Genomic DNA, 920,765 nt, shown 5'->3' on the forward strand with positions numbered 1-920,765 from the left:
CGGCGGTCGCCGCGACCGCGTCGTGGCCCTCACGAAACACCGTGGCACGGACCGGGACGGCCTCGCCGATGGCGGCCTTTGCGGGCCAGCGGCCCTGCTCGACGGTCGGGGAGACGTCGACGACTGGGATGCGACCGATCGGGGTCGGGCGGACCGGGACGGGCTGCGCGACGCGCGGCGCCGGGGCGACCGGTGCGCTGGCGCGCACGGCGTGGCCCGGGTTCGCGGCGGCACTGACGGGGCGGGGGCGCTTGTTCCTGCTCACAGGTCGAACCTAGCCCGTGGGACGGGGTTCCCGCGCGTCGCCACGCTCCCGGCGGGTCACGGTGATGGGCGTCGGGGGACCGTGACCAGCGAACCTGCGGTCAGTGGGCGCTCTCGACGTAGAGCCGCATGCTCAGCGGCTCGAGCTCGGTGCCTGGGTCGTCGAACGGCTCGAGGTGCTGGTCCGGGTGCTCCCACGAGGAGTCCCACACGAGGTCCCAGCCGACGTGGGCCTCGGGGAGCGCGGCGTCGACGACGTCGAGGGACCCGTTGAGGACGATGAGCACCGCCGGGTCGGCGACGTCCGCCGTGCGACGGACCATCTGGAGGACGCGGCGCGACGTGTCGTTCCACTCGGCCGGTGTCATCGGGGTGCCCGCCTCCGTGTACCACGCGAGGTCGAGACCGTCGTCCGGACGCGATTCGTACGGACGGCCGAGGTAGAAGCGCGCGGGGCGCAGCGCCGCGAGCTCGGCGCGGCGCGCGAGGAGGTAGCGCGTCGTCGCGAGGAGGTCGGCCTCGGGGCCAGTCACGTCGAACCGCGGCCGCGTGAGCTCGTTGTCCTGGCAGTACGCGTTGTTGTTGCCCTGCTGGCTATGCCCCACCTCGTCGCCCGCAGTGAGCATGGGCGTGCCCGCCGAGACCAGGAGCGTGCCGAGAAGGTTGCGGTGCGAGCGTCGACGCAGCGCCGCGATCCCGTCGCCGTCGTCGACGTCGGGGCCCTCGATCCCGTGGTTCCACGACCGGTTGTCGTCCGTTCCGTCGCGGTTGTCCTCCCCGTTGGCCTCGTTGTGCTTGTGGTCGTAGCGTGTGAGGTCGGCCATCGTGAAGCCGTCGTGCGCCGTGACGAAGTTGATCGACGCGACCGGGCCGCGCTCGAGCGGCGGGTCGGAGTGGCCGAAGAGGTCGGCCGAGCCGGACAGCCGCGTCGCGAGGTCCCGCAGCCCGTGGCCCGTGCGGCCGTGCGAGAGCTCGCGCGCGTCGGCGAGCCAGAACTGCCGCACCGCGGAGCGGTAGCGGTCGTTCCACTCGCCGAACGGCTCCTTGAAGCTGCCGGTCTGCCAGCCGCCCGGACCGACGTCCCACGGTTCCGCGACGAGCTTGACGTCGGCGAGCGTCGGGTCGGTCGCCAGCGCGACGAGGAACGGGTGGACGTTCGTGAAGCCGTCGTGGTGGCGTCCGAGCGTCACGGCGAGGTCGAAGCGGAAGCCGTCGACACCGATCTCCTGGGTCCAGTAGCGCACCGAGTCGAGAGCCGCCTGGACGGGCCTCGTCCGCCGGTGGTCGAGCGTGTTGCCGCAGCCCGTCGTGTCGGCGAACCGGGCAGGCGTGCTGCCGTCGTGCATGTAGTGGACGGTCGCGTCGAGGCCGCGCCACGACAGCTGCATGCCGTCCGTGCCGCCCTCCGCGGTGTGGTTGTGGACGACGTCGAGCATGACCTCGAGCCCGGCCGCGTGCAGGAGCGCGACCATGCCCTTGACCTCGTCGAGCACGGCCGTCGGGCCCTGCGCTTGTGCCGCGGCGGTCGCATACGACGGCTCGGGCGCGAAGAACCCGAGCGTGTTGTAGCCCCAGTAGTTCACCCGGCCCTGCGAGAGGAGGTGCGGCTCGGACACCTTCGCGTGGATCGGCAGGAGCTCGAGCGTCGTCACGCCGAGCGAGCGCAGGTGCGCGATCGTCGCGGGGTGCGCGACTCCCGCGTACGTGCCGCGCAGCGCGTCGGGAACGCCGGGTAGGTGAGCCGTGAGGCCCTGGACGTGGGCCTCGTAGACGACGGTCCGCGACCACGGGACGTGCGGCCGCTCGTGCACGGGGTGGTAGGTGGGGTCGACGACGACCGAGAGCGGGACGTGCCCGAGCGAGTCGAGGTCCGATGGCAGCGGCAGGCCGTCCTCGCCGCGCGCGTCCCAGACGTGGCCGTAAACCGCCGGCCCGTGGACGAGCGCGCCGTCGAGGCCTCGCGCGTACGGGTCGACGAGGATCTTGGCGGGGTTGTACCGCAGGCCGACGCGCGGGTCCCAACGGCCGTGGGCCCGGAACCCGTACCGCTGGCCGTCGCCCACGCCGGGCACCGTCGTGTGCCACACCCCGCGCGCCCCCCGCGTCATCGGCAGGCGTTCCTCGGCCCACCCCGAGGCCGTCGCGGGGTCGCGCTCGAGGAGGCACAGCTCGACGAGGTCGGCGTGCGAGGCGAACACCGCGAACGAGGTGCCGCCGGAAACGACGCGCGCGCCGAGCGGGGGCGTCCGCTCGTCGGTCGCGGTGCGGGCGGCGGTCGTCGTCATCGTGGTGGTCTCCTCAAGCGTAGGGTCCCGCGGTGCACGCCGGGGCCGACCATCGATCCTACCGTCGCGCCGGGACCGGATAGCGGGACGTCCGCCACGCCACGCACGCGACCGCGCCGTGGGGCGATAGCCTCGACGGGTCCGGTCCCGGCCCCTCCAGGAGGCTCGCAGCGTCATGGCCCGCAGAATCGTCGTGGTCGTCAAGCACGTCCCCAACATCCACTCCGCCCGCGCGTTCGCGGACGGCCGCACGGTGCGCGGCGCGGAGGACGGCTCGCTCAACGAGCTCGACGAGCACCCCGTCGAGGAAGCGGTACGGATCCTCGAGGGGCTCGACGAGGCCGAGCGTGCAGAGTCCGAGATCGTCGTCGTCACCGTCGGTCCCGCCGAAGCGGTCGACGCGCTGCGGCGCGCCTTCCAACTGGGTGCGACGACCGCGATCCACGTCAACGACGAGGCGCTCGCGGGCTCCGACTACGCGGGCACCGCGAAGGCGCTCGCCGCCGCGGTGCGCAAGGTCGCGGCCGACGGCCCGATCGACCTCGTCCTCGCGGGCATGGCGGCGCTCGACGGACTCGGCTCGGTCGTGCCCGCGCTCCTCGCCGCCGAGCTCGGCCTGCCGCAGCTCACGAACGCCGGCAAGCTCGAGCTCGACGGGGCCACGGCGCGCGTCGAGCGCGTCGTCGACGGCGCGACCGAGGTCCTCGAGGCGCCGCTGCCCGCGGTCGTCTCCGTCAACGACCACATCAACCGGCCCCGCTTCCCGAACTTCAAACTCATCATGGCGGCGCGCACCAAGCCCGTGACGACGTGGACCCTCGCGGACCTCGGCGTCGACGCGGCCGAGGTCGGCGAGGCCGGAGCACGCACCCGCGTCCTGTCGGCCGAGCCGCGCCCCGAGCGCGCCCCCGTCGAGATCCACGTCGATGCTGGCGCGGGCGGCGAGGCCCTCGTCGAGTTCCTCGTCCGCCGCGGCCTGGTCTGAGAGGAGACCCCCATGACCCGTCCCATCTCCGTCGTCCTGCTCGACGACGTCACCGGCGCGCTGCGCGAACCTGACCTCGAGCTCCTCACCGTCGCGCGGACGCTCGGCCCGGTGCGTGCCGTCGCGTTCGACGCGCCGTCGGCCGACGCGCTCGCGGCGCTCGGCACGTACGGCGTCGCTGACGTCGTCCACCTCGACGTCGACGGCGAGCCGCACCTCACGGGCGTGGCCGCGGCCGCGCTCGCACCCGTCCTCACGGACGCGCGCGTGCTCCTCGCCCGCGCGACGTTCGCCAACAAGGAGGTGCTCGCGCGCCTCGCCCACCTCACCGGGGCGGGCCTCCTCATCGACGCCGCGCGCGTCGGCGAGCACGACGGCCTCGTCGCCGGGTGGAAGCGCGTGTTCGCGGGTTCGTGGGACGTCGACTCGGTCGTGACGACCGAACTCGCGCTCCTCACGGTGCGACCCAACGCGGTGCGGCCCGTGCCGGCCGACGCACCCGCCGACCCGGTCGTCCGTACCGTGGCGCTCGACGCCGCAGCCGCGGAGGCCGCCGCGGGCGGCGTCCGCCTCGTGTCGCGCACGCTCCACGAGACCGCGGGCTCGGCGCGCCCGCCGCTCGCCGAGGCGAGCGTCGTCGTCGCGGGCGGCCGCGGGACGCTCGGCGACTTCGGTCCCGTCGAGGACCTCGCCGACGCGCTCGGTGCCGCGATCGGCGCGACCCGCGACGCCGTTGACGAAGGCTGGATCGACCACGACGCGCAGGTCGGCCAGACCGGCGTGACGATCACCCCGCACCTCTACATCGGCGCCGGCATCTCGGGCGCGCCCCACCACCGCGGCGGCATGCAGGCGTCCGAGGTCATCGTCGCTGTGAACTCCGACCCCGAGTGCCCGATCTTCGAGATCTGCGACTTCGCAGTCGTCGGCGACCTCGCGACCGTCCTGCCCCAGGCGGCCGCCGCCCTGCGAGCCCGCACGGCCTGAGCCGACCCGCGCACGCCCCGGACGCCGCGGCCCCCGACGAGAGGGCCGCGGCGTCCTTCGTAGGATGGGGTGCGTGACACCTCCCGCCTACCTCGACCACGCCGCGACGACCCCGATGTCGCCTGCGGCGGTTGCGGCGTACACCGAGCAGCTCGCGATCGCGGGCAACCCCTCGTCGCTCCACACCGCGGGCCGCGCCGCCCGCCGCGTCGTCGAGGAGGCGCGCGAGTCGATCGCCGCGTCGCTCGGCGCCCGTCCGAGCGAGGTCGTCCTCACCGCCGGTGGCACGGAAGCCGACAACCTCGCCATCAAGGGACTCTTCTGGGCGCGCCGCACGGGTCGTCCGGAGCGCACGCGCGTCCTCGTCTCCGCCGTCGAGCACCACGCGGTGCTCGACCCTGCATTCTGGCTCGCGGAGCACGCGGGCGCCGAGATCGTCCTCCTGCCCGTCGACGCGACCGGCCGCCTCGACCTCGACGCGCTCGCCGCCGAGCTCGCCGCGCACGCCGAGGAGACCGCGCTCGTCTCCGTCATGTGGGCGAACAACGAGATCGGCACTGTGCAGCCCGTCGCCGACGTCGTGCGACTCGCACACGCGCACGGCGTGCCCGTCCACTGCGACGCCGTCCAGGCCGCGGGTATCCTGCCCGTCGACTTCGGCGCGAGCGGCCTCGACGCGATGACCGTCACCGCGCACAAGCTCGGCGGCCCCGTGGGCGTCGGTGCGCTCGTCGTCGGGCGCACCGTCGACCTTGTGCCCGTCCTCCACGGCGGTGGTCAGGAGCGTGGCGTGCGCTCGGGAACGGTCGACGCCGCGGGTGCCCGCGCGTTCGCGGTCGCGCTCGCCGGGGCCGTCGCGGCACGCGACGCCGAGGCCGCGCGCCTCGGCGCGCTCCGGGACGAGCTCGTCACCGGCGTCCTCGCGCGCGTGCCGGGCGCGACGCTCCGCGGCCCCGCGCCGGACGCCCGGACCGACGACGGCGGGGTGGCGCGTCTGCCCGGCAACGCGCACCTCACGTTCGACGGCTGCGAGGGCGACTCGCTCCTCTACCTGCTCGACTCCGTGGGCGTCGAGGCGTCGACCGGCTCGGCGTGCCAGGCTGGCGTGCCGCAGCCCTCGCACGTGCTCCTCGCGCTCGGTCTGACCGAGCACGAGGCTCGCGGCGCCCTGCGGTTCTCGTTCGGCGCGACGTCGACGTCCGCGGACGTCGCGCGCGTGCTCGACGTCCTGCCCGGCGTCGTCGAGCGGGCCCGCGCAGCGGGTCTCGCCTCGCCCGCGCGCCGCAGCGTGCCCACGGGCCCGACCACGGTCGGGGGTGCCGCATGAGGGTGCTCGCCGCGATGTCCGGCGGCGTCGACTCGGCGCTCGCGGCCGCGCTCGCGCTCGAGGCCGGGCACGAGGTCGTCGGGGTCCACATGGCGCTCGCACGCGAGCGCGCCCAGATGCGCACGGGCTCGCGCGGCTGCTGCTCGATCGAGGATGCGAGCGACGCTCGGCGCGCGGCCGACGTCCTCGGCATCCCGTACTACGTGTGGGACCTCTCCGAGACGTTCGAGGAGACCGTCGTCGCGGACTTCCTCGCCGAGTACGCCGCGGGCCGCACCCCGAACCCGTGCGTGCGCTGCAACGAGCACGTGAAGTTCGACACGTTGCTCGACAAGGCGACCGCCCTCGGCTTCGACGCGGTCGCGACGGGCCACTACGCGCGGATCGTCGAGACCGACGGGCGGCGCGAGCTGCACCGCTCGCCCAACACGGACAAGGACCAGTCGTACGTCCTCGCCGTCATGGGATCCGAGCGGCTCGCCCGGTCGATCTTCCCGCTCGGCGGCTTCACGTCGAAGGCCGACGTCCGCGCGGAGGCCGCGCGTCGCGGGCTCGGCGTCTCGACGAAGCCCGACTCCTACGACATCTGCTTCGTCGCGGACGGCGACACGCAGGGCTTCCTGCGCTCGCGCCTCGGCGCGCAGCCCGGCGAGATCCTCGACGAGTCCGGGCAGGTCGTCGGAGAGCACGACGGCGCGTACGCCTACACCGTGGGCCAGCGTCGCGGCCTCCACCTCGGGCGCCCCGCGGCCGACGGCCGGCCGCGCTACGTGCTCGAGGTCCGGCCCCACGCGAACCAGGTGGTCGTCGGCGCGGCCGAGCTCCTCACGGTCGACCGCGTCGCGGGGGACCGCACGGTGTGGCTTGCGGACGACGTCGACGCCTCCGCGGGGATCGACGCCGAGGTGCAGGTGCGTGCGCACGGCACCCCCGTGCCCGCGCGCGTCACGCATGTCGGCGGCGAGCTCGTCGCAGAGCTCACGGACGCACGGCTGCGCGGGGTTGCGGCCGGCCAGTCGCTCGTCGTGTACTCCGGGACGCGCGTGCTTGGGCAGGCGACGGTGACGTCGGCCGGGCGGCGGACGTCGTCCGTCGGTTCCCTCACGCCCGTCGCCTCGTCCGCCTCCGCCGCCGGCGGCTCCGGCACGGGCGGCACCGGCGCGTGCGGGACCGGCACGGGTGGGAACGGCGCGTGAGCGGTCTGCTGCGCACGGGCGCGGAGGGTGCACCGGACGACGTCCCGAGCACGACGACCGTCGTGCCGCCCGCGTTCCCCGGCGCCGTCGCACCCCTCGCGTGGCCCGGGACGGAGCCGCTCGAGGCGCTGCTTACCGTGCTCGGCGACGCGTCCGACGCGCCCGCCGAGGTGCGGTCGCTCGCGACGCTCCCCGTCCTCGCGTCGCGCGGTCCGGGAACCGACCGGGTTGGCCGCACGGCGGCGCTGCTCGACGGCCTCCCGGTCGAGCTCGGGCCCCACGGCTGGCGCCTCACGGACCACGAGGGCTCCGACGTCGAGCGCGCGCGGGCGGCGTGGCGCGAGGACCTCGACGCGCTCGCGATCGCGTCGGTCGGCTGGTCGGGGGAGCTGGTCGTCGAGGCGGTCGGGCCGTGGTCGCTCGCGGCGTCGCTGTGGCTCGCGCGCGGGGATCGTGCGCTGTCCGACGCGGGCGCGGTGTCCGATCTCGGGGCGGCGCTGGCCGAGTCGCTCGCCCGGCACGTCCGTGACGTGGTCCGACAGACGCCAGGGGCGCATGTCACGGTGCTGCTCGCGGAGCCGCTCGTCGGCCAGGTCGTCGCGGGCGTGATCCCGACGTTCTCGGGGCACGCGCGGCTGCGCGCGGTGCCGCGACCGCGCGTGCTCGAGGTGCTCGAGCCGGTCGTCGCCGCGATGCACGCTGCGAGGGCCAGGGTCGTCGTCCACGTGGGGACGGCCGTTGGTGGCGTCGCTCCCGCGGTGCTCGCCGGGGCCGACGGCGTCGGCCTCGATGTGGGTCCGTGGGACGAGCGCCGGTGGGAGACGATCGCGACGGCCGTCGAGCGGGGCGTCGAGCTGTGGCAGGGCCTGCCGCCCGCTCGCGTGTCGTCGTGCACCGGACCCGACGTCGCCGGCCTTGCGGCGCTCGTGAGCGACCCGTGGCGCCGCGTCGGGCTGCCTGTCGGCGATCTGACGCGCGTCGTGCTCCACGAGACGCTCGGCGAGGTGCGCGTCGACCCCGTCCCGCCCGTCCCGCGGAGCACCGACGACGCCCGCACCTCCGCGCGGAACCTCCGCCGCGCGGCGCTTCTCCTCGCGGAGCGCGCCGCGGGCTGAGGCCCCATGGGTCAGCCGCCGAGACGCTCCCAGCAGAACGCGTAGGCGAGCGCCGCGAGGTGCGCGGCCTGGGAGTTGTCGGCCGCGCCGCCGTGCCCGCCCTCGAGGTTCTCGTAATAGGTGACGTCGGCCCCGAGCGCCTCGAGTAGGGCGGTCATCTTGCGGGCGTGGCCGGGGTGGACACGGTCGTCCTTTGTCGAGGTCGTCAGCAGCACGGGCGGGTACTCGGTGCCTGGCCGCAGCAGGTGGTAGGGCGAGAACGTGCGGATGAACTCCCACTGCGCGGGGTCGTCGGGGTCGCCGTACTCGGCCTGCCAGGACGCGCCTGCGAGCAGGCGCGTGTACCGGTGCATGTCGAGCAGCGGCACCTGGACGACGATCGCGCCGAAGAGCTCGGGGTAGCTCGCGAGCATGTTGCCCGTGAGCAGGCCGCCGTTCGAGCCGCCCTTGCACGCGAGGTGCGCGTGGTCGGTGATCCCGCGAGCGACGACGTCGCGCGCGACCGCCGCGAAGTCCTCGTAGGCGCGGTGGCGCTTGTCCTGGAGTGCGGCCGCGTGCCAGTCGGGTCCGTACTCGCCGCCGCCGCGGATGTTCGCGAGGACGTACGTGCCGCCGCGGGCGAGCCACGCGCGGCCGAGGACCCCGGAGTAGTCCGCGGTGAGGGAGATCTCGAAGCCGCCGTAGCCGTAGAGGAGCGTGGGGACCGGGCCGTCGCTCTCGCGCGCCGCGGGATCGCCGTGGACGACGAAGTACGGCACGCGCGTGCCGTCGTCCGACACGGCGGTGTGCTGCTCCCAGCGCATCGTGGACGCGTCGAAGAACGAGGGGGCGGCCTTGAGGTACTCGCTCGGGCGCGCCGCGGTCGCGTCGACGCGCACGAGGGTCGGCGGGGTGAGGAAGTCGGTCGCGGTGATCCACAGGTCGTCGTGCGTGTCGCGGTCGACGGCGCCGACGGCGAGCGTCGCCGCGGCCGGCGCCCCGGGCAGGGCGGCGTGCTGCCACGCGCCGCTCGGGGCATCGGGCGGCGTGAGGACCTCGATGCGGTGACGGACGTCCTCGAGCACGGTGAGGACGACGCGGCTGCGGGTCCACGTGACGTTCTCGAGCGCGCTCGTCGGGGTCGGGGCGAAGAGCACGACGGGCTCGTGAGCTCCTGCGAGCAGCGCGTCGAGCGGAGCAGCGAGGAGCGTCCCGCCGGGGTGCGCCGTCCCCGCGACCTCCCACGGCTCGCGCAGCCGGACGAGGGCCCAGGGACCGTGGAGGAGGACGTCCGCGGAGCGGGGTGCGGGCACGAGCACGGGCGTGCCGGCCGCGTCGAGAACGTACGTCTCAGAGTCGTAGAAGGCGATCGACCGCGTGACGACGTCCCGCTCGAACCCGGGAGTGCGCTCGTGGTGGGCGGAGATATAGAGGTCGTCGGTGAGGCCCTCGTAGACGACCTCTGCGGTGCTCATCGGGGCCCCACGGCGCCAGCGACGGACGACGCGCGGGTAGCCCGAGCGCGTCGACGAGGCCTCGTCCTCCGCGGAGAAGACGAAGACGGTGTCGCGGTCGATCCATGCGAGCCCACCCTTGGCTTCGGGCCGCACGAAGCCGCCGTTGGCAGGATCGACGAACGCGAGGGTCGCGAGGTCGTACTCACGGTCGACGTCGGCATCGGAACCGCCGTGCGAGAGCGTGACGATCGCGCGGTCGAGGTCGGGCCTCAGGAGGCTTGCGCCGTGCCACACCCAGTCCTCGCCCTCCGCCTCGTTGAGCGCGTCGAGGTCGAGGAGGACCTCCCAGACGGGCTCGTCGGTGCGGTAGGACTCCTCCGACGTCCGGCGCCAGAGTCCGCGCGGGTGCTCGGCGTCGCGCCAGAAGTTGTAGAGGTGGTCGCCCGCCGCGCCGACATAGGGGATGCGGGCGTCGTCGTCGAGCACCTCGAGCACCTCGGCCTCGATCTCGGCGAGGAGCCCACCGCCGGCGAGCCGCGCGTTCGCGGCCTCGCCGCGCTCGCGGGCCCACGCGAGCGCGGCGTCGCCGCCCACGTCCTCGAGCCACGCGTACGGGTCGGCGCCCGGGAGGGGGAGCGTGACGTCGGTCGGGATCTGGCGCGGCTGGGCAGCAGGGGGCGTCGGCATGGTGACACGGTAGCCGGGGCGACGGACATCGCAGCCTACGGGGCGATGTGACCTGCGTTGACGTCCCCGGGACGGGCGAGCCCGCGCCCGATGTCCGACCCCCTTGGCATGATGGTGGACGTGACCGACGCCGATGTTCCCGCCACCCCCGCCGAGCCTGACTCTGCAGCGCACGCGCGCTGGACCGAGCTCGCCCAGACCGTGACGGCGCACCAGTTCGCCTACTACGTCAAGGACGCCCCGCTCGTCTCCGATGGCGAGTTCGACGCGCTCCTCGGCGAGCTCGCAGCGCTCGAGGACCGCTTCCCGTCGCTGCGCACCCCTGAGTCGCCGACGCAGCGGGTCGGCGGCACGTTCTCGACGGATTTCGCGGCGGTCGACCACGTCGAGCGCATGCTCTCGCTCGACAACGCGTTCTCGTTCGAGGATGTCGAGGCATGGGCGGGCCGCGTCCGTCACGGCGTCGGGGACGCGGAGGTCCACTACCTCACCGAGGTGAAGATCGACGGCCTCGCGATCGCGCTCGTGTACGAGAAGGGACGGCTCGCGCGCGCGGTGACGCGCGGCGACGGGCGCACCGGTGAGGACGTCACGCTCAACGTCCGCACCCTCGCGTCGGTGCCTCACGAGCTCGGCGGCGACCCCGCGACGCACCCGGACCTCGTCGAGGTGCGGGGCGAGGTCTTCTTTCCGATCGAGCAGTTCGAGGCGCTCAATACTGCCCAAGTCGCCGCGGGACGTGCGCCGTTTGCGAACCCGCGCAACGCGGCGGCCGGTTCGCTGCGCCAGAAGGACCCGCGCGTCACGGCGTCGCGCGCGCTCGCGATGTACGCGCATGGTGTCGGCGCGCTCGTGTGGGGCGACGCGCCCGTGCCCGCGGCCTTCGCCGAGGGACGCGTCCGGCAGTCGCAGGAGTACGACCTCCTGGCGGCGTGGGGCGTGCCCGTCTCGCCGCACAACCGCGTGTGCGACGACCTCGACGGAGTCCGCGAGTTCGTCGCGCACTTCGCGGAGCACCGCCACGACATCGAGCACGAGCTCGACGGTGTCGTCATCAAGGTCGACGAGGTCGCGCTGCAGCAGCGGCTCGGCGCGACGAGCCGGGCCCCGCGCTGGGCGATCGCGTACAAGTACCCGCCCGAGGAGGTGACGACGCGCCTCCTTGACATCGTCGTCGGGGTCGGCCGCACGGGCCGCGCGACGCCGTACGCGGTCATGGAACCGGTGCGGGTCGCGGGATCGGTCGTCCGCCAGGCGACCCTCCACAACCAGGACGTCGTCAAAGCCAAGGGCGTCCGTATCGGCGACATGGTCGTGCTCCGCAAGGCGGGCGACGTCATCCCGGAGATCGTCGGCCCCGTCGAGGCCGCGGCGGACGACGGCACCCCGCGACGCGACTTCGTCATGCCGGCCGCCTGCCCCGAGTGCGGAGCGACGCTCCGCCCCATGAAGGAGGGCGACGTCGATCTCCGGTGCCCCAACGCGCGCTCGTGCCCCGCGCAGGTCCGCGGTCGCGTCGAGCACATCGGCTCGCGCGGCGGCCTCGACATCGAGGTTCTCGGCGAGGTGACCGCCGCAGCGCTCACGCAGCCGCTCGTCCCCGAGGTCCCGCCGCTCGAGACCGAGGCGGGGCTCTTCGACCTCACCGAGGCCGACCTCGTGCCGATCCGCGTCGTCGTCAAGGACGCCGAGACGGGTCTGCCCAAGGTTGACGAGGACGGTCAGGCCAAGGAACGCACCCCGTTCGCGCGTCGTGCGACGAAGAAGGACCACGTCGCGTGGGCCGAGGGGCGCGGTCTCACGCTCGAGGAGGCTCAGGCGTCGGGCGAGCTCCCGGCCGTCGTGCCGTCGGCGGCCGCCGGCAAGCTCGTCGCCGAGCTCGCGAAGGCCCGGACGAAGGACCTCTGGCGGATCCTCGTCTCGCTCAATATTCGGCACGTTGGACCGTCGGCGGCGCGTGCGCTCGCGGACCACTTCGGCTCCCTCGAGCTCGTGCGGACGGCGTCGGCCGAGGAGCTCGCAGCTGTCGAGGGCGTGGGCCCGACGATCGCGACGGAGATCCGCGCGTGGTTCGGCGTCGACTGGCACGAGGAAATCGTCGAGCGCTGGCGGGCATCGGGCGTGCGTTTCGAGACCCCGGGGCACCCGGGTCCGGGCGCCGCGAAGGAGGAGGTGTCGGGCGTGCTCGACGGACTGACCGTCGTCGTCACGGGAGGCCTCGAGGGCTTCACGCGCGACGGTGCCAAGGAGGCGATCCTTGCGGCTGGCGGCAAGTCTGCGGGCTCCGTCTCGAAGAAGACGGACTTCGTCGTCGTCGGTGAGAACGCGGGGTCCAAGGAGACGAAGGCGCGCGAGCTCGGCCTCCGGATCCTCGACGAGGAGCAGTTCGTGCGCCTCCTTGCGGAGGGCCCGTCGGCGTTCGACGCATGAGAGGCGGGGCTCTCAGCCTCGCGCGGCGAGCCGGCGCTCGATGATCGTGCGCACCTGCGGGACCGCGAGGTCCGCGAGGTGGTGCCCAGGGGCGCACACGACGATCCGGCCCGCGCCCCAGCGCCGCGTCCATATGGCGGGGTGCGTCGACGGTCCATCCCAGGGGTCGTCGGGGCCGGCCTCGATCGTCGTCGTCGCGAGGACGTCGAGGAGCGGGTCGGTGAGGAGCCAGTAGCGTTCGGAACGGAGCGTGAAGTCCTCGATCCCCGCGATGACGGGGTGGTCGGACCGCTCGGGGACGACACGCATGGTGTGCCCGACGGGGTCGCCGGGGTGAGTGGCGAACTGGGCGCCCATGAGGTGGAGGTATGCGGCGGACATCCGGAAGGAGTCGACGACGCCACCGTGCCAGCCGACGAGCCCCGTCACCCAGGCGACGGCGGCGCGCAGGCCGTGGACCTCATCGCCGAGGATCTCGCCCATCGTCCAGGACTGCAGGACAAGGTCGGTCTGGGCCATGAGCTCGGTGTCCGCGTCGACATCGAGGGAGTCGGAGACGACGACCGTGAACCCGGAGTCCTCGAGGAAGGGGACGAAGAGTTCGGTCGCCTGCTGCGGGGCGTGCCCGTCCCACCCTCCTCGGACGACGAGGGCCTGGCGTGGGCTCGGGTGCGCTCGGTGACATCGGGGCGCAGGTCGTGGACCTCGCACAGTTCGTCACGGGGGAGTGGCTCACGGGGGTCTCGGGACTGCTCGAGACGTTCGTCCACGAGCGTCCGGTCGCAGACGCCCATGCGGGACTCCGCGGGTCGGCCCGCGCCGGCCGTGCGCCCGACGTGCGACGACGGTCTGCAGGTTCAGCGGGTGCTCGACGCGGTCGAGCGTTCGAGCCTGGCCGACAACGTCTGGGTCCCGGTCCCGGGGCCTCGCCGCGTGCAGCCCGCCGCGGCCCGAGAGTGCGGAGAGCTGCTGTGGCACGAGCGATCACCCTGTTCAGCGGCCAGTGGGCCGACCTGCCGTTCGAGGAGGTGGCGAGCCTTGCGTCGGGGTGGCGGTACGACGGGCTCGAGATCGCCTGCTGGGGCGACCACCTCGACCCGTGGCGCGTCGACGAGCCGGGCTACGTCGAGGGTCGGCTCGAGATCCTCGACCGGCACGGCTTCAAGGTGTGGACGATCTCGAATCACCTCACGGGCCAAGCGGTGTGCGACGACCTGATCGACGCGCGCCCCCGCGACATGCTGCCGAACGTCGTGTGGGGGACGGAGATCCTGAGGGGGTGCGGGCGCGGCACCTCCGGGGGACCGTCTCGCGCCCGTTCTGCGTGCGCGGGCTCCCTCTCGTCCGCAGGATTCCGCCGATTTGGCATCAGCGGAACAGCCCGTGTAGTGTTCTTCGAGCCAGCCCGGCAGGGCGAAGGAACGGGATGCAGATCCCGGGCCGAACCGCCGAGGCTCAGCCACCCACCTTCAACAGTTCCCGGAACTCCGGGTTCTTCGGTATGCGTGGAGGGCGCGGGTGCTTCCGAAGCTCGGATCCGGTCGACAAACCGGGTTTGACACGGGGAAGCGAACGGGGTAAGTTTGAACGGTTGCCTCCGAGCAGGACCCGCAAGGGAAGAGCGAGGATGCGCGTCTGTTCCTTGAGAACTCAACAGTGTGCTTGATAGTCAATGCCAAATAACTCTCGTGCGAGAGGGATGCCGGCCGCTACATGGTGGTTCGGTGCCTGATCGTGGAGATTCCTTTGGAATGGATCGACGATTGTCGGTCATTGCCAGTTTAATTGGACCTTCGGGTCCGCTTCGTATGGTTGTTAGTCCTTCGGGGCTGGCGATACACATTTACGGAGAGTTTGATCCTGGCTCAGGACGAACGCTGGCGGCGTGCTTAACACATGCAAGTCGAACGGTGACGGCAGAGCTTGCTCTGCCTGATCAGTGGCGAACGGGTGAGTAACACGTGAGTAACCTGCCCCTCACTTCGGGATAACCTCGGGAAATCGTGGCTAATACCGGATATGAGACCTGACTGCATGGTCGGGTCTGGAAAGATTTATCGGTGGGGGATGGACTCGCGGCCTATCAGCTTGTTGGTGAGGTAACGGCTCACCAAGGCGACGACGGGTAGCCGGCCTGAGAGGGCGACCGGCCACACTGGGACTGAGATACGGCCCAGACTCCTACGGGAGGCAGCAGTGGGGAATATTGCACAATGGGCGAAAGCCTGATGCAGCGACGCCGCGTGAGGGATGAAGGCCTTCGGGTTGTAAACCTCTTTCAGCAGGGAAGAAGCGAAAGTGACGGTACCTGCAGAAGAAGCGCCGGCTAACTACGTGCCAGCAGCCGCGGTAATACGTAGGGCGCAAGCGTTGTCCGGAATTATTGGGCGTAAAGAGCTCGTAGGCGGTTTGTCGCGTCTGGTGTGAAAACCCAAGGCTCAACCTTGGGCTTGCATCGGGTACGGGCAGACTAGAGTGCGGTAGGGGTGACTGGAATTCCTGGTGTAGCGGTGGAATGCGCAGATATCAGGAGGAACACCGATGGCGAAGGCAGGTCACTGGGCCGCAACTGACGCTGAGGAGCGAAAGCATGGGTAGCGAACAGGATTAGATACCCTGGTAGTCCATGCCGTAAACGTTGGGCACTAGGTGTGGGGCTCATTCCACGAGTTCCGTGCCGCAGCAAACGCATTAAGTGCCCCGCCTGGGGAGTACGGCCGCAAGGCTAAAACTCAAAGGAATTGACGGGGGCCCGCACAAGCGGCGGAGCATGCGGATTAATTCGATGCAACGCGAAGAACCTTACCAAGGCTTGACATACACCGGAATCATGCAGAGATGTGTGCGTCTTCGGACTGGTGTACAGGTGGTGCATGGTTGTCGTCAGCTCGTGTCGTGAGATGTTGGGTTAAGTCCCGCAACGAGCGCAACCCTCGTCCTATGTTGCCAGCACGTTATGGTGGGGACTCATAGGAGACTGCCGGGGTCAACTCGGAGGAAGGTGGGGATGACGTCAAATCATCATGCCCCTTATGTCTTGGGCTTCACGCATGCTACAATGGCCGGTACAGAGGGCTGCGAAACCGCGAGGTGGAGCGAATCCCAAAAAGCCGGTCTCAGTTCGGATTGGGGTCTGCAACTCGACCCCATGAAGTCGGAGTCGCTAGTAATCGCAGATCAGCAACGCTGCGGTGAATACGTTCCCGGGCCTTGTACACACCGCCCGTCAAGTCACGAAAGTCGGTAACACCCGAAGCCGGTGGCCCAACCCTTGGGAGGGAGCCGTCGAAGGTGGGATTGGCGATTGGGACTAAGTCGTAACAAGGTAGCCGTACCGGAAGGTGCGGCTGGATCACCTCCTTTCTAAGGAGCCACAACCCGCCCAGCCTCACGGTTGGTGTTCGGGTCAGTGCCACGCCTCGGCCGTACGCGTCGGGGGTGGACGCTCATGGGTGGAACATTGACTCTTGCCTCCCCGCATCTCGCGGTCGGGCTCGCCAGTACGCTCTAGCTTCGGCTGGGGAAGGACCGCGAACCTCGGCGTCGGTGGGGAGGATCAAGCACGCTGTTGGGTCCTGAGGGAACAGGCCCACGCCCCACGGGGTGTGTGGACCTGCCTCTTCGGACCGCGCCGGCCGGCGAACCGACCTTGAGCTGCTTTGCGGGCTCGGGTCAGGCGCCTGGCACAACGCGCGGGGCCGGTGGTTGCTTGAGAACTGCACAGTGGACGCGAGCATCTTTGAAGTTTCAAAGATTCTTATATCTTTGGTATCTGCAAATAGCTGTTGTTCAAGTTTCTAAGAGCACATGGTGGATGCCTTGGCACTAGGAGCCGATGAAGGACGTCGTAGCCTGCGATAAGCCTCGGGGAGTTGGCAAACGAACCGTGATCCGAGGATGTCCGAATGGGGAAACCCACCTGGAGTCATGTCCAGGTACCCTCACCTGAATATATAGGGTGAGCGGAGGGAACGCCGGGAAGTGAAACATCTCAGTACCGGCAGGAAGAGATATTCCGTGAGTAGTGGCGAGCGAAAGCGGATGAGGCCAAACCGTGCGTGTGTCAAAGCCGGCAGGCGTTGCGCGTACGGGGTTGTGGGACCCTTTGGGATCAGCTGCCGCTGGTCCAGGGAGTCAGAAAGTCACGTCATAGTCGAAGGATCTGGGAAGGTCCGGCACAGAGGGTGAAACCCCCGTAGACGAAATGGCGTGGCCTCCCAAGGGTGTTCCCAAGTAGCACGGGGCCCGAGAAATCCCGTGTGAATCCGTCGAGACCACTCGATAAGCCTAAATACTACCTAGTGACCGATAGCGGACCAGTACCGTGAGGGAAAGGTGAAAAGTACCCCGGGAGGGGAGTGAAATAGTACCTGAAACCGTGTGCTTACAAACCGTGGGAGCCTCCTTAGCAGGGGTGACCGCGTGCCTTTTGAAGAATGAGCCTGCGAGTTAGTGCTCAGTGGCGAGGTTAACCCGTGTGGGGAAGCCGTAGCGAAAGCGAGTCCGAAGAGGGCGACCATAGTCGCTGGGTCTAGACCCGAAGCGGAGTGATCTACCCATGGCCAGGTTGAAGCGCGGGTAAGACCGCGTGGAGGACCGAACCCACCTAGGTTGAAAACTGGGGGGATGAGCTGTGGGTAGGGGTGAAAGGCCAATCAAACTCCGTGATAGCTGGTTCTCCCCGAAATGCATTTAGGTGCAGCGTCACGCGTTCCTTGCCGGAGGTAGAGCTACTGGATGGCCGATGGGCCTCACCAGGTTACTGACGTCAGCCAAACTCCGAATGCCGGCAAGCCAGAGCGTGGCAGTGAGACTGCGGGGGATAAGCTCCGTAGTCGAGAGGGAAACAGCCCAGACCACCAGCTAAGGCCCCTAAGCGTGTGCTAAGTGGGAAAGGATGTGGAGTTGCACAGACAACCAGGAGGTTGGCTTAGAAGCAGCCACCCTTGAAAGAGTGCGTAATAGCTCACTGGTCAAGTGATTCCGCGCCGACAATGTAGCGGGGCTCAAGTACACCGCCGAAGCTGTGGCATTCACACATTTGCTAGGCCTTCGTGGTCCAGGCGTGTGGATGGGTAGGGGAGCGTCGTGTGGGCGTTGAAGCCGCGGGGGAACCCAGCGGTGGAGCCTACACGAGTGAGAATGCAGGCATGAGTAGCGAATGACGGGTGAGAATCCCGTCCGCCGAATGACCAAGGGTTCCAGGGCCAGGTTCATCCTCCCTGGGTTAGTCGGGACCTAAGGCGAGGCCGACAGGCGTAGTCGATGGACAACGGGTTGATATTCCCGTACCGGCGAAGAGCCGCCAAGATCGAATCCGGTGATGTTAAGCGCCCGAGCCGGCACCATGTTCCCTTCGGGGGACCGGTGCTCCGGTGAGGCCGTGAACCAATCCGGTAGTAGGTCAGCGCGAGGGGTGACGCAGGAAGGTAGTCGAAGCACGGCGATGGTAGACCGTGTCCAAGGCTGTAGGGCGAACGGTAGGCAAATCCGCCGTTCATGTGCCTGAGAGCTGACGGGGACCGTTAAGGGAAGTCGATGATCCTATGCTGCCTAGAAAAACCTCGGCGCGAGGCTCAAGCCGCCCGTACCCTAAACCGACTCAGGTGGTCAGGTAGAGAATACTAAGGCGACGAGAGAATCGTGGTTAAGGAACTCGGCAAAATGCCCCCGTAACTTCGGGAGAAGGGGGGCCTGAGGCGTGAACCTGCTTGCCAGGGGAGCGTTTGAGGGCCGCAGAGACCAGGGGGAAGCGACTGTTTACTAAAAACACAGGTCCGTGCGAAGTCGCAAGACGATGTATACGGACTGACGCCTGCCCGGTGCTGGAAGGTTAAGAGGACCGGTTAGCTCTTCGGAGCGAAGCTGAGAATTTAAGCCCCAGTAAACGGCGGTGGTAACTATAACCATCCTAAGGTAGCGAAATTCCTTGTCGGGTAAGTTCCGACCTGCACGAATGGCGTAACGACTTCCCCGCTGTCTCAACCGCGAACTCGGCGAAATTGCAGTACGAGTAAAGATGCTCGTTACGCGCAGCAGGACGGAAAGACCCCGGGACCTTTACTATAGCTTGGTATTGGTGTTCGGTGCGGCTTGTGTAGGATAGGTGGGAGACTGTGAAGCCGGCACGCCAGTGTCGGTGGAGTCATCGTTGAAATACCACTCTGGTCGCTCTGGATACCTAACCTCGGTCCGTGATCCGGATCAGGGACAGTGCCTGGTGGGTAGTTTAACTGGGGCGGTTGCCTCCTAAAATGTAACGGAGGCGCTCAAAGGTTCCCTCAGCCTGGTTGGCAATCAGGTGTCGAGTGCAAGTGCACAAGGGAGCTTGACTGTGAGACTGACAGGTCGAGCAGGGACGAAAGTCGGAACTAGTGATCCGGCGGTGGCTTGTGGAAGCGCCGTCGCTCAACGGATAAAAGGTACCCCGGGGATAACAGGCTGATCTTGCCCAAGAGTCCATATCGACGGCATGGTTTGGCACCTCGATGTCGGCTCGTCGCATCCTGGGGCTGGAGTAGGTCCCAAGGGTTGGGCTGTTCGCCCATTAAAGCGGTACGCGAGCTGGGTTTAGAACGTCGTGAGACAGTTCGGTCCCTATCCGCTGCGCGCGTTGGAAATTTGAGAAGACCTGTCCCTAGTACGAGAGGACCGGGACGGACTAACCTCTGGTGTGCCAGTTGTTCCGCCAGGAGCACGGCTGGTTGGCTACGTTGGGAAGGGATAACCGCTGAAAGCATCTAAGCGGGAAGCCTGCTTCGAGATGAGATTTCCTTGCCCCTTGAGGGTGTGAGGCTCCCAGTAGACCACTGGGTGGATAGGCCGGATGTGGAAGCGAGGACGAAAGACTCGTGGAGCTGACCGGTACTAATAGCCGATGACTTGATACAACAGTTTTGCTTGCGTCCACTGTGCGGTTCCCGGGTCATCACCGGTGTGTTGATAACCCTATAGAGTTACGGCAGTCATAGCGTGAGGGAAACGCCCGGTCCCATTCCGAACCCGGAAGCTAAGCCTCACAGCGCCGATGGTACTGCCCTGGTGACGGGGTGGGAGAGTAGGACGCTGCCGGACATTCTTTCGCGAAGGCCCACCCCGTTAAGGGGTGGGCCTTCGGCGTTTCCCCTCCCTGTCAGTCGGCACCCCCTGACGGGGGGAGTCGCACGGGTTGACGGTTCCCGCGCATGCGATGGTCGGGCCGCGTCTATCCACCAGAAGCGGTGAGCGCGGTGCGTGCTCGCGTCCGCTGTCCGTGGAGGCGGATCTGCCTCGTCGCGCTCGTGCGTACGTCGTCGTTGCGTGGGAACAATTCACGGCTGCCGTCGGTGCGCCATGTGCGCCCAGGCGGAGGCTTCTCACAGGGTGGCGTGCCGGACACGTCGTCCTGCGCCCGGCCCGAACGCCTAGACTGGTCCCATGTCCTCCATCTCACGCGACGAGGTGTCGCGCGTCGCCGCTCTGGCGCGCATCGACCTCACCCCCGACCAAGTGGACCGGTTCGCCGCCGACCTCGACGTCATCGTCGATGCGATCGCTCAGGTGAGCGAGGTCGCGACCGCCGACGTCCCCGCGACGAGCCACCCGCTTCCGCTCACGAACGTCATGCGCGCCGACGAGCCCGTCGCGCCGCTCACGCAGGAGCAGGCGCTCTCGGGCGCCCCGGCCCAGGAGGACGGCCGCTTCCTCGTCCCGCAGATCCTCGGGGAGGAGTGACGATGGACCTCACACGACTGAGCGCTGCAGCGCTCTCGGAGAAGCTCACGGCAGGGGAGGTGACCTCGGTCGAGGTCACCCAGGCCCACCTCGACCGCATCGACGTGGTCGAGGGCGCTGTCCACGCGTTCCTCCACGTCTCGGACGACATCGCGCTCGCGACCGCCGCCGACGTCGACGCGCGTCGTGCCGCCGGACAGTCCCTCCACCCGCTTGCGGGCGTGCCGATCGCCGTCAAGGACGTCGTCGTCACCAAGGGCATGCCGACGACCGCCGGCTCCAAGATCCTCGAGGGCTGGGTGCCGCCGTACGACGCGACGCTCGTCGAGCGACTCAAGGCCGCGGGCCTGCCGATCCTCGGCAAGACGAACATGGACGAGTTCGCCATGGGCTCCTCAACCGAGCACTCGGCCTACGGCAACACGCACAACCCGTGGGACCTCGAGCGGATCCCGGGCGGCTCGGGCGGCGGCTCCGCCGCAGCCGTCGCGGCCTTCGAGGCCCCGCTCGCGATTGGCACCGACACGGGTGGCTCGATCCGCCAGCCCGGCGCCGTCACGGGCACCGTTGGCGTCAAGCCCACCTACGGTTCGGTGTCCCGCTACGGCCTCATCGCCATGGCGTCGTCGCTCGACCAGGCAGGCCCGGTCACGCGCACCGTGCTCGACTCCGCGCTCCTCCACGAGCTCATCGGCGGGCACGACGCGCGCGACTCGACGTCGATTGACGAGCCGCTCCCGGCGCTCGTCGACGCTGCGCGCCAGGGCGCGCTCGGCGACCTCTCGGGCGTCCGCGTCGGCGTCGTCACCGAGCTCTCGGGCGACGGCTACCAGGCAGGCGTTTCCGCGCGCTTCGCCGAGTCCCTCGAGCTGCTCGAGAGGGCCGGCGCGACCCTCGTCGAGGTCTCGTGCCCGAACTTCCGCTACGCCCTCGGCGCGTACTACCTCATCATGCCGTCCGAGGCGTCCTCGAACCTCGCGAAGTTCGACGGCATGCGCTTCGGCCTGCGCGTCGAGCCCACCGACGGCCCCGTCACCGCCGAGCGCGTCATGTCCGCGACCCGCGGCGCCGGCTTCGGCGACGAGGTCAAGCGTCGCATCATCCTCGGCACGTACGCGCTCTCCGCGGGCTACTACGACGCGTACTACGGCAGCGCGCAGAAGGTCCGCACGCTCATCCAGCGTGACTTCGACGCCGCGTTCACGCAGGCCGACGTCCTCGTCTCGCCGACAGCGCCGACCACGGCGTTCAAACTCGGCGAGAAGCTCGACGACCCGCTCGCGATGTACCTCAACGACATCGCGACCATCCCGGCCAACCTCGCGGGCGTGCCCGGCATCTCGGTGCCCAACGGCCTGTCCGACGACGGCCTCCCCGTCGGCTTCCAGATCCTCGCCCCTGCGAAGGCCGACGACCGCCTCTACCGTGTGGGCGCAGCCCTGGAGGCCGCCCTCGAGAACGTGTGGGGCGCGCCGCTGCTCGCGCAGGCCCCGGAACTGGAGATCGCACGATGAGCGCCACCACCGTCGACCTCGTCGACTACGACGAAGCGATCCGCCGCTACGACCCCGTCCTCGGCATCGAGGTCCACGTCGAGCTCGGCACGCGCACGAAGATGTTCTGCGCGGCCGAGGTCGAGTTCGGCGGCGAGCCCAACACGCAGACGACGCCCGTCTCGCTCGGCCTGCCGGGTGCGCTCCCGGTCGTCAACGCGGCGGCCGTCGAGTACGCGATCCGCATCGGCCTCGCGCTCAACTGCTCGATCGCTGAGTCCTGCCGCTTCGCGCGGAAGAACTACTTCTACCCGGACGTCCCCAAGAACTTCCAGACCTCCCAGTACGACGAGCCCATCGCGTTCGACGGCTACCTCGACGTCGAGCTCGAGGACGGCACGATCTTCCGCGTCGAGATCGAGCGCGCGCACATGGAGGAGGACGCTGGCAAGAACACGCACGTCGGCGGCTCCACGGGACGCATCCACGGTGCTGAGTACTCTCTCGTCGACTACAACCGTGCCGGCATCCCGCTCGTCGAGATCGTCACACGACCCATCGAGGGCGCGGGCGAGCGAGCTCCCGAGGTCGCGCGCGCCTACGTCCAGACGCTGCGCGACATCTTCCGCGCGCTTGACGTCTCCGAGGCACGCATGGAGCGCGGCAACGTTCGCGCCGACGTCAACCTCTCGCTGCGTCCGACGCCCGAGAGCCCCCTCGGCACGCGCACCGAGACAAAGAACGTCAACTCCTTCCGGTCCATCGAGCGGGCCGTGCGCTACGAAGTCTCGCGTCAGGCGGCCGTCCTCGACGCGGGGGAGAAGGTCATCCAGGAGACCCGTCACTGGCACGAGGACACGTCAATCACGACGTCGGGCCGCGTGAAGTCCGACGCCGAGGACTACCGCTACTTCCCCGAGCCGGACCTCGTGCCCGTCGCGCCCTCACGCGCGTGGGTCGAGGAGATCCGCGCAGGGCTTCCCGAGATGCCGGCGGCCCGCCGCCGTCGCCTCCAGGACGAGTGGCAGTACGCCGACGCCGAGATGCGTGACGTCGTCAACGCAGGCGCGCTCGACCTCATCGAGGCGACCGTCGCCGCAGGCACGAGCGCCGCGGCGGCACGCAAGTGGTGGATGGGCGAGCTCGCGCGCCGTGCGAAGGCCGACGAGGTCGAGCTCGACGCGCTGCCCATCACGCCCGCGGGCGTCGTCGAGTTGCAGACTCTCGTCGACTCCGGACGCATCAACGACAAGATCGCGCGCCAGGTCCTTGAGGCCATGCTCGCGGGCGAGGGCACGGCGGAGGAGATCGTCACTGCCAAGGGCCTCGAGGTCGTCTCTGACGACGGCCCGCTGCTCGCCGCGATCGACGACGTCCTCGCCGCGCAGCCCGACATCGTCGAGAAGATCAAGGGCGGCAACATGGGGCCGATCGGCGCGATCATCGGCGGCGTCATGAAGGCCACGCGCGGTCAGGCCGACGCAGGCCGCGTACGCGAACTTGTCATGGAGAGGATCGGCTGACATGGCCCGCGGACCTGAGCTCGCGGGCGAGCTCGTCCGGCTGCGTCCCTTCGTCGAGTCCGACGCCGAACGCGCGTGGGAGCTCGTCCAGGACCCGGAGGGGCTCCGGCTCACGGGGACGACCGCTTCGTTCACGCGCGAGCAGATCGCCGCGTGGGTGCGTGACGTCCCCGAGCGTCCGGGTCGCTACGACTGGGCGATCACGAGCGGTGTCCGGCGCGATGGCGAGCTCGTGAGCGACGAGATGCTCGGCGAGATCGTCCTCAACGACCTCGATGACGACGCCCTGTCCGCGAACCTGCGGCTCAACATGCTGCCCAACTACCGTGGGCGCGGCTACGGGCGCGAGGCCATCCGCCTCGTGCTCGGGCACGCGTTCGCAGCCGACGGGCTCGGGCTGCACCGCGTCTCGCTCGACGTGCTCGACATCAACCCGCGCGCGCAGATGCTCTACGAGTCCATCGGCTTCACCGTCGAGGGACGGCTTCGCGAGGTCTACCGTGACGGTGACCGCTGGACGGACGCGATCGTCATGAGCATCCTCGAGCACGAGTGGGAGCCCGACAGCGACGCCGTCTGACCGAGAATTCACGCACGGCGCCGCACCCCTCGGGGTGCGGCGCCGTCGTCGTCCCACGCCCGGAGGGCTGGTCTGGGTGCACGACCGCTGGTGGCGGCGGCGCGGCGGTGGTTCGCTGGGACGCATGGAACCTCTCGAGATCGCACGCGTTGAGCAGGCTGTCGCCGGGACCGGCTGGGAGGTCGTCGACGGACAGCTCGTCGTCCGGTACGCGACCGGCAGCTTCGTCGCCGGGGTCCGGCTCGTCGAGCTTGTCGCTGGGGCGGCCGAGGCCGCGAACCACCACCCTGACGTCACGCTCACGTACCCGTGGGTCGAGCTGCGTCTCCTCACGCACGAGGTCGACGCGCTCACGAGCGCTGACGTCGATCTCGCGCTCGAGCTCACCGAGCTCGTGCGCGAGCACGGCGTCGAGGTCGCGTCGGGGGAGTAGCACGACGACGGCACCGGCGGAGCACCGGTGCCGCGGCCCGACCACGCTCCGGACGCCTTCGCCGCGCCCCGGCGCGCCCGACGTACTGTGGTGCGGCGGCGCCTCTCGCCGCACGACTGCGTCGAAGGAGCATGACCGATGAGCCGCCCGCTGCGCTCCCGCACCTCCACCCACGGCCGCAACATGTCGGGGGCCCGCGCCCTGTGGCGTGCGACCGGCATGACGTCGGAGGACTTCGGCAAGCCGATCATCGCGATCGCGAACTCCTACACACAGTTCGTCCCGGGCCACGTCCACCTCAAGGACATGGGCGACCTCGTCGCGTCCGCGATCCGTGAGGCCGGCGGCGTCGCCAAGGAGTTCAACACGATCGCGGTCGACGACGGCATCGCGATGGGTCACGGCGGCATGCTCTACTCGCTGCCGAGCCGCGACCTCATCGCCGACTCGGTCGAGTACATGGTCAACGCGCACTGCGCCGACGCGATCGTCTGCATCTCGAACTGCGACAAGATCACGCCCGGCATGCTCAACGCCGCGCTGCGCCTCAACATCCCGGTGATCTTCGTGTCCGGCGGGCCCATGGAGGCCGGCAAGGCGGTCGTCGCCGACGGCGTCGCGAAGACGCACCTTAACCTCGTCAACGCGATCAACTACGCGGCCGACGACGCGGTCTCCGACGAGGCGCTCGCGAAGGTCGAGGAGTCGGCGTGCCCGACGTGCGGCTCGTGCTCGGGCATGTTCACCGCGAACTCGATGAACTGCCTCACCGAGGCGCTCGGTCTCTCGCTGCCCGGCAACGGCTCGACGCTCGCGACGCACACGGCCCGCAAGGAGCTCTTCCTCGAGGCCGGGCGCACGATCGTCGAGCTCGCGCGCCGCTTCTACGACGAGGGTGACGACTCGGCCGCCCCGCGCTCGATCGCATCGAAGGCCGCGTTCGCCAACGCCATGACGCTCGACGTCGCGATGGGCGGCTCGACGAACACGGTCCTCCACATCCTCGCGGCCGCGCAGGAGGCCGAGATCGACTTCACGCTCACCGACATCGAGGAGATCTCGCGTCGGGTGCCGTGCCTCTCGAAGGTGGCACCCAACCACCCGAACTATCACATGGAGGACGTCCACCGCGCCGGTGGCATCCCCGCGCTCCTCGGCGAGCTCGACCGCGCGGGCTTGCTCGATCACGACGTCACGAGCGTCCACACGCCGACGCTGCGCGCGTGGCTCGACGATTGGGACATCCGCGGCGGCAAGGCCACCGACACCGCGAAGAAGCTCTTCCTCGCCGCCCCCGGCGGGGTCCGCACGACGCAGGCGTTCTCGACGTCGAACGTCTGGGAGTCCCTCGATACCGACGCCGCGGGCGGCTGCATCCGCGACCTCGAGCACGCCTACACGGTCGAGGGCGGGCTCGCGGTGCTCCGCGGCAACCTCGCCGAGGACGGCGCGGTCTTCAAGACGGCAGGCGTCGACCCGGACGTCTTCCACTTCGTCGGCACGGCGCTCGTCGTCGAGTCCCAGGACGAGGCCGTCGAGAAGATCCTCACGAAGCAGGTTCAGCCGGGGCACGTCCTCGTCGTGCGCTACGAGGGTCCCGCCGGAGGCCCCGGCATGCAGGAGATGCTCTACCCGACGTCGTTCATCAAGGGTCGCGGTCTCGGCAAGTCCGTCGCCCTCATCACGGACGGACGCTTCTCGGGCGGGTCCTCGGGCATCTCGATCGGGCACGTCTCGCCCGAGGCCGCGGCCGGCGGGCTCATCGGCCTCGTCGAGGACGGCGACCGCATCGAGATCGACGTCGACACGCGCCGCGTCCACCTCGACGTCCCGGACGACGTCCTCGCGGAGCGCCGCGCCAAGATGGAGGCGCGGGAGAACCCGTGGCAGCCCGTCGACCGCGACCGCTACGTCTCCCCGGCGCTGCGCGCCTACGCCGCGATGGCAACGTCCGCAGACCGCGGTGCGGTGCGCGACGTCTCGCTCATCACGCGCCGCTGAGGCGCCCCGCACCTCGTACGCGACGGGGCCGCTCCCCCCCGGGAGCGGGCCCGTCCGCGTCCCCGCTGCGGTCACGAAGCCCTGCGGCCCCGCACGTCCCGACGGCGGCGAACCGCCCCCGCTGTGGCCCAGGTCGCGCACATGGGGTGATACTCGGGTATGGATGACTCAGAGATCGACCTCAAGCCCCGTTCGCGCCAGGTGACCGACGGCCTCGAGGCCACGGCCTCGCGCGGCATGCTCCGCGCCGTCGGCATGGGCGACGACGACTGGGTCAAGCCCCAGATCGGCGTCGCGAGCTCGTGGAACGAGATCACGCCGTGCAACCTCTCGCTGCAGCGCCTCGGCGCGGCCGTGAAGAACGGCGTCCACGCCGCAGGCGGCTACCCGCTCGAGTTCGGGACGATCTCCGTGTCCGACGGCATCTCCATGGGCCACGAGGGGATGCACTACTCGCTCGTCTCGCGCGACGTCATCGCTGACTCCGTCGAGACCGTGATGATGGCGGAGCGGCTCGACGGGTCGGTTCTCCTCGCGGGCTGCGACAAGTCGCTGCCGGGCATGCTCATGGCCGCCGCGCGCCTCGACCTCGCGGCCGTGTTCCTCTACGCGGGCTCGATCATGCCCGGCTGGGTCAAACTCTCCGACGGCACCGAGAAGGACGTCACGCTCATCGACGCGTTCGAGGCCGTCGGCGCGTGCGCGCGCGGACTCATGAGCGTCGAGGACGTCGACCGCATCGAGCGCGCGATCTGCCCGGGCGAGGGTGCGTGCGGCGGCATGTACACCGCGAACACCATGGCGTCGGTCGCCGAGGCCATGGGCATGTCCCTGCCCGGCTCGGCCGCGCCGCCGTCCGCGGACCGCAGGCGCGACCAGTTCGCGCACCGCTCGGGCGAGGCTGTCGTCGGGCTGCTACGCCGCGGCATCACGGCGCGCGACATCATGACGAAGGAGGCGCTCGAGAACGCGATCGCCGTCGTCATGGCGTTCGGCGGCTCGACAAACGCGGTCCTCCACCTCCTCGCGATCGCGCACGAGGCCGAGGTCGACCTCACGCTCGACGACTTCCGTCGTGTCGCCGCGCGCGTCCCGCACCTCGGCGACCTCAAGCCGTTCGGCCGGTACGTCATGGCGGACGTCGACCGCGTCGGGGGAGTGCCCGTCGTCATGAAGGCCCTGCTCGACGCGGGACTGCTCCACGGCGACTGCCTCACCGTCACGGGCCGCACGGTCGCGGAGAACCTCGCCGAGATCGCGCCGCCCGACCCCGACGGCAAGATCCTGCGCGCCCTCGACCGCCCGATCCACCGCACGGGCGGCATCACGATCCTCCGCGGCACCCTCGCGCCCGAGGGTGCCGTCGTGAAGTCCGCGGGCTTCGACTCCGACGTCTTCGAGGGCACCGCGCGTGTCTTCGAGCGCGAGCGTGCCGCGATGGATGCGCTCGAGGACGGCACGATCACGGCTGGCGACGTCGTCGTCATCCGCTACGAGGGCCCCAAGGGCGGTCCGGGCATGCGCGAGATGCTCGCGATCACTGGGGCGATCAAGGGAGCGGGCCTCGGCAAGGACGTTCTGCTGCTCACCGACGGGCGCTTCTCGGGCGGAACGACGGGGCTGTGCGTCGGGCATGTCGCGCCCGAGGCCGTCGACGGTGGGCCCATCGCTTTCGTGCGGGACGGCGACCGCGTGCGGCTCGACGTTGCCGCCGGCACGCTCGACCTCCTTGTCGACGAGGCCGAGCTCGCGGTGCGCCGCGAGGGCTGGGAGCCGCTGCCCCCACGTTTCACGCGCGGCGTGCTCGGGCGGTACCAGAAGCTCGTCGGCTCGGCGTCGCAGGGCGCGGTCCTCAGCTGACCCCTGCGTCTGACCCCTGCGTCGGCTGGGGTGCGACTCGTAGGGCTGGAGCACCATCGAACGGTGCTGGAGGCCTACGAGTCGGGAGGGAGACCTCTCGGGTTGCGAAAGGGGTGAGCCGTCCTAGGCTTGCGGTGCCACGCGCCGGAGACTCCGGGCGACGCGCTAGGGGCACGTCGTGACGTGGCACGACCAGGGGAACCTACCGATGACGAAGCTCAGCCGACCGCGCCCGCGCATGCTTGCCGCCGCCCTGCTGGCGCCGCTCCTCCTCCTCGCCGCATGCGGCGGGGACTCGACCGACGACGCCACGGCGCCGCCCGCGGCGAACGGCAGCACCCCGGCCGCGACGACGCCGGGCGACGCCCCGGCCGCGTCGGGCGTCTGCCCGGTCAACAGCGGGCTGCGTGACGAGACGATCACGAGCTACGCCACGATCGGTGAGGTCACCGGATACGACGACGAGACCGCGAAGCGGATCGGGACGACGTGGCGCCACTCGGTGCCGATCACCCTCCACAACCCGCTCGACGCCCCGTGCAAGATCCAGGTCGGCGTCACGGTGACCGGCTCCGCCGGCGGATACACGGAGGGCTCGGTGGTCTCGGTCCTCGAGCCCGGCGCGTCGGTCGACGTCCAGCAGTTTGTGCTCGAGGACGACTTCACCTTCGAGTCGGACGCCCAGGACGCGAAGCCGACCGAGGACCTGGACATCAAGGTCTCGTGGATCGCGACGGGCCCGGTCTACGACTACTACGACGCAGACGTCACCGTCGGGGAGCCGACGGGTGAGGGCGCCGACACCGTGCTGCCGGTCACGATCGTCAAGCGCGGCATAAAGGATGGCGTGCCCAAGGCGTTCGGGATCACGGCGACCGACTTCATCTACGTCGTCGGGCACGACGCCTCGGGGAAGACCGTCGCGACGTTCTACGCGGCCGATGCGAAGTTCGTCTACTCAGGCGAGACCGGGACGCACAACATCCCGGCGACGTTCGCCGGGACCCCGAACGGTGGCGGCATGGCCTTCCAGGGGCTGGCCGCGCTCGAGGACATCGCCGAGTACAAGGTCGTTACCTACCAGCCGAACTCGATGCAGCACGAGGGGTGAGCCGGCCTCAGCGCGCCCGGCGGACCTCAAGCGTGCGGTAGGTCGGGACGAGGACGCGCGGCTGCGCGCGACGCCGGACGACCTCGAGCGGACCGCCCTCGAACAGCGTGCGGAGCAGGTGCTCGAGCTCGGCCCGCGCGAGCGCGGCCCCGAGGCACAGGTGTCGGCCCGCACCGAACCACAGCTGGCGGTTGTCCGCGACGTACGGTCGGTCGATCCGGAACGGGCCGGGCGCCGTGTTGGCGCTCCACACGAGCATCATCACCCGCTCGCCCGCGCGCAGCGTGCGGCCCGCGATCTCGACGTCGGCCGCGACGCCCCGCCCGATAACGGACGCGGGGCTCGTGACGCGCAGGCCCTCGCGGACGACGTCGTCCCACGGGTCTTCGCCGCGGTCGAGGGCCGCGAGCAGACGGTGCTGCTCGCCCGTGTCGACGAGCAGCGCGGTCGTGCGTGCCATCGCGCTCGCGGACGTCTCCGTGCCCGCGACCATGAGGAGGCTCGCGATGCCCGTCGTCTCCTCGAGGCTCAGCCCGAGCTCGCGGCAGCGGCCGAGCAGCAGGTGCCCTGGCGCGTGCGCCCAGCCGTCGGGCACGCCCGACGTCAGCTCCGCGACGATCCCGCGTGCCGTCGTCACCTGCGCGTCCGACAGGTGCGTCGAGGAGCCCGTGCTGAGCGCGACCGACGCGAGGCGCTCGCCCGTGCGGAAGGTCGCGAGAGCCTCGTCGTCGGTCGGCCACGGGGCGTCCTGCGGACGTCCCGCAGGTGGCACGATGCCGAGGATCGTCGTCATCATGCGGCCGACGAGCGTGCGTGACAGCGGACCGACGTCGAGCGTCCCGCCCGCGTCGAGCGTCGCACGCGCTGCGGCGAGGGACGGTCCCCACGCATCGTCGACGATCTCGGTCGCCGTCGCCTTCGTGAAGAGGTCGCGGGCGCGCGTGCGCAGGTCGTGGTGACCCGGCCCGTCGAAGAGGTCGAACACCCAGTCGCCGAGGATCTGACCCCACAGGTGCCCGACGCCGCCCTCGTCGAGGATCGTGAACGCGCGTCCGTCCTTGAGGATCTCGCGGCTCACGACGGGGTCGGACGTCACCCAGCCGATGCCTGGGACCTTGACGAGCGGGCGGCGCAGGGCGCGCCCGCCGAGGAGGACCGCGGCCATCGCGGGACGGGCGCGGGCGAGGAGCGCGAGCTCGGAGCGTGTTGTCACCCGCGGAAGTCTGCCGGACGCGGCACGGCACGACCAGGTTGTCCACAGATGGGTGTTCGGCGGACGACATCCGGAGCGTGCGGGCGGCCGCGGGGACCGACCGCTACGCTGACCGCCATGCTCCAGCCGCTCCACGCCCCGGCCGTCGTCGTGGCCCCCGCGCGTCCGGCCCCCGCCGCCGCGATCCTCGGCGTCGCCGTGCACCTACCCGACGACGTCCGTGAGGTCGCGGACGTCGAGCGTGCGCTCGCCCGACGCAACCCCGGCGTCGTGCCCCGCACGCCGCTTGTCACCCGGCTCACGGGTGTACAGCGGGTGCACGTGCTGCCCGACGGTGAGGACGCGTCCGACCTCGCCGTCGCGGCCGCGCGGACGCTCCTCGCCGAGCACCCCGGTACGACGGTCGACCTGCTGATCTTCGCCTCCGCGAGCCAGGACATGGTCGAGCCCGCGACGTCGCACATCGTCGCGCACAAGCTCGGGCTCGACTCCGTGCCCGTCATGGACGTCAAGAACGCCTGCAACTCCGTGCTCAACGGCATCGAGGTCGCCGAGGCGCTCGTCGCGACAGGGCGGTACCGGACGGTGCTCGTCGCCTCCGGGGAGGCGCCCTCGCGCGCCGTCCGTCACGACGTGCCCGACCGGGCGACGTACGCGCTCTCCGCGCCGGGCTACACGATGTCCGACGCGGGCGCTGCCGTGCTCGTCGGCCGCCCGCCCGCCGTCGCCCCGGGGCAGGCAGCGCGCGGCATCCTCGCGAGCGCGTTTTCCGCGCGCTCCGAGCACTGGGACGTCGGCATGCTCCCGGGTGGCGGGACCGCACACCCCCGCGACGTCGAGCGCACCTACTTCGAGATCGACGGCGGACGCCTGCGCGACGCGTTCTGCGCGCTCGGCCCCGGCGTCGTCGAGGAGGCGCTCGAGCGGGCAGGGCTCACGCTCGACGACGTCACGCTCGTTGCCGTCCACCAGGTCGCGGTCGCCTATCTTGACGACGTCCACGACGCGCTCGGCCTGCCGCGCGACCGCACGCTCGTCACGGTCGCCGACCACGGCAACGTCGCCTCGGTGACGCTCCCGCTCCAGCTCGTGCGCGCACGCGAGTCCGGGCGGGTCCGTGACGGTGACGTCGTTCTGCTGCTCGGGCTCGCGGGCGGCATCTCGATCGGCGCGACGCTGGTGCGCCTGTGAGGCCGCCACGTCCCGGGGGACGCGTGCGCTCGACCGCGGGCACGCACCCCGCGCTCGGCCGGCTCGGCGTCGTTGTGCCCGCGCGGGACGAGGCCGCAGGCATCACCGCGACGCTCGACGCGCTGCGCGCGCAGACCGACCGCGACTTCGACCTCGTCGTCGTCGACAACGGGTCCTCCGACGGGACGGGTGACCTCGTCCGCGAGTACGCCGCGAGGCACGGCCTGCCACGCTGGCGCGTCGTCACGGAGAAGCAGAAGGGGACGGGGGCTGCCGCCGACACGGGCATGCGCGAGGCCGCGGCCGCGGGAGCCGCGCTCCTCGCACGCACCGACGCCGACTGCCTGCCCGACCCCGGCTGGACCGCGGCCGTGCGCCGCGCGCTCGCACTGTCCGAGCTCGTCGCGGGCAGGCTCGTGCCCCGCACCGACGACCTGCCGGTCTCGCGGCCACGCACGGCCGTCCTCAACGGGGCGGTCGCGCTCGCGGGCGCGTTCGGCAGGGTGCGACCCGGCAACCAGGACGACGGCTACCTCGGGCCCTACATGATGTCCGCGGGCTGCAACATGGCGGTCACCGCCGACCTCTACCTCCGCGCCGGCGGCTTCCCGCGCACCGCGATCGAGGACGTCCACGAGGATCGTGCGCTCGTCAACGCTGTGCGCCGCCTCACGACGCGCTACGCGACGTACGACGACGTCCTCGTGCGCGGCTCGACCCGGCGCGTCGCCGCCTGGGGGCTCGTGCGGACCCTCGGCTGGTACGCCGACCACCGCTACCGGCCCGCACACGTGGACATCCGGTGACGGTCGACGACGTCGTGCGCGCCGCGCACGCCGTGCACGACCCCTCGGTGGCCGACGACGAGGTGCTCCACCACGAGGAGCGCGTCCAAAGCGGCGCCCACCCGCTCGCGTACCCCGCGTTGCGCGCCCTCCGCAACCGCCCGGCCGTGCGGGTCCCCGGCCTCGGCGTCGTCGTCTCCGACGCCGCGACCGCCCGCGAGGTGCTCCTCGACACCGAGTGCTTCTCGAAGATCGGGCCGGGCTCGCCCGCCGACCTGTGGACGCCCGTGCTCGGGCCCTCCGTGCTGCTCAACATGGAGGGCACCGAGCACGCCGCGCTGCGCCGCACGCTCACGCCGCTCTTCACGCCGTCGTCCGTCAGGGCCCTCACCGCGACGCGCTCCGAACGGCTCGACCTGCTTGCCGCGCGGCTTCTCGCGGGGGAGAGCGTCGACCTCGTGCCCGTCGTCGGCGACCTCGCCGGCTCGCTCATCTGCCACCTCGTCGGCCTCGGCGACACCGGCGCCACGGTGCGGGACCAGCTGCGGCGCGCCCAGGAGATCGTCGGGCTCGTCCGCCTCCACCGACGCGGGCTCACGCGCTCGCAGGTCGCCCGCGCCCGCGCGGTGCTCGACGAGCTGAGCGAGCCCGCGCGCGCCGCCTACCGCGACGGCGGGACGCAGACCGTCCCAGGGCGCATGCGCGAGCTCGGCCTCTCCGAGCGGGAGGCGATGGGGGCGGTCGGTGCGTTCGTCCTCACGGGCACCGAGACCGTCCAGTCGTTCGTGCCGCGGCTCGTCGCGATCACGCACGACGCGGGCGTGCTCGACCGGCTGCTCTTGACGTCGCCCTCCGACCGCTGGCGCGGGCGCGTCGTCGAGGAGGCGCTGCGCACCGCCGTGCCGACGCCCGTCATGCTCCGTTCCGTGACCGCCGAACGCGAGGTCGCGGGCGTGCGGGTGCGGCCGGGCGACCGTGTCGTCATCGTGACGATCTCCTGCTGCCGCGGTGCGGGGCCGTTCGATCCGGGCCGCGAGGCGGACCCGTCCGTCCGTCACCTGTGGTTCGGCGCAGGACCGCACTTCTGCCTCGGTATGCCGCTCGCCATGGCGCAGATCGACTCGGCGCTCGCAGCCCTCGCTCCCGTCGCGGCCGCGGGCCGGCCGGTGAGCGTCGTCCGCCGACGCGTCGCCCGACGCGTCCTCATCCCCGCGTACCGCGAGCTCGTGGTGACGGCGTGAGCGAGCCCGAGACCCCGGAGGACGCACACCTCGTCGCCCACGTGCTCGACGCGTGCGCGCGCACGCCCGACGCCGTCGCGCTGCGCGTCCCGCGCCGCACCCGTCCGGGCCGCCCCCAGCGCTTCGGTGCGCTCACCTTCCGCGAGCTCGCGACACGCATCGAGGCCGTCGCCGCGGGGCTCCGCGCGCACGGGCTCGAGCCCGGCGGACGCGTGCTCTTCTCGATCCGGCCGCGGCTCGACGGGATCGTCACCGCGCTCGGCGTCGCACGCGCGGGTGGCACCGTCGTCTTCGTCGACCCCGGCTCGACGCCCGAGCTCTTCGCGGCGCGCGTCGCTGCTGCCCGGCCGACGCACGCCGCGACCGAGTCGCTCCTCCACGCGCTCTCCCGCGGACCGCTGCGCGCCCTCGCGCGTCGGCGCGGCCTGCTCCTGCCCGGGTACGCCGAGCTGCCCGTCACTCACGTGCACTCCGGACCGTGGCTGCCGGGGGTGCCGCGGGGATCCGTGCCCGTGCGACGGCTCGTGCGGGACGCCCTCGCGACCGCGCGCGGCGCGGCGCCTGACCCTGCGGCGTCGAGCGGGGCCGCTGCGGCGCTGCCGCGCGACGGGGCATCACTGCCGCCGCTCGACGGGGCGCGCGAGATGCTCGTCGTCTTCACCTCGGGCACGACCGCGGCCCCGCGCGCAGTCGTCCACTCGGGCGCGACGCTCGCGGCCGCGACGCGCGCGCTCGGCGAGATCGTCGCGATGAGCCCCGGGCAGGACGTCGTCACGGACCAGATGCTCCTCGGCGTGCCCGCGCTCCTCGCGGGCGCGACGTGGACCGTGCCCGTCGTCGCGCCCGCCCGCGACGTCGTCACGGCGGGTCGTCTCATGACGGGCGCCGACGCGACGTTCCTCGTGCCCGCCGACGTCACCGCCCTGCTCGACGCCGTCGAGGCCGGCACCGTGCCCGCCCGCACGGCCGCGACCGTCCTCGTCGGAGGAGCACCCGTGACCCGCGCGCTCCTCGAACGCGCGACGCGGCTCGTGCCGACGACCCGCTGGGTCGGGATCTACGGCATGACCGAGTGCCTGCCTGTCGCGTCCGTCGAGGCCGCGACGAAGCTCGCGCACACGGGGGACGGCGACCTCGTCGGGACGCCCGTGAGCACCGTCGACGTGCGGATCGTGCCCGCGCCTCCGGACGGCACCGCGCCCGACGGCGCAGGTCCGGACGGCGCTGCTCCGCACGCGACAGCGTCCGGGGGCGCCGCGTACGACGATGCCGCGCCCGGCGAGCTCGTCGTCTCAGGGCCCGCGCTCATGCTCGGCCTGCTCGGCGCCGACGGTGTTGTGGCGCCCGTGGCCGAGCACCGCACGGGCGACCTCGCCCGTCTCGAGGCCGCCGGTTCCGTCGTCCTCCTCGGGCGGACGCGCGACATGATCATCCGCGGCACGGTCAACATCTACCCGGGCCTCTTCGAACCGCGGCTCGCTGCGCTCAAGGGCGTCGGCGAGGCCGTGCTCGTCGGGCTGCCGCAGGAGGACGGTGACGAGCGGGTCGCGCTCGTCCTCGTCCCGGCGGACGCCGCCGAGCGTCCGCCGCGGCTCACGTGCGACCACCCGCTCGCCGAGGAGGTGCGGCCGCGGCTCGCCGAAGTCCTCGACCACGGCGCGCTGCCCGACGTCGTCCTTGTCGCGCCCGAGGTTCCCGTCGCGGGCCGCAGCCGCAAGCCCGACCGACAGGCGCTCGCGCGCGAGGTCGCCGCGCTCGTCAACGCAGCGGCAGGGGAGGGACCCACGTGCGCGTCGCGGTGACCGGGGCCTCGGGCTTCGTCGGCGGCGCCGTCGCCCGGGCGCTGGCCGCCGACGGGCACGACGTCCGCACGTTCTCGCGCCGCCCCCCGCACGTCGGGACGTGGCGGGCATGGGACCTCGCCGACGGCGCGCTCGCGGACCCGCCCGAGGTCGACGCCGTCGTCCACGTCGGCGCAGCCGTCGCCGACGGCGGCAAGCGCGCCGCCGCCGCACGGATCAACGTCGACGGCACGCGCGCCGTCCGCGAGACGTTCCGCGGCGCACGGATGATCCACGTGTCCTCGGCGAGCGTCTACGACCCGCGCGTGCCGACCGTCGCCGGGCGCGAGGACACGCCCCTGCCCGGCCGCCACCTCAACGCGTACGGTGCGACGAAGGCTGCCGCCGAGCGCTACCTCGCGGACACGGACCTCGGTCCCGTGCTCGTCCTGCGACCGCACGCGGTCTACGGGCCGGGGGACACGACGCTCCTGCCGCGTGTCGAGGCGCTCGTGCGGCGCGGCCGCGTGCCGCTCGTCGGCGACGGTTCCGCGCTCCACTCGTTCACGCACGTCGACACGTTCGTCGCGGCCGTCCGAGCCGGACTCGCGCGCGACGTCACGGGCGTCGTCAACGTCGCCGACGCCGAGCCGTGGCCGCTGCGCCGCGCAGTTCTCGAGCTGCTCGGCAGGCGTGGGCGCCGCGGTCCGGACGGCGGACCGCTGCGCGTCGTCGAGGTCCCGCCGCGCCTCGCGCACGGACTCGCGGCCGCGCTCGACGGTGCCGCCGCGTGCGGTCTGCCGCGCGCGCGCCTCAGCCGCTACGCGCTCAGCCACCTCGCGGTCGAGCGGACGCTCGACCTCACACGCCTGCGCACCTGGCTCGGCGTCGACCCGCCTCCGACGACGCTCGAGGGCGCCGAGACCTGGTAGGCCGCATCGGCTGGCGTCGCGCCGGTCGGCCAGGTCCGCCCGCGGACCGGGCGGACGCTCGGCGCCCCGACGACTTGTAGATCTCGAGCACCGTTGGACGGTGCTGGGGACCTACGAGTCAGGGTGGGTGTCGGGACCGGGCGGGGTCAGCCGGACGTGATCGTCCCCGATTCGTAGGCCGCGACGACGAGCTGCACGCGGTCGCGGCAGCCCGTCTTGCGGAGAATCTCCGAGACGTGCGACTTCACGGTCGGCTCGCTCACCCACTGCTCGGCCGCGATCTCCGCGTTCGACAGGCCGCGCGCGACGGCCGCGAACACCTCGCGCTCGCGGGGCGTGAGCGCGTCGAGTCCGGGGACAGCGCGCGGCGCCGCGCGGCGAGCCGCGACGTCGATGACGAGGCGCCGCGTGACACCGGGCCCGAGGAGCATCGACCCGTCAGCGACGAGCCGCACCGACTCGACGAGCCGCTCCGCGGTGACGTCCTTGAGGAGGAAGCCGCTCGCCCCGGCCCGCAGCGCGTCGTACACGTACTCGTCGAGGTCGAACGTCGTGAGGATGACGATGCGCGTCGGGCTGCCCGACGCCGTGACCCGCCGCGTCGCCTCGAGCCCGTCGACGCGCGGCATGCGCACGTCGACGAGCGCGACGTCCGGCACGGTGTGCACGACGAGGTCGACGAGCTCGTCGCCGTCGGACGCCGTGCCGACGACCTCGATGCCGGGTGTCGCCGCGAGGATCGCGGCGAGCCCGTGACGGATGACGGGCTGGTCGTCCGCGAGGACGACGCGCACGGGCGTCGCAGGGAGGTCGTCGGGGCTACGCACCCGGTCATCCTGCCAGGCGACGGCCGTGCGAGCCGGTGCGGTCCGCGGTGTCACAGGGTCTCGGGAGACGTCGTCGGCAGCGTGACGTCGACGACGAACCGGCCGTCCACGGTCTCGGTGCCGACCGTGCCACCGAGCTGCGCGGCGCGCGTCCAGACGCCTGCGAGCCCGCGGCGCGCAGGCCCGGGCACACCGTCTGCAGGGTTGCTCACGACGAGCCGCAGAGCCCCATCCTGCTCCGTGAGGTCGAGCGTCACAGGCTCGCCGGGCGCGTGGCGCCGCGCGTTCGACAGGCACTCCTGGGAGATGCGGTAGAGCGCCTGGCCGGACCGGGCGTCGACGCGCGCGAGGACCGCCTCGACGTCGTCGGGAAGGTGGGCGTCGATCCGCTGACCGGCGTCGCGGGCACCTGCGACGAGGACGAGGAGGTCGGCGGCCGTCGGCGGGGGCGTGAGCGGCGCGTCGTGCTCGACGGGCGAGAGGACGTCGAGCGTCGCGCGGACCTCGGCGAGGGCGGCCCGAGCGTCCTCGGCGACGAGCGCGAGCTCGTGCCGCGTGCTCTCGGCGAGGTCGGGGGTCGCGTAGCGCAGCGACTCGGCGCGGACCGCGACGAGCGAGAGGTGGTGAGCGGTGATGTCGTGGAGGTCGCGGGCGAGCTCGGAGCGCTGGCTCGCGTCGATGCTGCGCGCCTCGGAGCGCGCCGCTGCGGCGATCGACGTGTCCCGGACGGCCCACGCCTCGAGGAGGACCCGCACGGTGAGGATGGCGACGGCGACGACGACGACGGGCAGGACGTACCCGAGGACGGCGTCCTGGACGACGTGGCGCTCGCCGCCCGACGCGAGGAGCCAGCCCGGGATCTCGAGGTACGTCGGTCGGGAGGTACCGTGGCTGATGGCCGCGCCGACGACCCCGACGAGCGCGAGCACCGAGGCGGTGGCGAACGGCACAGCGGAGCGACGGGTCGCGCCGAGACCCGCGACGAGCGCCGTCGCGACGACCGCACCCCACCACGCGGCGTCGACGAAGCCGACGGTGGCGGGTGGGACGAGCGCGACGAGGCTCATGGCGGCCGCGGTGGCGGGACGCGTGCGGGCGACCCAGATCGTGGCGATCATCCAGGCGAGGCCCAGCACGGGGAGGACGAGGGCGAGGACGCCCGGGTCGACGGTCGTGAGGCCTCCGCCAGGGACGGGGTCCTGGCCGCCGAGCTGCTGGCGCCAGTGCGTCGCGAGGAGCGAGACGCCCGTGACGAGGACCACGAGGCTCGAGAGGCCGGCGACGGCGTCGACGATGCGACGCGGTGCTGCGCGGCCGGGGTCGCGGAGGAGACGGGGGAAGGCCGGGAGGGCCTCGGTCATGGGTGTGGTCGTCGTGGTCATGGGTCGATCCAATCCGGGCGACGGGGTGCGGGGCCACCGTCGCGAGGAGGAGATCGTCCCCTCCCGCCGACGGGGAGGAGAGACGTGACGTGGACCACGCGGTCCCGCCCCGTGAGACCGGGGCGACCCGTATGTGACACGACGGGACCCTCCGGCGTACGCTGACCCCGTGCAGACGATCCTCGTAGTACTTCCCGGGCGCGCGGCCTGACCGGCCACATCCCGGTCGTTGACGCGCGCTCTCCCCTCGCATGGCCCCCACCCGGGCTCGAGGGGTTTTTTCTTGCCGCTGAACCCTCAGCGGCGCCACCCGAGGATCGACTCTCACCACCGTGAGACCGGGGCCGCAGCCGCATCCGGCGAAGGCCCCGCCAGCAGTCCGAGCAGTCCCAGCATCGCAGCCAGGGAGAAGACCATGGCCCAGGGTCACCCCGCATCCGACCAGGCGTCCACGACGCCCAGGCCGGCGCCCAGCCCCGCCCACGCAGCCGCCGCCGCGGCCGAGCGCGCCCGCGCGTCCGTACCGCAGCGCGAGGAGATGACCGGCGCGCAGTCGCTCATCCGCTCGCTCGAGGCCGCGGGTGTCGACACCGTCTTCGGCATCCCGGGCGGCGCGATCCTCCCGGCGTACGACCCGCTCATGGACTCGACCCAGCTCCGGCACATCCTCGTGCGCCACGAGCAGGGTGCGGGCCACGCCGCGCAGGGTTACGCCCAGACGTCCGGCAAGGTCGGCGTGTGCATGGCGACGTCGGGACCCGGTGCGACGAACCTCGTCACGCCGATCGCCGACGCGAACATGGACTCGATCCCGCTCGTCGCGATCACGGGCCAGGTCGGCGCGTCGTTCATCGGCACGGACGCGTTCCAGGAGGCCGACATCGTAGGCATCACGATGCCCGTCTCGAAGCACAACTTCCTCGTCACCGACCCCGCGGACATCCCGCGCGTCGTCGCCGAGGCCTTCCACATCGCGCGCACCGGCCGTCCCGGTCCCGTGCTCGTCGACGTCGCGAAGTCCGCGCTGCAGTCCCGCACGGTCTTCGAGTGGCCGACCGACCTCCACCTGCCCGGCTACCACCCCGTGACGAAGCCGCACTCCAAGCAGATCCGTGAGGCCGCGAAGCTCCTCGCGACCGCCCGCCGGCCCGTGCTCTACGTCGGCGGTGGCGCGATCCGCTCGGGTGCGGCCGACGTCCTGCGCAAGCTCGTCGACCTCTCGGGCGCGCCCGTCGTCACGACGCTCATGGCGCGCGGCGCCGTCCCGGACTCGCACCCGCAGAACCTCGGCATGCCCGGCATGCATGGCACGGTCCCGGCCGTCGCCGCGCTCCAGCGCGCCGACCTCGTCGTCTCGCTCGGCGCGCGCTTCGACGACCGCGTCACGGGCAAGCTCTCGTCGTTCGCACCGGGCGCCGCGATCATTCACGCGGACATCGACCCGGCCGAGATCGGCAAGAACCGCGCCGTGGACGTCCCCATCGTCGGCGACCTGCGCGAGACGATCTCCGAGCTCGTGCCGGCGCTCGCCGACGAGCACGCGAAGAACGGCCTGCCGGACCTCGCGGGCTGGTGGGCGACGATCGACGACTGGCGCGAGACGTACCCGCTCGGCTACGCGCCGACCGCGGACGGACTCCTGTCCCCGCAGCACGTCATCCAGACGCTCGGCGAGATGGCAGGCCCCGAGGCCGTCTACGTCGCGGGCGTCGGCCAGCACCAGATGTGGGCCGCGCAGTTCATCCGCTACGAGCGTCCGGCCGCGTGGCTCAACTCGGGCGGCCTCGGCACGATGGGCTACTCGATCCCGGCCGCGATGGGCGCGAAGGTCGGCGACCCGGACCGTGAGGTCTGGGCGATCGACGGCGACGGCTGCTTCCAGATGACCAACCAGGAGCTCGCGACTTGCACGATTAACGACATCCCCATCAAGGTCGCGCTCATCAACAACTCCTCGCTCGGCATGGTCCGGCAGTGGCAGACGCTCTTCTACGACGAGCGCTACTCGAACACCGACCTCCACACGGGCCACGGCACGGCGCGTGTCCCTGACTTCGTCAAGCTTGCCGACGCGTACGGCTGCGTCGGTCTGCGCGTCGAGCACGCGAGCGACGTCGAGGCGACGATCAAGAAGGCGCGGGAGATCAACGACCAGCCCGTGCTCATCGACTTCAACGTCTCGCGCGACGCGATGGTGTGGCCCATGGTCGCCGCGGGCGTGAGCAACGACGACATCCAGTACGCGCAGGGGATCTCCCCGGCGTGGGACCGCGAGGACTGAGAGGACCCGGCACCATGACCCGTCACACCCTCGCCGTGCTGCTCGAGAACAAGCCCGGCGCCCTCACCCGCGTCGCGGCCCTCTTCGCGCGCCGCTCGTTCAACATCCACTCCCTCGCGGTCGGTCCGACCGAGCACGAGGGCATCTCCCGCATGACGATCGTCGTCGACGTCGACGAGCTCCCGCTCGAGCAGGTGACGAAGCAGCTCAACAAGCTCATCAACGTCATCAAGATCGTCGAGCTCGACGACGAGTCGTCCGTCCAGCGCGAGCTTCTGCTCGTCAAGGTCAAGGCCGAGGCCGGCACCCGCTCGGCGGTGCTCGAGGTCGTCGAGCTCTTCCGCGCGCACGTCGTCGACGTCGCCGTCGACGCCGTGACGATCGAGGCGACCGGCAACCCCGGCAAGCTGCGCGCCCTGCTCGCGGCGCTCGAGCCGTACGGGGTGCGCGAGATCGTCAAGTCCGGCGCGATCGGCATTGGCCGCGGCTCCCGCTCGATCACCGACCGCGCGCTCGACCGCGTCTCACGCAGCGCCTGATCCTGCGGCGGACGGCCGTCGTGGGGTTGACTTGCCCCGGACGGTCGGTCGCCGACCCACGCTTCACACCGCACACAGAACGAGGAGAAACATCGTGGCAGAGCTTTTCTACGACGACGACGCCGACCTGTCGATCATCCAGGGCAAGAAGGTCGCGATCGTCGGCTACGGCTCGCAGGGCCACGCCCACGCGCAGAACCTGCGCGACTCGGGCGTCGAGGTCGTCATCGCGCTCAAGGAGGGCTCGAAGTCGATCGCCAAGGCGACCGACGAGGGCTTCGAGGTCAAGACGGTCGCCGAGGCCGCGGCCTGGGCGGACCTCATCATGATCCTCGCGCCGGACCAGCACCAGCGCTCGATCTACGCCGACTCGATCGCGCCGCACCTCACCGAGGGCAAGACGCTCGCGTTCGCGCACGGCTTCAACGTCCGCTTCGGGTACATCGCCGTCCCCGAGGGCGTCGACGTCATCCTCGTCGCCCCCAAGGCGCCGGGCCACACGGTGCGCCGCGAGTTCGTCGCGGGCCGCGGCATCCCGGACATCATCGCGGTCGAGAAGGACGCGACGGGCACGGCGTGGGCGACGGCGCTCTCGTACGCGAAGGCGATCGGCGGCACGCGCGCCGGCGTCATCAAGACGACGTTCACCGAGGAGACCGAGACCGACCTCTTCGGCGAGCAGGCCGTCCTCTGCGGCGGCACGTCGCAGCTCGTCCAGTACGGCTTCGAGGTCCTCACCGAGGCCGGCTACCAGCCGCAGATCGCCTACTTCGAGGTTCTTCACGAGCTCAAGCTCATCGTCGACCTCATGTGGGAGGGCGGCATCGCCAAGCAGCGCTGGTCGGTCTCCGACACGGCCGAGTACGGCGACTACGTCTCGGGCCCGCGCGTCATCACGCCCGAGGTCAAGGAGAACATGAAGGCCGTCCTCGCGGACATCCAGTCGGGTGCCTTCGCGGAGCGCTTCATCGGCGACCAGGACGCGGGCGCTCCCGAGTTCCACGCGCTGCGCGAGAAGGGTGCCCAGCACCCCATCGAGACCGTGGGCCGCGAGCTCCGCTCGCTCTTCGCGTGGAAGCAGCAGGACGCTGACTACACCGAGGGCTCGGCCGCGCGCTGATCCTCGCACGACGACGAACGGCCCGCCCGCACCGGTTGGTGCGGGCGGGCCGTACGTCCTTATCCGACTCGTAGGTCTTCAGCACCATTCGATGGTGCTGAAGACCTACGAGTCGGGCTCGGCGTGCCGGGCCGGGATCGCCTGGGTGGGGACGGCCGGAGCGTCCGGTCGGGACGTCAGGCCTTCTTGACGAGGCGGACGAGCTCGGCGCCCTCCGCGTCAACGAGGACGAGCGAGCCGTCGGCGTCGAGGCCCGCCGCGCGCGCGGTCGACGCGAACATGGGCATCTGGACGCCCTCGCAGTAGATCAACGTCTGCGGGCCCGACGTGGCACGCCACGAGCCCTTGTCCGAGAGCCACAGGCCCTGCGCCCCGTTGCAGCCGTCCGAGCCGGTCCACGTGCCGTCGGCCGCGAGGGTGAGGTAGGAGGCCTCGGGGTCGCCGACGGGCTCGGCCGGGAGCCAGCGGCCGACGAGCTCGTCCGTCGTCGCGGCGGTGACGCCCGCGGGCAGGGCGGGGGAGGCCGGGTCGAGCGCTGCGCGGAGCGCGTCGTCGAGGACGGGGTCCTTCGCCAGATCGGGGGAGTCGTGCGCCGGGACCTTCGGGGTGCCGCCGGGCGTGAGGGTCGCGGTCGCGATGCCGTCGGCCCCGAGGAGGACGAGGTCGTCGCCGGCTGTCGCGAGCGAGGCCGCGTCGTCGAGCCACGCCGGGAGGTTCGGGACGTCGCACGTGCCCGAGCCGGCCCACGCGTCCGTGAGGAGCGCGCCGTCTGTTCCGAGGAGGTAGGAGCCCTCGACGCGGCCGCAGTCGAGCCACAGGGTGAAGCCGTAGCCGATCTGGACGACCGTGCCCGGGTCGGCGGCGGCGCCGACGACGGTCCACGTGCCGACGGCCTCGCGGGCGTCGGTGAGCGACACGGGGGCGTGCTCGTCGATCGAGGTCGGCTGCGCACCGGGCGCGTCCGGGTTCGCGCACGCGCCGAGCAGGAGTGCTGCGGGCGCGAGGGCGGCGACGGCGAGGCGCACGCGGCGGGACGGACGGGAGGTGGTGGTCCTCACGAGGGTTCCTCTCGGACGGGGGTGACGACGTGCATGTGTCCTGGTCGGCAGGGGGCTTGCACCCGTCGCGCGGAATCGTCGCAGGACCGCCGTCGTCCCGACCCGCGGGAGGATACGTCTCACCATGTGGTGAGACGGTCCGTCGGAGTGCGGACGGCGCGCCCTACGATCCCCTGCATGACGAGCAACATCAACCTGGCGGTCGTCGCGGGCGACGGCATCGGCATCGAGGTCGTCGAGCAGGGCCTCGCGGTCCTCGAGGCTGCCCTCACGGGCACCGACGCGACGGTCTCGCAGACGGCCTTCAACCTCGGCGCGCAGCGCTGGCACGCGACCGGTGAGACCCTCACCGACGCCGACCTCGACGCGATCCGCGGCCACGACGCGATCCTCCTCGGCGCCATCGGCGACCCGACGGTGCCGTCGGGAGTCCTCGAGCGCGGCCTCCTCCTCAAGCTGCGCTTCGCGCTCGACCACTACGTCAACCTGCGCCCCGCGAAGCTCTTCGCGGGCGTGCGCTCGCCGCTCGCCGAGCCCGGCGAGATCGACTTCGTCGTCGTCCGCGAGGGCACCGAGGGCCCGTACGTCGGCAACGGCGGCTCGATCCGCACCGGCACGCCCCACGAGGTCGCCAACGAGGTCTCCGTCAACACGGCCTTCGGCGTCGAGCGCGTCGTCCGCGACGCCTTCGCGCGCGCCGCCGCGCGCCCGCGCAAGCACCTCACGCTCGTCCACAAGCACAACGTCCTCGTCCACGCAGGCCACCTGTGGCGTCGCACGGTCGAGGCCGTCAACGCAGAGTTCCCCGACGTGACGACGGACTACCTCCACGTCGACGCCGCGACGATCTTCCTCACGACGAACCCCTCGAGGTTCGACGTCATCGTCACCGACAACCTCTTCGGCGACATCCTCACCGACCAGGCCGCCGCCATCACGGGTGGCATCGGTCTCGCGGCGTCCGCAAACATCAATCCGGACCGCACCGCCCCCTCGATGTTCGAGCCGGTCCACGGCTCCGCCCCGGACATCGCCGGTCAGGGCAAGGCCGACCCCACCGCGACCGTCCTCTCCGTCGCGATGCTCCTCGACCACCTCGGCTACGCAGCCGAGTCGGCGAAGGTCACGGCCGCGGTCGCGGCCGACCTCGTCGAGCGCGGTACCCGAGTACGGTCGACGGCCGAGATCGGCACCGACCTCGCGCAGCGCGTGGCCGAGTGACCCCAGCGGGTCCCGTGCCCTCGGCCGTCCTCACCCGGTAACGTCCGTTGGTGGCGGGCGCGCGTCCCGCGCGCCCGCCCGGTGAAAGGCCACCCTCATGAACGACAGCACCACCCCCACGCAGATCTCCGACCTCGCCGCGGCCTACGACGTGACCCTCACGGACACGCCGACGCCCGATCACGAGCGGGCGTCGGCCCTCGCCGCGCCCCGCTTCGGCACCGTCTTCTCCGACCACATGGCCCGTGCCCGCTGGACCGCCGACGGCGGCTGGGCCGAGCGCCGCGTCGAGAAGTACGGCCCGCTCCAGCTCGACCCCGCGACCGCGGTCCTCCACTACGCCCAGGAGATCTTCGAGGGGCTCAAGGCGTATCAGCACGCCGACGGCTCCGTGTGGACCTTCCGGCCCGAGGCCAACGCCGAGCGGTTCGCAGCGTCCGCCCGACGCCTCGCCCTGCCCGAGCTCCCCGTCGACGACTTCGTCGCGTCGATCGAGGCGCTCGTGCGCGTCGACCGCGAGTGGATCCCCACGGGCGACGAGGCGAGCCTCTACCTGCGTCCCTTCATGTACGCGTCGGAGAAGTTCATCGGCGTGCGCTCGACGCTCGAGGCTGAGTACCTCGTCATCGCCTCACCCGTCGGCCCGTACTTCGCCAAGGGCGTCAACCCGGTCTCCATCTGGGTGTCGCAGAACTACCACCGCGTCGGTGCCGGCGGCACGGGCGCGGCCAAGTGCGGCGGCAACTACGCCGCGAGCCTGCTCCCGCAGCAGGAGGCCTACGCGAACGGCTGCGACCAGGTCGCCTTCCTCGACGCCGCGACGAACACGACGCTCGAAGAGCTCGGCGGCATGAACATCTTCGTCGTCGGGGCCGACGGATCCGTCGCGACGCCCTCCCTCACGGGCTCGATCCTCGAGGGCGTGACCCGTCGCTCGATCCTCCAGCTCGTCGCCGACCGCGGCATCGGGGTCCACGAGCGCACGATCACGCTCGATGAGGTCCTCACCGGCCTGCGCGACGGCTCGATCGCCGAGATCTTCGCGTGCGGGACGGCCGCCGTGCTCACGCCCATCGGCCGGCTCGCGGGCGCCGACTTTGACCTCACCGTCGGTGACGGCACGTCGGGCGCGCTGACGATGTCGATCCGCGAAGAGCTCACCGACATCCAGAACGGCCGCCGGCCCGACCGGCACGGATGGATGCACCGGCTCGTCTGACGTCGCGCCGTCGAAGGCGAATGCCCCGGCTCTCCTCGTGGGAGAGCCGGGGCATTCGTGTTCCGTGAAGGCGCGGGTCAGCGGCGCTTCACCGTGATCTTCTGCGCCTTGGTCTTGTAGCCCTTCGCGTACTTGACGGACGAGACCTTGAAGTAGACGTGCCCGGTCTTCGTGAGCTTCTTCGTCTTGAGGACCGCCTTTGCCCAGTACGAGCCCTTCTTGGCGACGAGCGACTTCGTGACGATCTTCGTGTACTTCTTGGCACCCTTCTTCTTGTAGTAGAGGGTGACCTTGCCACCGTGCTGGTAGGCAGGAGCGTTGAACGTGATCGTGGCGGTCTTGCCGACCCGCCAGCTCGGCGCGTAGTAGGTCGTCTGAGCGAGGCTCAGCTTGGGGTGCGCCTTGATCGTCACCTTCTTCTTGACGATCTTCGTGACCTTGCCGTAGGGCGACACGGTCCAGTTCTGCTGCGTCACGGGGATCGCGAGCTCGTAGACCCCGGGGCTCGTGTAGGCGGACACCCGGAGCTTGTACGTGTTCGCTCCCGTGACGATGTTGTCCGGGTAGGTGCTGATCGACGGGCGGGACGGGTCCTTGACCTTCGAGGAGAGGGTCCTGACCTTCGGCCCGTAGAACTCGGAGTCGTATGGCTTGTAGAGCACGCTCAGGCCGTCGCCGTTGTCATCGGTGACGACGCTGCTGTCGGCGGCCGTGCCGCTGACGTTGACCGTGAAGGCGTACTCCTTGGTCTTCGACGAAAGCGTGTACGACGACTTCATACCGGAGACAGAGAGTCCGGTGAACGTGGGTGTGGCGGCTGCGTGGGCGGGAGCGGTCGCGACGAGCGCCCCGGAAGCTGCAAGTGCAAGCGTCGCGAGCGACGTCACGGCGCGCTTGGTGAAGGTCTTCAATGTTTCCCCTGGTGAGATGCGGCGCGCCCGTGCGTGCGCGCGAACGACATGTGCATGGCGAACCTAAGGGATAAAGCTCGGGCGCGCGCGTTGAACGCGGGTGAAGGGTCACTTCGTGGAACGTGAGGTTCTCGTCCGCCACCGAAGGTCGTAGGTCCACCAGGTGGGCACCCGTGTCTCGGGCTCCGGGGTGTGGCATCATCCCTCTGTGACCTGCTTCACCCTCATCATTGCGTAGCGCGCCCGGCCCCGGCTCGGCGCGCAGACCTCCCGTACCTTCCGGGGGGTCTTTTTGTTGGTCACGACACCACGGTCGACCCCGACCACCGACACGAGGAGAGTCCCGATGGGCTTCGACGTCTACGACACCACGCTGCGCGACGGTGCCCAGCAGGAGGGTATGAACCTGTCCGTCGCGGACAAGCTCGCGATCGCCCCGCTGCTCGACGAGCTCGGCGTCGGCTACATCGAGGGCGGCTGGCCGGGCGCGGTGCCCAAGGACACCGAGTTCTTCGCTCGAGCCGCCAAGGAGCTCGAGCTGCGCCACGCGGTGCTCGCGGCGTTCGGAGCGACCCGCAAGGCGGGCATCGTCGCGTCGCAGGACCCGCAGGTGCGCGCGCTGCTCGACTCGGGCGCACCCGTCATCACGCTCGTCGCGAAGTCCGACGTCCGCCACGTCGAGCGCGCGCTGCGCACCGAGCGTGCCGAGGGCCTCGCCATGATCGCGGACACCGTCGCATTCCTCGTCAGCGAGGGACGCCGTGTCTTCGTCGACGCCGAGCACTTCTTCGACGGCTACCTCTTCGACCCCGCCTTCGCGCTCGAGGCAGCCCGCGCTGCCGCCGACGCGGGCGCCGAGGCCGTCGTCCTGTGCGACACGAACGGTGGCATGCTCCCCGATCAGGTCACCGAGATCGTCGGCGCGGTGCGCGACGCCCTCGGCCCCGACGTGCGCCTCGGCATGCACGCCCACAACGACTCGGGCTGCGCCGTCGCCAACACGATCGCGGCCGTCAACGCCGGTGCCGAGCACATCCAGGGCACCGTCAACGGCTACGGTGAGCGCACCGGCAACGCCGACCTCCTCACCGTCGTCGCCAACCTCGAGCTCAAGCTCGGCCGTCCCGTCCTCGCGGGCGACGGGCTCGCCGAGGCGAGCCGCATCGCCCACGCGATCTCCGAGCACACGAACATCTCGCCTTACGGCCGCCAGCCCTACGTCGGGGCGAGCGCCTTCGCGCACAAGGCCGGACTCCACGCGAGCGCGATCAAGGTCGACGCCGACCTCTACCAGCACATCGACCCGCGCCTCGTCGGCAACGACATGCGCATGCTCGTCTCCGACATGGCGGGGCGTGCGTCGATCGAGCTCAAGGGTCGCGAGCTCGGCTTCGACCTCGCGGGCCAGAGCGAGCTGCTCAGCCGCGTCACACACCGTGTCAAGGACGCTGAGGCCCAGGGCTACACGTTCGACGCGGCCGACGCCTCCTTCGAGCTCCTCCTGCGCGAGGAGGTCTCCGGCACGCGCCTCAGCTACTTCACGGTCGAGTCGTGGCGCTCGATCGTCGAGCGTCACGGCTCGCGCGGGGCCGACACGTCCTCGGAAGCGACGGTCAAGCTCACCGCGGGCGGCGAACGCATCGTCTCGACCGGCGAGGGCAACGGCCCCGTCAACGCGCTCGACCACGCGCTGCGCCAGGCGCTCCTGCGCGTCTACCCCGAGCTCGAGGAGTTCGAGCTCATCGATTTCAAGGTCCGCATCCTCGACAACTCCCTCGGCACCGACGCCATCACGCGCGTCCTCATCGAGACGACCGACGGCGAGACGTCGTGGTCGACCGTTGGCGTCGGCCCCAACCTCATCGAGGCCTCGTGGGAGGCCCTCACTGACTCGGCCGTCTACGGCCTCCTCAAGGCGGGCGTCGAGCCCCGCTGACCTGCGGAGCGTGACCCACGCCACGGCACGGGCGTCCTCGCGCGGACGTAGTGTGGGGCCTTGTGAGAGGCGAATACAAGGTTCCCGGTGGCAAGCTCGTGGCGGTCGACGTCGAGACCGACGAGGCAGGCGAGAGGCTCGCGCAGGTCGCGGTCTCGGGCGACTTCTTCCTCGAGCCGGACACAGCTCTTGAGGACATCGACGCGGCGCTCGTCGGCATGCCGGCGACCGCCTCGGTCGCTCAGCTCGCGCGCGCGGTCGAGGGGGTGCTCGACGACTCGGTGACGATGGTCGGGTTCTCCGCCGAGGCCGTCGCGATCGCCGTGCGCCGAGCACTCGGCCACGCGACGGGCTGGCACGACCACACGTTCGAGATCGTCCACGAGGGCCCGCAGAGCCCCGCGATGCACATGGCTCTCGACCAGGCGATCTCCGAGAGCGTCGACCGCGGCGAACGACGCCCGACGCTGCGGATCTGGGAGTGGGGCGCACCTGCGGTCGTCATCGGCTCGTTCCAGTCTTTGCGCAACGAGGTCGACCCCGAGGGCGCGGAGAAGCACGGCATCACCGTCGTCCGCCGGATCTCGGGCGGCGGCGCGATGTTCATCGAGCCCGGCAACACCATCACGTACTCGCTCACGGTCCCGAGCTCGCTCGTCGAGGGCCTGAGCTTCGAGCAGTCCTACGCGTTCCTCGACGACTGGGTGCTCGGCGCGCTCGGCTCCCTCGGCATCGAGGCGACGTACAAGCCGCTCAACGACATCGCGTCCCCTGCCGGCAAGATCGCGGGCGCCGCGCAGAAGCGGCTCGTCGGGGGAGCGGTGCTCCACCACGTGACAATGGCCTACGACATCGACGCGGACAAGATGCTCGAGGTCCTGCGCATCGGCCGCGAGAAGATGAGCGACAAGGGCACGAAGAGCGCCAACAAGCGCGTCGACCCGCTGCGCTCGCAGTCGGGCATGGCCCGTGCGGACGTCATCGAGGCGTTCAAGGACTACTTCGCGAGCCGCTACGACACCGTGCCGGGCGTGGTGACCGACGCCGAGCGTGCTCGCGCGGCCGAGCTTGCGGAGACGAAGTTCTCGACGGAGGAGTGGACGGCGCGGGTCCCGTGACGGTCGACGACGCGTTCGTCCGGTCGTGCGCCCGGCTCGACCGCGTCGTCGACGCCCTCGTGTGGAAGACCGAGGGGCTCTCGGAGCGCGAGCTGCGGACGCCGATGACCCCGACGGGCTTCACGCTGCTCGGGGCCTTGCGGCACTGTGCGAACGTCGAGCTCGGCTACCTCGGGGACTGCTTCGGCCGGCCCTGGCCGGGCGAGCCGTCGCCCGTGAGCGTGCCGCTCGACGCGTACGACACGGACCCGCAGGCGGACTGGTGGGTGCCCGTCGAGGTTCCGGCCTCGGTGGTCGTCGGGTTCGTCCGCGACGTGCACGCGCACGTCCGGCCGACGCTCGACCTCGGTCCGGGCACCCCCGGCGTCGTCCCGTGGTGGCCTGCGGAGAGGTCGTCGACGACGCTCGGCCTCGTGCTCGACCACCTGCTCGCGGACCTGCTGCGGCACGCCGGCCAGATGGACGTCGTGCGCGAGCTTGTCGACGGTGCGGTGGGGCTCGCGCGGGACGATGCCTGGAACGTCCCCGACGGCGTCGACTGGCCCGCGTACGTCGCGCGGCTGCGGGGGATCGCCGCGCAGTTCTGACGCGAGCACGGCGCTTCTCAGGGTGCGGCGACGGCCCGGACCCTGGGGGGTCCCGGGCCGTCGCCGCGTCCGGAGGGGTCGGGGAGCATGCTCAGCCGCGTCGGGCGACGACGACGCTCGTGACGACGAGCGTGCCGATGAGCAGCCACAGGAGCACCGCCATGACGGGGACGACGGGGGCGTCGAGCGCGAGCGCGACCGTGGCGATGCTCGTCGCGCCGATCGCGACGAGCCCTGTCGTCGCGAAGGACTTCTCGACGAGCCGGGTGTCGCGCTCGTCGGCGCGGCCGGTGATCGTGCGCTCGGCGGCCGTGAGCCCGGCCGGGTTGCGGAGCGCGCGGACGACGGCGACGCAGAAGAGGACGAGGACGGTGCCGCCGCCGAACGCGACCCCCTTCGCCATGGAGTCCTGCCCGTTGGCGGTGAGCAGGAGGACGAGGGTGATGGCGGCGGCGAGCCCGCACGCGAGCCCGACGGCGCCCTGGACGAGGGTCGTGCGGCTAGTCGTCGACATGGAAGATCTCCTCGATCGTGAGGTGGAAGTGGCGGGCGATCGCGAACGCGAGGGGGAGCGAGGGGTCGTACTTCCCGTTCTCGATGGAGTTGACGGTCTGACGGGAGACGCCGAGGGCGGCGCCGAGCGCGGCCTGGGAGAGGCCTGCGGCCTCGCGGAGCGTGCGGACGTCGTTGCGCATCAGGGGCTCCGGGGAGCGGTGCTGGTCACGTGACCTCCTGTGTCAAGGTAGCTTGATATGGAAAGCGTGCTTGACATAGACGCGTGTGTCAAGCGTGCTTGACCATTGCGCGCCGGGGCGCGGCCGGACCGGAGGTGTCGCGCTTGACTCAGCATGTGCATACCGGGTATCTCTTAGCTGTCGATGTGACCATACCGAGTATGCAGGGGGTGCGGATGTCCGTCCGCCACGGGCTCATGGCCCTTCTCGCCGAACGGCCGATGCACGGCTACCAGCTCCGCCAGGAGTTCGAGAGCCGCACCGGAGGTACCTGGCCCCTCAACGTCGGGCAGGTCTACACGACGCTCCAGAGGCTCGTCCGCGACGGCCTCGTCGCCCCGGCCCCGCAGGGGGAGGTCGGGGTCGACGAGGCCGTCACGGCCGACACCGGCACCGTCGAGTACCACCTCACCGACGCGGGCCGCGCCGAGGCCGACGCCTGGTGGACGACTCCCGTCCGCCGCGGCGCCCCCGCGCGCGACGAGCTCGCCATCAAGCTCGCCCTCGCCGTCACCGTCCCCGGCGTCGACGTCAGCGCCGTCGTCCAGCTCCAGCGCACCGAGACCATGCGCGCCCTCCACGACTACACACGCCTGCGCACGACGACGGCCGGCACCGAGCCCGCCGAGCTCGCGTTCTCCCTCGTCCTCGACAGCCTCGTCTTCCAGGCCGAGGCCGAGATGCGGTGGCTCGACCACGTCGAGGCCCGCCTCGCCCGCGCAGCCCGCACTCGCGCCACCACCACAGCTCCCACGAGCGCCCCCGCCCCCGCGGCCGCGCGCACGACCGACACCTCGGCCGGAGGCCACCGATGACCACCCCCGTCCTCTCTCTGCGCGCCGTCACTCGCACCCACGGCACAGGCGAGAACGCCGTCCACGCGCTCGACGGCGTCGACCTCGACGTCCACGCGGGCGAGCTCGTCGCCGTCATGGGCCCCTCAGGCTCCGGTAAGTCGACCCTCCTCAACATCGCCGGCGGCCTCGACACCGCCGACACGGGCGTCGTCGAGATCGCAGGAACCCCCATGAGCGGGCTCGGCGCCACGCAGCGCGCCGCGCTGCGCCGCCGCGAGATCGGCTACGTCTTCCAGGACTTCAACCTCGTGCCCGCGCTCACCGCCGCCGAGAACGTCGCCCTGCCGCTCGAGCTCGACGGAGTCTCCGCGCGCCGTGCCCGCAAGGCCGCGCTCGTTGCGCTCGCAGAGGTCGAGATCCCCGAGCTCGCCGACCGCTTCCCCGACGACATGTCGGGCGGCCAGCGCCAGCGCGTCGCGATCGCGCGAGCCCTCGTCGGCCGCCGCAGCCTCGGGCTCGCCGACGAGCCCACGGGTGCGCTCGACTCCGTCACGGGAGAGGCCATCATGGGCGTCCTCCGCGCCCGCGTCGACGCCGGGGCCGCGGGCCTCCTCGTCACGCACGAGCCGCGCTTCGCCGCGTGGGCCGACCGCACGATCTTCCTGCGCGACGGCGTCGTCGTCGACGGGACCGGGCGCCGTGCGGGCGCCGAGAGCCTTCTCGCGGGCACCCGCCCGGGTGGTGACGCGTGACGCTCGGAGCCCCTCCTACCGGCGGTGGGCCCGCGCCCTCGCCCGCGCCCGCGGCCACGGCCGCAGACGCGCCCGACGCACTCGCGTCGGCAGGCGCGCGACGCACGCGTACGCGGTGGCGTGTCGCGATCCGCCTCGCCCGACGCGACGCCCGACGTGACCTGGGCAGCACCTTGCTCGTCGCCGGACTTCTTGCTGTTGTCGTCGCGGTCGTCTCGATGGCGCTCGTCGTGCAGACCGCATACACGACGCCGGGCGTCGGGGGCCTCGTCCTCGGTGAGGGGGTCGAGGCCGAGCTCACGTGGGCCGGCGCGCCCGTGCTCCAGTCGGGGCCGACCGACGCGCAGCGCGTGCTCGTGGGCAGCCCCGGGGCCGCAGCCTCTTGGGAGGACGTCGCCGCACGCCTGCACGACGCGCTCCCGGGCGCCTCGGGCTGGGCGACGACCGGATGCTCCGACGTGATCGTCGGCGGCGCCGACGCGCGACGCGCGCTGCTGTGCACGCTCCTCGTCCTCGACGCCACGGCCGGGAAGGATGGTTTCGCGGAGCCGTCGGACCTCGCCACGGGCCGGGCGCCGCAGGACCCGGACGAGGTCGTCGTGCCCGTGGGAACGGACGCCGTCGTCGGCGGCGCGCTAGACGTCCGCATCGGCGACGACGTCCGCACACTGCGCGTCGTCGGCACCTACGTCCCCACACCCGGCGCCCTCGTCGAGCTGCGGGTCGGGCCCGGGCACGGCACGGTCCTGGCGCCGCACGCGACGACCGTGCGGATCACCGACCCGGCCGTCGCCTGGGCGGACCTCGTCCGGCTCAACGCCGCAGGGTTCCACGGCCCGGCACGCGCGGCGGCGGCCGACCCGCCCGCTCGGGACGCGATCCCGTTCCTCGTCGCGGGTCACACGACCGGCGCGAACGACCCGCCCACGGTGAGCGGGCCGAGCACGGAGGTCATCGTGCTCGGGACCGTGGCCGCGACGCTCGTCCTCGTCCTCATCGTCACGCCCTCCCAGGTCGTTGTCGTCCGACGCCGCACCCGGACGTACGCGCTCCTCGCGGCCGTCGGGGCCGCACCGCGGACGCTGCGCGCGCTCGTCCTCGCCGGCGCCGCGCTCCAGGGCGCCCTCGCAGCCGTCGTCGGCATGACCGTCGGCGTGCTCGCCCGCGTCGCAACCGTCCATCTCGCCCCCGTGCCCGCTGGCGAGACCGCCGAGCGCAGCGTCACCGTCCCGTGGGCGAGCCTCGTGCTCGTGCTCGTCGGGACCGTCACTCTCGTCGTCACGGCCGCGCTCGTCCCCGCACGCAGCGCCGGACGCGTCGACGTCGTGCGTGTCCTCGCCGGTCGACGCGGCGAGGTCCCGCCGTCGCGCCGCACGACCGTCGCCGGGCTCGGCCTCGTCGCGTGCGGGCTCGCGCTCGGGGCCTGGGCGTTGTCCGGCTCACTGAGCGGCCTCGTGAGCGCCGCGCTCGTCGTGCTCTGCCTCGGGGTGCTGCTCAGCGCCGGCGGGTTCGTCACCGGGGTGGCCCGCGTGCTCGCGCCGCGCGCGTCGCTGCCGGTCCGGCTCGCGCTGCGCGACGCGACACGCAACCGCTCGCGCTCGGTCGCCGCCGTCCTCGCCGTCGCGGCGGCCGCTGCTGTCCTCGTCGGTACGAGCCTCTCCCTCACCAGCGGCATCGCGCACGCCCGCGCGACGGCCACCCCCGCTGCCGGCGAGGGCACCGTCGTCGCCTACGTCAACCCCGAGGTCGTCGACGGGACGGCCGCGCTCGACCGCGTCGAGGCCGCCGTCCATCGCATCGACCCGCACGCGAGGATCGTGCGCGTGACAACCCCGTCGGTGCGCGCCGGCGGGACCGATGCGGCCCCCGAGGCTGGCGTGGCTGTCGACGTCGCGCCGAACGTGGCGCGGACGTGCCCGTGGGTGCCCGTCGAGGGGCCCGACGGGTCGGCGGAGAACCGGCGGCTCGCCCGCGAGGACCCGCGCTGCGCGCCGTCGTTCCTCGAGGAGGGTGGTGCCTGGACCGCGTCGGTCTTCGTCGACGACGGGACCTGGTCGGCAGACCTCGGGCTGGACGCGGCGCTCGCCGCCTCCGCCGTGCTCGCGAACGGCCGCGCGGCGCTCGCCTCGAGCACGCTGCTCCAGGACGACGGGACGGTGCGCGTCCGCGTCATACCAGACGTCACCGAGGACGCCCCCGCCCCCGACGACGCGATCCCGTGGACGTCGATCCCCGCGACGGTCGTGCCTGGCCTCGACCGGACCCAGTTCATGACCATTCTGCCGACGACGGTCGTGGCCAACCTCGGGCTCGGGGCGCTTCCCGTCGGGGCCGTCGTCCACCCGTCCGAGGCGTCGCTCACCGCAGCGGTCGAGGCTGCCGCCGACACGGCGCTCGGGAGCGCCGGATGGGCCTCCCCGGGCGTGCGGAGCCAGCTGAGCAGCACGGTCGTCGACGTGTCGCTCATGGCTGCAGCGGCCGTTCTCGGAATCGGAACTGCTGGTCTCGTCATCCTCCTCGTCGCTGGGGAGGCGCGCGCCGATCTCGCGGTCCTCCACGCCGTCGGCGCCGCACCACGGACGCGGCGACGCCTCCTCGCGGCACAGTCCGGCGTGCTCGTCGGCCTCGGCACCGCGCTCGGCGCGCTGCTCGGGCTCGCCGTCGCTCTCGGCTACGTCGCCCTCTCGGCGCGCAAGCAGCCCGGGCCCGTCGACCCCACCTGGGTGCTCACGGTGCCCTGGACGCAGATCGCTGTGGTGCTCGTCCTACTGCCGCTCGGCGCCTGGCTCACGGGCTGGCTCACGACGCGCTCCCGCCTGCCGCTGCCGAGCGAGGTCCGATGAGCGTCGCCCAGCGGGTCCGTCCCGCACCCCGGGCCGCCGCCTCGCGTCACGCCGTCGGCCGTCGCGGCGGGAGGCTCGCGCGCCTGCGAGCGCTCGCCCGCGTCGCGCGCCGCGACGTCCGGAGCAGCCCCGGCCGCACCGCGCTCGTCGCGGGCCTGACGCTCCTGCCCGCCGCGGTCGCGACCCTCCTCACGCTCAGCACCGTCGCGGTCGCCCGCCCGCCGGTCGTCGACGACCTCGTGCCCTCGGGCGTCGAGGCGGTGCTCACGTGGCACGTCCGGCCCGTCACCCAGGACGGTCCGCTCGCGCTCGACGTCGCCACGACGCTCGACGAGCCGCCCGCTCCGGACAAGCTGCGCGCGGAGGCGGGGCTCGCCGCGCTCACCCGGACCGTCGACCCGGCGCAGGTCGTCACGCTGCGCGGATGCGCGTGGACCGACCGCGCCGACGGCAGCCTGCGGGGCTTCGACACGTGCGAGCTCGCCTCCGACCCCACGGGCCGTGCGGCGCCGACCCTCGGCCGCATGCCCGTCACCCGGGGCGAGATCGCGGCCGGCGACATCGGGCTCGGGCTCGGCGACGTCGTCACGGTCCGCGCCATCACGGCGACCGGCGCGGGCTACGTCGACGTCGACCTCACCGTCGTCGGCCTCCTCGACCCCGCGATCGTCGGGGCCCGCGTGCTCGTGTCCGAGCCCGTCGTCGCGCCACTGACCGGGAGCGACGGCATGGTGGTGCCCGACGGCACGTACCTCGTCGTCGGCCAGCCCCTCGCGTGGAGCGACCTCGTCGCGCTCAACCAGGCAGGCCTCTCCGGCCCGTCGCGCGACGCCGCCGCCAACCGACCCGCGGCATCCGAGGTGCCCTACCTCGTGGCCGGCTACGGCGAGCCCGCCGGCACCCGCACGAGCGAGGCGGTCGGGACCGTCGCACTCGTCGCCGTCGGGGTCGGCCTCGTGCTCGTCCTCACCATCGCACCCGCACACGTCGTCGGTGTCCGGCGACGTGCCCGAGAGCTCGCACTGCTCGCTGTCACGGGCGCGACGCCGCGCGACCTCCGACACCTCGTCATGCTCGGAGCAGCCCTCCAGGGCATCGTCGCGGCGCTCGCCGGGACGGGCGCCGGCATCGCCGCAACGTTCGTCGGCGAGGCCGTCGCCCCCGGCTGGGCGGGCGGCGTCGACATGACCGACCTCCGGTACGCCGTCCCGTACCTCGCCGGCGTCGGCGGCGTCGTCGTCGCTACCGTCGCGCTCGCTGCCTGGGCGCCCGGGCGCACTGCCGGGCGTCTCGACCCGGTCGCAGTCCTCGGCGGACGGCGTGCCGAGCCCCGACCGCCCGCGCGGCTCGACATCCTCGGCGGTGTGCTCGCCGTCGTCGGGCTCGGGGCCGTCGCCTGGGCGGCACGCACCGGCTCCGACCTCCCGTTCGCGGCAGGGACGCTCGGGCTCGCGCTCGGCGCCGTGCTCCTCGCCGGACCCGCCGTCACGCTCCTCGGAAGGCTCGCACGCGGTGCCGCCCTGCCCGTGCGGCTCGCGCCGCGCGACGCCGCACGGGACCGGACCCGCACGGCCGCAGGTGTCACCGCCGTCATGGTGACGAGCGCTGCCCTCGTCGCAGGGATCGTCATCGGGACGAGCTTCGACGCCCGCGAGCGCGCCGCGCACCACCATGCGGCAGGGGAGGGGCGCGTCGTCGTCGACCTCCTCGCCAACGGCACGCACCGCCCACCGCTCGCGCCCGGCAACGACGCCGAGGCCGACGCCCGGCGGCTCCACGCCACCGTCCGGGAGACCGACCCGGGTGCGCGCATCGTCGTCGTCCGCGGCCCCGGCACGGATGTCACGCACCTCGGCCCGGAGGAGCGCGAGGAGATGGCGGCGCAGGGGCTCACGCCGATCGTCGTCGCCCGCACCGCACCCGACGAAGCCTGCCCGATCGTCGCCGACCCGTTCGACCCCACGAGCTCCAGCGACACGGACGCGCTGCGTCGCGCCCAGCGAGAGGACCCCCGCTGCGACCCCCGGGTCGCGGAGCGTCACTCCGCCCCGGGGTGGTCAGGGATGACGCTCGTCGACGACGGCACCGCGCTCTCCGCGCTCGGGATGCCCGGGACGGATGACGGCGTCGCCGCGCTCCGTGCCGGCCTCGTCCTCGACTCCCGGGACGCCGTCGTCACGGCCGCCGGCACGACGACCCTCGAGGTGCACGACGCCTTCGGGAACGTCGGCGAGGCCACGACCCTTCCTGCGACCTACGTGCCCGAGCTTGCAGTGGCGGGGCGCCTCACCATCCTGCCGCCCGCGGTCGCCGACCGGCTGGGGCTCCACGTCGAGCCCGTCGGGCTCGTCGTCGAACCGAGCAGCGATGCGGCACGCTCAGCCGTCGCAGCCACGCTGCGGGAAGAGCTGTCGTCGTTCTACGTCACCGTCGAGGACTGGACGACGACGACCTACGGCCCCTACGTGCGAGGCCTGGCCGCGGCCGGGCTCGTGCTCGGGATCGGCACCGCGCTGCTCGTCCTTCTCCTGCTCGCCGGTGAGTCACGTCCCGACCTCGCGGTGCTCTCCGCGATCGGTGCGGCACCCGGGCTGCGAAGACGGCTCGCCGGGGCCCAGGCCGTCGGTGTCGTCGGGACGGGCGTCGCGCTCGGCACGCTCGTCGGGCTCGTCGTCAGCGTTGCCGTCGTCCTCGCCCGCGTCGACCGTGACGTCCTCTACGACCCGACGTGGCAGGTCGTCATCCCGTGGGGCTGGCTCGCCGTGCTCGTCGTCGGGCTCGTCGGCGGTGCGTGGCTCACCGGCTGGAGCACGACGCGCTCGCGCATGCCGCTTCCGAGCGAGGTGCGGTAGGGCACGGGCGGTCGTGGTGGCGTCGGCCGGTCGCGACGTCGACGGGAACGGTGCTGCGCGCCAGGAGGCAGTCAGCCGCGCGGCCCGACGATCGCCGTGCCGACGCGCACGATCGTCGCACCCTCCGCGACGGCCCATTCGAGGTCGCCGCTCATGCCCATCGACAGTTCGGTCGCGCTCACGACGCCCGCCGCGAGGACGTCGTCGCGCAGCGTGCGCAGGCGCGCGTAGCCCGCGCGGACCTCGGCCTCGACGGGGGAGTGCGCGCCGATCGTCATGAGGCCGCGCAGGCGCAGCCCGTCGGTCGCGGCGACCGCGAGCGCGAGGTCGACCGCTTCGTCGGGGGAGACGCCGGACTTCTGCGGCTCGCCCGACACGTTGACCTGCACGAGGACGTCGAGCGTGCGGTCGTCGCGCACGCAGCGCGCGCCGAGCGCCGCCGCGAGCGAGGTCGTGTGCACGGTCTCGACGCACGTGACGTGCCGCAGCGCCGCATTGATCTTGTTCGACTGCAGCGGGCCGATGAGGTGGACCTGGGGCGGGGCGTCGAGCGCCTCGAGCGCAGGTGCCTTCGCGACGATCTCTTGGACGCGTGACTCGCAGAGGACACGCGCACCGGCCGCAACGGTCTCGAGCGTCCGGGCGACGTCGACGGACTTCGTCGCGACGGCGAGCGTCACGTCGTCCGCGGCCCGGCCGGCCGCCTCCGCGGCGGCCGCGACACGGTCGGCCTGACGGGCGAGGGCGGCGGCGATGTCCCAGGTGCTCACGACCGGTCATCCTAGTGCGGTGGCCGCGGTCAGCGGCGCGCGATCCAGCGGGGCACCCCGAGCCACAGCGTCGACAGCCCCACGAGCACCGCACCCGCTGCTACGAGCCCCTCGACGCGCCCCAGGACGACGTCGAACACGAGCGCCGCGGCACCCGTCATGAGCAGCCCGACGAGGACGAGGCACGCGCGCGCGATGCGGTCGCCCGCCTCGACGAGAGGTTGCTTCTGTCCCTGTCGGAACAGCGAGCGGTGCGCCCGCACGGGCAGCACGAGCACGCCCGTCGTCGTCACCGCCGCGACGACGAGCCCGAGGAACAGCGTCCGCTGGTACTCGTCGAGCGTGTCGAACCGAGCCTGGAACGGCAGCGTGAGGAGGAAGCCCGTGAGGATCTGCACGCCCGTCTGCACGATGCGCATCTCCTGGAGCAGCTCGTCCCAGTTGCGGTCGGCACGCTCGACGCGCGTTTCGTCACGGTCGTCCGACGACGACTGCTCGTGCGCGTCGTCGTGCGGCGTCCGACTGCCTGTCTGCCCGTCGGGCATGGTCACCACCTGTTCTTGGGCCGCACCGCGCGGCAGCCAGCATGACGCGCTCGCCCTCTGCGAGCGCGAGCATAGTCGTCGCTCGGCGCGAGCGCGCGGGTCGAAGCCACCGCAGCCGTGCGCAAAGATAGGCGCCATGACAGTGCGACCCCCGGACGCCCCCGCGGACACCCCCGTTGACGGCTCTGCTGACGATGTGGCGGCCCTGGACGGCGGGGACGCGACGACCCTCGTCGACGAGGCCGCCGCTCCGGGCGAGACGGCTACCCCTGCCGAGACGGCGGCTCCTCGCGAGACCGCGGCCCTGGACGAGACGGGCGCAGGTGCCGATCCGCGCGTCGAACGCCCGTCGCTGTGGCCCGCGGTCGCGGTCGCCGTCGTCGCGCTCGCCGCCTACCTCACGCTGAGCCTCGCCCGCTGGCACCGCTGGGACACGCCCAGCTGGGACAACGGGATCTTCGAGCAGGCGATCCGTGGCTGGGCCGGGCTCGGCTGGCCCGTCGTCGACATCAAGGGTGACGGCTACATCCAGCTCGGTGACCACTGGTCACCGCTCCTCGTCGTCATCGCTCCGTTCTACCGGATGTTCCCGAGCCCGGTGACGCTCCTCGTCGCCCAGGCGGTGCTCGTCGCGATCTCCGTCGTCCCCCTCACGCACGCCGCGAGGCGCTGGCTCGGACGATCCGCGGGCCTCGCCGTCGGCGTCGCCTATGCGGCGAGCTGGGGCGTGCAGTCCGCGATCGACGTGCAGTTCCACGAGTACGCGCTCGCGGCCCCGATCCTCGCGTTCGGGCTCGCCGCGGCGCTCGACGGCAAGTGGCGCCGTGCCTGCCTGTGGCTCCTCCTGCTGCTCGGCGTCAAGGAGGACATGGGGCTCACCGTCGCGGGCTTCGGCGTCGTCCTGTGGTGCTGGGGCGAACGACGACGTGCATGGCAGATGGCCGCCGCCGGGCTCGGCGGCATGACGCTCACGCTGTTCGTCCTCATCCCGATCTTCAACCCGTGGCACCGCTACGACTACTGGGGCAAGCTCGGCGAGGAGGGCGGCGCAGGCGCTCCACAGGGCCTCGCCGGACTCGTCGACGGCGTCTGGCGGATCTTCACGAACCTCCTCGTCCCCGAGGTGAAGATCGAGACGCTGCTCCTGCTGCTCGTCGTCACGGCGTTCGCGGCGCTGCGCTCGCCGCTCCTCCTCATGATCGTCCCGACGATGCTCTGGCGGTACGCAGGGTCCACCGAGTACTACTGGGGCTCGACCTGGCACTACTCGCTCATCCTCATGCCGATCGTCTTTGCGGCGACGATCGACGGCACGCGGCTCCTGCGCACCTCGTCGCGCGCCGCGGCACGCGGGTTCGCGCGAGCCGTGCCCGCGCTCACCGTCGTCGTCGCGGCGCTGCTCGTGCCCCGTTTCCCGTTCGGTGACCTCGTCGACCCCGCGACCTACGAACGCACCGCCCACGTCGCGGCGGGCGAGCGCGCGCTCGCGTCGATCCCCGTCGGGGCGAGCGTCGCGAGTGACCTCGGGCTCATCGTCCACCTCACCTCGGACCGCACCGTGTACTGGATCGGCACCGAATCCGACGTCCAGCCCGAGTACGTCGCGATCCGCACGTGGTCCGGCTGGGGCGGGAACCCGCCCGACGACGTCGCCGCGTACGCGGCCTCACGCTTCGGCGGCGTCTACGAGACGTCGTTCGACGACGGTGGGTACGCGGTCGCGCGACGCATCGGCTGAGGCTTCGGGCGCACGGCGTCGGCGTGGCGGGGGCGGCGAGCCGATGTCGGGGGCTGTTCCTAGGATGGGCGCATGCGCGCGCTCCTCAACGTCATCTGGCTCGTCCTCGCCGGCTTCTGGCTCGCCGTCGGCTACGCCGTCGCGGGCGTCATCTGCTGCGTGCTCATCGTGACGATCCCGTGGGGCATCGCGTCGTTCCGCATCGCTTCGTACGCGCTGTGGCCCTTCGGGCGGACGGTTGTGCGCAAGCCGGGCACGCAGGTGATGTCGACGCTCGGCAACATCGTGTGGTTGCTTGTCGCCGGGATCTGGCTCGCGATCGGACATGTCACGACGGGCATCGCGCTGTGCGTGACGATCATCGGCATCCCCCTGGGGATCGCGAACTTCAAGCTCGTGCCCGTGTCGTTGCTGCCGCTCGGCGCGGAGATCGTGCCGACGGACTGAGCCTTCGCGTGACGGACGCCGTGCAGAGGCCGCGCCGCGTGCTCGTCCTCGGTGGCACGGCATGGCTCGGTCGCGCCATCGTCACGGAGCTGCTCGCGGGAGGGTCCGACGTCGTGTGCCTTGCGTGCGGGTCGTCGGGCGTGCGACGCGCGAAAGGCTGAGCGATCGGCTCCTCGTCGTGCGGCCAGGGCTCATCGTCGGGCCCGGCGACGGCAGCGACCGGTTCGGCTACTGGCCCGCGCGGTTCACGCGCGGCGGGACCGTGCTCGTGCGGGAGACGGCGCAGCGCGCGGTGCAGGTCGTCGACGTCCGTGATCTCGCGGCGTTCGTCGTGCGTGCGGCCGCACGCCGTGTCGTCGGGGTCGTCGATGCGGTCGGGGATCCGTGGTCGTCTGGCGACGTGCTCGGGCTCGACCGCGAGCGGCGGTCAGGTTTGCTGGCGGCGCTGGGGGGGGCGCTCGTGCGGGGGCTCGTCGCTGGGGAGGTCAGTCGCGACTGAGGGCAGCCGTCGTCGCGTCCGTGAGCGCGACGAGGTCGGCGGGCGCGAGCCCGACATCGAGGCCTCGGCGACCCGCGGAGACGTAGACGATCGCGTGGTCGAGCGCGGACTCGTCGACGACCGTCCGCAGGCGCTGCTTCTGACCGAGCGGGCTGATCCCGCCAACGACATAGCCGGTTGCGCGCTCTGCAGCGGCGGGGTCGGCCATCTCGGCCTTCTTCGCGCCGACGGCGCGTGCGAGCGCCTTGAGGTCGAGCCGACCGTCGACGGGGACGACGCCGACGACGAGGCGGCCGTCGGCGAGCGCGAGAAGCGTCTTGAAGACCTGCGCGGATGGGACACCGATCGCTGCGGCGGCCTCGAGGCCGTAGCCGAGATCGGTCGACGGGTCGTGCTCGTACGCATGGACGGTGTGGGCGACGCGCGCGCGATCGAGGGCGACGAGGGCAGGCGTGCCGGACGGGGTCGACTTCTTGGCCACCGCGCAGGTGTACCGCGAGGGGGAGGTCGGTAGCAACTTCGACGCGACGCGTGCGTGGCGCGACGTGCCCGGCGGCCGGGGTGCGGGGCGGGCCTGCCCTGCGCGCGTGGCGCGGCGTGCTCGGCGTGCGGAGCGGGCGTGTCCTGCATGGGGTCGGGCGTGCTCGAGCGTGCTGGTGGCCGAGATGACTGGCGGGCCGCTCGCCGTGGTGCGGGGCACGCTTCGCGCACGATCGTCCCTCTGCGCAGTCCTCATGCGACTCCCTGGCACGGACAGGTCGCAGGAGCCGTCTTCCTCCGCGCACGGGGTGAGCTGGGGGGTGAGAGGTCGGTCCAGCGGAGAATGTCGAACAGGTGTTCGATACTCTGAAGATGTCGCCCCAGGTGAGCGACGCGGCGTGATCTGATACGCGACGAGACGACGAGGCGCAGGATGCAGCGCTGACGGAGGTGACGGCGATGGACTTCATCGACCGCGGCGTGCGCGGCGCCGCTCCCGCCGCGCGGCCGCACATCCGTCGTCGGGGCGCGTCGCGTCCTGGTGCCGCGTCTCGCACCACTCACGTACATGGTGCGGCCTCAGCGGTGGAGCCAGGGGACACGCAGTCAGCTGCCGCCGCGAAGGGACGACAAGCCGCAGACGCCAACGAGTCTTCCCAGGAACAGAGTGCGTGGGACGAGGACGCGCGCGCGGAGAACTGTCAGGTCGAGGAAGCGCGCGCGAAGAACTCTCGCGTGGAGGATTCCTGTGCGTGCGCGTCGAGCGGCATGCTGCCGAGGGATCTCATCGGTCAGATCACGCTCCTCGAGAGGCTGGCGGCGCTCATCGCGTCGTACGCCCTCGACGACGGTCCCGCCACGCTTGCGGCAGAGGCCTCCCGGCGAACGGTCGCCGTGCTCGATCAGCTCGGTGCGCAGCGTCTCGCATGGCTCGGGCGCATCGAGGCTGACGGCCTGTGGCGGGCCGACACGGTGCGCAGCTTTCCGTACTGGATCGCATGGCACGACCATCGGTCGCTCGCGATCGCTCGCCGAGAGGCGTTGGCAGCGGCCCGTCTGCGCGACCATCTTCCCGCAACCCTGAGGTCCGCACGGGCCGGTCGTCTCACGGCACCGCAGGTCGAGGTGCTCAGCCGCACGCTGCCGACGTCGGACGAGCGGTGCGCCGCGCTCGCGCAGACGTATCCGCAACAGGCCTTGCCAGCTGAGCGTCCAGTGGACGGGGATGCCCACGACTCCGTGCCCTCAGACCGCGAGGCCCGGGCTGAGAACGGCATGGTGCCGGGCATCGGAGCCGACGGTCGCGTGCCCTGGGCGGACCCGTCGCACGACCCGTCGTGCCCGGCCGACCGCGGATGGTGCACGTGCGAGCGGGCGGAGATCACGGGGGAGCAGGCGATGCTCGGGGTCGCGGCCCGCTTCGACCTGCGTGACCTCGGCAAGGCCGCCCGGCGCTTCGCGCAGGTCGCAGACCCCGAGGCCGACGAACGAGGTTACCGGCACGCACAGGACCGTGAGCATCTCGACCTCTCCCGGACGCTCGGTGGCTACCACGTCTCGGGGTTCCTGGCCGAGGAACACGGGCAGATGCTCACGACCGCGCTCGATGCTGCGATCGGCGTGCCGTCGAAGGATGACGGTCTGCGGCCGACTCAACGACGCGCGATCGCGCTCGCAGGGGTCGTGCGGTCATACCTCGAACGAGGGGAGGCCGGGGGAGCCGGAGCAGGTGTCCGGCCGCACCTGACGGTGCTCGTCCCGTGGCGCGACTTCGTCGGTCTCGCCGGGCACGGTGCCACGGAACCCGGTGTCGACGAGCGCAGTGCTGAGGATGTCGTCGCGGAGCTGCTCAGCCCCGGACCGACGTGGCTCGACGGCTCAGGTCCCGTCCCGCGTCAGGTGCTCGAGAGGATCGCGGCGGACTGCGCGGTCACCCGCGTCGTCTTCGGACCGGACTCGGAGGTTCTCGATGTCGGCAGGTCGCAGCGGACGTTCACGTCGGCGCGCCGGAAGGCAGTCGTCGCACGTGACCAGGGCTGCGTCTGGCCGAGATGCTCGGCTCCCGTCCAGATCTCCGAGATCCACCACGCCCGCCGCCACTGGGCGGACGGCGGCGGTACGTCGACAGACAACGCCGCGGTGCTCTGCTGGTTCCATCACCGTCACGTCGACCGCGAACGCATCGCCATGGCGTGGCGAGGCGGCTGGATCTTCTCCGACCCGGGCGGCTACGACAGACCGTGGGACCCAGGGTTCCCCGAGATCGACGACGGGGAGCCCTACCCCGATGGGTGACGTCCAGGCCGCGACGACGAGGTCGAGCGCACACGTCCGTGCCACCGAGACCCGCGTCCACATGCGGTTGCGTGTCCTGCGTGCACAGCCGTGCCCCCACGACCCTGCCCGCACGGCTGTGCCCGCACGGCTGTGCCCGCACGAGTGTGCCCGCACGAGTGTGCCCGCACGAGTGTGCTCGCACTAGTGTGCCCGCACTGCTGTGCCAGCCCGACCCTGCCCGCAGGTCGGAGGCGCCTGCTGGGTGTTCCGCGGTGGGCACGGGGTGCGCGGGTTCTACAGGCTGCCGACCTCCGTGATGTGCAGCACGACCTCGCCAGCTTCGTCGCTCGCGTCAAGATCGACGATGGCCCGGATGTGCCAGGCACGATCACCGTCCGGGTCGTCGAGCACCTGGCGCACGGCCCAGCGCCGCGAGTTGCCGTCGACCTGCTCGGCCATCTCGACGAGTCGCGGCGAGCGTGCGGCGCCGGTGATGCCGATCGCGTCGTCGCCGTACTCCTCGAACATCGGGTCGAGCGCGTCGGCCCACGCGTCGGCGTCCCAGCCGTCGGCGGCATCGAGCGCGCCGAGCGCCGTGTACGCCTCACGCGAGGCAAGCTCGACGCGGCGGAACATCGCGTTGCGCACAAGAACCCGGAAGGCGCGCAGCGACCCCGTGACCGGCCGGACCTGCTCGCTCGCGCCCGCCCCCGAGAGAGGACCGTCACCGACGAGCGTGTCAGCGTCGTCGTCGACCGGGTTGGCGAGCCGCTCCCACTCGTCGAGCAGACTCGAGTCGGTGCCCTTGACGAGCTCGCCGAGCCACTCGGTGAGCTCCTCGACCTCCTCGGTGCGGTGCTCGGCGGCGACCGTCTGCCGCATCGCCCGGTAGGCGTCAGCGAGGTAGCGCAGGAGGACACCCTCGGTGCGGTCGAGCTGGTAGCGCGACACGTACTCGGAGAACGTCGAGGCACGCTCGACCATGTCCCGCACGACCGACTTGGGTCGCAGCTCCTGGTCGGACACCCACGGGTTACCGCGCTTGTACGACTCGAACGCGGGCGTGAGGAGCTCCTCGAGCGGCCGGGGCCACGTGACGTCCTCGAGCATCGCCATGCGTTCCTCGTACTCGTAGCCCTCCGCCTTGAGTGCGCCGATCGCCTCGCCGCGGGCCGCCCGCTCCTGGGCGTAGAGGACCTGCCGCGGGTCGTCGAGCGTCGCCTCGAGCACCGAGACGACGTCGAGCGCGTGCGTCGGGCTCTCGACGTCGAGGAGCTCCTGCGCAGCGAGTGCGAAAGGTGACAGCGGCTGGTTGAGCGCGAAGTCGCGCGGCAGGTCGACGACGAGCCTCACGCCCGGCCGCTCGACACCGTCGTCCCCGCGCACGCGGATCTTCTCGACGATGCCTGCCTGGCGGAGCGACCGGTAGATGCGGAACACCTGCCTGACGTGCTTGGCCTTCGCGGTCTCGTTGTCGTGGTTTGCCGTGAGCAGGTGCCGCATCGCGCCGACCGGGTCCTCGCCGTGCTCGCTGCGCGCGAGGACGTTGAGGACCATCGCGTGGTTGACGGTGAAGTGGCTCGTGAGAGGCTCAGGCTCGGAATCGCGCAGCCGCTCGAAGGTCTTGTCAGTCCAGTTGACCGAGCCCTCGGGGGCCTTCTTGCGGACGATCTTCTTGAGCTTCTTCGGGTCGTCACCGGCCTTCTGGACGAGCTTGCGGTTCTCGATGACGTGTTCCGGCGCCATGACGAGCACGTCGCCGACCGTGTCGAAGCCAGCGCGGCCCGCGCGCCCCGCGATCTGGTGGAACTCGCGTGCCGTGAGGTGACGCATGCGCTCACCGTCGTACTTGACGAGCGACGTGAACAGCACCGTGCGGATGGGCACGTTGATGCCGACGCCGAGCGTGTCGGTGCCGCAGACGACCTTGAGCAGGCCGCGCTGTGTGAGCCGCTCGACGACGCGCCGGTACTTCGGCAGCATGCCGGCATGGTGGACGCCGACGCCGTGACGCAGGAACTTCGACAGCACGCGACCGAAGCCTGACGAGAACCGGAAGTCGCCGAGCTCGTCGGCGATCGCGGCCTTCTCCTCGCGCGTCGCGACGTTCATGCTCAGCAGCGACTGCGCGCGGTCGACCGCGTCTTTCTGCGTGAAGTGGACGATGTACACGGGCGCACGATGCGTGTGGACGAGGTCCTCGACGACCTCCCCGAGCGGCTCGAGCACGTACTCGAAGTTCAGAGGCACGGGTCGCTGCGCACTCGTGACGAGCGCGACGTCGCGCCCCGTGCGCTTCTCGAGATCCTCGGTGAAGAACGACGTATCGCCGAGCGTCGCCGACATGAGGAGGAACTGCGTGCCGGGCAGCTCGAGAAGCGGCACCTGCCACGCCCAGCCACGCTGCGGGTCCGCGTAGAAGTGGAACTCGTCCATGACGACCTGGCTGATCGCGTCCGCGCCCGTCCGGGAGCCGCCGTCACGCAGCGCGACGTTCGCGAGGATCTCCGCGGTGCAGCAGATGATCGGCGCGCCCGGGTTGACCGAGGAGTCGCCCGTCATCATGCCGACGTTCTCCGAGCCGAAGACTTCGACGAGCGCGAAGAACTTCTCCGAGACCAGTGCCTTGAGCGGGGCCGTGTAGTACGTGCGACCGCCACGCCCCGCCTGGAACGCGGCGAGCGCCGCGAAGTGCGCGCCCATCGCGACGAGGCTCTTGCCCGAGCCCGTCGGCGTCGCGAGGATGACGTGCTGCCCCGAGACGAGCTCCATGAGCGCCTCAGACTGCGCCGGGTAGAGCTCGAGGTCGCGCCCGGCGGCCCACTCCTCGAACGCCTCGAAGAGCGCGTCGGGGTCGGTCGATCCGGGCAGGGCTGCGGCGAGTGACGCGGTTCGGGTGCTCATGGTGGGTCCATCGTCTCAGGTGCGACGGACATCTGGAGTGGCGGGCCCGGGGAGCCGCTACGCTCTTCGTCGCTGACATGCCTGGCGAATCAGCATGACGGTGCGAATGCCCTGAGGAGGGACAATGGCGGATCCGCGGATGATCGACCGCACGTTCTGGGACGCGCTGTGCGCGAACGTCGTCGACGGGGCGCGCCTGCGCGCGACGATCGACGAGGTGCTCGCCGCCGAGGTGTGGCTCGACGACCCCGACGAACCCGCGTGGACCCCCAGCGACGTCGTCGTGAGCGCCATCACCGAGACGATGTGCGCGGGCGCCTGGTACGCGGACTGGAAGGACGACCGGGAGAGCTTCGTCACCTTCCTCGAGGGTGCGGTGCGTGCCGCGCGCGGCGACGGCGCCGCAGCGTCCCTCGACCTCTCGGGCATCCCCGACCTCATCGTCGGCGACGAGGCGACGACCGCCGCGGCCGTCGAGCCGCTCGCCCGTCTCGGGCTCGAGCTGTGCTTCATCGACGAGGACAGCGATGCGTTCCCCTTCCTCGTCGTGCCGTCCGACCGGGTGCGGGACCTCGAGCGTCAGGTCGCCGCGCTCGGCGGCGTGCGGCTGCGGCCGCTCCCCGAGAGCAGGTCGTGGGACGACGTGCCGACAGCGGTGTCGGCACGCAGCGGCGACGTCACGCGCGAGACACGCCCCGGACGCTGGGCGATGGCCGGGATCGGGATCATTGCGCTCGCCCAGCTCGCCAGGGTCGCGATGCGGTCCGACGACCTGTTCGACGAGGGGTCCGCCGAGATCTGGCAGATCGCCCTGCCCATCCTCGTGGTCCTCGCGTTCGTGTTCTGGGGGATCGCCGCGCTCGCGACGCGCGGGGTGCGGCGCCGTGAGCGCGACCTCGCTGCCGCGCACGCGCCGGCCCACGTCGGCACGACGTTCGTCGGCGCCCTCCTCACGGAGGCGGCGCAGGTCGTCGCTGCGCAGCAGGGCCAGGGCTGGGATCGGGGCAGTCTCGACAACGTCCCGTTCGCGCTCACGGCACGAGGTCTCGTCCTCGGCGCCCGCGGCGGGGCGGCCGAGCTCACGGTCCCGCGTGCTGCGGTGCGCACGGTCGAGGTCGCCAGCGTGCCGTACGCAGCGCTGCCGGCGTCGGCGGCCGTGCTCTGCTGCGTGGTCGACGGCCGCTCGGTCGAGGTGCCGCTCGTCCCGCTGCGCAACGGGTCGCTCACGGTCCCCGCGGGGCGGCGCGCGGCGCGCCGGCTCGCCACCCGGGTCCTCGAGCAGTGGCCCGAGGTGCGCGGCCTGACCGCGGAGCGCGGCGCGCGCTGACGGCCCGCACGGCGCGCGCTGACGGCTCGCACGGCGCGCCCGCGGACGTGCGCCCGGGAGCGGCCACGACGGTTCGGCGGCGCTGGCGTCGTCCGCGGGTCAGCGGCGCGGCTGGCGCCTCCGGTGCAGCAGCCCGATCCCGGCGGCGAGGTCCGAGGCTCCGTCGACGATGACGACCCCCGCGACGACCCACAGCGCCCAGCCCTGGCCGAAGAGCGTCCCGTCCCGGGCTGCCCATGCTCCGAGGAGGGCGCCGGCAGCAGTCGTCAGCAGTGCGACGACCACCCGCGCTGCGGGTCCGCGTAGAAGTGGAACTCGTCCATGACGACCTGGCTGATCGCGTCCTCGCCCGTGCGTGAGCCACCGTCGCGCAGCGCGACGTTCGCGAGGATCTCCGCCGTGCAGCAGATGATCGGCGCACCCGGCTTCACCTGCCGTCCCCCGTCGCGTCCTCGTCCGGTCACCGGGCGCACCCCGACCGGTCACGGAGGGCATCCATGCTGGTCACGCCGCACCCCAGGGGTGCGCGGGCGGGTGGCCCGCCCCGGGCCGCGAGCGCGGTCCGCCACGAAACTGAGGACGACGACACACATGTCTGCGACCACAAAGCTCGCCGGGCTCGGCCTGGCGCTCTCCCTCGGACTTGCTCTCACCGCCTGCACCGCGGAGGCCGACGCGACCTCGCCCGACGGCGCCTCGACGGCCGCCGCGACGGCAACGAGCGCCGCCGACCTCGGTGGGCTCGAGGCCCTCGAGGCCGCCGCGAAGGCCGAGGGGACCCTCAACGTCATCGCGCTGCCCGACGACTGGGCCAACTACGGCGCCGTCAAGGCTGCCTTCGCCGAGAAGTACGGCATCACGGTGAACTCGATCCTCCCCGACGCCTCCTCGAAGGAGGAGATCGCCGCCGCCGAGGCCAACCGCGGCACGGCCCAGGCGCCCGACGTCTTCGACCTCGGCACGGCCGTGACCCTCGAGTCGACCGACTACTTCGCTCCCTACAAGGTCGCGACGTGGGAGCACATCCCGGACGTCAACAAGGAGCCCTCGGGACTCTGGGTCAACGACTACACCGGCATCATGTCGGTCGGCTACAACGCGACGAAGTACGGCGAGATCTCCTCCCTCGCGGACCTCACGCGCGAGGAGCTGCGCGGCGCCGTCGCCCTCAACGGCAAGCCCTCCGAGGCGGGCGCCGCTTTCAACGGCTTCCTCATGGCCAACGCGGTCGCGGGCGGGACCTTCGACGATCTGCAGCCCGGCCTCGACTACTTCACGACCCTCGCCGACGCGGGCACCCTCAACGTCAAGGACGTCACCGCGGGCACGATCGACGCCGGCGAGCACGGCGTCGTCATGGACTGGTCCTACAACCAGCTCTCGACGGTCGAGCGCCTCGCCAGCAAGGGCGTCGACTGGAAGGTCTTCGTCCCCGCGGGCGGCGAGATCGCTTCGTTCTACAACCAGGCGATCAACAAGGACGCCCCCAACCCCGCCGCAGCCCGCCTGTGGCAGGAGTTCCTCTTCTCGCCCGAGGCGCAGAACCTCTGGCTCGCCGGCGGCGCCCGCCCCGTCCTCTTCGACTGGCTCGAGGAGACCGGTGCGCTCGACGCCGAGGCCGCGACGAGCCTCCCCACCGTGGCGGGCGAGCCCACGACGCCGTCGATCGCGCAGGCCGAGGCCGCGAACGCGGTGCTCGCCGAGAAGTGGGAGTCGGCGGTCTCCTGATGACCACGCTCCTTGCCGCCGGGGGTCGCACCACGGTGCGGCCCCCGGCGCGTGACGCCTCCCGTCGCCGACGTGACGTCGCCGCCCGCCTCCGCGGGCTCGCCGGGGCCGCCCCCTTCCTCGGGTACGTCTCCGTGTTCCTCCTGCTGCCGACGCTCCTCGTCGTCGACGGTGCCTTCCGGACGCGCGATGGTGCCTGGTCGCTCGACGGGCTCGCCGCGGCGATGACCGCCCGCACCGCCCAGGTCTTCTGGACGTCGACGTGGCTCTCCGCGCTCACCGCGCTCGTCGGGGCCGTCCTCGGAGGGATCCTCGCGCACGCGGTCTCGACCGCGCCGCCGACGAGCCTCGTCCGCCGCGCCGTCACCGGGTTCTCCTCGGTCCTCGCCCAGTTCGGGGGAGTGATGCTCGCCTTCGCGTTCGTCGCGCCCCTCGGCACCAACGGCATGGTGACCCGCCTGCTCGCCGGCACGTTCGGCGTCGTCGTCCCCTCGGACCTGCTCTCCTCGATGGCCGGCCTCGTCGTCGTGTACGCGTACTTCCAGGTACCGCTCATGGTCGTCGTCTTCCTGCCCTCGCTCGAGGCGCTGCGCCCCCAGTGGCGCGAGGCGACCGCCGTCATGGGCGGCACAACCGCGCGCTACTGGGCGCGTGTCGCCGGCCCGGTCCTCGCCCCGCAGCTGCTCGGCGCCTACCTCCTGCTCTTCGCCAACGCGTTCTCCGCGTTCGCGACGGCCGCCGCGCTCATCAGCCAGCAGACCGTGCTCGTCCCCATGGCGATCGAGTCGGCGATCCGCAACGAGAACAACACCGGCATGGACGCCTACGCCAAGGTGCTCGCCCTCGGCATGGTGTGCGTCGTCGGCGTCGTCATGGTCCTCCACGCGCTCCTGCAGCGCCGGGCCGCGCCGTGGACGGCGGCAGGCCGATGAGCGCGGGCACGACGCTCGACGGCACGAGCCCCGCCACGACGGCTGGCACGACGCCCGGCGCGACGCTCGGAACGGTGCCCGGCACGACGAGCGCGCGTACGACGAGCGCGGGCACCGGCACCCACCACGTCGAGCGGGCACGCCGCCGCACCGCCGTCTACCGCCGCACCGTTCTCGCGGTCGCGCTCACGGTGCTGCTCGTCCCCGTCGTCGCGCTCGTCGAGTTCTCGGTGCGCTTCCCTCTCACGGGAGCCGTCGACCTCTCGGCGTGGCGCAAGCTCGTCGCCGGTCGTACGAGCGAGTACCAGACCCTCGACCCCCTGTGGGACGGGCTCACGAGCTCGCTCGTCATGTGCGTCGCGACGGTCCTCGGCGTCCTCGTCCTCCTCCTGCCGACGATGGTCTGGGTGCGCCTCAAGGCCCGCTGGCTCGACAAGGTCCTCGAGTCGATCTGTCTGCTGCCCCTGACGATCCCCGCGGTCGTGCTCGTCGTCGGCCTCGCCCCCATATACCGCTGGATCGGTCGTTCGCCCCTCGGCGGCGCGACCGAGTGGCTCGCCCTCGTCTACGTCGTCCTCGTCCTGCCGTTCGCCTACCGGGCGCTCGACGCAGGGCTGCGCTCGATCGACCTCGTGACCCTCGCCGAGGCTGCCCGCGTCCTCGGCGCCGGCTGGACGCGCGTCCTGCTGCGCGTCGTCGTCCCGACGATCCGCCCCGCGCTCGTCTCGGCCTCGTTCCTCGCCGTCGCCGTCGTCCTCGGCGAGTTCACGATCGCGCGCCTCCTCGCCCGGCAGAACCTCCAGACGGCGCTCTTTCAGGTGAACCTCTCCGACAGCCAGGTCGCCGCGGCGACGTCGTTCCTCGCGCTCGCGGGCACGACGGTGCTCCTCGTTGTCCTCGAGCAGTTCACCGCACGAACGCCCGGGCGTGCGCGCACCTCGCCGGGCGCGTCCGCACGCACGTCCGAGGACCTGTCCGTGCGCACGTCCCGCCGTCCCGCGCGCGTCGCTCTCACCTCGACCCAGGAGTCCTCATGAGCTCCCTCCTCACCACTGCGCGCAGCGCGCAGCGCACCCTCGCCGACGACCGTCCCGCGCCTCCGCGCCCCGGCGCCCAGGAGGTCCGGCTCGTCGGCCTGCGTCGTGCGTTCGGCGACGTCGTCGCGCTCGACGGGCTCGACCTCACCGTCCCGGCGGGCAGCCTCGTCACCCTCCTCGGTCCGAGCGGCTGCGGCAAGACGACCGCCCTCCGCGTCCTCGCGGGCCTCGAGGACGTCGACGCCGGTGCGGTCCATGTCGGCGGGCGCGACGTCTCCCACGTCCCGGCGCGCCGCCGCGACCTCGCGATGGTCTTCCAGGCGTACTCGCTCATGCCGCACATGACCGTCGCCGAGAACGTCGCCTTCGCGCTCGAGCTGCGCGGGCTCGCCCGACGCTTGCGGGCCGCGGTCGTCGACGAGCACCTCGAGCTCGTCGGCCTCGCCGAGCGCCGCGACCGCTACCCGCACCAGCTCTCGGGCGGTCAGCAGCAGCGCGTCGCGCTCGCCCGCGCGCTCGCGGTGCGGCCGTCGGTCCTCCTGCTCGACGAGCCGCTCTCCGCCCTCGACGCGACCGTGCGCGTCCAGCTCCGCGAGGAGATCCGGCGCATCCAGCAGCAGGTCGGCATCACGACCGTCCTCGTGACCCACGACCAGACCGAGGCCCTCGCGATCTCCGACCTCGTCGCCGTCATGGAGGCGGGCCGCGTCGTCCAGGTCGCCCCTCCCGAGGAGCTCTACCGGCGGCCCGTCGACGGGTTCGTCGCCGAGTTCGTCGGCGAGACCACCCGGCTCCCCGCGATCGTCGTCGACGGGCGAGCCCACCTCCGACCGGGGACGGCGTGGCGGGGCGACCTCGCACTCCTGCCGGGGTCCCTCCTGCCCGGGGCTGCGAACGGCGAGGTCGACGTCCTCGTCCGGCCCGAGCACGTCCGCCTCGTGCGGGTCGACGGCGCGGGAGGGACGGCGACGGATGGGCCGACGGTCGGTCGGCCGGCTGCAGGCAGCCCGACGGCGGATGCGCCTGCCGACGGTGCGGACGCGGCTCCGGCGACGGTTGCGACCCCTGTCGGCGACGCGAACTCGGCGACGGCCGCGCCAGCCGTGCCCGCCGGACGTTCCGGGACCGCGGCGGCCTCCGTGGCGACCGCGAGGTTCGGGATCCTCGCTGGCACCGCGGTGTCCGCGCCGTCGGCGCGCGTCCGGCTCGTCACCTTCCTCGGTGCCTACGCCGCGGCCGTCGTCGAGCTCCCCGACGGGAGGACCCTGCGCGCCGACGTCCCCGCCGACGAGGCCGGGCGCCTGCGTCCCGGGGACGAGGTCACCGTCGAGATCGCCGACGTCGCCGTCCTCGCGGTGTCGCGTACCTGACGCGCGCCCGACGCGCTCGCGCCCTCGGCCCCGGGGTGCTACCAACGAAGGATGACGCACGAGCTCCTCACGGTCGGTCATGGGACGCTCGACCGCCCGGGCCTCGCGTCCCTGCTGCGCGGCGCGGGGGTCGAGCAGGTCGTCGACGTCCGTCGCTTCCCGGGCTCGCGACGCAACCTCGACGTGAGCCGCGACGCCCTGCCCGGGTGGCTGCCCGAGGAGGGGATCTCCTACCGCTGGGAGCCGCGGCTCGGAGGCCGACGGCGCCTGCCGGCGGGGGAGGGTGACGTCGTGACGGACCACTGGTGGCAGGTCGAGGCCTTCCGCGCGTACGCAGCCTGGACCCGGACCGACGAGTTCCGTTCCGCGCTCGACGAGCTGTGCGCGGAGGTCGTCGGCGGCACGCGCACCGTCGTCATGTGCAGCGAGTCCGTGTGGTGGCGCTGCCACCGGCGCGTCGTCGCCGATGTCGCGGTCCTGGCGCGGGGACTACCCGTCCGGCACCTCATGCACGGCGGCAGGCTCACCGCGCACCCGCCCTCCGCGGGGGCGCGGGTCGTGGAAGGGGACGTCGTGTGGGACGGGCCCGCGACGGGCTAGCGACCCACGACCGGGTCTGCGTCCACGTGACCGGGTCTTTCCACGTAACCGGGTCTTTCCACGTAACCGGGTCTTTCCACGTAACCGGGTCTTTCCACGTGATCGGGGACGTCCGCGTGACCGGGTGCGTCCCTGTGACCGTGGACGGGCCCTCCGCCTAGCGGCGCCGACGCTTCAGGAGCGCGACGCCCGACGCGAGGTCGGGAAGCCCGTCGACGAGCCACAGCGCGGCCGCGACCCACACGAGCCACCCCTGCCCGAGGAGCGTCCCGCCCGCGAGGGCCCACGCCGCGAACCCGAGCCCCACGAGCACCTCGGCCACGGACACCGCGACGAGCGTCCCCGGACGGTGCCACAGCCAGCGGCGGAAGCGCGCGTAGCGACCGTCGCCCCGCGGCTCCTCGAGGACCGTGTCGACGAGCCCGCGCGCGACCATCCCTCCCGCCGACGGGTCGGGCTCGAGCATTGCCGCGTCGGGCAGCCCGAGCCAGCGCACCGGGGCGCGGCCGTGCGGCTCCTCGCCCGCTGCCCGCGCCGCCGCCCCGGCCAGCTCGACCGTCTCGGCGAGGCCCGCGGGAAGCCCGAGCGCCTCGGCGGCCTCCGTGAGGAGCGTCGCACGGTCGAGGGGGAGGGCCCGCAGCCGGGCGAGGGTGGCCTCGTCGAGGTGCGTCGTCGTCGGCACCTCGCGCATCGACCCGTCCCCGAGCTTCGCCGCGAGACGCGCCGAGACGCTCCCCACGGCTCCGTCGCGCAGGACGACCTCGGTCGGTGGGCCGACGACGAGCTCGACCGTGACCTCGCGTCTCTTCTCGCGGTGGTGCCACGACACCGACCGTGTCTCGCCGGCCCGCGTGAGCGCGACGACGGGGCGCTCGCCGCTCCCGACGGCGCCGGCCGCGAGCGCGCCCGCGTCGACCGTCGTCCCTGCGGGGAGCGCGACGACCGTCCAGCCGTCGAGCGTCGCGTGCTCGACCGGCATGCCGGCCCCGTGCGCGATCGCGCGGACGATCATCGGCGACGACACCGACGCGCGCCACAGGACGAGCGTCGTCGCGGTCCGTGCCGCGAGCGCGTCCTCGTCGGGCTCCGACTCGGTCCCGTCCGGTGCGACGACGACCGTGTCGTCGACGACGACGCGGCAGCCCGTGAGGTGCGCGAGCCCGGGCACGAGGTGCTCGACCTGCTGGCCCGGGACGGGCCGCCCGTCGGCGTCGAGGAGGACCCGCCCGTCGTCCGTCGTCGCGAGGATCGCGACGGTCGCGCCCGGAGTCCCGAGGTCGTCGCCGTCGGCGACCGCCGCGATGACGCTCCTCTGGCGCAGGAGCCTCGCGAGCTCGGCGGTCGTCGTCCGCCGGCCGTCCTCGCCCGGCAGCAGGCTGAGGACGAAGGTCGTGCGCTCGGGGAGGTCGTCGAGGCTCGCCACGGCGTCGGCGTCGGCGTCGGCGTCGGGGGCGTCCGCGGCCGGCTCGACGCCCCACGGGGCGGTGCCCGACGGCGTGCCGGCCGACGGATCCGGGGCAGACGACGTGCTCGACGTGCTGTCCGACCGACCGGAGCTCGACGATCCAGGGCTCGACGATCCAGGGCTCGACGGTGCGGCGTTCGAGGGCTCGGGGATCATGGTCTCTCCGGTGTGCGACGGTGAGGGACCGTCGGTGTGCGAGGCGGGCGGCGGGGTTGCCGGGCGCCCGCTCGCGCGGTGCGGGGCCTGGCGCGGGTCCATCATCCCCGACGCGGGGTGTCCTCTCGCACGCCGCTGTCTCGCACGATGCCGCCCAGGACGGCGTCGCACACCTCGACCAGGCGCTCCCGAAGCCCCGCGGCACGCTCCGCGAACCCGCGCTGCCGTGCCGCGTACTCCGCCTTGCCCTCCGGGGTCTCGATCGCGATCGCGTCGAGGCCGTAGGAGGAGACGTCGTACGGGCTCGCCTGCATGTCGACGTGGCGGATCTCGAGCGCGAGGTCGAACGTGTCGAGCAGCAGCTCGCCTGGGACGGCCGGCCCGAGCTTGCCCGCCCACTTGTAGAGGTCCATGTTCGCGTGAAGGCACCCCGGCTGCTCGAGCTCGGTCTGCGTCTCTCGCGTCGGCCGCAGCCGGTTGAACGGCACCGCCTCGGGCGTGAAGAACCGGAAGGCGTCGATGTGCGAGCAGCGGATCTGGTGGCTCTCGACGACCGCGTCGGTCGCTGCGGCACCGAGGCGCAGCGGCAGCGGGTGCCGCGTGCTGTCGCCGGTGCGGTAGACCATCGCCCACTCGTGGAGCCCGAAGCAGCCGACGTTCGCGGGCCGCTGCGCGGTGCGGGAGAGAAGCTCGCGGACGAACCGGACGGTTGGGCCGCGGTCGGCGAGGAACGCGTCGACGTCGACGCGGGCACCGTGACCGTCGGGCATGTACCAGCGCCACGTGAGGCGCTCGTCGACGTCGGCTCCGGCGCCCTCGAGCGTGACGTCCGCCCCGGGGTGCCAGCGACGGAGCTGGCCGGGTCGCGTCGCGTAGTACGTGTGGAGAAAGTCCTCAATCGCGTGGGTGTCGCCCGCGGCCCTGCGGGCGCGGTGGCCCGCCGTGAGCGCGTCGGCCCGCTCCGCGTGCACGGCTGCGCGGGCGCGCCACTCGTCGGCGGGGAGGACGGTGGCGGGCACGCAGAGAGCCTACGACGGTCGTGCGCTATCCGACGAGCGCCACCGCGGAGAGCACGAGCCCGACGACGAGGATGACGCCACCGATGCTCCCGAGGACGATGCCGACGAGTCCGGGCACGCCGAGGCTGCTGTCGGGAGTGAGCCGCGCGTCGTGCAGGTCGTCGACGTTGACGTGGACCGGGACCTGCGCGCCCTGCGACCAGCCGAGCGTGGCGATCCCGCCCGGACTCAGCGGCGCACGTGTCACGGTCGTGGCCCACGTGCCGTCGGGCAGCGGGTAGGCGACCTCGTAGAGCGGGGTCCGACTGAGGCCGACCTGCCGGACGATCTGTCCGGTGACGACGACGCGTCGGGCAGGCTGACGGCGTCCGGTGCGGCCGACGATGACCGCGGCGACGACGAGGACGATGCCGACGAGGGCGAGCACGAGCCCGACGGCCCTCATACGAGACTCCGGCGTGTATGTGCGGTGCTCATCGGTGCTCCTTCGGCGTCAGACCTGTGGGGTGGTGATCGTAGCGGCCGGGCGCACCGTCGTCCTGCGGGGGCCGGGTCTGCAAGGCGCCGTGCCGTCGTGCTGCAGCACGCAGGGACCGCGTCACTCCTCGGCGTGCCCCGCCCTCGTCATGACGCCCCAGCCGGACTCGGCGCCGCGCAGGGCGCGCACCATTCCGACGGCACGCCACCACGAGTGGAGGAAGTGGAACCAGAACGGTTCGAGGAGCGCGGTCGTCACGAGCGAGAGCACGTCGCGCCGTCGGGGGTACCGGGAGAACGACACCTCCTCGACGAGGACCGCGGCGAGCGAACCGAGCGCGGCAAGGAGGACGGACGCCCCCGCGTACATCGCGGCCATCTGCCAGGGCAGGGCGCCGGAGACGAACCCGGTGACCACGATCGCGAGCCCGGCGACCTCGATGAACGGTCCGATGAACTCGAAGAGCACGAAGTACGGCAGCGTGAGCACACCGAGCGTGCGGTAGCGCGGATTGCCGATCATCTTCCGGTACTTCCACAACAGCTCGCCGAGCCCCTGCGACCAGCGCTTTCGCTGCTTCGCGAGGATATCGAGGGTTGCGGGCGCCTCGGTCCAGCAGACGGGCTCGGGCTGGAACACGACCCGGAAGTCCTCGCCGCGGTCGCGCATCATGCGGTGGATGCCGACGACGAGGTCGGCGTCCTCGGCGAGCGACGTCGGGTCGAGCCCGCCGAGCTCGACGACGACCTCGCGCCTGAAGAGCCCGAACGCTCCCGAGATGATGAGCAGCCCGTTCATGCTCGACCATCCGGAGCGGCCGACGAGGAACGCCCGGAGGTACTCGAGCACCTGGGTGCGGACGACGACGCTGCGCGGGATGCGCGTCGAGACGATGCGGCCGCGGTGGACACGTGACCCGTTCGAGGGGAGGACGATGCCGCCCGCAGCGACGACGCGGTCGTCGTCGATGAACGGCTGCACGACGTGGAGGAGCGCGTCGGACTCGAGGAGCGAGTCGGCGTCGATCATGCAGACGAGCTCCTGCGTCGCGACGCGCAGCGCGGCGTTGATCGCGTCGGAGCGGCGGCCGACGGACGCCTTGCGGACGAGGACGAGCCCGGGGTGGCTCCGCGACCGCAGCGTCGCGAACGTCGCCCCCTCCTGCTCGACGCGGTCGTCGGTCGTGAGGTCGATGTCGGTCATCTCGAACGCGTCCGTGAGGATCTGCGCGGTGCGGTCGGACGACCCGTCGTCGACGACGACGATCTCGACCGTCGGGTAGCGCAGGTCGAGGAGCGCTGTGACGGCCGCGAGGATGCCCACCTCCTCGTTGTGGGCCGGGACGAGGACGGACACGCCGGGCGAGAGCGGGTTCGCGAACGTGAGGTCGCGGGTGAGCGTCGCAGGCCAGGCGAGCTCGGACGTGATCGCACGTCCTGCTCGAGCGACGAGCAGGATGTAGAGGACGTTGTACGCGAGGTAGTAGACGACGAGGACCGCGGTCGTCCACCACACGACGCTCTCGAGGACGGTCATGGCACCTCCCGGGGGGAGTCGAGCGCCGCGAGCGCGTCGAGGATCGCCCGCTCCTCGACGGAGCCGCGGACGACGACGACCAGCGCGGTCTCGAGCGCACCTACAGACAGCGGTGAGCCCACGCGTCCGAGCGCGACGGCGGCGCGGGTGCGCAGCATCTGGTCCTCGGAGCGCAGCGCCCGCTCGAGGTGAGGCCGCGCGTCGGCGAGCCCGAGGTGACCGGCGACGTCGGCGGCGAGCCGGCGCGCCCGTGGGTCGGCGGAGTCCCACACGGGACCGAACGCTGAGGCGCTGCTCGGTCCGGCCTGGACGACGGCCATCGCAGCGGTGCTCGTCGACACGCCGCGCGGGGCGACCGCGGCCTCGACGATCGCGGGGATCGCGGTCACGGCGCCGGCCTCGCCGAGCGCGCGGACGACGGTCGCGCGGACGCGTGCGTGCGGGTCGGACAGGAGGGGCAGCACGGGGCCCGGGTCGTCGTCGAGCGCGAGGTAGAGCTCGGCGGCCGCGGCACGCCGGGCCGGGCGCCGCGCGCGGAGACCGCGCAGCGCCTCCTCGCGGAAACCGTTCCGCCGGAGCCAGCTGGCAAGGTCGGCGCGGTCCGCGCCCCGAACCTTGTGGACGAGGGCGGCGGCGCTCGTGCCGAGCGCCCGTGCCGCACGCCGGTCGCCGGGCAGGGGGACGTCGACACCGTCGGTGATCTCGAGGAGGAGCGGGAGTACCTCGGAACGCTCACGCTCGTGGCGGCGGTTCGCGACGATCGTCGACGCGCGCACCGCAGTGATGACGACGAGGAGGAGAACGGTCGCGCCCGCCGCCGCGACCAGCACCCACCCCGCGACGTCGTACCTCATGCGCGCGCGAGCAGCGCCTGGGTGCGCACGACGAGCTCACGCGTGCTGAAGGGCTTCTGGAGGTACTCGTCGGCGCCCGCGGCGAACGCGCGCTCGAGGTCGGCCTCCTGCGCCTTCGCAGTGAGCATGAGGATCCGCGTCCCGGCGAGAGCCGCGTCGGCGCGCACGGCCTCGCACACCTCGAGCCCGCTCATGCGGGGCAGCATCCAGTCGAGGACGACGAGGTCGGGCCGCTCGGAGCGGATCGCCGCGAGCGCCGCCTCGCCGTCGGACGCGTCGAGCACCGTGTGACCGGCCCCGCGCAGCTTGTGGACGACGAGCGCCGAGATGTCAGGGTCGTCCTCGACCACGAGGATCTTCGCCATCCGGGGTCCCTCCAGAAGTTGTGCCCGAGCGCGCCCGTGGGCTGCCCAGGGGCGAGCAGGTCGGCCGTGCGGGCACGTCGTGTCGGAATGTGCCTCAGCATGGTTGCATGTTGTCGGTCAACCTCATCATGAGGTGTCGACATTGGTCGAGCCCGTGGGAGGTTGTCGATGTTGCAAGTCACAGAACCGGGGGTGCCCAGCTGGGTCCGCGGCCTCCTCGTGCACCTCGCGCTCGTGGCGATCGCGCTCGCGCTCGGCAGCGGTGCGGGATCGTTCGTTCAGTCCTCCAACGGTGTAGCGGTCTGGTGGCCGGCGGTTGCGGTGTGCGTCCTCGCGCTCCTCGCGGTCCCGCGACGCTGGTACGGCTGGGCGGCGCTCTCCGTCGCCGTGTGGATGTTCGTCGCGAACCTCCTGGCGGGCCGGACAGCCGCAGTCGCGTTCGGGTACGCCATCGCGAACGCGGTGGAGGCGGTGATCGTCGCGCTGCTGCTCACGAGGGGACGACGGCGGGCGCGGCTCGCTCAGCTGCGCGACATGTCGCTGATGCTCCTCGCGGCGGCCGCGGGTGCCGCGGCCGCCGCCGTCATCGTCGGCGTCACCGCGTCGATGGCGGGGGCTCGGTTCGTCGAGATCGCGCCGACGGTGCTCACGAGCCACGCTTCGGCGCTGCTCGCCATCATTCCCCTGGGGATCGCCGGGACGCGGTCCGGCGTCGCGGTGGCGACGTGGCACCGCGTCGTGCAGGTCGTGCTGCTCGTCGTCGTCCTCGCGCTTGTCGTCGGACCGGGCAAGGACCTTCCCATCACCTTCCTGCCGATGCCCATGCTCATCTGGGCCGTCTTCCTGTTCTCGACGCGATTCGTCGCAGCCGAGCTTGCCCTCGTCGCTATCGTCGTCGCGACCGCGACTGTGCAGGGAGAAGGGCCTTTCTCGCGGATCACCGATCCGGTGGCGTCGACGATCTCCGCGGAGTTCTTTATCGTCGTTTACGCAACGACCGTCCTCGCGTTCGCGGTCGCGCGCGACGAGCGTGTCGCGGTGACGATGCGCCTCGCCAAGAGGGACCAGGTCCTGCGCGGCGGGCTCATCGACGCGCAGGTCGGGTTCGTTGTCCTCGAGCAGGTCGGCCCGCGGGACCTGCGGATCGTCGAGGCGAACGTGCGCGCGGCGGAGATGCTGGCGGGCGAGGTCGTCGTGACGACCGACGACGCGGTCGATGCGACGGACGAGGCCGAGCGGCGTCCGCTCGAGCTCGACGAGTCGTCGCCGTTCGTCCGGGCCGTCCTCGCGACGCTCGACTCCCCGCTCGGGGAGTGGTTCGACGAGATCGACGTCGCGGGGTTCCGTCGGGCGGAGGTCTTCCTCACGCGTGTCGAGCGCTCCTCGGGCCCGACGATCGTCACGGCGCAGCTCATCGACGTCACGCAGCGTTATCTCGCGGACGCGGCGATGCAGCGTGCGCTCGCGGACGAACGTGACGCGGCCGCCCGTCTACGCGACCTCGGACGGCAGAAGGACGACTTCCTCTCGGCAGTGAGCCACGAGTTGCGGACCCCCATCACGAGCATCGTCGGGTACACCGAGATGCTCGTCGACGACACGGACGTCGACGACGAGCAGCGGCGCTACCTCGACGTCGTCGAGCGCAACGCCCGGCGCCTGGGTGTGCTCGTCGAGGACCTCCTCGAGCTCGGCGCGGGCGCCGGTCGTCACGACGACGCCACACCGGCCGTCACGGCGCTCGACGAGGCGGTGCGACACACGGTCGAGGAGCACGTTCCGCAGGCGTCGGCGCGCGGTGTGCGCCTCGTCGTCGGTGAGCGAACCGGGCTCTCGGCCCACGTGGTGCGGGACGACCTCACGCGGATCCTCACGAACCTCGTCTCGAACGCCGTGAAGTTCACGCCGCCGGACGGCACCGTGACGATCGGCGTGGAGGCCGACGGCGACGCCGTCGTTCTCCGCGTCTCTGACACGGGCCCCGGGATCGCCCCCGACGAGCTCGAGCGGGTGTTCGAACGCTTCTACCGGAGCACGACCGCCGAGGAACGGCAGGTGCCCGGCGTGGGCCTCGGGCTCGCGCTCGTCCGCAACCTCGTCGAGCGCAACGGCGGCACGATCTGGCTCGAGTCCGACCCCGGGCACGGCACGGACGCGTGCGTGCGGCTGCCGCGGGCCAGGGCGTCCCGGACCTAGCGACCGCCGGCGCTGCCGAGGCGAGCGAGCAGTGCCGGGAAGAGCGGCGCCTAGAAGAGCGCGACCTTCGCGGGCGGCGGGAAGAGCGCGTCGATCTGCGCGAGCTCGTCGGCCGTGAGCGGGTGGACGGCCGCAGCGTTCTGCCGGACCTGCTCGGGCCGGGTCGCTCCGGCGATGACGCTTGCGACCTGCGGCTGCGCGGCGAGCCACGAGAACGCGAGCTCGAGCAGCCCGAGGCCGCGGGCACGGCCGAGCTCGGCGAGCGCCTCGAGTGCGTCCCACGGGGCCTCGTCGAGCATGTGCTGGCGCGTGTGCGAGAGCCGCCCCTCGGACGGCGTTGTGCCGCGCGAGTACTTCCCCGAGAGCAGCCCGTTGGCGAGGGGGAAGTAGGGGAGGATGCCGAGGCCGTACGCCTGGGCTGCGGGGACGACCTCGAGTTCGGCGCGGCGGTCGAGCAGGTTGTAGTGGCTCTGCGACGAGACGAACCGGGTAAGCCCCGTGCGGCGTGCGACGTGCTCGGCGTCGGCGATCTGCCAGCCCGCGCGGTTGGAGTGGCCGACGTGGAGGACCTTGCCCTCGCGCACGAGGTCGTCGAGCGCTCCGAGCGTCTCCTCGACCGGCGTCAGCGGGTCGGGCGTGTGGAGCTGGAAGAGGTCGATGTAGTCGGTGCCGAGGCGCGTGAGGGAGCCTTCGATCGCGCGACGCACGTAGCGGCGCGACCCGCGCGCGCCGCGGTCGTCGCCGTAGAGGCGGCCGTTGGCCATGCCGAACTTCGTCGCGACGACGACGTCGGCGCGGTGGCGTCCGAGTGCGGCGCCGAGCATGCGCTCGGAGAGCCCGCCCTCGTGCCCGTAGTTGTCCGCCGTGTCGAAGAACGTGATGCCGGCGTCGAGTGCAGCGTGGACGACCGCGTCGGTGCCCTCCTGCGTGAGGGTCGCTGTGCCGGTGCGGCCGAGGTTGTTGCAGCCGAGCCCGACGACGGACACGGCGAGGCCCGAGTCACCGACGCGGCGGGTCTCGGGGCTCGCCATGTCNGCGGGGGACGCGGTGGGGGAGTGGTGGGCGGTCACGTCGACCACGCTACCCCGGGGCGCGGGCCCACGATGTGGTCAGAACGTTCCACGTCATGAGGGCCGTGGTTAGCGTGACCTCATGTCGACGACCACCGGGCCGGACGCCGTGACCGACGGCTCCAAGCCTCACCCCAAGGACTCCTACACGCACGGGCACCACGACTCCGTGCTGCGTTCGCACCGGTGGCGGACGGCGGAGAACTCCGCCGCGTACCTGCTGCCGCACCTGCGCGAGGGCCTCTCCGTGCTCGACGTCGGCTGCGGCCCGGGCACGATCACGGTCGACCTCGCGCGCACCGTGGGCCCGGGCGTCGTCACGGGCATCGACACGTCGACGGCGGTCCTCGAGCAGGCGCGGGCGACGGCCGCGAACCAAGGAGTGCGCAACGTCGAGTTCGTCGAGGCCGACGTCTACGACCTGCCGTTCGCCGACGGCTCGTTCGACATCGTCCACGCCCACCAGGTGCTGCAGCACCTCTCGGACCCGGTTGCGGCGCTGCGCGAGATCCGGCGCGTGACGCGGCCGGGCGGGCTCGTCGCGGTGCGCGACGCGGACTACGCGGCGATGGCCTGGTACCCGGAGTCGCAGGAGCTCACCGAGTGGAACGAGCTCTACCACGAGGTCGCGGCGGCGAACGGCGCGCAGCCGGACGCGGGTCGTCGGCTCGTGTCGTGGGTGCGCGCCGCAGGCTTCGCGGACGAGGCGATCACGGCGTCGGCGGGCGTGTGGTGCTACGCGTCGGACGCGGACCGCGCGTGGTGGGGCGACCTGTGGGCGGAGCGGTGCCTCTCGTCGCAGTTCGGAATGCAGGCGCGGGCGACGGGCCTCGCGGACGACGTCGCGCTCGAGGAGATCGCCCGCGGCTGGCGCCAGTGGGCGCAGGACGAGGATGGCTGGTTCTCGATCACGCACGGCGAGGTGCTCGCGCGGGCGTGAGCCCGTGCTGCGACGTGACCGTGAGTCGGGCGTCACGGCCGGGTGTCGGTCGGCCCGCGTAGGCTTGGCCCGTGCGTATCGCTAGGTTCACCCAAGGCTCCGACCCCCGTTTCGCGCTCGTCGACGGCGCCCCCGGCGCGGAGGCGCTCCACGTCATCACCGGGGACCCGCTCTACATGCCGGTCCAGCAGACCGGTGAGGTCGTCCCGCTCACGGACGACGTTCGTCTCCTCGCGCCGGTCATCCCACGCTCGAAGATCGTCGCGGTTGGCCGCAACTACGCGGACCACGTCAAAGAGATGGGCAACGAGCTGCCCACGTCCCCGCTGCTGTTCTTCAAGCCGAACACGTCGGTCGTCGGCCCGGACGACCCGATCGTCCTGCCGTCGTGGACGCGCGAGGTTTCCTACGAGTCCGAGCTTGCGGTCGTCATCGGCAAGGTGACGAAGGACGTCGAGCCTGAGGACGCGCTCTCGAAGGTCTTCGGCTACACGGTCGCGAACGACGTCACGGCGCGCGACGTGCAGCGTGCCGAGGACCAGTGGGCGCGCGCGAAGGGCTTCGATTCCTCGTGCCCGCTCGGTCCGTGGATCACGACGGGCCTCGACCCGGAGGACCTTGCGGTGCGTTCGCGGGTCAACGGTGAGGTCCGGCAGGACGGCCGCACGTCGGACATGATCTTCGACGTCGCGTTCCTCGTCTCTTACGTCTCGCAGGCGTTCACGCTCCTGCCGGGCGACGTCATCCTCACGGGCACGCCTGCGGGCGTCGGCTCCGTCGACCACGGTGATGTCGTCGAGTGCGAGGTCGAGGGCGTCGGCGTCCTGCGCAACCCCGTCATCCGGCGCGGCTGAGCCCCGCCTCCGCTCCCTCCTTTCCCAGGCCTGCCGCGCAGGCCTCCGGCCACCCCTGGAACAAGGTGCACATAGTGTCTGCAGTCCTCCCCACCGGCTCCGACGTCCGCGTCCGTTTCTGCCCTTCGCCGACGGGCACGCCGCACGTCGGCATGGTCCGCACGGCGCTGTTCAACTGGGCGTACGCGCGCCACGTCGGCGGCACGTTCGTCTTCCGCATCGAGGACACCGACGCGGCGCGCGACTCCGAGGAGAGCTACGCGCAGATCCTCGAGGCGCTGCGCTGGCTCGGGCTCGACTGGGACGAGGGCATCGACGTCGGCGGCCCGCACGGCCCGTACCGTCAGTCGCAGCGCAAGGACCTCTACGCGGATGTCGCGCGACGCCTGCTCGAGGGCGGCTACGCGTACGAGTCCTTCTCGACGCCCGAGGAGATCGAGGCGCGGAACGTCGCGGCCGGTCGTCCGGCGGCGATGGGCTACGACGGCTTCGACCGCGACCTCACGGACGAGCAGAAGGCCGAGTTCCGTGCGGCAGGGCGTGAGCCGGTCCTGCGTCTGCGGATGCCCGACGAGGATGTGACGTTCACGGATCTCGTGCGCGGCGAGATCACGTTCAAGGCGGGGACGGTTCCTGACTACGTCATCGTCCGTGCGAACGGGGACGCGCTCTACACGCTCGTCAACCCGGTCGACGACGCGCTCATGGACATCACCCACGTGCTGCGCGGCGAGGACCTCCTCTCGTCGACGCCCCGCCAGGTCGTCCTCTACCGTGCGCTGCTCGAGCTCGGCATCGCGAAGGTCATGCCAGCGTTCGGGCACCTGCCGTACGTCATGGGCGAGGGCAACAAGAAGCTCTCGAAGCGCGACCCGGAGTCGAACCTCTTCCTCCACCGCGACCGTGGCTTCACGCGGGAGGGTCTCGTCAACTACCTCGCGCTGCTCGGTTGGTCGATCGCGGCGGACCGCGACATCTTCTCGGTCGACGAACTCGTCGAGGCGTTTGACATTGCGGACGTCAACCCTAACCCGGCGCGTTTCGACCTCAAGAAGGCGGAGGCGATCAACGCTGCGCACGTGCGTCTGCTCGACCCGGCCGACTTCCGGTCGCGGCTCGTGCCGCACCTCCACGCGGCGGGGCTCGTCGACGCGGCCGTGTACGACGAGCTCCCGGAGGCTCAGCGCGCGTTGCTCGACGCGGGCGCGCCCCTCGTCCAGGAGCGCATGACGCTCCTCGGCGAGGTCACGGGGATGCTCGGCTTCCTCTTCGTCGCCGACGACGCGGTCGTCTTCGACGCGGACTCGATGGCGGCGCTCGTCGACAAGAACACGTTCAAGGGCGTCCTCCCGGGCGTCCAGGCCGAGCTTGTCCTGCCCGAGGGCGCGGCACCGGGCACGGCGATGCAGCTGACCGAGGCGTCGGTCGCGCAGGTGCGTGAGCGTCTGCGCGAGATGCTCGACCGCGCGATCGAGGTCCTCGAGAGCGTGGCGTCGTTCGACCCGACGACGACGCAGGACGCGCTCAAGGCTGCGCTCATCGAGGAGATGGGCGTCAAGCCGAAGTTCGCGTTCGCGCCGCTGCGCGTCGCGATCACGGGGCGGCGGGTGTCGCCGCCGCTTTTCGAGTCGATGGAGATCCTCGGCCGCGAGTCGTCCCTCGCGCGCGTCCGCGCGCTGCGGGCGGCGCTGTGACCGCCGGTACGTCCGACCCGCAGGCGCCCCGCGCCGACGTCCTCGCGGCGACGGTCGCGGGGCGTCCGCGCATCGCGGGCGTGCTCTTCGACGTCGACGACACGCTCGTCGACACGCGCGGGGCGTTCGCGGACGCGATGGCGGAGGTCGCGCGTGTCTACCTGCCGCACCTGCCTGACGAGCGACGCGGTGAGGTCCTCGCGACGTGGCGGCGCGACGTCGGCGGCCACTACCGGGCGTACACCCGTGGCGAGGTGTCGTTCCGGGCCCAGCGCATGACGCGGGCGACCGAGCTCATGGCGGCGTTCGGTGGTCCAGAACTCGACGACGCGGCTTTCGACGCGTGGGACGTCGTCTTCGAGTCCGCGTTCGCGGAGGCGTGGCGGGCGTTCCCCGAGGCGGCCGATGTCGTCGACGCACTGCTCGCGGCCGGCGTGCCGGTCGGCGCGCTCTCGAACGCTGCGACCGACTACCAGGTGCGCAAGCTCGGCGCCGTCGGCCTCGGGGAGCGCGTGCCGATGCTCGTGGGCGTCGACGTCTTCGGCGTCGGCAAGCCCGACCCCCGCGTGTTCCTCGAGGCGGCACGCCGGCTCGGCACGGTGCCCGCGGAGACGCTCTACGTCGGGGACGAGCTCGATATCGACGCGGGTGGTGCGGTGCGTGCCGGGCTCCTGGGGGCGTGGCTCGACCGACCGGGTGCGCGGCGCGGGGGAGCTCACCCCGAGGATCCCGAGGCTGCGCGGGCGGCCGGGGTCGCGGTGTTGACGACGCTCGAGGACGTGCTCGCGCTCGTCGGGCTCGGGGAGCCCGCGGCGCGCGTCTGACTAGCGCGGGCGGGGGCTTGACGTGGTCGCCGCCTCGTGGGTGTGACCGCCGTGACGCCCTCCCGGTTTTGTCGCTCGGCCGATCGTCGGGTACTGTTCTTTCTCGGGACAACCCCTGGAAAACGGGTTGGCGGCCTCTTCGAGGGCGTCGATGACGGACTGGTGGGTTACCCCCTTGGGGTATGGTGTAATTGGCAACACAACGGTTTCTGGTACCGTCATTCTAGGTTCGAGTCCTGGTACCCCAGCTCAAGATCTTCGTATCGAGCGGTCGTCACGGCCGCATCACGCCGAGGATCTTGCTCCGTCAGGAGGAGTGCTCGCACTCGCACCTGGCATGTCCTGCCCCCGTCGTCTAGCGGCCTAGGACGCCGCCCTCTCACGGCGGTAACACGGGTTCAAATCCCGTCGGGGGTACGTCTCGAAGGCCCGGTCATCACTGATGACCGGGCCTTCGTCATTTCCGACTCTGGGTCGCGGGTCGCACGCGGCAGAACGAGCGAGCCGCACAACCCGCAGGACGTGCCCAATTCCGGTAGCGTGCCGCTGACGCGCGGGGCCGCACCGGATCGCGTGAGCGCTGACCCGGTGAGCCGGGTCCCGGCAGAGGAGCAGGAACATGACGCCATCAACACCCGAACGGCGGCGCATCGGCTGGCGTATCGCTCTCATCGTCCTGGGTTTGGTCCTGTCGCTCGTCTCCGGGGTCATCGTCCTGCTTCTCTTCGGGCTCGCTGCCATGGGCACTGCCGCGATGAACGAGGGTGACGCCTCGACGAGCGGCGTGGTGGTCGCGGTCGCACCGGGCGCGGACGGCGAGGGCGCCGGCAGCTGCGTCCTCACCTTCACGTACACGGTCGACGGCGTCGAACGTGAGGCCGTCGACCGTGAGCCCGCGGCGATGGATGCGTGCGACGCGGTCGTTGGCGAGACCATTCCCGTGCGGATCGACGCGGAGTCGGGCGTGGCGAGCTACGACCCGGCCCCCGCCCTCGAGGCGTTGTTCGCGTGGATCGGCCGGCTGTGGATCGTCGTCGCTGCGCTGGCTGCCGTCGGCGTCGCGGGGATCGTCCTTCTCGTGCGCGCCGTGAGGCACAACCGTCGACTCGCCGCTCAGGAGCATGCAGCGCTCCTCCCGGCCGGGGGGCTGGCTGGTCCGGGCGGCGGTCCGGCGGCGTCCTGACCCGAGGCGGTGCTGCCCTCGCTCTCGTGTGACGACGGTCACCGAACGTCGAATGGCGCGCGGAGCCCGTGACTGTGTAATGTTCTCGACGGCGCAGCGAGCGGCACCTTCGGGTGAGGCTCGAGCGTCGTCCGGCCCCCGTCGTCTAGCGGCCTAGGACGCCGCCCTCTCACGGCGGTAACACGGGTTCAAATCCCGTCGGGGGTACGTTCGCGAAGGCCCGGTCATCATCGATGACCGGGCCTTCCGCCTGCGCGGGGTAGTTTCGCACCTCGTGACGGCGCGCGTGCCGCGGCCGACGCGTTCGGCGCGCACGGTGTCATCGTCGCGGGCCACGCGCATCCCCATGTCGGGCGCCGCGAGCTCGCTCAACGCCGCGAACGCCGCGACGGTCGTCCTCTACGAGGCTGCGCGGCAGCGGGGCGCGGCAGGTCGTCGGGGCTGACGGAGGCTGGCCCGCTGATCCTCTGTCCCGTTGACCCCCTGACGCACCGAGGCCCGCCGAGAGGGTGCTCGACGGGCCTCGGAACGGGAGCCGCTCAGCTGGCGGCGCGCCGCAGAACCTCGGTGAGGCGGTTGGCGGCGGCGACGACGGAGCCAGCGTGCAGGCGGCCGGGCTGGCGGCTGAGCCGCTCGACGGGGCCCGAGATCGACACGGCGGCGACGACGCGGCCCGAGGGGCCGCGGACGGGCGCGGAGACGGATGCGACGCCGGCCTCGCGTTCCGAGACGGACTGCGCCCAGCCGCGGCGGCGGACGCCCGAGAGGATCGTCGCGGTGAACTTGGCGCCCTGGAGCCCGCGGTGAAGCCGGTCGGGCTCCTCCCAGGCGAGGAGGATCTGGGCGGCCGAGCCGGCGAGCATCGTGAGGGTTGCGCCGACGGGGATCGAGTCGCGCAGCCCGACGGGTCGCTCGGCGGCCGCGACGCAGATGCGCTGGTCACCCTGGCGCCGGTAGAGCTGGGCGCTCTCGCCGGTGTGATCGCGCAGCGCGGTGAGCACGGGGTTGGCGGCCGCGAGGAGGCGGTCCTCGCCGGCCGCGGTCGCGAGCTCGTTGAGCCGCGGGCCGAGGACGAAGCGTCCCTGCATGTCGCGGGCGACGAGACGATGGTGCTCGAGGGCGACGGCCAGGCGGTGCGCCGTCGGTCGGGCGAGGTGGGTGGCTGCGACGAGCTGGGCGAGCGTCGCAGGACCGGCTTCGAGAGCGCCGAGAACGGCGGCGGCCTTGTCGAGGACGCCGACTCCGCTAGAGTTGTCCATAGGACGATATTGCAGTCTCGGAGGCTGAGACGCAAGTGCGACGCACCGTGTGTCGTCGCGATTCTAGTCCCTGCCGCCGCTTCGCGGCAGTCTTTGACGAGAGGAACATTCCATGGCCGGCACGCTGGCAGAGAAGGTCTGGGACGCGCACCTCGTGCGTCAGGGTGTCGACGGAGCGCCCGACCTTCTCTACATCGACCTCCACCTTCTCCACGAGGTGACGAGCCCGCAGGCTTTCGAGGGTCTCCGCCTCGCCGGACGCAAGCTGCGCCGCACGGACCTCACGATCGCCACCGAGGACCACAACACCCCGACGCTCGACATCGACCTGCCGATCGCGGACCTCACGAGCCGCACGCAGATCGACACGCTGCGCAACAACGCCAAGGAGTTCGGCGTCCGCCTCCACTCCCTCGGCGACGCCGACCAGGGCATCGTCCACCAGGTCGGTCCGCAGCTCGGCCTCACGATGCCGGGCCTCACGGTCGTCTGCGGCGACTCGCACACGTCGACGCACGGCGCGTTCGGCGCGCTCGCGTTCGGCATCGGCACGTCCGAGGTCGAGCACGTCATGGCGACGCAGACGCTCCCGCTCGCGCCCTTCCGCACCATGGCGATCAACGTCGAGGGCGAGCTCCCGCCCGGCACCACCTCGAAGGACATCATCCTCGCGATCATCGCGAAGATCGGCACCGGTGGCGGTCAGGGCTACGTGCTCGAGTACCGCGGCGAGGCCATCCGCAAGCTCTCCATGGAGGCGCGGATGACGATCTGCAACATGTCGATCGAGGCCGGCGCCCGCGCCGGCATGATCGCCCCCGACCAGACGACCTTCGACTACCTCGAGGGCCGCCCCCACGCGCCCGAGGGCGCGGACTGGGACGCCGCGGTCGAGTATTGGAAGACGCTCCGCACGGACGACGACGCGGTGTTCGACGCCGAGGTCACCCTCCAGGCGTCCGACCTCGAGCCCTTCGTCACGTGGGGCACGAACCCCGGCCAGGGTCTGCCGCTCTCCGCAAACGTCCCGGTGCCCGAGCTCATCGCCGACGAGAACGACCGCATCGCCGCCGAGCGCGCGATCGAGTACATGGGCCTTGTCCCCGGCGCCCCGCTGCGCGACCTCAAGATCGACACCGTCTTCATCGGCTCGTGCACGAACGGCCGCATCGAGGACCTTCGCTCGGTCGCCAAGGTCCTCAAGGGCAAGAAGAAGGCCGCGGACACGCGCGTCCTCGTCGTGCCCGCGTCGGCGCGCGTGCGTCTCCAGGCCGAGGCCGAGGGTCTCGACGAGATTTTCCTCGACTTCGGCGCCGAGTGGCGCAACGCCGGCTGCTCGATGTGCCTCGGCATGAACCCCGACCAGCTCACCCCGGGGGAGCGGGCCGCGTCGACGTCCAACCGCAACTTCGAGGGACGTCAGGGCAAGGGCGGTCGCACGCACCTCGTCTCGCCGCTCGTCGCCGCCGCGACCGCGATCCGCGGCACGCTCTCGTCGCTCGCCGACCTCGACCTGCCCGAGGACACCGACCTCACGACCTTCGACGGCTCGCCGCTCGCGCCGCTCGACCCGAACGTCCTCGTTCAGGTCTGACGCCCGCACCCGGTCACCGAAGCCACACCCAAGGAGCCTGTCATGGAGAAGTTCACCACCCACACGGGCGTCGGCGTCCCGCTGCGTCGCAGCAACGTCGACACCGACCAGATCATCCCCGCGGTCTACCTCAAGCGCGTCACCCGCACGGGCTTCGAGGACGCGCTCTTCGCCGCATGGCGCGGCGACGAGTCGTTCGTCCTCAACCAGCCGGCCTACGCGTCGGGCTCCGTGCTCGTCGCGGGCCCCGACTTCGGCACCGGCTCGTCCCGCGAGCACGCCGTCTGGGCGCTCAAGGACTACGGCTTCAGGGCCGTCCTCGCCTCACGCTTCGCCGACATCTTCCGCGGCAACTCGGGCAAGCAGGGCCTCCTCGCGGCGCAGGTCGCGCAGGAGGACATCGAGCTCCTCTGGAAGGTTCTCGAGAACGAGCCCGGAACCGAGGTGACGGTCGATCTCGTCGAGCGCACCGCGTCGGCGGGCGACGTCACCGTGCAGATCCACGTCGACGACTACACGCGCTGGCGCCTCATGGAGGGTCTCGACGACATCGGGCTCACGCTCCAGCACGAGGACGAGATCACCGCGTTCGAGGCGCGTCGCGAGAGCTGGCGCCCGAAGACGCTCCCCGCGAAGCACCTGCCCAAGCAGGAGATCGTCGCCGCGCGTCCCACAGGCGCCTGAGCGCACACCCGCACCACCCCGACGCCGGGACGCCGCCATGCGGCGTCCCGGCGTCGCCGTGCCGGGAGGGGGGACGGAGACGCGGGCCACGGAATACCGTGCGTGCCGGACGGCGTTCGACCCTCGGAGCGACCGTGCCCGGGGCGGTCCGGCAGATCTCACCCCGCCCTCCCACGAAGTCCACACACCGCGCGCGGCGCATCTGGCCCGAAGGCCCCCAGCGATAGGCGACCATAGACCCATGACCGATCTCATCCACGTCACCGGCGGCACCCCGCTCAACGGCAGAATCCGGGTCCGCGGGGCCAAGAACTTCGTCTCCAAGGCGATGGTCGCCTCCCTCCTCGGCGACGGGCCGAGCGAGCTGAGGAACGTCCCCCTCATCCGCGACGTCGAGATCGTCAAGGGCCTGCTCGAGCTTCACGGGGTCGTCGTCAAGCACGACCGTGACGGTGGTGTCCTGCGCATGGACTCGACGGCCGTCGACTCGGCGCACGTCGCGGACATCGACGCGCACGCCGGCTCGAGCCGTATCCCGATCCTCCTGTGCGGACCGCTCCTCCACCGGCTCGGCGAGGCGTTCATCCCCGACCTCGGCGGCTGCCACATCGGCGACCGGCCGATCAACTTCCACCTCGACATCCTTCGCAAGTTCGGTGCGGTCGTCGACAAGCGGCCCCAGGGCATCCACCTCACCGCGCCGAACGGCTTGCGCGGCACGAAGATCGAGCTGCCCTACCCGTCGGTCGGCGCGACCGAGCAGCTGCTGCTCACCGCGGTGCGCGCCGAGGGCGTCACCGAGCTCTCGAACGCCGCGATCGAGCCCGAGATCATGGACCTCATCAACGTCCTGCAGAAGATGGGCGCGATCATCTCGGTCGACACTGACCGCGTCATCCGCATCGAGGGTGTCAATCGCCTCGGCGGCTTCCGTCACACCGCGCTCGGCGACCGCATCGAGGCGGCCTCGTGGGCGTCGGCGGCTCTCGCGACGGGCGGTGACATCTTCGTCGAGGGCGCGACGCAGCCGGAGATGATCGCGTTCCTCAACACCTTCCGGAAGGTCGGCGGCGAGTTCGAGGTCGAGGACGACGGCATCCGCTTTTACCACCCGGGCGGCGAACTGCGCTCGATCGTCCTCGAGACCGACGTCCACCCCGGCTTCATGACCGACTGGCAGCAGCCGCTCGTCGTCGCCCTCACGCAGGCCACTGGCCTCTCGATCGTCCACGAGACGGTCTACGAGAACCGCTTCGGCTTCACCGAGGCCCTGCGCGGCATGGGCGCGACCATCCAGGTGTACCGGGAGTGCCTCGGTGGCCTCGAGTGTCGCTTCGGCCAGCGCAACTTCCACCATTCCGCCGTCATCTCGGGCCCGACCCCGCTCGAGGCCGGCGAGATTACCGTCCCGGACCTCCGCGGTGGCTTCTCGCACCTCATCGCGGCGCTCGCCGCGAAGGGCACGTCGACCGTCCACGGCATCGGACTCATCGACCGCGGCTACGAGAACTTCACCGAGAAGCTCACGGCGCTCGGCGCAGACTTCGAACGCCCCTGAGCGCACGGCCCGGGCCGCACGGCCCGGCATGGCCCAACACGACGACGACCCCGGTCCAGGCGCCTGCCGCGACCGGGGTCGCCGCGTCTCCGCCCCAGGAGGAGGCCGCCCGGTAGGATGTGGTCCCGTGCCGAAGCATCCTGCCAGCGCCAACCGCGCCTACCGCAATGTCGCGCGTCTCGTGCGCCCGCTCATGCGCTCGATGACGCGCCGCGACTGGCAGGGCATGGAGCATCTGCCGGCCTCGGGCGGCTTCGTCGTCGCCGGGAACCACATGTCGAACATCGACCCGCTGACGTTCGCGCACTACGTGTACGACGCGGGCTTCGCGCCGCGCATCCTCGCGAAGGCGTCGTTGTTCAAGGTGCCGGTCCTCGGGGCGCTCCTGCGCGCGACCGGTCAGATCCCCGTCGAGCGCAACTCGACGCACGCGCACGATGCGCTCGACCCGGGCATCGAGGCGCTGCGCGAGGGGCGCTGCGTCGCCGTGTTCCCCGAGGGCACGCTCACGCGCGACCCGGACCTGTGGCCCATGACCGCGAAGACCGGCGTCGCGCGGCTCGCGCTCGAGGCCCGCGTCCCGGTCATCCCGGTCGCGCAGTGGGGGATGCAGGACATTCTGCCCCGGTACTCCAAGCGCTTCCGCCCGTTCCCGCGCAAGCACGTCTCGGTGCACGCAGGTCCGCCGGTCCCGCTCGACGACCTCTACGGCCGCCCGCTCGACGCCGCGACGCTCCGCGAGGCGACTGAGCGCGTCATGGACGCGGTCACGGCGATCCTCGCCGAGATCCGCGGCGAGGAGCCGCCTGCGGTGCGCTACGACATGCGGACGGCCCTGCGCGCCGCGAAGGCCGACCCCACCCAGGTCCCCGTGGGCCCGAGCCGGGGGACACCGGCAGACGACCCTCGGCCACGTCCCGAGGAGGCCGACGCGGCACCGGGTACGACGACGGACGGTGAGGACTCATGACGGGCGAGCAGAGCACGAGCTCCGGCACGACTGAGACCGAGCGCCCCCTCCGCGCCGCCGTCCTCGGCACGGGCGCGTGGGGCACGACCTTCGCGGTCGTCATGGCCGACGCCGGCTGCGACGTCCGCATGTGGGGCCGGTCGTCCGAGGTCTGCGCGCAGATTACGCTCGACCACCGCAACTCCCGCAACCTCCCCGGCGTGCGCCTGCCCGCGCAGATCACGGCGACGACCGATGCAGCGGCGGCGCTCGAGGACGCCGATCTCGTCGTCGTCGCGATCCCGTCGCAGTCCGCACGCGCGACCCTCACCACCCTGCGCGAGCACGTGCCCGCGGACGCCGTCGCCGTCTCGCTCATGAAGGGCGTCGAGCTCGATACCGACCGCCGCATGAGCGAGGTCGTCGCCGAGGCGCTCGGGCTTCCGGCCCGGCAGGTCGTCGTCGTCTCGGGACCCAACCTCGCGCGCGAGATCGCCGAGAGGCAGCCGACTGCGACCGTCGTGGCGGGAACTGACCCGGAGGCGACCGCCCTCGTCGCGCGCGCGTGCACGAACCCCTACTTCCGGCCCTACACGAACACCGACGTCGTCGGCGTTGAGCTGTGCGGCGCCGTGAAGAACGTCATCGCGATCGCCGTCGGCATCGCGCAGGGCAAGGGCTTCGGGCTCAACACGACCGCGACGGTCATCACGCGCGGCCTTGTCGAGATCACGCGTCTCGGCCGCGCCCTCGGCGCGAACGCGGAGACGTTCCCGGGTCTTGCGGGCATGGGTGACCTCATGGCGACGTGTGCCTCGCCGCTCTCGCGCAACCACACGCTCGGCAAGCACATCGGTGAGGGCCTCACGCTTGAGGAGGCGATCGCTGCGACCGGCGGCACGGCGGAGGGCGTGAAGTCCTCGCGCTCGGTGCTCGAGCTCGCCCGCTCGCTCGGCGTCGACATGCCCATCACGCAGGCCGTTGCGGCCGTCCTCTACGACGGCCTCGCGGTCGACGAGATGGCGCGAGCGCTGCTCGCCCGCCCGCAGAAGGCAGAAGGGCTGTAGAGCCGTGCCGTCGTGGCAGGAACTCGTCGTCGCGCTCGGCGTGCTCGCTGCGATCGTCGTCGTCGTGGCGGTCCGCGTCGGACGGCCTCGCCACGACGACGACCGACGCCGCGAGACGACCGGCAGCGACATCGCTTCGGGCATGCTCGGCGAGATGATCGAGATCTTCCAGCCCTCGCGCACGACCCTCACCGAGGAGCGTGAGCGGATCCGCCACGACCGGCTGCAGACCGGGGCCGCCGCGCCGCCGTTCGGCGTCGACCTCGAGGCGGGCACGGCAGTGCTGCCGGGCCGGTCGACCGCCGTGCCCGCAGCAGCCGACGCGGACGGGCGCTCGAGCGGGGACGACGATCCTGCCGGGGAAGCGGACGAGAGCTCCGGCTCACGCACCGCCGGGAGCGCCGCCGACGCGCCGACGGGCCGGGACTGACACGGGCTCAGCGCGGCAGGCGGAGCTCGACGATCACCGGGTCGTGGTCGGACGCGAGGGGCGTCGCGTAGCGCGTGCGGCTCGTGAGGCGGTGGTCGACCTTCCACGCCGTCACCGCGACGCTGCGGGGGACGAGAACGCGGTCGATGTGGTCGCCCCAGAGGGTCGACGTGCGCACCGTGCCCGACGTGCCGATCGCCGAGTTCTGGTGCGGGTGCGACTGGTAGCGCAGCGCGACGTCGTAGGCGTCGTCGTACCCCTCGCCAGCGAGCGCGACCCGCGGACCGTCGACCTTGCGGCTGCGGCTCGAGTTGGTGTCGCCCGCGTAGATGACGGTCCGACCCGGGAGGGCCTTCGTCACGGCGGCGTGGACCGCCGCCGTCTCACGCCTGCGGTTGGCGTCCGCCCCCGCGCGCTCGTCGACGTGGAGTCCGACGAACGCGTACGTGCGACCCGTGGCGCGCGAGCGGGCCTCGACCCAGCACGCGCCGTGCGTCGCGTCGTCGTCGAACGCCTCGAAGGTCATGCCTCCCGCGGTGCCGGGGACGGCGGTGAGCGTGGCGTCGCGCAGGAGCACGCCGACGTTGTTGTCGTATGCGTCACCGGTGCCGTCGCCCGGCTTGCAGCCGCGTGTGAACGTGCCGGCGAGCGCGTTCTCGAGGTCGCCGCGCTCCTCGTTCTCGGCGAGGGCGCGGTCGCCCTCCTGGATCGTCACGACGTCGGCCCGACGATGCGAGGTGCCGACCGTGAGCCGTGCGATGCGGTCGGCGACCCGCGCGGCGCGGCTCGGTCCCCACGCGGGCAGCTTGCCGGACGCGCAGCCCGAGCACACGTTGTACGTCGCGACGGCGAGCCGTTCGCGACCCTTCGTCGCGGCACGGTCGCGCTCGGTCGTCATCCGACAGTGCGGCGCGCTGCGCGGCCCGACGGTCTTCGAGCCGCGCAGTCCGCGCACGACGACGCAGTAGACGGTCCCCGGCTTGAGGCGTGTGAGGCGGGCCTTCTGCGTCGTGCCCTTCGTCGCGGCGAAGCTCCGGGTCCGGGTCGCGGACGACCGCGTGATCTGGGCGCCGCTCAGAGCCTTGCCCGAGCGGGAGGCCACGAGATCCACTTCGTAGCGGGTGGCACCCTTGACCCGCGGCCAGCTGATGCTGAGGGTCACGGACCTGCCCGTGACCGACTGCGCGGTCACCCACGGCGCTCCGGCCTTCGGCAGTGCGGCGGACGCGGGCGCCGCCGCAGGGAGCGTGAGGACGAGTGCCGCGACGGTCGCGAGCACGATGAGGAGCGGTCGACGGGCGCTGACGAGCAGCATCGGGGGGTCCTCTCGACGTGAGGACGTGAGTCTATGCCCGCGGCCGTCGAGCGCGACAGGGTGCGGCTGATTCTGCCGGCCCGTGCGGTCGACGCCCCGCGCGGCTGCGCGGCACCCGGCGGCTGCGCGGCCGCCGCCGGGCGAGACGTCAGCCCTGTGCTGCGCGCAGCGCCCGGTCGAGGTCGGCCCAGAGGTCCTCGACGTCCTCGACGCCGACGCTGAGGCGCAGGAGGTCCTCGGGCACAGTGAGCGACTCCGTCCCGAAGCGGCGGCGCCGCTCGAGCGTCGACTCGACACCGCCGAGGCTCGTCGCGGGCGTCCACACGCGCACGTTCGCGACGACCGCGTCCGCAGCGGAGGGCCCGCCGTGCGGGCGGAGCCCGAGGATCGCGCCGTAGCCCGCCATGAGCCGCGTCGCGCGCTCGTGGCCGGGATCCGTCGGCAGGCCTGGGTGGCGCACCTCGGCGACCGCGGGGTGCTCGGCGAGGCGTCGGGCGAGCTCGAGCGCGTTGGCCTGCGCGCGCTCGACGCGCAGGGCGAGTGTCCGCAGCCCGCGCAGCGCGAGCCACACCTCGAACGGACCTGCGATCGCGCCGTGCGACGTCCGGTGGGCACGGAGGTGGTCGGCGAGGTGCTCGCTCGCGGCAAGAGCGATGCCGAGCACGACGTCGGAGTGCCCCGCGAGATACTTCGTCGCGGAGTGCACGACGATATCGGCGCCGTGCTCGAAGGGCCGCTGGACGAGGGGTGTCGCGAACGTCGAGTCGACCGCGACGAGCACGTGCCGCGCGTGGGCCGCCTCGACGAGCGACGGGAGGTCGGCGACCTCGAGCATGGGGTTCGTCGGCGTCTCGACCCACAGGAGGTCCGCGTCGTCGAGAGCCCGGGTGACCTCGTCGGTGTTGGCGACGTCGACGCGCCGCACGTCGAGCCCACGCTCGACCGCGAGCTGGTCGAGGAGGCCGAGCGTCGCTTGGTAGGCGTGGCGCGGCACGACGACCGCGCCGCCGAGCGGCACGAGCGCGAGCACCGCGGCGACCGCCGCCATGCCCGAGCCGAAGACCGTCGCACCGTGCCGACCGCCCTCGAGCGCCGCGACGGCCTCCTCGAACGGCTCCCACGTCTCCGTGCCCATGCGGGTGTAGAGGCGCTCGCCGGGCACGACGGGCCCCTGCGAGACGTACGTCGAGGACAGCACGACCGGCGGGTTGACGGGCGCACCCTGGACGGGCGCAGGGCGGCCGGCGACGACCGCGAGCGTCGCGGGCGACAGCGCCGCGGCGGCGTCGACGGGAGCGGGGTCGGGCGTGGCGTCGGGCGTCGTCATGCCCGCAGGTTACGCCCGCACGACCCCTCCGGGCGTGCTGGAACGGGCGCGGGTCCATCTCGTGGTCCGGCGGTAGGCTTGCCCGCGATGGACACGCTCAGCACACCCCCCGCCACCGTCCCCGGCACCCGCCCCCGCGTCATGGTCCTCTTCGGAGGCCGCTCGGGCGAGCACGCCATCTCCTGCGCGACCGCCGCCGGCGTCCTGCGCGCGATCGACCGGGAGCGCTGGGACCCGGTCCCCGTCGGCATCACCCGGCAGGGCCAGTGGGTCGTCGCCGCCGACGACCCTGCGGCGTGGGAGATCACCGACGGCCGCCTGCCCGAGGTCGAGGCGTCGCACGCCGACGTCGTCCTTCCCATGGCCACGCACGCGCGGGAGGTCCAGGTTCTCGCGCCCGGCGAGGTGCCGAGCGCGCTCGGTGCCGTCGACGTCGTCATGCCGCTCATCCACGGGCCGTTCGGCGAGGACGGCACGCTCCAGGGCATGCTCGAGATGTCCGACGTCCGCTACGTCGGTGCCGGCGTCCTCGCGTCGGCCGTCGGCATGGACAAGCACTACATGAAGGTCGTCTGCGAGTCCGAGGGGCTCGCGGTCGCGCCCTACGTCGTCGTGCGCCCGGGCGCGTGGGAGCGTGAGCGCGACGCGTTGCTCGCGCGCATCACCGAGCTCGGGCTCCCGCTCTTCGTCAAGCCCGCCCGCGCCGGCTCGAGCCTCGGGATCTCGAAGGTCGACGACCTCGCCGACCTCGACGCCGCGATCGTGGCGGCCCGCGAGCACGACCCCAAGGTGCTCGTCGAGCAGGGTGTCGTCGGCCGCGAGATCGAGTGCGCGGTCCTCGGCGGGCACGGGGGCGACCGTCCGCGCGCCTCGCTGCCCGGCGAGATCGTCGTGCGCGATACCAACCGCGCGTTCTACGACTTCGACGCGAAGTACCTCGGCGAGGGCGACGTCGAGCTCTCGTGCCCCGCCGAGCTGCCCGCGCACGTCGTCGCCGCCGTCCAGGACGTCGCGGTGCGCACGTTCGAGGCGCTCTCGGCCGAGGGGCTCTCGCGCGTCGACGTCTTCGTCACGCCCGACGAGCGCGTCATCGTCAACGAGATCAATACGATGCCCGGGTTCACGCCGTTCTCGATGTACCCGCGCATGTGGCAGGAGTCGGGGCTCGGCTACGCCGAGCTCATCGACGAACTGCTGACGCTCGCGCTCGAGCGGCCCACCGGACTGCGCTGAGCCCCTGCCAGCCTCAGTAGCAGTGCCGCGTCTGCGGCGCGGCGGACACCGCGCGGTTGAGGTCGACGACGGCCGCACCCGACGTCCCCGCGGGCACGCGCACCTCGACGGCTGGGGTGCGGCCGTACGTCGTGAACACCCAGTCGCCCGTCCCCGGTTCCTCGACGACGATCCAGTCGACGCTCGCGCCCGTGACGTCTGCGATCGCCTGGCACTGCTCGGTCGTCGGGCCGGGCGGCTCGACGCCGCAGCGGAGCGTCACGGCCTGCGCCGTCGTGCCCCACGCGGCCGTCGCCTGCGCGGACGCGGTGATGCGGTCGAGGTTCCCGAGCCTGTCCGGCACCGCGAGGACGATCGACGCGCACAGCGGGTCGGTTGCGTAGGGCGCCGCGGCGAGCGAGATCGACGGAGCGCACGCCGCGAGCGGCGCGGCGACGGCCGCGGCGGCGAGCAGAGCGGCGAGCGGACGGCGCGCAGGGACCTGGGACGACGGACGGTCGGGGAGGGGCACGGCTCCACGCTACCCGTCCGGCACCGTTAGGTTGGGCGCGTGACACTTGTGACCTCGCCCGACCCGGACCGCGACCGACTGACGCTCGTCGGCGACCTCTCCGAGTCGGAGCTCCTCGCGCGCTTCGTCCCTCTGCTCGGCGCGCCGGGCGCCGCGCTCGTCGGACCGGGGGACGACTGCGCGGTCCTCTCGGCACCCGACGGGAAGGTCGTCGTGAGCACCGACGTCCTCGTCGAGGACGTCCACTTCAGACGGGCCTGGTCGAGCGCCCGCGAGGTCGGTCGGCGTGCGGCCGCGCAGAACCTCGCGGACGCCGCGGCCGTCGGCGCCGTCCCCACGGGGCTCGTCGTCTCGCTCGTCCTGCCCGGTGAGCTGCCGGCCGTGTGGGTCGAGGACCTCGCGCGCGGCCTCGACGACGCGTGCAGGCCGTGGGGAGCGGGGGTCGTCGGCGGGGATCTTGCCGGCGGGCCGCTCGTCGTCCTCGCCGTGACCGTCCTCGGCGACCTCGAGGGCCGGGCGCCCGTGCTGCGCTCGGGAGCCCGGCCCGGTGACGTCGTCGCGCACGCGGGCGTCCGGGGTCGCTCCGCTGCGGGGTTTGCGCTTCTCGACGCGGGTCGCGCCGACGACGCCCGCGTGCCAGCTGACGTGCGCGCGGTCGTGCTCGACGCGTTCCGGGTCCCGTCGCCTCCGGTCGGGGCCGGCCGCGCCGCGGCGGTCGCGGGCGCGACCGCGATGCTCGACGTGTCCGACGGGCTGCTGCGCGACGCCGGACGGATCGCGTCCGCGAGCGGCGTGAGGCTCGCGATCGACGATCCGGCGGACGCTTTCGCCGACGACGTCGCGTTGCTCTCACCCGTCGCCGCTGCGCTCGGCGCGGACGCGACGCGGTGGGTGCTCACGGGAGGTGAGGATCACGGCATGCTCGCGACCTTCCCGCCCGGCGTGGCGCTGCCCGACGGCTTCCGGACGCTCGGACGCGTCGAGGAGCTGCCGGCGGGCGGGGCGAGAGTCACCGTCGGGGGTCGGGCCGTGCCTGCCGGGGGCGGCTGGGACCACTTCGGACCGGGGAAGGATTGAGGACCGGGGACGGACTGAGGGGCTCCGACCAGCGCGGCGGTGCCGCGCGGTGAGGCGGCCGGTGACTCAGGAGCTCGTGCGGACGTAGCGCACCTCGGTGAGGTGCGTGCCGCCGAACTCCTCGAGCCGCTCGACGCCGTCCGGCGCGAGCCCGTGGCGGCGGTAGAAGTGACGCGCGCGCTCGTTGTCCGCGAAGACCCAGAGCGTGAGCCGCGCGGTCTCGGGGACCTCCGTGAGCAGCGTCCGCATGAGCTCGCGCGCGGCGCCCGTGCCCCAGGATTCAGGGGAGAGGTAGATGGCGTAGAGCTCGAGGTCGCCGTCGTCCGCGTCCTCGTCCCTGGCCGGCCCGAGGGTTGCGAAGCCGATCGTGCGGTCAGCGACCTCTGCCACCCACGTGCGGATGTGCGTGTCGGCGAGGTAGCCGTGCCACCGCTGCTCGCGCGCGTCGACGTCGAGCGTCGCGAGGACGTCGTCCGGGACGATGCCCGCGTAGGCGCTGCGCCACGACGTGGTGTGGATGCGCGCCACCGCGGGCGCATCCTCGACCGTCGCGGTCCGGATCGTCAGGGCGTTCATCTCCTGCACCATGTGCCAAGACTGCCACCCGATCGGTCATGGGTCCACCGGGAAGAGGCAAAGGACCCGCGATGTTCACCACGGGGCGGTGCGATCGTCGTCAAAGAACCACGTCACCCGCTCGGGGTGCGTCGTGTCTCGGGGACGTGTGCGCCTGACGCCGCCGTGACGGATCTGGGAACGACGAAGGCCCGCGTCCCCGGAGGGATGCGGGCCTTCGTTAAGCCGTGGGCTCAGGCAGGGCGCTGGACCTTGCCGGCCTTGAGGCACGAGGTGCACACGTTCACGCGCTTGGGCGTGCCGTTGACGATCGCACGGATACGCTGGATGTTCGGGTTCCAGCGGCGCTTGGTACGCACGTGCGAGTGCGAGATGGAGTGCCCGAAGCTCGGACCCTTGGCGCAGACGTCGCAGTTGGCGGCCACTGTCTCTCCTGAAATAGTCGGTCGTGCGAGCCGCGTGGACGCGGCCGAGGCGTGAAGTCGGGGTGGCCTGGACATGACCTGACCCTGCGAAGAGGAGTCGTGGGCCTGCATCGAGCGCACCGCCGGGCCCGGGTCGTCCCGGGCAACCTGAACAGAGTACCTGATCGGCACCGCCACTCCCAAACACGTGGACGGACACGTCCTGTGGCGTGCGTCTCGCCGGTTGTCGGTCGTGCCGCCTACTGTGGACGCGACCTCGCCCGCAAACTTGCTCGTGGACGCTCGGTGCCCCGCGGCCGTGGCATCGTGGAGGCGTCCGTCCGACCCCAAGGAGACTCCCCGTGGAAGCCCGTCTCGACGCCGCCGCGGTCCGACGCTGGGCCGACCTCGCGGTCGCCGCGCTCGAGAACGCGCGCGAGCGGATCGACGCGGCGAACGTCTTCCCCGTCGCGGACTCCGACACGGGGACGAACATGCTGCTCACGCTCACTGCGGCACGGCGTGCGGTCGACGACGCGGAGGACGACGCGGCGGGTGCGCTCCACGATCTCGCGCGCGGCGCGCTGCTCGCGGCGCGCGGCAACTCCGGGATCATCCTCTCCGAGCTCCTGCGAGGTCTCGCCGTCGGCGCCGAGCGTGCCACCCGGGCCGACGGCCCGAGCGGGCACCTCGCGGGCCTCGACGCGGCGGGCGTCGCGATCGCCCTCCGCACGGGCGCGGGCGCGGCTCGCGCCGCGGTCGCGCGGCCGGCCCCGGGCACGATCCTCACGGCCGCGGATGCCGCGGCGTCGGCCGCGGAGCGTGCCGCCGCCGACTCGGGAGCGACGGCCGCCGGTGTCGTACGGGAGGCCGTCGCCGGCGCGCGGACCGCCGTTCTCGGCTCTCCCGACGAGCTCGACGTCCTCGCCCACCACGGCGTGCTCGACGCTGGGGCGTTCGGCCTCACGCTCGTCCTCGCGGCGCTGCGCGACGCGCTTACGGACCCCGCCACCCGCGATGCGGCGGCCTCCGCCGTCGACCTCCCCGACGACCTTGCGGCCTCCGGCGGCCGCCGTGACGCCGGCACGCTGCACCCGGGCCACCTGGTCTCCGCGGGCGAGGCCGACGGTGCGTTCGAGGTCATGTACGTCGTCGAGGCCGAGACCGACGGCGGCGACCTCGCCGACGGGCTCCGCGCACGGCTCCGCGCGGTCGGCGAGTCGGTCGTCGTCGTCGGCGGCGACGGCGTCTGGCAGGCGCACGTCCACACCGACACGCCGGCGGCAGCCCTTGAGGCGGCCGAGGGAGCTGGCCTCCGGCAGGTGTGCGTCCGCTCTCTCCTCGTTTCTCCGGGCGACGTCGGCGTCGTCGCCGGGGTGAGGAGCCCCGGCCTGCTCGCGGACGCCGCCGGCACGGGAGCCGTCGTCCTCGCGCGCACCGACCGGCCGTGGACGCCGTCGGAGCTCGTGCGCGTCCTCGAGGACACGGGTCGCGACCGCATCGTCACCGTGCTGCGCTCCGACTCGGTCGCGACCCTGCGCCGGTCCCTGCATCGCATGCCGGGCGTCACGGTCGAGGCGGTGGTCGTGCCCGACGACCTCCACGTTGTCGCCGCGCTCACCGCGCGCGAGGAGTCGCTCGGTCAGCACGGCGACGAGGCACGGGCGCTCGAGGACATGCGCGCCGCGGTCGCTGCGCTGCGCTGGTGCGACCTTGACGTCCGCACGGCCGACGTCGCCGCGGGGCTCACAGGCCTCGGCGAGCCCGGCGACGTCGGGCTCGCGATGGTCCTCGTCGGCGGCGGTGTCCCCGCCGACGACCTCGCGACGTGCCGCGCGCACCTCGAGGCCCGGCCCGGCCTCGACGTCGTCGAGCTCTTCTCGGGCCGCGACGACACGGTCCTGCGGGTGGGGCTCCTGTGAGCGAGCTCGCGGTCCCCGCCGACGCCTCGGGGCTCGACGCACCGCTCGAGCGCGTCCTCGGGAAGCCGACGGCCAAGGGCCTCGCGACGCTCGGCCTCACAACCGTCGGCGACCTCCTGCGGCACTACCCGCGGCGCTACGTCGAACCCGGTGAGCGCACGAGCATCGCCGACCTCGAGGTCGGCGCACACGTCACGGTCGTCGCGCAGGTCGAACGCGCGACGGTCCGCACCATGCGGGCGCGCTCAGGCGCGATCCTCTCGGTCGTCGTCACGGACGGGTCCCGCAGCCTCGACCTGTCGTTCTTCGCGCGCCACGCGGGCGCGCTGCGCCCGCACGAGTCGCGGCTCGTGCCGGGACGTCTCGCGCAGTTCTCGGGCACCGTGAGCGAGTACCGCGGCGCCCTCCAGCTCACGCACCCCGACTACGAGGTCATCGAGGACGCCGAGGGGCTCGGCGAGATGCCGCCGACCCCCATTTACCCCGCGACCGCGCAGATGCCCTCGTGGAAGACGGCGCGCGCGGTGCGGGCCGTCCTACCCGCGCTCGTCGACGGCCTCCCCGAGCCCGTGCCGCTCGAGGTCCGCGCGCGGCGCGGTCTCATGTCGCTGCCGGACGCGATCCGCACCGTGCACGCGCCTGCCAAGGTCGCCGACGCCTACCGGGCGCGCCGCACGCTGCGCTTCGAGGAGGCGCTCGTCCTCCAGACCGAGCTCGCCCGCCGCCGTCACGCCGCGCTCGTCCTCTCGGCCGTGCCGCGGCCGCGCGTCGAGGGTCCGTCGCTCCTCGCAGACCTCGACGCCCGTCTGCCGTTCGACCTCACGGCGGGGCAGGGCGCGGGCGGGGAGGGGATCGCCGCCGACCCCGGGCGGGCCCACCCCATGCAGCGGCTCCTCCAGGGTGACGTCGGCTCGGGCAAGACGCTCGTCGCGCTGCGCGCGATGCTCCAGGTCGTCGACGCGGGCGGGCAGGCGGTCCTCCTCGCGCCGACCGAGGTCCTCGCCCAGCAGCACCACCGCACGCTCACGGCGCTCCTCGGCCCGCTCGCCGAGGGCGGCCTGCTCGGTGGTGACGAGCGTGCGACGCGCGTCGCGCTCCTCACGGGGTCGCTCGGCGCCGCGGCGACGCGTGAGGCGCTTCTCGATGCGGCGAGCGGCCGCGCGGGCATCGTCGTGGGTACGCACGCGCTGCTCTCCGAGAGGGTCCAGTTCGCCGCCCTCGGTCTCGTCGTCGTCGACGAGCAGCACCGCTTCGGCGTCGAGCAGCGCGACACGCTGCGCACGCGGGGCGACGACGTGCCGCACATGCTCGTCATGACGGCGACGCCCATCCCGCGCACGGTCGCGATGACCGTCTTCGGGGACCTCGAGGTGTCGACGCTCACCGAGGTGCCCCAAGGGCGCGCGGGCATCACGTCGCACGTCGTGTGGGCCGACCGGCCCGCCTGGATGCAACGCGTCTGGCAGGTCGTCCGCGAGCACGTCGACAGGGGCGAGCGCGTCTTCGTCGTGTGCCCGCGGATCACGGGCGACGACGCCACGTCCGACGGCGCCGACCTGCTTGACGACCTCGCCGCGCAGCTCGGCGGCGGCACGTCGTCGGGCGCCTCGTCGTCCGACGGTCGTGCCGCTGGCGGCGCGGGCGCGGGCACCCCGCCCGCGCGGCGCGCGGTCGAGGACGTCGTGCGCGAGCTCGAAGGCATGCCCGTCCTCGGGGGCGCGGCGATCGGCACGCTCCACGGCCGGATGTCGTCGGACGAGCGTGACCGCGCGATGGCCGCGTTCCTCGAGGGGCGCACGCAGGTCCTCGTCGCGACGACCGTCATTGAGGTCGGCGTCGACGTGCCGCTCGCGACCGTCATGGTGATCCTCGACGCCGACGTCTTCGGCATCTCCCAGCTTCACCAGCTGCGTGGTCGCGTCGGCCGCGGCACGCTGCCCGGCACGTGCTTCTTCGTGACACGCGCCGAGGAGGGCTCGGACGCCGCGCAGCGCCTCACGCACCTCGCGGGCACGACCGACGGCTTCGAGCTCGCGCTCCTCGACCTCTCGGTGCGCCGCGAGGGCGACGTGCTCGGCGCGTCGCAGTCGGGCGGCGCGAGCTCGCTGCGGCTCCTGCGCGTCGTCAAGGACGCGGACCTCATCGCGGAGGCGCGCGAGGAGGCGACGGACCTCGTCGCGGCCGACCCGACGCTTGCGGCGTTCCCCGCGCTCGCGGCCGCGGTCGAGGCGCGGCTCCGGGGCGTCGAGACCGCGTTCCTCGACCGCGGCTGAACGTCCCGCGGGCTGCAGCGTCCCCAGCCACGGTCCGGCCCCAGGGGCCACGGCCCGCACCCGGAGGGTCGGGGCGCCGGCTGCCCGATGCTGCGCGTTGCGGGCCCTAGGCTGTTCCCGTGACACGGATCGTGGCCGGACGCGCCGGCGGACGCAGCCTCAAAGTGCCGCCCAAGGGCACGCGCCCGACGAGCGACCGGGTGCGCGAGGCGATGTTCTCGCGCCTCGAGCACTACGACGTCGTCGACGGCGCGCGGGTCCTCGACCTCTTCGCCGGCTCGGGCGCCCTCGGGCTCGAGGCCGCGAGCCGCGGCGCCGCGGCCGTCGTCCTCGTCGACGCGTCGCGCCAGGCCGCGGACGTGTGCCGCGCGAACGCTGCCGCGACCGGGCTCACGGCCGTCGTCACGGTCGTCGTCGACCGTGCCGAGCGCGTCGTCGCGCACCCGCCCGCGCAGCCGTGGGACCTCGTCCTCGTCGACCCGCCGTACGACCTACCGGACGCGACCGTCGACGCGCTCCTCGAGGCGCTCGCGGTCGACGGCGCCCTCACGCCCGGCGCGGTCGTCGTCGTCGAGCGCTCACGGCGCACCGCACCTCCGACGTGGCCCGCCGGGTGGAGCGAGATCGCTCACAAGGACTACGGCGAGACGAGCATCTGGTACGGGGGACCCGATGGCGATGACGCGCCCGCCTGAGCGGGACGTGTGCCGCGCGGGGACCGGGCTGTCACCGGAGGCATGGTCTAGCGTGGAGAGGTGACCATCGCCGTCTGCCCGGGGTCGTTCGACCCATTCACGCTCGGACACCTCGACGTCGTGCGCCGCGCCCGACGCCTCGTCCCCGAGGTCGTCGTCGGCGTCGCCCGCAACTCCTCGAAGTCGTCCCTCCTCACGCTCGACGAGCGCCTCGACGTCGCCCGCGCCGCGGTCGCTGACCTCGCGGGCGTGCGGGTCGAGCCCGTGCCCGGCCTGCTCGTCGACTTCTGCCGTGAGATCGGCGCGACCGTCGTCGTCAAAGGCCTGCGCGGCGGCGCCGACTACGACGCCGAGGTGCCGATGGCCCTCATGAACCGTCACCTCGCGAGCGTCGAGACCGTCTTCGTCGTCGGCGACGGCGCGCTCGCGCACGTCGCGTCGTCCCTCGTCAAGGACGTCGCCCGCTTCGGCGGACCGATCGACGACCTCGTCCCGCCGGGCGTCGGCGACGTCGTGCGGGCCGCGCTCGCACGACGCGCCGCCGACGCAGACCCTGCCCGGCCCCGCACCGACCGTCCCTCCGAGGAGCCCCGATGACCGAGCAGCAGCACCCCACCGAGGACGAAGTTCCCAGCCTCCCCGCGCTCGTCGACGAGCTCGACGCGCTCGTCACGCACGCGCGCGCCATGCCGATGTCGGCGTCCGTGCTTATCAACCGTGCCGAAGCGCTCGCGCTCGTCGACGACCTGCGGGCCGCGATGCCCGCCCAGCTCGACCGCGCCGACGAGGTGCTCTCGGATGCCGACCGCGTGCTCGCGGACGCTGAGGAGCAGGCGGAACGTGTCATCGCGACCGCGCGGACGCGAGCCGCTCAGCTCGTCGCCGAGGAACAGGTCGTCGTCCAGGCGCGAGCCGAGGCCGCGCGGATCGTCGAGGAGGCGCACGCGCAGGCGGACACGCTGCGGCGCGAGGCCGACGACTACTGCGACCGGCGTCTCGCGGAGTTCGAGATCGACCTCGGCAAGCTCGTCCTCCAGGTGCAGGCCGGCCGCGCCAAGCTGGCGGAGCGGCTTGATGACGGCGCGTCCGCCTCGAGCGACTAGCATCGGAGGACCGCCGCGCCGATCCAGCGTGCGGCTCGAAGAACAGCAGGCAACGATCGTGGACCACCGCACGCCCGACCCTCGCGACCCCTTCGTCCTCGACGTGCACGACCTGGGGCGCTCACCAGGGTCGATGCGCGCGCTCGACACGACGCTCGAGGCCCCGGCCGGGTTCGGCACCGACATCGTCGCTGTGCCGGAGGGCTCGTCGGTCCACCTCGACCTGCGCCTCGAGGCCGTCATGGAGGGCGTGTACGTCTCGGGCCTCGTGACGGCCGACGCAGTGGGGGAGTGCGCTCGCTGCCTCACCGAGCTCGAGATTGACGTCGACGTCGACGTCGCCGAGCTCTTCCTCTACCCCGAACGGGCAGCCGCCCTCGCGGAGGAGCAGGCCGACGAGGAGAACCCCGACGAGGTCTACCTCGTCGAGAACGAGCTCATCGACCTCGAGCCGCCGCTGCGCGACGCGGTCGTCACGTCTCTGCCCTTCTCGCCCCTGTGCCGTCCCGACTGCCAGGGGCTGTGCTCGGAGTGCGGCGCGGACCTCAACGACCCGGCGAACGAGGGCCACTCCCACGAGATTCTCGACCCGCGCTGGAAGGCGCTCGCCGCACTCGGCGGCGGTGATGCCGACGACACCGCTGAGGGGGGCGAGCGATGAGCGCGGCCGAGAGCACCCTCTCGCCGTCGGACCTGCTCGAGACGCTCGGGATCGACGTTGACCCTGAACTCCTCGTCCTTGCGCTCACCCATCGCAGCTTCGCGCACGAGGCGGGTGGCATCCCGACGAACGAGCGCCTCGAGTTCCTCGGGGACTCGGTGCTCGGGGTCATCGTCACGGAGGCCCTCTTCCGCCGGCACTCCTCGCAGCCCGAGGGTGAGCTCGCGAAGATGCGGTCGGCGACGGTCTCGCAGCGCGCTCTCGCGGAGGTCGCGAGGACGCTCGACCTCGGCCAGTACATCCTCCTCGGCAAGGGGGAGCGGCGCACGGGCGGACGTGAGAAGGACTCGATCCTCTCCGACACGGTCGAGGCGATCATCGGTGCCGTCTACCTCACGCACGGGCTCGAGCGCACACGGCGCTTCGTCCACACGCTCGTCGACCCGCTGCTCGACGCTGCCGCGGGGCTCGGCGCGGGGCTCGACTGGAAGACGAGCCTCCAGGAGGCGTCCGCCGAGGCCGGTCTCGGCGCGCCACGCTACGAGTCGGACTCCGAGGGGCCCGACCACGCGCGGGTCTTCACGTCACGCGTCGTGCTCGCCGGGGTCGTTCGGGGCACGGGGCAGGGCACCGCGAAGAAGCACGCGGAGCAGATCGCGGCGGAGGAGGCGTACGAGTGGGTCCAGGTGCACCTCGCCGCGACCGCCGTGCAGGAGGAGCCCGCCGAGGGTGCCTGAGCTTCCTGAGGTCGAGACCGTCCGCGACGGTCTCGCCCGGCACGTCGTCGGTCTGAGCGTCACCCGGGCGGAGGTTCTCGCGCACCAGAGCGTGCGCCGCCACGAGGGCGGCGGGCCCGACCTCGTCGGACGGCTCGCGGGCCTGCGGCTCGCGGCCGCGGTGCGGCGCGGCAAGTTTCTGTGGCTGCCGCTGTCCGACGCGTCCGGGCCGACGGGTGAGGCACTGCTCGCGCACCTCGGCATGTCGGGTCAGCTCCTCGTCTCCGACGCGCCTTTGCCTGCCCGCCGGCACCTGCGGGCCCGGATCCTGCTCGGCGAGGACGGCCGCGCGCTCGACTTCGTCGACCAGCGGATGTTCGGCTACCTCGCGGTGAGCGAGCTCGTCCCGACGTCCGACGGGCTACCCGGAGGGCTCGGCGCGCCGGACCCGTGGCTGCCCGCACCCGTCGCGCACGTCGCGCGCGATCTTCTCGACCCGGCGGTCGACGTCCGCGCGCTCGCCCGCGCCGCCCGCACGCGCCGGACCGCGATCAAGCGACTGCTGCTCGACCAGACGTTCGTCTCGGGCGTCGGCAACATCTATGCCGACGAGGCCCTGTGGCGGGCGCGCGTCCACCACGCGCGGGCTGCGTCGGGCATCGCCGAGAGACGCCTCGTCGATCTCTTCACGGCCGCGCGGGACGTCATGACCGAGGCCCTCGTGGTCGGCGGCACGAGCTTCGACGCGCTCTACGTCAACGTCAACGGCGAGTCCGGCTACTTCGCGCGCGGCCTCAACGCCTACGGGCGTGAGGGCGAACCGTGCCCGCGGTGCGGCACGCCCCTGCGCCGCGAGGCGTTCACGAACCGCTCGTCGTTCTTCTGCCCGAGGTGCCAGCGTCGCTGAGGCCGCCGCGGGCGGCGGAGATCGGGGGACGGTCAGACGAGCGGTGCCCAGACGAGCTCCCAGAGCTCGGCGCGAGCGAGGCCCGCGAGCCGGCAGAAGAGCTCGAGGTGCGCGTCCTCGGGGTCATCGATCTCCTCGAGGCCCTGCTCGGCGGGGACAGCAACGCCCTGGTCCTCGACGACCTTGCCCTCGGCAACGACCCGGAATCGCGGGCTCTCGCCGAAGACCCGCAGCGTGTAGGTGTCGGCGACGCCTGCAAGCTCGACGACTACCGTGCCGGCGGCGGGATGCGCTGGCAGCTCGAACATCGTCATCGTCGGGTCGCAGACGACCGTGTGGTCACCGACCGCCGCCGCTGAGGGCCCAAGCACCTCGCTGCTGCTCGCCTCGTCGAACGTGGTGACCTCCGACGGCGACGCGCCGAGGGCTGCGGGATCGGTGCGGGGGAGGAGTATGAGGGCAAGGTTGTGCGACATGCGATAAATACTAGGGCTTTCCCGATCTTTTCCCAGGCCGGAGGGGTGGCGGCGGCATCTGACGGGTTGCGTGGAGAGCCTCGAGCGACGCCGACCCCGGGTCGTTGTCCACGAGGCGCGGTGTCGACGGGCGACGGGCGTGAGGCCGGGCCGCCCCGGGCTTGCGGGGATCGATGTCGTCACGCCTGTCTCCGCTCGTGTGCTCAAGGGCGTGGACGAGTCGCTCGGTCTGCCACCCGTGACGGTTCCGACGCTCTCGACGCGGGAAGCGCTGGCTCGTCGGCGTGACTTCGCGCGTCGGACCTGCGCGCCCCTGCGCCGCGAGGCGTTCACGAACCACTCGTCCTTCTTCTGCCCCGTCTGCCAGCGGCGGCGGTGAGCGGCGCGGTGAGCGGCGGCCGTGAAGGTGCGCGGCGCGTCGTAGACTCCCCGCCATGCCTCGCCCTCGTCGTGTCCGTGACATCCCCCTGCGCTTCGACGACGGGTTTCGCGGTGCGATCGCGATGCTCGTGTCGGTGCCGTTTGTCGTCGTGGCCTTGCTCATGCTCAGGGGGCCGCAGGACGACCTCGGGACGGCGCTCGCGTGGCTGTGCGTGTCCTTCACGGTGTTCTTCATCGTCTACAACGCGTGGACGCACCTGCTGCTGTCGAGGGAGGACGCGCGCACGGTGACGCGGCTCGCGGCACTCCAGCATCGCCGTGGTGCGAGCACGCTGTCGAAGGCTCTGGGCCTGAGGTCGGCCGAGGAGTGGGGCGTGACGGCAGCGGCGACGGCGCTCGTCATCTCGATCGCCGCGGCGGTCGTGGGGGCGCGTGACGGTGGACTGCTGCTGCCGGTGCTCGTGCTTGTCACCGTCGCGTCGACGTGGGTGTCGGTCGTCTACGCGTTCGCGTTGCGCTACCTGCGGCTCCACGCGGCGGGGGAGCGGATCGACTTCGGGCTCGACGAAGATCCCGAGTTCGGGGAGTTCCTCTCGATGGCGGTGATGGTCTCGGCCGTCGGCGCGCTCTCGGGCGGGACGCCGCGCACGCGTGCGGGACTCACCGCGGTGCGCGTCCAGACGGTCGTCGCGTTCGCGTTCAACACGATCGTCGTCGCGATGGCGGTCTCGCTCATCACGGGGCTCGTCACGTCGTCCTGACCACCGGCACCGCGCCCCGTCCCGGGGCAGGTGCCCCGCCTGTCAGCGGCCTCGCTTGTCAGCACCGCCGTGACGCTGGCAGGAGTCGCGCGAGGACGTGACAGACGAGCGCCGCCGGGACGAGGAGCGCGGCGCCCCGTGCGTAGTCGGCCGCGCGCAGAGGCGTGCCCTCGAGCTCGAGCTCGCGGCGCGCGGCCGTCGCGCCGGGCAGCATGACGGGCAGGGCCGTCGCGACGCCGGGCGTGTAGCCCCGCTGGAGGACGGAGGCGCCGACGTGCGTCGCGACGTGCGCCTCGAGGCCTGCGACGACCGCCCGGTAGAGCCGTGAGCGGCCGCCGAGGCCGCGACCTGCGCGGCACGCGGCGGCGACGAGCACGCCCATGAGCCCGACCGCGACCCACGACTGCCGGTGGTCCATGCGCAGCACCTCGACATCTGTCGCGTTGGCGGCGCGCTCGCACGCGACGGGGAACGCCATGGCCTCCTCGACGTCGTGGAGCGCCCAGGCGAGGAAGAGCGCAGAAGGTCCGTTCCGTGGCATGCGGCTGACGATAGTGCGCTCACGTCGTCACCGCAGGGCGAGCGCCGGCGCACGTCGGGACAGGACGCGACCGTCACACGCGCGAGATAGGGCGTCAACCGTGCGGCGCGCTGGGTACGATGGTCCTATGCGAGCGACGAACGCCCCTGACACGTCCGGTGAGCCGATCACCGTCATGATCGTCGACGACCACGAGGTGGTCCGCCGTGGCATCGCCGAGGTCGTCGACAGGTCCGAGGGCCTGAGCGTCGTCGCCGAGGCGGGCTCGGTCGCCGAGGGTGAGCGACGTGCGGCGCTCGTGCGGCCCCAGGTGATCCTCGTCGACCTCCAGCTGCCCGACGGCACCGGCATCGACCTCATCACCAAGCTGCGTGCGAGCGGCTCCGAGGCGCGGGCGATCATCCTCACGTCGTTCGACGACGACCGGGCGCTCGCCGAGGCCCTCGAGGCCGGCGCGGCCGCCTACCTCCTCAAGAGCGTGCGCGGCGCCGAGATCTCCGACGTCATCCACGCGGTCGCCGCGGGACGCGTGCTGCTCGACGAGCGCACCGTCACCCGTCGTCGTGCCGAGCATGAGGACCCGACGGCCGACCTCACGCCGTCCGAGCTGCGCGTCGTCGACCTCATCGGTGAGGGCCTCTCCAACCGTGAGATCGCCGAGCGGCTCTCCGTCGCCGAGAAGACCGTGAAGAACCACATCACCTCGCTCCTCGCGAAGATGGGCCTCCAGCGCCGGACGCAGGTCGCGGCGTGGGCCGCGAGCCGCAAGAACCGCGAGTGGGCGGCGACGGACAAGCACTGATGACTGACGCCGGCATGCTCCGCCCCATCGTCCAGGGACTCATGCCCCGCGCCCTCGCCGAACTCGGCGAGCTCGTCGCCATCCCGTCCGTCGCCGACGCGGCGCTCGTCCCGCACGAGCGACTCGTCGAGGCGGCCGAGCTCACGCGCGACCTCTTCACCGAGGCGGGCGTGCCGTGCGAGCTCGTCCCGACGCCCGACGGCACCGACGCCGTTGTCGGTCACCTGCCCGGCCCCGAGGGCTCACCGACGGTCCTCCTCTACGCGCACTACGACGTCCAGCCGCCGCTCGACGCACAGGCGTGGACGACCCCGCCGTTCGAGCTCACCGAGCGTGACGGTCGCCTTTACGGCCGCGGCTCGGCCGACTGCAAGGGCAACATCGTCGCCCACCTCACCGCGCTGCGCGCCCTGCGTGCGTGGACCCAGGAGACCGGCCGGCCGATCCCCGTCGGCATCCGCGTCGTCGTCGAGGGCTCCGAGGAGCAGGGGACCGGAGGGCTCGAGCACCACCTGCTCGCGCACCCGGACACCTACCCGGCGGACGTCATCCTCGTCGCCGACGCGGGCAACGTCGCCGCGGGCCAGCCGACGCTCACGGTCTCGCTGCGCGGCACTGCCGACGTCGAGGTCGAGCTCCGCACGCTCGCCGGACCGCTGCACTCGGGCGCGTACGGGGGCGCGGCTCCGGACCCCGTCGCGGCCCTCGTCGCGCTCCTCGCGACCCTGCGCGACGCCGACGGTGTCGTCACGGTCGACGGCCTCGACACGTCGGGCACGTGGGACGGCGCACCGTACGACCTCGCGACGTTCCGCTCCGACGCGGCGATCCTCGACGGCGTCGACGTCACCGGGACGGGCACCGTCGCGGACGCGCTCTGGGCGCGGCCCGCCCTCACGATCACGGGCATCGACGTGCCGAGCGTCGCGAACGCCGTCAATGCCGTCCAGGCGTCGGCGCGTGCCCGCCTTAACCTGCGTGTCCCGCCCGGCATGGACCCCGCCGCGGCGCAGGACCTCCTCGTCGCGCACCTCGAACGGCACGTGCCATGGGGCGCGCACGCGACGATCGTCCGCGACGTGCCCGGCTCACCGTTCCTCGCCCGCACCGACGGCCACGGCTTCGCGGTCCTCTCCGACGCGCTCGCCGAGGCTTTCGGTACCGAGCGCACCGTGACGAGCGGCCAAGGCGGCTCGATCCCGCTGTGTAACGTCTTCCAGCAGGTCAACCCCGACGCCGAGATCGTCCTCATGGGCTGCGAGGAGCCGGCGAGCCTCATCCACGCTCCCAACGAGTCGGTCGACCCGTCCGAGATCGAGGCGCTCGCGCTCGGCGAGGCGCTCTTCCTCCTCCGCCTCGGGACCCCGGCGTAACCGTCACGCAGGAATCCGCGCATCTGGTCACTCCCAGCGACCATCTGCGCGGATTCTCGTGTCTGGGGACGCGGGGGCGGGGGCGCTACTGGAGCGGGACCGACCAGCGGACGAGCGTGCCCGCGCCCTCCGGGTTCGGCTCGAGCGTGAACTCGCCGCCGTGCTGACGGGCGCGTGACGCAAGGTTTCCCGTACCGGAACGCCGGCCCGTGACGTTGTCGAGCCCCACGCCGTCGTCGCGCACCTCGACGACGACCTCGCCGCCGCCCGCGACGCCCGGCAGCATGTCGACCGCGAGCGACGTGATCGCGACCGTCACCTGCACCGACGACGCGTGCGCGTGCCGCGCCGCGTTCGCGAGGCCCTCGCGCACGACCGCGACGACGTCGTCCGCAAGACCGTCGGCGACGAAGTCGTCGACAACCGTCTCGTCGTCCGCGAGCGACGGCTCCGCGCGCGACTCCGAACCGAGGACGTGCCCGTCGATCGTGATGACGAGCGACGGCGCGAAGGACAGCCCCGTGCGCGCGAGGCTCGCCTCGCGCCGCAGCCGCTCGACGAGACCCGTCGCGGCATCCGGGTCGCGCAGCGCGTGGACGATCGCGCGGATCTGCTTGACGGTCGAGTCGACGTTGTCGAGCGACTCCTCGACGATGCTCACGAGCTCGGTCGCGTCGGCGCCGCGCGCGGCGCGCCGGCGCACGGTCTCGAGCTGCATGCCCGTCGCGAAGAGCTGCTGGATCGCAAGGTCGTGGAGGTCGCGGGCGATGCGGTCACGCTCGCCCGCGAGCTCGGCCTCGGCCTGCGACTGGCGGGCCGCCGCGAGGATCATGGCGATCGCGGCCTGTCCCGCGAACGTCTCGGCGGTCGCGAGGTCGGTCTCGTCGAACGGCTCGCGACCCGGCCTGCGCAGCAGGACGAGCACCCCGACGGGGTCCTCGGGCGTCCCCATGGGGGCGTAGAGCGCAGGGCCGAAGCGGCGCATCTCGGGGACCCGGATGCCGGGGGCCGTCGCGAGGTCGAGGAGCACGCCCCAGCCCGACGCGAGCGCGGTGCCCGCGATGCCGTCGGGCGGCACCTCGACGCCGAGGATCTCGGTGTTCGACCACCCCTCGGCGAACTCGATGAAGAGCCGCTTGCCGACGCCCGGCAGGATGAGCGCAGCCGTGTCGGCGTCCGCGATGGACCGGGACGTCGAGACGATCTCCTGGAGGATCTCCTCCTCGTCCTTCTCGCCCGAGAGCAGGAGCGTCGTGAGCTCCTGGCCCGCGCGCAGCCATCGCTCCCGCCGTGCCGCAAGCTCGTAGAGCTGCGCGTTTTGGATCGCGACGCCCGCCGCGGCGGCGAGCGCCTCGACGATGTACGCGTCACGGCGCGTGAACCCGCCGGGCTTCTCCGCGAGGTAGAGGTGGCCGAAGACCTTGTCCCGGACGCGGATCGCGGTGCCGAGGAACTGGTGCATGGGCGGGTGCCCGGGCGGGAACCCCTCGAAGGACGGGTCTTTCATGAGGTCGAAGAGCGTGAGCGTGCCGCGGTCGGGAATGTTGCGGAGCACTCCGTGGAAGCCGGGCGGGTGGGGCAGGTTCTCGGCCGTGCGCTCGTCGATGCCGACCTGGACGAAGAGGATCGAGTCGCCCGCGGGCGAGAACGAGTTGATCGCGGCGTACGGGGCGTCCGTGAGGCTCGCGCACGTCTCGACGAAGTTCTGCAGGACGGCTGGCAGGTCGAGGTCGGACGCGAGGCCGAGCACGGCGCCGAGCACCTCGTCGTCGATCTTGTGAGGCCTGTGGACAGCCATGCCGGTCTCCCCGTGGTTCGTCGTCACCGGGCCTCCGCACGTTCGAGGTCCCACGCCGTACGGTACGCGGGCAGGTGCTCGAGCAGAAAAGCGTGGGAGCCGCGCGCGACGACGCGAGCCGCGGGACGCGGCACGTCCGGTGCTGTCGGAGCGTCGGGGAGTGCGAGGACGAGCACCTCGTCGACCGCGTCGAGCGGCGTGAGGCGGTGGGTCGCGACGACGATGCCACGGCCCGCAGCCGCGAGACGCGGGAGGACCTCGGCGACGAGAGCGTCGGCAGCACCCGGCTCGACGTGCTCGGCGGGCTCGTCGACGAGGAGGATCGGGGCGTCGGCGAGGACGGCACGCGCGAGGAGGAGGCGTCGACGCTCACCGCCGGAGACGGTCGCTCCGCCAGGGCCGAGGAGCGTACCGAGCCCGTCGGGCAGTGCGTCGAGCCACGCGCCGAGGCCGAGGAGTCGCAGGGTCTCCGCGGCCTCGGCCTCGGTGACGGTGCCGCGTGCGACGCGGAGGTTCTCGAGGACGCTCGTCGCGAAGACGTGGGCGTCCTCGGCGGTGACGACGCTCGAGCCGGCGGGGCTCGTCACGGTTCCGGCGGCGGGCTCGAGGAGCCCGCCGAGCGTGAGGAGCGCTGTCGTCTTGCCGATGCCGCTCGGCCCGACGAGGGCGACGACGCGTCCCGGCGTGACGTCGAGGTCGAGGCCCTCGACGACGGGGGCGCGTCCGGGCCATGCGCACGCGATGCCGGCGGCCGCTACCCGGGGCGCGTCGGGCCCGGTGGCGTGCGCAGGAGCGTCGGCCGTCGGAGGGGTCGCGAGGACGTGGGCGCTCACGGATCCGTCAGGGTCGCACGCGTCGAGGAGGGCCGCGATGCGGCCCGCGGCGGCGCGCGAACGGTGGAGCTGGACGGCTGCGGCGGGCAGGAGCGACGTCGCCTCGAAGGCCGCGAGCGGCACGAGCGCGACGACCGCGAGCTCGACGGGCGCGAGCATGCCTGCGTCGACGGCGGGAATGCCGAGGACGAGCGCGCCGAGGAGCGCGACCCCGACCGCGACGTCGGCGATCGCGGCGGCGACCGCGAGGGGCGCGGCGGTGCGGTCGCGGGCCGCCGACATCTCGCGGTCTGCGGCGCGCAGCCGCGCCCGCTCGTCGTCGAGAGCTCCCGTCACCTGCAGGAGCGCGGAGTCCTCGAGGAGCGTGAGGGCGGCGTCGGTGACGCGAGCGCGAGCGTCGACGGTCGCGGCCTCCGAGGCGCGTGTCGCGCGGGTCGTGAGCCACGGGCTCACGACGCCCGCGACGAGCAGGCACAGCGCGAGCACGAGCGCGGCCGACGGCAGGAACGCGCCGACGGTGATGACGGCCCCGAGCGAGAGGACGACGGCGACGCCCGCGGGCACGAGCGCGCGCACGACGACGTCGCCGACCGTGTCGGCGTCCTGGCCGGTGCGCGCGAGGAGGTCGCCGCGCCGGAGCCCCGCGACCGCGTCGAGGCGGCCGGCAGCGAGCACGCGGTAGAGGTTGGTGCGGAGCGACGCGACGCCGCGGAGCGCGACCTCGTGGGACGCGAGCCGCTCGAGGTAGCGGAAGAGGCCGCGACCGATGCCGAAGGCGCGCACGCCGACGGTCGCGACCGAGAGCGAGAGGACCGGCGGCATCTGCGAGGCGCGGGCGATGAGCCACGCGGAGACGGCGGCGAGGGCGAGGGCCGAGCCGAGCGCGAGCGAGCCAAGCCCGACAGCGGCCAGGGCGCGGACGGGGGAGACCTCGAGCAGCGGCAGGACGCGACGCAGCGGGTCGCGCCGGGGTGCGGGGGCGGTCATGCGTCGGCCCCCCCGGCCACAGCGGCGGGCACGTCGTCGCGAGCCGTCACCTCGACGACGGCGTCGGCGGCGGCGACAAGCGACGCGCGGTGCGCGACGACGAGGACCGTCCGGCCCTGCGCACGCAGCGCCGCGACGGCGGCGAGCACCTGCTCCTCGCTCAGCGCGTCGAGGTGCGCGGTCGGCTCGTCAAGCACGACGACGGGCCGTGCCGTGACGAGCGCACGGGTGAGGTGGACGCGCTGGCGCTGGCCGAGGCTCAGCCCCGTGCCGCCCTGGCCGACGGGGGAGTCCCAGCCGCCGGGCAGCGTCGTGACGACGCCGTCGAGGCCCGTCGCGCGGGCGGCGTCGAGCTCGGCGGGCGTCGGTGCGCCGGTCGTCGCGCGGACGCCCCGTACCGCGGCGAGCACGGTCGCCGGAGCGGGCGGCGCACGCTGCGGCACCCACGTGACGAGCTCGTGCCACGACGTGAGGTCGACGTCCGCGAGGTTGTGCTCGGCGCCGTCGACGACGATGCTCACGCCGCCGGCGTCGGGTGCGGCGAGCCCGAGCAGGGCGAGGACCGCGGTCGACTTGCCCGCGCCGTTGGGGCCGACGAGCGCCGTCACCTCGCCCGGGCGGGCCACGAGCGTGAGGTCGGCGGGGGCCGTGCGACCGCGCCCCCCCGCGACGACGGACAGACCGTCGAGCCGCACCTCGACGCGCGGCGCGGAGTCGGCGGCCGGCAGCGTCACGGTGCCGCGCGGCCGGGGTGTCGCGTCGGGGTGCTCGATGACGTCGAACGCGGCCTCGGCAGCCGCGAGCCCGTCGGTCGACGCGTGGAAGTGGAGGCCGACCTGCCGCAGTGGCAGGAACACCTCGGGTGCGAGGACGAGCACCGCGAGACCCGTCTGGAGGTCGAGGTTGCCGTGGACGAGGCGCATGCCGATGGTCACGGCAACGAGCGCGACGCACAGCGTCGTGAGGAGCTCGAGGACCATGCCCGAAAGGAACGCGATGCGCAGCGTGCCCATCGTGGCGCGACGGTGCGCGTCGCCGAGGGTCCGGACCCGTGCTGCGGGACCGTGCTCGCGCCCGAGGGCGCGGAGCGTCGGCAGGCCCGCGAGGAGGTCGAGCGTCTGGGCGCCGAGCCGCTGCATCGACGTGAGGCGCCGCTCTGAGACGCCCTGGGTCATGACGCCGACGAGCCACATGAAGATCGGCACGAGCGGGATCGTCGCAAGGATGATCGCGCCCGACACCCACTCGTGCCACCACACGACCGCGAGGGTCGCAGGCGTGAGCGTCGCGGCGAGCAGCAGCTGGGGGAGGTACCGCACGAAGTACGGCTCGAGGTCGTCGAGGCCCCGCGTCGCGAGCGTCGTCACGGCAGGCCCGTCACCGCCCGCGAGCCAGCGGGGGCCGCGCGCGAGCGCGGCGTCGACGACCTGTCCGCGCAGGTCCGCGACGACGCGCGTCGCGGCGCGGTGCGCGTAGCGCTCCTGGAGGCCGACGACGAGCATGCGGACGACGATGACGCCGGCGAGCCACCCGAGCAGCCCGCGGGCCTCCGAGAGTGGCCGGGCGTGCGTGATCGCGGGCGCGAGGATCGCGGCGAGGAGCAGTGCTTGGGCGACGACGAGCCCCGCGGTGGCGACGCCCGCGGCCGCCGTCACGAGGACGTGGCCGCGGGCGTCGCGCGCGTGGGCGAGGAGCCGCGGGTCGAGAGGCTTCACAGACCTATCTTCAACCCACCGTGATGTCGTCAGTCTTGGTGAGCGACAGCCCGATCGGGTCGGGGATGTGCTCGACCGTGAGGCGCTTCTTGAACACCCAGTACGTCCAGCCCTGGTAGAGGAGGACGACGGGCACGAGCGCGACCGCGACCCACGTCATCACCGTGAGCGTGTAGTCCGTCGAGCTCGCGTTGTGGATGGTGAGCGAGTTCGCGGGGTCGAGCGCGGGCATGACGTCGGGGAACATCGAGCCGAAGATCAGCACGACGGCCGCGACGAGCGTGACGCCCGAGAGCGTGAACGCCCAGCCCTCGCGCTCCTTGCGGGTTGCGACGACGACGCCGACGAGGCATGCGGCGGCGACCGCGACCGCAGCCCACGTCCACGTCACCGAGTAGGCGACCTGCGCCCACACGGCCCAGCCACCCGCGAGGACGGTCGCGACGAGCGCGAACGTCCGGGCGAGGCCCGTCGCACGCGTCCGGATCTCGCCGCCCGTCTTGAGCGCGAGGAACACTGCGCCGTGGAGGAGGAAGAGCGAGAGCGTCACGAGTCCGCCGAGCAGAGTGAACGGCGTGAGGAGGGAGAAGAACCCGCCGACGAACTCGTGGTGCGCGTCGAGCTCGACGCCCGCGACGAGGTTCGCGAAGGCCACGCCCCAGAGGACCGCGGGCACCCACGAGCCGATGATGATGCCGCGGTCGGCCCACGCCGCCCAGCGGGCGTCGGCGATCTTGCCGCGGTACTCGAAGGAGACGCCGCGGATGATGAGCGCGAGGAGGATGAGCAGCAGGGGCAGGTAGAAGCCGCTGAAGAGCGTCGCGTACCACTCGGGGAACGCCGCGAACGTCGCGCCGCCGGCCGTGAGCAGCCACACCTCGTTGCCGTCCCACACGGGGCCGATCGTGTTGATGACGACGCGGCGCTCCTTGTCGTTCCTGCCGAGGATCGGCAGGAGCATGCCGACGCCGAAGTCGAAGCCCTCGAGGACGAGGTAGCCGGCCCAGAGGACCGCGATGAGCACGAACCAGAGCTCGGGAAGCATGATGGGTTCTCCTTGTCCTGGCGGCGGCTCAGTAGGCGAACGACAGCGGGGCGTCCGCGTCGTCGTCCGTGCGGGCTTCGGGGGACTCGTCATGGACGACGAGGGGTACGCCCTCGATCGCGTAGCGGTGCATGAGCTTGCCCCAGACGACGGCGAGGGCGCCGTAGACGAGCGTGAACGCGACGAGCGAGGTGAGGACGACGCCGGGGCTCGTAACGTTCGAGACGCCGCGCCACGTCATCATCCACACGCCGTCGACGCCGGACGGGTTGGGGTTGGGGTAGACGACCCACGGCTGACGGCCCATCTCGGTGAAGATCCAGCCGAACGCCGACGCGAGGAACGGCGCGGGCAGAGCGACGAGACCGAGGCGCTTGAACCACACGTTGTCCGTGACCGTGCCCTTGCGGGTGAACCACAGCGCGCCGAGCGCGAGGAGCGCGGAGAACACACCGAAGCCGATCATGAGGCGGAACGACCAGTAGGTGATCGCGAGGTTGGGGGTGTAGTCGAGCACCTCGTCGGCGGTGCCGTCGGTCGGCACGGGAAGACCGTTGAGCTGGGCGTGCTCGCCCTTCGTCGCGCCGTGGACCGCCGCCATCTCCTCCTGGAGCTGCGTGGTGCCCTTGATCGTCGCGTCGAACGTGTTCGTCGCGAGGAACGAGGTGAGGCCCGGGATCTGCAGGAGGTGGGTGACAGAGTCGCAGTCGCCCTCGAGGTTGCCGATCGTGAGGATCGAGAACCCGGCGCCGTCCTCCGTCTGGCACAGACCCTCGGCGGCGGCCATCTTCGCGGGCTGCTGCTCGAACATCAGCTGGGCCTGCGTGTGGCCCGAGAGCGCGACGCCGAGGCCTGCGACGAGCATGACCCACGCACCCGCGCGGAGGCCGGAGCGGTACGTGGAGCGGGCGAGCTCGACGTTCTCGGGCTTCTTCGACGCGACGAGGCGGACCATCCACCAGGCGCAGATACCCGCGACGAACGTGCCCGCCGTGACGAACGCGGCGGTGATGGTGTGCGGGAAGGCCGCGAGCACCGTGTTGTTCGTGAGGACGGCCCAGATGTCGACGAGCTCGGCGCGGCCGGTCTCGAGGTTGAAGATCGAGCCGACCGGGTGCTGCATCCACGAGTTGGCCGCGAGGATGAAGTAGGCGGAGAGGTTCGTTGCGATGGCGACGGCCCAGATGCACGCGAGGTGGATCTTCTTGGGGAGGCGTCCCCAGCCGAAGATCCACAGGCCGAGGAACGTGGACTCGACGAAGAACGCGGCGAGGGCCTCCATGGCGAGCGGTGCGCCGAAGACGTCGCCGACGAAGCGCGAGTATTCGGACCAGTTCATGCCGAACTGGAACTCCTGGACGATGCCCGTGACGACGCCGATGGCGAAGTTGATGAGGAGGAGCTTGCCGAAGAACTTCGTGAGGCGAAGCCACTTCTCGTCGCCCGTACGGACCCAGGCGGTCTGGAAGGCGGCGACCATCGGTGCGAGCCCGATCGTCAGGGGGACGAAGATGAAGTGGTAGACGGTGGTGACACCGAACTGCCATCGTGCGAGGTCAAGTACTTCCACCGGGGGCTCCACGTTCGAGGTGCGGGGTGCGGTCGACGGATGCGAGATGACGCAGCGTCGTGTCAGGAAGAATCTAGGGCTGATGGGCTGAAGGTCCCGGGGACCTTGGTCCCGGATCGCCTCGTGCCGGGCGGGTCGGCGCTCGTCGTCGTTATCTCTGTGTGATACTTGGCGAAGCGACGTCCCGCGCACCGGGGCGCCGCGACGAGCGCGCAGCAGCTGCTCCGGTCCTGCGGAACCGACGCCCCGGCACATGTCGGCGGCGCGTAGCCCACCGGGACCGGGAGCGCGGTCCGCAGCCGTCCTCACGGACGGCGCGCCGCGGGGCGTGCGCCGCGCCGTCATCGACGACTTCCGTCGCCGGTCAGGTTCTTCCTGCCGAGCGACGACTGACTGCCTCGGGGCCGTGGGTGCGGACGGGGCCCAGGGCGTGGAGTACCCCATGACTCTCGACAACGACGCGGCGAACGGCTCCTCAGAGGCTCCTGCACCGCGGACCCGCCGTCGTGTGACCCGCACGGCTGCTGCGCCCGGCGCGGCCGACGCCCGTGCGACGCAGCCAGAGGCGGCGACGGCGCCTGCGGAGGCAGCTGTACCTCAGGCCGACGCCGCCGAGGCGCCGGCGGCCCGCCGCGCGAGCTCGCGCTCGCGGGCGACCTCGAAGAAGGCTGCTGCGACCGAGGCCCCCGCGGCGGAAACCGCCGCAGCCGAGGCTCCGGCTGCCGAGGCTCCCGCTTCCGAGGTGGCGGCCGAGAAGCCGGCCAAGGCGCCCCGCCGTCGCGCCGGCCGTGCGTCGGGCCCCGTCGACGGCGTCGAACAGACGCTTGACGCCGCTGTCGGCGAGTCCGCCCCCGCCGCGAAGGCTGCCGCGACGGCCGCTGCCGCTCAGGCCGACGGCGCCGCCGAGGCCCTCGCCGAGAAGAAGCCGGCGCGCCGCCGCTCGACGCGCACTGCGGCCGCCCCCGCGAGCGAGGCGACCGACGCCACCAGCGCTGAGGCCGTCGACCCCGCCCCCGCCGAGAAGCCCGCGAAGGGCCGGACCGCAGCGAAGGGCGCACGCACCACGAAGGTCGCGTCCGCAGCGCAGTCGGAGGTTGCCCCCGCCGCGACGCCGGCTCCCGAGGCGGCCGCTGCTCCCGAGGCTCCTATCGCGGAGGCTGCGCCCGCCGCCGCGCCCGCACGTCGTGCACGCCGCGCTGCTGGCCGTCCGGCCGGCGCGCCTTCGGCCGTCGTCGGCGAGGCCCCGGCCGCCGAGGCCCCGGCGACCGAGACCCCCGCTGCTCCGGCCGTCACCGAGGCTGCCGAGACCGAGGCGCCGAGCGCCCCGCGCTCGCGTCGCTCGACGCGCCCCGCCGCCGCGGCGGCTCCTGCGGAGCAGCCGGAGGCGGCTGCCGAGGCCGCTCCCCTCGAGGATGCGCCCGCCGCGCCCGCGCGCTCGCGATCCTCACGCGCACGGGCCGCGAAGGCCCCGGTCGAGCCGACCACGGTCGAGGAGGCTCCCGTCGAGGAGGCCCCCGCGACTCGCCTGCCCATGACTGCGCTGCTCTTCCAGGCGCCCGACGCCTCGAAGGCCCCGCGCCGTCGCCGTGCGCAGGCGCCCGCGGGCACCCCCGCGCCGATTGCCCGCGAGACCCCGGCCGAGGTCGAGGACGAGGTCGACGAGACCGAGGTCCTCGACGACGTGACGGCCGACGCCGAGACGGTCGAGCCCGGATCGACCGACGTCGACGGGACGACGGACGGCGCGGCCCAGGACGCCACCGAGGACGGGGCCGACGACTCCTCGGACGACGACTCTTCGGACGACGACTCCTCCGACGACGAGGGCGGCGCACCGCGCCGTCGCCGCCGCCGTGGCGGTCGCGGCCGTCGCCGCTCGGGCTCGGGCTCGGGCTCGAACGCCGAGAACGCTCGGCACAACGACTCGGACGAGGCATCCGACGCCGACTCCGACGCCCCTGCCGACGACGACGCGTCCACGCACGACGACGAGGCCCCCGGCTCCGCCGAGGACGGTGAAGAGCCCGCCGAGGGCTCCTCGAGCCGTCGTCGTCGCCGCCGTCGCCGCTCGGGCGACTCGGAGGGCGAGCCGCGCCAGCGTCGCGCAGCCAGCACGTCGACGTCGTCCGACGAGGTCACCGCGCTCAAGGGCTCGACGCGCCTCGAGGCGAAGCGTCAGCGCCGCCGCGAGGGCCGCGACGCGGGCCGTCGCCGCCAGATCATCACCGAGGCCGAGTTCCTCGCCCGCCGCGAGGCTGTCGAGCGCTCGATGGTCGTCCGCGAGAAGAACGGCCGCACCCAGATCGCGGTCCTCGAGGACGGCGTCCTCGTCGAGCACTACGTCTCCCAGGCGGAGCAAGCCTCGATGGTCGGCAACGTCTACCTCGGCCGCGTCCAGAACGTGCTGCCGAGCATGGAGGCCGCGTTCATCGACGTCGGCAAGGGCCGCAACGCCGTGCTCTACGCGGGCGAGGTCAACTGGGACGCCGCGGGCCTCGAGGGCCAGCCGCGTCGCATCGAGCAGGCGCTCAAGTCGGGCGACCCCGTGCTCGTCCAGGTGACGAAGGACCCCATCGGCCACAAGGGTGCGCGGCTCACGTCGCAGATCACGCTCGCCGGCCGCTACCTCGTCTACGTGCCCGGTGGCGGCATGACGGGCATCTCCCGCAAGCTTCCCGACACCGAGCGTGCGCGCCTCAAGAAGCTCCTCCGCGAGCTCGTCCCGGACTCGGCGGGCGTCATCGTCCGCACCGCGGCTGAGGGGGCGAGCGAGGAGGAGCTGCGCGCCGACATCGCCCGGCTCCAGGGCCAGTGGGAGAAGATCGAGAAGAAGTCGAAGAGCGGCAACGCGCCCGTCCTGCTCCAGGGTGAGCCGGACATGGCGATCCGCGTCGTGCGCGACATCTTCAACGACGACTTCTCGTCGCTCGTCGTCCAGGGCGCGGACGCGTGGGACGCGATCTCGACGTACGTCGGCGAGCTCGCCCCCGACCTCGCCGAGCGCGTCACGCGCTGGACCGAGGAGAAGGACGTCTTCGCGAGCCACCGCATCGACGAGCAGCTCGCCAAGGGCATGGATCGCAAGGTCTGGCTGCCGTCGGGCGGCTCGCTCGTCATCGACCGCACCGAGGCCATGACGGTCGTCGACGTCAACACGGGCAAGTTCACGGGCTCGGGCGGCACGCTCGAGGAGACGGTGACGCGCAACAACCTCGAGGCGGCGGAGGAGATCGTCCGTCAGCTGAGGCTCCGCGACATCGGCGGCATCATCGTCATCGACTTCATCGACATGGTGCTCGAGTCCAACCGTGACCTCGTGCTGCGTCGTCTTGTCGAGTGCCTCGGCCGTGACCGCACCAAGCACCAGGTCGCCGAGGTGACGTCGCTCGGGCTCGTCCAGATGACGCGCAAGCGCGTCGGACAGGGCCTCGTCGAGGCGTTCTCGACGACGTGCGAGCACTGCCACGGCCGTGGCTTCATCGTCCACGCCGACCCTGTCGAGAAGGGCAACGGCGGCGGCAACGGCAGCAATGGCGGTCAGCAGGCGTCGGACCCGTCGCAGGGCGAATCGAAGCGTTCACGACGCAAGCGTGGCGGGGCGGCGAAGGAGGAGCAGGCGCCCGCGGCGCCATCCGTCCCGGTCCTGCCGGCCGCGCGTGCCGAGGTGAGCGCGACGCTCGCCGCGATCGCGGCCGCAGCCGCCCAGGCCCACGTCGACGAGCCTGCCGAGGCCAGCGCTCCCGTCGCCGACGAGCCTGCAGCTGCGGAGCCCGCGGTCGAGGTTGGCGCGCCGGAGACGACTGCGCCCGAGGCCTCTGCTGCCCCGGAGGCTGCCGCGGACGCCGAGGCGCCCTCGGCCCTCGAGGAGATCGTCCTCGATCTTCCGGAACCCGCTGCGAAGCCGCGGACGACGCGTGCCCGTGGCTCGCGTCGAGCGACGGCGAGCGGACGTGCTGCGGACCGTGAGGCGAAGGCTGCCGAGGCGGCGCCCGCTGCGGCCGACGCGGCTCCTGCGGGGGAGGACGAGCGTCCGCGTCTCGACGTCCTCGCCGAGCTCGCGCAGGTGCGTCGCGAGAACCGCAGCTAGGAGATCTCCGATCGTCGTGTGACGATCGACACCATGCCGTCCGGCGGCGTGGCGCGCACCGTGCGCCCCACGTCGTCGTGCAGCATGAACGTGGCCCTCGGACGGCCGGATCGCGCCTCGTGCGCGGTGCCCGGGCGGGGTCCGCACGCGGATGGGGTGGCGCGGTGTGACGTGCGCCCGCGGTGGGGCACGGCATTTGACCGGCCGCCCGTGATTCCGTATCTTTGAACGTCGGTGCGTATCGAGTCGCGCCGTTCCCCGTGTGCTCCCGGATTTCTCCGGTTGACGAGCATGCCGAGAAGACCTAAGAGAGATGAGCAGCAACGTGGTGTACGCGATCGTCAAGGCCGGTGGCCGTCAGGAGAAGGTTTCTGTGGGCGACGTCGTCGTCGTCGACCGTCTCGCTGGCAACGCCGGCGAGACCGTTGAGCTGCCCGCCCTCCTTCTTGTGGACGGCGAGACGGTGACCTCTGACGCGGAGGCCCTGGCCAAGGTCAAGGTCACCGCCGAGATCGTTCGGGACGAGAAGGGCCCGAAGATCAACATTCTCAAGTACAAGAACAAGACCGGATACCGCAAGCGCATCGGCCACCGCCAGGCCCTCACGCGCCTTAAGGTCACCGGCATCAAGTGACGTCGCTCGGGCGGCGGTCACGCGGCCCGGGTCTCCGACACCCCGTTCTCGATCCCAGATAGGTAGGTTGCCGTCATGGCACACAAGAAGGGCGCGAGCTCCTCGCGCAACGGTCGTGACTCCAACGCTCAGCGTCTCGGCGTCAAGCGCTTCGGCGGCCAGGTCGTCAAGGCCGGCGAGATCATCGTGCGCCAGCGCGGCACCCACTTCCACCCGGGCGTCAACGTCGGCCGTGGCAAGGACGACACGCTGTTCGCTCTCGAGGCTGGCGCCGTCCAGTTCGGCACGCGTCGTGGCCGCAAGGTCATCGACATCGTCGAGGCTGCCTGAGCCTCCACGCTCATGACCGAGAGGGGCGCACCGTGTGGTGCGTCCCTCTCGGCGTTCCCGGCGCCGTGCGCGTCGACCCCTGAGGGCGCGGGCCTGCTGGCCCGCTGTCCCCGACCCCAGCAGTAAGGACCCCACCATGGCCAGCTTCGTCGATCGTGTCGTGATCCACGCCTTCGGCGGGGACGGTGGGAACGGGTGCGCGTCCATCCGGCGCGAGAAGTTCAAGCCCCTCGCGGGCCCCGACGGCGGCAACGGTGGCGACGGCGGCTCCGTCCGCCTCGTCGTCGACCCCCAGGTGACGACTCTCCTCGACTACCACCACTCGCCGCACCGCGTGGCGCCCAAGGGCACGCAGGGCATGGGCGACTACCGCTGGGGCAGCAACGGTGAGGACCTCGTCCTCGGGGTGCCTGACGGCACCGTCGTCAAGACGCGCGACGGCGAGGTGCTCGCCGACCTCGTCGGTGTCGGGGCCGAGTACGTCGTCGCCGAGGGCGGCAAGGGCGGGCTTGGGAACTTCAAGCTCGCGTCCGCCAAGCGCAAGGCGCCCGGCTTCGCGCTGCTCGGCGAGCCGGGGGAGGAGGCGACGGTCGTCCTCGAGCTCAAGTCGATCGCGGACGTCGCGCTCGTCGGCTACCCGAGCGCGGGCAAGTCCTCGCTCATCGCGGCGATCTCCGCCGCCAAGCCGAAGATCGCCGACTACCCGTTCACGACGCTCGTCCCGAACCTCGGGGTCGTCCAGGCGGGCGAGCACCGCTTCACGGTCGCCGACGTCCCGGGGCTCATCCCGGGCGCGAGCGAGGGCAAGGGCCTCGGCCTCGAGTTCCTCCGCCACATCGAGCGCACCGCAGTGCTCGTCCACGTCCTCGACTGCGCGACGCTCGAGCCGGGCCGCGACCCGATCAGTGACCTCGAGACGATCGAGGCCGAGCTCGAGGCGTACTCGGGCGACCTCGGTATCGAGGGCAGCAGGGCGCCGCTCAACGAGCGTCCGCGGCTCGTCGTCCTCAACAAGATCGACGTTCCTGAGGCCCGTGAGCTTGCCGAGTTCGTCAAGGCCGACCTCGAGGCGCGCGGCCTGCGGGTCTTCGAGGTCTCGACCGCGAGCCACGAGGGCCTGCGAGCCCTGACCTTCGCGCTCGGGGAGATCGTCGCGGCGGCACGCGCGGCCGAGCCGCCTCGTGAGCCCGCCCGCATCGTTCTGCGTCCCAAGGCGGTCGACGACGACGACGTCACCGTCGTCCGGCACGGCGACGGGCCGTCCACGTACTTCCAGGTGCGGGGCACGAAGCCTGAGCGCTGGGTGCGCCAGACGGACTTCGCCAACGACGAGGCCGTCGGGTTCCTCGCCGACCGGCTCGCAAAGCTCGGCGTCGAGAAGAAGCTCTTCGCGGCGGGCGCCGTCGCGGGGGCCGAGGTCGTCATCGGCGACGGCGACAGCGCGGTCGTCTTCGACTGGGAGCCGACCCTCATGGCGGGTGCCGAGCTCCTCACGGGGCCGCGCGGCACCGACCTGCGCCTTGAGGGCGGTGAGCGCCCGACGCGCGTGCAGAAGCGTGAGCAGTACAAGGACCGCATGGATGCCAAGGCCGAGGCCCGCGCCGAGCTGTGGACGGAGCGCGAGGCGGGCCACTGGACCTCTGACGACGACTCGTCCGACGCCTGAGACCGAGGTGCGCACGCGGCCCCGTCCGGCTCCTGCCGGGCGGGGCCGCGCCGCACGGTGGACGTGACGGCGTTCTGACCCTGGGACGGGGGATGATGGGCGCGTGAACCAGCCCGCCTCCGCCGCCGACGGTCGCGCCGCGATCGCCGCGGCACGCCGCGTCGTCGTGAAGATCGGCTCGTCCTCGCTCACACGCGCGGACGGGCACCTCTCGGTCGACGCCCTCCAGCAGCTCGTCGACGTCGTCGCGCGCCGTCGTCAGGCCGGCGTCGAGGTCGTCCTCATCACGTCGGGCGCCGTCGCCGCGGGACTCGCGCCGCTCGGGCTCACGGCCCGTCCCAAGGACGTCGCGACCGCACAGGCGGCCGCGTCCGTGGGCCAGGGCCTGCTCGTCGCGCGGTACACCGAGGCGTTCGCGTCCCACGGTCTGCGCGTCGGACAGCTGCTGCTCACGGCTGACGACACGATCCGGCGCGCGCGTTACCGCAACGCGCAGCGCGCTCTCGAGCGCCTGCTCGACCTCGGCGTCGTGCCGATCATCAACGAGAACGACGCCGTGACGACAGACGAGCTGCGCTTCGGCGACAACGACCGTCTCGCGGCTCTCGTCTCGCACCTCGTGCGTGCTGACGCGATGATCCTCCTCACCGACGTCGACGGTCTTTACGACGCCCCGCCGTCCCGGCCCGGTGCGCGGCGCATCGCCGAGGTGCGTTCCGCCGAGGACCTCGCGGGCATCGAGGTGACAGGGCGCGGCAGCTCCGTCGGGACGGGGGGCATGCTCACGAAACTCGACTCGGTGCGCCTCGCGACGAGCGCGGGAATCCCCGTCGTCCTCACGAGCGCCGCGAACGTTCATGGCGCGCTCACGGGCGAGGATACGGGCACGTGGTTCTCGGCGTTCGGCAAGAAGGGCACTGCGCGCAGCCTCTGGCTCGCGCACGCCGCCCGCACCCACGGGCGGCTCGTCCTCGACGACGGCGCCGTACGCGCCGTCCTCGGCGGCAAGGCGTCGCTCCTCGCCGCAGGCGTCACCGCGGTCGAGGGGGAGTTCTCCGCGGGCGAGGTCGTCGACCTCGTCGCACCCGACGGCCAGGCCGTCGCGCGCGGCATCGTGAGCTTCGACTCCGGCGAGCTGCCCGCACTCCTCGGCCGGACGACGACCGAGCTCAAGGAGAAGTTCGGCAACGGCTACGACCGCACCGTCGTCCACCGCGACGACCTCGTGCTCGTGCGGCGCAGGCCGGTGCGGGCGGGCTGAGGGCCCCGTCCGTCCACACAAGTCCGTCGACGCCCGTCGGACCGTAGCTTCCGAGCCGCAGCTTCCGGGGCGCGTCCGCTGGCTGGGCCTCCCGTCGAGGCGCGACGACAACGTCGCAGCCCTCGGGCCCCGGGCGGGCAGGAGAACGTGTTCTCGCCCCGGCCCGTCCCAGGGGCCCCTCCTCGTATGGTCGTCCCAGGACGCGCCCGCAACAGGGTGCACGACACGGACGGAGAACGACATGCGCAGGACGATGACGATGCTCGTGGCGGCATCGCTGCTCGCGACTCTCGCCCCCACGACCGCGACGGCGGCCGCGACCGGTGCGGCGACGGAGCAGCGGGTGGTGACGACGGCGGGTTCCGCCGGCGGCAGCGCTAAGGCGCCCCGAATGAAGGTCTCCAAGGCGCGAACTTCCACGACGACGCAGACGGTGAAGATCACGACGACCTCGCGCGTGCCGGTGCTCGTGGGCTCGTCGAACAAGAACCGCAAGGCTGTCGCGTCGGCCGCGGCGCGCGCCGTCGCGGCGGCCCGTGCCGAGGTCGCAGCCACCGCTCAGGACTGCCCCGCGGAGTACCGCATCCCCGGCAGGGTCACGGTCGACGAGGTGACGACCGGTCTCCACAAGGGCCGCTACGCCTCGACGACGATGGTCTTCGGACTCTCGGGCGGCTGCGGCAACTTCGGGCTCCAGACCGCACGCTCGTTCACTATCGATCTCCGCACGGGCAAGAAGGTTGCCCTCGCGAGGTTTGCGGCACCCGACGCCGTCGTGACGAAGCGCGCGACGGTCGCGGCCCTCCGGGCTCAGAACCCGTCGTGCCGCTCGAGCATCGTGTCCGCGGGCAAGATGCGTCGCGCGTCGGGGTGGAACGTCTCGTCGAAGGGCCTGCGCGTGACGTACGACGCGGGCCGGGCCGCGCCGAAGACGTGCGGCGCGGTGAGCGCCGTGATCCCGTGGAGCGACGTCGCGCCGGCGAAGGCCCTCACGACGCCCCGTGGGAAGAAGCCGGTCGTCCACGCCTACGCCCACACGGCGTACTTCGACGCCATCACCGCGATCCGGAGCACGGGACGGCTCGTCACGGTGGTCGACAGCGATGGAGCGAGCACCTCGTGCATGGTGGGCGTGCGGACCGGCTCGAAGCTCGTCTCGTTCGACTCCAGCTCGCGGCGCAGCGTCACGAAGCTCTCCGTCAAGGGATCCGACGTGCGCTTCGTCCCGGCGCCCGGCATGCGCCGCCTCACCGGTGCAACGGGTGCCAAGCTCCGGAAGTCCATGATGACGCCGTCAATGACGCGCTGCGCGTCGCTCGGCTGAGCAGGTCGCGCCGGTCGTGGCACGACCGGCCGACGGCGGTGGTGCCTCAGGCGCCGCCGCCGTCGAGCGTCCGCCGGCGTGCAAGCTCGGCGCGGACCTCGTGCCAGGCCTCGGCGGCGAGGATCCCCGACTCCCGGACCCGCCGGGCGATGACGGGGATCTTGTCGCCCTTGGCCTCGAGACCGAGCGCGGCGAGCGCCTTGTCGAGGCGTCCAGTGAGCCGACCCGCGCTCACGGGCACGCGGAGCCACGCGCTCGCATCTTCGCGCAGGGTGCGAAACGGCGAGCCGCTCTCGTCGGCGAGGACGGCGAGGACCGCGACGACCATCCACTCGTTCTCCGGTGCGGGGAAGCGCAGGGCGTGGAGCGACCAGGGGGAGACGGTCCGTCCCGCCCCGCCGTCGGCGTCCCGCGCAGCCGTGGGCCGGGCGGGCGCACTCGCCTCGACGCGGAGCGCGGCGACGACACCGCCGACGACGACGCGCACAACGGTACGCGGCGCGGGGTCGAGCACGTGGACGTCGCCCCTCTGCAACGTCGCGACGACGAGACCATCGTCGTCGACGACCTCGACCGTGCCGACGCTCTGGAGGCTTGTCACGGCGAGACGGCCACGGTCGCGTGCGCACAGGCCCACGGATCGGCGGGAGACCGCTGAGGACGGGCCCAGCCCGATGTCACACCCGTGCCCTGACCTGCCGAAGGTCACAGGGACATTCGTGGCCAGCTCGACAGGGTCCCCGCGCCCGATGGGGACCTCGACGACGACGTGCATTCTTCCTCCCGTGTGCCGTATGACCGGGGACGGCGTGGACCCGGCCCTGATGCGCGTGGCCTGCTGCTAGGGTACGGCGCGTGTCGGTGAGGTAGCGGCACGCGACAGGGGTAGTCATGAGCGGTGAGCACGACAGGGGCGCATGGCTCGGGCGTCTGCACGAGCAGAGCGTCCCGGGCCTCGACCTGCGTGAGGCCGTCGCGCGGGGAGCCAGCGCGACGGTCTACCGGGCGATCCAGGAGTCGGTCGACCGCGAGGTCGCCGTGAAGATCTGGCACGCACCGCTCGTCGATGCGGCGTCACGCGAGGCGTTCCGTACGGAGGCACGGGCCGCGGGCGTGCTCTCGGGGCACGCAGGGATCGCTGCTGTGCACGACGCCGGCATCGATGCGCGTGACCGGCCGTACCTCGTCATGGAGCTGTGCCGCCGTGGCTCGCTCGCGGATCTGCTACGGTCCGGGCCGCTCGACGGTGAGCAGGCCGTGCGCGTCGGAGTCGGCGTTGCGGACGCTCTCGCGGCGTCGCACGCGATCGGCATCGTTCATCGGGACGTCAAGCCCGGCAACATCCTCATCTCCGACTACGGCGAGCCGCTGCTCGGAGACTTCGGTATCGCGGCGCTCGTGGACTCCGACGACGCGCTCCACGCGTTCACACCCGCCTATGCGGCGCCCGAGGTGCTGGACGGCGCCAGCTCGCCAGACCCCCGTCAGGACGTTTTCAGCCTTGCCGCGACGGTGCACGCGCTCGTCGCCGGTGCGCCACGTCGTGCGCCCGAGGATGCACCCGACCCAGTGGCTGCGCTCGCCACGCTGGAGTTTGCGGAGCTTGCGCCCCGGGGCCCCGACGGTCTCGACGCAGTGCTCGCGAGGGCGCTCGACCCCGACCCGCGCCGGCGCACCGCGTCCGCGACGATGCTGCGCGACGAGCTCCGGTCGCTCCTTGGGCCGCGCCGCCGTGCGCGCGGGCGGACCGTGGCGATCGCGGCTGCCGTGACCGTCGGCGTTGCAGCGGCCGTCGGAGGACTGTGGCTCCTCGACCGGGCCGTGCTCGACGCGGACGGACGGACCACGCCCTACGAGGTCGGGACGTGCTGGACCGACGTGGCGGGTGGCGGGGTTCGTCCTGCGCCGTGCGACGGGACGGAGGACTGGACGACGCTCACGAGCGTGTGGTTCGAGGAGGGGACCGACCCTCGGGCGGTGTGCGAGTCGTCGGTGTCGACGCTCCCTGAGGCGGCGGGCCGCACCGTCCTGCCCGTCGTCGAGCAGCGCGGCGCTGCTGGCGAGCGGACGCTCGCCTGCCTCGCCGCCGTGGAACGACGCGAGCCGTGAGAACGAGTTCTGGAACCGCGACGTCGACCGATGCGGTCGTTGGAGGATTGCCGCGTCCGGGCGGGCGCGATCCGCGCAGCGGGCGCGGACGGACGACGACGGCCTGAGAATCTGGAGGTAGGACCATGGGACGGCAGAGGCCTGCCCGACGGCGGAGGCTCACGATGCTGCTCGCGGGAGCGGCGACGATCGCAGGAACGATCCTGGGCGTCGCCGGTGCGCCGACGGCAGCGGCGGCGGAGGCCGAGGACGACCCCCCGCGGATCGTCGTCGACGACCCGTCGCGCCCGCTCCCGCTGCTCCGGGACGAGGCGGGGCGGTACTTCGTGAGGATCCGGCTCGAGGGGACGATCTCCGAGGGGTTCATCGCGACGTGGGTGTCCCAGGCGGACGGGAGCCCCTGGACCCTCGAGGAGCTCGCCAGGGCGCAGGACTTCGACGCCCAGCGGCGATGCATCCGGGACGCGTGGGCCACGTTCGCAGCTCGGTTCGGCAGCGAGGCGGAGTGGGAGGACACCCCCGCGTGGGGGCCTTACGGCGAGGACGGGTACCGCTCTCTCGTCGATCCGTCGGCGCTTGAGGCGATTGATGCCTGTATACCGTGGTTCGCCGAGACGCAGGACGCCGTCTTCGAGACACAGGACGACGGAGGCTACGTCGTATTCCTCCCGGTCGACAGGCTCGGTCACGGTGCGCAGACGCTGTGGCTCGCGCCGACGATCTATCGTCCGCGGACGACGTTCGAGGTCACGCTCGGCGACGGCACGACACGTTCCGTGTACTCGACCCTGCTCGAGGTACGTCCCGCGATGAGCGTCGACGTCGTCGTGCCCGAGCCGCCTACCACGGACCGCAGGCTCGAGGGCACCGGCGACGAGCCCGGGACGTGGTTCGACCAGAGCGGCTTCTCCGACCTGCCAGCGCTCGCCTGGGGCGAGGCGGGGCCCGTCGAGCCGACCCCTGCGCAGCCGTCAGGGCCGGGGACCACGCAGGGTCCGACGGCCCCGCCCTCGGACGCCCCCTCGAGCGAGCCCACGCCCGCCACATCCCCCGACCCTCGTGCGGAGCCCTCCGACGAAGAGACGGGGAGATCCGTCGTCACGGGCCGCCTCACCGAGGTGCGCGCGGCCGACACCGTCGTGACCTCGGCCGGCTGGTTCGCCCCGCAGCGGCCCCCCTATCTCGTGTGGTCGCTCCTCGGCGGCCTCGCGCTCGCGCTGCTCGTCGGCATTCCCTCGTGGGTGCTCGAGCGCCGAGCCCAGGCTGCGCCGGGCGCGGCTGCGCTGCGCGTCCGGACCATGTTCGGGCTCACGGCCGACGCCCCGCGTCACGAGGGGGCGGAGGTCGACACGCCGACGACGACGTTCGACGTGCTCGGCGCGACGACCGTCGAGACCGCCGCGCACGACGTCCCACCCGTGCCTCTGCCACCCGTGCCGTTCCCCGACGTGGTGATCGATCCTCACGCGACCGTCGAGCCCGATGCGTCCGTCGATCCTCACGCGACCGTCGAGCCCGACGACGTGCCGATCCCCCACGAGGAGGGCGAGCGATGACCGCCGCACCGACGGTCCCGGACGACCTCCCCGTCGCGTCGCCGCAGGGGGCGGCTCCCCGGCGCGGCCGCTGGTGGCTGCGCCGCGTGGGCCGCTGGCAGGCGCTCCTCCTCACCCTTCTCGTCGCCCTCGTCTGCGCCCTCGCGGAGCCCGGAGCAGGCGCGGGATCGTGGCAGCTGACGCTGCGCCTCGCCGCGACGTTCTGGGTCGCGATCCTCGTCGTCAACCACGGCGCCGCGTGCGTCCGGTGGGTCTTTTCACATCGGCGGGACCGACGGTACGACCGCCCGCGACTCACGTCGCGCTGGATCCTCGTGCCCGTCGCTCTCCTCCTCGCGCTCTACGCGCGGGCCACAGGCATCGAGCCGGCGCTCGTCCTCGGTGCGGTCGTCGCCACCGATTACGGCCGTGAGACCGGGCGGGCCCGCACCGCGGTCGCGACCGTCGCGGGCGTCGTGTGGACCGCGCTCGTCGCGGCGGTCGCGTACCTCGGCTACTCGTTCCTCGTCGCGCACCCCGTGCGGGAGCTCGTCGCGTGGGACCGGATCGACCCGGCCCGCGAGGCAGAGGTGTGGCGGTGGGTCGCACTCGGCAACGTCGTCGTCGGCGAGCTGCTTGCCGTGCTCACCGTCGTCGCACTTACGGCGCTCGTCGTCGGGCTGCTGCCGTTCGCGCTCTTCGAGGGAGTCAACGTGTGGCGCGCCTCCAGGGCCGTGTGGCTCGTCGTTTACGCGCTCGGCGCTGCGGCGTTCCTCGTCGTCGTGCTGCCCGTCGCGTCGGGCGGGACGTGGACGTCGGCCGCCCGGTGGTGGGCGCTCCTCTACGTCGCCTACGTCGTCGCGGGCCTCGTGACGGCGGCCGTCCTCGGGCGCCGGCGTGGCCGACAAGAACGTGTTCTGCAACCGACGCGCACGCGGGTGCCCTGAGGGCAGGATTCAGATCACGGCGGGCCGCTCGGGACCGCCTCACTTCGCACGGTGCAGGACCGTGCGACGACAGGAAGGAAAGAACCCCATGCGACTCAGGAGCTTCGCCGCGGTCGCCGCGGCAGCAGCGCTCGTCCTCGCACCCGCGGTCCCGGCGCAGGCGAAGATCGTCTCGGCGTGTACGGTGCCGATCAACGTGCCGACGCGGCTTTCGATCACGGAGGGGCGTCAGCCGGTGGGGATCACGAGCCCTGGTGGGCTCACGTGCTTCGAAACTGTGATGGTGGAGTTCGACCTGATCGGCGGTGGCGGCGCCCTGGGCATGTTCTCCATCCAGCCCGAACAGCTCGGCTATCAGAAGGGTGTCGTCGACTACGCCGGGCCCGATCGCGGGTTCGCATGGCGCAACAATGTCACCGGCACGTACGCGATCAACGTCTGGAAGGCGACGCTCGACTCCTCCTGGGCGTCGCGCAACGGTTACAGCACCACGAGCGACCATGCGAACGTCGTCCTTTCGACCAGCACCATCGACGTTCGGTACGGCGCTCGCACCTCCCTCACGACGACGCGCACGACGGCCGGCCTCCGCCTCACGGGCGCCGTGACGCGGTACAGCCTCTACCAAGGCGAGCCGGAGTGGGTCGCCCAGCCGAGGACGACGGTCACCGCGCAGAAGCTCGTCAACGGCCGGTGGACGAACGTCGCGACGGCCGCGACCACGTCGAAGGGCACGTATGCCTTCACCGTCAAGGACTCGACGCGTGGGTCGTGGCGGGTCGTGAGCGCGGCGACTCCGGGAGTCTGGTCGGCGACGTCGACCACCCGCACGGCCAAGTCCGCAACCGTGACCACGGCGAAGGTTAGCGCGGTCAAGGCGAACCGCAAGGGCTCGAAGGCGACGGTGACTGGCAAGGTCACGACGAACGCAGGCTCAGGGCACCTCGCGACTTCGGGCGTCAGGGTCAAGCTTCAGGCGCGCTCGGGAAAGGCTTGGAAGACGGTCGCGACGGTGCGCTCCGGCTCGAAGGGGTCGCTCCGCGCAACCGTCAAGGCTCCAGGGACGCGTAGCTACCGGTGGGTCGTCGTCGGGACGAAGGCCTACCGCTCGGGAATCTCGGGGACGGCACGCGCCTGAGCGCGGTACGAAGACCACTCAAAGGCTCGTACGACGCGAGCACGGAAGAAGGAAAGACGATGAAACAGGGAATACTCAGAGGCGCAGCGGCGCTCCTCACCGCAGCGCTCGCCGCGGCCGGAGCGATGCCGGCAGCAGCAGCCGCGCCCACCGCGACGTGCACGTTGGACCTCAAGCTGCCGCCGACGGCAGCGATCAGCAGCTCGACCGTCCCGCTCACCGTGGGCGTCGCGAACCCGGTGGCGTGCATCTCGCTCGCGGATCTCGAGCTCGTCCGCCAGGGCAGCCCGGCTGTGGTGTCGGATTCCACCATGATCGGCATGTACCTCGACGACTACACGCGCGGCGCGTTCACCTGGGACGCGTTATTCATGGACGGTGCTGTGCCCGGCAAGTACACGGCGCGCGCTCAGCCGGGCTGGTCCCCGCACGGGCCGTGGCTTCCCGAGGGCGTGGACTATGAGGACGCGTCGCTCGACGTGAGGAGCACGGCCGTCGACCTGCGGCTCGCATCGGCGGCGAAGATCAAGGCTGCGCGCACACCCGCCGGTGTCCGGGTCTCCGGAACCGTGACGCGGTACGACCACGTCGACGACGAGACCATCGGCTGGAAGGGCGCGACGGTCGACGTGCAGCGTCTCGTCGGTCGGGTCTGGACGACCAGCCGCACGGTAACCACGGACAGCGGCGGCACGTTCTCCGCGACGATCGCCGACGACGCCGGAGGGTCGTGGCGTGCCGTCGCGCGCGAGAGCTCGACCGTGTGGTCGGCGACGTCGGGCACGGCGAAGGTCGCCGCGCGCCAGGTGCTCCCCGCCAAGGTTGTCTCCCCCCAGGCTGTGAGGAGCGGTGGGAAGATCACCGTGACCGGGTACGCCGAGACGTCCGTCGGGACCGGGTACGCGCGTACGTCGGGTGTCGCCGCGACGCTTCAGCGGAAGTCGGGATCGCGGTGGGTCGACGTCGGGAAGGCGACGTCGACGACGAACGGACGACTCACCGCCACCGTCACGACGTCCAAGGCGGTCACGTTGCGTTGGCGCATCGCCGCGACGCCGCGCCACCATGCCGCCGTGTCGACGTCCGTCAAGGTAGCCAAGGCGCCGGTGCCTGCCTCGCCGACGAAGGTCACGCTCACCGCGAAGCGGTCGGGTTCCACGATCACCGCGACGGGCAAGGTCACCCGCGTGAAGGGTGCGCAGCTGACCGGTGTCTCTGGGGTCAAGGTTCGGCTCCAGAAACGCTCCGGGGCCTCGTGGAAGACGGTCCGCACTGTGACGTCGGGCAAGGGCGGCAAGCTCTCTGCGACGTACACGTCCACGTCGAAGGTGTCGCTGCGCTGGTACGTCCCGGCGACGAAGGCGCTCAAGAGCTCGAAGTCGACGACCCGGACGGTTGCCGCACGGCCTGTGACGACCGTGTCCATCAGCCACAACTCTGACCAGAACCGTATCTCCGGTGTCGTCCGCGTACCGAAGGGATCGGGGACGGCAGCAGTCAAGGGCGTCGTCGTCAAGCTCGAGCAGAGGGTCGGGGGGAAGTGGCGCACGGTCGCGACCGTGAAGACTGATGCCAAGGGCAAGGTGTCGGCAAAGACACCGAAGGTGCAGGGCCTCGCGAGCTTCCGGTGGAAGGTCCCGGCAACTCATGGATCGAAGGCCGTCACCTCCAAGGTGCTTGACATCCTCAGCTTCAGCATCTTTGCCTGACTCGCTCGACGAGCGTGCCACCGCGGGGTTGTCGCCGTGCTCTCGAGCGACGACCCCGCGGTGGAGTTCCGGCACAGCGGCCGTGCCATCCTTCTCCCGTCCTGGAGGTACCACCACGGTGACGAGCTCGACGACGACTGCTGCGACCGAGAGGTCCACGGTGTGTCCTGGCCGGACGGCTCACCCGAGCCCGGCCCCGTACCGGTCGCGCCGGGCGTCGGCGCTCGTGAGCGGCGCACTCACCTTCGCTCTCGCGCTCGTCGCGTGCAGCGCCGACGCGGAGTCCGGAGCCGAGCGCGCCGCCCCGACGACCGCGTCCTCGACTGCTTCCGCTACCCCGGTCCCTGCGTGAGCGCTGCTCCGACCCCTGAGCCTTCCGCGACAGTTCCCTACTTGGACCGCAGCGGGAACGCGGCGAAGGGCTTCCTCACGTCGAGCACGAGCATCACGGACGGGTTCGGGACGTACAACCCGCTCGTGCTCGATCCGCACGCGGATCTCCTGCAGACCGACAGAATTTTGTACAAGGGGCCTGTGAACGAGTGGTACGACGACGCGACGGTCAATCGTGCCAAGAAAGCCGTCATGACGTTCCTCCTCGAGTCCTGGCTCGACTCCGAGGCGACGTTCGACCCGAGCCCGGAGGCGAGAGCGCGAGCCGAGGCGATCGGGAGGGCTGTGCTCCCGCCGGTGCACAAATATACGGAGAGTTACACCGAGACCTTCACGGTCGAGGATCACTTTATGTTTGACAACTCACCGTTCGATATCTTGGAGTATGGCTTCGCGGCTGACTACCCGGAGGGTGGCGCGCGCATCCGCGTGGACGATCTGAGGTTCGAGTCGATCGAGGCGACCGAGGAGCGACTGTACTTCGAGATTCCCGTCGCACTGACGAGGCAGTACGGCAACCTCGAGGGCGAACCCGAGCTGATGCAGTTCACGTCGACATACAGGTTCGTGGTAGTGCCCGACCGCGAGACCGGCATGACCATCCTCTACGGCTGGGACAGGAAGAACAGTCGCGCCGAGACCATCAAGGAGTGACCTGAGCTGCGTCGTCGGCATGTGAGGCCCGGCCGCCGCCGGGGCGGGAGATGGCGGCCCCGTCCGCACCACGGACCCGACGTGACCCGCGGGTCTCCTGAGGACTACCCTCGGGCCGCATGACGACCGAGACGCAGGCCCCCCTCGCTGACGACGTGACGACCGCCGTCCAGGACATCGCGCGACGCGCGAAGGTCGCGTCGCGCGCGCTCGCGACCGCGACGCGTGCGGTCAAGGACGCGGCTCTCCACACGATGGCTGACGCGCTCGTCGCGGCGTCCGACGAGATCGTCGTGGCGAACGCGCTCGACCTCGAGCGGGGCCAGGCAAACGGCATGGAGCCGGGGCTGCTCGACCGGCTCGCGCTTGACCCTGCGCGCATCGGCGCGATCGCCGACGCGCTGCGGGAGCTCGCTGCGCTGCCCGACCCGGTGGGCGAGCTCATCCGGGGCTGGACCCTGCCCAACGGTCTGCGGCTGCGTCAGCTGCGCGTGCCCATGGGCGTCGTCGGCATGATCTACGAGGCCCGCCCCAACGTCACGGTCGACGCGGCGGGGCTCGCGCTCAAGAGCGGCAACGCCGTTATCCTCCGCGGCGGCTCGGCCGCGGCCTCGTCGAACGAGGTCATCGTCGACGTCCTCGCCCGCGCTCTCGAGTCCGCGGGTCTGCCGCGCGACCTCGTCCAGTCGATCGACCGCTACGGCCGTCCCGGCGGCGTCGCCCTCATGCGGGCGCGCGGGCTCGTCGACGTCCTCGTGCCCCGCGGCGGCGCGGACCTCATCCGCACGGTCGTCGCCGAGTCCGTCGTGCCCGTCATCGAGACGGGCGTCGGCAACTGCCACCTCGTCGTCGACGCGAGCGCAGACCTCGACGAGGCCCTCGCGATCCTCCTCAACGCCAAGTTGCAGCGGGTCGGGGTGTGCAACGCCGTCGAGACGCTGCTCGTCCACGAGGCTGCGGCGCCTGCGTTCCTGCCGCAGGCGCTTGACGCGCTCGCGTCGGCCGGCTGCGTCCTCCACGGTGACGACGCGACCCGGGCGCTCGCGCCCGCGGGCGTTGACGTCGTCGCGGCGACCGACGAGGACTGGGCGACCGAGTACCTCGCTCCCGAACTCGCGGTGCGCGTCGTGCCGGACCTCGACGCTGCGATCGAGCACGTGCAGACGTGGTCGAGCGGCCACACCGAGGCGATCCTCACGAACGACCTGCGGAGCTCGGAGCGGTTCGTCGCCGAGGTCGACTCGGCCGTCGTCAACGTCAACGCCTCGACGCGTTTCACGGACGGCGGGCAGTTCGGCCTGGGCGCCGAGATCGGTATCTCGACGCAGAAGCTGCACGCCCGTGGCCCCATGGGGCTGGCCGAGCTCACGACGACGAAGTGGGTCGTCGAGGGCGAGGGCCATACCCGTCCCTGAGCGGAACCTGAGAGCGACGTGGAGGTCCTGCGGACAGGTGCCCGACACGCCCCAACCGGGTTCTCCCGGCACCGTCCGCATGAGAGACTTGGCCTTCGTGGCGGCTCCTCGAGGGAGCGCCCGACGACCGCACCCGACCAGGAGGTCCATCCATGATCGCGTCCGTGCTCCGAGCCTCGGAGTCGACCGTCGTCACAGAGCTGCCGATCCCGCCGATCGCGTACGGGCTGCTGACGCTCGGTGCGCTCCTCGCGCTGCTGCTCGTGACGTTCGCGTTCAAGAGCTCCGGTACGCGTCACTGAGCCGAGGCCGGACGGGAGCAGGAGAGAGCTGACGGGATGACGGCACGGCGGTTCCGGCTCGGGGTCATGGGTGGCACGTTCGACCCCGTGCACCACGGCCACCTGGTCGCCGCGAGCGAGGTCGCTGCGCGCTTCGACCTCGACGAGGTTGTTTTCGTCCCGACGGGGCGTCCGACGTTCAAGCAGGACTCCCGCGTGACGGAGGCCGAGCACCGGTACCTCATGACGGTGGTCGCCACCGCGTCGAACCCGCGCTTCACCGTGAGCCGCGTCGACATCGACCGCCCGGGTCTCACCTACACGATCGACACGTTGCGTGACCTGCACGCGCAGCGACCCGACGCCGACCTCTTCTTCATCACGGGGGCGGACGCGATCGCGCAGATCGCGGCGTGGAAGGACGCGGACGAGCTCTTCGACCTCGCCCACTTCGTCGCCGTGACACGCCCGGGTCACACGCTCGACCTCGGGACGCTCGACGCGCTCAAGGTGACCGCCGTCGAGATCCCCGCCCTGGCGATCTCGTCGACGGACTGCCGCGAGCGAGCGCGCGCGGGCCGGCCTGTCTGGTACCTCGTGCCCGACGGCGTCGTCCAGTACATCCAGAAGCATCGACTCTACGTGGATGCGTCATGACCACACCGGAGCAGCCCATGTCCGCCGGAGCGCCCCTGACGCGACGTCAGATGCGTGAGATCGCCGAGCGCGAGGAGCGTCAGCGCGCGGCGCAGGCCGAGGCGCAGGAGCACGCCTCACGCACGCAGGCGCAGGCACCCGATGGACCGACCCCGGCCCAGCATCCCGCGGCTCAGCGGCCTGCCCCGCAGGCGCCCGCGGCGCAGCGCCCTGCGCCGCGGCCAGCGGCCGCGCCGGCACCCTCGCAGCCGCAGGGCCGCGCGACGGCTCAGCGCCCCGGGCACCCGGGCTCGTACCACGCCCCCGCGGGCGGCCACGTCCCGTCGATGACCGATGCACGCCCGACCCCCGGTTCGGTGCCCACCGGGGCTTCTCAGCCCCAGCCTGGCGCTTCGCTCCCGCAGCGTGCACCGGCTCAGGGCGGACGGCCTGCTGACGCCGGCGCAACGCGACGTGCAGCGATGCAGTTGCCCGACGTCGAGCCAGAACCGAGGTCACGCCCCGCGCCGACCGTCGTCCCGCCTGCGGTCACGGGTGCCGTGCGTACCGTCGACCACACCGGCCGCATCACGCCCGTCGTGCCCGTCGACCAGACCGGTCGTCCGGCGGCATACTCCGCCCCGCCCCGTGACACGCAGCCCGCGGCGCAGGCGCCGGCCCGGATGGGTGTGCGTGACGCGGTCGCCCAGGCGTCGGTCGGCACGCCGAGCCCCGTCAACCCGTCGGGCGGGGTGACGCCGCAGTCGGCCGCACCCGCCCAGCAGCAGCGCACGTCGCTCGCGAGCGCACCGTCGGCCCCGAGCGCCTGGGGCCCCGTCGAGGACCGCGCGCACGCGGCGCCGGGAGCGCGCGCGCCGTTCGCGCCGACCGCCTCGGCCCAGCCCGGTGTGTTCACCTCGCAGCCGCCGCACGCCGGCACGCACGCGACCACCGGCCAGCCGATGCCCTGGGGACCGGTCACCGGTGCAGGGACCCCGGCGGCCGCCCCGCAGGCGGCGCCGTCGTTCGCCCCCTCCGCAGGTGGCCCGGACTCCGCAGGTGCGCCGGGCGCCCCCGCGGAGGGCCCGGCTGCGCCGGGGGAGGACGCTCCGATCGTCCCCGCGTGGGGTCAGGTGCTCGGGGCGCCGACGTTCGACGAGCCGGACGACGCGCGCGACGACGCACCCGCGCACGAGCAGGACGCGGTTCTCGGACTGTCCTGGCCGCAGATCATCATCCTCGTCGCTGTCGGGCTCCTGCTCGGCGTCCTCGTGTGGCTCCTTCTCGAGTCGCGCACCCCCGACAGTTCAGTGCAGGCGAGCGCGGACGTCGTCACCGTCACGGTCGACGCCCGTGCACCAGGGGAACTCTGACCCGTCATACTGGGGTGTCACCCGACCGCTCTCGCTAGGAGAACCGTGCCCGCCACCCAGCGCGCCCTGGACCTCGCCGTCGTCGCCGCACGCGCAGCCGCCGACCGCAAGGCCGAGGAGATCATCGCCCTCGACGTCTCGGAGCAGCTCGTGCTCACCGACGTCTTCCTCATCGCGTCCGCGAGCAACGAGCGCCAGGTCACCGCGATCAGCGACGCGATCGAGGAGGCCATGCACAAGGCCGGCTCGAAGCTCGTCCGTCGCGAGGGGCGCACCGAGGCCCGGTGGATCCTCCTCGACTTCGGAGAGGTCGTCGCGCACGTCCAGCACTCCGAGGATCGCGTCTACTACGCCCTCGAGCGGCTCTGGAAGGACTGCCCCGTCGTCGAGCTCCCTGCCGACCTCCACGGTGCCCCGGCGGACGACGCGGAGCAGGACGCGCCGCAGGCATGAGAGCCGGCACGCTCCTGCTGCTGCGGCACGGCCGGACGGCGTACAACGCCGAAGGTCGACTGCAGGGGCAGGTCGACATCCCGCTCGACGACGTCGGCCGCTGGCAGGCTCGCGAGGGCGCCGCGGCGCTCGCCGCGGCGCACCGTGTCACGCGCATCGTCACCTCCGACCTCGTGCGCGCCGCGGACACCGCGCACGCCCTCGGCGAGGTCACGGGCCTGCCCGTGACCCTCGACGCGCGGCTGCGCGAACGCAGCTTCGGGCCCTGGGAAGGTCTCACCGCCGCTGAGATGCGTGAGGGCTGGCCCGAGGAGTACGCCGCCTGGCGGCACGGTGGCGAACCCGTCGACGGCGCCGAGCCGCGCGCGGCCGTGGGTGAGCGCTTCGTCGAGGCGGTCGAGGAGTATGCCGGAGGTCTGGCTCGTGACGAGGTGCTGTGCGTCGTCTCGCACGGCGCTGCGATCTCGACCGGGACGACCGCGCTCCTCGGCCTCGACGTCGAGACCTGGCGGGGGCTCATCGGGCCTGCGAACGTCCACTGGGCCGAGCTGCGCGCCGGTGGACCCGATGCCGTGCCGTCGTGGCGGCTCGCTCGTTACGACGCTGGAGCGGCGTTCTCGCGCGAGCACTGGGCAGCCGGACCCGATTGGATTTCTCGGCAGGCCTCTGCGTAGACTTACCGAGGCCCACCGCGGTGGGCCGACGCGAGGGTTCGCCCTCACGGGGCTGTGGCGCAGCTGGTAGCGCACCTGCATGGCATGCAGGGGGTCAGGGGTTCGAGTCCCCTCAGCTCCACCAGATCGAAGGCCGGGACCATGAGGTCCCGGCCTTCATCGTTCCTGGGCTACGGCCCCTCGGACGTCGGCCGTTCCTCGATGAGCAGCCGCACCGCAAGGACGTGCGCGCACGGGCCGCGGCCCGTGCCGTGCCGCAGGAACCACGGGCACGTGCACGACGCCTCGGGGCCGTCGAGGCGCACGCTGTAGCCCGGTCCGTCGCCCGTCCGCACGCGCCAGGCGTCGGCGAGCGGCTCGACGGCGCCCGCGGCGAGCAGGCGCCGTGCGCGCGTGAGGCGCGCCGCGTCCTTCGTCACGCGGTCCGGGTCGTGGGGCAGCTCGCGGTGGTACCAGGCGTCGTCGACGACGTCGCGTCCGACGCGGCCCGACGCGGCGAGCACGGCGATCGCGTCCCGCACGCGCGCGGGGTCGAGGGCCGCGTCGCGGGCGAGACGTGCCTCGTCGAGCACGGGCTCGAACGCGAGCAACGCTCCGACGAGCTCGGCGTCCTCGAACGCCGTCCCGCCGGCCAGGTGCTCGAGCAGCGCACCCTCGCCCGAGAAGCCGCGCCACGGAGCGTCCGTGAGGCCGAGCGCGAGACGCGCCCCGGGCAGGAGCAGCGTGACGACCGCGGGACCCGGCTCATCGGACCCGTGGACGACGAGCCCCGTCGCATGCGTGAGCAGCCGCTTGAGCGCCGAGAGCCGGTGCAGGCCCGCGACGTGGACGCCGCCCGCGACCTTGCGCGGCGAGAACCGCAGGCCCGTGCGGTCGGGGACGAGCCAGCCCGTGCGGTCCGTACCCGTCGCGGGCGGCAGGCTCGCGACGAACGCTCGGGCGGCGGCCGCCCCGACCTCGAACGCGCGCGGAAGGCCGTGGTGGATCTCGGCGGCGTTGCCGAACCCGCGCACCCACCGGTGCGGCATCACGACGGGACGCTCGTGCGAGGTGCCGTCGGGCGTCGCGACCCTCAGCCCCTCGTGCCCGACGTCGAGGTGGAGCAGCTCGGCGCGGCCGACCTTCGTGAGCGCGACGCGCATCTGCGGACCGAGGTCGACGTTCGTCGTACCGTGCGTGATCTCGCCCGCGTCGAAGGACTCCGGGAGCAGGTCGAGCCGCGCGTGGACCGACGCGCATGCCGAGAGGCACTCGGCGCGCAGCCGGTCTCCGTGCGCCGTGAGCACCGGGTCGCGCATCGATTGCGGGACCACCGTGTAGTACTGGGTCCCCGTGACCTCGGCGAGCGCGACGAGGCCCCGCGCAAGCACCTGCGGGTGGGCCGCGAAGCCGTGGAAGAAGCTCGGCGAGGCGGCAACCCCGGACGGCGTGAGAGCCGGTGCGAGGGCGAGCGCGAGGCCGGCCTCGTCGAGCCGCGACTCTGCGGCGAAGGTCCGCACGCTCATGCGGCACTGCCGGCCGGGTCGAGCCCGAGCAGCGCTGAGAACGTCCGCGCGCTCATGCGTCACCGTCCGCCGCGACGAGCCCGAGCAGCGCAGCCAGTGCGGCGGCCTTGCGGAACGCGACCGACGACCCCGAGCGGCCCGCGAGGTCGAGCAGACCGGGCCACTCCGCCGCGTCGTCGGGCAGCAGCCCCCGGTGGGCGGCCGTACGCAGCGCGGGCGCGTGCAGCGTCGCCGCGTCGAGCACGCGCGGCAGCCAGCGGGGCGGCTTCGGCAGGCTCGCCGCAAGACGCACGGGCTCGACGAGCAGGGGCCACAGGACGGGCAGGAGCCCGGGATCGGTCGCGAGCAGACGCAGCACCCTGCCCGGGTCGATGTCCTCGAGGGGGAGCAGCCGCAGCAGGGCGGTGCGCACCGCGTCGGCACCCACCCGGGAGTCCCGCAGCGCGGACGCAGGGCTGTACGCCGACCCGTCCGAGCACGCCATGGCGAGCATGACCGCGACCATCGAGATCGTCAGCGGGGTCCGCGCCTCGCGGGCGAGCGGCCCCGACGTCGCGTCCACGCGGTTGCGGAAGGGAGAGACGGCAAGCTGCTGCGCCGCGTCGTCCCAGAACAGCCAGACCCGCGCGTGGCCCTCGGAGCCCTGCGGGGGCGCGCCGTCGGTCCACGGCACGGCGTTGACCTGCCCCTCGACCTCGAGGGAGTAGAACCATCCCGTCGACACCCGGAAGGTCCCGAGGTGCGCGACCGTGAGGTCGAGGGCGCACTGCTTCTGCTGCGAGCGGGCTGCGACGAACGTCGCGGCGAGCATCGCGCCGTCGTCGACGACCCGTGCCGCGCCCGGGCCCATCGGCCACTGCTCGGCGAACGCGGTCGAGTCGAGAAGCGTTGCGGCCTGCGGGAGCGCCGGCGCGGCTGCGCGGGAGGTCGCGGCGCGGCGCGGGCTCGCAGTCGACCTCGCAGACGACCTCGCAGACGACTCCGCTGCCGACCCCGCGGCCGCGGAGGAGGTGTCTGGTGCAGGCACCGGCAGGAGATTCACGGCCGCGCGGGCGCCGGCCACCGCCTGCGCCGAGCCCGTCCGCGCGGCGAGCGACCGCAGCCCCGGCACGTCGAGGACGGCGGGTGCGGCGATGCCGCGCGCGACCGCGTCGAGCGCGTCCGGCACGAGTGCGACGACGGTCTCGACAAGCTCGGCCGTGCCCACCGGGACACGCGGAAGCGCCGCGAAGCGGGCGAGCAGGTCGTCGAGGAACGGCCACACGGCGGCCGCCGCACCGTCGTCGGCAGCCGCGAGCAGCGAGGCGGCGAGGGCCGCGACACCCGTCGGCGTCATCCTTGCCCACGGGAGCGACGCGTCGGCGGCGCCGGGTGGCAGGAGACCGCGCGACCACGCGTCCCGCACGGCCTGCGAACCCTCGGGCACCGCGACAGGCAGGAGCGTCGACGGCGCCACGAGCAGCGCCGTCGCGAACACGGACGGCAGCGGTCCATGACGACGGGTCGCCTGGAGGAGAGCCGTGCCGGTCCCAGGGGTACCCTCCGGAACGACGTCGTCGAGGGGTATCTGGGTCCAGCCCGGGAACGCAGCAGGGTCGGGCGCGGGCCACCCGACATGAGCGCGCGGCGGCAGTGCCGCCAGCGAGGCCGGGATCGTCACGTTCTCCGCCGACAGCGTCCGGCTGCGCCGGGTGTCGCGCGACGCGTCACGCAGGACGTACGGATCGTCGAGGTAGGCGGACGTGAGCGCGACGGCGTCGAGGCCGAGGAGCGTGCCGGAGCCGCCGACGAGCGGGACGGTGCCCAGCGCCGCCAGACGTGCCCGCGAGCTCGCATCGACCGACGAGAGGTCAAGGCGCGCGAGCGCGAGCTGGAGGTCGCCCTCGCTCGCGGCGACGCCTCCGATGGCGTAGGCGCTCAGGCGGTCGGCGAGGTCGGCCACGTCGAGCGCGAGGTCCTCGCGGCTCGGCGTCGACAGGAGGCAGGGCAGCGTGCCGAGCCGGTGGACGACCTGGGCGTCACGCGCGCGGACAGGAGACAGGGTGTAGGCGTGCCTGCCGTCCTTCTCGGGCCGGTCGATCTCGTAGTACGTCGGCTCGCTGCCGGCGAGCCACGTCGTCACGCAGGCCGCGAACATGCCGAACGAATCGCCTGGTGCGCGGGGCACGCCCGCGAGCGCCGAGCGCGCCCCCTCGCGGTCGCTCGCCGCGACGGTGTTCATCGTCGTGAGGAGCTGCTCCCACAGAACGTCGACGGTCCGCTCCGGACGGCGTGCGACCACGGCGACGAGCCGCTCGAGCGAGCGTACCGTCGCCTCCGCGGGGACGAACCGGGGCAGCGTCCACGGTGGTGGGGTCGGGTTCCAGCGGCCGGCGACGGCCTGTGCCTCGGGTGCGTCGTCGTCGGGAACGTCGAGACCCCAGGCCTCGACGAGCGCGGCAGCGGCCTTGACGACGCCACGGTCCTTCGAGCCGAGCAGCGGCGCGACGGCGACCGCGGCGAGCTCGAGGACCTCGGGGTCGGCCGGGGCGCGCCGCGCGAGCGCGGCGGCGAGCACGGTGCGCCGGGCCTTCGCGGAGCGCACGTGGAGAGCGGTGAGCAGGACGTCGCCCACCGTGGCGTCGTCGTCCGACGCGAGCAGCGCGGGCGCAAGCTCCTCGACGAGGCGCGTCTCGGTGTGCGCGAGGAGAGGGACGAGCCTGTCAGCCGCGGCACGCACCTCGTCGTCGGAGAACGCCAGGTGCTCACGCAGGATCGTCAGCCAGTGCGCACGATCGACGGGCCGCCGCGCGGTGTCGAGCGCCATGAGCGCAACCTCGACGGTCGTCTCGCGCTCGAGCTCTCCCCGCGCGACGAGCTCGGGCACGAGCGTCTCGATCGAGGACGGCGTCGGGATGCCGTGCTCGGCCGCGAGCCGGACATGGTCCGGCACGTGCCGCAGCACGTGCGCGAGCGTGAGCCCGGGGGTGGCGCGCCACCGCGCCGAGGCGGGCACGTCGTCGCGGAGCAACGACGCGGCGTGCAGCGCCCAGTCCTCGAGGTACGGGGCGTGGTCGACGGGCGCGGCGTCGAGCGCCGCAAGGAGCCGGAGCGTGAGACCCGACCGATAGGTGGGGTCGGCCGGGCCGAACCTCGTGCCGTTCGTCGCGAGCGCGCGGACCAGCTGCTCCGCGAAGTCGCTGCCCCAGGCGACGAGGATCGGCAGGACGTCGTCGTCGGCAAGATCCCGTGCGTCCCGCAGGATGCGGGCGACCTTGGCCGCGGGGGCGTGCGCAAGCTCGGGCGGGACGGTGCGCGTGGCGTCGGTCTTCACGGGGACTCCTGTCGGGCGACGGGGCGGTGGACCAAGGGACGCCTCCGGGGACGGGTGCAGGTGCTGTCGCTGACGGTAGCGCGGACGGGGCGTCGTGCGTCTGCTGTCTCGCGGCCGTTCCAGGGCCGGCGTCGCCGGAACGCTCCGTACCGCCACGGCCGGTCGCTCAGCCCCGCGCCTCGCCCTGCTCCGCGACGAACGACGCGACGTGCGCGAGGGCCGAGTTTCAGTTGATCGTCAGCTCGTTGACGCCCCACGCCCCGATGTCGTCGAGGTAGCACTGCTGCGGTGCTCGGCCCGCAAGAGGGGCCGACACCGGGTCGGGCACGGCGGAGCAGGGGCCGCCCGCGACGGTGCCCGCGGGCGGGTGCGGCAGCGCGGGGTCCACCTGCGCCGCGTACCAGCGCGAGTGCTGGTTCTGGGCGGTGCGTGTCCCGTACCCCGTGACGTAGGAGAACCCGAGCGCGTTGCGTCCGAGCAGGTGGTCCATCCCGGTGAGCACGCCCTGCCGGAAGCGGCCCTCACCCGTGAGGTCGAACGCCGCCACGAGGACGGCCAGGTTGTTGAGGAGCAGGCCGTTCGAGCCCCAGTCGTAGCGTCCGTCGGCCGGGACGTACGCCGTGCCGAAAGGCTGCGTCGCCTGCGTGCCGTCGCACGTCCAACCGTCGTAGAGGTCGTGCCCGTCGACCGTGAGCGCACCCGCGGGGAGGAAGGCGACCGCGTCGTCGCCGCGGTTGGGGGCGAGCCCGACGTGTCCTGCGGCGCGTGCGTACGAGGCTCCCGCGACGGCACCGTCGATCGGTGTGCCGGAGCGCTGGAGGTAGAAGAAGCTCAGGGCGTCGACGCGCAGGGCCGTGCAGAGGTCGGCGCCGATCGAGAACGGGTCGCTCGTCGCTCCGTCCGCGGAGAGCGTGTAGCCGGTGCCGGGCGCCGTGGTCGCCGACATGTCGATCGTGTGGACGGCGAGCCCTGCCGACGGGTCCGTCCCGCGGGGGAGGGTCGTGCCGCGGGCGACCGTCGTCCCGTCGTGCTCGAGGATCCACGGCACGGCTGTGGCGGCGTCCGTGACGAGGGTCGCGATCTTCTCGGCGAACGTGGGGTAGCCGATCTGGTTGACGCGGACGCGGGGTGCGGGGGGCGTGGTCATCGGGGGACTCCGCAGTGCAGGTGGTGAACGGCCGACACGGGGTGGAAGCGCTTCCAGGCTGGTGGAGAGTCTGTCGTGCCGCCCGAGCCCCGTCAACACGTCCGACCCGCCCGACGCGTCGACCACCCCGCCCGACGAGGCATGATGGACGCGCGAGCACAGGCGCCCGCACCCCCGACCACACGAACGGCCCGCCGCCATGTACGCCCTCCTCCTCGCGATCATCTACGTCGCCTTCATCAGCCTCGGCCTGCCCGACTCCCTCGTCGGCTCCGGATGGCCGGTCATGCACGGCGACCTCGGCGTCCCCCTCGGCTACGCAGGCATCCTCACCATGGTCATCGCCGCCGGCACCATCGTCTCGAGCCTGCTCTCCGACCGCCTCACCCGCCGCCTCGGAGTCGGGCTCGTCACCGCCCTCAGCGTCGGCATGACCGCCGCAGCACTCTTCGGCTTCTCCGCCGCCGACTCCTTCTGGACGCTGTGCCTCTGGGCCGTGCCCTACGGCCTCGGCGCAGGCGCCGTCGACGCCGCCCTCAACAACTACGTCGCGCTGCACTACGCCGCCCGCCACATGAACTGGCTCCACTGCTTCTGGGGCGTCGGCGCATCCATCAGCCCCTTCATCATGAGCCACGCCATCGGCGCCCAGCTCGGCTGGTCCAGCGCCTACCAGAGCGTCGGCACCATCCAGGCGGTCCTCACCGTCATCCTCCTCGCGAGCATCACCCTGTGGGCCAGGGTCAACCCCACCCACCCCGTCGACACCGACGGCGACCCCGCAGACGCCCCGGCCGACGGCACACCCGCACCCGCACCCGAGCAGCCACGCCGGCACGTCCCGCTCGGCACCGCCCTCCGCATCCCCGGCGTCACCCTCGTCCTCGGCGCCTTCTTCGCCTACTGCGCCGTCGAGAGCACCACGATCCTCTGGGCCTCGACCTACCTCGTCACCGACCGCGACGTCGACGCAGGAACCGCCGCAGCCTTCGGCGCCCTCTTCCTCCTCGGCACCACCGCCGGCCGGTTCCTCGCCGGCTTCGTCGCCGACCACGTCGGCGACCGCCTCCTCATCCGCGGCGGCTTCCTCACCGTCGCCCTCGGCGTCATCCTCGTCGCGCTGCCCGTCCCCACCGACGTCGTCGCCCTCGCAGGCCTCGTCCTCGCAGGCCTCGGCTGCGCGCCGATCTACCCCGCGATCATCCACTCGACGCCCGCGAGCTTCGGACGCGAGAACTCCCAGGCGATCATCGGCATCCAGATGGCCGCCGCCTACACCGGATCGACCCTCGCCCCGCCCGTGTTCGGAGCACTCTCCACCTGGACGGGGACGTGGATCTTCCCGCTGTACCTCGTGCTCATCGTCGGGCTCGGTCTCGTGCTCTCCGAGAGGCTCAACCGCGTCGTCGCCCCCGGCACGACACGCGCCGCACTCACATGACACCCCGACGCCCAGCAGCGAGCACCCCGCACGGTCCCCACCGCGGTGGGTCGACGAGAGGGTTCGCCCTCACGGGGCTGTGGCGCAGCTGGTAGCGCACCTGCATGGCATGCAGGGGGTCAGGGGTTCGAGTCTTCTCAGCTCCACCAGATCGAAGGCCGGGACCATGAGGTTCCGGCCTTCGTCGTTGTGCGACTGCGTGCGGGTGCCTGCGCTCGCGCGCCTCAGTTCGCGCGTGTCAGCGACGGAACGTCGCCGCGTCGCGCAGGGCTGCGGCGGTCCCAGCGCCGAGTCGGCTCTCGAGCGCGAGGAGGACCCGGAGGACCTCGATGAGGGCTTCCGTCCGTGCGGTGTCCGCGCGACCGACGGCGTCGAGGGGCGTGGGCGAAGTGGCGACGGTGGACGGGCGGTCGGGGGCCGTGCCGCGGATCCGGGCCGCCGCGAGGATCCTGTCGCCGACATCGTCGACGGCCGCTGCGCCCAGCATGCCTGCGGGGGACGACGCGCCGTCGAGCACCGTGACCCGTGCGGTGACCGTCGGGGACCAACCGTCGGGGGTCGAGGCCCGCCGCACCCGTGCGTCGTAGTGGCCGACGGCCGTGTGCCGGGGTCCCCTGAGCCTGCTGACGAGCCGGGTGCCGCTCGGGACGGGGTACTCCGACCAGGGTTCCGAGGTGCCGGACGGGCGCAGCGCGACGACGGACGCGCGCGACCCGAGGAGCCGGCCGAGCAGGCCGGGCCTGCCGCGCTCCCACGTCACCGTGACGGTTTGCGTCTGGCCGAGCTGCTCGATAGTGAGCCGGGTGACGCTGGGACGTCGGGGCACGGGGCACCTTCCGGTGGTGGGGGATATCGACGCCGACGCTAGCGCGGATCCTGTTGCGGGTCTCCCTTCGTCCAAGGCCAAGGCCAAGGCCAAGGCCAAGGCCAAGGCCAGGGCCCTGGCCAGGTCCACGGGCAGGGGCGCGAGCCTCGTCAGACCCACGGCCGACGCACCCGCACCGCCCCTCGGACGGAGCAGTAAGCAAGGTCACTCGCACGTCGACGCACGGGTCCGCGCAGCGGTGTAGGTTCGCGACCTCGCACGACACGTGTCTCTCCATGCCGTCGGGACCCGGGACCCGGGACCACAGTCCGCTGGGCCCGTGACCGTCGCGCTCGATCCCGACGGTGTGCGGGGAGAACGCGACGTCATCGTCGACCTCGGCACGGAAGCGACAGTCCGCGCGCCGCCGCAGCACCCAGCAGACGTCACGACACGAACGGCCCGCACATGTACTCCCTGCTCCTCGCGCTTATCTACGTCGCGTTCGTCAGCCTTGGACTGCCTGACTCTCTCGTCGGGGCGGGCTGGCCGGTCATGCACGGCGACCTCGGCGTACCCCTCGGCTCTGCCGGCATCCTCACGATGATCATCGCGGGCGGCACGATCGTCTCGAGCCTCCTGTCCGAACGCCTCACGCGCCGGCTCGGCGTCGGCCTCGTCACGGCGGTGAGCGTTGGAATGACCGCAGCGGCGCTCTTCGGGTTCTCGACGGCCGACGCGTTCTGGGTCGTGTGCGTGTGGGCGCTCCCGTACGGGCTTGGCGCCGGAGCCGTCGACGCTGCGCTCAACAACTACGTCGCGCTCCACTACGCAGCCCGTCACATGAACTGGCTGCACAGCTTCTGGGGCGTCGGCGCGTCGATCAGCCCGTTCATCATGAGCCACGCGATCAGTGCTGGCCTCGGCTGGGCGAGCGCCTACCGGAGCGTCGGCATCATCCAGGCCGCGCTCACCGTCGTCCTGCTGCTGAGCGTCACGCTCTGGGGGAGGGTCAACCCCGTCGCCATGGCGACGCGCACCGCCGACGAACCCCGGGACGAGCAGTCCGGCACCGAACCGACCAGGGGGCACGTCCCGCTCCGCACGGTCCTGCGCATTCCCGGGGTGCGCCTCGTCCTTGGCGCGTTCTTCGCCTACTGCGCGCTCGAGAGCACAGCGATCCTCTGGGCGTCGACCTACCTCGTCACGTACCGCGACGTCGACGCCGGGACCGCAGCCGCGTTCGGCTCCCTTTTCCTCCTCGGCATCACTGCCGGCCGGTTCCTCGCCGGTTTCGTCGCCGACAGGCTCGGGGACCGTGCGCTCATCCGTGGCGGCTTCCTCACGATCGCCGCAGGTGTCGTTCTCGTCGCGCTCCCAATCCCGACGGACGCCGTCGCGCTCGCCGGGCTCGTCCTCGCAGGTCTGGGCAGCGCACCCATCTACCCGGCGATCATCCACTCGACGCCCGCGAACTTCGGGCGTCACACCTCGCACGCGATCATCGGCATCCAGATGGCGGCCGCCTACACCGGCTCGACGCTCGCCCCGCCTGTCTTCGGCGGGCTGTCCGCGCTGCTGGGGATGTGGCTGCTCCCGCTTTACCTCGGTGCCCTCGTCCTTCTCGGGATCCTGCTCTCCGAGCGGCTCAACAAGGTCGTCGACGAGGCTACGCCGGCGCGGGACGACGCGACGCTCGACGCCGAGCGCTGAGCGGACGATCGGGCAAGACCGGCACGCTGCGAGCAGTGCGGGCTCAGCGGGTGGCGAGCCTCGCGAGCGCGTCGCCCGTGACGCGCTGCGTCGTCGACTCGTCCATGCCGACCGCGCCGAGTGACCGGTAGAACGCGATCGACGGCGCGTTCCAGTCGAGGACCGTCCACTCGAACCGGGGGAAGCCCCGCTCGACGCACACGGCTGCGAGGGTCTGCACGAGCGCACGGCCGTAGCCGCGTCCGCGGAACGCGTCGTCGACCCAGAGGTCCTCGAGCCACATGCCCTGCTCGCCCGTCCACGTCGAGTACGTCGTGAACCACAGGGCGATCGCCACGACGTCGCCGTCGACCTCGACGACGTGCGTGAACGCTGCGGGCCGCTCGCCGAAGAGCGTCTCCGTGAGGCGTTCGACGGTGTTGACGACCGCGTCCGGCTCCTTCACGTAAGCGGCGAGCGCCTGGATGCAGCGGAGGATAGCGGGCTCGTCACCGGGGCGGGCCTCGCGGACGAGGGCGCCGTCGGAGAGGGTGGACGCAGGCATGCGGGGCTCCGGGGGAGAGGATCGGGGACAGTTCGATCCTACGGCGCGGTTGTGCCAGTGGAGTGTCAAGGTTGTGCCAGGGAAATCCCAGGAACAAGTTGCAGAGTGGTGGTCAGCGAGGCCCCGGCCCGTCGGGTGGAGCATCCCCGACGGGTCGGGCAACCTCGCGGCAACGTGAGCGAGGCTGGCGCCCTATCGGCGTCGAAGCTGCGAGCGGCCTCGGAGACGGCTGCGCAGCACAGCGAGCGACGTGGGTGTTCCATCCTGGACGACGTGCCAGAAGAGCCAGCCGTTGCGCTGGTAGCCCACGGCAGCAGTTGCAGCCGCGGACGGCCCCGGATGGGTCGTTCCCTGACGGACCACAGACCCTGCGGCAGTGACGACAGCGCGCTCGTCGGCCGCGTCGTTCGGTCCGCGCAGCTCCTCGCCCGCGGTGAGGACACCTGCGCTCAGCATCCAGACGAGATCGGGATCGACCGACGGCTCAGCAGGAGCGCTGGCCAGGAGGTCGTCGGCCGGGGGGACGTCCTCGCGCAGGGGCGGCGCCGGCGTCGGGACCGTCGGCGGCACGACCTCGTCGGCGTTCGCTGGTGCGGACGGACCCACGAGTCGCGCGAGCGCGGCCTCGAGAACATGGCGATGCAACGACGGCACGACGTTCTTGTCGAGGTCCTTGAGCAGCTCGTCGGCGTGATGGGCCACCGTCCTGCGCTGCTTGTCGCTGAGCGACGCGTCGAACGTGGGAAGAACCGTCATTGTTGCCCCTGTCGCTCTGTGCTCGTCGTGAGTCCTCGACGGTCACGACGCGGTGCCGCGTCGTGCCAGTGCGTCCCCGTTCCACGGTGATCATTGGCGCAGCGCAGCGAAAGGATGAGCCGTCGCGGCCTCAGAGGCGTACGGCTAGCGCGAGCCTACCTCGGACGGACTGGTGGGATCGTCGAGATCGTCCACTTGCATGGTGCGCGAGCGGGATCGCCTCGGGATCGGTGTCGGGGACGCCAGGTGCCTCAGTCATCGCTGGACCTCCGTCACAGGCTCGCCGCACACGTCGCACTGCAGGACGTCGACGCTCTCGGTCAGCGTCTCGCCGTAGTTGCCGCAGAACTCGCACACCCAGGCTACGAGGTGTTCTGGCCTCATGCGGGGACCTCCGGTCCGTCGTAGGTCGATGACCAGCCGCGCAGCACGCTGTGGAGGTAGGCACGCCGGCCGTCGGGAGGATCGCCGAGGCGCGATCCGAGGTCGTCGGCGACGGCCGCGAGCGACTTGCGGGACTCGCCGGTGGCGAGCTCGCCGAGCAGCGCGAGCATGAGGTCGCTCGCGGGCCATGCCTCGACGATGCTGCGCGCCTTGCCAAACTTGTGCCGGAGAAACCGGTCGGAGAAGATCCACGACGTCATGTGGACCGGGGTGCGGTCCGTCTGCGTGAGCAACCGGCAGGCGCGCCGCACGGACTCGCTGGGCGGGTGGAACCGCGGGCCCGGGCCGCCGAGCGCCGGGATGAGCGCTTCCGCGTCGTCCTCCTCGACGATCTGCAGGAGCACGCACGAGGAGGCGTACCACTCGGGCGAGACGATGCTCGTCGTCGCCGCGACGCCGTCGACGAACGCGGTGAGCGCGCTCGCGAACGCGACGGGGTCGTCGTCCTCCTCGAGACTCACCCGGTGCATATAGACGGTCGCCGGCGCTCCTGTGAGCTCGTCGAGGTACGGGTGGACCGCGACCTGGACGAGCCGGTCGCCGGGTTCGAGCGCTAGACGTTTGGCAAGGAGTCCCATCAGGCCTCCTCGTCGACCGGCGCGTGGAGGGCCTCGACCCATGACGTGAGCTGGTGGGAGGCGGAGATGAGGCTCGCGCGCTGGACCTCGAACGCGAGCCCGTCGTGCTCCGGGACGTGCGCGTCGAGGGCCTCAACGACCGAGCACTCGACGGTGACGTCAAGATCTGTCGAGGCGACGAACGCGACGGTGATGCCCCCCTCGGGGATCTCGACCGCCGGCACCGTGACCTCGGGGTGCTGGTCGGCTGCAGCCCTGAGGTAGGCCTCCGCAAGGCGGGTGAGCCCGGCCGTCGGGATCCTGCGTGAGAGGTAGCAGACGAGCCTGTCGGGGGAGAGCATCTCGATGTCGACGAGCAGTCTCCCCTCCGGGCCTGTCGGCCTGCTCCACGGGTCCGGCACGGGGACGAGCCCGAAGGCTGCTCCCGCTGGCGAGACGAGTCGCCCTGTCATTCCGACGTCACCCATGTCTGGCTCCCTGAGGGTTGTGCGTGACGGTGGTCCCCGGCGCCGGGTCCCTGTTCCGACGCCGTGGATCTCCCACCGTGGTGCTGCCGACGCTATCGGCAGCCACCGACATTCGGTCACGGGAGACGGGAAGCTCACCCGGCTCGAGGGGAACTCGCACCACCGCCGCAGGCTGGCCCGTGAATGTCGGTGGCTGCCGCTACGTTCGTCGTGAGGGCTCAGGGACTCTCGCCGGCTGGGCCGCGGCAGCGCGGCCCGGCCGGGCCGGGAACGGGGAGGTCGACGATGAGCAGCACCGACGCGAGTGAGCGGCCTGAGCCCGTCCTGCCGTGGGACGAGACAGGCGAGTGCCCCGTCTGCGAGGCGGCCGGCGCCGTCTATCGGTACGCATACGGCCTGGTCGTCCCGCCCGGCGGCATGTCCCTCGAGGACTACGGGCTGGTGCTCGAGCGGCAGCGGGTCGTTCTCGCAGGCTGCGACGTTCGGCCTGGTGTCGCGTACGTCTGCCGTGCCTGTGGCTCGACGTTCGACGACCGTGGACTCTTCGTCGACGAGCAGCCGAGCCACCCCGGGCAGGTCGGCGCGGCTCGCGCGCGGCCGCCTGCGTCGCCGGGCCCGGACGGTGCTGGTGCCCCGGGTGTGGTCCGACGCGTCGTCTCGCGTCGTTCAGTGCGCAGCCGCCGACGCGGCTGAGACGTCGCGGACTCCTGCCGCCGCATCACGCGTGCGGATGCGCCGGCGTGCGGAGTCGGCGCGGAGCCCACAGCGTGGGAACTCGTGTCACACCGCGTCGGCTGCCCACAGGAAGGGTGCAAAAGCAGGTTGTCCACAGGCGCCCTGCAGCGGCCGGTCCGGCACCATATGTTCCGGGGATGAGCTCGCCCACACCGCCGTCGAACCCGCCCGTCGTCCAGCCGCCACCTCTCGGTCCTCCGGCTCCTCCGAGCGACCCGAACCCGCAGCTCGCACCGCCCACGCCACTCGCACCGCCCACGTCGCCTGCGCCTGCACCAACAGCGCCGCCAGCGCTCGCTCCAGGGATACCGCCGACGGCGAACGACTGGCTGAACGGCGCGCCGGGCCTCCCGGCCCCGCACCCGGGACGGACCCGCCTGCAGCGCCTTGCCGTCGCGACCGTCGTCCTCTTCGTGCTTGCGGGCATCATCGTCGCGCTCACCCTGCTCAACCGGCCGCGGACGGCGACCGTCGGGTCGGACTCCGCCACAGAGCGACTCGCTGACGCGTCGGTGACGACGCGCGCGATGACGCTCATCGACACAATCGTCACTGCGAACGGTCGGGGTGACGCGAGCGCGACGTGCGATCTCGTGACGCACCGGCTCGCGCTCTACCTCAGCGGCTTCACGACGACGTGCGAGGACACCGTCGACTGGTGGTGGCTCGACAAGGAACCAGCGTTCGCGCCGATCGACGTGCAACCCGGCGACGTCCGTGCCGATGCGCGGCACCCCGGTCTCACCATCGTGCGCGTCCCGCCCGAACGTGCCCCGTCGGGGCCGCCCGACGGGAACGTCTACCTGCTCGTCGAGCAGGAGGGCGCGCTGCTCGTCGACGCGGTGCTCGGAGGGTGGGAGGCCCCGCTCGACGAGCTGCTGCGCGAGCAGAAGGCCAACGACGAGCTCGACAAGGACCGCCAGGACGTCGACCCGCGCCGCCCGGTTCCGACCGGCTGAGCCTCGGCGCCGCCGCCGGGACCATGCCCGGGGGCGGTGACGAGCCGGTCAGGGGACAGCACCGCGACGTTGCCGCGCGGCCACCTGCCGAGGATGTCGGTGGCTGCCGCTACGTTCCTCGTGAGGGCTCAGGGACCCTCGCCGGCCGGGCTGCGGTCGCGCAGCCCGGCCGAACCGACAGGAGACCCCGATGAACGAACCTCTTCTCAGGCTGCGCAGCCTCACCCTGCGCGCGACCCGCACCGAGGCCGGCGGTGTCGACCTCTACGGCACGGACTACCGGGACGGCGAGGACTACGAGTACCACCACACGATCCCGGCCGACGGCGTCGCGCAGCTGCACGCCGCGCTCGGCGGCGACCCGGACCGCGACGTCCTCGAGCTCCTGCGCATCTTTGCGCCCGTGCTCGTCGCCACAGGGGAGGGCCGCTGGCTCGAGGCGCACGACGTGCCCTTCGAGCGCTTCACGTGGGGTGTGCCCGTCTCGTCGGTCCGGGGCATCAGCCTCGTCGAGCGCGCCGGGCTCATCGCTCTGCACGCCCACGCCGGGCAGGTCGACAAGCTCGGCGTCGACTACATCGAGCACCCGCGCGCCGTCGCCGCACGGTTCGACCCCGTCGAGCAGGAGGCCGAGCACGTCGCTGCTCTCCTCCACGACGTCGTCGAGGACTCGCCGATCACGCCCGACGACCTCCGCCTCGCAGGTATCCCCGCCGACATCGTCGACGCGGTCGTGCTCCTCACCCGCACCCCGGAGGTCGCGGCCGACGACTACTACCGCGCCATCCGCGCGAACGCCGTCGCACGCAGCGTGAAGCTCAGCGACATCGCCCACAACACCGACCCCGCGCGCACCGCGAGCCTCACGGCATCCGAGCGGGAGTGGTTCGCGCAGAAGTATGCCCACGCCCGCGCGATGCTCGGGGCGTAAGCAGATCCGGACTCGGCCAGGTAGGCGGGGGAGGTCAACTCGTCCGCGGATGCCAGAGAGCCCCCGAGGCGATCCGTTCGACGGCGCGCGCGACCGTCCGATCGCGAGTCTCGCCGGGGGCGGCCGTGACGACCCGGTGGAGCACCGCGTACCGGTTCGCGGCGTCGAGGCCCGCGAAGGCCTCGGCGGCGCCGGGCCGCGCGGCGAGCGCCGCCGCGAGGTCCTCAGGCACCTCGATCGTCGCCGAGCCCGCGTACGCGCGGTCCCAGCGGCCGTCTGCGCGCGCCGCGTCGACCTCGGCGCGGCCACGAACACGCATGCGCCCTTCGGCCTCGAGCCGCGCGACGTGCTCGACGTTGCGCGCCGACCACATGGACCGGCGTCGGCGGGGCGTGAAGCGTTGCAGGAAAACGGCCTCGTCGAACGACCGCTTCTGCCCGTCGATCCAACCTGAGCACAGCGCGACGTCGAGGGCCTGCGCGTACGTGAGGCTCGTCGGCGTCGTCGTTCCCTTCTTCGCGAGCGCGAGCCACACCCCGTCGGACGTGCCCTCGTGCGCCTCGAGCCACGTCCGCGACGCTGCGACGTCCGGGACGACGAACGGTTCTACTGCTCCAGCTGCTGGCATGTGGACCTCCTCGTGCAGGAGGAGCGTGCTGCTCCCCGGTCGAGCGTAGTGAGGTGCCCCGCGCACCAGAGGCGCGGATGCACCCTGCCCGGCTCCGTGGGACGGTGAGGAGCCGACGACGAACGGAGCACACCATGGACGTCACCTCGGTCCCCGCCCTCGACCTCGAGCGCTACCTCGGCCTCTGGTACGAGATCGGCCGCCTGCCGATGAAGCACGAGGACGACACCGCCCGCGACGTCACCGCCGAGTACACGCTCGACGACGACGGCAACGTGCGCGTCGACAACAGGTGCCTCGACGCCGACCGCGAACCCGTGCAGGCGCTCGGCAAGGCCACCCCGGACCCGGCGCACCCCGGCCAGCTCGAGGTGACGTTCCTGCCCGCCGGGCTGCGATGGATCCCGTGGACGAGCGCCGACTACTGGGTGCTGCGCATCGCCGACGACTACGGGACCGCGCTCGTCGGCTCACCCGACCGCAAGTTCCTTTGGCTCCTGGCACGTGCCCCGCACATCGACGGCGCTGTCGAGTCCGTCTTCCTCGGGACCGCACGCGCGCAGGGGTTCGACCTGGGACCGTGGATCCGGACGCCGCAGTCGGGCAGCCGAGTGACCGACGCGCAGCTCGCTGACTGACCCGCGCGAGGACCGCCCCGACGTGTCATGACGTCGGGGCGGTGGCACTCTCGACGCTAGGTGCACCACGGCGTGACGCTGGGACGATGGGCTCCGGGCGGCGGCACGGGACCAAGGGACCACGTTCGCGCGGCGACGTGCCGATATGTATGAGATCTAGGAAGAAGGACGGCACCGACGGCGTCCGACCACGGCCGCCATGCCGATGCCGTCTCGCGCGGGGCGCAACGGCGCGCCCCCCGACGTGGGAGGTTGGCATGGCCACGTACGTGCACCGGTTCGCTGACGGCGGCAAGGACGACAAGGACCTGCTCGGCGGCAAGGGGGCGAACCTCGCCGAGATGGTGAAGATCGGCCTGCCGGTCCCTCCAGGTTTCACGATCACGACGGAGGCGTGCCGCGCCTACATGCGCGACGGCGTCGTGCCGCCCGAGCTGCGGGTCGAGGTGACGATGGCGGTCCGCGAGATCGAGGACGCGTTCGGCCGCCAGCTCGGTGACGTGCGGGATCCGCTGCTCGTCTCGGTGCGGTCGGGCGCGAAGTTCTCGATGCCGGGGATGATGGAGACGGTCCTCAACGTCGGCCTCAACGACGCGTCCGTGCGTGGGCTTGCGGCGATGGCGGGCGACGAGCGGTTCGCGTGGGACTCCTACCGGCGGCTCGTGCAGATGTTTGGCCGCACCGTGCTCGGCCTCGACGGGGACCTCTTCGCGGACGCGCTCGACGCGCTCAAGGCGGAGCGTGGCGTGACGAGCGACGTCGACCTCACAGCCGACGACCTCAAGGGGCTCGTCGCGACGTACAAGGCGCTCGTCCTCGAGCACTCGGGCCGCGAGTTCCCGCAGCATCCGCGCGAGCAGCTCGACATGGCGATCGAGGCGGTCCTCGACTCGTGGAACACGGACCGCGCGCGGCTCTACCGGCGTCGGGAGCGGATCCCGGACGACCTCGGCACGGCCGTCAACGTGTGCACGATGGTCTTCGGCAACCTCGGCGAGGACTCAGGCACGGGCGTGTGCTTCACGCGCGACCCTGCGACGGGCCACTCGGGCGTGTACGGCGACTACCTGCCGAACGCGCAGGGCGAGGACGTCGTCGCCGGCATCCGCAACACGTTCCCGCTCGCGCACCTCGAAGAGCTCGACCCAACGTCGTACCGCGAGCTGCTCGCGGCGATGCGCAAGCTCGAGACGCACTACCGCGACCTGTGCGACATCGAGTTCACGATCGAGCGCGGCAAACTGTGGCTCCTGCAGACGCGCGTCGGCAAGCGCACGGCGGCCGCGGCGTTCCGGGTCGCGACGCAGCTCGTCGACGAGCACCTCATCACGCTCGACGAGGCCATCTCCCGCACGACCGGCGAGCAGCTCACGCAGCTGATGTTCCCGCAGTTCGACAGGTCGGGGGAGACGACGCTCCTCACGCGAGCGATGGCGGCGTCGCCAGGTGCGGCGGTCGGCGAGATCGTCCTCGACAACGCGCAGGCCGAGGCCCGCGCGGCCGAAGGTGCGAGCGTCATCCTCGTGCGACGCGAGACGAACCCCGACGACCTTCCGGGCATGGTTGTTGCGGCCGGCGTCCTCACGGCGCGCGGCGGCAAGACGTCGCACGCGGCGGTCGTCGCCCGCGGCATGGGCATCTGCGCGGTCGTCGGCGCGGACAAGCTCGACGTCGACCTCGCAGCTCGCGAGGTGCGGGTCGACGGGCGGGTGCTGCGACCCGGTGACGTCATCGCGATCGACGGGTCGACGGGTGAGGTGTTCCTCGGCGAGGTGCCGGTTATGGACTCGCCCGTCATGCGCTACCTGTCCGACGGCCTCGAGGCGGGCCTCGCGGCAGCGCCCGATGATGCGACGCGTGAGCTCGTCGGCGCCGTCGACCGCATCCTCGGGCACGCGGACAGCGTCCGCACCATGGAGGTGCGGGCCAACGCGGACTCGGCGGACGACGCGCTGCGGGCGCGCGCCCGCGGCGCGCAGGGCATCGGCCTGTGCCGCACGGAGCACCAGTTCCTCGGCGAGCGGCGCCACTTCGTCGAGGCCGTCGTCCTCGCCGAGAGCGACGAGGAGCGTGAGGCGGCGCTCGCGGACCTGCTGCCGCTGCAGCGCGGAGACTTCGCCGGGCTGCTCGAGGCGATGGACGGGCTGCCGACGACGATCCGGCTCATCGACCCGCCGCTGCACGAGTTCCTGCCGGACCTCACGGAGCTCTCGGTCAAGGTCGCGCTCGCGGAGCGCGACGGCGGCGCGGACCCGCACGACGTGAAGATCCTCGCGGCGGTGCGGCGCATGCACGAGCAGAACCCGATGCTCGGCCTGCGGGGTGTGCGGCTGGGCCTGAAGATCCCGGGGCTGTTCGCGTTGCAGATCCGGGCGGTCGCGGAGGCGACCGTCGAGCTGCGGGAACGTGGCTTCGACCCGCGTCCGGAGATCATGGTGCCGCTCGTCGGGTCGGTGAGGGAGATGCACCTTATCCGTGAGGAGGCGCTCGGCATCCTCACGGAGATTGGTCGAGGCTCGGGTCAGCTGCTCGACCTGCCGGTCGGTTGCATGATCGAGCTGCCGCGGGCGGCGCTCACGGCGCACCGGATCGCTGAGGAGGCGGACTTCTTCTCGTTCGGCACGAACGACCTCACGCAGACGACGTGGGGCATGTCGCGCGACGACGTCGAGGGCGCGTTCTTCCACGACTACCTCGACAACGGCGTCCTCACGATCTCCCCGTTCGAGACGATTGACGCGCTGGGCGTCGGAGCGCTCGTCCGGGTGGGCGTCGAGGGTGGGCGGTCGACGAAGCCTGAGCTGAAGATCGGGGTATGCGGCGAGCACGGCGGTGACCCGGAGTCGATCCGGTTCTTCCAGGCGGCGGGGCTCGACTACGTGTCGTGCTCGCCGTTCCGGGTGCCGGTCGCGCGGCTCGAGGCGGCGCGCGCGGCGGTCGAGGCGGGCGGTGACGCGACGCTCTGAGCCGCTGTCGCCAGCTCTTGGTGCCTCGCTGGTCCTCTGGTCGCTCACCGACCCCAGTGGTCCGATAGCCGATCCGTGCACGTGACGTGCACGGATCGGCTATCGGCACAGCGGACGGCGTCGACCAGGTCCGGGCCTGGACGTTCGATAGCCGATCCGTACGCCAGGGGCGTGCAGATCGGCTATCGAGGGTGCGTCAGGCCTGTGCCCGGCGGTAGCCAGCGAGGACCGCATCGATGACCTCGCCCGTGCGCAGCGCGGTCCGGCCGGTGCTGGGTGCCGGGCCGCCGTTGCCCGTGAGCTCGTCAACGATGAGCTGGATGAGCGGCTGCTGGACGTGCTCGGGGTACGGCGCCTGGATCTCGCGGTCGACGCCGCCGACACGCACCCGGATCGGGGCCTCGCCGAAGCACGGGAACCGTACCGAACCCCGCGTGCCGTGGAGCGCGATCTCGTCGGTGCGCTCGGCGTCGTCGTACGCCCACGCGCCCGTGCCGACGGCGCCCGACGCCCAGCGGAACGCCGCAACGACGTGGTCCTCCGCAAACGACGCGCCCGTGACGTTCGTCGCGATGCCGTGGACCTCCTCGACCGGGCCGAGGACGTGGTCGAGCCAGTCGAGGGCGTGAGAGCCGAGATCGACGAAGAGGCCGCCGCCGGAGATCTCCGGCTGGACGCGCCATGGCTGGTGACCCGGCTCCCACGCCTCGCCGGGGGAGGAGTTGCGGACGCTCACGGAGCGGATCTCGCCGAGCTCACCCGAACGCACGAGGTCCTCGACGATCTTGAAGCGCGGCATGGCCCGCCGGTAGTACGCGACGAACAGCGGCACTCCTGCGGCGTCGGCCGCGTCGATCATCGCGCGGCACTCGGCGGCCGTGCGCGCCATGGGCTTCTCGACGTAGACGGGCTTGCCTGCTGCGGCGACGCGGATCGCGTAGTCGGCGTGCGAGCCGGGCGGCGTCGCGATGTACACCGCGTCGACCTCGGGGTCGTTGATGAGTGCGTCGGCGTCGTCGTACCAGCGGGGCACCCCGTGCCGCGCCGCGTAGTCGGCAGCCTTGCCGCCGTCGCGACGCATGACGGCGACGAGCGAGGACCGCTCGGCCTTCTGGAAGCCGGGACCCGACTTGCGTTCGGTGACGTCACCGACGCCGATGATGCCCCAGCGGACGTGCGAGAGAGGAGCGGTCATGCGGCAACGGTAGCGGGATCTCGGTCGCGGGCCGCGGTAAATGTCGGCGGTGTGGTGCAGAGTCGGTTTGCGAACCACAAGTTGGAGTCGCCGAACGGCATGCTCTGGGCGGAAGGATACATTCAAAGATGTCGCAGTCTGAGGCAAGTTTGAGCTCACCACCGATTGCTGTCGCATCCGCGGATGAGGTGAGCGCTTGGCGCGCGACCGCGTTTGCGGCATCGCTGGCACTGTTGCTTGGCGCTTTGCTCTGCGTGTGCGTACTTCTTGAACCGGCTCTGCGCTTCAGGTCGGAGCCGTACGTGATGCGTGAAGTGATTGTCGAAGGTGCCGTTCAACACTTCGCCGCGGCGACGGGCATGGTTGTCTCCCTGGTTTTTGCTCTCGCCTTCGCAGGGATGACGATCTTGCGTGGCTCGGATGCGGGCACCTTGAGATTTCGCCGGCGGCTCGGCGACCTCACGGGTGCGCTCGTGGCAATAGAAGCGGTCGTCGCTGGTGTGGCCCTCCTGGGGCTCTTCAGCCAGCCACGAGCAGTCGTACATCAATGGTGGGTCTTTCCCGTGGCACTCGTGGCATGTGCCCTTGGAATTGAGCTCTCACGGTTCGTCGGGAGGCCAACTCGGGAGAAGCTCGTACGAGCACGCGCGAGGTTGGATCACGCGGAGACTGTGCTCGACCGTTGCCGGGCGAGCGATGGCGTGTCGCTGCCCTGGTCGTTCTCCATCGCGTGCGCCGTCGGGGTCCTACCGACGTTCATCGCAGTCCTTGCAACTGATGTTCCGCTTGTCGCGATGCTCGCGGCGGTCATCCTTTCGCTCATGTGCTCCTGCTACGGCGTTCTCGTCGCCGTTGCGAGTCTCGAGGACTCCAACATCGAGAGAACGTGGATGACAGTCCTCTTCCGCGTCTCTCTGGGGCTGCTCACGCTCCAAGTGTTCCTCACGTACGTCGCACGAGAGGAGCTGGGTGCAGCAGTCGTGATGTCACTCGCAGCGGCGCTTCCGGCCATCGGTGGGATGGTCCGGCGAGACACGGCGGGGCGGTGGGCTCGATTCACACTGGCGAACGGCGTCTCCGCGTGGCGTGAGAGAGCCTGGGCGGCCTCGGTGGATGAAGCGCGAGTCGAGCTTGCCAAGATAGAGACGGAGGCTCGTGAGGCGCTGCGTCGGCAGTAGCGCTGCGTCGGCTCACCACACCCCCTCGTCCGGAGCTCGCCGGTACGTGACGTGGGTGACGGCGTCCGACGTGCGCGACGCGACCGGCACGAGCGTGAGGCCCGGCCTCACACCCGCGAAGAGGCGCGCCCCGCCGCCGAGCGTCATGGGGGAGACGTGGAGCCGCAGCTCGTCGATCGCGTCGAGCGCGAGGAACTGGTCGGTCGTCGACGCGCCCCCGCAGATCGCGACGTCGCCATGCCCGGCGGCGTCGCGTGCGAGCCCGAGCGCGACCGTGGGCCCGCCCGTGACGAAGTGAAAGGTCGTGCCGCCCTCCATGGTCTTCGGCTCGCGCGGGTGGTGCGTGAGGACGAACGTCGGCGCGTGGTACGGCGGCTCGGGCCCCCACCAGCCGTCCCACTCCTCGCTCCAGGGCCCGCGGACCGGCCCGAACATGTTCCGGCCCATGACGAACGCGCTCGCGGCGGTGATCGCGCTGATCTCGGAGCAGTTCGTCTCGGCGTGGTCGAACATCCACCGGTGGAGCAGCTCGCCGCCCACGCCGAGCGGGCGCTCGCGCGACTGCTCGGGCCCGGCGACGTACCCGTCGAGCGACACCGTGACGTCGCACGTCACCTCACCCATGGCCGACCTCCTCGTCCGCCTTCCACGGTAGGCGTACCCGCGCGGGTGCGGCGGGTGGAGGCACCCGGCTCAGTCGTGCCGCACGAGGTCGAGGTACGCGGCTGCGATCTCACGATGCGTGTCGGCGACCTCGCCGCGCCGGTACGCGTCGAGGACGAGCGGGTCGACGTACGACGCTCGGGCGACCGCGGGCGTGTTGCCGAGGACGTCGGCGGTGAGGCGCACCGCGTCGCGGATCGCACGCTCCTGGTCGCGAGGGTCCTCGACGGGGCCGGTGAGCGCGAGCTCGTGCGCGGCGGTCGCCGAGCCCAGGAGCGTGCGCAGGTCCTTCGTCGTCGCATCGGTCCCGGTGACCTCCCTGACGTACGCGTTGAGCTCGGCCGACCGTAGCGGTCGCCATCGGCGGCCGTCGCGGTAGGCGACGAGGCGTGCGCGGGCGGACCTGTCGCGCTGGAGCGAGCGCACCGCGACCGCGAGGTCGTGGTCGGTCGCGCTCACGTGCCAGTGCATGCCGCTCTTGCCGGGGAAGTCGAGCGTCACGGTGTCGGCGTCGACGGTCGCGTGGCGGACGTCGAGCGTCGTGAGACCGCGGTGGCCCGTGACAACGGTGTGTCGCGCGTCGCCGACTCGGATGCCGACCGTGTCGACGAGTCGGAACCCGACGGCGAGCGCGCGCTCACGGCTCGCAGGTTCGGCGCCTAGGTCACGGCGCACGCGCCGGCGGGCGCGGGGGAGCGAGGCAGCGAGATCGGGCAGTCGTGCGAACTTCTCCGCGTCGTGCGCCTCGATCCACGCCGGGTGGTAGATGTACTGACGTCGTCCGGCGCCGTCGACGCCCGTGACGAGCACGTGGCTGCGCGGGTCCGGCGCGATCCACACGTCGGTCCAGGCGGGCGGGATCGCGAGCCCGTCGAGGCGCGCGATCGTCTCCGGGTCGGAGATCCTGTCGCCCTCGGTGTCGATGTAGAAGAAGCCCTTGCCGGCTCCGCGGCGGCCCCAGCCCGGTGCGCGCAGGTCGGCGCGGACGAGCCGTGCCATGTCAGTGCTCGCGCAGCAGGTCGATGAGCTCGGCCTTGCGCATGCGGGAGTAGCCGCTGAGCCCGAGCTCCTTGGCACGAGCGCGCAGCTCGGGAACGGTGCGGTCCTCGTAGTCCTCGGCCTCGCCACCGCGTCGGCCGACCTTCGAGCGCCCGTCGCGGGCGGCCGCATTCGAGATGCGCGCGGCCTTCTCCTTCGACGCGCCGTCGTCGACGAGTTTCTCGTAGAGCTCGGGATCCTTGAGCTGGGGTGTCTTCGTGCGTGGCATGTCGACCTCCGTCGTCGGGGATCACCCCATCGTGCGCACGGGTGGCGCCTCGGCGCCACCCGTGCGCCGGGATGCAGGCTCGGGAGGCCGCACCTAGCGTGGTGAGGACGGCGCGTGCCGTCCCGGCACGCGCTCTGCCTGACGACGACGGGAGCACGACATGACCGAGGAGAACCGGGCCTTCCCCGCGCAGCAGCAGGAGCCGCCGGGCTTCACGGCGCCCATGGAGCCGCGGCCGGACCACGGGGAGACGTCGTACACGGGGCACGGGCGCCTCGACGGGATGCGGGCGCTCATCACGGGCGGCGACTCCGGCATCGGGCGGGCGGTCGCGATCGCGTATGCGCGGGAGGGCGCCGACGTCGCGATCTCGTACCTGCCGGAGGAGCAGGAGGACGCGGAGGAGACTGCACGGTGGGTCGAGCGGGTGCAGCGCAGGTGCGTGCTCGTCCCGGGCGACCTCACGCAGGAGGACGTGTGCCGGCAGACGGTCGAGCGCGCGGTCGAGGGCCTGGGTGGGCTCGACGTCCTCGTCAACAACGCTGGCTACCAGATGGCGCGCCGCGACTCGGTCGCGGACGTCACGACGGACGACCTCGACCGGGTCATGCGCACGAACCTCTACGCGCTCGTGTGGCTCGTCCAGGCTGCTTTGCCGCACCTGGGCAGCGGCTCGAGCATCATCAACGTGTCGTCGATCCAGGCGTACCAGCCGTCGAACGCGCTGCTCGACTACGCGTCGACGAAGGCGGCGATCAACAACCTCACGGTCAACCTCGCGGCTGAACTCGGACCGAAGGGCATCCGCGTCAACGCGGTCGCGCCGGGGCCGATCTGGACGCCGCTGCAGCCAGCCACGCAGCCGAACGAGAAGATCGAGCAGTTCGGTCTCGACACGCCGCTCGGACGTGCGGGGCAGCCTGCGGAGTGCGCCCCGGCGTTCGTCTTCCTCGCGTCGCCGCGCGACGCAAGCTACGTCTCCGGGACGGTGCTCGGCGTCACGGGCGGCAAGCCGGTGTTCTGAGACGGGGCATGCACGAGGGGCCCGGAACCACAAGGTTCCGGGCCCCTCGCCATGCGTGCGTCAGGCGTGCTGTCCGGCGTGGACGCCCTCGCCGATCTCCTCGACGAGCTTGTCGTTGAACGCCGGCAGGTCGTCGGGCGTGCGGCTCGAGACGAGACCCTGGTCGACGACGACCTCCTCGTCGACCCACTCCGCGCCCGCGTTGCGCAGGTCGGTACGCAGGCTCGGGTAGGACGTGAGGGTGCGGCCGCGGACGACGTCGGCCTCGACGAGTAGCCACGCACCGTGGCAGATGACGCCGACGGGCTTGCCAGCCGCGAAGAACGCGCGGGCGAGCGCGACGGCCGCCTCGTCGAGCCGCAGGTGGTCTGCGTTGACGACGCCGCCGGGCAGGACGAGGGCGTCGTAGTCGTCGGCCGAGGCCTCGCCTGTCGTCCTGTCGACGGGGTGCTCGTGGCCGTTCTTGCCGGTGAGCGTGCCCGTCTCGGGGGCGATGAGGTGCGCGGTCGCGCCGTGCCCCGTGACCGCCTCCCACGGGCTCATGAGCTCGGAGTCCTCGAAGCCGTTCGTGGCGACGAACGCGATCTTCTTGCCGGTGAGATGTGACATGGTGCCTCCTTCTCTCGGGTTCTCCTGCAGGGTCTTCTACGCCATCACGGCCCGCTGGTCGGCGCCACCGGGGGCGTGCTCATCGTCGGTGGCGGCGTGTGGTCGTCGTCGCGGTGGAGCGCGTGCGTGACCTTGTCCTTGAGCGCTGTTCCGGCGTCGCCGGCGACCTCGCCCACCTTCGCGCGGACGGCGGCGCCCGCGGCACCTGCCGCCTCGGCGGCACGCTCCTTCGCGGAGTCGACGACCTCCTGGACGCGGTCGTCGGCGAGCACGGAGCGTGCCTTGGCCTTGATCTCCTCGTAGCGGGCGCGGCCCGCACGGCTGCCGAGCACGTACCCGACCGCAGCACCCGCGAGGAACGTCATCTTCGAGCCCATGGGTTCGTCCTTCCGTCGTGTCCGGTGGCCTTCGCGGCCCGTCCCTCCATCGTGCGCCGCGCCTCGGCGGCGCGCATCTGGGCGGGTCGACGGTGGCACCCGGGTCGCGCGGTCGGTCGTCGCAGGTCATCATCGGTCCACGTCCGACGACGAAGGAGGGATCGATGGCAGGTTCGACGGTGCCGACGGGCCCGGTTCAGGACAGCGTGGTGCGGGACGACGCGGTGCGGGCTGCCGTGCCGCAGCTTCGCACGTCAGGGGAGGTGTGGAGCGTCGTCGCGTTCGGCGCCGAGGGACCGCGCGACGCGCGGGACCGCGCGCTCGCGCTTCTCGCCGACGTGAGCGATGTCGGCGGGGCGCTCGCGGTCGCGCCGCAGCTGCCAGCGACCCTGCGTCCGGGCGGTGACGGGACGGTGGCGGTGTGGGAGCTGCTCGCGACGGTCGCGTCCCGCGACCTCGGGCTCGCGCGGGCGATCGAGCCGCACCTCGACGCGCTCGCGATCCTCGCGCAGGCGGGGCTCGCGCCGGACGACGTCGTGACGGACGGCGCACGGGCGTCGTGGGGCGTGTTCGCGGCGGAGGGGCCGGCGGCGACGCTCGCGGCGCAAGCCTCGGACGACGGTCGCGTCGTGCTGCTCAACGGGACGAAGCCGTGGTGCTCGCTCGCGGACCGGCTCGACGCGGCTCTCGTCACGGCGCGTGACGCAGCGGGGGAACGTCAGTTGTACGCGGTCGACCTGCGGCACGCGGGCGTCGCCGCGGCGGCCGAGGAGTGGGTTGCGCGCGGCCTCACGGAGATCCCAAGCACGGGCCTCGAGCTCACGGCGGTCCCGGCGGTCGCGGTCGGGGAACCCGGCTGGTACCTCGAGCGTCCCGGTTTCGCGTGGGGCGGCGCGGGGGTTGCGGCGTGCTGGTACGGCGGGGCTGTCGGGCTTGCGCGTACGCTGCGCGAGCAGGTCGCGCGACGGTCGGATGCCGAGCTGCTCCTCATGCACCTGGGCGACGTCGACGAGCATCTGCACGCGGCGCGGGCCGTGCTCGGCGAGGCGGCGCGCGAGGTGGCCGCGGGTCGTCCGACGCCCGTGACGACCGCACGAGTTCGGGCCGTGGTCGCCCGCACGTGCGAGCGGGTGCTGCGGACGGTAGCGCACGCACTCGGCCCTGCACCTCTCGCGCTCGACGCCGCTCACGCCAAGCGGGTCGCCGATCTCGAGATCTACGTGCGTCAGCACCATGCGGAGCGTGATCTCGTGTCGTTGGGCCGCAAAAACCTCGCGACGGGGCCGTCGTGGTGAGCTTCGACGCTGCCGAGCCGGGGACGGACGCGCGCGCGTGGGACGCGGCGCTCGCGGCGCTGCCCGCGCTCGCGCTGCCGGCGGTCGACCGGGTCGTGGTCCTCGCGGCGCACGCGGACGACGAGACCCTCGGGGCGGGCGGCCTCCTCGCGCGGCTCGGCGCCTCGGGCGTGACGCTCGAGGTCGTGTGCGTGACGGACGGCGCGGCGTCGCACGCGGGCGTCGGGCGCGACGAGCTCGTCGCGACGCGGCGTGCCGAGCTCCGCGAGGCGCTCGACGTCCTGTGCCCGGGCGCGCAGGTTCACGTGCTCGACCACCCCGACGCGGCCACGGGCGCGCACCGCGCGGGGGTGCGCGCCGACCTCGCCCGGGTCCTCGACGCCGGGACGGTTGGCGCGCGGCTGCTCGTCGTCGCGCCGTGGCGCGGCGACGGGCATCACGACCACCGGGTCGTCGGGGAGGTCGCCGCTGAGCTCGCCGCGGAGCGCGGCGCGCACCTCTGGGAGTATCCGGTGTGGCTGTGGCACTGGGGCGACCCGGACGCCGGGCTGCCCGAGGGCGCTCGCGCGCTGATCCTGCGGGACGCGGAGGTCGTCGCGAAGATGCGGGCGCTCGGCGCCTACGAGTCGCAGACGATGCCCGACGCTGCGGGAAACGCGCCGGTGCTGCACGCCCGGTTCCTTCGGCACGTGGTGCGGGACGTCGAGACGTTCGTCGTCACGCCCGCCCGGGGCGCTGCCGACCGGCCCGAGCGGCTGGGCGCGGAGTACTTCACGGAGCTCTACGGCCGCCGGGAGGACCCGTGGCGGCTCGGCACGCGATGGTACGAGCGGCGCAAGCGTGCGCTCACGGTCGCGAGCCTGCCGCGGGAGGACCTCGGTCGCGTGCTCGAGATCGGGTGTTCGCTCGGGCACCTCACGGTCGACCTGGCGTCGCGGGCCCGGGAGGTCGTCGCGCTCGACGTCGCCGAGCGAGCCGTCGAGCAGGCACGGCAGCGCGTCGCGGACGCGGGCCTCGCCGACAGGGTCGACGTGCGGGTCGGCTCGGCGCTTGACGCGCTGCCGGACGGGCCGTTCGACACCGTCGTCGTCTCCGAGGTGGGCTACTACCTCTCGCGCACGGACCTCGCGGACCTTGCGACCCGCCTCCTGGGCGTGCTCGCCCCGGCGGGGTGCGTTGTCACGTGCCACTGGCGCCACGACGTGCCGGAGTACCCGCTCACGGGTGACGACGCGCGGGACGTCCTGGCGCGCGGGCTCGGCCTGCGGCGGCTCGTCGAGCATGTCGAGGAGGACTTCGTCCTCGACGTCCTCTCCCGCGACCCGCGCTCGGTCGCGGCGCTCGAGGGGCTGACATGACGGCGACGACGCGGGTGCGACGCACAGAGGTTGTCGTGCCCGCGCACGACGAGGAGGGACTCGTCGGCCGGTGCGTCGAGGGTCTCGCGGCTGCCGTCGGGCATGCCCGCGCGCACGGCCTCGACGCGCGGGTGACGCTCGTCCTCGACGCGTGCCGCGACGCGACCGGCACGGTCGCGGCGGAGGCCGCGGCGCGCGCGGGCCTCGACCTCACGGTCGTGGAGCTCGACGCGTGCGCGGTCGGTCGCGCCCGCGAGGCGGGGGTCGCGGCGGTGCGTGCACGGCTCGCCCGCGAGGCTGCTGTCGCGGACGAGGAGGTGTGGCTGCTCCATACGGACGCGGACTCCGTCGTCGGGCACGACTGGATCGTCGAGCACGTGCGGCTCGCGGACGCGGGGGCCGACGTCGTCGTCGGAACCGTCCGTCCCGATCCTGCGGACCTCGGGCCGGAGCGGACGCGAGCGTGGGCCGCGACGCGCGTGCCCGGGCGGCCCAACGGTCACGTCCACGGCGCGAACCTCGGCCTACGACTGTCTGCGCACGTTGCTGCCGGTGGCTTCGACCCGGTCGTCGCGCACGAGGACGTCGGGCTCGTCGCGCGGCTGCGTGCGCTGCCGGTGAGGATCGTCGCGTCGGACGTCGTCGACGTCCTCACGTCAGGCCGGACGGAGGGCCGGGCGCCGCACGGGTACGCGCAGTACCTGCGCGAGCGGTTCGCGCCTGCGGGATCTGGTGCGCCGTCGTGAGGGACGTGGTGGGGCGCAGGGTCACCGCCGCCGCTGGGCCGCGGCGGGACGCGCTCAGGTTGCGGCGATCGTGAGGGTCGCGAGGAGCACCGTGAGCGGTGCGACGAGCAGGCCGAGCGCCATGTAGCCGCCCCAGCGGACGCTCACGCCGAGGCGGGTGAGGCGATCGTGCCAGAGGAGCGTGGCGAGCGACGCCCACGGTGTGACGAGCGGCCCCGCGTTGACGCCGACGAGCAGCGCGACGAGGCGCGCAGGGGAGCCCGTCACGGGCTCGAGGGCGAGGTAGGCGGGCAGGTTGTCGACGAGGTTCGCGCCGAGCATGCCGGTCGCGGCGACGCGCAGCAGGTCGGCCGTCCCCTCGCCCTCGCCTGCGACGCGCGCGAGCCACGCGCCGAGGCCCGCCCCGTGGGCGGCCTCGAACACGACGAAGAGACCGCTCACGAGCACGAGCGTCGGCCAGGGGATGAGGCTCCAGCACAGAGCGTCGGGTTTGCCGGGAGCGCCGCGCCCGTCGGGAGCACCGTGCCCGTCGGGAGTCGCGCGCTCGCGGAGCGTGAACGCGCCCGCGAGCACGGCGGCGGCGACGACGGCGGGGATCCACACGTCGATGCCCGAGACGAGCGCGGGCACGAGCAGTGTGACCGTGACGCCTGCGATCCGCAGGAGCACGGGGTCGTACGGTTCGGGCGGTCGCTGCTCGGGGTCGTGGCGGCCCGTGAGCGCGCGGCGGAACAGGACCAGCAGCACGAGCATGGGGACGACGGTCGCGACGAGAGCGGGCGCCCACGTGAGGCGCGCGAACGCGAGCGGACTCGGGTCGCCGAGCGCGTGCAGCGCGAGGAGGTTCGTGAGGTTCGACGTCGGCAGCCACAGCGAGCCCGCGTTGGCGAGCCACACGGTCGTGAGCGCGAACGGCAGGGGAGCGACGTCGACGTGCCGCGCGAGCACGACGACGACGGGGGTGAGAAGGACGGCGGTCGTGTCGAGCGACAGGAATGCGGTCGAGACGGCGCCCGCGACGACGACGAGACCCCACAGCGCGAGCGTGCTGCCGCGGCCCCAGCGGGCGACGCGCGCGGCGACCGCGTCGAAGAGTCCCGCGCGCGCGGCGAGGTCCGTGACGACGGTCATGCCGACGACGAACGCGAGGACGGGACCGACGCGTGCGGCGAGGCGGCGACGTCGGCGAGGGGGAGGACGCCCACAGCGACGAGGACCGCGCCGACGACGAGCAGGGCGAGGCCCGTCAACGTCGTGCGCATTGCTGGCTCCGGTTCTCGGGTACGCGTGCCTCTTTGGGCGAGAGGCCCGGGGCGATGCTAGTCGGCTGGGATCGTGGTGCTGCACGTCTGCCTGGGCGGCGGTCCTTCCACGGCGACGTCTCCCGGCTGGTGTCTCGGGGCCGTGCGTAGAGCACCGTCCGCGAGCAGGTAGGATCTTCCGTGTTCGGAGCCACGGCTCCGCGGGGCTGTGGCGCAGCTGGTAGCGCACCTGCATGGCATGCAGGGGGTCAGGGGTTCGAGTCCCCTCAGCTCCACCATGTGAGTAGTCGGGACATCGTTGAGAGATGTCTCGGGGCGTCGTTCATAGTTCGAGAGCTCGGCCGGCGGCCGGGCTCTTGTGCGTTGGTGCGCCAGTGGGTGCGGTTTGTCTCGCGTGACCGGGCTGGAGGCGCGGGAACGGCGATCCCAGGCGCTAGTTTGAAGAATCTGTCCGAAACCGCCGACGCAGCCGGTTGCCATCTACTAGCGTGTGAGTCGCAACCGGACAACAGGGTGGGGGCCATGCGTAGAGGTGCCAAAGCCGCGACGATGGCGGCGGTAGTCATCACGGCCTCACTCGGGTACGTAGCCGCAACTAGCCCGTTCACAGACGAGGGCGACACCCTTTCGTCAGCCGCCGTACTGAACCGGGCGCAGGTCGAGCGGATCGACACGTCCCCGAACAAGGGACGAGTTGCGTTGCCGGCAGCCGAGCCGCCTCTCCTGGAGTTCGTCCAAGCGGTCCGCACGAAGCAGTCGGCGTCCGAGGTCCACTTCCAGGAGCGCGGCACCTTCGTTGTCGTCTGCCGCGGGATCGACGATGCGGACAGCGCGTGCGACGCTGAGACCGCCACCGTCTTCCGAGACGAAGACGTGAACGGGCAGCGAGTTCGGGTCGCCTGGATTGCGTCCGACGACGCGACGGCGAAGGTCGGTCAGGTCGCCTCCGACGATGACCGGGCACAGATCGAGCAGTTCTGGGTTGGCGTCGACCTCCAGCTGGGCATGCCCGCCTGGCTGTACGACTTCGCGTGACCTTTTCACCTCAGAGTGTGGACGAGCCCCCGCCTTTCGTCTCGACCCACTCTCGCAGCATCACCAGTGGTCCCGCGGCCCCGTGCCCCAGCTCGGTGAGCTCGTACCCGACGCGCGCCGACACTTCCGGGTAGACGGTTCGGGTGACGAGTCCGTGGTCCTCGAGTCGTTTGAGCGTCTGCGAGAGGACCTTGTGGCTGATGCCCACGAGCCGCCGCGTGAACTCGCCGTTGCGCTTCGGCCCGTCCTCGAGCGCGCCGATCGCGAGCATGTCGAGCTCCTGGAAGAGCGTTGTCAGATGCGACCTTGTGCGGTTCGGGAAGGGCGTGGGATTTCCGGAGCCGGACTCATTCGATCCCGGGTTGCCGCGGATCAACTGCCCGAGAGCCAGCAGACGTCGTGATCGGAACCTCATGCATTCTCCGAGTGGCCGTCGTCAGGCATCGTACGTATCGAAGTGTGCCTGTTCGACCGGCCTCGCCAGCGTGAGGCGCACCCCGCGTGCAGAGTGCGAACTGGCTGTCGTTCTTGGCCGTCCACAACGGATCGGAGCCGATCGTGCCCACCAGGCCGTTTTGGGTTGCCCCGGTAGAATAGTGCGACTCGGGAGAGGGGAGCCCCGCCGTGGCTACAGAGTTCGATATCGAGGTCCGTTGGCCCGAGTTGCTCGTGCAACTCGACGAGACTCAGCGTCGTGCCGTGGTGCAGTCGCTCGCCAGCGCGTGGCATGAGGGGTGGATCCCGAACCGCGAGGATGTGGAGAACCTGACGGACGAGGCCCGCGGTGCGATCGACGCCGAGGAGTACCGTCGGCGCGCCCACGCCGCTGCGCGGCGTCGGACGGCAGCCGTCGCTCCTTGATGGCGTTCGCCACCTGGGAGCTGTACTTCTTACCCGCCGCCCGACGAGGGCACGCTGAACCGTCACGGGTTTGATGCCGTTTCCTTGTGATGAAGGATGACGACATGCCCAAGAAGTACGACGCAGAGTTCGAGGCCCGCGCGGTGCGCCTGGTCCGGGACCATCTCCAGGACTACGGGTCGGTGACGGCCGCGAGCACAGCGGTCGGGGCGCAGCTCGGCGTGGCTCGCGAGAGCCTGGACTGCTGAAGGTTCGGTTGACACTTCGGGTGTGGTGGTTCAGGCCGCTCTCGTCGGCCAGTAGATGGTCTCAAACTCGACCGGTGTCGACTTTCCGAGGGCGCGCTGCCGGCGTCGGCGGTGGTAGGTCCGTCTCGGGCGGTTGGCCCCGATCAAGTTCGAGACCATCATGACCACTCAGGTCGCAGTCGCAGCCTGAACCTGACTGTCACCTATCCGTGCAGCAGTCCCGGGCGTCGTTCATCGTTCGATAGTTGGGCCAGCGGCCGGGCCTTGTGCGTTGTTGTGCCAGCTGCGCGACAGAGCAATCCGGCGCGATCTGCATCTGATCTTGAGCGAGGTGAAGGTTTCAGCGTGGCCGGGGGTGCGCAGTCAGCGTCGGGGGCTCACGCCGGTTCCCACCGCCGACCTGCAGCGTTGTTGCGACGCCACGGCGCCGTCCGCGTCAACCAAGGGACGCCTACGCCAAGTAGCTCATGCTCCAGCATTCGCCTCCACCCACTCCCGCAGCATCCCGAGCGGCCCCGCCGCACCGCACCCGAGCTCGGTGAGCGCGTACTCGACGCGTGCCGGCACCTCCGGATACACGGTCCGCGTGACGAGTCCGTGGTCCTCGAGCCGTTTGAGCGTCTGCGAGAGGACCTTGGGGCTGATGCCCTCGAGCCGCCTCTTGAGCTCGCCGTTGCGTCTCGGCCCGTCCTCGAGCGCGCCGATCGCGAGGGCGCTCCATTTGTTGGCCAGCAGGTCGAGCATGTCGCGGCACGGGCACATGGCCGCGTAGACGTCATTCCTTGTGCAAGCGTCAACATCGGTACTCATCACGCGATGGTACCCATCGGTAACCAGGTGTCCTTGACGGTAACAATAGGCTGGGCGGAACCATGACAAGCATGACGACTTCACGTACGGCCACGGCCACCACAACACGCACGACGACCGCCATCGGCTACGAGTCCAACCTCCCCGCCTCCGACCCCGCAGCACTCGTCGCTCGCGAGGTCGACGTGCCCGAGCTCGGCCCGCACGACCTTCTCGTCGAGGTCGAGGCGGTCTCGGTCAATCCCGTCGACGTCAAGGTCCGCGCCGGGGCGCCCGCGAACGGCTTCCGCGTGCTCGGCTTCGACGCGGCAGGCGTCGTGCGCGCCGTCGGCCCGGCGGTGACGCTCTTCGCGCAGGGCGACGAGGTCTTCTACGCCGGCAGCATCGACCGACCGGGTACCAACCAGCGCCTGCACCCCGTCGACGAGCGCATCGTCGGCCGCAAGCCCCGCACGCTGATGTTCGCCGAGGCCGCTGCGCTGCCGCTCACCGCGATCACCGCGTGGGAGAGCCTCTTCGACCGCCTCGGTCTCACCGCCGACTCGACCGGCACGCTGCTCGTCGTCGGCGCGACGGGCGGCGTCGGCTCCGCCATGCTCCAGCTCGTCGAGGCGCTGCTGCCGCACGTCACTGTCATTGCGACGGCGTCCGACGACGAGCGTTCCGACTGGGTGCGCGACCTCGGCGCGGAGCACGTCATCGACCAACGCGGCGACCTCGTCGCCCAGGTGCTCGACATCGCCCCGCGCGGCGTCGAGTGGCTCTTCACCGCGCACTCCGAGGGCCAGGTCGAGACGTACGCGCAGATCGTCGCGCCCTTCGGGCACGTCGTCGCGATCGACGACGGCCCGCGCGACGTGTCCCCGCTCAAGGGCCGCAGCATCGCGTGGCACTGGGAGCTGATGTTCACGCGCCCGCTCCAGCAGACCCCGGACATGGTCGAGCAGCACCGGCTGCTCACCACGATTGCCGACCTCGTCGACGCGGGGCGCCTGCGCACGACGGCGACGACGACCCTCACTCCGATCTCCGCCGCAACCCTGCGCGAGGCCCACATGCTCGTCGAATCCGGCCGCACGGTGGGCAAGGTCGTCGTCCACGGGTGGTGAGCGGTGCGATGCGGTCCGGTAGGCAGCCCGCTACGCCGACCCGGCGTCGCCCCACGGTTCCGGCCGGAGTGGGCAGGGCACCGGTGATCGTGGGGCCTTCGAGGCTGTCGAGCTTCACAGAGAGGCCGAACCATGCGCGCAGCGCGCCGTCGACCGAGTCGTCGATCAGTGCGAGGCGCGCCGCTCCGACGACGTGCGTCGCATCGCGCCGCACGCCGGGTGCCACGAGGTTGCTCGCGGGGTCGGTGACATCGATGAGTCGTTCGAGTAGGTCTGTCGACGGGTCGCGGCGGACCCCGGAATTTCGGGGCAAGTCCCTACCCTCATGCTATGAACGGTGACATGAGCGAGCAGTTGGGTGAGGCCACTGCAGACGAGGTGCGTGTGCTACTCCGTGGCCACGCGCCGAGCGCTATCACACTGCACTTCGTCGACATTGACGATGTGCAGTGGCCGGTCAAGCAAGTCGTCTCGATCGCCACAGGATTGCCTGTCAGCGAGTTCACGTCGAGCACTGCTCGGCGGTGGCTTGTGAAGCGGGGATTCTCGACCCACCGCCTCGATACGGAGGCTGCGGTTGCGAGCGTGGCACCGAGACCGACGCGCACACCCCGCCGCGCTCTGGACGATGCGGAACTTGCTGGCCTCGAGGTAGTGCAGCACACGACCATGGCCATCTCCTTCATGTGGCGTCGAGCGGGCAGGGTGACGCTCACAGCCGAGGGCCGGCTTGTGTTCCCGCCGCTACCGAAGAGACCGGGTTTGTATCGCTTCGACCTTGAGTGCGACCCCGATTGCGTGACCGTCGCCTACATCGGAGAGTCGATCGATCTGGAGAAGCGAGCCCGCAACTACCGCAGTGCTTTTGCAGACGGGGCGCGCTCGAAGAAGACGAGTCGCCGGATCCACAAGGAACTTCTCACCCACCTGGGGAGGGGTGGGACGATCACGCAGTCGATCGTCACTGAGGCCCACGACGGCATCGGATCCGTGGTCGACCTCGGGCGCAAGTCTGCGCGACTGCTCGTCGAGAACGTCGCCATTACCGAAGCGCGTGCGACAGGTCGTACGCGTCTGCTCAATATCGATTCCATTCGCGCGGAGGGAGACTTGTGACCACCAAACTTGATCTGCGCTTCCTCCTTCCTCTGTCGAACGAGAACGCGTGGAGCGACCTCCTCGCGACCCTCATGACGGCGGACGAGTCGACCACGCGACGCACCCTCGGCATCGCCGACGGTGCTCCGCTCGTCGTCCGCCGTGAGGTGTCGAAGGCGCGCGGTGACCGCAGGGCCGACCGTCCGGACGTTGTCGTCGAAGCGGGCGGCCGGGTCGTGGCCGTCCTCGAGATCAAGGTGCTCTCGGGCCTCGGCCCCGAGCAGCTCGAGCGATACCTCGCCTACGTCGACGACGCTGATCGTGACGCGTGCGCGTTTCTCGCGGTCTCGCCGCGGGGAGTTCGCGTCAACACCCAGCATGCCCGCGCCTGGCGAAACACGTCGTGGGAAGAGCTCATCGAGCCCTTCATGAGTTCTGACGTGCCGTGGGTCGCGGCCACCGCAGCAGCCTGGCGTCGGCACCTCGAGACGCACGTCCCACGGGTCGACGGTGCGAGCATCTGGAACGGCATCGTCGACGAGGACCTGTTCCTCGCGCTCCGCGCCCGCGCGACCTACCTCCACGACCATGTCGTCCTCCCGCACGGCTCGACGCGCACGACGCTCGAGATCGGCTCGGGCGGGCTGTGGGCCACCACCGTCGACGCCCCGATCGAAGGGACCGGCTATGTCGTGCGGTGGGAGGTGGCAGAGAGCCTGCCGACGCAGGACGTTGTGCGCCTCGCTGACGCCTCAGGGCTCCGCGGCCCCGAGCTGCGCTTCCGCCTCGTGCAGCGGGGCGTCACGACGTCGCGTGCCTACGACTGGGACCACCTCGCTCACCTGTGGCACGAGCACCTCGCGCACGAGGAATGGATCACCTGGTGACGATCCGTGCCGCGCAAGAGGGTGCAATGGGAGAAGGACGGGATCGCCCGCCTCGCCGAGCTCGGCTCACCGCGCTTCCTCGGCACCGGATTCGGCGACGGCCAGGCACGGCTGAGCGGTGAGGTCGAGCTCGGCGCCGTCTTCGACATGCCTCCCACATCGACGCTCAACGAGATCACCGAGGTGCTCACGCGGGTCGCAGCGCTCGGGTCGAAGATGGCGTCGGACGTCCGGAGACCGAGGTAGCGCCTGCCCGGGCACTCCCGCTACGAGACCCCGACCCCACGACCACGCCCCACGGGCCGCACCACGGCCCGCAGTGCGCGCGCCAGCTCGGCGATGGCCACGGCAAGATCCTCACGACGACGTGCGCGATCCCGGGCCTTCCGGGCCGCGATCTCTTTGCGCTCGTAGTCGACGGCGACGTCGACGAGCCACGTCGCGTCGGTGAGCGCCGCCGCGCAGCCCTCGGCGTCGGAGGGCGCGACCGCGTGCAGCCATTCGCGCCACCGGAGGATGCGCGCCTCCGTGCTCGTGTCGAGCACGTCGACGACGGCGGACCACGTCGTCATCCGGCGGCGAGCAGGACCGCGCGTCACTAGGTCGGGGCTGACGGCGTTGAGGATGCGGCGCATTCGGATGGCGAGAAGCGACCGCGACGGTTCGAGGCGGGGCACGCTCATGACGGCGCGGGCCGCTGCGTGGCCGGTGCGTGTGGCGACGACGTCTTCAAGGTGGCGGCAGGTGTCGCACGTGAGGCGGCGGGCGCGGGCCTCGCTCGGCACCCAGGCCCCGGCAAGGCATGCGTGACACAGCTGGAGGGCGCGGACACCGTGTGTGTGGTGTCGGGCGTGGGACGTGGTGGCCGGGGTCGGCAGCCGCAGAAAGCCGTGATCGTCGAGGGTCGTGCGGGGATCGATGTTCATGGGGTTGCTCCGGTGGTTCGCTCTTCCCGTCACGGTCGTGACGGGCCGGTCTTCCTCCTGGGGCACCGTGCGCGAGAGCGCGGTTGCCGGACCAGCACGCGGAGGGCGTGTCGCTGGTCGCTCGTGACCTGTCGAGGACGCTACCCCGAGCCGCCGACATTCATGGAACTGCGGCCGCTCACCCCACCCGTTCCATCCGGTAGTGGAGTCGCACCGCCACGGTCCGGCGCAGCCGCAGCACGTGGTCGGTCCGTAGGACGCCCTCGTCGTCGACGAACACGCGGAACGTCTCGTGGAGCCGCCATGCGCCAGCGGGACGTGCGCTCACGCCCGGACGAAGAGCTCCGCGGGTTTGCCGCGGGCGCCGCGGCGCAGCTCGCCCGTCGCGCGCAGCCCTGGGAGCATCGCGCGCCGGAACGTGTCGGCGTTGACGCGTTCGCCTGTGACAGCCTCGTGGAGCACGCGCAGGTCCCGCACGGTGAAGGGCTCGGGGCCGAGCAGTCCGCGCGGGTCGGGGCGTGCGGCGTGCTCGGCGCGCAGGTCGTCGACGGCCGCGTTGAGGATTGCGCGGTGGTCGTAGGGAAGCGGAGGGACCTCGGCGACGGGGACGATGCGGGTCGTGGCCGTGCGGGGGATGCGGTCGGCACGGACAGCGTCGACATGCGCGACCGAGAGCACCCAGCCGCGGTCGTCACGGTCCGGGGCGTCGAACACGTGCAGCTGGCGCGGGTCGAGGCCCTCGACCCCGGCCTTCGTGCGCAGCGCGCGCAACGCTGCTTCGCGCAGCGTCTCGCCGGGGTGGAGGAACGTGCCAGGCAGCGCCCAGCCCGACGTGCGGTGGGCGCGGGACTCGGGGGTGAGCAGCACGCACAGCGCGTTGTCCTCGACGGTGAGCACGGCGGTGTCGACGGCGACGGACGGCCGCGGGTAGTCGGTGAGCGTGCGGCCGTGGCTGTCGCGGTAGGCGGGGGTGTCGTTGGGCATGGACCAACTTTAGGCGATTGTTGCGCAATAGGGCGAGGGTGTGTCATGCTCGACCCAGTAGTTAGACGATAATCGAGCAAAAGACTTCGGGAGGCACCATGCACCTCACGTCCCACCAGACCGATCGCGCGATCGGCGCGATCCTCGGCGCCGCCGCGGGCGACGCCCTCGGCTCCCAGTACGAGTTCGGCCCCGCGCACGACGACAGCTTCACTCCCGTCCAGGGCGTGGGAACCTTCGGCCACGCGGTCGGGGAGTGGACCGACGACACGTCGATGGCTCTGTCGATCCTCCGCGTCCTCGCGGGCGACCTCGACCCGAGCGCCCCGAGCGACATCGACCCCGGCACCCTCCCGTTCCCCCCGCTCGACGACACCGGCGCGCACCTCGCGATCGTCCGCGAGTGGATCGAGTGGTCCCGGACCGCCAAGGACGTCGGCAACCAGACCCGCGCGGTCCTCGACAGCACCGCACACCTGCTCCACATCGGCGATCTGGAGGTCGAGGACCTCTCCGACGTCAGCAACCTCCGCATGCTCCCGCGGCGCGCCGCCCGCGAGCACCACGAGCGCACGGGCCGCAGCGCCGGCAACGGCGCGCTCATGCGCACAGGCCCCGTCGGGCTCGCAGGCATCGCCGCCGCCGCACGCACCGGACGACCCCGCACTGACCGCGACCTCGTCGCACGCGCCGCAGGCGCGATCGCCCGCCTCACCCACTGGGAGGAGGACAACACCCACGCGTGCGTCCTGTGGTCCCTCGCGATCGAGCACGCGATCCTCACCGGCGAGCTCGACGTTGCCCGCGGCCTCGACCACGTGCCCGCAGGCGAGCCCCGCGACCGCTGGGCACGGATCATCGACGCCGCGCTCGCCGACGGCGCCCACCCGCGCGACTTCGCCGCACGCAACGGCTGGGTCGTCGCCGCGTTCCAGGCCGCGCTCGCAGCCGTCGCGGGCGCCGACGACTACCGCGAGGCGATGTACCGCGCGGTCCGCGGAGGCAACGACACCGACACCGTCGCCGCGATTGCCGGCGCGCTCGCAGGCGCCCTCTGGGGACAGACCCAGATCCCAGCCACGTGGCTGCGCCGCCTGCACGGCTGGCCCGGGACCGACGCTAACGGGCTCGTACGCCTCGCCGCGCTCGCGGTCCGCAACGGCGAGCCCGACGGACAGGGCTGGCCGTCGGCACCGAGCACGCTCACCCCGGGGCTCAAGGTCACCGCGCCCGTGCGCCACCCGCTCGACGACGGCGTGTGGCTCGGCTCGCAGGGGGCCCTCGACGCGCTGCCCGCAAGCGTCGGCGCCGTCGTCTCCCTGAGCCGCGTCGGCACCGCCGAGGTGCCCGACGGGCTCGAGTCCGTCCGCGTGCGGCTCATCGACAGCGAGGGGCACAACCTCAACCTCGAGCGCACGCTCACCGACGTCGTCGACGTCATCGCCGAGATCCGCGCCGAGGGCACCGAGGTGTTCGTTCACTGCGCCGAGGCACGCTCGCGGACCGCGGCGGTCGCAGCTCTCTACGGCACCCGCCACCGTGGTGCCACGCTCGAGGACGCGTGGGACGCGGCACAGCGCGCGCTGCCTCGGTTTGAGCCCGAGAGGTTCCTCCGCGAGGCGGTGGGTCGGCTCGCAGCCTGAGCGGCCCGCCCCAGGGTCGACGGCCTGGCCGTGGCGGGCGCACGACGGCTGTCGACTGGCCGGCCGCGGCGGTCGAGCCCGCAGTCGATCGCCGCCCCGCACGCCCTGGAGGAGGTGTGCGGGGCTGCGGCTTCCGGGAGCCGGGGCACCCCTGTCCGTCCACTTCGAGTGGGTGCTCGACACGGTCCACGGCGCCGACTACTTCCGCCGCTGGCACCGTGAGCGCGCGAACTCGGGCAGCCTCCTCATCCACAAGTCCTCGCACCACTTCGACCTCGTCAACTGGTGGCTCGACGACACGCCCGTGCGGGTCTACGCGTCGGCGCACCGTGACGTCTACGGGGACGGGCACGCCGGGGACCGCGGGCCGCGTCGAGCTGCGCGTCGTCGAGCGCGGTGCGATCCGCGTCGCCGGTGACGGACGTGTCGTCCTCGACCCCTCGGCGACTCCTGACGCCGTGCCGGTCGCGGCCTCCCGGCCCGAGGGCGAGCAGCTGCTCCAGCGCCACGGGGAGGGCGCCGCGCTCACGCGATGACGACCCCGCGGCGCACAGGATGCTGCGCGCCGCGGGTCCCAGACCGCACCTCTTCCCACACCTAGGATGGCGACGTGCGAACCAGCAGAGCAGTGAGCGGTGGCGCGACAATCAGTGACGTGGCTGAGGCCGCGGGCGTCTCGCGTGCGACCGTCTCCCGCGTGATGAACGGCCTGCGCGGCGAGGACGAGCTCACGCGCCGTGTCCGCGAGGTCGCGGAGCGCCTCGCGTACCGGCCGTCGGTGACTGCGAGGTCGCTGTCGCTCGGGCGCACGCTCGCGGTCGGCGTCGTGGTGCCCGACCTCGCCAACCCCATGTTCCAGGCGGTGCTGCGCGCGGTGACGGACGGTGCCTACCGCGCGGGCTACGGCGTCGTCATCGCGGAGACTGCGGGTCGTGACGAGCGGGAGGTCGACGTCGTGCGCGCGACGCGGGCGCGGTGCGACGCGCTCGTGCTCGTCTCGCCGCAGATGTCGGACGCGGCGCTCGAGGCGGCGTCGGTCGAGCTCGGTCCTCTCGTCCTCGTCAACCGGTCGCTTCCGGGCTCGCGGATCGCGTCGGTCAACGTCGACTACGCCGAGGCGATGTTCACGGTGCTCGAGCACCTCGTCGAGCTCGGGCACGAGTCGATCGCCTATCTCCAGGGCCCTCCGACGAGCCCGTCGAACCGGGCGCGTTTCGAGGGGGTCGACGAGGCGCAGGTGTCGTTCGGCGGCACGAGCCTCGTGACGCTGCCGTGCGGGCCGACTGTCGCCGACGGCTACGCGGCTGCTGAGGCGGTCCTCGCGACGCGTGCGACCGCGGTCGTCGCGTACAACGACCAGGTGGCGTTCGGCCTGCTCGCGCACCTCGGCGAGCTTGGTGTCTCGGTGCCCGAGGACGTCTCGGTCGTCGGCTTCGACGACATCGAGCTGGCGCGATACTCGTCGCCGTCGCTCACGACGGTCCACGTGCCGCACGACGAGCTCGGCGCGCACGCGTGGGGGCGTCTTGGCGCGCAGTTCGCGGGCAAGGCCGCGGTCGCCGACGACCACGAGTCGGACACGCTCACGGAGATCCTGCCGACACGCCTCGTCGTGCGGGCGTCGTCGGGCCCGGCTCCCGCGGGGAGCGCGAGCACCGCTGCGGCGGCGCGGCGGACGCCCCGGCCCGAGGGCCTCGCGTGAGTGCTCGACGGCGCCGACACGGTGCTCGCAGCGGGGGAGTCGCGGCTCGCGCGGTACCGCGAGGGGGCGTCGATGACCGACGTCCACGCGCCGCGTCCGCACCTGCACCCGGTGCGTTCGCTCTCGGGGACGCGGATCACGGCGGCGTTGCCCGCCGACCGTCGTCATCATCACGGGCTGTCGATCGCGCTGCCCGACGTCGCGGGCACGAACTTCTGGGGCGGTCGGACGTACGTCCCGGGGGAGGGTATGCGTGTCCTCGGGGACCATGGCCGTCAGGTGAGGCTGTCCACGGAGATCGCCGAGGGGTGCCCGGGCCGGCTTGTCGAACGTGTCGAGTGGCGTGGCCGTGTCGGTGAGGTGCTGCTCGACGAGGAGCGGACGCTCGACGGCGAGCTGCTCGACGGCGACGCGGGCTGGGCGCTGCGCTGGTCGAGCGAGCTCACGGCGCGCCGGGCCCTGACGATCTCGAACCCTGCCGAGGACTCGGGATCCGTTCCGGGCTACGGCGGGATCTTCTGGCGGTTCGCTCCCGCGGACGAGCACCGGGTCGCGTCGAGCCTCGGCACGGGCGAGGTCGTCCACGGGTCGCGCTCGCCGTGGCTCGTCGTCGCTGCGCGTCACGGGGTGGCGTGGACGACGGTCGTGCTCGTGCAGGACCGTGGCCGGCCGTGGTTCGTGCGGACGACGCCGTACCTCGGGGCGGGGCCTGCGGTCGCGTCGGGTCGTCCGATCGAGCTGGGCGAGGGACACCCGTTGGCCGTCCGGCTCGCCGCGGTCGTGCTCGACGGGCTCCACAGCCCGTCGGCGGTCGCGGAGCGGTGGTACCCGTTCGGAGCGCGGCTGCTCGCCGAGTCCTGACCTCGTCATGCGGCGCGGCTCTGGGCCGCCCAGCGTGGTGCGGAACCGGTTTCCGCGCTGGTGTCGTGCCGCACATAGACTCCTCCCCGGCTTGACGGCGAGCAGGCGGCAACCGGTTGCTCCGAGTGTCGAGGATAGGACTACACATGACGGACCAGCGCACGGACACCCTCCCGGGCGTCCTGCTCCTGCGGACCGGGGACGATGTCGCGGTCGCGACCCGCGCCCTCGAGCCCGGCGAGGAGATCGCCCCCGACGGTGCCGCCGTCGTCGCGACGACTTCATGGACACGCCCGGCTACGACCCCGTGTCCGTCACGGGCCTCGTCGCGGGCGGCGCGAACGTCGTCGTCTTCACGACTGGGCGTGGCTCCGTCTTCGGCTGCCGCCCCGCACCGTCGATCAAGGTCGCGACGAACACTGAGATGTACGAGCGCATGCGCGAGGACATGGACGTCAACGCGGGTCGGATCGTCGACGGCACCGCGACGCTCGAGGAGGTCGGGCAGGAGCTCTTTGACCTCGTGCTCGCCGTCGCGTCCGGCGAGCAGACCGTGAGCGAGGAGCTCGGCATCGGCGTCGAGGAGTTCGTGCCCTGGCACATGGGCACCGTCACCTGACGTTCGCTGTGCGGACTCCCGTCGTCCACATCGTGAGCAGGTCGCGGCAGCACAGCGAAGGCTCCGGTCCCCGGACCGGGGCCTTCGCCGTCGTTCGCGACGGATTGGCGCTGACCTGAGCAGACGTCCCATGTTGTCGCTCTTTCGCAGTAGCGGACACCTGCCGGACCCGCTACGTTCCGCTGCAGACTCGTGCAGCAAGCCCTCAGAAACTTGCGGCGAGTCCCGCCGGCGACGACGCCGGCCGGTCCGGGGCCGCGACGTCGCGGCCCGTCGAGAAGAGAGAATGATGCGACGAAGCAGATTCGCGAGACCACGTCTCCTCGCCTCGGTGGTGGCAGTAAGCCTCGCCGTGCCCCTCCTCGGGGCGAGCCTCGTCTCGGCGGTCCCCGCCGCGACGACGACCGTCTACTACCCGGCCAAGGCCGCCTGGTCGCGGACGTACATCCACTACGGCGTCGACGGCCAGCAGTGGACCGCGCTCCCCGGCGTCGCGATGGCCGACGCGTGCACTGGCTGGAAGTCCCAGCAGATCGTCCTCGGCTCGGCCGCAGGCGCCCAGGTGACCTTCACCAACGGTGCGGGCGCGTGGGACAACAACGGCGGCAAGAACTACCGCACGGAGAGGGGCACGGTCGTCTGGAAGGACGGCGCGCTCACCCCGGGCACGAACCCCTGCGACACCGGCAACGAGCCCACGTCGTCGGCCACCATCTACTACAAGACCGCCTGGACCACGCCGAAGATCCACTACCGCGTCGGCACGGGCGCATGGACGAACGTCCCCGGCGTCGCGATGACGCTCGCGTGCGACGGCTGGTACAAGCACCAGATCCCGCTCGGCACCGCCTCCGGCGGCATGCTCGTCCTCAACGACGGCTCCGGGCGCTGGGACAACAACGGCGGCAAGGACTACGCCTACTCCGGTGGCGTCCAGATCGTCAAGGACGGCGCGATCGCGGCCGGGACCAACCCCTGCGGTCCCGAGCCCACCGACGAGCCCACCGACGAGCCCACCGACGAGCCCACCGACCCCGAGACGACCCCGCCCCCCGCGGCGAGCGCGAAGATCTTCTACGGCTCGACGTGGTCGGCGCCGAAGATCCACTACCGCGTCGCCACGGGCGCCTGGACCGCCGTCCCCGGCGTCGACATGACGCCCGCGTGCCCCGGCTGGTTCGTCAAGGACATCGCCCTCGGCACCGCGACCGGCGGCACCGCCGTGTTCAACGACGGCTCCGGCCGCTGGGACAACAACGGCGGCAAGGACTACACGTACGGCGCCGGCGTGAACCTCGTGCGCGACGGCCGCATCGCCGCCGGCACCGACCCGTGCGAGGACGTCCCGCCGCCCGTCGACGACACGACCGCACCCTCGGTCCCTGCAGGTGTCGTCGCGACCGCCGACGGCACGCGCACGACCGTCTCGTGGCGTGCGTCGACCGACAACGTCGAGGTCGCGGGCTACCGCGTCGTGCGCACCGGCGGCGCCGGCACCGTGACGCGCGACGTCTCCGCCCTCACGGCGACGGACACGGGGCTCCTCCCTGAGACCCGGTACAGCTACACCGTCGCGGCGTTCGACGCGGCGGGCAACGTCTCCGCCGCGAGCGCTCCCGCCGCCGTCACCACGGGCACGGCGCCCGAGAATCCCCGCGGCGGCACGCCGCTCGGCGGCGACCCGCGCGAGGACTCGATCTACTTCGTCATGACCGCACGGTTCAACGACGGCGACGTGACGAACAACCGTGGAGGCTCCCAGCACGTGAGCTCCGGTAACGCCGCGAACGACGACCCCATGTTCCGGGGCGACTTCAAGGGCCTCGTCGAGAAGCTCGACTACATCAAGGGCCTCGGCTTCTCCGCGATCTGGATCACCCCGGTCGTCCTCAACCGCTCCGACTACGACTTCCACGGCTACCACGGCTGGGACTTCTACCGGGTCGACCCGCGCCTCGAGTCCCAGGGTGCGAGCTACCAGGAACTCATCGACGCCGCCCACGCCAAGGGCATCAAGATCTACCAGGACGTTGTCTACAACCACTCCTCGCGCTGGGGAGCCAAGGGCCTGTTCACGCCCACCGTGTGGGGCGACTCGAGCGGGGAGTGGAGCTGGTTCTACTCGAAGAAGGAGGCCGGCCGCGAGTACGACCCCATGGTCGAGAACCAGGGCGACGACCCGACGCTCACGGCTGCGCAGAACCTCCTCGCGAAGGGCCGCTCCTACAACGGCGACCTGTGGTCCTCGACCGCACCGCTCGGCACGACCTGCAAGGGCTTCGGTCAGCCGACCGGCAAGTTCTCCAAGGAGGGCTTCGCGCTCCGTGAGTGCCAGTGGCCCTCGCCGACCGCCGGCATGTTCCCCGCGAAGAACTTCCACCAGTGCTGGATCGGCAACTGGGAGGGCAAGGACGCGCAGGACTGCTGGATCCACGAGGACCTCGCGGACTTCAACACGGAGGACGCCGAGACCCGCCAGTACCTCATCGACGCCTACAACGGGTACATCGACATGGGTGTCGACGGCTTCCGCATCGACACCGCGGTCCACATTCCGCGCGTCATGTGGAACCGCTACTTTCTCCCGGCAATCCAGGAGCACGCGACCTCGGTCCACGGGGAGAAGGGCAAGGACTTCTACGTCTTCGGCGAGGTCGCCCAGTTCGTCCACGACAAGTGGAACCGCGGCTCGGTCAACCACTCCGCGCCGTTCTACACGTGGAAGGAGCGCAAGGAGTACGCGCTCGACGACGTCGTCGCGGCCGCCGAGCAGTTCGCGTGGGAGAACCTCCAGGGTCCGGACGGCCAGCCCACGTCGACCAACGCGGTCCTCGCGGGCGCCGACGGCAACACCTACCACACGCCGGACCACTCGAAGTTCTCGGGCATGAACGTCATCGACATGCGCATGCACATGAACTTCGGCGACGCAGGCTCGGCGTTCTGGAACGGCATGGATTCCGACGACGCCTACAACGACGCGACGTACAACACGGTCTACGTCGACTCGCACGACTACGGGCCCAACAAGTCGAACGTCCGCTACGACGGCGGGACCGACGCATGGGCGGAGAACATGTCGCTCATGTGGACGTTCCGCGGGATCCCGACGCTCTACTACGGCTCGGAGATCGAGTTCCAGGCGGGCAAGCAGATCGACTGCGGCCCGAGCTGCGCGCTCGCCACGACCGGTCGCGCGTACTTCGGTGACCACCTCGCGGGCTCGGTCGTCGCCTCGGACTTCGGCGTCGTCTCGTCGTCGTCCGGAGCGGTCGCACAGACGCTCGAGAAGCCGCTCGTCAAGCACGTCCAGCGGCTCAACCTCATCCGGCGTGCGGTCCCCGCGCTCCAGAAGGGGCAGTACTCGACGAAGAACGTCGATGGCGGCATCGCGTACAAGCGCCGCTACACGGCCGCGGGGGTCGACAGCTTCGTGCTCGTCGCCGTCTCGGGGTCCGCGACGTTCCGGTCCGTGCCCAACGGCACGTACGTCGACGCCGTGACGGGCGACCGCAAGGTCGTGACGAACGGGACGCTCACCGCGAGCGTCTCGGGCAAGGGCAACATGCGCGCCTACGTCCTCGACACGGCGACCACGCCCGCCCCGGGCAAGGTCGGCGAGGCGGGGCCGTACCTCAAGTAGGGTCCGGCACGTCAGCGTGAGAGGGCGCCGTCGTCCGCGGTCAGCCGCGGACGACGGCGCCCCAACCTCGGCTTCCAGGTGCGTCACGGGACGTACTAGTGTGAGTCCCTAGATGCTGGCGCGTCTGCGTCCGCGCGCCGAGCGCCGCCGACTCGGATGCGTCAGCAGGGGACAACATGCCACGCAAGACTTGGGGCGCCGTGTGCGCCCTCGCACTCACGCTCACAGGGATTCCCGCGGTCACGGCCGCGGCGTCCCCGGGCCCCGTGGACGACCTCGTCGTCCGCGGCACGCTCGTGGCGACGCTCGGCTCCGGCCGGGACGCCGCCGGCCGCCCCGTCGAGACGACGGGGCTCGGCATCCGGACGGAGGCAGGGTCCGTCGTGCGCCTCGACGCTGATGTCCCGGCCGCCGCGCTCGTCAAGGCGCGCCCCGGCGATACCGTCAAGGCAGTCGTCGGTGTCCCCGCGGACGTCCCCGTCGCCGCGCTGCGCGGCTCGCGCCCGGACGCACCTGCGGGTGCGCTCACGCGCGCCGGAGACCTCAAGGCACGGAGCATCGACGTCCTGCAGGCCGCGCCCGTCGCGGCTGCGCCCCGCCCTGGTGCGCACTCCGCGTACCTCGTGCGCGTCGACGACGCAGCGGCGACGGGCGAGTTCACGCTCGCCGAGGGCCGTGCCGCCGTCTCGCGAGGGAGCGACTACTGGACGCGTGAGACCGGGAAGATCGTCAACGGGCTGACCGTCCGGGGCGAGGCGACGCTCACGACGAGCAACGTCTGCGCCGAGCTCGCGAACGGCGACTACTTCAAGGTCTGGGAGCGCGCGCAGAAGCTCCTTCCGGGCGTCGACGCATCACGTGCAGCCCGCACGCACCTCATCGTCATGGTGCCGCGCTCGTGCTACGACGACGGGTCAATCGGCTGGACCGGCCTCGCGACGATCGGCTCCGGGCTCACCTCGGGGGGGCTCGTCTTCCTCGCGGCGGACGACGCTCACACGGTGTCCCACGAGCTCGGGCACAACTTCGGCCTCGGGCACTCCAACCTCGAGATCGGGGATGCGGACGGAGCGATCGAGTACTTCGGCATCCACTCCGTCATGGGGGCCTCCTCGAGCGAGGGCACGACGACCTACGCCCCGCCCGTGCTCGACCCGGCGTTCCGCGAGGTCCTCGACATCCTGCCCGGTTCCTCTGTCACGGCGGGGAGCCCCGGCGTCGACACCCGCGTGCGTGCGGTGTCCGGCAGGTCTCCCCTGAGCCTGAGGTTCGTCGACCAGGCGGGCCGCACGATCTATCTCGAGCTGCGTGACGGCGGGGGCAACGACGCCGGCGCGTACTACGCCTCGCCGTGGGCGATCGACCCCGCCTACGACCTCGGCACGGGAGTGCGCTTCTCGACGATCGTCCGCGATTCCCGTGGGGTCCCGTCGCTCGTCACGCTCGGCGGCTCGAGCGACGGCGTCGCCTGGGCGACGGTCCACGCGGGTGAATCGGTCCGGAGCTCGAGCCTCGGCCGGACGGTCATGGTGCGATCCATCTCTGGCGGGACCGCGGTCGTCGGGTTCTCGACGCCGGCGGAGTCCCGCGCGACGATGTCGAAGATCTCCGTGCGCTACGGCCGCAGCACGAAGGTGTCGGTCAAGGTGACGGGGGAGACGAAGCCGCAGGGCGTCGTGCGGTTCTACGTCGGCACGAAGCGTGTCGCCACGGCGAAGGTGTCCTCGAGCGGGCGCGCCACGGCGACCCTGCCCGCGAGCGTGCGCCCCGGCAAACAGACGGTCACTGCGCGGTACAGCGGTGACGTCATGCTCGCGGGATCGCGTGCGAAGCGGACCGTGAAGGTGACCAAGGGGCTTCCGTCGATCAAGGTGACGAAGGCGGCGAAGGTACGCAAGGGTTCGAAGGCGACGCTGACGGTCCGCGTCGGCACGGTCGCGGGGACGCGACCGCACGGCACGGTCCGTGCGAAGGTCGGCAAGAAGTACGTGTCGAAGAGCGCGAAGATCGTCCGATCGGGCAAGTACTGGGTCGCGAAGGTCCGCACGAGCAGGCTGCCGCGCGGCAAGGTCGCGCTCGTCTACACCCCGGCGAAGTCGACCTCGAAGCTCCTCGCGACGAGGACGGTCTCCTCGGGATACACGGCTCGCTGACAGCTGGCCAGGCCGCGCGGGCCTGGATCTCCGGGTCCGCGCGGCGTGTCGCGGCGACACGCCGCGGCGCTGCCCTCAAGGGGGCGGGGGAAGATGGCGCGACGAACCGGACTCGCATACCGTATCGGACGTCTCTGGTCCCGTTCTGCTCATCCCTGAGGGAGCCCCATGCACCGTCCGAGAGCCGCCCTGCTGTCCTCAGCGCTCGCCCTCGCGCTCGCCGCGACGCTCGCGCCCGCAGCGGCCGGCGCGGCCGTCGCGGCAGGCCCCGCCGCCCCGCAGTCGGCGGGGGTGAACGCAGTCGTCGACACCGACATGACGACGCGCGTCGCCGACGCCCTCCGTGCGGGGGCCAGCAGCACGTCCGCCGACGGCATCACGGTCGTCACCGACGACGACGGCGCCTTCGTCTCGTGGACTGCACCCGCCGGTGACCGGCTCACCGACGCCCGCACCGAGTTCCGACTCCCGGACGCACGTGTCGTCCAGCCGACCGTCACGGGACGGACCTACGGCGCGCGCGTCCTCGGCGCGACCGACCTCAAGGCTCGCGACGTCGCCGTCGTCCGCGGCAGCAAGGTCCTCGCCGGACGCGCCGACGCCGTGACAGCACTCGTCGCCCCGTCGGCACCGACCGCTCTCCCTTCGCGTCCGACGACGCTCGTGTCGAAAGACCCCGGAACCCCGGGCCGCTACACGACCCGTGCCTTCACCTACTCGACAAGCGGCATGAAGGTTCCCGGCTACGACACCGCCGTCGAGACCCGTGCCCACGTCGTCATGCCGCGCGACGCCAAGGGCACCCGTCCCGTCGTCGTCCTCCTCCACGGTCGCCACTCCGTCTGCTACAAGGGTGACGAGATCGTCGACGGCTGGCCGTGCCCCGCGGGATCACACTCGATCCCCAGCTACCTCGGCTACCGCGACCAGCAGAACCTCCTCGCGTCCCAGGGCTACGTCACCGTGTCGATCTCGGCGAACGGCATCAACGCGCAGGACCACAGCGAGAACGACGGCGGCGCCGGCACGCGCGCGGACCTCGTGCGCCGGCACCTCACCCTCCTGTCGCAGTGGAACCGCGGCACGAAGGGGCCCCGTGGCACCGAGAAGCTCAAGGGCAAGCTCAAGCTGTCGCGCGTCGTCACCGTCGGGCACTCCCGCGGCGGCGAGGGAGTGAGCCGCGCCGCGATCAAGTCCCGTGCGGGCGACCCGTTCCGCATCGTCGGACAGGTTCTCGTCGCCCCGACCGACTTCGCGACCCAGGTCGCGATCGGCATCCCGACGACCGTCCTGCTGCCGTCGTGCGACGGCGACGTCTCCGACCTCCAGGGACAGGCCTACGTCGACCGCGGTGTCGGCATCGCGTCGGGCGACCACGCGCTGCGGTCGTCCGTCCTCGTTCTCGGCGCGAACCACAACTACTTCAACTCCGAGTGGACCCCCGGCGTGTCCCAGGCGCCGTCGTGGGACGACGGCGAGGGGGTGTCGACCTCGTGCGGGCCGAAGGCCTCGGGTCGCCTCACGGCGAAGCAGCAGCGTGCGGTGGGTGCGACCTACGTCGCAGCGGCGGTCAATGCCTATGTCGCGGGCGACGCGTCGGCGCGCAGCCTTCTCGACGGCTCGCCCGTCCGAGCGCACTCGGCAGGGTCGGCGACCGTGCTCAGCCACGCGGTCGGCGGACGCCGCACCGCGGTACTCACCGCCGACCGCCAGCCCAAGGTCTCGACCCGCGGCAAGGCAGCCGCGAGGTCGTGCTCGCTCGTGCCCCGGTCCACGGACGCGGTCACCTGCTTCGGTGACGAGCTCTCGCCGCACGGTGCCGGTCTCATGGGCATGAGCTCCCTCCCGCTCGACCCTGCGCTCGCTGTCGGGTGGACCGCGAAGGGTGCGCGCGTGAGGCTCACCGGCCTGCCGAACCTCAGCCACCGGAAGTGGCTGACGATGCGCGTCGTCGTGCCCCCGCAGAAGACCACGCCGTCGTTCGACCTCGTCCTCACCGACACGGCCGGCCGCAGCGCGACCGTCAAGGCCGAGCACGCACCCAGCCGCATGCCCGCCGTCGCGAACCTCGCATCCCGCTGGGCGCAGGAGGTCCGCTTCCGCCTCCCGGCGCGCTCGAAGGTCGACACGTCGAAGCTCGCCCGGGTTGATCTCAAGGCGCGGAGCGCGTCCGGCAGGCTCGTCGTCCTCGACGCCTACGGCGTCTCGAGCGGGCAGCGTCGCTCGTCCGCGTCCGTGCGCACCGTCGCCCGGGTCTCGGTGCCGACGACGACGAAGATCACGTCGGCGGACGCTGCGACGCAGGTCCTGCGGATCCCGGTGACGGGCACGCGGACGAGGTCCGCACGGGTCTGGGTCGAGCACCTCGACACGCGCACCTGGAGCACGACGGGCGAGTTCCGGACGATCAAGCCCGGCCAGACCTCGCTCGACGTCCGGCTCACAGTGCCCGACGACGACGCGGTCTCGATCAACCCCGACGGCCACGACATCGGGTACGTCACCGTCATCGCCGACCGCGGTGCCGTCGTCGATAACCCGTCGGGCGCCGTGTCCGCGCCTGCCGGCAAGGTGCCGACGCTCGACGCGGTCAGCACCGTCGCGACGGCGACGCCCGGCGGGAGCCTGCGCTGGGAGCTGCGTCTCACCGAGCCGACGATCGAGGGCCTGTGGACCACGGGGACGTTCGCGGCTGTCACCGACGAGCTCGCTGCCGAGCAGCTCGTGCCGACGTGGCTGCAGTCTCAGGTGTCGGATGCCTCCCTGCGAGGTCCGCTGAGCTCGAGCGGGGCGCAGCTCGGACTCGCGATCAACGCGGGGGCGACCTCGATGATCGTCGAGATCCCTGTGCGACGCACGGCGCAGGTTGCGCCGGCGCGCCAGGTCCGGCTCGTCGTCGACCGGTCGATGCTCGGCCAGCCCGACCTCGTCCTCACGGGCACGGTGACACCCGCACCGTGACCGCCGCACGACGCGGGGCTCTCCACCTGCCGGTGGGGAGCCCCGCGTCGTGACCGGGAGCGGTGGTCAGGCGTAGTCCTGCATCCACTTCTGCAGGTCGTCACGCAGGACCGAGCGCAGCGACCCGGCGGAGCCGCGCGAGTACGTGAACACGAGGTGGGGCATCCCGCCGAGGTCCTGGACCTCGAAGAGCTCGGCACGACGTGGGTCGCGGCATGCCGCGACGAAACCCTCGTGGCTCGCGGGGATCGTGATGTAGGCGGCACCGGGCGTGACCCCCACGTCGGTGAGGTTCTGCCAGTGCTCCGCATACTCGCGCGTCGTCGCGTCGCCGAAGAGCTTCGAGTGGCGCGGCTTGTCGAGCTTGTGGGTCCGGCCCTGGGTGTAGGGCACCCATCCGCCGTCCTCGAGCAGCGCGAGGCGGGGCCCGACCATCCAGCCGCGGAGGCCGGTGTCGGAGTAGCGGGTGACGACGGTCTTCCCCTGCGTGGACTCGCGCGCGACGAGCACGCGTCCGGGCGGCACGGTGCGGCCGATCGCCTTCGCGGTGCGCCTGAGCTCGAGTTCGAACTCGTAGAGGAGGTCGGCTCGCACGGATTCGAGCCCTGCCGACCTCGGGTCGATGGAACGGGAGGAGACGTCTTCGGCTCTCATGGCCATACCGTAGGGCCTATTGACCTGGAAGCGTAACCACCGTGACCTCTCCGTGACCCCAGTACGATGGTCCGCATGCCACGAACCCCCTCCGAATCACCCGACGACGCACCTGAGCTGCTCCAGGAAGCGACCGAGGACACCCGTCCCGTCGTCGAGATGTGGACCGACGGCGCGTGCAAGGGCAACCCCGGCGTCGGCGGCTGGGGCGTCCTCATGCGCTCGGGCGGCCACGAGCGCGAGCTGTGGGGCGGCGAGGCCACGACGACGAACAACCGCATGGAGCTGCTCGCCGCCGTCGAGGGGCTGCGCGCCCTCAACCGTCGCTGCGCCGTGACGCTCCACGTCGACTCGACGTACGTCATGAAGGGCATGACCCAGTGGATTCACGGGTGGCGCCGCAACGGCTGGCGCACCGCGGACAAGAAGCCCGTGAAGAACGCCGAGCTCTGGCAGCTGCTCGAGGCCCAGGTCGCACGGCACGACGTGCGGTGGGCGTGGGTCAAGGGTCACGCGGGGGACCCGGGCAACGAGCGTGCGGACGCGCTCGCCAACCGCGGCGTCGAGGACGTGCGCGCGGGCCGCGTCTGATCCGTGAGCCCGTCAGGCGTCGCTCGCGCCCACCTCGTCGAGCTCGGCGAGGGCCTCGAGGCTCTCGCGCTCGGCCGGGGTGTCCCAGTCGTCGGTCGCGAGCGACGGCGCGATCGCGGCGAGACGCGGGCGCCATGCCGCGCGATGCTCGGGGAAACAACGCTCGAGGACGTCGACCATGGCCCACGCGGCGGTCGAGGCGCCGGGCGATGCCCCGAGAAGGCCCGCGATCGTCCCGTCGGCTCCCGTGACGACGTCCGTGCCGAACTCGAGGCGACCGCCCTTCTTCGGGTCGCGCTTCATCACCTGGACTCGCTGGCCCGCGGTGATGAGCTCCCAGTCCTCGGGACGCGCCGTCGGCATGAACTGGCGTAGCGAGCGGAACTTCGCGTCGAACGACTTCGTCACCTCGGAGACGAGGTAGGCGGTGAGGTCCATGTTGTCGAGGCCGGCGCCCGCCATCGTCACGATGTTGCCGGGACGGATCGACGTGAAGAGGTCGAGGAGCGAGCCCTGCTTGAGGTACTTCGTCGAGAAGCCCGCGTACGGGCCGAACATCACCGAGGTCTCGCCGTCGACGACGCGCGTGTCGAGGTGGGGCACCGACATCGGTGGTGCGCCGACGTCGGCCTTGCCGTAGACCTTCGCGTGGTGCTGCGCGACGATCTCAGGGTTCGTCGTGCGGAGGAACTGGCCCGAGATGGGGAAGCCGCCGTAGCCCTTGATCTCGGGGATGCCCGAGCGCTGCAGGAGGGGCAGCGCGCCGCCGCCCGCGCCGACGAAGACGAAGCGCGCGTTGACGGTGCGGACCGGGTCCTTGGCGTTCCACGACGTGTCGCGGACCTTGACGTCCCATGTGCCGTCCTTGCGGCGGCGGAGGTTCTTCACCTCGTGCTGCGTCGCGAGCGTCGCACCGTGGTCGACGAGGTGGCGGAGCATCGACCGCGTGAGCGAGCCGAAGTCGACGTCGGTGCCCGAGATCGCACGCGTCGCGGCGATCGGCTCGTCGTCTGCACGCTCCGCGACGAGGAGCGGCGCCCACTGCGCAATGACCGCGGGGTCGTCCGAGAACTCGAGGTCGGAGAAGAGCGGGTGCGCGCTGAGCGCGGCATGCCGGCGGCGCAGGTAGTCGACGTTCGCCTCGCCGCGCACGAAGGTCATATGCGGGGTGCGGCTCATGTAGGTCGAGGCCTCGGGCAGGAGGCCCGCCGAGGTGAGGTGATGCCAGAACTCGCGGGAGACCTGGAACTGCTCGTTGATCTTCACGGCCTTCGTCGTGTCGATCGAGCCGTCAGGGCGTTCGGGCGTGTAGTTGAGCTCGCACAGCGCCGCGTGCCCCGTCCCCGCGTTGTTCCATGGGTTGGACGACTCGAGCGCGACTCCGTCGAGGCGCTCGAAGATCTCGATCTTCCACGTCGGCTCAAGCAGCGAGATGAGGGTCCCGAGGGTCGCGCTCATGATCCCGCCGCCGACGAGGACGACGTCCACGTTGTTCTTCTTCGTCCGGTCCACGTTCTCGAGTGTAGGTAGGACGACCGGGACCTGGGTCCCGGATGTTGCGCGGACCACCGTGAGAAATCCCACTCCGTCCTGTCGCCCACGATCGCTTGACGAGCGCGCGCCGCATACGCTCGCGGTCGTCCCCGGCGGGTCCGGAGAGCGGCACGGGTGTGCGCGTCTCCTGCGAACACGCCTAGGCTCGGAACCGCAAGGATCGGGTCGCGCGGCCACCGCGCGCTCGACCCGCACGAGGCGAACGAGGGGAGGACGCGATGCCCGTCGACGCTCGCCCACGCGTCCGCCCGGGGCGGACGCTCCCGCCGACATGGCTGCGCCGCACGCTCGTCGCCGTCGCGATCCTCGCGGCGTCGCTCGTCGTCGGCGTCGTCACCGCGCGCGCTGACCTCACGCTCGGACCCCACGAGGCCAGCTACGAGGTGACGACCGACGGGATCGTCACGGTCGACCTCGGGCCGCTCGGCACGATCGAGGTCGACTCGCCCGCACCGCTCGGCATCGGCGTGCGCGCGACGCTCAAGGAGATCCCCGCCGACCTCGAGGCCGTCGGCGACCGCACGACGCTCGAGGCGCTCGACGGCGACCTCACGGCCTACCTGCAGTTCTTCACCGGGCCGCAGGCCACGGTCCGGCACGTCGCGGAGGCGCTCGCCGAGGACGCGGCCCGCCGGGCCCTCGCGTGCGCCGGACTGTCCGTCGCCGCGACCCTCGCGCTCGGGTTGCTCCTGGGCAGGCCGCGCCGCACCGAGCTCCTCGCACGGTTCGCGCCGCACACGGTGACGCTCGCGGGCGCCGTCGTGCTTGTGCTCGTCGCTGCGACGGCGTCGAACGGGGCGGCGGCCCGCGCACGGCTCGAGGCGCTCCCGGAGAGCACGGTCTTCGCAGGGACCTCCTTCGAGGGCGCGAGGATCACGGGTCGACTCTCGGGTGTCATCGAGGAGTACGGTGGCCAGCTCCTCGACATGTACGAGAAGAACGAGGCGTACTACGCGGCCGTCGTCGCCGACCTCGACCGGGCATGGCTCGACCGCACCGCGGCCGACAAGCAAGCCGCCGCGCTCTCGCTGCGCGAGGGCGCGGCGCGGGTCGACGCCCACCTGCCGCCGACGCGCCCCGCCGACGACCCGTCGACGACCGCTGGGCAGTCCCCGGACGGCGGCACCGGAACTGTCACCGCCCCGGCCGCGACGGACGCGAGCACCGACGGGCCGACGCCGGACGCGACGACACCCACGACGGACGCGCCCGAGCCCGAGGACGCCGACGTCGTGACCTTCCTCCAGGTGAGCGACCTCCACTGCAACATCGGCATGACACCGGTCATCCGCCGCACGGCACAGCTCGCCGGAGCCTCCGCGATCCTCGACACCGGCGACACATCGATCAACGGCACCGCCGTCGAGCGCGTCTGCGTCGAGGCTTTCGTCGACGCCGCCCCGGACGGCACCGAGTACGTGCTGACGACCGGCAACCACGACTCCTCCCAGACCGCCGAGCAGGCGCGGGCCGCAGGCGCGACCGTGCCGGGAGGGGACGTCGTCGACGTCGCGGGCGTGCGGATCCTCGGCGACCGCGACGCACGCGAGACCCGCCTCGGTGCGGGAACCGTCCAGGCGGGCGAGGAGGACCCCGACGACCAAGCGGAGCGCCTCGCGACGACAGCGTGCGAGGACGACCCCGACCTCCTCATGATCCACACTCCGCGCATCGGTGGGGCAGCGCTCGCGACAGGCTGTGTTCCGCTGCAGATCTCCGGGCACCTGCACCGCCGGATCGGCCCCGTCCGCTCGGGCCTCGGCACGCTCTACGTCTCCGGGACGACCGCGGGCGCGGCCGAGGGCCAGCTGACGATCGGACCGCTCGGCGGGGTCGCGCAGATGACGCTGTGGCGATTCGACCGGACGAGCCGCACCTGGCTCGACGCGCGCGTCATCGTCGTCACGCCCGACGGCACGGTCGAGGTCGGCGCTGCTGTCCGTGTGCCACGCCCGCTCCCCGCCCCGCCCGCGAGCCCGGAACCTGCAACTGACGCCATGACCTCGCCGTCCGGCACACTCGACCTCGGCCGCACGCTGGCGCCGGACGAGACCCCCGAACCCACGTCGACGATGCCCGACCCAGCGCCGTCGGCCACCCGCGCCGAGGAGACCCCATGACGGACGCGCATCCGGCCCGGAGCCAGCACGGACGGCGCGTCGCCGCCGTCGTGACCCTCGTCGTGCTCGCCACGCTTGCGGTGCTCGTCGGACCCCGGATCTACGCGTGGTGGGGGAACCGGAGCACGCCGCCACCGCTCGCAGTGACGACGACGGCACCCGCGCCCACGACGGGCCCGCTCGAGGTCGACGGCACGTGGACTCTCGGGCCCGGCACGACCGCGGGCTACCGGGTCGCTGAGGTCCTGCGCGGCGAAGACGTCACGGTCGTCGGCCGCACCGAGGACGTCACGGGCACCGTCACGGTCGAGGACGGCCGTCTCACCGCCGTCGACGCGACCGTGCAGGTCGCGTCGATCGTCACGGGCGTCGGCCCGCGCGACTCGTTCATGCGGAACCTGCTCGAGGCCGGGACGCACCCGACGGCGACGTTCCGCATCGGCGCGCCCGTCGCGCTGCCGGACCTCGAGGAGGGCGGCACCGTCGAGGTTCCGGGCACGCTCACGCTGCGCGGGACCGAGCATCCCGTGACGTTCACGCTCGACGTCGTCCGGGACGGCGCGGGGCTGAGGGCCGCAGGCTCGGCTCCCGTGACGTTCTCCGACCTCGGGCTCGAGGCGCCGAGCCTCGGCTTCGTCGAGGTCGAGGACGCCGGGACGCTCGAGCTGCTCCTCGTCCTCGGCCGCTGACCTGCCGCGCGGCCGTCGTCGCGCCGCTCTCGGTAGGCTGGTCCCCGTGGCGGCACGAGACAGCGACATCACCCCGGTCGTCGAGGACTACCTCAAGGTCGTCTGGTCGGCAGGGGAGTGGGCCGAGACCCGCGTGACGACGAAGCTCCTCGCGGAGCGTCTCGGGGTCGGTCCGTCGACCGTCTCGGAGAACGTGCGTCGCATGGTCGGCCTGGGGCTGCTCGACCACGAGCCGTACGGCGCGATCGCGCTCACGCCCGAGGGTGAACGGCTTGCGGTCGGCATGGTGCGCCGGCACCGTCTCATTGAGACGTACCTCGTCGAGCGGCTCGGTTACGCGTGGGACGAGGTGCACGACGAGGCCGAGGTGCTCGAGCACGCGGTCTCCGACCTCATGCTCGCGCGCATTGACGCGGCCCTCGGGCACCCGCGTCGCGACCCGCACGGCGACCCGATCCCCACGGTCGACGGCGAGCTCCCAGCGGCGGACGCGTGCACGCTCGCTGATCTCGCGACGGGCGTTGCGGGAGTCGTCGTCCGCATCTCGGACGCGGACCCGGCGCTCCTGCGCTGGTTCACCGAGCTGGGGCTCGGGCTCGACGCGCGGGTCGAGGTCGTTGCGCTGCGGGAGTTCGCGGGGACCGTGACGGTCGCGTGGACGCGGCCCGACGGGACGACGTCGGAGGCGGCGCTCGGGCTGCCGGCGGCGCGCTCCGTGTGGGTCGCCGAGGGCTGACGCCCAGGCGTCTCCCAGGTCCCGGTGGGACGTTCGTCCCAGGCCGTGCCATAGTGCGTGCGAACCTGCTTCGAACCCGGAGGACACCGTGGCCGACACCGACCTCGACAGCGCGTACGACGCCGCCCCCACGGTCGCGTCGCGCCCGCTCACCGATCGCAGCCTCGGCCTCGTGCTCCTGCTCGGCGGCCTCGTCGGTCTTGTGGGGTCCGCGGCGCTCGCGATCGAGCGGTACCGCACGCTCGTCGACCCCAACCACCAGCCGAGCTGCTCGATCAACGGGCTGCTCACGTGCAGCCCCGCGATGGCCTCGCCCGCGGGGAGCCTGCTCGGCTTCCCCACCCCATCCCTCGGCCTCGGAGCGTTCTCCGTCGTCATAACGGTCGGCGTCGTCCTCTTCGTCGCGCCCGGCGTTGCGCTGCCCCGGTGGTTCTGGCGGGCGTTCCTCGCGGTTGCAACCGCCGGCATGGGGCTCGTCGTCTTCCTCGTGTGGACGTCCGTCGTCGAGCTGCGCGCGCTGTGCCCGTACTGCATGGTGGTGTGGGCCGCGACGCTCCCAGTGTGGTGGTACGTCCTCGTGCGTCACGTCGAGGGAGGGTTCCTCGGCGGCTCGGGAGCCTCGACTGTCGTGCGGATGCGCGGCTGGATCCTCGCGGTTCTCTACGTCGTGCTCGCGGCGGTCGTCGTCGTGGGGCTCGGGCCGACGCTCCTCGCGCAGCTCGGCTGAGCTCGGCCGGAACGGCGTCCCGGCCGTCGGCGGACGGGCCGGTCGGGGGCCTGTGCGCGGGTAAGATCGTCGGGTGACCGAGAACCCCACGACGCCTGATGTCGCTGCACGCACGAGCGCGGAGCCGACGTTCCGCTACACCCCGGCCCTCGCCCAGGAGATCGAGCTCCGCTGGCAGGACCGCTGGGCCGAGCGCGGCACGTTCTTCGCGGCCGACCCGGTCGGCGGGCTCCCGGACGGTGACGGCAACTTCGCCGACCCGGCCTCGTCGTCGTTCTTCGTCATGGACATGTTCCCGTACCCGTCGGGCGCGGGCCTGCACGTCGGGCACCCGCTCGGCTACATCGCGACGGACGTCACCGCGCGCTTCCGGCGCATGTGCGGCGATAACGTCCTCCACGCCCTCGGCTTCGACGCATTCGGTCTGCCAGCAGAGCAGTACGCCGTGCAGACGGGTCAGCACCCGCGCGTGACGACCGAGGCGAACATCGCGAACATGCAGCGTCAGCTGCGTCGCTTGGGCCTTGCGCACGACCCGCGCCGCTCGTTCGCGACGACCGACTCCGACTACGTCCGGTGGACGCAGTGGATCTTCCTGCAGATCTTCGACTCGTGGTACGACGCGGACGCCGTGCGTCCGGACGGCGGCACGGGTCGCGCCCGGCCGATCGCCGAGCTCGAGGCCGAGTACGCGGCGGGCACGCGCGCGCTGCCCGACGGCCGCGCGTGGGCGGACCTCTCGGAGTCGGAGCGCCGTGCGGCCCTCAACGATCAGCGGCTCGCCTACGTCTCGGACTCGCCCGTCAACTGGTGCCCGGGCCTCGGCACGGTCCTCGCGAACGAGGAGGTCACGGCGGACGGCCGCTCGGAGCGCGGCAACTTCCCCGTGTTCCAGCGCAACCTGCGCCAGTGGAACATGCGCATCACGGCGTACTCCGACCGCCTCGCGGACGACCTCGACCTCATCGACTGGCCCGAGAAGGTCCGTTCGATGCAGCGCAACTGGATCGGGCGGTCGCACGGCGCCAAGGTCCGGTTCGCGGTCGAGGGCGGCCAGGAGGTCGAGGTCTTCACGACCCGCCCCGACACACTGTTCGGCGCGACCTTCATGGTCGTCGCGCCTGAGCACCCGCTGCTCGACGAGGTTCCCGCGGAGTGGCCCGACGGCTCGCGTGACACGTGGACGGGTGGCCACGCGAGCCCCGTCGCGGCAGTCGCCGCCTACCGTGCCGAGTCGGCCGCGAAGACGGCCGTCGAGCGCCAGGCGGACGCGGGTCGCAAGACCGGCGTCTTCACGGGCCACCTCGCGGTCAATCCTGTCAACGGCGCGCTCCTGCCGGTCTTCACGGCCGACTACGTCCTCATGGGCTACGGCACGGGCGCGATCATGGCCGTCCCCGGCGGCGACGAGCGCGACTACGCGTTCGCGCAGGCCTTTGACGTGCCCGTCATTTACACGGTCGACGCCCCCGAGGGAACGCCGGACGGCGCGCGCACGGGCGACGGCGCGATCATCAACTCCTCGAACGACACGATCTCGCTCGACGGTCTCTCCGTTCCGGAGGCGAAGTCCGCGATGACGGCGTGGCTCGTCGAGCGAGGCCTCGGCGAGGCCACGACGACGTACCGGCTGCGCGACTGGCTCTTCAGCCGTCAGCGCTACTGGGGCGAGCCGTTCCCCGTCGTCTACGGCGACGACGACCAGCCCATCGCGCTGCCCGCCTCGATGCTGCCCGTCGACCTCCCCGAGGTGCCCGACTACGCGCCGCGCACGTACGCGGCCGACGACGCCGCGTCGTCGCCCGAGCCGCCGCTCGGCCGTAACGAGGACTGGGTCAACGTGACCCTCGACCTCGGTGACGGCCCCCGGCAGTACCGCCGCGACACGAACACCATGCCGAACTGGGCGGGCTCGTGCTGGTACTACCTGCGCTACCTCGACCCGACGAACGCCGACGCGATGGTCTCCGCGGAGCTCGAGCGCTACTGGCTCGGCCCCGAGCACAACGCGACGGCGGGCGAGGCCGGCGGCGTCGACCTCTACGTCGGTGGCGTCGAGCACGCGGTGCTCCACCTGCTCTACGCGCGCTTCTGGCACAAGGTGCTCTTCGACCTCGGCCACGTCTCGGGCGCGGAGCCGTTCCACAAGCTCTTCAACCAGGGCTACATCCAGGCGTACGCGTACACGGACGAGCGCGGCGCATACGTCGACGCCTCGACCGTCACCGAGGAGACCGGCCCCGACGGCACGGTGCGCTACGTCGCGAACGGCGTCGAGGTCCAGCGTGAGTACGGCAAGATGGGCAAGTCCCTCAAGAACGTCGTCACGCCCGACGAGATGTACGAGGCGTACGGCGCCGACACCTTCCGTGTCTACGAGATGGCCATGGGCCCGCTCGACCTCTCGCGCCCCTGGAACACGCGCGACGTCGTCGGCTCGCAGCGCTTCCTCCAGCGCCTGTGGCGCAACGTCGTCGACGAGACGACGGGCGAGGTCACGGTGACCGACGACGCCCCGAGCGAGGAGACGCTGCGCGCGCTCCACCGTGCCATCGCGGACGTCCGCGCCGAGATGGAGGGCATGCGCCCCAACACGGCGATCGCGAAGCTCATCACGCTCAACAACCACCTCACGTCGCTCGACCGCGTGCCGCGCGCGGCCGCCGAGGCCATCGTCCTCATGGTCGCGCCGCTCGCACCGCACGTCGCGGAGGAGCTGTGGGAGCGGCTCGGCCACGAGCGGTCGCTCGCGCACGAGCCCTTCCCGACGGCCGACGAGGCCTACCTCGTCGAGGAGACCGTCACGTGCGTCGTCCAGGTCCAGGGCAAGGTGCGTGCGCGCCTCGAGGTGCCGCCGACGATCTCGGACGCCGATCTCGAGGCCGCGGCGCTCACCGACCCGGCGGTCGTGCGCTTCCTCGACGGCCGTGAGGTCCGCAAGGCCGTCGTCCGCGCCCCCAAGCTCGTCAACCTCGTCGTCTGACGGTGACGACCGGCACCCCGAGCGCCGGCGTGGGCGGTGCGCTCGCCGCCGTGCAGCGGACGTTCGCGAGCCCGACGCTCGCGCTCCTGCACAAGGCGAGCGCGCCGTTCGTCGTCGCCGTCTTCGAGACAGTCTTCGTGCCCGGCCGCGGCGCGGTCGGCGCCGACGCGATGCACCTCGAGGTCGCGCAGCTTCTCGCCGACCTGCGCTCGGCGGGCGTCGAGGGCGTGCCCGGCGAGGCCGCGCGCGTCCTGTGCTCGCGCTGGGTGCGGGAGCGCTGGCTCATCCGGGACGTCGACGACGCGACGGGGGAGCAGTACCGGCTGACGTCGAGCGCCCAGGAGGCGCTCGAGTTCGTGCGCCGCGCCGGCGGCGCCCGCGCACTCGTCTCAGAGTCCCGCATTCGTACGCTCCTCGACGCGGTCGAGCGGGCCGCGCACGACGCGAACCCGGACCGTGAGGCCCGCGTCGCGGCGCTCGACCAGCAGATCGCGCGGCTCACGGCCGAGCGGGACCGGCTCGCGCACGGCGGCGAGGTCGCGGCGGCGTCGTCGGAGCGCATGGAGGAGCAGGTCGACCACGTCCTCATGCTCGTGCGCGAGCTCCCGAGCGACTTTGCGCGCGTCGCGGAGTCCATCAAGGCGCTGCAGCGGTCGATCATCGGGCAGCTGCGCGCGGACGAGCGGCCGACGGGCGAGGTGCTCGAGGAGTACCTCACGGCGTCCGAGAACCTCATGGAGAACACCCCCGAGGGCCGCGCGTTCCTCGGCGCGATGGAGCTTCTCGGTGACCCCGAGCTCGTCGCGTCGCTCGACGCGCACCTCGCGACCGTCCTGCGCCACCCGTTCGCGCAGCACGTCGACCGCGCGCAGCGCACGGCCTTCCGCTCGATCCGGTCACAGGTCGTCGAGGCACTCGAGGTCGTCCAGACCGAGCAGGCGCGCGCGACGCGCACGCTCACCGCGCAGGTCCGTCAGCGCGACCCGCTGCGCGACCGCGAGCTCGACCATGCGATCCGAGACGCGGTCAACGCACTCACCGCGTGGTTCCCAGTCGCGGGCCGGGGTGCGCGCGTCGAGCCGCTCACGTGGCTCGGCCGCGCACGCCTGGGCCGCCTGCGGACGACGCTCCACGACCTGCGCCCGGAAGCACCTCCTGCGGCTCTCTCCCAAGCAGTGCCCGACGACCTCCCCGCGACCGACCTCGCCGAGATCCGCGCGATGGGCGGCCCGCAGACGGGTCTCCTCGCGGAGCACGTCACCGTGCTGACGTCGGACGGCACGCCAGTCTCCGTCGCGGACGCGTTTGCACGGGGCGACGCCGCGCTGCGCCGGCCCGTCGAACTCCTCGGCTACTACGAGCTCGCGGCCGACGACCTCGGCGCCGACACCGGCGCGACGGACGACGACGACGGCTCCGACACGGTCGAGCGCGTCACCGCCGTGCGCGCGGACGGCTCGACCCGTGACTTCCTCGTGCCGCGCATCCTGCTCGCGGCCCCGACCGACCCTGCCGACGGAGGCATCTCATGACGACCGACGAGGCCTTCGTCGACCAGGTGGCGATGGAGGAGGACACGCCCGTCCTCTTCGACGGCGATACGGGTCAGCTCCCGCTCGTCACGCGTCGCGCGCTCGCGCTCCTGCTGCGCTCGCGCTACGTCGCGGCCGCGGACCACCCGGCCGAGTGGCGGGCGATCCTCTCCGACCAGGACGTCCTCGAGTCGCGTCTCCACGACATGTTCCTCCAGCTCGTCGTCGACCGTGACGACGAGATCGCGTACAAGACGCAGGTGCGCTCCGACGGCCTGCAGATCCCCGTGCTCCTCAAGGAGGAGCCGTACCGCCGCGTCGAGACGCTCATGATGGTCTTCCTGCGGGGTGCCTACCGCCAGCAGCGCAACGCGGGCGAGCGGGCCGCGTACGTCGACGCGGAGGATCTCGTCGAGTACGCGCTGAGCTTCCTCGCGCACGGCGAGACGAACCTCGCGGCTCGACGCAAGGAGGCCGAGAACGCGCTCACCACCCTCGTGCGCGAGCGGGTGCTCGTCGAGGAGACCGAGGGCCGCTTCCGTGTCCTGCCGATCATCGAGGTGCTCCTGCCCGTCGACCGGCTCCAGGAACTCACGCGCTGGCTGCGCGAGGGCGGGGTCGCGTCGTCGGCGGAGGAGACCGAGGACGTCGTGCCCGACGCCCCGGAGCCCGACGTCGCGGAGCCCGACGTCGCGGAGCCCGAGGGCGCGGTGCCCGAGGGCGCCGCGGGCGCGGCGGCGCCGGCCGACGTGCTGACGCTCGCCGACGCGGCCCGTGAGCCCGACGACGACAGCGCTGACGACGACGGCGCTGATGACGACTCCGAGGAGACCCCGGCATGAGCAGCATGAGCCAGACCCTCTTCGGGCTCGTCCCGACGTCCTCGACGGGCCAACAGTGGATCGCCCGGTCGATGCAGCTCATCAACTGGGGCGGCTACGACGGCTATCACGACGTCGCGCTCGCCTCGACGGCGACCCTGCTCTCGGGCGGGTCGGGCACGGGCAAGTCGACGCTCCTCGACGCGTACATCGCCCTCACCATGACGCACACGACGCCGTTCAACGGCGCGTCGAACGCGGCGTCGAGCGGGCGTGCGCGCGGCCCCGAGCAGCGCAACGTCATCTCCTACGTGCGCGGCAAGCTCGACGAGGCACGCGTCGCGGGCACGGACGCGTCGCGCGACGCCGTCCTGCGCGGCGACACCTCTGACACGTGGTCGGCGCTCGCCATGACGTGGGCCGACCAGACGGGCCGCACGTTCACGGCCGTCCGGGCGTACTACGTGCCCCGCGGCGCGACCCGCAACGACGAGTGCGTGCTCGTCCGCGCGACGTACGACGGCGAGCTCGACCTGCGGGTCCTCGAGCCGGCGGCGGCCGCACGCTTCGCGCGGCCGAGCCTCACGGCGATGGGCCTCGACCTTTACGACACGGACGTCGCGTTCACGACGCGCCTGCACTCGGCCCTCGGCATCGGCGCGGCGGGCGACGGCGCGAAGGCGATGGCGCTCCTCGCCCGCATCCAGGCGGGCCAGCAGATCACGACGGTCGACGCCCTCTACAAGGCGATGGTCCTCGAGGAGCCCGAGACGCTCGCCCGCGCGACGGAGGCCGTCGAGCACTTCGACGAGCTGAGTGAGGTGCGCGAGGAGATGCTCACCGCGCAGCGCCAGCTCGAGCTGCTTGCGCCCATGACCGAGCTGCGCTCGCGCGTCGACCAGGCCCGCTCCGACCTCGGCGCGGTTGACGGTCTCGGGCTCGAGGCGACCGCCGAGGGCGGCACGCCCTTCCAGCATTGGCACGACACCCGCCGCCTCGCGCTCGCCCGCGCGCAGGAGCGTGCGAATCGTGAGGACCACGCGGTCGTCGAGGCCCGACGCTCCTCGCTGGACGCGCAGGTGCTCGTCGCGGAGCGCGAGCTCGAGGAGGTGCGCGACTCCCAGCGCCGCAACGGCGGCGACGAGATCGGCCGTCTCGAGCGTGAGGTCGTCGCGCTCGAGGACGCGCTCGGCCAGGTTGAGGCACGTCATGCCGCCTTCGAACGGCACCGGAGGGTGCTCGACGTCGAGGTCGACGGCAAGGGCGACTTCGAGCGGCTGCGCCGTGAGGCGGGCACGTTCGTCGCGGACCGTGAGACGCAGCAGCGGGCGCTCGGCGAGCAGGTGTTCGCCGCGCGCACGGAGCTCGCCGCGGCAGAGCAGTCGCTCGCCGCGCTCGAGCGCGAGAAGGCGTTCCTCGCCGGCCGCCGGTCCAACGTGCCCGAGGGCGAGGACCTCGCCCGGCGCGCTCTCGCCGAGGCTGCGGGCCTCGACCCCGCCGACCTGCCGTTCGTCGCCGAGCTCATAGACGTGCGTCCCGAGTACGAACCGTGGCGCTCCGCGATCGGGCAGGCGCTCGGCGGGTTCGCGCTCACGCTCCTCGTCGACTCCGACGACCTTCCCGCATTCCGCCGGGCGATCAACAACGTCCGCACCGAGCGCCGCGTGCGCTTCGAGGGCGTCCCCACGGGCAGGCCCGTCGACGAGCAGACCGACCGGACGCTCCTCGACGGTCGCCTCGAGCTGCGACACGGCCCGTTCACGGGCTGGCTCGCAGAGACGCTCGCGCAGCGCTTCTCGTACGTGTGCGTCGACGACGCGGCCGAGCTCGGCCGCCATCGCCGGGCGCTCACGCGCACGGGCCAGACGAGCGACGGCCAGCGTGGCGCGCACGGCGGCCGCGCCGGGCGTTCCGTGCTCGGCTTCTCCTCCGATCGGCGGATCGCCGAGCTCGACGAGGCGCGCCGCGAGGCCGAGGTCGAGCGCGCCCGCGCCCGACGCGCCGTCGAGGAGGCGCTCGCCAACGAGGCAGGCTTCACCGACCGTTTCGCGGCGTCGCGTGCGGTGGGGGAGTTCACGTGGGACGAGATCGACGTGCGCGGTGCGGCACGGCTCCTCGAGGAGCGTCGGGCCCGGCTCGACGCCGTCGTCGCTGGCTCCGACGTCCTGCGTTCGCTGCGCGAGGACGAGCACCGCGTCTCCACCCGGCTGCGCGGGCTCCGCGAGGAGCACGCGCGCACGGGCGTCGAGCTCGAATCGCTCGAACGCCGGTGGAGCGACCTCACGGACGAGGTCGACGCGCTCGGCGACAGCCTCGCCGCGCTCGAGGACGCGGGCGTCGTCGCGAGCGACGAGCAGGTGGCGCTCCTCGACGAGGCGCTCGCAGCGTCGCCGCAGAAGGGCGCGGACCTCCGCGCGTTCACCGCAGCCGTCGCCGGCCTCCAGCGGGACCTCGTCCACCGGCGCGAGCTGGCGACGCACGACCTCGCGGCCGCCCGTGAGGGCCTCGCGTCGATCTTCCTGCGGTTCCAGGAGCAGTGGCCCAACCCGAACCTCGGCACGGACCCGGACACGTCGTACGACGACTACCGGCGCATCCACGACGACATCGCGCGCGAGCGCATGTATGCGCTGCAGGAACGATGGAGCCGTGCGATCTCACGCCTCTCGGGCCGTGACCTCACGATGCTCAACACCGCGATCGAGCAGGCCGTCGCCGAGATCCGCACGCGTATGGAGCCCGTCAATGACATCCTCGCGCAGCTGCCGTTCCACGACGACGACCACCGGCTGCGCATCACCGCGCGCGTCACCGAGGCGGCCGACGTCACGTCGTTCCGTCGTGACCTGCGGACCCTCGCCAAGGAGGCGTCAGCCGACGGCACCCCTGCTGAGCGTGAGCGTCGCTACGCGCGCATGGCGCGCCTGCTCGCGCGCATTCGTCCCGAGAGCCCCGAGCGGCGGCGGCTCGTCGACGTGCGCGAGCACGTGCGGATCTCCGCGGAGTGCATCGACCTCGACGGCAACCACGTCTCCGTCTACGACCACATCGCTGGCAAGTCCGGCGGTGAGTCCCAGGAACTTGTCGCGTTTATCGTCGGCGCGGCGCTGCGCTACCAGCTCGGTGACGCGGACGCGGCCCGGCCGCGGTATGCGCCCGTGTTCCTCGACGAGGCGTTCATCAAGGCCGACTCGCGCTTCGCGGGACGCGCCGTGGGTGCATGGCGCGGGCTCGGCTTCCAGCTCATCATCGGTGCGCCCCTCGACAAGGTCGCGGCGCTCGAGCCGCACGTGGACCTCGTCCTCCAGGCGGTCAAGGACGCCTCGGGGCGTTCCCGTATCCGCTGGGTCGCGGGCGCGGAAACGGTCGACGCGGGCTGACGGCACGCCCACCCGAAAGTTTGTGCCCTACCCGCAAGTTCAAACCTGCGGGTAGGGCACAAACTTGCGGGTAGATGGAGGGGTTGCGAGACGGAGCGCTCAGCGGCGCTTGCGCGTGCCGAAGATCGTGCGCGTGATCTCGCGGCCCAGCTGGGTTCCTGCGGAGCGGACGAGCGACTCGAGGCCCTTCTCGATCGAGCTCTTCTGTGTGCGTGACGTGCCTCCGGAGCGACTTGTGCCGCGGTGCGCGTCCTTCTCGAGGCGGGCGCGCATGCGCTCGAGCTCGGCGGCCTGCTTCTTCGCCTCGCGCTCGGCCTCGGCGGCGGCCTTGGCCTCGGCCTTCGCCTGCTCGGCCGCGAGCTTCTCGGCGGCCGCCGCCTGCTCCTTCGCGAGCTTGTCGGCCTCGGCCTGCGCGCGGTCGGCGGCGACGCGGGCCTCGAGCAGCTCGTACGCGGACTCGTTGTCGATCGGCGTTCCGTAGCGCGCGTTCGACGGCGACGCCGCGACGAGCGCCTCGAGGGTCGCGGCCGGCGCGGGGTCCATCGACCCCTGCGGCGCGCGCAGGCGCGTCCACGCGACGGGCGCCGGAGCGCCCTTCTCCGTGAGGACCGTGACGATCGCCTCGCCCGTGCCAAGCTCCTGGAGGAGCCGCTCGAGGTCGTACTCGCTCGTCGGGTACGTCCGTGCGGCGGCACGCAGCGCAGCCGCGTCGTCGGGCGTGAACGCGCGCAGCGCGTGCTGGACCCGGTTGCCGAGCTGAGCGAGCACGTCGGCGGGGACGTCCTTGGGACTCTGGGTGACGAAGAAGACGCCGACGCCCTTCGACCGGATGAGCCGCACCGTCTGAACGACCTGCGCGAGGAAGTCCTTCGACGCGCCGTTGAAGAGCAGGTGCGCCTCGTCGAAGAAGAACACGAGGCGCGGCTTGTCGACGTCCCCGACCTCGGGCAGCTCGGAGAAGAGGTCGGCGAGCAGCCACATGAGGAACGTCGAGAAGAGCTGCGGACGGTCCTGGACAGCGGGGAGCTCGAGCGCGCTGATGACCCCGCGCCCGTCGGGTGCGAGGCGCAGGAGGTCTGCGGTCTCGAACGCGGGCTCGCCGAAGAATGCGGCGGCGCCCTGCGCCTCGAGCCCGACGAGCTCGCGCAGCAGCACTCCCGCGGTCGAGGCCGACAGCCCGCCGATGCCCTTGAGCTCGGCCTTGCCCTCGTCGGAGACGAGGTAGGCGATGACGGAGCGCAGGTCCTTGAGGTCGAGCAGAGCGAGACCCTGCGTGTCCGCCCAGTGGAAGACGAGCCCGAGCGACGACTCCTGCGTCTCGTTGAGGCCGAGGACCTTCGCGAGGAGGATCGGACCGAAGTCGGTGATCGTCGTGCGGATCGGCACGCCCGTGCCGAGCCCGCCGAGCGTGTAGAGCTCGGTGGGGAACGCCGTCGGCGTCCAGTCCTGCCCGAGGCTCGACGTGCGAGCGAGAAGCTTCTCGTTGCCCGTGCCGGGCACGGCGACGCCCGAGAGGTCTCCCTTGATGTCCGCGAGGAACACGGGGACGCCCGCGGTCGAGAGCTCCTCGGCCATGCCCTGGAGCGTGCGCGTCTTGCCGGTGCCGGTCGCACCGGCGACGAGCCCGTGACGGTTGAGCATCGCGAGCGGCAGGCCGACCTGCACGGCCGGCACGGGGGTGGCCTGACCGTCGGCGTCGGTCTCGAGGAGCGCGCCGAGGCGCAGCGTCGATCCCTTGAACATGTAGCCGTCGCGGACGGTGCGCGCCCAGCCGTCGAGCTCAGGCTCCTCGACACTCGCGTCGGTTGCTCCGGCCGGCGCGGACGGTGCGGGGTCGGTGAGCGGCGCGGGCGGGGCCGCAGGCTGGGGAGCGTCGGCCACCGCAGTGGTCGTGGCGCCCGTCGCCGCAGCGAGCTGCGCCTCGGCCGCCTCGAGCGCGGCCTGGGCCGCGGCGGCTCGGGCCTCGGCCGCGTCCGCGGCGGCCTGGGCGGCTGCGGCACGCAGCGCCGCGAGGTCGGTGGACGGGGCAGCGGCTTCGCTCATGCCGAGCATCCTAGAACGACCGTCCCACGTCCCGGGCGATCGCCGGCGCAGCGTGCCGGGTGAGGCAAGGTTCGGAACCGCAGGTCCGCTAGTGTGCGGATCATGGCCTCCTCCTCGCGCGTGCGCGTCGTCACGGACTCGACGTGCGCGCTGCCGGCCGCTCTGGCGGCCGCGGCGGGGCTTGCGACGGTTCCGCTTCACGTCGTCGTCAACGGGGTCGAGCACCTCGAGGGGGTCGACGTCGACGACGACGCGCTTGCGGCCGCGATCGTCGCGGGCGCGCGCGTGACGACGTCGCAGCCGACGCCGGCAGCGTTCGCGCGCGTCTACGCGCGCGTCGCCGACGAGGGTGCGACGGACGTCGTCTCGGTGCACCTCTCGGGCGCGCTCTCGGGAACCGTCCACACCGCGGCCGCGGGTGCGGCCAGCGCGCCCGTGAACGTCCGGGTCGTCGACTCGCGTAGCGCCGCGACGGGCATGGGGTTCGCCGCGCTCGAAGCCGCACGCGCTGCGGAGCGCGGCGCCGACGTCCGCGCGGTCGAGCAGGTCGCGCTGAGGGTCGCGTCCTCGGCGACGACGCTCTTCCTCGTCGGGTCGCTCGACCACCTGCGGCGCGGGGGTCGCCTGACCCGTGCCGCCGCGGCCGTCGGCAACGTCCTCGGCATGCGGCCCCTGCTCACGGTGCGTGACGGACGCATCGAGGTGCTCGCGAAGGTCCGCACGCGTGCCGCCGCGATCGACCGGCTCGTCGAGATCGCCCGTGAGGCTGCTGCCCGAGCGGCGCGGCCCCCTGTCGCGGTGCACCACCTCGACACTCCTGCCGACGCGGCGGCGCTTGCGGCACGGCTCGACGACGTCGCGTCGGAGCCGGTGCTCGTCGGGCCCGTCGGCGCCGTGCTCGGCGCGCACGTCGGTCCGGGACTGCTCGCTGTCGTCGTCGTCGACGCCGACGCGTAGGACGCCTGCCCCGTCCCGTCGGGAACCGTGGGGGAGCCGCTCCGGCGCGACTCACCTGACCACAGGGACGACGACGAGCGCGCTGGCGCACAGAAGCGCCGGGTCGCTCGGCGCGCGGAGCCGTCATGCGGCACGGTCGTCGCATGTACGCACCGGACACCGACCCCGGCCGACGCGCGGCGACGATCCCCGACGACGGGGACCCGCCCGGCGCGTCCCTCCCGGACGCACCCGATCCCGACGACGTCGCAGCGTTGCGGGCCCGTCTCGTCGCGGGCCGGACGGGCCGGACGCCGCGTCCTCAGCCTGCGGACCACCTCGACCCGGGCGAGCCAGTCGCACGAGGGCGCACTTCGTGGGCCGTGACGGCACGGTCGGTCGTCGTCGGGGTCGTCGTCGTCGCAGTGCTCGCGGTTGCGCTCGTCGTGCGGGCTCTCGGATCGACACCCGGCGAGGTCGTGCCGTTGCCCGCCGCCGGACCTGCCGCGCTCTCGCCGGACAGCAGCCCGGCGGGTCCCACCGACGAGCACCCCGCACCCACGCCCACGCCCACGCCCGCGCCCGCGTCCGTGCAGGGTCTCGTCGTCCACGTCGTCGGCCGGGTCGCTCGCCCGGGCGTCGTCACTCTCGCCGCCGGGGCGCGGGTCGCCGATGCCGTCGAGGCCGCGGGCGGACTGCGCCGGGATGCTGACGTCACGCACGTCAACCTCGCTCGTCCTGTCGCGGACGGCGAGCAGATCCTCGTTCCGCGACGGGGCGAGGACCCACCCCCGCCGAGCCCCGGCACCTCGACGGTGCCCGGCAAGGTCGACCTCAACGCGGCGGACGTCGCCGCGCTCGATGCCCTGCCCGGCATCGGGCCCGTCCTCGCGCAGCGCATCGTCGACCACCGTGAGCAGCATGGGCCGTTCCCAGACGTCGCGTCGCTCTCGGACGTCTCGGGTATCGGGCCTGCCCTCGAGCGTAAGCTCGCGGACCTCGTGACCGTCGGGTGACGCGCACCGACGTGCGGCTCGTCCCGCTCGCTGCCACCGTGTGGCTCACGGCCGCGCTGCTCGTCGGGCGCACGGTCCCGTCGGTCGTCGTCGCAGGGGTCGCGGCGCTCGCTGCCGCGGCGGCTTTCGCTCGGGCGCGGCGGCGCCGGGCGCGGCGCGCCGGACGGACGGCGCTGCCGGGTGTCGTCCTGTGCCTCGTCGGCGTCGTCGCGGTCGCGGGCGTCGTCGCCGCCGACGCCCGTGCAGCACGCTCGCAGTTGCTTGCCGAGGCCGCGCACGTAGGCGCGCGCGTGACGGTCGACGTGCTCGTCGTGGGCGAGCCGCGTGCACTGCCGAGCACGTGGGGAGGTCCGGCCCGGTACGCGGTTGACGTGCGTGTCGAGCAGGTCCAGACCGGGGCCGAAGGTCACGCGCGCGGTGCGGGCGCGCTCTCCGAGACGATCGCGGTCCCCGCTTCGCTCGTCGGCGCCCGCTGGCAGGACGTCGTCGTCGGCGAGCGGGTCTCGACGACCGTCGCCGTCACGGCGCGCGGGCACGACGGACGGCGCGCCCGCTACGACCTGCGCGGAGCGACAGCGCCGCGACCGGTCGCTCCTGCGAGCGCGCCACGTCGCGTCGCCCACGGCCTGCGCGCCGGCCTGCGTGGCGCCGTCGTCGGGCTGCCGCCCGACGCGGCTGGACTCGTCCCTGGCATCGCCGTCGGTGACACGAGCGCGGTGCCCGACGACCTCGTCGACGCGATGCGGACGACGGGGCTCACGCACCTCACCGCCGTCTCGGGAGCGCACTTCTCGCTCGTTGGCGCGCTCGTCCTCGCCGCGACGGCCGCGCTGCGCGTGCCGCGGGTCCCGCGTGTCGTCGGCACCGTGGCCGTTCTCACGGGGCTCGTCCTGCTCGTCGGACCAGACCCGTCGGTCCTGCGTGCCGCCGGGACGGGGGCGATCGGTCTGCTCGCGCTCGCCGTCGGACGACGGGGCGCGGCCGTGCCGGCCCTCGCCGCGGGTGTGGTCGTCCTCCTGCTGCTCGATCCGTGGCTTGCCCGGTCGGCGGGGCTCGCGCTGTCGGTCGCCGCGACCACGGGCCTCGTCGTTGGTGGCCCGCTCGTTCTGGCTGGTCTCCACGGCGCCCGTCGGTGGCTGCTCGCGGCCGTCGCGGCACCGGCCCTCGCGCAGCTCGCGTGCGCGCCCGTTCTCGTCCTACTTGCACCGAGCCTCGCGACGTGGTCCCTGCCGGCGAACGTCGTCGCGGCTCCGGTCGTCGCACCGACGACGATCCTCGGTCTCGGTGCGACGCTCGTCGCACCGGTATCGCCGGGAGCCGCGGTGCGGCTCGCCGCGCTCGCGGGGCACGGCGCGAGCTGGATCGCCGGGACGGCGCGGACGTTCGCCGCGTGGCCGGGCGCGAGCCTCCCGTGGCTGCCGGGTCCTGCCGGAGCGGGGCTCCTCGTGCTCGTCGAGGCGTCGCTCGTCGCGCTCGTCGTCGTGAGGGTTCGGCGGGCGCGCGGTGTCGGCGGCTCGTGGGACCCTTGAGGCATGGCCGCACGCAGCACCTCCCGCAGCTCCCGTCCCGTCGCCGGTGTCGGGTGGGACGAGGTTGCGCTCGCCCCCGTCGTGCTCGTCCACGGAGCGGAGCACGTGCTCGTCGAGCGCGCCGTGCAGCGTCTGCGGTCGCTCGCGCGGGAGGCGCAGCCGGAGCTCGAGGTCGTCGAGGTCGAGGCGTCGACGTACCAGGCGGGCATGCTCGCGGTCGAGACGAGCCCTTCGCTCTTCGCGGAGCAACGCCTCGTGCTCGTGCGTGGCGCGGAGGCTCTCACGGACGCGCTCGTCACGGATGTCCTCGCCTACGTCAGGGCTCCTGCGGCTGATGTCTGGCTCGTCGTCGAGCATCGTGGTGGCCAGCGCGGCAAGAAGCTGCTCGACGGGCTGCGGCACGCCGGGGTGCCGGTCGCAGCGTGCGAGCCGATCAAGAAGGACTCCGACAAGGCGTCGTTCGTGAGCGCCGAGTTCCGGCGCGGCGGACGCCGTGTCGAGGCGGGGGCGGTGCGGGCGCTCGTCGAGGCTCTCGGGACCGACCTGCGCGAGCTCGCGTCGGCGTGTGACCAGCTCATGGCCGACACGACGGGCACCGTGACGGAGGCGACCGTCAGCACGTACTACGGCGGCCGCGTCGAGGCGACGGGCTTCCGTGTCGCCGACGCGGCGGTCGCGGGGGAGCGGGCGCAGGCCGTCGCGCTGCTGCGGCACGCGCTCGCGACGGGGGTCGACCCGGTGCCGATCGTCGCGGTGCTCGCGCTCAAGCTCCGTCAGCTCGCGAAGGTTGCCGCGATGCGTGGCCGAGGTGGCGTGAGCGCCTCCGAGCTCGGCCTCGCCCCGTGGCAGGTCGATCGGGCACGCAAGGACCTGCAGCGGTGGACCCCGGAGGGCCTCGCGGCCGCGATCACGGCGGTTGCCGACGCGGACGCCGAGGTCAAGGGCCAGGGCCGGGACCCGGTCTTCGCGGTCGAGCGCGCGGTGCTGCGGATCTGTAACGCGTCGCGCAGCTGAGCTCCGGGGCCCGAGCCCCGACCGATCGTGGATCGGGACGTCTGACGTGCACGGATCCGCAGTCGGCGGCTCGGTCGCGACCGGGGCGATGGGGGCGGAGGGACGACGACGGCGCCGCACCCGAGGGTGCGACGCCGTCGAAGCTTCACGTGTCGGTGCCGGAGCACCGCAGACGCGTCAGAGAGCGTTGACCGCCTTGGCAAGAGCCGACTTGCGGTTGGCAGCCTGGTTGAGGTGGATGACACCCTTCGAGACAGCCTTGTCCAGCTTCTTCGACGCAGCGACGAGGGCGGCCGCAGCGGCCTCCTTGTCGCCAGCCGTCACGGCCTCGCGAACCTTGCGGGTGAAGGTCCGGAGCTCGGCCTTGACAGCCTTGTTACGCAGACGCGCCTTCTCATTGGTGCGGTTGCGCTTGATCTGGGACTTGATGTTCGCCACGTGTGGACTTTCTGGTGTGTTCGCCCGAGGGCGAGCGGACAGGTCGTAGAGAGCGGCTCCGACGCCGGGACTGGGGTGGGGAACCCGTGGTGAGGCGCCAGAACGGTGCCCGCCGACCTGGGCGGACACGCAAGGACCCACGCTACCAGCGCCGAGGGCCGACGGTCGAGGTGGCCGGAACGTGTCGCACGGCACGCAGGCCGTCACGTGACGACTCTCAGAGGCTCCCGACGACCTTGTCGAACGTCGGGCGGTCCATGATCGCGCCCTCGCGCCGCACCGCGACGGGATCGAGCCGCAGGACGCGGTCGAGCCGCACCTCCGACTCGCGCCCGCGGGAGTCCCACGGTCCGGACCCGATGTCCATCCAGCGGGGCCCGTCGTCACGGCGACCGCGGGAGTGGTCCTTGCTCGAGAGCATGAGACCGAGCAGCCAGTCGCCGTCGTGCCCGACGACGAGGACGGGCCGGTCCTTGCCCTGGGAGTGGTCCTCCTCGTACGGCACCCACGTCCAGACGATCTCACCGGGGTCGGCGTCGCCGTCGAGCTCCGGGTTGTAGACCGGTTCGACGCGGCCCCGGAAGTCGCCGGGATACCCGGAACTGCCCGGAGGGACCGGGCCCGCCGGTGCTGACGGCCGTGGGGGGCGGTCGGGGCGCGCCGACGTCGTCGGTCGACCAGGCCGCGGGCCGGGGGAGGGCTGCCCGGCGGAGGGCTGCTGCTTCACGGCGTCCGTGGTGCGCGTCGTCGTCCGAGTCGACGAGATCAACGACAGTGCGATGCGCGCAGCGCGCGCGAGGGTGTCCGACCACGTGCTTCTGGGCATGCCGACCAGCCTAGCGACCCGACCGTCGCGAAGTCGCAGGAGCGTGTCGACGCACCCGTGAACCTCGGGCCGGGGGAACGCCGGACCCGTGGGAGAATGGGGCCCGTGACTCCGATCCCTTCCGCAGCCGAGACGGCACGAATCCAGCCCGCCGCGACCGCGCCGGAGCTCCTGCGCAACTTCTGCATCATCGCCCACATCGACCACGGCAAGTCGACGCTGGCGGACCGCATGCTCCAGCTCACTGGCGTCGTCGAGCAGCGTGCCATGCGCGCGCAGTACCTCGACCGCATGGACATCGAGCGTGAGCGCGGCATCACCATCAAGTCCCAGGCGGTGCGCATGCCGTGGGCGCACACGGGCGACGACGGCGTGAGCACGCCGTACGCGCTCAACATGATCGACACCCCCGGGCACGTCGACTTCACGTACGAAGTCTCGCGCTCGCTCGCGGCGTGCGAGGGTGCGGTGCTGCTCGTCGACGCGGCACAGGGCATCGAGGCGCAGACGCTCGCGAACCTCTACCTCGCGATGGAGAACGAGCTCGCGATCATCCCGGTCCTCAACAAGATCGACCTGCCGGCCGCCCAGCCAGAGAAGTACGCCGACGAGATCGCGGGCCTCGTCGGCGTCGACCCGGAGTCGGTCCTCAAGGTGTCTGGCAAGACAGGTGTGGGCGTCGAGGCGCTGCTTGACCGCATCGTCGAGACCGTGCCGCCGCCCGTCGGTGACGCCGACGCACCTGCGCGCGCGATGATCTTCGACTCCGTGTACGACACGTACCGCGGCGTCGTCACGTACGTGCGTGTCGTCGACGGCAAGCTCAACCCGCGCGAACGCATCTCCATGATGTCGACGCGTGCGACGCACGATCTTCTCGAGATCGGTGTCTCGGCGCCCGAGCCGCACCCGACGGACGGTCTGGGTGTGGGTGAGGTCGGCTACCTCATCACAGGCGTCAAGGACGTGCGCCAGTCGAAGGTCGGCGACACCGTGACGAACGCGCTCAAGCCCGCGGCGGAGGCGCTCGGCGGCTACAGCGACCCCAAGCCCATGGTCTTCTCGGGTCTCTACCCCATCGACGGCTCGGACTACCCGATCCTGCGCGACGCCCTCGACAAGCTCAAGCTCAACGACGCGGCGCTCGTCTACGAACCCGAGACGTCGGTGGCGCTCGGCTTCGGCTTCCGCGTCGGCTACCTCGGACTGCTTCACCTCGAGATCGTCCGTGAGCGTCTTGAGCGTGAGTTCGACCTCGCCCTCATCTCGACGGCCCCCAACGTCATCTACGACGTGACGATGGAGGACCGGAGCGTCGTCACGGTGACGAACCCGTCCGAGTTCCCGGGCGGCAAGATCGGCGAGGTGCGCGAGCCTGTCGTCAAGGCGACGATCCTCGCGCCGAGCGAGTTCATCGGCGCGATCATGGAGCTCTGCCAGACGAAGCGCGGCGACCTCCAGGGCATGGACTACCTGTCCGCCGACCGCGTCGAGCTGCGGTACTTCTTGCCGCTCGCAGAGATCGTCTTCGACTTCTTCGACCAGCTGAAGTCGAAGACGCGTGGCTACGCGTCGCTCGACTACGACGTCGTCGGCGAGCAGGCTGCGGACCTCGTCAAGGTGGACATTCTCCTCCAGGGTGAGCAGGTCGACGCGTTCAGCGCGATCGTCCACAAGGACAAGGCGTACGCGTACGGCGTCATGATGACGGGCAAGCTCAAGGAGCTCATCCCGAGGCAGCAGTTCGAGGTGCCGATCCAGGCGGCGGTCGGTGCGCGCGTTATCGCGCGCGAGACGATCCGCGCGATCCGCAAGGACGTCCTCGCGAAGTGCTACGGCGGTGACATCTCGCGCAAGCGCAAGCTCCTCGAGAAGCAGAAGGAGGGCAAGAAGCGCATGAAGACCATTGGGCGGGTCGACGTCCCCCAGGAGGCGTTCATCGCCGCGCTCTCGTCAGACGCCGCGGATCCGAAGGACAAGGGCAAGAAGTGAGTCCCGCGCTGCCCGACGGGGATCCTGCGCCGGCGGACGGTGCGCTTCCCCGCTGGGCGGGCGTCGCGGGCGCGCCGCAGCATGCGTTCGGCGTCTACGTCCACGTCCCGTTCTGCACGGTGCGTTGCGGCTACTGCGACTTCAACACGTACACGGCGACCGAGCTCGGCGGGGGCGCGAGCCAGGACTCGTACGCGACGACGGCGCTCGCGGAGATCGAGCTCGGCGCCCGCGTCCTCGCGGACGCGGGACTGCCCGCGCGCGAGGTATCGACGGTGTTCGTCGGCGGCGGAACGCCGACGGTCCTCCCGGCGGGGGACCTCGCCCGGATCCTCGACGGTCTCCGTGACGCGTGGGGTCTTGCGGACGGCGCCGAGGTGACGACGGAGGCGAACCCGGACACGGTGAGCCCCGAGTACCTGCGGACGCTCGCGGACGCCGGGTTCACGCGCGTGTCCTTCGGCATGCAGTCGGCGGTCCCGCACGTCCTCGCGACGCTCGAGCGCACGCACGACCCGGCGCGCATCCCCGACGTCGTCGCGTGGGCGCGCGACGCGGGGCTCGACGTCTCGCTCGACCTCATCTACGGCACGCCGGGGGAGTCGCTCGACGACTGGCGGACGAGCGTCGAGGCGGCGCTTGCGACAGGCGTCGACCACGTGTCGGCGTACGCGCTCGTCGTCGAGCCGGGCACGCGCATGGCGGTGCAGGTGCGCCGGGGTGAGCTCACTTTGCCCGACGAGGACGACCAGGCCGCGAAGTACGAGCTTGCCGACGAGCTCCTCACGGCGGCGGGTCTGCGCTGGTACGAGGTGTCGAACTGGGCGCGCGAGCGCGCCGACGGGTCGGTCGCGGTGTGCCGGCACAACCTCGCGTACTGGCGCGGCGACGACTGGTGGGGCGTGGGTCCGGGTGCGCACTCGTACGTCGGCGGTCCCCTCGTCGGGGATGACGGCGACGAGGTCGCGGGCGTGCGCTGGTGGAACGTCAAGCACCCGCGGCGCTACGCGTCGATGCTCGCCGCCGGGCAGAGCCCGGCGGCGGGACGCGAGCTGCTCGACGCCCCGACGGCCGCGCTCGAGCGTGTGATGCTGGGCGTGCGTCTTGTCGAGGGTCTCGATCTTGCCGAGCTCTCGGCCGCAGGCCGGCGCGCGGTGGCCGGCCAGGTCGCGGCGGGCCTCCTCGACGGCCGCGCCGCGATCGGGGGACGTGCGCTCCTCACGAGGCGCGGGAGGCTGCTCGCCGACGCCGTCGTCCGCGACCTCACGGACTGAGACGACCGTCGATATACGCGTCTTCGACGCGCGGTCGGTGGCGCGGATCACTACGCTGTGGGCGGTGACGTGCATCCGTGCACGTCGAACCGGGTTCGAGGGGAACCCGGTCCGTCCTGCCCCGATCCAAGGAGCATCCCATGTCCGACAGCAACCTTCCGCCGTACCCGGGCGGGTCCTCCGACCCCTACGGCCAGCAGCCGGCGGGAACTCCCGCGCAGCCTGACCCGTCGGCGCCGTACGGCGCGACGCCGCCTCCGCCGGCCGGGCAGCCGGCTTACGGGACGACGCCTCCTGCTGACCCGTACGGCGCTCAGCAGCCCTACGGTGCGCCGCAGCAGCCCTACGGTGCGCCGCAGCAGCCGTACGGTGCGCCGCAGAGCTTTGGTGCCGCGGCCGACCCGTTCGACATCGGCTCCGCGCTCACCTACGGCTGGGAGCGTTTCTCGTCGAACGCCGTCGCGCTCGTCGTCGGCACGCTCGCGTGGGTCGCGGGAGTGAGCATCGTCGTCACCATCCTCTGGGGGGTGCTCGTCGGCGGCAGCCTCTTCGCACTGCTCACCAGCCCTGACACGGCAGGGGTGTTCGCGGCCGGTTTCGGCGGCGGCTTCTTCCTTCTCGTCGTGCTCAGCGTCGTCCTCGGGTTGCTCGCGGAGGCCGGGCAGATCAACGCGTCGCTCGTCGTCACGCGCACCGGCCGGGTGGAGATCGGCGACTTCTTCAAGATCCCCAACCTCGGTCAGGTCCTGCTCGCGTCGCTCGTCCTCGTCCTGGCAGCGGCGATCACGGCGATCACCATCATCGGACCGCTCGTCGTCATGTTCTTCGGTCTCTTCGCGCTCCACTTCGTCATGGACAAGGGCATGGGCGCGATCGACGCGATCAAGGCGAGCATCGATGTCGTCAAGAAGAACCTCGGCTCAGCCATCCTGCTCACGATTGTCGTCTCGATCGTCTCCGCAGCGGGCAGCATCGTGCTTGTCGGATCGCTTGTGACGACCCCGATCGCGCTCGTCGCACTCGCGTTCGCCTACCGCCGCGTCATCGGCGAGCAGCCCGCCTGACGTTCCCGTCCGCGTGGCCCGTCGGCCCGGCACCCCGTCCGCGGGGCGCCGGGCCGCCGGCGTTCGAGGGGTGCGTCAGCCCGTGGGCTCGGTGACAAAGTCGATGAGTTCCTCGACGCGTCCGATGAGCGCGGGCTCGAGGTCCGTCCACGAGCGGACGGTTCCGAGGATCCGCTTCCAGCCGTGGGCGACATCGGCCTGGTCGGCGTGCGCCCAGCCGAGGTGGCGGAGGATCCCGACTTTCCACTCGACGGAACGATCGATGCGCGGCCAGGCCTCGAGCCCGACGCGTGCGGGCTTCACGGCCTCCCACACGTCGACGTAGGGGTGCCCGACGACCCTCACGGTGCCGGCGGGCGCGAGGCGCAGGACGGCGTCGGCGACGCGCTGCTCCTTGGAGCCTGCGACGAGGTGGTCGACGAGCACGCCGAGCCGGCGGGTGCGGTCGGGTGCGAAGTCGCGGACGTAGGCCTCGAGGTTGTCGACGCCGTCGAGGAGCTCGACGACGACGCCCTCGACGCGCAGGTCGTCGCCCCAGACCTTCTCGACGAGCTCGGCGTCGTGGCGTCCTTCGACGAGGATGCGCGAGCCGCGGGCGACGCGCGCCTGGGCGCCGCGGACGGCGACCGAGCCTGATGCGGTGCGTGTCGGGGCGGCGGGGGCGCGCGAGGTGACGGGCGCCTCGAGGATCACGGGCGCACCGTCGATCCAGAAGCCGGGGCCGAGCGGGAACGTGCGGGTGCGGCCGCGGGAGTCCTCGAGCTCGACGACGTGCATGCCGCCGGACTTCTCGACGCGGATGACGGCGCCGACCCAGCCGGTCGTCACCTCCTCGACAACCGTCCCGCGCTCGGCGGCGACGGGGCGCGCGGCGGGGCGGCGCCGGTGGTGGGTCGTGGGGTCGCCCCCGAGGACGTCGGATCCGTAGCGGTCGTGCATCCCGACACCTTAAGGCGGTGCAGTCGGCCAGCAGGGGAGCGTCGGGTGTGTGGCGTGCGTCGCTGACCGTCTGCGCCCGGACGCGGGTAGGATTGGCACTCGGACCCTGAGAGTGCGAATCTCCTGGGTGTGAGAGCTGAGGGAGGAGCATGATGTCGACGCACGGGACGGCCGCGGACCGCCGCCTCGACGTGCTCCGCGCGATCGTCGAGGACTACGTGACGACGCGCGAGCCCGTCGGCTCGCGCGTGCTCGCCGAGAGGCACCGCCTCGGTGTCTCGCCCGCGACGATCCGCAACGATATGGCTGTCCTCGAGGAGGAGGGCCTCATCGCGCAGCCGCACACGTCGGCCGGGCGTGTGCCGACGGACAAGGGCTACCGCCTTTTCGTCGACCGCCTCGCCGAGGTCAAGCCGCTCTCGCAGCCCGAGCGCCGCGCGATTACGTCGTTCCTCGACGGTGCGGTCGACCTCGACGACGTCATCGTCCGTGCTTCGCGCCTCCTCGCGCACCTCACTCAGCAGGTCGCCGTCGTCCAGTACCCGTCGTTGCGACGGTCGGGGCTGCGTCACCTCGAGCTCGTGCCCGTCGAGGGCTCACGCCTGCTCGTCGTCGTCATCACCGACACGGGCCGCGTCGTGCAGCGCACGCTCGAGCTGTCGTCCGACGTCGACGAGGAGTCGCTCGCACGCCTGCGGGCGCGCCTCAACGCGGCGTGCCTCGGCCGGCGGCTCCCCGAGATGCGCACCGCGCTCGAGTCGCTCCCGGAGCAGTTCGTCCCTGAGGAACGGCCGCTCCTCCGCGAGATCTCCGACCTTCTCGTCCACACGCTCGGCCTCGAGTCCGGCGAGCGCATCGTCCTCGCGGGGACGTCGAACCTCGCGCGTTCCGGGATGCGGTTCGAACATGCGCTGCGGCCCGTGCTCGAGGCGCTCGAGGAGGAGGTTGTGCTGCTCGGGCTCCTCACGGAGATGACCGAGGATTCCGCGGGCGTCGCGGTGCGCATCGGTCACGAGATGCCGCACGTCGGCCTCTCCGAGACGTCGGTCGTCACGGCGGGCTACGGCGCCGAGGGTGACGCGGTCGCGCTCCTCGGTTCGATCGGCCCGACCCGCATGGACTATCCGCAGACGATCGCCGCGGTGCGCGCGGTCGCGCGCTACCTCACCCGCATCATCACGACGTGACCGGGCCGGCGCGAGCCGCCGTCCCCTGACCGTTCCACCCACCACCAGGAAGAACCCCTGTGACGGACTACTACGAGATCCTCGGTGTGCCGAGAGACGCGACGCAGGACCAGATCAAGAAGGCGTACCGGAAGCTCGCGCGCGAGCTCCACCCGGACGTCGCCGGCGAGGAGGGCGCGGACCGCTTCAAGGATGTGACGCGCGCCTACGAGGTGCTCGGCACGGCGGAGAAGCGCCAGGCTTACGACATGGGCACGGATCCGTCGGCGCCGGGTGGCGGCCAGGCGGGCGGCTTCGGTTTCCAGGACATCTTCGAGACGTTCTTCGGTGGTGGTCAGGCCCAGCGCGGCCCCGTGCCGCGCACGCGGCGCGGCCAGGACGCGCTCCTGCGCCTCGACATCGACCTTGCGGAGGCCGCGTTCGGGGCTCGCAAGGAAGTGACGATCGACACCGCGCGCGTGTGCTCGACGTGCGGCGGCGCGTGCACGCGGCCCGGCACGTCCGTCCAGACGTGCGTCGTGTGCCAGGGCCGTGGCTCGGTCCAGCGTGTCGCGCGCTCGTTCCTCGGCCAGGTCATGACGACGCAGCCGTGCGCGGCGTGCCAGGGGCACGGCACGACGATCCCCGAGCCGTGCGTCGACTGCGCGGGCGAGGGTCGCGTGCGGACGCGCCAGACGATCTCGATCGACGTCCCGGCCGGCGTCGACACGGGCACGCGCATCAAGCTCTCCGGTCAGGGCGAGGTCGGCCCGGCGGGAGGCCCGGCTGGCGACCTCTACGTCGAGATCCGGGAGCGCAAGCACCCGGTGTTCGTGCGTCGGGGCGACGACCTCCACTGCACGCTCGAGGTGCCGATGACGGCGGCGGCGCTCGGCACGACGATCGAGCTCGAGACGCTCGACGGACCGCGAGACGTGACGTTCCCGCCGGGCACGCAGCCGGGCGACGTCGTGACGCTCGCCGACCTCGGCGTCGGGCACCTCCACGTCGGTGGACGCGGCGATCTCGACGTCCATGTCGACGTGCGCGTCCCGCACGACCTCGACGACGAGCAGGCCGAGCTGCTGCGCCGCCTCGCCGCGCTGCGCGGCGAGGAGCGTCCCGAAGCGAAGGTCGCCGCGGCGCACCCGAGCGTGTTCAGCCGCCTCAAGGACAAGCTCTCCGGTCGCTGAGCGACATCGGCGGAACAGTCGCGGAAAGGCTAGGGTCGACGACCATGAGCGCACCCGTCTTCCTCGCCGAGGCGTCCGGCATCGACCGGCTCGCGGCGGGCGACCACTACCTCCTCGACGGGCCCGAGGGCCGGCACGCGGGTGTCGTCCAGCGGCGCCGGCCGGGGGAGGCGGTCGACGTCGTCGACGGCGCCGGGGTGCGTGCCCGCTGCACGATCGAGTCGGTACGCGAGTCGGAGGTGAGGCTCGCCGTCGACGAGGTCGTCCACGAGCCCCTCCCGCAGCCGGCGCTCGTGCTCGTCCAGGCGCTCGCGAAGGGCGACCGCGACGAGATGGCGGTCGAGGCCGCCACGGAGGTCGGCGCGGACGCCGTCGTGCCGTGGCAGGCGTCGCGCTCGATCGTCGTGTGGCGTGGCGACCGCGCCGCGAAGTCGCGTGCTCGCTGGGTCGCGACCGTGCGCGCGGCGTCGAAGCAGTCGCGCCGGGCGCGTCTGCCGCGTGTCGAGGAGTCCGTGACGACGACGTCGCTTGCGGCGCGCACGCGCGAGGTCGTCGCGGCGGGCGGGGCCGTGCTCGTCCTCCCCCAGTCGGCCGAGCAACCGCCCGCGGGGGCTCGCGTGCCGGCTCCGGGGGAGGGCGTCGAGATCCTTGTCGTCGTCGGCCCGGAGGGCGGCATCGCCGCCGATGAGCTCACGGAGCTCGAAGAGGCGGGAGCTCAGACCGTGCTCCTTGGCCCGCACGTCCTGCGGACGTCGACGGCCGGACCGGTCGCGCTCGCGCTCCTCGCCCAGCGGCTCGGCCGCTGGGGCTGAGAATGGGCCGCCGACGACGACGGAGCCCGCACGATCTGCCGTGCGGGCTCCGTCGTGTCTCGGGCGGTGCGCGGCTCGGTCAGGACACCGTGAACGTCACGGCGACGGGACGCAGGGGTGTGCCGTCCTTGGCGCTCGCCTCGAAGACCTGGACGACCCACTCGCCCGGCTCGAGGTCGACCGTGAATGCGAACGGCGCGATCTCACCGTTCGCGCCGGTGTCGGCCGAGCCCTGCTGCGCAGGGTCCTCGGCGCTGCCGCCGACCGGGTAGACGAGCCACGAGAGCGTGCCTTCGAACGCGGTGGCCTCGCCCGTGACCTCGACCGTGGGGCCCTCGACGGTCGCGCCCTCGAGCGGGGCGGCGAGAAGCGTCGTGTCGTTGACGGCGGGGGGGACCGTGACGAGCGGGGTGGTCGACGTGCCGGACGCCGGCGTTCCGCTGCTCGACGTGATGGACGCCCCGGGGGCGGTGCCCGTGGGCGCGGGGTCGGCACCTGTCGTGCAGCCCGCCATGACCGCGGCAGCGGCGGCGAGCACGAGGACAAGGGTGGGACGGCGGCGCATCAGAGGGAACCTCTCGGAGGGGAAGGCGATGGGACACGTCCATCGTCACCCGACGTCCGTGCAGGTGCCGCGTCGAAAACCACTTCGTGGCCGAGCCGAGACCAACGTGAGACAGCGACGAGACCCGCGGTCCGTGAGAGCACGCAGCGCCGCTCGGTAGACTCGGACCGACGGCGCCTCCCGGCGTCGCACGCTCCCGGAAGGTCGACAGCGCACGCGCCCCATGGACGATCGCACACGCACCCCCGCCGCAGGACGCCGTCGCGGCACACCTCCCACGTCGTCGACGCCGACGGACGACGGTCCGCGCACCCGCGGACAGGCTCGGCTCGAGCACCGGATCGTCGTGCCGCCCCAGGTCCCCATGGTGGCGCTCCTCGGCACGGGCGACGCCGTGCTGCGCGCGCTCGAGGACGGCTTCGGGCGCGTCGACTTCTTCGTCCGCGGCAACGAGATCACGGTGACAGGCCCCGCGGGCGACGTGGGCCTCGCGGTGCGTCTCGTCGACGAGCTCGTCGAGGTGTGCTCGTCGGGCACCCCGCTCGGGCCCGACGTCGTCGCGCGGTCGATCGCGATGCTCACCGAGCCCGGCGGTGCGCGCCCCGCGGACGTCCTCACGGTCGACATCGTCTCGTCGCGCGGCCGGACGGTCCGCCCCAAGACCGTCGGGCAGAAGCGCTACGTCGACGCGATCGACGCGTCGACGATCACGTTCGGCATCGGGCCGGCCGGAACCGGCAAGACGTACCTCGCGGTCGCGAAGGCCGTCCAGGCGCTCCAGGACCACAAGGTGTCACGCGTCGTCCTCACGCGGCCCGCGGTTGAGGCCGGCGAGCGGCTCGGCTTCCTGCCCGGGTCGCTCACCGAGAAGATCGACCCCTACGTGCGCCCGCTCTACGACGCGCTCCACGACATGCTCGAGCCCGACTCGATCCCACGGCTGCTCGAGGCTGGCACGATCGAGGTCGCGCCGCTCGCGTACATGCGCGGCCGTACGCTTAACGACGCGTTCGTCATCCTCGATGAGGCGCAGAACACGACGCCCGAGCAGATGAAGATGTTCCTCACCCGCCTCGGCTTCGGCTCGACGATGGTCGTCACGGGCGACACGACGCAGATCGACCTGCCCGGCGGCGTGCGTTCGGGCCTCAAGGTCGTCGAGGACGTCCTCGTCGGTGTCGACGACGTCGAGTTCTGCCACCTCACGAGCCAGGACGTCGTCCGGCACCGCCTCGTCGGTGAGATCATCGAGGCATACGCACGCTGGGACGTCACCCAGCCCGGTCTCGCGTCCCGCGGGACCTCCGACCCCCGGCAAGGTCCGGGGCGCACCGAGAGGCGATCATGACGATCGAGGTCAACAACGAGTCCGGGTTCGAGGTCGACGAGGCCGAGTTCGCGGCGATCGGACGCTTCGTGCTCGACGCGATGCACCTCCACCCGCAGACCGAGCTCTCGATCCTCATGGTCGACACCGATGTCATGACGGACCTCCACGTGCAGTGGATGGACGAGCCAGGCCCCACCGACGTCCTGTCCTTCCCCATGGACGAGCTGCGTCCCGGGTCCGAGGACGAGCCGACGCCCGCAGGGCTCCTCGGTGACGTCGTGCTGTGCCCCGAGGTTGCGGCCGCCCAGGCGCTCAAGGCCGGCCACTCGACCGAGGAGGAGATGCTCCTCCTCACGACGCACGGGATCCTCCACCTCCTCGGCTACGACCACGCCGAGCCCGAGGAGGAGAAGGAGATGTTCGCGCTCCAGCGACACCTCCTGCTGACGTTCCTCGCCTCCCGATGACGGGCCTGCTCCTCGCGCTCGCCGCCGCCGGCATCGTCCTCGCAGCCCTCCTCAGCGCGGGCGAGACCGCGGTCCTCAGGGTGACGCGCGCGTCGGTCGCGCTCATCGTCGCGGAGGGCGGGCCGCGCGCCCGTCGCGTCGAACGTCTCGCGGCCGACCCGCGCCGCACCGCGTCCGCCGCGTCGTTCCTCCGCATCCTCGGCGAGATGGTCGCAACCGCGTGCATCACGCTCTCCCTCGAGGAGATGCTCGACGTCTGGTGGCAGGTCCTCGGGCTCGCCGTCGTCGTCTCGACGCTCGTCGCGCTCGTCCTCGTGCGGCTGAGCCCCCGGTCCTTCGGGCGCCACCACCCGGCCCGGGTCCTCACGGTGCTCTCGGGGCTCCTTGCGATCGCGCTGCGCCTCGCCGGATGGGCGGCCGGCGCGAACCGGCAACTCGTCGCGACCGACGAGCACACGGAGCACGAGCTGCGCGAGATGGTCGATCGTGTCAATGAGTCGGAGGTCATCGAGGCTGAGGAGCGCGAGCTCATCCGGTCGGTGTTCGGGCTCGGCTCGACCCTCACGCGCGAGGTCATGGTCCCGCGCACGGACATGGTGACGACGCCCGCGTCGACGCCGCTGCGCAGCGCGCTGCACCTCTTCCTGCGCTCCGGGTTCTCGCGCGTCCCCGTCGTCGGCGACTCCGAGGACGACGTGCGCGGCGTTGTCTACTTCAAGGACGTCGTCGCGCGGCTCCAGGCCGCGGACGCGGGCGACGGGGGGACGGTCGTCGACGTCATGCGTGCCGCGTACTTCGTCCCCGAGTCACGGCCCGCGGACGACCTCCTGCGTGACTTGCAGGCGGCGCGCTCGCACATGGCGCTCGTCATCGACGAGTACGGCGGCACGGCAGGTCTCGTGACGATGGAGGACGCAATCGAGGAGATCGTCGGTGAACTCACCGACGAGCACGACCAGGCGGCCGTCGAGGCCGTCGAGGTCTCGCCCGGCGTCTTCCGTGCGCCGGCACGCACGAGCCTCTGGGACCTTTCCGAGCTGCTCGGCACGGTCGTCACGGACGACGACGTCGACACAGTCGCGGGCCTGCTCGCGAAGGCTCTCGGGCGCGTTCCGCTGCTGGGGTCGAGCGCCGACGTCGCCGGTCTCCACCTCGTCGCCGAGAAGGTCGAGGGACGACGCAAGCGCGTGTCCTCGATCCTCGTCACGCGGCTCGATCCCGACCAGGACGACGACGCTGAGGACCGCCCCGCCCCCTCCGACCGAAGGACCGACGCATGACCGCCACCGACCACCGTTCTGGGTTCGCGTGCCTCGTCGGGCGCCCGAACGCGGGCAAGTCGACGCTCACGAACGCGCTCGTCGGCGAGAAGGTCGCGATCACGTCGGGCCGTCCGCAGACGACGCGCCACACGATCCGCGGCATCGTCCATCGCGACGACGCCCAGCTCGTGCTCGTCGACACGCCCGGCCTCCACCGTCCGCGCACGCTGCTCGGCGAGCGCCTCAACACGCTCGTGCGGGACACGCTCGCCGAGGTCGACGTCGTCGTCTTCTGCCTCCCGGCCGACCAGAAGGTCGGGCCGGGCGACCGCTTCATCGCGAGCGAGCTCGCGCCCCTCATGACCGGGCGGCGGCGCACGCCCGTCGTCGCCGCCGTGACGAAGTCGGACACGGTCGGGCGCGCCGAGCTTGCCGAGCAGCTCCTCGCCGTCGCGACCCTCGGCGAGTGGGACGACGTCGTGCCCGTCTCGGCACGTGACGGCTTCCAGGTCACCGAGCTCACCGACGTCCTCGTGCGGCACCTCCCGGAGGGCCCCGTGCTCTACCCGGACGGAGAGCTCACCGACGAGCCCGAGGCCGTCATGGTCGCCGAGCTCGTCCGTGAGTCCGCGCTCGAGGGCGTGCGCGACGAGCTGCCGCATTCGCTCGCGGTCGTCGTCGACGAGATCGTGCCGCGCGCCGACGGCCGGGTCGTCGACGTGCGCGTCAACCTCTTCGTTGAGCGGGACTCGCAGAAGGGCATCATCATCGGCCGCGGGGGCTCACGACTGCGCGAGGTCGGGACCCGCGCCCGGACGGGCATCGAGCGTCTCCTCGGCCAGAAGGTCTTCCTCGACCTCCACGTCAAGGTCGCCAAGGACTGGCAGCGCGACCCCAAGCAGCTGGGCCGACTGGGCTTCTGAGCGTGGCGCGCGCACGGGGCGGCTGGGGGAGGACGGCGACGACGGCGGCGGCGTTCGCCGTCCTGCTCGCAGTCGTCGGCGCGGTCGCCGGGCCTACGTGGGACCCGGTCCCCGTGCCGGAACAGCTCCGGGTGAACGTCACCGACACGTCGATCGCGGGTGCCGAGGGAACGACACCGGTGGGGACGCACGACGTCGTCACGGAACGCGTCGTCCTCACGATCGGCGACGACGACGTCGACGCGACGGTCCGCTCGCCCGCGGGCGTCGCCGGCACCCCTGGCGTCGTCTTCGTCCATGGTGCCGGGACGAAGGAGTCGGACAAGGCCTTCGTCGGGCAGGCGGTCGCGCTCGCGAGCGCCGGTGTCACGACCGTCGTCCCGGCGAAGCGTCCAGAGTTCTCGTCGCTCAGGCACCGGGACTACGAGGAGATGGCGCGCGACTACGCAGCCGCGGTCGCCTACCTGCGGACGCTGCCGACGGTCGTCCCGGACCGGGTCGGCGTCTACGCGGAGTCCGAGGGGACGTGGATCGCGCCGCTCATGGCGCGTGACGACCCGACGCTCGCGTTCGTCGCGCTCGTCTCCGCGCCCGTCGTGCCACCGCGCGCCCAGGCCGCGTTCGCGGTCGACAGCTACCTGCGCAACACGGGTGTGCCCGAGTCCGTGTTCCGTGCGATCCCGCGCGCGGTCGGCATGGAGCTGCCCGGCGGGGGGATCGACTACGCGGACTTCGACGTCGACCCGTACTTGCCTGCGCTCCAGATGCCCGTGCTCGTCGCCTACGGGACCGACGACTCCTCGATGCCCGTCGTCCAGGGGACGCGGGACATCATCTCGGCGCTCACGACCGCCGGCAACGGCGACGTGCTCGTCCGCTTCTACGGCGGTGCGAACCACGGGATCAAGGTCGACGGACGGCTCTCGCCGGCGTTTGCGGCCGACCTCACGGGGTGGGTCCTCGGACTGCCGGAGACCGGGTCCGGGACGCCGCGCGTCGCCGGCGCGCAGCCCTTCCAGAGGTACCTCGCCCTCGACGTCCCCGCACCCCACTGGTTCGGCTCGGGCGACACGGTGCTCATCATCGTGCTCGTCGGGCTCGGCCTCGTCGCCGCCGGTGGGGTGATCACGGTGGCCATGAGGGTCCGGGACCGGCGGCGCGCGGTCCCGCGGGCCGAGCGTGGCGTCGACGGGGTTGTCGCGCGCCAGCTGGTTCTGCTCCCGGTGCTCGCCCTCGTGACGCTCGCCGGGCTCGTCGCCTACCTCGTCGCGATCGCCCGCCTCGCGGTCGACTACGAGCGGGACGCCTGGGTCGTGTGGGGCGGGTGGTTCGTGGTGCGTCTCGTCGGCCTCGCGGTCCTCGTCGTCGCAGCGGTGCTCGTCGAGCGGGTCATCGACCACCGTGCGGGAACGCGCGAGGCGCTCGAGCTGGGCGAGGCGCCCCCACGCGTGCTCGTCCGGGGGCGTGCCGCCTGGTGCGCCACGGTCGCCACCGTCGCCGGGACCAGCATCGTCGTCCTCATCCTCGCGTACTGGGGCGTCTACCAGCTCGGGATCTGACGCTCCGAGGTTCGGCGGGCGGTCACGCACAGGTCACGGTAGATTCGCACCGACGCGCTCAGGGCGTGTCCGGTCGAGCATGCCGTGCGGGCGTGGCAGACGGAGGAGGACTTCCACATGGATGAGAACGTGGGCGGCACGCCCCTCGGTGACACCACCGAGTCGGCTCCGGCCGAGAACACCGCTCCCCGCGGGCGGTTCGACGACATCACCGACGGGGACCACGTGCGTGACCTGCTCGGTGTCGTCGCGATCGTTCTGGCGCTGCAGCTCCCGTGGAGCGCGGCTGGCGGCGCGACCGACGTCCCCTGGGCGCTCGCCTCGCTGCTACTCCTCGTCGTCCCGCTCGCGCTCCCGTACCTCGCGCGTCTCGGCGCCCTGCCCGCTGCGTGGACCGTGCACTCGACCCGCCGGGCGCGCGTCCTGCTCGCGCTGCCCACGGCCGCTGCCGCGATCGCGCAGATCGTCCTCGACGCCGCGAGCGTCGACGGGCACCGGGGCGTCGGTGCGGGTGTCGGCATTGCGCTGACGGCAGCAGCGCTCGCGGCCGTCCCGCGCGCGTGCGAGCTCGGCCCGGTCGAGCTCGACGGCGCCACCACCAGGTCGTGGCGGGCGACGACGCTCGTCGTGGGAATCCTCGCTGCGCTCGCACCCGTGGCATGGCTGACCCTCGTCGTCGTCCAGCGGCTCCAGGTGGCCGAGCCGATCCGAAAACTCGACGAGCTGGACGGTCTAGTGACGGCCATCGCCGTGACGACGACCACCGTCCTCGTCGCCCTTGTGCTCCCCGCCGTCCTCGCGGCGTTCACTGGCACGGCCCTGTGGCGCCGCGCGTCGGTCGTCGTCGCGGCGACCTGGGCGGCTGTGCTCTTCGCGTCGGGCGGTACCGGCGCAAGCTCCGCGCTGGAGTCGGTCCGCACGCTCGTCACCTTCAAGGACGGCGACGACACGTACGTCACGGGCATCGCGGCACTCGGGTTCGGGCTCGTCCTCGTCGGGGTCCTCGCCGCCCTCACGACGTCGCCCGCGGTGGTCCGCGCCGCGAAGCCTGAGGGCGATCCCGCGATCGGCTGGTTCGTCACGGCGCGCGGGCTGCTCGCCCTGCTCGGTGCGCTCGCCGGCGTGCTCGCCGCGGTCACGCTCGTCGTCGCGATCGACGACCGCAAGATCCCCGGAGGATCGGTCGGCACGGAGTGGTTCGGCATGCATGGTGAGGCCTCGCCCGGTCTGAGCGAGCTCATCCCCGGTGCGGTCGTCGCCCTCGTCCTCGGGGGTGTCGCGCTCAAGGTGCGTTCGATGCTCGTCGGCCGGCCGGCCGACGCCCGTCGCCCGGCGCTCGCGGCGACCGCGGCGCTTCTCGGCCTCGGCATCGTCCTCGTGGTCGTCTCGCGCCTCGACGAGGCGAGCGCGGTCGCTCCGGCCGCGCACGTGGGTCTGCTCACGCTCGTCCTCGGTGTCGGACTCCCGGTCGCGGTCCTCGCGTGCCTCACGCTGCCGAGCGCCGTCCGCTCGCACATCGCGGCGAACCCCGCGACGCCACGTCCGGGTGGTGTCGAGTCCGCCTTCGTGTGGCGGCCCCAGGTTGCGGCGCTGCGGTCCGCTCCCGCGGCACCCGCGCCGAGCGCCCCGTCCGCCCAGGGGTCTCCTGCCGCGTCGTACGGCTATCCGCAGGCCCCGGGCCCGGCGTACGGTGTGACCCCGGCACCCGTGGGCGTCACCCAGCGGCCCGCACCTGCGGGGGCGCCTGCCGTGGGTGCGCCCGGCTATGGTGCTCCTGCCGAGCAGCCGGCCTACGGTGCGCCTGCTGGGCAGCCGGCCTACGGTGCGCCTGCTGGGCAGCCGGCCTACGGTGCGCCTGCTGGGCAGCCGGCCTACGGTGCGCCTGCTGGGCAGCCGGCCTACGGTGCGCCTGCTGCCGAAGCCCCGGGGTCGGTGCCGGAGGCGGCACCCGCGGCGGAGGTCGCGACCGGGTCGTCCCCGGTCGACGGGGCCGAGGCCGAGGCGCCGTCCGCGGACGCAGGGACGTCGTCGGTGGACCTGACGGAGCAGTCGTCCGGTGCGGATGCCGCTCCGGCCGGCGAGCAGATCACCGAGGTGCTCCGGCTCGACGATGCCGGTGCCGCGGGCGTCTCCGAGCCGTCGACCCGTGCCGAGGCTGGATTCACGTGGGCCCAGGCGATCGACCCGCAGACGTCGGCGACGACGCTCGCACAGATCGCTCAGGACGCGCCGACACTGCGGGCCGCGCTCGCCGCCAACCCCTCGACGTACCCGGCGCTGCTCGAGTGGCTCGGGCAGCTGGGTGACGCCGAGGTCGACGACGCGCTACGCTCTCGCACGGCCTGAGAACGAACGAAAACGACAATCACGCCACGCTTTGAAGCCGTGGCTGTCAAGGGGGAGAACGATGACACAGGACCAGGCGCGAGATCTCGCGCTCGACCCGACGACACCTGGTGCGCAGCTCGCGGAGATCGCGACGCACCGTCCCGACCTCCGGGCGCTCGTCGCTGCGCACCCGAACGCCTACCCGGCGCTGCTCGAGTGGCTCCGAGGGCTCGGGGACCCAACCGTCGTCGCGGCCGTCGACGCTCGGCCGGGCACTGCGGCACCGCTCGTGCCGCAGTCGCACCCGCTGCCCCCGGGGGGTGCGCAGCAGGTGCCGGCCCAGGTGAGCGCCTGGAGCCACGGCGGCGAGGTGCATGACGACCCTGCCGCCGTGGCGGCCCCCTACGGGGCGGTACCGGGTACCGAGGGCGGCTCGGTCGCCGGCTTCCAGCCGGGTGGACCGTCGTACGGTGCAGGTGCATCCGTCGCCGAGATCCAGGGCGCGCCGCGCCGCCGTCGCAAGGGACTTGTCGTCGCCGGTGCGGCCGCGGGTGTGGCCGTCGCGCTCGGAGGTGCCGCCCTCGCGGTCAATCACTTCATCCTCGACAAGGTCGACGGTTCCGAGACGCCACGTGCGGCGTTCGACCAGCTCGTGACGGGCCTCGAGAAGAAGGACGCGCTCGCGATGCTCGGTGCGATGTCCCCGGCAGAGGTCTCGTCGCTCTCCGGGATGCTCGACGCGTCTCTCAAGAGCGCAGAGGGCTCGTCGTCCGCGACGAGCATCAAGGCGTTCACCGACGTCCTCGACTCGCTGACAATCACGACGTCGGGTGTCACGACCACCGAGACGACCCTCCAGGACGGCCTCTCGAAGGTCGAGGTCACCGCGGGCACCATCACGCTCGACGGTGACCCGGCGAAGATCGGCGACGCGTTCGTCAAGTTCTGGGACGAGGCCATGGCCCAAAACCCCGAGCTCTCGAGCCTGCTCGAGACGTACGGTGCGGGCGAGTCGCTCGATGCTCAGTCGTTGCGTGGTGAGCTCGTCACGCAGCTCGAGGAGGCGCTCCCCGCCACCGCCGACTTCGCGGACCTCGCTCGCGAGAGCAACCCGCTCTTCGTCGTCACGGTCAAGGAGGACGACGCCTGGTACGTGAGCCCGTACCTCACGTTCGGTGAGGCAGCCTATGTCTCGAGCGGCTCGAGCACCCCGCGAGGCACGATGCTCGGCGAGGGCAAGGGCACCGGGTTCGGCTCCCCGGAGGCTGCCGGCGACGGGCTCGTCCGCGCGATCCTCTCGGGTGACGTCGACGCGATCGTCGCGTCGCTCCCGCTGCCCGAGCGCCGTGTGCTCTCCGTGTACCTGCCGGCCGGGCAGACGTTCCCCGTCCCCGTGACCGTGGATGGCACGTTCACCACGTCGGAGACGAAGGGCGACCGCGCCCGCATCGTTCCGAAGGGGCTGAAGATCGCGGCCACCGACGGTGGTCCGTCCGTCACGCTCGACGGCCCGTGCCTCACGGTCTCGGACCCGACGAGCGGCAAGGACGGCAGGATCTGCACGGACGAGGCGCCTCTCCTCTCCGAGCTCGGCCTCGCAAAGCTCGGCCTCGTCGCGGTCTCCGAGGGCGGCACGTGGTTCGTCAGCCCCACCGAGACGATCGTCGACGGCGCCCGTATCCTGTCGGACGCCACCCTTGAGCTCCAGAAGTCCGGCAAGCTTGACGACGAAGCCTGGCTCACCGAGCGTTCGACCGCTCTCGTCGAGTACCTCGCCAGTCAGCCCCTCTTCGCGGACTTCGCCTCGATGCTCGGTGAGCAGGCGATGAGCGGTGGCGGGCTCGGTGCCCTAGGCGGGCTCGGCGGGCTCGGCGCGCTCGACGGGGCGGACGACACCGGCACGGGCCTCGACGGGCTCGGGGCGGGGGACGAGGCCGCACGCACATCGTTCCTTGAGTCCGACCTCGCAAACGCCGGCGGCTACGTCGCGATGTTCCTCGTCGAGAGCACCGCCGAGGCCGCGAACTACGCGCGGGGGATCGATCTCGACGGCGGCGCGAGCCTCCTTGCCGCTGCGGGCGTCGTACCGTCCGACGGCGTGAGCATCACGGTGTCCGAGCTCGACGTGAGCACGGAGGCGGCGACATACTGCATCGTCGCGACCGACGACACGGGCATTGCTGCCGGTCGTTCGATCGACGAGACGCACGTCATCTACGAGTCGCTCACGTGCTCGTGATCCGCTGACGCCGCGTGGTGTCACGAGGCCCGTCCTCCCGGCCGAACGATCGGCGAGGACGGGCCTCGTCGCGTCCGGGGCGGCGTCCGGGGTGGGTGAGCGGGGGCGGTGAGGGCCGGTGACGAGCGGGGGCTCGGCAGGTAGGCTCACCGCGGGACCCATCAGGGAGGTCCTCGGACGCCGCACGTCCGCCGCCCACGACGCACAGGGAGCGTCTCATGGTGAACGACCCGTGGTACGACCGCGTCTGCGATCCGACGACCGACGCCGCAGAGCTCGCACAGATCGCCGCGCACAGACCTGACCTCCGCGCCCACGTCGCCTCGCACCCGCAGGCCTACCCGGAGCTCCTCGCGTGGCTGCGGGACCAGGGCGACCCGCACGTGGCCGCCATCGTCGACTCCCGGGTGCACGCCGCTGCCGTGCCGCCGTCGGGCGCCCCCGCGTACGCGTATCCCGTGGCGGACGCCGCGGGCACCAGCACCCCTCACGTCCCGACGTACATGGCACCGGGACATGCGGAGGCTGCGTACGACGGCTGGGCGTCGCCCGCGCACGAGCTCTCGGTGGAGACGTCCGCGACGCCACCGCGTCGCCGCAAGGGCATCGTCATCGCGGGCGTCGCGGCGGGTCTCGCGCTCGTGCTCGGCGGTGGCGCGTTCGCCGTCAGTGAGTTCATCGGAGGGAAGTTCAAGCCGGCCGCGTCCCCCGAGCAGGCGGCCGAGAGGCTCGTCGACGCCGTCGCGGCCAAGGATCTTCTCGGCATCGCGGGCATCATGTCGCCGGCCGAGACCGGGGCCCTCCGGGACGTCGTCGCGGACTCGTCGACGAGCAGCGGTTCGGTCGGGTCGAGCGTCAAGCAGGCAGCCAGGGCGCTCGATGTGCTGAAGATCTCCGTCGAGGGCGTGAAGACACGTGTCGTGGACCTCCAGGACGGACTCGCACGGGTCGAGCTCACCGACGGCACGCTGACGGTCGACGGTGACCCGGCCAAGCTCGCCGACATTGTGCTCGAGAACCTCGACTCGCTGCCGATGACGGACCTCGGGTCGGTCGACCGCGAGGAGACGCGCGACGCGATCGTCGACCAACTGGCCGGTGAGCTGCCGTACCGGGTCGACCTCGGACGGATCGCCGCGGAGGAGGACGTCCCTGTCTTCGTCATGGCTGTCGAGGAGGGCGGCGGCTGGTACGTGAGCCCGTACCTCACGCTGGGAGAGATCGCCTACCTCGACTCGGGCACGGACGCGCGGCGCGGGACGATGCTCGGCGTCGGCGAAGGAGCCGGCGGCGAAACTCCGGTCGAGGCTGCTGACGCGCTCGTCCGCGCGGCCGCGCGAGGTGACATGCGTGGACTCGTCGCCGGGCTCTCGCTCGCGGAGCGTCGCGTGCTGTCGGTCTACGCGGACACGTCGAGGCTCGACATCGACGACATCGTGGTCCACGGGACGTTCTCCCAGATCGAGGCGGGCCCACGGCGTGCGCTCGTCGTGCCCGACAACCTGAGTCTCGTGGCCGATTCCTACGACGGCCGGACGACGGTGACGTTCGACGAGGTGTGCGTCGACGTGGATCTCAGCTATGACGGGTATGGACGGCTGTGCCTCGACAAGGCCCCGCTCGTCTCGGACCTCGGCCTCGGGGGAGCGGCGTTCGTCATGGTCAAGGAGGGGGACGAGTGGTTCCTGGCGCCGACGGAGTCCGTCGTCCGTGCGGTCTCCCTCGCCCAGAACGCCGCGTCCTCGCTCGAGAAAAGCGGCACGCGCCTCGACGCCGCCTGGGTCGAGCGGGAGGCGGGTCGGCTCGCCGACCACCTCGGAGCGGACAACCCGCTCCTTGACCTGCCTGTTCTCTCCGACCTCCGCTACTTCTACTACTGACGGGTGATCCGGGACCCCGGACGACGAACGTCCCGGGTCCCGGACGCCGTTCCCGGCACGGCACCGCCGCGGAGTAGAGTGACAACGTGCGCCGTGCTGCGCAGCATTTGCTGCTCCTTCGCTGCCGCGACGAGGCCTGATCGGTCGGATCCTCGTCGCGGTGGTTGGTGTGCCGACCGGCAAACCCCGCTGAGCAGCACCAGACGAAGGACCCCATGATGAACACGCACGTCCCCACACACGACGGTTTCCCCGGCGGCCCGCAGCAGCCCTCCGGGATGCCGGTGCACAAGTATCTCCCGTTCGCACAGCAGATCGTTGTCGACCTGCCGGACCGCACGTGGCCCACCCGGACGATCACCCAGGCTCCGCGCTGGTGCGCGGTCGACCTGCGCGACGGCAACCAGGCCCTCATCGAGCCGATGAACCCCGAGCGCAAGCTCACGATGTTCAAGCTGCTCGTCGACATGGGCTACAAGGAGATCGAGGTCGGCTTCCCGTCGGCCTCGCAGACCGACTTCGACTTCGTCCGCCTGCTCATCGAGGGCGGGCACATCCCTGACGATGTCGTCATCCAGGTGCTCACCCAGGCGCGCGAGCACCTCATCGCGCGGACGTACGAGTCGCTCGAGGGCGCCAAGCAGGCGATCGTCCACCTCTACAACTCGACGTCGATCCTCCAGCGCGAGGTCGTCTTCCGCACGGACGAGGCCGGCGTCACCGAGATCGCCGTCGACGGCGCCAAGCTGTGCCGCAAGTACGAGCACACGATCCCGGACACGCAGGTGTTCTACGAGTATTCGCCCGAGTCGTACACGGGGACCGAGCTCGAGGTGGCTGTGCGCGTGTGCAACGCGGTCCTCGAGGTCCTCGAGCCGACGCCCGAGCGCAAGGTCATCGTCAACCTGCCGGCGACTGTCGAGATGGCGACGCCCAACGTCTACGCGGACTCGATCGAGTGGGTGAGCCGCCACCTCGCGCACCGCGAGAACGTCATCCTCTCGCTGCACCCGCACAACGACCGCGGCACCGCCGTCGCGGCCGCCGAGCTCGGCTACCTCGCGGGCGCCGACCGCATCGAGGGTTGTCTCTTCGGCAACGGCGAGCGCACGGGCAACGTCGACCTCGTCACGCTCGGTATGAACCTCGCGAGCCAGGGCGTCGACCCGCAGATCGACTTTTCCGACATCGACGCGATTCGTCGCACGGTCGAGTACTGCAACCAGATCGGCGTCCACGAGCGTCACCCGTACGCGGGCGACCTCGTGTTCACCGCGTTCTCAGGTTCGCACCAGGACGCGATCAAGAAGGGCCTCGACGACATGGCGGCGCGCGCCGCGGAGCAGGGCGTCGGCGTCGACGATCTCGTGTGGGGCGTGCCCTACCTGCCGATCGATCCCAAGGATGTCGGGCGCTCCTACGAGGCCGTTATCCGCGTGAACTCGCAGTCCGGCAAGGGCGGCATTTCCTACCTCCTGAAGTCGGAGCGTCATCTCGACCTGCCCCGCAGGCTCCAGATCGAGTTCTCGCGCGTCGTCCAGGGCGTGACCGACGGCGAGGGGCGCGAGGTTTCGGGCGACGACATCTGGACGATCTTCGCCGACGAGTACCTGCCCGCGGCGCCGGGGGGCACCCTCGAGCCGTGGGGCCGCTTCGCCCTGCGCGGCACGCGGTCGACGAGCGTCGAGGACGGGCCCGACACCATCGCGGTCGACCTCGTCGACGGCGACGTGGCGGTGACGCTCGAGGGGCACGGCAACGGACCGATCGCGGCGTTCGTCGACGCCCTCTCACAGGTCGACGTGCACGTGAGCGTCCTCGACTACGCCGAGCACGCCCTGTCCGAGGGCGGCGATGCCACGGCGGCCGCGTACGTCGAGTGTGAGGTCGACGGCGCCGTGTTCTGGGGCGTCGGCATCGACCCGTCGATCACGACGGCGTCCCTCAAGGCCATCATCTCCGCGATCAACCGGGCGGGCCGCGCAGCTGCCTGACCTACGGAGCCGCGCGAGCCGCGCGGCGTCGGCGGGTGGACGTCGTTGACCGCGGTGCGTCAGTCTCGCGGCGCGGTCACGACCCTCGGACGCCGAGCGAGCGGTGCCCGGCCGGGACGTCCCGGCCGGGCACCCGCATGTCGGTGGCATGAGGGAGGATGGACCTGTGCCTCTCTACCGTGACGAAGGAGTGGTCCTGCGCGCCCAGAAGCTGGGCGAGGCGGACCGCATCGTCACGCTGCTCACCCGCGAGCACGGCAAGGTCCGTGCGGTCGGCAAGGGCGTGCGCCGCACGTCCTCGCGGTTCGGGGCGCGTCTCGAGCCGTTCATGTACGTGGACCTCCAGCTGCACGTCGGCCGCAGCCTCGACGTCGTCACGCAGGCGGAGACGCTCGGCGCGTTCGCGCGGCCCATCTGCGATGACTACGCGCTCTACACGGTCGGCGCCGTCATGCTCGAGACCGCCGAGAGGGTCGTCGCCGATGAGCGCGAGCCGTCGGTCCAGCAGTTCTGGTTGCTCGTCGGAGCGTTGCGTGCACTGAGCGAGCGCCGTCAGGACCCGGGTCTCGTGCTCGACTCCTACCTCGTGCGCGCGCTCGCCGTCGCAGGCTGGGCTCCAAGTTTCACCCGCTGCGGCCGCTGCGGCGCACCGGGCCCGCACCGTGCGTTCTCGGTCGCGCACGGTGGTGCGGTGTGCCCCGCCTGCCGTCCGCCGGGCTCGCCAGCACCCGCACCGGAGACGTTCGCGCTGCTCGCGGCGCTCCTCGAGGGAGACTGGGAGACCGCGTCGGCGACGGAACCACGGACACGGCGCGAGGCCTCGGGTCTCGTCGCGGCGTACAGCCAGTACCACCTCGAACGCTCGCTGCGGTCGCTGCGCATGGTCGACCGGGACGCGCACGCGCCGCGGCCACCCGCTCCCGAGCGCAGCGGGTAGCGTTCATCCGCGAGGCTCTCGTGCCGCGCGACGAGCGGAGCTCCGCCGCGCGTGCGAACGGCCAGCTCCGTGTCGCGCGGCGGTCCATCTGCCGCTCGTCGTCCCCGCCTTCCGGAGGTTCTCGCCGATGCCTCGTCCACCCCGTCCGTCCATGCGCACCTCGCCGCGTCCTGCGCCGCAGCGCCCGGACCCTCATCCGTCGGGAGCCCTGCCGCCGACGCTGCCGAGCGAGCTCGTGCCGCGGCACGTCGCCGTCGTCATGGACGGCAACGGGCGCTGGGCGAACGCGCGCGGCCTGCCCCGCACCGCGGGGCACGCGGCAGGCGAGGCCGCGCTGCTCGACGTCGTCGCGGGCGCGATCGAGATCGGCGTCACGCACGTCTCGGCGTACGCGTTCTCGACGGAGAACTGGAAGCGCAGCCCCGAGGAGGTGCGGTTTCTCATGGGTTTCTCCCGCGACGTGCTGCGCCGCCAGCGCGACACCCTCGACTCGTGGGGGGTGCGCGTGCGCTGGGCGGGCCGGCGGCCGCGCCTGTGGAAGTCGGTCATCACCGAGCTCGAGGAGGCGGAGCGTCGCACGCGTGACAACGATGTGTGCACGCTGACGATGTGCGTCAATTACGGGGGCCGCGCCGAGATCGCGGACGCCGCGCGGGACATCGCGCGTGACGTCGCGGCGGGTCGGCTCGACCCGGAGAAGGTCACCGAGCGTACCGTCCAGCGGTACCTCGACGAGCCGGACCTCCCCGACGTCGACCTGTTCCTCCGGAGCTCGGGCGAGCAGCGCACGTCGAACTTCATGATCTGGCAGTCGGCGTACGCCGAGCTCGTGTTCCTGCCCGAGCCGTGGCCCGATGTCGACCGCCGGGTGCTGTGGCACGCCGTCGAGGAGTACGCGCGCCGGGACCGGCGCTACGGGGCTGCGGTCGACCGTCCCGAGGGATGACCGGAGGGCTCCTCGGGCAGGGAGGTCCTGTTCTGCGCGTCGGCGGGCCCGGACGTGCGGTCCGATCGTGCGGACGAGGCGTCGGGCTCCGTCGGGACGTCGTGCTCCGTCGGGATGTCGTGCTCACCCGTGACGTGCGTGCCGTAGGGGAGGCCCGCGTCGTGCGCCTCGGCCGCGCGGCCGTGGAGCTCACGCACGGCCTGGAGCGGGCCGCCGGCCACGTCGAGCTCGGTGCGCGACCGTCGGGCAAGCTGGTGCCGACGGTGGAGAACGACGCCGGTGACGACAGCAGCGACGGCCGCCACGAGCGCGAGGAGCGCCCACGGCGACCCGGCGGCCGCGCTCACGACGGCGGTCCACGCGGCCCAGCCGACCGTCGCGTAGATCGTCGCGTGGGTGACGCAGCCGACGAGCATCGCCGCGGTGTAGCGGCCGTAGGGCATGCGGGTGACGCCGGCGGCCGCGTTGACGACGGTCTTCGTCCCCGTGAAGAGGAAGCTCAGGGGGACGACGAGAAGTCCCCAGCGGTTGAGGGCTGCGACGCCCGAGTCGACGCCGCCCTCGGTGAGCCACCGCTTGAACCGCCGCAGCAGGGGTGAGCGGGGCTCGCCCCTGGTGACGGCACGCTCGGTGAGCGTCCGCGCGAGCCAGTAGGTGATCTGGGTACGGACGACGACGATGAAGAGGAAGAACGCGAACATCCCGAGGAGGGGCGTCGTCGCGGCGTCGGGGATGAGTCCCGTGGCGAGCATGCTCAGCGCGCCTCGCCGACGGTCTCCGGATCGGCGGCGTCCTCGGCCGAGCACTCGGCGCAGAGCCCGAAGAGCTCGACCGTGTGCTCGATCCGCGTGAAGCCGTGACTGTCGCCGACGAGCGACGCCCACGCCTCGACGGTGAGGCCGTCGATCTCGACGGTCGTGCCGCACGCACGGCACACAAGGTGGTGGTGGTGCTCGCGTCGTGCGCAGCGCCGGTAGGCGAGCTCACCGTCGGAGAGCCGCAGGACGTCGACCTCACCGGCGGACGCAAGGGCCTGCAACGTCCGGTAGACGGTGGCGAGACCGACAGCGTCGCCGCGCGCCGTGAGCTCGTCGTGGAGCTGCTGCGCGGAGACGAACTCGGGGATCTCGGCGAGCGTCTCGCTCACGGCAAGTCGCTGGCGGGTCATGCGCTGCACGCTCATCCCTCCAGGACGACGTCGGTGGGCAGGTCGGGGTGCGGATCACGCCGACCCTGCCGCCCGCGCAGCACCGGATGGAGCGTGGCGACGACGGCGTAGGCCGCGATCGTCAGCACGACGATCATCGCACCGGGCGAGACGTCCCACCAATAGGTCGCGGAGAGTCCCACGACACACGCGACGACGCCGATGCCGATCGCGAGACGCATCGTCGTGACGAACGAACGTGTGAGGAGTTGGGCGACCGCGACGGGCACGATCATGAGCGCGGAGACGAGCAGTAGCCCGACGACGCGCATCGCGACCGTCACCGTGAGGGCGGCCATGACGGCGATCGCGACGTTGAGCAGCCGCACGGGCAGGCCGCTTGCGCGAGCGAACTCCTCGTCGTGCGAGACCGTGAAGAGGGCGGGCCGCAAGCCGACGCCGAGCCCGAGCACGACGAGCGCGAGCACCGCGGTGAGGACGAGGTCCCACGTCGTGACGACCGAGATCGAGCCGAAGAGGTACGCCATGAGGTTCGAGCTCTGGCCGCCCGCGAGCTGGATGATGATGACGCCGCCCGCGATGCCGCCGTAGAAGAGGAGCGCGAGCGCGACATCGGCGCTCGTGCGGCCCCGCTCGCGGACGACCTCGATGCCGACGGCGCCGACGACGGCCGCGATGACGGCGCCGGGAACGGCGAGCGCGTCGACCGGCGTGACACCGGCGGCCGCGCCGACGAGCCAGCCGAGCGCGACGCCCGTGAGGGCGACGTGGCCGATGCCGTCGCCGAGGAGGGAGAGCCGCCGCTGCACGAGGAACGTGCCCATGACGGGTGCGACGATCCCCACGAGGAGCGCGGCGAGGAGGCCGCGCTGCATGAGGGGCGTCGAGAGCATGTCGAGGATCTGGTCCATGTCAGTCGGCCTCGCAGAAGGGGTGGTCGGTGAGGACGACGGCCGACGGCGCGAGCTCGGGATCGCCGTGCGCGTGCTCGTGGTCGTGGTCGGGGTCGTCGTGGCCGCGCGCGGCACGCGGCGCGGGTCCGTCGTGGACGACGGTCCCGTGCCGCAGGACGACGGTGCGCGTGATGAGGTGCTCGAGCTCGCCGAGCTCGTGGAGGACGACGAGGACGGTGACGCCGCGCGCGACGAGCGCGGTCATCGTGCGGGCGAACGCCTCCTGGCTCGGCTGGTCGACGCCGGCGATAGGCTCGTCGAGGATGAGCAGCTCGGGGTCGCGGACGAGGGCTCGCGCGATGAGGACGCGACGCTGCTGGCCGCCCGAGAGGTCGGACACCGCCTGGTCGCGACGGTGGAGGAGGCCGACCTCGGTGAGGGCGGCATCGACGCGCGCACGCCAGTCGCGCGGCTTGCGGAGGGTGCGCGGACCGAGGAGGCCCGAGGTGACGATCTCGCGGACGGTCGCGGGGACGCCGCCGGCGGCACCGAGCCGCTGGGGCACGTAGCCGATGCGGTGCCATGGCACGCGCGGGCCAAGCGGCGCGCCGAGGACGCTCACGGTCCCGCCGCTCGCGGGGACAGCACGCACGAGCGTCCGCACGAGCGTGGACTTCCCTGAGCCGTTCGTCCCGAGGAGGGCGACGACCTCGCCGCGGTCGATGCGCAGGTCGACGCCGCCGAGGATCTGCTGCCCGCCGAGGTGCGTCGTGAGGCCTCGCACGTCGAGGGCCGGAGTAGCGGCCGGGCCGGAGCCAGCCTGGGCGCCGCTCGGGACGGCGGCGGACGTCGTGGAGGTGTCAGGCACAATCGAGTCCTGTCCGTAGCGCCGCGAGGTTCGCGGTCATGATCGTGAGGTAGTCGTCGCCCGCGTCGACCTGCTCGCGCGTGAGCGACTCGAGCGGGCTCAGGGCGGCGGTCGTCACCCCTGCGTCCTCGGCGAGGACGTCGGCGACTTTGGCGGTCGCGGCGGACTCGAAGAAGATCGTCGGGACTCCCGCCTCGCGGACGAGGTCGGCCACCTCACGGATGCGACGCGGTGACGGCTCGGTGTCGGGGTCGAGGCCGGCGACCGAGACCTGGTCGAGGTCGTACCGCAGCGCGAGGTGGCCGAACGCGGCGTGGCTCGTGACGAGCGTCCGGTGCGTGCACGACGCGAGGCCTGCCGTGAACGTGGTGTCGAGCTCCGTGAGTTCGTGAACGAGCGTGTCGGCCCGGCTCCGGTACTCGTCCGCACCTGCGGGATCCGCTGCGGCGAGCGTCTCGGCGACTGCGGGGGCGAGGAGCGCGAGGCGCGTCGGGTCGAGCCAGAAGTGCGGGTCGACGCCGCCCTGGTCATGACCGTCGTCGGCCACGTGGCCGGCGTCGAGCGCGGCGGCGTGGTCGTGGTCGTGCGCGTCGGACGCCTGCTCATCGTGCGCATGCTCGTCGTGCTCGTGCTCGTGCTCGTCGTGAGCGTCGACGTGGTCGTCGTCGTGGAGGGGCAGCGCGGGCTCGGCCGCGGGGGCGGCCTCGAGGACGGCGGTCGCGTCGAGGGTGCGGGCGGGGTGGCCTTCGAGGACGGCCTGGTCGACGGCGGGCTGGAAGCCGGACTGGACGACGACGAGGTCGGCGCGGCTCACGCGGCCGATGGCGGCGGGGGAAAGCTCGAGGTCGTGGGGCTCGCCACCGAGGGGAGTGAGGTTCGTGACGGTGACGCGGTCTCCGCCGACCTGCTCGGTGACGAACTGGAGCGGGTAGAACGAGGCGAGGACCTCGAGGCTGCCGTCGTCCGCTGCGGCCGTCCCGCACGCGGTGAGCGCGAGGAGCGCGGCGAGGGCACCGGCGGCGCGTGCGGTGCGGTGGGTGGGCCGGGGCGGCGTTGAGCGATGCATGATCTCCATTCTCAATAAGACTGAGAACCGTTGTCAACGTGGCCCGGTGTGACGCGGCCCGCGCCACGTGCGCACGGGCCGGTTGCCCGCTGGTGGCCCGGTATCCTGGGAGGGTTGTTCCCCGCCCCGCACGCCATGCGTGGCGCCGACGATCCAAACGGAGTGATCACCAGTGGCTTCCACCTCCAAGCGTCTCGACGCCGTCATCTCCCTCGCCAAGCGCCGAGGCTTCGTCTTCCAGGCAGGTGAGATCTACGGAGGTTCGCGTTCGGCCTGGGACTACGGACCCCTCGGCGCCGAGCTCAAGGAGAACATCAAGCGGCAGTGGTGGCAGTCGATGGTCCGCGGCCGCGACGACGTCGTCGGCATCGACTCCTCCGTCATCCTTCCGCGCAGGGTCTGGGAGGCCTCGGGTCACGTCGAGGTCTTCACCGACCCGCTCGTCGAGTGCACGAGCTGCCACAAGCGTTTCCGCGCCGACACGCTCCTCGAGGAGTTTGAGGAGAAGAAGGGTCGTGCCGCGGAGAACGGGCTCGGCGACGTCGCGTGCCCCAACTGCGGCACGCGCGACGCCTGGACCGAGCCCCAGAACTTCTCGGGCCTCCTCAAGACGTACCTCGGCGCCGTCGACAACGAGGAGGGTCTGCACTACCTCCGTCCCGAGACCGCGCAGGGTATCTTCGTGAACTTCGGCAACGTCCAGACGGCGTCGCGCATGAAGCCCCCGTTCGGAATCGGCCAGATCGGCAAGTCGTTCCGCAACGAGATCACGCCCGGCAACTTCATCTTCCGTACCCGGGAGTTCGAGCAGATGGAGCTCGAGTTCTTCGTCGAGCCCGGCACGGACGAGGACTGGCACCAGACCTGGATCGACACGCGGATGGCCTGGTACACGGACCTCGGCATCGACCCCGAGAATCTCCGCCTCTACGAGCACCCCGCCGAGAAGCTCTCGCACTATTCCAAGCGCACCGTCGACATCGAGTACCGCTTCGGCTTCACGGGCTCGGAGTGGGGGGAGCTCGAGGGCATCGCCAACCGCACCGACTTCGACCTGCGCACGCACTCGACGATCTCGGGCAAGGACCTCTCGTACTTCGACCAGGCGAAGAACGAGCGGTACTACCCCTACGTCATCGAGCCTGCTGCAGGTCTCACGCGCTCGCTCATGGCGTTCCTCGTCGAGGCCTACGCCGAGGACGAGGCACCCAACGCCAAGGGCGGCGTCGACGTCCGCACCGTGCTGCGCCTCGACCACCGTCTTGCGCCCGTCAAGGCTGCCGTCCTGCCCCTGTCGCGGAACGCCGACCTCTCGCCCAAGGCGCGTGCGCTCGCGACCGAGCTGCGCAAGCACTGGAACGTCGACTTCGACGACGCCGGCGCGATCGGCCGCCGCTACCGCCGTCAGGACGAGATCGGTACGCCGTTCTGCATCACGGTCGACTTCGACACGCTCGAGGACAACGCCGTGACGATTCGCCACCGTGACTCCATGGAGCAGGAACGAGTCGCGCTCGACCAGGTCGTGCCGTTCCTCGCAGCGCGTCTCACCGGCGCCTGAGAGCACATCCCGAGGGGCCGGCGTGGCGCAAGCCACGTCGGCCCCTCGGGCGTCCAGTGCGAGGATGGAACCCATGACCACCCCGACCCTCGAGACCTCCGCGCCCGACGGGCACGTGCTCCCACCGCTGCGCATCGGCCCGCACTCGGTCGACACGCCCGTCGTCCTCGCACCTATGGCGGGCGTGACGAACAGCGCGTTCCGCAGGTTGTGCCGCGAGAACGGCGCGGGCCTCTACGTCGCGGAGATGGTGACGTCGCGCGCGCTCGTCGCGCGCAACGAGGAGTCGCTGCGGATCGTCACGTTCGAGCCGGACGAGGCCGTGCGCTCGGCGCAGGTCTACGGCGTCGACCCGGCGACGGTCGCGGCGGCCGTGAAGATCATCGCGGGCGAGGATCGCGCCGACCACATCGACCTCAACTTCGGGTGCCCCGTGCCCAAGGTAACGCGCAAGGGCGGCGGCGCCGCGCTGCCGTGGAAGACGGAGCTCTTCACGCGCATCGTCGGGGCGGCCGTCGAGGCTGCAGCGCCGTACGGCGTCCCGGTGACGATCAAGATGCGTAAGGGTATCGACGCCGACCACGAGACGTACCTCGAGGCGGGGCTGCTCGCCGAGAACCTCGGCGTCGCAGCGGTCGCGCTCCACGCGCGGACGGCAGCGGAGCACTACTCGGGCCACGCCGACTGGGCGGCGATTGCCGAGCTCAAGCGCACCGTGACGAGCATCCCGGTGCTCGGCAACGGCGACATCTGGTCGGCCGAGGACGCGCTCGAGATGGTGCGGACGACGGGCTGCGACGGCGTCGTTGTCGGCCGGGGCTGCCAGGGGCGGCCGTGGCTGTTCCACGACCTCGCGGCGGCGTTCGCAGGACGTCCCGAGCGGCTGCAGCCCGGGCTCGCGATGGTCGCGGAGACGATCTACCGGCACGGGGAGCTCATGGTCGAGGAGTTCGGCGAGGAGGACCGTGGGGTGCGCGAGCTGCGCAAGCACATGGCGTGGTACCTCAAGGGCTATCCGGTCGGCGGTGACGCACGGCGCGGCCTTGCGATGGTCTCCTCGCTCGCCGAGTTGCGGACGCTGCTCGACGCGCTCGACCTCGAGGCGCCGTACCCGGGGGAGGCCGCCGAGGGCACGCGCGGCCGTCAGGGGACGCCGAAGACGCCGCACCTGCCGGAAGGCTGGCTCGACTCGCGCGAGCTTGACGAGACGTTCCGGGCGCGTCTCGCGGAGGCGGAGCTCGCGGTCTCGGGTGGCTGATCCTGAGCGCGTGGCGGTCACGTGCGCGACAAGCTGCAAGTTTTCTGTATGCTTGCGACGTCACCGTCGACCAGGGAGTTCCGATGCGCACCGCACGCACCACGCACCACGTCGCTGCAGCAGCCGTGCTCGCCGCGCTGCTCGCGGCGTGCTCCGGCGGTGCGAGCGACGGCGAGGTTCCTTCGGAGCAGCCCCCGGCATCGAGCGGCGCTCCCGCGACGACGGCGGCTCCCGACGAGGGCCCGCTGCCGGGCGTCGGGATCCAGCTCTTCCAGTGGAGTTGGGACGCGATCGCACGGGAATGCACCAACACGCTCGGCCCCGCAGGGATCGACTGGGTTCTGACGTCCCCGCCGCAGGAGCACATCCTGGGTGAGGAGTGGTGGACCTCCTACCAGCCCGTGAGTCATCGGGTCGACTCGAGGCTCGGGTCACGCGAGCAGTTCACAGATATGGTCTCCACGTGCGGCAGCGCGGGCGTCGGGATCGTCGCCGACGCCGTCGTCAACCACATGACAGGGCAGGAGCGCCCGGGCACCGGCTGGGCCGGGTCGTCGTACGAGCACTACGAGTACCCGGGGCTCTTCTCCGACGAGGACGGCGACTTCCACCACTGCGACACCATTGATGGCGACATCCAGAACTACAAGGACGCCGAGCAGGTGCAGAGCTGCGAGCTCGCCAACCTCGCAGACCTCGCGACCGGCACCGAGCGTGTACGCGGCGTGCTCCAGGCCTATCTCGCGGATCTCGTGAGCCTCGGGGTCGCCGGTGTCCGCATCGACGCGGCCAAGCACATACCGCCCGAGGACATCGCAGCGATCATCGCGGACCTGCCCTCGGACGTGCTCGTGTGGCAGGAGGTCATCCGCGCGGGCGGCGAGCCCGTGACCCCGGAGCAGTACGTCGGCAACGGTCAGGTCTTCGAGTTCGGCTACGGGCGCGAGCTCGTCGGGCTCCTCGGTGGCTCGACCTTCCGCCAGGCGCTCACGCTCGGCGAGCGCGGCATGCTGCCGTCGGACGACGCTGTCGTCTTCGTCGTCAACCATGACACCGAGCGCAACGGGGAGATGCTCACGGCGCGCGACCCGGAGTACCTCCTCGCGAACGTCCTCATGCTCGCAGGGGCCTACGGGACGCCCGTCCTCTACTCGGGCTACGTGTTCGACGACCGGGATGCGGGCCCCGTCCAGGACGGTGACGGCAAGGTCCTCGACGCGTCGTGCCCCGACGCTCCGGGACCCGCCACGTCGCTCGAGAACGGAGCGTGGACGTGTGAGCAGCGCTGGCCCGCGATCCAAGGGATGCTCGAGTGGCGGCGCGTCACCGATGGCGCAGGCCTCGTCGCGGTCGACGACTCGGCGGGCGACGTCCTCGCGTTCTCGCGCGGAGAGCTCGGGACGGTCATCGTCAACCGGGGCGACGAGGAGGCGGTCGGTTCCTGGCCGACGACCCTCGCCCCGGGTGAGTACTGCGACGTCGCAGACGGACCCGGCTCCCCTCAGGGGTGCGCAGGCGCTACCATCGAGGTCGCTGCCGATGGCACGCTCAGCACCACGGTCCCCGCCGGCGGATTCGTCGCGGTCCACGCCGAGGGTCGCACGAGCTGACCAACGGCGGATAAGCTGCCGCACTGGGTGCGCGCGTGTCGTGGACGGACACGCGCGCCCGGGCGGCGGAGCGCGGGGGCGGTGGCCGGTGGCCACCGCCCCCCGTTCGTCCCCGGAGAGTGCTCCTGGACGAGCGTCTCAGAACGTGGGCAGCGCCCAGACCGTCGTGTCGGTCGGCACGCACCCCTCGTCGAGGCTCGCGCTCGCGAGCACGACCTCGAAACCTGCGGGGAGCGGAACGGGCACCTCGCCGAGGTTCGTGAGGACGAGCAGCTCGTCCGTGCAGAACGCGAGGACCGACGGGTCGTCCCGGAACGCGTCGACCCACGCGAGCGCCCCGTCCCCGAGGTCGCGCGCGCGGCGTAGCGCGAGGGCCGCCCGGTAGAGTTCGAGCGTCGATCCCTCGACGCCCGTCTGGGCGTCGGCCGCGAGCTCGCGGTACGACTCGGGCTGGGGGAGCCACGTCGCACCGGTCGGGCCGAAGCCGAGCCCGGGGGCGTCGGCCTCCCACGGAAGCGGGATGCGGCAGCCGTCACGCCCCGCCTCCTGGTAGCCCGTGCGGAACCAGGTGGGGTCCTGACGCAGCGAGTCGTCGAGCGCGGTGTGCTCGGGCAGGCCGAGCTCCTCGCCCTGGTAGAGGTAGGCCGAGCCCGGGAGCGCGAGCATCTGGAGCGTCGCCGCACGGGCCCGCCGCAGCCCGAGCGCCGCGTCGGGCTGCGGGTCGTGCGCGCGGATCCCGTTGGGGCGGTGACCCGCGGGCAGCGCGAGACGGGTCGCGTGGCGCACGACGTCGTGGTTGGAGAGCACCCACGTGCAGGGGGCACCGACGGCGTCGTAGACGCGGAACGACTCGCCGATCGTCTCGCGCAGGGAGGCGGCGTCCCAGGGCGTCGTGAGGTAGGGGAAGTTGAAGGCCTGCTGCATCTCGTCGGGACGGACGTAGTCGGCGAGCGAGGAGAGCGGTTCGACCCAGGCCTCGGCGACGAGGGCGCGGTCGCCGTCGTACTCGGCGAGGACGGCGTTCCACTCGCGGTAGATGTCGTGGACGCCGGGCTGGTCGAACATGGGGGAGAGGCTGGTCTGCTGCGCGGCGGCGCCGTCGGACCCGGTGACCATGGCGGTCGACCAGTCCCAGTCGGGCAGGCCGGGCTTCTTGACGAGGCCGTGCGCGACGTCGACGCGGAAGCCGTCGACCCCGCGGTCGAGCCAGAACCTCAGGACGGAACGGAGTTCGGCGTGGACCTCCTCGCGCGTCCAGTCGAGGTCGGGCTGGGTCGTGTCGAAGAGGTGGAGGTACCACTGGCGGTCGCCGGTGAGGCCGAGCTCGGCCGCGTCGGGTCGCTGGTCGACGCGCGTCCAGGCGGGCCCGCCGAAGATCGAGGACCAGTTGTTGGGAGGCGTCTCACCGCCGTCGCGACCCTCACGGAAGATGTAGCGGGCCCGCTCGGGGGAGCCGGGCCCCGCGCGCAGCGCCGTCTGGAACCAGGCGTGCTGGTCGGAGGTGTGGTTGGGGACGAGGTCGACGATGACGCGCAGGCCGAGCTCGGTTGCGCGGGCGCGGAGCGCGTCGAAGTCCTCGAGCGTGCCGAAGAGGGGGTCGACGTCGCGGTAGTCGGCGACGTCGTAGCCGCCGTCGGCCTGCGGGGACCGGTAGAACGGAGAGAGCCACAGGGCGTCGACGCCGAGCGCGGCCAGATGGTCGAGCCGGCGCGTGATGCCGGCGAGGTCGCCCATGCCGTCGCCGTCGCCGTCGGCGAAGGATCGGGGGTAGACCTGGTAGATGACGGCGTTGCGCCACCACTCGCCCTGGGGGCGCGCGGCGTGGGCAAGGGTCGTCGCGAGGGTCTGCGACGGGGCGGGGGTGGACACGGGTCGACGCTCCTGGGCTCGGACGAGGTGCTCGAATCGTTTCGAGGACGTCCAGCGTAACCCGATGCCTGGGACTCGCTGCAAGTCCCAGGCGCGTTGCGACCCGGCGATGTGCGGGTGCCGACGGCACGCAACCGTGGCCTCTGCGGAACCCGTGGTGCCGACCGTGTCGCGCCCTCGGGCGAGGCCAGTCCCGACCGCTGGGGAGCGGGCCGTGGGGGTGTGCGGCGACCGTCAGCCGCCGCTCGGTGCCACCCCCGTCGACTCGCGCACGACGAGCTCGGGGTGGAAGAGGATCTCCGAGCGCGAGACCCTCTCCCCGGTGATCTGCGCGACGAGCGACGTGACGGCGGCGGTGCCCATCGCGGTGACCGGCTGCCGGATCGTCGTGAGCGGGGGCTCGGTGAACGCGATGAGCGGGGAGTCGTCGAACCCGATGACGGAGACGTCGCGCGGCGTCCGTAGGCCGCGGGCCCGGACGGCGCGCGTCGCGCCGAGCGCCATGAGGTCGGAGCCGCACACGATCCCAGTGTGGCCCGAGTCGACGAGCTCGCCCGCCGCGGCGGCACCACCCTCGACAGTGAAGAGCGAGGTCGCGACGTGCGGGCTTGCGTTGGTGACGCCGAGGTGGCGCGCGATCGCGGCGGCGAACCCCTCGCGCTTGCGGTGCACGGGGACGTAACGCTCCTGGCCGATCGCGAGCCCGATCTTCCGATGGCCGAGCGAGACGAGGTGGCGGACGGCAAGTTCCATCGAGGTGACGTCGTCGTTCGAGATGAACGACGCGTCGACGCCCTCGGCGAAGCCGTTGACCATCACAAGCGGGACGCCGCGCTCACGCAGACGGTGATACCGCTCGCGGCTCGCGGACGTGTCGGCGTGCAGCCCCGAGACGAAGACGATGCCGGCGACGCCGTGCTCGAGGAGCATCTCGATGTACTCGTCCTCGGTCGTGCCGCCCGGCGACTGGGTGCACAGCAGCGGCGTGTAGCCGTGCTCGGAGAGTCGCGACTCAATCGCCTGCGCGAACGCAGGGAAGATCGGGTTGGTGAGCTCGGGGACGATGAGCCCGACGAGGCCCGCTGAGTGGCCGCGGAGCTTCTCGGGTCGCTCGTAGCCGAGGAGGTCGAGGGCAGCGAGCACCGCTTGGCGCGTCTCGCTCGAGACGCCGGCCTTCCCGTTGAGCACGCGGGAGACCGTCGCGGTGCTCACGCCGGCCTGCTGGGCCAGATCGGTGAGTCGGGTGCGCACGGTGTGCAGGGTACGGGACAAGATGGCCTCCTTGCCATGTCCTCGTTCGCGTCGACGGATCCGCGTGGTTCTGCGGGCGTCGTGCGGAACGCGTCGGGGTCGTCCGGTTGTCCGGAGGCTCTCCGGGTCGGGTGAGTGCGGCAACCGTTGCATGAAAGTTACCGCAACGGCTTGCATCTTGTGCACTCCGACGTCTAGCGTCAGTCTCATCAGGGCGGCGCCCACCGACGTGGGTGGTCGCAAAGATGCAGAGAAACGGGAGAACATTCAGATGCGACGGAGCATCCCCATCGTTGCCGCGGCACTTGGCCTCGGCCTCGCCCTCACCGCCTGCTCGGGCGACACGGGCAGCAAGAACCCGACCACCACCCCCGCCCCTCAGGCGACCACGTCGGAGGCTCCCAAGCTCTCGGGCGAGCTCAACATCTGGGTTGACGAGCAGCGCATCGTCGACCTCAAGGACGTCGCGGCCGACTTCGAGAAGGAGAACGGCGTCAAGGTCAACATGACGCAGAAGGCCTTCGGTGACATCAAGAAGGACTTCGCCGCCCAGGCGACCCAGGATGGCGCCCCCGACATCATCGTTGGAGCCAACGACTGGGCCGGCGAGCTCGTGGCCAGCGGCCTCGTCGCCAAGGTCTCGCTCGGCGACGCACTGAACGAGCTCTCGGACACCGGCAAGGCAGCCTTCACCATCGACGGCGGACTCTACGCGGTGCCGTACGCGACCGAGAACATCGCGCTCATCCGCAACAACGACCTCGTCAAGGAGACCCCGGCGACCTGGGACGAGCTCATCAAGCAGAACGACACCACGAAGGCCAAGTACCCCGCTGTCCTCCAGCAGAGCGGTGAGGACGGCGACGCCTTCCACATGTACCCGCTCATGGCGTCCTTCGGGGTTCACTTCTTCGCGCTCAACGACGACGGCACCTACAAGAAGGAGTCCGGCCTCGGCGGCGAGGACGGAGCGAAGTTCGCGACGTGGCTCAACGAGCAGGGCAAGAACGGTCTCGGATGGCTCTCGGGCGACATCAACGGTGACGTGGCGGCGGACGCGTTCCGCAAGGGCGAGACGCCCTACATCATCACGGGCCCGTGGAACGTCGCGGGTGCTGAGGGTCGCTTCGTGGAGTCGGGCATGGACGTCTCCGTCCTCCCCATCCCGTCCGCTGGTGGCAAGACGGCGAGCCCCCTCGCCGGCTTCCAGGGCTTCTACGTCAACGCGACGTCGAAGAACCAGATCGCTGCGAACTCCTTCGTGTCCTACATCGCGACGTCGGATGTCCAGACGAAGCTCTACGAGGTTGGCAAGCGTATCCCCGTGAACACGGTTTCGGCTGCAAACATCACGGACGAGGTCGTCAAGGCGTTCATCGAGGTCGGTAAGACGGCTGTGCCGCAGCCGAACTACAAGGAGATGGACGGCGTCTGGGGCGCGGTCGGCGCCGCTCAGGGCCAGATCATCGCGGGCAAGGTCGACGACCCGGCCAAGCTCTGGGCCGACGTCTCCGAGACGGTCTCCGGTCTCTTCTGAGTCACCCCGGCCTGAGGCGCCCGCCGACGGCTGAAGTACGAGTGACGCCGGGGCCCTGCGCATGACGTAGGGCCCCGGCGATCGTTCGAGGACATAATGATCGTGAGCCCGCCGCAGCGCGGGCGTCCCAGGAGGACGAGATGATGCAGCGCAGTCCTGCCGGAACCGGTGCGGCGACGGAGCCGACGGTCCAGGCGGAACTACCACCCGGCCGACCGATCGTCAGCCATGCCCGTGACGTCAGGGCGGGCTTCTTCGTGAAGCTCGCCCTGATGATGCTTGTCGATGCCTTCTTCGTCTACGGGCTCGTGACGTCGTTCGTCCTCGCGTCCTGGGGGATCTTCGCCGGGCTCGTCGCACTGACCCTTGTGGTCAACTGGGTGTACTTCTCCCGGCGGACGATCCCTGGCAAGTATCTCGTCCCGGGGCTGGCCTTCCTTCTGGTCTTCCAGGTGTTCGTCATGGCGTACACCGCATTCGTCGCCTTCACGAACTACGGCACCGCTCATGCGATCACCCGCGACCAGGCGATCGAGCGCATCCTCGAGTACAACGAGAAAGAGATGCCGGACACGCCGACGTACGACCTCACCGTCCTCGTCAAAGACGGCACAACCTTCCTCGCGATCGTCGACAACGGTGTCCCTCTCGCCGGCTCCGCCGACGAACCGCTCGCGCCGCTCGAAGGTGCGACCATCGACGGTGGCCGCATCTCTGCTGCTGACGGCTTCCACGTCGTCTCGAGCCTCGGCGAGCTCGCGGCGATCCCGGACCTCGTCCAGGTCCGAGTGCCATGGTCGGACGACGTCGAGGATGGATCCCTCCGCACGCCAACGGGTCTCATCGGCATCCGGGCAGTCTCTGTCATGGATTTCGATGCCGCTACGAGCACCATGACGAACACCGAGACGGGCGTCGTCTACACCGAGAACGACCACGGTTCGTTCGTCGCTGCCGACGGTACCGAACTCCAGCCGGGCTGGCGGGTCACCGTCGGGTTCGAGAACTTCGGCCGCGTCTTCACGGAGAGCAAGCTTGCCGCACCGTTCGCCAAGTCGCTCGTATGGACATTTACCTTCGGCCTCCTCTCGGTCCTCACGACCTTTGCTGCGGGTCTTCTCCTCGCGGTGACCTTCAACAACGTCCGGATGCGTTCCCGTGCCTGGTACCGGGCGGTGCTCATCCTCCCCTACGCGTTCCCAGGGTTCCTCTCAGCCCTCATCTGGGCCGGGATGCTCAACCGCACTTACGGCTACGTCAACAACGAGCTGCTCGGCGGAGCGGACATCGCGTGGCTCACTGATCCCACGATGGCGAAGATCTCGATCATCGTCGTCAACCTGTGGCTCGGGTTCCCCTACATGTTCCTTATCTCGACCGGCGCGCTCCAATCGATTCCGTCGGACATCTACGAAGCAGCGACTATCGACGGCGCCGGACCGTTCCGGTCGTTCCGGAGCCTCACGTTGCCGCTCCTCCTCGTCGCTGTGACTCCGCTGCTCATCGCAAGCTTTGCGTTCAACTTCAACAACTTCTCGCTCATCTACATGCTCACGGGTGGCGGGCCGACGTACATCGGCAACTCGTTCAAGCTCGGTCACACAGACATCCTCATCTCGATGGTCTACAAGATCGCGATCGATGCGCAGGGCACGAAGGACTACGGCCTTGCGAGTGCGATGTCAATCTTCATCTTCGTCATCGTGGGTCTGGTCTCCTACATCGGATTCCGCAGGACGCGCCAGCTCGAGGAGCTCAACTGACATGACCACCGTCGACAACGCACCCTTGTACACCCCGACGCAGCTCTCCGGTTCGGAGAGAGCAACCCGCTGGCTCCGTGACATCGGTTGGCGGCATGTCGTCGGGATCGTCATGATCCCGATCTGTCTCCTCCCGATCCTCATCGCCGTTTCGATGTCCTTCAAGGGGCCGACGGCGACGCTCAACAGCTCCGACAGCCAGGCCCTCTTTACGTCCTTCGAGCTCACGACGTACGAGGAGCTCTTCGCCAGTTCGCTCTTCCCTCAATGGGCGCTGAACTCCGTCCTCATCTGCGCCATCACCGCGATCGGTACGGTCATCATGGGCTCCGCGGCGGCCTACGCATTCTCACGGTTCCGCTTCGCGGGCCGCCGGGGCGGCCTCACGGCTCTCCTCATCGTCCAGATGTTCCCCCAGATGCTGGCATTCGTCGCCGTCATGCTTCTTGTGACCTCGCTCGGCAAGGTCTTCCCGTTCCTTGGGGAGAACAGCCCGCTCGCGCTCATCGCGATTTACCTGGGTGGCGCGCTCGGGTCGAACGCGTTTCTCATGTACGGGTTCTTCAACACCGTGCCGCGTGAACTTGACGAGGCCGCGAAGATCGACGGCGCCTCGCACGCCCAGATCTTCTGGGGCATCATCTTCCGGCTCGTCGTGCCAATCCTCACGGTCGTCGGCCTACTGTCCTTCGTCGGCACCTATGGCGACTTCATCCTCGCGAAGGTCATCATGACGCAGGAGCAGAACTACACGCTCGCCGTCGGTCTGTACCTCTGGGCGTCGCGCCCCGAGGTCACCCCGTGGGGACTGTTCGCCGCGGGTGCCGTCATCGCGGCCGTTCCGATCATCGTCCTTTTCATGTTCCTCCAGAAGTACATCGTCTCCGGGCTCACCGCGGGGTCGGTCAAGGGATGATCGACGGGTCCTCCGGGCCCGTCGCCGAGGCAGGGCGCGCGATGCTGCGCGCCCTGCCTCACCACGACGGCTCCGAGCTCTACACAGCCCCGGGTCCTCATCGCCTGGGAGACACCGTCCCCGTGCGGGTGCGCGTGCCGCGCTCGTCTGACGTCACCGAGGTGTGGCTCCGCACCGTCCAGGACGCGGAGCCCCGCATGCGGCGAGCGACGGTCGTCGACGAGGACGAGCGCGACGTCTGGTATGAGGCCGACGTCCTCGTCCACCACCCCCTCACTCACTACCGCTTCGCGCTCGTGCGTCCAGGAGGCGTCGCGTGGCTCGACGCCACGGGCGTCCATGACCGCGGCGTCACCGACGCGCACGACTTCCGGATCTCGACGCACGCACCGGGCCCGACCTGGCTGCGCGACGCCGTCGTCTACCAGATCTTCCCCGACCGCTTCGCGCGCTCCGCTGCCGCTGCCACGCGGGAGCAGCCGGCGTGGGCGATCCCGGCTGCCTGGGACGAGGAGCCCATTGCCCGCGGTGTCGAGACGGGCTGGCAGTTCTACGGCGGTGACCTCGACGGCATCGTCGAACGGCTCGAGCACATTGCCGACCTCGGCGTGACGACCGTCTACCTCACGCCCGTGTTTCCCGGCCAGACCTGCCACCGCTACGACGCGTCGACGTTCGACCGCGTCGATCCGCTCCTCGGTGGCGACGACGCGTACGCGCGCCTCGCCGAGGCCGTCCACACGCGGGGTCTGCGGCTCATGGGTGACCTCACGACGAACCACACGGGCGCGACCCACGAGTGGTTCGAGCGCGCGCAGGCCGAGCCGACGTCGCCCGAGCACGACTTCTACCTGTGGACCGAGCCCGACGCGCCCGACGGCGCGGCCGGCTACGTCGGCTGGGTTGGGCACGCACGGCTGCCCAAGCTGGACTTCCGCTCGCCCGAGCTGCGCAGCCGCATGGTTGAGGGACCAGACTCCGTTGTCGGGCGCTGGCTCCAGGAGCCGTACGCCCTCGACGGCTGGCGCATCGACGTCGCCAACATGACCGGCAGGTACGGGACGCTCGACCTCAACCACGACGTCGCCCGCACGGTGCGAGCGACGATCGAGCAGATCAACCCGGACGGCGCGCTCATCTCCGAGCACTTCCACGACGCGCGCGACGACCTCACGGGCGACACGTGGCACGCCAACATGAACTACACGGCGTTCTCCAACCCCCTGTGGACGTGGCTGTCCGCCGAGGGCGGCGACGTCTCCTACCATGGGATGCACGGGGTTCCCGTGCCCCGACGCCAGGGAGCGGAGGTCGTCGCCGAGATGCGCGACTTCGACGGCGGCCTCCCGTGGGACGTGCTCGTTCGGCAGTGGAACATGCTCGGCTCGCACGACACCCCGCGCATCCGCACGCTCGTCGGGTCCCGGGAGCTGCACGAGGTCGCCGCCGGCATCCTCTTCACGTACCTCGGCGTGCCCGTGGTCTTCGCGGGCGACGAGCTCGGCCTCACGGGAACGACCGGCGAGCACGCGCGCGCGACGATGCCGTGGGATGAGCCCGCGCGTCGTGACGAGCACACCCACGACGTCTACCGGCGGCTCGCGGCCCTGCGGCACGCACACCGTGCGCTCCGCGAGGGCTCGCTGCGCTGGGTGCTCGTCGATGACGACGCCCTCGGCTACGTGCGTGAGACCCGCGACGAGACGATCCTCGTCGTCGCGGCGCGCGCCCCGTGGACCGGGGCGGTGCTGCCGCTCGGAGGATCGGCCGAACGGCTCTTCGGGTCGCTCGAGCTCGGTGCCGTACGCGACGCCGGTGCCGTACACGACGCCGGTGCCGCTACGGGGCATGGAGCAGGTGTCGGTGCTGGAGCTGGTGCCGCGTCCGACGACGCGTCACCGAGCGTCGACGGGCTCGTCGTGCGCGGTGCCGGACCCCACGTCGGGGTCTGGCGGCTGACGTGAGCATCGCTGCCGGGCTGCTCGCACCGAGAGGGCTCGGCGTCGCGATCCTCAGGGGGTCGGTGGCCCACCCGTGAGCACACGACGCCTGCTCGACTAGGGTTGTCCCGTGCCCCTCGACCCTGCGATCCCCGGTTACGACGTCTGTGACGTCGAACGTCTCGCGGCCGAACCGCCCAAGTCGAAGGCGCGGACGCCGTTCGAGCGTGACCGCGCTCGGCTCGTGCACTCCTCGGCGCTGCGCCGGCTCGGCGCCAAGACCCAGGTGCTCGGGCCGTCGAGCGACGACTTCATCAGGACGCGCCTCACGCACACGCTCGAGGTCGCGCAGGTGGGCCGCGAGCTCGGCAAGCAGCTCGGCTGCGACCCGGACGTCGTCGACTCGGCGTGCCTTGCGCACGATCTCGGGCACCCGCCCTTTGGGCACAACGGTGAGCGCGAGCTCGCCGAGGTCGCCAAGGACATCGGAGGGTTCGAGGGCAACGCCCAGACGCTCCGGCTCCTCACTCGGCTAGAGCCCAAGACGTTTGACACCGACGGACGCCCGGTTGGTCTCAACCTCACGCGCGCGAGCCTCGACGCCTCGGTGAAGTATCCGTGGCGGCTCTGGGAGGGGCCGCAGGGCCGGCTCACCCACAAGTTCGGTGTGTACCCGGACGATCAAGAGGTGTTCGACTGGCTGCGTCAGGGCGCGCCTGACGGTGTCAAGTGCATCGAGGCGCAGGTCATGGACCTCGCCGACGACATCAGCTATTCGGTGCACGATGTCGAGGACGCGATCGTCGGCGGGAAGCTCGACCTTGCGCTCATGACGCAGGACGCCGAGCGCAGCCGGGTCATCGATGCCGTCACCACGTGGTATGGCGACCGGTTCACGCCCGACGAGCTTGATGCCGCTATGGCGCGGCTCGCGAACGACGGTCTGTGGCCCGTGGGCTTCGATGGTTCGCGGCGCTCGCTCGCGCGCCTCAAGGACTCGACGAGCCAACTCATCGGCAGGTTCTGCGGGGCTGCGCACGACGCGACCCGCGACCGCTACGGCGAGGGGCCGCTCACGCGGTACGCGGCGAGCCTCGTCGTACCTGACCCGACCGCCGCCGAGATTCAGGTCCTCAAGGGCGTCGCCGTCGCCTACGTCATGGCACCACGTGAGTCAGAGCCGCTGTACATGGCGCAGCGGCAGGTGCTCCGGCAGCTCGTCGAGGTGCTCGTCGACCGAGCTCCGACAGCGCTCGAGCACGCGTTCGCTGCCGATTGGCACGAGGCGGCCGACGACGGCGCGCGACTCCGCGTCATCATCGACCAGGTCGCGTCGCTCACCGACGTCTCGGCGGCGAAGTGGCACGCGCGGCTCGTCGGCCCCGTGTTCTGACGCGCCGGCGGTCGCGGGCGTGCGCGGGCGTTGAGAGAGCACTCGTTCGCGTCTCGCGCGGTGGTGGGAACCTGTGGACGACGTGCATGAGCGGCTGCCTGTGGGCAGGTCGTCGTGCCCCCGCCGGGGCAGAACCGCCGTACGGGGCCGACTAGACTCACCACGTGGCCGGGTTGATCAAGCGGGAGGACGTCGACGCCGTCCGCGAGCGCGCACGCATCGAGGAGATCGTCGGCTCCTACGTGACGCTCAAGCCCGCGGGCGTCGGGTCACAGAAGGGGCTGTGCCCCTTCCACGACGAGCGCACCCCGTCGTTCCACGTCCGCCCGCAGGTCGGTCGATGGCACTGCTTCGGCTGCGGCGAGGGCGGCGACGTCATCAGCTTCGTCCAGAAGATCGACGGCCTCGGCTTCACCGAGGCAGTCGAGTACCTCGCAGGCCGTGCCGGCATCACGCTGCGCTACGAGGAGGGCGGCGGCCAGCGTCGCGGCGAAGAACCGGGGCGCCGCCAGCGGCTCGTCGAGGCGAACCGCACCGCCGCACAGTTCTTCGCCGAGCAGCTCTTCACCCCGGGCGCCGCACCGGCCCGCGAGTTCCTCGCGCAGCGGTCCTTCGACCGGGCCGTCGCCGAGCAGTTCGGCGTCGGCTTCGCTCCCGCGGGCTGGAGCTCGCTCCTCACCCACCTGCGCGGGCGCGGCTTCACCGAGGCGGAGCTCCTCGCTGCGGGACTCGCCTCCCAGGGCAACCGCGGCGTCTACGACCGTTTCCGTGGGCGGCTCATCTGGCCGATCCGTGACGTCACCGGCGAGGTCATCGGCTTCGGTGCCCGCAAACTCCTCGAGGAGGACCAGGGACCCAAGTACCTCAACACCCCGGAGACCGCCCTCTACAAGAAGTCACAGGTGCTCTACGGGCTCGACCTCGCCAAGCGCGAGATCGCGCGGACCAAGCGCGTCGTCGTCGTCGAGGGCTACACGGACGTCATGGCGGCCCACCTCTCGGGCGTCGGGCAGGCGATCGCGACGTGTGGCACGGCGTTTGGCAGCGACCACGTGCGCGTCGTGCGGAGGCTCGTCGGCGACACGTCGTCGGGCGCCGGGGTCCAGCTCGCGGGAGGCGGTTCGACGGGCGGCGAGATCATCTTCACGTTCGACGGCGACGCTGCCGGGCAGAAGGCCGCGCTGCGCGCCTTCCACGAGGACCAGCGCTTCTACGCCCAGACGTTCGTCGCGGTCGAACCGCACGGGATGGATCCGTGCGACCTGCGTCTTGCACGCGGCCCTGAGGCGGTGCAGGCGCTCGTCGACGCGCGCGAGCCGCTCTTCGAGTTCGTCGTGCGCTCGACGCTACGGGCCCACGACCTCGCGCACGCCGAGGGGCGCATCGCCGCGCTCCGCGCGTCGGCGCCCGTCGTCGCCGGGATCCGGGACCGCGCCCTGCGCGCGGAGTATGCGCGGCAGCTCGCGGGGTGGCTCGGGATGGAGGCCGACGTCGTCCGGCGTGCCGTCCTCGCCGCTGAACGCTCGCAGGGGCAGCCACGGCACGCGGCCGACGACGTCCCGTCGGGCGCAGTCGTCGCCGACCCCGCACCCGGGGCGGCGGGCGCCGGGTTCACCGTGCCCGACCGGCGCGACCCTGTCGCGCGCCTCGAGCGGCAGGTGCTCGAGGCTGTGCTCCAGCACCCCGGGGAGACGCCCGACGTCTTCGACGACCTCGGCTCCGACGCGTTCTCCGTGCCGGCATGGCGGGCCGTCCACGAGGCGATCCGGGCCGCCGGAGGGGTGCGTGCCGTCGGGGCCGCCGACCCGGCGCGCTGGGTCGCGGCCGTCGTCGAGGAATCTGCGGGGCCCGTCGCAGGGCTCGTCGGGGAACTGGCCGTGTCGCCGCTGCCCGAGGACCGCGAGAGCGCCGTCGGCGACTACGTGCGTGGCGTCGTCCACGCCCTCGTCGACATGCAGGTGACGCGCCGCATCGCGGACCAGCGCTCGGCGCTCCAGCGCACCGACGCGGAGCGCGACCCCGAGTCCTACCAGCAGATCTTTGCCGAGTTGCTGCGGCTCGAGCAGCAGCGGCGGCTGCTGCGTGAGGCGTCCGCGGGGCAGTGAGTCTCAGCGCCCGGTTGGCAGGGCTCGGCTGTGCGCGGTCGACGCCACACGGGAGGGTGGGCGCTGTAGTGAGGCATCTGGGGCTTGAACCCAGGACCGACGGATTATGAGTCTGACGGTGCGGTACTCTGAGGGTGGTGTGAGAGCGTCAGAAACGGCGGAATCTCGCGGATCTTGCGCCGCACCTGCGCGCTAGTGCGCGCGGGTGCGTGGCTACAGGTGTGGCTACAGTAAGGGCAGGAGGTGCACTCATGGCACGCACAGCACGACGAGACGCCCACTCGGGCTCGCTCTACCAGCGGACCAGCGACGGCATGTGGGTCGCATCCATCACCCTGCCCGACCGCGACGGTAAGCGACGGCGCAAGGTCAAGACTCACAAGACGAAGGCCGGGGCGAGCCGCATCCTCGCCGACATGCGCCGCGAGCTCGACCGCGCCGGAGACCTGCCCACGTCCAGCCCCACGGTCGCCACGTGGATGGCGCTGTGGCTCGACACCATCGCCCGCCCACGCCTCAAGCCGCGGACGTTCGCGACCTACGAGGGCTACATCAACACGTGGATCATCCCGACGCTCGGCACGCGCAGGCTCGACCGCCTCACGCCAGCACACATCCGCGAGATGCACGACGCCGTCGAACGCGCCGGACGCTCCACGACGACCGCACTGCAGGCGCACCGCATCCTCGCGAAGGCGCTCACCGACGCCGAGCGTGAGGGCCGGGTCGCGCGCAACGTCGCGACGCTCCTCGACGCACCCCGCCGAGCCGTCAGCGCCCGAACGGCACTCACTGCCGACCAGGCGGTCACGCTCCTGCGCAGCGTCGCAACGAACGCCGACGAGGCCCCACACTGGACGATCGCGCTCCTCACCGGCATGCGCCAGGGCGAGCGGCTCGGGATCACGCGCGACGCCATCGACCTCGACGCCGGGGTCGTGACGGTGTCGTGGCAGGTACAGCGCCTCCGCTGGGAGCACGGCTGCGCTACCGAGAGGCCCGCGGGCGGCTGGCCGTGCGAGTACACGCGCGCCGGCTACTGCCCTGAGCGGCATGTGCGCATCCCGTCCGATCAGGAGGCGCGGCAGGTGTACGGCGGTTTGTGGATGACGCGCCCGAAGTCGCGGGCGGGGTGGCGTGAGGTGCCGATGGCGCCGCTACTCGCTGACGTGATCCGTCGGCACCTCGATGTGGCGACCCTCGGAGACGAGGGGCTGATCTTCCACCGTGGGGACGGGCACCCGATCGACCCGCGCGACGACTCTGCCGCGTGGGACGCTGCGCTCAAGCGTGCAGGGCTGCCAGACGCACCGCTGCACTCCGCGCGGCACACGACGGCGACGCTGCTGCTCGAACTGGGTGTCGATGAGCGGACGCGCATGGCGATCATGGGACACAGCTCGGCCGCGGTGACGGCTGGGTATACGCACGTGTCGACAGCGCTGGGTCGTGAGGCGATGGCGCGGCTGGGGGAGCGGCTCGCGCGCGGCGATGGCGGATAACCAGATCGCTTATATCGGGGCGGGGATAAGCGGGCGACAGCCTCGCGTTCGGTGCAGCCCGCCCTCTCCTGCCAGGGGGCGGGGTGGCGTTCATCGTCACTTGTCGAGCGGCTGGGCGTCCTCGCTGTCGAGCCACACCCCGCGCACCTGCGACCGCGCGTCGACCAACTCGACGAGGACGACCCGGCCGCACCAGGCGATGGCGCGCGTCCTGATGGTCTCCGTGCCTGTCTGCCACTGGATGGTCGCGGTGACCGGCCGCGGCGGGTCGAAGTCGACCTGCGTGTCGCGGGGCGGGACGTCGCGGCGGTTGAGGATGGGGACGTGACGGGCGTTCCACGTGTCGAGGCTCGAGTCGCGCATGGGGTCAGTGTCTCCCTGACCACCGACAGTCGCAGCGGCAGGTGCGTCCGCATATCCCGGGCGGGATGGCGTGGTGGCTGGGAGGGTGCGGGCATGGACGTTGACGAGGTGGTGCGCGCGATCTTCTGGGATTCGCTCGAGGGCGATGGGGTGTGGGCTGGGGTGGTGTGGCGGACGAGCGGGGAGGCGCTGTGACGAGGAGCCATCTGTCGGTCGCCCGCAGCATCGACATGCCCGCCGCGCCCGTCTCGCAGCGACTACGCCGCTACCCTCGGGCATGACGAAGCTCGGCCGCAGCCGAGAGCGGCGGCGACTAAAGTGCCGGCCGTCGCGCGTCGATATGGACTGCATGGTGGATAACACAGAGGAAGCAGAGGACGCTGGGGCGATCGCCATGCCCAACGAACACGAGTGCCATCCAGCGGGCGAGCAGCACGACGCCTTCGTGCTCGTCGTCTTCCAGGGAGGACGTCGCGGTCCATTCGAAGCACTTGAGCGACCACTCTACGATCATGTCGTTGACATCGTTGAGCGGGTAGTTCCTTTCGGGGAGACCCGCCCCCACCTCGACCTATGGATCGACTCTCCGGGCGGTGACGCGCACGCTGCCTACAAGCTGGCGCGCTACCTGCGCGCCAAGTTCGAGGTCGTGCATGTCGTTGTCCCCGAGTACGCGAAGAGCGCCGCCACGCTGCTCAGCTTGGTGGGCTCAGAGATTTACATGGGTCCCGGAGCTGAGCTGGGGCCGCTGGATGTACAGGATCTCCGTGAGGGCGAGGCCCGTATGCACTCGACCCTGGCCACGGCCAATGCCGCGACCACGCTCTTCCAGGACATGGTGGAGCACGCGGTTGGTCACGGCCCCATGCTGCTTCAGGTTACCGGGCTTGCCCGAGACCGAGCGATCGCGCACATGCTCGACTTCGCAGCATCGTTCAGCAGGCCCCTTGTAGAGAAACTCGACCCCGAAGAGATGCTGTCGGCCCAGACCAGCCTTCTGCTCACCCTCAACTATGCTACGAGGCTTCTTGCCGTGTCCCACAGGGACAAGGTCAACCCCGTCGTCACGGCGAAAGCGCTAGTAACGGACTACCCGACACATGGCCACGTGATCGATCGCACGACAGCCAGAAACGAACTCAGCCTGACAGTAGTTGACATCGAGCGATACTCTCTGGGCAGGGAGAGTTTCAGGCTTCTCCGAAGGCTCGGAGGACAGCCCTTCGTTGAACTGCTCGACGGGCCAACCATCCGCCAGCTATGTGATGGCGACGAAGGAGATCACGATGGAGCAGATGAAGCAGACCTCGGCACCCCAGATGCGCTCGCTCCCGAAGCAGAAGGCACTGACTCTGACGCCGAAGCCAAGCCAGCGTCGCGCTCTCGCCGCAATCGCGTCCGGTCAGGACCTCAGGGCGTTGAGAACCTCGACGGTGAAACTCACCCCTAGCGCAGGACGCTAGCGGGCATGACGAAGCGCCCCCACCCTCTCGCGAGGGTGGGGGCGCAGTCGTAGGATGACGCAACTCTGCCTGTGATTTTATTACAGGCCGCTGCTCGTCAGTCGGCGTCGTCGAAGGTGGCGCACTTCTCGGCGGCCTTGCGCGACCCGTACCGTGTGCCGCACGCCTCGCACTCGTAGGTGCAGCGCCCGCACGTCGTCACGCAGGCGGGGCAGGGCTGGTCACTCATCGGTCGGCGTGGGGTCGTCGATGTAGACCATCGCGCCGCAGCCGGGACACGCGTGCAGCATGTCGACGCGTCCGGTGATGGTCGTGCCGCAGTCGCAGGTGACGGTGCGGAGGGCCTCCCGCGCGTCGGTGTCGGGCTCGTCGGGGAGCGTGTCCGGGTCGGGGGCAGCGGCCGGGTCGAGGCGCTCCGGCTCGCGCGGTGCGGGAGCGAGCCACGGGACGTAGCGCTCGAGCCAGTCGGTGACGGCGGGCAGCGCGAGGACTCGGGTGACGGCTCCGGCGATCGCGAGGGACGCCGCGACCCACGGGATGCCGGCGTCGAGGCCGATCGCCTCGATGATGAGCGCCCATGCGGCGGCGAGGCCGACGAGCGCGGCGAAGATCGTGCGGAGGGTGGCGCGCCACGGGTGCTCGGTCTGCGTCGCCGTGGGCGTGGTCGTGATGGTCACGGGGTGCCTCCTCAGGCGGGGATGTGGTCGACGGTGGTGGTGAGGTGCACGAGGCGGATGCCCTTGTCGAGGGCGAGCGCCTGGATGCGGACGCGGCGCTCACGGCGGCCGACGATCTTGGCGAGCTCGAACGGTGCGACGATCTGGCCGAACGTGCTGCCGCCGGTGCCGATGATCTCGACGATGCTGCCGCGGTGGACGATCTTGGCGTTCTTGCCGTCGGGGTCGGATTCGACGACGATGGCGCGGACTTGCACCTCGCGGCCGCGGGGGACGCCGGTGAGGGTGAGGTCGGCGACGAGCGTGCCGCGGCCCACGGTCGTGCACGCGGAGACGTGGCCCTTGTCGTTGACGGGCAGGGTCTTCCACGCGAGCGGGAGCGCGAGAGCCTTCGTGCGGGTGTGGGTCGTGCGACGCATGGCGTCCTCCGGGAGGTCGGTCGGGAGCGGGATCGGGGTGCCGGGGGCGGGGTCGACGCCGAGGGTGATGCCGCGCGCTGCGAGCCACGGCTCGGGGTCGATGGCGCGGCCGCCGACGCGGATCTCGAGGTGCAGGTGCGGTCCGGTGACGAAGCCGGACGTGCCCATGAGGCCGAGGCGGTCGCCAGCGCTGACTCGCTGGCCGACGACGACGTCGCGGCGCGAGAGGTGCAGGTAGCGGGTCTCGAGCGAGCCGTCGGAGACGTAGACGCGCTGCAGCCGCCCGTAGGTGGGGCTGAGCGTCTCCGAGCGGGTCACGACGCCGTCGTGCACGGCGAGCACCGGGGTGCCCGTCGGGCCTGCGACGTCGGTGCCCTCGTGCGGACGGACCTCACCCGTGACGGGGTGCAGGCGGGCCAGGTCGTAGCGCGAGCTGATGCGGCCCGGCGCGGGGTTGGAGTAGGTCACGCGTGCCTCCTCGGGCATGGGTGAGGCCCCGAACCGACGTGCGGTGCGGGGCCTTGCGGGGGCGGGGTGGATCAGGGGACGGCGGCGACGACCTTCATGAGCACGATCGCGACGCCGAGGAGGGAGCCGAGGCCGACGACCGCTCCGATGAGGGTGGAGGCGATGACCCACGGGCTCGTGCGCGGAGCGGCGGCGGGGAGAGCCGCGAGGCGCTGGGCGTGCTCGGCGAGCTGCTCGCTGTGGGAGTTGAGGCGCGTCTCGGCGGTGCCGATGCGGGTCTCGTGTCCGTCGAGGCGGCCCGTCTGGGTCGCCAGCGCGGTGTCAACCTTCCCCTCGAGGCGGGCGAGCGTGACGGGCACGGGCTCGGCGCTCGTGTGCGCGCGCGTGCCGGGGCTGAGCGTGTCCTCGATCGCGGGGTCGTATGTCATGCGGGGTGTCCGATCAGCTCGCGGCGATGTAGGTCGCGGTGCCGCGCATGCCAGTCGTCGCGACGCTGGGCTTGACGATCTTGATGACGCCGCCGGGGGTGATGACGACCGTCGCGCTGTGGATCGTGGTGGGGCTGGGTTGGAGGGCGATGCCCGACCCGTAGGACTCCATCGCCGGGACTGCCTCGGCCGGGAGAACCGGTGCGCCACCGTTGAGGGTGACGACGTCGCCGGTGAGACCGCTCGCCCCGGAGATGTCGACGGCGACCGTCACGGTCTGTCCGACGCGGGTGTACTGGACGTCGGTGCCCTGCGCCTGGACCCAGGCAGGTCGTCGCCACAGGACCCACCAGCCTCCCTGGTCGTAGATGTAGGTGGTGGCGGTGGCCTCGACGTAGGCGACCATGCCGCGCATGCGGCGGCCCGACGGGATCGCTGCGTCGCGCGCTGCGGTCGTCGCGAAACGCATGATGGTGCGGTCCTCGACGGCCTCGGCGAGAGCCTTGAGGTCGCGGGGGATGTCCGGTGCGTCGCCCGGTGCCGGGTACGGCAGGGGCTGGATCGTCGTGGTGGCCATGTCAGGGCTCCTCAGTGGGTGGGGTATAGGGCTCGGGGTAGTCGGCGGCGATCGCCACGACGGTCTCGGGGGTGACGACGAGCGCGCGCGCGTCGGGCGGGAGGCCGAGGAGCGCGAGCAGGTCGGCGAGCGTCGGCGGTGCGGGTGCGGGCTCGTCAGTCGACGGCAGCTCGACCGGCGGGACCACCTCGGGAGGCGTCTCGTCCGGCACGGACTCGTCCGGGGGCAGATCAGACACGGCGGGCCTCCTCAGGCAGGCTCGGAGTAGGAGATGGTGATCGGCGCAGCACCAGCCAGGCGCAGTGCATCCGCGGGTGCCTGCGACCAGATGCCAATGCCACGCAGCGCCCCGGACAGCAGTGCCGTCAGCCACGACGACGGCAGGTCCCATGAGGCTGTCTCGCCCTGCACGAGTCCTCCCGGCGACCACGGGCCGTACCCTGGCGCCCAGTACGTCGACGGGCCGCTCGTGCCCGTGACAGACGTCGTCGCGTGCCCGTAGATGCGCGGCGCGCGCGGTGAGGGCACGTCGTCGTCCCAGTCACGGGTCAGGGTCAGCCGCGCGGACTCGATCGTGGCCCCGGACGGGATGACTCCGGCCAGCGGCGGATACACGACGAGGCCGCCCCACACCTGCGCGTAGGGCGGGGCACCGCCGGTGTGGCCCTGCGACATCGGGCCGACGCTCCACGACCAGGCGCTGGTCTCCGTGGCGGTGTACCAGTAGGCCATAGCCCCCCACGAGGCTGTCGGCGTCACCGCGATTGTCGTGTACCGGCGGCCCGACCCCGTGAGGTCCTTGCTCAGCTTGCCGAGGACGACCCACGACGTGCCCGCGCGGAGCACGGTGACGAAATCGCCGACGGTCGGCGTGTACGGGGTGATCCAGCGGACGCCGGTGAGCAGCGTGCCGGTGCCGATGTCGACCGTGAGCGCGAGCGCTGTCGCGTCGATCGTCGTCACGGTCCCGAGGTAGGACCCCGACTGTCGTCCGCGCGCGACTGCCGCGCGCACTCCCTGTGCGAGATCCACTAGGCCACCTGCCTCACGTCACGGGTGCGGATAGGGAACTCGGCCCCGGCGGTGAGGCCGAGGGTGTAGCCGTCGACGACGTGCGCCCGCACGGACCCGGCGGGGTCGGTCGGGTCGGTGATGACGTGGATGAGGTCGCCGGGCTCGAGCGCGGGGTTCGGCACGCTCGACGCCTCGAGGGTCTTGGCCGCGCCGACAGACTGCGCCAGGAGGCCGCGGCCCACGGCGCGCGCCTGCTCGAGCGTCGACACCGTCGGGTACGACTCGAAGCGCGGGATCATGCCGTAGCGGCCCGCGTGCGGGTCACCCCAGCGGGTCGGGCTCGTGGGGTCCTCGTCGTACACCGTCGCCTGCATCGGAGGAAAGTCTCCCGACGGGGACTCACCGCGCACCACTACAGCGTTGTACACGCCGTCACGCGAGCTCGACGACGACGCCGACACCAGCACACCACCCTCACCGGCGCGCACCGTCCACGCGGGCGTGCCGGTCGTCGAGGGCGCGTCCGCGATGACGATCCGGCCCCACGGGTCCGCGTACCAGACCGCGCCGATCGCCTCAGCGAGCGAAGTGATCGCACCCGCCCGGTCCTCCTCAAACGTGGTCGTCGGCACCCTCGCGTCACGCGACGCCGACACCACGACCTCCACGCTCGGCAACACCTCATGGATCAGGTCCGCGATGATCGAAGTCGTCGACGGACCCGACACCGTGCGCGGCGCGACGAAACGCGCGTCGATGATCCACGCCTCCCGCGAACGCCCCGTGACCTGCACCGTCCCATCGTCGAACTCCGAGCCGTCCGCTGCGTCGATGCGGAACACGCCCGCTCGCACCCACTCCACCGAGTCGTCCGTGTAGACGACGCCGTAGGACACGTGCAGCTCGGCCCCGAACGCAGCCAGCGGGTGCCCCGGAGTGTCCGGCAGCGCCACCTGGTCCGTGTACAGACCCGTCGACAGGCGCGGCGGCACCGTCAACGACATCGACCACCGACACGCAGCCGTCCCGTCCACCGTCACCGACCCATCCACCACCGGCACACCCGAGTACAGCATCTGCGTGCCCCGACGAGCCTCCACCATGATCTGCACCCGGTGAGGACCCGCCAGCGCAGGCAGGAAACGCTCCGAGACCTGCTGCATCATGCCCCCCGCACGAGGTTGAAGTAGGACGACCTGGCGGCCTTGAGGGCCGCGTAAGACGCGTAGGTCGTCGCCACGGCCGCATACGACCAGCCGATGACGCCCTGGCCGCCGCCGGCAGGGACTCCGGTGCGGGTCAGCGACAGCGTGTGCACGCGACCGGGCAGCAGGTAGTGCGGGTCACGTGGCGCGCGCGACACCTGCGAGACGTAGTACCAGCCGGGCTCGATGACGTCGTGCCCGCAGTCCTGCACGAGGATGACGCGGGTCGTCGACAGGAGAGCACGGATCGACGCCTCCACGCCCGCGTCCTCTGACGACACGACCAGCGAGTACGTCGAGGCGTTGACCCCAGCGACCGACGCGACGGCGACACCCGTGCCTCCGATGACGTCGTACACGCCACCCTGCGTCTGCGACACCGGGCCGTCCGACGCGCGCCCCGTCGTGCGCACCGTGAGGTTCGGACGCCCGGCAGCCTTGAGCCAGATGCCGTGCGGCGCGCCCTCGGTGGAGACCGTGACCATGCTCGAAAGCACAGCCGCGCCCGCCGCGGTGTAGCCGATCGCCTGATACGTGACCGACGACCCGAGCGGCTGCTCATGATCCGAGCCCGCCCAGTAGCCGCCGACCGCCGGCACACGGTCAGCCCCACGCACCGGCACGTCCGACTCACCCGCGACCAGGCGCACGATCCGCACCTCGACGACCGCCGACGACCACGCCGACCCGAGCACCTCCAGCGACACCGCCGCCGCCTCCAGCCGCCACGTCGCCGTCAGCACACCATCCGCGCCAGTCGGCATGTCAGTACCCCCTCGTCATAGCGTTCGCCGCCGAGGAGATCTCGGCACGGACCGTCTGACGAGCCACCGCACGCACGTCCTCACCCGTGATGGGGTTCCGCACGTAGATGTCAGGGATCGTCACGTACACGTCGCTGCCACCCGCGCCCACGCCAGCCGCGACGGGCACCGCCACGAGCGGGGCAGCGACCGGGCCGGGCGTCGCGTTGATCCGCTCGAGCAGGTTCGCGTTGTAACGCGCAGAGACCGCGTTCGTCACGTGCTCACCCGGCATCGTCATGATCGGGACGCTGTCCTTGCCGCGGACGCCGCCGGTGATCCAGCCGCCCGACGCATAGCCCTGCAGCACGCCGCCCGTCGTCGACTCGAGCAGCCGCCCGATCGACATGATGATGCCCTGCGTGCCCTCCGCGATCGCCGTCTGCTTCGCCAGGTCCGCCTCAACCGCGGCCGACGTCGTCCCGAACGCACTCAGGGTGCCGATGTCACCGGTGCGCCGCGACTCCGCCTCGAGAGCCGTCCACGACGACGTGATCGCCGTCCAGTCCGACGCCGACGACCCCAGCAGCGCCTCAGCCAGCGCCGTCCCGCCCTCGATGCCACCCTGCAAAACCTCCTGCAGCAGCGCGTTCGGCGCACCCTTCTGCCGCAGCGCGTCCAACTTCAAGTTGAACGTCCGAGCCTTCGTCAGCTTGTCAGCCAGGTACGCACGGATCGCGCCCGCCGTCGTGCCACCACCCGTGGTCGACTGCGAGTACCAGATGTCCCCGCGACCGTTGGAGTGCTGCACCGTCTGCGACGTCGCCGCCGACAGCGTGTCCGCAAGCTTGACCTCGCCCATCATCTGCTGCGAGATCTGGTCCCGCATGCCCTTGACGTCGGACAGGAGCGCCGTCTGCTCGCTGATCTTGGCGTTCGTCTGCTCGAGCAGCGCGTACTGCCTGGTGAGGTCCTTCTCCGCCTGCTGCGCGACGTTCCGCAACTCCGCGCTCTTCGCCTTCGACAGCGTCCCCGACCCCGCCAGCCGCAGCGCCGAATCCACCGCCGACAGACCGCCCGACAGCCCCGAGTTCACCTGATCCCGGATCGTCCCACGACGCACATCCGTCTCATGCTCAGCCCGCAGACCACGGATATCAGAACGACGCGCCTTCTCATCCGCGACGACCTTCCGCTCCGCCGCCAGCGCCTTCTCCGCAGCCTTGAGCCGCTCCTGCGCACGCTTCAGCTCGGCCTTCTGCCGATCAACCTCACGCTTCGCAGCCTGCTTCCGCGCCCGGTTCGCAGCCTTCCCGTCGATGCCCGAGTACGCGCGCTGCGCCGACGCGACATCCTTCTCCTCGCGCTTGACCGCGCGCTTCGCCGACGCCACATCAGCCTTCGCCGACGCCACACCAGCACTACCCGTACCGCCCGAGATCGACACCATGCCACCCGACGCGAACCGCAACGCGCCCGCCTGGATCAGCCCACGCATCCGGTAGATCGCACCCTGACCGCCCGCCTTCGCGACGTCCGACGCCGTGAGCACGTGCTCACCGTTCGACAGCCACGCCGGAATCGAGTCAGACGTACCCGTACCCGGACCCACCACAGAGCCGCCCGTAGCCTTCGCCGTCTGCCCAGTCCGCCCGGTGCCGCCAGCGTTCGCGCCGATGTTGATTCGGATCTGCCGACGCTGCGCCTCGTCGATGAAGTGGTCCAGCGCCGTCCGCGCCATGCCCATGTCGGCGAGCACCTTGAGCATCGGGATGTTGTCCTGCGCATCCGCGATCGCCTGCACAAACGCGTCCGTCTCGTTCTTCGCGGTCGTCGCGAGGTCGAGCCGTGCGAGTTCCTTGTCCGTCGCGTTGACGAGTTCCGCGACGAGCGGCGCGCCCGCAGGCCCCATCTGCGCGAGTTCGGCGAGCGTCTCCTCGGAGACCTTGCCCGCCAGCGTGACCATGTTCTGCTTCCACTCGCCCTGCGCCTTGACCTGCGACTCGAGCTCGGCGATGTAGTCCGACGCGGACACAGAAACGCCGTCGTAGAAGTCCTCCCACGAGTCCTTGCTCGACGCCGTCGCCTCGGCTGTCGCCTCGGCGAGAGCCCTGTTCTTCTCGACCACCGCGTCATACGCGCCACCAAGGTCGATGAACGCCGACGCCGCATCGCCATACAGGCCCGAGAACGACTCGAACGCCGCCTCGAGTTCCTTCTGCGCAGCCTCCGCCCGCTTCGCCGCCTCCTCCGCGTCAAGCGCAGCCTGCAGCGTCGACGCACCAGCCTCAGCGGTATCCGCACCTGCCGTCGCGAGAGCAGCGCTGTACTGCGGCAGGACCGCCGCGACCTGGTCGAGCGTCTTGCCATTCTTAGCGGCCTCCCGCGACAGGTAGTCCTGCGCGTCAGCGAGCGCATCAGCGTTCCCGGAAGCAACGATCTGCGCCAGCGCCGAGTCGAGCGCCTTGATGCCCTGCTCGGACTGCTTCCACGCCTTGTTGCCACCGAACATGTCGTTGCCCGACGCATTCGTGCCCCAGACCTGGTCCCAAAAGCCCTCGTCCATGTTCGCCATGACGCGGGCCAGCGCATCACCGAGGTCCTGAACCTCGGCCGCCGACGTCGTCCAGAGGTCGAACTGGGACCCCTTGCCGGCGAAGAGCGCGTTCGTCGCCGCGTCCCCGTTCGTCGCGACCCTCTCGAGCGACGCCGCGAGTACGGTCGCGTCCGTCGCGACGACGCCGAGGCTGTTCTCCCACTCGATCGCCGCGATCGCCGCCCCGATTCCAGCGATGGCGAGCGTCGCAACCCCGGCGGCCTTCGCGGTCTTTCCGAGCACGCCCGGGATCCGCGAGCCTTCCGCGCGCATCTGGCCGAGAGCGGCCTTGGTGTCGATGATGCGGGGGAGCGCGAGCAGCAGCCCGCCGGCGAGCGTCGTAGCGCCGCCCCCGGCAGCAATGAGCGCCGACCCGACGACACGCACCGGGCCAGGCAAGCCCGCGATGACGCCCTCGACGTTGCGCAGAGCGTCCGCGAGCCCGTTCGCCCAGCCGACAGCCGCACCACCGGACTCGGGGTCCACGAGTGGGGCCGCGAGCAGCGCCGAGATATCCCGGATCGCCGACCGCACGCGGTCCGTCGCACCGTCCCACGTCTCCTTCACGTTCGCCGACGCGCCCGCGAACTTCTCCGACATGCCAGCCGCGAGAGCATCCAGCGCCACATCAGCGCCCAGCGTGCCCTTCGTGATCGCAGCCTTGATCTCCGCGCCCGTCATGCCCATCTGCGAGCCGATGAGCTCGGCGGCGTTCACACCGCGCTGCCCGAACTGGATCAAGTCCTGGCCGGTGATCTTCCCGGCCGCGCTGATCTGCGCCATGACGAACGCGAGCTCGCCGAGCATCTGGCTGTTGCCGCCCGCCGCTGCCGTCGCGTCGTTGATCGCCGACAGGTACGGGATGACCTTCTTCGACTCGATGCCGAACGCGAGCATCTGCTGCTGCGCGCTGATGAACGTCTGCTTCGAGAACGGCGACGTCTTGGCGAACTTGTCGAGTTCGGCCATCTGCGCGTTGACAGCCTCAGCGCCGCCCAGCATCGTCTTGAGCGCCGCCCGCGACGACTGCTGCAGGCTGTTGTACGCCACACCCGTCTTGACCGTCGCGACCACAAGACCCGTCGTCGCCGCGCCCGCAGCCGCGAGCACACCGCCCGCCTTCTGGTACGCGTCCGTGTTGTCCTTGATCCGCTGCGCCGTCCGACCAGCCGCAGTCGCCGCCGTCTCCTGCGCCTTCGCCACCTGCTGCAGCGACACCCGATGCTTCGCCTCAGCCGCGACGGCGACCTCGGTGGCCTTCGTCAGCTTGTCGCGCTCGCCCTGCGCCTTGCGCTCAGCAGACCCGAGCTTGGACGCGGCGAGATCCGACGCCTTCTGCGCCTTGGCGAGCTCGTCCTCAGCCTTGGCCACAGAGTTGACGGTCCGACGGCTCGACGAGCGCTTCTGCTCGAGGTTCGCTTCCTTCTTAGCGAGACGATCCGCGGCCTCTGCCGCCTGCGCCTGGGCCTTGGCGAGCGACTTCTCCGAGGCCTCGACACGCTTCGCGGCCGTCGCCATCTCGGACTTCGCCTTGTCCATGACGGACTCGGTCTTGGTCGCAGCGGCCTGCATCTCCTTGAGGGAGAGCACGCCCTGCCCGAGTGCCCGACGGAACTCACCGACCTCCGCCCGGAGGCGAACCGAGATGTTGCGCTCAGCCATGAACTACCCCCGTCGGGTCGATATGCGATTGGATGTGCCCATGAGCGAGCAGAGTGAGCCCCGCCCGCGGTGGAAGACCCCGGCGTTCTGGGTTGTCGCCGCGCTGGTTGCCCTCCCCGTGGGATGTGGTATCCGCGCTGCTACTGCACCCGGCGCGTCCGAGATCGACGCATGCAAGAAGGCGGCCCGCGCCGCGTTCCCGTTCCCGGACAGCACGGAGAACGTGACGTTCAGCGAGCAGCAGGAAGCCGGCTGGTTCGTGAAGGGCACGGTCACCGTCTGGCGTGACGGCGCGAAGACGCCCGTCCGCTACTGGGAATGCTCGGGCGGCAAGATCACCTGGTCGTCGACAGCCTGATCGCCGGGCCATGTGTCGACGATCTGCAGGACGGTTCCCGGCTCAGGGTTCGGGTTGTCCTTGTGCCACTGCTGCCGGACCGCCTCGGCGTAGTTGATGCGGGGCTTGGCCTCGAGCCATGTGCCGCGCTCGTCGTCGTACACGACCGACGCGGGCAGCCCATCGGCGGTCATGCCGTCCTCGTAGATCGACAGAGCGAGGGCCATCTCCCGGTCGCGGGGGGACCAGGACCCCAGGAACTCCGTCGGGCGCGCACCCCAGGCGCGCGCCGTCCGGAGAGCGCGGATCAGTCCTGGGTCGTCCCCGAGCCGCGACGCGAGAAAGGCGCTGGGAGGCTCGGCTCGAGGTTCGTCGCCGCGTCGATCGCTTCGAGGATCTTCCCGACCTGCACCTCACCCAGCCGTGCCGGCAGGCTCTGCGCCTGGTCGAGTGTGATCGACGTTGCGATGACCTCACCGCCCACCTCGATGCGCGAGAGGGCGCGCACGATCTTCTCCGCGCCACGCGCGATGAGGGCGGCAGTCACAGCCTCCCGGTAGGCGTCAGCCTCCGCAGCGTGCTCGACGGAGAACAGTCGCTTGCGTTCCTCCCACGCCAGGTACGCCTGCGTGAATGCGCGTGCCTGCGCGTCCGTCGGGCGGGCCTGCATGAACGGCGGCTTCTCCGCGAACGTCTCGGGCTTCTCCGGGAGCGGGTGCGCCTCGTTGACCGCCCTCTCGTCGTCCGACGACAGTGCGCGCAGGAACCACACGGACTTGGATGCCTCAAGCTCGGCGACCAGCGCCTCGCCCTCAGCTTCGAGTGCAGCCAGCGGGTCCTCCTCGCCGGCCGAACGCTCGCCGACGTCCGACTGCTCGGCGCGCTCGTAGCGGCGCTGCCACTCCTCGATGCGAGCGAGCAGGTCGGGCCGCTGGTACACCTCGACGGCTGCTTCGGCGACGGTCGCGCCGCCCAGCCACGCCTCGAGGCCGATCGTCTGCGCGCCCTCGGCGCTCACGTTGATGTCAGTCACGGGTCTCTCCACGGGTCAGTTCTTCACGGGGGTGATGCGGGTGGTGCGCTCGTCGCCGTCCTCGTCACGGATGGGGATGAACACGCGGTGCTTGTAGTAGCCGGAGCCGTTCGGGTCGAGCCGCTTGCGTCCGTGCTCATCGCGCGCGATCACAAGCGCGTGCACGCCGTCGTGCGCATAGCGGATCTCGCGGATGTCGGCCGGGTCGAAGCCGATAGCGCGCAGCGGAGCGAGGTACTGCTCGCGCGTCAGGAACTCGGGCACGCCGGGGATGGTGATGCTCATGGGGAACCGCCTCCGCGGGTCTCGTCACGGGTCGGGTAGTGGTGGTCCGCGCGGCCCCGGACCCGTGAAGAACGGGGCCGCGCGGGGATCATGCGAGCCGGAAGGTCACGGCCCCGCGACGACGACCTTGTCGATCGCCGCGTCCTGGTGGAGCAGCACCTGCCGGTACTTGATGTACCCCGTGCGGTCGCCACGCTGCGGGTCGTCCGTCACGACCTCGTAGTAGCGGTACTCGTCACCCGCCGCCCACGCCTCCTTCGACTTCTTGTGCGAGTCACGCACGACGAGGTAGAGCGTGGTGCCCTTCTCCTTCGCGAGGTCCCACAGCCAGTCGTCGTCCGTGTCAGGGAGGCCCGTCGCCGGGTCCCAGAAGCGGAGGATCGACCAACCGCCACCGAAGTTCGAGAGGCCCGGCGCCTGGCCGTTGCCCTCAGCGCACAGCGGCGCCTCGTCGATCGTCTCCGAGCCCGTCGGCCCGTAGTCGAAGTCGCTCTTGAGGATCTGGCACGACGCGTCCTTCGCGCCCGCGCCCGTCAGCTCGGAGAGCAGGATCGCGTTCTTGTCGGCGGGAGCAGCGGCGAGCACCGTGACCTTGGTGTTGCCGTCCGCGAGAGTCTTGACGCTCATGCGTCCTCCTTCGGGGTGGCCGCGGACTTGCCCGCAGCCTTGGTGGTGGATGCCGCCTCAGCGGCCTTGACCTCCGCCGGACGGCGGGGAGTGCGGGTGAACACACCGGGGAAGATCCGCAGGTGCGACTCCGGCACCGGGTGCGGGACCTTCTCCCCGGTGTCCTTCCGATAGACCTCGATGCGAGCCATGGGTGCCTCCTGGGCATGACGAGCAGCCCCGGCACGCGGCGCGTGGGGGCTACAGGGGGATGGATGGGTTAGGTGGCGGGGGTGGAGTGCAGGTCGTACAGGTCGACCGAGAAAGCCGGGCTCGTGTTCGTGCCGGGAATCTTCACGTCCCGATCCACCTGCACCGTCTGACCGCCAGTGCGCTTGAGCGACGCCGACCGGCCAGCAACGCCCAGCGGCGTACGAGCGTCACCAGGCGAGAGGACCGCGCGAACAGCCGACTGCACCGCCAGCACGCCCTCCGGCGACCCCGCCACGACCGTCACACCGACGACCGCCTCGAGATCATCCACCGGACCGCACAGCGGCGGCTCCGACCCCGGATCGCCCGTGCCCGACCACAACAGCACGTAGGGGAACGTCGGCGGCTCAGGCACGCTCACGTAGTGCACCTGCCAGCCGAGCGGGGCGAGCGCGGCCTTGATCGCCTCGATGTGAGCGAGCATCACAGCCCCTCTCCGACAAGCCGAGCGAGCTCGCGCTCGAACTTTGGCACCTCGGCAGCGAGGGCAAGTGACGGGTCAGGGACAGTGCCACCACCGCGCGACGTCCCGAAGTACGCGACGTTCGCGAGATTGCCCGCGCTGCCCGGCTCAGACTCCGGCCCGATCTCCGCCTCGATGACACCGCCACCGAACGCGCCCGCGGTACGGATGTCGTAGGACACGTCACGAGCGATGCCCTTGAAGTGTCGCGACCCGGACAGTTCACGCTGCAACTGCTTCTTGATGTTCACCGCGCCACGCTCAACCACCGCACGCGCCTGCGACTCCACCGCAGACTCCGCCGCAGCAAACGCCTCAATCGCCTCAGCGAAACCCGACGACTCAAGCGACGTCATGACGGGTCCTCGACGGTGAGCCGCATCGCGGTAGCCGTCGTCTTGCCCGGCCGCCGCGAGACACGGAACTTGCGGCCGACGAGCGTCTCGTCGACGCCCGCCGACTCGACCGTGACAAGCATCCCCGGCTCCGGCGTGAACGCCGCGACAGGAAAGTGCACCTGGCGGGAGTGCACCACGTACTCGTGCCCACCCGCCTCCCGCTCGGCACCCGTCGGGACGCGAGACTCCTGCACCTTGCACTCGCCGCGGTAGACGAGCGTCAGCGTCGGCAGCCCCGTGAGCGGGTCCTTCGCGCCCGCACGCTCGACTCGAGCCGAGTCGATGAACAGCGACTCCGCTAGCGCAGCACCGACCTGCCGGGCGTACAGCATCACGTCACGCACCGGGCTGCCTCCATCTCGGCAGGCCGATGCGCAGGCTGCCCACGGACCCGCGCGGTGCGGGCGCGAGCAGCGCCCTCTCATCGCCCGTCACGTACAGCGCACCAGAGGACACCGCCGTGTCGATCGTCGCCTGGAAGTCGTCCACGCCCATCTGACGCAGCGCCCGCGGGTTCTTGATGACCCGCAGCACCATGTCCTCGACGACGCCCTTGACGAGAGCCGCCGGGAGAGTGCCCGCCGCGATACGGCGGGGGACGGACGGCACGGCCGCGAGCAGCCGTTCCTCGGCCTTGTCGATGAGCTTCTGGATCTGCGCATCGACGGTCGGGCCTTCGGGGATCGCGAGTCCGAAGCCTGCGTCCCGGATGTCGCTGGGGGTGACGCCAAGCGTGCTCATGCGCCCTCCTCAGGTCAGGCCGTGTGAGCCTCGACGGCAGCGCGGATGTCGGCCTTGGACGCGCCCTCGGGGTAGGCCGCGCCGATCTTGTCGGCGTAGGCCGCCCACGTGTCACGTGATGCGCGACCGTCCGGCACGTCGTCACCTGCGGGCTCTACGGGCTCCTCGGGGACGTCGCCGTCGAGGAGGTGCGCGCCGACCACGATGCCGTCCGGCACGTCGTCACCCGCGGACAGGTGGAAGCCGGCGGGGATGCCGTCGGCGGTGTACGGGTGCACGACCCCGACGAGGTCGTGACGGATCTTCGCCATGTTCAGCCCCTTTCTGGGCGCCCGTGGGGCGCAACGATGATGCTGCGCCCCACGGGGATCGGTCACGAGAGGACGGTCGCCTTGAAGGACAGGTCGGCGTTCGCGAGGACCGGCATGCCGATCGCGTCGGACACGACCTCCGCGATCATCGGCGGCTTCTCGTTGCGGTACACGCCCGCGACGATGCCGGGCTGCTCCGACTCCTCGATGCCCCAGCCCGCCTCGGACGAGGACAGCGTCTGCCCCCAGAACGACGCACCGAGCTGCGTGTCCTCCCACGCGTCCGGCTCGACCGGAGCCGGGAGGAGGAGAACCTCCTTCTCGGGGAGGATGAGGCCCGACGCCGAGCGGCGCGTGTAGACCTCGACCGGGGGGAGACCGGCGCCCTCGATGATCGCGTTGACGTCCGCGACCGTGGCGGGACGCGAGCCGCCGCCGACGAGCGACGTCTTGAACTCGTCGCCCTGCGCGAGGACGCGGAGCGCCTTACGCGACATGAGGATGGCACCCGGCGCGACGCCGTTCGTCGCCTCGTAGGCGTCCGACCACGTCTGCAGGTCCGCGAGACGCGAGACCGACGTCGCCGAGTCCCACAGCGCGGACGCCGTGACCGTGTGCGACGCCGACCGTCCGAAGGCGTCCGCCGCACCGATCTCGGGGATCGTCGCGACACCCGTCGACAGCACGACGCCACGGAGCCGCTCCATACGGTCAGCGACCGCGAGAACGACACGGCGCGCCGTCGAGAGGATCTGCTCGAGCAGCACGTCGTCCGACGCGTTGCGCGTGCGGAGCTGGTCGTACTCCGAGACCGGGATGTTCTGTCCGATCGCGGGGAGCTCGAGGACGGTGCGCTTGCCCGATGGCCGCTTGCCGACCGTCGGCTCTGCGTCGTAGGCGCGGAACTCCGCCTCGGGGACGAGCCCGGCCTGGCCGGCGATGAAGCGCACGACGATGTCGGGCACGACGCGGTTCGGCAGGAAGCGCGCGAGCGAACCGCGACGCTGCTCGACGGCCGAGAGGTCCTCGCGGATGTACCCGGTCAGCTCGGCCGGGGTGATGATGTCGGTCCAGAGAGCCATTGCTCCCCCTCTCAGACGTAGACGATCGTCGTGGCGGCACGCTTGGCAGCGGCCACGGGAGCGACGAAGGAGTTGGGCACCTTGGACGCGCGGACGCGGCCGTGGTCGAGCAGCGGAACGCCGAAGTCGGCAGTGCCGACGACGCGCTGGTCCGTGAGGATGAACCCGGCGAGAACGCCAGCGTCCGTCGTGGTGGCCTCGGTCTTGTCGTAGGGGACGAGAACGCCCCCGACCTTCGCGACCGGCGTGCCGGACGGGATGTAGCCGTTGGGGTAGTGCGTTCCGGCGGTGAAGGCGGAGATGTCGAGGACCTCGGTGCGCGCGTTGGCGATGCCGTGCGTGGACCCGAGCCAGGACTGGTCGCCGCCGCCGAAGGTCTCAGTCGTGAGACGGGGCATGGTGGTTTCCTTCCGTGCGGATGGGGGTGTGGGTCAGGACTTCTTCGCGTGGCGGCTGCTGTAGAGGTCGCGGCCAGCGGCCACGCTCTTCGAGTCGCCCTGCGAGCGTCGTCCCTGGCCCATGTCGGGCCACTTCTCGCTCTTCGCCGGCGCGATGCCGTCGACGAACGTCTGCACCTTGTCGGTGTCGACCTCACCGTCTGCGGTGAGGAACTTGGTGGGCTCGATGCCGTCGAGGACGGCGGCGAGCTTGTCGGCCGGGATGCGGCCGGAGTTGGCGGCGCGGAACTCGGCGGTGACGAGGCGTGCGGCGTACTCGCTGCGAACCTCGGCGCGTGCCTTCTCGGCGGCACTGGTCGTCGCCGCGTCGAGCGCCTTCTCGTCGTCGGTGAGGTGCTTCGCCTTGAGCGCGTCACGCTCAGCCTTGAGCGTCTCGTAGTCGCTCATCGTCTTCACGCGGTCCTCGTGCTTGCGCGCCTGGTGCTTCCAGTACGCGGCCTGCTGGCCCTCGGTCATGTCCTTGACGGGCGTGGCGTCGGGGAAGCCGTGCTCGTTGACCTTGGGTTCGCCGCCGTCGCCCTCGCCACCCTCGCCCTCGGCTTCCATGCGGGCGTCGCCGAACGTGAGGCGGTGGAACGCGAGCATCGCCTCGACGCCACCGGGTGCCGTGGGGTCGATCGCGTCGGTCGCGGGACGGTACAGGCTCTTGCTCATGCTGGTCTCCCTGTCGGAGGTCGGATGTGTCAGCAGCCCGTGACGGGCATGCCGTGGTCAGAGCGCGCGGAGCCGCGTGCCGAGCAGTGCGATGCGCTCACGCTGGTACGCGATCGCCTGGTCGAGTCCCGGCTCACCGGATGCGGTGCGAGCCTCGAGCGTCGGGAGCCGCGACTCGAGCGCGCGGATCTCAGCGGCGAGCATCCGGGCCGGGTCCACGGGTGTCGACGGGCGCTGCGGGCCACGCGCGCTCCGGGGCGCCGTGCTTGGCCGCGTACCGGGGTGTGTCGAACGGTGCTTCGGGTCGACGAGCGTCGGCCCGAGCTCGGTGTGCTGCACGACGGTGAACCGCACCTGCGTGAGGTCGGCTGCGCCTGTCGACCCGGCCGCGTCGTAGATCTGCGCGAGCGTCTCGTCGTCGATCTCGCGACCGGGGTCGTTCTCGCCGATGATCGGCATGGTCGTGCACTTGCACCGGTAGTGGATCGGCAGCAGCGTGTCGCGCGAGTACACCCGCCCCGACGCCGCCGCACACAGCCCGCACGTCCCCGTCGTCGACAGTTCAGGGCGGATGATGCGCCTGTAGCCCGTGACGCGCGGCGTCCCCGCGTACACGGCCCGCGACTGCCCTCGCCGTGCGAGCGCTAGGTCTGTGCGGACCATCGCGTCGACGCGGGTCTGCGCCCGCTCGACGGCCTCCCACCGGGACAGGCCTGTGGACTCGAGGTAGCGCACGTGCTCGGCGACGCGCGCGTACACCTGCTCGTAGGACTCCACACCAGCGCGCAGAGGCGTCGACAGGTCGAGCACGCCCACGCTCTTCGCGGGCGCGTCGAGCATCATCGACAGCATGCGCGTCAGGTACGCATCCGTCGTCCCTGCCGCCGCGACTGACGCTGACCGGGCAGTCGCGCCGATCTGCCGTGACAGCGCCTGCACGTCGGCAGGCACGTACCAGGACTCGACAGCCCCCACCGCGGCCACAGCGCGAGCGACCGCGGCACTTTCGACCTTGGCCTGCGCGGCCGTCTCCATGTCGACGAGCGACCGCGCACGCGCGACGCTCACGGCTGCACCGTCTCACGCAGCGCCACAGGGTCACCGGTGAACCGCAGCCCCGAGTACCCAGCGACCTCGGCCGCCTGGTTCGCCTCGACACCAGAGCGCAGCAGCACACCGAGGGTGTCCGCACGCAACTCCGCGTCAGCGGGGCTCTCCACGGTCACGCCCCCCCGGCCACAGCAGCATCGTCAGCCGCCGGAGCCGTGCTCGCAGCCGCCCCCGTCAGGAACATGTCGTCCATCCGCTCGGACTCCATGCGCGCGATCTGCTCAGGCGAGTACTGCCACACGTCACGCATGATCGTCCGCCACGGCACGCCAGACGACTTCGCCTTCACCGCAGCGTCAGCCTTCTCCGCGAGCGAGTAGCGCTCCGCCGGCCGCCAGATAATGTCGAGATCCTCGAACCGCGACCGCTCCGTGTCGCCCGTCATGAGGAACAGCGCGGCGAGCGCACGAGCGTGCGTCTCCCCGAACCGGTCCTGCCGATCCTCAATCTTGAACGTCCGCCCCTCACGAGCGAACGCCGAGCCAGCCGCCGACTGGTTCTGCCCCTCAGGGGAGAACATCGCCAGCGGCGTGAACGTCACCGCAGAGAGCTGCTGCGTGAACTTCTCCATGCCCGTCCACACAGGCGTGAGGTCGACATTCCCTGACTCCCACAGTTCGGCAGTCAGTGGCAGCATCCACAGCGCGCCGGGGTCCGCCGAGAAGACGTCGTTGTAGTCGATCTCAGCGCCGGTCTCCGGGTCCTCGGACGGGGTGTCCTTCGGGTCGATCTTGAGTGCGCGCTGACGGAACGCCTGGTACGTCGCGATCGACATGCCCTGCAGCACCATGTGGTCCAGGCGATCGAGCAGGTCCCGGTGGCGCTGGAACTCACCCACGCCCTCCTCGTTCCGGTACCGGAACACAGGCACGAGCTTCTCGCAGCCCTTGGGGAGCGCCTGTCCCTCTTCGCCGCCGAACTCGGGGTCCCAATCCCACGACGACGCGAACCGCGCGCCATTCGGTCGCTTGCGGTCCGTGAACGCGCGCCACACCCGGCCGGGCCGGTAGAGGTACGCGTAGGCGCGCTCGTCGACGTCGTGATGGAAGAACTTCGCCGCGGCGAGCACCTCGGACTGCACCACCGGGTCGTGGATCGTCACGACCTGCCGCGGGTCCTCCGACGTGTACCGCGGCTCGTCGCCGTGCATGCCGACGATCGCGTACCCATTGCCCGCAGTGAGAGCGAGACGGATCGCGTCGTCACCCTCCGAGCGCATGCCCGAGCGGACGACCATCCGCCACGCCGCCGGGTCGCCTCCCTCGCCCGTGTCGACACCGGTCGCGACACCCTGCAACCGCAGGGGGTACTTCACCGACTTCACGATCATCTCGGCGAACGTAGTGCGTGACGCCTTGAAGAACCGCTTCGCCGACTCCGGAGCGTCACGCAGCGACGACGGCACCGGGGCGTCACCCTCGTAGCGCGCGAACAGGTCACTCCCCGTCTCCTGACGGTCGTCCATCTTCCGCGACAGTCGCTGCAGCCACCAGCCGGGGCTCTGCACAGTCTTGACGTCAATGCTCACGCGTCGCCTCCTGTCACCTGATGCGTCGTGGGCGAGCGGGAACGTGCGGCTTGGCCTGGCCAGCCTTCACACCATCGAGGTACGCCTGCCACGAGAGCATGGCCGCCATCGCGGCATCGAACTTCCGGTCGGGGTGGATCTTCCCGAGGATGTACAGCGGCTTGCCCTCGTCGTCGACGATGTTCTTGAGCTTGACCTGCCCCGCCGCTGCGATGTGCCGCGCGAGCTCAGGAGCGTGCGGGTCCGACGCCGTCCAGCCGACCGCACCGGACGCGATCGCCTCCTGGTACGCGCGGATGGCGTAGGCCGCCTTCTTGTAGTGGTTCGTCCACCACTCCTCGACGAGCCCCTTGTGCCTGCCAGCCCACACGCCCATCTCGGTCACCCAGTACGGCGGGTCGCCGTACAGGCGCCACACGTTGTAGCGCGAGAAGATGTGCTCGACCGTCTGATCGACCTCAGCCTCGGGGACTTCCCACTCGTCGTCGTCGAGGTCCTTCTCCCACAGGCCAGCGATCTCCTGCGTACCTGTGAGCAGGTCCGTGATGACGAACGCCGTCGAGTCACGACGCCGAGCGCCGTCGAACCCCACCGCGACCGGCGCACCCGCAGGGATGCGCCCGCGCAGCGGCTTGTCGACGTCGCCGCCCTCGTGCTTGAGATCCGACCAGCGCTTCACGTCGAACGCCTGCTGCCCGGACTTCACCCAGCGGTTCAGCCACACCCGCTCGAGGTACGCCTTGTCCACGCCGAGCCGGTCCCACTGCGACGCGATGTCGTCGAACTGCCCCGGCCCCCACTCGCCGGCTGGGCCGGTCGCCTCAGCAACCGCCTTGATCCTCTCGGCCTTCACCTCGAGGTCGTGCCCGCCGTCATCCGTGCGGTACAGGTAGAACAGGTCCGGCCGCTCGATCTTGCCGTCACGGATCGCCTCAGCCTCAGCGTGCAGGTTCTCCGCGACCGACCCCTGCCCGAGCTCGCCCGCCGTCCCCACGTACAGCGACCACGGGTCCTCGAGCGGACGCTTCGCAAGGTTCGCAGCCATCGTCTCGTGCGCCTTGAGGTGCCGAGGCAGATGCAGACGGTGCGGCTCGTCGAACGCATTCAGTGTCGTGCGGCCACCGTCACGCGAGTCCGGCGCATTCGCCAGCGGCCACGCGCCACCGTCCGCACGCCCCCAGTCGTCGAGCCGCAGCGCTCGCTCGAGCGACACGTCGAACAGATCCGAGTCCGGGCCGTTCTCGATGACGTACTTGAGCGCCCCGTAGGCGAGCTCTTCGACCTGGTCGAGCGAGAACGCGAGCATCGGCACGTAGGGCGACATGACCGGCGCAGCCACAGGGTGCCCGTCGGCGTCGAACCCGTCGCACTTCCCAGGCCCCTCAGGGTGGATGTGCGCGTAGACGAGCAGCGCTTCCTTCTCCGTCTTAGCCAGGCCCTTGCGGACCGACAGCCCGCCACGCTTGAACCGACGACGGCCAGCCCACGGATGGCCCTGCGGGTACACCTCGAACAGCCGGTAGATGAACGCCCGGAACTCCGGGTCGATCACATACGGCTGCCCCTGCAGCGACCCCGGACCGTAGACCGCACGCTCCTCGATGAAGTCGCAGACATCACCGCCGATCGTCGGCCACGGCTCAGCATCCGCACCCGGAACGACGAGAAGCCCCATCAGCCCACCGCGTACAGGCCGCCGCGCGGGTCCTCACCCGACTTCGGCTTCGGCTTGCGAGTCTCCCGACGCCGCTCACCACGGTCCTGCGCCTCTTCCGCGCGCTCGATCTCCGCACGCAGCGACATCAGCGCCTTCGGGTTCAGCCCCAGCCGATCCGACAGCATCCGCGCCTCAGTCGCAGCCTTGAGGTCACCCTGCTCGGCGCGGATCTTCCACCGCACGTACTGAGCAACCTCACGGCCCGAGTGGGACTCCTCCCAGATCGCGGCCTGCGGCATCGCCCACAGTTCAGCCCACAGCGCGACCTCAGCGTCACGCGCCTGCTCGATCTGCAGACCCAGCGTCGCCACGAGCATCTCGTTCTTGTTCAGATCCCGACGCAGACGGCCCTTCGTCCGACCGTCTTCCGCCTCCTCGACCTCGACCTGCAGCGCAGCCACACGATCACGAGCGAGCTCGAACGCAGCCTGCTTCTCGACGTCAGGCTGCAGCGGCCACGGAGGAACCGCCGCACCCTCACGGCCATCAGCCGGCAAGACACGAAACCCAGCCTTCGGGTTGTTCTTCCGAGCGCGCACACTCGGATGCTTCGGAGCAGGACCAGCCATGATGAGACCTCCATGTCGGAGACGAAACGTCCCGACGCCATGCCGGAGATCAGGACGGAGACGTGCCCTGGCGGCTGTTGCAGCTGCGACACAGGACAGTGAGACGAGACCCGACACCACCGCGAGCGACGGCCGTCGAGTGAGCCGCCGTCAGATCCCGCGACTCATGAGACGGGCGCTCCCAACCGGGACAGACCCAGCCGTGCACCACGACCCACGCAGCCACAACCTCAGCGCGACGAGCCCTCTCCTCCGGATCCCGCGCCGCCAACGACGACGCCGACAACGGACGCCGCGCATGCTCCGCGCAGTACGTCCGACCGGACACGCGAACCTCACAGCCGAGCCGGGCACACGCCTTCGGAGCACGAGGCACCAGACACCTCCGCCCAGGGGAATGACCACCACCAGAAAGGCCCCGAACCCGTAGGCCCCAGAAAGAGCAGAACCCCGCGGTCTGGCCGGAGGGTGGGGGAGGGGGTGGGGGGCCTNCGGGTCAGGGTCGGGGGCGTCTGGCGGCGAGGTCCGTGATGTCGATGCCGCGGTCGAGGTCGGCTTGCGTGACGTGCTCGGGGTCGACGGGGCCGGGGACCCAGTAGGTGCGCGCTGTGGGCGAGGAGGTGACGGCAGCTCGTGCTCGTGCGCTTTCGGCTTGGAGCAGCGGGCACCGTTGGGTCCAGGCTCGGAAGTCGTCGAGGGTGATGCCTGCGGGGCAGAGGTGTTCGGGCGGGCCGTCGTCGAAGGAGTAGAGGGGTTCTCCGCATGTGCAGGGGTCGAGGCGTCGCCTGGTGACGTGCACGGGCGGGCCGGGGAGGAAGCCGCCTCGGGAGTAGCGGGCTGGCGTGGTGCTCACGTCGTCTCCGTCCGTGCGAGCTTGTCGGCGGCGGTGATCGCCTCAGCGTGCGTGGCGTACTCGCCGAGGCGCGCTGCGCCCAGGTACACCCACCACGGGCGGTGCTGGGCGCCGTCGCGGACGACGACGAGCCGGTCCGGGTAGTCGCGGGCGTGCCAGTGGTCGCGGAGCATGGGTCGGTCAGCCACGGCGGTCCTCCTTCGGTGTGCGGGTGTCGTGGTTGGGGCGCCCGGTGTCGGGGTCGGTGCCGCCGTAGCCCTGGCTCATGTCGGATGCGATGTCCCCGCAGGTGTGGCACCGGTAGACGGGGCAGGTGCGTCCGCTGGGCCACGTGTGGACGCCGTGGGGCTGCCAGGCGTGCTTGTGGCTGTGGTGGTAGATCAGGACGTCGCCGGGGGTGGGGTCGAAGCCGTCGATCCCTTCGCGGGTGGGCTTCACGGAGCACACGAGCGTCCACGTGTCACCCACGGTCGGCCTCCTCCTCGCGGTAGGGGTTGGGGCTCTCGTCGGGGTCGCGGTCGTCGGTGCCGTCGCCGTACCCGACTGTGTAGCCCTCGTCCCATGCGCGGGCTGCGGTCTCGCGGTCGTGCGCGGCGAGCCACCGACTGAACGCATCCGGCTCGACGGCGACGGCACCGCTGGGGCTTGCCGCCTCGCGCACCTGCTCGGTGGTGGGCGTGTAGTCGCTCATCGGGTCCCCTCCTTCTGTGCGAGGTGCTCTTCCCGCAGAGCGGTGCGCACGACGTCGGCGTGTCGGTCGAGCTCGGCCTTGTACCGGGCTGGGATGTCGGCACGGGTGAAGCGCGAGCGGTACACGAAGACGCGCCCGAGCGGGGCGCGCAGTACGATCACGCGCCGCGCCACCATGAGCGCCGACGCCTGCACGATGCGGTCTCCTGGGTGGTCCAGGACGACGGGGTGCAGCCGCTGCCACCACCGCTTGACCAGACCGTGGATGCCGAGGGCGAGTCCGTAGATCGCCGCGACGGCAACGGCTACGGCGGGCAGAGTGGCGAGGCCGAACAGGTAGTCGCTCATCGGGTTTCTCCCTTCTCGATGCGGTCGGCGCGGGCGTCGTGCCACCACTGGACGCACCGCGCTGCGAGGCGAGCGAAGTCCACGGCGTCTGCGTCGCCCTTCTGCGAGTCCAGGAAGTCGATGACCTCCTGGACCGCCTCGTCCTGCACCTGGGCGCGGGACTCACCCGGCCACTCGGCGAGCACGGCGTCAGCGAGGCTGAGCCAGTCCTTGCGCTCCTTGTCGGTGGCGTCGTCCCAGCGGTCCAGCCCGTCGGCCTCGTACAGCGCCCGCGCGATGGTCTCCCGGTCGGGTCGGGTGGGCAGGTGACGGCGGACGACGGCGAGGAGTTCTCGCGCCTGGTCTCGGAAGGTGCCCGCGTTCGGCTCCCAGGCGTAGTCGTACTCGGAGCAGGCGTCCGCGTAGAGCAGGCGAGCGACGTCCTCGGTCACGGTGTCCTCGTCCCACGCGGGCGAGACCGTGGCCGTCGAGACGGCATCGTGCAGCGCGCTGTAGTCGCTGTACTCGATGCGCCCCTCGCGGTTCATCTCGTCGAGGAGCGCGAGGGCGTCGCTGTCGTCCGCCACGGGAGCAGGACGAGCGGCGCGCTCCGTGGCGACGAGGGTGTGCAGGCGCGTCACCTCAGCACGGAGGCGACGCACCTGCTCCTCACGAGCACGGAGACGCTCACGCTGGCGGGTGATGGTGAGTTCGCTCTCGGCGGCCTCGTCGGCCACGCATCGTGCGGCAGCCTCCCGGACCCGTGCGGACGCGGCGCGCGCCTCGTCCCGCTCGGCTTCGGCGGCGTCGAGCGCGTCAAGCAGACGTCGCATTTCAGAGGGGTAGGTGTACCCTCCACCAGGCTGCTGCACTCGCTTGCGCAAGGCAGCGCGCTCGTCAGGGGTGATCGGGGCGGTCATCGGTCGGCCTCCTTCCCGAGGTGCTTGGCCACGAGCTCGTCGAGAGCCTCGAGGAACGCCTCGTCAAGGCGGAGGCTGCTGTCGTACGGATACACCCGCGCCTCGCGCAGTCGGCGGTTTCGACGCTCGATGCGGTCCATCTCCGCGGCCTGCTCGGGCGTGACGATGTAGACCGGCTGCCACATCTCGGTGTCCTTCTCGACGCCGGTCTTCAGGTTGAAGATCCGCTCTCGCGGGTAGGGGTCCTCGAAGGTGGCGGTTCCCCACACACGGCCGACCTTCGTGACGACGGCGGCAATCGGCTGGGGCTCGACGCCCTGCCGTCGGGGCCGCTTGATGATGACCTTCTGGCCCAGGGCGTACCCGTGCTTGCTCATCGGTCGTTCTCCTTCGGGGTGGTGTCGATGTGCGCGGTGATCGCGGCGCGGACTTTGCGTGCGACGTCGGCCTTGGTGCACGCGTCGTGGCTCCACGGGTAGCGGTCGGCGCGCGCCTCGATCCGGTCGCACTCGGCGAGCACGTCGCGGATCGCGGCGGACAGGGCCGGGACGTCGGTGCGGGCGTGCGCGATGAACTCCGCGTCCGCAGGCGATGCGGTGGCGACAGGTTCGCGGTCGTCAATCGGGCCGGACCAGTCGCTCGCCCCGGTCCAACTGGTGGCTACGTGCGACCCGCTCGCCTCCCGCGGTCCTTCGGTGGCGGCGTCGGCGCGCTGGGTGATGTCAGCAAGCGACGGACGGGTCATGACGGGTTCTCCTTCGTGGCGTAGTGGTCGCACATGTCGGCGTGCGCCTGGGCTCGGGTCGCACGCAGCGGCGACCCGTCGTAATCGGCGCGGTACAGCGGGGCGAGTGACGAGAACCGGCCGATCGCGGACGTCGAGCCGTACAGGGAGTGCGCGTACCCGCAGCGCTGGCAGGGCGGCGTCATCGGTCGGGCTCCTTCGGGGTCGTGCGGACAGCGGTCTTGGCAACGGCGCGCATCACCTGCGCGCGCACGTGGACGGGCATCGGCTCAGGCGTGAGCAGCGGTGCCCGGACGACGACACGGAGACGACCGCGCGCGTCCGGGGCGAGGTGCCCCCAGCCGTCGGGCAGGTCGCCGCGCACGACGTCGCGCGGGGCGACGAGCCACCACCGGTCGCAGTAGCGCCGCCACGCCTCGGCCTTCGTGGGGTCTCGGAGTTCGGTGAGCCAGTCGGAGCGGCTGATCTTCACCTCGTGGCCGTGGAGCACCTGACGACGATCGCCATCCGCCCGCTCGGGACCCCACGAGGCGGCCTTGGTGCCGTCAGGCAGGAGCCACTCGTTGTAGGTGTCCTGCGCGAGGAAGTCGGCGATGCGTTCGCGGCCGTGCATCCACGAGCCGCCGACGTTGGAGACGTGCTCCGCGACCGCGTACCGGCGGGTCGTGGTGCCCTGCTGGACGGCCGCGTACCGGGAGTGCAGCATGTCGAGCACGTCACGCTCGGTGAACACCGCGTGGCGCGTCTCCGGGTCACGTGCGGGGGCGAGCCCCAGGTCGAGCTCGGTCATGGTCGCTCCTTCGGGTTGGCGAGGTCGAGCAACACATCCCCGTGGCACGGGGAGTCGAGCGGGCACCAGCACGCAAGGTCACGGCCCGCGAGCTCGGGCAGGTGTTCGAGGACGAGCGCGGCGTCGACCGTGGGGTGGTGAGCGGTGAGCCACGCGCGGTAGTCCCGGACGGCGCGCTCGGGGGTGCGGGCCATGTCGCCGTATCGGTGGGTCTCGTAGTGCGACCCGACGCGGAACGGGTTGCCCCATCGGCTCGGGCGGGCGACGATCACGGCGTCCGGGTGCTCATGCCGCCACGGACGCTGACGGGTCATCTGGATGCGACGCGGGGCGGTCATGCGGCGGCCCACCAGACAGCACCGATGAAGCACGCGCACGCGAGGGCGAACACGGTCCAGCCGATGCGGGCAGAGCGCTCCCTCGCTTCCCACCCGCGGCTGACTTCCGCCGAGACGCCGAGTGCGATGGCGGCGACGAGCAGCACGACCCCAGTGACGGCGAGGGCGCCCCACCCGCTCATCGGTCGGTCCTCGGGGTGATCGCGTCGAGCAGGTCGGTGCGCCACGAGGCGAGCGTCGCCGGTCGCGCCAGGGGGAACGTCAGCGTCACGCGCCACTCGTCTGCCTCGCCGTCAGCGACGATGCTCGCGAGCGCGTCGAGTGCGTCCACCGAGACCATGCGCGCGACGTCCTCGCGGGTCGCGGACGGGGCCGCACCCAGGAACGGGAGAGCAGCCGACAGCGCGGCGTAGGCGATCATCTCCGCGCACTGCGGCACAGCACCCGCCCCGTACGCAGCAGCGGCCGCGAAGGCTCGCTCACGCCGCACGGCCGCGGTCGCCGCCTCGACGGCGGCGTCCGACACCACCTGAGCGGGCGTGGACTCGGTGCGCGCCTCGGACGGGTCGTGCACGACGGTCGCGGGCAGGTAACGCTTCGCGTTCGCCAGGGACACGAGGCCGGCCTGGGCATACTGGACGACGATCTCGCGGTTGACCCGGTCGATGAGGCCGAGGTCGCCGTGCTTGTCGACGATGCCCGACCCAACAGGCAGGGCCTCGAGCTCGGACGGGTCAGTGATCGTTCTGGTCATCGTGATCTCTCCTTCAGTCGGTCGATGTGCGCCCGCACGTCGTCGGGCATAGGAACGCCCCCCGGTTCAGTCACGCGGGGGGCGGTGGCTTCGAGCGTCTCGCTGCGACACGCGCCGCAGTTGTCGACCCGGTACGAGCCATGACCAGGCTCAGGGCACCGGTCGAAATGCAGCGGGGTGCCGTCGCCGATCGCACGACCCCGCCAGTGGTCACCCGGCAGCGCGATAACCGCCGGCGTGCGGACGCTCGGGTCCTGCGCCGCGTACAGGGCCGCGTGCGCCAGGTCCCAGCCGGTGCCTCGAGCTCTCGCGTCGGAGAGTGCCTTGAGGATGCCGGGGGTCTGCCAGTCGGGGCGCATGGTGGCGATGAGTGCGGCGAGGGCTTGTGCTTGGTCTCTGGTGATGGCCGTCATTCATGCGTCTCCGGGGCCTCGCGTTACGTAACGTAACGATGAATGAAGTACTTAGGGGAAAGGGGAAAGGGAGTTGCCTAACCCTTCCCGGAAGGGTTCCCCGAAGGGTTCCCTGATGCCCTCGCGAGGAGTCCCGCGAAGCCCTCGGGGTCAGCGGCCTGGTAGCCGCCCCACCCGCGCGCTTCGGGTTGCTCGGCGAGAAGCCTCACAAGCTCGACTTTCACGGCTTCCCTGATGCGCTCCGATTCGACCTTCCGCAACGCGCTGACCAGCGCCTTCGTAACGTTCGGCTGCTTGAGCAGGCCGTCGTGCCGGACGTAGGAGCGGACGAGGATCTCGGCGGTGTCGTGGTCGATGACCAGGAAGCGGCCGGCCTCGAGTGCGTCGAGTGCGGCGGTGACCTTGCGTGCGGAAAGATCACGAGCCACCCTCGCGAGGCGCACGGGGATGAGGGGGAGGACGCCGCAGTACGAGAGGGCTCGTGCAGAAATCAGCGAGAGGTACACGGTTTGCTGCAGCGACGTGAGCGCTGTCCACTCGGGGTCGTCCCAGATGTCGACGCCGATCCGAGCGTGATCGCGGGCCACGTCACACCACCTCTCCGTTCTCGATCGCGGCGCGCGCGACGTCCTCGATGGCTCGAAGCTTGTTCCAGCAGATGCCGCAGAAGTAGCGCCAGCGGGCACGCTGGGGGACCCCGTCGGCTGCGGCGGCGATGTTGATCGCGTCGTGGATCTCGTGTGCGGGCAGACCGCGCGTGTAGAAGCGCCACACCGTGCTGTCGGTCTCGACGCTGAGCTCGGCCCACTGGGGCATGACGGCCGCCCACCGCTCGACGAAGTCGTTGATGAACACGGTGCGGTCGGCGAGGTCCTTCGCCGCGCGCTCGGCCGCGAGGTTCATGGCGGCGGCCCATCGGAGCGCGTCCTGGTCGACGTCGGCGACGAGCGACTGGTCCGGGGCGCTTGACCCCTTGCCTGCGTTGCACTCGCGGCAGGCTGCGACGAGGTTACTGGGGTCGTCGCTGCCGCCGAGCGCTACGGGCGTCACGTGGTCGATCGTGAGCGGGTTGCTGTCGCTGCGGCAGTAGCGGCAGGTGTAGTTGTCGCGGCGAAGCACCTCGTAGCGGGTGCGCTTGGAGACTGCCACGGCTACTCCTTTCGTGCTCGTGCCACGGGCCGGTGTCCGTGGATGAGTTGGTGTCGTCGGATGCTGTCGGGGTCGTGCGGGTCGAAGCGTGCGCCGCATCGGCAGGTGGTCATGGGGTCTCCTTGATGTGGAATGTGAGGCGGGTGGACTTGGGGATGCCGCTGAGGTCGGGGTCGACGCGGAGGTCGGGGCCGGTGAGGTGCCGGTCGTCGTCATCGGGGAGCAGGCCGTAGTCGATGAGCCCGTCGATACAGGCCTTGACCGTGACGTAGAGGTTGTGGACGTCGCGGCGTCGGCGGTCGGGCCAGGCGGCGTGCACGGTGATGTGCGCGCGGTCGAGGCGGGGGGCGGTCTGGGGTGCGGCGGCGGCTGCGGCGGCGCGGCGGGGCAGCTTGACGATGGCGGGGCGTCGCATGTGGTGCAGGCGTTGGTTGGCGGTGAGGAGGTTCTGCGCGCCGACGGTCATGGTGACGGTGTGCACGGCGGCTCCTTTCAGACGTTCAAGCCGCGAAGCGGTCGCGTCGAAGAAGTGGGCGGACAGCGCAGGGCTGTCCATTGATAGGAGGCGGAGATGAATCCGATGATCGGCAGCGGTTGGGACGCGGTCGTGGACCAGATCGACGAGAGCACGCCGCTGGCACACGAGGTTGCGAACACCGCAAGAAGATTCGGAGCGGGGCACACGACAGGCGGTGCCCTTCTCGCCGCGGTTCACGAGCTCGAGAAGCGCGTGATTGCTCTCGAGTCGAAGTAGCCCCTAACGCCCGAGGCCCCGTGCTCTGTGGGCGTGAGCGCGGGGCCTCGTGGCCTGGGTCAGCGGGTGCCGCACTCGCGGCAGGGTGCGTCGTCGCCGTCGCGAGGCCAGTCGTGGGTCACACGCGCCTCATAGGTGAGGAGGAAGGATGTCCCGGCGTCCTCGGCGTCGGTGAACAGGACCCCGATGCACGGCGCTGCCTTGCTGCCGAAGAACGCGACCGCTCGCCTCGTGGCGTACCGGGATGCGCCCGCTGCGTCGTCCGACTCGACGACGCCCTTGAGCGTCACCACGGGGGCTCCTGCGACGACGCCTGTCCGGCCCACGGGTCCTGCGCGGGTGCGGCGGTGCGGGTGGCCCGCTGTGCGGTGGGGATGACGCCGACCTCCTGCGCGCGGATCTCCCACACCGTGCGCTTCTCGCCGTCGCGCGTCTCGAAGTCGCGGGACTCGAGGTCGCCGGTGAGGACGACGAGAACGCCCTTGGTGACGACGTCGGCGGCGGCCTCGGCCTTCGCGCCCCAGAGCGCGAACCGGTGCCAGTCGACTCCGCTGTCCTCCCACTCGCCTGCGGCGTTTCGGGAGCGCTTCTGCTTCGCGACCGACCCGTTCAGCACGGCCTTCCCGGACGGCGTGAACTTCAGCTCGGCCTGCCCGATGCGGCCAACGACCGTGATCGGCGTGCTCATGCGCGCTCCTTGATGATCTCGATGCGGGCGCGGGTCCAGTCGCTGGGGACGAGGATGGCTGCGCCGTTGATCGTGAAGAGCGTGCCGACGGTCGGGAGGAACTTTCGATCGCAGATGTCGTCAGGCCCGATGAGGTCGTAGCCGTGCTCGACGCTCTCGAGGTGCCCCTGGTGGATGGTCTTGCCGTCCTCCCAGCGGACGAGCGCGCCGATGTGGTCGCCGTTCAACTCGCACGGGTGGATGCTCTGATTCATGCTGTCCTTCTTTCTGCCGCGAGTGCGGCGATGCGGTCGGGCCGGTAGCCGGACCAGTGGGTGCCGTCGTCGGTGACGACGACGGGTGCTGTGAGGTGGCCGAGTGCGCGGACACGCTCGGCGGCGTCGAGGTCGACAGTCACGTCGATGACCTCGTGGGGGATGCCGTGCCGGTCGAGCGCGCGCTTCGTCGCGATGCACGGCTGACAGCCCGGGCGCGAGTACAGGACCGTCATCGGGCCTCCAACATCGCGCGCCGGGACGCGGCGAGCTCTGGGTCTGGACGGTCCGTGATCGCGTCGAACGCGGCCGCAGTGGCCGCGCGACGTGCGGAGCCGCGCCACTCTTCGACGGCCTTCGTGAGCCGCTCGTGGGGGCTCACCTTCTGTCGCGGCTCCGGCTTGTACCCGGTGCGCCGTCGCAGGATCTGCCGGCGCTCGTCCTGGGTGAGGCCACCACGGATGCCGTATGTGCTGGACGGCGCGTTCTTCTCCTCGTCGAGCGCCGCGTCGAGGCACGCCTGTCGCACCGGGCACGCACGGCAGAGGGCGAGCGCCGGGCGAGCGTCGTACCCGTGCCCGCCACCCCTCCCGATGCGCTCCGGCGGGAAGAACACCTCCGTGTCCACGCCGCGACATGCGGCATCGTCAATCCAGGCCACGTCGGGCCTCCTTTCGTTCGGTCTCGGCGCGGCAGCGCGCGAGGTAGGCGGCGTCTGCGCGCCGCTCGGGGTGTAGGTCGTAGTAGCCGCACGCGACGCCCTGCTCGTCGCGCCACAGGGCGAGTTCGGCGGCGGTGATCTCGCCGTCGCGCATGCGGATGAACATCGCCTGGTCGGCGCGCATCCGGTCGCGGTGCGTCGCGGCGACGCTCGCCTCGAGGTCGAGCAGCGCGAGGAGGTCCATCACGCGACCTCCGCGAGCAGGTCGAAGATGTCCGGCTGCGTCGGGGTGACGGGCGCGCGGTAGGTGAGCGCCAGGTCGAGCAGCGGCGCGAGCACGTCTTGCTCGTGCTCGAACATCGTCGCCTCGGCGTCTGCGACGACGAGCTTCGCAATACGGCCGTGCATCCAGGGCAGGTAGGCGACCGCGTGGTGCTCCTCGCGGTATGCGTTGTTGCGGGCGCGGCACAGTGCGGCGTGCTCGGCGTGGGCGTCGCGGAGGCGCTGCGCGAGGTCGGCCGGGAGTGTGTCGACGTGGCCCTGGATGTCCTTCCACGTCGCTACGAGCGTCCCGTCGTGGTCGTCCAGCGTGCCCGACTTGATGCCGTGGCGCGTGAGCGTCGCCCAGCGCACGAGGCCGTCGGTGCGCCACCTGCGCGTGGACCCGTACATGCTCTCGACGAGCCACTTCTGCGACTCGCGCCCGCCGAGCAGTGCGGCTGCGAGCATGTATCCGCTGAGGTGCTCACGGATGACGGTGCACTGGTCGGGCGTCATGGCGTTGCCGGTGGTCGGGCGATGATGCCGAGCGTCTCGAGGAGGTCGCGAGCGTCGGTGGCGTCGCGGGCGTGACCGGCGACGACGAGCGCGACCCGGTGCCGCACCTCGTCGGTGAGCGCGGGTGTCGTCGACACGTAGTGGCCGGGGTTCGTGTCCGCGCCGGGGATGCGGGTCTGGAGGTGCGACCGCCGGATCTGGAAGAGTGCGAACGGGTTCGTCTCGCGCGGCGACACGTAGGTGCGCGGGTTCTGCGGGGCCATGAGGTTCTCTATCTCGTCAGGACGGCCCCCGCACCGTGCGGTGCGAGGGCCGTAGGGGTTCGGGCTCGTGGTGCGCGGCGGTCACGCGGCGTCCTTGATCTCGGCGAGCAGCAGCTCGGCGTGGTGGATCGACGTCCCGTGAGTGCTCGTCCGCAGCGTGTACTCCGCGATCGCACGCAGGACATCGGGTCGGCCCTGCTCGCGGGCCGCCTGCTGCACGTCCCACGACGATGACCGGCAGCGACGTGCGGCTTGCTCCGGGGTCTCCCCGCCGAGCACTAGGTGCATCCACTCGTCGAGGTCCAGCCCGCGCTCCTTGACGCCGACGTCCGGCGTCTCGGTGGGGTCGTCGATGTCGTCCCACGCGCCGATGCCGTGCCAGCCGTGCGCGCGCGCGACGTTCCGCGCGCGCGTCGCGTGGCGGCCCGCCGGCGGTGTGCGGCGCGACAGTTCGGCGCACAGGTCGCGCACGCGGTCACGGGTCGACACGAGCACCTCGATGCGGGAGCCGTGCAGGAGCAGGTGCGTCGTGCGGGACGAGAAGCCGAGGCGGGCGGTCAGGGATCGTGCGGTCCAGCCCATAGCGACGAGCGCGCGGAGGCGGCGCTGGGTGCCGAGGGAGTCGACGAGCCCCCCTCTCTCGGGGCCGTGGCGGTTGGCGCGGACCGCGAGGACGGCTCGCTCGGTCTTGCGGGCGACCCGCTTGGAGCGGCGTCCGTCGGGCGTGCCGAGGATGAGGTGGAGCGCAGTCGGGTGGATACCCGACCGCCGCGCGATCTGCCCCATCGTCAGGGTGTCCATGAGCGTCGCCAGGTGCGCGCGCGTCCTGTCGGCGGGGACGAGCGCTGACTGTCCGGTCTCGGCGCGGACGCGCGCGGTCTTCGCGCGACGGTTGGCGGCGGTCCGGCAGGGCTCGCACCGGCACTCGTCACGCTGGTAGCAGGCGTAGGTGCCGTGTTGGTGCCGTGCGCGTGGGTGGGTGCAGGCGGCGTTGAGGGTCATCGGTCTCTCTCATCACGAAGGCCCCCGCACTCTGGTGTGCGGGGGCCGTGCTGTCTGGGGGTTACTGGTGGCGGGCGACGGCTCGTCCTGCGGTCGCGCCACGGAAGAACGCCTGCGCGTTGCGCGCGGACTCGCGCGCTCGGTCGAGGAACACCTGCCGGGCGAGCCAACGCTCGATCGGATCGGTCACGACTCCGCGGCCTTGAGCTCGGCGACACGCGCCTCGATCTGCGCCCTGCGTTCCGGCCCCGACACGCGCCACATCTCCTTGAGCGCGTCCGTGTCAGTGCACTCCGCGACGGTCTCGGCGGGCGGCTCGGGTGCGACCGTCGACGGCGCAGTGTCCGGCAGCGGCTCCACCGTGTGCAGGGCGCGCTTCCCGCGCGTGACCGTGAGCGCGATGCTCAGCCGCTTGTCGATGTGCGACAGGTGGCTGATCTTCACGCCACCGACCTTGTCCCGCCCGAAGGTCACCTCGGGGTCGCGGTACAGGGTGAGGCGACGCCCGGTGTACGCCGTGGAGTCAGCACCCCAGGCGGCGACGAGCACGCGCCGCATGCTCTTGCTCGGGCGGTAGGCACGTCCGGGGAACTCGATGAGGCGCACGTCGACAGGCTGCTCGGCGTTGCCCGCGACGACCGACTCGACGGTCACGGTCACCGGCCCCCCAATCAGGTCATCTGCGTTGACCTGGTCAGAGCGCGGCGCGATGGTCTGCGTGAGGTCCATGTCAGATCACGATCTCCTTGTCGTAGTCGATGCGGTCGGTGGCGGGTCGGCCTGCGGTGAGGTCTGCGTACCGTTCGAGGTGCCCGGCGATCGACTGTTCGGCGAGCGAGACCGCGGCCGCGATCGCGTCGAACCAGCGCTGGTCCGGGGTGACGCGGATGACGTGCATGGGCATGCCACCGCACCAGGACACGTAGTCGATCCACTCGCGCCCCGACACGAGCAGCCCCGCCTGCAGCTGGGCGACGTTCGCGGCGGGCACGGTGTCGGTGAGGATCGTCTGCAGGTGCGTCTTCGCCTTCCGGCTCTTGATCTCGATGAGGCCGTCGTCGCCGACGAGACCGTCGGGGGAGTAGCCGAGCCTGACGCCGTCGCGCTCGAGGACCATGAAGCCGGTCTCAGTGACGGGTGCGTGGTGTTCGGCGTAGTGGGCGCGCGCGATCGGCTCGTCCATGACGCCGCGCCACATGTCGCTGTTCATGGGGATCTCGTCTGCCCAGCCGGTGATGCGTTCGGCGGCGAGCGACGCGATGAGACCGCGGCTCGTGTCGTTGTGCGCGGGCGCGATCTTCGCGGGGGTGATGAGCGCGCCGACGGTCGACGCGGTGACGATGCCGAGCCGCAGTTGGTGCCACGCTTCGGTGCCTTGGACGATGTCGTCGTGGATGGTGAGCGTCACGGGTCACTTCTCTCTGAGGTTGTCGAGCCAGATGCTGGCGGTGGTGATGAGGGTGAGGGCCACGACGAGCACCCAGTGGCCGAAGGTCATGCGGGGACGACCTTCGCGGGCGTCCACGCGGTGATGTGCTTGGGGAGGTGCCATCGGCTGCCGTCGATCGCGCGGGCGAGCGTCAGCCACTCCCCGTCGCCGTCGCACACTGCGAGGACGGGCGGGTCCAGTCGCTCGCCATGGCACTCGGTGACGAGGATTACGGACCCCGGCTCGGTCGGCAGAGACGGGGCCTCACGAGTCGCTCGGACGAAGGTGAAGTAACCGCTCCACACGCCGATGGCGTAACGCACGATCTCCCCTCCGAGGAAGAGGCGCCCATCCTCGCGCTTCCACAGCGGCCCGCTGAACTCGTGGCCCCGGTAGGCGAACGTGGCGACGTCCCCGACCCGCAGGTCGTCCCTGTTCGTGATCTCGATGACGGTCACAGTCCGTGCTCCCTCGCGTAGGCGTCGGCGGTGTCGCGTGCGGTGACGTAGGCGGCGGTACGCTCACGCAGCCGTGCGAACGTCACGATGGGGTCGCCGTCGGCCGGGTCGTTGCGGAACACGACCTCGCTAGCGGTCGCGACGAGCGTCGCCGCGAGCGCCTCCTCATCCCGCAGCCGGTCGAGCTCGTGCGCTCGCTCCCGCTGCTCGTCCTGCTGCTCCTGACGCGCGGCCAGCGCGCGATCTTCCATGCTCATCGTGGTCACCGTCCGCTCGTGCGCAGGTCGACGTCCGGGATGATCTGCTCGGGCTTGAAGACGACTCGATAGTGGTACTCGCTGACGTCGGCGGACTCGAGCTGCTCGACGAAGTAGGAGACGTTGTCGCTCAGCCCGAGGAAGTGCTTCTTGAACGCGTCCGGACCGACCTTGCACGTGACCTCGAGCTGGTTGCCCTGGTCGACGATCGAGCAGCGGCCCTCGATGGACAGCAGGTAGGTGTCGGTGATGCCGTTGAGGAAGACGACGCGGCGGTCGATCTCGAAGTTGTCGGCAGCCTTGGACAGGTTGTGCGACGCGACCTCGGCGTCCGGCGAGCAGCCGACGAGGGCGATGGTGGCGACGGCCGCGAGCGTGGCGGCCTTGGCGAGTCGGTTCATGAGGGTTCTCCTTCGGGTACGAGAAAGGCCCCAACGCGAACGCGCGGGGCCTGGGATGTTCAGGGGTGGGTCAGTGGCCGTAGCCGGGTCGCATGAGGTCGCGGATCTCGCGGTCAGCGCGCACGCGACGCGCCTGCTCCTGCCGCAACTGCCAGACCGCCTCCGCAGCCTCGGCGCGACGCAGACGTGCGTCCTCGTCGGCCTTCTGTCGTGCACGCCGCTTGGCGTCGTCGGCGGCGATGCGGTCGCGGATCGTCGCGGGCTTCACGTCACCCGACGCCGACAGTTTCGACCGGACGCTCACGACACGACCCGCTCAGGCAGGACCCCCGTGCGGGAGTACGTCACGACCGCGAGCGCCGACCGGATGTGCGCCTGATGCGCCGCCGACACGTCCACCCATGCGCCCTCCCACACCGGCTCCCCATCGAGAATCCGGTCGAGCAGCGACCGCTCACACTCACGCACCGTCACGCCCAGGCAGTCCGGGCCGAGCGACGTCGGGTCAGCCGCGAACACGTCCGCCGTCAGCCGCACCCAGCCGGGGTCGGTCAGGTCCGGCAGCGACGTCGCCTCCGCAACCGAGTCCGGCACCACGGCGGGCTTGCGCTTCCAGAACTTGAACATCAGTCACTCCTTCTCAGGCAGAGACGCCAGAAACGCCTCAAGGTCAGCGGCGAGGATGATCGGCTTCGTGCCGAGACGACGAGCGACCAAGTCGCCCGCCGTGATGCGTGCCTGCAACGTCCGCACCGGGATACCCGTCGCAGCCGACGCCTCCGCGTAGGTGTACGAGAGCTTCGACGCAGTCATGTGGTCTCCTCGGGGATGGGCGCGGCCAGGTGGTAGATCTGCGCGGCCTTCGTGCGGTTGCGGCTCGTGCTGTCGCCGTTCGGGGCGTAGCGGCCGGTGGGGGTGAGGTGTCGTGCGCGGACGAGGGCGCAGGTGACGGCGCCGATCATGGGCGGCGCGATCCAGTCGGGCAGCAGCGGGCGGATGTTGGCGATGTGGACCTCACCGTCGTGCTCGCGCGCCGCCTGGTTGATGGCGCGGCGGATCGCGGCCCGCGCGTCGGTGCGCCGCCAGTCGCCGGCGAGCGCGTCGAGGATGTCGGTCATGTCATTCCCTTCCTGGGACGACGAAGCCCCCGTCAGGCGAGACGGGGGCTTTCGTGTGGGGTTGGTGGTCAGTAGGGTTCGGGCATGGCAAACGCGGCACGGCTTCTCGGCGACCTGATCGACACGTGGGAAGGCCCCGCCCACCAAGCGCCAGCCAGCAACAGAGGCGCGGGCAGCGCCGACTCGATCGAGTTCTGGCGAGTCCATGCGCAGGCCGTCGGATACCTCGTCGAGATCGAAGAAGAGATCAACGAGCTCGCAAGCACCAACCCAGATGCAGAGGCAGACTCCTTCTTCGAGTTGCTCCCGCAGGTCTACAAGGCCGTGTTCGGGATGGAGCCACGATGGGGCGACGCCACAGGGAACGGTGGGAACCGGGCGGCCATAAACAAGACGGCGAGGCAGGATCTCCGTCGGCTCTCAGGTCTCCTAGCAACCACTGCCGCGCTGCGCGACCTCACCAATGACCAGTTGGAGCCCGTGCTCGCGGCGCTATCTACGGCACTGGACGAGGTCAAGAAGGCCGAGTTCGCTGAGCCGCGTCTCCGCGCCGAGCTCGTCGACATGTTGGCCCGCGCGATCGACATGGTGACAGGCACAGAGTCGACAACAAGGCAGAAGCACCGCGTGCTGCGTGACGCTTCCTCAGCGGTGGTCGTCGCATCCCGCGCGAAGGGCCTCAGCGAGGAAGCGCGCAACAAGATGGTCTCGGCGGCCGCCACCCTTGCTGTGGGCGCGGCGGCGATGTTCGGCAACGCGCTCGTCGACAACGCGGTCGATGCCGCGTTCGAGCCGTTCAAGCACTCCATCACAACTGGCGTCGAGAAGGCCCTACACCTGGTCGACTCGACGAATCTCGGCGGCGATGAGGCGGATGACATTGCCGTAGGCGATGGCGGCAACGAGAGCCCCTGATTCTCCGAACTCGGCCTGCGCTTGGTTGCGAAGCCGGATGACCCCGCCCTGGATGCGCCCGACGCACTCGGCCATGTCGAGATCGCTCACGCCGCCACCTTCTCTCTGGTCGCCACAGCCACCTGTGCGCGGATGATGCTGTTGACGACGCCCTCGCCCACGGGGTCGAGGTGGAGGCAGCGTAGGTCGCCGGCGGCCTCGAGCGGCGCGTCGACGTACTGCCGCACGTAGGCCTCGCGGCTGACGCGCTGCGCTTCCGTCCGGGACAAGCGCACCTGGTGCTCTCGGAGCGCGAACGCCCGCACCTCGTCGACGTACTCGCGGAACATCTGCGACCTGTTCGTGGGCATGGCGAAGTCCTTTCTGTGACACCCCGTGGTCGGGGCCGCCCGCGAGACGCAGGGACTTGGGTAGGGCAGGGCGCCGTGCTCGCGCGATGCGAGACGGCAGGGGGCGGGGGTGGGGTTAGAGCGGCTCGAGCTCGTTGGCTCGGAAGAACGCGTCCGCGGAGCAGGAGTCGAACTCGACCGTGTACGGGGCTGCGTGCTCTGGTCCCGCGTCCTCGACGATCACTCCGGTCTGACCGCGGTACATGTCGTCCGCAATGACGCGGACCACCTGCCCGACCCTGAGCGCGGCCACGTCAGGCCGCCTTCGCGGTGGCGGCGACCAGCGCGGCCGGGATGAGCGCGGCGGGGGAGACGTCGAGTGCCGCGGCGATGCGGAGGAGGTCTCCCATGGTGAGGCCGTTCGGCTCGCGGAGCCGACGACGGAGGGTGGAGTATGCGATGCCGGTCTCGTCGGCGAGGCTGTTGATCGAGAAGCGCTTCTCGCTGAGGAGGCTCTTGATCGGCTCGGGGACGCCGGTGAGGGTGTCTCGGTTGGTTGCCATGCGGCTAACTTAGCCATCCGGCTATTCGTGCGTCAAGTAGCGGCACGGCTAGACACTTAGCCGGAGCGGCGGTAGCGTTAGCCGCATGGACAGAGATAGAGAGTTCTCGCGACTCGTGGCCATCGAACTCGTCAGCGAGGGCAAGCGACGCGGCGTCACCCAGAAGCAGATCGCAGCGGCAGCCGGCATCGGAGCGCCCCAGCTCTCCTACTACGTCGCAGGCGTCCGCGGCCTCCTGACCGTCGGCACTCTGCTACGCGCGGCCGAGCGGCTCGAGATCAACCCAGAGGTGATCGTCGAACGCGCCTACGCCGCACTCACCCAGATGTCGCAGGCTGATGTCATGCTCGCGGCCAACAACCCCGGCTACCAGCCGGCTGACGAACAGGGGCGCGAGGATTGACAATCTCGTCTGACGAACTCGCGGACCGGGCTCTGCACCAGGGGGTGCGGGTCCGGTCCGCTGACATCGGGCACCTGCACGGGCTGTACGACGACGACGCCCGATGCATCACGCTCCACGTGTGCCTGACCGACTACCAGAAGCGGTCGACGCTCGCGCACGAGATCTCTCACGCGACGTGGCGCGACCGCCCGACACGCGACCGCCACGAGCACGAGCGCCGCGAGCGCCGCGCCGACGCAGACGCCGCCCGCACCCTCATCCATCCCGTCGACTACGCGCGCGCCGAAGCGCTCGTCGGCTCCGACCCCGGAGCGCTCGCCGTCGAGCTCGACGTCTCCAAGTGGGTCATCCTCGCGTGGCAACGCGAAGCGCGACACGGCCGCGCCTGGACCCGCGCTCAAGAGACCGACGCCGAGCGCCGATAGACCAACTGCGGCACATCGCCGCGCAGGGAACAGGGGGAGACCATGAACGACAGCATGCCGTCCGCCAGCAGCGGATCGCATCCGCCCGTCCCTCCGCCGCCCAGCGCCGAGGCAACGCCGGAGAAGCCCCGCCGCGCGCTCCCAGTCTGGGCTCTCCCCGCGGTAGCGGCCGCCGTCGCTCTCACGGTCGGCCTCGGCGCGGGAGCGATCATCGGGGGCTCGGGCGACGTCCGCGAGACACCCGAGTACGTCGCGCTCGCCGCAGAGCGCGACGCGGCCGCGGCCGAGCTCGCCGAGGTGAAGGTCGGCCGCGAGGAAGCGCAGGGACGCTACGCGGCGCTCGCAGAATCGCTCAAGGACATCGACGACCGCACGGCCGCGCTCGTCGAGCGGGGGAAAGAGCTAGACGCGCGAAGCGCCGACCTCGACGACCGCGAGTCCGGCCTGGACGACCGCGAGAAGGCCGTCGGCACCGCCGAGAAGAAGGCCGCCGAGAAGTCGTTCGACGACGGTATCTGGACGGTCGGCGAGGACATCAAGCCCGGCCGCTACAAGGTCACGGAGGCCGTCGGAGGATCCTGCTACTGGTCGATCACTCGGACCGGGTCGAACGGTGACGACATCATCGAGAACGACATCGTCACAGGCGGGCGCCCCGCCGTCGTCCTTCGCACAGGGCAGGACTTCACGTCCAACCGCTGCGGCACATGGATGCTCCAGGACTGACGAGCGCGACAAGACGCCCCCGACCTCACAGTGGAGTTCGGGGGCGTCGTCGTTTGTGGCTACAGCGGGGGGCCAGTTTTCGGCCTTGGCTAAAGGTGTGGCTACAGTGGGCCGCTGCTGATGCGCCAGGATCGGCGTGATTGCTGGTGAGGCATCTGGGGCTTGAACCCAGGACCGACGGATTATGAGTCCGCTGCTCTGACCGACTGAGCTAATGCCTCCGGGGGTCGGACGACCCCGGAACAATCTACCGTCCCGCGCGGTGCGCCCCGACGCTCCAGGATTCCGCGTCGATGGTCGCTGCCATCGACCATCGATGCGGATTCTTCGGAGAGTGGGATCCGGGAGCGGGGAGCGGGCGCCTGGAGCGGGAGCTGGGGCCCTAGGCCGCGAGGCCCGTCGGCCACGTCCGACGCTCCCACGCGATCGACGCGCCGAGCAGCGTGAGGCCGAGCGTCGCGAGCACGACCCCGACCCAGGCGGGCGCGAGGTAGCCGAAGCCCGCGGCGATGACGGCCCCGCCGAGCGCCGCGCCGAGGGAGTTGCCGACGTTGAACGCGGCGTGGTTCGTCGCGGCGCCGAGCAGCGCAGCGTCGCCTGCCGCGCCGATGAGCCGTGACTGCACGGCCGGCAGCAGGAGGCTCGACGTGAAGCCGAGGACGCACGTCGTGACGAAGAGCCCGACGGGTGAGCCGCCAGCGATCCCGAGGAGTGCGAGGGCCGCGATGTACGCGCCGAAGCCCACGACTGCCGCGCGGTCGCGTGCCCGGTCGGCGTAGCGACCGCCGACGAGGTTGCCGACGGTCATGCCGACGCCGACGGCCGCGAGGAGCCAGGGGACGGCGCTCTCGGTGAGCCCGGCACGCCGCGTTGCGGTCTCGGCGATGTAGGAGTAGACGGCGAAGAACCCGCCGAAGCCGATGCAGGCGACCGCGATCATGAGCCACAGCGGTCCGCGGCGGAAGGCCGCGAGCTCGGTGCGCGGGTCGCGTTCCGGGTCGCCCGGGACGTACGGCACGGTGAGGAGCACGGCGACGAACGCGACGGCGAAGATGCCCGCGACCGCGAGGTACGCCGTCTGCCATCCGGAGGTCTGGGCGAGCCACGTCACGGCGGGAACCCCGACGATGTTCGCGACCGTGAGCCCCGAGAGAGCGAGCGCGATGCCCTGACCCTGCTTGCCGGGGCCCATGAGGCGGGCGGCGAGCAGCGAGGCGACTCCGAAGTACGCGCCGTGGGGGAGCCCGGCGACGAAGCGGGCGACGAGCGTCGACGTGAACGTCGGCATGAGCGCCGATGCGGCGGTGCCGAGGACGAACGCCGCGAGCAGCCACAGTGTGAGGCGTGTGTGCGAGGCGCGTGCGGCGAGTGCCGCGAGCGTCGGGGCACCGACGACGACGCCGAGCGCGTACGCGCTGATGAGCTGACCCGCGTGGGCGATCGCGACCTCCGGGTCGGTCGCGAAGCCGGGGACGAGGTCGGCGGCGATCTGCGGGAGCATGCCCATCGAGGCGAACTCGGAGCAGCCGATGCCGAAGCCGCCGAGGGCGAGCGCGAGGAGCGCGAGCGTGCGACGGGCGGGGGAGAGCGGGGCGGGGGAGTTCTCGGTGGGCACGACGGACCTTCGGACGACGGGGCGGGGCGCCGACGTCGTCGTCCGGCCGCGGTTATCCTACGACGCGCTGTGAACGTTCACGCGACCGTGCCGGACACCGACGGCGGGCTACCGTGGACCCATGGCGCTCTTCCGCAGACCCGTCCCCGCCGTCCAGGCCGACCTTGCCCTCCGCACCGTCGGCGAGAAGGCCGTCGCCGGGACGCGCGTTGAGATCCTGCCCGACGGCGTCGCGCCGCGCGACGACGTGCGTATCGCCGACCTGCCCGAGCGGTGGGCGCTCGCGACCGCTCACCACGTCGTCGTCGAACGGGACGGAGATCCTCTCGTACGCCGCTGGTGCGACGTCGATCACGCCGCCGTCGACGCGCAGATCAACGTGCTGACGATCCGCTGGGCCGACGGCACACCGCCGACCCGCCTCCACCTCGTTGACCGCACGCCCCAGGCGTTCGCTCGCACGCTGCGCGAACGTGTCGTCGCGAGCGTCGTCCACCGTGAGAGCGCCGACCTGCCGGGCGGCGGGACCGTCCGTGTCGCGATCCGTCGCGACGAGCGTGACGAGCTGTTCTCCGAGGTGCTCGGCGACGGTCACGTCGACCTCTCCGACCCCGCGACGAAGGCTGTGGTGCAGGCAACAGAGTCCCGGGCACGCAGCGCGGTCGGACTCCCGCTGTAACACTGCTATAGTTCTTCTCGGCTTGCTACGGCAGGCCACGCGATCCCGCGTAGCTCAGTTGGCAGAGCATCCGACTGTTAATCGGACGGTCGCTGGTTCAAGTCCAGCCGCGGGAGCGTAACGGAGCCTCCGCCCTCACCACGAGGGCGGAGGCTCCTCTCGTTTGACGTGGCAAAGAAGTCCGACGGCTCGACGCCGATGAGGTCGGCGATCTGCGAGAGATCGTCTACGTCGAACGCCACCCTCCCCGTGAGGCGACGACTCCAGTAGGTCTGTGACTGCCCTAGGGCTGTCGCGAGTCGTGATCCATTGAGGCGAGCCCGTGCGAGATGCGCTCGCACCTCTGCCGCGACACGTTCGCGGGGGGACTCGTTGCTCGGCATCTGAAGAACTTCGCTCATGCATCAATGCTACCGCCTACGGGGCTAATCAAGGCGGTTCTCTCGCATTCCAGTCGCTCAGCGCCTAGTCGGTGCTTGCAACGCGAGGTTCACGCGTGTACAACTTGGCGCATGGAGATGAATCTAGGCGGTGAGCGCCTACTTCTAGCCGGCCGCGCGAGTGTCGCGGCGGAGGTTCGCGCTGAGCTCGCACGCAGCGGAAGATCCGCGGCCGACCTGACGCGTGCGACGAGTAGGTCCCAGGCCTACTGGAGTCGTCGCCTCACGGGGAAGGTCGCGATGGACACCGACGACCTCGACGAAGTCGCCAAGATCGTCGGCATCGGCGCCGATGAACTCCTGCGTAGAGCGAGAGACCACTCTGCTGCGCCGACTGCCGGGAGCCCGTCGTGACGGGGAGGGAGCCCATCGTCGTGGTGGGTGACGCCTGGCCAGCGACTAGCCGCGAAGGTGAGGGTCCGGGCGCGGTGACTGACCTATCGGGCGAGGCTGCGCGAGCCGTGACCGAAGAGGTACGCCAAGCGACCGTCCGGCTTCTCGATTCCCTCGCCGACGTAGACGAGGCCGTTGCCCGAGCCTATGACGGGCGCGCATGGCTTGCGCTGGGATATGCGAGCTGGGAGTCATACTGCGCAGCTGAGTTCTCGCAGGCGAGGCTCTGGGGAACCGTCGACGAGCGTCGAGAGCGCGTGAGCGCACTGCGGACGGCGGGTCTCTCAACTCGGGCAATCGCGGCGGTGCTCGGCGTGTCGAAGGCCACGCCGGGACGCGACATCGCAGTTCTATCAGGTGCCACATCTGTGGCACCTGATGCGCTCGGTGGTGGTGAAGCCACGCCTTCGACGCTGAGCCCTGCGACTCCGGGGGTTGCGGGGGTTGACGGGAAGCAGTACCGCCCGCTGCGCGCGATGCCGGAGCAGCTGCTCGAGCGCAAGCTCTCCGTCGCCGAGCTCCACTCCGACGGCTTGCGCCAGGAGGAGATCGCCGAACGCCTCGGTGTCTCCCAGGCGACGGTCTCCGCCGATCTCGCCGAGATGAGGCGCATGGCAGAGGCTGCACCCGAGCCGATCCGCGAAGCGCTGTCCAACCCGACGCTGACTCGTGCAGAGACGATGAGCCGCCTGCAGGACCTGGTCCTGCCACGTGTGAACCTTGGGCCGATCGCAACCAGGGTCATCGCCGACGTCGCAGCGTCAACCCGCACCCTGCACCGCGACATCTACATGGACGACGCGTGGCAGGACGAGACACAGCGCCGCGCGGCAGCGACGGCCATCATCGCTGGCGGCCTCGGCGAGGTGCTCCTCCTCGCCGCTGAGCTGGCTGAGCACATCACGCGCGACGACGTCGAGCTCGAGGAGGAGCGCTGGATGCGGTTCACGCAGGCCATCGGCGACACGTCCCGAAAGCTCGCACGCGCAGCACGGGACGCACACGACCGCTGACCTCGGCCCCACAGGGAAAGGGACCCCATCATGACCAGCACGACCCCGCTCCTCTCGCCTCGCGCGCACGCCCGGATCCGGGCAGTCTCCACGCTCACAACGATCCTCGTCGCGCTGGCCGCCGCGGTGCTCTCCTGGCACGGCCTGACGCTGCTTGGGCACCAGGCCGGCTTCGGGCAGCTCTCGGTGCTGCTGCCGATCGTCATCGACGGGGCGATGGTCGGCGGCGCGGTGCACGTCCTGCACGCCTCGCTCACGGGAGTCTCCACCCGCTGGGGCTGGGGCATGACGCTGGTCGGTGTGGCGATCTCCACCTGGGGCAACGTCGCGAGTGCACCTCAGTCGGGGATCTCCGCGGGCATCGTCCACGCGGTGCCGCCGCTCGCGCTGGCCGCGATGGTCGAGGCCACCATGCGCATCATCCGCCACGGGATCACCGTCGGCGCCGCAGCGCAGACGTCGACGTCGTCGAGCACCTCTACATCCGCAGCGACCGTCCCGACGGGCCAGCGCCCTGCACCGACGCCGGTGCCGCCGACTCCGCCCGCGCCCGCCTCCAGTCCGGCTCCCAGCAAACCGCGCGCCTCCGAGCTCGCAGCGACGGCGTCGAGCGCACGGGTGACGCCGGCGGCAGAGGGCGCTGGGGTGCGGCCGACGACGCCGACGCTGCCTACCGAGCCCGTCCCGGAGCCCGTGCGTCGCGAGGTCGCCCCTCCCCCCGCGCTCGCGCGGCGGGAGCCTTCGTCCATGCGCCCCGCGACTGCCGCGCCCCCGCCGGTCGGCCTGCGCGCCGTGCCGACCCCGACGCTGCCCGCCGAGCTCGAAGACCTGGCCGCATGGGTGCGTGCGGAGATCTCCGCCGGGCAGACCGCCTCGGCACAGCGCGCCGTCGACGCCGGCATCGCCGCCTCCCTGTCCACGGCCAAGCGTCGCCTGCGCGCTCTGCGCGACCTCGACGCTGCGGCCTTCGAGGCGGTGCCTGTCGCGCGGGACGAGCCGCAGGTCCGGGTGGCGGGGGCGTGACCATGACCCTGCCCGAGACGACACAGCCTCCGAGCGTCGACGAGCCCGAGCCGTTGTCGCTGGCCGACTACGGCATCGGCGAGGCAGAGTGGGCTGAGGCCGTCGCCCTGGCGCAGCGCGCTGTGCGTCGGAAGATGTTCTCGATGGGCCGCGGCTATCGCGCCGAGGACGCCGTGGCCCTGGTGCCCTCGGAACTGTGGTGGTCCCTGCCCCGCTGGGCCACTACATCCCCTCGCCCGGCGCTGGCCGCCTGGGCCCGCTCGCATGCCTCCTCCCGCAACACGATCTCTCGCTGGGAGCGCGAGGAGGATCCCCTGCGCGCCCCGGGTGACATGGCCATGGTCCTGCTCGACGCGCTGCCGGCCGACGGCCTCGTCATGGACGCTCACCCGGTCCGGCGCGGCTCGCAGGATGCGAGCGCGATCGTCCACGAGCTGCGCGAGCGTGTCCTGTCCCAGCCCGGCGGAGCCGCACGGTGGGACTGGATCGTCGCCAACGTCGAGCACGGGAGCCGCGGCAGACGTGCGCGCGCGGCCGCGCTCGCCGTCCTGCACGACATGGCCCGCGATCGCCAGGCTGATCGATGAGAGCCGCGTCTGACATGGACCGGCCCATGGCGGCGGTCCGGCTCACGGCCCACGTCGGCGGTCCGGCTCACGGCCCACGGCCCACGGCTCACGGTCCGGCTCACGGCTCACGGCGGTGGACCGGCTCACGACGTCGGCTCACGACGGTGGACCGGCCCACGGCCCACGTCGGCGGTCCGGCTCGCGAGGGCGGTCCAGCTCACGGTCCACGGCTCACGCGGTCCGGCTCTCCCCGCCCGAACTTCCTCCCCTCGACCAGACAGGACATCTGACATGAGCACCGACCCTGGCGCTGCTCGTGCGCGTCTGCGCCGGCACCGTCTGGGACCAGTCCCCGGCCGACCCCGCACACGTCCTGGACACGATCGCGCCGGCCTACCGGTGTTCCAGCGGCGGCACCCCAGTGGGGCCGGACCGCGGATGAGCCCTCACCCGCACACCAAGGAGCCCTCCTCGTGAGCATCGAAGCGATGAACTGGGTCTGGTCGAGCCTCAAGGCCCTCAACCCCTCCCAGACTCTCCTCATGCTGGCCCTAGCCGACCACGTCGACGAGGACGGCATCTGCTGGCCCTCCCAAGCGCTCCTCTCGGAGAAGAGCCGTATGGACGCCCGCTCCGTCCGACGTAACCTCACGACGTTGGCCGAACTCGGCCTCGTCACCGTAGAGCGCACCTCCCGCACCCGGGGGGAGAGCCTCAACCGCTACCGGCTCGACCTGAGCCTGGAGTACGTGCGCGACGAGGACGGGACCGCGCGCGTCACCCTTCGCGGCGCCGGCGCGCAGACGCCGAGCGCGCGTCCTGGCTGGTCGGGCCCGACCGGACAGAATGACCGGTTGGACAACTCGCCCGAATCTGACGCTGTGGCCCTGGAGCGTTCTCCCAGGTCAGTCCCGACCGGACAGATTGTCCGCTCGGACAACCCGGACGAGACGCTCTCTGTGGATAGCCCGCGTTTGCGCAGGTCAGAGCCGACCGGTCATTCTGTCCGGTCGGACAAGGCGAACAAGGCCTTCCCTGTGGATAACTCAGGTGAGGGGGCTTCCCAACCGGACGCTGGCGTCCGGTTCGAACCGGACGCCAGCGTCCGGTCCCTTCTTTGTGGGGTCTTTAACCATCAGGAAGAACCACCACCAGCAACGCCCGCGACGGTGACGGCACCGGTGCCAGCCGCTGACGCGACCGGTGCTGCTGGTGGAGGAGCCCACCCCACGACGGCCGACGTCGACGTCGAGCGCGCCGCGGTCCGCGAGGTCCGGGCCGCGTTGCCTGCGGCGCTCGGCACCCGGCTGAGCGTTGGCCCGCTCATCGTGGCGCTGCGCCCGCTGCTGGCGGCTGGCTGGAGCCGCGCGGACGTGGTGGCACGCCTCGAGGCCCGATCGTGGGCCGACGCCGGTCCGGGCCTGGTGATCTCCGTGCTGCGGGACCTGGCCGTCGAGGGACCGCCCCTCCCGGCACCGGCCCCGGTCCGGGTGCGGCGGTGCGAGGAGCACTCGACGTTCGATGCGTCCTCGTGCCCGCCGTGCCTGAGCGAGATCAAGCTCGGGGACCGGCGCAGGGAGGACCTCGGGCGCGCCCTTGCGCCGCTGGGCCGCTCGAGCTCTCCGACCACGCACGCCGAGGCTGCACGCGCCCACCTGCGCGACGCCGGCTTCGCCGGGAGCGCGGGACGCAGATGACCGCCGACCGCACACCCCGACCCGATCCCCGATCGCCCCTAGGAGTACCAATGAAGCGCATGCTCGCCCTTGCCACCGCGGCAGTCTTGACCCTGACCGGATGCGACCTCGGCCTGGCTGCCGAGCCCGTAGCGGACGATGGGCCTCCGGACGCCGTCGTTTGCGAAGTGTGGGCGGAACAGTCCCGTGACCGAGCGGCGTACGTGCACTCGCGCTCTGCACCGTCCGGTAGATGTCTCGCCCTCGCAGTACACCTCACCGCGCACGCCGCGGTCGTACCTCGCGGCGAGAACTGATGCGGCGACCCGCGTGCTCCAAGCGGTGTCCACGGGGCTACCCTCGCGGTTGCCGGCGCAGACGGAAGCCCCAGCGATGGTTGACGAGTGGGGAAGCGGGCTGCGGGGGCTGCGTCTGCGCGAGCAACTCGATGCGCTCGTCGTACCGCCGGAGACGCTCGGCCCAGACCTGATCGGCAACGACGTTCTCCCGGTGTTGGAGACCCGTGATGATCGCGATAGTGCCAGCGATGACAACCGCAGCGATGGGGCCGAACGGCGCCAGTGCCTCCCACCCGCCGAGCGATCCGGCGAGCAGTACCGCCGTGGTTGTCGCGAAGACGGTAGCCACCCATGTGAGGGCGCCCGACGTGCTTGCGTGGGCGGCGGCGCAGGCCGCCGCTCGAGAACGTTGTGCGCGCGCGACGTCCACGGATTGGAGGGCGCTGGGGACGATCAGGCTGCGCGAGTTGCTCGGGTCTTCGGCGCGCTCAGGGATTGTGCTTCTATCGCGGCTCTTTGCGAATGAGACGAGCGGGTACTCCCACTGACCTCGCGCTTCGTCGAGGTGGTATTCGATCTCGTCGATCAACCGGGGCATCTTCTTTTTGGCCATGGACGAAGTGTGCCCGACATGGCTGATCGGTGGGCACGGGTCGGTTCGCGAGGCAGCTCCTCGGGGCGTGAAGAGGTGACCCCCTCGCCACGCCACCGGGAGCGCCCATGGACTTCGCCGACCTCGCCGACCTCACCCAGCGTCGCGTGCTCTACGAGATGGTCTGGGACGCGGGCTTCGCGCGCGAGGTCTACCCGCGCACGAGCCCGGCCGACTTCGGGATGCGCGCGGGCCTAGCCGCGCTGCTGGCCACCCACGACCGCACCCATCCAGCCCCGGCACGAGCGGCCGAGCGCGTCGAGGCAGTCCTTGGCCGCCTCCAGCGCGCCGCGGTCGCCGCGGAGGACTACCGCCGACAGGTTGCCGCCTGGCGCGCCGAGGGCATGCCGGGCGGAATGGCTCCGCCCACACCGATGAGGGACGAGCCGCGGTGGTTCATGGTGACTGCCGCAGCTCGCGGGTTGGCTGAGGGCTGGATCTGGGACGTCGTGGCTCCATTGGACGCGCTGGCGGATATCGACGTCCGTGACGCGCTCGCGCACGTGCAGGCGAACGCCCCGCTGCGCGCGGCCCCGACCCTCTGGCGTGAGGGGCACTCGCTCATCACCCACGGCGGCAGCGGGCCGGCGCCCCTCGAGCCCGCGTTCAGCTACGAGCGGCCCGACCCGGGCGACCCCTACCTCGACGAGCCCGGGCTCTAAGACAGGTCCGGCCCCGGAGGTGTCAGGGAACACCGTCCGGGGCCGGGGACCGCGCGGGGGAGCGGCCCGGTCGCCCACAGGGAAGAGCGACACCTCCCTACGCGCCCGACCGACGCCTCGGGGGTGCGTCGATCAAGCCCGCTGCGACCGGGGTCGCGTGCGCGTAGGGGAGCACCAGCCTACGACCGACAGGGGAGATTCATGACCATAGTGGAGCGCTCGTGCGGACACGAGACCAATATCAGCCTCGAGGGGCTCAAGCCCTTCGAGCGCGAGGGGAAGCTGGAGTGGGCGGCGCGCTCGAAGTGCCCGGCGTGCGACCCGAAGATGCGCAAGCGGGACGCCGAGCGCCGGCAGAACGAGCTCGCCGACGCGCGTGAACGTGAGAGCCGGATGGGCCTGGACCCGCTGCGGGGCTCGGCCAAGCAGGTGGACTGGGCAACCCGGGTGCGCGTGGAGCTGCTCGAGGCGGCCTTCGAAGAACTCGACCTCGAGGAGGCCGAGTTCAACTCCCAGGTCGCGGGCCCCGCCTCTCAGGTCGACGCCGCCAGATGGTGGATCGACAACCGCGAGCTGGCTCCTGCGGAGCTGCCCTCTGCGCTGGCCGGGGCGTTGGGAGAAGACGCCTCCGCGGGCACCGAGAATCCGTTCGCCTGATGGCTATCGGTGGGGCGACTGCGGCGCGAGTCGGCATTGCAGTCGCCCAGTCCAAGACGGGCCGGCGCTTGCTGGCCGGGGCGCTCGCCGCTCTGGTGGCGCTGGTACTGACGCCGGTGATCCTCCTGGTCCTGCTCGTCTCGATCCTGGCCTCGGCGGACACCGCCGAGGCCGAGACGCGCACCGGGTTCATCGCTCCCACCGATAGCGAGGTGGTGGCCGCGACGAGCGCCTGGTCCAAGCTGTGCCCCGAGAAGCTGGGAGCGAACCTCGACTACCTGCTGGCGACGATCTACGTCGAGACCAACTGGGACGCAAACTCCGAGCGTGATGGTCGTTTCGGCCTCTCCAACACCACCGAGGAGGAGTGGGCGGGCGCCATGGTGGGACTGGCGGACTCCGATCTTCGTCGGACGGTGACGAACGAGGCGCCGACCGCATATGTGTGGGGTAAGGCGCAGGACCGTCGCGCCGCCACTCCCGCGATGCACGTTGCGGCGATGATGGAGATCATCTGCGCTCATGCTCCGGCGAAGGCTGTCACGACGCGGTCAGCTCAGGCGCAGACAGCCGCGGCGATGGCCGAGCGCGGGATGTCGCCGACGCTCGTGGACGTCGAACGGACCGCCGACGCCCGGGCGGACTACATCAAGGCAATCGCCGACGCTCTCGACGCCCAGACGGAGTCAACGGGGTCAGGTGACCTGCCTGACCAGGCCACCTATGCCGAAGGTCTCGGCGCCGACATCGTCGCGGCCGCGCGCAAGTACCTCGGGTTGCCCTACGTGTGGGGCGGAGGCAACATCCACGGGCCGACACAGGGAGGGTTCGACTGCTCGGGCCTGACCAGCTACGCCGTCTACGAAGCCTCGGGCGGCAAGGTCGCCCTCGCGCGGACTGCGATCGCCCAGGGAGGGCAGCATGCCGACGTCTACACCGGTCCCGCCGAGGGACTCGACCTGGACCTCGCCGCACCAGGGGATCTCATCGCCTTCAAGATGAAGGGCAACGACCGGCGCGGATCGGGTGACACCGCCTACACCCACATCGGGATCTACGCCGGTGGGGGCCTGATGATCCACGCACCTCGACCCGGCAAGACCGTCGAGGTCGTCAAGGTCACCGAGTACTGGCTCAACCCGAGCTACGCGCAGAACATCTCCGTGAGAAGGATCGTGCTATGACACTTCGCCGCTTCGTGCCAGTTGCACTCGCCACCGCACTGCTGGTCTCGGCATGCGCGCCGTCGAGTCCTGACCCCGGTGGGGCGGGCGCCCCCGCGCCACGTCCCACGGCCTCGGCATCGGGAGCCTTCCAGCCTCACGGCACCGGCCAGCATGCTCCGTCGGAGGCGCCGAGCGCTGACCCCTCCAGGATCTTCGGCGCTCTGCCGCCGGAGGGGACCTTTCCCCTGCACCTGCCTGCGCCGGTGACATGGCCCCTGCCCGACCGCTCCCAGCGCTGTGCCGGTGTGGAGTACCCGCGGGACCGTGAGGCCGGATACCGCCAGCTGGTGAAGTACGACCACCTCGTCGAGGCGATTGTGTGCGACCTGTTCCAGTGGGACACGCGGACCGAGCCTCTGGCAGACCTCGAGGCGCGGGGGCGGGAGTGGTTCGTTGCCGAGGCCTCCCAGGTGATGCCGCACGAGTACACCTCGCGGTGGGAGGAGCTGGCCGAGGCTGGCACTGTGGCCTACGTCCAGGACTTCGTCGACTCCACCGAGTGGGGGGCGCCGTCGGACACCGAGTCCAACGGCTACCGCTCGGTCGTCGTGACGGTCCGGCTGCGGGATGCTTCCGGCGCCGAGCGCGTTGAGCAGTGGGTGGCGTTCCTCACGATGACGACCGTGCGGGCCGAGCGCACCACGAAGTACGCCTACACCGTGGCCACCACGATGAGGCTGGTGCTCGCGTGATCACCCTGGCCGCATCGTTGCCCGCCATCAGCCTCACCCCCGACAGCGCCTGGGTCAGCGAGATTCCCTTCCTGCGTAACCTCGCCGGCGGCGTCTACGCCGCGGGCCTGGTCATCGCGGTGATCGCCCTCGTGATCACCGTGGTCGTCGTGGGCCTGGTCAAGAGCGGCTTGGTCCGCGCCGATCTCGATCCGCGGCACGTCGCAGGAGTCGTCATCTCCGCGATCGCACTCGGAGCGGTGTCGGGCCTGGTGGGGCTGAGCCTGGGAAAGTTCTCGATCCCCGAGTTCGGCTCAGGACTCAAAGCGCCCAGGCCGCCGCTCATCGAGGTCGAGGAACCCAACCGTGACTGCCCACCGTTCGCGTTCCCTGGGCTCATCTGCTGACGTCGTGGGCCTCATGGGCTCTGGCCCAGTCCGGCGCCTGGGGGAGCCATAGCCGGTTGATGTCGTCCAAGATCCTCGCGAGGTCGACGACGGCCTGACGAAGCTCGGCGACGGCGACCACACGGCCGAGGTGAGGGTTCCCGTCCGTCGACTTCCTCCTGCGGTACGCCGGGAGCTCGCGGTGCATGAAGATCTCCCGGTCGGCGCGCACCGTCCAGATCGAATGGGCGATTTCGTCGCGCAGGTTGACGAGCCCGTGGAGCCGCTCGAGAACCGCAGCGACCTCCACTGCAGCGCCAGCAGATGAGGAAGGAAATCCTGAGCTGCGTACGGCCCTGATGAGCGTGTACAAGGACTCGCCACGCAGGGAGCGGGGAGTGGCGCCGTCGGGGCCCGTCGCGGGAACGTGCTTGGGTCCCAGCGCGTCGACGAGGAAGCCGAGCCGGTCCTCCACATGTGCGAACAGGGCACTGAGGCGCCCGCGGAGCGCCCAGGCGTCTTCGGGAATCGGCCCGAAGATGCCCAGGGGCAGGCCAAAGGCATCGGTGGGCGGGGCCGTGGGGAGCTCGGTCATGCGCCGAGAGTATCGACCTCGGCGCGAGGTCGATATGGCGCGCGCAAGAAGGTGTTCATTCACCTCACACAGGGAGCCCTTCATGCTCACTCGTCTCTCGGACCTCACGGTCCTCGCCGACAAGCTCGACCCGGGCGTCAAGCCCAACTGGACGTTCTTCCCGTTCATGGGGTTCCTGCGCAACGTGGGCGGTGGCACGATCACGGCGACTCTGGTGGTGTCCGTGATCGTGCTCGTCATCGCTATCGGGCTGCTCGTCATCGGGAAGTCGTCGGGCTCGAACAAGCTCTCGGACAAGAGCGCATCGGTCCTGCTGTGGGTGATCGGCGGTGCGGCGCTGATCGGCTCGGCGTCTGGCCTCATCGCGTGGGGCGCAAACCTCGACCTGGGCTTCTGACATGTGCTCGCCTCTGGACACGTTCTGCAAGGCCGACGAGTGGCTGACCTCCAAGCTCACCGGGATGATCGAGTCGGCGTGGGGCATGGTGCACGCCGCGTTCGTGTCCACGGGGCTCTCTGACAGCGCGTGGAGCGCCGCGACGTTCTTCACCAACCGGTTCGTTGCGATCCTCATGTTCGCGACGGTCGCGGCGGCCATGGTGAAGATCATCATGGCGATGGTCCGGGGCAGGCCCAAGGAGGTGTGGCCGGCGCTGCTGGCCGCCTTCCTAGCGTGGCCTGTGACGGCCACTGCCGTCTGGCTGGCGATCCGCTTCTCGGCCGCGATCGACAAGCTCACCGCCGCGATGCTCGTCGATGACAAGGGCAGCGATGCGCTCTCGCGCGTCTTCCTGGCGATGACGCTCCTCGACAAGTCGGTCCCGTTCATGGACCCGACGTCGATCTCGATGAAGTACTCCTCTTCGACCTTCGTCTTCGCGCTGCTGGCGATGGTGATCTGGGTGGTCTCGTTGGTGCTCACCCTGGTGCTCCAGTTCCGCAACTTCGCGCTTCTCGTCCTCATCGCGTTTGCGCCTGTGGCTTGGATGCTCCTCCCGGCGGAGACGACTCGGGCGTGGATCAAGGCGTGGACGCAGATGACGCTCGCGCTCATCCTGGCCAAGCCGGTGGCCGCCGTGGTGCTCATGCTCGCCAGCGAGATCATGGACCGCACCTCGACGGAGGGCTGGTCGGCGGTGCTGACCGGGCTGGTCGGGCTCGTCGTGGCGTGCGCGAGTCCGGCAGGGACCCTGGCCCTGGTGCGGTTCGCGGGCGTGCACACGGCCTCGGAGGCCGACGGGGCCGCGACGGCCGGCATGCGCAACACCAACCGCAGCGCGATGAAGACCTATCAGGGCGGTCGGGCCGCCGTGCGCAACGTCAAGACGCTGGCGCGGTGAGGTAGATGGGCATCTACCTCGAGCGGGCGAGCTTTCCGCGCTTGGAGCGGTCTGGGTACCTGTTCGGCCTCAGCGTCGGGCAGCTGGCCTGGATCGGTTCGGGGATCGGCGTGCTCATGAGCTCGTTCATGACCCAGAACGGTGGCGCGATCGCGCGCGGACTGCTCCTGAGCATGCCGATGGTCCTCTTCGGTGTGCTCTCTATTCGTCGCCGCCCGTTGGTGCGGCTTGCAGCAGATCAAGGGGTGTGGCAGATGAGACGACTTCTGGGTCAGACGCGATGGAGGGTCTCCCCGGAGAAGCCCAGGGACGCCTACGACATGCCGGTGCCCGGCGCGGCTGGGGCCCGCATGAAGGTCCTGGAATCAGCGTTCGGCGCCGGCGCTATCTTGTGGGACGCCCGTACTCGTTGGGCTACGGCCGTGGTGCGGTGCACGACGACGAGCTTCACGCTGGCCTCGGACGACGAGTGGGCCAGGCGCGCTGCGGGATACTCCGACGTGCTCGCCCAGCTGGTCACCCACGACGGCGTCGTGCGCGTGGCCACGCACGCTCGGACCATCCCGGCAGCGGCTGCTGCGGCAGCGAACTACTACGCGACGACGAGCGCGGCGCGCGGCGCAGGCGCGGACGCCTCGCCGTGGGCCCACGAGGCGTATCGGGCGGTGCTCGAGCACGTTTCCGCCTCTGGGGAGGCCCAGATGGTCTCCCGCGACGTCCTGGTGACGTTGACGATCGACACCACCGCCGTGCGGGACAGGATCAAGGACGGCGGCGGTGGATCTCGCGGCATTTCGTTCGTTCTGGCCCAGGAGGTTGCCGCGCTCGGCGCGCTCCTGGAAGCGGCCGGTGCCGAGACGGCTGAGTGGCTGGACGCAGCCGAGGTCGACGAAGCGGTTCGGCTGGCCTACGACCCGTCCTCGATCGACGTGCTCGCCCAGCGGCGCGCCGCTGGGATGCGACCTGTTCCCGCAGGCTCGGCCGGCCCCGTGCGCCTCATCGAGCACGCCGACCACCTGGTGACCGACGACGCGTGGCACAAGGTGTTCTGGATCGCCGAGTGGCCTCGCGCCGACGTCGAGGTCGGGTTCCTCAAGAACCTCATCTGCCAGGGCTCCTACGCCCACACGTTGACCTGCGTCATGACGCCCGTGCCGATCGACAAGGCCCTGCGCGGCATGGGTTCGGCCCGCGTGGGTCTCAACTCGCGCCTGACGATGAACGTCAAGCTCGACCGGCACATCTCCGCCGAGCTGCGTGCCGAGGAGCGCGACCTGGAAGAGCGCGAGGAGGAACTCACCTCCGGCGGGGTGGAGGTCGCCTTCACCGGGTACATCACCGTGACCGCTCCCGACGAGGCCGCCCTGGGCGCGGCTCAGGGGACCGCGCGGATCGCCGCGTCTCTCCTCGACTTGCGTGTCCTGCGGGGCCAACAGGCGGCCGCCTTCGCTGCGGCGTCCCTGCCGCTGGGTTGGGGGCTGCGATGAAGGAGGCGCCCGTCGGACAGGTCCTGGGGACCCGCCCCGCTATGGAGAGTCGCGCGCAGCGCAAGGCGCGTCGTGCGCTCGAGCGCGAGGTGACCCGGGCCGCGCGCGCCGCGATGCCGGCACCTGAGGTCGAGGTCGACGACATGCCACGCTCGACGACGGGCGCGTGGGGATCGAGGACGGCTGGCATGTGGGGGCCCGCGGCACCGGCCCTTCCCTCGCACCGGACCACGTCCCCGCGGCTCGGACTGGCCACGCCGATGCTTGCCGAGTCAGGTCTGGGCCACCGCGGGGCGATCATCGGGATCGACGTGGAGTCCGGGTCGCTGTTCGCCCTGGACCCCTGGGAGCTCTACCGGGCCGGTCTCATCACGGGCACCTCGCTGCTGTGCATCGGCAACGTGGGCACCGGAAAGTCCACGACCAACAAGGCGCTCGCCTCACGGCTGATCGCTCTGGGCCGCAAGGTCGCCGTGGCCTCCGACCCCAAGGCCGAGTGGGTGCCGGTGGCGCGCGCCGTCGGCAACGCCGGCGTCGTCGAGATCGGGCCAGGGCGCCCAGGACGCGTCAACATCCTCGACGCCGGCCCCCGTGCGCTCGACGTCGACGATGCCGCGTGGGCGCAGATCGCCTTCCAGCGCAGGCGCACCACGGTCGCAGCAGTTCTGTCCCAGCTGCGGGGCGGGGAGCGCATGAACCCCTTCGAGAACACCGCTCTCGACCTGGCCCTCGACGACGTCGGACGGCGCATCACGAGCCCCGTTGTCGCCGACCTGTCCGCGGCGCTGCTCAACCCCGACCAGGAGGCTCGCGCGATCGTGGGCGACTCCGGTGCAGCCCTGGCCCTCACTCTGCGTCGGCTGGTCTCCGGAGATCTCGCCGGGATGTTCGACGCGCCCTCGACCGCCGTCTTGGACCCGGCGATGCGGATGTTCGTCTTCGACACCTCGGCGCTGCTGAGCTCGTCGGCAGATGCTCTCGCGATCGCCTCGACGATCACCTCCGCGTGGCTTAACTACGTCATCCACGACAAGACCTCGAAGGACTTCTGGATGATCGTGCAGGAGGAGGGGTGGAGCGCGATGCGCGACCCCAAGACCGTCGAGCAGATGGATGAGCGCGTTCGGATGGCCGGGGAGTGGGGCATCGCGAACATGCTCATCATGCACGAGCTCAAGGACCTCGACATGATCGGCCCGCCCGACTCCCCGCAGCGCAACCAGGCGCTCGGCCTCATGAGCAAGGCGCAGGTCAAGATCATCCACCGCCAGGCCGCCGAGACGCTGCCCGCGCTGGCGGCGACCCTCGGGCTCACCGAGCGTGAGCGTGACGTCGTCGCCCACCTTCCCCAGGGGCATGCGCTGTGGAAGATCGGCTCGGGCCGCAGCTACCGCGTCCGCACCCTCATCACCGCCGTCGACGCCAGCGTCTTCGACACCAGCGCAAGGAGAGCCGGATGACTTCCCCGACCACCACCAACGAGAAGCTCGTGGGCGTCGCCGCCAGCGCGCTTGGCGCCGGCATGGCGATCACCGGCATCGGCGCGCTCGGCGTGCGTGCAGCGTGCGGGGAGCTGCCGACCGAGGTCAACGCGATCGCGGGCCTGGGGTACCTGGCGACGTGGAACGCCGAGCTGTTTGGCGCGACGTCCGCGGGGTGCACCGCGCCTCAGGTGCCCATGCGCATCGTGGTCGCCGCCGTCCTGCTCGGACTGGGAGCCCTGGCCGCCTGGGCGCTGGTGCGACGGCGCGACCACAAGCTCTCCGACGCCTACCTGCGCTCACAGATCCTCGCGCGCCGCGAGGTGGCCGCGCGCCGGGAGGTCAACCGCATCCAGGGTCCGAAGGTCACGTGCGAGCGCGGGGCGCAGGTGCGCCCGACGCTCGTGCTCACCCGCAAGATCGAGGCGGGCGACGTCGCCTGGTACCTCGGCACGAGTCAGGGTGCGGAGGTGTGGATCTGCATGGAGGACGCCGTCCTCATCATCGGTCCGCCCCGCTCGGGCAAGGGCTTTCGCATCCTGACCTCAGCGATCGTCGAGGCGCCCGGGGCCGTGGTAACGACGAGCTCGCGCGGGGACAACATGGAGGCAACGATCATGGCCCGCGCGGCCAAGGGGCCCGTGTACCTCTTCGACCCGGAGAAGGTCACCAGCCGCACCACCACGATCCGGTGGTCGCCGATCCGGGGGTGTGAGGACGCGACCGTGGCCAAGCGTCGTGCCGGGGTGCTCGTGGCCGGCACCGGCCTGGGAGACGGGCAGAACAAGGAGTGGGCGGGCAAGGCCGCCGACATCATGCAGTGCCTCCTGCACGCTGCCGCCGTCGCAGGCGTGTCGATCTCCGAGCTGCACACCTGGACGAAGTCGCCCGTGCGAGCCAGGGCGGCTGTGGCGATCTTGGAGACCCAGTCCGCGCTCGGCTGGGCGCCGATGCTCCAGTCGGTGCTAGACGAGGAGCCCAAGAGCCGGGACTCGAAGTGGTTCGGCGTCTCTTCGGCGCTGTCCGCACTCGATGACCCCGAGGTGCGCGCGCTGTTCGACGTCGCCCCAGGGGAGGGGCAGTTCGACCCGGAGGACTTCCTGCGCCGTTCGGGGACGCTCTACCTGTGCGCGCCGCTCAAGCAGTCGGTCAGCGCCCCGGGCGGGGTCGGGATCTTCTTCTCCCTGCTGCTCGACGACATCGCCGCGGCCGCGCACGTCCTCGCGCTGCGCTCGCCGGGCGGACGGCTCGACCCGCCGTGCGCATTCATCTTGGACGAGATCGCCAACATCCATCCCTGGGGCGGTCTGCCCGGGGCGATGGCCGCCGGCTCGGGTGAGGGCTTGCAGGTCGTGGCCGTCTTCCAGTCCCGCAACCAGGCCCGGGAGGGCTGGGGTCAGAACGGTGAGGGAACCATCTGGGAATCGGCCACGCGCAAGGTCCTTCTGGGCGGGGCCGCCGACGCCTCCGACCTGCGGGGTCTGGCTCACCTGCTCGGCGTTCGCCAGGAGACCGAGCTGTCCCGCTCGTGGGCGGCAGGTCAGGACGCCTCTCACTCCGAGCAGCTGCGCGAACGCCCGGTGCTCTCCCTGGACGAGCTGCGCCGTCTTCCCGAAGGCAACGCCCTACTGGTCGCAGGCCGCGCACGGCCCATGCTCGTCGACCTCGTCCCGTGGACCGAGCGGTCCTACGCCGCGGCGATCCACGCGTCCAAGAAGTGGCACAAGGACCGTCCCGGAGATCCGGTGCGGCTCGGTCCCACCTACACCGGCAAGGAGGCAGCGTGAGCTCGCTCAACCCGTCTCTGCGCCGCGCAGGACCCTCCCGACCAAGCTACGGCGCCTACCTCGCCAACAGGTCCTGGTGGGGCCGGCGCCGGCGCTGGTTCGCCGCCCACGCGAGTGCCGAGGGGACCGTGGAATGCGCGGTGTGCTTGCGGGCGATGCCCGAGCGCGCGTTCGACCTGCACCACCTGGACTACTCCGGGGTCGTCGACCTCGGCATGGGCAAGTGGCAGTCCAGGGAGCGTGACGAGGACCTCATGGCGCTGTGCCGGCGGCATCACGACGACCTGCACGCCCTGCTCGACTCCGACCGTGGCTGGGCGTCGATGGGACGGCGCCAGGCCTCCCTCGAGGTCGCCGCCGTCCTGAGAGCGGAGTTCGCCGAACGCGTCCAGGCCTACCTGGACGCCACCGACACCCTTGCGGCCCCCGCAGATGGCCACCGCGCAACAGCCGAGGAGCGTGACGTATGACCACCCAAGCCACCCCTGTGCCACCGCCGCCGGCGGCGTCTGTCCCGGCACCCCCGCGCGCACCGCGCCGGCCGGCCCGCGTGGAAGCCGGGACAGCCGGAGCGTTATCGAACCTCATGCGGGAGTCCGCCACGGCGATGGCGGTGCGTGAGGCCCGCGAGGAGCGCCTGGCGCCGACGGTCAGCGTCGTGGACTTCTACGCGGCCGAGCGCCGCGGTGATCGAGCGGTGACCGGTGCGGTGATGGAGCCGTTGCGGGACTGGGTCGACTGGTTCATCACGCGTTGGCAGATCGCTCCGTCGGAGGTACCGCCGTGCTGGTGGCGTCACGGCCCGATCATGGCCGAGCTCTACGCGCTGTGGTGCTGCTACCAACTCGCGCACGCCTCCACCGACTCGGGCGCCGGACCGCTGTCCTTCATGGAACGGCTGGTCGGAGCGCGTCAGCGACTGCGCTCGACGACGTCGTCGGCCGGGTGCACCGCCCGAATGCACGAGGACGCGGCGGTGCCCGCCGTGCTGACCGAGGGCACGGATAGCGCCGAGTGGTACCGGATGGCCAACCTGGACGGAGCAAACTGATGGCGATCACCGCTGAGGAGCTTGCGGCGCAGCTGCGTGCGCTGGAGGTCGAGGCCGAGGCAGCCTCGGTAAGGAAGGGCCGCAAGAGGAAGTCGGCGCCCGTCCCGGTCGAGGGGACCTGGCAGCACGCGCTGGCTGAGCTCACCGACGCGACAGCTGCGGCGCGTGCTCACGAGGTCGCCGTGGCCCGCGGCGTGGTGGCTGCCGCCGGCACCTTGGCGCCGATCATCACGACCGTGCCAGGATTCGGTCCCCACACGCCAGTGCCCCCACCGCCGGCAGACATCGTGGAGGTGCCGCGCCCCTCGGCGGATCCCGGCGACGGGCCGGCGGTGCCGTCCTTCCAGGTGCCTTCGGCGGGGGAGCAGCAGGTCGCGGCAGGCTATGAGGTGATCGACCCGGCCGAGCTCGAGGCCCGGATCGCGGTGCAGGACGAGCACATCGTGACCCTCACGATGGCCCTCGACGCGCAGCAGGGCGACGCGACCTTCCAGCGCGCGCAGCTCGAGGACGCGCTTGCCGCCCGTGCGCAGGCGCACGCCGCGCTGGAGGAGATCTCCCGCGCTCACGCAGCCGAGCTCGACCGCACTCGCCGGGCCGCTCAGTCTCAGCTCGGGGCGGCGGAGCAGGCTCGGGCAGCAGCCGAGGCCACAGCACGGGAGGCCGAGGCCGCGCGCCGGGCGGCCGACGAGCGCATCGCCGCGCTCACCTCAGCGATGGAGTCCGCCGCGCGGGAGGCCGAAGAGCGGATCACGACGCTGTCGACGCAGCTGGGCGATCTGCCGGCAGCCGAGGATGTCGCGGCTCTGCGCGCGGCACGTGACGCTGCGGCATCGGAGGCCGCTGCGATCCGCGCAGAGCTCGCCGAGGTGCGCGCCCAGAGGGAGCGCGACGCTGCCGAGCGCGAGCAGGTCCGCCGGATGCAGACCGCGCTTGCCGAGGCACATACTGAGGCCAGCGAGGCTGCTCGGACCGAGGTGGCCGAGGTCGCGCGGCAGCTGGCGGACGCGCAGGGGGAGCTCGCCAGTGTGCGCGACGACCTTGCTCGAGCACACCAGGACGCTGCCGCGGCACTCCGGGATGCCGAGGAGGCCCGGGCCGCGCTCGTGACCGCGACCAGCGCCACCGACGAGGCCGAAGAGCGCGCGCGAGCCGAGGCCGAAGAGCGCGCCGCGATCGCCGCGCGCCTGGCCGCCGAGCAGAAGACGGCACGCGAGGCACGCCAGGCGGCTGACGAGGCCGCGGCGCGAGCCAGGGAAGCCGAAGAGGCGCGCGAGGCGATCGCCGCGCAGCTGCACGCCGCGACCCAGGAGGGAACCGCGCAGCGTGAGGATCTGGCAGCCCAGCTCGCCCGCGCCCAGAGCGAGGCTGAGGACGCGGCCCGGGCCCGCCAGAAGGCCGAAGAGGCCGCGGGCGCAGCTCAGGAAGCAGCCCTGGAGCAGTCCAAGTCCGCCGCCCTGCTCGAGGTGGCCGTCGCTGCGACCCGCGAGGAGCTGGCCCGGGCCGAGCAGGAGAAGCAAGCTGCTGCGGACCGCGCGACCACGTCCGAGGACGCCCGACGTGAAGCTGAGCAGGTTCACGCCGCGCGCGAGGCGGCTGCGGCCGGTCGTGTGCGCGACCTCCAGGCGGCCTTGGACGAGGCCCGCGACGGAGCGCCCGGGCAGGGGGCCGTGACGCTGGGGCACCTGACCAACGAGCTCTCGACGGCACTGGCCGAGCTTGCGGCGGTACGTGAGGCGACGCCGACCGTCGCTGCGCAGCCGACCCAGCGCCGACGGCGCCTGTGGCTGGGCACCGCGGCGGCGGTCGCGCTGGTCCTGGCGGGGAGCAGCAGCTTCTGGATGCTCAACAGGCCCACGACCCCACCAGCATCGGCTGAGGTGGGCACCGTCACGAGCGAGGAGCTGCGGGCGGCGGCTCGTGAGGCGATCGCCCAGGCTCGCGCGGCAGCCGACGCACCGGGCGTTGACGACGTGGCTGCGGCTTCGCTCACCCGCGGCGCGGACGCGCTCGACCGGTCGCTGGAGTCGATGGAAGCTGCAGGGCTCGCCGCTGCGACGTGGGACCTGACCTCGCTGGTGGCGAGGGTCAAGGTGCCAGGTGGCCCTGCGGTCATCCCGATCGAGACCACCCGGCCTACCCCTGCCCCGTCCAAGTCGCCGTCTGCGTCGCCCTCGGCGTCGCCCTCTGCGTCGCCGTCGACGAAGGCCCCCGCCAATGAGCGCCCCCGAGCCACAACGGCCCCGACGCACGCGCCCACGGTGAATCCGACGCCGCGGCCGACGTCGACGCCCACGCCTCGGCCGTCGCCGAAGCCGTCCCCGAAGCCGTCGCCGAAGCCGTCCCCGAAGCCGACGACGGCTCCTCGCGCTCCCCAGACCCACCAGATCAGGCTCACCTGTCCCACCGATGCGCAGGTGACCGCCACGGCTGCCGGAGTGGGTGACGTCAAGGTGCGCGTGTCCGGGGCGGCGTCTTCGTCGCGGGCTGGTTCCGGTTCGGCGTCGACGACCGTGAGCGTGCCTGAGGGCGGGACGGTGAGCATCTGGGCGTCGGACACCGGCCACGGCCTGCGGGTGAAATGGTCAGCGACAGGCTCGTGTGTCCAGGGGTGAGCGTCTTCTGGCGATATCAGCGGTGAAGTGAGGGGCGCTGGCGGGGCGTGGAGGGGGTGAACAACCACCATCTGCACACCGAGGAGCTCACATGCAGTTCAGGGACACAGGGAAGGGCGCGGGGCTCATTGCGCGCCTGCGCACCCGCCGAGGTCGCCACCGGGGACGGACCTCGCCCAGGGGGCGTCGTCTGCTGGCGATGGGCCTGGGCCTCGTGCTGGTCGCGCCGCTGGCCGTCAGCGCGCAGGCAGCGCTCAACCCGAACCTGCCCACGAAGGGCAACGGCCGCATCATCACCAACCTCTACTCCCAGGGCACGCACCGTGACGGGTGGGTCGGGCCCTACGCCGGGGCGAACGTCTCGGGCTCGGCCGGCACCGGGCTGGCATGGTGCACCGACGCCTCGTCGGCCGCGGCGGCTGGCACGGGCACGGGCACGACCCAGCGCGCACCGATCGTGGCCTACGCGCTGTGGAAGTACGAGTCCTCGACCTCGGCGCTCAACCGGGCGGCGCTGGCGTACCTGGTTCATTCCGAGCTCGACGACGGCGGCTCGGACGGCGGGTACTCCCTGAACCGCTACCTCAAGCGCGTCAAGGCCGACCACGCCGACGTCGTCAAGCGTGCGAACGACATCATCGCCGAGGCCGAGATCTACGGCGGGACGGACTCCTCTGACGTGCAGCTGACGATGAACGACACCACCCTGGCCGGGCAGCTCACCGACATCGGTGTGCGCGCCTCGGGCGTGGGCGGTGGCAGCATCGCCGGGGCGGGCGCGTTCCTGAGCGGCATTCCGTTCACCGCGACGATCACCGGCAACGCGACCTGGGTCGCCAACGGCTCCAAGACCCTGACCGGCACGACCACGGGCTCGGCACTGACGCGCAACCTCAAGGCGAGCGCGGTCGGCACGGTGAAGGTGTCGATCTCCTATTCCGGTCTGCCCTCGCGCAACGTCATCGCCTACTATCCGGGGAACAACACCAACGTCCAGCGCTTCGTCGTCCAGGCTGACCCCACGTCGCTCTCGGACTCGGCACGCGATGCGACCACGACGCAGATCGAGATCTCCTCCCAGGCTTCCAAGACGGTCAACGCGGCCGGCGTGACGACGATCGGCGACACGATCACGCTGAGCGAGGGCCCCGCCGGGGCGACGATCACGGGGATCCACGCCCGCCTGTGGCGACACTCGACGGACCCGACGGCGCGACCGTCCCGCGGTTCGGGTCTGGCTTCGGAGGTGACCAAGCGGGTCCCGACACCGGTGAGCATCACCACGCGCGACCTGCCTGACGTCAAGCTCGACAAGAACGGCGCCAAGACGTTCACCGTGCCCTCGCCGCCGACGACCTCGACGCCCGGCTGCTACACGTGGGTGGTGTGGGTCGATGCCCAGATGGGCATGGACCGGGTCGTGCACGACTACGGCACCCCCGCCGAGACCGTCTGCATCGACAAGCCGACCTTCGCAGCGTCGGTCGTCACGACCGCAGCGTTCACCAAGACCGCCACGGGCACGGTGCACTCGGACACGATCGTGCTGAGCGACCTGCCGGCCAATGCCACGATCACCGGCATCACCGCCCAGCCCTACCTCGCCTCAAGCATCCCGGGCGCAGCCGTGCCGCAGCAGTCCACCGTCCCGGCCACCGCCACGGCGCTCGGTGAGTCATTCACGTTCTCGGTGACCACCGACGCCAACGGCAACGCGAGGCACACCGCCTCAGGACGGCCCGGGCCTGACCGCGGCGTCGTGTCGTGGGTCGTGAAGATCCCTGCGCAGTCGGCTGCGACCTGGGAGCTGGACGCCTACACCTCCGACTTCGGCATCCCGACGGAGACCGTGCGCATGTACCCGCCGGTCATCACCACCGTCGCCGCCGTCGACGCAGGTGCCTGGACGGGCGTGGATGAGTACACGGTGACGTTCACCGACACGATCACCCTGGGCCGCGCGACCCCTGGCGCCTCGGGCCCCGTGACGGCCGAGCTCTACTACGCCGGTACGACCTCGCCCGACCAGCAGGCCACCGTGCCGGCGGGAGCGCAGCGAGTTGGTACGGCGACCGGGACGCTCACGGCCAACGCCTCCGGTGCGGCCACCCTGGCACTGCCCGTCAAGGTGAAGAATCCCCGCGACGGGCACTACACCTTCGTCGTGCGCACCCCGGCCGGCGTGCTCGGTTTCACGACGGCGTACGTCTCGGCGTACGGCATCGACGAGGAGACAGTTTTCTGGGAGATGCCGCCGGCGAATGACCCGTTCTCGATCACGACGCAGGTCTCCGACCAGGTCCTCGACCCGGGCGGCTGCGTGCACGACGTGCTCGACGTCACTGACCAGCGGAACGTGCTCGGCACCCATCCCGCGAACGTCACTGTGACGGCATGGGGGCCCTTCGTGGCACGGCCGACGCCCGGGGCGGCCATCAACCCCGCCCGTGACCCGAAGATCGGCAGCACCCAGGTGCGCATCACGGGTACGGGGCCGTACGCTGCGCCCGAAATCTGCACCGACCCGAACGGGCCGGGCGGTTACGTCGTGTTCACCTACGCCTACCCGCGTTCGGCGGTCTACTCGCCCCCGTTCGTCGGCTACGACGCGTTCGAGGACCTGACGGTCTACGCCACCGAGACGGCACTGGTCCAGTGGCAGCCCAAGGTCACCACGCAGGTCTCCGACCAGGTCGTCGAACCGGGCGGCGAGCTCGTCGACACCTTCCACGTCACCGGCGGTCGCCCGGGTGCCGTCCTTGACGTCGTCCTGACCGCTCACGGCCCGCTCCTTGCCGAGCCCATCCCGTCGGACGTCGCACCGGTCGGCACGCCCACACTGGGGACCGTGACCGTCCGCGTAACGCTCGACGCCAAGGGTGAGGCCCGCGGGCAGACCCCTGGCATCAAGACCGACCCCGAGGGTCCGCGCGGCTTCTACACGTGGACCGACGAGATCGCCGAGTCGGCCGAGACCTTCGGCGGCAAGCCGGTCCAGGCTGGCTGGCGCAGCACCTACGGCGTGGCCACGGAGACCGCGCTGGTGCCGTGGACGCCGAGCGTGGCTACTCGCGTCACCGCGCCCTACGTGCTCGCGGGCGACACCTTCCGCGACGAGATCGAGGTGACCGGTCTGCGTCCCCAGGAGGCGGTGGAGGTCGCCTCGAGCATTTGGAAGGTCCGCGAGACCGACCTGCCCGAGACTCCCGAGGCCATGACGCCCGAGCTGATCGAGCGCCTCGGCGACCCTTGGGCGGAGGTCACCACCACGGTCACCGCTGACGCAGACGGGATCGCTCGGGGGGTGTCCCCGGAGGTCTCCACCGACCCGACTGGCGCGTTCGTCTACGTCGTCACCGAGACGTTCACTGCCTCGACCGACACCTTCGGCGGCGAGAGGGTGCGCGCGTCGTGGACGGGCCCGTTCGGTGTGCCGAGCGAGATCGTCCGCACGGTGCGCGTCACCACTCAGGCCACCCCGCACGTCCTCGCCGGGACTCCGACGACCGACGTCGCTCGCGTCGAGGGGTACGTGCCCGACGGCTCAACCCTGGTCTTCAAGCAGTACGACCAGGACGCCGGCGACGACGTCGCGCTCGACGAGCTCGTGTGGACCTCGGAGCCCGTGGCGATCGACGCGCAGGACACCGACCAGGTCGCCGAGTACACCTCTCCGGAGGCCCCAGGTCGCGACCCGGGCACGACGTACTGGCGCGAGGAGCTCCACATCCCCGGCGTGGCCGAGCCGATCCACGTCGGCGCGCCCCGTCTGCCGAACGAGACGACGACCATCGTGCGTGTCACGACGAAGGCCCAGTCGACCGTCGTGGCCGGCACACCGCTGGTCGACGTTGCGCTCGTGGAGGGTCCGGTGCCTGCCGGGTCGCGTCTGGTGTGGCAGCTCTACGCGCAGGACGCAGGCGAGGACGTCACGCTCGACGAGCACGTCGTCACGACCGAGGCCGTGACGGTCGAGGGTCCGGGGGAGTTCGAGTCGCCGGCGGTCACCTACGACGTGCCGGGCACGGTCTACTGGCGTGAGGCGCTCTACCTGCCCGGGCAGGAGACGCCGATCCACGTCGGCGCGCCGCGCCTGCCGAACGAGACGACCACCATCACGCCGGTGCCTACGCCGTCGTCCGACGGGGAGGACTCCCCTCCCTCTGACGGGGAGGACACACCGACCAGCGACGGCGAAGACGTCCCGGACTCCGAAGGCGATGGCCTGCCTGAGACCGGTGCGTTCGTCGTCGGGTCGGCACTGCTGGCGGCCCTGCTGCTGGCATCCGGGGTCGTGATGCGGGTCCGACGTCGGGCAGTCGCCTAAGAACGAGCGGGCACATGGGGTGCGGGGGAGAACCTCTCACCCCATGTGCTTTGTCCGACCGATCCGCTACGCTGCAATGAATCGAACGCATGTATGAGGTAGGGGGGTGACGTGGGGACGTCTACACAGCCGATGAGCCGAATGGTCGCGCTCGTCATGAGCGCCGGCCTGGTCCTCGCCGGGGCCGTCGTAGGCGCGTCGGCGCCGGTCGCGCAGGCGGCATCTGCGCCGGTGGCGACGACGGCGCGACAGGTCGTGGACATCAAGCGTGCCGTGAAGACCAAGGTCAAGGTCACCGCCCGCGCCAAGGCAGTCGGAGTTGGCAAGGTGCGGACCACCGCGAAGATCACGGTCGCCGCCAAGCGCACCACGAAGACGAAGAAGGCCGTCGTCCGGTATGCGGGCAAGACCAAGCCCATCGCGCTGCGCTGGTCCAAGGGCGCCTACCGTGGCACCTACGTCGCCACGACCAAGAAGGTCGGCAAGCTCACGGTCTCGGTCAAGGGCGCCAGCACCGCGAAGGTCACCGTCGCGCGCGCGTCCACCCGCGCGACATGGTCATCGGCTCGCGCCACCCTCAACGCCGGCCAGACGCGCCGCGCGAACGTCACCGTCAGCCCTGCCTATGGCAGGACGGTCTACCTCGAGCGCAGGGTCGGCGCGAAGTGGGTCCGTGTCTCCACCCACAAGCTGGCCCGCAAGGCCACGGCCAAGGTGAGCCTCACCCTGCGCGCGGGGACGCCCGGCTCGCAGGCGACGTGGCGCGTGCGCGTGCCTGCGACGTCGACGACCGGTGCACGCACGAGCGCCGGCCGCGTCGTCGTGACGCGGGCGCCGGTGCCGCCGACGTCCACCCCCGAGCCCCCGTCGAACCCGTCCACGGGAACTCCGACGCCCACGCCCCCAACCTCCGGTCCGAGCACGAGCCCCACACCCTCACCCTCGCCGACGACGGCCCCGCCGACCTACCCGAGGATCGTCGACGGCGTGAGGTTCCCCGCGCCCTGCGGCACCTACACGGTGATCGACGAGACCAGCGAGGAGTACTGGGTGCAGCGTCCCCTGGACTGCGCCGGCCAGGACTCGATCCGCACCGTCCTGGACACCTGGACCGTCAACCCGCTGTGCGGCGTCACGCAGAACTGCGCCGACCGCCGCGACGCAGCCACGGGCGAGGTGTGGGGTCGACGGTGGACTGCAACGACAAAGCCCGGAGTCTTCACCAAACCCGAACGGCTCATCGCACCGAACTGGCTCGCCGCACTCAACGCCGAGCGCGCAGCTGCGGGCGTTCCACCGGTCAAGGCGATGCCGCTGCACCTGCTCTCTGGCAAGGCGCCGGTCAAGAACGCCTCGACGACCGCCGTCGTCAGACAGAACGGGCGCCTCTCCACGAAGACGTTCACCGCGCCCGCTCAGGGGGGCTTCTCCCAGCACTGGGCCGAGTGGATGACCACCAACGCGCTCGACGCCGTTCGCGACTTCACGACGCCGCACTCGTGCGGCAACCCTGCGAAGGCGCCCCTGTCTGCCGGATGCGCAGGTGGAGCGACCGCGCTCAACGCCGACGACGAGTTCTACAACACCTATCTGCCAGCAGACCAGCGCGGATACACGTGGGGATGCGCCGAGAACGTCGCCAAGAACGGCGAGGTGTCGAACGCTAGGCAGCTCCTCGACCCCTACCGACGCTCTGAGGGGCACTGGTCGAGCCTGATGAACCCACGCTCGACTTACGCGTCCTTCGGAGCGTCCGTCGCCGACGACGGACGGGTCTTCATCGTCACCACGATGTGTCAGATCTATCCGCACGCCGGACACGCTGATTGGCCGAACGTAGGAGCGATCCTCGATTCCCGTCCCGACTACCTGCCCGTCGGCTGACAACCGCACCACATAGAGCACGGAGGACGACACGTGAACGACACCACCCCGCAGCCGCGCGATCGCCGCGCCCCCGACGACCTCGAGGTGACCGACCGGTTCCCCGGCACGATCATCACGCTCAACCCGCCGATCCCGATCAACATCGAACCACCACGGCGCGACTCCTGACACTGCTCATCGAACGCCCGCCTCCCGAACTCCTCGGGTGGCGGGCGTTCGGCGTCTTGCGTGCGCTGCTTGAATCGGCCCAGGTTCTCTGCCGCTACTTTGCGGGTTCGGGCTCTCGGATGAGGGCCTCGTAGTGGAGCGCCTCGGACTCTACCGGGGTGAGCATCCCCAGGGAGCCATGCAGGCGCCGGTTGTTGTACCAGTCGACCCAGCCAGCGGTCGCGAACTCGACGTCTGGGAGCGTCCGGAACGGGCCTGAGTGGAACACGGTTGTGCGGATGCACTCGGTCTTGTAGAGGCCGTTGATCGTCTCCATGAGCGCGTTATCGAAGGTGTCGCGGACGGTTCCGATCGACGGAGGGGTCTGCCCCAGCATCGGTTGACCGGGGTGGTCAGGCCGCGAGAGCGACCGGGTCTGCCCCAGCATCGGTTGTGCCAAAGTGTCGGAGCGGCCCGCTACGTTGGTCGCGCAGGGGTTTGGACGACGACAGGGGAGAGTGGTTTTGATGTCTTGGTTCGACTGGCTCGAGCAGCAGATCGACGACCTCAACGAGCGCGCTGGGGAGCGCGCGCTGAACAGAGAGCTCGCGGCGTCACAGAAGGCGACATTAACGTCGCTTGCTGAGACGTCGGCAGCTCGCGGAGACCGGGACGATGCTGCGCACTACAGGGCTGAGGCGCGGGCGTCTGCTGCTGAGGAGCGTGCAGATCAGGCCGAATTTGAGGAGGAGGTTGGCGCGGAGCTCGATGAGCTCAACAGTGCCTTGGCGGATGAACTTTCAGCGCTGGACGGGATGCTCGCTGCGACGTTGGCTGTTGACGACTTCTTCGATCTGACCACCCTCGAGCAGGTGGCTGACCATCCGCCATTCAAGTCGGTGCACTCCGCGCCTCTTGCGCCTCCAGAGCCGTTGGTGGTGGGGCCTGAACCTGTCTACGTGCCGCCGGTCGCTCGTGGGCTGTTCGGCCGCAAGAAGCGCCTGGAACGGGAGACGTTGGCCGCCCAGGAGGAGTGGGCGCGGGTTCACGGGGCCTGGTCTCAGGAGGTGGCGGCTCTGCCCGGTCGGCAGCACGCGCAGCTGGTTGCGCATGCTGCGGCTGATGCTGACCGGGCTGCTCGTCTGGCTGCTGACGAGGAGGTCTACCGGCAGCAGTGCGTCGAGCGTGAAGAGGCAGCTGCTCGTGCCAACGCTGAAGTTGCAGCACTGGCGGAGGGTCTGGGACGGGGCGAGGCAGCAGCTGTCGTGGAGTACCTTCACCTTGTTTTCGTCGCGGCGGGGTACCCGGCGTTGTGGCCGTCGGAGTGCGGCCTCGTTTACGACAAGCAGTCGCGTGAGCTTCGGGTTGATCTGAGGGTTCCGCCGCCGGCACGCATCCCCGGGATGCGGTCGTTCAAGTACGTGCGCTCCTCTGGTCAGGTACAGGCTGTTGCTCAGACGCAGAAGGAGCGCCGGGACCGTTACAGCTCCCTGCTGCACCAGGCGGCGTTGCGGCTGCTGCACGAGGTCTTTGAGTCCGACCGAGGGGGCGTCATCGCGTCGGTGTCGCTGGCGGTGGGGGCCGAGTACATCGACGTGGCCACCGGGCAGCAGAAGTTCGCGCCGCTGCTGGCCGTGGGTACGAGTCGGGAGGAGTTCCTTGCCATCGACCTGCGGCACATCGAGCCGTTGGCGACCTTGACGCACCTCGGCGCCACGGTATCCAAGAAGCCGTGGGACATGCAGCCCATCGAGACGAGCCTGGGAGCAAGCCTTGGCTGAGGGCCCCTCGCTGCAGTTCAATGCGCCTCCAGGTTGGCCCACCCCACCGCCGGGATGGGCGCCGCCTGCGGGGTGGGTCCCGGATCCGTCGTGGCCGCCTGCTCCTGCGGGCTGGCAATTCTGGCAGATGCCGTCGCTTGCTGCGGAGGTCCCACCGCACGTGCCAGCGCCCGTCGCTGTGGCGCCGCGCCATGCAGCGCCTGTCGAGGAAGCTGCCCCGCCGCGGCTGCCTGTCTCAGGAGGGGAGGAGCCGGGGCCTCCCGTAGCGGCGCCCCCTGCAAGCGGCAGCGCCCCGGAGTGGAGGCGGGAGCCGGAGCCTGACCTTGACTCTCCTGTTGCGAGGGGCGACGGCGAGGGTGAGGGGCTGCAGGGGGAGCTCGACCGGCTTCGTGCGCAGATCCAGGCGGCACGTGCGGAGCTCATCGAGGTTGACGATGCGCTCGTCCTGCAGCAGATGGGCGTCTACGAGTACCACCACCCGCTCGAGAACGCTGACGCCTACCGTGAGCGGCTGGACGAAGTGCGTGCAGCGATCAAGGAGGCGGTGCGTCAGGGGCGGGCTATCGAGGCGGCGGAGAAGTTCACGTTCAACAACTCTCCTGCCCAGGGTAGGAAGTTCGTCAAGGACTTCGGCGCGCTCATGCTTCGGGCATACAACTCAGAGGCGGAGAGCTGTGTGAGGACGCTCCGGTCGGGGGCTTTGGCGCCGGCGGTCGGGCGGCTGGAGAAGGCCGCCGAGCACATCGCCCGTCTGGGTGCGTTGATGCAGATGCACGTTGCTGCTGACTACCACCGTCTGCGGGTCACTGAGCTGGAGCTCGTCGCTGACTACCGGCAGCGTCAGGCTGAGGAACGGGAGATCGCGCGCGAGGAACGGGAGCGGCTGCGTGAGGAGGCAAAGGTCGCTGCGGAACTTGCTGCGGAGAAGGCCAAGCTCGACAAGCAGCGGGAGCACTACCTCAACGCCCTGGCTGCGCTCGGAGACACCGGGGCCTCGGACGATGTCGCTGAGCTTGAAGCTTTGCTGGCCGGTGTCGATGCGGCCTTGGCGCAGAACGACTACCGCACCACGAACATCCGCGCCGGCTACGTGTACGTCATCTCCAACCGCGGCACGATGGGCCCCGGCGTGGTCAAGATCGGTCTGACGCGCAGGCTCGAGCCGATGGACCGCGTCCGGGAACTCGGTGATGCGTCGGTGCCGTTCCCATTCGACGTGCACGCGCTGTTCTTCTCCGACGACGCCGTCACCCTCGAGAACGAACTCCACCGGCACTTCGCCGACCGGCGCCTCAACCAGGTCAACCTGCGTCGCGAGTTCTTCTTTGCGACGCCAGCGGAGGTCCGGGAGGTAGTCGCTGGCAAGGTGGGCTCCTTGTTGGAGTTCGTCGAGGAACCTGTCGCCGAGCAGTATCAGCAGTCCCTGCACTTCTGGCCGGCTGGTCGCAAGGTGTCACCAGCCAACTGAACGTGGCAAGCGTCAGGCCCGGAGCTCTTGGGGCTCCGGGCCTGACGTGTGTTGCGACTGTCCGACGAAGATCGCGTCGACGCCGCCTTCGTGGTCGTGCCTTCGTGTGCTGGGTCGCCCACTCGACCTTCGTCGAGCAGGTGTGGGGTTCTCGAGCGCTCCGTGACCGCTCGCACGACTGTGTTCGTCGCAGGTGCGGGAACTTCCACCAGGTCAGTCGGTACGGGTGATGCACCACGCTTCGTCGAACCGCTGGGCGTCGAGGTCGGTCTGTCGGATCCAGATCTCGAGGGGCGCTGCGTCGCCGAACCAGCCGGCGAGGTGTGTCCAGGACTCGATCTCGAGGACGAGCCGGTGGTCGTCGTCGGGGTGTGAGAGCGGGAGCAGGTCGTTGAGGGTGTCACGGATAACTTCGGCGCCGGTGGTGGAGTGGCCGTACGCGTGCGTGACGGGGGTGGGGTACGGGGCGCCCATCTGGCGGCGCCAGCCTTCCTGAAGTTGCGCTTGGACGGTCTCGGCGGCGTCGAAGGTGGCTTCGCCGTACTGGAGGAGGTCCAGGGGCGCGGTGGTGCTGAAGCCGGGTAGGAAGAGGCCGGCTTGGTGGACTTCGCTGGGAGTTTCGAGGTCGTCGGGTGCGGGGATCAGGTGGGTTCGGTCGGGAGTTGGGACCCAGCGGATGTACCAGCCGTTGGTGTCGCGGTCCGAGGGCTCCCAGCCATAGACCTGGAGGTCGTGGAAGACCTCGAGGGCTCCCGTGGTGGGAAGACCCTGGCGGTGGTCGGGCCAGGCGAGCTTCTCGGGGGTGTCTGAAGCTGCGTGGAGGTCTGGGAGTGAGATGGTCGCGACGTGGGCGAGGGGTTGGCCGTCGGTGTTGCGTGGCCACTGGGGCAGGGGCGCGATCGCCGGTCCGCCAAGCCAGTTGATATCGCCACCGGTGGTCCACAGATCGGTGATGGTGTCGGAGCCGGGCGGGAAGCTCTGGTGGGAGAAGACAGGGGCCCAAGCGGCGGTCTCTGCAAGGGGGTCTGCGCCGGGGCCCAGTGTGGCAAGCCAGGCTTGGGCGGGGGGCCACGTGCCGTGAATCGGGGCGGGGGATGTGGTCATGGGTCTCCTCCGTCGGGGGTGCGGCCCGCATCTGCGGGCCGCACCCGTGGATGGTGCTGTTAGATCTGGACGCCGCAGTGGCGCAGCAGGGCGACGCCGATGGCGTGCTGCTTGGAGTATGTCTGACTCTGGAGCCAGTGGCGCATGGTCTGTCCGCGTGCGGCCTGCACGCCGAATGCTCTGACGCCCGTGCGTGCCATCCAGGAGTTGATGCACTTCTGGTGGACTGCGGTCGGGATCTGAACGAGGTTGTTGGGGTGGTGGATGACTCGGGGGTCCCAGCCGCGCCTGATGCCTGCGCTCTGCTCGACGATGTGGTGCCACTGGGTGCCCGGCTTGGTTCCGAATGCGGCCTTGAAGCGGGCGAAGGACGTGTATCCGCCGCGGACCGTGGCGGTGGCGCCGGCACGGATTGCCTGTGCGGCGAATGCGCGGACTGCGTGGGGTGCCAGTGCTCGGGCGGCGGCCCCGAGGAGGATGCCTACCAGGGGCCAGGGGTCTGAGACGACCGGGAATGCTGCGCCGGTGGTGTCGACGACCTGGGTGATGGTGTTGCCGTCGACCTTGTAGTGGGTGGGCAGGGAGTTGCCGTTGCTGTCGACTGACCAGGGTGCTGCGAAGGAGGCCAGGACGACGGGGCCGTCGCGGCTGGTGGCGTCGTCGAGTTCGGTCGCGTGTGCCTCGCTGCCGGGGTCCGTGTCGGGGGTGATGTCCGCGAGGGGTTCGGGGAGGATGTCGTCGAGGATGTTGGGGTCGATGTCTTCTGCGTCAGCGAGTGCGGTGCTGGCGTCCTGGAGGACGTTGACGGTGCCGTCTGGCTGAGGTGCGAGCCACGCGCCCTCTGGCAGCGTGAACTCGTAGTCGTACTCGTGGGTAGCGGTCGTGCTGTAGTGCTGCTCAGCGATCGTGATGAGGCGCGCCGAACCGCCTTCGATGGCTTGGACCTCGACGGCGATGCCCTCATCGGGGGCGTCGGCGATGACGAGTGTTCCGCTCTCGGTGACGGCGGGCGAGGTGTGTGCGGTGACGGGGAGGGTGACGATCACGTCCTCGAGGCCGCCCCCGAAGGCGAGCTCACCGTCGGTGACGGTGACTCCGTCGTCTGTGGTGGCAGTGCTGGCTTCGAGCTCGAACGAGTCGGGCGTGAGCGTTGGTGTGTCAGCGGCGTTGATGGCGTCGCTGGTGGCGGCCTGGATTTCTTCCGCGGTGGGCGCGTGGAGGGTGTCGGCCGCAGCGGGGAGCGCGACGGACGAGGCCGCTGTGGCACCTGCGCACAGTGCGGCGATGGCGGATACCCAGAGTCTTCTTCGCATGGTTAGTTCCTTCGCTTCTCTCGAGGGCCCGAGGGAGCGCGGGCTGCGCCTCCTGTGCTCGGGTTCGGGGGATCGTCACATCACGGCGAGAGCTGCGCAAGGTGGCCTAAAGCCGTTCTAAAAGGTGGGACAGGCGTGCCCGTCCGGCACCCCGGTTCCGCGTCCATTCAGACGCCTCGGGTATGCGGTGCGGGCGAGGTGGGGCCTGACGGTCAGGTGTCACCTATCCGTGCAGCAGACCCAATCGAGGCAGCCCGCAGAATCGCGTTGGCCTCTGCGAGCCGCTTGTTCTCAACCTTCAACCGACGGATCTCTGCTTCGTGGTCCGTGCTGAGACCCGGGCGAGCGCCGGAGTCGATCTCGGCCTGGGACACCCATCGGCGCAGGCTCTCGCGAGCCACGCCGAGCTGCGCCCCGACCGCTGTGCTCGCGGCCGTCACCGACCCGTAGTCCTGGAGATGGTCCCGGACCAGGCGTACTGCGCGGGCCTTGAACTCTGCGTCGTACTTCTTGGGCATGTCGTCATCCTTCATCACAAGGAGGCGGCATCAAACCCGTGACGGTTCAGCTCGACGTCGTTATCAGTGCGGTGGCGAGTGGACGTGGTGGGTCCGTAGGGCGGTAACGAACCGCCCTGGAGGACCCGATGGACCGAGACACGCTCACTGCCGAACAGCTCGCCAACCTCACCGAGCGTCTGCTCGGGGTCGTCCCTGAGCCGGGACAGACCGTCTTCTGCGCCACGAGCCCCCGCGGGGTGGTGAACGTTGGCCTGCTTGAGGTCGAGGCGGAGCCTGACGCGGACGGTCTGGCGTCCCGCCTCGAGGGCGACGCTGACACCGTTCACCTGCTGGGCTACGGCGCGGCCGGAGCCGCGCAGGTCCGCTCGTGGGCACGTGCTCTTCGCGTGTCCTTGGTGGGCCTCGAGGTTGGGCACACCCAGCAGGTCCAGGCAGGCATGTACGAGGACGTCGATGCGCCCTCTTACGACGTGCCGGTGTCGCGGCCGGCGCCGGACGAGGTGGTGCGATCGTTCGGTCCCTTCGAGGCGGCGACCGACGGCGAGGTCCTGGAACGGCTGACCTACCGCGCGGCCCCGGGCGAGCTCGGGCCTGAGTTCGACGGCGGCGTGCGTGCGGGCATCGCGCTGCGAGCCTCCCTCTCGCCCGCAGCACGCGCCGGTGACCTGGAGAACCTGCTGCTGAGCGCCTCGGACGAGAGGCGCGACATCGGCATGGGCCTGGATGACGCCACGGTGGGACTCATCGTCGGCATGGTGCGCATGGACCCGGTGATGACGCAGGTCCTGACCGCGGTGGCGATCGCCGACGACGGGGCGCGACGTGAGCTCGTCGATGCCTCCCGCCGCGCGATCGCCGCGGGCCACATGGACCTTGCTGGCGCGGCGGCGAGCGCAGTGTGGGCGACGAGCTCGGATGGCCTGGGGCCCGTGAGCTCGTGGCAGACCGCCGCATGGCTTACCGAAGTCGAGAAGATCCGCGAGGGCCTCGGCGCGTCGATCGACCCTGCGCTAACCCTCGTGCGGGTCTCGGCCGCGCGCGGCCTGAACCCCTCGGACTGGGCCCTGGCCGCGATGCCGCTGGCCGCTGAGCTCGTCGACGACGCAGACCGCGAGTGGACCCGCGCCCAGCGGCACACCGCTGGCAGAGCTCCGAGCGCGAACCCGGTTTCGGTCGAGCGCGTCGACCCCGGGCAGGCCGAGTCCATCCTGCGCACCCCCGACCTGTGACCCTCACCCGCAACCACGAGCACGAGAGGCGTTCTGCTGCCATGAGCACGACCACCACATCCCCTGACCCCGTCCGCACGCCGGCGCCGGTCGCGGGACTGTTCTCCGTCGACGTCGACGACCCGCTGGCGATCTTCGAGGCCGAGGGTTTCGACGCTCCGTGGAACGGCTGGGCCACCCCTGTGGTGACCCGCGAGACCTTGGCGGAGTTCATCGGCCGGATCGAGGGGCACACGCTGGAGTGGACCGGTGACGTCGCGCGCATCACCTACGACGAAGACGTCGACGGGCCCTTCGACATCCACCCGGACGCGAACGGCCTCTACCCGATGGCCGAGGGCGGCTGGTGCCTGGACCGCGTCGATGAGGAGGTGGCCGGTGCGCTGCGCGCCGTCGCCGAGCACGTGACCTGCCTCGAGCGCGAGGAGGGCATCGCAGTGGTCAGGCGTGCGAGCTCCGTCGTTCTTCTCGATGCCGAGCGAACCGATCGCGCCCTGGCGCTCGGGCCGCTGCACGCCGTCGCGTCGCGAGCCGAGACCGTCGTCGGTTGGCAGGTCGTCACGAGCGATGCCCGCGGCCAGCGAACGGAGCAGATCGCCGCAACCGACGTCCAGCGGCTGTGGGACGTGCTGGACGACTGGCAGCACCCGGCGACGCCGGCAGACCCGCTCGCGGCGGCTCCCGCCCTCGTTGAGCACGTCCAGGGGCCAGGGCTGTGACTGGGCATTGGTGGCAGGGCCCTGCCGGACTCACGCTGCGGCCATCTGCCGCCGCCCCGTCATGTCACCGCGACGTCGAGCAGAGCTCGGCGAGAGGAGTACGAGCATCATGAGCACCTACATCGAGTCCACGGTCTACATCGCGCTCGAGGTCGACGGCGCCGACGATCTGCCCAGCGCCGCGGCCGCGGTCGTGGACGTCCTTCAGGGGGCGCGGTCTGACAACGAGTGGGTCGAAGGGTGGCGGTTCGCTCAGGCGGGTGCCGCCGGCGTCGACCGCAACGACCGCGACCCGATGACCCTGGTCGTCCCCTCGCCGGAGACGACCTCGCGCTTCGTCCTGGTCGACGTCGACGTCGTGGAGCACCGAGGCCCGTACACCCGTCGCGCCGCGCTCGTCGACCGGCTGCTCGAAGCGCTCGACGACGCCGCAGACCGCATCGAGACACCCGAGGGCACGAGCCTCGTGCGGGTCGCGGCGGCGGGAATCGGCGGACCGTCGGGCGAGGGCTTCGGCGCTCTGTTCGGACAGTTCGACACGCCCACGCCCGACGTCGTCGTCGAGGCTCTGGGGCCGGCGCCCGACGGGCGTGTGGTCGAGGTCCTGCGTGAGCTCGCGCTGCTGGGCTACACCACGGGCGCCGGGTCGAGCGCACGTCGTCAGATGCTCGCGGATGCCGCGATGGGGGCCAGCAGCGTCGCGGACTCGCCGCCGGAGATCCTAGCCGCCGAGCGCGCTCGCCTGGGCCACCTGCTGACCGTGGACCCCACCCTGGTCCGTGACGCGTGCGAGCAGGCGCGCACCGGAGAGCTTCCCGGAGACCTGGCGGGGTGGGCGGGTGCGGCGCGCGCGTTGCCGACGGAGATCTCCGCCCCCGCCTACCAGGTCGTGGCGGCGATGGCGGCAAGGGCCGGCGAACGGGACCTCGCGGCCTCGGCCGCGTGGTGGGCGCGCATGGGGCAGGCCCCGGTCGAGATCAGCATTCCGCTGGCGCCAGCGACGACCCATGTCCCTCCGGCACCGGCGGTCGCTGTCAGCGACTTCGGCCCGGGCCTGTGGGCACCGGGCTGCGGCTGACCGGTCGGCCCGGCGCGTAGTTGCTCATCGACGCAAGACCCACAACCTCGGAGGACACCATGGCTGAACCCACCACCCCGACGCCCGGCGAGCGAGCCTTCGCGGCCCGTCTCGCAGACCTGCCGCCCCGGGAAGCCGCGCCTGCCGGCGTCGTCGACGTCGTCTACGCCGCACCCGAGGCCGGTGAGGACCGATGAACGGGCCGATCCGGGTCGGCACGGTGCCCGACCTCATCTCGACCGTGCCCTTCGAGCTCGGGTTCACCCCGCGGGAGTCGATCGTCGTCGCAGCGCTCTCGGCGCGCGGCCGCCTCCTGGTGACGATGCGCGCCGGCATCGACGACCTCACCTCGCGCATTGGCGGTCCGATCGCCGCGCAGATCGCCGCGACGCTCAGCGAAGCCGGCACCGCAACGGCGGTCGCGTTCGCCTACACCGACGCCGAGCCGGTAGCCGGAGGGCAGATCGACAACCTCGCTCGCGAGGCCTGGCGCCAGCTGGACGACGTCCTGCCCGTCGAGATGGCCTCGACCATGGTCGCTCAGGTCGGACGCACCTCGTTCGCCGAGCTGCACGGGACGACGCTGGGGGAAGTCCGCTCCGTCAGCGAGCTCACCACCTCGGTGTTGGTGGCGCAGCATGTCGCTGCTGGCAACGCACCCGCGAAGTCGCGCGAGGATCTCGGTGCGCTGCCCGAGGTCTCTGCTCGAGCGCTGGAGGAAGCGCGCGAGGCGGCCGCCGAAATCGCCCGGTCCTGGGCGCGGACGACACCGGGCGACCTGGAGGACTGGTACACCCACGAGCGCGACCTCTGGCGCGACGTGCTTGCTGCGGGTGGAACTGCCGACGTCGACGCGCGCACCTGGGGACGACTCGGCGAGACGCTCCAGTACGGCCGGATGCGCGACGAGGTCCTCGCCCTCGTCGTGGAGAAGGCCACCGGCCGCTTCATGGGCGAGACCTACCTCGAGTGCACCACGATCTCCTCCCAGCTGATGCTCGACCCCACCGGGCCGCGTCCGGACATGGCCGAGCTCACCACCTGCGACAAGGTGCTGCGCACCGTGGCCGCGCACAGCACCACCGGCAACGCCCCTGCCCTCACCCTGGCCGCGATGGGCCAGTGGTGGGCAGGAACAGGCGCCGGCGCGGGCGTTCTCCTCGACCAGGCCCTCGCCGTCGACCCCTCCTACCGGATGGCGACGATCCTCAGCGAGACGCTGAGCAAGGCCGTGCCGCCCGGCTGGGCGCGCGCCAACATCGACTCCCAGCGGCAGGCATCCACGTTGAGGCGTGAGCCTGACCGGTTCCTCTCGATCCCCGACCCGGCAGACCTGTTCGGCATGCCGATCTACGAGGGTGACCCGATCGAGGCGGGCAACCTGCTCGAGGACGGCGTCTATCGCGGCACGATCCTCGACGACATGGACGACCCCGACTGCGTCGAGCGAGCGATCGTGCTGCGCATCCATGACGGCGAAGTTGACATCCGCGACGCGCCGACAACGACGACCGTCCCTGGCGCCAGCCTGCCGCCGTCCGCCGACCTCGACAGCGGCCTGGGCCTGTGAAGGAGACCGTGACGATGGACAACACCACGACGCCCGCCGCTCCGGACGACACTGAGCCGACGACGCTGGCCGAGGCGTTTCTCGCTGCGGCCGCGCAGGCTCCCGAACGCGCCGACCTGCCCGAGGGCATGACATGGCTGCGTGACGCATGAACGCCACGATCACCGACGTCTTCGCGCTCAACGAGCGCGCCGGCTTCTACGCCGGGCCCGGGCAGGTCCGCTTCGGCTACCTCGCCACCAACGGGGCCGTCGAGGCGCTCTACGACGTCGACGTCGCGCGCCTGGAGTCCCTGTGGGACACCCTGGCCACGGGACTGCTCGACGCCGGCGCCCGTCGCGGCGCCGCCCAGGACGCCGGCATCGTCGTCGTCGCCTTCGACGACGCCGGCGAGGCATCCCTCGGGCGCATCGAGGACGTCCTGGTGGCGCGCGGTATGTCGGTGGCGATCGCCGCGCGCGTCGACGAGGGCCGCGTACTGACCCTCGACAGTTCCGGCGTCGGTGACGTCGAGACTGCCCGTGTCTGGACGCCCCGTACGCCGCTGGCCACCCTGGAGGAGGTCGCGGCGAATCTGGTGCCCGCCGAGGACCCCTACGTCGACGAGGCGTGGGTCAGCTGGGCGCGCAACTACGAGGAGTGGCGCACGGCCACGATGCCGGGCACCTCGCCCACGGCACGGCTCGCGGCGGAGGTCCTCGAGACCCTGCATCTGGCGCGGGAGGCCGACGTCGCGCGGGCAGGGGTCCGGCTGCTCGACCGGGAGCGGGTGGCGCTGCTCATGGAGGCCATGCGCCGCGAGACGGTGCGCGACCACGTCGTCGTGCACCTGGTCGACGCACGCACGGACCTGACCATCGAGCTCGCCGAGATCGCGCGCCACGCACCCGAGAACGTCCGGCAGGCGATGTGCGCGGCTGCCGGCGCCGCGGTGTACGCGCGAGGGAACCAGGCCCTGGCCCGCTGCTACGCCGAGGCCGCCCCCGCCGATCCGCTCGGCCAGGGCGTGCTCGCCGCGGCGCAGGCGGGCATGAGCCCGCAGAGCGTGCTCGAGCGCGTCGTGGAGGCTCAGCGGCCGCGTATGGCGGCCCTCGTCGCACGTGAGAGCGCCCCGGCGCTCACGCAGCAGTACACGCTGGAGACGACCTACGAGATCTCGACGCAGGTCGAGACCGAGTACGCGATCGCCGGACCGATCCGGTAGGCGAGAGACACCGCTGTGACCTGCGGAGATTCCGGCCTTCGACACGATGCTGAGGCGTCCGGTTCTCGTGGGGTGCGGAGTGGGACGAGTTCGAGTGAGACCTATGGGCGAGACTCTGGGAGGATGAGGTCGTGAGCGAAGGACGGAACATGATCATGGGTTGGGGCTATGAGGGCCGCACCGTCGACGAGCTGGTGGACGCTTGCCAGACGTGGGGAGCGAACCTCGTTGTTGACGTCCGCCTCAACCCAGTCTCGCGCCGTGCCGGCTTCTCCAAGAGACAGCTCGCGAGCCGGCTGGAGGAGGCTGGGATCACCTACCAGCACAGCAAGTCGCTTGGGAACCCTCGCGATAACCGCGCAGGTTTCGCCGACACTCTCGGCGAAGAGGGCGCACGTGCCCGCCAGAGGTTCTCGGAGGAGGTCCTCGAAACGGAAGAGGCAACAGCGGCACTCGACGACATCCTTCGAGCGAGCCACGACGGCGCGGTCGTCCTCCTTTGCTTCGAGGCCTCCGAACGCCACTGCCACCGGCAGTGCGTGCGGGACGCGCTGAGCGCACGGGAAGCGCTACTCGCGCGAACTTCCTGACTGGGGAAGTCAGAACAGTCTCGCCTCCTGCGGGACCTCTGAAGTCTCGGGGTAGAACATCCCCAGCACCGTGAAGCGATCGCGGACGACGGGGTTCTCCTGGTTTCCGATGAAGATCTGGGAGTCCTTGGAGTCGCCGAACGGCCGCTCGAGGAAGTTGCGGCGGATCGCGGCCTTCCTCTCCTCATCGGTAGGCGCGCGCAGCTTGCTCTGGAACGCCGTCAGCTCCCAGTCGAGGATTCGCTGCGTGTGCCCGGGACAGGCGCGATCCGAGCACCGGTACCTCAGCTGGACCTTCCAGCGAGGTGGAACAAGGAGCGGCTGGTCCGCCGGGCCGAAGAGTGCTCCCGCGCTGAGGAACTGGTCGAGGTTGGCCTGCTGCTTTACGCTCCATGGGCCATGCTCGGAGAAGATCAGCTCGTCGGCATCGACAGGCCGCACCTTCGCAAGTGACGACGAGTGGATGTCGGTCTTCACCATGCGCACCACTTCGCACGTTGAGAGGTCGGGCAGGTCGAAGAGGTGAGCCGCACGCGCGGCCTTCGTCTTTGCCTGGGCGCCGATGTCGATCGACTCGGCGTCGATCTTCAGGCTCTCGTGACGCGTATCGCTGCCGGCCGAGCGGACCTTGACGTTGACGATGGTGTACTTCGGGAACCGACTTTCCGCGGGGATGTAACGGAAGGGCACCGGGTAGAGCCGCACCCATCGCGCCGGGTTCAGTGCCATCCCGGCGACGCACACCGTGTCGCCGTACGTCTTGGACGGCTGGGGCGTTGCCTTGACGAGGATCATTACGTCGATGCGACGGCCGGCGCGGTCAAGCGTCCGAGCCGCGGTCACCTCGTCCTGTGCTGGAACGGTCATAGTTCGCGAGACTGGCAGGAGGCGCCTGCTTGAGTCAACGCGCCATGCCGCGATCGTCGCGACAGTCAGTTCGCCCACGCGTTCGGGGCCCGGTGACATCGCACCGCGACCGCTGGACCGTGCCGCTTTGGGCGCTCGAGCCCACGCGAGTATGTGCGGCTTCGTGGTTCGTGAGGGGCCTGCCCTCGGTCCGTGCCCGTGTGCAGGCAGAGCCTTCCGAGCCCTTCCGGCGACGCGGGGTCTTCATTACCTCGGGGACGCTTGAGCGCTGGTAGACGATCACGCGCGGTCATGTCACTCATCGACAAGGTCGCGCAGGTGCCGGTAGAGCGTGTCGCGGCTGACGCCGATCGCCTTTGCCACAGCCGTCCGTGAGGCGCCCTGCGCGAGCGCGGCGCGAGCGGCGTCGACGCGTTCGGGTGTCATCACGGTCGGCCGGCCCCCGACGCGGCCGCGTGCGCGCGCAGCCGCGAGCCCGTCGAGGGTGCGCTCACGAATGAGGTCGGCCTCCATCTGCGCTACGGCCGCTAGGACGTGGACCATGAGTCGCCCGGACGCTGTCGTAGTGTCGATCGTCTCCGAGAGCGAGTGCAGCGCGACGTCGCGCGAGTCGAGGTCGGCCACGAGCTGGGCGATGTGCGAGGCAGAGCGCCCGAGCCGGTCGAGCTTGGTCACCACGAGCGTGTCGCCCGGGCGCAGGGAGTTGAGAAGGTTGCCCAGCGCAGGACGGTCGTCGCGCCGGCCGGAGCCGTGCTCGACGACGACGCAGCGCTCGTCGACCCCCGCGCGCACTAGCGCGTCGACCTGGGCGTCGAGGTTCTGGGCGAGGGTCGAAACGCGTGCGTAGCCGAAGGTCTGTGCCATGAGCGCACCGTAGCGAAACCCGCCGGCGTGGTTCTCGGACGACAGAGGTTGTCGGACGGGTGTGACTGTTGCAGGTATGTGGCGGCATTCTTGCTGAGATACGTGGCGGCAAGGGCCGTCCATCCAGGAACGACACTGTCCGCAAGCTGGGGCCAGCAACGATCGCCAGGACGTCGGCATCGACAATGGCCGGAGATCTCTTTGTGGTGGAGGCTGCCGATCAGGAAGCGTGGTTAGAAACCGAAGGCCCCGCCGCTGACCAGGATGAAGAAACCCAGGCCGATCAGCACGATGGGGAACAGGATGTGTTCCCAGCGCTCCAGGACCTCGGCGATCGGTCGCCGGGTGGCGACGAACTTGGCCAGGCCCACCAGCACCGCGACCAGGGCCAGGAACACGATGCAGTAGGCAGCCACAGCCCCCGGTCCGACGCTGAGGAAGACCGGGGCGTAGACGCCGATGTTGTCCCCGCCGTTGGCGAAGGTCACCCCGGCCACGGTCCAGACGGCGACATTCTTGCCCTCGATCTTGGCGTCGTCATCATCGTCTTCGCCTCTGCGCCACCCCTGCCAGGCCGCCCACACTCCCAGGCCCAGCGGGATGAGCCCGAAGTAGGGGATGACCCCCGGGGGCAAGAACGCGCCCGCGCCTAAGGACACGAGCACTGCCGCAACCAGGATGCCGGTGAAGCCGAGGTACTGGCCGACCAGGATTCGGACGGTGGTCCCACGCTGGCCCGCACCACGGCCGAAGAACAGGGATAGCACGATGATGTCGTCGATGTTGGTAACCAGGAACAGACCGATCGCCTGGAGGGTTGAGGACAGGATCACGCGCCCACCCCCTTCTCGCAGCAGCCGGGCACGGAGCAGGCCGGGTCCAGGCACGGGGCACTCTCATCCACCGCGAGGGTGACCTCGACCAGAGCAATCAGCACCCGCGCCAGGTGTGCATCGGCGATCTCGTACCGGGTCTGGCGGCCCTCGGCCACGGCGACCGCGATCCCGCAGTCCCGCAAGCACGCCAGGTGGTTCGACACGTTCGACCGGGTCAGCCCCAAGTCCCGCGCCAGTTCGGCCGGGTAGGCCGGCCGTTCCAGCAAGGTCATCAGGATCCGCGACCGGGTGGGGTCGGCCATCGCCCGGCCCAACCGGTTCATCACGTCAACACGAGAGGCAATGGTCAGCATTCACTGAACTATACAGTATGAGCTGAACTTACAGTGTCGCCTCGTAAAGCTATAGCTGAATAAGACACGCGGGACGCTGGTCCAATGCAACCTCTCCTCGCCAGAAATCCGAGCTTGCCTTTGTCTCGTAAAGTTGCCTCGCCACAGTTCGTCTCGATGCTCGCGCGTTTTGGAGTTTGTGAGGCATTCTGGTCCGATGAGGCGTTTGGGATACACGCGAGTGAGCACGACCAGTCAGGACGCACGCCTTCAGCTCGACGCGCTGCGCGGCGTAGGGGTTGAGGGGCGGGATGTGTTCTCCGATGTCACCTCGGGCAACCGAGCGGCGATTAAGCGGCCAGGAATGAAGAAGCTGTTGGAGTATGCCGAGGATGGAGACACCGTCGTGGTGTGGCGCATCGACCGGCTCGGTCGCTCGCTGATTGACGTGTTGAACACGGTCAACCTCCTCCGCGAGCGTGGCGTTAAGGTTCGCTCGATCTCGGACGGCATCGACCCGGAGACATCATCCGGGCGGATGATGCTGGGAATGCTCGCGACCCTTGCGGAGTACGAACGCGAGCTGATCACCGAACGAGTGAACGCGGGAATCGCCGCAGCCAGACAGTCCGGGACCCGATTCGGGCGTCCGCCGGTAAAGCCTGACGAGATCCAGCAGAAGCTGCAGATCGTGCGCGAGGCGCGCGCGAGGGGGCGCACGGCGGAGGAAGCTGCCCGGCTGGTGGGCTGGTCGAGGGCGACGCTCTACCGGCACCAGCACGCAGCAACAGTCGGCGGCGAGATGTGACATGGACGCCCTGGCCCGGTGGCGACTCCTGCGTCTTCATGTAGAGGACGGGATCCCGCTGGCGGCCCTGGCCAGGGACACCGACATCAGCCTGCGCACGCTGCAGCGTTGGAAGCAGGCCTACACCGCCGACGGCATCGCAGGTCTGAACCCGAGGGAGCGGGCCGATGCGGGCGGGCGGCGCACTGACGCCAACGTGGTCGCATTCGTTGAGCGGCTGGCGCTGACTCGGCCCCGGCCAAGCATCGCGACCCTCTACCGCCTTACCGTCAAGGAAGCCGACAGGCTGGGGCGCCCCAGCCCCGGCTATTCGACTGTCCGGTCGATCGTGCAGGGCCTCGACCCCGGACTCGTCACGCTCGCGCTGGAGGGGCCTGTCGCATACCGGGACAGGTACGAGCTGCTGCTGCGGCGGCGGGCCGAGCGGCCGAATGCGACCTGGCAGGTCGACCACACCGAGCTCGACATCCTGATCGTCGGTGCCGACGGGAAACCCGAGCGTCCGTGGATGACATCCGTCATCGACGACTACTCACGCGCGATCTGCGGGTACACCGTCTTCACCGGCGCCCCATCGGCGATCAACACGGCCCTCGCGCTACGACAAGCGATCTGGCGCAAGAGCGATCCCGCGTGGCCAATGTGCGGCCTGCCAGACGTGCTCCACATCGACCACGGAAGCGACTTCACCAGCCAGCACATCGAATACACCGCCGTGGCACTGAAGATCCGATTGATCTACTCCACCGTCGGGCGCCCACAAGGGCGCGGGAAGGTGGAGCGGTTCTTCGGCACCGTGAACACCGAACTCCTCGCCGCACTGCCCGGACACCTCGCCCCCGGAGCACGGCGCCCCAAGCCGCACCTCACGCTCGCCGAACTCGACCAAGCCGTCGGCGGGTTCGTCACCGACTACAACGAGCGTCCCCACCGCGCGATCAAACAGAGCCCGAAGGCCGCATGGAAGGCCGATGGCTGGCTGCCGCGGATGCCGGACACCCTGGACCAGCTCGACGGTCTGCTGCTCACCGTGCCGAAGAACCGAATCGTCCAACGTGACGGCATCCACTTCCAAGGCCAGCGATACCTCTCGCCCACACTGGCACCCTTCGTCGGTCACCCAGTGACGATCCGGTACGACCCGAGGGACGTGTCCGAGATCCGCGTTTACGACCACGACACCTACATCTGCGCCGCGATCGACGAAGGCCACCCCAATCAGCGGCTGAGTCTGCGGGACATCGAATCCGCGCGCCGCACCCGCCGACGCGAGCTGCGCAAAGAGATCAACGACCGCATCCCACGTGCGGCCATCCGCGAAGAACCTCGAACCGAGCGGACCGCGCCAAAGCGAGTGAAGCTGCGCACCTATGAGGAGGACGACACATGAGCCGTGACTTCATCGTCACCAAGGAACATCGCCGCTTCATCGAGTTCGCCAACGCCGTCCGCAAAGAACGCACCATCGGTATCTGCCATGGCGACGCCGGCGTCGGCAAAACGCAGTCCGCGCGTCGGTACGCACACTGGGACACCCTCGAGCCCTTCATCACCACGTGGGGACCGCGCAACGACGAAGACCCGCAAAGCTATGCGACAGCCAGCCGATCCCGCACTGTCTTCTACACACCTACCGTGATGCCCAAGCATGCACAACTGATCCACGAGATCGATCACCTCCAGACGAGGATCGGGATCTGCATCGACGAGCACCTTCGAAGCACCGGCAAAGTCCCGGATACATCCGCCCGGAACAACACCGACGAACTCGTCGAACTACTCATCATCGATGAGGCGGGACGACTCACTCCAACCGCGCTCGAAATCCTCCGCGACCGCCATGACCGTACCCACCTCGCGATCATCCTGATTGGCATGCCCGGCGTCGACCAGCGCTTCCGCCACTACCCACAGCTCTACAGCAGACTCGGCTTCTCCCATCGCTACCGCAACCTCGGCCGCGACGAACTCATCTTCGTCCTGGACCGCCACTGGAGACGACTCGGCCGCACGCTCGACCCCGACGACTTCACCGACGCGCAAGCCATCGCCACGATCGAGCGCATCACCCGTGGCAACTTCCGCCTCGTCGAACGACTCTTCCCCCAGATCGCGCGAGTCCTCAAAATCAACGAACTCGAGACCATCACCGACGACGTCGTCGAAGCCGCCGCAAGCATCCTCGTCATCGGGAACTAGCGACAAAGAACGCCGCGAAAGCCCGCCAACGAGCGCTAACAATCACAGCCGCGGTGCAGCTCGCGGCCGTGCCGGAATCGATCGTTTTCGGCCTACTCGGCTCGCGGTGATGAACCTATGCGCCGGCAATCTGCTGGATGGCCTGGTTACCTTCCGAATGGTAACCTACACTCATGCGCACCGATCCTCGCCCCGCGATCCTGGCGGCCGCCTTCTCTCAGCTCGACGAGGGGCGGGCGGTGTCTCTGGATTCCGTGGCCCGAAGTGTGGGGCTGACCAAGCCGGGGGTGATGTATCACTTCCCCACGAAGGAAGCCCTCATGCTCGCCCTGGTGGACTCCGTTTTGGACCGCTGGGAAGAGGCGCTGGTCGCACGCCTCGGGTCGTCGCCGGAGGGCGCGGCGCCGGCCGCGCGCATCGGCGCGTATGTCGACTGGTCACTGTCCGGGGGTTTCGATGAAACCGACCTGGTGGCGATGAGTGATCCGAAGCTGCGCCGCTCGCTCACGCAGCGCTGGGCCGAACGTCTCGCGCCCTGGCTCGTCGTGCCCGATGACGTCGCCCCGGACGAACGCACCCGGTTGCTCGCCGCCCGCCTCCTGGCCGACGGCGGGTGGCTTGCCGAAGCCGCCAACGTCTCCCCTCCTACCCCCGGCGACCTGGCGCAGCTCCGCGCCTTCGCCCACAACCTCGTGAAGGACTGACTATGAAGAAATGGCTCCTGCTTGCCGGCGCGATCATCAGTGAAGTCGCCGGCTCCCTCGCCCTCCAAGCCGGCCAGGACCACCCCGCCTGGTACATCCTCGTCGCGATCGGCTACGTCGGCGCGTTCACGCTTCTCGCGCTCGTTCTACGCGAGGGGATGGCCCTCGGGGTTGCGTACGGGATCTGGGGCGCGATGGGCGTCGCCCTGACGGCGGTGCTGGCGGCACTTCTGTTCGGACAGCCCTTGACCGGCGTGATGATCCTCGGCCTGGCGTTGATCATCGGCGGTGTTCTCACCGTCGAACTCGGATCGCAAGCGGCGCAGCGCAAGAGGGAGGCGAGCATCTGATGGTCTGGCTCTTCCTCATCCTCGCGATCGTCCTCGAAGTCGGCGCGGCGCTCTCCCTGCGCCTGGCAACCGGCGGACGGAAACTGTTCTACATCGCCGTCGTCGTGGGCTACCTCGGCGCGTTCTTCTTCCTCACCCAAGTCCTTGCCCTCGGGCTCGGCATCGGTGTTGCCTACGGCATCTGGGCCGCCTCCGGCGTCGCCCTCACCGCAGTGGCCAGCAAGTTCCTGTTCAAAGAGCCCTTCACCTGGGTCATGGCGCTCGGCATCGCCCTCATCATCGGCGGCGTCCTCCTCGTCGAACTCGGCGCGGCCCACTAGCCTGCCGACACGGCCATGACCGTCGCTCGCACCCTCGCGGCAATTCGCCGCGCCCTCCTGGAAGATCCTGCCGTCGACATCCGATTCGTGGACGCAATCACCGTCGACAGTCATCTTCTGAGCACGCACGGCCAGGCCCTCATCCTGTTCGTACACCCACAGCATCGCGAAGTCGTCGACGAGCTGCGCAACGCCTCCCGCCCATTGGACTAGTTGTTGCTGGCCATGAGGTTGTTGACGTTCTTTGGGGGGTGGCGACGCAGGCGGGTACGATGAGGCGTATGTCGAGCCCTGAATCGGACACTCAGGGGCTTTCGGTCACGCCGTCAGCCCCTCACCTCCGCTGAGCCCCTAGCTCTCTGCTGCTCCATGCTGCGCGCAGCACGACATTCGGGTGTCCTCTGGGTGCTGACCGTGGTGACGAGACGTTCTCCTGTTCGTACTCTCGCTTCGGAGCTATCTCGATGCCTTTTGCTCTCTATCTTCTTGCCCTGGTGGTCTTCGCCATGGGTACTTCCGAATTCGTGCTTGCCGGCCTCGTGCCGGACATCTCCAACTATTTCGGCGTTTCCGTGGGGACCGCTGGTCTCCTGACATCGGCGTTCGCCGCAGGGATGGTGATCGGCGCACCTGCGATGGCCGCGCTCACTCGTCGCCTCCCCATGAAAGCGACACTCTTTGGTTGTGTGATCGTGTTCGCGCTGTGCCATGTCGTCGGAGCACTCACACCGGACTTCACTGTTCTGTTCATCACGCGCGTGATCGCCGCGATCGTCAACGCAGGCTTCTTGGCGGTCGCGCTGGGTGCGGCGACGAAACTCGTGGCACCCAGCGCCAAAGGTCGGGCCGTGGCGATTCTGCTGGCGGGCACCACCGTCGCAACCGTCGCCGGCGTCCCCGCGGGTGCTCTGCTTGGTACGGCACTCGGTTGGCAGTCGACGTTCTGGGCGATCGCTCTTCTCTGCATCCCCGCTGCGATCGGCATCGCCGCGGGCTTCACCAATCAAAGTGACGAATCGTCAAGGGAGGAATCGTCTTCGACCCCGCTGCGGGCGGAGCTGGCCCAGCTTGCCTCCCCGCGCCTCGTTCTGACGATGCTGCTGGCTGCCCTGGTGAACGCCGGAACCTTCGCGACGCTGACCTTTCTCGCGCCGATTGTTACCGATACCGCCGGCCTGAGCCAATGGTGGGTGTCGGTGGCGCTTGTGCTCTTCGGCGTTGGCTCCTTCATCGGCGTCACCGTTGCGGGACGACTCTCGGACGCCCGACCTCGATTCGTCGTCTTGGGTGGTGGAAGCGTTCTTGTGCTCGGGTGGGCCGCGTTGGCGCTCTTCGCGACGAACCCCGTTGCCCTGCTCGGGCTCGTATTCGCTCAGGGGGTGTTGGGGTTTGCTGTCGGGAGCACGCTGATCACGCGAGTGCTCTATGCGGCGGCGGGTGCGCCCACCATGGCGGGTTCGTACGCGACCGCGGCACTCAACGTCGGTGCAGCAGCAGGTCCAGTCCTCGCCGCTGCCGCACTCGGTGTGATGTCCAGCGCGCTCGGGCCGGTGTGGGTGGCCGTCATCGTAACCGCAGCCGCATTGCTGCTCGCCATTCCCGTTCTTCGACTGGTCGCACCCGCCGAGAGCGAAGTGGTCAAGTGACGCATGCGAACTCGCCGTTGACGGTCGAAGGTCGTCGCCGACTTATCGAGCGCTGTCGGACTCGACCCCTCGCGCATGTCGCCGCCGAGATGGGCATCTCCCGAGCCACCGCATCCAAATGGGTCGGACGGTACCGCCGATTCGGTGAGGTCGGCTTGCATGATCGTGCGTCTACCCCAATCCGTCAGCCAACGGCAACGCGGAGCGAAGTCGTGGTGATGATCGAAGCCATGCGACGCCATCACAAGTGGTCAGCCTCACGTATCGCGTTCGAGCTGGATCAGCGTGACATTTCCGTCAGCCGCCGCACGGTCACGCGCCTACTCGCACACCTCGGGCTGAATCGCCGGAAGATCATCGACCCGAGCGGTGCAACGAACCGAGAACCGCAGAAGATCGTCGCTGAGCGCCCCGGACACATGATGCACATCGACGTGAAGAAGACAGGACGCATCCCGGACGGCGGCGGCTGGCGCGTACACGGCAAGGGCAGCACCGAAGCAAAGAAGGTCGCGCGGGCGAAAAGGAGAGGCGGGAAGACCGGCTACGTGTTTCTCCACTCCGCGATCGACGGATACTCCCGACTCGCCTACACGGAAGCACTGTCCGATGAGAAAGCGGTGACGGCAGTTGCGTTCCTCGATCGCGCGAGAGCATGGTTCGCCGCGCACGGCATCACCCGCATTGAGCGCATCGTGACCGACAACGGCTCCTGCTACCGGGCCAGCGCATTCGCTGCTGCCATGGGCGAGAGCCGACATCAGCGCATCGCGCCCTACACGCCGCGACACAACGGAAAGGTCGAACGCTACAACCGCATCCTCGCCGAGGAGTTCCTCTACGCACGCACCTGGCACTCAGAACACGAACGCGCCGCGGCACTCGATGTCTGGAACCAGCACTACAACTACCACCGACCCCACGGCGCACACGACGGACAACCACCCGCACTGGCAACGCCGACGCCCGTCAACAACGTGCTGGCCTCATACAACTAGTGCGGTCGGCCGGGGTCATCACCGCGGCCGCGCAGCTCGTCAACGAGCTGGCGGTGCGCCGTGTGCAGGAACAGCACTGGGCGGCCGCTGCGCCCACTGTGGAGGTAACTGTCGGCGGTGAGCGCATCGGTGAACACGACTTCAAGCTCCGGCTGCTCGTGCAGCAGTCGCCGCACTTGTTCGGCCACCCGCTCAGTCATCGAAACTCCCCCCAGAGCTTCCGGGAGCGTATCGGACACGTCCGCACCGCGGCGCGGGCGGATCGCTATCGCGCGATCAGGTGGCGACGCCTCCGGCCCCTCGCGACGAGCTGCACGACGATCAGCCCGGCAATCATCGGGACGGCGAACAGGCCGGCCCCGATCAAGATGTTCTCGACCGTCAGCAGCTCGAACAGGGACGGGAACCGGCCCTCCTGGTGGGCGGCCTCGAACAGGCGAATGAGAAACCAGCCGAGCACTACTAGCCCGCCGATCACCACTCCCGCGTAGGGGCTCTGTTGCAAAAATCGTGAAGCTTGAGCATGCTTGGCGGAGATTGGACGGACGGAACGATGACGGATTTCAAGTGGCGCCATTTCCAGGGTGATGTGAGGCTCTGTTGCAAAAATCGTGAAGCTTGAGCATGCTTGGCGGAGATTGGACGGACGGAACGATGACGGATTTCAAGTGGCGCCATTTCCAGGGTGATGTGATCCTGTGGGCGGTGCGCTGGTATTGTCGCTATCCGATCAGCTATCGCGACCTTGAGGAAATGCTGGCGGAACGCGGCATTTCGGTCGACCATACGACGATCTATCGCTGGGTCCAGTGCTACGCCCCGGAGATGGAGAAGCGGCTGCGCTGGTTCTGGCGGCGTGGCTTTGATCCGAGCTGGCGCCTGGATGAAACCTACGTCAAGGTGCGGGGCAAGTGGACCTACCTGTACCGGGCAGTCGACAAGCGGGGCGACACGATCGATTTCTACCTGTCGCCGACCCGCAGCGCCAAGGCAGCGAAGCGGTTCCTGGGCAAGGCCCTGCGAGGCCTGAAGCACTGGGAAAAGCCTGCCACGCTCAATACCGACAAAGCGCCGAGCTATGGTGCAGCGATCACCGAATTGAAGCGCGAAGGAAAGCTGGACCGGGAGACGGCCCACCGGCAGGTGAAGTATCTCAATAACGTGATCGAGGCCGATCACGGAAAGCTCAAGATACTGATCAAGCCGGTGCGCGGTTTCAAATCGATCCCCACGGCCTATGCCACGATCAAGGGATTCGAAGTCATGCGAGCCCTGCGCAAAGGACAGGCTCGCCCCTGGTGCCTGCAGCCCGGCATCAGGGGCGAGGTGCGCCTTGTGGAGAGAGCTTTTGGCATTGGGCCCTCGGCGCTGACGGAGGCCATGGGCATGCTCAACCACCATTTCGCAGCAGCCGCCTGATCGGCGCAGAGCGACAGCCTACCTCTGACTGCCGCCAATCTTTGCAACAGAGCCAGGTGGGGNGCTTTTGGCATTGGGCCCTCGGCGCTGACGGAGGCCATGGGCATGCTCAACCACCATTTCGCAGCAGCCGCCTGATCGGCGCAGAGCGACAGCCTACCTCTGACTGCCGCCAATCTTTGCAACAGAGCCAGGTGGGGATCGGCGATCTCGTAGCGCGTCTTGCGGCCCTCGGGTTCGGCAGCAACGATGCCGCAGTCGCGCAGGCACGCCAGATGATTGGACACGTTGGAGCGTGTGAGGTCCAGATCGCGGGCCAGCTCTGCCGGGTAGGCCGGCCGGTCGAGCAGCGTCAGGATGATCCGGGACCTGGTCGGGTCGGCCAGCGCGCGGCCCAACCGGTTCATCACGTCCAGGCGAGAAGCAATGGTCAGCATATGCTGAACTATACAGCATCGACTGAACCGCTATTCTTGTGCCGAAAATGAAGGATTCCGCTACAAGGTTCGGGCGTCGAGATCTGAAGTTCGGGGCGGTCGGTGTTCTGTGGTTTCTCGCCATCGGCGTTTGTAGCGGAACTCAGTATCAGAATCTACGGTTCGATACTTCCGGGGCTCGACGACTTTCGGTACGGTCGCCAGTGTGAGTCATCTTCTGGGGTATGCGCGCGTGTCGACCAGCGATCAGGATGCGTCGCTCCAGGTCGATGCGCTGAAGGCGGCCGGGTGCTATCGGGTGTTCGTCGACACCGTCTCCGGGGCGCTGGAGCATCGGCCCGAGTTCGACAAAGTCCTCGATCAGCTGCGACCGGGCGACACGCTGGTGGTGTGGCGGCTGGACCGCCTGGGTCGCTCGATCCGACATCTCATCGATCAGCTACGTGCCCTCGACGAGCGCGGCGTGGGGTTCCGGTCCTTGCAGGAGACGATCGACACCACCTCCTCCGGTGGCCGGCTGGTGTTCCATGTCTTCGCGGCGCTGGCGGAGTTCGAGCGCGACCTCATCCGTGAGCGCACCAACGCCGGGCTTGCGGCCGCCCGGGCGCGGGGCCGCACCGGCGGGCGGCCCTCGTCGCTGTCACCCGCTCAGATTAAGGCGGCTCGGCGGATGTATGAGCAGAACGAGATGACGGTGGCTCAGATCGGTGACGTGCTCGGAGTCAGTCGCACCACCATCTACCGCGCGCTGAACCGCCAGAGCACCCAAGCGGTGCCACGACGGTCGAGAAGCGCCGTGTAGATCATGGACGCGGCCGGGCGCTGGCAGATCCTCAGACTCCATGTCGAGGACCACGTCCCGCTCGCCGCTCTCGCCCGGGACTCCGGAATCGGGCTGCGCACCCTGGAGCGCTGGCACGCCCGTTACCGCGCCTCGGGATACGCCGGCCTGGACGCAGGGCGACGCTCTGATGCCGGCACTCACCGATTACCTGCCGAGCTGGTGGCGCTGATCGAAGGTCTTGCATTGACCAAGCCTCGGCCAACCGTCGTCACGATCCACCGCAAAGTGAGCGGCATCTGCAACAAGGAGGGATGGCCGGTCCCGTCGTATGCAGTGGTACGGGCGATCGTCGGCGCGCTGGACCCGGGAATGGTCACTCTCGCCCTGGAAGGGCCGACGTCCTACCGGGACAAGTACGAACTCGCGCTGCGCCGACAGGCCGAGCGGCCCAACGCGATGTGGCAGGCCGACCACACCCTGCTCGACGTCCTCGTGGTGGGCACCGACGGCAAGCCTGCCCGGCCCTGGCTGACGACGATCATCGATGACTGCTCACGCGCTATCTGCGGGTACACCGTGTTCCTCGGTGCGCCCTCGGCCATGAACACCGCGCTGGCGCTGCGCCAGGCGATCTGGCACAAGACCGACCTCTCCTGGCCGATGTGCGGCCTGCCCGACGTGCTCTACGTCGATCACGGGACCGACTTCATCAGCAACCAGCTCACCGGCACAGCCGTGGACCTGCATATCCGGCTCATCCACTCTGCCGTCGCTCGTCCTCAGGGACGCGGCAAGGTGGAGAGATTCTTCCGCACCGTGAACACCGAACTTCTGGCTCGTCTGCCGGGATACATCGCCGAGGGCCACCCCTGGCCAACGCCGAAGCTGTCCCTGGCTGAGCTAGACGCTGAGCTGGAGGGATTCGTCGTCACCTACAACGACCGCACTCACAGCGAGCTCGGCATCTCCCCGCGCGCTGCCTGGATCGCGGAGGGCTGGTTGCCGCGGATGCCCGAGAGCTTGGAGGACCTCGACGGGCTGCTGCTCACCGTCGCCCGGACCAGGGTGGTGCGCCGCGATGGCATCCACTTCCAGGGCCTGCGCTACATCTCCCCAACCCTGGCCGGCTATGTCGGCCGGTCGGTGGTGATCCGCTACGACCCCAGGGACATCACGGAGATTCGCGTGTTCGATCACGAGGCGTTCGTCTGTAAGGCCATCAACCAGGACCACCACGACCAGAAGGTCAGCCTCAAGGAGGTCCAGGCCGCCCGCAACGCCCGCCGCCGGGCTCTGCGGCAGGGCATCAACGAGCGGATCGCCGTCGTGGCCACGCACACCACCGAACCAGTGACCGAGGCGTCGTCGCCGGCGCCGCGGCGGAAGTTGAAGGTCTACAGAGAGGACCTGAGGTGAGTCAGCGCTTCATCGTGACCAAAGAACACCGCCGCTTCACCGAGTTCGCCGACGCCGTGCGCCGCGGGCACACCATCGGCCTGTGCTTCGGGCCAGCCGGCGTGGGCAAGACGCTCTCCGCGCGCCGCTACGCACGCTGGGACAAGGCCCAAGACCTGCTGACCTACTGGGGACCGCGCTCCGACAGTGACGCGAGGGTCTACGCCGCGCTGGCCAAGAGCCGCACCGTGCTCTACACCCCCAGCGTGCTGACCACCCCACGGGCCTTGAAGGACGAGCTGGACCAAGTCATCACCCGCACCAACATGTGCATCGAGCAGCACCTCGCGCCGGCCGGACAGGTCACGCCAGAGACGCGCGGGTGGCGCCACAGCAGGAACTACGTGGAGCTGGTCATCGTCGATGAGTCCGAACGCCTACGGCCCACCGCACTGGAACTGCTGCGCGACCGCTACGACCGCGACAACATCGCCCTCATCCTGATCGGCATGCCCGGTCTGGAGAAGCAGTTCAGCCACTACCCCCAGTTCTACAGCCGCGTCGGCTTCGCCCACCAGTACCGACCCCTGGGCAAGGACGAACTGCTCTTCGTCCTGCAACGCCATTGGCGCGCCCTCGGCAAGACCCTCGATCCCGAGGACTTCACCGACGCCCAGGCCATCGCCGCCATCGCCCGCATCACCCGCGGGAACTTCCGGCTCCTGGAACGACTCTTCCCCCAGATCGAACGTGTCCTGAAGATCAACGAACTCCACACCATCACCAACGACGTCATCGAAGCCGCCGCCAGCACCCTGGTCATCGGCGCCAGCTGACAGGCCGCCACACAGCACCTACAGAACCCCGCCATTTATCGCCGCAAGCCACAGGACGGGTATGTCGTACGCCCGTGCCGGGCGTGTCGCGCCGGCGGGGAGACTGTCGGAGAAACGACCGTCTTCCGGACGCTTGGGACGCTGCGTTAGGGACGGCGTGCAAACAGCGCAGGGACCTTGGAGTCCTGTGCGACCCAGGCGTCGAGGTCGCGGTCGACACACCTCAGCAGGGAACGAGTGCACTCATGGGCGCGCTGGGCCGAGATGCGTCGCTGCTGTCCAGGAAGGGGTACCCCGTTGAGGAAGGGCTCGTGGTGCGCGGCACGGTTGCGGACGGCGTTGACTTCGACGAGCAGACTGTGGAACCAGGCGCGGGACGCCTGCTCCCCGGCGGCGCGTGCCTCAGCGTTCCTTCCGCGGAAGGCGGCGGCAAGGTGGTCCCGCCACAGGCCTTCGTTGTTCGTCTTCGTCTTCCATGGACCGTCCCCGCGGGTCAGGCCCTTGTCGAACAGGTTGACCCAGAACCCGAACATGAGCTGCGCGACCAGCTTGTCCGGGGTCCGCCGGGTAGCCGGCGTCACGGCGCCCCATGCGTTCGCGATTTGCTTGGCGCCTCGGTCGTCGAGAAGAAGGTCGGTGTTGAGATACCACTCACGACCGAACGCGTCGGTGAGCCTGCTGGCAACGGTGTTGCGTAGCGCCACTTCGGCGATGGCGATGTCGGCGAGCATCGCGGCCGCGATGTCCCGGTCCCAGACGTAGAGCGCCAATGCGCGGTCCTCGTCGCCGTCTGCTGCCGCGAGGAACGCGGCAAACCTTGTCGGCGAGACGGCGCGAAGCAGGGGTCTCCGGGGGCTCTCGTGCACTTGACTGTCGCTCCCTTGTGAGGTTTCCTTAGAGGGAATTCCCCGGATCCGCCTCTCTGGACATGAGCCATGATGCGGCCGGGGTTCTTTCGTTCCAGGGCATTCTTGCAGGGAAGTCAGGGTGCCGCCCATGCACTTGGTCGCAGGGTCGGGTGAGTGTGGACTCTCTGGGGTGCGCTGCACCTAACGAGGTTGGTGGACGGCCGTCGTGTCAAGAGACGCGAAGGGGTCGGAGGCGACCTCAGGCGCTTCGACGACGATCAGAACCTTGTTGAGTGCGCCGAGCACGGCCAGGACGCGGGCGAACTCAGCACCCGGTCTCGTACCAGCCTCAAGCTCCGAAACGAAGCGGCGCGAGACGCCCGCACGCTCGGCCACCTCCGCCTGTGTCAGTGAGAGCTTCTTGCGCGCGTCGCGTACGGCTGGGCCGATCTGGTGAGGCCTCGCCACCCGGTGCTCCATGAATGACACAGTACCGTCGCATCGGCGAATGTTACGGATATGTAGCCGTGTCGGCGCAGGCGCGTTCGTTGCAATGTCGCAACCAGTGCGCCTATGCTACAGAGCCGTAACATTACGGGGGTGGTCCGCTCGATATTGAAGCGTGGTCAGTGGAGCCGTCATCGATCGCGACGCTGCGTACCTCCTGCGAGACCAACTCGCTGGAGGTAGCAGTACCGTGACACCCCGCAAGCCCGTACAGCACGAAGCGTTCGACTTCGACGCCCTCTGGGACGCCCCCGACCCGACGAGCAAGGAGAACCGAGATGAGTCACGAACCGAACGAGCAGGTGTTCTTCGAGAGTCGGGAGAGCCAGGACGCGACGCTGCGACGGGAGGACATCGCCACGCGGATGTGGGAGCAGGATCCCGAGCGCTGGAAGACGGAGCTGGAGGACTACCCCGAGCAGGCGCCGGTGCTGACGGCGACGTCGTACCACGGCAACGACCTGGAGTTCCTCAGCGACCTGTGGACGACCTCGCCGTTCACGGGGGCGTTCACGGCGATCCTCGACCGGCTCCACGGCGCCTGGTCGAAGGACGGCGACCTGCGGGCGGTGCGTTTCGCCAGCGGGTCCTCATCGACCTCCGAGCCGGTGCGGACGCTGCCGGACGGGCGGACGCTCACGGAGACGCCGGCGCTGCGCGAGGCCGTGATGTGGACGCTGGTGCAGGTCGCCCTGGAGCAGGTGAGCGAGCACCTGAGCGATTCGGGTCGCCTCGTCGAGCAGGACTCGACGGCGGTGAGCCTGGCGCGGATCGAACTGGGCGAGCGGATCGCGGTGCTGTCTCCGATCGAGACGGACACTCTGCGGGTGCTGCTGGCGCGGGCGGGAGTCGACCTGCTGGCCTGAGGTTCCGCCCCGAGGTTCGTGTCTACCCGCCCTCGGGCAAGAAGGAGCGCGCGGCCGCGAACCTCGCGGCCCTGCACGTGCTGCGCGCGTGCGAGGCCGAGGGCCGGCCGGCAACCGCCTCCGAGCAGGAGATCCTCGCGACGTGGTCGTCGTGGGGCGCGCTGCCGGAGGTGTTCGAGGGCTGGCGCGAGGACTGGACGGGCGTCCAGGAGCAGGTTGCGGCCGCGCTGAGCCCGGCTGAGCGCGATGCCGCCTCGACGACGACGCTCAACGCCCACTACACCGACCCGGCCGTCGTCGCCGAGGTGTGGCGCGCGCTCGAGCGTGCAGGCTTCGCCGGCGGGCCGGTGCTGGAGCCTGGGTGCGGGTCGGGGACGTTCATCGGCCTGGCGCCCACCGGGGCGCAGATGATCGGTGTCGAGCTCGACCCGATCACGGCGCAGGTCGCCTCCCGGCTCTACCCCGACGCGGCGATTCGCGCCGAGGGTTTCGAAACGACGCGTCTGGCTGGACAGGTCAATGCCGCGGTCGGCAACGTGCCCTTCGGTGGCTTCTCGCTGTATGACCCGCTGGACAACCCGCGCGGCCTGTCGATCCACAACCACTTCATCGTCAAGGCCCTCAAGGCCACCGCTCCGGGCGGCTACGTCGCGGTCATCACCTCCTCGTTCACGATGGACGCCAAGCGCACCACGGCGCGCCGGGAGATCGCCCGGTACGGAGATCTTCTCGGCGCGGTGCGCCTGCCGACAGGCGCGTTCTCGCGCGTGGCAGGCACCGACGTCGTCACCGACCTGCTCGTCCTGCGCAGGCGCGACCCCGAGGCGCCGGTGTCCGAGGCGTCTTTGGCCTGGACGCAGACGGCGACGTGCGTCGTCGACGACGTCGAGCACGACGTCTCGGCCTACTGGCTCGCGCACCCGGGGCACGTCCTTGGAGCTCTGCGCACGGGCTCGGGCATCTACGGCGCGGCGACGCTCCTGGTCGACGGCCCCCGTGGGGCAGACCTCGCCGAGCCGCTGCGGGAGGTTCTGGCCGAGATCGTCGACACCGCGGCCGCGGCCGGTCTGGGCTACGCTCCTACGCTCGCCGAGCCTCTCCCCGCTCACCAGGTGCGCGGCGGGCTGCACCTGCCCTCGCGCCCCGAAGACGAGGTCGTCGTCGGTCACCTGCGCGCGAATGGGGCCGACTTCGAGACCTGGTCGGGCGCTTCCTGGACGCCGGCGAAGGTCCCTGCGACCCAGCGCGCCGAGACGCGCGCGTTGCTCTCGCTGCGCGACGCGGCCGTCGAGCTCGTCGCGGCCCAGCGTGCCGAGTCCACGACCGAGCAGCGCGATCACCTGCGCGCCGAGCTCGCAGCCCGCTACGAGCGCTACGCGGGCACCTACGGGCCGATCAACCGCTTCGAGCTCGTGGCAGGCCGCACCGTCACCGAGGCCCAGATCGAACGCTACGTCGCGGCCAACACCCGCACGTGGCGCGCGGCCCTCGACGTGTCGGCGGCCGAGCACGAGGGCTTCGACCCTCCGGTCGACCTCGTGGACTCCTGGCGCGCCGAGGCGGCTGAGACCGCCACGTGGGTGCGCAAGCAGAAGCACCTGGTCCCACTGCGCAAGGACCCCGAGTTCGCGCTCGTGCTGGCCCTGGAGCTCTTCGACCCCGAGACCGGCCACGCCCGACGCTCGCGGATCTTCTTCGAGGACGTCGTCGGGCGTGCCGAGGTGCGCACGAGCGCGACCGACGTCGGCGACGCGCTGGCGATCGCCATGGACGAGACCCGCGTGGTCGACGTCGCGCGGGTCGCCGAGCTGCTCGGCCTCAGCCAGGACGCGGCGCGGACCGAGCTGCGCGGTCTGGTCTTCACCGACCCCGCCACTGGGGTGCTAGAGCCGGCCGCGACCTACCTCGCCGGCAACGTCCGCGCCAAGCTCGCCCGCGCGCAGGCCGCTGCCGAGACCGACCCGACGTTCGGGGAGAACGTCCGCGCGCTGAGCGAGGTGCTGCCCGAGTGGGTGGACCTGGCCGAGGTCGTCGTGCGGCCTGGGGTGCGCTACATCCCTCCGAGCGACTACGAGGCGTTCGTTCTGGAAGTCTTCAAGGCCACCGCCGTCGTGCGCGACACCGCCTCCGCGGGGACCTGGGAGATCGAAGGGCCCGAGCGCACGCGCCTGAACGCAGCCGTCGACCTGCGCTACGGCGTGGCCAAGCGGTCTCCGCTGGAGCTGCTCGAGGCGGTGATGAACAACGCCCCCGTCACGATCACCAAGGTCGTCGACGGCCCGGGCGGCACGGAGCGCACGGTGCGTGACGTGCAGGCCACGACCCTCGCCCGGGAGAAGTGCGAGCTCATCACCCGCGACTTCGCCACCTGGCTGTTGGCCGACGACGAGCGTCGATCGCGGATTGAGGTCGCCTACAACGGCCGGTTCAACGCCCACAGGGTGCCGGACTACACCTCGCTGGGTCAACGCCTGGCCCTGGACGGCCTTGGCTCGGCGTTCACCCCCCACCACTACCAGCGCACCGCGGTGGCCCGCGCGCTGCACGAGCCCACGGTGCTGCTCGACCACGTCGTGGGGGCAGGCAAGTCGGGCACGATGTTCATGACGGCGATGGAGCTGCGTCGCACGGGCCTGGCCCGCAAGCCGTGGCTCGTGGTGCCCAACCACCTCGTCGAGCAGGTCGCCGCGGAGTGGAAGAGCTGGTATCCGGCCGCTCGCGTCATGGCGATCCCCACGGGCTGCAACCCTGCTGAGCGGAGGGAGTGGATCGCGCGTTCGGCGCTGAGCGACTGGGACGGCGTCGTCGTGCCGGCCTCGGTCTTCGAGCGCATCAACGTCGACCCGGCACGCTCGGCCGCGTGGCTGGCCGAACGTGTCGAGCAGATGCGCGCCGAGCTCGCAGAGGCCTCGGCAACCGAGGGCCGACGCGCCGCCACACGGGTCAAGCGCATCGAGCGGGACATCAAGGCGATCGAGGAGAAGTACGCCCGCGCCGCCGACCTCAAGGACCCCGGCCTCACCTTCGAGTCGACGGGATGCGACTACCTGTTCGTCGACGAGGCCCACAACTACAAGAACCTGGCCCGCACCTCGGCTCACCCAGAGCTTGCGTGCACCCCCGGCGCCCAGCGCGCCTTCGACCTGTCGTTCAAGCTGCGCGCGCTGCGGGAGTCCAAGACGGAGCAGCGCGCCCGGGAAGGCTTCGACGTCGCCGACTACCTGCCGGCAGTTGCCACCTTCGCTACGGGCACACCGGTGGCCAACACGCTCTCGGAGATGTGGGTCATGCAGCACTACCTGCGACCCGACCTGCTGGCCCTGGCCGGGGTGGAGTCCGTGGACGCGTGGGCCGTGCAGTTCACCCAGACCGAGTCCAAGCTCGAGCTGGGACCGGACGGCACGACGTGGCGCATGAAGGACCGCGTGGCACGGTTCGCCAACGTCCCCGAGCTGCTCGCCCTGACAGCCTCGTTCTCCTCGGTCGTGGGCCGCGAGGACATCACCGCCGCGCTGCCGTCCCTCGTGGGCGGTGAGCGCAGGCTCGTCTCGCGCCCCGCGAGCGAGCCCGTGGCTGCCTTCATCAGGGACCTGGCCCACCGCGCCAACAACCTGCCCCGGGACCCGGCCGAGGACAACCTGCTGAAGATCACCCACGAGGGGCGCATGGCCGCGCTCGACCCGCGGATGTTGGGCTTGCCGGCCGCCCCCGACGACGGCCGCCTGGGCGACGTCGCCGAGCAGATCATGCGCATCCACGCCGCCGGCGCCGAACGTGTCTTCACCGACGCTCTTGGCAACCCCGAGCCGGTCCCGGGCGTGCTTCAAATCGTCTTCGCCGACCGCGGCACACCCAAGGACGACGGCACCTTCTCGGTCTACACCGAGCTGCGCAACGTGCTTGCCGCGCGCGGGATGCCGCCCGAGCGCGTCCGGTTCATCCACGAGGCCCGCACGGACGAGGAGCGCGCAGCCCTGTTCACCGCGTGCCGCGAGGGCCAGGTCTCGGTGCTGGTGGGCTCCACGGAGAAGATGGGCACCGGCGTCAACGTCCAGAAGCGTGCCGCTGCCCTGCACCACCTGGACTGCCCCTACCGGCCGGCCGACCTCGAGCAACGCGAAGGACGCATCATCCGCCAGGGCAACCAGGTTCCGGAGGTGGAGATCTGCAACTACGTCACCGAGGGCACCTACGACGCCGTCATGTGGCAGATGGTCGCGCGCAAGGCCGCGTTCATCGCCCAGATCAAGCGCGCCGGGTCCACCGGGCGCGTGGTGGAGGACCTCTCCGACGACATGACGATCTCGGCGGCCGCAGCCTCGGCCGTGGCCACAGGGGATCCGCGCATCATCGAGAGGGCCGAGGTCATGCACCACGTGGCACGCCTGGAGACCTTGGAGAGCGCCTGGCGCGGGGAGGTGGCCTCGCTCGAACGCGACCGTCGCGTCGAGCGCGCCGCGGCCGAGACGATGCAAGAGCGACTGGCCGCACTGCGCACGGTGGATGAGGGTCGTCGCACGACGGCCGGGGCAGCGTTCGCCATGCGGATCGGCGATCGCCACTACACCGAACGTGGCGCGGCCGCCGAAGAGCTCGCCGGGATCCTCGTGCGCGGGTTTGCCGCGATGGAGGCCGGCACCCAGAAGGCCGTCGACGGCGTCGAGCTGGGCGGTGTCGCGCTGAGGTTCACCCCGGCGCTGACCGGGCGAAGCCTGATCGCACACCTGGTCGCCGACCGCGAGCACCAGGTCCGCATCGACCTCACCGAGCAGATCGGCACCGCCGAAGGACGCCGCGGCATCATCACGCGGTGCGAGAACCTCGTCGCCGCGATCCCCGGACAGGTCGAGGTTCTGACCGTCCGGCACCGGCGGCGCCTGGAGCGCGCCGACGAGCTCGATCAGGCTCCTGTGCCCGTCTTCGGACGGGCAGCCGAGCTCACGTCCCTACGGTCACGGCTCGTGGCTCTGGACGCAGCGCTCGACCTTGGCGAAAACCTCGACGAGGACGTCGACGTCGTCGACCCCGGCCAGGGTCGGATCGAGGGGGCCGAGCTTGCACGCCTGGTCGAGGGACGCCTGAGCGACCGCGACCTGCGCGAGGGCGACATCGTGCGCACCCGCAAGGCCGGCCTGTGGCAGGTCGAACCGCTCACCCACGCCTGGCACCGGATCGCGTTCCGCGTCGGGGACGGCGAGGGCGCCGAGCGGTTCCAGATCGACGGGCCCGTCGACCTGGTCTCCCGTCTCCAGGACGCGCTGACGCCCTACGAGCGGGCCGCCCTCGCCTCCGGCAAGAGCGACGAGACGAACGTGTCGTCGCACCTTCTGCGCGTGGGGGATCGCATCACGGCGATGACCCGGGCGATGGTCCTGCGGGAGGGGCGTCCCGTGACGCCGGACCCGCGGCCCGAGGCCGAGCTGCGCACGGGCGTGCTGGGAAGACGGGAAGGCTCGGCGTGGTGGCTGGCCGACGACGACGGCAGCGAGTACCTCGTCATGGTGCAGGGCCTCTCGGTGCGCTACGGCACCGCGCGTGCCCCGATACCGATCGGCGCCGTGGCACTGCCCGGCGACATGCTCCTGGTCGAAGACGCTGGCGCTGACCTTCCCGCCGGCACGATGCTCGACGGCGCCCAGCTCGCGCTTCGCCCCGACGGGACCCGGGTGCGCGCAGGGCTGTCCCCGTTTGCCTCGGACCCGGACGCGGTCGCGCCCGGGCGGATGCTGACGGACCACGAGCGCGCCGCGCTCGACCTCGAGGAGATCGACCTCAGCGACCTGCGCCTGGGCGATGTCGTGTCCTCGGCCGCGCTGGACTCCACGACAGCGATCGACGTGCCGGTCATCGTTGACCATGTCGGCTACGGCACGGTGCGCGATTTCCGCTACCGGCCCCTGTCCGACCCGGGCGCGGCGCCAACGACGTGCTCGCGTCGCATCAGCGGCACCATCAAGCTGCTCGGGCGCCGCGCGGGCGCACTCACCGACGCCGAACGGCGCCGCCTGGTCGACCCGGATGTGAAGGTCCTCGGCGCGTTCGCCGACCTCTCCGGCCACATCGGTCAGCACGTCGCCGTCGCCGGCCGCCGCGGACGGGAGTACAGCGCGTGCACGGAGGTCCTCGTCGGCACGCTGCGCGACGTCCGCGAGAGCGCCATGGGGCGCGAGGGCGGAAGGGCGGTCGCAGTCCAGGTGGAGACCGCGGGCGGCCTTGAGGAGATCGCCGTGCTCGAGCACGTCTTCGCGCACACGGACGGCCAGGCCCCTGCGGAGTACGAACTCGCAGCCGCGCCTGACCTCCTCGTGGCCGGGGGCGCGTCCGTCGTCGAGGCCGGCGAGAGCCGGCACGTGACCGAGGTCGTCACGGATCACTACCTGAGCCCGTCCGGCGCCCAGGTGGGGCCCGGCATGTAGCGCGGTGCGCGCTTCCCCACCTGTTGGGGAAGCGCGCACTTGCGGCGTCAGCAGGGCCCGAACGCGCTGTAGGCCGTCAGCGCCAGGGCCGCCACCTCGACGACCAAGGTCAGTCCCTTCCAGGGGAGCCTGCCCCGCGTTCGGGTCCTCGAAGACGCGGATCCGAGCCTTAGCGCGTTCTCGTTACCGTCAATGTGGAGGTCGACCGAGCCCACCAGGCCCATGCGGCTCGCTGCGTCGAGGAGCCCTTTGATGTCCAGGTGGTTCTTGTTGCCGGTGACCCTGGCCGTGAAGCGGAGTGGCGGTGGGTCGTTGCGGCCGCCCGGGGCAGGGCGACCTCGGTGCTTGTTGGTGTGCGTCGGGTAGCTACTGCCCCGACGCCGACGGGCGAACCTGGGTTGTGCTGGATCATGACGTCCTCCTTGGGCGTCGGCGCGGGGACCTCCCGTGCCGTTGACCGCGAAGCGTTGGCCGCGCGGCTGCGGGTGACCGTGTCGGGGCCTCCAGGGCGCGCAACAGACCTCCGGGCGGGGTTCGCACGGCGAGTCTTGTTGCCGTTCCGCTGCGGCGGCTTCAACTGGGGAGCAGGCCCGGGCACGTGTGGTGTTTCCTGCATGCCCTACTGCATCGACAGGAGCGCTGGCGGTGCGTTCGACCAGCGCAGTAAGGCCGTCGCGCAGCGCGAGCGTGCGGACCGCGAGGCCCTATCGGGCGTCGATGACCGGGAACGGCGGGGCGTACCCCTGCAACAGCACCCACGAGGATCGGAGTAGGTATGGACGAACAGCTTCGTCATGAGGCGGAGAGGGCACTGGAGGCCCTCGATACCGCCCAGAGCGCGTTCCGGCGGTCGGCATGGCGCCACGCCGTGGATAAGTTCACGCAGAACCACCCGACCGCGACGCTCGTCGTTGCCGCCAAGTTCTCGGCCGGGGACGAGAGCATCCCGATCGCGCTCTACGACGCACGTGGGGACCTGGTCGCAGACCTTGACCCGGACGACTTCCTGTTCGGGGTCAGGGAAGCGAGTCTCGACCACGAGCGGATGCTCCTGGACGCGCGCTCTCAGCCTCATGACGCGGTCGTGCAGCGCGCGATCTTCGACGCGATGGTGCGTCGCGCTGAGAACGACGAGGAGGCCGTCCACATCCGGGACCTGCGCACCGTCTACCTCTCCGACGTTCAGGAGTTCCTCGCCGGGGACAGCCCGAACGAGATCTCGCTGCGTCGCAAGCAGCAGAGCGGCATGGACGATTGGCGTCGCGAGATGACGCCGAGGGCCTGGGTGGAGGCGCGTCCCGTCGCGGTTATGGCCGGGATCGACGGACACGGCGACCACCACGGCGTCGTCTTCCCCGGGGAACCCTCAGGCCACGTGCACCCGACCGTCTGGGTCACCAAGCGCACGTTGCGCTACCTCAACAACGAGGCGAACCACGGCGAGCCCGACCACGAGGCAGCGGGAGAGCGACGGCTCGAGGCAGCTCTCATCCCACCGACGATGAACGTTCGCGTAGTCCACGACGAGCTCGCGGGCCTCGGCTACGACCAAGGGCTGGCTCTGTACGCCGTGCCGAGCTCGCTCCCCATCGTCATCCGCGGTTACCACCAGCCGGCGGACCACGCGCCGCCTACCACCACCGTCGAAGGGGCCACACCCTTCACGGTCGACGCTCCAGGACCGGACATGTGATCTGGCCACCCCTACGAGGGGCTCAGATCGCAAGATCTGGGCCCCTCGCCTCGTGCTCAGGGGCGGGCGCCGGGGGAGGCTGACGGTGCTCAATGGCTCAGCCGCCGGCGAAGAGGGCCGAGCCGAGTTGCAGGCCCAACGTGAGGAGGTTGGTCAGCAGGCCGCCGAGCCCACTGATGAGCACCTCCTCGGCCCAACGGCCGACCCGTCGCCGCGTGCGGGCGAACTGGCGAGGTCGTGCCTGCACTTGGTGGGAGCAGAGCGCGTGTGCTGCATCGTCGGCCGCGTGGACGTCAACGATCACCGCGCGACTAGCATCGCGACGGGAGGCGAGCGCGACGACGGCGATGATCGCGACGAGGGCAAAGGCAGCGACGGAAGGTTCGCCGACGGTGAGATTGAAGGAGACGCAGTAGGTAGTGATGGCGTACCTATGTGCGGCACTTCATCGGTGTCAGTGCGAGGGCCAATGGTGGCGCGCAACGGGCTACCCCTGACGCCGAGAGACGGAGAGTCCCATGAACCTTCCTGACCGCACCGAAGCCGCCCGCGCACTCGCCCACGCCACCGAGGTCTACGAACGCGCTGCCTGGGCACAAGCGCTCAAGGCCCTAGCCGAGCAGATGCCAGCGGCCGACGTCGTCGTCGTCGACGCCAGCGGCTTGGAGGAGATCACCTGGTACCCGGTGGTCGTGCTGGACAGTGAAGGCCGTGCGCTTCCTGCGCCCAAGGGCTTCCAGACCGAGTGCATCGAGCTCCTCGGCGCTGGCGACTCCAACCTGTTCTTCGAGGCGTGGCCGAGCGCGGCCGCGGCAGCCAATGCGCAGCTGGGGGAGAGCGCAGGCGCACTGGCCCTCGACGCGCGCTGCGTCTACCTCGCAGATCTCCGCGAGTATGTCGCGGGCGTCGACCCGCAGGTCACCCGGGCGCGACGGATGGGGATCACGATTCCGTCGCTCGCGGTGGCGTCGCTGGAGGTACACGCCGAGCAGTCGCCTGAGCACTCCCTGTAGATCACACAGCGAGAGGGGGCCCCACCGATGGTGGGGCCCCTTCCTGTGCGCCTAGGGTCCGGTCGGTCCCGTCTCCTCGGGCCCCCAGTCATCGAAGTCGGGGCCGCCGTTGCCGGGCTCCTCGTTCGGCACATCCGTGCGCTCTGCGCTCAGCGCGTGGGCCAGATCGGTCCAGGTCGCCAGGCGCTTCGCATCGGCCTCCAGAGGGCGTGGTCCGAGCAGGGAAGGATGCTCGACGTCGTAGCGGTCGCGGTAGACGGCGATCGCCGCGAGCAGCTGCTCCCGGCCCGGCAGGTAGGAGGCGACGTGGCCCGCCCAAGAGGTCGCCGCCGCGGCCTCGAGCAGGACACGGGTGCGTTCGGCGATGTGATCGGCGTTGACGCCAGGGCATCGTCGAGGCCCTGGTCCTGGGCGCGCACGGGCCGCACGAGATCCTCGAGCGCGACGCCGGCGGTCAGGTCGATGCCGTCGCGGCGTGCGTAGTTGTGCACGTGCACCGCCAGGACGGTGGCGTAGTCGGTGGTCGGCGTCGTGGAGGCGAGCCGCGCGACGAGCGCCTCGCCTCTCCGGGTGTAGCGCGCAGCGCAGGAACTTGCCTTCACCAGTTCTATTCAACCGCTTCCCATCGGCGGGTGATAGCACCTAGTCTCCTCTCAGCGTCCGGAGCGGGCGCGTCAACAGGGGCCGGCGGGGGGTCGGCGAAGCGGGGATGGCACAATGATGCGTTCTTCTAGTGTGTCGGGTCGTCGGGGTTGGACCTCGTCCTGTGCCGCAGTGGCTGCGGTCGGATCGCTCGCGGTTGCCGGTCAGCTGGTGCCGGGTGTGGCGGTGGCTGCGCCTGCGGCGGCTGAGCCGGTGAAGGTGACTTCGGCTGGGGCGACGAGCGAGGCCGCGGACGCGCTGACCGCGATGCTTGCGGCCAAGCTGCAGGGCTCGCGTGTGGAGGATCTCTCGGCGCGGACGGAGTCCTCCAAGCGGTTCGCGAACCCTGAGGGCACCTGGACGGTGGAGGACTTCGGCCTGCCTGTGCAGGTCCAGGACGGCGACGGCACCTGGCAGGAGATCGACCTGACCCTGGAGACGGGCAGCGACGGCACGATCTCCCCACGCGTGAGCGCCACCCCGGTCGAGATCGGTGGCGGGGCGCCCGGTGAGCTGGGTCGCACCGAAGTCGCCGAGGACGCGTTGCTGGCAGTGACGTGGCCGGGCGGGGACCTGGGTGAGCCGGTGCTGGAAGGGGCGACCGCGGTCTACAAGGTCGACGAGACCTCGGACCTGCTGGTGACGGCCACCCGCACGGGGATGAACGTGCGCCTGCGACTTAACGAGGCGCCGGCCGAGCCTGTGGACGAGGTTGTCCTCGGCCTGGAGGCGCGCGGTGGGGCGCTCGTCGAGCGCGACGGCGGCGTGGCGCTGCTGGACGAGGCTGGTGAGGTGCTGGGGCAGACTGCTGAGCTGGTGGCGTGGGACGACGCCGGTGCGGCTGGCGGTGCGGGGACGGAGGCCTCCGAGGTCGTCGAGCTGAGCCCGGAGCTGTCGAAGGCGACCACGCGGACCGAGCGCGTGGCCGGAGCCAGGCGAGCAGTGCGCAGCCATAAGCTGCGCCTGGGCGTCCCAGAGGGGTTCCTCACCGACCCGGCGACGGTGTATCCGGTGGTCATCGACCCGGACATCTCCTCGATGACGGGGCGTGGGGACACGTGGATGCGTTCGGGCACCGGCTCGAAGTCCACTGACTCTCAGCTCGTTGTCGGCAACACGACCGCGACGGCCGCTGAGGCGCGCACCTATATCGGCTGGGAGGTCGCAGACACCACGCGGCTGCCTGCGGGAGCCGAGATCCTCTCGGCGGCGATGCAGCTGTTCCAGTTCGAGGCGAACTCTTGCGTCGCGCGCCGGACGAACGTGCACCCTCTGGGGACTGCGTTCAGCGTGAGCGACACCTGGGCGAACCGTCCCACGGCCAAGACGGACACGGGGACCTCGACGTACTTCACCGACAACCGCGGCGGGGGGACGTGCACGTCCTCCAACGGCTTCGTCAACGTGCCGCTGACCGCGATGGTGAAGTACTGGCAGGCCAACCCGGCCAAGAACTTCGGGCTTGTGCTCAACGTGCCTACGGAGAACATCGGGGATGCGAGCTACTCCAAGCGGTACTGCTCGTGGAACGAAGACCCGAGCGCGTCGGCGTGCAACGTGCACTCGCGCGGGCCGAAGCTGGCGATCACGTACACCAAGACGCCGCCCGCGCCGGGCGCACCGACGTTCGTGAGCACGGGAACGGCCGGGTGGACGAGCAACCAGCGGCCGACGCTGACGACCTCGGGCAAGGACGCCTACACCGACGCGGTGAAGTATGAGATGCAGATCCTGACTGGGACGACGGTCGCGGCCTCGTGCACGACCGCGCAGGTGGCCTCAGGTGCGGCGGCGTCGTGCACGCCCGCGACCTCGCTTCCTGCGACCGGTGGGACGTCGTACACGGTGCGGGCGCGCACGATCAACGCGCACGGCAAGGCGTCTGGCTGGTCAGGCACGCGCGCGCTCGGGCTCGACACGGTCGCTCCGCCTGCTCCGACGATCAGCGCCACGGGCCTGAGCAACGGAGGCTGGAACGACGCGGCGCTGACCTCGAGCACGTTCACGTATACCGGTGGTGCGGCGAACAACGTGGTGCGGTACATCGTCCGGCGTGACGGTGGTGCGGAGACATCGCTGGCCTCGACGAGCTCGGGTCCGGTGACCCACGCGTGGAGTCCGCTTCCGGTGGGCGGGCACACGGTCACGGTGACTTCGGTGGATCGTGTCGGGAAGGTGTCTGCTCCGGCGACGTTCACGTTCGGCACGGGCAAGCCCTCGATCACGGTGCCGGGCGCGGGGGGTGTCAAGGCGACGTCGTCGGTGCGGGTGGAGGCTTCGGGTCCGGCCCCAGCTCCCGGTACGACTGTGACCGCCTACATCCGGTGGCGCAACATCGACGCCGGTTCGCAGACGTGGGGGACGCCAGCCGTCTTGCCCTCGACGGTCTCGGGCACCACTGTGCGCGTCGCACAGAACGTTGACGCCTATGCGGTAGCGGCCGCGATGGGTCGTGAGCGTCTGCACACGACACTGGAGATGCAGGTGTACTTCACCTACTCCCAGGCCGGGGCAGGTACGAAGTACACCGATGCGCGGCGGCTGTTCTATGTGCCGCACGCCTTCGGCAACGGCTTCCCTGTCGCAGAGGCGGGACCGGGGCAGGTGGCCCTGTGGACGGGGGAGATGCTCACCTCGGCCACCGACGTGTCGGTGCCGGGGTTCGGCTCGGAACTGACGGTGTCGCGCACGTATGCGTCCTTCGACAACGCTGCCAGCCTCCCTGGTCCCTTCGGACCGGGGTGGACGGCGTCCTTCGACGGCGCGGCCGGTGGTGCGGCGACGTATGACGTGGAGGACTCCACCGGCTTTGACGGCACGTTCGCGTTGGTGGACGAGGAGTTCAACGCGCTGTTCTACGGCCACCCGGCAGGCAGGCAGGCGGGTGCTCCTCGCACGGGCCGCTATGTCCCGCTGGACGAGGACACGGCTGGCACAGAGACGACTCTTGACGTCTCGGTCTCGGGGACGACCTACCGGCTGGTGCTGACCGAGGCTGACGGAACCCGGACGACGTGGGTGCGCACGGCTGTTGAGACGTGGGTCGTGGAGTCTGTCCAGGAGCCTGGCAGTGCCTCGGCGACGACGTTCGGACGTGACGGCGCGGGGAGGATCACGCGCATCGTGGCACCTGTGCCTGCCCGGAGCGGTGGTGCGATCACGTGCGTCGCGGGCGCGGAGCAGCCCGGGTGCCGGGTGCTGACGATCACGTATGCGACCACGACGACGGGCACGCAGGTCGCTGGTCAGGTCTCCCAGGTCTCCTACACCGCGTTCGACCCGCAGACGTCTGCGATGCGCACGACGGTCGTGGCGACCTATGCGTACGACTCGGCAAAGCGGTTGATCAAGGTGACCGACCCGCGCGCGAACCTGTCGACGTCCTATGCCTACGGCGGCCTTACTAAGGCCGGTGTGCCGCAGCTGGCTTCCCTGACGCCTGCGGGTCTTGCGCCCTACACGTTCACCTACGCGAACCTCACCTCGGGTGGGATGGCCCTGACCGACGCCCTGACCAAGGTTGACCGGGCCGCCGGGACGGGAGTGGCGGCGGCGCGGCTGGCAGCGTTCGGCTACTTCGTGCCGCTCAGCACAGGCGCGGATGTCTCGGCGACGTCGGTGGCGCGCTGGGAGCAGCCGGGCGCGCCGACTGCGGCGTTCGTCGTCCTGGGGCAGGACGCCCCGGCGAGCCTCAACGCCCAGGCCCTCAGCGGGACGAATGGCCGCTACGGCTCGTACCAGTACACCGACGCCAGCGGCTACGTCCTGAACACCGCCGACTGGGGTGGGAGCTCGTGGAACCTCACCGCGACCCGGTACGACTCCGGGGGCCGGGTGATCCATGAGCTCGACGAGCGCGGGATCGCCGCGATCCTTGACGAGCGCGCCGCTGGGCGGACTCCGCTGGTCGACTCCTTTGCGACGTTGACGCGGTTCAACGCGGAGATCAAGGCGGCCACCGCGATCACCCCGGCCGTGGGTGCTGTCGTGCCTGCGGGCACGGTGCTGGTGCCTGCAGGTGCTCGTGTGACGGACACGTGGGCGCCCGCGGTCGAGTACACGGGCGCTGACGGCACGGTGCTCCTGGGCCGGCTGCACACGCGTACGACGTTCGATGCGGGCGCGCCGAACTCCGGCATCAACCACAAGACGGGGCTGGCGTGGAACCTGGCGACCGAGCAGGTCACCTACCTCGTCGACGCAGGCGCGGGCACCACCGAGCCGGGCGGCGACGTCGATCTGACCGGCGCTGTGGAGGTCTCACGTGTCCGGACGGGTTATGACCCGATCGATGGTGCGAGCGTGACGGGGGAGACCTCGGGCTGGGTGCTGGGGGCGGCGACGTCTCAGACGACGGTGGACCCTGACGGGCCCGACCTGGTGACCCGCACCCGGTATGACGCGCTCGGGCGCACGCTGGAGGTGCGTGAGCCCACCTCGGACGGCACCGATGACCGCACGACCCGCTCGCTGTACTACACCGCCGATGCTCAGAGCGCCGGCGGCTTCACCGATGCGCGTTGCGGGGCCAAGCCGGCCTGGGCAGGCATGGAGTGCCTGACGCGATCGGCTGCGGGAACGGCGAAGAAGGCCGAGACGCTCACCGAGTACAGCCACTACATGGCCTCTGCGAAGACGGTCGAGTCGGCTGGAGGTGCCACGCGCACCACGACGACGACCTTCGACAACGCTGGTCGCGAGACGCAGGTCGCAACGACGGCGTCAGGGCTGACGGGTTCGACGGCGCGGCCCGCGATCCGGTACACCTATGACCCGGCCACGGGCCTGAAGACGGAGACCGCGACGGTCGACGGCGCGAGCGTGATCGCGAAGGTGAGTGAGACCTTCGACGGGTGGGGTCGCCAGATCGCCTATGCGGACTCGGTGACGGGTTCGGCGTCGGCGAGCACGACGTATGACGCCGCGGGGCGTGTGGCGTCCTTCACCGACGCGCTGGGCCGGGTGACGACGAACACCTACGAGCCCGTCACCGGCCGTCTGGTGGGTCAGGCGGTGGCGGGTGTGGGGTCGTTCACGGCCGAGTACTCGAACGTCGGGGACCTGGTGTCGCAGTCGATGCCGGGCGGCGTCGCGCAGTCCAGCGCGTATGACCGCAGCGGTCAGGAGATTGCCCTGTCGTATGCGATCAACGGGGTCGCGGCGTACAGCTGGAGTCTGAGTCGGGATGCGTTGGGGCGCATCTCGCAGATGAACGGGCCCTCGGCTGACGGGAACGGGCGGGTGCAGTCCTACGGGTATGACCGTCCGGGACGCCTGACCCAGGTCAAGGACATTGCCGCAGGGGTCTGCACGAGCCGGAGCTACGCCTTTGACGCGGCGGGGAACCGTACGAGCCTGACGACCAACGCTGGTGACGGTGAGTGCGCGGGTGCCAGCGACCTTGTGCGGTCGTGGAGCTATGACAAGGCCGACCGCGTCCTGAACGCCGGGACGGGCCAGGGCTCCTACGTGTATGACGCGCTGGGGCGGCAGACGCTGGTGCCGGCCGGGGACGCCCCGGGTGGGTCGGACATCGAGATCGCCTACTTCGACGACGACCTCGCCCGGTCGATCACCACAGGGGGGACGTCGACGACGTTCGACCTGGACGCGCTGGCACGCCGGTCGGTGACGACCACCACGGGCGCGGGCTCGGGTGTGGTGACGCGGGTGTACTCCGATTCCTCCGACAACCCGACCGGGGCCCGTGAGGTGTCTGGTGGGGTGACGCGCACGAGCTCGTATGCGGGTGCGATCGCCGGGGACGTGCTCTACACGCAGGTGGACTCCGCTGAGGCGACGCTGACGTCGGTGGCGATCGCCGACCCGATCGGCTCGGTCGTGGCAACCCATGCGCTCAGCGATGTCGGCGGCACGCGGACCGCTCTGCCGGGGAGCGGTTCGGGCCTGGCGGTGTATGACGAGTACGGCAACCGCGCCGGTGCCGGGGTGAAGGCCGGGGCACTGGACTACGGCTGGCTGGGTGGCAAGGAACGGGCCTCGGATCCCTCGGGGCTTGTGCTCATGGGGGTGCGCCTGTTCAACTCGGTCACGGGCTTGTTCACCTCGGTCGACCCTGTGGTCGGGGGCAACGAGACGGTCTACGGGTATCCGAGCGATCCTGTCAATAAGCTCGACCTCGACGGGCGCAAGAGTTGGTGGTCACGCAACTGGAAGAAGGTGGTCGTCGGTGTTGTCGTCGCTGCGGTTGTCGTCGGGGCTGTGGCGTGTGTCGCCGCTTCGGGTGGAGGATGCCTAGGTGCGATCGCAACAGGAGCGAGAACTGCCCGAGCGCTTCCGGGGGCGATTCGCTTACTCAAGGGGGTCAAGGCCGGTAAACAGGGGCTGACGGCTACGAGGCGGCAGAGCGACTTGGCCGGACGTCTGTGGACTCGAGGTCAACGAGCCAGCAAACCTGGGACCTGGGCGGGCCAGTCGTTCACGAGGTCGTGGTCTAGCCGCACGGGGAATCAATACCGGACGCCCACTGTTAAGAACAACAAGAGTTTCAGAGGGACGTACTCGAACTTTGAAAGCAAGAGTGGAGCCAACGTGCACGTGAGGATTAGGGGAGGGGCGCACTGGTGACCCGGCGCCAGATCTCCGTTCCCAGCGAGTTGTGGACCCTCGGGCAGCGGAGGTTCTTCGGGATGGGGCGAGACAGCGAGGGTGTCGAGTTTCTGTTTCGAGTCTCAGGGGTATCGGTTGAACTGTCTGCGGCTTCTAGGAAGAGGTGGTCGACGCGTTCGAGAACTGGCGAGTTGCGGAAGGAGCTGATGTCATTCGAATGGATCGCGACATCAAGCCGGGATGGGGGCGCGCTTCCTGCGATTGACGAGTTTCAGACGCCCGTTGGTGATCATCGCGAGTTCTCTGTCGAGGGCCTCGAATGCCATCGTTGGATTGTGAACGAGTCCAGTCTTGCAGAGCTTCGGGAAAAGGGACCGTCGGTAGCGGCCCATGTCCCTGATGTGGCGCGATCCCTTCGCGGAGCGCCAGCGCTGGGAGGCCTCGCAGTCGTCGGTGAACTTGATGCTGGAGACCATGGGCATGCGATCGTCGGGGTCACGCTCCTCGACTACGATTCCGTGGAGGATGGCGCTGGTTGGAAGGGAATCGAGCCAGCTTTCGAGACTGGCACCGGATGTGCAGGGAGGCCAACGGGCCTCGTGCCCGCGGCGATTGAACTGGACCTGTCGTTCGAGTGGTGTGGGAACCCGGAGCGATGTTCGCGCCGGCACAGCGATTCTTACCGGGGAGGTGCCGAAGGTGCCTACGGGGGGTATGGATCATTCATCGGTTCCGTGTTGCGCGATATGGCTGATGCTGAACGGAGCTGCTGGATGTCAATCCTTTGCGAGAGGCTTATCGTTCGCTGACACTTGTCGGCGGTAGCCGCGAAGGCGGTGTCGTGGGGGCGTCCGTGCATCCGGGTATGGCAGGTGCCAACGGAACTCGCGCTCTGCGCTCCGTGAGCCACAAGTTCTGAGAGTGCGCCGCCGGTCGATACAGCTCGGGTGGGGCAACCCGCGGACCGTTGGCCTCCGGCCGGGCACGCGGCCAGAGGACCGGGAGAACGGCCATGCCCTCCCGTCCGTCTACAGGTCTTGCGAGCCCGCCCCGTCAAGGTCTCGGACCTGAGGTGCAGGCGTGCTCGGGACGGCCTCATTCGTCGGAGTGGACGTCGCGGCTGAACTCTCCGCACTCAGGGCGCGGGCCAGTTCGGTCCAGGTTGCTAAGCGCGCCGCTTCGTCCTCGGCAGGGCGCGGCCCGAGCGGTGTGGGGTGCTCGACGTCGTAGCGGTCGCGGTAGAAGGCGATCGCCGCGAGCAGCTGTTCGTGGCCCGGAAGGTGCGGGTCGACGTGGCCCGCCCACGGGGTCATCGCCGCGGCTTCGACCAGGACGCGGGTGCGTTCGGCGATGTGTTCGGCGTTGATCGCCAGGGCCTCGTCGAGGCCCTGGTCCTGGGCGCGCACAGGCCGGATGAGATCCTCGAGCTCGACGTCGGTGGTGAGGTCGATGCCGGTGACGTGAGCGTACTTGCGCAGGCGCGCGGCTAGGACGGCGGCGGCGTCACGCATGTGCTCGAGGCCGTCGGCCCCGAACTGGGTCAGGAGCTCGTCGACGTTGACGCCGGCGTCGGTGAGCCGGTCGACGACGACGCCGAGCGTCGCCAGCCGAGGGGAGGACGCGACCGCTGCCGCGTCGGTTGCGGGCATCGTGGCGGCGATCTGCGCGAGGAGCGCCTCGCGTCCGCGGTCTGCGCGTTCGTCCGCGGCCAGGGACAGCAACAGGTCCCGCTCGGCATGCAGACGCGAGAGGGAGTGGTGCTCGCTCGTCCAGCGCTCGGAGGTCTCGTGGGCGGTGAGCTCGGCGCCGGAGGTGGAAATGATGCGTTCCAGCGTGGAGCGCCACGTGTCGAGATCAGCCGCCGCCACGAGGCGTTCGCGGTCGGGCGCGGGGTCTTGCTGGCCGACCCAGGTGGTGTTGGCCTTGCGGCCTCGGGTCATGGCGACGTAGTACGTCTCGCGGGTCATGGAGGTGTCTGAGGGCACGACGACGTGGCCGACGTCAACGGTGGTGCCCTGGGCGCGGTGGGCGGTGATGGCGTAGCCGAGCTCGCCGTGCTCGGCGAGGTTCGCGCGGGGGATGACGAAGGTGGCTCCGTCCTCGGTGTCGGTGCGCTGGGCGTGGACCTTGGTTCGGGTGATGGAGGTGATGCGTAGCGGGGTGCCGTTGCGGATGAAGTCCCCGCGGGAGTCGACCAGGGTGCGGTCAACCTTGCGGTAGAGGACCTGGTCGCCAACGCCGGCGTCGGCGCCGGCGCGCAGGGTGGCGAGCTGGGTGATGTCGACCTCGCCGGTGGCGCGCCGGTCGAGGGTGAAGCGCTGGTTGAGGTCGGCGACGGCGGCGTTGGTCGCGGCGATGAGGATCGTGGAGCGGCCCGCGGTCTGGTCGTCGCGGGCTGCGGCGTATGCGGCCTCCAGGATGTCCTCGTCGCTGCCGGCCTTGATGCGGTCGTGGGTGAGGTAGGTGTCGATGACGTCCGTGTTCCCGGCGCGCAGCGCGAGGGAGGAGGTCGGTTCCCAGTCCTTGTTGTCGGCTCCGTCGAAGCGCCACACCGAGTCCAGCGCCACGGTCGCACCGCGGCGCTCGAGCCAGCCCAGGACGCCGCCGGCGTCGACGGCGTCGAGCTGGGCGGGGTCGCCGACGAGCAGCACCTTCGCGCCGGCCTGCTCGGCCTGACGTGCGAGCTCGGCCAGGGCGTGCGTCCCGGACATGGACGCCTCGTCGACGATGAGGAGCTGGCCGGCGCGCAGCTGCCAGGACTCGGCCCGGGCCAGGGCCTTGGCGAGCCCTCGGCGGGCACCGGCGTGCCGGTGGGGCCGGGCCTCGTCGTCGAGGACCTGGTGCATCTCGGCGATGAACGCGGCGCGCTGCTCGGCGCCGGCCCCGACGGTCTCGTGCAGGCGCTTGGCGATCGTGGTGGTCTCGATGCCGGTCTCGGCACCCAGGACGGCTGCGGCCTGCGCCGAGGTCGTGACGCCAACGACGGAACCAGCGCCGTGGATCTCCTCCCATGCCGTGCGCACCGCGCGCATGGTGGTGGTCTTGCCGGTGCCGGCGGGCCCCACGATGGCCGAGAGACCGGCTGGGTCGGCGAGCACGGTGCGTGCGACGCGCTCCTGATCCTCGGCCAGGGCGAAGCCCTTGTCGGTGCGCTGCGCCGAGGAGGCTGCGGCGACCAGGCGCGCGGCGTCGTCGACGGTGAGGTGGGCGTCGGTCGCGGTCTGGGTGCGCGCCAGCAGGTAGGCCTCCGCGTCGAGGATCGCGGTGTCGGTGAAGACGCGGGTCTGATCGTCGTCGAAGATCGACCGGCCGCGCAGGGTCAGGCGCCCGTCGGCCAGCTGGGCGGCGCTGAGGCGGTAGCGGGTCGTGGAGATCTCCACCGATGCCCCGGCCACGGCGGTGGTGATCGCGTCGACGAGCTCGCGGCGCACCGTCGGACTCGGGCAGCGCACCGCGCGGGTGACGCGCTCGACCTCAGCGCGAATGTTGGCCAAGGTCCACGTCGAGCGGGTGGCAGCGACCTGGGCGTGGACGAGCGCGGCGATCTGGCCGCCGGCCTCGCCCGTCTGGGCGACGTCGGCGAGGATCTCGTCCAGGGTGAGGGACGCGAGGTGGTTGACGAGCGGGTCGTCGGGGTCCCGGTCGCGTCCGGCGACGTCGGGCGTCGTGGGGCGGTCCATGACACCTGCGACGAGCGCGGGCACGTCGATGCCGGCGGCTACGGCCTGCCCGCGCCAGCGCCGGCGGAGCTCGGCGAGCGGGGTGGCTTCGGCGTCCTTGGCCTTGCGGGTCTCGCGCCACGCCGTCTGGTGGATGCGCGCCAGGTCGCGGCCCTTGGGCGGGCGCCCGTGGGTCGCGCGGTACTCGCCCTCGAGCTCGGCCTGCCGGGCGCGGATCGCCTGGTCACGGGAGGAGAACGCTTCGAGCAGCGTCTCGGGCACGCCGACGGCGTCCAGGACGACCGCCGAGCTCGTCGAGGCGGCGCGGCCCTCGCGTTCGGCGAACTCGATGCCGCAGGTGCGGGCGAGCTCGTCGAGCAGCAGGTTCTCGTGGGTCTCCGACAGGGACACCGCGGCCTTGTAGGCGGCGCGGGAGTCCACGGTGAGCCACTTGCCGTCGCGGGCGCGCTGGACGCGGTTGGCGACGACGACGTGGGTGTGAAGGTGCGGGTCGCCGTCGCGGGTGTCGAAGTGGTGGAAGACGCCCGCCATGACACCCAGCGTGGCCTCGGCGGCCACGCCGCCGGATCCCGAGCGGGTCTGGAGGATGCGCTCCTCGAAGTAGGTCAGGGTCTGGTCGATGGCCGCGGAGTGCGCGGCCTGGATGCGCGCCCGCGTGGGGCCGTCGGCCAGCGCCCACAGCGCGGAGACGGACTTGGGCATCGTGAACGTCAGGTCGAAGCCAGCCACCGAGCCCTCCGGGCGCGCCTTGCCGCCGAGCTGGGCGCCGCTGGTGGGGTGGCGGAACTCCTTGAAGAGCCGCGAGGCCTCGACCCCGGTGATCGTCGCGGACATGTCCAGGCCTGCGGCTGCGGCACCCGCTCCCGCCCAGCGTCCCGGGGGCGTGCCGGTGGCGGCGTAGTAGCCGACCAGGTCCGGGCCTTCCGAGCGGCTCAGGGGGTTGTCGCCTGCGGCGACGGTGCTGAGCAGGTAGTCGACGCCGGCGATCGTCGACAGGCGGGTGAACTGGACGGTCATGGGGGCCTTTCAGAAGAGCGTGAAGGTGCTGGTGGCCTCGGAGAGGTCGTAGCCGAGGGGCGGGCCCTCGACCGTCGTGACGAGGGCCGTGTCCGGGGTGGATGGCTGGGGTCCGTAGAGAAGTTCGAGCTCGCGTGCGACCGGGGCGTTCGCGTCCAGGCCGAGCGTCCCGCCGAGGACCATGGCGGCCACGATGGGTGAGACGACGTCGCCGGCCTGTTGGAACTGGCTCGTGCGTGACCCTGTCCAGGGATAGTCGTGGCGGAAGCCCGACAGCAGCCCTGCTTCCTGCGGGGTGAGGTGGAGCCCGTCGTCCCGTTGCCATGAGCGGGCCCTGCCGGTCAGGCACCATGAGGGCTGGTCGGCACTGAAGGCGTTGCCTCCTGAGGAGCGGCGTTGCCCGCGCGTGACGACGTCGTGCCCCGCCGGCCATCCGAGCGCGTCGGCCATGGACCGCTCCAGGTGGCGGCCGTCGTGACCCACGTTGGTGGGGCGGTCGCGGTGCGCGACGATGAAGGTGCGCGCGCGGCGAGAGGGAACCCCCAGGTTGCGGGAGTCGATCTGCACGACGTTGAAACCCATCCAGTCCATCGCAGCGAACTCGGCGACGAGATCTTCGAAGGCAAAGTCGACGGCGGGCACCTGCTCCATGGCGAACCACTCGAGGTTCTCCATGGTCATCGCCCACGTCCCGGCGATCGCGAGCATCGCGGTGCGCGGGTCCATGCCCTCGATGTCAGCCAGGGCCTCCAGAGGCGGGATACCCCAGCCGATGCCCGTCCACACATCGAGCACGCTCTGGTAGTCCCGCCCGCACCCCTGCCGCTTGCCGGCCGGGGAGAAGGTCGGGCAGGGCGGGGACGCAATGAGGCCGGTCGCGTAGGGGTAGGAGGCAGGGTTGATGGTGGCGACGTCGACGAGCCTGCGGGAGTGCCCGGCGGCCCTGGCGGTGGCGCAGGCGTCGGGTGAGATGTCGAGCCCTTCGGCCTGGAGGTCGAGGCCGAGGATCCGCGCGCCCTCGTCCCAGCCTCCTGGGCCGGCGCAGAGATTGACGGTGGCGACCTGGCTGCGCCGCTCGGCCTCGAGCTCGTCGAGCAGGTCGATCGGCGCAGCCGCCCACGTCATGCAGGTCCCCACGGGAACGCCGTCGCCTCGCCGCAGGCGTGGTCGACGTGAGGCCCTGGGACGTAGGTGACGGATGGGCTGGGCCGAGGGACTGGGGCGGCGTCGGGGGCGGACCACAGTCCGTCCATGTCGAACAGGGCCACTTCCTCCGGTGCGCCGCCCGCGCCTCGGGAGCACGGGGCACTCAGGCACGCGGTGACGGAGTGTTCGAGGCTGGCCATGAGGTCCGCCTTGGCGTCGGTGAACTCGATCAGCCGTGCGGCGCGCCAGGTGGCGTTGAGTTCCAGGTAGGCCTGCCTGTCGTCGGCAGCGACCCCGCGACCATCGACGTGGATGCCGTGGGCGCGGGCGAGCGAGTCGGGCAAGTGAACGGGGTAGGTGTGATCGAGGACGCCGAGTGCGCGGAGCAGCACCTCGAGCTCGTCGCGCTCGTTGAGCGACAGGAGCCGAGCGTGCTCGGCTACGCGCGCCCACGGGAGGACCTCGCGGGCCTGGCCGACGGTCGCGCCCTCGGCGTCGATGACGACGCGCACGCCTCCGCGGTTCGTCTCCACGGCGCTTGGGTAGAGCGGGGCGCGTCCGGCCAGGCGAAGTGCGATCTGGTGCGTGTCGCACGCGCTGCGCAGCAGGTGGAGCTCGCGCTCGTCGAGACGGCGCGCGTGGGAGGCGGTCACAGGCCCGGCCCGTCGTGCCCGGAGCCGGTCCACGAGACGGGCACGTCCACGTTCGTCGTCACCGGCGACGGGGTCATGGGGTGGCCGTCGAGGTGCACGGTGAGCGCGCCCGTGTGGTCGGCCACGACGAGGTCGTAGCCCTCCGAGGTGCTCTCCACGTGCACTGTGACGACGGTGGCACCTTCGTCGTTGTCGAGGTCGACGCGTCCGTAGCGGTCGGGGTCACCGTCGGTGGGCCACACCGTCGGCTGCAGGCGCGCGCCGGTGTCGTACGGGCTGGGCGACAGGCTCGGCGCGGTGAGGCTTGCCTCGGTGCGGCGGTGCTCGTCGAGCGCGGCCTGGAGCACGTCGCGGGCCGTGTCCTGCTCGACCTGCCGGCGTATTGCGGAGGCGACGTCGTCGTCGGTGTAGTGGTCGGCGAAGTCGGGCTGCTCGCGCCACTCCTTCCAGAAGGTCTGGGCGTCGGAGACGGCGGTGAGCAGAGCCTCGGCGGTGTGGACGTCGACGAAGATGCGGCGGTTGGTGGGGGTGGTCATCGGAGGCTCCTGGGGTACTGGGTCGGGTTCATGACGACGCTGGTGGTCATCGAGCAGTGCGCTGGGCTGCGGCCGGGATGGGCAGGTGTGAGAGGTCGACGTACTTCTCCACTAGGTCCCGCACCGGTCCGTGGAACTGGAGCCAGCCGAGAGCTGCGTGAGCCTTGAGGAGCTCGGTGGCAAGCGTTCGGGCGTCGTCGTGTGCGGCGTCGATTTCGTCGACGAGAGCTCCGAGTTCCTCGGCTGCCTCGCGGGTGACCTTGCTCAGCGCGTTCTGCGCGGAGGTGGCCGTCGCGATCGCGGCGTTGCGTTCGGCACGGGTGGCCGCGACGCCTGCGGCCGCGAATAGGTCCAGGTCGACCAGCACCTCGGCGCGCGGCCGGGGGCGGCGCACGGAGCCGCGGCGTCGGGCGCGCCGCTTCTTCTCCCGCTCTCGGCAACGGTCCGAGCAGTAGCGGCGTACGGCCTGGGCCCCGCAGGGGCATCTACGTGTCGTTGTCATGCACCGACTACGCGTTCCTAGGCGTCCTCGCGGCCCCCTCAATCGGGGACACGAAGTGTCCCCGATTCGCCGGAGGTGCCAGAGGCCCGTGGTCGATCTTGCTGATATTGGAGGTGGGTCTCTGTGAGGTCCTCCTCGTGGTTGCTGTCGTGATCTTCGTCGGTGGGTCCTCGTCTCGTCGGTCGGTGAGCTCGTGCTCTCTCTTGGGTCGTCGTCTGTGGTGGCTCTCGTGCTGCGTGTTCCTTGGTCGGTGGGGTCCTTGGTGTCTGATCCTGCTCCTGGTCGTCGTCTCGTCGACGTCGTTGTCGACGACGCGTTGGTTGTCGGGGTAGGTCCAGCGCCGCAGATCTCGTGCAGGGGCCGCGCTCACCTGTCGTGGGCTGAGAGCGGACGGCGAGGCGGGGTCTGTGTGCGAGCGGTCGGGTGGGTCCCGTCGTGCCCCTGTGGGCGCAGCGAGCCGCGGAGCGGTGGGAGCTCGCGGCGTCCATAGGTGTGCGAGGGGTCATTCCCGTCTCCAGCGGGCCTGCGATGGCGGAGCACACAGGGGTGCCAGCGCTGATGAGACACGACGGCGGTCCGGTCCACCTCGGCGGGTCGGTCCACGACGGTGGCCCGGCCCAGGTCGACGGCCCACGCCGGCGGTCCGGCTCACGGTCCACGGCTCACGGCTCGCGGTCCACCTCGGCGGGTCGGTCCACGACGGTCGCACGGACCACGCCCCACGGTCCACGCTGGCGGTTCGGCTCGCGGTCCACCTCGACGGGGCGGTCCTCGACGGCCCACGGCCCACGGCCCACGGGCCACGGCCCACGGCCCACGGCCCACGGCCCACGGCCCACGGCCCACGGTCCACGCCGGCGGTCCGGCTCACGGTCCAGGACGGGTGGCCCGGCTCACGGTCCACCTCGACGGTCCGGTCCACGCTGGCGGTTCGGCTCGCGGTCCACCTCGACGGGGCGGTCCTCGACGGCCCACGGCCCACGGCCCACGGCCCACGGCCCACGGCCCACGGCCCACGCCGGCGGTCCGGCTCACGGTCCAGGACGGGTGGCCCGGCTCACGGTCCATCTCGACGGTCCGGCCCACGGCCCACGGCTCACGGTCCACGGCCCACGTTGGCGGTCCGGCTCACGGTCCACGCCGGTCGCCCCCGGTCCACGGCCCTCGTTCCACGGCTCTCGGCCCGCGGTCCACGTCGACGAGCTCGGTGCTGCTGCTGACAGGGCTGCACAAGTCGCGGGCGATGGCTACGGTCGGCGGTGACCTCATCGTCGCCAACGCCTCCAGTGGAGCCGGCGTCGCGCTCAGAGGCGTGTGGAATTACCACGGGCTCGGCAAGTAGCGTCCGACTCGACGCGCAGCCTGAACGCGAGGAGCGGTCGGGCGGGCATGAGGAAGCCCTGTCGCCGCGGCGACAGGGCTTCGTCGGTGTGGGCCTACAGTCTCGGCGCGTCTGGCCCGGGCATCTGAGCGGCCGGGGCGGCCTCGACGTGCGTCGTCGGGCCTGTGGCGGTTCGCGCCGGTGCCGCTCCGACGAGCTTGGCGGTCGCGTCGATCTTGTTGGGCCTGAAGCCCGACCAGTGGTCGACGACGTTGCCCTCGGCGTCCTCGACGAGCACGACGGGCGCCTGGAAGTAGCCGAGTGCCTTGACGCGCTCGAGCGCCGGCGGGTCCGCCGGCAGGTTGATCTGGGTGTACTCCATGCCGAGCTTGTCCATACGCGACGCGGTCATGGCGCACGGACCGCAGTTTGGCTTGGCGAACTCGGTGATCTTGTAGCCGGACATGGGGCCTCCGTCTAAGTCGGGATGATGCCCAACTACGCACTGGAGACACTGCTTGTAGATACTGCGGGTGGATAGTCTCACTGGGAAGGGGCCAACTGCATGGCTCCGCGCCCCGGCTCCGGGCCCCGATCGTCGCGTGTGTGCACAGACGTCAGCCCACGGAATCGGCTTTCGCTTACGCCCGAGCCTCACGGCTCGTACTATCCGTAGCTTACGTGCGAACGAGAGCTGTGCGAGACACGGTGCGGAAACCGGGAAACCGCGCACCCATACGCCAGCTGGCGGGCTGTTCCAACTGCTTGGGTCGGCGGCGAACTGTTGACTACAACGTCGGCAACGGGAACGCCCACGTCGACAGGCGCGATGCCACCCCAGGGACCGGACCTGGCCCCGTGACCTTCTGGCCAGCGGCCTCTGCCGCAGCCACGGAGTGGTTGAGCGCAAGCAGCTGAGGAAGAACGTCAGTGCCAAGCTCGAAACCGTACGCGTCCATCACGGCCGCATCGAGTGCGGAGTGCAGGTCCCGAAGCTTCGACTTCCCGGGCTTTCTCAGTACGTCGTACTGGTCGGCGAGAGTCACGCCCATGCGGAACGGCTGAGCGCGGTGTTCGACGATCGCCTCCGCGGCCTTCGCGACAGCAAGCACCTTGTCGGGAGTTGGGGCTTGCGGCCACGGGAAATGCGCTCCGACGGTCTTTGCCGTGTAGGTAAGGCGCGTCTCCAAGGTGGTGCACTTCGCTTCAAACCAGCGGGTGTGGAGGCTCGACTGAAGAACGCCGAACGAGTAGTCATCATCGAACGGGAAGGCGACGGCGCCGTCCGATACACGGATGCCCTTGCTGACGAACGTGAAGACGGGCCCGCGTTTCTCTGAACTGGTGCGTGTGAGCGCGATATACCGTTCGAGGCCGTCAAGCGCCTCGAGCATTTCCTCGCGTCTGTATCCGAGGCGCCACCATCGATCGGCGAAGCGAATATGGTGGACGTTCACGCGCGCATCCGGGTTCCTCGCGAGGATTCGCTCGTTGTCCGCAGCCTGCTCCCGCCCCCGCGCAACGCGCCGAGGCATTGCCGTCTGCTCCAGCGACTTCATGACCGACGGGTAATTGCGGTATGCCTCGTCCGAGTCGTCACAAGGCACATCGATCACCCAATCACGAACCTCGATGGTCTTGAGGAGCTCGTCTCCGCCCAAGACCGGGTGGATAACTTCTGCAGCTGCCTTCTCGGAACGTAGTATCGTGCGCGCCTTCTCGGCAGTGATCTTGAAGGCTGGCGCGATGCCGTAGGTCTGACCCTGGTAGAACGAGTCCTTGTTCGCTTGGAGCACCAGCGTGGCGGTCATGTCGGTCGCAGCGTCGAGGCCAGCGGAAATCTCGGCGACCTCCTCACGCAAGGTGGCGCCCTGAGTCCAAAGCACCCGTGTCGCCGGGGGAATCCCTCCCTTTTGCCAGTTTACAATGTCGACTGTTACTTGAGCGTCGCCTGACCACGGGATCATTTTGGCAGCCTCGATTATGACGCCATCGCGCGCGACCACGTAGTCGAGTGACGCCTTGCGGCCGTCGCCCTGATGGATCGACTTGGTAGCTACGAACCCCGCACGTGCGCCGTCGGGCAGGTGATCGTGGGCCTTGGGGAACCAGTACGTAACGAAGTCCGCTACTCCCTTGGGGCCGAAAGCCTCGTGGAGGCGGCCGACGTAATCAGCGCCCAAGTCCGTCGTCATCTTTCGGTTTCCGATGTACGGTGGATTTCCGATGATGACGTCGGCTCGAGGCCAGGGCGAGAACAGGGCGTCGGCAGTTACGATAGACGAGTCGAGGTTGTCGAGGGGAAGTACGCCGCCTGAGTCGCCGAACTCGTCTGCGGACAACTTCTTCCCAAGCATCATCGTGACCTTTGCGATCTCGACCGCAAGCGGGTTTATGTCGATGCCATAAAAGTTCTCAGGTTGGACGTAGGCGAAGGATCCCTGGTCTGGCCGTCCCGACATCTCAGCGAGCCGGCCGGTGATCTCGTGTTCGATTCGGCGCAGAGCCCGGTATGCAACATAGAGGAAGTTGCCCGACCCGCACGCTGGATCGAGTACGCGGTACTGCGATAGGTCGTGCAGCAGTCCGCTCAGCGCCTTCTGGGTCGTAGCGGCCGCGATGCGCTCGCGCCACGGCTCGACGATGCACGGGCCGACGACCCGCATGATGTCGACCTGGGAAGTAAAGTGTGCGCCCAGTGCGTGTCGTTCGTTTGCATCGAGCGACTGCTCGAAGATCGTGCCGAAGATCTCGGGTCGCACGGAACCCCAGTTTTCACGACAGGCATCTCGCAAGAGATCGACTTCCGAGCGGCTGAGCTCCTGGGGGGAGATGTGTGCAAACAGGCCGCCATTGAAGTGTGGGGTTCCCGCAAATCGACCTCCGGCGGTGATGCCCGGCGTGTTCATCTCGCGAAAGAGCCCACCGATGAGGTCGTAGGCATCAGCCCCGTCCTTGGCATCACGGAGTGCCTCGGTGAAGGAGTGTCGAGGCAGCAATCCAGTGTCTTCAGCAAACATTGCCATTACACACTGGAGAATGAAGCGCTGCGCAATCTCGCGCGGGACGTCACGTTGAGTCATGGCTCGGAAAACTGCGGCGACCTTGGCAGCAGCGGTTCTGGTGACATCGACCAGATCGTTGCCAAAGACAGGCTTCAGTTCGCGCGGAAGCAAGAAGGCGAGTGCCTCCCAACGCTGTGGAAGATCGATCAGTTTGACACGGTCGATCGGCTCGTCGAGCTGCGTCTCGAAGTCATAAATCCAGAACTCGTCGAAGTTGCATAGCAGGACGTAGCGAGGTCGCTCGGGTACGGAGCGGGTCCAGTAGTCGAAGGCTTGCTGGTAGTGACGTGCCAGGGGGGTACCGGACCTCTTCATCTCGACGATGACGCGCGGCTTCCACATGAGGTCAGCGAACGAGACGCCCCGAGACCCAGGACCCTTCCGGATGCGTGACTCGAACTGGGCGCCGGCTTCCTGCACCCCCGCGTGCCCGAAGGCTCGGAACAGTCGATCGAGGAACGACTGCGCCTCGCCCTTCTCGTCCCCAATGAGATGGTCCTGCCGCCAAGTGACGAGAGCGGTCAGTCTCGTACGGAGCTGAGCGGTTGCCGGGTTCTGCACCAGCGTTTTTGCCATGTGTGCACTGTACGCGGCATCAGGCTTTGACTCACAAGTCGGTTGCGGTCTACGGTCGCGCGGCTACTGCGCCGCGGCGACGACGGCGCGGAGCTTGTCGTTCGAGATGCGCGTGTAGCGCAGCGTCGTCTCTGGCCGCGCGTGTCCCATGACCTTGCACAGCGACAGCAGATCTGGGTTCTCGTCGTAGGAGCGAGTCGAGAACCGGTGCCGCAAGGTGTGCCCGGTCCATGCTCCGGGCAGCACTCGGCTCATGAGCTTGCTCACGTGACCCGGGGACAGGTGTCCGGTGGGGGAGCGGTCTGAGGGGAACAGGAACCCGCGCGTGCTCGTCAGCGCGTTGATGATCATGTCGTCGAGCACGGGGACGTCGCGCTTCTTGTCGCCCTTGCCGACGACCCGGAGCAGCTCGCCGTCGAAGGCCTCGGCGTGCACGGATGCGATCTCGGCGCATCGCAGGCCTCCGAATGCGGCCAGGCGCAGCATGAGGGTGGTGCGGTCGTCCGCGGCGGACAGGGCGACTGCGAGGACAGACTCGGGGGCTGGACGTGGCGCGGGGGGTGGGACCGTGATGGGCGCCAGTCGCAGTGCGGGATCGACGTCGATGTAGCCGGAGAGCAGCGCCCAGCGGTAGAAGCCCACATAGGTTGTTCGCGCTGTCTTGGCCGTCTCGGCCGACCACTGACCGGGGGAGAGGGCGCGGTTGAGGTCGCGGATCGTTACGTGCCACGGCGTCGCAGCGAGCTGGGACAGGTGTCGCAGGTAGTGCCGGTACACGCGGATCGTCGACGCCGCGCGGCGGGCCGCCTTCAGCGCGTAGACGTACTCCTCGATTGCCGCGGCCCAGGTCTCGGGCCGCATGACGACCTCCCTGTGGGTGATGGTGGGGTTCGCCGGGATCCTAGCCTGTAATGCCTCCTGACCTGTGTGTTCACTTTCTTGCTGTGGATAGCTCAGCGCCCGGAGGCGGCGGCAAGGAGGGTGGCGGGTGCGGGTCGGCGGGCGGATCTCTCCTCGTCGAGCACGATGACCTGCGCAGACGTGTAACCGGACGGTCACTGGTTCAAGTCCAGTCGCGGGAGCGTCAAAACGGCCCCTGGCCTGCGGAAACACTCCGCGGTCCAGGGGCCGTTCTCGTGCGTGAGCGGGCCTCGCCCCCCCCGACCTGAGTTGGGTCAAACGCCTTAGTGCCCTGACGACGGTGTCCTGAGCGCGTCGAGCAACGCCTGCTTGTCAGCCGGGATTGCGGGGGCGACGTCGGTGACGACGCCCCCAGCTTCGATGGTTGCTGAGCGCAATGGCCGTAGATCGCGCAGAACCTTGCGGATCGAGAGGCCCGTGCGGTCCTGGATCGTGCGGGAGACCGCCAGTGCGGTGAACACGATGGTGAGGTGGGCCTCGATGGCTTCGCGGGTGCGTGCGAAGAACGGACGGGCTCGAAGGTCCGTCTTGGACATCCGGAAGGACGCCTCCACGTGCCACAGGTCGTGGTAGCTGGAGATGACCTCTCCGGCTGGCATGATCGCCGCGGGGATGTTGGTGACGTAGCCCTTGAGCCCGGCCACCATCCGGGCCCGCGCAAGGGCGGCCTCGTCCAGGCTGCGGGCGCTGCCGGAGGTCTTGACGAAACGCGTGCCGCGGGCGGCCTTGTCGCCCTCGATGACCGCTCGGGCGCGGTTCTCCTGCAGGGTGAGGGTCTTGTTGTCCCGGACGAATCTCTTGGTCGAGTACGCCCACACCGCCCGCCATGAGGCCGGGGTCCCCTGCGCGCTCCAGACCGGTTCGGCGCGCTGCTGGGTGTCGTTGTCCGCCCGTGCGCCGCGATGCTTGGGAGTGAGGGTGTCGATGATCTGCCCCTCGACCATCGCGGTGCCGTTCCAGCGGTAGTGAGAGGCCAGGTCCAGCGGCGCGGAGGTCTGACGGGCCCCGACGATGAAGGACAGCCCCGCATCCTCCAGCTCGTGAAGGTTCTTCGCCGAGAGCATGCCGGCGTCTGCGACGACGACCATGGCCTCGATGCCGTGGCGGGCCTGGAAGGACTTGATGATGGGCACAAGCGTGTGAGTCTCGGCCTTGTTGCCCTCGAAGCAGCCGATCTCGAGCGGGAACCCGGTGCGGTCCACGAGCAGTCCCACGACAATCTGCGGGTCGACCCGGCGCTCCTTGGAGAACCCGACCTTGCGCAGGTCGTCTTCCTTCTCGGCCTCGAAGTACAACGTCGTCACGTCATAGAGCACCAGCGAGATGTCTCCGCGGCTGCGTGCGTGAGCGAAGCAGGCGGTGGCGATCAGGTCCCGGTAGCGGCCGTCATGGGCGCGCTTGAGCGTGCGCTTGCGCGTCGAGAGCGACGCCGACACTCGACCCAGGTCAGCAAGGACCCGGTCGACGTCGAGCAGGGAGGTGGGCTCAACGATCCGCGCGATGACCAGGTCCCGAAAGGTCTCATCGGCCACGACGTCGAAGCCGAGGTCGTCGAAGACTCCCGCAAGGACCTCATAGAGCAGCCCGGAGAAGGAGCGGGTCACCCGTGGGGGACGCGCCGGCCGGCCGCGGGGCGCTGGTGGCTCCGGGAGAAGTTCAGGTGCGGTCGGCTCGGGCAGCAGCGCAACGTGGCGACCCGTGGAGTGCAGACCCAGATCAAGCTGCATCTGAGCGTCGTCGACGATCAACCCGTCGGCTTCCTGCAGGAGCATCGCCAGCGTGACCTCGTCGTGGGCTGAGCCAACATGGCGCACGATCCGGCGTCGGCCCTGCACGGATTCCACGATCTGCACGGCCGTCGCGCCCGACGCCGTCCGCACTCGCCGGACCCACACCATCCCTGGAGAATACTTAGTGCCTCAACCGAGGCANGCTGAGCCAACATGGCGCACGATCCGGCGTCGGCCCTGCACGGATTCCACGATCTGCACGGCCGTCGCGCCCGACGCCGTCCGCACTCGCCGGACCCACACCATCCCTGGAGAATACTTAGTGCCTCAACCGAGGCAACAATCCACAGAATCGCGCGCATCATCGCAGGTCAACGAACCGCGCTCTTCCGGCTGTGGAGAACGTGACCCAAGTCAGGCCCGAGAACCCCTCGGGAAGCTTCTCGGAAGCGCCCGGAGTCACTGCACGGGCACGGCGAGCTCGTGATCGCTTGTCGTGCCGGACGCCGTGCGGGACCCCGGGGTGGGGTCAGCCCGCTTCCGTCCCGTCGGCCGCTCCGGACGTCCCGTCAGTCGTGAAGAACGAGATCTTGCCGTTGGGTTCGAGCACGGCGAGCCGGACTGTGTCGAGATCCTCGATGCCTTGCTGACGTGCGGCTCCGAGCAGGTCGTCGTAGGCGAGGCGTTCGCGGCGCAGGGCTCCGCGGTCGGTGACGCCTCGGGTGACGACGACGACGGGTCTGCCCGTGACGATCGCGTGGAGGCGACGGGATCGCGCGTTGAACCAGGCGAGGATGATCGTGAGGCTGGCCATCGTGCCGACGGCGAGGATCGCTCCGGTGACCGAGGAGTCCTGGCCTGTGACGCCCTGCTGGACGAGGTCGCCCATGGTGATGAAGACGATGAGCTCGAACGAGCTGAGCTCGCCGAGAGTCGAGCGGCCGACGACGCGTGTGATGGCCCACAGGACGAGGAAGACGACGGCGGCGCGGACGACGGTCTCCACGGAGGCCTCCCGAGTCTGTGATGGTCAGGGGATGAGGCGGGTGCGGATGCTGACGGGTGCGACGAAGTTGCCGTCCGGGGTGACGACGGCGACGGTCCCGGCGGCGTCGGTGTGGTGCAGGGCGCGGACGTAGGCCTCGATGTCGATCGTCAGCGTGTCGCCGTCGGGTGGTGTGAACGTCAGGTAGGTCCACGAGGCATCGCGGGTCTGCTCGGCGGGTTCGGGTCCGGTGCTCTGCTGGTCGAGGATCCGGAGGTAGTCCGAGGTGACGGCGACGACGACGTCGTCGTTGAAGCCGCCGGCGCGGTGGACCGTGATCGTCACGGGGACGTCGAGCCCGGCGCGGGCGACGGCGGCGTGGCGGACGCTCACGGTCCAGCCGTCCTGCGTCGCGGAAGCCTCGGCGGTGCGCGTGCCGAACGCGCCGAGCAGAGCAGCACCGATGACGCCGAGCAGCGCGATGGTCCCCGACGTGCGGATCAGCCACGGGGTGCGCGCCATCGGCTCGACGTCATCGACCGTGCTCGACGTCATGGTTCAGTCCGTGATCGGACCCGGTGCGTCGTCGTCGACCTCCGTGCCGGGCGGGACGCTCGGGGCGAAGCCTGCGGCGAGGTCAGCAGGTCGCGGCGCCTGCGTTCGGCCCTCCGAGAACTCGCCGCCCTGACGTCCGCCGTAGGGGCGTCCGTGGTCGGCGCGTTCCTCGCGCCAGAAGGTGAGGACCCACGGGTCGACCTCGATGCGGGCACCGGTGCGCAGGGCGCGGTCGCCGTCGTCGGAGGCGGAGCCGCCGCCGACGGCGCCGAGCGCGCGGACGCGGTACTCGTCACGGGCGTCGTGGTAGATCGTCACGTGGTGGGGCAGCAGGCCGTCGAGCTCGAGGTCGACGCCGGGGCCGGAACCGATAGTCAGCTCTTCCGAGGTGATCGGCACCTCGTGCGGGGCAGTGCCGTCGTCGATGAGGGTCGAGACGAAGATCTTCGGGTGGCCGGAGCCTGGTGCCGCGTGGGTCGTCGTGGGGTGGGGTCGGCCGGTGTCGTCGTACGTGCTGCCGTGCGTGTCGTCATGGCTCGTCATGGTGGGCCTCCTCGGTGGCGTGCTCCTCGTGCAACATGGACGTCCTGCCTGCGGGCTTCCGACGTGCCCGCGGGCCGTTGCCCTTCACCGTGCGCCGCGGTGCGCGGTTCCGCAACCGGGGCGGAGGAGTCGTGCCCGGGCGCGTGACGGTGCCTGCTGCCGGGTGACGGCATCTAGTCGAGCTCGGGCTCGGGCGCAGGCGCGCCGGGCCCCGGCGCGGTGGGCCTCGCAGCGGGGCGCCATGGCCGGCGCCAGCCGTGCGTGCAGCACCTCCACGAGGCCTCCGTGTCCACGGACGGGACTCCCGTGGACGCCTAACCTACGGTTCCGTAGGGTTGGGTCATCCGCACGACGAGCGCCCGCTCATACTCACGGCTGGGAAGTCGCCACCTGCACCGCCGGGAGACATTGATGTCAGCCGAGACCATGCGCTACGCCGAGCGTCCGAGCCCGCGGGCCGAGGACATGCCGAACCTCACGAGCAGCTACAGCGCGCTGCTGCGGACGGTCAAGGACGCCGGCCTTCTCCATCGCGCGCAGGGCTACTACGTCGGGACGCTCGGCATCCTCGCGGCTGCGCTCGGCGGGCTCGTCACAGCGTTCGTCCTCCTCGGCGACTCGTGGTTCCAGCTGCTCGTCGCCGCCGGCCTCGGTCTCGTCCTCACGCAGTTCGCGTTCGTCGCGCACGAGGCCGCCCACCGTCAGGTGTTCGCGTCGAACACGACGAACGACCGTGCCGGGCGCTTCCTTGCGAACGTCGTCGTGGGGATCTCCTACACGTGGTGGATGCACAAGCACACGCGTCACCACGGCAACCCCAACCAGGTCGGCAAGGACCCGGACATCGAGAACGACACGATCGTCTTCACCCCCGAGGGTGCTGCGCAGCACACGGGGCTCATGGCGCTCCTCACGCGACACCAGGGGTGGTTGTTCTTCCCGCTCCTCACGCTCGAGGGGATCAACCTCCACGTCACCGCGATCCGCTCTCTCGCGACGGGCTCGCAGGTCGGCCGCGCCGACCTGCGGACGCGCATGCTCGAGCTCGCGACGATCATCGTGCGCCTCGCGGTCTACCTCGGGCTCGTCCTCTGGGCGCTTCCGCTCGGGCTCGCTGCGGCGTTCCTTGGGGTCCAGCTCGCCGTGTTCGGCGTGTACATGGGGGCGTCGTTCGCGCCCAACCACAAGGGCATGGCGATCATCCCGGCGAGCTCGCGGCTCGACTTCCTCTCGAAGCAGGTGCTGACGTCCCGCAACATCCGCGGCGGGCGGGTCATGAGCATCCTCATGGGTGGCCTCAACTTTCAGATCGAGCACCACCTCTTCCCGAGCATGCCGCGTCCGCACCTCTCGCGGGCCGCGGCGATCGTGCGTGAGCGGTGCGCGCAGATCGGCATGCCGTACACGGAGACAAGCCTCGTGCGCTCGTACCTGATCGTGGTGCGGTACCTCAACGAGGTGGGCCTGGGTGCGCGTGACCCCTTCGACTGCCCGATGTTCCGCGAGCTGCGCCGACAGCAGTAGGGTGCCCGCGCGGCCACGGCCGGGTGCCACTCTCCCTGGTGCCCGGTCGTTCACATCCCCGCACCCCGCCCACGGGCTCCGAGCCCCCCGAAGACGTTATACCTGGCCCACTATAAGCGATCTGCTTATCATGATGTCATGAGTAGCCTGCGGTACGCCCTTATTGTTGACATCGTCCGCTCGCGCGAGGTCCCCGACCGCGCCGCGGCGCAGACCGCCGTGCTCGACGCGTTCGCGCGCGCCCACGACGTCGTCCCGCTCGCCATCCCCCTGTGGGCGACCGTCGGCGACGAGTTCCAGGCGCTCGCGGACACGCTGCCCGCCGCCCTCTGGACCGCGACCGTCGGCCGTCTCCTCCTGCCCGACGGGCTCGACGTCCGTGTCGGGATCGGACGCGGGGAGACCCGCGACGTCGCGCAGGACGGTGACGGGCCCGCGATCAAGGACGGCTCCGCGTGGTGGGCTGCCCGCGACGCGATCGACGAGGCCCACCGTCGCGCCGACCGCAAGGAGTCCCCGTGGGTGCGCACGTGGTTCCTCGACGGACGCGTGACCGATGAGGCGACGAAGACGAGCGGCCACGACCCGTCCGCGGCCGTCGTCGACGCGCAGCTTCTCGTCACGGACAGGATGATCGACGGCATGACCTCACCCCAGCGTTCCTACGTCGGTTCCGCCGCGCTCGGACGGACCCAGGCCCAGGTGGCCGCGGAGCACGGCGTCACGCAACCTGCGGTCTCCCAGGGGCTGCGTCGCTCGGGCGGCACAGCGCTCCTCGCGGCGCTCGCGCTTCTCGAGGAGGCGACCCGGTGACCGCAACCGTCGTTCTCGCGCTCGTCGTCGCGGCAGACGTCGCACGGGGAGCCCGGCTCGCACCGCGGACGCGCCGGGCGCTCGCCGCGCTCGTCGTCGCTGCCGTCGGCACGACCCTCATCGTCGGGTTCGGCGCGCATGTCGTCACGGTCGTCGTCGGCGCGGTCGCGGCCGCCGCGTGGTCCTTGCTCGTGCCGCAGGTGGGAGTTGCCACGGGTGCTGCCGCCGCGCCTCCTCGCGCGTGGCCCGCCGCAGCGCTCGCCGTCGTCCTCGTCGCCGCCGCGCTCGTCCCTGCACCGGAACCCGCGGGCCCTCTCGTCGACGCGTGGGCGCGAACCGTCCCCGGTCGCGCGGGCGTCCCCGTCGCGGTCGCGCTCGCCGTCCTCGTCGTGCTCGTCGGGCTCACGCGCACCGCGAACCTCGTGACGCGCGCCGCGCTCGCGCGCGCCCGCCGGGCCCCGGACGGGAACGTTCCCGGCATCGACGACGCGGGCCGGTCGACGGGCCGACGCCCGACCGGATGGCGCCTCGCGGTGCGCGGCCGTGACGTCGCGTCCCTCAGCCCCGTCGAGGCCCCGCCGGAGCCCCGCACCGGTCCGGTCATGCGCGGCGGCCGGTACATCGGGCCCCTCGAGCGCGTCCTTGTCCTCCTGCTCGCACTCACGGGTGCGTACGGCGTCATCGCAGCGGTCCTCGCTGCGAAGGGCGTCGTGCGCTTCCCGGAGATCTCGGCGGACCGCGCGCGCGGCACCAAGGCCGAGGAGTTCCTCGTCGGCTCGCTCGTCTCGTGGGCGTGCGCCGGTGCGGGCGTGCTGCTCGTCCGGGTGAGCGGGCTCGGCTGAGGTCGTCGCCGTCGCAGGCAGCGGGGGAGAGACGTGGCCCCGGACTGCTCGCGACCCGTGAAACAATCACCCCATGGCCATGAGAGACATCCGTGTTCTGCCCGACCCCGTCCTGCGCACGCCCTGCGAGCCGATCACGCAGGTCGACGACAGGGTACGGCAGCTCGTCGCGGACCTCGTCGAGACGGTCGACGACGAGGGGCGCGCAGGTCTCGCCGCCAACCAGATCGGCGTGAGCCTCCGCGCGTTCTCGTGGAACATCGACGACGAGATCGGCTACGTCCTCAACCCGCGCATCGTCGACCTCTCGGAGGACGAGTACCAGGACGGTGACGAGGGCTGCCTCTCGGTGCCGGGCCTGTGGTTCTCGACGCGTCGCGCGTGGTACGCGAAGGTCGAGGGCGTCGACCTCGACGGCAACACGGTCGTCGTCGAGGGTGAGGAGCTCATGGCGCGCTGCCTCCAGCACGAGGTCGACCACCTCGACGGCTATCTCTACCTCGACAGGCTCGAGAAGTCGGTGCGCAAGAAGGCGATGCGCGCGCTCCGCGAGCAGCTCTGAGCCGTCGGGAGGCGGCGCGGCCGCACGTCGGTTGCGCCGACCTCTCGCCAGGACGGGCCCCGATGGGGCATGATGGTGCCGTTGCACCGTGCAGGACCGCTGGTCACCTGTGATCTGAGGACGTTGGGGAAGACGACCCTCGAGACACAAGGAGGCCTACCATGGCTGGTTCGTCGACCCGCGGTGTGCTTTTCGTGCACTCTTCGCCGCGTGCACTGTGCCCTCATGTCGAGTGGGCCACCGAGAACGTCCTTGGCGTGCGCGTGTCCCTCGACTGGATCGAGCAGCCCGTCGCGCCCGGCATGCTGCGCGCCGAGCTGTCGTGGCAGGGTGAGCCTGGCACGGGCGCACGTCTCGCGTCCGCGCTGCGTGGCTGGGCGCACCTGCGGTACGAGGTGACCGAGGAGGCGAGCCGCGGCACCGACGGCTCCCGCTGGAGTCACACCCCTGAGCTCGGGATCTTCCACGCGGCGACGGACGTCCACGGCAACGTCGTCGTGCCGGAGGACCGGGTGCGCGCGGCGCTTGAGCACGCGGACGATCCCGTGCGCATGCGGACGGAGCTGTCGCTCGCGCTCGGCCAGGCGTGGGACGACGAGCTCGAGACGTTCCGCTACGCGGGTGCGGGCGCGCCGGTCCGCTGGCTCCACCGCGTGGGCTGAGCCCAGCTCCACACCTCGACGACGAGGAGCGCGCGCACGAGGGTCGTCTCCACCCGCGCTCGTGCTCTCTCGGACGGATCGACGCCGTGCCCTCGTTCGACGCTCGGTACGCGTCCATCCCCGTCACCCGTGTGGCTCGATAGCCGATCCGCCCACCTCACCTGTCCGGATCCGCTATCCAGCGAGGTCGCATCGCGCTCGATAGCCGATCCGTTCACGTCGCGCGTACGGATCCGCTATTGGACCGCCTCCCAGCATGCCGCAGGGCGGCGCTCCCCGGGGAGCGCCGCCCTGCGGCATGCACACGTCGACGCGCGCGGCCCGCAGGCCCCGCACGACGACATCAGGCATTCGTCACGACGAGCGCGACGTTGTGGCCACCGAAGCCGAACGAGTTGTTGATCGCCGCGACGTCGCCGGAAGGCAGCGCGCGCGGCGTGTCCCGGACGAGGTCGAGCACGAGCTCGGGGTCGGGGTCGGAGACGTTGATCGTCGGCGGAGCCTGACGGTCGTGGACGGCGAGCACCGTGAAGATCGTCTCGAGCGCGCCCGCGCCCCCGAGCAGGTGCCCGGTCATCGACTTCGTCGCCGAGAGCGCGACGTGGTCGGCGTCGTCGCCGAGGACGCCGCGGATCGAGCGGGCCTCGATGAGGTCGCCGACGACGGTCGACGTCGCATGCGCGTTGACGTGGACGACGTCCTTCGCGGTGACGCCGGACTCGGCGAGCGCGGCCGCCATGGCGCGGCGCTGGCCATCACCCGTCGGCTCGGGGGACGTGATGTGGTAGCCATCGGCGGTGAGGCCGACGCCCGCGATCTTCGCGTAGACGCGCGCGCCGCGTGCCGCGGCGTGCTCGGCGGCCTCGAGAACGACGATGCCGGAGCCCTCGCCGATGACGAAGCCGTCGCGGGCCGTGTCGTAGGGGCGTGACGCCCCCGCGGGGTCGTCGTTGCGCAGCGAGAGCGTGCGCGACGCAGCGAAGGCCGCGATCGGCATGGGGTGGATCGTCGCCTCGGTGCCGCCGCACACGACGATGTCGGCGCGGCCCGAGCGGATCATCTCGAGGCCGTAGCCGATGGCCTCCGCGCCCGACGCGCACGCGGAGACGAGCGCGTGAGCGCCGGCGCGCGCACCGAGCTCGAGCGACACGAACGCGGTCGCGGAGTTCGGCATGAGCATGGGGACGGTCATGGGCAGGACGCGGCGCGCACCCTTCTCGCGCAGGGTGTCCCACGCGTCGAGCGTCGTCCAGATGCCGCCGATGCCCGAGGACACGACGGTGCCGAGCCGGTCGCCGTCGACCTCGGGGGAGCCCGCGTCGGCCCACGCCTCGCGGGCCGCGATCATCGCGTACTGCGTCGAGGGGTCCATGCGCTTGATCTCGGGGCGGGGCAGCACCTCGTCGGGGGCGACCTTGATGGTTGCGCCGAACTCGACGGGAATGCCGTACTTCACGGACCAGTCGTTGTCGAAGGTCCTGGCGCCGGACTCGCCTGCGAGGGCGGCGCGCCAGGTGGAGGCCACGTCCCCACCCAGGGGGGTGGTGGCGCCGAGGCCGGTGACGACGACGTCGCGAGGGGTGGTCATGGTGGTCTCCTCAGGAAGGCTGGGGTCGTGCAGGGGTGGCCGGGCGCCGGTCCCGGGCCGCGTGCGGCCCGGGACGCGGTCGGCTCAGGCCTGGGCGTTCGTGATGAACGAGACGGCGTCGCCGACGGTGGCGAGGTTCTTGACGTCGTCGTCGGGGATGGTGACGCCGAACTTGTCCTCGGCGTGCGTGACGATCGTCATCATCGACAGCGAGTCGATGTCGAGGTCGTCCGTGAAGGACTTCTCGGAGGTGACGGTGTCGGCCGGAAGGCCCGTCTCCTCGGCGACGATCTCGGCGAGCCCGGCGAGGACCTCGTTCTCGGTGTAAGCCATGGGGTTGCTCCTTCGGTTGGTCGCCGCGTGCGGCGGTGGGGTGGTGGGGGTGCTGCTTCCCGTCGCCGCGGGCGGCGACGGACGTCGTGGGGCTACGGGACGACGATGACCTGGGCCGCGTAGACGAGGCCGGCGCCGAAGCCGATCTGGAGGAGGACGTCGCCGCTCTTCGCGGTGCCCTCGCGGACGAGGCGCTCGGTCGCGAGGGGGATCGACGCGGCCGACGTGTTGCCCGTGTCCGCGATGTCGCGGCCGACGACGACGTCGTCGCGGAGGCCGAGCTGCTTGATCATCTGGTCGATGATCCGCATGTTCGCCTGGTGGGGGACGAAGACGTCGATGTCGGCGGGCGTGAGGCCGGCGGCCTCGACGGCCTTGAGTGCGACGGGGCCCATTTGGAAGGCGGCCCACTTGAAGACGGACGGCCCGTCCTGCCGCAGCGTGGGCCACTCGGCACCCTCGACGCCCGCGGTCTCGTTCCACGGCGCCGTCTGACGGATGGCGTCGGCCTTCGAGCCGTCCGAGCCCCAGACCGTCGGGCCGATGCCGGGGAAGTCGGAGGGGCCGACGATCGCGGCGCCGCCGCCGTCGCCGAGGAGGAAGGAGATCGAGCGGTCGGTCGGGTCGATGAAGTCGCTCATCTTCTCGGCGCCGATGACGAGCACGTGGCGTGCGGCGCCCGAGCGGACGAGCGCGTCGGCCTGGCCGATGCCGTACGCGTAGCCGGCGCACGCTGCCGAGATGTCGTAGGCGGCGGCGGGGTTGGCGCCGATGCGGTCGGCGACGATCGCGGCGCCCGCGGGGGTCTGCGCGAAGTACGTGACGGTCGAGAGGATGACGACGTCGATGTCGGCGCCCGTGAGTCCTGCCTTCGCGAGGGCGTCGAGCGCCGCGGCCTCGGCGAGGTCGAGCACGTCCGTGTCGGTGCCCGCACGGCGGCGCGTGACGATGCCCGTGCGCTGACGGATCCACTCGTCGGAGGAGTCGATCGGGCCTGCGATGTCGTCGTTCGTCACGACGTTCTCGCCGCGGACGCCGCCGATCGCGAGGATGCGCGAGAACTGGGGGCCGGTGGCCTGGGTGAGCTGCGCGGTCACGCGGGAATCTCCTCGGTGGGGATGGTGGTGCCGGAGTGGCGGGCGACGAGGTCGCGGGCTGCGGCGAGGTCGTCGGGAGACTTCACGGCGACGAGCTCGACGCCCTTGAGGGCGCGCTTAGCGAGGCCCGTGAGGACGCCGCCGGGGGCGAGCTCGAGGATCGCGGTGACGCCGAGCGACGCGAAAGTCTCCTGGCAGAGGTCCCAGCGGACGGGGGCGACGACCTGGCGGCCGAGGTGGTCGAGGACCTGCGCAGCCGTGCCGAACCCGTGGGTGCCGCCGGTGTAGACGGCGCCGTCGAGGTTCGAGACGAGGGGGAGCGTCGGGTCGGCGGCGTCCCACGCGGCGGCGATGGGCGCGAACTCGGCGCGCGCGGGCTCCATGAACGGCGAGTGGAACGCGCCGGCGACCTGGAGCGGGATGACGCGAGCGCGCGTCGGGGGCTGCTCGGCGAGGCGCGCGAGGCCCTCGAGCGAACCGGCGGCGACGACCTGCCCGCCTCCGTTGACGTTCGCGGGGACGAGGCCGGCTGCCTCGATCGCGGCGAGGACCTCGTCGGGGTCGCCGCCGAGGACGGCGCTCATGCCGGTCGCCTCGGCGGCAGCGGCGACCGCCATCGCGCGGGCGCGTCGGGCGACGAGCCCGACGGCGCCCGCGTCGGTGAGGACACCGGCGACGGCCGCGGCGGCGAGCTCGCCGACCGAGTGGCCGGCGGTGACGTCGACCGTGCCCGCTGCAGGGGCATCACCGAGCACCTCACGGAGCGCGACGAGCGAGGCGGCGACGATGAGGGGCTGGGCGACTGCCGTGTCCCGGATCGTCTCGGCGTCGGACGTCGTGCCGTGGGCGACGAGGTCGAGGTCGGCGGCGGCCCCGAGCTCGTCGAGGCGTGCACGCACGCCGTCGATCTCGAGCCACGGGGCGAACATGCCGGGGGTCTGGGAGCCCTGGCCTGGGCACAGTACGGCGATCACTCGTCAACCTTGCCTTCCGGGGGGTGCGTGCAGCCCGTGACGACGCGCACCAAGTGTGCGAGACGACGTTGTGAGATACCTACAAGACCTAGGGAAGGCGGGGGATCTCGTGACGCTCGAGCTCGCCGAGGGCGAGCGCGACCTGGAGGACGAACGACTCCCGGGCGTCGAGCGGGTCCCAGCCTGTAAGCTCGGCGACCTTCCGGAGGCGGTAACGCACGGTGTTGGGGTGGACGTAGAGCGAGCGCGCCGCAGCCTCGAGCGAACGCCCCGTGCCGAGGTACGCCGAGAGCGTCTCGAGGACGGAGCCCGTGCTTGCGCTCAGCGGCGCGAAGGCGGTGTCGACGAGGGTCCGGCGGGCGAGCCGGTCGCCGACGAGGACGCGTTCGGGCAGGAGGTCGTCGGCGTGGACGGGGCGGGGGGCCTGCGGCCACGCGGGGGCCGCGGCGAGCGCGGCGAGGGCCGCGGCCGCGCTGCGCCCGGCCTCGGAGATCGAGCCGACGACGGGCCCGATGACGACGGGGCCGGGGCCGAAGCGGGCGACGAGCGAGCGGGCCGCCTCGAGGAGGTTGTCGCCTCCGCCGAGGACGAGGACGACTCGGTCCGACTGGATGCCGACGAGCACGTCGTCGACGAGCCGGCGGGTCGCGCGTCGCAGCTCCGCCGAGCGCACCTCGTCGAGCCTGGTCGTCGTCGTCCCGACCATGACGAGGACGTTCGCGGCCCCCGACCAGCCGAGGGCCGCAACGCGCGAGCGCACGGCGTCGTCGTTCTCGCCACGCATGAGCGCGTCGACCGTGAGCGCCTCGAGGCGTGCGTCCCACGCGCCGCGCATCTCGGCGGCACGCGCGTAGACCTCGGCCGCGGAGAACGCGACCTCACGCGAGTACCGCAGGACGGCTTCCCGCAGGTCGCGCTCCTGACCGGGGACCGCGAGTCGGTCGGAGTGCGCCTCGACGACCTCGACCGCGAGGCGCACGAGTTGGAGCGTCTGCTGGAGCGAGATCGCCTGCGTGAGCTCGGGCGGCGCGGCCGAGAAGATCTCGCCGACACCCGTCGCATTCGCCGGGTCGGTGTACCACTCGATGAACGCCGAGACCGCCGAGCTCACGACGACGCCGATCCACGAGCGGTCGTCGGCCTGCAGGTCGCGGTACCACGAGAGCTCGGCGTCGAGCTGGGCGAGCGCGGCCTTCGTGAGCATGCTCGCGCCCTCACGAACACGGCGAAGGTTCTCGTCGTCGACGCGTGCGTCGTCGGGCATGGCGAGGGGCGGGGTCATGGGGTGAGCATACGACCCCGGTTGTGGGGTAGCGACAAAACCCGGGGCATGTCGCTCTCGGGCGGCGAGACGGGGCGGATCTGCCCGGGACACCTGACCTTGAAGCGGATATGGTCAAGTCATGGCTGTCTTCCCGAAGTTCCGCAAGCTCTTCCAGCGACCTGCCCCGGTCTCACGGGTCGGCGCACGGCGCCCGACGAGCGCGGCGCCGGCAGGGGACGAGCCACGGGAGGACCGGCTGCGGTCGCGGCTCGCGAGCGATCCCAATGACGTGGGTGCGTTCCGCGAGCTCGCCGAGCTCGTCCGACGCCGCGCCGACGGCCCGCACCCTGCCGAGGACCCGCTCGTGCCCGCGGAGGACGTCGAGACTGCGGAGCAGGAGCGCGCCCGGCGCGGTGACCTTGCCGTGTGGGCGCTCGCCGAGGAGCTCGCGGGGCACCCACGCGCCTGGTACCCGCTCGTCGAGCTGGCGAGGCTCTCGGTCGCGGAGGACCACGAGCAGGCCGTGCGCAGGCTCGTCACCGCGCACGAGCGCGACACGACCGGCACAGCCCTCGCGCACGGTCTCGGAGTTCTGAGGGACGCCGACCGACCCCACGAGGCCCTTGCGCTCGGCACCGGTCACTGGCGCGCCCGCGAGCACGACCTCGAGGTCGGACGCCACCTCGTCCTCGCCGCGCTTGAGGCCGGTCGCCCGGACGAGGCCGAGCGTCACCTCGCGGCGATCGACCAGCACCAGGACCAGCCGCGGGCGGCACGGATGCACACCGAGCTCCGCGCGGCGCTCGACGAGGCGTCGGACAGCTCGACGGCCTGAACCTGCGCGCGCCACGCGCGTCCGCGCGCCACGTGCCCTACGCACGAACGGCAGGAGCCCCGCACCTCACGGTGCGGGGCTCCTGCCCTTCGTCAGCGAGGACGGGCTCCGTCAGGAGTCGCCGCCCACCGAGCCGGACGTGCCGGCCGTGACGTCGTGGATCCGGTACTTCTCGATCGCCTGCGCAGGGGCGTCGGCCGCGATCTCGCCGCGGGCCGCGAGGGCCTGCAGCACGCGGACGGCCGTCGAGGGCCCGTCGATCTTGAAGTAGCGGCGCGCCGCGGCGCGGGTGTCGGAGAAGCCGAAGCCGTCCGCACCGAGCACGTGGTACTCGCCAGGGATCCAGGCACGGACCTGGTCCTGCACGAGCTTGTCGTAGTCGCTCGTCGCGACGAACGGGCCCTGAGCGTCGGCGAGCTTCTGCGTGAGGTACGCCGTCCGACGCTCCTCGCCCGGGTGGAGGAAGTTGTGCTCGTCGGCGGCGAGGCCGTCGCGGCGTAGCTCGAGCCAGCTCGTCACCGACCACACATCCGCCTGGACGCCCCAGTCGGCCGCGAGAATCTCGGCGGCCTCGAGGGCCCAGAGCACACCGACACCGGACGAGAGGATCTGCGCGCGCGGGCCCTCACCCTCAGCGCGGTGGATGCGGTGGATGCCCTTGAGGATGCCGTCGACGTCGACGTCCGCCGGCTCGGCAGGCTGACGCATCGGCTCGTTGTAGACCGTGAGGTAGTAGACGACGTCACGGTCGCGGCCGCCGTTGTCCTGGCCGTACATGCGCTCGAGACCGTCGCGCACGATGTGCCGGATCTCGTACCCGTACGCGGGGTCGTAGTGGACCATGTGCGGCATCGTGCCCGCGAGGAGCGGCGAGTGGCCGTCGGCGTGCTGGAGGCCCTCGCCCGTGAGGGTCGTGCGGCCCGCGGTCGCACCGATGAGGAACCCTCGCGTCAGCTGGTCGCCGGCCGCCCAGAACTGGTCGCCCGTCCGCTGGAACCCGAACATCGAGTAGTAGAAGTAGAACGGGATGAGCGGCTCGCCGTGCGTCGCGTACGACGTGCCGACAGCCTGGAAGGCGGAAGCCGAACCGGCCTCGTTGATGCCCGTGTGCATGATCTGGCCGGACTCGGACTCCCGGTAGGAGAGCATGAGCTCGGCGTCGACCGGCGTGTAGTTCTGGCCGAGCGTGTTGAAGATCTTCGCGCTCGGGAAGATCGAGTCGAGACCGAAGGTCCGCGCCTCGTCCGGGATGATCGGGACGATGCGGTGGCCGAACTCCTTGTCGCGCACGAGGTCCTTGAAGAGGCGCACGAGCGCCATCGTCGTCGCGACCTCCTGCTGACCCGAGCCCTTGGCGAGCAGCTCGTAGGCCTTGTCGCCGGGCAGGGTGAGCTCGGTGTGCTTCGTGCGGCGCTCTGGGACGAACCCGCCGAGCGCGCGGCGGCGCTCGAGCATGTACTGGATCGTCGGGTCCTCGGGGCCGGGGTTGTAGTACGGCGGCATGTACGGCTCGGCGTCGATCTGCTCGTCCGTGATCGGGATGTGCAGCGTGTCCCGCAGCGTCTTGAGCTCCGCGTTCTTGAGCTTCTTCATCTGGTGCGTCGAGTTGCGTCCCGCGAAGCCCGAGCCGAGGCCGTAGCCCTTGACGGTGTGCGCGAGGATGACGGTCGGCTGGCCCGTGTGGGCGCGCGCCGCGGCGTAGGCCGCGAAGATCTTGCGGTAGTCGTGGCCGCCGCGCTTGAGGGCCCAGATCTCGTCGTCCGACATGTTCTCGACGAGCGCCTTGGTGCGCGGATCGCGGCCGAAGAAATGCTCGCGGATGTAGGCGCCGTCGTTCGCGCGGAACGTCTGGTAGTCGCCGTCGACCGTCTGGTTCATGAGGTTGACGAGCGCGCGGTCCTTGTCAGCGTTGAGCAGGACGTCCCACTCGCGGCCCCAGATGACCTTGATGACGTTCCAGCCGGCGCCGCGGAACTGTGCCTCGAGCTCCTGGATGATCTTGCCGTTGCCACGGACGGGGCCGTCGAGGCGCTGGAGGTTGCAGTTGACGACGAACGTGAGGTTGTCGAGCTGTTGCTGCGCGGCGAGCTGGAGCATGCCGCGCGACTCGGGCTCGTCCATCTCTCCGTCGCCGAGGAACGCCCAGACGTCCTGCTGCGACGTGTCCTTGATGCCGCGCTCGTGGAGGTAACGGTTCGTCCAGGCCTGGTAGATCGCGGACGACGGGCCGAGGCCCATCGAGACCGTCGGGAACTCCCAGAGCTCGGGGGCGAGGCGCGGGTGCGGGTACGACGGCAGACCGCCGCCCTCGTGCGAGTGCTCCTGGCGGAAGCCGTCGAGCTGGTGCTCGCTCAGGCGGCCCTCGAGGAGTCCGCGCGCGTAGACACCGGGGGAGGCGTGGCCCTGGAAGTAGACCTGGTCGCCGCCGCCGGGGTGGTCCTTGCCGCGGAAGAAGTGGTTGAGCCCGACCTCGTAGAGCGTCGCGACGGACGCGTACGACGAGATGTGGCCGCCGACGCCGATGCCCGGTCGCTGCGCGCGCGTCACCATGACGGCTGCGTTCCAGCGGATCCACGAGCGGTAGCGGCGCTCCATGACCTCGTCGCCCGGGAAGTAGGGCTCCTCGTGCACGCCGATCGTGTTGACGTACGGGGTCGCGAACGAGGTCGGGATCGCAACGTTGCGCTCCCGGGCCCGCTTGAGCAGGTTGAGCAGGACGTAGCGTGCGCGCGGGCCGCCACGGTCGTCGATGAGCCCGTCCAGCGCCTCGACCCATTCCGCCGTCTCGGCGGGGTCGAAGTCGGGGACCTGGCTCAGCAGGCCGTTGATGAGCGGGCGCGTCTCGTCGTGCGATGCCACCAGAAACCTCTTCATCTCCTCGGGAGCCCGCACCCGCAGGTGCGGGAGGGGCCGGGCCGGTCCTCGGCGGTGCGGTGTGCCGCTGCCCGCGTCGGGTGGTGCCGAACCATTGTGTTCACCACAGGGCGGCAAAGTCACACCCACGGGGCCTCCAACGGGCGTGACGTCCATGACACTCTACGTTTTGACCACCGGGCGCGGCAGGGCGCGTCGCAGGGCGGACACCGGGACGGAGGCCCGTCCCGTGGACTAGGTTGGTTGCGTGGGCCCCGTTCCGGGCCCACGGCGACGGCGCCCCAGGCGGCTGCCGTCGTCGGCGGATGCGAGAGAAGGCGGACACAGGTGGCGACGAGCACGGACCCGGGTAGCGCGACGGGCGCGACGGGTGTGGACAGGCTGGGCTTCGAGGACGGGCATCTCGTCCAGGAGTTCGGGTATGCCGACGACGTCGACCACGACGTCCGCGATGCGATCGCCGATCTCACGGGTGCTGACCTCGCGGACGAGGACTTCGACGACGTCGTCGACGGTGCGATCGTCTGGTTCCGCGACGGTGAGGGCGAGGACCTCACGGACACCCTCGTCGACGTCCAGACGGTGCTCGACGACGGGGCACCCATCTGGGTGCTCACGCCCAAGCCTGGGCGTCGCGGCCACGTCGGCCACAGCGACATCCAGGAGGCGGCGACCACCGCGGGCCTGCACGCGACGAGCACGTTCTCGCTCGCCGAGGACTGGTCGGCGACGAAGCTCGGCACGCGTGGCCGAGGCCGCTGACGTGACGGGCATCCCGCAGGTCGGTGAGCCGGCTCCCGACTTCACGCTCCAGGACGTCCACGGCACGCCGGTGACGCTCTCCGACCTGCGCGGCACGCCCGCGCTCGTTGTCTTCTTCCCGTTCGCGTTCTCGGGGATCTGCACGGGCGAGATGTGCGAGATCCGCGACAACCTCGAGGACTTCGAGGACGCGGGCGTCCGCGTGCTGGCGATCTCGTGCGACCCCGTCTACTCGTTGCGCGCGTGGTCGGAGCAGGAGGGCTACGACTTCGACCTGCTGAGCGACTTCTGGCCGCACGGCGAGGCCGCGCGCGCGTACGGCGTGCTCGACGAGTCGCGGGGCCTCGCGATCCGTGGCAGCTTCCTCGTCGACGAGGACGGCGTCATCCGGTGGAGCATCGTCAACGCTCCCGGCGAGAAGCGTGCGTTCTCCGGCTACCACCAGGCGCTCACGCTCGTCTGAGCTGCGCTGATCTGGGCTGAGCTGCGCTGAGCTGGGCCGAGGTGCGGCGCGACGCCGGACGACCTCCCGGGCGGCCGGCGCTCGGCGTGCTCAGGATGCGGGAGAGTGCGCGACGCGCCGACGCCGAACGGGTATCGTGTGACCGCTTCAAGGGCCTGTAGCTCAGCTGGTTAGAGCGCCACGTTTACACCGTGGACGTCGGGGGTTCGAGTCCCTCCGGGCCCACCCAAGTCCCGTGACGCGCTCCGCGGCCGCGACGGTCGTGGGACGGACTACTTCGCAGGTGACGAGCGCAGCAGCTACGAGCGGATGATGGCCGGTGACTTTTACGTCGCTGACGATCCACGGATCGGCGAGAACACCGTCGTCGGGGCGGGTTCGGCCGTCACACGCGACCTGCCGACTGGCGTGTTCGGGGTGGGCAACCCGGCGCGCGTCGTGCGGGAACTCACCGACGACGACTTCGACGCGCCGCGCGGGCCCCTCGGGCCTCGCGGGCGGGCGTGAGGAACAATCGCGGCCCACGTCGGGGTTGACCACGCATGACGCTCTTCTCGATGCTCGACCTTGCGACGTCCGCCCCGGGCCGGACGGTGCGCGAGGCCCTCCTGGACATCGTCCCTGCCGCTCGCGCGGCCGAGGCGGCCGGCTACCACCGCGTCTGGTACGCGGAGCACCACAACATGCGCGGCGTCGCGTCGTCTGCGACGTCCGTGCTCGTCGGGCACGTCGCCGCGCACACCTCGTCGATCCGGGTCGGCGCGGGCGGCGTCATGCTGCCGAACCATTCGCCGCTCGCGATCGCCGAGCAGTTCGGCACGCTCGCCGAGCTCTACCCGGGCCGGATCGACTTGGGGCTCGGGCGTGCGCCGGGCGGTGATCTCGCGATGCTCGCGGCCCTACGGCGTCGGCCGGAGGACTCCGAGCGGTTCCCGACGGACGTCGTCGAGCTCGCGTCGTACCTCGGTGACGGGCTGCCCGCTGAGGCTGTCAACGCCTACCCGGGCCGCGGCACGAACGTGCCGCTCTACATCCTCGGGTCCTCGCTCTTCGGTGCGAAGCTCGCCGCTCAGCTCGGGCTGCCGTACGCGTTCGCGTCACACTTCGCGCCCGACGCGCTCGAAGCGGCGCTCGCCGCCTACCGGCAGGACTTCCGCCCGTCGGCGTCGTGCCCCGAGCCGTACGCGATCGTCGCGGCGAACGTCGTCGCGGCCGACGACGCGGACGACGCGGCGCGCACGTTCCGCGCCGTCCTGCGGGAGCGGGTGAGGCGTTTCGTGCTGAGGCCGGGCGTCGAACTTTCCGACGCGGACGTCGAGTCGATCCTCGACGGTCCGCACGGCGAGCGCATCCACCACATGATGTCGGTGAGCGCGGTCGGGACGGTCACGGACGTCCGCGACCACCTCGGGGCGCTCGTCGAGCGCACGGGCGCGGACGAGCTCATCGTCGCCCACCAGGTGCCGGACCTCGCGGCGCGGGTCCGCAGCATCGAACTGCTCGCGGAGGCGCTCGCCTGAGACGGGGTCCTTTTCAGGTCGCGGGCGTGAGCAGGCCCACCTAACATCGCGCGCATGTCCGACATGATCTCGCTCTTGAAGTGCCTCGCCCCTGGGCCGACCCGGTCGGTCCTCGTGCGTGCCGTCGCACTGCCTGCCCTCGTGGTTGCGCTTGTCGGCGGTTGCGCGTCGGGCCCGCCCGCGGAAGGCGTGAGTTCCTCGTCGACGGTCGCCGCGAGCACCGCGCCCGGGGGAGGCGTGTCTCTCCCGGAGGGCTCTGGGCCGACGCAGGACGTGCCTGCGGGGCCGGTGATGCCCGCAAGCTGTTCGTCGATCGCGATGGTCGAGGGCGCTCGCATCGCCGCCGCAGACTTCGCGCAGTGTCTCGAGGACTTCGCGCGGGCTGCCCGCACGGGCGCACGCACCATCAAGGTGACGGCTGACTCCGAGCCTGCGCACTACCAGTGGCTTCATGCCGACGACGGCACGTACGGGATGGTCACGGGCGGTGACTCGCTCATCGTCATCACCCCGACGGACGCGTGGATGCGCGTCGGCGGCAAGGTGGTCAAGGCAGATCCCGACGGCGACAGCGAAGCGATGTGGGTCGCCGACGTGACGGACCAATCGCGTCGGATGTTCCAGCCCGACTTCTACAACAACATCCTCGGGCTCTCGTCCGAGTGGGTCGTCGAGGGGCGGGAGGAGGTCGAGGTGGCGGGTGGCACAGAGCGCTCGCTGTGGCGCATCGTGTCCGCGACCCCGATCGAGCTCGTCAAGGGCTTCGCGACCGAGGTCACCTACTACACGGAGGTCCCGGGTCCGACCGCCAAGATCGTCACGACGGACGGCACGGCGGTCTCCGAGGTCGTCTACGAGGACTGGGGCGAGCCGATCGACACCGACGCGATCGAGGAGATCATCGGGAAGTCCATCACCGGCTGAGGCCCACCAGGACCGGGAACCCGACGACCGCGAGGGGGCCGTGCGCGCAGATGGCGTGCACGGCCCCTCACGGTGGGACCCGGTGGGGTTCAGCGCACCTGGCGGACCTCGAACTGCAGCTGCGGGTGCGCGTAGAACTCCTGGGCGGCGACGAGCTCGAGCTCGCGGCGTCCGGACTCGTGCGTCGTGCGGAGCAGGTCGAACACCGACGACGTCGTGCGGGCGAGCGCCTCGGCGGCGTTGCGCGTGCGTACGTAGTGCGCGGTGAAGAGCGCCGCCGTGACGTCGCCCGAGCCGTTGGCCTTGAGCGGCAGGTACGGGGTCGTCACGAGCCACGCACCCTCGGGCGTGACGGCGAGCATCTCGATCGTGCCGGGCTCGCGGTCGGGACGCTCGACGCTCGTGACGAGGACAACCGACGGACCCATCGCCCGCGCGAGGTCGGCCGACTCGAGCGTCGAGGCGAGCGTGTCGGGCTCCGTGCCGGTGAGGAACCCGAGCTCGAACTGGTTGGGCGTGATGATGTCCGCCGCGGGCACGACGCGGTCGCGCAGCAGCACGGGGATCGCGGGGGCGACGAAGCAGCCGCTCTTCGCGTTGCCCATGACGGGGTCGCACGCGTAGAGCGCGGCCGGGTTGGCGGCCTTGACGCGGGCGACCGCGTCGAGGATGACGTCGGCGATGCCTTCGCCGCCCTGGTAGCCCGAGAGGATCGCGTCGGTGTCGGCGAACGCGCCGCGCTCCTCGATGCCCGTGACGACGTCGCGGACATCGGCCGGGTCGATGAGCGGTCCGCGCCACGCGCCGTAGCCGGTGTGGTTGGAGAAGTTCACCGTGTGGACGGGCATGACCTCGACGCCGAGGCGCTGTAGCGGGAACACCGCGGCGGAGTTGCCGACATGGCCGTACGCGACGGAGGACTGGATGGAGAGGATCTTCACCCCGGAAGGGTACGACCCCGGGGGCCGACCTCGCCGGGACGGTCGGCCCGTGGAACCGCTCCGCCCGCGTTGCGGGGTGTCCGAGAGGCGTGCGACGTGTATCGATGGGACCCAAGGACGTGGCGGTCGTCCCGCGCCCGGGTGACCATGGACACCATGGACGAAGCCACGCTGTCAGCGCACGCGCAGCCGGACCCGACGCAGCCCGGCGCTGCGCTCCCCGACGGGTCGCCGGGGGAGCGTGCCGGGCACGTCCCGTGGGCGCAGTCCACGGGGCAGGTCCTCGCGGAGCTCGGCACGAGCGCGGACGGACTCACGACCGACGACGCGGCACGGCTGCTCGCGCAGCACGGTGCGAACCGTCTGCCGCCGCCCGAGCGCGATCCGCTCTGGAAGAGGATCCTCGTCCACTTCGACGACGTGCTCATCTACGTCCTCCTCGTCGCGGCGGTCCTCAAGGCGGTCGTCGGCGACTGGGTCGACTTCGCCGTCATCCTCGCGGTCGCGATCATCAACGCGGGCATCGGCTTCGTCCAGGAGGGCAAGGCCGAGTCGGCGCTCGCGTCGCTGCGCACGATGCTCTCGACGCACGCGGAGGCACTGCGCTACGGGCAGTGGTCGAAGATCGACGCGGACGACCTCGTGCCGGGTGACATCGTGCGCGTGCGTGCGGGTGACCGCGTGCCGGCCGACGTGCGGGTGCTCGACGCGACGAACCTCCGGATCGAGGAGTCGGCGCTCACGGGCGAGTCGGTGCCCGCGGAGAAGCATCCGGGCGCGGTCGAGCCCGACGCGGGCGTGGGTGACCGGACGAGCATGATGTTCTCGAGCACGCTCGTCGCGGCCGGTCAGGGGTCGGGGGTCGTCGTCGCGACGGGCCAGCACACCGAGATCGGTCGGATCCAGACGATGATGTCCGAGGTGACGGACGTCAAGACGCCGCTCACGCGCCAGCTCGACCGTTTCGGCAAGGTCATCGCGGTGGCGATCCTGGGGCTCGGCGCGTTCATGGTGCTCGTCGGGAGGCTCGTCCACGACCAGCCGGTCGACGAGCTGCTCTCGGCGGGGATCGGCTTCGCGGTCGCTGCGGTTCCGGAGGGCCTGCCGGCGCTCGTGACGATCACGCTCGCGCTCGGGGTGCAGCAGATGGCGCGGCGCCGCGCGATCACGCGCAAGCTGCCGGCGGTCGAGACGCTCGGGTCGGTGACGACGATCTGCTCGGACAAGACGGGGACGCTCACGCGCAACGAGATGACGGCGCGCACCGTGCTCACGGCGGACCTCACGATCGACGTCGAGGGGGTCGGCTACGCGCCCGAGGGCCGGCTCACGGCCGGTGGCGCCGAGGTGGTGCGGGGTGAGCACGTGGCGTTCGACGCGCTCACGGACGTTATGGCGCTGTGCAACGACGCGCGTGTCGAGCAGGGCGACGACGGTCGCTGGGGCCTCGTCGGGGAGCCGACCGAGGGCGCTCTCGCGGTGCTCGGGCTCAAGGCCGGTGCGGCGTCGGGGGAGTGGGAGCGGCTTGCTGTCCTGCCGTTCGAGTCGGCGACGAAGTACATGGCGACCCTCGACCGGCGCGGGGAGGAGTCGGCGGTCATCCACGTCAAGGGCGCTCCTGACCGTGTGCTCGAGCGCTGCTCGGCGCAGACGTCGGCGACGGGCGGCCGGGAGCCGCTCGACCGCGACATGTGGCTCGAGCGGATCGACGAGCTCGGGTCGCGCGGTCTGCGTGTGCTCGCCGCGGCGCGCAAGCCTGCGGAGCCGGGGGTGACGACGGTCGCCGCGGACGATGTCGCGGACGGGCTCGAGCTGTGCGGGCTCGTCGGGATCGTCGACCCGCCCCGGCCCGAGGCGATCGAGGCGATCGCGGAGTGTCACGCGGCGGGCATCGGCGTGAAGATGATCACGGGCGACCACGCGGGCACGGCGTTCGCGATCGCGCAGGAGATGGGGATCGCTCGGCCGGGTGCGCGGGTGCTCACGGGTGCCGATCTCGAGGAACTGACAACGTCCGAGCTCCGCAAGGTCGTGAGGGACGTCGACGTCTACGCGCGCACGAGCCCCGAGCACAAGATCCGGATCGTCGCGGCGCTCCAGTCTCACGGCGAGATCGTCGCGATGACGGGCGACGGCGTCAACGACGCGCCCGCTCTCACGCAGGCAGACGTGGGGGTTGCGATGGGTATCAAGGGCACCGAGGTGACGAAGGACGCCGCGGAGGTCGTGCTCGCGGACGACAACTTCGCGACGATCGAGCGCGCGGTCGAGGAGGGGCGTCGGATCTACGACAACATTCGCAAGTCCGTGCTGTTCCTCTTGCCGACGAACGGCGCGCAGTCGCTCGTCGTGCTCGTCGCGGTGCTCGCGGGGCTCACGATGCCGCTGCTGCCGGTTCAGGTGCTGTGGATCAACATGATCACGGCGGTGACGTTGTCGCTCGCGCTCGCGTACGAGCAGGCGGAGCCGGGCATCATGCGCCGGCCTCCGCGCGACTCGCGGAGCGGGATCCTCGATGCGGCGGCGGTCAACAAGATCGTCGTCGCGTCGCTCGCGATCGGTGCTGCTGCGCTCGGTGTGTTCATGTGGCTCGAGCGGGCGGGGGAGCCGCTCGCGGTCGCGCGGACGACAGCAGTGACGACGCTCGCGCTCGCGCAGCTCGCGTACCTCTTCAGCTGTCGGTTCCTCGACCGGTCGAGCCTCACGCCGGCCGTGCTCCGGGGCAACCGGGTGCTGTGGCTCTCGGCGGGGGCCTTGCTTGTGCTCCAGGGCGTGTTCGTCTACGCGCCGTTCATGCACGTGTGGTTCTCGTCGGCGTCGATCGGCGCGGCGCACTGGGGCGTCGCGGTGGCGGTGTCGGTGGGTGTGCTGCTCGTCGTCGAGCTCGCGAAGGTCGTGAGCCGGGGGCTGACGAAAAGGCGGCACTGACACACTGGCATTCATCGTCGCGCACCGATAGGATCGGCTCATGGCGATGAATCTCACGGGCGTGGAGGTCGACGTCGTGGCGACGGCCACGTACGCCCATCTCTTCGACGCGCTCTCCGACCCCACCCGCCTCGCGATCCTCCAGCACCTCGCGACAGGCGAGCACCGCGTGCGCGACCTCGTCGAGCACCTGGGCCTCGCGCAGTCGACCGTGAGCGCGCACCTCGCGTGCCTCAAGGAGTGCGGGCTCGTCGCGGCCCGGCCCGAGGGGCGCTCGACGGTCCTCAGCCTCGCCGCACCGGCACCCCTCGCCGCACTCCTGCGGGCGACCGAGGACCTCCTCGGCGCGACGGGTGCACGCGTGAGCCTCTGCAGCCACCTCGTGCGACCGGAGGAGAGCTGACATGAGCCACGGACACGACCACAGCCACGTGGGCGACCCCGCGGCGCCCGGGCACCGCCGCCGCATCGCGATCGCACTCGGGGTCACGGCGACGATCCTCGTCGCCCAGGCCGTCGGGGCTCTCCTCACCGGCAGCCTCGCGCTCCTCACCGATACCGCCCACATGCTCACGGACGCGGGCGGGCTCGCGGTCGCGCTCGTCGCCGCGACGCTCATGGCGCGCCCTCCGACCGAGCGGCTCACCTGGGGCTTCCGGCGCGTCGAGGTCCTCGCCGCGCTCACGCAGGCGGCGGTGCTCCTTGCGGTCGGCGTCTACGCGGCGGTCGAGGGCGTCCGACGCCTGTGGACGCCGCCCGAGATCGCACCAACCGAGCTCCTCGTCTTCGGCGTCGTCGGGCTCGTCGGCAACATCGTCGCGATCGCGGTGCTCGCGTCGGGCCGCGACGCCAACCTCAACATGCGTGCCGCGTTCCTCGAGGTCGTCAACGACGCGCTCGGCTCCGTCGGCGTCATCGTCGCCGCGATCGTCATCCGCACGACGGGCTGGCTCCAGGCGGACGCCCTCGCGGGCCTGCTCATCGCGGCGCTCATCGTGCCGCGCGCCGTGACGATCCTCCGCGAGGCCGGCGGCATCCTCCTCGAACAGACCCCGCGCGGCCTCGACCTCAGCGAGGTGCGCGAGCACATGCTCGGTGTCGACCACGTCGTCGACGTCCACGACCTCCACGCGTCGACCGTCGCGACGGGGCTGCCCGTCATCTCGGCGCACGTCGTCGTCGACGACGAGTGCTTCCGGACCGGCCATGCGCCCGAGATCCTCCAGCGGCTCGCCGAGTGCGTCGCGACGCACTTCCCGGTCGCGCTCGAGCACTCGACGTTCCAGATCGAGACGGCCGAGCACGCCGCACAGGAGACCCATCGGCACGGCTGACGCGTCGGCCGACGTACCGTGGAGGGAGACGCGTGCCCGCACGGGTGCGCACCTGAGACCGGAGGAGGACCCCATGGCCGGGACTATCACCATGTACGGCGCGGACTGGTGCGGCGACTGCACGCGCGCCAAGGCGCTGCTTGACCGCGAGGGTGTCGCGTACACGTATGTCGACGTCGAGGCCGACGAGGCCGCGCGCGAGCGGGCGATCGAGATCGCCGGGCGTCAGAACATCCCCGTCATCGTCTTTGACGACGGTTCGCACCTCGTCGAGCCGTCAAACCCCGAGCTGCTCGCCAAGGTGCGCGGCTGAGTCGAGCGTGACGCCCGCGGCGCGCGTGCGCCGCGCCGGGTGGCGTCCACGGTGTCAGGATGGCGCTTGCACACCCGTCCCGACGGATCCACGGCGGCACCTCGACAGAGGGGCCGCCGTGGATCTGTCGGAAGGGCTGGACTCAGAGCAGGTCGCGCCGGAGGTCGGCGGCCGAGCGCGGCGAGAGCAGCGCGGGCGGTACGTCGAGCAGCGTCACCGCGCCCGTCTCGCCGCGCGCCTGGAGTCGCGCGACCGCGCGCGCCGAGGCGACGAGGACGGCCGCGGTGAGCTCGGGGTTCGACTCGAGCCGCAGCGAGTACTCGACGACCTGGCGCGTCCCCGCGGAAGTCTCGGCGGCACGGATGACGAAGCCGCCGTGCGGCATGCCGGCGTGGTCGCGGGCGAGCTCGTCGGCGTCGACGAACGTCACGGTCGTGTCGTAGTCGGCGAAGTAGTCGGGCATCGTGACGATCGCCTCGCGCACGGCGGCGCCGTCCGCGCCCGGCTCGAGGACGACGAAGCACTCGCGCGTGTGCTTCTCGCGCGTCGTGAGCGTCGGGCGCGCCCCCGAGCGCACGGCGTCGACGGCGGCTGGCACGGGGTGCGTGTACTGGACGCCGGCCGCGACACCCGGCACGCGCCGGATCGCGTCGGAGTGGCCCTGCGAGAGGCCGCGGCCCCAGAACGTGTACGTGTCGCCGTCGGGCAGGAGCGCCTCGCCGTAGAGCCGGTTAATCGAGAAGAGACCCGGGTCCCAGCCTGCGGAGATGAGCGCGACGTTGCCGCCCGCGCGGGCCGCGGCGTCGACGCGCTCGAAGTGCTCGGGGATGCGCGCGTGCGTGTCGAACGAGTCGACGACGGGCAGGAAGCGTGCGATCGCGGGCGTCTGCTCGGGCAGGTCGCTGCGGGAACCGCCGCAGCAGATCGCGACGTCGATGCCGTCGGCGTCGCTCTTGAGCGCGTCGAGAGGCCGGACTGTCGCTTCGGGGGTGACGGGGGTGACGGCGGCGGGGTCGCGCCGTGTGTAGATGCCGACGAGCTCGGCGTCGGCGGTCTTGAGGAGCGCGGCCTCGACGCCGCGGCCGAGGTTGCCGTGGCCGACGATCGCGATGCGCAGGGGGCTGGTCATGGGGAGTCCGTCCGTGCTCGGGGAAGGTTCGGTAGGTCACGCTACCGGTCGGCGCGATCCTGGTGCCGCGTGTCGCGCGGAGGGTCTGTGCGAGGGTGACAACGACTGTTGGGCTTCCCAACAAAGATCGGCCGGCGGCCGCCGAAGGTCGCCGACATCCACGATGTCCCATCCCACCCCGAACGCGGCGCCGTCCGGCGGTGCTTCAGCCGTCGTCCTCGCCGCGGGTGCCGACGACGAGTCCCGTGCGCTCCTCACGAGCACGCTCGGCGACGCGACCGTCGTCGAGTTGGCGCTCGCCAACGTGCGCGCACTGCTCCCCGCCGACACCTCGGCGCTCCTCGTCGCCTACGCCGACATCGTCCTGCGCCGCCTCTCCATGCCGCGCAAGAACACCGACACGCACATCGCATTCGGCACGGGGGGCTGGCGCGCGGTCAACGGCGAGGGCTACACGCTCGGCAACGTCCGCAAGCTCTGCCAGACCAACGCGAACGAGGCGACCCGCAAGCGCATCGACCTGACCACGAGATGTACGGCAAGGCGCAGAACCCGTGGCTCACGGGGACGGCCGGCTGGATGTACACGGCGGCGACGAAGTACATCCTCGGCGTGCGCCTCACGCTCGACGGTCTCGTCGTCTCCCCGTCGATCCCGAAGGACTGGGACGGCTTCGAGGTGACGCGTCAGTGGCGCGACGCGACGTACGAGATCGTCGTGACGAACCCGAACCACGTGAGCTCGGGTGTCGCCTCGATCACGGTCGACGGTGTCGCCCAGGACCCGACGGCAGCGATCCCGGCCGCTCCGGCCGGCTCGGTCGTCAAGGTCGAGATCGTCCTCGGCTGACGTCTCACCGACGCCCGGTCCGGCGCGCCCCCGCGGTGCGTCGGACCGGGTGTCGTCGTTCGTGCGGTCGGTCTGGCCGCACGGTGTTCGACGGTGGGGGAGGATGTCGACATGAGACTCGACCTCACGGGCACGTCGGTGCTCGTCACCGGTGGCGCGCTCGGCATGGGCCGCCTCTACGCCGAGCGGGCGCTGCGCGAGGGCGCCGGGCACGTCGACCTGTGGGACCGCGACGCGGAACGCCTCGCGGCGACGGCCGCCGAGCTCGCGGCGTCCGCCCCGGACGCGCACGTGTCGACGACCGTCGTCGACATGGGCGACGTGTCCGCCGTCGTGGCGGCCGCGGAGACGCACCTCGCGGAGCGCGGGGTGCCTCACGTCGTCATCAACAACGCCGGTGTCGTGCGGGGCGCGCTGTTCTGGGAGCACGACGTCGAGCGCGACGTCGTCGGCACGATGGCGATCAACGCGGTCGGGCCCATGGTGCTCGTGCGGACCCTCCTGCCCGCGATGCTCGCCGACGGTGCCGATCGTCGGATCCTCAACGTCGCGTCGGCCGCGGCGACGCTCTCGAACCCGCGGATGAGCGTGTACGCGGCCTCGAAGTGGGCGCTGCTCGGCTGGTCCGACTCGCTGCGGCTTGAGCTCGAGCGCACGGGCAACGGGCATGTGCGCGTGACGACGTTCTGCCCGTCCTACATCTCGACCGGTATGTTCGAGGGCGCGAAGGGTCCCTTGCTCACGCCGCTCATGAGGCCCGAGGTCGCGGTCGACCGTGCGTGGCGAGCGATGCTCGCGGGGCGCGCGCAGCGGCTCACCCCGTGGACGGTCGGGCTCGGGAAGACGGTGCGCGGACTGCTGCCGCTCGCCGCGTGGGACGTCGTCGCGGACAGGGTTTTCAAGGTCTACGGGTCGATGGACGACTTCCGAGGCCGTGCATCCGCTCCTGCGGGAAGGGACTGAGAAGCGTGTCGCAGCCGACCCTCGGCGAGGTCGTCGACCTCGTCCACTCCTGGTACCCGCCTGCGACCGCCGAGGGGTGGGACGCCGTCGGGCTCGTCGCGGGGGACCCCGCGGAGCCGGTGCGGCGGATCCTCGTCGCGCTCGACCCGGTCGCGGCGGTCGTCGACGGGGCGCTCGCGTGGGACGCGGGCCTCGTGCTCACGCACCATCCGCTCCTGCTGCGCGGCGTGCACGCCGTGACGGCTGACGACCCTAAGGGCGCGATCGTCCATCGCCTTGTGCGTGGCGGGTGCGCGCTCCTCGCGTCGCACACGAACGCGGACGTCGCTGACGGCGGCGTCGCGGAGGCACTTGCGGGCGTGCTCGGGCTCGTCGACGTGCGGCCTGTCGTGCCGGACGACGCCGACGCGACGACGGGTGCCGGCCGGATGGGCGAGCTGCCCGCGCCCGCCACGCTGCGCGCGTTCGCGGCGCACGCGGCCGCTGTCCTGCCGGCGACGCCGCAGGGGCTGCGTGTCGCGGGCGACCTCGACGCCGAGGTGCGGACGATCGCGGTGCTGCCGGGCTCGGACGACACGCGTTTCGCGGAGGCTGCCGCGGCGGGGGCCGACGTCTACGTGTCCTCCGACCTCAAGCACCACCCCGTCTCCGAGCAGCGCGAGCGAGCGCTCCTCGGCGACGGGCGGCCCTTCGTCGTCGACACCGCGCACTGGGCGAGCGAGTCGCCGTGGCTGCGGGTCGTCGCGTCCCGGCTTGCGGCAGCGCTCGCCGCGCAGGGGCACGACGTCGAGGTGCGCGTGAGCGAGCTGCGGACCGACCCGTGGACCGCGCGCGTCGCGTCCCCGGGGCACCCCTAGCTCCCCAGCGGCACGCTCCCGTGCGCAGCGATCCGAGGTGGGGGCCGGACCCGATAGCGTGGACCCCAGCATGCACCGGCGCTGGCCTCCTGGCCCGCGCCACCCTTCCGACCCGAGGAGAACCTCATGGCGACCGCTCCCGCCGCGGACCAGGCTCGGCTGCTCGACGTCCAGGCGCTCGACACGCGACTCGACCAGATCGCGCACAAGCGGTCGCACCACCCGACGCTCGCGCGGATCGCAGAGCTCGACGGTCAGCTTGCCGACCTTCACGCGTCGCTCGTCGCGTCGCGCACCGCGGTCGCAGACCTGCGCCGTGAGCTCACCAAGGCGGAGGACGACGTCACGCAGGTGCGTGAGCGCGCCGAACGCAACCAGAAGCGGCTCGACTCCGGTGCTGTCTCGGCGAAGGACGCGACGGCGCTCCTCAGCGAGAACGAGTCGCTCGCGAAGCGTCAGGAGGTGCTCGAGGAGATCGAGCTCGACGTCATGGAGCGCCTCGAGGCCCACGAGACCGCCCTCGCGGGCGTCGAGCAGGCGCACAGCGAGCTTGTCGCGGCACGTGAGGGCGTCGTCGCCGAGCGCGACGCCGCGTACGCCGAGCTCGACGTGGAAGCCCGTGACGTCACGGCGCAGCGTGCGACCACGGTTGACGGGCTCGACACGACGCTCGTGACGACGTACGAGAAGCTGCGCGCCCGCCTCGGCGGCGTCGCGGTCGCCGCGCTGCGTCATGGCCGGTCGGAGGCGTCGGGCATGCCGGTGAGCCCCGTCGAGCTCTCGCGCATCAAGGCTCTCGGCCCCGACGAGCTCGTCTACTGCGAGGACACGGGCCGGCTGCTCGTGCGCGGCGAGGACGCGTTCTGACCGTGTCCGGTCCGCACCAGCCTGCGCCCGCGTCGACGCCGTCGCAGCACGCGTCCTCCGGCGGCATGCGCCGGGGTGCGTCGACGGGCGAGCCCGCGACGTTCGTCGTCGTCCGGCACGGCCGCACCGCAGGGACCGAGGCCGGTCTCTGGACGGGCGGGACCCAGCCCGGTCCGGGCCTGTCGTCCGGCGGGAGGATCGACGCCGCGCGGGCGGCCGACCTCGTCGCGCGCATCGGTCGCGACCGGTGGGCCGATCTGCCGCGCGTCAGCGAGATCCTCGCGTCGCCGACGGTCCGCACCCAGGAGACCGCGGCCGCCATCGGGAGGCGGCTCGGGCTCCACGTCGGGACCGAGCCCGACCTGCGCGAGGTCAACCTCGGCGCGTGGGACGGCCTCACGGGCGAGCAGATTGACGCGCTCGTGCCGGGCGCCGTCCGCACATGGCACGCCGAGGGGACGCTCGTCGCGCCCGGAGGGGAGTCGCCCGCTGAGGTCGCAGAGCGGGTGGACGCGCTTCTCGCGCGTCTCGTCGCGGGTCGTGAGGGGCGGGCGACGGTGCTCGTCGGCCACACGATCGTCGTGAGGTCCGTCGTCGCGTCGGTGCTCGGGCTGCCCGCGTCGTCGATCAGCCGCGTGCGGATTCCGCCCGGCGGCGTCGTCATCGTGCGACGGTGGGCCGACGGCGTCGGGGAACTCGTCGCGAGCGGCGTCGTCCCAGGCTGACGCCCGGGTCCTGGCCAGGTGAGGTCGCCGTGGCGTCAGACGACGAGCTCGAGCGTCGACGCGCCCCCACGGCCGGCATGGAGCGTCGCCTCGCGCAGCGTGCCCCCGACCATCTCGGTCGCGGCCTCGAGCAGCTCGGCCGCGGTCGTCGGCGGCTCGCCCGCGCGGCGCAGCAGGTGACCGGTGAGCAGACCGCGCGTGTGCTTGGCGTTGTGCGAGACGACCGAGCGGCGCCCGTCGAGCTCGCGGAGGACCTTGACGGTGACGTGCTCGGCGCCGCGCGGCCGGTAGGCCGCCGCGTAGGCCGCCGAACGGCAGTCGACGACGACGTCTCCCGCGGCGCGCTCGTCGAGGCAGCGCAGCGGATTGCGCCAGAAGCGCGCGAGCGGGCCGATGCCCGGAAGGTCGGTGCCCATCGAGAGACGGTAGGCGGGGATCGCGTCCGTTGGGGTGACGACGCCCCAGAGAGCCGACACAGTGAGGACGGAGCGGAGGCGCGCTGCGGCCCGCGCGTCCGTGAGCGCACCGGCGAGGTCGGCCGCCGCGTAGAGGACGCCCGTGTAGACGCGCGCCGCAGGGGCGGCAGGCGCGAGCTCGAGGTCGACGTTGCGTGCGACCTCGCCCGCGAGGCTCGCACCGACACCGAGGACCTCGAGGGCGTCTGGGAGCGCGGAGACCGCGGCGAGGGCCTCGAGGACCTTGCGCCGCTCGGCGGTGAGGTCGGGGAGGGTGAGGGCGTCGAGGTCGACGGGGGAGCCGGTTGTCGGGGCGGATTTGCCTTCGGAGGGCGGCAACAGGACGATCACGCCGTCCAGCGTAGTCGGTGCGGAAGGCCGCCCGGAGCGGGGTAGTGTGGGGCCTGCAGACGAGCCGGCCGGGCGGCCGCGTGACGCCTTCGGGCGTCCCGAGGAACGTCCGGGCTCCATAGAGCAGGGTGGTGGGTAACGCCCACCCGGGGTGACCCGCGGGACAGTGCCACAGAGAACAGACCGCCCGTCCTCGGACGGGTAAGGGTGAAACGGTGGTGTAAGAGACCACCAGCGTGCCGGGTGACCGGTGCGGCTCGGTAAACCCCACCCGGAGCAAGACCAGACAGGATGTGTTCGAGGGTTGCTCGCCCGAGCATCCGGGTAGGTCGCTCGAGCCGTGCGGTGACGCACGGCCTAGATGGATGGCCGTCACCTGCACGAGGGCGACCTCGGCAGGCACAGAACCCGGCGTACAGGCCGGCTCGTCTGCATCCACCTCATGAGTGCGCACTGTTCGCGCACGCTCCGCCGTGGCACCATCGGGGCGAACCGCTCGGGCCGGCCGTGGCGGACCGGAACGACAGGGGCATCATGACGGACGAGCGTGCACGCGGCTGGTACCCGGACCCGGACGCCGCAGGGTGGGTGCGCTACTGGGACGGGGAGTACTGGAAGGACTCGCGCCGCGACCCGGCCACGCTCGCAGCGGTGTCCGCTGTCGGCCCCTTCACGGCGGCAGTCTGGTGCCTGGGTATTGCGGTCGCGGTCGAGACGTTCGTCTCCCTCGCCGCCGGCAACGTCGCGACCTTCGCGTCCGTGTCGGAGCTCGGCCCTGACCAGGGCAGCTCGCTCGCGGCAGCGGTCGCCGTCGCGGGCGGGTTCCTGCTCGCCGCGATCTTTTGCGCCCTCGTTGGGGCACGTCGCCTCGCACGCCAGGTGTCGTCGCTCCATCGGGCCGTCGTCGAGTCACCAACGGCGCATGCCGTTCCGGTGGCGTCGCCGGACGGGCCCGACGCTGAGCGGTGAGCACCCCGTGCCGATCCGTCGCCTTCCCGCCGCGTGAGTGTCATGTAACGGTCAAGGCGTGTTCTTGCTCGAGTCGGTTGCGTGTGGCAGTGTCGACCACGAAGCAGGAGGTGGCCATGACATCCACGGGGTTCAACGACGAGCACCACGGCACCATCGAGATCCGTGTCGACGACGACCGCGCGAGGCTCGTCCTCCGCGGTGAGATCGACGGGGCACGGCGCGACGAGGCGAGCCGAGCGCTCGCCGCGGTCGTCACGGCAGCCGTGCCGGTCGAGATCGAGACGGCCGAGGTGACGTTCATCGATTCCTCGGGAATCGCGTTCCTCGTGCAGATCCAAACGATCGGTGCCGATGAGGGCTTCCCCGTGACTCTCATCGAACCGTCGGAGATCGTCATCGACGTCCTGCGGATGATCGGTCTCGACGACCGCTTCGGGCTCGAGCCGAGCGCGACGGCCGCGAACGAACTCATCCGCCTCGTCAGCTGACCAGACCAGCGCCCAGACGGGTCCAGCCCGTCAGAGGCGGGCACCGCCCGAGAGGGCCGCAGCTCCGACGATCCCGGCACGGTTGCGCAGCGTCGCCGGGACGATGGGCGCCGTAAGGTTGAGGAGCGGCAGGAAGCGCTCGTGGTGCTTGGAGATGCCGCCGCCCACGACGAGGAGGTCGGGGGAGAAGAGCATCTCGAGCGTCGAGTAGTACCGCTGGAGGCGCTCGGCCCACTGGGGGTACGAGAGGTCCTCGCGCTCGCGCGCCGACTCCGCGGCGCGCGACTCCGCGTCGAACCCGTCGATCTCGAGGTGACCGAGCTCGGTGTTCGGCACGAGCGTCCCGTCGACGATGATCGCCGAGCCGATGCCGGTGCCGAGTGTCGTGACGATGATCGTGCCGTCCACCCCGCGGGCTGCCCCGAAGAGCGCCTCGCCATAGCCCGCCGCGTCCGCGTCGTTGACGGCGTGCACGGGCCGACCGAGCGTGTCGGAGAGGACGTCGGAGAGGTGGACGCCCGTCCACGACTCGTCGAGGTTCGCGATGAACGTGATGCGCCCGTGGTGGATCGGCCCGGGGAACGCGACGCCGACGGGCGTCCCGGACGGCAGGTCGAACCCGTCGACGAGCTCGCGGACGACGGCCGCGACGGCTGCCGGGGTCGACACGCCGGGGGTGGGGATGCGGACGCGGTCCGCGGTGAACTCGCCCGTCGTGAGGTCGACGGGGGCACCCTTGATGCCTGATCCGCCGATGTCGATGCCGAAGGCGATCTGGGGGGTGGTGTCGAGGTGGCTCATGGCAGCGTGAGGATCTCCGTCCCGGTCTCGGTGACGAGGACGGTGTGCTCGAACTGCGCGGTGCGCGAGCCGTCCTTCGTGAGGACTGTCCAGCCGTCCTCCCACTGCACCCACTCGTGGGTGCCGAGGGTGAGCATCGGCTCGATCGTGAAGACCATGCCGGGCTCAATGACGTCCGCGTACGCGGGCGCCGAGTCGTAGTGCGGGATGATGAGTCCCGAGTGGAAGGACTCGCCGACGCCGTGGCCGGTGAAGTCCCGCACGACGCCGTAGCCGAAGCGTGCGGCGTACTTCTCGATGACGCGGCCGATGACGTTGACCTCGCGGCCCGGGCGGACGGCCTTGATGCCGCGCATCATGGCCTCGCGGGTGCGTTCGACGAGCAGCGCGTCGTCCTCGCTGATCTCGCCGACAGCGAACGTTGCGTTGTTGTCGCCGTGGACGCCGTCGATGTACGCGGTGATGTCGATGTTGACGATGTCGCCCTCGACGAGCACGGTCGAGTCGGGGATGCCGTGGCAGATGACCTCGTTGACGGAGGTGCACAGCGACTTGGGGTAGCTGCGGTAGCCGAGCGTCGACGGGTAGGCGCCGTGGTCGCAGAGGAACTCGTGGCCCACACGGTCGATCTCGTCGGTCGTCACGCCCGGGGCCACGGCAGCGCCTGCGACCTCGAGAGCCTGAGCGGCAAGGCGTGCGGCGACGCGGATGCGTTCGATCGTCTCAGGCGTCTTGATCTCGGACCCCGTGAAGGGGCGCGGTGCGGGACGGTCGACGTACTCGGGCCGGGCGATCGAGGCGGGGACGGCACGGCGGGGGCTGACGGCCCCGGGTTCGAGCGGGTCGCGGGAACGTCGGGGTGTCGTCGTCATGCAGGTGATTCTACGTGGGCCGACGCGCGGGCGGGCCCTGCCGACGCGGTGGGCGGCGTTCCGCGCGCGGGGACGCCCTGAGGGAGTAACCTATGCCCCGCAAGGGGCGCGGCCCGGCGACCGCCGGCGCTGATCCACGGCGCAGGCGCGCCACTGACGAAGAGGTCACGATGGGGCACGGGCCTGACGACGACGTCGAGTTTTTTTACAACCTCACGACGGGTGAGGTCGAGCAGGGGCGGCAGCATGCCGCCCAGCACCTCATGGGTCCGTACCCGACGCGCGAGGCCGCTGCTGCGGCGCTCGAGAGCGCCCGTGCCCGCACGGAGGCGTGGGACGCCGCGGACGAGGCGGAGCGCGACGAGTGGGACGACGACGATGAGTGACGCGCGCAGCGCGAGCCCGCTCACGGTCATGGTGGCGGCTGCGACGGCGCTCGTCGTCCTCGTGTGCGCGATCGCGGCCGTGTCGATGCTCACGGGCCGTCCCGACGCTGCGGGCACTGCCGGTGCGACCGTAACGGGCGTCCCTGACGGGCCGGCCGTCACTGCGGTCTCGCGTGATGACGCCGCGGGGCGTCCCGCGCCGGGCGACGGGCCGACGGAGGCGTCGGGCACCGCGCTCGAGCTTGCGGCGGCAGCGGTCACGGGCGCGCTCGGGAGCAGCACGTGCGAGGACGCCGCCGCCGACACGGCCGCGCTCCTCGCAGCGATGAGTGGGCTCGGCGAGCCCGCGACGTGGATCGACCGCGGTGGGCTCGACGGCGCCGTCGGCCAGCCGGTCGAGGCCTTCGCGGAACGTTGCGGCTCGGCGCACGCGTCGGCCGTCGTCGGTGCGCTCGGGCTGCCCGCCGTCGTCTCCGGGCCGCTCGCCGCGTACGTCGCCAACGGTGGCGCACGCTCGAGCGTCGACGCGTCGGCGGCGCGCGATGAGCTCGCGGTGGGTGTGCCCGCGAACCTTCTCGTCGGTGAGTCTGCGTCGCGCAGCGTCCAGCAGTTCATGCTTCCGTCGGGCAACATCGCGTGCGCGATCGGCGGCGACGGCGCGCGGTGCGAGATCGCGGACGCCGACTTCGGCACGGACCCTGCGGGTGCGTGCACGGGCCGCTGGGGCGGCCTCATCACCGTCGGCTCGGGCCCGGGGTCACCCGAGTGCCTCGAGGGCTGGTCGGCGCTCGGCGGCGGCACGGTCCTGCGCTACGGCGAGTCGACGCGCGCGGGAGGGTTCTCGTGCGCGTCCTCGGTCGAGGGCGTCGCCTGCCGCAACGACGCGACCGGGCACGGGTTCTGGCTCCGTTCGAGCGCGTTCCTCGTCTTCTGACGGGGGCGAGACCACGGTCGAGCGCCCGGCCCCGCACGCGCGGGGCCGGGGCGCTCGATTGTGAAGTCAGCTCGTGTAGGTGTGTTCCGGGCCGGGGAACGTCCCGCCCGTGACTTCGGCGACGTAGTCTTTCGCGGCCTGCGAGAGCGCCGCGCCGACCTGCCCGAACTGCTTGGCGAAGCGCGGGGACCAGTCATCCATGCCGGCCATGTCGAGCCACACGAGGACCTGGCCGTCGCAGTCGGGCCCGGCGCCGATGCCGATCGTCGGGACGTGGAGGATCTCGGTGACGTCGCGCGCGACGGGAGCGGGCACCATCTCGAGGACGACGGCGATCGCGCCAGCCTCCTGGAGCGCAAGCGCGTCGGATTTCAGCTGCTCGGCCGCGTCGCCGCGCCCCTGGATGCGCTTGCCGCCGAGGACGTTCTCGGACTGCGGGGTGAAGCCGAGGTGGCCGACGACCGGGATGCCGGACTGCGTGAGCAGCCGCACCTGGTCGGTGATGCGGCGTCCGCCCTCGATCTTCACGGCGTGGACGCCCGCCTCCTTCATCATGCGGACGGCGCTCGCGTGAGCCTGTTCGGGCGACGCCTCGTAGGTGCCGAAGGGAAGGTCCGCGACGACGAGTGCGCGGCGTGCGCCGCGTGCCACGGCGCGCGCGGCCGGGATCATCTCCTCGAGCGTCACGGGCAGCGTGTTTTCGTGGCCGAGCATGTTGTCGGCCATGGAGTCGCCGACGAGGAGCATGTCGACGCCCGCGTCGTCGAAGATGCGCGCGGTGGGCAGGTCGTACGCGGTGAGCATCGTGAGCCGGCGCCCGTCATCCTTGGCCTCCCTCAGATGGTGGACGCGTACCCGGCGGGGCGGTGTCGTCGTGCCGGGCGTGGGAGTGGGGTCGCTCATGGCTGCTCCAGGTTCGGGGTCGTGGTGCTCGGGGTGGGGGCCACGTCAGGGGTCGGTGGTGTCTCGCGCCGCCGGCTCGTCACCGGCAGGCGACGGGCGCGGCCGAACGCGACCGCGCTGATCTTGGGCCCCGGCGGGTACTGTCGGCGCTTCCACTCGGCGCGGTCGACGAGCCGGAGGACAAGGGCGATCGTCGCGGGGTCGTGCCCGGCGGCCGCGAGGGCGTTGTGGCCGAGGTTGCGGCCCACGTAGTCCTCGAGGACAGCGTCGAGGCGGTCGTACGGTGGCAGGGAGTCCTGGTCGACCTGCCCGGGGCGCAGCTCGGCCGACGGCGGCTTCGTGATGGACGACTCGGGGATCGGAGGGATCTCACCGAGGTCGAGCGCATGGTCGTCGCGCCAGCGGGCGAGCGCCCAGACGCGGGACTTGAGGACGTCCTTGATCGGGGCGTAGCCGCCGACGGCGTCGCCGTAGATCGTCGAGTAGCCGACGGCGAGCTCGGACTTGTTGCCCGTCGCGAGCGTGAGGTGGCCCTCTGCGTTCGAGAGGGACATGAGGATCGTGCCACGGACACGCGCCTGGAGGTTCTCGGCGGCGACGCCGTCGAGCGGCAGGTCGCGCATGAACGCGTCGACGGTTCCGCCAATCGGCTGGACGCGGTAGTCGGCACCGATTCGCTGCGCAAGGTCGGCCGCGTCGTCCTTCGAGTGCTGTGAGGAATAGGCCGACGGCATGGAGACCCCGACGACGTTCTCGCCCCCGATCGCGTCCGCGGCCATGACGGCGACGAGCGCGGAGTCGATGCCGCCCGAGAGACCGAGGACGACCGAGCGGAAGCCGTTCTTGCGGATGTAGCCGGAGAGGCCGGCGACGCATGCGCGGTAGACCTCCTCGTCGGGGTGGAGCGGAGGAGCGACGCGTCCTCGGCGCAGCGCGCCGCCGCGCGTCGGTACGTCGTGGACGAGGAGGTCGGGCGTGAACTGCGGCGAGCGGGCGACGACCTCGCCCGCGACGTCGAGGATAAAGCTGCCGCCCTCGAGGACGAGGTCGTCCTGGCCTCCAACCTGGTTGACGTAGGCGACGGGTGCGCCGAGGGTCGCGGCGACGCGGCGTGCGTGCCGGAGCCGCTCGTGGTCCTTGCCCTCCTCGTACGGGGAGCCGTTGACGACGACGACGAGGTCGAGGCGAGCGTCCGCGAGCTCGGCGACGGGGCCGTCCGCCCGCCACAGGTCCTCGCAGACGAGCAGGCCGACGCGGTGTCCGTCGACGTTGAGCACGGTCGTCGTCGTGCCCGCGGCGAAGATTCGGGCCTCGTCGAAGACGCCGTACGTCGGCAGGTGGCGCTTGTCGTACGTTGCGACGACGCGGCCGTCGCGGAGCGCGACGGCCCGGTTCGTGGGCCGGGGCCCGTCGGGCGTCGTCGTCGTGCCGAGCGTGCCGACGACGACCGTGACGTCGCCGTGCCCGGCCTCTGCGAGGTCGCGCGCGAGCACGTCGACCGCGGTCGCGGCGTCGTCGCGGAACGCGGCGCGCAGCGCGAGATCCTCGACGGGGTAGCCGGTGAGGGTCATCTCGGGCAGGGCGACGAGGCGTGCGCCGTCGGCCGCCGCAGCGGCGACCGCGTCGAGGACGAGGCGGGCGTTGCCCGCGAGGTCACCGACGCACGTGTCGGCCTGGGCGAGCGCGATGCGCAGGTCTGGCATGGCTCCAGCCTAGGACGTGCCAGCGACCGACGACGCAGGTGGACGCCGTCCGACGCGTGGTACGCAACGTGCTCGTAACACTTGTCGGGCAGGATGGGCGCATGGACAAGCAGCAGGAGTTCGTGCTTCGCACCGTCGAGGAGCGCGACATCCGATTCATCCGTCTCTGGTTCACCGACGTCCTCGGCATGCTCAAGTCCGTCGCGATCGCCCCGGCCGAGCTCGAGGGCGCGTTCGCCGAGGGCATCGGGTTCGACGGGTCCGCGATCGAGGGCCTCACCCGCGTCTACGAGGCCGACATGGTTGCGCGCCCCGACCCGTCGACGTTCCAGACGTTGCCGTGGCGCGGGGACCGCAACGGCACGGCACGGATGTTCTGCGACCTCCTCAACCCGGACGGCACGCACTCGCTCGCGGACTCCCGCTATGTCCTCAAGCGTGCGATGGACCGTGCGGCCGCCAAGGGCTTCACGTTCTACACGCACCCCGAGATCGAGTTCTACCTCTTCAAGGCTCCGCTCTCCGCCGGTGATCCGCTCGTGCCGGTCGACCAGGCCGGCTACTTCGACCACGTTGCGCGCGGCAACGCGCACGACTTCCGTCGTGCTGCGATCCAGATGCTCGAGTCCATGGGCATCTCGGTCGAGTTCTCCCACCACGAGGCGGGTCCGGGCCAGAACGAGATCGACCTGCGTTACGCGGACGCCCTGACGACCGCCGACAACATCATGACGTTCCGCACGGTCATCAAGGAGGTCGCGCTCGAGCAGGGCGTGTACGCGTCCTTCATGCCGAAGCCCATGGCGCAGCACCCGGGTTCGGGCATGCACACCCACCTCTCGCTGTTCGAGGGCGACCGCAACGCGTTCCACGAGCCGGGCGCGCAGCACGAGCTGAGCAAGACGGGACGCGCGTTCATCGCGGGCCTCCTCACGCACGCGGCGGAGATCACGGCGATCACCAACCAGTACGTCAACTCCTACAAGCGACTGTGGGGCGGCGCCGAGGCGCCGAGTTACATCTGCTGGGGCCACAACAACCGCTCCTCGCTCGTGCGCGTGCCGATGTACAAGCCGGGCAAGGGGAACTCCTCGCGCATCGAGTACCGTGCGCTCGACTCGGCGGCGAACCCGTACCTCGCGTTCGCGGTCCTGCTTGCCGCGGGGCTCAAGGGCATCGAGGAGGGGTACGAGTTGCCCGAGGGGTCGGCGGAGGACGTGTGGCTCCTCACGGACGCCGAGCGGCGTGCGGCCGGCATCGAGCCGCTGCCGCAGTCGCTCGACGAGGCCGTGCGCCTCATGGAGCGCTCCGAGCTCGTCGCCGAGACGCTCGGCGAGCACGTCTTCGACTTCGTGCTCCGCAACAAGCGTCAGGAGTGGGAGGCGTACCGCTCGCAGGTGACGCCGTTCGAGCTCGAGCGCTTCCTGCCCGTCCTGTGAGCGTGGCGGTCGACCGGTGAGCGTCCCGGGGCCCGGTGCGGGAGGCGGTCGGCGCGAGTCGGCCGGCGCACGTCTGCGCCGCGCGGGCTTCCTCGAGGTGGCGCGGGCCGAGTCGTTCCTCGCCGATGCTGCCCTTGCTCGCGTCGTCGTCGACACGGATGCGCTCGTCGTGGCGCTCGCTCCGGCCGCGGACCCCGATGCGGCGCTGCTCGCTCTCGTGAGGCTTGCGGAGGCCGTCGCGGGGCGCCCCGAGGAGGCGGCGCTCCGTCGTGCGCTCGCGACCGACGACGACGCCCGCGCGCGGCTGCTCGCGGTCCTCGGCGCGTCGGTCGCGCTCGGTGACGAGCTCGTCCGGCACCCCGACGTCCTCGGGGACGTGCTCGACGACGCCACGCCCCTCGGAGTCGACCCCGGTGCCGTGCGCGCCGAGCTGCTGCGGGCGGTCGGAGCGGACCCGTCGGCGGACGTGCCGGTCGCACTCGTCGGGGCGCTCTCAGCCGACGGCTCCGGGGAGGCGGCCTCGTCCGCCGACCTCGCGTCGGTGACCGACGTGATGCGTCGCGCCTACCGTCGGCGGCTTGCGCGGATCGCCGCACGGGACCTCGCGTCGCCCACGCCCGAGGACGTCATGCCTGCGGTCTCGGCGGCCCTCTCGGACCTTGCGGCCGCCGCACTCGAGGCGGCCCTCGCGATCGCACGGGCGGGCCTGCCGGGGCATGGTGCCGGGACGCGTCTCGCGGTCGTCGCGATGGGCAAGTGCGGGGCCCGCGAGCTCAACTACGTCTCGGACGTCGACGTCATCCATGTCGCCGAGCCTGTCGACGGCGGCGACGAGACCGTCGCCCTCCAGGACGGTGCGCGACTCGCGGCGGCGCTCGCGCGCATCTGTGCGCAGCCGTCGGGGGAGCCCCCGCTGTGGGCGGTCGACGCAGCGCTGCGGCCCGAGGGCAAGGACGGGCCGCTCGTGCGGACCGTCGCGTCGCACCGCGCGTACTACGAGCGGTGGGCGAAGACGTGGGAGTTCCAGGCGCTCCTCAAGGCACGTCCTGTGGCGGGCGACGCCGCGCTCGGCCAGGCGTACCTCGACGCGGTCTCGCCGATGGTGTGGCAGGCGGTGACACGGGAGAACTTCGTCGCCGATGCGCAGGCCATGCGCCGCCGCGTCGAGAACCACGTCCCGGCCGCCGAGGCGGACCGGCAGGTGAAGCTCGGCAAGGGCGGCCTGCGTGACGTGGAGTTCACCGTCCAGCTCCTCCAGCTCGTGCACGGGCGCACCGACAGTTCGATCCGTGCGGCGACGACGCTCACGGCGCTCGACGCTCTCACCGACGCCGGCTACGTCGGGCGTGACGACCGGGACGAGATGGCACGCTGCTACCGCTTCCTGCGCGTGCTCGAGCACCGCCTGCAACTGTCCGGCCTCGCTCGCACGCACCTCCTGCCGACCGCGGAGACCGACCTGCGGCGACTCGCGCGCTCGGTCGGGCTGCGTGCTGGGGGTGCTGACGGTCTGCTCGCCGCCTGGCGCGACACCCGTCACGCGGTGCGTACGATGCACGAGCGTCTCTACTACCGGCCGCTCCTGCCCGCGGTCGCGCGCCTCTCAGCGACCGAGGTGTCGCTACGCCCGGAGGATGCTCGCGCGCGGCTCGCGGCGATCGGCTACCGCGACCCGGCGGGCGCGGCGCGGCACATCGCAGCGCTTACCGAGGGCGTCTCACGGCGTGCCTCGATCCAGCGGCAGCTGCTGCCCGTCATGCTCGGCTGGTTCGCCGAGGGCGCGGACCCTGACGCGGGGCTGCTCGCGTTCCGCGTCCTGTCCGACGAGCTCGGCTCGAGCCACTGGTACCTCAAGCTGCTGCGCGACTCGGGAACGGCCGCGCACCGGCTCGCACGGCTGCTCGCTGGTGCGCGCTACCTCGCGGACGCGCTTGCACGCTCGCCCGAGTCCGTGTCGTGGCTCGGCGACGACGCCGAGCTCGCGCCGCCCGGTGCGGAGCGGCTCGCGAACGAGATCGACGCGGTGCTCACGCGCTCGGACGAGGTCGAGTTCGCGACGCAATCGGTCCGCGCCCTGCGTCGACGTGAACTGGCCCGGACCGGCGCGGGCGAGGCGCTCGGACTCGTCGACGTCCTCGGTGCGGTCCGTGCGATCTCCGGGGTCACCGACGTCGTGCTGGCGTCGGCGCTGCGCATCGCTCACCACGCGGTCCGAGCGGAGCGCGGGCTCGACGGGCCGCTCGCGGACGTCCTCGTCGTCGGCATGGGGCGGCTCGGCGGTCACGAGTCGGGCTACGGCTCGGACGCTGACGTGCAGTTCGTCCACCGGGGGCGCGCAGGCGTCGACGAGTCCGACGCGCACTCGTACGCGACCGCGGTCTGCGCTCGGCTGCGCCAGCTGCTCGGGGAGGTCGGTCCGGAGCCGTCGCTTGAGGTCGATGCGTCACTGCGTCCCGAGGGTCGCAACGGGCCGCTCGTGAGGTCCGTCGCGTCGTTCGCCGAGTACCACTCACGGTGGTCCCTCGTGTGGGAGGCGCAGGCCCTCCTGCGGGCGCGCCGTGTCGCGGGCCCCGAGGAGTTGTGGGACGAGGTGGCTGCGATCGTCGACCCGATCCGCTACCCGCCGGAGCTGTCGCCCGAGAAGGCGCGGGAGGTTCGCCGGATCAAGGCACGTGTCGAGGCTGAACGGATGCCGCGGGGGAGCGACCCGGCGCGCAACGTCAAGCTCGGACGCGGAGGCCTCGCGGACGTCGAGTGGACCGTCCAGTTGCTTCAGCTCGAGCATGCGGGGCGGGTGCCCGCCCTGCGGACGACGTCGACACTCGACGCTCTCGACGTCCTCGCCCACGAGGGACTTGTCGAGGCCACTGACGCCGAGGTCCTGCGCGAGGCGTGGCTCCTCGCGTCGTCGGTCCGTCACGCGAACGTGCTGTGGTCGGGGCGCGCGGACGGTGCGGGCACGGACGTGCTGCCCGCGGCGCGGCGTGACCTCGAGGGCGTCGCGCGACTTCTCGGGCGCGACGCGAACGACCTCGAGGAGACGTACCTGCGGACCGCGCGCCGTTGCCGCGCGGTCGTCGACCGCGTCTTTTACGGCGCCTGAGGCGACCCGGGCGCGTCGTCGTCCGCCGCGATCGTCGGGATCCGCACGACACCGTCGTCAGGGTCCGCGGTGCCCTTCCACCCGTCGGCGGGCTCGTGCTCGCGGAGCATCGCCGAGTCGACGAGCTCGTGCCGACGGAGGTACGTCGATGCGACGGCCTGGATCGTCGCGGCGACGGGCAGCGCGAGGAACGCGCCGAGCGCCCCGAAGACGGCCCCGAACGCGAGGACGACGACGAACGCGACCGCCGGGTTCATCTCGAGTGCCTTCTGCGAGATCTTCGGCGAGAAGATGTAGTTCTCGATCTGCTGGTAGACGACGATGAAGACGAGCACCGCGAGCGCCTTCATGGGGCTCTGCGCGAGCGCGAGAAGGACCGGCAGAGCGCCACCGATGTACGTGCCGATCGTCGGCACGAACTGCGAGACGATGCCCGTGAAGAGGGCGAGCGGCAGCGAGTACGGGATGCTGAGGATGATGAGGAAGACGAGCGTGAACGCCGTCGAGAGGAACGCGAGCACGAGCCGCGAGTTGATGAAGCCCGAGACCTTCACCTGCGTGATCTCCCACAGGTGGAGGACCGTCACCTGGTTGCGGGGCGCGAGCCACGAGCAGATAGCGGCCCGGAACTTCGGCCCGGCGGCGCACAGGTAGTAGACGACGAGGCCGATCGTCATGACGGCGAAGATGAAGCCGAGCAGCGAGCTGCCGATGCCGAGCGCCGACGACGCGATGTCGTCACCCCAGCCGTCGATCGCCTGACCGAGCAGTTTCTCCTTCTCGGGCAGCTCGGCGCCGAAGCTCTCGGACGCCCACGTGCGGATGTTCTCGTAAATCTGAGGGACGGACTTGCCGAGTTCGATGACCTGCGTGACGAACATCGTCCCGAACATTGCGATCATCGCGACGATCGCGAGGAACGCACCGCCCATGACGACCCCGGTCGCGGCGCCGCGCTTCCACCGGTGACGCACGAGCCACGCGATCATCGGCTCGAGCATGAGCGCGATGAACAGAGCGATGACGAGGTTCGTGAAGAGGGCCGTGAGCATCCCCATCGCACGCCACGCGAGGACGCCGACGATGACGGCGACGACGGCCATCGCGAGGGCCTTCGGCAACCAGCGTGGGGGCCGTGCCGCAGGGTCGACCTCGTCGAGGTAGCGCGGCTGGACGTCGGGAACGGTCACGGGGTCCTCCAACGGAGCATGGTACGGGCAGAGCGAACCTACCGCAACGACGGCGGGGCCCGCGCGCAGGATCTGCGTGCGGGCCCCGCCAGGAACGGCTAGCTGATGTCAGCAGTCGTAGTAGAGCTCGAACTCGTGCGGCGTCGGACGCAGCTGGACGGGGTCGAGCTCGTGCGTGCGCTTGTAGTCGATCCACGTCTCGATGAGGTCGGGCGTGAAGACGCCGCCGACGGTGAGGAAGTCGTGGTCCTCCTCGAGGGCCTTGAGCGCCTCGTTGAGGCTGCCCGGGACCTGCTGGATGAGCGCGTGCTCCTCCGGGGGCAGTTCGTAGAGGTCCTTGTCGATCGGCTCCGGCGGCTCGATGCGGTTCTTGATGCCGTCGATGCCCGCGAGCAGCTGGGCCGCGAACGCGAGGTACGGGTTGGCTGACGGGTCCGGAACTCGGAACTCGACGCGCTTCGCCTTGGGGTTCGAGCCCGTCACGGGGATGCGGATGCACGCGGAGCGGTTGCGCGCCGAGTACACGAGGTTGACCGGGGCCTCGTACCCGGGCACGAGGCGACGGTAGGAGTTCACCGACGGGTTCGTGAAGGCGAGCAGCGCGGGCGCGTGCTTGAGGAGACCGCCGATGTACCAGCGCGCGATGTCGGAGAGGCCGCCGTAGCCGGCCTCGTCGTAGAAGAGCGGCTTGCCGTCCTTCCACAGCGACTGGTGGGAGTGCATCCCGGAGCCGTTGTCCCCGAAGAGGGGCTTCGGCATGAAGGTCACGGACTTGCCGGCCTCCCACGCGACGTTCTTGATGACGTACTTGAACTTCATGAGGTCGTCCGCAGCCGCGGTGAGCGTCGAGAAGCGGTAGTTGATCTCCTGCTGCCCGGCCGTGCCGACCTCGTGGTGGGCGCGCTCGACCTCGAGGCCGACCTCGTTGAGCACCGCGCACATGTCGTCACGCAGGTCGGCCATCTGGTCGTTGGGGGAGACGGGGAAGTAGCCACCCTTGTAGCGCGTCTTGTACCCGAGGTTGCCGCCCTCCTCCTCGCGGCCCGTGTTCCACGCGGCCTCCTTGGAGTCGAGCGAGTAGAACGCGGAGTGCTGGGTCGTCGCGAAGCGCACGTCGTCGAAGACGTAGAACTCGGCCTCGGGAGCGAAGAACGCAGTGTCGGCGATGCCCGTCGAGCGCAGGTAGGCCTCGGCCTTGAACGCGACGTTGCGCGGGTCGCGCGAGTAGGCCTCGTCCGTGAAGGGGTCGACGATCGAGAAGTTCACGATGAGCGTCTTGCGCTTGCGGAACGGGTCGACGTACGCGGTCGTCACATCGGGGATGAGCTTCATGTCCGACTCGTGGATGGCCTGGAAGCCGCGGATCGAGGACCCGTCGAACATCATGCCGTCCGTGAAGGCGGACTCCTCGAACTGCGCGATCGGAATGTTGAAGTGCTGCATCACTCCGGGCAGGTCGCAGAAGCGCACGTCGACGAACTCGACGCCTTCGTTGCGCGTGAAGGCGATGGCCTCCTCGGCGGTGGTGAACATCCGTAGCTCCTTGGGGAGAGTGGGTCGCCCTCGATCGGGCAGGTCCCAACCTAGGAGGGCACGATTTCTCGACCGTGACCCTGATGTTTCGGACGTGTTACGCGTGCGGCCCGCACGTGAGTTCCGTGTGAACGGAAGCACCATGCGGCCCACGTAGGCTGGTGCCGTGGTCTCGAGAGAAGACATCGGCTCATGGTTGGAGGGCGCCCCGACGGGCGACGGCCCGGCGGGCGAGAGGCTCGGGCTTCCCGCGGACGGCCCGGGCTCGCTCGCAACCCTCGGGCGGCGCGTTCCCGCGCTGTTCCTCGACTGGTTCGCGTGCATGGGCGTGTCGGCGCTGTTGTTCGACGGGAATGCGACCGCGACGCTGCTCGTGTTCCTCGCCGAGAACGTTGTGCTCGTCGGGCTTCTCGGCTTCACCGTCGGTCACAGGATCTTCGGCATCGGTGTGCGCCGGCTCGACCGTGCGCCGTTCGTCGGGCCGCTGCGTGCCGCGGTGCGGGCGGTCCTCCTGTGCCTCGTGATCCCCGCCGTCGTGTGGGACGGCGACGGTCGTGGCCTCCACGACCGCGGTGCGGGCACGGTGCTCGTGCGGCTCTGACCGCGTCCGGATGCCCCGACGACGTGAGGCGCCCACCCCGGTCGGGGTGGGCGCCTCACGTGCGTGGAGCGGGGTGGATCAGCGGCCGCGCATGCCCTTGCGGTCGACGCGCATGCGCGTGGGGTCGACGCCCTTGGGGATGGGCAGCCGCGCGGTCCCGAGCGCCTGGAGGCGCTTGAGGACGACGGAGATTTCATGCTTGTTGATCGCCGGCTTGAGCTTCGTCACGTGGCGGACGAGCTTAGGCAGGGGGACCTGCCCGGCCTCGCGGCCGATCTGGACGACCGTCACGGGGACGTTCGGCAGGACGCGCACCGTACGCTTGCGCTCGTTCTCGCCGACACGCTGTGCGCGCGCCGCGGGCGCCTCGACGAAGAGGACGACGCCCGGGCGTCCGACGCCCCGGAACACCGCGTCGTGCGTGCGCGGGTCGATGAAGACGGGCTCCTGGTCGAACGTCCAGCCGCGCCGGATCGTGCCGAGCGCGGCGAGCGACGCCCCGGGCTGGCCTTCGATCCGTGCGTACGCGGCCCTCTCGGCGCGTCGCGCGAGGACGAACATCGCGCCGAGAACAGCGGTCGGCACGCCGAGGATGCCCCAGAACCAGAGGCTCTTGAACACGATGCCGAGGACGATCGCGACGGCGAAGATGCCAGCGAAGGTCCCGAGGATCCACCAGCGCACGGCAGGGTCCTGCGTGACCGTCATCTTGTAGGCGTCCCACACCTGGTGGTACCACCGGCGCTTCTTCACCTTGGTCTTCTTCGTGGCCGCCTGCGCGGGCGCAGCGGCGTCATCCTTCTTGCGGGCCATGGTCGCCAGTCTAGTGCCGTTCGGGGGCGTCCCGGTCAGGACGTCGGCTGCTGGGCGAGGAGGTGGGCTGCCTCCTGGCGCGACGTCGTCGGCTCGGCAAGGTGCGCGAGCTCGGCAGGGATCTCGAGGCCGCGGCGCGTCATCGCCTGTCCCCAGAGGCGACCCGCGCGGTAGGAGGAGCGGACGAGCGGTCCGGACATCACGCCGAGGAAGCCGGTCGACTCGGCGACCTCCGAGAGGTGCACGAACTCCTCGGGCTTGACCCAGCGGTCGACCGGGTGGTGTCGCGGGCTCGGGCGGAGGTACTGGGTGATCGTCAGGAGGTCGGTGCCGGCCTCGTGGAGCGCGACGATCGCCTCCTCGGCCTCCTCGGTGGTCTCGCCCATACCGAGGATGAGGTTCGACTTCGTGACGAACCCGGCCTCGCGCGCCTGCGTGAGCACGGACAGGGAGCGGTCGTACCGGAATCCGGGGCGGATCTGCTTGAAGATGCGCGGCACCGTCTCGAGGTTGTGCGCGAGCACCTCGGGGCGCGACGAGAAGACCTCGGCGAGAAGCTCGGGCACCGCGTTGAAGTCGGGGATGAGCAGCTCGACGCCCGTGCCCGGGTTGAGCGCGTGGATCTGCCGCACCGTCTCGGCGTAGAGCCAGGCGCCGCCGTCGGGCAGGTCGTCCCGGGCGACACCCGTGATCGTCGAGTACTTGAGGCCCATCTGGCGCACCGACTCCGCGACCCTCCGGGGCTCGTCACGGTCGAGCGCGGCAGGCTTGCCCGTGTCGATCTGGCAGAAGTCGCAGCGACGCGTGCACTCGGAGCCACCGATGAGGAACGTCGCCTCGCGGTCCTCCCAGCACTCGTAGATGTTGGGGCAGCCAGCTTCCTCGCACACCGTGTGGAGCCCGCCCGAGCGCACGAGGTCCTTGAGCTCGGAGTACTCGGGGCCCATCGTCGCGCGGGTCTTGATCCAGCCCGGCTTCTTCTCGATCGGGACGGCGGCGTTGCGCGCCTCGACCCGCAGCATGCGGCGGCCCTCGGGTGCGATCGTCACGTGCTCTCCTGGCTTCTCAGGGACGGAGGTACCAGCGTACGCCGGGGGATGTCGTCGCGGGCGGGGATTCGGTTGCCGGACGGCCTCGTGCAGGTCAGACGTGAGACTCGTCGAGGGTCCGTCGGACGACGTCGGTGGGCCCGGAGGCGCGCAACGACGCCAGTTCACGGGAGAGGTGGCCGACGAGCCCGTCGACGACCGTGGTCGGGGTCAGGGACGTGCCCGTCGCCCGCGTGAGGGATGTCACGTCCGCGTCGTCGATGCCGCACGGAACGATCCGGTCGAACGCGGTGAGGTCCGGGTCGACATTGAGCGCGAGCCCGTGCATCGTCACGCCCTTGGCGACACGGCAGCCGATCGCGGCGACCTTCGCGTCGGGGGTACCCGGCACCCACACCCCGCTGCGCCCGTCGACGCGGACGGTCGCGAGGCCGTGGTCGTCGCACATCTTGATGATCGCCTCCTCGAGGGCGCGCACGTACGCGACGACGTCGACCGGCTCCGCGAGACGCAGGATCGGGTACACGACGAGCTGCCCGGGGCCGTGCCACGTGATGCGGCCGCCGCGGTCGATCTCGACGACTCGTGTGCCGTCCGTGGGCAGGTCGGTGCGCCGGGTACGACGGCCGGCCGTGTAGACGTCGGCGTGCTCGAGCACGAGGAGCGTGTCGGGCCGGCGGCCCTCGAGGACGTCCGCGTGGACGCGACGTTGCAGCTCCCACGTCTCCTCGAAGTCGCGCAGCTGCGTCCCGAGACCGAGGTCGACGACATCCATGCCGCCACGGTAACCCGGGGCGGACCGGACCGTCGGAGCGGTCCGCGGCCCGGGCGCCCGAGCCTGTGGATGACGCCCGCGCGCGTCCGCGACGCGCTTGGATGCAGGGATGGACGACGAGCGCAGAGTGCTGCCCGGGCCCGACGACGCGGCGCGTGCCGACCTCAGGTCGCCGACATCATCGGGGCCGGACGTCTGGCGCGTTGCCGGGGCGACGCCCGGGGCCGTCCCCGACCCGACGCCCGGGCGGGACGCCCCTGTGGAGCGGCCGGACGTCGACGAGGCATTGCTGCGCCTCGGCCTCCGCCTTGTCGACGCTCGCGACACGACAGGGCCGTGGACGGCGGAGAGCAACGACGGCGTCGTGCACGACGTGACGGCGCTCGCCGTCGAGAGCGTCGAACGGTGGGAGGTGCTGCGCACCCGGACGACGGCGCTCCTCGGACTCGAGCACGAGAACGTCGTCCCGCTCGTCGGTGCCCTGCCGGTAGGCGACCCCGATGCCGCGGCCCCGCGCACGCTCGTCCTCGTGTGGCTCCCGGCCCCAGCGCAGCGACGTCCGGACGTCGCCCGTGCGACGACGGCCCGCGAGCTGCTCGACGTGCTCGTCACGGCGTGCCGGGGGACCGTCGCGCTCCGCGCGTGCGGGATCGACGTCCCTGGTGCCGCGGCTGTTGCTTCGCTCCTCGCGTCCGACGCTCAGCAGGACCGCCCGCAGCTCCATCCGTGGCGCTGGTGCGGCGAACCCACCTCGGCGACGGTCGGCCTGTCCGACGTCACCCGTGCGGTGGCCGGCGCGGTGACCCGGCGGGCCGAGCGGGACGGCACGGTGCTTCCGCGCCGGGTCCGGGACCTACTGGCGGCAGGGACGGGTCCTGCGGCTCCCGCGCCCGGGGACCTTGCGGTGCGGGCGATCGAGCTTCTCGGAGACGCTTCGGCGAAGACGAGTTCCTCGATGCCCGGGGCTACTGGGGCAGAGACACGAGGCGAGGCCGTGGGCGGCGACTGGCGCGAGATCGTCAGAGGCAGCCCCGCCCCGCTCGTCGTCGCCCCGCCGCAGGCGCGACGTCACGGCAGGCTCCGGCCGCCGGAGCCGGGGGAGAGGAGGCCGCACGGCCTCGCTGACGGCATCGCTGTGGCGCCCGGGACAACGCTCCCGGCACGGCCGACGGATCGGACCCGGAGTGCGGCGGCGCGTCCGACGGAACAGGGAGGACGCCGATCGTCGCACGCACGAGCCTCCGCGACCGCGATCCCGAGTGCCCGCGGGCACTCGGTCGGAGCACGCACCGCAGGTGGAGCATCCTTGCGGGGCTTGCGACGCCCAGGTGGCTACGGGCGGCGACGTGGCGTCGTGGTGGGCGTCGTGCTCCTCGTGGCCGGCGGAGTCGGCGTGGCAGTGCACGGCGCGCCGTTCGGCGATGCGCCGAGGAGCCGTCCCGCGGCCGCGCCCTCGACGCCGCAGGTGACTGCGGCGCCACCGTCGCAGCCCGGGGCGGACGCAGCGGGCACGGATCCTGTCATGGAAGCCACGGAGCCGTCCGGACCCGGAGACCCCGCTGCCGCCGCCCGCCGGGCCACCGTCGGTCGGGTCGAGCTGCTGGCGGCCCTTGCCCCCGTGCCCGCGGCGCGGCGGACGCAGGCCACGGCGGACGTTGATGCACGCCTCGGCGAGCTCGTCGCCGCAGGGCCGGTGCGGGACGCGGACCGCGCGTTCGTCGAGCGAGTGCTCAGCGGGGATGAGGTGCCGCCGCAGGTCCGCGCCGAGGTGAGGACCGCCGATGTCGTGAGCCAGGACTCGACGTCGGCGACCGTCGCCATGACGTACGCGCTCGTCCCTGGCGGCGGGGTGATGCAGCAGACCCTCCGGCTCGTGCTCGACGCTGGTGTGTGGAAGGTCGTCTCGGTCACTGACTCGCCGGGGGAGCCTCGGACCTGAGTCCCGGCATGCACGAAGCCCGTCATGCCGCTGCTGCGGCACGACGGGCTTCGTTCACGCTCGTGTCAGAGACCGACCTCGGACTCGAACGCGCCCTCCTCGATGCGGCGCTTGACCGCCATGAGGTAGCGCGATGCGTCCGCGCCGTCGACCAGGCGGTGGTCGTACGACAGGGAGAGGTAGCAGATCTGACGGATCGCGATGACGTCCTGGCCGTCCTCGTCCTGGATGACCGCGGGACGCTTGACGATCGTGCCCGTGCCGAGGATCGCGGACGTGCCGCCGGGGACGATCGGCGTGTCGATGAGCGCGCCGCCCGACCCCGTGTTGGTGATCGTGAACGTCGCACCGCCGAGCTCGTCCGGCGTCACCTTGTTGTCACGCGTCCGCGTGGCGAGGTCCGCGATCTTGCGGGAGAGACCGGCGAGGTTGAGGTCGCCTGCGTCGTGGATGACGGGGACGAGCAGGCCGCGCGGGGTGTCGACCGCGATGCCGACGTTCTCCTGGCCGTGGTACGTGATGACGTCGTCGGCGAGCACGCCGTTGATCTTCGGGAATGCCTTGAGCGCCTCGACCGCGGCGAGCGTGAAGAACGGCAGGAACGTGAGGTTCGCACCTTCGCGTGCCTTGAAGCCGTCCTTCGCCTTCGCACGCAGGCGTGCGACCTTCGTGACGTCAACCTCGACGACCGTCGTCAGCTGGGCCTGCGTCTGCAGGGCCTCGACCATGCGGGTCGCGATGATCTTGCGGAGGCGGCTGGCCTTCTCGGTCGTGCCGCGCAGCGGGGAGACCTCGAGCTTCGTCGACGGCTTCGCGGCCGCAGCGGGCGCGGCGGCGGGAGCCGGGACGGCCTGTGCGGCGGCAGCCTTGGCGGCCGCCTCGAGGACGTCCTCCTTGCGAATACGACCGCCGACGCCCGTGCCCGTGAGCGACGCGACGTCGACACCCTTCTCGGCCGCGAGCTTGCGGACGAGCGGGGTGAGGTAGCCCGATGCCTGCTGGGCGGCTGCCGACGGCGCCGGTGCGGCGGGCGCGGCTGCCGGGGCCGCGGCTGCGGCCGGGGCCGGGGCCGGTGCAGGCGCAGGGGCTGCGGCGGGTGCCGGAGCGGCAGCAGGTTCCGGAGCGGCGGCAGGTTCCGGAGCGGCAGCAGGTTCCGGAGCGGCGGCGGGCGCGGCGCCCGAGCCGACGACGGCGAGCGCCGTTCCGACCTCGACCGTCTCGTCCTCCTGGACGAGGATCTGCTGGAGCGTGCCAGCGACGGGCGAGGGGATCTCCGTGTCGACCTTGTCGGTCGAGACCTCGAGGAGCGGCTCATCGACCTCGACCGCGTCGCCGACCTGCTTGAGCCAGCGGGTGACGGTGCCCTCGGTCACCGATTCGCCGAGCGCGGGCATGACGACCTGCTCACCCTCGCCGCCGGACGCGCTCGCCGGCGCGTCGGACGACGGTGCGGGTGCTGCCTCGGGCGCAGCCTCGGCGACAGCGGTCGCCGAAGCGTCCGGGGTGGGCTGGGCCGGAGCGGCCTCGGCAGGCGCGGCCTCGGCGGGAGCAGCCTCCGCGGCCGACTCGCCACTGCCCGAGCCGTCGCCGACGAATGCGAGGTCGGTGCCGACCTCGACGGTCTCGTCCTCCTCGACGAGGATCTTCTCGAGCACGCCAGCGACGGGCGAGGGGATCTCGGTGTCGACCTTGTCGGTCGAGACCTCGAGCAAGGGCTCGTCGACCTCGACGCGCTCGCCAACCTCCTTGAGCCAGCGGGTGACGGTTCCCTCGGTGACGGACTCGCCCAGCGCGGGCATCTTGACGGCTTCAGACATGGTTCTGTCTCTCCTCAGGTTTCCGGCTGGGATCAGTTGTGAGCGTGCAGCGGCTTGCCCGCGAGAGCGAGGAACGCCTCGCCGAGGGCCTCGTTCTGCGTGGGGTGGGCGTGGACGAGGTTCGCGACGTCCTCGGGGTAGGCCTCCCAGTTGACGATGAGCTGGCCCTCGCCGATGAGCTCACCGACGCGCGACCCGATCATGTGGACGCCGACGACGGGACCGTCCTTGCGGCGCACGAGCTTGATGAAGCCCTGGGTCGCGAGGATCTGGCTCTTGCCGTTGCCGCCGAGGTTGTACTCGAGGGCCTCGACCTGGTCGTCGCCGTAGAGCTCCTTGGCCTTTGCCTCGGTAACGCCGACGGAGCCGACCTCGGGCTCGCAGTAGGTGACACGCGGGATTCCCGACTCGTCGATGGGCAGCGGCGACAGGCCGGCGATCTGCTCGGCGACGAAGATGCCCTGCGCGAAGCCGCGGTGGGCGAGCTGCAGGCCTGGGACGATGTCGCCCGCGGCGTAGATGTTGCCGACACCCGTGTGGAGGCGCTCGTCGACGATGACGAAGCCGCGGTCCATCGTGATGCCCTGGGCCTCGTAGCCGAGGTCCGCGGTGCGCGGGCCGCGGCCCACGGCGACGAGCAGGATCTCGGCGTCGAACGTCTTGCCGGACTCGAGGGTGACGTGGACGCCGCCCTCGTCCTGCGTGACACCGGAGAAGCGGTCGCCGACGGAGAAGTTGATGCCGCGCTTGCGGAACTGGCGCTCGAGCGCCTTCGAGATGGCCTCGTCCTCGGCGGGGACGAGGTGGGGCAGGCCCTCGACGACGGTGACGTCGGCACCGAACGACTTCCAGACCGACGCGAACTCGACGCCGATGACTCCGCCGCCGAGCACGATCGCCGAGCCGGGGACGTAGTCGAGGTGGAGTGCCTGGTCGGACGTCATGACGCGTCCGCCGATCTCGAGGCCCGGGAGCGAGCGAGCGTAGGAGCCGGTCGCGAGGACGATGTTGCGGCCCTTGATGACCTGGCCGTTCACCTCGACGGCGTCGGGGCCGACGAGCTTGCCGTGGCCCTCGACGAGCGTCACCTGGCGCGACTTCACAAGGCCCTGGAGACCCTTGTAGAGGCGCGAAATCACGCCCTCCTTGTAGGAGTTGACGCCTGCCATGTCGATGCCCTTGAGCTCGGTGTGAACACCGAACTTCGAGCCCTCGCGGGCATTGTCGGCGAGCTCGGCGGCGTGCAGGAGCGCCTTCGTCGGGATGCAGCCGTTGTGGAGGCACGTGCCACCCAGCTTGTTCTCCTCGACGAGCGCGACGGAGAGGCCCAGCTGGGCTCCGCGCAGGGCGGTGGCGTAGCCGCCGCTTCCTCCGCCGAGGACGACGATGTCGAAAGTGCCGTTGGTGTCGGCCACGTGCAGCTCCTTAGATGCGAACGGTCGGCGGTCACGCCGACTTCATCTTGTCATCAGTAGGACTCTCGGCCCAACCGGATCGACCGCGGCGTGCTGTGATGCCGCTGACACCGACCGTGAGGGTGACGCCGTCGCTCGCTACGATCGTGGGATGAGTCTCTTCCGTCGCCGTCCGCGTGACGGCGGTCCAGCCCGGTCCGGCCGGGAGGGGCGGGCCAGCGTCGCGCACCTCTCGGAGTTCGTCGCGTCCCGCACGGGCGTCGAGGCGTACGTGGAGCCGCCGACGCGTGACACCCCCGCGACCGTGCTCCTCGTTGCGACGACGGGGGAGTGGACGCGGCGAGCCACGCCCGACGAGCGCACGGCGTTCGACGTCGCAGGGTCGCTCGGCGTCCCGGTGTACAACGTGCGGTTCACGGGGTACCCCCAGCGCTACCGGGACTGGGGCACGCGCCAGAAGGGCCGCCGCCTCACCCAGGACCCGCCGACAGCGTAGGCCGTCGCCGACGACGAAGGCGTGCCCCCGCACCGAGCGGGAGCACGCCTTCGTCGTCGTGTGAGCGGGAGGCTCAGGCCTTCGCGGAGCGGCCCTCGACGAACGCGAGCAGCGTGCGCACACCCACGCCCGTGCCTCCGACCGGGGTGTAGCCGTACGCGGCGCCCTCGTTGAACGCGGGGCCCGCGATGTCGAGGTGCGCCCACGGCGTGCCGTCCGTGAACTCCTGGAGGAAGAGCCCGGCCGTGAGCATGCCTCCGGCGCGTCCGCCGATGTTCGCGATGTCCGCGACCTTCGAGTCGAGCGAGGGGCGCAGCTCGGCGGGCAGGGGCATGGGCCAGAACTGCTCGCCCGCGGCCTCGGCAGCCGCGACGACCTCGCCGCGGACGTCGTCGGTGCCCATGACGCCCGAGACGCGGTCGCCGAGCGCGATGATCTGCGCGCCCGTGAGCGTCGCGATGTCGAGGACGACGTCCGTGCCGTCCTCGACGGCCGCAACGAGGCCGTCCGCCATGACGAGGCGACCCTCGGCGTCGGTGTTGAGGACCTCGACGGTCGTGCCGCCACGGATCGTCACGACGTCGGCGGGGCGCTGTGCGCCGCCACCAGGCATGTTCTCGGCGAGGCACAGGTAGCCGGTGACGGCAACGTCGCCACCGAGACGCGCCGCGGCGACGACGGTCGAGAGGACGGCTGCGGCACCGGCCATGTCGGACTTCATGGCCTCCATGCCCTTGGCGGGCTTGATCGAGATGCCGCCCGTGTCGAACGTGATGCCCTTGCCGACGAGCGCGACCCGCGCGGCGGGACGGCTCGGCGTGTAGGCGAGCTTGACGAGGCGGGGACCGCGCGTCGAACCCTGGCCGACGCCGGCGATGCCGCCGTAGCCGCCAGCGACGAGCGCCTTCTCGTCGAGGATCGTGACCTTGACGCCCGTGCCCTTGACCGCGGCCTTGGCCGCGTCGGCGAACGCTGCGGGGAAGAGGTCGTTCGGGGCTGCGTTGACGAGGTCGCGGGCCGCGTTGATCGCGGACGTGACGATCTCGGCGCGCTCGACTGCGTCCTTCGCGGCACGGGTCCGCGCAGCGGGTGAGGCGAGCTCGAGGACGGTCGCGGGCGACGTCTCGTCGGCCGTGCGGTAGCGGTCGAAGACGTACGCGCCGAGGAGGGCGCCCTCGGCGATGGCGCCGACCGCGACGGCGTCGTCGGCGGGGAGCGCAAGGACGGTCCTGCCGCCGCCGAGCGTGCGCACTGCCGCGCCCGCAGCGCGCCGGAGCGCCTCCGTGTCAGGGGCTGATGTGCCGACGCCTGCGAGGGCGAGGACGCCGGCCTCGACGCCGGTGGGCGCCGGGACGCGCACGACCTCGTCGAGCGCGCCGGAGATGCCGAGGGCCCGGGCGTGGGCGGCGAGGCCGCGCACGGAGTCGGGCACGTCGCCGAGGACGACGACGGCGTCATCGACGACCGCCGTCGCGACGACGAGCGCGTCGGCGGCGAGGGAGAAGGGGTTCTTGCCGGTGAGAGTCAGGTCAGCCACCCCTCGATGCTAGCCCGAGTGTCCGACATCCGGACGGGACCTCGGAGAAATCCGTGCGTCGGCTCAGGCGAGGACCGGAGGTCCGCCCCTGCGCACGCCGCGACCGGTACTCTCGGAGCCGTGCTCCTGCCCCTCATGATCGTCGTGCTCGTGCTGTGCGCGCTCCTCGGCGCGTGGGCAGCCTGGTTCGCCGTCCGCGACCGCGCGGTCATCCTCAAGCAACTGTGGGGAGCCGCCGTCGTCGAGGGCGTGCTCGTCGTCCAGCTCGTCGTCGCCGCGGTCCTGCTCGTGCAGGGGTGGCACGGCGACCCCGTGATGATCTGGGGCTACCTCGTCGTCGTGCTCCTCGTCCTGCCGTTCGCCGCGTTCGTCGCGTTCGCGGAGCGGTCCCGGTGGAGCTCGATCGTCCTGCTCGTCGCCACGGTGACGGTCGCGTTCCTCGAGCTCCGGCTCTGGCAGATCTGGCAGCTCGGCGCATGAGGGAACTGCCCGCGGTCCCGCGCGCCGACCGCCCTGCGACGAGGTCCGGCATGGGCATGCTCATGATCACCGTCTACGGGATCTTCGCGGTCGCCTCGACCGCGCGCGCCACCTACCAGGTGGCGACGAAGCTCGACGACGCTCCCGTCGCCTACCTCCTGTCCGCGCTCGCCGCGGTCCTCTACGTCGTCGCGACCGTCGCCCTGCTTCGTGCCACGCCGCGAGCGCGTGCCGTCGCCTGGACGAGCGTGACGGTCGAGTTCGTCGGGGTCGTCGGCGTCGGGACGCTCTCCTTCGTGCGACCCGAGCTCTTCCCCGAGGCGACGGTGTGGTCGCACCTCGGCGAGGGCTACGGGTACGTGCCTCTCGTCCTGCCGCTGCTCGGTCTGTGGTGGCTCGCCCGCACCCGGCCGGGCGCGGGCGCCCCGGCGCCCGCCACCCCGACACCGACCCCCTGAGCCGCACGACCCCGACCGAGGAGCCTCCGCGTGTACCACCTGCTGTTCGACCACGTCTTCAAGAAGATGGACCCCGAGCGCATCCACCATCTCGCGCACGGTGCGATCAGGCTCGCCGGACGCACGCCGGGCGTCCGTGACGTTCTCGGGGCACGGTTCCGTGCACGGCCGGGGGTGCGTGCGTTCGGTCGTACGCTCGCGGGGCCGCTCGGGCTCGCGGGCGGCTTCGACAAGGACGGCACCGCGGTCGAAGGGCTCACCGCGCTCGGCTTCTCGTTCATCGAGGTCGGCACGATCACGGCGCACGCGCAGCCCGGCAACGAGGCACCACGGCTGTGGCGGCACACGGACCAGCGCGCGCTGCGCAACCGGATGGGCTTCAACAACCTCGGCGCCCAGGCTGCCGCCGCGGAGCTCCGCAGGCTGCGGTCGACCGCGAACGGCCGCCGTGCCGTCGTCGGGGTGAACATCGGCAAGACGAAGGTCACCCCAGCCGAGGACGCCGCGGGCGACTATGCAACGAGTGCGCGAGCGCTCGCCCCGTACGCGGACTACCTCGTCGTCAACGTGTCCTCGCCCAACACTCCCGGTCTGCGCGACCTGCAGTCGGTGGACGCGCTGCGCCCGATCCTCGTCGCGGTCCGCGAGGCTGCGGACGCGGCGGTGCCAACCCGCAGCGTCCCGCTGCTCGTGAAGATCGCGCCGGACCTCGCTGACGAGGACGTCGACGCGGTCGCCGACCTCGTCACGGAGCTCGGGCTCGACGGTGTCGTCGCGGTCAACACGACGATCGCCCACGACCTCGGCCCGGGCGGGCTCTCCGGTCCGCCCGAGCTCGAGCGGGGCGTCGAGGTCGTCGTGCGCCTGCGCGCCAGGCTCGGCGCGGGGCCGACGATCATCGGGGTCGGTGGGATCTCGAGCCCGCAGGACGCGCGTCGCTACCTCGTCGCAGGGGCCGATCTCCTGCAGGCGTACACGGCGTTCATCTACGAGGGTCCGTTCTGGGCGTCGCGTGTCAACCGCGCTCTCGTGGCGGCGACGTCGTGACGTCGTCGGGCGCCGACCCGGTGCAGGCGCCGGCGGCCGGCGGGGCTCCCGTCGTCGACAGGGCCTCGGCCTGGTCGTGGCGTCTCGGAGGGCGTGAGGGCGTCGACGCCGTCGCCGCGGGCATGGTCCAGGAGCCTCCGGCCTTTGCCCGTCGGTTCGACGCCGAGGTGTGGCTGGGCGCCCGGTGGCGCTCGCTCGCGACGTCGGGCGTCGAGCGGTGCGTCCTGCAACGCGGCGGGACCGACGTCGGCGCCCCGCTCCCGCTCCCCGTCGAGCGGGCCTGAGCGGCCGTAGCGCCGAGGATCACCCGCATGGCGCGGGCGCGGTGAGACTCGCTGCAGACGCGTGGAGCCCCCGACCTCATGGTCAGGGGCTCCACGCGTCTGCAGCGGTCTTCCGTCAGGACGGGTACTCGCCGTGCTTGACCTGCGGCTTGGGCAGTCGCGCGCGCCGGATCTGGTAGGCGCGTGTCAGGGCGTACCAGCGCTGGGCCTTGAGGTCGACATCGTTGCCGAACTTCGCGACGAGCGCCTTGCGGAGCTTGCGCCACAGGAAGAAGCCGTCGGCGATGGTGACGAGGACGACGCCGTAGAGGAACAGCATGAGGGCGAGCGTCAGCGCACCGTTCTCGATGAGCGGCGTGACGAAGAGGACGACCATCATGACGAGCGCGAAGAAGAGGAAGATCTCGCCGAGGTTGTGGCGGGCGTCGACCCAGTCCCGGACGAAGCGCTTGACGGGTCCCTTGTCGCGGTACGGGAGGTGGCGCTCGTCGCCCGAGAGCATGGCCTGGTACTCGATGTCACGCTGCTTGCGCATCTCCGCGCGCTGCGCCTTCGCGGCGGCCCGGCGGTCGTTCGCGACAAGGGGAACCTTGTTCGCCGCGACGGCCTCGCGGCGACGCGGCGTGGGTCCGGACTTGCGACGCGGGTCGGCAGAATGGTCGAGCTCCGGCGCGACCTCGGGCACGGGCTGGGGCGTCACGTCCTCGGTGGGACGGTTCTTCTTGAACACCGTGCCAGCCTAGTCGACCGGGCGGGGTGCCCCGGCCCGGGTTCGGGGCGTCAGCGCGGGCGGTGTCGGATGTCGAACGCGTCGGCCCACGCGGCGACGTCGGCCGGGAGCGCGGGCGACGCCTCGGTGTGGCCGGCGGCAGCGGCGACGTCGGACCCGGCGACGCGGGTGTGGTCGCGCGAGAGGAAGCGACCTGCGACGACGCCGCGGACGATCTGCTCGCCGCCGCGGTGGAACGTCTGCTCGAGAAAGACGCAGCGGTCGTCCCAGCCGAGGGTGCGCGTGTGGATCTCGAAGCGTTGTCCGAGCGTGAGCGAGCGCCGGTAGTGCATCGTCGAGTTCGCGACGACGGGGTACCAGCCGCGGCGGCCGAGCTCGGGCATGAGTCCGAGGTCGGCGATGTAGTTGATGCGCGCGACGTCCATCATCTGCAAGTACACGCCGTTGTTGACGTGCCGGTAGAGGTCGAGGTCGCCGATGTTGACGCGCATCCGGGTGACGGACGAGTCGAGGAGGTCGAGCCCCGGCACGGGGCGACGTGGGCGCGAGGTCGCAAGGGCGAGCTGGATCGTCCGGAACACCTCAGCAGGGTAACTCTCGACCTCCGGTACCCGCTACCGTCGGTATCGGGTTCTCCGCGCTCGTGGGAGCTCAGACCCCGGGCAGCGCGAGCATCTGGTCGAGCGCGACGCGCGCCCAGTGCGCGTCGTCCGCGTCGACGACGATGCGGTTCGGCACCGTGCCTGCGACGAGCTGCTCGAGCGACCACACGAGGTGCGGCAGGTCGATCCGGTTCATCGTCGAGCAGAAGCACACGGTCGAGTCGAGGTAGTGCACCTGCTTGTCCGGGTGCGCCTTCGCGAGGCGGCGGACGAGGTTGAGCTCCGTGCCGATCGCCCACGAGGACCCCGGCTCCGCTGCATCGAGAGCCCTGATGATGAACTCCGTCGAGCCGACCTTGTCCGCGAGGGCGACGACCTCGTTGCGGCACTCCGGGTGGACCATGACGGTGACGCCCGGAACGGTCGCGCGCATCTGCGCGACGTTCTCGGGCGAGAACCGGCCGTGGACGGAGCAGTGCCCGCGCCACAGGATCATCCGCGCGTCGCGCAGTTCCTGCGTCGTGAGACCGCCGTCCGGCTTGCGGGGGTCGAAGACGACGCAGTCCTCCGCGCGCATCCCGAGGTCGCGCAGCGCTGTGTTCCGACCGAGGTGCTGGTCCGGCATGAAGAGAACCTTGCCGGTCCCGTCGACCCCGCCGACCTTGTCGAACGCCCAGCGGAGCGCGACGTGCGCATTCGACGACGTGCACACGGTGCCGCCGTGGCGACCCGTGAATGCCTTGATGGCCGCGGTCGAGTTCATGTACGTGACCGGGACCGTGCTCTCGGCGATCCCCGCCTCGACGAGGGCGTCCCACGCGTCCTCGACCTGATCGATCGTCGCCATGTCCGCCATCGAGCATCCCGCGGCGAGATCGGGGAGTACGACCTGCTGATCGGCCGTCGTGAGGATGTCCGCGGACTCTGCCATGAAGTGAACGCCGCAGAAGACGATGAACTCCGCCTCGGGCCGCGCCGCGGCCTCGCGCGCAAGCTTGAACGAGTCTCCGGTGACGTCCGCGAACTCGATGACCTCGTCGCGCTGGTAGTGGTGACCGAGGACGAAGACGCGGTCCCCGAGCGCGGCCTTCGCCGCGCGGGCGCGCTCGACGAGGTCCGGGCTGCTCGCAGGCGGCAGCGCACCGGCGCACTCAACACCGCGCTCGGAGGCGAGGTCGGATCCCTGGCCGAGGAGCAGCAGCGCGGAGGGAGCGGGCTCGGAGAAGGTCGCGTTCGTCGTCACGCCCGGTATCGTCCCACATCTGCGCGGGCTTCCCCAGGGCGTTCCCGGGGTGCGGACGGCCCTCGCCGGGGTGCGACGATGAACTGGTGCGTGTCGTCGTCGTGAACTCAGGCGGATGGGGCCCCCGTGGCCCCCAGGTGGCTGCTGGCGTGGCCGAGGCGTGGCGCAGGGCTGCCGGGGGGAGCGTCGACGTCCTGCCCCTCGCCGACGGGCGGTCCGGCACCGCCGAGGCGCTCTCCGGCGTGCGCGACGTCGTCGTCCTCTCGGACGCGACGCTCGTGGCACCCGGGACCGACCGCGCCGATGCCGTGCGGAACGGGTCGTCCCGACCTCTCGGGACGCTGCTCGCGTCCGCGCTCACGACCGATGTCCGGACGGTGCTCGTCGCGCTCGGCGCCGACGCAGGAACGGGTACGGCGTGGGCCGACGGCGGCGCTGGGATGCTCGTCGGGCTCGCCGACGGCCTCGGCGTTCCCGTGCGTGACTCCTCACGGCTCGTCGCGGGCGGGGCCGCTCTGCGTGGTGTGACGGCCGACGCCCTCCCCGACCTCGGCGCGTTGCGGCGTGCGCTCGCCGGCCGCGACGTCCGGGTCGCGCACCGTGCGCCCGACGCGCTCCTCGGGCTCGGCGGGCTCGCGGGAGGTCTCGTGCCCGACGTTCTCGACGCGGCGGCCGCGCAGGATCTCGAGCGCGCGCTCGGCGACCTCGTCCACGCGATCGCCGGCGCGCGTGCGGGCACGCTCGTCGGACGTGACCTGCTCGGTGCCGCGACGTCGTCGACGACGAGCGCGCGCGCCATCTCCGACCACGCGCGCGAGCTCGGTGCGCTGCGCGGCGGCGCCGCCGGGGGAGGCGCGGCGCTCGCGCTCGCCGCGCTCGGCGTCCCGCTGGTCCCGGCCGCGCCCCTCGTCGCTGACCTTGTCGGTGTCACATCGGCCGTCGCGCAGGCGGATCTCGTCGTCGTCGTGGTGCCCGTGCTTGATGGCGACGAGTCGCACGACGGGGTGCTGCCCGCGGTCGCCGACGCTGCTCTCGACGCCGCGGTACCCGTCGTCGTTCTCGCGGGGACGTCGCTCTCGGGGCGTCGGGAGTGGTCAGCGCTCGGGGTCGCAGCTGTCCACGAGACGGGTTGGGCCGTGCCTGACGACGTGCTCGGCGCGGACGGTGCGGTGCAGGACTGGGCGGCGGAGCGGGTCGCCCGCATCGCCCGCACCTGGCGGCTCTGAGCGGCTCACGGCGCCCGTGTGGCGAACGTCTCCGTGCGCCGTGCGTGACGCGGCGTACGCTGGCCGGGAACATCGCCGGGGTCGCGGGTGTTACACCCGACGGACACCCGTCCCCACTGCCGAACGTCCGGAGATCCACATGAGCGAGACCACGGAGACCACGCACGGCGTGCTCCTCACCGACGTCGCCGCGGACAAGGTCCGCAGCCTTCTCGAGCAGGAGGGTCGTGACGACCTCCGGCTCCGAGTCGCGGTGCAGCCCGGCGGCTGCTCCGGACTCATCTACCAGCTGTACTTCGACGAGCGCCTGCTCGACGGCGACGCGACGCGCGACTTCGGCGGTGTCGAGGTCGTCGTCGACAAGATGTCGGTCCCGTACCTCGAGGGCGCGTCGATCGACTTCGCCGACACGATCGAGAAGCAGGGCTTCACGATCGACAACCCCAACGCGGGTGGGTCGTGCGCGTGCGGCGACTCCTTCAGCTGAGCCGCTGACGCTTCCGACGAGGCCCGGGTCCCCGCAGGGACCCGGGCCTCGTCGTGTGCGGGGCTCTCAGAGATCTGCGCCGAGCCGCGCGCGGACCCGGGCGACGGCGCCAGGCAGGACCGCGCAGAACCGGTCGATGTCGTCCTCGGTGACGCCCGGGTGGAGCGTGAGCCGGACGTTGCCCTGCGTGAGGGCCCCCATCGCGGCGAGGACATGGCTGGGCTGGAGGGTGAGCGACGTGCACGCGGAGCCCGAGCCGACCGCAAAGCCCGCCGCGTCGAGCTCGCCGAGGATCGCCTCGCCGTCGACGTAGAGGCACGAGAACGTGAGGACGTGGGGGAGCCGGTCCGTCGGGTCCCCCACGACGTCGACGTCCGGGACGAGCGCGGAGACGCGGTCCCGGAGCCGGGCGACGTAGGCGCGCAGCCGGACGTCCTCGGCTTCCTGGCGCGACCGTGCCGCGGTGAGCGACACCGCAGCGGCGAACGCGACCGCGGTGCTCACCCCGCCGGGGAACCATGGGTCGGGGTCCTCGGGGCCCACGGGGCGTGCGCGCACGCCCGCCCGCATGACGAGGATCCCGATGCCGTCCGGCCCGCCCCAGTCCGCCGGGTCGGCGGTCAGGACGTCCCAGGACGGACCGACGTCGACGTGCCCGAGCGACGATCCCGCGTCGACGAGCAGCGGGACCTGGGCCGCGCGCGCCGACGTGTGCACCTGGTCGAGAGGCTGAAGCGTGCCGACCTCGCCGTTCGCGTGCTGGAGGCACGCGAGGCCGACGCCGTCGGCCGAGACCGCCGCCTCGAAGGCGTCGCTGTCGACGCGCCCGCGGGCGTCCACCGGGACCAAGGTCACCTCTCCGGGCGCGGTGTGCTCGGCCGCCGCGAGGAGCGCCGAGCGCTCGACCGCGCTCGCGACGATACGACGCCCGACGCGCCGACGGGCGGGCGCGATGCCGCCCACGGCGGCGTGGATCGCTGCCGTGTGGGAGGGTGCGAAGCGCACCTCCTCGGTCCGTGCACCGACGGCCGCAGCCACCGTCTCGCGGGCCGCACCAAGCAGCAGCCCCGCGCGCCGACCCTCGGAATGGAGCCTTCGCGGGCCTGACCAGGCCTCGAGGCGTGCCGCTCGAAGTGCCTCGAGGGTCTCGGGCAGGAGCGGCGCGGCGCCGCCCGCGTCGAGGAATGTGCGCACCGCGGCTGGTGGTGAGGGGGTGGTTGGGGTCACAACCCCACGCTATCTGAGGCCCGCCGAGGGTCTTGGTGACACAACCTTGGCAAGTGACGTGACCCGCGTGCGCAACCTGGGGAGAAGAGGTGGTGGGAAGAGATAGGCTCGGACCGATGAGGACCAAGGTCCCAGTGGCGTGCCCGCCACCAGGACGTGACGTGAAAGGCCCACCCTTGCACTCGCAGACTCCCCCCAGCCGCCGCCGGCGCACGAGGCTCGGAGCGATCGCGCTCTCCGCCTTCGTCGTCCTCGCGGTGTCCGGATGCTCCGAGGAAGCCCAGCGAGGCTTCCTCCCCGGGTACTCCGACGGGCCGGTGACCGACCACACCGACCGCATCACCAACATGTGGGTCGGCTCGTGGGCCGCGCTCCTCCTCGTGGGTCTCATCACCTGGGGCCTCATGCTCTGGAGCGTCATCGCTTACCGGAAGCGCAAGGACGACCACCAGCTTCCCGTCCAGACCCGCTACCACATCCCGCTCGAGATGATGTATACGGCGATCCCGATCATGATGATCGGCGTCCTGTTCTTCTACACGCAGCGCGATATGGCCGAGATCCGTGACACGTCCGCCACGCCCGACGTCTCGATCCAGGTCGTCGGCAAGCAGTGGAGCTGGGACTTCAACTACCTCGACGACGACGTCTACGAGTCCGGCGTCCACGCGGGCGACGTCTCCAAGCTCGGCGGCGAGACGAGCCTCGACGGCGCGGTGGGCACCGACGAGTCTCTCCCGACCCTCTACCTGCCCGTCGGCGAGAAGGTCGAGCTCATCCTCGACTCGCGCGACGTCATCCACTCGTTCTGGGTGCCGGCCTTCCTCGACAAGCTCGACATGATCCCGCACCGCACGAACAAGATGCACATCGTGCCCCAGCGCATCGGCTACTACGCCGGCAAGTGCGCCGAGCTCTGCGGCGAGCACCACTCGGGCATGCTCTTCAACGTCGCGATCGTCTCGCGCGCCGACTACGACGCAGCGATGGCCGACCTCCGCGCCAAGGGCCAGACCGGCGCCCTCGGCATGGACCTGGTCCGCCAGCAGGACGCCGCCGACCTCACGTCCACGGAAGGTGACAACTGATGGCTGCCGCTGCAGCGACCACGGTCCCGGGTCTCGCACCTGCTCGCAGGAACATGGGCCGCACGATCGTCAAGTGGGTCACGTCGACCGATCACAAGACGATCGGCTACATGTACCTCATCACGTCGTTCGTGTTCTTCTGCATCGCAGGAGTCATGGCGCTTGTCATCCGCGCCGAGCTCTTCGAGCCAGGCATCCAGATCGTGCAGAGCAAGGAGCAGTACAACCAGCTCTTCACGATGCACGGCACAATCATGCTGCTGCTCTTCGCGACGCCGCTCTTCGCCGGCTTCGCCAACGTCATCACGCCGCTGCAGATCGGTGCCCCCGACGTCGCGTTCCCGCGGCTCAACATGTTCGCGTACTGGCTCTACCTCTTCGGTGGCCTCATCGCGTGCGCGGGCTTCTTCACGCGTCAGGGTGCGGCGTCATTCGGCTGGTTCGGCTACGCGCCGTTGTCGAACGCGACGTTCAGCCCCGGGCTCGGCGGTGACCTCTGGGTCTTCGGCCTCGCCATGGGTGGCTTCGGCACGATCCTCGGCGCCGTCAACTTCATCACGACGATCATCACGATGCGCGTCCCCGGCATGACGATGTTCCGCATGCCTGTCTTCACGTGGGGCACGCTCGTCACGTCGATCCTCATCCTCATGGCGTTCCCCCCGCTCGCCTCGGCGCTCTTCGCGCTCGGCGCCGACCGCCGCCTCGGCGCGCAGGTCTTCAACCCGGAGAACGGCGGTGCCATCCTCTGGCAGCACCTCTTCTGGTTCTTCGGGCACCCTGAGGTGTACATCATCGCGCTGCCGTTCTTCGGCATCGTCACCGAGATCGTCCCCGTCTTCAGCCGCAAGCCCCTCTTCGGCTACAAGGGCATGGTCTACGCGATCATCGCGATCGCCGCGCTGTCCGTCACCGTGTGGGCGCACCACATGTACGTCACGGGCGCCGTCCTCCTGCCGTTCTTCTCGCTCATGACGATGGCGATCGCCGTCCCGACAGGCGTGAAGTTCTTCAACTGGATCGGCACGATGTGGCGAGGGAAGCTCACTTTCGAGACACCGATGCTCTGGTCGCTCGGGTTCCTCGTCACCTTCCTCTTCGGTGGCCTCACGGGCGTCATCCTCTCGACGCCGGTGCTCGACTTCCACCTCTCGGACTCCTACTTCGTCGTCGCGCACTTCCACTACGTCGTCTTCGGCACCGTGGTCTTCGCGATGTTTGCGGGCTTCTACTTCTGGTGGCCGAAGTTCACAGGCCGCATGCTCAACGAGAAGCTCGGCAAGATCCACTTCTGGATGCTCTTCATCGGCTTCCACGCGACCTTCCTCGTGCAGCACTGGCTTGGCGTCGCTGGCATGCCCCGCCGCTACCCCGACTACATGCCCGAGGAGGGCTTCACCTGGATGAACCAGGTCTCGACCTATGGTTCGTTCCTCCTCGCCGCATCGACGCTGCCGTTCCTCTGGAACGTCTACGTCACCTGGCGCCGCGCGCCCAAGGTCGAGGTCGACGACCCGTGGGGCTTCGGTGGCTCGCTCGAGTGGGCGACCTCGTGCCCGCCCCCGCGCCACAACTTCACCTCGGTGCCGCGTATCCGCTCCGAGCGGCCGGCCTTCGACCTCCACCACCCGGAGGTCGCCGCGATGGACTACGTTCACGGCGAACTGGCCGCAGCATCGGCCCGACCGACCGCGGTCGGGACTTCCGACGAGACGAAGGGTGACACCCTGTGAAGATCGAGACCCGGCTCTTCGCCGCACTCGTGCCGTTCTTCCTCATCGTGGCTCTGGCCTACGGGCTCACGAGCAAGTTCGAGCCCGTCGGCACCGCCGCACTCTTCCTCCTCGCGGGACTCGTCGGCATGATTGCCGGCTACCTCGCGCTCACGGCCCGTCACATCGACGCGCGTCCCGAGGACGACCCTGACGGCGAGATCTCGCAGGGTGCTGGCGAGCTCGGCACGTTCGCCCCGTGGAGCTGGTGGCCGCTCGTCCTCGCGTTCGCCGCTGCGGTCTGCTTCCTCGGCCTCGCCGCCGGCTGGTGGATCTTCTACATCGGTGTCGGCATCTCCGCGATCGCGGTGACGGGCTGGGTCATGGAGTACTCGCGGGGCCTGCACGCCCACTGAGCGATGCCCCCGGCTGCGACTGACGCGGCCTGCACACACGAGGAGGGCCGCACCCACAGGGTGCGGCCCTCCTCGCGCGTGTGGCGGATCCGTCGAGCGCCTCCCGGTCATGCGAACGCCCGCACCTGCGCCACTCGGGCCGGGGAGTGCGGGCGTGCCTGCGTGTCGCGGTCAGTCCTCGCCATGCTGTGTGTCGACGAGGTGGACGGTGCCGTCCGGAGCCACGACCCGGCGGAAGCGAGTGTGCAGTTCTTCCTCCCGCGCACGCTCCTCGGCATTGGCCGGGCGGATCGGTGCGGCGTAGTCGCCAACCTGCGGCGGCCCGAGAACGTGAGCGAGCGTGTCCGTGATCGCGCGCCCAGTGGTGCGCTCCTGCGGTCTCATGTCGACTCCTTCGTCCACTGCGGGACCCCTCGCCCCGCACTCTTTCGATCGTAGCCCGCCCTGGCGTCCGTGAGGCGTGCAAGCAGGTCAGCGGGGGTGTGAGAAGCGTTGCAGGCGCCCTGTAGCGCCCGGTTGGTGACCCCGTGTGTCGTGTCCTGGAACGCTCGTGGTGCCCCTGGAGACGGCGCAGGGCGGCCACCCCCCGAGGGGGTGGCCGCCCTGCGATCCGGTGCGGGTCAGATGGCGACGATGAGGCCCTGGCCCTGCGAACGCGCGCGCTCGAGGCGTGCGGCGACGTCCGTCCAGTTGACGATGTTCCAGAACGCCTTGACGTAGTCAGCCTTGACGTTGACGTAGTCGAGGTAGAAGGCGTGCTCCCACATGTCGAGCATGAGCAGCGGCACGACACCGATCGGCAGGTTGCCCTGCTGGTCGTAGAGCTGCACGATGATGAGCTTCTGCCCGAGCGTGTCCCACGCGAGGATCGACCAGCCCGAGCCCTGGATGCCGAGCGCGTTCGCCGTGAAGTGGGCGACGAACGCGTCGAACGACCCGAAGAACTCGTCGATCGCGGCAGCGAGTTCGCCCTCGGGACGGTCGCCGCCCTCGGGGGAGAGGTTCTGCCAGAACACTGAGTGGTTGACGTGCCCGCCGAGGTTGAACGCGAGGTTCTTCTCGAGCATGTTGACGGCACCGAGGTTGCCCGTCGAGCGAGCCTCTGCGAGGGCGTCGAGCGCGGCGTTGGCGCCGGCGACGTACGCAGCGTGGTGCTTGGAGTGGTGAAGCTCCATGATGCGGCCGGAGATGTGCGGGTCCAGCGCGCCGTAGTCGTAGGAGAGGTCGGGAAGGGTGTACTCGGCCATGCCGTGCTGCCTCCATCGTCGTGGGCGCCTGCGCGCCCTCGGGTTGTGACGCCGCCTCGCGACGGGGCGACGTCCTTGCACGTGAGCCCCGCGGCCGAGGTCGGCCGCGGGGCTCACGTCCTGCTAGGTGAACACAGGTTCAGTCTCTGTCATTCCGGCTCGTGGCGTCGATCAGTGACCGATCTGCGGCGCGTCGTCGGACTGCTCGACGGCCGTGTGAGCGCCGTGAGCGTTGGCGATCTCCGCAGGGGTGACAGGCTCGATGCGGTCCTCGTAGAAGAACCGGGAGAGGGCCTGCCAACGCTTGTCCGCCGCGTAGCCCTTGCGACGGACGCCACGCGCGTCCTCGCCGGGCTCGATGACGAGCGGAGCGTGCGCCTGGTAGTTGACGCGCAGCCAGCGCTCCTGGTCCGAGAGCGGCTTGTGGACCTCGATGACCTCGCCGGACTCGAAGCGCACGAGACGAGCGGCCTCGTGGCCGTGGAGCACGAGCTCCCGGTCCTTGCGCTGCAGCGCGAGGCACAGTCGCTTCGTCACCATGAACGCGAACACGGGGGCGACGAAGAAGGCCACCCGGAAGATCCACGTGATGGTGTTGATCGACATCTCGAAGTGCGTCGCGATGAGGTCGTTCGAACCGGCGAGCACGAGGATGACGAACGCGGTGAGGAACGCGACGCCGAGTCCGGTGCGGACCGGGACGTTGCGAGGGCGGTCGAGCACGTGGTGCTCGGACTTGTCCTGCGTGACGCGGGCCTCGATGAACGGGTAGAGCGCGAGGAAGGTGAACAGCAGACCCGGGATGACGACGCCGGGGACGAGGATGTTGATCGGGATCGTGAACCCACCGATCACCCACTCCCAGCCCGGCATGAGCCGCAGGCCGCCCTCGAGGAACAGCATGTACCAGTCCGGCTGGGCGCCGGCGGAGACCGGCGACGGGTCGTACGGGCCGTAGTTCCACACGTTGTTGATCGAGAGCGTCGCTCCCATGAGAGCAAGCACACCGAAGACGATGAAGAAGAAGCCACCGGCCTTGGCGACGTACACGGGGAACAGCGGGAAGCCCACGACGTTCTTGCTCGAGCGCCCGCCACCGGGGTACTGCGTGTGCTTGTGGAGCACGACCATGAGGAGGTGGATACCGACGAAGGCGAGGATGAGCGCCGGCACGAGAAGAATGTGCACCGTGAAGAGGCGCGGGATGATGTGCTCGCCGGGGAACTCTCCGCCGAACAGCGCGTACGAGACGAACGCGCCGATGATCGGGATCGACTTCGCGACGCCGTCAGCGATGCGCAGGCCGTTGCCGGAGAGCACGTCGTCGGGGAGCGAGTAGCCCGAGAAGCCGGCAAGGAGGCCGAGGATCATGAGGGTGAAGCCGACGAGCCAGTTGAGCTCGCGCGGCTTGCGGAAGGCACCCGTGAAGAACACGCGCATCATGTGCGTGACGATCGACGCCATGAAGAGCAGCGCGGCCCAGTGGTGGATCTGGCGCATGAGGAGGCCGCCACGGACCTCGAAGGACATGTGGAGTGTCGAGGCGAAGGCCTCGGACATCTCGACACCCTGCATCGTCACCGGGAGGGAGTCCGTCGGGTAGGTCGTGAACCCCATGGACGGCACGAAGAACATCGTGAGGAACCCGCCCGAGATGAGCAGGACGACGAACGAGTAGAGCGCAATCTCGCCGAGGAGGAACGACCAGTGGTCGGGGAAGACCTTGCGTGCGAACTCCTTGACGGCGCCGGCGATGCCGGTGCGCTGGTCGAGGTAGTCGGCGGCTGCGCCGACGGCCGTCTCCGGCTGGGTCGTGGTCACTTGAGACGCTCCCAGAAGCTCGGGCCGATGGGCTCGGCGAAGTCGTCCTGCGCGACGAGGTAGCCCTCGGCGTCGACGGTGATGGGCAACTGAGGCAGCGGCCGGTTCGCGGGGCCGAAGACGACCTTGGCGCCGTCCGCGATGTCGAACGTCGACTGGTGGCAGGGGCACAGGAGGTGGTGGGTCTGCTGCTCGTAGAGCGCCACGGGGCAGCCGACGTGCGTGCAGATCTTCGAGTACGCGACGATGCCGTCGTAGGACCAGGTCTCGCCGGAGGGGGACTGGTCGCCCTTGAGGTCGCGCTCGTCGAGGCGCACGAGCAGGACGACGGCCTTGGCCTTCTCCTCCATCCAGTGCTCCTCGTCGCGCATCCCGTCCGGGATGACGTGGAAGACGGAGCCGACCGTGACGTCCGAGGCCTTGATAGGACGGCCGCTCGGGTCGAGCGCGAGGCGACGGCCCTTGCGCCACACGGTGTGGCGGAACTTCGAGATGTTCCAGTCGCCGCCGACCGAGCCGATGAGCGGCACGGCGATCGTCAGTGGGAAGATCGCGAGGGCGGAGAGGACGGCACCCTTGAGGACGCCGCGACGGGCGATCGCCGAGTCGCGGGCGCCGTCGACGAGCGCCTGGACGGCCGCGTCGCGCGTCGCCTGATCGGACGAGATCGGCTTGCGCTTCTCCGTGACCTCGTGGTCTGACATGAGGGTCTTGGCCCAGTGGACCGCGCCAGTGCCGATGCCGAGGAGGCTCAGCGCGAGGCCGAGGCCGAGGCCGAGCGTTGCCCACCGGACGGACATCGGGTCGGAGCCGAGGGGGAGCGCGAAGTACGCGACGAGCGCCCCGACGGCGCCGAGCACGGAGATCGCGAAGAGGACGACGACCTGACGCTCGGACCGCTTGTTCGCGGCCGGGTCAGTGTCACCCATGCGGTAGCGGTGCTCCGGGAGGCCCGGGTCCTCGAACGCCGCGGGGACGTCCGAGTGCTCGAGCTCGGTGTTCTTGTCGTGCGTGCTCACGAGGACTTCGCTCCGATCCAGACGGCGAATCCGATGAGGATGCCCATACCGATGACGAAGACCCAGAGGCCCTCGGAGACGGGGCCGAGCGAACCGAGGCTCAGGCCGCCGACCGACGGCTCACGCTGCTCGACGAGGTACGAGATGACGTCGCGCTTCTCCTCGGGGGTGAGGTTCGCGTCGTTGAACACCGGCATGGACTGCGGGCCGGTGAGCATCGCCTGGTAGAGGTTCGTGGGCGTCGTGTCCCAGAGGGCCGGGGCCCACTTACCCTCGGAGAGCGCGCCACCCGCGCCAACGGCGTTGTGGCACATCGCGCAGTTGGTCCGGAAGAGCGCGGCGCCGTTCGACGGGCTGCCAAGCGCCGGGTCGACCATCTCTGCGGTCGGAACCGAGGGACCCGCGCCGAGCGAGGCGACGTACGCGGCGAGCTGGTCGACCTGCTTGTCGGTGAACTGGGCGGGCTTGACCGGGGCCTGGGGGCCGCTGGCCTGCATCGGCATGCGACCGGTGCTCACCTGGAAGTTCACGGAGGCTGCGCCGACGCCGATGAGCGAGGGCACCTCGTCCGCGCCGCCGGCACCGACGCCGTGGCAGGTTGCGCAGTTGGCCTGGAAGAGCTGCTTGCCGGTCTCGATGTCCTCCGCGCTCGCCGAGGTGTCGGCGGTCGCGGTGGTCGGGGTCATCACGGCGTACAGCGCGCCGGTGGCGAGCAGCGCCAGCAGCATGAGCACGACCGGTGCGAACCGGTGGTGCCTGCGGGCGGCGAGTGCCTTCACGGGAGTCCTCGTCTCGACGTGGGGGGTGGGTAGGGCAGGTGCGCGGTGTGACATCCGCGCGGGGTGGGGCTCAGCGAAGCACGTAGATCACGAAGAAGAGCGCGATCCACACGACGTCGACGAAGTGCCAGTAGTAGGAGGTGACGATCGCGGTCGTGGCCTCGTGGTGGCCGAAGCGCTTGGCCGCGTGCGAGCGTGCGAGCACGAAGAGGAAGGCGATGAGCCCGCCGACGACGTGCAGCCCGTGGAAGCCGGTCGTGAGGAAGAAGACGGAGCCGTAGGGGCTCGACGAGATCGTCACGCCGTGCTGCACGAGCTCGGCGTACTCGAAGACCTGGCCGGCGACGAACACGGACCCCATGACGAACGTGAGGACCATCCACTCGTTCATGCCCCAGCGGTTGATCTGCACGAGCGAGCCCGTGCGGCGCGGCTGGAAGCGCTCAGCGGCCCACACTGCCATCTGGCACGTCACCGACGAGGCGACGAGGATGAGCGTGTTGCCGAGGGCGAACGGGAACGCGAGGTTCGAGGCGTGAGCCTCCCACTCCTGCGTCGCCATGACCGACCGGTGGGAGAAGTACATCGCGAAGAGGCCCGCGAAGAACATGAGCTCGCTCGCGAGCCACACGATGGTGCCGACCGAGACAGGGTTCGGCCGGTTGACGCCGACGTGGGCGCTCGGGGCATGGGTAGGTGCAGTCGTCACGGGAGCCATTATGGCCGAACAGGCGGCTGTCTGGGACCATTGGACCTCCCCTGGGCCCTCACTGATGGCGCACAATGGGCGGACTCGCGGGTCATGACCCGCGCAACGATGCGGAATCGGCGAGATTCCAACGCTTTTGATGACGACTCGATGACTTTTGTCATCGCGCGCGCTCGGCGTGTTTCGGCAGTCGGTGGACACCGTGACAAGATGCGTGAAGCACGACCACAGCCCTGACGACGAAGCGAAGGCGATGACGATGTCGACCCAGCCGGCCACCACCTCCACGGCGACCCGCGCGCCGCGGATCCTCCTGCACAGCGACGACATCACGGTGCGCGACCAGGTCCGCACCGCCGTCGGGCCGCGGCTCGCGGCAGGCGCCCCCGAGATCGAGTGGCTCGAGGTCGCGACGGCTGACGCGCTCCTGGACAGGAAGGACCTCGCGTCCTTCGACCTGGTTATCCTCGACGGCGAGGCTGACAAGGTCGGCGGTATGGGCCTGTGCCGTCAGCTGAAGAACGAGATCTACCTCTGCCCGCGGGTCCTCGTCCTCGTCGGACGCCCGCAGGACGCGTGGCTCGCGTCGTGGTCCCTCGCGGACGCGACGGTGTCGCGTCCTCTCGACCCGTTCGAGGTGCAGCGGACGATCGCCGAGCAGGTGGGTGCCGCCCAGGCACGGTGAGGACGACTTCATGAGCACGACGTGGCCCCAGCTCCTCCGTCGGCTCGTCGCCGGTGACGACCTCCCGCGTGAGGACGTCGCCTGGGCCATGGACCAGGTCATGGCCGGTCAAGTCCCGCCGGCGCGCCTCGCGGGACTTCTCGTCGCGCTCCGCGCCAAGGGGGAGACCGTCGAGGAGCTCACGGCGCTCGCCGACGTCATGCTCAAGCACGCGGTGCCGTACGCGGCACACGTCGAGCGTGCCGTCGACATCGTCGGGACCGGCGGCGACATGGCGAACACCGTGAACATCTCGTCGATGGCAGCGATCGTCGTCGCGGGCACGGGCCTCACCGTCGTCAAGCACGGCAACAGGTCCGCATCCTCGACGACCGGCTCCGCCGACGTCCTCGAGGCGCTCGGCATCGATCTCGACCACACGCCCGCGCGCGTCGCGCGGATCGGGGTGGAGGCAGGCATCACGTTCTGCTTCGCGAAGACGTTCCACCCGGCGATGCGGCACGCAGGTGCCGTCCGTGGTGAGCTTGGCATCCCGACGGCCTTCAACTTCCTTGGGCCGCTGACGAACCCGGCCCAGCCCGGCGCGATCGCGGTCGGGTGCGCGGACCTGCGGATGGCTCCGCTCATGGCCGGCGTGTTTGCGACGCGCGGCACGCACGCCCTCGTGTTCCGTGGCGCCGACGGCCTCGACGAGCTCGCGGCCAACGGCCGTGCCGACGTGTGGGAGGTCCGCGGCGGCGCCGTCGAGCGCACGACGCTCGACGCGACGGACGAGCTCGGGCTCGACCCGGTGACCGTGGCCGACCTGCGCGGCGGGGAGGCAGAGCACAACGCGGCCGTCGTGAGGCGGGTGCTCGACGGCGAGGACGGGCTCGTGCGACAGACGGTCCTGCTCAACGCCGCCGCCGCGATCGTCGCAGACGGATCGTTGCCAGGCACGGGCGAGGGCGCGCTCGTCGACCGCCTCCGGGCGGGTCTCGACCATGCCGCGCACGCGGTCGACTCGGGAGCCGCGCGCGGCAGGCTCGAGGCGTGGGCGCGAGCGAGCGCGTCCGACTGAGAGCGGCGGGCTGAGCGTGTCCCGCGGAACCGCTCGCGCCCCGGACTTCGGCGTCAGTCGCCGAGGCCGAGGTCGAACGCGCGGTCGAGCTCCGTCGACGAGTACGTACGGAACGCCAGGTGGGTCTGCGTGCGCTGCACGCCGTCGACCTTGTTGATGCCGTCGGCGATGACGCCAGCGAGATCGTCATGGTTCCGCACGCGCACGATCGCGATGAGGTCGTTGTCGCCCGTGACCGAATAGACCTCGTCGACGCCACGGATCGCCGTGATCGTCTCCGCGACCTCGGGGATGCGGGCGGGGATCGCGTCGATCATGACGATGGCGGTGAGCATGGGGACTCCTTCGTGGCGCTCCGACTGTGCTCGTCCCATCCTGCCACCGCTGTGCCGAGGCTGGCTGGAAGGACTCAGTCCGCAGGGGCCCCGTCGCCGGCTCCACGGGCGTCCCGGGCCTGGGCTGCGAGCGCGCCGTATGCGCCCGGTCCGTGGACGGCGCACGAGAACGGGTGCGTCGTGCGGACGAGTCTCACATCGCTGGAGTCGAGCCAGTCGAGCAGCAGAAGGGTCTCCTCGGGGTGGGCCGCGGTCGCGGGCACGACGGGCGGCGGGACCACCTCGGCCGTCGCGGTCGCAGCGTCGATCGTCAGGTAGGGGTCCGTCCCGACGGGAGCGACCGCGGTCGCCGCGAGCCGACCGTGCCGGACGACGACGACCTCCCACGCGCCGTCGTCCCGCGCCCGAGCCGCGACGAGCTCGTCGCACGCCGCCATCTGAGCGAACCGTTCCCGGCGTGCGGCTCCCTCGACGACCGCGGCGATGCGGTCGCGTTCGACGGCGGCCTGCTCGAAGCGCTCCTCGGCCGCGTAACGCATGATGCGGGCGAGCATCCGCTCGACGACCGACCCGGGGTCGTCGCTCATCGCGGACCGGGCGGCGGCGACCTCGGCGTCGTGCGCGGCGCGCGAAGCACGTCCGTCGGCGTCGTCTCCGGCGACGCACGGTCCCGCGCACCGACCGAGGTCGAGCAGCGGGCACGCGGCGGCGCCCGGCCGTGCGACGAGCGGGAGCCTCCGGGTGCAGCGCCGGACGTCGAGCGCGGACTGGAGTCCCTCGAGCGCGGCCTGCGCCGTGCGCCGGGAGAGGAAAGGCCCGATGTGCCATGCGCCCTCACGCCGGGGCGCCGCCGGGGCGACGGTCCCGACGTCCTCGGCCCGCACACCGGTGCCGGCAGCATCTGCTGCACCCTCGGTCTCTGCGACGACCTGCGTGACGATGCTGAGGCGCGGGTGCGGCTCGTCGGTGAGCCGGACCCACGGCATGCGCTCGGGGAACCGGGACCGACGGTTGTAGCGCGGCGAGTGCTCCGCGATGAGCCGGAGCTCGCGCACCTGCGCCTCGAGGCGGGTCGCGCACGGCACGGCCGAGACGCGCTCGGCGATCGTCACCATCTCGGTCATGCGACGCCGGGTCTCGGCGCGCGTGAAGTAGCTGCGCACACGGGTGCGGACGTCGACCGACGTCCCAACGTAGAGGACCTCACCGTCGGGGGCGTGGAACATGTACACGCCGGGTCCGCGCGGCATCTCGTCCGCGAGGTGCCGCTTGGCTCGCACGGCAGGGGCCACCGGGTCGACCGCAGACGCGAGGTCCTCGAGATGCGTGATGCCCCACGGGGCGAGCCTGCCGAGAAGTGCATGGAGGACATCGACCGTCGCACGCGCATCCGAGAGTGCCCGGTGGTCCGGAACCGTTGTTGCGCCGAAGAGCTGCGCGAGCGTGCCGAGCCTGTGGTTGCGGACCTCGTCCTTGGGGACGACGCGGCGGGCGAGCGCGACCGTGTCGACGACCTCGAACCTGGGCCACGGGGTGTCCGTGGCTCGTGCCGCCGCCTTGAGGAAACCGACGTCGAAGCGCGCGTTGTGCGCGACGAGCACGGCGCCGTGCGCGAACTCGAGAAACGCCGGGAGGACCGCTTCGATCCGCGGAGCGTCGACGACCATCGCTGTCGTGATACCGGTGAGGACCGTGATCTGTGGAGGGACGGGGCCGCCAGGGTAGACGAGGGTCTGGAACTCCCCGAGGATCTCGCCGCCGCGCACCTTGACCGCGCCGATCTCTGTGATGGCGTCGGTCGCTGGTGCCGTCCCCGTCGTCTCGAGGTCGACGACGACGAAGGTCACGTCACGCAGGTCGGTGCCGAGGTCGTCGAGCGCGCCCTGGACGCCGACGGCGTCAGGCGCGACGACGGGACGCCGCAGCCCGGTTCCCGGGTGGTGCGTCCTGGACGTTGTCGAGGCCTTCATGGACGCGACCGTACGCCGCGGCGCCGACATCCGGCGTCGACTTCGTGCGAACAGCCGTGCGACCTGGGCAGACGCCGATGGCGGCATCACGGAGGGGACGCCGCCATCGGCGGGACTCGGGAGTCGTCAGACCGTTCCGGGCGACGCGACGCCGTCGTAGAGCGCCTCGACGTCGTCACCGAAGTCCTCGAGGACGAGCGACCGCTTGACCTTGAGCGACGGCGTGAGATAGCCGTTGGCGATCGTGAAGTCGGTCGGCAGGATGCGGAACTTGCGGATCGACTCTGCGCGAGACACGGCCTTGTTGGCACGGGTCACGGCCTTGTCGATCGCTGCGAGGACGTCAGGGTCCTCCATCGCTTGCTCGAGCGTGAGCTCGGGCTTGCCGCGCGCCGTGAGCCACGTGGGCAGCGACTCCGCGTCGAGGGTAATCATCGCGGCGATGAACGGCTTGGCGTCGCCGACGACGACGCACTGCGAGACGAGGGCATGCGCGCGGACGCGGTCCTCGAGGATCGCGGGGGCGACGTTCTTGCCCCCTGCGGTGACGATGAGCTCCTTCTTGCGCCCCGTGATCCGGATGTAGCCGTCGGCGTCGACAGAACCGAGGTCGCCCGTGCGGAACCAGCCGTCCTCGAACGCCTCCGCGGTCGCCTCGGGGTTGTTGTGGTAGCCCCGGAAGACCTGGGGGCCGCGGACGAGCAGCTCGCCGTCGTCGGCGACGCGGACCGCGGTGCCCGGCAGCGGCGGTCCCACCGTGCCGATCTTCGAGAGAGCCGGGAGGTTGACGGAGACCGGCGCGGTCGTCTCCGTAAGGCCGTAGCCCTCAAGCACCGAGAGCCCGACGCCGCGGTAGAAGTGGCCGAGCCGCTCGCCGAGGGCCGCGCCGCCCGAGATTGCGTGGCGCGCGTCGCCGCCGAGCGCCGCCCGGATCTTCGTGAGCACGAGCGCGTCGGCGATCTTGTGGCGCACACCGAGCATGAACGGGACCTTGCCGTCGTCCTGCGCGCGCGACCACGCGATCGCGGTCGCGGCGGCCCAGTGGAAGATCTTGCCCTTACCACCGGCGATGGCCTTCTGCTCCGAGGAGTTGTAGACCTTCTCGAAGACGCGAGGAACCGAGAGGATGAACGTGGGCTTGAACGCTGCGAGGTCAGGCAGAAGCGTCCCGACGTCGGGCGTGTGGCCGAGGACGACGTTGGCGGGAACCGTGAGGACCCCGATGAACCGCGCGAAGACGTGCGCGAGCGGCATGAACAGGAGCGTCCGACTCCCGGGGACGCCGACGACCTCCGGGAGCTTCTCGATCGCGTTGAGGCAGAGCGTCACGAAGTTCTCGTGCGTGAGCTCTGCGCCCTTGGGGCGCCCCGTCGTGCCCGACGTGTAGATGATCGTCGAGAGCGAGTCGAGCGTCGCGAGGGATCGACGGCGCGCGATCTCCTCGTCGGCGACGTCGGCTCCGCGTGCGACGATCGCGTCGATGCCGCCCTCGTCGAGGATGAGGACCTCCCCGAGCGATGGGCACTTGCGTCGTACCTGCTCGACCGTCGCGGCGTGGGCAGAGGTCTCGACGACGACGTGCTTGACGTCCGCGTCGGTGAGGATCCACTGGACCTGCTTTGCGCTCGACGTCTCGTAGAGGGGGACGGGCACCGCACCGGATGCCCAGATCGACCAGTCGAGGAGCGACCACTCGTAACGGGTGCGGGACATGATCCCGACCCGGTCGCCGGGCTCGACGCCCATGCCGACGAGGCCCTTGGCGACCGCGACGACCTGCGCCTCGAACTCGCGGGCCGAGATCGACCGCCAGGGCGCGCCCTCGGCAGCCTTCACCTCGATGATCGCCATGTCGGGGAAGCGCTCGAGACGACCCGCGAGAAGGCTGTTGATGTTCTCGGACCGGGGTGGGTCGACGAGGATCGGCGTGCTGTGCTCGCTCATTCTGACTCCAGTGGCAGTGGGCGTGTGCCCACAGGTTAGCGGCCCGCGAGGGGCCCTGTGGGCACCGTCGCGTTATCACAGCCGACCGTCACCGATCCGTGACCTAGGTCCTCGGCGGGGAGGTGAGGGGCGTGCGCCCTGTTCGGGCCGTGTTTGCGTGGTCCGGGGCGTCGGGTGCTGGAAGCGATCCAGTGCTGTGGCACGCTTGGTGGTCGGAGCAGCGCCGACGGGCGTTGCCGGACGACAGGAGCAGGATTCGGATGCACGCGCTCGGTGTGGACATCGGCGGGACGAAGATCGCGGCCGGCGTGGTCGACGAGAACGGGACGATCCTCGCCCAGCTGAGGCGCCCGACCGACCCGACCGATGCACCGAGCATCGACCGCGCGATCGCGGCCGCGTACCACGAGCTCGCGGCCGAGCACGAGATCGGCGCGATCGGCCTCGCCGCCGCCGGCTTCTGCAGCCCTGACCGGCGCAGCGTCGCCTTCGGGCCGAACATCGGCGCGTGGCGCGACTACCCGCTCGCCGAGAGGATCGCCGAGCTCACCGACACGTCGATCCCCGTCGTGGTCGAGAACGACGCGAACGCGGCAGGATGGGCCGAGTTCCGCTACGGCGTCGGCGCGGGCACAGACGACTTCCTCATGCTCACGGTCGGCACCGGCCTCGGCGGTGCCGCGGTCGTCGGCGGTGCGCTCGTCCGCGGCGCCTACGGCGTCGCGACCGAGGTCGGTCACATGCGTGTCGTCCCGGACGGACGGCTCTGCGGCTGCGGGCACTTCGGCTGCTGGGAGCAGTACGCGTCCGGCTCGGCGCTCGTGAGGACCGCGCGCGCCGCGCTCGTCGCGCACCCCGACCGCGCGGCACGGCTGCGTGAGCTCGCCGAGGGCGGCGAGCTCGTCGGCCCCCACGTGACGACCGCAGCCCAAGAAGGCGACCCGCTCGCGATCGAGCTCTTCGCTGAGCTCGGCCGCTGGCTCGGCGAGGGCGCCGCGACGGTCGCGGCCTTCATGGACCCGTCCGTCATCGCGATCGGCGGTGGCGTCGGCGATGCGGGCGACCTCCTCCTGCGCCCGACGCAGGAGGCCTTCGAGCGCGTCCTGCCCGCCCGCACCCATCGTTCGCGCCTCGCGACGATCGCGATCGCGACGCTCGGCAACGACGCGGGGATGGTCGGCGCGGCCGACCTCGCGCGACACTGACGACGACGGACGCCGCAGACGCGGGGTCCGACGACGAGGGGCGCGGACCGCAACGGTCCGCGCCCCTCGTTGTGCACGGGGGTGCCTATACCCAGGGCTCGTCGTCGTCGTGCTCGTCGCCCCGCTCATGGGGGAGACGCCAGAGGAGTACCCCGGCGCCCGCGGCGAGCAGCACGGCACCGGCCCAGGCGATGACCGACGGCATGACGCGGACGAGCAGCGCCGAGAGGACGAGCGCGAGGATGCCGCCCGCGACCGCGAACCACGCCATCGTCAGCACGGGGTCGCCGCCGAGGATCGGGCCGGGGTCCGGCGGCACGAAGTGGCTCTGCTCGTCCTCGAGCTCGATCTCCTCCTGGGAGGCCACGTGGTCACGCGGGCCGATGGGCTTGACGCCCGGGAGCGTCGGGACGTCGGTGAGCCACGGCCGGGGCCGCACGTCAACGTCGTCCGTCGCCGCGCGGACGTCATCGAGCCCCGCGACGATCCGGGCGAACTCCGAGTCCGTGTCGAGGCCGCATGCCCCGGCGGCGGGGGCGCCTGACGCGTGAGGAGCGTCGGGTGCGGTAGGTTTCTCCGCAGGATCAGGGGTGCTCGCGTCGTCGTGCATCGTCCGACCGCCGTCCGTGGCCTCGTCCGGGAGCTCGCCCGGGGACTCGTCACGGCCCTGCGTGGGATCGACGTTGGGTTCCACCATGCAGATCACTCTAGAGTCGGAAGGTGCGCCCCGTCGGAGGCGCGAGGAGGAAGCTGCGTTGTTCTACTGGCTCATGAAGAAGATCGTCGCCGGTCCCTGGCTGAAGTTGTACTTCCGCCCGTGGACCCGCGGGCTCGAGAACGTGCCCGCAACCGGCGGAGCGATCCTCGCGAGCAACCACCTCGCCGTCATCGACTCGTTCGTCCTGCCGATCGTCCTCGACCGCGAGATCGTCTTCATCGGCAAGTCCGAGTACTTCACGGGCACGGGCCTCAAAGGTCGGCTCCAGGCGAAGTTCTTCCGCGGCGTCGGGACGATCCCCGTCGACCGCTCGGGGGGCAAGGCTTCTGAGGCGGCGCTCAACACGGGGCTCGCGCGGCTGCGCGAGGGCGGGCTGTTCGGCATCTACCCTGAGGGGACACGCAGCCCCGACGGTCGTCTCTACCGTGGCAAGACCGGCGTCGCGCGTCTCGCGCTCGAGTCGGGCTGCCCGGTCGTGCCCGTCGCGATGATCGCGACCGAGGAGGCCCAGCCGCTTGGCAAGGTCATGCCGCGTCCCGTGCGCGTCGGCGTGGTCGTGGGGGAGCCCCTCGACTTCTCGCGCTACCACGGCATGCAGGACGACCGCTTCATCCTGCGCTCCGTCACGGACGAGATCATGTACGCGCTCATGAGCCTCTCGGGCCAGGAGTACGTCGACATCTACGCCGCGACCGCCAAAGCGCGCCTCGCCTCGGGACAGAAGTCCGGTGCCGACGCCCCCGCGGCACGCAAGGCTCCTGGAGGACGTTCCGCCCCGGACGTCCATGTGCCGGTCCCGCCCGAGGAGGGCGCGGCACCGCCAGTAGACTGACGGTGGCGCGGGCGGCCCTGCCGCCCTGCGCTCCGCGGTCCGGAAAACCACGGCCCGTCGGGCTCGGCGCACACCCGCGTCGCAGGCCCGCGGGCGACGATGAGAGGTAGTTCTTCGATGTCTGTACGTCGTGTTGCCCTTCTGACGGCCGGCGGCTTCGCCCCGTGCCTCTCCTCCGCGGTCGGAGGGCTGATCGAGCGCTACAACGAGCTCGACCCGTCGATCGAGATCATCGCGTACCAGCACGGCTACCACGGCCTGCTCCGCGGCGACAAGATCGTCGTCGACGCCGAGGGTCGCGCCAAGGCCGGAGTCCTGCACCGTTTCGGCGGCTCGCCGATCGGCAACTCGCGCGTCAAGCTCACGAACGCGAAGGACTGCGTCAAGCGCGGTCTCGTCCAGGAGGGTGAGGACCCGCTCAAGGTTGCCGCCGAGCAGCTCAAGTCCGACGGCGTCGACGTCCTCCACACGATCGGTGGCGACGACACCAACACGACCGCCGCCGACCTCGCCGCGTACCTCCACGAGAACGACTACGAGCTCACGGTCGTCGGCCTGCCCAAGACGATCGACAACGACGTCATCCCGATCAAGCAGTCGCTCGGCGCGTGGACCGCTGCCGAGGAGGCCGCGCAGTTCGCGTTCAACGTCATCGGCGAGCACCGCTCGGGCCCGCGCATGCTCATCGTCCACGAGGTCATGGGTCGCCACTGCGGCTGGCTCACCGCCGCCGCTGCAGCCGAGTACCGCAAGCACCTCGACACGCTCGAGTGGGTGCCGAGCCTCGGTCTCACGCGTGAGCGCTGGGACATCGACGCTGTCTTCGTCCCCGAGATGAAGATCGACATCACCGCCGAGGCCGAGCGCCTCAAGGCGGTCATGGACGCCAAGGGCAACGTCAACATCTTCCTCTCGGAGGGTGCGGGCATGCACGAGATCGTCGAGCAGCTCGAGGCCGCCGGTGAGACCGTCGAGCGCGACCCCTTCGGTCACGTCAAGCTCGACACGATTAACCCGGGCGCCTGGTTCGCCAAGCAGTTCGCCGAGCGTCTCGGCGCCGAGAAGGTCATGGTCCAGAAGTCGGGCTACTACTCGCGTGCCGCCGCGGCCAACGCCGAGGACCTGCGCCTCATCAAGTCGATGACGGACTACGCCGTCGACGCCGCCCTCCGCGGCGAGTCGGGCGTCGTCGGCCACGACGAGGAGAACGGTGATGTGCTCACGGCCATCGCCTTCCCGCGCATCGCCGGTGGCAAGGCCTTCGACGTCTCCCAGCCGTGGTTCGGCGAGCTCCTCGCCGGTATCGGCCAGGACCTGGTGCCTGCCCAGGCATGACGACGACGGCGCACGACGAGGTGGTGGAGGGGCTCGACCACTTTCGCTCGCTGACTGCCAAGCAGCAGCCCACCTGGCCCGACGCACACGCGTTGGGCCAGGTGGCCGCGCGCCTGGCCGAGGCCGCCCCCCTCGTCGTGCCCGCCGAGGCCGACCTGCTCACGGAGCGTCTCGCGGCGGCCGGCCGCGGCGACGCGTTCCTCCTCCAGGGAGGTGACTGCGCCGAGACGTTCGCCGAGGCGCAGGCCGACCGCATCCGCAACAAGATCCGCACAATCCTCCAGATGGCCGTCATCCTCACGCACGGCGCGAGCATGCCCGTCGTGAAGATGGGGCGGATGGCCGGGCAGTACGCGAAGCCGCGCTCGTCGAACGACGAGACGCGGGACGGCGTGACGCTCCCCGCGTACCGCGGCGACATGGTCAACGGCCACGACTTCACCGAGGCCGCTCGGACCCCCGACCCGCAGCGGCTCCTCGACGGCTACCAGATCTCGGCCGCGACGATCAACGTCGTCCGCGCCTACACGCGCGGGGGATCGGCCGACCTGCGGCGGGTGCACGAGTGGAACCGCGGCTTCATGCGGAACCCCGCGTACGCGCGCTACGAGTCGACGGCCGCGGAGATCGACCGCGCGCTGCGCTTCATGGAGGCGTGCGGCGCCGACTTCGACGCCCTGCGCACGGTCGAGTTCTTCGTCTCGCACGAGGGGCTGCTCCTCGACTACGAGCGCGCCCTCACGCGCGTCGACGCCCGGACGGGTGAGGCCTACGACACCTCGGGCCACTTCCTGTGGATCGGCGAGCGCACCCGCGACCTCGACGGCGCGCACGTCGAGTTCCTCTCGCGCGTCGCCAACCCCATCGGCGTCAAGCTCGGCCCGACGACCTCGCCCGCGGACGCGATCGCGCTCGTCGAGAAGCTCAACCCGAGCGGTCGCCCGGGACGGCTCACGTTCATCACGCGCATGGGCGCAGGACGTATCCGCGAGGCGCTGCCCCCGATCGTCGCGGCGGTCCGTGACCACGGCAGCCCCGTCACCTGGGTGACGGACCCCATGCACGGCAACACCATCACGTCGGGCACGGGGTACAAGACCCGTCGTTTCGAGGACGTGCTCGACGAGGTGAGCGGCTTCTTCGAGGTGCACCGGGCGCTCGGCACCGTCCCCGGCGGCCTCCACGTGGAGCTCACCGGTGACGACGTCACGGAAGTCCTCGGCGGCTCCGAGGAGATCGACGACGAGGGCCTCGCGGCCCGCTACGAGACGCTCGTCGACCCGCGGCTCAACCACCAGCAGTCGCTCGAGATGGCCTTCCAGGTCGCCGAGATGCTGCGCTGACACGCAACCGACGCGGAAGGGCTCCGACCACACGGTCGGAGCCCTTCCGCGTCGGACGGGGTGCGTCACACGACGGTGATCGAGATCGTCGAGCCCTTGGGGATCTTGTCGCCGGGGTCCACGCTCTGGAAACGCACGATGTCGAGGAGTCCGCCCCACTGCTTCTTGACGTCGGGGACGAAACCCGCCTTGCGCAAGATCTCCTCGGCGTCCGCCGCCGACTTCCCGACGACGCCCGGCACCTCGACGAGCGGCGGGCCCTTGGAGACGACGATCGTCACCGTGTCGGTGCGGTGCGCTGCGCTCGAGGCCTCGGGCGTCTGGGAGATGACGGCGCCCTCGGGGACCGTCTCGGAGAACTCCTTGGTGACCTTGACCTTGAGGCCGACGCTCTTGAGCGTCGCGGACGCGTTCTTGCTCTGCGACCCGACGACCTGGGGGACCGTCACCGGAGCAGGACCGTCGGAGACCGTGAGGGTGACAGGCGTCGAATGCGGAACCTCCGAGCCTTCCTCCTGGTCGACGGACATGACCTCGCCCGCGGGGACCTTGTCGTCGTGGACGAGGACGTCCGGCGCGGCCTCGAGCCTCGCCTCCGCAAGGCGCGCATGCGCCTGCTCGGCCGTCGCCCCCACGAGGTCGTCCGGCACCGTGAGCATGAGGATGCCGAGCGACACGACGAGCTGGACCGTGCCCTCCTTGTGGATCTCCTCGCCCTCGCGCGGTTCGACGCTCACGACCGAGCCCGCGGGCACGTCGTCGTCGTGGACCGCCCGCGAGGTGTCGGCATGGAGCCCGAGCGTCGTGAGCGCGTTCGCGGCGGCCTCGGCCTCCGCGCCGACGAGACCCGAGGGGACAGTCGTGTAGGCACCGGGGCCCCACGTTGCCCACCACAGGGTTGCTCCGCCCGTGAGCGCGGCGACGAGGACGACGACGAGGGTTGCGACGAGTGCGCGGCGTCGCCGCCGGGCACGCAGCGCAGGGCCGACGGTGTCGACGGGCGCGACGGCCCCCGTGCCGATCGGCAGGGCGATCGTTGTCCCGGAACCCACGAGACCGAGCGCCTCCGTGCGGTCGTCGTCCTCCTCAGGGCTTGGTGCCGAGACGGGAGAGCTGGAGGAGCCCGCGGACCCAGGAGTCTCGGCCGAGCCCTCCGCGCCCGGGGGCGGAGGCACCGGGGGGAGCCGTGGCTCGTCGTCGTCCGCGGCCTCGGGCTCCGGGGTCTCCGCGAGGGGGACCTCGTGGCGGAGCGCGAGGTCTTCGGGGGTGAGGGCGCCACGCGTGCGCCGCAGCAGGTCGATGGCCGCTGCCGCGTCGGGCGGACGGTTCTCGGCGTCGCGCGCCGCGAACGCCGCGACGAGCTCGTCGATCTCGGTGGGCACGTCCGTCGCGACGTCGGAGACGTCGGGGACGTCGACGTTGACGTGCCGGTAGGCGACCTGGATGGGCGTCGCGCCCGTGTGCGGCTGCGCGCCCGTGAGCATCTCGTGGAGGAGGATGCCCACCGCGTAGACGTCGGTCCGGGCGTCGCATGCGCCCGTGAGGATGATCTCGGGCGCGAGGTACGCGACCGTGCCGAACACCGTGCCGGTCGCTGTCGACGTCACCTCGGTGACCGCGCGTGCGAGCCCGAAGTCGGCAACCTTGACGCGTCCCTCCTCCGAGATGAGGACGTTCTCCGGCTTGATGTCGCGGTGCACGAGACCGGTGCGGTGCGCGGCTGTCAGCGCGTCGAGGACGGCTTCGGCGATGTCGAGCGCCTCGCCGACCGGGAGCGTGCCCTGCTCCCGCAGGCGTCGGCGCAGCGTCGAGCCGTCGACGAGCTCCATCGTGAGGTAGCTCGTGTCACCGTCGACGCCCTGGTCGAAGACCGCGACGAGCCCCGGGTGCGCGAGCCGGGCCGCGGCACGCGCCTCGCGGCGGAAGCGCGAGACGAAGTCCGCGCCCTCGGCGCCGTCGGCGAGATGCGGGTGCATGACCTTGAGCGCGACCTCCCGGTCGAGCCTGCGGTCGACCGCCCGGTAGACCGTCGCCATACCGCCCCGGGCGATCCGCGACACGACGAGGTAGCGGCCGTCGACGAGACGGCCGACGAGCGGATCAGTCAGGGTGGCTCCCACGGTGGCGAGTCTACGGTGGGCGGCACGTCCGGGACGTGTGGGCGCGCCCGATGTCTACCGGGTGATCGTCGAGGCTTCACACACGACTACCGTGGACCCATGACTGACACCACCAGCACGGGGGAGTGGCTCACGCTCCCGGACGTCGCCGAGCTCCTCGGGACCGACGTCTCCAAGGTTCGCGGCATGCTGCACGACCGGGTCATCATCGCGGTGCGCCGCGGCGAGAACCCCGTCAAGCGCGTCCCCGCCGACTTCTTCGTCCCGCGACACCTCCAGAACCCCGCGGACCGGCGTCAGCCCGTCGAGGGGGAGCGGCCCGTGCCGCTGCCGTCGCTCCAGGGGACGATCGCGCTGCTCGCTGACCTGCGCTTCGACGACGACGCGATCGTCGACTGGCTTCTCGCCGACAACGACGAGATCGGCACCTCGCCGCTCGCGGCCCTCCGCGAGGGGCGCAAGTCCGAGGTCCGAAGGGTTGCGCAGGCGCTCCTCTGAGAGGAGCGTCACCCTGACCGACAGCTTCTCGAGGGGTGGGACCACGACCGTGTGGCTCCACCCCTCGGGCGTGTCAGGCTGAGCGCTCGATCGCGGCGTAGCCGAGGGCACGGAGCATCGTGGCACCCTCGCCCTCGAGGTCGAGCACGTCGAGCGCGGCGAACGCCTCGTCCGCGAGCTCGTCGACGAGCTTCTCGACGCCGTCGAGCGCGCCCGTGCGGACGAAGATCTCGCGCAGGTCGTTGATTTCGTCGTCCGTGAGCTCGGGCGAGCCCACGAGGCCGCGCACGAGCGCGGCCTCCGCCGGCGTCGCCCCGCCGAGCGCGCGCGCGAGCAGCACGGTGCGCTTACCCTCACGCAGGTCGTCGCCCGCGGGCTTACCTGTCGTCGCGGGGTCGCCGAACACGCCGAGGATGTCGTCACGCAGCTGGAAGGCCTCGCCGAGCGGGAGCCCGAAGCGGCGGACCCCGGCGAGCGTCTCCTCGTCGGCACCCGCGGACGCCGCGCCGAGGCTCAGCGGGTGCTCGACCGAGTACCGCGCCGACTTCGCGCGGATGACGGCGCGCGCGCGTCGCTCGTCCTCGGAGGCATCGTCGCTCCACGGCCGCACCTGCGAGAGCACGTCGAGGTACTGCCCGAGCGTTACCTCGGCACGCATCGTGTCGAAGATCTCGCGCGTCGGGGACCCGACGCGCTCAGGAAGGTGCTCGAGCGCGGTGCTGAGCATGCGCTCGCAGCCTGCGAGCGCGAGGTCGCCAAGGAGGACGGCGGCCGAGAGCCCGAACTGGGCGGAGTCGCCGGGCCATCCGCCGGCGCGGTGGACGCGCGCAAAGTGCACGTGCGCGGTCGCATGCCCGCGGCGGGTGTCGGACTTGTCCATGAGGTCGTCGTGGAAGAGCGCGGCAGCCTGGAAGAGCTCGAGCGCGGCGCCGAGGCGCAGCGCGCCCTCGGCCTCGCCGACGTCGGTCGTTAACGAGCGCCACGCCCAGTACGTGAAGGCCGCGCGGAGGCGCTTGCCGCCGCCGAGCAGGCGTCCCATCGCGTCGAAGAGGGGGACGACGTCGTCGCCGAGCTCGGCGGCTGCGTCGTGGCGCGCGCCGGTGAGGTAGAGGTCGACGAGGTGGTCGACCCGGGAACGCACGTCATCACGGTCGACGAGGGCAGGGGTGCTCATGCGGGCAGCCTATCGAGGTTGTCCCCAGGAGAGTGCCGCCCGCTGTCCGTCCACAGATGTGGGGGGATCGCGGGCGCGGGGCCGCCGGAGAGTGTGACCTGACCCCATGACCAACACGATCCGGGCCTCCGAGCCCTGCGAACTGCTCGCCCTCGTCCCGTACCAGCTGGGCTTTGTGCCCCGCGACTCCGTCGTGCTCGTCGGCCTCCGAGGGCCCCGGCGACGCGTCGGCATGATGATCCGGACCGACATCGCCGACGTCGCCCACCCCTTCGACGGACCCCAGCTCGCGCGCAACCTCGTCGCGGCAGCGGCGCGCGACGGGGCGTCGAGCGTCGTCGTCGTCCTCTACCGGGAGCAGGACCTCCGTGACGGCGAGTACCTCGACGCCGAGGCGTCCGAGGCGTTCGACGCGCTGCTCGAGGCGCTCGGCGACGCGCTCGAGATCCGCGGCGTCGTCGCAGTCGGTATGCGGACATATCACGAGGTCGAGCCGGACGGCACGCTCAGCACCGCGCGGCCCCTCGCGGACCTCGAGTCGACCGCCGTGGGAGCCCGCATGGTGTTCGACGGCGTCGCGGTGCTCGCCGACCGCGACGACCTCGGCCGGGTGCCCGTCGTCACGGCGGTCCACCGCCGGGCCGCCGCCCGCGCTGCCCGGGAGCACGCCCAGCCGTTGCCGGACGCCGAGGGCGGGAGCGGCGGCTGGCGTGCCCGCTCGCTCGCGGAGTGGCGCGGCGCCGTCCGGGCTGCTCAGCGGGACGCGTCGGCCCCGGGCACGGTGCGGGGGCGCCCCACGCGGTACGGCCGGATCGGCGAGGCGCTCGAGGACAAGAGGGTGAGGGACGCGGTGCTCGTCACGCTCGTCCCCGGCACGGGCGACGTCGCCGAGATCTTTTGTGCGAGCGACGGGCGCGAGCGCACCGAGGACGTCGGGTTCGTCGTCCGCGTCATCGTGGACCCCGAGGTCGCGATCGCCCCGGACGCCGCGCTCCTCGAGCCGGCCCGGGCCGTCCTCCGGCAGGTCGTCGCGCACCGTGACGAGGGCTCGGCGCCCGCGCTCACGTTGCTCGGGCTCACGGCGTGGTGGACCGGGCACGGTGCCGAGGCCGCCGTGTGGATCGACCGCGCGCTCGAGGTCGACCCGTTCCACTCGCTCGCGAGGCTCGTCCGCGAGGCGCTCGATGCAGGGCTCCCTCCAGGCTGGGTGCGGCGGGCACGCGACGCAGGCCGCTGAGGCGCGCGTCGAGCGGCTCGGGACCGGGTGGCGCCCCGCGGGTGGCGGGCGGGGCGTCGAGTGTCGCGGTGGGCGCGACGTCGTCGCGGTCTGGCCGGCACCACGGCGCCGGCGCGCATCTCCGGGACCGACGGCACGAGTCACGGCGGTCACCGTCAGATATCGTCGGAACCCAACGGCGCGACACAGGGCGCCCGGCGCAAAGGAGCAACGATGTCGGTCGTCGTCGGATACCAGTCCACCCCCGAGGGGACGGCGGCGCTCAGCACGGCGAGGGACGCCGCACGTTCCCGGGGGACGCGTCTCGTCGTCGTCGTGAGCGAGCGGGCAGACCGGGTCGACGCCGAGCGTGCCAGGGCGCGCGACGAGGACCTCGCGCGCGTCGCCGCCGACCTCGCCGGGGCAGGTGTCGACCATGAGGTACGGGTGCTCGAGGGGGCCGGCGACGTCGCGGACGACCTCGTCCATGTCGCCGAGGACACCGCCGCGACGCTCGTCGTCATCGGCCTCCGCCGGCGCAGCCCCACGGGCAAGCTCGTGCTCGGAGCGAACGCGCAGCGGGTTCTCCTCGACGCGCCGTGCCCCGTCCTCGCCGTCAAGCCGGACCCGACCCGGTCCTGATCTTTCCCGAGAACGGGAACAAACCGGGGTTCCCTGGGCGTTAAGCGAGGCGTGCACAGCCCCTGGCTGCGTGACGGACGACCGCGTCCGGGGCGTCGCCGGGGTCATCCGTGCGCGCGGTCCGAGTACAATAGGGGGACCGTGCTCGTCCCGCACCGCGAAGCTCATCCCGCGGTCGGCATCAAGCACTCCTCGAGTTCTGCCGAAAGGTCATCTGTGGCGCCCAACATCCCGAACCCCGCTCTTCCGCGCGAGTTCGAGCACCCCGTGCTCCAGGAACTCGTCCGGCGCGGGACGAGCGACGGCCGGATCGACGCCGAGAGCCTGCGCACGGCATGCGAGACCGCAGCTGTTGCGGACGCCAAGCGTCTCAAGGCCGTCTACCGAGCGATCGCGATGCTCGGCATCGAGGTGACGCTCCCCGCCTCCGGCAAGGTTGCGGCCGCCGCGACGAAGCGTGCGACGTCGACGACCGCGAAGGCTGACGCCGACGCCGCCCCCGCGAAGAAGACCGCGGTCCGCAAGACGGCCGCCAAGGCTGCTGTGACCGAGGGCGAGGCGGAGGACGAGACGGCTGCGAAGCCGGCCGCCACGAAGCCTGCTGCGAAGAAGGCCCCCGCGAAGAAGGCCGCCACGACCACGACGAAGGCCGCTGCGGCGAAGAAGAAGGCTGCCGGAGCCGCGAAGGACTCCGACGCGGGCGAGGAGGTCGTCGAGGAGACCGACGACGCCGCCCCCGGTGACGACGACCTCGAGGACGTCGAGATCGAGCCTGACGAGCCGGACACCGAGGCCGCCGAGGACGCGCCCGCGAAGCCTGCGGCCGCCGTGAAGTCGGCGGAGGAGGCCGAGGAGTCGGCGGGCGGTTTCGTCTACTCCGACGCCGACGACGACGATGCCCCCGCGCAGCAGGTCGTCACCGCCGGAGCGACCGCCGACCCGGTCAAGGACTACCTCAAGCAGATCGGTAAGGTCGCGCTCCTCAACGCGGAGCAGGAGGTCGACCTCGCCAAGCGGATCGAGGCCGGTCTGTTCGCCGAGGAGCGCCTCACGCACGCCGCGGGCGAGCTCGCCCCCAAGCTGCGCCGTGAGCTCGAGTGGATCGCGTCCGACGGCCGTCGTGCGAAGAACCATCTGCTCGAGGCCAACCTGCGCCTCGTCGTCTCGCTCGCGAAGCGCTACACGGGCCGCGGCATGCTCTTCCTCGACCTCATCCAGGAGGGGAACCTCGGCCTCATCCGTGCGGTCGAGAAGTTCGACTACACCAAGGGCTACAAGTTCTCGACGTACGCCACGTGGTGGATCCGACAGGCGATCACGCGCGCCATGGCCGACCAGGCGCGCACGATCCGCATTCCCGTCCACATGGTCGAGGTCATCAACAAGCTCGCCCGCGTCCAGCGGCAGATGCTTCAGGACCTGGGTCGCGAGCCCACGCCCGAGGAGCTCGCCAAGGAGCTCGACATGACCCCCGAGAAGGTCGTCGAGGTCCAGAAGTACGGCCGCGAGCCCATCTCGCTCCACACGCCGCTCGGCGAGGACGGCGACAGCGAGTTCGGTGACCTCATCGAGGACTCCGAGGCTGTCGTCCCGGCGGACGCCGTGAGCTTCACGCTCCTCCAGGAGCAGCTCCACCAGGTGCTCGACACCCTCTCCGAGCGCGAGGCGGGCGTCGTCTCGATGCGCTTCGGCCTCACCGACGGGCAGCCCAAGACGCTCGACGAGATCGGCAAGGTTTACGGCGTGACGCGTGAGCGCATCCGTCAGATCGAATCGAAGACCATGTCGAAGCTGCGTCACCCGAGCCGGTCGCAGGTCCTGCGCGACTACCTCGACTGAGCGCTTCCGGCCTGAGCCACGACGACCCCCGCACGGACGTGCAGGGGTCGTCGTCGTTCCTGGAGAGATGGCGCCGTCCGGCACTCGGGGAGCGACGCTGGCCGTCGCGGGGGAGCCGCGGGGACGACGAAAGGCCCGCACCAGCAGGTGCGGGCCCTTCGGGGTTCTTGGCCGGAGCGCGTCTCAGCGCGCGCCGTGCTCCTCGTGGAGGCGGTCGGTCTCGTCCTGAATCTCGAGGGCGACCGAGGCGTAGGCGTCGGCGTGCGCGCGCGAGTGGTGCGCGCAGAAGAGGAGCTCACCCACGGGAAGGGTGACTCGGACGTACGCCTGGGCGCCGCAGCGGTCGCAGCGGTCGGCTACGGTCAGCGGGGTTGCGGTCACGGTGCTCATGTCAACATCCAACCATCCGGGCGGGCCGCGGATTCCGTCGACCCAGTGACGTTCGCCACCGGCGTACGTCTCCGAGAGGTTCGGAAGGCGGGATATCGACGTCCGAGACGTGGGCGTCAGCATCCATGGCGGGTCAGGGTGCAGGGCGTGCCGCGCGCCGAGGCGAGGAGTGTCGGGGGCACCGCCTAGAGTGTGTGATCGTGCCGACCGCAACGACCGAGTCCTACTCCGCCCGTCATCTTTCCGTCCTCGAGGGGCTCGAGGCGGTGCGCAAGCGTCCCGGCATGTACATCGGGACGACCGACTCGCGGGGCCTCATGCACTGCCTCTGGGAGATCATCGACAACTCCGTTGACGAGGCGCTCGGGGGGTTCTGCCGGAACATCAGGGTGACGCTCCATGCCGACCTGTCGGTGACGGTCGAGGACGACGGGCGCGGCATCCCGGTCGACGTCGAGCCGAAGACGGGCCTCTCCGGCGTCGAGGTGGTCTTCACGAAGCTCCACGCGGGCGGCAAGTTCGGCGGCGGGTCCTACGCGGCCTCGGGTGGTCTCCACGGCGTCGGCGCAAGCGTCGTCAACGCGCTCTCAGCCCGGCTCGACGTCGAGGTCGACCGTGGCGGCAAGACGTGGGCCATGTCGTTCCACCGGGGGGAGCCCGGCACATTCGACGACCCGCGGACGGGTCCGAGTCCCGACGCGACGTTCACGCCGTTCACCGAGGGCTCGGAGCTCCGCCAGGTCGGCAAGGTCGCACGCGGGCGCAGCGGCACCCGCGTGCGCTACTGGGCGGACACGCAGATCTTCCTGCGGACCGCCGAGTTCCAGTACGACGAGCTCGTCGCGCGCATCCGGCAGACGACGTTCCTCGTGCCCGGCCTGCGCATCGTGCTGCGCGACGAGCGCGGTCTTCCTGGCACGCCCGGTGCCGAGGGCCCGTCTGAGGAGGAGTTCCACCACACGGGCGGCACCGTCGACTTCGTCGAGTTCCTCGCCCCTGACGCCCCCGTGACGAGCCCCTGGCGGCTCAGCGGCTCCGGGAAGTTCACCGAGACCGTCCCCGTGCTTGACGAGCGCGGTCACATGACGCCGCGTGAGGTCGAGCGCGAGTGCGAGGTCGACATCGCGCTGCGCTGGGGCACTGGCTACGAGACGACCGTGCGGTCATTCGTCAACATCATCGCGACCCCCAAGGGTGGCACCCACCTCGCAGGCTTTGAGGCCGGGCTGCTCAAGCTCGTGCGCAAGCAGGTTGAGGCCAACGCACGCCGCCTGAAGATCACGGCGAAGGACTCCTCGGAGCGCATCGAGAAGGATGACGTCCTCGCTGGACTCACCGCGGTCGTCACCGTGCGCCTCGCCGAACCGCAGTTCGAGGGGCAGACGAAGGAAGTCCTCGGCACCGCCCCGGTCCGCGGCATCGTCTCCAAGGTCCTCGAGAAGGAGCTCGGCGCGATCCTCACGTCCTCGAAGCGGGACGACAAGGCGCAGTCCGCACTCCTGCTCGACAAGGTCGTCGCCGAGATGCGCGCACGGATCTCCGCGCGCAAGCAGAAGGAGATCTCGCGCCGCAAGAACGCGCTCGAGACCTCGTCGCTGCCCGCAAAGCTCGCGGACTGCCGCTCCGACGACGTCGAACGCTCCGAGCTCTTCATCGTCGAGGGTGACTCCGCGCTCGGCACGGCGAAGCTCGCACGGTCGTCGGACTTCCAGGCGCTCCTGCCGATCCGCGGCAAGATCCTCAACGTCCAGAAGGCTTCGGTCTCCGACATGCTGCGCAACCTCGAGTGCGCCGCGATCATCCAGGTCATCGGAGCCGGCTCGGGACGCACCTTCGACCTCGACCAGGCACGCTACGGCAAGGTCGTCCTCATGACGGACGCCGACGTCGACGGCGCCCACATCCGGACGCTCCTCCTCACGCTCTTCTTCCGCTACATGCGCCCGCTCGTCGAGGACGGGCGTGTGTACGCGGCCGTCCCGCCGCTGCACCGCGTCGAGGTCATCGGGGCTGGCAGCCGCAAGAACGAGTACATCTACACGTACTCCGAGGCCGAGCTCGCCGCGACCCTCAAGAAGCTCGACAAGGCCGGTAGACGCTATAAGGACGACATCCAGCGATACAAGGGCCTCGGAGAGATGGACGCCGACCAGCTCGCGGAGACGACGATGGACCCGCGCCTGCGCACGCTGCGTCGGGTGACGCTCGCCGACGCGGAGGCTGCCGAGCACGTCTTCGACCTCCTCATGGGATCGGACGTCGCCCCGCGCAAGGAGTTCATCGTCGCGGGCGCCGAGAGCATCGACCGCTCCCGGATCGACGCCTGAGCCCGGCCGCGTCGACCGGAAATCTGTCGACCGCGGCGGGCCTGCCCGCGCATGCTGGAGGCATGAGTCTCCACCCCGACCTCACGTGGCGCCCCCTGACGACTGCGGACGCCCCGGCGCTCCTCCGCCTCTTCAACGCCGTCGAGGAGGCCGACGCCCAGCCGTACCGCATGGCGCTGCCCGAGGTCGAGGAGCTCCTCGCCGAGCCGTGGCGAAACCTCGCACGGGACACGGTCCTCGGGACGGACACCGCCGGCGTGCCGCGCGCCTATATGACGCTCGTTGCCCCGCCCGGCGACACGACCGAGAGACGTGTCTTCCTCGACGGCGGGGTCGACGCACCGTGGCGCGGACGGGGCGTGGGGCGCACTCTCGTCGCATGGGCGCTCGCCCGCTCGGCCGAGATGCTTGCGGACACGCCTGAGGGCGTCCCGTGGCGCGTCGGGGTCATCTGCGGGAAGGACGACGAGCGTTCCGCACGTCTCTTCGCACACGCCGGGCTGCGTCCGCTGCGCTGGTACGCGTCGCTCAAGCGCGACCTTGCCGACCCGCTGCCGGACGTCGTCGTCCCCGACGGCATCCGCCTGACGACGTGGACGCCCGAGGACGACGAGGACGTGCGACTCGCGCACAACGCGGCGTTCGCCGACCACTGGGGCTCGCAGCCCATGTCCGCCGAGGACTGGGCGTCGGGTCGCACGATGTTCGCACCCGGCTGGAGCCTCGTCGCACGCGACACCAGGCAGGACGGGGCACCCGTCGTCGGCTACCTCGTGAGCGACCGCTTCGAGGAGGACTGGCCCGCGCAGGGTTTCACGAGCGGGTACCTCGCGCGGCTCGGCGTGCTGCGTTCGCAGCGCGGGCGCGGGCTGGCGACGGCCCTCCTCGCCGAGGCGCTCCACCGGATCGCGGCGGACGGCCTCGAAGCGGCGACGCTCGGCGTCGACACGGCCAACCCCACGGGTGCGTTCCGGCTGTACGAGTCGCTCGGGTTCGTCGAGTACCACGGCGAGGTGCTCTACGCGGTGACGTCGTCCGACGGGGTGTCTCTCAGCGAGCTCACGGGCGTCCCGAGGCCCTGACCTCCCGGTGCGCGCGTGGGCAGCGCTGGACGGGCACTGTGGCTGTGGTGGCGGACGATGCCCGCTCGCGACGCGGCGGGGAGGCGCGGGCGCCCTCCGCGACTCGTCGAGCTCACGCTCGTCGCGCTCGTCTTCTCGTGGCTCGGCGACTCGGTGCCGCGCCTGCTCGACGGCGACGCAGCCTTCCTCACCATGGTGAGCTTCTTCCTCGTCGCGCAGGTCGTTTACATCGCCGCGTTCTGGCCGGCACGGCGTCGGAGCGCGGCCGTGCGTGCGTGTTGGAGCCTGCCGATCTACGCGGCGGCGCTCGTCGCCGTCGTCGCCGCGCAGGTGCTCATCGCGTTCGCTGTCGAACGCCGTGCGGCGGGCGGCACCCCAGGGCGAGACGGTGCGCGAACGGTCGCGTCGGACGTCGTGGGGCGCGGCTAGACTCGCCGCGGACGCAGGCCGATGACCCCAGAGGGGACTGCGTCGCACCGCCCCGCCTGTGCGGGGCCCGTTGGCGTCCCGTCTCCGAAAGGCCACCATGCGCATCTCCCGCGCCCTCGCGTCGCGTCCCGCGGCACTCCTGCTCGCCTCCGCGCTCGTCCTCCCGCTCGCCGCGTGCGCCGACGGCGGCACGACGCAGCCGACGACCACCCCTCCTGCGACGTCTCCCGCGCCGACGTCCGCGGCACCGTCGGGCGACGTCGCCGGTGACCCTGCGACGACCGCTGCCGCGGCGCTCGCGTGGCTCGGCACCGTCGAGCGCACCGACGGGCTCTTCACGACCGAGTTCGACGGCACGTCCTACCCCGACCAGGGCCTCACGCTCGACGCGCTCGTCGCAGCGCTCGCCGCGGGCGACGAAGCGTTCGCGACGCAGCTCGCGGGCGCGTTCACCGCCGACGTCGTCGACGCGTACGCGGGCGACGGCAAGGACACCGGGTGGGCGGGTTCGACCGCGAAGGCCGCCGTCGTGCTCGGCGCCGCGCACCACGAGGCCGCCCCCACGCTCGACGCGCGCCTTGCGACCTTCCTCGGCGACGACGGCCGAATCTCCGACCTCGGCGCCGACGACTACTCCTCGATCGTGAGCCAGGCCTGGGGCGTGCTCGCGCTCGTGCGGGGTGACGCCCTGGCGGGCGACGGCGCCGCCGAGCGCGCGGGCTCGGCGGCCCGCTACCTCGCGTCACAGCAGTGCGACGACGGCTCGTTCCCGGCGGCCCTCGAGGCCACGACGTGCGTCGGCGACGTCGACTCGACGGCGTTCGCGCTCTCGGCGCTCACCGCCTACACCGCCTCGGGTGCGACGGACCTCGACGCTGCCGTCCCCGACGGCGCACGCGCGTGGCTGCTCGCGGCTGCGTCCGACGTCGACGGGGGCCGCGCGTGGCTCTCGGGCGAGCCTGCCGCGGCGAACGTCAACTCGACCGCGGTCGCGCTCACGGCGCTCGTCGACGCGGGCGTCGGGACGGACGACGTCGCTGACGCACGGGCGTGGCTCGCCGCGCAGACCGTGACGGTCGACGGCGGGACGGCCCTCACGTTCGACGGCACGACGCCCGACGCCCGCGCCTCGGCGCAGGCCGTTCCCGCCCTGCTCGGGACGGGCCTCGTCGAGCTCGCGGTGAACGTCGACTGATGCGACGCTTCGTCGGTGCGGCGACCGCCGTCGTCCTCGGCGCGCTGGGGCTCACGGGCCTCGGCGCGACCGGCGCGGCGGCGGCGCCCGCCGACGGTGCGTGCGCGGGGGTCGCGATCGTCGTCGACCTCGGTGACCTGCCCGCCGGGGACGCAGGCAACGGCAGCTCGGTGCGGTGCGTGCCGACGACGGGCCGGGCGCTCGACGTCCTGCGCGCCGCGGACGTCACGCTCGAGGGCACCGCGCAGATGGGTCTCGCGTTCGTGTGCCGTGTCGACGGGCGGCCCGCGGCCGATGAGGCCGTCACGATGCCCGACGGCTCGACACGCACGGAGACCTGCCGGCGCACCCCGCCGGCGACCGCGTACTGGTCGCTGTGGACCGTGGGTGACGACGGCGCGTGGCGGTACGCGACGACGGGCATCGGCGACATCGAGCTCGCGTCAGGGGGAGCGTTCGCGCTCGTCTACTCCGTCGGCCGTTCCGAGGGACGCACGCCAGCGGTGACGCCGGCCGCTGCTCGCGCGGGAGACGTGCCAGCCGGGTGGAGCAGCCAGTCCCCGTTCGGGACCACCTCCGTCGTCCGGACGGGGGCTGACGGCGTCGTGCACGACGACCGGCCGGGCCCCGCCGTCGTCGTGGGCGTCGGTCTTCTCGTGCTCCTCGGGGCCGCGGGCGTCGCCGTGCGCGTGCGACGGGCACGACGGTGAGACCGGGCGCCGTCCATCCCGCGGCGTGGTGGCTGTGGGCGGGTGGCGTCGCCGTCGCGGCCACCCTCTCGACGAACGTGCTCCTGCTCGCGCTGCTCGGGGCCGTCGTCCTCGTCACGGTGAGCGTCCTGCGGCCCGAGGGTTCGCGCGGCTTCGGCGTCTACGCGGCGGTCGCCGTCGTCATCCTCGCGGTGCGGGTGCTCGCGCACGTGCTGCTCGCGACCCCCGGGGCGCACGTGCTCGTGGCGCTGCCGTCGTTCGACGTCGGGCCGCTCACGCTCCTGGGTCCGGTGACGCGCGAGTCGCTCCTCGCGGGATTCTCGGGAGGTCTGCAGCTTGCGGTGCTCGTGCTGGCCGTCGGCGCGGCCCACACGGTCGCGGACGCAGGGCTGCTGCTGCGGCACGTGCCGGCCGCGCTCGGCCCGCTCGCGACGGCGGCGGTCATCGCGGTCGCCGCGTTCCCGGCGCTCGTGAGGTCCGTGCTCGAGACGCGTGACGCGCTGCGGCTTCGCGGCGCGAGCCTCACAGGCCGCGGTGCGCGCGACCGTCGCACGCTCGAACGCGTCGTCGTCCCCGTGCTCGAGGGGGCCCTCGAGCGTGCGTTCGCGACCGCGACCGGCATGGAGGCCCGCGGCTTCGGCGCGCGGGCACACACGCGGCGCGGCGCCGTGCCGCTCATGGTCGCCGCGCTCGCCGCGGCGGGGCTCGCACTCCTCGCGCTCCTCGACGGCGACTGGCCCGCGTGGTCCGCGCCGACGCTCGGGGTCGGGGCGGGGCTGCTCACGTGGCTCGCGCTCGGGGGTGCGGGCGGGCTTCGCNGGCTCGAACCGGCCGGGGTTTCCACCTAGCGGGACTAGCGCTGCCAGGAGGCAGTGCGGGACGCTGACGTCGGCGGCGGACTGTCACGGGGACGTCCGCTCGTGGGGGTAGGGTGCCGCGGTCATTCCGTGCACCCCAGCAAGGAGGTGGGCCATGAATCTCCGTCGGGGTCGGGGCCGAGCGTGGCTCGGCATCGTGGCCTTGGTCATCGTCAGCGTCTGGACTCTTCCAGCATGCGCAGGATCCACGCCGGACCCCGTCCCACGCGGGTACACCCGCGATCCGTCGTGGGCCGACGAAACGGCCACCCCCGCCTGCGACAAGGTGAAGAAGGCCAAGACACCGGGCCGCAACAACACCAGGAGGCCTGTCCGCGACATCCAAGAGCTCGTCGGTGCCGAGATCGACGGTAGCTACGGGATCGAGACGACGACGAAGGTCAAGGGCTGGCAGCGATGCAACGGGCTCAAGGCAGACGGTACCTGGGACAAGGAGTCGGACAAGGTGGCGTTCGCAGCGGCCGATGCTCTCGCAGCCGAGGAGAAGGAGAGGAGGAAGGAGCGCGAGCGTGAGGCCCGTAGGTGGCACTGCGTAGATGCAACGTCGTACGACAAGGACGCGTACAACGACAACTACTGCGAGAACGCCTACGAGGCGCGCTTCGTCTCTGACTCCCAGGCAGTCGAGCTCGACCCTGACTATGTGCCAAGCAGGGCGGGGCACGAGTGGTACAACGACCAGTAGGCCGACAGTCGCTTCCACGATTGGCGGGATGAATCGACGTGGCCCGCCTTCTTCGTCATCGATTCAAGCGAGCCGTGTCGTCCCACGTCGCCGGCTACGCAGTTGCTAGCGTGACCCACGTACTAGCGGTATCGACGGACTTCCCCCGGGACATGCCCCCACCGCACGAGACTTCGTGCTGCCCGGGGTGTGTTCATGTCCGTGTCGTCCGTCCGCCTGACGGCGTCCCAGATCGTCGAACTCGCGTCGTCGGGCACGTCCGAGCTGGAGCGTGTCCTGGCCGAGTACCTGAGGTCGCAGGGGATTGGTGCCGGTGGCGCCGGGGAGCGGCGTTCGTGGCGCAACTCGCTGCCGCGCCTCGCGCGCGACCTGTCCGACGCAGGGCTCGGCGCGATCGAGATGCTCGTCGAGCAGCGGCTCCCGCTGACGTCCAAGCGCGCCGACGTCGTCCTCGCGGGTGTCGACAGAGTGACGCACGCGCCGCGGTACGTCGTCGTCGAGCTCAAGCAGTGGGGTGAGGCGTCGGCACTGCCCGACGCGGCCAACCTCGTCAGCGTGCCTGGCACGGCCTACCGTCAGTCGCTGCACCCGTCCGTCCAGGTCGGCGGCTACGTCGATTACCTGCGGGACTTCCTCGCGGTCCTCGGGCCGGCCAACCCCGACGGCGCGACGATCGGCGGGTTCGCCTATCTGCACAACGCGACCGCCCGGTCGGTCGATTCGCTCCTCGACCACGCGGCCGCGCGTGAGTTCCCGTTGTTCACCGGCGACGGCCGCGGCGACCTCGTCGAGCATCTTCGCGCGACGTTCTCGCCCGAACCGGGGATCGGCGCAGCAGATCTGCTCGCGCGGTCGCCGGTCGCACCGTCGAAGCAGCTCCTCGCGCTTGCGGCGGACGAGGTGCGTGAACGTGAGCAGTTCGTCCTGCTCGATGAGCAGCGTGTCGCGTTCGACCTCGTGCTGCGGGCCGTCGAGCGGTCACGGCGCGGGGACACGAAGTCCGCGGTGGTCATTACGGGCGGGCCCGGCTCGGGCAAGTCCATCATCGCGCTCGCTCTGCTCGGTGAGCTCGCGCGGCAGGGGCGTTCCGTCGTGCACGCGACCGGTTCACGGTCGTTCACGCAGACGCTCCGCAAGGTTGCGGGGCATCGTGCGCCGCGTGTGCAGGCACTTTTCAAGTACTTCAACAGCTTCATGGCCGCCGAGCGCAACGGGCTCGATGTGCTCGTCTGCGACGAGGCGCACCGCATCCGCGAGACGTCGGTCAACCGCTACACGCCCAAGACGATCCGGCACGATGCACGCCTGCAGATCGACGAGCTGCTCGACGCCGCGCGCGTGCCCGTCTTCCTGCTCGACGAGCACCAGGTGGTGCGGCCGGGGGAGCAGGGCGCGGTCGCCGACATCCGAGCGGCTGCGGCGCGGCGCGGGTTCGACGTCGCACAGGTCGACCTCGACGCGGAGTTCCGTGCCGGTGGTTCCGAGACGTACATCGAGTGGGTTCGACGGCTGCTCGGGCTCGCCCCCGGTGGGCCCGTGCCGTGGGTCGACGAGCCGACGTTCAGTGTCGAGGTCGTTGACTCGCCCCGGGAGATGGAGTCGCGGCTGCGAGCGAAGCTCGCAGCGGGCAAGGGCGCGCGGATGACGGCCGGGCACTGCTGGCCGTGGAGCGACCCCGTCGACGGGGTCGGGCTCGTGCCCGACGTCGAGATCGGTGAGTGGGCGCGGCCGTGGAACGTCAAGGGCGACCGAGCGGTCGGCGACGCACCGCCGTCGGCGCTGTGGGCGACGGCCGACGGCGGCTTCGAGCAGGTTGGCTGCGTGTACACCGCGCAGGGCTTCGAGTACGCGTGGAACGGCGTCGTCCTCGGCCCTGACCTCGTGTGGCGCGACGGCCGCTTCGTGGCGCGGCGCGAGCAGAACCGCGACCCTGACTTCCGCTCCCGCGTGCGCGTGCCCGACGAAGAGTTCGATCGGCTCGTGCGCAACGTTTACAAGGTGCTGCTCACGCGCGGCATGGAGGGGACGTACGTCTTCTCCGTGGACCCCGAGACGCAGGAGATGCTGCGGACGCTCATGGTGCAGAACCTCCCTCACCGGGTAGAACATGGCTAGAGGCTGCATCGGGCGCATTAAGGTCCTCAACTGTGCGCGACACGGTGGCACACCCCGAGAACTCTCCCCCGGTGTTCCGGCTGGACTTCTCGGGGCGCGGCACCCTGGACCGCGCGGAGCAGGTGCGCGCGCGGCGCGGCCCTCCGCTCAACGGCCGACGAGCGCCGCAGGCCCGGTGAGGAAGCCGGAGGCGCTGCTCCACGCCACGACGGCACACGCGACGACGACGACGCCAGCCGCGAGAAGCGCATCAGCCCGACAGACAGTCACAGGGTTGAGAAAGGTGCGTGGCCCAGAGCCGAGTGCCCGGGTCTGTAACGCCATCGCGAGGCGTTCCCCGCGGCGCAGGCTGATGACAAGGACAGTGAATGCCGCAGCGCCCATCGCGCGGGGAGAGCTCGACATACGGAGCGTCGGCAGGTGTCCTGGCGCGGTGCGGTACGCCCGATCAGGCTGGCGGACAGCGTGCGCCTGCCGGATCGACTCCATCATGTCGGGCAGCTGGTCGAGCAGCCGGGTCGCCGCGAGCACCGCGTACGTGATGGTTCCCGGCAGCCGTGCCTGCTGATGGAGGCTCACCATGAGCCGTGCAGGGTCGGTCGACCGGACGAAGACGATCGACAGCACCCCGATGAGCATCGCGCGCGCGGCGAACGACAATCCGAGCGCAAGCCCGGCCCTGCTCACGTCGAAAGGTCCGATTGCAATCTGCGCACCGCCCGGCCTCGTGAGGACGTTGACCAGGACGATGCTCGTGCCGAACACGAGGAACGGCACCTGTGCGCGCACCAGCGTGCGGATGTCGAGCGACCTGCTCACGACGATCGCGCCGAGCGCCACCGCATAGAGCACCGCCGGTGTGACGGGGTCGGTGACGAGCAGAAGCGCGCACGACAGCGCGAGCAGCAGTGCGAACTTGACGGCCGGGTTGCGCCGTCCGAGTGCGGTCGCGCGAGGGTCGATGCGCGTGGTCGCTCCTGCGGTCGTGCTCATGGGTGTGCTCCTGTGGCTTGCAGAGCCGGCGCGACGCTGGTCGAGCGTGTCGCTCCGAGGGCCCAACCCTCGACAGTGAGTCCCGTGGCGAGACGGCGGCGCAGGAGCTCGGGGAGGCGCAAGCCGGAACTTTCCGTCGTCGCTGCGGTGAGGACCTCTGAAGGTGCACCTCGGGCGACGATGCGACCGTCAGCCATGACGAGAACCTCGTCAGCGAGCTCGGCCGCGAGCGACAGATCGTGTGTGACGACCACGATGGCTCTGCCCGCGTCTGCCATGGCGCGCAGCTCTCGCGCGACGCGTGCAGCACTCCGTCGGTCCTGCGCGAAAGTCGGCTCGTCCACGAGCAGCACGGGGTCGGGACTCATGCACGCGGAAGCAAGCGTGAGCCGCCGTTGCTGCCCGCCCGAGAGCCGGAACGGGTCGGCATCGGCGACGTGTCGGAGATCGAAGCGGTCGAGGATCGACTCGACTGACGGCCCGTCGGCGGCTCGCGTGGCCGCGCGGTGAGCGTGCGCAACCTCCTCTCGCACGGTGCGACGTAGGAACTGGTGCTCAGGATGCTGGAACACCATGCCGACACGCGGCTGGTGGCGCGCGTCGTCGCGGCGCCGGATGCGGCGCCGGGGCGAGGGCGGGCCCGGTGTGTGGGCCGGCCACGTGAGCGCGCCCTCGGCGGGGCACAGTCCAGCCAGTGCTTTGAGAAGCGTCGACTTGCCTGCGCCGTTGACGCCGAGGATCGCAGTGAGCGTTCCGGCGCGGAGATCGAGGTCGACGCCGTCGACGAGCGTGGGACGCTGCCGGACGACGGCAGCTCCGGCAGGTGCGCCGATCGCGGGTGTGGACGTTGCCTCAGCTCGCACGGTGACGCCCCGTGCACGCAGGAGCGGCGTCGACGTGCAGCGTGCGGAGGGGACGCGGCGGGCACCAGGAAGATACGGCTCGGTGAGTGCGTCAGGCATCAAGGCGAGCCGCATGTCGAGGGGCAGCCAGCACCCCAGGGCCTCGATCGCCTGCGCATGCGTCGAGAGGACGTCGGCGGTGGGCCCGTGCGCGAGCACGGAGCCCGACGCGTCGATGACGAGCGTGTCGACCGGCAAAGAGGGGAGCTCGTCAAGACGATGCTCGACGAGGAGGACCGTCGGGCCACCGTCGTTCATGACGGTCGCGACCGCCGCGCCCACCTGCTGCGCGCCGGCCGGGTCGAGCATCGCCGTCGGCTCGTCGAGCAGCAGAAGCGCCGGCTCGGCGACGAGAACGCTGGCAAGCGCGACCCGCTGCGCCTCACCGCCCGAGAGCGTGGCAGTGGGACGGTCGGCGAGGTGAGCGGCCCCGACCCGAGCGAGAGCCGCTCGAACGCGCGCCGCGATGTGCTCGGACGGGACGCCGTGGTTCTCCAGGGTGAACGCCACGTCGTCAAGGACCGTGGCGAGGCACAGCTGGTCGAGAGGGTTCTGCTGGAGGTACGCGACATGTCGCGCAAGGTCAAAGGTCGTGACCTCGCGCGGATCGGAGCCGAGCACGCGAACGTCACCCGTGACGGCCGCATCGACCGTCTGCGGCACGATCCCCGTGATGATCCGCAGGAGTGTTGACTTCCCGGAACCGGACGGGCCCAGGACAAGACACGATCGACCGGCGGCGATGCGCAGCGTGACGTCGTGCAGCGACGGTGACGACGCGGTCGGGTAGTGGACGCTCGCGCCCTGGAGAACCACGGCGGCGTTCATCGTGCGGCGCGCCCAATCGCCTGGTTGTCGAGCACACCCGTGCGGAGGAGCCCGTCGCCGAGGAGCTTGGCGGCCACCGCGGACAGCAGGATGCACGACGCGAGCGTGAACGCGAAGCGGAGGCCGAGGTACTCCTGACCGAGCCATCCCTGCCGGAACGCGTTGTACGCGAAGGTCAGAACCCCGGCGGAGACACCTGACGCGAGGAACGTCGGCCAGCCGAAACGGCGGTAGCGCGTGAGGGCGAAGGGAAGCTCGGCGGTCGCACCCTGGATGAACCCGACGAGCAGGAGCATTGGCCCGACGGGGGAGCCGAGGAACGCGACCTCGACGAGAGCCGCGAGAATCTCGACGACCACGCCGACACCCGGCTTGCGCACGATGTATACGGCGAGAGGCGCGACCATGATCCATGAGCCGGCGAGCACATTTTGGGCAAGGTCGCCGAGCGGACCCATCGCGATCTGCAGTCCGTACCACGCCTGGACGAACGCCCAGTAGAGGAACCCGAAGACGACCGCAAGGACCGCGAGCAGCACGGTCTCGTGGAGCGTGAGCCCGCGGCGGTCGCGGGGCACGAGGGTCGGGAGCGTGGCCGCGGCGTCGTCGGCCGTCGCGCCGGGCAGGTCGGTGCGGGGCGTGCTCATCGGGCCACCTCCGTCGCGGGAGCATCGGCGTCCGGGTGGTTCGTCGAGATCGTCACGTGCGTGACGACGTGCGCGACGGAGCGGCCGGCGGCGAGCCAGCCGTCGGCGACCGTGCCGAGGACGTCGGCGAGGTCGCCTGCGAGCTCGGTGACGAAGTGCCGCGACGCACGCGCGACCCCCGCGGCCTTGGCCCGCTCGATGACCGCCATGATGTGGGACATGTGGTCGGCGCCGGGGCCGTCGGCGAGCGGGTACAGCGCCCACTGGGCGGTGGCCTCGACCCCTGTGGGTGCGAGCGGGGTGAGGTCCGGGATCGCGAGGGTGGGGGCGTCGAGCCCGCACGTCAGCTCGCCCGGGCAGCCGCGGGAGAGCTGAACGTGCGCGACGACGTGCGCACCGCTCGCCGAGACCCGCGCGATGAGGTCGACGATGTAGGCGAGGACGCCCGCCTCGGCGCCACCGACGTACGTCGAGACGTCGTCGGACTCGACGACCAGACCGGGGGCGGATGCCGCGGCGGTGTCCGCGAGGGCAGTGAGCAGGATCGCGACATAGTCGTCGGACATCACGGAGACCGTGATACGTGCGCCGACCCCCAGGGCGAGCGGGTCTCGAGCCTGGGCGTCGCCGCGTGCGGACGTCGTGGACGGGGAGAGGGACATGCGTGCTCCTGTGCATCGACGCCCCCGGGGGTGGGCAAGCACGATGCACCCACTCGCGCGGCAGCGCCACGCCGCCGCGGACACGGAAATGCCCACGACGTGCCCCCGCATCCGTGCGCCCGAGAGCGCGCGGGCACGAGGACGGGAATGCTCCGCCCTGCTCCCTACGCTGGTACTGACCAGATCAGGTTCCACGGGTCTGCAGGTGGGACGGGGGTCCGGCCTGCACTCTCAGCGCTCATGCGCTCCCCGGGGGCTTGGTGAGCACACCGTAACGACGACGAGCCTCGAGGGCCAACGCGGCCGGCGCCCGTTCCACCAAGCGGACGCGGGTGCGAGTGAGGGGATCGTGAGATCCTGTGTCCCCGGCCGGCCTGGGTGCTCACCCACCGCGACCTGCCGGTCCCCGCGGGCGCCGATGTCCGGCTTACGCACGCCGACGTGCGCGACGTACACGGCGAGATGACCGCGGTAGCGGACGACCACTCGGTCTTCTCGGGCTGGCTCGACCTCGAGCTCGTCGACGTTGCCCGCAACCGTGCCTTCATGTGCGGGCCCTACCGGGTGCGGCGCCCGTCCGCGTGATCCCCGTGCGGCGCTGACGTGCTGGCGTCAGTCTCTCTCGAACCAGCGCAGCGTCGCGTCCCGGTACCAGCGCTGGTGCGTGCGCAGCCACGGTGAGGACTCGACCTCGTCGAGGTCGGCAACGCCGAGGAAGTAGCCGAGGTGCAGCGCGATGACGCCGTCGACATGTGCCGCGGGAACGTCGCGCGTCGCAGGATGCGCAGCGAGGAGCGCTCGGACGTCCACGCCGTCGGCGGCGGGTGCGATCATCGCGACGACCGCCATGAACCAGTGCGGCGCGAGCAGCCCCGCGCTCCAGTCGACGAGCCTCACGCTGCCGTCTGCCCCGAGCAGAAGGTTGTCGTCGCGGACGTCGTCATGGCTCAACGTCGTCGCGGGAGCCTCCAGCAGGACCCGACGCGCCAGTGCGCGGATCTCGGCGGTGCGAGTCGCGCCGAGGCGCGACTCCAGAAGACCTAGCTGGTCGACGAAGACACCAAGCTCGCCCACCCACGAGGGCGCATCGATGCCCGGTGGCGGAGGTGTGAGCGACGCGCCGAGCCCTACGAGGGTGTCGAGCACGCGTGCGGCATCCTTCTGCGTCCAGGGCCGCGGCGGATGGCTTGCCGCGACCGCTTCGTAGGCCGCGAGGAACCAGCCATCGGCGTCGAGCGTCCACAGCAGGGGGACCGTCGCGGGGTGCGACGGCAAGGCCGCGACAGTCGCCGCCTCGCGACGATAGGTCTGCGCCAGCCACGCCTCCTGGGCGGGACCTGCTCCCTTGAGAAAGACAGTCCGCCCGTCGTCGAGCGTCAGAACGCTTGCGAGGCCCGGGGTGAAGCCGGCGATCGCGCTCGACCCCGCGGCGACCCGGGCGTTGAGTCGACGTTCCACGGCGTCACGTGCAGCGGCGGAAACGTCCTGCCAGTGCGGACGACGCGACGTGCGGTAGGCCGGCGTGCCCGCTGTGGTACCGGGTCCAGTCATGCGGGCAAGCATCGCACGAGCGCCCCACGTGATGCCACGCCGTGGGGCGGTCTGTCCACAGGCCCACGCATGAGCGGTCACACCGAGAAGTACTTCGCCTCCGGGTGGTGGAAGACGAACGCGTCGGTCGACTGCTCGGGGTGGAGCTGGAGCTCGTCGGAGAGCTCGACGCCGACGCGCTCGGGGCGCAGCAGCTCGACGACCTTGCGACGGTCCTCCATGTCAGGGCACGCGGGGTAGCCGAGCGAGTAGCGTGCACCGCGGTACTCGAGGTCGAACATGCCGGCGACATCCGTCGGATCCTCCGCCGCGAAGCCCAGCTCCTCGCGCACACGCGAGTGCCAGAACTCCGCGAGCGCCTCCGTCATCTGCACGGACAGGCCGTGGAGCTCCATGTACTCGCGGTACTTGTTCGCCGCGAAGAGCTCCGCCGTGGCGTCGTTGACGCGCGCCCCGATCGTCACGAGCTGCACCCCGAGCACGTCGATCTCACCGGACTCGCGCGACCGCACGAAGTCCGCGAGGCACAGGTGACGGTCGCGCCGCTGCCGCGGGAACGTGAAGCGCAGCCGCTCGGTGCCGGGCTCGCCGCCCGAGCCGCCGTCGGGCCCCTCGTGGTGGAGCACGACGACGTCGTTGCCCTCGGCGACGACGGGGAAGTAGCCGTAGACAACGGTCGGCTCGAAGAGCTCCTCGGCGACGATCCGGTCGAGCCAGCCACGCAGCCGCGGCCGCCCCTCGGCCTCGACGAGCTCGTCATAGCCGGGACCGTCGCCGCGCGTCGGCTTGAGGCCCCACTGACCCATGAACGTCGCGCGCTCGTCGAGGAACCCCGCGTAGTCGGCCAGGCGGATGCCCTTGACGATGCGCGTGCCCCAGAATGGCGGCGTCGGCACCGGGTTGTCGGCGGCGACGTCGGAACGTGCGGGCAGGTCCTCCGGTTCGGTGAACGTCGGCGTGACGACCGTGTGCCGGCGCTTCTTGAGCGGGGGCAGCCCGACGGCGTCGCGTGCCTCGCCGCGCGCGATGCGCACGAGCGGCTCCATGAGCCGCAGGCCCTCGAACGCGTCCTTCGCGTAGCGGACCTCACCCTCGTAGAGGTCAGCGAGGTCGTCCTCGACGAAGACACGCGTGAGCGCCGCACCGCCGAGGATCACCGGGTACTTGCTCGCAAGCCCGCGTGAGTTGAGCTCGAGGAGGTTCTCCTTCATGACGAGCGTCGACTTCACGAGCAGCCCCGACATGCCGATGACGTCCGCGCCGTGCTCCTCGGCGGCCTCGATCATCGCGCCGATCGTCTGCTTGATGCCGATGTTGACGACCGTGTAGCCGTTGTTCGTGAGGATGATGTCGACGAGGTTCTTGCCGATGTCGTGGACGTCGCCCCGCACGGTCGCGAGGACGATCGTGCCCTTGGAGCCCGTGCCCTCGACCTTCTCCATGTGTGGCTCGAGGTACGCGACGGCTTGCTTCATCGTCTCGGCGGACTGCAGGACGAACGGCAGCTGCATCTCGCCGCGGCCGAAGAGCTCGCCGACGACCTTCATGCCCTCGAGCAGGTGGTCGTTGACGATGTCGAGGGCCTTGATCCCGGCGCCGAGCGCCTCGTCGAGGTCGTCGGTCATGCCCTTGGCCTCGCCGTCGACGATGCGCCGCGCGAGGCGCTCACCGAGCGGCAGCGCGGCGAGCTCGGCAGCCCGCTGGTCCTTGAGCGAGGCGGAGTCGACGCCCGCGAAGAGGTCGAGCAGGTGCGCGAGCGGGTCATGCGTGAGGTTGCCCTCGTCGTCGTAGCGGCGGCGGTCCCACACGAGGTCGAGCGCGGCCTCGCGCTGCTCGTCGGGGATCTTCGCGAGCGGCAGGATCTTTGCGGCGTGGACGATCGCCGAGTCGAGGCCCGCCTTGACGGCCTCGTGAAGGAACACCGAGTTGAGGACGGTGCGCGCGGCCGGGTTGAGACCGAAGGAGACGTTGGAGACGCCGAGCGTCGTGTGGACGCCCGGGTAGCGCTTCTTGAGCTCGCGGATCGCCTCGATCGTCTCGATCGCGTCCCGTCGCGTCTCCTCCTGACCCGTCGCGATCGGGAAGGTGAGAGCGTCGACGATGATGTCCTCGACGGCCATGCCCCAGCGTCCGGTGAGGTCGTCGATGAGACGGGAGGCGATTGCCACCTTGTGGTCCGCGGTGCGCGCCTGTCCCTCCTCGTCGATGGTGAGGGCGACGACGGCGGCGCCGTGCTCGCGCACGAGCGGCATGATCCGCTGGTAGCGGGACGTCGGCCCGTCGCCGTCCTCAAAGTTCACGGAGTTGACGACGGCCCGCCCGCCGACGAGCTCGAGGCCCGCCTGGAGGACCTCCGGCTCCGTCGAATCGAGGACGAGCGGCAGCGTCGACGCGCTCGCAAGGCGCGAGACGACCTCGCGCGCGTCGGCGACACCGTCACGTCCGACGTAGTCGATGCAGACGTCGAGCAGGTGCGCGCCGTCGCGGGTCTGGTCGCGCGCGATGCGCACGCACTCGTCCCACTCGCCCGCGAGCATCGCCTCGCGGAACGCCTTGGACCCGTTGGCGTTCGTGCGCTCGCCGATCGCGAGGAAGCTCGCGTCCTGGTCGAAGTCGACGTGCGTGTAGAGGCTCGCGACGCCCTGCTCGACGACGGGCGTGCGCGGCGTGAGCGGCGCACCGCCGACGGCCTCGACGACAGCGCGCAGGTGCTCGGGCGTCGTCCCGCAGCAGCCACCGACGAGCGCGAGGCCGAACTCGCCCACGAACTGCTTGTGGGCTGCGGCGAGCTCCGCGGGCGTGAGCGGGTAGACCGCACCGTGCGCGCCGATCTCCGGCAGACCCGCGTTGGGCATGCACGTCACGGGCATGGGGGAGTGCTTGGAGAGGTGGCGCAGGTGCTCGCTCATCTCGGCGGGGCCCGTCGCGCAGTTGAGGCCGATCGCGTCGACACCGAGGACGCGCAGCGTCGTGAGCGCCGCGCCGATCTCGGAGCCCATGAGCATCGTGCCCGTCGTCTCGACGGTGACCTGCGCGATGATCGGCACGTGCTGGCCGAGGCGCTCCATCGCGGCCTTCGCGCCGTTGACGGCGGACTTCGTCTGGAGGAGGTCCTGGCTCGTCTCGACGAGGATCGCGTCCGCGCCGCCGCGCACGAGCCCCTCGGCCTGGAGCGAAAACGTGTCCTTGAGGTGCGCGTACGTCGTGTGACCGAGGCTCGGCAGCTTGGTGCCGGGGCCCATCGAGCCGAGCACCCACCGCTCGCGGCCGTCGGCAGCCGTGTGCTTGTCCGCGCTGCGGCGCGCGATGACGGCGCCGGCCTCGGCGAGCTCGGTGATGCGGTCGTCGATGCCGTAGTCGGAGAGGTTCGACCAGTTGGCGCCGAACGTGTTCGTCTCGACGCAGTCGACGCCGACCTCGAAGTAGCGGTCGTGCACGGACTCGACGACGTCGGGCCGCGTGACGTTGAGGATCTCGTTGCAGCCCTCGAGGTTCTCGAAATCGTCGAGCGTGAGATCCGCTTCCTGAAGCATCGTGCCCATCGCGCCGTCGGCGACGACGACCCTCGTGGCGAGTGCGTTCTTGAACGATGCGGCGCGGGCTGTGAGCATGACGGCAGTCTAGGGAGGAGTGTCGCGTGCCGTCCGCGCTGCCCGTACCTCGGTCTCCGGCCCCGGTAATCCGCGCAGATGGTTGCTCGCAGTGACCATCAGCGCGGATTCTCGCGAGAGTGGGATCAGCCGATCGCGTGGAGGGGAACCTTGAGCGCGACGCCCGAGCCGTCGCGGCGCTCGGCGACCTCGGGCAGCGGGACGGCCTGACCGCCCGACGCGACACCGTGCGCGGGCGACGGACCCACCCACGCGTGCAGGAGCGTGTCCTCGCCCTTGAGGAAGCGGTGCGCGCGCACGCCCCCGGTCGCCCGACCCTTCGACGGATAGGCGGTGTACGGCGTGACCTTCGCGGCTCCTGCCTCGGTGCCCGGCAGCGCCGTCGACGAGCCCGACACCGTGACGACGACCGACTGCGGCCCGAGGCCCGCGGGGACGACGCCGAAGAAGCGCACCTGCTCGCCGTCGGCGAGCCGCAGGCCCGCCATGCCTCCGGCGGCGCGGCCCTGCGGACGCACCTGCGACGCCGAGAAGTGCAGCAGCGACGCGTCGGTCGAGATGAGGACGAGCTCGTCGTCGTCCGTGCACGCGCCCGCGCCGACGACCTCGTCGCCGTCCTTGAGCGTGATGACGTCCCACGCGTCCTTGCCCGGAACGTCGTCCTGCGCGACGCGCTTGACGACGCCCTGACGAGTCCCGAGGACGACGGTCGGCGCGAACGAGTCGAGCGACACGAGCGTGAGCACACGCTCGCCTGGCTCGAGCGCGACGATCTCGCCGACGGGAGCGCCGCCGCCGAGCGAGGGTGCGCCGCCCGTGGGCGGCAGCGCCGGCAGCTCGAGGACGTCGACGCGCACGATCCGGCCGCGGTTCGTCACTGCGCCCACCTGACCGCGGGCCGTCGCAGCGACCTGCGCGGCGAGCGCGTCGTGCGCCGAGCGCTCCTCGCTGCGGACGGGCTCGTCGCCGTCGGTCGTGCGGGCGAGCAGCCCCGTCGCGGAGAGCAGCACCCAGCAGGGGGAGTCGGCGACCTCGAGGGGCGTCGCGGACGCCTTGCGCGCGGCCGGCGTCTCGCCGCCCGACGACTCGAGGAGGATCGTCCGGCGTGGCGTGCCGTGCACGCGCGCGACCTCGGCCATCTCCTCGGAGACGAGCGCACGCAGCCGCGGCTCGGACGCGAGGATCGCCTCGAGCTCGGCGATCTCCGCGCGCAGCTTCGCCTGTTCGTCCTCGAGCTCGATGCGCGAGAACTTCGTGAGCCGGCGCAGGCGCAGCTCGAGGATGTAGTCCGCCTGGAGCGTCGAGAGGTCGAAGACCTGCATGAGGCGGCTGCGCGCAGAATCAGCGTCGTCAGACGTGCGGATGACCTCGATGACCTCGTCGATGTCGAGGATCGCGACGAGGAGACCGTCGACAAGGTGGAGGCGCTCGCGTCGTCGATCGAGGCGGTATGTGCAGCGTCGCCGCACGACGTCGAGCCGATGGTCGACCCACACCTGGAGGAGTTCCTTGAGCCCGAGCGTGCGCGGCTGACCGTCAACGAGCGCGACGTTGTTCATGCCGAACGAGTCCTCGAGCGGCGTGAGCCGGTAAAGCTGCTCGAGCACGGCCTCGGGGTTGAAGCCGGTCTTCACCTCGATGACGATCCGCAGGCCGTGCTCGCGGTCGGTGAGGTCGGTCGCCGCGGAGATCCCGGAGATCTTCTTGTTCTTGACGCCGTCGGCGATCTTCTCGATGACCTTCTCGGGGCCCACCTGGTAGGGGAGCTCCGTGATGACGATGCCCTTGCGCTTGGCTGTGACGTTCTCGATGCGTGCGGTCGCACGCGTCCGGAACGAGCCGCGGCCCGTGCGGTAGGCGTCCCGGACCCCCTCGAGGCCGACGATCTTGCCGCCGCCAGGGAGGTCCGGGCCGGGCACGAAACGCATGAGCTCCTCGAGCTCGGCATCCGGGTTGTCGAGCAGGTGGCGGGCGGCCGCGACGACCTCGATGAGGTTGTGCGGCGCCATGTTCGTCGCCATGCCGACGGCGATGCCCGTCGTGCCGTTGACGAGGAGATTGGGGATCGCGGCGGGGAGGACCTCGGGCTGCGTGAGCTTGTTGTCGTAGTTGGGGACGAAGTTGACGACGTCCTCGCCGAGGTCCGCCGTCATCGCCATGGCGGCCGATGCGAGGCGAGCCTCCGTGTACCGGGGCGCTGCGGGGCCGTCGTCGAGCGAACCGAAGTTGCCATGGCCGTCGACGAGCGGCAGCCGCAACGAGAAGTCCTGCGCGAGACGCACGAGTGCGTCGTAGATCGCGACGTCGCCGTGCGGGTGGAGCTTGCCCATGACCTCGCCGGTGACACGCGCGGACTTCACGTAGGGGCGGTCCGGGCGCAAGCCCATGTCGGCCATCTGGTAGAGGATGCGGCGCTGGACGGGCTTGAGCCCGTCGCGCGCGTCCGGTAGCGCCCGTGCGTAGATGACCGAGTACGCGTACTCGAGGAACGACCCGCGCATCTCCTCGCCGACGTCGATGTCGACGATCTTCTCGACGTAGTCCTCGCCGGGGTCGACGGTCTTCGAGGTCCTGCGGGCCATGGGTGGGTGCGCTCCTCACGCTCGACGATCAGCCGTCATTGTCGCCGCCCGGCAGGGTGCGGGGCGAACGGCGCGCCGCGCCGGCCCTCACCGGCTCGGACGCGCCGCGTCAGGCTAGCCTGAGGCTGTGACACTGACGACGCCGGACGGCGCCGCCCGCTACCCCGTGGAGTGGGAGGCGGACGTCATCCTGCGCGACGGGTCGACGACGCACCTGCGGCCGATCACCCCGGAGGATGCCGACGCGCTCCAGGCGTTCCACGTCGCGCAGTCGGAGCGCTCGATCTACATGCGGTTCTTCGCGCCGCTCAAGCGGCTCCCTGAGCGTGACCTCGAGCGGTTCACGCACGTGGACCACGTCGACCGGGTCGCGATCATCGCGGTCGCGTCGCCGACGACGACCGCGGCCGCGCCCCTCGCCCTCGCGGACGGGACGCCCGAGCCCGAGGAGCGGATCCTCGGGGTCGCGCGCTACGACCGCATCACTCCCGACGAGGCCGAGGTGGCGTTCAACATCGCCGACTCCGTCCAGGGCCGTGGCCTCGGCTCGGTCCTGCTCGAGCACGTCGCGGCCGCCGCGAGGGAGCGTGGTGTCCGGCGCTTCTCGGCGGAGGTGCTCCCGCAGAACACGCGCATGCTCGCGGTCTTCCGGGAGGCGGGGTACGACGTCTCGCAGCGCGTCGAGGACGGCATCGTCACAGTGTCGTTCGACCTCGACCCGACGGAACGTTCACGGACCGTCATGGCGGAACGTGAGCGCCGGGCGGAGGCCCGCTCGGTGCAGGGCCTGCTCGAGGTGGCGTCGGTCGTCGTCGTCACGGACCCGGACGCGCCTGCTGGGTCACCCGTCGCGCTCCTCGCGGAGCGCGCCGTCGAGTCGCTCGTCGTGACGCGACGCCTCGTGCCGCCGGGCGCCCGTGACGAGGCGGGCGGCGCCGACGGTCAGGAGAGCGCCGATGGGGACGGCGTTCCCGGGCTGCAGATCGACGTCGTCGGGCTCGGCGGCACGAGCCGTCTGTGGAACCGGGACGAGGTGACCTACCACGCGACGCTCGACGAGCTGCGCTCGACGGGCCGGACGGTCGACCTCGCGGTCGTCGCGCTCGACGCGGACGCGACCGTCGAGGCCGTGCGGGACCTCGCGCACCTCGGACCGCGGGGTGTCGTCGTCCTCGGCGAGGGCTTCGCCGAGACCGGCAGCGACGGTCTGGCCCTTCAGCGCGACCTCCTCCACACGGCCCGCACCGCGGGCATGCGCGTCGTCGGTCCGGGTTCGTACGGGCTCGCCCGGCTCACGGGCGACGCGCCGGTCGCCGCGACGATCGCCGCGGGCGCACCCGCACCGGGACGCATCGGCTTGTTCTGCCAGTCGTCACCGACGGCGGTGACGCTCCTCGCCACGTTCGCGCGACGGGGGCTGGGCCTTTCGACGTTCCTCTCGGCGGGCAACCGGGCGGACGTCTCGGGCAACGACCTCATGCAGTTCTGGCACGAGGACGCGGCGACGGACGTCGTGTGCCTCTACCTCGAGTCGATCGGCAACCCGCGCAAGTTCTCACGCATCGCGCGGCGCCTGTCGACGGTGAAACCGGTCGTCGTCGTCACGGCGGGGCGTTCCGGCCAGGTCGTGCCGCCTGGGCATGCGGTCCGGGCGTCGCACGCGCCACGGCGGACGCTCGAGGAGATGCTCCGGCAGTCGGGCGTCATCCGGGTCGAGAACACTCACCAGATGGCGGACGTCGCGCAGCTGCTCGACACGCAGCCGCTCCCGGCGGGGCGGCGCATCGGCATCGTCACGTCGTCGGCGGCGCTCGCGTCGCTCGTCGCCGAGGCAGCGAGCTCGGCTGGTCTCCTCGTCACGGAGCACGTCGGGATCGTCGGGGAGTCCGCCGACGACGCGACGGCCGCCGCCGTCGTCGACGAGGTCGCCGGCGGTGAGATCGACGCGCTCGTCGCAGTCGACATCCCCGTCCTCGGGCTCGGCGACGGCGCGTTCACACGTGCCATCGCGCGCGCCGCGGCGCGGACGGGCCGGACGACGGTCGCGTCGGTCCTCGGCCGCCACGGGCTCGTCGACGAGCTCGCGAGCACGACCGACGACGGCAGACGCGTCCAGGTGCCGGCGTACGCGACGCCCGAGGACGCGGTGCTCGCGCTCGCGTCGGTCGCGCGCTACGCCGCGTGGCGTGAGCGTGACCACGGCGAGTACCTGCGACCTGACGCGGACCAGGCGCGGGCCCTCGAACTTGCGGAAAGCTGGACGCTGGCTGACGAAGAGGTGACGCTCGCGCCCGAGCAGGTCGCCGAGCTTCTCGCGTGCTACGGCATCGACGTCGAACCTTCGATCGAGGTCTACGACGCCGAGTCGGCCGTCGTTGCGGCCGAGCGGCTCGGCTGGCCGGTCGCGCTCAGGAACATGGACGCGGCGCTGCGCCACCGGCAGGACCTCGGCGGTGTGCGGCTCGGGCTCCAGGACGTGGACGACCTCCGCGAGGCGTTCGCCGCGATGCGCGCGGAGGGGCAGGAGCGACTGGGCACCGAGGTGCGGCTCGAGGTGCAGTCGATGGTGCCCGCAGGTGTCGCGTGCGTCGTCCGGACGGTCGAGGACCCGCTGTTCGGGCCCGTCGTCGCGTTCGGGCTCGCGGGGGACGCGATCGATCTACTCGGCGACGTTTCGTACGGCATCCCGCCGCTCACGGACGTCGACGTCGACGAGATGGTGCGGTCCGTCAAGGCGGCTCCGAAGCTCTTCGGCTACCAGGGGCTCGCGCCGATGGACACGGCTGCTGTCGAGGGCGTCCTCGCGCGTGCCTCGCGGCTCGCCGACGACCTCCCGGTGCTGCGGTCCCTCGAGCTCTATCCCATCGTCGTCGCGCACGAGGGTGCGCGCGTGCTGCACGCGCGGGCGACGCTCGGGCGCACGCTCCGGCCCGATGAGTCCCGTCGCGCGATGCCCGCGCCGCCCCGCTGACCACAACGGCCCGCGGTGTGCGACGTGTCCACGCCGCTCGGATACCGGCGACTGGCCGCGGGCCGAGTCTGGGATGATGGTCGGGTGACTTCTTCGACGACCGACAACCGTGAGGCGCTCCGCGACCGGCTCCAGCGAGCCGGGTACTACCCGGAGCTCGTGCTCGACATCGTCGAGGGCGCCGTCGTCGGGGAGAGCATCCGGGAGTCCCTCGTCCACGTCGAGACGACGTTCGCGACGAACGAGGTCCACCGTCACGTCACGGTGCTCGTCCTCACCCCGACGCGTCTCGTGTCCGTCCACGTCGACGATCAGCCCGCCGACGCCGAGCACGCGGTGGCGAGCGCGATCGCGACGAGCGAGGTCCTGCCGCTGTCCGCGGTGCGGTCCGTCGTCACGACGCACGTCGTCGTGTCGCCCGCCGATCACGTGCCGGGCGAGCCGCCGTCCGAGGTGACGATCGCGGTCGGCTGGGGCGCGGTCAACCGTGTCGAGCTCGAGCCGGCAGGATGCGGCGATCCAGGTTGCGACGCCGACCACGGCCTCACGGGCACGATGTCTCCCGACGACGTCGTGCTGCGCGTGAGCGCGCAGGCCGAGGGCGTCGCCGCGGTCCGCGAGGCCCTCGCGTTCGCGCGGGCCCTCGCGGCCGCGACCGGTCAGCACGGCTGACCGTGCCCGCGACGTCCGGGGTGCAGACGCGGCTCGCCCGGGCGGGGCTGCGCCCGCCCGACCACGAGCTGTCCCTCGGAGCAGTCCTGCTCGCTGCCGCGGACGCCGCGGGCGCAGTCGTCGCCGCGCGGACGTCGCTCGACGGCGCACAGCGGACCGGCGCCGCGGCCCGCGCTCTTCTGCGGCTGCCACGCGCCGAGCGGGTCGTCGTCGTCCTCGTCGACGGGCTCGGCCTCGCTCAGCTGCGCGAGCGGCGCGGTCATGCACCAACCCTCCGCCCCTTCCTCGACGGTGCGCGCGCCCTCTGCTCGGCGTTCCCGTCGACGACGGCGTCGTCGCTCGGGCTTCTCGGGACCGGGTGCGCCCCGGGGCTCACCGGCATGGTCGGCTATACCGCACGCAGCGCGGACGGGCGGCTCGGCAACCTCGTGTCGTGGACGGGGCTCGGCGACCCGTCGGACGTCCAGCGCGAGCCGACGGTGCTCGAGCAAGCATCCGCGGGCGGACTTCCCGTCACCTCCGTCGGCCTGAGGCGGTTCGACGGCTCGGGGCTCACCCGTGCCGTGCTGCGTGGCGCGCGGCACGTCGGCGTCGACGACCTCGGGGCGCGCGCGGACGCGGCAGCGCGCGCGCTGCGCGCACCCGGACTCGTCTACCTCTACTTCGGCGAGGTCGACAAGGTCGGGCACCATGCGGGCTGGACGTCGGACGCGTGGGGCGACGCTGTCACGGACGTCGATCGCGCGATCGGACGTCTCCTGCGGGTCGTGCCGCGCGGGACCCTCGTCCTCGTCACGGCCGACCACGGGATGGTCGACGTCGACCTCGCGCACCGGCACGACGTCACGTCCGCGCCGCACCTCATCGAGGACGTGACGATGATCGCGGGCGAGCCCCGGATGTCGCACGTCCACGTCCGTGACGGCGCCGAGCCCGGCGCGGTCGCAGAACGCTGGCAGGACGCCCTCGGAGACGACGCGGTCGTCCTCACGCGCGACGACGCGGTCGGAGCGGGGCTTCTCGGCCCGCTCGCCGCGCACGTCGCACCGACGGTCGGCGACGTGCTCGTCCTCACGTCTGGGCAGGCGACGGTCGTCGACCCGCGCACGCAGAGCGCGGCATCGATCGGGCTGAGAGGCGTCCACGGGTCGCTCACGCACGCCGAGACCGACGTCCCGTTCGTCGCGCTCACGACGTAGACCGCGGTGCGGACGCGCGCGGCTACTCGTCCGTGCGCGCCCCGAAGACGATCTCGTCCCAGCTCGGCACCTTGGGCCGGCCCTTGCCACCGCGGGTGCGCGACCGTTCGAGCGGCGGCGGGGTCGCGTCGTCGACCGGGATATCGAGCGTCCCGTCGTCCTCCGCCGTGCCGTCGTGCGACGACGGGGTGACGACCGCGAGGCCCGGTGGGTCGTCGCCCGCGTCCGTGCCGGTGGCCGAGCCGGCGGTCGGGGCGGATCCACCGGTCGAGGGCGTCGGGCGCCCGCGGTCCGCGAGCGAGTAGAGACGCGCCCCGCCGCTCGACGCCTGGTCGTCTAACGGCTCGTCGGGCGTCGTCGGGACCTCGGGGCCTGCGGCGTCTTCGTCCGAGGGCTCGTCGAGCTCCTCCTCGACGTCGAGGTCGATCTCCTGGCGGACACCGCGTCGTGCCGAGAGGTCGTCGAGGAGCGCCGCCGTCGGGTCGTGCGGCGGCTCGGGCGCGGCCGGGCCGGGCACGAGAGGACCGCGCGGGTCGGACTCCTGGTCGTAAGGGACCGCGTCGAAGACACGTGAACGTACCGGCTCGAGGTGGCGGCGCACGGGCTCGTCGACGATGCGGGTCTCCGAGAACCACCGGCCCTCGTCGTCGACCGCGGTGAGCGTCCGAGAATGCTGGTCGAACGTCCACGTGGCGCGACGCGACTCCGTGCCGACCTCGTAGGACACCGTGACGTGCCAGGGCTCGCCGACGGGCCGCCACGCGTCCCACACGAGCTCGGTCGTGTCGACGTGGCGTGCCGCGAGGCGATCGGTGACGAGGTCGCCGAGGACCGGGGAGTCCCCGTCCCGGCCGACACGCGTGCCGCGGGCCTGCGTCGCCACGAACTCGCGCTCGGCGAGCACCGGGCCCTCGTAACGGCGGACCTGCGCGACGCTCACGCCTCCGAGTTCCGCGACCTCCTCGGCGGTGAGACCTGCCCGTACCTGTGCCTGGATCTCACGCGGCGGCATCGTGCCTGCGTCGGCGGCCCGCAGCTGCTCGAGGTGCGGGCGGTTGCGGCGTACGGCCGCGCGCAGCGGCTCGTCGATCCGCAGCGTGAAGCGTGTGCCGTCCGACGCGGCGAGCACGAGGTGCTCGCCGTCGTCGGCAAGTCCGATGAGCTCGAGCTCTGCCATGAGGTCCCTCCGACGTTCTCTCACCCCTACCGTGCCATCTGTGTGCCCGTCGAGCGCGGAGGCGGGCCGGTGCGCCGCGCGCGAGCAGGGTGTTGGGTCCTGCGAGAATGAGAGGCGTGCACCTCGAGATCAATGGGAACGCGCTGCTCGACGACGCCTACATGTGGCTCGAGCTCGCTGCGATCTTCTTCGCGGGCGTCTCGGGCGCCCTCGCCGCCGTCCGGAAGAACTTCGACATCTTCTCGGTCCTCCTCCTCGCGTGGGTGACGGGACTCGGTGGCGGTCTGCTGCGCGACGTCCTCATCGGCGCGGTGCCGCCCGTCGGCATCACGAGCTGGAAGTACGTGACGGCCGCGCTCCTCGCGGGCGCACTCGTGCACCTCTTCCACGTGCGGCTCGACCGGCTGCGCCGCGCGATCATCGTCTTCGACGCGGGCGCGCTCGCGATGTTCGTCGTCATCGGTGTCCACAAGGGCCTCGAGTACGGGGTCGGTCCGCTCGCCGCGGTTTTCGTCGGCATGCTCACCGGCATCGGCGGCGGTCTTGTGCGTGACCTGCTCGTCGACGAGGCCCCGATCGTCCTGCGCGACAGGGAGCTCTACGCGATCCCTGCGACGGCCGGAGCTGTGCTGGCCGCGTGGGTGGGGGAGATGGGGCACCTCAACTACGTGACCGGCGGCCTCATCTGCCTCGCGATCTTCGGTTTCCGGCTCGTCTCGTTGCGCCTCAGGTGGCAGGCGCCGGGACCCTGGCAGGGCTTCGGAGTGCCACGCCGCACGCCGCGTCGCCTGCGTCGCGGCGGTCCGTCGCGCGTGGGGCGCCGTTGTACGGCGCCGGGAACGGACCTCCCCGGGACGGAGACGTCAGCATGAGCGCGATGCCCCCGGACGCGACGATCACGGGCCTGCGAACGCTCTGCGAGCATCTTGCGAGCTCGACGGCGGAGCTCGTCCGTGCGCAGACCCCCACGACTGTTGAGGTCGCCGCGACGAAGTCGAACGACCTCGACGTCGTCACGCGCGCCGACCGTGCGGCGGAGGAGTACCTGCGTTCCGAGATCGCGCGGTGGCGTCCCCAGGATGCGATCCTCGGCGAGGAGGGCGGGGCCTCGGACGGGTCGAGCGGCCTCACGTGGGTCGTCGACCCGATCGACGGCACGGTCAACTACCTCTACGGGCTCGGCTCGTGCTCTGTGTCCGTCGCGGTCGTCCTCGGCGCGGCCGACCCTGCGCGGTGGCAGCTGCTCGCGGCGGCGGTGTGCGAGATCCCTACGGGGACGACGTGGTCGGCGGCTCGCGGGCGGGGTGCGACGCGTGACGGGACCCCGGTGCGGGTGCGTGAGGCGACGGACCTGCGGCACGCGCTCGTCGCGACGGGGTTCCACTACGACGACGCCCTGCGTGCAGGGCAGGGACGCAGCGTCGGCGAGCTGCTCGCGCACGTGCGGGACGTCCGCCGCTTCGGCTCGGCCGCGCTCGACCTGTGCCGGGTGGCCGACGGGCGCGTCGACGCGTACTACGAGGAAGGCCTGTCGCCGTGGGACCATGCGGCGGGGACGCTCCTCGTCGAGGAGGCGGGCGGGGGCGTGCACGGCGCTGGCGGCGGGGCGCCCGGCCGCGGGCTCGTCGTCGCTGGTCCGGCGGGGACGCTGGACGTTCTGGAGCCGCTGCTCGCCCGGCTCGGTGCGGGACGCCGCCCGGGGATCACCCCGGGGTTTCCGCCGGCGGTGTGACCGACCGCACGGCGGTCCGTGAGCGGCCCGGGAACAAGGCGCGCACCCCGAGCGTTGGGCGGGCGACGGGCCCCTGGGAGAGGGGCGTTGCGTGCGCCACGCATCCCGTCACCGGCCCTCTGGGTCGGCGTACACGTGCATCGGCGCGCGAGATGGTGCACAATCCCCTTCGCCGCTGCTCGCGCTGCGGCGGGGGAATCGGTACGGCGCCCTGGATGGGCCGCCGGACCGTGCAGCACCAAGGCGGGACCGCCGAACCCGGTCCCGGACGAACGACGACTGGAGCACAGCGACAGATGGCAACCGACTACGACGCACCGCGCAAGACCGAGGAAGATCTCTCCGAGGACTCGCTCGAGGAGCTCAAGGCGCGGCGGTCCGACAAGTCCTCGGGCGTCGTCGACGAGGACGAGACCGAGGCGGCCGAGGGCTTCGAGCTCCCCGGCGCCGACCTCTCGGGCGAGGAGCTCTCGGTGCGTGTCCTGCCCCGGCAGGCCGACGAGTTCACGTGCTCGAGCTGTTTCCTCGTGCACCACCGCAGCCAGCTCGCCTACGAGAAGAACGGCCAGCAGGTCTGCACCGAGTGCGCCGCCTGACAGACGCGTCCGCACGACGAGAGCCGCGGCCCCACGGGGTCGCGGCTCTCGTCGTGTACTGCGGGGTCAGGCGCCCCGTGCCGCCTCGATAGCGGCGCGGACCGCGGCGGGCCGGCGGGTTGAGACGAGCCACGACGGTGTCGGATCTGCCGGGTCGAGCACGCGTGCGGTGACGGCGCCCTTCGTCCAGGTGCGCAGGCAGGCGAATGAGCGGGGGTCGTAGCCAGGGCCGAGCGCTCTGCGCACGCCGTCGGCGTCGAGCACCTCGACCTCGCCGAGGAGGTCGATGGGGATGTGGGCGCGTCCTGCGTGGAGCTCACGGCCGCGGACCTCGACGACAGGTGAGGTCACGGCGACGAGCACGAGCCCGACGACGAGCACCGCGACGGTTGTGACGATCGCGGCGACGGTGTTCGAGACGAGGACGACGAGGCCGCTCATGATGGCGAAGAGGATGACGGCGCCGACTCCGGCGGGCCCCGGCACGAGCCGTTCGCGATAGGTCGTGGGGCCGGGGGCGGGTGCGGGCGCGCTGCTCATGGGTCCCAGCATGCCAGCCCGCGGTGCACGTCCGGGGCTGCGTCCGGGCTACGATGCCGGGCGTGACGCACGCAACGTCCCCTGGTGGGGGAGACCTCGAGATCCTTCTCGTCATGCTCGACCCGGAGCTGCCCGAGCCCGCGTACGCCCATCCCGGTGATGCCGGGGCGGACCTCGTGGCGCGGGTCGACGTCGAGCTCGCGCCGGGTGCGCGGGCCACGGTGCCGACGGGCGTGTCGATCGCGCTGCCGGACGGCTACGCGGCGTTCGTGCACCCGCGGTCGGGGCTCGCAGCGCGGCACGGCGTGACGATCGTCAACGCTCCGGGGACGGTCGACGCCGGGTACCGCGGGGAGATCTCGGTGACGCTCCTCAACACGGACCCGGTGGCGCCGGTGTCGTTGCGGCGGGGCGACAGGATCGCGCAGCTCGTGATCCAGCGGGGGGGGGGGGGGCGGTTCGTCCGGGGGGGGGGGGTGGCGGGGTGGCGCCCGGGCGGGGGGGGGGTGTGCGTCGGGGGGGGGGGGGGCGGGGGCCGGGCCNCCGTGGCGAGGGTGGTTCCGGCTCGTCGGGGGGGTGGGCCGGGGCCTGACCCTGGCGGGATGGGGACATGCCCCTCTCGAACGCATAGGCTTGGGCGGCGCGCCTGCGTGGCGCTGGAACGGACGGAGTTGGGACGAGTGGGTCTTTTCGGTCGACGTGGTACGAGTGTGAAGAGCGAGGTGGCGCCCGTCGAGGAGACGGTCGCCGAGGTGCCCGTCGAGGCACCCTCGGAGCGTGAGCACGGTCCGTGGGACCGTGCCGACGTGACGGACGACGAGGGACGTATCGACCTCGGAGCGGTGTGGCTCCCGGGCGTCCCCGGCATGCAGATGCGCATGGAGATCGACAAGGCCACGAACCAGACCGCGGGCGTGTCGATCCTCGTCGACGGCGTGAGCCTCCAGGTGCAGGCGTTCGCCGCCCCGCGTACGGAGGGCATCTGGGACGAGATCCGCGAGGAGATCGCGGCCTCGCTCACCGAGCAGGGCGCCAAGGTCGACGACATCGTCGGCCCGTTCGGCCGCGAGTTGCTCGCACGCGCGTCGTTCCGGGAGGAGGACGGCTCACGGACGCTGCGCGTCATCCGATTCCTCGGTGTCGACGGACCCCGCTGGTTCCTGCGCGGCGTCATCAACGGCCCCGCCGAGATCGCAACCGACGGAGCCACCAAGGTCGAGAACATCTTCCGGGAGATCGTCGTCGTCCGTGACGACGCCGCCCGCGCACCACGGGAGCTCCTCGAACTGCACGAGCCGCGGATCGGCGACGGCGCGAACGGCGGCCTCGCCAAGGTCGACGACGGGAAGCCGTCGCCGCTCACCCCGCCCGAGCGCGGACCCGAGATCACCCAGATCGGCTGACATGTCGCTGCGCAGCGCGCTGAGGTCCCTCGTGGCAGGCCGCGACGAGGTCGAGGCCGACGAGGAACGTCTGCGCGCCGCGCGCGGCGGGACCGCCGCGGTCGCGGACGTCCCCGAACGCGCGACCGCCGTCGTCTCCGGTGTGTTGCGCTCGGTCATCCTGCGCCCCTCCGAGAAGGTCCAGGTCGTCGAGGCAGAGCTCTACGACGGGTCGGGCTCGGTCGAGCTGCGCTGGCTCGGCCGACGCCGGATCCCCGGCATCGAGCCCGGTCGTCGCGTCAGGGTCCGCGGGCTCGTCACCGTCATCGACGGCCGACGCGTCATCTACAACCCGCACTACGAGCTCGTCGCCCCCTCGGACGCGAAGCTCTGAGCGCGCTCGCCGCACGTCGGCGCCGCCCGGCGCCCGCCGACCCCGGAAGGACCCTCCGTGACCACGTCACCCCCTGAGCCCGACGCTGCGCCCGACGCCGCGCCGCCCGCTGCACCCGCGGGCACGCACGTCACCCCGGACGAGCCCGCGCGCGGCATGCGCCAGCTCACGGCGGAGGAGTTCTCCCTCACCGAGTCCGTCGGCGGCGTCCGCGGGGTCGTCGAGACGCTCCTGCCCGGTGTCGTCTTCGTCGTCGTCTACATCGCGACGCGCGAGCTCATGCCGACGATCCTCTCGGCGCTCGGGGTTTCCCTCCTCGCCGTCGTCGTGCGGCTCGTCCAGCGCACGCCCGTGACACAGGCGTTCTCGGGCGTGCTCGGCGTCGTCATCGGCGTCGTCTGGGCGTGGCGCTCGGGCGAGGTCGAGGATTTCTTCCTCTTCTCGCTGCTCACGAACGCCGCCTACCTGCTCGCCTGCGTCGTGAGCATCCTCGTGCGCTGGCCGGGTGTCGGCGTCGTCGTCGAGCTGCTCCGTTCCGGGCTCGCAGGAGCACGCGAGGCGGAGAAGCGCGCAGACGGCGACACGACGCCGGAGCCGTCGCTCGGTGACCTCTTCGCCGGCTGGTCCGCGTGGCGCCGGAACCCCGTCACGGTGCGCCGCTACGCCCTCGCGACGTGGTTCTGGGTCGCGCTCTTCGGAGTGCGGCTCGCCGTGAAGACCCCGCTGTACCTCGACGCGACGACCGAGTGGCTCGGCATCGCCCACCTCGTCATGGGCGTGCCGCTGTGGGCGCTGACGCTCTGGGCGACGTGGGTCGTCGTCCATCCGGTCCTCAAGAACCCGCAGCGGCCTCCGCACCCGTGAGGAGCGACTGGAGCGCCCCGAGGTCCGCACCCTGACCCGTGACGAGCAGCAGCTCGTCACCCGCCTCGAGCGTGTCGTCGTCCGAGGGCGCGAGCGGTGTCGTGTCACGGACGACGGCCGCGAGGACGCAGCCGGCCGGCCACGCGACGGCGCCCACACGGGCTCCCACGAGGTGGGAGTCGCGCGGCAGCGTGATCTCGTGGATGTCGGCGCCCGACTGGTGGAACGTGAAGATCCGCACGAGGTCGCCGACCGCGACGGCCTCCTCGACCATGGCCGTCATGATGCGCGGCGTCGACACAGCGACGTCGACCCCCCACGACTCGTCGAACATCCACTCGTTCTTCGGGTTGTTGACGCGCGCGACGGTGCGCGGCACGCCGAACTCCGTCTTCGCGAGCAGGGAGATGACGAGGTTCGCCTTGTCGTCGCCCGTCGCCGCGACGATGACGTCGCACTCGTCGACCTTCGCCTCCGAGAGCGTCGAGATCTCGCACGCGTCAGCGAGCAGCCAGTCGGCGTCCGCGACCTGCGCGATCCGCATGGCCGTGGGGGAGCGGTCGACGATCGTCACCTCGTGGTCGCGGCCGAGGAGCTCACGAGCGATTGAACGGCCGACGGATCCGGCTCCGGCGATGACGACGCGCATCAGTCCTCCTGCTCGGGGGCGTGGGTGAGGATGCGCTCGACCTCGACGAGGTCGAGCGTACGAGCGAGGACGTGGAGGATGTCCCCGTCCTGGAGGACGGTCTCGGGCGTCGGCAGCTCGGCCGTGCCGAACCGGGTGACGAACGCGACGCGGGCGCCGGACGCGCGCTCGACCGCAGAGAGCGTGCGCCCGACCCACCCGGGATGGTGGTCCACCTGGCACAGCCGGACCGAACCGGTCGGGTCGCGGTACTCGTCGCTCGTCCCGAGCGGCAGCATGCGCCGGAGCACCTGGTCCGACGTCCAGCGCACGGTCGCGACCGTGGGGATGCCGAGCCGCTCGTAGACCTCGGCGCGATGGGAGTCGTAGATGCGGGCGACGACGTTGTCGACGCCGAACGTCTCACGGACGACGCGGGCCGCGACGATGTTGGAGTTGTCGCCGTCCGACACTGCGGCGAACGCGTAGGCCTCCTCGATCCCGGCCTGGGTGAGGGTGTCGCGGTCGAACCCGACACCCGTGACCTTCTTGCCGGAGAACGTCGCGGGGAGACGCCGGAACGCCTCGGGATTCTGGTCGATAACGGCGACGGAGTGGCCGTTGCGCTCGAGCGAGTGGGCGAGCGTCGCCCCGACCCGGCCGCAGCCCATGATGACGAAGTGCACGGGATGAGCGTATGCCCCGGGAGGGTCGTGCGTCCTGGTCCGTCGTCCTCGTGTCGGTCCCGGACGCGTGGACGCGCACCACGAGGGCCCGCCCGGGCCTAGCATGGGTCCTTGTGTCGGACATCGTGGACGCTGGCAAGCGTCTCCTCCTCGGGCGGCCCGTGCGCAGCGACGGCCTCGGCCACACGCTGCTGCCCAAGCGCATCGCCCTGCCGATCTTCGCGTCGGACGCCCTTTCGTCGGTCGCGTACGCGCCCGACGAGATCCTCCTGACCCTCGCACTCGCCGGCATCGCGGCGACGGCGCTCTCGCCGTGGGTCGGGCTCGGGGTCGTCCTCGTCCTCGTGACGGTCGTTCTCTCGTACCGGCAGAACGTCCACGCCTACCCCTCGGGAGGAGGCGACTACGAGATCGCGACGGAGAACCTCGGGAAGACCTCAGGCCTCACGGTCGCGAGCGCGCTCCTCGTCGACTACGTCCTCACCGTCGCGGTCTCGATCTCGTCGGGCGCCCAGTACGCGGCGACGGCGATCCCCGCGCTCCGGGGCCACGAGACCCTCCTGGCCGTCGGCCTCGTCGTGCTGCTCACCCTCATGAACCTCCGGGGCGTCAAGGAGTCCGGCCGGCTCTTCGCTGTGCCCGTGTACCTCTTCATGCTCGCTATCGGCGCGACCGCGGTCGTGGGTTTCGTCCAGTACGTCACGGGCACCCTGGGCCGGGCGGAGTCGGCCGCGTACGAGGTCGTACCCAGCGCGGCCTACGAGCAGGGCCTCGTCGGCGTCGCTGGGGCGTTCCTCGTCGCGCGGGCGTTCGCGTCGGGCTGTGCCGCGCTCACGGGCGTCGAGGCGATCGCCAACGGCGTGCCCGCCTTCCGCCAGCCGAAGTCCCGCAACGCCGCGGCGACGCTCGCGATGCTCGGCGCGATCTCCGCCTTCATGCTCGGCTCGATCCTCCTGCTCGCGATCGCCACGGGCGCGACGTACGTCGAGGACCCCGCCCGGGACCTCCTCATCGACGGCCACGCTCCCGTCGGCTACGTCCAGGTGCCGGTCCTCTCGCAGCTCGCGCACACGGTGTTCGCGTCGTTTCCGCCCGTGTTCTACCTCATTTCGGCCGCGACTGGACTCATCCTCGTCCTCGCCGCGAACACGGCGTTCAATGGCTTCCCCGTTCTCGGGTCGATTCTCGCGAAGGACGGCTACCTGCCGCGTCAGCTGCACACGCGCGGGGACCGCCTCGCATTCTCGAACGGCATCATCTCGCTCGCGGTCGGTGCGATCGTCCTCATCGTCGCGTTCGACGCACAGGTGACCCGTCTCATCCAGCTCTACATCGTCGGGGTCTTCGTGAGCTTCACGCTCTCGCAGCTCGGCATGGTCCGGCACTGGACGTCGGCGCTGCGCCTCGCGTACGACCCGCGCGTGCGGTCGCGCATGAAGCGTTCGCGCGCGGTCAACATCGTCGGCTTCGGGCTCACAGCGACGGTCCTTGTCGTCGTGCTCCTCACGAAGTTCCTCCACGGCGCGTGGATCGCGATCCTCGCGATGGCTGTCGCGTTCTTCGTCATGCGCAAGATCCGGCGCCACTACGACGCCGTCGCGGCCGAGCTCGAGCTCGACGCGGACGTCGACACCGAGCGGGCCCTGCCGAGCCGCGTCCATGCGATCGTCCTCGTCTCGAAGATCCACAAGCCCGTCATGCGTGCGGTCGCCTACGCGCGGGCGACGCGCCCCTCGACGCTCGAGGCAGTGACGGTCGCGGTCGACCAGGACGACTCGGCCGAGCTTGTCGCACGCTGGGAGTCCCTCGGGCTGCCGGTGACGCTGCGTGTCCTCGACTCGCCGTTCCGCGAGATCACGCGTCCTGTCCTCTCGTACGTGAGGTCGATCCGGCGGGAGAGCCCCCGCGACCTCGTTGTCGTCTACATCCCCGAGTACGTCGTCGGCCACTGGTGGGAGCAACTACTCCACAACCAGTCGGCGCTGCGGCTCAAAGGGCGCCTCCTGTTCACCCCGGGCGTCGTCGTCGCCTCCGTACCGTGGCGCCTCGCATCGTCGGTCGCGGGGGCGGCTCCCGACGCACAGCTCTACCCCCCGAAGGGCCCTCACTCATGACTTCCCCCCGTCCGTCACGCGGTTCCGGCCGCCCGCACTCGGACGACTCCCGTCGCGGCACCCCACGACGGAACCCGCGCCCGCCGCGGGCTGCTGCGCCTGCCGACCTCCCGCTCGTCGAGGTTGAGGTCGGGCCGGTCGCGCACGGCGGCCACTGCGTCGCGCGGCACGAGGGTCGCGTGATCTTCGTGCGGCACGCGCTGCCGGGGGAGCGGGTCCGTGTGAGGCTCGTCCAGGCAGGTGAGAAGGATCGCTTCTGGCGCGGTGACGCGGTCGAGGTGCTCGACGCGAGCCCCGACCGGGTCGCGGCCGCGTGGCCCGAGGCCGGACCGGGCGGTGTGGGCGGGGGCGAACTCTCGCACGTCGCGCTGCCCGCGCAGCGTGCGTGGAAGGCGACGGTCGTCGCGGAGCAGCTCGCGCGCATCGCGCGGCTCGACCGCGACGTGACGGTCGAGGCAGCGCCGGGCGACGACGAGCGCGGCGGGCTCGGCTGGCGCACACGCATCGACCTCGTGGCCGACGACGAGGGGCGGGCCGGCATGGTGGGTCACCGCTCGCACGACGTCCACGCGCTGCGGTCGATGCCGCTCGCGACCGCGGAGGTCGCGGCGCTCGCGCGTGCCGAGGGCGTCTTCTCGCGCCGGTGGCGTCCGGGTTCGCGGCTCGAGCTCGTGGCGCCCGCAGGCGGCGGTCCGGGGCTCCTGCTCGTCGATGGCGTCCCGGGTCATCTCGGTGTGCCGGACCAGCGGCCCAATGCGCGCCGCACGGTTGTCGAGACGGTGGCGGTAGGTGGCCGCGAGTACGTGTACCGGGTCGCGGCCGACGGTTTCTGGCAGGTGCACCGCGAGGCCCCGGGCCTGCTCGCGTCGGTGGTGCTCGACGCGGTCGGCGACGTCGACGGGGGGCGGGTCGTCGACCTCTTCTCGGGGGCCGGGCTCTTCTCTGCGCCGCTCGCGGACGCGGTGGGTGCCGCGGGCCGTGTCGTCACGGTCGAGGGCGACGAGCGGGCGGTGCGCGATGCGCGCCGGGCGCTCCACGGGGCGTCACACGTCGAGCTCCACGTCGGTGATGTGGCGCAGGTGCTCGCGTCGGGCGAGCACGGTGCGTCGGGGGGAGCGGACGTCGTCGTGCTCGACCCGCCGCGTGCGGGTGCCGGTCGCCGTGTCCTCGACGCGGTCGTGGCGCTCGCGCCGCGGCGCGTCGTCCACGTGGCGTGCGACCCGGCGTCGCTCGCGCGGGACGTCGGGCTGCTCGGCGAGGGGGGTTATGTGCTGACGGGCCTGCGGGCCCTCGATCTCTTCCCGATGACGCACCACGTCGAGTGCGTCGCGGTCCTCGACCGCGCGTGACCGGAGACGTGGGGGAACGCCCGTGACGAGACGTCCGGGTGCTGGGACGATGAGGAATAACGTCAGCACGACGTGACTTATCTTGACGTCAAGATAAATGGTAGGGTGGAGCGACCGCGGACACCGTCGAGGCCGACGTGCGCCCACGGTCGACGCGGGGCCCGCCCCGCACGCCCAGACCCGTGAGCAGAGCACTCGCTCGCCACGGACGATCGTGAGGAGTGAGGAGTCATCGTGAGCACAGTCGACTCGTTCGGTGCCAAGGGAACGCTCGACGTCGGAGGGACCTCGTACGAGATCTTCCGGCTCAGCGCCGTCGAGGGCGTCGAGCGCCTCCCGTACGCGCTCAAGGTGCTCGCGGAGAACCTCCTGCGCACCGAGGACGGCGCCAACATCACCGCCGACCACGTCCGCGCCCTCGCTGGCTGGGACCCGGACGCGCAGCCGGACACCGAGATCCAGTTCACCCCCGGCCGCGTCATCATGCAGGACTTCACCGGCGTGCCGTGCGTCGTCGACCTCGCCACCATGCGTGAGGCCGTCGCCGACCTCGGCGGCGACGCGAGCCGCATCAACCCGCTCGCCCCGGCCGAGCTCGTCATCGACCACTCCGTGCAGATCGACGTCGCCGGCCGCGCCGACGCGTTCCGTCGCAACGTCGAGATCGAGTACGAGCGCAACCACGAGCGTTACCAGTTCCTCCGCTGGGGCCAGACGGCCTTCGACGACTTCAAGGTTGTCCCCCCGGGCACCGGAATCGTCCACCAGGTCAACATCGAGTACCTCGCCCGCGTCGTCATGACGCGCGAGGTCGACGGCGTCCTGCGCGCCTACCCCGACACCTGCGTCGGAACCGACTCGCACACGACGATGGTCAACGGCCTCGGCGTCCTCGGCTGGGGCGTCGGCGGCATCGAGGCAGAGGCGGCCATGCTCGGTCAGCCCGTCTCGATGCTCATCCCGCGCGTCGTCGGCTTCAAGCTCAAGGGTCAGATCCCGTCGGGCGTCACCGCGACTGACGTCGTCCTCACGATCACCCAGATGCTGCGCGAGCACGGCGTCGTCGGCAAGTTCGTCGAGTTCTACGGCGACGGCGTCGCCCAGGTGCCGCTCGCCAACCGCGCGACCATCGGCAACATGAGCCCCGAGTTTGGCTCGACCGCCGCGATCTTCCCGATCGACGGCATCACGCTCGACTACCTGCGCCTCACCGGCCGCTCCGAGGAGCAGCTCGCGCTCGTCGAGGCCTACGCCAAGGAGCAGGGTCTCTGGCTCGACCCGACGGCCGAGAACTACGTCGAGCCCGTCTACTCCGAGTACCTCGAGCTCGACCTCTCGACGGTCGTCCCGTCGATCGCCGGCCCCAAGCGGCCTCAGGACCGCATCGAGCTCTCGCACGCGAAGGCCGCGTTCGAGCGGGACCTGCCGAACTACGTCGACGGCATCGTCAACGCCGTCGACCAGGCTGAGATCGAATCATTCCCTGCCTCGGACGCGCCCGCGTTCTCCGAGCCCGTGCGTCCGACGTTCCCCGTGACGACCCCTGAGGGGGAGACCTACGAGCTCTTCCACGGCGCCGTCGCGATCGCCTCGATCACGTCGTGCACCAACACCTCGAACCCCTCGGTCATGCTCGCCGCGGGCCTCCTCGCGAAGAAGGCCGTCGAGCGCGGCCTCGTCGCCAAGCCGTGGGTGAAGACGTCGATGGCGCCCGGCTCGCAGGTCGTCACGAACTACTACGAGAAGGCCAGCCTGTGGCCGTACCTCGAGAAGCTCGGCTTCCACCTCGTCGGCTACGGCTGCGCGACGTGCATCGGCAACTCCGGCCCGCTCGCCGACGAGGTCTCTGCGGCCGTCAACGAGCACGACCTCGCCGTCGTCTCGGTGCTCTCGGGCAACCGGAACTTCGAGGGGCGCATCAACCCCGACGTCAAGATGAACTACCTCGCGTCGCCGCCGCTCGTCATCGCGTACGCGCTCGCCGGCACGATGGAGTTCGACTTCGAGCACGAACCCCTCGGCCGCGAGGCCGACGGCACGCCCGTCTTCCTCCGTGACATCTGGCCGTCGGCCGAGGAGGTCCAGGCGACGATCGACTCGTCGATCGACCGCAAGATGTTCGAGGACGACTACGCGGACGTCTTCGCGGGTGACGAGAAGTGGCGCGCGCTGCAGACGCCCGAGGGTGACGTCTTCGAGTGGGACGCCGAGTCGACCTACGTCCGCAAGCCCCCGTACTTCGAGGGCATGACGATGACGCCCGAGCCCGTCTCCGACATCACGGGCGCGCGCGTCCTCGCGAAGCTCGGCGACTCGGTGACGACCGACCACATCTCGCCCGCGGGTGCGATCAAGGTCGACTCGCCGGCCGGCCGTTACCTCGCCGAGCACGGCGTCGAGCGTCGTGACTTCAACTCCTACGGCTCGCGCCGAGGCAACCACGAGGTGATGATCCGCGGCACGTTCGCGAACATCCGCCTGCGCAACCAGCTCCTCGACGGCGTCGAGGGTGGCTACACGCTCGACTTCACGACGGGCGAGCAGGCCGCGATCTACGACGCGGCGCAGAACTACGCCGCCGCGGGCACGCCGCTCGTCATCCTCGGCGGCAAGGAGTACGGCTCCGGCTCGTCGCGCGACTGGGCGGCCAAGGGCACCGCGCTCCTCGGCGTCAAGGCCGTCATCACCGAGAGCTTCGAGCGGATCCACCGCTCGAACCTCATCGGCATGGGCGTCCTCCCGCTGCAGTTCCCGGCGGGGGAGTCGGCCGACACCCTCGGCCTCGACGGCACGGAGACGTTCTCGATCGCGGGCATCACGGCGCTCAACGAGGGCACGACGCCCTCGACCGTCGCCGTGACGGCGACGAAGGCCGACGGTTCGGTCGTCGCGTTCGACGCGGTCGTCCGCATCGACACCCCGGGAGAGGCCGACTACTACCGCAACGGCGGCATCCTCCAGTACGTCCTGCGCTCGCTCGTCGAGGCCTGACCTCTGCACGACCGACGGGGCGCCCACCGCGAGGTGGGCGCCCCGTCGGCGTACCTGCGACGGGTGTCACCCGTCGCGGCGCAAGCGAGGGCCCCCTCGCGACACTGACGGGGTATGAGCGCGGAACGAGCTGACCGCCTCCTGGCACCGGAGCCGTGCGGCGAGGGTGGGAGGGTGCCCTCGTGCGTGCCGGGGCGGCGAGACATGCTCGGCGGCATGGCTGAGAGCGTCATGCGCCCGACCGACGCGTCCGTCGTGGCGTTCCTCGATGCCGTCGAGCATCCCGTCCGACGACGGGACGGCTGGCGGCTGCACGAGCTGCTGGCCCGGATCACGGGGGAGGAAGCGGTGATGTGGGGGCCGACGATCGTCGGCTTCGGCCGGTACCGCTACGAGTACCCCTCGGGTCGGACGGGCGAGGCCGGTGCCGCTGGTTTCTCACCCCGCAGGGCGGCGACGACCATCTACCTGCCCGAGGGCACGGGGCGGCACGCCGAACGGCTCGCGCGGCTCGGCCCGCACCGGTCCTCGAAGGTTTGCGTCTACGTAACGAACCTCAACAAGATCGACATGGCCGTGCTCGAGGAGATCTGCCGCGCGTCCTACGCGACGGTCTCGGCAGGACTCATGGACCACCGCGCGGAGGGCTGACGTCGCCCTGGTCGCCGACCGGCTTGTCCGCGCGGATGCACGTCTCGCGTGTGCGTCCGGGCCGGAGCTGTCGTGTGCGCGGGCGCGGGGGTCAGGAGAGGGCTGAGCGGATCGCGCGGGTGGTGAAGGGGGCGTCGGCGCGGCCGCGGGCGTCGTCGGGCACCGCCGCGGGGTGCCGCCGTCGAGCCCCGCCGTCGGGCCCGACCGTCGGGCCTCGCACGTCACGGACCCGCAGCCTGCCGCCGTGGTTCAGCGTGCCGTCGGCGGGGGTGCGAGCTCGCAGATCTCCGCGAGCGCGCCCGTCGCGAGCGCGTGGTAAGACGTGCCGGGTGCGGCGTGCTCGGCCATCGACGTCGCCATCGTCAGGGCCCAGGCACGTGCGCGGGCAGCGGCCGCGTCGTCGTCCGCGCAGGGGTGCCCGGTCTCGTGGAGCCGCGACCGGAACGCCGCACGTCCCGGTCCGTCGAGCACGAGCCACGCGACCGCGAGGTCTGTCGCTGGATCGCCCGAGGTGACGTCTCCCCAGTCGACGACCGCGGCGAGGCCGTGCGGTGCTGCGGACGTCGCGAGCAGGTTCGCAGCATGCAGGTCGCCGTGCAGCCAGAGTGCGGGCCCGGTGTGGTGCGGCGCTGCGAGCCCTGCGTCCCACACCGCCTCGAGCTCATGGGTGACGTCGAGCCCCGAGGTCGCGAGGTAGCCGCCCGGCGCCGCGAGCCGCACGAGGCGCTCGCGCACGGCGGTGTCGCGCGTCGCGAGCGCGACACCGCGCACGGTGTTGCGGGGCGCGTCCGCGGGTGCTGGGGTGTGGAGCGCGACGAGGACGTCCGCGAGCGGACGCGCGAGCGGTCGTCGTGCGGACCGAGGGAGGTCGGCGACGAGCGTCCCGTCGGTCCAGGGGACGACCGCCCAGACCCACGGGTAGCCGAGAGCGTGCGACGGATGCCCCGCGCGCACGGCCACGGGCGTGGGCACGGGTAGCCGGGGCGCGAGGACGGGCAGCGCGCGAAGCTCGTGCTCGACGAGGCGCGCGGCCTCGGTGCGCCGTGGAGCCCGGACCGCGAGGTCGGTCCCGAGGCGCAGCACGACGTTGTCCCACCCGTGGGCGGCGACCGAGACGGGCAGTTCCGCGAGGTCCGGGTGCTGCTCGGCGAGCAGCCTGCGCACGAGGTCGACCGTGACGTCGACGTCGGCGGGCGGTGCCTGCGTCACGCGTCGACCTCGACGAGCCGCGCGTGGTCCCACGGCTCGTCCCAGCCGAGCGCCCCGAGCAGCTCGGTGAGCACGAGCGCCGTGAAGCCCCACACGAGGTTGTCGCCCACGAGGAACGCGGGTCCGCGGTACGTGCGCGCGCCGCGCGTGAGGGTCGCGGTCCTGCGGTGGGCGGGGTCGACGAGGTCGGCGACGGGTGCGCGGAACACCTGGGCCGACTCGCCGTGGTCGACGACGGCGACGGGCGTGGGCCGCGCCCACCAGGCGAGGACGGGCGTGACGAGATGGTCGCTCACGGGCAGCGGCAGCGTGCCGAGCGTGCCGAGCACCTCGACGCCGGTCGCGTCGAGGCCGGTCTCCTCCTCGGCCTCGCGCAGCGCCGCGGCGACGGGGCCAGCGTCGTGGGGGTCCTGGCGCCCGCCCGGGAACGCGACCTGGCCGGCGTGCTGGCGCAGCGTCGCGGCACGGCGGACGAGGAGCACATCGAGGTCCGCGGGGACGAGCGGGGTGTCGTGCCGCGCGGTAACGTCGTCGAGGCGCCCCAGCAGGACGAGGACCGAGGCGGGCCTGCGTCCGTCGCCCGCGCTGACGACGGCGCCTGTCCGCGCGCCCCAGTCGACACCGTCGCGGGCGAGGGCTCGCAGCTGGGCGAGGGCGTCACCTGTCGTCGTCACGCCTCGACTCTACGTCGGACGGTGGTGCCCCTGTCATGGGTCGCGCTACCGTCGCGGCATGAACATCGTCACGAAGGTCGCAGGTCAGGTGCTCGCCGTCGGGGTCGCGCGTGCTGTCGGGGAGCCGGTCGACCTTGGGGGAGGACGGCTCGTGCCCGTCGCGATCGTCGCGCACGCGTTCGGCGGGGGCGGGGACCAGGGCAACGGGGACGTCGACGGTGCGGGCGGTGCGGGAGGCTCGACCTTCGTGTGGCCGGTCGGCGCCTACGTGGGTGACGAGAGCGGCGTGCGCTTCCGCGGGAACCCGGGGCTGTGGGGGGTCGTCGCGGCCCCGCTCGTGCTCGCGACAGGGATCGCTGCGGCCGTCGTCGTGCGTGCCGCACGACGCTGACCTCACTCGGGACGGCACCGTCCGGCTTCGCCCGTGCCGGGCGACGCCCGGGTCACCAGCCCGTGGGCAGCGGCCGTCCCTCCTCGTAGCCGGCCGCTGACTGCAGGCCGAGGACGGCGCGCTCGTGGAGCTCGGCGAGGGTGCGTGCGCCCGCGTACGTGCACGCGGAGCGCAGGCCTGACGTGATCTGGTCGAGCAGGTCCTCGACGCCGGGGCGCTGCGGGTCGAGGTACATGCGCGAGCTCGAGATGCCCTCCTCGTAGAGTCCTTTGCGGGCTCGGTCGAACGCCGCGTCCGACGACGTGCGCGCGGCGACGGCCCGCGCGGAAGCCATGCCGAAGGACTCCTTGTAGAGGCGGCCCGTGCCGTCGTCGTGGAGGTCGCCGGGGGACTCGTGCGTTCCTGCGAACCACGAGCCGATCATCACCTGGCTCGCACCCGCCGCGACCGCGAGCGCGACGTCGCGCGGGTGACGCACGCCGCCGTCCGCCCACACGTGCGCGCCGAGCTCGCGCGCGGCCGCCGCGCACTCGAGCACGGCCGAGAGCTGGGGGCGGCCGACGCCCGTCATCATGCGGGTCGTGCACATTGCACCTGGGCCGACGCCGACCTTGACGATGTCTGCGCCGGCCTCGACGAGGTCGCGCACGCCGTCGGCCGTCACGACGTTGCCCGCGACGACGGGGACGTTCGGGTTCGCGGCGCGCACGGCGGCGAGCGCGTCGAGCATCTTGCCTTGGTGGCCGTGCGCGGTGTCGACGACGAGCGTGTCCGCACCGGCTGCGAGGAGCGCCTCGGCCTTGCCGCGGACGTCGCCGTTGATACCGACGGCCGCCGCGACGAGCAGCCGCCCGGAGGTGTCGACGGCGGGGGAGTAGACGCTCGAGCGCAGCGCCCCCTTGCGCGTGACGACGCCGACGAGCCGGCCGTCGTCGACGACGGGCGCGATGCGCCTGCGGGCCTCGTGGAGCTGCTCGAACACGTGCCGGAGGCCGTCCGGGCCGTCGAGGACCGAGAGGTCGACGGTCACCGGGCCGTGCGACATGACGTCGCGCGCCTGCGTGAAGCGGTCGACGCCGAGGCAGTCGTCGGCCGTGACGATGCCGAGCAGTCTGTCGTGGTCGACGACGAGCGCCGCCCCGTGGGACCGCTTGCCCATGAGCGAGAGGATCGTGTGCACGGTGTCGTGGGGAGTGACGGTTACGGGGGTCTCGACGATCGTGTGCTTGGACTTCACGTCGGCGATGACGCTCGCGACGACGTCGACGGGCGTGTCCTGCGGGATGACGGCCATCGCGCCGCGCCGCGCGACCGTCTCGGCCATGCGACGGCCGGCGACCGCCGTCATGTTCGCGACGACGAGAGGGATCGTCGTCGCGGTGCTGTCGTCGGTCGTGAGGTCGACGTCGAAGCGCGACACGACGTCGGAGCGGGACGGGACGAGGAAGACGTCGCCGTACGTGAGGTCGTGGGTGGGGGTGTGGCCCGGCAGGAAGCGCATACGACGAGCGTACGGCCGGCCTCGGACACCCCGCGCGCGGCGCCGCGCCAGCCGCTTCCGGGGCCTGGGCGCTGAGCGCTCTGGGACCTCCGTCCCAGGTACCTCAGCGCTGTACGCGAGCCCTCTCCGGTGAACGCCCGACCCCCAAGGTGAACGGAAGATGAACGAGGCATGAAAGGTCGCGCCCGTTCGACGTGATCTCGCGCCGGGGCGTGTCGGGCGGGTAGACACGAGGCGTCGAGACACCCTCAATGGACATGTGGCCGAGACACTCATCCTCCTGCTGGTGATCATCACCGCTCTTGCCTTCGACTTCACGAACGGCTTCCACGACACGGGCAACGCGATGGCGACGTCGATCGCGACCGGGGCTCTCAAGCCCAAGGTCGCCGTGGCGCTCTCTGCGGTCCTCAACCTCATCGGAGCCTTCCTCTCCGTCGCGGTCGCCGCGACGGTCGCCAAGGGCATCGTCAACCTCGAGGGCGTCGGTGGGCAGGACCTGCTCCGCATCGTCCTCGCCGGCCTCGTCGGCGCGATCCTCTGGAACGTCCTCACGTGGCTGCTCGGTATCCCGTCGAGCTCGTCGCACGCTCTCTTCGGCGGCCTCATCGGTGCCGCGCTCGTCGCGCTCGGCACGTCGGGCGTCCTGTGGAACGGCGTTGTCGCGAAGATCGTCTTCCCCGCGCTGCTCGCACCCGTCGTCGCGGGTGTTGTCGCCGGCATCGGCTCGTGGGTCGTCCACCGCATCGTCGCGACCGTCCCCGAGTCGACGCAGGAGAAGGGGTTCCGCTGGGGCCAGGTCGGCTCCGCGTCGCTCGTCTCGCTCGCGCACGGCACGAACGACGCGCAGAAGACGATGGGCGTCATCTTCCTGGCCCTCGTCGCGCACGGCTCCGTCACCGCCGACGACACGATCCCGTTCTGGGTCATCGCCGCGTGCGCGATCGCGATCGGCCTCGGCACCTACCTCGGTGGGTGGCGCGTCATCCGCACCCTCGGCAAGGGTCTCGTCGAGATCTCGCCCGCGCAGGGCATGGCGGCCGAGACTTCGTCGGCCGCGATCATCCTCACCTCCTCGAGCCTCGGCCTGCCGCTGTCGACGACGCACGTCGCAACCGGCTCGATCCTCGGCTCGGGCGTCGGCCGCCCGGGTGCCCAGGTCCGCTGGGGTGTCGCCGGTCGCATGGGTGTCGCGTGGCTCGTCACGCTCCCCGCTGCCGCAGCGATGGGCGCGGCCGCCTGGGGGATCGCGCACCTCGTCGGTGGTGCGACGGGCATGCTCGTGGTCTTCGCGATCCTCGTGGCCAGCTGCTTCGCGATGTGGCTGCGCTCGCGCCGGGCCCCGGTCAACCCGGACAACGTCAACGCCGACTGGGAGGAGGGCCTCGAGCCCGCCGCCCAGCCCGTCGAGAAGCTCGCGACCGTCACCGTGCTCGACGAGGCTCCCGAGGTCCCGCTGCCGGCCGAGGACGCCGCCGAGACCGCACCCCGTCGCGTCGCGACCCCCGCCTGAAAGGACGCCCCGTGGACTTCTCCGACATCGGTCTCTCGCTCGTCAAGGTCCTCGTCGTCGGCATCACGCTCGGCGCCGGCCTGCCCGCACTCTTCGCGCTCGGCCTCAAGGGCCTCGCCCGCACCGAGGCTCGTCCCGACGGCACCCTCGCGGTGACCGCCGGGGGCCGTGCCGTCGCCGGTCTTGCGTTCGGCGTCGTGAGCCTCGCCGTCATCGTCGGGATCCTCTGGATCGTCGCCGGCGGCCACTGAGTCCTCCAGCGCAGGTCCACGGATCTGCACCGCACCCCCACGGGACGTGCCGCACCGCGGCACGTCCCGTGGCGCGTCCGCAGGTCGTCCCGTCGTAGAGTGGACGGTCAGCACACTTCCGTCCCGGAGCCCCGGAGGCCCGGACCCGACCTGGAACGAGGACGGCATGAGCCTGCTCGAGAACGTCGAGGGACCTGGCGACCTCAGGGATCTCAGCGCCGAGGAGTGCCGCGAGCTCGCGGCGGAGATCCGGTTATTCCTCGTCTCCTCCGTGTCCCGGACGGGCGGCCACCTCGGCCCCAACCTCGGCGTCGTCGAGCTCACGATCGCGATGCACCGCATCTTCGAGTCGCCGCGCGACACGTTCGTCTTCGACACGGGCCACCAGTCTTACGTCCACAAGCTGCTCACGGGCCGCAAGGACTTCTCCGCGCTGCGTCGCCGCGAGGGGCTCTCGGGGTACCCGAGCCGCGCCGAGTCGGAGCACGACGTCGTCGAGAACTCCCACGCCTCGACCTCGCTGTCGTGGGCCGACGGCATCGCCAAGGCGAACCTCCTCGCAGGACGCACCGACCGGCACGTCGTCGCGGTCATCGGTGACGGTGCGCTCACGGGCGGGATGGCCTGGGAGGCCCTCAACAACATCGCGGCGTCCGACGACGAACGGCTCGTCATCGTCGTCAACGACAACGGGCGCAGCTATGCGCCGACGATCGGCGGGCTCGCGCACCACCTCGACACGCTGCGCACGACGCGCGGCTACGAGGAGTTCCTGCGCTGGGGCAAGCGAACCCTCACCCGCTCGGGCGTGCCCGGGCGTATGGCCTACGACGCACTGCACGCGCTCAAGAAGGGCGTCAAGGACGCTCTCGCGCCGCAGGGGCTCTTCGAGGACCTCGGCCTCAAGTACGTGGGGCCGGTCGACGGGCACGACACGGAGTCGCTCGAGCGGGCGCTCGCCGCGGCGAAGGCCTACGGAGGGCCGGTTCTCGTCCACGTCATGACAGAGAAGGGCCGCGGCTACATCCCCGCGGAGCAGGACATCGCCGACCGCTTCCACGCGGTCGGGCAGATCCATCCCGAGACGGGCCTGCCCGTCGCGCCCTCACGCTTCGGGTGGACGAGCGTCTTTGCCGACGAGATCGTCCGCATCGGCGAGTCGCGTCCCGACGTCGTCGGGATCACGGCGGCGATGCTCGCTCCGGTCGGCCTCGCCCCGTTCGCGGAGCGTTTCCCCGACCGCACGTTCGACGTCGGCATCGCCGAGCAGCACGCGGTGACCGCCGCGGCCGGCATGGCGTTCGCGGGTCTGCACCCTGTCGTCGCGCTCTACGCGACGTTCCTCAACCGTGCATTTGACCAGGTGCTCATGGACGTCGCGCTCCACCGGGCGGGCGTGACGTTCGTGCTCGACCGTGCGGGCATCACAGGGGACGACGGGGCCAGCCACAACGGCATGTGGGATCTCGCGATGCTGCGGATCGTCCCGGGGCTACGGCTCGCGGCGCCCCGCGACGAGGCGACGATGCGTGCAGCGCTGCGGGACGCGGTCGCGGTCGACGACGCTCCAACAGTTGTGCGCTACCCCAAGGGTGCGCTGGGCGACCTGCTGCCGGCGGTGGGGACGCTCGACGACGTCGACGTGCTCGCTGAGCACCCGGGGGAGGGTCCGCGCGTGCTGCTCGTCGGGATCGGGGCGATGGTGCGGACGGCGCTCGCCGCGGGGGCGGAGCTCGCGGCGCTCGGCGTGCCGTCGACGGTCCTCGCTCCGACGTGGGTGCTTCCGGTGCCGTCCGGCGTCGTCAAGGCGGCCGGCGGGCACGACCTCGTCGTGACGCTCGAGGACGGTCTCGCGTCGGGCGGTATCGGGGCGGCGATCGCCGAGGCGTGCGCGCGCGACGGTGTGCGCACGACGGTGCGGACGGTCGGCCTGCCGACGTCGTTCCTCGATCACGCATCGCGCGACCAGGTCGTCGAGGCGCACCGGATGACGGCGGGCGACGTCGTCGCGGATGTCGTGCGAACGCTCGGACGCTGAGCCCGGACGCGCCCCGGCGGCGGTCCGCGCGGGGGGCTCGGCACGGCGTGCTGGGCCCCGTGAGTATTCGTGGCGTGACACCCTGCTGACAGGTGTGCGGTGCGCTGCCGGAACCCCTGCGGGACCAGCGACGGAGCCTGTGACGCACGACTCAGGTGCTGGACCCTCGGCACGGCCGAAGGTCCCAAGTCGTCCCATGAATTTCTCAGTACCTTGGTCCCAAGATCACACAGCGATCGAGCGACCTACGGGAGACGGCGATGACGACGACGGAGACGAGCACCACCATCGATGGTGTGGCGACCCCTGACCCCTGGCGCGGGTTCGAGACCGGTCCTTGGACCGAGTCGGTCGACCTGCGTGACTTCATCCTGCGGAACTACACGCCCTACGAAGGTGACGCGTCGTTCCTCGCGGGCGCGACCGAGAAGACCCAGCGCGTCTGGGAGACGCTCGAGAAGGAGTACCTCTCCGTCGAGCGTGAGCGTCGCGTCTACGACGTCGACGTCGACACCCCGGCGGACGTCGACGCGTTCCCCGCGGGCTACATCAGCTCTGACGACGACGTCATCGTCGGCCTCCAGACGGACGTCCCGCTCAAGCGCGCGATGATGCCCGCGGGCGGTTGGCGCATGGTCGAGACTGCGATCCGCGAGGCCGGCAAGGAGCCGAACCCCGCGGTCAAGGAGATCTTCACCAAGTACCGCAAGACCCACAACGACGGGGTCTTCGACATCTACACGCCGCGCATCCGCGCCGCCCGCTCGTCGCACATCATCACTGGCCTGCCCGACGCCTACGGCCGCGGCCGCATCATCGGCGACTACCGTCGCGTCGCGCTCTACGGCGTCGACTTCCTCATCGCCGAGAAGCTCAAGGACAAGGACGCGGTCGCCGACCAGCCGTTTACCGAGCACTGGGCCCGGTACCGCGAGGAGCACTCCGAGCAGATCAAGGCGCTCAAGAAGCTCAAGAACCTCGGCGCCCAGTACGGCTTCGACCTTGGCCGCCCCGCCGCGACGGCCCAGGAGGCCGTCCAGTGGACGTACTTCGGCTACCTCGCCTCGGTGAAGTCGCAGGACGGCGCCGCCATGTCGATCGGCCGCCTCTCCGGCTTCTTCGACGCCTACTTCGAGCGCGACCTCGCCGAGGGCACGATCACCGAGTCCGACGCGCAGGAGATGATCGACGCCCTCGTCATCAAGCTCCGCATCGTCCGCTTCCTCCGCACGATCGACTACGACCAGATCTTCTCGGGCGACCCCTACTGGGCCACCTGGTCGGACGGCGGCCTCGGCGAGGATGGTCGCACCCTCGTGACGAAGACGTCGTTCCGCCTGCTCCAGACGCTGCGGAACCTCGGCCCGGCCCCCGAGCCGAACATCACGATCTTCTGGGACGAGACGCTGCCCGACGGCTACAAGGAGTTCTGCGCCGCGATCTCGATCGAGACGAGCGCGATCCAGTACGAGTCCGACGAGCAGATCCGTGAGCGCTGGGGCGACGACGCGGCCATCGCGTGCTGCGTGTCGCCGATGAAGGTCGGCAAGCAGATGCAGTTCTTCGGAGCTCGCGTCAACGCCGCCAAGGCTCTCCTCTACGCGATGAACGGCGGCCGTGACGAGGTCTCCGGCAAGCAGGTCGTCACCGGTTACGAGGGTGTCCAGGGCGACGGCCCGCTCGACTTCGACGACGTCTGGGACCGCTACGAGCGCATGCTCGACTGGGTCGTCGGCACGTACGTCGAGGCGCTCAACATCATCCACTACAGCCACGACAAGTACGCGTACGAGGCCATGGAGATGGCCCTGCACGACTCGGAGATCATCCGGACGATGGGCTGCGGCATCGCAGGCCTCTCGATCGTCGCGGACTCGCTCGCGGCCATCAAGTACGCCAAGGTCACGCCCGTCCGTGACGAGACCGGCCTCATCGTCGACTACGTCACCGAGGGCGACTTCCCGACGTACGGCAACGACGACGACAAGGCTGACGACATCGCGGCGACGATCGTCCACACGATCATGCAGAAGATTAAGGCGATCCCGATGTACCGGGACGCGATCCCCACGCAGTCGGTCCTCACGATCACGTCGAACGTCGTCTACGGCAAGGCGACAGGCTCGTTCCCCTCCGGTCACGAGGCCGGCACGCCGTTCGCGCCGGGCGCCAACCCGGAGAACGGTGCGGACACGCACGGCATGGTCGCGTCGATGATGTCGGTCGGCAAGCTCGACTACAACGATGCGCTCGACGGCATCTCGCTGACGAACACGATCACCCCGGCCGGGCTCGGCCGCACCAAGGAGGAGCAGGTCGGCAACCTCGTCGGCATCCTCGACTCGGGCTTCGTCCCGCAGGACTGACCCACCAACGGAACGCAGGAAAGGGAATCATCATGGCCAAGACCTACGACGAGCGCCTCGCCGACATGAAGGCTGCTCGTGACGCCAACGGTGGTGTCAAGGGGCTCTACCACGCGAACATCAACGTCCTCAACAAGGAGACGCTCGAGGACGCGATGGAGCACCCCGAGAAGTACCCGCAGCTCACGGTTCGTGTCTCGGGCTACGCGGTGAACTTCGTCAAGCTCACCCGTGAGCAGCAGCTCGACGTCCTCTCGCGCACGTTCCACCACAGCGCCTGAGACACTGGTGGGGCGGGAACCCGGCAGGGTCCCCGCCCCACCAGCACCACCCCGCACGCATCCAGCCCCTGGCACGAGGAAGGATCGACGATCATGACGATCTGCGAGGCCACCCCCACGACCGGCGCCGACGGTGCGAGCGGCGACCAGGGCTTCGAGGCACCCATCGGGCGCGCCGCGGGCGCTGGCCTCGTCGGTCTCGAGTTGAGCGACGCGGACCGCTCAGAGAAGTTCGCGCGGATGCGCGCGGGCGAGCTCGGGTCGGTGCACTCGTGGGAGCTCGTCACGGCCGTCGACGGCCCCGGCACCCGCATGACGATCTTCCTCTCCGGCTGCCCGCTGCGCTGCCTCTACTGCCATAACCCCGACACGATGGCGATGCGCAACGGCGAGCCGGTCGAGGCCTCCGAGCTGCTGCGCCGCATCAAGCGTTACCGGCGCATCTTCAAGAACTCGGGCGGCGGCCTCACGCTTTCGGGCGGCGAGGTGCTCATGCAGCCCGCCTTCGCGGCGACCCTCCTGCGGGGCGCCAAGGAGATGGGCATCCATACGACGATCGACACGTCGGGCTTCCTCGGTGCGGCCTGCACCGACGAGATGCTCGCGGACATCGATCTCGTCCTCCTCGACGTGAAGTCGGGCGACCCGGAGACATACCGGAAGGTCACTGGCCGTGCACTCGAGCCGACGCTGAAGTTCGGCCGGCGCCTCGCGGAGTCCGGCACGGAGATCTGGCTGCGCTTCGTCCTCGTGCCGGGCCTCACCGACGACCCGGCGAACGTCGAGACGATCGCCGAGTATGCCGCGACGCTCTCGACCGTCTCGCGCGTCGAGGTGCTGCCTTTCCACCAGATGGGCAAGGACAAGTGGGAGAGCCTCGGCATGCCGTACGAGCTCGGTGACACGCAGCCGCCGTCGAACGCCGAGGTCGACCGTGTGCGCGAGCAGTTCCGCGCGAAGGGCCTCACCGTCTACTGACGAGGCTCGGCGCGCCGCGCACGACCCCAGGACACGGAAGAGCCCCGCACCTCACGGTGCGGGGCTCTTCGTCACGTCCGGACGGGTGGGTCGTCACGTCTCCTGCGAGGGGTCGCCGCTCGGAGGCGTGAGGACCGGGAGGACCGGCCGGTCGCTGCCGGGGCCGAGGGGCGTCGAGCGGTGGCTGCCGTTCGACGCCCCGGACGGCCGTCGGGCTGGTCAGAGACCGAGCTCGACCGTCGTCCGGCCCTCGGTGGCTTCGAGGCGCTCGGAGCCGTTCCCTGCGCGCGAGAGCACGCGGAGCTCCCAGCTCGCGGGGCGGGCGTAGAACGTGAACTGGCCCGTGTCACCGGTGACGACCTCGGCGGTGAACTCGCCGTCTGCGTCGTGAAGGCGGACGTAGGCGCCCCTGACGGGGGCGCCGTCTGCCGTCACGGTGCCGTCGATGATTGTCGCGCCCGGGGCGAGAGCGACCTGGCCGGTCTGGGCGGGGGCTCCGCAGCTGGTCATCGTGTGCTCCTCGTGCGGTCGGGTGTCAGGCCGGGACGGGGACCTCGATGGGCGCGCCGACGAGCGAGCCGTACTCGACCCATGAGCCGTCGTAGTTCTTGACGTCCGGGAGGTCGAGGATCTGGGAGAGCACGAACCACGTGTGGCTCGAGCGCTCGCCGATGCGGCAGTACGCGATCGTCGAACGGTTGGTGTCGATGCCCGCGGCGCCGTAGAGCTCGGCGAGCTCGGCGTCGGAGCGGAAGGTGCCGTCATCGTTCGCGGCCTTCGACCACGGGACGTTGATCGCGCCGGGGACGTGGCCGCCGCGCTGCGCGTGCTCCTGGGGGAGGTGGGCCGGGCCGAGGATCTTGCCCGTGAACTCCTCGGGCGAGCGGACGTCGACGAGGTTCTTCGTCCCGATCGATGCGACGACCTCGTCACGGAACGCGCGGAGCGTGAGGTCCTGCTCGCTCGCGACGTACTTCGTCGCGGGGCGGTTGACGGGCTCGGCGTCGAGCGGGCGGCCGTCGAGCTCCCACTTCTTGCGGCCGCCGTCGATGAGGCGGACGTCCTGGTGGCCGTAGAGCTTGAAGTACCAGAAGGCGTAGGCGGCAAACCAGTTGTTGTTGCCGCCGTAGAGGACGACGGTGTCGTCGTTCGCGACGCCGCGCTCCGAGAGGAGCTTCTCGAAGCCGGCGCGGTCGACGAAGTCGCGGCGGACCGCGTCCTGGAGGTCGAGCTTCCAGTCGAGCTTGATCGCGCCGGGGAGGTGCGCGTCGTCGTAGGCGCTCGTGTCCTCGTCGACCTCGACGAAAACGATGCCGGGGGTCGCGAGGTTCGCCTCGGCCCACTCGGCCGAGACGAGGACGTCGTTGCGGGCCATGGTGTTCCTCCTGGTTCCTGGGGGCGCCCCGTGCGGGCGTCCGTGCTTCTGGACCAGAAAGTAGACCGGCGCGCTCGGGATGCCAGGCGATCCGTCGAACGTCTCACATCGTGAGCGCGGTATCTCGCGCGCGGATCGAAAGCTTCCGACCATCGCATCGTCGGAAGCCGTCAATCCGTGGGAAGGGGCGGGGCGGACCGCGAGGGGGGTGGTGTCAGGAGGCCTGGGGGACGTTCGCGACGCCGTCCGGGAGGAGGCGCCGGCCGAGCACCCGCTCGGACGTGCCCGTCCGGTCGAGGTACGGCGCGATGCCACCCGTCGCGAAGTGCCAACCCGCCCCGAGGATCATGCAGACGTCGATCTGCGTGACCTCCGCGACGACGCCCTCGTCGAGCATGTGACCGATCTCCGTCGCGAGCGCCGTGAGCACACGGTCAAGCACGCCGGCCTCGTCGAGCGCGCCCGGCCCGCCGGGCTCACCGAACACCTCCTGGATCGCGGGATCGACGCGCGCGGGAAGCCCCTTGGCGATCGGTGGCAGCACCACCGTGGTGCCTTCGGCGACGATCCGCTCGAGCCCGGGGGACCGCGCGAAGCGCGCGCCGAGGTTCTCCCGCAGTGACGTGAGGACGTGGAGCCCGACGGCCGGCCCGACGAGGTCGAACAGCGCGAACGGTCCCATGGGGAGCCCGAGCGGCCGCAGCGCGCGGTCAGCGACCTCGACGGGCGTGCCTTCCTCGACAGCCCTGACGATCTCGCCGAGCAGGAGGACGAGGAGTCGGTTGACGACGAAGCCGGGCCGGTCGGCGACGCCGACCGCCGTCTTGCGGAGACGGCGCGCGACGTCGAATGCCGTCGCGAGCGTCGCCTCGTCGGTCGCGTCCGCACGGACGACCTCGACGAGCGGCATCTGCGCGACCGGGTTGAAGAAGTGCAGCCCGACGACACGCTCGGGGTGCGCGAGGTCCGCGGCCATCTCGGAGACGGAGAGCGCCGACGTGTTCGTCGCGAGGACGGTCTCGGGCCCGACGATTCCCTCGACCTCGGCGAGCACGCGCTTCTTGAGCGCGAGCACCTCGGTGACGGCCTCGATGACGAGGTCGCACGCGGCCATGTCCTCGAGGACGGTCGTCCCGTGGACGGACGCGACGATGCGCGCGCCCGCGTCGGACGACATGCGCCCGGTCGCGACGAGTTTCTCGACCGTGCCCCGCACGTGTGCGAGACCCTTGGCGACGCGCTCGTCGTCGAGGTCACGCATGACGACGGGGACGCCGAGACGCTGCGCGAGCAAGAGCGCGAGCTGCGCGGCCATGAGGCCCGCGCCGACGACGCCGACGCGCGTCACGGGACGCGCGAGCTCCTTCGGCGGAGCACCCTGCGGCTTCTTCGCAGCGTTGACCGATGAGAACGCGTAGATGCTCGCGCGGAGCTCGTCCGTCATGAGGAGGTCGGCGAGCGCCTCGTCCTCGGCGGCGAAACCCTCCTCGCGGGTCGTGCCGGGTCCGAGCGCGAGGAGGTCGAGGGCGCGGTAGGGCGCGGGGCGCGCGCCGGCGACGACGATGTCGACCTGCGCGCGGGCGCGGGCGACGACGGCCTCCCACTCGTCGGCGTCGACCGGCTCGGGCCGAGTGACGACGGTCTCGCCGCGGACGACGGACGCCGCCCACGTGATCGACCGGGCGAGGAAGTCGGCGCTGTCGAGGAGGACGTCGGCGAGACCGATGTCGACGGCCTCGGCCGGCTTGTAGGGCCTGTTCTGCGCGGGACGCGTGAGGATGACCTCGCACGCGCGCTCGATGCCGACGAGGCGTGGCACGAGGTGCGCCCCGCCCCAGCCGGGCACGAGCCCGAGCGCGGTCTCGGGCAGCGCGAGCGCTCCGGCGGACGTCGACACGGTGCGGTAGTCACACGCGAGCGCGAGCTCGAGCCCGCCGCCGAGCGCGACGCCGTTGATGAAGGCGAACGTCGGCACATCTGCGTCGTGGAGGAGGTTGTACGCGGCGTGGCCAGCGCGGCCGAGCTCGCGCGCCTCGTCGCGCGTCGCGAGGTCTCCCGCCTGGGTGAGGTCCGCGCCGGCGGCGAGGACGTACGGCTTGCCCGTCACGCCGATCGCCTGGATCTCGCCCGCGGCGGCACGGGCTCGCAGGCCCTCGAGCGCGGTGCGCAGTCCCGCGAGGCCCTCGGGTCCGAGGGTCGTGGGCTTCGTGTGGTCGAGGCCGTTGTCGAGCGTGACGAGGGCCATCGTGCCGGCGCCGCCTGGCATCGTCACGTCGCGGACGAGGGAGCGTGCGACGCGCTCGGCACGTGCGGAAGTCGTCGTGGTCATCGGTCAGTCCCCTCGGTCGCGGCGGGCACGTGGCCCGAGTAGTCGGCGTGGTGCGGGTTCTCCCAGACGACGGTGCCGCCCATGCCGAGCCCGACGCACATCGTCGTGAGGCCGTACCGGACCTCGGGGTGCGCCTCGAAGTGGCGGGCGAGCTGCGTCATGAGCCGCACCCCCGAGGCAGCAAGGGGGTGGCCGACGGCGATCGCACCGCCGTCGGGGTTGACGCGCGGGTCGTCGTCGGCGAGCCCGAAGTGGTCGGTGAACGCGAGGACCTGGATCGCGAAGGCTTCGTTGATCTCGAAGAGGCCGATGTCGTCGATCGTCAGCCCTGCGGTGCGCAGGGCACGTTCGGTCGCGGGGATGGGCCCGAGGCCCATGACCTCGGGGTCGACGCCCGCGTACGCGAAGGAGACGAGGCGCATGCGGACGGGCAGACCGAGCTCGGCGGCGGTGTCACCAGCCGCGAGCAGGCACATCGTCGAGCCGTCGGTGAGGGGCGAGGCGTTGCCCGCGGTGACGCGGCCACCTGGCCGGAACGGGGTCTTGAGGTCCCGCATGCCTTCGATGGTCGTGCCGGGCCGGGGGAGCTCGTCGGCGGTCGCGAGGCCCCAGCCGAGCTCGGCGGACCTGACGGCGACGGGCACGAGGTCGGGCTCGACGCGGCCTGCGGCGAGCGCTGCGGCGTAGCGCCCCTGGGACTCCGCCCCGTAGGCGTCGGTGCGTTCCTTGGTGAGGTGGGGGTAGCGGTCGTGGAGCGTCTCGGCGGTCGCGCCCATGACGAGCGCGTCACCGTCGACGAGGCGGTCCGCGACGAAGCGGGGGTTGGGGTCGGCGTCGAAGCCCATGGGGTGGTGGCCCATGTGCTCGACGCCGCCGGCGACGGTGACGTCCTGCATGCCGGTGGCGATCGCGGACGCGGTCGTCGTCACGGCGGTCATGGCGCCTGCGCACATGCGGTCGATCGCGAAGCCGGGGACGGTGCGGGGGAGCCCGGCGAGGACGGCGACCGAGCGGCCGAGCGTGAGGCCCTGGTCGCCGCGCTGGGTCGTCGCGGCGATCGCGACCTCGTCGATGCGGTCGTGGGGGAGGGCGGGGACGCGGTCGAGGAGGCCGCGGAGGACGGCGACGGCGAGGTCGTCGGCGCGGGTCTCGGCGTAGAGACCGTCGGGGCGCGCCTTGCCGAACGGGGAGCGCACCCCCTCGACGAAGACAACGTCACGCAGTGCGCGACGTGCTGGCTGGGCCACGGGCATGGCTTCTCCTGATCTGGACGACGGTGTCCGGAGCGGTTCGCTCGTTCAGGTACACGATACCGCGAGTATCAGCAAAAAGCGCAAGAGGTGGGTCCGAGGTCCCTCGACAGGTCTCCCGTCAGCCCCGACGCAGCCGGCGCACGACGCGCTTCGCGGTCGGAAGCACCCGGTCCCACACGTCGAACAACGGCCCGAACGGCACCTCGACCGTGCCGAGAAGCTCGTCCGTGTGCTGGGCGAACGACTTCTTGAACTCGCTGATACCGTCGTTGAGCAGCCCGTTCATGTCGTAACGTCGCGCCCCGGCCTCCGCCGCGAGCCGCACCGCGTGCCACTTCACCGGCGCGTTCGCCCGCAACTTCCGGCCCGTGTCGTCGACGCCCCCGTAGAGCTCGAACGCCGTCGAGCCCGAGAGGACGTCCCACACGAACGAGCACGGGCGTCCGTCCTCGAACGCCGCGACGAGAAGCGAGGCCTCACCCAGCTCGCGGTGGATCGCGAGGTAGTAATCGTCGTCATGGAGCGCGAACCCCGCATGCTCCGCCGAGACCTTGTAGAGCTCGATGACCGCGCGCACCTCGGCCTCGTCCGTCACCCGCCGCACCTCGAGCCCCGTCCGGGCCGCCTTGCGGATGTCGTACCGCGTCGAGCGGCCCGCAGCCGCGAGGAGCTCGTCCTCCGGTTTCGTGAGGTCGAGGATGAGCGTGCTCGGGTAGAGGATCGTGTGCTCGGCCGGTCGCGACCCCGGCAGGTCAAGCTCGGTGCCTGCGTCCCAGTCCGGCTCGAGCGCGACGCCGATGCCACGGACCTCTCGGCGGCAGTGCTCGACGACCGCCCGGGCGACGGCGGACCGCTCGGAGGCCGTCCCGACGCCGTCGGACCCGACGAACGGGCCCCGTGGCACGTGGGCGAACGCGCGGAACGGTGCCGGCAGCCGACGGACGAGCACCTGGGCACCGCCGACGGTCCGCCCGTCGTCGTTGACCGCGCGAAGCCTCAGCGCGCGCCACGCTCCCGTCGCCTTGACCTCGCCCCAGCCCCACAGCTGGAGCGGGTGACCACCACCCGCGTCCACCAGTCGGTTCCACTCGGCAGGGTCGGTGACAGTCTCGATGTGCAGCACCCGACAACCCTATCCGGCGGCGCCGATCGCGGCCGCGAGCGGCCCCGCGAGCAAGTCCGTCTGCCAGACGCGCGCGCCCCGCGCAGCGAGCGCCGCAGTGACGCTCTCCTCCGTCACCTGCGCGGGCGGGGACCAGCACAGCCGGCGCAGCGCGTCGGGCTGCAGGAGATTCTCGACGGGGACGGTGAGGAGCTCGGAGAGCTCCGCGACGACGGCCTTCGCCGCCTCGAGCCGGGCCGCGGCCGCAGGCTCGCGATCGGCCCACGCACGCGGCGGCGGCGGGGCGTCCGTCCGCGGCCCGCGCAGAGGCGGGAGATCGGCCTCAGGCAGCGCGAGGGCCACGTCGATCGCCGTCTGCCACATCGGTGCCCGGCGCGATGTGCCACGTCCCGAGAATGTCGGCAGCGCCGTGAGCGCGCCGACGTTGCGCGGCAGGGCCTGCGCCGCCGCGATGATCGCCCGGTCGGGAAGGACTCGGCCCGGTGAGATGTCGCGTCGTCGGGCGTTGTCCTCGCGCGCCTGCCACAGCGACCGCACGACGGCGAGCTGCCGCCGCGAGCGCAGCGCGTGAACTCCCGAGACGCGCCGCCACGGGTCGACCCGCGGCGCGGGCGGCGGCGCGAGGCGTACGGCCTCGAACTCCTGGCGCGCCCACTCAGCCTTGCCTGCAGCCTCGAGCCGCTCGGCGAGCGCGTCGCGCAGGTCGACGAGCACCTCGACGTCGAGCGCCGCGTACGTGAGCCACGACGCCGGCAACGGACGCGTCGACCAGTCGACCGCAGAGTGCTCCTTCGCGAGACCGAGGCCGAGCACCTCTGCGACGACCGCGCCGAGCCCGACACGCTCGAGCCCCAGCAGGCGTGCCGCGAGCTCCGTGTCGAAGATCGCGTCCGGTACGAGACCTTGCTCGCTCAGCGGGTGGAGGTCCTGTGAGGCCGCATGGAACACCCACTCGGTCCCGCGCAGCGCGTCGTTGACCGCCGCGAGGTCGGGGAGCGCGACCGGGTCGATGAGCATCGTGCCCGCACCCGTGCGGCGCAGCTGCACGAGATAGTTCTGCTGCCCGTAGCGGTAGCCCGACGCGCGCTCGGCGTCGACGGCCACCGGCCCCACACCACCGGCGAGGGCGTCGACGGCCCGGTCGAGCCCGGACTGCGTCGTGAGGACGTCGGGCACCCCGTCGGCGGGGGTCGTCAGAGGGGTGACGTCGGGCTCCTCGTCCGCGGAAGCGGACGGTGCGGTCTGGCTCATGGGGGCAAGGTTAGACCTGCGCGGTCCGGCAACCCGCGAACGACGCGGCCCGGAGCGGGGCGGACGTCGTCAGCGTCGGTCGTCGATCGACGTCACACCGACCGGCGGCACACCTGCGAAGAGACGCAGGACGTGCGCCCACGCGGTGAGGAACGCGCCGACGTCCGGATCGACCGCGGACCATGACGCGCGCAGCTCGAGCTCGACCTCCTCGGGGCGGCCGGCGACCGCGCCGTGGCTCGTCGTGATGGTCCGAGTCACCGAGCCTCCCGGCTCGACCGGCGCGACCGGGCACGCTTCGAGCGCCTCGAGCATCCAGTCCCAGGCGACCTCGGGGAGCATCGGGTCACCCGACATCTCCTCGTCGAGCTCGGCCCGGACGAGGACGATGACGCGGAACGTGCCGTCGTCGACCGGGGTGAGCGGCGGGTCGTAGAGGACGACGAACGTGCCGTCGGCGACCTCGTCGTCGGGCACACCCGCACGAGCGAGGGAGCCCGAGAGCGCGACCGCGTACGCCGCGGCGCGCGAAGGTGCGGGAACCTCCCGCACCTCGACGCCCGCGCCGAGGGCTGCGGCACGCAACGAGGCGAGCGCCTGCGCGAACGGCGCGGGCAGCTGCGTGAGCGCGGTGGCGACCATGGCGTCACTCTAGGCATCCGGCGCGCGGTCGCCCGAGCGCCACGCCGCGGACCCGGACCGTCACATGCTGGTCGTCCGGGCGGCTCCGCCGGACCGCGGGATATCCTCGCAGGCGGAACATGTTCATCCGGAGGGAGAGTTCACACGATGACGGCACGCGCCCAGATCGGCGTCACGGGGCTTGCGGTGATGGGCCGCAACCTCGCCCGCAACTTCGCACGACACGGCTACACGGTGGCGGTCCACAACCGCTCGTACGCCAAGACCGCCTCGCTCGTCGCGGACCACGGTGACGACGGCGACTTCGTCCCGTCTGAGTCGATGGCCGACTTCGTCGCCTCGCTCGCGCGGCCGCGCAAGGTCGTCATCATGGTGAAGGCCGGTGCCGCGACGGACGCCGTCATCGCCGAACTCGTCCCCCTCCTCGAGGAGGGTGACATCGTCATCGACGCCGGCAACGCCCACTTCCCGGACACGCGCCGCCGCGAGGCCGAGCTCAAGGCTCACGGCCTCCACTTCGTCGGCACCGGTGTCTCGGGCGGCGAGGAGGGCGCGCTCAACGGCCCGTCGATCATGCCCGGCGGCTCGCCCGAGTCCTACGAGTGGCTCGGCCCGATCCTCGAGGACATCTCGGCGAAGGTCGACGGCGTCCCGTGCTGCACATACGTCGGCCCCGACGGGGCGGGCCACTTCGTCAAGATGGTCCACAACGGCATCGAGTACGCGGACATGCAGCTCATCGCCGAGGCCTACGACCTGCTCAAGCAGGGCCTGGGCGCCTCGGCGCAGGAGATCGGCGAGATCTTCGCCGAGTGGAACAAGGGCGACCTCGAGTCGTTCCTCATCGAGATCACGGCCGACGTCCTCGCGCACGTCGACGCCGAGACCGGCAAGGCGTTCGTCGACGTCGTGCTCGACCGTGCGGAGCAGAAGGGTACGGGCCGCTGGACGGTTCAGAACGCCCTCGACCTCGGCGTGCCGATCACGGGTATCGCGGAGGCGACGTTCGCCCGCGCGCTCTCGGGCTCGGTCCCGCAGCGCGAGGCCGGACGCGTCCTGCCCGCCGAGTCCGGCGCGTGGGAGATCAGCGACCGCGCAGCGTTCATCGAGGACGTGCGCCTCGCGCTCTACGCCTCGAAGGTCGTCGCGTACTCGCAGGGCTTCGACCAGATCGCCGCGGCGTCCGCCGAGCTCGGCTGGAACATCGACCGTGGTGCGATGGCCCGGATCTGGCGTGGCGGCTGCATCATCCGCGCCCGCTTCCTCAACCGCATCACCGAGGCCTACGAGCGCAACCCGGAGCTCTCGCTCCTCCTCGCCGACCCGTACTTTACGGAGCAGGTCGGCCAGGGCGTCAGCGCATGGCGTCGGATCGTCGCGCAGGCAGCACTCAACGGCGTGCCGACCCCCGCGTTCTCGTCGTCGCTCGCCTACTACGACGGCGTCCGCGCCGAGCGTCTGCCCGCGAACCTCATCCAGGCGCAGCGCGACTTCTTCGGGGCGCACACGTACCAGCGGGTCGACAAGGACGGCGTCTTCCACACCGAGTGGACGGGTGACCGGACCGAGTCCGACGCCTGACCGACCTCCCGTCCCGCGCGGCGGGGCACCGAGCCGGTGACGACACCGGCCGGCGCCCCGCCGTCGCCGTACGACCACGTGACCGGGACCGCCCGGAAGCCCGAGGAGCCGACATGACCCCGCACGGAACGACCGCCGTGACCCGCGAGCTGGCACGGCGCACGGGCACGCAGCCGGGGGACTGGTTCCTCGTGCACAAGGCGCGCTACGGCATGGAGGTCGTCCTGCGCGCGCTCGCCGAACACCGGGGACCGGGCGAGGTCGTCACGCAGATCCTCACGTGCGCGACCGCGGTCGACCCGATCCTCGTCGCCGGTCACGCCGCGGTGCACGCGGACGTCGCACCCGCGTCGCTCGCGATCGATCCGGCGCAACTCGTCGTCGGGGAGCGCACGCGCGCGATCGTCCTCCAGCACACGTTCGGCGTCATCGACGCCGCGACGGCGCGCGGGCTTCGGGACGCGGCCGACGACGCGGGCGCCCTGCTGCTCGAGGACTCGGCGCACTGCGTCGGACGGCTCGCCCGCCGTCCCGACGGCCGCCCGTACGCGGACGTGTCCGTCCACTCGTTCGGGGTTGAGAAGATGCTCCCGACACGCTTCGGCGGCGCCGTGTGGGTCGCGCCCGACATGGCCGACGCCGCGCTGCGGGACCTCGTCCGCGCACGCCTCGCCGAGCTTCCTGCGGTGGGCCGGCGGCTCGACCTCCTCGCGCGCGTCTACCGGACGCAGAACCGCGTGCTCAACCGCCTGCCGCGGCGCGTCTCCCGGACGTTGCGCTCGGGCCTCGTCCGGGCCGGGCTGCTCGACCCCGCGATCGCTCCCGTCGAGATGCGCGGCGGGCTCCCGTATCGGCCGTCGGCCCCGTCCGCATGGATGGTCGCACAGGTCGCCGCAGCACTCCCTGCGCTCGACGCCGACGAGTCCCGGCGTGCGGCGTGCGTCACCGCGTACGTCGACGTGCTCGCGGACGTCGTCGAGCTCCCCGCGACGATCGTCGACGCCGCCTCGCGCGCCGAACTCCAGCCGCTCCTGCGGCTCCCGGTGCTCGCACGCGACGAGGACGCGGCCGAGCGGCTGCTCGCGACGCTCACGGCAGCCCACGTCCACGCGGGCCGGTGGTACCGGCCCGCGCTGTTCCCGGGAGTCGACGACCCCGCTGTCTACGGTTACGCACCGGGCGACCCGCGCCTCGCGGTGAGCGAGGACGCCGTCTCGAGGCTCGTCAACCTCCCGACCAACGTCACGGTTGAGCGTGCCCGTGAGATCGCCAGCGTCGTGAGGCGGGCCGTCAGCGGTTGAGCCGCTCCCGGCCGTGGCGCACGAAGTCGAGCGTCCGCCGCAGGTCGATCCGGGCGAGCTCGAGCAGGCGGCGCGGGGAGCGATCCGCGCGGTAGCGCAGCGTGTGCGTGACGCCGTGGCGGCGGGCGGCCCGCAGGAGGGGCCGCAGCGACCGCGGCGCGTAGCGGAGCGCCACGAGGTACGGGACGTTGAGCCAGAGGCGCTCGTCGCGCGTGACGACGTCGGGGAGGTCCTCGCCGCGGACGAGGTCGTCGACGTAGCAGCGGGTGAGGTTGCCGCCCGCAGCCATCGTGTAGAAGCTCGCGGCGCCCTGACGGAGGTTGACCTCGAGGATCGTCCGGGCACCGGTACGCGCATCGATCATGATGTCGAGGTTCGCGGGGCCCGTGTAGCCGACGCTGTCGAGGAGCGTGCGGACCATCGCCGTGACCTCGTCGTCGTGCGTCGTGACGATCGCGTTGTAGTTGCCGACGAGACTCGGGTCGGGCTCGCCGAGGACGATCTGCCCGAGCGAGCTGAAGCGCATGCGGCCGTGGCGGTCGGAGTACGTGTTGACGACCTGCATGACCGACTCGTCGCCCGCGAGGTACTCCTGGACGACGATGTCGTCGTCGTAGCCGCCGTCGACCATGCGGCGCACGACGTGCCGGAGGCCCGCGGCGTCGGCAACGAGGTACACCTTCTGCTTGCCCGGGAAGCGCAGGCGCGGATAGATGTCGGTGTTCGCGGGCTTGACGATGACGGGGAAGGGGAAGGGAAGGTCGTCGCCGAGGTCCTCGGCGACGGGCCCCGGGGGGACGATCTCGGTCGCGGGGTGCGGGATGCCGAGCTCGGCGCACAGCTCCGCGAAGCGCGCCTTGTGCATGAGTCGGTCCGCGAGCTCCTTGCGGACGAGCGGGACGACGTAGTGCTCCTCGAGGACCTCGCGGTGGTCGAGGACGACGTTCGCGTAGAACTCGATGTTCGGCAGGAGCAGGAGCGTGCGACCGTCGGCACGCAGCTCGGACGCGAGCTCGAGGAGCGTCGCGACGACGACCTCGGGGTCACCGAGCCGGGCGTCGGCACGGACGTCGACGATGCTCGAGGACGCGGTCTCGCGGAGCGCCGCACGTCCGAGCGCGATCGTCCGGACGCCGAAGGCCTCGTGGAGCGAACGGGCCATGTTGTACGTGTTGATGTTCGTCCCGAGGATCACGGGGACGAACTCGGCGTTGCCGTAGGTCATGCGACGAGGCTCCAGGTGAGGGGCGCGACCGGCGCCGTGACGCCGCGAGCCCTGTCATCCTATGACGCGTGCCCGTGACGGGTGCGGCCGCCCCCAGCGTCGGGCGGGGAGGTCTACCATGGCGGCGTGACGTCTGAGCGCAGCAACGACCCCGGAACCCGTCCCTTCGTCGGTGTCCTCGGCGGTGTCGGACCTCTCGCGACGGCGTACTTCCTCAACCACGTCGTGCGGCTCACGGTCGCCGAGCGCGACCAGGACCACGTCGACATGGTCGTCCTCAACCACGCGACGGTTCCGGACCGGACCGAGTTCATCCTCGGACGGTCCGCCGAGGACCCGGGTCCCGTGCTCGCGCGCGACGCCCGCCGCCTCGAGGCGTTCGGCGCGGACTTCCTCGTCATGCCGTGCAACACGGCGCACTACTTCACGCAGCAGGTGCTCGACGCGATCTCGGTGCCGTTCGTCTCGATCGTCGAGGTGACGGTCGACGCCGCGCGCGAGCGGGTGGCCGACCTCCGCGCGGTCGGGCTGCTCGCGACGAGCGGGACGGCGTCGTCGGGCGTGTACCAGGACGCGTTCGGTGCGCACGGCGTCACGACGCTCCTGCCCGACGACGCCGACCAGGCCGTCGTCTCGTCGATCATCTACGACCAGGTGAAGGCGGGACGGCCCGCGGACCTCGCAGCGTTGCGCGGAGTCGCCTCGCACCTCGTGGAACGCGGGGCACAGGTCGTCATCCTCGGCTGCACCGAGCTCTCGGTCGTCGCGGTCGACCACGGCCTGCTCGCCGAGCCCCTCTTCATCGACTCGACTGACCAGCTCGCCCGCGCGACGATCCGGCACGCGGGCGGCACCGTGCGCGACGAGGCCTGACCCGGCGGACGCCGAGGCGTCAGGCGACGCGCCAACGCGCGACGAGCACGTCGCGCGCGCGCAGGAGCGTCGCGAGCCGGAGGTCGGCCGCGGGCCGACCTGGGTCGCCCGCGACGATCCGGCCCGCACCCGGGCCGACGGCGGTCGGGCTCGTCGTCACGCAGAGGTCGTCGACGAGGCCGTTCGCGAGGAGGTCGGCGAGGAGGTGCGGGCCTCCCTCGGTGAGGATGCGCCCGAGGCCACGACCCGCGAGGTCGGTGAGCGCGGCGCGCAGGTCGACGTCGTCGGTACCCGCGACGACGAGGCGCTCGGACGGGAGGTCCGGGCCGAGGCGCGCGGCGCCCTCCGCCGACGTGACGACGAGGACGTGCGGGTCCGCGAGCAGGGGCGCGGGGACCTCGCCCGCACGCGTGACGACCGCGAGCACGAGCTCGTCCGCGCAGCGGGCCTCGGCGCGCAGCCCGCGGAGGTGCTCGGGGACGACGAGCGTTCCGTAGCCCTCGGCGCGGACGGTTCCCGCGCCCACGACGACGACGTCCGCGAGAGCCCGGACCACCTCGAAGACGCGGAGGTCGGCAGGGCCGTTGATCGACCCTGACAGGTGATCGTGACCCCAGGCGGCACCGTCGACGGTCGCGATCATGTTGGCGCGTACCCAGGCACCGGCGACGGCGCCGTCGCGGCGGCTCGTCGTCGGGTGCGCGAGCAGGAGCCCAAGCCCCGGCTCGTCGGTCTCCGGCGGGATGATCGTGCCGCTCGCGGTCGTGCCCTCGGCGACGAGGAGGTCGAACGTGGGGCGGTCGGCGAGGTTTGTCATGCGGCCAGCCTAGGCGTGCGCACGGCTGTGACGAGCGTCGCACACGCGCACGCGGGACCAAGGTCCCGCTCGCCGGGTGCCGCGGATACCGTGGACGGGTGACCCGACCGACCGCACTGTGCGACGTGCGCCCCGCAGTCGGGCGCGAGCGGCTCCTCACGGACCTCGTGCCCCCGCGCCACTTCGAAGGCGCCTCCTTCGCGAGCTACGTCCCTGATCCGGCGCACCCGAGCCAGCAGGCGGCGGTCGAGCGTCTCGCCGAGGTCGCCGAGCAGCTGAGCGCTCCGGCACGCGGCCTCGGCGCGATCCTCAGGCGGCGCCGTGCCGTGCCGCCCGCGGTCTATCTCGACGGCGGGTTCGGGGTCGGCAAGACGCACCTCCTCGCGGCGCTCGCTCACGCGCTCGGACCCCAGCGTGCTGCGTTCGGCACGTTCGTCGAGTACACGAACCTCGTCGGCGCGCTCGGCTTCGCCGCGACGGTCGACGCGCTCGGCGCGCTCGACCTCGTGTGCATCGACGAGTTCGAGCTCGACGACCCGGGCGACACCGTCCTCGTGTCGAGGCTCCTGCGAGAGCTCGCCGACCGTGACGTCGCGCTCGCCGCGACGTCGAACACGCTGCCTGACGCTCTCGGTGAGGGGCGGTTCGCCGCGGAGGACTTCCTCCGGGAGATCCAGGCGCTCTCGGCCCGGTTCGAGGTGCTCCGGGTCGACGGCGAGGACTACCGGCAGCGGGCCGTCGTCACCGACGCGCACCCGCTCCCGGACCGTGTGCTCGTCGAGGCGACGACCCACCGCGCAGGGGCGACGTGCGACTTCCTCGACGACCTTCTCGAGCACCTGCGCTCCGTCCACCCGAGCCGCTACGGCGCGCTCCTCGACGGCGTCGAGCTCGTCGCGCTGCGCGGCGTGCGCACCGTCGACCGGCAGGACGACGCGCTGCGGCTCGTCGTCCTCGCGGACAGGCTCTACGACCGTGGCGTGCCCGTCCTCCTCGGTGGCGACGAGCGCACCGCGCTCTTCACCGCGCAGATGCTCGCGGGCGGCTACCGCAAGAAGTACCTGCGCACCCTCTCGCGCCTCGGCGCGCTCGCGCAGGAAGGCCGCGAGCTCGTCGCGGCGGGGACGACCGGCGCGCCGACGTCGTCCTGACGCGCCGGCGTCCGTTCAGCGGGTCGTGGCGAGACGTGCCTTCTCGACGTCGACGTCGTAGTCGGGCGTGGGCCAGCCCAGGTCGAGGGAGCGCAACGCGTCGAGCAGCAGCTTCGTCACGGCGAGCCGCGCGTAGTCCTTGGAGTCGGCGGGGACGACGTACCAGGGGGCCTCAGGGATGCTCGTGCGGTCGAGGACGGCCTGGTAGGCCGCCTGGTACTCGTCCCACTGCAGCCGCGTGTCGACGTCGCTCGGGTTGTACTTCCACAGCTTGTCTGGCCGGTCGAGCCGCGCAGCGAGACGCCTGTACTGCTCGTCGCGGGACACCATGAGCGCCACCTTGACGGTCGTCGTCCCCGCGGCGACGAGGTCGCGCTCGAACGCGACGATCTCGTCGTAGCGCGCCTCCCACACCTCGGGAGCGACGAGCTCCTTGACGCGCGCCACGAGGACGTCCTCGTAGTGCGACCGGTCGAACACCCCGATGCGGCCCGGGGCGGGCAGGGCGCGGCGGATGCGCCAGAGGAAGTCGTGCTCACGCTCCTCGGGCGTCGGCACGCCGAACGAACGGATAGCAAGACCCTGCGGGTCCATCATCCCCGCGACGTGCCGGACGATGCCGCCCTTGCCCGCGGTGTCGAGGCCCTGGACGACAAGGAGCACCGAACGGGTACCGCCCGTACGACCTTCCGCGTAGAGACGTTCCTGGAGATCGGCGAGTTCGTCACCGAGGAGAGGGCGGAGCTCGGCCGCGGTCGCGGCGTCCTTGACGCACGGCGTCGCGGCGCGGTCCATGCCCGCGAGGTCGAACGACCCGGCCTCGGGCCCGACCCGCAGCGCGTCGTCGATCCCGTCGAGACGTGCCAGCTTCTTCCTGCCCATCGCGTGCTCCCGTCGTCGGGGCGGCGCCGTCGCCGCCCGTCTCCCGCGAGTATCGCGCACTTCCCGCAGGAGGTGTGCCGGACGCGCTGCGGCGTTCAGCGCTGCCACGACGTGCGCGTCAGCCGTCCGCCGAGGCCGACCGGGGGGCGTGGGGGAGCGGCACGACCCGGGCGCGGAGCGGCGGCCGGAGCAGGACGACGAGCGAGCGTGACGTCACGACGATTTCTTCGCCCGCCACGACCGCACCCGAGCGCGCCGCGGCCGCCGCAGGCGTCGCGCCTGCCGCCGGGGCCGGCGCGGAGCCCGGGCGACGCACGTCGGTCGCCTCAGGGTCGTCGGTGCGGAGCTCGAGACCCCACAAAGACCCGTAGGACGCTGCGGGCACGCGGAATGTCACGTCCTCGGAGAACGCGTTGAAGAGGATGAGCACCGAGTCGTCGACGATGCGCCCGCCGGCGTCGTCGGGCTCGGTGATCGCCTCGCCCTCGAGGAGGACGCCGACGGTCCGCGCGAACGACGCGTCCCAGTCGGCCTGGTCCATGACGTCGCCGCTCGTGTCGAACCACACGACGTCGGGCAGCGCGTCGGGGAGCACCTCCGCACCGTCCGGCAGTGACTCTGGGGGACGTCCCGTGAGGAACCTGCGACGCCGGAGCACAGGATGCTCACGACGCAGCGCGACGAGTTGCTGCGTTACGGCGAGGAGGGAGCGGGCGTCGTCGTCGAGGTCCCAGTCCATCCACGACGTCGGGCCGTCCTGGCAGTAGACGTTGTTGTTGCCGCCCTGGGTGCGGCCGATCTCGTCGCCGTGGGAGAGCATCGGCACACCCTGCGAGAGGAGGAGCGTCGCGAGGAAGTTGCGCTGCTGACGGGCGCGCAGCGCGCGGATCGACGGGTCGTCGGTCGGGCCTTCGACGCCGTGGTTCCACGAACGGTTGTGGGACTCCCCGTCCCGGCCGTCCTCCCCGTTGGCCTCGTTGTGCTTGTGGTCGTAGGAGACGAGGTCGGCGAGGGTGAAGCCGTCGTGAGCCGTGACGAAGTTCACCGAGGCGGCGGGCCGCCGGCCTGTGCTCTCGTAGAGGTCCGACGAGCCCGTGAGGCGGCTCGCGAACTCCGGCAGTGTCGACGGCTGGCCGCGCCAGAAGTCCCGCACCGTGTCGCGGAAGAGTCCGTTCCACTCGGTCCACAGGGGCGGGAAACCGCCGACCTGGTACCCGCCGTCGCCGAGGTCCCACGGTTCGGCGATGAGCTTGACCTGCGAGATCACCGGGTCCTGCTGGACGAGGTCGAAGAATGCCGAGAGCCGGTCGACCTCGTGGAACTGCCGCGCGAGCGTCGCCGCGAGGTCGAAGCGGAAGCCGTCGACGTGCATCTCGGTCACCCAGTAGCGCAGCGAGTCCATGATGAGCTGCAGGACGTGCGGCGAGCGCATGAGCAGCGAGTTGCCCGTGCCGGTCGTGTCGAAGTAGTGCGCGGGGGAGTCGTCGACGAGGCGGTAGTACGCGGCGTTGTCGATCCCGCGGAACGAGAGCGTCGGGCCGAGGTGGTTGCCCTCCGCCGTGTGGTTGTAGACGACGTCGAGGATGACCTCGATCCCGGCCTCGTGGAGCGCCTTCACCATCGTCTTGAACTCGTGGACCTGCTGGCCGCGCGTGCCGGAGGACGCGTACGCGTTGTGCGGCGCGAGGAACCCGATCGTGTTGTAGCCCCAGTAGTTCGTGAGGCCGCGGTCCCGCAGCACGGGGTCGTCGACGAACTGGTGCACCGGCATGAGCTCGACAGCCGTGACCCCGAGGTCCGTGAGGTAGGCGACGACGGCCGGGTGAGCGAGCCCCGCGTAGGTACCCCGGAGGTTCTCGGGCACTGCGGGGTGCGTCATAGTGAGGCCCCGCACGTGCGCCTCGTAGAGAACCGTCTCGTGGTAGCCGTGCCGGGGCGGGCGGTCGTGACCCCAGTCGAAGAACGGGTTGACGACGACGGAGTACATCGTGTGGGGTGCCGAGTCGCGCCGGTCGAGGTGCTCCGCGTCGTCGAGGACGGTGCCGGAGGCGTCGCGCGTGTAGGAGAGCAGGACGTCGGAGGAGTCGATCATGCCGTCGACCGCCTTGGCGTAGGGGTCGAGGAGGAGCTTCGCCGGGTTGCAGCGGTGGCCCCGCGCAGGGTCGTAGGGACCGTGCACGCGGAACCCGTAGCGCTGGCCGGGCTCGACACCGGGGACGTGGACGTGCCAGACGTGCGCGGTCGACTCCGTGACCTCGACGCGGGTCTCGGCGCCCTCGTCGTCGAGCAGGCACAGCTCGACGCGATCTGCGACCTCGGAGAACAGCGCGAAGTTCGTACCACCGCCGTCGAAGGTCGCACCGAGCGGGTAGGGACGGCCGGGTCGCGTTCTCATCCCCTCAGGGTCGCACGGCGACGGCGGTGCGCGCGCGGTGCGGCCAGACGGCCCGGCCGCGTGCTGGTCAGTCGCGTGCCGGTACGCCGCGTGCCGGTCAGCTGCGGGGCGGCGTCGGCAGCTCGGTGCGTGTCGCGGCGGCGTGCTCCGGGAAGGTGGGGACCGCGCGGCTGCGCGCCGCGGTCGCGGCGTCGTCCCCTCGACGGACACGCACGATGCACCGGCCGGGCGCGACGAACGTGTCGATCCCGTCGAGGACCCAGGGTCCGCGCCCACGGGCGAGAACTCCTTCGAGGAGGCCTTCGTGCAGCCGGCAGACGACCTCGGGGTGCTCGCGCGCAAGGTCGAAGAACGGGCAGCCGTGCGTCTCGAGAACCGTGCCGTCCTCGCTCACGGCCGGGTCGAAGCCTGTCGCGGCGAGGTGGTCCTCGAGCAGGCCGAGCTGGGCGCAGCCGGCGCCCTCGGCAGGGGCGAGGTCGGTGCACCCGTCGTCGAGGCGCGGCCCCTGGGCGGGCGACCCGAGGAGGGTCCCCGGGTGGAGTGACGCGTCGCGCCCGAGGTCGCGGGCGCGTTCGACGTCGGCGGGCGTCCCGGTGCCGAAACCCTGGACGAGGAGCCGCAGGAGCTCTTCACGGGCGTGCCCGTCCCGCTCGTCGGCCGCGCTGCCAGGGGCCTGGACGGGCTCGGGGGCCTTGACCGCGTGGTAGAGCATGCGAGGTCGTCCGCGGGTGCGCCGCTCCTCGGGGGTGCACGTGACGAAGCCCGCGTCGATGAGCCGGGCGAGGTGCTCGCGCGCGGTGTTCGTGTGGATCCCCGCCACCTGCGCGAGCTCGGTGACCGTCATACCGTCGCGGTGCTGGAGAGCGTCGAGCAGCGCGACCCGGCTCGCCGAGGCGAGCGCGCGGTACGTGGTGACACGACGATTGCTCATGTCACGATTATTGACGGCCGTCGAGGGGCAATCGTGGGACTTCCGTCCGCGCAGGACCGGGTAAGGGTGCGGTCAGGGCGTCAGGACCGGCATGACGAGCCGCGTGACCGCGGACGCCGGGTCGCCACCCGGTGCCGGCTCGCTCACGTACTCCTCGAGGAGGTCGCCGCGTAGGTCGAGGCCGCGGGCGACCCGCTCGTCCTCGAGTCGCATCCAAACGTGCGGGAGGCACGCGTAGGCACCGCGGTGCGTCGTCACGAGGGCGGGCCCGCCCGGCAGGGACCGTGTCGTCGCGCGACCGTGCGTGACCGTCGTGGCGGGGGAGAGCGCGACGGCGGCCGAGACGTCGGTCACGGCGCCCGGACGTGAGTGGTACCACGCGACGAAGGGGCCTGCGGCCGCGTGCCCGGTCGTGGCGAGCGCGAGATCTAGCTCGGCGAACGCCGCGGGAAGGAAGTTGCCGAGCTCACCGACGGCGACCTCGTCGCGGATCGCCAGGACCGTCTGCGGCGGCAGTTCGATGAGCTCGACGTGCATGGGGCCTCCCGGGGTGCGCACGGTGACCTTGTCAGCATAGTCCGTCACTGCGCAGTTCGCGCAGAACGCTCGTTGTGAGGGGCCGGCGAACGACGAAGGCCACCCCGAGGGGTGGCCAACGCGTGAGTGGGCGATACTGGGATCGAACCAGTGACCTCTTCCGTGTCAGGGAAGCGCGCTACCGCTGCGCCAATCGCCCGACGCCTGGAGACCAGGCGGCGGAGGAGCGGATCCATGCGACGAGCCGCCCCACGGGGCGGCTCGATCAAGGATTCTCGTCCGAGCGGATGACGGGATTCGAACCCGCGACCCTCACCTTGGCAAGGTGATGCTCTACCACTGAGCCACATCCGCACGCCATCGCGATCCGGTCTCCCGGGCCGCGCGGTGCTCCACAAAGATAGTCCACGGAAGCGCGGAACTCCAAAACGAGCCCCGGTGCCGCGCGCCGGGCACGACGTGAGCCCGCGGAAGCGCGAGGACGGCCGGCGGAAGCGCGTGGAGACGACGAAGGCCACCCCCGAGGGGGTGGCCTTCGTGCTGTGGGCGATACTGGGATCGAACCAGTGACCTCTTCCGTGTCAGGGAAGCGCGCTACCGCTGCGCCAATCGCCCAGAGGGGTGCTGCTGCGAGGTGGAGACGGGATTCGAACCCGTGTGTACGGCTTTGCAGGCCGCTGCCTCGCCTCTCGGCCACTCCACCGTGGACTACGCGAACCGGCGAACCGGTGCTCGTCTCCGAGCGGATGACGGGATTCGAACCCGCGACCCTCACCTTGGCAAGGTGATGCTCTACCACTGAGCCACATCCGCATGACGTCGGCCTCCGGGTGTCCCCGGTGCCGCGGCACTCGCAGAACATTAGTCGACACATGCGCGGACGTCCAACTCACACCCGTGTGACCTGCCCCCGGACGCCTCCATCCCCGGCCCGGAGTCGCGGGATATCGTGGCGCCGTGATCCTCCACGCAGCCCCGCAAGCCGCCGCGACCGCGCGGTTCGGCGGCGTCGCTGCGCGAGGGGTCGTCGACGTCGTCGACCCCTCGACCCGGGCGGGTGCCGCCCGCCTCGCCGAAGGCGGGACCTGGTTCGTCCGAGCGGCCTTCGAGGGCGACTGCGTTGCGTGGCGCATGGCCGAGCTCGTGGCCGACGACGCGCCACCGTCCGGGGCGCCGTGGGAGGGCCCCGACCCCGCGGGCTGGTCGACCTCGCTCGACGCCGACGGCTACCGCGCCGGGGTGCGCGTGGTGCGCGCCGCGGTCCACGAGGGCGACGTCTACCAGGCGAACCTCTGCCGCGTGCTCGCCGCGCCGCTCGCTCCTGACAGGGGTGAGCCCGACGCCGCAGCGCTCGACGCGAGGCTCGCGACGGGCAACCCGTCGCCCTACGGCGGGCACCTCCACGTCCCCGCGGGCCAGCTGCTCCCCGACGGCCGTCCGGTCCCGCCCGCGTGGGTCGTCCCGGCGTCGCCCGAGCTCTTCCTGTCGCTCGACGACGGCGTCCTGCGTTCCGCACCCATCAAGGGGACCGCGGCGACCGTCACGGGCCTCACGCCTAAGGACGAGGCCGAGAACATCATGATCACCGACCTCGTCCGCAATGACCTCCACCGGGTCTGCACGCCCGGGACCGTGCGCGTCGAGAAGCTCCTCGACGTCGAGGAGCACCCCGGGCTCGCGCACCTCGTGACGACCGTCGCGGGTGATCTGCTGCCGGGGACGGGCTGGGACGACATCCTCGCCGCGACGTTCCCGCCCGCGTCGGTGTCCGGCGCGCCGAAGCGCGCTGCGCTCGACCTCATCGCCGCGCTCGAGCCGGTGCCGCGCGGCCCGTACTGCGGCGCGTTCGGCTGGATCGACGCCGACACCCGCCGAGCGCTCCTCGGCGTCGGCATCCGCACGTTCTGGTGGGAGGCCGGCGTCCTCCGCTTCGGAACGGGGGCCGGCATCACGTGGGGCTCCGACCCCGACGGCGAGTGGCGCGAGACCGAGCTCAAGGCCGCGCGGCTCGTCGGGCTCGCGTCCGCACCGGCGCGTCCGCGCCCGACCACGGAGGACCGATGACGACGACGTGGCTCGACGGCCGGATCCTCGGCGACGCTCGCACGGGGATCCCCGTGACCGACCGCGCGCTCACCCTCGGTGACGGCGTCTTCGAGACGCTCGCCGTCGTCCGGGGGAGGCCCTTCGCCGTGACCCGACACGTGGACCGGCTCGCGGCCTCGGCGGGGAAGGTCGGGCTCGACCTGCCCGACGAGGACGTCGTCCGCGGCGCGATCGACGCCGTCCTGCGGGCCGATCCCACCGCCGGACGCGTACGGGTCACCTGGACCGCAGGGGACGGCCCCGCCGGGCCGGTGCGCGGCGACGGGCCCGGTCGGCTGCTCGTCGCCGCGTCGGCCGCCCCCATCCCCGGACCGGTGCGCGCGTGGCGTGCGCCGTGGGTGCGCAACGAACGGTCACCGCTCGTCGGCGTGAAGTCGACGTCGTACCAAGAGAACGTCGTCGCGCTCGCCGCCGCCAGGCGGCACGGCGCCGACGAGGCGCTCCTCGCTGACACGACCGGCCGCCTCAGCGAGGCAGCGACCTCGAACGTCCTCGTGGGTGACGGTGAGTGCTTCCTCACCCCGACGCTCGCGACGGGCTGCCTGCCGGGCGTGACCCGCGCGCTCCTCCTCGCATGGTCCGCCGCGCTGCCCGTCCCGGTGACTGAGGGAGACGTCGCGTTCGACGCGCTCGAGGGCCGTCCGCTCGCCCTCACGTCGGCGCTGCGCGGCGTCGCACCCGTCGTCGAGCTCGACGGCGCCGCCCAGCCCGAGGATGCGCGTACGGCGGAGATCGCGCGGGCGTTCGCCGCGCTGCGGGACGACGACCTCGACCCGTAGCCCGCTCTGCCCGCGCAGCCCGGGGCGCGCGGTGGTGCCACGTAGGATGAGCGCCACACGCAGGTGAGGAGAGCGCATGGAGCACGCGACGGCCGTCGGCCGCCACGGCGCGCGTCGCGCCCCCGCCCGCATCGGCGTCCTCGGGTTCCTCGGCGAACTCCTCCTCACAGGGGGCGTCGTCGTGGGGCTCTTCGTCGTCTGGCAGCTGTGGTGGACGGGGCTCGCCCCCGTCGCGGAGGCGCGCGAGCAGGTCACGCAGTTCTACGCGCACGTCGAGCCTGCCGCGCCCGAGGTCGTCGAGTCCGACGGTCTGCGCACCGACGACGTCCCCGAGGTCGCGCAGGTCGGCCACGGCGAGACGCTCGGCGTCCTCATCGTCCCCGCGTGGGCTGACAAGACGCAGAACCGCATGCCGGTCGTCGAGGGTGTGACGCCCGACATCCTCGACCGTGCCTTCGCCGGCCACTACCCGGACACCGCGACGCCGGGGCAGCTCGGCAACTTCTCCGTCGCGGGGCACCGCCGGTCGTACGGCAACAACTTCCTCTACGTGCCCGATCTCGAGGTCGGCGAGGCCGTCGTCGTCGAGACCGCCGACACGTGGTTCGTCTACCGCGTCACGGGGCACGAGATCGTCACCCCGGACCGCACCGACGTCGTCGCCCCCGTCCCCGGCAAGCCCGGGGAGGAGCCTGACCGTCGCATGCTCACGATGACGACGTGCCACTCCCTCAGGTACGGCGCCTTCGGCAACGACCACCGCTGGATCGTCCACGGTGAACTCGAGGGGTGGCTGCCGCGCTCCGCCGGCACCCCGGACGTCGTCGCCGAGATGGAGGCCCCCTGATGTGGACGTGGATCTTCCGGCACCTTCCCGGACCTGCGGCTGTCCGCGCGCTGCTCGTGCTCATCGTCATGGTTGCGCTCGTCGCGGCACTGTTCGTGTGGGTGTTCCCGTGGGCCGCCGAGCAGTGGCCCGGGCTCGTCGGACGGCCCGACGTCGCCGTGTCCGGGACGCCCTCGCAGGGCTGAGCGCTCCACGTCGCCGCAGGGTCCCACGGCGACGCGGTCGCAGCGAGGCCCCACGACGGCGCTAGCGCGCGTGCCCGAGAACGACGAAGGCCCCTCCCGTGCGGGAGGGGCCTTCGTGCTCGTGGGCGATACTGGGTTCGAACCAGTGACCTCTTCGGTGTGAACGAAGCGCGCTACCACTGCGCCAATCGCCCGGCGTGGTGCGGGGACGACTCTAGCGCGTCGTCGGGCGAGGTGCGAAATCGAGCGCTCCGGGGCGCCTCGAGCGTTGCCTACGCGCTGGGCCGCAGCCCTCCGGCCACGGCCCAGCGCGGGCCCTGCTCAGAGGAGCGGCAGCACCTGCTCGCGGACCTTCGCGCGCAGCACCTTGCCGAGCATCGACCGCGGCGTGTCCGAGATCGCGACGATCCGCTTCGGCACCTTGTACGCCGCGAGGCGCGCACGGCAGTGGGCCCGCAGCGCATCCTCGTCGAGGGATGCGCCGTCCTCGAGCTCGACGGCCGCGACGACCATCTCGCCCCCGCGCTCGAGCGGTTTGCCGACGACCGCCGCGTCCTTGACGGACGGGTGCTGGCGGAGCACCTCCTCGACCTCCGACGGCGCGACGTTGAACCCGCCTGTGATGACGAGCTCCTTGACGCGGTCGACGATCGTCGTGAAGCCGTCCGCGTCGACAGTGACGATGTCGCCGGTGCGCAGCCACCCGTCGTCGAGGAGCGACTTCGCGGTCTCCTCGGGCTCGTGCCAGTAGCCCTGGAAGACCTGCGGGCCCTTGAGGAGGAGCTCGCCCGCCTCGCCCTGCGCGACCTCGCGCGTCGGGTCGTCCTGGTCGACGACCTTCATCCACGTCGAGGGGAACGGCACGCCGATCGTGCCCGTGCGGCGGGAGGGGTGGAAGGGGTTGCCGAGCGCGACGGGCGAGGACTCCGTCATGCCGTAGCCCTCGACGAGGAGCCCGCCGGACATCGACTCCCACAGCTCGACGACGTGGTCGGGCAGGTTCATGGCACCCGAGATGCAGTACTTCGCTGAGCGCAGCGACTGTCCGCGCTCCTTCGCTGCGAGCGCCGTGCGCTCGTAGATTGGCGGGACCGCGCAGTAGACAGTCGCGGGCGACTTCTTCCAGGCGTCGAGGACCATACCGGGGTCGAACTTCGGGAAGAGGACGAGCTTGGCCTGCTTGAGCACGCCGAACGTCAGGTAGAGCGTCATGCCGAACGCGTGGAACATCGGCAGGATCGCGAAGATCGTCTCCTTGCGACGCTCGGCGCCGAGCATCCACGCCTCGCCCTGGAGCGCGTTCGCGAAGAGATTGCGGTGCGTGAGCATCGCGCCCTTGGGTCGGCCCGTCGTCCCCGACGTGTACTGGATGACCGCGAGGTCATCGAGGTCGGGGTGAGGCGTCTCGGCGTCGAGCGCGGGGGAGGCGAGCAGGTCCTTCCACGCGACCGCGCCGGTCGTGCGGGCCGTGAGCCCGCGGCGCGTCTCGCGGAGCTTCGGGACCGGCAGGTGGAGCGCCGCGCGCTTGACCGCGGGGAACTCTGCGAGCAGGTCGACCGCGACGATCGTCGGGATCGCCATGTCGGCGGGGAACTCCTGGAGCGCCGCGACCGTCTTGTCCCACGCGATCGCGACGCGCGCCTGGTGGGACTCGAAGAGGTGACGCAGCTCGCGCGAGGTGTAGAGCGGGTTGTGCTCGACGACGATCGCGCCGAGCCGCAGGATCGCGTAGAACGCGACGACGTGTTGGGGGCAGTTCGGCAGGACGAGCGCTACACGGTCGCCGGCGCGGACACCGAGGCGACGGAGGCCCTCCGCGACACGGTCGACCTTGGCGCCGAGCTCGGCGTACGTCGTGCGTCGGCCGAAAAACTCGAGGGCGGTGTGCGGCGCTGCCTCGCGCACGGACTGCTCGAACATCGTCACGAGTGACGTCGTCGGGATCTCGATGTCGGCGGGGACGCCCGGCTGGTACTGCGCGACCCAGGGCCGCTCGTCGGTGGAGGTCATGCCCTCCATCTTCTCTCCGAGGTGCGCCGAGCGTGACGGCCACAGGTCCCGCACCGTGCGAGAAGCGTCACACGTCGTGCTCGCGCGCCCGCGTCTGGAACGCTCCGAGCACGTGCTCGGTCTCGCCTTCCCGACCTGCGACGACGCCGCGGTAGAGCGACGGAGTGAAGGCCGACCCCTCGGCCGTGAGGGCGCGGACGGTCGCGTGGTGCACGGCGAGCGGCACGGGGTGCCCTGCGGCAGTGACGACCGCCTCGGCCTCGGCCACGCGGCGCTGCTCCCTGACGAGGAACGTCACGTTGGTCCCTGCACGGACGAGCCGGGCCCCCAGCACCCCTCCGGTCGCTCCGGCTCCGACGACGAGAACCCGCAGGTGACCACCCCTCCGGATGTCGGTGACTCCCCGGCGTCAACTGTGCCCGACGCTCACCGGCGCATGGCGCGATGAGGTCACGGACGGGTCTCGATCGGGCCACCCTCCGGGTCGGACGTGGTGCCGACGACCCTCACGAGGAGGGCCGCGAGCTCGTCGGGGCGCCTGACCTGGGGCCAGTGGCCGGTCGGCAGCTCGACGACCTCGAGGTCGGTGAGCAGCCCGGTCTCGACGAGCCAGGGCAGGCCGTCGGCGAGCCACCCGTCGAGCTCGTCGCGCGTGAACGTCGACGCGATGATCGTCGTCGGCAGAGCGCGTCGCGCGGTGTCGTCGTGGAGCGCGAGCGCTCCGTGCGCGACCCCCACGGGTTCGCGACGTGCTCCGGTGCGCAGGGCTTCGAGGTCGGCGTCGGTGAGGTCCGTGAGGTCGCGGTCCCAGCCGTCCTCCCGGAAGAACGACCAGTCGGGCACGGGGACGACGCCGTCGACGACGGGGAGCTCAGGGTTGACGCGCGCGCCCGTCGCGGGCGGGAGCGTGTCGACGTAGACGAGCCGTGCGACGCGCCCGGGGCGTGCGGCGGCCGCGCCGGCGACGATGTTGCCGCCGCCCGAGTGGCCGACGAGGACGACGGGGCCCTGCGTCGCGTCGAGGACCGTGACGACGTCGGCGACCGCGTCGGCGATTGTGAGGTCCGCGGAGGGCGTGCCGGGGGTCGCGTCGGGGCGTTCGACGGGGTGGACGTCGTGGCCGGCGGCGCGCAGCGCGGTAAGCACCGGCCCCCAGGACGAGCCCGTGAGCCAGAACCCGTGGGCGAGGATGACGATCATGCGTCAACGCTAGGAGCTGCTGCGCGCGGACGCGAGGGGGAACCTGCCTCCCGGGGGAGGATGGTCCTCGTGACCGACCCGATCGCCCGCCTGCTCGCCGCGCCGCCCGACCTTCCCGTCGCGCTGCACCTCGACGTCGTGCGGACCAGGCTCGCGGAGGCTGGGGTGCTCGTCGTCGCGGCTCCGCCCGGGACGGGCAAGACAACGCTCGTGCCGCCGGCCGTCGCGGCCGACGTCACCGGGCGCGTCCTCGTCACGCAGCCGCGCCGGGTCGCGGCGCGTGCGGCCGCCCGTCGCCTCGCCCAGCTCTGCGGCGAGGACGTCGGCGGGATCGTCGGTCACGCGGTCCGCGGCGACGTGCGGCGCAGCGCGCGTACGCGTGTTGAGGTCGCGACAGCCGGGCTCGTGCTGCGCCGCCTGCAGGCGGACCCGGGGCTCGACGGTGTCGACGTGGTCGTGCTCGACGAGGTCCACGAGCGGCATCTCGACGCCGACCTCCTCCTTGCGTTGCTCGTCGAGGTGCGGCGCACGCTCCGGCCGGACCTGCGCGTCGTCGCGATGTCCGCGACGGTCGACGCCGCCGCGGTCGCGGCGCTGCTCGGCGACGGCGCACCCGCGCCCGTCGTGGAGGTCTCGGCCGAGACGTTCCCAGTCGAGGTGCGGTGGGTGCCGCCGCCGGCCCGGGTCGCCCGGCTCGACGAGCGGGGTCCGACGCGCGGCTTCCTCGACCATGTCGCGGCGACCGCGCGGACCGCGGTCGCGGGGTCGCCTGGCGACGTGCTCGTCATGCTGCCCGGCGCGCGAGAGGTCGACGTGGTCGCCCGTGCCCTCGAGGGTGCGCGCGCGGCTGACGGGGGACCGGTCGACGTCCGTCGGCTCCACGGGCGGCTTCCGGGCGCCGAGCAGGACCTCGCGCTGCGCGAGGGACCGCGGCGCCGCATCGTCGTGGCGACCGCGGTCGCCGAGTCCTCGCTCACGGTGCCGGGGGTACGGACGGTCGTCGATGCGGGGCTCGCGCGCGAACCCCGCGTCGACCACGTCCGGGGCCTCGCCGGCCTCGTCACGGTCTCGGTGAGCAGGGCGGGGGCCGAGCAGCGTGCGGGCCGCGCGGGTCGGCTCGGCCCCGGAACCGTGTGGCGCTGCTGGGCCGAGAACGAGCATCCGCGGCTGCGCCCGTTCGCGGAGCCGGAGATCCGCACAGCGGATCTCGCGTCCTTCGTGCTCGCGGCCGCGTGCTGGGGGAGCGCGCCCGACGCTCTTGCGCTGCTCGACGCTCCGCCCGAGGCCGCGCTCGCCGCGGCCCGGGCGACCCTCGGCGCGCTTGGAGCTCTCGACGACGACGGCCGCGTCACTGCGCGCGGACGCCGCATCGACGCGCTCGGCACCGACCCTCGCCTCGCACGTGCGCTGCTCGACGGGGCCGAGCTCGTCGGTCCGCAGCGTGCCGCGGAGGTCGTCGCGCTCCTCGACACCGACGTGCGCGCTCCCGACGCGGACCTCGTCGCGGCGTGGCGACGGCTGCGCCGCGGCGGGCCGGGCAGCGAGGAGTGGCGTCGTCAGGCGCGCCGTCTTGGCGAGCGTCTCGGCAGCGCACGGGAGCCGGTGGACCGGCTCGGCGACGACGCGGCCGCGGGCCTCGTCGTCGCGCTCGCGCACCCCGAGCGGGTCGCGCGGCGGCGTCCTCGCGGCGGCGGGTTCCTCATGGCGGGCGGCACGGGGGCACGTCTTCCCGAAGGCTCGTCGCTCGCGGGTGCTGCGTGGCTCGCGGTCGCGGACGCCGACCGCGGCCCCGGCCGCTCGGATGCGCTCGTGCGCTCGGCCGCGCCGCTCGACGAGGACGCGGCGCTCGACGCCGCAGGCTCGCTGCTCCGGGAGGAGACGACGCTCGAGCATCGCGACGGTCGGCTCACCGCGACGCGCCGGACGATGCTCGGGGCGATCACGCTTGTCGAGGAGAAGCTGCCACGGCCCGACCGCGCGACGGTCGCCACAGCCGTCCGCGACGGCCTGCTCCGCGACGGTCTGCCGCCGCTCTCGGACGCGGCGACGCGCCTGCGCACGCGCCTCGCGCTCCTCCACCGCACGCTCGGTGCGCCCTGGCCCGACGTCTCCGGCGCAGCGTTGCTCGCGCGGCTCGACGACTGGCTGGGTCCCGACCTCGGCGACCTAGGCACGCCCGCGGACCTCGCCCGCCGCGACACGGCCGCGCTCCGCCGCCTCCTGCCGTGGCCCGACGCCGCGCGCCTCGACGAGCTCGTGCCCGAGCGGCTCGAGTTGCCCGCGGGCACGACCGCGGCCGTCGACTACGCGGGCGACGTCCCCGTGCTCGCCGCGAAGGTCCAGGAGGTCTTCGGCTGGGGTGCGACGCCGCGTCTCGTCGACGGCCGCGTGCCCGTGCTCCTCCACCTGCTCTCGCCCGCGCGGCGGCCGACGGCCGTGACGAGCGACCTCGCGTCGTTCTGGGTGCAGGGCTACCCGCAGGTGCGCGCCGAGCTGCGAGGCCGGTACCCCAAGCACGACTGGCCCGAGGACCCGACGACGGCGGTCGCGTCGCGCGGCGTGCGTCGCCGGTAGCATCGTCGGGTGCGGCACGTCCGCGCACGCACACCACCCACCGACGGACGGCCCCGGTACGGCCGCCCGCGAGCGCAAGGAGCTCCTGTGTCAGAACCCCGGATCACCCTCACCGTCGACGGCGTCGAGACCACGGTGACGGAGGGGACGACGGGCACCGAGCTCTTCGCCGACCGTCGTGACGTCGTCGTCGTCCGCGTCGACGGCGAGCTCAAGGACCTCGACACGGTCCTCGAGGCCGGCACGGTCGTCGAGGGTGTCGAGATCGGTTCGCCCGACGGGCTCGCGGTACTGCGCCACTCGGCCGCGCACGTCATGGCCCAGGCCGTCCAGCAGGCCAACCCGGACGCGAAGCTCGGCATCGGCCCGCCCATCACGGACGGCTTCTACTACGACTTCGACGTCGCGACCCCGTTCACGCCCGAGGACCTCAAGGCCCTCGAGAAGGCGATGATGCGGATCGTCAAGGAGGGCCAGACCTTCCGTCGCGTCGAGGTGACCGACGCCGAGGCGCTCGCGCAGTGCGCGTCCGAGCCGTACAAGGTCGAGCTCATCGGCTTGAAGTCGACCGCGGGCAGCGCCGAGGGCGCGTCCGCCGAGGTCGGTGAGGGCGGCCTGTCGATCTACCAGAACGTCCGCCGCAACGGTGACGTCGCGTGGCAGGACCTGTGCCGCGGCCCGCACCTGCCGTCGACCAAGCTCATCGGCAACGGTTTCAAGCTCATGCGCTCGGCCGCGGCCTACTGGCGTGGCTCGGAGAAGAACCCGCAGCTCCAGCGTCTCTACGGCACGGCGTGGCCGACGAAGGACGAGCTCACGGCGTACCTCGACCGCCTCGCCGAAGCCGAGCGGCGCGACCACCGACGCCTCGGTGCCGAGATGGACCTCTTCTCGTTCCCCGACGCAATCGGCTCGGGCCTGCCGGTGTTCCACCCCAAGGGTGGCGTCATCCGCACCGAGATGGAGAACTACTCGCGGCGCCGCCACATCGAGGCCGGGTACTCGTTCGTCAACACGCCCCACATCACTAAGGGGCACCTCTACGAAATCTCCGGGCACCTCGACTGGTACCGCGACGGGATGTTCCCCGCGATGCACGTCGACGAGGAGGTCGACGACGCGGGCGTCGTGACGAAGCCGGGCCAGGACTACTACCTCAAGCCCATGAACTGCCCGATGCACAACCTCATCTTCGACGCACGGGGCCGCTCGTACCGTGAGCTGCCCCTGCGACTCTTCGAGTTCGGGACGGTGTACCGCTACGAGAAGTCGGGCGTCGTCCACGGGCTCACGCGCGTGCGCGGCCTCACGCAGGACGACGCGCACATCTACTGCACGAAGGAGCAGATGAAGGACGAGCTCGCCACGACGCTGCGCTTCGTCCTCGACCTCCTCGCTGACTACGGGCTCGACGACTTCTACCTCGAGCTGTCGACGAAGAACCCTGAGAAGTTCGTCGGCGACGACGCCGTGTGGGAGGAGGCGACCCGCACGCTCGAGGAGGTCGCGACCGAGTCGGGCCTCGAGCTCGTCCCGGACCCGGGCGGCGCGGCGTTCTACGGCCCGAAGATCTCGGTGCAGGCGCGCGACGCGATCGGCCGGACGTGGCAGATGTCGACGATCCAGCTCGACTTCAACTTGCCCGAGCGCTTCGAGCTCGAGTACACGGCGGCCGACGGCACGCGTCAGCGCCCCGTGATGATTCACCGGGCGCTGTTCGGCTCGATCGAGCGGTTCTTCGGTGTGCTCCTCGAGCACTACGCGGGGGCGTTCCCGGCGTGGCTCGCGCCCGTCCAGGTTGTCGCGATCCCGGTCGCGGAGCCGTTCAACGACTACATGGCGGACGTCGTCGCGCAGCTGCGCGCTGCAGGCGTGCGCGCCGAGCTCGACGACTCCTCGGACCGTTTCCCCAAGAAGATCCGCACGGCCTCGACGCAGAAGATCCCGTTCACGCTCATCGCGGGCGGCGAGGACGTCGAGAACGGCGCGGTCTCGTTCCGGTTCCGCGACGGGTCGCAGGAGAACGGCATTCCTGTCGCCGACGCGGTCGAGCGGATCCTCACGGCGATCCGCGACCGCGTCCAGGTCTGAGCATGACGACGGCGGACGACGCACGTGGACCCGGGGCCGAGGGGGCCCCGGGTCTCGCGGGCGTGCCCGACGGCTTTGGCAGGCTGTGGACCCCGCACCGGATGGTCTACATCCAGGGCGAGAACAAGCCGACCGACCCGGGCGAGGCCTCGTGCCCGTTCTGCGTCGCGCCGTCGCGCAGCGACGCGGATGCGCTCGTCGTCCACCGCGGCGAGGTCGCGTACGTCGTCCTCAACCTCTACCCGTACAACGGTGGGCACCTGCTCGTCTGCCCGTACCGGCACGTCTCCGACTACACCGACCTCACCGAGGCCGAGACCCGTGAGGTCGCCGAGCTCACGCAGACCGCGATGCGGGTGCTGCGCGAGGTGTCCGGCCCCGCGGGCTTCAACCTCGGCATGAACCAGGGGGAGGTCGCGGGCGCGGGCATCGCGGCGCACCTCCACCAGCACGTCGTGCCGCGCTGGCTCGGCGACATGAACTTCCTGCCCGTCGTCGGGCGCACCAAGGCGCTGCCCGAGCTGCTCGCGGACACGCGAGCGCGCCTCGCGGCCGCGTGGCCCGACGCCACCCACTGACCCACGGCGCGCCCTGAGCGCGCAGGTCCGCGACCGCGGACCGCCCGCCGGGCACACCCGGCATCCAGGGCCTCGGCCCGCTGACGGAAGGACGACGGTGCTCGACAACCTGCGCTCGCTGTCCACGTGGCTCTTCACGCCCGTGGCCAAGCTGCTCCTGAGGCTCGGGGTGACGCCGGACGCCGTGACGATCGGCGGTACGGTCGGCACCGTCGTCGCGGCGCTGTGGCTGTTCCCCACCGGGCACCTTGTCGCGGGGGCATGGACGATCGGCGCGCTCGTGCTCGCGGACGCGCTCGACGGCATCATGGCGCGCACCGCCGGACGCTCGGGTGCGTGGGGAGCGTTCCTCGACTCGACGCTCGACCGCGTCGCGGACGCCGCGATCTTCGCCGGCCTGTTGCTCTTCTTCCTGAGCGAGGACTCGGACGCCGGTGTCGTGGTTACCCTCGCGTGCCTCGCGCTCGGCGCGGTCGTCCCGTACGCCCGCGCCCGCGCCGAGGGGCTCGGGATGACGGCGGCCGTCGGGGTCGCCGAGCGCGCCGACCGGCTCGCGATCGCGCTCGTCGCGACCGTCGTCGTCGGCTACGGGGCGCCGATCGCGGTGCTCGTGTGGACGCTCGGGGTGCTCGCGGCGCTCTCCGCGATCACCGTCGTGCAGCGCATGGCGACCGTGCGCACCCAGGCACGGGCGATCGCCGCGGTGCGTCCCGCGGGCGCGGGGGAGTGAGCGTGGACTCCGGTCGGCTCTTCGAGATCGCGTGGAACGTCCTGCCGCGACTCCCGCGGTCGTTCGTGCGCGGCGCGTTCGCCGCGGCGGCCGATGCCGCGTGGCTCGTCCGGCCCGCCGGCGTGCGCCGCCTCGAGGCGAACTATGCGAGGGTTCGGCCCGGCCAGTCGCGCCGCGCGCTGCGCAGGCTCTCCCGCGCCGGCATGCGCTCGTACATGCGGTACTACGCGGAGGCCTTCACGCTTCGGGGCATGACGCCGGAGCAGATCGAGGCACGCGTGCGGCTCGTGGATGCCGAGTACGTTGTCGCGGCGCGCGACGCGGGCCGCAGCGTCATCGGAGCGCTCGGTCACCTCGGCAACTGGGACCTCGCCGGCGCGTACGCGGGCTTGCGCATCATGCCCGTGACGACCGTGGCCGAGCGGCTCGAGCCCCCGCACCTCTTCGAGGAGTTCCTCGCGTTCCGGCAGGACCTCGGCATGGAGATTCTCGCGCTTGGGGACGACGGAGTGTTCCAGTCGCTGCTGCGTGCTGTGCGCGCGACGCCGCCGCGACTCGTGCCGCTTCTCGCCGACCGCGATCTTGCGGCCTCGGGCATCGAGGTCGACATGTTCGGCCGTCGCGCACGCGTCGCGGCAGGCCCCGCCGCGCTGAGCGTCGCGACAGGCGCGCCGCTCGTCCCGATCTCCCTCTCCTACGAGCGGCTCGCGGGAGACCGTCGGCGGCGTGCAGGCTCGCCGTGGGGGCTCGTCATCAGGTTCCACCCCGAGGTGACGACGGACCCTGCGCTGCCCCGCAAGGAGCGCACCGCCGCCGCGACCCAGGGCTGGGTCGACGCGCTCTCGGGCGCGATCGCCGAGAAGCCGGAGGATTGGCACATGCTTCAGCATGTCTTCGTCGAGGACCTCGACCCCGAGCGTTACGCGCGCACGCTCGAGCGCGCGGCCCGACGCACGGAGCCCGAGCCCGAGGGGAGCGCGTCATGAGCGTCCCGCTCGACGGGCGGCGGCTGCGCGTCGGCATCGTTTGCCCCTACTCCTACGACGTCCCCGGGGGCGTCCAGTTCCACGTGCGGGACCTCGCGGAGGCGCTCATGGCGCGTGGTCACGAGGTCGGCGTGCTCATCGCGGCGGACGAGGACACGGAGATCCCGCCGTACATGACGTCCGCGGGCAGCTCGATCCCGCTCCGCTTCAACGGGTCGGTCGCCCGGCTCTCGTTCGGGCCGCTCGTCGCGACGAAGGTGCGACGCTGGCTCGACCAGGGCGACTTCGACATCCTTCACCTCCACGAGCCCGTGACGCCGAGCCTCTCGCTCCTCGCCCTGTGGAACGCGACGGGGCCGACGGTCGCGACGTTCCACACGTCGATGGTGCGGTCGCGCGCGCTCCAGATGGTGTCGCCCCTCGTGCGTCCGGCGCTCGAGAAGATCGACGCGCGCATCGCGGTCTCGGAGGACGCACGGCGCACGCTCATCGACCACCTCGGCGGCGACGCCGTGGTCATCCCCAACGGCGTCTACGTCGAGCCGTTCCGGGTCGCGCAGCCGGACGCCCGGTTCACGGGCACGCCCCAGGCGCCGACGATCGCGTTCCTCGGTCGCCTCGACGAGCCGCGCAAGGGCCTGCCGGTCCTCGTCGGCGCGGTGCGTGAGGTCGTCACCCGGATCCCGGGCGCACGGTTCCTCGTCGCTGGTCGTGGTGACGCGGGGCGGGACGCGGCGATCGCCGAACTCGGCGACCTTGCGCGCCACGTCGAGTTCCTTGGCGGGATCTCCGACGACGACAAGGCGGCGCTCCTCACGTCGGCCGACGTCTACGTCGCACCGCAGACCGGCGGCGAGAGCTTCGGCATCGTCCTCGTCGAAGCGATGAGCGCGGGGACGTGCGTTGTCGCGAGCGATCTCGGGGCGTTCCGTCGCGTGCTCGACGAGGGTGAGGCGGGAGTGCTCTTCCGCACGGGCGACAGTGCCGACCTCGCGCGGACGCTGCTCGAGATCCTCGCCGACGACGAGAGGCGCGCCGCGGTCGCAGCCCGCGGCGAGCACGCCGTGCGGCGGTACGACTGGTCGGTCGTCACCGACGAGGTGCTCACGGTGTACGAGATGGTGCTCGCGGCGTCGAACGCGACGGTGCGGGTCGACGAGGCGCACGGCGGCCGGGGGCGGCTGCTCGACGTCGAGGGGAGCTGGTCATGACGTGGTCAGAGGTCGTCGTCGCGGTCGTCGCGGTCCTCGGTGTGCTGCTCGTCGTCGGATGGCGCGCGGCGACGCGGCTCGACCGGCTGCACCGGAAGGTCGTCGCGTCGCGCATCGCGCTCGACGCGCAGCTCGTCCGACGCGCGAGCGCAGCGGGTGACCTCGTGGTGTCAGGTGCGCTCGACCCGATCGCGGCGCTCCTCGTGGCCGACGCGGTCGTGGCGACGGGCGGATCCGAGGGCCAGGGCGGGCACGAGCTCGCGGTCGCGGTGCCCGACCTCGCCGACGAGGTGCGGGGCGTGGCGACGGGCCGGATCATCGGTGAGGCGCTCGGCGAGGGGCTCGGGACGGAACGTACGGATGCCGAGTCGAACCTCTCGGCCGCGCTGCGTGGTGTTCTCGACACGCCTGAGGAGGTCGCCCAGGTGCGCTCGGCGCCGGGAGGAACGGACGTCCTCGAGGCGCTCTCGGCCGCGTGGTTCCGCGTCCAGCTCGCCCGTCGGTTCCACAACGAGGCGGTCGCGCAGACGCAGCGCATGCGGGCGAAGGGCTGGGTGCGGCTCGCGCGCCTCGCGGGCCGCGCAGCCATGCCGCAGACCGTCGAGCTCGACGATGCCTGGCCCGTGGGACTCGGCAGACCGGGGAGCCACGTCGACCCCGAAGAGGCATAACATGTGCCCGTCCGTGCGGGACGCCCGTCCCGTGCCGCCACACTTTCGAACGAGGTACACATCGTGAGCACCGAAAACTCCTCCGCCCCCGTCGTCGGGACGTCCCACGTCAAGCGCGGTATGGCGGAGATGCTCAAGGGCGGCGTCATCATGGACGTCGTCACGCCCGAGCAGGCGAAGATCGCCGAGGACGCGGGCGCGGTCGCGGTCATGGCGCTCGAGCGCGTCCCGGCCGACATCCGTGCGCAGGGCGGCGTCGCCCGGATGAGCGACCCCGACATGATCGCGGGGATCATCGACGCGGTCTCGATCCCCGTCATGGCGAAGGCCCGGATCGGTCACTTCGTCGAGGCGCAGGTGCTCGAGGCTCTCGGCGTCGACTACATCGACGAGTCCGAGGTCCTCACGCCGGCCGACTACACGCACCACATCGACAAGTGGGCGTTCACGACGCCGTTCGTGTGCGGTGCGACGAACCTCGGCGAGGCGCTGCGCCGCATTACCGAGGGTGCCGCGATGATCCGGTCCAAGGGTGAGGCGGGCACGGGCGATGTCTCGAACGCGACGACGCACATGCGGACGCTGCGCGGTGACATCGCACGCCTCACGTCGATGTCGCCCGACGAGCTCTTCGTCGCGGCGAAGGAGCTTCAGGCGCCGTACGAGCTCGTCAAGGAGGTCGCGTCGTCGGGTCGTCTCCCGGTCGTGCTCTTCACTGCGGGCGGCATCGCGACGCCGGCGGACGCGGCGATGATGATGCAGCTCGGTGCGGAGGGCGTGTTCGTCGGCTCGGGGATCTTCAAGTCGGGCGACCCTGCCGCGCGTGCGGCGGCGATCGTCAAGGCGACGACGTTCTACGACGACCCTGCGGTCGTCGCGCAGGTCTCGCGCGGTCTCGGCGAGGCCATGGTCGGCATCAACGTCGACGAGGTTCCCGTCGCACACCGTCTGCAGGACCGCGGCTGGTGACGTGGCCCTCCAGCGTCCTGCGCCCGTGACCCCCGGCTCGGCGCCGGGGGTCGCGGGCGCGGTCCGTCCCGCGGTGCCCGCCTCAACGGGGTCCCGCGAGGCTGACGCGCCGCTCCATCTCGACGAGGGGTGGGTGCGTGGGCCGGATGGCGTGCGGGAGCGTTCGGCGTCGCGGGTGCTCGTGCTCGACGATTCCGGTGCGGTGCTGCTCGTGCGCGGTCATGACGCGGACGAGCCGGATCGTCACTGGTGGTTCTCGGTCGGCGGCGGGATCGACTCGGGCGAGTCGCCGCGCGAGGCTGCGGCGCGGGAACTGCGCGAGGAGACGGGCATGGTCGTCGACCCTGCGGTGCTCGAGGGTCCTGTCCTGCGCCGCTCGGCGATCTTCGACTTCGCGCGCGAGCACTGCCGGCAGCACGAGGAATTTTTCGTCCTCCGGGTCGCGGAGCGTCCAGCGCTCAGCAGCGAGGGCTGGACGGAGCTCGAGGAGAGCTTCGTCGACGAGGTGCGGTGGCTGACGCCCGACGAGATCGAGGCGAGCACGGACGAGGTGTTCCCTGCGGCGCTGCCCCGGATCGTCCGGGCGCTCGCCGCCGGCTGGGACGGCGTCGTCGAGGAGATCGGCATCGACACGGACGGCGGGGATCCCGCGGCGTACAGCGAGTCGTGAACGCGCAGCGCTTCGTCGACGCGCAGCGCATCGTGGAGACGCCGGTGCCCGGGCGGTCGGACCGCCCGGGCACCGGCGTACGAGGTGCGGGAAAACCTCCGCGGAGGCTCCCAGGGGAGATCAGCCGACGGGGCTGCCTGCTCCGAGGGCACGGGCCTTGCGGTTGTTCGAGGCGGCGACGCCCCACCAGATGGCGCCGGCGACGGTCATGAGGAAGGCGAGGCTGCCGAGGAGGAAACCTCCGACGAGCATGCCGCCACCGGTCGTGAGCGTCGAGACGAGGTCGTCGAAGGCCCCGGCTGACGTGAGCACGACCTCGTCGGCGCCCTCGCCGACGGTGAGCGTGTAGGTGCCGGTCTCGGTCGTGGTGAAGCGCCCGACGAGCTCGATCCCGAGGTCGGACATGTCCGGCGCGGTCGTCGCCCCGCTGAGGGCGACGACGGCGCCTGTGGGGTCGGTGACAGTGACGTCGGTGACGGACGGCGAGAACGTCGTGCTCTGGGTCGCCCAGATCTCGTAGGTGGAGCCCGCGGCGAGCTCGGTGTCGCGGGTGCCGGGCGAGGGCACCGAGACGATCGTCTCGGTGAGCTCGGTGGCACCCTTCGCGACGGCCGAGGCGATCTGGCTGAACCCGACGACGAGGAGCACGAGCGATACGACGCCGAGCCCGATGCCGAGGAACGTGAGAATCTTGGCGCCGCGGGTCTTGCGGATCGACGGGGCGGGCTGCTGCCAGCTGGGTGCGCCGTAGGGCTGGGGCGCAGGTGCGCCGTACTGCGGGCCGCCGGGGGTGCCGTAGGGCTGCGGGGCTGGGGCGCCGTACTGGGGTGCGCCGGGCGTGCCGTACGGCTGGCCCGTCGGGGCGCCGTACGTCTGGCCGTCGGGCACGCCGTAGGGCGGGGGCGTGGCGGGGGATCCCTGACCGGGTGGGGGTGGGGTCATGAACGGGTCGTTTCCGGGGGTCGTCATGGCGCAAAAGTAGCAGGGCGGTAGCTCACGTGCGGTGCTGCTCGGCGGGCGTGGTTTCCCTCCTCATATCGCGCCGGGCCCGTAGTATGGTGCGACGTGAGACCGACGATCGGCGTCCTGGCGCTGCAGGGTGATGTCCCCGAGCACGTGCGTGCCCTCGAGTCCGCGGGAGCGAGCGTGGTGCGCGTGCGCCGCGCGCGCGAGCTCGACGGGGTCGACGGTCTCGTGCTCCCTGGCGGGGAGTCGACGACGATGTCACGGCTCCTCGACGTCTTCGACCTGCGGGAGCCGTTGCTCGCGCGGCTGCGCGAGGGCATGCCGGCGTACGGCTCGTGCGCGGGGATGATCCTCCTCGCGGACAGGGTCCTCGACGGGGCGGCCGGGCAACTCGGGCTTGGTGGGATCGACATGACAGTGCGGCGCAACGCGTTCGGGCGGCAGGTCGACTCGTTCGAGACGGCGCTCGACGTGCAAGGGGTCGCGGGGGGTCCGGTTCCGGCGACGTTCATCCGCGCGCCGTGGGTCGAGGAAGTCGGCGAGGGGGTCGAGGTCCTCGCGACCGTCGGGTCGGGCCCGGCCACCGGTAGGATCGTGGCAGTCGCGCAGGGCCCGCTCATGGCGACGTCGTTCCATCCGGAGATCACGGGTGACGACAGGGTTCACGCGCAGTTCATCCGACTCGTTACTAAGGAGCGGTAAGGCATGTCCGGTCACTCCAAGTGGGCCACCACGAAGCACAAGAAGGCGGCGATCGACGCCAAGCGTGGCAAGCTCTTCGCCAAGCTCATCAAGAACATCGAGGTGGCCGCCCGCACGGGCGGCGGAGACCCTGCGGGCAACCCGACGCTCTTCGACGCGATCCAGAAGGCGAAGAAGACCTCCGTCCCGAACGACAACATCGAGCGCGCGGTCAAGCGCGGCTCGGGTGCTGAGGCCGGCGGCGCGGACTACCAGACGATCATGTACGAGGGCTACGCGCCCGGTGGCATCGCCGTCCTCGTCGAGTGCCTCACCGACAACAAGAACCGCGCCGCGGCCGAGGTTCGGATCGCGTTCACGCGCAACGGCGGCCAGATGGCTGACCCAGGTTCGGTGTCGTACCTCTTCTCACGTAAGGGCGTCATCGTCGTCCCCAAGGCGGGGACGGACGAGGACGCCGTCATGGAGGCGACGCTCGACGCAGGTGCCGAGGAGGTCACCGACGAGGGCGAGGTCTTCGAGATCCTCACCGAGGCGACGGATCTCGTCGCGGTGCGCACCGCCCTCCAGGAGGCCGGGATCGAGTACGACTCGGCCGACACGGTGTTCCACCCGTCGATGAAGATCGAGGTCGACGTTGACCGGGCGCGGGCCGTGCTGCGCCTCATCGACGCGCTCGAGGACTCCGACGACGTCCAGAACGTCTACTCGAACTTCGACGCCTCGGACGAGGTGCTCGCTGCGCTCGAGGACGACTGACCATCGCTCGACGGCGCGTCGGCCGGTTGGCCGACGCGCCGTCGTCGTCCCCGCACGGGGGCAGGAAGGGGTTCGCGTGAGGGTGCTCGGCGTGGACCCGGGGCTCACGCGCTGCGGCGTGGGCGTCGTCGACTCGTTGCCGGGCCGCAGGGCGCGCCTCGTCGCGGTCGGCGTCATCGAGTCGTCGCCCGCGCTGAGTGTCGACCTGCGCTTGCGGACGATCGCGGACGGGCTCGACGGGTGGCTCGACGCACACGTGCCCGATGTCCTCGCGGTCGAGCGGGTCTTTGCGCAGCACAACGTCTCGACGGTCATGGGCACCGCGCAGGCGGCCGGTCTCGCGATGGTCGCCGCGGCGCGTCGTGGCGTCCCGGTTGCGATGCACACGCCGTCGGAGGTCAAGGCGGCGGTGACGGGCAACGGTCGAGCCGACAAGGCTCAGGTCCAGCGGATGGTGGCTCAGATCCTCGGTCTTGCCGAGGCTCCGAGGCCTGCGGACGCGGCGGACGCGCTCGCTCTCGCGGTCTGCCATCTGTGGCGGCCTGCGGGGGCGCTGCAGGGCGGCGATCGTCACGAGCTCACCCCGGCACAGCGGGCGTGGGCGGCGGCCGAGGACGCGGCGCGCCGCGGCGGGGGAGGTCGGTAGCTCTTGCTACGGTGGTCCGGTGTTCGTACAGGTGTTTGAAGTCGCTGCGGCCGTGCGCCGTGGCGGCACGGAGGGAGCGTCGTGATCGCCTCGGTGCGTGGTGAGGTGCTCGCGGTCGGGATCGACCGCGCCGTCGTCGAGACGGGGGGAGTAGGCCTTGCGGTCCTCGCTGCGCCGTCGACGCTCGCGCTGCTGCGGGTGGGGGAGCACGCGCGGCTCCACACGACGCTTATCGTGCGTGAGGACTCGCTCACGCTCTTCGGCTTCGCCGACGTCGACGAGCGCGAGACGTTCGAGACCGTGCAGACCGTCTCGGGCATCGGCCCGCGGACGGCGCTTGCGATGCTCGCGGTGCTCTCGCCCGACGCGCTGCGCGGGGCTGTCGCCGAGGGCAACCTCACGACGCTCATGAAGGTTCCGGGCATCGGTCGCAAGGGTGCCCAGCGACTCGTGCTCGAGCTCGCCGACCGGCTCGGCCCGGTGCAGGGCAGCGCGTCGGTTGAGGCCGCGGTCGCGCCGGTCGACCACCGATCGAAGGTCGTCGAGGCGCTCGAGGGCCTCGGGTGGACGGCTCGTACCGCGGAGGACGCGGTGGGCGACGTGCTCGCTGCTCGCGGTGTCGCGGCGGACGAGCCGCTTGCCGAGGGCGACGTGCCTGACGTCCTACGCGCCGCGCTGCGGATGCTCGGCGGGCGTCGTGGCTGAGCCCGCCGCGGACCGCCTTCTCGACGGGGGTGCCGACGACGTCGAGCGCGCTGCCGAGGCGGCGCTGCGCCCTCGCAGGCTCGACGAGTTCGTCGGGCAGTCGACGGTGCGCGACCAGCTCTCGCTCGTCCTGCACGCGGCGCTCGGCCGGGGCGGGAGCCCCGATCACGTGCTGCTCTCGGGCCCGCCCGGGCTCGGCAAGACAACGCTTGCGATGATCATTGCGGCTGAGCTCGGCACGTCCCTGCGCGTGACCTCGGGTCCCGCGATCACGCACGCGGGTGATCTTGCGGCCGTGCTGTCCTCGCTCGAGGAGGGCGAGGTGCTCTTCATCGACGAGATCCACCGGCTCGCCCGGCCCGCCGAGGAGCTCCTCTACATGGCGATGGAGGACTTCCGGGTCGACGTCGTCGTCGGGAAGGGACCGGGCGCGAGCGCGATCCCGCTCGCCCTGCCGCCCTTCGTCGCCGTGGGAGCGACGACGCGCGCCGGGCTGCTCCCGGCGCCTCTCCGCGACCGCTTCGGCTTCACGGGCCACCTCGACTTCTACGACGCGTCCGAGCTCGAGCAGGTGCTGCTGAGGAGCGCGGGTCTGCTCGGCACGGTGCTCGAGGCCGACGCGGCTGCGGAGATCGCCGGCCGTTCTCGCGGCACGCCTCGCATCGCGAACCGGCTGCTGCGGCGCGTCCGCGACTGGGCGCAGGTGCGCGGCGACGGGCGGCTCGACCTGCGGGCGGCGCGGGCTGCGCTCGAGGTCTACGAGGTCGACGTGCTCGGTCTCGACCGGCTCGACCGTGCGGTGCTCGCGGCGCTGTGCACCCGGTTCGGTGGGGGACCCGTCGGGCTCTCGACGCTCGCCGTCGCGGTCGGGGAGGAGCCCGAGACGGTCGAGACCGTCGCGGAGCCGTTCCTCGTGCGCGAGGGGCTCATGGGGCGCACGCCGCGCGGTCGGGTCGCGACCCCTGCGGCATGGGCGCACCTCGGGCTCACCCCGCCCACCTGACGTCGTCCGGGAACCTCCCGCGCACGGCGGGCGTTGGACCTCCGGAACCGCCGCTAGACTGCGGCAGGCGAAGTCCACCCTCGAAGGAGCATCCTCGTCATGACCGACGTCACGAACCTCGCAGCTGCGACCGGCACCGGCGGTAGCAGCGGCATCTTCCTCTACGTCGTCCTCGGCGCGCTCGTGCTCATGATGTTCTTCGGCTCGCGCCGTGCGCGCAAGCAGCAGCGAGAGGCCTCGGCGTTCCGTGACAGCCTCGAGGTGGGCACGGAGGTCATGACCGGCTCGGGCTTCTTCGGGACGATCGTCGCGGTCGAGGGTGACCGCATCACGCTCGTCGCGGACGACGGCGGCCGGTCGACGTGGATCCGGCAGGCGATCGCCAAGGTCGTCGAGCCGGTCGTCGAGGACGACGGGATCGACGTGCTCGAGGAGGACGGGACGGACACGCCCGAGACGCCGCAGGACCAGCGGCCGACGAACGACTAGGCTCGGCGCGCGACGCTCACAGCGCACGTCGACTGAACCGGACCAGGCCTCCTGGTCCGCACACGGGAAGAGATCACTCTGGTGGCGAGCAGTACGAAGAAGACGCGTCCCCTGCGGACGCTCATCAGCCTCGCGATCCTCATCGCACTCGCGGTCGGCGGCCTCGCTGCCGGCGTGAAGTGGGGGGACGCGGACTGGACCCCGAACCTGGCGCTCGACCTCGAGGGCGGGACCCAGATCATCCTCACTCCCGTCGCGACCGACGGCTCGGCGATCACCGAGGAGGACCTCCGCCAGGCGATCAATGTCATCCGCCAGCGTGTCGACGCCTCGGGCGTCGCGGAGGCGGAGATCTCGAGCCAGGGCGGTCAGAACATCGTCGTCGCCCTTCCCGGCACGCCCGACCAGGCGACCCTTGACCTCGTGCGCCGGTCCGCACAGATGAACTTCCGTCCGGTGCTCGTCCAGGAGTACGGCTTCGCTGCCGAGCCCACGCCGACGCCGTCGGCCACGGACGAGGCGACCGACGAGTCGACGGATGAGGCCACCGACGCGTCGACGGACGAGGCCACCGACGAGTCGACGGACGAGGCGACCGACGCGTCGACGGACGAGGCCACGGACGGCGCGACCACGGGCTCGACGGGCGGTGAGTCGAAGGAGTCGACGGACAGCGCGACCACGACGGCTACTGCGACGGCGACCGCCACGGACAAGGCGACCGACGAGCCGACGAGCACGGCGACGACGCAGCCGAAGCCTGACGCGTCCAACCCGTCCGACCTCGCGCAGATCACCGACGCCGTGAAGAAGGAGTTCGACGCGCTCGTGTGCGACGACTCCAAGCTCACGGGCGGCGACTCGGGCGACCCCAACGCCGTCCTCATCACGTGCTCGGACGACGGCCTCTACAAGTACATCCTCGGCCCTGTCGAGATCCCGGGGACGCAGATCAAGAACGCCCAGTCGGGTCTCCGCGTCGTCAACAACGCGACGACCAACGAGTCGGTCGTCAACATCGAGTTCACGAACGAGGGCAAGGAGGCGTTCTACCAGACCACGAAGCGCCTCGCCGAGCAGTACGCACAGGGAAGCGCGGGCGCAGACGTCGCCCCCAACCTCTTCGCGATGGTTCTCGACGGGCTCGTCATCTCGGCGCCTCAGGTGACCGAGGCGATCCCGGACGGCCGCGCGGAGATCTCCGGTAGCTTCACGCGTCAGAGCGCGGCGACGCTCGCCAACCAGCTGAACTTCGGGTCGCTTCCGCTCGACTTCAAGGTGCAGAGCGAGATGGAGATCTCGGCGACGCTCGGGTCCGAGCAGCTCCAGAAGGGTCTGCTCGCGGGGCTCATCGGCCTCATTCTCGTCGTCCTCTACTCGCTCGTGCAGTACAGGGTGCTCGGCTTCGTCACGGTCGCCTCGCTCGTCATGGCGACGATCATCACGTACCTCGCGATCACGTACCTCTCGTGGCTGCAGGGCTACCGGCTCTCGCTCGCGGGCGTCACGGGCCTCATCGTCGCGATCGGCATCACCGCAGACTCGTTCATCGTCTACTTCGAGCGCATCCGTGACGAGCTGCGCGACGGTCGCGCCCTCGTCGGCTCGGTCGAAAAGGGTTGGGACCGCGCACGCCGCACGATCCTTGCGTCCGACGCCGTCAACCTCCTCGCGGCGATCGTGCTGTTCTTCCTCGCGGTCGGCGGGGTGCGAGGTTTCGCCTACACGCTCGGTCTCACGACCGTCATCGACGTCATCGTCGTGTTCTTCTTCACGCACCCGCTCATGGAGCTGCTCGCGCGGACCCGCTTCTTCGGCGGAGGCCACCCGGCCTCGGGCCTCGACCCGCGCCAGCTCGGCGGACGTGCCGCGGTCTACCAGGGCCGCGGACGCGTCCGTGCGCCGCAGGCGACCGTCCGGAAGAAGGAGTCCGGCAGCGACACGCTCGGCGGCTTCGCGGGTTCGTCGGCGACCGACGTCGAGGACCGCCCGCTGACGATCGCTGAGCGCCGAGCGCCCGCGCTCCGCGAGGAGAAGCCGTCGCAGCCCGAGCCGACGACCGGCACGGACGAGGCACCCGACACCCAGGACGACGTACCCGAGGCCGCGACCACCGAGGTCGCCGGCGAGGACGAGGAGAAGCACTGATGGCACGCCGCGGGTTCTCCCAGTGGGGCAACGACCTCCACACGGGCCGTCGCTCGTACAACATCGTCGGCCGGCGCAAGGGCTTCTTTGCCGTGTCGCTTGTCATCGTCGCGCTCTGCGCGCTCGTGCTCGGTATCCGAGGGTTCAACTTCGGCATCGAGTTCACGGGTGGCTCGGAGTTCACGGTGTCAGGAGTCTCCGACACCTCGCAGAGCATCGCGACCGAGGTCGTCGAGAAGACCGGGGTCACTGAGATCCCGCGAGTCTCGTCGCTCGGATCCTCCGCCGTGCGCGTGCAGACGGTCCCGCTCGAGCAGGCCCAGATCGACGAGGTCAAGACCGGTCTTGCCGAGGCGTACGGCGTCGGAGCCGACGCCGTCACCGTGACGACGATCGGCGCGACGTGGGGCAAGGACGTCTCGTCGAAGACGATCCAGGGCCTCATCGTCTTCGTCCTGCTCGTCACGCTCGTCATGACGGCGTACTTCCGCAACTGGCGAATGGCGGCGGGTGCGATCCTCGCGCTCTTCCACGACCTCATCCTCACACTCGGCGTCTACGCGCTCGTCGGCTGGGAGGTCACCCCGGCGACGATGATCGGCTTCCTCACGATCCTCGGGTACTCGATCTACGACACGGTCGTCGTCTTCGACAAGGTGCGGGAGAACACCGACGGCATTCTCGCGCAGAAGCGCTCGACGTACGAGGAGCAGGCGAACCTCGCGATCAACCAGACGCTCGTCCGGTCGATCAACACGTCCGTCGTTGCGCTCCTGCCCGTGTCCTCGATCCTCTTCATCGGCGCCTTCGTCCTCGGAGCCGGCACACTGCGCGACATCGCCCTCGCGCTGTTCGTCGGCATGGCGGCGGGCACCTACTCGTCGATCTTCCTCGCGACGCCCATCGAGGTCGCCCTGCGCGACCGTGAGCCCGCGATCAAGGCGCACACCGAGAAGGTCCTCGCGCTGCGCGCGGGCGCCGAGGCAGGCGAGCCGGCCACGGCGTACGCCGTGACGGGCAAGCTGCTCCCCGGGCAGCACCAGGGGCACGCGGCACAGCCGAGGCGGCGCAAGAAGTGACCGCACCGCACCACCGGTCGGCGGACGTCGAGATCGTCGAGAGCCTGCTGCGGGAGGTTCCTGACTTCCCGCAGCCCGGCGTCCTCTTCCGGGACGTCGCCGGGGTCCTCGCCTCGGGCGAGGGCCTCGCGGCGGCGACGCGCGCGATGGCGGACCTCGCGAGCGAGCTCGGTGAGTTCGACCTCGTCGCCGGCATGGAGGCGCGCGGCTTCCTCTTCGGAGCGCCCCTCGCGACGCACCTCGGCACGGGGTTCATCCCCGTGCGCAAGGCGGGCAAGCTCCCGCCGCCGGTGCTCGCCGCGACCTACGAGCTCGAGTACGGCACCGCGACGCTCGAGCTGCGGGACGGGACGATCCCCGCGGGCGCGCGCGTCCTCGTCCTCGACGACATCCTCGCGACCGGGGGCACCGCATCGGCGGGTGCAGACCTCGTCGAACGTGCGGGGGGAACCGTCGTCGGGCTCGCATTCCTCTTCGAGATTCCCGGCCTCGGAGGCCGGGAGCGGCTCGCCGGGCGTGCGGTGCGATCCCTCATCGTCTGACGCGTTCCACGACGGCGGCGTCATCCCTCGAGGGATGACGCCGCCGTCGTGCGCGCAGGACCACCTGCTGCGCGCCGTAGACTGTCCACCTGCGCATCGTTCGACGTCGCCCGGGGCACGTAGCCCGGGCACTGGCGTCCCGGGGACGGGACGGACGGGAGGGGCACATGGCCGACGACACGAAGGTGCCGACCCCTGCCCAGCGGCCGACGGCCGCCGCACCCACGCCCCAGACCCCGGCGCGCTCGTCGTCGCTCATGCGCTGGTTCACGCCGCGCGCGGGCGTGTCGCCTGCGATCGAGCCTGTGCTGCAGGCCGTGCGCACCAACCATCCCAAGGCTGACCTCTCGCTCATCGAGCGCGCGTACGTCACGGCGGAGAAGGCCCACCGGGGCCAGAAGCGACGCTCGGGCGACCCATACATCACGCACCCCGTCGCCGTCGCGACGATCCTCGCCGAGCTCGGTATGACGGAGCCAACGATCGCCGCGGCGCTGCTCCACGACACCGTCGAGGACACGGACTACTCGCTCGATCAGCTGACGCGCGAGTACGGCGAGGAGATCGCCATGCTCGTCGACGGCGTCACCAAGCTCGACAAGGTGAAGTTCGGCGATGCGGCGCAGGCGGAGACCGTGCGCAAGATGGTCGTCGCGATGTCGCGCGACATCCGCGTGCTCGTCATCAAGCTCGCGGACCGGCTCCACAACGCGCGGACGTGGAAGTTCGTGCCGGCGGAGTCGGCGGCCCGCAAGGCCCGCGAGACGCTCGAGATCTACGCACCGCTCGCGCACAGGCTCGGCATGAACACGATTAAGTGGGAGCTCGAGGACCTCTCGTTCCAGACGCTCTACCCGAAGGTCTACGAGGAGATCGTGCGTCTCGTCGCTGAGCGTGCTCCAGCGCGCGAGGAGTACCTCGCGGTCGTCCGGGAGCAGATCGTCGCCGACCTGCGGTCCGCGAAGATCAAGGCGACGGTGACGGGCCGGCCCAAGCACTACTACTCGGTGTACCAGAAGATGATCGTCCGCGGTCACGACTTCGAGGACATCTACGACCTCGTCGGCACGCGTGTCCTCGTCGACACGGTGCGTGACTGCTACGCGGCGCTCGGTGCGCTGCACGCGCGGTGGAACCCGGTCCCGGGCCGGTTCAAGGACTACATCGCGATGCCGAAGTTCAACATGTACCAGTCGCTGCACACGACGGTCATCGGGCCCGGCGGCAAGCCTGTCGAGATTCAGATCCGCACGTTCGAGATGCACCGACGTGCGGAGTACGGCGTCGCGGCCCACTGGAAGTACAAGGAGGCCGCGAAGGCGGGCACCGCCGGCCCGGATGCGGGCGCGGGCGACATGCAGTGGCTGCGCCAGCTCGTCGACTGGCAGCGGGAGACCGCGGACCCGACGGAGTTCCTCGATTCGCTGCGCTTCGAGATGGCTGGCCAAGAGGTCTACGTTTTCACGCCCAAGGGCGAGGTCATGGCGCTCCCGGCGGGGTCGACCCCCGTCGACTTCGCGTACGCCGTGCACACGGAGGTCGGGCACCGCACCATGGGTGCGCGCGTCAACGGCCGGCTCGTGTCGCTCGACTCGCCGCTCGAGAACGGCGACGTCGTCGACGTTCTCACCTCAAAGTCCGAGACCGCGGGGCCGAGCCAGGACTGGCTCGCGTTCGTCAAGAGTCCGCGCGCGCGGAACAAGATCCGGCAGTGGTTCTCCAAGGGGCGCCGCGAGGAGGCGGTCGAGCACGGCAAGGAAGCGATCGCGAAGGCGATGCGCAAGCAGAACTTGCCGATCCAGCGGCTCCTCAGCCACGAGGCTCTTGCGGGGCTCGCCTCGGACATGCGTTACGCGGACGTCTCGGCTCTGTACGCGGCCGTCGGCGAGGCGCAGGTGTCCGCCCAGACCGTCGTCACCCGTCTCGCGCAGGCGTTCGGCGGAGAGGAGGGCGCGCAGGAGGATCTTGCGGAGGTCGCGCTCCCCGGGGCGACGCGTCGCAGGTCGCGCCAGGGTGATCCGGGCGTTGTCGTCAAGGGCGTCGAGGACATCTGGGTGAAGCTCGCGAAATGCTGCACCCCCGTTCCGGGCGATGAGATCGTCGGCTTCATCACGCGCGGGCAGGGTGTCTCGGTGCACCGTGCGGACTGCGTCAACGTCGAGGCGCTGCGGGACCAGCCGGAGCGCTTCGTCGACGTCGCGTGGAGCTCGGGCGCGAGCACGCTGTTCCTCGTGCAGATCCAGGTCGAGGCGCTCGACAGGGCACGCCTGCTCTCGGACATCACGCGGGTGCTCTCGGACAACCACGTCAACATCCTCTCGGCGTCGGTCTCGACGTCGTCGGACCGGGTTGCGACGTCGCGCTTCGTCTTCGAGATGGCGGAGCCCGCGCACCTCGCGACCGTTCTCAAGGCGGTGCGGAAGGTTGAGGGGGTCTTCGACGTGTACCGCGTCACCGGGTCGAGGGCCGCGCCGACACGCTGACGGCGACCGGGCGCGGGGCGGGACCAGGACCGGCTCCGACACGTGCCGCGAGCTCGGCGACGATGTCGAGCGCCTCGGACGTGCACGGGCTCGCTCGGTGCTCCCGCAGCCGCGCGGCGGTCTGGGCCGGCGTGGCGAGACCGGCGCTCCAGAGGTGCGTGAGAGCCGCGAGCGCAATGTCGCGGGGCACGTGACGCGCGACGTCGACCGCGGTGCGCAGCGGCGAGGTGACGTGGAGTCCCGGCAGGCCTTCGACGTCAGCCGGGGCGAGCGTCGCCTGGTGCGTGCGCAGGTCGGGCCGCCCGGGTGGCCGGTGCGTGCCAGGTGCGTAGAGGACGCTCAGCTCGCCAGGGACACCGTGACCGGTGTGGACCCAGACGGCGCTGAGCCTTCCGACGACGGTGCGCGGGGGGATGCGCGGCCCGAGGGCCGCGAGGCGGTCGGTTCGGGTGACCGCCGTTCCTGCGAGGACGGCGACCCCGGGCGTCAGCTCGATGAGGTGCCCCGCCGCGCGGAGCGCCGAGTACGCGACCTCGCCGCCGACCGTCGCAGGTCGCAGGGTTCGGGGGAGGCCCGGCTCGGGGCGGGTGAGGGCGTGACGGAGGAGCACACCCCCAGGATGCGCGACGGCCCCGGTGGATCTCCACCGGGGCCGTCGTCCTGTGGACGGAGCGTCAGCCGCGCGCGTCCTCCGCAGCGCGGACGATCTGCTCGAGCCACGCGCGCTTGGCCGTCACGGCCTCCTCGAGCGAGCGCACCTTGCGCTCGTCGCCCTTCGGGCGGGCAGTCTCGAGCTCAGCCTCGAGCTGGGCGATCGACGCCTCGAGCTGAGCGGCCGCGCCCTCGGCGCGCGCACGCGTCTCAGGGTTGGTGCGGACCCACTGTGCCTGCTCTGCGTCGCGGACCGCGGTCTCGACGGCACGCATACGTGCCTCGACGCGCCCCATGGCGTTGCGCGGGACCTTGCCGGCCGCCTCCCACCGCTCCTGGATGTCGCGCAGCGCGGCCTTGGCGCGGGAGAGGTCCGTCACGGGGACGAGTGCCTCAGCCTCGGTGAGCAGGTCCTCCTTGACCGCGAGGTTCGCCTCGAACTCGGCGTCGGTCGCGGCGTTGTCCGCGTCACGGGCCGCGAAAAAGCGGTCCTGGGCGGCACGGAAGCGTGCCCAGAGCGCGTCGTCGTCCTTGCGGTTGGCGCGGCCTGCGGCCTTCCAGCGGTCCATGAGGATGCGGTACGCGCCCGCGGTGGCACCCCACTCGGTCGACGTCGAGAGTGCCTCGGCCTCGGCGACGAGGGCTTCCTTGGCGGACTTCGCGGCGGAGTTGCGGGTCTCGAGCTCCGCGAAGAAGTGGCGACGCTCGCGGTCGAACGTGGTCCGTGCGTGGCTGAACCGCTTCCAGAGCGCCTCCTCCGTCGGCCGGTCGATGCGCGGGCCGTTGCGCTGCGCGTCCTTCCAGTCGTCGAGGAGCTGGCGGAGCCGGTCGCCCGACGGGCGCCACTGGATCCGCGACGGGTCGGTGCCTGCGATTTCCTCGGCGGCCTCGACGATTGCGGTGCGACGCTCGACGGCCGCGGCGCGGGCGGCGGTGCGCTCAGCGTCGAGCTCGGAGCGGCGCTGGGCGGCACGCTCGCGGAGCCCGTCGAGGCGCGCACGCAGGCCGGCGAGGTCGCCCACCGCGGAGGGCTCTGCGAGGTCCTCCGTGAGGCGTGCGATCGTCTGGTCGATCTCCTTGACCGCGAGGTCGGCGGAACCGAGCCGGGTCTCGAAGAGCGTGACCTTCGACTGGATCTCGAGGAAGCGACGCACGTAGAGAGCCATGGCCTCTTCGGCGCTCACGCCGGGGAACTGGCCGACGGCACGCTCGGTCTCGCCCTCGCGGACGTAGACGGTGCCGTCCTCGTCGACGCGGCCGAACGCGGCCGCGGCGAGTGCCTCGGCGGCGTCGTCGGGAGCTGCGACAGGCGCGGCCTCCGCGGGGCGCGCCTGGGCGATCGCGAGAGGGCTCGGGGCGGGACGGGGCGTGGGCCGCGGGACGGGNGCGCGTGTCGTCGACGTGCACCCCCTGCTGCGCGACCGCCTGGACGAGCGGCCCCCGCGCACCCCACGGGTCGAGCGTCCCGAAAGGGTCCGCGAGGCGGTGCGCGTCGGTCTCGGGCGCCTCGGTCACGGCGACTCCGGGCGTGGACGTCGCGGCGTCGTCGGCGGGGACCTCGGCGGCGGTCTCGGCTTCAGCAGACTCGGGAGCGGTGCCCTCGGCGGTCTCGACGATCGGCTCGTCGGCGGTGGGGGTGGTCTCGGACACAGGGCATCACTCCTCGGGTTGTGACGCGTACCGGCCGGTGCGACCGGGTGACATCAGCGACTGTCCCCGCGCGGGGACCGGTGGGCACCGGTTCGGTGACGAACACGGCCGTGGCCAGTCTAGGCACTTTGACGCGCGCTCGTGCGCGCGAGAACACCCTGTCCGCGCAGGGCGGACGGGGAACGCGCCGCTAGCCTGGGGGCATGCCCTCCGCCGACGCGTCCATGTTCCGCCTCACGACGCTCGTCGCGCCGGTTCTCGGTGCGTCGTGCCACGTCCTGTCGGCCACGGGCTCGGGCCCGTGCCTCGTCGTCGACGCGGGCGGCGGGGTCGCGCCCGCGCTGCACGCGCACCTCGTCGAGCACGACCTCGTCCCGGTGGCCGTGCTCGCGACGCACGGGCACCTCGACCACGTGTGGGACGGGCCGCTCGTCACCGACGACGCCGGGATCCCGTTCGTCCTCCACGAGGCCGACGCGCACCGCCTCGCGGACCCTTTCGGGACGCTCGACCCGTGGGGTGCGCGGGGGCCGCTCGTCCAGGCGGTCGCGCAGCAGGGGGTGCACGTCGACGACACGCGCGTCCCGGAGCGTGTCATGACGTTCGCGGGGGAGCGCACACTTCTCGTCGGTGCGGGCGGCCTGCTCGGCGAGGACACGCTCGGGCCCGGCGTCACGGTCGAGGCCGTGCACGCACCCGGGCACACGGAGGGGTCGACGCTCTACGTCGTCTCGGCTGTGCCGGACGACTCCTCGGAGCTGCCACGCCCTGGCCGGCCTCGCACCGTCGTGACGTCGACGGTGCTGACGGGTGACGTCCTCTTCGCGGGGAGCGTCGGGCGCACGGACCTGCCCGGCGGGGACGGTGCCGTCATGGCGCGCACGCTGCGCGATGTCGTCGCGACGCTCCCGGGCGATGCGCTCGTCCTGCCGGGGCACGGCCCGGCGACGACCGTCGGGCACGAAATGGCGTCGAACCCGTACCTCGCCCGCCGGTAGGATCGGGGACCATGGCACGCCCCACCCCCCTGTCCGGATTTCCTGAGTGGCGCCCTGACGGGCGTGTCGTCGAGCAGCACGTCCTCGACGTCCTGCGCGAGACCTTCGAGCTCCACGGCTTCGCGGGCATCGAGACGCGGGCGGTCGAGCCGCTCGACCAGCTGCTCCGCAAGGGTGAGACCTCCAAGGAGGTCTACGTGCTGCGTCGCCTCCAGGAGGAGGAGGGGGCTGAGCCGGACAAGCAGCTCGGCCTGCACTTCGACCTCACGGTGCCGTTCGCGCGCTGGGTCCTCGAGAACGCGGGCCACCTCGCGTTCCCGTTCAAGCGCTACCAGATGCAGAAGGTGTGGCGCGGCGAGCGTCCCCAGGACGGCCGGTTCCGGGAGTTCCTCCAGGCTGACGTCGACGTCGTGGGCGACGGCGAGCTGCCCTACCACTACGAGGTCGAGCTGCCGCTCGTCATGGCCGACGCCCTCGGCAGGCTGCGCGACATCGGCGTGCCCGAGGTGCGCATCCTCGTCAATAACCGCAAGGTCGCCGAGGGCTTCTACCGCGGGCTCGGGCTCGATGACGTCGAGGCTGTCCTGCGGTCGATCGACAAGCTCGACAAGATCGGGCCCGACGCCGTCGCGGAGCTGCTCGCCGCGGAGGCTGGCGCGAGCGCGGCGCAGGCCGCCGCGTGCCTCGAGCTCGCCGCCATCAGCGGATCCGACGCGACGGTCGTCGATCGCGTGCGCGCTCTCGCCGAGCAGCACGGCGCGGTGACCGAGCTCCTCGAGGAGGGGCTCACCGAGCTCGGTGCGCTCGTCGCGGCCGCTGCAGTGCGCGCCCCGGGGGTCGTCGTCGCGGACATGAAGATCGCTCGCGGCCTCGACTACTACACGGGCTCCGTCTACGAGACGCTGCTCGTCGGGCACGAGAGTCTCGGCTCGATCTGCTCGGGCGGTCGCTACGACACGCTCGCCTCGGACGGCAAGCGCACGTTCCCCGGTGTCGGGCTCTCGATCGGCGTCTCACGTCTCGTGTCGCGTCTCCTGTCCGACGGGCTCGTCGTCGCGTCCCGCGGCGTGCCGAGCGCTGTGCTCGTCGCGGTGAACGACGAGGCCGAGCGGTCAGTCTCCGACGACGTTGCCGCCGCGCTGCGGGCCCGCGGCATCGCGTGCGAGGTCGCGCCGAGCGCCGCGAAGTTCGGCAAGCAGATCCGTTACGCCGACCGTCGCTCGATCCCGTTCGTCTGGTTCCCGCCGACGCCCGAGCACACGCGCGCGGACGGCTCCGTCGTGCCCGCGCAGGGGCATCAGGTCAAGGACATCCGCTCGGGCGAGCAGGTCGACGCGGACGCGTCGTCGTGGGCCCCGCCCGCGGCCGACGCCCGCCCGACCGTCCGGGCGGCCACCGCCTGATCCAGGCTCATCCGCGGGCCCCGGCCGAGGAAACGGCTGGGGTCCGCGCCTGTCGCGTCCTAGGATGGACCGACGTGCGTGCCGCCCGCGGCTCGCTCTCCTCCGGCGCCGCCCCGTCTCGGCGGACCGCCCCCAGACTTCCCGGAAGGAAGATCCCAGTGCTCCGCACACACCCCGCCGGCTCCCTCAGGGCCGAGCACGCAGGTCAGACCGTCACCCTCACGGGCTGGGTCGACCGACGCCGCGACCACGGTGGCGTCGCCTTCATCGACCTGCGTGACGCCTCGGGCATCGCCCAGGTCGTCATCCGTGACGAGGCCGTCGCGCACCCGCTGCGCGCCGAGTTCGTCCTCCAGGTGACGGGCACAGTCAACGCTCGCCCCGACGGCAACGAGAACACGAACCTCTCGACCGGTGCGATCGAGGTCGTCGCCGAGACGGTCGTCGTCCTCAACGAGTCGGCGCCGCTGCCGTTCCAGGTCTCGACCGCGCTCGACGGCACCGAGCAGATCGGTGAGGAGGCACGCCTGCGCCACCGCTACCTCGACCTGCGTCGTCCCGCGCCGGCCGCCGCCCTGCGCATGCGCGCGAAGGCGAACGCGGCGGCGCGCCGCGTGCTCGACCGCCACGAGTTCGTCGAGATCGAGACGCCGACGCTCACCCGTTCGACGCCCGAGGGTGCGCGCGACTTCCTCGTGCCCGCACGCCTCGCGCCGGGCTCCTGGTACGCGCTTCCGCAGTCGCCGCAGCTCTTCAAGCAGCTGCTCATGGTCGCCGGCATGGAGCGCTACTACCAGATTGCGCGCTGCTACCGCGACGAGGACTTCCGCGCCGACCGGCAGCCGGAGTTCACGCAGCTCGACGTCGAGATGAGCTTCGTCGAGCAGGACGACGTCATCGAGGTCGCCGAGGAGATCCTCGTCGAACTCTGGCGCCTCGGCGGCCACGAGATCTCGCTGCCCATCCCGCGCATGACGTTCAAGGACGCCATGGAGCGCTACGGCTCGGACAAGCCCGACCTCCGCTTCGGGCTCGAACTCGTCGACCTCACGGCGTACTTCGCCGACACGACGTTCCGCGTCTTCCAGGCCCCGTACGTCGGTGCGATCCGGTTCCCGGGTGGAGCGGCCACGCCGCGTCGTGGCTTCGACGCGTGGCAGGAGTGGGCCAAGCAGCGCGGCGCCCGGGGCCTCGCGTACGTGACGTTCGGCGAGGACGGCGAGCTCGGCGGGCCCGTCGCGAAGAACCTCTCCGACGCTGAGCGTTCCGGGCTCGCGGCGGCGACCGGTGCGGAGCCGGGCGACGCGGTGTTCTTCGCCGCGGGTCGCGCGAGCGACTCGCGCGCGCTCCTCGGTGCCGCGCGTCTCGAGGTCGGCCGCAAGGCCGGGCTCATCGACGAGTCGGCGTGGGCGTTCGTGTGGGTCGTCGACGCGCCGCTGTTCAAGCCCACGGGCGAGGACGACGACGTCGCGGTCGGTGAGGGTGCGTGGACGGCCGTCCACCACGCCTTCACGTCGCCGACTCCGGAGTGGATCGACACGTTCGAGGAGAACCCGGGCGAGGCACTCGCGTACGCGTACGACATCGTTTGCAACGGCAACGAGATCGGCGGCGGATCGATCCGTATCCACCGCCGTGACGTGCAGGAGCGGGTCTTCCGCATGATGGGCATCGGCGAGGCCGAGGCGCAGGAGAAGTTCGGCTTCCTCCTCGACGCGTTCAAGTTCGGCGCCCCGCCGCACGGCGGCATCGCGTTCGGCTGGGACCGTATCCTCATGCTCCTCACGGGCTCGGAGTCGATCCGCGACGTCATCGCGTTCCCGAAGTCGGGTGGCGGCTACGACCCGCTCACGCAGGCTCCCGCGCCGATCACGGCGCAGCAGCGCAAGGAGGCGGGCGTCGACGCGAAGCCCGCCGCCCCGAAGGCGGAGGCTGCCCCGGCCGACGCTCCCACCGGGGCCTGACAGCTGACAGGCCCGCAGCGCGGGCCTGTCAGACCCTCGCGACGGACGCCATGGTGCGCACATGACGTGCGCACCATGGCGTCGTCGTGTCCGCGGCGACCGGTCCGGTGTCGATCACGGACGTCGTCCGGGGCGATCGTCGTTGGAGTTGGGCGCCGCCGGGGTGCGGCGTCAGACGATGCGGCGCGGGACCTGTGCACCCTGCGTGAACGCAGGGTGACGACGCGCCTCGTCGTCGGGCAGGAGCTCGAAGAAGGGCGCATGGGGACGCCGGCGGGCGTGTCGCCACCACACGAGCCCGAGGACGACGAGCGCGACGACCGAGACGACCCAGTGCTGCCCCGCGACGACCGTCCACGCGCGGATCTCCTCGAGCCGCAGCCCGGGATCACGCACCCCGAACGCCCGGCCCCGCGCCCGCAGGGCGAACCCCCACCACAGCACCTCGTAAGCCACGAGGGCGGCGGTCGGGACGACGAGCCAACGCCTGTGACGGCGGTGCGTCGCGGCGTCACGCTCGTAGGCGGCCTCGAGCAGGGCGTTGCGCTGCTCGACGAGCGCCCTCGCCGCAGCGCGCTCCGCCGCGTCGCGTGCGGACCGCTCGCGTGCGACCCGCTCGTCGTCGGCCCGCGCCTGCTCGACCCAGGTCCGCCCGGCCCCGAGCGTGTCGTCGGCGCCGTACCGCATCGTCAGTGCTCCAGGCCGAAGCGTTCATGCAGCCTGCGCAGCGGCGCAGGCGCCCACCAGTTGTACGTCCCGAGCAGCGTCATCGTCGCCGGCACGAGGAGCATCCGGACGAGGGTCGCGTCGAGCGCCACGGCGAAGGCGAGGGCGAACCCGACCTCCTTGATGACGAGCAACTCGCCGAAGACGAAGCCTGCGAAGACGACGACGATGATCGCGGCGGCCGACGTGATGATGCGGCCGGACCGCTGGAGTCCGAGTCGCACGGCCTTCTCCGACTCATGACCAGCGTCGACGAGCTCCTTGATCCGGGCGAGCAGGAAGACCTCGTAGTCCATCGCGAGGCCGAACGCGAACGCGAGCACGAGCGCGAAGACGTACGTCTCGATCCCGCCCGTCGACGTGAAGCCGAGGATCCCCTCGAGCCACCCGTCCTGGAACGCAAGGACGAGCACGCCCGTTGACGCGGCGAGGGAGAGCCCGTTCGTGAGCAACGCCTTGACGGGGACGACGAGCGAGCCGGTCATGAGGAACAGCAGGATGAGGGTCGCGACGACGACGATGCCGACCGCCCAGGGGGCCCGGGAGGTGAGGGCGTCGAGGAAGTCGACCTGGTTGGCGGCCTGTCCCGTCACCCACGCGCGGTGGGGCGGGTCGAGCTCGCGCAGGTCGTGGACGGCGGCGACGGACTCGGGGCCGCCGGCGTCGTCGTCGGTCGTGTCGACCGCAAGGACCGCGTAGGCACCGAGCGCGGACGGACCGCGCACCTCAGCGACCCGCGGGAGCGCTTCGATGTCGGGGATCCAGGCGGCCGCCTCCTCGAGGGTGCCGTCGACGACGACGACGAGGTCGGACCCGGACGTTGCGGGGTACTCGGCCGAGAGCTGCTCGACGAACTGCCGCTGGCTGTCGGACGCGGGCAGCAGGTCGACTCCGGAGTTGCGCAGGTGGAGGTGGCCGAGAGGGAGGGCCATCGCAACGAGGAGGGAGACGCAGCCGACGAGCACCCACCACGGGTGCTTCTGGACGCGTGCTGCCCAGCGCGAGAAGACACCCTCGTCGCTCTCGACGTCAGCCGTGCGGGCGAGCACGCCTGCGAGCCACGGGACGCGGGTGAGGACCCCGGGCCGCTCGATCCGCGCTCCGGCGACGAGGAGGAGCGCCGGGACGAGGGTGAGGGCGGTCGCGACCGAGATGAGGACAATGGCGAGGCCGGCAAGGCCGATCGACCGCAGGATCGACGGGTCGAAGACGACGAGGCCGGCGATCGAGATGGCGACGGTGAGGGCCGAGAACGCGACGGTGCGGCCCGCGGTGGACATCGTGCGGACGAGTGCGACGTGGACGGCGCCGTCGCCGCGGCGGCGACGCATGCCGCCCGTGGCTTCCTGGGTCCGTGCGAGCGCGAGCTCTTCGCGGTAGCGGGAGACGATGAGGAGCCCGTAGTCGATCGAGAGCCCGATCGAGAGGAGGGTGACGACGTTGACGATGGAGGAATCGACGTCGATGACGTATGTGAGGCCGTAGATGACGCCGAGGCCCGCGCCGATCGATGCGATCGCCCCGACCATGGGCATCGAGGCGGTGAGGAAACCGCCGAAGACGAGGACCATGATGATGAGCGCGACCGGCAGCGCAACGACCTCGCCCGTGACGAGGTCGGCCTTCACCTGGTCGGTGACGGCCTCGACGACGAGGCTCGTCCCGCCGACGAGCGTCGTGGCGCCGGGGACCGCTGCGACGAGCGCGTCGTCGGCGGTGGCGAACGCCGCGACGACGGCGTCCTCCGCGGCTGCGCGCGCGTCGTCGTCGAGGGTCGGGTCGAGCTCGGCGACCATGACGAAGCCGTTGCCGGACACGGCGAGCAGGGGCGCCGCGGCAGGGTTCGCGATGCCGTCGGGCAGCGCGTACGGGTCGACGACGGAGGCGACACCGGATACAGCGGCGACGGCGGCCCTCACGCTCTCGACGGCGGCCGGAAGCGCGTCGTCAGCGGGGTCGACGCCCGAGACCATCATCGTGAGGGTCGGCCCGGTCGTCGTGTTCTCCGCGAGGATCCGGCTGCCCTCGGCGCTCTCGGACCCGGTGACGGCTGGCTCGCCGGTGGACAGCCGGTCGAAGAGGCTGCCACCGCCGGTCCCGAGGAGCGCGATGCCTGCGCCGAGGAGCGCCACGAGCGCCCAGACGACGAGGGCGCGGCGCGGGTGGCGGATGAGGCTGCGGCCGAGGGATGCGAACACTGAGCCACTATCCCATCGCGACGAGGGCGTTCGCCACGAGCAGGGGTGGTCCGAGCGCGGGTGCGGAGCGCCGTAGGCTCGGGCCATGGACCTGTTCGAGACCGCTGGGACGGATGTCGCGGGCGTTCCGGAGCCGTCGCGTGGGGCTCCTCTTGCGGTGCGGATGCGACCCCGTTCGCTCGACGAGGTGGCCGGGCAGGCGCACCTGCTTGTGCCGGGCTCGCCGCTACGGCGTCTCGTCGAGTCTGGGGAGGCCTCAGGGCGCGCCGCGCCGTCGTCGGTCGTCCTGTGGGGGCCCCCGGGGACGGGGAAGACGACGCTCGCGTACCTCGTGGCACGGGCGTCGGGCCGACGCTTCGTCGAGCTGTCGGCGGTGACGGCGGGCGTCAAGGACGTGCGGACGGTCGTCGAGGACGCGCGGCGCAGGCTCGTGGCGGGCGGCGAGGAGACGGTGCTCTTCGTCGACGAGGTCCATCGGTTCTCGCGGACGCAGCAGGACGCGTTGCTGCCGAGCGTCGAGAACAGGTGGGTGACGCTCGTCGCGGCGACGACGGAGAACCCGAGCTTCTCGGTGAACTCCCCGCTGCTGTCGCGCTCGCTCCTGCTTACTCTGCAACCTCTTGCGGAGGACGACGTGCGGACGCTCGTCGAGCGGGCCGTGTCCGACGAGCGGGGGCTCGGCGGGGAGGTCTCACTCGACGAAAACGCGCTCGAGCATCTGCTGCGTCTCGCTGGCGGTGACGCGCGCAAGGCGCTCACCGTGCTCGAGGCGGCGGCGGGGTCTGCGCTCGAGGAGCGCGGGACGGGCGCGACGGTCGATCTGGCGACGGTCGAGAAGGCGGTCGACGTCGCGGCCGTGCGGTACGACCGGGCGGGGGACCAGCACTACGACGTCGTCTCGGCGTTCATCAAGTCGATCCGCGGCTCGGACGTCGACGCGGCGCTCCACTACCTGGCGCGGATGATCGTCGCGGGGGAGGACCCGCGGTTCATCGCGCGGCGCCTTGTCATCTCTGCGGCGGAGGACGTCGGGCTCGCGGACCCGAGCGCGTTGCAGACGGCGACGGCGGCGGCTCAGGCGGTGGCGCTCATCGGGATGCCGGAGGGGCGGATCGTCCTCGCGGAGGCCGTCGTGCACCTCGCGACGGCGCCGAAGTCGAACGCTGCGTACCTTGGGATCGACGCGGCGATCGCGGACGTGCGCGCGGGGCGGGCCGGTACGGTGCCGACACACCTGCGAGATGCGCACTACGCGGGTGCGCAGCGGATCGGGCACGGTCAGCAGTATGTGTACGCGCACGACGAGCCGCATGCGGTCGCGGCGCAGCAGTACCTGCCCGACACGCTCGTGGGCCGTCGCTACTACGAGCCGACGGACCGTGGCTTCGAGCGGCAGGTGGGTCCGCGGCTCGACGCGGTGCGTGACATCCTCGCCCGAGCCCCCCGTCCCGCCGACTCGTAGGTGCTGAGCACCGTCGAACGGTGCTGGGGGCCTACGTGTCGGGGTGGTCGGGGATGGGGAGGGGATCGGGTACGATAGACAGGTTGCCCTAGCGGGCACGCCTGGGACCTCGGCCCTGACACTGCTCCTGACCTCGCGTCGGAGGGCTGTGCGTCGGCTGGTCCCGCACCCGGTCGCCCGGGTGTGACGTCAATATCCCACGACAGGATGGAATCACCGTGTCCTCTGTGACCCGTTCGCGCCGCCAGGTGCGTCTGAGCCGTGCCCTCGGCATCGCGCTCACCCCCAAGGCCGTCAAGCACTTCGAGAAGCGCCCCTACCCCCCGGGTGAGCACGGCCGCGCCCGCCGCCGCACCGAGTCGGACTACGCGGTCCGTCTCCGTGAGAAGCAGCGTCTCCGCGCCCAGTACGGCCTCCGCGAGAAGCAGATGGCCCGCGCATTCGAGGTCGCCAAGAAGGACGCCGGCCTCACCGGTGAGGCTCTCGTCGAGATCCTCGAGATGCGCCTCGACGCCCTCGTCCTCCGCGCCGGCTTCGCCCGCACGATCCTTCAGGCCCGCCAGGCCGTCGTGCACCGCCACATCCTCGTCGACGGCAAGATCGTCGACCGCCCCTCGTTCCAGGTGAAGCCGGGCCAGACGGTCCAGGTCAAGCCGAAGAGCCAGGCCACCGTCCCGTTCCAGGTCGCCGCCGCCGGTGCGCACCGTGACGTCCTCCCGGCCGTCCCCGCGTACCTCGACGTCCAGCTCGAGAAGCTCTCCTTCTCCCTGGTGCGTCGCCCCAAGCGCGCCGAGGTCCCCGTGACCGCCGAGGTCCAGCTCGTCGTCGAGCACTACTCGCGCTGATCAGCCCGAGCATCACGTCGGACGCCCCGCCGCTGCCTCGCAGCGCGCGGGGCGTCCGCATTCCCGCCCCCGCCCCCACCCCCGTCCGCGCCGCGTCCACGCCGGCGTCCACGTCCGAGGAATCCGCGCAGATGGTCGCTGGGAGTGGACATCAGTGCGGATTCCCGGAAGAACTCCGTGTGGGTGGCAGCAGCCTCGTTCGGCGTGCTCGTTCGCACGGCCGTTGAAGTGCCGCTGCAGGTAGAGTTGCCGGGTGCCCCGTCACGGGGCTCCCGCACCGGAAGGAAGCACCGATGACCTCGCTCGGAGACGTGGCCGGACTCATCGCCGCGATCGCGTTCGTCCTGCTCGTCGGGCTGCTCGCCGTGCCGCTGCTCAAGCTGGGCCGCGTGCTCGACGAGACGCGCGACGCGGTGCGTGAGCTCACGGACCACACGCTGCCGATCCTCGACGAGGCGACGACGACGGTCGCGGAGACGAACGTCCAGCTCGCGAAGGTCGACACCGTGACGACGTCGGCCGCACAGGTCGCCGAGAATGTCTCGGCGCTTACGGGCCTCTACGCCTCGGTGCTCGGCGGCCCAGTCATCGCTGTCGCGAGCACGCTCCACGGCGCGCGCAAGGCATCGGCGCGTGCGCTCGCGCGCGTGCGGGGCCTCGACCCGGACGACGCCGCACCGGCGAGCCCGGCCCCGGACCTGCGCGGACGACGGGGGAACACCCGATGAAGCGGCTCTTCTGGGTCGCCGTCGGCGCAGGCGTCACGGTGCTCGCCGTGCGCAAGGCCACCGAGCTGCGCGAGCGCTACAGCCCGCCCGCGGTCGTCGACCGCGCGGTCAAGGGCGCGACGGCACAGGCGACGACGTTCGTGGGCCGCGTGCGTGAGGCCGCTGCGGCGTTCGGCGGCGACCTGGTCGAGGCCCGCGACCGCCGTGAGGCCGAGCTCCACGGGGCGCTCGCCGCCGAGGGCCGGGCGCCCGCCGACCGCACGGACGCCCGGGGCCAGGCCCGCCACCTGCGCGAGCAGGCGCGCACCGCGGCACGCTGGGGCGCGGAGCCGGTCGACCCGGCGTCGTCGGGCGGGGACTTCCCGGGCCGCACGACGCGGATCGACGACGAGGACGACCTCCCGTACTCCTTCTAGGGCCCTCCGGGGCCCTACCCTTGACCTTCGGCGCCCGAGCGCCGACCCATGCACGACCACCAGACACACGAGGACACCATGCGTACCGCCGACATCCGCCAGCGTTGGCTCGATCACTTTGAGGCCCGCGGCCACCACATCGCGCCGAGCGCCTCGCTCATCTCGCCGGACCCGTCGCTGCTCTTCACGGTCGCAGGCATGGTGCCGTTCATCCCGTACATCATCGGCACCGAGCCGGCGCCACACCCGCGCATCGCGTCGGTGCAGAAGTGCATCCGCACGAACGACATCGAGAACGTCGGCCGCACGACGCGCCACGGCACGTTCTTCCAGATGAACGGTAACTTCTCGTTCGGCGACTACTTCAAGGAAGGCGCGATCGACCTCGCGTGGGAGCTCCTCACGGGCTCGCAGGACGCGGGAGGCTACGGCTTCGACGGTGACCGCATGTGGGTGACGCTGTGGGACGAGGACACGGAGTCGTTCGACGTCCTCACGCGCAAGATCGGCATCGACCCGAAGCACATCGTGCGCCTGCCGCGCGAGGAGAACTTCTGGGACACGGGCCAGCCCGGTCCGGCCGGGCCATGCGCGGAGTTCCACTACGACCGCGGCCCTCAGTACGGCCCCGAGGCTGTCGGCGGTGACGTCGACCCGGGCGGCGACCGCTACCTCGAGATCTGGAATCTCGTCTTCGACCAGTTCCTCCGCGGTGAGGGGACGGGCAAGGACTACCCGCTCGTGCGGGAGCTCGACCAGAAGGCCATCGACACGGGCGCGGGCCTTGAGCGCATGGCGTTCCTCCTGCAGGACAAGCAGAACATGTACGAGATCGACGAGGTCTTCCCCGTCATCGCGGCGACGCAGGAGCTCACGGGCAAGGCCTATGGCCAGGGCGGCGAGGACGACGTGCGCATGCGCGTCATCGCCGACCACGTGCGGTCCTCGCTCATGCTCGTCGGCGACGGCGTGCGCCCGTCGAACGAGGGGCGTGGCTACGTGCTGCGCCGTCTGCTGCGTCGTGCGGTGCGTTCGCTGCGGCTGCTCGGCGTGCAGGAGTCCGTGCTTCCGCAGCTGCTGCCGGTGTCGCGTGACCTCATGATGGCGTCGTACCCGGAGATCGGCGCGGACTTCGACCGCATCGCGGACGTCGTCTACGGCGAGGAGGACGCGTTCCTCCGGACGCTCGCGTCGGGCACGACGATCCTCGACACCGCGGTGGCGAAGGCCGTCAAGGCCGCGGGGGACGGCACCCCCGTCCTCGGCGGCGGCGAGGCGTTCGCGCTCCACGACACGTACGGCTTCCCGATCGACCTCACGCTCGAGATGGCGGCGGAGCACGGCGTCCAGGTCGACGAGCCTGCATTCCGTGCACTCATGGCGGAGCAGAAGGCGCGTGCGCGGGCCGACGCGGTCGCGAAGAAGTCCGGGCACACGGACGTCGCGGCGTGGGAGGCCATCAAGGCGGAGATGTCCGCGCCCGTCGCGTTCCTCGGCTACACGGAGGCGTCGGCGCGCGGCACGGTCGTCGGGCTGCTCGTCGACGGTGTCCCGTCGCCGGCGGCGACGGCGCCGGCGAACGTCGAGATCGTGCTCGACCGCACCCCGTTCTACGCGGAGGCCGGTGGCCAGCTCGCGGACGAGGGCGTCATCCGCCTCGACGGCGGTGCGGTCGTCGAGGTCGATGACGTGCAGGCGCCCATCAAGGGTCTCAACGTCCACCGTGGTCGTCTCGTCGACGGCACCCTCACGGTCGGGGAGTCGGGCGAGGCGACGATCGACACCGCCCGGCGCGGGGCGATCGCGCGTGCTCACTCGGCGACGCACCTCATCCACAAGGCGCTGCAGGAGTCGCTCGGCAAGGATGCGACGCAGGCGGGCTCGGAGAACGCGCCGAGCCGCATCCGCTTCGACTTCCGTCGCGGCTCAGCCGTCCCGGGCTCGGCTCTCGCCGAGATCGAGGAGCGCGTCAACTCTCGTCTCCAGGAGGACCTCGAGGTCACCGAGGCGATCATGACGCTTGACGAGGCGCGCGCCTCAGGCGCGATGGCGCTCTTCGGCGAGAAGTACGGCGAGCGGGTGCGCGTCGTCTCGATCGGTGGCGACTGGTCGCGCGAGCTGTGCGCGGGCACGCACGTGCAGCGTTCGGGCGAGCTCGGTCTCGTGACGCTCCTCGGCGAGTCGTCGATCGGCTCGGGCGTGCGGCGTGTCGACGCCCTCGTCGGGGCGGGCGCGTACGCGTCACACGCGAAGGAGCGCGCGATCGTCGGCCAGGTCTCCGGGCTTCTCGGGGCGCGTGGCGAGGAGGTCGTCGACCGGGTCGCGAGTCTCATGTCGCGCCTCAAGGACGCGGAGAAGGAACTCGCCGCGCTGCGGCAGGCGCAGCTGCTCGCGGTCGCCGGCACGCTCGCATCGTCGGCGGTCGATGCCGCGGGTGTGCGGGTCGTCGCGCACGACGCGGGCGAGGTCTCGGGGGCGGACGACCTGCGTGCGCTCGCGCTCGACGTCCGTGGCCGTCTCGGCGACTCGTCGGGGGCGGTCGTCGCTGTCGCAGGCGTGTCGGGCGGTCGTCCGCTCGTCGTCGTGGCGACGAATGCGGCCGCCCGCGAGGCGGGCGTGCGTGCAGGTGCGCTCGTCAAGGCTGCGACTGCCGTTCTCGGTGGAGGTGGCGGTGGCAAGGACGACCTCGCGCAGGGTGGTGGCTCGGACGCGTCCGCCGTGCCGGCAGCGCTCGAGGCTGTGACGGCGAGCGTCGCCGCGCGATGAGCGACGCACTTCCGCGGGGTGCTCGTCTCGGGGTCGACGTGGGCTCGGTCCGCGTCGGCCTCGCGGCGAGCGACCCCGACGGGCTCGTCGCGACTCCCGTCGAGACGCTCGCGCGCGACGGGGAGCATGCCGACGGCACGGTCCCGGCGGATCTTGTGAGGATCGCTTCCGAGGTCGGTGAACGCGCCGCAAGCGTGGTGTACGTTGGCTTGCCGAGGCACCTCAAGGGAACCGAGGGCGCCGCTGCCGAGGCCGCGCGTCACTATGCGGAGCGGCTCGCGTCGCTCGTGGCTCCCGTCGAGGTTCGTCTTGTCGACGAACGCATGACGTCCGTCTCAGCCCACCAGGCGCTCCACGCGTCGGGTCGTGCCGGCCGGAAACATCGTGCGGTCGTCGACCAGGTAGCAGCTGTCATCATCCTGCAGACCGCCCTCGACGGCGAGCGTGCGAGCGCCCGTCGTCCAGGCATCCTCGTCGACGTCCCCGCCCCGACCGACGACTGAGCACGAAGGACCACGCGTGACCGACCTGTTCTCCCAGCCCGAGCCCCGCGCGCCCCAGGCACCGCAGCCTGCGCGTTCCCGTGCTGCGAGCCGGAACAACCCCGCTGCTCGCCGCCGTCGCAAGCAGCGGCGGATGCGCCTCGCCGTCATCATCGTGGCTGCTCTTGTCGTGGTCGGCGGGACGGGCGTCTTCCTCGCTGGCAAGCTGCCCGAGCTGTTCTCGACGGAGAAGGTCGTCGCGGACTACCCGGGGCCGGGCAGCGGTGAGGCTCTCGTCAAGGTTCCCCGTGGGGCGTCGAACTCGGCGATCGGCGCGGCGCTCGTCGACGCGGGCGTCGTGAAGTCGCAGGAGGCTTTCGCGGAGGCGCTGAGCGCGCACGCGACGGCGCAGGGTAAGGCGGCGGTCCTCAGCTACGGCACGTACTCGCTCAAGGAGGGCATGACGGCGAAGGACGCGCTCGCCGCGATGCTCGACCGCAAGAACCTCAAGCAGGACGGGGTGACGATCCCCGAGGGACGTACGGTGAGTGCGACGTTCGACCGACTCTCGTCGGTGACGGGCATTCCTGTCGAAGAGTTCGAGAAGGCCGCTGAGGACCCGGCGGCACTGGGCCTTCCCGACGTGGCCGGCGGCAAGCTCGAGGGCTGGCTGGCTCCGGCGACGTATCCCTTCGAGGAGGGAACGACGGCTGCGGAGCTCCTCTCGACGATGATCGCGAAGCAGGTGACCGTGCTCGGTGACCTCAAGATTGACCTCGAGGATGCGCAGGCGGTGCTCACGAAGGCGTCGCTCGTCGAGGCTGAGGCTCCTGCGGACGCGCGCGGCAAGGTCGCACGGGTCATCGAGAACCGGTTGGCGATCAACAAGCCGTTCGAGTTCGACTCGACGATCCATTACATCAAGGGCGAGCGCAGCGACGACATGACGACGACTGCTGACGACCGTGCCGTCGACAACCCGTACAACACGTACAAGTACCCTGGCCTGCCGCCGGGACCGATCGGCTCGCCGGGCAAGGCAGCGCTCGAGGCCGTGCTCGACCCGACGCCCGGAGAGTGGTTGTTCTTCGTCACGGTCAACGGCGACACCGGTGAGACGGTGTTCTCCAACACGTACCCGGAGCACCTGGTTCAGCAGGAGCGATACCGCGAGTGGCTGCGTGAGTTCCACGCTCGTGAGAGCGCGAAGGCGACCGAAGAGACATCCGAGTGACCCGTGCGGGCGTCCTCGGTCATCCGATCAAGCACTCGCTGTCGCCGGTCCTTCACCGTGCCGCCTACGTGGCTCTCGGGCTTGACTGGGAGTACGACAGGCACGACGTCACGGAGGACGAGCTCGGCGCGTTCCTTGCCGCGTGCGGTCCGGAGTGGGCAGGGCTGAGCCTCACGATGCCGCTCAAGCAGACGGTGCTCGGTCTGTGCGACCACGTCGAGCCTCTCGCCGAGGTCGTCGGTGCGGTCAACACGGTGCTGCTGCAGCGATCGGGTCGTGTGCGCACCGTCGTCGGCGCGAACACAGACGTCCACGGGATCGTTGCGGCGCTCCGAGAGGCGGGCTACAACTCTCCCGAGGGTCGGCCGGCCCGGGCCGTCGTGCTCGGCGCCGGGGCGACGGCAGCCTCGACGCTCGCCGCCCTCGGTGAACTCGGCATCACGGACCCGCTCGTGCTCGTGCGGTCGCTCGCACGCACGGGATCGCTGCGTCGTGCGGCGCACCGCATGGGTGTTGAGCCGACATTCGGGCAGCTCGAGGACGCGCCACGGGCCCTCGTCGGCGCGGACATCGTCGTCTCGACCGTGCCCGGTGCGGGGGCCGACGCCGTCGCGGACGCGCTCGACGCCCGATGCGAGAACGTCGGGGGAGTACTGCTCGACGTCGTCTACGACCCGCGACCGACGGCGCTCCAGGCGGCGTGGCGCCGCCTCGGCGGCGTCGACGCACCGGGGGAACGCATGCTTCTCCACCAGGCGGCCGAGCAGGTGCGCCTCATGACGGGCCACGTGCCGCCGCTCGAGGCCATGAGCGACGCGCTCGAGGCGGAGCTCGCGCGGCGCGCTTGAACCCGCGACGTCGACCCGCGTCGTCTGGTGGTGCGCCCCGCGCACGTGTGGATCGTGTAATGAGCGTCTCGTTCGCTTGAGTGGGGGCCGCCTGCTGCCGATAACCCGAGGTGCACCATCGACGGTGCGACGGGAGGACGGCAGACATGAAGCAGCTCGGTGAGATCCTGCTCGAAGAGGGCCTCGTCGACGAGGCCCAGCTCATGCACGCGCTCGACGTGCAGATCGAACGCGGGTCGTCGCTCGGGCGAGTCCTCGTCGAGCTGGGCATCCTCTCGGAGGAGGACCTCGTCCGCGCGCTCGCTCAGCAGGTGGGGCTCGAGTACGTGGATCTTGACGAGTTCACGGTCGACCGTGCAGCGGTCGCTCTGCTCCCCGAGTCGCTGTGCCGCCGCTACTTGCTGCTGCCGATCGCGTTCCGGGGCGACCATGTCGTCGTGGCGATGGCGGACCCGGGCAACGTCATGGCGCTCGACGACGTGCGGAGCCACGCGCGGATGCAGGTGACACCTGTCGTCGCCGCTCACGACAACCTGAGCCGGGCGATCGACCGGTACGTCCGTGCGGACCACGAGATCGACGAACTCGCTGGTGCCATGGAGGACGAGCAGCAGCAGGACGTCGAGCTCGACCTCTCGAAGCTCGGGAGCTCGGTCGACGACGACGCGCCCATCGTTCGCTACGTCAACCTTCTTGTGACGCAGGCGATCACCGACCGTGCGTCCGACATCCACATCGAGCCGACGGAGAAGGACCTGCGGGTCCGCTACCGCATCGACGGGGTGCTCCATGAGATGCAGCGGTCCCCGAAGGGGATCACCGCGGGCGTGATCTCGCGTGTGAAGATCCTCTCGGACATCGACATCGCGGAGCGGCGAAAGCCGCAGGACGGTCGCATGTCGGTGACCCACAACGGCAAGAAGATCGACCTGCGTGTGGCGACGCTGCCGACGGTGTGGGGCGAGAAGATCGTCATGCGTATCCTCGACAACTCCACGGCACGGCTCGACCTGCGTGACCTGTCGTTCAGCGACTCGAACTATGCGATCTACGAGGAGTCCTACAAGAAGCCGTACGGCATGATCCTCGTGACAGGGCCGACGGGCTCGGGCAAGTCGACGACGCTGTACGCGACGCTCAACGCGGTGTCGAAGCCTGAGATCAACGTCATCACGGTCGAGGACCCGGTCGAGTACCGGCTCGAGGGCATCAACCAGGTGCAGGTCAACCCGAAGGCGGGTCTGACGTTCGCGAGTGCGCTCCGCTCGATCCTGCGGTCGGACCCGGACGTTGTGCTGCTCGGTGAGATTCGTGACCACGAGACTGCGCAGATCGCGATCGAGGCGGCGCTTACGGGCCACCTCGTGCTGTCGACGCTCCACACGAACGACGCCCCGTCGGCGGTGACTCGTCTTGTCGAGATGGGGATCGAGCCGTTCCTCGTGGGCTCGGCGCTCGACTGCGTCGTCGCGCAGCGGCTTGCACGCAAGCTGTGCAACAAGTGCAAGGAACCCTATGTCCCGTCGGACGACGAGCTGACGGGTGCTCGCTTCCCCTGGGTTCCGGGGGATGAGAAGCCTCTCCTGCAGCGGCCGGGTGGGTGCACGACGTGCTCGGGCACAGGGTATCGGGGTCGGCTTGCCCTGCATGAAGTCATGCAGGTGACCGAGGCGATCGAACGTCACGCGGTGGCGGGGTCGTCGGCGGCAGATATCGCGCGCGAGGCGCAGGGTGCGGGAATGAAGACTCTGAGGCATGACGGCTGGGAGAAGGTCATTGAAGGTCGGACGACGATCGAGGAGATCCTTCGGGTCGTCGCGTGACTCAAGTCAGCGTCGCTGCCTGCCGATAACTGCTGCGGCGGTGCGCTCCGGCACCGTCGTCGACCACTGCGAGGCATACGTGGCTAGGATGTTTACCCCGGACGGAACCGGGACATCGCTGACCCCAGGGTGGACCCCCGGCGGCGCTGAAGCGGTCCGAGCGACTGCACCTGCACCTGCACCTGCACCTCAGCAGGCTTGGGCGACCGGGCCACGTGCTGAGGGCGCTGTCTCGCCGGCGATGCGGACAGTGACGAGGGCTGGGACTCAACCCGGCATCTCGTCGCAGAGCGCTGATCTCGAGAGTTTTGCGCAGGGGATCCACGACTCTGCTCATGCGGTTGCGCAGGAACATCAGCCGCGGTCGTTTGCCGCGCCAGGTGCGGCCCAGGGTCCGCGGCGCACGACGGGCTACGGCGCTGGTCCCGGGGGTCCAGACCGGCAAGGTCCAGCACCATCGACGACGGCCGTCGGTGGACCAGCCCTGCCGGTTGCTGGCGCACGACCCGCGACGGGCACCCGCCGCGTCGGTGCGCGGTTGTCGGGCGAGCAGGCGGGCCGCATCGACCTCGACCAGCTGTTGCGGTCGATCGGGTCGAACGGTGCCTCAGACCTCCACCTCACGGCTGACGCACCGCCGATGATGCGCCAGTCGGGCTCACTCACGGCAGTTCCCGGGTTTGAGCCGCTCACCGCGGAGGTGCTTCAGGACTCGCTCTTCCAGATCCTCACCCAGCGTCAGCGCGAGACCTTCGAGGAGAAGCTCGAGCTGGACTTCTCCTATCAGGTCCACAATGGACCTCGGTTCCGCGTGAATCTCTACCTGCAGCGGGAGAAGATCGGCGCGGCGTTCCGTGTCATCCCGTCGGAGATCAAGGCACTCGAAGAGCTCGGTGTGCCGCCGGTCGTCTCGACGTTCGCGGGGCTGCCTCGTGGTCTGGTGCTCGTCACGGGACCGACGGGCTCGGGCAAGTCGACGACGCTTGCGGGCATCATCGACCTCGCCAACCGGACGCGTGCCGAGCACATCATGTCGGTCGAGGATCCGATCGAGTTCCTCCACCATCACAAGAAGGCGATCGTCAACCAGCGTGAGGTGGGGGCGGACACGCACTCGTTCGCGGCGGCTCTCAAGCACGTGCTGCGCCAGGACCCGGACATCATCCTCATCGGTGAGCTCCGTGACCAGGAGACGATCTCGACGGCGCTCACCGCGGCTGAGACTGGTCACCTCGTCTTTGCGACGCTGCACACGCAGGACGCCGCGCAGACGATCGACCGCATCATCGACGTCTTCCCGGCGCACCAGCAGGCGCAGGTCCGCACGCAGCTCTCGGGCTCATTGCAGGCGGTCGTCTGCCAGACGCTGTGCAAGCGCGCGGACGGCCCTGGCCGTGTCGTGGCGACGGAGGTCATGGTCGCGACGCCGGGTGTGCGTAACCTCATCCGTGAGGGCAAGACCCACCAGATCCACTCGCAGATGCAGGCGGGTCGTGACCACGGCATGCACTCGATGGACCAGCACCTTGCGGATCTTGCCCGCCAGGGGCGCATCAGCTACGAGACCGGCCTCGACAAGTGCCACAACCCGGAGGAGTTCAACCGGCTCATGGGCCGGCCCTCGGGCGGCCGCGGCAGCATCACTGCGCACAACAACCAGTACGGGTTCCAGGAGGGCTGATGGCCGCGAAGAACGGCTCGAGCAACAGCGGTCTCGCGACGTTCGAATACTCGGTCCGCGATCCCAATGGCAACGTCGTCCGGGGACGTATCGAGGCTCGGGACAAGACTGCGGTTGCGTCGCGACTGCGTGAGATGAACCTCACGCCGCTCGTCGTCAACGAGGTCTCGACGACGGGTCTGCAGAAGGAGATCAACATCCCGGGCCTCTCGGGGCGGATCGATCTCAAGGACCTCGCGATCATGTCGCGACAGATGGCGACGATGGTCTCAGCGGGGCTCTCGTTGCTGCGGACGCTGACGACCCTTGCGGAGCAGACCGAGAACAAGGCGCTCGCCAAGATCCTCGCCCAGGTCCGTGGTGACGTCGAGGTCGGCTCGTCGTTGTCATCATCGTTCGCGAAGCACGACACGGTCTTCCCACCGATCATGATCAACATCGTCCGGGCGGGCGAGGTCGGCGGCTTCCTCGAGAAGTCGTTGCTCTCCGTCGCGAACAACTTCGAGGCCGAGGTCAAGCTTCGCGCGAAGATCAAATCGGCGATGACGTACCCGGTCGTCGTCCTCTTCATCGCGATCGCTGCGGTCATCGGCATGCTCCTCTTCATCGTCCCCGTGTTCGAGAACATGTTCGACGGGCTCGGTGGCGAGCTGCCTGCTCCGACACAGTTCCTCGTGCTGCTCTCGGGATGGATGAAGTGGCTCGCGCCGCTGCTCCTAGTTGTGGGCGTCGCCTTCTCGATCTGGTGGAGCAAGAACAAGAACGACGAGGCGGTCCGCGCGAAGGTCGACCCGTGGAAGCTCAAGCTGCCCGTGTTCGGCAAGCTCTTCACGAAGGTGGCGATCGCGCGCTTCACACGGAACTTCTCGACAATGCTCGGGGCGGGCGTGCCGATCCTCCAGGCGCTCGACATCGTCGGGCAGACGGCCGGCAACTATGTCATCGAGGACGCGCTCAAGGACGTCGCGCGCGCGGTCAAGACGGGGCAGTCCATCGGCGACCCGATGAGCCGTCACGACGTCTTCCCGCCGATGGTCACGCAGATGGTCGCGGTCGGTGAAGACTCCGGTGCGCTCGAGGTCATGCTCCAGAAGGTCTCGGAGTTCTACGACGACGAGGTCGAGGCGACGACGGAGCAGCTGACGGCCTTGCTCGAGCCCCTCATGATCGTGTTCCTCGGCGGGATCGTCGGCGGAATGATCGTCGCGCTCTACATGCCGATCTTCAAGATCTTCGACCTCATGGGCTGATCGTCGGGGCGAGGATTCCCGCTGAAATTCTCCCTCAAGTCTGGCCGAGAAGTGGCCGATAGCACTCGTGAAGCGGGAAGCCTGCTCGGCGGACCGCTCCACCACCACTCATCCTGAACTGCAAGGAGATCATCATGATCGCTCGCGTTTCCAAGGCTCTCGGCAAGAAGGACGGCGACAAGGGCTTCACCCTCGTCGAACTCCTCGTTGTCGTCATCATCATCGGCATCCTTGCCGCGATCGCCGTTCCGCTGTACCTCAACCAGCAGAACAAGGCGAAGGACTCGGCCGCGAAGGCTGACCTCTCGACGCTCCGCACGAACGTCGCTGTCGCGCTCTCGGAGAACCCGAACGCGACCGCTGTTGGCGTCTCGGCTGCGGGCAGTGTCGTCTCGATCGCGTCGACCGGTGGCTCCAACCCGGCCACCACGACGGTCAACCTCTCCGATGGTGTGACGCTCGGCACGCCGAACACGGTGACGATCTCTGCGGGGACCTTCACCCTGACGGTCGTCTCGGCGACTGGTACGTCGTTCCAGACCACCGAAGCAGGAACGATCGTCGAGCTTCCGTGATCTAACGGGGGTGTCGTTCGTCGACGCGCTACGACGTCCCGGTCCGCTAGGGCCGGGACGTCGTAGAGGTTCGTTCGTACCAGTGGCCCAACCCCAACGTCATTTCGTTCACGCAGGAGGGACACACGCGATGGACGCGTCCGACCCGCGCAAGCAGGACGACGCCGGCTTCGGCCTCGTCGAGATCATCGTCTCGATCCTCATGCTCGCGCTGCTCGCGACCGCCTTCGCGCCGGTGCTCATCGGCAGCATCCGCACGATGGCGAAGATGTCGACGATCGCGACCGCGACGCAGGACGCCAACCGGGCGCTCGAGGAGCAGCGCGCCATGCTCCGTACGACCACGACATGCGCCCTCACGGCCCCGTCGAGCTACAGCCTCACGGACAGCCGTGGGCTCGGGCTCACCCGCACCGTCAGCTACGACACGTCGAGCTGTGCCTCCTCGAAGCTCGTCACCGTGCGCGTTCTCGTCAAGGCGTCGGCGAACAGCGCCAACTACCATTCGGGCCAGACCGTCGTCGACGTCTCCACCCTCGTCTACGCAGCGGACGCAGCGTGATGCGCCGCGCGAGGGTCCCCGGTGACGACGACGGCATGACGATGGCGGAGCTCGTCGTCTACATGGTGCTCCTCTCGCTCGTCCTCCTCGGGGTGGGGGCGTTCATGGTCAACGCGCTCACGGGCCAGCGCCGCGCGGTGGCGCTCTCCGAGGCCTCGAACAACGTCCAGGTCACCTCCAACGCCATGTCGCTCGCCGTGCGCAACTCCTCGACCGGAGGCCTGAAGGTGGCCGCGAGCACGCTCGTCGTCCACACGGGAGGCGGGAGCGCGAGCGACCCGTGGCGTTGCGAGGCGTGGATCTACGTGCCCCCCGCCACAGGTGCCGCGGGCGGGACGATCTACAGCAAGCGTTGGCCCGTGGGCACGCCCCTGGCCTCGACGGCGGCCGCGGACCTCGCAGCCGGCGCCACCACGGGATGGACGACCGCGGTCGCCGATGTGCTCCCCGTAGGCGTGTCCCCGGTGTTCTCCGAGGTCGTCGCCGGTAGTGTCACGATACAGTTCCGCAGTGTCCAGTCTGCGCCGTCCGGTGCCCCGGGAGTGACGATCATGACGACCGTCACGCCCCGCACCCAGGCCGTCGCCGCCGCAGCAGGAGGTTGTTTCTGATGGTGATGTTCCGCCGGTTCCGCCGAGCCTCAGGTGATGCCGGAGCGGCCCTCGTGTCCGTCATCGGAGCGATGCTCGTCGTCGGTGTCGTCGTGACGACGCTCGTCGCCACGAGCATCGCCAACGTCCGTGTGACGACCGAGTCGCGATCCTCCTCCGAGGCACGTGCCGTCGCCGAGGCTGGGATCGCGCAGGTCCAGGCGATGCTCGGCGCGAAGTCGTGCCCCACTGGCGGCGTGGTGAACGGCACCGTCGGCGGTGGCTCGTTCGCGGTCGAGATCCACCCGTCGGACACGGCGGCGGCGAGCGCCGCCGACGCTGTCGGCTGCCCGACGGCCACGACCGCCTCGGTGTTCCTCTCTGCGAAGGGCACGGCCGCGCAGACGTCCGTCGGCGGAGGCCCCGCTTCGCGCACCATGCAGGCGTTGCTCGCGCGGAAGGTCGCGTCAAGTCCCTTGTTCGGCGCCGCGATCTACTCCGGCCAGAACATGGATGTCAACACGAACCTCGCGTTGACCGGCACCGACGCCGACATCTTCACCGACGGCAACTTTAGGTGCTCGACGGCCGCCTCGATCCAGGGCAGCGTCCTCGCCACGGGAAAGGTCACCTTCTCCTCGACCCCGTGCACCGTCGAGGGGGACGTCTACTCCGACGAGTTCGAGTGCTCGAACGCCTCGGTGATCAAGGGCGGGCTCTACGCCCGCGGCAAGGCGAACTTCAGTACGCAGTGGTGCACGTTCAGCGAAGACGTCTGGATCGGCGGTGACGTCGCCGCGGCCCGCGGGATCAAGACCGCCGGCGAGCTCAAGGTGCGCGGCAACCCGCCCGTCAACAACGCGACGAGCGAGCTCCCGCTGGCGTCGAACGTCACCGTGGGCGGCAAGATCGGCAACGGGGTCGGGGCGTCGAACTACAACCTTATGCTCGCCAAGTATCCGTTGATGCAGCAGTATGCGGCCGTCGATATGCCGCCCAAGGCCATTGACGTCAAGCCGACGACGATGCCGAAGGTGGACCAGTCACATTCGATCTTCACCGGGTGGACGAAGAAGTCTTGGAAGGCGTCGGTCGAACCGCTGCGCAGCTCCAACATCCCGGCATGCGACTTGAATTGGGGCGGCAACCACTTCTCAGGGACGCTCAAGGTCACGTCACCGACGATCTTTGATACCACGACGGCGACCGAGTGCAACAACGGCATGCTCAAGCTGGGTGCCGGCCTCAAGCTCGAGCTCAGCGCCGACATGGTGATCTTCGCGAAGTCCTTCGATATCGCGGGCGACGTGACCATCACCTCGGGCGACGGCCTCCAGCACTCGCTCTACTTCATCACTCCGTACCCTGCGTCACAGACGAGCTGCACCTCGAACGTCGACAGCGCACGGACGATCACCTATACCACCGGCACGTGGAACCAGAGCAGCAAGGTGGCGCTTCTCGTCTACGCGACCGGCGGGCTCCGCTTCCACATGAGCCCAGGCCCGCAGATCTACGGCCAGATGTATTCCTGCAAGGTCGAGATGAACACGGCGGTCAAGCTCCACTTCACGCAGGCGGGGGCCACGGACGACTCGGCGTCGAAGGCCCAGATGTCCGTCACCTACCTGCGCGACGCCGGCTGACCCGTGCTCGTCGCGCTCTTCACCCTTGCCGGTCTGCTCATCGGGTCGTTCCTCAACGTCGTCGTGCACCGCGTTCCCGCGGGCGCGTCGGTCGTGGACCCGCCGAGCGCATGTCCGTCGTGTGGTTCCCGCATCCGCTGGTTCGACAACGTGCCCGTCGTCTCCTGGCTCGCTCTTCGCGGACGGTGCCGGGACTGCACGGCACGGATCTCGGTGAGGTATCCCCTTCTCGAAGCCACGACCGGTGTTCTCTTCGCCGCCACGGCAGCCTGGACGCTCGACGGCTCCGTCGGATCGATCCTCCTGTCGGCGGTGCTGTGCTACGTCGTCGCAGTCGCGGTGGCGCTCGTCCTCATCGATGTCGAGCACCACCGGTTACCGGACGCCATCGTGCTCCCGAGCATCTACGTCGTGGTCGTCGGGCTCGCCGTGGTTGCGGCTGTGGACGGCGCTGCTGGCCGGCTCGTCATGTCTGTCGTCTCTGCGGCGGTGCTGTATGCGGTGTACCTGGTGATCGCAGTCGTCTACCCCGCAGGAATGGGGGGCGGGGACGTCAAGCTCGCCGCCCTGATCGGTCTCGTGCTCGGGTGGTACGGCATCCCTGCCGTCATCGTCGGGTGGTTCGCCGGGTTCGTCGTCGGAGGGATCGTCGGTGTCGTGGTCATGGTCACGCGGCGCAGCGGGCGCAAGACGATGATCCCGTTCGGTCCGGCGATGATCGTCGGCGCGGCGATCGGCGTGCTGTGGGGTGCGGAGCTCGCTCAGATCTACCTCGACGTCGCGCTGTCCGGTTGATCGACGAAGTCCGACACGTTCGCTCAAGTCGGCGCTGAGTTGCGCCGATAACGCCTTGGCGGGCACAGGTCCGCACGACATGGGAGGTGCGAGTGGCCCGCGAGAGAGTTGTCGGTCTCGATATCGGGACGGTAGGCGTGCGCGCCGTGGAGATGGAGCTCGCCGGCCCGGGACGCGGTGGGACGATCCACAGGATCGGCGAGGTACCTCTTCCCCCAGGTGTCGTGCGCGACGCCGAGGTCATCGAGAAGGGTCCTGTCTCCGCGGCGATCAAGAAGCTCTGGTCCTCGGACGGCATGAGTGCCAAGCGGGTCGTCATGGGGGTGGGTAACCAGCGAGTCGTCGTGCGCAACATGACGATGCCCCGCATGCCGATCGGGCAGCTGCGCCAGGCGGCCGTCTATCAGGCTCAGGAGACGCTCCCGATGTCTGTCGACGAGGCGCTCACAGACTTTCTTCCCACCCACGAGTTCGTCGATGGCAACGGTGACTCGGTGGCAGGTCTCTTCGTCGCCGCAGGCAAGGACACGGTGTCGCTCAACGTGCTCGCGGTCGAGTCGGCAGGCGTGAGCCCCGCAGTGGTTGACCTCAACGCGTTCGCGCTCATGCGAGCCGCGTCGCTCGAGCACGGCGGAGCCACGATCGCGTGCGTCGACATCGGTGCCCGTGTCACCAACGTCGTCATCTCTCACGAGGGTCGGCCGCAGCTTGTCCGCGTCATCGCGGCAGGGGGGCAGGACGCCACTGACGGTCTCGCCCGTGTCCTCAAGACGACGGATGCCGAGGCGGAGAACCTCAAACGCCAGATGGGCCTGTCCTCGAGCGTCCCGGCGGGGCTCGAGGAAGCAGCGAGGACGATCCAGGTGTCCGTCCGCAACATCGTCGATCCGGTGGTCTCGACCCTCAGCTACTACGGCTCGCAGATCCGGGGGCCGCAGATCTCGATGCTCGTCCTCACCGGCGGGGGAGCGCAGCTCCCAGGGCTCGGTCAGTATCTCGCGAGCGCGGCGCGCCTGCCCGCGACCCTCGGCTCCCCGTTCAGCGGCGTCCAATGGACGAAGAGCGCTGGGCGTGAGCGGTTCGCGGATCGTGAATCGTCGTTCGCCGTCGCCGTCGGACTCGCACTCGGAGGTGCCGCGTGAGTCTCTCCCTGCAGAAGAAAGCCGCATCGCAGACGACGGGGTCGACGCGACGCAGCAGCGGTTCGCTCATCCCATCCGTGCCGCGCGTCAACCTCCTTCCCGCCGAGATCATCGACCGACGGTCGCTCCGGTCGCTGCGACGGATGCTTCTGTTCGTCCTGCTCGGCGTCATCGTCCTCTGTGCAGGACTGGGATTCTTCTCGTGGTCGAACCTCGTCCGCGCCGAGGCCGACCTCGAGGCGGAGCAGCAGCGCACGAGCGACCTGCTCCTCGAACAGCGCAAGTACGTCGAGGTGACCGCTGTGAAGAGCCGCATCGAGCTCACCCGCGATGCTCTCGACTACGTGTCGCAGACCGAGGTCGACTGGGACTCGGTGCTCGGCATGGTCGCGAGCGCCACCCCCGAGGAGGTCCTCCTGGGGTCCATCACGGTCGAGGCCGCGACGCCGCTGACGGGCGCACCTGCCGCGGCTGACCCGCTGGCCGCCCCCTCCATCGGGACGATGACGCTGACCGGCAGCTCGGACACCCGCCCGGACATCAGCGCCTGGACGAGCGCGCTCGAGGGCCTTCCTGGCGTCGTCGACGCGCGCATCGTCGTGACGTCGGCGGTCCGCGAGGAGGACGAGGCTCCTTCGTCCTTCAACTTCGAGGTGACTGTCGCGCTGAGCGACGTGCTGCAGCGTGCCGACGGGCTCGTCGCGAACCTCCCTGCAGAGAGCGAGGGCAAGTGATGCCGAAGTCACGTGGTCCATGGATCGCGATCGCGGTCGTGGCGTGCGCGCTCGTCATTGCGGGGTTCTGGTTCCTGCTCATCGGCCCCAACCGTGCCGACGCAGCGGAGAAGGATGCCTCCCGGGAGAAGGTCGCGGCGGAGAACGCGGTCCTCGCGTCCAAGGTGGCCGCGCTCCGCGCGGACTTCGCGAGGATCGAGAACTACCGGTCGGAGCTATCGCTCCTTCGGGTGCATCTTCCGACGGAGATCGGGGACGAGCAGGTGTTCGACCAGCTCACCGAGGTCATCGAGAAGCATGAGGGGACGCTCCTTGAGCAGAAGGCGGGGGCTCCGGTCTCGCTCGTCGGCCAGATCCAGGCGGCCGCGATCGCGAGCGCCGAGGCCGAGGAGGGCAAGAAGGACGGGGAGAGTGCCGCCACGGACACCGCCACCCCGGCACCTCCCGCCGGCTGGGCGGCATCGACGCTGGACCAGCTCGCGGCCGTGCCTGTCGAGCTCGAGATCGAAGGGACCTTCGAGTCCGTCCGGGCGGTCTTCAGAGAGCTCGGACACGCACCGGACCGCTACCTCATGGTGGCGGCGCCGCAGCTTGACGTCATGGAGCGCGAGACCGGTGATCCCCTCATCCGCGCGAGCTTCACCCTTTACACCTTTACGTTCACCGACGCCGTGGAAACCGCTGAGGCAGACGTCCTCGAGCGGTTGGACATCAGTGAGAACGGGCTGGACATGCCGTCCTCGTCCCGCGACCCCTTCGGGCTGCGAGACGACGAGTGACCTCCCGTCGTGCCACGTCCGCAGTGCGGGCGTGGCACGGCGACACGCCTCATCCGTGGAATGATCGGACTCATGCTGCGCTGGTTGACCTCAGGTGAGTCCCACGGCCCGTCGCTCGTCGGAGTGATCGAGGGCCTTCCTGCGGGTGTCGAGGTGACGAGCCAGGACGTCCGTGACGCGCTGGCACGCCGCCGCCTCGGCTACGGACGCGGTGCACGTCAGAAGTTCGAGCAGGACGAGCTTCGGGTACTCGCAGGCGTCCGCCACGGCGTGACACAGGGCGGCCCCGTGACGTTCGAGATCGCGAACTCCGAATGGCCCAAGTGGGTCGATGTCATGGCCCCGGACCCGGTCGACGCGTCGGCACTCCAGGTCGACGCGGGCACGGGCGACGTCCGTGAGATCGCCCGCAACAAGAAGATCACGCGGCCCCGCCCCGGCCACGCGGACCTCGTCGGCATGCGCAAGTACGGTTTCGACGATGCACGGCCGGTGCTCGAGCGCGCATCAGCTCGCGAGACTGCGACCCGTGTTGCTCTCGGTGTTTATGCCGCTGCGTTCCTCGAGCAGACCGTCGGCGTGCGACTGGTCTCGCACGTCGTCGGGATTGGACCCGTTGCCGTTCCCGAGGGCGCCGCCGTCCCAACGCCGGACGATGTCGCAGCGCTTGACGCGGACCCGGTTCGCTGCTTCGACGCCGCAACGTCGGCCGCGATGGTCGCCGAGATCGACGACTGCCACAAGGCAGGCGACACTCTCGGAGGTGTCGTCGAGGTTCTGGCTTACGGAGTTCCCACCGGGCTTGGGACGTATGTGCACTCCGACCGTCGCCTGGATGCACGACTCGCGGCCGCGATCATGGGCATTCAAGCGTTCAAGGGCGTCGAGATCGGCGATGGCTTCCGGACCGCGACCCGTCGTGGGTCGCAGGCTCACGATGAGATCGATGTCGCTGACGGCCACATCACACGCGTAACCAACCGTGCCGGGGGCATCGAGGGCGGCATGTCGAACGGCGAGGTCGTTCGCGTGCGGGGAGCGATGAAGCCCATCTCCACCGTGCCGCGTGCGCTCCGGACCGTCGACACTGCGACGGGGGAGCCTGCCCAGGCCCAACACCAGCGCTCCGACGTCTGCGCGGTGCCGCCCGCAGCCGTCATCGCCGAGGCGATGGTCGCGCTCACGCTTGCCGACGTCGTTCTTGAGAAGTTCGGCGGCGACTCCGTCGCCGAGGTCCGCCGCAACTACGAGGCCTACCTCGCGGCCATCCCCGAGCACATGCGCTGACTAAACTCGTTCGCCACATACAGCGAGGGCGGAATCCCCGGTGGGGATTCCGCCCTCGCTGCATGTGGCACTACTGCGTTGTGTGCTCCCGGGGCGAGTTCGCCCCGGGAGCACACGGTCGACTACTTCACGGTGACCTTCGTCGCCTTGCTCAGCGTGCCCCAACCGAGGGCGTTCTTCGCCTGGACGCGGAAGTACGCCGGCTTCTTGGACTTGCCCTTCTTCCACGTGTAGCTGCGCGCAGAAGCGTTCGTTGTCTTGAGGGTCTTCCACTTCTTGCCGTTGGCGGAGTACTGGACCCGGTAGCCCGTGACCTTCGAGCCGTTAGCCGATGCGGCCTTCCAGGTGACCTTGACGGTCTTCTTCTTCGAGGACGTGACCTTGATCGTCGGTGCGAGGGGCCTGCTCGCAGGAACGAACTGCACTGCAGTCGAAGCTGAACCCGAGCCGAGACGTGTCTTCGCGAGGACGCGCACCTGATACGTCGTCCCGTTCGAAAGGCCCGTGAGAACCGCTGACCTGGCTCCTGTGGTGGATGCCTTCCCAGACCACGCACTCCACTTCTTCCCCGAGAGCTGGCGGGTCTCGATGAGGTAGCCCGTAATTGGTTGCCCGCCATCGGACACGGGAGCATTCCAAGTAGCCGTGACCTTCCGGTCACCACGTACAGCCTTGAGACCAGTCGGAGCGCCTGGAGGAGTGGACGTCGCCGGGGTTGTTGGGTTCGGCGAGGGAGTCTGGGCCGGGAGCGCACTCGTCGAGGTCGTGAGAACGGCCACCGCACCGGCACCGACAGCATTGACCGCGGCAACCTCAACCTCGTATGGCGTCGCGGCCGTGAGGCCGGTGAGCTTGAGCGACGTTGTCGCCGTTGTGGCGGTCACCCACGAGCCGCCCGCTACCCGGTAGCGAACAACGTAGCCCGAAACGACAGAGCCGCCGGTCGCCGAAGGCGCGGCCCACGACACCGTGAGCGCATCCGCTGTCGGTGTGGCACGCAAGCTGCGCGGCGCATCAGGATACGTAGCAGTCGACACCTTAGCGACAGTCGAGTAGGGGCTTGAGCCCACGACATTCGACGCCACAACCCTGAACTCGTACTGCGTGGCGAGAGCGAGTCCGGTGATGGTCAAACTTGTCGCGTTCGCGGATCCCGTGAAGGTCGTCCAGGCGGTCGTGTCAGTCGCCGGAAGTGCTCGGTACTCAACCGTGTACACCGGCGTCGCGCTGCTACCTACCGCTGCGCCCGAGAGCGCATTCCAGGACACCGTGACATCCGTCCCGAGGGCAGTTGCGCTGATGCCGGTCGGTGCCGCTGGCGAGGTACGGACCTCAAGCGGGTGCTCAGCAGACGCTGCGACAATCGGTCGTGTCGACGACGTGAGGGGGTCGGCCTTCGCGGGTACTGCGCGGACGTCCCACACATACGAGGTGCCGTACGCGAAGTTGATGTGGGGAACATAGCTGGTGGCCGCTGTTTCGACTGGCGTCGTCGAGGTGAGCATTCCGGCCTTTGCGACACGCACGAGGTAGCGCGAGGCACCCGGAACGGGTTCCCAATCGAGGACGATGCGCGACGCATCCTGCTCGCCCGCGGGTGGCGCTGTGGACACTGCGCCGATAGGCATGATGAACGAGGGACCGGGGTTGGGCTCCGACCTATTGTTGTCCTTGTCGATGGAGACCACACTCCACGAGTATCCCTTGCCTGGAATGAGGCCTGTGGCGACAGCCGAGGTGGCTCGGTAGTTGTCGCTTGACCTGGTCACAACGACAGGAGTCCCGCCATCGGGCGTCACGCTTACCTCAAACTTGCTCGCGCTCACTGCGCCGGTCCAGGACAGCCGGGCCGAGGTCGCACCGGGCAGAACACCGACCGCTGGATTGACGATCGTGCTTGTGCCGACCGTGAACGCAGCGGCTGGCGAGTATGGCCCCTCGGTGCCGGCTGCATCAAGAACCGCCCAGCGGAACGTGTAGTTGCCCTTGGGGAGTGCCGTCATCGTCACGGGATTGGTTCCGCTGATGGACTTGAGTGCGACGGTTGCTGGCTGGTCTGTCTTGATTGTCGAGACGACAGTGTTGCCCTCTCGGATCTCCACAACATAGCCGCGGTTCGCTCCGCCAAGTTGTTCTGCGGTCGTCGGTGTGAGGGAAAGCAGTGTCTGTGCCCCGGCGGCAATGACCGTGCCGACAGGAGGCGTCTCACCGAGACGCTTCCACATGAGCTTTCCGGGAGTGGCCCCAGCAATATCCGGCCAAGGCGCACCGGCTGATGGCGTCTTCGCATAGTCGGCGATGGCGGGGGTAATCTTCGCCAGGAATGCATCGCTCGACGACGCTGCCTGGTTGACGCGGTAGACACCGTTCACCCTTAGCGAGGGTGTCGGTGTCCAGAAGACCGCCACCTCGGTGGAGCCTTCCTGCGCGGCGGAGACGTCGGCATAGATCTCGACCTTGTAACCGGTCGCGCCAGCAATCGGCTCCCAGACGAGTTCAGGGCTCGTCGCCGTGATGACCTGCTGCTGCGGAACGCTGGACGTGAAATCGGTCGTGCTCGAGGGCTCCGGGGAGGCAATCCGGAAGAAAGTGTCTGAGGACCAGATGCTCGGCACAACGTCGGCACTTGAGCCGCTCTTACCCTGGTAAGTCGCAGTCGATGACGCAGCCATGTCGACCGCACGAACCTTCGCGCGGTAGAGGTGTCCGGGACGAATTGCCTTACCAGGGTCCGTGGTCCACAGGCAGTCCTTGGCATTCTTGAGGTAGTCAGATGCGTTACCTCGCGGGATGTAGGCGGCGATAATCGTCGCGCTCGTGCTCGCGGTCTGGCACGTGACACCGCCCGTGCCATTGACCTGCGTGACCTCAATCTCGTAGTACGTGGCGCGAGGGACAGGAGTCCACCTCAGGGCAAAGTCGTTGAAGTCGATGTCCGGTGCGTCGGCGATCGCCGACGCACCGACACGCAGGGTTGGCTTCGTCGTGTCCGCCGTGGATGAAGCGGGAAGGGACGTGGCGTCCTCACCCATGATCTTGCGCACGTGGGGCAACTTGGCAAGGTCCTCATCGCTCAGGATCGCCGGCGGGTCGGGCAGATTGGCCTGAATACCCGCAGCGTCGAGCGGAATGACACGCCAGTAATACGTGACACTCGGCAGCAGACCCACGGGCGCGAAGACGGTGCCAACGACGGTGCTCGACATGGTGAGCGTCGAGAACTTGGGGTCGACGCTGAGCTCGACACGATAAGCAGATGCACCGGGCACAGAGTCCCACTCGAGCAAGACGTCATTGACGTATGTCCCCGGTTTGGGGCTGAGACCACTCGGTGTGGCGTCCTCTTCGGACCAGACCGAGCTAAACGTGCGAGTCGGGGAGGCTGGTCCCTGATACAGCGCCGTATCGGTGCTTGAGGTGATGAAGTGGGCGGACACTCGCCATGTGTAGTCCCCGCGCAGCGTTACGGCCGGCGTGTAGGACGTCGTCACGAGGTTTGGGACGCTGGTCCAGGTCGCGCTGCCCTCAAGTGCGTACTCGAGCGTGTAGGAAACAGCGCCCGGTACGGGTGCCCACGTGAATTCCACCGGCGCGGGGTAGGCGATCGTTGCACCATCGGCTGGTGAGATGAGCCCAGGTGCCGGAGCTGCAGCGCGCGTGAATCGCGCAACAGGAGCCTCCTTTGAAGACACCCCTTGCGGCGTGACTCGCCAGAAGAGTTCGCGTTCCGCGGTGTCTCCCCACAACCCTGTGGTCGGCACCCAGGAGAGTGCCGGCGTTGTGATCTTGTCGACGATGACACTTGACCCGAAGGATGCGTCGCTCGCGATTTCGACCAAGTAGTTTGTCGCGCCCCGAACTGCGTTCCAGGCGAGCGTGATGTCGCCGGTCTCGCCAGTCACCGTGCGCGTGATGTCGGCAGCCGCGACATCCCCCGACGTGGCGATGGCTGGCATTGCAGTCAACAACCCGATGGCTAGAGCGGCGGCCGTTGCGCCCGCAACGATCCGTGGTGTTCGCATGAGGTCCCCTGTGAGGTGAGAGTGTCGCGCCTATCGGTGTGACATCGACACTCACAGTGCTTGACTTAAGGACTTCGTTCCGATTGAGGGAGCACTGCGCGGTTGCGAGACACACCTTCGTTGCCGTGACGCGGCCCGGTAATCTCGACTCGTGCCCAACGACGTCATGCCCCGCGTAGTCCTCACCGGTCCACCCGGCTCCGGCAAGTCCACGGTAGCCGCCGCACTTGGCGCCGCAACTGGCTGGCAGGTCCGTGACACGGACGCTGACGTCGAAGCCCAGGCGGGTAGGCCGATCAGCGACATCTTCCTCGATGACGGCGAGCCCGCCTTCCGCGCGCTCGAGCGCGAGGCCGTCGCGCGGGCGGTTGCAGAGCACGACGGCGTCCTCGCGCTCGGCGGGGGAGCGGTGCTCGCCCCCGAGACCCAGGAGGTGCTAGCGGCCTACGCCGCCGCGGGCGGCACGATCGTCTTCCTCGACGTCTCGCTCGCGCACGCGGCCCCCCGCGTCGGCTTCAACGTCTCCCGCCCCCTGCTGCTCGGCAACCCGCGCGCGCAGTGGCAGCAGCTCATGACCGAGCGCCGCCCCGTCTACGAGCGCGTCGCGACGGTGCGCGTCGACACCGACGACGTCGCCCCCGAGGACGTCGCGGCGATCATCCTCGAGGCGCTCGGCGCCGAACCCAGCACCACACCCACCGAGGGGAACTAGAAGTGACCACCGCACCCGTCCGCGTCACTGTGCGCGGAGAGCAGCCCTACGACGTCGTCATCGGCCGCCACCTGCTCGGCGAGCTGCCCGCGATGCTCGGCCCCGACGTCCGTCGGGTCCTCGTCCTCGCGCCCGCTGCGCTCGGTGCGACCGCCGAGGCGATCCGTGCCGACCTCGTCGTGCAGGGCTACGAGGCGATCCAGGCCGAGGTGCCCGACGCGGAGGAGTCGAAGACCGCGCAGGTCGCCGCGTTCTGCTGGCAGGTGCTCGGCCAGGCCGGTTTCACGCGTTCGGACGCGATCGTCGCCGTCGGCGGCGGCGCGACGACCGACCTCGGCGGGTTCGTCGCCGCGACGTGGCTGCGCGGCATCAAGGTCGTCCAGGTGCCGACGACGATCCTCGCGATGGTCGACGCAGCCGTCGGCGGCAAGACCGGCATCAACACCGCCGAGGGCAAGAACCTCGTCGGCGCGTTCCACCCGCCCGCGGGTGTCCTGTGCGACATCGACGCGCTCGAAACCCTGCCCCGGTGGGACTTCGTCGCCGGCCTCGCGGAGATCGTCAAGTGCGGCTTCGTCCACGACGCCCGGGTCCTCGAGCTCGTCGAGGCCCACGCGTCCGAGCTCACGCAGGGCGCGACGCACGTCCCCGAGGACGTGCTCGTCGAGCTCATCGAACGTGCCGTCGCGTGGAAGGCCGCCGTCGTCGCCGAGGACCTCAAGGAGTCCGGCCCGCGCGAGTTCCTCAACTACGGCCACACGTTCGGCCACGCGATCGAGCACGTCGAGCGCTACCAGTGGCGTCACGGCGCCGCCGTGAGCGTCGGCATGGTCTTCGTCGCCGAGCTCGCCCGGCTCGCCGGCCGACTCTCCGACGCCGACGTCGACCGTCACCGCACCGTCCTCGAGTCGCTCGGGCTGCCGACCACGTACCGCGGAGACCGCTGGGAGCAGCTCCTCACCGCCATGCGCCGTGACAAGAAGAGCCGCGGCGACACCCTGCGCTTCGTCGTCCTTGATGGCCTTGGCAAGCCCAGCCGCCTCGAAGGCCCTGACCCGACGCTCGTCGCAGCAGCCTACGCCGAAGTCGCCGCAGACGCGCCTCACGGACGGCATAGGGTGGCAATTTAGCCGCGTGCGATACGATCCCCATGCGGCTCACAGGGGGCCGTAACGGGGATACCGCGACAGCGGTGAGGAGTCACCATGCTCAAGAGACATGGCTGCGCGGCGCTAGTCGCGACCATAGCCCTAGCACTCACAGGGGGGACCACCGCGGCCGCCGCGGGCATTGCGCCGCAATCGGCGCTCACAGCGTCCCCCATCACCACCTTGGCCACCGAGGTCATCACCGACGTGCCGGTGACGGTCTCAGGCCAGTTGATTGATGACGCTGGCGAGCCGGCGTTCGGGTACGTCGAGCTCTACGTCGTCGACGCTGAAGACGGATTGTGGAGTGTCGCCGACGCCCAAACCGGCGACGACGGCGCCTTCGAGATCGATCTGCCAGACGAAGGTGACGAATTCACACTCCGCGCGGCAGCGTCCGGGTACCGAGCGACATGGCTGGGCGATGTCGACGACAGCAACGACGCCAGAACCTTCACCCGTGACGAAGTCGATTCTCTCGACGCCACCATCCGGATGATCTCGCAGACGAGCCTCTCCGGCCGCGTGACTTTTGAGGGCGACGACCTTGAGTCAGGCGTCGTCTACCTCTACGGCTGGGACGGAGATGCCTGGCAGGTCGAGAGTACGTCCGAGGTCTATGACGGCACCTACAACTTCGGCGAAGTCTCGCTTGGTACGTACACGCTGGCCTACCGCACCCACGACGACTCAACCGTCAGTTCCTTTTACGGCGGCGGCTCGTCGTTGCCGCAGGTCCCCGACGCGAGCAACTCCATCGTCACCACCCCAGGGTTGACAACTGCCGACCTCGAGGTCACCGGACTCATTTCCATCGAGGGCACAGTGACGAGCCCCCAGGGGCCGGTCGGTGGTGCGTCCATCCGGGTGTATAAGTGGAGTGAAGAGGGTAACGAGTGGTGGCATTCCGACCTCAGGGCTCAGACCGACGACGCGGGCCGATACCGGCTCCTCGTCATGCAGGGCGACACTGAGACCTTCACGCTGCGGGTGACGCGTGCCCGTTATGCCGTGGGCTTCCTCGGTGGCGGCACGTCATTCTCGGAGCCGACGCCCTCGAATTCCTTCACCGCCGCGACTGCTGCCACGCTCCCGAACATCGTGCTCACGCCACGAGCCTCCTCTCTCGGTCGGCACGCCGGGGTGATCGCGCCGCACTGTACGACGCACGAGCTGTTGCCAAACGATGACGAGTCGACCGACGCGATCCAGCTCCCGTTTAACCTCACGTACTTCGGCCAGCCGTACAGCGAGATCTACGTCAACAACAACGGCAACGTGACGTTCGACGGCCCGCTCTCGCAGTACACCCCAGAGGCTCTCGATGGCGACCTGTCCAAGCCGATCATTGCCCCGTTCTTCGCCGATGTTGATACGCGCGACACGGAAGAATCCGACGTCGTCACCTATGGCGCTTCGCCGGACGGTAAGAGCTTCTGCGTCAACTGGGACAACGTTGAGCCCTTTTTCGGAACCTCGTCGTCCGGCGCACTCAACACCTTCCAGTTGATCCTCACGTCGCGAGAAGACGTCCCGGGACGCAGTGCGGGCGACTTCGACATCACCTTCAACTACGACGAAATCACGTGGGACACCGGAAGTGCCTCCGGCGACATCGCGGCTACGGTGGGATACGCCAGCGGTACCGGCGATGACGGCACCTTCTTCCAGCTCGACGGCTCGCTCACGAGCGGGGCCTTCTTCGACAGCGGGTCCCACGCACTGATCGCGGGTCGCCAGAACTCCACTGTGAGTGGCCGCTACGTGTACGAGATCCGCAATCTCGGCCACGACACGCTGCTTGGCGGCGTCACTGGAACGGTCCTGAACGCCGATGGCAGCCCCGCTGCCGACGTCTTCGTGGAACTGAGCAACGGCCGCCAGGCCTACACGACCCGGACTTCCGCCAACGGCACCTACAGCGTCGCGGCCGCTCGCGTGGGCGAGTACTCGATTCGTGCGTGGCCGATCGATGACGGAGTTCGACAGGCTGGTGCGCGCGTCACCGTCGTCGCCGGCGAGACAGTCACCGTGCCAGACGTCCAGTTTGCTCAGCCGGTGGGAATGCCCACGAACGTCGGCCTGTCCGGCGCGTCAACCGGTACCGCGACGGCGGGCTCGGTTCCGTCCATCTACTACCAGGACGCCCTCGCACTCTCCTACACGGCCGCTCCTGGCGGGACCGCGACCTTCGAGGTGCTCGGAATTGACGGCAGTGTCCTCACCAGCGGCACGTTCGTTGAATCCCAGCCCGGCGTCTACCAGGCGACCGTTCCGGCGCTCTACCCGCATGTGGGTGACGCAGAGGTTCGCATCACGTTCACTCCTGCGAGCGGTGTGCCGACGGTCACTGAGTTCGCCATCTACATCGACCCGTCAGGAACCGTCGTCGACTCCTGGGGCATGCCCATTGCCGGCGCCACGACGACCCTGCTGAGGGCAGACGACTACAACACCGAGTACACGGTCGTCCCCGACGGCTCCGACCTCATGTCCGCCAAGAACCGCACCAACCCCATGTCGACGTCCGCACAAGGCATCTTTGGCTGGGACGTCCAGCCGGGCTGGTACAAGGTCCGTGCCGAGAAGCCGGGCTACACGTCGGCCACGACCCAGGCGCTCGAAGTGCCACCGGAGCGCGTCGACCTGGTCATCAAGCTCGCGGGTGGCAGCGCACCAACGCTGACCTCGACGCTCTCCGGCTCTGCGACCGTCGGAAGCCAACTCACCGTCACTGGGCCCACGCTTGACTCGAAGTTCAAGGTCACCGGCTACCGCTGGCTGCGGAATGGTGCTGCGATCCCCGGGGCGACTGGCGCAAGCTACACCCTCACTGCTGACGACGCTGGGGCCACGGTGGGCGTGTCGACCGTCATCCAGCGTGAAGCAGTGCGGTTCGACCCGCTGGACTCGTCAGTCCTCGTGTCGTTTGCGCCCTTCGAGGCGCCTGCGCCGGCCGTGCAGGTTCCTGCCGCGCCCGTGGTGACCCCGCCCAGCGGTGAGACCACGACGCCGCCCACCACCGCGGCCTTCGTCAAGGGCAAGGTGGCGATCACAGGGGCCGCGCGCGTCGGCAACGTCCTCAAGGTGAAGCGCACCGGATGGTCCGGTAGCGCAAGCTACTCCTACCAGTGGCTGCGCAACGGCAAGGCCATCGGCAAGGCCACCAAGACCAACTACCGGTTGACGAGTGCGGACCTCGGCAAGCGCATCACGGTGCGCGTCACCGCCAAGCCCGCAGCCGCCGCACGCGTGTCAGTGACCTCCAAGGCGACCGCCAAGGTGGCCAAGGGCAAGGGCACGATCAAGGTGAAGGTCTCCTCGAAGAAGGCTGGTGTGGCCACCCTCAAGGTGACCGTCACGCGCGCCGGAGTCGCCGCTAAGAAGCTTGGCGGCAAGGTCACGGTCCGGGACGGAAAGCGCGTCGTCGGAACGCACAAGCTGAAGAACGGCAAGGCGACCATCACCCTGAAGAAGCTCACCAAGGGCAAGCACACGTTGACCGTGAGTTACCCCGCGACGAAGACCCACGTCGCCCTCAAGGTCAGCGTGAAGCAGTCGGTCCGCTGACCAACGCTTGACACTCCAACGGCCCGGTATCCCATGTGGGATACCGGGCCGTTGTGCGTGACGGGCCTCAGCCCCAACACGTCACGAGCGTCACCGCGTGTTTCCGCCGCATTGAAGTACACGCGGCCGTCATAGACAGCCGGCCTCGGCGTCGCAATCGCCGCATGCACATTTCCCGGAACCCCCAGATCCTTCGACTCCGCAAGCGTTCGCACCACACCGTCGTCGGCCACAACCCGCACCCGCCACCGGCCATGCGCCACGTCGCCCGTCAACGACTCCACCCACACCGTGACGTCATCGTCGGCGTACGCATCCACCGGAAGCGCCGTCGCCCGCGGGAGCTCAGTGAGATCGCCCTCGTAGCAGCCGCCACACGACGCATCGTCCGCAAGCGTGCCGTCGTCCGCCACAAGCGGGCGACCATCCGGGCCACGCAGCTCATTGACCGTCGGCGTCATCGTCACCGGAGGCGGCGCGGCGGGCAGCGCCCCGCCGCAAAGTGTGCGGAGACCACGCACGGGAGTGCCCCTACCTGGCGCTGGGGTCGGCGCCCGCATCGCGGATGCGCGACCGCAGACCGGACCGCGCCCCAGTGCGAGCGCGCCGCCCGCTACGCTCCCCGCATGAGCCGCGTCCTCGTTCTCAACGGTCCCAACCTCGGTCGCCTCGGCGTGCGCGAACCCGAGGTGTACGGTCACGCGACGCTCGCCGACCTGCGGTCGGCGTGCGAGGAATGGGCTGCCGCGCTCGGCCTTGAGGCTGACGTCCGCCAGACCGATGACGAGTCCGAGATCGTCGCCTGGCTCCACGAGGCCGTCGACACCCGGTCCGACGTCGTCCTCAACCCTGCCGCGTTCACCCATTACTCCTACGCGCTGCGCGACGCCGCCGCCCAGGTGACGGACGTCGGGCTGCGGCTCGTCGAGGTCCACATCTCCAATCCCTACGCACGCGAGGCGTTCCGGCACCTGTCGGTCGTCGGGCCCGTCGCGACGGGAACCGTCGCGGGCTTCGGTCTCGACTCCTATCGGCTCGCGCTCTCGGCCCTCGCGGGCGCCTGATCCGGCCGCTGCCCGACGGCTCGACGACCTCCGCCCGTCCGACCGTCGGAAGGGGTCGAAAGGTGGCATGCCCCGCACAGCGCCGGCCACCAGTGGCGGACGCCACCCCGCGGCCGCGCGAACGAAGCCGTCGCGCGCTCGCTATACTCGACAAGTTGCGGCGGCTGCCGCCCTGCGGCAACCCTCCGGCAAGCCCACCGCCCCGGCGCGCGGGTTCCGGAACCACCGACACTTGACACCCCCAAGAGGAAGTTGAACCGTGGCGACCACGAACGACATCAAGAACGGCACCGTGCTCCGTCTCGACGGCCAGCTGTGGACCGTCATCGAGTTCCAGCACGTCAAGCCTGGCAAGGGCGGTGCGTTCGTCCGCACGAAGATCAAGAACGTCGTCACCGGCAAGACCGTCGACAAGACGTTCAACGCAGGCCTGAAGATCGAGACCGCCAACGTCGACAAGCGGAACTACCAGTACCTCTACAAGGACGGCGACGACTTCATCTTCATGGACACCGACACCTACGACCAGGTGCCGGTCTCGTCCACCGTCGTCGGCGACGCCGTCGACTACATGCTCGAGAACCAGATGGTCCTCGTCGCCCAGAACGACGGTGTGCCGCTCTACATCGAGCTGCCCGCGTCCGTCGTCCTCGAGATCACGTACACGGAGCCCGGCCTCCAGGGCGACCGCTCGACCGGTGGCACCAAGCCCGCGACGCTCGAGACCGGCGCCGAGATCCAGGTCCCGCTCTTCCTCGAGCAGGGCACCAAGGTCAAGGTCGACACCCGTGACGGCTCCTACCTGGGTCGCGTGACCGACTGACGTGGCAGCCCGGAGCAAGGCCCGCAAGCGGGCCGTCGACGTCCTCTTCGAGGCCGAGCAGCGTGACGTCGCACCGTTGACGATGCTCGCCGACCGCATCGCGTCCCCCGGGACGGAGGCAGCGCTCCCGCAGTACGCGTGCGAGCTTATCGAGGGGTACGACGCTCACGCGGCACGCATCGACGAGGTGCTCGAGACGTACTCGAACGGCTGGACGCTGGACCGCATGCCTGCGGTCGACCGCGCGATCCTGCGGCTCGCGACGTGGGAGATCGTCTTCAACGACGATGTCCCGGACGCGGTCGCGATCGACGAGGCCGTCGAGCTCGCCTCGGCGCTGTCGACCGACGAGTCGCCGAGCTTCGTCAACGGTCTGCTCGCGCGCGTCATGGAGCTCAAGCCGACGCTGCTCGGCTGAGCGTCCCGCTCGATCAGGGCCCTGCTCCCCGCGCGGGAGCGGGGCCCTGACCGTTGCGGGCAGGGGCACGCTCCCTAGTCGTCGCACCTACGCGAACGTAACCTACGGCGCCGTAGGTTAGCCTTGCTGCATGGATCTTGCCGACCGTCCCTGGCTCAGCTCGTACGCACCCGGCGTCGCCGCCGACGTCGACGTTCCCGACGAGCCCCTCCACGCCGTCATCGAGCGCAACGCTGCCGCGTTCCCTGACCGCATCGCGCTCGACTTCCTCGGACGACGCACCACCTACCGCCAGCTCGCCGAAGACGTCGCACGAGCCGCTGGCGTCCTCACCCGCCTCGGCGTCGCGCCGGGGGACAGGGTCGCGATCGCATTGCCGAACTGCCCGACGCACGTCGTCGCGTTCTACGCTGTCCTGCGCGTCGGCGGCGTCGTCGTCGAGTGCAACCCCACGTACACGCGCGACGAGCTCGCGCACCAGATCGCCGACTCGGGCGCCAAGGTCGCGATCGCGTGGGAGCCCACAGCAGCGCGACTCCTCACCGTCCAGGCCGACGCCGGCGTCGAGACCGTCGTCGCCGTCGACCTCACGCGCGACCTGCCCGGCGCCAAGCGCCTCGCCCTCAAGCTCCCCGTCGCCACCGCCCGCGCCCTGCGCGGACAGATGCGCGGCGACGTCCCCGACGGCACGCCCCGCTGGGAGGAGCTGCTCCGCGACGCCCGCCCCGTCCCGGCGAGCTACCCGTCACCCGGACCCGACGACCTCGCGCTGCTCCAGTACACGGGCGGCACGACGGGCACGCCCAAGGCCGCGATGCTCACGCATCGCAACCTCGTCGTCAACGCCCTCCAGGGCCAGGAGTGGACCCAGCAGGGCCTCGACACGGCCGACGGACCCCGGCGTGGCCTCTCCGACGACGTCGTCTACGGCGTCCTGCCCTTCTTCCACGCGTTCGGCCTCACGTTGTGCCTCTCGTTCGCCCTGCGCATCGGCGCGACCCTCGTCCTCCTGCCGAAGTTCGACGTCGCGCAGTTCCTCGCCGCGCAGAAGCGCGTCCCCGGCACGTTCCTGCCCGCTGTGCCGCCCATGCTCGACCGCATCGCCAAGGCCGCACCCGCCGCCGGCGTCGACCTCACGACGTTCCAGTTCGCCATCTGCGGCGCGATGCCGCTGCCCGCAGCCGTCGCGTCCGCGTGGGAGGCCGCAACGGGAGGCCTCGCGATCGAGGGTTACGGCATGACGGAGACGTCGCCCGTCGCGCTCGGCTCGCCGTGCTCCGACGCACGCCAGCCCGGGACGCTCGGCCTGCCCTTCCCGTCGACGTACATCCGCGTCACCGACCAGGAAGACCCGCAGGTCCTCGCCCCCGCAGGCGAGCGGGGCGAGCTGCTCATCTCCGGTCCCCAGGTCTTCCAGGGCTACTGGAACCGGCCCGAGGAGACCGCTGAGAGCCTCGTCGAGATCGACGGCCGCACGTGGATCCGCACGGGCGACGTCGTCGTGGTGCAGCCCGACGGGTTCGTCAAGCTCGTCGACCGCATCAAGGAGATGATCATCTCCGGCGGGTTCAAGGTGTACCCGTCGCAGGTCGAGGACCACCTGCGTGCGATGCCCGGCATCGAGGACGTCGCCGTTGTCGGCGTGCCGGGGGGAGACCTCGGCGAGCGCGTCGTCGCCGCGATCGTCCTCGCGACCGACGTCGCCGCCGCGATCGACCTCGCGCAGGTGCGCGCTTGGGGCGAGGAGAAGCTTGCGCGCTACGCGCTGCCCAAGCAGCTCGAGATCGTCACCGAGCTGCCCCGCTCGCAGATCGGCAAGGTCCTGCGTCGCGTCGTCCGCGACGACATCATGGCGCGCAAGTCGGAGTAGCCGGGCCGTTCCGGGGCTGGCCTGCACGGTCCGGGCTGCGCTCCGTCCCGGTTCTTGCGCCGGAGCACCTCTCGGAGGTGCAGCCGCGCACGCTACTGTCGCCCGGTCTCTACCTCGGGACGAGGGCTTGCGTCGGCGCACCTCTGGGAGGTGCAGCCGCGCAAGACTCTGCGCCGGGACGAGGCATCATCGCGTCGCTCGTCCACAGACCGACGTCCCGGTCAGCGCATCGACCAGGTTTCGGGGCATTCTCGACCCATGCGACCCTCCGACGACCTTCGCTGGACTCCGCGTGATGCGGTGACGACCGGCCGTGCCTTCACCCGTGAACAGGCGCGGGCGGCGGGCGCGTCCCGTGGTCAGGTCCGCCGACGCGTCGAGCGAGGCATCTGGGTTCCCGTCGTCGGAGCAGCGCTCCGGCATCGCGACCGGCCGGTCGACGCGCGGATGCTCGTCGGTGCCGCGCGCCTCACTTGGGCGGACGCTGTCGTCGTCGGCGCGGCCGCAGCAGCCTTCCACGGGGCGCCCATCGCTCTCCCGACGGTCGTCGACGTCGCGGGGCTGGTCCCGACGACGAGGACGTTCCGGGGTCTTCGACCGCGCTTCGTCGAGATCGATCCGGCCGAGACCATGGAGTCGCCCGGGTGGAACGTCGTCGTCGAACACCGGGCCTACCTCCAAGCGCTCGCCGAGCTGCCGCGCAGGCAGGCGGAGAACCTCTGGGCGTGGGCGACAACGCGCCGGATCCTCTCGCTCGATCTCCTCCGCGAGGACATCGAGGCCCACCCGCGCCGTCGCGGCAACCGGCAGCTCAGGGAGCTGCACGCCTGGGGTGCCACGGGTGCCGTGAGCGAAGCCGAACGTCGTGCTCACCTGCTGCTGCAGGAGGCCGGGATTACTGGATGGGACGCTGGCGTGAGCGTGCGCGACGCTGAGGGACTCATCGGTGTCGTCGATATCTGCTTCAAGGACGTACGGCTCGTCGTCGAGATCGACGGGGTCGAGTTCCATCGCCGCTCGATCATCCAGGACAACCGGCGCCGTAACCGGCTCGTCGCGGTCGGTTGCACAGTGCTCTCCTATACGTGGGACGACATCGTCAATCAGCCGGACCGGTTCGTCGCCCAGGTGCGGAGCGAGCTCATGCGGCTGCGCGCTGGGCGCCGTTGACATGACCGGCGTTGGCAGCGCCGCGCGCAGTGCTTCACGTTGCGCGCGAGCACCCCCTCGAGGTGCCTCAGCGCAAGGTGCCTCGGGGAGGGAAAGCGCTCCCTCCGGCAGCTTGCGCGCGAGCACCCCCCGGAGGTGCCGGCGCGCAATGTCCTCGCACGGCTGCGGACCGCGCCAGTCTGGCACGGGACCTTCGTCCCTGCGCCGCGCACCCCGGTCGGGCGAGGGTGGGGGAGGAGGGCACGATGATCGAGATCTACTACGCGTCGAGCGCGTCAGGCATGGTCAAGCAGTTCGCGCAACGGCTTGGCCGCCCTGCCCACGACCTCGGCGACCGAGAGGTCCGGCGGTCCGTGCCCGACGGGCCTTGGGTACTCGTGACGCCGTCGTACAAGACCGGCAACCCTGAGAACGACACGATTCCCGAGCCCGTCCGCCGCTTCCTGCGCAACCCTGCGACGCGTCGGCGCCTCGTCGGCGTCATGGGCTCCGGCAACCGCAACTTCGGCGAGCACTACCAGGCAGCCGCGCGCACGATCGCGCGCGTCTCGGGCCGTCCGGTGCTCTTCGAGTTCGAGCTTCAGGGGACCCAGTGGGACGTCGAGGACGCGCGCGCGATCCTCGACGAGCTCGACGCTGCACTCGACGCAACGCACCGCGGCTGACAGCGAACGGCAGTGGCGCACGCCACACCTTCCGCTCCGTGGACGGACCGTCGCGCGGGCACAACCCGGGCGTAGAGTCGGCGACCGACAGGCTTTCCTTTAACAGACCGTCCAGAGAGGCGGAGAAGGAGGTCGCCACATGGCTGGCGCACCCATGCCCGAAGACGCCGTGACGACAGTCCTCGGCGCCCCCGAGATCGGCCGAGCGCTCACCCGCATCGCGCACGAGATCCTCGAGCGCAACAAGGGTGGCGACGACGTCGTCCTCCTCGGCATCCCGACGCGTGGCCTCCCGCTCGCGCACCGGCTCGCTGAGCGCCTCGCTGCGGTCGAGCCGAGCCTCGACGCCGCGCACCTCGTCGGCGAGCTCGACATCACGATGTACCGCGACGACCTCCACCGTCACCCCACGCGGCCGATCGGCACGACGACGCTCCCGGCCGAGGGCATCGACGGCAAGGTTGTCGTCCTCGTCGACGACGTGCTCTTCTCCGGCCGCACCATCCGGGCGGCGCTCGACGCGATCAAGGACCTCGGCCGCCCGCGCGCCGTGCAGCTCGCGACCCTCGTCGACCGCGGCCACCGCGAGCTGCCGATCCGGCCCGACTTCGTCGGCAAGAACCTCCCGACGTCCCTGAGCGAGCGCGTCGCCGTGCTCGTCGAGGAGATCGACGGGACCGACGCCGTGACGATCACCGCAGGGGAGGCCCACGCATGAGACACCTCCTCGACGCGCGCGACCTCACGCGCGCGGACGCCGTCCACGTCCTCGATACGGCCGCCGAGATGGCCGCGACGCAGTCCCGCGAGATCAAGAAGCTCCCGACGCTCCGTGGCCGCACGGTCGTCAACCTCTTCTTCGAGGACTCGACGCGCACACGCATCTCCTTCGAGACGGCGGCCAAGCGGCTGAGCGCCGACGTCATCAACTTCTCCGCGAAGGGCTCGAGCGTCTCCAAGGGCGAGTCCCTCAAGGACACGGCGCTCACGCTCCAGGCGATGGGCGCGGACGGCATCGTCATCCGTCACCACGCGTCGGGCGCGCCGCACCTGCTCGCGCACGCGGGCTGGGTCGACGCCGCCGTCGTCAACGCGGGCGACGGCACGCACCAGCACCCGACGCAGGCGCTGCTCGACGCGTTCACGATCCGCCGGCACCTCGCCGAGCGTGGCGTCGCAGGCTCGGGCGAGAGCTTCGACGCGCGCCGCGGTGTCGGGCGGGACCTCGCGGGTCTCAAGGTCGCGATCGTCGGTGACGTCCTGCACTCGCGTGTCGCGCGCTCGAACGTCCAGCTCCTCACGACCCTCGGCGCCGAGGTCACCCTCGTCGCGCCGCCGACGCTCGTGCCCGTCGGCGTCGGGACGTGGCCGTGCACCGTGAGCTACGACCTCGACGCGACGCTCGCGGAGCGCCCCGACGCGGTAATGATGCTCCGGGTCCAGCGCGAGCGCATGAGCGCCGGAGGCGGCGGCTACTTCCCGAGCCCGCTCGAGTACTCACGGCTCTACGGCCTCGACCAGCGGCGCCTCGCGACCCTCGCCGAGCACGCGGTCATCATGCACCCCGGCCCCATGAACCGTGGGCTCGAGATCTCCGCGCAGGCCGCCGACGCGGCACGCTCGGTCGTCGTCGAGCAGGTCTCCAACGGCGTCGCGGTCCGCATGGCCGTCCTCTACCTCACGCTCGCGGGCTCCGGCACCGCGGCCCCCGTCCCCACGTCGAAGGAGCTCGCATGACCGCCCACAACCGACCCGTCCTCCTCACGGCGGCGCGCATCCTCGGTGGCGAGCCCCAGGACGTCATCCTCGCGGACGGAGTCGTCGCCAAGGTGGCGCCAGCCGGTTCGCTCGAGGCGCCCGAGGGTGCGCTCGTCATCGACGCGACCGACAAGGTCCTCCTGCCCGGGCTCGTCGATCTCCACACGCACCTGCGCGAGCCCGGCCGAGAGGACGCGGAGACGGTCCTCACGGGCACGCGCGCCGCTGCCCTCGGCGGCTTCACGGCCGTGCACGCCATGGCGAACACGACGCCCGTCGCGGACACCGCGGGCGTCGTCGAGCAGGTGTGGCGCCTCGGCAACGACGCGGGCTGGGTCGACGTCTTCCCGGTCGGCGCCGTCTCCGTCGGCCTCGCGGGGGAGCAGCTCGCCGAGCTCGGCGCCATGGCGTCCTCGGCCGCGCGCGTCCGCGTCTTCTCCGACGACGGCAAGTGCGTCCACGACCCCGTGCTCATGCGCCGCGCCCTCGAGTACGTCAAGGCGTTCGACGGCGTCGTCGCGCAGCACTCCCAGGAGCCGCGGCTCACCGAGGGCTCGCAGATGCACGAGGGTGTCGTCTCCGCCGAGATCGGCTTGCGCGGCTGGCCCGCGGTCGCCGAGGAGGCGATCATCGCGCGCGACGTCCTGCTCGCGGAGCACGTCGGCTCACGCCTCCACGTGTGCCACCTCTCGACGGCCGGCTCGGTCGAGATCGTCCGCTGGGCGAAGTCCCGCGGCCTGCCCGTCACCGCTGAGGTCACGCCGCACCACCTCGTCCTCACCGACGAGCTCGCACGCGGCTACGACCCGGTCTTCAAGGTCAACCCGCCGCTGCGCACCGCCGAGGACGTCGAGGCGGTCCGCGAGGGCCTCGCGGACGGCACGATCGACATCGTCGCGACCGACCACGCCCCGCACCCGGTCGAGGACAAGGACTGCGAGTGGGACGCCGCGGCGTTCGGCATGACCGGCCTCGAGACGGCCCTCGCCGTCGTCCAGGAGACGATGGTCGAGACGGGCCGTCTCACCTGGGAGGACGTCGCGCGGGTGCTCTCGACCAACCCCGCGCGCATCGGCCGCGTCGACGACCGGCACGGCCGGCCTGTCGCCGAGGGCGAGCCCGCGAATCTCACGCTCGTCGACCCGACGGTGCGCCGCACGGTCGACCCCGCGCTCCAGGGCACGATGAGCCGCAACTCGCCGTTCGCAGGCCGCGAGCTGCCTGGCCAGGTCGTCGCGACGTTCCTCCGCGGACGTCCGACGGTCCTCGACGGCGAGGCGCTCGCGCCCGCCGGCGAACCCGCACCGCAGGGAGCGATCGCCTGATGGGTGTCCCGCACGAGGTCACGATCACGGTCCTCGCCGTGCTCGCCGTCGCGGCGCTCGTCGGCATGGCCGTCGGCTGGCGCCGACGCTCCGCACGCACGGCGCTCGAGATCGGCGCGCTGCCCGTCGCACCCGCCGAGCGCGGTGCGCCCCTCACCGACGCGATCGCCGCGAGCTACGTCGCCACGACGTTCCACGGGCAGTGGCTCGAACGCGTCGCCGCCCACGGGCTCGGCGTCCGCGGTCGCGCGACAGTGACGGTCCACGAGCGCGCGCTCGTCGTCGAACGCGTCGGCGCGCCGGACCTCGTCCTGCCCGCGAGCACCCTGCGCCGCGTCGCCCGGTCCTCGGGCATGGTCGGCAAGTTCGTCGCCGACGCGTCGATCGTCGTCATCACCTGGGCCTCGAGCGGCCCGGACGGCCACGAGGTTCTCCTCGACACGGGGCTGCGCCCCGACCACTCCACCGAGCGCGACGTCCTCGACGAGGCCGTCCGCTCGATCCTCAGCACAGCCCCCGCACCGAAGGAGCAGCAGTGAACCAGCCCCTCGACCTCGTGCCTCTCGACGACGACGCCGCCGTGCTCGTCCTCGAGGACGGCCGCGCCTTCGCAGGGCGTGCCTTCGGCGCGGTCGGCACGACCCTCGGCGAGATCGTCTTCAACACCGGCATGTCCGGCTACCAGGAGACGCTCACCGACCCGTCGTACCACCGCCAGATCGTCGTCATGACCGCCCCGCACATCGGCAACACCGGCGTCAACAGCGAGGACCCCGAGTCCGTGCGCATCTGGGTCGCCGGCTTCGTCGTCCGCGACGCGGCGCGACGCGCCTCGAACTGGCGCTCGGAGGGCGACCTCTCGGACGACCTCGCCGCCCAGGGCGTCGTCGGCATCTCCGACATCGACACGCGGGCGCTCACGCGGCACCTGCGCGAGCGCGGCGTCATGCGCGGCGGCATCTTCTCGGGCGCGTCGCTGCGCGTCGACGGCCACCCGCGCCGCATCGACTCGCTCGTCGAGGAGATCCTCGCCAGCCCTCAGATGGCAGGTTCCGACCTCGCGACCGAGGTGTCGACGAACACGGCCTACACGATCGAGCCCGCGGGCCGCTTCGAAGGGCAGGAGCCCGTCGCGACGGTCGTCGCCCTCGACCTCGGTATCAAGTCGATGACGCCCGCGCGCCTCGCCGAGCGCGGCGTGCGCGTGCACATCGTGCCCGCCGCGACGACGTTCGACGAGCTCATGGCGTACTCGCCCGACGGCGTGTTCTTCTCGAACGGCCCCGGCGACCCGGCGACCGCCACCGGCCCGATCTCGCTCCTGCGCAAGGTGCTCGACGCGAAGGTGCCGTACTTCGGCATCTGCTTCGGCAACCAGCTCCTCGGCCGCGCACTTGGCTACGGCACCTACAAGCTCGCCTACGGCCACCGCGGCATCAACCAGCCCGTCATGGACCTCGCGACCCGCAAGGTCGAGATCACGAGCCACAACCACGGCTTCGCGGTCGACGCGCCCATCGGCGAGACGTCGACGGCCCCGCACGCGGACGGCCGCTACGGCCGCGTCGTCGTGAGCCACGTGGGTCTCAACGACGACGTCGTCGAGGGCCTCGAGTGCCTCGACATCCCCGCGTTCTCGGTGCAGTACCACCCGGAGGCCGCGGCCGGCCCGCACGACGCCTCCTACCTCTTCGACCGCTTCATCGACCTCATGACCACGGGTGCGAAGACCGCCGCCGGCCTCTCGGCCGCGACCGCAGTCACGCCCACCGCCAGCAAGGAGAACTGACCCGTGCCTCGTCGCAACGACATCCAGAGCGTCCTGGTCATCGGGTCGGGCCCGATCGTCATCGGCCAGGCCTGCGAGTTCGACTACTCCGGCACGCAGGCGTGCCGCGTGCTCAAGGACGAGGGGCTGCGCGTCATCCTCCTCAACTCCAACCCCGCCACGATCATGACGGACCCCGGCTTCGCGGACGCGACGTACGTCGAGCCCATCACGACCGAGGTCCTCACGTCGATCATCGCCAAGGAGCGCCCCGACGCGGTCCTCGCGACGCTCGGCGGCCAGACGGCCCTCAACGCAGCGATCGCGCTCGACGAGGCCGGTGTCCTCGAGGAGTACGGCGTCGAGCTCATCGGCGCGAACATCCCCGCGATCCAGAAGGGCGAGGACCGCGAGCAGTTCAAGCAGGTCGTCGAGGTGTGCGGCGGCGAGTCCGCGCGCTCGCACATCGTCCACACGATCGAGGACGCCCTCACGGCCGCCGAGGACCTCGGCTACCCGCTCGTCGTGCGCCCGTCGTTCACGATGGGCGGTCTCGGCTCGGGCATCGCGTACGACGAGGCCGACCTGCGTCGCATCGCGGGCCAGGGCCTCCACTACTCGCCGACGACCGAGGTGCTCCTCGAGGAGTCGATCCTCGGCTGGAAGGAGTACGAGCTCGAGCTCATGCGCGACAAGGCGGACAACGTCGTCGTCATCTGCTCGATCGAGAACGTCGACCCGGTCGGTGTCCACACGGGCGACTCGGTGACCGTCGCGCCCTCGCTCACCCTCACGGACCGCGAGTACCAGAACCTCCGTGACATCGGCATCGCGATCATCCGCGAGGTCGGCGTCGACACGGGTGGCTGCAACATCCAGTTCGCGATCCACCCGGAGACGGGCCGCGTCGTCGTCATCGAGATGAACCCGCGCGTGTCGCGCTCCTCGGCGCTCGCGTCGAAGGCAACGGGCTACCCGATCGCCAAGATCGCGGCGAAGGTCGCGATCGGCTACACGCTCGACGAGATCACCAACGACATCACGGGCACGACGCCCGCATCGTTCGAGCCGACGCTCGACTACGTCGTCGTCAAGGTCCCGCGCTTCGCGTTCGAGAAGTTCCCGGCGGCCGACGACACGCTCACGACGACCATGAAGTCGGTCGGTGAGGCCATGGCCCTCGGCCGCAACTTCACCGAGGCGCTCGGCAAGGCGCTGCGCTCGATCGACAAGTCCGGCACGACGTTCCACTGGGACGGCGAGGCCCCGTCGGGTGCTGAGCTCGACGAGCTGCTCGAGACCATCAAGCGCCCGACCGAGCAGCGTCTCGTCCAGGTCCAGCAGGCGCTGCGCGCGGGTGCGGGCATCGAGGCCGTCTACGAGGCGACGAAGATCGACCGGTGGTTCCTCGACCAGATCGAGCTCGTCAACGAGGTCGCCGAGCAGGTCGCGCAGGCGCCCGCGCTCACGCGTGACGTCCTCACGCTCGCCAAGCGTCACGGCCTCTCGGACGTCCAGGTCGCCGCGCTGCGCGGTATCCGCGGCCCCGCAGGGGAGTCGACGGTCCGGGAGGTGCGCCGTGCGCTCGGCGTGCGGCCCGTCTTCAAGACGGTCGACACGTGCGCCGCGGAGTTCGCGGCGACGACCCCGTACCACTACTCGACGTACGACGAGGAGACCGAGGTCGCACCGCGCGAGCGCGAGGCCGTCATCATCCTCGGCTCGGGCCCCAACCGCATCGGTCAGGGCATCGAGTTCGACTACTCGTGCGTGCACGCGACGCTCGCGCTCGCCGAGAAGTACGAGACGATCATGGTGAACTGCAACCCGGAGACCGTCTCGACGGACTACGACACCTCCGACCGCCTCTACTTCGAGCCCCTCACCTTCGAGGACGTCCTCGAGGTCTACGAGGCCGAGCTCGCCGCGGGTCCGGTCAAGGGCATCGTCGTCACCCTCGGTGGCCAGACGCCGCTGAGCCTCGCGCAGCGCCTCGCCGACGCGGGCCTGCCGATCCTCGGCACGCAACCCGAAGCGATCGACGCGGCCGAGGACCGCGCGGTCTTCGGGCGGGTCCTCGAGGAGGCCGGCCTGCCGGCCCCCGCGTTCGGCACGGCGACGACGCTCCCGCAGGCGCGCCAGATCGCCGCCGACATCGGCTACCCGGTGCTCGTGCGTCCCTCGTACGTCCTCGGTGGTCGTGGCATGGAGATCGTCTACTCGGAGGAGCAGCTCACGGGCTACGTCGAGCGCGCGCTCGGCTCGGCCGCGCAGCAGGGCGGCCGCGTCGCCCCGATCCTCATCGACCGCTTCCTCGATGACGCGCTCGAGATCGACGTCGACGCGCTCTACGACGGCACCGAGCTCTACCTCGGCGGCATCATGGAGCACATCGAGGAGGCGGGCATCCACTCGGGCGATTCGGCGTGCGTCCTGCCGCCCGTCTCGCTCAGCCAGGCCGAACTCGACCGCATCCGTCGCTCGACCGAGGCGATCGCCCGCGGCGTCGGCGTGCGCGGCCTGCTCAACGTCCAGTACGCGCTCGTGAGCGACGTCCTCTACGTCCTCGAGGCCAACCCGCGCGCGTCGCGCACGGTGCCGTTCGTCTCGAAGGCGACGGGCGTTTCGCTCGCGAAGGCGGCGGCCAAGGTCATGGTGGGGGAATCGATCGCCGAGCTGCGTGCGAGCGGTATCCTCCCCGCCGAGGGCGACGCCGCAGTCATCGAGCTCTCGCAGCCGATCGCCGTCAAGGAGGCCGTGCTCCCGTTCAAGCGGTTCCGCACCGCGGACGGCGTCGCGGTCGACACCGTCCTCGGCCCGGAGATGCGCTCGACGGGCGAGGTCATGGGTCTCTCCCAGCGGTTCCCGACGGCGTTCGCGAAGTCGCAGGCCGCAGCGTTCGGCGGCCTGCCGACGTCCGGCTCTGTTTTCGTCTCGGTCGCGGACCGCGACAAGCGCGACATCGTCTTCCCGGTGAAGCGCCTCGTCGAGCTCGGGTTCGAGATCCTCTCGACGTCCGGCACGGCGACGGTCCTCGAGCGCAACGGCATCGCGACGCGCGTCGTCCGCAAGCAGTCCGACGGCCGTGGCCCGGCGGGGGAGCCGACGATCGTCGACCTCATCTCCGCGGGCGAGATCGACCTCGTCGTCAACACGCCCTCGGGCCAGGGCGCGCGCGCCGACGGCTACGAGATCCGCGCCGCGACGACGGCTGCGGACCGTGCGATCGTCACGACGACGCAGCAGCTCGCGGCGGCTGTCCAGGCGATCGAAGCGGTCCTCGCCGGGCCGTTCGAGGTCACGTCGCTCCAGGAGCACATGGCGGCCCTCGCGGCGTCCGACCTGCCGACCCCGGCGGTCGTCGCGTGAGCGTCGTGCCCTTCGGCGCACGACTTGCGGCGGCCATGGACGAGCACGGTCCGCTGTGCGTCGGCATCGACCCCCACGCCTCGCTCCTCGAGGCGTGGGGGCTGCCCGACAGCCCCGCAGGTCTGCGTGAGTTCTCCTCGCGGGTCCTCGAGGCCGTCGGCGGGCGCGTCGCCGCGGTGAAGCCGCAGGCCGCATTCTTCGAGCGTCACGGCTCCGCAGGGCTCGCGGTGCTCGAGGAGGTCGTCGCGGCGGCCCGCGAGACGGGCACGCTGTCGATCGTCGACGCGAAGCGCGGCGACATCGGCTCGACCATGGGCGCGTACGCGGAGGCGTTTCTCCGCGACGGCTCGCCGCTCGCGGGCGACGCGCTCACCGTGTCGCCGTTCCTCGGTTTCGGCTCGCTCGCGCCAGCGGTCGAGCTCGCGACGGCGACGGGCCGTGGCCTCTTCGTCCTGTGCCTCACGTCGAACCCGGAGGGTGCGTCCGTCCAGCACGCACGGCGTGGCGCGGGGGCGGGCACGACGTCGGTCGCGGCGTCGATCGCCGCATCGGCCGGCGAGCTCAACGCGGGGGCCGAGCCGTTCGGGTCGGTCGGCCTCGTCGTCGGCGCGACCATCGGCACGGCCGCCCAGGGCACCGGCACGGATCTCGTCGGCGTCAACGGTCCGCTGCTCGCCCCGGGCGTCGGCGCGCAGGGTGCCGGGCCCGACGAGCTGCGCGCCGTCTTCGGCGACGCCCGCCGGACGGTCCTCGCGTCCTCGTCGCGCGGCGTTCTTCGCGCAGGTCCGGAGGTCGGCGCGCTCAGGGCTGCCGCGCTCGAGGCTGCGGGGGAGGCTGCCCGCGCTCTGCGCGGCTGAACCACCCCGTTCTCACCCCTCTCCGGGAGCGGCCCCAGCAGCGTGCTGAGGCCGCTCCCGGTGTCCGTGGCAGGGTCCATCACCCGTCGTTCTGGTTGCCGACCAGCAGAGATGTGCCTAGGTTCACAACTATCAGCCCACCGCGAGGAAGGTGATGAACGTGGCACTCCCACCGTTGACCCCGGAGCAGCGGGCCGCTGCTCTGGAGAAGGCAGCAGAGGCACGACGCGTGCGCGCCGAGATCAAGAACAGGTTGAAGTACTCTCAGGGTTCACTCTCCTCCGTCATCGAGGCGGGCAGGACGGATGACGTCATCGGCAAGATGAAGGTCACCGCGCTGCTCGAGTCGCTGCCGGGGGTCGGCAAGGTCAAGGCGCAGGCGATCATGGACGAGGTCGGGATCGCACAGTCGCGCCGTGTCCGTGGCCTCGGCCCGCACCAGGCACAGGCCCTCATCGAGAGGTTCGGCTGACATCTCCGCTCCCACAACGCCCCGCGACCGCGATCCTGCACGTCTCACGGTCCTCGCAGGGCCTACAGCGGTCGGCAAGGGCACAGTCTCCGCCGACCTCCGTGCGCGTTATCCCGAGGTGTGGCTGTCCGTGTCGGCGACGACACGGGCGCCACGCCCGGGGGAGGTGGACGGGGTGCACTACCTGTTCCTCACGACCGAGGAGTTCGAGCGGAGGCTCGCCGCAGGCGAGTTCCTTGAGACCGCTGTCGTCCACGGCCAGAACCGCTATGGAACGTTGCGGGGTCCGGTCGACGAGAGGCTTACGGCGGGGGAGCCCGTCCTCCTCGAGATCGACCTCCAGGGTGCACGTCAGGTGCGGGAGTCCATGCCGGACGCGCGCTTCGTGTTCCTCGCGCCGCCGAGCTGGGACGAGCTCGAGCGGCGGCTCGTGGGACGCGGCACCGAGGGACCTGAGGAGCGCGAGCGTCGGCTCGCGACGGCACGCGTCGAGATGGCCGCGGAGGCAGAGTTCGACCACGTCATCGTCAACGATGTCGTCACGCGCGCGACCGACGAGCTCGTGAGTGTCATCGGCCTTGCGCCGCGCCCAGCGACCCCGGTCGCGGACGGTGCGCCGCTGCGCTGATAGGATGACCCTTCGGCTCGTGCGCTCCGCGCCGGGCCTCCACCACCGATCACACGTTGCGGAGATCATCTTGTCCGGAACCGTTGCCCAGCCCACGGGCATCACCGACCCGCCCATCGACGACCTCCTCGAGCACGCCAGCTCGAAGTACGCGCTCGTCGTCTACTCCGCGAAGCGGGCCCGCCAGATCAACGCGTACTACTCGCAGCTCTCCGAGGGTCTCCTCGAGCACGTCGGACCCCTGGTTGAGACGCGCGTCCAGGAGAAGCCCCTCTCGATCGCGATGCGCGAGATCAACCAGAGCCTCCTCGAGCTCACCGAGAACGAGGACGCCGGGGCCTGACGCCCCAGCTCGACCACTTCCCCGGAGGACGTGCGGTGCGGATCATCCTCGGCGTCGGGGGCGGCATCGCCGCCTACAAGAGCGCGCTCCTGCTGCGCCTCCTCACTGAGGCAGGCCACTCGGTGCGGGTGATCCCCACCGCGGCGAGCCTCGAGTTCGTCGGGCGCGCGACATGGGAGGCCCTCTCGGGCGAGAAGGCCACGCACGAGATCTTCGACGACGTCGACGAGGTCGCCCACGTCCGGCTCGGACGTGAGGCCGACCTCGTCGTCGTCTCTCCGGCGACCGCCGACCTCCTCGCCCGGGCGGCCTCGGGCCGCGCGGACGACCTCCTCACGACGACGCTCCTCACTGCGACGTGCCCCGTGCTGCTCGCCCCTGCGATGCACACCGAGATGTGGCACCACCCCGCGACCCGAGCGAACGTCGCCCTGCTCCGCGAACGCGGTATCACCGTCCTCGACCCGGCCGTCGGCCGGCTCACGGGCGCCGACTCGGGCCCCGGCCGCCTGCCCGAGCCCGACGTCATCGCAGCGGCGGCGCTCGCCCTCGTCCGCCCGCAGGACCTTGCCGGCCTCGAGGTCGTCGTGAGCGCGGGCGGCACGATCGAGCCGATCGACCCCGTGCGGTTCCTCGGCAACAGCTCGACCGGTCGCCAGGGCGTCGAGCTCGCACGTGCCGCCCACGAACGCGGCGCGCGCGTCCGTCTCGTTGCCGCGTCGATCGACGTCGACGTTCCCGCGGGCATCGAGGTGACCCGGGTGAGCAGCGCCCGTGACATGCACGCGGCGATGGACACGGCCGCGCGCACCGCCGACGTCGTCGTCATGGCCGCCGCCGTCGCCGACTTCCGGCCCGAGAACGTCGTGCGCGACAAGATCAAGAAGACCGACGGCGGTGAACCGCCCGTGCTACGGCTCGTCGAGAACCCCGACATCCTCGCGGACCTCGCGCACCAGCGTCGCCGCCCCGGGCAGACCGTCGTGGGCTTCGCCGCCGAGACGGGCGACGCCGAGGGCACCGTGCTCGACCACGCGCGCGCCAAGGCGCGGCGCAAGTGCGCCGACCTCCTCGTCGCGAACGACGTCTCCGGAGGGCGCACGTTCGGCTCGTCCGACAACTCCGTGACGATCCTCGACCGCGACGGCAGCACCGTGGCGTCGACCGACGGCTCGAAGGCCGCGGTCGCCCACGCAGTGTGGGACGCGGTGCTCCGCGCGCGTGACTGAGCCTGCCGCGAAGGCGCACGTCCACCCGCTTCTCGTCGTCGCCCCGAGCACCGAGGTCCTCGACGTCCTTGGTCACCTTCCCCTGAGCGTCGACGAGGAGGCCCGGGCGGCACGCATGGTCCGGGCCGAGGACGCGGTCGACTTCCGCGCTGCCCATCTCCTCGCCCGACGGGCTCTCGCGCTCGCCACTGGCACGGAGGACGGCGTGCTCGTCCCCGCGCAGTCGTGCGCGGGCTGCGGCGGGGCGCACGGACGCCCGCACGTCGCCGGGCACCCGGACGTCCACCTCGCCTGGGCGCACACCCGCGGGGCCGTCGCCGCCGTCGTCGCGGGCGTGCCGTGCGGGGTCGACGTCGAACGCACGGACGGACGGCCCGTCCCGCCGCGCGTCGTCGACCGCACGCTCACGGCCGACGAGGCCGCGCTCGTGCGATCCTCGTCACGTCCGCAGCTCGCGTTCCTCGAGGCGTGGGGCGTCAAGGAGTCCCTCGTCAAGGCCGGGCAGGGCGATCTCGCGACGCAGCACGGCCGGACCGTCGTCGGGCCCGACGGCCTCCGGTCGCCGGGGGAGTCCGACCGCACGACCGCGCGGATCCGCGTGAGGACGAGCCCTGCGCGGGCGCTCGACGCGCTCGTGCGCGTCGACCACGACCCGGGCGTCACCACGGTCGCGCTCTTCGTCGGGAGCGACGTCGAGCCGCGGCGTGTCGACCTGACCACAGGCGTCTCCGCGACGTCTCACGTCACGACCTTCGAGCGGGCGTCCCGTCCCTGACGTCTAGGATTGGCGACCATGACCGACCACCTCCGCCTGTTCACCTCCGAGTCCGTCACCGAGGGCCACCCGGACAAGGTCTGCGACCAGATCTCCGACGCCATCCTCGACGCGATCCTCGAGCAGGACACCGAGGCGCGGGTGGCCGTCGAGACCATGGTGACGACCGGCCTCGTCCACGTCGCTGGCGAGGTGACGACGTCCGCGTACGTCGAGATCCCGCAGATCATCCGCTCCGTCGTCCGCGAGATCGGGTACACGTCGTCCGCGATCGGCTTCGACGGCGACTCGTGCGGCGTCTCCGTCTCGATCGGGCAGCAGTCCCCGGACATCGCGCAGGGCGTCGACAAGTCCGAGGAGTCGCGTACGAACGACGCGGGCGACGTCGACCCGCTCGACCTCCAGGGCGCGGGCGACCAGGGCCTCATGTTCGGCTACGCGTGCTCCGACACCGCCGAGCTCATGCCGCTGCCCGGCTGGCTCAGCCACCGGCTCGCGGAGCGTCTCGCCCACGTGCGCCGCTCGGGCGAGGTTCCCGGGCTGCGCCCCGACGGCAAGACGCAGGTGACGATCGGCTACGACGGCGAACGCGCCGTCTCCCTCGACACGGTCGTCGTCTCGACGCAGCACGACCCGGACGTGCGCCACGACGTGCTCACGAGCGCGGTGCGCGACCTCGTCATCGCTCCCGTCCTCGAGGCCGCACAGCTCGATCTCGACACGCGCGCGACGAAGGTCCACGTCAACCCGACCGGGATCTTCGTCGTCGGTGGCCCCATGGGCGACGCGGGCCTCACGGGTCGCAAGATCATCGTCGACACGTACGGCGGCATGGCCCGGCACGGTGGCGGAGCCTTCTCCGGCAAGGACCCGTCGAAGGTCGACCGCTCGGCCGCGTACGCGACGCGCTGGGTCGCGAAGAACGTCGTCGCGGCCGGGCTCGCAGAGCGCTGCGAGGTCCAGGTCGCGTACGCGATCGGCCGCGCACACCCCGTCGGCGTGTACGTCGAGACGTTCGGCACGGAGACCGTGCCGCTGCCGCGGCTCACGGCCGCGATCAACGAGGTCTTCGACCTGCGTCCCGGCGCGATCGTCCGCGACCTCGACCTCCTGCGTCCGATCTACCGGGCGACTGCCGCGTACGGCCACTTCGGCCGTGACCTCCCCGACTTCACGTGGGAGCGCACGGACCGCGTGGACGCGCTGCGGTCCGCCGTCTGACCGTGACGGGTCCGGCGGGCACGGAGCCCGCCGAGCCCGCGCAGGGACCGGCCGCGGGCGAGCCCGACCAGCTCGAGCTCCCCGGCATGCCTGCGCCCCGGCGACGACCCGCACCGGGGGCGCAGGCCGTCACGGCGGCCGACGACCTCCCCGTCGCGCGGGTCGTCGTCGAGGTGCCCGTGCTGCGCCTCAACCACACATACGACTACCTCGTCCCCATGTCGATGGCCGACGGCGTCACGGCCGGCGTGCGCGTCAAGGTGCGCTTCGGCGCGCAGGACGTCGACGGCTACGTGCTCGAGCGCCTGGCGACGAGCGAGCACGAGGGGACGCTGCGCCCGTTGCGACGGCTCGTGTCGACCGAGCCCGTCCTGCCCAGCGCCTCGGCGCGGCTCTGCCGCGTCGTCGCCGAGCACTACGCGGGCTCGATGAGCGACGTCGTCCGGCTCGCCGTGCCGCCCCGGCACGCCCGCACCGAGGACGAGCCGCTCGCCGAGACCGCCGTCACCACGGGCGAGCAGCCTCACACCGTCAGCCGTCCGCCCATCGCAGCGGACGGGCCCGCACCAGTCGTCTCCGCACCGCACGGCTCCGCGCCGACGGACGCCGGACCGTGGGCAGGGCTCGCCGGCGGAGAGGCGTTCCTCCGGCACGCCGCCTCGGGATCCGCCGTGCGCGGGGTGTGGTCGGCACTTCCCGGCCGATGGGCGGCCGGTGGCACAGTGCTCGCGGACGACGGCTGGGAGGACATGGTCGCGCGCGCGGTCCGCGTCGTGCGCGACGGCGGACGCGGCGTGCTCGTCGTGCTCCCGGACGCGCGCGACGTCGACCGTCTGAGCCGCGCGCTCGACGCGGCGGGGCTCCGCGACGCGACCGCGTCCGGACGGACGCTCCCGGACGATGACGGACGCGCCCACGGCTACGTGCGCCTCCTCGCCGACGACGGCCCCGCCCAGCGCTACCGGGCCTTCCTCGCCGCCCTGCGGGGCCATGCCCGCGTCGTCATCGGCACGCGCGCCGCAGCGTTCGCTCCCGTCGCCGAGCTCGGTCTCGCGGTCGTGTGGGAGGACGACGACCCGCTCCACGCCGAGCAGCGCGCGCCCTACCCGCACGTGCGGGAAGTGCTCGCGCTGCGCTCGGAGACCGAGGGGTGCGCGCTGCTCGTCGCGGGCCTCGGTCGGTCGGTCGAGGCCCAGGCTCTCGTGCGTTCCGGCTGGGCCCACGAGATCGGTGCCGCCCGCGCCGTCGTCCGCGAGCGCGCACCGCGGGTGAAGGCCCTCACCCGGGTCGAGGTCGCGCGCGAGGGGCCCGCGGCGGTCGCGCGCATCCCGTCGGCGGCGTGGCGGATCGCGCGCGAGGGGCTCGCCCAGGGACCGGTCCTCGTCCAGGTGCCGCGTGCGGGCTACGTGCCCGTCACCGCGTGCGGGACGTGCCGTGAACCCGCGGACTGCCCGGACTGCCACGGTCCGCTCGGTCTGGCGTCCGGATCCTCGACTCCCCAGTGCCGGTGGTGCGGTCGGCTCGCCGCCGCATGGTCGTGCCCCCGCTGCCACGGGAGCACGCTCCGCTCGGTCCTCGTCGGCTCCGAGCGCACCGCGGAGGAGCTCGGGCGTGCCTTCACGAACGTTCCCGTGCGGATCTCGGGGGCACGGTCGGCCGGGGGCGTCCTCGCGACGGTGTCGGGTGCATCCGCGCTCGTCGTCGCAACCCCGGGCGCCGAGCCGGTCGCGGCCGGCGGGTACGCGGCGGCGCTGCTCCTCGACGCCGGGGTCGCGACGGCTGGCACGCAGCTGAGGACGCGACAGGATGCCGTGCGCCGCTGGCTCACGGCCGCGAGCCTCGTGAGGCCTGCGACAGCAGGCGGGGTCGTCGCGGTCGTCGGCGACGGTGACGAGGTCGTCACAGGAGCTCTCGTGCGATGGGACCCGGCGGGGCTCGCTGACCGGGAGCTCGACGAGCGGGTCGAGCTCGGGCTGCCGCCGGCGGTGCGCGTCGGGGCGCTCACAGGTCCGCGGCAGGCAGTCATGGCCGTGCTTGCGGAGACGACCCTGCCCCCGGGGGCGACGGTGCTCGGCCCCGTCCCGGTGACGCCGGCCGACGGGGGAGCGCCCGTGCTCGGCGGTGAACTCGGTGACGTACGGGCGATCGTCCGTGCGCCCCGCGGGGAGGGCCGCTTGCTCGCGGCGTCGTTGCGCGCTGGGGTGGCCGGGCGCGGGGCACGGCGCGGAGCTGGCACGGTGAGGCTCCACATGGACGTCGCAGACCTCGTGTGACGCGAGTTACCCGTGGCGTGCGTCATCTCGGCGCGGGCGCCGCGGCGTGCATCCCGGAGCGAGCCTCTGCCCGTGGCACAGTAGGGGACTGGGAGCGACGCACGGAGGCAGTACGAGCAGTGGCAGCACGGACGACTGACCTGTCGGTCGAGGACGCGACGGCGACGGCGGAGAACGGCACGGGGACCGTGAGAACGGTCGACCCGCCGACGGGCGCCACCCGGCTGGTCCAGCGTCGGCCGACCCCTCGTCGCATCGCGGGCATCGACGGTCTGCGCGCGGTCGCCGTCCTCCTCGTTCTCGCGTTCCACCTCGCACCGGACGCCGTCCCAGGCGGGTTCGTCGGCGTTGACGTGTTCTTCGTCATCTCGGGCTTCCTCATCACGATGGGTCTGCTGCGGGAGAAGGCCCGCACGGGGCGGATCGACCTCGCACACTTCTGGACCCGACGTGTCCGGCGGCTCCTGCCTGCGCTCCTCGTCGTCGTCGCGGTGTGCTCGCCGGTCGCGCTGCTCGTCGGCGGTGACGTGCGCGTGCACCTCGACAGGCAGGTCTTCGGTGCGTTGACGTTTTCGAGCAACTGGGTGTCGATCGCCGCGGAGGACAGCTACTTCTCGGCGCTCGTGCCCCAGATGTTCTCGAACCTCTGGTCGCTTGCAGTCGAGGAGCAGTTCTACCTCGTGTGGCCGCTCGTCGTCCTCGGGGTGCTGCTGCTCGCGCGTTCCCGGCGCGCAGGCCTCGTGGCCGCGGGGGCGGCGGCGCTCGCGTCCGCGAGCGCGATGGCGCTGCTGCACACGCCGGGCGAGGACCCGACGCGCGTCTACTACGGGACCGACACGCACGTCTTCGGCATGATGCTCGGGGCTCTCCTGGCGTTCTGGTACTTCGGCAACGTCCGGACGGGACGGCCTGCGCCGTGGCCGGGGGCACTCACGCCGGTGGGCCGGGGTGCACGGGTCGTCCGGGCGCTTAAGCGGCGTCGCCCGGGGGTCGTGGCGGGTGTGTGCCTCGTCGTCATCGGCGCCTTCTCGCTGCTCGTGCCGTGGGACTCCGCCGTGACGTACCGCGGCGGGCTCTTCATCGTGTCGCTCGCGGCGGCGCTCCTCGTCACGACGATGCTCCACGACTCGCGCGTACGACGGCTGCTCGAGACGCCTGCGCTGCGGTGGATCGGAGAGCGAAGCTACGGCGTCTACCTGTGGCACTGGCCGGTGTTCGTGCTGCTCACGCAGATCTTCGCGAAGCAGTGGGTCGAGGGCTCGGGGGTGCCGCTCGTGTGGGTCGTCACGGTCGTCGTGACGTTCGTCCTTGCGGGTCTCTCGTTCCGTTACGTCGAGCAGCCCGTGGTGCGCGACGGCGTGCTCGTCTCGCTCGAGCGGCTGGCGCGCTGGGTGCGCCCGGTGCGGAGCGCGCCGGGTCGTGGTCTGCGTGCACCTCTGGTCGGCGGAGCGATGGTCGCATGCCTCGTGCTCACGGGGTTCGCTGTCGCGACGGCCCCGCACGTGACGTCGATCGAGCAGGACATCGCTGCGGGCATGGGGGAGAACGGTCCGGGCGAGGGGCCCGGCGCCCCTGGGCCGGGAGGCGCTGAGGTGCCGACGGTCGCTCCGTCCGGCACGCCGGGGGCGACCTCGGAGCCGTCGGACGAGCCCTCGCCAGCCCCGTCGGACGTGCCCGTGGAGCCGTCGGGTGCGCCGAGCACGGAGCCGGGAGCGGGGGAGGAGCCGAGCGCGTCGACGGCACCGCCTGCGACCGGCGCGGACCTTGTCGTCGTCGGTGACTCGGTGACCGCGGCGTCGGCGAAGCAGATCCGGGCGCTCCTGCCGGACGTGCGGATCGACTCGGCGGTGTCGCGCTCGATGCTCGTGGCTCCCGGCATCCTCGGTGAGCTCGAGAAGAAGGGTGAGCTTCCGGACGTCGTCGTGCTGGCCCTCGCGACGAACACGACGCTGCGCGAGCGGACGATCAACGACGTGCTCGCGGTCGTGGGGCCGGAGCGTCGGGTCGTGCTCGTCAACGCGTACGGGGCCCGGAGTTGGATCAAGGGGACGAACGCAGTCATCGCGAAGGCGGCGAAGGAGCATCCCGAGGTGTCGGTCGCGGACTGGCACGGTGCGGTGCGGTCGCACGGCGAGCTGCTTGCCGCGGACGGTGTGCACCCGACGCGTGACGGCGCCGCGGTGTATGCGCGGCTGGTCGCTGACGCGTATGTCGCGGCGCGTGGCTGAGGCCCCCGAACCCCCTGTGTGACGTGGATCGCGCCATCGTGCAATCGTGCAGCGGCAAGTACCTGATGCGCCGCGTCGCAGATAGATGTTCGGCCGGCGCCCGACGACGCGGTCGTCGGGGGCTCGTCCACGCCTAGGATGGGTTCCCATGCGCATCCTCTTCGCCGGGACCCCCGAGGTCGCGGTCCCTTCCCTCGAGGCGCTCGTCGCCTCCCCGCACGAGATCGTCGCGGTGCTCACCCGGGCCGACGCGCCAGCGGGCCGCGGCAAGCGGCTCACGCCGAGCCCCGTCCGGGTGCGCGCGGAGGAGCTCGGCCTCGAGGTCATCACGGGCAGGCCCCGAGACGCGGAGACGCTCACACGGCTGCGCGAGCTCGCGCCCGACGCCGCTGCGGTCGTCGCCTACGGCGAGATCCTGCGTCCTGACGCGCTCGCGATCCCGCCGCTCGGCTGGATCAACCTTCACTTCTCGATTCTGCCCGCGTGGCGCGGCGCGGCCCCTGTGCAGCACGCGATCATGGCGGGCGACGAGGTGACCGGCGCGACGACGTTCGTCATCGGCGACGGGGTCGACACCGGACCCGTGCTCGGGACGCTCACGGAGACCGTGCGCGCACGCGACACGGCGGGCGACCTGCTCGGGCGCCTCGCGCAGGCGGGCGCGCCGCTGCTCGTCGCGACGATGGACGCGCTCGCCGAAGGTCGGCTCGTCCCCGAGCCGCAGCCGGCCGACGGCATCTCGCACGCTCCGAAGATCGAGGTCGCCGACGCCCGCGTCGACTGGACCGTCCCCGCCCTCGCGGTCGACCGACGCATCCGTGGCTGCACCCCAGCGCCGGGCGCCTGGACGACGCTCCCCGACGGTGCCCGGCTCGGCCTCGGCCCGGTGACCCTCGCCGCCGACGTCACTGACCTCGCCCCGGGCGAGCTGCGCGTCGGGCGTCGTGACGTCCACGTCGGTACCGCGACGCACGCCGTCCGGCTCGGCGACGTGCAGCCCGTCGGCAAGAAGCTCATGCCCGCTGCCGACTGGGCGCGTGGCGCGCGCGGCGCGGACGGCGAACCGCTCGGCGACGGCACGCGGCTCGGTGCCGCATGAGCGCCCGCGACGGTGATCGGCGGGGTCCACGCCGCGACGCGAAGGGCCGCGAGCGCGGCGCCGTGCGCCGCTACGACGAGCGGTCGACGCTCGCGCCGTCGGCTCGACGCAAGGGGTCGGACGCCGCGCGCGAGGTCGCGCTCGAGGTGCTGCGCGAGGTCGCGGACGCGGACGCGTACGCCAACCTCGTCCTCCCGCCTGCGCTGCGCCGGGCACGCCTGGACGGTCGTGACGCTGCCTTCGCGACCGAGCTCGCGTACGGGACCCTCCGCCTCCAGGGCCGGTACGACGCGATCCTCACGCGCTGCACGGACCGCGCGCTCACCGACGTCGACCCCGTCGTCCGTGATCTGCTGCGCCTCGGTGCGCACCAGCTGCTCGGCATGCGGGTCGCGACGCATGCCGCCGTCTCGGAGACGGTCGGGCTTGCCCGCGTGCACGCGGGCACGGGGCCGTCGCGGTTCGTCAACGCCGTTCTGCGGCGCGTCTCCGAGCGGAGCGCGCAGGCGTGGGAGGAGATCCTTGCGGCCGAGGCCCCGGACGTCGACGCGCGCCTCGCGGTCCTCGGGTCCCACCCGGCGTGGGTCGTCCGGGCGCTGCGCGAGGCGCTGACGGCGCACGGTCGTGACGCGACCGAGATCGAGGCGCTGCTTGAGGCCGACAACACGGCGGCACGGGTGACGCTCGTCGCGCGTCCCGGGCTGCTCGATGTCGAGGGGCTCAGCGAGGAGGTCGCCGACGAGTTCGGCGACCGTGAGGCACGCGTGGTCCCGGCGCGGTACGCGCCGACCGCGGCCATCCTCCAGGGTGGCGACCCTGCGTCGATCCCGGCGGTGCGCGCAGGCGCGGCCGCGGTCCAGGACGAAGGCTCGCAGCTCGTAGCGCTCGCCCTCGCCGCGGCGCCGCTCGACGGTCGGGACGAGCGTTGGCTCGACCTGTGCGCGGGGCCTGGCGGCAAGGCAGCACTTCTGGCGTCGCTCGCGGGGGAGCGCGGAGCCCGGCTTCTCGCGAACGAGGCGCAGCCGCACCGGGCGCGGCTCGTCGAGCAGTCGTTGCGCGCGGTTCCCGCGGATGCGGTCGAGGGGGTCGTCGTCGGCGACGGTCGCACGATCCTCGAGCGCACCGAGGGCGGGTTCGACCGCGTCATGGTCGATGCACCGTGCACGGGTCTGGGCGCTCTGCGCCGGCGGCCCGAGTCCCGGTGGCGGCGGGAACCGTCGGACGTGCCCGCGCTCGCCCGGCTGCAGCGCGAGCTGCTCGGCGCGGCGCTCGACGCGACGCGGCCAGGCGGGCTCGTCGCCTACGTGACGTGCTCGCCGCACCTCGCCGAGACCCGGCTCGTCGTTGACGACGTCCTGGCGGGGCGCTCGGACGTCGAGCGCGCGGACGCGGCGAGCGCGGTGCGGTCGGTCGCGCTCGAGGAGCCTGAGCTCGTCCCGGGAACCGACGTGCAGCTGTGGCCGCACGTCCACGGGACCGACGCGATGCACCTCACGCTCCTGCGTCGCACCAGCTGAGCCCGGGGGCGCCGGTAGGGTGGCGGTCATGGGCATCGCCATCCATCCCAGCATCCTCTCGGCCGACTTCACGAACCTCCAGCGCGATCTCGAGGCGATCTCGACCGCGGACGCTGCGCACGTCGACGTCATGGACAACCACTTCGTGCCGAACCTCACGCTCGGCCTGCCGATCGTCGAGCGGATCGTCGAGGTGTGCCCCGTGCCGGTCGACGCGCACCTCATGATCGCGGACCCGGACCGGTGGGCCCCCGCGTACGCGGAGGCCGGCGCGGCCTCCGTGACGTTCCACGCGGAGGCCGCGGCCGCGCCTGTGCGGCTTGCGCGCGAGATCCGTCGGCTCGGGGCGCGCGCGGCGCTCGCGCTGCGTCCAGCGACGCCGATCGAGCCGTTCGTCGACCTTCTTCCGGAGCTCGACATGATCCTCGTCATGACGGTCGAGCCCGGCTTCGGCGGCCAGTCCTTCATCGACGCGACGCTCGGCAAGATCGCGCGTGCTCGCGCGGCGATCGACGCCTCGGGCCTCGAGGTGCGGCTGCAGATCGACGGCGGGGTGTCGCGCTCGACGATCGAGCGTGCGGCGGAGGCCGGGGCGGACGTCTTCGTCGCCGGCTCGGCCGTCTACGGTGCGGACGACATCGCGGAGGAGATCGCGGCGCTGCGCGCGCTCGGTGCTGCTGCCTGCGGCCACTGACCGTCCGTCGGGCGGACTCGGGGCCGACGTGCGGGAATGAACGCGACGCATGTGGCATTGTTGAGGGTGAGCACGTGCTCCGGGGTCGGTGAAAATCCGAGCCGGCGGTCATAGTCCGCGAACCGGGTCGTCGCCACCGCCGGTGGCTGGCGCTCGGCCGATCCGGTGGAACTCCGGAACCGACGGTGAAAGTCCGGATGGGAGGCGTACGTGACGACGACGCGGGCATGCGTGTCACCTCTCAGGTGACGTGCGGCGTCGTCGCGGACGTCCGTCCGTCGCCCCGGGGCCGACCGTCCTGGAGCGACCATGCACGACGCCCCCACGGGGACCGACCGGACCCCTGAGTACCTCACGCCCGCCGAGGCCCTCGCGCACGCGATCGAGATCGCGGCCGACGGCCCCGCGTACGGGCCCAACCCTCGTGTCGGCTGCGTCGTCCTCGCCCCCGGCGAGGGCTCCGACCCGCGCCGCGTGCTCGCAACGGGCATCCATCGCGGCGCGGGCACGCCACACGCTGAGGCCGCAGCTCTCATGCAGGCCGCGGACGCGGGCGTCGATGTCACGGGTGCCTCGGTGTTCGTGAGCCTCGAGCCGTGCGACCACCAGGGACGCACCGGTCCGTGCAGCGAGGCGCTGCTCGCGGCGGGCGTCGCCGAGGTGACGTACGCGGTGCCGGACCCGAGCACGGTCGCGGCTGGCGGTGCCGCGCACCTCGCTGCGGCGGGCGTCACTGTCATGGGCCCGACCGAGGTGGACGACGGCCCCGGTCACGAGCTCGTGCGGGCCTGGCTGCACTCGGTGACGACGGGCCGCCCGTTCGTCACGCTGAAGATGGCAACGACGCTCGACGGCCGCGTCGCGGCAGCCGATGGCACGAGCCGCTGGGTGACGTCCGAGACCGCACGCCACCACGCGCACGAGCGACGGGCCGAGGTCGATGCGATCCTCGTCGGCACGGGCACCATCCTCGCGGACGACCCTGCGCTCACGGCGCGCGCCGCGGACGCGCGTCCCGACGGCAGCACACGCGGCGTGCACCAGCCGCTGCGCGTGGTCCTCGGACGCACCGAGATCCCGCGCGAGGCACGGCTGCGGACGACGCCGGGCGGCCGTCTCGTCCATCTCCGCACGCACGACGTCCATGAGGCGCTCGCCGAGCTCGCGGCGCTCGAGGTCCGGCACGTCCTCGTCGAGGGTGGGCCGCAGGTCGCTGCCCAGTTCCTCCGCGCGGGTCTCGTCGACGAGGTCCACGCCTACGTCGCCCCCATCCTCCTCGGTGCCGGCCGTCCGGCCGTCGCCGACCTCGGCCTCACGTCGATCTCGCAGGCGTTGCGCCTCGAGCCGACGTCGGTCAAGGTCCTGGGGCCTGACGTCCTCGTCGTGTCCCGTCCCCGGCGTGCGTCCTCGGACGCTCACGCCACCCCCCTCACGAAGGAGCACTGATGTTCACCGGCATCGTCGAGGAGCTCGGCGCGGTCGTCGCGTCCGAGGACCTCGGGACCGACGCACGCCTGACGATCCGCGGGCCGCTCGTCACGTCGACCGCGGCGCACGGCGACTCGATCGCCGTCAACGGCGTGTGTCTCACCGTGACGACGCTCGACGCGGAGGCCGGCACGTTCGGGGCCGACGTCATGCCCGAGACGCTCCGGCTCACTCAGCTGGGCGCGCTGCGGCCGGGCGACCCGGTCAACCTCGAGCGTGCCGCTCTCGTCGGCGGCCGCCTCGACGGGCACATCGTCCAGGGGCACGTCGACGGCGTCGGGCGGCTTCGGTCGCGCACGCCGGGGGAGCGGTGGGACGACCTCGTCGTCGAGGCTCCCGCCGACGTCCTGCGGTACGTCGTCCACAAGGGGTCGATCACGGTGAGCGGTGTCTCCCTCACGGTGACGCACGTCGACGACGAGACCTTCGGCGTCTCGCTCATCCCGACGACGCTCGCCGCGACGACGCTCGGTGCGCTCGCGCCGGGTGACGCGATCAACCTCGAGGTCGACGTCGTCGCGAAGTACGTCGAGCGGCTGCTGGGGGCGAGGGCATGAGGCTCGCGACCGTCGAGGAGGCCCTCGAGCAGATCCGGCTGGGCCGTCCCGTGCTCGTCGCCGACAACCCGGACCGTGAGAACGAGGCGGACGTCATCCTCGCGGCGTCGACCGCGACCGACGAGTGGGTCGCGTGGACGATCCGGCACTCCTCGGGCTACCTGTGCGCGCCCATGCCGGGTCCGCGCGCGGACGCGCTCGAGCTGCCGCTCATGGTGCCGCAGTCGCAGGACCCGCGACGCACCGCGTACACGGTGACGGTCGACGCGGCGACGGGTGTGACGACCGGTATCTCGGCCGCGGACCGCACGCGGACGCTCCACGTGCTCGCCGACCCGGTCTCAGGGCCGGTCGACCTCATCCGTCCCGGCCACGTCCTGCCCCTGCGGGCGGTCGCGGGCGGCGTCCTGCACCGCGGCGGCCACACAGAGGCCGCGGTCGACCTCGTCCGGCTTGCGGGCGCGGGCGAGGTCGGCGCGATCGCCGAGCTCGTCCACGACGACGGCACGATGATGCGTCTGCCGGCCGTCATGGAGCTCGCCGAGAAGGAAGGGCTCGTCGTCCTCACGATCGCGGACCTCCAGGCGTGGCGGCGGGAGCACGATCCCGTGACCCCCGAGACGCCGGGACGCCTCGCCGATGCCAAGCGTGTCGAGCGCACCGGCGTCGCCGACCTGCCGACCGCTCACGGCGTTTTCCGCATCCACGGCTACCGCGACCTGCGCACGGGGGCGGAGCACGTCGCGCTCGTCCCGTCGTCCGCTCCAGCCGAGCCGGGGGAGCGTCCCGTCGTGCGCGTCCACTCGGAGTGCCTCACGGGCGACGCCTTCGGGTCGTCCCGCTGCGACTGCGGCCCTCAGCTCCACGCCGCGATGGAGGCCGTCGCCCGCGAGGGTGGCGCGGTCGTCTACCTGCGAGGCCACGAGGGGCGGGGCATCGGGCTTGTCGCGAAGATCTCGGCGTACGAGCTCCAGGACCAGGGTCTCGACACGGTCGAGGCGAACCTCGAGCTCGGCTGGCCCGCGGACCGGCGCGAGTACGGGGCCGCGGCCGCGATCCTCAAGGATCTCGGCCTCGACCACGTCGAGCTGCTCACCAACAACCCGGCGAAGGTCACGGGCCTCACGGCCAACGGCGTCGACGTCGCAGACACGCGGCGGATCGAGGTCGGCCACACCCCCCACAACCAGGCCTACCTGCTGACGAAGAAGCTCGCGATGGGGCACGTCCTTGACACGGTCGTGGCTCCCGCGAGCACCACCATCACCACCGAGGAGGACCCGCGATGAGCGGAGAAGGCGCACCCCAGGTCGTCACGGACGGCACCGGCCTGCGCGCGGTGCTCGTCGCCGCAAGCTGGCACACCGAGATCATGGACGGTCTCGTCGCGGGCGCACGCCGTGCGTTCGAGCGCACGGGCGTCACCGACGTCACCGAGATCCGCGTGCCGGGCTCGATGGAGCTACCGGTCGTCGCGTCGCGCGCGGCACAGGCCGGGTTCGACCTCGTCGTCGCGCTCGGCGTCGTCGTGCGCGGCGGCACGCCGCACTTCGAGTACGTGTGCCAGGGCGTCACCGCGGGCCTCACGGACGTCGCCGTGCGCACGGGCGTCCCGGTCGGGTTCGGTGTCCTCACCGTCGACACCGTCGAGCAGGCGCGCGAGCGCGCGGGCCTGCCGGGCTCGAGCGAGGACAAGGGTGCCGAGGCCGTCGAGGCAGCGGTCGCGACGGTCGTCGCCCTCCGGGCGCTCTGATCCCACGGGGTGGGACATCGCGCGTCCCACCTGCGCGCACGGCGACGGCGGCTGACCGTCCTTCGGGACGGTCACCGGCCGTCGCCGTGCGCGCGCTAGGCTCGATCCCTGTGAAGACCTTCGACACGCTGTTCGCCGAGCTGGGCCGCAAGGCCGTGGAACGTCCTGAGGGATCAGGCACCGTCAAGGAGCTCGACGCGGGCGTGCATGCCATCGGCAAGAAGATCGTCGAGGAGGCGGCCGAGGTCTGGATGGCCGCCGAGTACCAGAGCGACGCGGAGCTCTCCGAGGAGATCTCCCAGCTGCTCTACCACCTCCAGGTGCTCATGGTCGCCAAGGGCCTGACCCTCGAGGACGTTTACTCCTACCTCTGAGCGAGGCCGGGCCCAGCCCGCCGCTCCTCCCCGATCTCCCGTCCGCGCCGGACCTTCCGGTGCGGGCTGACCCGAAGGACCACCCGTGTTCCGTATCGCCGTCCCCAACAAGGGATCCCTGTCCGAGCCCGCCGCCGACATGCTCCGGGAGGCCGGCTACCGCCAGCGCCGCGACACCCGTGAGCTCGTCCTCGCCGACCCGGACAACGACGTCGAGTTCTTCTTCCTGCGCCCGCGCGACGTCGCCGTCTACGTCGGCTCGGGCACGGTCGACGCCGGTATCACCGGGCGCGACCTGCTGCTCGACTCGGGCGCGCACGCGGTCGAGCACCTGCCGCTCGGCTTCGCGCGGTCGACGTTCCGGTTCGCGGCGCCGTCCGGCACGGTCACCGAGGTTCCGCAGATCGCTGGCCTGCGCGTCGCGACGTCGTACAACCTCCTCGTCGAGAACTACCTCGCGGACCGCGGCATCGCGGCGGACCGTGTCGTCCACCTCGACGGCGCGGTCGAGTCGTCGGTGCGCCTCGGTGTCGCGGACGTCATCGCGGACGTCGTCGAGACGGGCACGACGCTGCGCGCGGCCGGGCTCGAGGTCTTCGGCGAGCCGATCCTCCGCTCGGAGGCCGTCCTCATCAAGTGCGCCGACCGGGAGGACCCCGACGGCCTCGCGACGCTCACACGTCGCCTCCAGGGTGTGCTCACGGCCCACGAGTACGTGCTCATGGACTACGACGTGCCAGTCGACAAGGTCGACGCCGCGGTCGCGATCACGCCCGGCCTCGAGTCGCCGACGGTGTCGCCGCTTCACGACCGTGACTGGGCAGCCGTCCGCGCCATGGTTCCGCGCAAGCAGACGAACCGTGTGATGGACGACCTCTACGAGGTCGGAGCACGCGCGATCATCGTCACGTCGATCCACGCGAGCCGGCTCTAGCCGTCATGAGCCCTGACGACGCGCAGCTCCTCGAGCCCTTCCGGCCGCGGGGGGCGCGCGTCGTCGGGCGGGTGCTCGCCGCGACGATCGTCGCGGGGGCAACCTTCGTGCTCCTCGCGTCCCCGGGGCATCCGGGCGTCGGCTACGACCTGCTCAACACGGTCGCGCTGTGCCTCGTTGCCGGGTTCGCCGTGTGGCTGCTGTGGCGGCACGCGGGCGTGCTCGCGCTTGTGAGCCCCGAGGGGATCGTCGTGCGGAACCTCGTGAGGACGCGCGCGCTCGAGTGGGCCCAGATCGAGGCGGTGCGGCTCGCGCAGGGGCAGCCGTGGGTGACGCTCGACCTCACGGACGGCACGACGCTCGCGGTCATGGCGGTGCAGTCGTCCGACGGGGCGTTCGGCCGGGCCGAAGCGCGTCGCCTCGCGACGCTCGTCGAACGCTACGGCGAGGCGCAGGAGCCTCCGCGCTGATCCCTCCACGCTGATCCCTCCGTGAGACGGCTCTGGCGCTGAGCCGAGGTCCGTGGACCCCTGCTCAGCGCCAGAGCTCGATCGTGCGTGGGCGCGTCGTACCTCAGCGCGTCCAGCGCGTCGTGCGCGGGGCGTCGGCCGAGCGGTGACGGTCGTCGCGGCGGGGACCGCGCCCGTCCCGGCGACCGTAGGCGGGACGCTCGTCGCGACCGCCGCGTGCCGGGGGAGCGCCCTCGTCGAGCGTCATGCGCAGCGACTTGCCGCCGACCTTCGCGCGCGAGATGCGCTCGATCGCCTGGTCGTCGAGCGACGCGCTGATCTCGACGAGCGAGAAGCTGCCGAAGATGTCGATCTTGCCGAGGTCGGAGCCGGAGAGCCCGCCCTCGTTCGTGAGGGCACCGACGATGCCCCGCGGCTGGATGCCGTGGTTGCGGCCGACCGCCAGGCGGTAGCGCGTGCCGGCGGCGCCGTGCTCGCGACGGGCGACACGCCCGTCGTGCCGGCGGTCCTCGTAGCGACGGTCGTCGAAGCGTCGGTCACCACGCGGATCGCGCTCGGAGGCACGCTCCTTGGCGCGCTGCTCGAGCCGTCGGGCCTCGTCACGCTCAGCCTCGGCTGCGACCTGCTCCGCGTAGGCGCGCGGCCCGTCGTCACCGACGTGAAGCGCGACGAGCGCCGCAGCGATCTCGAGCGGGTCCGTGCCGGACTCGGCCGCGTAGGACGAGAGCAGCGAGCGGTAGAGGTCGAGGCGGCCCGACTCGATGCGCGCAGGCACCTGTGCGAGCACGGAGCGCGCGCGGTGCGCCGAGACGTCGGCAGGGGTCGGGATCTCGACGAGCGTGAGCGGCGTCCGCGTCGTGCGCTCGATGCCGCGCAGGCGGCCACGCTCGTTGGGCGTCACGAACGACAGCGCACGGCCCGTACGCCCCGCACGGCCCGTGCGGCCGATGCGGTGGACGTAGGCCTCGGGCTCGCCCGGGATATCGAAGTTCACGACGAGACCGATGCGGTCGACGTCGAGGCCGCGTGCCGCGACGTCGGTCGCGACGAGGACGTCGAGCTGACCGCCACGGAGGCGCTCGACGATCTTCTCGCGCTCCTTCTGGGCGACGTCACCGGAGATCGTCGCGGCGGAGATGCCCTTGGCGATGAGCTCGGAGCCGACATCCTCGGCGGCACCGCGGGTGCGGCAGAAGACGATCGCCGCGTCGGCGTCGGACGTCGCGAGGACACGGCTCAGCGCACCGACCTTGTGGCGGAACGGCACGACCGCGTACTCCTGGACGACCGAGGTGACGGTCGACGCCTGCCGGGCAACCGCGATCTCGACGGGGTCCGTGAGGTGCTCGGCGGCGACGCGCCGGATCTGGGGCGGCATCGTCGCGGAGAAGAGGGCGACTTGACGCTTCTCGGGGGCGCGCCGGAAGACGGTGTCGACGTCCTCGGCGAACCCCATGCGGAGCATCTCGTCGGCCTCGTCAAGAACGAGGAAGCGGATGCCGTCCATGGCGAGCGCGCCGCGCTCCATGTGGTCGATGACGCGGCCGGGGGTGCCGACGACGACCTGCGCACCACGCTGGAGGGCACGCTGCTGCGGGATGTAGGGCGAGCCGCCGTAGACGGCGAGGACCTCGAGGCCCGGCAGGTGCGTCGCGAACGACTGGATCGCGTCGGCGACCTGCATGGCGAGCTCGCGCGTCGGGGTGAGGACGAGAGCCTGCGTCGCGCGGAGCGACGCGTCGACGGCGGCGAGCATCGGAAGGCCGAACGCGGCGGTCTTGCCAGTGCCGGTCTGGGCGATGCCCGTGATGTCACGGCCGGCGAGGAGCGCGGGGATCGCTTCGACCTGGATGGCGGACGGTGTCTGGAAGCCGAGGTCGGCGACCGCGGCCATGAGGGCGTCGGGGAGGCCGAGGCCGTCGAAGGAAGGGGTGGGCTGGGCGTCGAGGGCGCGCGGAAGCGTGCCCTGCTCGGACGTCAACATGCGAGAGGGACCGATTTTCTGTTCGGGGTGCGGAGCCGGTGCGGCGGACGTCGGGTCCACCGCGGTCGCTACTCCCGAAACAACCCACACGGCCACCGTGAGGTGACCACCTGACTCACACGCGGGACGCGCGACACGCTCCAAGCTGAACTTCTACCTTAGCGTGTCCGGCCCAGACCGCGTGAGGAGGCGGACCGGTGAGGTCGGCCACAGGCTCGCTCAGGCCGCCCCGCCGGGCTCGACGACGCTGCGGCGTCGCCGCCGCAGCGCGCGGACGAGCATGACGACGACCGTGACGGCGCCGACGGCCGCGAGCACAGGGACGACGATCGCGAGGATCGAGAGGACGATTGACGACGCGTCCTCGACGGTCGAGACGACGGGTGCGGCGACGCCAAGCGTCGCGGCGTTGAGCACGGGCCGGACCGCCGATTTGAGGAGGTGGACAGCGAGCGCGACCCCGACCCCCAGGACGACGGCCCACCAGCTCGTGCCGCTCCACGTGCCGCTGTCGACCACCTGCTCGCCCGCGGTTCCCGCACCGACGACGAGACCGCCCGAGGCGGGCCTCACGACCGTCTGGAGGACGTCGTTGACGGAGTCGACGACCGGGACCTTGTCGGCCACGACCTCGACGACGAGCAGCACCCCGAGGATCGCGAGCGCAGGCCAGCCCGAGAGCCAGGACCAGGCCGCGGGCAGCTCGACGAACGTCGTGAAGCGGTCCGCGAGACCGAGGACGAGGAGCGGCACGTACGCGTTGAGGCCGGCGGCGGAGGCGAGGCTCGTCCCGGTGAGCAGCTCGATCATCGTGGGCCTCCTCGGCGGTCGGGTGCGATGCGCACCTGCGCAGCCTAGGATGACAGGCGCACCGGACGCAGGAGGCACGACCCGTGAAGGCTGGACCTGAGACGCGTACGCGGCCGACCCGGCCCGACGCCTCCATGGTGCTGCTCGACGAGGTCATGCGACGTCCGCTCGACCCCGGGTACGCCGACGAGGCGGCGCGACGTCGCGACGGCACCTCGACCCGCGGCCCGCGTCGGACGCTCGTCCTCACGATCGTCGCGGTGCTCCTCGGCGCGGGCACGGCTGCCGCGGCGGTCGCGCTCCAGCCGCGCGACTCGGTCCTCACGGCCCGCTCTGTCCTCCACGACGAGATCGTCCAGCGTTCCGAGGAGGCCGACGCCGCGGCGGAGGCGATCCTCGAGCTCGACGCCCGCATCGACGCGCTCCAGAACGCTGGCCTTGGCGACGCGTACCCGGTCCTGCTCGACGGCACGCAGCGCGACGGCGCGGCTGCGGGGACGGTCGCCGTGACCGGTCCCGGGCTCGTCGTCACCATGCGTGACGCGGTACCGCTGCTCGGCGACACCGACACTGCGTCGAAGCGTGTCCTCGACTACGACCTCCAGGTCGTCGTCAACTCCCTATGGGGCGCCGGGGCGCAGGCGATCGCGGTCAACGGGCACCGGCTCACCGCGACGAGCGCGATCCGGAGCGCGGGGGAGGCGATCCTCGTCGATCTTGTAGGGCTCAGCAGCCCCTACACGATCGAGGCGATCGGCGACCCGTCGACGCTGCCGGCGTTCTTCGCACGCTCTGTCGGGCAGCAGCACCTCACGGTGCTCGGCTCGCGCTACGCGATCACATCGGACGTGCGCCGCGAGAAGTCGCTCGCCCTGCCGGCGGGCCGGGCCGCCGAGACGTTGCTCGCACGCCCCGTCGAGGCGCTAGGCTCGGGCGCGTCGCAGAACCGCACTTCCGGTCTTCCGACACCATGAACCCAGGAGGTCGCCCGTGATCCCCGTGCTCGGCCTGCTCGCCGGTGCCCTGCTCGGTCTGTACTTCCAGCCCGACGTCCCGGTCGTGCTGCAGCCGTACCTCCCGATCGCGGTCGTCGCGGCGCTCGACGCGCTCTTCGGCGGCCTGCGCGCGCTGCTCGACGGCATCTTCGATGACAAGGTCTTCCTCGTTTCGTTCCTCTCGAACGTCGTCGTCGCCGCCCTCATCGTCTTCATCGGTGACCAGCTGGGCGTCGGGACGCAGCTCTCGACGGGCGTCGTCGTCGTGCTCGGCATCCGCATCTTCTCGAACGCTGCGGCCATCCGCCGCCACCTCTTCAAGGCGTGACCGTGGCGGACGACGACGTTCCCGCGGTCGCGGACGAGGAGCCCCGCGGCGAGGATCCCCGCGCGACGGCGGGGGGCGCAGGCACGCACGTCGCCGAGCACGCCCGTCCCTCGGCCTCGGGACGCAGCGCCTGGCGGACGCTCGCCCGCGCGGCCTCGCCCCGTGCGACGCGCACCCAGGCTGCCGCGGCGCTGCTGTGCGGCCTGCTGGGGTTCGCGATCGTCGTCCAGGTCTCGTCGACGCGGGAGAAGCCCCTCACGGGACTGCGCCAGAACGAGCTCGTGCGGATCCTCGACGACACGACGCGGCGGGGCAACGAGCTCGCGCGTCAGGCCGAGTCGTTGCGTGAGCAGCTCGACGAACTCGAGTCCGGCAACGCCGACCAGAAGGCACTTCTCACCGTCGCGCGCGAGCGCGCCGCCGTGCAGGGCATTCTCTCGGGCCGTCTCCCGGCGGTCGGCCCCGGGGTGACGATCCGGATCTCGGAGGGCACGGAGCCGCTGCGCGCGACGGTGTACCGGGCGATCCTCGAGGAGCTGCGGAACGCCGGCGCGGAGGTCGTCCAGGTCGACGATGTGCGGATCGTCGCGAGCTCGTCGTTCGTCGACACCGCACAGGGCGTCGCGCTCGACGGGACGGTGCTCACGGCGCCCGTCGTCTGGGAGGTCATCGGCTCGGCCGAGACGATCATGCCGGCGCTCGAGATCCCAGGCGGGGCGATGGCCCAGGTGCGCAACGCCGGTGCGACGGGCGAGGTCGTCGCGCGGGACGAGGTCAAGGTGACGGCGATCCACGAGGCGCCCGCGACGCGCTGGGCCGTTCCTGTGCCCGTCGATCCGGCGAGTTGAGCAGCGTCGGACGTGCGACGTCACGCCGGTGGTCACCTAGAATGGTGTGACGCCGGTCGCCCCGGCGTGACCGACGCAGCGAGGAGGGCCCATGACGCACGCAGGCGACCCGATTCCGGGGGACGACCCCCTGCGGGGACTGGACCAGACGATGGTCTTCGGCGCGATCGCGCCCGAGCCGTCGAGCGGCGAGCCCGTCGAACGTCCCGGGGCCCAGGACGAGGCTGCGATCGCCGCGCTCCCTGCGGGAAGCGCGCTCCTCGTGACGCTTCGGGGCCCGGGTGCCGGATCGCGGTTCCTCCTCGACGCCGACCAGGTGCTCGTCGGGCGTTCCGAGCGTTCGGACATTTTCCTCGACGACGTCACCGTGTCGCGCAAGCATGCGGCGTTCGTCCGTCACGGCGGGGGCTTTGCCGTGCGTGACTCGGGCTCGCTCAACGGCACGTACGTCAACCGTCAGCGGGTGGACGTCGCATCGCTGCGCACGGGTGACGAGGTGCAGATCGGCAAGTTCCGCATGGTCTACTTCCCGAGCCGCCAGCAGCCCGGGGCTCCTGCGTGACGCCGCGGCAGCTGCCGCAGGTCACGGACGAAGGTGCCGTCGAGGCACCCCGCCTCGATCTCGTGCGGTCGTGGCCGGCCGGGGTCCCGACGACGGCCACGATGCGGATCTCAGACGTTCTCGCGGCGCTCAAGCCGGAGTTCCCTGCACTCACCCACTCCAAGTTGCGCTTCCTCGAGGAGCAGGGGCTCGTCGAGCCGGTGCGGACTCCGGCGGGCTACCGCCAGTACTCGCAGGCGCACGTCGAACGACTGCGATATGCGCTCGCGCAGCAGCGTGACGCGTACCTGCCGCTCCGTGTCATCAAGGAGCAGCTCGCCGAGCTCGATGCGGGGCTCGCCGAGGTTCCGACGGGTCCTCAGGCGGTTCAGGACGGGGTCCCGTACGCGCCGCTGCGGGCGGCGGACCGCGAGACTGCGTCGTCCCTCGCGGCGGACCTCGGTGTCGAGGAGACGTTCGTCGTCGCGCTCGTCGAGGCCGGCATCGTGCGGCTCGACGAGCGCGGGGGATTCGACGCGTGGGCGCGTCAGGTCGTGCTGCACGCGTCCGTCCTCGCCGAGCACGGCGTCGAGCCGCGGCACCTGCGTGCGCTGCGGACGGCAGTGGACCGCGAGATCGGGCTCGTCGAACAGGTCGTGGCACCTTCACGGGCGAAGGTCGGGCGAAATGCGAGGGCGCGCGCCGAGGCTGCTGCGGTTGAGCTGGGGGAGTCGTTCACGCAGCTGCACGCGGCGATGCTGCGCCAGTCGGTCGCCCGGCTCGACCTGCGCTGACACGCCCGGAGCGCCCCACCCTCAAGTTGAAGTTGAGGGTCAGGGTTCGACGTGCGACACGCCGACAGCGTGTCGGACCCGATGTCGTTGACGCTGCCATGGGCGGACCGTAGCGTAGCGGTAGACATCGAGCCCGGCGCCCGCGAGGGGAACCGGACCCCGCCATCAGGAGGCACAGTGAGCGTCACCGGAGAGACGAACGACGGACCTGCACGCGCGGTCGTCGCGTCGCAGGGCCTCCTCTTCGGCGAGGACCTCGCCGAGTCCGACCCCGCGACGGGTTTCCGCGGCCCCACCGCCTGCCGAGCAGCCGGCATCACCTACCGCCAGCTCGACTACTGGGCTCGCACCGGTCTCGTCGAACCCACGGTCCGCCCGGCGACCGGCTCGGGCACGCACCGGCTCTACAGCTTTCGCGACATCCTCGTCCTCAAGGTCGTCAAGCGGTTGCTCGACACAGGAGTCTCGCTCCAGCAGATCCGCACCGCCGTCGGCACCCTCCGCGAGCGTGGCGTCGAGGACCTCGCGCAGATCACGCTCATGAGCGACGGCGCGTCGGTCTACGAGTGCACGAGCGCCGACGAGGTCATCGACCTCGTCCAGGGCGGACAGGGTGTCTTCGGCATCGCGGTCGGCCGCGTCTGGCGCGAGGTCGAGGGAACCCTCGCCGAGCTTCCGACCGAGCGTCTCTCCGACGAGGAGCAGGCCACGGCACCTGTCGACGAGCTCGCGGCGCGTCGTCGAGCGCGGAACGTTGGCTGAGGCCATGAGCAGTGCCGCGCACGATCCCGAGGAGGTCGCCGCGCGGCTGCGCGCGGAGCACCCCGAGTTCGACGAGGTGCCGCTCCTCGAGGACGACGAGACGGTCCCGCCGCGCCCCGAAGAGGAGATCGCGGACGCAACCCGCGACGACGGCTGAACGATCGACGACGAAGGCCCCGCCACGGCGGGGCCTTCGTCGTTCCCGGCGCGTGCCAGAAGCAGAACGTGGGGGAGCGGCGCTAGAGAAGAGGGCGCAGCGGTGCGAGGATGCGCTCGCCGAGCCGCGAGTACCACGGCCGCACGGACCACTCGTCGAGCGTCAGCTGCCGGCAGTTCGTGAGGTCCGTCGCGAACACCCGCTCCATCTGGGCTGCGACGTCACGGTCGTAGACCTCGAGGTTGATCTCGTAGTTGCCGGTGAGGCTGAGCCGGTCGATGTTCGCGGTGCCGATCGTCGTCCACTCGCCGTCGATCGTCGCGGTCTTCGCGTGGACCATGGCGTTCTCGAACATCCAGATGGTCACGCCCCCGGCGAGGAGCGTCGTGTAGAACCCGCGGGAGAGCCAGTCGGTGAGCACGTGGTTCGAGGCGGCGGGCACGATAATCCGGACGTCGACGCCGCGTCGCGCCGCGGCGAGCAGCCCGTCGAGCAGTTCCTCGTCCGGGATGAAGTACGCCTGCGTGATGAAGATGTTCCGGCGTGCGCGGTCAATCGCCTGGAGGTAGATGCCGCGGATGGGAAACAGCATGTGGGACGGCACGTTCCGCGCAGGGCGGACATGCGGGTCCCAGACGTCGGAGCCCGGGTCGGGGAGGATCGGGTGGTGGGCCTTGCGCTTGCCGTTCCAGAAGTCGACGAACGCGTTGCGGAGGTCCCACACGGCTGGCCCGACAAGCCGCAGGTGCGTGTCGCGCCACTCTGTCGCGTAGAGGGAGCCGATGTTGAAGCCGCCGACGAACCCGATCTCGTCGTCGACGACGAGGATCTTGCGGTGGTCACGGCCCAGGTGGCGGATGTTGAACGTGAACGTCTTCGCATGGACGAATGGGTAGCGCAGCACGTGGATGGGTGCGGGAAAATCGTAGAAGGTGCGGGGGACCACCATGTTCGCGAAGGCGTCGTAGATGACGTAGACGTCGACGCCGCGAGCGGCGGCGTCAACGAGCGCCTGCTTGAATTGCTCGCCCAGCTCGTCGCTCTTCCAAATGTACGACTCGAGGAGCACCGTCGTCCGAGCACCACGGATCGCCTCGAGCATCGCCGCATAGAGGTCCTCGCCGTACGTGAACACGGTCGAGCGGGACGCGCCGATCTTGGCGTCGAGCGGCGGCAGGTGGGGGAACTGGGCGGGCTTGCGCCCGTGACGGTACGTCTTGATCGCCTCGGCGACGACGAGCGCACCGGCCAGCGCGAACGGGGTGGCAACCGTGACGGCAGCGCCGCGCACGAGAGCTCGTCGAACGTTCTCAGTCAGTGGCACGCCGTCACTGTATCCGCCGTTCGACGAGTTGGGCAGCCTGATTCGTCGCAGGTCAGGCGGGGGAGTCGGGAACGTGACGGAGGATGTCGCCCGGCTGGCACGCCAGCACCCTGCAGAGCGCGTCGAGCGTGGTGAACCGGACCGCCTTCGCGCGGCCGTTCTTGAGCACTGCCAGGTTGGCGGGCGTGATCCCGACGGCGTCGGCGAGGGCTCCGACGGTGAGACCACGCGACTGGATAAGGGCGTCGATGTCGACGACGATCGCCATCAGACGACCTCGGCGAGCTCGGCGCGGTCGCGCGCCGCCGCGGCGAGGAGTCCTCGCATGACGATCATGAGGAGGACGAGCGCGACGCCGACCGCGCCGACGCCGAGGGTTGCGAGAAGTTCTGCGGGCGAGGCTGCGTTCGGGACGACGAGCATCGTCGTCGCGACGATGCCGGTGAGGAGCGTCCCGGCGGCGAAGGCGCCGACGACGACGTCGACGAGCCGGAGCGCGTGCGAGGCGTGCGACGAGAAGATCGTGTCGTCGGCGACGAGACCGAGCATGCGCCACATGACGACGAGGACCACCTGGGCGCAGGCGATCCCGAGGATGCCGGCGATGGAGTACGGGACGACGAGGTGGCTGACCTCGGGTGCGGCGGTGGCGATCTCGTTCGCGACGATCGGGGGGAGCAACTGCGCCCCGAACGTGCCGAGCATGAGGACGCCGAGCATCGTGCGCAGCATGAGGATGGTCGCATGATTCATCTATCGATGATCGATAGGTGGGAGCCTGCGTGTCAAGGTGAGGGGGAGGTCCGAGGTCAACGCTTGGCGCTACTGGTAACCCTGCGTATCAAGGTTGGGCGTATACGAGCTGAGTCAGGCTGTGGTTCAGCCGAGGGGCCTGACATCGCGAGCGTGGTCACGGCCTTGGCAGCAACGCCGATCGCGGGCACCATGGCGCGTGCGCCGATCTGCTCGGCCAGGGGCGCGCAGCGGGACCGTGCTGCTTCATCTGTCGGAGAACGCAGCGCGGCACCGGCACCACTGCGCATCCGGCTCGGGCATGTTCCCCCGCGAAGGGCTGGGGCAGTCAGTTCCGGCCTTCAGAGCGACGCGGGGGAGGGAATCGAGGACGCGTGCTCGGCGGCATGTGGGGATGCGACTGAGGGTCTGCGCTGGCGCTGGCCTAGACTCAGCACTGAGCGGGGACGGTTGTCCACGCTCCTGGTCGATCCATCCAGGAAGGTTGGGACATGTTCTTCAGGGCTCGGGCCAGCCTGTAAGTGGCGAGTAACAGGACCGCGCTGGAACGTCGCGCGGTCCTTTGTTCTGCCCACTCGCCCGCTCATTCCTGAGGGAAGTTCATGTCTTCTACCGATTCCTCTTCTTCTCTGCGATCCTCGCTACCACGGCCCAGGTGGCCATTGCTATTGTCCAATGCCTTGGATGCCGCTGGGCGTCGGGGTGTCGACTTCGTAACTGATGTCTTGGCGGTACTGGTTCTTGGAGCCAGTGCTGCGCAGATGGGTTTGCTCAACGCCATCGGAACACTGGCATTCCTCGTGCTGGGGATCCCGATTGGGGTCCTGGTCGACCGCTCGCCCACGGTGCGGCTGCTCGCTGGCTCTGGCCTGGTCCGAGCAATGCTGCTGGCGACGGTGATCACTGCCCTGGCACTGGACTCGCTGACCATGGTCCACTTGTACCTGGTCGCTGGGTTAGTCGGCACCACTACGGTCGTCACCGAGACCACACAGACTGCCATTGCCCCTCGAGTCGCCGGACAGGACGCGGTGGCCGCCCTGGAGATGCTCGATCCTCCACGCGATGAGTTCCCGCCTCGCCCCGACGAGACCTGTCACTATTACGAGGCGGAAATCAGCTTCTTCGAACGAGTCGACGTCCACGTCGTCTGCTTCGCCTCCGACCAGGTCAGCAGGATCGGAACGGTTCCCGCGCCATGACCCCGGAGGATCGCACCGACACCCCGCCGATCCGTGTCCTGATCGCGGATGACGACCAGCTCGTCCGCACCGGCGTCGCCGCTATTCTCGCCTCCGCCACTGACCTTGACATCACCGCCCTCGCCAGCAACGGCCACGAGGCCGTCGACGCCGCGGCAACACACCGCGTTGACGTCGCACTGCTGGATATCCAGATGCCACGACTCGACGGCATCGGAGCTCTCCGTGAGATCCGGCACCGACTGCCCGAGCTTCCGATCGCCATGCTCACCACCTTTTCCGACGACCATCTCATCGCCGATGCGATCAACGCCGGCGCCCTCGGTTTCCTCCTCAAGTCCGACGAACCTCAGCAACTCATTGCCGGCGTCAGGGCCCTCGCGCACGGCGGAGGCGCGTTCTCCCCTCGAGTCGCCCGCTGGCTCGCCGCCGAGCAACGAGCGGGCCACCGCACCCGAACCGCGCGAGACGAACTCACTGCCCTGCTCACCGAGCGCCAGATCGAGCTCCTCACCCACATCGCTCGCGGACTCTCCAACGCCCAGATCGGCAGGGCCATGCATCTGTCCGAAGGCACCGTCAAGCAATACGTCTCCCAGCTCTTCAACACCCTCGGCATCGACAACCGTGTCCACGCCGCCATCACCGCCTACCGACATGGACTCATCACCTGAAGCCGACCCTGACCACACTAATGGTGGGTAGTGGCGCACTCGAGAGCATGGTCATCGTCGGCATCTAGATGGCGGTCGTCTACAGCGGCGCAATCTTTTAACCAAAGTGGACAGCGCGTCCGCGATCAGTCCCCGCTCCCCTGATCGTCGAAGGCAGTAGCGTCGTGACGGTTTCGATGCGCGTGATGATCGCGAGGGATGGCTACAAGCACCTCCTGCGCACGGTCGCGGCCAAGGACGACGACCGCGAGCCAACCCCGTAGGGCCGGCAAAGTAGTTGCGTTTCGATCGGGTAGTTTCTGCGGTTCCCAGATTACGGGCTTAAGGGTCGTTCGTGCTGTCCGCACAGGCCTCAGTCAACCTGCGTCTCGATGCAGTAGCGTCGCAGTTCTGCGATCATCGCGGTCTTGGGGGTGCTGACGAAGCGGAACGCATGGCTGAAACGGACGCGCATTCCTCCAGCCTCGAGGTAGCCGTCGCAGGAAGCGCGTCGTCCGTGGGTGACGACAGAAATGACCTCCACCCGCTCGGGAGAACGGCGGGCGCACCTCTCGGGCTGCACTGGGGCCGCTGTGTGTGGATTTCTCGATGAGCGTCCAGCTCATGTCATCGGCAAGCCACTCGGAGAGGGCCTCCAGCTCTCCCTTGGCCCGGTTCACAACGAAGTCTCCGTCAACGCACTTCCGTGAAGACTCATGGTGCTATGGCTCGATCCGATGCGCCCGGCCTTTCTCCGCGATCGGCACGCACATTTCGATGGGTCTATCAGGCTCCCAGCTGACCTGTCCTTGGTAGATGATGCCGAGTTTCCCGGTGGCGCCGTCTCGCTAGTCGGCCATGGCGAAGCAGTGTCGCCGCCGTGTTGCTCCTGCTCACGTCTCACAACTCACATCGAGTCGCCGCTCGCCCATGAGCCGAACTTCGGGGACGCTGCTGTACCACGCATGATGAGAATCACGCAGGGCACGTAGAGTGCTGCGGCGCAGAGCCAGAGGAAGCCGTCGGCGTTGATGTAAGTGAGCGCGAAGATCGTTGTGAAAGCGACCGGTCCGAAGATCGATGTGACGCTGTTGATGCTGGCGAGCACACCCTGGAGGCGCCCTTGGTGCTGTTCATCGACGCGCTGGGAGAGAAGGGTTTGCAGAGCGGGGAGGCCGATGCCACCGATCCCCAGTGCCGCCAAGATAGGCGCCATGGAAAATGCGTCAGTGACAATCGCCAGGCCTACGAGACCCAAGGCGTCGGTAACACACCCGATGATGACTGTTTTTGCCTCACCGATCCACTCCACGATGCGGCCAGTAAGGAGGGCCTGCACGAGAACCTGTACGATCCCGAAGACGGACAGGGAGATTCCAACTTCGACGGGACTCCAGTCGAGGCGGTGTTCAGTAAACAGCACCCAGGTCGCACCTGGAGCCTGCCCAATGAATTGAACAAGGCCGAATGCGACTAATAGGAAGGTAATCCCAGGCACCGCGCTGAGGCCGGGGCGACCACGATGCTGAGCGAGCGACGCAGAGCGCGCAGGGGAATCAGGACGGGTCTCGCGTAACAAGATAAAGGTGAGTGCCAGATTGCTCGCTGAGAGAAGAGCAGCGAGCAAAAACGGCAGATGTGGCGAGATGGCACCGAACAGTCCACCCATGGCTGGCCCCGCGATCATTCCGCCGCCATAGCAGGCACTGAGTAAACCGAAACGCTTGGCGCGCTGGTGGGGTGGCGTGATGTCGGCGATCACGGTGGCGGTGACCGCATTGGTCGCTCCGGTTATCCCAGCCACTGCACGGGCGATATAGAACACCGACAGAGCGGATGTCGTGGCGAGCACGAGATAGTCGACGGTCGCACCGGCCAGGGAAACAAGCAGCACCCGGCGGCGGCCGAATCGGTCCGACAGTGTTCCCAGTACGGGGGCAAAGATGAACTGCATTACCGCGTAGAGCGCGATCAGCACTCCGACGTTCAGCGGAACCGCATCAGCGGTGACCCCTGCCTCGTGTAGCAGTGCGGGGAGAATCGGCATCACCAGGCCCATGCCGGCGGCGTCGAGGCTAGCCGTGATGAGGACCGTGGCCAACGAGCCACGAGCGGAAGTGAGAGATGACACCTTATCAACGATAAAGTTATCGATGATAAAGTGCAAGCATGGCTCAGACCTGAGTTTGGTCACGCTCGCGGCCGCGCGCCTGTCCCAGTTCGTTGACCTGCAACGATGCACTCGTAGTGCCTTGATTTGAGGCACTAAGGCGTGATGCAATCGGGCCGTGGCATGGGTGAGAAAGGTTCGAACCGCCTCCGGGGCGACGGCGGTGCAGATCGCCGAGTCCGTCGCAGGCAAGCGCCGAATCGTCGCTCATGTCGGCTCGGCTCACACTGAGGCAGAGCTCGGCATTCTGCTCGAGCACGCCCGCGGGCTGCTTGGCGATCCGGACCAAGGCGCCCTGGACTTCGCCACGCCTCCCGCTCCGCGCACTGCTCGGCTCGTGCCTGCTCCAACCTCCCGGCTGTGGCGGCCCCCAGCCGTCGGCGCCGACGAGCGTGACGGCGCCGGGAGGGTCGTCGGGACCGGCTCGGGCACGCTGGCTGGCGCGCTCGAGGCGATCTACGACCAGCTCGGGTTCAACACCTTGGGCGATGACACGTTCCGCGACCTGGTCATCGCGCGCTTGGTCGAGCCGACCTCCCTGCGCGACGTGGGACGGGTCTTGCGGGACGTGGACCGCACCCCGCCGAGCGAGTCGACGCTGCGGCGCTGCCTGCAGCGCGCAGCGGCCAATGACTACCGCGGACAGATCGCTGCGGCCTGTTTCGCCCGCGCCACCCGCAGCGGGGACGTGTCGTTGGTTCTCTACGACGTCACCACCCTCTACTTCGAGGCGGAGAAAGAAGACGACCTGCGCAAGGTCGGTTTCTCCAAGGAGCGCCGCGTCGACCCTCAGATCGTCGTCGGCCTCCTGGTGGACCGCGGCGGGTTCCCTCTGGAGATCGGCTGCTTCGAAGGCAACAAGGCCGAGACCCGCACGATCGTGCCGATCGTGCGGGAGTTCCAGGCCCGCCACGATGTAGCGCACATGGTCGTGGTCGCCGACGCCGGGATGCTCTCGGGGGTCAACCTCACAGCCCTGGACGAGGCGGACCTGCACTTCATCGTCGGCTCGCGCACCACCAAGGCGCCCATCGACCTGGCCTCCCATTTCCGCTGGAACGGGGATGCGTTCACCGACGGGCAAGTCATCGACACGATCACGCCCAAGGATTCCCGCGTCCTCGAGAATGACCCGCTGCGCCGAGCCGAGCCTGTCTGGGATCCCGCCGCGCATCCTGCCTCGTGGCGGGCGGTGTGGGCCTACTCCCGCAAACGTGCCGTCCGTGACCGGCACACCCTGACCGCGCAGGCCAACCGCGCCAGGGCGATCGTCGAGGGTGCGCAGGCCGGGCGCGCGGCAAGGTTCGTCAAGGTCGCCGGCGGCGCACGTAGCCTGGACGAGAAGGCTCTTGAGCGCGCCGAGTCCCTGGTGGGTCTCAAGGGGTATGTCACCAACCTGCCCGCGCATCTCATGAGTGCGAGCGAGGTCATCGGCTCGTATCACGAGCTGTGGCAGGTGGAGACGTCCTTCCGGATGTCCAAGACCGACCTTCGGGCGCGGCCCATGTTCGTGCGGACCCGTGATGCGATCGAGGCTCACCTCACCGTGGTGTTCACCGCGCTGGCCGTGGCACGCGAGGCCCAGGACCGTAGCGGGCTTGCGATCCGCAAGATCGTGCGGCAGCTACGTCCCTTGCNGCCCATGTTCGTGCGGACCCGTGATGCGATCGAGGCTCACCTCACCGTGGTGTTCACCGCGCTGGCCGTGGCACGCGAGGCCCAGGACCGTAGCGGGCTTGCGATCCGCAAGATCGTGCGGCAGCTACGTCCCTTGCGGTCGGCAACGATCGCGATCAACGGCACCCGGCAGACCTTCGAACCCGAGATCAACGACACCGACCGTGCGTTGCTCGACGCGCTTCACGGACGGAGGTCAAGGCACTAAGCCAAATGACCAAACTCAGGAGATGACACCTTATCAACGATAAAGTTATCGATGATAAAGTGCAAGCATGGCTCAGAAACAAGCGCGACTCGATCGTGCAGCAGTCTTGCGCGGTGCGAGGCATGTGCTCAATAACACGGGGATCGACGGTTTCACCACGCGGGCGCTGGCTGCGCATCTGCGGGTGCAGCAGCCAGCGCTCTACTGGCACTTTCGGACAAAGGGCCACCTGCTCGGATCGCTCGCAGCTGATGTGCTTGATCGCGAACACCACGCCTCACTCCCAGAGTCAGGGGAGCGCTGGGACGACTTTCTCCTGCGCAACGCGCGGAGCTTCCGGACAGCGCTTCTGGCAGTCCGGGATGGAGCACGGCTGCACGCAGAGTTTCACCGTCAAAAGAGTGACCAGATGCCAGCGGGCTCGGATGCCCCCGAAAGTCAGATCGAGTTTCTCGTGTCCGAAGGATTCGCTGAGGTCTCTGCGGTCCGAGCTCTCATGGCTATCAGCCGCTATACGGTCGGTTTCGTACTAGAAGAACAAACAGCGCTCGACAACGGATGTGAGCCTGTCGATCAAGACCTAGATTTCGAGTTCGGGTTAGTTGCAATGGTTGAAGGGCTGGCATCAAAGCGATGAGGGATGCTCGCGCTTTGGGTCTCTGCGTCAGTAAGGTCAATCCTTTCCCGCTCCCGCAGCAGCTCCTCCGCGATACTGACGTTTTGCTCATGGCTACGGAGCTCACTAACGAGCAAATCAGGGACCGTATGCATGTCGCGTCGCGATCGCGGAACGGCACATCAGCAGCATCTTCACCATGCTCGACCTTAACGAGCGCACAGGAAACAAGCGCGTCATCGCCGTCCTCGAGTACCTCAAGAACTAAGCGTCGAGTGCGTGACCGGCGCGATGACCATAGGTAACGGCGGTTTAGCATCGGTGCCGCATCTTGACACGACTCAATCCGCGACAGCTAACCTCCGCATATGGAGTTCGACGGAATGGAGATCCCCGACGATATCGAGGTCACGGTCTGGGGGAGCAACGAGCACCGGCTCTGTAACGTCTGCCGCGCAGAATGCGACCCCGAGCCGAGCGGCGCCGACGGGTACGGCGTGTGAATCGTCTACGTCTGCCGCGACCACGGAGTCCAATCCGTCGTGGACCCATTCGAGCATCTCCGTTGAAGCGCGCTCTTCGCTATCTCCCTGCATTGACGCAAACATCGCGCTCTCCGCCTTCCGAGGGTAGATCCCAAGATCTGCGGCGCACCTGCCCAGTGTGACGATCTCGATCAGGGTCATGACCGCTGGGGACGGGTACCGGTACCTGCTGAACGCAGTTGTCGCTGGCGACGGGGATCGCGATGCGTCGTCAGCGCTGACAAGGTACTACCTTGAAGCAGGAACGCCTCCCGGCATCTGGCTCGGGGCCGGCCTCCCAGGACTCGCCGGAGAGATCGCCGTCGGTGCCTCGGTGAGCGAGGAGCAGTTACGGCGCCTCATGGGGCACGGGCAGGATCCGAACAGCGGCGAGCAACTGGGGCGTCCGTACCGAAAGTTTGCCACCGCGGGCGAGCGGACGCAGCGCCGCCTCGATCAGCTCCCGAAGTCCCTTACCGCAGGTGAGCGTACCGCGCAGCAAGCGCTGATCGAGGCGGAGGAAGCACAGAAGCCAACGAATGCGCCGGTCGCAGGGTTCGATCTCACGTTCTCGGTCCCGAAGTCCGTCTCGACCCTCTGGGCAGTTGCCGACGGCGGCACGCAAGCACTCATTGCCCAAGCTCACCACGCAGCGATCCGAGACATGATCGCCCTACTCGAGCGCGACGTCGCGATGACCAGGGTCGGCGCGAAAGGGGCGCGTGGCGCCGTCGCGCAAGTCGACGTGCGGGGTGTGATTGCGACTGCCTACGATCATTACGATTCTCGGGCCGCGGATCCACAACTCCACACGCACATTGTCGTCGCCAACCGCGTGCAAGCAGCTCATGACGGGAAGTGGCGCACGCTCGATTCTCGCGCTATCCACGCCGCCGTCACCGGCCTATCGGAGCATTACAACGCGGTCCTCTCGGACCATCTCACTCAGATCCTCGGCGTCGGGTGGGAAGCCCGTGAGCGCGGTGCGGGGCGCTCCACGGCGTGGGAGATCGTTGGCGTGCCGCAGGAGCTGATGGACGAGTTCTCTTCCCGTACTCGCGATATCGAGCAGGTCAAAGACCGGCTGGTCGACGACTACGTCTCGAAGCACGGGAGGCAGCCGTCCCCGAAGCTGGTGTGGCAGTTCCGGCAGCAGGCCACGCTCGAGACTCGGCCCCCGAAGCAGCAGCACTCTCTCAGCGATCTCACCTCCCAGTGGCGAGAACGCGCGACCGCGTTGCTGGGTGAGGACGCGCCAACCTGGGCGTCGGCACTGCTCGCCGGTAGTGAGCACGAACCGTTGCTGCGGGCAGACGATATCCCGTTGGAGGATCTCGAGGAGGTCGCCGAGGTCGTGGTGCAGCAGGTCGGTGACCGGCGAGCGACGTGGAAACGGTGGAACCTCCACGCGGAGGCCGTGCGACAGACGATGGCTCTCCGCTTCGCGTCCGCGAACGACCGGGACGTCATCACCCAGCAGATCGTCGATGCCGCAGAACGGGTCTCGCTGCGCCTCACTCCGCCCGAGCTCGCGAAGAGCCCCTCGCTGTTTCGTCGCGCGGACGGGTCGAGCGTGTTCCGACCCAAAGCCGGAACGGTGTTCTCCTCCGAGCAGGTGCTCGCGGCAGAAGACCGACTCCTTGGCGCGTCGAATGATCGGTCGGCGCCGACCGTACCGCTGGCATGGATCGAGGACGCTGCCAGAACGAAGAACCGCGACGGGCACACCCTGTCGGTGGACCAGGAGCAGGCGATCGCGAAGATCGGCGTCTCCGGCCGCGTCCTCGACGTACTCGTCGGCCCCGCAGGGACTGGGAAGACCACAACGATGCGTGCCCTGCGCCGAGCCTGGGAGCGACGCTACGGGCCAGGCTCGGTGACCGGGCTCGCGCCCTCGGCCGCTGCCGCCGACGTCCTCGCCGGGGATCTGGAGATCGGGACGGAGAACACGGCGAAGTGGCTGCATGAGCATCGCCTCGGGAAATGGAACCTCACGCGCGGACAGCTCGTCATCATCGACGAAGCCTCCTTGGGTGGCACGTTCGCGCTCGATGCCATCACCAGTCACGCCCAGCAGGTCGGCGCGAAAGTGCTGCTCGTGGGCGATTGGGCGCAACTCGCAGCGGTGGACGCGGGCGGCGCGTTCGGGATGCTCGTGCGTGACCGCGGCGACGCCCCGGAACTGGTCGATGTGCGTCGCTTCCGAAACGACTGGGAGAAGCAGGCGTCCCTGCAGTTGCGGATCGGCGACACCGACGTCATCGATACCTACATTGCGCACCAGCGCGTCACGCCGGGCGGATATGACGAGATTCTCGAAGCCGCCTACCAAGCCTGGCGCACAGACCTCGCAGCGGGAAAGAGCACGGTGCTGATCGCGGAAACCCTCGACACGGTCTCTGCGCTCAACACCCGCGCCCGCACCGACCGAATCCTCCAGGGCGACGTCGCTGTGGACGGCGTCAAACTCCATGACGGCAACGAAGTTTCCCGCGGAGATCTCATCATCACCCGCGAGAACAATCGGCGCCTCTCGCTCGGGCGAAGCTGGGTGAAAAACGGCGACCGCTGGCACGTCGCCCATGCGAACGACGACGGATCCCTCACCGTGCGGCGGGCAGGATCGAAGCGGCGCACCACGATCACGCTGCCCGTGAGCTACGTCGCCGAGCACGTCGACCTCGGCTACGCCGTCACCGCGCACCGTGCCCAAGGGGCCACCGTCGACACCGCACACGCGGTCGTCCACTCACCGGAAGTGACCCGAGAATCCCTCTACGTCGCGATGACCCGCGGCCGCGAATCCAACCGCGTCTACGTCGCCACCGACGAGCATCACCTCGAGGAGCATCAGCACCGTGAGGACCTGCAGAACACCGCCCGGAGCATCCTCTACGGGATCCTGCAGCACCCTGGCGCAGAGCTCTCCGCACACGACACGATCACCGTGGAGCAGGACTTCTGGGGCTCACTCGAGCAACTCGCGGCCGAGTACGACACCATCGCACAAGTCGCCGGACAGGAACGCTGGATCGCCCTCCTGCACGCCGGAGGCCTCACGGCGGAGACGATCGACGAGCTCGTCGAGACAGACGCCTTCGGGATCCTCACCACCGAGCTGCGCAGGCTCGAAGCCGACGGGCACGACATCGACAGTCTTCTCCCGCGCATCATCCAGGTTGGAGGACTGGACGAGGTGCAGGATCTCGGGTCGCTGCTGCGTTACAGGCTCCAGCGCATCACGGCGGCCTACCAGCCTGCTCCGCAGCGGACCGCCAGGATGATCGCCGGCCTGGTCCCGCGCGCGACCGGGATCACCGATCCCGCGATGAGGCAAGCCCTCGACGAGCGGGAGCAGCTCATGGAGCAGCGCATCGATGCCCTGGTCGAGAAGCTCCTCAAGCAGCCAGAGCCCTGGTTGACGGGACTCGACGAGACCGCTCCCGCAGAGGGTGAGGCTGCGGCACGGGCGGTCATTGCGTACCGCGACCGGTGGGGCGTCACCTCGAGCAGCCCACTCGGAGCGGTGCCCGGCGACGATGCTCAGCGCGTCGACTACGAACGCGCCCAGGGCGTGCTCGTGAGCCTTCAGCAGACCGAGCACTCCCCGGAGGAAGTGCGGTCCAGACGGAGTCAGAGGCGGTCGATTTCCTGATGTATGCGGCCGATATTCTTAGTGCATGACGCCAACGAACCGCGCGCGGATCTCTCGCCAGACGCGCTCAAACGTGTTCGATTGGCTCTCGCTTTCCGAGTACGACTGGTCGGGGCGGCTGCAGCATCCGCAGTTCCTCGCCCGGCTCTACGACTTGGAGGAGCTGCCGAGCAGAGACCACAGGTACCGCACTGCCAGCGGCGACATCTACCAGCACATGGTGAACAACTGGGACTGGGAGGATGACTGGGTCTTCAACGACGACCGTTTCCAGCTTCGTAACGGCAGCGACGAGACGTTCCTCAACTTCTTAGCCGAGACAGTCCATCCCATTGTCCGCGACGATCCAGACGCCGCTGCCGCGATGGTCGCTGCCTACAATGACACCCTCCGCCGAGATGGGTATGAGCTCATCGAGACAGACCGTTTCGGAGATCGCATCATCTATGGCTGGCGTCAGATTTCCGCGTATTACGCCCCAACCGAGCTAACGCTCGCCAAGACGCCCGACCTCACCGAGAACTCTGTGCTGCGCCGTCACCTCGATCTAATCAGCCGCGACCTCAGCTCAGATCCCGCTGCGGCGATCTCCTCCTGCAAGAACCTCCTCGAGAGCCAGTGCAAGATCGTGCTCACGGATCTGGATATCGAGTTCTCCGAACGAGACGAGCTCCCGGCTCTTTTCGCAAGCACCGCATCGGCACTCGCGATCAATGCCGACGCGGTAGACGGCAGCAAGCGCGGCAGCGACGCCCTCCGCAAAGCGATGCGCGCCCTCTCCACTCTCGTGCAGTCCGTCGCGGAGGCACGCAACTCAATCGGCGACGGGCATGGCTCCGTCAACGAGAGCCCCGCGACTCCACGACATGCACGCCTCGTGTTCAACTCGACTGTTGCAGTCGCGCAGTTCATCGCCGACACCTGGCACGAAACCTCCCATGAGCAAAAGGCTGCGCTGGGCTCCTCCTTCTGACGCTTCTCCACTCCAATCCGCAAGCGGAACTCCACCGCTCTTCCGCACTCCAACCGAGCAGCGTAGACTGCGAAATGGCAGGACAGACCACGCGCGAAGCCTGACGTCGGGCGGAGCAGACCGCCCCAAGAAGCCTCGGGGCACTCACCACACAGGACCAGCCACATCGAAGTGCTCCCGTGTGAAAAGTGAGGCCATCATGAATCTCATGCAGCGTCTGTGGAACGCCAGCGTCCGCACCCGCATCTTCCTGCGCCGCCGCAGCCGTACTTGTCATGCTGACACCTATCGAGGACAGCAGACACTGACCCAGTGCGCTCCGGTGGCCACCACTTCGTGCCACCGGAGCGCGCTGACCGCGGCGGCATGCCCGGGCGCATGTCGTGCCCTGGGTTCGGTTCCGTGGTGAGGACGAGCCGCGGGCGCGGGCATCTGTTGCTGGACATCCAGCAGGCCGACGGCCAGACCATCCTGGTGTAACTGAACGCGAGCATGGCTGGGCAGATCGTGGTGGTCGCCGGCTATCGCTGGTCGCCCGCGTGGCGGGCCGCATATCGGGCCCACGGTTCTGCGGACTTTTCGGCGTGGAGGAAGGCGACGTGGTGGCTGTAGCCGAGTGCGTCGGCGACTAGCGACGGTGGGCATTGGAGGACGAGCTCGCCGAGGGCGCTGTTGCGGGCGCCGAGGAGGTTCACGCCGAGGGCTCGCAGTCTGTCCATCACGGTGTTGGGGTGGAGGTGTCGTCCGGCGAGGATGCTTGGGAACATCCAGGGGCTGTCCGTCCCTGCCGCTGTCCGGAGGTTGGGCCGAGCATCGCGGTGCTGGCGGATCATGTTGGCGAACGGCTCAGGCACGTCCACTGGATGGCGGCCGAGCTGGATTCTCATGCCGTGAGGGCTCTCGGCGATGGCCTCGGTCGTCAGAGTGACGACTTTGACCAGTGGTTGCGCGTAGAGGAGCAGGAGCATGCCGGCGACGCGGTAGGGGAGTGACTCGCTGGTCCCGGTGAGCAATTCGCGGATCCAGGCAAGTCTCTGCTCCTGGCTCAGGGACGGGCTCGATCGGGGAGTGCGATGCGCGACCGTGACACCGGTGTTCAAGCGGGACTTCTTGGCGAGCTGGAAGAAGTTCCTGATCATGGTGCGAGTGGTCGGTCCGCCTGCCAGCCACTCGTCGGCGTCTTGCTGGGTGCAGGTCGCGGCGGTGCGGTGGTGTGTCTGGTGCAGCCAGGTCAGGAACTTGACTGTCTCGGTGATCTCTTGCTTCGCTGAGTGCACCGGGCCGCGCGTGTTGGCGCCTGCTTCGGATTTGGCGCGGATGTTGCGTAGGTGGTGCCAGGTCGCGAAGTGCTGGACGGGCTGACGGACCTCGGCGGGGAGCCCTTCTAACTTGACGGCGATCCACTCCTCGAATCGGTGCAGGTAGGCATCGCGGTAGGGGAGTAGGCCGTGATGTTGCAGGAGTGCTCGGATGTGTTCGGTCGGCTTGCCGGGAACGGCGTCGAGGCCTTCGTGGGAGATCGGGATCGTGCCGTCGCCAAGGCCACGCAGGAGCGTCTGGACCTTGGGGGATCGCTTCCAGACGAGGATCGACTCGGGTCGCTCGGATGCGCATAGCGCGTCGACCAGACCGCGCAGAGCGGGGTGTTCCGGCTCGCCGCCGAGGACCTGGTGGAGGTCGGCGCGAAGCGCACATCGGGCGCAGAGCCGCCCTCGGTGATGCCCGGCTTCGGTGTCGCAGCTGTCGCAATGGAAGTCGTGGGGGATCTCCGCGCAGGTCGCGCAGATCGGACCGCCGCCGGCGCTTGCGGGTCCTGGTAGCAGGCGGTCTTGGAGGCACTCCGGGCAGACGCCTCGGGTGTGGACGGCGTTGTAGTAGCAGATGTTGCAGAGCCGGCCCTCCGGCCATGTGACGGCGACCCGCGGGATCTTGCGGCCGCAGCGTGCGCACGGGTTCCCGGTCGTCGAGGTGATGCGTGGACGACCCTGGATGGTGGAGCGGGGGGACAGGCCTGCTGGTCCTCGACTCGCCACGGCAGCCATCCCTACTCGTCGAGAATGTTCGCGCGCCGGGGTCGAACTGATCGGTCGAGGCTGACGACGTTGGAGCCGGGCTCGGTCGCGGTCTTCCGGCGCCGGACGTCCGCGGCGGTTGTCGTGACCAGATCGGCTGGTGTGCACTCGAAGATGTCGCAGAGTGCGGCGATAACTTGGAGCGAGACGCGCTCCGGCCGCTGATTGACGAGGCGGTAGACCTGCGGTCGGGAGAGCGTGATGTCCCGTTCGCCGAGCAGCGGGATGAGATCGGTCGTGTTGTGCAGACCTCTGGCCGCCATCAGCTCGGCCAGGCGCCACTGGTAGTCGACCTTGCGTTTCATGGTGTTCCATCCTTCGTGGTGCGGGCCAGGGCCTCGTTGACGGTCCTGTCGAGAGCGCTGCGGAGCGTGCTGCGCCGGAACTCGTCGCCGACGAACTGGTAGATGCCGGTCGTCGAGGCGTACTCGTGCCCCATCTGGTCCTGGACGAACCGTGGGTCCCAGCCAGCCTCCAACAGATGCGTAGCGTAGGAGCGTCGGAACGAGTGCAGATCGAGCCCGTCCGAAAGTCCGAGCTCGTCGCAGTAGCGGCGTAGCCGGCGCAGCAGCGCCGGTTCTCCGACCAGGCCGCCGCGTTCGCTGGGGAACAGGTCGAGTGTGTCGGGCTCACCGCGACCGTTGGCGAGCCAGTCCTCGAGGATCGGAGGCGTCCATCGCCAGACGGTGAGCACGCTGCGGGGTTTGTAGGGCGAGGAGCGCTTTGACTTGCCGTAGCGGACCTTGCAGACGCCGAACCGGCCGAACTCGCGCGCATGCGGGTTGCGGGCGAAGTCGACGAGCTGCAGGTGTCGCAACTCGTTGAAGCGGAGGCCGTAGGCGTAGGCGATCTTCATCATGACCGCATCGCGATAGGCCGCCTGCCAGCCCTTGCGTCCCGACCGCCCCATGCGTTCGACCTCATCGTCGGCGTAGACGAAGAGTCGATCGAGCTCGGACCGCGTGTAGGGACGCTTCGTGGGTCCGCCGTCGTACTCCTGGACGTGCGGTGCGGAGTTCCAGTCGAAGAAGACCTGCGCCGGGTGGGTGCCGAAGTACTGCTCGCAGACCCGGTCCCATCCGTAGTCGGGGTTGCTGACGTAGCTCGTGAACGCCCGAAGCGCAGAGTGGTAGCTGCGCAGCGTGGAGCGAGAGACGTGTCGGACGGTGCGCAGGTCGGCCGAGAACTCCTCGACCATCGCCGGCGTCCAGTTCCACGGATCCTCGTTCATGTGCTCAACGAACCGGCGCACACAGCGCAGCCGCTGCTCGATCGTCGCGAACTGCAGGTTCCTGGAGAGCTGCTGGTTGCGCCAGCCGTCCAGCATGAGCTGGAGCACCTGCTCCTCGGGCCGAAGGACCGGCAGCGAGGGCACCACCGAGACCCGACCCACACCGTCGACGTGCATCCGACACCTCGTTCCGCGGTTGCATCCAATGAGTCAATGATGCATCCGATGAGACGCCAAGGGTATACGTGCTGGTCAACGGCGTGTCTGCGGGCTCTGTTGCAAAGATTGGCGGCAGTCAGAGGTAGGCTGTCGCTCTGCGCCGATCAGGCGGCTGCTGCGAAATGGTGGTTGAGCATGCCCATGGCCTCCGTCAGCGCCGAGGGCCCAATGCCAAAAGCTCTCTCCACAAGGCGCACCTCGCCCCTGATGCCGGGCTGCAGGCACCAGGGGCGAGCCTGTCCTTTGCGCAGGGCTCGCATGACTTCGAATCCCTTGATCGTGGCATAGGCCGTGGGGATCGATTTGAAACCGCGCACCGGCTTGATCAGTATCTTGAGCTTTCCGTGATCGGCCTCGATCACGTTATTGAGATACTTCACCTGCCGGTGGGCCGTCTCCCGGTCCAGCTTTCCTTCGCGCTTCAATTCGGTGATCGCTGCACCATAGCTCGGCGCTTTGTCGGTATTGAGCGTGGCAGGCTTTTCCCAGTGCTTCAGGCCTCGCAGGGCCTTGCCCAGGAACCGCTTCGCTGCCTTGGCGCTGCGGGTCGGCGACAGGTAGAAATCGATCGTGTCGCCCCGCTTGTCGACTGCCCGGTACAGGTAGGTCCACTTGCCCCGCACCTTGACGTAGGTTTCATCCAGGCGCCAGCTCGGATCAAAGCCACGCCGCCAGAACCAGCGCAGCCGCTTCTCCATCTCCGGGGCGTAGCACTGGACCCAGCGATAGATCGTCGTATGGTCGACCGAAATGCCGCGTTCCGCCAGCATTTCCTCAAGGTCGCGATAGCTGATCGGATAGCGACAATACCAGCGCACCGCCCACAGGATCACATCACCCTGGAAATGGCGCCACTTGAAATCCGTCATCGTTCCGTCCGTCCAATCTCCGCCAAGCATGCTCAAGCTTCACGATTTTTGCAACAGAGCCTGNGGATAGCGACAATACCAGCGCACCGCCCACAGGATCACATCACCCTGGAAATGGCGCCACTTGAAATCCGTCATCGTTCCGTCCGTCCAATCTCCGCCAAGCATGCTCAAGCTTCACGATTTTTGCAACAGAGCCTGTCTGCGTAACCGGCTCAAACGCGTCCACGCACAGCCCCGGGCGCCTTACCGCTGCTCGACATCGTGTACGGAGAGGCATCTGCGCAGGTCAGAGCCCTCGCCAGACGTCTCGCAGCACCATGTCGCCCGGGGGACCGTGGTGATTCATCTGATGCAATACGCAGACTAGGTTCTGACATAATGTACCTTATCGGCAACCACGCAGAACGTTCGATGGAGCACCCGCATCCGCCAACCCGACGTGACTCACAGCCCGCCAGCTCAGTGATGGAGCTCCACCTGAAACCGGTAGGTGTCGCCCCGGAACGTGTTCGTCGCCAGGAGCACGGGCGTGCCGTCGTGCGTCATGGCGATCTCGTCGCCGACCAGCACCGGCGCGCCCACCTCTACACCGAGGATCGTCACGGACAGCGGGTCCGTGAGGTTCGCGACGAGCGTGTACGAGCTGCCCGCCGTGGAACCGACGGCGTACCAGTGTGAGCCAGGCGTTGCCGACCAGGGGGCCGAGCCATGCTGGTTCGCTTGTGGTTCAGCCGCTGTGGACCAGAGGTGTGCTGCCGGTAGCGGCGTGCCCACCGCTACTCCCCCACATACCTCGCGAGGTGCTCCCCCGTGAGCGTCGAACGCGCCGCGACGAGCGCGGCGGGCGCGCCCTCGAAGACGACGCGCCCGCCGTCATGCCCGGCGCCCGGTCCCAGGTCGATGATGTGGTCAGCGTGCGCCATGACAGCCTGGTGGTGCTCGACGACGATGACGCTGCGGCCCGAGTCGACGAGCCGGTCGAGAAGCGTGAGCAGCTGGGCGACGTCGGCGAGATGGAGTCCGCTCGTCGGCTCGTCGAGCACGATGATCCCTCCCGCGTCGCCGAGGTGTGTCGCGAGCTTGAGCCGCTGGCGTTCGCCGCCGGAGAGCGTCGTGAGCGGCTGGCCGAGCGACACGTAGCCGAGACCGACGTCGACGAGCCGCTCCGCGATCGTGCGGGCCGCCGGCACCTTCGAGTCCTTCGCGCCGAAGAACGTCGCGGCCTCGGCGGCGGGGAGCGCGAGGACCTCGGCGATGTTGAGCCCGCCGAACCGGTACTCGAGGACGTCCGCCCCGAACCGCTTGCCTTCGCACTCCATGCACGTCGTCGAGACGCCCGCCATCATGCCGAGGTCCGTGTAGATGACGCCCGCGCCGTTGCACGCCTGGCACGCGCCCTCGGAGTTCGCGGAGAACAGCGCCGGCTTGACGCCGTTCGCCTTGGCGAACGCCTTGCGCACGGGCTCGAGGAGCCCCGTGTACGTCGCCGGGTTCGAGCGTCGCGACCCCTTGATCGCACCCTGGTCGACGACGACGACACCGTCGCGGCCTGCGACGGACCCGTGAACGAGCGAGCTCTTGCCCGAGCCTGCGACACCCGTGACGACCGTGAGGACCCCGAGAGGCACGTCGACGTCGACGTTCCGGAGGTTGTGGGTCGACGCACCGCGGATCTCGAGCGTTCCCCTCGGCGTGCGGACCTCGTCCTTGACGGACGCGCGGTACGCGAGGTGACGTCCCGTGCGCGTGTCCGAGGCGCGCAGCTCGTCGACCGTACCCTCGAACGTGATCGTGCCACCGGCCGACCCTGCACCCGGGCCGAGGTCGACGACGTGGTCGGCGATCGCGATCGTCTCCGGCTTGTGCTCGACGACGAGCACCGTATTCCCCTTGTCGCGCAGCTGCTCGAGCAGGACATTCATGCGCTGCACGTCGTGCGGGTGCAGGCCCACCGTCGGCTCGTCGAAGACGTAGGTGACGTCGGTGAGCGCCGAGCCCAGGTGGCGGACGAGCTTGGTGCGCTGCGCCTCACCGCCCGAGAGCGTGCCCGACGATCGGTCGAGCGAGAGGTAGCCGAGACCGATCTCGACAAAGTGGCCGAGGACCTCCCGCAGCCCTGCGACGAGGGGCGCGACGCCCGGGTCCGAGATCTCCTCCGCCCAGGCGAGGACGTCGGTGATCTGCAGCGCGCACACGTCCGCGATCGAGAGGCCCTCGATCTTCGAGCCGCGCGCTGCCTCCGTGAGCCGGGTGCCCTCGCAGTCCGGGCACGTCCGGAACGTCACCGCCCGCTCGACGAACGCCCGGATGTGCGGCTGCATCGCCTCGGTGTCCTTCGTGAGCATCGACTTGCTGATCTTCGGGATGAGGCCCTCGTACGTGAAGTTGTTGCTGCCGTACCTGATCTTCACGGCGTCCTTATAGAGGAGGTCGTGCCGCTCGCGCTCGGAGTAGTCCTTGATCGGCTTGTGGCCGTCGAGCAGCCCGGACTCGGCGTAGATCTTCACGTACCAGCCGTCCGCGGTGTACCCGGGGACCTTGATGGCGCCGTCGAGCAGCGAGAGCTCCGCGTCGAGGATCTCGCCGAGGTCGATGTCGTTGACACGTCCGCGCCCCTCGCAGCGCGGGCACATGCCGCCCGTCTGCGTGAATGTCGTGCGCACCGCCCTGGCGTTCGCCTTGTCGACGGTCATCGCGCCGCTCGCGTGGACGGTCGGGACGTTGAACGAGTACGCGTTGGGCCCACCGACGTGCGGTACGCCGAGGCGCGAGAAGAGAATGCGAAGGAGCGCATTGACGTCCGTCACCGTGCCGACCGTCGAGCGCGGGTTCGCACCGAGTCGCTCCTGGTCGACGATGATCGCGGTCGTCAGCCCCTCGAGGTGGTCGACCTCGGGACGCGCGAGCGTCGGCATGAACCCCTGGAGGAACGCCGAGTACGTCTCATTGATCATGCGCTGGGACTCGGCCGCGACGGTGTCGAAGACGAGCGAGCTCTTGCCCGACCCCGAGACGCCCGTGAAGACGGTGAGCCTGCGTTTGGGGATGTCGACCGACACGTCCTTGAGATTGTTCTCCCGGGCGCCCCGCACCCGGATGAGATCGTGCCTGTCCGCGATGTGCCGCGTGGCGTTCATCGTCCGTCCCCTCGTCGAGTTCGTCGGGCCATCCTCACACGTCACGGGGGTGCGACGGGCCTCCCGGGTGAGCACCGTCACCCGGGGCCTCCCCCGGCGGCGTGGCGATCCGGGATAGAGTCTCCTCTGGCCCGGCGAGGTTTTCCACGGCACAATTCGTGAGACAGGACGAAAGGTCCCGTACGCCCGCCTGGCCGGGTCCGCCCTCGGCGGACCCGCCCTTAGCACCGCCGCCCCGTGCGGCGGCCCAGCCCGTCCGACGCGCCGGAGCGACACCGGCGACGGCCGACATCACGACCCCGCTCAGCGTTTCACGGGACCTTCACGGCCACCGGGAACGTCTGCAGCGGCCGTGGCGTTGACCCGACTGGACACCCCTGCTGCACAACAGCCCTTTGGAGGACGAGATGGCCGACCGGTCGTTGCGTGGAATGAGCATCGGCGCGAAGAGCATGGAGAACGACGAGGGCGTCGATTTTGCCCCGCGTTTCCAGGCGCACTACGACTGCCCCAACGGTCACACGATCATCCTCCCGTTCTCGACCGAGGCCGATGTGCCGGTCGAGTGGGAGTGCCGTTGCGGCGAGACCGCGCTCCTGCGGGACGCGGACAAGCCTGAGCCCAAGGCGACCAAGCCCGTGCGCACGCACTGGGACATGCTGCTCGAGCGGCGCACGATCTCCGAGCTCGAGGAGCTGCTCGACGAGCGTCTCGGTCTCCTGCGCGCCGGAAAGCTCCGCCGCTCCGCCTGAGCGCACCACCTCCGACGGCGTCACGAGCGCCGCACGGAGAACGTCGAAGGGGCCCCGACCGTACCTGGTCGGGGCCCCTTCGGCATGTCGGTCAGCGCGCGGACGCGCCCTTCGAGCCACCGGGGAAGAGCCCGCGCACCTGACGTGCACGCTTCTGCACGCCCCACACGGTCACCTTGCCGAGCGCCTCGACGATGATGTTCCGGCTCATCTTCGAGACACCGGCCTCACGCTCGACGAACGTGATCGGCACCTCGGCCACCTTGCCGCCTGCCTCGACGACGCGACGGGTCATGTCGACCTGGAAGCAGTAGCCCTGCGAGGACACGGACGGCAGGTCGAGCCGCTCGAGCATCTGCGCGCGGAACGCCCGGAACCCGGCGGTCGCGTCCCCGACCGGCATGCCGAGCATGACGCGCGTGTAGAGGTTCGCACCCCGCGAGAGGGCCTCGCGATGCTTCGGCCAGTTCTCAACCTCTCCCCCGGGGACCCAGCGCGACCCGATGACGAGGTCCACCCGCGGGTCCGCGGAGATCCGCGCGAGGAGGTCGGGCATCTGCTCGGGACGGTGCGAGCCGTCGGCGTCCATCTCGCAGATGATCTCGTAGCCGCGCTCGAGCGCCCAGCCGAAGCCGGCGACGTACGCGGTGCCGAGACCCTGCTTGCCCTCACGGTGGAGAACGTGGATGGCAGGGTCGACCTCCCCCATCTCCTCCGCGAGGCGACCGGTGCCGTCGGGACTGCCGTCGTCGACGACGAGGACGTCGGCCCATGGTGCCGCGGCACGCAACCTCCCGACCGTTCCCGGGAGCGTGAGCGACTCGTTGTAGGTGGGGACGACGACGAGGGTACGCGGGGCGTCCCCGGGTCGTGCGCCGTCGGTGGCGGACATCGTCACTTCCTTCGTGAACGGGAACGGGCACCGGAGACGATACCGACTCCGACGAGCAGAGACGCTCCGAGAGCGACGGCAAGCTCAATCCAGTCGCCGAGGACGACCGCCGGGGTCGACGACGTCCTCAGGGGCAGCTCGGCGAGCATCTGCTCGGCCGTGAAGAGCCCGGTGCGCTCGAGCACACGGCCGGCAGGGTCGACGACGGCGCTCACGCCGACCGTCGAGATCTGGATCGCGGCGCGCCCCGTCTCGATCGCGCGGAGCCGCGTCATGGCGAGCTGCTGGGTCGACTCCGCGGTGTAGCCGAAGTTCGAGTTGTTCGTCGGGACGAGGAGGAGCTCCGCCCCGGCCCGGACCGCGCTGCGGGCGATCCGGTCGTACGCGACCTCGAAGCAGATGATCGGCGCGACGACGACGTCGCGTCCCAGCCGCTCGACCGGCACAGGGACCGCCCCGACCTCGGTTCCGGGGAGCATGTCGGTCTGCACGAGAGCGACCTTGTCGGAGAGCTTCTCGAAGAGCCCGCGCCACGGGATGTACTCGGCGAACGCCGCCGGGACCTGCTTGGCGTAGACGTGCGTGATGCCCGCGTCGGGCGTCCACAGCACGGCCTGGTTGTAGCGGCCGCCCTCGACGTACTCCTGCGTCCCGAAGAGCAGGGGGACCCCGGCTGCCTCGACGGCCTGCTCGATGAGCGCGTGGCCCTGCGCGTTGACGCGCGGGTCGACGTCGGACGCGTTCTCGGGCCAGACGACGAGGTCGAGACCGCCCTCTCCCGCGCGCTCGGCAACGGCACGTGTTCCGTCGACGTGGTTGCCCGTCACCTCGAGCTGGTGTCCGAACGACCCCGACCCGGGCTCGGCGACGTTGCCCTGCACCGCTCCGACACGGAGCGCGCCGGCCTCGGCGCGCGTTGCCACCGGCACGAACATGCCCGACGCAGCCACGGCAGCCGCGACGATGACAGCGCCCGCAGGCCCGGTGAGGCGCAGCTGGACGAGCCGGACGACGCCGAACGCGAGGAGCCCGGCGACGAGCACGGTCGCGGCGGACACGAGGGGCGCGCCCCCGAGCCAAGCGAGCCGACCCAACGGGGAACCTGCCTGCGAGAACGCGATGCGACCCCACGGGAAGCCACCGAACGGATAGTGCGAGCGCAGCAGCTCGACCGCGGTCCACACGACCGCCAGCACCGCGGGCTGGAGCCACTCACGGCGGGCGAGCCACGGGGCACGTCGCGCCCACGCGAACGCGGCCCCGGCGAGGGCCACCATGCCGGCCTGGGCGACGGACAGCGCAACCCAGGGCAGCGCCCCGACGGAGACGTCGGCCCACACGATGTGCGGCAGGAAGAACGCCATCCCCCACACGAACCCGAGCCCCGCCGAGCGCCACGCGCTCCGGCCGTCGGTGCCGGTGGCGTGAAACGTCACCGTGAGGAGCGCCACGCCGACGATCGCGAGCCACCACACGTCCGTGTCGGGGAAACCGAGGTTGGTCACCCAGCCGCCGAGGGCTGCGAATGACGCGAGGAGGAAGCCTGGGACCCGGCGGGCGTCGGTCGGCTCCGGTGCGGTGGGCGCGGGGGCTGGCCGTCGGCCCGTACGTGCCGTCACCATCGTTCGTGGAGGACGACGCCGTCACGCAGCGTCATGTGGCAGGTGGGAGCGGGCTCGTCGGGGCCGAGCGCAGGCAGGAGCGGGGTGCCCGCACGTGCATCCGTGCTCCACGACGTCCCCGGAGTCTGCGGACCCTGGACCGCGAGGTGCGCGGAGCGCCACACCGCGAGGTGCGCGGGAGCACCGAGACGGATCTCACCGGCACCCGTGTGGTCGAGGTTCGCGAGGCGCCAGCCGCCGCGCGTGTGCGCGCGGAACGCGGCGCGCGCCGAGATGCGCTGGTCGGCGGAGTGGAGCAGGAGCGCCCCGGCGACGGCCGCCCACGGGTCGAACGGTGTCACGGGGGTGTCGGACCCGAGCGCGAGGGGGACGCCCGCGCCCGCGAGGTCGGCGAGCGGCGTCGTGTCGGCGGCACGTGTCGCTCCGAGGCGCGACGCATACATGCCCGATGGGCCGCCCCAGCGCGTGTCGAACGCCGGCTGGACCGACAGCCGCAGGCCGAGCAGGACAAGCGCGGCGAGAGCGGGAGCCCCGACGAGAAGCGCGTGCTCGACCCGGTGACCGCGGGCTCGCACCGCCGCGAGCCCCTCGAGATCAGCGGCGGTCTCGAGCCCGAGCAGCACCTCCTGGAGCGCGCGGTCGCCGATCGCGTGGAAGCCTGCCTGGACGCCCGCGCGGGTCGCCGCGAGGACGTGCATCGTGATCTGCTCCGCCGAGAGGTGGAGCGAACCCGCCCCACCCTGGGGGTCGTCCGCGTACGGTGCGCCGAGCGCGGCCGTACGCGAGCCGAGCGAGCCGTCGACCGCGAGGTCGCCGCCGACGCCCGTGAGCCCCGGGATGTCGTCAAGAAGGCGCTGGACGTCGGTCGTCGTCTCGCACACCTCGCCGCGGTACCCGACGACGAGCGGCAGGCCCGACGATGCGTCGGCCGTGCGCGCGAGCAGGTCGGCGAGGCCGGCCCGGGAGTCCATGCCCGGCAGCGACATCTCGTGGACCGCGACGATGCCGTGTTCCGCCGCGGTGCGCAGCGCAAGATCGGTGAGCTCGGCGTGCCGGCGCGCCGCATGCTCCGCGAGGTACGCGGAGACGGCGGCGTGGGCCGCTCCTGTCACTGGTCCGTCGTGGCTCCACCCACCGAGGTCGGCGAGACCCAGGCGTGCGGCGAGCGACGTCGAGACGAGGCTCGAGTGCTGGTCGGCGCGAACCAGGGCCGCCTCGCGCTCCCCCACCGCGTCGTCGAGCGCGGCACGGGAGGGTGCGTGCGCCTTCTCCCACCCGGACTCGTCCCAGCCGTGCCCGACGACGGGCCCCTCGCAGGACGTCGCGCGCTCCCGCGCGAGCCGCGCGAGATCGCTCGCGGAGCGCGCCGCCCCCACGTCGAGGCCGGCGAGCACCTCGCCCGTGCGCAGCAGGTGCACGTGCGAGTCGACGAAGCCAGGGGCGACGAGCGCACCGTCGAGATCGACGACGCGGTCGGCGCGCTTCGCGAAGCCGTCGGCCGTGTCCTCGGCGCCGAGCCAGGCGACGACACCGTCCTCGACGAGCACCGCCTCGGCGAAAGGATCGGCGGGCGAGTGCACGACGCCGTTGCGGAAGAGGATCGAGCTCACGACCTGACGATATGCCACGTCGACCGTCTCACCCGCACCGACGGCGCCGCTCAGACCCCTGCGTGAGCGACAACACCTCGGCGCACCGCATCGACCGCCTGCCGGGCGACCTTCTGCGTGCGTGCGTCGGGTGCGGCGATCGTCAGCTGATCGAGGACGTCGACGATCTGCTTGCAGATGCGCACGAAGTCTCCCGCAGCGAGCTCCGTGCCGCGCAGCACGTGCTCGAGGCTGCGGCCCGCTGCCCACCGGTGGACCGCCTCGACGAGCTGCAACGACGGCGGCGGGGTCGTGTCGAGCCGGTGGGCCGTCTCGAGGTCCTCGAGGCGCGACCATGCACGGACGGTGGCATCGAGCGCGAGGCCGAGCCGTCCGTCGGGCCCGCCCGGGACGTGCGGCTCCCCGACCTCCTCGCCGCGCGGCTCGTGAACGACAGCGGTGACGACCGCGGCGAGCGCCGGCGCGTCGAGGTCCGACCACGCTCCGTGCCGCAGACACTCCGCGACGAGCAGGTCGTTCTCCGCGTAGATGCGCGTGAGGGCACGTCCGTGCGACGTCACCCGCAGCTCGGGCGTGCCGTCACCGGCGGGGGCGAGATAGCCGAGGTCGACGAGAAGCTCGCACACACGGTCGAACTGCCGGGCGATCGTGCCCGTGCGGCCGGCGATGCGGCGCACGAGCGCCGCGTGGTCCTTCGTGAGCCGCGCGTGGCGCTCCGCCCAGCGCGCATGCTGCTCGCGGTCGGGGCAGCGGTGGCACGGGGGCGCGCGCAGCGGGCGGCGCAGCGCCTCGAGCTCGGCGTCGTCGGCCGCGGCGGACCTGGCCTTCGACCGCCGCGACGGCGTCGCGTCGAGACCCGCGACCGCCGCCCTGAGCGACGACGCGAGGTCACGACGGTCGCCGGGCCGACGCTCGTCGAACGCACGCGGGACCCGCACCTCGGCGACCACCTCGACGGGACCGAGGAGGTCGGCCGGATCGATCCGGCGCACCTTGCCCTGCTCCGAGAGGACGACGGGCTGGCCGGGGCCGAACCGTTCGGGGCTGGGCCCCGCGAGGACGACCGCGTGGGCGGCGCGCCGGCCCTCGCCGACCGCGACGACGTCCCCGCGGCGCAGCGCGCCGAGCGACTCGAGCACCGCCCGTCGTCGGGCGCCGGCGTCAGCCTTGCGGAGGTCGCCCTCGCGCTGCGCGACACGCTGCCGGAGCCGCGCGTACTCGGCGAAGTCGCCCAGGTCGCAGGCCATGGCGGCCGCGTAGCCGTCGAGCGCCTCGGACTGCTGGCGCGCCTGCGTCGCCAGGCCGACCGCGCCGCGGTCCGCCTGGAACTGCGCGAAGCTCGTCTCGAGGACCTCGCGCGTGCGCGCACGGCCGACCGTGCCGACGAGGTTGACCGCCATGTTGTACGTCGGGCGGAAGCTCGAGCGCAGCGGGTACGTGCGCCGTGACGCGAGGCCCGCGAGCACGACCGGGTCGAGCCCCGGGTGGTCGAGCACGACGGCGTGCCCCTCGACGTCGATCCCGCGCCGCCCGGCACGCCCCGTGAGCTGCGTGTACTCCCCCGGCGTGAGGTCCGCGTGCCCGCGCCCGTCCCACTTGACGAGCTTCTCGAGGACGACGGTGCGCGCCGGCATGTTGATGCCGAGCGCGAGCGTCTCCGTCGCGAAGACGACCTTGAGCAGCCCGGCCGCGAAGAGCTCCTCGACGGTCTGCTTGAACTGTGGCAGCATCCCCGCGTGGTGCGTCGCGAGGCCGCGCGCAAGTCCCTCGATCCACGACGCGTACCCGAGGACGCCGAGGTCCTCGGCCGGCAGGTCCGCGCACCGCTCGTGCGCGAGATGCCGGATGCGCACCTCCTCCTCGCGGGACGTCAGCGAGATGCCGAGGCCGAGGCACTGTGCGAGCGCCGCCTCGCAGCCCGCGCGCGAGAAGATGAAGTGGATCGCGGGCAGCAGGCCCGCGGCGTCGAGCGTGTCGACCGCCGCCGCGCGCGACACCTGACGTCCGCCGTGCGGTCCACGGCGGCGCGGCTCCGGCCGACCGCGGCCGCGCCGAGGACCCGGCCCCGGGTCGAGCCGCCGGACGGCCTGCGCAAGATCCGGGTTGATCGGTGGGTTGACACCCGGGTCGGTCGGGTCGACGTGGCCCGCGTAGAGGTCGAGGATCTCGGCACGGCGTCCGCGCCGCGGCTCGTCGTCCGACGGACGTCCGCGGAGCATGACGTGCTGCCACAGCGGCACGGGCCGCCGCTCCGAGACGACGACGGCGGTCGCACCGCGCACCGTGCCGAGCCAGTCGCCGAACTCCTCCGCGTTCGACACGGTCGCGGACAGCGACGTCACCTGCACGTCCTGCGGCAGGTGGATGATGACCTCCTCCCACACGGGCCCCCGGAAACGGTCGGCGAGATAGTGGACCTCATCCATGACGACGTGCCCGAGGCGCGCGAGAGCGGGCGAGCCCGCGTAGAGCATGTTCCGCAGGACCTCGGTCGTCATGACGACGACGTCCGCGTCGCCGTTGATCGAGACGTCACCCGTGAGGAGCCCGACGCGGTCCGTCCCGTGCCTACGCACAAGGTCCGTGTACTTCTGGTTCGACAGGGCCTTGATGGGCGTCGTGTAGAACGCCTTGCGGCCCTGCTCGAGCGCCAGGTGCACCGCGAACTCCCCGACGACCGTCTTGCCGGCGCCGGTCGGGGCCGCGACGAGGACGCCCTGCCCGCCCTCGAGGGCGCGGCACGCCTCGATCTGGAAGTCGTCGGGCTCGAAGCCGAGATGGGCGCGGAAGCGCCCGAACGCCGAGGCTTCGTCCGCCGCGCGGACGCGGGAGAGCGCGTAGCGCTCTGCCGGCGAGAGATCGGCGGGCGCGAGGTCGTCCGTGCTGCTCATGCCCCCAGCGTAGGCGCGCGCTCAGGCGAGCAGCGTCACCGCACCCCGGTGGATCTCGACGCGGAGCGGTAGCGGGCCGATCTCCTCACCGTCCGCCATCGCGACGGGCGGCGTGCGACCGAGGTCCGCAGGCTCGACCGTCACCGACGTCGCCCGTGTGATCGAGACGGCAGGGTGAGAGACGTGGGTGCCGCGATAGAGACGCGGGAAGAGGCCGACGGCCTGCAGCCGCCGCAACGGCCCAGCGGTGACGAGGTCGAGCTCGCCGTCGTCGAGGCGTGCGTCGGGCGCGACGCGGAGCCCGCCCCCGAACATCGGGGAGTTCGCGACCGCGACGAGCGTGCCCGCGGACAGCCACTCGGTCGAGCTGCCGTCGAGGTGCTCCGCACGCACGCGATAGCCGAACGGCAGGAACGCACCGAGCTCGCCGATGACGGCGCGCAGGTACTTGAGGTGACCGCGCGGGAACGTCAGCCTGTTGGCCCGCGCGTTGACCGCAGCGTCGAGTCCTGCCGACAGCACGCCGGCGAACCAGCGGCCGTCGAGCGAGCGCGGGGGCGCGACGTGCGCCGCGTCGACGAGGCGGGTACGACCTGCTGCGAGCGCGTCGAGGATCACCCGGATGGCCGCGTCGACCCTGTGGAGGGGAAGGTCCGCAGCGCGCGCGTAGTCGTTGCCCGAGCCGACAGCGACGATGCCGAGCGGCGTGCGCGTCGTCGCGACCGCGTTGAATCCGAGATGGACCATGCCGTCGCCCCCGACGACGACGAGGGCACGAAGCCCGTCTGAGACGCCCTGGCGGGCGCGGTGCACGGCCTCGAGCAGGGTCGAGCCCGAGAGTTCGACGACCTCGTGGCCCGCGGCCCCGAGCAGCTCGCGCGTGCGCCTGCCCGCGCGGGCGCCTCGGCCGCGGCCCGACGTGGGGTTGACGACGAGCCCGACGGGCCCGGCAGGGGTGGTCACAGGCCGTCGGCCTCCTCGGCGAGGGTGCGTCGGCGGTCAACGCGACGGTCGTGGAGCAGCGCGATCCCCACCGCGAGGGCGTAGAGGACGAGGATCGGCAGGGTCATGAGGAACATCGTCAGCAGATCGGGCGTCGGCGTCATCATCGCGGAGAACGTGAACGCCAGGACGATCGCCCACCGCCACCCCCGCAGCCACGTACCGCCGCGAACGACACCGACGAGGTCGAGCGCGACCATGACGACCGGCAGGAGGAAGACGAGCCCGAACGCGAGGATGAACTGCGTGACGAAGGTGAGATAGGACTGCGCGTCCTGGAGGTTCGTCGCCCCTTCGGGAACGAAGTCGACGAGGATGACGACGGCTCGTGGCAGCACCCACCAGGCGAGCGCGGCGCCCAGGAGGAACAGGGGGACCCCGGCGGCGACGAACGCGACCGTCCCCCACTTCTCCTTGCGGCTGAGGCCCGGGACGACGAACGCCCACGCCTGGAAAAGCCACCACGGGCTCGAGATGATGAGCCCGATCCACACGGCGAGCTTGATCTGCATGTCGATCGCGGTGAACGCGCCACCGAAGTTCAGCGCGACGGTGCGCCCCTCGCGCGCCGCGACCTCGAGGATCGGGGCCTGGAGCAGGTCGAAGACGCGCGGGTAGAGGAACCATCCTGCGACCGCACCGAGCAGCACGCCGAGCCCGGCGAGGACGACGCGGTTGCGCGCCTCGACGAGATGGGCGCGCAGGGGCATCCGCCCGTCGCGCGGGCGGCCGGTGCGTGGCACGCGTCAGGCCTTGGGCGTGTCGTCCCCGGCCTGGTCGGCCGGCGTCGTCGGGGCCGTCTGCGTCGGGGCCGTCTGCGTCGGGGCCGGCGTCGAGGAGGCCGGCGGTGCGGTCTCCGCGTCCTCCGACCTCATCTCGCGGACCTCCTTCTTGACGATCCGCATCGAACGGCCGAGGTTGCGCGCGAGGTCGGGAAGCTTGCTCGATCCGAAGAGCAGGAGGATGAGCAGCAGGATGACCACGATGGCGAGCGGGTGCTCCTTGAGGAACATGGGGGCGTTCTCCAGACGTCGGAAGGTGCACCCATCCTAGGCCGGGACCGGGCCGACGACGACGCCCGTCCGCTCAGCGCCACACCTGCGCCCAGCGTTCCCACACCTCGGGACGGGGTCGGGCGCGGTGCGCGCGCCTGCGGGCGCGTCGGTCCTCGATCTCGCGACGCAGCGGTGCGGGGTTCTCCCCCACGGTCACGTGGACGGGTGCGAGCGCGTCGAGCCGCGCGTCGGTGCGGGCGGTGGCTTCGTCGACGACGTCGCCGATCCGGTCGCCCGACGTGCCGAGCTCACGCACGAGGCCCTTGCCGTGCCGCCACACCTGACGCCACGCGAGGAATCCCGCGGCGAGCGCGCCGAGGGTGAGCGCCGTCCAGATCCAGAACCACACGGCGTCAGGCTAACCGTCGTACGCCTCGAGCGCCGCGGCGGCGGCACCCGTGACGGCCGCGTGGAGCTCGGCCGGGGAGACCGCGAGGACGTTCTCGGCCTCCTCGAGGACGAGACGCACGAACCAGCCGGTGTCACGGACGACGAGATCGATCTCGAACGCACCGTCCGTGAGCTCACGGACCGCCTCGACGGGGACGGACTCGGCGATCCAGCGTGCAGGGCTCGCGAGCGCAAGCGTCGCGAGGACCGCGCCGTCCCCGGGTGCCGGCCGGAACGTCGGCGCGTCGGTGAGTTCGGGGTGCGGCGCGGCAGGGTCCTCGAGGACGGTCGCCTCGAGGATGCGGTCGACGCGGAAGCTGCGTCCCGCCTGCTCGCGCAGGCAGAACGCGACGAGGTATCCGTGGGAGTCCTCGGTCGCGAGACGCACCGGGTCGACGTCGCGCTCGGAGACGACGTCGGACGCGGAGACGTAGCGTAGCCGCAGACGCCGCCCGTCCGTGAGGGCCCGCACGAGCGCGGCACGTACCGCGACGGGCGCTGCGGCACCCAGGTCGACGTCGACGAGCGCCGCCGTGCTCGCTGCTGCGCCGGCCGCGCGCGTGAGCACCGCGAGCGTCGACGCGACCTCCGCGGCCTCACGAGGCTGCAGCTCGGGGTCGAGACCAGCGGCGAGCGTCCGCAGCGCCGCGATGAGCGCGACAGCCTCGCGCGTGCTGAGCCGCAGGGGGCGCGCCATGCCGTGGGGCTCGCGCAGCGCAACGTACCCGTCCTCCTCGTCGAGGTCGAAGTCGATGAGGTCTTCGGGGCCGTGCCCCGGCAGCCCCGCGACGAACAGCAGGTTGATGTCCTGGAGGATCCGGCGCGGCGTCACCTCGAAGCGCTCCGCGAGCTCGTCGAGCCGCCACGACGCATAGCCGGCGTCGACGACGTCGTCGCGCCCGAGGAACGCGAGCAGGCCGAGGAGCCGGACGAGACGGTCGGGTGCGTTCTCAGCCACGGTCGGCCTCCTCGTCGTGCGCTGCGCCCGGCGTTCCAAGCGGGATCGCGGCTGCGGCGCGGAGCCTGCGCGCCACCGCCTCGCGGAGCTCGTCCGGCTCGAGGACGACGACGGCGTCGCCGTAGGACGCGACGAGCCGCGCCCCCTGCTCGAGGTCGTCGAGCGTGAGGTCGACGAGGTCACGGCCCTCGGCGCACCCGCAGGCCTCCGTCGCCTCGGACGGGCGCCCCTGCGCGCGCAGCGCGGCCGCCCGGCCCGGCGTGATCGCGAGGAACGCCTCGACCTGCGCACTGCGGAGACCGAGCATCGCCTCGACGTCGACGCTCCGGGGGATCTCGAACGCGCCAGCCTCGCCGACCGTGCCGACGGACCCGTCGAACCGCGAGAGACGGAACGCGCGCGCAGCGTCGCGGTCGCGGTCCTGGCCAAGGAGGTACCAGCCGCCGCGCCTCACCGCGAGCCGCCACGGCTCGACCGTGCGGACCGCCACCTCGCCCGTGCTCGCGGCGCGGTAGCGGAACCGTACGGCGGTGCGTGAGTCGATCGCGTCGACGAGCGGGCCGTAGGCGCCGCCGGCAGCGCCGACCCGCGGGGCGAGCGCGCCGAGGCCGTGCGTGTCGACGTCCGGGTCCCCGAGCGCCCGCAGCTTCGTCACCGCGCGGCGGGACTCCGCGCCGAGCGCGCCGTCCCGCCACAGCTGGGCCGCGACGGAAAGCACGCCGAGCTGCGACGCCGTGAGATGGACGGGCGGCATGTCGTAGGACTGCATGTCGAGCCAGTAGCGGATCGAGTCCTGGAACGTGTCCTCGGACACGCTCAGCGGGAACCCGAGCTCGCGCAGCGTCGTCTTGTCGCGCTCGAAGAGCTTCTCGAACGCGTCGTCGGTGCGAGGTTCCGCATACCCCTCGACGGTCGCGCGGATCTGGGCGCGCGTGAGCCCGTGCCCTGAGTTGACGAGGGCGATGACGAGGTTGAGGAGCCGTTCGTCGGCCCGGGTGCGCGTGGACATCGAGGTCAACCGTAGCGCCCGGTACCGTGTCCGGGTGATCAGCTGGCGCGAGGGTTCTGTGGTGTCGCTCGGTCGGACGTGGCCGGGGGCGTGCGAGGCGACCGTGCGGCTCGCTGCGGGCGCGGAGGTCCGGGCGCTCGCCTACGTCGATCTTGTGGGGTCCCCGCAGGTCGGCGACCGTGTGCTGCTCAACGCCACGGCGCTCGAGCGGGGTCTCGGCACGGGCGGCTACGCGCTCGTCGTCGCACTGCCCGACAGGCTGCCGCCCGACGCCCCCGCAGGACCGGGCCACCTCGTCAAGGCGCGGTACACGCCGCTGCAGACGATGGTCCTCGGCGCCGACGAGCAGGAGTCCGAGCATCACGAACTGCTCCGGGACGCCGACGACCTCGACGCGCTGCCCGTCGTCGTCGCCGACCTCCACTCGGCGCTGCCGGCGGTGCTCGCTGGCGTGCGCGCCGCCTGGTCGGGGCCGCGCCCGCCGCGCACCGCCTACGTCATGACCGATGGCGGTGCGCTGCCGCTCGCGTTCTCGCGGACCGTCGCGAGCCTGCGTGAGGCGGGATGGCTCGACGCGTCCGTCACCGTTGGGCAGGCGTACGGCGGCGACCTCGAGGCCGTGAGCCTGCACTCGGGGCTCCTCGCGGCACGGCACGTGCTCGGCGCCGACGTTGTCGTCGTCACGCAGGGCCCCGGGAACCTCGGCACAGGCACACGATGGGGCTTCTCAGGGGTCGCGGCCGGCGAGGCGCTCAACGCGGCACACGTGCTCGGCGGGCGGGGCGTCGCGGCGCTCCGCGTCTCGACGACCGACGCCCGCGCGCGGCATCTCGGTGTGTCGCACCACTCGCTCACCGCCGTCGGCCGCGTCGCGCTCGCGCCGTCGGACGTTGTCGTGCCCACCGTCACCGACGAGGTCCCGGTCCCGGGCGGTGCCGACGCGCTGCGCGCGGCGTTCCGCGCCGCCCGACCCCTCCTCGAGGCGGGACGGCACGCTCTCGTCGACGTCCCGGCGGACGCAGCGCTTCTCGCAGTGCTCCGCGGCACCCCGGTGGACCTGTCGACGATGGGACGCGACCTCGAGGCCGACCCATGGCCGTTCCTCGCGGCCGCCGTCGCCGGCGTGCACGCGGCTCACCTCACCAGCCTCCCTCGGGCATCGCGCTGAGCCCCGTACGCTGGCACCGATGATCAGCGACGACACCACGCGCGCGCCACGGGCCGCGGACCCCGCGCAGCGCCATGCCCGCGGGACGACGACCCTTGCGCTCGTCTCGCTCGCGTGCGTCGTCGTCGGGGCGCTCGCGTGGGCGCCGTGGCAGCTGCGCTGGAACCCCGATCTCTCGATCACCCTCCCGACGAACGAAGCCTCCGAGCCTCCGCCGCCCCCGCCGACCGAGCTCGCCGAGCAGCAGCAGAACAGCAGCGACATCGTCCTGTGGGTGATGATCCTCCTCGGCCTCGTCGTGCTCGCCCTTCTCGTCGCGGTCGCGGCTCGAGCGGTCCGCACCTGGTGGTCACGACGGCCACGGCCCGTACCCGAGGCCCCCATGACGGTCGACACGATGCCCGGTCAGGTCGTGCCGTCGCGCGAGGTCGTCGCCGACGCGGTCGCCGAGGCCCTCGAGCGGCTCGACGGAGTCCCGGACCCGGCCGAGGCCGTCGTCCGGGCCTGGCTCGTCCTCGAAGAGGCCGTCGCGCGCGAGGGCGTCATCCGCCAGCCGGTCCAGACGCAGGCCGAGCTGACGTCGGACGTCCTCCGCGCGACCCGGGCCCCGAGCACCGCGACGACCTCGCTCCTGAGGACGTACGAGGCCGTCCGCTACGGGAGCGGCGGGGCGACCGCCGACGACGGCGCCCCCGCCCGTGCAGCGCTCGGGGCGATCCTCGGCGCCCCGCGCGACGAGCACCCGGAGGTGGGACTGTGACGTCGCTCCCCCGCGCACGGCTCGTGCTCGGCGCCGCGCTCTCGCTCGTCGTGCTCGTCCTCGGGCTCCTCGTCCTCGACTGGACCCACGCCCTCGTCCTCGGCGCCCTCCCCCTCCTCCACGTCGTCGTCACGCACCGGCTCACGACGACGGACGAGCCCCTCCTCGCGTCCGACAGCGTCACGCAGGCCGCCGGACGCCGCGACGAGCTCTCCGCGCTCGTCTGGTCGATGCGCTCACGCTCGGGGCTCGTCCCTCCGCGCACCATGCGGCGAATCGGCGACCTCGCCGCACAGCTCCTCGCGCTCCACGGCGTCGCGTCCGACGGCGGGTTCCCGCTCGTCGTCGCGCCGGCCGACGTCGCCCGCGCCCGCACGCTGCTCGGGGCGGGCGCTCCGACACTCCTCGACGCCGACGCACGCACCGAGACGCGTCCACGCGACCTCGACCGCTGCCTCACCGCGCTCGAGGCGCTCGACCCGACCGGTCGGCGCCTCACCGTCCCCGCGTCAGTCACGACCCGCCGCCCCGCTCAGCACGCACCGCTCCCAGGAGGATCCCGATGACCCAGCCCAGCACCACGAGCCCGCTGCCCGTCGCCGAGGTCGCACGGCTCGGCGCAGAGGTCCTCGAGGCCGTCGGCGGCGCGATCGTCGGGATGGGGCCCGCTCTCCGCCTCGCGCTCGCGACCGTTCTCGCAGGAGGGCATGTCCTGTTCGAGGACGTGCCGGGCCTGGGCAAGACCCTCGCGTCCCGCTCGCTCGCGTCCGCGCTCGGGCTCGACTTCCGACGCCTCCAGTGCACGCCGGACCTCCTGCCGGCCGACATCACGGGCTCGAACGTCTACGACCCTGCGACACGCGAGTTCGAGTTCCGGCCTGGTCCCGTCTTCACCGGCCTCTTCCTCGCCGACGAGATCAACCGGACGTCCCCGAAGACGCAGTCGGCGCTCCTCGAGGCGATGGCCGAGCGCCAGGTGACGGTCGAGGGCGTGTCGTACCCGCTCGCACGCCCATTCCACGTCGTCGCGACGTCCAACCCGGTCGAGTACGAGGGCACGTACCCGCTGCCGGAGGCTCAGCTTGACCGCTTCATGCTCCGGCTCGCCGTCGGCCACCCCGACGCCGCGGACGAGACCGAGATCATCCGTCGGCGCCTCGCGCGCCGCCGCGAGGAGGTCACGGTCACGCCGGTCGTCGACCCCGCCACGCTCCTCGCGATGCAGGCCGGCACGGAGGCCGTTGACGTCGCCCACGACGTCGTCGCGTACGCGGTCGCGCTCGTCGCGGCGACGCGCACGCACCCCGGTGTCGAGATCGGGGCGAGCCCCCGCGGCACGCAGGCACTCGTGCTCGTCGCGCGCGGCCTCGCGGTGCTCGACGGACGCACGTGGGTGACGCCCGACGACGTCAAGGCCGTCGCCGTCCCCGCGCTCGCGCACCGCCTCACGCTCACGCCGCAGGCCTGGGCGACGGACCTGTCCCCCTCGGTCGTCGTCGAGCAGGTGCTCTCCTCCGTGCCGACGCCGTCGTCGGCCGGGCACGACGTCCGGGCCTGACCGTGACGGTCCGTGGAGCCCGTCGCGCGACCGGAGCCGTCGCTCGGCTCGGGCCTGGTCTCGTCCTGTGCGTCGCCGGGCTGCTGCTGAGCCGTGCGGACGTCGTGCTCGTCGGTGCCGCCCTCGCGGGCGGGCTTCTCGTCGCACGACGGGACCTCCTCGACGTCTCCCTCGCTGTGGGGACGCCGACGACACGGGACGACACGGGCGACCGGCGCCTCGTCGCCCCCGTGACGCTCACGTCGGACGCCCCCGCGACGGTGCTCGTCCGGGTCGCGAGCCCGGGCGCAGACCCGGTCGGCGTGCTCGTCGCCGTCGACGGGGACCGGACGCTCACCGCGACGCTCCCGCTCGCACGCACCGGGCGGGTTCCCGGATTCGCCGCGCACGGCATCGCCTGGTCCGACGGGCTCGACTCCGTCGCGTTGCTCGAGGACGTCGCACCGACGGACGCGATCGTGCTCCCGGTCGCGCGACGGCTCGAGGAGGTGCCGGTCCCGCAACGGCTCCGCGGTCTCTCGGGCCCGCACGGTTCGCGCCGTCCTGGGTCCGGGGGCGACCTGCGCGACGTGCACCCGTTCGCGCCGGGAGACCGGATGCGCGGCATCGACTGGCGTGCCACTGCGCGCCGGTCGCCCGAGCTCGACGAGATCTACGTCCGTCGCACTCACGCGACGTCCGAGGCCCACGTCGTCGTCGTGCTCGACTCCCGCGATGACATGGCGCAGGACATCGCGGCCTGGACGGGCGTCGGCGAGCCGCGGCCGGACCGCCCGGGCTCGCTCGACCTCGCGCGGTCCGCGGCGGCCTCGCTCGCGACCGCGTACCTGCGCCGCGGTGACCGCGTGGGGCTCGTCGACCTCGGGCGCAGCAGGGCACAGCTGCGACCCGGTGCGGGCGAGCGGCACCTGCGGCGGATCCTCCACGCGCTCGCGCTCGCGCGGCCCGACCACGGGAGCGTCGGCCGCACGCGCGCGCCCGCGCTCCAGGCCGGGGCGACCGTCGTGCTGCTGTCGACGTTCCTCGACGACGACGCGGCCGAGGCCGCGCTCGTGTGGCTCGCGCGGGGTCACGAGGTCTGGGCGGTCGATGTGCTCCCGCCCGTGGGCGGTGTCCTGCCCGACGGCGCGTCGGGTCTCGCGTGGCGTGTCATGCGCCTCGAGCGCGCGTTGCGTCTCGAACGCCTCGCGGCGGCAGGGATCACGCTCGTCGACTGGTCTGCGCCCGCACGGGACGTGCCCGGCCCGACCCCGGAGCAGCGGCTCCGCATGATGTCACGCGTCCGTCCCGGAGGTCGGCGATGATCACCCGCCCCTCGTGGGTCGCGCGCGCGCGGCACACGCTGTTCGGCCCCGACGGCCCGGGGCGTCCGCCGCGCGTCCGGCTCGAGGGCGTGCGCACCGTGCCGCTGCTCGTGCTGCGTGTCGTCGCGGTGTTGCTCGTCGCCGGGGCGTACGCCCTTCTGGGTCCGGCGGTCATCACGTGGTTCATCCTCGGCCCCCTGCTCGTGAGCGCCCTCGTCCCGGGCGGGACGTGGGCCGTGCTCGTCGGGGTGACGATCGTGGGCGGCGCGCTCGCGGCGGGTGACCCGGGGCTGCGTTCGGCTGCGCTCGCACTGCTGCTGCCGGCAGCCGTCCACCTGTCGCTCCTCGCGGACGCCGCCTCACGTTCCGACCTCCGGGACGTCGGGGTGGACGTGCGGCTCGTCGGGCGGGCTCTCCGGTCGACGGTGCTCGTCGGCTGCGTCGTCGTCCCTCTCGTCGCGCTCCTCGCGCTCGTCGACACGGACCTGCCGGGGTGGCTCGGAGTCCTGGGCGCCATCGGCGTCGTCGGGCTCGGCGCCGTAGCGGTACGGCTCACCAGTTCCAGCCGCGCGCGCTGAGCAGGAGTTCGCGGTCGAGGCGGACGGTGTCGGGCGTCGCCGTCCCCGGGGGCGCGACCTCGCGCGCGGCACCGTCAGCGAGCATGCACGCCTCCGAGAGGAGGGCGTCGTAGGCCTCGAGCGCGACGCGCAAGTGGTGGGCGCGAGCGAGCATCGTGCGGTCCCCGTCGATCCGGCGCACCTCGGCGGCCAGCCTCGAGAGGCGCATCTGGAGGTCGAGCGCGCGGAAGGGATCCGGTTCGGGCCTGGAGTCACGCCGGCGTGCGGTGCTGACGACGAGCGTGATGCTGGCGATGGCGACCACGCACGATGCCAGTGCGATGAGCATGGCCTGCACCCCCTCGTCGTCGAGGCCGTAGGGTCATCGTAGATTCGGGTGGAACCCTCTGGAAGGGCGCACCTCTGTCATCCCATGTTTCTGCAACGTTTCTGCAACATCGCGAGTGCGTTGCAGCGTCACCTCTCGCGCGGCGGCGCGGTCTCGGCGCAGCGGAACCGCACGTTCTCGCGGCAGGCGCGGCATCCGCACCGCCGCGGCGGCAGGCCGTGCCCGCGGCAGGGGGCGTGCGCGTTGCAACGCGAGGGCCCAAGGTCATGGCAACTGGAGCCTCCGACGGGTAGCCTGCAACCCGTGACTGAGAACACCGAGAGGTTCATCTCCTCCCCCACGACCGTGGAGTCGTTCAAGAGCGAGTTCTGCCGTCAGCTCCGTTACGAGCAGGGCGTCGACCTAGTCGACGCCCGCACGGAGGACCTGTACCAGGCACTCGCGCGGACCGTCCGCTCGGCCATGGTCGACGGCTGGATCGCCACGCAGGCCTCGCACCGCGCAGCCAAGGCGAAGACCGTCGCCTACCTGTCCGCCGAGTTCCTCATGGGACCGCAGCTCGAGAACGCACTCCTGTCCACCGCCCTCACGGAGGTCGCGCGCACGGCTCTTGCCGAGCTCGAGCTCGACCTCGACGAGCTCACGGCGTACGAGACCGAGCCCGGGCTCGGCAACGGCGGCCTCGGCCGCCTCGCCGCGTGCTTCATCGACTCCCTCGCCGCGAAGTCGATCCCCGCGATCGGCTACGGCATCCGCTACGAGTACGGCATCTTCCGCCAGACGTTCGTCGACGGGCGCCAGGTCGAGCAGCCCGACCGCTGGCTCGCCAAGGGATCCCCCTGGGAGCTCGCGCAGCCCGAGAACTCGGTCACCGTGAACTTTGGTGGCCACACCGAGCAGTACACGGACGAGACCGGCGCCCACCGGACCCGTTGGGTCCCCGCCGAGCAGGTTCTCGCCGTCCCGTACAACTACATGGTCCCCGGCTTCGAGACCCGCAACGTCAACACGCTGCGACTGTGGTCGGCCAAGGCGACCGACGCCTTCGACCTGCAGATCTTCAACTCGGGCGACTACGAGTCCGCCGTCCGTCGCCAGACGGTCGCCGAGAACATCTCGAAGGTCCTCTACCCGGAGGACTCGACGCCCCAGGGCAAGGAGCTGCGCCTCAAGCAGCAGTACTTCTTCGTCGCCGCGTCGCTGCGCGACTACCTCGACACGGTGCTGCGTGACGACGACCTCGCGTCCCTCCCGGAGCGGGTCGTCTTCCAGCTCAACGACACCCACCCGGTCATCGGCGTTCCGGAGCTCATGCGCATCCTCCTCGACGAGCGCGGTCTCGGCTGGGACGAGGCGTGGGACATCACGCGTCGCACGTTCAACTACACGTGCCACACGCTCCTGCCCGAGGCGCTCGAGGTCTGGTCGGTCGACCTGCTCGGCCGCCTGCTGCCGCGCCACCTCGAGATCATCTACCGGATCAACGAGGACTTCCTCGGCCTGGTGCGCGAGACGTACCCGGGCGACGAGCTCCGCGTGCGCCGCATGTCGATCATCCAGGAGCGGCCGGAGCGCGCCGTGCGCATGGCGTTCCTCGCGACGGTCGGCTCGACGAAGGTCAACGGCGTCGCAGCCTTGCACTCGCAGCTCCTCGCAGACAAGGTGCTCGACGACTTCTCGGCCCTGTGGCCGGAGAAGTTCACGAACGTCACGAACGGTGTCACGCCCCGTCGCTTCATGCGCCTGTCGAACCCGGGCCTCGCTGGGCTCCTCGACGAGGCGATCGGCACGGGTTGGACGAACGACCTCGCGCAGCTCGCCAAGCTCGAGCCGTTCGCGGACGACGCGTCATTCCGCGCCGAGTTCCGCGCGATCAAGCAGGCCAACAAGGAGCGTTTCGTCGAGCTGCTCGCGCAGCGTGACGGCATCGAGCTCCCGGCCGACGCTCTCTACGACGTCATGGTCAAGCGCCTGCACGAGTACAAGCGTCAGATGCTCAAGCTGCTCCACGTCGTCACGCTCTACGACCGCGTCCTCAAGGGCGAGGTCAAGGCGTCCGACCTGCAGCCGCGCGTCGTTGTCTTCGGTGCCAAGGCCGCTCCCGGCTACAAGATGGCCAAGGAGATCATCCACCTCATCAACCGGGTGGCCGCGGTCGTCAACAACGCCCCCGAGCTCGAGGGTCGTCTGCGGATCGCGTTCCCGGCGAACTACAACGTCACCCTTGCGGAGCGACTCATCCCGGCGGCCGACCTCTCGGAGCAGATCTCGCTCGCGGGCAAGGAGGCGTCGGGCACGGGCAACATGAAGTTCGCGCTCAACGGCGCCCTGACGATCGGGACGGACGACGGCGCCAACGTCGAGATCCGCCAGCTCGTCGGCGACGAGAACTTCTTCCTCTTCGGCATGGACGAGCCTGCGGTGCAGGCGCTCGAGGACCGGGGCTACAACCCGACGTCGTTCTACGAGGTCGACGCCGGCCTCCGTGGCGCGATCGACCTCATCTCCTCGGGGCTGTTCTCCGACGGCGACCGCACGGCGTTCGAGTTCGTCATCTCCGACCTGCTCTACAAGGACCGCTTCATGGTGCTTGCGGACTACCGGTCCTACGTCGACACCCAGGACCGGGTCGAGGTCGCATACCGCGACGAGGACGCGTGGACCCGGTCCGCGATCCTCAACGTCGCACGCACCGGCTTCTTCACGTCGGACAGGTCGATCCAGGACTACCTGGACCGCATCTGGCACGCGCCGGCGGCACCGATCGCCTGACGAAGCCGATCCGCTCGGTCTGCGCAGACCGACGAGCCCTGCTCTCCTCCGGGAGGGCAGGGCTCGTTCGTTCTCACGTACCGCATCTGCTGCGACTGCGGACCGACGTCGGCGACGGTGACCGACCAGCCTGTCGCGTGCTTGAGCAGGCGGTGGTGGCGGCTGAGGTGCGTGAGGTTGGCCGCGCACGTCGTCCCGCCGTCCGACGACGCCGTGACGGGGTCGATGTCGCAGCGTTCCGCGCGCCGTCTGCACCCCGGGAGTCGGCAGGTCTCGTCGCGCAGCCTCACGAAGGCCGTGAGGTCGGCCGGCGCTGCGCATGTCGTGCGCGACATGTCGAGCACGATGCCGTAGGGCATTCCCGGCACCCAGTTCCCCGGCGCCACTCCAAAGACCGAGGCAGGCCCCGGGAATACGCACTCCAGCGATGTGCGCCCAGTGACGCACGCCACTCCATCGCGGGAACACGTCGACACCCCTCTTAGTTGAAGGGTAAAGTAGATGCAGATGCATGAACTTTCGACAGGCCCGACCGGCCGCAGCAGGAGGACACGATGATGCAGTTCGGGATCTTCACCGTCGGCGACGTGACGACCGACCCCACGACCGGCCGTACCCCCACCGAGCACGAACGCATCAAGGCGACCGTCACGATCGCGAAGAAGGCCGAGGAGGTCGGGCTCGACGTCTTCGCGACCGGCGAGCACCACAACCCGCCCTTCGCCGCCCCCGCCAACCCCACCGTCCTCCTCGCCCACGTCGCCGCACAGACCGAGCGGATCATCCTCTCGACCTCGACGACGCTCATCACGACGAACGACCCCGTCCGCCTCGCCGAGGACTACGCGTACCTCCAGCACCTCGCCGACGGCCGCACGGACCTCATGATGGGCCGCGGCAACACCGGACCCGTCTACCCGTGGTTCGGCAAGGACATCCGTCAGGGCGTCGAGCTCGCCGTCGAGAACTACGCCCTCCTCCACGAGCTGTGGCGCAAGGACGTCGTCGACTGGTCCGGACGCTTCCGCACGCCGCTCCAGGGCTTTACCTCCGTGCCCCGTCCGCTCGACGGCGTGCCGCCGTTCGTCTGGCACGGCTCGATCCGCACCCCCGAGATCGCCGAGCAGGCCGCGTACTACGGTGACGGCTTCTTCCACAACAACATCTTCTGGCCGATGAGCCACACCAAGCAGATGGTCCAGCTCTACCGCCGACGCTTCGAGCACTACGGGCACGGCAAGGCCCACCAGGCGATCGTCGGCCTCGGCGGCCAAGTGTTCATGCGCAAGAACTCCCAGGACGCCAAGCGCGAGTTCCGCCCCTACTTCGACAACGCGCCCGTCTACGGTCACGGCCCGTCGATGGAGGACTTCTCGGAGCAGACGCCCCTGACGATCGGCTCGCCGCAGGAGGTCATCGACCGCTACGCGGCGATGCGCGACCACGTCGGCGACTACCAGCGCCAGCTCTTCCTCATCGACCACGCCGGCCTCCCCCTCACGACCGTCCTCGAGCAGCTCGACCTCCTCGGCGAGGAGGTCGTCCCCGTGCTCCGCAAGGAGATGGCGATCGGCCGCCCTGCCGACGTGCCGGACGCACCCACCCACGCGAGCCGCGTTGCCGCCACGGGAGGCGGCCACGACTCGACCGTCTACGCCGACGCCGACGACGTCACGGGCGCCTCGCCGGCGACCGACGCACGATGATGTCCGCCCACGCCATGGCGCGCGCGACGGCCTGGGAATCGCTCTTCCGGGCCCAGGTCGCCGTCGTCCGGCACCTCGCCGCCGACGACGTCTGGGAAGAGCTCACGATGAAGGAGTACGACGTGCTCTTCACGCTCTCCCGCGGGCCCGCTGACGGACTCCGGCTCAAGGAGCTCAACACCGACGTGCTGCTCTCGCAGCCCTCGCTCTCACGGCTCGTCGACCGACTCGTCTCACGCGGACTGGTCGCCCGTCGGGCCGTCGCCGACGACCTCCGCGGCACACGTGTCGTCCTCACCGACGCCGGGCGCGCGCTCCAGCGGCGCGTCGGGCGCCGGCACGTCGCCTCGATCGACGCAGCGCTCGGAAGTGCGCTCAGCGCCGACGAGCTCACGACGCTCACCGAGCTCACCGACCGCCTCCGCAACCATGTCGCGTCCCTGCCCGCGGTTGCCCGCACGACCAGCACGAAGGAACCCTCATGACCCGCCACCTCGTCGCCCTCAGCGCAGGCCTCTCCCAGCCCTCGTCGTCGCGGCTGCTCGCCGACCGCCTGCTCGCGGCAACCTCTGCCGCGCTCGACGAGCGCGGCGTGGCGCACACGACCGAGGTCGTCGAGCTCCGCGACCTCGCACGCGACGTCACCGACATGCTCCTCACCGGGTTCGCGCCGCCCCGGCTCGCCGACGTCCTCGAGAAGGTCCGCACCGCCGACGGGCTCGTCGCCGTCACACCGATCTTCTCGGGCTCGTACTCCGGGCTCTTCAAGTCGTTCATGGACGTCGTCGACCCCGACGCGCTGCGAGGCGTCCCCGTCCTGCTCGGCGCCACCGCGGGAACGCCCCGGCACTCGCTCGCGCTCGAGCACGCGCTGCGTCCGCTCTTCAGCTACCTCCGTGCGGACGTCGTCGGCACCGCGGTGTTCGCCGCGACCGACGACTGGGGGGCGAACGGCAGCACGTACGACTCGGCGGGCCGGCTGCAGTCGCGGATCGACCGGGCAGGCAGCGAGCTCGCGACGAAGGTCGAGCACTACGCCGGCGCCGCCGAGGACGACCCCTTCGGAGACGTCGTGCCGTTCGCGGAGCAGCTCGGCCGCTGACGGAACCGACCCGTCACGCAACAGCACCCGCGGTGCCGGGCGCGCACACCGGTCCGCACCCGAGGGAACCTGGATAGGATCCCTTCAGGGCGCGCACGCGCCACCCAGAGCCGTTGGAGGAGCGATGGACACGTTTAGCACCGAGCCCACCGAGGCGAACCTCGACGACCGCCCGGTCGCCGTGAACGCCCTCATCTTCGTCGTCGTCATGGCGATCTTCGTCGCCGGGATGTGGGCGATGGGCGAGGGCATCGCGCAGCACAGCGCGCTGCTCTTCTCGGGCGGGCTGCTCGGCTCGTGCCTCGCCGTCGGGCTCGCCGTCGGCATCCGCAGGGACTGAGGCCTCACGTCACGACGACGGCGGCGGGCCCGGGGAGATCCGGGACCGCCGCCGTCGTCGTACCAGAGGCGCGAGGTCCGAGCGCGAGAGCCGAGGCAATGGCGATCGCCAGTGCTCTTCTGCTCCTGAGTGCCATGTCGTGTCCTGTCAGGTCAGTGCCGGACTCGGTCTGGGCCCGACCCTGGTGCCATCGGGAGGGCGCGCAGCGCCAGTGACGTCAAGGTGAAGGACCCGCGCGGCAGGGTGGTGGGACTCCACGGTGCACGTATGCTCGCACCCCACCGGGCACGGGTGCTCGCACCACGTGCACGCGCCGCGCACGGCGGCTCACGCCGCGGTTCGCGCCCACCTCCTCGCGCGCGCGAGGACACCGCGGCCCGGCGCCAGCAGCACCGCGAGGAGGTAGGCCAACCCCTGGGCGAGCACCACCGTCGCCCCGGTCGCCAGGTCGGCGTAGTACGACACGTATACCCCGACGACCCCGCAAGCGACCGCCACCGCAGGGGCGACGACGAGCATCCGTGCCAGACGGTCGCTGAGGAGGTGCGCCGTCGCCCCCGGGATGACGAGCATCGCGACGACGAGAACGACCCCGACGGACTGGATCGCCGTGACGGCCGTGAGCGCGAGCAGCACGAGGAGCAGCGCCCCCACCCGGCCGGGTGAACGCCCCAGCACCCGCAGCTGCACCGGATCGAACGCGAACGCCGTGAGATCGTGGCGACGCGTCAGAGCGACGATCATGACGACCACGGCGAGCGCGGCAACCTGGACGAGCTCGGCACGCGACACCCCGAGGACGTTGCCGAAGACGACGTGCATGAGGTCCGTCTGGCTCGGCGTCACCGAGACGAGGACGAGGCCGAGGGCGAAGAGTGTCGTGAAGACGATGCCGATCGCGGCGTCCTCCTTCGTGCGGCCCGTCGCGCGGACCGCCGCGACGAGGACGACCGCGCCGAGCGCGAAGGCGACCGCACCGACGGCGAACGGCAGCCCGAGGATGTACGCGAGCACAACCCCCGGTAGGACCGCGTGCGAGACGGCATCGCCCATGAGCGACCAGCCGACGAGTACGAGCCAGCACGACAGCAGCGCGCTCACCGCGCTCGACACCGAGATGACGGCGAGCGCACGCACCATGAACTCGTGCGACAGCGGGTCGAGGATCAGCTCGAGGAACGTCATCGCCGCGCGTCCCCGGTGCGGAGCCCGAAGGCCTCGGCGAGCGCGGCCGGCGTGAGCGTCGACGCGACGGGTCCCGCAGCGACGACCCTGCCCGCGAGAAGCACGACGTCGTCGGCGAGGTCGGTGACGCCCGCGAGGTCGTGCGTCGAGACGAGCACCCCTGCGCCCTCGTCGGCGCGAGCGCGCACGATGTCGACGAGGAGCTCGGCCGACGCAACGTCGACGCCTGCGAGGGGCTCGTCGAGGAGCAGTAGGCCAGCCTCCTGGACGAGTGCACGCGCCACGAGGACGCGGCGGCGCTGCCCGCCCGAGAGCGCGCCGATCGGCCGCCGGGCGAGATCCGCGAGGCCCACCCGTGCGAGGGCCTCGGCGACCGCTGCCCGGTCGGCGGCCGTCCGCCGTCCGAGCAGCCCGCGGGGGGCGGGGCGTCCCTGGGCGACGACGTCGGCGACCGTGAGCGGGAACTGCCGGTCGACCGTGTCGTCCTGACCGACGAACGCGATCTCCCGGCGCCTGCGTGCCGCAGCGGCGTCCGTCCCCCCGACCGTCACGGTGCCCGACGTCACGTCGACGCCGCCCGTCACGGCCGCGAAGAGCGTCGACTTCCCCGAGCCGTTGGGCCCCACGAGAGCCGTGACCCGGCCCGGTGCGACCGTGAGGTCGACGTCCGTGAGCGCTCGGGCCTCCCCTCGGACGACGGTGAGCCCGCGCACCTCGAGGGCTGCGGGCGTGAGCGGTGCCGAGGTCATGGGGCTCCTCCCGAGAGACCGGCGACGATGAGGTCGACGTCGTGGCGCAGCAGGTCGAGGTACGTGGGCACGGACCCGTCGGACGCCGAGAGCGAGTCGACGTAGAGCGGACCGACGAAGCGGGCACCGGTCGACTCCGCGACCCGCTGCATGGGCGACGGGTTGACTGTCGACTCGCAGAACACCGCCGCGACCCCGCGCTCGCGGACGAACGTCTCGACCTCGGCGACCTGCTGCGGGGTCGCCTGCTGCTCGGCGTTGACCGCCCACAGGTAACGTTCCTCGAGCCCGACGTCGGCAGCGAGGTAGGAGAACGCCCCCTCGCACGTGACGAGCGCACGGGCTGCGGGCGGGACGGTCGCGAGCCGCGCGACGAGCTCGTCCCTCAGCGTCCCGAGCCGGGCTGCGTACGTCTCGGCGCGCTCGCGGTAGGCGTCGGCGCGGTCAGGGTCGAGCTCGGCGAACGCCTCGGCCGCGCGGCGTGCGTACGACGCGCCTGCGGTCGGGCTCATCCACGCGTGCGGGTTGGGGCGCCCCTCGGCCTCACCCCGGGCGATCGGGATCGTCGCGATGCCGTCGGAGAGGGTGACGCGTGGGACGTCGAGGCCGTCGACGAAGCGCGCGAACCACGCCTCGAGGCCGAGCCCGTTGTCGAGGACGAGGTCCGCGCCGGCGGCGCGTCGGAGGTCGCCGGGCGTCGGGTCGTAGCCATGGATCTCGGCGCCGACCTTCGTGATGGACGCGACGCGCAGGTCCCCCCCGGCGACGTTGCGCGCGATGTCGGCGACGACGGTGAACGTCGTGAGGACGAGCGGACGCGGGTCGTCGGCCTCTGCTTCTCCCGGCATGCCGCACGCGGACAGGAGCGCGGCCGCGACGAGAGCTGCCGCTGCGACACGCGCTGTCGCACAGCGCGGGAGTCGAACGTGAGCCATACCCACAACCTAGATTTCGGGAATCCGAACTTCAAGCCCGGCGGACGCCACGGGTGCGAGCACGAACGCTTCTGTGACCAAAGGATCACCGTTCGCAGGTAAGACCGAGCCCTGCTGTGTACCATCGGCGATGGCGCGACCGACCAGGTCGCTCGGCGACCCGGTCGCCGCCCCAGGGGGAGACGGAGAGATCATGAGCTTCATGGACAAGCTGCGCGGGCAGCTCATCGACATCATCGAGTTCCTCGACAGCTCGCGGGACACGATTGTCTGGCGCTTCCCGCGCCAGGGCAACGAGATCAAGAACGAGGCGAAGCTCGTCGTCCGCGAGGGCCAGGTCGCCGTCTTCGTCAACGAGGGTCGGCTCGCGGACGTCTTCGGCCCGGGCACCTACACCCTGTCGACGCAGAACCTGCCGATCCTCTCGACCCTCAAGGGCTGGAAGCACGGCTTCAACTCGCCGTGGAAGGCCGAGGTCTACTTCGTCACGACCCGCCAGTTCACCGACTTCAAGTGGGGCACGCAGAACCCCGTCATGCTGCGCGACCCCGAGTTCGGCGCCGTCCGCCTGCGCGGATTCGGCACCTACTCGCTCCAGGTGACCGACGCGGCCGCGCTCCTGCGCCAGCTCGTCGGCACCGACCCGAACTTCCGCACCGAGGAGATCGGCGAGTTCTTCCGGCAGAACATCGTCGGGGCCCTCGGCCCCGCGCTCGCCCACGCGCAGGTCGCCGCGCTCGACCTTGCCGCCAACCAGAACGTCATCGCCGGCCGGCTCGCGACCGAGCTCACGACGAGCCTCGCCGAGTACGGCGTCGCCATCACTCGCTTCGTCATCGAGAACATCTCGTTCCCGCCCGAGGTCGAGGCCGCCCTCGACAAGAAGACCCAGATGGCCGTCCTCGGCAACATGCAGCAGTACACGCAGTTCCAGGCGGCCAACGCGATCGAGACCGCCGCCGGGAACCCCGGCGGCGGGGGCGAGGGCATGACGATGGGCCTCGGGCTCGCCGTCGGCCAGCAAATGGCGCAGACGCTGGCAGGCAGCCAGGCCCCTGCCGCGCCCGCCGCGCCGGCGGCAGCCGCTCCCCCGCCGCTGCCCGGGGCTGGCGCGCCCTGGTTCCACGCGACGGGTGGCGCCCAGTCAGGCCCGACGTCGCTCGCCGAGCTCGGCAGCCTTGCAGCCTCGGGCTCCTTGACCCGGGAGACGCTCGTGTGGCAGGACGGCATGGCCGCGTGGACCGCAGCCGGCTCGGTTCCCGCGCTCGCGTCGCTCTTCGGCGCCGTGCCGCCGCCCCTGCCGCCCGCGACCCCGGGAGCCTGAGCCGATGAGCATGCCTCCCCCGTTCCCGCCGCAACCCGAGGACACAGCGTCAGCGTCGGCGGAGGACGCCGCGCTCCTCGCGACCCGCTGCCCCGGCTGTGGCTCGCAGCTCGGCTTTGCCGCAGGCACCTCCTCGATGCGCTGCCTCATGTGCGGCTACTTCGCCGAGATCGCCCACGACCCGGATGCGAGCGTCGACGAGCACGACTACGAGGCCTGGGCCGCGATCAACGCCGGCCGCGCCGTCGCGAGCCTCGGTGGCCACGTGCTGCGGTGCGAGGGCTGCGGTGCGACGACCGAGTCGACCGCGATCTCGACCGCATGCCAGTTCTGCGGTGGACACCTCGTCGGCATCACCCCGACCGAGGGTGTCATCCCGCCCGAGGCGGTCGTCCCGTTCGCACTCGACCAGGCCGCGGCGCGCGCCGCGTTCACGAAGTGGGTGACCTCGCGCTTCTTCGGCCCGCGCGCGCTCAAGGACGTCGACGCCGAGGAGTCGCTCCGCGGCACCTATCTGCCGTACTGGACCTTCGACGCCCGCACGACGAGCGAGTACGAGGGCCAGCGCGGTGACGACTACACGGTGAAGGTCGACGACGACCGCACGGAGACCCGCACCCGCTGGTCGCACCGGTCCGGCACCGTCCGTCGCAGCTTCGACGACATCGTCGTCCCCGGCTCGGCCCAGCTCACCCCCAAGGAGGCGCGCGGCGCCGGGAGCGCGGACCTCGCGAAGGCCCAGCCCTACCGGGCCGAGTACGTCGCAGGGTTCTCGACCGTGCGCTACGACGTGGATCCGCCGCGCGGGCTCGAGACCGCCAAGCAGGTCATGGCCGGTGTCATCCGGGACGACGTCGAACGGGCCATCGGCGGGGACCGCCAGCGCATCTCGCAGATCCGCACCGCGTACGCGGCCGTGATGTTCAAGCTTGTTCTCATGCCCTTCTGGATCGCGACGTACATGTACGCGGGCAAGCAGTGGCAGGTCGTCATCAACGCGTCGACGGGCAAGGTCACGGGCAAGCACCCGGTGAGCGCGGTGAAGGTTGCGCTCACCGTCGTCGGCGGCCTCGTGCTCCTCGTTCTCGCGTTGTATCTCTACTCGCGCACGCGCACCTGACGCGAGCCTCGCGCACGCTCGGAGGAGCCGTGCACCCCGTCCGGGGTGCACGGCTCCTCCTCGTTGCCGGGGGTTCAGCGCTTGAGACCGCCGATCCACTTTTCGGACACCGCTGCTACTCTCGGACGCACTGACACGGGGTGCCCCTTTCGCGGGGGCTGAGATCACACCCGTCGAACCTGATCTAGCTCGTACTAGCGAAGGGATGTCACGATGCTTCGTGCGCCGTCGACCCTGCTCACAGCCGTCCCACGTGCACTCGAGGAGGTCCGCGCCGCCGGGCCCCTCGTCCAGTGCCTCACCAACACGGTCACCGTCAACCTCGTCGCCAACACGCTCCTCGCCCTCGGAGCCGCGCCCGCGATGGCGGACCTGCCAGGCGAGGCCGGGACGCTCGCGGGCGTCGCCGACGCCGTCTACGTCAACCTCGGCACGCCCGGTGCCGAGCAGCGCGCCGGCATGCTCGAGGCGGCCCGCGCGTGCGACACGCTCGAGCGCCCCTGGGTGCTCGACCCTGTCGCCGTCGGTCCGCTCGCACTCCGGACCACCCTCGCCGCGCAGCTTCTCGAGCTGCGTCCGACGGTCGTCCGCGGCAACGCCTCCGAGATCCGTGCGCTCGCCGGGACGGACGGCGGTGGCCGTGGCGTCGACGCGACGCATGATGTCGAGGACAGCCTCGACGCAGCGCGCGCCGTCGCGGCGCGCACGGGCGGCGTCGTCGCGGTGTCCGGACCTGTCGACCTCGTCACCGACCGCACGACGGTGGTGCGGGTCGCGAACGGCCACCCGCTCCTCACCCACATGACTGGCGGCGGCTGCGCGCTCGGCGGCATCGTCGCCGCGTTCGTCGGCGTCCACGACGACACGCTCGAGGCGACGGTCGCCGCGTGCGGCGCCTACACGGTCGCGGCCGAGCGCGCTGCCCAGGCTGCGACGGGTCCCGGCTCGTTCGCGGTGCGTCTGCTCGACGAGCTCGCGCTGCTCGACGCACCGACGCTCGCGGAGGCGGTGAGGTTCGCGTGAGGCCCTTCGACCTGTCGGTCTACCTCGTCACCGACGCCGACGCGGCGGGCCGCGCTGGACGCGACCTCGTCGCGACGGTCCACGCGGCTGCCGCGGGCGGCATCACGGCCGTCCAGGTGCGGGACAAGCGGGCGTCTGCGCGCGAGCTGCTCGAGCTCACGCTCGCCCTAGCGCGCGTCGTCCCGCCGCACGTCGCGCTCCTCGTCAACGACCGCGTCGACGTGTTCTGCGCCGCGAGGCGCCGCGTCCCAGGTCTCGCGGGGGTCCACGTCGGGCAGTCCGACCTGCCGCTCATCGACGTGCGCGCGCTCGTCGGCCCGGACGTCGTCATCGGCGTCACGGCCTCGACCGACGCGCACCTCATGGCTGCCGCGGCGTCCGCCGCGCGCGTCGACTACGTCGGCATCGGCACCGTGCGGGCGACCGCGACGAAGCCCGACGCCCCCGCTCCGCTCGGCATCAACGGCATCGTCCGCCAGGCCGCATCCGTCGGCGTGCCCGCGGTCGCGATCGGTGGCATCCGTCTCGACGACGTCGCGCCGCTGCGCGCGGGCGGGCTCGCGGGCGTCGCGGTTGCGTCGGCAATCTGCGCAGCAGCCGATCCCGCCGCGACCGCGCAGGCGTTCGCTGCGGCCGCGCGGACGGGGGCGGCCGCGTGACCGCGCCCGGGCGCGGTACCGTGCCACGCGTCCTCACGATCGCCGGCACCGACCCGACAGGAGGTGCCGGACTCCACGCCGACCTCAAGTCGATCGCCGCGCACGGTGGCTACGGGATGGGCGTCGTCACGGCCCTCGTCGCGCAGAACACGCAGGGAGTCCGCGACGTCCACACCCCTCCGGCCGGGTTCCTCACGACGCAGCTCGACGCCGTGAGCGACGACGTGACGATCGACGCCGTGAAGATCGGCATGCTGGGGTCCGTCACGGCCGCCGCCGAGGTCGCCGCCTGGCTCGTGCGCGTCCGCCCGCCAGTCGTCGTCCTCGACCCCGTCATGGTCGCGACGAGCGGCGACCGGCTGCTCGAGCCCGATGCTGAGGACGCCGTGAGGTCGCTCCTCGCGAACGTCGACCTCGTGACGCCCAACCGGCCCGAGCTCGCGGTGCTCCTCGGCGAGCCCGTCGCTGCGACGTGGGAGGAGGCGCTCGACCAGGGCCGCCGGCTCAGCGTGCGCAGCGGGGTGACGGTGCTCGTCAAGGGCGGGCACTTCCCGGGGGACGTCGTCCGCGACGCCCTCGTTGACGCGACGGGCGTCGTCGACGTCGTCGAGGGACCGCGCGTGCGCACGCGGTGCACGCACGGCACCGGGTGCTCGTTGTCGGCCGCTCTTGCGACGCTGCACGCGCACCATGGCGCGTGGGTGCCCGCGCTCGCCGAGGCGCGCGCGTGGCTCACGGAGTCGCTCGAAGCAGCAGACCTGCTCGACGTCGGTCGGGGGCACGGGCCCGTCTCCCATCTCGCGTCGCTGTGGCGCACGGCGGCCCCACGGACGACGGCGGCACGTGTCGCCGCCGAGTGGTGGGACGAGATCGCGGTGGTGCGCGCCGAGACCGACGCGTTGCCGTTCGTCTCCGCGCTCGCCGACGGTTCCCTCTACGAGGACGCTTTTCTCTGGTACCTCGCGCAGGACGCGTTGTACCTGCGTGACTATGCGCGTGTGCTCGCGCACGCGAGCGCCCTCGCGCCGACGCCCGACGAGCAGGCGTTCTGGGCGAGGTCGGCGCACGGCGCGATCGCGGCCGAGGTCGAGCTGCACGCCTCCTGGCTCGGTGGGGTGCAGCTCTTCGACGCCCGGCCGGCCCCGACGACGATCGCGTACGTCGACCATCTGCTCGGGCTCGCCGCGCGGGGAGACTACGGGCCGCTCGTCGCAGGGCTGCTGCCGTGCTTCTGGATGTACGTCGACCTGGGCGAGCGGCTGCTCGCCGGGCTCGGCCCGTCGCACCCGTACGCGCGGTGGATCGAAACGTACGGGGACCCGGCGTTCCGGGCGTCGACGGACCGGGCGATCGAGATCGTCACGACGCTCGCCGCCTCGGCGGGCCCGGCGGAGCGCGAGGCCATGCTCGAGGCGTTCCGCCGGTCCGCGCAGCACGAGCGGGACTTCTTCGCGGCGCCCGTCCTCGCGCGCCCGGCGCCGGAACGCGTGCGCGTCTGACGTCGGCCGCCGCCCCGGGCGGGGTCGGCGGCCGACGGGGTCAGCCCTTGACGCACAGAAGGGTCGTGAGCCGGGCGACGACCTCGACGAGGTCCGACTGGGCGGCGACGACCGCGTCGAGGTCCTTGTACGCGCCGGGGATCTCGTCGACGACTCCCTCGTCGTTGCGGCACTCGACGCCCGCGGTCTGTGCCGCGAGGTCGGAAGCCGTGAACCGCTTGCGCGCGGCCGTCCGCGACATGCGGCGCCCCGCGCCGTGGGACGCTGACCAGTACGAGGCGGGGTTGCCGAGTCCGCGGACGACGTACGAGCCGGTGCCCATCGACCCGGGGATGAGGCCGAGCTCGCCCGTGCCGGCGCGGATCGCTCCCTTGCGGGTGACGACGAGCTCGGTGCCGTCGACGGTCTCGGTCGCGACGTAGTTGTGGTGGACGTTGACGGCCTCGTCGAACGTCGGCGCGGCAGCAGCGAGGTGCGTGCGGAGGACGTCGACGACGAGCGCCATCATGACGGCACGCGAGCGTGCCGCGTACTCCTGGGCCCAGCGCAGGTCGGTGAGGTATGCGTCCATCTCGGGTGTGCCGCCGAGGAAGACGGCGAGGTCGCGGTCGACGGGCCCGTCGTTGTGCGGCAGTCGCTTGGCGATCGCGACGTGCTGCTCGGCGAGGGTCTTGCCTTCTCCGGACTACCGGTGCTCGGGCGGCCGGTCGGAGTCAGGCGCAGCAGCTCGTGGGGAGCGCTGAGCGGAACAGGCCGGCCGCGATGCGCAGGGACTCGGCCATCGTCAGGTAGGGCGCCCACGTGTCGGCGAGGTCGTCGACCGTGAGGCCGAACTTGATCGCGTAGGTCGCCGCGAGCATGACGTCCCCAGCGCCGTCGAGCGCTGCATGCACGCCCAGAACCTTGCCAGTGTCCGCGTCGATGACGAGCTTCAAGACGCCTCGGTCCTCCCGGTTGACCAGCGCGCGGGGGATGTCGCGAGCGTCGAGCACTCGGCAGGCGCACCTGTGTCCGACCTCCAGGGCTTCCGCTTCGGTCAGTCCCGCGCTGGCCAGCTGCGGGGTGGTGAAGACGACTCCGGGAAGCCCGCGGTAGTCCACGCTGGCTGGCTTGCCCAGCGCGCCAGCCGCGGCGACGTGCCCTGTCTGGGCGGCGACGTACACGTACTGCGGCGAGCCGGACACGTCTCCGGCGGCGAAGATCCGAGGGTTCGTGGTCCGCTGCTGGTGGTCGACCCGGATGAAGCCTCGCGCGTCGGTCTCCACGCCAGCCGCCTCGAGGCCGAGGGCGCTGGTGTTGGCTGAGCGCCCGGTTGCGATCAGCATCGTGGTGGCGACAACCTGTGCGCCGCTGTGGGTGGTGACCAGGACACCTGCGGGGTTGCGGGCTACCTGCGTGGCGCGTTCCTCGAGAACCGTGATGCCCTCATCGGCGAACGTGCCCCTGAGTACGTCTGCGGCCTCCGGCTCCGCACGCGGTGCGAACCGTCCGATGAGAGTCACCTTGACGCCGAGTCGCGACCAGAGCTGGGCCTGTTCGAGACCCACGTAGCCAGCGCCGATGACGACCATGGACACAGGGAGGTGGTCCTGGTCCATCGCGCTGGTGGACGTCAGGTAGTCGTTGTCAGCGATGCCTGGCAGGTCCGGGATGTTCGGCGCTGCGCCTGTCGCCACGACGTACGCAGACGCCTTGAACGTCTCGCCCTCGACCTCCAGCGTGAGTTCGTCGCGGAACCGCGCGTGCCCGTACAACACGGGGAACCCGTGCGCCTCGGCCACGCTGGCGTACTTGGCCTGCCGCAGGTGGTCGATGAGTTCCCGCTTCTGGGCCAGGAGAAGCTCCATGTCGACCCGGCCGTGGGTGGTCGACACGCCAGCGAAGGGCGTCGTGGCGGCGCGGTGCAGCTGCCCAGCGGCGGCCAGCAAGTTCTTGCTCGGCACGCACCCGACGTTCAGGCACGTACCTCCGAGGGGACCGTGCTCGACGAGGAGGACCGACTTGCCGCGGGACCTCGCTTCGATGCCTGCGGCCATCGCGGCCCCACCGCTGCCGATCACGATCAGGTCGTACTGGTTCATGTCCGCTCCTCTGCGGTTGCTCTCCTGCTTCGGACGGTAGGGGTTCCAGTGCAGTGGAAGGTCAAGAGGTACTGTGGAGTGTGCGCATCGGGGAGTTGGCTGCAGTCGCGGGTCTGAGCACCAAGGCGATCCGCTTCTACGAGACGGCCGGGGTACTGCCCGAACCGGACCGCCTTCCGTCGGGCTACCGGGAGTACGACGACCGCGCCGTCGAACGACTCGCGTTCGTGCGGGCAGCACAGGCGGCCGGGCTGACCCTGTCGGAGATCGCGCAGGTCATCGTGGTCCGCGACAGCTCCGGCGCACCGTGCGCGCACGTGACAGCCCTCCTGGCTCGACGGGCAGCCGAGCTGGAGGAACGGATCGCCGAGCTGACGACCCTTCGCGAGCAGGTGCTCACGCTGCGTGACCGTGCCGCCGATCTGGATCCGGCGGCGTGCGACGAGGGCGCGGTGTGCAGCGCCATCGGTGACCCTGTGTAGAGCTGCGCGTTCCTCAGGGCTTGAGGCGGGGGCCGGGGAGTCCCAGGAAGGTCGGGCCGGCTCCGGCCCCGTCCAGCCGTTCCATCCGCTCGATCTTCTCGACGGTGGCCTGGAGGGTCACCGTCAGGCCCTCGACCTCGCCGAGCCATCCACGGTCCCGCGCCTCTGCGATGCGCTCACGGAGGTTGTCACGGATCTCCTGGAACCGGGGAAGCTCCGAGGGGTCGGGACGCAGCAGGCTGCACCTTACGCATGCGTGCTCGTGTTCGCAGGCGGATCCCCAGGCGCGGCCACACGTACCGAGGCTGAGCTTGCGCTCGACGAAGTGTCGTTGGAACGCGTCCCACTCGTCTTCGGTGATGTCGCGTTGGTCCGCGCCAGGTCGAACGGCTCGGCGGTGGGCGATGAACTGGCGGTGGGCGTTGATGACGTCCTTGGGGTAGACCGCGGCGTAGATCGAGGTCGTCTCGACCGACTCGTGGCCGAGGATCGCAGCGATGACGTGCACGGGGACGCCGCTGTTCTGAGCGTCCGTCGCGAAGATCCGACGCAGGTCGTGGGGCCGGATCGTCAGCGGCTTGCCGTTCGCCTTGCGGAGCCCGGCCCACTCTCCCGCCCGGTCCAGGACGCTGTAGATGTACTGGTAGCTCAGCGCGGCGTACCGGGCGCGCTTGCGCTGGAAGAGCAGTGGTGCCGGTGTCTGCTCGACGTGCTCGTGGTTGTCGTACCTGCTGGTCAGCGGCAGTGTCCCGTCCGGCTGGCGAAGGCGGGTGATGATGCGGGCAAGGACATGGACCAGTTCCGGGGAGGCGGCGAGGAGTCGCTCGGAGCCGGACTTTGACGGGTACACGTGCAGCAGGGGCACGACCTCGCCGGACTGGGGGTTGCGCCAGGACTGGATGGAGAACTGGTCCAGCTCGAGGAGCTCTTCGATGCGCAGGCCGGTCTGGTGCAGCAGGTGCACCGTCGCCCAGGCCCAGAACGCCTCGTCCTCCAGTGCGGTCAGGTTGATGTCGGCGGCCGACGAGCGTGCGGGTGCGGTCATCGGCCGGAGCACTACGTGCTTGGCACCGATGCGACGGCAGGGCACGCCTTCGTGGTCGGTCACATCGCCCGACGCGAGCGACGATGCGGCTGCCAGCCAGCCCTCCACCCGCTTGAGCCGCTCGTCAACAGCACGCAGTAGGCGAGGCAGCTCCGGGGCACGCTCGCGCGTACGGTGGTGGGAGCGCGCCTTGTTCTCCTTCTGCTGCTTGCCGTACCCCGCGACGTCGGCTTCGATGATCGGGGATGGGGCGACATGGGGCGCCCAGACCTCCGGCTCGTGGTGAGCCCACTGGGCGATGTCGAGGTACATCGCCCGGACCTGCAGCATGACGTTGAACCGTGAGCGCCGCTCTGAGCCGTCAGCTTTGACTGCGAGCCTCGCCTTCCACTGGGACGCCACCTCGGGCCTCAGCGCCAACGTCGTGGTCTCCGGCGAGTGATCCTGGATGTCGCGCCAGAACAGCCGGCACAGCACGTCGCTCAACGCTCGCAGCGTGGAGTAGTCCAGCGCGCCTTCTCTCGCCGACAGGTAGAGCACCAGCAGGTCGGGAACGGGGCCAGGTCGTAGGTCGTGACGTGCGACGAGCTCGGCGGGGCTGAGCCGACTGCGCAGCAGGGCGAGGCGCAACGTGTCCGAGGGGTGGTCGAGGTGGCCCATCTCGCGCAGGCAGTCCCAGGCGTGGTGCTGGCCGGTGACCTTCACCCGCGTGCCCGTCGCACGCATCTCGTAGAGGGCTGCCTGGTAGCCGAGGACGTCCGCGCCGTTCATCTGCGCAACGGACTTGCCGGTGTGGCACGCGATGTGGGCGAGCACGACTGACGTGGCCTGGTTGTCGAGCGCCGAGGTTCCCAGTGTCGCGTAGGTCGCGAGCAGTCGCTCGTACGACGCAGGGTCGCGCAGCTGCAGGATCAGCGACCACGTCTTGAACTGGTTGCCCTTGCACCATGCGTAGCTCGGACGGATCAGGTCCATGGCCAACGCGAGGTGCATGCCGTAGGAGCGCTCATCCGCCCGGGGGTTGACTCGCTTCCACAGGTGCGGGTCTTGCTCGCGTCCGGCTGAGGCCCAGCGCTGCTGCCACGTGCCACCCTCGGCGCTTGCGAGGTGGGTGAGCAAGGCGGCCAGGCCGCTGCGCCGGCGCCAGGACTTGTCCAGTGCGTCGGCGATCGGACCGGCCGTGCGCAGTGCCTCGCTGGCGGTGAGGCGCGCCGCCGGCCAGTCGCCGTCCGTCACGTACGCATGGAGGCGCCGACGGGGGTCTTCCACGCGTGGCACGGCCGGCGCAGGCGCACTCCTTGCGGCGTACCGCGTCGCAACGGACGGCGCGCACATCACCGCCCTCCGAACAGCACCGCGAGGTCGGACGGGTCGTAGGACTCCTCGTACATAAACGCTGGCTCCGGGCGCGGCTGGGAGGTCGCACGCACGGCGGCAACCATCTCCTCGAGCCGGGGCACCGTGTAGCCGCTGAGCGTGTGGAGGTGGGCGTGCCCCAGGATCTCCTGGACCACACGCGGAGAGGTCCCGCCTTGAAGCATCCGCGTCGCTGCCGTGTGCCGGAGGTCGTGAGGTGTCCAGTTCGTGGCGTGGACCTCGTTCGCGCGCCGGAACACCGCCCGCAACGCGTCGTAGGTCAGGGGGCGTGCTACGCCGCGGCGCGTCACCCAGAGCGGTTCGTCCGGAGCGCCCCAGCCGAGGTCTTCCTCGTAGCGGCGCAACCACGCGATGGCCTCGGTGGAGACCGGGATGGTCTGCTCCAGCCCGCCCTTGCGGACGACCGTGATCAGGCACCTCGGGGCATCCACGTCCCCGACGCGGAGGCCGAGGATCTCCGACGGGCGGGCCCCGCTGCTCACGTACATCGCCACGAGAGCCCGGTCACGATCCGAGCGCAGCGCCTCGAAGAACCGGTCGTACGCCTCGTCGGGCATGGACCTGGGCAGGCGACGTGGGGCGGCCTGTCTCGACCCAGCGCGGCGCCCGCCCCGACGGGCCTGGAGCGGGTTGTGGTGAGCCCCTGCGCGCTCGTCGGGGCACCCTCGCAGTACCGGGTTCAGCAGGATGGCACCTGAGCGGCGGTGGAACTCGTAGAACTCATGGACGACGGTCTCGTTGTGGTTGATGGTCGCCGGCCGGAACTGCGTGCCGAGGTACGGCTTGCCGGTCTGGGCGTTCCTGCTCACCCGCGGGTTGCGCTTGCTGGGGTTCTTCGCGCCGCCTGTCTTCGTGGTGTGTCGCATCCAGATGACGAAGTCCCGCGCGTCCGTCGGCGTAGCACGATCCCAAGCCACACCCACCGCCGCGAGGAACCGGAACCAGCGCAGCAACCCGAACGCGTAGGAGCGCACCGTCGAGGCCCGGTGCCGCGCATGCACCTCCATGAGGTAGGCGACACAGGCTGCGGTCGCGTCGTCGTCGGGGAGTACGACGGTGGAGGAGGGGTGCCGGTCGGTGTCGGTGTACACACGACCGATCGAGGGCAGAGCGAGCATGCCCAAGTCGCGGTGAGCTTCCGGCGTCGGCTCCATCCTCAGATCGTGGCTTGCGTGCCGTAGAACTCAGGCCGCGACACTCCGAGTTGGTCCGGATAACGGGCCGATGTTCCGTGAACCGGAGTGGAGCTGGAGCCACACCTGCCCGGTCTCGTCGACGCACAGCTCGATGAAGTGGTTGCCGCCGCCGAGGGTGCCGAGCGGGCGGCGCACACGTCCCTCGAGGTCGCTCACACGGCCGTGGAGCCCGGTGAAGCGGTCCCAGAATGCGTCGGCGCCGCGGAGCGTCTCGGAGGTGTGCGCCCGGTCGGAGACGGGGCGCAGGCGGGCGAGGTCGACGGGCTCGTCGTGGCCCTTCCAGCCGACGGGCACGGCGGCCTCGATTGCGGCGCGCAGCGGGCCGAGGTCGTCGGGCAGGTCGGAGGCGGTGAGGGACGTGCGGACGCCGATCATGCCGCAGCCGATGTCGACGCCGACGGCGTTGGGCGAGACCGCGTCGCGCATGGCGATGACCGAGCCGACGGTCGCGCCCTTGCCGAGGTGGACGTCGGGCATGACGCGCAGGCCCGCGACCCACGGCAGGGCGGCGATGTTGCGGAGCTGCTGGAGCGCGGCGGGCTCGACGTCGTGCTCGTGGGCCCACATGAGGGTGGGTGCGCGCGCTCCGGAGAGCGTCACGGGGAACTCGTTCATGGGTGGGTCCTTCCGGTGATCGGGTGGTGCCGGGGGGGGTGGAACGCCGAGAGCCGCCGCGGAGCGGGTGCTCCGGGGCGGCTCTCGACGGTGATGACGGGGTCGTCAGGCAGGTCTGTGAGCGGGGCGGAACGGGGGCGGGTCGTCCTGGGAGGACGGTCGCTTTGCGTCTGTGGGCACGACGAGGTTGCGGCTCGTAAGCCGTTCGGTCGTCGTGCGGGTCATGGTGCGTTCCTTCGCGTCGGGGCGCTGGGGTGCGCCGCGGTCGACCGTATCGAAGCCTGGGAGCGGGGGCGAGAGATTTACGTGCGCAGCAGCCCTTGCGAGATACCCTCCCGGGGTATACCTTCGGGCCATGAGCCCCCATGAGCACACCTCCGGCAGCACCGGGAACCATCCCGGGCTCGAGGCACATGACGCGCACGGGACGCAACCCAGTCATGGCGACCACGCAGCCCACGGCGGCCGGGCGACGCACCGCGACCACCAGGGCCACGCGGACCACGACGCCCCGGGAGGTCACGCCGGTCACGGCGACCACGCAGGCCAGTTCCGCCGCCTCTTCTGGATCATGCTCGTCCTCGCAGTGCCGACCGTCGCGCTCAGCGGCATGTTCGCCGACCTCGTCGGCTACGACCTGCCGCATACCGACCCGCTCTCCTGGGTCTCGCCCGTCCTCGGTACCGTCATGTACCTGTGGGGCGGCCAGCCCTTCCTCACCGGTGCGGCCGACGAGGTCCGCCGTCGTAGCCCCGGCATGATGCTCCTCGTCGGGCTCGCGCTCACGGTCGCGTTCCTGGCGTCGTGGGGCGCGACCCTCGGCATCCTCGACCACAGCCTCGACTTCTGGTGGGAGCTCGCGCTCCTCGTCGTCATCATGCTGCTCGGCCACTGGATCGAGATGCGCTCGCTCGCGCAGACGACGTCCGCCCTCGGCTCGCTCGCGGCGCTCCTGCCCGACGCTGCCGAACGCATCGAGGGCGACGACGTCGTGCAGGTCTCCCCCGTCGACCTGCAGGTCGGCGACGTCGTCCTCGTCCGACCGGGCGCCTCGGTCCCCGCCGACGGCCGCATCGTCGACGGGGCGGCGCACGTCGACGAGTCGATGATCACGGGTGAGTCCCGCGCCGTGAGGCGCAAGGCCGGCGACCACGTCACCGCCGGAACCGTCGCGACCGACTCCGGCCTGCGCGTCGAGGTCACCGCGACGGGCGACGACACCACGCTCGCAGGCATCGGCCGCCTCGTCGCCGACGCCCAGGCCTCGTCGTCCCACGCGCAGCGCCTCGCCGACAGGGCCGCCGGCTGGCTCTTCTGGTTCGCGCTCGGCTCCGCCGCGCTCACGGCGATCGTCTGGTCGTTCGCCGGCCTGCCCGACGACGCCGTCGTCCGCACCATCACCGTCCTCGTCATCGCGTGCCCCCACGCGCTCGGCCTCGCCATTCCGCTCGTCGTGTCGATCGCGACCGAGCGCGCTGCCCGCGGCGGCGTCCTCGTCAAGGACCGCCTCGCGCTCGAGCGCATGCACACCGTCAACACCGTGCTGCTCGACAAGACGGGCACCCTCACCAAGGGTGAGCCGACCGTCACAGCCGTCGCTCCAGCAGGCGGTCACGACGAGGCGCACGTCCTCGCGCTCGCGGCCGCGGCCGAGACGGACAGCGAGCACCCGCTCGCGACCGCGATCGTCGGCGCTGCCCGCACGCGCGGGCTCGACATCCCTACGGCCACGGACTTCACGTCGTCGCCCGCCGTCGGCGTCCGCGCAATCGTCGACGGCCGGGTCGTCGAGGTCGGCGGGCCCCACCTCCTCGCGCAGTCCGGGCTCGACGAGCTCGATGCCGTCGCACCCTGGCACACCGAGGGCGCAATCATCCTCCACGTCCTGCTCGACGGTGCCGTGGTCGGCGCGCTGCGGCTCGCGGACCAGGTCCGAGAGACTTCCCGCGAGGCGATCGACGCCCTGCACGCCGTCGGCGCCGAGGTCGTCATGGTGACGGGCGACGCCCGCGCGGTCGCCGAGCACGTCGCCACCTCGCTCGGCATCGACCGGGTCTACGCCGGCGTCCGCCCCGAGGACAAGGCCGCGCTCGTCACCGACCTCCGCGCCGAGGGCCGCACGGTCGCGATGGTCGGCGACGGCGTCAACGACGCCCCCGCGCTCGCGGCAGCCGACGCCGGCATCGCGATCGGCGCCGGCACGGACGTCGCCATCGGCTCCGCAGGCGTCGTGCTCGCGAGCTCCGACCCGCGCTCCATCCTCTCCGTCGTCGCCCTCTCACGGGCGTCGTACCGGAAGATGCAGCAGAACCTTTGGTGGGCCGCCGGCTACAACCTCCTCGCGGTGCCGCTCGCCGCAGGCGTCCTCGCACCGCTCGGGTTCGTCCTGCCGATGAGCGTCGGCGCGATCCTCATGTCTGCCTCGACCGTCGTCGTCGCGCTCAACGCCCAGCTGCTGCGTCGCCTCGACCTCACGCCCGGCGCGAGCACGCGCGACCTGCTCCGCTGAGCGCCTCCCCGTCCGGCAGCTCCGTCGGCATGCTCGACACGGGTGGGACACTGGGAACACAGCACGAGGAAGGGAACCTGCCATGTCGAAGCACCACGCAACCCCGGCCTGGGTGGACCCGCGCGAGCAGATCGTCGTCGGTGTCCTCATGGCGAACGGGCGCCTCGCACCGCGGGAGTTCCGCGACCGCGCCGAGGCCGAGGCCTGGGCGCAACTCGACGAGCAGGTCGTCGAGTGGAACCTCGTCTGTGAGTGCGACCGCTGACGGGCCGGCCCGTGCCGGCCCCTGGTCCGAGAAACGACGAAGCCCAGGTGAGAAACTGATTCTCACCTGGGCAAACGTCGGGCTGACAGTGTGATGGCTCAGCACATCCGCGACAGGTGTCTCAAGACATCCGCGACACCATGTCTCACGACATCGACGACACCGCCCGTGCGGCGGATGCTCAGCCATGTCCAAAGCCAAGATCGTCCTCACCGCGCTTCTCACCGAACGACTCACCGTCGCCGAGATCGCCGCGCGCTACGGCGTGCACCGCTCCTGGGTCTACCGGCTCAAGGCCCGCTACGAGGCCGAAGGTGACGCCGCACTCGAACCTCGTTCCCGGCGGCCCCACCACGTCCCCAGCACCACGCCGACAGCCACCATCGACCTCATCCTCGCCCTGCGAGCAGACCTCACCGGACGCGGCCTGGACGCCGGCGCCGACACCATCGGCTGGCACCTCGCGCATCACCACGCCACGGCCGTCTCCCGAGCCACCATCAACCGCGTCCTCGCCCGCCACGATGCCCGCACGCCCGACCCGTCCAAGCGCCCCCGATCCTCCTGGGTCCGCTTTGCAGCCGACCTGCCCAACGAGACCTGGCAGTCCGACTTCACCCACTACCGGCTCACCAGCCCCGCAGGCACTCCCGGAGCCGACGTCGAGATCATCACCTGGCTCGACGACCACTCCCGCATGGCCCTGCACATCTCCGCCCACCGACGCATCACGGCCGCGATCGTGCACTCCACGTTCACCAAAGCCGCAGGCCAGTACGGCTTCCCGGCCTCCACCCTCACCGACAACGGCATGGTCTACACCGTCCGTCTCGCCTCCAGGCCCGGAGGCCGCACCCGGCTCGAGACCGAGCTACGCGCCCGCGGCATCAAGCAGAAGAACTCCCGACCCAACCACCCCACCACCTGCGGCAAGGTCGAACGCTTCCAGCAGACGATGAAGAAGTGGCTCCGCGCCCAGGACCCACAACCGGCCTCCATCGCCGAGCTGCAACAGTTCATAGATCGCTTCGCCCAGGAATACAACGAGAACAGGCCGCACCGCTCCCTCGAGCATCGCGCCACACCTGCCGCGGCCTACAGCGCCCGCCCCAAAGCACGCCCCTCACGCGACCGATCCCGCGACACCCACGACAGGGTCCGCACCGATCGGATCGACAAATCAGGGGTCGTGACACTGCGCCACAACAACAAGCTCCACCACATCGGCATCGGCCGAACCCACGCCGGAACCTACGTCCGCATGCTCGTCCAGGACCTCGACATCATCGTCATCGACGCCACCACCGGCGAGATCCTGCGCGAGCTCGTCCTCGATCCGACCAAGAACTACCAGCCCACCGGACGGCCACGAGGACCAGCCCCCGGACATGACAACGGCGGACCTACAATTTCGTAGGTCCGCCGTCGCGGATGTCCTGAGACATCACAATCGTCGGGCTGACAGGATTTGAACCTGCGACCCCTTGACCCCCAGTCAAGTGCGCTACCAAGCTGCGCCACAGCCCGTAGGTCCGTGAACGGACCTCCGTGGCCCTTGCGGGCCGTCAGAAATACTACCCCAGTTTCTGGCTCGCGTTGACCACGTCGCGGCTCGTCAGGAGCGCGCGTCGTCGGCTGCGTCGGGCTCGTCGTCGAGCGTCACGACCTGACGGCTCCCGGGCAGCACCCGCATCGTCCGGAACGGCGAGAGCATGAGCGGCAGCGACGCGAGAACCTCCCCGACGACGACCACCCAGAGCATCGTCACGACCCCGAAGTGGTCGGCGATGAGCCCTCCCACGACGCCCGCGATCGGCATGCCGCCCCAGACGATGAACCGGAACGACGCGTTCATGCGGCCGAGCAGGTACGGCGGGCACAGGCGTTGCCGGAAGCTCACCTGGGAGACGTTGAACCACGTCTGCGTGACCTGCATGAGGAAGCCGCCGACGATGAGGGGGATGCGCGCGTCGACGCCCATGTCCATGAACGTCGACGCGAGCGGGATCGCCGCGAAGAGGAACGGCGTGAGGAATGCCGAGAACGCGATGATGCGGCCCTCACCGATGACGTCGGTCGCGCGGCGCGAGGTCACCGCGCCGAGGATCCCGCCGACGGCGCTCGCCGACATGACGACACCGATCGCGTCCGCACCTAGGTCGAGGGTCGTGACGACGTAGTAGATGATCATCGACCATCCCATCGTCGAGAACAGTGCGCTCACGCCCGTCGAGTAGACGAGCCTGTTGAGCATCGGGGTGCGCGTGATGAAGCGCAGCCCCTCGGCAATCGCCGGCCCGAGCGGCAGGTGGGAGTCCTTGGGCGGCAGGGTCTCGACCTTGCGGATGCGGGCGAGGAACCCGACGGACGCGACGTACGTGACGACGTTGACGCTGATGAGCACGGGCGCCGCGAGCACCTTGAGGAGCGACCCGCCGACGGCCGGCACGGCGACCGCCGCGACGGAGTAGGTCGCCTGGAGTTTCGTGTTGCCCTCGGAGACCTTCGAGAGCCCGACGAGCCCGGGGACGTAGGAGAGGTGCGCGACGTCGAAGAAGACGGTCGCGACCGAGATGACGAGACCTGCGGCGTAGAGCATCGGCATGGAGCCAAGGCCGACGCTCGCGAGGACGACGACGGCCGCGAGGACGAGGCCGCGGATGACGTCGGCCCAGATGAGCACGGAACGCTTGCGCATACGGTCGACCCACGCGCCGGCGGGCAGGCCGACGACGAGGAACGCCGCCGTCTGCGCGGAGGTGAGGTAGCCCATCTGGAGGGCGGTTGCGCCGAGCGTCGTCACGGCGTAGACGGGCAGCGCGAGCGCCGTCAGTTGGGCGCCGACCTGCGCGAGGGCGTCGGCGACCCACAGACGTCGAAAGTCGGGGTGGTGAACGAGGCTTCGCTCTGGGGTGCCGGCCACGTGCTCCATGGTCCCACCCGCCCCGGGCGCACGGGGTCGACGACGGTCCCGAGTGGGGAACGTCACCGTGACGGGCGGCAGGCACAGGTCAGGCGTACCGTGACGAGCAGTGACGAACCAAGGAGGTGCACGATGGAGAGCTTCGACCACGTCGTCGTGGGGGCGGGTGTCGCGGCGGACGCCGCCGCGCGCGGGGTCCGCGAGGTCGATCCGGACGCGACGATCCTCGTCGTCGGCCCTGAGCCCGATCCGCCATACGACCGCCCTCCCCTCACGAAGGACCTCTGGCGACCCGACCCGCCCGCCTCGATCGACCTCGGCACGGCGGCCGCGACGGGCGCGACCGTCCGGACGGGACGTGCCGTCACGGCGCTCGACACCGCCTCCCGCACCGTGACGACCGACGACGGCGCGCAGGTGCGCTACGACCGGCTCGTCCTCGCGACGGGTGGCACCCCACGCACGCTCACGTCCGAGCCCGTGCCGGGGGTCCTCACGTTCCGGTCGCTCGGCGACTACCGCAGGGTGCGCGAGCTTGCGGACGCGGGCCGGCACATCGTCGTCGTGGGAGGCGGCTACATCGGCATCGAGCTCGCGTGCGGCCTCGCGCTCTCGGCGGCGCGCGTCACGCTCGTCGTCACGCAGGACCGTCCGGCCGCGCATCTCGTGCCGCCCGTGCTCGTCGACCGGCTCGAGGAGGGCCTGCGCTCCCGCGGCGTCGAGATTCTCTCGCACCGACGCGCGGTGACGGCAGAGCGCGGGGCGCCGGGCGCAGGTCCCGTGCTCGTGCTCGACGACGCGTCGTGGGTCGAGTCGGACGCGATCGTCGTCGGGCTCGGCATCACGCCTGCTGACGATCTCGCCCGCAGTGCCGGGCTCGACGTCGACGACGGCGTCGCCGTCGACGCGACGCTCCTCACGTCAGACTCGTACGTCCGTGCAGCGGGCGACGTCGCACGCTACCCCGACCCTGTGCTCGGGCGCGTGCGTGTCGAGCACGTCGATAACGCTCACGCGACGGGGCGCAGCGCGGGGCGCGCGAACGCGGCCGAGCGGCTCGGGCACGCGGCCGAGCCGCACACGCACACGCCGTTCTTCTACTCGGACTGGTTCGACGACGGCTGGGAGGCGGTCGGCACGCTCGACGCGCGGCTGACGCTCGTCGAGGACTGGGCCCCCGGGACCCCGGGCGACGCGGGCGTGATCTACCACGTCTCCGACGACGGTGCGCTGCGCGGGGTCATGCTGTGGAACGTCTGGGACAGCGCGGCCCGTGCGACCGAGCTCCTCGCGGAGCTCGGCGACCCGGGCAGCGTGCCGGACCCGTCCACGCTCCGCGGCCGCATCCCCCTCGCCTAGCCCCGGCCCCCACATCGCAGGAATCCGCGCAGATGGTCGCTGGGAGCAACCATCTGCGCGGATTCCTGGCGCTGACCGCGTCGGGATCAGCAGGGACAGTCGGTCAGTGCTTGCGCTTCTCCCGGACACGCACCGAAATCTCGATGGGCGTGCCCTCGAAGCCGAAGGTCTCGCGGAGCTTCCTCTCGATGAAGCGGCGGTAGCCGGCGTCGATGAAACCCGACGCGAAGATGACGAAGCGCGGCGGACGCGTCGAGACCTGCGTCGCGAAGAGCACACGCGGCTGCTTGCCGCCCCGCAGCGGGTGCGGGTGCGCCGCGACGAGCTCGCCGAGAAATGCGTTGAGGCGGCCCGTCGGGATCCGACGGTCCCAACTCTCGAGCGCGGTCTCAAGCGCGGGCACGAGCTTCTCGGCGTGCCAGCCGGTCCGCGCGGAGATGTTGACGCGCGGCGCCCACGGCACCTGGACGAGCTCGCGCTCGATCTCGCGCTCGAGATACTTGCGCCGCTCGTCGTCCATGAGGTCCCACTTGTTGTAGGCGATGACGAGCGCCCGCCCGGCGTCGATGACCTGCTGGACGACGCGGATGTCCTGCTCGCTCATCTCGACGGACGCGTCGATGAGCACGACCGCGACCTCGGCCTTCTCGATCGCAGCCTGCGTGCGGAGGGACGCGTAGAAGTCGGCGCCGGACGTCTGGTGGACCCGGCGTCGGATGCCCGCGGTGTCGACGAACCACCAGGTGCGTCCCTTGAGCTCGATGAGCTCGTCGACGGGGTCCCGCGTCGTACCAGCGGTGTCGTCGACGACGACGCGCTGGCTCCCCGCCACCTTGTTGAGGAGCGACGACTTGCCGACATTGGGACGACCGACGAGCGCGACACGACGCGGCCCGTCAGGCCGGGCGACGCCGTGCTGCGTCTCGAGCGGAAGCTTGCGCATCGCAGCGTCGAGAAGGTCGCCCGTGCCGCGCCCGTGGAGCGCGGAGACAGGGTGCGGCTCCCCGAGCCCGAGGCTCCACAGCGCGGCCGCGTCGGCCTCGCCGCGCGGACCGTCGACCTTGTTCGCCGCCAGGACGACCGGCTTGCCAGCCCGGCGCAGGAGACGCACGACGTGCTCGTCGGTCGCGGTCGCACCGACGGACGCGTCGACGACGAAGACAACGGCGTCCGCGAGCTCGACCGCGACCTCGGCCTGGCGTGCGACGGCCGCGTCGATCCCCGCGACGTCCGTCTCCCAGCCTCCCGTGTCGACGAGCATGAAGTGCCGCCCGGACCACTCCGCCTCATAGCTCACGCGGTCGCGTGTCACGCCGGGCTTGTCCTCGACGACGGCCTCACGGCGACCCAGGATGCGGTTGACGAGCGTCGACTTTCCGACGTTCGGACGCCCAACGACCGCGAGGACCGGAAGCGCCTGCGCGGCTTGGACCGCGACGAGGTCGTCGTCGTCGAGCCCGAGGAGCGCGAGGTCCTCGTCGGCGAGGTCGTAGTCCACGAGCCCGGCGCGCAACGCGTCGGCACGTTGGTTGTCGGCGTCGACGTCACCCGGGTCGTCCGCGAGGATCGCGTCCTGCGGGGTCTCGTCGGGCTCGGGCAGCGTGTGCTCGGGAGTGGTCATGGGCACTATTCTCCCAGGCTCGCGGACCTTGCACGACCGTGGGCGGCGTCGGGCTCGCCACACGGCCCTGCAGCCCGTCCATCGGGGCCACGTCTGTCCCGAACGCTCCGGCAGCGGCGCGACGCGACGAGCCTGGTGGGGAGTGAGGTCAGGGGTTCGCGCGGCGGGGTGCCGGGGCCGGCACGGCGTCGTCGTCGGGCAGGGTGATGCCCGTGCGTGCGACGGCCCGGGCGACCGTGGCGCGCAACGCGTCCGCGACGGCTCTCGTGCCGTCGTCGAGGGCTTCACGTCCGCTGCGGCCGGGCACCCGCGCGACGACGACGGGCTCCCCCATCTCGACGACGAGACGCGCCCGCGGGCGTGGCAGCGACCCCGCGCCCCGTCCTGTCCGCCGCGTCCCGAGGATCGCGACCGGGACGACGGGAGCCCCCGACGTGAGCGCGAGCCACACCGCACCGCCGCGGAGCGCACCGGCGTCGCCACGACCGCGGTGCCCCTCGGGGAAGATGCCGAGGACGTCTCCGCGGCGGAGCACTTCGAGGCCGAGCGCGAGCGCCGCCCGACCCCCGCTCTCGGCGTCGACGGGGATCTGCCCCGACCAGCGCAGCAGCGCGCCGACAGGCCCGCGGAACGCCGCCTGCTTGACGAGCAGGTGCGCGGGGCGTGGCGAGACGCCGTAGAACAGCGGCCCGTCGAGGAGACCGATGTGATTGGCCGCGAGGATGACGGGGCCCTCGGCAGGGACGTGCTCGACGCCGACGACGCTCGTCGCCCACACGCCGTGAGCGAGGAACCGTCCGATCGGTCGTCCGCGACGCGCGGCCTCGGGCGCCGGGGCGCCCTCCCGCTTCATGCCCGGGGGCGTGCGCCCGTGAGCCGGGCGACGACGTCCAAGACCGCATCGACGGTCTGCTCGAGGTCGAGGTCGGATGAGTCGACCGTCACGACACCGTCGGCAGCGACCTGGAACTCGACGACGGTCGAGTCGTCACGGTCGCGGCGCAGCACCTGATCGCGCGTCGCGTCGACCGCGGCCGCGTCGGCAGCACCGTGGAGCTCCTTCGCGCGGCGGGCGAGCCGCGCCTCCTCGCTCGCAGTGAGGAGCACGCGCACGTCCGCGTCGGGGGCAACGACCGTCGTGATGTCGCGACCCTCCGCGACGATGCCCCGCCCCTCGGAGAACGACCCCGGGACCGTCTGACCCGCGATGGCCTCGCGCTGCAGCCGCCGCAGCTCGGCGCGGACGTCGAGGTTCGTCGCGACCGCGCTCACCTTCTCGGAGATCCACGTCTCACGGATGTCGGCGCGCACGTCGGCGCCGTCGACCTCGAGCTTCTCGACGCTCGGGTCGACCCCTTGGTCGAGGGGCATCGCACGCACGGCGGCTGCGACCGCGTCCGTGTCCGCGAGGTCGATCTCCGAACGCAGGCACCACCACGTCGCGGCTCGGTACATCGCCCCCGTGTCGAGGTAGGCGAGTCCGAGGCGGCGGGCCACCTCACGCGAGACGCTCGACTTGCCGGACCCGGAGGGTCCGTCGATCGCGACGACGACGGGCTGGGACATGGTGGTCTCCACGGGAGTGCGAGGCGCGTGTCGGGCACGCAGCGGAACGGGACGGGTTGTCAGAGCCCGACGGACTTCATGAGGGTGCCGAGCTCGACCTGGCCGAGGACGCGGTGACGCCCCGGCGGCAGGTCCGCGAGACGGATGGGACCCATCTGCGTGCGGACGAGGCGCACGACCGGGTGGCCGACCGCGTCGAACATGCGGCGCACGATGCGGTTGCGACCCTCGTGGAGCACGACCTCGACGAGGCTCGCCTGGGGCGTGACGTCGAGGATCTGGAAGCGGTCGATCCGCGCGAACCCGTCGTCGAGGTCGACGCCGTGGACGAGCTGCTCCCCCACCTTGGGCGTCACGCGCCCCTGGACCTCGACGACGTACGTCTTGTCGACGCCGTAGCGCGGGTGCGTGAGGCGGTTCGCGAGTTCGCCGTCGTTCGTGAGGAGCAGCAGCCCCTCGGAGTCGTAATCGAGACGCCCGACGTGGAAGAGGCGCTCGGAACGATTGGCGAAGAACTCGGCGAGGCTACGTCGTCCCTCCGGGTCGTCCATCGACGAGACGACATGCTTGGGCTTGTTGAAGACAATCGTCACCTTCGCCGTGTCGAGCTCGAGCCGCAGACCGTCGACGTGCACGCTCTGCCGCGCCGGGTCGATGCGCACGCCGAGCTCCATGACGATCTGGCCGTCGACCTCGACACGCCCCTCCTCGATGAGTCGCTCGCACGCGCGACGCGAGCCGAGCCCCGCATCGGCAAGGACCTTCTGAAGACGGACGCCGTCGGCGACGTGAACGTCGCTCACGGGCGCCGGGCGCTCACGCTCGACGGGGGCACGACGCTGCCCGACGGGCGCGCCAAGACGCTGCCCGCGCGCGGGCGCGGCGGAGCGGCCAGGCTGGCTGGGGCGTCCGCCCTTGCCAGGGCGGCCTGCCTGCTGGCCCGAGCGCCCACCGGACTGCCCCGGGCGCCCGCCCTGGCCGTCGCCGCGGCCGCCCGCGGACCCGCCGCGGCCGCTCTGTGCGCCGCCACGCCCCTGCTGGCCGCCGCCCTGGCCACGACCGGCGCCGCGGCCGCCCCCGGCCCCGCCGGTGCTGCCGCGTCCGCCGCGACCCGTGCTGCTGCTGCTCACTGCTGCTCCTCGTTCTGGGTGGCCGGCACGGTGCCGGCCGGTGTCGCCGGTGCGCCCGTGCCGTCGACGTCGTCGAGGACGTCGAGATCCGGCAGGTAGGGCGCGAGCGGCGGAAGATCGTCGAGCGAAGTCATCCCCATGCGCTCCAGGAAGGAGCCGGTCGTCCCGTAGAGATGGGCGCCCGTCGTGGGGTCGGTGCCGACCTCGTCGACGAGACCTCGCGCTACCAGGGTACGCATGACACCGTCGACGTTCACACCACGGACCGCCGAGACCTGCCCGCGTGTCACCGGCTGCCGGTACGCGACGATCGCGAGCGTCTCGAGCGCGGCCTGCGTGAGACGCGCCGTCTGACCCTCGAGCACGAACCTCCCCACGACGTCCGCGAACACGGGCGAGGAGAACAGCCGCCAGCCTCCCGCGACCTCGCGCAGCACGAAGCCGCGCGGCATCGCAGGGTCGCGGTACTCGGCCGCGAGGTCGTCGAGGATCTCGGCGGTCTCGTCGACCGGCAGGCCCGTCGCCGTGGCGAGCCTCACGGTGCTCACAGGCTCGTCGACGACCATGAGCACGGCCTCGAGCGCCGCACGCGCCCCTCCGGGCAAGTCGCGAACGTCGGTCTCTGGGCCGTCCCCCGCGTCCCGCCCGTCGGGTGCGTCCGGGTCCGTCGTCGGTTCCGTCGTCATCCGTGCTCCTCCGTCGTCGTGCTGCCGTCCGTCCCCGCGGCGATGTCGGGCGTCGGAGCGTCGCCGTCGCGCCCGCCGTCGAACTCGTCGATCGTCATGGCTGCGACGAGCTCGTCGGCCGCGGGGCCGTCGGCCCCGCGGAGCCACTTCACCGTGAGCTCGCCGAGCGCCCCGGCCTGGTCGAGCGCGACCGCCCCGTCGCGGAAGAGCTCGAGCAGCGCAAGGAATCGCACGACGACGACAAGCGTGCCGTCCGCGTCCTGCGTGAGCGTCCGGAACGACAGCGTGCCCGCGCGGCGCAGCCGATCGACAAGGATCGCGGCCTGCTCCCGCACCGTGACGACCGAACCGTGCAGGTGCGAGACGTCGACGCCGGGCGGCGGCGCCTTGGGTGCGAGCGCACGCGCCGCGAGCAGCGCGAGCCCCTCGGGGCCGAGCGTCCATACGAGCTCGGGAAGGAGCGTCGCATGCTCGGGCTCGAGGCCGACCGAGCGCGGCACGCTGCGCCCCTCGCGGGCGAACCGCTCCGCAAAGGCGTGCGAGACGTCCTTGTACGCCCGGTACTGGAGCAGCCGGGCGAAGAGGAGGTCGCGTGCCTCGAGAAGTTCGAGGTCCTCGGCGTCCTCGACCTCGCCCGACGGCAGGAGGCGCGCGGCCTTGAGGTCGAGCAGAGTCGCGGCGACGACGAGGAACTCCGACGCCGTCGACAGGTCCCAGCCGCGCAGCGTGCGGCCCGCAGCCTCGGCCTCGCGCGCGGCCACGTCCTGCGCCCGGATGTACGCGATGAACTCGTCCGTCACGCGAGCGAGGGCAATCTCCGTGATGTCGAGACGATGCTTGGAGATGAGCGAGAGCAGCAGGTCGAACGGACCCTCGAAGTTGTCGAGTCGCACATGGAACGCGCGGTCCTCGGGCGCGCCGTCGGCGACGCCCGCCGCGACACCCGTCACGGCCTCCGCGCCAGCCGTCACGAGGCTCAGGCGGCGTCGCCGCGCGCGATGAGCTCGCGCGCGAGCTGACGGTAGGCGTGCGCCCCGGCGTGCGACGGCGCATATGTCGTGATGGGCTCGGCCGCGACCGACGCGTCCGGGAACTTCACGGTCCGGGAGATCACCGTGTGGAGCAGGTTGTCACCGAACGCCTCGTGGACCCGCTCGACGACCTCGCGCGCGTGGAGCGTGCGGGCGTCGTACATCGTCGCCACGATGCCGTCGATCTCGAGCCGCGGGTTGAGCCGGTCACGGACCTTCTCGATCGTCTCGATGAGAAGCGCGACGCCGCGCAACGCGAAGAACTCGCACTCGAGCGGGATGAGTACACCGTGCGCGGCTGTGAGCGCGTTGACCGTGAGGAGGCCGAGCGACGGCTGGCAGTCGACGAGGACAACGTCGTAGTCGTCGAGCACGGGTCGCAGCACGCGGGCGAGGACGGACTCGCGGGCGACCTCGCCGACGAGCTGAACCTCCGCCGCGGAGAGATCGATGTTCGCGGGCAGGACGTCGAGGTTCTCGATCGCGGTGGGCCGAATGATCTCCGTGATGTCCGCCGAGCGGTCCATGAGGAGGTTGTAGATCGTGAGGTCAAGCTCGTTGGCGTTGACCCCGAGGCCGACCGACGCCGCGCCCTGCGGGTCGAAGTCGACGATGAGCACGCGACGCCCGAGCTCCGCGAGGCACGCGCCGAGGTTGATCGTCGTCGTCGTCTTGCCGACGCCGCCCTTCTGGTTGCACATCGCGATGATGCGCGCCGGCCCGTGGCCGAAGAGGACGGCCGGCTCCGGGAACTGCGGCATGGGACGTCCGACGGCGTCCGTCTCGTCGGTCGTCGTCACGCTGGTCCCGGGCTCCTGGCTGCTCACCGTCCCACGGTAACGCAGCGAGGCCCACGACCCGCGGAGCCACGCGGCCCGGCACACCGCACGACGTGACGGCCGCGGCGCGTTCAGCCCAGGGCGCGAGGGTGCGACGTGAGGTACATCTCACGCAGAGCGTCGGGCGTGACGAGCGTGTAGATCTGCGTCGTCGTCACCGAGGCGTGTCCGAGCAGCTCTTGGACGACGCGCACGTCGGCTCCGCCCTGGAGCAGGTGCGTCGCGAACGAGTGTCGCAGCGTGTGCGGCGAGACGGCGTCGGCGTGCGCGATCCCCGCGCGCTGCGCGGCGTCGCGCAGCACCGCCCACGCGCTCTGCCGCGAGAGGCGACGGCCGCGCGTGTTGAGGAAGAGCGCAGGGATGCCGGTGCCACGCGCCCCGAGAACGGGACGCGCCCGGACGACGTACGCCTCGACGGCGTCGCGTGCGTACGACCCGAGCGGGACGACGCGCTCCTTGCGCCCCTTGCCGAAGAGGCGCACCGCGGAGCCGCGCGGGTCGAGCTCGACGTCGTCGAGGTCGAGCCCGACGGCTTCCGAGATGCGGGCGCCCGTCGCGTAGACGAGTTCGAGGAGCGCGCGATCGCGCAGCGGACGTTCACCGTCGCCCGCTCCCGCCGCCTCAAGGATCGCGAGCACGTCGTCGACGGGGATCGCGCGTGGCAGTCGGCGCGGTCGCGCAGGAGGCTTGAGGCGCGAGCCGGTGTCGGCGTCCGCGAGGCCCTCGCTCGCGCAGAAGCGCGTCCAGCCGCGCACCGACGCGACCGCGCGCGCCGTCGACGACGGCGCGAGCACCGGTCGGCCGTCGGACCCCGTCCTCAGCACCTCGACGTACCCCTCGACGAGCTCGCGGGTGAGGTCGGTCGGCGTCGCGGCACCCTGGATCGCGACGTGCGCGACGAAACGCTCGAGATCACGACGGTAGGCGCCGAGGGTGTTGTCCGAGAGCCCACGTTCGACACGCAGGTGCGCGAGGTAGCCCGCGAGGGGGGCAGCGAGTCCCCGCGGCACCTCGACCGCCTCCGGGGCGGCGTCGGTGCCGGGCGTCGTCTGCATGCGCACAGGCTACGCGGGTCGCGGCGCGCCTCGCGTCAGAACGGCAGAAGGACGTCGCCGACGATGGCGACGGACAGGAGCGTGAGGTACGTGATCGACGCGTGGAAGACGCGCATCGCACGCGGCTTGCCGAGCGCGGGGTCCTTGAGGCGGCGCAGCAGCGTCACGCACTCGAGGAGGAACCAGCCACCGAGGAGGACCGCCGCGACGCCGTAGACCGGGGTGAGGCTCGCGACGGGCCACAGCGCGACCGAGCACGCAATCATCGCGAGGGTGTAGAGGACCATCTCGACCGCGACGCGTCGGTCGCTCGCGACGACCGGGAGCATCGGCACCCCTGCGTCGGCGTAGTCCTTGCGGAACTTCATCGACAGCGGCCAGTAGTGCGGCGGTGTCCAGAAGAAGACGACGCCGAAGAGGAGGAACGGCGCCCAGTCGAGACTGTTCGTCACCGCGGACCAGCCAATGAGCACGGGCATGCAGCCCGCGAGCCCGCCCCACACGATGTTCTGCGACGTACGGCGCTTGAGGATGAGCGTGTAGAAGACGACGTAGAGGAGGATCGCCGCGACGCCGAGAACGCCCGAGAGCAGGTTGACGAAGCGCGCGAGCCACACGAACGACGTCACGCCGAGGACGCTCGCGAAGATCCACGCGCCACGGACCGAGACGTCTCCCGTGACGAGCGGACGCTTCTTTGTGCGGTTCATCACCGCGTCGATGTCGCGGTCGATGATGCAGTTGAAGACGTTGGCGCTCGCCGCGGCGAGGGTACCCCCGAAGAGCGTGTTGAACGCGAGCAGCAGCGGCGGCACGCCACCCTGCGCGAGGAACAGCGTGGGGATCGTCGTCACGAGGAGGAGCTCGATGATCCGCGGCTTCGTGAGGGCGACGTAAGCGCCCACCGTCGTGCGCCAGGCGGCCGTGCCGGTCGCGGAGGCGGCGCTCGTGGCCGAGGTCGTGGAAGGCACGCGGGATCGGGTCCGTTCGTCGTGGTCCGCACCGGACGGCTCGTGCGGGGGCGCAGGCCGATGGTCCCGGTGCCAGGGATGAGCCCCATGCTAGTCCCGTGCTGCTCCGCGGGGTGCTGCCGCCCACGTCAGATGCGCCACAGCACACCCCGGGACGACACGCGAGGACGTCCGGCCCTGGTGCAGCCGGTGCCCACCGTTCGGATCCCGCCCGCCGCCCGGCCCGGAGGGAACTAGGCTGGGACCGTCGAGCCCCAGACCACCACCGTCACGATGATGTGGCGCGCACACGCGCGCCGCAGGAAAGAGGTCCGGTGAACGCGTTCACCCCCGCCCACCCCTTCGCGTGGAACGACCTTGACCGACGCGCCGTCGACACGGCGCGCGTCCTCGCTGCCGACGCCGTCGAGAAGGTCGGCAACGGGCACCCCGGCACCGCCATCTCGCTCGCCCCGGTCGCCTACCTGCTGTACCAGAACTGGCTCCGGCACGACCCGTCGGACACGGGCTGGCTCGGTCGCGACCGCTTCGTGCTCTCCGCGGGCCACTCGAGCCTCACGCAGTACATCCAGCTCTACCTCGGCGGCTTCGGCCTCGAGCTCGAGGACCTCGAGCAGCTGCGCACGTGGGGTTCTCTCACGCCCGGCCACCCCGAGGTCGGCCACACGCAGGGTGTCGAGATCACGACCGGACCGCTCGGCCAGGGCCTCGCGTCCGCGGTCGGCATGGCGATGGCGCAGCGCCGCGTGCGCGGCCTCCTCGATCCCGACGCAGCCCCCGGTGAGAGCCTCTTCGACCAGCGCGTGTTCGTCATCGCGTCGGACGGCGACCTCCAGGAGGGTGTGACGAGCGAGGCCGGCTCGATCGCCGGCACGCAGGAGCTCGGCAACCTCGTCGTCCTCTGGGACGACAACCGCATCTCGATCGAGGGCGACACGTCGATCGCGTTCACCGAGGACGTCGCGGCGCGCTACGCGGCCTACGGCTGGCACGTGCAGGACGTCGACTGGACGGCCGGGGGCGAGTACCACGAGGACGTCGCGGCGCTCGACGCCGCGATCGCGGCGGCCGTCGCGGAGACGTCGAAGCCGTCGTTCATCCGGCTGCGCACGATCATCGCCTGGCCGTCACCCACGAAGCAGGGCGACCACTCGTCGCACGGCTCGAAGCTCGGCGGTGCCGAGGTCGCGTCGCTCAAGGAGCTGCTCGGCTTCCCGACGGATGTCGCGTTCAACGTCGAGGACGAGGTCGTCGCACACGCTCGTGGCCTGCGCGCGCGTGGCGCCGAGGCCCACGCGGCCTGGGACGTCCGCCTCGCCGAGTGGCGTGCCGCGCACCCCGAGCGTGCCGCGCTCCTCGACCGGCTCTCGTCGCGCGAGCTCCCCGAGGGGTGGGCCGACGCCCTCCCCGTCTTCGAGGCCGGCACGTCGGTCGCGACGCGCGCCGCGTCGGGCAAGGTCCTCACGGCTCTCGCGAGCGTGCTGCCCGAGCTCTGGGGCGGCTCGGCCGACCTCGCGGGCTCGAACAACACGACGATGTCCGGCGAGCCGTCGTTCCTCCCTGCCCATCGCTCGAGCCACGAGTTCGCGGGCGACTCCTACGGCCGCACGCTGCACTTCGGCATCCGCGAGCACGGTATGGGCGCGATCCTCTCGGGCATCGCCCTCTACGGGCTCACGCGGCCCTATGGCGGCACGTTCTTCCAGTTCTCGGACTACATGCGCGGCGCGGTCCGTCTCGCATCGCTCATGGGCACGATGGCCCAGTGCTCCCCCACGTACGTGTGGACGCACGACTCCGTCGGTCTCGGCGAGGACGGCCCGACGCACCAGCCGGTCGAGCACCTCGCCGCGACCCGCGCGATCCCCGGCCTCTCGATCGTCCGCCCCGCGGACGCCAACGAGACCGCGGCAGCGTGGCAGGCGATCCTCGAGCGCGACAACGGGCCCGTCGGGCTCATCCTCACCCGCCAGAACGTCCCGACGTTCCCGCGCGGCGTCGAGGGCTACGCACCCGCCGAGGGCCTCGCCCGCGGCGCGTACACGCTGCTCGACGCGACGGGCGGCGCCCCCGCGGTCGTGCTCCTCGCGACCGGCTCCGAGGTGCACGTGGCGGTCGCCGCGCGCGAGATCCTCGAGGCCGAAGGCACCCCGACGCGCGTCGTCTCGGCGCCCTGCCTCGAGTGGTTCGAGGAGCAGGACGAGGCGTACCGCGAGTCGGTGCTCCCGTCGGCAGTCCGCGCACGGGTCTCCGTCGAAGCGGGCCTCGCGCTCAGCTGGCACCGCTACCTGGGCGACGCCGGCCGTGCCGTCTCGCTCGAGCACTACGGTGCGTCGGCCTCCGCCGAGAAGCTCTTCGAGGAGTACGGCTTCACCGCCGAGAACGTCGCCGCGAAGGCTCGCGAGTCGCTCGCGGCCGCCGCTCGCTGACGCAGCACCACCTCACCCGGTGCGCGGCCCTCCCGGCCGCGCACCGGGTCACCGCACCCCCGCCCCGCGGGAGGTGCCACGCAGCCCCGGCCGCTGGGACCAGGCCGACCCGCGACGTCGGGTACACGTCGCAACCCGAGGAGCAGCCATGAGCTCAACCCCTCTCACCCATCTGTCCGCGTCCGGCGTTGCCGTCTGGCTCGACGACCTCTCCCGTCCGCTCCTCACGAGCGGCGGCCTCGCCGACCTCGTCTGCGAGCGGTCCGTCGTCGGTGTGACGACGAATCCCACGATCTTCGCTGGGGCGATCTCCGGCTCGGACGCGTACGACACCGACCTGCGCGCGCTCGCGCTCGAGGGCGTGAGCGTCGACGCCGCGATCACGCGGCTCACGACCGACGACGTCCGCGCCGCGCTCGACGTCCTCGCACCCGTCCTCGAGGCGACCGGAGGGCAGGACGGCCGCGTCTCGATCGAGGTCGACCCGCGTCTCGCGCACGACACCGAGGGCACCGTCGCTCAGGCGGCGGAACTCGCCCGGACGATCGACCGTCCTGGCCTGCTCGTGAAGATCCCCGCGACCGTCGAAGGCCTTGACGCGATCACGCGCACGATCGCCGCCGGCATCTCCGTCAACGTCACGCTGATCTTCTCGATCGAGCGCTACCGGGCCGTCATCGACGCCTATCTCACGGGCCTCGAGCGGGCGCACGCCGCGGGTCACGATCTCGCGAGCCTCCGCTCCGTCGCGTCGTTCTTTGTCTCGCGGGTCGACACGGCGGTCGACCCGCTGCTCGACGCGAGCGACGACCCACGCGCCGCGGGCCTGCGCGGCACGATCGCGCTCGCCAACGCCCGGCGCGCCTACCAGGTGTACCTCGAGACCCTCGCGTCGGAGCGCTGGACCGCCCTCGCGGCGCTCGGGGCCCACCCGCAGCGACCGCTCTGGGCGTCGACGGGCGTCAAGGACCCCGCCCTGCCCGACACGCTCTACGTCGACGCCCTCGTCGCCGACGGCACCGTTAATACCATGCCTCGCGTCACGCTCGAGGCCGTCGCCGACCACGGCACGACACACGACGACGCGACCGACACGATCACCCCGGCGATCGAGGACGCCCTCGACCGCCTCGCCCTGCTCCGCGACGTCGGCGTCGACCTCGACGCCGTCACGGACACGCTCGAGCGTGAGGGCGTGGCAAAGTTCGCCGCCAGCTGGGAGGACCTGCTCGCAACCGTCGCGACGAGCCTCTCCCCGACCGCTTCCCAGGAGGACACCCCGTGAGCCCGACCGAGGTCACCGCCGAGCACAACCCGCTGCGGGACAGCCGCGACCTGCGGCTGCCGCACATCGCCGGTCCCTGCAGTCTCGTGATCTTCGGTGTGACGGGAGACCTCGCGCGCAAGAAGCTCATGCCCGCGGTGTATGACCTCTCCAACCGTGGCCTCCTGCCCCCCGGCTTCGCGCTCACGGGCTTCGCCCGGCGCGACTGGGACGATCAGGACTTCGCGCAGGTCGTCCACGACGCCGTCAAGCAGTACGCGCGCACGCCCTTCCGCGAGGAGGCGTGGCAGCAGCTCGCCGAGGGCATCCGCTTCGTCCAGGGATCGTTCGACGACGAGGCCTCGTTCGAGGAGCTTGCCCGCACGGTTCACGAGCTCGACGAGCAACGCGGCACCCGGGGCAACCACGCGTTCTACCTCTCGGTGCCGCCGAGCGCGTTCCCGACGGTCTGCCGCCAGCTCGCCCGCTCCGGGCTCTCGAAGCCCCAGCACGCGGCGGACGAGACTCAGCCGTGGCGGCGCGTCGTCATCGAGAAGCCCTTCGGGCACGACCTCGCGTCGGCCCGTGAACTCAACGACGTCGTCTCCGAGGTGTTCGACCAGTCGTCGGTGTTCCGCATCGACCACTACCTCGGCAAGGAGACGGTCCTCACCCTCCTCGCGCTGCGGTTCGCGAACCAGATGTACGAGCCGATCTGGAACAACCACTACGTCGACCACGTGCAGATCACCATGGCCGAGGACATCGGCATCGGAGGTCGCGCCGGCTACTACGACGGTATCGGCGCCGCCCGCGACGTCATCCAGAACCACCTCCTGCAGCTCCTCGCGCTCACCGCGATGGAGGAGCCTGCCTCGTTCGCGGCCGACGACCTCGTCGCGGAGAAGATCAAGGTGCTCTCCGCGTGCCGGCTTCCCGAGGACCTCGCGGCGCACACTGCTCGCGGCCAGTACGCCGCCGGCTCGCAGGCCGGCGAGCAGGTCAAGGGGTACCTCGACGAGGACGGGACAGCCCCGGACTCGACGACCGAGACGTACGCGGCAATCCGTGTCGACATCGACAACCGTCGCTGGGCGGGCGTGCCGTTCTACCTGCGTGCCGGCAAGCGGCTCGGGCGACGCGTCACCGAGATCGCCGTCGTCTTCAAGTCGGCGCCGCACCTCCCGTTCGACTCGAGCGAGACGAGCGACCTCGGCAACAACGCGATCGTCATCCGCGTCCAGCCCGACGAGGGCGTGACGATCCGCTTCGGCGCCAAGGTTCCGGGCACCGCGATGGAGGTCCGTGACGTGACGATGGACTTCGGCTACGGCCACGCGTTCACGCAGTCGTCGCCCGAGGCCTACGAGCGGCTCATCCTCTCCGTGCTGCTCGGCGAGCCCCCGCTCTTCCCGCGGCACGAGGAGGTCGAGCTCTCGTGGCGGATCCTCGACCCCATCACCGCGCACTGGGCGGCCGAGGGCCGACCTGAGCCGTACCGCGCGGGCACGTGGGGCCCTGGTTCGGCCGACGAGATGCTGGCACGTGACGGACGTGTTTGGCGGCGCCCATGAGCGCTCTCCTGCCCACCGTGACCACGGGCGCCGGACGCGCCCTGACCGAGGAGCACACCGCGTGATCATCGACCTGCCGGCGACGACGACGACCGCTGTCGCCAAGAAGCTCATCAAGCTGCGTCAGGAGGGCGGCGCGGTCGCGCTCGGCCGCGTCCTCACGCTCGTCATCGTCACGGACACGAGCTCAACGACCGAGGCCATCGACGCCGCGAACGTCGCCTCGCGCGAGCACCCGTGCCGCATCATCGTCCTCGCGACCGGATCGACCGAGAAGGGCGTCGACGCCGAGATCCGCATCGGCGGGGACGCCGGCGCGAGCGAGGTCATCATCCTCACGGCTCCCGCCGAGGCGCTCGTGCACGCGGACACGCTCGTCATGCCGCTCCTGCTGCCCGACGCCCCCATCGTCGCCTGGTGGCCCCGCGAGGCCCCCGCGAATCCGGGTGCGGACGTCATTGGCGCCATGGCGCACCGTCGCATCACCGACTCGTACCGCTCCGCGGACCCGCGCGCGTCGATCCGTCGGCTCGCCGAGGCCTACCGCCCCGGTGACACGGATCTCGCGTGGACCCGGACCACGATCTGGCGCGGCCTCCTCGCGTCGACGCTCGACCAGCCTCCGTTCGAGCCGGTCCTCCGCGCGACCGTCGCAGGTCAGGACGACCACTCCTCGCTCGACCTCCTCGCCGCCTGGCTCGGCGAGGAGCTCGACTGCGAGGTCGACGTCGTCCGCACTCCGGGCGCACAGGCCGTGACGTCCGTGACGCTCACCCGGGCCTCGGGCGACATCACGCTCGCGCGGCCGTCCGGCAAGGTCGCGATCCTCTCGCAGCCGCAGCAGCCCGACCATCGGATCGCGCTGCCCGTGCGCCAGCTGCACGAGTGCATCGCCGAGGAGCTACGGCGCCTCGACGAGGACGAGATGTACGGCGAAGTTCTCACCCAGGGACTCCGGAGGGTCGCCTCGTGACCGCTGCACGCACCGTCGTCGTCCACCCTGACGCCGAAGGCCTCGCCGTGACGACCGGAGCGCGTCTGCTGCTCCACGTCCTCGACGCCCAGGCTGTCCGCTCCCCCGTCCACGTCGTCCTCACGGGTGGCACCGTCGGGATCCGCCTGCTCGCGGAGGCGTCGCGGAACCCGCTGCGCGACCTCGTCGACTGGTCCGACGTCCACGTGTGGTGGGGCGACGAACGGTTCGTCACGGCCGACGACAGCGACCGCAACGCGCTCCAGGCGCGTGAGGCGCTGCTCGACGCGCTCCCGCTGCCGCCCGGGAACGTCCACGAGATGCCGGCCGCCCGGCCCGAGGACCCGTCGTTCGGCCCGGACGAGGCCGCGGCCGAGCACGCCGCCGAACTCGCGCGCTATGCCCCTGCGGGCGCGGCGGCGCCGGTGTTCGACGTGGTGCTCCTCGGCATGGGACCGGACATGCATGTCGCGTCGCTCTTCCCGGGGCACCCGGCCCGGGACGCTGCAGGTTCTCCGACCGTCGGCGTGCACAGCTCCCCCAAGCCGCCGCCGTCGCGCGTCTCACTGACGTTCGAGGCGATCAACGGGGCGCGCGAGGTGTGGGTCGTCGCGGCAGGTGCCGAGAAGGCGGAAGCTGTCGCCGCGGGCCTTGCAGGCGATCCGGTCTCGTCGGCCGCCCACGTCCACGGAACCGAGCGCACGCTCTGGCTCATCGACGCGGCAGCGGCAGGCCGCGCCGCGGCTGACGGCTGAGCCTCCCGGCCTCGTCAACAGCCTGGCCACGTCAACAACGTCGAAGGGCGGCACCCCATCGGGGGGCCGCCCTTCGACGTTGTCATGTCGTGTCTCGTCGCGCACGCACGGACTCCGCCCCCTGAGCGCGCGTGCAGGGCCGGGCTGCTGGTCGCTCAGCCGCCCCGGCGTGCGCGGAGCGCGGCGAGCGCCTCGTCGAGCAGTGCGCTGCCGTCCTCGTCGGACCGACGCTCCTTGACGTAAGCAAGATGCGTCTTGTAAGGCTCGTTACGCACGGGCGACGGTGGCGCGTCAGCGTCGAGACCCGCAGGGTAGCCGCACCGCGTGCAGTCCCACTGCTCCGGGATCTCCGTCGACGGCCCGATCGCGAAGGTCGCGCGCGTCTGGTGGCCGTTGGCGCACCAGTACGCGACGGAATGCCGCTCGGCGAGATCTCCTCGCTCGGCCTCGCCCATCGGTCCAGCGCCGACGCGCGAACCGCGGATCGCATTTCCACCTGCCACGTGTGACTCCCCTGTCGGCGTGGTACTGCTGGCCGCCCGAGCGGGCGGCGTGACTCAGATCGTGGCCAGAAGGCCGAGAGCGACGATCGTCAGGACCCAGACGAGGACGAAGCCGACCGTGATGCGGTTGAGGTTGCGCTCGGCGACGCCGGAGCTGCCGACCGACGCGCTCATGCCGCCTCCGAACATGTCGGAGAGGCCGCCGCCCTTGCCCTTGTGCATGAGGACGAGCATGACGTTCGCGAGGCTCGTGATGACCAGGACGACCTGGAGGATGATCTTGAGAGTGTCCACGAGCGGAAGGGTCCTGTTCGTCGAAGCGTGGTGCGGTGGCGTGTGCCACCGGGGACAAGAGTAGGCCAGCGGGTCCCGGGGAGGCCAACGCCCCGCCGACAGGCGGGACGCCGGTCCTCCCCGGGAGACCGTCAGGCCTGCTGGAAGCGCGCGATCTTCGCGAACTCCTCAGGGTCGAGCGAGGCGCCGCCGACGAGCGCGCCGTCGACGTCCTTCTCAGCCATGAGCTCGACGATCGAGCTCGACTTCACCGAGCCGCCGTAGAGAACACGGACCGCGTCCGCGACCTCGGCCGAGTAGAGCTCGGCGAGGCGGGCACGGATCGCGCCGTTGACCTCCTGAGCGTCGGCCGGGGTCGCGACCTCGCCCGTGCCGATGGCCCACACGGGCTCGTACGCGACGACGACCTTGGCCGCGTCCTCGGCCGAGAGGCCCTCGAACGCGCCGTCGACCTGCGCGAGCGTGTACGAGACCTGCTCGCCGGCCTTGCGGACGTCGAGGCCCTCGCCGACGCAGACGATCGGCACGAGGCCGTGCGCGAGCGCGTTCTTCGTCTTGGCGTTGACGAGCGCGTCGTCCTCGCCGTGGTACTGGCGACGCTCGGAGTGGCCGATCGCGACGTACGTGACACCGAGACGCGCGAGGAACACGGGCGAGATCTCCCCCGTGTAGGCGCCCGAGACGTGCGCGGAGACGTCCTGCGCGCCGTACGACAGGCCGGACTTCTCGGCGTCCACGAAGGTCTGCACCGAGCGCAGGTCCGTGAACGGGACGAGCACGGTGACCTCGGCGGTGGCGAAGTCGTGCTTGCCGTCCTTAAGGTGCCAGTCGAGCTTCTGGACCAGGTCGATGGCCTCGAGGTGGTCCTTGTTCATCTTCCAGTTGCCCGCGATGAGCGGGGTACGCGTTGCCACGATGGGTCTCCTCAGGGTTCAGGCGTCGAGGACGGCGATGCCGGGGAGCGACTTGCCCTCGAGGAACTCGAGGCTCGCGCCGCCACCGGTCGAGATGTGGGAGAAGCCGGCCTCGTCGAAGCCGAGAATCCGGACGGCCGCGGCGGAGTCGCCGCCGCCGACGATCGAGAACGCGCCGTCGGCGGTCGCATCGACCATCGCTTGGGCGACGGCACGAGTGCCGCCCGCGAACGCGTCGAACTCGAAGACGCCCATCGGGCCGTTCCAGACGATCGTCTTCGCGTCGGCGAGCTTCGCCGCAAAGAGCTTCTGCGACTCGGGGCCGATGTCGAGGCCCATGCGCTCGGCGGGGATCGCGTCGACCGCGACCACGTCGTGCGGCGCGTCAGCGGCGAAGCCGTCGGCCGCGACGATGTCGACAGGGAGGACGATCTCGACGCCGCGCTCGGCAGCCGTCGCGAGGTATCCCTTGACGGTGTCGATCTGGTCCGTCTCGAGGAGCGACTTGCCGACCGCGTGGCCCTGAGCCGCGAGGAACGTGAAGACCATGCCGCCACCGATGAGGAGGCGGTCGGCCTTCTCGAGGAGGTTCGCGATGACACCGAGCTTGTCGGAGACCTTCGAACCGCCGAGGACGACCGCGTACGGGCGAGCCGGGTCCTCGGTCGCCTTCTTGAGGGAGTCGACCTCCTTGAGGACGAGCTCGCCGACGGCGGCCGGCAGGACCTTCGCGATGTCGTAGACGGACGCCTGCTTGCGGTGGACGACGCCGAAGCCGTCGGACACGTACGCGTCCGCGAGCTCCGCGAGGTCGGCGGCGAGCGACTGGCGCTCCTCGTCGACCTTCGAGGTCTCGCGGGCGTCGAAGCGGATGTTCTCGAGGAGGACGACCTCGCCCTCGCCGAGCGCGGCGACAGCGGCCTTCGCGCCCTCGCCGACGGTGTCCGCCGCGAGCGTGACCTTGGCGCCGAGCAGCTCGCCGAGGCGGGCCGCGACGGGCGCGAGCGAGTACTTGTCCTCGGGTGCGCCCTTGGGGCGACCGAGGTGCGCGGTGACGACGACCTTCGCGCCCGCGTCGACGAGGCGCTTGAGCGTCGGCAGCGCGGCGCGGATGCGGCCGTCGTCGGTGATGGTCGTGCCGTCGAGCGGCACGTTGAAGTCGGAACGGACGAGGACGCGCTTGCCGCGCAGGTCGCCGAGGTCAGCGATGGTCTTCACCAGGTGCTCCTGATTCGTGCTGGAGGGAAGGGGGTCAGGCATGCACGGTGCCGCAACGAGAGACGTCCGCGTGCGCACCCCGGTGCCGGGGCGCGCACGCGGACGTCAGGCGCTCATCGTGCGTGCGCAGCGAACGTCAGAGACGCGCGCCCACGTACTGCGTGAGGGAGACGAGCGAGGACGAGTAGCCCCACTCGTTGTCGTACCAGGCGACGACCTTGACGAGGTCGCCCGACACCTTGGTGAGCTTCGAGTCGAAAATCGAGGTGTGCGGGTCCGTGATGATGTCCGAGGAGACGATGTCGTCGTCGACGAACTTCAGGACACCCTTGAGCGGGCCCTCGGCGGCAGCCTTGACCGCGGCGTTGACCTCGTCGACCGTGACCTCGCGCGAGGCGGTGAAGGTGAGGTCCGTGGCCGAACCCGTGATCGTCGGGACGCGCATGGCGAAGCCGTCGAGCTTGCCCTTGAGCTCCGGGAGGACGAGCGCGACAGCCTTGGCCGCACCGGTCGACGTCGGAACGATGTTCTGCGCGGCGGCGCGGGCGCGGCGGAGGTCCTTGTGCGGGCCGTCCTGGAGGTTCTGGTCACCCGTGTAGGCGTGGATCGTGGTCATGAGGCCACGCTCGATGCCGATCGCGTCGTTGAGCGCCTTGGCCATGGGGGCGAGGCAGTTCGTCGTGCACGAGGCGTTCGAGATGATGTTGTGCTTCGCGGGGTCGTAGTCCTCGTGGTTGACACCCACGACGAACGTCGCGTCCTCGTTCTTCGCCGGGGCGGAGATGATGACCTTCTTGGCTCCAGCCTCGATGTGCGCGGAGGCCTTCGTGGCGTCGGTGAAGAAGCCGGTCGACTCGATGACGATGTCCGCACCGAGCTCGCCCCACGGGAGGTTCTTCGGGTCGCGCTCGGCGAGAGCGCGGATCGACTTGCCGTCGACGATGATCGCCTCGTCGTTGTAGTCGACCGAGAGCGGGAAACGGCCCAGCACGGTGTCGTACTTGAGCAGGTGGGCCAGGGTGTGGTTGTCGGTCAGGTCGTTGACACCGACGATCTCGATGTCAGCGCCGGACTCGACGATGGCGCGGAAGAAGTTGCGGCCGATGCGGCCGAAGCCGTTAATGCCGACGCGGATGGTCACGTTGCCCTCCTCGGGGCGCGTCGGCTGACACCGACGCACACGGTTGTTGACGAACTGTACGTACGTCGATGTACGCGATGAGATGCGGACCCCGCGTCCCGTCACCGAGTCATGTGGTCCGCATCACCGAACGGCACAAGCCTATACCGTCCGGCGGTCTAGCGATGGGACGAACGTCCGAGCGGACGCGCGACTTCTCACGGATCGAGCAACTCGGGGGCAAGTCCTGCCTCCGTGTCCGGGATGCCCAGGTCCTGGGCGCGCTTGTCGGCCGTCGCGAGCAACCGTCGGATCCGCCCGGCGACCGCATCCTTCGTGAGAGGCGGATCGGCGAGCTGGCCGAGCTCCTCGAGCGACGCCTGCTTGTGCGCGAGCCGCAGCTCCCCTGCCTCGCGCAGGTGCTCCGGAAGGTCCTCGCCGAGAATCTCGAACGCCCGCTCGACGCGAGCCCCGGCAGCGACGGCAGCGCGTGCGGACCTCCTGAGGTTCGCGTCGTCGAAGTTCGCGAGCCGGTTCGCGGTCCCCCGGACCTCGCGTCGCGCACGGCGCTCGTCCCAGACCGTCGCCACCTCGGGTGCCCCCATCTGCACGAGCATCTGCGAGATCGCCTCGCCGTCACGCACGACGACGCGATCGACCCCGCGCACCTCGCGCGCCTTTGACTGGACGCCGAGGCGTCGGGCTGCTCCGACGAGTGCGAGCGCCGCCTCAGGACCCGGGCAGGTGATCTCGAGGGACGACGAGCGTCCTGGCTCGGTCAGCGACCCGTGGGCAAGGAACGCGCCGCGCCACGCGGCCGCGGACTCCTCGGCGCCTCCGGCGACGACCTGGGGCGGAAGGCCACGCACCGGCCGGCCCCGGTTGTCGAGGAGGCCCGTCTGCCGCGCGAGCGACTCCCCCTCGCGCACGACGCGGACGACGTAACGCTGGCTGCGACGCAACCCGCCGGGGGCGATGACGACGACCTCGCTCTGGTGGCCGTACACCTCGGCGATCGACGTCTTGAGCCGCCTCGCGACGACCCCCGTGTCGATCTCGGCCTCGACGACGATGCGCCCAGAGACGATGTGCAGCCCTCCCGCAAACCTCAGCAGCGACGAGACCTCAGCCTTGCGGCAGCTCGTCCTGTCGACCCGGAGCCGCGCGAGCTCGTCCTTCACCTGTGCGGTCAGTGCCATGCGGACCATCCTGCCATCTGCCGGGCGATGCCCGGCCCGCGACCTGGACGGCCCGGGCACGGGGGCGGAGTCAGCCCCGGGCCGGCACGTCCCCGAGCACGTCGTCGAACACGTCGCGATACGCGGCCGCGAGCCGCAGCGTGTCATGCCGCGGGCTGCCGTCACCGACCCGCACCTGACGCATGACGGTGCGTGCCCCCATGGCACTCGCGACCCGCGTGAGCTGTTCGACGTCCTCGACCGACGACGGGTCGGCGAGGACGACGTCGACGCGCAGCTGCGGCGCGTGCTGGTGGAGCACCGTGAGGTGGTCCGTCGCGGTGAGCCCCTCGGTCTCCCCTGCCTCGGCCGCCAGGTTGAGCGTCACGCACCGGCGCGCACGGGTCGTGTGGAGCGCCGTGGCAAGCTCCGGGACGAGAAGGTGCGGCATGACCGAGGTGAACCACGATCCCGGGCCGAGAACGACCCAGTCCGCCTCCTCGACCGCAGCGACCGAGTCTGGGCACGCCGGAGGGTCTGCCGGGACGAGCCGCACCTGCTCGATCCGTCCGGGGGCGACGGCGACGTGCGACTGCCCCGTGACGATCCCCACGCCCCCTCCCTCCTCGCGGACGTCAGCCTCGATCGTCAACGGCACCGAGGCCATCGGCAGGACCCGGCCGCGGGCGCCGAGGAGCCGGCCGACCCAGTCGAGCCCGTCGACCGTGTCCCCGAGGATGTCCCACACGGCGGCGATGAGGAGGTTGCCGACGGCGTGCCTGTCCAGGTCGCCGTCAGAGACGAAGCGGTGCTGGAGCACGTCCCGCCACGTCCGGCCCCACTCGTTCTCCTCGCACAGTGCGGCGAGCGCCATCCGCAGGTCCCCCGGCGGCAGCACCCCGAGCTCGTCGCGCAGCCGGCCCGAGGAGCCGCCGTCGTCGGCGACGGTGACGATCGCAGTGAGCCGCTCCGACATGAGGCGCAGAGCGCCGAGGTTCGCGGACAGCCCGTGCCCGCCGCCGAGCGCGACGATCCGCGGGCCGTGAGGGGTCCGCGCGGGCCGCACGTCCGGGTTACTCCTTGCCGAGGTCACGCGCAGTCACCACCACCCGGTACCCGGCCTGCCGCAGCCGGTGGCCCAGCTCCTCCGACACCGCGACCGACCTGTGCTTGCCACCCGTGCAGCCGACGGCGATCGTCGCGTACGTCTTCTCCTCTCCGAGGTAGCCCTCGAGAACGGGCTCGAGGGCCTCGACGTAGCGGTCGAGGAACACCTGGGCGGGTTGCTGGCCGAGAACGTAGTCCCGAACGGGCGCGTCGCGCCCGTTGAGCGCGCGCAGCTCGGTCACCCAGTACGGGTTGGGCAGGAAGCGCATGTCGACGACCTGGTCCGCGTCGAGCGGGAGCCCGTACTTGAACCCGAACGACACGATGTGGACGCGCAGGTGGTGGTCGAGACCAGCGTGGACGGACTGGCGGACCTCGCGCCCGAGGTCGTGCACCGAGAGGTCGCTCGTATCGATGACGATGTCGGCTGACGTCCGCAGCGCCTTGAGCATCTCGCGCTCCTGCGCGATCCCGTCGGTGAGCCGGCCGTCGCCCTGGACGGGGTGCGGGCGTCGCACGGACTCGTAGCGCCGCACGAGCACCTCATCGGACGCGTCGAGGAACATCACCCGGTAGTCGACGTCAAGCTTCTTCACCTGGGCGAGGACCGACTCGAGATCGTCGAAGAACTGCCGCCCGCGGACGTCGACGACGGCGGCGAAGCGCGAGAGCGTGTCGCCCGCGTGGGCCGACATCTCGATGAGCGGCAGCAGCATCTGGGGCGGAAGGTTGTCGACGACGTACCATCCGAGGTCCTCGAGCTCGGCGGCCGCACGCGACCGACCGGCGCCCGACATGCCCGTGATGATGACGACCTGGGTCTGTTCGAGCCGCGGCGCGTGGGCCGACGCCTCGAGGGCAGGGATCCCGTCAGGGAGCGTGTGCGGGGCGTGGTGGTCGGCGGGCGCGGGCTGTCCGTCGGTGCTCATGCCTCCAGCATGCCAGCCCCGGATCACGACGACGTCACGACGTGGGAGCGTTTCGCTCCGGTGTGGCGCCCGGAGATGCGAGCGCCGCGACCACGGCCGCCGCCGTCTGCGGCCCCATTCCGGGGACGGTCGCGATCTCCTCGACGCTTGCCGCGCGGAGCCGCTTGACGGAACCGAAGTGCGTGAGGAGCTTCTTCGCGCGGGCAGGTCCGACGCCGGGGACGCCGTCGAGGACCGACGACGTCATCGCGCGGCCACGCCGCTTGCGATGGGCAGCGATCGCGAAGCGGTGAGCCTCGTCACGGACGCGCTGCAGCAGGTAGAGCCCCTCGGAGGTGCGCTCCATAATGACCGGGTAGTCGTCGTCCGGCAGCCAGACCTCCTCGAGCCGCTTGGCGAGGCCGCACAGCGCGACATCGGTGACACCGAGCTCGTCGAGCGCGCGCCGCGCCGCGGCGACCTGAGGCTGCCCCCCGTCGACGACGACGAGGTTCGGCGGGTACGCGAACCGCTTGCGTTCCTCGGCTGGCAGCGCGTCGTCCTCGTCGAGCGCGCCCGTCGCAAGCTCGGGTTCGCCCGCGTTCGCGCGGTCCGCGAGGTAACGACGGAACCGGCGGGTGATGGCCTCGTGCATCGCGGCCGTGTCATCGGGCACGCCGTCGCCGTCTGGGCCCTTGATCGCGAACGTCCGGTACTCGCTCTTGCGCGCGAGGCCATCCTCGAACACGACCATCGACGCGACCTGGTGAGTGCCCTGGGTCGTCGAGATGTCGAAGCACTCGATGCGCAGCGGCGCAGAGTCGAGCTCGAGCGCGTCCTGGATCTCCCGGAGCGCCTGCGACCGTGTCGTGAGGTCGCCGGTGCGCCGGGTGCGGTGCAGCGCGAGGGCGTGCTCGGCGTTCTTGTGGACCGTCTCGGCGAGGGTCGCCTTGGTGCCGCGCTGCGGGACCCGGATCTCGACCCTCGACCCCCGGACGCCCGTGAGCCATGCGGTGAGCCCGTCGACATCGTCTGGCAGGAACGGGACGAGCACCTCCCGCGGGACGCCCTCGCGCCGTGCGTCACGGTCGTCGGACTCGGCGGCCTCGCCGTAGACCTGCACGAGGAGCTGCGCGACGAGCCCTGCGTCGGTGATCTCCTCGACCTTCTCGACGACCCAGCCTCGTTGGCCGCGGATGCGCCCGCCCCGCACGTGGAACACCTGGACAGCAGCCTCGAGCTCGTCGCCGGCAAGCGCGAAGATGTCGGCGTCCGTGCCGTCGTCGAGCACGACGGCGTTACGCTCGACGACCTTCTCGAGCGCAACGATGTCGTCACGCAGTCGCGCTGCGCGCTCGAACTCGAGGTCCGCCGACGCCTCACGCATCTGCGCCGTGAGAGGACCGAGGAAGCGTGCGGCATCGCCCGCCATGAATGCGCAGAGATCCTCGGCGAGCGCATGGTGGTCGGCCTGGCTGATGCGGCCGACGCACGGCGCCGAGCACTTGTCGATGTAACCCAGGAGGCAGGGACGCCCCGTCTGCTCGGCCCGGCGGTAGACGCCCGCCGAGCAGGTGCGCACGGGAAAGACTCGGAGGAGAAGGTCGAGCGTCTCGCGGATGGCCCAGGCGTGCCCGAACGGGCCGAAGTACCGCGTGCCTGGTCGCTTGGCGCCGCGCAGCACCTGCGCGCGCGGGACCGCCTCGCCGAGCGTCACCGCGAGGTAGGGGTAGGACTTGTCGTCGCGGTACTTGACGTTGAACCGCGGGTCGAACTCCTTGATCCACGAGTATTCGAGGGCGAGCGCCTCGACCTCCGTGCGCACGACGGTCCACTGGACGCTCGCCGCGGTCGTCACCATCTGCTGCGTGCGCGGGTGGAGAGACGCGAGCGGCTGGAAGTAGTTGGCGAGCCGCTGCCGGAGGTTCTTCGCCTTGCCGACGTAGATGACACGCCCGTGCTCGTCACGGAACCGATAGACGCCCGGGTCGGTGGGGATCTCCCCCGGCCGCGGCCGGTAGCTCGAGGGGTCGGCCATGTCAGGTCAGGACTCGGACGACGGTGCGGCGGCCTTCGTGGCTCGGCTCCGTGTGGCGGCGGCGGTGCGTGACGTGCTGCTCGTCGTGCGCTTCGTCGTGGCCTTCGTCTTCGGAGCGCCCTTCGTCTTCAGAGCAGCCTTTGACGTCTTCGACGCGGGCGGGTCCGCGACGGGCACACCCTCGCCGAGGACCTCGGCGAGGAAACGTCCGGTGTGGCTCTCGGGGACGCGCGCGACGTGCTCGGGCGTGCCCTCCGCGACGACGGTTCCGCCTCCTGAACCGCCCTCAGGACCCATGTCGATGACCCAGTCGGCGTTCTTGATGACGTCGAGGTTGTGCTCGATGACGAGCACCGTGTTGCCCTTGTCGACGAGCGACTGGAGAACCGCGAGCAGGCGACGGATGTCCTCGAAGTGGAGTCCTGTCGTGGGCTCGTCGAGGACGTAGATCGTGCGTCCTGTCGAACGCCGCTGGAGCTCCGTCGCGAGCTTGACGCGCTGGGCCTCGCCTCCTGAGAGAGTTGTCGCGGGCTGGCCGAGACGGACGTAACCGAGGCCGACTGAGACGAGGGTCGTGAGGTGGCGGGAGATCGCGGGGACGGCCGCGAAGAACTCAGCGGCCTCCTCGATCGGCATGTCGAGCACCTCGGCGACCGTGCGGTTCTTGTAGCGCACCTCGAGTGTCTCGCGGTTGTAGCGCGAGCCGCCGCAGACCTCGCAGGGCACGTAGACGTCCGGCAGGAAGTTCATCTCGATCTTCAGCGTGCCGTCGCCCGAGCACGCCTCGCAGCGACCACCCTTGACGTTGAACGAGAAGCGGCCGGGACCGTAGCCGCGAACCTTGGCCTCGGTCGTCTGCGCGAAGAGCTTCCGCACGTGGTCCCACACGCCCGTGTATGTCGCTGGGTTGGAACGGGGCGTACGGCCGATGGGTGCCTGGTCGACGTGGACGACCTTGTCGAGGTGCTCGAGCCCAGTAACGCGTCTGTGGTACCCCGCGACGCGTCGCGCACCGTTGAGCTCGTTGGCGAGCACGGTGTGGAGGATCGAGTTGACGAGCGTCGACTTGCCCGAGCCGGAGACGCCCGTGACGGCCGTGAGCACGCCAAGCGGGAAGTCGACGTCGATGTTGCGCAGGTTGTTCTCGCGTGCTCCGACGACGGTGAGCTGACGGTCGATCTCGGTCCGGCGCCGCGTCGCAGGCATGGGGATGTTCCGTCGTCCTGCGAGGTAGGCACCCGTGACGGACTCCTTCGACGCGAGCAGCCCGGCGTAGTCGCCCGAGTGGACGACACGGCCGCCATGCTCGCCCGCACCTGGACCGATGTCGACGATCCAGTCGGCCATCCGGATCGTGTCCTCGTCGTGCTCGACGACGATGAGCGTGTTCCCGAGATCGCGCAGGCGTGTGAGCGTCTCGATGAGCCGACGGTTGTCGCGCTGGTGGAGACCGATGCTCGGCTCGTCGAGGACGTAGAGCACCCCGACGAGGCCCGAGCCGATCTGGGTCGCGAGGCGGATGCGCTGGGCTTCCCCTCCCGAGAGGGACCCGGCCGCGCGCGCGAGCGTGAGGTAGTCGAGCCCGACGTCGAGGAGGAACCCGAGGCGAGCGTCGATCTCCTTGAGGACCTGGCCGGCGATGACCTTCTCGCGGTGGCCAAGTTCGAGTTGTCCGAGGAAGCCGTGGGCCTCGCGCAGCGACATCCCGCAGACCTCGGCGATCGAACGGCCTGCCACCTTGACCGCGAGAACCTCGGGCTTGAGGCGGGTGCCGTGACACGTCGGGCACGGGACCTCGCGCATGAAGGCCTCGTACTTCTCCTTCGACCATTCGGACTCGGTCTCGGAGTGGCGCCGCTCGAGGAACGTCATGACGCCCTCGAACCCCGTCGAGTATTGCCGCTCGCGGCCCCAGCGGTTCTTGTAACGGACGTGCACCTTGTGGTCGCGACCGTGGAGGATCGCCTCACGCGCACGCTCGGGCAGGGCCCGCCACGGGACGTCCATCGAGAAGCCCAGCTCGTCGGCGAGCGCCGTGAGCACGCGCTCGAAGTACTCGGAGGACGTCTGCGCCCACGGGGCGATGGCCCCTTCACGGAGCGTGCGCTCCTCGTCGGGAACGATGAGCTCAGGGTCGACCTCGAGCCGGACGCCGATGCCCGTGCACTCGGGGCACGCGCCGTAGGGCGCGTTGAACGAGAAGGTACGGGGTTCGATCTCGTCGAGCGTGAGTTCGTGGTCGTTGGGGCACGCCCGGTGCTCGGAGAAACGACGCTCACGCTCGGGGTCGTCTGCGGGCAGGTCGACGAGCTCGATGAGGACGAGGCCGCCCGCGAGCCCGAGGGCGGTCTCGATCGAGTCGGTGAGACGACGCTGGACGCCCTCACGGGCGACGAGCCTGTCGACGACGACCTCGATCGAGTGCTTGAGCTTCTTCTCAAGCTGCGGCGGGTCGCTGAGCTGGACGACCTCCCCGTCGACGCGCGCGCGAGCGAAGCCCTTCGTCTGCAACTCCTTGAAGAGATCCGCGTACTCCCCCTTGCGCCCCCGAACGACAGGTGCGAGAACCTGGTACCGAGTGCCTTCGGGCAGCTCGAGCAGGCGGTCGACGATCTGCTGAGGCGTCTGCGACGCGACACGCTCGCCGCACACTGGGCAATGCTGCGTGCCGGCACGCGCGAAGAGGAGACGGAGGTAGTCGTAGACCTCGGTGATCGTGCCGACCGTCGAGCGGGGGTTGCGGTTCGTCGACTTCTGGTCGATCGACACCGCGGGCGACAGGCCCTCGATGAAGTCGACGTCAGGCTTATCCATCTGCCCGAGGAACTGGCGCGCATACGCCGAGAGCGACTCGACGTAGCGACGCTGTCCCTCGGCGAAGATCGTGTCGAAGGCGAGGGAGGATTTGCCCGACCCGGAGAGGCCGGTGAAGACGATAAGCCGGTCGCGGGGCAGGTCAAGGTCGACGCCCCGGAGATTGTGCTCACGGGCGCCCTGGACGACGAGACGATCACTCACCCGGTCATCGTAGTGCAGTCCGCACCCATTTCGCACACGTGTTCGACGTCACGTCGTAGTTCGGACGCACGCGGCGCCTGCAGCCCTCGACTGCCACGATGGGGGGATGACCGTCTATGCCGTGCAGTACACCTACACCGACGACACCGCGACGCTCGACGCCGTGCGACCGGAGCATCGCGCATACCTGCGCTCGTGCCTCGAGGCGGGGACGCTGCTCGCGTCGGGGCCGCTTGAGGGCAGCCGGGCGCTCCTCCTGCTCTCGGTCGCTGACCGTTCGGCGCTCGACGCGCTGCTCGCGGGTGATCCGTTCCGTGGCGCTGGGGTCCTCGCATCCGTCGACATCGCGGAGTGGAAGCCTGTCATCGGCCCGTGGGTTGAGCTCGCCTGAGGTGCGCTCGGGACGCACGCGTCCCGACGCCGCCCCTGAGCACGACGGAGGGCGGTGGCTGCTGCCACCGCCCTCCGTCGTGCTGGTTGCGCGATGTCAGCTCTCGTGAGCCTGGGAGTTGCCACCCGGCTTCTCGGCGACCGCCGCGTCTGCGGCGGCCACCGCTGGCTCGTCCGCGTGGTCGGGCTCGGGAAGGTCGGGCCGACCATCGGAGTCGAGGATGCCGCGCTCGGCGTCCCGGCGTGTCTTCCAGAGGCTTGCGACGGTGACGACGACGAGCGTGCCGATGATGACCGTGAGCGACGTGGCGATGCCGATCTCGGGCGCCCACTCGATGTGCTTGCCGCCGTTGATGAACGACAGCTCGTTGACGTGCATCGCGTGGAAGATGAGCTTGAACCCGATGAACGCGAGGATGATGCCGAGGCCCTGCGCGAGGTAGACGAGCCTGTCGAGGAGCCCGCCGATGAGGAAGTAGAGCTGACGCAGGCCGAGGAGCGCAAGGGCGTTCGCCATAAAGACGACGTAAGGCTCTTGCGTGAGTCCGTAGATCGCGGGGATCGAGTCGAGCGCGAAGAGCAGGTCGGTGAAGCCGATCGCGATCATCACGAGGAACATCGGCGTGAGGAAGCGCTTGCCGTTCTTCTTCACGGTGAGGCGGTCGCTGTTGTACTCGTCGACGGTCGGCACGACCTTCTTGAAGAGCGCGACGATGGCGCCGCCGGGAACCTTGTCCTCGTGCTCGGTCTCGGGCTGGACCTGCTTCCAGGCGGTCCACAGGAGGATCGCGCCGAAGAGGTAGAAGACCCACGACCAGGCATTGAGCGCTGCCGCACCGAGGAGGATGAAGCCGGTGCGCATGACGAGAGCGAGCGCGACCCCGACGAGGAGGACCTTCTGCTGGTTCTCCCGCGGCACGCGGAACGACGTCATGATGAGGAGGAAGACGAAGAGGTTGTCGACCGAGAGGCTCTTCTCCGTGATGTAGCCCGCGAAGAACTCGCCGCCGTGCTCGGGTCCGACGACGACCAGGAAGACGATGCCGAAGACGATCGCGAGCGCGATGTAGACGGCCGACCAGATCGCCGACTCCTTGAACGTCGGCGCGTGGGGCGTCCGGACGTGTGCGTAGAAGTCGAAGATGACGAGGCCGAGGACCACGGCGGCTGAGATGAGCCACACGGACAGATGAATATCGAGCACCGAGCATTCCTCCGGTACGTAGCACTGAGTACCGGAGGTCTCTCCCGCCCGGCGCTCGTGCGCTGGTCCGGACCGATGGCACCGGGGAGGCTACGGAGCCTGCCGTGATGACGACGCCATCGTGATGGGGATACTCCCCTCCAACCGCGCCATCGTAACCACAGACCTAGGTCCTCGCTCGACGAAACGGGTCACCGAGAGTGTGTCGCGCACCTCACTCCGTCGCGGCGCGCATCTGCCGCAGTTCCTTCTTGAGGCCGGAGATCTCGTCCCGCAAGCGAGCGGCAAGCTCGAACTGCAGCTCTGCTGCGGCTGCGTGCATCTGGTCCGTGAGTTCTTGGACGAGGCTCGCGAGATCTCCTGCCACCGAAACGGCGGGGCGTTCGGACGTCGTCGTCGCGGCCCGGGAGCGGCCCGCAGGTGCCTTGCGGTAGCCGCCGGCGAGGAGCTCGGCGGTATCGAGGTCCTCGCGCGCGAGCATGTCGGTAACGTCGGCGATCTTCTTCCGCAGTGGCTGGGGGTCGATGCCCCGCTCGGTGTTATAGGCGATCTGCTTCTCGCGTCGGCGTTCGGTCTCCTCGAGGGCCGTCTGCATGGCGGCCGTGATCTTGTCCGCGTACATGTGGACCTGGCCGGAGACGTTGCGGGCGGCGCGTCCGATCGTCTGGATGAGCGACTTCGACGAGCGGAGGAAGCCCTCCTTGTCGGCGTCGAGGATCGCGACGAGCGAGACCTCGGGGAGGTCGAGCCCCTCGCGCAGGAGGTTGATGCCGACGAGGACGTCGTAGACGCCGAGGCGGAGGTCGCGGAGGAGCTCGACACGGGCGAGCGTGTCGACCTCGGAGTGGAGGTACCGGACCCGGACCCCCTTGTCGAGGAAGTAGTCGGTGAGGTCCTCGGCCATCTTTTTCGTGAGCGTCGTGACGAGGACACGTTCGTCCTTCTCGACACGGGTGCGGATCTCCTCGAGGAGGTCGTCGATCTGCCCCTTGGTGGGCTTGACGACGACCTCGGGGTCGATGAGGCCTGTCGGGCGGATGATCTGCTCGACGACGCCGTCGGAGAGCCCGAGTTCGTAGTCGCCGGGCGTGGCGGAGAGGTAGACGGTCTGGCCGATGCGCTCGACGAACTCCTCCCACCGCAGCGGCCGGTTGTCCATGGCGCTCGGGAGGCGGAAGCCGAAGTCGACGAGGTTTCGCTTGCGCGACATGTCACCCTCGTACATCGCGCCGATCTGGGGCACCGTCACGTGGGACTCGTCGATGACGAGGAGGAAGTCGTCGGGGAAGTAGTCGAGCAGCGTGTGAGGCGGCGTCCCTGCTTCACGTCCGTCGATGTGGCGCGAGTAGTTCTCGATCCCGGAGCAGCTGCCGACCTGGCGCATCATCTCGATGTCGTACGTCGTGCGCATGCGCAGGCGCTGCGCCTCGAGGAGCTTGCCCTGCCGTTCGAGGTCGGCGAGCCGCGTCTCGAGCTCAGCCTCGATGCCGGCGATCGCGCGCTCCATGCGCTCGGGACCCGCGACGTAGTGAGTCGCGGGGAAGATGTGGATCGACGGGACGGTCGAGACGATGTCGCCGGTGAGCGGGTGGAGCGTGTGGATTGCCTCGATCTCGTCACCGAAGAACTCGATGCGGATCGCGAGCTCCTCGTAGACGGGAATGATCTCGACGGTGTCACCGCGCACGCGGAACGTGCCGCGGGTGAAGGCGAGGTCGTTGCGTGTGTACTGCATCTCGACGAAGCGGCGCAGCAGACCGTCGCGATCGATCTGGTCGCCGACGTCGAGTCGCTGCATGCGGTCGACGTACTCCTGAGGGGTACCGAGGCCGTAGATGCACGAGACGGACGCGACGACGACGACGTCGCGCCGCGTGAGCAAAGAGTTCGTCGCCGAGTGGCGAAGCCGCTCGACCTCGTCGTTGATCGCCGAGTCCTTCTCGATGTAGGTATCGGTCTGCGCGATGTACGCCTCGGGCTGGTAGTAGTCGTAGTACGAGACGAAGTACTCGACGGCGTTGTTGGGGAGCAGCTCGCGGAACTCCGTCGCAAGCTGCGCTGCAAGAGTCTTGTTGGGTGCCATCACGAGCGTCGGACGCTGCACCTGCTCGATGAGCCACGCTGTCGTCGCGCTCTTGCCGGTGCCCGTCGCGCCGAGCAGGACGATGTCCTTCTCCCCCGCGTTGAGCCGCTCGGTGAGCTCTGCGATCGCGGTAGGTTGGTCACCCGCAGGCGTGTACTCGGACACGACCTCGAAGGGGGCGACGGTCCGTTGCAGGTCGGTCTCGGGGCGCATGCGTCAACCGTACGCCGAGCCGCCGACATCGGGCGCTGGCCGTGCCCAACCCGTCGCCTGGCACAGCCGCCTTCCGGCTCCGCTCCCCTGCCCGACCGTCCATCCCGTCACGACCGGCGCCGACCGCGACAGCGCCTTCTGAGCCGGCCTCACCGTCCGTCCACAGCACGCCCTGTCCGCACCGTTGGACCCCGCAGGTATCGCTCTCGTCTGCGCAGACGCTGCGGCGGCGGGTGCGAGCAGCGCGATCCGCCGCCGCGAGGCCTGACCGGACCGCTCGAGCACGACGCCTGAGGGGCACCGACGACCACGGTCGGTGCCCCTCAGGCGTCGTGCGTGAACGTCAGGCGTCCTGCTCCTGGGCCACCTGCTCGTGGAGTCGACGCCAGAGCTCGTCAACCTGCTCCCGCAGGTGCTCGACGTCTCCCGACCCGTCGAGGACGACGTCGGCCGCGGCGAGCCGTTCTTCGTCGCCCGCCTGCGCCGCAAGGCGCCGGCGAGCCTCCGGCAGGGTCGCCCCACGGGTTTCGACGAGTCGCGCGATGCGGAGATCGGCGGGTGCGTGGACGACGACGAGCACATGGAAGTCGTCGGACTGCCCCGTCTCGACGAGAAGCGGGACGTCGTGCACGATGACGGCCCGCGGATCGGCGGCGACCGCCCGCGCCTCCTCCTCGGCTGCGACGCGCGCGATCTGCGGGTGCAGGATCGCCTCAAGATCGGACCGAGCCTGCGGGTCGTTAAAGACGATGTGCCCGAGAGCCGCACGGTCGAGCACGCCGTCCTCGTCGAGCACGTCGTCGCCGAAGCGATCGACGACGATGCCGAGCCCGACCGTGCCCGGGGCGACAACCTGACGCGCGATGACGTCATGGTCGACGACAACCGCACCCAACTCGCGCAGGCGGGAGGCGACCACCGACTTGCCCGCGGCGATCCCACCCGTCAGTCCGATGCGCGTCATGTCGACATCCTGCCCCCGACGTCTCAGCACAGCAACAGGCCGATGCACCTGAGCAGCGTCGCGCGGGGCTAGGGTCGGAGGACGGGGGGTCGCCTCCCCACAGAGTGGAGGAACGATGTCAGGGATGCACCCCGGGATGGGTGGCGGTCAGTTCAGGTCGTTCCGGCAGGACGCCTCGGTACGGGGCACGAGACTGCGCAGCGGCACGTTCCGGCGCGTCCTCGAGTTCGCTCGCCCGTACCGCGGTCGGCTCTCCGCGTTCCTCGCGATCATCGCTGTCGACGCTGCACTCGGCGCGGTCACCCCTCTGCTGTACCGTGCGATCATCGACGACGGCATCTCCGCGGGTCGCCGTGACCTCGTCATCTGGTTCTCGGTCGCGGTTGGGGTGGTCTCCCTCGCCTCCGGCGCTCTCGTGCTCGTGCAGCGGTGGCTGTCGACGAGCATCGGCGAGGGTCTCATCCTCGACCTGCGCACCTCCGTCTTCGACCACGTCCAGTCGATGCCCCTCGCCTTCTTCTCCCGGACGCGGACCGGCGCGCTCGTGCAGCGGCTCAACGGGGACGTCCTCGGCGCCCAGCAGGCGTTCACGTCAACCCTCCAGAACGTCGTCTCGAACGTGCTCACCGTCGTGTTCGTCCTCGCCGCGATGTTCACCATGTCGTGGCAGCTGACCCTCGTGTCGCTCGCGCTCGTGCCTGCGTTCATCGTCCCGGCACGGTGGATCGGACCGCGCATCGCCCGGGTGACGCGCGAGGCGTACGGTCTCAACGCCGACGCCGCGCAGACCATGACGGAGCGGTTCAACGTCGCGGGCGCGCAGCTCGCGAAGATCTACGGCCGGCCCGAGGACGAGTCTCTGATGTACCGCACCCAGGCGGCACGCGTCCGGGACATCGGGGTCCGCCTCGCGATGTACAACACGGTCTTCCGCGTCTCCCTCGTCACGGTCGCTGCCATCGCGGTCGCGGTCGTCTACGCGTTCGGCGGCCTCGCGACGATCAGCGGTTCGCTCACGATCGGTGTCCTCGTCGCGCTCACGAGCTACCTCACACGCCTTTACGGACCGCTCACGTCACTGTCCAACGTCCAGGTCGACGTCCTCACCGCGCTCGTGAGCTTCGAGCGGGTCCTCGAGGTCCTCGACCTCGAGCCGAGCGTCCGCGACGCCGACGATGCCCGCGATCTCTCCCCCGCGATCATCGCCCGCGGTGCCTCGGTCGAGCTCGACAAGGTGACGTTCCGCTACCCTGCGGCGTCCGAGGTGTCCCTCGCGTCCCTCGAGTCGGTCGCGTCGCTCACGAACGACCCGGAGGCAGACACGCTCACCGGCGTGACGTTCCGCGTCGAGCCCGGCCAGACGGTCGCGATCGTCGGGCCGTCCGGCGCAGGCAAGACGACGCTCACCCATCTCGTCACACGCATGTACGACCCGACGGACGGCACGGTGCGGATCGCCGGCGAGGACCTGCGCGACGTCTCTCTCGCCTCCCTGCGCGCCGCCGTCGGCACCGTCCCGCAGGACTCCCACATGTTCCACGACTCGATCGCCGGCAACCTCCGCTACGCCAAGCCAGGAGCGACCGACGACGAGATCCTCGAGGCGCTGCGGGCAGCGCACGTCCTCGATCTCGTCGAGTCCCTTCCCGACGGCATCGACACCGTCGTCGGTGATCGTGGTTACCGGCTCTCCGGTGGTGAGCGGCAGCGTCTCGCGATCGCCCGTCTGCTCCTCAAGGCGCCGGCCGTCGTCATCCTCGATGAGGCGACCGCGCACCTCGACTCGGAGTCCGAGGCCGCCGTCCAGCGTGCGTTCGACCGGGCCCTCGAAGGCCGCACGGCGCTCGTCATCGCCCACCGGCTCTCGACGGTGCGTGACGCCGATGCGATCCTCGTCGTCGATTCCGGACGGATCGTCGCGCACGGCACCCACGCAGAGCTGCTCGCCCAGGGCGGCCTCTACGCGGACCTCTACGAGACCCAGCTCGCCCCGGGTCTTGACGACGCCGACGCCTGAGCTCCAGCCTGCGCGCCATCTTCCTTGCGTCACAGCATCCCGCGAGGGTACGTGCACGCAAGGGGCCGCGCGCGGGCCGTCGGGCGCGTCACGGTTCTTGCGTGGCAGCACCGTCAACGGGTGCAGGCACGCAATCACCGCAGCATTGCCGCCGCGAACCCCGGTCGAGTGCGTGGTCGCACGACGCACGCGTGCCTGAGCGCACGAGGCCGCACACCCCCGCATCTGCGGACAGCCGTATGAATCCGCCTGCGGAGCCTCGCGCGCGCTCGACCCGGTCCGCCCCGGGAACGCCGGAGGCCGGCCACCGCATGTGCGGTGACCGGCCTCCGAACGACCGTCAGGGACGGTGCTCGATCAGTTGCCCGTGAGCTTCTCGCGCAGAGCGGCGAGAGCCTCGTCGGACGCGAGCGTACCCGCAGTCTCCTCCTGGGCAGGAGCCGAGGAGTAGGTCGACGGAGCCGACTCGGACGAGCTGCTGCCACCGGCCGCAGCCTCGGCGTCCGCCGTGATGGCGTCCGCGACCTGCTTGCGGTGCGCCTCCCAGCGCTCGTGGGCCTGGGCGTACTGCGCCTCCCACGTCTCACGCTGCGCCTCGAAGCCCTCGAGCCACTCCTGCGTCTCGGGGTCGAAGCCCTCGGGGAACTTGTAGTTGCCCTGCTCGTCGTACTCGGCAGCCATGCCGTAGAGCGCGGGGTCGAAGTCCTCGGACTCCGGGTCCACACCCTCGTTGGCCTGCTTGAGCGAGAGCGAGATGCGGCGGCGCTCGAGGTCGATGTCGATGACCTTGACGAACGCGGAGTCGCCGACCTGGACGACCTGCTCCGGCAGCTCGACGTGACGCTGCGCGAGCTCCGAGATGTGGACGAGGCCCTCGATGCCGTCCTCGACGCGCACGAACGCGCCGAACGGGACGAGCTTGGTGACCTTACCCGGGACGACCTGGCCGATGGCGTGGGTCCGGGCGAACGCCTGCCACGGGTCCTCCTGCGTCGCCTTGAGCGACAGCGAGACACGCTCGCGGTCGAAGTCGACGTCGAGAACCTCGACCGTGACCTCCTGGCCGACCTCGACGACCTCGGACGGGTGGTCGATGTGCTTCCACGAGAGCTCGGAGACGTGGACGAGACCGTCGACGCCGCCGAGGTCCACGAACGCACCGAAGTTGACGATCGACGAGACCACACCGGGGCGGACCTGGCCCTTCTGCAGGGTCTGCAGGAAGGTCGAGCGCACCTCGGACTGCGTCTGCTCGAGCCACGCACGGCGCGAGAGGACGACGTTGTTGCGGTTCTTGTCGAGCTCGATGATCTTCGCCTCGATCTCCTTGCCGACGTACGGCTGGAGGTCGCGGACGCGACGCATCTCGACGAGCGACGCCGGGAGGAAGCCACGGAGGCCGATGTCGAGGATGAGGCCACCCTTGACGACCTCGATGACGGTGCCGGTGACGACGCCGTCCTCTTCCTTAACCTTCTCGATCGTGCCCCAGGCGCGCTCGTACTGGGCGCGCTTCTTGGACAGGATGAGGCGACCCTCCTTGTCCTCCTTCTGGAGAACGAGCGCCTCGACCGCGTCACCCACCTGGACGACCTCGCCCGGGTCGACGTCGTGCTTGATGGAGAGCTCACGCGAGGGGATGACACCCTCGGTCTTGTAGCCGATGTCGAGAAGGACCTCGTCGCGGTCGACCTTGACGATGGTGCCCTCGACGATGTCGCCATCGTTGAAGTACTTGATGGTGGCGTCGACGGCAGCGAGGAAGTCCTCGGCAGAACCGATGTCGTTGACAGCGATCTGCTTCGTGGTGGGGGTGGTCATTGAGTCAGGTGCTCCGATGCGGACAGGAAGTAGTACGGATGGATGTGTGCCTCCCGCGGACCCGTCGCTCCTCACGGAGGACATGGCTCACCCACGAGAGACCGCGTCAACACTACCACTTGTCCGCACACGCAGCGACGCCCCTCCCGACGTGCGTCGGGAGAGGCGTCGAGGCCAACCTCAGGCGAGGACCCGGGCGACGCGCAGGAGGTCGTCGGGAACCTGCTTGACGCGGCCCGCGATCTCGGGGAGAGGCACGAGGACGATGTCCTCGCCCTGGAGCGCCGTCATGACGTTGGTCTCCCCCGCCGTGATCGCGTCGACCGCGGCCACACCGAAACGCGAACCGAGGATACGGTCCGTCGGCGTCGGCGTCCCGCCGCGCTGGACATGCCCGAGCACCGTGAGGCGGGTGTCGAAGCCCGTCCGCGCCTGGATCTCCGCAGCGACCCGCTCGCCGATCGCGCCGGCGACGATCTCGCCGTACTTGCCGAGCTGGACCTCGTACTCCATCGACGAGCCCTGCCTCGCGTGAGCGCCCTCCGCGACGACGACGATCGAGAAGTTCGCGTGCGCCTTGTGGCGGTGCTGGAGGAACTTCACGACACGGTCCATGTCGAACGGCTCCTCGGGAGCCAGGACGATCTCGGCGCCACCGGCGATGCCAGAGTTCACCGCGATCCAGCCGGCGTGACGCCCCATGACCTCGACAACCATGACGCGGTTGTGGGACTCCGCCGTCGTGTGGATCCGGTCGATCGCCTCCGTCGCGATGTTCACCGCGGTGTGGAAGCCGATCGAGAGGTCGGTCCCCGCGACGTCGTTGTCGATCGTCTTGGGGATCGCGACGATCTTCACGCCGGCGTCGGCGACCTTGCTCGCCGCGTGGAGCGTTCCGTCACCGCCGATGCAGATGAGCGCCTCGATCTTCTCGGCCTCGAGCGTCTGGAGGACCGCGTCCATCGAGCCGTCCTCCTCGCGCGGGTGGAACCGCGCGGTCGACAGCAGGGTGCCGCCCATCGAGAGGACGTTGCGGATGTGCTGGCGCTCGAGCGGCTGGATGTCGCCGTCGACGACGCCCTTCCACCCGTTGCGGAACCCGATGATCTGGTGCCCGTACTCCCCGAGCCCCTGCTTGACGATCGCCCGGATCGCCGCGTTGAGGCCCGGGCAGTCGCCGCCGCCCGTGAGAAGGCCGATGCGCATCAGAGAAAGCTCCCTCGCGTAGTGCGCGAGCACGACCGGGCAGACGCCGGGTCGCGTCCTCACGCCGTTCGTACCTCCAACTTTACCCACGGCGGAGACCGATTTCCGGTGCCGAAGGTCCTTCCCGGGCGCGTGTCCCGCACCGTGGGACGATAGGCCGATGCAGCAGCGTGCCGGATACCAGGACGTCCCGCCCGAGTCCGCCGGCCCCGCGGGCCGCAGCTGGTGGGACGAGAACGCCGCCGAGTACCTCGACGAGCACGGAGGCTTCCTCGGCGACGACGACTTCTGCTGGTGCCCCGAGGGCCTCCGAGAGGCCGACGCCCACCTGCTCGGCGACGTTACCGGTGCCGACATCCTCGAGATCGGGGCCGGTGCCGCGCAGTGCTCGCGCTGGCTCCGCGGCCGCGGTGCGCAGGCCGTCGCGACCGACCTCTCGGGCGGGATGCTCGGAGCCCGGCGGACGCTGCCAGAGACGCCCCCGCTCGTCCAGGCCGACGCCCGCGCGCTCCCCTTCGCGGACGCCAGCTTCGACGCGGTCTTCACCGCGTACGGCGCGATCCCGTTCGTGCCCGACGCCCGCACGGTGCACGCCGAGGCGGCACGCGTCCTGCGCCCTGGCGGACGGTGGGTCTTCTCCGTCACGCACCCCGTCCGCTGGGCGTTCCCCGACGACCCGACGGAACGCGGGCTCACCGCGACGTCCTCGTACTTCGACCGGACGCCCTACGCCGAGCGTGACGACGCCGGCCGCGTCACATACGTCGAGTACCACCGGACCGTCGGCGACCACGTGCGAGACGTCGTCGCCGCGGGCCTCGAGATCCTCGACATCGTCGAGCCCGAGTGGCCCGCGGGCCACGACCGTGCGTGGGGCGGCTGGAGCCCCGTGCGTGGCAGGGTGCTGCCCGGCACCGCGATCTTCGTCACGCGCTGGCGCTGAGCCAGGACAACCGCACGCCCGCCTCGCGGACGCAGTCGGCACCGCGGCGCGCACCCCGCGCGGATCAGCGCTCCGGGTCAGTGCCCCGCGTCGTGCCAGTTCGGGCCCGTGCCGACGGAGACGTCGAGCGGCACCGAGAGCTTCGCAGCCCCGCCCATCGCCGCACGCAGGAGCGCCTCGACCTCCTCGAGCTCGCCCGGCGCGACCTCGAGGACAAGCTCGTCATGGACCTGGAGGAGGAGGCGCGAGCGCAGGCCGCGCGTGTCGAGTTCCTTGCGCACCTCGAGCATGGCGATCTTGATGATGTCCGCAGCGGACCCCTGGATCGGGGAGTTGAGCGCGACCCGCTCGGCGATCTCGCGCCGTTGACGATTGTCGCTCGTGAGGTCCGGCAGGTAGCGCCGACGCCCGAGGATCGTCTCGGTGTAGCCCGTCGCACGCGCAGCCTCGACGACCTCGTGGAGGTACGTCCTCACGCCGCCGAAGCGCGTGAAGTAGTCGTCCATGAGCTTCTGCGCCTCGCCGACCTCGATGCCGAGCTGCTTCGAGAGGCCGAAGGCTGACAGCCCGTACGCGAGGCCGTAGCTCATCGCCTTGATCTTCGACCGCTGAGCAGGGCTCACGTCCGTCGTCGCGACGCCGAACACCCGGGACGCGACATAGTTGTGGAGGTCTTCGCCCGACCGGAACGCCTCGATGAGTCCCTCGTCGCCCGACAGGTGCGCCATGATGCGCATCTCGATCTGGGAGTAGTCCGCGGTGAGCAGCGTCTCGTAGCCGTCACCGACGACGAAGGCGCGGCGGATGCGCCGTCCGGCAGCCGTGCGGATCGGAATGTTCTGAAGGTTGGGGTCCGCAGAGCTCAGCCGTCCCGTGGCCGCGACCGTCTGCTGGAACGTGGTGTGGATGCGACCGTCAGGACCGACGTAGCGCAGGAGCGTCTCGACCGTCTGACGCAACTTCGTCACGTCACGGTGCGCGAGCAGGTGCTCGAGGAACGGGTGCTGCGTCTTCGCGAACAGCTCCGTGAGCGCGGCCGCGTCCGTCGTGTAGCCCGTCTTGATCTTCTTGGTTCGCGGCATGTCCAGTTGGTCGAAGAGCACCTCCTGGAGCTGCTTAGGCGAGCCGAGGTTCACCTCGCGCCCGATGACCGCGTACGCCTCCTCGGCCGCGTGCCGTGCCTGCTCGCCGAACTCCGCGTCGAGTTCGCGGAGCAGGTCGACGTCGACCGCGATCCCCGTGTCCTCCATGCGCGCGAGGACGTCAGCCAGCGGCAGCTCAAGAAGATCGAGGAGCTTCGTCGCGCTGCGGTCTGCGAGGTCGTCGGCCAGCGCCTCCCCGAGCGGCACGAGGATCGATGCCCGCTCCGCGAGCACCCTGAGCTCCCCCCCGTCACCGTCGAGATCGAGGTCGAGCGAACCCTGCGTACCCCCCGCCGACGCCGCGCCGATCTCACGGTGGAGCGAGCGGATCGTGAGGTCCTCGAGGTCGAACGTCCGCTGGTCCGGGTGGCACAGGTACGCCGCGAGCTCGGTGTCGAGCGTGACCCCGCGAAGCGCGTAGCCACGCCCCTGCAGCTCGTGCCAGCGCGCCTTGCCGCCGTGGACGACCTTGGGTGCGTCCTCGTCCGCGAGCCATGCACCGAGCGCGGCGTCATCGGCGGGGTCGATCTCCGTGAGATCGACGACGACCGCGTGCGCGTCCGCGTCCCCGAGAGCAAGAAGGTCAGCGTCACCCGAACCCGGAACCGCCCGCCCCCGCACCTCGAGCCCGAGACGCTTCCCCACGCGGACGGCGAGCCACGCACCGAGCCCGCCCGGCGCGACGTCGTCGAGTTCCAGCTGAGGACCCGCGACGACGTCGTCGTCGCCCCGCTCCTCGGCCGGCATCATCGCGAGCAGGCGGTCGCGCAGCGTCCGGAACTGCAGCGCGTCGAAGATCGTGTGCATCGCCTCGCGGTTCCACGGGCGCGCGACGAGGTCCTCCGGCGCGTAGGGCAGCTCGAGGTCCGTGAGGAGGTGGTTGAGCTCTCGGTTGAGCCGCACCTGGTCGATGTGCTCCCGCAGGTTCTGGCCCGCAACCCCCGTGATCTCGTCGGCATGCGCGAGGACACCCTCGAGGTCGCCGTACTGCGTGAGCCACTTCGCGGCCGTCTTTGGGCCGACCTTCGGCACGCCCGGGATGTTGTCCGCCGACTCCCCCACGAGCGCCGCGAGATCCGGGTAGCGCTCAGGACGCACCCCGTACTTCGCCTCGACGGCGTCAGGTGTCATGCGCGCAAGTTCCGAGACGCCCTTGACCGGGTAGAGCACCGTCACCGTGTCCGTGACGAACTGCAGCGAGTCGCGGTCCCCCGAGCATACGAGGACGTCCCAGCCGCGCGAGCTTGCCTCGTACGACCACGTCGCGAGGATGTCGTCGGCCTCGATCAACTCGCGCTCGTAGTGCGTGATCCGAAGAGCGTCGAGCACCTCACGGATGAGCGGCACCTGGCCCTTGAAGGGCTCAGGCGTCGCGTCGCGGCCGCCTTTGTACTGCGGGAAGCGCTCCGTACGGAACGTCGTCGAACCCGCGTCGAACGCGACCGCGACATGCGTGGGCTGCTCGTTCTTGATGAGGTTCGCGAGCATCGACACGAAGCCGTGCACCGCATTGGTGTGCTGACCCCCCGACGTCGTGAACTTGTCCGCGGGCAGCGCGAAGAACGCGCGGAACGCCATGGAGTGTCCGTCGATGAGCAGCAGCCGGGGTCGCACGTTGTCGTTCACACCTGACAACCTATCTCCCATGACCGACACCCACCCGGACGTCCGCACCCCCCTCACCGACGCGCAGCGAGAGCTCGTCGCCCGTTCGGCGCACGGCACGCTCCACGAGCGCATGGGCATCGAGATCCTCGAGCTCACCGCCGAGCGCGCCGTCGCGACGATGCCCGTCGAGGGCAACACGCAGCCCGCAGGGCTCCTCCACGGCGGTGCCTCCGCAGCGCTCGCCGAGACCCTCGCCTCGTACGCCGCGATCGCGCACGCCGGCACGGGTCGCGGGGTCGTCGGGCTCGACCTCAACGCGACCCACCACAAGGGGGTCCGCTCGGGGACCGTTACCGCCGTCGCGAACGCGCTTCACCTCGGCCGCACCCTCGCGAGCTACGAGATCGTCGTCCACGACGACGCGGGCCGGCGCGTCTGCACGGCACGGCTCACGTGCATGATCCTCGACGCACGCTGAGAGCCGCTCGCACCGGGTGACTGCAGCCCGGGCTCAGCCCGCCGACGTCAGCCGACGGCGGGCACGCGTCTCAGCGACGCCGTCCGCGACCGGGACACCCGCCCCCGGGGTCGCCGGCGACCCCAGACGTTCCGCACGCAGCCGCGCCTGGAGCTCGCGTAGGTCGACGGGACCCGAGTGCGTCTCGATGCGCGCCTTGCGGCGCCGTGCGATGAGGTCCTCGAGCCCACGAGACCCGCGACGAGCAGACACCGGGTCCGACTCGAGTCGGCGGACGGGCGTCGCCGTCTGGACGACACGGTGCGACGCGGCCGGTGCGAACCCGAGGCGCAGGAGGAAGCGCTGCACGCCGCGCGACCCAGGGAGCGGCACGGAGTAGACCTCCTCTGCGCCGACCTCGAGCGCGATCTCCGCCGCAGCCGCGAGCAGTGCGTGCCCGGCGCCGCGCCGGCGGAAGCCCTGGTCGACAAACAGCGCCTCGATGTAGAGCACAGGGGCGTCGTGATAGATGTTCGCCTCGACAATCCGTCCGAGGAGAAGCCCCACCGCAACTCCGTCGTGCCGCGCGACGAGCACACGCCCGCCCGGCACGGACAGCAGCACGCCGAGCTGGTTGCGCACACGCTCGACATCGGGCGAGCACAGCTGGGTCGGCGTCGAGGACTCCTCGCGTGCCGTCAGGCACAGGCCCGCGACCTCGAGAAGATCGCCGGCAACCGCATGGCGTACGTCGACCGATGCCCGCACCATCGACGCACCTCCTTCATGAAGTCCCCTGCTTGGCACTGACGCGTGCCCGGGACGGGCACGCGGAACCGAATGTACTCAGGTCACGGTCAGGTCACAACATGCGACGGGCCCGGCAGCGTGCCGGGCCCGTCGTCATGCGGTGTCAGTCCTTGCCGACCTGGTCGATGACCGCGTCCGCAACCTCACGCATCGTGAGGCGCCGGTCCATCGACGTCTTCTGGATCCAGCGGAACGACTCAGGCTCCGACAGGCCCATCTTCGTCATGAGCAGACCCTTGGCACGGTCGACGTGCTTGCGCGTCTCGAAACGCTCCTGGAGGTCCGCGACCTCGTCCTGGAGCGCCGAGATCTGCGTGTACCGCGAGATGGCGATCTCGACGGCCGGAAGCAGGTCCGCGGGGCTGAACGGCTTGACGACGTACGCCATCGCGCCAGCGTCCCGCGCACGCTCGACGAGCTCGGTCTGCGAGAACGCCGTGAGCAGCACGACCGGCGCCGCGTGCGCCTTCGCGATGCGCTCCGCCGCGGAGATACCGTCGAGCTCGGGCATCTTCACGTCCATGACGACGACGTCCGGCTTGTGCTCGATCGCGAGCGCGACCGCGGTCTCGCCGTCACCAGCCTCACCGACAACGTCGAAGCCCGCCTCGCGGAGCGTCTCGACGACGTCCATGCGGATGAGCGCCTCGTCCTCCGCGACGACCGCACGACGGACACGACCAGCAGCGGCCGGCTTCTCCGCCTCAGGCTCGACAAGCGGCGGCAGGTCCAGCTCGATCTTCTCGGGGCTCTTCTCGTTCTCTGTCACGCACACATCCTACGGGGTCACAGCGCGCCCCGGCACAGGACCCGCGGGTGCGTCGCACCACGTTCCGGGCGATATGCTTACCCCGCCCCCGGCCCCGATAGCCCAACCGGCAGAGGCGTTCGGCTCAAACCCGATCCAGTGTGGGTTCGAATCCCACTCGGGGCACCCTCGCGCCCCCGCGGCGCACGCGCGGCCCGGTCCCCCGAGGGACCGGGCCGCGCGCGTGAGATCGGCATGTCAGCGCGGGACGCGCCCGAACACCCGCAGGACGTGGCACAACGCACGATGGGCACGATCACCGACCTCGCAGTGACCTCGTGCTATGGGCGTCTCGCCGCTGCTGACAGCGACAAGAGTCCCGCACATGCCCCTGCACGACGCGAGGGGCCCCGGACCGCATGGTCCGGGGCCCCTCGAAGTGAGGGATGAACGTCAGGCGATACGGCCGGTCGACTCGCCGATCTTGTGGACCGTGATGTTGTTCGTCGAACCGACGACACCGACGGGCGCACCCGAGACGACGACGACATACTCGCCGTCCTCGACGAGCTCCTTCGAGCGGAGCGTCTGGTCGACGAGCTGGACCATCGCGTCCGTGTTCGCGACCTGGTCGACGAGCTCCGCCTGGACACCCCAGCTGAGCGCGAGCACGTTGCGGACCGACGCGTCAGGGGTGAACGCGATGAGCGGGATCGACGAACGCAGGCGCGACATGCGACGCGCCGAGTCACCCGACTGCGTGAATGTCGCAAGGTACTTGACGCCCACACGCTCACCGATCTCGGCCGCGGCACGCGTGATGGCACCACCGCGCGTGTGCGGGGTCGAGCCGAGCGGCGCGATGCGCTCCCGGCCGTGCTGCTCGGTCGACTCGATGATGCGGGCCATCGTGCGGACCGCCTCGATCGGGTAGTCGCCGACCGACGTCTCGCCCGAGAGCATGACGGCGTCCGCACCGTCGAGGACCGCGTTCGCGCAGTCCGAGGCCTCGGCACGCGTCGGACGCGGCGCCGAGATCATCGACTCGAGGACCTGCGTCGCAACGATGACGGGCTTCGCGTTGCGGCGCGCGAGCTCGACCGCGCGCTTCTGGACGAGCGGCACCTGCTCGAGCGGCAGCTCGACGCCGAGGTCGCCGCGCGCGACCATGATGCCGTCGAACGCATCGACGATCTCCTCGAGGTTGTCGACCGCCTGCGGCTTCTCGACCTTGGCGATGACGGGGAGGATGCGGCCCTCCTCCTCCATGATGCGACGCACGTCGTTGTAGTCGGCCGCGTTGCGGACGAACGACAGGGCGATGATGTCCGCCCCGAGGCGGATCGCCCAGCGGAGATCCTCCTCGTCCTTCTCGGACATGGCGGGGACGGAGACAGCGACGCCGGGCAGGTTGATGCCCTTGTTGTTGGAGACGGGACCGGCAACCTCGACACGCGTGACGACACGCGGGCCGTCGACCTCGACGATGCGCACGAGGACGCGGCCGTCGTCGATGAGCATCGGGTCACCGACGCGGGCGTCGCCAGGAAGACCCTTGTGGGTCGTCGAGACGAGCTCCTTGGTGCCCACGACGTCGTCGGTCGTGATCGTGAAGATGTCGCCCTCGTCGAGCCAGTACTTTTCGTCCTTCTCGAACTTGCCGAGACGGATCTTCGGACCCTGGAGGTCGACGAGCACCGCGACGGGGCGGCTCGCGGACGCGGCTGCGGCCCGCACGTTGTGGTAGACGAGCTCGTGCTCGTCAGGAGCACCGTGGCTCCGGTTGATTCGGGCGACGTCCATGCCGGCGTCGACGAGGTTCTGGATCTGGTCCGCGGAGGCGGTCGCGGGACCGATGGTGCAAACAATCTTCGCTCTGCGCATGGCTCCAAGCCTAGTTCACATGGGGGGGTTGGTTGTAGGACGTCTGGCGGTCGGGACGGTCCCGACATGTGGGCCGCGCCACAGGCTAGTCGACCCGGACGCACGTCGGCCCCGGCACGGAGCCGGGGCCGACAGGATCAGACCCGCAGAGCGGTGTCCGACGCACGCACGGGAGAGGGGAGCTCGGTCGTTCCCTGGAGGTACGCGTCGACCGACGCGGCTGCCGCACGACCTTCCGCGATCGCCCATACGACGAGCGACTGCCCCCGGCCGGCATCACCCGCGACGAACATGCCCGGGACGCTCGTCGCGTAGTCGTCGCCCCGCGCGACAAGGCCACGACCTGTGAGGTCGACACCCGTCTGCTCGCTCAACGTGGTCGTCTCGGGACCGGTGAAGCCCATCGCGACGAGCACGAGGTCCGCCGGGATGATCCGCTCCGTGCCCGCGGTCGGCACCCGGCGCCCGTCGGCGAGGTACTCCGTCGTCGCGACGACGAGGCCAGTGACGTTACCGTGCGGGTCGCCCTGGAGCGCGACCGTCGACGCGAGGTACGACCTCTCGCCTCCCTCCGCGTGGGACGACGACACCTCGAAGAGCGTCGGCGTCGTCGGCCACGGCTGGTGCTCGGGGCGTTCCGCAGGAGGCTGCTTGCCGATCGCGAGCGTCGTCACGTACGCCGCACCCTGACGCAGCGCGGTGCCCACGCAGTCGGAGCCCGTGTCACCGCCGCCGATGACGATGACGTGCTTGCCCGTCGCCGCGATCTGGTCCGGCACCTCACGGCCCGCAGCTGCCTCGTTGCCCTGGTGGAGGTACTCCATCGCTGCGTGGACGCCCCTGAGCTCGGCGCCCGGCACGGAGAGGCCGCGTGCGACCGTCGCGCCCGTCGCGACGACGACCGCGTCGTACCGCGACCTCAGTTCGTCCCACGTGAGGTCCTTCCCGACTTCGACCCCGCACCGGAACCGCGTGCCCTCCGACCTCATCTGCTCGAGCCGCCGCTCGACGTGGACCTTCTCGAGCTTGAAGTCCGGCACACCGTAGCGCAGGAGCCCGCCCGGCTCGTCGTCGCGCTCGAGCACGACGACCGTGTGGCCCGCACGCGTCAGCTGCTGAGCAGCCGCGAGGCCCGCCGGGCCCGATCCCACGACGGCGACCGTCTGGCCCGTGAGCCGCTGCGGGACGACCGGCTGGACGTAGCCGCGCGCGAACGCCTCGTCGATGATCGAGACCTCGACGGACTTGATCGTCACCGGGTCCTGATTGATGCCGAGAACGCACGCCGACTCGCACGGCGCGGGGCAGATGCGACCCGTGAACTCCGGGAAGTTGTTCGTCGCGTGCAGCCGCTCCGCCGCTTCCCGGTAGCGCCCCCGACGGACGAGGTCGTTCCACTCCGGGACGAGGTTGCCGAGCGGGCAGCCCTGGTGGCAGAACGGCACGCCGCAGTCCATGCAACGCCCCGCCTGCCTCCGCAGCATCTGCTGGTCGTCCGGGTTGTTCGCGCGGTACTCGTGCACCTCGCGCCAGTCCATGAGCCGCACAGCCACGGGACGGTCCGCAGGGAGCTCACGCTCACGGACCTTGAGAAAACCACGCGGATCAGCCACGAGCCACCTCCAGGATGTTCTCCCAGACGCCCGGGGCGCCCGGGTCGAGCCCGTCGGACTCGGCCTTCGCGAGGGCGTCACGCACCCGCGCGTACTCGGTCGGCAGCACGCGTGTGAAACGGGCGCGCACCGCAGGAAGGTCGCCCAGCAGCTCCGCCGCGAGCGGGGAACCCGTCTCCGCGAGGTGCTGCTCGAGCAGGTCGGCGACGACGAGCATGTCCGCGTCGTCGAGCGCAGCGAGTGCCAGCTCGCGACCCGCGAGAGCCGCCTTGTTGACCGACCCCGGACGCAGGTCAAGGACGTAGGCGGTACCACCCGACATCCCGGCGCCGAAGTTGCGCCCGGTCGGCCCGAGGACGAGGACCGTGCCGCCGGTCATGTACTCGCACGCGTGGTCGCCCACGCCCTCAGTCACGAGGGTCGCCCCCGAGTTCCGGACCGCGAACCGCTCGCCGACGAGCCCGCGCAGGAAGATCGCCCCGGACGTCGCGCCGTAACCAATGACGTTGCCCGCGATGACGTCGCGGCTGCCGTCGAGCCTCGACGAGGCGTCCGGGCGGAGCGCGATGCGGCCGCCCGAGAGGCCCTTGCCGACGTAGTCGTTCGCGTCGCCCGACAGGCGCAGCGTCACGCCGCGCGGCAGGAACGCACCGAGCGACTGGCCGGCCGAACCGGTGAGGACGACCTCGATCGTGTCGTCGGGCAGCCCCTCGCCCCTGTAGCGGCGCGTCACCTCGTGACCGAGCATCGTGCCGATCGTCCGGTTGACGTTCCGGACGCGCGCCTCGAGACGGACCTTCTCTCCACGCTCGAGCGCAGGCGCTGCAAGGCGCACGAGCTCGTTGTCGAGCGCATGCTCGAGCCCGTGCTCCTGCGCCTGCGTCCGGCGCAGCGACGCACCCTCGAGCGGCCGCGGCCGCTCGAGAACCGGAGCGAGGTCGAGGCCCGACGCCTTCCAGTGGTCGATCGCACGCCGGGCGTCGAGCACCTGAACCTGGCCGATCGCCTCGTCAAGCGACCGGAAGCCCAGTGCCGCGAGGTGCTCACGCACCTCGGTCGCCAGGAACTCGAAGAACGTCACGACGAACTCGGGCTTCCCCGAGAACCGCTCGCGCAGCTCCGGGTTCTGCGTCGCGACCCCGACGGGGCACGTGTCGAGATGACAGACGCGCATCATGATGCAGCCCGAGACGACCATCGGCGCGGTCGCGAAGCCGTACTCCTCCGCGCCCAGGAGCGCGGCGACGACGACGTCGCGCCCTGTCTTCAGCTGGCCGTCGACCTGCACCGTGATGCGGTCGCGCAGGTTGTTGAGGACGAGCGTCTGCTGCGTCTCCGCGAGGCCCACCTCCCACGGCGTGCCCGCGTGCTTAAGCGACGTGAGCGGGCTCGCCCCCGTGCCGCCGTCATGGCCCGAGATGAGCACGACGTCCGAGTGCGCCTTCGCGACGCCGGCCGCGACCGTGCCCACCCCAAACTCCGAGACGAGCTTGACGTGGATGCGCGCGGCCGGGTTGGCGTTCTTCGCGTCGTGGATGAGCTGCGCGAGATCCTCGATCGAGTAGATGTCGTGGTGCGGGGGCGGCGAGATGAGGCCGACACCCGGCGTCGAGTGACGCGTCCGCGCGATCCACGGGTACACCTTGTGCCCCGGCAGCTGACCGCCCTCACCAGGCTTGGCGCCCTGCGCGAGCTTGATCTGGATGTCGTCCGCGAACGTCAGGTACTCCGACGTCACCCCGAAGCGGCCCGAGGCGATCTGCTTGACCCTGCTGCGACGCAGCGGGTCGTGAAGCCGCTCCGGGTCCTCGCCGCCCTCGCCCGTGTTCGAACGCCCACCGAGCATGTTCATGGCGATCGCAAGCGTCTCGTGCGTCTCTGCGGAGATCGACCCGTACGACATCGCGCCGGTGTTGAAGCGCTTGACGATCTCGCTCACCGGCTCGACCTCGTCGAGCGGCACAGGCTCGCGGTCGGGGGTGAAGCGCAGCAGGCCACGCAGCGTGAGCAGCCGCTCCGACTGGTCGTCGATCCGCCGCGTGTACTCCCGGAAGACGTCGAACTGACGCGTCCGGGTCGAGTGCTGGAGGCGGAAGACCGTCTCCGGGTCGAAGAGGTGCTCCTCACCGTCCCGGCGCCACTGGTACTCGCCGCCCGTCTCGAGGTCCTCGTGCGGCGGGTGGTTGCCCGAGGCGGGGTACGCCGCACGGTGGCGCGCCGCGACCTCCTCCGCGAGGACGTCGAGGCCCACGCCGCCGAGGCGCGAGGTCGTGCCGGTGAAGTACCGCTCAACGAGCGCCTGGGACAGCCCGACGGCCTCGAAGGTCTGCGCACCCCGGTACGACTGGATCGTCGAGATGCCCATCTTGCTCATGACCTTGAGGACGCCCTTGCCGAGCGCCTTGATGACGTTCTTCACGGCCGTCGCCGGGTCGACGTCGATGAGACCTTCCTCGGCGAGTCGCTCGACGGTCTCCATCGCGAGGTACGGGTTGACCGCCGCCGCGCCGTAGCCGATGTGCAGCGCGACGTGGTGCACCTCGCGGACGTCGCCCGCCTCGACGACGAGCGACACCTGCGTCCGCGTGTGACGGCGCAGCAGGTGATGGTGCACGGCCGAGGTGAGCAGGAGCGACGGGATCGCCGCCATGTGGTGGTTCGCGTCACGGTCCGAGAGGACGATGAAGCTCGCGCCCGCCTCAATCGCGTCGTCGACCTGCTCGAAGATCTCCTCGAGCCGAGCCTCGAGCGCCTCTCCCCCGCCGTCAACGCGGTAGAGACCACGGACCCGCTCGGCCTTGAAGATGCCCGTGAGCCGCGGGTCGCGGTCGATGCGGACAATCTTGGCGAGCTGGTCGTTGTCGATGACCGGGAACGGCAGGATGAGCTTGCGTGCGTGCTCGGGAAGCTCCTCGAGGAGGTTTGGCTCCGGGCCGATCGCGCCCGCAATCGAGGTGACGAGCTCCTCGCGGATCGCGTCGAGCGGCGGGTTCGTCACCTGCGCGAACATCTGCGTGAAGTAGTCGAAGATGAGGCGCGGGCGAGCCGAGAGCACGGCGACCGGCGTGTCGGAGCCCATCGCACCGAGAGGCTCGGCACCCGTCGCGCCCATGGGACCGAGGATGACCCGGACCTCCTCCTGCGTGAAGCCGAAGGCGCGCTGGCGCCGCAGCACGGAGGCCGGCGAGTGCGCGATGTGCTCACGCTCGGGAAGCTGGTCGAGGAAGACCTCGTTCTCCGCGATCCACTGCGCGTACGGGGCCTGCGCGGCGAGTTCGGCCTTGATCTCGTCGTCCTCGACGATACGGCCGGCGGCCGTATCGACGAGGAACATGCGGCCCGGCTCGAGGCGGCCCTTGCGCACGACGGTCGCCGGGTCGAGGTCGAGCACGCCCGACTCCGAGGCGAGCACGACGAGCCCGTCCTCCGTCACCCAGAAGCGGCCCGGACGCAGCCCGTTGCGGTCGAGGACCGCGCCGACGACCGTGCCGTCGGTGAAGGAGAGGTTCGCGGGACCGTCCCACGCCTCCATGAGGTTCGCGTGGTAGTCGTAGAACGCCCGGCGCGCAGGGTCCATACCGACGTTGTTCTCCCAGGCCTCAGGCACCATCATCATGACGGCGTGCGGCAGGGAACGTCCGCCGAGGTGGAGGAGTTCGAGCACCTCGTCGAGGCTCGCGGAGTCGCTCGCCCCGGGCGAGCACACCGGCATGAGCGGCGTGAGGTCGCCGAGCACGTCGGACGCGAGCGTCCCCTGGCGCGCGGCCATCCAGTTGCGGTTGCCGCGGACCGTGTTGATCTCGCCGTTGTGCGCGACGAGGCGCATCGGCTGCGCGAGCGGCCACGACGGGAATGTGTTCGTCGAGAACCGCGAGTGCACGAGCGCGATCCGGCTCGCGAAGCGCGGGTCCGAGAGGTCGGGGAAGAACGGCTCGAGCTGGCCGGTCGTGAGCATGCCCTTGTACGTGAGGGTCCGCGAGGAGAGCGACGCAAAGAACACGCCGAGCTCGTGCTCCGCCCGCTTGCGCAGCCGGAACGTGCGCCGGTCGAGCGCGACGCCCTCGAGGGTCCCCTCGGGGTCGGCGACGAACAGCTGACGGAACGTCGGCATCGAGGATCGCGCCGTCGGCCCGACGAGGTCCGCGACGACGGGCACGTCACGCCACGCGAGAACCTCAAGGCGCTCCTCGGCCGCGATCGCCTCGACACCGCGCGCCGCGGCGTCGGCGTCGGCCGCGTCCTGCGGGAGGAAGCCGAGACCGACCGCGTACGCTCCGGCGCGCGGCAGCTCGACACCGACGACGGCACGCAGGAAGGCGTCGGGCACCTGCGTGAGGATGCCTGCACCGTCGCCCGAGTCCACCTCGGCGCCGACGGCGCCACGGTGGTCGAGGTTGAGCAGGGCCGTGAGGCCCGCGTCGACGATGTCACGGCCCGCAGCACCGCGTAGCGTCGCGACGAACGCGACGCCGCACGCGTCGTGCTCGCGCGTCGGGTCGTAGAGGCCGGTCGCGGCGGGGGCGTCGGTGCGCCACGGGCTCGGGACCTCGGGGTGGGGTGTCGGTGGGGTCGACGACGAAGGGGACATGGGAACCGTCCTCGGGTGCGGTCGGCGGACGCCGTGGCCGCAAGAGCTGATGGGTGAGCGCGGTCGCCCACGATCCGTCCGCGTCGTCACCGTGCCCCGGGACGGGGATGGTTCATGCAGGACGGAGGGTGGGCGTCAGTCGCTCACGGCAGCCCGAAGTCGGCGCCCCGGTTGTCATCGACCTGGGCGCGACGCGTCTCCTTCGCGTCAGGGACCTCGTGCACCGCAAGGACCTCGATACGGACGGGCACGAGCCTCGTGAACGCGCGGCGCGCGCGCAGCCGCGCGGCGGCCGTGCTGCTCGGCGTGAGGCTCATGAGGACCGTCCTCGGCTGGTCGTGCGGCGGCGGGCCGCAGCGCGGTGAACTGGAGTTGTAGGACGACACTGGCCCGCGGTGGCCAAGATTACACTCCCTTGACCCTCAGGACAAGGGGACGAGGGTCCACGGAGGCGCCCACGTGACCCCGGGCGCGAGGCCCCGGGACAACGGGGCAGCGAGGCTCGACCCTATGTCACGTCGTCGGACGAAGCGTCGGCAGCGTCCGCGCCGTCAACAGAACCGCCGGCGAGGACGCTCGTCTCCCGCACCGGATGCCTCCGGCTCACGACGGCGAACGCGACCGCGCCGAGGAGGAGCGTCGCGAGCGACGTCCAGACGTTGAGGCGCAGGCCCAGGACGAGCTCGGCGTCGTCGATGCGGAGCATCTCGATCCACACCCGACCGAGCGTGTACGTGACGACGTAGAGCCAGAACACTCGACCGTGGCCGAGCCTGAAGCGACGGTCGAGCCACAGCAGCAGCGCGGCAGCACCGAGGTTCCATAGGAGCTCGTAGAGGAACGTCGGGTGGAAGAGCGTGCCCGCCGGATAGCCCGAGATCGCAGTGTCGATCTCGAGCCCCCACGGAAGCGTCGTCACGGCCCCGAAGAGCTCCTGGTTGAACCAGTTGCCGAGTCGGCCGATCGCCTGAGCGACGAGCAGCCCCGGGGCGACCGCGTCCGCGAACACCGCGAACGACACGCCAGCACGCCGGCAGCCGATGTAGGCTCCGACCGCACCGAGGGCGATCGCCCCCCAGATGCCGAGGCCACCGTTCCAGATGTAGAGCGCCGACACCGGGTCGCCGCCTGGCCCCCAGTACGCGTCCGGGGAGCTGATGACGTGGTAGATACGACCGCCGACGATGCCGAACGGCACCGCCCACATGACGATGTCGAGCACCTGGTCCGGGTCTCCCCCACGCTCCTTCCACCGGCGCATCGTCAGCCACGTCGCGACGACGATCCCGAGGATGATCGCGAGCGCGTACGCGCGCAACGGCAACGGGCCGAGGTGCCACACGCCGCGGGACGGCGACGGGATCGAGGCGACGAGCGCACCAGCGAGGCTCACGCCGCCCCGCCGGTCCGGGCCGCGCGGACGCCGCCCGCGATCGACCGGGCGACCGCCGTCATCGCGGCGATGCCCTCGTCCTCCGACGACGCCTCAAGCAGGGGCCGCACGAAGGCGGAACCGACGATGACACCGTCGGCGTACCCGCCGACCTCGGCAGCCTGCTCCGCACGGGAGACGCCGAGCCCGACGCAGACGTTCTCAGCGCCAGCGGCCCGCGTCCGTGCGACGAGCTCCGCGGCCCGCGGGCCCACCGTCGCCCGCTCGCCCGTGACGCCCATCGTCGAGGCCGCGTACACGAAGCCTCGCGACGCGGCCGCCGTCGAGGCAAGACGCGCGTCCGTCGAACTCGGGGCGACGAGGAAGACCTTGTCGAGCCCGTGAGCGTCGGCCGCCGAGATCCACTCCGAGGCTTCCTCAGGAACGAGGTCCGGGGTGATGAGCCCCGCACCGCCCGCCGACGCGAGATCCGCCGCGAAGCGCTCGACGCCGTAGCGCAGCACCGGGTTGAAGTACGTCATGACGAGCGCAGGTGCCCCGAGGTCGGCCACGCCCTCGACGACCCGGAAGACATCCGTAAGGCGCACCCCGCCGTCGAGCGCGCGCACCGCGGCCGCCTGGATCGTCGAACCGTCCATGACGGGGTCTGAGTACGGCACCCCGATCTCGAGGATGTCGGCGCCCGCCTCGACGAGCGCCCGCGCAGCGCGGAGCGATCCGTCGACCGTCGGGAAGCCGACCGGCAGGTAGCCGATGAGCGCAGGGCGCCCCTCGGCGCGCAGCTCGGAGATCCGTCGTGCGGTCGCACTCACTGCGCCCCTCCCTCGGTGAGATCGGCGTCGGCGTCGACGAGGTCGAACCACCGTGCCGCCGTCGCCACGTCCTTGTCGCCGCGGCCGGACAGGTTGACGAGGAGGATCGAGTCGGTCCTCCCCTGCTCCGCGAGCTCCCGCCCCAGGCGGAGTGCGCCCGCAAGAGCGTGCGCGGACTCGATCGCCGGGATAATGCCCTCCGTGCGCGAGAGGAGCCGGAGCGCTTCCATGGCCTCCGCGTCCGTCACGGGCTCGTACTGGGCGCGCCCGATGCTCGCGAGGTAGGAGTGCTCCGGGCCGACACCCGGGTAGTCGAGCCCCGCGGAGATCGAGTGCGAGTCCTTCGTCTGGCCGTCCTCGTCCTGGAGCAGGAACGAGCGCGCACCGTGGAGGACGCCCGGGGCGCCCCCCGTGATCGACGACGCGTGCCGGCCGGACTCGACGCCCTCACCGCCGGCTTCGAGGCCGAGGAGCCGCACGTCGGCGTCGTCGAGGAACGCGTCGAAGATGCCGATCGCGTTCGAGCCGCCGCCGACGCACGCGAGCACGGCGTCCGGGAGACGGCCCGTGAGCGCGAGCACCTGCTCGCGTGCCTCGACGCCGATGATCCGCTGGAAGTCACGCACGAGCGCGGGGAACGGGTGCGGGCCCGCAGCCGTGCCGAAGAGGTAGTTCGTCGACTCGACGTTCGTCACCCAGTCGCGCAGCGCCTCGTTAATCGCGTCCTTGAGCGTCCGCGAGCCCGACGTCACCGGGACGACCGTCGCGCCGAGGAGCTTCATCCGGGCGACATTGAGCGCCTGCCGGCGCGTGTCCTCCTCACCCATGTAGACGACGCACTCGAGGTCGAACAGCGCCGCGGCCGTCGCGGACGCCACGCCGTGCTGACCTGCGCCCGTCTCCGCGATGACGCGCGTTTTGCCGATGCGCTTCGTGAGGAGCGCCTGGCCGAGCACGTTGTTGATCTTGTGCGAGCCCGTGTGGTTGAGGTCCTCACGCTTGAGGATGATGCGGACACCGCCCGCGTGCGCCGCGAAGCGCGGCACCTCGGTGAGGATCGACGGACGGCCCGAGTAGCTGCGGTGCAGCTCCGCGAGCTCCGCCTCGAAGGCGGGGTCGACCTTCGCGGACGCGTAGGCAGCGCTGAGGTCGTCGAGCGCCGCGATGAGAGCCTCAGGCACCCATCGCCCACCGAACTCCCCGAAGTACGGGCCGGGCATGTTCTGCAGCGACGGGGGCACGTCGGATCCTTCCTCGGGGGCGGGTGCGGCCGGGGCCGCTCGGCACAGGAGCGTGCCGTGCCGTTCCGGCGCGGTGCCGGGACGGGAGATCAGTGGCGCAACGCGCGCACCGACGGATGCGTTCCTGCGGCGACGAGAGCCGCGACCGACTCGCGCGGGGACGCGTCCGTGACGAGCGCCTCCCCCACGAGCACCGCATCCGCGCCTGCGCGGGCGTAGTCGACGACGTCGTGCGGGCCGCGCACGCCGGACTCGGCGATGCGCACGATGCCGTCAGGGATGAGCGGGGAGACACGGGAGAATGTCTCCCGGTCGACCTCGAGCGTTTTGAGGTTGCGCGCGTTGACGCCGATGACGCGCGCGCCTGCGTCGGCCGCGCGGGCGACCTCCTCGCCGTCGTGCACCTCGACGAGCGCGGTCATGCCGAGCGAGTGGATGCGCTCCGTGAGCGACTCGAGCACCGTCTGCTCGAGCGCCGCGACGATGAGGAGGACCATGTCGGCGCCGAAGGCGCGCGCCTCCCAGACCTGGTAGGGCGTGACGACGAAGTCCTTCCGGAGCACCGGGACGTCGACGCGCGCACGGACAGCTGCGAGGTCCGCGAGCGTGCCCTTGAAGCGTCGCTCCTCCGTGAGCACCGAGATCGCCGAGGCGCCACCCGCCTCGTACTCCGCGGCGAGCGCCGCAGGATCGGAGATCTGCGCGAGCGCGCCCTTCGACGGGCTCGAGCGCTTGACCTCGCTGATGACCGCGACACCGTCCTCGAGCCGCAGGCGGGGCACGCAGTCGATCGCGCCGGGCTGACGCGCGGCACGCTCCTTGAGCTGGTCGAGAGTCGTCAGCGCCTCGCGGGCGGCGAGGTCCTCGCGGACTCCCGCGACGATGTCGTCGAGCACGGTCCGTCCGTCCGACATGTCTGCCCCTTCCCTCGGCTGATGTTGGCTCCATCGTAGGGCCGCTCGAGAGTGGTCCACGCCACCGTCCGCCTGCCGGGAACCCGGCACGGGGAACGACGACGCGCGGCCGCCGAGGTACGGCGACCGCGCGACGAGAACGCTGCGCCAGATCGGCCCAGGGTGCGCCTGGGCGAGGGAGCGGCGAGGCCGGCCGGGTCAGGCCTGGGCGCGCTCGGCCTCGGACGGCTGCCCGTGACCGAGGACCTGGAGCACCTTGCCGGAGACGACGCCGAGTGCGACGACGCCCATGCCGACCCAGAAGAGCCACGGAAGCGACGCGACGACCGCACCGGCCGCGATCGCGACACCGATGAGGACGAGGACGACGAGCGTCCACGACGCCGTCGTGTGCCCGTGGTTGTCGTTCGGGGCCGCGGGCGGGAGGTACAGGCGCTCCGAGGCACCCGACGAGATGTTGTCAGCCATGCGCACAGGGTAGCGCGCGGGCGGCGCTCACGTCGTCACGTCAGCCCGGGAGGTCACCCGTTAGCGCCGCTCCGAGCCGTTGTCGGCCACGTCCGGCTCGTCACCCTCGGGCGCGTCCCACAGGTCGGCGAGATCGGGCGCTGCGTCCGCGCCGGCGGACGCAGCCCGCGGCGCGCTCGCACGCTCGTGCCGGCGCGAGCCCGTGCGCCACCCTCCTGCGCCGAGCGCCGCCGCGACCGCGACGACGAGCGCAAGCACACCGAGCACCGGAGCAGCCCACGCGACCGCCGCAACCTGGGGCTCCGTGACAAGCACGTCGACCCCCGTCGCCGCGGACGCCGCCGAACGTGCCGCCCCCGCGGGCGACGTCAGCACCGGGAGCGACGCGACGAGCGCGACCGCACCACCGAGAGCGACGACACCGGCGACGACCAGACCGCCGAGCCGCCCGACGAGAAGCGCCGCCGCAGCCGCCGCGAGCAGGACGAGGCCCGCCGCCTGGACCCCCGGCGCGGCCGTTCCGCCCGTCACCGTGACCTCGACCGCCGACGACAGCGCGCTCGACCCCGTCGCGGAGATCCACACCGGCGCCGACACCGCGAGCAGACCCGTCCCGAGCACGACGGCGCCGAGCACCGTCGTGCGTCGCGACGCGCCGCGCACGCGCTCAGCCACGACGCACCGGCACAAGACGCGACGCGAGCTGGACGGCCCGGACCGCCGCCGCGGCCTTCGACCGCGTCTCCTCGTACTCGGTCGCCGGGACCGAGTCTGCGACGATCCCCGCGCCCGCCTGGACGCTCGCTCGTCCGTCGCGCACGACCGCCGTACGGATCGCGATCGCCATGTCCATGTTGCCCGCGAGGTCGAGGTAGCCGACGCAGCCGCCGTAGACACCCCGCGCCGCCGGCTCGAGCTCATCGATGAGCGCAATCGCCCGCGGCTTCGGCGCGCCCGAGAGCGTGCCCGCCGGGAACGTGGCCGTGAACGCCTGCAGCGCCGTCGCGCCCTCCCGCAGCCGCCCGACGACCGTCGAGCAGATGTGCATGATGTGGCTGAAGCGGCGCACCGCCATGAGCTCGACGACCTCGACCGACGTCGGCTCGCACACCTTGACGAGATCGTTGCGGGAGAGGTCGACGAGCATGACGTGCTCGGAGCGTTCCTTGGGATCTGCGAGCAGTTCCTTCTCGAGCGCCACGTCCTCCTCGGGCGTCGCTCCACGCGGCCGCGAGCCCGCGATGGGGAACGTCGTCACACGGCCGTCCTGGACGCTCACGAGCGTCTCCGGACTCGAGCCGACGACGGCGAACCGGCCGCCCGCCGCGTCCGTGAGCTCGAAGTAGTACATGTAGGGGCTCGGGTTGATCGTCCGCAGCGTCCGGTAGACGTCGAGCGGCGAGGCCGGGCAGTCGAGGTCGAGCCGCTGCGAGACGACGACCTGGAAGACCTCGCCGTCAACGATCGCGACCTTCGCCGCGTCGACCGCGGCCTCGAAGTCCGCACGCTCCGTCCGGAACTCGAGCTGCGGCTCGGGTGCCTCGCCGAGGACGACCGGTACCTCGGCACTCGTGCCGCGCCCCTCGACGAGCTTGCGCTCCATCGCGTCGAGCCGTGCGAGCGCGTCTCCGTAGGCCTCGTCGACGCGCTCGTCCGTCGCGTCATAGTTGATCGCGTTGGCGACGAGCCACACCGAGCCGGTGAGGTGATCGACCGCCGCGACGTCCGACGCGAGGCACAGCGCGACCTCCGGGACGTCGACCTCGGTCGGCGTCGACCGCACGAGCGTCGGCTCCCAGTGCCGGACGACGTCCCAGCCGAGCGAGCCCGCCAGGCCACCCGTGAACGGCGGCAGCCCCTCGATGCGCGGGGTCGCGAGCACCTCGAGCGTGCGCCCCAGGACGTCGAGCACGTCGCCGTGCGTCGGCACCCCCTCGGGGACGTCGCCGAGCCAGCGCGCGTCGTCACCGTCGACCGTGAGGGTCGCGCGCGACCGCACCCCGACGAACGACCAGCGCGACCAGCCGCCGCCGATCGGCGCGGACTCCATGATGAACGTGCCCGGCTCACCCGCCGCGAGGGTGCGGTAGAGCGAGACCGGCGTGACGTCGTCGACGAGCAGACGCCGCACGACCGGGATGACCCGGTGGTGCTCCGCGGCGAGCGCCACAAAGTCCTCCCGGGCCGGCCAGGTCGCACCCCAGGCGAGCTGGTCGCCGGGGCCCTGCACGGCGCTCATGCCGCGCCCCCGACGACCGCACCGAGGTCCCCGCCAGCCTCGAAACACGTGCGCGTGCCGGTGTGGCACGCCGCACCGACCTGCTCGACGCGGACGAGAAGAGCGTCGCCGTCGCAGTCGAGCGCGACCGAACGCACAAGCTGGACGTGGCCCGACGTGTCGCCCTTGCGCCAGTACTCCTGCCGCGACCGCGACCAAAACGTCACCCGGCCCTCCGTGAGCGTCCGGCGCAGCGCCTCGTCGTCCATCCAGCCGAGCATGAGCACGTCACCCGTGTCGTGCTGCTGGACGATCGCGGCGACGAGGCCAGCGTCGTCGCGCTTGAGACGGCTCGCGACGGCGGCGTCGAGCTGGGGTGCGGCAGTGGAGTCTTCGGTCACGCGAGGGATCATCCCACGCACCCGCTCACCGTGTCTGGGCGATCCACGCCGCGTGCATCCGCGCGTACACGCCCCCGCCCGCGACGAGCTCCGCGTGGTGACCCACCTCGACGACCCTCCCCGCATCGACGACGACGACGAGGTCCGCGGCCTCCGCCGTCGAGAGCCGGTGCGCGATCGTCACCGTCGACCGCCCCGCCGCGAGCTGCTCGAACGCCCGCGCGACGCGCACCTCGGTCGCTGGGTCCACGGCGCTCGTCGCCTCGTCGAGCACGAGAAGGTCTGCCTGCGCGAGGTACGCGCGGGCGAGCGCGACGAGCTGTCGCCCCCCCGCCGACAGCGCCTCGCCCCGCTGCCCGACCGGCGCGTCGAGACCGCCGGGACGGTCCGCGACCCAGTCCGAGAGACCCAGCGCCACGACCGCGTCCTCGACGAGCGGGCGGACGTCCTGACCCGGCGCGAGGTCACGCGCCCCGTACGCGATGTTCTCGGCAAGCGTCCCATCGAAGAGGAAGCCCTCCTGCGGCACGAGCACGACCCGCGCGCGCAGGTTCGCGCTCCGCAGCCGACGCAGGTCGGTGCCGTCGAGGAGGATCTGGCCCTCGCTCGGGTCCATGAGCCGCGCGACGAGCTTCGCGAGCGTCGTCTTGCCCGAGCCCGTGCGCCCGACGACGGCCACCCGGGTGCGCGGAGGGAGCGTGAGGTCCACTGCTTCGAGCACCGTCGGGCCGTCCGGGTACGCGTAGGACACCCCGCGGAGCTCGACCGTCGCCGGACCGCGCGGTGAGACCTCGCCGTCGGGCGGGTCTGCGACCGTCACCGGTGTCTCAAGGACCGCGAGGACCCGACGCCATCCGGCGACCGCGTTCTGAAGCTCGTTGAGGACCTCCGTCGCGAGCTGGACCGGACCCGTGAAGAGCTGGACGAGGAAGAGGAACGCGAGCAGGCGTCCGAGCGAGACCTCGCCCGCCATACCGAGGAAGGTCCCCGCGACGACGACCGCGACGAGCACGAGGTTACTCACGAGCATCCCGCCCGAGAACACCGACGCGACCCGCACCTGCGCACGGACCTGCGCATCGCGGTGCCCGGCGACCGCGGCGTCGACACGCCGGCGGGTGCGTGCCTGGGCCGCGTGAGCCCTGATCGTCTCCGCGCCGAGCACCGCCTCCGACACCGTGCCGAGCACGCCGCCCATCGCCGCGCGGACCTCAGCAAACGCCCGGTTCACCCCGCGCTGGAGGCGCGGCAGGACGAGTGCGAGCGGGACGAAGCACGCCCACACGAGGAGCGTCAACTGCCACGAGTAGACCGCCATGAGGACCGTCGCGACCGTCAGCTGCATCGTCGAGACGAGCAGCATGATGCCGCCCCACTGGACGAACATCGAGATCGTGTCGACGTCGCTCGTCACGCGGGAGACGAGCGCGCCCCGGCGTTCCGAGTCTTGCGACAGCACCGAGAGGTCGTGGACGTGCCGGAACGCCTTGACGCGCAGCGTCGCCAGACCGGCCTCGGTGCGTCGCACGAGCCGCACGTTGACGAGGGCCGAGCACGTCCCTGCGAGCACGAGAACGAGGGCGGCGGCCGCGACGAGAACCCCGACCCGGCCCGCGTCGACGCCACCCTCGGCGAGCAGCCCCGTGTCGATCGACTGCTGGACCGCGACCGGCACGACGATGCGTCCGATCGCGGCGAGCACCGCGAGCAGGAGCGTGAGCCTGAGCCCCGTCACGAGCTCGGGCGAGACACGCACTCCCGCGCGGAGCGTCCCGAGCACCCCGAGAGAGCTCGCGGTCGCGATCCGTCCTGCGGCGTCCGTCACGGCCGCGCGCGGCGACCTGTCCTCGTGCACGCTCATCGCTCCTCCTCGACGCCCGCCGCGGCGGCCTCGTCCGCCCTGCGCGATGTCTCCCGCGCATACGCGGTCGCGAGCCGCGCGTAGCCCTCGTCGCGTGCGAGCAGCTCAGCATGCGTGCCGACGTCGACGACGCGCCCGGCGTCGACGTGCACGACGGAGCTCGCGAGCGCGATGCTTGCCGCCCGGTAGGCGACGATGACAACCGTCGGACCGCCGCGCTCACCGAGGCCGAGAAGGATGTCCCTCTCGACGCGCGGGTCGAGCGCGCTCGTCGCGTCGTCGAGGACGAGGAGCCGCGGGCGGCGCACGAGCGCACGAGCGATCGCGAGCCGCTGCCGCTGGCCGCCCGAGAGGTTCGAGCCACGCTCCCCGAGCCGGGCGTCGAGCCCGTCGGGCAGCGCGCGGACCGTGTCCGCGACATGGGCGCGCTCGAGCGCGTCCCAGATCTCCTCGTCCGACGGCGCCCCCGGCTCGTCGTCGTCCATGAGCGTGACGTTCGCCCGCACCGAGTCCTCGAAGACGAACGTCGACTGCGACACGTACGCCACCGCTCCCGCAAGCGCCTCGGGCGCGAGCGATCGCACGTCCGTCCCGTCCAGGCGCACGGTGCCGCGCGACGGGTCCGAGAGCCGTGCGAGGAGCGCGACGAGCGTCGACTTCCCCGCGCCCGTCGCACCGACGACCGCGACCGTCGCCCCGGGCGCGACGTCGAGAGTCACGTCGTCGAGCAGCGTGAGCGGGCCGTCCGGCCCCACGACCTCGAGTCCGACGCCCTCGACCCGGACGCCGAGCGGGCCGGAGCCAGCCAGCGCACCCGAGCCGGGCACGATCTCCTCCGGAGCGTCGAGGACCCCGGCGATCCGTTCGTGCCCGACGAGACCGCGCGGCAGCTCGCCGAGCACCCAGCCGAACGCCCGCACCGGGATCGCGAGCAGCGTGAGCAGGTACGCGGCCGCGACGACGTCACCCGCACCGACGTCACCGACCGACGCACGCCACACCCCGACGCCGAGGACGAGCAGCGTACCGAGCGACGGCAGCAGCTCGATCACCGGGTCGAAGACCGCACGGACCCGCCCCACCTGTACGTTCGCCGCGCGAGACGCGTCAGCGACTCGCGCGAAGCGCGCCTCCTCGCGCGCCTCCGTGCCGAGCGACTTCACGAGGAGCGCCGCCGAGAAGCTCTCGTGAGCGACGTCCGAGACGTCGCCACGGAGCCGCTGCGCCTCCGTCACCGCCGGGGACATTCGCCGCTGGAACACCGCGTTGACGACCATGACGGCCGGCAGCACCGCGAACGCCGCCGCCGCGAGCCAGGGGTCGACCGTCACGAGACGCACCGCCGCAACGACGAGCATGAGCGCCACACCGAGCGCGAACGGCAGCGGGTTGAACACGCCGGTCGCCGCCTCCGCATCCGAGCTCACGTGCGCGAGCAGCCGACCCGTCGGACGACCCCGGTGCCATGCGACGGGAAGCTCGAGGTACCTGTGCGCGAGGTTGCGGCGGTGCTCGGCACCGAGCCGTGCGTACCCCATGCCCGCGCCGATGCGTCGCCCCGCGACCGCGACCGCGTTGAGGACAGCGACGAGCGCGAGCCCCGCGACGCCGAGCCACACCGTCGCCGAGGTCGTTGGTGCTCCCGTGAGCGCCGGCACGACGACCTCGTCGGTCGCACGCCCCAGCCGCGTCGAGATCTCGACCGTGAGGACACCCGCGAGCGCCGACACGGCGATCGTCCACGTGTACAGCCAGGGTTGCGCACGCAGACCACGACCCATGAGCGCGAGAGAGCGTCGCAGTCGTGAGCCCGTGAGCGCGACGGGGCGGCGCGGGTTGGTCGTCGAGGTCACAGGTCCGTCCGGGCTCGTCGGGGTGGGGACCGTGACATCCTCGCACGCGGCACCGACACTCACGCGGGCATCCGAGACGTGCCACGATGAACCCATGACCTGGCACCAGCACGAGCGCGAAACCCTGGCGTCCCTCCTCCACGAGGCGGGTCCCGACGCGCCCCCCCTGTGCGACGGCTGGCGGACCCGCCACCTCGCGGTCCACCTCGCGCAGCGTGAGCTCGCGCCGTGGACGATTCTTCAGGCCGTGCCCGGCCCCATCGGCCGGCGGACGGCCGCGACGTTCGACGAGGCCGTCGCCGCGTGTGACGACCCGTCGACCTACCACGACACGGTCGACCGCTGGGCTGCCGCGCCCGCCGCCTGGAGCCCGCGCGCGCTCGCTGGCGACGCGATCAACCTCGTCGAGTTCTTCGTCCACGGCGAGGACGTCCGTCGCGCGTCCGACGACGAGCCCGCGCCCCCTCCCGTCGCACGCGAGCTCGACCCCGCCGAGGAGGACGCCCTCTGGCAGGCCGTGCGACGCATGGCCCCGCTGCTCCTGCACCGTTGCCCCGTCGGCGTCGTCCACGTGCTCGACGACGGCCGGCGCGCACTCGTCCACCGACCCAAGGATGACCGGGGCACCGTCGTCGTCACCGGTGCTGTGGGCGAGCTCGCGCTCCACACGCACGGCCGTGGAGCACGCGCGCTCGTGAAGATCGTCGGCTCCGACGATGACCTCGCGACCCTCGAGCGGTTCGTCCCCTCGTCCTGACCCACCGACGACGACGGGGCGGGCACCGGTCGGTGCCCGCCCCGTCGCCGTCGGTCCTCAGCGAACCGCGAGGCCCGCGCGCCGCATGTCGTCCTTGACCTCGTTGATCGTCAGAGTGCCGAAGTGGAAGACGCTCGCCGCGAGCACGGCGTCCGCGCCCGCCAGAGCAGCCTCCGTGAAGTGGTGGGCCGTGCCTGCACCGCCCGACGCGATGAGCGGCACCGCGACGAGAGACCGGACGTCCGAAAGCATCTCGAGGTCGAAGCCCGCGTTCGTGCCGTCCGCGTCCATCGAGTTGAGCAGCACCTCACCAGCCCCGAGCTCAGCGGCACGCGCCGCCCACGCGACCGCGTCGAGGCCCGTGCCCCGCCGTCCGCCGTGCGTCGTCACCTCGAAGCCGGAGTCCGTCACCGTGCCGTCGGGGCAGCGCCGCGCGTCGACGGACACGACGAGCACCTGCGAGCCGAACCGGTCCGCGATCTCCGAGAGGAGCTCGGGCCGCGCGATCGCCGCCGTGTTGACACCGACCTTGTCCGCACCCGCCCGCAGCAGCCGGTCGACGTCCTCGACCGACCGCACCCCGCCGCCGACCGTGAGCGGCACGAAAACCTCCTCGGCCGTGCGCCGCACGACGTCGTACGTCGTCTCGCGGTTGCCCGACGACGCCGAGACGTCGAGGAACGTGATCTCGTCCGCACCCTCCGCGTCGTAGCGGCGCGCAAGCTCGACAGGGTCGCCCGCGTCGCGCAGGTTCTCGAAGTTCACGCCCTTGACGACACGGCCAGCATCGACATCGAGGCACGGGATGACCCGCACGGACACACTCATGGTTCTCCTCAGCTCGGCTACTTGCTGTCGTCGGTCGCCTCGTCGGTCGCCTCGTCGCTGTCCTGCTTCTCGACGTCGGGCGCGACAAGGGTACTCGCGTGGAGGATGTCGACGACGTAGATGACCGTCTCGTCGGCCCACGGCGACGCCGTTCCCCCGTACGCGGCGGACGGCGGCGCCACGATGAGCACCTGCGAGCCCACGCGCTGCTCGATGAGTCCCTGATTCCAAGCCGCGACTGGCTTGGAGTCGCCGACGAGCGTGACGAACGGCGCACGCACGCGCGACCACGTCGTGTCGATGATCTCGCCCGTCGACCAGGCGACGGCCGTGTACTGGACGATGACCGTCTGGCCGTCGGTCACCTGGTCGCGGTCACCGCGCACGAGCGTCCGGACGACGACGGACGCCGGGGGGTCCGTGTCCTGGGGCACCGTGACGGTCGGAGCGCCGTCCGTGCCGAGCGTCACGGTGGGCAGCGCCGCGTCGTCATTCGGGACGGGCTCGCCCGCCGCGCGGCCCGCGAGGACGTCGACGACGAGCGCGAGCGGTGTGCTGTTCGACGTCTCCGTGAGAAGGAGTCGCGCGCCGGCCCGGTGCCCGTCGAGCAGGTCGTAGAGCGACGGACCCAGGATCGTCTCGTCGAACGTGTAGACCTCAGGGAGCGTGTCGTGCGTGTTCATGACCGAGCTGCCATCGGACGCGTCCTGGGCGAGCAGGTCGAGGAGCACCGTCGAACCGTCGGTGAGCGCTGGCCCGTCCCCCTCCCACACGACCGCGCTGCGACGGTCCGGGAATGTCAGCGGCGGAGTGTACGTGAGCGTCGGGACGCCTCCGAACTCGCCGCTCACCGCGACGACCGGCGCCGGCGTCTCAGGTGCGGTCGGCTTGTCCGTGCACGCGGCGAGCCCGAGGCTCGCCACGCACGTCGCCACGGCGAGCGCCGCAGCGCGCCGCAGCGGTCGGTGCCGGTGAGGGGTGGTCACGGTCGGATGCTCCTGTCGTGCGGGCAGGGGCGGGGCCCCGGCCGGCCTCACATCGAGGCGATGAGACGGTCGACGCGCTCGTCGACGCTCGTGAACGGATCCTTGCAGAGGACGGTGCGCTGCGCGGCGTCGTTGAGCTTGAGGTGCACCCAGTCGACCGTGTAGTCACGGCGTGCGTCCTGAGCCGCGCGCACGAAGTCGCCCCGCAGCCGCGCACGCGTCGTCGACGGTGGGACCGAGACGGACTCGAGGACCTCGGCCTCGCTCGTGAGACGCCGCACGAGGCCCGCGTCCTGGAGCTTCGTGAGGAGGCCGTCGGTCCGGGAGACGTCGTGGTACGCGAGATCGAGCCGCTGGACGCGCGGGTCCGCGAGCCCGAGCCCGTGCCGCGCCCGGTAGCGCTCGACGAGCCGGTGCTTGACGACCCAGTCGAGCTCGGTCTCGACGCTCGTCATGTCGCCCGCCCGCAACGCCTCGATGCCGCGGCGCCACAGGTCGACGACCTCGTGGTCCTCGGCCGACGCGCCGTGCTCGTCGAGGAACGCGAGCACGCGCGTGAGGTACTCCTCCTGGACGTCGATCGCCGTGACGACCCGGCCGTTCGCGAGCGTCACGGGGGCGCGCCCCGTGATGTCCCGGCTGATCTCACGGATCGCGCGCACCGGGTTCTCGAGCGTGAGGTCACGCAGGTGGACGTGGGCCTCGAGGAGCCGCAGGACGAGGTCCGTCGAGCCGATCTTGAGGAACGTCGTCGGCTCCGCCATCGAGGAGTCACCGACGATGACGTGGAGCCGGCGGAAGAGCTCGGCGTCCGCGTGAGGCTCGTCCCGGGTGTTGATGATGGGTCGCGAGCGCGTCGTCGCGGACGACACCGCCTCCCACATGTGGTCGGCGCGCTGCGAGAGCTGGAACGACGCGCCGCGGGGCGTCACCTCGATGCGGCCCGCGCCCGTGAGCACCTGCCGCGTGATGAGGAACGGCACGAGCTGCTCCGTGAGCCGCTGGAAGTCCGGGCCGCGCCGCACCAGATAGTTCTCGTGACTGCCGAAGGAGTTGCCTGCCGAGTCCGAGTTGTTCTTGAAGAGGTGCACCCGACCCGCGACGCCCTCGGCATCGAGGTGCTCCTGCGCCTCGGCGACGAGATCCTCGACGATGCGATCGCCGCCGCGGTCGTACGTGACGAGCTGACGCACCGAGTCGCACTCGGCGGTCGCGTACTCGGGGTGCGAGCCGACGTCGAGGTAGAGCCGCGAACCGTTCGTGAGGAAGACGTTCGACGATCTGCCCCACGCGACGACCTTCCGAAACATCTGGCGCGCGACCTCGTCGGCCGAGAGTGTGCGCTCCCCCGTCGCCGCGAAGGTCACGCCGTACTCCGTCTCGAGGCCGAAGATCCGGCGGGTGTCCCTCACGCGTCCGTCCCCTCGTCCGTCGCGACGCCGAGGAGCGTCGCGAGCTCTCGGTTCTCGACGCGTCGGAACGCCCGACGCGCGCGCGTGCGGTCGAGCACCGCGACCTCGAGGTCCTCGGCCGGGACCGAACGCTGCTCGTCGCCGTGCGCGAGAACCTCGGCCGCGAGCCGCAGCACCTCACCGAGCGTGAGACCGGGCCGCCAGCGCTCGGCCACCGCCGCGCCCAGGGTCTCCGCGTCACCGCCGAGGACAACGTGGTCGCGCAGGTCCGCGACCGAGCCGTCGTAGGAGAGCCGGTAGAGCGCGTCCTCGGACGCGCTCGCGCCGACCTCCGCGACGACGAGCTCGACCTCGAGCGGCTTGGAGTCCGTCGTGAACGCCGCACCGATCGTCTGCGCGTACGCGTTCGCGAGACCGCGGGCACGGACGTCGGACCGGTCGTAGGAATAGCCGCGGAGGTCCGCGTACCGGATGCCGGCGACGCGCAGCTGCTCGAACTCGTTGTACTTGCCGACCGCCGCGAACGCGATCCGGTCGTAGATCTCCGAGACCTTGTGGAGCGCCCGCGAGGCGTTGACCGTCGCGAACGCGATGCCGTCGTCGTAGCCGACGACGACGACCGACCGGCCGCGCGCGATGCCCTTGCGGGCGAAGTCCGCGCGGTCCTTCATGAGCTGCTCGGGCGAGACGTAGAACGGCATGCTCATGCGCGGGCCTCCCGCCGCTCGGTGAGGACGGCTCCCGTGACGGACGCGAGGACGTCGTCGCTCACCCGCACGGCACCCGCTGGTGTGACGAGGACGACGACGGGCCAGATGTCGCGCAGTGCGTCAGGGCCGCCCGTCGCAGAGTCGTCGTCGGCCGCGTCAACGAGCGCCTCGACGACGACGCGCACCGCGGCGTCACCGCCGAGCCCACGCCGCCAGCGCTTCTTGAGGGAGCCGCGCGCGTACGCCGCGCCCGAGCCCACCGCGTGGTGGTCCTGCTCCTCGTAACGGCCGCCCGTGACGTCGTAGGAGACGATGCGGCCGCGCCCGACCTCCGGGTCGAGCCCCGCGAGGAGCGGCACGACCGCGAGCCCGCGCAGCGCGAGCCCGAGCTGCGAGCGAAGCATCGTCGCGAGGCGGTTCGCCTTGCCGTCGAACGACAACTGGCGTCCCTCGATCTTCTCGTAGTGCTCGAGCTCGAGCTGGAAGAGACGCACGAGCTCGAGCGCGAGACCGGCCGAGCCCGCGATGCCGACGACCGCGTGCTCGTCCGCCGGGAAGACCTTCTCGATGTCGCGGCTCGCGATGTGCGTCCCGGCCGTCGCGCGGCGGTCGCCCGCCATGACGACGCCACCGTCGAACGTCGCGGCGACGATCGTCGTGCCATGCGGCACGCCCTCGACGATGCCTTCACCACCGGCCGAGCCCGGCAGCAGGTGCGGGGCGTGCTCGGCGACGAAGTCGACGAACGACGACGAGCCCGGACGCCCGAAGGCCGCGGGGAGACGGGCGTGGTCCTGGGTCATCGGCGGATCACTCGCCACCCTTCTGGACGAAGCCACGCACGAAGCTCTCGGCATTCTGCTCGAGGACGTCGTCGATCGAGTCGAGCAGCGCGTCGACGTCGGAGTCCTGCGCGCGCACCTGGGGCGCGGCGGGCGCCGGGGCGTCGTCCGCCGCCGGGTCGTGGGGCCTGCTGACGCGTTCCTGACCGGACAAGAGTTCCTCCTGCGTGCGCGCGGATCGTTGCTCGTCCCATCTCACCACAGGTGGGGGTCCCCGCGGGCGTGCGTCCGCTACGCGAGGAGCGCCGCGAGGAACGCGCCGACGTCGTCGCCGTACGCGTCGAACAGCGGCCCGACCTGCGCCCGCGTCCCCTTGTGGGGGTCGAGCATCGGCACGCGCTGCAGCGCGGGCGCACCGGGGACGTCGAGGACGACCGAGTCCCAGCTCGCCGCGTCGAGGTGCGGCCCGAAGCGCGCGACGACCTCCCCGCGGAAGTACGCGCGCGTGCTCACCGGAGGGTGGTGCACGGCGTCCGTGACCTCGGCCTCCGTCGTCACCCGGTCGAGCGCACCCGCGGCGAGCAGCCTCTGGTAGACGCCCCGCTCGGGCCGGACGTCTGCCCACTGAAGGTCGAACGCCGCGAGCCGCGGGCTCCCCCAGCCGAGCCCCTCACGTTCACGCATGCGGTCGAGGAGCCGGTGCTTCGCGACCCACTCGACATCCCGCGCGCACTCCGCGAGCGACCGCCCAAGCCGGTCGAGGACGTCCTCCCACCGGTCGAGGATCTCGCGTGTCGCAGCGTCCGGCGGCCCGTCGACGTGCGCGACCTCGTGCGCCGCCGCGAGGTACGCACGCTGCACCTCGAGCGCCGTCGCCGTGCCACCCGTGCGCAGGCGCAGCGGCGTCCCGAGCTCGAGGTCACGGCTCACCGTGCGCACGTCGTCGACAGGGTCGCACAGCTGCAGGTCCGCGAGGCGCGCCGTCGCGGGGCCGAGCCGGTGGAGGTTCTCGGCGACCGCGAGCACGAGGCTCGCCGTGCCGATCTTCAGCAGTGTCGCGGTCTCGAGGAGGTTCGCGTCGCCGATGATGACGTGGAGCCTGCGCCACCGCTCGCGGTCCGCGTGCGGCTCGTCGCGCGTGTTGATGATGGGGCGTCGCAGCGTCGTCTCGAGGCCGACCTCGGCCTCCATGAAGTCCGCGCGCTGGGAGAGCTGGAACCCCGCCTCCTCGCCGTGCTGGCCGAGGCCGACGCGACCCGAGCCGACGACGACCTGCCGCGTGACGAAGAACGGCGTGAGGACGTCGACGAGGGTGTCGAACGGCACCGCGCGGTCGACGAGGAAGTTCTCGTGCGTGCCGTAGCTCGCACCCTTGCCGTCGCCGTTGTTCTTGTAGAGGTCGACGTCGATGCCCGCGGACGCGAGCTCGCGCGCCGCGCGCAGCATGACTCGCTCGCCGGCGACGTCCCACACGACGGCCTCGCGCGGCGTGAGGACCTCAGGCGCCGAGTACTCGGGGTGCGCGTGGTCGACGTAAAGGCGCGCGCCGTTCGTGAGGATCGCGTTCGACGTGCTGGGGTCGTCGTAGAGCGGCGTCGTCGGCCGCGCGATGCCCGTCACCGGACCTGCGACGACGGAGTCGCCCGCGTCCGCGTCACCGGCAGGGACGTCGCCCGACGGCGCCGGCCGCGACGGGTCGTCGGTGAGCAGCGACGGGTGCGCCGCCGCCCGCTCGAGGTGGAAGCCGCGGGCGTCCGCGAGCGGGTCCTCGTCGAGGTAGTCCCAGCGCGGCGGCCGCGGCAGCTCGGCGAGCGCCCGGTACGCGTTGACGACCTGCGACGACATGAGGATCGCGTTGGCCCCGGGGTTGCCCGGGGACACGACCCCGTACTCGGTCTCGATCCCGACGACGCGCGTGACTCCCACGTGCGACCTGCCCTTCGGCGTGCTCAGAGGTATTGGCCCGTCGGGCTCGTCGCCTCGACGGGGCGGGCCTGGTTCTCGGTGCCCTGCTTCTCGTCCTGGACGATCGTTCGGATGAAGACGATCCGCTCGCCCTTGCGTCCGGACACCCGCGCCCAGTCGTCAGGGTTCGTCGTCGACGGCAGGTCCTCGTTCTCCCGGAGCTCCTCGCCAAGCGAACGCAGCAGGTGGTCGACGCGCAGACCGCGCTCGCCCGAGGCGAGCAGGTCCTTGATCGCGTGCTTCTTCGCGCGGTCGACGACGTTCTGGATCATGGCGCCCGACGCGAAGTCCCGGAAGTAGAGGACCTCCTTGTCGCCGCTCGCGTACGTCACCTCGATGAAGCGGTTCGCGTCGTCGGTCGCGTACATGCGCTCGACGGTGCGCTGGATCATCCCCGTGACGGTCGCGGCCGCGTCACCACCGTGCTCGGCGAGGTCGTCCGCGTGGAGCGGCAGGTCCGGGGTGAGGTACTTGCCGAAGATCTCGCGCGCGCCCTCGGCGTCCGGACGCTCGACACGGATCTTCACGTCGAGCCGCCCGGGCCGCAGGATCGCCGGGTCGATCATGTCCTCGCGGTTCGACGCGCCAATGACGATGACGTTGTCGAGCCGCTCGACGCCGTCGATCTCGGCAAGGAGCTGCGGGACGATCGTCGTCTCGACGTCGGAGGACACGCCCGTGCCGCGCGTGCGGAAGAGCGACTCCATCTCGTCGAAGAACACGACGACGGGAGCGCCCTCGGTGGCCTTCTCGCGGGCCCGCGCGAAGATCGAACGGATGTGCCGCTCCGTCTCCCCCACGTACTTGTTGAGGAGCTCGGGGCCCTTGATGTTGAGGAAGTACGAGCGGACCTCGCCACCGCCCTCGCGCGCCGCGACGAGTCGCGCGAGCGACGCCGCGACCGCCTTGGCGATGAGCGTCTTGCCGCAGCCGGGGGGTCCGTAGAGCAGGACGCCTTTGGGCGGGCGCAGCCCGTGCTCGCGGTAGAGGTCAGGGTGGTCGAACGGCAGCTCAACCGAGTCGCGGATCGTCTCGATCTGCGAGGCGAGCCCGCCGATGTCCTCGTAGGAGATGTCCGGCACCTCCTCGAGCACGAGCTCGGAGACCTCGGCCCGCGGCACGACCTCGAAGACGAACGCCGTACGCGTGTCCGCGACGAGCGTGTCACCCACGCGCACACGCACTCCCTCGAGGGAGCCTGCGGCGCGCACCACGCGCTCGTCGTCCGAGCGTCCGACGACGACGAGACGCCCGTCGTCGAGCGTGTCCTTGACGGTGACGACCTCGCCGACCGGCTCGTAACCACCCGCGGAGACGACGACCATCGCCTCGTTGAGCGCGAGCTCCTGACCCGGGCGCAGCACCGCCGTGTCGATGCCCGGCCCGACGCCGAGGTGCATCTTGCGTCCCTGCTGGAGGACGACCACCGACGACGCGTCGACGGCCTCGACGAAGACGCAGAACGTGCCCGGCGGGCGCGCGAGGTCCTCGAGCTGGGCGTTGAGCGTGACGATCTGCTCGCGCGCCCGAGTAAGGGCGTCGACGAGACGATCGTTGCGCGCGGCGAGCAGCGCGAGCTGGTCGTCGGGGCGGCCGGGCTCGGTCATCGTCGCACCTCCTGCAGGGCACGGGCCGCCGGGCAGCGACCCTCTCCGTCCGACCCTAGTGCTCAGTCCTCGGCGTCGGGCCCGCGTCCCACATCGCGACGGACGCGACGGATCTTCTTGTCCGAGACGGGACGCTCGCCGACGTCCTCGGGCGACCAATCGTCGGTCGTCGCGGGCGTGTAGCCCTTCGACGGGCGTCGCTTGCGCTCGGGCGCCTCGACGCCGTCCGCCATGCGGCGCGCCGTGAGGAGGAAGCCGGTGTGCCCGACCATGCGGTGGTTGGGGCGCACCGCGAGCCCCTCGAGGTGCCAGCCGCGGATCATCGTCTCGAAGGCCTCGGGCTCACCGAAACCACCGTGCGAGCGCAGGTCCTCCGCGAGCCGCGAGAGCTGCGTCGTCGTCGCGACATAGCAGACGAGCACGCCCCCGGGCGTGAGTGCTGTGTGGACCTCGTCGATGTTCTCCCACGGCGCGAGCATGTCGAGGACGACGCGGTCGACCTCGCCCGGCCCCACGACGAGCGGGAGCGTCGGCGCGAGGTCGCCGACCGTGAGCGACCACGCGGGGTGCGGCCCGCCGAAGAACTGCTCGACGTTGCCACGCGCGATCTGTGCGAAGTCCTCGCGCCGCTCGATCGAGTGGACCGATCCGGAGTCGCCGACGGCGCGCAGGAGCGAGAGCGTGAGCGCACCCGAGCCGACACCCGCCTCGATGACGCGCGCACCCGGGAAGATGTCCGCCATCGCGACGATCTGGCCCGCGTCCTTGGGGTAGACGACCGCCGCGCCCCGCGGCATCGAGAGCGTGTAATCACTCAGCAAAGGACGGAGCGCAAGGTACTCGACTCCCGAGGTCGTCATGACGACCGAACCCTCGGGAGCACCGATGACGTCGTCGTGGCGGAAGTAGCCGCGGTGCGTGTGGAACTGGCCGCCCACCTTGAGGACGACCGTGTGGAGCTTGCCCTTAGGGTCAGTGAGCTGGACTCGCTCGCCCGCGCGGAAGGGGCCGCGGCGGACGGCCGCTCCCGTGGCCTCCACCGCGGGATCCGCGACGGGGCGGACGAGCGCGCGGGGCGTGGCGTCGTCAGTCGTGGCGGGGATCTCGGTCGGGGTGGGGTTCGCGTCGGTCACGAGGCAGGAGTCTAGTTGTCCTGCGGCCGATCGCTGCGCGGCGTCCGGCGCGAGGGCGCGCGGAGCGCCGCGACGACCTCCGCGACGACGATGAGCCCGACGACGCGCCCGTGGCGCACGGCGACGATCACCGGAGCGTCCGCGACCGCACGGACCGCGTCGAAGAGGTCGAGCCCCGTGAGGGACGCGTCGACGGGAGCCGCTGGCGCGAGCGCGGTCGCGACCTCGAGCACGTGACCCTCGCGACGCTCGGCGAGCGCGGCGCCGTCGGCCCACGCGATCGGGCGGCCGAGGGCGTCGGGCACGACGACCGCACGCACCCCGTCCGCGAGGAGCGTCGAGAGCGCGTCGTCAATCGTCGCGTCCGGCGCGACGACCGTGACGGGACGCACGAGCTTCGCCGGGTCGAGCGTCGCCACCCGCGCCGCCGGCACGGCGGACGCGGCAGCGCGGCCGGCTCCGTGCCAGACGAGCACCGCGAGGACGAGGCCCCACACGAGGACGGGCGGGGGCGGCGAGCTCCGCGCGAGCAGCCACCACGCGACGAGGACCGCGACGATCGCGACCGCGATGCCGTACCCGCTCGCCGCTGCGACGCGCGTCGCGGTCGCACGATCCCGGGTGAGCCGCCACACGACGGCCTCGAGAGCCGCACCGCCGTCGTAGGGCAGCGCGGGCACGAGGTTGACGACGGCGACGACACCGTTCGCCCCAGCACCCGCGAGAAACACCTGGACGACGACGAAGCCCCCTGCGGTCGTCGCCGTCGTGCCGAGCGCGGCCGCGAGACCGCCGAGCGCGAGGGCGAGCGCGACGTTGACGGCCGGACCCGCGAGGGCGGTGAGCAGGTGGCTGCGCGGCGTCGTGCCGCGCGGATCGTACGTCGTGCGGCCGCCCCAGGCGGTGAGCGTCACGGACCGCACGGCATGGCCGTGCCCCCGCGCGACGAGCGCGTGCGCGACCTCGTGGAGCGCGACCGAGCCGAGCAGGAGGACGACGAACGCCACGGTCATGAGCGCGACGACCGCGCCCGTCGGCAGACTGACCGCCGCGAGCCCGTCGAGCGGGTGGGCGACCCGTGTCGCGGTCGGCACGTAGACCGCGGCGAGCGCGAGCGCCCCGAACGGCCACCACGCGTCGACGACGACGGGCGCACCAGCGACACGTCCGACGACGAACCCTCCGGACGGACGGCTGCCCCCACCCCGGGTCCCGCTGCGTTCCTCCACAGGGAGCAGACTAGGCGCACCCGGGTGTCCGACCCGAACCCTAGGGTGGAGGCATGACCCCTTCCGCCCCCGTCGACACGCCCCGTACGCGCCGTGCGCCCGCGCTCTCACCGTCGCGCGCGAACGACTACCAGCAGTGCCCGCTGCTCTTCCGGCTCCGGACGATCGACCGCGTCCCGGAGGCGCCGAGCCCGGCCGCGGCCCGCGGGACGCTCGTGCACTCGGTTCTCGAGGGGATCTTCGACGTCCCGGCCGCGGAGCGCACGCCGGGGCTCGCGCTCGAGCTGCTCCCCCGCGCCTGGGACGACCTGCGGGAGCGTCGTCCCGAGTACGCGGGGATGTTCGACGACGACGCGGCGGTCGACGCCTGGCTCGGCTCGGCGCGTGCGCTCGTCGAGCGGTACTTCACGCTCGAGGACCCGATGCGGCTCGAGCCCCGGGCGCGGGAGATCACGCTCGAGGCCCGGCTCGAGGGCGGCCCGCTGCTACGTGGCATCGTCGACCGCGTCGACGTCGCACCCGACGGCGCGGTGCGGATCGTCGACTACAAGACTGGCAAGGCACCGCGCCCGCAGTACGGCGAGTCGGTCGCGTTCCAGATGCGCTTCTACGCGCTCGTTGTCCTGCTCTCACGCGGCACGATGCCCGCGATGCTGCAGCTCGTGTTCCTCGGTGACGGGCAGGTCCAGCGGAACGTGCCGACGCCCGGGGACCTCGAGCGCACGGAGGCGAAGATCCGCGCGGTGTGGGACGCGATCGTCCGGGACGCGCAGGAGGGCGAGTTCCGGCCGAGGACGAGCAAGCTGTGCGACTGGTGCGCCCATAGGACGCTGTGCCCCGCGTTCGACGGAACGCCCCCGGAGTTCCCCGCCGGGGCGGTGCCGCTCACGCTCGGGATCTGAGCGCGTCGGCGGACGGTGCTACTCGTCGTCGCCGAGGTCGTCGACGATCCCGCCCGCAAGGACGTGGCCGAGCAGGCCGACGTCGAGCGTCTCGAGCGACCGGATCCGGCTGAGCCCGGGGTGCTGCACGACCGGCACGTGCCCGCGCACCGCGATCGTCGCGGCCCCCGAGGCGAGCGCCGACGCGACACCGGGACGCGAGTCCTCGATCGCGACGCAGCGGGCCACGTCGACGCCGAGCAGCTCGGCCGCACGCAGGTAGGGCTCCGGGTCGGGCTTGCCGCGCTCGACCTCGTCGCCCGTGACGACGACGTCGAACGTTCCCGCGGGCAGGGCCTCGATGAGGTGCTCGACCATCTCGCGGTAGGACATCGTCACGAGCGCGCACGGCACCCCACGCTCACGGAGGTCGGCGAGGAGCTCGGCCGCACCGGGGCGCCACGGCACCTCGACCGCGAGCAATGCGGCGACACGACGCGTGAGGTCGTCCGCGATCTCCTCGCGCGAGAGAGCGACGCCGTGCTCCTGGAGGACGAGCGCGCTGTCGAGGAGGTTCATGCCGACGAGCTCGAGGCCCTGGGCGTCCGACCACGTGCCGCCGTGCTCGGCGACGAGCGCGGCCTCGGACGCGAGCCAGTAAGGCTCCGTGTCGATGATCGTGCCGTCCATGTCCCACAGCACGGCCTCGGGCACGAGCCCCGGGGCGTCGATGAGCGTGGGCGCGAGCGTCGCATCCTGCACGTCCTACCTCCTCCTGCGGTCCCCCCGACCGCGTCACCCTCGCGACCCTAGCCCGGGTGCGGGGGGTCGGGAGCGGTTTCCCCACCCTGCGGACGGGCGACGTCGGTCACACCGGCGACGCGGTGGACATCGCCGGGCCACGGCACTCGACGCGGTCGACCGCCTAGGCTGGACGGATGGACAGCACCGACCTTCGCGAGCAGCCCCCAGCGCGGGACACCGTCCTCGTCGCGGCCTTCGAGGGCTGGAACGACGCGGGCGGAGCCGCGACCGCGGCCGTCCTCCACCTCGTCGAGCACCTCGGCGCGACAAAGGTCGCCGACATCGACCCCGAGGAGTTCTACGACTTTCAGGTCAACCGGCCCGTCGTCGCGACCGAGGAGGACGGCTCGCGCTCGCTCACGTGGCCGACAACGACGTTCGCGACCGTGACCGTCGGCACCCGTCGCCTCGTGCTCGTCCACGCGACGGAGCCGTCGATGCGCTGGCGCACGTACTGCGCCGAGGTCCTGCGCATCGCCGACTCGCTCGGCGTCGGCACGGTCGTCACGCTCGGCGGCCTCCTCGCCGACGTCCCGCACTCGCGCCCGATCCCCGTGACGGCCACGAGCGACGACCCGGCGACCCGCGCGATGGTCGACCTCCCGGCGAGCACGTACGAGGGGCCGACCGGCATCGTCGGCGTCCTCCAGGCCGCTGCGCGTACGCACGGCATGCACGGGTTCTCCGTGTGGGCCGCGATCCCCCACTACGTCGCGCACGGGCCGTCGCCCAAGGCGACGCTCGCGATCCTCTCGCGGCTCGAGGAGCTCCTCGGGATCACCGTGCCGCTCGGCGACCTCGTCGACGACGCACGCGCGTGGGAGGACGGCGTCGACGTCCTCGCGGGCGAGGACGAGGAGATCGCGGAGTACGTCGCGCAGCTCGAGGCGGCGAAGGACGCCGTCGACCTGCCGGAGGCGAGCGGCGACGCGATCGCGCGCGAGTTCGAGCGCTACCTGCGCCGTCGTGAGGACGGGAGAGGCGACGGGCCAGCTCGCCCGGGCGGTCCGGCAGCCTAGCTGCCGACGCCCACCGTGCTCACGCGCTCCGCAGACCGAGATCGCGCGCGCGGGCGACGGCCTCGCGCCGGGATCATGACGCGACCTCACCGCACCCGATGGTGCTGACCATCGTTCGATGCTGCGACGCACCGACGCCTCGGGCGGGTGAGGGCGTACGGGGACGCGACCCACCACCGTCGCCTACCGTGGGACTCATGGACGTCCGCATCTTCACAGAGCCCCAGCAGGGCGCGTCGTACGACGACCTCCTGCGCACCGCCCTCGCTGCCGAGGACCTCGGCTTCGACGCCTTCTTCCGGTCCGACCACTACCTGCCCATGGGCACCGACGGGCTCCCCGGCACGACGGACGCGTGGACCACGCTCGCGGGCCTCGCCCGCGACACGACGACGATCCGGCTCGGGACGCTCGTGAGCCCCGTGACGTTCCGGCACGCGGGTGCGCTCGCCGTCCAGGTCGCGCAGGTCGACCAGATGTCGGGCGGCCGTGTCGAGCTCGGGCTCGGCGCGGGCTGGTTCGCACGCGAGCACGAGGCGTTCGGCCTGCCGTTCCCGGCCCGACGCTTCGGGATCCTCGCCGAGCACCTCGAGGTCGTCACCGGGCTGTGGGCGACGCCGTCCGACGCGACGTTCACGTTCCGTGGCGAGCACGTCACCGTCGTCGACGCCCCCGGTCTCGCGACGCCGGTCCAGCGTGCCGGCCGCGGTGGTGCGCCCGGGGTGCCGATCATCGTCGGCGGGTCCGGGCCGCGTCGGACGCCCGAGCTCGCGGCGCGCTTCGCCGCCGAGTACAACGCGTCCTTCCCCGAGATCGACGCGATCCCCGCGCGGTTCGCGACGATCCGCGAGGCTGCGGCCGCGGCCGGGCGGCCCGCCGGCGACCTGCTCTGCTCGGTCGCGCTCGTGTGCGCCGTCCGCCGCAACGAGGCAGAGTTCCGCCGACGCGCAGACGCGATCGGGCGAGAGCCCGCCGAACTGCGCGAGCACGGGGTGTGCGGAACCGTCGACGAGGCGGCCGAACGCATCGACGCGCTGCGCCACATGGGCGTCGAGCGGCTCTACCTGCAGGTCCTGGACCTCGGGGACCCGGACCTGCTCGAGTTCGTCGCCCGCGAGGTCCTTCCCCGCGCGAACGCTCGCTGACGCGCGGCGCCTCACGACTCGTAGGTCCCGAGCACCATTGAACGGTGCTCGGGACCTACGAGTCGGGTGTCGCTTGCGACTCGTAGGTCTCCAGCACCGTCGGACGGTGCTCGGGACCTACAAGTCCGGGGACGGCTAGATGCGGACGCCGAGCAGCGCGTCGAGCGCGCGTGCGACGACACCCGGGGCGCCCTCGACGACGTCGACGTCGCTGAGCGCCGACTCCGTCACCGCGCGCTCGGCCCATGCGTCGACCGCGGCGAGCGCCCGCGGCGTGTCGAGGTCGTCACGCAGCGCAGCGCGGATCTCGACGAGCATGTCCGTCGCGTCCGGCCCGCCGTTGCCCGAGACCGCCTCGCGCCACCGCTCGAGGCGCGTCGTCGCGGCCGCGAGGTCCGCGTCAAACCACTCCCACTCGGTGCCGTGGTGGTGCGCAAGAAGCGCGACACGTACCGCCATGGGATCGACCCCCGACGCGACGAGCCGTGAGACGAGCACGAGGTTGCCGAGCGACTTGCTCATCTTCTCGCCCTCGTAGGCAACGAGAGCTGCGTGCACGTTGACGACAGCCGCCTGGCCGCCGAGCATCCGCACGTGCGACGACGTCATCTCGTGGTGCGGGAAGAGGAGGTCCGAGCCCCCACCCTGGACGTGGATGCGGTCACCGAGGCCGGCCCGCGAGATCACCGCGCACTCGACGTGCCAGCCGGGACGTCCGCGGCCGAGCGTCCCCGCGTCCCACGCGGGCTCACCGGGACGCTCACGACGCCACAGCAGAGGGTCGAGCGGGTCGCGCTTGCCTGGGCGGCTCGGATCGCCGCCGCGCTCGGCGAAGAGGTCGAGCTGCTGGGCCCGCACGAGGTGCGCGACCGTCCCGAACGCGTCGTCGCGCGAGAGGTCCGCGTAGACGTCGCCGAGCGTGTCGCCGTCGACGACGGACTCCGCCGGGTCGACGGGCACACGGTAGGCGGCACCCGAGGCGAGCATCGCCTCGACAGCGTCCGCGACCTGAGGAACCGTCTCGACGACGCCGAGGTAGAGGTCGGGCGGGATGACGCCGAGCGCCGTCATGTCGCGGCCGAAGAGCGCAATCTGCTCGGCTGCGAGGTCACGCCAGTCGACGCCCGTCGCCGCCGCACGCTCGAGAAGCGGGTCGTCGACGTCCGTGACGTTGGAGACGAGCGTCGTGCGCAGCCCCGCGTCGCGCCACGTGCGCAGCAGGACGTCGAACGTCACGTACGTCGCCGCGTGGCCGATGTGTGTCGCGTCGTACGGCGTGATGCCGCAGACGTAGAGGCCCGCGTCCGCGCCGTCGACAGGCTGGACGCGGTCACCGCTGCCGGTGTCGAGCAGCGTCGGAGGCGTCTCGGCCCCGGGAGTCGACGGGAGGGCGGGGATGTACGGGGTCGGCCAGGCATGCACCGGCCCAGCCTAGCCCCACCGACGGCCGAGGTCAGCCGTGCGTCAGACCCCTGTGCCTGCCGCCGTGAGCGCGCCCCCGAGGAGCAGCACGACGACGACGCCCGCGAAGAGGATCCGGTAGACGACGAACGGCAGGTATGAACGCGTCGAGACGAGCTTGAGGAACCACACGATGACGACGTACCCGACGACGAACGCGACGACCGTCGCGAGGAGCGTCGCCCCGACTCCGGGCGTGCCGGGCTGCCCGAACTCGTCGAGCGAGCCGACGAGCTTGTAGAGCCCCGAGCCGAGGACCGCGGGGATCGCGAGGAGGAACGAGTACCGGGCCGCCGCCTCGCGCGTGTAGCCGAGCAGACGGCCCATCGTGATCGTGCCGCCCGATCGCGAGACGCCTGGGACGAGCGCGAGCGCCTGCGCGAAGCCGAACGCGACCGCGTGCCCCGCCGTGAGCTGCGTGAGCTCACGTTCCTGGGGCCGGACACGGTCGATGACGCCGAGGAGGATGCCGAAGACGGTGAGCGTGCCGACCGTGATCCACAGGTTGCGCAGCGACGTGTCGATCGCGTCCTCGAGGAGCAGGCCGCCGACGACGATCGGCACCGAGCCGAGTGCGATCCACCACGCCATGCGGGCGTCGGCGTCGCCCTCACCGAAGCGGGCGGCGGCCGAGGTACCGTTGCGCCCCACGAGCGCGCGCCACCAAGCGCTGACGATCCGTGCGATGTCCTTGCGGAAGTACAGGAGGACCGCGGCCTCCGTGCCGATCTGCGTGATCGCCGTGAACGCGGCCCCGGGATCGACGTCCCCGATGAGTTCGCCGACGACCCGCAGGTGCGCCGACGAGGAGATGGGCAGGAACTCGGTGAGTCCCTGGACGAGGCCGAGGACGAGGGCTTCCCATGCGTTCACGGGAGACCACTCTAGGGGCAGGACGCGCGTGCGGCCTCCGCCCGTGGTCGGACATGGGACGATAACCTTCCCCGCATGGACACCCGTTCCCTCGGCAGCACCGGCCTGCGCGTCTCGGCCCTCGGGCTCGGCACGATGACGTGGGGTCGTGACACCGACGAGCACGACGCCGCCGAACTCCTGCGTGACTTTCTCGACGCAGGCGGCACGACGATCGACACGTCCGCCTCCTACGCGGACGGCGGCTCCGAGGAGGTCATCGGCCAGCTGCTCGCCTCGACCGGCACGCGCGACGACGTCGTCCTCGTGACAAAGGCCGGCACGCGCACGACGTCGCGCGGCAACGTCCTCGACGCGAGCCGCGGCGCGATCCTCGACTCACTCGACGCGTCACTGCGCCGGCTCGGGACGGACCGGGTCGACGTCCTCCTCGTCCAGGCGCCTGACCCCCGCACACCGCTCGAGGAGACGGTCGACGCGATGCGCCGTGCGGTCGACTCGGGCCGCGCCCGCTACGTGGGCCTCTGCAACCACCCGGGGTGGAGCCAGGCACGCGCCGCGACGCTCCTCGAGGCTTCGGGGACGGGGCTCGCGGCCGTCGAGGTCGAGTACTCGCTCCTCGAACGGGGGGTCGAGCGCGAGGTCGTCCCGGCCGCCGCTGCGCTCGGTACGGGCCTCCTCGCGTGGTCCCCGCTAGGTCGCGGCGTCCTCACCGGCAAGTACCGGCGCACCATCCCCGCGGACTCGCGCGCCGCCTCCGCGCACCTCGCGGGCTTCGTCGCGCCCTACCTCGACGAGAGCGCGAGCTCGGTCGTCGACGCCGTCGCGATTGCCGCCGACGGGCTCGGGCGCACGCCGGGCGCGGTCGCGCTCGCGTGGCTCCTCGGGCGTCCGACGGTCGCGTCCGCGCTGGTCGGCGCGCGCACGCCCGCCCAGCTGCGGGCCGCGCTCGAGTCCGTCGACCTCGAGCTGCCGGCCGAGGTCGCGTCGGCGCTCGACGAGGTGAGCGCCCCAGCGCTCGGCTACCCCGAGCGCCGCTGACCGTCGGTGCCTCGCACGAGAGCCCCCGGCCGTGGCCGGGGGCTCTCGTGCGAGGGGCGCCGCGCGGGTCAGCGCTCAGAAGCGTCGTGGCCTAGAAGCCGTCGCGGTTCAGCCGCCTGACGACTCAGCGGTCCGCCGACTCAGCGGTCAGGACGGGCGACGTCGTTGAGGTCCTCCTCGGAGAGACCTTCGAGGTCGTCGTCCTCGTCGTCGTCCTCGTCGTCGTCCTCGTCACTGTCGTCGTCGTCCTCGTCGTCTGTGTCGACGTCGTCATCGTCGTCGTCGTCGTCGTCGTCGTCGACGACGTAGAACGGGAGCGCCTCGCCGAACTCCGTCGCGAGCGCGTCGTCATACACGTCGAACGCGTCGGCGAGCACGTAGTACGCCTCGTCGACCGCCGGGTCGTCGTCGGTACGACGGCTCACGACAGCGTGCAGGTGCGCCTCGAAGGCAGCGGTGAGACGGGCCAGGGCATCACGCGGGTCGACGGTCATGCCTGAACCGTAACGCGCCGACGTGCACAATGGCAGTCGGATACCTGTCCCGGACCTCAGGAGGCCGCATGTCGAACGCCACCACCAGCCAGGCCGCACGTCCCGTGCCCCGCACGGGCGAGTACGAGCACCGCGTCCTCAAGGTCGGCCGCGACGTCTCCCGCGCCGAGTTGCGGCGCCTCCTGCTCGACGAGGCCGAGCAGGGCCGCTGGGAGCTCGCACGCACGATCCTCTACGTCGGCGGCTCCCGCACCGTCTGGCTGCGGCGCCGCATCATCCGCGCCCGCTCGACCCTCGACCTCTTCTGAGGCCCGCGCCGGCGACCTCGAGAACGCCGGCACGCACCTCACAGGTGCGTGAGCATCCGGCGCAGGACCCGCACCCCGAACTCGAGCGACTCGACCGGCACCCGCTCGTCGACCCCGTGGAACATGCCCGGGAAGTCGAGATCCGCAGGCAGCCGCAACGGGACGAAGCCGTAGCCGTTGATGCCGAGGCGAGCGGGGGACTTGTTGTCGGTGCCGGCCGAGAGCAGGTAGGGCAGGACCGTCGCGCCCGGGTCCTCCGCGAGGACCGACGCGACCATGGTGTCGACGAGGTCGCCCGCGAACGGCACCTCCATCCCGATGTCCTCGTGGATCGGCTCGATGCGCACGTGCTCGCCCGCCAGCTCCCGCAGGACCGCCATCGACGCGTCGTGGCTCTCGGGCAGGAAGCGGGCGTCGACGACGCCCGTCGCCGTCGTCGGCACGACGTTCGCCTTGTACCCGGCGTCGAGCTGCGTGGGCGTCGCCGAGCCGCGGAGCGTCGCCCCGACGAAACGCGCGGCCGGGCCGAGTGCGTCGAGGAGCGCGGGGATCGTGCCCTCGTCGTCGGGGTCGAAACGCAGACCCGTGAGGTCCGCGACGCCACGCAGCAACTCGTCGACGGTGCCCGTGAGCTCGAGCGGCCACGCGTGGTCGCCGATCCGTGCGAGCGCGCGCGCGAGGTGCGTCACCGCGTTGTCCGCGTTGACCTGCGAGCCGTGCCCCGCACGCCCCTCGGCGACGAGCCGCAGCCACGCGAGCGACTTCTCCCCCGTCTGGAGCAGGTAGGCGCGCCGTCCCGCGACGTCGACCGAGTAGCCGCCAACCTCGCTCACCGCCTCGGTCGCTCCCGCGAAGAGCTCAGGACGGTGGTCGACGAGCCACTGCGCGCCGTGCACGCCGCCCGCTTCCTCGTCCGCGAAGAACGCGAGGACGACGTCACGGCGCGGTCGCACGCCGTCGCGGATCATCTCGCGCACGACCGCGAGGATCATCGCGTCCATGTCCTTCATGTCGACCGTGCCGCGCCCCCACACCATGCCGTCGACGACCTCGGCCCCGAACGGGTCGTACGTCCAGTCCTCCGCACGGGCCGGCACGACATCGGTGTGTCCGTGGAGGACGAGCGCGGGTGCGTCCGGATCCGTCCCCGCCCAGCGGGCCACGACGCTCGCGCGCCGCGACTCCGTCTCGACGTACGTGACCTCGAGCCCGACCTCCTCGAGGAGCGCCTGGATGTACTCGGCCGCCTCGCGCTCACCCGGCCCCGAGCCGTCGCCGTAGTTGCTCGTGTCCATGCGGACGAGGTCGCGGCAGATCCGCAGGACCTCGTCCTCCGCACGGGGGTGCTGACCCGTCGTCGTCGTCATCGTCGTCGTCTCAGGCGTCCGCGAGACCGCGACGCACAAGCAGCGGCGTCGTCGACGCCGGCCGGCCACGGAGCTTCTCGAACGCGCCCACGGGGTCGGTCGAGTCGCCGAGCGCGAGCAGCTCGCGCCGGAACCGCTCACCGTTCGCGCGGGTGAGCCCGCCGTTCTCCACGAACCACGTCACCGTGTCGGCATCGAGGACCTCCGACCAGATGTACCCGTAGTACGCGGCCGAGTACCCGCCCGCGAAGACGTGGTTGAAGTACGTCGAGCGGTAGCGCGGCGGCACGAGGTCCGGGTCGAGGCCGAGACCGCGCAGCGCGCGGTCCTCGAATACGAGGACGTCGTCGACCGAGGTCGGGACCTCCTCCGGGGTGAGGCGGTGCCACGCCTGGTCGAGCAGCGCCGCGCCGAGGTACTCGGTCGTGGCGAAGCCCTCGCCCTCGCCACGCGCGGCGATCATCGTCGCGACGAGCTCCGCAGGCAGCGGCTCCCCCGTCGCGTGGTGACGCGCGTAGCGCGCGAGCAGGTCCGGGTGCCACGCCCACATCTCGTTGACCTGGGACGGGAACTCGACGAAGTCGCGCGGCACGGACGTTCCCGACTGCGAGGGCAGCCGCACGTCGGAGAAGAGGCCGTGGAGCGCATGCCCGAACTCGTGGAACGCCGTGATGACCTCGTCCCACGTGAGCAGCGCAGGCTCCCCCGCCGCAGGGCGCGGGACGTTGAGCACGTTGAAGACGACGGGCCGCTGCCCGAGGAGGTGCGACTGGTCGACGAGGTTGTCCATCCACGCGCCGCCCCGCTTCGAGGGCCGCGTGAAGAAATCTCCGAGGAACAGCCCGAGCCCCGAGCCGTCGGCGTCGAGCACCTCCCATACGCGCACCTCCGGGTGGTAGCCGACGAGGTCCGTGCGCTCGACGAGCGTGATGCCGAAGAGCTCGTGAGCCGCGGCGAACACGCCGTCGGTGAGCACCCGGTCGAGCTCGAGGTAGGGGCGCAGGGCCGCGTCGTCGAGCTCGTACCGCTCGCGCCGCAGGTGCTCTGCGTAGAATGCACGGTCCGACGGCGAGAGGTCCGTCGCACCCGTGTCCGCGGCCATGGCCGCGGCAAGGTCGGCGTGCTCGGCGCGCGCGTTCGCGACCGCCCGGGGCACGAGCGGCTCGAGCATCTCCGCGACCGCCTCGGGCGTGCGTGCCGTCGCGTCCTCGGTCGCGTACGACGCATGGTCCCGCAGGCCCAGGAGCTGGGCACGTTCGGCACGCAGCCGGGCGAGCTCGAGGAGCGTCGCCCGCGAGTCCGTGCCCTCGTGCGTGCCACGCGTCACGGACGCCTCGTGGATGCGCGCGCGCAGGCCACGGTCCGTGAGCGACGCGAGGACGCCCTGCTCGGTCGGCAGCTGGAGCGTGAGCAGCCAGCCGGACTCGTGTCCGGCCTCACGCGCTGCGGCCTCCGCGGCCGCGACGGCGTCCGGTGCGAGACCGTCGAGCTCTGCGACCTCCGTGACGAGCACGGCACCCTCGTTGCCCGACGCGAGCACGACCCTGCCGAACGCCGCCTCGAGCTCCGCGATGCGCGAGTTGAGGGCCCGCAGCGTCTCCTGCTTCTCGTCCGGAAGGTCGACGCCTGCCCGACGGAAGTCGCGCAACAGCGTCTCGACCGCTCGGCGGTCCGCGTCCGTCGCCTCGACCTCGCCAGCAGCGATGCGCGTGTCGAGCGCGGCGACCCGCGCCTGCAAGCCCCCGTGCATCGCGATCGCGTCGTGGTGCGCCGACAGCTCGGGCGTGAGCTCGGCCTCGAGGTCCTCGAGTGCCTCGGTCGAGTCCGCGCCCAGGAGCAGGTCGAGGATGACGAGCGCCCGGTGCAGCAGTTCGCCCGAGCGCTCGAGCGCCTCGAGCGTGTTGACGAGGTCCGGGGCTGCCGGGTCCGCGACGATCGCCTCGACCTCCGCACGCTCCTCCGCCATGCCCGCGCGGATCGCCGGAGCAAGATGCTCGTGACGAATGCGCGCGAAGTCAGGAAGGCCGTACGGGAGCGAAGAGGGCTGCGCGAGGGGGTTCGTCGCGTCGAGCGGAAGAGCGGTCATGACCCTAGTCTCTCAGCGACCTGGGCCGCTCCGCACGGACGGCGCGCGGTCGCGTCAGACGGGCCGGACCGCGAGGACAGCGATGTCGTCACGCTCGCCCGTCGCCTCCATCTCGGCGAGCACGACGTCAAGCAGGTCACCGACCGGCGCCTGCGCCACGCCGCCGAGCACGCCCGCGAGCCTCACGAGAGACTCCTCAATCGGCTCACCCCTACGCTCGACGAGCCCATCGGTGAAGAGCAGCAGCGTCTCCCCCGGCGCGAGCGTCGCCGCGTGGTCGTGCCTGTCGCACTCGAGGACGCCGAGCATGAGGTCGCTCGTCCCCTCGAACGTGCGCGTCGCACCGTCCGCACCGACGACGACCGGCGCGAGGTGACCGGCGCTCGACCACGTCACGTGGGCCGAGCCGTCCGCCTCGACGACGCCACGCAACTGCGCGACGACTGCCGTGCCCATCGTTCCCGTGCCGAGCGCGAGGTTGACGTGGTCGAGCCGCTCGAGCAACTGCGCCGGCGTCTGGACCCGGTCCGCGACGAAGCCACGAAGGATCGACCGCAGCGAACTCATGCGCGTCGCCGCAGCGATGTTGTGCCCGACGACGTCGCCGATGACGACCGTCGTGACGCCGCACTCGTGGATCGCGTCGTACCAGTCGCCTCCCACCTGCTGGTCCTCGGCCGCAGGCACGTAGCGTGCGGCGAGCTCGAGACCCGGGACCGTCGGGAGGCTCGTGAGCATCGCCTCCTGGAGCGTGCGCGCGACCGCGTCGCGCGCCTGGACGAGCTCGACACGTTCGATCGCCTGCCCGACGTACCGCGCGAGCGCCTGCTTCATGCGGCGCGTCCGCGCGAACGTGCGGTGCGGCCCCGCCCAGCCGAGCCACAGCCAGCCCGTGCGGCGTCCGACGCGCAGGGGCACGTAGGCCTCGCCGTCGACGTCGGCGGACGCCTCCGCCGCGAGGTCGGGGAACCGCTCGGCGAGCGCCCCGCGATCGTCGAGGAACACGCCCTCACCCGTCGCGGCCGCATAGGGGCCGGGGTGGTCGGCTCCCCGTGGGAGCTCCGTGTAGTGCAGGGGCCTGTCGGCGGGCAGCCCACGGCGGTCGAGAGCGTCGAACCTTCCGTCGTCCTCGAGGACGACCGTGCAGTGGTCGGCCTCAAGCTGCGTCGTCGCGAGATCGCGCACGACCTGGAGGGTCTCGTCGACCGTGCTCGTCCGTGCGAGCGCCTCCGAGAACGCGAGGAGGATGCGGTTGATGCGAGTGATCTCCTGGAGCTCGGCCTCGGCCTCGACCGCGCGCCGCAACGACGTGCGCGACCCGAGGTAGGCGGCAAGGAGCACCGCGAGCTCGCCGAGAGCCCTCACCTGGCTCGGCTGCACCTCGACGAGGGTCTGCGCGAAGAGCACCGCGACCCGCGCACCCTCGGGGGTCGTCACGGGCACCGCGACGAACCCCACCGGCTGCTCGGGCCGCGAGACCGCGGACTCCGCGGGCGTGAGCACGACGAGCCGTCCCGTCCGGAGCGACTCGTACGCAAGATCCGAGCGCAGCGTGCCCGACGCGCCGTCGTCGATCGTCGACGCGGCAGCGACCCGGGCTCCGTCCGGCTCGGGGAGGAGGACCGCAGCAGCTCCGTCGCCGACGCATAGCGACGCGAGCACCGCGTAGCGCTGCAGCTCGGGGTCGTCGCTCGGCTGCGGCCCGAGCCAGGGCCGCACGACGTGGACGGACGCCCCCTGGTTCGTGTCTGCCGTGGTCACGTGGGCCAGTCAACACGAAACGGTCGCGCGGCGCGAGACGGTCCGCCGTCCCGCTCCGGGTGCGGGGGGCGCTCGTTCGGGGGAACGACGAAGCGGACCCAGGTGAACCTGGATCCGCTTCGCGTCGCTGTCTCAACGAGTGTCCGGAGGGGGACTTGAACCCCCACGCCCGATAAAGGGCACTAGCACCTCAAGCTAGCGCGTCTGCCATTCCGCCACCCGGACGGGTGACCATCACGGCCCGAGAGCCGTGCGGTTGTTTCAGTTGTCTCAGCGAGTGTCCGGAGGGGGACTTGAACCCCCACGCCCGATAAAGGGCACTAGCACCTCAAGCTAGCGCGTCTGCCATTCCGCCACCCGGACAGGTGACCCTCGCGAGGTGACCCCCGCTCGGTGCTGGAAGAACATAGCACGGTCGGAGCCCAGAAATCACATCGGCACCAGAGCCCCTCACCGCCCCGCGGCACAGGTGCGCTGGGCCTCCTCAACGGAAGTCACGCGAGCGCGACGGCACCGCGAGCGACAGCGGCGCGAGGTGCTCCGCGACGAGGTTCGTCGCCCCGTCCGCACGCTCGAGCCGCCCCCGCACGACGAGCGCCGCAGCCGACCGCGCGACCGTCCGGTGCCTCTGCCACAGCCCCGGCGAGCACACGACGTTGAGCAGCCCCGTCTCGTCCTCGAGCGAGAGGAAGGTCACACCGCGCGCCGTCCCAGGACGCTGCCGGTGCGTGACGACCCCCGCCACGGCGACCCGACGCCCTGCCTCGTGGACCGTCGCCGCACCCACCGTGAGGACGCCCGCCGCGTCGAGCCCGGGGCGGACGAACTGCGTCGGGTACTCCTCGGGCGAGACGCCCGTCGCCCACACGTCCGCGACCGACCGCTCGACCTCGCTCATCCCCGGCAGCGTCGGAGCCTCGACCCCGACGCTCACCCCCGGGAGCGTTGCGGGCGACTCCTGCGCCACCGCGGCCGCCGCCCACAGCGCAGCCCGCCGCGAGCCCGCGTACGCGTCGAGCGCGCCCGCGGTCGCAAGCGACTCGAGCCGCGCGACCGTGAGACCCACGCGCCGCGCGAGGTCCGGCAGGTCGACGAACGGCGCCCGGTCCCGCTCCGCGACGATCCGCCCGGCGACGGCCTCCCCCACGCCCCGCACCTTCGCGAGCCCGAGTCGCACCCCGAGCGCCCCGTCCTCGCACCGCTCGACCCGCGCCTCGACGCCTGAGCGCGTGACGTCCGGCCGCAGCACCGTGATCCCGTGCCGACGCGCGTCCGCGACGAGCGACTGCGGCGAGTAGAAGCCCATAGGCTGCGCCGCGAGCAGCGCCGCGTAGAACGCCGCCGGATGGTGCACCTTGAGCCACGAGCTTGCGTAGACGAGGTACGCGAACGAGTAGGCGTGCGACTCGGGGAAGCCGAAGTCTGCGAACGCCTTGAGCTTGTCGAAGATCTGCTCGCCGACCTCCCGCGAGATGCCGTTCGCCGCCATACCCGCGAGCAGCCGCGCGTGCAGAGCCTCCATGCGCTCGGCCGAACGCTTCGAACCCATCGCACGACGGAGCTGATCGGCCTCGGCAGGCGTGAAGTCCGCGACGTCGATCGCCATCTGCATGAGCTGCTCCTGGAACAGCGGCACACCGAGCGTCTTGCCCAGGGAGTTCTTGAGCAGCGGGTGAAGGAAAGTGACGTCCTCCCGGCCCCGCGCACGGTTGATGTACGGGTGCACCGAGTTGCCCTGGATGGGCCCGGGCCGGATGAGCGCGACCTCGATGACGATGTCGTAGAACGTCCGCGGCTGCAGCCGCGGCAGCGTCGCCATCTGCGCCCGCGACTCGACCTGGAACACCCCGACCGTGTCCGCCGCGCACAGCAGGTCGTACACCGCCGGATCCTCCTGCGGCAGACCGTGGAGCGTGAGCTCGACGCCCTCGTGCTCGGCGACCTGCTCGAACGCGAGCCGCAGCGCCGTGAGCATGCCGAGACCGAGCAGGTCGAACTTCACGAGGCCCGCGTCCGCGCAGTCGTCCTTGTCCCACTGGAGCACCGTGCGGCCCGGCATGCGCGCCCACTCGACCGGGCACACCTCGACGACCGGCCGGTCGCACAGCACCATGCCCCCGGAGTGGATGCCGAGGTGACGCGGCAGCCTCAGCAGCTGCTCGGCAAGGTCGAGAACGTCCTCCGGGATCGTGCCTTCCGACGCCGCGGACGGCGGTCTCACGGCGGGCACGACGTCACGTCCGTCGTCGCTCAGCACCGCCCCGGGGTCGCCCGGCACCGGGACTGCTGCGACCGGCCCACCGCGGCTCACCGTCCACCACGGACTGTCGTCCTCGGGCCCGCGCAGGCTCCCCCAGCGCTCGATGCCCTTGCTCCAGGCATCCTGCCGCCCGACGTCGTGCCCGAGCGCGCGCGCCGCGTCCCGCACCGCCGAGCGCGGCCGGTAGGAGATGACGTTCGCGACCTGCGCCGCGTGACGCCGGCCGAACCGCTCGTAGACGTGCTGGATGACCTCCTCACGACGTCCCGACTCGATGTCAACGTCGATGTCCGGCGGGCCGTCGCGCTCGGGCGCGAGGAACCGTTCGAAGAGCAGGCCGTGCGCGACCGCGTCGACCGCTGTGATGCCGAGCGCGTAGCAGACCGCCGAGTTCGCGGCTGAGCCGCGACCCTGCGCGAGGATCCCCTGCTCGCGGCAGAACGTCGCGATGTCGCTGACGATGAGGAAGTAACCGGGGAAGCCGAGTGCCGTGATGACCTCGAGCTCGTGCTCGAGCACGAGCCGCGCACGCTCGGCCCGGGCGGTGCCCGGCTCGCCGTAGCGTTCGAGCGCGCCCCGACGGACGAGCTCGCGCAGCCAGGAGGCCTCGTCGTGCCCCGCGGGCACGGGGTACGGCGGGAGCGACGGCGCGACGAGGCTGAGGTCGAACGCGCACTCCCGGCCGAGCTCGGCGGCGGTGAGGACCGCCTGCGGGTGCGCGCGGTGGCGCGCGAGCATCTCGTGCGCCGAACGCAGGTGCGCGGCGGGGGCACCCGGCAGCCAGCCGTCCATGTCGTCGAGCGAGCTGCGCGCGCGGATCGCGCCGAGCGCCGCCGCGAGCGGCGCCTCGGCGGGCGTCGCGTGGTGGACCGCGCCCGTCGCAACGAGCGGCAGTCCTGCGTCCGCGGCGAGCGCCGCGAGCAGCGCGTTGCGCTCGGGGTCGCGCGGATCCGCCGTGTCGGTGATCTCGACCGCGACGTTGTCCCGCCCGAACGCCGCCGTGAGCCGGTCGAGCGCACGCCGCGCAGCTGCGGGACCGCCCGACGCGAGCGCCGACCGCACCGCGCCCTTGCGGCAGCCCGTGAGGACGAGCCAACGGCCGTCGGCCCGCGCCCCGAGGTCCTCGAGGTCGTAGCGCGCAAGCCCCTTGGCCCCCGTCGCGAGGTGCGCGTCCGCGATCGCGGCGGACAGCGCCGTGTAGCCGTCGGCCCCGCGCGCGAGGACGAGAAGGTGCTCGGAGCGGGGGTCGGGCACGCCCGTCGGCGCCTCGAGGACCGGCGGTCCGTCGGGCCGGTGCGCAGGCAGGTGGAGCTCGGCGCCGAAGACCGTCGCCAGGCCTGCGCGGCGTGCGGCCTGCGCGAAGCGCACGACCCCGTAGAGACCGTCGTGGTCCGTGAGCGCGAGCGCCTCGAGGCCGAGCCGCGCGGCCTCCACGACGAGCTGCTCGGGCTGGCTCGCTCCGTCGAGGAAGCTGAACGCGGAGTGCGCGTGGAGCTCGGCGTAGCGCGGCTCAGTCATAGCTCGCCTCCCACCACCAACGACCGGCCGAGCCCGCGAGGAGCACCGCCGAGGTGGCGTCGTCAGTGGTGCGGACGACGGCCTGGACGTGGACGAGCCGTTCTGCGTCCTCGCGCCACCACCGCTGTGCGAGCGGCCAGGGCCCCGCCCACGCGACGACCTCGCCCACGGGAACCTCGGGCGGTGGCGCTGCCCGGCGAGGGCGGGCCGCGGCACGCTCGACCGCGCGCCCGTGCCGCCCGGTCGCGGGCGGCACGTCCTCCGCGGGTGCGGGCGGCAGCGCCCGCACGTGCGCGGGCTCCCCCGAGACGGCGAGGCGACGGTCGACGACGACGGGACGGCCCGACGCGTCGAGCAGGCGCACCTCGACGGGCTCAGGCAGGACGCGCGCCGGTGCGGGCGAGGGCAACGCGCCGGGCCACGGCCGGTCGAGCGGGCGCAGCGGCGGCGGTTCCTCGCCCCACGGGACGACGCTCACGCGGTCGCGCGCCGTGCGGCCGCCCTGGAGGCGCGCCGCGAGGACACCGTCGGCGCCGAGCAGCCCCTGGACGCGGTCGAGCGCCCGCAGGGCCCGCAGCGACGAGCCTTGAGCCGAGCCCCACAGTCCTTCCTGATGCTGCCCCGCGTCGACGAGGTCCTCCGCGGTGACCGTGAGCCGGACGATGCCTGCCGCGTCGTCCCCGCTCGGGTGCTCGTCCGCGGGGTCCGGCGCGTCGGACGTCAGCCAGCCCTCGAGCTGCCAGCGCACCCGGTCGGTGATGCGGGCGGCCGTGAGCCCGCCGAGCGCCGCGTCGTCGGTGCGCCACGTCCGCACGTGCTCACGCCCGTCGCCGCGCCGTGCGGCGATGCGCAGGCGCGCGCACGTCGCCCCACGGGCGACGAGCGCGGCGTGCAGCTCGGCCGCGAGCCGGCGCGCCGCGAACGCCGCGGTGTCGACGCGGACGGCTGGCGGGTCGAGCTCGCACGTCGCCTCGACGTCGGCCTCGGGCCGCCGCCGTGCGGGCGGTCGCAGGTCCTCGCCGCGGCCGACGCGCTGCGCCCAGACCCCCTCGGCGCCGAAGCGTGAGGCGACCGCGTGCGCGTCGAGCGCCGTGAGGTCCCCGACCCGGCGCACACCGAGCCGGTCCCAGAGGTCGACGAGCTCGAGCAGCGCGGTGGCGCGCTCGGGTGTCACGGCGACGTGGACGAGGTCGCGCAGCGGCCGTGGCGCGAGGAATTCCGCGCTGCGCCCGGGCGCCACGAGCCGGTCCTCACGCGCCGCGAGGACGGCGGCGAGCACGCCGTCGGCGATGCCGACGCGGCACTCGTGCCCCGTCGCGTCCGCGACGCGCTCAACGAGGAGCCGCACGAGCTCGCCCTCGGAGCCGTGGAAGCGCGCAGCGCCCTCCGCGGGCAGGAGCAGAAGCCCGGGCCGCGCGACCTCGAGCCCCGCGACGACCTCCTCGGCTGCGGCCGCGACGGGCTCGAAACCGCGTGCGTCTCGTGCGTCGTCGACGGGCAGGAGGACGAGCCCGGGACAGGCCTCCTGCGCGTGACGGCGCCGCATGCCGCGACGCACGCCCGCGCGGCGGGCTGCGGGGCCGACCGCGACGATCCCGCGAGCGTCCTGCACCGCGACGGGCACGGCGGGCGAGTGCCCGGCCGCCGTGGCGGCTGCGACGACGGGCCAGTCGGGCACCCAGACGACGGCCGTCCGCGTGACCTCCGTCGGGGCGGCCCCGGGGGTGGGCGCGGCTGCGACAGCGCTCATGCGACACGCTCGACGGGCCTCAGCGGGAGAACCCCCTGATCGTGGGTGGGCCCGGTGGCCTGCGCGGGCAGGCCCTCACGACCGGGCGTCGCGGGTTCGGTCGAGGGCGCCGTCCGGCTCGTAGCGTCGGTCGCGGTGTCAGGCACGGCGCCGGGGCGGACGTCGTGCGTCGCCACGTCGTAGCCGTCGCCCGGGGCCGGCAGGACGAGCGCGACGTGCGCACGACGCGTCCGCCCGGCCTCGACACGGGCAACGTGGAGTTCCCGTGAGCGCAGCCGCCCCTCCCCCGCCCCGATGCCGCGCCAGCGCACGCCTGTGACCTCGAGGACGGCGCGCGCCCCGGGCCAGGGGCGCACGGCGAGGATCGCGACGCCGCGCTCGCGGGCGCGGGCGACGAGCCGGCGACGGTCGGCCTCGGCGAGGCCGACGTCCCCGACGACGACGACGTCGACGCCGTCGACGAGGGCCGCGAGGACGGTCGCGGCCTCGACGCCGGGCGTGGGGACGAGGAGGAGCCGGTCGAGGTTCACGCCGGCCTCGGCGGCCGCGACGAGGCCGAGGGCCGGACAGCCGACGACGGCCGTCCACGGCTCGTCGCCGAGCGCGACGCGCTGCGTCTCGACGTGCGCGAGCATCTCGAGGACGAGGGCGGCCGAGCCCGTCACCTGGGTGACGGCGCCGCGGCGCAGCCCCTCGGGCAGGACGTCCGCGAGCGCGGGCGGCACGGGCAGCGGGGGGCGTTCGGCGGTGCGAACGCCGAGGGGTGGTGCGGGTGCGTGCTGGGGCGTGCGGGTCGTGGAGGTTGCCGGGCGGTGGGCGGGTTCCTGCTGCTGCGGGGACGACGCGGCGTTCCGGGCGGCCTCGCGGGGGCGCCCGCCGACGACGGGCGCGACGTCTGTGAGCGTCACGCGTCGTGCTCCCGTGCGTTCCTCGGCTGTGCGCAGGGCTGCGAGCGCGCGTGCTGCGCGGTCGGTCCCTGCGGAGGCAGCAGCTGCAGTCGCCATGGTCCGTCCTTCCGTCCCCTCCAGCATATCGAACAGATGTTCGACGTCGAGGACGGTATCCCCTGCGACCGACACTCGCGGCCACGGCCGCGAGACGGTGTCCGGCACGGCGCGGGCGGGTGCCGCTCAGCCGCCCCCGGCCGCGACCTCCTCGAGGAAGGGGCGGTCGAGGAGCGACGTCCAGCGGCGGCCCGAGTCGACGATCCCGTCCTTCTTCCAGCGGCTCATGACGCGGGAGACGGACTCCGGCGTGGAGCGCGCGAGCCCCGCGAGGTCGGCGCGGGAGAGGGGCACCTCGAGCATGACGCCACGCGGGCCCCGGTCCTCGCCGAGTTTGTCGGCGAGGCGCAGCAGGGCACGGGCGACGCGTTGCGGCACGGTCTCGGTGCCCTGCCCGCCGATGTCGGTGTGGGCGCGGGCGAGCCGCGCAGCGACGTCGTCGAGCACGCGGAGCGCGACCTGGGGCTGCTCGAGCAGCACCTGCCGGAAGTCGCCCTGGCCGATGCGGAGGATGCACGAGCCGACGAGCGCGGACGCGGACTGCAGATGGGAGGGCTCGCCGAGCGTGCCCATCGCGCCGAAGAGTTCGCCGGGCACGAGGACGTCGGTCACGGTCTCGGTGCCGTCGGCCGTCGCCTGGGACACGCGGACGCGGCCCTCGGCAACGACGTAGAGCGAGTCGGCCGGCTCCCCTGCGCGGTAGACGGGCTCGTCGGCCGCGTACGTGCGGGTGCGCATGCGGCGGGCGACGGCGTCGAGCGCCGCCTCGTCGAGCCCGGCGAAGTACGGGGCGCGGGAGAGCACGTGGATCCGGACGGGGCGTGGGCACTCGTGCGGGAGGGTGATCTCCTGCAGCGGGATGGTCCGGCGGGGCCCGACGGAGGGCGGTGCGCCCGCGGCGGTGCGTCGTGGCTCGCGCTCGGCGGGTGCCATCCGTCCTCCGGCCTGGTCGTCCTGCACGTGCGCGCCGAGGGCGCGCGAGCTCCGTCCGGGGCCCGCGGTCAGGCTATCGCCACCCCGACGTGACGAGCATCACCGCAGGTCGCAGCGGATGCTGCGGTTGATTGACGGCCGTCATGCCACCCGCGCCGGCGGCTTCCTAGTGTCGGTGGTGCACCGCAGGAACAACTGCGGGGCTCACCAGCAGCACCGACCGGAAGAAGGCTCGTCATGACCACCACCTCCACACCCGCCACCCGCACGGTCCTGCGCGCCGAGGGCTTCAGCTGCCCGTCGTGCGTCACGAAGATCGAGAAGCAGGTCGGCCGCCTCGACGGCGTCGCGAACGTCGCCGTGAAGTTCGCGTCGGGTCGCATCGAGATCGACCACGACCCTGCCCTCGTCACGGTCGACGCGCTCGTCGCCGAGGTCGCCAAGGCCGGCTACACGTCCGCGCCTGCCGCCTTCTGAGACGGCTCCGACGGCGCGGCCGGGCCGCGCCGTCACCGCTCGTCCCCGCGGGGACGACACCGCGTCGCCCCGTCCGGGGCGCGCACCTCCTCACGGAAGGAAGCAACATGAGTTCCCTGTCACGCTGGCTGCGCGGCCCCTGGGGTGTCCCGACGGTTGCCGGGGCTCTCATCGTCGCCGCCGCGGTCGCGTCGTTGTCCGTCGGCGTCAACCCGTTCGGCGCCGGTCACGGCGAGGCGCACGCCGTCCCGACCGCGCTCATCGTCTCCGACGTCCTCATGGTCGTTGCAGCCCTCGTCGCGGGCGCACGCATCGTCCGCACGGCCGTGCGCGCACTCCTCGTCAAGGTCGTCGCGATCGACCTGCTCGTCTCGATCGCCGCGATCGGGGCTCTCGTCATCGGCGAGTACTGGGAGGCCGCCGCGGTGACCTTCCTCTTCGCGTTCGGGCACGCGCTCGAGGTCCGCACGATGGACCGCACCCGCTCGGCGCTCGCCGAGCTCGTCGCCGTCGCCCCCGACGTCGCGGTCGTCCTGCGGGACGGCACGCAGGTCGAGGTGCCCGCGGGCGCGGTGCGCCCGGGCGAGATCGTCGTCGTGAAGAACGGCGCCAAGGTCCCCGTCGACGGCGAGGTCACGGGCGGGACTGGAGCACTCGACGAGGCGTCGATCACTGGCGAGTCGATCCCCGTCGAGAAGGTCGCGGGCGACCGCGTCTTCGCCGGCACCGTCTCCCACGGCGGTCTGCTCCAGGTGCGGGCGACCGGCGTGGGCGCGGACACGACGCTCGCGCGGATCATCCACCGCGTCGAGGAGGCGCAGGACGCCAAGGCGCGCACGCAGACGTTCATGGAACGGTTCTCCGCCTGGTACACGCCGGGCATCATCGTCGCCGCACTCGTCGCGGGCCTGACCACGGGTGACGTCGTGCTCGCGCTCACGCTGCTCGTCATCGGATGCCCGGGCGCGCTCGTCATCTCGATCCCTGTCGCCGTCGTCGCCGGCATCGGCCGCGGTGCGCGGGACGGGACGCTCATCAAGGGCGGCGACCACCTCGAGACGAGCGCGCGCATCAGCGCGGTCGCGCTCGACAAGACGGGCACGCTCACCGAGGGCCGGCCGGTCCTCACGGACGTCACGGTTCTCGACGACGCGCTCACGCGGGCCGACGTCCTGCGGTGGGCAGCCCGCGCCGAGGCCGGCTCGGAGCACCCGCTCGCGCGGCCCGTGCTCGACGCCGCTCGCGCCGAGGGGCTCGACGTGCCGGGGCTTCCCGAGCACACCGAGCCTGTGCCCGGCAAGGGCGTCGTCGCGACGGTCGAAGGCCGTCGGGTCGCGGTCGGCAACCTCGCGCTGCTCGCCGTGGAGGCCATGACGCACGACGTCGCGGCAGCCGAGGCCGAGCGTCTCGCGGGCCTCGGGCGCACGCCCATGATCGTCGCGCTCGACGGGGAGGTCGTCGGTGTCCTCGGCGTCGCGGACCGTGTCCGCGACGATGCCGCGGAGATGGTTGCGCGGCTCCACGCGAACGGTGTGCGCCGGGTCGTCATGCTCACGGGCGACGCACGGCCGGTCGCGGAGGCCGTCGGCGCGGCGGTCGGCGTCGACGAGGTCCATGCGGCGCTCCTGCCCGAGGACAAGCTCGAGGTCGTCGAGCGGCTACGTGCCGAGGGGCACGTCGTCGCGATGGTCGGCGACGGCGTCAACGACGCCCCGGCGCTTGCAGTCGCGGACGTCGGCGTCGCGATGGGTCTCGGCGGCACGGGGGTCGCGGTCGAGACCGCGGACATCGCGCTCGTCCAGGACGACCTGCTGCGTCTGCCCGACGCGATCCGGCTCGCGCGCCGCACGGTGGCCGTCATGCGGCAGAACATCGCGGTCGCGCTCGTCACGGTCGCCGTCCTCCTCGCGGGGGTGTTCGCGGGCGGGGTGACGATGGCGGTCGGCATGCTCGTCCACGAGGCGTCGGTGCTCCTCGTCATTGCCAACGCCATGCGTCTGCTGCGGGCGAGGCCCGCAGCAGCACGTGCCGTCGCCGCTCCCGAGCGCGTGCTCGTGGGTGCCTGACCGCGGCGACGCGGGGGCGGCGTCCGACCACCGGTCGGGCGCCGCCCCCGCGTCGTCGCTCGGGAAACACGCGCCGGGTCGCGTGACCCACGGCGCGTCGCGGGCCATGATGGGCGCATGGACCTCACGCGCCCCGTCGCCCCGGACCCCTACGCCTCTCTTCCGGCTGTGCCGAAGTTCACGCTGACGAGCTCGACACTCGTCGACGGCGCGGCGATGCCTGCCGAGCACACCGCCGACGGCGGCAACACGTCGCCGCAGCTGTCGTGGACGGGCTTCCCCTCCTCGACGCGCTCGTTCCTCGTCTCGTGCTTTGACCCTGACGCGCCGACGCCCGCGGGCTTCTGGCACTGGACGGTCGTCGACGTGCCGGCCGAGGTCACCGAGCTCGACGAGGGGACCGGCGAGTCCGACCTCATGCTCGACGGTGCGGCGTTCCACGTCCGCAACGACGGCGGCGGCTACGACTACACGGGGGCGGCCCCGCCCGCGGGCGACCGCCCGCACCGCTACGTGTTCGCCGTGCACGCACTCGACGTCGACTCGCTCGATCTCGACGCGGAGGCGTCGCCGACGGCCGTCGCGCTCACGGCGCTCTTCCACACGGTCGCGAGGGCGACGCTCACGGTCACGCACGCGCGGTGACCCTGCACGTGCGGGCCGCGGCGCCGGACGACGCGGTGGCGCTGGCCGCGCTCGCGGCCCTCACCTTCCCGCTCGCGTGCCCGCCCGGCACGGACCCGGCGGACATCACGGAGTTCGTTCGCGGCAACCTCACGGCCGCGCACCTTGCCGCGCATGTCGCCGACGCGTCGTGCGACGTGCTGCTCGTCACCGACGACGCGCATCCGGGCATGGCCCTCGCGTACGCCCTCGTCGTCGACGAGGCGCCGCCGTCGACGGCCGTCGTGCCGGCGCCGTCACGGATGCTCTCGAAGTTCTACGCGCACCCGGAGGTGCACGGCACGCCCGTCGCGGCCCTCCTCATGGCGGCGATGCTCGACGCGGGCCGTGCCCGTGGTGTCGCGGCGGTGTGGCTCGGCGTCAACCAGCGCAACGAGCGCGCGCAGCGCTTCTACGGGAAGCACGGATTCGAGGTCGTCGGGACGAAGCACATGCGGGTCGGCGACCGCGTCCACGACGACTTCGTGCTCGCCCGGGTGCTCTGACCCCGTCGAGGGCCGGGTCAGCCGACGGTCGCGTCGGCCGCGCGCCGCATGACGTCGAGGACGTCGCCCGACTCGGCAAACCAGGCCCGCTGGCGTCGCGCTCCCCCGCCCCGCGACCACAGGCCGCCGAGCATCTCGGTGACTGCGTCGAGATCGCCCGCGTCGGCGAGGGCGGGGCGGACGTGGTCGACGAGGCTGCCAACGACGTCGTGCGCGGGCGCGCGCCGCCACGTCGCGGGATCGACGAGGTCGTCGGCAAGCCCCGAGCGGCTCGCGCGCCACGCCGCGGCGCGCAGCACCTCGGGGTGCAGCTCGGGCAGCGGCTGCCCGGCTGCGTGCTCACGGACGGCGGTCTCGACGAGGGCGCGGGCGAGGGCCGCGACGAGGGTTGCGGTCGCGGGCGCGAGGCACACGTCGGCGACGCGGATCTCGACCGTGGGGTACCGCGCCGAGAGTCGCGCGTCGAAGTAGATCATGCCGGTGTCGAGGATCGTCCCGGTCGCGAGGAGTCGTGCGACGGCGTCGTCGTACGCGTCGACCGAGCCGAACGTGCGGACCGGTCCGGCGGTGGGCCAGCGCGACCATACCTGGGCGCGGTAGGACTCGTACGACGTGTCGACGCCCTGCCAGAACGGGGAGTTCGCAGAGATCGCGAGGAGCGGCGCGAGCCAGGGCCCGATGCGGTCGAGCACGGCAACCCCCTCGGCGCGCGAGGTGACGCCGACGTGGACGTGGCATCCGCTCGTCAGCTGCTCGTCGGCGGTGAGGCCGAACTGCGCGGCGGCGCGCTCGTAGCGCCGCGAGGGGACGCGCGTGCCGAGGACGTGGACGGGGCTCGTGCCGACGGCCGCGATGCGTGCACCGTGCGGGGCCGAGGCCTCGTTCACACGGGCGCGGCCCGCGCGGATCTCCGCGTCGAGTGACGTGAGGTCGGTGCACGGGACGGTGCCGGTCTCGATCTGCTCGAGCATGAGCTCGTGCTCGAGGCCTCCGCCCGGCACGTGAGCGGGGCCCTCGCGCAGCTCGGGTGGCGCGGTCTCGATGACCGCGGCGGCGACCGCGGTCGGGTGTCCGGTCTCGTCGACGAGGAGGAACTCCTCCTCGACTCCCACAGTCCTGAGGTTCGTCATCGTCACAGGGTGGCAGCGGAGCGCGCGTCGCGCGACCCGAGCGTGGACGGTCGATCACGGTCGTCGAGTGCCGCCGTCAGTGCTTCCGTCGAACGGTGCGGGGCCGGACGCACGACGACGGGCCACCGGCGTGCGGTGGCCCGTCGCGGGGCGCAGGAGGGTGCGTGGATCAGCTCGTCGCGGCCTCGAGAGCGGGCGCGCCGGTGTCGTGGACGACCTCGATGCGGCGCGGGCGGGCTTCCTCGGCGACCGGGATGGTGAGCGCGAGCACGCCGTCGCGGTAGCTGGCGTTGATCCTGTCGAGCGCCAGGCCGCGCCCGACGGTGAGCTGGCGGGCGAACGTGCCGGAGGGGCGTTCGCGGAGCAGCCACTGGTTGACCTCGTCCCGGGCGCTGCGCTCGGCCCGGATGGTGAGGGTGCGGTCCTCGACGGAGACGTCGATCGTGCCGGGGTCGACACCGGGCAGGTCGATGTTGAGGACGTAGTGGTCGTCGGTGCGGAACAGGTCCATCGGCATGCCGGCGTTGTCGCGCGGGCCGCCGAGCATCGCGCCGAAGAGTCGGTCCATCTCACGGAAAGGGTCTCGCTGAGCAGCCATCTTGTTCACCTCCGCAGAAGATCCCCCGGACCTTCCGGGGGTCGGGACGCCGGAGTCCGGCGCCGTGGCTACGCCTCTATTTTTAGCACTCTGACCCCCCGAGTGCCAGATCTGCTGAACAGTTTCGCCACGAGCGATCGAAGCGGCCGTGCGTCACCGCACCCGGGTCGCCCAGCCCGCCACCGCAACGGCCGACGCGACATTAAGCGAGTCCACGCCGCCCGCCATGGGGATCTTCACGGTGAGGTCGCACGCCGTGATCGTGCGCTTCTTGAGGCCATCGCCCTCCGTGCCGAAGACGAGCGCCAGCTTCTCGGGGGTGTCGTGCTCGAGGACGTCGAGGCTCACCGAGTCGTCCTCAAGCGCGAGCGCCGCGACCGTGAAGCCGAGCGACCGCAGCAGCTCGACGCCGTCGGCCGCACCGTCCGCGGGGCCCGCAGGCCAGTGCTCGAAGCGGGTCCACGGCACCTGGAAGACGGTGCCCATCGAGACCCGCACGGCCCGCCGGTAGAGCGGGTCGGCGCACGAGGGCGTGAAGAGCACCGCGTCGACGCCCATCGCCGCGCACGCGCGCATCGCGGCGCCGACGTTCGTGTGATCGACCGTGTCCTCGAGGACGACGACACGGCGCGCGCCCTGCCCGCCACGCGCCGCCGCGAGCAGCTCGGTGACGGGCGAGAGCGCGGGCCGGTGCATCGAGGCGAGCGCCCCGCGGTGGAGGTGGAACCCGGTGACCTGTTCGAGGACCTCGGCCGTGCCCGTGTAGACGGGCACCCCCGGGTGCTCGGCGAGCACGTCCGCCATGGACGTCAACCACTTGTGCTCCATGAAGAACGAGCGCGGCCGATGGCCCGCGGCGAGCGCCCGCCGGATGACGGTCGAAGACTCCGCGATGTAGAGACCCTTGCCAGGCTCCGTGCGCGATCGCAGCCTCACGTCGGTGAGCGCGACGTAGTCCTCGAGGCCGGGCGCGGTGACGTCGGTGATCTCGACGAGGTCGAGGTCGGCGGGCAGCACGGTGTCAGCAGGGTTCGTGGGCACGGTCTATTGTCACGCATGCCAGCCAGGCTCGGCGCGGGACGCCTGCCGCAGTGCGCCTGGCGCGGGGCTCAGAGCAGCCCGTGCGCCCGCGCGTTGCGCGCGCCGAGCATCACGCCGACGGCTCCGAGCACCGCCATGACGGGGATGGCGACGAACGCCGTGTGCGTGCCGACCGCGTCGGCCGCCGCTCCGAGGAGGAACGGGGCGATGCCGACGGTGGCACCTGCGACGAACGTCGCGACGGCTTGAGCCCGGTCGGCGCCCTCGCGTGCGATGCCAAGGAGCAGCGCGATCGTCAGGGGGTACTGCGCGCCGTACCCGAGACCCGCGACGACGAGCCCGGCGACGGCGACGCCCGGCGTGTGTGCGGTCCAGAGGACCGCCCAGCCCGCGATCGCGAGGACGAAGCTCGCGGCGAGGACCCGGTCGGCCCCGAACCTCCGGGTCAGGGTCGTCCCAAGGAACCGGACGACCGTCATACCGCCGAGCAGGCCGGCAGTCGTCGCGGTCGCGATGCTCTCGTCAGCGCCCGTGCGCTCGAGGACGAGCGACGTCGACCAGTACGTCGTCGCGTTCTCAAGAGTCATCGCCGCGACGAGCGCGACGAGAAGCCCGGACGTCCCAGGGGCGAGCCGCCGCGACGTCACACTCACGGAGCTGGTGACCAGAGGACCCTCGGGCACCGGATCCGCGACGTCGCGGGCCTGCGTGCCTGGACCGGGGACGTCGCGCGGCAGACGCGACACAGCGAACGCAACGGTGAGCGCGAGGGTGACGGCGACGACGACCGCGGCCCGCCAGCCCCAGCCGATCCCGACGGCAAGGCCCACCGCGAGCGGTCCGAGGAGGCCGATGCCCGAGCCTGCCCCGTTGGCCTCGGAGATCGCGGCTGGCGCCGCGGGACCGTGACGCTGCGAGAGGTTGAGCTGCGCGACCGAGAGCGCGATGTTGCCGCCGAGCGCGACGACGGCGATCGAGGGCAGCGTGAGGGCGATGCTGGGGGCGAGGACGAAACAGGTGACGCCGACCGCGACCGTCACAAGGCTCGCGACGAGCAGCCGCTGCCGCCCCAGGAAGCGGATCAGGTGCGGCAGGACGAGCGCCGCAGTGATCGCGCCCGCTGCCATTGCGGTGCCATGGAGCCCGCCGACGGCCTTGGAGACGCCGAGGTCCTCCGCGAGCAGCGGCACCGACGGGCTGAAGGAGTAGAGGAACCACCCCCACACGACGAGGACGGAGTAGTGCGTGAGCGTGAAGCCATCACGGCGAAGGGTCGGGGTGAAGGGCGTGGTCACGGGAGGATCATTGCAGGGTTCGGAGCGTTCCCCTGCGGGGACACGTCACGGCATGCTCGATGGAGCAGGACGACGGCGGACGACGACGGCGCGCCCCGGAGGTCCCGGGGCGCGCTGTCAGTGCGCGGTCGTGCCGTGCGTCAGGGTGCCGGCGGCGCGGGCGGTGCTGGCGGCTGCCCGTCGTCCTGCGCGGGGGGTTGCGGCTGGTACGTCGGTGCCGGAGCCTGCGACTGGTAGGGCGGTGCGGCCGGGGCAGCGTGCGCCGGTGGCTGCGCCGCGGGGAACCCGGGCTGCTGACCTCGTGCGGCGTCCGGGTCGAACGGGCGCCCAGAACGCTGACCTGCGGTCGTCGCGTCGGCCGTCGCGGCCTCGGCCTCGCGACGCGCCTCGGCGAGTGCCTCGGCAGGGTCGCGCAGCCCGGACGACTCGAACGAGAGCCGCTCGCGGCGTCGTGCTGCGGCCGCCTCGGACCCGTCGGCCGGGGCAGCGGGCGAGGTCGGGGCCGTGCCACCGAGGCCCGCCGTGATGGCGCCGAGCGCTGCGGTGAACTCCGTCGGGACGAGCCAGAGCTTCGACGAGGTGCCGTTGGCGATCTCGGGGAGCTTCTGCAGGTACTGGTACGCGAGGAGCTTGGGGTCGGCGTCACCGGCGTGAATGGCGTCGAAGACCTGGAGGATCGCGCGCGCCTCACCCTCGGCCTCGAGGATGCGCGACTGGGCGGCACCCTCGGCGCGGAGGATCGACGCTTGCTTCTCACCCTCGGCGGTGAGGATCTGCGACTGCTTGACACCCTCGGCCGTGAGGATCGCGGCACGCCGGTCACGCTCGGCGCGCATCTGCTGCTCCATCGAGCCCTGGACGGACGCGGGCGGGTCGATCGCCTTGAGCTCGACGCGGTTGACGCGGATGCCCCAGCGTCCCGTCGCCTCGTCGAGGACGCCACGGAGCTGGCCGTTGATCTGGTCGCGGCTCGTGAGGGTCTGCTCGAGGTCCATCGAGCCGATGACGTTGCGGAGCGTCGTCACGGTGAGCTGCTCGATACCGACGATGTAGTTGGCGATCTCGTAGACGGCCGACTTGGGGTCCGTCACCTGGAAGTAGATGACGGTGTCGATGCTCACGACGAGGTTGTCCGACGTGATGACGGGCTGCGGCGGGAACGAGACGACCTGCTCGCGGAGGTCGACCTGGGCGCGGACCCGGTCGACGAACGGGATGAGCAGGTGGAGTCCGGCCTCGAACGAGTGCGAGTAGCGGCCGAGCCGCTCGACGAGCCAGGTCTGAGCCTGCGGGACGATGCGGACGGACTTGCCGATGACGATGAGGACGACGATCGCGAGGACGATCGCGAGGACGATCCCGAAGTTGAGGGTGACATCCTCAGGCATGGAGCGGCTCCCTGGTTCGTGGTGGCGGTGCAGGCGTGCGGTGCGACCCGGTGCGCGGCGTCACGCCCCGTGTCGGATGTGCGTCAGGCCGACGCGGGATGGTCGCTGCGGGTGACGATCGCGATCGCGCCCGCGATGCGCACGACGCGCACCTCGGTGCCCGCTGCGATGACGGCGTCGCCCTCGGTGCGGGCGGACCAGACCTCACCCGCGAGCTTGACGAGGCCGGCGTGCTCGGAGACGTCGTCGACGACGATCGCCTCGCGCCCCTTGAGGGCCGCAGCGTTCGTCTCGGGAAGGTTCTCCCCCCGCTTCCGCAGCGACTTGAGCATGAAGGGCCGCAGGGCGGCAAGGAGGATTGTCGAGACGATGGCGAACACGACGACCTGCCAGACGAGGTCACCGCCCGCCGCCGCGACGATCGCGGCACCGAGGGCACCACCGGCGAACATGAACAGCACGAGGTCGAGGGTTATCGCCTCGATCGCGACGAGCGCGAGCATGATCGCGACCCACCAGTACCAGTCCATGGCTCCCCCTCCGTGGTCACGCCGACGCCGACGGACCGTTTTGCCGTGACTTTACCAGCAGCAGGGGCGTTTGTCCTGCGAAAAAGCCTGCTGGGTCAGCGTCCGCGTGCCGAGAACCGGGCGCCGTCGCGCGTCACCACGAGAGGCAGCCCGAACGCGTCGGACAGGTTCTCGCTCGTGACGACCTGGTCGATCGGACCGGCGAGGAACGCGCGGCCCTCCCGCAGCAGGAGCGCGTGCGTGAAGTGCGGCGGGATCTCCTCGACGTGGTGAGTGACGAGGACGAGCACGGGCGAACGACGGTCGCTCGCAATCTCGGCGAGCGCCGCGACGAGCTCCTCTCGGCCGCCGAGGTCGAGACCCGCGGCAGGCTCGTCGAGGAGCAGAAGCTCGGGGTCCGCCATGAGCGAGCGGGCGATCTGCACGCGCTTGCGCTCGCCCTCGCTCAGGGTTCCGAACGTCCGACGCTCGAAGCCCGAGAGGCCGAAGAGGCGCAGCAGGTCCTTCGCACGGCCGTGGTCGACCTCGTCGTACTGCTCGCGCCAGCGGCCCGTCATGCCGTACGCGGCCGTGAGGACGACGTCCTCGACCGTCTCGACCGCCGAGATGTTCTCGGCGAGGGCGGCGCTCGCGAGACCGATCCGCGGCCGCAGCTCGGAGACGTCGACCCGGCCGAGCCGCTCACCGAGGATGTCGGCGGAGCCCCGCGTCGGGTGCATGCGAGCGGCGGCGATCTGCAGGAGCGTCGTCTTGCCGGCACCGTTGCGGCCGAGGACCACCCACCTGTCGGTGTCATGGACTGTCCAGGAGACCTCGTCGATGATGTTGGTTCCGGAGCGGCGGACGGTAACGTCGTGCAGGGCGAGGACCTCGGTCATGGCTCCGAGCCTAACGGCGACGCCCCCGCGACGTGGGACGGCACCCCGGCGTACCGTGGAGACGTGAGCGGCGCCACCTTGCCCGTGCCCCGTTCCGTGCGCCTTGCGTTGTGGCTCGCGGTCGACGGCAGGCCGGCCCCGCGCGCGTCCCGGGGAGGTGACGACGACGTGGGCGAGCGCGACCGCCCTCACGGACGTCGACCGTGCGGCCCGACGCCTGCTGTCGGCCGTGACGTGGCACGTCACGGCCGTCCAGGATCCGCCTCAGCGGCCCTCGAGCACCGACCTGTAGACGTCCATCGTGCGCTCGCCGATCGCGGTCCACGCGAAGTGGTCCTCGACGCGCTTCCGCGCGGCGCGGCCCATCTCGGCGGCACGCTCGGGGTCGGAGACGACCTGGACGAGGGCGTCGGCGAGATCGCTGACGAAGCGGTCGGGGTCGATCGGCGTCCCGGTGCCGTCCTGGACCTGGTCGATCGGCACGAGTAGCCCCGTGACGCCGTCGTCGACGACCTCGGGGATGCCGCCGGTCGCGGAACCGACGACAGGAAGCCCGACGGCCATGGCCTCGAGGTTCACGATGCCGAGGGGCTCGTAGATCGACGGGCACACGAAGACGGTGCACGCTGCGAGGAGCGCGACGAGCGTCTCGCGCGGGAGCATCTCCTCAATCCACACGACGCCCGAGCGGCGCTTCGAGAGCTCGGCGACCGCGGTCGAGACCTCCTCGGCGATCTGCGGGGTGTCGGGCGAGCCCGCGCACAGGACGAGCTGGACGTCGGCGGGCAGCTGCTCGGCCGCGCGCAGAAGGTACGGCAGGCCCTTCTGGCGCGTGATGCGGCCGACGAAGACGACGGCCGGACGGCCGGGGTCGACGCCGAGGCCGCGCACTGCGTCGTCGCCGACGCGGGCCGCGTCGCCCGTCGGGCGCTGCCACACGGCCAGGTCGATGCCGTTGTGGACGACATGGACGCGTGCGGGGTCGATCGACGGGTAGGAGCGCAGGATGTCGGCGCGCATGCCCCCCGAGACCGCGATGATCGCGTCGGCGGCTTCGTACGCGGTGCGCTCAGCCCACGACGACAGGGCGTAGCCGCCGCCGAGCTGCTCGGCCTTCCACGGCCGCAGTGGCTCGAGGGAGTGCGCCGAGATGACGTGCGGCACGCCGTGGAGCAGTCCGCCCAGGTGCCCAGCGAGGTTCGCGTACCAGGTGTGCGAGTGGACGAGGTCCGTCCCCGCGACGCCCGCGGCCATCTCGAGGTCGACGCCGAACGTCGACAGCGCGGGGTTCGCGGCCGCGAGCTCCTCGGGCGCCGTGTAGCCCGTGACACCCGGCTGCTCGGCCGCGTCGCGCGGACCGTCGAAGCAGTGGACACGGACGTCGGCGTGCGCACGCAGCACCGCCGAGAGCTCCGCGACGTGCACGCCGGCACCGCCGTAGACGTAGGGCGGGAACTCACGGGTCAGAAGATCGACTCTCACAGGACGAACCGTAGCGGGCCGCGCGCCCGGAATCACGACCGGCACGGGGCTGGCCCACCCTAGGTGACCGGAAGATGTCCGACCGGCGACATCCTTCGCGTCGATGGTCCCGGAACGACCCGCGTGCCACTAGGGTTTCGTCATGGCTGCTCCTCGGGTCCTGGCAATCGTCCTTGCAGGCGGAGAAGGAAAGCGGCTGATGCCACTGACGGCAGACCGGGCCAAGCCCGCGGTGCCGTTCGGCGGCATCTACCGCCTCATCGACTTCGCGCTGTCCAACCTCGTGAACTCGCACTACCTGCAGATCGTCGTGCTCACGCAGTACAAGTCGCACAGCCTCGACCGGCACATCTCAAAGACCTGGCGCATGTCACACCTGCTGGGCAACTTCGTAGCGCCGGTCCCCGCGCAGCAGCGCGTCGGCAAGCACTGGTACCTCGGCAGCGCCGACGCGATCTACCAGTGCCTCAACATCATCCACGAGGAGAAGCCCGACATCGTCGTCGTCGTCGGTGCCGACCACGTGTACCGCATGGACTTCTCCCAGATGGTCGACGCGCACGTCGAGTCGGGCGCCGAGCTCACGGTCGCGGGAATCCGCCAGCCGATCGGTCTCGCGGACCAGTTCGGTGTCATCGACACCGATCCCACGGACCCGACGAAGATCCGCGCATTCCTCGAGAAGCCGACCGACCCGGTCGGGCTCGCGGACTCCCCCGGTGAGGTCCTCGCCTCGATGGGCAACTACGTCTTCACCGCCGAGGCGCTCGTCGAGGCCGTGACGCGCGACGCCGACGACACCTCGAGCCGCCACGACATGGGCGGCGACATTGTCCCCGCGTTCGTCGCGCGCGGCACCGCGTCGGTCTACGACTTCATCCGGAACGACGTGCCCGGCTCGACAGACCGCGACCGCGACTACTGGCGCGACGTCGGGACGCTCGACGCGTACTACGACGCGAACATGGACCTCATCGCGACCCGCCCCGTCTTCAACCTCTACAACAGTGCGTGGCCGCTCTACACGGGCTACGTCGGGCTGCCGCCCGCGAAGTTCGTCCACGCGGGCGCAGGTCGTCTGGGGCACGCGGTCGACTCGATCGTCTCCCCCGGCGTCATCGTCTCGGGCGCCCAAGTCTCGGGCTCGATCGTCTCCCCGGGGTCGCGCCTGCACTCGTGGTCGATGGTCGCGGACTCGGTCATCCTCGACGACGTCACCGTCGGCCGCTACGCGCAGGTCAACCGCTGCATCATCGACAAGGGTGTCGTCATCGAGGAGAATGCGCGCATCGGCTTCGACGCCGAGGCCGACCGGGCCCGCGGCTACACGGTGACGGAGTCTGGCATCACAGTGATCCCCAAGGGCTCACGCGTCACCCGGTGACGCAGCTCGTTGACGATGCCCCCGGCCGTGCGGCCGGGGGCATCGTGCTTCTGGGGCATCGTGCCTCCGCGGCGTCGCAGGGCCGAGCGCTGTGCATCCGGCCGGCGTGCGTCGACGGTGCGCGCGTCCGCGTGGCGGGCCCTCCGGACAGCGCGTCCGGGTGCTCCCTATCCTTGGCCCGTGACCACTCCCCAGGCAGACCGCTGGCTCCTCGTCATGGACGTCGACTCCACCTTCATCACCGCGGAGGTCATCGAGCTCCTCGCCGCCCGCGCGGGCGCGCTCGAGGAGGTCGCGGACGTCACGGGCGCCGCGATGCGCGGCGAGATCGACTTCGGCGAGTCGCTTGAGCGTCGCGTCGCGCTCCTCGCCGGCCTGCCGACGTCGGTGTTCGACGACGTCCTCGCGCAGGTGACGGTGACGCCGGGCGCGCTCGATCTCGTCGCCGAGGCGCAGTCGCGCGGCTGGGTCGTCGGGCTCGTCTCGGGCGGGTTCGAGGAGGTCGTCCTGCCGCTCGCGGCGCGCGCCGGCATCACGCACGTCCGCGCAAACCGGCTCGAGGTTGCCGACGGCGTCCTCACGGGCCGGACCACCGGACCCGTCATCGACCGCGAGGTCAAGGAGGAGACGCTGCGTGCGTTCGCGGCGGACGAGGGCATCGACATGTCCCGGACGATCGCGATCGGCGACGGCGCGAACGATCTTGCGATGATCGGTGCGGCCCAGATCGGCATCGCGTTCGACGCGAAGCCCGTCGTGCGTGCGCAGGCGCCGTTCAGCGTCGACGGGCCGCGGCTCGACGCGGCGCTCGCGATCATCGACCGCGAGATCGCAGCGCTCACTCACTGAGCGCACACGCCCTGAGCGCCCCTCACGACGGATTGATGCTGGGCCCCCGTTCAACGGGGGTCCAGCATCAATCCGTCGTGGAGGCGGAAGTCGTCAGACCTGCGGGCGGAAGACGCCCTCGAGGCGGGCGCTGCCACGTCCCCACCCGTCCCACGGGCCCTCGGCCCGCAGGACGCTGAGCGACGCGGTCGGCACGCCTGCGCGCACCTGCGCGACGGCCGACGAGTCGGAGCCGTCGCCCGCAAGGTATGCCGCGAGGCCCGACACCGCGGGCTCGTGACCGACGACGAGGAGCGTGCGCACGCGCGCGTCGACGCCACGCACGGCGTCGAGGAGGTCGCCCGCAGACGCCGCGTAGAGCTCGTCGCGCAGGTCGACCTCCGGTGCGATCTCGCGCAGGCCGGCCTGCGCGAGATCCCACGTCTGCCGCGTACGGAGCGCCGTCGAGACGAGGACGACCTCGGGGAGAAGCCCCGCGTCCTGGAGGTGGTGCCCCACCGAGGACGCCTGCCGGCGTCCCGTGAGGGCGAGCGGGCGGATCTCGTCGGAGCCGCCCTGGGCGGGCTCGGCCTTGGCGTGGCGGAGGACGACAAGCGTCCGCGTCGTCGTGGGCATGGAACTAGAGTCCCATGGCGTGGACCCCGCCGTCGACGTGGACGATCTCGCCGGTCGTCGCGGGGAACCAGTCGCTCAGGAGCGCCGCCACCGCGCGGGCGGTCGGCTCGGGATCCGTCTGGTCCCAGCCGAGCGGCGCGCGCTCGGGCCAGCCGCCCTCCATCTTCTCGAAGCCGGGGATGGACTTCGCGGCCGTCGTGCGGATGGGGCCGGCGGAGACGAGGTTGACGCGGATGCCGTCGGGGCCGAGGTCACGCGCGAGGTAGCGCGACGTCGACTCGAACGCGGCCTTGGCGACACCCATCCAGTCGTAGACGGGCCACGCGAACGATGCGTCGAACGTGAGGCCGACGATCGAGCCGCCACCGGTCATGAGCGGCTTCACGGCGACCGCGAGCGACTTGAGCGAGAACGCCGAGACCTCGAGGGCGGTGGCGACGTCCGCCCACTCGCCCGCGAGGAAGTTGCCGCCCATGACGGACTGCGGCGCGAAACCGATCGAGTGGACGGCGCCGTCGAGGTGGTCGACGTGCTCGCGCAGCCGCTCGGCGAGCGACGCGAGGTGCTCGTCGTCGGTGATGTCGAGCTCGATGACGGGCGCGGGCGCGGGGAGCCGCTTGGCGATCGCCTGGGTGAGGCGCATCTGCCGACCGAAGGACGTGAGGACGACCTCGGCCCCCTCGAGCTGGGCGAGACGCGCGACGTGGAATGCGATCGAGTGGTCGGTGAGGACACCGGTGACGAGCAGCTTCTTGCCCTCGAGGAGGCCCATGGTCTAGTTCCTTTCGTCGCGCACGCGGGCGGCGTCGGCCGGGGCCGTGCGCACCCTCGCGCGGGGAGTTCCGCAGAAGAGGATATCGGTGGTCAGTGGCCCATGCCGAGGCCGCCGTCAACGGGCACGACGGCGCCCGAGACGTAGGCGGCTTCGTCGGAGGCGAGGAAGTGGACGACGCCCGCGACCTCCTCGGGCTGCGCGAAGCGGCCCGCGGGGATCGACGCCTTGTACTGCGCCTGGCGCTCGGCCGGCAACGCGTCCGTCATGGCGGTCTCGATGAAGCCGGGGGCGACGACGTTCGCGGTGATGCCGCGGCCGCCGAGCTCGCGCGTGATCGAGCGTGCCATGCCGACGAGCGCGGCCTTCGACGCCGCGTAGTTGACCTGGCCGGCGCCGCCGTAGAGGCCGACGACCGAAGAGATGAGGACGATGCGGCCGCGACGCAGCCGGATCATGCCCTTGGAGGCGCGGCGCACGCAGCGGAACGTGCCCGTGAGGTTGACGTCGATGACCTGCTCGAACTCCTCGTCGGTCATCCGCATGAGGAGCTGGTCCTTCGTGACGCCCGCGTTGGCGACGAGCACCTCGACGGGGCCGAGCTGGGCCTCGATCTCGGTGAACGCCGCGTCGACGGCCGCGGTGTCGGTGACGTCCGCGATCGCACCGACGACGCCCTCGGGCAGGTCGCCACCGCGGTAGATCGTCGCGACGCGGTCGCCCGCGGCGACGAAGCGCTCGGCGATCGCCCGGCCGATGCCGCGGTTGGCGCCGGTGACGAGGACGGTACGGGGCTCGGTCACGTGGGGACCTCCAGGGGTGGGTGGGTGCGGTGCGTCGTCCGCAAGCGCAGGTCGACGTGTCGACCGAGGTACGACACGCGTTCGACGCTACCCGCGCGCGCTGGGCGCGCACGTGCACGGCGCACGCACGCGCCCCGCGTGCTCGTTGTGGGATTCCTACAAGACGAGTGTCAGGGCCGGGCCGCCGGTCCCCGTCCGAGCGTGCGGCCATGCCGAGGTTGAGTTGGGCGGGGTCGACCCCCGCATCGACGTACGTCGCGGTGACGGTCTCGAGTCCGGGCCGGTGGCCTTCCACGGCGCGTAGTAGCCGACGCTACGGAGGTCGTCGAGGATCGGGGGGACGTCGGACAACGTCTGGCTCCTTCGCTCTGAGGTCCGTGCGGCGCCGCCTTCCGGCAGGCGCGGACACACCGGTCCCACCACGGGCCGCGACGACTAGACTCGGACGGTGGGACGCAGAGGATCGGAGCAGGTGCATCGCGTGAGCGACGCCCCCGAGCCGCTCGCGGTCGAGCAGGCGCGTCGCATGCGCTCGTACCTCATCCAGATGGGCATCCGCGTCGTGTGCATCGCGCTCGCTGCCGCCGTGCCGTCGTGGCCGCTGCGCTGGGTGTGCATCGCTGCAGCCGTCGTCCTGCCCTACACGGCCGTGCTCATCGCGAACGCGGGACGCGACCGACGGACGACGGGTCCTGTCATGCTCGACCCGCGGGCCCTGCCCGCGGCGCCCCACGACGACGCCGCACCCGGCGGTACCGCGGACGGCTCGACGCCGCCCCCGACGACGGAGGACCGATGACTGCTCAGGACTCGCCGACGCCCGCCGACGAGCTCGTCTGCTCGGGCAAGGGCTGCCGCGCCGAAGCGGTGTGGGCCGTCCTGTGGCGCAACCCCAAGATCCACACGCCCGAGCGCCGCAAGGTGTGGCTCGCGTGCGACGACCACCGCGAGCACCTCGAGAACTTCCTCGACCTGCGCGGCTTCCGGATCGACACGGTCCCGGTCGACGAGCTCGGACCGTCCGACGGATGACGGCTTCCCCCAGCGCCGAGGTCCACCGCACGCGCTCGCTGCGCGAGTGGCTCGTCCTGCTCGTCGGCGTGCTCGTCGTCGCGGCCCTGTGCGTCGCTGCGGGCCGCTGGCAGTGGCACCGCTACGAGTCGAAGAAGGCTCGCGTCGACACGATCCAGGCGAACTTCTCCGCGGCGCCCGTTCCCCTCGGAGACCTCCTCGCCCCTGGCGAGGTGCTCGCCGCCGGAGACCAGTGGCGGCCCGTCGAGCTCCACGGCACCTACGTGCCGGGCGCCGAGGTGCTGCTGCGCAACCGACCCGTCGGGTCGACGCCCGGCTATCACGTGCTCGTGCCGTTCGAGGTGGCTGATGACCCGGCCGTCACCGTCGTCATCGACCGCGGCTTCGTACCTATGGGCGCCGACGGCGCCTCCCCGACCGACGTTCCCGCGACGCCGACGGGCACGACGACGGTCATCGCGCGGCTGAGGCTCGACGAGGCCCCGAGCGACCGCGGCGCTCCCGCTGGTCAGGTGCAGCGCATCAACGTCGCCCAGGTGCTCGCGACCGCGGGCCTGCCGGCGACGACCCCGACGATCGGCGGCTACGGCGCGCTCATCGTCGAGGACGGCGAGCCCGCTCCCGGACTGTTCCGGCTCCCCGACCCGGACCTCGACCTCGGCTCGCACCTGTCGTACACGTTCCAGTGGTTCGTCTTCGCGATTGGCGCGATCGGCGGGTTCCTCCTGCTCCTGCGGCGCGAGCGCCGCGAGGCCACCGCACGCGCGGCTGCAGCGGCCGGTCCCGTCGTCGTGCCCGACGACACTCCCGACGACGTCGCGGCATGGCTCGACCCGACCCGCCGCCGCAGCACGCCCGAGCGACCGGTCCGCCGCGCCCGACGCCCCTCGGACGAGGAGATCGAGGACGCCGAGGCCGAACGCCTGGGTCGCTGAGGACGCGGCCCTCAGCCCTCGACGTCGAGCGCGTCGAGCCACGCGGCGAACGTCGTTCGGGCGCGCTGCGCGAGCCGAGGACCGACGGCCGCCGCATCCTCGCGGATCGTGCGCGGGTCGATCCCGTGCGTCGCGAGCTCGTGGGCGTGCCCGACGAGCCAGCGCTCGATCCGGGTGTGATCGACCTCGAGGTGGAGCTGCAGCGCAAGGACGTGGGAGCCCACCGTGAACGCCTGGTGCGGCGTGCGGTCCGTCGAGGCGAGCAGGGTCGCACCCTCCGGAAGGTCGAAGATGTCGCCGTGCCAGTGGAGGACGGGAACGCCGTCGATCGGCGCGAGGACGGAGGCGAGGCCGGCGTCGCCGAGCCGCAGCGGGGCATACCCGATCTCCACGCCCCCCGAGGGCCGCACCCGGGCCCCGAGCGCGGTCGCGACGAGCTGCGCGCCCAGGCAGATCCCGAGCGTCGGTCGGAGCCTGCCGAGGCGGTCGGTGAGCAGCGCGAGCTCGTCCGCGAGGGACGGGTACGCCTCGAGGTCACCGACACCGACGGGCCCGCCGAGGACGACGAGCAGGTCCGCCTCCGCCACCTCGACGGCCCGGAGGTCGTCGATGCCCACGTCGACGTAGCGGACGTGGTAGCCACGCTCGCGCAGGAGCGGCTCGACCAGACCGAGGTCCTCGAAGTGGACGTGACGCAGGGCGACGGCGGTGCGGGTCATGTGCGTTCCTTCTCCGGCAGGCCGCGCCGGGCGCTCGGACGTGCCGGGAGGCTCAGGCGAGAGCGACGAGCTCCCGGTACGTGTCGTTCCACAGGTCCTCGTCGCCGTCGGGCAGCAGGAGGACGCGCTCGGGCGTGAGCGCGTCGACCGCGCCCTCGTCGTGCGTCACCATGACGACCGCGCCCTCGTAGTTGCGCAGCGCGCCGAGGATCTCCTCGCGGCTTGCGGGGTCGAGGTTGTTCGTCGGCTCGTCGAGCAGGAGGACGTTCGCGGAGGAGACGACGAGCGTCGCGAGCGCGAGACGCGTCTTCTCGCCGCCCGAGAGCACCTTCGTGGGCTTGTCGGCGTCGTCGCCCGAGAAGAGGAACGAGCCGAGCACGGAACGTACCTCGGTGTCCGTGAGGTCGGGCGCGGCGTGACGGAGGTTCTCGACGACGGTCGCGTCGAGGTCGAGCGTGTCGTGCTCCTGCGCGTAGTAGCCGATCTTCAGGCCGTGGCCCGGGACGACCTTGCCCGTGTCGGGCTGCTCGACGCCCGCGAGGATACGGAGCATCGTCGTCTTGCCGGCACCGTTGAGGCCAAGGATGACGACGCGCGAGCCGCGGTCGATCGCAAGGTCGACGCCCGTGAAGACCTCGAGCGAGCCGTACGCCTTCGTGAGGCCCTCTGCGGTGAGCGGAGTGCGGCCGCACGGCGCGGGCTTCGGGAAGCGCAGCTTGGCGACCCTGTCGGAGACACGCTCGCCCTCGAGGCCCTCGAGGAGCTTCTCGGCGCGACGCAGCATGTTCTGCGCGGCGACGGCCTTCGTGGCCTTGGCGCGCATCTTCTCGCCCTGGGCGGCGAGCGTCGCGGCCTTCTTCTCGGCGTTCGCGCGCTCGCGACGACGACGCTTCTCGTCGGTCTCGCGCTGCTTGACGTACGCGTCGTAGCCAAGGTTGTACTGGTCGATCGTCGAGCGGGTCGCGTCGAGGAAGAAGACCTTCGTGCACACGACGCGCAGGAGCTCGACGTCGTGGGAGATGACGACGAGCCCGCCCGAGTAGGTGCGCAGGTACTCGCGCAGCCACACGATCGAGTCGTGGTCGAGGTGGTTCGTCGGCTCGTCGAGCAGCAGCGTGTCGACGCCCGAGAAGAGGATGCGGGCGAGCTCGACCCGGCGGCGCTGACCACCGGAGAGGGTGCCGATCGGCTGGGCGAGGACGCGCTCGTCGAGGCCGAGGTTCACGGTGATGCGCTCGGCCTCGGACTCCGCGGCGTAGCCGCCTGCGGCGAGGAAGCGCTCCTCGAGGCGCGGGTAGCGCTCGAGCGCCGCGGCCTGCGTCTCAGGGTCGGCCGAGGCCATCTGGCCCTCGGTGTCGCGCATCGCGCGCACAATCTCGTTGAGTCCGCGAGCGGAGAGCACGCGGTCCATCGCGAGCTGCTCCGGGTCTGCGGTGCGCGGGTCCTGCGCGAGATAGCCGATGTCGCTCGACCGGGTGATCGTGCCGCCGGTCGGCTGGGTCTCCCCCGCGAGCGTCTTCGTGAGCGTGGTCTTGCCGGCACCGTTACGGCCGACGAGCCCGATCCTGTCGCCTGACGCCACACGGAAGGTCGTCGGCTCGAGCAGGAGACGGGCTCCGACCCGGATCTCGACGCCCTGGGCGGTGATCACTGCAGGTTTCCTCCGAACTCACGTGGCCCGCCCTGTATGACGGCACAAACGCGCTCGATACTACCGGTGCGTAGCGTGCGGGACGACGTGATTTCGCCGACCCTGGAGGCCCCGTGACTGCTCCCGCCACAACTCGCACCCCTCGCCGCACCCCCGCCGAGCGTGCGCGCGACCTTGCGCTCGTCGCGACGTTCGCTGCGCTCATCGCCGCGTGCTCGCTCACCTCGGTCGCCTTCTCGGCGGTTCCCGTTCCGATCACGCTGCAGACGTTCGCTGTGCTCCTCGCGGGGGCTGTGCTCGGTCCGTGGCGCGGCACGACGGCGGTCGGCCTCTACCTCGCGGTCGGAGCGGCCGGCGTGCCAGTGTTCGCAGGCGGCACCGGCGGGCTCGCGTCGTTCGCGGGTCCGTCGGGCGGGTACCTCATGGCGTTCCCGCTCGCGGCGCTCGTCGTCGGGCTCGCGGTGCGCGCGGCGGGCCGCCGCGGCGCCGTCGGCACGGCGGTCGCCGTCGCGGTCGGCGCGCTCGTCGCGACGGCCGTGACGTACGCGATCGGCGTGCCGGTCCTCGCGGGTCGCACCGCGATGGACCTGGCGGCCGCGTGGACGTTCAACTGGGTGTTCGTGCCGTTCGACCTCGTCAAGGCGGGCCTCGTCGTCGTCGCCGCACCCACGGTGCTGCGCGCGTTCCCCGCGCTGCGCGGCGGACGTGCGCCGCAGCCGTCGCCGTTCGCGACGGAGCTCGCGGCCGCGTGACCTCCCTGCCTGCGCTTGTGGGCGGGACCGCGGTCCCGCCCACAGGCGTGCTCGAGCTCGACGGTGCGGGCGTTGCCGTCGTCGACGGCGAGGGCCGCACGCGCACGCTCCTGCACCCGACGACGCTCACGCTCAGCGAGCGTCGCGTCGCGGTCGTCGGCGCGAACGGCTCGGGCAAGTCGACGCTCGTGCGTCTGCTCGACGGCCTGCTCACGCCGACGACGGGCGCCGTGCGGGTGCACGGCCTCGACACGCGGCGCGACGGCGCACGTGTGCGCGGGCTCGTGGGGCTGCTCTTCGCGGACCCCGAGGCGCAGCTGCTCATGCCGACGCCGCTCGAGGACGTCGCGCTCTCGCTGCGGCATCTGCCGCGCCGCGAGCGCACCGAGCGTGCGACGGAGCTCCTCGTGGACGTCGGCCTCGGCGGTCACCTCCACCAGCCGGTCGCGACGCTCTCGGGTGGGCAGAAGCAGCTGCTCGCGCTCACGTCCGTGCTCGCGGCCGAGCCCGCCGTGCTGCTCGCCGACGAGCCGACGACGCTGCTCGACCTGCGGTGGAAGGCGCACGTCGAGGCGCTTCTCGACGCTCTTCCCCAGCAGGTCGTCACGGTGACGCACGACCTCGAGGCAGCCGCGCGGGCCGAGCGCGTGGTCGTCGTCGACGGCGGGCGCATCGTCGCCGACGGCTCCCCCGCCGCGGCACTCGCGACCTACCGCGACCTCATGGCGGTGCTGCCGCCCGAGCTCGCTGCCAGGGACGCACGATGAGCCGCGTCCGCGTCGCGACCCCGCTCGGTCTCCACGTCCCAGGTACGTGCGTCGTCCACCGCGCGCCCGCGGGGCTCAAGCTCGCGCTCCTCGCGGCGCTCGGCACCGTCGTCGCGTTCGTCCGCGAACCGCTGCCGTCGCTCGGGCTGCTCGGGTTCGTCGCCACGACGTGGCTGCTCGCTCGTCTCTCTCTGCGCGCGCTGCGCCAGGTGCGGGGCGTCGCCGTGCTGCTCGTCGCGCTCGGGGCGTTCCGCTGGTGGGTCGCAGGCCCGGGCGCGGCCGTCGGCTTGGTCGCGGGCCTCTCCGCCGTCGTCCTCGCGGCCGCCGTCGTCACCGCGACGACCCCGACCGACGAGATCGTCGCCGTGCTGGTGCGTAGCCTGCGTGCGCTCGCGCGCGTGCCGCTCCTCGGGCGCGTCGTCGCACCCGAGTCCTTCGCGCTTGCCGTCGCGCTCGTGCTCCGCACGGTGCCGACGCTCCTCGACGTCGCGCAGGGCGCACGCGACGCGGCGCGCGCCCGCGGTGTCCGCGGGCCGCGGGCGTGGCTGCTGCCGACGCTCCTGAGGACCGTCGGGCACGCAGTGCGCACGGGCGAGGCGATCCACGCGCGGGGGCTGCTCGACACGGCTCGTACCAGCTGAACGGTCCGCTTCACCCGTGCTGCCTGGGTGCGATCGCACCCTCGGCGCTACCGTGTGCACATGACGTTTAACGACGACGCCCGCTTCGACACGAGCAAGGTGAGCAAGCGCTCGGGCGGCAAGGGCATGGCCATCGGCGGCGGAGGCAGCATCGCCGTCATCCTGCTCGTCGTCGTCGCCCAGCAGTTCGGCCTTGACCTCTCCGGTCTCGTCGGCGGAGGCACGTCGAACATCGCGATCGACGGCAGCACGAACGGCGACCTCTCACGCTGCTCGACCGGTGCTGCGGCGAACCAGGACGACGAGTGCCGCGTCGTCGGCGCCGCGAACTCGCTCGACGCGTACTGGGCTGCGGAGTACCCGCGTATCGCGTCGGGCGAGTACCGGACGCCGCACGTCAACCTCTTCGAAGGCTCGGTGTCCACGGCGTGCGGCAGCGCATCGTCGGCCGTCGGCCCGTTCTACTGCCCCGGTGACGAGGACATCTACCTCGACACGTCGTTCTACAAGACGCTGCGCACGCAGCTCGGTGCGGACGGCGGAAGCCTCGCGCAGATGTACGTCGTCGCGCACGAGTGGGGCCACCACATCTCGACGCTCACGGGCGCGATGGCTGCCGCAGATCGCGGCGGCTCGGGCCCGACGAGCGACTCCGTGCGCATCGAGCTCCAGGCCGACTGCTACGCGGGTGCGTGGGTCGGCGCGGCCGCCACGACGAAGGACGACGCGGGCACGACGTTCCTCAAGACACCGACGAAGGCGGAGATCGCCGACGCCCTCGACACCGCCTCCGCGATCGGCGACGACGCGATCCAGGGCAAGTCCGGCACGGTCCGCCCCGAGTCGTGGACGCACGGCTCCTCCGAGCAGCGCCAGCGCTGGTTCACGACCGGACTCGAGCGCGGCGCGGGCGCGTGCGACACGTTCGCGGTGAGCGGCAACAAGCTCTGACCGAGGTGCTCCCACCCTCCCCGCCCGNGAGAGTGTGTGAGAGGAGAAGATGCGGGAGACAGGAGGGGAGGATGTTGTTGTATGAGAGACGAGGAACAGAGAGTGCTTAACGTGGGGGGTCGTCGGCAGCGTCAGATGTGGATAAGGGACAGGCTCCCACCCTCCCCGCCCGGACCCGTGCGGCCCGGCGCCGACGCCCGTGCGCTCGTCGACCGTCATGCCGCGCTCGTCGATCGGGCACGCGCCGTCGTCACCCACGTCGACGACGTCGCCGTCGCGGTCGCCGCGTGGGTGCGCGACGACGAGGCCCGACGGGTCCGCGCGGAGTCGACGAGCGCATCGTCGAGATCCTCGCCGGCAAGCGCGAGGTGTTCGACGGCTACGTCCGCATCTCCTCCCTCGCGCAGGCCGCCGTCGCCTCGACGGACGTGGCGCGGGGCGACCTCGCGCGCGAGGTCGTCGCCGCCGAGCAGGCGCGGCTCGGGTACGGGCCGTGGTGGGACGAGCTCGGTTTAGATGCCGCCCTCGAAGAAGACGAGTAGACGCGAGCCTCAGTTCTCAGTCGATGTGCCTCCAACTCGCCGCAGAGCCGCGATCCTCCGTGCGATGCCACACGTGCGAACGTCCTCAGCAAGCGTCTGCGTCGGGACGTAGAACTCGTGCTCCTCCTGGAACGGAGACCGGCGGTGTTCCTCCGGCGTGCCCAGGACTGCCTGGGAACCCTGAGGAGCCCCGGCTCGTGCACGCCGTGGTCCTCGATCACGCGCGAGGCTGCACGCGCCGCGCATAGGAACGTTGCCACGAGCAGACGGAGCTCTCAGAGGGCGACGTCGAGCGCGCAGCCGTTCGCGCCTCCGATGGTCTCGCCTCGCGGGGACCTACCTGCGCGCGCGACTCATCCCGACACGCCAGACGAGCACGTCGAAGACCCTGAGCGTCGAGATGTTCGCCGGAAGGCCGGCCGCATCGTGCAGGCGCTCCAGCTGACGGTGGTTGGTCTTGCCGTCAGCGGTGAGCCACGCATGCAACGGTCGCCAGTAGTTCTCCTTGACGATCTCCAGCTCGCGCTCGACCACCGTGTCCATGATCGGGACGAGGTGTGGCCGCTTGCGCGCCATGAGCTTCGTCGCGGTCGTCACGCCGACATGAGGCAACCCCATGAGCTTCCGGTAGAGCGCCCGCACCGGCCAGCTCTCGCCGAGGGCGTCGGCTGGCAGATCCGCCAACCGATCGGTCACCGGGATGGCCGCGAGAAGGGCCCCGAACTCCTCGGAGCGGTGCTCGAGCAGAGCCAGCGCTGCGTCGCCCTTGACGCTCACTGCCAACGTCGACACTGCGACGAGGTCGTCCGCGGTGAACTTGTCCGCCGCCTCCGGTCGGTCGCCGCCACCGGCTAGCAGCTCGAATCGTGAGCCGGAGAACTTGCCGCGGGGCGGTGCGTCGAAGTACTCCGTGAGGAGCGCGACCGCGTCGGCCTCGTTCTGGGGCTCGAGCAGTCCCTTGAGCGGCTCGCGCGGACGCAATGGTTCTACCGTCATGTCGTCTCCCTGAGTCCCGGGGCGAGCAGCCTTCTGGCAGCCCCGCGTGCATCGTTGCAGGCCCGAGCGTAGCGAACCAGGTCCGTGACAATCCATGCGTCTCTTCTGCGAGACCAGTCGTCGTCCGGTGCGGGAAGCACCGCACCGACGTGGCGAGGGCCGCACCCCCATTCCGGGGATGCGGCCCTCGCCACGTGCAGATCGAGCTCTCAGACGTTGAAGCCGAGCGCGCGCAGCTGGTCGCGGCCGTCGTCCGTGATCTTCTCCGGGCCCCACGGCGGCATCCACACCCAGTTGACGCGGTAACCGTCGGTGAGACCCTCGAGGGCCTGACCGGTCTGGTCCTCGATAACGTCCGTGAGCGGGCAGGCCGCCGACGTGAGCGTCATGTCGATGACGGCGTGGTTGTTCTGGTCGACGGTGATGCCGTAGACGAGGCCGAGGTCGACGACGTTGATGCCGAGCTCGGGGTCGATGACGTCACGCATCGCCTCCTCGACGTCGGCGGCGTTCACCGGGCTGGGGGTCGTCATGCCTGCTCCTCGGGGGTGGGAGTGCTGGAAGGGGTGGTGTGCGCGGCGGACGCGGTGGCCTGCGCCTCGCCGACGGTTCCGGTGCGCACGAGCGCGTCGCGCAGCGCGGCCCAGCCGAGCAGCGCGCACTTGATGCGGGCGGGGAACTTCGAGACGCCCGTGAACGCGGTCGCGTCACCGAGGCGGTCCTCCGCGTCGTCGTCGTCGAGGCCCTTGCCGCGCGTCGACATGAGGTCACGGAAGAGGTCGCCGAGCGCCTCCGCCTCCTCGACCGTCGTGCCGGACGCGAGTTCGGTCATCACCGAGAGCGACGCCTGGGAGATCGAGCAGCCCTGGCCGTCCCACGTGATCGAGTCGATGCGCGGGGCTCCGTCAGCGGGCGACACGGCGACGCGGAGCGTCACCTCGTCGCCGCACGTCGGGTTGAGCTGGTGGGACTCGCCGCACGTGTGCGCGGCGTCGGCGTCGAGCAGGCCGCGACCGTGCGGGGCCTTGTAGTGGTCGAGGATGACCTGCTGGTAGAGCTGTTCCATCGCGCTGGCAGACATTGATGTTCCTCCTAGGACAGTCCGAAGAACGTCCGGACCCCTGCGAGGTGTTCCCGCAGCGCCGCGATGTCGTCGAGCGTCGTGTACACAGAAGCTGAGGCGCGCGTCGTCGCCGCGACGCCGAAGCGCCGGTGGAGCGGCTGCGCGCAGTGGTGGCCCACGCGGACGGCGATGCCCTTGTCGTCGAGCACCTGCCCGACGTCGTGGGAGTGGACGCCGTCGACAACGAACGACACGACCGCCAGACGGTCCGTCGCGTCCGTCGGGCCGATGACGCGCACGCCCGGCAGGTCGACGGCCTCGAGGAGCGCGCGCGTGAGTGCGACCTCGTGCGCGGCGACGTGGTCCATGCCGAGCTCGAGCAGGTAGTCGGCGGCCGCACCCATCGCGACGGCCTGCGCGACCGGCTGCGTGCCAGCCTCGAAACGCTGAGGCGGCGGCGCGTACGTCGTCGCCTCCATCGTCACCATCTCGACCATGGATCCGCCGACGAGGAACGGCGGCATGATCTCGAGGAGCTCACGGCGGCCGTAGAGCGCGCCGACGCCCGTGGGCCCGAGCATCTTGTGCGCGGAGAACGCCGCGAAGTCGACATCGAGCGCCTTGACGTCGACGGGCAGGTGCGGCACGGACTGGCACGCGTCGAGCACGACGAGCGCCCCGACCTCCCGCGCCCGCGCAACGAGCGGCCCGACGGGCGTGATCACGCCCGTGACGTTGGAGACGTGCGTGAACGCGAGGATCTTCGTGCGGTCCGTGATGACGTCGCGGGCGTCCTCGACGCGGATGCGACCGTCGTCGTCGACCCCGAGCCAGCGCAGGGTCGCGCCCGTGCGGGCGCACAGCTCCTGCCACGGCAGAAGGTTCGCGTGGTGCTCGGCCTCGGTGACGACGATCTCGTCGCCCGGACCGACCGCGAGGCGGCGCGCCGCCTCTCCGCCACGGCCGAGGCTCGCGTTGCCGATCGAGTACGCGACGAGGTTGAGCGCAGCCGTCGCGCCCGACGTCCACACGATCTCGTCCGTGTCCGCGCCGACGAGGCGCGCGACCGACTCGCGGGCCTTCTCGAACGCGTCGGTCGCCTCCTCGGCGAGCTGGTGGGCTCCGCGGTGCACGGCTGCGTTGCGCTGGAGATAGAAGTCCTGCTCGGCGTCGAGCACCGGATCAGGCTTCTGAGCCGTCGCACCGGAGTCGAGGTAGACGAGCGGCCGCCCGTCGCGCAGGGTGCGCGCGAGCAGCGGGAAGTCGGCGCGCACTGCGGCGAGCTCGACGTCGCTGAGCATGTCCTACCGCCTCGTGGTCGTGGGCCTCACCGGCCCGGAAGAGTGCTGGGGTGGTGCGGCGGAGCGTCAGGGACGCTCCGCCGCACCGGGGCCGGGCGGTTGCCCGGCGTTGCTCACGCGTGCGTGAGGAAGCGGTCGTAGCCCTCGTTCTCGAGACGCTCGGCGAGCTCGGGGCCACCCTCCTCCGCAATCCGGCCGTCGACGAAGACGTGGACGAAGTCCGGCTTGATGTAACGCAGGATGCGCGTGTAGTGGGTGATGAGGAGCGTGCCGACCTCGCCGGTTGCGGTGACGCGGTTGACGCCCTCGGAGACGATGCGCAGTGCGTCGACGTCGAGGCCCGAGTCGGTCTCGTCGAGGATCGCGATCTTCGGCTTGAGAAGCTCCATCTGGAGGATCTCGTGACGCTTCTTCTCGCCACCCGAGAAGCCCTCGTTGACAGAGCGCTCCGAGAACGATGCGTCCATGCGGAGGTTCTCCATGGCGGCCTTCATGTCCTTGACCCAGTGGCGCAGTGCCGGGGCCTCGCCGTCGATCGCGGTCTTCGCGGTGCGCAGGAAGTTCGACACCGAGACGCCGGGAACCTCAACGGGGTACTGCATCGCGAGGAACATGCCGGCGCGGGCACGCTCGTCGACCGACATCTCGAGGACGTCGGCGCCGTCGAGCGTCACCGTGCCGCCCGTGATCGTGTACTTGGGGTGGCCCGCGAGCGAGTACGCGAGCGTCGACTTGCCGGAGCCGTTGGGCCCCATGATCGCGTGGACCTCGCCAGCCTTGATGGTGAGGTCGACGCCGCGGAGGATCGGCTTGGGGCCTTCCTTCGTCTCGACGCTGACGTGCAGGTCGCGGATCTCCAGAGTGGACATTGTTCTCCTAGAAGCTTTCAGACGGTGGTGTCGACGTCGACGAGGACACGGTCACCGTCGAGGGTCAGGGGATAGACAGGGATGGGCCGCACGGCGGGCGGTGAGTCGGGCTGGCCGGTCCGCAGGTCGAAGCGTGAGCCGTGGAGCCAGCACTCGATGAAGCAGCCGTCGACCTCACCCTCGGACAGCGAGACCGCTCCGTGGGAGCAGACGTCGTTGATCGCGTGGAGGGTGCCGTCGGAGTCGCGGACGACCGCGACCTCGACGATCTTTCCCGCGTCGTCCTCGAGCTCGACGCGGTAGGTGCCCTCGACAGGGACGTCCTGCGCGAGGCAGGCCAGCTGGACGGTCATGCGGACGCCGTGCCGCCCTGGATCGCGGTCATCGACCGCTCGAGCTCGGCCTCGATCGACGCGAGCAGACGCTCCTCGACCTCGGGCACCCCGATCTCGTGGATGAGCTCGGCGAAGAAGCCGCGGACGACGAGGCGACGTGCGTCGGCCTCAGTGATGCCGCGCGCCTGAAGGTAGAAGAGCTGCTCGTCGTCGAAGCGGCCGGTCGTCGACGCGTGCCCCGCGCCCTCGATCTCGCCCGTCTCGATCTCGAGGTTTGGCACGGAGTCCGCGCGCGCCCCGTCGGTGAGGACGAGGTTGCGGTTGAGCTCGTACGTGTCGGTGCCCTCGGCGCCCGCCTGGATGAGCACGTCGCCGACCCACACGGTGTGCGCGCCCGCGCCCTGGAGTGCGCCCTTGTACGTGACGCGCGACTTGCAGCGCGGCACGGCGTGGTCGACGAAGAGCCGGTGCTCCTGGTGCTGGTCCGTGTCGGCGAAGTAGAGGCCGATCATCTCGACCTCACCGCCCTCGCCCGTGAACTCTGCGTCGGGCGTGATGCGCACGACGTCGCCGCCGAACGTCACGACGACGTGCTTGAGGCGCGCGTCGCGGCCCAGACGGGCACGGTGCGACGACGCATGCACGGCGCCGGCCGCCCAGTCCTGGACCGAGACAACCGTGAGGTGGGCGCCGTCAGCGACGTCGATCTCGACGGTCTGGTTGAGGAGCGCGTCGCCGACGTGGTCGATGACGACGACAGCCTCGGCGTGCCGTTCCGCGCGGATGACGAGGTGGTTCGACGTCGCGACGTCGCCCTGGCCCTCGATGCCCTCGACGCGGATCGACGTCGCGGTCGTGGCGACCTGCTCGGCCGGCACGGTGACGACGGTCGCCTCGGCGAACGTGTTCCACGCGACGACGGCGGCGCGGTCGCCCGGGCGGCCGGACGTGCCGAGCCGCGCGTCGTCACGGCCGACGATCTCGACGGTGACCTCGGGCGCGGCGACGACGGTTGTCTGGACGCCGTGGCCCTCGATCGTCTCCGCGAACAGCGGCTGGAGGCGGGCGACCGGGCTGAAGCGCCACTCCTCCTCGCGGCCCGTGGGAACGGGGATGTCCGCGAGGTCGAACGACGTCACGCGCTCGGCGCGCGAGCCCTGCGGGACGACGACGCCGTGCGAGTGCGCCCCGTCGGCGGTCGCGCGCGAGTGGTCCGTGCTGAGGTTGGTGGGGGTGGTGGTGGTCATCAGCCGACGGAACCTTCCATCTGGAGTTCGATGAGGCGGTTGAGCTCGAGGGCGTACTCCATCGGCAGCTCACGCGCGATGGGCTCGACGAAGCCGCGGACGATCATCGCCATGGCCTCGGTCTCCTCCATGCCGCGCGACATGAGGTAGAAGAGCTGGTCCTCGCTCACGCGGGAGACCGTCGCCTCGTGCCCCATCGAGACGTCGTCCTCACGGACGTCGACGTACGGGTACGTGTCGGAGCGGGAGATCTGGTCGACGAGCAGTGCGTCGCACAGGACGGTCGACGCGGAGTGCTTGGCACCCTCGAGGACCTGGACGAGGCCGCGGTAGGACGTGCGTCCGCCGCCGCGAGCGACGGACTTCGAGACGATCGACGACGACGTGTTGGGCGCCGCGTGGACCATCTTGCAGCCCGCGTCCTGGTGCTGGCCCTCGCCCGCGAACGCGATCGAGAGGGTCTCGCCGCGTGCGTGCTCGCCGAGCATGTAGATCGCCGGGTACTTCATGGTGACCTTGGAGCCGATGTTGCCGTCGACCCACTCCATGGTCGCGCCCTCGGCGGCCGTGGCGCGCTTCGTCACGAGGTTGTAGACGTTGTTCGACCAGTTCTGGATCGTCGTGTAGCGCACGCGGGCGTTCTTCTTGACGATGATCTCGACGACGGCCGAGTGGAGCGAGTCCGACGAGTAGATCGGCGCGGTGCAGCCCTCGACGTAGTGCACGTAGGAGCCCTCGTCGGCGATGATGAGCGTCCGCTCGAACTGTCCCATGTTCTCCGTGTTGATACGGAAGTAGGCCTGGAGCGGGATCTCGACGTGGACGCCCGGCGGCACGTACACGAAGGAGCCGCCCGACCACACGGCCGTGTTGAGCGCGGCGAACTTGTTGTCGCCCGAGGGGATCACCGAGCCGAAGTACTGCTCGAAGATCTCGGGGTGCTCGCGCAGGCCCGTGTCGGTGTCGACGAAGATGACGCCCTGCTCCTCGAGGTCCTCACGGATCTGGTGGTAGACGACCTCGGACTCGTACTGGGCGGCGACGCCTGCGACGAGGCGCTGCTTCTCGGCCTCGGGGATGCCGAGGCGGTCGTACGTGTTCTTGATGTCCTCGGGGAGTTCCTCCCACGTGGTTGCCTGCTTCTCCGTTGACCGCACGAAGTACTTGATGTTGTCGAAGTCGATGCCGGAGAGGTCGGCGCCCCATGACGGCATGGGCTTGCGTTCGAAGAGGCGCAGGGCCTTGAGGCGCGTCTTGAGCATCCACTCGGGCTCGTTCTTGAGCGCCGAGATGTTGCGGACGACCTCTTCGGAGAGGCCTCGCTGCGCGAGCGCGCCTGCCGTGTCGGAGTCGTGCCAGCCGTACTCGTACGCGCCGATCGAGGCGATGATCTCCTCGTCGGTCGCCGGAGCGGCCTGCTCCGCGACGTTCTCGGTGGGTGCGGTCATCTCATTCCTTCCGCGGTCCGGCCGGACGGCCGGGGGTGGGTCCCGGTGGTGGGCGTGACGGGGGCGGCGTGGGCCGCGTCCCTGTCGTCCGGCGGGACGCCGGGCGGCGGCCCCACCGGGATGTTCGTGGTGCACACGTGCGCCCCTCCTGCGAGGGTCGACAGGCGCTGGACGTGCGTGCCGAGGAGCCGCGAGAATGCGGCGATCTCGGCGTCGCAGAGCTGGGGGTAACGTGCCGCGACGTGCTGCACGGGGCAGTGGCCCTGGCACAGCTGGACCATCTGGGTGCCGGGGACGGGCCGCACCGAGGCGACGAAGCCGTCGTCAGTAAGCGCGTCGGCGAGCTGCTGAACGCGTGCGGCCGGGTCGGTCGCCGTGAGCGCGGCTGCGTAACCGGCCTCGCGTACGGCGACGTTCGCGGTCGCGAAGTCTTCGACGGCGGCCGGTCCACCGACCTTCTCGAGGTGCGCCATGACCTCGAGGGCGAACTGCGAGTAGCCGGCGGCGAGCGGGTCCTGCGCGGAACCAGTCGCGACGTAGCGCCTCGCGGGTCGCCCGCGCTGCCCGGTGTGGCCGGACTCGTGGACGGCGACGAGGCCGTCGGCCTCGAGGCTCGCGATGTGCCGGCGGATCGCGGCGGACGTGAGATCGAGCCGGAGGCCGAGGTCGGCGGCGCTCACGGGCCCGTCGGAGACGACAAGCTCGAGGACGCGGTCGCGTGTGCTGTGCTCGCCGGCGGGTGCGGCGGGACGGGCGTCGGGGTCGACGGTCATGCGCACACTCCTTCCACGGGTCGTCAGCGATATAGGAAACAGTGTCCTGCCCTAAATGATGGACCGCAAGGAAGGCGTGCCTCACCTGGGGACCTTGGTCCCGCGTGCCATCCGCGAGTTCCGGCGGATCCCAGGCCCTTGCACCCAGTTCTCGACGGGTTCCGCCGCGCGACGTGGCGTGAGACACACCCGAGGCCCGGCGTGTCACCGCGAGCACGCCCGACTGCGCCGTCCGCCCTAGACTTGCCGATCGTGACCGCAGATCCCGCCGTCGAGGTACGCGACCTCGTCAAGCGCTACGGCGGCAGCGCCGTCGTCGACCGCCTCACCCTCAGCGCCGCCCGCGGCGCCGTCACCGCCGTCCTCGGCCCCAACGGGGCCGGCAAGACGACGACGATCGAGTGCTGTGAGGGCCTCCGCACCCCCGACGCCGGCACGGTGCGGGTCCTCGGGCTCGACCCTCTCACCGACGCCGTCGCCCTCCGCCCCCGCGTCGGCGTCATGCTCCAGGACTCGGGCCTGCCCGCGCAGAAGCGCGCGGGTGAGGTCCTCGCTCACGTCGCTCGCATGTACCGCGCCCCGTGGCCCGTCGCCGACCTCACCGAGCGCCTCGGCCTCGGCACGTTCGCGACGACGACGGTCCGCCGGCTCTCGGGCGGCCAGCGCCAGCGCCTCGCGCTCGCGTGCGCACTCGTCGGCCGTCCCGAAGTCGTCTTCCTCGACGAGCCGAGCGCCGGCATGGACCCGCAAAGCCGCCTCGCGGTGTGGGACCTCGTGCGCGCGCTGCGCGCGCAGGGGACGTCGGTCATCCTCACGACGCACCTCATGGACGAGGCCGCGGAACTCGCCGATGACGTCGTCGTCGTCGACCACGGCCGCGTCATCGCCCAGGGCACCCCCGCCGAGCTCACCACGACCGACTCCGGCCAGGTCGCCTCCCTCACGATGGCCACCCCTCTGCCCGACGGCGCCACAGCGCGCCTGCGCGCCCACCTCGGCGAGGGATGGACCGTCGACTCCCCCGACCCGACGTCGCTGCGGGTCCAGGGTCCCGTCGACCCGGCCGCGCTCGCTGCAGTCCTTGCGTTCTGCGCGGCCGAGGACGTCCTCGTCCCCCGCCTCGACCTCGGCACCCGCTCGCTCGAGGACTTCTTCCTCGACCTCACCGGACGGAGCATGCGATGAGCGCCCCCGCGACCGCCCCCGCCCCGCACCCCGCGCCGCCCCCGTCCTCGACCGGCTGCGCGCCCAGACGACGTTCGAGCTCGCATCGATCTTCCGCAACGGCGAGCAGATCATGGTGACGATCCTCATGCCGCTCGTCACGCTCGTCGCACTCGCCGCGACGGACGTCGTCGACCTCGGCCATGCCGAGGGCGCACGCGTCGACCTCGTCGCGCCGGGCGTCCTCGCGATGGCCGTCATGGCCGCGGCCCTGACGTCGCAGGCCATCGCGACGTCCTTCGACCGACGCGGCGGGGTCCTCCGCCTCCTCGCGACCACGCCGCTCGGCCGGGTCGGTCTCCTCGGCGGGAAGATCTGCGCGGTCCTCGTCCTCCAGGCCGTGCAGGCCGTCGTCCTCGGCGGCGTCGCGATCGGCCTCGGGTGGCGTCCGGAGCCCGGCGACGTCATCGTCGCGCTCGCCATCGGAGTTCTCGGCACCGCGGTGTTCACCGCTCTTGCGATGCTCATGGCCGGCACGCTGCGCTTCGAGGCCGTGCTCGCGCTCGCGAACCTCCTGCTCATCGGGCTCACGCTCGTCGGCGGCGTCCTCGTGCCGACGGACTGGCTGCCGGGCGTCGGCGCGGACATCGCCCGCCTGCTGCCGTCGGGCGCTCTCGGCGAGGCGTTGCGCGGTGCCTTCGGTGACGGCGTTGCATGGCGTGACGTCGCCGTCCTCCTCGGCTGGGTGGGCCTGCTCACCTGGGCGACAAGCCGCACGTTCCGGTGGTCCTGACGAGCGCCTCCGCGCGCTCGCGCTGGACGCTCGTGACGTGTCCCACGCCGCCGTCGTGCAGTTGGCCCCGCGCGGGCGCGCGGGCATAGCGTAGGGCCGTGACAACCCCAGCGCCCACCGCAGCCCGCCCCGACGCGCCCGTCCGGCGCACCTCGCTCCTTGCGCGTTTCCTCGCGTGGGTCGACGCTCATCCCAGGGGCATCCTCGTGGCGAACCTCGCCGCGCAGATCGGCATCATCGTCACGGGCGGGCTCGTCCGTCTCACGGGCTCGGGTCTCGGCTGCTCGACGTGGCCGCAGTGCGAGCCGGGCAGCTTCACGCCCGTCTACCACCCCGAGACCGCGCTCCACTCGGCGATCGAGTTCGGCAACCGGACGCTCACGGGCGTCGTCTCGATCACGGCGCTGCTCGTCGCGATCGCCCTGTGGCGCATGCGCGACCGAGCGAAGGGCCTGCGCGTGCTCGGCCTCGCGCCGCTCACGCTCGTCGCGATCCAGGCGGTCGTCGGCGGCATCACGGTGCTCGTCGATCTCCACCCCGCGATCGTCGGGTCGCACATGTTCCTCTCGCTCATCCTCGTCGCCGTCTCGACGTACCTCCTCGTGCGCGTCGGCGAGGGTGACGCGCCGGGACGCACCGTCGTCCCCGCACCGGGCCCCGCGCTCGCGCTGCTCTCGGGCGTCCTCGCCGTGCCGATGCTCGCGCTCGGTGTGGTGACGACGGGCGCGGGCCCCCACTCGGGCGACGAGGAGGTCGGCTACCGCTTCGCGCTCGATCCCGCGCTCGCCGCGAAGCTCCACGGCGTGAGCGTCTGGGTGTACGTCGCGGCCGTCGTCGCGCTCGCCGTCGTCGTCGTGCTCGCCGCCCGTCGCATCGCAGCCTCCGATCGCGCCGAGCTCGTGCGTGCGCAGCACGCGCTGCGCGAGGTCGCCGTGGTCATCGGCCTCCAGGCCGTCATCGGCTACGTCCAGTACTTCACCGGTCTGCCCATCGTTCTCGTGCTCCTCCACATGCTCGGCGCAGCACTCTCGACAGCTGTCGCCGTGCGGCTCGTCCTCTCGGTGCGGGTCCGGCCCACGCTCGCGTCGACGACGCCGCTCGCCGCGCGGCACGACGCGGTCTGAGTCGCGACGCGCGGAGGTCAGCTGCACCACCCTCTCGGCCACCTCGGCGGCGCGTCGACACGGCCGTGAGCCCGTCCGTCGACCTCCGCTGCAGGCACACTTGACTCTGACGCGACGTCAACCGGTTGCATGGTTGTCGACGACGAAGGAGGCACCATGCACCCCACGAACGCGACCGAGTGGTCGGTCCACGAGCTCACGCGGCTCACGGGAACGACGAGCCGCACCCTGCGGCACTACGACGCGATCGGTCTCCTGCCGCCGTCCCGCACCGGCGCCAACGGCTATCGCTTCTACGACGCTGACGCTCTCGTCCGCCTCCAGCGCATCCTGCTGCTGCGGGACTTGGGGCTCGGCCTCGCGGCGATCGCCGAGGCCCTCGACGGGCTCACGGACGAGGCGGCCGCTCTCGAGCGGCACCTCGCAGAGCTCGTCGAGGAACGACACCGCCTCGAGAGGCGGATCGCTGCGGTGCGGCACACCCTCGCAGGACGACAGGACGGAGGGCGCCTCGTGCCCGAGAAGATGTTTGACGGATTTGACCATGCGGTCCACGCAGACGAGGTCACTCAACGGTGGGGCCGCGACGCCTGGGAGAGTTCCGACCGCTGGTGGCGCGACCTCGGCGAGGAGGGCCGCGTGGCCTTCGGAGCGCAGACGCAGGCGATCGTCGCGGCGTTCGCGGACCTCGCGGCGCGCGACGTCGCTGCCAGCTCCCCCGAGGCGGCCGAGGTCGCAGCGCGCCATCACGCGTGGCTGCGCACCGCGACACGCACGGTGAGCCGCGGGTACTTCCTCGGCCTCGCCGACATGTACGTCGTCGACGAGCGGTTCGCGGCGACCTACGGCGGCCCGGACGGCGCTGCCTACGTGCGGGAGGTCCTTGTCGCGTACGCGGAGCACGCGACGTTCGACTGAGGTGCTCGCGCACTCCCCGCCGCTGCACGTACCAGATCTGCGGTCGCTCTCAGCCGATCGAGCGCGTGCCCGGCGGAGGACCGGGCCGCCGCTGCGGCCACGGCGCGTCCGCGGGCCTCAGCGTCGTGAGATCCGCAGCGAGCGCTGCCTGGACCGCGAGCACTCCGACGACGGTCGACGGGTTGTGGAGCCGTCCTGCAAGAACCCCCTCGACCGCATCCTCGACCGGCACCCACACGGGCACCATGTCCCGTTCCTCGTCCTCCCGGACGTGACGCTCCGCCTCGGGCACGACGGTGAGCTCGCGCGCGAGGAACACACGCAGTGCCTCGTTCGAACCGCCGGGCGTCGTGTAGTAGTCGACGAGCACGTCCCAGCGCGCAGCGCGCAGGTCCGCCTCCTCGAAGAGCTCACGCTGCGCAGCGAGGCACGCGTCCTCGCCCGCGACGTCGAGCAGTCCCGCAGGAGGCTCCCAGAGCTCCGACCTCACAGGGTGCCGGTACTGCTTGAGCAGCAGGACACGTCCCTCGTCGTCGAGCGCGACGACCGCGACGGCACCAGGATGGTCGATGACCTCGCGCGTGACGACGACGCCGTCACCGAGGTCGACGTCGTCAGCCACGACGTCCCACACGTAGCCGCGGTGCACCGGTCGGCTCCCCGTCGTGGGACGGGGAGCCGACCGGTCGAACAGCGGGTCGTCCACGTCAGTCCTGTGCGGCAAGGGCTGCGGCGACGAGACCGGCGAACAGCGGGTGCGCGTTCGTCGGACGCGACTTGAACTCGGGGTGCGCCTGCGTCGAGACGTAGTACGGGTGGACGTCGGCGGGCAGCTCGACGTACTCGACGAGGCTCCCGTCGGGCGACGTGCCCGAGAACACGAGGCCGGCCTCCGCGATCTGGGCACGGTAGGCGTTGTTGACCTCGTAGCGGTGACGGTGACGCTCGGAGACCCGCGTCGTGCCATACACGCCCGCGACGACGGAACCCTCCGCGAGGACCGCGTCGTACGCGCCGAGGCGCATCGTGCCACCGAGGTCGCCCGCACCCTCGACGAACGCCTGCTGCTCCTCCATCGTCGCGACGACGGGGTGCTGCGTGTCGACGTCGAACTCCGACGACGACGCGCCCTCGAGGCCGAGGACGGTGCGCGCGTACTCCATGACCATCGCCTGGAGACCGAGGCAGATGCCGAGCGTCGGCACCTTGTTCTCGCGGGCCCAGCGCAGCGCACCGATCTTGCCCTCGATGCCGCGGACGCCGAACCCGCCCGGAACGAGGACCGCGTCGACGCCCTCGAGGGCCTCGCGTGCGCTCTGCGGCGTCTGGCACTCGTCGGACGCGACCCAGCGGATGACGACCTTCGCGTCGTTCGCGAAGCCACCTGCGCGGAGCGCCTCCGTCACGGAGAGGTACGCGTCGGGCAGATCGATGTACTTGCCGACGAGCGCGACCTCGACGTGGTGAGCCGGCTCGCTGACCCGCGTCAGGAGCGTGTCCCACTCGGCCCAGTCGACGTCGTGGAACGGCACGCCCAAGCGGCGCACGACGTACGCGTCGAGCCCCTCGGAGTGCAGGACGCGCGGGATCGCATAGATGCTCGGTGCGTCGGCAGCCGTGACGACGGCCTCGTTGTCGACGTCGCACATGAGCGCGATCTTGCGCTTGATCGAGTTGGGCAGCTCGCGGTCGGCGCGCAAGACGAGTGCGTCGGGCTGGATGCCGATCGAGCGCAGTGCCGCAACCGAGTGCTGCGTCGGCTTCGTCTTGAGCTCGCCCGACGGACCGATGTACGGCACGAGCGAGACGTGGAGGAAGAAGACGACGTCACGGCCGAGCTCGTGACGCACCTGACGGGCGGCCTCGAGGAACGGTTGCGACTCGATGTCGCCGACGGTGCCGCCGATCTCGGTGATGATGACGTCGACGTCGTCGCTCGCCTGCGCCCGCATGCGCGACTTGATCTCGTCGGTGATGTGCGGGATGACCTGGACGGTGTCGCCGAGGAACTCGCCGCGGCGCTCCTTCGCGATGACGTGCGAGTAGACCTGACCGGTCGTGACGTTCGCCTTGCCCGAGAGCGGCACGTCGAGGAACCGCTCGTAGTGACCGATGTCGAGATCCGTCTCGGCGCCGTCCTCGGTGACGAAGACCTCACCGTGCTGGAACGGGTTCATCGTTCCCGGGTCGACGTTGAGGTACGGGTCGAGCTTCTGCATCGTGACCCGAAGACCGCGCGCGCGGAGCAGGCGACCGAGGCTCGAGGCTGTGAGCCCCTTACCGAGAGAGGAGGCGACGCCTCCCGTGACGAAGATGTGCCGGGTCGTTGATTCCGACCGCCCGGAGAGTCGGTTCGCATGCTCTGCCACGGAACTCCACTCTAACAACGACCTGACGCATCGGACGACGACGCGCGGTGCGAACGATGTCACACGCGAGAAAGTTGACCCGCGTAGACCTGGGTGAGCTGGCCGAGGACGTCGGCCGGCGTGGGAAGCGTCGAGGCGCGCGCGAGCGCGTCCCGACGCAGCTGGGAGACGCGCTGCGGATCGTCGAGAAGCGTCGCCACCTCGGCCGCGATCGCAGGTGCGTCGCCGACCGGCACGAGGACGGCGGCGTCGCCGACGACCTCACGCGTGCCGCCCGCATCGGTGACGACGAGCGCGCAGCCGGCACGGAGCGCCTCCTGCACGGCGATCGGCTGCCCCTCCCACACGGCCGTCGAGACGACGACGTCGGCCGCGGCGAGCAGCCGTGGCACGTCGTCGCGCGGGCCGAGCAGCTGGACGGGAGCTCCGCGCCGCGCGGCGTCGGCGCGGAGCCCGTCGAGCAACGGTCCCCCTCCCGCGACGCACCACGTGACGTCGCGCCCTGCGGGCAGTCGCGCGAGCGAGCAGGCAGCGTCGAGAAGCGTGTCGAGGCCCTTCTGCGGGGCGAGCCGGGCCACCGTGAGGACAAGCCGCGACGAGGGACCGAGCCCGAGCTCCGTGAGGATCTGCATCCGGTCGCCGTCGACGACCGGCCCCGTCGGCGCGGGAACGAGGGCACGCATGGTGTACCGAGCCCCCCGCGCTCGCGCCCGCGCGACAAGGTCGCCCGAGACACCGAGGACCACGTCAGCGCCCTGCGCGACGACGCGTTCGAGCATCTCGGAGACGGTGCGCACACCGCGCCCCCCGACGGGAAGGTTGTGGAGCGTCACGACGACGCGGGGACGTCGGCTCCGGCTCCGGCTCCGTGCGGCGAGCACGGTGAGAGCCCCCGCACGCAGCCCGTGCGCGTGGACGACGTCCGCGCCCTCGAGCAGCGCGCGCAGCCGGCGGAGGGCCGTCGCGTCAGCAGCCCCTGGCCGAGGCCCGATCGGCACGTCGGCCCAGGGCAGGCCCCCAAGCGCGCCCACGACGGACGCGGGCCCCGCAACGCGCACGTCGGCGCCGACCTCACGGAGCGATGCTCCGACCTGAGCGACGTGCCGCACGACGCCTCCCGCGCTCGTGCCGAGCACGAGCAGCACCCGGGTGCCGTGCACGTCAGGAACGTCGGGCAGCGTCATGACGCCACCCTGCCACGTCCGAGCCGACCGAGCGCGGCGCGCAGCGTCCGTCGGTCGACGACGGCGAGGACGAGCGCAAGCACGCAGGCCGCGGCGAGCGCACCGACCGCCCCGCCCCCGACCGCCGTGCCGAGCGTCGCGCCGGGGCCGACGAGCGCGTCGGTGACCGCGCGTCCCACGAACGACGCGGCTGCTCCGCCGGCGACGACCGCCGCCGTGGTGCGCACGACTCCAGCAAGGACGCGCGCGCCGAGCGCACGTCGCAGCGCGAGGAGTGCCGCCACGCCACCGACAGTCATGCCCAGCGTGCTGCCCGCACCCAGCGCGAGAAGCGTCCCGGGCGCGTCGGGCGCCGATCCCGTCGTCGTGAGGGCCAGCCCGAACGACGCGACCGCAGCAACACTCCACGCGAGCGAACCCGCAAGCATCGCCGACCGGGCACGTTCGAGCGCGTAGAGGGCCCGCGTCGTGAGGAAGAGCACCGAGAACCCGACGAGACCCGGAGCCATGGCGGTGAGCGTCGGCCCCATGGCGGCGACGACGTCCGCATCACCCCGACCCACGCGTCCGAAAGCCACTGCGACCGCAGGAGCTGCCGCGACGAGCGCGACGGCCCCGAGCCCCGCGAGTGTCGCGACGGCGCGCGTCGTCCCGGCGGCGAGCGACGAGAACCCCCGGGCGTCGTCGTCACCGGCACGCTCCGCGAGCCGCGGGAAGACGCTCGTCGCGAGGGGCACCGCGAGAACCGCGTACGGCAGGAGATAGACAGCCTGCGTGTACTGGAAGACGGGCCACGTCCCCGTTCCGCCGTACGTCCCCGCGAGCCGAAGCGTCACGACGACCGCGAGCTGCTGCGCGAGCAGCGCGGTGACGCCGGCCCCGGCGAGCCGCCGCGCACGGGCCGCGACACCGTCCGGGAACGAGAGCGTCGGACGCAGCCGGACCCCGGAGCGTCGCACCGGCACGAGCAGCGGCAGGCTCATCGCGGCGACGCCCGCGGTCGTACCCCACGCGAGCCATGCGACGGCCACGTCCGGGAGCGCCGCAGGATCGCCCTGACGGCCGTCGGCCGTGAGCGCAAACGCCCCGTACGCGCCGAGGACGACGAGCGTCGAGAGGACAGGCGCGAACGCCGGCCAGAAGAACCGCTTCTGCGCCTGCAGGACGCCCGAGAGCACGACGCCGACGCCGTAGAGCGGGATCTGGAGGGCGAAGATCCTCAGGAACGTCGCCGTGAGCTCGACCGTCGCGGGGTCGTCGGACGCAAGCGCGCGGGCGACGGGCTCGGCAAGGACGAGGACGAGGAGCGCGACCGGCGCGAGCGCGACGAGCGCCCATGTGAGCGCGGCCGACGCCGTGCGGTCGGTCTCGGCGCGCAGGCCGCGCGCGAGCGGCACCGCGAGCAGCGGGACGAGCGCACCCGCGAGGGCGCCTCCGGCGACGACCTCGAAGAGGACGTTGGGCACGGTGTTGGCCGACGCGTACGCTGTGCCGACCGCGTCGTAGCCGACGGTTCCCGCCTGCGCGACCCAGCGAACGAATCCGAGAATGCGGGAGAGCACCGTGACGGCCGTGATGAGCGCCGCTGCGCCGACGAGGCTCCCGGCGAGCCGTCGGCGCGAGCCCTCGGTCACCTCCGCCGACCCCAAGCGTCGACCGCAGCGAGCGCAGGAGTGCGGTCGATGACGGCCGAGAAGCTCACGCGCTCGGACGCGAGCGTGAGACCGACGATGCCCGCGAGGAGGACCGCCCGCGCGGGCAGCGGCGCACCGGTAGCGGCGACGCCGAGATGCGCGCCGAGCGCGTTGGCGCCGCAGTCGCCGAGCATGTCGTCCTCTTCGAGGTCCGCCGTCACGGCCGTGGCGATCGGTCCGAGGGCGGGGGCTGCGGCGAGGCCCTGACCGGCGAGGGTGAGGGCGACGGAGGTCGCCGCGCCCGCCTTGAGGGCGCGTCCGGGCCGCAGGTCGAGGAGGTTGACGAGGTTGGCGGTGCCAGCGACGAGCGCGGTGTCGACGAGGACGTCGAGGGTGCGGCGGCCGACGCTGTGCGGCCCACGCCCGCCGTCGACGACGAGCGCTGCGACGAACGCCGATGCACCAATCCCGGCGATCTTCACAGTTCCGGTCGTTACACGGCCGTCGCGCAGCGCACCGAGGTGCCCGCGGAGGCCCTTGCGGCGGTCCTCGGGGGCCTCGCGGAGGTCGTCGTTGAGGCCCGCGGCTCCTGCGCCGAGGGTCGCGACGGCGTGCGCGACGCCCGTGCGGGGGGTGCCGCCGACGACGCCGGCGGCGAGCGCCGCGTCGGCGAGCCCTGCGGCGAGCGCGGGGCCGGCCTTGAGGTCGACCCGACGGCCGGCATAGTTCGTGCGCGTCCAGGTCGCGGGGTCGAGGTCAGCCGCTGCACCGTCGAGCACGGAGCGCGACACCCTGGTGCTCACGGCCCCGACGACGAGCCCGGCAAGCGTGCCGAACGCCCGGCGGGCGCTCATCCCTCGGCCCCGTCGGACGCGTCGCCGGACGGCTCGTCCGAAGCGTCGCCGGTGGGCTCGTCGGTGCTGCCGCCGGTCGGCGGCGCCTCGGGTGCGGCGGCGCGCCGCGTCGTCCGGTCGACCTCGTCGAGCCTCACGACGGCGGGCGCGACCGCCGTCGCCCCGTCGCCCGTGCCGAAGTGCCCGACGGTGCCCGCGGCGCGTGCCGCAAGGGCGAGCGGGACGGAGATCTGGCCGGTAAGCGCGTCGACGCCGTCGACCGTCGAGACGGTGTCCGCGTCGTCGCCGTCGATGATCGCGGCGAGCAGCGCCGAGGAGGTGTCCCCCGCGACGACCGACCCCTCCGCGAGCTCGACCGCGGCACGGGGAAGCTCCTGCTGGATGAGCAGCGACGTCGCGTCCTGCGCTGTCGGCGCGGTCGTGGTCTCGCCGGCGGGCGTGCTCTTCGGGGCCAGGACGACGATCATGTCGGCGGGTGCGATGTCCTCGGAGTAGCTGACGAAGTCGCCGGCCGCGAGGAGCCTCTGCAGTTGGAGCGCGTCGGCGGAGAACGCGTCGCCCTCGGGGGCGAGCTGGACGAGCGAGAGCACGAGGGCGCGCGCGAGGCTCGCGTCGTGCGAGCCGGTGCTGCCCTGCGGGAGGTAGTCGGTGAGCGACGGGACGAGCGCCTGCCGGTAGCGTGCCTGCCCCTCGCTCGTCCACTGCTCGGAGACGCTCACGGTGCCGGCGACCTGCGCCCCGGCCGCGACGAGGTGCGCCGAGATCGCCTCGACGACCGCGTCGTCGGTCTCGGCGAGCTCGACGAACGTCACGCGGCGTCCCGTGATCGTGCCGGCGGTGAGCTGCGCGGACGTCGCGGCGAGGAAAGCGTCGCGCGACGCGACGTCGGACTCGGCCTCCGCGAGCTTGGTGCGGAGGTTCTCCTTGTCGGCGCGCAGCGTCTCGACCTGCCCCGTGAGCTGGTCGCCGATCGCCTCCTTGAGGGGGCCCGCGCCGAGGACGATCCCGACGGCGAGCGCGAGGAACACGGAGATGAGCGAGACGAGGTGGTAGCGGAAGTCGATCACGGCTGAAGTGGTCCTCGGGTCGGGGGGCGGGGCGTCACGGAGGTGCGGGGCCTCACGGCCCGGAGAAGAGCCCGACGAACCAGCTCCAGACGTCGTCGACGCGGGCACCCGCGAGGCCGAAGAGCGTCTGGCCCGCGGCCGTCGAGAGCAGCGCGACGACGAGCGCGACGAGCCCGGCGACGACGAGCATCGTCAGCTGCACGTTGGAGATCCGCTGGCGGTAGAGGCGTGAGACGCCCTTCGCGTCAACGAGCTTGCCGCCGACGCGCAGACGGGTGAGGAACGTCGAGGCCATGCCGGCACGGCCCTTGTCGAGGAACTCGACGAGCGTGACGTGCGTGCCGACAGCGACGATGACCTCGGCGCCCTTGTCGTCGGCGAGGAGCATCGCGATGTCCTCGCTCGTGCCCGTCGCGGGGAACACGACGTGGTGGACCCCGAGGCGCTCGACCCGCTCGAGGCCCGGCGCCTTGCCGTCCCGGTACGCGTGGACGACGATCTCGGCACCGCACGCGAGCGCCTTGTCGGACACCGAGTCCATGTCGCCGACGATGAGGTCGGGCTTCCAGCCCGCGTCGAGGATCGCGTCGGCGCCGCCGTCGACACCGATGAGGATCGGGCGGTACTCGCGCACGTAAGGACGGAGCGTCGCGAGGTCCTCCCGGTAGTGGTAACCCCGCACGACGATGAGCACCTGCCGGCCCTCGATCTGCGTGCGGATGTCCGGGACGCCGACGCCGTCGAGCAGGAGCTCACGCTCCCGCCGGAGGTAGTCCATGGTGTTCGCGGCGAACGACTCGAGCTGCACGGAGAGGCCCTCGCGGGACTCGGCGAGCGCGGTCGCGACGCTCTCGTCGTCCTGAAGCACGCCCTCGGCGACGAAGGCGTCACCGAGGAACACGGACGCGCCCTCGACGCGGACCTTGCGGCCCTCGGGCATCGTCATGATGTCGGGGCCGAGGTCGTCGACGAGCGGGATGCCTGCGGCGAGGAGGATCTCGGGGCCGAGGTTCGGGTAGCGTCCCGAGATCGACCGTGCGGCGTTGAGCACGGCGGCGGGACGCGCGGCGACGAGAGCCTCGGCGGCGACGCGGTCGATGTCGAGGTGGTCGATGACGGCGACGTCACCGGGGCGCAGCCGCTTCGTGAGGTCCTTGGTGCGGGCGTCGACACGTACGGGGCCGTGGATACCGGTCGTGGGCTCGGGGGTCTCCCCCCGGCGGAAGCTGAGTCTCATCGCCGCCATCATCCCACGACCGCGCTGCGGAGGAGCTCGGCCGCGTGGGTGCGCGCGACCTCGGAGTCCTGGCCCGAGAGCATGCGGGCGAGCTCGCCGAGGCGGTCGTCGCCCGTGACCGTGCGGACGTCAGACTGGGTGACGACGTCGCCGTCCGCGGCCGACGACTTCGTGACGACGACGTGCTGGTCGGCGTACGCCGCGACCTGGGCGAGGTGCGTGACGACGACGACCTGGGTGTCACGCGCGAGCCGCGCGAGCCGCGCGCCGACCTCGAGCGCAGCACGTCCGCCGATGCCCGCGTCGATCTCGTCGAAGACGAACGACGGGGTGTCCCCTCCGGGGCTCGCTGCGAGGACCACCTCGACGGCGAGCATGACGCGCGACAGCTCGCCGCCCGACGCCCCTCGTCCGAGGGGGCTCGCGGGTGCGCCGGCGTGGGGCACGAGCGAGATCGACACGTCGTCCGCGCCGTAGGGCCCCGGCTCGGCGTCCACGACGTCGACGACGAGCCGGGCCCCGGCCATCGCGAGCCCCTCGAGCTCGGCGGTGACACGTGCGGCGAACTCCTCGGCGCCTCGCCGGCGTGCCGCGCCGAGCGCGTCCGCAAGCTCCGCGAGCAGCGCGTCGAGCGCGTCGCGACGCTCGCCGAGCTCGACGAGACGCTCGTCGCCGCCCTCGAGCTCGAGCAGCCGCAGCCCGGCGCGCGAGGCCCAGTCGAGGACCTCGGCCGCGTCGCTGCCGTAGGACCGCATGAGTGTCGTGAGCTCGGCGCGCCGCTCGTGGGCGCGTTCGAGCGCGACAGGGTCCGCCTCGAGCCCGGCGAGGTGCGAGGACAGCTCGGCGGCGATCTCGGCGAGCGCGTAGCCGGCCTCCGCGGTGCGGGCGGCGAGGCTCGCCAGCTCGGGGTCGTGCTCACCCGCATGGTCGAGCGCGCGGCGTGCGTGCTCGACGAGCCCGACGGCGTCGGGCCGGTCGTCGCCCGAGTCGTCGCCGACGAGCGCCGCGTGGGCCTCGGCAGCGCGCAGGCGGATCTCCTCGACGTTGCTGAGCCGCTCGACGAGCGCGTCGAGCTCGGTGTCCTCCCCCGCGCGCGGGTCGACGAGTTCGATCTCTGCGAGACCCAGGCGTAGCAGCTCGGCCTCACGGGCCCGATCGTCGCGCTCGGCGACGAGACGTGCGGCCTCGTCGAGGACGGCGCTGCGTTCGGTCCAGGCGTCGCGGTAGCGGCCGAGGAGTGCGAGGTGGTCAGCGCCGAGGTATGCGTCGAGTGCCTCCCGCTGCCGTCGCGGTGAGCGCAGCCGCAGCTGGTCGGCCTGCCCGTGGACGGTGACGAGCTCGCCGGAGATCTCGGCGAGGACGCTCTGCGGGACTGTGCGCCCGCCAAGGTGGGCTCGGGAGCGGCCGGCGGCTGCGACCGTCCGGAGGACGACGAGCGCTCCGTCGTCGTCGATCTCGCCGCCCGCGTCCGCGACCCGCTCGCGCACGGCCGACCCCTCAGGGATGACGAACGTGCCCTCGGCTGCGGCGCGGTCCGTCCCGGTGCGGACACGACCCGGGTCGGCCTTGCCGCCCATGAGGAGGTCGAGACCGGTGAGGAGCATGGTCTTGCCCGCTCCGGTCTCCCCCGTGATGGCGGTGAGGCCTGGCGCGAGCGGGATGCGCGCGTGCGTGATGACGCCGATGTTCTCGAGCGAGATCTCCTCGAGCACGCTCATCCCTCCTGGTCGGGTGCTGTGCGGACGCTGCCGCGGTTCCCGGCGGCGGCACGGGCTGCGCCTCGCCAGCCGACGACGGGCAGGTCGAACTTGTTGACGAGCCGATCGCTGAACGGCGCGTGGCTGAGGCGCGCGAGCCGCACGCGGTCGGCTCCGAGCGTCACCTCGACGCGGGATCCTGGCGCGACGTCGACGCGCCGACGGCCGTCGAGCGTGAGGACGCCTGACGCCTGGGAGGCAGGCACGACCTCGATCGCGAACGCGGACCTCGGCCCGACGACGAGCGGACGGGCGAACAGCGCGTGCGCCGCGAGCGGCACGAGGAGCATCGCGTCGACATCGGGCCAAACGACGGGGCCACCTGCGGAGAACGCGTGCGCGGTCGAGCCGGTCGACGTCGCGACGATAACGCCGTCGCACCCGAAGGACGACAGCGGCCGGCCGTCGACCTCGACGACGACCTCGATCATGCGCTCCCGGTCGGCCTTCTCGACGGTCGCCTCGTTGAGGGCCCAGCCAGTGAGGACGTCGCCCTGAGGTGTGCGGACCGTGACCTCGACGATCCCGCGCTCCTCGACCTCGTAGTCGCGGGCCCCGATGCGTTGGACGGCGGCACGGAGGTTCTCGCGCTCGGACTCGGCGAGGAACCCGACGTGGCCGAGGTTGACGCCGAGGATGGGGACGTCGGTTCCGCGGGTGAGCTCGGCCGCGCGCAGGATCGTACCGTCCCCGCCGAGGACGACGACGATCTCGGCGGCGCCGACGCCGTCGCGCCGGGTCCCTTCGAGGTCGCCGTGGACGGGCAGGTGCTCGTGGTCGTCGTGCACGACGACGTCGAAGCCTGCGGCGTCGAGCTCGTGGAGGGTCTCCCGGAGCGCGGCGAGCGCCTCGGCACGTCCGCCGTGGGCGACGACGATCGCGGTGCGGGTCATGTGCTCACCGTCCATCTCGGTCGTGAGGAGGGGCGCCGACGGTGCGGACGGTCGCCCCGGTCGAGTCTGCCACCGCGGCGCGTACGGCGGGCTCAGCGTCCGCGCGCGCCGCGTGGGCGTCGTGCGGGACGTCCGGGGAGAACCAGCAGAAGAACTCGCGGTTGCCCGAGGGCCCGGGAACCGCGGACGCGACGACGCCGCGCAGGCGAGCACCGTGCGCGGCGCCGCACGCGACGACGTCGAGCACGGCGTCGACGTGGTGGGCTCGATCGCGGACGACGCCGCCCCGGCCGAGCCTCGCACGTCCGACCTCGAACTGCGGTTTCACCATGAGGAGCAGCTCGGCTGCGGGAGCCGCGGTGCGGAGCGCCGGGAGGACGAGCGTGAGCGAAATGAACGAGAGGTCGGCGACGACGAGCGCAGGGGCGAACGGCAGGTCGTCAGCCCGCAGCTCGCGTGCATTGAGCCCTTCGCGCACGGTGACGCGGGGATCGCGGCGCAGTTCGGGGACGAGCTGGTCGTGCCCGACGTCGATCGCCGCGACGGCCCGGGCCCCACGGTCGAGGAGCACCTGGGTGAAGCCGCCGGTCGAGGCGCCGACGTCGAGGCAGTCGAGCCCGCGCGGCTCGGGCGTCGGGACGCCCGTCGCAGCGAGCCGGTCGAGCGCGGCGAGCGCACCGACGAGCTTCCCTCCTGCCCGTGAGACGAGCTCACCGTCGGGTGCGACGTCGATCGTCAGCGTGGCGCCTGGTGCGACGGGCTGCGCGGGGCGAGACGCACGGACTCCGTCGACGTGGACACGACCGTCCTTGACCGCCTGGGCGGCGCGGGCTCGCGACCGTGCGAGCCCGCGCGCGACGAGCGCAACGTCGAGCCTCTCCTCGGTGACGGGAGGGTGGTCGGGCTGGTTCACGGGCGCGGTCGTGCCTCACCGGGTGCGACGGGCTCCTCCGCGAGGTGCTCGTCGAGCGTGCGGTGGACGTCCTCGAGGACGCCGGGGTGCTCGGCGAGAGGGCGCGCGGCGAGGTCGCCGAGCGGCGCGAGCGCCGCGTCGACGGTCGCGTCGCCTGTGGGGCCGTCGCTCATGTCCTCGGTGTCCTCTCGGTCGGGTCGTGCCGCGCGTCCACGCTAGCGGACGACGCGCAGGACGGCCCTGTTCCCACAGGTGTCTGCGGGGACAGGGCCGTCCGGGGTGCCGTTCAGTGGCTGCCGACGGCAAGCTCCGGCACGGCGGCCGGGTCGAGCGGTGCGCCGGCGTCGGCCGATGCCCAGGCGGCGGCGCACGCAGCGCGCACGAGGTCGACGGGCTCGGCGTCCGCGTCTCCGTGGGCGTCGTCGAGCTCGAGCCGTCCGTCCGTCACGCGTGCGGCGATGCCACGGCTCGTCCACCAGCCGTCGCGCGCGACGGGCTCGGGGTGGGCGACGAGCAGCGCGCGCAGGTCCTCGCCGATGAGATGCGGTCGCAGGTGCGGCTCCGCAAGGATGTCGTCGCGCGCGGTGCTCACGCCCGTGAGGACGTGGAGCCCGACGTACCCGCCCGAGCGGGCCCCGGCGAGGTCCGTGTTGAGCCGGTCGCCGACGACGAGCGGGCGAGCTCCCCCGACACGCTCGACCGCGAGCTCGTACATGCGAGGCGACGGCTTGCCCGCGGAGTCGGGCTCGACGCCGGTCGCGGCGACGACGGCGCCGACGAGCGCCCCGTTGCCCGGCGCGTAGCCGCGCGCCGTCGGCAGCGAGAGGTCACGGTTCGACGCGACGAACCAGGCGCCCTGACCAACCGCGTACGCAGCCTCGGCGAGGTCCTTCCACGCGAGGTCCGGGGCAAAGCCCTGAACGACGGCGTCGGGCGCCTCATCGGCGGAGCCGACGATCGTCATGCCGACCTCGCGCACCGCGGTGCGCAGGCCTGCGCCCCCGACGACGAGAACCTTCGAGCCCCGCTCGAGCCGGGCCGCGAGGACCTGGGCCGCGGCCTGGGCCGCGGTCATGACCTCGTCGGGCGAGGTCGGGATGTCGAGGCCGGTGAGCTGGGCCGCGACGTCCTGGGGCTCGCGCGACGCGTTGTTCGTCACGAAGACAAGACGCATCCCGCGGTCGCGCGCACCGGTGAGGCTGGGTGCCGCGTGGTCGATCGGCAGCGGTCCCCGGTAGGCGACGCCGTCAAGGTCGACGAGTGCGAGGTCGAACGCCTCGGCGAGCGGGGCGGCAGATCCGATGAGTCCTGCGGTCACGCGCGCTCCTCCTCGGTCGCTGCCGTGTTGGCGTCTGCGTGAGCGTCAGCGTCAGCGTCAGCGTCAGCGTCAGCCGAAGCCGCATCGTCGAGGTCTCCGTCCTCGGCCGCGGGTGTGTCCGCAGACTCGTCGAGCGGGTCGCCGCCGGTCGCGTCGGACTCCTCGGCGCCGTTCGCGTCCTCATCGTCCTCCTCGTCCTCGTCGGGAACGAGGTCGTCGAGGTCGACGACGATGACGTCCTCGTCGATCTCGACCTCGCCGATCGCTGCGGCCAGCTCGGCGGGGGTGACGCCCGCGAGCACCGCTGCGGCTTCCTCGTCACGACCGACGGACTCGAGGATGTCGGCACGCGCCTGGAGGACACGCACCTGCTGAAGCCGGGGGACGCCGGTGAGGTCGATGTCGTCGAGGGTGACGAGAGCGGCCTCGGTCTCGCCGAGGTCCATGCGCGCGCCAGCGACGACGATCGACAGCTCCACGCGCGCTTCGATGTCGAGCGTCTCGACCTCGGGGGTCTGCGCGAGCGCGATCGCACGCTCAGGACGCCCGAGCCCGCGCTCGCAGTCCGCCATGACAGGAAGGTGCTCGGACGAACCGTTGAGACGACGCACGGTGCGCAGTTCGCGCAGGGCCTCGGCGTAGCGCTCGGTCCGGTATGCGGCGAGACCGGCGGTCTCGCGAACGATATCGACGCGTCCGCCGCGGGCGACCGCCGCGACGGCGTGCTGGTAGGCAAGCTCGGGGTCGACGTCGAACAGACGCGCGACCATGACGAGGTGACGGCCGACCGTCTCCGCGTTCTGCTTCGAGAGCGAACGCAGGTTCGCGCGCGCCTCGCGGTCGAGCTCGCCGATCGTCACGTCGTCGGGGATCTCGGGACCTGCGGGCACCGCACGACGGTCGTCACGCATCGTGTCACGCGGCGTGTCCCGACGCACGTCACGCCGGTCCGATGCGTCGCGTGCGGGGCCGTGGGTGCGATCGCCGCGGGCCGCGTCACCCTGGGTGCGCGCGCCCCGGAACCCGCTGTCGCGACGGTCCTCGCGGGGCCCGTGCGAGGGGCGGTCGCTGAAGCGCCGGTCGCCGCCGTCGCTGCGTCCACGGAATCCGCCCTCGCGGTTGCCCTGGGAGCCACCGCCACGGCGGTCGTCGCGCTGGCCGTAGGCCGGACGCTCACCGTAGCGCCGTTCCCCGCCGTCACGGCTGCCACGGAGTCCGCCGTCCCGGCCGGCCGGGGCGCTTCCCTCGTGGGAGCCACCGTCGCGCCCACCGCGGAAACCGCCGTCACGGCGCTCACCGTCCCGCTGGCCGTAGGCCGGTCGCTCGCCGTAGCGGCGCTCGCCGCCCTCACGACTCCCGCGGAAGCCACCGTCGCGGCGCTCGCCGTCGCGGCTACCCCGGAAGCTGCCGTCACGACGGTCGCCGTCCCGGCTATCGCGGGGTCCGTTCGGGCGGCTTCCCTGGAAGCCACCCGCACGCGAGCCCGCATCACGGAAACCACGGAAGCCACCGTCACGCGAGCTGCCGTCGCGGCGATCGTCACGCTGGCCGTAGGCGGGGCGGTCGCCGTAGCGGCGCTCCGCGCCGTCCCGGCTGCTGCGGAAGCCGCCGTCACGACGCTCGCCGTCCCGGCCATCGCGGGGTGCGCTCGGGCGGCTTCCCTGGAAACCACCCGCACGCGAGCCCGCATCACGGGAACCACGGAAACCACCGTCACGGGAACCACCGTCACGGGAACCACCGTCGCGGCGATCGTCACGCTGGCCGTAGGCGGGACGGTCGCCGTAGCGACGGTCGCCGCTCTCGCTGCGCCCGCGGAAACCACCCTCGCGGGAAGCGCCACCTCGGGTAGCACCGCCGCGGCTGTCGTCGCGCTGTCCGTACGAGGGCCGATCGCCGTAGCGACGCTCGCCGCCGTCACGACTCGCTCGGGCACCACCACCGTCACGGCGCTCACCACCGCGGGCTCCGGAGCGATCGACGCGACCTGCCTGCTCGCGGCCTCCGCGGTAGCTGCGGTCGTCGCGCTCGGGGCGTCGATCCTGACGGTCGCCGCCAGCCTGCTGATCGTTCACGTTGGTCGCTTCCTTCCACGATGTTGTTATCGATGCATTCTCTCATCAGGTGACCGCGCCTGGGTCGTCCCAGAGCAGTCACGCGCGTCACCACTCAGCGATGACGTACGCCGACCCGGCTCAACCGCAGCACGCGCGGACCCGTCAATCCGCCGTGCACCACCCGCGAGGGCCCAGAAACGCCGAAGGCCCACCCCTTAACGGGGTGGGCCTTCGCGAAAGAATGTCCGGCAGCGTCCTACTCTCCCACCCCGTCACCAGGGCAGTACCATCGGCGCTGTGAGGCTTAGCTTCCGGGTTCGGAATGGGACCGGGCGTTTCCCTCACGCTATGACTGCCGTAACTCTATAGGGTTATCAACACACCGGTGATGACCCGGGAACCGCACAGTGGACGCAAGCAAAACTATTGTATCAAGTCATCGGCTATTAGTACCGGTCAGCTCCACGAGTCTTTCGTCCTCGCTTCCACATCCGGCCTATCCACCCAGTGGTCTACTGGGAGCCTCACACCCTCAAGGGGCAAGGAAATCTCATCTTGAAGCAGGCTTCCCGCTTAGATGCTTTCAGCGGTTATCCCTTCCCAACGTAGCCAACCAGCCGTGCTCCTGGCGGAACAACTGGCACACCAGAGGTTAGTCCGTCCCGGTCCTCTCGTACTAGGGACAGGTCTTCTCAAATTTCCAACGCGCGCAGCGGATAGGGACCGAACTGTCTCACGACGTTCTAAACCCAGCTCGCGTACCGCTTTAATGGGCGAACAGCCCAACCCTTGGGACCTACTCCAGCCCCAGGATGCGACGAGCCGACATCGAGGTGCCAAACCATGCCGTCGATATGGACTCTTGGGCAAGATCAGCCTGTTATCCCCGGGGTACCTTTTATCCGTTGAGCGACGGCGCTTCCACAAGCCACCGCCGGATCACTAGTTCCGACTTTCGTCCCTGCTCGACCTGTCAGTCTCACAGTCAAGCTCCCTTGTGCACTTGCACTCGACACCTGATTGCCAACCAGGCTGAGGGAACCTTTGAGCGCCTCCGTTACATTTTAGGAGGCAACCGCCCCAGTTAAACTACCCACCAGGCACTGTCCCTGATCCGGATCACGGACCGAGGTTAGGTATCCAGAGCGACCAGAGTGGTATTTCAACGATGACTCCACCGACACTGGCGTGCCGGCTTCACAGTCTCCCACCTATCCTACACAAGCCGCACCGAACACCAATACCAAGCTATAGTAAAGGTCCCGGGGTCTTTCCGTCCTGCTGCGCGTAACGAGCATCTTTACTCGTACTGCAATTTCGCCGAGTTCGCGGTTGAGACAGCGGGGAAGTCGTTACGCCATTCGTGCAGGTCGGAACTTACCCGACAAGGAATTTCGCTACCTTAGGATGGTTATAGTTACCACCGCCGTTTACTGGGGCTTAAATTCTCAGCTTCGCTCCGAAGAGCTAACCGGTCCTCTTAACCTTCCAGCACCGGGCAGGCGTCAGTCCGTATACATCGTCTTGCGACTTCGCACGGACCTGTGTTTTTAGTAAACAGTCGCTTCCCCCTGGTCTCTGCGGCCCTCAAACGCTCCCCTGGCAAGCAGGTTCACGCCTCAGGCCCCCCTTCTCCCGAAGTTACGGGGGCATTTTGCCGAGTTCCTTAACCACGATTCTCTCGTCGCCTTAGTATTCTCTACCTGACCACCTGAGTCGGTTTAGGGTACGGGCGGCTTGAGCCTCGCGCCGAGGTTTTTCTAGGCAGCATAGGATCATCGACTTCCCTTAACGGTCCCCGTCAGCTCTCAGGCACATGAACGGCGGATTTGCCTACCGTTCGCCCTACAGCCTTGGACACGGTCTACCATCGCCGTGCTTCGACTACCTTCCTGCGTCACCCCTCGCGCTGACCTACTACCGGATTGGTTCACGGCCTCACCGGAGCACCGGTCCCCCGAAGGGAACATGGTGCCGGCTCGGGCGCTTAACATCACCGGATTCGATCTTGGCGGCTCTTCGCCGGTACGGGAATATCAACCCGTTGTCCATCGACTACGCCTGTCGGCCTCGCCTTAGGTCCCGACTAACCCAGGGAGGATGAACCTGGCCCTGGAACCCTTGGTCATTCGGCGGACGGGATTCTCACCCGTCATTCGCTACTCATGCCTGCATTCTCACTCGTGTAGGCTCCACCGCTGGGTTCCCCCGCGGCTTCAACGCCCACACGACGCTCCCCTACCCATCCACACGCCTGGACCACGAAGGCCTAGCAAATGTGTGAATGCCACAGCTTCGGCGGTGTACTTGAGCCCCGCTACATTGTCGGCGCGGAATCACTTGACCAGTGAGCTATTACGCACTCTTTCAAGGGTGGCTGCTTCTAAGCCAACCTCCTGGTTGTCTGTGCAACTCCACATCCTTTCCCACTTAGCACACGCTTAGGGGCCTTAGCTGGTGGTCTGGGCTGTTTCCCTCTCGACTACGGAGCTTATCCCCCGCAGTCTCACTGCCACGCTCTGGCTTGCCGGCATTCGGAGTTTGGCTGACGTCAGTAACCTGGTGAGGCCCATCGGCCATCCAGTAGCTCTACCTCCGGCAAGGAACGCGTGACGCTGCACCTAAATGCATTTCGGGGAGAACCAGCTATCACGGAGTTTGATTGGCCTTTCACCCCTACCCACAGCTCATCCCCCCAGTTTTCAACCTAGGTGGGTTCGGTCCTCCACGCGGTCTTACCCGCGCTTCAACCTGGCCATGGGTAGATCACTCCGCTTCGGGTCTAGACCCAGCGACTATGGTCGCCCTCTTCGGACTCGCTTTCGCTACGGCTTCCCCACACGGGTTAACCTCGCCACTGAGCACTAACTCGCAGGCTCATTCTTCAAAAGGCACGCGGTCACCCCTGCTAAGGAGGCTCCCACGGTTTGTAAGCACACGGTTTCAGGTACTATTTCACTCCCCTCCCGGGGTACTTTTCACCTTTCCCTCACGGTACTGGTCCGCTATCGGTCACTAGGTAGTATTTAGGCTTATCGAGTGGTCTCGACGGATTCACACGGGATTTCTCGGGCCCCGTGCTACTTGGGAACACCCTTGGGAGGCCACGCCATTTCGTCTACGGGGGTTTCACCCTCTGTGCCGGACCTTCCCAGATCCTTCGACTATGACGTGACTTTCTGACTCCCTGGACCAGCGGCAGCTGATCCCAAAGGGTCCCACAACCCCGTACGCGCAACGCCTGCCGGCTTTGACACACGCACGGTTTGGCCTCATCCGCTTTCGCTCGCCACTACTCACGGAATATCTCTTCCTGCCGGTACTGAGATGTTTCACTTCCCGGCGTTCCCTCCGCTCACCCTATATATTCAGGTGAGGGTACCTGGACATGACTCCAGGTGGGTTTCCCCATTCGGACATCCTCGGATCACGGTTCGTTTGCCAACTCCCCGAGGCTTATCGCAGGCTACGACGTCCTTCATCGGCTCCTAGTGCCAAGGCATCCACCATGTGCTCTTAGAAACTTGAACAACAGCTATTTGCAGATACCAAAGATATAAGAATCTTTGAAACTTCAAAGATGCTCGCGTCCACTGTGCAGTTCTCAAGCAACCACCGGCCCCGCGCGTTGTGCCAGGCGCCTGACCCGAGCCCGCAAAGCAGCTCAAGGTCGGTTCGCCGGCCGGCGCGGTCCGAAGAGGCAGGTCCACACACCCCGTGGGGCGTGGGCCTGTTCCCTCAGGACCCAACAGCGTGCTTGATCCTCCCCACCGACGCCGAGGTTCGCGGTCCTTCCCCAGCCGAAGCTAGAGCGTACTGGCGAGCCCGACCGCGAGATGCGGGGAGGCAAGAGTCAATGTTCCACCCATGAGCGTCCACCCCCGACGCGTACGGCCGAGGCGTGGCACTGACCCGAACACCAACCGTGAGGCTGGGCGGGTTGTGGCTCCTTAGAAAGGAGGTGATCCAGCCGCACCTTCCGGTACGGCTACCTTGTTACGACTTAGTCCCAATCGCCAATCCCACCTTCGACGGCTCCCTCCCAAGGGTTGGGCCACCGGCTTCGGGTGTTACCGACTTTCGTGACTTGACGGGCGGTGTGTACAAGGCCCGGGAACGTATTCACCGCAGCGTTGCTGATCTGCGATTACTAGCGACTCCGACTTCATGGGGTCGAGTTGCAGACCCCAATCCGAACTGAGACCGGCTTTTTGGGATTCGCTCCACCTCGCGGTTTCGCAGCCCTCTGTACCGGCCATTGTAGCATGCGTGAAGCCCAAGACATAAGGGGCATGATGATTTGACGTCATCCCCACCTTCCTCCGAGTTGACCCCGGCAGTCTCCTATGAGTCCCCACCATAACGTGCTGGCAACATAGGACGAGGGTTGCGCTCGTTGCGGGACTTAACCCAACATCTCACGACACGAGCTGACGACAACCATGCACCACCTGTACACCAGTCCGAAGACGCACACATCTCTGCATGATTCCGGTGTATGTCAAGCCTTGGTAAGGTTCTTCGCGTTGCATCGAATTAATCCGCATGCTCCGCCGCTTGTGCGGGCCCCCGTCAATTCCTTTGAGTTTTAGCCTTGCGGCCGTACTCCCCAGGCGGGGCACTTAATGCGTTTGCTGCGGCACGGAACTCGTGGAATGAGCCCCACACCTAGTGCCCAACGTTTACGGCATGGACTACCAGGGTATCTAATCCTGTTCGCTACCCATGCTTTCGCTCCTCAGCGTCAGTTGCGGCCCAGTGACCTGCCTTCGCCATCGGTGTTCCTCCTGATATCTGCGCATTCCACCGCTACACCAGGAATTCCAGTCACCCCTACCGCACTCTAGTCTGCCCGTACCCGATGCAAGCCCAAGGTTGAGCCTTGGGTTTTCACACCAGACGCGACAAACCGCCTACGAGCTCTTTACGCCCAATAATTCCGGACAACGCTTGCGCCCTACGTATTACCGCGGCTGCTGGCACGTAGTTAGCCGGCGCTTCTTCTGCAGGTACCGTCACTTTCGCTTCTTCCCTGCTGAAAGAGGTTTACAACCCGAAGGCCTTCATCCCTCACGCGGCGTCGCTGCATCAGGCTTTCGCCCATTGTGCAATATTCCCCACTGCTGCCTCCCGTAGGAGTCTGGGCCGTATCTCAGTCCCAGTGTGGCCGGTCGCCCTCTCAGGCCGGCTACCCGTCGTCGCCTTGGTGAGCCGTTACCTCACCAACAAGCTGATAGGCCGCGAGTCCATCCCCCACCGATAAATCTTTCCAGACCCGACCATGCAGTCAGGTCTCATATCCGGTATTAGCCACGATTTCCCGAGGTTATCCCGAAGTGAGGGGCAGGTTACTCACGTGTTACTCACCCGTTCGCCACTGATCAGGCAGAGCAAGCTCTGCCGTCACCGTTCGACTTGCATGTGTTAAGCACGCCGCCAGCGTTCGTCCTGAGCCAGGATCAAACTCTCCGTAAATGTGTATCGCCAGCCCCGAAGGACTAACAACCATACGAAGCGGACCCGAAGGTCCAATTAAACTGGCAATGACCGACAATCGTCGATCCATTCCAAAGGAATCTCCACGATCAGGCACCGAACCACCATGTAGCGGCCGGCATCCCTCTCGCACGAGAGTTATTTGGCATTGACTATCAAGCACACTGTTGAGTTCTCAAGGAACAGACGCGCGTCCTCGCTCNTCCATTCCAAAGGAATCTCCACGATCAGGCACCGAACCACCATGTAGCGGCCGGCATCCCTCTCGCACGAGAGTTATTTGGCATTGACTATCAAGCACACTGTTGAGTTCTCAAGGAACAGACGCGCGTCCTCGCTCTTCCCTTGCGGGTCCTGCTCGGAGGCAACCGTTCAAACTTATCCGACCTCTTCCCGCTGTGCAAATCCGCGGGATTCCGTGGATTCCTGCGCAACTGCCGAGAATCGATCGCCCTCTCAGAGGGGACGACGATGTCGTCCGATCTTCGTAGGGGGTTGTCGCCTCCGGGGAGCGTCCGCTGGCTTGACGCCTGCGTGTCGCATCCACCCTCGCGGGCTGACTCGGAATACTCTAGGCGAGTGCGTGCCGCGATGGCAAACCCGCAGGGTGTGACCGCGGACACGTGGTCACCGTCCGCGGGATCCCGCGATTCATCGACTCCGACCGAGGCAGCGGAGCACCACTGAACCCAAGCGGGCACACCGGTGTTCGGCCCGGACGCCGCAGGCCGGTGCCCTCCCCGTCGGGGAGGGCACCGGCCTGCGGCGATTGTCAGGGTGATCAGTGAGCGAGCTCTGCGACGACGAGCGTCTTCTTGCCTCGGCGCAGCAGCACGAAACGACCCGCAAGGACGTCATCCGCCGAGAGCAGCGCCTCGTCGGACGTGACCTTGACGTTGTTGACGTACACGCCACCCTCCGCGACAGCGCGACGCGCGTCCGACTTCCCGCGGAACACGTCCGTCGCCGCCAGCACGTCGACCACCGCATCGCCGACGCGGGCCGCGACGGACGGGAGGCCCGAAACCGCCGCCGCCACAGTCGCGTCGTCGAGCTCCGCGAGATCGCCACGACCGAACAGCGCCTGGGACGCCGCGATCGCCTGCTGCGCCGCACGCTCGCCGTGGACGAGCGTCGTCACGTCGAGCGCGAGCGCCCGCTGCGCCTCACGCGCAGCCGGACGCTCCGCGACTGCCGCCTCGAGCTCCGCGATCTGCTCGCGCGTACGGAACGTGAACGTCCGCAGCCAGCCGACGACGTCTTCGTCGGCCGCGTTGAGCCAGAACTGGTAGAACGCGTACGGGGTCATCATGTCCGGGGCGAGCCACACGGCGCCGCCCTCCGACTTGCCGAACTTCGTGCCGTCCGCCTTCGTGATAAGCGGAGTCGTGAGCGCGTGCAGCGCGAGACCGTCCGACTTGCGCGCAAGCTCGACGCCCGAGAGCAGGTTGCCCCACTGGTCGTTGCCGCCAGTCTGGAGCGTCACCCCATGACGGCGGTGCAGCTCGAGGAAGTCCATGCCCTGGAGGATCTGGTAGCTGAACTCCGTGAACGAGATGCCCTCGTCCGACGCGAGCCGGCGCGCGACCGTGTCCTTCGCAAGCATCGTGCCGAGGCGGTAATGCTTGCCGACGTCCCGGAGGAAGTCGAGCGCCGAGAGCCCGCCGTGCCAGTCGAGGTTGTTGACCATGAGCGCCGCGTTGTCACCCTCGAAGGAGAGGAAGCGCTCGATCTGCGCGCGAAGACGCTCGACCCACTCGGCCACCGTCGCGCGGTCGTTGAGGACACGCTCCCCCGACATCCGCGGGTCACCGATGAGACCTGTCGCCCCACCGACGAGCGCGATGGGACGGTGCCCCGCAAGCTGGAGGTGACGCAGGAGGACGAGCTGGACGAGGTGCCCGTGGTGGAGGCTCGGCGCCGTCGGGTCGAAGCCGCAGTAATACGTGATCGGGCCGTCCTCGAGAGCCTTGCGCAAGGCATCAATGTCCGTGGTCTGGGCGATGAGCCCCCGCCACCGGAGCTCGTCAAGAACGTCGGTCACGTCTACTCCTCAGGTTCGTGTGCGCAGTCCGGCGCACCCGCCAATTGTGCCCCACCCGCACGACGCCGAGGCGCCGCCCGCCTGTACGCGGACACCGTCGGCTCACCGTCGAGCCAGAAGCGCCACGGGAAGAGACGGCCGTCACCACCCTCCCCCGACACCCCGACGCGCGGTCCGGAACGAACCGCGGACGACGGCGCGGGTGTCGCCGGCACCCGCAACGTCACGCGGCCGGCCGGGTCGAGCACGTCGGCACCGTCGGCCTCCGGACCGAGACCGAGCGCGACCGTGAGTCGCGCAGGTCCCCGTGCGAGATCGACGTCCGTACGCACCATGCCGCGCCCGCTGCGGCGCCGCCACGCAAGATCACGTCCCTCGACGATCTCGCCCGCGCGCAGCAGCACGGCCGCCGCCTCACCGTCGGGACCGCACACGACGTTGACGCACGTGTGGATCCCGAGGTGCCGGTACGCATAGAGGTGCCCCGGCGGGCCGAACATCACGGCGTTGCGTCGCGACAGACCGCGGAACGCGTGCGACCCCGGGTCCTCAACGCCTTGGTACGCCTCGACTTCGGTGATCCGCACGACGACGACACCCTCGGGCGACGCCGCTGCGAGGTGCGCGCCGAGCAGCAGGGGCACAGCGTCGAGCGCCCGGCACGCGAGCAGCGCGCGGTCCGGCACCACGAGTCCCGTCGGGTTCGGAGTGCCGAGCTCCGCCCGGCCCGGCACGTCGGCACCACGAGCACGCGACGCGACCGCTCGTGCGTCGTCCGATGCCCCACCCGCACCGGGTCCCGGGCCCGTCCGCGCGCTCACGCCGGTTCCGGACCCAGGACGACGTTGCCCTCGCCGTCGAGCACGACGTCCGCGCGCTCGCGCGTCCCGTTGGCCCGGTGGTGCTCCGCCTCGGCGACCATCCACCGGCGCAACTCCCCCTCGAGCGCCGCACCGTCACGCGCGATCCCCCGGGCGAGCCGCACGTCCTCGGGCGCCTCGACCCACACGACGAAGGGTACGAACGGCTCCGTGAGCAGGCTCGCCGCACCGACGCCCTCGACGACGAGGAAGTCCGCGAGCGGCACCGTGTGCCGCTCGACGTACCGGCCGAGACCCCAGTCGTACCGCCGGTACCGGCCCGGTGTCCCCGCCGCGAGCGGCGCGAGCACCCACTCGAGGAGCCGCTCCGTCCCCTGCTCAAGCCCCGACCACCCCTCGTAGAGGTCGTCCATGTGGATGATCTGCGCGCCGAGGAGCGGTGCGAGCGCTGCAGCGAGCGTCGTCTTGCCCGAGCCCGCAGGACCGTCGACGCACACGAGACGCATCGCCGCGAGGCCCGCGGGCGCAGCCTCGATCGCGGCGGCCAGACGGGTGACGACGTCGTGCGGGACAGGCATGGCTCCTCCTCAGGCTCCGGATGCGACGAGGGCGGGCCGGAGAATCGGCCCGCCCTCGTCGGCGACGTTGGTGCGGAGACCTCAGGCCCCCACGAACGCGCGGAGCCCGGACGCCCGCGCACGCGCCGCCTCGAGCTGCTCAGCCACGCGCACCGGGGCGGTCCCGCCCACGGCATCGCGGGACGCAAGCGACCCTTCGACACTGAGAACGCTACGCACATCGGGCGTCAGGTGCGAGGAGATTCCCGCAAGATCCTCGTCCGTGAGATCCCACAGCTCGATCCCGCGGTCCTCGCACACCTTGACGCACGCGCCCGCAACCTCGTGCGCGACCCGGAACGGCACGCCCTCGCGCACGAGCCACTCAGCGACGTCCGTCGCGAGCGAGAAGCCCTGCGGCGCGAGCGACGCCATGCGCTCCGTGTCGAAGGTCATCGTCGCGACCATGCCACTGAACGCCGGCAGCAGGACCTCGAGCGTGTCGACCTGGTCGAACACCGGCTCCTTGTCCTCCTGAAGGTCACGGTTGTACGCGAGCGGCAGCCCCTTGAGCGTCGCGAGCAGGCCCGTGAGGTCACCGATGAGCCGCCCCGCCTTGCCGCGCGCCAGCTCCGCGACATCAGGGTTCTTCTTCTGCGGCATGATGCTCGAGCCCGTCGAGAACGCATCGTCGAGGCGCACGAAGCCGAACTCCTTCGTGTTCCAGAGGATGACCTCCTCCGCAAGACGCGAGAGATCAACACCCACCATCGCCGCGACGAACGCGAACTCCGCCATGACGTCGCGCGACGCCGTGCCGTCGATCGAGTTCTCGACCGGACCGTCGAAGCCGAGCTCGGCCGCGACCGCGGCCGGGTCGAGCCCGAGCGACGATCCCGCGAGGGCGCCCGAGCCGTACGGCGACCGGGCCGCTCGCGCGTCCCAGTCGACGAACCGCTCGACGTCGCGCAGCAGCGGCCACGCGTGCGCGAGCAGGTGGTGCGCGAGCAGCACCGGCTGCGCGTGCTGGAGGTGCGTCCGACCCGGCATCGCGGCCCCTGGGTGCGCGTCCGCCTGCGCGACGAGCGCGTCGACGACGTCGAGCACGAGCCCGACGATGACGCGCGCCTCGTCGCGCAGGTACATGCGCGTGAGCGTCGCGATCTGATCGTTGCGCGACCTGCCCGCCCGCAGCTTGCCGCCGACGTCCGCGCCCGCACGCTCGATGAGTCCACGCTCGAGAGCCGTGTGCACGTCCTCGTCGTCAGCGGCCGCGACGAAGGCACCCGACGCGACGTCCGCCGCAAGACGGTCGAGACCGTCGAGCATCGTCGACAGCTCGGTGTCATCGAGCAGACCCGCCGCATGGAGCACGCGAGCGTGCGCCTGCGAGCCCGCAATGTCCTGACCCGCGAGCCGCCAGTCGAAGTGCGTCGACTTCGACAACGCGGCGAGCGCCTGGCTCGGACCACCGGCGAAACGGCCGCCCCACAGGCTCACCCGGGCGCCCTCGTCATGCGCAGCCATCGTCAGAGCGTCCCCGTGCCGAAGTCCACGCCGTTGCCGAACTTCACGTCGCGGGCCGCCGCGAGCTTCGCGGTGAGACCGAAGATCTCGAGGAAGCCCTTCGCCTGCGACTGGTCGAACGAGTCGCCCTCGTCGTACGTCGCGAGGTTGAAGTCGTAGAGGCTCGTCTCGGCGCGACGGCCCGTCACCGTCGCCCGACCGCCGTGAAGCGTCATCCGGATCTCGCCCGAGACGTAACGCTGCGTGTCGTCGATGAAGACGTCGAGCGACTTCTTGAGCGGCGAGAACCACATACCGTCGTACACGAGCTCGCTCCAGCGCTGCTCGACGCCCCGCTTGAAGCGTGCCTGCTCGCGCTCGATCGTCACGTTCTCGAGCTCCTGGTGCGCGGTGATGAGCGCCATCGCACCCGGCGCCTCGTAGATCTCGCGCGACTTGATGCCGACGAGACGGTCCTCGACGATGTCGATACGACCGACGCCCTGGGCGCCCGCCCGACGGTTCATCTCCTGGATCGCCTGGAGCGGCGTCACCGCGACACCGTCGATCGCGACCGGGACACCCTGCTCGAAGGTGATGACGACCTCGTCTGCGACCGGCGGGAACGTCGGGTCGTCCGTGTACGAGTAGACGTCCTTCGTCGGGCCGTTCCAGATGTCCTCGAGGAAGCCCGTCTCGATGGCGCGGCCCCAGACGTTCTGGTCGATCGAGAACGGGTTGTGCTTCGTCGTCGCGATCGGGAGCGAGTGCTTCTCCGCGTACGCGATGGCCTTCTCACGCGTGAGCGCGAGGTCGCGCACCGGCGCGATCGTCTTGAGGTCCGGGGCGAGCGACGTCGTCGCGACCTCGAAGCGCACCTGGTCGTTGCCCTTGCCCGTGCAGCCGTGCGCGACCGTCGTCGCGCCGAACTGTCGCGCCGCACGCACGAGGTGCTTGACGATCGTCGGGCGCGAGAGCGCCGAGACGAGCGGGTAGCGGTCCATGTAGAGCGCGTTGGCACGCAGGGCAGGCATGCAGTACTCCGCCGCGAACTCCTCGCGCGCGTCGGCGACATAGGCCTCGACGGCGCCGCAGTCGAGGGCGCGCTGGCGGATGACCTCGAGGTCCTCGCCGCCCTGACCGAGGTCGACGGCGACGGCGATGACCTCTGCGCCCGTTGCCTCCCCGATCCAGCCGATGGCGACAGAGGTGTCCAGGCCGCCGGAATAGGCGAGCACGACGCGATCAGTCATGACGATTCTCTTTCTCGAATGCTGTGGTTGACGTGAAGTGTGACAGGGATCTGAGGGTGCGGATGACCGCGTCCGTCAGCCGCCCTCGGCGAGCTGCAGGAGGCGCGCCGCGATGGCCGCGCCGCCCTCCTCGCCCTCACGGGCGATGACGAGCACCGTGTCGTCGCCCGCGATCGTGCCGAGGACGCCGGGCAGGACCGAGTGGTCGAGCGCCGAGGCGAGGTAGTGCGCTGCACCCGGGGGGGTACGCAGGACGACGAGGTTGCCCGACGTCTCCGCCGAGACGAGCAGCTCCTCGCACAGCCTGGCGAGGCGCGCGACGAGCGACTCGGCGTCCGCCGAGGCCTGGAGGCTCTGGTCGCCTCCCTCCCCCGGCACCGCGTACACCGAGACGCCGTCCGCGGTGCGGACCTTCTGCGCCCGCAGCTCGATGAGGTCGCGCGACAGCGTCGCCTGCGTCACCTGGAGACCGTCGGCCGCGAGCCGTCCCGCGAGCTCCGTCTGGGAGTGGATCTGCTCGGAGACGAGGAGCGCGCGGATGCGCGCGTGCCTCGCCGCCTTCGTCGAGGGCGTCCCCGTGGCCCCGCGGTCGTCGGTCGTCGTCATGCGTGCTCCAGGACCCACGTGAGGAGCGCCTTCTGCGCGTGGAGGCGGTTCTCCGCCTCGTCCCACACGACTGACTGCGGCCCGTCGAGGACGTCCGCCGAGATCTCCTTGCCGCGGTACGCCGGCAGGCAGTGGAGGACGATTGCGTCGGGCTGCGCGTGTGCGAGCAGCGTCGCGTCGAGCGCGAACGGCACGAACGGCGCCTCACGCTCCGACTGCTGGTCCTCCTGCCCCATCGACACCCACGTGTCCGTCGCGACGGCGTCCGCGCCCGCGACCGCGACGACAGGGTCGCTCGTCACGAGCACCGAGCCTCCAGTCGACGCCGCGATGCGCGTCGCGTCGGCGACGACGCCCGCGTCCGGCAGGAAGCCCTCGGGCGTGCCGATGCGGACGTGCATGCCCGCGGTCGCGCCGCCGAGCAGGTAGGAGTGCGCCATGTTGTTCGCGCCGTCACCCACGTACGCGAGCGTCTGACCCGCGAGGGCATCGACGCCGCCGCGGTGCTGTGCGACCGTCATGAGGTCCGCGAGGATCTGGCACGGGTGGAACTCGTCGGTGAGCGCGTTGACGACGGGGACGCCCGCGTGCGCTGCCATCTCCTCGACCCGCTCCTGACCGAACGTGCGCCACACGATCGCCGCAGCCTGGCGGCCGAGCACGCGCGCCGTGTCCGCAACTGGCTCCCCGCGGCCGAGCTGCGAGCCCGCCGCGTCGATGACGAGCGGGTAGCCACCAAGCTCCGCGACACCCACCGAGAACGACACGCGCGTGCGCGTCGACGGCTTGTCGAAGATCACCGCGACGGCGCGCGGACCCTTGAGCGGCGTCCGCAGGAAGCGGTCGGCGTGGAACTCGAGCGCAAGCTCGAGCACCTCGCGCTGCTCGGCGGGGGTGAGGTCGTCGTCGCGGAGGAAGTGCCGGGTCATGCGAGCTCCTCGGAGGTCGGTACGGTGCAGGAGGCGAGGAAGCCGACGAAGTCGTCGACCTGGTCGCGCGTGAGGATGAGCGGCGGCGCGAGGCGCAGAGCGTCGGGCGCGACCGCGTTGACGACGAAGCCCGCCTCGAGCGCGGCCGCCGCGACCTGCGGCGCCACGGGCGCCGCGAGCTCGACCGCGACGAGGAGGCCCACGCCGCGGGCCCCGACGACGAGCGGGTTGCCGCACGCCGAGACCTGCGCGCGCAGATATTCCCCCGTGGCCCGGACGTGCGCGAGCAGCCCGTCACGCTCGATGACGCCGATCGTCGCGAGCGCAGCTGCCGCGGCGACCGGGTTGCCCCCGAACGTCGTGCCGTGCTGGCCCCTGCCGAGGAGCGTCGCCGCCCGCTCGCCGAACGCCACGACTGCGCCGATCGGGAAGCCGCCGCCGAGACCCTTGGCGAGCGTCACGACGTCGGGGACGATCCCCTCCCCGATCTCCGGGTCCTGGAACGCGAACCACCGGCCCACGCGACCCGCACCCGTCTGCACCTCGTCGAGGACGAGGAGCGCGCCGTACGCCGCCGTGAGCTCGCGGGCCCGCGCAAGGTAGCCAGCAGGATGCCGCCGCACGCCGGCCTCGCCCTGGACGGGCTCGAGCACGAGCGCGCTTACGAGGTCACCGTCGGTCGCGAACGCGGCCTCGAGCGCCGCGACGTCACCGAAGGGCAGGAACTCGACCCCGCCCGGGAGCGGCTCGAACGGCTCGCGGTACTGCGGCTTGCTCGTGAGCGACAGTGCGCCCATCGTGCGCCCGTGGAACGCCCCCTCGAGGGCGAGCACGCGCGGCCGCGCCGAGCCGTCAGGACGACGGTTGCGACGCGACATCTTCAACGCCGCCTCGTTGGCCTCCGTGCCCGAGTTCGCGAAGAACACGCGCGATCCCTCCTGGGCGCCCGCGAGGTTGAGCAGCCGCTCGGCGAGCGCGACCTGGACGGGCGTCGCGAAGAAGTTCGAGACGTGACCGAGCGTCCCGAGCTGTGCGCTCACCGCCGCGGTGAGCGTCGGGTGCCCGTGACCGAGCGCGTTGACCGCGATGCCCGCGAGCAGGTCGAGATAACGGCGACCGTCGGCGTCCCACACGTACGCGCCCTCGCCGCGCACGAGCACGCGCTGCGGCGGGCCGAACGTGTCCATCACAGCGCCCGAGTACCGGCGCGTCCACGCGTCTCCGTCCGCCGCAGGAAGGTTCGTCGTCGTCGAGCTGAGGTCGCTCATGCGACCACCTCCGAGGGGTCGAGCTTGACGAGGGTTCCGTTGCCCGCGTCCGTGAACGTCTCGAGGAGCACCGAGTGCGCGACGCGCCCGTCGATGACCGTCGCGCGCGACACCCCGCCCTCGACCGCACGCAGGCATGCTTCCATCTTCGGGATCATGCCGCTCGCGAGCGACGGCAGGAGCTCCCGCAGCTCGGTCGACGTGATCTCGGCGACGAGCGAGTCGCGGTCCGGCCACGACGTGTAGAGACCCTCGACGTCCGTGAGGACGATGAGCTTGCGCGCACCGAGCGCGACCGCGAGGGCCGCCGCAGCCGTGTCAGCGTTGATGTTGAGGACCTGCGTCGGGTCCGTGACGTCGGGAGCGATCGTCGAGACGACGGGGATCCGCCCCGCGTCGAGCAGGTCCTGGACCGCCTGCGGGTTGACCGCGACGACGTCACCGACGAGGCCGACGTCGACCTGGTCGCCCTCGACCGTCGCCGTGCGACGCGCCGCCTGCAGTAGCGCGCCGTCCTCGCCCGAGAGCCCGACCGCGTACGGGCCGTGCGCGTTGATGAGGCCGACGAGCTCGCGGGAGACCTGACCCGTGAGCACCATGCGGACGACGTCCATGGCCTCGGGCGTCGTCACGCGCAGCCCGCCACGGAACTCCGACTCGATGCCGAGCCGGCCGAGCATCGCGGAGATCTGCGGGCCGCCGCCATGGACGACGACGGGGCGCAGGCCCACCTGACGCAGGAAGACCATGTCCTCGGCGAACGCCGCCTTGAGGGCGTCGTCGACCATCGCGTTGCCGCCGTACTTGACGACGACGAGCGCGCCGTCGAGGTCGCGCAGCCAGGGCAGCGCCTCGACGAGCACCTCGGCGCGCTGAGCGGGCGTGAGGTCGAGCGGTGCGGTCACGGGAGGGGCTCCTCGGTGTGGTCGGGCAGGTCGGGGGGCGCGAGCGGGCGCGTTCGGCGGCAGGCTCAGGTGGAGTACGCGCTGTTCTCGTGGACGTAGTCGTGCGTGAGGTCGTTCGTCCACACGGTCGCCTCGGCCGGACCCGCGTGGAGGTCGACGACGACGTGGACCTCGCGGTCCGCAGCGAGGTCGACGAGCGTGCGGTCCTCGCCGACGCCACCCGCGCGGCACACCTGGACGCCGTTGATCGAGACGTCGAGCGTCAGTGCGTCGAACGGGGCGACGGACTCCGGGACGGTGCCGACCGCGGCGAGGACGCGACCCCAGTTGGGGTCGTTGCCGAAGATCGCAGCCTTGAAGAGGTTCGAGCGCGTGACGGCGCGGGCGACGGCGACGGCCGCGTCCTCGCTCGTCGCGCCGACGACGCGCACAGAGATGTCGTGGCTCGCCCCCTCGGCGTCAGCGACGAGCTTGCGCGCGAGCTCCGCGCACACCGCGGTGAGCGCCTCGGTGAGTTCGGCGAGGCTCGCGGCGACGCCCGACGCGCCGCTCGCGAGGAGGACGACCGTGTCGTTCGTCGACATGCAGCCGTCGGAGTCGACGCGGTCGAAGGTCGTCGCCGTCGCCGCCCGCAGCGCGGCGTCCGCGGTGGCGGCGTCGACGACGGCGTCCGTCGTGATCGTGCAGAGCATCGTCGCGAGGCCCGGGGCGAGCATGCCCGCCCCCTTCGCCATGCCCCCGACCGTCCACGCGCCGCCGGCCCCCGTCGTGACGGCCGTCTTCGGCACCGTGTCCGTCGTCATGATCGCGATGGCCGCGTCGTCGCCGCCGTCGGTTGCCAGGCCCGACGCGGCCGCGTCGGCGCCCGCGAGAAGGACGTCCATGGGCAGGCGCTCGCCGATGAGGCCCGTCGAGCACACGACGACGTCGCCCGCGGACACGTCGAGCAGGCCCGCGACGTGCTCTGCCGTGCGATGCGTGTCCGCGAAGCCCTCGGGCCCCGTGCACGCGTTGGCACCGCCCGAGTTGAGGACGACGGCGCGGGCGCGGCCGTCCGCGACGACCTGGCGCGACCACACGACGGGCGCCGCGACGACACGGTTACTCGTGAAGACGCCGACCGCGACGTCGAGCGGGCCGTCGTTGACGACGAGGGCGAGGTCCGGCTTACCTGACCCCTTGAGCCCGGCGGTGACGCCGGCGGCACGGAAGCCCTGGGCGGAGGTGACGCTCACGGGGCGACTCCCTGGACGGTGAGGCCCAGGGTCTCGGGGAGGCCGAGGGCGAGGTTGATGGACTGGACGGCGGCGCCCGCGGTGCCCTTGACGAGGTTGTCGATCGCGGTGACGGTGACGACGCGACCCGCGCGGCGGTCGACTGCGACCTGGACGAGCGCGGTGTTCGCGCCGAGCGTCATCGCGGTCGACGGCCACGTGCCCTCGGGCAGGTGGTGGACGAACGGTTCGTCCGCGTAGGCGTCCGCCCAGGCCGCGCGGACCTGCGCGTCGGTGAGCGCAGGGTCGACGAGGCGGGCCGTCGCGGTCGCGAGGATGCCGCGTGCCATCGGCACGAGCGTCGGGGTGAACGAGATCGTCACGTCCGCGGCGCCAGCGGAGCGCAGGTTCTGCGCGATCTCGGGGATGTGGCGGTGTGTGCCGCCGACCGCGTACGGCGAGGCCGAGCCGAGAGCTTCCGACGCGAGCAGGTGCGTGCGCAGCGACTTGCCGGCGCCCGAGTAGCCGTTGGCGAGGACCGCGACGAGGTCGGTGGGCTCGACGATGCCCGCGGCGACGCCCGGCTGGAGACCGAGGGTGACGGCCGTGACGTTGCAGCCCGGGACGGCGATGCGACGCGCGCCGGCGAGGTGGGTGCGCTGGCGGCCGCCGCCCGCGGTGAGGAGCTCGGGCATGCCGTACGGCCACGTGCCCGCGTGCTCCGAGCCGTAGTAGTCCTGCCAGTCCTCGGCCGAGGCGAGGCGATGGTCGGCTCCGAGGTCGACGACGAGCGTCTCTGCGGGGAGCTGTGCTGCGATCTCGCCCGACGCCCCGTGGGGCAGTGCGAGGACGACGACGTCGTGCCCCGCGAGGGTCGCGGGCGTCGTCGGCTCGAGGATGCGGTCCGCGAGCGCGCGGACGTGCGGCTGGTGCTGGCCGAGCGGCTGACCCGCCGAGCTGTGGGCGGTGAGCGCGCCGATGCGGGCCTCGGGATGGTCGGCGAGGAGCCGGAGGACCTCGCCGCCGGCGTATCCGCTGGCGCCGGCGACGGCGACTGAGAACGTCATGCGCATCAACATACACGCTTACGCATAAACATGCACCGGCTGTCCGCGTGTCGCGGACAGCCGGTGCACCGAGGGAATCAACCGAGGGAATCAGAGGTGACGCGGCGTCCGCTTCTCGGCGCTCACGAACCATGCGTACTGCTCGAGCTGCTCGAGGACCCCGTGGAGGATGTCCGCGCTCGTCGGATCCTCCTCGTCGACATCGTCGTGCACCCGACGCACCGTCGACGTCGTCGCCTCGATCGCCGCCGTCACAAGATCGACGGCGTCCGACGTGCTCACCTCACCGCCCGGAAGCTCAGGGAGCGTCGTCGTCGCAGCCACCACGTCCGACCGGCCGTCCGGAACCGCGTGGAGGGCCCGCATCCGCTCCGCAACGGTGTCGCTCGCCTCCCGCGCGACCTCGACAATCTCGTCGAGGACCAAGTGCATGTCACGGAAGTTGGCACCCACGACGTTCCAGTGCACCTGCTTGCCCTGGAGGCTCAGCTCGACGAGGTCGACGAACACCTCCTGCAGATGGCCCGTGAGCTTCTCCGAGGCCCGGAACCCGGCCTCCGCGTTCTCGCGGCGCGTCCGGCGCGGCCCCGCGTCGGCCGCACCCTTCACCGTGGCCGCAGCAGCCTTCTTCGTCGCCGGCTTCTTGTTCGTCGTCGCCATGCCTCCTCCTTCGTCCGTCGTCGAGATGAGTGAGCGCGGCCGCCCCCGCCCCGCTGTCCGGGGAGATCCGGCGCTGCCGCACCCGTCCCTCCCGACGCTAGGCCTGCGGGATGAGCCCGGCAACCGGGCCGACCCCGCACCGCCCCATCCGCGTGCGCGCAGCGTGGTCACAGCGCAGCGAGCACCGTCCTCCGCGCGCTCCCCTCACCGAGCTCGGCGACGTCGACGACGGCCGACACCCCCGCAGGAGACCCGCCGAGCACGACGATCCGGTCCGCGAGCGTGAGCGCCTCCTCGACGTCGTGCGTGACAAGCACGACGGCCCGCGTCGGACCGAGCCCTCCTGTGCGCCGCTCCACGTCGAGCCACGCGCCCGTGCGGCGACGCGTGAGCGCGTCGAGCGCGCCGAACGGCTCGTCGAGCAGGAGCAGACGACGCCCCGCGAGCACCGTCCGGGCGACGGCGACCCGCTGCCGCATGCCGCCCGAGAGCTCGTGCGGCCACGCCCGCGACGACCCGCCGAGGCCGAAGCGCACGAGCAGCGCCGTCGCGGCCTCCCGCCGCTCGCGGCGCGGCAGGCCGCGCACCTCGCCGCCGAGAACGACGTTGCCGAGTGCACGACGCCACGGCAGCAGCGCGTCGTGCTGCGGCATCCACGCGACGTCCCTCCGCCCCGCGTCCCACGGGACCCGGACCTCCTCCGCGACGACACGTGCAGCACGCGGCTCGAGGCCCGCGAGCACCCGCAGGAGCGTCGACTTGCCGCAGCCCGACGCACCGAGGACCGCGACGAGCTCGCCGTCGTCCACGGTGAGGTCGACACCGCGGAGCACGTCGCGACCTCCGAACGCCACCGTGAGCCCGCGGACCTCGACGAGCGGCGCACCCGCACCACCCGCCGCCCCGGCACGCGCCGGGCGGACGTCAGTCGAGGAGCTCATCGGTCCACGCCGCGTCCGTGTCGAACCCGTCCGCGACGAGGTCGTGGTCCTCGAGGAACGCGACGAACGCGTCCCACGTCGCCTTCTCCTGACGGCCCCACTCCTCCGCGGACGGCGCGAAGTGCTCCGCGAGGTAGCGGGCGCTCGGCTCGACGAGCGCCCGGTCGAGCTCGGGCGCCCGCGCGAGCAGCGCGTCCGCCGCCGCCTGCGGGTCGGCCATCGACGCCCGGTAGCCGCGGGCGAGCACGTCGAGCGTGTCGTCAAGCAGGGCCCGGTCCGTCGTGAGCCGCGCACCCTGCACCGCGAGGAGCGGCGTGTACCAGTCGGGAATGCAGCTCGTGTGCTCGGCGAACGGGATCGTCGTGACGTCGAGACCGTCGACCTCACGCATGCGGATCGTGTCCCACGCGTCGAACACCCACGTCGTGTCGTAGAAGTCCTGCTCGAGGTCCGAGCGCGCGTCGTTGCTCACCATGGGGACACGCTCGACCTTGCCGGGGTCGCCGCCGTCGCAGCGCACGAGCTCGTCGATGAGCGCGTTCTCGAGCTGGCCGCCGTAGCCGCCGTACCGCTTGCCCTCGAGGTCCTTGGGCCGCGTGATGCCGTCGGAGCCGAGCGCGAGCAGGCTCGACGTGTTCGAGCGGATGACGGTCGCAACCGCGACAACGTCCGCGCCCTTCTCGCGGGCCGGGACGAGCGCCTCCGCGACGGAGAAGACGATGTCGGCGTTGCCCGTCGCCACGAGCTGGAGGCCCGAGGCCTCCCCCGGCTCGACGATCTGCGGGTCGAGACCCTTCTCGGCGAACCAGCCGTTCTCGAGCGCGAGGTAGAGGCCGAGGTGGTTGGTGTTGGGCGTCCAGTCGAGGACGATGCGCACCGGTCGCAGTCCCGCGTCGTGGTCGGCGCGCGCGTCGGTCGCGCAGCCGGCGGGCACCGCGAGCGCGAGGGCTGCGAGGGCGGCCGCAAGGGTGCGGCGCACAGGGTTCGTCGTGGTCATGTGGTTCTCCTGGTGGGGTCGGTGGGGTTGGTCGGCGCCTCAGCGCCGCTGCCACGGCAGCGCGCCGCGGCACACGAGGTCGACGACGACGTAGACGAGCGCCGTGAGGACCGAGACCGCGGCGATCGCGACGAGCACGAGCTCGACGTCGTAGGACTTGCGGGCACGCTGGACGACGACGCCGAGCCCACTCGACGCCGCGAGGTACTCCGCGACGACGGCCGCGCCGATCGCGTACGTCGCCGCGACCCGCAGACCTGCGAGCGCGCCGGGCAGGGCCGCAGGGACGCGGACGACGACGAGCGTGCGCAGGCGCCCGCCGCCGAGCCCGCGGACCATGTCCGCGAGCGCACCGTCGGCCTCGCGCATCGCTGCCGTCGCCGAGACGAGCACGGGGAAGAACACCGTGAGCGCGACGACGACGACCTTGGGTGCGAGGCCGAAGCCCATCCACAGGACGAGCAGCGGCGCGAGGACGATCGACGGGATCGTCTGCGTGACGGTGACGAGGGGGCCGACGGCGCGCGACAGCCACGTCGACGCGGCCGTCGCGACCGCGAGGAGGCCACCCGCGGCGACGCCGACGAGGAGGCCCAGGCCGGCCTCCGTGAGGGTCGTCGCCACGTGCGGGACGAGCGTCGGCGCGGCCTCGACGGCGCGCGTGGCGACGTCGGACGGCGCGGGCAGGACGAACGCGGGCAGCACGCCCGAGCGCGCCGCGCGCTCCCACACGAGCAGGAGCGCGGCGGCGAGCAGGGCGGGCGGCCACACGGCGTGGAAGGCCGCCCGTGCCCTCACGGGCGGTGCTTCGTCACGAGGTCGGCGATGCGCGGGCCACGGTCGCCCGCGGCGCCCGCGACCTTGATGTGGCTGATGACGCTCGCAGCGCCGTCGGCGAGGACGGCCTCGTGCGCGGCGCGCAGGACGGACCAGATCTCGTCGGGCGTGCCTTCGAGCGTCGTGCCCATGGCGACGACCTCGCTCACGAGGCCGGACGCCTTGATGACCGCGATCGCGGCGTCGACGTGGGGGTAGGGGACGGCGGTCGGGTCCGCGGGGCGGGGTGCGACCTGGATCTCGGCGATCATGGGGACTCCTCGGTTCGAGGGTCGTGCCGCGGGAGGTGCGCGTACGCGCACGAACGACCCGGCGCGTGGCGTCCGGGGGCGTGCGTCGCCCCGGGGCGCGCACGGCAAGGATCGGGGCACCGCTGAGGGCGACCCCACGCTCCCTCCGCTGGCATGACCCAGTTCAGGTTCGCGGGTCGGCGGCTCGGGCACGTGGCCCATCCGCCCTCTCAGCTCGGTGTACCGAGCTCCCCGGCGTGTGACGTCCTCACGGTATCCGGACATGGGACGAACCGCCGTTCGACGGCGCAGCCGTCCCACCTGTCGGTCATCCCGCGGACGCGTTGCTCGCCGCCCGGGGCCGACGGTGGTTGGGTGGACGGGTGAGAGCGATCCAGGCAGCACGCCCCGGCGGTCCCGACGTCCTCGAGGTCGTCGACCTCCCCGCCCCTGTCCCCGGACCGGGCGAGGTCCTTGTCGACGTCGCCGTCGCCGGCGTGAACTTCATCGACACCTACCGGCGCGGCGGCGTCTACCCGCAGTCGTTCCCCCACGTCCCCGGTGTCGAGGGCGCAGGAGTCGTGCGCGCGCTCGGCGACGACGTCGCGGGCGTCGCGGTCGGCGACAGGGTCGCGTGGTTCGACGCCCCCGGCTCGTACGCCGAGCAGGTCGTCGTCCCGGCCGACCGCACGCTCGCGGTGCCCGACGGCATCGACCTGCCGACCGCTGCGGCGCTCGCCCTCCAGGGGCTCACCGCGCACTACCTCGTCGACTCGAGCTTTCCCGTCGGCCCAGGACACGACGTCCTCGTCCACGCCGGTGCGGGCGGCGTCGGCCTGCTCCTCACCCAACTCGCGGTCGCGCGGGGCGGCCGCGTCGTCTCGACCGTCTCCTCTGACGCGAAGGCCGCGCTCGCGCGCGACGCCGGAGCAGCCGAGGCCCTCCGCTACGACCTCCTCGACGACCTCACGACCGAGCTCCCGAGCCTCGTGCGCGACCTCGTGCCCGAGGGCGTCGCCGCCGTCTACGACGGCGTCGGGCGGACGACGTTCGACGCCTCGCTCGCCTGTCTCGCCGTGCGCGGCACCCTCGTGCTCTTCGGCGGGTCCTCCGGTCAGGTCCCGCCGTTCGACCTCCAACGTCTCAACACGGGCGGTTCGCTGTTCGTCACGCGGCCGACGCTCGCGCACCACGTGCGCACGCGCGGCGAGCTGCTCGAGAGGTCCGACGAGCTCTTCCGCCTCGCACGCATCGGTGCGTTGCGCGCCCGCATCGGTCTCACCGTGCCGCTCGAGGACGCCGCATCCGCGCACGCGGCGCTCGAGGGTCGGCGCACGACCGGCAAGGTACTGCTCGAGGTGAGGCCGGACCTCGCGTGAGTACGGTGACTACGTTGACTCCATGAGCGACTTCAACGACCTCGTGGCCGACGTCCGCGCCTTCTCCGAGGAACGCGGCTGGCCTGCTGTCCAGAGCCCCAAGAACCTCGCCATGGCGATCACGGGCGAGGCTGGCGAGCTCGCGGCCGAGCTCCAGTGGCTCGGCTCGGAGGAGTCCCGGACCGCCGTCCGGGACGACGACTCGCTCCGTGAGCGCGTCGCCATGGAGATGGCCGACGTCGTCATCTACCCCGCCCGCCTCGCTGACGTCGCGGGTGTCGACCTCATGGACGCCGCGCGCCGCAAGCTCGCGCGCAACCATGAGCGCTTCCCCGTCGGGACGTCGCTGCGGCTGCGCAGCGACCGTCCCGCGGCGCCGTGAGCACCCGCTCCCCGGAACCTCCCGGGTTCCTCCCAGCCGCGGCCCCTACGCTGGGGGCATGACCGCGCTCCCCGGACCTCACGGCGACCTCGCGCAGCTCCTCCCGGACGACGAGACACTCGCCCGCGTGTTCGAGCTCCGCACCGAGTTCACGGCGTTCATGCTCCAGTACAAGTTCGCCATCGACGAGGTCCTCACGAAGGTCTCGATCCTCCGCGACGAGTTCACGCACCTCCACCACGAGAACCCCATCGAGCACGTCACCTCGCGGCTCAAGTCGCCCGAGTCCGTCCTCGACAAGGTCGAGCGCAAGGACGTCACGCCGGACTTCGACGCGATCCGGTCCTCGATCCTCGACATCGCGGGCGTGCGCATCATCTGCTCGTTCGTCCCCGACATCTACACGGTGCTCGAGGCGTTGCGCCGGCAGGACGACCTCACGGTGCTCGCCGTCAAGGACTACATCGCCGAGCCGAAGCCCAACGGCTACCGCTCGCTCCACCTCATCGTCTCGGTGCCGGTCTTCCTCTCGTCGGGCACCGTCCCCGTCACCGTCGAGATCCAGATCCGGACGAGCGCGATGGACTTCTGGGCGTCGCTCGAGCACAAGATCTACTACAAGTACGACCGGCAGGTGCCCGCCGAGATCGTCGACCGGCTTCGGCAGTCCGCGCTCGTCGCCGCCGAGCTCGACGCGACGATGACGGACCTCCGCGACCAGGTCCAGGCGCTCGACGACCGCCACGCGCCGACCTCCGCGCAGAGCGGCACGACGTTGCCCGGCGCGATCCCCGCGGACGCCGCGATCGTCCCGCAGCCCTCACTCCTCGAGCGTCTTCTCACGATGCGGTCCCGGCGGGACTGACCGCTCAACCCGGGACTTCGGTCCCATGAGGTGAGCCTCACCTCATCCGTAGCGTCGGGGTATGAACCTCACGCTGCTCCCCGTCGGGCTCGACGCCGTCGTCGCACGCGTCGACGTCGACGGGCCTCTCGGCGCGCGGCCCGCGGAGCTCGGGCTGCGCCCCGGGGCGCGCGTCCGGCCGACGCACGCGGCGGCCGCCGGCGCGCGCGTCGTCGCGCTCGGCGCGGACCGCATCGCGCTCGACCGTGCCACGTGCGACCGCGTGCAGATCACGCTGCCGTGACCGCGGGCTGCCACGAGTCCCCCAGGACCGGCGGGGCGGCGCTGGCCGGCGCACCGGTCGTCGTCCTCCTCGGCAACCCCAACGCGGGAAAGTCGACGCTCTTCAACAGTGCGACCGGTGCGCGGCAGCACGTCGTCAACGCGCCCGGCACGACCGTCGAGGTCGCCGAGGGCACGTGGCGCACGCCGCACGGCACCGTGCGGCTCGTCGACACGCCCGGCACGTACTCGCTCGTCGCGCGCTCCCCCGACGAACTGGTCGCCGCGCGCGCCGCGACCGGGGCCGACGGCGGCGCGCCCGACGTGGTCGTCGTCGTCGCCGACGCAACGACGCTGCCGCGCGCGCTCGTCCTCCTCGGTCAGGTCCTCGCCCCCGGGGCGCTCGACGGCACGACGCGGGTCGTCGTCGCCCTCACGATGCTCGACGCCGCCCGCGCGCACGGCGTCACGCTCGACGCGGCGACGCTCTCCGACACGCTGGGCCTGCCCGTCGTCGGCGTCGACCCGCGCTCGGGCGCGGGTCTCGACACCCTCGCGGACATGCTCGTCGCCGACGCTCCCGGCACGGCCGGTCCCCGGCCCGCATCGGACGACGCTGCCGACGTGTTCGCGTGGACCGCGCCGGTTCTCGACGCCCTCGGCGACGCGACCGCTCCCCGCGTCCGGACGACGCTGTCCGACCGCGTCGACGCCGCGCTGCTGCGCCCGTGGGTCGGGCTGCCCGTCTTCGGCCTCGTCATGTGGGCGCTGCTGTGGCTCGCGACGACCGCGACCGCGCCCGTCATGGACGGCGTCGGCCGGCTCGTGGCGTGGCTCGGCGAGCTCGTGCGACCCGCGGTGCCGGGACCGGCGTGGGTCGGCGGGCTCCTCGTCGACGGTGTCCTCCAGGGTGTCGGCACTGTCCTGTCGTTCCTGCCCTTGCTGGCCATCGTCTTCGGTGCGATCGCTGTGCTCGAGGACTCGGGCTACCTCGCGCGCGTCGCGGTCGTCACCGACAGGGCCGTGCGCAGGCTCGGCCTCGACGGGCGTGCCGTGCTCCCGCTCGTCCTCGGCTTCGGCTGCAACGTCCCCGCGCTCACCGCGACCCGCACGCTGCCCGACGCCCGTGCGCGCCTGCTCGTCGGGCTCGTCATCCCGTGGACGACGTGCCCGGCACGCCTCACCGTCTACCTGCTCGTCGCGACCGCGGTCGTGCCCGAGCACGCCGCGACCGTCGTCGCGGCCGCCTACCTCGCGAGCGTCGTCCTCGTCGTCGGTGGGGCCTGGGTGCTGCGACGCACGCTCGTCCGCGACCTCGTGCCCGAGGGGCTCGTCCTCGCGCTGCCCGCCTACCACCGGCCCGGGCTGCGGGCGACGGCCCGCTCGGTCGGCGCACGCTGCGCCTCGTTCGTGAGGCGCGCCGGCACGGTCATCGTCGCGACGCTCGTCGTCCTCTGGGTGCTGCTCGCGGTGCCGACGACCGGGTCCCACGCTGTCGGCGACGTCCCGGTCGCCGACAGCGCGTACGGAGCGGTCGCGCACGGCCTCGCACCCGCGCTCGCACCCGCGGGCCTCGACGACTGGCACGTCGCTGGAGCGCTCGTCACGGGGGTCGTTGCCAAGGAGGTCGTCGTCGGGGCCCTCGCCCAGGCGTACGCGGTCGACGAGCCCGCTGGCGCGGGTCCGAGCACGCTCACCGAGCACCTGCGCGCGTCCCTCGATGTCTCGTCGGGCGGAGCGGCGACCGCCGCGGGGCTTGCGCTCGTCGCGTTCGTCCTCGCGTACACGCCGTGCATCGCGACGATCGGCGAGCAACGCAGGCTCTTCGGCACGCGCGTCGCCGTGCTCGCGGCCCTCGGCCAGCTCACGGTCGCGTGGACGCTCGCGGTCCTCGTCTTCCAGGTCGGACGGTTGCTGTGACCGTGCTCGACGACGTCCTCACGCTCGCGCGCGACGGTCTCACCCCGCTGCGGACCGCCGAACGCCTCGGCGTGCCCCTCGGCCTCGTCGAGGCTGCGCTCGACCACTGGGAGCGCACCGGTGCGCTCCGGTCCGCGACGGCCGCGTGCCAGACGTGCGGGACCGTCGTCACACCCGCGTGCGCGACGTGCCCGATCGCGTCGCTGCGGTCCCGCTAAGCCGCGCCCGCGTCTGGGTGCCCCCCCGGTGGTGGCCTCGAGCGCACGGACCGACACTCGAAGGACGACCCACCCGTCGACCGCGAAGGACCCCATGCGCACGTTGACACCTCACATCTGGTTCGCCGGCGACGCTGAGGACGGCGCAGCGCTCTACGCCCGCGCCCTCCCGGCGACGAGCATCACCCGCACCGATCGCTACCCCACCGAGGGCCTTCTCCCGTTCCAGGAGCCGCTCGCCGGCAAGGTCCTCACGATCCAGCTCGAGGGTCCCGGCTGCGACCTCGTCCTCATCAACGCGGGCCCGGAGTTCCGGCCGACCCCCGCGTCCTCCTTCACCGTGACGTTCGGCGCGGCCGACGACACCGACGCCGTCGCCGCGCTCGACACGGCCGCGACCGCGCTCGCCGACGGCGGACGCGTCCTCATGCCGCTCCAGCAGTACCCGTTCAGCGACCGCTACACGTGGGTCGAGGACCGTTACGGCGTCTCGTGGCAGCTCACGGTCGCGTTCCCCGACGCGCCTGCCGAGCCGTCGATCGTGCCGACGCTCCTGTTCGGCGGCCCGGCGCAGGACCGCGCGGCCGAGGCCATCGCCGAGTGGACCGGACTCATCCCCAACTCCGAGGTCGTCCGCACCGTCCCGTACGACGAGGCGACGGGGCCCGCAGCCGCAGGCGCCGTAATGTTCGCGGAGATCCGGCTCGCCGACCAACGCGTCTACGTCATGGACGCGGGCTCGCCCCAGGACACGACGTTCACCCCGGCCGTCTCCTACCAGCTCGCGTGCCCCGACCAGGCCGAGATCGACCGCGTGTGGGCCACGCTCTCGACCGTCCCCGAGGCCGCGCAGTGCGGCTGGTGCGTCGACGAGTTCGGTGTCTCGTGGCAGATCGTCCCGGAGAACATGGACGAGCTCATGGCCCGCCCGCACGCGTTCGAGCACATGTTGGAGATGACAAAGATCGTCATCGACGACTTCTGAGGTTCACGGCGCGGACGAAGGCCCCGGTCTCCCGGGGCCTTCGCCGCGCGTGGAGCGTGGGTCAGCGCAGCTGGGCGCCGAGCTCCTTCGCGGCGCGCTTGACGACACGGCCGCGGACCTCGGCGGTCTGCTCGGCCGTGAGCGTCGCGGTCGCGCCGCGCAGCCGCAGCGCGACCGCGACGGACTTGCGGCCCTCGCCGACCTGCTCGCCCGTGAAGACGTCGAAGACACGGACGTCCTCGGCGAGCTCGCCCGCAGCGCCCGCGACGACCGCTCGCAGCGCGTCGGCCGGCACCGCGGCGTCGACGACGAACGCGAAGTCCTCCTTCGCAGGCGGGAACGTCGAGACCGGCGTGGCCTGGACGGGCCCGGTCTCGCTCGCTGCCACAACAGCGTCGAGGTCGAGCTCGAACGCCGACGCGCGCGCGGGCAGGTCGAGGCGCTCGAGCACCTGCGGGTGAAGCTCACCGGCCCAGCCGACGACCTCCCCCGAGGGGAGGCTCAGGCGCGCGCAGCGGCCCGGGTGCCAGGGCATGCGCTCGGCGTCGTTCGTCGCAACGAGCTCGACGCCCAGCGTGCGCCCGACGAGGCGCGCGGCCTCGAGAGCGTCCTCCCAGCCGGCGGCGCGGCCCGCGCCCCACCAGCCGGCACGCTCACGCGCGCCGACGAGGACACCGGCGACGTGGCGCGGCTGGTCCGGGACCGCCGCAGCGAGCTGCGCGAGCTCGTCGTCGGACGGGCGACGCCCGCCCGGCAGCTGCGGCGCTGCAGGAGCACCCTCGCGCGGCAGCGTGACGAGACCCGTCTCGCTCACCGCAAAGTCCGTGAAGCCGCGGCCGACGTTGCGACGCACCGTGCCGAGAAGCGTCGTCAACAGGTTCGTGCGTAGCTCGGGCGCCTCGTCGGACATCGGGTTCGCGAGGCGCAGGGCGCGCCGACGCTCGTCATCCGCAGGCAGGCCGAGCGCGTCGTGCTGCGCCACACCGACGAACGGGTACGAGAGCGTCTCGACGAAGCCAGCCTCGGCGAGCGCACGCGCGACCGAACGTCGCGCACGCTGCGAGTACGTGAGGCCCGTGCCGCCAGGGGCGGTCGGCAGGACGGGCTCGATCGCGTCGTAACCATCGATGCGCGCGACCTCCTCGACGAGGTGCTCCGGACCCGTGAGGTCCGGCCGCCACGTCGGAGGCGTCACCGTGACCGTGTCGCCCTCGCCCGCGGTGAGCGTGCAGCCGATCTGCTCGAGGATCTCCGCGATCCGCTCGCGCGGGTGCTCGACGCCCGTGAGGCGCTCCGTCTCCGACCACGCGAACACGATGGGCGTCGGCGCGACCGTGGCATCGAGGTCCGAGACCGCGGCGTCAGCGGTGCCACCACCGTGCTCGACGAGCAGGTCGACGACGCGCTGCGCCGCGACGGGCGGGAGCATCGGATCGACGCCACGCTCGAAGCGCTTCGCAGCCTCCGACGGGATCTTGTGGCGGCGCGCGGAACGCGCCACCGTCACCGGGTCGAAGTGCGCGGCCTCGACGAGCACGTCGGTCGTCGTCGCCGACACCTCCGAGACCTGCCCGCCCATGACGCCCGCGATCCCCTGGACGCGCGAGGCGCGCGCGCCGTCGGGCGAGTCGGTGATGAGGAGGTCCTCGGCCGTGAGCGTCCGCGTGACGTCGTCGAGCGTCGTGAAGGTCTCCCCCGCGACCGCGCGACGCACGACGATCGGCGCCGCGACCTTCGCGAGGTCGTAGGCGTGCAGGGGCTGGCCGAGGTCGAGCATGACGTAGTTCGTCACGTCGACCGCGAGCGCGATCGGGCGCATGCCCGCCTGCGTGAGTCGCTTCTTCATCCACGCCGGGGTCTCGGCGCTCGGGTCGATGCCGCGCACGATGCGCGTGACGAAGCGGTCGCAGCCCACCTGGCCGTGGATCGGTGCGGCGTCGTCGACCTCGACCGCAAAGCCGTCGGCCGTCGCGGCCGGGGTCTCGACGAGGCCGCGGTCCGTGAACGCGGCACCCGTCGAGTGGGAGTATTCGCGGGCGACGCCTCGCATCGAGAAGCAGTAGCCGCGGTCCGGCGTGACGTTGATCTCGAGGACCTGCTCGCCGAGCCCGAGCAGCTCGACCGCGTCCGTCCCGTTCGGCTGCCCGGTGAACCCGAGCCGGTCGAGGACGATGATGCCGTCGTGGTCCTCGCCGAGGCCGAGCTCGCGCTGCGAGCAGATCATGCCGTCGGACACGTGCCCATACGTCTTGCGCGACGCGATCGCGAACGGCCCGGGCAGCACCGCACCCGGCAGCGCGACGACGACGCGGTCGCCCTCGACGAAGTTATGCGCGCCGCACACGATGCCGCGCGGCAGCGTCGGCTGCCCGGCCTCGTCGAGCGCGTTGTGCGCGCCGACGTCGACCTGGCACCAGTTGATCGTCTTGCCGTTCTTCTGCTCCTCCTTGACGAGGGAGACGACCGTGCCGACGACGAGCGGACCCGTGACGGCGGGGCCGTGCACGGCCTCCTCCTCAAGCCCGACGCGGACGAGGTCGGCAGCCAGCTGCTCGGCCGTAAGACCTGCGGGGAGCTCGACGTGCTCGCCGAGCCAGCCCAGTGCGATGTTCGGCATCAGAACCCCATTCCGAACTGACGGGAGAAGCGGACGTCGCCCTCGATGATGTCGTGCATGTCGGTGATCGCGTGGCGGAGCATGAGCGTGCGCTCGAGCCCCATGCCGAACGCGAAGCCCGTGTACTCGTCAGGGTCGATGCCCGCGGTGCGCAGGACGTTGGGGTTGACCATGCCGCAGCCGCCCCACTCGATCCAGCCCGCGCCGCCCTTCTTCTGCGGGAACCACAGGTCCATCTCCGCCGACGGCTCCGTGAACGGGAAGAAGCTCGGGCGCAGGCGCGTGCGCGCCTCAGGTCCGAACATCGCGCGCGCGAACGCGTCGAGCGTGCCCTTGAGGTGCGCCATCGTCAGGCCCTTGTCGACCGCGAGCCCCTCGACCTGGTGGAAGACCGGCGTGTGCGTCGCGTCGAGCTCGTCCGTGCGGAACGTCTTGCCTGGGCACGCGATGTAGATGGGCACGTCACGCGAGAGCATCGTGCGCGCCTGGACGGGCGACGTGTGCGTGCGCAGGACGAGGCCCGACGCCTCGGCGCCCGCGGGCGGCTCGATGAAGAACGTGTCCTGCATCTGGCGTGCCGGATGGTCGACGCCAAAGTTCAGCGCGTCGAAGTTGAACCACTCGGCCTCGACCTCGGGACCCTCGGCGATCTCCCAGCCCATGCCGACGAAGAAGTCGCCAACCTGCTCCTGGAGGAGCTCGAGCGGGTGCCGTGCGCCGGCCTGGACGCGGTCCGTCGGCAGCGTGACGTCGACCGCCTCCGTGACGAGGACGCGCGCGGCACGCTCGGCCTCGAGCACCTCGGTTCGCGCGGCGAGCGCCTGGTTGAGCCGGCCGCGTGCAGGGCCGAGGAGCTTGCCGGCCGTCGCCTTGTCCGGGCCAGCGAGCTGACCGATGGCGCGGTTCGCGAGCGCGAGCGGGCTGCGGTCGCCCGCGTGGGCGAGGCGGACGTCCTTGAGGGCGTCGAGGTCAGGTGCCTCGGCGACTGCGGCGAGC

Annotated in this window: 839 protein-coding genes, 19 tRNA genes, 6 rRNA genes, 1 other RNA gene, 7 pseudogenes and 5 riboswitches (2 of these 877 running past the window's edge); of the genes and pseudogenes, 464 read left to right on the forward strand and 408 right to left on the reverse strand. The window is 71.2% G+C overall.

Features of this window, described 5'->3' with window-relative positions:
- Positions 1-208 carry the 5' portion of an alpha-1,4-glucan--maltose-1-phosphate maltosyltransferase gene (locus C1729_RS00265; protein WP_165375513.1) on the reverse strand. 1,853 nt of this gene lie to the left of the window's left edge, so only the first 208 of its 2,061 coding nucleotides appear in the window; the start codon lies at positions 206-208; the stop codon falls past the left edge of the window.
- A gap of 157 nt (positions 209-365) precedes the next feature.
- Positions 366-2,549: a glycogen debranching protein GlgX gene (glgX, locus tag C1729_RS00270; protein ID WP_102507722.1), complete on the reverse strand. Its 2,184-nt coding sequence runs from the start codon at positions 2,547-2,549 to the stop codon at positions 366-368.
- Between the two features lie 175 nt (positions 2,550-2,724).
- Here glgX (C1729_RS00270) and C1729_RS00275 point away from each other — a divergent pair, with 175 nt between their 5' ends.
- From C1729_RS00275 to C1729_RS00295, 5 genes are all read left to right on the forward strand, one after another.
- On the forward strand, positions 2,725-3,534 hold the full coding sequence (locus tag C1729_RS00275; RefSeq protein WP_102507724.1) for an electron transfer flavoprotein subunit beta/FixA family protein: 810 nt from the start codon (positions 2,725-2,727) through the stop codon (positions 3,532-3,534).
- Positions 3,535-3,546: 12 nt separating this feature from the next.
- Entirely contained in the window at positions 3,547-4,521 is a 975-nt protein-coding gene (locus C1729_RS00280) for an electron transfer flavoprotein subunit alpha/FixB family protein (RefSeq protein ID WP_102507725.1), read from the forward strand.
- 64 nt (positions 4,522-4,585) lie between these two features.
- A complete protein-coding gene (locus tag C1729_RS00285) occupies positions 4,586-5,848 on the forward strand; it encodes a cysteine desulfurase family protein (protein WP_102507727.1) in 1,263 nt (420 codons plus the stop codon).
- On the forward strand, positions 5,845-7,044 hold the full coding sequence (gene mnmA / locus C1729_RS00290; protein ID WP_102507729.1) for a tRNA 2-thiouridine(34) synthase MnmA: 1,200 nt from the start codon (positions 5,845-5,847) through the stop codon (positions 7,042-7,044). Before C1729_RS00285 ends, mnmA begins: the two co-directional genes overlap by 4 nt.
- Positions 7,041-8,159: a uroporphyrinogen decarboxylase/cobalamine-independent methonine synthase family protein gene (locus C1729_RS00295; RefSeq protein ID WP_242493650.1), complete on the forward strand. Its 1,119-nt coding sequence runs from the start codon at positions 7,041-7,043 to the stop codon at positions 8,157-8,159. The genes mnmA and C1729_RS00295 overlap by 4 nt, the downstream gene beginning before the upstream one ends.
- 11 nt (positions 8,160-8,170) lie before the next feature.
- On the opposite strand, the gene C1729_RS00300 is transcribed toward C1729_RS00295, so the two are convergent.
- On the reverse strand, positions 8,171-10,282 hold the full coding sequence (locus tag C1729_RS00300) for a prolyl oligopeptidase family serine peptidase (protein ID WP_102507731.1): 2,112 nt from the start codon (positions 10,280-10,282) through the stop codon (positions 8,171-8,173).
- 111 nt (positions 10,283-10,393) lie between these two features.
- Here C1729_RS00300 and ligA point away from each other — a divergent pair, with 111 nt between their 5' ends.
- Entirely contained in the window at positions 10,394-12,712 is a 2,319-nt protein-coding gene (gene ligA / locus C1729_RS00305) for an NAD-dependent DNA ligase LigA (protein WP_102510432.1), read from the forward strand.
- Between the two features lie 12 nt (positions 12,713-12,724).
- Here the strand turns inward: ligA and C1729_RS00310 are convergent, their stop codons facing one another.
- A complete protein-coding gene (locus C1729_RS00310; protein ID WP_102507732.1) occupies positions 12,725-13,423 on the reverse strand; it encodes a ThuA domain-containing protein in 699 nt (232 codons plus the stop codon).
- 260 nt (positions 13,424-13,683) lie between these two features.
- On the opposite strand from C1729_RS00310, the pseudogene C1729_RS00320 reads away from it, so the two are divergent.
- From C1729_RS00320 to C1729_RS00375, 12 genes and pseudogenes are all read left to right on the forward strand, one after another.
- A pseudogene (locus C1729_RS00320) lies at positions 13,684-14,003 on the forward strand (sugar phosphate isomerase/epimerase); the annotation flags it as partial.
- 551 nt (positions 14,004-14,554) lie between these two features.
- Positions 14,555-16,075, forward strand: a 16S ribosomal RNA gene (locus C1729_RS00325).
- A gap of 424 nt (positions 16,076-16,499) precedes the next feature.
- Positions 16,500-19,602, forward strand: a 23S ribosomal RNA gene (locus C1729_RS00330).
- 67 nt (positions 19,603-19,669) lie between these two features.
- Positions 19,670-19,786 (forward strand): 5S ribosomal RNA (rrf, locus tag C1729_RS00335).
- A gap of 342 nt (positions 19,787-20,128) precedes the next feature.
- Positions 20,129-20,425 carry an Asp-tRNA(Asn)/Glu-tRNA(Gln) amidotransferase subunit GatC gene (gatC, locus tag C1729_RS00340; protein WP_102507734.1) on the forward strand — a complete coding sequence of 99 codons (297 nt, stop codon included), beginning with the start codon at positions 20,129-20,131 and terminating at the stop codon, positions 20,423-20,425.
- Positions 20,426-20,427: 2 nt separating this feature from the next.
- Positions 20,428-21,939: an Asp-tRNA(Asn)/Glu-tRNA(Gln) amidotransferase subunit GatA gene (gene gatA, locus C1729_RS00345; protein WP_102507736.1), complete on the forward strand. Its 1,512-nt coding sequence runs from the start codon at positions 20,428-20,430 to the stop codon at positions 21,937-21,939.
- Positions 21,936-23,441, forward strand: coding sequence for an Asp-tRNA(Asn)/Glu-tRNA(Gln) amidotransferase subunit GatB (gene gatB / locus C1729_RS00350; RefSeq protein ID WP_102507737.1), 1,506 nt, complete (start codon positions 21,936-21,938; stop codon positions 23,439-23,441). The genes gatA and gatB overlap by 4 nt, the downstream gene beginning before the upstream one ends.
- Position 23,442: 1 nt before the next feature.
- On the forward strand, positions 23,443-24,021 hold the full coding sequence (locus C1729_RS00355) for a GNAT family N-acetyltransferase (RefSeq protein WP_102507739.1): 579 nt from the start codon (positions 23,443-23,445) through the stop codon (positions 24,019-24,021).
- Positions 24,022-24,145: 124 nt separating this feature from the next.
- Entirely contained in the window at positions 24,146-24,454 is a 309-nt protein-coding gene (locus tag C1729_RS00360; RefSeq protein WP_102507741.1) for a 4a-hydroxytetrahydrobiopterin dehydratase, read from the forward strand.
- Between the two features lie 138 nt (positions 24,455-24,592).
- Positions 24,593-26,455 carry a dihydroxy-acid dehydratase gene (gene ilvD / locus C1729_RS00365; protein ID WP_102507743.1) on the forward strand — a complete coding sequence of 621 codons (1,863 nt, stop codon included), beginning with the start codon at positions 24,593-24,595 and terminating at the stop codon, positions 26,453-26,455.
- 159 nt (positions 26,456-26,614) lie between these two features.
- A complete protein-coding gene (gene ilvD, locus C1729_RS00370; protein ID WP_102507745.1) occupies positions 26,615-28,315 on the forward strand; it encodes a dihydroxy-acid dehydratase in 1,701 nt (566 codons plus the stop codon).
- 208 nt (positions 28,316-28,523) lie between these two features.
- Entirely contained in the window at positions 28,524-29,426 is a 903-nt protein-coding gene (locus tag C1729_RS00375) for a hypothetical protein (protein WP_102507747.1), read from the forward strand.
- A gap of 7 nt (positions 29,427-29,433) precedes the next feature.
- Here the strand turns inward: C1729_RS00375 and C1729_RS00380 are convergent, their stop codons facing one another.
- Positions 29,434-30,639, reverse strand: a complete 1,206-nt coding sequence (locus C1729_RS00380; protein ID WP_242493651.1) for a cytochrome P450 — start codon at positions 30,637-30,639, stop codon at positions 29,434-29,436.
- A 117-nt stretch (positions 30,640-30,756) separates the two neighbouring features.
- Between C1729_RS00380 and C1729_RS00385 the strand changes: the two genes are divergently transcribed.
- Genes C1729_RS00385 through C1729_RS00405 form a run of 5 tightly spaced genes read left to right on the forward strand, consistent with a single transcriptional unit; the run spans position 30,757 to position 36,569 of the window.
- Positions 30,757-31,830 carry a 3-oxoacyl-ACP synthase III family protein gene (locus tag C1729_RS00385; RefSeq protein ID WP_102507749.1) on the forward strand — a complete coding sequence of 358 codons (1,074 nt, stop codon included), beginning with the start codon at positions 30,757-30,759 and terminating at the stop codon, positions 31,828-31,830.
- Positions 31,831-31,853: 23 nt separating this feature from the next.
- Positions 31,854-32,636, forward strand: a complete 783-nt coding sequence (locus tag C1729_RS00390) for a glycosyltransferase family 2 protein (protein ID WP_102507751.1) — start codon at positions 31,854-31,856, stop codon at positions 32,634-32,636.
- Positions 32,633-33,856, forward strand: coding sequence for a cytochrome P450 (locus C1729_RS00395; RefSeq protein WP_242493652.1), 1,224 nt, complete (start codon positions 32,633-32,635; stop codon positions 33,854-33,856). Before C1729_RS00390 ends, C1729_RS00395 begins: the two co-directional genes overlap by 4 nt.
- Positions 33,853-35,658 (forward strand): class I adenylate-forming enzyme family protein, encoded by a 1,806-nt coding sequence (locus C1729_RS00400; RefSeq protein WP_207204547.1) that lies wholly within the window; start codon positions 33,853-33,855, stop codon positions 35,656-35,658. Before C1729_RS00395 ends, C1729_RS00400 begins: the two co-directional genes overlap by 4 nt.
- On the forward strand, positions 35,643-36,569 hold the full coding sequence (locus C1729_RS00405; protein ID WP_102507753.1) for an NAD-dependent epimerase/dehydratase family protein: 927 nt from the start codon (positions 35,643-35,645) through the stop codon (positions 36,567-36,569). Before C1729_RS00400 ends, C1729_RS00405 begins: the two co-directional genes overlap by 16 nt.
- A 146-nt stretch (positions 36,570-36,715) precedes the next feature.
- Here the strand turns inward: C1729_RS00405 and C1729_RS00410 are convergent, their stop codons facing one another.
- Entirely contained in the window at positions 36,716-37,396 is a 681-nt protein-coding gene (locus C1729_RS00410; RefSeq protein ID WP_102507755.1) for a response regulator, read from the reverse strand.
- A 50-nt stretch (positions 37,397-37,446) separates the two neighbouring features.
- On the reverse strand, positions 37,447-38,778 hold the full coding sequence (locus C1729_RS00415) for a sensor histidine kinase (RefSeq protein WP_129590610.1): 1,332 nt from the start codon (positions 38,776-38,778) through the stop codon (positions 37,447-37,449).
- A gap of 415 nt (positions 38,779-39,193) precedes the next feature.
- Between C1729_RS00415 and C1729_RS00420 the strand changes: the two genes are divergently transcribed.
- The 3 genes from C1729_RS00420 (at position 39,194) to ilvC (ending at position 42,718) form a co-directional block, all read left to right on the forward strand.
- Complete coding sequence (locus tag C1729_RS00420) at positions 39,194-41,059, forward strand: acetolactate synthase large subunit (protein ID WP_102507759.1); 1,866 nt, start codon at positions 39,194-39,196, stop codon at positions 41,057-41,059.
- Between the two features lie 14 nt (positions 41,060-41,073).
- On the forward strand, positions 41,074-41,598 hold the full coding sequence (ilvN, locus tag C1729_RS00425) for an acetolactate synthase small subunit (RefSeq protein ID WP_102507761.1): 525 nt from the start codon (positions 41,074-41,076) through the stop codon (positions 41,596-41,598).
- Between the two features lie 94 nt (positions 41,599-41,692).
- Entirely contained in the window at positions 41,693-42,718 is a 1,026-nt protein-coding gene (ilvC, locus tag C1729_RS00430; protein WP_102507762.1) for a ketol-acid reductoisomerase, read from the forward strand.
- Between the two features lie 176 nt (positions 42,719-42,894).
- Here ilvC and C1729_RS00435 read toward each other — a convergent pair whose 3' ends face one another.
- Complete coding sequence (locus C1729_RS00435; RefSeq protein WP_129590611.1) at positions 42,895-43,776, reverse strand: META domain-containing protein; 882 nt, start codon at positions 43,774-43,776, stop codon at positions 42,895-42,897.
- A 177-nt stretch (positions 43,777-43,953) separates the two neighbouring features.
- On the opposite strand from C1729_RS00435, the gene C1729_RS00440 reads away from it, so the two are divergent.
- The gene (locus C1729_RS00440) at positions 43,954-44,997 is read left to right on the forward strand and encodes a 3-isopropylmalate dehydrogenase (RefSeq protein ID WP_102507766.1); all 1,044 of its coding nucleotides are present in this window, start codon (positions 43,954-43,956) and stop codon (positions 44,995-44,997) included.
- A 97-nt stretch (positions 44,998-45,094) separates the two neighbouring features.
- Positions 45,095-46,216, forward strand: coding sequence for a branched-chain amino acid aminotransferase (locus C1729_RS00445; protein WP_102507768.1), 1,122 nt, complete (start codon positions 45,095-45,097; stop codon positions 46,214-46,216).
- A 77-nt stretch (positions 46,217-46,293) separates the two neighbouring features.
- Here the strand turns inward: C1729_RS00445 and C1729_RS00450 are convergent, their stop codons facing one another.
- A complete protein-coding gene (locus tag C1729_RS00450; RefSeq protein ID WP_102507769.1) occupies positions 46,294-47,127 on the reverse strand; it encodes a hypothetical protein in 834 nt (277 codons plus the stop codon).
- A gap of 346 nt (positions 47,128-47,473) precedes the next feature.
- On the opposite strand from C1729_RS00450, the gene cimA reads away from it, so the two are divergent.
- The 3 genes from cimA to C1729_RS00465 all read left to right on the forward strand — a co-directional run bounded on the left by cimA (position 47,474) and on the right by C1729_RS00465 (position 50,768).
- The gene (gene cimA / locus C1729_RS00455) at positions 47,474-49,063 is read left to right on the forward strand and encodes a citramalate synthase (protein ID WP_102507771.1); all 1,590 of its coding nucleotides are present in this window, start codon (positions 47,474-47,476) and stop codon (positions 49,061-49,063) included.
- Positions 49,064-49,125: 62 nt separating this feature from the next.
- The gene (lplAB, locus tag C1729_RS00460) at positions 49,126-50,181 is read left to right on the forward strand and encodes a lipoate-protein ligase LplAB (RefSeq protein ID WP_102507773.1); all 1,056 of its coding nucleotides are present in this window, start codon (positions 49,126-49,128) and stop codon (positions 50,179-50,181) included.
- Complete coding sequence (locus C1729_RS00465) at positions 50,178-50,768, forward strand: mycothiol transferase (RefSeq protein ID WP_102510436.1); 591 nt, start codon at positions 50,178-50,180, stop codon at positions 50,766-50,768. Before lplAB ends, C1729_RS00465 begins: the two co-directional genes overlap by 4 nt.
- A gap of 91 nt (positions 50,769-50,859) precedes the next feature.
- On the opposite strand, the gene C1729_RS00470 is transcribed toward C1729_RS00465, so the two are convergent.
- Together C1729_RS00470 and C1729_RS00475 are read right to left on the reverse strand one after the other, a co-directional pair.
- On the reverse strand, positions 50,860-51,282 hold the full coding sequence (locus tag C1729_RS00470; RefSeq protein ID WP_102507776.1) for a hypothetical protein: 423 nt from the start codon (positions 51,280-51,282) through the stop codon (positions 50,860-50,862).
- Positions 51,269-51,463, reverse strand: coding sequence for a helix-turn-helix transcriptional regulator (locus C1729_RS00475; protein ID WP_102507777.1), 195 nt, complete (start codon positions 51,461-51,463; stop codon positions 51,269-51,271). The genes C1729_RS00470 and C1729_RS00475 overlap by 14 nt, the downstream gene beginning before the upstream one ends.
- A gap of 215 nt (positions 51,464-51,678) precedes the next feature.
- Between C1729_RS00475 and C1729_RS00480 the strand changes: the two genes are divergently transcribed.
- Genes C1729_RS00480 through C1729_RS00495 form a run of 4 tightly spaced genes read left to right on the forward strand, consistent with a single transcriptional unit; the run spans position 51,679 to position 58,746 of the window.
- Positions 51,679-52,317, forward strand: a complete 639-nt coding sequence (locus tag C1729_RS00480; protein ID WP_102507779.1) for a PadR family transcriptional regulator — start codon at positions 51,679-51,681, stop codon at positions 52,315-52,317.
- Complete coding sequence (locus C1729_RS00485; protein WP_102507780.1) at positions 52,314-53,051, forward strand: ABC transporter ATP-binding protein; 738 nt, start codon at positions 52,314-52,316, stop codon at positions 53,049-53,051. The genes C1729_RS00480 and C1729_RS00485 overlap by 4 nt, the downstream gene beginning before the upstream one ends.
- Positions 53,048-55,894, forward strand: coding sequence for an FtsX-like permease family protein (locus C1729_RS00490; RefSeq protein WP_102507781.1), 2,847 nt, complete (start codon positions 53,048-53,050; stop codon positions 55,892-55,894). The genes C1729_RS00485 and C1729_RS00490 overlap by 4 nt, the downstream gene beginning before the upstream one ends.
- Positions 55,891-58,746, forward strand: a complete 2,856-nt coding sequence (locus C1729_RS00495) for an FtsX-like permease family protein (RefSeq protein ID WP_102507783.1) — start codon at positions 55,891-55,893, stop codon at positions 58,744-58,746. Before C1729_RS00490 ends, C1729_RS00495 begins: the two co-directional genes overlap by 4 nt.
- A 71-nt stretch (positions 58,747-58,817) precedes the next feature.
- On the opposite strand, the gene C1729_RS00500 is transcribed toward C1729_RS00495, so the two are convergent.
- Entirely contained in the window at positions 58,818-59,516 is a 699-nt protein-coding gene (locus C1729_RS00500; RefSeq protein WP_102507785.1) for a YggS family pyridoxal phosphate-dependent enzyme, read from the reverse strand.
- A 29-nt stretch (positions 59,517-59,545) separates the two neighbouring features.
- Positions 59,546-60,061, reverse strand: coding sequence for a DUF6328 family protein (locus C1729_RS00505; RefSeq protein WP_102507787.1), 516 nt, complete (start codon positions 60,059-60,061; stop codon positions 59,546-59,548).
- 136 nt (positions 60,062-60,197) lie between these two features.
- Between C1729_RS00505 and C1729_RS00510 the strand changes: the two genes are divergently transcribed.
- The 3 genes from C1729_RS00510 (at position 60,198) to C1729_RS00520 (ending at position 62,745) form a co-directional block, all read left to right on the forward strand.
- A complete protein-coding gene (locus tag C1729_RS00510; protein WP_165375376.1) occupies positions 60,198-61,799 on the forward strand; it encodes a DUF2079 domain-containing protein in 1,602 nt (533 codons plus the stop codon).
- A 72-nt stretch (positions 61,800-61,871) separates the two neighbouring features.
- Positions 61,872-62,246 carry a YccF domain-containing protein gene (locus tag C1729_RS00515; RefSeq protein WP_102507791.1) on the forward strand — a complete coding sequence of 125 codons (375 nt, stop codon included), beginning with the start codon at positions 61,872-61,874 and terminating at the stop codon, positions 62,244-62,246.
- Between the two features lie 124 nt (positions 62,247-62,370).
- Positions 62,371-62,745 (forward strand): Rossmann-fold NAD(P)-binding domain-containing protein, encoded by a 375-nt coding sequence (locus tag C1729_RS00520; protein WP_102507793.1) that lies wholly within the window; start codon positions 62,371-62,373, stop codon positions 62,743-62,745.
- Here C1729_RS00520 and ybaK read toward each other — a convergent pair.
- Positions 62,732-63,226, reverse strand: coding sequence for a Cys-tRNA(Pro) deacylase (ybaK, locus tag C1729_RS00525; RefSeq protein WP_242493653.1), 495 nt, complete (start codon positions 63,224-63,226; stop codon positions 62,732-62,734). The genes C1729_RS00520 and ybaK overlap by 14 nt on opposite strands.
- A 734-nt stretch (positions 63,227-63,960) precedes the next feature.
- Here ybaK and C1729_RS00530 point away from each other — a divergent pair.
- A complete protein-coding gene (locus tag C1729_RS00530) occupies positions 63,961-65,520 on the forward strand; it encodes an HNH endonuclease signature motif containing protein (RefSeq protein WP_165375377.1) in 1,560 nt (519 codons plus the stop codon).
- A 276-nt stretch (positions 65,521-65,796) separates the two neighbouring features.
- Here C1729_RS00530 and C1729_RS00535 read toward each other — a convergent pair whose 3' ends face one another.
- Positions 65,797-68,406 carry a DEAD/DEAH box helicase gene (locus C1729_RS00535; protein ID WP_102507797.1) on the reverse strand — a complete coding sequence of 870 codons (2,610 nt, stop codon included), beginning with the start codon at positions 68,404-68,406 and terminating at the stop codon, positions 65,797-65,799.
- A gap of 124 nt (positions 68,407-68,530) precedes the next feature.
- Between C1729_RS00535 and C1729_RS00540 the strand changes: the two genes are divergently transcribed.
- A complete protein-coding gene (locus C1729_RS00540) occupies positions 68,531-69,733 on the forward strand; it encodes a DUF6630 family protein (protein WP_129590613.1) in 1,203 nt (400 codons plus the stop codon).
- 99 nt (positions 69,734-69,832) lie between these two features.
- On the opposite strand, the gene C1729_RS00545 is transcribed toward C1729_RS00540, so the two are convergent.
- Positions 69,833-70,018, reverse strand: a complete 186-nt coding sequence (locus C1729_RS00545; RefSeq protein WP_102507801.1) for a hypothetical protein — start codon at positions 70,016-70,018, stop codon at positions 69,833-69,835.
- Positions 70,000-70,197, reverse strand: coding sequence for a hypothetical protein (locus C1729_RS14230; RefSeq protein ID WP_129590614.1), 198 nt, complete (start codon positions 70,195-70,197; stop codon positions 70,000-70,002). Before C1729_RS14230 ends, C1729_RS00545 begins: the two co-directional genes overlap by 19 nt.
- A 127-nt stretch (positions 70,198-70,324) precedes the next feature.
- Here C1729_RS14230 and C1729_RS00550 point away from each other — a divergent pair, with 127 nt between their 5' ends.
- From C1729_RS00550 to C1729_RS00575, 5 genes are read left to right on the forward strand one after another with little or no spacing between them, the layout of a single operon-like run.
- Positions 70,325-71,461 carry an ABC transporter substrate-binding protein gene (locus C1729_RS00550; RefSeq protein ID WP_102507802.1) on the forward strand — a complete coding sequence of 379 codons (1,137 nt, stop codon included), beginning with the start codon at positions 70,325-70,327 and terminating at the stop codon, positions 71,459-71,461.
- Entirely contained in the window at positions 71,461-72,393 is a 933-nt protein-coding gene (locus C1729_RS00555; protein ID WP_242493654.1) for an ABC transporter permease, read from the forward strand. Before C1729_RS00550 ends, C1729_RS00555 begins: the two co-directional genes overlap by 1 nt.
- Positions 72,390-73,430 (forward strand): ABC transporter permease, encoded by a 1,041-nt coding sequence (locus C1729_RS00565; RefSeq protein ID WP_129590615.1) that lies wholly within the window; start codon positions 72,390-72,392, stop codon positions 73,428-73,430. Before C1729_RS00555 ends, C1729_RS00565 begins: the two co-directional genes overlap by 4 nt.
- Positions 73,427-74,800 (forward strand): ATP-binding cassette domain-containing protein, encoded by a 1,374-nt coding sequence (locus C1729_RS15265; RefSeq protein ID WP_102507807.1) that lies wholly within the window; start codon positions 73,427-73,429, stop codon positions 74,798-74,800. The genes C1729_RS00565 and C1729_RS15265 overlap by 4 nt, the downstream gene beginning before the upstream one ends.
- 51 nt (positions 74,801-74,851) lie before the next feature.
- The gene (locus C1729_RS00575) at positions 74,852-75,400 is read left to right on the forward strand and encodes a DUF488 domain-containing protein (protein WP_102507809.1); all 549 of its coding nucleotides are present in this window, start codon (positions 74,852-74,854) and stop codon (positions 75,398-75,400) included.
- A gap of 157 nt (positions 75,401-75,557) precedes the next feature.
- Here C1729_RS00575 and C1729_RS00585 read toward each other — a convergent pair whose 3' ends face one another.
- The 6 genes from C1729_RS00585 to C1729_RS00610 form a co-directional block, all read right to left on the reverse strand.
- Positions 75,558-77,021: a hypothetical protein gene (locus C1729_RS00585; RefSeq protein ID WP_102507813.1), complete on the reverse strand. Its 1,464-nt coding sequence runs from the start codon at positions 77,019-77,021 to the stop codon at positions 75,558-75,560.
- Positions 77,022-77,122: 101 nt separating this feature from the next.
- A complete protein-coding gene (locus C1729_RS00590; protein ID WP_102507815.1) occupies positions 77,123-78,040 on the reverse strand; it encodes a 3-methyladenine DNA glycosylase in 918 nt (305 codons plus the stop codon).
- 25 nt (positions 78,041-78,065) lie between these two features.
- The gene (locus C1729_RS00595; protein ID WP_102507817.1) at positions 78,066-78,485 is read right to left on the reverse strand and encodes a hypothetical protein; all 420 of its coding nucleotides are present in this window, start codon (positions 78,483-78,485) and stop codon (positions 78,066-78,068) included.
- A 153-nt stretch (positions 78,486-78,638) separates the two neighbouring features.
- Positions 78,639-80,054, reverse strand: coding sequence for a glycosyltransferase family 2 protein (locus C1729_RS00600; protein ID WP_102507819.1), 1,416 nt, complete (start codon positions 80,052-80,054; stop codon positions 78,639-78,641).
- The gene (locus tag C1729_RS00605; RefSeq protein ID WP_102507820.1) at positions 80,051-80,908 is read right to left on the reverse strand and encodes a HEAT repeat domain-containing protein; all 858 of its coding nucleotides are present in this window, start codon (positions 80,906-80,908) and stop codon (positions 80,051-80,053) included. Before C1729_RS00605 ends, C1729_RS00600 begins: the two co-directional genes overlap by 4 nt.
- Positions 80,905-81,273, reverse strand: a complete 369-nt coding sequence (locus C1729_RS00610) for a response regulator transcription factor (protein WP_102507822.1) — start codon at positions 81,271-81,273, stop codon at positions 80,905-80,907. Before C1729_RS00610 ends, C1729_RS00605 begins: the two co-directional genes overlap by 4 nt.
- A 192-nt stretch (positions 81,274-81,465) precedes the next feature.
- Here C1729_RS00610 and C1729_RS00615 point away from each other — a divergent pair, with 192 nt between their 5' ends.
- Complete coding sequence (locus C1729_RS00615) at positions 81,466-83,469, forward strand: ATP-binding protein (RefSeq protein ID WP_165375378.1); 2,004 nt, start codon at positions 81,466-81,468, stop codon at positions 83,467-83,469.
- 50 nt (positions 83,470-83,519) lie between these two features.
- Here C1729_RS00615 and C1729_RS00620 read toward each other — a convergent pair whose 3' ends face one another.
- Positions 83,520-84,500: an aldo/keto reductase gene (locus C1729_RS00620; protein ID WP_102510438.1), complete on the reverse strand. Its 981-nt coding sequence runs from the start codon at positions 84,498-84,500 to the stop codon at positions 83,520-83,522.
- Positions 84,501-84,621: 121 nt separating this feature from the next.
- Here C1729_RS00620 and C1729_RS00625 point away from each other — a divergent pair, with 121 nt between their 5' ends.
- The 9 genes from C1729_RS00625 to C1729_RS15305 all read left to right on the forward strand — a co-directional run bounded on the left by C1729_RS00625 (position 84,622) and on the right by C1729_RS15305 (position 90,479).
- On the forward strand, positions 84,622-85,479 hold the full coding sequence (locus tag C1729_RS00625; protein WP_102507825.1) for a methyltransferase domain-containing protein: 858 nt from the start codon (positions 84,622-84,624) through the stop codon (positions 85,477-85,479).
- Positions 85,480-85,550: 71 nt separating this feature from the next.
- Positions 85,551-86,333 (forward strand): fumarylacetoacetate hydrolase family protein, encoded by a 783-nt coding sequence (locus C1729_RS00630; protein WP_102507827.1) that lies wholly within the window; start codon positions 85,551-85,553, stop codon positions 86,331-86,333.
- Between the two features lie 74 nt (positions 86,334-86,407).
- Positions 86,408-88,027, forward strand: coding sequence for a glutamate--tRNA ligase (gltX, locus tag C1729_RS00635; RefSeq protein WP_102507829.1), 1,620 nt, complete (start codon positions 86,408-86,410; stop codon positions 88,025-88,027).
- Positions 88,024-88,851, forward strand: coding sequence for an HAD-IA family hydrolase (locus tag C1729_RS00640; RefSeq protein WP_102507831.1), 828 nt, complete (start codon positions 88,024-88,026; stop codon positions 88,849-88,851). The genes gltX and C1729_RS00640 overlap by 4 nt, the downstream gene beginning before the upstream one ends.
- A 176-nt stretch (positions 88,852-89,027) precedes the next feature.
- Positions 89,028-89,099 (forward strand) — tRNA-Gln (locus C1729_RS00645).
- Between the two features lie 96 nt (positions 89,100-89,195).
- Positions 89,196-89,268 (forward strand) — tRNA-Glu (locus C1729_RS00650).
- A gap of 202 nt (positions 89,269-89,470) precedes the next feature.
- Entirely contained in the window at positions 89,471-90,034 is a 564-nt protein-coding gene (locus C1729_RS00655; RefSeq protein WP_102507832.1) for a hypothetical protein, read from the forward strand.
- 134 nt (positions 90,035-90,168) lie between these two features.
- Positions 90,169-90,241, forward strand: a tRNA-Glu gene (locus tag C1729_RS00660).
- 67 nt (positions 90,242-90,308) lie between these two features.
- Positions 90,309-90,479, forward strand: coding sequence for a hypothetical protein (locus tag C1729_RS15305; RefSeq protein WP_422917634.1), 171 nt, complete (start codon positions 90,309-90,311; stop codon positions 90,477-90,479).
- Positions 90,480-90,573: 94 nt separating this feature from the next.
- On the opposite strand, the gene C1729_RS00670 is transcribed toward C1729_RS15305, so the two are convergent.
- Complete coding sequence (locus C1729_RS00670) at positions 90,574-91,293, reverse strand: IclR family transcriptional regulator (protein WP_102507833.1); 720 nt, start codon at positions 91,291-91,293, stop codon at positions 90,574-90,576.
- A 112-nt stretch (positions 91,294-91,405) separates the two neighbouring features.
- On the opposite strand from C1729_RS00670, the gene leuC reads away from it, so the two are divergent.
- From leuC to C1729_RS14235, 6 genes are all read left to right on the forward strand, one after another.
- Positions 91,406-92,887 carry a 3-isopropylmalate dehydratase large subunit gene (leuC, locus tag C1729_RS00675; RefSeq protein ID WP_102507835.1) on the forward strand — a complete coding sequence of 494 codons (1,482 nt, stop codon included), beginning with the start codon at positions 91,406-91,408 and terminating at the stop codon, positions 92,885-92,887.
- A gap of 42 nt (positions 92,888-92,929) precedes the next feature.
- Positions 92,930-93,571 carry a 3-isopropylmalate dehydratase small subunit gene (gene leuD, locus C1729_RS00680; protein WP_102507837.1) on the forward strand — a complete coding sequence of 214 codons (642 nt, stop codon included), beginning with the start codon at positions 92,930-92,932 and terminating at the stop codon, positions 93,569-93,571.
- Positions 93,572-93,812: 241 nt separating this feature from the next.
- On the forward strand, positions 93,813-95,129 hold the full coding sequence (murA, locus tag C1729_RS00685) for a UDP-N-acetylglucosamine 1-carboxyvinyltransferase (RefSeq protein WP_102507839.1): 1,317 nt from the start codon (positions 93,813-93,815) through the stop codon (positions 95,127-95,129).
- 127 nt (positions 95,130-95,256) lie between these two features.
- The gene (locus C1729_RS00690; protein WP_242493655.1) at positions 95,257-96,099 is read left to right on the forward strand and encodes a lysophospholipid acyltransferase family protein; all 843 of its coding nucleotides are present in this window, start codon (positions 95,257-95,259) and stop codon (positions 96,097-96,099) included.
- Entirely contained in the window at positions 96,096-97,145 is a 1,050-nt protein-coding gene (locus tag C1729_RS00695; RefSeq protein ID WP_102507843.1) for an NAD(P)H-dependent glycerol-3-phosphate dehydrogenase, read from the forward strand. The genes C1729_RS00690 and C1729_RS00695 overlap by 4 nt, the downstream gene beginning before the upstream one ends.
- Before the next feature lie 4 nt (positions 97,146-97,149).
- A complete protein-coding gene (locus tag C1729_RS14235; RefSeq protein WP_129590616.1) occupies positions 97,150-97,575 on the forward strand; it encodes a DUF6191 domain-containing protein in 426 nt (141 codons plus the stop codon).
- 7 nt (positions 97,576-97,582) lie between these two features.
- Here the strand turns inward: C1729_RS14235 and C1729_RS00705 are convergent, their stop codons facing one another.
- Both C1729_RS00705 and C1729_RS00710 read right to left on the reverse strand, forming a co-directional pair.
- The gene (locus C1729_RS00705; protein WP_102507845.1) at positions 97,583-98,890 is read right to left on the reverse strand and encodes an endonuclease/exonuclease/phosphatase family protein; all 1,308 of its coding nucleotides are present in this window, start codon (positions 98,888-98,890) and stop codon (positions 97,583-97,585) included.
- Between the two features lie 148 nt (positions 98,891-99,038).
- Positions 99,039-100,217, reverse strand: a complete 1,179-nt coding sequence (locus tag C1729_RS00710) for a trans-sulfuration enzyme family protein (RefSeq protein ID WP_102507847.1) — start codon at positions 100,215-100,217, stop codon at positions 99,039-99,041.
- 87 nt (positions 100,218-100,304) lie between these two features.
- On the opposite strand from C1729_RS00710, the gene C1729_RS00715 reads away from it, so the two are divergent.
- Positions 100,305-101,450, forward strand: a complete 1,146-nt coding sequence (locus tag C1729_RS00715) for a D-alanine--D-alanine ligase family protein (protein WP_242493656.1) — start codon at positions 100,305-100,307, stop codon at positions 101,448-101,450.
- A gap of 13 nt (positions 101,451-101,463) precedes the next feature.
- Here the strand turns inward: C1729_RS00715 and C1729_RS00720 are convergent, their stop codons facing one another.
- Positions 101,464-101,961 carry a DUF3515 domain-containing protein gene (locus tag C1729_RS00720; RefSeq protein ID WP_242493657.1) on the reverse strand — a complete coding sequence of 166 codons (498 nt, stop codon included), beginning with the start codon at positions 101,959-101,961 and terminating at the stop codon, positions 101,464-101,466.
- 39 nt (positions 101,962-102,000) lie between these two features.
- Between C1729_RS00720 and C1729_RS00725 the strand changes: the two genes are divergently transcribed.
- A complete protein-coding gene (locus C1729_RS00725; protein ID WP_242493658.1) occupies positions 102,001-103,038 on the forward strand; it encodes a thiamine-phosphate kinase in 1,038 nt (345 codons plus the stop codon).
- Between the two features lie 66 nt (positions 103,039-103,104).
- On the opposite strand, the gene C1729_RS00730 is transcribed toward C1729_RS00725, so the two are convergent.
- A complete protein-coding gene (locus C1729_RS00730; RefSeq protein ID WP_242493659.1) occupies positions 103,105-103,614 on the reverse strand; it encodes a GNAT family N-acetyltransferase in 510 nt (169 codons plus the stop codon).
- A 233-nt stretch (positions 103,615-103,847) separates the two neighbouring features.
- Complete coding sequence (gene rpmB, locus C1729_RS00735) at positions 103,848-104,039, reverse strand: 50S ribosomal protein L28 (RefSeq protein ID WP_102507850.1); 192 nt, start codon at positions 104,037-104,039, stop codon at positions 103,848-103,850.
- 341 nt (positions 104,040-104,380) lie between these two features.
- Here rpmB and C1729_RS00740 point away from each other — a divergent pair, with 341 nt between their 5' ends.
- The 8 genes from C1729_RS00740 to mutM all read left to right on the forward strand — a co-directional run bounded on the left by C1729_RS00740 (position 104,381) and on the right by mutM (position 112,295).
- Positions 104,381-105,940, forward strand: a complete 1,560-nt coding sequence (locus C1729_RS00740; RefSeq protein ID WP_102507852.1) for a DAK2 domain-containing protein — start codon at positions 104,381-104,383, stop codon at positions 105,938-105,940.
- The gene (locus C1729_RS00745; RefSeq protein ID WP_102507854.1) at positions 105,937-108,213 is read left to right on the forward strand and encodes an ATP-dependent DNA helicase RecG; all 2,277 of its coding nucleotides are present in this window, start codon (positions 105,937-105,939) and stop codon (positions 108,211-108,213) included. The genes C1729_RS00740 and C1729_RS00745 overlap by 4 nt, the downstream gene beginning before the upstream one ends.
- Positions 108,214-108,332: 119 nt before the next feature.
- Positions 108,333-108,908 (forward strand): 16S rRNA (guanine(966)-N(2))-methyltransferase RsmD, encoded by a 576-nt coding sequence (gene rsmD / locus C1729_RS00750; protein WP_102507856.1) that lies wholly within the window; start codon positions 108,333-108,335, stop codon positions 108,906-108,908.
- A gap of 60 nt (positions 108,909-108,968) precedes the next feature.
- A complete protein-coding gene (gene coaD, locus C1729_RS00755; protein WP_102507858.1) occupies positions 108,969-109,505 on the forward strand; it encodes a pantetheine-phosphate adenylyltransferase in 537 nt (178 codons plus the stop codon).
- Positions 109,502-110,011, forward strand: a complete 510-nt coding sequence (locus C1729_RS00760; RefSeq protein ID WP_102507861.1) for an ATP synthase subunit B family protein — start codon at positions 109,502-109,504, stop codon at positions 110,009-110,011. Before coaD ends, C1729_RS00760 begins: the two co-directional genes overlap by 4 nt.
- A 133-nt stretch (positions 110,012-110,144) precedes the next feature.
- A complete protein-coding gene (locus tag C1729_RS00765; protein WP_242493861.1) occupies positions 110,145-110,672 on the forward strand; it encodes a YceD family protein in 528 nt (175 codons plus the stop codon).
- Positions 110,669-111,409 carry a ribonuclease III gene (gene rnc / locus C1729_RS00770; RefSeq protein WP_102507865.1) on the forward strand — a complete coding sequence of 247 codons (741 nt, stop codon included), beginning with the start codon at positions 110,669-110,671 and terminating at the stop codon, positions 111,407-111,409. The genes C1729_RS00765 and rnc overlap by 4 nt, the downstream gene beginning before the upstream one ends.
- Entirely contained in the window at positions 111,402-112,295 is an 894-nt protein-coding gene (gene mutM, locus C1729_RS00775) for a bifunctional DNA-formamidopyrimidine glycosylase/DNA-(apurinic or apyrimidinic site) lyase (protein WP_102507867.1), read from the forward strand. The genes rnc and mutM overlap by 8 nt, the downstream gene beginning before the upstream one ends.
- A gap of 32 nt (positions 112,296-112,327) precedes the next feature.
- On the opposite strand, the gene C1729_RS00780 is transcribed toward mutM, so the two are convergent.
- Positions 112,328-112,771 (reverse strand): hypothetical protein, encoded by a 444-nt coding sequence (locus C1729_RS00780; RefSeq protein WP_102507868.1) that lies wholly within the window; start codon positions 112,769-112,771, stop codon positions 112,328-112,330.
- A gap of 434 nt (positions 112,772-113,205) precedes the next feature.
- Between C1729_RS00780 and C1729_RS00790 the strand changes: the two genes are divergently transcribed.
- Positions 113,206-113,913 (forward strand): DUF1345 domain-containing protein, encoded by a 708-nt coding sequence (locus C1729_RS00790; RefSeq protein ID WP_102507871.1) that lies wholly within the window; start codon positions 113,206-113,208, stop codon positions 113,911-113,913.
- Positions 113,914-113,971: 58 nt separating this feature from the next.
- Here the strand turns inward: C1729_RS00790 and C1729_RS00795 are convergent, their stop codons facing one another.
- Positions 113,972-114,454, reverse strand: coding sequence for an HXXEE domain-containing protein (locus C1729_RS00795; protein WP_102507873.1), 483 nt, complete (start codon positions 114,452-114,454; stop codon positions 113,972-113,974).
- A 127-nt stretch (positions 114,455-114,581) separates the two neighbouring features.
- Here C1729_RS00795 and C1729_RS00800 point away from each other — a divergent pair, with 127 nt between their 5' ends.
- Both C1729_RS00800 and C1729_RS00805 read left to right on the forward strand, forming a co-directional pair.
- Complete coding sequence (locus C1729_RS00800; protein WP_165375379.1) at positions 114,582-115,256, forward strand: response regulator transcription factor; 675 nt, start codon at positions 114,582-114,584, stop codon at positions 115,254-115,256.
- Positions 115,256-116,629: a dipeptidase gene (locus C1729_RS00805; RefSeq protein ID WP_102507874.1), complete on the forward strand. Its 1,374-nt coding sequence runs from the start codon at positions 115,256-115,258 to the stop codon at positions 116,627-116,629. Before C1729_RS00800 ends, C1729_RS00805 begins: the two co-directional genes overlap by 1 nt.
- An 85-nt stretch (positions 116,630-116,714) precedes the next feature.
- Here C1729_RS00805 and C1729_RS00810 read toward each other — a convergent pair whose 3' ends face one another.
- Genes C1729_RS00810 through C1729_RS00830 form a run of 5 tightly spaced genes read right to left on the reverse strand, consistent with a single transcriptional unit; the run spans position 116,715 to position 124,577 of the window.
- Positions 116,715-118,454 (reverse strand): GAF domain-containing sensor histidine kinase, encoded by a 1,740-nt coding sequence (locus C1729_RS00810; RefSeq protein ID WP_242493660.1) that lies wholly within the window; start codon positions 118,452-118,454, stop codon positions 116,715-116,717.
- Positions 118,451-120,247 (reverse strand): thiol reductant ABC exporter subunit CydC, encoded by a 1,797-nt coding sequence (gene cydC, locus C1729_RS00815; protein WP_102507876.1) that lies wholly within the window; start codon positions 120,245-120,247, stop codon positions 118,451-118,453. Before cydC ends, C1729_RS00810 begins: the two co-directional genes overlap by 4 nt.
- Positions 120,244-121,962 carry a thiol reductant ABC exporter subunit CydD gene (gene cydD, locus C1729_RS00820; protein ID WP_102507877.1) on the reverse strand — a complete coding sequence of 573 codons (1,719 nt, stop codon included), beginning with the start codon at positions 121,960-121,962 and terminating at the stop codon, positions 120,244-120,246. Before cydD ends, cydC begins: the two co-directional genes overlap by 4 nt.
- A gap of 10 nt (positions 121,963-121,972) precedes the next feature.
- Positions 121,973-123,007 (reverse strand): cytochrome d ubiquinol oxidase subunit II, encoded by a 1,035-nt coding sequence (cydB, locus tag C1729_RS00825; protein ID WP_422917635.1) that lies wholly within the window; start codon positions 123,005-123,007, stop codon positions 121,973-121,975.
- A 28-nt stretch (positions 123,008-123,035) separates the two neighbouring features.
- On the reverse strand, positions 123,036-124,577 hold the full coding sequence (locus tag C1729_RS00830) for a cytochrome ubiquinol oxidase subunit I (protein WP_102507879.1): 1,542 nt from the start codon (positions 124,575-124,577) through the stop codon (positions 123,036-123,038).
- A gap of 442 nt (positions 124,578-125,019) precedes the next feature.
- Between C1729_RS00830 and C1729_RS00835 the strand changes: the two genes are divergently transcribed.
- From C1729_RS00835 to C1729_RS00860, 6 genes are all read left to right on the forward strand, one after another.
- A complete protein-coding gene (locus C1729_RS00835) occupies positions 125,020-128,664 on the forward strand; it encodes a ribonuclease E/G (protein ID WP_102507881.1) in 3,645 nt (1,214 codons plus the stop codon).
- A 325-nt stretch (positions 128,665-128,989) separates the two neighbouring features.
- A complete protein-coding gene (gene rplU, locus C1729_RS00840; RefSeq protein WP_192281174.1) occupies positions 128,990-129,298 on the forward strand; it encodes a 50S ribosomal protein L21 in 309 nt (102 codons plus the stop codon).
- Positions 129,299-129,373: 75 nt separating this feature from the next.
- Positions 129,374-129,628, forward strand: a complete 255-nt coding sequence (gene rpmA, locus C1729_RS00845) for a 50S ribosomal protein L27 (protein ID WP_102507885.1) — start codon at positions 129,374-129,376, stop codon at positions 129,626-129,628.
- A 136-nt stretch (positions 129,629-129,764) separates the two neighbouring features.
- Positions 129,765-131,294, forward strand: a complete 1,530-nt coding sequence (gene obgE, locus C1729_RS00850) for a GTPase ObgE (protein ID WP_102507886.1) — start codon at positions 129,765-129,767, stop codon at positions 131,292-131,294.
- A 103-nt stretch (positions 131,295-131,397) separates the two neighbouring features.
- A complete protein-coding gene (gene proB, locus C1729_RS00855) occupies positions 131,398-132,555 on the forward strand; it encodes a glutamate 5-kinase (protein ID WP_102507888.1) in 1,158 nt (385 codons plus the stop codon).
- Positions 132,556-132,796: 241 nt separating this feature from the next.
- Positions 132,797-133,879 carry a hypothetical protein gene (locus C1729_RS00860; RefSeq protein WP_102507890.1) on the forward strand — a complete coding sequence of 361 codons (1,083 nt, stop codon included), beginning with the start codon at positions 132,797-132,799 and terminating at the stop codon, positions 133,877-133,879.
- Positions 133,880-133,925: 46 nt separating this feature from the next.
- On the opposite strand, the gene C1729_RS00865 is transcribed toward C1729_RS00860, so the two are convergent.
- Positions 133,926-134,480, reverse strand: a complete 555-nt coding sequence (locus C1729_RS00865; RefSeq protein ID WP_129590617.1) for a hypothetical protein — start codon at positions 134,478-134,480, stop codon at positions 133,926-133,928.
- A 290-nt stretch (positions 134,481-134,770) separates the two neighbouring features.
- Between C1729_RS00865 and C1729_RS00870 the strand changes: the two genes are divergently transcribed.
- From C1729_RS00870 to C1729_RS00925, 13 genes are all read left to right on the forward strand, one after another.
- On the forward strand, positions 134,771-135,988 hold the full coding sequence (locus C1729_RS00870) for a serine/threonine-protein kinase (protein WP_102507894.1): 1,218 nt from the start codon (positions 134,771-134,773) through the stop codon (positions 135,986-135,988).
- 125 nt (positions 135,989-136,113) lie between these two features.
- Complete coding sequence (locus C1729_RS00875) at positions 136,114-137,544, forward strand: hypothetical protein (RefSeq protein WP_129590618.1); 1,431 nt, start codon at positions 136,114-136,116, stop codon at positions 137,542-137,544.
- Positions 137,541-138,470 carry a hypothetical protein gene (locus C1729_RS00880; RefSeq protein WP_102507898.1) on the forward strand — a complete coding sequence of 310 codons (930 nt, stop codon included), beginning with the start codon at positions 137,541-137,543 and terminating at the stop codon, positions 138,468-138,470. Before C1729_RS00875 ends, C1729_RS00880 begins: the two co-directional genes overlap by 4 nt.
- 88 nt (positions 138,471-138,558) lie before the next feature.
- Positions 138,559-139,608 carry a hypothetical protein gene (locus C1729_RS00885; RefSeq protein ID WP_102507900.1) on the forward strand — a complete coding sequence of 350 codons (1,050 nt, stop codon included), beginning with the start codon at positions 138,559-138,561 and terminating at the stop codon, positions 139,606-139,608.
- Positions 139,609-139,667: 59 nt separating this feature from the next.
- Positions 139,668-141,317 carry a hypothetical protein gene (locus tag C1729_RS00890; protein ID WP_129590619.1) on the forward strand — a complete coding sequence of 550 codons (1,650 nt, stop codon included), beginning with the start codon at positions 139,668-139,670 and terminating at the stop codon, positions 141,315-141,317.
- Positions 141,318-141,353: 36 nt separating this feature from the next.
- Complete coding sequence (locus C1729_RS00895) at positions 141,354-142,364, forward strand: hypothetical protein (RefSeq protein ID WP_102507904.1); 1,011 nt, start codon at positions 141,354-141,356, stop codon at positions 142,362-142,364.
- Positions 142,365-142,483: 119 nt separating this feature from the next.
- A complete protein-coding gene (locus tag C1729_RS00900) occupies positions 142,484-143,779 on the forward strand; it encodes a glutamate-5-semialdehyde dehydrogenase (RefSeq protein ID WP_102507906.1) in 1,296 nt (431 codons plus the stop codon).
- 152 nt (positions 143,780-143,931) lie between these two features.
- Complete coding sequence (locus tag C1729_RS14430) at positions 143,932-144,081, forward strand: hypothetical protein (RefSeq protein WP_165375380.1); 150 nt, start codon at positions 143,932-143,934, stop codon at positions 144,079-144,081.
- Between the two features lie 36 nt (positions 144,082-144,117).
- The gene (nadD, locus tag C1729_RS00905; protein WP_102507908.1) at positions 144,118-144,717 is read left to right on the forward strand and encodes a nicotinate-nucleotide adenylyltransferase; all 600 of its coding nucleotides are present in this window, start codon (positions 144,118-144,120) and stop codon (positions 144,715-144,717) included.
- Positions 144,714-146,069, forward strand: coding sequence for a hypothetical protein (locus tag C1729_RS00910; protein WP_129590620.1), 1,356 nt, complete (start codon positions 144,714-144,716; stop codon positions 146,067-146,069). Before nadD ends, C1729_RS00910 begins: the two co-directional genes overlap by 4 nt.
- 45 nt (positions 146,070-146,114) lie before the next feature.
- Positions 146,115-146,522, forward strand: coding sequence for a ribosome silencing factor (rsfS, locus tag C1729_RS00915; protein WP_102507912.1), 408 nt, complete (start codon positions 146,115-146,117; stop codon positions 146,520-146,522).
- Positions 146,519-147,196, forward strand: coding sequence for a histidine phosphatase family protein (locus C1729_RS00920; protein WP_102507914.1), 678 nt, complete (start codon positions 146,519-146,521; stop codon positions 147,194-147,196). The genes rsfS and C1729_RS00920 overlap by 4 nt, the downstream gene beginning before the upstream one ends.
- Before the next feature lie 48 nt (positions 147,197-147,244).
- Positions 147,245-147,320: transfer RNA gene (locus C1729_RS00925), tRNA-Ala, on the forward strand.
- A gap of 46 nt (positions 147,321-147,366) precedes the next feature.
- Here C1729_RS00925 and C1729_RS00930 read toward each other — a convergent pair.
- The 3 genes from C1729_RS00930 to C1729_RS00940 form a co-directional block, all read right to left on the reverse strand.
- Positions 147,367-148,701 carry an SWIM zinc finger family protein gene (locus tag C1729_RS00930; RefSeq protein ID WP_102507916.1) on the reverse strand — a complete coding sequence of 445 codons (1,335 nt, stop codon included), beginning with the start codon at positions 148,699-148,701 and terminating at the stop codon, positions 147,367-147,369.
- Between the two features lie 52 nt (positions 148,702-148,753).
- Positions 148,754-152,014: a hypothetical protein gene (locus C1729_RS00935; RefSeq protein WP_102507918.1), complete on the reverse strand. Its 3,261-nt coding sequence runs from the start codon at positions 152,012-152,014 to the stop codon at positions 148,754-148,756.
- A 226-nt stretch (positions 152,015-152,240) separates the two neighbouring features.
- On the reverse strand, positions 152,241-153,161 hold the full coding sequence (locus C1729_RS00940; protein WP_102507920.1) for a glycoside hydrolase family 9 protein: 921 nt from the start codon (positions 153,159-153,161) through the stop codon (positions 152,241-152,243).
- 199 nt (positions 153,162-153,360) lie between these two features.
- On the opposite strand from C1729_RS00940, the gene C1729_RS00945 reads away from it, so the two are divergent.
- Positions 153,361-154,602, forward strand: coding sequence for an MFS transporter (locus C1729_RS00945; RefSeq protein WP_102507921.1), 1,242 nt, complete (start codon positions 153,361-153,363; stop codon positions 154,600-154,602).
- Positions 154,603-154,675: 73 nt separating this feature from the next.
- A tRNA-Ala gene (locus C1729_RS00950) sits at positions 154,676-154,751 on the forward strand.
- A gap of 89 nt (positions 154,752-154,840) precedes the next feature.
- On the opposite strand, the gene C1729_RS00955 is transcribed toward C1729_RS00950, so the two are convergent.
- Positions 154,841-155,428 carry a hypothetical protein gene (locus C1729_RS00955; RefSeq protein WP_102507923.1) on the reverse strand — a complete coding sequence of 196 codons (588 nt, stop codon included), beginning with the start codon at positions 155,426-155,428 and terminating at the stop codon, positions 154,841-154,843.
- Positions 155,429-155,875: 447 nt separating this feature from the next.
- Between C1729_RS00955 and C1729_RS00960 the strand changes: the two genes are divergently transcribed.
- A complete protein-coding gene (locus tag C1729_RS00960; RefSeq protein ID WP_102507925.1) occupies positions 155,876-157,120 on the forward strand; it encodes an MFS transporter in 1,245 nt (414 codons plus the stop codon).
- Positions 157,121-157,163: 43 nt separating this feature from the next.
- On the opposite strand, the gene C1729_RS00965 is transcribed toward C1729_RS00960, so the two are convergent.
- From C1729_RS00965 to C1729_RS00980, 5 genes are all read right to left on the reverse strand, one after another.
- Positions 157,164-157,664, reverse strand: coding sequence for a GNAT family N-acetyltransferase (locus C1729_RS00965; RefSeq protein WP_102507927.1), 501 nt, complete (start codon positions 157,662-157,664; stop codon positions 157,164-157,166).
- Positions 157,665-157,856: 192 nt separating this feature from the next.
- Entirely contained in the window at positions 157,857-158,420 is a 564-nt protein-coding gene (locus C1729_RS00970; protein WP_102507929.1) for a hypothetical protein, read from the reverse strand.
- A 255-nt stretch (positions 158,421-158,675) separates the two neighbouring features.
- Entirely contained in the window at positions 158,676-158,804 is a 129-nt protein-coding gene (locus C1729_RS15140) for a hypothetical protein (RefSeq protein ID WP_277985796.1), read from the reverse strand.
- Positions 158,801-159,442, reverse strand: a complete 642-nt coding sequence (locus C1729_RS00975; protein ID WP_102507930.1) for a hypothetical protein — start codon at positions 159,440-159,442, stop codon at positions 158,801-158,803. Before C1729_RS00975 ends, C1729_RS15140 begins: the two co-directional genes overlap by 4 nt.
- Complete coding sequence (locus C1729_RS00980) at positions 159,442-159,909, reverse strand: hypothetical protein (RefSeq protein ID WP_102507932.1); 468 nt, start codon at positions 159,907-159,909, stop codon at positions 159,442-159,444. Before C1729_RS00980 ends, C1729_RS00975 begins: the two co-directional genes overlap by 1 nt.
- A 285-nt stretch (positions 159,910-160,194) precedes the next feature.
- Between C1729_RS00980 and C1729_RS00985 the strand changes: the two genes are divergently transcribed.
- The 3 genes from C1729_RS00985 (at position 160,195) to C1729_RS14865 (ending at position 162,534) form a co-directional block, all read left to right on the forward strand.
- Complete coding sequence (locus C1729_RS00985) at positions 160,195-160,602, forward strand: hypothetical protein (protein ID WP_102507933.1); 408 nt, start codon at positions 160,195-160,197, stop codon at positions 160,600-160,602.
- A gap of 179 nt (positions 160,603-160,781) precedes the next feature.
- Positions 160,782-161,603, forward strand: coding sequence for a hypothetical protein (locus C1729_RS00990; RefSeq protein ID WP_102507935.1), 822 nt, complete (start codon positions 160,782-160,784; stop codon positions 161,601-161,603).
- Positions 161,604-161,793: 190 nt separating this feature from the next.
- Positions 161,794-162,534, forward strand: a complete 741-nt coding sequence (locus C1729_RS14865) for a hypothetical protein (protein WP_242493661.1) — start codon at positions 161,794-161,796, stop codon at positions 162,532-162,534.
- A 34-nt stretch (positions 162,535-162,568) separates the two neighbouring features.
- On the opposite strand, the gene C1729_RS01000 is transcribed toward C1729_RS14865, so the two are convergent.
- Positions 162,569-163,162 carry a YdeI/OmpD-associated family protein gene (locus C1729_RS01000; RefSeq protein ID WP_102507937.1) on the reverse strand — a complete coding sequence of 198 codons (594 nt, stop codon included), beginning with the start codon at positions 163,160-163,162 and terminating at the stop codon, positions 162,569-162,571.
- Between the two features lie 134 nt (positions 163,163-163,296).
- Here C1729_RS01000 and C1729_RS01005 point away from each other — a divergent pair, with 134 nt between their 5' ends.
- Both C1729_RS01005 and ppdK read left to right on the forward strand, forming a co-directional pair.
- Positions 163,297-163,800 carry a lipocalin family protein gene (locus C1729_RS01005; protein ID WP_242493662.1) on the forward strand — a complete coding sequence of 168 codons (504 nt, stop codon included), beginning with the start codon at positions 163,297-163,299 and terminating at the stop codon, positions 163,798-163,800.
- A gap of 257 nt (positions 163,801-164,057) precedes the next feature.
- Positions 164,058-166,766: a pyruvate, phosphate dikinase gene (ppdK, locus tag C1729_RS01010; protein WP_102507941.1), complete on the forward strand. Its 2,709-nt coding sequence runs from the start codon at positions 164,058-164,060 to the stop codon at positions 166,764-166,766.
- Positions 166,767-166,962: 196 nt separating this feature from the next.
- Here ppdK and C1729_RS01015 read toward each other — a convergent pair whose 3' ends face one another.
- Positions 166,963-167,961, reverse strand: coding sequence for a Gfo/Idh/MocA family protein (locus C1729_RS01015; RefSeq protein WP_102507942.1), 999 nt, complete (start codon positions 167,959-167,961; stop codon positions 166,963-166,965).
- Between the two features lie 302 nt (positions 167,962-168,263).
- Here C1729_RS01015 and C1729_RS01020 point away from each other — a divergent pair, with 302 nt between their 5' ends.
- On the forward strand, positions 168,264-169,139 hold the full coding sequence (locus C1729_RS01020) for a hypothetical protein (RefSeq protein ID WP_129590621.1): 876 nt from the start codon (positions 168,264-168,266) through the stop codon (positions 169,137-169,139).
- Positions 169,140-169,151: 12 nt separating this feature from the next.
- On the opposite strand, the gene C1729_RS01025 is transcribed toward C1729_RS01020, so the two are convergent.
- The 3 genes from C1729_RS01025 to C1729_RS01035 form a co-directional block, all read right to left on the reverse strand.
- The gene (locus C1729_RS01025; protein WP_102507946.1) at positions 169,152-169,763 is read right to left on the reverse strand and encodes a dihydrofolate reductase family protein; all 612 of its coding nucleotides are present in this window, start codon (positions 169,761-169,763) and stop codon (positions 169,152-169,154) included.
- A gap of 69 nt (positions 169,764-169,832) precedes the next feature.
- On the reverse strand, positions 169,833-170,801 hold the full coding sequence (locus tag C1729_RS01030) for a DNA topoisomerase IB (RefSeq protein WP_102507948.1): 969 nt from the start codon (positions 170,799-170,801) through the stop codon (positions 169,833-169,835).
- A gap of 1 nt (position 170,802) precedes the next feature.
- Positions 170,803-171,069 (reverse strand): Rho termination factor N-terminal domain-containing protein, encoded by a 267-nt coding sequence (locus C1729_RS01035; protein WP_102507950.1) that lies wholly within the window; start codon positions 171,067-171,069, stop codon positions 170,803-170,805.
- 160 nt (positions 171,070-171,229) lie between these two features.
- Between C1729_RS01035 and C1729_RS01040 the strand changes: the two genes are divergently transcribed.
- A complete protein-coding gene (locus C1729_RS01040) occupies positions 171,230-172,093 on the forward strand; it encodes an SDR family oxidoreductase (protein WP_102507951.1) in 864 nt (287 codons plus the stop codon).
- Between the two features lie 60 nt (positions 172,094-172,153).
- Here C1729_RS01040 and C1729_RS01045 read toward each other — a convergent pair whose 3' ends face one another.
- Complete coding sequence (locus C1729_RS01045) at positions 172,154-172,702, reverse strand: type 1 glutamine amidotransferase domain-containing protein (protein ID WP_102507953.1); 549 nt, start codon at positions 172,700-172,702, stop codon at positions 172,154-172,156.
- 44 nt (positions 172,703-172,746) lie between these two features.
- Positions 172,747-173,079, reverse strand: coding sequence for a hypothetical protein (locus C1729_RS01050; RefSeq protein ID WP_102507955.1), 333 nt, complete (start codon positions 173,077-173,079; stop codon positions 172,747-172,749).
- Positions 173,080-173,243: 164 nt separating this feature from the next.
- Here C1729_RS01050 and C1729_RS01055 point away from each other — a divergent pair, with 164 nt between their 5' ends.
- The 3 genes from C1729_RS01055 to C1729_RS01065 are packed head-to-tail and all read left to right on the forward strand — an operon-like array spanning position 173,244 to position 176,478.
- A complete protein-coding gene (locus C1729_RS01055) occupies positions 173,244-174,374 on the forward strand; it encodes an acyl-CoA dehydrogenase family protein (protein WP_129590622.1) in 1,131 nt (376 codons plus the stop codon).
- Positions 174,368-175,732 (forward strand): PIG-L family deacetylase, encoded by a 1,365-nt coding sequence (locus C1729_RS01060; RefSeq protein ID WP_102507957.1) that lies wholly within the window; start codon positions 174,368-174,370, stop codon positions 175,730-175,732. The genes C1729_RS01055 and C1729_RS01060 overlap by 7 nt, the downstream gene beginning before the upstream one ends.
- Positions 175,729-176,478 carry a glycosyltransferase family 2 protein gene (locus C1729_RS01065; RefSeq protein ID WP_102507959.1) on the forward strand — a complete coding sequence of 250 codons (750 nt, stop codon included), beginning with the start codon at positions 175,729-175,731 and terminating at the stop codon, positions 176,476-176,478. The genes C1729_RS01060 and C1729_RS01065 overlap by 4 nt, the downstream gene beginning before the upstream one ends.
- Positions 176,479-176,532: 54 nt before the next feature.
- Here C1729_RS01065 and C1729_RS01070 read toward each other — a convergent pair whose 3' ends face one another.
- Positions 176,533-177,609 carry an SLC13 family permease gene (locus C1729_RS01070; protein ID WP_340637928.1) on the reverse strand — a complete coding sequence of 359 codons (1,077 nt, stop codon included), beginning with the start codon at positions 177,607-177,609 and terminating at the stop codon, positions 176,533-176,535.
- A complete protein-coding gene (locus C1729_RS15270) occupies positions 177,606-177,740 on the reverse strand; it encodes a hypothetical protein (protein WP_340637929.1) in 135 nt (44 codons plus the stop codon). The genes C1729_RS01070 and C1729_RS15270 overlap by 4 nt, the downstream gene beginning before the upstream one ends.
- Before the next feature lie 202 nt (positions 177,741-177,942).
- Here C1729_RS15270 and C1729_RS01075 point away from each other — a divergent pair.
- A tRNA-Ala gene (locus C1729_RS01075) sits at positions 177,943-178,018 on the forward strand.
- A gap of 244 nt (positions 178,019-178,262) precedes the next feature.
- Positions 178,263-178,775 (forward strand): hypothetical protein, encoded by a 513-nt coding sequence (locus C1729_RS01080; protein WP_129590623.1) that lies wholly within the window; start codon positions 178,263-178,265, stop codon positions 178,773-178,775.
- A 10-nt stretch (positions 178,776-178,785) separates the two neighbouring features.
- Here the strand turns inward: C1729_RS01080 and C1729_RS01085 are convergent, their stop codons facing one another.
- On the reverse strand, positions 178,786-179,046 hold the full coding sequence (locus C1729_RS01085; RefSeq protein WP_102507963.1) for a winged helix-turn-helix transcriptional regulator: 261 nt from the start codon (positions 179,044-179,046) through the stop codon (positions 178,786-178,788).
- A gap of 353 nt (positions 179,047-179,399) precedes the next feature.
- On the opposite strand from C1729_RS01085, the gene C1729_RS01090 reads away from it, so the two are divergent.
- Both C1729_RS01090 and C1729_RS14435 read left to right on the forward strand, forming a co-directional pair.
- On the forward strand, positions 179,400-179,636 hold the full coding sequence (locus C1729_RS01090; protein ID WP_102507965.1) for an antitoxin VbhA family protein: 237 nt from the start codon (positions 179,400-179,402) through the stop codon (positions 179,634-179,636).
- A gap of 104 nt (positions 179,637-179,740) precedes the next feature.
- Entirely contained in the window at positions 179,741-179,884 is a 144-nt protein-coding gene (locus C1729_RS14435; protein WP_165375381.1) for a hypothetical protein, read from the forward strand.
- A 465-nt stretch (positions 179,885-180,349) separates the two neighbouring features.
- Here C1729_RS14435 and C1729_RS01095 read toward each other — a convergent pair whose 3' ends face one another.
- Positions 180,350-180,694 (reverse strand): winged helix-turn-helix transcriptional regulator, encoded by a 345-nt coding sequence (locus tag C1729_RS01095; protein ID WP_102507967.1) that lies wholly within the window; start codon positions 180,692-180,694, stop codon positions 180,350-180,352.
- 71 nt (positions 180,695-180,765) lie between these two features.
- Between C1729_RS01095 and C1729_RS01100 the strand changes: the two genes are divergently transcribed.
- The 4 genes from C1729_RS01100 to C1729_RS01115 all read left to right on the forward strand — a co-directional run bounded on the left by C1729_RS01100 (position 180,766) and on the right by C1729_RS01115 (position 184,034).
- Complete coding sequence (locus C1729_RS01100; protein WP_102507969.1) at positions 180,766-181,803, forward strand: zinc-binding alcohol dehydrogenase family protein; 1,038 nt, start codon at positions 180,766-180,768, stop codon at positions 181,801-181,803.
- Positions 181,804-182,145: 342 nt separating this feature from the next.
- On the forward strand, positions 182,146-182,919 hold the full coding sequence (locus C1729_RS01105; RefSeq protein WP_102507971.1) for a GIY-YIG nuclease family protein: 774 nt from the start codon (positions 182,146-182,148) through the stop codon (positions 182,917-182,919).
- Positions 182,916-183,788 (forward strand): PDDEXK-like family protein, encoded by an 873-nt coding sequence (locus tag C1729_RS01110; RefSeq protein ID WP_102507973.1) that lies wholly within the window; start codon positions 182,916-182,918, stop codon positions 183,786-183,788. The genes C1729_RS01105 and C1729_RS01110 overlap by 4 nt, the downstream gene beginning before the upstream one ends.
- 6 nt (positions 183,789-183,794) lie before the next feature.
- Positions 183,795-184,034 carry a hypothetical protein gene (locus C1729_RS01115; protein ID WP_102507974.1) on the forward strand — a complete coding sequence of 80 codons (240 nt, stop codon included), beginning with the start codon at positions 183,795-183,797 and terminating at the stop codon, positions 184,032-184,034.
- Positions 184,035-184,054: 20 nt separating this feature from the next.
- Here C1729_RS01115 and C1729_RS01120 read toward each other — a convergent pair whose 3' ends face one another.
- From C1729_RS01120 to C1729_RS01125, 3 genes are all read right to left on the reverse strand, one after another.
- On the reverse strand, positions 184,055-184,714 hold the full coding sequence (locus C1729_RS01120; RefSeq protein ID WP_102507976.1) for a hypothetical protein: 660 nt from the start codon (positions 184,712-184,714) through the stop codon (positions 184,055-184,057).
- 14 nt (positions 184,715-184,728) lie between these two features.
- Positions 184,729-184,843, reverse strand: a riboswitch (SAM riboswitch).
- A 49-nt stretch (positions 184,844-184,892) separates the two neighbouring features.
- Complete coding sequence (locus tag C1729_RS14440) at positions 184,893-185,042, reverse strand: hypothetical protein (RefSeq protein ID WP_165375382.1); 150 nt, start codon at positions 185,040-185,042, stop codon at positions 184,893-184,895.
- Positions 185,039-185,698: an NUDIX hydrolase gene (locus C1729_RS01125; RefSeq protein WP_102507978.1), complete on the reverse strand. Its 660-nt coding sequence runs from the start codon at positions 185,696-185,698 to the stop codon at positions 185,039-185,041. The genes C1729_RS14440 and C1729_RS01125 overlap by 4 nt, the downstream gene beginning before the upstream one ends.
- A 98-nt stretch (positions 185,699-185,796) precedes the next feature.
- On the opposite strand from C1729_RS01125, the gene C1729_RS01130 reads away from it, so the two are divergent.
- The 9 genes and pseudogenes from C1729_RS01130 to C1729_RS01170 all read left to right on the forward strand — a co-directional run bounded on the left by C1729_RS01130 (position 185,797) and on the right by C1729_RS01170 (position 199,280).
- A complete protein-coding gene (locus tag C1729_RS01130; RefSeq protein ID WP_102507980.1) occupies positions 185,797-187,341 on the forward strand; it encodes an ADP-ribosylglycohydrolase family protein in 1,545 nt (514 codons plus the stop codon).
- A gap of 142 nt (positions 187,342-187,483) precedes the next feature.
- Positions 187,484-187,708 (forward strand): annotated as a pseudogene (locus tag C1729_RS01135) (Gfo/Idh/MocA family oxidoreductase); the annotation flags it as partial.
- Positions 187,671-187,877: a hypothetical protein gene (locus C1729_RS14445; RefSeq protein ID WP_102507981.1), complete on the forward strand. Its 207-nt coding sequence runs from the start codon at positions 187,671-187,673 to the stop codon at positions 187,875-187,877. The pseudogene C1729_RS01135 and the gene C1729_RS14445, both read left to right, overlap by 38 nt.
- 74 nt (positions 187,878-187,951) lie before the next feature.
- Entirely contained in the window at positions 187,952-189,043 is a 1,092-nt protein-coding gene (locus C1729_RS01145; RefSeq protein ID WP_102507983.1) for a LacI family DNA-binding transcriptional regulator, read from the forward strand.
- Positions 189,044-189,904 carry a DUF6807 domain-containing protein gene (locus C1729_RS01150; RefSeq protein WP_102507985.1) on the forward strand — a complete coding sequence of 287 codons (861 nt, stop codon included), beginning with the start codon at positions 189,044-189,046 and terminating at the stop codon, positions 189,902-189,904.
- Between the two features lie 283 nt (positions 189,905-190,187).
- Complete coding sequence (locus C1729_RS01155) at positions 190,188-190,523, forward strand: UxaA family hydrolase (RefSeq protein WP_242493663.1); 336 nt, start codon at positions 190,188-190,190, stop codon at positions 190,521-190,523.
- 334 nt (positions 190,524-190,857) lie between these two features.
- Complete coding sequence (locus tag C1729_RS01160; RefSeq protein WP_207204548.1) at positions 190,858-194,166, forward strand: carbohydrate binding domain-containing protein; 3,309 nt, start codon at positions 190,858-190,860, stop codon at positions 194,164-194,166.
- A 176-nt stretch (positions 194,167-194,342) separates the two neighbouring features.
- Positions 194,343-196,319, forward strand: coding sequence for an Ig-like domain repeat protein (locus tag C1729_RS01165; RefSeq protein ID WP_129590625.1), 1,977 nt, complete (start codon positions 194,343-194,345; stop codon positions 196,317-196,319).
- Between the two features lie 168 nt (positions 196,320-196,487).
- The gene (locus C1729_RS01170) at positions 196,488-199,280 is read left to right on the forward strand and encodes an alpha/beta hydrolase (protein ID WP_102507988.1); all 2,793 of its coding nucleotides are present in this window, start codon (positions 196,488-196,490) and stop codon (positions 199,278-199,280) included.
- Positions 199,281-199,346: 66 nt separating this feature from the next.
- Here C1729_RS01170 and C1729_RS01175 read toward each other — a convergent pair whose 3' ends face one another.
- Positions 199,347-199,934 carry a hypothetical protein gene (locus C1729_RS01175; protein ID WP_129590626.1) on the reverse strand — a complete coding sequence of 196 codons (588 nt, stop codon included), beginning with the start codon at positions 199,932-199,934 and terminating at the stop codon, positions 199,347-199,349.
- A gap of 159 nt (positions 199,935-200,093) precedes the next feature.
- Here C1729_RS01175 and rnhA point away from each other — a divergent pair, with 159 nt between their 5' ends.
- Positions 200,094-200,525 (forward strand): ribonuclease HI, encoded by a 432-nt coding sequence (gene rnhA / locus C1729_RS01180; RefSeq protein ID WP_102510448.1) that lies wholly within the window; start codon positions 200,094-200,096, stop codon positions 200,523-200,525.
- Positions 200,526-200,537: 12 nt separating this feature from the next.
- Here rnhA and mqo read toward each other — a convergent pair whose 3' ends face one another.
- The gene (gene mqo, locus C1729_RS01185) at positions 200,538-202,037 is read right to left on the reverse strand and encodes a malate dehydrogenase (quinone) (RefSeq protein ID WP_242493664.1); all 1,500 of its coding nucleotides are present in this window, start codon (positions 202,035-202,037) and stop codon (positions 200,538-200,540) included.
- A 260-nt stretch (positions 202,038-202,297) separates the two neighbouring features.
- On the opposite strand from mqo, the gene C1729_RS01190 reads away from it, so the two are divergent.
- The 8 genes from C1729_RS01190 to C1729_RS01225 all read left to right on the forward strand — a co-directional run bounded on the left by C1729_RS01190 (position 202,298) and on the right by C1729_RS01225 (position 215,067).
- On the forward strand, positions 202,298-204,199 hold the full coding sequence (locus C1729_RS01190; protein WP_129590627.1) for a metallophosphoesterase family protein: 1,902 nt from the start codon (positions 202,298-202,300) through the stop codon (positions 204,197-204,199).
- Positions 204,196-204,888 carry a YceI family protein gene (locus C1729_RS01195; RefSeq protein WP_102507995.1) on the forward strand — a complete coding sequence of 231 codons (693 nt, stop codon included), beginning with the start codon at positions 204,196-204,198 and terminating at the stop codon, positions 204,886-204,888. The genes C1729_RS01190 and C1729_RS01195 overlap by 4 nt, the downstream gene beginning before the upstream one ends.
- A gap of 46 nt (positions 204,889-204,934) precedes the next feature.
- Positions 204,935-205,624, forward strand: coding sequence for a metal-dependent transcriptional regulator (locus C1729_RS01200; RefSeq protein ID WP_102507996.1), 690 nt, complete (start codon positions 204,935-204,937; stop codon positions 205,622-205,624).
- Between the two features lie 88 nt (positions 205,625-205,712).
- Positions 205,713-206,351: a vitamin K epoxide reductase family protein gene (locus C1729_RS01205; protein WP_102507998.1), complete on the forward strand. Its 639-nt coding sequence runs from the start codon at positions 205,713-205,715 to the stop codon at positions 206,349-206,351.
- Between the two features lie 73 nt (positions 206,352-206,424).
- Positions 206,425-209,334, forward strand: coding sequence for a leucine--tRNA ligase (gene leuS / locus C1729_RS01210; protein ID WP_102508000.1), 2,910 nt, complete (start codon positions 206,425-206,427; stop codon positions 209,332-209,334).
- A 2-nt stretch (positions 209,335-209,336) separates the two neighbouring features.
- Entirely contained in the window at positions 209,337-210,866 is a 1,530-nt protein-coding gene (locus C1729_RS01215) for a DUF3375 domain-containing protein (protein WP_165375383.1), read from the forward strand.
- A complete protein-coding gene (locus tag C1729_RS01220; protein ID WP_102508004.1) occupies positions 210,863-211,708 on the forward strand; it encodes a DUF4194 domain-containing protein in 846 nt (281 codons plus the stop codon). Before C1729_RS01215 ends, C1729_RS01220 begins: the two co-directional genes overlap by 4 nt.
- Positions 211,705-215,067 (forward strand): ATP-binding protein, encoded by a 3,363-nt coding sequence (locus C1729_RS01225; protein WP_102508005.1) that lies wholly within the window; start codon positions 211,705-211,707, stop codon positions 215,065-215,067. The genes C1729_RS01220 and C1729_RS01225 overlap by 4 nt, the downstream gene beginning before the upstream one ends.
- Positions 215,068-215,166: 99 nt before the next feature.
- On the opposite strand, the gene C1729_RS01230 is transcribed toward C1729_RS01225, so the two are convergent.
- The gene (locus C1729_RS01230) at positions 215,167-217,110 is read right to left on the reverse strand and encodes a helicase HerA-like domain-containing protein (RefSeq protein ID WP_102510449.1); all 1,944 of its coding nucleotides are present in this window, start codon (positions 217,108-217,110) and stop codon (positions 215,167-215,169) included.
- A 102-nt stretch (positions 217,111-217,212) separates the two neighbouring features.
- Between C1729_RS01230 and C1729_RS01235 the strand changes: the two genes are divergently transcribed.
- The 4 genes from C1729_RS01235 to holA all read left to right on the forward strand — a co-directional run bounded on the left by C1729_RS01235 (position 217,213) and on the right by holA (position 221,605).
- A complete protein-coding gene (locus C1729_RS01235; RefSeq protein WP_102508007.1) occupies positions 217,213-218,067 on the forward strand; it encodes a DegV family protein in 855 nt (284 codons plus the stop codon).
- A 143-nt stretch (positions 218,068-218,210) separates the two neighbouring features.
- Complete coding sequence (locus C1729_RS01240) at positions 218,211-219,062, forward strand: helix-hairpin-helix domain-containing protein (protein ID WP_102510450.1); 852 nt, start codon at positions 218,211-218,213, stop codon at positions 219,060-219,062.
- The gene (locus C1729_RS01245; protein WP_102508009.1) at positions 219,059-220,591 is read left to right on the forward strand and encodes a ComEC/Rec2 family competence protein; all 1,533 of its coding nucleotides are present in this window, start codon (positions 219,059-219,061) and stop codon (positions 220,589-220,591) included. The genes C1729_RS01240 and C1729_RS01245 overlap by 4 nt, the downstream gene beginning before the upstream one ends.
- A gap of 3 nt (positions 220,592-220,594) precedes the next feature.
- Positions 220,595-221,605, forward strand: a complete 1,011-nt coding sequence (gene holA, locus C1729_RS01250; protein ID WP_102508011.1) for a DNA polymerase III subunit delta — start codon at positions 220,595-220,597, stop codon at positions 221,603-221,605.
- 177 nt (positions 221,606-221,782) lie between these two features.
- Here holA and rpsT read toward each other — a convergent pair whose 3' ends face one another.
- Both rpsT and C1729_RS01260 read right to left on the reverse strand, forming a co-directional pair.
- Positions 221,783-222,043: a 30S ribosomal protein S20 gene (rpsT, locus tag C1729_RS01255; RefSeq protein WP_102508013.1), complete on the reverse strand. Its 261-nt coding sequence runs from the start codon at positions 222,041-222,043 to the stop codon at positions 221,783-221,785.
- A gap of 217 nt (positions 222,044-222,260) precedes the next feature.
- The gene (locus tag C1729_RS01260) at positions 222,261-222,869 is read right to left on the reverse strand and encodes a type II toxin-antitoxin system PemK/MazF family toxin (RefSeq protein WP_102508014.1); all 609 of its coding nucleotides are present in this window, start codon (positions 222,867-222,869) and stop codon (positions 222,261-222,263) included.
- A gap of 96 nt (positions 222,870-222,965) precedes the next feature.
- Here C1729_RS01260 and lepA point away from each other — a divergent pair, with 96 nt between their 5' ends.
- From lepA to C1729_RS01275, 3 genes are all read left to right on the forward strand, one after another.
- The gene (gene lepA, locus C1729_RS01265; protein ID WP_242493665.1) at positions 222,966-224,861 is read left to right on the forward strand and encodes a translation elongation factor 4; all 1,896 of its coding nucleotides are present in this window, start codon (positions 222,966-222,968) and stop codon (positions 224,859-224,861) included.
- Positions 224,858-226,135, forward strand: a complete 1,278-nt coding sequence (gene hemW, locus C1729_RS01270) for a radical SAM family heme chaperone HemW (protein WP_102508018.1) — start codon at positions 224,858-224,860, stop codon at positions 226,133-226,135. Before lepA ends, hemW begins: the two co-directional genes overlap by 4 nt.
- Before the next feature lie 140 nt (positions 226,136-226,275).
- The gene (locus C1729_RS01275; protein WP_102508019.1) at positions 226,276-227,199 is read left to right on the forward strand and encodes a hypothetical protein; all 924 of its coding nucleotides are present in this window, start codon (positions 226,276-226,278) and stop codon (positions 227,197-227,199) included.
- Positions 227,200-227,274: 75 nt separating this feature from the next.
- Here the strand turns inward: C1729_RS01275 and C1729_RS01280 are convergent, their stop codons facing one another.
- Positions 227,275-228,138, reverse strand: coding sequence for a DUF3097 domain-containing protein (locus C1729_RS01280; protein WP_102508021.1), 864 nt, complete (start codon positions 228,136-228,138; stop codon positions 227,275-227,277).
- A gap of 149 nt (positions 228,139-228,287) precedes the next feature.
- Here C1729_RS01280 and hrcA point away from each other — a divergent pair, with 149 nt between their 5' ends.
- The 3 genes from hrcA to C1729_RS01295 are packed head-to-tail and all read left to right on the forward strand — an operon-like array spanning position 228,288 to position 231,309.
- A complete protein-coding gene (hrcA, locus tag C1729_RS01285) occupies positions 228,288-229,325 on the forward strand; it encodes a heat-inducible transcriptional repressor HrcA (protein ID WP_242493666.1) in 1,038 nt (345 codons plus the stop codon).
- Positions 229,326-229,384: 59 nt separating this feature from the next.
- Complete coding sequence (gene dnaJ, locus C1729_RS01290; protein ID WP_102508024.1) at positions 229,385-230,497, forward strand: molecular chaperone DnaJ; 1,113 nt, start codon at positions 229,385-229,387, stop codon at positions 230,495-230,497.
- Positions 230,498-230,541: 44 nt separating this feature from the next.
- Positions 230,542-231,309 (forward strand): 16S rRNA (uracil(1498)-N(3))-methyltransferase, encoded by a 768-nt coding sequence (locus C1729_RS01295; RefSeq protein WP_102508026.1) that lies wholly within the window; start codon positions 230,542-230,544, stop codon positions 231,307-231,309.
- Between the two features lie 79 nt (positions 231,310-231,388).
- Here the strand turns inward: C1729_RS01295 and C1729_RS01300 are convergent, their stop codons facing one another.
- Positions 231,389-231,874 (reverse strand): Gmad2 immunoglobulin-like domain-containing protein, encoded by a 486-nt coding sequence (locus C1729_RS01300; RefSeq protein WP_102508028.1) that lies wholly within the window; start codon positions 231,872-231,874, stop codon positions 231,389-231,391.
- 223 nt (positions 231,875-232,097) lie between these two features.
- Between C1729_RS01300 and C1729_RS01305 the strand changes: the two genes are divergently transcribed.
- From C1729_RS01305 to C1729_RS01355, 11 genes are all read left to right on the forward strand, one after another.
- Positions 232,098-233,222, forward strand: coding sequence for a PhoH family protein (locus C1729_RS01305; RefSeq protein ID WP_102508030.1), 1,125 nt, complete (start codon positions 232,098-232,100; stop codon positions 233,220-233,222).
- Entirely contained in the window at positions 233,219-233,671 is a 453-nt protein-coding gene (gene ybeY, locus C1729_RS01310) for an rRNA maturation RNase YbeY (RefSeq protein WP_102508032.1), read from the forward strand. Before C1729_RS01305 ends, ybeY begins: the two co-directional genes overlap by 4 nt.
- Positions 233,668-234,951, forward strand: coding sequence for a hemolysin family protein (locus C1729_RS01315; RefSeq protein ID WP_102508034.1), 1,284 nt, complete (start codon positions 233,668-233,670; stop codon positions 234,949-234,951). Before ybeY ends, C1729_RS01315 begins: the two co-directional genes overlap by 4 nt.
- Entirely contained in the window at positions 234,948-235,856 is a 909-nt protein-coding gene (era, locus tag C1729_RS01320; RefSeq protein WP_102508035.1) for a GTPase Era, read from the forward strand. Before C1729_RS01315 ends, era begins: the two co-directional genes overlap by 4 nt.
- A gap of 2 nt (positions 235,857-235,858) precedes the next feature.
- Entirely contained in the window at positions 235,859-237,415 is a 1,557-nt protein-coding gene (locus C1729_RS01325) for an alpha/beta hydrolase family protein (RefSeq protein WP_242493667.1), read from the forward strand.
- Positions 237,416-237,532: 117 nt separating this feature from the next.
- A complete protein-coding gene (locus tag C1729_RS01330; RefSeq protein ID WP_129590628.1) occupies positions 237,533-239,761 on the forward strand; it encodes a sulfur globule family protein in 2,229 nt (742 codons plus the stop codon).
- A gap of 61 nt (positions 239,762-239,822) precedes the next feature.
- Positions 239,823-241,982 (forward strand): variant leucine-rich repeat-containing protein, encoded by a 2,160-nt coding sequence (locus tag C1729_RS01335; protein WP_102508040.1) that lies wholly within the window; start codon positions 239,823-239,825, stop codon positions 241,980-241,982.
- Positions 241,983-242,200: 218 nt separating this feature from the next.
- On the forward strand, positions 242,201-243,862 hold the full coding sequence (locus tag C1729_RS01340; RefSeq protein ID WP_102508042.1) for a variant leucine-rich repeat-containing protein: 1,662 nt from the start codon (positions 242,201-242,203) through the stop codon (positions 243,860-243,862).
- A gap of 218 nt (positions 243,863-244,080) precedes the next feature.
- Complete coding sequence (leuA, locus tag C1729_RS01345) at positions 244,081-245,856, forward strand: 2-isopropylmalate synthase (protein WP_242493668.1); 1,776 nt, start codon at positions 244,081-244,083, stop codon at positions 245,854-245,856.
- Positions 245,857-246,022: 166 nt separating this feature from the next.
- Positions 246,023-246,793: a DNA repair protein RecO gene (gene recO, locus C1729_RS01350; protein WP_102508045.1), complete on the forward strand. Its 771-nt coding sequence runs from the start codon at positions 246,023-246,025 to the stop codon at positions 246,791-246,793.
- Positions 246,794-246,944: 151 nt separating this feature from the next.
- The gene (locus C1729_RS01355) at positions 246,945-247,739 is read left to right on the forward strand and encodes an isoprenyl transferase (RefSeq protein ID WP_207204549.1); all 795 of its coding nucleotides are present in this window, start codon (positions 246,945-246,947) and stop codon (positions 247,737-247,739) included.
- Here the strand turns inward: C1729_RS01355 and C1729_RS01360 are convergent.
- Genes C1729_RS01360 through C1729_RS01380 form a run of 5 tightly spaced genes read right to left on the reverse strand, consistent with a single transcriptional unit; the run spans position 247,706 to position 251,734 of the window.
- Entirely contained in the window at positions 247,706-248,491 is a 786-nt protein-coding gene (locus tag C1729_RS01360) for a DedA family protein (RefSeq protein WP_102508049.1), read from the reverse strand. The genes C1729_RS01355 and C1729_RS01360 overlap by 34 nt on opposite strands.
- Positions 248,492-248,493: 2 nt before the next feature.
- A complete protein-coding gene (locus C1729_RS01365; protein ID WP_277985797.1) occupies positions 248,494-248,907 on the reverse strand; it encodes a Fur family transcriptional regulator in 414 nt (137 codons plus the stop codon).
- Between the two features lie 11 nt (positions 248,908-248,918).
- The gene (locus C1729_RS01370; RefSeq protein WP_102508052.1) at positions 248,919-249,818 is read right to left on the reverse strand and encodes a metal ABC transporter permease; all 900 of its coding nucleotides are present in this window, start codon (positions 249,816-249,818) and stop codon (positions 248,919-248,921) included.
- Position 249,819: 1 nt separating this feature from the next.
- Entirely contained in the window at positions 249,820-250,668 is an 849-nt protein-coding gene (locus C1729_RS01375) for an ATP-binding cassette domain-containing protein (protein WP_102508054.1), read from the reverse strand.
- The gene (locus tag C1729_RS01380) at positions 250,661-251,734 is read right to left on the reverse strand and encodes a metal ABC transporter substrate-binding protein (RefSeq protein ID WP_102510451.1); all 1,074 of its coding nucleotides are present in this window, start codon (positions 251,732-251,734) and stop codon (positions 250,661-250,663) included. The genes C1729_RS01375 and C1729_RS01380 overlap by 8 nt, the downstream gene beginning before the upstream one ends.
- A 172-nt stretch (positions 251,735-251,906) precedes the next feature.
- Between C1729_RS01380 and C1729_RS01385 the strand changes: the two genes are divergently transcribed.
- The 3 genes from C1729_RS01385 (at position 251,907) to C1729_RS01395 (ending at position 256,163) form a co-directional block, all read left to right on the forward strand.
- Complete coding sequence (locus C1729_RS01385; RefSeq protein ID WP_102508056.1) at positions 251,907-253,295, forward strand: glycine--tRNA ligase; 1,389 nt, start codon at positions 251,907-251,909, stop codon at positions 253,293-253,295.
- A gap of 64 nt (positions 253,296-253,359) precedes the next feature.
- Positions 253,360-254,553, forward strand: coding sequence for a tRNA dihydrouridine synthase DusB (gene dusB, locus C1729_RS01390; protein ID WP_102508058.1), 1,194 nt, complete (start codon positions 253,360-253,362; stop codon positions 254,551-254,553).
- A gap of 83 nt (positions 254,554-254,636) precedes the next feature.
- The gene (locus tag C1729_RS01395) at positions 254,637-256,163 is read left to right on the forward strand and encodes an alpha-amylase (RefSeq protein WP_102508060.1); all 1,527 of its coding nucleotides are present in this window, start codon (positions 254,637-254,639) and stop codon (positions 256,161-256,163) included.
- 138 nt (positions 256,164-256,301) lie between these two features.
- Here the strand turns inward: C1729_RS01395 and C1729_RS01400 are convergent, their stop codons facing one another.
- Together C1729_RS01400 and C1729_RS01405 are read right to left on the reverse strand one after the other, a co-directional pair.
- Complete coding sequence (locus C1729_RS01400; protein WP_422917636.1) at positions 256,302-258,032, reverse strand: glycoside hydrolase family 13 protein; 1,731 nt, start codon at positions 258,030-258,032, stop codon at positions 256,302-256,304.
- A 234-nt stretch (positions 258,033-258,266) separates the two neighbouring features.
- A complete protein-coding gene (locus C1729_RS01405) occupies positions 258,267-259,283 on the reverse strand; it encodes a LacI family DNA-binding transcriptional regulator (RefSeq protein WP_242493670.1) in 1,017 nt (338 codons plus the stop codon).
- Positions 259,284-259,554: 271 nt separating this feature from the next.
- On the opposite strand from C1729_RS01405, the gene C1729_RS01410 reads away from it, so the two are divergent.
- The 7 genes from C1729_RS01410 to C1729_RS01440 all read left to right on the forward strand — a co-directional run bounded on the left by C1729_RS01410 (position 259,555) and on the right by C1729_RS01440 (position 270,439).
- On the forward strand, positions 259,555-260,820 hold the full coding sequence (locus tag C1729_RS01410; RefSeq protein ID WP_165375384.1) for a sugar ABC transporter substrate-binding protein: 1,266 nt from the start codon (positions 259,555-259,557) through the stop codon (positions 260,818-260,820).
- A 140-nt stretch (positions 260,821-260,960) separates the two neighbouring features.
- On the forward strand, positions 260,961-262,583 hold the full coding sequence (locus C1729_RS01415; RefSeq protein ID WP_242493671.1) for an ABC transporter permease subunit: 1,623 nt from the start codon (positions 260,961-260,963) through the stop codon (positions 262,581-262,583).
- A gap of 1 nt (position 262,584) precedes the next feature.
- Positions 262,585-263,499 carry a sugar ABC transporter permease gene (locus C1729_RS01420; protein WP_102508064.1) on the forward strand — a complete coding sequence of 305 codons (915 nt, stop codon included), beginning with the start codon at positions 262,585-262,587 and terminating at the stop codon, positions 263,497-263,499.
- Entirely contained in the window at positions 263,496-265,463 is a 1,968-nt protein-coding gene (locus tag C1729_RS01425) for a glycoside hydrolase family 13 protein (protein WP_242493672.1), read from the forward strand. Before C1729_RS01420 ends, C1729_RS01425 begins: the two co-directional genes overlap by 4 nt.
- A 106-nt stretch (positions 265,464-265,569) precedes the next feature.
- Entirely contained in the window at positions 265,570-266,832 is a 1,263-nt protein-coding gene (locus C1729_RS01430) for a deoxyguanosinetriphosphate triphosphohydrolase (protein ID WP_102508065.1), read from the forward strand.
- Between the two features lie 164 nt (positions 266,833-266,996).
- Complete coding sequence (gene dnaG / locus C1729_RS01435) at positions 266,997-268,937, forward strand: DNA primase (RefSeq protein WP_102508067.1); 1,941 nt, start codon at positions 266,997-266,999, stop codon at positions 268,935-268,937.
- A gap of 251 nt (positions 268,938-269,188) precedes the next feature.
- Positions 269,189-270,439, forward strand: a complete 1,251-nt coding sequence (locus tag C1729_RS01440; protein WP_102508068.1) for a tyrosine-type recombinase/integrase — start codon at positions 269,189-269,191, stop codon at positions 270,437-270,439.
- Positions 270,440-270,535: 96 nt separating this feature from the next.
- Here C1729_RS01440 and C1729_RS01445 read toward each other — a convergent pair whose 3' ends face one another.
- Positions 270,536-270,802 carry a hypothetical protein gene (locus C1729_RS01445; protein WP_102508070.1) on the reverse strand — a complete coding sequence of 89 codons (267 nt, stop codon included), beginning with the start codon at positions 270,800-270,802 and terminating at the stop codon, positions 270,536-270,538.
- 277 nt (positions 270,803-271,079) lie between these two features.
- Here C1729_RS01445 and C1729_RS01450 point away from each other — a divergent pair, with 277 nt between their 5' ends.
- Entirely contained in the window at positions 271,080-272,252 is a 1,173-nt protein-coding gene (locus tag C1729_RS01450; protein ID WP_165375385.1) for an SDH family Clp fold serine proteinase, read from the forward strand.
- Between the two features lie 234 nt (positions 272,253-272,486).
- Here C1729_RS01450 and C1729_RS14705 read toward each other — a convergent pair whose 3' ends face one another.
- The 9 genes from C1729_RS14705 to C1729_RS01495 form a co-directional block, all read right to left on the reverse strand.
- Complete coding sequence (locus C1729_RS14705) at positions 272,487-272,942, reverse strand: hypothetical protein (RefSeq protein ID WP_207204550.1); 456 nt, start codon at positions 272,940-272,942, stop codon at positions 272,487-272,489.
- Positions 272,943-272,953: 11 nt separating this feature from the next.
- Entirely contained in the window at positions 272,954-273,829 is an 876-nt protein-coding gene (locus tag C1729_RS01460) for a M23 family metallopeptidase (protein WP_165375386.1), read from the reverse strand.
- 71 nt (positions 273,830-273,900) lie between these two features.
- The gene (locus C1729_RS01465; RefSeq protein ID WP_102508076.1) at positions 273,901-274,257 is read right to left on the reverse strand and encodes a hypothetical protein; all 357 of its coding nucleotides are present in this window, start codon (positions 274,255-274,257) and stop codon (positions 273,901-273,903) included.
- A gap of 13 nt (positions 274,258-274,270) precedes the next feature.
- Positions 274,271-274,834: a hypothetical protein gene (locus C1729_RS01470; protein ID WP_102508078.1), complete on the reverse strand. Its 564-nt coding sequence runs from the start codon at positions 274,832-274,834 to the stop codon at positions 274,271-274,273.
- A 1-nt stretch (position 274,835) separates the two neighbouring features.
- Positions 274,836-275,072 (reverse strand): hypothetical protein, encoded by a 237-nt coding sequence (locus C1729_RS01475; RefSeq protein WP_102508079.1) that lies wholly within the window; start codon positions 275,070-275,072, stop codon positions 274,836-274,838.
- Positions 275,073-275,083: 11 nt separating this feature from the next.
- A complete protein-coding gene (locus tag C1729_RS01480) occupies positions 275,084-275,866 on the reverse strand; it encodes a hypothetical protein (RefSeq protein WP_102508081.1) in 783 nt (260 codons plus the stop codon).
- Positions 275,866-277,014, reverse strand: coding sequence for a DUF5047 domain-containing protein (locus C1729_RS01485; RefSeq protein WP_102508083.1), 1,149 nt, complete (start codon positions 277,012-277,014; stop codon positions 275,866-275,868). The genes C1729_RS01480 and C1729_RS01485 overlap by 1 nt, the downstream gene beginning before the upstream one ends.
- The gene (locus C1729_RS01490) at positions 277,011-277,817 is read right to left on the reverse strand and encodes a hypothetical protein (protein WP_102508084.1); all 807 of its coding nucleotides are present in this window, start codon (positions 277,815-277,817) and stop codon (positions 277,011-277,013) included. The genes C1729_RS01485 and C1729_RS01490 overlap by 4 nt, the downstream gene beginning before the upstream one ends.
- Position 277,818: 1 nt before the next feature.
- Positions 277,819-282,054 carry a tape measure protein gene (locus tag C1729_RS01495; protein WP_102508086.1) on the reverse strand — a complete coding sequence of 1,412 codons (4,236 nt, stop codon included), beginning with the start codon at positions 282,052-282,054 and terminating at the stop codon, positions 277,819-277,821.
- A 40-nt stretch (positions 282,055-282,094) separates the two neighbouring features.
- On the opposite strand from C1729_RS01495, the gene C1729_RS01500 reads away from it, so the two are divergent.
- Positions 282,095-282,412 (forward strand): hypothetical protein, encoded by a 318-nt coding sequence (locus C1729_RS01500; RefSeq protein ID WP_102508088.1) that lies wholly within the window; start codon positions 282,095-282,097, stop codon positions 282,410-282,412.
- On the opposite strand, the gene C1729_RS01505 is transcribed toward C1729_RS01500, so the two are convergent.
- The 35 genes from C1729_RS01505 to C1729_RS14455 form a co-directional block, all read right to left on the reverse strand.
- A complete protein-coding gene (locus C1729_RS01505; RefSeq protein ID WP_129590629.1) occupies positions 282,364-282,585 on the reverse strand; it encodes a hypothetical protein in 222 nt (73 codons plus the stop codon). The two genes, C1729_RS01500 and C1729_RS01505, sit on opposite strands and share 49 nt — an antisense overlap.
- Before the next feature lie 113 nt (positions 282,586-282,698).
- The gene (locus C1729_RS01510; protein ID WP_102508092.1) at positions 282,699-283,424 is read right to left on the reverse strand and encodes a hypothetical protein; all 726 of its coding nucleotides are present in this window, start codon (positions 283,422-283,424) and stop codon (positions 282,699-282,701) included.
- 15 nt (positions 283,425-283,439) lie between these two features.
- Entirely contained in the window at positions 283,440-283,709 is a 270-nt protein-coding gene (locus C1729_RS01515) for a hypothetical protein (RefSeq protein ID WP_102508094.1), read from the reverse strand.
- A 105-nt stretch (positions 283,710-283,814) separates the two neighbouring features.
- Positions 283,815-284,336: a phage tail tube protein gene (locus tag C1729_RS01520; RefSeq protein WP_102508096.1), complete on the reverse strand. Its 522-nt coding sequence runs from the start codon at positions 284,334-284,336 to the stop codon at positions 283,815-283,817.
- Positions 284,333-284,527, reverse strand: coding sequence for a hypothetical protein (locus C1729_RS01525; RefSeq protein ID WP_102508097.1), 195 nt, complete (start codon positions 284,525-284,527; stop codon positions 284,333-284,335). Before C1729_RS01525 ends, C1729_RS01520 begins: the two co-directional genes overlap by 4 nt.
- Before the next feature lie 68 nt (positions 284,528-284,595).
- A complete protein-coding gene (locus tag C1729_RS01530) occupies positions 284,596-285,012 on the reverse strand; it encodes a hypothetical protein (RefSeq protein WP_129590630.1) in 417 nt (138 codons plus the stop codon).
- The gene (locus tag C1729_RS01535) at positions 285,012-285,407 is read right to left on the reverse strand and encodes a hypothetical protein (RefSeq protein WP_102508100.1); all 396 of its coding nucleotides are present in this window, start codon (positions 285,405-285,407) and stop codon (positions 285,012-285,014) included. Before C1729_RS01535 ends, C1729_RS01530 begins: the two co-directional genes overlap by 1 nt.
- Positions 285,404-285,793: a DUF6093 family protein gene (locus C1729_RS01540; RefSeq protein WP_102508102.1), complete on the reverse strand. Its 390-nt coding sequence runs from the start codon at positions 285,791-285,793 to the stop codon at positions 285,404-285,406. The genes C1729_RS01535 and C1729_RS01540 overlap by 4 nt, the downstream gene beginning before the upstream one ends.
- Positions 285,786-286,190, reverse strand: a complete 405-nt coding sequence (locus C1729_RS01545; RefSeq protein WP_102508104.1) for a hypothetical protein — start codon at positions 286,188-286,190, stop codon at positions 285,786-285,788. Before C1729_RS01545 ends, C1729_RS01540 begins: the two co-directional genes overlap by 8 nt.
- Positions 286,191-286,204: 14 nt before the next feature.
- Entirely contained in the window at positions 286,205-286,501 is a 297-nt protein-coding gene (locus C1729_RS01550; RefSeq protein WP_102508106.1) for a hypothetical protein, read from the reverse strand.
- A gap of 62 nt (positions 286,502-286,563) precedes the next feature.
- The gene (locus C1729_RS01555; protein ID WP_102508108.1) at positions 286,564-287,583 is read right to left on the reverse strand and encodes a major capsid protein; all 1,020 of its coding nucleotides are present in this window, start codon (positions 287,581-287,583) and stop codon (positions 286,564-286,566) included.
- An 11-nt stretch (positions 287,584-287,594) separates the two neighbouring features.
- Positions 287,595-287,981 carry a head decoration protein gene (locus C1729_RS01560; protein WP_207204551.1) on the reverse strand — a complete coding sequence of 129 codons (387 nt, stop codon included), beginning with the start codon at positions 287,979-287,981 and terminating at the stop codon, positions 287,595-287,597.
- Positions 287,982-288,014: 33 nt separating this feature from the next.
- Positions 288,015-288,695 carry a hypothetical protein gene (locus C1729_RS01565; protein ID WP_102508109.1) on the reverse strand — a complete coding sequence of 227 codons (681 nt, stop codon included), beginning with the start codon at positions 288,693-288,695 and terminating at the stop codon, positions 288,015-288,017.
- 57 nt (positions 288,696-288,752) lie between these two features.
- A complete protein-coding gene (locus C1729_RS01570; protein WP_102508111.1) occupies positions 288,753-289,763 on the reverse strand; it encodes a hypothetical protein in 1,011 nt (336 codons plus the stop codon).
- On the reverse strand, positions 289,760-289,915 hold the full coding sequence (locus C1729_RS14450) for a hypothetical protein (protein WP_165375387.1): 156 nt from the start codon (positions 289,913-289,915) through the stop codon (positions 289,760-289,762). Before C1729_RS14450 ends, C1729_RS01570 begins: the two co-directional genes overlap by 4 nt.
- Before the next feature lie 2 nt (positions 289,916-289,917).
- A complete protein-coding gene (locus tag C1729_RS01575) occupies positions 289,918-291,333 on the reverse strand; it encodes a phage portal protein (RefSeq protein ID WP_102508113.1) in 1,416 nt (471 codons plus the stop codon).
- 13 nt (positions 291,334-291,346) lie between these two features.
- Positions 291,347-293,008, reverse strand: a complete 1,662-nt coding sequence (locus C1729_RS01580; protein WP_102508115.1) for a large terminase — start codon at positions 293,006-293,008, stop codon at positions 291,347-291,349.
- A complete protein-coding gene (locus tag C1729_RS01585; protein ID WP_129590631.1) occupies positions 293,008-293,619 on the reverse strand; it encodes a hypothetical protein in 612 nt (203 codons plus the stop codon). The genes C1729_RS01580 and C1729_RS01585 overlap by 1 nt, the downstream gene beginning before the upstream one ends.
- A 496-nt stretch (positions 293,620-294,115) precedes the next feature.
- A complete protein-coding gene (locus tag C1729_RS01590; RefSeq protein ID WP_102508119.1) occupies positions 294,116-294,472 on the reverse strand; it encodes a hypothetical protein in 357 nt (118 codons plus the stop codon).
- A complete protein-coding gene (locus C1729_RS14240) occupies positions 294,469-294,660 on the reverse strand; it encodes a hypothetical protein (RefSeq protein ID WP_129590632.1) in 192 nt (63 codons plus the stop codon). Before C1729_RS14240 ends, C1729_RS01590 begins: the two co-directional genes overlap by 4 nt.
- The gene (locus C1729_RS01595) at positions 294,653-294,940 is read right to left on the reverse strand and encodes a hypothetical protein (RefSeq protein WP_102508121.1); all 288 of its coding nucleotides are present in this window, start codon (positions 294,938-294,940) and stop codon (positions 294,653-294,655) included. The genes C1729_RS14240 and C1729_RS01595 overlap by 8 nt, the downstream gene beginning before the upstream one ends.
- Positions 294,933-295,163: a hypothetical protein gene (locus tag C1729_RS01600; RefSeq protein WP_102508123.1), complete on the reverse strand. Its 231-nt coding sequence runs from the start codon at positions 295,161-295,163 to the stop codon at positions 294,933-294,935. The genes C1729_RS01595 and C1729_RS01600 overlap by 8 nt, the downstream gene beginning before the upstream one ends.
- Positions 295,160-295,510 carry a hypothetical protein gene (locus C1729_RS01605; protein ID WP_102508125.1) on the reverse strand — a complete coding sequence of 117 codons (351 nt, stop codon included), beginning with the start codon at positions 295,508-295,510 and terminating at the stop codon, positions 295,160-295,162. The genes C1729_RS01600 and C1729_RS01605 overlap by 4 nt, the downstream gene beginning before the upstream one ends.
- On the reverse strand, positions 295,507-296,322 hold the full coding sequence (locus C1729_RS01610) for a hypothetical protein (RefSeq protein WP_102508126.1): 816 nt from the start codon (positions 296,320-296,322) through the stop codon (positions 295,507-295,509). The genes C1729_RS01605 and C1729_RS01610 overlap by 4 nt, the downstream gene beginning before the upstream one ends.
- An 83-nt stretch (positions 296,323-296,405) precedes the next feature.
- Positions 296,406-296,786, reverse strand: a complete 381-nt coding sequence (locus C1729_RS01615; RefSeq protein ID WP_102508129.1) for a beta barrel domain-containing protein — start codon at positions 296,784-296,786, stop codon at positions 296,406-296,408.
- A complete protein-coding gene (locus C1729_RS01620) occupies positions 296,783-297,154 on the reverse strand; it encodes a hypothetical protein (protein ID WP_102508132.1) in 372 nt (123 codons plus the stop codon). Before C1729_RS01620 ends, C1729_RS01615 begins: the two co-directional genes overlap by 4 nt.
- Positions 297,151-297,339, reverse strand: a complete 189-nt coding sequence (locus C1729_RS01625) for a hypothetical protein (RefSeq protein ID WP_102508133.1) — start codon at positions 297,337-297,339, stop codon at positions 297,151-297,153. The genes C1729_RS01620 and C1729_RS01625 overlap by 4 nt, the downstream gene beginning before the upstream one ends.
- On the reverse strand, positions 297,336-297,944 hold the full coding sequence (locus tag C1729_RS01630; RefSeq protein WP_102508135.1) for a hypothetical protein: 609 nt from the start codon (positions 297,942-297,944) through the stop codon (positions 297,336-297,338). The genes C1729_RS01625 and C1729_RS01630 overlap by 4 nt, the downstream gene beginning before the upstream one ends.
- Positions 297,941-298,282 (reverse strand): DUF4326 domain-containing protein, encoded by a 342-nt coding sequence (locus C1729_RS01635; protein ID WP_102508137.1) that lies wholly within the window; start codon positions 298,280-298,282, stop codon positions 297,941-297,943. Before C1729_RS01635 ends, C1729_RS01630 begins: the two co-directional genes overlap by 4 nt.
- A complete protein-coding gene (locus C1729_RS01640) occupies positions 298,279-298,464 on the reverse strand; it encodes a hypothetical protein (protein ID WP_102508139.1) in 186 nt (61 codons plus the stop codon). The genes C1729_RS01635 and C1729_RS01640 overlap by 4 nt, the downstream gene beginning before the upstream one ends.
- The gene (locus C1729_RS01645; protein WP_102508140.1) at positions 298,461-299,036 is read right to left on the reverse strand and encodes a hypothetical protein; all 576 of its coding nucleotides are present in this window, start codon (positions 299,034-299,036) and stop codon (positions 298,461-298,463) included. The genes C1729_RS01640 and C1729_RS01645 overlap by 4 nt, the downstream gene beginning before the upstream one ends.
- Positions 299,033-299,449, reverse strand: coding sequence for a hypothetical protein (locus tag C1729_RS01650; protein ID WP_102508142.1), 417 nt, complete (start codon positions 299,447-299,449; stop codon positions 299,033-299,035). Before C1729_RS01650 ends, C1729_RS01645 begins: the two co-directional genes overlap by 4 nt.
- 77 nt (positions 299,450-299,526) lie before the next feature.
- On the reverse strand, positions 299,527-300,036 hold the full coding sequence (locus C1729_RS01655; RefSeq protein ID WP_102508144.1) for a hypothetical protein: 510 nt from the start codon (positions 300,034-300,036) through the stop codon (positions 299,527-299,529).
- A 1-nt stretch (position 300,037) separates the two neighbouring features.
- A complete protein-coding gene (locus C1729_RS01660; RefSeq protein ID WP_165375388.1) occupies positions 300,038-300,598 on the reverse strand; it encodes an HNH endonuclease in 561 nt (186 codons plus the stop codon).
- Positions 300,599-300,707: 109 nt separating this feature from the next.
- The gene (locus C1729_RS14455) at positions 300,708-301,079 is read right to left on the reverse strand and encodes a RusA family crossover junction endodeoxyribonuclease (protein ID WP_165375389.1); all 372 of its coding nucleotides are present in this window, start codon (positions 301,077-301,079) and stop codon (positions 300,708-300,710) included.
- Between the two features lie 90 nt (positions 301,080-301,169).
- On the opposite strand from C1729_RS14455, the gene C1729_RS01670 reads away from it, so the two are divergent.
- Positions 301,170-301,352, forward strand: a complete 183-nt coding sequence (locus tag C1729_RS01670) for a hypothetical protein (protein ID WP_102508148.1) — start codon at positions 301,170-301,172, stop codon at positions 301,350-301,352.
- Between the two features lie 59 nt (positions 301,353-301,411).
- Here C1729_RS01670 and C1729_RS01675 read toward each other — a convergent pair whose 3' ends face one another.
- The 19 genes from C1729_RS01675 to C1729_RS01760 all read right to left on the reverse strand — a co-directional run bounded on the left by C1729_RS01675 (position 301,412) and on the right by C1729_RS01760 (position 308,660).
- Positions 301,412-301,645 carry a hypothetical protein gene (locus tag C1729_RS01675; protein ID WP_102508150.1) on the reverse strand — a complete coding sequence of 78 codons (234 nt, stop codon included), beginning with the start codon at positions 301,643-301,645 and terminating at the stop codon, positions 301,412-301,414.
- Positions 301,639-302,040: a single-stranded DNA-binding protein gene (locus C1729_RS01680; RefSeq protein ID WP_102508152.1), complete on the reverse strand. Its 402-nt coding sequence runs from the start codon at positions 302,038-302,040 to the stop codon at positions 301,639-301,641. The genes C1729_RS01675 and C1729_RS01680 overlap by 7 nt, the downstream gene beginning before the upstream one ends.
- Positions 302,037-302,294, reverse strand: coding sequence for a hypothetical protein (locus C1729_RS01685; protein ID WP_102508153.1), 258 nt, complete (start codon positions 302,292-302,294; stop codon positions 302,037-302,039). Before C1729_RS01685 ends, C1729_RS01680 begins: the two co-directional genes overlap by 4 nt.
- Positions 302,291-302,530 carry a glutaredoxin domain-containing protein gene (locus C1729_RS01690; protein WP_102508155.1) on the reverse strand — a complete coding sequence of 80 codons (240 nt, stop codon included), beginning with the start codon at positions 302,528-302,530 and terminating at the stop codon, positions 302,291-302,293. Before C1729_RS01690 ends, C1729_RS01685 begins: the two co-directional genes overlap by 4 nt.
- Positions 302,527-302,955, reverse strand: coding sequence for a WhiB family transcriptional regulator (locus C1729_RS01695; protein WP_102508157.1), 429 nt, complete (start codon positions 302,953-302,955; stop codon positions 302,527-302,529). The genes C1729_RS01690 and C1729_RS01695 overlap by 4 nt, the downstream gene beginning before the upstream one ends.
- Entirely contained in the window at positions 302,942-303,202 is a 261-nt protein-coding gene (locus tag C1729_RS01700; protein WP_129590633.1) for a hypothetical protein, read from the reverse strand. Before C1729_RS01700 ends, C1729_RS01695 begins: the two co-directional genes overlap by 14 nt.
- Complete coding sequence (locus C1729_RS01705) at positions 303,199-303,732, reverse strand: hypothetical protein (RefSeq protein ID WP_102508161.1); 534 nt, start codon at positions 303,730-303,732, stop codon at positions 303,199-303,201. Before C1729_RS01705 ends, C1729_RS01700 begins: the two co-directional genes overlap by 4 nt.
- Complete coding sequence (locus C1729_RS01710) at positions 303,729-303,995, reverse strand: hypothetical protein (protein ID WP_102508163.1); 267 nt, start codon at positions 303,993-303,995, stop codon at positions 303,729-303,731. The genes C1729_RS01705 and C1729_RS01710 overlap by 4 nt, the downstream gene beginning before the upstream one ends.
- A gap of 81 nt (positions 303,996-304,076) precedes the next feature.
- Complete coding sequence (locus C1729_RS01715; protein ID WP_102508165.1) at positions 304,077-304,997, reverse strand: hypothetical protein; 921 nt, start codon at positions 304,995-304,997, stop codon at positions 304,077-304,079.
- Between the two features lie 61 nt (positions 304,998-305,058).
- A complete protein-coding gene (locus tag C1729_RS15145) occupies positions 305,059-305,187 on the reverse strand; it encodes a hypothetical protein (RefSeq protein WP_277985798.1) in 129 nt (42 codons plus the stop codon).
- The gene (locus C1729_RS01720) at positions 305,184-305,726 is read right to left on the reverse strand and encodes a hypothetical protein (RefSeq protein WP_102508166.1); all 543 of its coding nucleotides are present in this window, start codon (positions 305,724-305,726) and stop codon (positions 305,184-305,186) included. Before C1729_RS01720 ends, C1729_RS15145 begins: the two co-directional genes overlap by 4 nt.
- Before the next feature lies 1 nt (position 305,727).
- On the reverse strand, positions 305,728-306,405 hold the full coding sequence (locus tag C1729_RS01725) for a lambda exonuclease family protein (protein WP_102508168.1): 678 nt from the start codon (positions 306,403-306,405) through the stop codon (positions 305,728-305,730).
- 86 nt (positions 306,406-306,491) lie between these two features.
- Positions 306,492-306,884, reverse strand: a complete 393-nt coding sequence (locus tag C1729_RS01730) for a hypothetical protein (protein WP_102508170.1) — start codon at positions 306,882-306,884, stop codon at positions 306,492-306,494.
- Positions 306,881-307,141, reverse strand: coding sequence for a hypothetical protein (locus C1729_RS01735; protein WP_129590634.1), 261 nt, complete (start codon positions 307,139-307,141; stop codon positions 306,881-306,883). Before C1729_RS01735 ends, C1729_RS01730 begins: the two co-directional genes overlap by 4 nt.
- Before the next feature lie 5 nt (positions 307,142-307,146).
- Positions 307,147-307,542, reverse strand: a complete 396-nt coding sequence (locus C1729_RS01740; RefSeq protein WP_102508174.1) for a beta-sandwich lipoprotein — start codon at positions 307,540-307,542, stop codon at positions 307,147-307,149.
- A 70-nt stretch (positions 307,543-307,612) separates the two neighbouring features.
- Positions 307,613-307,846, reverse strand: a complete 234-nt coding sequence (locus C1729_RS01745; RefSeq protein ID WP_102508176.1) for a hypothetical protein — start codon at positions 307,844-307,846, stop codon at positions 307,613-307,615.
- A complete protein-coding gene (locus C1729_RS01750; RefSeq protein WP_102508178.1) occupies positions 307,843-308,169 on the reverse strand; it encodes a hypothetical protein in 327 nt (108 codons plus the stop codon). Before C1729_RS01750 ends, C1729_RS01745 begins: the two co-directional genes overlap by 4 nt.
- 3 nt (positions 308,170-308,172) lie before the next feature.
- A complete protein-coding gene (locus C1729_RS01755) occupies positions 308,173-308,355 on the reverse strand; it encodes a helix-turn-helix domain-containing protein (RefSeq protein ID WP_102508180.1) in 183 nt (60 codons plus the stop codon).
- Positions 308,352-308,660 (reverse strand): hypothetical protein, encoded by a 309-nt coding sequence (locus C1729_RS01760; RefSeq protein WP_102508182.1) that lies wholly within the window; start codon positions 308,658-308,660, stop codon positions 308,352-308,354. Before C1729_RS01760 ends, C1729_RS01755 begins: the two co-directional genes overlap by 4 nt.
- Before the next feature lie 84 nt (positions 308,661-308,744).
- Between C1729_RS01760 and C1729_RS01765 the strand changes: the two genes are divergently transcribed.
- Positions 308,745-309,575 (forward strand): hypothetical protein, encoded by an 831-nt coding sequence (locus C1729_RS01765; RefSeq protein ID WP_102508184.1) that lies wholly within the window; start codon positions 308,745-308,747, stop codon positions 309,573-309,575.
- 86 nt (positions 309,576-309,661) lie between these two features.
- Here the strand turns inward: C1729_RS01765 and C1729_RS01770 are convergent, their stop codons facing one another.
- The 3 genes from C1729_RS01770 to C1729_RS01775 form a co-directional block, all read right to left on the reverse strand.
- Positions 309,662-309,925, reverse strand: coding sequence for a hypothetical protein (locus tag C1729_RS01770; RefSeq protein WP_102508186.1), 264 nt, complete (start codon positions 309,923-309,925; stop codon positions 309,662-309,664).
- Between the two features lie 115 nt (positions 309,926-310,040).
- On the reverse strand, positions 310,041-310,217 hold the full coding sequence (locus tag C1729_RS14460) for a KOW motif-containing protein (RefSeq protein ID WP_165375390.1): 177 nt from the start codon (positions 310,215-310,217) through the stop codon (positions 310,041-310,043).
- Between the two features lies 1 nt (position 310,218).
- The gene (locus tag C1729_RS01775; protein ID WP_102508188.1) at positions 310,219-310,467 is read right to left on the reverse strand and encodes a helix-turn-helix domain-containing protein; all 249 of its coding nucleotides are present in this window, start codon (positions 310,465-310,467) and stop codon (positions 310,219-310,221) included.
- Between the two features lie 85 nt (positions 310,468-310,552).
- On the opposite strand from C1729_RS01775, the gene C1729_RS01780 reads away from it, so the two are divergent.
- The 3 genes from C1729_RS01780 to C1729_RS01790 are packed head-to-tail and all read left to right on the forward strand — an operon-like array spanning position 310,553 to position 312,024.
- Positions 310,553-310,870, forward strand: a complete 318-nt coding sequence (locus C1729_RS01780; RefSeq protein ID WP_102508189.1) for a helix-turn-helix domain-containing protein — start codon at positions 310,553-310,555, stop codon at positions 310,868-310,870.
- A gap of 44 nt (positions 310,871-310,914) precedes the next feature.
- Positions 310,915-311,298 carry an ImmA/IrrE family metallo-endopeptidase gene (locus C1729_RS01785; protein WP_165375391.1) on the forward strand — a complete coding sequence of 128 codons (384 nt, stop codon included), beginning with the start codon at positions 310,915-310,917 and terminating at the stop codon, positions 311,296-311,298.
- A gap of 42 nt (positions 311,299-311,340) precedes the next feature.
- Complete coding sequence (locus C1729_RS01790) at positions 311,341-312,024, forward strand: Rv1352/Rv1906c domain-containing protein (protein WP_102508193.1); 684 nt, start codon at positions 311,341-311,343, stop codon at positions 312,022-312,024.
- A gap of 144 nt (positions 312,025-312,168) precedes the next feature.
- On the opposite strand, the gene C1729_RS01795 is transcribed toward C1729_RS01790, so the two are convergent.
- Both C1729_RS01795 and C1729_RS01800 read right to left on the reverse strand, forming a co-directional pair.
- Positions 312,169-312,245: transfer RNA gene (locus tag C1729_RS01795), tRNA-Ile, on the reverse strand.
- A gap of 161 nt (positions 312,246-312,406) precedes the next feature.
- Entirely contained in the window at positions 312,407-313,639 is a 1,233-nt protein-coding gene (locus tag C1729_RS01800; protein WP_242493673.1) for an MFS transporter, read from the reverse strand.
- 121 nt (positions 313,640-313,760) lie between these two features.
- Here C1729_RS01800 and C1729_RS01805 point away from each other — a divergent pair, with 121 nt between their 5' ends.
- On the forward strand, positions 313,761-314,318 hold the full coding sequence (locus C1729_RS01805; protein ID WP_102508195.1) for a hypothetical protein: 558 nt from the start codon (positions 313,761-313,763) through the stop codon (positions 314,316-314,318).
- Between the two features lie 43 nt (positions 314,319-314,361).
- Positions 314,362-314,434 (forward strand) — tRNA-Asn (locus C1729_RS01810).
- On the opposite strand, the gene C1729_RS15310 is transcribed toward C1729_RS01810, so the two are convergent.
- A complete protein-coding gene (locus C1729_RS15310) occupies positions 314,396-314,719 on the reverse strand; it encodes a helix-turn-helix domain-containing protein (RefSeq protein WP_129590772.1) in 324 nt (107 codons plus the stop codon). The two genes, C1729_RS01810 and C1729_RS15310, sit on opposite strands and share 39 nt — an antisense overlap.
- An 800-nt stretch (positions 314,720-315,519) precedes the next feature.
- Here C1729_RS15310 and C1729_RS01820 point away from each other — a divergent pair.
- From C1729_RS01820 to C1729_RS15150, 4 genes are all read left to right on the forward strand, one after another.
- A complete protein-coding gene (locus C1729_RS01820; protein ID WP_165375392.1) occupies positions 315,520-316,164 on the forward strand; it encodes a helix-turn-helix domain-containing protein in 645 nt (214 codons plus the stop codon).
- Between the two features lie 30 nt (positions 316,165-316,194).
- Positions 316,195-317,187 (forward strand): DUF2637 domain-containing protein, encoded by a 993-nt coding sequence (locus C1729_RS01825; protein WP_102508200.1) that lies wholly within the window; start codon positions 316,195-316,197, stop codon positions 317,185-317,187.
- 2 nt (positions 317,188-317,189) lie between these two features.
- Positions 317,190-317,774: a hypothetical protein gene (locus C1729_RS01830; protein WP_102508202.1), complete on the forward strand. Its 585-nt coding sequence runs from the start codon at positions 317,190-317,192 to the stop codon at positions 317,772-317,774.
- 455 nt (positions 317,775-318,229) lie between these two features.
- The gene (locus tag C1729_RS15150; protein WP_102508204.1) at positions 318,230-319,453 is read left to right on the forward strand and encodes a helix-turn-helix domain-containing protein; all 1,224 of its coding nucleotides are present in this window, start codon (positions 318,230-318,232) and stop codon (positions 319,451-319,453) included.
- 333 nt (positions 319,454-319,786) lie between these two features.
- On the opposite strand, the gene C1729_RS01840 is transcribed toward C1729_RS15150, so the two are convergent.
- A complete protein-coding gene (locus tag C1729_RS01840; protein WP_102508205.1) occupies positions 319,787-320,344 on the reverse strand; it encodes a hypothetical protein in 558 nt (185 codons plus the stop codon).
- Between the two features lie 107 nt (positions 320,345-320,451).
- Here C1729_RS01840 and C1729_RS01845 point away from each other — a divergent pair, with 107 nt between their 5' ends.
- The 5 genes from C1729_RS01845 to C1729_RS01865 all read left to right on the forward strand — a co-directional run bounded on the left by C1729_RS01845 (position 320,452) and on the right by C1729_RS01865 (position 324,006).
- Positions 320,452-321,045: a hypothetical protein gene (locus C1729_RS01845; RefSeq protein ID WP_102508207.1), complete on the forward strand. Its 594-nt coding sequence runs from the start codon at positions 320,452-320,454 to the stop codon at positions 321,043-321,045.
- A 201-nt stretch (positions 321,046-321,246) separates the two neighbouring features.
- Positions 321,247-321,702: a hypothetical protein gene (locus tag C1729_RS01850; RefSeq protein ID WP_102508209.1), complete on the forward strand. Its 456-nt coding sequence runs from the start codon at positions 321,247-321,249 to the stop codon at positions 321,700-321,702.
- Complete coding sequence (locus C1729_RS15155; RefSeq protein ID WP_277985799.1) at positions 321,702-322,886, forward strand: C40 family peptidase; 1,185 nt, start codon at positions 321,702-321,704, stop codon at positions 322,884-322,886. The genes C1729_RS01850 and C1729_RS15155 overlap by 1 nt, the downstream gene beginning before the upstream one ends.
- 245 nt (positions 322,887-323,131) lie before the next feature.
- Positions 323,132-323,620: a hypothetical protein gene (locus C1729_RS01860; RefSeq protein WP_129590635.1), complete on the forward strand. Its 489-nt coding sequence runs from the start codon at positions 323,132-323,134 to the stop codon at positions 323,618-323,620.
- Entirely contained in the window at positions 323,617-324,006 is a 390-nt protein-coding gene (locus C1729_RS01865; RefSeq protein WP_102508214.1) for a hypothetical protein, read from the forward strand. The genes C1729_RS01860 and C1729_RS01865 overlap by 4 nt, the downstream gene beginning before the upstream one ends.
- On the opposite strand, the gene C1729_RS01870 is transcribed toward C1729_RS01865, so the two are convergent.
- A complete protein-coding gene (locus tag C1729_RS01870; protein ID WP_102508215.1) occupies positions 323,996-324,580 on the reverse strand; it encodes a hypothetical protein in 585 nt (194 codons plus the stop codon). The two genes, C1729_RS01865 and C1729_RS01870, sit on opposite strands and share 11 nt — an antisense overlap.
- A gap of 82 nt (positions 324,581-324,662) precedes the next feature.
- On the opposite strand from C1729_RS01870, the gene C1729_RS01875 reads away from it, so the two are divergent.
- The 11 genes from C1729_RS01875 (at position 324,663) to C1729_RS14470 (ending at position 340,723) form a co-directional block, all read left to right on the forward strand.
- Positions 324,663-324,977 carry a hypothetical protein gene (locus tag C1729_RS01875; RefSeq protein ID WP_102508217.1) on the forward strand — a complete coding sequence of 105 codons (315 nt, stop codon included), beginning with the start codon at positions 324,663-324,665 and terminating at the stop codon, positions 324,975-324,977.
- Between the two features lie 64 nt (positions 324,978-325,041).
- A complete protein-coding gene (locus C1729_RS01880; RefSeq protein WP_129590636.1) occupies positions 325,042-325,920 on the forward strand; it encodes a hypothetical protein in 879 nt (292 codons plus the stop codon).
- Between the two features lie 5 nt (positions 325,921-325,925).
- Positions 325,926-327,407, forward strand: a complete 1,482-nt coding sequence (locus C1729_RS14250; protein ID WP_129590637.1) for an SCO6880 family protein — start codon at positions 325,926-325,928, stop codon at positions 327,405-327,407.
- Entirely contained in the window at positions 327,404-328,867 is a 1,464-nt protein-coding gene (locus tag C1729_RS01890) for an ATP-binding protein (RefSeq protein WP_129590638.1), read from the forward strand. The genes C1729_RS14250 and C1729_RS01890 overlap by 4 nt, the downstream gene beginning before the upstream one ends.
- Positions 328,864-330,675, forward strand: a complete 1,812-nt coding sequence (locus tag C1729_RS01895; protein WP_102508222.1) for a type IV secretory system conjugative DNA transfer family protein — start codon at positions 328,864-328,866, stop codon at positions 330,673-330,675. The genes C1729_RS01890 and C1729_RS01895 overlap by 4 nt, the downstream gene beginning before the upstream one ends.
- Entirely contained in the window at positions 330,672-331,145 is a 474-nt protein-coding gene (locus C1729_RS01900; protein ID WP_102508224.1) for a hypothetical protein, read from the forward strand. The genes C1729_RS01895 and C1729_RS01900 overlap by 4 nt, the downstream gene beginning before the upstream one ends.
- 116 nt (positions 331,146-331,261) lie before the next feature.
- Entirely contained in the window at positions 331,262-331,726 is a 465-nt protein-coding gene (locus tag C1729_RS01905) for a hypothetical protein (RefSeq protein ID WP_102508226.1), read from the forward strand.
- On the forward strand, positions 331,726-334,341 hold the full coding sequence (locus C1729_RS14710) for a coiled-coil domain-containing protein (RefSeq protein WP_207204552.1): 2,616 nt from the start codon (positions 331,726-331,728) through the stop codon (positions 334,339-334,341). The genes C1729_RS01905 and C1729_RS14710 overlap by 1 nt, the downstream gene beginning before the upstream one ends.
- A 199-nt stretch (positions 334,342-334,540) precedes the next feature.
- Positions 334,541-338,668 carry a hypothetical protein gene (locus tag C1729_RS01915; protein WP_102508228.1) on the forward strand — a complete coding sequence of 1,376 codons (4,128 nt, stop codon included), beginning with the start codon at positions 334,541-334,543 and terminating at the stop codon, positions 338,666-338,668.
- A 132-nt stretch (positions 338,669-338,800) separates the two neighbouring features.
- A complete protein-coding gene (locus C1729_RS01920) occupies positions 338,801-340,552 on the forward strand; it encodes a hypothetical protein (protein WP_129590639.1) in 1,752 nt (583 codons plus the stop codon).
- Between the two features lie 33 nt (positions 340,553-340,585).
- Positions 340,586-340,723 carry a hypothetical protein gene (locus tag C1729_RS14470; protein WP_165375393.1) on the forward strand — a complete coding sequence of 46 codons (138 nt, stop codon included), beginning with the start codon at positions 340,586-340,588 and terminating at the stop codon, positions 340,721-340,723.
- A 94-nt stretch (positions 340,724-340,817) separates the two neighbouring features.
- Here C1729_RS14470 and C1729_RS01925 read toward each other — a convergent pair.
- Positions 340,818-341,171, reverse strand: a pseudogene (locus tag C1729_RS01925) (integrase core domain-containing protein); the annotation flags it as partial.
- A gap of 58 nt (positions 341,172-341,229) precedes the next feature.
- Between C1729_RS01925 and C1729_RS01930 the strand changes: the two are divergent.
- On the forward strand, positions 341,230-342,483 hold the full coding sequence (locus tag C1729_RS01930; RefSeq protein WP_129590640.1) for a hypothetical protein: 1,254 nt from the start codon (positions 341,230-341,232) through the stop codon (positions 342,481-342,483).
- Positions 342,484-342,643: 160 nt separating this feature from the next.
- Complete coding sequence (locus tag C1729_RS01935; RefSeq protein WP_242493674.1) at positions 342,644-343,951, forward strand: SNIPE associated domain-containing protein; 1,308 nt, start codon at positions 342,644-342,646, stop codon at positions 343,949-343,951.
- A gap of 213 nt (positions 343,952-344,164) precedes the next feature.
- On the opposite strand, the gene C1729_RS01940 is transcribed toward C1729_RS01935, so the two are convergent.
- The 3 genes from C1729_RS01940 to C1729_RS01950 all read right to left on the reverse strand — a co-directional run bounded on the left by C1729_RS01940 (position 344,165) and on the right by C1729_RS01950 (position 346,886).
- Positions 344,165-345,055, reverse strand: coding sequence for a DUF1963 domain-containing protein (locus C1729_RS01940; RefSeq protein WP_102508233.1), 891 nt, complete (start codon positions 345,053-345,055; stop codon positions 344,165-344,167).
- A 59-nt stretch (positions 345,056-345,114) separates the two neighbouring features.
- Entirely contained in the window at positions 345,115-346,368 is a 1,254-nt protein-coding gene (locus C1729_RS01945; protein WP_102508235.1) for a hypothetical protein, read from the reverse strand.
- A 212-nt stretch (positions 346,369-346,580) separates the two neighbouring features.
- Positions 346,581-346,886, reverse strand: coding sequence for a transposase (locus C1729_RS01950; protein WP_165375394.1), 306 nt, complete (start codon positions 346,884-346,886; stop codon positions 346,581-346,583).
- A 128-nt stretch (positions 346,887-347,014) separates the two neighbouring features.
- Between C1729_RS01950 and C1729_RS01955 the strand changes: the two genes are divergently transcribed.
- The 8 genes from C1729_RS01955 (at position 347,015) to C1729_RS01980 (ending at position 353,279) form a co-directional block, all read left to right on the forward strand.
- Positions 347,015-348,118: a hypothetical protein gene (locus C1729_RS01955; RefSeq protein ID WP_102508238.1), complete on the forward strand. Its 1,104-nt coding sequence runs from the start codon at positions 347,015-347,017 to the stop codon at positions 348,116-348,118.
- 41 nt (positions 348,119-348,159) lie between these two features.
- Positions 348,160-348,837, forward strand: coding sequence for a hypothetical protein (locus C1729_RS01960; protein ID WP_102508240.1), 678 nt, complete (start codon positions 348,160-348,162; stop codon positions 348,835-348,837).
- 109 nt (positions 348,838-348,946) lie between these two features.
- Complete coding sequence (locus C1729_RS01965) at positions 348,947-349,915, forward strand: hypothetical protein (RefSeq protein ID WP_102508241.1); 969 nt, start codon at positions 348,947-348,949, stop codon at positions 349,913-349,915.
- 59 nt (positions 349,916-349,974) lie between these two features.
- Positions 349,975-350,112, forward strand: a complete 138-nt coding sequence (locus C1729_RS14475) for a hypothetical protein (protein WP_165375395.1) — start codon at positions 349,975-349,977, stop codon at positions 350,110-350,112.
- Positions 350,109-351,485, forward strand: coding sequence for a DUF4192 domain-containing protein (locus tag C1729_RS01970; protein ID WP_102508243.1), 1,377 nt, complete (start codon positions 350,109-350,111; stop codon positions 351,483-351,485). Before C1729_RS14475 ends, C1729_RS01970 begins: the two co-directional genes overlap by 4 nt.
- Positions 351,486-351,499: 14 nt before the next feature.
- A complete protein-coding gene (locus tag C1729_RS14480) occupies positions 351,500-351,637 on the forward strand; it encodes a hypothetical protein (protein ID WP_165375396.1) in 138 nt (45 codons plus the stop codon).
- The gene (locus C1729_RS01975) at positions 351,634-352,689 is read left to right on the forward strand and encodes a hypothetical protein (RefSeq protein WP_102508245.1); all 1,056 of its coding nucleotides are present in this window, start codon (positions 351,634-351,636) and stop codon (positions 352,687-352,689) included. The genes C1729_RS14480 and C1729_RS01975 overlap by 4 nt, the downstream gene beginning before the upstream one ends.
- A gap of 131 nt (positions 352,690-352,820) precedes the next feature.
- Entirely contained in the window at positions 352,821-353,279 is a 459-nt protein-coding gene (locus C1729_RS01980) for a DUF488 domain-containing protein (RefSeq protein WP_129590642.1), read from the forward strand.
- Positions 353,280-353,288: 9 nt separating this feature from the next.
- On the opposite strand, the gene C1729_RS01985 is transcribed toward C1729_RS01980, so the two are convergent.
- The 4 genes from C1729_RS01985 to cmtR form a co-directional block, all read right to left on the reverse strand.
- Entirely contained in the window at positions 353,289-354,146 is an 858-nt protein-coding gene (locus C1729_RS01985) for a hypothetical protein (RefSeq protein ID WP_129590643.1), read from the reverse strand.
- A gap of 294 nt (positions 354,147-354,440) precedes the next feature.
- Entirely contained in the window at positions 354,441-355,010 is a 570-nt protein-coding gene (locus tag C1729_RS01990; RefSeq protein WP_102508251.1) for a recombinase family protein, read from the reverse strand.
- 233 nt (positions 355,011-355,243) lie between these two features.
- A complete protein-coding gene (locus C1729_RS01995) occupies positions 355,244-355,843 on the reverse strand; it encodes a cadmium resistance transporter (protein WP_102508252.1) in 600 nt (199 codons plus the stop codon).
- A complete protein-coding gene (gene cmtR, locus C1729_RS02000; RefSeq protein WP_102508254.1) occupies positions 355,840-356,199 on the reverse strand; it encodes a Cd(II)/Pb(II)-sensing metalloregulatory transcriptional regulator CmtR in 360 nt (119 codons plus the stop codon). Before cmtR ends, C1729_RS01995 begins: the two co-directional genes overlap by 4 nt.
- A gap of 196 nt (positions 356,200-356,395) precedes the next feature.
- On the opposite strand from cmtR, the gene C1729_RS02005 reads away from it, so the two are divergent.
- From C1729_RS02005 to C1729_RS02045, 9 genes are all read left to right on the forward strand, one after another.
- Positions 356,396-356,986, forward strand: coding sequence for a recombinase family protein (locus tag C1729_RS02005; protein WP_053546434.1), 591 nt, complete (start codon positions 356,396-356,398; stop codon positions 356,984-356,986).
- Between the two features lies 1 nt (position 356,987).
- The gene (locus C1729_RS02010) at positions 356,988-358,376 is read left to right on the forward strand and encodes a Mu transposase C-terminal domain-containing protein (RefSeq protein WP_102508256.1); all 1,389 of its coding nucleotides are present in this window, start codon (positions 356,988-356,990) and stop codon (positions 358,374-358,376) included.
- Positions 358,373-359,185, forward strand: a complete 813-nt coding sequence (locus C1729_RS02015) for an AAA family ATPase (RefSeq protein WP_102508258.1) — start codon at positions 358,373-358,375, stop codon at positions 359,183-359,185. The genes C1729_RS02010 and C1729_RS02015 overlap by 4 nt, the downstream gene beginning before the upstream one ends.
- A gap of 173 nt (positions 359,186-359,358) precedes the next feature.
- Positions 359,359-359,889, forward strand: a complete 531-nt coding sequence (locus C1729_RS02020) for a TetR/AcrR family transcriptional regulator (protein ID WP_019174037.1) — start codon at positions 359,359-359,361, stop codon at positions 359,887-359,889.
- A 2-nt stretch (positions 359,890-359,891) separates the two neighbouring features.
- Complete coding sequence (locus C1729_RS02025) at positions 359,892-360,239, forward strand: DMT family transporter (RefSeq protein ID WP_005053852.1); 348 nt, start codon at positions 359,892-359,894, stop codon at positions 360,237-360,239.
- On the forward strand, positions 360,239-360,559 hold the full coding sequence (locus tag C1729_RS02030; RefSeq protein WP_019160223.1) for a DMT family transporter: 321 nt from the start codon (positions 360,239-360,241) through the stop codon (positions 360,557-360,559). Before C1729_RS02025 ends, C1729_RS02030 begins: the two co-directional genes overlap by 1 nt.
- Positions 360,560-360,574: 15 nt before the next feature.
- The gene (locus C1729_RS02035; RefSeq protein ID WP_005053846.1) at positions 360,575-360,772 is read left to right on the forward strand and encodes a hypothetical protein; all 198 of its coding nucleotides are present in this window, start codon (positions 360,575-360,577) and stop codon (positions 360,770-360,772) included.
- Between the two features lie 251 nt (positions 360,773-361,023).
- Positions 361,024-362,205 carry a Cmx/CmrA family chloramphenicol efflux MFS transporter gene (locus C1729_RS02040; protein ID WP_102508260.1) on the forward strand — a complete coding sequence of 394 codons (1,182 nt, stop codon included), beginning with the start codon at positions 361,024-361,026 and terminating at the stop codon, positions 362,203-362,205.
- Entirely contained in the window at positions 362,202-363,203 is a 1,002-nt protein-coding gene (locus tag C1729_RS02045; protein WP_102508261.1) for an IS481 family transposase, read from the forward strand. Before C1729_RS02040 ends, C1729_RS02045 begins: the two co-directional genes overlap by 4 nt.
- On the opposite strand, the gene C1729_RS02050 is transcribed toward C1729_RS02045, so the two are convergent.
- Together C1729_RS02050 and C1729_RS02055 are read right to left on the reverse strand one after the other, a co-directional pair.
- Positions 363,200-363,403 carry a hypothetical protein gene (locus C1729_RS02050; protein WP_005053843.1) on the reverse strand — a complete coding sequence of 68 codons (204 nt, stop codon included), beginning with the start codon at positions 363,401-363,403 and terminating at the stop codon, positions 363,200-363,202. The genes C1729_RS02045 and C1729_RS02050 overlap by 4 nt on opposite strands.
- 65 nt (positions 363,404-363,468) lie before the next feature.
- Entirely contained in the window at positions 363,469-363,780 is a 312-nt protein-coding gene (locus C1729_RS02055; protein ID WP_242493675.1) for a hypothetical protein, read from the reverse strand.
- Between the two features lie 77 nt (positions 363,781-363,857).
- On the opposite strand from C1729_RS02055, the gene C1729_RS02060 reads away from it, so the two are divergent.
- Positions 363,858-364,622, forward strand: coding sequence for an IS6-like element IS6100 family transposase (locus C1729_RS02060; RefSeq protein ID WP_001389365.1), 765 nt, complete (start codon positions 363,858-363,860; stop codon positions 364,620-364,622).
- A gap of 188 nt (positions 364,623-364,810) precedes the next feature.
- Here the strand turns inward: C1729_RS02060 and C1729_RS02065 are convergent.
- Positions 364,811-365,059, reverse strand: a pseudogene (locus C1729_RS02065) (ArsR/SmtB family transcription factor); the annotation flags it as partial.
- Positions 365,060-365,264: 205 nt separating this feature from the next.
- Between C1729_RS02065 and C1729_RS02070 the strand changes: the two are divergent.
- Genes C1729_RS02070 through C1729_RS02080 form a run of 3 tightly spaced genes read left to right on the forward strand, consistent with a single transcriptional unit; the run spans position 365,265 to position 368,074 of the window.
- Complete coding sequence (locus tag C1729_RS02070) at positions 365,265-365,861, forward strand: recombinase family protein (RefSeq protein ID WP_102508262.1); 597 nt, start codon at positions 365,265-365,267, stop codon at positions 365,859-365,861.
- 3 nt (positions 365,862-365,864) lie between these two features.
- Positions 365,865-367,259 carry a Mu transposase C-terminal domain-containing protein gene (locus C1729_RS02075; RefSeq protein ID WP_102508264.1) on the forward strand — a complete coding sequence of 465 codons (1,395 nt, stop codon included), beginning with the start codon at positions 365,865-365,867 and terminating at the stop codon, positions 367,257-367,259.
- The gene (locus C1729_RS02080; RefSeq protein WP_102508266.1) at positions 367,256-368,074 is read left to right on the forward strand and encodes an AAA family ATPase; all 819 of its coding nucleotides are present in this window, start codon (positions 367,256-367,258) and stop codon (positions 368,072-368,074) included. Before C1729_RS02075 ends, C1729_RS02080 begins: the two co-directional genes overlap by 4 nt.
- Positions 368,075-368,220: 146 nt before the next feature.
- Here C1729_RS02080 and C1729_RS02085 read toward each other — a convergent pair whose 3' ends face one another.
- Together C1729_RS02085 and C1729_RS02090 are read right to left on the reverse strand one after the other, a co-directional pair.
- Positions 368,221-368,844 (reverse strand): Abi family protein, encoded by a 624-nt coding sequence (locus tag C1729_RS02085; RefSeq protein ID WP_165375397.1) that lies wholly within the window; start codon positions 368,842-368,844, stop codon positions 368,221-368,223.
- Positions 368,845-369,123: 279 nt separating this feature from the next.
- Positions 369,124-369,402, reverse strand: coding sequence for a helix-turn-helix domain-containing protein (locus tag C1729_RS02090; protein WP_102508269.1), 279 nt, complete (start codon positions 369,400-369,402; stop codon positions 369,124-369,126).
- Positions 369,403-369,707: 305 nt separating this feature from the next.
- On the opposite strand from C1729_RS02090, the gene C1729_RS02095 reads away from it, so the two are divergent.
- The 3 genes from C1729_RS02095 to C1729_RS02110 all read left to right on the forward strand — a co-directional run bounded on the left by C1729_RS02095 (position 369,708) and on the right by C1729_RS02110 (position 378,404).
- Entirely contained in the window at positions 369,708-370,295 is a 588-nt protein-coding gene (locus C1729_RS02095; RefSeq protein WP_102508271.1) for a hypothetical protein, read from the forward strand.
- A gap of 77 nt (positions 370,296-370,372) precedes the next feature.
- Positions 370,373-376,711, forward strand: a complete 6,339-nt coding sequence (locus C1729_RS02105; RefSeq protein WP_165375398.1) for a helicase-related protein — start codon at positions 370,373-370,375, stop codon at positions 376,709-376,711.
- 868 nt (positions 376,712-377,579) lie between these two features.
- Positions 377,580-378,404: a hypothetical protein gene (locus C1729_RS02110; RefSeq protein ID WP_129590646.1), complete on the forward strand. Its 825-nt coding sequence runs from the start codon at positions 377,580-377,582 to the stop codon at positions 378,402-378,404.
- Positions 378,405-378,501: 97 nt separating this feature from the next.
- On the opposite strand, the gene C1729_RS02115 is transcribed toward C1729_RS02110, so the two are convergent.
- The gene (locus tag C1729_RS02115) at positions 378,502-378,708 is read right to left on the reverse strand and encodes a hypothetical protein (protein WP_102508278.1); all 207 of its coding nucleotides are present in this window, start codon (positions 378,706-378,708) and stop codon (positions 378,502-378,504) included.
- 214 nt (positions 378,709-378,922) lie between these two features.
- Here C1729_RS02115 and C1729_RS02120 point away from each other — a divergent pair, with 214 nt between their 5' ends.
- From C1729_RS02120 to C1729_RS14260, 3 genes are all read left to right on the forward strand, one after another.
- On the forward strand, positions 378,923-379,417 hold the full coding sequence (locus tag C1729_RS02120; RefSeq protein ID WP_102508280.1) for a hypothetical protein: 495 nt from the start codon (positions 378,923-378,925) through the stop codon (positions 379,415-379,417).
- A gap of 774 nt (positions 379,418-380,191) precedes the next feature.
- Entirely contained in the window at positions 380,192-386,647 is a 6,456-nt protein-coding gene (locus tag C1729_RS02130) for a DNRLRE domain-containing protein (protein WP_102508283.1), read from the forward strand.
- Positions 386,644-387,438, forward strand: a complete 795-nt coding sequence (locus C1729_RS14260) for a hypothetical protein (protein ID WP_129590647.1) — start codon at positions 386,644-386,646, stop codon at positions 387,436-387,438. The genes C1729_RS02130 and C1729_RS14260 overlap by 4 nt, the downstream gene beginning before the upstream one ends.
- A gap of 219 nt (positions 387,439-387,657) precedes the next feature.
- Here C1729_RS14260 and mobF (C1729_RS02140) read toward each other — a convergent pair whose 3' ends face one another.
- The 12 genes from mobF (C1729_RS02140) to C1729_RS02200 form a co-directional block, all read right to left on the reverse strand.
- Complete coding sequence (gene mobF / locus C1729_RS02140) at positions 387,658-391,326, reverse strand: MobF family relaxase (RefSeq protein WP_102508287.1); 3,669 nt, start codon at positions 391,324-391,326, stop codon at positions 387,658-387,660.
- A gap of 9 nt (positions 391,327-391,335) precedes the next feature.
- On the reverse strand, positions 391,336-392,451 hold the full coding sequence (locus tag C1729_RS02145; RefSeq protein WP_129590648.1) for a DNA cytosine methyltransferase: 1,116 nt from the start codon (positions 392,449-392,451) through the stop codon (positions 391,336-391,338).
- The gene (locus tag C1729_RS02150) at positions 392,448-393,125 is read right to left on the reverse strand and encodes a hypothetical protein (protein ID WP_102508290.1); all 678 of its coding nucleotides are present in this window, start codon (positions 393,123-393,125) and stop codon (positions 392,448-392,450) included. The genes C1729_RS02145 and C1729_RS02150 overlap by 4 nt, the downstream gene beginning before the upstream one ends.
- Positions 393,122-393,661 carry a cytochrome P450 family protein gene (locus C1729_RS02155; RefSeq protein ID WP_102508292.1) on the reverse strand — a complete coding sequence of 180 codons (540 nt, stop codon included), beginning with the start codon at positions 393,659-393,661 and terminating at the stop codon, positions 393,122-393,124. Before C1729_RS02155 ends, C1729_RS02150 begins: the two co-directional genes overlap by 4 nt.
- A 46-nt stretch (positions 393,662-393,707) precedes the next feature.
- On the reverse strand, positions 393,708-394,163 hold the full coding sequence (locus C1729_RS02160) for a hypothetical protein (RefSeq protein WP_165375399.1): 456 nt from the start codon (positions 394,161-394,163) through the stop codon (positions 393,708-393,710).
- A 1,436-nt stretch (positions 394,164-395,599) separates the two neighbouring features.
- Positions 395,600-395,950: a glutaredoxin domain-containing protein gene (locus C1729_RS02170; protein ID WP_102508298.1), complete on the reverse strand. Its 351-nt coding sequence runs from the start codon at positions 395,948-395,950 to the stop codon at positions 395,600-395,602.
- 322 nt (positions 395,951-396,272) lie between these two features.
- Entirely contained in the window at positions 396,273-399,125 is a 2,853-nt protein-coding gene (locus tag C1729_RS02175; RefSeq protein ID WP_129590649.1) for a DNA methyltransferase, read from the reverse strand.
- Positions 399,126-399,188: 63 nt separating this feature from the next.
- Positions 399,189-399,986 (reverse strand): tyrosine-type recombinase/integrase, encoded by a 798-nt coding sequence (locus tag C1729_RS02180; protein ID WP_102508299.1) that lies wholly within the window; start codon positions 399,984-399,986, stop codon positions 399,189-399,191.
- Between the two features lie 323 nt (positions 399,987-400,309).
- Positions 400,310-401,944 carry an IS1634 family transposase gene (locus tag C1729_RS02185; RefSeq protein WP_102508301.1) on the reverse strand — a complete coding sequence of 545 codons (1,635 nt, stop codon included), beginning with the start codon at positions 401,942-401,944 and terminating at the stop codon, positions 400,310-400,312.
- Between the two features lie 361 nt (positions 401,945-402,305).
- Positions 402,306-402,782 carry a DUF421 domain-containing protein gene (locus C1729_RS02190; protein WP_102508302.1) on the reverse strand — a complete coding sequence of 159 codons (477 nt, stop codon included), beginning with the start codon at positions 402,780-402,782 and terminating at the stop codon, positions 402,306-402,308.
- Positions 402,783-402,806: 24 nt separating this feature from the next.
- The gene (locus tag C1729_RS02195; RefSeq protein WP_102508304.1) at positions 402,807-403,316 is read right to left on the reverse strand and encodes a hypothetical protein; all 510 of its coding nucleotides are present in this window, start codon (positions 403,314-403,316) and stop codon (positions 402,807-402,809) included.
- 3 nt (positions 403,317-403,319) lie between these two features.
- Positions 403,320-403,859 carry an FHA domain-containing protein gene (locus tag C1729_RS02200; protein ID WP_207204554.1) on the reverse strand — a complete coding sequence of 180 codons (540 nt, stop codon included), beginning with the start codon at positions 403,857-403,859 and terminating at the stop codon, positions 403,320-403,322.
- A 411-nt stretch (positions 403,860-404,270) separates the two neighbouring features.
- On the opposite strand from C1729_RS02200, the gene C1729_RS02205 reads away from it, so the two are divergent.
- The 5 genes from C1729_RS02205 (at position 404,271) to C1729_RS02225 (ending at position 408,262) form a co-directional block, all read left to right on the forward strand.
- Positions 404,271-405,383, forward strand: coding sequence for a fatty acid desaturase family protein (locus C1729_RS02205; protein ID WP_102508306.1), 1,113 nt, complete (start codon positions 404,271-404,273; stop codon positions 405,381-405,383).
- Positions 405,384-405,521: 138 nt separating this feature from the next.
- Positions 405,522-406,196: a SatD family protein gene (locus C1729_RS02210; RefSeq protein WP_102508308.1), complete on the forward strand. Its 675-nt coding sequence runs from the start codon at positions 405,522-405,524 to the stop codon at positions 406,194-406,196.
- A complete protein-coding gene (locus tag C1729_RS14265) occupies positions 406,193-407,038 on the forward strand; it encodes a hypothetical protein (RefSeq protein WP_129590650.1) in 846 nt (281 codons plus the stop codon). The genes C1729_RS02210 and C1729_RS14265 overlap by 4 nt, the downstream gene beginning before the upstream one ends.
- Before the next feature lie 73 nt (positions 407,039-407,111).
- Positions 407,112-407,600, forward strand: coding sequence for a peptide deformylase (def, locus tag C1729_RS02220; protein ID WP_102508311.1), 489 nt, complete (start codon positions 407,112-407,114; stop codon positions 407,598-407,600).
- 161 nt (positions 407,601-407,761) lie between these two features.
- Positions 407,762-408,262: a DUF3145 domain-containing protein gene (locus tag C1729_RS02225; protein WP_102508313.1), complete on the forward strand. Its 501-nt coding sequence runs from the start codon at positions 407,762-407,764 to the stop codon at positions 408,260-408,262.
- Positions 408,263-408,605: 343 nt separating this feature from the next.
- Here C1729_RS02225 and C1729_RS02230 read toward each other — a convergent pair whose 3' ends face one another.
- The 5 genes from C1729_RS02230 to C1729_RS02250 form a co-directional block, all read right to left on the reverse strand.
- Positions 408,606-409,850 carry a beta-ketoacyl-[acyl-carrier-protein] synthase family protein gene (locus C1729_RS02230; protein ID WP_102508314.1) on the reverse strand — a complete coding sequence of 415 codons (1,245 nt, stop codon included), beginning with the start codon at positions 409,848-409,850 and terminating at the stop codon, positions 408,606-408,608.
- Between the two features lie 84 nt (positions 409,851-409,934).
- A complete protein-coding gene (locus C1729_RS02235; RefSeq protein ID WP_102508315.1) occupies positions 409,935-410,183 on the reverse strand; it encodes an acyl carrier protein in 249 nt (82 codons plus the stop codon).
- Between the two features lie 92 nt (positions 410,184-410,275).
- The gene (locus tag C1729_RS02240) at positions 410,276-411,280 is read right to left on the reverse strand and encodes a beta-ketoacyl-ACP synthase III (RefSeq protein ID WP_102508317.1); all 1,005 of its coding nucleotides are present in this window, start codon (positions 411,278-411,280) and stop codon (positions 410,276-410,278) included.
- A complete protein-coding gene (locus C1729_RS02245) occupies positions 411,277-412,254 on the reverse strand; it encodes an ACP S-malonyltransferase (RefSeq protein WP_102508319.1) in 978 nt (325 codons plus the stop codon). The genes C1729_RS02240 and C1729_RS02245 overlap by 4 nt, the downstream gene beginning before the upstream one ends.
- Before the next feature lie 88 nt (positions 412,255-412,342).
- Entirely contained in the window at positions 412,343-413,536 is a 1,194-nt protein-coding gene (locus C1729_RS02250; RefSeq protein WP_102508320.1) for a PucR family transcriptional regulator, read from the reverse strand.
- Positions 413,537-413,657: 121 nt separating this feature from the next.
- Between C1729_RS02250 and C1729_RS02255 the strand changes: the two genes are divergently transcribed.
- A complete protein-coding gene (locus C1729_RS02255; RefSeq protein WP_242493676.1) occupies positions 413,658-414,353 on the forward strand; it encodes a hypothetical protein in 696 nt (231 codons plus the stop codon).
- Positions 414,354-414,464: 111 nt separating this feature from the next.
- Here the strand turns inward: C1729_RS02255 and aceE are convergent, their stop codons facing one another.
- Complete coding sequence (gene aceE, locus C1729_RS02260) at positions 414,465-417,212, reverse strand: pyruvate dehydrogenase (acetyl-transferring), homodimeric type (RefSeq protein WP_102508322.1); 2,748 nt, start codon at positions 417,210-417,212, stop codon at positions 414,465-414,467.
- Positions 417,213-417,554: 342 nt separating this feature from the next.
- Between aceE and C1729_RS02265 the strand changes: the two genes are divergently transcribed.
- From C1729_RS02265 to C1729_RS02290, 6 genes are all read left to right on the forward strand, one after another.
- A complete protein-coding gene (locus C1729_RS02265; protein WP_102508324.1) occupies positions 417,555-417,989 on the forward strand; it encodes a DUF3052 domain-containing protein in 435 nt (144 codons plus the stop codon).
- Positions 417,973-418,452: a peroxiredoxin gene (locus tag C1729_RS02270; RefSeq protein WP_242493677.1), complete on the forward strand. Its 480-nt coding sequence runs from the start codon at positions 417,973-417,975 to the stop codon at positions 418,450-418,452. The genes C1729_RS02265 and C1729_RS02270 overlap by 17 nt, the downstream gene beginning before the upstream one ends.
- 151 nt (positions 418,453-418,603) lie before the next feature.
- Positions 418,604-418,677 (forward strand) — tRNA-Val (locus C1729_RS02275).
- An 87-nt stretch (positions 418,678-418,764) separates the two neighbouring features.
- The gene (locus tag C1729_RS02280) at positions 418,765-418,959 is read left to right on the forward strand and encodes a hypothetical protein (protein ID WP_102508325.1); all 195 of its coding nucleotides are present in this window, start codon (positions 418,765-418,767) and stop codon (positions 418,957-418,959) included.
- 35 nt (positions 418,960-418,994) lie between these two features.
- Positions 418,995-419,972, forward strand: a complete 978-nt coding sequence (locus C1729_RS02285) for an LLM class flavin-dependent oxidoreductase (RefSeq protein ID WP_102508327.1) — start codon at positions 418,995-418,997, stop codon at positions 419,970-419,972.
- A gap of 54 nt (positions 419,973-420,026) precedes the next feature.
- Positions 420,027-420,896, forward strand: a complete 870-nt coding sequence (locus C1729_RS02290) for a hypothetical protein (protein WP_102508328.1) — start codon at positions 420,027-420,029, stop codon at positions 420,894-420,896.
- A gap of 89 nt (positions 420,897-420,985) precedes the next feature.
- Here C1729_RS02290 and pdxY read toward each other — a convergent pair whose 3' ends face one another.
- Positions 420,986-421,837 carry a pyridoxal kinase PdxY gene (pdxY, locus tag C1729_RS02295; protein WP_102508330.1) on the reverse strand — a complete coding sequence of 284 codons (852 nt, stop codon included), beginning with the start codon at positions 421,835-421,837 and terminating at the stop codon, positions 420,986-420,988.
- A gap of 156 nt (positions 421,838-421,993) precedes the next feature.
- Between pdxY and C1729_RS02300 the strand changes: the two genes are divergently transcribed.
- The 4 genes from C1729_RS02300 to C1729_RS02315 all read left to right on the forward strand — a co-directional run bounded on the left by C1729_RS02300 (position 421,994) and on the right by C1729_RS02315 (position 426,412).
- Entirely contained in the window at positions 421,994-424,765 is a 2,772-nt protein-coding gene (locus tag C1729_RS02300; protein ID WP_102510461.1) for an HAD-IC family P-type ATPase, read from the forward strand.
- Positions 424,766-424,805: 40 nt separating this feature from the next.
- A complete protein-coding gene (locus tag C1729_RS02305) occupies positions 424,806-425,168 on the forward strand; it encodes an ArsR/SmtB family transcription factor (protein WP_102508332.1) in 363 nt (120 codons plus the stop codon).
- Position 425,169: 1 nt separating this feature from the next.
- Positions 425,170-426,099, forward strand: a complete 930-nt coding sequence (locus tag C1729_RS02310; protein ID WP_102508333.1) for a cation diffusion facilitator family transporter — start codon at positions 425,170-425,172, stop codon at positions 426,097-426,099.
- Positions 426,100-426,172: 73 nt separating this feature from the next.
- Positions 426,173-426,412, forward strand: coding sequence for a glutaredoxin family protein (locus C1729_RS02315; protein ID WP_102508335.1), 240 nt, complete (start codon positions 426,173-426,175; stop codon positions 426,410-426,412).
- 142 nt (positions 426,413-426,554) lie between these two features.
- Here the strand turns inward: C1729_RS02315 and C1729_RS02320 are convergent, their stop codons facing one another.
- Positions 426,555-427,541: a diaminopimelate dehydrogenase gene (locus tag C1729_RS02320; protein WP_102508337.1), complete on the reverse strand. Its 987-nt coding sequence runs from the start codon at positions 427,539-427,541 to the stop codon at positions 426,555-426,557.
- 531 nt (positions 427,542-428,072) lie between these two features.
- Here C1729_RS02320 and C1729_RS02330 point away from each other — a divergent pair.
- The 5 genes from C1729_RS02330 to C1729_RS02350 all read left to right on the forward strand — a co-directional run bounded on the left by C1729_RS02330 (position 428,073) and on the right by C1729_RS02350 (position 431,802).
- Positions 428,073-428,390, forward strand: coding sequence for a GH36-type glycosyl hydrolase domain-containing protein (locus tag C1729_RS02330; RefSeq protein WP_102508341.1), 318 nt, complete (start codon positions 428,073-428,075; stop codon positions 428,388-428,390).
- A gap of 111 nt (positions 428,391-428,501) precedes the next feature.
- A complete protein-coding gene (locus tag C1729_RS02335; RefSeq protein WP_102508343.1) occupies positions 428,502-429,353 on the forward strand; it encodes an SDR family NAD(P)-dependent oxidoreductase in 852 nt (283 codons plus the stop codon).
- A 5-nt stretch (positions 429,354-429,358) separates the two neighbouring features.
- On the forward strand, positions 429,359-430,210 hold the full coding sequence (locus C1729_RS02340; RefSeq protein WP_102508345.1) for a Nif3-like dinuclear metal center hexameric protein: 852 nt from the start codon (positions 429,359-429,361) through the stop codon (positions 430,208-430,210).
- Positions 430,211-430,336: 126 nt separating this feature from the next.
- Positions 430,337-431,077, forward strand: a complete 741-nt coding sequence (locus C1729_RS02345) for a zinc ribbon domain-containing protein (protein ID WP_102508346.1) — start codon at positions 430,337-430,339, stop codon at positions 431,075-431,077.
- 2 nt (positions 431,078-431,079) lie between these two features.
- Positions 431,080-431,802, forward strand: a complete 723-nt coding sequence (locus C1729_RS02350; protein WP_242493678.1) for a histidine phosphatase family protein — start codon at positions 431,080-431,082, stop codon at positions 431,800-431,802.
- 35 nt (positions 431,803-431,837) lie between these two features.
- Here the strand turns inward: C1729_RS02350 and C1729_RS02355 are convergent, their stop codons facing one another.
- Entirely contained in the window at positions 431,838-432,608 is a 771-nt protein-coding gene (locus C1729_RS02355) for a YaaA family protein (protein ID WP_165375400.1), read from the reverse strand.
- 60 nt (positions 432,609-432,668) lie between these two features.
- Here C1729_RS02355 and rnpB point away from each other — a divergent pair.
- The 3 genes from rnpB to C1729_RS02370 all read left to right on the forward strand — a co-directional run bounded on the left by rnpB (position 432,669) and on the right by C1729_RS02370 (position 434,068).
- Positions 432,669-433,040: RNase P RNA component class A (gene rnpB, locus C1729_RS02360), an RNA gene on the forward strand.
- A gap of 102 nt (positions 433,041-433,142) precedes the next feature.
- Entirely contained in the window at positions 433,143-433,577 is a 435-nt protein-coding gene (locus tag C1729_RS02365) for a DUF2510 domain-containing protein (RefSeq protein WP_102508348.1), read from the forward strand.
- 116 nt (positions 433,578-433,693) lie between these two features.
- Positions 433,694-434,068, forward strand: coding sequence for an STAS domain-containing protein (locus tag C1729_RS02370; RefSeq protein ID WP_102508350.1), 375 nt, complete (start codon positions 433,694-433,696; stop codon positions 434,066-434,068).
- 30 nt (positions 434,069-434,098) lie between these two features.
- Here C1729_RS02370 and ppgK read toward each other — a convergent pair whose 3' ends face one another.
- Positions 434,099-434,869, reverse strand: coding sequence for a polyphosphate--glucose phosphotransferase (ppgK, locus tag C1729_RS02375; RefSeq protein WP_102508352.1), 771 nt, complete (start codon positions 434,867-434,869; stop codon positions 434,099-434,101).
- Positions 434,866-435,741 carry a type I methionyl aminopeptidase gene (map, locus tag C1729_RS02380; protein WP_102508354.1) on the reverse strand — a complete coding sequence of 292 codons (876 nt, stop codon included), beginning with the start codon at positions 435,739-435,741 and terminating at the stop codon, positions 434,866-434,868. The genes ppgK and map overlap by 4 nt, the downstream gene beginning before the upstream one ends.
- A 92-nt stretch (positions 435,742-435,833) precedes the next feature.
- Between map and C1729_RS02385 the strand changes: the two genes are divergently transcribed.
- Positions 435,834-436,127: a hypothetical protein gene (locus C1729_RS02385; RefSeq protein WP_340637930.1), complete on the forward strand. Its 294-nt coding sequence runs from the start codon at positions 435,834-435,836 to the stop codon at positions 436,125-436,127.
- Entirely contained in the window at positions 436,120-437,061 is a 942-nt protein-coding gene (locus C1729_RS02390; protein WP_102508357.1) for a hypothetical protein, read from the forward strand. The genes C1729_RS02385 and C1729_RS02390 overlap by 8 nt, the downstream gene beginning before the upstream one ends.
- Positions 437,062-437,127: 66 nt before the next feature.
- On the opposite strand, the gene panB is transcribed toward C1729_RS02390, so the two are convergent.
- Together panB and C1729_RS02400 are read right to left on the reverse strand one after the other, a co-directional pair.
- Positions 437,128-437,964 (reverse strand): 3-methyl-2-oxobutanoate hydroxymethyltransferase, encoded by an 837-nt coding sequence (panB, locus tag C1729_RS02395; RefSeq protein WP_102508358.1) that lies wholly within the window; start codon positions 437,962-437,964, stop codon positions 437,128-437,130.
- Entirely contained in the window at positions 437,961-439,667 is a 1,707-nt protein-coding gene (locus C1729_RS02400) for an NAD+ synthase (protein WP_102508360.1), read from the reverse strand. The genes panB and C1729_RS02400 overlap by 4 nt, the downstream gene beginning before the upstream one ends.
- Before the next feature lie 101 nt (positions 439,668-439,768).
- Between C1729_RS02400 and C1729_RS02405 the strand changes: the two genes are divergently transcribed.
- Together C1729_RS02405 and C1729_RS02410 are read left to right on the forward strand one after the other, a co-directional pair.
- On the forward strand, positions 439,769-441,106 hold the full coding sequence (locus C1729_RS02405; RefSeq protein WP_102508362.1) for a glutamine synthetase family protein: 1,338 nt from the start codon (positions 439,769-439,771) through the stop codon (positions 441,104-441,106).
- Between the two features lie 16 nt (positions 441,107-441,122).
- Complete coding sequence (locus C1729_RS02410) at positions 441,123-444,209, forward strand: bifunctional [glutamine synthetase] adenylyltransferase/[glutamine synthetase]-adenylyl-L-tyrosine phosphorylase (RefSeq protein WP_102508364.1); 3,087 nt, start codon at positions 441,123-441,125, stop codon at positions 444,207-444,209.
- Here the strand turns inward: C1729_RS02410 and C1729_RS02415 are convergent.
- Both C1729_RS02415 and glnA read right to left on the reverse strand, forming a co-directional pair.
- A complete protein-coding gene (locus C1729_RS02415) occupies positions 444,197-445,399 on the reverse strand; it encodes an AI-2E family transporter (protein ID WP_242493679.1) in 1,203 nt (400 codons plus the stop codon). The two genes, C1729_RS02410 and C1729_RS02415, sit on opposite strands and share 13 nt — an antisense overlap.
- A gap of 108 nt (positions 445,400-445,507) precedes the next feature.
- Positions 445,508-446,932, reverse strand: coding sequence for a type I glutamate--ammonia ligase (glnA, locus tag C1729_RS02420; protein ID WP_102508366.1), 1,425 nt, complete (start codon positions 446,930-446,932; stop codon positions 445,508-445,510).
- A 166-nt stretch (positions 446,933-447,098) separates the two neighbouring features.
- On the opposite strand from glnA, the gene C1729_RS02425 reads away from it, so the two are divergent.
- Positions 447,099-447,533 (forward strand): RDD family protein, encoded by a 435-nt coding sequence (locus C1729_RS02425; protein WP_102508367.1) that lies wholly within the window; start codon positions 447,099-447,101, stop codon positions 447,531-447,533.
- A 78-nt stretch (positions 447,534-447,611) separates the two neighbouring features.
- On the opposite strand, the gene C1729_RS02430 is transcribed toward C1729_RS02425, so the two are convergent.
- From C1729_RS02430 to lipB, 3 genes are all read right to left on the reverse strand, one after another.
- Positions 447,612-448,346 (reverse strand): DUF4191 domain-containing protein, encoded by a 735-nt coding sequence (locus C1729_RS02430; protein ID WP_102508369.1) that lies wholly within the window; start codon positions 448,344-448,346, stop codon positions 447,612-447,614.
- A gap of 35 nt (positions 448,347-448,381) precedes the next feature.
- The gene (lipA, locus tag C1729_RS02435) at positions 448,382-449,395 is read right to left on the reverse strand and encodes a lipoyl synthase (protein ID WP_102508371.1); all 1,014 of its coding nucleotides are present in this window, start codon (positions 449,393-449,395) and stop codon (positions 448,382-448,384) included.
- A 94-nt stretch (positions 449,396-449,489) separates the two neighbouring features.
- Positions 449,490-450,170 carry a lipoyl(octanoyl) transferase LipB gene (gene lipB / locus C1729_RS02440; RefSeq protein ID WP_102508373.1) on the reverse strand — a complete coding sequence of 227 codons (681 nt, stop codon included), beginning with the start codon at positions 450,168-450,170 and terminating at the stop codon, positions 449,490-449,492.
- Positions 450,171-450,279: 109 nt separating this feature from the next.
- Between lipB and C1729_RS02445 the strand changes: the two genes are divergently transcribed.
- Positions 450,280-452,109, forward strand: coding sequence for a hypothetical protein (locus C1729_RS02445; RefSeq protein WP_102508375.1), 1,830 nt, complete (start codon positions 450,280-450,282; stop codon positions 452,107-452,109).
- A 65-nt stretch (positions 452,110-452,174) separates the two neighbouring features.
- Here the strand turns inward: C1729_RS02445 and sucB are convergent, their stop codons facing one another.
- Together sucB and lpdA are read right to left on the reverse strand one after the other, a co-directional pair.
- Positions 452,175-453,926, reverse strand: coding sequence for a 2-oxoglutarate dehydrogenase, E2 component, dihydrolipoamide succinyltransferase (gene sucB / locus C1729_RS02450; protein WP_102508376.1), 1,752 nt, complete (start codon positions 453,924-453,926; stop codon positions 452,175-452,177).
- Positions 453,927-453,958: 32 nt separating this feature from the next.
- Positions 453,959-455,341: a dihydrolipoyl dehydrogenase gene (gene lpdA, locus C1729_RS02455; protein ID WP_102508378.1), complete on the reverse strand. Its 1,383-nt coding sequence runs from the start codon at positions 455,339-455,341 to the stop codon at positions 453,959-453,961.
- Positions 455,342-455,492: 151 nt separating this feature from the next.
- Here lpdA and C1729_RS02460 point away from each other — a divergent pair, with 151 nt between their 5' ends.
- Positions 455,493-455,837 (forward strand): oxidoreductase, encoded by a 345-nt coding sequence (locus C1729_RS02460; protein ID WP_102508379.1) that lies wholly within the window; start codon positions 455,493-455,495, stop codon positions 455,835-455,837.
- 73 nt (positions 455,838-455,910) lie between these two features.
- Here C1729_RS02460 and C1729_RS02465 read toward each other — a convergent pair whose 3' ends face one another.
- Complete coding sequence (locus tag C1729_RS02465; protein WP_102508381.1) at positions 455,911-457,374, reverse strand: leucyl aminopeptidase; 1,464 nt, start codon at positions 457,372-457,374, stop codon at positions 455,911-455,913.
- A 120-nt stretch (positions 457,375-457,494) separates the two neighbouring features.
- On the opposite strand from C1729_RS02465, the gene C1729_RS02470 reads away from it, so the two are divergent.
- The 4 genes from C1729_RS02470 to C1729_RS02485 are packed head-to-tail and all read left to right on the forward strand — an operon-like array spanning position 457,495 to position 459,643.
- On the forward strand, positions 457,495-457,854 hold the full coding sequence (locus C1729_RS02470) for a hypothetical protein (RefSeq protein WP_102508383.1): 360 nt from the start codon (positions 457,495-457,497) through the stop codon (positions 457,852-457,854).
- Entirely contained in the window at positions 457,851-458,312 is a 462-nt protein-coding gene (locus C1729_RS02475) for a hypothetical protein (RefSeq protein WP_102508385.1), read from the forward strand. Before C1729_RS02470 ends, C1729_RS02475 begins: the two co-directional genes overlap by 4 nt.
- A 30-nt stretch (positions 458,313-458,342) precedes the next feature.
- Positions 458,343-459,359, forward strand: a complete 1,017-nt coding sequence (locus C1729_RS02480) for a quinone-dependent dihydroorotate dehydrogenase (RefSeq protein ID WP_102508386.1) — start codon at positions 458,343-458,345, stop codon at positions 459,357-459,359.
- Entirely contained in the window at positions 459,356-459,643 is a 288-nt protein-coding gene (locus C1729_RS02485) for a hypothetical protein (protein ID WP_102508388.1), read from the forward strand. Before C1729_RS02480 ends, C1729_RS02485 begins: the two co-directional genes overlap by 4 nt.
- A 115-nt stretch (positions 459,644-459,758) precedes the next feature.
- Here the strand turns inward: C1729_RS02485 and C1729_RS02490 are convergent, their stop codons facing one another.
- The 3 genes from C1729_RS02490 to nadA form a co-directional block, all read right to left on the reverse strand.
- Positions 459,759-460,373, reverse strand: coding sequence for a DUF3043 domain-containing protein (locus C1729_RS02490; protein WP_102508390.1), 615 nt, complete (start codon positions 460,371-460,373; stop codon positions 459,759-459,761).
- A 50-nt stretch (positions 460,374-460,423) separates the two neighbouring features.
- Positions 460,424-460,954 (reverse strand): acyl-CoA thioesterase, encoded by a 531-nt coding sequence (locus C1729_RS02495; protein WP_102508392.1) that lies wholly within the window; start codon positions 460,952-460,954, stop codon positions 460,424-460,426.
- Between the two features lie 70 nt (positions 460,955-461,024).
- Positions 461,025-462,227: a quinolinate synthase NadA gene (gene nadA / locus C1729_RS02500; RefSeq protein WP_207204635.1), complete on the reverse strand. Its 1,203-nt coding sequence runs from the start codon at positions 462,225-462,227 to the stop codon at positions 461,025-461,027.
- A gap of 77 nt (positions 462,228-462,304) precedes the next feature.
- Between nadA and C1729_RS02505 the strand changes: the two genes are divergently transcribed.
- Complete coding sequence (locus C1729_RS02505; RefSeq protein ID WP_129590651.1) at positions 462,305-463,444, forward strand: glycerate kinase; 1,140 nt, start codon at positions 462,305-462,307, stop codon at positions 463,442-463,444.
- 139 nt (positions 463,445-463,583) lie between these two features.
- The gene (locus C1729_RS02510) at positions 463,584-463,931 is read left to right on the forward strand and encodes a HesB/IscA family protein (protein ID WP_102508397.1); all 348 of its coding nucleotides are present in this window, start codon (positions 463,584-463,586) and stop codon (positions 463,929-463,931) included.
- A gap of 66 nt (positions 463,932-463,997) precedes the next feature.
- Here the strand turns inward: C1729_RS02510 and C1729_RS02515 are convergent, their stop codons facing one another.
- The gene (locus C1729_RS02515; protein WP_242493680.1) at positions 463,998-465,158 is read right to left on the reverse strand and encodes a cysteine desulfurase family protein; all 1,161 of its coding nucleotides are present in this window, start codon (positions 465,156-465,158) and stop codon (positions 463,998-464,000) included.
- 161 nt (positions 465,159-465,319) lie between these two features.
- Here C1729_RS02515 and ctaC point away from each other — a divergent pair, with 161 nt between their 5' ends.
- The 3 genes from ctaC to C1729_RS02530 are packed head-to-tail and all read left to right on the forward strand — an operon-like array spanning position 465,320 to position 468,374.
- Positions 465,320-466,246, forward strand: coding sequence for an aa3-type cytochrome oxidase subunit II (ctaC, locus tag C1729_RS02520; protein WP_242493681.1), 927 nt, complete (start codon positions 465,320-465,322; stop codon positions 466,244-466,246).
- Entirely contained in the window at positions 466,246-467,979 is a 1,734-nt protein-coding gene (ctaD, locus tag C1729_RS02525) for an aa3-type cytochrome oxidase subunit I (RefSeq protein WP_102508403.1), read from the forward strand. Before ctaC ends, ctaD begins: the two co-directional genes overlap by 1 nt.
- The gene (locus tag C1729_RS02530) at positions 467,976-468,374 is read left to right on the forward strand and encodes a cytochrome c oxidase subunit 4 (protein ID WP_102508405.1); all 399 of its coding nucleotides are present in this window, start codon (positions 467,976-467,978) and stop codon (positions 468,372-468,374) included. Before ctaD ends, C1729_RS02530 begins: the two co-directional genes overlap by 4 nt.
- Before the next feature lie 171 nt (positions 468,375-468,545).
- On the opposite strand, the gene C1729_RS02535 is transcribed toward C1729_RS02530, so the two are convergent.
- From C1729_RS02535 to ctaE, 6 genes are all read right to left on the reverse strand, one after another.
- Complete coding sequence (locus tag C1729_RS02535) at positions 468,546-468,758, reverse strand: hypothetical protein (protein ID WP_129590652.1); 213 nt, start codon at positions 468,756-468,758, stop codon at positions 468,546-468,548.
- 236 nt (positions 468,759-468,994) lie between these two features.
- The gene (locus C1729_RS02540) at positions 468,995-469,621 is read right to left on the reverse strand and encodes a superoxide dismutase (protein ID WP_102508409.1); all 627 of its coding nucleotides are present in this window, start codon (positions 469,619-469,621) and stop codon (positions 468,995-468,997) included.
- 171 nt (positions 469,622-469,792) lie between these two features.
- Complete coding sequence (gene qcrB / locus C1729_RS02545) at positions 469,793-471,442, reverse strand: cytochrome bc1 complex cytochrome b subunit (RefSeq protein WP_102508411.1); 1,650 nt, start codon at positions 471,440-471,442, stop codon at positions 469,793-469,795.
- The gene (gene qcrA, locus C1729_RS02550) at positions 471,439-472,461 is read right to left on the reverse strand and encodes a cytochrome bc1 complex Rieske iron-sulfur subunit (protein WP_242493682.1); all 1,023 of its coding nucleotides are present in this window, start codon (positions 472,459-472,461) and stop codon (positions 471,439-471,441) included. Before qcrA ends, qcrB begins: the two co-directional genes overlap by 4 nt.
- The gene (gene qcrC / locus C1729_RS02555) at positions 472,458-473,240 is read right to left on the reverse strand and encodes a cytochrome bc1 complex diheme cytochrome c subunit (RefSeq protein ID WP_102508413.1); all 783 of its coding nucleotides are present in this window, start codon (positions 473,238-473,240) and stop codon (positions 472,458-472,460) included. Before qcrC ends, qcrA begins: the two co-directional genes overlap by 4 nt.
- Before the next feature lie 70 nt (positions 473,241-473,310).
- A complete protein-coding gene (gene ctaE / locus C1729_RS02560) occupies positions 473,311-473,958 on the reverse strand; it encodes an aa3-type cytochrome oxidase subunit III (protein WP_102508415.1) in 648 nt (215 codons plus the stop codon).
- 244 nt (positions 473,959-474,202) lie between these two features.
- Here ctaE and C1729_RS02565 point away from each other — a divergent pair, with 244 nt between their 5' ends.
- Together C1729_RS02565 and trpD are read left to right on the forward strand one after the other, a co-directional pair.
- Complete coding sequence (locus tag C1729_RS02565; RefSeq protein WP_102510466.1) at positions 474,203-474,634, forward strand: response regulator; 432 nt, start codon at positions 474,203-474,205, stop codon at positions 474,632-474,634.
- Between the two features lie 10 nt (positions 474,635-474,644).
- Complete coding sequence (gene trpD, locus C1729_RS02570) at positions 474,645-475,694, forward strand: anthranilate phosphoribosyltransferase (RefSeq protein ID WP_102510467.1); 1,050 nt, start codon at positions 474,645-474,647, stop codon at positions 475,692-475,694.
- Positions 475,695-475,747: 53 nt separating this feature from the next.
- On the opposite strand, the gene C1729_RS02575 is transcribed toward trpD, so the two are convergent.
- From C1729_RS02575 to C1729_RS02585, 3 genes are all read right to left on the reverse strand, one after another.
- The gene (locus C1729_RS02575) at positions 475,748-476,029 is read right to left on the reverse strand and encodes an Lrp/AsnC family transcriptional regulator (RefSeq protein WP_102508417.1); all 282 of its coding nucleotides are present in this window, start codon (positions 476,027-476,029) and stop codon (positions 475,748-475,750) included.
- A gap of 74 nt (positions 476,030-476,103) precedes the next feature.
- The gene (locus C1729_RS02580) at positions 476,104-477,999 is read right to left on the reverse strand and encodes a DEDD exonuclease domain-containing protein (RefSeq protein ID WP_242493683.1); all 1,896 of its coding nucleotides are present in this window, start codon (positions 477,997-477,999) and stop codon (positions 476,104-476,106) included.
- A 126-nt stretch (positions 478,000-478,125) separates the two neighbouring features.
- Complete coding sequence (locus C1729_RS02585) at positions 478,126-479,943, reverse strand: AMP-dependent synthetase/ligase (RefSeq protein WP_102508421.1); 1,818 nt, start codon at positions 479,941-479,943, stop codon at positions 478,126-478,128.
- A 260-nt stretch (positions 479,944-480,203) separates the two neighbouring features.
- Here C1729_RS02585 and C1729_RS02590 point away from each other — a divergent pair, with 260 nt between their 5' ends.
- Positions 480,204-481,148: an ROK family glucokinase gene (locus tag C1729_RS02590; protein WP_102508423.1), complete on the forward strand. Its 945-nt coding sequence runs from the start codon at positions 480,204-480,206 to the stop codon at positions 481,146-481,148.
- Positions 481,149-481,233: 85 nt separating this feature from the next.
- On the opposite strand, the gene C1729_RS02595 is transcribed toward C1729_RS02590, so the two are convergent.
- Complete coding sequence (locus C1729_RS02595; protein ID WP_102508424.1) at positions 481,234-481,845, reverse strand: hypothetical protein; 612 nt, start codon at positions 481,843-481,845, stop codon at positions 481,234-481,236.
- Positions 481,846-481,918: 73 nt separating this feature from the next.
- Between C1729_RS02595 and C1729_RS02600 the strand changes: the two genes are divergently transcribed.
- The 3 genes from C1729_RS02600 (at position 481,919) to C1729_RS02610 (ending at position 485,376) form a co-directional block, all read left to right on the forward strand.
- Positions 481,919-482,698, forward strand: a complete 780-nt coding sequence (locus C1729_RS02600; RefSeq protein ID WP_102510468.1) for a lysophospholipid acyltransferase family protein — start codon at positions 481,919-481,921, stop codon at positions 482,696-482,698.
- A gap of 117 nt (positions 482,699-482,815) precedes the next feature.
- Positions 482,816-484,033, forward strand: a complete 1,218-nt coding sequence (locus C1729_RS02605; RefSeq protein ID WP_102508426.1) for a pyrophosphate--fructose-6-phosphate 1-phosphotransferase — start codon at positions 482,816-482,818, stop codon at positions 484,031-484,033.
- Positions 484,030-485,376, forward strand: coding sequence for a class II 3-deoxy-7-phosphoheptulonate synthase (locus C1729_RS02610; RefSeq protein ID WP_102508428.1), 1,347 nt, complete (start codon positions 484,030-484,032; stop codon positions 485,374-485,376). Before C1729_RS02605 ends, C1729_RS02610 begins: the two co-directional genes overlap by 4 nt.
- A gap of 65 nt (positions 485,377-485,441) precedes the next feature.
- On the opposite strand, the gene pknB is transcribed toward C1729_RS02610, so the two are convergent.
- Positions 485,442-487,496 carry a Stk1 family PASTA domain-containing Ser/Thr kinase gene (gene pknB, locus C1729_RS02615; RefSeq protein ID WP_102508430.1) on the reverse strand — a complete coding sequence of 685 codons (2,055 nt, stop codon included), beginning with the start codon at positions 487,494-487,496 and terminating at the stop codon, positions 485,442-485,444.
- 99 nt (positions 487,497-487,595) lie between these two features.
- Between pknB and C1729_RS02620 the strand changes: the two genes are divergently transcribed.
- Positions 487,596-487,994: an Rv2175c family DNA-binding protein gene (locus tag C1729_RS02620; RefSeq protein WP_102508432.1), complete on the forward strand. Its 399-nt coding sequence runs from the start codon at positions 487,596-487,598 to the stop codon at positions 487,992-487,994.
- Positions 487,995-488,067: 73 nt separating this feature from the next.
- Here C1729_RS02620 and C1729_RS02625 read toward each other — a convergent pair whose 3' ends face one another.
- The gene (locus C1729_RS02625; RefSeq protein ID WP_102508433.1) at positions 488,068-489,168 is read right to left on the reverse strand and encodes a polyprenyl synthetase family protein; all 1,101 of its coding nucleotides are present in this window, start codon (positions 489,166-489,168) and stop codon (positions 488,068-488,070) included.
- 106 nt (positions 489,169-489,274) lie between these two features.
- Between C1729_RS02625 and C1729_RS02630 the strand changes: the two genes are divergently transcribed.
- The 3 genes from C1729_RS02630 (at position 489,275) to C1729_RS02640 (ending at position 492,865) form a co-directional block, all read left to right on the forward strand.
- On the forward strand, positions 489,275-490,405 hold the full coding sequence (locus tag C1729_RS02630; RefSeq protein WP_102508436.1) for a DUF4192 domain-containing protein: 1,131 nt from the start codon (positions 489,275-489,277) through the stop codon (positions 490,403-490,405).
- Between the two features lie 213 nt (positions 490,406-490,618).
- Positions 490,619-491,026 (forward strand): universal stress protein, encoded by a 408-nt coding sequence (locus C1729_RS02635; protein ID WP_102508438.1) that lies wholly within the window; start codon positions 490,619-490,621, stop codon positions 491,024-491,026.
- Between the two features lie 216 nt (positions 491,027-491,242).
- Positions 491,243-492,865, forward strand: a complete 1,623-nt coding sequence (locus C1729_RS02640) for an RNA polymerase sigma factor (protein ID WP_102508440.1) — start codon at positions 491,243-491,245, stop codon at positions 492,863-492,865.
- A gap of 183 nt (positions 492,866-493,048) precedes the next feature.
- Here the strand turns inward: C1729_RS02640 and C1729_RS02645 are convergent, their stop codons facing one another.
- Positions 493,049-493,255, reverse strand: a complete 207-nt coding sequence (locus C1729_RS02645; RefSeq protein ID WP_102508442.1) for a DUF7455 domain-containing protein — start codon at positions 493,253-493,255, stop codon at positions 493,049-493,051.
- A 200-nt stretch (positions 493,256-493,455) separates the two neighbouring features.
- On the opposite strand from C1729_RS02645, the gene C1729_RS02650 reads away from it, so the two are divergent.
- The 8 genes from C1729_RS02650 to C1729_RS02685 all read left to right on the forward strand — a co-directional run bounded on the left by C1729_RS02650 (position 493,456) and on the right by C1729_RS02685 (position 502,676).
- Complete coding sequence (locus C1729_RS02650) at positions 493,456-495,582, forward strand: DNA gyrase/topoisomerase IV subunit B (RefSeq protein WP_242493684.1); 2,127 nt, start codon at positions 493,456-493,458, stop codon at positions 495,580-495,582.
- A 62-nt stretch (positions 495,583-495,644) separates the two neighbouring features.
- Positions 495,645-496,664, forward strand: coding sequence for a GNAT family N-acetyltransferase (locus tag C1729_RS02655; protein WP_102508445.1), 1,020 nt, complete (start codon positions 495,645-495,647; stop codon positions 496,662-496,664).
- A 57-nt stretch (positions 496,665-496,721) separates the two neighbouring features.
- Positions 496,722-497,093: a lysoplasmalogenase family protein gene (locus tag C1729_RS02660; RefSeq protein ID WP_102508447.1), complete on the forward strand. Its 372-nt coding sequence runs from the start codon at positions 496,722-496,724 to the stop codon at positions 497,091-497,093.
- Positions 497,094-497,190: 97 nt separating this feature from the next.
- The gene (locus C1729_RS14485) at positions 497,191-498,288 is read left to right on the forward strand and encodes a prenyltransferase/squalene oxidase repeat-containing protein (RefSeq protein ID WP_165375401.1); all 1,098 of its coding nucleotides are present in this window, start codon (positions 497,191-497,193) and stop codon (positions 498,286-498,288) included.
- Complete coding sequence (locus C1729_RS02670) at positions 498,288-498,998, forward strand: hypothetical protein (RefSeq protein ID WP_102508448.1); 711 nt, start codon at positions 498,288-498,290, stop codon at positions 498,996-498,998. The genes C1729_RS14485 and C1729_RS02670 overlap by 1 nt, the downstream gene beginning before the upstream one ends.
- A complete protein-coding gene (locus C1729_RS02675) occupies positions 498,995-499,846 on the forward strand; it encodes an energy-coupling factor transporter transmembrane component T (protein WP_102508450.1) in 852 nt (283 codons plus the stop codon). The genes C1729_RS02670 and C1729_RS02675 overlap by 4 nt, the downstream gene beginning before the upstream one ends.
- Before the next feature lie 124 nt (positions 499,847-499,970).
- Positions 499,971-500,561, forward strand: a complete 591-nt coding sequence (locus C1729_RS02680) for a peptidoglycan-binding domain-containing protein (protein ID WP_102508452.1) — start codon at positions 499,971-499,973, stop codon at positions 500,559-500,561.
- Positions 500,562-500,756: 195 nt separating this feature from the next.
- Positions 500,757-502,676: a DUF2075 domain-containing protein gene (locus tag C1729_RS02685; RefSeq protein WP_102510469.1), complete on the forward strand. Its 1,920-nt coding sequence runs from the start codon at positions 500,757-500,759 to the stop codon at positions 502,674-502,676.
- Between the two features lie 147 nt (positions 502,677-502,823).
- On the opposite strand, the gene C1729_RS02690 is transcribed toward C1729_RS02685, so the two are convergent.
- The 4 genes from C1729_RS02690 to C1729_RS02705 are packed head-to-tail and all read right to left on the reverse strand — an operon-like array spanning position 502,824 to position 506,708.
- Complete coding sequence (locus C1729_RS02690; RefSeq protein ID WP_102508453.1) at positions 502,824-503,669, reverse strand: energy-coupling factor transporter transmembrane component T family protein; 846 nt, start codon at positions 503,667-503,669, stop codon at positions 502,824-502,826.
- A complete protein-coding gene (locus C1729_RS02695) occupies positions 503,666-505,399 on the reverse strand; it encodes an ABC transporter ATP-binding protein (protein WP_102508455.1) in 1,734 nt (577 codons plus the stop codon). Before C1729_RS02695 ends, C1729_RS02690 begins: the two co-directional genes overlap by 4 nt.
- Positions 505,396-506,046: an ECF transporter S component gene (locus C1729_RS02700; RefSeq protein ID WP_102508457.1), complete on the reverse strand. Its 651-nt coding sequence runs from the start codon at positions 506,044-506,046 to the stop codon at positions 505,396-505,398. Before C1729_RS02700 ends, C1729_RS02695 begins: the two co-directional genes overlap by 4 nt.
- Complete coding sequence (locus tag C1729_RS02705) at positions 506,043-506,708, reverse strand: YkoF family thiamine/hydroxymethylpyrimidine-binding protein (protein WP_102508458.1); 666 nt, start codon at positions 506,706-506,708, stop codon at positions 506,043-506,045. Before C1729_RS02705 ends, C1729_RS02700 begins: the two co-directional genes overlap by 4 nt.
- A gap of 142 nt (positions 506,709-506,850) precedes the next feature.
- A riboswitch (TPP riboswitch) is annotated at positions 506,851-506,970 on the reverse strand.
- A 179-nt stretch (positions 506,971-507,149) separates the two neighbouring features.
- Between C1729_RS02705 and C1729_RS14490 the strand changes: the two genes are divergently transcribed.
- Positions 507,150-507,293, forward strand: a complete 144-nt coding sequence (locus C1729_RS14490; protein WP_165375402.1) for a hypothetical protein — start codon at positions 507,150-507,152, stop codon at positions 507,291-507,293.
- A 27-nt stretch (positions 507,294-507,320) separates the two neighbouring features.
- Here C1729_RS14490 and C1729_RS02715 read toward each other — a convergent pair whose 3' ends face one another.
- From C1729_RS02715 to C1729_RS02725, 3 genes are all read right to left on the reverse strand, one after another.
- Positions 507,321-508,259 (reverse strand): phosphotransferase, encoded by a 939-nt coding sequence (locus C1729_RS02715; RefSeq protein WP_165375403.1) that lies wholly within the window; start codon positions 508,257-508,259, stop codon positions 507,321-507,323.
- A gap of 77 nt (positions 508,260-508,336) precedes the next feature.
- Positions 508,337-511,870 carry a methionine synthase gene (gene metH / locus C1729_RS02720; RefSeq protein ID WP_102508463.1) on the reverse strand — a complete coding sequence of 1,178 codons (3,534 nt, stop codon included), beginning with the start codon at positions 511,868-511,870 and terminating at the stop codon, positions 508,337-508,339.
- Between the two features lie 125 nt (positions 511,871-511,995).
- Entirely contained in the window at positions 511,996-514,452 is a 2,457-nt protein-coding gene (locus tag C1729_RS02725; RefSeq protein WP_102508465.1) for a DNA gyrase/topoisomerase IV subunit A, read from the reverse strand.
- Between the two features lie 133 nt (positions 514,453-514,585).
- On the opposite strand from C1729_RS02725, the gene C1729_RS02730 reads away from it, so the two are divergent.
- From C1729_RS02730 to C1729_RS02740, 3 genes are all read left to right on the forward strand, one after another.
- Positions 514,586-517,423: a GNAT family N-acetyltransferase gene (locus tag C1729_RS02730; RefSeq protein WP_102510470.1), complete on the forward strand. Its 2,838-nt coding sequence runs from the start codon at positions 514,586-514,588 to the stop codon at positions 517,421-517,423.
- Between the two features lie 84 nt (positions 517,424-517,507).
- The gene (locus C1729_RS02735; protein WP_102508467.1) at positions 517,508-518,095 is read left to right on the forward strand and encodes a DUF5998 family protein; all 588 of its coding nucleotides are present in this window, start codon (positions 517,508-517,510) and stop codon (positions 518,093-518,095) included.
- 2 nt (positions 518,096-518,097) lie between these two features.
- Positions 518,098-519,294, forward strand: a complete 1,197-nt coding sequence (locus tag C1729_RS02740; RefSeq protein WP_242493686.1) for an alkaline phosphatase family protein — start codon at positions 518,098-518,100, stop codon at positions 519,292-519,294.
- A gap of 22 nt (positions 519,295-519,316) precedes the next feature.
- Here the strand turns inward: C1729_RS02740 and sepH are convergent, their stop codons facing one another.
- Entirely contained in the window at positions 519,317-520,471 is a 1,155-nt protein-coding gene (gene sepH, locus C1729_RS02745) for a septation protein SepH (RefSeq protein ID WP_102508469.1), read from the reverse strand.
- Positions 520,472-520,587: 116 nt separating this feature from the next.
- Between sepH and C1729_RS02750 the strand changes: the two genes are divergently transcribed.
- The 3 genes from C1729_RS02750 (at position 520,588) to C1729_RS02760 (ending at position 522,799) form a co-directional block, all read left to right on the forward strand.
- Positions 520,588-521,343, forward strand: a complete 756-nt coding sequence (locus C1729_RS02750; RefSeq protein ID WP_242493687.1) for a trimeric intracellular cation channel family protein — start codon at positions 520,588-520,590, stop codon at positions 521,341-521,343.
- Positions 521,340-522,203 carry an inositol monophosphatase family protein gene (locus C1729_RS02755; RefSeq protein ID WP_102508471.1) on the forward strand — a complete coding sequence of 288 codons (864 nt, stop codon included), beginning with the start codon at positions 521,340-521,342 and terminating at the stop codon, positions 522,201-522,203. Before C1729_RS02750 ends, C1729_RS02755 begins: the two co-directional genes overlap by 4 nt.
- Positions 522,204-522,499: 296 nt before the next feature.
- Positions 522,500-522,799, forward strand: a complete 300-nt coding sequence (locus C1729_RS02760) for a DUF4193 domain-containing protein (RefSeq protein WP_102508472.1) — start codon at positions 522,500-522,502, stop codon at positions 522,797-522,799.
- Positions 522,800-522,865: 66 nt separating this feature from the next.
- On the opposite strand, the gene C1729_RS02765 is transcribed toward C1729_RS02760, so the two are convergent.
- The gene (locus tag C1729_RS02765) at positions 522,866-523,339 is read right to left on the reverse strand and encodes a DUF3093 domain-containing protein (protein WP_102508474.1); all 474 of its coding nucleotides are present in this window, start codon (positions 523,337-523,339) and stop codon (positions 522,866-522,868) included.
- A gap of 53 nt (positions 523,340-523,392) precedes the next feature.
- On the opposite strand from C1729_RS02765, the pseudogene dut reads away from it, so the two are divergent.
- From dut to C1729_RS02780, 4 genes and pseudogenes are all read left to right on the forward strand, one after another.
- Positions 523,393-523,863, forward strand: a pseudogene (dut, locus tag C1729_RS14885) (dUTP diphosphatase); the annotation flags it as partial.
- A 186-nt stretch (positions 523,864-524,049) separates the two neighbouring features.
- On the forward strand, positions 524,050-524,742 hold the full coding sequence (locus tag C1729_RS14890; protein WP_242493867.1) for a DUF3710 domain-containing protein: 693 nt from the start codon (positions 524,050-524,052) through the stop codon (positions 524,740-524,742).
- Position 524,743: 1 nt separating this feature from the next.
- Positions 524,744-525,115 carry an OB-fold nucleic acid binding domain-containing protein gene (locus tag C1729_RS02775; RefSeq protein WP_102508478.1) on the forward strand — a complete coding sequence of 124 codons (372 nt, stop codon included), beginning with the start codon at positions 524,744-524,746 and terminating at the stop codon, positions 525,113-525,115.
- Positions 525,116-525,172: 57 nt separating this feature from the next.
- A complete protein-coding gene (locus C1729_RS02780) occupies positions 525,173-525,979 on the forward strand; it encodes a DUF3159 domain-containing protein (RefSeq protein WP_242493688.1) in 807 nt (268 codons plus the stop codon).
- Here the strand turns inward: C1729_RS02780 and C1729_RS02785 are convergent.
- Together C1729_RS02785 and C1729_RS02790 are read right to left on the reverse strand one after the other, a co-directional pair.
- Complete coding sequence (locus C1729_RS02785; RefSeq protein WP_102508480.1) at positions 525,948-526,628, reverse strand: potassium channel family protein; 681 nt, start codon at positions 526,626-526,628, stop codon at positions 525,948-525,950. The two genes, C1729_RS02780 and C1729_RS02785, sit on opposite strands and share 32 nt — an antisense overlap.
- On the reverse strand, positions 526,628-527,278 hold the full coding sequence (locus tag C1729_RS02790) for a potassium channel family protein (protein WP_102510474.1): 651 nt from the start codon (positions 527,276-527,278) through the stop codon (positions 526,628-526,630). Before C1729_RS02790 ends, C1729_RS02785 begins: the two co-directional genes overlap by 1 nt.
- A gap of 128 nt (positions 527,279-527,406) precedes the next feature.
- Between C1729_RS02790 and C1729_RS02795 the strand changes: the two genes are divergently transcribed.
- The 4 genes from C1729_RS02795 to C1729_RS02810 all read left to right on the forward strand — a co-directional run bounded on the left by C1729_RS02795 (position 527,407) and on the right by C1729_RS02810 (position 534,398).
- The gene (locus C1729_RS02795) at positions 527,407-529,407 is read left to right on the forward strand and encodes an APC family permease (protein ID WP_102510475.1); all 2,001 of its coding nucleotides are present in this window, start codon (positions 527,407-527,409) and stop codon (positions 529,405-529,407) included.
- Positions 529,404-530,756: a class I SAM-dependent RNA methyltransferase gene (locus C1729_RS02800; protein WP_102508481.1), complete on the forward strand. Its 1,353-nt coding sequence runs from the start codon at positions 529,404-529,406 to the stop codon at positions 530,754-530,756. Before C1729_RS02795 ends, C1729_RS02800 begins: the two co-directional genes overlap by 4 nt.
- 234 nt (positions 530,757-530,990) lie before the next feature.
- Positions 530,991-533,747, forward strand: a complete 2,757-nt coding sequence (gene acnA / locus C1729_RS02805; protein ID WP_102508483.1) for an aconitate hydratase AcnA — start codon at positions 530,991-530,993, stop codon at positions 533,745-533,747.
- Between the two features lie 216 nt (positions 533,748-533,963).
- Positions 533,964-534,398, forward strand: a complete 435-nt coding sequence (locus tag C1729_RS02810; RefSeq protein ID WP_102510476.1) for a DUF1801 domain-containing protein — start codon at positions 533,964-533,966, stop codon at positions 534,396-534,398.
- A gap of 249 nt (positions 534,399-534,647) precedes the next feature.
- On the opposite strand, the gene C1729_RS02815 is transcribed toward C1729_RS02810, so the two are convergent.
- Together C1729_RS02815 and C1729_RS02820 are read right to left on the reverse strand one after the other, a co-directional pair.
- Positions 534,648-535,607, reverse strand: coding sequence for an aminoglycoside phosphotransferase family protein (locus tag C1729_RS02815; protein WP_165375404.1), 960 nt, complete (start codon positions 535,605-535,607; stop codon positions 534,648-534,650).
- A complete protein-coding gene (locus tag C1729_RS02820; RefSeq protein ID WP_102508487.1) occupies positions 535,604-536,281 on the reverse strand; it encodes an NUDIX hydrolase in 678 nt (225 codons plus the stop codon). Before C1729_RS02820 ends, C1729_RS02815 begins: the two co-directional genes overlap by 4 nt.
- A 58-nt stretch (positions 536,282-536,339) precedes the next feature.
- Between C1729_RS02820 and C1729_RS02825 the strand changes: the two genes are divergently transcribed.
- Positions 536,340-536,672, forward strand: a complete 333-nt coding sequence (locus C1729_RS02825) for a hypothetical protein (protein ID WP_102508488.1) — start codon at positions 536,340-536,342, stop codon at positions 536,670-536,672.
- A 52-nt stretch (positions 536,673-536,724) separates the two neighbouring features.
- Here the strand turns inward: C1729_RS02825 and guaB1 are convergent, their stop codons facing one another.
- Positions 536,725-538,173, reverse strand: a complete 1,449-nt coding sequence (gene guaB1, locus C1729_RS02830) for a GMP reductase (protein WP_102508490.1) — start codon at positions 538,171-538,173, stop codon at positions 536,725-536,727.
- Between the two features lie 259 nt (positions 538,174-538,432).
- Here guaB1 and C1729_RS02835 point away from each other — a divergent pair, with 259 nt between their 5' ends.
- From C1729_RS02835 to pflA, 6 genes are all read left to right on the forward strand, one after another.
- Complete coding sequence (locus tag C1729_RS02835) at positions 538,433-539,686, forward strand: inorganic phosphate transporter (RefSeq protein WP_242493689.1); 1,254 nt, start codon at positions 538,433-538,435, stop codon at positions 539,684-539,686.
- Between the two features lie 11 nt (positions 539,687-539,697).
- Positions 539,698-539,937: a hypothetical protein gene (locus C1729_RS02840; protein ID WP_102508492.1), complete on the forward strand. Its 240-nt coding sequence runs from the start codon at positions 539,698-539,700 to the stop codon at positions 539,935-539,937.
- Between the two features lie 166 nt (positions 539,938-540,103).
- Positions 540,104-541,975 (forward strand): 1-deoxy-D-xylulose-5-phosphate synthase, encoded by a 1,872-nt coding sequence (gene dxs / locus C1729_RS02845; protein WP_102508494.1) that lies wholly within the window; start codon positions 540,104-540,106, stop codon positions 541,973-541,975.
- 260 nt (positions 541,976-542,235) lie between these two features.
- The gene (locus C1729_RS02850) at positions 542,236-544,341 is read left to right on the forward strand and encodes a pyruvate formate lyase family protein (RefSeq protein WP_102508496.1); all 2,106 of its coding nucleotides are present in this window, start codon (positions 542,236-542,238) and stop codon (positions 544,339-544,341) included.
- Between the two features lie 29 nt (positions 544,342-544,370).
- A complete protein-coding gene (gene grcA2, locus C1729_RS15160) occupies positions 544,371-544,622 on the forward strand; it encodes an autonomous glycyl radical cofactor GrcA2 (RefSeq protein ID WP_102508497.1) in 252 nt (83 codons plus the stop codon).
- A 93-nt stretch (positions 544,623-544,715) separates the two neighbouring features.
- A complete protein-coding gene (gene pflA / locus C1729_RS02860) occupies positions 544,716-545,600 on the forward strand; it encodes a pyruvate formate-lyase-activating protein (RefSeq protein ID WP_102508499.1) in 885 nt (294 codons plus the stop codon).
- 219 nt (positions 545,601-545,819) lie between these two features.
- On the opposite strand, the gene C1729_RS02865 is transcribed toward pflA, so the two are convergent.
- The 7 genes from C1729_RS02865 to C1729_RS02895 all read right to left on the reverse strand — a co-directional run bounded on the left by C1729_RS02865 (position 545,820) and on the right by C1729_RS02895 (position 553,573).
- Complete coding sequence (locus C1729_RS02865; protein ID WP_102508500.1) at positions 545,820-546,110, reverse strand: DUF1416 domain-containing protein; 291 nt, start codon at positions 546,108-546,110, stop codon at positions 545,820-545,822.
- A gap of 25 nt (positions 546,111-546,135) precedes the next feature.
- A complete protein-coding gene (locus tag C1729_RS02870) occupies positions 546,136-546,975 on the reverse strand; it encodes a sulfurtransferase (protein WP_102508502.1) in 840 nt (279 codons plus the stop codon).
- 214 nt (positions 546,976-547,189) lie between these two features.
- Positions 547,190-549,304 carry a 3-hydroxyacyl-CoA dehydrogenase NAD-binding domain-containing protein gene (locus tag C1729_RS02875; protein ID WP_102508504.1) on the reverse strand — a complete coding sequence of 705 codons (2,115 nt, stop codon included), beginning with the start codon at positions 549,302-549,304 and terminating at the stop codon, positions 547,190-547,192.
- Positions 549,301-550,557, reverse strand: a complete 1,257-nt coding sequence (locus C1729_RS02880) for a thiolase family protein (RefSeq protein WP_102508505.1) — start codon at positions 550,555-550,557, stop codon at positions 549,301-549,303. The genes C1729_RS02875 and C1729_RS02880 overlap by 4 nt, the downstream gene beginning before the upstream one ends.
- Positions 550,558-550,675: 118 nt before the next feature.
- On the reverse strand, positions 550,676-551,680 hold the full coding sequence (locus C1729_RS02885) for a lipid II:glycine glycyltransferase FemX (RefSeq protein ID WP_102508507.1): 1,005 nt from the start codon (positions 551,678-551,680) through the stop codon (positions 550,676-550,678).
- Between the two features lie 9 nt (positions 551,681-551,689).
- Positions 551,690-552,931 carry an HRDC domain-containing protein gene (locus C1729_RS02890; RefSeq protein ID WP_102508509.1) on the reverse strand — a complete coding sequence of 414 codons (1,242 nt, stop codon included), beginning with the start codon at positions 552,929-552,931 and terminating at the stop codon, positions 551,690-551,692.
- Positions 552,932-553,000: 69 nt separating this feature from the next.
- Positions 553,001-553,573, reverse strand: coding sequence for a DUF3000 family protein (locus C1729_RS02895; protein WP_102508510.1), 573 nt, complete (start codon positions 553,571-553,573; stop codon positions 553,001-553,003).
- Positions 553,574-553,720: 147 nt separating this feature from the next.
- Between C1729_RS02895 and gndA the strand changes: the two genes are divergently transcribed.
- Both gndA and C1729_RS02905 read left to right on the forward strand, forming a co-directional pair.
- Entirely contained in the window at positions 553,721-555,154 is a 1,434-nt protein-coding gene (gene gndA / locus C1729_RS02900) for an NADP-dependent phosphogluconate dehydrogenase (protein ID WP_102508512.1), read from the forward strand.
- A gap of 113 nt (positions 555,155-555,267) precedes the next feature.
- Positions 555,268-556,455 (forward strand): DegT/DnrJ/EryC1/StrS family aminotransferase, encoded by a 1,188-nt coding sequence (locus C1729_RS02905; RefSeq protein ID WP_102508513.1) that lies wholly within the window; start codon positions 555,268-555,270, stop codon positions 556,453-556,455.
- Here the strand turns inward: C1729_RS02905 and C1729_RS02910 are convergent.
- Positions 556,445-557,680, reverse strand: coding sequence for a carboxylate--amine ligase (locus C1729_RS02910; protein ID WP_102508515.1), 1,236 nt, complete (start codon positions 557,678-557,680; stop codon positions 556,445-556,447). The two genes, C1729_RS02905 and C1729_RS02910, sit on opposite strands and share 11 nt — an antisense overlap.
- A 126-nt stretch (positions 557,681-557,806) precedes the next feature.
- Between C1729_RS02910 and cuyB the strand changes: the two genes are divergently transcribed.
- The gene (cuyB, locus tag C1729_RS02915; RefSeq protein ID WP_102508517.1) at positions 557,807-558,553 is read left to right on the forward strand and encodes a cysteate racemase; all 747 of its coding nucleotides are present in this window, start codon (positions 557,807-557,809) and stop codon (positions 558,551-558,553) included.
- Between the two features lie 19 nt (positions 558,554-558,572).
- On the opposite strand, the gene C1729_RS02920 is transcribed toward cuyB, so the two are convergent.
- Positions 558,573-559,370 carry a dihydrofolate reductase family protein gene (locus tag C1729_RS02920; RefSeq protein WP_102508519.1) on the reverse strand — a complete coding sequence of 266 codons (798 nt, stop codon included), beginning with the start codon at positions 559,368-559,370 and terminating at the stop codon, positions 558,573-558,575.
- Between the two features lie 98 nt (positions 559,371-559,468).
- On the opposite strand from C1729_RS02920, the gene zapE reads away from it, so the two are divergent.
- On the forward strand, positions 559,469-560,521 hold the full coding sequence (gene zapE, locus C1729_RS02925) for a cell division protein ZapE (protein WP_102508521.1): 1,053 nt from the start codon (positions 559,469-559,471) through the stop codon (positions 560,519-560,521).
- 15 nt (positions 560,522-560,536) lie between these two features.
- Here the strand turns inward: zapE and C1729_RS02930 are convergent, their stop codons facing one another.
- From C1729_RS02930 to C1729_RS02970, 9 genes are all read right to left on the reverse strand, one after another.
- Positions 560,537-561,403: a PPK2 family polyphosphate kinase gene (locus C1729_RS02930; protein ID WP_102508523.1), complete on the reverse strand. Its 867-nt coding sequence runs from the start codon at positions 561,401-561,403 to the stop codon at positions 560,537-560,539.
- 118 nt (positions 561,404-561,521) lie between these two features.
- A complete protein-coding gene (gene glgX, locus C1729_RS02935) occupies positions 561,522-563,798 on the reverse strand; it encodes a glycogen debranching protein GlgX (RefSeq protein WP_102508524.1) in 2,277 nt (758 codons plus the stop codon).
- Between the two features lie 97 nt (positions 563,799-563,895).
- Positions 563,896-564,729, reverse strand: a complete 834-nt coding sequence (locus C1729_RS02940; protein ID WP_102508526.1) for a helix-turn-helix transcriptional regulator — start codon at positions 564,727-564,729, stop codon at positions 563,896-563,898.
- A 72-nt stretch (positions 564,730-564,801) separates the two neighbouring features.
- Positions 564,802-565,314 (reverse strand): GyrI-like domain-containing protein, encoded by a 513-nt coding sequence (locus C1729_RS02945; protein ID WP_102508527.1) that lies wholly within the window; start codon positions 565,312-565,314, stop codon positions 564,802-564,804.
- A 79-nt stretch (positions 565,315-565,393) separates the two neighbouring features.
- Positions 565,394-565,465: transfer RNA gene (locus tag C1729_RS02950), tRNA-Val, on the reverse strand.
- Between the two features lie 83 nt (positions 565,466-565,548).
- Positions 565,549-565,620, reverse strand: a tRNA-Gly gene (locus C1729_RS02955).
- 189 nt (positions 565,621-565,809) lie between these two features.
- A tRNA-Val gene (locus C1729_RS02960) sits at positions 565,810-565,881 on the reverse strand.
- Positions 565,882-565,898: 17 nt separating this feature from the next.
- A tRNA-Cys gene (locus C1729_RS02965) sits at positions 565,899-565,969 on the reverse strand.
- 38 nt (positions 565,970-566,007) lie between these two features.
- Positions 566,008-566,079, reverse strand: a tRNA-Gly gene (locus tag C1729_RS02970).
- Positions 566,080-566,223: 144 nt separating this feature from the next.
- Between C1729_RS02970 and C1729_RS02975 the strand changes: the two genes are divergently transcribed.
- The 4 genes from C1729_RS02975 to C1729_RS02990 all read left to right on the forward strand — a co-directional run bounded on the left by C1729_RS02975 (position 566,224) and on the right by C1729_RS02990 (position 569,183).
- Positions 566,224-567,330 carry a chorismate-binding protein gene (locus tag C1729_RS02975; protein ID WP_242493690.1) on the forward strand — a complete coding sequence of 369 codons (1,107 nt, stop codon included), beginning with the start codon at positions 566,224-566,226 and terminating at the stop codon, positions 567,328-567,330.
- On the forward strand, positions 567,327-568,151 hold the full coding sequence (locus tag C1729_RS02980; protein WP_102508529.1) for an aminotransferase class IV: 825 nt from the start codon (positions 567,327-567,329) through the stop codon (positions 568,149-568,151). The genes C1729_RS02975 and C1729_RS02980 overlap by 4 nt, the downstream gene beginning before the upstream one ends.
- A 76-nt stretch (positions 568,152-568,227) precedes the next feature.
- Positions 568,228-568,998: a class E sortase gene (locus tag C1729_RS02985; RefSeq protein WP_102508531.1), complete on the forward strand. Its 771-nt coding sequence runs from the start codon at positions 568,228-568,230 to the stop codon at positions 568,996-568,998.
- Complete coding sequence (locus C1729_RS02990; protein WP_102508532.1) at positions 568,998-569,183, forward strand: hypothetical protein; 186 nt, start codon at positions 568,998-569,000, stop codon at positions 569,181-569,183. Before C1729_RS02985 ends, C1729_RS02990 begins: the two co-directional genes overlap by 1 nt.
- Positions 569,184-569,305: 122 nt before the next feature.
- Here C1729_RS02990 and C1729_RS02995 read toward each other — a convergent pair.
- From C1729_RS02995 to C1729_RS03010, 4 genes are all read right to left on the reverse strand, one after another.
- Positions 569,306-569,377: transfer RNA gene (locus C1729_RS02995), tRNA-Val, on the reverse strand.
- Between the two features lie 127 nt (positions 569,378-569,504).
- Positions 569,505-571,193 carry a long-chain-fatty-acid--CoA ligase gene (locus tag C1729_RS03000; RefSeq protein WP_102510479.1) on the reverse strand — a complete coding sequence of 563 codons (1,689 nt, stop codon included), beginning with the start codon at positions 571,191-571,193 and terminating at the stop codon, positions 569,505-569,507.
- A 67-nt stretch (positions 571,194-571,260) separates the two neighbouring features.
- Entirely contained in the window at positions 571,261-571,584 is a 324-nt protein-coding gene (locus C1729_RS14715; RefSeq protein ID WP_207204637.1) for a 2-dehydropantoate 2-reductase N-terminal domain-containing protein, read from the reverse strand.
- 59 nt (positions 571,585-571,643) lie between these two features.
- Complete coding sequence (locus C1729_RS03010) at positions 571,644-572,393, reverse strand: alpha/beta fold hydrolase (protein ID WP_102508534.1); 750 nt, start codon at positions 572,391-572,393, stop codon at positions 571,644-571,646.
- Between the two features lie 60 nt (positions 572,394-572,453).
- Here C1729_RS03010 and hrpB point away from each other — a divergent pair, with 60 nt between their 5' ends.
- The 9 genes from hrpB to C1729_RS03055 all read left to right on the forward strand — a co-directional run bounded on the left by hrpB (position 572,454) and on the right by C1729_RS03055 (position 582,873).
- The gene (gene hrpB / locus C1729_RS03015; RefSeq protein ID WP_102508535.1) at positions 572,454-574,967 is read left to right on the forward strand and encodes an ATP-dependent helicase HrpB; all 2,514 of its coding nucleotides are present in this window, start codon (positions 572,454-572,456) and stop codon (positions 574,965-574,967) included.
- 87 nt (positions 574,968-575,054) lie between these two features.
- The gene (gene thrS / locus C1729_RS03020) at positions 575,055-577,058 is read left to right on the forward strand and encodes a threonine--tRNA ligase (protein WP_102508537.1); all 2,004 of its coding nucleotides are present in this window, start codon (positions 575,055-575,057) and stop codon (positions 577,056-577,058) included.
- Positions 577,059-577,060: 2 nt separating this feature from the next.
- A complete protein-coding gene (locus C1729_RS03025; protein ID WP_102508539.1) occupies positions 577,061-577,636 on the forward strand; it encodes an HIT family protein in 576 nt (191 codons plus the stop codon).
- A gap of 97 nt (positions 577,637-577,733) precedes the next feature.
- On the forward strand, positions 577,734-578,366 hold the full coding sequence (gene pgsA / locus C1729_RS03030) for a phosphatidylinositol phosphate synthase (protein WP_102508540.1): 633 nt from the start codon (positions 577,734-577,736) through the stop codon (positions 578,364-578,366).
- Between the two features lie 2 nt (positions 578,367-578,368).
- Complete coding sequence (locus C1729_RS03035) at positions 578,369-579,352, forward strand: phosphatidylinositol mannoside acyltransferase (RefSeq protein ID WP_340637931.1); 984 nt, start codon at positions 578,369-578,371, stop codon at positions 579,350-579,352.
- Positions 579,349-580,563, forward strand: a complete 1,215-nt coding sequence (locus C1729_RS03040) for a glycosyltransferase family 4 protein (protein WP_102508544.1) — start codon at positions 579,349-579,351, stop codon at positions 580,561-580,563. The genes C1729_RS03035 and C1729_RS03040 overlap by 4 nt, the downstream gene beginning before the upstream one ends.
- Positions 580,560-581,234: a hypothetical protein gene (locus tag C1729_RS03045; protein WP_102508546.1), complete on the forward strand. Its 675-nt coding sequence runs from the start codon at positions 580,560-580,562 to the stop codon at positions 581,232-581,234. Before C1729_RS03040 ends, C1729_RS03045 begins: the two co-directional genes overlap by 4 nt.
- Before the next feature lie 63 nt (positions 581,235-581,297).
- Positions 581,298-582,203 carry a pyridoxal 5'-phosphate synthase lyase subunit PdxS gene (gene pdxS, locus C1729_RS03050; RefSeq protein WP_207204556.1) on the forward strand — a complete coding sequence of 302 codons (906 nt, stop codon included), beginning with the start codon at positions 581,298-581,300 and terminating at the stop codon, positions 582,201-582,203.
- A gap of 1 nt (position 582,204) precedes the next feature.
- The gene (locus tag C1729_RS03055; RefSeq protein ID WP_242493692.1) at positions 582,205-582,873 is read left to right on the forward strand and encodes an NUDIX hydrolase; all 669 of its coding nucleotides are present in this window, start codon (positions 582,205-582,207) and stop codon (positions 582,871-582,873) included.
- Between the two features lie 120 nt (positions 582,874-582,993).
- Here C1729_RS03055 and C1729_RS03060 read toward each other — a convergent pair whose 3' ends face one another.
- The gene (locus C1729_RS03060; protein ID WP_129590654.1) at positions 582,994-583,842 is read right to left on the reverse strand and encodes a hypothetical protein; all 849 of its coding nucleotides are present in this window, start codon (positions 583,840-583,842) and stop codon (positions 582,994-582,996) included.
- Positions 583,843-583,938: 96 nt separating this feature from the next.
- Here C1729_RS03060 and pdxT point away from each other — a divergent pair, with 96 nt between their 5' ends.
- The 10 genes from pdxT to C1729_RS03110 all read left to right on the forward strand — a co-directional run bounded on the left by pdxT (position 583,939) and on the right by C1729_RS03110 (position 594,395).
- Positions 583,939-584,541 carry a pyridoxal 5'-phosphate synthase glutaminase subunit PdxT gene (pdxT, locus tag C1729_RS03065; RefSeq protein WP_102508549.1) on the forward strand — a complete coding sequence of 201 codons (603 nt, stop codon included), beginning with the start codon at positions 583,939-583,941 and terminating at the stop codon, positions 584,539-584,541.
- A 3-nt stretch (positions 584,542-584,544) separates the two neighbouring features.
- Positions 584,545-585,300: a YebC/PmpR family DNA-binding transcriptional regulator gene (locus tag C1729_RS03070; RefSeq protein ID WP_102508551.1), complete on the forward strand. Its 756-nt coding sequence runs from the start codon at positions 584,545-584,547 to the stop codon at positions 585,298-585,300.
- Between the two features lie 76 nt (positions 585,301-585,376).
- The gene (gene ruvC / locus C1729_RS03075) at positions 585,377-585,946 is read left to right on the forward strand and encodes a crossover junction endodeoxyribonuclease RuvC (RefSeq protein WP_102508552.1); all 570 of its coding nucleotides are present in this window, start codon (positions 585,377-585,379) and stop codon (positions 585,944-585,946) included.
- Between the two features lie 81 nt (positions 585,947-586,027).
- On the forward strand, positions 586,028-586,651 hold the full coding sequence (gene ruvA / locus C1729_RS03080) for a Holliday junction branch migration protein RuvA (protein ID WP_102508554.1): 624 nt from the start codon (positions 586,028-586,030) through the stop codon (positions 586,649-586,651).
- Positions 586,644-587,654, forward strand: a complete 1,011-nt coding sequence (ruvB, locus tag C1729_RS03085; RefSeq protein ID WP_102508556.1) for a Holliday junction branch migration DNA helicase RuvB — start codon at positions 586,644-586,646, stop codon at positions 587,652-587,654. Before ruvA ends, ruvB begins: the two co-directional genes overlap by 8 nt.
- 99 nt (positions 587,655-587,753) lie before the next feature.
- A complete protein-coding gene (gene yajC / locus C1729_RS03090; RefSeq protein WP_102508557.1) occupies positions 587,754-588,143 on the forward strand; it encodes a preprotein translocase subunit YajC in 390 nt (129 codons plus the stop codon).
- Positions 588,144-588,224: 81 nt separating this feature from the next.
- Entirely contained in the window at positions 588,225-590,291 is a 2,067-nt protein-coding gene (gene secD, locus C1729_RS03095) for a protein translocase subunit SecD (RefSeq protein WP_242493693.1), read from the forward strand.
- Entirely contained in the window at positions 590,291-591,370 is a 1,080-nt protein-coding gene (secF, locus tag C1729_RS03100) for a protein translocase subunit SecF (RefSeq protein ID WP_102508559.1), read from the forward strand. Before secD ends, secF begins: the two co-directional genes overlap by 1 nt.
- Positions 591,367-591,912 (forward strand): adenine phosphoribosyltransferase, encoded by a 546-nt coding sequence (locus tag C1729_RS03105; protein ID WP_102508561.1) that lies wholly within the window; start codon positions 591,367-591,369, stop codon positions 591,910-591,912. The genes secF and C1729_RS03105 overlap by 4 nt, the downstream gene beginning before the upstream one ends.
- A gap of 167 nt (positions 591,913-592,079) precedes the next feature.
- Positions 592,080-594,395 carry a RelA/SpoT family protein gene (locus C1729_RS03110; RefSeq protein WP_102508563.1) on the forward strand — a complete coding sequence of 772 codons (2,316 nt, stop codon included), beginning with the start codon at positions 592,080-592,082 and terminating at the stop codon, positions 594,393-594,395.
- Here C1729_RS03110 and C1729_RS03115 read toward each other — a convergent pair.
- Complete coding sequence (locus tag C1729_RS03115) at positions 594,364-595,005, reverse strand: hypothetical protein (protein WP_102508565.1); 642 nt, start codon at positions 595,003-595,005, stop codon at positions 594,364-594,366. The two genes, C1729_RS03110 and C1729_RS03115, sit on opposite strands and share 32 nt — an antisense overlap.
- A gap of 64 nt (positions 595,006-595,069) precedes the next feature.
- A complete protein-coding gene (locus C1729_RS03120; protein ID WP_422917652.1) occupies positions 595,070-596,212 on the reverse strand; it encodes a DUF349 domain-containing protein in 1,143 nt (380 codons plus the stop codon).
- 687 nt (positions 596,213-596,899) lie between these two features.
- Here C1729_RS03120 and C1729_RS03130 point away from each other — a divergent pair.
- The 3 genes from C1729_RS03130 to aspS all read left to right on the forward strand — a co-directional run bounded on the left by C1729_RS03130 (position 596,900) and on the right by aspS (position 601,061).
- Positions 596,900-597,694, forward strand: a complete 795-nt coding sequence (locus tag C1729_RS03130) for an MBL fold metallo-hydrolase (protein WP_242493694.1) — start codon at positions 596,900-596,902, stop codon at positions 597,692-597,694.
- Positions 597,695-597,705: 11 nt separating this feature from the next.
- Positions 597,706-599,097 carry a histidine--tRNA ligase gene (gene hisS / locus C1729_RS03135; protein ID WP_102508569.1) on the forward strand — a complete coding sequence of 464 codons (1,392 nt, stop codon included), beginning with the start codon at positions 597,706-597,708 and terminating at the stop codon, positions 599,095-599,097.
- 158 nt (positions 599,098-599,255) lie between these two features.
- The gene (gene aspS, locus C1729_RS03140; protein WP_102508570.1) at positions 599,256-601,061 is read left to right on the forward strand and encodes an aspartate--tRNA ligase; all 1,806 of its coding nucleotides are present in this window, start codon (positions 599,256-599,258) and stop codon (positions 601,059-601,061) included.
- Positions 601,062-601,232: 171 nt separating this feature from the next.
- Here aspS and C1729_RS03145 read toward each other — a convergent pair whose 3' ends face one another.
- Both C1729_RS03145 and C1729_RS03150 read right to left on the reverse strand, forming a co-directional pair.
- Positions 601,233-601,748, reverse strand: coding sequence for a hypothetical protein (locus C1729_RS03145; protein ID WP_102508572.1), 516 nt, complete (start codon positions 601,746-601,748; stop codon positions 601,233-601,235).
- Between the two features lie 2 nt (positions 601,749-601,750).
- On the reverse strand, positions 601,751-603,985 hold the full coding sequence (locus C1729_RS03150) for an MMPL family transporter (protein WP_242493695.1): 2,235 nt from the start codon (positions 603,983-603,985) through the stop codon (positions 601,751-601,753).
- Positions 603,986-604,070: 85 nt separating this feature from the next.
- Between C1729_RS03150 and C1729_RS03155 the strand changes: the two genes are divergently transcribed.
- From C1729_RS03155 to aroC, 20 genes are all read left to right on the forward strand, one after another.
- A complete protein-coding gene (locus C1729_RS03155) occupies positions 604,071-605,447 on the forward strand; it encodes a replication-associated recombination protein A (RefSeq protein ID WP_102508576.1) in 1,377 nt (458 codons plus the stop codon).
- A gap of 218 nt (positions 605,448-605,665) precedes the next feature.
- Positions 605,666-606,292, forward strand: a complete 627-nt coding sequence (gene rpsD / locus C1729_RS03160) for a 30S ribosomal protein S4 (protein ID WP_102508577.1) — start codon at positions 605,666-605,668, stop codon at positions 606,290-606,292.
- 293 nt (positions 606,293-606,585) lie between these two features.
- A complete protein-coding gene (locus C1729_RS03165) occupies positions 606,586-607,020 on the forward strand; it encodes a DUF948 domain-containing protein (RefSeq protein ID WP_102508579.1) in 435 nt (144 codons plus the stop codon).
- Positions 607,017-607,436 (forward strand): hypothetical protein, encoded by a 420-nt coding sequence (locus C1729_RS03170; RefSeq protein WP_102508580.1) that lies wholly within the window; start codon positions 607,017-607,019, stop codon positions 607,434-607,436. Before C1729_RS03165 ends, C1729_RS03170 begins: the two co-directional genes overlap by 4 nt.
- Positions 607,437-607,514: 78 nt before the next feature.
- A complete protein-coding gene (gene alaS, locus C1729_RS03175; protein WP_102510484.1) occupies positions 607,515-610,202 on the forward strand; it encodes an alanine--tRNA ligase in 2,688 nt (895 codons plus the stop codon).
- Positions 610,199-610,705 carry a Holliday junction resolvase RuvX gene (gene ruvX / locus C1729_RS03180; RefSeq protein WP_102508582.1) on the forward strand — a complete coding sequence of 169 codons (507 nt, stop codon included), beginning with the start codon at positions 610,199-610,201 and terminating at the stop codon, positions 610,703-610,705. Before alaS ends, ruvX begins: the two co-directional genes overlap by 4 nt.
- A gap of 16 nt (positions 610,706-610,721) precedes the next feature.
- Positions 610,722-611,918 carry an endolytic transglycosylase MltG gene (mltG, locus tag C1729_RS03185; RefSeq protein WP_102508584.1) on the forward strand — a complete coding sequence of 399 codons (1,197 nt, stop codon included), beginning with the start codon at positions 610,722-610,724 and terminating at the stop codon, positions 611,916-611,918.
- Positions 611,909-612,766, forward strand: a complete 858-nt coding sequence (locus tag C1729_RS03190; RefSeq protein ID WP_102508586.1) for a shikimate dehydrogenase — start codon at positions 611,909-611,911, stop codon at positions 612,764-612,766. Before mltG ends, C1729_RS03190 begins: the two co-directional genes overlap by 10 nt.
- A gap of 146 nt (positions 612,767-612,912) precedes the next feature.
- Positions 612,913-614,589, forward strand: a complete 1,677-nt coding sequence (locus tag C1729_RS03195; RefSeq protein ID WP_102508588.1) for a GspE/PulE family protein — start codon at positions 612,913-612,915, stop codon at positions 614,587-614,589.
- 538 nt (positions 614,590-615,127) lie between these two features.
- The gene (locus C1729_RS03200; RefSeq protein WP_277985800.1) at positions 615,128-616,270 is read left to right on the forward strand and encodes a type IV pilus twitching motility protein PilT; all 1,143 of its coding nucleotides are present in this window, start codon (positions 615,128-615,130) and stop codon (positions 616,268-616,270) included.
- Positions 616,270-617,520 (forward strand): type II secretion system F family protein, encoded by a 1,251-nt coding sequence (locus C1729_RS03205; RefSeq protein WP_102508592.1) that lies wholly within the window; start codon positions 616,270-616,272, stop codon positions 617,518-617,520. The genes C1729_RS03200 and C1729_RS03205 overlap by 1 nt, the downstream gene beginning before the upstream one ends.
- Before the next feature lie 134 nt (positions 617,521-617,654).
- Positions 617,655-618,095, forward strand: a complete 441-nt coding sequence (locus tag C1729_RS14720; protein WP_102508593.1) for a prepilin-type N-terminal cleavage/methylation domain-containing protein — start codon at positions 617,655-617,657, stop codon at positions 618,093-618,095.
- Positions 618,096-618,225: 130 nt separating this feature from the next.
- Positions 618,226-618,657 carry a type II secretion system protein gene (locus tag C1729_RS03215; RefSeq protein ID WP_102508595.1) on the forward strand — a complete coding sequence of 144 codons (432 nt, stop codon included), beginning with the start codon at positions 618,226-618,228 and terminating at the stop codon, positions 618,655-618,657.
- Positions 618,657-619,268 carry a hypothetical protein gene (locus C1729_RS03220; protein WP_129590655.1) on the forward strand — a complete coding sequence of 204 codons (612 nt, stop codon included), beginning with the start codon at positions 618,657-618,659 and terminating at the stop codon, positions 619,266-619,268. The genes C1729_RS03215 and C1729_RS03220 overlap by 1 nt, the downstream gene beginning before the upstream one ends.
- Positions 619,268-620,893, forward strand: coding sequence for a hypothetical protein (locus tag C1729_RS03225; protein WP_102508598.1), 1,626 nt, complete (start codon positions 619,268-619,270; stop codon positions 620,891-620,893). The genes C1729_RS03220 and C1729_RS03225 overlap by 1 nt, the downstream gene beginning before the upstream one ends.
- Before the next feature lie 3 nt (positions 620,894-620,896).
- Positions 620,897-621,688: a prepilin peptidase gene (locus C1729_RS03230; RefSeq protein WP_102508600.1), complete on the forward strand. Its 792-nt coding sequence runs from the start codon at positions 620,897-620,899 to the stop codon at positions 621,686-621,688.
- Positions 621,689-621,780: 92 nt separating this feature from the next.
- A complete protein-coding gene (gene pilM, locus C1729_RS03235) occupies positions 621,781-622,830 on the forward strand; it encodes a type IV pilus assembly protein PilM (RefSeq protein ID WP_102508602.1) in 1,050 nt (349 codons plus the stop codon).
- On the forward strand, positions 622,827-623,564 hold the full coding sequence (locus tag C1729_RS03240; RefSeq protein WP_102508604.1) for a PilN domain-containing protein: 738 nt from the start codon (positions 622,827-622,829) through the stop codon (positions 623,562-623,564). The genes pilM and C1729_RS03240 overlap by 4 nt, the downstream gene beginning before the upstream one ends.
- Complete coding sequence (locus C1729_RS03245) at positions 623,564-624,343, forward strand: hypothetical protein (protein WP_129590656.1); 780 nt, start codon at positions 623,564-623,566, stop codon at positions 624,341-624,343. Before C1729_RS03240 ends, C1729_RS03245 begins: the two co-directional genes overlap by 1 nt.
- Before the next feature lie 72 nt (positions 624,344-624,415).
- On the forward strand, positions 624,416-625,630 hold the full coding sequence (gene aroC / locus C1729_RS03250) for a chorismate synthase (RefSeq protein ID WP_102510485.1): 1,215 nt from the start codon (positions 624,416-624,418) through the stop codon (positions 625,628-625,630).
- Positions 625,631-625,752: 122 nt separating this feature from the next.
- Here the strand turns inward: aroC and C1729_RS03255 are convergent, their stop codons facing one another.
- The gene (locus tag C1729_RS03255) at positions 625,753-629,652 is read right to left on the reverse strand and encodes a fibronectin type III domain-containing protein (protein WP_102508608.1); all 3,900 of its coding nucleotides are present in this window, start codon (positions 629,650-629,652) and stop codon (positions 625,753-625,755) included.
- A gap of 166 nt (positions 629,653-629,818) precedes the next feature.
- Between C1729_RS03255 and C1729_RS03260 the strand changes: the two genes are divergently transcribed.
- From C1729_RS03260 to C1729_RS03270, 3 genes are all read left to right on the forward strand, one after another.
- The gene (locus C1729_RS03260; protein WP_102508610.1) at positions 629,819-630,364 is read left to right on the forward strand and encodes a shikimate kinase; all 546 of its coding nucleotides are present in this window, start codon (positions 629,819-629,821) and stop codon (positions 630,362-630,364) included.
- A gap of 2 nt (positions 630,365-630,366) precedes the next feature.
- Positions 630,367-631,494, forward strand: a complete 1,128-nt coding sequence (gene aroB / locus C1729_RS03265) for a 3-dehydroquinate synthase (RefSeq protein WP_102508611.1) — start codon at positions 630,367-630,369, stop codon at positions 631,492-631,494.
- A 75-nt stretch (positions 631,495-631,569) separates the two neighbouring features.
- The gene (locus tag C1729_RS03270) at positions 631,570-635,082 is read left to right on the forward strand and encodes a carboxypeptidase regulatory-like domain-containing protein (RefSeq protein ID WP_102508613.1); all 3,513 of its coding nucleotides are present in this window, start codon (positions 631,570-631,572) and stop codon (positions 635,080-635,082) included.
- Here the strand turns inward: C1729_RS03270 and C1729_RS14275 are convergent.
- A complete protein-coding gene (locus C1729_RS14275; protein ID WP_129590657.1) occupies positions 635,022-635,543 on the reverse strand; it encodes a hypothetical protein in 522 nt (173 codons plus the stop codon). The genes C1729_RS03270 and C1729_RS14275 overlap by 61 nt on opposite strands.
- A 165-nt stretch (positions 635,544-635,708) precedes the next feature.
- On the opposite strand from C1729_RS14275, the gene C1729_RS03275 reads away from it, so the two are divergent.
- From C1729_RS03275 to C1729_RS03425, 31 genes are all read left to right on the forward strand, one after another.
- Positions 635,709-636,146 carry a type II 3-dehydroquinate dehydratase gene (locus C1729_RS03275; RefSeq protein WP_102508615.1) on the forward strand — a complete coding sequence of 146 codons (438 nt, stop codon included), beginning with the start codon at positions 635,709-635,711 and terminating at the stop codon, positions 636,144-636,146.
- Between the two features lie 259 nt (positions 636,147-636,405).
- Positions 636,406-636,969 (forward strand): elongation factor P, encoded by a 564-nt coding sequence (efp, locus tag C1729_RS03280; RefSeq protein WP_102508617.1) that lies wholly within the window; start codon positions 636,406-636,408, stop codon positions 636,967-636,969.
- Between the two features lies 1 nt (position 636,970).
- On the forward strand, positions 636,971-637,387 hold the full coding sequence (nusB, locus tag C1729_RS03285) for a transcription antitermination factor NusB (protein WP_102508619.1): 417 nt from the start codon (positions 636,971-636,973) through the stop codon (positions 637,385-637,387).
- A 130-nt stretch (positions 637,388-637,517) separates the two neighbouring features.
- Complete coding sequence (locus tag C1729_RS03290) at positions 637,518-639,257, forward strand: AMP-binding protein (RefSeq protein WP_102508621.1); 1,740 nt, start codon at positions 637,518-637,520, stop codon at positions 639,255-639,257.
- Between the two features lie 258 nt (positions 639,258-639,515).
- Positions 639,516-640,427: a DUF559 domain-containing protein gene (locus C1729_RS03295; protein ID WP_102508622.1), complete on the forward strand. Its 912-nt coding sequence runs from the start codon at positions 639,516-639,518 to the stop codon at positions 640,425-640,427.
- Between the two features lie 245 nt (positions 640,428-640,672).
- Positions 640,673-641,092 (forward strand): class Ib ribonucleoside-diphosphate reductase assembly flavoprotein NrdI, encoded by a 420-nt coding sequence (gene nrdI, locus C1729_RS03300; protein WP_102508624.1) that lies wholly within the window; start codon positions 640,673-640,675, stop codon positions 641,090-641,092.
- Between the two features lie 139 nt (positions 641,093-641,231).
- Entirely contained in the window at positions 641,232-641,810 is a 579-nt protein-coding gene (pyrR, locus tag C1729_RS03305) for a bifunctional pyr operon transcriptional regulator/uracil phosphoribosyltransferase PyrR (protein ID WP_102508626.1), read from the forward strand.
- Complete coding sequence (locus tag C1729_RS03310) at positions 641,807-642,829, forward strand: aspartate carbamoyltransferase catalytic subunit (RefSeq protein WP_102508628.1); 1,023 nt, start codon at positions 641,807-641,809, stop codon at positions 642,827-642,829. The genes pyrR and C1729_RS03310 overlap by 4 nt, the downstream gene beginning before the upstream one ends.
- Positions 642,826-644,175: a dihydroorotase gene (locus tag C1729_RS03315; RefSeq protein ID WP_102508630.1), complete on the forward strand. Its 1,350-nt coding sequence runs from the start codon at positions 642,826-642,828 to the stop codon at positions 644,173-644,175. The genes C1729_RS03310 and C1729_RS03315 overlap by 4 nt, the downstream gene beginning before the upstream one ends.
- Positions 644,175-644,714, forward strand: a complete 540-nt coding sequence (locus C1729_RS03320) for a PH-like domain-containing protein (RefSeq protein WP_102508632.1) — start codon at positions 644,175-644,177, stop codon at positions 644,712-644,714. The genes C1729_RS03315 and C1729_RS03320 overlap by 1 nt, the downstream gene beginning before the upstream one ends.
- A complete protein-coding gene (gene carA, locus C1729_RS03325; RefSeq protein ID WP_242493696.1) occupies positions 644,711-645,964 on the forward strand; it encodes a glutamine-hydrolyzing carbamoyl-phosphate synthase small subunit in 1,254 nt (417 codons plus the stop codon). Before C1729_RS03320 ends, carA begins: the two co-directional genes overlap by 4 nt.
- Before the next feature lie 3 nt (positions 645,965-645,967).
- Entirely contained in the window at positions 645,968-649,312 is a 3,345-nt protein-coding gene (gene carB / locus C1729_RS03330; RefSeq protein ID WP_102508634.1) for a carbamoyl-phosphate synthase large subunit, read from the forward strand.
- Complete coding sequence (gene pyrF / locus C1729_RS03335) at positions 649,309-650,169, forward strand: orotidine-5'-phosphate decarboxylase (protein WP_277985801.1); 861 nt, start codon at positions 649,309-649,311, stop codon at positions 650,167-650,169. The genes carB and pyrF overlap by 4 nt, the downstream gene beginning before the upstream one ends.
- Positions 650,170-650,329: 160 nt before the next feature.
- Positions 650,330-650,641 carry an integration host factor, actinobacterial type gene (gene mihF / locus C1729_RS03340; protein ID WP_102510488.1) on the forward strand — a complete coding sequence of 104 codons (312 nt, stop codon included), beginning with the start codon at positions 650,330-650,332 and terminating at the stop codon, positions 650,639-650,641.
- A 1-nt stretch (position 650,642) separates the two neighbouring features.
- Positions 650,643-651,269: a guanylate kinase gene (gene gmk / locus C1729_RS03345; protein WP_102510489.1), complete on the forward strand. Its 627-nt coding sequence runs from the start codon at positions 650,643-650,645 to the stop codon at positions 651,267-651,269.
- A 70-nt stretch (positions 651,270-651,339) separates the two neighbouring features.
- Complete coding sequence (gene rpoZ / locus C1729_RS03350; protein WP_102510490.1) at positions 651,340-651,612, forward strand: DNA-directed RNA polymerase subunit omega; 273 nt, start codon at positions 651,340-651,342, stop codon at positions 651,610-651,612.
- A 35-nt stretch (positions 651,613-651,647) separates the two neighbouring features.
- A complete protein-coding gene (gene coaBC, locus C1729_RS03355; RefSeq protein ID WP_102508636.1) occupies positions 651,648-652,841 on the forward strand; it encodes a bifunctional phosphopantothenoylcysteine decarboxylase/phosphopantothenate--cysteine ligase CoaBC in 1,194 nt (397 codons plus the stop codon).
- A complete protein-coding gene (locus tag C1729_RS03360) occupies positions 652,834-653,616 on the forward strand; it encodes a 4'-phosphopantetheinyl transferase family protein (RefSeq protein WP_102508638.1) in 783 nt (260 codons plus the stop codon). The genes coaBC and C1729_RS03360 overlap by 8 nt, the downstream gene beginning before the upstream one ends.
- Positions 653,617-653,634: 18 nt before the next feature.
- Positions 653,635-654,837 carry a methionine adenosyltransferase gene (metK, locus tag C1729_RS03365; RefSeq protein WP_102508640.1) on the forward strand — a complete coding sequence of 401 codons (1,203 nt, stop codon included), beginning with the start codon at positions 653,635-653,637 and terminating at the stop codon, positions 654,835-654,837.
- 2 nt (positions 654,838-654,839) lie between these two features.
- Positions 654,840-657,110, forward strand: a complete 2,271-nt coding sequence (locus C1729_RS03370; protein WP_129590658.1) for a primosomal protein N' family DNA-binding protein — start codon at positions 654,840-654,842, stop codon at positions 657,108-657,110.
- 119 nt (positions 657,111-657,229) lie between these two features.
- Positions 657,230-659,338, forward strand: coding sequence for an acyltransferase family protein (locus C1729_RS03375; RefSeq protein WP_165375405.1), 2,109 nt, complete (start codon positions 657,230-657,232; stop codon positions 659,336-659,338).
- A gap of 148 nt (positions 659,339-659,486) precedes the next feature.
- Complete coding sequence (gene fmt / locus C1729_RS03380; protein ID WP_102508646.1) at positions 659,487-660,437, forward strand: methionyl-tRNA formyltransferase; 951 nt, start codon at positions 659,487-659,489, stop codon at positions 660,435-660,437.
- Positions 660,434-661,954, forward strand: a complete 1,521-nt coding sequence (locus C1729_RS03385) for an RsmB/NOP family class I SAM-dependent RNA methyltransferase (protein WP_102508648.1) — start codon at positions 660,434-660,436, stop codon at positions 661,952-661,954. Before fmt ends, C1729_RS03385 begins: the two co-directional genes overlap by 4 nt.
- 28 nt (positions 661,955-661,982) lie before the next feature.
- Entirely contained in the window at positions 661,983-662,648 is a 666-nt protein-coding gene (gene rpe, locus C1729_RS03390) for a ribulose-phosphate 3-epimerase (RefSeq protein WP_102508650.1), read from the forward strand.
- Positions 662,649-662,719: 71 nt separating this feature from the next.
- Positions 662,720-662,861, forward strand: a riboswitch (FMN riboswitch).
- A gap of 96 nt (positions 662,862-662,957) precedes the next feature.
- Complete coding sequence (gene ribD / locus C1729_RS03395; RefSeq protein WP_102508652.1) at positions 662,958-664,094, forward strand: bifunctional diaminohydroxyphosphoribosylaminopyrimidine deaminase/5-amino-6-(5-phosphoribosylamino)uracil reductase RibD; 1,137 nt, start codon at positions 662,958-662,960, stop codon at positions 664,092-664,094.
- Positions 664,094-664,693, forward strand: coding sequence for a riboflavin synthase (locus C1729_RS03400; RefSeq protein ID WP_102508653.1), 600 nt, complete (start codon positions 664,094-664,096; stop codon positions 664,691-664,693). The genes ribD and C1729_RS03400 overlap by 1 nt, the downstream gene beginning before the upstream one ends.
- Positions 664,690-665,982, forward strand: coding sequence for a GTP cyclohydrolase II (ribA, locus tag C1729_RS03405; protein ID WP_102508655.1), 1,293 nt, complete (start codon positions 664,690-664,692; stop codon positions 665,980-665,982). Before C1729_RS03400 ends, ribA begins: the two co-directional genes overlap by 4 nt.
- Positions 665,979-666,446 carry a 6,7-dimethyl-8-ribityllumazine synthase gene (ribH, locus tag C1729_RS03410; protein ID WP_102508656.1) on the forward strand — a complete coding sequence of 156 codons (468 nt, stop codon included), beginning with the start codon at positions 665,979-665,981 and terminating at the stop codon, positions 666,444-666,446. Before ribA ends, ribH begins: the two co-directional genes overlap by 4 nt.
- 110 nt (positions 666,447-666,556) lie before the next feature.
- Complete coding sequence (locus tag C1729_RS03415; RefSeq protein ID WP_102508658.1) at positions 666,557-666,820, forward strand: phosphoribosyl-ATP diphosphatase; 264 nt, start codon at positions 666,557-666,559, stop codon at positions 666,818-666,820.
- A gap of 85 nt (positions 666,821-666,905) precedes the next feature.
- Positions 666,906-667,754: an ATP phosphoribosyltransferase gene (gene hisG, locus C1729_RS03420; protein ID WP_102508659.1), complete on the forward strand. Its 849-nt coding sequence runs from the start codon at positions 666,906-666,908 to the stop codon at positions 667,752-667,754.
- Positions 667,755-667,759: 5 nt separating this feature from the next.
- A complete protein-coding gene (locus tag C1729_RS03425; protein WP_102508661.1) occupies positions 667,760-668,224 on the forward strand; it encodes a PH domain-containing protein in 465 nt (154 codons plus the stop codon).
- A gap of 103 nt (positions 668,225-668,327) precedes the next feature.
- Here C1729_RS03425 and C1729_RS03430 read toward each other — a convergent pair whose 3' ends face one another.
- Positions 668,328-670,208 carry a DEAD/DEAH box helicase gene (locus C1729_RS03430; RefSeq protein WP_102508663.1) on the reverse strand — a complete coding sequence of 627 codons (1,881 nt, stop codon included), beginning with the start codon at positions 670,206-670,208 and terminating at the stop codon, positions 668,328-668,330.
- Between the two features lie 219 nt (positions 670,209-670,427).
- Complete coding sequence (locus C1729_RS03435; protein ID WP_102508664.1) at positions 670,428-671,018, reverse strand: DUF4126 domain-containing protein; 591 nt, start codon at positions 671,016-671,018, stop codon at positions 670,428-670,430.
- An 83-nt stretch (positions 671,019-671,101) separates the two neighbouring features.
- Between C1729_RS03435 and C1729_RS03440 the strand changes: the two genes are divergently transcribed.
- From C1729_RS03440 to C1729_RS14495, 7 genes are all read left to right on the forward strand, one after another.
- The gene (locus tag C1729_RS03440; RefSeq protein WP_129590659.1) at positions 671,102-671,992 is read left to right on the forward strand and encodes a DUF881 domain-containing protein; all 891 of its coding nucleotides are present in this window, start codon (positions 671,102-671,104) and stop codon (positions 671,990-671,992) included.
- A 16-nt stretch (positions 671,993-672,008) separates the two neighbouring features.
- Positions 672,009-672,341 carry a small basic family protein gene (locus C1729_RS03445; RefSeq protein ID WP_102508668.1) on the forward strand — a complete coding sequence of 111 codons (333 nt, stop codon included), beginning with the start codon at positions 672,009-672,011 and terminating at the stop codon, positions 672,339-672,341.
- A 2-nt stretch (positions 672,342-672,343) separates the two neighbouring features.
- On the forward strand, positions 672,344-673,189 hold the full coding sequence (locus C1729_RS03450) for a DUF881 domain-containing protein (protein ID WP_165375406.1): 846 nt from the start codon (positions 672,344-672,346) through the stop codon (positions 673,187-673,189).
- 91 nt (positions 673,190-673,280) lie between these two features.
- Entirely contained in the window at positions 673,281-673,751 is a 471-nt protein-coding gene (locus tag C1729_RS03455; protein WP_102508672.1) for an FHA domain-containing protein, read from the forward strand.
- A complete protein-coding gene (ftsR, locus tag C1729_RS03460) occupies positions 673,748-674,524 on the forward strand; it encodes a transcriptional regulator FtsR (RefSeq protein ID WP_102508674.1) in 777 nt (258 codons plus the stop codon). Before C1729_RS03455 ends, ftsR begins: the two co-directional genes overlap by 4 nt.
- Positions 674,525-674,701: 177 nt before the next feature.
- Positions 674,702-675,286: a MerR family transcriptional regulator gene (locus C1729_RS03465; protein WP_242493697.1), complete on the forward strand. Its 585-nt coding sequence runs from the start codon at positions 674,702-674,704 to the stop codon at positions 675,284-675,286.
- A 4-nt stretch (positions 675,287-675,290) separates the two neighbouring features.
- The gene (locus tag C1729_RS14495; protein WP_165375407.1) at positions 675,291-675,443 is read left to right on the forward strand and encodes a hypothetical protein; all 153 of its coding nucleotides are present in this window, start codon (positions 675,291-675,293) and stop codon (positions 675,441-675,443) included.
- 82 nt (positions 675,444-675,525) lie between these two features.
- On the opposite strand, the gene C1729_RS03470 is transcribed toward C1729_RS14495, so the two are convergent.
- From C1729_RS03470 to C1729_RS03480, 3 genes are read right to left on the reverse strand one after another with little or no spacing between them, the layout of a single operon-like run.
- Positions 675,526-676,767 carry a phospholipase D-like domain-containing protein gene (locus C1729_RS03470; RefSeq protein ID WP_242493698.1) on the reverse strand — a complete coding sequence of 414 codons (1,242 nt, stop codon included), beginning with the start codon at positions 676,765-676,767 and terminating at the stop codon, positions 675,526-675,528.
- A gap of 52 nt (positions 676,768-676,819) precedes the next feature.
- Complete coding sequence (locus C1729_RS03475; RefSeq protein ID WP_102508677.1) at positions 676,820-677,035, reverse strand: helix-turn-helix domain-containing protein; 216 nt, start codon at positions 677,033-677,035, stop codon at positions 676,820-676,822.
- The gene (locus C1729_RS03480) at positions 677,035-677,520 is read right to left on the reverse strand and encodes a DUF2975 domain-containing protein (RefSeq protein ID WP_102508679.1); all 486 of its coding nucleotides are present in this window, start codon (positions 677,518-677,520) and stop codon (positions 677,035-677,037) included. The genes C1729_RS03475 and C1729_RS03480 overlap by 1 nt, the downstream gene beginning before the upstream one ends.
- Positions 677,521-678,281: 761 nt before the next feature.
- On the opposite strand from C1729_RS03480, the gene C1729_RS14895 reads away from it, so the two are divergent.
- Together C1729_RS14895 and C1729_RS03490 are read left to right on the forward strand one after the other, a co-directional pair.
- Positions 678,282-678,722, forward strand: coding sequence for an MFS transporter (locus C1729_RS14895; protein ID WP_064846260.1), 441 nt, complete (start codon positions 678,282-678,284; stop codon positions 678,720-678,722).
- Positions 678,719-679,396, forward strand: a complete 678-nt coding sequence (locus C1729_RS03490) for a response regulator (RefSeq protein ID WP_010154757.1) — start codon at positions 678,719-678,721, stop codon at positions 679,394-679,396. The genes C1729_RS14895 and C1729_RS03490 overlap by 4 nt, the downstream gene beginning before the upstream one ends.
- Before the next feature lie 886 nt (positions 679,397-680,282).
- On the opposite strand, the gene tet(33) is transcribed toward C1729_RS03490, so the two are convergent.
- Positions 680,283-681,506 carry a tetracycline efflux MFS transporter Tet(33) gene (tet(33), locus tag C1729_RS03495; RefSeq protein ID WP_074690335.1) on the reverse strand — a complete coding sequence of 408 codons (1,224 nt, stop codon included), beginning with the start codon at positions 681,504-681,506 and terminating at the stop codon, positions 680,283-680,285.
- Between the two features lie 157 nt (positions 681,507-681,663).
- On the opposite strand from tet(33), the gene C1729_RS03500 reads away from it, so the two are divergent.
- The 5 genes from C1729_RS03500 to C1729_RS03515 all read left to right on the forward strand — a co-directional run bounded on the left by C1729_RS03500 (position 681,664) and on the right by C1729_RS03515 (position 689,198).
- Entirely contained in the window at positions 681,664-683,430 is a 1,767-nt protein-coding gene (locus C1729_RS03500) for an IS1634 family transposase (protein WP_102508681.1), read from the forward strand.
- A 67-nt stretch (positions 683,431-683,497) separates the two neighbouring features.
- A complete protein-coding gene (locus tag C1729_RS03505; protein ID WP_010154754.1) occupies positions 683,498-684,067 on the forward strand; it encodes a TetR/AcrR family transcriptional regulator C-terminal domain-containing protein in 570 nt (189 codons plus the stop codon).
- A gap of 347 nt (positions 684,068-684,414) precedes the next feature.
- Positions 684,415-684,549: a hypothetical protein gene (locus tag C1729_RS15165; protein ID WP_255180144.1), complete on the forward strand. Its 135-nt coding sequence runs from the start codon at positions 684,415-684,417 to the stop codon at positions 684,547-684,549.
- 160 nt (positions 684,550-684,709) lie between these two features.
- Positions 684,710-688,225: a MobF family relaxase gene (mobF, locus tag C1729_RS03510; protein WP_040504913.1), complete on the forward strand. Its 3,516-nt coding sequence runs from the start codon at positions 684,710-684,712 to the stop codon at positions 688,223-688,225.
- Positions 688,226-688,250: 25 nt separating this feature from the next.
- Positions 688,251-689,198: an abortive infection family protein gene (locus tag C1729_RS03515; RefSeq protein ID WP_102508683.1), complete on the forward strand. Its 948-nt coding sequence runs from the start codon at positions 688,251-688,253 to the stop codon at positions 689,196-689,198.
- A gap of 521 nt (positions 689,199-689,719) precedes the next feature.
- On the opposite strand, the gene C1729_RS03520 is transcribed toward C1729_RS03515, so the two are convergent.
- The 6 genes from C1729_RS03520 to C1729_RS03555 form a co-directional block, all read right to left on the reverse strand.
- Positions 689,720-691,240, reverse strand: a complete 1,521-nt coding sequence (locus C1729_RS03520; protein ID WP_182818766.1) for a recombinase XerD — start codon at positions 691,238-691,240, stop codon at positions 689,720-689,722.
- 2 nt (positions 691,241-691,242) lie between these two features.
- Positions 691,243-691,575, reverse strand: coding sequence for a helix-turn-helix domain-containing protein (locus C1729_RS03525; protein WP_064846257.1), 333 nt, complete (start codon positions 691,573-691,575; stop codon positions 691,243-691,245).
- Positions 691,572-692,678 carry a tyrosine-type recombinase/integrase gene (locus tag C1729_RS03530; protein WP_064846256.1) on the reverse strand — a complete coding sequence of 369 codons (1,107 nt, stop codon included), beginning with the start codon at positions 692,676-692,678 and terminating at the stop codon, positions 691,572-691,574. Before C1729_RS03530 ends, C1729_RS03525 begins: the two co-directional genes overlap by 4 nt.
- 146 nt (positions 692,679-692,824) lie before the next feature.
- Entirely contained in the window at positions 692,825-693,589 is a 765-nt protein-coding gene (locus C1729_RS03535) for an IS6-like element IS6100 family transposase (RefSeq protein ID WP_001389365.1), read from the reverse strand.
- Positions 693,590-694,051: 462 nt separating this feature from the next.
- A complete protein-coding gene (locus C1729_RS15170) occupies positions 694,052-694,366 on the reverse strand; it encodes a UTRA domain-containing protein (protein WP_102508685.1) in 315 nt (104 codons plus the stop codon).
- Positions 694,367-694,368: 2 nt separating this feature from the next.
- On the reverse strand, positions 694,369-696,729 hold the full coding sequence (locus C1729_RS03555; protein ID WP_102508687.1) for an ATP-binding cassette domain-containing protein: 2,361 nt from the start codon (positions 696,727-696,729) through the stop codon (positions 694,369-694,371).
- Between the two features lie 407 nt (positions 696,730-697,136).
- Between C1729_RS03555 and C1729_RS03560 the strand changes: the two genes are divergently transcribed.
- On the forward strand, positions 697,137-697,481 hold the full coding sequence (locus tag C1729_RS03560; RefSeq protein WP_102508689.1) for an RNA polymerase-binding protein RbpA: 345 nt from the start codon (positions 697,137-697,139) through the stop codon (positions 697,479-697,481).
- Between the two features lie 91 nt (positions 697,482-697,572).
- Here C1729_RS03560 and C1729_RS03565 read toward each other — a convergent pair whose 3' ends face one another.
- The 10 genes from C1729_RS03565 to C1729_RS03610 form a co-directional block, all read right to left on the reverse strand.
- Complete coding sequence (locus C1729_RS03565; protein ID WP_102508691.1) at positions 697,573-698,373, reverse strand: polyprenol monophosphomannose synthase; 801 nt, start codon at positions 698,371-698,373, stop codon at positions 697,573-697,575.
- Between the two features lie 2 nt (positions 698,374-698,375).
- On the reverse strand, positions 698,376-699,995 hold the full coding sequence (lnt, locus tag C1729_RS03570) for an apolipoprotein N-acyltransferase (protein ID WP_102508692.1): 1,620 nt from the start codon (positions 699,993-699,995) through the stop codon (positions 698,376-698,378).
- Positions 699,989-701,605, reverse strand: coding sequence for an amidohydrolase (locus C1729_RS03575; RefSeq protein ID WP_102508694.1), 1,617 nt, complete (start codon positions 701,603-701,605; stop codon positions 699,989-699,991). The genes lnt and C1729_RS03575 overlap by 7 nt, the downstream gene beginning before the upstream one ends.
- Positions 701,606-701,655: 50 nt before the next feature.
- Entirely contained in the window at positions 701,656-704,496 is a 2,841-nt protein-coding gene (locus C1729_RS03580; protein WP_102508696.1) for a DEAD/DEAH box helicase, read from the reverse strand.
- 21 nt (positions 704,497-704,517) lie between these two features.
- Entirely contained in the window at positions 704,518-705,459 is a 942-nt protein-coding gene (locus C1729_RS03585) for a diacylglycerol/lipid kinase family protein (protein ID WP_102508697.1), read from the reverse strand.
- Positions 705,456-706,241, reverse strand: a complete 786-nt coding sequence (tatC, locus tag C1729_RS03590) for a twin-arginine translocase subunit TatC (RefSeq protein WP_340637932.1) — start codon at positions 706,239-706,241, stop codon at positions 705,456-705,458. The genes C1729_RS03585 and tatC overlap by 4 nt, the downstream gene beginning before the upstream one ends.
- Before the next feature lie 3 nt (positions 706,242-706,244).
- On the reverse strand, positions 706,245-706,511 hold the full coding sequence (tatA, locus tag C1729_RS03595) for a Sec-independent protein translocase subunit TatA (RefSeq protein ID WP_102508701.1): 267 nt from the start codon (positions 706,509-706,511) through the stop codon (positions 706,245-706,247).
- A 73-nt stretch (positions 706,512-706,584) separates the two neighbouring features.
- Positions 706,585-706,902 carry a hypothetical protein gene (locus tag C1729_RS03600; protein ID WP_102508703.1) on the reverse strand — a complete coding sequence of 106 codons (318 nt, stop codon included), beginning with the start codon at positions 706,900-706,902 and terminating at the stop codon, positions 706,585-706,587.
- Between the two features lie 9 nt (positions 706,903-706,911).
- Positions 706,912-707,901: a helix-turn-helix transcriptional regulator gene (locus C1729_RS03605; RefSeq protein WP_102508705.1), complete on the reverse strand. Its 990-nt coding sequence runs from the start codon at positions 707,899-707,901 to the stop codon at positions 706,912-706,914.
- Positions 707,894-708,910: a helix-turn-helix transcriptional regulator gene (locus tag C1729_RS03610; protein ID WP_102508707.1), complete on the reverse strand. Its 1,017-nt coding sequence runs from the start codon at positions 708,908-708,910 to the stop codon at positions 707,894-707,896. The genes C1729_RS03605 and C1729_RS03610 overlap by 8 nt, the downstream gene beginning before the upstream one ends.
- Before the next feature lie 34 nt (positions 708,911-708,944).
- Between C1729_RS03610 and C1729_RS03615 the strand changes: the two genes are divergently transcribed.
- From C1729_RS03615 to C1729_RS03640, 6 genes are read left to right on the forward strand one after another with little or no spacing between them, the layout of a single operon-like run.
- Positions 708,945-710,078, forward strand: a complete 1,134-nt coding sequence (locus tag C1729_RS03615) for a DUF3866 family protein (protein ID WP_102510492.1) — start codon at positions 708,945-708,947, stop codon at positions 710,076-710,078.
- A 19-nt stretch (positions 710,079-710,097) separates the two neighbouring features.
- Positions 710,098-710,838, forward strand: a complete 741-nt coding sequence (locus C1729_RS03620; RefSeq protein WP_102508709.1) for a DUF4129 domain-containing protein — start codon at positions 710,098-710,100, stop codon at positions 710,836-710,838.
- A complete protein-coding gene (locus C1729_RS03625) occupies positions 710,835-711,404 on the forward strand; it encodes a hypothetical protein (protein WP_102508711.1) in 570 nt (189 codons plus the stop codon). The genes C1729_RS03620 and C1729_RS03625 overlap by 4 nt, the downstream gene beginning before the upstream one ends.
- A complete protein-coding gene (locus C1729_RS03630; RefSeq protein ID WP_102508713.1) occupies positions 711,401-712,396 on the forward strand; it encodes an AAA family ATPase in 996 nt (331 codons plus the stop codon). Before C1729_RS03625 ends, C1729_RS03630 begins: the two co-directional genes overlap by 4 nt.
- A gap of 2 nt (positions 712,397-712,398) precedes the next feature.
- Complete coding sequence (locus C1729_RS03635; RefSeq protein WP_242493700.1) at positions 712,399-713,700, forward strand: DUF58 domain-containing protein; 1,302 nt, start codon at positions 712,399-712,401, stop codon at positions 713,698-713,700.
- On the forward strand, positions 713,697-714,278 hold the full coding sequence (locus C1729_RS03640; RefSeq protein WP_102508715.1) for a hypothetical protein: 582 nt from the start codon (positions 713,697-713,699) through the stop codon (positions 714,276-714,278). Before C1729_RS03635 ends, C1729_RS03640 begins: the two co-directional genes overlap by 4 nt.
- On the opposite strand, the gene C1729_RS03645 is transcribed toward C1729_RS03640, so the two are convergent.
- A complete protein-coding gene (locus C1729_RS03645; RefSeq protein WP_129590660.1) occupies positions 714,253-714,606 on the reverse strand; it encodes a hypothetical protein in 354 nt (117 codons plus the stop codon). The two genes, C1729_RS03640 and C1729_RS03645, sit on opposite strands and share 26 nt — an antisense overlap.
- Before the next feature lie 303 nt (positions 714,607-714,909).
- Between C1729_RS03645 and C1729_RS03650 the strand changes: the two genes are divergently transcribed.
- The 5 genes from C1729_RS03650 (at position 714,910) to C1729_RS03675 (ending at position 720,526) form a co-directional block, all read left to right on the forward strand.
- On the forward strand, positions 714,910-717,378 hold the full coding sequence (locus tag C1729_RS03650; RefSeq protein ID WP_242493701.1) for a glycogen/starch/alpha-glucan phosphorylase: 2,469 nt from the start codon (positions 714,910-714,912) through the stop codon (positions 717,376-717,378).
- A 557-nt stretch (positions 717,379-717,935) separates the two neighbouring features.
- Entirely contained in the window at positions 717,936-719,084 is a 1,149-nt protein-coding gene (locus tag C1729_RS03660) for an LLM class flavin-dependent oxidoreductase (protein ID WP_102510494.1), read from the forward strand.
- Positions 719,081-719,569: a MarR family winged helix-turn-helix transcriptional regulator gene (locus C1729_RS03665; protein WP_102508723.1), complete on the forward strand. Its 489-nt coding sequence runs from the start codon at positions 719,081-719,083 to the stop codon at positions 719,567-719,569. Before C1729_RS03660 ends, C1729_RS03665 begins: the two co-directional genes overlap by 4 nt.
- The gene (locus tag C1729_RS03670) at positions 719,566-720,186 is read left to right on the forward strand and encodes an FMN reductase (protein WP_102508725.1); all 621 of its coding nucleotides are present in this window, start codon (positions 719,566-719,568) and stop codon (positions 720,184-720,186) included. The genes C1729_RS03665 and C1729_RS03670 overlap by 4 nt, the downstream gene beginning before the upstream one ends.
- 124 nt (positions 720,187-720,310) lie before the next feature.
- The gene (locus tag C1729_RS03675; protein WP_102508727.1) at positions 720,311-720,526 is read left to right on the forward strand and encodes a hypothetical protein; all 216 of its coding nucleotides are present in this window, start codon (positions 720,311-720,313) and stop codon (positions 720,524-720,526) included.
- 4 nt (positions 720,527-720,530) lie between these two features.
- Here C1729_RS03675 and C1729_RS15175 read toward each other — a convergent pair whose 3' ends face one another.
- From C1729_RS15175 to C1729_RS03690, 4 genes are all read right to left on the reverse strand, one after another.
- Positions 720,531-720,662: a hypothetical protein gene (locus C1729_RS15175; protein ID WP_277985802.1), complete on the reverse strand. Its 132-nt coding sequence runs from the start codon at positions 720,660-720,662 to the stop codon at positions 720,531-720,533.
- Positions 720,663-720,853: 191 nt separating this feature from the next.
- Positions 720,854-721,711: a metal ABC transporter permease gene (locus C1729_RS03680; protein ID WP_102508729.1), complete on the reverse strand. Its 858-nt coding sequence runs from the start codon at positions 721,709-721,711 to the stop codon at positions 720,854-720,856.
- Positions 721,708-722,460, reverse strand: a complete 753-nt coding sequence (locus tag C1729_RS03685; protein ID WP_102508731.1) for a metal ABC transporter ATP-binding protein — start codon at positions 722,458-722,460, stop codon at positions 721,708-721,710. Before C1729_RS03685 ends, C1729_RS03680 begins: the two co-directional genes overlap by 4 nt.
- Positions 722,457-723,395 carry a metal ABC transporter solute-binding protein, Zn/Mn family gene (locus tag C1729_RS03690; RefSeq protein ID WP_102508733.1) on the reverse strand — a complete coding sequence of 313 codons (939 nt, stop codon included), beginning with the start codon at positions 723,393-723,395 and terminating at the stop codon, positions 722,457-722,459. The genes C1729_RS03685 and C1729_RS03690 overlap by 4 nt, the downstream gene beginning before the upstream one ends.
- A 193-nt stretch (positions 723,396-723,588) precedes the next feature.
- Between C1729_RS03690 and C1729_RS03695 the strand changes: the two genes are divergently transcribed.
- The 5 genes from C1729_RS03695 to C1729_RS03715 all read left to right on the forward strand — a co-directional run bounded on the left by C1729_RS03695 (position 723,589) and on the right by C1729_RS03715 (position 729,020).
- A complete protein-coding gene (locus tag C1729_RS03695) occupies positions 723,589-724,719 on the forward strand; it encodes an SPFH domain-containing protein (RefSeq protein ID WP_102508735.1) in 1,131 nt (376 codons plus the stop codon).
- A gap of 4 nt (positions 724,720-724,723) precedes the next feature.
- On the forward strand, positions 724,724-725,839 hold the full coding sequence (locus C1729_RS03700) for a hypothetical protein (protein ID WP_102508737.1): 1,116 nt from the start codon (positions 724,724-724,726) through the stop codon (positions 725,837-725,839).
- Between the two features lie 126 nt (positions 725,840-725,965).
- Positions 725,966-726,062, forward strand: a riboswitch (TPP riboswitch).
- Complete coding sequence (gene thiM / locus C1729_RS03705) at positions 726,053-726,862, forward strand: hydroxyethylthiazole kinase (protein WP_102510495.1); 810 nt, start codon at positions 726,053-726,055, stop codon at positions 726,860-726,862. It overlaps the preceding riboswitch by 10 nt.
- Entirely contained in the window at positions 726,859-727,521 is a 663-nt protein-coding gene (gene thiE, locus C1729_RS03710; protein ID WP_102508739.1) for a thiamine phosphate synthase, read from the forward strand. The genes thiM and thiE overlap by 4 nt, the downstream gene beginning before the upstream one ends.
- A complete protein-coding gene (locus C1729_RS03715) occupies positions 727,518-729,020 on the forward strand; it encodes a bifunctional hydroxymethylpyrimidine kinase/phosphomethylpyrimidine kinase (RefSeq protein WP_242493702.1) in 1,503 nt (500 codons plus the stop codon). The genes thiE and C1729_RS03715 overlap by 4 nt, the downstream gene beginning before the upstream one ends.
- A 40-nt stretch (positions 729,021-729,060) precedes the next feature.
- Here C1729_RS03715 and C1729_RS03720 read toward each other — a convergent pair.
- Together C1729_RS03720 and merA are read right to left on the reverse strand one after the other, a co-directional pair.
- A pseudogene (locus tag C1729_RS03720) lies at positions 729,061-729,696 on the reverse strand (RtcB family protein); the annotation flags it as partial.
- 37 nt (positions 729,697-729,733) lie between these two features.
- Positions 729,734-731,101 carry a mercury(II) reductase gene (merA, locus tag C1729_RS03725; protein WP_102508743.1) on the reverse strand — a complete coding sequence of 456 codons (1,368 nt, stop codon included), beginning with the start codon at positions 731,099-731,101 and terminating at the stop codon, positions 729,734-729,736.
- 80 nt (positions 731,102-731,181) lie between these two features.
- On the opposite strand from merA, the gene C1729_RS03730 reads away from it, so the two are divergent.
- The gene (locus tag C1729_RS03730) at positions 731,182-731,583 is read left to right on the forward strand and encodes a heavy metal-responsive transcriptional regulator (RefSeq protein WP_102508745.1); all 402 of its coding nucleotides are present in this window, start codon (positions 731,182-731,184) and stop codon (positions 731,581-731,583) included.
- A gap of 13 nt (positions 731,584-731,596) precedes the next feature.
- Here C1729_RS03730 and C1729_RS03735 read toward each other — a convergent pair whose 3' ends face one another.
- From C1729_RS03735 to C1729_RS03745, 3 genes and pseudogenes are all read right to left on the reverse strand, one after another.
- Complete coding sequence (locus tag C1729_RS03735; RefSeq protein WP_165375410.1) at positions 731,597-733,864, reverse strand: tyrosine-type recombinase/integrase; 2,268 nt, start codon at positions 733,862-733,864, stop codon at positions 731,597-731,599.
- 98 nt (positions 733,865-733,962) lie between these two features.
- Positions 733,963-735,159: a tyrosine-type recombinase/integrase gene (locus C1729_RS03740; protein ID WP_102508750.1), complete on the reverse strand. Its 1,197-nt coding sequence runs from the start codon at positions 735,157-735,159 to the stop codon at positions 733,963-733,965.
- 66 nt (positions 735,160-735,225) lie between these two features.
- A pseudogene (locus C1729_RS03745) lies at positions 735,226-735,816 on the reverse strand (RtcB family protein); the annotation flags it as partial.
- A 355-nt stretch (positions 735,817-736,171) separates the two neighbouring features.
- Between C1729_RS03745 and C1729_RS03750 the strand changes: the two are divergent.
- From C1729_RS03750 to C1729_RS03760, 3 genes are all read left to right on the forward strand, one after another.
- Positions 736,172-738,325 (forward strand): heavy metal translocating P-type ATPase, encoded by a 2,154-nt coding sequence (locus C1729_RS03750; RefSeq protein WP_102508759.1) that lies wholly within the window; start codon positions 736,172-736,174, stop codon positions 738,323-738,325.
- Positions 738,326-738,407: 82 nt separating this feature from the next.
- A complete protein-coding gene (locus C1729_RS03755; protein WP_102508761.1) occupies positions 738,408-738,590 on the forward strand; it encodes a hypothetical protein in 183 nt (60 codons plus the stop codon).
- 187 nt (positions 738,591-738,777) lie between these two features.
- Positions 738,778-740,007 (forward strand): IS481 family transposase, encoded by a 1,230-nt coding sequence (locus tag C1729_RS03760; RefSeq protein WP_102508762.1) that lies wholly within the window; start codon positions 738,778-738,780, stop codon positions 740,005-740,007.
- Positions 740,008-740,043: 36 nt separating this feature from the next.
- On the opposite strand, the gene C1729_RS03765 is transcribed toward C1729_RS03760, so the two are convergent.
- Together C1729_RS03765 and C1729_RS03770 are read right to left on the reverse strand one after the other, a co-directional pair.
- Positions 740,044-740,117 (reverse strand) — tRNA-Pro (locus tag C1729_RS03765).
- 88 nt (positions 740,118-740,205) lie between these two features.
- On the reverse strand, positions 740,206-741,513 hold the full coding sequence (locus C1729_RS03770) for an MFS transporter (protein ID WP_242493703.1): 1,308 nt from the start codon (positions 741,511-741,513) through the stop codon (positions 740,206-740,208).
- A gap of 132 nt (positions 741,514-741,645) precedes the next feature.
- On the opposite strand from C1729_RS03770, the gene C1729_RS03775 reads away from it, so the two are divergent.
- Complete coding sequence (locus C1729_RS03775) at positions 741,646-742,872, forward strand: NAD(P)/FAD-dependent oxidoreductase (RefSeq protein WP_102508766.1); 1,227 nt, start codon at positions 741,646-741,648, stop codon at positions 742,870-742,872.
- 103 nt (positions 742,873-742,975) lie between these two features.
- Here the strand turns inward: C1729_RS03775 and der are convergent, their stop codons facing one another.
- From der to C1729_RS03820, 9 genes are all read right to left on the reverse strand, one after another.
- Positions 742,976-744,493 carry a ribosome biogenesis GTPase Der gene (gene der / locus C1729_RS03780; protein ID WP_102508767.1) on the reverse strand — a complete coding sequence of 506 codons (1,518 nt, stop codon included), beginning with the start codon at positions 744,491-744,493 and terminating at the stop codon, positions 742,976-742,978.
- Positions 744,494-744,641: 148 nt separating this feature from the next.
- The gene (locus C1729_RS03785) at positions 744,642-745,346 is read right to left on the reverse strand and encodes a lysophospholipid acyltransferase family protein (protein WP_102508768.1); all 705 of its coding nucleotides are present in this window, start codon (positions 745,344-745,346) and stop codon (positions 744,642-744,644) included.
- Entirely contained in the window at positions 745,343-746,059 is a 717-nt protein-coding gene (gene cmk, locus C1729_RS03790) for a (d)CMP kinase (protein WP_102508769.1), read from the reverse strand. Before cmk ends, C1729_RS03785 begins: the two co-directional genes overlap by 4 nt.
- Positions 746,060-746,118: 59 nt before the next feature.
- Positions 746,119-747,189 (reverse strand): pseudouridine synthase, encoded by a 1,071-nt coding sequence (locus C1729_RS03795; protein ID WP_102508770.1) that lies wholly within the window; start codon positions 747,187-747,189, stop codon positions 746,119-746,121.
- Entirely contained in the window at positions 747,186-747,875 is a 690-nt protein-coding gene (scpB, locus tag C1729_RS03800) for an SMC-Scp complex subunit ScpB (RefSeq protein WP_102508771.1), read from the reverse strand. The genes C1729_RS03795 and scpB overlap by 4 nt, the downstream gene beginning before the upstream one ends.
- Positions 747,872-748,846 (reverse strand): segregation and condensation protein A, encoded by a 975-nt coding sequence (locus C1729_RS03805; protein WP_207204557.1) that lies wholly within the window; start codon positions 748,844-748,846, stop codon positions 747,872-747,874. Before C1729_RS03805 ends, scpB begins: the two co-directional genes overlap by 4 nt.
- A gap of 5 nt (positions 748,847-748,851) precedes the next feature.
- Positions 748,852-749,667, reverse strand: coding sequence for a ParA family protein (locus tag C1729_RS03810; protein WP_102510497.1), 816 nt, complete (start codon positions 749,665-749,667; stop codon positions 748,852-748,854).
- Between the two features lie 149 nt (positions 749,668-749,816).
- Positions 749,817-750,800 (reverse strand): site-specific tyrosine recombinase XerD, encoded by a 984-nt coding sequence (locus C1729_RS03815; RefSeq protein ID WP_102510498.1) that lies wholly within the window; start codon positions 750,798-750,800, stop codon positions 749,817-749,819.
- 35 nt (positions 750,801-750,835) lie between these two features.
- Positions 750,836-751,771, reverse strand: coding sequence for a heme o synthase (locus tag C1729_RS03820; RefSeq protein ID WP_102508773.1), 936 nt, complete (start codon positions 751,769-751,771; stop codon positions 750,836-750,838).
- Positions 751,772-752,085: 314 nt separating this feature from the next.
- Between C1729_RS03820 and tkt the strand changes: the two genes are divergently transcribed.
- The 5 genes from tkt to pgl all read left to right on the forward strand — a co-directional run bounded on the left by tkt (position 752,086) and on the right by pgl (position 758,766).
- On the forward strand, positions 752,086-754,200 hold the full coding sequence (tkt, locus tag C1729_RS03825) for a transketolase (protein ID WP_102508774.1): 2,115 nt from the start codon (positions 752,086-752,088) through the stop codon (positions 754,198-754,200).
- Positions 754,201-754,348: 148 nt separating this feature from the next.
- The gene (tal, locus tag C1729_RS03830; RefSeq protein WP_102508775.1) at positions 754,349-755,485 is read left to right on the forward strand and encodes a transaldolase; all 1,137 of its coding nucleotides are present in this window, start codon (positions 754,349-754,351) and stop codon (positions 755,483-755,485) included.
- A complete protein-coding gene (zwf, locus tag C1729_RS03835; protein ID WP_102508776.1) occupies positions 755,482-757,038 on the forward strand; it encodes a glucose-6-phosphate dehydrogenase in 1,557 nt (518 codons plus the stop codon). The genes tal and zwf overlap by 4 nt, the downstream gene beginning before the upstream one ends.
- Positions 757,039-757,099: 61 nt before the next feature.
- Complete coding sequence (locus C1729_RS03840; RefSeq protein ID WP_102508777.1) at positions 757,100-758,011, forward strand: glucose-6-phosphate dehydrogenase assembly protein OpcA; 912 nt, start codon at positions 757,100-757,102, stop codon at positions 758,009-758,011.
- Entirely contained in the window at positions 758,008-758,766 is a 759-nt protein-coding gene (gene pgl / locus C1729_RS03845) for a 6-phosphogluconolactonase (protein ID WP_102508778.1), read from the forward strand. Before C1729_RS03840 ends, pgl begins: the two co-directional genes overlap by 4 nt.
- Before the next feature lie 155 nt (positions 758,767-758,921).
- On the opposite strand, the gene C1729_RS03850 is transcribed toward pgl, so the two are convergent.
- The 10 genes from C1729_RS03850 to uvrA form a co-directional block, all read right to left on the reverse strand.
- On the reverse strand, positions 758,922-759,269 hold the full coding sequence (locus C1729_RS03850; RefSeq protein ID WP_102508779.1) for an RNA polymerase-binding protein RbpA: 348 nt from the start codon (positions 759,267-759,269) through the stop codon (positions 758,922-758,924).
- 54 nt (positions 759,270-759,323) lie between these two features.
- Positions 759,324-759,563 (reverse strand): preprotein translocase subunit SecG, encoded by a 240-nt coding sequence (gene secG / locus C1729_RS03855; protein WP_102508780.1) that lies wholly within the window; start codon positions 759,561-759,563, stop codon positions 759,324-759,326.
- Positions 759,564-759,694: 131 nt separating this feature from the next.
- Positions 759,695-760,480: a triose-phosphate isomerase gene (tpiA, locus tag C1729_RS03860; protein ID WP_102508781.1), complete on the reverse strand. Its 786-nt coding sequence runs from the start codon at positions 760,478-760,480 to the stop codon at positions 759,695-759,697.
- Positions 760,481-760,495: 15 nt separating this feature from the next.
- Complete coding sequence (locus tag C1729_RS03865; RefSeq protein ID WP_102508782.1) at positions 760,496-761,695, reverse strand: phosphoglycerate kinase; 1,200 nt, start codon at positions 761,693-761,695, stop codon at positions 760,496-760,498.
- 136 nt (positions 761,696-761,831) lie between these two features.
- Complete coding sequence (gene gap, locus C1729_RS03870; protein ID WP_102508783.1) at positions 761,832-762,836, reverse strand: type I glyceraldehyde-3-phosphate dehydrogenase; 1,005 nt, start codon at positions 762,834-762,836, stop codon at positions 761,832-761,834.
- A 197-nt stretch (positions 762,837-763,033) separates the two neighbouring features.
- Positions 763,034-764,014 (reverse strand): DNA-binding protein WhiA, encoded by a 981-nt coding sequence (whiA, locus tag C1729_RS03875; protein WP_102508784.1) that lies wholly within the window; start codon positions 764,012-764,014, stop codon positions 763,034-763,036.
- A 70-nt stretch (positions 764,015-764,084) separates the two neighbouring features.
- Positions 764,085-765,086 (reverse strand): gluconeogenesis factor YvcK family protein, encoded by a 1,002-nt coding sequence (locus C1729_RS03880; RefSeq protein WP_242493704.1) that lies wholly within the window; start codon positions 765,084-765,086, stop codon positions 764,085-764,087.
- Positions 765,067-766,029 carry an RNase adapter RapZ gene (gene rapZ, locus C1729_RS03885; RefSeq protein ID WP_102508786.1) on the reverse strand — a complete coding sequence of 321 codons (963 nt, stop codon included), beginning with the start codon at positions 766,027-766,029 and terminating at the stop codon, positions 765,067-765,069. Before rapZ ends, C1729_RS03880 begins: the two co-directional genes overlap by 20 nt.
- 34 nt (positions 766,030-766,063) lie before the next feature.
- Positions 766,064-768,046, reverse strand: coding sequence for an excinuclease ABC subunit UvrC (gene uvrC / locus C1729_RS03890; protein WP_102508787.1), 1,983 nt, complete (start codon positions 768,044-768,046; stop codon positions 766,064-766,066).
- A gap of 6 nt (positions 768,047-768,052) precedes the next feature.
- A complete protein-coding gene (uvrA, locus tag C1729_RS03895) occupies positions 768,053-771,064 on the reverse strand; it encodes an excinuclease ABC subunit UvrA (RefSeq protein WP_102508788.1) in 3,012 nt (1,003 codons plus the stop codon).
- Positions 771,065-771,170: 106 nt separating this feature from the next.
- Here uvrA and C1729_RS03900 point away from each other — a divergent pair, with 106 nt between their 5' ends.
- The gene (locus C1729_RS03900) at positions 771,171-771,455 is read left to right on the forward strand and encodes a YciI family protein (RefSeq protein WP_102508789.1); all 285 of its coding nucleotides are present in this window, start codon (positions 771,171-771,173) and stop codon (positions 771,453-771,455) included.
- Positions 771,456-771,551: 96 nt separating this feature from the next.
- Here C1729_RS03900 and C1729_RS03905 read toward each other — a convergent pair whose 3' ends face one another.
- From C1729_RS03905 to coaE, 3 genes are all read right to left on the reverse strand, one after another.
- Entirely contained in the window at positions 771,552-772,658 is a 1,107-nt protein-coding gene (locus C1729_RS03905; protein WP_207204558.1) for a TerC family protein, read from the reverse strand.
- Positions 772,659-772,872: 214 nt separating this feature from the next.
- Entirely contained in the window at positions 772,873-774,954 is a 2,082-nt protein-coding gene (gene uvrB / locus C1729_RS03910) for an excinuclease ABC subunit UvrB (RefSeq protein ID WP_102508790.1), read from the reverse strand.
- 343 nt (positions 774,955-775,297) lie between these two features.
- Entirely contained in the window at positions 775,298-775,918 is a 621-nt protein-coding gene (coaE, locus tag C1729_RS03915; protein WP_102508791.1) for a dephospho-CoA kinase, read from the reverse strand.
- A gap of 115 nt (positions 775,919-776,033) precedes the next feature.
- Here coaE and C1729_RS03920 point away from each other — a divergent pair, with 115 nt between their 5' ends.
- On the forward strand, positions 776,034-777,935 hold the full coding sequence (locus C1729_RS03920; protein WP_242493705.1) for an ABC transporter ATP-binding protein: 1,902 nt from the start codon (positions 776,034-776,036) through the stop codon (positions 777,933-777,935).
- Between the two features lie 357 nt (positions 777,936-778,292).
- On the opposite strand, the gene rpsA is transcribed toward C1729_RS03920, so the two are convergent.
- The gene (gene rpsA, locus C1729_RS03925) at positions 778,293-779,756 is read right to left on the reverse strand and encodes a 30S ribosomal protein S1 (protein ID WP_102508793.1); all 1,464 of its coding nucleotides are present in this window, start codon (positions 779,754-779,756) and stop codon (positions 778,293-778,295) included.
- 180 nt (positions 779,757-779,936) lie between these two features.
- The gene (locus tag C1729_RS03930) at positions 779,937-780,962 is read right to left on the reverse strand and encodes a 6-phosphofructokinase (RefSeq protein WP_102510500.1); all 1,026 of its coding nucleotides are present in this window, start codon (positions 780,960-780,962) and stop codon (positions 779,937-779,939) included.
- A 160-nt stretch (positions 780,963-781,122) separates the two neighbouring features.
- On the opposite strand from C1729_RS03930, the gene C1729_RS03935 reads away from it, so the two are divergent.
- Positions 781,123-781,905, forward strand: coding sequence for a class I SAM-dependent methyltransferase (locus tag C1729_RS03935; RefSeq protein WP_102508794.1), 783 nt, complete (start codon positions 781,123-781,125; stop codon positions 781,903-781,905).
- 77 nt (positions 781,906-781,982) lie between these two features.
- On the opposite strand, the gene polA is transcribed toward C1729_RS03935, so the two are convergent.
- On the reverse strand, positions 781,983-784,694 hold the full coding sequence (gene polA / locus C1729_RS03940) for a DNA polymerase I (RefSeq protein WP_102510501.1): 2,712 nt from the start codon (positions 784,692-784,694) through the stop codon (positions 781,983-781,985).
- Between polA and C1729_RS03945 the strand changes: the two genes are divergently transcribed.
- On the forward strand, positions 784,693-785,133 hold the full coding sequence (locus C1729_RS03945; RefSeq protein ID WP_102508795.1) for a PaaI family thioesterase: 441 nt from the start codon (positions 784,693-784,695) through the stop codon (positions 785,131-785,133). The two genes, polA and C1729_RS03945, sit on opposite strands and share 2 nt — an antisense overlap.
- Positions 785,134-785,166: 33 nt before the next feature.
- Here C1729_RS03945 and C1729_RS03950 read toward each other — a convergent pair whose 3' ends face one another.
- Both C1729_RS03950 and C1729_RS03955 read right to left on the reverse strand, forming a co-directional pair.
- Entirely contained in the window at positions 785,167-785,883 is a 717-nt protein-coding gene (locus tag C1729_RS03950; protein WP_102508796.1) for a GNAT family N-acetyltransferase, read from the reverse strand.
- 142 nt (positions 785,884-786,025) lie between these two features.
- On the reverse strand, positions 786,026-786,661 hold the full coding sequence (locus C1729_RS03955) for an ANTAR domain-containing response regulator (RefSeq protein ID WP_407925821.1): 636 nt from the start codon (positions 786,659-786,661) through the stop codon (positions 786,026-786,028).
- A 121-nt stretch (positions 786,662-786,782) separates the two neighbouring features.
- Here C1729_RS03955 and C1729_RS03960 point away from each other — a divergent pair.
- Positions 786,783-786,856: transfer RNA gene (locus tag C1729_RS03960), tRNA-Leu, on the forward strand.
- A 267-nt stretch (positions 786,857-787,123) separates the two neighbouring features.
- On the opposite strand, the gene pyk is transcribed toward C1729_RS03960, so the two are convergent.
- The 14 genes from pyk to C1729_RS04025 form a co-directional block, all read right to left on the reverse strand.
- A complete protein-coding gene (gene pyk / locus C1729_RS03965; RefSeq protein ID WP_102508798.1) occupies positions 787,124-788,554 on the reverse strand; it encodes a pyruvate kinase in 1,431 nt (476 codons plus the stop codon).
- 137 nt (positions 788,555-788,691) lie between these two features.
- Complete coding sequence (locus C1729_RS03970; RefSeq protein ID WP_102508799.1) at positions 788,692-790,167, reverse strand: glutamate synthase subunit beta; 1,476 nt, start codon at positions 790,165-790,167, stop codon at positions 788,692-788,694.
- The gene (gene gltB, locus C1729_RS03975; RefSeq protein ID WP_102508800.1) at positions 790,160-794,755 is read right to left on the reverse strand and encodes a glutamate synthase large subunit; all 4,596 of its coding nucleotides are present in this window, start codon (positions 794,753-794,755) and stop codon (positions 790,160-790,162) included. Before gltB ends, C1729_RS03970 begins: the two co-directional genes overlap by 8 nt.
- 143 nt (positions 794,756-794,898) lie before the next feature.
- A complete protein-coding gene (locus C1729_RS14505) occupies positions 794,899-795,072 on the reverse strand; it encodes a hypothetical protein (protein WP_165375411.1) in 174 nt (57 codons plus the stop codon).
- A 191-nt stretch (positions 795,073-795,263) separates the two neighbouring features.
- Positions 795,264-796,148 carry a prolipoprotein diacylglyceryl transferase gene (lgt, locus tag C1729_RS03980; protein WP_102508801.1) on the reverse strand — a complete coding sequence of 295 codons (885 nt, stop codon included), beginning with the start codon at positions 796,146-796,148 and terminating at the stop codon, positions 795,264-795,266.
- A complete protein-coding gene (gene trpA / locus C1729_RS03985) occupies positions 796,145-796,960 on the reverse strand; it encodes a tryptophan synthase subunit alpha (RefSeq protein WP_102508802.1) in 816 nt (271 codons plus the stop codon). Before trpA ends, lgt begins: the two co-directional genes overlap by 4 nt.
- A complete protein-coding gene (gene trpB / locus C1729_RS03990) occupies positions 796,957-798,180 on the reverse strand; it encodes a tryptophan synthase subunit beta (protein WP_102510502.1) in 1,224 nt (407 codons plus the stop codon). The genes trpA and trpB overlap by 4 nt, the downstream gene beginning before the upstream one ends.
- 110 nt (positions 798,181-798,290) lie before the next feature.
- Entirely contained in the window at positions 798,291-799,115 is an 825-nt protein-coding gene (gene trpC / locus C1729_RS03995) for an indole-3-glycerol phosphate synthase TrpC (protein ID WP_102508803.1), read from the reverse strand.
- A 198-nt stretch (positions 799,116-799,313) separates the two neighbouring features.
- Positions 799,314-799,583 (reverse strand): HGxxPAAW family protein, encoded by a 270-nt coding sequence (locus C1729_RS04000; RefSeq protein WP_102508804.1) that lies wholly within the window; start codon positions 799,581-799,583, stop codon positions 799,314-799,316.
- A gap of 60 nt (positions 799,584-799,643) precedes the next feature.
- Positions 799,644-800,258: a Trp biosynthesis-associated membrane protein gene (locus C1729_RS04005; RefSeq protein WP_165375412.1), complete on the reverse strand. Its 615-nt coding sequence runs from the start codon at positions 800,256-800,258 to the stop codon at positions 799,644-799,646.
- Positions 800,251-801,822: an anthranilate synthase component I gene (locus tag C1729_RS04010; RefSeq protein WP_102508806.1), complete on the reverse strand. Its 1,572-nt coding sequence runs from the start codon at positions 801,820-801,822 to the stop codon at positions 800,251-800,253. Before C1729_RS04010 ends, C1729_RS04005 begins: the two co-directional genes overlap by 8 nt.
- On the reverse strand, positions 801,819-802,202 hold the full coding sequence (gene hisI, locus C1729_RS04015) for a phosphoribosyl-AMP cyclohydrolase (RefSeq protein WP_422917638.1): 384 nt from the start codon (positions 802,200-802,202) through the stop codon (positions 801,819-801,821). Before hisI ends, C1729_RS04010 begins: the two co-directional genes overlap by 4 nt.
- A 25-nt stretch (positions 802,203-802,227) precedes the next feature.
- A complete protein-coding gene (locus tag C1729_RS04020) occupies positions 802,228-804,063 on the reverse strand; it encodes an ABC transporter ATP-binding protein (protein ID WP_102508808.1) in 1,836 nt (611 codons plus the stop codon).
- Positions 804,060-805,844 (reverse strand): ABC transporter ATP-binding protein, encoded by a 1,785-nt coding sequence (locus C1729_RS04025; RefSeq protein ID WP_102510503.1) that lies wholly within the window; start codon positions 805,842-805,844, stop codon positions 804,060-804,062. Before C1729_RS04025 ends, C1729_RS04020 begins: the two co-directional genes overlap by 4 nt.
- Before the next feature lie 166 nt (positions 805,845-806,010).
- Between C1729_RS04025 and C1729_RS04030 the strand changes: the two genes are divergently transcribed.
- A complete protein-coding gene (locus tag C1729_RS04030) occupies positions 806,011-806,673 on the forward strand; it encodes a TIGR03085 family metal-binding protein (RefSeq protein WP_102508809.1) in 663 nt (220 codons plus the stop codon).
- Between the two features lie 57 nt (positions 806,674-806,730).
- Here C1729_RS04030 and hisF read toward each other — a convergent pair whose 3' ends face one another.
- The 10 genes from hisF to C1729_RS04080 form a co-directional block, all read right to left on the reverse strand.
- The gene (gene hisF / locus C1729_RS04035) at positions 806,731-807,501 is read right to left on the reverse strand and encodes an imidazole glycerol phosphate synthase subunit HisF (protein WP_102508810.1); all 771 of its coding nucleotides are present in this window, start codon (positions 807,499-807,501) and stop codon (positions 806,731-806,733) included.
- A 17-nt stretch (positions 807,502-807,518) separates the two neighbouring features.
- Entirely contained in the window at positions 807,519-808,487 is a 969-nt protein-coding gene (locus C1729_RS04040) for an FKBP-type peptidyl-prolyl cis-trans isomerase (RefSeq protein WP_102508811.1), read from the reverse strand.
- Between the two features lie 47 nt (positions 808,488-808,534).
- The gene (pafA, locus tag C1729_RS04045) at positions 808,535-809,899 is read right to left on the reverse strand and encodes a Pup--protein ligase (RefSeq protein WP_102508812.1); all 1,365 of its coding nucleotides are present in this window, start codon (positions 809,897-809,899) and stop codon (positions 808,535-808,537) included.
- Complete coding sequence (prcA, locus tag C1729_RS04050; RefSeq protein WP_102508813.1) at positions 809,896-810,606, reverse strand: proteasome subunit alpha; 711 nt, start codon at positions 810,604-810,606, stop codon at positions 809,896-809,898. Before prcA ends, pafA begins: the two co-directional genes overlap by 4 nt.
- Positions 810,603-811,412, reverse strand: a complete 810-nt coding sequence (gene prcB / locus C1729_RS04055) for a proteasome subunit beta (protein WP_102508814.1) — start codon at positions 811,410-811,412, stop codon at positions 810,603-810,605. Before prcB ends, prcA begins: the two co-directional genes overlap by 4 nt.
- 7 nt (positions 811,413-811,419) lie before the next feature.
- Positions 811,420-811,605, reverse strand: a complete 186-nt coding sequence (locus C1729_RS04060; protein WP_102508815.1) for a ubiquitin-like protein Pup — start codon at positions 811,603-811,605, stop codon at positions 811,420-811,422.
- A gap of 77 nt (positions 811,606-811,682) precedes the next feature.
- Positions 811,683-813,317, reverse strand: coding sequence for a depupylase/deamidase Dop (gene dop / locus C1729_RS04065; protein WP_102508816.1), 1,635 nt, complete (start codon positions 813,315-813,317; stop codon positions 811,683-811,685).
- 23 nt (positions 813,318-813,340) lie between these two features.
- A complete protein-coding gene (gene arc / locus C1729_RS04070) occupies positions 813,341-814,963 on the reverse strand; it encodes a proteasome ATPase (RefSeq protein ID WP_102508817.1) in 1,623 nt (540 codons plus the stop codon).
- Positions 814,964-815,025: 62 nt separating this feature from the next.
- Positions 815,026-816,003 (reverse strand): tRNA (adenine-N1)-methyltransferase, encoded by a 978-nt coding sequence (locus C1729_RS04075; RefSeq protein WP_242493873.1) that lies wholly within the window; start codon positions 816,001-816,003, stop codon positions 815,026-815,028.
- A 104-nt stretch (positions 816,004-816,107) separates the two neighbouring features.
- Positions 816,108-817,325, reverse strand: coding sequence for a site-2 protease family protein (locus tag C1729_RS04080; RefSeq protein WP_102508818.1), 1,218 nt, complete (start codon positions 817,323-817,325; stop codon positions 816,108-816,110).
- A 53-nt stretch (positions 817,326-817,378) separates the two neighbouring features.
- Here C1729_RS04080 and C1729_RS04085 point away from each other — a divergent pair, with 53 nt between their 5' ends.
- The gene (locus C1729_RS04085) at positions 817,379-818,227 is read left to right on the forward strand and encodes a RecB family exonuclease (RefSeq protein WP_102508819.1); all 849 of its coding nucleotides are present in this window, start codon (positions 817,379-817,381) and stop codon (positions 818,225-818,227) included.
- Between the two features lie 18 nt (positions 818,228-818,245).
- Here C1729_RS04085 and C1729_RS04090 read toward each other — a convergent pair whose 3' ends face one another.
- Positions 818,246-818,968: an HAD family hydrolase gene (locus C1729_RS04090; protein ID WP_277985803.1), complete on the reverse strand. Its 723-nt coding sequence runs from the start codon at positions 818,966-818,968 to the stop codon at positions 818,246-818,248.
- A gap of 176 nt (positions 818,969-819,144) precedes the next feature.
- On the opposite strand from C1729_RS04090, the gene C1729_RS04095 reads away from it, so the two are divergent.
- Both C1729_RS04095 and C1729_RS04100 read left to right on the forward strand, forming a co-directional pair.
- On the forward strand, positions 819,145-820,029 hold the full coding sequence (locus C1729_RS04095; RefSeq protein ID WP_102508820.1) for a PAC2 family protein: 885 nt from the start codon (positions 819,145-819,147) through the stop codon (positions 820,027-820,029).
- 197 nt (positions 820,030-820,226) lie between these two features.
- Positions 820,227-821,174: a TIGR03560 family F420-dependent LLM class oxidoreductase gene (locus C1729_RS04100; protein WP_102508821.1), complete on the forward strand. Its 948-nt coding sequence runs from the start codon at positions 820,227-820,229 to the stop codon at positions 821,172-821,174.
- 135 nt (positions 821,175-821,309) lie between these two features.
- Here the strand turns inward: C1729_RS04100 and mshC are convergent, their stop codons facing one another.
- Positions 821,310-822,596: a cysteine--1-D-myo-inosityl 2-amino-2-deoxy-alpha-D-glucopyranoside ligase gene (gene mshC / locus C1729_RS04105; protein ID WP_102508822.1), complete on the reverse strand. Its 1,287-nt coding sequence runs from the start codon at positions 822,594-822,596 to the stop codon at positions 821,310-821,312.
- 42 nt (positions 822,597-822,638) lie between these two features.
- Positions 822,639-823,508, reverse strand: coding sequence for an undecaprenyl-diphosphate phosphatase (locus C1729_RS04110; RefSeq protein ID WP_102508823.1), 870 nt, complete (start codon positions 823,506-823,508; stop codon positions 822,639-822,641).
- A 75-nt stretch (positions 823,509-823,583) separates the two neighbouring features.
- Between C1729_RS04110 and C1729_RS04115 the strand changes: the two genes are divergently transcribed.
- A complete protein-coding gene (locus tag C1729_RS04115; protein WP_102508824.1) occupies positions 823,584-824,549 on the forward strand; it encodes an aldo/keto reductase in 966 nt (321 codons plus the stop codon).
- A gap of 140 nt (positions 824,550-824,689) precedes the next feature.
- Here C1729_RS04115 and C1729_RS14510 read toward each other — a convergent pair whose 3' ends face one another.
- Entirely contained in the window at positions 824,690-825,043 is a 354-nt protein-coding gene (locus tag C1729_RS14510) for a primosomal protein (RefSeq protein WP_165375413.1), read from the reverse strand.
- A gap of 68 nt (positions 825,044-825,111) precedes the next feature.
- On the opposite strand from C1729_RS14510, the gene C1729_RS04125 reads away from it, so the two are divergent.
- Entirely contained in the window at positions 825,112-825,351 is a 240-nt protein-coding gene (locus tag C1729_RS04125; RefSeq protein ID WP_102508825.1) for a DUF5703 family protein, read from the forward strand.
- Between the two features lie 38 nt (positions 825,352-825,389).
- Here C1729_RS04125 and C1729_RS04130 read toward each other — a convergent pair whose 3' ends face one another.
- The 9 genes from C1729_RS04130 to C1729_RS04170 form a co-directional block, all read right to left on the reverse strand.
- Positions 825,390-826,718 carry a M20/M25/M40 family metallo-hydrolase gene (locus tag C1729_RS04130; RefSeq protein ID WP_102510506.1) on the reverse strand — a complete coding sequence of 443 codons (1,329 nt, stop codon included), beginning with the start codon at positions 826,716-826,718 and terminating at the stop codon, positions 825,390-825,392.
- 10 nt (positions 826,719-826,728) lie between these two features.
- Entirely contained in the window at positions 826,729-828,804 is a 2,076-nt protein-coding gene (locus C1729_RS04135) for a M3 family metallopeptidase (protein WP_102508826.1), read from the reverse strand.
- 54 nt (positions 828,805-828,858) lie between these two features.
- Positions 828,859-830,565 (reverse strand): PP2C family protein-serine/threonine phosphatase, encoded by a 1,707-nt coding sequence (locus C1729_RS04140; protein ID WP_102508827.1) that lies wholly within the window; start codon positions 830,563-830,565, stop codon positions 828,859-828,861.
- Positions 830,566-830,705: 140 nt separating this feature from the next.
- Positions 830,706-830,790: transfer RNA gene (locus C1729_RS04145), tRNA-Leu, on the reverse strand.
- A 53-nt stretch (positions 830,791-830,843) separates the two neighbouring features.
- Positions 830,844-830,928 (reverse strand) — tRNA-Leu (locus C1729_RS04150).
- Positions 830,929-831,049: 121 nt separating this feature from the next.
- Positions 831,050-834,343 carry an error-prone DNA polymerase gene (locus C1729_RS04155; RefSeq protein ID WP_102508828.1) on the reverse strand — a complete coding sequence of 1,098 codons (3,294 nt, stop codon included), beginning with the start codon at positions 834,341-834,343 and terminating at the stop codon, positions 831,050-831,052.
- The gene (locus tag C1729_RS04160; protein ID WP_102508829.1) at positions 834,336-836,093 is read right to left on the reverse strand and encodes a Y-family DNA polymerase; all 1,758 of its coding nucleotides are present in this window, start codon (positions 836,091-836,093) and stop codon (positions 834,336-834,338) included. The genes C1729_RS04155 and C1729_RS04160 overlap by 8 nt, the downstream gene beginning before the upstream one ends.
- Positions 836,090-837,097, reverse strand: coding sequence for a hypothetical protein (locus C1729_RS04165; protein WP_102508830.1), 1,008 nt, complete (start codon positions 837,095-837,097; stop codon positions 836,090-836,092). Before C1729_RS04165 ends, C1729_RS04160 begins: the two co-directional genes overlap by 4 nt.
- Before the next feature lie 126 nt (positions 837,098-837,223).
- Positions 837,224-838,030 carry a Crp/Fnr family transcriptional regulator gene (locus tag C1729_RS04170; RefSeq protein ID WP_102508831.1) on the reverse strand — a complete coding sequence of 269 codons (807 nt, stop codon included), beginning with the start codon at positions 838,028-838,030 and terminating at the stop codon, positions 837,224-837,226.
- A gap of 237 nt (positions 838,031-838,267) precedes the next feature.
- Between C1729_RS04170 and C1729_RS04175 the strand changes: the two genes are divergently transcribed.
- The 4 genes from C1729_RS04175 (at position 838,268) to C1729_RS04190 (ending at position 841,742) form a co-directional block, all read left to right on the forward strand.
- Positions 838,268-838,507, forward strand: a complete 240-nt coding sequence (locus C1729_RS04175) for a heavy-metal-associated domain-containing protein (RefSeq protein ID WP_102508832.1) — start codon at positions 838,268-838,270, stop codon at positions 838,505-838,507.
- A 107-nt stretch (positions 838,508-838,614) separates the two neighbouring features.
- Positions 838,615-840,573 (forward strand): heavy metal translocating P-type ATPase, encoded by a 1,959-nt coding sequence (locus tag C1729_RS04180; protein WP_102508833.1) that lies wholly within the window; start codon positions 838,615-838,617, stop codon positions 840,571-840,573.
- Positions 840,574-840,690: 117 nt separating this feature from the next.
- Positions 840,691-841,218 (forward strand): YbhB/YbcL family Raf kinase inhibitor-like protein, encoded by a 528-nt coding sequence (locus C1729_RS04185; protein ID WP_102508834.1) that lies wholly within the window; start codon positions 840,691-840,693, stop codon positions 841,216-841,218.
- Positions 841,215-841,742 carry a GNAT family N-acetyltransferase gene (locus C1729_RS04190; RefSeq protein ID WP_102508835.1) on the forward strand — a complete coding sequence of 176 codons (528 nt, stop codon included), beginning with the start codon at positions 841,215-841,217 and terminating at the stop codon, positions 841,740-841,742. Before C1729_RS04185 ends, C1729_RS04190 begins: the two co-directional genes overlap by 4 nt.
- A gap of 17 nt (positions 841,743-841,759) precedes the next feature.
- On the opposite strand, the gene C1729_RS04195 is transcribed toward C1729_RS04190, so the two are convergent.
- The 7 genes from C1729_RS04195 to C1729_RS04225 form a co-directional block, all read right to left on the reverse strand.
- Positions 841,760-842,872, reverse strand: a complete 1,113-nt coding sequence (locus C1729_RS04195; RefSeq protein ID WP_102510507.1) for a carboxylate-amine ligase — start codon at positions 842,870-842,872, stop codon at positions 841,760-841,762.
- A 169-nt stretch (positions 842,873-843,041) separates the two neighbouring features.
- The gene (locus tag C1729_RS04200; protein WP_102508836.1) at positions 843,042-843,470 is read right to left on the reverse strand and encodes an Hsp20/alpha crystallin family protein; all 429 of its coding nucleotides are present in this window, start codon (positions 843,468-843,470) and stop codon (positions 843,042-843,044) included.
- Positions 843,471-843,623: 153 nt separating this feature from the next.
- Positions 843,624-844,511, reverse strand: a complete 888-nt coding sequence (locus tag C1729_RS04205) for a TrmH family RNA methyltransferase (protein WP_242493706.1) — start codon at positions 844,509-844,511, stop codon at positions 843,624-843,626.
- 68 nt (positions 844,512-844,579) lie between these two features.
- The gene (locus C1729_RS04210; protein ID WP_102508837.1) at positions 844,580-845,806 is read right to left on the reverse strand and encodes an MFS transporter; all 1,227 of its coding nucleotides are present in this window, start codon (positions 845,804-845,806) and stop codon (positions 844,580-844,582) included.
- A 140-nt stretch (positions 845,807-845,946) separates the two neighbouring features.
- Entirely contained in the window at positions 845,947-847,194 is a 1,248-nt protein-coding gene (locus C1729_RS04215; protein ID WP_102508838.1) for an SPFH domain-containing protein, read from the reverse strand.
- A gap of 83 nt (positions 847,195-847,277) precedes the next feature.
- Positions 847,278-847,724 carry an NfeD family protein gene (locus C1729_RS04220; RefSeq protein ID WP_102508839.1) on the reverse strand — a complete coding sequence of 149 codons (447 nt, stop codon included), beginning with the start codon at positions 847,722-847,724 and terminating at the stop codon, positions 847,278-847,280.
- A 95-nt stretch (positions 847,725-847,819) separates the two neighbouring features.
- Complete coding sequence (locus C1729_RS04225; RefSeq protein WP_102508840.1) at positions 847,820-848,602, reverse strand: ABC transporter ATP-binding protein; 783 nt, start codon at positions 848,600-848,602, stop codon at positions 847,820-847,822.
- Between the two features lie 157 nt (positions 848,603-848,759).
- On the opposite strand from C1729_RS04225, the gene C1729_RS15180 reads away from it, so the two are divergent.
- Entirely contained in the window at positions 848,760-848,894 is a 135-nt protein-coding gene (locus C1729_RS15180; RefSeq protein WP_277985804.1) for a hypothetical protein, read from the forward strand.
- Here the strand turns inward: C1729_RS15180 and glgA are convergent.
- A complete protein-coding gene (gene glgA, locus C1729_RS04230) occupies positions 848,867-850,084 on the reverse strand; it encodes a glycogen synthase (RefSeq protein WP_102508841.1) in 1,218 nt (405 codons plus the stop codon). The genes C1729_RS15180 and glgA overlap by 28 nt on opposite strands.
- Before the next feature lie 142 nt (positions 850,085-850,226).
- On the opposite strand from glgA, the gene glgC reads away from it, so the two are divergent.
- Together glgC and serB are read left to right on the forward strand one after the other, a co-directional pair.
- The gene (gene glgC, locus C1729_RS04235) at positions 850,227-851,468 is read left to right on the forward strand and encodes a glucose-1-phosphate adenylyltransferase (protein ID WP_102508842.1); all 1,242 of its coding nucleotides are present in this window, start codon (positions 850,227-850,229) and stop codon (positions 851,466-851,468) included.
- 180 nt (positions 851,469-851,648) lie between these two features.
- On the forward strand, positions 851,649-852,317 hold the full coding sequence (gene serB, locus C1729_RS04240; RefSeq protein ID WP_277985805.1) for a phosphoserine phosphatase SerB: 669 nt from the start codon (positions 851,649-851,651) through the stop codon (positions 852,315-852,317).
- Positions 852,318-852,410: 93 nt separating this feature from the next.
- Here serB and C1729_RS04245 read toward each other — a convergent pair whose 3' ends face one another.
- The 3 genes from C1729_RS04245 to fabG form a co-directional block, all read right to left on the reverse strand.
- Positions 852,411-852,932 carry a SixA phosphatase family protein gene (locus C1729_RS04245; RefSeq protein ID WP_102508843.1) on the reverse strand — a complete coding sequence of 174 codons (522 nt, stop codon included), beginning with the start codon at positions 852,930-852,932 and terminating at the stop codon, positions 852,411-852,413.
- A gap of 4 nt (positions 852,933-852,936) precedes the next feature.
- Positions 852,937-853,704, reverse strand: a complete 768-nt coding sequence (fabI, locus tag C1729_RS04250) for an enoyl-ACP reductase FabI (protein WP_102508844.1) — start codon at positions 853,702-853,704, stop codon at positions 852,937-852,939.
- Between the two features lie 92 nt (positions 853,705-853,796).
- Positions 853,797-854,507: a 3-oxoacyl-ACP reductase FabG gene (gene fabG, locus C1729_RS04255; RefSeq protein WP_102508845.1), complete on the reverse strand. Its 711-nt coding sequence runs from the start codon at positions 854,505-854,507 to the stop codon at positions 853,797-853,799.
- Positions 854,508-854,988: 481 nt separating this feature from the next.
- On the opposite strand from fabG, the gene C1729_RS04260 reads away from it, so the two are divergent.
- Genes C1729_RS04260 through C1729_RS04270 form a run of 3 tightly spaced genes read left to right on the forward strand, consistent with a single transcriptional unit; the run spans position 854,989 to position 856,474 of the window.
- Positions 854,989-855,306: a DUF3099 domain-containing protein gene (locus tag C1729_RS04260; RefSeq protein ID WP_242493707.1), complete on the forward strand. Its 318-nt coding sequence runs from the start codon at positions 854,989-854,991 to the stop codon at positions 855,304-855,306.
- Positions 855,303-855,539 carry a hypothetical protein gene (locus C1729_RS04265; RefSeq protein ID WP_102508847.1) on the forward strand — a complete coding sequence of 79 codons (237 nt, stop codon included), beginning with the start codon at positions 855,303-855,305 and terminating at the stop codon, positions 855,537-855,539. The genes C1729_RS04260 and C1729_RS04265 overlap by 4 nt, the downstream gene beginning before the upstream one ends.
- The gene (locus C1729_RS04270; protein WP_102508848.1) at positions 855,536-856,474 is read left to right on the forward strand and encodes an SURF1 family cytochrome oxidase biogenesis protein; all 939 of its coding nucleotides are present in this window, start codon (positions 855,536-855,538) and stop codon (positions 856,472-856,474) included. Before C1729_RS04265 ends, C1729_RS04270 begins: the two co-directional genes overlap by 4 nt.
- Before the next feature lie 11 nt (positions 856,475-856,485).
- On the opposite strand, the gene C1729_RS04275 is transcribed toward C1729_RS04270, so the two are convergent.
- Together C1729_RS04275 and C1729_RS04280 are read right to left on the reverse strand one after the other, a co-directional pair.
- Positions 856,486-857,193: a glutamine amidotransferase gene (locus tag C1729_RS04275; RefSeq protein ID WP_102508849.1), complete on the reverse strand. Its 708-nt coding sequence runs from the start codon at positions 857,191-857,193 to the stop codon at positions 856,486-856,488.
- Positions 857,194-857,245: 52 nt separating this feature from the next.
- Positions 857,246-858,844, reverse strand: coding sequence for an ABC-F family ATP-binding cassette domain-containing protein (locus tag C1729_RS04280; RefSeq protein ID WP_102508850.1), 1,599 nt, complete (start codon positions 858,842-858,844; stop codon positions 857,246-857,248).
- Positions 858,845-858,957: 113 nt separating this feature from the next.
- Here C1729_RS04280 and C1729_RS04285 point away from each other — a divergent pair, with 113 nt between their 5' ends.
- The 5 genes from C1729_RS04285 to C1729_RS04305 all read left to right on the forward strand — a co-directional run bounded on the left by C1729_RS04285 (position 858,958) and on the right by C1729_RS04305 (position 862,497).
- Positions 858,958-859,596 carry a biotin transporter BioY gene (locus C1729_RS04285; RefSeq protein WP_102508851.1) on the forward strand — a complete coding sequence of 213 codons (639 nt, stop codon included), beginning with the start codon at positions 858,958-858,960 and terminating at the stop codon, positions 859,594-859,596.
- Positions 859,597-859,643: 47 nt separating this feature from the next.
- Entirely contained in the window at positions 859,644-860,363 is a 720-nt protein-coding gene (locus tag C1729_RS04290; protein WP_102510510.1) for an energy-coupling factor ABC transporter ATP-binding protein, read from the forward strand.
- The gene (locus C1729_RS04295) at positions 860,360-861,004 is read left to right on the forward strand and encodes a CbiQ family ECF transporter T component (RefSeq protein ID WP_102508852.1); all 645 of its coding nucleotides are present in this window, start codon (positions 860,360-860,362) and stop codon (positions 861,002-861,004) included. Before C1729_RS04290 ends, C1729_RS04295 begins: the two co-directional genes overlap by 4 nt.
- 60 nt (positions 861,005-861,064) lie before the next feature.
- Complete coding sequence (gene ypfJ / locus C1729_RS04300) at positions 861,065-861,955, forward strand: KPN_02809 family neutral zinc metallopeptidase (RefSeq protein WP_102508853.1); 891 nt, start codon at positions 861,065-861,067, stop codon at positions 861,953-861,955.
- 287 nt (positions 861,956-862,242) lie between these two features.
- Positions 862,243-862,497, forward strand: coding sequence for a hypothetical protein (locus tag C1729_RS04305; RefSeq protein ID WP_102508854.1), 255 nt, complete (start codon positions 862,243-862,245; stop codon positions 862,495-862,497).
- Positions 862,498-862,833: 336 nt separating this feature from the next.
- Here the strand turns inward: C1729_RS04305 and C1729_RS04310 are convergent, their stop codons facing one another.
- The 9 genes from C1729_RS04310 to C1729_RS04350 all read right to left on the reverse strand — a co-directional run bounded on the left by C1729_RS04310 (position 862,834) and on the right by C1729_RS04350 (position 870,529).
- On the reverse strand, positions 862,834-863,493 hold the full coding sequence (locus C1729_RS04310) for a DUF6308 family protein (RefSeq protein ID WP_129590661.1): 660 nt from the start codon (positions 863,491-863,493) through the stop codon (positions 862,834-862,836).
- A gap of 209 nt (positions 863,494-863,702) precedes the next feature.
- A complete protein-coding gene (locus tag C1729_RS04315; protein WP_102508856.1) occupies positions 863,703-864,026 on the reverse strand; it encodes a metal-sulfur cluster assembly factor in 324 nt (107 codons plus the stop codon).
- Positions 864,023-864,574, reverse strand: a complete 552-nt coding sequence (gene sufU / locus C1729_RS04320) for a Fe-S cluster assembly sulfur transfer protein SufU (RefSeq protein ID WP_340637934.1) — start codon at positions 864,572-864,574, stop codon at positions 864,023-864,025. Before sufU ends, C1729_RS04315 begins: the two co-directional genes overlap by 4 nt.
- A gap of 11 nt (positions 864,575-864,585) precedes the next feature.
- The gene (locus C1729_RS04325) at positions 864,586-865,857 is read right to left on the reverse strand and encodes a SufS family cysteine desulfurase (RefSeq protein ID WP_102508858.1); all 1,272 of its coding nucleotides are present in this window, start codon (positions 865,855-865,857) and stop codon (positions 864,586-864,588) included.
- Between the two features lie 113 nt (positions 865,858-865,970).
- Positions 865,971-866,726, reverse strand: coding sequence for a Fe-S cluster assembly ATPase SufC (sufC, locus tag C1729_RS04330; RefSeq protein ID WP_102508859.1), 756 nt, complete (start codon positions 866,724-866,726; stop codon positions 865,971-865,973).
- 17 nt (positions 866,727-866,743) lie between these two features.
- Positions 866,744-867,079 (reverse strand): non-heme iron oxygenase ferredoxin subunit, encoded by a 336-nt coding sequence (locus C1729_RS04335; RefSeq protein ID WP_102508860.1) that lies wholly within the window; start codon positions 867,077-867,079, stop codon positions 866,744-866,746.
- Positions 867,076-868,308: a Fe-S cluster assembly protein SufD gene (sufD, locus tag C1729_RS04340; protein ID WP_102508861.1), complete on the reverse strand. Its 1,233-nt coding sequence runs from the start codon at positions 868,306-868,308 to the stop codon at positions 867,076-867,078. Before sufD ends, C1729_RS04335 begins: the two co-directional genes overlap by 4 nt.
- Entirely contained in the window at positions 868,308-869,756 is a 1,449-nt protein-coding gene (gene sufB, locus C1729_RS04345; protein ID WP_102508862.1) for a Fe-S cluster assembly protein SufB, read from the reverse strand. The genes sufD and sufB overlap by 1 nt, the downstream gene beginning before the upstream one ends.
- The gene (locus C1729_RS04350) at positions 869,753-870,529 is read right to left on the reverse strand and encodes a helix-turn-helix transcriptional regulator (protein WP_102508863.1); all 777 of its coding nucleotides are present in this window, start codon (positions 870,527-870,529) and stop codon (positions 869,753-869,755) included. The genes sufB and C1729_RS04350 overlap by 4 nt, the downstream gene beginning before the upstream one ends.
- Positions 870,530-870,781: 252 nt before the next feature.
- Between C1729_RS04350 and C1729_RS04355 the strand changes: the two genes are divergently transcribed.
- The 4 genes from C1729_RS04355 to C1729_RS04370 all read left to right on the forward strand — a co-directional run bounded on the left by C1729_RS04355 (position 870,782) and on the right by C1729_RS04370 (position 874,528).
- Positions 870,782-871,714 (forward strand): ABC transporter ATP-binding protein, encoded by a 933-nt coding sequence (locus C1729_RS04355; RefSeq protein ID WP_102510511.1) that lies wholly within the window; start codon positions 870,782-870,784, stop codon positions 871,712-871,714.
- The gene (locus C1729_RS04360; protein WP_102508864.1) at positions 871,611-872,486 is read left to right on the forward strand and encodes an ABC transporter permease; all 876 of its coding nucleotides are present in this window, start codon (positions 871,611-871,613) and stop codon (positions 872,484-872,486) included. The genes C1729_RS04355 and C1729_RS04360 overlap by 104 nt, the downstream gene beginning before the upstream one ends.
- A 98-nt stretch (positions 872,487-872,584) precedes the next feature.
- Positions 872,585-873,610: a COX15/CtaA family protein gene (locus tag C1729_RS04365; protein ID WP_102508865.1), complete on the forward strand. Its 1,026-nt coding sequence runs from the start codon at positions 872,585-872,587 to the stop codon at positions 873,608-873,610.
- Between the two features lie 156 nt (positions 873,611-873,766).
- Complete coding sequence (locus C1729_RS04370; RefSeq protein ID WP_102510512.1) at positions 873,767-874,528, forward strand: MerR family transcriptional regulator; 762 nt, start codon at positions 873,767-873,769, stop codon at positions 874,526-874,528.
- A 49-nt stretch (positions 874,529-874,577) separates the two neighbouring features.
- On the opposite strand, the gene C1729_RS04375 is transcribed toward C1729_RS04370, so the two are convergent.
- The 13 genes from C1729_RS04375 to C1729_RS04430 all read right to left on the reverse strand — a co-directional run bounded on the left by C1729_RS04375 (position 874,578) and on the right by C1729_RS04430 (position 888,665).
- Positions 874,578-875,177 (reverse strand): NUDIX domain-containing protein, encoded by a 600-nt coding sequence (locus C1729_RS04375; protein WP_242493709.1) that lies wholly within the window; start codon positions 875,175-875,177, stop codon positions 874,578-874,580.
- 58 nt (positions 875,178-875,235) lie between these two features.
- Complete coding sequence (locus tag C1729_RS04380; RefSeq protein WP_242493710.1) at positions 875,236-876,897, reverse strand: CTP synthase; 1,662 nt, start codon at positions 876,895-876,897, stop codon at positions 875,236-875,238.
- Between the two features lie 59 nt (positions 876,898-876,956).
- Complete coding sequence (locus tag C1729_RS04385; protein ID WP_102508867.1) at positions 876,957-878,081, reverse strand: glycosyltransferase family 4 protein; 1,125 nt, start codon at positions 878,079-878,081, stop codon at positions 876,957-876,959.
- On the reverse strand, positions 878,078-879,715 hold the full coding sequence (murJ, locus tag C1729_RS04390; RefSeq protein ID WP_102508868.1) for a murein biosynthesis integral membrane protein MurJ: 1,638 nt from the start codon (positions 879,713-879,715) through the stop codon (positions 878,078-878,080). Before murJ ends, C1729_RS04385 begins: the two co-directional genes overlap by 4 nt.
- The gene (locus C1729_RS04395) at positions 879,712-880,569 is read right to left on the reverse strand and encodes a hypothetical protein (RefSeq protein ID WP_102508869.1); all 858 of its coding nucleotides are present in this window, start codon (positions 880,567-880,569) and stop codon (positions 879,712-879,714) included. The genes murJ and C1729_RS04395 overlap by 4 nt, the downstream gene beginning before the upstream one ends.
- Positions 880,566-881,636: a copper transporter gene (locus tag C1729_RS04400; protein WP_165375414.1), complete on the reverse strand. Its 1,071-nt coding sequence runs from the start codon at positions 881,634-881,636 to the stop codon at positions 880,566-880,568. The genes C1729_RS04395 and C1729_RS04400 overlap by 4 nt, the downstream gene beginning before the upstream one ends.
- Positions 881,637-881,688: 52 nt before the next feature.
- On the reverse strand, positions 881,689-882,873 hold the full coding sequence (steA, locus tag C1729_RS04405; RefSeq protein WP_102510514.1) for a putative cytokinetic ring protein SteA: 1,185 nt from the start codon (positions 882,871-882,873) through the stop codon (positions 881,689-881,691).
- Between the two features lie 8 nt (positions 882,874-882,881).
- Positions 882,882-884,585 (reverse strand): DNA repair protein RecN, encoded by a 1,704-nt coding sequence (recN, locus tag C1729_RS04410; protein WP_102510515.1) that lies wholly within the window; start codon positions 884,583-884,585, stop codon positions 882,882-882,884.
- Positions 884,586-884,587: 2 nt separating this feature from the next.
- A complete protein-coding gene (locus C1729_RS04415; protein WP_102510516.1) occupies positions 884,588-885,523 on the reverse strand; it encodes an NAD kinase in 936 nt (311 codons plus the stop codon).
- A 4-nt stretch (positions 885,524-885,527) separates the two neighbouring features.
- Positions 885,528-886,436, reverse strand: coding sequence for a TlyA family RNA methyltransferase (locus C1729_RS04420; protein WP_102508871.1), 909 nt, complete (start codon positions 886,434-886,436; stop codon positions 885,528-885,530).
- The gene (locus tag C1729_RS14515; RefSeq protein WP_165375370.1) at positions 886,433-886,609 is read right to left on the reverse strand and encodes a hypothetical protein; all 177 of its coding nucleotides are present in this window, start codon (positions 886,607-886,609) and stop codon (positions 886,433-886,435) included. The genes C1729_RS04420 and C1729_RS14515 overlap by 4 nt, the downstream gene beginning before the upstream one ends.
- Before the next feature lie 113 nt (positions 886,610-886,722).
- Positions 886,723-887,754 (reverse strand): HAD-IIA family hydrolase, encoded by a 1,032-nt coding sequence (locus tag C1729_RS04425; RefSeq protein WP_102508872.1) that lies wholly within the window; start codon positions 887,752-887,754, stop codon positions 886,723-886,725.
- On the reverse strand, positions 887,751-888,665 hold the full coding sequence (locus tag C1729_RS04430; protein ID WP_129590662.1) for a tetratricopeptide repeat protein: 915 nt from the start codon (positions 888,663-888,665) through the stop codon (positions 887,751-887,753). The genes C1729_RS04425 and C1729_RS04430 overlap by 4 nt, the downstream gene beginning before the upstream one ends.
- A gap of 60 nt (positions 888,666-888,725) precedes the next feature.
- Between C1729_RS04430 and C1729_RS04435 the strand changes: the two genes are divergently transcribed.
- Positions 888,726-890,030: a hypothetical protein gene (locus C1729_RS04435; RefSeq protein WP_102508874.1), complete on the forward strand. Its 1,305-nt coding sequence runs from the start codon at positions 888,726-888,728 to the stop codon at positions 890,028-890,030.
- 24 nt (positions 890,031-890,054) lie between these two features.
- Here C1729_RS04435 and rrf (C1729_RS04440) read toward each other — a convergent pair.
- The 19 genes from rrf (C1729_RS04440) to C1729_RS04530 form a co-directional block, all read right to left on the reverse strand.
- A 5S ribosomal RNA gene (gene rrf, locus C1729_RS04440) occupies positions 890,055-890,171 on the reverse strand.
- Between the two features lie 67 nt (positions 890,172-890,238).
- Positions 890,239-893,341, reverse strand: a 23S ribosomal RNA gene (locus C1729_RS04445).
- Between the two features lie 424 nt (positions 893,342-893,765).
- Positions 893,766-895,286 (reverse strand): 16S ribosomal RNA (locus tag C1729_RS04450).
- Between the two features lie 802 nt (positions 895,287-896,088).
- The gene (gene tyrS / locus C1729_RS04455; protein ID WP_102508875.1) at positions 896,089-897,351 is read right to left on the reverse strand and encodes a tyrosine--tRNA ligase; all 1,263 of its coding nucleotides are present in this window, start codon (positions 897,349-897,351) and stop codon (positions 896,089-896,091) included.
- Between the two features lie 2 nt (positions 897,352-897,353).
- Entirely contained in the window at positions 897,354-898,037 is a 684-nt protein-coding gene (locus C1729_RS04460; RefSeq protein ID WP_102510517.1) for a DNA-3-methyladenine glycosylase, read from the reverse strand.
- A gap of 131 nt (positions 898,038-898,168) precedes the next feature.
- On the reverse strand, positions 898,169-898,750 hold the full coding sequence (locus C1729_RS04465) for a uridine kinase family protein (protein ID WP_102508876.1): 582 nt from the start codon (positions 898,748-898,750) through the stop codon (positions 898,169-898,171).
- An 81-nt stretch (positions 898,751-898,831) separates the two neighbouring features.
- Positions 898,832-900,256: an argininosuccinate lyase gene (gene argH / locus C1729_RS04470; RefSeq protein WP_102508877.1), complete on the reverse strand. Its 1,425-nt coding sequence runs from the start codon at positions 900,254-900,256 to the stop codon at positions 898,832-898,834.
- Between the two features lie 2 nt (positions 900,257-900,258).
- Positions 900,259-901,488: an argininosuccinate synthase gene (locus tag C1729_RS04475; protein WP_102508878.1), complete on the reverse strand. Its 1,230-nt coding sequence runs from the start codon at positions 901,486-901,488 to the stop codon at positions 900,259-900,261.
- 75 nt (positions 901,489-901,563) lie between these two features.
- Positions 901,564-902,094 (reverse strand): arginine repressor, encoded by a 531-nt coding sequence (locus C1729_RS04480; protein WP_102508879.1) that lies wholly within the window; start codon positions 902,092-902,094, stop codon positions 901,564-901,566.
- The gene (argF, locus tag C1729_RS04485) at positions 902,091-903,023 is read right to left on the reverse strand and encodes an ornithine carbamoyltransferase (RefSeq protein ID WP_102508880.1); all 933 of its coding nucleotides are present in this window, start codon (positions 903,021-903,023) and stop codon (positions 902,091-902,093) included. Before argF ends, C1729_RS04480 begins: the two co-directional genes overlap by 4 nt.
- The gene (locus tag C1729_RS04490; protein WP_102508881.1) at positions 903,020-904,291 is read right to left on the reverse strand and encodes an acetylornithine transaminase; all 1,272 of its coding nucleotides are present in this window, start codon (positions 904,289-904,291) and stop codon (positions 903,020-903,022) included. The genes argF and C1729_RS04490 overlap by 4 nt, the downstream gene beginning before the upstream one ends.
- Positions 904,288-905,196: an acetylglutamate kinase gene (gene argB, locus C1729_RS04495; protein ID WP_102508882.1), complete on the reverse strand. Its 909-nt coding sequence runs from the start codon at positions 905,194-905,196 to the stop codon at positions 904,288-904,290. The genes C1729_RS04490 and argB overlap by 4 nt, the downstream gene beginning before the upstream one ends.
- Positions 905,197-905,261: 65 nt before the next feature.
- A complete protein-coding gene (gene argJ / locus C1729_RS04500; RefSeq protein ID WP_102508883.1) occupies positions 905,262-906,431 on the reverse strand; it encodes a bifunctional glutamate N-acetyltransferase/amino-acid acetyltransferase ArgJ in 1,170 nt (389 codons plus the stop codon).
- Positions 906,428-907,477: an N-acetyl-gamma-glutamyl-phosphate reductase gene (argC, locus tag C1729_RS04505; protein WP_207204561.1), complete on the reverse strand. Its 1,050-nt coding sequence runs from the start codon at positions 907,475-907,477 to the stop codon at positions 906,428-906,430. The genes argJ and argC overlap by 4 nt, the downstream gene beginning before the upstream one ends.
- 90 nt (positions 907,478-907,567) lie before the next feature.
- A complete protein-coding gene (locus C1729_RS04510; protein ID WP_102508885.1) occupies positions 907,568-908,137 on the reverse strand; it encodes a Dps family protein in 570 nt (189 codons plus the stop codon).
- A gap of 167 nt (positions 908,138-908,304) precedes the next feature.
- Positions 908,305-909,078, reverse strand: a complete 774-nt coding sequence (locus C1729_RS04515; RefSeq protein WP_102508886.1) for an ABC transporter ATP-binding protein — start codon at positions 909,076-909,078, stop codon at positions 908,305-908,307.
- Complete coding sequence (locus C1729_RS04520; RefSeq protein WP_102508887.1) at positions 909,062-910,075, reverse strand: ABC transporter substrate-binding protein; 1,014 nt, start codon at positions 910,073-910,075, stop codon at positions 909,062-909,064. Before C1729_RS04520 ends, C1729_RS04515 begins: the two co-directional genes overlap by 17 nt.
- 39 nt (positions 910,076-910,114) lie before the next feature.
- Positions 910,115-910,873, reverse strand: coding sequence for an ABC transporter permease (locus C1729_RS04525; protein ID WP_102508888.1), 759 nt, complete (start codon positions 910,871-910,873; stop codon positions 910,115-910,117).
- The gene (locus C1729_RS04530) at positions 910,870-911,163 is read right to left on the reverse strand and encodes a thiamine-binding protein (protein WP_102508889.1); all 294 of its coding nucleotides are present in this window, start codon (positions 911,161-911,163) and stop codon (positions 910,870-910,872) included. Before C1729_RS04530 ends, C1729_RS04525 begins: the two co-directional genes overlap by 4 nt.
- 123 nt (positions 911,164-911,286) lie before the next feature.
- Positions 911,287-911,407: riboswitch (TPP riboswitch) on the reverse strand.
- A gap of 118 nt (positions 911,408-911,525) precedes the next feature.
- Between C1729_RS04530 and C1729_RS04535 the strand changes: the two genes are divergently transcribed.
- The 7 genes from C1729_RS04535 (at position 911,526) to C1729_RS04565 (ending at position 917,152) form a co-directional block, all read left to right on the forward strand.
- Positions 911,526-912,521 carry a quinone oxidoreductase family protein gene (locus C1729_RS04535; protein WP_102508890.1) on the forward strand — a complete coding sequence of 332 codons (996 nt, stop codon included), beginning with the start codon at positions 911,526-911,528 and terminating at the stop codon, positions 912,519-912,521.
- Between the two features lie 22 nt (positions 912,522-912,543).
- Complete coding sequence (locus tag C1729_RS04540; protein WP_102508891.1) at positions 912,544-912,903, forward strand: nucleotide pyrophosphohydrolase; 360 nt, start codon at positions 912,544-912,546, stop codon at positions 912,901-912,903.
- 58 nt (positions 912,904-912,961) lie between these two features.
- On the forward strand, positions 912,962-913,768 hold the full coding sequence (locus tag C1729_RS04545) for a GTP pyrophosphokinase (protein ID WP_102508892.1): 807 nt from the start codon (positions 912,962-912,964) through the stop codon (positions 913,766-913,768).
- A 61-nt stretch (positions 913,769-913,829) separates the two neighbouring features.
- Complete coding sequence (locus C1729_RS04550) at positions 913,830-914,051, forward strand: ferrous iron transport protein A (RefSeq protein ID WP_102508893.1); 222 nt, start codon at positions 913,830-913,832, stop codon at positions 914,049-914,051.
- A complete protein-coding gene (gene feoB, locus C1729_RS04555; protein WP_102508894.1) occupies positions 914,048-915,949 on the forward strand; it encodes a ferrous iron transporter B in 1,902 nt (633 codons plus the stop codon). Before C1729_RS04550 ends, feoB begins: the two co-directional genes overlap by 4 nt.
- Entirely contained in the window at positions 915,946-916,167 is a 222-nt protein-coding gene (locus C1729_RS04560) for a hypothetical protein (RefSeq protein ID WP_102508895.1), read from the forward strand. Before feoB ends, C1729_RS04560 begins: the two co-directional genes overlap by 4 nt.
- A 94-nt stretch (positions 916,168-916,261) precedes the next feature.
- Positions 916,262-917,152 (forward strand): VOC family protein, encoded by an 891-nt coding sequence (locus C1729_RS04565; protein ID WP_102508896.1) that lies wholly within the window; start codon positions 916,262-916,264, stop codon positions 917,150-917,152.
- Between the two features lie 61 nt (positions 917,153-917,213).
- On the opposite strand, the gene pheT is transcribed toward C1729_RS04565, so the two are convergent.
- Both pheT and pheS read right to left on the reverse strand, forming a co-directional pair.
- Positions 917,214-919,769, reverse strand: coding sequence for a phenylalanine--tRNA ligase subunit beta (pheT, locus tag C1729_RS04570; protein ID WP_102508897.1), 2,556 nt, complete (start codon positions 919,767-919,769; stop codon positions 917,214-917,216).
- Positions 919,769-920,765 carry the 3' portion of a phenylalanine--tRNA ligase subunit alpha gene (pheS, locus tag C1729_RS04575; RefSeq protein ID WP_102508898.1) on the reverse strand. It continues 71 nt past the right edge of the window, so the window shows 997 of its 1,068 coding nt (coding positions 72-1,068); its start codon lies beyond the right edge, outside the window — the gene reads right to left on this strand; it ends in the stop codon at positions 919,769-919,771. The genes pheT and pheS overlap by 1 nt, the downstream gene beginning before the upstream one ends.

Source organism: Sanguibacter massiliensis, from assembly GCF_900240335.1.
Taxonomy (GTDB): Bacteria; Actinomycetota; Actinomycetes; order Actinomycetales; family Cellulomonadaceae; genus Flavimobilis; species Flavimobilis massiliensis.

Excerpts from the sequence above, each read along its gene's own strand:
- glgX (WP_102507722.1), bottom strand. The coding sequence starts at position 2,549 with ATGACGACGACCGCCGCCCGCACCGCGACCGACGAGCGGACGCCCCCG.
- C1729_RS00275 (WP_102507724.1), top strand. The coding sequence starts at position 2,725 with ATGGCCCGCAGAATCGTCGTGGTCGTCAAGCACGTCCCCAACATCCAC.
- C1729_RS00280 (WP_102507725.1), top strand. The coding sequence starts at position 3,547 with ATGACCCGTCCCATCTCCGTCGTCCTGCTCGACGACGTCACCGGCGCG.
- C1729_RS00285 (WP_102507727.1), top strand. The coding sequence starts at position 4,586 with ATGGGGTGCGTGACACCTCCCGCCTACCTCGACCACGCCGCGACGACC.
- mnmA (WP_102507729.1), top strand. The coding sequence starts at position 5,845 with ATGAGGGTGCTCGCCGCGATGTCCGGCGGCGTCGACTCGGCGCTCGCG.
- C1729_RS00300 (WP_102507731.1), bottom strand. The coding sequence starts at position 10,282 with ATGCCGACGCCCCCTGCTGCCCAGCCGCGCCAGATCCCGACCGACGTC.
- ligA (WP_102510432.1), top strand. The coding sequence starts at position 10,394 with ATGGTGGACGTGACCGACGCCGATGTTCCCGCCACCCCCGCCGAGCCT.
- gatC (WP_102507734.1), top strand. The coding sequence starts at position 20,129 with ATGTCCTCCATCTCACGCGACGAGGTGTCGCGCGTCGCCGCTCTGGCG.
- gatA (WP_102507736.1), top strand. The coding sequence starts at position 20,428 with ATGGACCTCACACGACTGAGCGCTGCAGCGCTCTCGGAGAAGCTCACG.
- gatB (WP_102507737.1), top strand. The coding sequence starts at position 21,936 with ATGAGCGCCACCACCGTCGACCTCGTCGACTACGACGAAGCGATCCGC.
- C1729_RS00355 (WP_102507739.1), top strand. The coding sequence starts at position 23,443 with ATGGCCCGCGGACCTGAGCTCGCGGGCGAGCTCGTCCGGCTGCGTCCC.
- C1729_RS00360 (WP_102507741.1), top strand. The coding sequence starts at position 24,146 with ATGGAACCTCTCGAGATCGCACGCGTTGAGCAGGCTGTCGCCGGGACC.
- ilvD (WP_102507743.1), top strand. The coding sequence starts at position 24,593 with ATGAGCCGCCCGCTGCGCTCCCGCACCTCCACCCACGGCCGCAACATG.
- ilvD (WP_102507745.1), top strand. The coding sequence starts at position 26,615 with ATGGATGACTCAGAGATCGACCTCAAGCCCCGTTCGCGCCAGGTGACC.
- C1729_RS00375 (WP_102507747.1), top strand. The coding sequence starts at position 28,524 with ATGACGAAGCTCAGCCGACCGCGCCCGCGCATGCTTGCCGCCGCCCTG.
- C1729_RS00385 (WP_102507749.1), top strand. The coding sequence starts at position 30,757 with ATGCTCCAGCCGCTCCACGCCCCGGCCGTCGTCGTGGCCCCCGCGCGT.
- C1729_RS00415 (WP_129590610.1), bottom strand. The coding sequence starts at position 38,778 with ATGACCACGACGACCACACCCATGACCGAGGCCCTCCCGGCCTTCCCC.
- C1729_RS00420 (WP_102507759.1), top strand. The coding sequence starts at position 39,194 with ATGGCCCAGGGTCACCCCGCATCCGACCAGGCGTCCACGACGCCCAGG.
- ilvN (WP_102507761.1), top strand. The coding sequence starts at position 41,074 with ATGACCCGTCACACCCTCGCCGTGCTGCTCGAGAACAAGCCCGGCGCC.
- C1729_RS00440 (WP_102507766.1), top strand. The coding sequence starts at position 43,954 with ATGACGAGCAACATCAACCTGGCGGTCGTCGCGGGCGACGGCATCGGC.
- C1729_RS00445 (WP_102507768.1), top strand. The coding sequence starts at position 45,095 with ATGAACGACAGCACCACCCCCACGCAGATCTCCGACCTCGCCGCGGCC.
- cimA (WP_102507771.1), top strand. The coding sequence starts at position 47,474 with ATGGGCTTCGACGTCTACGACACCACGCTGCGCGACGGTGCCCAGCAG.
- C1729_RS00470 (WP_102507776.1), bottom strand. The coding sequence starts at position 51,282 with ATGTCGACGACTAGCCGCACGACCCTCGTCCAGGGCGCCGTCGGGCTC.
- C1729_RS00475 (WP_102507777.1), bottom strand. The coding sequence starts at position 51,463 with ATGCGCAACGACGTCCGCACGCTCCGCGAGGCCGCAGGCCTCTCCCAG.
- C1729_RS00480 (WP_102507779.1), top strand. The coding sequence starts at position 51,679 with ATGTCCGTCCGCCACGGGCTCATGGCCCTTCTCGCCGAACGGCCGATG.
- C1729_RS00485 (WP_102507780.1), top strand. The coding sequence starts at position 52,314 with ATGACCACCCCCGTCCTCTCTCTGCGCGCCGTCACTCGCACCCACGGC.
- C1729_RS00495 (WP_102507783.1), top strand. The coding sequence starts at position 55,891 with ATGAGCGTCGCCCAGCGGGTCCGTCCCGCACCCCGGGCCGCCGCCTCG.
- C1729_RS00505 (WP_102507787.1), bottom strand. The coding sequence starts at position 60,061 with ATGCCCGACGGGCAGACAGGCAGTCGGACGCCGCACGACGACGCGCAC.
- C1729_RS00510 (WP_165375376.1), top strand. The coding sequence starts at position 60,198 with ATGACAGTGCGACCCCCGGACGCCCCCGCGGACACCCCCGTTGACGGC.
- C1729_RS00515 (WP_102507791.1), top strand. The coding sequence starts at position 61,872 with ATGCGCGCGCTCCTCAACGTCATCTGGCTCGTCCTCGCCGGCTTCTGG.
- C1729_RS00535 (WP_102507797.1), bottom strand. The coding sequence starts at position 68,406 with ATGAGCACCCGAACCGCGTCACTCGCCGCAGCCCTGCCCGGATCGACC.
- C1729_RS00540 (WP_129590613.1), top strand. The coding sequence starts at position 68,531 with ATGGCGGATCCGCGGATGATCGACCGCACGTTCTGGGACGCGCTGTGC.
- C1729_RS00550 (WP_102507802.1), top strand. The coding sequence starts at position 70,325 with ATGTCTGCGACCACAAAGCTCGCCGGGCTCGGCCTGGCGCTCTCCCTC.
- C1729_RS00555 (WP_242493654.1), top strand. The coding sequence starts at position 71,461 with ATGACCACGCTCCTTGCCGCCGGGGGTCGCACCACGGTGCGGCCCCCG.
- C1729_RS00565 (WP_129590615.1), top strand. The coding sequence starts at position 72,390 with ATGAGCGCGGGCACGACGCTCGACGGCACGAGCCCCGCCACGACGGCT.
- C1729_RS15265 (WP_102507807.1), top strand. The coding sequence starts at position 73,427 with ATGAGCTCCCTCCTCACCACTGCGCGCAGCGCGCAGCGCACCCTCGCC.
- C1729_RS00575 (WP_102507809.1), top strand. The coding sequence starts at position 74,852 with ATGACGCACGAGCTCCTCACGGTCGGTCATGGGACGCTCGACCGCCCG.
- C1729_RS00585 (WP_102507813.1), bottom strand. The coding sequence starts at position 77,021 with ATGATCCCCGAGCCCTCGAACGCCGCACCGTCGAGCCCTGGATCGTCG.
- C1729_RS00595 (WP_102507817.1), bottom strand. The coding sequence starts at position 78,485 with ATGAGGGCCGTCGGGCTCGTGCTCGCCCTCGTCGGCATCGTCCTCGTC.
- C1729_RS00600 (WP_102507819.1), bottom strand. The coding sequence starts at position 80,054 with ATGACCGTCCTCGAGAGCGTCGTGTGGTGGACGACCGCGGTCCTCGTC.
- C1729_RS00605 (WP_102507820.1), bottom strand. The coding sequence starts at position 80,908 with ATGAGGTACGACGTCGCGGGGTGGGTGCTGGTCGCGGCGGCGGGCGCG.
- C1729_RS00610 (WP_102507822.1), bottom strand. The coding sequence starts at position 81,273 with ATGGCGAAGATCCTCGTGGTCGAGGACGACCCTGACATCTCGGCGCTC.
- C1729_RS00620 (WP_102510438.1), bottom strand. The coding sequence starts at position 84,500 with ATGGCGAGCCCCGAGACCCGCCGCGTCGGTGACTCGGGCCTCGCCGTG.
- C1729_RS00625 (WP_102507825.1), top strand. The coding sequence starts at position 84,622 with ATGTCGACGACCACCGGGCCGGACGCCGTGACCGACGGCTCCAAGCCT.
- C1729_RS00655 (WP_102507832.1), top strand. The coding sequence starts at position 89,471 with ATGACGCCATCAACACCCGAACGGCGGCGCATCGGCTGGCGTATCGCT.
- C1729_RS00670 (WP_102507833.1), bottom strand. The coding sequence starts at position 91,293 with ATGGACAACTCTAGCGGAGTCGGCGTCCTCGACAAGGCCGCCGCCGTT.
- leuC (WP_102507835.1), top strand. The coding sequence starts at position 91,406 with ATGGCCGGCACGCTGGCAGAGAAGGTCTGGGACGCGCACCTCGTGCGT.
- leuD (WP_102507837.1), top strand. The coding sequence starts at position 92,930 with ATGGAGAAGTTCACCACCCACACGGGCGTCGGCGTCCCGCTGCGTCGC.
- murA (WP_102507839.1), top strand. The coding sequence starts at position 93,813 with ATGACCGATCTCATCCACGTCACCGGCGGCACCCCGCTCAACGGCAGA.
- C1729_RS00695 (WP_102507843.1), top strand. The coding sequence starts at position 96,096 with ATGACGGGCGAGCAGAGCACGAGCTCCGGCACGACTGAGACCGAGCGC.
- C1729_RS00705 (WP_102507845.1), bottom strand. The coding sequence starts at position 98,890 with ATGCTGCTCGTCAGCGCCCGTCGACCGCTCCTCATCGTGCTCGCGACC.
- C1729_RS00710 (WP_102507847.1), bottom strand. The coding sequence starts at position 100,217 with ATGACGACGCCCGACGCCACGCCCGACCCCGCTCCCGTCGACGCCGCC.
- C1729_RS00715 (WP_242493656.1), top strand. The coding sequence starts at position 100,305 with ATGGACACGCTCAGCACACCCCCCGCCACCGTCCCCGGCACCCGCCCC.
- C1729_RS00730 (WP_242493659.1), bottom strand. The coding sequence starts at position 103,614 with ATGAACGCCCTGACGATCCGGACCGCGACGGTCGAGGATGCGCCCGCG.
- C1729_RS00760 (WP_102507861.1), top strand. The coding sequence starts at position 109,502 with ATGACCGAGCAGCAGCACCCCACCGAGGACGAAGTTCCCAGCCTCCCC.
- C1729_RS00765 (WP_242493861.1), top strand. The coding sequence starts at position 110,145 with ATGCGCGCGCTCGACACGACGCTCGAGGCCCCGGCCGGGTTCGGCACC.
- rnc (WP_102507865.1), top strand. The coding sequence starts at position 110,669 with ATGAGCGCGGCCGAGAGCACCCTCTCGCCGTCGGACCTGCTCGAGACG.
- C1729_RS00780 (WP_102507868.1), bottom strand. The coding sequence starts at position 112,771 with ATGTCGCACAACCTTGCCCTCATACTCCTCCCCCGCACCGATCCCGCA.
- C1729_RS00790 (WP_102507871.1), top strand. The coding sequence starts at position 113,206 with ATGCCTCGCCCTCGTCGTGTCCGTGACATCCCCCTGCGCTTCGACGAC.
- C1729_RS00795 (WP_102507873.1), bottom strand. The coding sequence starts at position 114,454 with ATGCCACGGAACGGACCTTCTGCGCTCTTCCTCGCCTGGGCGCTCCAC.
- C1729_RS00800 (WP_165375379.1), top strand. The coding sequence starts at position 114,582 with ATGCGAGCGACGAACGCCCCTGACACGTCCGGTGAGCCGATCACCGTC.
- C1729_RS00805 (WP_102507874.1), top strand. The coding sequence starts at position 115,256 with ATGACTGACGCCGGCATGCTCCGCCCCATCGTCCAGGGACTCATGCCC.
- cydC (WP_102507876.1), bottom strand. The coding sequence starts at position 120,247 with ATGACCGCCCCCGCACCCCGGCGCGACCCGCTGCGTCGCGTCCTGCCG.
- cydB (WP_422917635.1), bottom strand. The coding sequence starts at position 123,007 with ATGCTTCCCGAGCTCTGGTTCGTGCTCATCGCGGTCCTCTGGGCCGGC.
- C1729_RS00835 (WP_102507881.1), top strand. The coding sequence starts at position 125,020 with ATGACTCTCGACAACGACGCGGCGAACGGCTCCTCAGAGGCTCCTGCA.
- rpmA (WP_102507885.1), top strand. The coding sequence starts at position 129,374 with ATGGCACACAAGAAGGGCGCGAGCTCCTCGCGCAACGGTCGTGACTCC.
- obgE (WP_102507886.1), top strand. The coding sequence starts at position 129,765 with ATGGCCAGCTTCGTCGATCGTGTCGTGATCCACGCCTTCGGCGGGGAC.
- C1729_RS00860 (WP_102507890.1), top strand. The coding sequence starts at position 132,797 with ATGCGCAGGACGATGACGATGCTCGTGGCGGCATCGCTGCTCGCGACT.
- C1729_RS00870 (WP_102507894.1), top strand. The coding sequence starts at position 134,771 with ATGAGCGGTGAGCACGACAGGGGCGCATGGCTCGGGCGTCTGCACGAG.
- C1729_RS00875 (WP_129590618.1), top strand. The coding sequence starts at position 136,114 with ATGGGACGGCAGAGGCCTGCCCGACGGCGGAGGCTCACGATGCTGCTC.
- C1729_RS00880 (WP_102507898.1), top strand. The coding sequence starts at position 137,541 with ATGACCGCCGCACCGACGGTCCCGGACGACCTCCCCGTCGCGTCGCCG.
- C1729_RS00885 (WP_102507900.1), top strand. The coding sequence starts at position 138,559 with ATGCGACTCAGGAGCTTCGCCGCGGTCGCCGCGGCAGCAGCGCTCGTC.
- C1729_RS00890 (WP_129590619.1), top strand. The coding sequence starts at position 139,668 with ATGAAACAGGGAATACTCAGAGGCGCAGCGGCGCTCCTCACCGCAGCG.
- C1729_RS00900 (WP_102507906.1), top strand. The coding sequence starts at position 142,484 with ATGACGACCGAGACGCAGGCCCCCCTCGCTGACGACGTGACGACCGCC.
- C1729_RS14430 (WP_165375380.1), top strand. The coding sequence starts at position 143,932 with ATGATCGCGTCCGTGCTCCGAGCCTCGGAGTCGACCGTCGTCACAGAG.
- nadD (WP_102507908.1), top strand. The coding sequence starts at position 144,118 with ATGACGGCACGGCGGTTCCGGCTCGGGGTCATGGGTGGCACGTTCGAC.
- C1729_RS00910 (WP_129590620.1), top strand. The coding sequence starts at position 144,714 with ATGACCACACCGGAGCAGCCCATGTCCGCCGGAGCGCCCCTGACGCGA.
- C1729_RS00920 (WP_102507914.1), top strand. The coding sequence starts at position 146,519 with ATGAGAGCCGGCACGCTCCTGCTGCTGCGGCACGGCCGGACGGCGTAC.
- C1729_RS00930 (WP_102507916.1), bottom strand. The coding sequence starts at position 148,701 with ATGAGCGTGCGGACCTTCGCCGCAGAGTCGCGGCTCGACGAGGCCGGC.
- C1729_RS00940 (WP_102507920.1), bottom strand. The coding sequence starts at position 153,161 with ATGACCACGCCCCCCGCACCCCGCGTCCGCGTCAACCAGATCGGCTAC.
- C1729_RS00945 (WP_102507921.1), top strand. The coding sequence starts at position 153,361 with ATGTACGCCCTCCTCCTCGCGATCATCTACGTCGCCTTCATCAGCCTC.
- C1729_RS00960 (WP_102507925.1), top strand. The coding sequence starts at position 155,876 with ATGTACTCCCTGCTCCTCGCGCTTATCTACGTCGCGTTCGTCAGCCTT.
- C1729_RS00965 (WP_102507927.1), bottom strand. The coding sequence starts at position 157,664 with ATGCCTGCGTCCACCCTCTCCGACGGCGCCCTCGTCCGCGAGGCCCGC.
- C1729_RS00970 (WP_102507929.1), bottom strand. The coding sequence starts at position 158,420 with ATGACGGTTCTTCCCACGTTCGACGCGTCGCTCAGCGACAAGCAGCGC.
- C1729_RS15140 (WP_277985796.1), bottom strand. The coding sequence starts at position 158,804 with ATGAGGCCAGAACACCTCGTAGCCTGGGTGTGCGAGTTCTGCGGCAAC.
- C1729_RS00975 (WP_102507930.1), bottom strand. The coding sequence starts at position 159,442 with ATGGGACTCCTTGCCAAACGTCTAGCGCTCGAACCCGGCGACCGGCTC.
- C1729_RS00980 (WP_102507932.1), bottom strand. The coding sequence starts at position 159,909 with ATGGGTGACGTCGGAATGACAGGGCGACTCGTCTCGCCAGCGGGAGCA.
- C1729_RS00985 (WP_102507933.1), top strand. The coding sequence starts at position 160,195 with ATGAGCAGCACCGACGCGAGTGAGCGGCCTGAGCCCGTCCTGCCGTGG.
- C1729_RS00990 (WP_102507935.1), top strand. The coding sequence starts at position 160,782 with ATGAGCTCGCCCACACCGCCGTCGAACCCGCCCGTCGTCCAGCCGCCA.
- C1729_RS14865 (WP_242493661.1), top strand. The coding sequence starts at position 161,794 with ATGAACGAACCTCTTCTCAGGCTGCGCAGCCTCACCCTGCGCGCGACC.
- C1729_RS01000 (WP_102507937.1), bottom strand. The coding sequence starts at position 163,162 with ATGCCAGCAGCTGGAGCAGTAGAACCGTTCGTCGTCCCGGACGTCGCA.
- C1729_RS01005 (WP_242493662.1), top strand. The coding sequence starts at position 163,297 with ATGGACGTCACCTCGGTCCCCGCCCTCGACCTCGAGCGCTACCTCGGC.
- ppdK (WP_102507941.1), top strand. The coding sequence starts at position 164,058 with ATGGCCACGTACGTGCACCGGTTCGCTGACGGCGGCAAGGACGACAAG.
- C1729_RS01015 (WP_102507942.1), bottom strand. The coding sequence starts at position 167,961 with ATGACCGCTCCTCTCTCGCACGTCCGCTGGGGCATCATCGGCGTCGGT.
- C1729_RS01025 (WP_102507946.1), bottom strand. The coding sequence starts at position 169,763 with ATGGGTGAGGTGACGTGCGACGTCACGGTGTCGCTCGACGGGTACGTC.
- C1729_RS01030 (WP_102507948.1), bottom strand. The coding sequence starts at position 170,801 with ATGGCACGGCTCGTCCGCGCCGACCTGCGCGCACCGGGCTGGGGCCGC.
- C1729_RS01035 (WP_102507950.1), bottom strand. The coding sequence starts at position 171,069 with ATGCCACGCACGAAGACACCCCAGCTCAAGGATCCCGAGCTCTACGAG.
- C1729_RS01040 (WP_102507951.1), top strand. The coding sequence starts at position 171,230 with ATGACCGAGGAGAACCGGGCCTTCCCCGCGCAGCAGCAGGAGCCGCCG.
- C1729_RS01045 (WP_102507953.1), bottom strand. The coding sequence starts at position 172,702 with ATGTCACATCTCACCGGCAAGAAGATCGCGTTCGTCGCCACGAACGGC.
- C1729_RS01050 (WP_102507955.1), bottom strand. The coding sequence starts at position 173,079 with ATGGGCTCGAAGATGACGTTCCTCGCGGGTGCTGCGGTCGGGTACGTG.
- C1729_RS01055 (WP_129590622.1), top strand. The coding sequence starts at position 173,244 with ATGGCAGGTTCGACGGTGCCGACGGGCCCGGTTCAGGACAGCGTGGTG.
- C1729_RS01065 (WP_102507959.1), top strand. The coding sequence starts at position 175,729 with ATGACGGCGACGACGCGGGTGCGACGCACAGAGGTTGTCGTGCCCGCG.
- C1729_RS01070 (WP_340637928.1), bottom strand. The coding sequence starts at position 177,609 with ATGACCGTCGTCACGGACCTCGCCGCGCGCGCGGGACTCTTCGACGCG.
- C1729_RS15270 (WP_340637929.1), bottom strand. The coding sequence starts at position 177,740 with ATGCGCACGACGTTGACGGGCCTCGCCCTGCTCGTCGTCGGCGCGGTC.
- C1729_RS01080 (WP_129590623.1), top strand. The coding sequence starts at position 178,263 with ATGCGTAGAGGTGCCAAAGCCGCGACGATGGCGGCGGTAGTCATCACG.
- C1729_RS01085 (WP_102507963.1), bottom strand. The coding sequence starts at position 179,046 with ATGCTCGCGATCGGCGCGCTCGAGGACGGGCCGAAGCGCAACGGCGAG.
- C1729_RS14435 (WP_165375381.1), top strand. The coding sequence starts at position 179,741 with ATGCCCAAGAAGTACGACGCAGAGTTCGAGGCCCGCGCGGTGCGCCTG.
- C1729_RS01095 (WP_102507967.1), bottom strand. The coding sequence starts at position 180,694 with ATGAGTACCGATGTTGACGCTTGCACAAGGAATGACGTCTACGCGGCC.
- C1729_RS01100 (WP_102507969.1), top strand. The coding sequence starts at position 180,766 with ATGACGACTTCACGTACGGCCACGGCCACCACAACACGCACGACGACC.
- C1729_RS01105 (WP_102507971.1), top strand. The coding sequence starts at position 182,146 with ATGAGCGAGCAGTTGGGTGAGGCCACTGCAGACGAGGTGCGTGTGCTA.
- C1729_RS01120 (WP_102507976.1), bottom strand. The coding sequence starts at position 184,714 with ATGAACATCGATCCCCGCACGACCCTCGACGATCACGGCTTTCTGCGG.
- C1729_RS01125 (WP_102507978.1), bottom strand. The coding sequence starts at position 185,698 with ATGCCCAACGACACCCCCGCCTACCGCGACAGCCACGGCCGCACGCTC.
- C1729_RS01130 (WP_102507980.1), top strand. The coding sequence starts at position 185,797 with ATGCACCTCACGTCCCACCAGACCGATCGCGCGATCGGCGCGATCCTC.
- C1729_RS01155 (WP_242493663.1), top strand. The coding sequence starts at position 190,188 with ATGGACACGCCCGGCTACGACCCCGTGTCCGTCACGGGCCTCGTCGCG.
- C1729_RS01165 (WP_129590625.1), top strand. The coding sequence starts at position 194,343 with ATGCCACGCAAGACTTGGGGCGCCGTGTGCGCCCTCGCACTCACGCTC.
- C1729_RS01170 (WP_102507988.1), top strand. The coding sequence starts at position 196,488 with ATGCACCGTCCGAGAGCCGCCCTGCTGTCCTCAGCGCTCGCCCTCGCG.
- C1729_RS01175 (WP_129590626.1), bottom strand. The coding sequence starts at position 199,934 with ATGAGAGCCGAAGACGTCTCCTCCCGTTCCATCGACCCGAGGTCGGCA.
- rnhA (WP_102510448.1), top strand. The coding sequence starts at position 200,094 with ATGTGGACCGACGGCGCGTGCAAGGGCAACCCCGGCGTCGGCGGCTGG.
- C1729_RS01190 (WP_129590627.1), top strand. The coding sequence starts at position 202,298 with ATGCCCGTCGACGCTCGCCCACGCGTCCGCCCGGGGCGGACGCTCCCG.
- C1729_RS01195 (WP_102507995.1), top strand. The coding sequence starts at position 204,196 with ATGACGGACGCGCATCCGGCCCGGAGCCAGCACGGACGGCGCGTCGCC.
- C1729_RS01220 (WP_102508004.1), top strand. The coding sequence starts at position 210,863 with ATGACGACCGACGAGGCCTTCGTCGACCAGGTGGCGATGGAGGAGGAC.
- C1729_RS01225 (WP_102508005.1), top strand. The coding sequence starts at position 211,705 with ATGAGCAGCATGAGCCAGACCCTCTTCGGGCTCGTCCCGACGTCCTCG.
- C1729_RS01230 (WP_102510449.1), bottom strand. The coding sequence starts at position 217,110 with ATGAGCGAAGCCGCTGCCCCGTCCACCGACCTCGCGGCGCTGCGTGCC.
- C1729_RS01235 (WP_102508007.1), top strand. The coding sequence starts at position 217,213 with ATGGCCTCCTCCTCGCGCGTGCGCGTCGTCACGGACTCGACGTGCGCG.
- C1729_RS01240 (WP_102510450.1), top strand. The coding sequence starts at position 218,211 with ATGTACGCACCGGACACCGACCCCGGCCGACGCGCGGCGACGATCCCC.
- holA (WP_102508011.1), top strand. The coding sequence starts at position 220,595 with ATGGCCGCACGCAGCACCTCCCGCAGCTCCCGTCCCGTCGCCGGTGTC.
- C1729_RS01260 (WP_102508014.1), bottom strand. The coding sequence starts at position 222,869 with ATGCCCAGAAGCACGTGGTCGGACACCCTCGCGCGCGCTGCGCGCATC.
- lepA (WP_242493665.1), top strand. The coding sequence starts at position 222,966 with ATGGGGCCCGTGACTCCGATCCCTTCCGCAGCCGAGACGGCACGAATC.
- C1729_RS01275 (WP_102508019.1), top strand. The coding sequence starts at position 226,276 with ATGTCCGACAGCAACCTTCCGCCGTACCCGGGCGGGTCCTCCGACCCC.
- C1729_RS01280 (WP_102508021.1), bottom strand. The coding sequence starts at position 228,138 with ATGCACGACCGCTACGGATCCGACGTCCTCGGGGGCGACCCCACGACC.
- hrcA (WP_242493666.1), top strand. The coding sequence starts at position 228,288 with ATGATGTCGACGCACGGGACGGCCGCGGACCGCCGCCTCGACGTGCTC.
- C1729_RS01295 (WP_102508026.1), top strand. The coding sequence starts at position 230,542 with ATGAGCGCACCCGTCTTCCTCGCCGAGGCGTCCGGCATCGACCGGCTC.
- C1729_RS01300 (WP_102508028.1), bottom strand. The coding sequence starts at position 231,874 with ATGCGCCGCCGTCCCACCCTTGTCCTCGTGCTCGCCGCCGCTGCCGCG.
- C1729_RS01305 (WP_102508030.1), top strand. The coding sequence starts at position 232,098 with ATGGACGATCGCACACGCACCCCCGCCGCAGGACGCCGTCGCGGCACA.
- ybeY (WP_102508032.1), top strand. The coding sequence starts at position 233,219 with ATGACGATCGAGGTCAACAACGAGTCCGGGTTCGAGGTCGACGAGGCC.
- C1729_RS01315 (WP_102508034.1), top strand. The coding sequence starts at position 233,668 with ATGACGGGCCTGCTCCTCGCGCTCGCCGCCGCCGGCATCGTCCTCGCA.
- era (WP_102508035.1), top strand. The coding sequence starts at position 234,948 with ATGACCGCCACCGACCACCGTTCTGGGTTCGCGTGCCTCGTCGGGCGC.
- C1729_RS01330 (WP_129590628.1), top strand. The coding sequence starts at position 237,533 with ATGGATGAGAACGTGGGCGGCACGCCCCTCGGTGACACCACCGAGTCG.
- C1729_RS01335 (WP_102508040.1), top strand. The coding sequence starts at position 239,823 with ATGACACAGGACCAGGCGCGAGATCTCGCGCTCGACCCGACGACACCT.
- C1729_RS01340 (WP_102508042.1), top strand. The coding sequence starts at position 242,201 with ATGGTGAACGACCCGTGGTACGACCGCGTCTGCGATCCGACGACCGAC.
- leuA (WP_242493668.1), top strand. The coding sequence starts at position 244,081 with ATGAACACGCACGTCCCCACACACGACGGTTTCCCCGGCGGCCCGCAG.
- C1729_RS01355 (WP_207204549.1), top strand. The coding sequence starts at position 246,945 with ATGCGCACCTCGCCGCGTCCTGCGCCGCAGCGCCCGGACCCTCATCCG.
- C1729_RS01360 (WP_102508049.1), bottom strand. The coding sequence starts at position 248,491 with ATGCTCGCCACGGGACTCATCCCCGACGCCGCGACGACGCCCCTCCTC.
- C1729_RS01365 (WP_277985797.1), bottom strand. The coding sequence starts at position 248,907 with ATGACCCGCCAGCGACTTGCCGTGAGCGAGACGCTCGCCGAGATCCCC.
- C1729_RS01370 (WP_102508052.1), bottom strand. The coding sequence starts at position 249,818 with ATGGACCAGATCCTCGACATGCTCTCGACGCCCCTCATGCAGCGCGGC.
- C1729_RS01380 (WP_102510451.1), bottom strand. The coding sequence starts at position 251,734 with ATGCATCGCTCAACGCCGCCCCGGCCCACCCACCGCACCGCACGCGCC.
- dusB (WP_102508058.1), top strand. The coding sequence starts at position 253,360 with ATGGAACCCATGACCACCCCGACCCTCGAGACCTCCGCGCCCGACGGG.
- C1729_RS01395 (WP_102508060.1), top strand. The coding sequence starts at position 254,637 with ATGCGCACCGCACGCACCACGCACCACGTCGCTGCAGCAGCCGTGCTC.
- C1729_RS01410 (WP_165375384.1), top strand. The coding sequence starts at position 259,555 with ATGCGACGGAGCATCCCCATCGTTGCCGCGGCACTTGGCCTCGGCCTC.
- C1729_RS01415 (WP_242493671.1), top strand. The coding sequence starts at position 260,961 with ATGATGCAGCGCAGTCCTGCCGGAACCGGTGCGGCGACGGAGCCGACG.
- C1729_RS01420 (WP_102508064.1), top strand. The coding sequence starts at position 262,585 with ATGACCACCGTCGACAACGCACCCTTGTACACCCCGACGCAGCTCTCC.
- C1729_RS01425 (WP_242493672.1), top strand. The coding sequence starts at position 263,496 with ATGATCGACGGGTCCTCCGGGCCCGTCGCCGAGGCAGGGCGCGCGATG.
- C1729_RS01440 (WP_102508068.1), top strand. The coding sequence starts at position 269,189 with ATGGCACGCACAGCACGACGAGACGCCCACTCGGGCTCGCTCTACCAG.
- C1729_RS01445 (WP_102508070.1), bottom strand. The coding sequence starts at position 270,802 with ATGCGCGACTCGAGCCTCGACACGTGGAACGCCCGTCACGTCCCCATC.
- C1729_RS01450 (WP_165375385.1), top strand. The coding sequence starts at position 271,080 with ATGACGAAGCTCGGCCGCAGCCGAGAGCGGCGGCGACTAAAGTGCCGG.
- C1729_RS01465 (WP_102508076.1), bottom strand. The coding sequence starts at position 274,257 with ATGACATACGACCCCGCGATCGAGGACACGCTCAGCCCCGGCACGCGC.
- C1729_RS01470 (WP_102508078.1), bottom strand. The coding sequence starts at position 274,834 with ATGGCCACCACGACGATCCAGCCCCTGCCGTACCCGGCACCGGGCGAC.
- C1729_RS01485 (WP_102508083.1), bottom strand. The coding sequence starts at position 277,014 with ATGATGCAGCAGGTCTCGGAGCGTTTCCTGCCTGCGCTGGCGGGTCCT.
- C1729_RS01490 (WP_102508084.1), bottom strand. The coding sequence starts at position 277,817 with ATGCCGACTGGCGCGGATGGTGTGCTGACGGCGACGTGGCGGCTGGAG.
- C1729_RS01495 (WP_102508086.1), bottom strand. The coding sequence starts at position 282,054 with ATGGCTGAGCGCAACATCTCGGTTCGCCTCCGGGCGGAGGTCGGTGAG.
- C1729_RS01500 (WP_102508088.1), top strand. The coding sequence starts at position 282,095 with ATGAGCGAGCAGAGTGAGCCCCGCCCGCGGTGGAAGACCCCGGCGTTC.
- C1729_RS01505 (WP_129590629.1), bottom strand. The coding sequence starts at position 282,585 with ATGACCGCCGATGGGCTGCCCGCGTCGGTCGTGTACGACGACGAGCGC.
- C1729_RS01515 (WP_102508094.1), bottom strand. The coding sequence starts at position 283,709 with ATGAGCATCACCATCCCCGGCGTGCCCGAGTTCCTGACGCGCGAGCAG.
- C1729_RS01520 (WP_102508096.1), bottom strand. The coding sequence starts at position 284,336 with ATGAGCGTCAAGACTCTCGCGGACGGCAACACCAAGGTCACGGTGCTC.
- C1729_RS01525 (WP_102508097.1), bottom strand. The coding sequence starts at position 284,527 with ATGGCTCGCATCGAGGTCTATCGGAAGGACACCGGGGAGAAGGTCCCG.
- C1729_RS01530 (WP_129590630.1), bottom strand. The coding sequence starts at position 285,012 with ATGCTCGCTCACATCGAGGCGATCAAGGCCGCGCTCGCCCCGCTCGGC.
- C1729_RS01535 (WP_102508100.1), bottom strand. The coding sequence starts at position 285,407 with ATGACGTCGCTTGAGTCGTCGGGTTTCGCTGAGGCGATTGAGGCGTTT.
- C1729_RS01545 (WP_102508104.1), bottom strand. The coding sequence starts at position 286,190 with ATGAGCACGCTTGGCGTCACCCCCAGCGACATCCGGGACGCAGGCTTC.
- C1729_RS01550 (WP_102508106.1), bottom strand. The coding sequence starts at position 286,501 with ATGGCGAAGATCCGTCACGACCTCGTCGGGGTCGTGCACCCGTACACC.
- C1729_RS01555 (WP_102508108.1), bottom strand. The coding sequence starts at position 287,583 with ATGGCTCTCTGGACCGACATCATCACCCCGGCCGAGCTGACCGGGTAC.
- C1729_RS01560 (WP_207204551.1), bottom strand. The coding sequence starts at position 287,981 with ATGCCCCGTCTCACGACTGAGACCTTCGGCGGCGGCGACCAGTCCTGG.
- C1729_RS01565 (WP_102508109.1), bottom strand. The coding sequence starts at position 288,695 with ATGAGCAAGAGCCTGTACCGTCCCGCGACCGACGCGATCGACCCCACG.
- C1729_RS01580 (WP_102508115.1), bottom strand. The coding sequence starts at position 293,008 with ATGGGGCTTCTCGTCGTTCCGGGTGCGGATGCTGAGCCGTGGCCGACG.
- C1729_RS01585 (WP_129590631.1), bottom strand. The coding sequence starts at position 293,619 with ATGGCTGGTCCTGCTCCGAAGCATCCGAGTGTGCGCGCTCGGAAGAAC.
- C1729_RS01600 (WP_102508123.1), bottom strand. The coding sequence starts at position 295,163 with ATGAGCGACTACACGCCCACCACCGAGCAGGTGCGCGAGGCGGCAAGC.
- C1729_RS01605 (WP_102508125.1), bottom strand. The coding sequence starts at position 295,510 with ATGAGCGACTACCTGTTCGGCCTCGCCACTCTGCCCGCCGTAGCCGTT.
- C1729_RS01610 (WP_102508126.1), bottom strand. The coding sequence starts at position 296,322 with ATGCGACGTCTGCTTGACGCGCTCGACGCCGCCGAAGCCGAGCGGGAC.
- C1729_RS01615 (WP_102508129.1), bottom strand. The coding sequence starts at position 296,786 with ATGAGCAAGCACGGGTACGCCCTGGGCCAGAAGGTCATCATCAAGCGG.
- C1729_RS01620 (WP_102508132.1), bottom strand. The coding sequence starts at position 297,154 with ATGACCCGTCCGTCGCTTGCTGACATCACCCAGCGCGCCGACGCCGCC.
- C1729_RS01625 (WP_102508133.1), bottom strand. The coding sequence starts at position 297,339 with ATGACGCCGCCCTGCCAGCGCTGCGGGTACGCGCACTCCCTGTACGGC.
- C1729_RS01630 (WP_102508135.1), bottom strand. The coding sequence starts at position 297,944 with ATGACCGAGCTCGACCTGGGGCTCGCCCCCGCACGTGACCCGGAGACG.
- C1729_RS01635 (WP_102508137.1), bottom strand. The coding sequence starts at position 298,282 with ATGACCGCCCCGCGTCGCATCCAGATGACCCGTCAGCGTCCGTGGCGG.
- C1729_RS01640 (WP_102508139.1), bottom strand. The coding sequence starts at position 298,464 with ATGAGCGGGTGGGGCGCCCTCGCCGTCACTGGGGTCGTGCTGCTCGTC.
- C1729_RS01645 (WP_102508140.1), bottom strand. The coding sequence starts at position 299,036 with ATGACCAGAACGATCACTGACCCGTCCGAGCTCGAGGCCCTGCCTGTT.
- C1729_RS01650 (WP_102508142.1), bottom strand. The coding sequence starts at position 299,449 with ATGACGGCCATCACCAGAGACCAAGCACAAGCCCTCGCCGCACTCATC.
- C1729_RS01670 (WP_102508148.1), top strand. The coding sequence starts at position 301,170 with ATGAATCCGATGATCGGCAGCGGTTGGGACGCGGTCGTGGACCAGATC.
- C1729_RS01680 (WP_102508152.1), bottom strand. The coding sequence starts at position 302,040 with ATGAGCACGCCGATCACGGTCGTTGGCCGCATCGGGCAGGCCGAGCTG.
- C1729_RS01685 (WP_102508153.1), bottom strand. The coding sequence starts at position 302,294 with ATGAATCAGAGCATCCACCCGTGCGAGTTGAACGGCGACCACATCGGC.
- C1729_RS01690 (WP_102508155.1), bottom strand. The coding sequence starts at position 302,530 with ATGACGGTCCTGTACTCGCGCCCGGGCTGTCAGCCGTGCATCGCGACG.
- C1729_RS01705 (WP_102508161.1), bottom strand. The coding sequence starts at position 303,732 with ATGACGCCCGACCAGTGCACCGTCATCCGTGAGCACCTCAGCGGATAC.
- C1729_RS01710 (WP_102508163.1), bottom strand. The coding sequence starts at position 303,995 with ATGGCCCCGCAGAACCCGCGCACCTACGTGTCGCCGCGCGAGACGAAC.
- C1729_RS01715 (WP_102508165.1), bottom strand. The coding sequence starts at position 304,997 with ATGACCCTCAACGCCGCCTGCACCCACCCACGCGCACGGCACCAACAC.
- C1729_RS01720 (WP_102508166.1), bottom strand. The coding sequence starts at position 305,726 with ATGGACCTCACGCAGACCATCGCGCCGCGCTCTGACCAGGTCAACGCA.
- C1729_RS01735 (WP_129590634.1), bottom strand. The coding sequence starts at position 307,141 with ATGAGCATGGAAGATCGCGCGCTGGCCGCGCGTCAGGAGCAGCAGGAC.
- C1729_RS01740 (WP_102508174.1), bottom strand. The coding sequence starts at position 307,542 with ATGAACCGACTCGCCAAGGCCGCCACGCTCGCGGCCGTCGCCACCATC.
- C1729_RS01750 (WP_102508178.1), bottom strand. The coding sequence starts at position 308,169 with ATGTTCAAGTTCTGGAAGCGCAAGCCCGCCGTGGTGCCGGACTCGGTT.
- C1729_RS01755 (WP_102508180.1), bottom strand. The coding sequence starts at position 308,355 with ATGACTGCGTCGAAGCTCTCGTACACCTACGCGGAGGCGTCGGCTGCG.
- C1729_RS01760 (WP_102508182.1), bottom strand. The coding sequence starts at position 308,660 with ATGACCGACATCCTCGACGCGCTCGCCGGCGACTGGCGGCGCACCGAC.
- C1729_RS01765 (WP_102508184.1), top strand. The coding sequence starts at position 308,745 with ATGGCAAACGCGGCACGGCTTCTCGGCGACCTGATCGACACGTGGGAA.
- C1729_RS01770 (WP_102508186.1), bottom strand. The coding sequence starts at position 309,925 with ATGCCCACGAACAGGTCGCAGATGTTCCGCGAGTACGTCGACGAGGTG.
- C1729_RS01775 (WP_102508188.1), bottom strand. The coding sequence starts at position 310,467 with ATGGCAACCAACCGAGACACCCTCACCGGCGTCCCCGAGCCGATCAAG.
- C1729_RS01780 (WP_102508189.1), top strand. The coding sequence starts at position 310,553 with ATGGACAGAGATAGAGAGTTCTCGCGACTCGTGGCCATCGAACTCGTC.
- C1729_RS01790 (WP_102508193.1), top strand. The coding sequence starts at position 311,341 with ATGAACGACAGCATGCCGTCCGCCAGCAGCGGATCGCATCCGCCCGTC.
- C1729_RS01805 (WP_102508195.1), top strand. The coding sequence starts at position 313,761 with ATGGCGCTCTTCCGCAGACCCGTCCCCGCCGTCCAGGCCGACCTTGCC.
- C1729_RS15310 (WP_129590772.1), bottom strand. The coding sequence starts at position 314,719 with ATGAGCGAAGTTCTTCAGATGCCGAGCAACGAGTCCCCCCGCGAACGT.
- C1729_RS01825 (WP_102508200.1), top strand. The coding sequence starts at position 316,195 with ATGACCAGCACGACCCCGCTCCTCTCGCCTCGCGCGCACGCCCGGATC.
- C1729_RS01830 (WP_102508202.1), top strand. The coding sequence starts at position 317,190 with ATGACCCTGCCCGAGACGACACAGCCTCCGAGCGTCGACGAGCCCGAG.
- C1729_RS01840 (WP_102508205.1), bottom strand. The coding sequence starts at position 320,344 with ATGGCCAAAAAGAAGATGCCCCGGTTGATCGACGAGATCGAATACCAC.
- C1729_RS01845 (WP_102508207.1), top strand. The coding sequence starts at position 320,452 with ATGGACTTCGCCGACCTCGCCGACCTCACCCAGCGTCGCGTGCTCTAC.
- C1729_RS01850 (WP_102508209.1), top strand. The coding sequence starts at position 321,247 with ATGACCATAGTGGAGCGCTCGTGCGGACACGAGACCAATATCAGCCTC.
- C1729_RS15155 (WP_277985799.1), top strand. The coding sequence starts at position 321,702 with ATGGCTATCGGTGGGGCGACTGCGGCGCGAGTCGGCATTGCAGTCGCC.
- C1729_RS01870 (WP_102508215.1), bottom strand. The coding sequence starts at position 324,580 with ATGACCGAGCTCCCCACGGCCCCGCCCACCGATGCCTTTGGCCTGCCC.
- C1729_RS01875 (WP_102508217.1), top strand. The coding sequence starts at position 324,663 with ATGCTCACTCGTCTCTCGGACCTCACGGTCCTCGCCGACAAGCTCGAC.
- C1729_RS01880 (WP_129590636.1), top strand. The coding sequence starts at position 325,042 with ATGATCGAGTCGGCGTGGGGCATGGTGCACGCCGCGTTCGTGTCCACG.
- C1729_RS14250 (WP_129590637.1), top strand. The coding sequence starts at position 325,926 with ATGGGCATCTACCTCGAGCGGGCGAGCTTTCCGCGCTTGGAGCGGTCT.
- C1729_RS01890 (WP_129590638.1), top strand. The coding sequence starts at position 327,404 with ATGAAGGAGGCGCCCGTCGGACAGGTCCTGGGGACCCGCCCCGCTATG.
- C1729_RS01895 (WP_102508222.1), top strand. The coding sequence starts at position 328,864 with ATGACTTCCCCGACCACCACCAACGAGAAGCTCGTGGGCGTCGCCGCC.
- C1729_RS01905 (WP_102508226.1), top strand. The coding sequence starts at position 331,262 with ATGCGGGAGTCCGCCACGGCGATGGCGGTGCGTGAGGCCCGCGAGGAG.
- C1729_RS14710 (WP_207204552.1), top strand. The coding sequence starts at position 331,726 with ATGGCGATCACCGCTGAGGAGCTTGCGGCGCAGCTGCGTGCGCTGGAG.
- C1729_RS01915 (WP_102508228.1), top strand. The coding sequence starts at position 334,541 with ATGGGCCTGGGCCTCGTGCTGGTCGCGCCGCTGGCCGTCAGCGCGCAG.
- C1729_RS01920 (WP_129590639.1), top strand. The coding sequence starts at position 338,801 with ATGAGCCGAATGGTCGCGCTCGTCATGAGCGCCGGCCTGGTCCTCGCC.
- C1729_RS01930 (WP_129590640.1), top strand. The coding sequence starts at position 341,230 with ATGTCTTGGTTCGACTGGCTCGAGCAGCAGATCGACGACCTCAACGAG.
- C1729_RS01940 (WP_102508233.1), bottom strand. The coding sequence starts at position 345,055 with ATGACCACATCCCCCGCCCCGATTCACGGCACGTGGCCCCCCGCCCAA.
- C1729_RS01945 (WP_102508235.1), bottom strand. The coding sequence starts at position 346,368 with ATGCGAAGAAGACTCTGGGTATCCGCCATCGCCGCACTGTGCGCAGGT.
- C1729_RS01950 (WP_165375394.1), bottom strand. The coding sequence starts at position 346,886 with ATGCCCAAGAAGTACGACGCAGAGTTCAAGGCCCGCGCAGTACGCCTG.
- C1729_RS01955 (WP_102508238.1), top strand. The coding sequence starts at position 347,015 with ATGGACCGAGACACGCTCACTGCCGAACAGCTCGCCAACCTCACCGAG.
- C1729_RS01960 (WP_102508240.1), top strand. The coding sequence starts at position 348,160 with ATGAGCACGACCACCACATCCCCTGACCCCGTCCGCACGCCGGCGCCG.
- C1729_RS01965 (WP_102508241.1), top strand. The coding sequence starts at position 348,947 with ATGAGCACCTACATCGAGTCCACGGTCTACATCGCGCTCGAGGTCGAC.
- C1729_RS14475 (WP_165375395.1), top strand. The coding sequence starts at position 349,975 with ATGGCTGAACCCACCACCCCGACGCCCGGCGAGCGAGCCTTCGCGGCC.
- C1729_RS01970 (WP_102508243.1), top strand. The coding sequence starts at position 350,109 with ATGAACGGGCCGATCCGGGTCGGCACGGTGCCCGACCTCATCTCGACC.
- C1729_RS14480 (WP_165375396.1), top strand. The coding sequence starts at position 351,500 with ATGGACAACACCACGACGCCCGCCGCTCCGGACGACACTGAGCCGACG.
- C1729_RS01975 (WP_102508245.1), top strand. The coding sequence starts at position 351,634 with ATGAACGCCACGATCACCGACGTCTTCGCGCTCAACGAGCGCGCCGGC.
- C1729_RS01985 (WP_129590643.1), bottom strand. The coding sequence starts at position 354,146 with ATGACCGTTCCAGCACAGGACGAGGTGACCGCGGCTCGGACGCTTGAC.
- C1729_RS01990 (WP_102508251.1), bottom strand. The coding sequence starts at position 355,010 with ATGGCACAGACCTTCGGCTACGCACGCGTTTCGACCCTCGCCCAGAAC.
- cmtR (WP_102508254.1), bottom strand. The coding sequence starts at position 356,199 with ATGCTGACCATTGCCTCTCGTGTTGACGTGATGAACCGGTTGGGCCGG.
- C1729_RS02005 (WP_053546434.1), top strand. The coding sequence starts at position 356,396 with ATGAGGCGTTTGGGATACACGCGAGTGAGCACGACCAGTCAGGACGCA.
- C1729_RS02010 (WP_102508256.1), top strand. The coding sequence starts at position 356,988 with ATGGACGCCCTGGCCCGGTGGCGACTCCTGCGTCTTCATGTAGAGGAC.
- C1729_RS02015 (WP_102508258.1), top strand. The coding sequence starts at position 358,373 with ATGAGCCGTGACTTCATCGTCACCAAGGAACATCGCCGCTTCATCGAG.
- C1729_RS02020 (WP_019174037.1), top strand. The coding sequence starts at position 359,359 with ATGCGCACCGATCCTCGCCCCGCGATCCTGGCGGCCGCCTTCTCTCAG.
- C1729_RS02025 (WP_005053852.1), top strand. The coding sequence starts at position 359,892 with ATGAAGAAATGGCTCCTGCTTGCCGGCGCGATCATCAGTGAAGTCGCC.
- C1729_RS02030 (WP_019160223.1), top strand. The coding sequence starts at position 360,239 with ATGGTCTGGCTCTTCCTCATCCTCGCGATCGTCCTCGAAGTCGGCGCG.
- C1729_RS02035 (WP_005053846.1), top strand. The coding sequence starts at position 360,575 with ATGACCGTCGCTCGCACCCTCGCGGCAATTCGCCGCGCCCTCCTGGAA.
- C1729_RS02040 (WP_102508260.1), top strand. The coding sequence starts at position 361,024 with ATGCCTTTTGCTCTCTATCTTCTTGCCCTGGTGGTCTTCGCCATGGGT.
- C1729_RS02050 (WP_005053843.1), bottom strand. The coding sequence starts at position 363,403 with ATGACTGAGCGGGTGGCCGAACAAGTGCGGCGACTGCTGCACGAGCAG.
- C1729_RS02055 (WP_242493675.1), bottom strand. The coding sequence starts at position 363,780 with ATGGCGCCACTTGAAATCCGTCATCGTTCCGTCCGTCCAATCTCCGCC.
- C1729_RS02060 (WP_001389365.1), top strand. The coding sequence starts at position 363,858 with ATGACGGATTTCAAGTGGCGCCATTTCCAGGGTGATGTGATCCTGTGG.
- C1729_RS02075 (WP_102508264.1), top strand. The coding sequence starts at position 365,865 with ATGGACGCGGCCGGGCGCTGGCAGATCCTCAGACTCCATGTCGAGGAC.
- C1729_RS02090 (WP_102508269.1), bottom strand. The coding sequence starts at position 369,402 with ATGGAGCACCGGGTGGCGAGGCCTCACCAGATCGGCCCAGCCGTACGC.
- C1729_RS02095 (WP_102508271.1), top strand. The coding sequence starts at position 369,708 with ATGAGTCACGAACCGAACGAGCAGGTGTTCTTCGAGAGTCGGGAGAGC.
- C1729_RS02120 (WP_102508280.1), top strand. The coding sequence starts at position 378,923 with ATGAACCTTCCTGACCGCACCGAAGCCGCCCGCGCACTCGCCCACGCC.
- mobF (WP_102508287.1), bottom strand. The coding sequence starts at position 391,326 with ATGACCGTCCAGTTCACCCGCCTGTCGACGATCGCCGGCGTCGACTAC.
- C1729_RS02145 (WP_129590648.1), bottom strand. The coding sequence starts at position 392,451 with ATGACGTGGGCGGCTGCGCCGATCGACCTGCTCGACGAGCTCGAGGCC.
- C1729_RS02155 (WP_102508292.1), bottom strand. The coding sequence starts at position 393,661 with ATGACCACCCCCACCAACCGCCGCATCTTCGTCGACGTCCACACCGCC.
- C1729_RS02160 (WP_165375399.1), bottom strand. The coding sequence starts at position 394,163 with ATGACAACGACACGTAGATGCCCCTGCGGGGCCCAGGCCGTACGCCGC.
- C1729_RS02170 (WP_102508298.1), bottom strand. The coding sequence starts at position 395,950 with ATGTCCGGCTACAAGATCACCGAGTTCGCCAAGCCAAACTGCGGTCCG.
- C1729_RS02175 (WP_129590649.1), bottom strand. The coding sequence starts at position 399,125 with ATGGCAAAAACGCTGGTGCAGAACCCGGCAACCGCTCAGCTCCGTACG.
- C1729_RS02180 (WP_102508299.1), bottom strand. The coding sequence starts at position 399,986 with ATGCGGCCCGAGACCTGGGCCGCGGCAATCGAGGAGTACGTCTACGCG.
- C1729_RS02185 (WP_102508301.1), bottom strand. The coding sequence starts at position 401,944 with ATGGTGTGGGTCCGGCGAGTGCGGACGGCGTCGGGCGCGACGGCCGTG.
- C1729_RS02195 (WP_102508304.1), bottom strand. The coding sequence starts at position 403,316 with ATGACGTCGAGCACGGTCGATGACGTCGAGCCGATGGCGCGCACCCCG.
- C1729_RS02200 (WP_207204554.1), bottom strand. The coding sequence starts at position 403,859 with ATGACGAGCCATGACGACACGCACGGCAGCACGTACGACGACACCGGC.
- C1729_RS02205 (WP_102508306.1), top strand. The coding sequence starts at position 404,271 with ATGTCAGCCGAGACCATGCGCTACGCCGAGCGTCCGAGCCCGCGGGCC.
- C1729_RS02210 (WP_102508308.1), top strand. The coding sequence starts at position 405,522 with ATGAGTAGCCTGCGGTACGCCCTTATTGTTGACATCGTCCGCTCGCGC.
- def (WP_102508311.1), top strand. The coding sequence starts at position 407,112 with ATGGCCATGAGAGACATCCGTGTTCTGCCCGACCCCGTCCTGCGCACG.
- C1729_RS02225 (WP_102508313.1), top strand. The coding sequence starts at position 407,762 with ATGGCTGGTTCGTCGACCCGCGGTGTGCTTTTCGTGCACTCTTCGCCG.
- C1729_RS02230 (WP_102508314.1), bottom strand. The coding sequence starts at position 409,850 with ATGACCACCCCTCGCGACGTCGTCGTCACCGGCCTCGGCGCCACCACC.
- C1729_RS02235 (WP_102508315.1), bottom strand. The coding sequence starts at position 410,183 with ATGGCTTACACCGAGAACGAGGTCCTCGCCGGGCTCGCCGAGATCGTC.
- C1729_RS02250 (WP_102508320.1), bottom strand. The coding sequence starts at position 413,536 with ATGACCCCGCCCCTCGCCATGCCCGACGACGCACGCGTCGACGACGAG.
- C1729_RS02255 (WP_242493676.1), top strand. The coding sequence starts at position 413,658 with ATGGCTGTCTTCCCGAAGTTCCGCAAGCTCTTCCAGCGACCTGCCCCG.
- C1729_RS02280 (WP_102508325.1), top strand. The coding sequence starts at position 418,765 with ATGGCCGGTGACTTTTACGTCGCTGACGATCCACGGATCGGCGAGAAC.
- C1729_RS02285 (WP_102508327.1), top strand. The coding sequence starts at position 418,995 with ATGACGCTCTTCTCGATGCTCGACCTTGCGACGTCCGCCCCGGGCCGG.
- C1729_RS02290 (WP_102508328.1), top strand. The coding sequence starts at position 420,027 with ATGTCCGACATGATCTCGCTCTTGAAGTGCCTCGCCCCTGGGCCGACC.
- C1729_RS02300 (WP_102510461.1), top strand. The coding sequence starts at position 421,994 with ATGGACGAAGCCACGCTGTCAGCGCACGCGCAGCCGGACCCGACGCAG.
- C1729_RS02305 (WP_102508332.1), top strand. The coding sequence starts at position 424,806 with ATGGCGATGAATCTCACGGGCGTGGAGGTCGACGTCGTGGCGACGGCC.
- C1729_RS02310 (WP_102508333.1), top strand. The coding sequence starts at position 425,170 with ATGAGCCACGGACACGACCACAGCCACGTGGGCGACCCCGCGGCGCCC.
- C1729_RS02315 (WP_102508335.1), top strand. The coding sequence starts at position 426,173 with ATGGCCGGGACTATCACCATGTACGGCGCGGACTGGTGCGGCGACTGC.
- C1729_RS02320 (WP_102508337.1), bottom strand. The coding sequence starts at position 427,541 with ATGACCAGCCCCCTGCGCATCGCGATCGTCGGCCACGGCAACCTCGGC.
- C1729_RS02330 (WP_102508341.1), top strand. The coding sequence starts at position 428,073 with ATGTACGGCAAGGCGCAGAACCCGTGGCTCACGGGGACGGCCGGCTGG.
- C1729_RS02335 (WP_102508343.1), top strand. The coding sequence starts at position 428,502 with ATGAGACTCGACCTCACGGGCACGTCGGTGCTCGTCACCGGTGGCGCG.
- C1729_RS02345 (WP_102508346.1), top strand. The coding sequence starts at position 430,337 with ATGGCGACCGCTCCCGCCGCGGACCAGGCTCGGCTGCTCGACGTCCAG.
- C1729_RS02365 (WP_102508348.1), top strand. The coding sequence starts at position 433,143 with ATGACGGACGAGCGTGCACGCGGCTGGTACCCGGACCCGGACGCCGCA.
- C1729_RS02370 (WP_102508350.1), top strand. The coding sequence starts at position 433,694 with ATGACATCCACGGGGTTCAACGACGAGCACCACGGCACCATCGAGATC.
- ppgK (WP_102508352.1), bottom strand. The coding sequence starts at position 434,869 with ATGAGCCACCTCGACACCACCCCCCAGATCGCCTTCGGCATCGACATC.
- map (WP_102508354.1), bottom strand. The coding sequence starts at position 435,741 with ATGACGACGACACCCCGACGTTCCCGCGACCCGCTCGAACCCGGGGCC.
- C1729_RS02385 (WP_340637930.1), top strand. The coding sequence starts at position 435,834 with ATGCCCCGCAAGGGGCGCGGCCCGGCGACCGCCGGCGCTGATCCACGG.
- C1729_RS02390 (WP_102508357.1), top strand. The coding sequence starts at position 436,120 with ATGAGTGACGCGCGCAGCGCGAGCCCGCTCACGGTCATGGTGGCGGCT.
- panB (WP_102508358.1), bottom strand. The coding sequence starts at position 437,964 with ATGAGCGACCCCACTCCCACGCCCGGCACGACGACACCGCCCCGCCGG.
- C1729_RS02400 (WP_102508360.1), bottom strand. The coding sequence starts at position 439,667 with ATGCCAGACCTGCGCATCGCGCTCGCCCAGGCCGACACGTGCGTCGGT.
- C1729_RS02405 (WP_102508362.1), top strand. The coding sequence starts at position 439,769 with ATGGACAAGCAGCAGGAGTTCGTGCTTCGCACCGTCGAGGAGCGCGAC.
- glnA (WP_102508366.1), bottom strand. The coding sequence starts at position 446,932 with ATGTTCACCACCGCCGAGGAGGCCATCGCCTTCACGCGCAACGAAGGC.
- C1729_RS02430 (WP_102508369.1), bottom strand. The coding sequence starts at position 448,346 with ATGGCCCGCAAGAAGGATGACGCCGCTGCGCCCGCGCAGGCGGCCACG.
- lipB (WP_102508373.1), bottom strand. The coding sequence starts at position 450,170 with ATGGATGTCGTCGACCTCGGTCTCGGGACGCAGCTGCGCGACTTCGAG.
- C1729_RS02445 (WP_102508375.1), top strand. The coding sequence starts at position 450,280 with ATGGACGACGAGCGCAGAGTGCTGCCCGGGCCCGACGACGCGGCGCGT.
- sucB (WP_102508376.1), bottom strand. The coding sequence starts at position 453,926 with ATGTCTGAAGCCGTCAAGATGCCCGCGCTGGGCGAGTCCGTCACCGAG.
- C1729_RS02460 (WP_102508379.1), top strand. The coding sequence starts at position 455,493 with ATGAGTCTCTTCCGTCGCCGTCCGCGTGACGGCGGTCCAGCCCGGTCC.
- C1729_RS02475 (WP_102508385.1), top strand. The coding sequence starts at position 457,851 with ATGAGGGAACTGCCCGCGGTCCCGCGCGCCGACCGCCCTGCGACGAGG.
- C1729_RS02510 (WP_102508397.1), top strand. The coding sequence starts at position 463,584 with ATGAGCGAGACCACGGAGACCACGCACGGCGTGCTCCTCACCGACGTC.
- ctaD (WP_102508403.1), top strand. The coding sequence starts at position 466,246 with ATGGCTGCCGCTGCAGCGACCACGGTCCCGGGTCTCGCACCTGCTCGC.
- C1729_RS02535 (WP_129590652.1), bottom strand. The coding sequence starts at position 468,758 with ATGAGACCGCAGGAGCGCACCACTGGGCGCGCGATCACGGACACGCTC.
- C1729_RS02540 (WP_102508409.1), bottom strand. The coding sequence starts at position 469,621 with ATGGCCGAGTACACCCTTCCCGACCTCTCCTACGACTACGGCGCGCTG.
- ctaE (WP_102508415.1), bottom strand. The coding sequence starts at position 473,958 with ATGGCTCCCGTGACGACTGCACCTACCCATGCCCCGAGCGCCCACGTC.
- C1729_RS02565 (WP_102510466.1), top strand. The coding sequence starts at position 474,203 with ATGACGATGTCGACCCAGCCGGCCACCACCTCCACGGCGACCCGCGCG.
- trpD (WP_102510467.1), top strand. The coding sequence starts at position 474,645 with ATGAGCACGACGTGGCCCCAGCTCCTCCGTCGGCTCGTCGCCGGTGAC.
- C1729_RS02575 (WP_102508417.1), bottom strand. The coding sequence starts at position 476,029 with ATGCTCACCGCCATCGTCATGATCGACGCGATCCCCGCCCGCATCCCC.
- C1729_RS02580 (WP_242493683.1), bottom strand. The coding sequence starts at position 477,999 with ATGAAGGCCTCGACAACGTCCAGGACGCACCACCCGGGAACCGGGCTG.
- C1729_RS02585 (WP_102508421.1), bottom strand. The coding sequence starts at position 479,943 with ATGAGCGAGCACAGCACGCCGATCCTCGTCGACCCACCCCGGTCCGAG.
- C1729_RS02590 (WP_102508423.1), top strand. The coding sequence starts at position 480,204 with ATGCACGCGCTCGGTGTGGACATCGGCGGGACGAAGATCGCGGCCGGC.
- C1729_RS02595 (WP_102508424.1), bottom strand. The coding sequence starts at position 481,845 with ATGGTGGAACCCAACGTCGATCCCACGCAGGGCCGTGACGAGTCCCCG.
- C1729_RS02600 (WP_102510468.1), top strand. The coding sequence starts at position 481,919 with ATGAAGAAGATCGTCGCCGGTCCCTGGCTGAAGTTGTACTTCCGCCCG.
- C1729_RS02605 (WP_102508426.1), top strand. The coding sequence starts at position 482,816 with ATGTCTGTACGTCGTGTTGCCCTTCTGACGGCCGGCGGCTTCGCCCCG.
- C1729_RS02610 (WP_102508428.1), top strand. The coding sequence starts at position 484,030 with ATGACGACGACGGCGCACGACGAGGTGGTGGAGGGGCTCGACCACTTT.
- C1729_RS02620 (WP_102508432.1), top strand. The coding sequence starts at position 487,596 with ATGACTGACACCACCAGCACGGGGGAGTGGCTCACGCTCCCGGACGTC.
- C1729_RS02625 (WP_102508433.1), bottom strand. The coding sequence starts at position 489,168 with ATGAGCACCCCTGCCCTCGTCGACCGTGATGACGTGCGTTCCCGGGTC.
- C1729_RS02630 (WP_102508436.1), top strand. The coding sequence starts at position 489,275 with ATGACCAACACGATCCGGGCCTCCGAGCCCTGCGAACTGCTCGCCCTC.
- C1729_RS02635 (WP_102508438.1), top strand. The coding sequence starts at position 490,619 with ATGTCGGTCGTCGTCGGATACCAGTCCACCCCCGAGGGGACGGCGGCG.
- C1729_RS02645 (WP_102508442.1), bottom strand. The coding sequence starts at position 493,255 with ATGAGCACCGTGACCGCAACCCCGCTGACCGTAGCCGACCGCTGCGAC.
- C1729_RS02655 (WP_102508445.1), top strand. The coding sequence starts at position 495,645 with ATGAGTCTCCACCCCGACCTCACGTGGCGCCCCCTGACGACTGCGGAC.
- C1729_RS02660 (WP_102508447.1), top strand. The coding sequence starts at position 496,722 with ATGCCCGCTCGCGACGCGGCGGGGAGGCGCGGGCGCCCTCCGCGACTC.
- C1729_RS14485 (WP_165375401.1), top strand. The coding sequence starts at position 497,191 with ATGCGCATCTCCCGCGCCCTCGCGTCGCGTCCCGCGGCACTCCTGCTC.
- C1729_RS02670 (WP_102508448.1), top strand. The coding sequence starts at position 498,288 with ATGCGACGCTTCGTCGGTGCGGCGACCGCCGTCGTCCTCGGCGCGCTG.
- C1729_RS02680 (WP_102508452.1), top strand. The coding sequence starts at position 499,971 with ATGAATCTCCGTCGGGGTCGGGGCCGAGCGTGGCTCGGCATCGTGGCC.
- C1729_RS02685 (WP_102510469.1), top strand. The coding sequence starts at position 500,757 with ATGTCCGTGTCGTCCGTCCGCCTGACGGCGTCCCAGATCGTCGAACTC.
- C1729_RS02690 (WP_102508453.1), bottom strand. The coding sequence starts at position 503,669 with ATGAGCACGACCGCAGGAGCGACCACGCGCATCGACCCTCGCGCGACC.
- C1729_RS02695 (WP_102508455.1), bottom strand. The coding sequence starts at position 505,399 with ATGAACGCCGCCGTGGTTCTCCAGGGCGCGAGCGTCCACTACCCGACC.
- C1729_RS02700 (WP_102508457.1), bottom strand. The coding sequence starts at position 506,046 with ATGAGCACGCCCCGCACCGACCTGCCCGGCGCGACGGCCGACGACGCC.
- C1729_RS02705 (WP_102508458.1), bottom strand. The coding sequence starts at position 506,708 with ATGTCCCTCTCCCCGTCCACGACGTCCGCACGCGGCGACGCCCAGGCT.
- C1729_RS02715 (WP_165375403.1), bottom strand. The coding sequence starts at position 508,259 with ATGACTGGACCCGGTACCACAGCGGGCACGCCGGCCTACCGCACGTCG.
- metH (WP_102508463.1), bottom strand. The coding sequence starts at position 511,870 with ATGCTCACAGCCCGCGCCGCATCGTTCAAGAACGCACTCGCCACGAGG.
- C1729_RS02725 (WP_102508465.1), bottom strand. The coding sequence starts at position 514,452 with ATGGCCCGCAGGACCTCGAAGACCGTCGACCCCGGCGAGGACTACGTC.
- sepH (WP_102508469.1), bottom strand. The coding sequence starts at position 520,471 with ATGGCAGAGCTCGAGCTCATCGGACTTGCCGACGACGGCGAGCACCTC.
- C1729_RS02755 (WP_102508471.1), top strand. The coding sequence starts at position 521,340 with ATGAGCGCGATGCCCCCGGACGCGACGATCACGGGCCTGCGAACGCTC.
- C1729_RS02760 (WP_102508472.1), top strand. The coding sequence starts at position 522,500 with ATGGCAACCGACTACGACGCACCGCGCAAGACCGAGGAAGATCTCTCC.
- C1729_RS02765 (WP_102508474.1), bottom strand. The coding sequence starts at position 523,339 with ATGAGCAGCGCGCCCGCACCCGCCCCCGGCCCCACGACCTATCGCGAA.
- C1729_RS02775 (WP_102508478.1), top strand. The coding sequence starts at position 524,744 with ATGTCGCTGCGCAGCGCGCTGAGGTCCCTCGTGGCAGGCCGCGACGAG.
- C1729_RS02785 (WP_102508480.1), bottom strand. The coding sequence starts at position 526,628 with ATGCGCGTCGTCATCGCCGGAGCCGGATCCGTCGGCCGTTCAATCGCT.
- C1729_RS02790 (WP_102510474.1), bottom strand. The coding sequence starts at position 527,278 with ATGGGCTGCGGCCGGGTCGGGGCGACGCTCGCCCACTCGCTCGAGCGC.
- C1729_RS02800 (WP_102508481.1), top strand. The coding sequence starts at position 529,404 with ATGACTTCCCCCCGTCCGTCACGCGGTTCCGGCCGCCCGCACTCGGAC.
- C1729_RS02810 (WP_102510476.1), top strand. The coding sequence starts at position 533,964 with ATGGCTGAGAGCGTCATGCGCCCGACCGACGCGTCCGTCGTGGCGTTC.
- C1729_RS02825 (WP_102508488.1), top strand. The coding sequence starts at position 536,340 with ATGAACATCGTCACGAAGGTCGCAGGTCAGGTGCTCGCCGTCGGGGTC.
- guaB1 (WP_102508490.1), bottom strand. The coding sequence starts at position 538,173 with ATGCGCTTCCTGCCGGGCCACACCCCCACCCACGACCTCACGTACGGC.
- dxs (WP_102508494.1), top strand. The coding sequence starts at position 540,104 with ATGAGCCTGCTCGAGAACGTCGAGGGACCTGGCGACCTCAGGGATCTC.
- C1729_RS02850 (WP_102508496.1), top strand. The coding sequence starts at position 542,236 with ATGACGACGACGGAGACGAGCACCACCATCGATGGTGTGGCGACCCCT.
- pflA (WP_102508499.1), top strand. The coding sequence starts at position 544,716 with ATGACGATCTGCGAGGCCACCCCCACGACCGGCGCCGACGGTGCGAGC.
- C1729_RS02865 (WP_102508500.1), bottom strand. The coding sequence starts at position 546,110 with ATGACCAGCTGCGGAGCCCCCGCCCAGACCGGCCAGGTCGCTCTCGCC.
- C1729_RS02870 (WP_102508502.1), bottom strand. The coding sequence starts at position 546,975 with ATGGCCCGCAACGACGTCCTCGTCTCGGCCGAGTGGGCCGAGGCGAAC.
- C1729_RS02875 (WP_102508504.1), bottom strand. The coding sequence starts at position 549,304 with ATGACCACGACGACTTCCGCACGTGCCGAGCGCGTCGCACGCTCCCTC.
- C1729_RS02880 (WP_102508505.1), bottom strand. The coding sequence starts at position 550,557 with ATGCCCGTGGCCCAGCCAGCACGTCGCGCACTGCGTGACGTTGTCTTC.
- C1729_RS02890 (WP_102508509.1), bottom strand. The coding sequence starts at position 552,931 with ATGAGCCAGACCGCACCGTCCGCTTCCGCGGACGAGGAGCCCGACGTC.
- C1729_RS02895 (WP_102508510.1), bottom strand. The coding sequence starts at position 553,573 with ATGGTCGCCACCGCGCTCACGCAGCTGCCCGCGCCGTTCGCGCAGGCG.
- gndA (WP_102508512.1), top strand. The coding sequence starts at position 553,721 with ATGACGGCACGCGCCCAGATCGGCGTCACGGGGCTTGCGGTGATGGGC.
- C1729_RS02905 (WP_102508513.1), top strand. The coding sequence starts at position 555,268 with ATGACCCCGCACGGAACGACCGCCGTGACCCGCGAGCTGGCACGGCGC.
- C1729_RS02910 (WP_102508515.1), bottom strand. The coding sequence starts at position 557,680 with ATGACCTACGGCAACGCCGAGTTCGTCCCCGTGATCCTCGGGACGAAC.
- C1729_RS02920 (WP_102508519.1), bottom strand. The coding sequence starts at position 559,370 with ATGACAAACCTCGCCGACCGCCCCACGTTCGACCTCCTCGTCGCCGAG.
- C1729_RS02930 (WP_102508523.1), bottom strand. The coding sequence starts at position 561,403 with ATGGGCAGGAAGAAGCTGGCACGTCTCGACGGGATCGACGACGCGCTG.
- glgX (WP_102508524.1), bottom strand. The coding sequence starts at position 563,798 with ATGAGAACGCGACCCGGCCGTCCCTACCCGCTCGGTGCGACCTTCGAC.
- C1729_RS02940 (WP_102508526.1), bottom strand. The coding sequence starts at position 564,729 with ATGAGCAATCGTCGTGTCACCACGTACCGCGCGCTCGCCTCGGCGAGC.
- C1729_RS02980 (WP_102508529.1), top strand. The coding sequence starts at position 567,327 with ATGACGACGACGTGGCTCGACGGCCGGATCCTCGGCGACGCTCGCACG.
- C1729_RS02985 (WP_102508531.1), top strand. The coding sequence starts at position 568,228 with ATGGAGCACGCGACGGCCGTCGGCCGCCACGGCGCGCGTCGCGCCCCC.
- C1729_RS02990 (WP_102508532.1), top strand. The coding sequence starts at position 568,998 with ATGTGGACGTGGATCTTCCGGCACCTTCCCGGACCTGCGGCTGTCCGC.
- C1729_RS03000 (WP_102510479.1), bottom strand. The coding sequence starts at position 571,193 with ATGACCTCCACCGACGAGCGGCCCTGGGTCGCGCAGTACCAGCCGGGC.
- C1729_RS03010 (WP_102508534.1), bottom strand. The coding sequence starts at position 572,393 with ATGATCGTCATCCTCGCCCACGGGTTCTGGCTCACGGGCTCGTCCTGG.
- hrpB (WP_102508535.1), top strand. The coding sequence starts at position 572,454 with ATGGTCCTCGTGACCGACCCGATCGCCCGCCTGCTCGCCGCGCCGCCC.
- C1729_RS03025 (WP_102508539.1), top strand. The coding sequence starts at position 577,061 with ATGACGACGGCGGACGACGCACGTGGACCCGGGGCCGAGGGGGCCCCG.
- C1729_RS03040 (WP_102508544.1), top strand. The coding sequence starts at position 579,349 with ATGAGCGTCCCGCTCGACGGGCGGCGGCTGCGCGTCGGCATCGTTTGC.
- C1729_RS03045 (WP_102508546.1), top strand. The coding sequence starts at position 580,560 with ATGACGTGGTCAGAGGTCGTCGTCGCGGTCGTCGCGGTCCTCGGTGTG.
- C1729_RS03060 (WP_129590654.1), bottom strand. The coding sequence starts at position 583,842 with ATGACGACCCCCGGAAACGACCCGTTCATGACCCCACCCCCACCCGGT.
- C1729_RS03070 (WP_102508551.1), top strand. The coding sequence starts at position 584,545 with ATGTCCGGTCACTCCAAGTGGGCCACCACGAAGCACAAGAAGGCGGCG.
- yajC (WP_102508557.1), top strand. The coding sequence starts at position 587,754 with ATGACCGACGTCACGAACCTCGCAGCTGCGACCGGCACCGGCGGTAGC.
- secF (WP_102508559.1), top strand. The coding sequence starts at position 590,291 with ATGGCACGCCGCGGGTTCTCCCAGTGGGGCAACGACCTCCACACGGGC.
- C1729_RS03110 (WP_102508563.1), top strand. The coding sequence starts at position 592,080 with ATGGCCGACGACACGAAGGTGCCGACCCCTGCCCAGCGGCCGACGGCC.
- C1729_RS03120 (WP_422917652.1), bottom strand. The coding sequence starts at position 596,212 with ATGGCTCTCTACGTGCGTCGCTTCCTCGAGATCCAGTCGAAGGTCACG.
- C1729_RS03130 (WP_242493694.1), top strand. The coding sequence starts at position 596,900 with ATGCCCTCCGCCGACGCGTCCATGTTCCGCCTCACGACGCTCGTCGCG.
- hisS (WP_102508569.1), top strand. The coding sequence starts at position 597,706 with ATGGCACGCCCCACCCCCCTGTCCGGATTTCCTGAGTGGCGCCCTGAC.
- C1729_RS03145 (WP_102508572.1), bottom strand. The coding sequence starts at position 601,748 with ATGCGGTACGGCGCCGACGACACGCTCGGGGCCGGGCGGACCTGGGTC.
- C1729_RS03155 (WP_102508576.1), top strand. The coding sequence starts at position 604,071 with ATGGACCTGTTCGAGACCGCTGGGACGGATGTCGCGGGCGTTCCGGAG.
- C1729_RS03165 (WP_102508579.1), top strand. The coding sequence starts at position 606,586 with ATGACCTCGCTCGGAGACGTGGCCGGACTCATCGCCGCGATCGCGTTC.
- C1729_RS03170 (WP_102508580.1), top strand. The coding sequence starts at position 607,017 with ATGAAGCGGCTCTTCTGGGTCGCCGTCGGCGCAGGCGTCACGGTGCTC.
- alaS (WP_102510484.1), top strand. The coding sequence starts at position 607,515 with ATGCGTACCGCCGACATCCGCCAGCGTTGGCTCGATCACTTTGAGGCC.
- ruvX (WP_102508582.1), top strand. The coding sequence starts at position 610,199 with ATGAGCGACGCACTTCCGCGGGGTGCTCGTCTCGGGGTCGACGTGGGC.
- C1729_RS03195 (WP_102508588.1), top strand. The coding sequence starts at position 612,913 with ATGAAGCAGCTCGGTGAGATCCTGCTCGAAGAGGGCCTCGTCGACGAG.
- C1729_RS03205 (WP_102508592.1), top strand. The coding sequence starts at position 616,270 with ATGGCCGCGAAGAACGGCTCGAGCAACAGCGGTCTCGCGACGTTCGAA.
- C1729_RS14720 (WP_102508593.1), top strand. The coding sequence starts at position 617,655 with ATGATCGCTCGCGTTTCCAAGGCTCTCGGCAAGAAGGACGGCGACAAG.
- C1729_RS03215 (WP_102508595.1), top strand. The coding sequence starts at position 618,226 with ATGGACGCGTCCGACCCGCGCAAGCAGGACGACGCCGGCTTCGGCCTC.
- C1729_RS03220 (WP_129590655.1), top strand. The coding sequence starts at position 618,657 with ATGCGCCGCGCGAGGGTCCCCGGTGACGACGACGGCATGACGATGGCG.
- C1729_RS03225 (WP_102508598.1), top strand. The coding sequence starts at position 619,268 with ATGGTGATGTTCCGCCGGTTCCGCCGAGCCTCAGGTGATGCCGGAGCG.
- C1729_RS03245 (WP_129590656.1), top strand. The coding sequence starts at position 623,564 with ATGCCGAAGTCACGTGGTCCATGGATCGCGATCGCGGTCGTGGCGTGC.
- aroC (WP_102510485.1), top strand. The coding sequence starts at position 624,416 with ATGCTGCGCTGGTTGACCTCAGGTGAGTCCCACGGCCCGTCGCTCGTC.
- C1729_RS03255 (WP_102508608.1), bottom strand. The coding sequence starts at position 629,652 with ATGCGAACACCACGGATCGTTGCGGGCGCAACGGCCGCCGCTCTAGCC.
- C1729_RS03260 (WP_102508610.1), top strand. The coding sequence starts at position 629,819 with ATGCCCCGCGTAGTCCTCACCGGTCCACCCGGCTCCGGCAAGTCCACG.
- C1729_RS03270 (WP_102508613.1), top strand. The coding sequence starts at position 631,570 with ATGCTCAAGAGACATGGCTGCGCGGCGCTAGTCGCGACCATAGCCCTA.
- C1729_RS14275 (WP_129590657.1), bottom strand. The coding sequence starts at position 635,543 with ATGACGCCGACGGTCAATGAGCTGCGTGGCCCGGATGGTCGCCCGCTT.
- C1729_RS03275 (WP_102508615.1), top strand. The coding sequence starts at position 635,709 with ATGAGCCGCGTCCTCGTTCTCAACGGTCCCAACCTCGGTCGCCTCGGC.
- C1729_RS03290 (WP_102508621.1), top strand. The coding sequence starts at position 637,518 with ATGGATCTTGCCGACCGTCCCTGGCTCAGCTCGTACGCACCCGGCGTC.
- C1729_RS03295 (WP_102508622.1), top strand. The coding sequence starts at position 639,516 with ATGCGACCCTCCGACGACCTTCGCTGGACTCCGCGTGATGCGGTGACG.
- nrdI (WP_102508624.1), top strand. The coding sequence starts at position 640,673 with ATGATCGAGATCTACTACGCGTCGAGCGCGTCAGGCATGGTCAAGCAG.
- pyrR (WP_102508626.1), top strand. The coding sequence starts at position 641,232 with ATGGCTGGCGCACCCATGCCCGAAGACGCCGTGACGACAGTCCTCGGC.
- C1729_RS03310 (WP_102508628.1), top strand. The coding sequence starts at position 641,807 with ATGAGACACCTCCTCGACGCGCGCGACCTCACGCGCGCGGACGCCGTC.
- C1729_RS03315 (WP_102508630.1), top strand. The coding sequence starts at position 642,826 with ATGACCGCCCACAACCGACCCGTCCTCCTCACGGCGGCGCGCATCCTC.
- C1729_RS03320 (WP_102508632.1), top strand. The coding sequence starts at position 644,175 with ATGGGTGTCCCGCACGAGGTCACGATCACGGTCCTCGCCGTGCTCGCC.
- metK (WP_102508640.1), top strand. The coding sequence starts at position 653,635 with ATGACCGACCACCTCCGCCTGTTCACCTCCGAGTCCGTCACCGAGGGC.
- fmt (WP_102508646.1), top strand. The coding sequence starts at position 659,487 with ATGCGCATCCTCTTCGCCGGGACCCCCGAGGTCGCGGTCCCTTCCCTC.
- C1729_RS03385 (WP_102508648.1), top strand. The coding sequence starts at position 660,434 with ATGAGCGCCCGCGACGGTGATCGGCGGGGTCCACGCCGCGACGCGAAG.
- rpe (WP_102508650.1), top strand. The coding sequence starts at position 661,983 with ATGGGCATCGCCATCCATCCCAGCATCCTCTCGGCCGACTTCACGAAC.
- ribD (WP_102508652.1), top strand. The coding sequence starts at position 662,958 with ATGCACGACGCCCCCACGGGGACCGACCGGACCCCTGAGTACCTCACG.
- C1729_RS03400 (WP_102508653.1), top strand. The coding sequence starts at position 664,094 with ATGTTCACCGGCATCGTCGAGGAGCTCGGCGCGGTCGTCGCGTCCGAG.
- ribA (WP_102508655.1), top strand. The coding sequence starts at position 664,690 with ATGAGGCTCGCGACCGTCGAGGAGGCCCTCGAGCAGATCCGGCTGGGC.
- ribH (WP_102508656.1), top strand. The coding sequence starts at position 665,979 with ATGAGCGGAGAAGGCGCACCCCAGGTCGTCACGGACGGCACCGGCCTG.
- C1729_RS03425 (WP_102508661.1), top strand. The coding sequence starts at position 667,760 with ATGAGCCCTGACGACGCGCAGCTCCTCGAGCCCTTCCGGCCGCGGGGG.
- C1729_RS03430 (WP_102508663.1), bottom strand. The coding sequence starts at position 670,208 with ATGTTGACGTCCGAGCAGGGCACGCTTCCGCGCGCCCTCGACGCCCAG.
- C1729_RS03435 (WP_102508664.1), bottom strand. The coding sequence starts at position 671,018 with ATGATCGAGCTGCTCACCGGGACGAGCCTCGCCTCCGCCGCCGGCCTC.
- C1729_RS03455 (WP_102508672.1), top strand. The coding sequence starts at position 673,281 with ATGACGCACGCAGGCGACCCGATTCCGGGGGACGACCCCCTGCGGGGA.
- C1729_RS14495 (WP_165375407.1), top strand. The coding sequence starts at position 675,291 with ATGAGCAGTGCCGCGCACGATCCCGAGGAGGTCGCCGCGCGGCTGCGC.
- C1729_RS03475 (WP_102508677.1), bottom strand. The coding sequence starts at position 677,035 with ATGGCGATCGTCGTCGACATCGACGCCCTTATCCAGTCGCGTGGTCTC.
- C1729_RS03480 (WP_102508679.1), bottom strand. The coding sequence starts at position 677,520 with ATGAATCATGCGACCATCCTCATGCTGCGCACGATGCTCGGCGTCCTC.
- C1729_RS14895 (WP_064846260.1), top strand. The coding sequence starts at position 678,282 with ATGGGTTTGCTCAACGCCATCGGAACACTGGCATTCCTCGTGCTGGGG.
- C1729_RS03490 (WP_010154757.1), top strand. The coding sequence starts at position 678,719 with ATGACCCCGGAGGATCGCACCGACACCCCGCCGATCCGTGTCCTGATC.
- C1729_RS03505 (WP_010154754.1), top strand. The coding sequence starts at position 683,498 with ATGGCTCAGAAACAAGCGCGACTCGATCGTGCAGCAGTCTTGCGCGGT.
- C1729_RS15165 (WP_255180144.1), top strand. The coding sequence starts at position 684,415 with ATGGAGTTCGACGGAATGGAGATCCCCGACGATATCGAGGTCACGGTC.
- C1729_RS03515 (WP_102508683.1), top strand. The coding sequence starts at position 688,251 with ATGACGCCAACGAACCGCGCGCGGATCTCTCGCCAGACGCGCTCAAAC.
- C1729_RS03520 (WP_182818766.1), bottom strand. The coding sequence starts at position 691,240 with ATGGCTGCCGTGGCGAGTCGAGGACCAGCAGGCCTGTCCCCCCGCTCC.
- C1729_RS03525 (WP_064846257.1), bottom strand. The coding sequence starts at position 691,575 with ATGAAACGCAAGGTCGACTACCAGTGGCGCCTGGCCGAGCTGATGGCG.
- C1729_RS03530 (WP_064846256.1), bottom strand. The coding sequence starts at position 692,678 with ATGCACGTCGACGGTGTGGGTCGGGTCTCGGTGGTGCCCTCGCTGCCG.
- C1729_RS03535 (WP_001389365.1), bottom strand. The coding sequence starts at position 693,589 with ATGACGGATTTCAAGTGGCGCCATTTCCAGGGTGATGTGATCCTGTGG.
- C1729_RS03555 (WP_102508687.1), bottom strand. The coding sequence starts at position 696,729 with ATGAACGCCACGCGGCACATCGCGGACAGGCACGATCTCATCCGGGTG.
- C1729_RS03560 (WP_102508689.1), top strand. The coding sequence starts at position 697,137 with ATGGCCGACCGGTCGTTGCGTGGAATGAGCATCGGCGCGAAGAGCATG.
- C1729_RS03565 (WP_102508691.1), bottom strand. The coding sequence starts at position 698,373 with ATGTCCGCCACCGACGGCGCACGACCCGGGGACGCCCCGCGTACCCTC.
- lnt (WP_102508692.1), bottom strand. The coding sequence starts at position 699,995 with ATGGTGACGGCACGTACGGGCCGACGGCCAGCCCCCGCGCCCACCGCA.
- C1729_RS03580 (WP_102508696.1), bottom strand. The coding sequence starts at position 704,496 with ATGAGCAGCACGGACGACCTCGCGCCCGCCGATCTCTCGCCGGCAGAG.
- tatA (WP_102508701.1), bottom strand. The coding sequence starts at position 706,511 with ATGTTCCTCAAGGAGCACCCGCTCGCCATCGTGGTCATCCTGCTGCTC.
- C1729_RS03610 (WP_102508707.1), bottom strand. The coding sequence starts at position 708,910 with ATGTCCACGCGCACCCGGGCCGACGAACGGCTCCTCAACCTCGTCATC.
- C1729_RS03620 (WP_102508709.1), top strand. The coding sequence starts at position 710,098 with ATGATCAGCGACGACACCACGCGCGCGCCACGGGCCGCGGACCCCGCG.
- C1729_RS03630 (WP_102508713.1), top strand. The coding sequence starts at position 711,401 with ATGACCCAGCCCAGCACCACGAGCCCGCTGCCCGTCGCCGAGGTCGCA.
- C1729_RS03640 (WP_102508715.1), top strand. The coding sequence starts at position 713,697 with ATGATCACCCGCCCCTCGTGGGTCGCGCGCGCGCGGCACACGCTGTTC.
- C1729_RS03645 (WP_129590660.1), bottom strand. The coding sequence starts at position 714,606 with ATGCTCATCGCACTGGCATCGTGCGTGGTCGCCATCGCCAGCATCACG.
- C1729_RS03660 (WP_102510494.1), top strand. The coding sequence starts at position 717,936 with ATGCAGTTCGGGATCTTCACCGTCGGCGACGTGACGACCGACCCCACG.
- C1729_RS03665 (WP_102508723.1), top strand. The coding sequence starts at position 719,081 with ATGATGTCCGCCCACGCCATGGCGCGCGCGACGGCCTGGGAATCGCTC.
- C1729_RS03670 (WP_102508725.1), top strand. The coding sequence starts at position 719,566 with ATGACCCGCCACCTCGTCGCCCTCAGCGCAGGCCTCTCCCAGCCCTCG.
- C1729_RS03675 (WP_102508727.1), top strand. The coding sequence starts at position 720,311 with ATGGACACGTTTAGCACCGAGCCCACCGAGGCGAACCTCGACGACCGC.
- C1729_RS15175 (WP_277985802.1), bottom strand. The coding sequence starts at position 720,662 with ATGGCACTCAGGAGCAGAAGAGCACTGGCGATCGCCATTGCCTCGGCT.
- C1729_RS03680 (WP_102508729.1), bottom strand. The coding sequence starts at position 721,711 with ATGACGTTCCTCGAGCTGATCCTCGACCCGCTGTCGCACGAGTTCATG.
- C1729_RS03685 (WP_102508731.1), bottom strand. The coding sequence starts at position 722,460 with ATGACCTCGGCACCGCTCACGCCCGCAGCCCTCGAGGTGCGCGGGCTC.
- C1729_RS03690 (WP_102508733.1), bottom strand. The coding sequence starts at position 723,395 with ATGGCTCACGTTCGACTCCCGCGCTGTGCGACAGCGCGTGTCGCAGCG.
- C1729_RS03695 (WP_102508735.1), top strand. The coding sequence starts at position 723,589 with ATGAGCTTCATGGACAAGCTGCGCGGGCAGCTCATCGACATCATCGAG.
- C1729_RS03700 (WP_102508737.1), top strand. The coding sequence starts at position 724,724 with ATGAGCATGCCTCCCCCGTTCCCGCCGCAACCCGAGGACACAGCGTCA.
- thiM (WP_102510495.1), top strand. The coding sequence starts at position 726,053 with ATGCTTCGTGCGCCGTCGACCCTGCTCACAGCCGTCCCACGTGCACTC.
- merA (WP_102508743.1), bottom strand. The coding sequence starts at position 731,101 with ATGAACCAGTACGACCTGATCGTGATCGGCAGCGGTGGGGCCGCGATG.
- C1729_RS03740 (WP_102508750.1), bottom strand. The coding sequence starts at position 735,159 with ATGGAGCCGACGCCGGAAGCTCACCGCGACTTGGGCATGCTCGCTCTG.
- C1729_RS03750 (WP_102508759.1), top strand. The coding sequence starts at position 736,172 with ATGAGCCCCCATGAGCACACCTCCGGCAGCACCGGGAACCATCCCGGG.
- C1729_RS03755 (WP_102508761.1), top strand. The coding sequence starts at position 738,408 with ATGTCGAAGCACCACGCAACCCCGGCCTGGGTGGACCCGCGCGAGCAG.
- C1729_RS03760 (WP_102508762.1), top strand. The coding sequence starts at position 738,778 with ATGTCCAAAGCCAAGATCGTCCTCACCGCGCTTCTCACCGAACGACTC.
- C1729_RS03775 (WP_102508766.1), top strand. The coding sequence starts at position 741,646 with ATGGAGAGCTTCGACCACGTCGTCGTGGGGGCGGGTGTCGCGGCGGAC.
- der (WP_102508767.1), bottom strand. The coding sequence starts at position 744,493 with ATGACCACTCCCGAGCACACGCTGCCCGAGCCCGACGAGACCCCGCAG.
- C1729_RS03785 (WP_102508768.1), bottom strand. The coding sequence starts at position 745,346 with ATGAAGCGGGAGGGCGCCCCGGCGCCCGAGGCCGCGCGTCGCGGACGA.
- cmk (WP_102508769.1), bottom strand. The coding sequence starts at position 746,059 with ATGTCCCAGCCCGTCGTCGTCGCGATCGACGGACCCTCCGGGTCCGGC.
- scpB (WP_102508771.1), bottom strand. The coding sequence starts at position 747,875 with ATGACGACGGAACCGACGACGGACCCGGACGCACCCGACGGGCGGGAC.
- C1729_RS03810 (WP_102510497.1), bottom strand. The coding sequence starts at position 749,667 with ATGCCGCAGTTCCCGGAGCCGGCCGTCCTCTTCGGCCACGGGCCGGCG.
- C1729_RS03815 (WP_102510498.1), bottom strand. The coding sequence starts at position 750,800 with ATGCAGACGACGCCCGGCACCGACGCCGCCCCGGAGGCGGTCGAGGTG.
- tal (WP_102508775.1), top strand. The coding sequence starts at position 754,349 with ATGAGCTCAACCCCTCTCACCCATCTGTCCGCGTCCGGCGTTGCCGTC.
- whiA (WP_102508784.1), bottom strand. The coding sequence starts at position 764,014 with ATGGCACTGACCGCACAGGTGAAGGACGAGCTCGCGCGGCTCCGGGTC.
- rapZ (WP_102508786.1), bottom strand. The coding sequence starts at position 766,029 with ATGAGCACCGACGGACAGCCCGCGCCCGCCGACCACCACGCCCCGCAC.
- uvrC (WP_102508787.1), bottom strand. The coding sequence starts at position 768,046 with ATGGCCGACCCCTCGAGCTACCGGCCGCGGCCGGGGGAGATCCCCACC.
- C1729_RS03900 (WP_102508789.1), top strand. The coding sequence starts at position 771,171 with ATGACCGTCTATGCCGTGCAGTACACCTACACCGACGACACCGCGACG.
- uvrB (WP_102508790.1), bottom strand. The coding sequence starts at position 774,954 with ATGCGCCCCGAGACCGACCTGCAACGGACCGTCGCCCCCTTCGAGGTC.
- coaE (WP_102508791.1), bottom strand. The coding sequence starts at position 775,918 with ATGACGCGCATCGGACTGACGGGTGGGATCGCCGCGGGCAAGTCGGTG.
- C1729_RS03920 (WP_242493705.1), top strand. The coding sequence starts at position 776,034 with ATGTCAGGGATGCACCCCGGGATGGGTGGCGGTCAGTTCAGGTCGTTC.
- rpsA (WP_102508793.1), bottom strand. The coding sequence starts at position 779,756 with ATGACCACCCCCACCACGAAGCAGATCGCTGTCAACGACATCGGTTCT.
- C1729_RS03930 (WP_102510500.1), bottom strand. The coding sequence starts at position 780,962 with ATGCGCATCGGCCTTCTCACGGGCGGCGGCGACTGCCCGGGCCTCAAC.
- C1729_RS03935 (WP_102508794.1), top strand. The coding sequence starts at position 781,123 with ATGCAGCAGCGTGCCGGATACCAGGACGTCCCGCCCGAGTCCGCCGGC.
- C1729_RS03945 (WP_102508795.1), top strand. The coding sequence starts at position 784,693 with ATGACCGACACCCACCCGGACGTCCGCACCCCCCTCACCGACGCGCAG.
- polA (WP_102510501.1), bottom strand. The coding sequence starts at position 784,694 with ATGGGAGATAGGTTGTCAGGTGTGAACGACAACGTGCGACCCCGGCTG.
- C1729_RS03950 (WP_102508796.1), bottom strand. The coding sequence starts at position 785,883 with ATGGTGCGGGCATCGGTCGACGTACGCCATGCGGTTGCCGGCGATCTT.
- pyk (WP_102508798.1), bottom strand. The coding sequence starts at position 788,554 with ATGCGCAGAGCGAAGATTGTTTGCACCATCGGTCCCGCGACCGCCTCC.
- gltB (WP_102508800.1), bottom strand. The coding sequence starts at position 794,755 with ATGTCCCCTTCGTCGTCGACCCCACCGACACCCCACCCCGAGGTCCCG.
- C1729_RS14505 (WP_165375411.1), bottom strand. The coding sequence starts at position 795,072 with ATGAGCCTCACGCCGAGCAGCACGGCCGCCGCGCGGCTGCGCGCGCGC.
- trpB (WP_102510502.1), bottom strand. The coding sequence starts at position 798,180 with ATGCCCGGCCCGTACTTCGGGGAGTTCGGTGGGCGATGGGTGCCTGAG.
- trpC (WP_102508803.1), bottom strand. The coding sequence starts at position 799,115 with ATGTCGGACGGACGGACCGTGCTCGACGACATCGTCGCGGGAGTCCGC.
- C1729_RS04000 (WP_102508804.1), bottom strand. The coding sequence starts at position 799,583 with ATGGCTGACAACATCTCGTCGGGTGCCTCGGAGCGCCTGTACCTCCCG.
- C1729_RS04010 (WP_102508806.1), bottom strand. The coding sequence starts at position 801,822 with ATGAGCGCCGTGCAGGGCCCCGGCGACCAGCTCGCCTGGGGTGCGACC.
- C1729_RS04020 (WP_102508808.1), bottom strand. The coding sequence starts at position 804,063 with ATGAGCGTGCACGAGGACAGGTCGCCGCGCGCGGCCGTGACGGACGCC.
- C1729_RS04025 (WP_102510503.1), bottom strand. The coding sequence starts at position 805,844 with ATGGGTCGTGGTCTGCGTGCGCAACCCTGGCTGTACACGTGGACGATC.
- C1729_RS04030 (WP_102508809.1), top strand. The coding sequence starts at position 806,011 with ATGACCTGGCACCAGCACGAGCGCGAAACCCTGGCGTCCCTCCTCCAC.
- hisF (WP_102508810.1), bottom strand. The coding sequence starts at position 807,501 with ATGAGTGTGTCCGTGCGGGTCATCCCGTGCCTCGATGTCGATGCTGGC.
- prcA (WP_102508813.1), bottom strand. The coding sequence starts at position 810,606 with ATGAGCATGCCGTTCTACGTCTCGCCCGAGCAGCTCATGAAGGACCGC.
- prcB (WP_102508814.1), bottom strand. The coding sequence starts at position 811,412 with ATGACCCAGGACCACGCCCGTCTCCCCGCGGCCTTCGGGCGTCCGGGC.
- arc (WP_102508817.1), bottom strand. The coding sequence starts at position 814,963 with ATGACCGAGCCCGGCCGCCCCGACGACCAGCTCGCGCTGCTCGCCGCG.
- C1729_RS04085 (WP_102508819.1), top strand. The coding sequence starts at position 817,379 with ATGACCCCTTCCGCCCCCGTCGACACGCCCCGTACGCGCCGTGCGCCC.
- C1729_RS04095 (WP_102508820.1), top strand. The coding sequence starts at position 819,145 with ATGGACAGCACCGACCTTCGCGAGCAGCCCCCAGCGCGGGACACCGTC.
- C1729_RS04100 (WP_102508821.1), top strand. The coding sequence starts at position 820,227 with ATGGACGTCCGCATCTTCACAGAGCCCCAGCAGGGCGCGTCGTACGAC.
- C1729_RS04115 (WP_102508824.1), top strand. The coding sequence starts at position 823,584 with ATGGACACCCGTTCCCTCGGCAGCACCGGCCTGCGCGTCTCGGCCCTC.
- C1729_RS14510 (WP_165375413.1), bottom strand. The coding sequence starts at position 825,043 with ATGACCGTCGACCCGCGTGATGCCCTGGCCCGTCTCACCGCTGCCTTC.
- C1729_RS04125 (WP_102508825.1), top strand. The coding sequence starts at position 825,112 with ATGTCGAACGCCACCACCAGCCAGGCCGCACGTCCCGTGCCCCGCACG.
- C1729_RS04130 (WP_102510506.1), bottom strand. The coding sequence starts at position 826,718 with ATGACGACGACGACGGGTCAGCACCCCCGTGCGGAGGACGAGGTCCTG.
- C1729_RS04135 (WP_102508826.1), bottom strand. The coding sequence starts at position 828,804 with ATGACCGCTCTTCCGCTCGACGCGACGAACCCCCTCGCGCAGCCCTCT.
- C1729_RS04155 (WP_102508828.1), bottom strand. The coding sequence starts at position 834,343 with ATGACTGAGCCGCGCTACGCCGAGCTCCACGCGCACTCCGCGTTCAGC.
- C1729_RS04160 (WP_102508829.1), bottom strand. The coding sequence starts at position 836,093 with ATGAGCGCTGTCGCAGCCGCGCCCACCCCCGGGGCCGCCCCGACGGAG.
- C1729_RS04165 (WP_102508830.1), bottom strand. The coding sequence starts at position 837,097 with ATGGCGACTGCAGCTGCTGCCTCCGCAGGGACCGACCGCGCAGCACGC.
- C1729_RS04170 (WP_102508831.1), bottom strand. The coding sequence starts at position 838,030 with ATGGCACCCGCCGAGCGCGAGCCACGACGCACCGCCGCGGGCGCACCG.
- C1729_RS04175 (WP_102508832.1), top strand. The coding sequence starts at position 838,268 with ATGACCACCACCTCCACACCCGCCACCCGCACGGTCCTGCGCGCCGAG.
- C1729_RS04180 (WP_102508833.1), top strand. The coding sequence starts at position 838,615 with ATGAGTTCCCTGTCACGCTGGCTGCGCGGCCCCTGGGGTGTCCCGACG.
- C1729_RS04185 (WP_102508834.1), top strand. The coding sequence starts at position 840,691 with ATGGACCTCACGCGCCCCGTCGCCCCGGACCCCTACGCCTCTCTTCCG.
- C1729_RS04195 (WP_102510507.1), bottom strand. The coding sequence starts at position 842,872 with ATGACGAACCTCAGGACTGTGGGAGTCGAGGAGGAGTTCCTCCTCGTC.
- C1729_RS04200 (WP_102508836.1), bottom strand. The coding sequence starts at position 843,470 with ATGGCTGCTCAGCGAGACCCTTTCCGTGAGATGGACCGACTCTTCGGC.
- C1729_RS04215 (WP_102508838.1), bottom strand. The coding sequence starts at position 847,194 with ATGCCTGAGGATGTCACCCTCAACTTCGGGATCGTCCTCGCGATCGTC.
- C1729_RS04220 (WP_102508839.1), bottom strand. The coding sequence starts at position 847,724 with ATGGACTGGTACTGGTGGGTCGCGATCATGCTCGCGCTCGTCGCGATC.
- C1729_RS04225 (WP_102508840.1), bottom strand. The coding sequence starts at position 848,602 with ATGACCGAGGTCCTCGCCCTGCACGACGTTACCGTCCGCCGCTCCGGA.
- glgC (WP_102508842.1), top strand. The coding sequence starts at position 850,227 with ATGGCTGCTCCTCGGGTCCTGGCAATCGTCCTTGCAGGCGGAGAAGGA.
- C1729_RS04245 (WP_102508843.1), bottom strand. The coding sequence starts at position 852,932 with ATGCCCACGACGACGCGGACGCTTGTCGTCCTCCGCCACGCCAAGGCC.
- fabI (WP_102508844.1), bottom strand. The coding sequence starts at position 853,704 with ATGGGCCTCCTCGAGGGCAAGAAGCTGCTCGTCACCGGTGTCCTCACC.
- C1729_RS04265 (WP_102508847.1), top strand. The coding sequence starts at position 855,303 with ATGACTGCTCAGGACTCGCCGACGCCCGCCGACGAGCTCGTCTGCTCG.
- C1729_RS04270 (WP_102508848.1), top strand. The coding sequence starts at position 855,536 with ATGACGGCTTCCCCCAGCGCCGAGGTCCACCGCACGCGCTCGCTGCGC.
- C1729_RS04275 (WP_102508849.1), bottom strand. The coding sequence starts at position 857,193 with ATGACCCGCACCGCCGTCGCCCTGCGTCACGTCCACTTCGAGGACCTC.
- C1729_RS04295 (WP_102508852.1), top strand. The coding sequence starts at position 860,360 with ATGAGCCGCGTCCGCGTCGCGACCCCGCTCGGTCTCCACGTCCCAGGT.
- ypfJ (WP_102508853.1), top strand. The coding sequence starts at position 861,065 with ATGACGTTTAACGACGACGCCCGCTTCGACACGAGCAAGGTGAGCAAG.
- C1729_RS04310 (WP_129590661.1), bottom strand. The coding sequence starts at position 863,493 with ATGACGGTAGAACCATTGCGTCCGCGCGAGCCGCTCAAGGGACTGCTC.
- C1729_RS04315 (WP_102508856.1), bottom strand. The coding sequence starts at position 864,026 with ATGACGACCCCCAGCCCGGTGAACGCCGCCGACGTCGAGGAGGCGATG.
- sufU (WP_340637934.1), bottom strand. The coding sequence starts at position 864,574 with ATGTCTGCCAGCGCGATGGAACAGCTCTACCAGCAGGTCATCCTCGAC.
- C1729_RS04325 (WP_102508858.1), bottom strand. The coding sequence starts at position 865,857 with ATGCTCAGCGACGTCGAGCTCGCCGCAGTGCGCGCCGACTTCCCGCTG.
- sufC (WP_102508859.1), bottom strand. The coding sequence starts at position 866,726 with ATGTCCACTCTGGAGATCCGCGACCTGCACGTCAGCGTCGAGACGAAG.
- C1729_RS04335 (WP_102508860.1), bottom strand. The coding sequence starts at position 867,079 with ATGACCGTCCAGCTGGCCTGCCTCGCGCAGGACGTCCCTGTCGAGGGC.
- sufD (WP_102508861.1), bottom strand. The coding sequence starts at position 868,308 with ATGACCACCACCACCCCCACCAACCTCAGCACGGACCACTCGCGCGCG.
- sufB (WP_102508862.1), bottom strand. The coding sequence starts at position 869,756 with ATGACCGCACCCACCGAGAACGTCGCGGAGCAGGCCGCTCCGGCGACC.
- C1729_RS04350 (WP_102508863.1), bottom strand. The coding sequence starts at position 870,529 with ATGACCGTCGACCCCGACGCCCGTCCCGCCGCACCCGCCGGCGAGCAC.
- C1729_RS04370 (WP_102510512.1), top strand. The coding sequence starts at position 873,767 with ATGCACCCCACGAACGCGACCGAGTGGTCGGTCCACGAGCTCACGCGG.
- C1729_RS04385 (WP_102508867.1), bottom strand. The coding sequence starts at position 878,081 with ATGACGCTGCCCGACGTTCCTGACGTGCACGGCACCCGGGTGCTGCTC.
- C1729_RS04395 (WP_102508869.1), bottom strand. The coding sequence starts at position 880,569 with ATGAGCGCCCGCCGGGCGTTCGGCACGCTTGCCGGGCTCGTCGTCGGG.
- steA (WP_102510514.1), bottom strand. The coding sequence starts at position 882,873 with ATGAGACTCAGCTTCCGCCGGGGGGAGACCCCCGAGCCCACGACCGGT.
- C1729_RS04415 (WP_102510516.1), bottom strand. The coding sequence starts at position 885,523 with ATGACCCGCACCGCGATCGTCGTCGCCCACGGCGGACGTGCCGAGGCG.
- C1729_RS14515 (WP_165375370.1), bottom strand. The coding sequence starts at position 886,609 with ATGAGCGACGGCCCCACAGGCGACGCGACCGTCGACGCGGCGCTCGCG.
- C1729_RS04430 (WP_129590662.1), bottom strand. The coding sequence starts at position 888,665 with ATGCGTGACGACCGTCGTGCGGTGCCCGCAGGTCCCGAGATCCCCGAC.
- C1729_RS04465 (WP_102508876.1), bottom strand. The coding sequence starts at position 898,750 with ATGCCTGTCCCGCACGACGTCGTCACCCGTCTGGCCGCCGCGATCGAG.
- argH (WP_102508877.1), bottom strand. The coding sequence starts at position 900,256 with ATGGCTGCGCATGACGAGGGCGCCCGGGTGAGCCTGTGGGGCGGCCGT.
- C1729_RS04475 (WP_102508878.1), bottom strand. The coding sequence starts at position 901,488 with ATGACTGATCGCGTCGTGCTCGCCTATTCCGGCGGCCTGGACACCTCT.
- C1729_RS04480 (WP_102508879.1), bottom strand. The coding sequence starts at position 902,094 with ATGACGACGACCGACGACCGCGGGGCCACGGGGACGCCCTCGACGAAG.
- argF (WP_102508880.1), bottom strand. The coding sequence starts at position 903,023 with ATGACCCGGCACTTCCTCCGCGACGACGACCTCACCCCCGCCGAGCAG.
- C1729_RS04490 (WP_102508881.1), bottom strand. The coding sequence starts at position 904,291 with ATGAGCGACCTCAGCTCGACGACGACGAACCTTCCTGCGGCGGACGGA.
- argC (WP_207204561.1), bottom strand. The coding sequence starts at position 907,477 with ATGACGTTCTCAGTCGCCGTCGCCGGCGCCAGCGGATACGCCGGCGGC.
- C1729_RS04510 (WP_102508885.1), bottom strand. The coding sequence starts at position 908,137 with ATGGCGACGACGAACAAGAAGCCGGCGACGAAGAAGGCTGCTGCGGCC.
- C1729_RS04515 (WP_102508886.1), bottom strand. The coding sequence starts at position 909,078 with ATGAGCTCCTCGACTGACGTCCGCCCGGCGCGTGCCGGGGCGGCGGGT.
- C1729_RS04520 (WP_102508887.1), bottom strand. The coding sequence starts at position 910,075 with ATGACCACGACGAACCCTGTGCGCCGCACCCTTGCGGCCGCCCTCGCA.
- C1729_RS04530 (WP_102508889.1), bottom strand. The coding sequence starts at position 911,163 with ATGATCGCCGAGATCCAGGTCGCACCCCGCCCCGCGGACCCGACCGCC.
- C1729_RS04540 (WP_102508891.1), top strand. The coding sequence starts at position 912,544 with ATGAGCGACTTCAACGACCTCGTGGCCGACGTCCGCGCCTTCTCCGAG.
- C1729_RS04545 (WP_102508892.1), top strand. The coding sequence starts at position 912,962 with ATGACCGCGCTCCCCGGACCTCACGGCGACCTCGCGCAGCTCCTCCCG.
- C1729_RS04550 (WP_102508893.1), top strand. The coding sequence starts at position 913,830 with ATGAACCTCACGCTGCTCCCCGTCGGGCTCGACGCCGTCGTCGCACGC.
- C1729_RS04565 (WP_102508896.1), top strand. The coding sequence starts at position 916,262 with ATGCGCACGTTGACACCTCACATCTGGTTCGCCGGCGACGCTGAGGAC.
- pheT (WP_102508897.1), bottom strand. The coding sequence starts at position 919,769 with ATGCCGAACATCGCACTGGGCTGGCTCGGCGAGCACGTCGAGCTCCCC.